The following is a 740,482-nucleotide window of genomic DNA, read 5'->3' as shown; positions in this document are numbered from 1 at the left end:
AGATGTATAAAAGAGACAGGCCCAGACCAGGGCCAGGGCTCAGACCAGGGCCAGGGCCAGGGTCAGGGCGGCGCGGGGTCCGCGGCCGAGCCCGAGGCCGCTCCCGGGCGGCGCTGGCCGGCCGGCTGCGACGTCCGGCACGCGGTGCACGGACCCGGGTGGGTCCAGGGCAGCGGAGTCGGGCGGGTGACCGTACGGTTCGAACAGCCCGGGTCCGAGCCGGGCCGGGTGCGGACGTTCCTGGTGGACGACCCCGAACTGGAGCCGTCCGATCCGCTGCCGCTGGTGGGTACGGTCTAGGTTTCGCCGCCCGCCACGTGGCCGAAGTCGCGGTGGAACTCGCTGGGGAGGGTCACGTCCAGGCCGTAGTGGTGGTAAAGCTGCAGCTCCTGTTCGGGGGAGAGGTGGCGGCCGACGCCGAAGTCGGGGGCGTCCCTGATGAGGGAGCGCTCGAAGGGCACCCGCAGGGTCTCGCCGACCATCTCGCTGGGCTCCAGGGGGACGAAGGCGTCCCGGCTGAAGAGGCCGGTCCGTACGGCGGCCCATTCGGGGACGCCCGTGGCATCGTCGAGGTAGACCTCGTCGACGGTGCCGATCTTGGTGCCATTGCGGTCGAACGCCTTGCGGCCGATCAGGCTCCGCGGATCGATGTCTGTCTGCACGGTCCGGTCCCTCCATTGGAGCGCACTCATCCGTAATGACTACAAAAGTGCATTTCCGGAGAGGGGGCCACTCGAGGGAGGGGGCCAGATCCTCGCTGGTAGGCTGGGTGACGGCTGTTGACCCTGTGCGGGAGAGTCCTCCGAGTGAGTTCGACGGAGGCGCCGAAGGAGCAAATCCTCCCCGGAATCTCTCAGGCATACGTACCGCACGTGGTGAGGCCACTCTGGAAAGCAGGACGGGTACCGGGCGCGCAGTGCCGGTTCCCTCCTCACCGACGGTGAAAGCCGGACCTCGCGAGCGATCCTCGAGCGGCCCGGTGAAGCTCTCAGGTTGTGATGACAGAGGGGGAGGCCGTCCGGGTGCCCGCGCCGTGGTGCCCCTCGCAGGTCGTACGACCAGGAGGCCTCCGTACATGACCGCCAACCGCATTCCGCTCTCCCAGCTGGAGCGAGGCATCCCCTTCGAGCAGCGCCACATCGGCCCGGATGCCGAGGCGCAGGCGAAGATGCTCGCCCACGTGGGCTACGGCTCCCTGGACGAGCTCACCGCCGCCGCGGTACCGGATGTGATCAAGACCACTGCCGCGCTGAACCTGCCCGAGGCGCGGACCGAGGCCGAGGTGCTCGCCGAGCTGCGTCAGCTCGCCGACCGCAACCAGGTCCTCTCCTCCATGATCGGCCTGGGTTACTACGGCACCTTCACGCCGCCGGTGATCCTGCGCAACGTCATGGAGAACCCCGCCTGGTATACGGCCTACACGCCGTACCAGCCGGAGATCTCCCAGGGCCGCCTCGAGGCCCTGCTCAACTTCCAGACCGTCGTCGCCGAGCTGACCGGCCTGCCGACCTCGGGCGCCTCCCTGCTCGACGAGGGCACCGCCGCCGCCGAGGCCATGACGCTGGCCCGCCGGGTGGGCAAGGCCAAGGGGAACGTCTTCCTCATCGACGCCGACGCGCTGCCGCAGACCATCGCGGTGATCGAGACCCGCGCCGAGCCGATCGGCATCGAGGTCGTCGTCGCCGACCTGTCCGAGGGCATCCCGGCCGAGATCGCCGAGCGCGGCGTCTACGGCGTGCTCCTGCAGTACCCGGGCGCCTCCGGCGCGGTCCGCGCGATCAAGCCGGTCATCGACCAGGCCCACGGGCTCGGCGCGATCGTCGCCGTCTCCGCCGACCTGCTCGCCCTGACCCTACTGACCTCGCCGGGCGAGCTGGGCGCGGACATCGCGGTGGGCACCACCCAGCGCTTCGGCGTCCCGATGGGCTTCGGCGGACCGCACGCCGGCTACATGGCCGTCCAGGCCAAGCACGCCCGCTCGCTCCCCGGCCGCCTCGTCGGCGTCTCCGTCGACGCGGACGGGAACAAGGCCTACCGGCTGGCGCTGCAGACCCGTGAGCAGCACATCCGCCGTGAGAAGGCCACCAGCAACATCTGCACGGCGCAGGTGCTGCTCGCCGTGATGGCCGGCATGTACGCCGTCTACCACGGCCCGGACGGCCTGCGGACGATCGCCCGCCGCACGCACCGCTACGCCGCCCTGCTCGCCGCCGGTCTGACGGCCGGCGGGGTCGAGATCGTGCACGGCTCCTACTTCGACACCGTCACCGCCCGGGTCCCGGGCCGCGCCGCCGAGGTCGTGGCCGCGGCCCGCGAGGGCGGGGTCAACCTCTTCCAGGTGGACGCCGACCTGGTCTCCGTCGCCTGCGACGAGACCACCCTGCGCGCCGACGTCGAGGCCGTCTGGACCGCCTTCGGGGTCACCGCCGACCTGGAGGCCCTCGACGCCACCGCGGCCGACGCGCTTCCCGAGGCGCTGCTGCGCGAGGACGCGTACCTGACCCACCCGGTCTTCCACCAGCACCGCAGCGAGACCGCGATGCTGCGCTACCTGCGCAAGCTCTCGGACAAGGACTACGCGCTGGACCGCGGCATGATCCCGCTGGGCTCCTGCACCATGAAGCTCAACGCGACCACCGAGATGGAGCCGGTCACCTGGCCCGAATTCGGCCAGCTGCACCCGTTCGCCCCGGTCGACCAGGCCGAGGGGTACCTCACGCTCATCACCGAGCTGGAGGAACGTCTCTGCGAGGTGACCGGCTACGACAAGGTCTCCATTCAGCCCAACGCCGGCTCCCAGGGTGAGCTCGCCGGCCTGCTGGCCGTCCGCGCCTACCACCGGGCGAACGGCGACGAGCAGCGGACCGTCTGCCTCATCCCGTCCTCCGCGCACGGCACCAACGCCGCCAGCGCCGTGATGGCCGGCATGAAGGTCGTCGTCGTCAAGACCGCCGACGACGGCGAGGTGGACGCGGACGACCTGCGCGCCAAGATCGAGCAGTACCGCGACGAGCTCGCCGTGCTGATGATCACCTACCCCTCCACGCACGGTGTGTTCGAGGAGCACGTCGCCGACATCTGCGCCCAGGTGCACGACGTCGGCGGCCAGGTCTACGTGGACGGCGCCAACCTCAACGCCCTGGTGGGCCTGGCCAAGCCGGGCCACTTCGGCGGCGACGTCTCGCACCTGAACCTGCACAAGACCTTCTGCATCCCGCACGGCGGCGGCGGCCCGGGCGTCGGCCCGGTCGGTGTCCGGGCGCACCTGGCCCCGTACCTGCCCAACCACCCGCTGCAGCCGACCGCCGGTCCCGAGACGGGCGTCGGCCCGATCTCGGCCGCTCCGTGGGGCTCGGCCGGCATCCTGCCGATCTCCTGGTCGTACGTGCGCCTGATGGGCGGCGAGGGCCTCAAGCGCGCCACCCAGGTGGCGGTGCTCGGCGCGAACTACATCGCCAAGCGGCTGGAGCCGCACTACCCGGTGCTCTACACCGGCCCGGGCAACCTGGTCGCGCACGAGTGCATCATCGACATGCGGCCCCTGTCGAAGGCGACGGGCGTCAGCATCGACGACATCGCCAAGCGCCTGATCGACTACGGGTTCCACGCGCCGACCATGTCCTTCCCGGTCGCCGGCACGCTCATGATCGAGCCGACGGAGTCCGAGGACCTCGCCGAGATCGACCGCTTCTGCGACGCGATGATCGCCATCCGCGCCGAGATCGAGCGGGTCGCGGGCGGCGAGTGGCCGGTGGACGACAACCCGCTGGCCAACTCCCCGCACACGGCGGCGGCGCTGGGCGGCGAGTGGAACCACCCGTACAGCCGCGACGAGGCCGTCTTCCCGGGTGGGGTTTCGGCCGCGGAGAAGTACTGGCCGCCGGTGCGCCGCATCGACGGTGCCTTCGGCGACCGGAACCTCGTGTGTTCCTGCCCGCCGCTGGACGAGTACGACAACTGATCCGCCGTCCGTCCGCGTGACGTGACGAAGGGGCCGGCCCGGGAGGTGTTCCTCCCGGGCCGGCCCCTTCGTTTGCGGTCTGGCCGGCAGCCTAGGCCGCCTTCATCACCTGCGTCGCCGCGAGCGGGCGGTGCGGAGCGATGATCTGGCCGTCAGGCAGCAGCTCACCGGTGTCCTCGAAGAGCAGGACGCCGTTGCACAGCAGGCTCCAGCCCTGTTCCGGGTGCACGGCCACGGGGTGCGCGGCCTCCCGGTCGGCGGAGTCGGCGGACGGGCATGCTGGCTTGTGCTGGCACATGGATGCGTTCTTTCGCTGCGGTGTGGTCTGCTGTGTGCTGCGGCTCGATGCGGTGTTCATGGCCGCCCCCCGTATAGACGACTTGGCTCGGTCAGGGTCCCAGTGTTCCCCCACGGCACGGTGTCCGGAGGGATTTCCCGGTAGCTGTCCTCATAGATTGATGACGCATCACCCGTGCGGGCGGTTCAAGTCAACTCCCCTGTCATTTCGGATGGTTCGCAGGGGGCCCGAGTGGGCTAGGCCGAATGGGCAGTTCCGGCCACGGGGCCCGATCAGGCGGCCGGGGCCGCCATCGAGGGCGGGACCGGGGGCGCCGCCGAGGGCTTGAGCCGGTGGGTCATCACGGGCAGCAGTTCGGACACCGGGTGCGGCCGGTAGGCGGCGATGCCCGGCGGGGCGGGCGCCAGCGGGACGAGCAGGTCGGCGGCGGCCGGCAGTCCGGCGGAGGCGTCGGCGCCCACCGATCCGTGCAGCCACAGCGTCAGCATGTACAGCTCCGGTACGGACAGCAGCCGCGGCTGGTAGTTCTTGCCGAGCGACTCGGCCTGGCGCAGTGCGCGTTCGGTGGCGGCGACGTAGGGGCCCTCGAAGAAGTGGGAGAAGGCCCACCCGTCGGGTGTCAACCGGGTGTCGGCCGCCGCGACGTAGCGGTCCCCGCTGCGGATCAGGAACCGCCAGCCGGTCAGCCGGGTGCGCGGCGGCCTGCCGCCCGCGGTCAGGCCGGAGATGTTCAGCCGGTCCAGGACGTGGACGGGCAGCGGCAGTTCGGCTGTCATCGGACCCTGCAGGGCGCGCAGGGCCGGGGTGTGCGCCTCATTGACGGCGCTGGGAGAACCGAGGGCCGCGAGGACGCTGCGCAGGGCGGGCGCGGGAGCCGGAGGGACATGCAGCGGCATGGTGGGTCGCCTCTCACTTGGGATTCCTCCCCCGCTCCAGGACCTGATCCCGGCTCCGGTCCCGGCCCGAGGCCACCCTCGAGACCAGCCTCGGGACCCGCCTCAGGACCCGCTCCCGCTTCACTGCCCGCTCCCCGCGGTGCGGCCGGACTCGCGGCGGACCGTCCGGCTCCGGCGGCCGGGCGGCCTGGTGGCACCCCGGCGGGAGCCGCCCTGCGCACGTCCCCGGCGCGGCTCCCGCCTGCGCCGCTCCTCCCGCAGGCACTCCCGCAGCCCCTCCGGGTCGATCCCCTCGTTGCAGGCGTGGTGGAGCAGCTGCGCGAAGCGGTACCCGTCGTCCGCGCGCAGCGCCAGCCCCAGCGCGACCCGGGCGGTCGGCTCGTCGCCGGTGGACCAGGAGACCCAGCCGGCCAGGGTGAGCGGGGCCGCCGCGTGCTCCCCGTAGGCACCGACACAGCGCCGGGCCAGTGCCCGCCACAGCCGCAGGGCCGGAGCCGCCTCCTCGTCCTCCATCCACTCGGCGGCGATGTCGCGGATCTCGCGGTCCTGGAGGCCGAGGATGAGCGAGGCGGCCTCCTCGTGGCCGAGCAGCGCGTCGTCCCAGTCGTCCGCGCGGGAGCCGGCTTCGGCCGGCGGGGCCAGCGTCATGCGCTGCATCAGCGCCCGGGCGAGCAGGACGGTCTCGGCGCCCACCTCCTCCCGGGTGGCCCCGTCGAGGATCTTCGGGACCAGGGCCGCGGCGGCCCGGTCCAGGGCACCTTCCATCTCCTCTGCGTCCTTTCCGCGCAACGGGGTGAGCCTGCGCTCGATCTCCCGGAGGGAACCCCGCACCTGCAGCCCGGCGAAGGTGGCCGCCGCGGCCATCACCGAGCTGCCGGGCACGGCCAGCACGGTGCCCTCCGCGGGACAACACCGCGCGTCCGGGCAGCAGTAGGACCAGTACCGCCCGGCGGAGAGGCACAGGGCCTCGAGCACGGGAACGTCCAGCGCCCCGCAGGAGAGCCGGATCCGCTGGGCGAGCGGTCGCAGCCGGGTCATCACCCGCTGCCCGCTCTCGTCCCCGCCGGGGTCCTGGCAGAGGAAGACGATGACGCCGTCGGGCTTGGTGCCACGGCGCTCGCTGCCGTGGATCAGGCAGTCGGCGACCTGCCGGGCGGTGTCCTCCCACTCCTCCGGGGTGTGGGGGATGCCGACCCGGAGCCGGCCGCCGAAGCGGCCGCCCTCGCCGTGGACGGCGACCATGACGAGGGAGTCGGTCGGGTGGAAGCCGAGCATGTAGGGCAGCGCGTCGGCCAGTTCGGCCGGGCTGCGCAGGGTGATCCGGGAGGCGTCGGCGGCTCCGGACGGGCCGGCGGAAGGCCGGTCGGACGGGGTGCGTGCTTCGTGGTTGTTCGTCATGTCCCGAAGGTCTCGTGCCCGACCGGATCCGGAAACCCCTGTGGATAACTCCCGGGCCGGCCCCGGACTGACGCCCAACAAGTCCACCCTTCAACATCCACAGGCACAGAGCGGCATTCGCGGTATGTCAGAGCCATCGGGTTGCATGGGGGCATGAACGCAGACCTGAGGTCCTCGGCCGACTCCGTACTAGCCCGCCTCGTGGGCGACCCCACGGGGACCGCGAAGCTGCGCGAGGACCAGTGGCGGGCGATCGAGGCCCTCGTCGCGGACAAGCGCCGCGCCCTGGTGGTGCAGCGCACCGGCTGGGGCAAGTCCGCCGTGTACTTCGTGGCCACCTCGCTGCTGCGGGCGGCCGGTGCCGGACCCACGGTGATCGTCTCCCCGCTGCTCGCGCTGATGCGCAACCAGGTGGAGGCCGCCGCGCGGGCCGGGATCCACGCCCGGACCATCAATTCGGCCAACCCCGAGGATTGGGAGTCGATCCAGGCCGAGATCGCCGCGGGCGAGGTCGACGTCCTCCTGGTGAGCCCGGAGCGGCTCAACAACCCCGACTTCCGCGACCAGGTGCTTCCCAAGCTCTCCGCCGCGACCGGTCTGCTCGTGGTGGACGAGGCCCACTGCATCTCGGACTGGGGGCACGACTTCCGCCCCGACTACCGCCGTCTGCGCACCATGCTGGCCGATCTGCCGCCGGGCGTCCCGGTCCTGGCCACGACCGCCACCGCCAACGCCCGCGTGACCGCCGACGTGGCCGAGCAGCTCGGCACCGGGGCCGGGACGGACGCCCTCGTCCTGCGGGGCCCCCTGGACCGCGAGAGCCTCAGCCTGGCGGTGCTCACGCTGCCCGACGCTGCCCACCGGCTGGCCTGGCTCGCCGACCACCTCGGCGACCTCCCCGGCTCCGGGATCATCTACACCCTGACGGTGGCCGCCGCCGAGGAGGTCACCGCGTACCTGCGCCACCGCGGGCACACGGTCTCCTCGTACACCGGCAAGACGGAGAACGCCGACCGCGAGCAGGCGGAGAACGACCTCCAGGCCAACCGGGTCAAGGCCCTGGTGGCCACCTCGGCCCTCGGCATGGGCTTCGACAAGCCCGATCTCGGTTTCGTCGTGCACCTCGGCTCGCCCTCCTCCCCCATCGCCTACTACCAGCAGGTCGGCCGCGCCGGCCGCGGCGTGGAGCACGCCGAGGTCCTGCTGCTGCCGGGGCGCGAGGACGAGGCGATCTGGCAGTACTTCGCCTCCGTCGCCTTCCCGCCGGAGCAGCAGGTGCGCCGCACGCTCGAGGTGCTGGCCGAGGCCCGCCGGCCGCTGTCCCTGCCCGCCCTGGAGCCGCTGGTCGACCTGCGTCGCACCCGGCTGGAGACCATGCTCAAGGTCCTCGACGTCGACGGCGCCGTGCACCGCGTCAAGGGCGGCTGGACCTCGACCGGCGAGCCGTGGGTGTACGACACCGAGCGCTATGCCTGGGTGGCCCGGCAGCGAGCCGCCGAGCAGCAGGCCATGCGGGACTACGCGGCGGCCACCGGCTGCCGCATGGAGTTCCTGCGCCTCCAGCTCGACGACGAGGAGGCCGCGCCCTGCGGCCGGTGCGACAACTGCGCGGGGGCCCGGTTCACGGCGGAGGTCTCCGGGGCCGCGCTGGACACCGCCCGCGGGGAGCTGGACCGCCCGGGCGTGGAGCTGGAGCCCCGCAAGATGTGGCCGACGGGTCTCGCCGCGGTGGGCGTGGACCTCAAGGGCCGGATCCCGGCGGGCGAGCAGGCTTCGACGGGCCGTGCGCTGGGGCGGCTCTCCGACATCGGCTGGGGCAACCGGCTGCGCCCGATGCTCGCGCCCGGGGCGCCCGACCAGCCGGTTCCGGACGATGTGGCTCAGGCCGTCGTGACGGTGCTGGCCGACTGGGCCCGCGGCCCCGGCGGCTGGGCCTCGGGGGCTCCGGACGCGCCCGGGCGCCCGGTCGGAGTCGTCGCGCTGCCCTCGCGCGGCCGCTCCCGGCTCGTCGGCTCGCTGGCCGCGCGGATCGCGGAGATCGGGCGGATGCCCCTGCTCGGCACGATCGCCTACACGGACCAGGCACCGGAGTTCGGCCTGCCCTCCTCGAACAGCGCCCAGCGGGTGCGCGGCCTCCACCAGGCCTTGACCGTTCCGCCGGAACTCGCCGCGATCCTGAAGGAGACCGCGGGTCCCATCCTCCTCGTCGACGACCGCGCCGAGAGCGGATGGACCCTCGCGGTCTCCGCGCGGCTGCTGCGGCGAGCGGGCGCCAAGGCGGTGTTTCCGCTGGTACTGGCGCTTCAGCCGTAGCCGAATGAGTCATCTTCGGCGTGACGGGGCAAGGATATGAACGGCATACCGGCGAATTCCGGTCGGCGGCGTCAATTGCTCGTTGCCGCATGCTCACGGGCCACGCGAGAATTGCAGTGCTCCCGCTCGGCCCGACGGCGCCCTCCTGGGCCGCGCCGCGGTGTGCCCGCACTCCAGCTGTGCCCGTTCGCGGGCGTGTACCCGAAGGGAGGACCGTGACCTTCGGATTCGCCCCGCCCTCGACCACGTCCCTGACCACGGCCACCGGCGGCGCCAGCCGGCACGGCCGGCTGCTGGAACCCTCCGAGTGGACGGCGTCGGGCGTCCCCCTGCTGCGCAACCCCCGCGAGGTAGTCAGCGGTCTGCACTCGCGGCACAGCCCGGTGCCGTCCACCGCGGTGATCGCCGTGCTCGGACCCGAGGAGCGGCTCGTCGCGAGCGCCTCCTTCGTTCAGCGCTCGGCCTCGGCCGACGGCTGGGAGTACCGCAACGCCCTGCTCTCGCGCCTGCGCCGGGTCATCCCGCACGACCTGCGGCGGCGGACCCCCGTGCGGACCGCGGTGTTGCTGTACTGCCGCGACGGCGACGAGCGGTGGACCGAGGAGGACGGCGCCTGGATGTGGGGGCTGCGGGATGCCTGCACCCTGCACGGGCTGCGCTGCGGCGCGTACATCACGCTGACCCGCGGCGGCTGGCAGGTCCTGGGCGAGGGCCGCGGCGGCCGTCGGCCCAGCTCGGACTCGCGGCCCGAGCGCCTCGGCGAAACGGCCGCCGAGTTCGCCCCGCTCGCCCTGCGCACCGGCGGCGGAGCCGCGGAGGCCCTGCGCCGCACGGCCGCCCGCTGAAATCCGTACGGCCGCCCGCTGAAACCGTACGGGCACCGGTCCTGCGCGCGGGCACGCCCAACGGCCGTACACCCGGAATCGGGCGTACGGCTGGTCAGGCCTCGGACTTCGGCAGGGCCGGCTGTGCGCCCACCCCGCCCCTCGACCGTGCGGGAGTACGGGGCGTCAGACGCCCGCACCCAGCACGGAGTTGATCTGCTCCGTTTCGCCGCACACGATCAGCAGCGCACCGGCCCGCGCGAGCGCGACCGGCACGGCCGCGGTGACCGCGTCGACCGGTCCGCCGTTGGCCGCGAAGACCACGACGGGGCGGCCGGCGGCACGCTGGACCTGCGCCGCGTCCGCGTAGAAGACGTCGTCCCCGGCATCGTGCAGGGCCCAGTACGCGGCCTCGCCGAAGGACAGCTCGTGCGCGGCCCACGGGTGCGGGTCGCCGGTGGTGAGCACCAGGATGTCGCCGGGCGCGCGCCCGGTGTCGAGCAGCAGGTCCACGGCCTCTTCGGCCGCGTCCAGCGCGCCCTCGGCGGACGCGGGGATCAGCTGGACCTGCGGTACCGCCGCCGAGACGGACGGCGTGGCGGCAGCTGCGGGAACGGGCCCGGGTGCGGCCTGCGGCGCACGCTGCACGGGCGGTACGGGACCTGTCCCTTATACAGATCTTACGCTGCCGACCAGCTGTTCTCCGTAGATGTTGTCCACCAGTTGCTCGAAACCGTCCAGGACCAGCAGCAGCCGCCGTTCGGCCAGGTGCTCGGCGAGCACCTGGCGGGGCGGCCGGACGGTGTGGTCGGTCAGCCCGAGGGCCTCCGCGTTGGCCAGTTCCAGCAGCGTCCCATCCCCTACGGAAGCCAGCTCGGCCAGCCACACGCCGCCGCAGTGCGCTCCCTCCCCGGGCTCCGCGGACCTGTCGTCCCCCGCGCCCTGGCCCGCCCCCCCGTCCACCCGCGTCTTCCCGACCCCCCCCCCCCCGCCCCCGTGAGCCGACCCCCCGCCCCCACGCCCGCCAGGCCCTTCCGCTCCTTCCCGAGTCCGACCGCCCGCTGCTCGTCCCCGCCCGCGCCACCACCCCCGCCACCCCGGTCACCCCTGCCACTCCCGCCGCGCCCGCCCCTGTGCGCCCGCCGCTGCCGCCGTTCACCGATGAGTCGGCCCGCGCCAAGGTCCGGGCCGCCGAGGACGCCTGGAACAGCCGCGACCCCGAACGCGTCGCCCTCGCCTACACCGAGGACTCCTCCTGGCGGAACCGCGACCGCTTCCTCACCGGCCGAGCCGAGATCCGGGCCTTCCTCGCCGACAAGTGGGAACGCGAGCTGGAGTACCGGCTCCGCAAGGAGCTGTGGGCCTACACCGACAACCGCATCTCCGTGCGCTTCGAGTACGAGTGGCACGACGCGCAGGGGCAGTGGTGGCGCAGCCACGGCAACGAGCAGTGGGAGTTCGACGCCGCCGGCCTGATGCGCCGCCGCGAGGCCAGCATCAACGACATCCCGATCGGGGAGGCCGACCGGCGGCTCTAGTGCTGTTACTGGCGGTAACTGCTTTCTCGGGCCACGGAGATATGCTGGTGGGGACCCCTGAGGAGGCAACGTGACCGAGCGCAAACCGCCTGGTGTCAGCTTCGAATCCTTCGTGGACCGGCAGATCAGACAGGCCGAGGCGCGCGGGGAGTTCGAGGAGCTGCCCGGCTTCGGCAAGCCGCTGGCCTCGCTCGACGCCCCGTACGACGAGCTGTGGTGGATCAAGGGCAAGCTGCACCGCGAGGGCTTCGCGGTCCTCCCGGCGGCGCTCGCGCTCCGCAAGGAGGCGGAGGACGCGCGGGAGGCGGTCCGCGCGGCCCGCACCGAGCGGCAGGTCCGCGACATCCTGACGGAGGTCAACACCAAGATCCGCGCGGCCCTGCGCATGCCGCCGCCCGGCCCGCCGCTGAACCTCAAGGAGTTCGACGTCGAAGCGGTGCTCACCGAGTGGCGCGAGGAGCGGGAGACCCGTCGGGACACCCGGGGGAGCGGCACGAGCTGAAGGCTCGTGCCCTGCCGGCGGCGGCGCGGCGCGGTGCGGCGCCGTCCGCACGATGACTTCACGAGGCCGATCGTCCCCGTGCGGCCTGGCGCCAGGAGATCTTCGGGCGCCCGGCCGCCTTGGGCCGCCAGACGTCGAGGTCCAGGGCCACCGTGAGGAACTCGCCCTCCACGCGGACGAGGAGGTCGGGATCCTCGATCCCCGCGGCGAACTGCTCGGCGCGGACCTCTGATCGGATCCGCCCGCTCCACGCGGTCGCGCCGGTGCCGGCTGCCGGGGCGGCCTCGTGTCGTCACCTCCTGGTCGCCCCCAAGGAGGTCAGGGCCTCGGTGACGCGGTCTGCCTGGTGCGTGGTGCCCCGGAGGTTCGGGTGCAGGACGGTGCAGGCCTCGCCCCCGGCGGGGATGGAGCGGCAGAGCTCGGAGGGCGGATCGGACTGGTCGCCGGAGCCGGTCAGGGTGTCCTTGATGCCGTACATCCAGCGTTGCCCGGCTGCTGCGCAGACCCCGTGGCCGGTGCTGGAGGCGTACGTGTCCACGTAGATCGCGCCGCCCCGCGCGGCCTGGTCCCGCAGGAGGTCGTTGACCCGGCGCTCCAGGGTGTCGAGCCAGGGCGTGTCGCCCTTGGTGACCGTGCCGAGCTGGTTCCAGGCGCCCCAGCCGCAGCCGGCGGCCTCGTCCACGACGGCCGGATAGCCGACGACCGCGACCTTGGCGTGCGGGGCGCGCCTGCGGATCTCCTTCAACAGGTCTGTGAAGTCGGCCTCCAGGGCGGTGAACCGGGCATCGAGCCGGGAGGCGCCCTCGCCGCGCGTGTAGTGGTCGGTGCAGGGGGTGCCCGTCCCGAAGGAGGCGAGCCCCCGTTTCACGCAGGTCTCGACGATCTCGGCGAAGCCCACGGAATTGCCGCCCGCGCCGACCGTGACGAGATCGGTGCTCGCCGAAACGGCCCCGACCTGTGCCGGTTTGGCGGCCCAGCCGCCCGGCGGGGGCACCGACGGCGGCCCCTTCAGCTCGGACTGCGCTTCCAGCAGCCCGGCTCTGACCTCCGCCGCGGAGCAGGTGACGTCCGTGAGCGCCAACTTCAGCCGCCGCGCCGCCTGATGCGGATAGTCGTGCTCGGAGCGGCCGCACCCGTCGGTGTTCCACGGGCGCACGAACGAGCCCGCGCTGTAGGAGTCCCTGAGGGCGACGTATGAGAGGGGCGTGAGGTGTGAGCGGGGCCCGGCGGCCGGCGCCTGCTGTGCGAGAGCGGCGGTGAGGAGTGCGGCGGCAGCGGTCGCGGCCGCGGTGAGCGCGAGACGGATCATGGCGGTGCCTTCGGTTCGGGCGCCGCGATCGTCCGCGACGCGCTTCACCAAACGTAGCCGATCCGATTACGGAGAGTAATCATCCGGCTCGTGGTTCGCCAGAACGAGTGAACGAGTGAAGGGGTGAGGGAGTGAAGGAGTGGCTCAGTGGATGAGCGGATGGAGGGAACGGGCGGGCCCGTCGCCGCCGTTCAGGCCTGCTCGTGCGCCTGGGTGATCAGGTCCGTCGCGACCTCCAGGGCGGCCTGCCGGGTCTCCTCCGGGTCCCCCTCGATGTGCTGGAGGAACATCATTCCCGCATGCAGGGTGAAGAGGGCGCTCACGCAGCGGACCTGGTCGGCCAAGGGGGCGTCCTCCCGGCCCGTCCGGAGCAGCTCCACCAGCGCGAAGAGGCGCTGCTTCACCCTCTCGCCGATGCTCAGCTCCCGCAGCGAGGCCTGGTTCTCCTGCATGAAGCGGTACAGCGAGGCGCCGCCCGCCATCGCTTCGCTGTAGCGGCGCAGGATCTCCCGCTTCGTGTCCAGGGTCCGGGGCTGCTCCTCCGCCCATGCGATCAGCTCGTCGATCGGCCGGGTCTGGTCCTCGAACAGGCTGATGATGATGTCTTCCTTGGTCTTGAAGTGGTAGTACAGCGCCGCCTTCGTGACCTCCAGCCGCTCCGCGATCTCGCGCAGCGACGTCTTCTCGTACCCCTGCTCGGCGAAGAGCTCCAGCGCGACGTCCTGGATGCGCTGCCGCGTGTTGCCACGGCGCTGCTGCGGACCGCTCCTGGACATGGCTCTCCTCGATTACTTACTTGACGCCCGGCTAGTTACGGGTCTACCTTCCCCAGTGTAGTGAACTAGCCGGGCGGCAAGTAAGTGCCGGGTACCGGTGCACGTGCGCCAGGGGAGTGGAACATGGTGGAGACGACGAAGAGTACGGACGCCTCGGAGGAGGTGAAGCCGCGCAGCGTAAGGGTCGTCCTGATGGCCCTCATGATCGCGATGCTGCTGGCCATGCTCGACAACATGATCATCGGTACCGCGATGCCCACCATCGTCGGCGAGCTCGGCGGACTGGAGCACCTGTCCTGGGTGGTCACCGCCTACACGCTCGCCACCGCGGCCTCCACCCCCATCTGGGGCAAGATCGGCGACATGTACGGGCGGAAGGGCTCCTTCCTCACCTCGATCGTCATCTTCCTCATCGGTTCGGCGCTCAGCGGCATGGCCCAGGACATGGGCCAGCTCATCGGCTTCCGCGCCATCCAGGGCCTCGGCGCCGGCGGTCTGATGGTCGGCGTCATGGCGATCATCGGCGACCTCATCCCGCCCCGTGAGCGCGGCAAGTACCAGGGCATGATGGCCGGCGTGATGGCCCTCGCCATGATCGGCGGACCGCTGGTCGGCGGCACCATCACCGACCACATGGGCTGGCGCTGGTCCTTCTACATCAACCTCCCGCTCGGCGCCGTGGCCCTCGCCATGGTGACCGCGGTCCTGCACCTTCCCAAGAAGACGGGGGAGGGGGAACGCCGGAAGATCGACTACCTCGGCGCGGCGCTGCTGACCATCGCGATCACCTCCGCCGTCCTCGTCACCACCTGGGGCGGCACCGAGTACGCGTGGGGCTCCGCCGAGATCATCGGCCTGATCGTCACCGGCATCCTGTCCACCGCGGCGTTCCTCTTCACCGAGACCAGGGCCGCCGAGCCGATCATGCCGCTGCACATCTTCCGCAGCCGCAACTTCACGCTCATGTCCGTGATCGGCTTCCTGGTCGGCTTCGCGATGTTCGGCGGGGTGCTCTACCTCCCGCTCTTCCAGCAGTCGGTACAGGGCGCCTCGGCCACCAATTCCGGCCTGCTCCTGCTGCCGATGCTGCTCTCGATGATGGTCGTCTCGCTGATCGCCGGCCGGATCACCACGAACAGCGGCAAGTACAAGATGTTCCCGATCATCGGCGGCGCGCTCATGGTCGCCGGGCTCTTCCTGCTCGCCACCATGGACACGGGCACCACCCGGCTGGTGTCGGGCGTCTACATGGCGGTCCTCGGCGCAGGCCTCGGCTTCCTGATGCAGATCACCATGCTGGTCGCGCAGAACAGCGTCGAGATGAAGGACATGGGCGTCGCGTCCTCCTCGGCCACCCTGTTCCGCACGCTCGGCGGCTCCTTCGGCGTGGCGCTGATGGGCTCCCTGTTCACCAGCCAGGTCACCTCCACGATGAGCGACCGCCTCGGCCCGGAGGCCGCGAAGGCGGCGGGCTCCGCCCAGCTCGACGCGGCCAGCCTGGCGAAGCTCCCCGAGGCCGTCCGCGACGCCTACCAGCACGCGGTGGCCGCCGGTACGCACTCGGCGTTCCTGCTCGGCGCGGGCATCGCGGTACTGGGCTTCGCGGCCGCCTGGTTCGTCAAGGAGGTCCCGCTGCGCGGGGCGGCCACCCCCGCCGCCGGCGCGGACCAGGAGGCCCCGGCCCCGCAGGCGACCGCCGTCGCGCACTGAGCCGGCGGCGCGGGCGGGCCGCCCGCACCTGAACGACGGGCCCGGGCCCGGTGGACGAGCGCGTCCACCGGTCCCGGGCCCGCTTCGTGCCGGCACCGGCCGCCCGCCCCGTACTGGGTATAAGAGCCAGTTGCGGGGCCGGTGCGGCCGCGGCCGCGGGGACGGCCGCCCAGCGGTCGCGCATCCGGGCCATCTCGCCGTCCATGGCCTGGTCGGCCTTGACCCCGGTCCACAGCATCACGTAGGCCGTGAAGAGCACGATCAGGGAGCCGGCGGTCAGGCACACCTCGCTGAACGTCCGTACCAGCAGGCGCGGTACGTCGACGTCACGGTCACGGGGTGGCGGACTCCAGCGGCTTCGCATAGTGGAGGTCCACTGTGCCGGAGTACCCCGGCAGTGTCAGCGCCTTGTGCTCGTCCACTTTCCAGCCCAGTCCGTACGCGTTCACGTACAGCTGGTAGTTCTGCAGCGCGGGCGAGGCCGCGAGGGCCTTCTTCAGCGCGCCCGGGTCGCCGACCGCCGTCACCTTGTACGGGGGCGAGTACACCCGGCCCTGGAGGATCAGGGTGTTGCCCACGCAGCGCACGGCGCTGGTGGAGATCAGGCGCTGGTCCATGACCTGGATGCCCTCGGCGCCGCCCTGCCACAGGGCGTTCACCACGGCCTGGAGGTCCTGCTGGTGGATCACCAGGTCGTTGGGCTGGGGCTCGGGAACGTTGGGGATGCGGGCCGTGGCGTTGGGAGGCGCGTCGTTCAGGGTGACCGTGACGGCCTTGCCGGTGATCTCCTCGGTGCCCGAGGCGGCGCGCAGTGCGGCGAGCCGGGCGTCCTCCGCCTTGGTGCTGCCGTTGTCCCGGTCGGCCAGGGCGTCGACCTGGCCGCGGGCCGTCGCGGTGCTCTTCTCGAGGTCCAGGTTGTTCTGGCTGCGCTCGTGGATCAGGTCGGACAGCTTGAGGAGCGAGGCGTCCGTGCGGATGTTCGTACCCTTGGAGGTGTTGAAGCTGGTGACGAAGATCAAGCCGGCCAGGGCGAAAACGGCGGCCGTGAGCAGCCGGACCGGTCTGGCACGGCGACGGGGACCCGCGGAGGAGTCGTCGGATTTGCTCAACGTACCCTTCTCCTTCAACGCCACAGGTCCACTACGCTAACGGACGCCCGGGGCAGGCAAGGTCCCCAGCGCATCGACAGGAGAGCCCCTCGTGCCGAAGTCACGTATCCGCAAGAAGGACGACTACACCCCTCCGCCCACGCGGACGCCACAGGCGATCAAGCTGACGAACCGCAACTGGGTCGCTCCGGTCATGCTGGCGTTCTTCCTGGTCGGCCTGGCGTGGATCGTCGTGTTTTACCTGTCCGAGACCCAGCTTCCGGTGGAAGCCCTCGGAAATTGGAACATCGTGGTCGGTTTCGGCTTCATCGCCGCGGGATTCGGTGTCTCCACGCAGTGGAAGTAGCTGCGCGCAAGCTCTCCCCATGAGTTATCCACAGCGTCATCCACACCTGAGGAAAAGACAGAAGATCTGTGGATAACTCTGTGGAGAGTTGACGCCGGTGTGATCAGGTGAGTGCGGGAAGTCCGGCCGTCCGGACCGCGATCACGGCTGCCGCCAGCAGGAACACCGCCGCACAGGTGCCCCACTGGACGAGTTTGCGATGCCGCGTGCTGTGGCCCGTGGCGGGCCACAGCAGGCCCAGCCCGACCAGCGCACCGCCGGCCAGACCACCGATGTGGGCCTCCCAGGACACGTACAGCCCTGGCACGAAGGTCAGCGCCAGCATGATCACCAGCACGGTGACCAGCGGGCCCGTCTCGTCCCTCGTCCGGCGGGCCAGCACCAGGCCGGCGCCGAGCAGGCCGAAGACCGCCCCGGACGCGCCGTACGTCATGGTGTCCGGCGCGCTCAGCAGATAGGCGAGGGCGCTGCCGCCCAGGGCCGACAGCAGGTAGAGGGCGAGGTAGCGGACGCGGCCCAGCGCCTGCTCCAGCGGGCAGCCGAGGAACCACAGGCCGAGCATGTTGCCGGCGATGTGCCACCACTCGACGTGCAGGAACGCCGAGGTCAGCAGGCGGTGGTACTCACCGGCGGCGACGCCTTCGAGCGGCCCGCCCCACACCCGCCTCAGATGGGCGATCAGCCCCAGGTCGAGCGGCAGGGCGGGCAGGGCCGCGGCCGCGAGGAACACCGCCGCGTTGATCCCGATCATGATCTTGGTGACCAGGTGCGGATCGGCGGCGACCACCCCGCCCGCGATGGTCCGCGGGGCGTTGGCGGCGGGCCCGCGGCCGGTGCCCGAGCCCCCGCGGACGCACGCGGGGCACTGGAAGCCGACCGAGGCGCTGATCATGCACGCGGGGCAGATCGGCCGCTCGCAGCGCGTGCAGCTGATCCCGGTCTCGCGGTCCGGGTGGCGGTAGCAGCCCGGAAGACGCTCGGTGTCCATCGGTCCCCTCGGTGCCCTCGGTCGGCGGCGGGGCGGCGGATCCGCCGCGCCCGTCCGGTACGCATCGAGTACGGACGGGCGGATGCGAAAGGTTCCCGGGCTCCGGGTCAGCCCTTGTGCACGACGACGGACTGGATGACCACGTCGTCGAGGGGGCGCTCGGTGCGCGGGTTGGTGGCGCCGGCGGCGATCGTCTTCACGATCTTCCGGCTGGCCTCGTCGGCGACCTCGCCGAAGATGGTGTGCTTGCGCGTCAGCCAGGCGGTGGGGGCCACGGTGATGAAGAACTGCGAGCCGTTGGTGTTCGGGCCGGCATTGGCCATCGCGAGCAGGTACGGCTTGGTGAAGGCCAGGTCGGGGTGGAACTCGTCGGCGAACTGGTAGCCCGGGCCGCCGGTGCCGTTGCCGAGCGGGTCGCCGCCCTGGATCATGAACCCGCTGATCACGCGGTGGAAGACGGTGCCGTCGTAGAGCGGGTCCGTGGTCTTCTGGCCGTCCGTGGGGCGCGTCCACTCGCGGGCGCCGGTGGCCAGTTCCACGAAGTTGCGCACGGTCTTCGGAGCGAAGTTCTCCAGCAGCTCGATCTCGATGTCGCCGTGGCTGGTCTTCAGGGTGGCGTAGAGCTTCTCGGCCACGGATCTGCCTTCCCTAGTCATCACTGGTCATCACTGTCGGTTCCAGATCCTCCCACGGAGGGCCGCACGGGACTGAAATCGTCCACTCGTATGCCCTGTCGCGCATGCCGGTCAGCGGTATGGGAGGCATGATCCGACAAAGGGTGGAAAGGTGAACTGTGTCCGCCACCGAGGAGGAGGATCCCGTGACCCGCAAGGAAAGCGTGCGCCTGGCAGCCGAAAGTGCCAGGGAGAGTTTCCTGCACGCAGCGGAAGTGGTGGCACCGTACGCAGAATCCGCCAAGGATGCAGCGGTGCACTACGCCCAAGAGGCAAATGAGCGACTGGCGCCGAAGGTGTCGTCCGCGGCCGACGCGGCCGCCCGGCAGGCCCGCACCACCTACGGCTGCCATGTGCAGCCCCGGATCAGAGCGGCGCGCACGCACGTGCCGCCGAACGTCGACCGGGCCGCGGTGAACGCGGTGAAGCAGTCCCGCCGGGCGGTTCGCCAGGCGGCCGACTACACGCAGCCGCGGATCGAGAGCGCGCTCGCGGCGGCGCAGCCGGTGGCCGAGGAGCTCTCTTCGCGATCGACGGCCACGCTGGCGGCGCTGCGCGGTCAGGTGTCGGCGAAGGAGGTGCAGAAGCTGGTCCGCAAGCACGAGCGCCGGGCCCGCACGGGCCGGCTGCTCAAGGGCGCCGCGCTGGTCGGCGTACTGGCCGGCGGGGCCTACGCCGCGTGGAAGTGGTGGGACCAGCAGTCGAACCCGGACTGGCTCGTCGAGCCGCCGGCGGCCACCGAGCTGTCGGCGCGCGACGAGGCGGCCCAGGGGAGCTTCGAGGACGAGCTGGCGGTCAAGGAGCGCGAGGCGGGGGCGGAGTCCGATCCCGGCTCGCTGCCCTCGTCGGCGCTGGAAGCGGAGGCCGAGGCCGCGGAGGCCCGGATCGACGCGGAGGACGCGAAGCGCAAGCACCGCTGACCCACCCGGCGGGGCACGTGGGAGGGGCCCGGATCCTGGAAAGGATCCGGGCCCCTCTCGTGTTTCCCGCGTTCTGCGTGCTGCGTCCTGCGACGACAGGGGATCTAGCCGGGGAGGTTGAGCTTCATGCCCGGGTGGATCATGTCGGGGTTGGAGCCGATGACGCCCTTGTTCATGGCGTAGAGCTCGCGCCAGCGGCCCTCGTTGCCGAGCTCGCGGCGGGCGATCGCGGAGAGCGAGTCGCCCGGGCGGACGGTGTACGTGCGCTGCGCCTTGGGCGCGGGCTTCGGCGCCGCGGGCACCGCCTTGTGCGCGGCCGAGGCCGGGGTGGGCGTGTGCGTCATGCGCGGGGCCGCGGGCGGCGCGGCGGGCGGTGCGGGCGCGGGCTTCGGCGCCGCGGCCGCCATGCGCTCCGCGGCCGCCTTGGTGGCCGCCGCCGAGTCGGTGTACTTGGCGGCGGCGCCGCCGGGCATCGCGGCCGGGGGCGCGGGCGCCGCCGCGGCCTGCTGTTGTACCTGCTCAGCCGCCTTCTCGGCCGCCTTCTCGGCTTGTTCCTTCTTCTTGTCGGACCTCATGAAGTCGAACAGTCCCATGTGCGTACGCCTCCGGCATGGTGGTGCCCCCTGGGGCAGAGTGCCCTCTTCCCACTGTCTGCCAGAAGCCGCCCGGCGGCCCTGTGACGGGGCCATCCGGGGGACGCGGGCGAGGGCCGGGGCCCCTACTGGCGGGCCCGGCGGGCCGGGCGCGGGCTCTGCGACGGGGTTTCCAGACCGCCCCCGGCCAGCTGCTTCAGACCGTGCAGCAGGGCCGCGCGGTCCTTGTCCCCGAGGGAGGCGAGGGCGTCGGCGTGCACCTGGTCGACGATGCGGGCGCTCTCCCCCGCGATGGCCGCGCCCCGCTCGGTGACGAAGATGACGCGGGCCCGGCGGTCCTTGGTGGACGGCCGCCGCTCGGCGAGTCCGGCCCGCTCCAGGGCGTCGACGGTGACGACCATCGTCGTCTTGTCCATGTCGCCGATCTCGGCGAGCTGGATCTGGGTGCGCTCCTCCTCCAGGGCGTGCACGAGGACGCAGTGCATGCGGGCGGTGAGACCGATCTCGGCGAGGGCCGCCGCCATCCGCGTGCGCAGGACGTGGCTGGTGTGGTCCAGGAGGAAGGAGAGGTCGGGCTCGGTCCGGGTGGGCGCCATGGCAGTCATGCCTCCCAGCCTAACAAGTCGATCCGAAATAAATCGTCTGCAACAAAACTATCTGGTACGGTCACATCATTCACCGCCGCTGATCGCAGACCGGAGAGTCAGATGCCTGCCGTTTCCGCTCCCGCCGCCCCCGGGCATCGTGTCAACTTCCCCAAGTGACGCCGGATCCCCGATCCGGCGTGAAACGAATCCGGCCGCACCCCTGCGGCAGACACCCGGAGTGGACTCCCCACGGCTAAACGCCCGTTAAAGCCGCAGGCCACAGTGGCCACCGCCCCCACCGGGGCGGCCACCGGGACGGTCACCGGGGCGTCCGCCGGGGGTGCCCGCCGGGTCGCGCAGTAGGGTGTCCCGCATGACAACCGGGGTGCGGCGCAGGATGGGTGTCGAGGAGCGGCGGCAGCAGCTGATCGGGGTGGCGCTGGAGCTGTTCAGCCACCGGTCGCCCGACGATGTGTCCATCGACGAGATCGCGGCGGCGGCGGGGATATCCCGGCCGCTCGTCTACCACTACTTTCCGGGCAAACTGAGCCTGTACGAGGCCGCGTTGCGCCGGGCCGCCGACGAGCTGGCGCTGCGGTTCGTGGAGCCGCAGGAGGGGCCTCTCGGTGCGCGGCTGCTGCGGGTGATGGGTCGGTTCTTCGCCTTCGTCGACGATCACGGGCCCGGGTTCTCGGCTTTGATGCGGGGCGGCCCCGCCGTCGGCAGCAGCCGGGCCAACGCGATGATCGACGAGGTGCGGCAGGCGGCGTACGAGCAGATCCTCGCGCACCTCGGCGTGGAGAAGCCGCCCGCGCGGCTCGCGCTCGTCGTGCGCTCGTGGGTCTCGCTCGCCGAGTCGACCGCGCTGATCTGGCTGGACGGCCGGAAGATCCCGCGCGGCGAGCTGGAACTGCAGCTCGTGCACGATTTCGCGGCGCTGGCCGCGGTCAGCGCCGCGTACGACACGGAGATGGCGGGCATCCTCGTACGGATCCTCGCGGACGAGCCGGCCGACGGGCCGTTCGGGGAGCTGGTGGGACGGCTGGTGGCGCTGACGCCGGCCCTGTACGGCACCACGGTGCCCGAGCCGCGCTGAACGAGCCGCGCCGCACGGCCCACGCTGAACGGTCCGCGCCGCACGGTCCGCGCTGAACGGTCCGCGCTGAACCGTGCACGTCGAGCGGAGCCCGTTGAGCGATTCCTGGGCGCTCCTTGATCAAATGGCGCGCAATAATGCCCGCGTGATCATTGACGACGGGATCTTGTTCCGGACGGCCGGGGAGAAGGACACGGGCACGCTCGTGGCGCTGTACGACCAGGCCGCCCGCTGGATGCGCGGGCAGGGCATCGAGCAGTGGAAGCCCGGGGAGAAGGACGCCGCGCACTTCCGGGCGATCATGCGCGAGGGCGAGGTCTGGCTGGCCTCCGACGGCGACGGGCACGCCGTCGGGGCCTACGAGCTGTGGTGGTCCGACGAGGAGGCCTGGGGCGTCCAGCCCCCCGTCGCCGGCTACGTGCACCGTCTGATGGTCGAACGCGAGGCCGCGCCCGTCGGGGCCGGCCGGCGGCTGCTCGAACATGCCGAGCGGCGCATCGCCAGGACCGGCCGCGAACGGGCGCGGCTGGACTGCGTCTCCACCAACCCCCGGCTGCTCGCGTACTACCAGGGCGCGGGCTACCGGGTGGTCGGGGAGTTCCCCCACAAGGTGGGCAAGGACGGGCAGGTGTACGGGGTGATCCTGCTGGAGAAGCGGCTCGACCAGCTCACGCTCGTCTGACGCGCACCCGTGCCGGCACCCCCACCGGCACCCGCGCCCCGTCCTGGTGCGGACCACCCCGGCCCCGGCTCACCCCCGCTTGAAGACGGCCGCCGTGCGGGCCGGGACCGTGAACTCCCCCTTCGCCGGGTCGTACGCCGCCTGCCGGGCCACCGGGTCGGCGCCCGCGGCCTGGACCGGGTGCAGGGCGTATCCCGTGCCCGCGAGGGCGGGCACGCGCTGGGCCTGGCCGGCCGGGGTGGCGTTGAAGACGACCACCAGGTCGCCCAGGGCCATCGTGATCACCCCCGGGGTCTCGGCAGGCCCGGAGAGCGGGAAGGCCAGCTTCGACTGGACCGCCTCGGACGTGGCGAGGGCGAAGGCCGGCTCCGTCGTGCGGATCCTCAGCAGGTCGCGGTAGGCGGCCGAGGCTCCGGTGATCTCCGCGCAGCCGGGGGTGGCGCCACCGGCCAGCAGCGGCTGCGCGTACGGCCACTTCGAGCGGTTGTCGGCCGCCGGGGGCAGACCGCGCCCGAAGCCGTTGCCGTCGCGGCAGTCCCAGTGGACGGCGTTGAACCAGTCGCCGCTGTCGTAGGAGTTGCGGTCCAGGGACTTGGAGCGCAGCAGGTCCGTGCCCGCCTGGGAGAGGGACGGCCCCTGGGAGAGGGCGGCGACCGACATCGCCAGGACCTGCGCGCGGGCCTGATCGACGGCCGAAGTGCCCTCGGGGAGCTTGTACTTCAGGGCGTCGTAGAGCGATTCGTTGTCGTGCGCGTCGACGTAGGCGAGCGCGTCGCCGGCGGCGGCCGCGTACCCGGCCGGGGAGCCGTTGTAGTCGATCTCGGAGCCCTTGGCCGCGCGACCCGTGGAGTCCGTGAAGGCGTACGAGGCGAGGTTGCCGGTCAGCCCGACCTTGATCAGGTCCTGGTCGTGCAGGAGCCGGACCCGCTGCTGCTCCGGAGTGCCGTTCGCCGGGGAGGAGTTCGGCGAGGTGAACAGGCCGGAGGCGAAGCCCTGTACGCGCGGGTCCTCGTCGAAGGGGCCGCCGCCGCGCACCGCGTCGCGAGCCCGGTCGGAGAAGGTGGCGATGCCGGTGCCGGCCATGTTCTGCTGGGTGGCCTGGACGAAGCGGGCGTCGTTCGCGACCTCGCCGAAGTTCCAGCCCTCCCCGTAGAGGACGATCTTCCTGCCGTCCACGCCGTCCTTGGCGACGGTCAGCGCGTCGAGGGCGGAGCGCACGGCCAGGATGTTGGCCTTCGGGTGGTGGCCCATGAGGTCGAAGCGGAAGCCGTCGACCTTGTACTGCTTGGCCCAGGTCACGACCGAGTCCACGACGAGGCGGCCCATCATGGCGTTCTCGGGCGCGGTGTTGGCGCAGCAGGTGGACGTCGCCACCGTGCCGTCGGCCAGGAGTCGCTGGTAGTAGCCGGGGACGATGCGGTCCAGGACCGACTTGTCGGACTGGCCGGACGCCACCGTGTGGTTGTAGACCACGTCCATGACGGTGCGCAGGCCCGCGCCGTTCAGGGACTGCACCATCCGGCGGAACTCCACCGTGCGCGCCGTGCCGTTCGGGTCGCTCGCGTAGGAGCCCTCGGGGACCGTGTAGTGCAGGGGGTCGTAGCCCCAGTTGTACGAGTCCTTCGCGGCCGCGGCCGCCACGCAGGCCTGCTGCTCCTGCGAGTCCGGGGCGTAGACCTTCAGGTCGCAGGCGGGCTCGGTGCGGTCGGCCGCCTTCTCCGGGATGGTGCCTATGTCGAAGGCGGGCAGGAGGTGGACGTACGAGGTGCCGGCGGCGGCCAGGTCGCGCAGGTGGCGCATGCCCGCCGAGCCGGTGTCCGTGAAGGCCAGGTACTGGCCGGGGCGGGTGGTGGTGCGGTCGGCGACGGAGAAGTCGCGGATGTGCAGCTCCTGGATCTGCGCGGAGGTGAAGGGGACGGCGGCGGGCTTCTTCAGGTCGCGCCAGCCGGGCGGGGCCAGCTTCGGGTCGGCGAGGTCCACGGCCAGGCTGTGGGTGGAGTCGGTGGTCAGGGCGGTGGAGTACGGGTCGGTGACGAGGTTGCGGACGATCTGTCCGGCGGCCGGGGCCCAGACGGTGACGGCGAAGCGGTAGCGCTTGCCGGTCCAACCGCGGTCGCCGCGCACCGACCAGACGCCGGTGGTGTCGTCGCGGCGCATGGCGACGGTGCGGCCGTCCAGTTCGAGGGCGACCTCCCGGGCCGTGGGGGCCCAGACGGAGAGGGTGGGGCGGCCGTCCTTGAAGACGGGGCCGAGCGGGGTGCCGTTCGCGTACAGGTCGTCGAGGACGCCCGCGAGCTGGACGCCGGTGGCGGCCAGGACGGCGCCGGCGGCGGTACGGGCGCTGGCGACGAGCTGGCCGCGCAGGGCGTCCCGGACCCGGTCGCGGTCGCGCGGGTCGACGGTGAAGGCGGCGTACGCGGCCAGGTGCGGGAACTTCTGCTTCTGCGCGGCGGTGAGCTCGGTCTTGGCCAGACGCAGCCAGACGGCGTCCTCGGTGCCGGTCAGGGTGCCGTTCTCCGCCTTGACCCTGCCGTCGCGGGAGGCGAGGAGCTGGAGGGAGGCGGCGGCGGGCGGGGCGTTCCAGGCGAGGGTGGTGCGGTCGATCCAGACGGCCTGGGCCTTGGTGAGGTCCAGGGCGGCGGCGCTGCCGGCGGGCTGCGGCAGGAGGTACTTGTCCTTGCCGCTCAGCATCCACACCTCGTGGCCGGAGGCCTTGAGGTCGAGGGACTGGTCGGAGGGGAGGTCCTTCTCGTCGCCCTTGTGGAGGATGTAGCTGAGGCTGGTGGCCCCGGCCGCGAGCGGGACCTCGTACACCGCGCCGTAGGAGTCGGTGCGGGTGGGGAGCAGCGGCTTGGACCACTCGGTCGGGTTCGCCGCGCCGGTCCAGACGTGCAGGCCCCAGCCGTCGTAGGCGCCGTCGGGGCGCTGGTGGTGCAGGACGGCCTTGGCCGTGTCCTGCGGCGGGTACGCGGGGCGCTCGGGGCGGGGGGCTTCCTTGCCCTGGTCGAGCCAGATCTCGCCGGTCTTGGTGACGTCGATGGTGCGGTCGGCCGCGACGTCCTTGTTGCCGTCCTTGTCGATGACGAGGTAGCCGACGCTGCTCGCCCCGGGCTTGAGCTTCGCGTGGGCGAAGGCCCCGTACGCGTCGCGGCCGGTGAAGTCGTGGCCGGCGGGCCAGGGCGTCGCCTCGCCGTCCGCCAGGTCGCCCCAGGCGTACAGCCTCCAGTTCGTGTAGTCGCCGTCGGGGCGGTTGTAGTGGACGACGGCGTAGTCGCGCTGGGTGGCGGTGGGTACCTCGGCGGGCGGGGCCTGGCCGGCGGCCGAGGCGGCGAGGGCGCTCGCGGTGCGGCCGGCGGAGTCGACGACGACGGCCTTGTAGCGCAGCGGAGTGCCGGCGGGGGCGGTGACGTGCTGGGTGACCTTGTACGGGGCGTGGTCGGCGGAGCCGAGGACCTGCCACGCGGCGTTGCCGGTCTGGGCCGCGAAGACGACCCGGTTCAGGCCGCCGCCGGCGACGTCGGCGGTGAGCTCGACGGTGCCGGTGGCGCCGGGGGCCGGGGCCTTGAGGGTGAGGGTGGGCTCCTGTTCTTATACACATTTGAAGCTGTCGACCATCCGCCCCGTGTATGGCCAAGACGGCCCGCCCGGGCAAGACGGCCCGCCCGGGCAAGACGGCCCGCCCGGCCAGGACGGGCCGCAGCCCGCGCGGCCCGCCGCCCCGGCCACCGCCGTGCACGGAGCCGGGACTGACCTGCTCGCCGCCGTGGCGGAGTCCGTCGCGGAGCGGATCGCGGCCGCGCTGCCGGAGGGGTTCGTGTACGTGGCCGGCTCGCGGCGGATGGGCTGCGCGCTGCCGGACGCGGACCTGGACCTGGTGGCGGCGCTGCCGGGGACCTGCGGCATCACGGAGGTACGGGCACGGGTGTGCTCGGCGGTCCCGGAGGCGGAGCGGGTCCGGGAGGTGACCGGCGCGCGGGTGCCGGGGCTGCGGCTGCGCGTGGCGGGGCTGGACGTGGACCTGGTCGTGGTCGCCACCGGGCCGGTCCCGCCCCGGCAGGCGGTGGCCCGCCGCGCGGAGCTCGGCGAGGCGGCGGCGGTGGCCCTGAGCGCGGTGGGCGACGCGGACGCGGTACGGGCCCGCGTGGGCGCGGAGCACGCGGCGTTCGCCCGGTTGGCGCGCGAGGTGAAGGCCTGGGCCCGCTCCCGGGGACTGGACTCGGCGCCCTTCGGCGGCCTCCCGGGCCTGGCCTGGGCGGTTCTGGCGGCCCACACGGTCCGTGCGGCCGCCGACCTCTCCCCCGGCCCCCTGCTCCGGGAGTTCTTCGCGACCTGGGCCGCCTGGGACTGGCGTACCCCCGTGGCCCTGCCCCCGGCTCCGGCCGCGGGCGGCGCCACCGGGTCGGCGGACCGCCCGGACGCCCCGTACGGCGAAGCGACCGAGGGCGGGGCGGACGGCGGCGGGGCGACCGGCAGCGGGGCAGCCGGCGGTGGTGCGGCCGACGGCGGGGCGGTCACCGTCCTCACACCCTCCGCGCCGGTCCGCAGCTGCACCACCCAAGTGGGGCCCGGTATGAGGGACTTGCTCGGCCGTGAGCTGTACGCCGCGTGGGAGGCGCTGGAGGACGGCGCCGACGGGGACACGCTCGCCGGTCGCCCGCCCCTGCACCGCCGGCACGCCGCCTGGGCGGTGGTCACGGTGACGGGCGCCGCCCCCGGCGACTTCGAGGAGAACCTCGGCCGGACGCGCGGGCGGCTGCGTGCCCTGCTCGGCACGCTGTCGCAGGCGGGCTTCGAGGACGTGCACGCCTGGCCCCGCCCGTTCGAGCGGACCACGACCTCGGCCCGCTTCGCGATCGGCCTCGGCGCCGATCCGCCGGACGAGGGCTCCCTGACGGCCCTCACCGCCTCCTGGTCGGCGACCCTCCCGGGTACGGAGGCGGCCCGGGCGGACTGCGGCGCCGTCCCCGACCTGCCCTGACCCGACCCGCCCTGACCCGGACAGCCCTGACCCGGCGATCCCAAGGCGTGTACCACCTCGCCCGTGTCGACAAGAAACGAACACACGGCAGCTCCTGAGCACCCGTCGGGCCCCACGCTCCGAACGTACCGGGGAGTCCCGGGCCGAGCTCCGCCCCGCCGTAGCGGGCACGGCGAGACGGAGCGGTCAGAGCATCAGTACAGTCCTGCGAAGTTTTTTCGTCAACACTTTTCACAAGGATTGAAGAAACTCCAAGTTCACAGGCCTGATGCGTGTGTGACACGTCATTGGATCTTCAGTTCATGAACGCTCAAACCCTTGACGGCCTCGGCCCCGGGCAGTTCACTCACGCTTCGATCCCCCCGGATCCACGACGTCAGGAGTCGTCCCGCATGCCCCTCCTCTCCGATCACCCCCCGCGCCCCTCGCGGTTGACCGTCGCGACCCTCGCGGCCGCGCTGGTCGCGGCCCTCCTCGTGTTCCTCCCGAGCACCGCCGCGACCGCGGCGCCCACGCTCCTCTCGCAGGGCAAGCCCGCCACCGCCTCCTCGGTCGAGGGCGCCGGCACCCCCGCGTCCGCCGCCGTGGACGGCAACAACGGCACGCGCTGGTCGAGCCAGTTCTCCGACCCGCAATGGATACAGGTCGACCTCGGCGCCCCCGCCCAGCTGAGCCAGGTCGTCCTGCGCTGGGAAACGGCCGCCGCGAAGGCGTACCGCGTCGAGCTGTCCACCGACGGCACCAACTGGTCCACGGCCTACTCGACGGCCAACGCGACCGGCGGCGTCCAGACCCACGACATCACCGGCACCGCCCGCTACGTCCGCGTGTACGGCACCCAGCGCACCACCGGATACGGCTACTCGCTCTGGGAGTTCCAGGTCTACGGCACCACCGGCAGCGGTCCGACCCTGCCCGGCGGCGGCGACCTCGGCCCCAACGTGATCGTCTTCGATCCGTCCACGCCGAACATCCAGGCCAAGCTGGACGAGGTCTTCGCCCAGCAGGAGTCGGCCCAGTTCGGGTCCGGGCGCTACCAGTTCCTCTTCAAGCCGGGCACCTACAACGGCCTCAACGCCCAGATCGGCTTCTACACCTCGATCTCCGGACTCGGCCTGAGCCCGGACGACACCACGATCAACGGTGACGTGACCGTCGACGCGGGCTGGTTCGGCGGCAACGCCACCCAGAACTTCTGGCGTTCGGCCGAGAACCTCGCCCTCAACCCGGTCAACGGCACCGACCGCTGGGCCGTCTCGCAGGCCGCGCCGTTCCGCCGGATGCACGTCAAGGGCGGACTCAACCTGGCCCCGTCCGGCTACGGCTGGTCCTCGGGCGGCTACATCGCCGACTCCAAGATCGACGGCCAGGTCGGCAACTACTCGCAGCAGCAGTGGTACACCCGTGACAGCTCCATCGGCGGCTGGTCCAACGGCGTCTGGAACCAGGTCTTCTCCGGCACCGTGGGCGCCCCGGCGCAGAGCTTCCCGGAGCCCCGCTACACCACCCTGGACACCACCCCGGTCTCCCGGGAGAAGCCCTTCCTCTACCTGGACCGCTCCGAGTACAAGGTGTTCGTCCCGGCCAAGCGCGTGAACGCGCGCGGCACTTCCTGGGGCAACGGCGCCCCGCAGGGCACCTCGGTCCCGCTCAGCCAGTTCTACGTCGTCAAGCCCGGCACGAGCGCCGCGACGATGAACCAGGCGCTGGCCCAGGGCCTGCACCTGCTCTTCACCCCGGGCGTCTACCACGTCGACCAGACCATCCAGGTCAACCGCGCCGACACCGTCGTCCTGGGCCTCGGCCTCGCCACCGTCATCCCGGACAACGGGGTGACGGCGATGAAGGTCGCCGACGTCGACGGCGTCAAGCTCGCCGGCTTCCTGATCGACGCGGGCCAGCTCAACTCCCCGTCCCTGCTGGAGGTCGGCCCGGCCGGCACCACCACGGACCACGCGGCGAACCCGACCACCGTCCAGGACGTCTTCATCCGCGTCGGCGGTGCCGGCGCCGGCAAGGCCACGGTCGGCATGGTGATCAACAACCACGACACGATCGTCGACCACACCTGGATCTGGCGCGCCGACCACGGCGACGGGGTGGGCTGGGAGACCAACCGCTCCGACTACGGCTTCCGCGTCAACGGTGACGACGTACTGGCCACCGGCCTGTTCGTCGAGCACTTCAACAAGTACGACGTGGAGTGGAAGGGCGAGCGCGGCCGGACGATCTTCTTCCAGAACGAGAAGGCGTACGACGCCCCCAACCAGGCCGCCGTCCAGAACGGTTCGATCAAGGGCTTCGCGGCCTACAAGGTCGCCGACTCGGTGAACACCCATGAGGGCTGGGGCCTGGGCAGCTACTGCTACTACAACGTCGACCCGACGATCCGCCAGGACCACGGGTTCCAGGTGCCGGTCAAGCCCGGAGTGAAGTTCCACGACATCCTCGTCGTCTCGCTCGGCGGCAACGGCCAGTACGAGCACGTCATCAACAACACGGGCGCCCCGACGTCGGGTACGTCGACGGTCCCCTCCACGGTCGTCTCCTTCCCCTGATCACCCCCTGACCCCCGGTTCGCGGGGCGGCCACCGGCCGCCCCGCGTTTTCCGGGCCATCTGAGAGAGCGCTCTCCAGCGCCTCTCGGGCCCCCACGGGCACCACCCACACAAAGGAGCCGCAACACCATGAAACTCCGACCGCGGGCCTTGTCGGCCCTCCTGGTCTCGGCGGCCGTAGCCGTGACCGCGGCCGCCGGACTCGGCGCCACCGCGCTCACCGCGCAGGCGACGCCCGACTCCGGCAGCATCCACATGAACATGGACCACTCCGCCGTGGCGGCGCTCGCCGGGGGCGACGACCCCGACGGCGACGGCTACATCCCGGCCGTGCCGCAGGTCACCGGCGTGACCCCGTCCTGGAACAACCCGCCGGACCGCTACTTCCACGAGTTCCAGGCCAACTGCGCGGTCACCAAGACCGCACCCGACGACCCGATCGTGTACGCGGGCCGGCCCGGCGCCTCGCACGACCACACCTTCATGGGCAACACCGGCACGGACGGCAACAGCACCACCGCCTCGCTGAGCGCCGGCGGCACGGCCTGCACCGCGGTCGGCGACCTCTCCGGCTACTGGATGCCGACGCTCTTCAACGGCAGCCAGAAGGTCCTGCCCACCGGCCCCCAGGTCATCTACTACAAGACCGGGGTCACCGACTACACGAGCGTGCGCCCCTTCCCCAAGGGTCTGCGCTTCCTCGTCGGCAGCCCGACCCAGACCGCGGCGGAGTTCCGCGGGCACAAGGGCTGGGTCGAGGGCTGGGAGTGCGGCGACAGCTTCAAGAACACCGAGTTCCCGGCGAACTGCCCGGCCGGCACCCAGCTCAACATCCGTATGCAGTCGCCCAGTTGCTGGGACGGCAAGAACCTCGACACGCCCGACCACAAGGCGCACATGGCCTACCCGGTCACGAAGCCGGGCAACAACGACAACGTCTGCCCCGCCTCCCACCCGGTCGCGGTCCCGATGGTCGAGTTCAAGATGGCCTTCCCGGTCAGCGGGGACATGTCGCAGGTCAGGCTGGCCAGCGGGTCCGGCCACTCCTTCCACTACGACTTCTTCAACGCGTGGGACGAGCGCACGCTCAAGGCCATGGTCGACCAGTGCATCAAGGGCGGCCTGCAGTGCAACAACCGCGGTTTCGACCAGTACCACCCGGAGGCCGGCACGGTGCTCGGCCCCGACGGCCGCCTGCCGTAGCGCCGGCCGTGGCCGTCCCCCCGGTCGCCGACCCGGGCGCCCACGCCGGCCAAGGGTGACGGCGGGATCGACGACTTCGACATCTGCGCGTCGGGCCGGTACGTACGGCTCCCCGTGACCCGGCGGGGAACCGGTTGCGGCAACTCCCCGTTCCCGTCCGACCCGCGCCGCCGCCCGGCCCACGCCGCCGTCCGACCCTCCCAGCGGTCCGCCCCTCCCGGGGCGGGCCGCTTCGGCTGTCACGCGTCGCCGGCGCCGCCTCGCGAGGCAGACGGGGCGCACCGGGCGGCGGGACGGACCCGATTGACCCGTGATGGGCGATTCGCCGTCAACGGGCGGGTCGCCCGAATCGCGCCCGGCGAAGGGCGACTTGCCCGGATTGGGGCACCACCCGACCGCCCGTGATGTGGGTCACGCGCACCGGGCCAACATCATTTCCCGGAGAAGGCCGATTCCCTTTTCCCAGCCGGAATTTAGGGAATTCCCGGATCCCTTTTCAAGGTCATCCACCGGGCGGTTCGCGGAGAGTTGATCTCCCGGTCGAATTCGTGTCTTGTTCCGGCCCCGCGTGCTCGCCTACGGTCACCTCATTCCCGGTGGTCAGCTGCCTGATCCGGCCTCCGCCAGGGCCCTTCCGTACCCCCCACGTGAGGAATTCCGCCATGCCCGCAAAGGGAAAGCACCGCCGGCCGAAGCAGCACCACGCACTCACCCGCAAGCTGGCCCTGGCCGGCACGGGCAGCGCGGCGCTGGCCCTCCCGCTGATCAGCGCGACCACGGCCGGCGCGGCCGAGGCGAAGGCCCCCGCCGTGGTGAAGGCCGCGCCGGCCGCGGAGAAGGCGGCACCGGCCGCGGCGAAAGCCGCTCCGCTGACGTACTCCGTGGTCAGCGGTGACACGCTGAGCAAGATCGCGGCGGAGCACTCCGTGGGCGGCGGCTGGCAGAAGCTCTACGAGGCCAACCGGAACATCGTCGGCGCCGACCCCGCGGTCATCCGCCCCGGCCTGAAGCTGAACCTCACCGCCGCCGCCCCGGCCGCCGCCAAGCCTGCCGCGGCCAAGACGACCGCCGCCAAAGCCACGACCGGCTACGCGAACAACCTGGACGGCTGGATCCGCGAATCGCTCGACGTGATGGCGCAGCACGGAATTCCCGGCAGCTACGCGGGAATTCACCGCAACATCATGCGTGAATCCTCGGGGAATCCGATGGCCATCAACAACTGGGACATCAACGCCCAGAACGGCATCCCCAGCAAGGGTCTGCTCCAGGTCATCGATCCGACCTTCCGCGCCTATCACGTGCCCGGAACCTCGCAGGACTCCTACGACCCGGTCGCCAACATCACGGCCGCCTGCAACTACGCGGCCGCCCGCTACGGCACGATCGACAACGTCAACGGCGCCTACTGATCCGGACGCAGGCGTACGGACCCGGGCGTCTTCGCCCGGGCCCCAACCAGCCCCAGAGCCAGCCCTGACGGCGGGCCGCGCGGACGGCTTCCATGCGGTTGCGGGTGCCGGTCTTGCCGATGACCGAGGACAGGTGGTTCCGTACGGTCGACTCGGACAGGCGGACCCGCGCCGCGATGTCCGCGACGGTGGCTCCGTCGGTCGCCGCGCCCAGGACGTCGATCTCGCGCGGGGTCAGCGGGTTCGGGCCCGCGCTCAGGGCCGCGGCCGCGAGCGCGGGGTCGATCACGGTCTCCCCCGCGAGCACCCGCCGTACCGCCGCGGCCAGTTCCTCGACCGGTCCGTCCTTCACCAGGAACCCGGCCGCCCCCGCGTCCATCGCCCGCCGCAGATAGCCCGGCCGGCCGAAGGTGGTCAGGATCAGCACCTTGCAGCCGGGGCACCGGTCGCGCAGGTCCGCCGCCGCGTCGAGCCCGCTGCGGCCGGGGAGTTCGATGTCGAGCAGCGCCACGTCGGGCCGGGTCCCCAGGGCCGCGGGCACGATCTCGTCGCCGGCGCCGACCTGCGCCACGACCTCGATGTCCTCCTCCAGTCCGAGCAGCAGGGCCAGGGCGCCGCGCATCATGCCCTGGTCCTCGGCCAGCAGGAGCCTGATCATCGGCCGTCCCCTTCCGCGTGTTCCGTGTGTTCCGCGTGTTCCGCCTGTACGAGGTCCTCGTCCAACGGGAGTTCGGCGGTGACCCGGAAGCCCCGGCCGCCCGGAGCCGGGCCGCTGACGAGGGTGCCGCCGGCCGCGGCGAGCCGTTCGGCAAGTCCCGTCAGACCGCTGCCCGTCAGGCCGTTGCCCGGCGGACCGCCGTCCGGCGGAGCAGAGCCTACGCCGCCGCCCCCGTCGTCCGTGATCACCAGGCGGACCCGCTCCGCGGCGCCCCGCACCTCGATGTCGCAGCCGGCCGCGCCGCTGTGCCGGATCACGTTGGTGACGCACTCGCGCACCACCCAGCCCAGCAGCGCCGCCGTCCGCGGCGGCAGCGGCGGCCCGGACTGCCGTACGGCGGGCTCGATCCCGGCGGCGGTGAGGGCGCCGCGGGCCCGGTCGAGCTCGCCGGCCAGGCTCGCCTCGCGGTAGCCGGTGACGGCCTCCCGGATCTCCACGAGGGCCTGGCGGCCCACGGACTCGATGTCGGCGACCTGGGCGAGGGCCGCGTCCAGGTCTCGGGGCGCCAGACGGCGGGCCGCCTCCGATTTGACGACGATCACCGACAGGGTGTGGCCGAGCAGGTCGTGCAGGTCCCGCGAGAAGCGCAGCCGCTCCTGCTCCACGGCGGCCCGCGCCAGCTCCTGCCGGGTCGCGCGCAGCTCCCGCACCGTCTCCGACAGGGCGAGGATGGCCGCGGTGACCATGCCGGAGAGGAAGGTCCCGTAGACGACCCCCAGGGCTCCCCAGCCTTCGTGGTGCGCGGCGATCGCCCCGCCCAGTGCGCTGAGGCCGAGGACGGTCAACCCCAGGACGCGGCCCCGGAGCACGGCTCCGGTGGCCAGGCCCAGCAGGGGGAAGAAGGTCAGCCGGCTGCCGCCGTAGCCGAGGGCCAGCCCGCAGGTGACCAGGCCCATGGCGACGAGGCTCCAGCGGGTGCTCGCGGCCTCCCGCTTGCACGGGTCGAAGGCGCGGAACACCACGCTGATGTAGGTTCCCGGCGAGGGCGACGGCGAAGCGGACGCGCTGGGCCTGGCCGCCGGACAGCCGGTCGGCGCGGCGGCCGGCGAGCTCCGTGAGCCCCGCCAGGCGGAGGGCCTCGGCGACGGGCATCGGCGCCGGGTAGGTCCGGGCGACGAAGGCGACGAGCTCGCGCACGGTGAGCCGCGGCACGGCGCGGCCCTCCTGGAGCATCGCGCCGACCCGGCCGCAGCGCACGGCCCGGTCGGGGCTCTCGCCGAAGAGGCGCACGGTGCCCGTGTCGGGCTCGTTCAGGCCGAGCAGCAGGCCGATGGCGGTGGACTTCCCCGCGCCGTTGCGGCCGAGGAGGGCGACGGTCTCGCCGCGCCGGATGTCGAGGTCGAGGCCGGTGACGGCGCGGACGGGCCCGAAGGACTTGGCGGTGTGCCGGAAGCTCACCGCCGGGGGCGTCTCCCCTGCCACCGCGCCCGTGTTGGTCCGTGTCGCCCGAGTCCCCGTATGCGTCATGTACGGAACGCTACGGAGGGGACGGGGCCCCCGGCAGATCCACGTGTACGGACTCCTCCCGTACGAATGTCACTTCGGGGCGCGCGGCGTCCGCGGCCGGCGCGCCCTGGCGCGGGCCAGGGTGCGCAGCGGTGCGACGAGGCCGTAGCCGACGTCCTTGCGCAGGGCGCCGACGCCGGCCCGCTCCACCGCCGTGAGCTGGTGCTCCATGAGCTCCGTCATCGTCACGGCGACCGCCCGCAGCCCGGGAGCGGTGAGGTCGAGGATCCCGTCGGTGGCGGCGAGGGCGCTGCGGGCGCGCCCGGCCTCGGCGGCCAGGAGTTCCCGAACGCCCGGGGTGTCACGGGCCTGTTCGAGGTCGGACCGGGTCACGGAGTGCTCGGCGAGGCGGGCGCGCGGGATGCAGAGGCGGCCGGCCGCGAGGTCTCCGGCGAGGTCCGCGAGGAAGTCGACCCGCTGGGCGGCGTCAACGAACCGCCGCCATCCGGCGGCCTGTTCGGCGTCGGGTCCGCCCGGGTACTGGAGGCCGGTGAAGACGATCACGCCGGGCCAGGCGTAGGCGTCGAGGTAGGCCTGGAAGTCCGCCTCGTCCTCGAACCCGTCGAAGACCGCCTCGGCGTCGGCGGCGCCGGCGAGGAAGCGCACGACCCACTCGGCGGGCAGGCCGCGGGTGTCGACGGCGTGGGCGTAGGCGCGCAGCAGCGGATCGGGGCTGTCGCCGGTCTCCAGGGCGCGGTGCACCTCGGCGCCCAGTTCCTTCAGGCCGGCGGACCGCTGGTCCGGGGTGCCGGTCTCGGCGACGTCGTCGACCATGTTCATGAAGCCGAGCCCGGCCGCCAGCCAGGGCACGAGGGGCGGCGCGGCCAGCAGGCGCAGGGTGAGGTAGGGCGCGGGTTCGCGGCGCAGGACCCGGCGGGCCGCGTGCGTGTAGTCCTCGCGGAGCCGGGTGCCGGAGATCCCGGCCGTCGTGAGGGTGGTGCGCCAGCTGGGCATGGTGGGTGGTTCTCCGCTTCCTGCGTCGTCGTGCGTCTTCACGGGCGCGCGTGCGCGCCGGGTGCCGGGGGGTCGGGTGCCGGCGCCGGGCGGTCAGCTCTTGTAGACCTTCTTGATCTTGAAGTCCGTGCCCGCGAGGACGTATCCGCCCTGACCGTACGGGTCGTTGATGTACGGCCGGATCGCGGGGGCGCCGAGCCAGGGCGAGACGTTGAGGTAGCGCGAGCTCGGGATCTCGACGCCGAGCTCCTGCTTCGACTGGTCCATCAGGGCGGGGAGCCGGTCCCAGTCGAGTGCGGCCATGTCCATGACCGGGTCCCCGGCCCTGACGACGCCGGCGGCGCCGGTGCCCTTGACCGCGCCGCCCCGGTACTGCCAGGTATCGAGGGTCTTGGCGCCGGGCGCCGTGGGGATGTCGGCGATCACGTACTCGTCGTAGACCCGCATGTTGGCGAAGGTGGTGGTGCCCGTCTGCTGCTTGAACGCCTCGACGGCGGTCCGGATGCCGGCCGGGTCGATCAGGCCGCCCTTGGGCGGGGCGGCGGTCTTGGCCGTGCTCGCCTTCGGGCTCGGGGTGGCCGAGGCCGAGGCCTGGCCCGCCGGGCTCGGGGAGACCGGCGCGGACGCGGAGCTCGACGACTTGGCATCGCCGCCGGCCCCGGTCTCCCTGCCCTCGTCCCCGTCGGGCAGCCACTTCACGAGGCCGATCGCCGCCGCGGCCAGGACCACCGCGAGCGCTCCGGCGAGCAGCGCCGGGCGGCGGCGCGGGCGCACCGGCGCGGGGACGGCCACGGGCACGGTCGACGCGTACGGGTTGCCCGCACCCGGGGTGAACGGCGTGGGGGTGGAGGAACGAGACAGGTCCAGCCGGGCGGTGGTGACGGGTCGCTCATCTCCGGGGCTCCTCGGCGCCGTACGAAATATCCACATCTGTACCTCATGCTGTCTACCCGATGGCCACCGCTTCCGCTCCGGACGGGCGTAATTCGTTCGCGTGGATCGCCCCTCCGCACTAAGCTCGCGCGCTTTGACCGTTCTGCGAACGACACAGCAACGACGTGGGAAACGGAGGGGTGCGGTGCGTGAGACGGCAGCCCGGCGCGCCGGGCTCTACGGGGCGGTCGCGGCCGGGGGCTTCCGCCGGTACGCCACCTACGGGACGGCGACCGCGGCCGGGGTGTTCACCAACACCGTGTTCGGCTTCATCCTCGCGTACACGTACATCGCGCTCTGGGACGAGCGGCCCGGTCTCGGCGGCTACGACCAGTCGCAGGCCCTGACCTTCATGTGGGTCACTCAGGCGCTGCTCGCCGCGGGCGCGCTGATCGGCGGCGGCTTCCAGGAGGAGTTCCAGGAGCGCGTCCGTACGGGTGACATCGCCGTCGACCTGTACCGTCCGGCCGACCTCCAGATGTGGTGGCTGGCGGGCGATCTGGGCCGGGCCGGGTTCCAGCTCCTGGGCCGAGGGGTGGTCCCGCTGGTGGTGGGCGGGCTGGCCTTCCACCTGGCGCTGCCCGCCGACCCGGCGCGCTGGCTGCTGTTCCTGGTCTCCGTCGGCCTGGGGCTGGTGGTGAGCTTCGCGCTGCGCTACCTGCTGGGGCTGGCGGCGTTCTGGCTGATGGACGGGTCCGGGATCAACATGATGGCCACGGTCGCCTCCATCTTCTTCTCCGGGATGCTGCTGCCGCTGACCGTGTTCCCCGGCGGCTTCGGGGAGTTCGTCCGCGTCCTGCCGTGGGCGGCCATGCTCCAGGTGCCGATGGACGTGCTGCTCGGCGAGGGCGCGGGCGCCGGAAGCGCGGCCGGGGCGCTGGGCTTCCAGGCCGCCTGGGCGGCGGCCCTGTTGGGGCTGGGCAGGGTGGTGCAGTCGGCTGCGACGCGCAAGGTGGTGGTCCAGGGTGGCTGACCGGGTGGCCGAGGCGACGACTCCCGTACGCGACCGGCCGGAGCGGGCCCTCCACGGCCCGCTCCCGCCCCGGCGCAACCGGGCCGTGGAGGGCCTGCGCGGCTACGGGCTGATCGCCGCGATGTGGATCCGGTCGACGATGACGTACCGCACGTCCTTCTTCCTCTCCACCCTGGGGAACGCGGCGATCACGCTCCTCGACTTCGTCGCGATCTCCATCATGTTCTCGCACGTGGACGAGCTGGGCGGTTTCACGCTCCCCGAGATCGCACTGCTGTACGGGTCCTGCTCGGCCTCCCTGGGCCTGGCCGACCTGCTGCTCGGCAACACCGACCGGATCGGCACCCGGATCCGGGACGGATCGCTCGACACCATGCTGGTCCGCCCGGTCCCGGTGCTCGCCCAGGTCGCGGCCGACCGGTTCGCGCTGCGCCGGCTGGGGCGCGTCGTACAGGGCCTCGCGGTGCTGGGATGGGCGGTCTCGGAGCTGGACCAACTGCACTGGACGGCCGGGAAGGTGCTGCTGGTGCCCGTGATGATCACGGCCGGGGCGGCGATCTTCGGCGCGGTGATGGTGGCGGGGGCGGCGTTCCAGTTCCTCGCCGGAGATGCGGCGGAGGTGCAGAACTCCTTCACCTACGGCGGCTGCACGATGCTCCAGTACCCGCCGACGGTCTTCGGCAAGGACCTGCTGCGCGGGGTGACCTTCATCGTCCCGCTCGCCTTCGTCAACTGGCTGCCCGCGCTGCACGTGCTGGGCCGGCCCGATCCGCTGGGGCTGCCGGGGTGGGTGGCGTACGCGAGCCCGCTCGTGGCCTTCGCGGTGTTCCTCCCCGCGTCGCTGGCCTGGCGCGCGGGGGTCCGTTCGTACCGCAGCACGGGGAGCTGAGCCCGCATGGCCGATCCGCTGATCTCGCTGGACGAGGTCGAGAAGGTCTTTGACGTACGGCGCCGGGTCGGGTGGATGCGCCGGGAGAAGCGGCAGGTCAGAGCCGTGGACGGGCTCAGTTTCGAGGTGGCGCGGGGCGAGGTGGTCGGCTACATCGGGCCCAACGGCGCCGGCAAGTCGACCACCATCAAGATGCTGACCGGCATCCTCACCCCGAGCGGCGGGGAGCTGCGGGTCGCCGGCATCGACCCGGCGCGGGAGCGGATGCGCCTCGCGCACCGGATCGGGGTGGTGTTCGGGCAGCGCACGACCCTGTGGTGGGACCTGCCGCTGAAGGACTCGTACGGGCTGATGCGGCGGATGTACCGGATCCCGGCGGCGCGGTTCGCGGAGAACATGGAGCGCTGTGTGGACCGGCTGGACCTGGCCGAGCTGCTCGACGTGCCGGTGCGCCAGCTCTCGCTGGGCCAGCGGATGCGCGGGGACATCGCGGCGGCGCTGCTGCACGACCCGGACGTGCTGTACCTGGACGAGCCGACGATCGGGCTGGACGTGGTCAGCAAGGCGAAGGTGCGGGGCTTCCTGCGGCAGCTGAACGAGGAGCTCGGGACGACGGTGCTGCTGACCACGCACGACCTCCAGGACATCGAGCAACTGTGCGAGCGGGTGATGGTGATCGACCACGGGCGGCTGATGTACGACGGGTCGCTGGGCGGACTGCACACGGCCGGCGGGGCGGGGGAGAGCGAGCGGACGCTGGTGGTGGACCTGGAGCGGGAGTTCCCGCCGATCGAGGTGGCCGGGGCGCGGGTGGTCAAGGTGGAGGGTCCGAGGCAGTGGCTGGCCTTCCCGGCGCGGGCTTCGGCCGCGCCGCTGGTGGCGGCGGTGGCGGCGGAGTACCCGCTGCTCGACCTGTCGGTGCGGGAGCCGGACATCGAGGACGTGATCGCGCGGATGTACGCGGGACGGGGATAAATCAGGGAGAACCCTGAGTTGGAGCCGGGTCCAAAGTCATACAACTCTTGGGGGCGACTGCTTAGGCTGGTCCTCATGAGTGACGAGCGGCCTGAGAAGCCGTTGCCCCAGGAGCCGGTGTCGCGGGAGCCGCTGTCGCGGGAGCCGGTGTCGGGCGGGCCGGTGTCGAGCGGACCGGAGCCGCTGTCGCCGGAGCCGGTGTCGCAGGAGCCGGTGTCGCAGGAGCCCGTGCCGAGGGCGCCGGCCTCGTTGGAGAAGGCGCCGCTGCCGGATCTGAGGGCTTCGGACGCGGACCGGGACCGGGTGGTGGACCGGCTGCGCGACGCCGTCGCCGAGGGGCGGCTCGACATGGACGAGTTCGAGGAGCGGCTCGAAGCGGCGTACACGTCCCGTACGTACGCGGAGCTGGAGCCGCTCACCCGGGACCTGCCGGCGCTCGGTGCGACGGCCCCGGTGGCGGCCTCCCCGGTGGGCCCGGCCGCTCCGGTCGGCCTGGCGAAGGGTGTGCCGGCCGGTTCGGAGTCCGCATGGCCGGCCAGGATCGTCGGCGGCGGCCCGGCGGGCGGCCCGGCCATGGCCGTCGCGGTCATGTCGGGCTTCCAGCGCAAGGGCAACTGGACCGTGCCCGCCCTGTTCCACGCGGTGGCGTTCTGGGGCGGTGGCGATCTCGACCTGCGCGAGGCGAACTTCGCCGAGCGCGAGGTCGTGATCAACTGCGTCGCCGTCATGGGCGGCATCCAGATCACCGTGCCGCCGGGCGTCGAGGTCGACGTACGGGGCATCGGCGTCATGGGCGCCTTCGACCAGCGCGACAACCCCGGGCCGCCGGAACCGGGCGCTCCGCGCGTCGTCGTGACGGGCTTCGCGTTCTGGGGCGGGGTGGAGGTCAAGGTCAAGCAGCCGAAGTCGGCTTCGCGCAAGAACGGCCTTCCCCGGTCGGAGCGGCGCAAGGAGCTGTAGGCCGTCCCGTCCCGGGAGCCCATCCGGGCCGCGGGAGGTGCTCGGCGGAGGGGTACGGCCCGCCGCTCCCCGGAGGAGTACGGCGCGCCGGGAACTCTCCGGGCGCCCCGGGAGTCGGATGCTGTGCAGACAAAACCGGCGCCCGGGGGAAGGCAGGAGCACGTGGAGCAGGGCAGCACGACCAAGACACGGGGTGGCTTCGTGTTCAGCGAGGCGGACGAGGAGCGCCGGCGCGGCGTCCGCCGGATGAAGCGGACCGCCACCGGCCTGCTGATCCTGGTGGCGCTGGTCTACGTCGCGGCGAAGTGGGCGGAGCACGCCGGCGCGGGCGGCTGGACGGGGTACGTCGCGGCCGCCGCCGAGGCGGGCATGGTCGGCGCGCTCGCGGACTGGTTCGCGGTCACCGCCCTCTTCCGGCGGCCGCTCGGCCTGCCCATCCCGCACACCGCGATCATCCCGACCAAGAAGGACCAGCTCGGCGTCTCCCTCGGGGAGTTCGTCGGGGAGAACTTCCTCTCCGCGGACGTGGTGCGCACCCGGCTGCACGCGCTGGGCATCGGCGGCCGGCTCGGCTCCTGGCTGGCCGAGCCCGCGCACGCCGACCGGGTCACCGCGGAGCTGGCCACCGCCCTGCGCGGGGCGCTGACGGTCCTGCGGGACTCCGATGTGCAGGCCGTCGTGGGCGAGGCGATCACACGGCGGGCCGAGACGGCGGAGATCGCGCCGGGGATCGGCAAGACGCTGGAGAAGGTCGTCGCGGACGGCGGCCACCGGCGGGTCGTGGACCTGGTGTGCACGCGGGCGCACGACTGGCTGGTCACGCACGCCGAGTCGGTGGAGGCGGCGGTGCAGGGCGGGGCGCCCGGCTGGACCCCGCGGTTCGTGGACCGCAAGATCGGCGACCGCGTGTACAAGGAGCTGCTCCGCTTCGTCCAGGAGATGCGGGACATGCCGGAGCACCCGGCGCGCGGGGCGGTGGACCGCTTCCTCGCCGACTTCGCGGCGGACCTCCAGTCGGACACGGAGACCCGGGCGCGGGTGGAGCGGCTCAAGTCCGAGCTGCTCGCGCGCGACGAGGTGCAGGACGTGATCGCCTCCACCTGGACGGCGGTCCGGTCGATGATCCTCTCGGCGGCGGAGGACGAGCGGAGCGCGCTGCGCCTGCGGGTCCGGTCCTCGCTGATGTCGCTGGGGGCCCGGCTGGCCACGGACGGCCGGCTGCAGGACAAGGTGGAGGGCTGGATCGAGGGTGCCGTGGTCTATGTGGTCACCAACTACCGCGCCGAGATCACCTCGCTGATCACGGACACGGTGGCGGGCTGGGACGCCGAGCACACCTCCCGCAAGATCGAGGCCCACATCGGCCGCGACCTCCAGTTCATCCGCATCAACGGCACGGTGGTCGGCGCGCTGGCGGGCCTGGTGATCTACACGCTGTCGATGGCGCTGGGGGCGTAGGTCGGGCGGGCCGGGGGCGGGGAGGGGTGCCGGGTGGTGGTGGGGGCTCACCACTCGGCGAACGAGCCGTCTTCGTGGCGCCACACGGGGTTGCGCCACGCGTCGAAGCGGAACGGCTCGGGGTCGGTGACGTGGTCGAGGAACTCCCGGCGGGTGAAGAGGCGTTCACCGAGGGCGAGGGCGAGGGCGAGGGGGATGTTGGTGGCGTTCACCCGATCGGAGCCGGCCTGCATGCGCTCGGGGAGGACGGGCTCCTGCGCACGCACCGGCTCGGCGCGCCCCTCGATGACGGGCTCGCCCCGGCCGACGACGCCCTCGTCGGTCTCGACGCGCACGAACAGCCGGCGGGGCGGGGCCGTGAACGTCTCGATACGGGTGATCTTCACTGCGGACGGTGTCCTCTCCTGGTGGGGATGGCAGGACGTGTCTGCTGGTGCTGCGGGTAATGCCGGTGCCGCGGATACCACGGGCGCTGCGGACGCCGCTACGGGTACTGCGGGTGGTGCGGTACGGCTGTGTCCCCCTCAGGGGTGGTCGCGGCGGGCCATGTCGAGGAGGTCGAGCACGGCCGCGTGCGCGCCGTCCGCGTCCCCCGCGCGGACCTGGTCCACCACGGCCCGGTGGATCGCGTGCGGGTGCTCGAAGTCCCCCTCGTGCACCGTGCGGTCGCGTTCCACGAGGGCCGGGATGATCACCCGGTACATCTGGGTGAAGAACAGGTTGTGCGAGGCGGTCAGCAGCGCCAGGTGGAACGCGGCGTCCGCCCGTACGTGCAGGACCGGGTCGCTGCCGCTCGCGGCCATCGCCGCCAGCGCCGCGTCCAGCGCGGCCAGGTCCTGCTCGGTCGCCCGTACGGCGGCCAGCGCGGCCGCGGCCGGTTCGATCGAGCGGCGCAGCTCGAGCAGGTCCGAGAAGAAGCAGTCGGGTGCGCCGGCCGCGAGCTTCCAGCGCAGGACGTCGGCGTCGAAGAGGTTCCAGTCGGTGCGCGGGCGCACGAAGGTGCCGCGCTTCTGGCGGGCGTCGAGCAGGCCCTTGGCCATGAGCACCTTGACGGCCTCGCGGAGCACGGTCGTGCTGACGTCGAGCTCTTCCAGGAGCCGGGGGAGGTCGAGCGTTGCCCCCTCGTCGTACGTGCCGTCGAAGATCCGGCGGGCCAGCTCTTCCACTGCGGCCTTGTGGACCCCGCGGCCGGCGTACGCGGCTTCGGTGCTCAACGACGTTTCCCCTCTCCGGGTAGGGTTTTCGGGCCTTTGGTCCCTACTTGACCCCCCGGCAAGGCAAAGACTTGCACAAGTAATCGTTAATTAGCAATTATTGCGCCGGGCTCCGGAATCCCTGATTCCGGCCGCTCCCGTCTACCGCGCGGCGGCCCGGTACCGGCGGCCGACCTGGCACCGGTGGCCGGTCCGGCCTGCCGAAGCGCGGGATCGGGCAAGTACCGCTTCGCGCCGAGACCTCGCTCAGGCGGGCCGGCCGACGGGCCTCCTGGTGGTGGTGCGTGCCCGCTGCTCCCGCGCCGCCTGCTCGGGGTGGCGGGCGCGCCAGTACGGATTGTCGTGCGGCAGGGCGCTGCCGACCCGCCCGTACATGCCGAACCACATCAGCATCACGCCCACCACGAAGCTGAACAGCACGTTCGGGATGTGGAAGGCCAGGAAGTTCAGCCCGGTGTCGAGCAGCGCCAGGTTCAGGAACCCGCTCGCGATGAACAGCAGGCCCAGCACGATGTTGAGGGTCGACGCGAAGCTCCCTCCGATCACCATCCCGGTGAACAGCAGCGCTCCGATGCAGATCGACAGGACGCTCAGCGCGCCGTTGGTGTTCAGGGCGAGCACCGTGTCCCCGCCGGTGTCGAAGAAGCCGACCCGGTCGATGAGCCCCAGGATCCCGAAGACCACCAGCAGCAGCCCGGTCAGGCCCGCGCCGACCCGGTAGACCTTGCTGAGCTTGTGATCGGCGGGCAGGTGGTCATCGAGCCGGGCGTTGACGGGGCGCAGCAGCCGGCGCGCCATCCCCTCGGACGGCTCCGCCGGGTGGGACGGCGGACGGGGCTCGTGGGCGACGTACGGCGCGTAGTTCTCGTGCGACTCGTGGCACCCGTAGAGCGCATGTGGCGCGTAGGACTCAGGCGGTGCGGGAGGCGCCTGGGCCGCGCGGGGCGCGCGGGATGTACGAGGCTTGCGAGACGGCTGGGAAGCGTGGGCGGCCATGGCGCCCTCCTCTGCTCCGTTCCAGCATCCGCCGACGCCCACCCGGGGACAACCCCGGCGCGCTCAGCCGCCTCAGCCGTGGCCCCGCTCGGTCCGGATGTCCGACACCACCCGGTGCGCGGCCGACCGTACGGCCTCCATCTCCTGCAGGAAGGCCCAGTAATCGGGGTGGCGGTCCTCCAGAGCGGCCAGGGCCCGGTCCACCCGGGCCACCGCCTCGTCCAGCGGGCGCGCGTGCCGCGCCTCCGGGACCGTACGGCCCTCCATGGCCAGCCGCTGCGCGTCCCGGATCGCGAACCGCGTCCGCTGCACCTCGCCCTGCGGATCCCGCGCCACCGCCTCCAGCCGCGTCAGCCGCTCCTGGGCCGCCGAGACCGCCTCGTCGGTCGCGTCCAGTGCGACCCGCACCGCCTCCACCAGCGCCGCGACGTCGGCCCAGCGCTGCTGGTCGCGCGCCCGGCCGGCCTCCGCGAGCCGGTCCTCGGCCTGCGCGACATCCCGTACCGCCTGCTCCGGCACCTGCTGGAGGTCCTGCCAGCAGGCCGCGCTGAAACGCCGGCGCAGCTCGCTGAGGACCGGATCCACCCGGTCCGCCCGGTTGCGCAGCGCCTGCGCCCGGGTCCGCAGGCTCACCAGCCGCCGGTCGATCTCCGCGGCCCGCTCCGGGAGGCGCGCCGCCTCGGCCCGTATGGCCTCGGCGTCGCGCAGGATCCGGTCGGCGCGCTGCACGGTCTCCTGCACACCGTGCTGCCCGGCACCCTGGTTCAGCTTGGTCAGCTCCGGCCCCAGCGCCGCGAGCCGGGCGGCCAGGTCGTCGGCCCGCATCCCCTTCCCGCGCACGTCGTCCAGCGCCGTGCTCGCCGCGAGGAGCGCGGCCCTGGCCCGCTCCCGGGCCGGCGCCACCCGGGCCAGCTGCGTCTCGGCCTTGTCCAGCAGAGGCTGCAGCCCCTGCGCGAACCGGTCCAGCTCGCCCTTGACCCGTACGAGCTCGTCCTTGGCCCGGGTCAGTTCCTCCCGGGCCCGCGTCGCGGTGGCCGCCTCCAGCTCCGCGCGGTCGAGGTCGTGCGCGTCGACGGCATCGATGTACACGTGGCTGACCTGGTCGATCCGCTGCCCGAGCGCGACGAATCCCTCGCCCGCCCGGCGCGCCTCCGGTGAACCGTCCGCGGCCGCGATCGTCTCGATCGAGATCCGCAGATCCCGCTGCGCGGTGTCCAGCTCGTAGAACGCCGCGGCGGCGGCGTCCTTGGCCGCCTGCGCGTCCGCCCGCCGACTCTCGTCCCGCCCGCCGCCGAACCATCGCCGGGGTGCCGTCGTCACAGTTGCTCTCTCCCGTACGCGCCCGAATCGCCCCTGCCCCTACCCCGGTCCATTCTCCCTCACGGGAACGGGTTTGCGTGGGGGGTACGCCCTCGATGTAGGCTGTCCACTCATCCACGGGTGCGTAGCTCAGGGGTAGAGCGCTGCTCTTACAAAGCAGATGTCGGCGGTTCGAAACCGTCCGCGCCCACCAGCGAGAAGACCCCCCGCCGTTCACGGCGGGGGGTCTTCTGCATCCAGGAGCGTCTCCGTGCGCCCTTCGTGCTCCTTGCTGCTTCCGGCACCGTGCAAGGGGCGCTCACCTCCGGAGCGCGAGGAGGGGGCGAGGTGGCACAACCCAAGTGTGGCGCGGTGACCTCGGACGGGCAGGGCTGACATCAATGGGGTCGGACGCCGACTGTTTCGGGTGGGGGAGCGGGATAGTGGGGGTATGTGCCGATCCATTAAGACGTTGCGTCCGCCCGCGATTCCGGAGAAGGCGACCGAGGAGGAGATCCGGGCCGCCGCCTTGCAGTACGTGCGGAAGGTGTCCGGGTTCAGGGCGCCCGCCGCGCACAACCAGGAGGCGTTCACCGCCGCCGTCGACGCGATCGCCGAGGCGACGCGGGACCTGCTCGACGGGATCCACGTCAGGGGGGCGGCCGCGGCGGGTTAGGCGAGATCCGTGAGCGGTGGCCAGGCGGCGGCCGGGACCGCGTTTTCTTCCAGGGGGAACACCGCGACCGGGCAGTCGGTGTGGAGGAGTACCGCGTTGGTCACCGAGCCCAGGCGGGGGGAGAGCGGGCGCTTGCGGTGGCGGCCCATGACGATCAGGTCCGCGGCTTGGGAGGCGGCGACCAGGTGACCGGCCGCGTCGCCGGGCGCCGACAACTGCTCGACCGCCACCTCCGGGAACCACCACGGGGCAGGCGGCGCGGCTCGCGCAGGCCAGGCCGTTCGAGCCGAGGAGGGGGCTGGCGGAGCCGCCGCGGCCGCGGGAGCCGAGAAACCATCAGCTGGGCGCCCTCGCCGAGGCCCGGCAGCACGTTGTCGGGGGTTCCCGTGCGGCCGTCGAGGGCCTCGCGGACCCGGATGAGCACGGGGTCGTCGTCCCGGCGCGGCTCGTCGAAGGCGCCGGACAGCGCCGAGCCGATCGTGTCCGTGGAGAGGCGGGCGTGCACGATGCGCAGCGGTGCGCCGGCCATCAGGGCTTGGGAGAGGGCCCATTCCAGGGCCGTTGGAGTTCGCGGAACCGCCCACGGCGGCGATCACGGGGCGCTGGCTCTGGTCCATGGCGGGCTCCTTGTGGGCAGCGGTGCGTGGACCCAGCCTCGCGGGGGCGGACGCCTGGCGGGAGTGCCCGATGGTCCCGAGCGGGTCGGGACCATCAGGCGCTCCCGCCAGGCGTACGGCGTGCGGGACTAGGCGTGGCCCGTGCGGCGGCGGAGGAACCAGGCTCCGGCGCCGAGTGCGGTCGCGACGAGGGCGCCGCCCGCGGCGATCTCGCCCGGGCTCATGGAATCGATGCTGCCGCCGAGCCCGCCGCGGGCCGCGCCCGGGGTGATGTTCAGGGCGACGGTGACGCGCTCGCCGCCGGGGCCGCCGCACTCGAAGGTGACGGGGTGTGAACCGGCGCTGATGTTGCGGGAGGTGGTGGCCGCGCCGAAGAGGTTGGTGGCCTCCGCGTTGCCCGGGGTCAGCCATACGTCGCCGAAGGCGCGCGAGGAGGCCTTGCCGGTACGGGTCCCGCAGCCGGTGACGTTGAGGCTGACCCGGCCGCCGGGGGCGACGTTGGTGGGGGAGACGCTGCCGGAGGGCTGGGCCTGGGCGAGGGTCGGCGGAGCGGCGGCGGCGATGGCCACGGCCGGAAGCGCACCCGAGTGGATGGTCGGCCGGGTCAGATGGGTATAAGGAACAGGTTCCTTGGGAGGGTCTTCGGGAGGGTCTTCGGAAAATGATCGAAACGACGCCCGCGAACTCGGTTTCAGAACAGAGCAGAAGGCGTAATGTTCAGTCATGGACCGCCGCATTTTCGGGCTGGAGAACGAGTACGGCGTCACGTGCACGTTCAGGGGACAGCGCCGACTGTCTCCTGACGAAGTGGCGCGCTACCTCTTCCGCCGTGTTGTGTCATGGGGCCGCAGTAGCAATGTCTTCCTGCGGAACGGCGCCCGCCTCTACCTCGACGTCGGTTCGCATCCGGAGTACGCAACTCCCGAATGCGACAACCTGATCGAACTGGTCACCCACGACAAGGCCGGCGAGCGCATTCTCGAAGGCCTGCTCGTCGATGCCGAACGCCGTCTGCACGAGGAGGGAATCGCGGGAGACGTCTATCTGTTCAAGAACAACACCGACTCGGCGGGCAACTCGTACGGCTGCCACGAGAACTATCTGGTGGCGCGGCACGGGGAATTCTCGCGGCTCGCGGACATTCTCATCCCGTTCCTCGTCACGCGGCAGCTGATCTGCGGTGCGGGCAAGGTGCTGCAGACGCCGAGGGGCGCGGTCTACTGCGTCAGCCAGCGGGCGGAGCACATCTGGGAGGGCGTCAGCTCGGCCACGACGCGTTCGCGGCCGATCATCAACACGCGCGACGAGCCGCACGCGGACGCGGAGCGCTACCGGCGCCTGCACGTCATCGTGGGCGACTCGAACATGTCCGAGACGACCATGCTGCTGAAGGTCGGGGCGACCGATCTGGTGCTGCGCATGATCGAGGCGGGCACGGTGATGCGGGACCTGACGCTGGAGAACCCGATCCGGGCGATCCGCGAGGTCAGCCACGACATCACGGGTCAGCGCAAGGTGCGTCTGGCGAGCGGCCGGGAGGCCTCGGCGCTGGAGATCCAGCGGGAGTACTACGACAAGGCGGTGGACTTCGCCGAGCGGCGGGGGATCCGCACGGGTGTCGTGGACCAGGTGCTGGAGCTGTGGGGCCGCACGCTCGACGCGATCGACGCGGAGGACCTGGACCGGATCGGGACCGAGATCGACTGGGTCATGAAGTACCAGCTGATCGAGCGGTACCGGGCCAAGCACAACATGACGATGTCGAATCCGCGGGTGGCTCAGATAGACCTCGCCTACCACGACATCCACCGCAGGCGCGGGCTGTACTACCTGCTGGAGCGCAAGGGGCAGGCGGCGCGGATCTGCAACGACCTCAAGATCTTCGAGGGGAAGTCGGTTCCTCCGCAGACGACGAGGGCGCGGCTGCGGGGCGACTTCATCCGCCGGGCGCAGGAGCAGCGGCGGGACTTCACGGTCGACTGGGTGCATCTGAAGCTCAATGACCAGGCGCAGCGCACCGTGCTGTGCAAGGACCCGTTCCGTTCGGTGGACGACCGGGTGGAGAAGCTGATCGCGGGGATGTAGGGCGCCGTGGGGCGTGGTGTGACATAGCGCTGATCTTGGACAGGGCCTCGTACGGATCTCGTACGGGGCCCTGTGCACGGCTTAGAGTGGCGACGACCGTCCAGCCGTCTGAGATCTGAGGAACACGTGCGCCGACTTGCCGGCCTGCTTGTCGTACCCCTTCTGCTGCTGTCGACAGCAGCGTGTGGCGACAGCGGCTCCGACTCCGCCGAGACGAAGAACGGGGCGCCCGCGATCACGAAGGGTGCCAAGTTCGGGGAAGAGCCCACCCTGGCCAAGGGGAAGGGCACCCCGCCGAAGGAACTGAAGGTGGTGACCATCAGCGAGGGCGACGGCCCGGCGCTGAAGAAGGGCGATGTCGCCCAGGTCAACTACCTCGGCCAGGTGTGGGACGGCAAGGAGCCGTTCGACCAGAGCTTCGGCAAGGGCAAGCCGTTCGACGTGACCATCGGCGCCGGCCAGGTCATCAAGGGCTGGGACCAGGGCCTCGAGGGCAAGAAGGTCGGCAGCCGTCTGGAGCTCGTGATCCCGCCGGACCTCGGTTACGGCGCGCAGGGCTCGGGCGAGAAGATCAAGGCGAACGCCACGCTCGTCTTCGTCGTGGACATCGTCAAGGGCACCTCCATCCCGGCCTCGGCCAAGGGCAAGGAGATCCCGCAGGACAACAAGGACCTGCCCAAGGTCGGCGTGAACACGGACGGCAAGGAAGTCTCCGTGACCGTCCCGAAGGACGCGACGCCGCCGGCCAAGCTGGTCTCGGACTACGTCCTGGAGGGTGACGGCGCCGTAGTCAAGGACACCGACAACGTCGTGGTCAAGTTCAACGGCAAGACGTGGAAGGACGACAAGACCTTCGAAAGCACGTACGCCACGGACCAGTCCGTGACGTGGCCGCTGGAGCAGCTTTCGGTCAAGGGTCTGAAGGAAGGCCTGCTCGGCAAGAAGGTCGGCAGCCGCATCCTGCTGGTCATCCCGCCGGACGCGGGCTTCGGTGACAAGGAGCAGGGCACCATTCCGGCGAACTCGACGCTGGTCTTCAGCCTCGACATCCTCGCCGTGATGTAAGACTGTCCCGGTTGTCCCCCTGTTCGTGAGTTTTGAGGAGCAGTTCCGTGAGCGACAAGCTCGAGAAGCCCGAGATCGACTTCCCCGAGGGTCCGGTCCCCACCGACCTCGTCATCGAGGACATCTGGGAGGGCGAGGGCGCCGAGGCCAAGGCGGGTTCCCGCGTCTCCGTCCACTACGTGGGCGTGGCCTTCTCCACCGGTGAGGAGTTCGACGCTTCCTGGGGCCGCGGCGCGCCGCTGCAGTTCCAGCTCGGTGTCGGCCAGGTCATCTCCGGATGGGACCAGGGCGTCCAGGGCATGAAGGTCGGCGGCCGTCGCAAGCTGACGATCCCGGCCCACCTCGCGTACGGCGACCGCGGCGCCGGCGGCGCCATCAAGCCGGGCGAGACGCTGATCTTCGTGTGCGACCTGATGGGCGCCTGATCAGTCGTTGGTGAAGCCGTGGGGCCCCTGCCGTGAGGCGGGGGCCCTCGCTTTTGCCCTGGACCACCGGGGCGGTACGGTCAGCGGTCACGAGGGTGTGCGCGGGGACGCCTCTCGAAGGACCGGAAGGGCGGATGGGCTCGATGGCGATTGCCAAGGCCGAGCGGCTGATGAATCTGGCGCTGTGTCTGCTGGGGACCCGTCGGCCGCTGAGCAAGCGCGAGCTGCGCGGTTCCATCGAGGCCTACATGGAGGCCGGGAACGACGAGTCCTTCAACAGGATGTTCGAGCGGGACAAGGACGATCTGCGCGAGCTCGGCCTGGTCATCGAGACGGTCGAGAACCTGGACGGGGATACGGGCTACCTGGCCCGCCGGGACTCCAACCGGCTGCCGCCCGTCGCGCTGGACGCCGAGGAGGCCGCGGCCCTCGGGCTCGCCGCCAAGGTCTGGCAGCAGGCGCGGCTCGCCGGGGCCGCCAGCGGTGCGCTGCAGAAGCTGCGCGCCGGCGGCATGCCGGAGGCCTCCGATCCGTACGAGGGCCAGCACAGTGCCATCGAGCCCCGGATCCCGGTCCACGAGGCGGCCTTCGAGCCGCTGATGCTGGCCTGCCGCGACCGCCGGCCGGTGGTCTTCGACTACCGCAAGTCCACCGCCGCGCGTCCCGAGGCCCGTCAGGTCGAGCCCTGGGCCCTGGAGTGCTGGCGCGGCCACTGGTACCTGGCGGGCTTCGACCGCGACCGCGGGGCGGAGCGCGTGTTCCGGCTCTCGCGGATCACGGGGAAGGTCCGCTCGCGGGCGGCGAAGTACACCGCCGATGTCCCGGACGTGGTGACCGTGCGGGAGACCGTGGCGAGCTGGGCCGGGGAGAGCGCGGACCGCTCGGCGCTGATCCGGCTGCGTGCCGGGGCGGGCTATCCGCTGCGGGCCAAGGCCACGGCCGTGCGCGAGAGCGCGGGCGGGGCGGGCTGGGACGAGCTGGAGATCCCGTACGGGCACGGGCTGGACGCGTGGCTGGTGGAGTTCGGCCCCGATGTCGTGGTGCTGGAGCCCGCGGACCTGCGGGCCGACGTGGTGGACCGGCTGCGTGCCGTGGCCAAGGGCTGACCGGGCCGTGCCGGGCCGCGCGCGAGCGCGGACGGGCGCGTAGCCGTACGCAATCCGCGCGGGGCCGTGGCCGGCCGCGCGAATCCAGTGAGCAACGCCCTGAGGGGGAGACGTACCAGCATGGCTGCCAACGCCATCGACCAGACGCGCCGGATGCTGTCCCTGGTGACCTATCTGCGTGAGCGCCCCGGCGCGTACGTCGCCGACGTGGCCCGCGCCTTCGGGATCACCGAGGACGAGCTGATCTCGGACCTCGACGTGCTCCCCATGTGCGGGACCAGCTTCCGGGGCGGGGACCTGCTCGACATCGACACCGACGGGGAGCGCATCTGGTGGCGCAATCCCGACGCCTCGGGGGAGTCCACGGCCGAGCCGCTGCGGCTGGCCGCCGACGAGGCGACCGCGCTGCTGGTCGCCGCCCGCGCGGTGGCCACCCTGCCGGGGTTGCGCGAGAGCGACCGCGACGCCCTGCTGCGGGCCACGGCGAAGCTGGAGGCGGCGGCCGGCGAGGCGGCCGGGGCCAGCTCCCGGCTCTCGGTGACCTTCGAGTCCGAGGGCGGGGTCTTCGCCGATGTGGACCGGGCGATCTCCGAGCGGAAGCGGGTGTGGCTGCGCTACTACTCGCCGGCGCGCGACGAGCTGACCGAGCGCACCGTCGACCCGATCCGGCTGTTCGCGGTCGGGCACACCTACATGGAGGGGTGGTGCCACCTCTCCGAGGCGCGGCGCACCTTCCGTCTCGACCGGGTCGCGGAGATCCGGCTGCTCGACGAGCGCTCCGACCCGCCGGCCATCGAGCCGCGCGACCTGTCGGTGGGGCTGGTCCAGCCGGCCGCCGAGGACCCGGAGGTCGTGGTCGAGGTCGGTCCGGGCGGGCGCTGGGTCGCCGAGTACTACCCGCACGACAGTGCCGAGGAGTTGCCCGAGGGCGGACTGCGGATCACCCTGCGCAGCCCGGACCCGGCCTCGCTGCGCCGGCTGGCGCTGCGGCTGGGCCGCGAGGGGCGCATCGTGGCCCCCGTGGAGCTGGCGGACAGCGCGCGGCAGGCGGCCCGGGAGGCGCTCGCCGCCTCGGCGGAGGCCGGCACGCACCCGTCCCGGCTGGGCCCCTCGGTCCTGCCCACCTCCAGGGCCGGCACGGCCGCCGCCGCGGTCCTGCGCGCCAGGACGGGCCGCTGGTCCTGACGGGCCGCTGGTCCCGACGGGCCGGCCCGCGGAGCGACGGCCGCCCCCGGCGGACGGCCTGACGGGCCCGGTCCGCGGCGGTCGATACGATGCCGGAACCGAGTCTTCGGCTGGGCCGTGGCCCGGTCCGCGACGAGGCGGACCGCCGCGATCGTGAGGTCCGGGTCGTGGAGCTGGACGTAGTGGTCGCTACCGGTCGCCAGCAGGTGCGGGGTCTGCGGGCGCAGGCCCACCAGGGCCTGCTGGGCCTTGGGCCACGCCTTCTCCAGCTTCGCCAGCAGGTCCTTGGACATCGTGGGCGGCGCGGCGAAGGGCGCGGTCTTGCTGAGCACCGCGACCGGGACCGGGGGGAGCGGGCCGCCCCGGTCGATGGCGGTGACCCCGCCGTCGATGTCGACCTGCTCGAAGTCCGGATCGGCGTCGAAGGGCGTACCCGGATGCCGCAGCGCTTCGACGTACGCCGCCCAGTCCGCCCCCATCGCGGGCTTCAGGGCCGGTCCCAGCGCGTCGACCAGGACCAGCCCGCGCGTGCGCTCCGGATGCTCCTGGGCGTACCGCAGCGCGAGCATCCCGCCGAAGGAGTGCCCCACCAGCAGGTACGGGCCGGGTACGTGCCCGGCCGTCAGCACCCGGTCCAGGTCCTCGACCATGTCGGGCAGGGCCCGGGTCCCCCGTACGGGTGTGCTGCGGTCGGTGAGCTCGGGTGGCTGCGTGTAGCGGATGGTGCCCGGCCGGTCGTAGGTGCAGACCCGGGTGAACGCGGCCACTCCCGGCAGCACCGCCGGGGCCTTCGGCACGGGCGGGGCGGTGTCGGTCAGCGACCACGGGTCGGAGGCCTCGTGCAGCCCGGCCAGCAGCACCACGCTCGGGCTCCCGGAGCCCGAGCACCGCAGGTACAGGCTCCGCCCGCCGCCGATGTCCACCCGCTGCTCGGTGTCGCCCCCGCCCGGCGGCGGGGTGGCGGCTGTGGTGGCCACCAGCAGGACGGCGGCCACCACAGCCGCCACCGCACCTGGCACACGCCATCGCATGCCTCAAGCCTCCCGCGCCGGCCTTTCCCCCGCCATCCGGCGCCGAGGACACCCACGAGAAGACCCCCTCGGCCGCTCCCGGTGATGTGATGGCGGGAAAGCCGATGAGTTTCGCGGCGCCCGGCTGTCTACCCCTTCGTAGGCCCGAGAGGCCGAGAAGCCGAGAAGTCGGAGAAGCCCAGCAGCCGCCCCGGAAGGGTGAGGAACATGAAGTACATGATCCAGATGAACGTGCCGGCCGATCAGTGGGACGCCATCATGACGGCGTACTCCAAGGACGACATGGAGGCCATGTTCGCCCACATGGGCGCCCTCAACGATGACCTCACCGCCGCCGGCGAGTGGGTCGAGGGGCAGGGCCTCGGCGGCCCCTCGCTGGTCAAGACGGTGCGTGCCGGAAGCGACGGGCGTCCGCAGGTGACGGACGGGCCGGCCCAGGAGGGGCACATCCTGGCCGGGTACTGGGTGGTCGACGTCAAGAGCGAGGACCGGGCCCTGGAGATCGCCGCCCGGGCGTCGGCGTGCCCCGGCGCGGGCGGGAAGCCCTCCAACGACCCCGTAGAGGTGCACCCGATCCCCGAGGACCCGACCCAGGCCTGAGCCGGGAGACCGAGGAGGCCGTCCTCCGCGCCGCGTCCGCGAGACGCTGACCGGCCGGCCGGCCAGCCGCGCCGGAGCGCGCGGCCCGGAGGACGGCCTGTGGCCCCCGGTCCGTTCCTCAGGCCGATCGCAGGGCGTCCGTGGGGGACGCCCCGGCCGCGCGCAAGGCCGGGTGGATTCCGGCGACGGCGGCCACCAGCACGGAGACGAGCGGGCAGGCGGCGACGGTGTGGAGCGTGATGGAGGGCGGCCGGCCCTGGGCGAGGGCGTAGCCGCGGCGAGTGCGAGGGCCAGCCCGCTGAGCGCGCGCTTCGCCTCGCCGCGTGCCGTGAGGAGGTCGGACGGCCGGCTGACGGCGACCCTGCTCGGATGGGCCGTTCGCGGTGGCGCCGGCCACGGACTGCACGTCGGGGACGCGTTCGGGGTGGGAGCGCAGGTAGCCGGCGGCGGCGGTGCCGTCCGCGCCCAGCCGGGCCGCGGCCTGGGGCCAGCCGGCCACGGCGGCGGGGCCGAGTTCGGGGGCTAGTGCTCTGACCGCATAGGTTCACCGGATTCCGGTCCGAGCGTCGTGGAGAAGTCGGATGCGGCCGCATCGTGTGTCTGCGATCATGCGTCGCTGTGGAGAGCAACAACTTTGTCGTCCGTCGAGCGGTCGAGTCCGACGCTGCCGCGGTGGCCGAGGTCTGGCTGCGTTCCTTCACGGCGGCGCTTCCGAGCGTGCGCCGAGCGCATACGGACGACCAGGTCCGGTCCTGGTTCGGGGAAGTGGTGGTGCCCGACCTCGAGACGTGGGTGGCGACAGTCGAAGGTTCGGTGGTCGGGATGATGGTGCTGGACGGCGAAGACCTGGACCAGCTCTATCTTGATCCCGCCTGGCAGGGCCGGGGGATCGGCGGCCGCCTGGTGCACCAGGCGAAGCAATGTCGTCCGGCCGGGTTGGCGCTGTGGACGTTCCAGGTCAACGAGTCGGCGCGGCGCTTCTACGAGCGGCACAGCTTCGCCGCTGCTGAGTGCACCGACGGTTACCGCAACGAGGAACGCGAGCCGGACATCCGGTACGTGTGGCGACCTGGGCAGCAAGAGCCCTGAGACGTCTCAGGCCGCCTGGCCGAGTGGTCGTCCGCCCCAGCGAATGCCCTTCTCGCTTCGGATGCGGGCGCGTTCCTTGCGTTCGGCGGCCAGGACGTCTCGGTGGCGGGCGTTGGCGTTGCGCCACCGCAGGTAGGCGTGCAGGGCCCGGGTCTGGACGGTGTGGTTCGGGTGATTGGAGTTGGTGAACTGTCGCAGTGGTCCGAAGTGGGCTTCGATCGGGTTGGCCCAGGAGGCGCAGGTCGGGGTGAAGCACAGTTCGACCTTGTTCTTCTCCGCCCAGCGGCGGGTGTCGCTGCCCTTGTGGGCGGACAGGTTGTCCATGATCACGTAGATCGGGGCTCCGTCGGGCCGGGCGGCGCGGATCGACTTCAGGGCGGCCAGCGGGTTCACGGCACCTTTCTTGCGGCGGTTGATACCCCCAAGGTGTCGCTCCCGACGGAGTAGCAGCCGTGTAAGTAGCGCACCCCGTGGGTGCGGTGATAGGTAGCGGGCACCCGGTCGGGGTGGCCCTGGCCGGCCCAGCCCGAGCCTGCGGTGGGCCGGATCCCGAGGGGGCCGAATTCGTCGAACGCGAAGACCCGGTCAGGGAAGCGGTCCAAGGCTTCCTCGATCCGGTCCAGTTTCGTTTCGCGGTCCGGGTCGGGTGACGCCTTCCACGTCTTGGTGCGTTGGAAGGCGACGCCACGGCGGGCGAGGAGGCGGCGTAATGCCTCGCGGCCGTCGCGTATGGTCCGGATGTGGACTTTGCGCAGGTAGGCGGCGAGTTTACGCAGTGACCAGCGGGTGAAAGGCTGGCCGAGCTTGACCGGGCGGGTGGTGGCCGTCTCGATGACGAAGGCCTCGTCGTCAGTGCTGAGCAGGCGGGGACGGCCTCCCGCCCACTGAGGGTCCAGGCAGGCCAGGCCGATCTCGTTGAACCGGTGGATCACGTCCCGGACGGTGTCCTCGTCGGCCTGGACCAGCTGAGCAATCACCGGGACGCGGTTCCCGCCGGCCGAAGCCAGCAGCATCATCGCGCGCCGATAGCGCACCGAACTCGTGCTGCCTCGGCGCACGATCTGCTGCAGCCGTTGCCCCTCTTGGTCGGTGAGCCTGCGCACACGGACAGGCCCGGCCACCGCACCTCCACCGGTCGGATCGGACGCCACCCCACATCCAACCGCCACGACCACCAACCCGGCGAACCTATGAGGTCACAGCACTAGGTCGTTCGGCGCCAGGATTCCCGTGACGACGTACGGCTCTCCGCCCAACCAGACCCGCTCGCCCGGCGCGGTCACACCGAGGCGCTGTGCGGCCTGGTCGCCGAGCACGGTCACGGGGAGGTTCTCACCGGCCTGGTTGAGCCACTTCCCGCTGCGCGGGGTGGCGTGGACGTCGAGCAGGTTCAGCCGGGCGGCGAGCACGGTGGCGCTGCCGGTCTGCTGCTTGGGCACCAGGTCGTTGCGGTAGACCTCGGCCTTGGTGGCCCCGGTCGCGGTGACGTGCTGGACCGGGCGATGTTGGGGAGCATCTCGGGGTCGAGGCGCGCGGCCTCGTGCACGGGGAGGAGAGCGACCCGAACGGAGGGCGCGGGCCCGCCCTCGGGAGGCGGTGGCCGGGACGCGCCCTGGACGGTGAATCCGGGGTGCGTTAGCTTCCGGCGCCATGAGACTTTGGGGAGTTGGCATGTGTGCGGCGGCTCTGCTGCTGGGGGTGGTGGCCTCACCGGCGCAGGCCGCAGGGGAGTCACCGGACCTCCGGGGCGCGGGTTGGGCACTGAAGGAGACCGGCAAGGACTCCCGTTTCCGGGGGCTGGCGGCGGTCAGCCGGTCCACGGCCTGGGTGGCCGGCTCGAAGGGGACCGTGCTGCGGACCTCGGACGGCGGGCGGAGCTGGCGGGACGTCTCGCCGCCGGGGGCCGTCGCGGAGGGGCTCGAGCTGCGGGACATCGAGGCCTTCGACGGGCGGCGCGCGGTGGCCCTGTCCATCGGGGAGGGCGAGGCCTCCCGGGTGCTGCGCACGGAGGACGGCGGAGCCACGTGGACCGAGACCTTCCGGAATTCCGACCCGCGGGCCTTCTACGACTGCCTCACCTTCTTCGACTCCCGGCACGGGCTCGCGATGAGCGACCCGGTGGACGGGAAGTTCCGCATCCTGTCCACGGACGACGGCGGTCGGAGCTGGCGGGTGCTCCCGAACACGGGGATGCCGGACGCGCTGCCGGGGGAGGCGGGCTTCGCCGCGAGCGGCCAGTGCCTGGTGGCGGCCGGGTCGCGCGACGTCTGGCTGGCCACGGGCGGCGGCGCCCTCGCCCGGGTCCTGCACTCCGCGGACCGCGGCCTGACCTGGAAGGTGGCCGACTCCACCGTCCCGGCGGGCGACCCGGCGCGCGGGGTCTTCGCCCTGGCCTTCCGGGACCGTACGAGGGGACTGGCGGTCGGCGGTGACTACCGCACCGGGCAGGCCTCCCCGCAGGCCGCGGCGGTGTCCTCGAACGGGGGCCGCACATGGCGGCAGGCGGCGGCCCCGCCGCCGGCCTACCGCTCGGGCGCGGCCTGGTTCCCGTACGGCGCCGGCACGGCCCTCGCGGTGGGCCCGACGGGCACGGACGTGACCCGGGACGGTGGCCGCACCTGGCGGGCGCTGGACCCGGGGTCGTTCGACACCGTCGCCTGCACGGCGGACGGCGGCTGCTGGGCGGCGGCGGCGACCCCAGCGTGCTCGTGACATCGGTGCTGTTCCGCCAGCGGATCTCGGCGACCGGGCTGACGTCGGCGTGCGGAGCCGGCGGATCCCAGTGCACGTTGGGGCACCACAGGAGCCCCGCGCAGCCGGCCTGGCCCGGCGACGGCGGCCCGGCCACCCCGCCCGGCGGCGTCCCCGCCGGCCACGGCATGCCCGGCTACGGCTCCGGCCCCGCCGGACCGACGGGCGGGCCCGCACTGGGCTCCGTACCCGTCGGCGACACCCGGGAGCCCAGCTGGCCCGGCCCCGAGCTGGACGCCGCCGGTCACCCGGCGGCCGCGGTGCCCGCGCCCGCCCCGCGCCCCGCCGCCGGCGAAGGCCTCCCGGCCGCCAAGCGCAAGGTCCCCGCCAAGCCCGCCAAGAAGGGCGGGCACAGCAAGCTCGTCGTGGCCGGCGGCGGCCTCATCGCGCTGTTCGGCGTGGCCTACGGCGCCGGCCTGCTCCTGAACGCCTCCGACGTCCCCAAGGGCACCACCGTCCTCGGCGTCGACATCAGCGGCACCCGCGACGAGGCCGTCGCCAAGCTCCAGACGGCCTTCGGCAACCGCGCCTCCGCCCCCCTCCAGCTCACCGTGGGCGGCAAGACGGTCGAACTGAAGCCCGAGAAGGCCGGCCTGAGCCTCGACAGCCAGACCACCGTCCGCAACGCGGCGGGCAGCGACTACAACCCCGTCACCGTCATCGGCTCGCTCTTCGGCAGCGAGCGCGCCGCCGAACCCGTCATGCCCACCGACGAGGAGAAGCTGCAGGCCGCCCTCCAGGAGCTGGCCGGCAGCGCCGGATCCGTCACCGAGGGCACCATCACCTTCGACACCGGCAAGGCCGTCGCCGTCCCCGGCAAGCCCGGCTCCACGCTCGACGCGGACGCCTCCGCCGACCTGGTGGTCAAGGCCTTCCGCGCCATGATCGCCACCGGCACGTCCACACCCCTCGAACTCCCGGTCACCACCAAGGACCCGGTCGTGGACCAGGCCGAACTGGACCGGGCCATGAAGGAGTTCGCCGAGCCCGCGATGTCGAACACCGCGACCGTCAAGGCGGGGACGAAGTTCATCCCCTTCGGCCCCAAGTCCCTGCCCAAGATCCTCAGCATGCAGGTCGTGGACGGCCACCTCGTCGAGAAGTACGACCTGGAGGCGCTCAAGGCCACGTACGGGAACACCTTCGACGGCGTCCTGATCATGCGCGGCACCGGCGAGAAGACCGCCGTCACCCCGCAGGACGTCGCCGGAGCCCTCGGCAAGGCGCTGCGCGGCAAGACGCCCGCCGAGCGGACCGCGGTCATCGACACCAACGCCAGCTGACCCGAAAAGCACAGGCCGGAGCCCCTTCCCGGACCCCGGGGAGGGGCTCCCGCGTATCCGGGGAGACGGGCTAGTTGAGCAGGGCCCTCGCCGACTGGGCCTCCGCGCGGATGCGGGCGGCTGACGGCGGGTCGATCACGTCGACCACGAGCGCGTACGCCTCCATCTCCCCGGCGCCGGAGACGAACTCCCCGCGCTCCACGAGCAGCTTCGCCCGCTCGTAGCGCAGCGCCGCCGGATGCGACGGCAGGAGCAGCGCCAGGTCCAGCGCCCACAGCGCCACCGCCGAGTGCTCGGGCCGCGTCGCGGCCCACGCCCGGATGTTGTTCAGGATCCGCAGGACGATGTCCAGCGTCCGCGCGGCGGTCCGCGGCCCGGCCGCCAGCTCCGCGGGACCCGCGCCCAGCGACGCGCCCCCCGCGAAGGGGTCCACGACCACGCCCTCCTCCGGATCCCCGAAACCGATCACGAAGTGCCCCGGCAGGGCCAGCCCGTACACCGGGGCCCCGGCCCGCCGGGCCACCTCCAGCCAGACCACGGACAGCAGGATCGGCAGCCCCCGGCGCCGCCGCAACACCTCGTGCAGGAGCGAGGAGGAGAGCTTGTCGTAGTCGGCCGGGGTGCCGTGGAAGCCCAACTGCCCGCCCAGCAGCCCCGCCACCGCCGACGCCCACGCCCGGGCGTCCCGCAGCCCGTACGGCAGCATGCCCGCCATCCGGTCCAGCTCCATCTGCGCCCAGTCCATCGCCCGTTCGTCGAGCTCGGGGTCGGCCTCGGCGGCGAGCAGCAGGCACAGCACGGCCAGGTCCGGCCGATCCGCCCGCGCCTCCGCGGCGAACTGCTCGCGCCAGGGCGAGGTCACGCCGCCGCCCGGCGGTAGTGGTGGTAGCTGTGGTGCGCCCCGAAGCCCATCCCGGCGTACAGCGCCTGCGCCCCGGTGTTCTCGGTCTCCACCTGGAGCCACGCCGCCGACGCGCCCTCTTCCAGGGCGCGCCGCGCCAGCGCCGCCATCACGGCCGTCGCCAGGCCCCGCCGCCGGTGCTCCGGATCGACCTCGACCGCCGCGAAGCCGGCCCACCGGCCGTCGACGACGACCCGCCCGATCGCCCGTCCGGGCACGAGCGCGAACCACACCGAGGGCCCTGCCGTCAGCACCCGCAGGGCGGCCCCGGGATCGACGACCCGCCCGTAGCGGCCGAGCCACTCCTCGTCCGGGGCGCGGGTCAGGACCACGTCCCCGACGGCGGGCAGCGCCGCGTCGTCCACGTCCGCCGGCGCCGCCAGCCCGCCGGTCCACACCTGCGCGGAGACCTCGCGGACCCACCCCCGGGCCTCCAGCCCGGAACAGAGCAGCTCCTGGGTGCCGGCGGCCCCCGTCGCGGCCTGGACGTAGGCCGGAAGTCCCCTTTCCCCGTACCAGGAGGTCACCCGCGCGAGTGCATCGTCCAGCGGGGTCCCCGGGTCGCCGAGCGCCAGTACGGAATTGGCGCGGCGGGTGAAGCCCGCGGCCGCGCGCAGCGTCCACTCGCCCAGCGGCTCGCTCTCCAGCGGCACCCAGGACCGCGCGGCGATCCGCGCGAGCTCCTCGAAGGAGGCCGCGGGACCCCTGCGCCGGGCCGGCGCGGCCGGTACGACCTTGCCCGCGACCAGCAGGGATTCCGCGATGCGGACGGACTCGCCGGTCTTTCGTGTGATCGTCAGCACACCCCTGTTCCAGGATGTGAGAACCCCTACCGTGTCCGTGAACGCGAAGGCCCCGCCGGGCTCACCCTCCACCCGTCGTACAGAGACACGTTTACCCACGTCAGCGGGTGTGATCCGGATCTCCAGCCGTCCACCGGCAGTGATTTCCACAGCTCTGTCCGCCCCTCCTGTTCGGATCGTGCCCGGGAACGGAGATACTAGAGGCGGGCCATCGACGACGCCGCGCTCCCGCGCGATATGGAAAGCCCTTATGAGGAGGAACGAGAGCGTGACCTACGTCATCGCGGAGCCTTGTGTCGACGTCAAGGACAAGGCATGCATCGAAGAGTGCCCCGTCGACTGCATCTACGAGGGCCAGCGGTCCTTGTACATCCACCCGGACGAGTGCGTCGACTGTGGTGCGTGTGAGCCGGTCTGCCCGGTCGAGGCCATCTTCTACGAGGACGACACTCCGGAGGAGTGGAAGGACTACTACAAGGCGAACGTCGAGTTCTTCGACGAGCTCGGTTCGCCCGGTGGTGCTTCCAAGCTCGGCCTGATCGAGCGCGACCACCCCTTCATCGCGGCGCTTCCGGCGGACATCAACCCGAGCCACTGACGGTCGGTACCGCCTGAACCGCCACCTCGGTCCCGTCCGGCTGTCAGCCGGACGGGACCGAGGTGTTTCCCGCGCGGAACGCACGCGCGGAACGCACGCAACCACACGCACGCAATCGCACGCACGGAACACCTGGAAAGCGAAAAGAGCGCATCGTGGCCGCAGTCTCAGCCCGTCTTCCCGTCTTCCCCTGGGACAAGCTGGAGCCGTACAAGGCGACGGCCGCGGCCCACCCGGACGGCATCGTCGACCTGTCCGTCGGCACCCCCGTCGACCCGGTGCCGCAGCTGATCCAGCGCGCCCTCGTCGAGGCCGCCGACTCTCCGGGATATCCCACGGTGTGGGGCACGGCCGCCCTGCGCGACGCGATCACCGGCTGGGTACGCGGCCGCCTCGGCGCGAGCGCCGCCGGGCACCGCAACGTCCTGCCGGTCGTCGGCTCCAAGGAGCTGGTGGCCTGGCTGCCGACGCAGCTGGGCCTCGGCGCCGGGGACCAGGTGGCGTACCCCCGGCTGGCCTACCCGACGTACGAGGTCGGCGCGCGGCTGTGCGGCGCCGAGCCAGTGGTCTACGACGATCCCACCACCGATCTCGACCCGGCCCGCGTGAAGCTGCTGTGGCTCAACTCCCCGTCCAACCCCACCGGTGCGGTCCTCTCCAAGGAGGAGCTCGTCCGGATCGTGGCCTGGGCGCGCGAGCACGGGATCCTGATCTTCAGCGACGAGTGCTACCTGGAGCTGGGCTGGGAGGCCGAGCCCGTCTCCGTCCTGCACGACGAGGTCTGCGGGGGCTCGTACGAGGGCATCGTCAGCGTGCACTCGCTCTCCAAGCGGTCCAACCTGGCGGGCTACCGGGCGGCCTTCATCGCCGGTGACGCCGAAGTCCTCGGCGAGCTCCTGCAGATCCGCAAGCACGGCGGCATGATGACCGCGGCCCCGGTGCAGGCGGCCACGGTGGCGGCGCTGGGCGACGACGTCCACGTCGAGGAGCAGCGGGTGCGCTACGCGGCCCGCCGCGAGGCGCTGCGCACGGCCCTGGAGGCGCACGGCTTCCGCATCGAGCACAGCGAGGCCAGCCTGTACCTGTGGGTGACCCGGGACGAGCCCTGCTGGGACACGGTCGCGCACCTCGCGGGGCTGGGCATCCTGGTCGCGCCGGGCGATTTCTACGGCGAGGCGGGCGCGCGCTTCGTCCGCGTGGCCTTCACGGCCACGGACGAGCGCGTCGAGGCCGCGGTCAAGCGGCTGGCGCTCTAGCCCGCAGCCCGCAGCCCGCAGTCCGCCGGGGCGGGCCCCTGTACGGCCCGAGGGGCCGGGAGTTCGTGCTCCCGGCCCCTCGGTGTTCCTGCGGACGGCGGTCAGCCGAGGGCGGGCAGACCGCCCGGAAGGCCGCCGGGGAGGCCGCCGGGCAGGCCCGCCGGGAGTCCGCCCAGGAGGGCGCCCGCCGAGCCGGTCAGGTCGGCGGGGGCGGCCGGGACGGCCGGGAGGGCCGGGAGGGCCTTGGTGGCGGTGCCCGCGGTCTCCGTGGCGGTCGCGGCGGTGTCGCCCGCGGCGGCGGCCGGCGCGTCCGGTGCGGTGAGCGCGCCCAGCTGCGGCACGGACTCCAGGCCCGCGGCGCTGGCCACGCCGGCCGCACCGACCACGGGAGCTGCCCCGGCTGCGAGGAGCAGCGCGGTACGGGCGATCCGGCGGGTCAGGGGGAGGGACATGTTGCTCCTAAGCGGTAGCGGCTGAGTACGCCGGTACAACCGCTCGTGGGGGGCGGTGAGTTGCGGAGCCGGTGGGTAAAGGATCAGTAACGGATCGTTTAATCGGCTTCCGTGACAACCGCATTGGATGCGCGCCGACCTGCGCTTGTGTGCCCGCACGGGCTCCCGGGCGCGGCATGCGGGTCACCCCCGCACGGGGGATGCTTCGCACGCCCGAGCGGGTGGCCGGGCGGGGAGCACGGCCCCGCTGTCCCCCGCGCCTCCCGCCTGCGAGGAGCCGGTGCCGGCCGGGGACCTCGACGAGGTCACCGAGGCCGTGCTCGGGCACGTGGCCCGGATCAGCGCGTTCCCGGTGGACCGGCTGCGCGCCGACCAGCCGCTGATCGACGAGCTCGGCTTCGACTCGCTGATGCTGACCGATCTCTTCACCTCCCTCAAGCGGCAGTGGCCCCGGTGGAGGTTCGACGAGAGCGCCGCCGACCGGCCGACCGCCGGGAGGATCGCCGCGCTGATCGCGACCGGCTCCGCGGACGCCGCGGACGCGGCCGTCCCCGTACAACGAGACGGCCACGACGGGGCCGCGCACGCCGAGGACGCTCACGGCGACGGAGCCCCGCCCCAGGCGCCGGCCGCTCCCGCCGCCGCCCCGCTGCCCGAGGAGCACACGCGGATCGAGTGCTTCCCGGAGGTCGCCGCCCACGGCGAGCGCATCGCCACCTTCGACCGGACCGGGCTGCGCAACCCGTACTTCCTCGTCCACGAAGGCGGCATGACGGACACGACGGTGATCGACGGCCGGGAACTGCTCTCGTTCTCCGGCTACAACTACCTCGGCATGGCGACGCACCCCCAGGTGAACGAGGCCGCCAAGCGGGCCATCGACGCCTGCGGCACCTCGGCGTCCGCCAGCCGGCTGCTGTCCGGCAGCCGTCCGCTCCATCTGGAGCTCGAAGCCGAACTCGCCGACCTGCTCGGATGCGAGGCCGCGGTCACCCTGGCCAACGGCCACGCCACCAACGTCACCGTGATCGGGCACCTCGTCGGACCCGGGGACCTCGTCATCCACGACTCCCTCGCCCACGACAGCATCCTGCAGGGGTGCAAGCTCTCCGGCGCGACCCGGCGGCCGTTCCCCCACAACGACGCGGCCGCCCTCGACGCCGTCCTCGGACAGGTCCGCCACCAGTACCGGCGGGTGCTCGTCGTCATCGAGGGCGTGTACAGCATGGACGGCGACATCGCCGACCTGCCGGCCCTCATCGAGGTCAAGCACCGGCACGGCGCCCTGCTGATGATCGACGAGGCGCACAGCATCGGAACCATCGGCGCTACGGGGCGCGGCGTCGGCGAGCACTTCGGCATCGACCGCCCGGCCGTCGACCTGTGGTCGGGCACGCTCTCCAAGGCCCTGGCGAGCTGCGGCGGGTACGTCGCCGGGCGCCGCGAGGTCGTGGAGTACCTGCGCTACACCGTCCCGGGCTTCGTCTACAGCGCCGGCATGACCCCGGCCGACACCGCGGCGTCCCTGACCGCCCTGCGCCTGCTGCGTGCCGAACCGCAGCGCGTGGCACGGCTCGCGGAGAACGCCGCCCTGTTCGTCCGCCTCGCCCGCGCTGCGGGCGTCGACATCGGGGACAGCCACGACACGCCGGTCGTCCCGTGCATCGTGGGCGACTCCCTGAAGACCCTGCGGCTCGCGGAGGCCCTGTTCCAGCGGGGCATCAGCGTCAACCCGATCCTCTACCCGGCCGTACCCGAGGAGATGGCCCGGCTGCGCTTCTTCATCACCGCCGACCACACGCCCGAGCAGATCCGCGACGCCGTGGCCGCGCTGGAGCAAGAGCTCGGGCGCCTCGCTGCGGCCGACGCGGGCGACCCGGCCGACGCGGGCGAGGCCCCGGACCCGGCCGATGCCCCGGACCCGGCCGATGCCGCCCGCGCGGCCTGAGGCCCCCCGGTGGACACCGTGTTCCCGCCGATCGCCCCGGGCCGCATCCACCGGTGGGGCGGGGCCGCCCTCATCGTGGCCCGGCGCCCCGGCCTCCCGCCGGGACCGGTCCTGTCTGCGGCCGAACGGCGCGTCATCCGCGGGCTGCCCGCCTGGCGGCAGGCCGAGTGGGCGGCCGGCCGGCTGCTCGCCAAGCGCCTGGTCGCCGAGGTCCGCGCCGCCCCGGAGGACGAGGTGGAGATCCTCCCGCGCGACGACGGCAGCCCGCGCGTCCTCGTCGGCGGCAGCCCGGTGCCCGGCGCGCACCTCTCCATCAGCCACACCGCCGGCCACGTCGCCGCGGCCCTCGCGCCGGAACCGGTCGGAGTGGACCTGTGCGAGAGCGCCTCGGCGGCGGCCGTACGCCGCGCCGCCGACCACATCCTGTCCCCCGGGGAGCTCTCCCTCATCGGTACGGACCGGCCCGACGCCCTGGCCGGTGCCTGGTCGCTGAAGGAAGCCGCGGTGAAGGCCGACCGGAGCGGCGTCTTCGGCGCCGCCCCGCACCGCATCCCGATCCTCGGCCTGCGCCCGCCCCTCCTCGGCGGACGGCGCCGCGCGATGGTGTGGCGGGCGGGGGACGCGGTCCTGGCCCTCGTGCTCACGCCGCCCGGCCGCGCCGCCGGAGCCGCCTGACGCCCCTCCCCGGTCAGGCCCGCCCGGGGAGGCCCGTCACTGCGTTGGTGCTCCCTGCCCCGCCGGATCATGCTGGACAGTGGAACCCCCGGCCGCGCGGGTCCCATGGAGGCGCGCGGGGGACGAGCGAGGGCGAGATGAGCGCGATGGAGCGAATTCCCACCTCTCCTGGTGAGCGGCCGGAGGATACGGGCGCCTCCCCCGAACCGGCGTACACGGCCACGGCGACCGTCAACGAGCAGGGCATCGTCACCGAGTGGAGCGAAGGCGCCGGCCGCCTGCTCGGCTACCCGCCCGCCGAGGCCGTGGGACGGCCCGTCGCCGAGTTCCTCGCCGATGCCGATGCCGATGCCGGCGCAGCCGCCGGCGATCCGGCACGGCGGATCCCTGCCGACCGGGAGAGGTGGAGCGGCACCGTGGCACTTCGGCACCGGGACGGCCACCGACTGGAGCCGAGGCTGCTCGCGCACCGGTGGACGTCCACCAGCGGGACCACCAGGTGGTTCGTGGTGTCCGCCGTGCCGGGCGGACCCGGCACGCCCCTGGACGAACCGCTGAGGGAGTGGGCGTTCGCCCAGTCCACGAGCTTCCTGGCGATCTTCGACGAGGACCTGCGGCTGGTGCTGGCGAACGCCGGGATGAAGCGCGCACTGTCCCTCACCGAGGCCGAGATGCGCGGGCTCCGCCTGCCCGAGATCGCGCCGGACCCCGTGAGCGACGAGACCGAGCGCAAGATGCGCCTGGCCCTGGAGACGGGTGAGCCGCAGAACGTGGACGCCTTCATCCGCCCGGCGGACGCGGGCACGGGCACGGGCGCGGGCACTGAGGGCGGCTGGGTGACCTCGCTCTCCCCCTTGCGGGACCCGGACGGCAGGGTCCGCGCCGTGTGCCTGACCGCCCACGAGCGGACCGCGCCCCAGGCCGGCCGCCGCCAGGTCACGGCCCACGGCACCACCGCCACCGGCGCGGACGCCGCGCGCATCGGCACCACCCAGGACAACGCCCGTACGGCGCAGGAGCTGGCCGATGTCGCCGTCCCCCGGCTGGCCGACTTCGCGGTCGTCGACCTGCTGGAACCCCTCCCGCGCCGCGCCGACCCGGCCGCCGGCCCGGTGACGGGGCCGGTCACCGTGCGGCGTACCGCTGTGCGGTCGGTCCTCGACGCGACCCCGGAGTCCCGGGTCGCGATCGGCGGGACGACCGTCTACCCACCGCTGTCACCCGCCGTCGAATGCCTGGCCGCGGGCCGCGGCGCGGTGTACGAGACGACGGATCCGGCCATCGCCGCATGGGCCGCCCAGGACCCCGGCGCCGCCTGGATCGGCGAGTACGGGACCCGCTCGCTGATGGTGGTGCCGCTGTGCGCGGGCGGCATGACCCTCGGGCTGGCCGTCTTCAGCCGTCATCAGCGCCGGGAGCCCTTCCAGCCGAAGGACCTGTGGCTGGCCGAGGAGCTCGTGGCCAAGGCAGCCGTCAGCATCCGCAACGCACCCCGGCACGTACGGGAGCACACCAGCACGATGACGCTGCAGCGCAGCCTGCTCCCACACACGATGCCCGTGCAGACGGCCCTCGAGATCGCCACCCGCTACCTGCCCGCCGGGGGCGATGCCGGTGTGGGCGGGGACTGGTTCGACGTGATCCCGCTGTCCGGCGCGCGGGTGGCCCTGGTCGTGGGCGATGTGGTCGGCCACGGCATGCGCGCCACCGCGACCATGGGCCGGCTGCGCACCGCGGTGCGCACCCTGGCCGATGTCGACCTGCCGCCCGACGAGCTGCTCACCCACCTCGACGACCTCGTCATCCACCTGTCCGCCGACGAGACCGACCCCGGAGGAGCGGGGGACGCCGCCGGGGGCATCGGCACCACGTGCCTGTACGTGGTCTACGACCCGGTCACCCGGCACTGCACCGTGGCCCGGGCGGGCCACCCGCCGCCCGTGGTCGTCTCTCCGGAGGGCTCCGTGTACCTCCTCGACGTCCCGGCGGGGCCGCCGCTGGGCCTGGGGGGGCTGCCCTTCGAGACCATCGAGGTCGAGCTTCCCGAGTGGAGCATCCTGGCCCTGTACACCGACGGCCTGCTGCAGGCCCGCGACCACGACATCGACGAGGCCCTGGACAACATGTTCACGGCGCTCGCCCGCCCCGCCTCCACCCTGGACGCGGTCTGCGACCGCGTGCTGACGGCTCTGCTGACGCATCCACCCGATGACGACGTCGCCCTGCTCGTCGCCCGTACCCGGGCCCTGCACGCGGACAAGGTCGTCGTCTGGGACGTGCCGTCCGACCCCTCCGTGGTCGGGCAGGCCCGTCGGGACGCCACCGAGCAGCTGGCGGCCTGGGGGCTCGACGACGCCGCTTTCGTCACCGAGCTCGTGGTCAGCGAGCTGGTCACCAACGCCATCCGGTACGGCGAGCCGCCGATCCAGCTGCGGCTGATCCACGAGAACAGCACGCTGATCTGCGAGGTCTCGGACTCGAGCAACACCGCCCCGCACATGCGGCGCGCGCGGATCTTCGACGAGGGAGGGCGCGGCCTGCTGCTGGTCGCGCAGCTCTCGCAGCGCTGGGGCACCCGGCACACCCCCGTGGGCAAGACGATCTGGGCCGAGCAGTCCCTCGTCGGGTTCTGAGGAAGAGCACGGATCCGGCGCGATGGTTCCCGCGGCGCGCGGGCGGACGTCGCCTGTGACACGCCTGTGACAGTCGACGGACACCCCGATGAAGTCCCACCGACAGGCTCTTTAACACGGACATACATCCACATTCCTGGATTTGTCCCCTGCTTCCGAGGGCGTGAGCAGCGACGACCGAGCCGATGTGTCGGAGGAAACCCCATGAGCCTCACACTCGCCACGCCGCACGCCGAAGCCCCCGCCGCCGCCGTACTCGCCCCCCGCGAGCAGGAGGCACTGGGATACATCGCCGCAGGGTGCACCTACGTGCAGACGGCCCGCTCCATGGGACTCTCCAGGCACACGGTCGACGCCTACCTCCGCCGCATCCGGGCCAAGCTGGGCATCAACACCTCGGCGGAACTGGTCCGCATGGCCGTCACCCTGGGGCTGTGACCCCGCCCCCTCTCCCCCTCCCCCAGCGCCCGTCCTGCCGGCCCCACAGCCACACCACCGCTGCGGCGAACACCGCCCCCGGCAGCCCGAAGACGACCCACTTGCGCTCCGCGGGACCCAGCACCCGCGAGGCGTACGCGAGCAGCCAGCCCCCGGCGAGCAGCAGCCACTGGCCGGAGACCGCGCCGGCGACCAGCGCGACGGCGGCGAGCAGCAGGAACGCGTGCGGCTTCGGCCGCGGCCCGGCCGGAGCCTTCCCGGCGGCCTCGTCGGCGGCCTTCGCCTCGGCCTTCGCTTCCGCCCTCGCCCGCCGCCGCTCCTTCAGGAACCGCAGGAGGGTCGGCGGCCCCGCCGGTGCCTCCGGACCGCCCGGGCCGTCCTGCTGGTCCGCGTCCGCGTCCGCGTCCCCGGCGGGCTCCTTCGTCGCCGGCCGCTTGAACAGCTCCGGGATCTCGATCCCGCCCGCGAACCCCTCGACCGAGGACTCCGGCGCGACCCGCCACCAGTCGGGCTCCATCACCTCACCCTTGCCGAGCTCGTCGAGCCCGGCCAGGTGCGGCGGCGCGGCCCCGCGCTGCACCGGCACGGCCGGCGGCGCCTGCCCGGGGTCCGGCGGGCCCGCCGCCGACATCGTGCCGACGACCTCCTCCGGCGTGCCGATCCGCTCCAGGATGCGCCGCACCGCCGCCGGCGTCTCCGGCTCGTACCGCGCCCGCCGCCGGTCGATCTCGTCCCGCAACCCCGACACCAGCCGCATCCGGTCCCCCGACGACAGCTGGCGCCGCTGCGCCAAGTCCCCTACCCGGCTCAGATATTCGTAGACCAGATGGTCGCTCTCGATGCCCACGCCCCGGCTCCTCCCGTCCCGCCTGTTGCGAAGGTAGCGCGTGCGCCCGTGGAGCTGCCGAGGGCACAGCGGATACCGTTGGCCGGATGGGGACCGGCCGACTGACCGGCCGACGCGACCAGGAGGCGACGACCGTGCCTGACCCGAGCACCGCGGGAAGCGCTCCGCGCTCCCTCGCCGAAGCGCTGCGCTCCCGTGACGACGCGGGACTCGCCGCCCTCCTGCACGCCCGCCCGGACCTTTTGAACCCGGTGCCGGGGGACGTCACGCAGCTGGCGACGCGGGCCGGGACCCGGGCCTCCGTGGTGCGCGCGCTGGACCGCCTCGACCGGTTCGCCCTGCAGAGCGCCGAAGCCCTCGCGGTGGCCCCGGAGCCCTGCCCGTACGCCGTGCTGGAGTCGCTGCTCACCGGCGACACCGGGACCACGTCCGCCGCGGACAACGGGGCCCGCGCCGAGCTGCCCCGCGCGCTCGCGACCCTGCGCGAGCAGGCCCTCGTATGGGGCGACGAGCAGCGGCTGCGCCTGGTGCGCACCGCCCGCGAGCTGCTGGCGCCCGCCGCGTCCCGGCCCTCCCCCACCGGGCTCGGCCCGACCGTCGCCGAGGCCACCGCCGGCATGTCCCCGACCCGGATCCAGGAGATCGTGGCGGCCGTCGGGCTGCCCGCGACCCACGACCCGGTCTCCGCGGTGACCGCCCTGACGGGCCTGTTCACGGACCCCGTCCGGATGTCGGCGCTGCTCGACGAGGCTCCGGCCGAGGCCCACCAGGTGCTCGGGCGGCTCGTGTGGGGGCCGCCGTACGGGGAGGTCACCCCCCATCCGGCTCCTCCGGTGCGCTGGCTGCGCGACCGGGGCCTGCTGCTGCCCGCGTCGGCGCGGACGGTACTGCTGCCGCGCGAGGTGGCGCTGCACCTGCGCGGCGGGCTCGCGCACCGGGTGACGGAGCCGCTGGCCCCGGCCGTTCCCGCGCGCCGCGAGCACCGTCCACAGCTTGTGGACGCGAACGCGGCCGGCCAGGCGCTGGCCGCGCTGTCGACGGTCGAGGAGCTGGTGAAGTCCTGGGAGCACACCGGTCCGGCCGTGCTCCGGGCGGGCGGGCTCTCCGTACGGGACCTGAAGCGGGCCGCGGCCTCGCTGGACACCAACGAGCCCTCGGCGGCGTTCTGGATCGAACTGGCCTACGCGGCGGGCCTGCTGGCCAGTGACGGCGAGGCGGACGAGCGGTACGCGCCGACCCCCGCCTTCGACGGCTGGTGCGAACTGCCGCCCGCCGAGCGCTGGCCGGTGCTGGCGGCCGCTTGGCTGGCCGCCACGCGGACGGCCGGCCTGGTCGGCGAACAGGACACGAAGGGCCGCACCCTGTCGGTGCTCGGCCCGGAGCTGGACCGCTCGGCCGCCCCCGAGGTGCGCCGCCGCATCCTGCGCCTGCTCGCCGACCTGCCCGAGGGCGGCTCCCCGGACCCGGCGGCGCTCCTCGCCCGCCTCGCGTGGGAGCGCCCGGTACGCGGTACGAGCGAGCTGCGCGCCCGCCTCGCGCACTGGACGCTGACCGAGGCCGAGATCCTCGGCGTCACCGGCCGGGGCGCGCTCTCCGCGCCCGGCCGCGCCCTGCTGGAGGGCCGCGACCCGGCGCCGCTGCTCGCGCCGCTGCTGCCCGAGCCGGTGGACCACGTACTGCTCCAGGCCGACCTGACGGCGGTGGCCCCGGGACCGCTGCGCCGGCCGCTCGCCGAGGTGCTGGCCGTGCTCGCCGACGTGGAGTCCAAGGGCGGCGCCACGGTGTACCGGTTCACGCCCGGGTCGGTGCGCCGCGCCCTGGACGCCGGCCACACCGCCGTCGACCTGCAGGCGTTCCTCACCGAGCACAGCCGCACCCCGGTACCGCAACCGCTGTCGTACCTGATCGACGACGTGGCCCGGCGCCACGGGCACCTGCGGGTCGGCGCGGCCTCCTCGTACGTGCGCTGCGACGACGACGGCATGCTGAACGAGATCCTGGCCGACAAGCGCTCTTCGGGCCTGGGCCTGCGCCGGCTGGCGCCCACGGTGCTGGCCGCGCAGGCCGAACCGACCGCGCTGCTCGACGGGTTGCGGGCCATGGGGTACGCCCCGGCGGCGGAGTCCCGTACCGGTGACGTCCTCCTCGCGCGGGCCGACGCGCACCGCACGCCCGCGCGCTCGGCACCCGTCCCGGTGCCGGACGGGCCTCCGGTGCCGGACGCGACGCTGCTGGGGGCGGCCGTACGGGCCATCCGCGCGGGCGACATGGCGGCGACGGCGGTCCGCAAGGAGCCGGCCTCCTCCGCCTCCGGCGGGACCGGTGTCCCGGGCGAACTCCCGCGCACCAGCGCGGCGGAGACCCTGGCGACGGTGCAGGCGGCCGCGATGACCGGGTCGGCGGTGTGGATCGGCTACGTCAACGCCGACGGGGCGGCCAGCCAGCGCGTCATCGCCCCGGTGCGGGTGGAGGGCGGCTTCGTCACCGGCTACGACCACACGGCGGACGAGGTGCGGACGTACGCGCTGCACCGGATCACGGGCGTCGCGGAACTGGCGGAGGACCAGGTCTAGCCGCAGGAGCGGGTCCGGCCGCAGGAGCGGGTCCAGCCGCAGGAGCGGGTCCGGCCGCAGGACCAGGTCCGGCCGGGGGCCGGGGAAAATCCCTGGCCCCGGAGGGGGCCGGGTCCGCACCCTGGAGCCATGTCAGACATCCCCCGGCACCAGATCCGGGCCTCCCACACGGCCGACACCCTCACCGTGTACCAGGCGTACGGTCCCCGGTTGGGGCTGCCCGCCGCCCGGGACGGCCGCTTCCCGCCCGAGTGGAAGCGGGAGCGGATGACGTGGGTCAAGCCGTCGTTCCTGTGGATGATGTACCGCTGCGGCTGGGCCGCCAAGGCCGACCAGGAGACCGTCCTGGCCGTCGAGATCACCCGCGCCGGCTTCGACCGGGCGCTGCGCGACGCCTGCCTCTCCCACTACGTCCCGGCCGTGCACCGCGACCAGGCGGCCTGGAAGGAGGCGCTGCGGACCTCCGCCGCCCGCATCCAGTGGGACCCGGAGCGCGACCTGCACCTGAACCCGCTGCCGTACCGATCGCTCCAACTGGGGCTGTCCGGACCGGCCTCGCGGGCGTACGCCGACGAGTGGACGGTCTCGATCCGCGATGTGACCGCGCTGGCCCGGGAGATCCACGGGCTGCTCCGCGCCGGTGATCCGGAGGCGGCACGCGCCCTCCTCCCGGTGGAGACCCCGTATCCGGCGGGGCCGCTGGAGCACTTGATCGCACGGGACTAAACAGGGCGCGATCATTCCGCTATCTCCGCAGGTCAGACGGTGCGTGACGCTCTCAGGGGCCTGTTGCACGGCGGTGACATTCCGACGACGGATTGGAGATGTGGCCTGTGTGAAGATCAGTTCATCGCAGCAGCGACCGGGGGAAAGTAACCGGGCCGCCGGCGAGAACCAAGCTCCACCGGACCGGCGTCGAACCGCCGGCCACCTCGCTCGGCCGCTCCACCTCTGCTCTGCCTCTCGGCCACTCGGCCGCCACTGCCTTTAGCTCTTGATGATTCCTGGGGGAGTCCACCATGTCCGCTCGCACCATCGCCCTCCGCGCCGCCTCCGCCGCCACCGTCGTCGCCGCCATCGCCGGCACCGCCCTGATCCCCGCCACGGCCCACGCCGCCGAAGGCAACCCCAAGGCGCTGAAGACCACGATGAGCGCCCCGGTCCCCAGCGGCCCGCTGACCCGGGGCGGCGCGACGGAGACCTTCGAGCTGACGGTCGCCAACACGACGGACAAGACCTCCTCCTACCACCCCTGGATGCTCCTCGACCCGACCGGCGCCAGCCCCCTCCAGCAGAACGACGTCGTCTACAAGGTCGAAGCGGTCAACGCCCCGGCGACGGAGTACAAGATCCGGCAGCAGGACGGCGAGTGGCAGGGCCACTTCCACCCGGCCGGCAAGAACGGCGGCGAGGGCTTCGAGATCGCGGCCGGCGCGAAGATGACCTGGAAGGTCACCATCGGCCTCGGCGCGAGCTACCCGACCACCAACGGCGACTTCAAGCTGCGCGCCTCCTCCTACGCCAACGAGATCGCCGAGGGCGGCGAGGGCTCCCTGACCTTCAAGACGGGCCCGGAGACCAAGACCGGGAAGCTGGAGTCCTCCTACAAGAACATCGGTGCCTGCAAGGACATCGCCGGGCCCCAGTGCCGGGAGATGGACCTGACCTACCGCCTCACCGGAGACGGCGAGTTCGGCACGGCGCTCAACACCTGGGTGAAGAACGGCTTCGACGGCGTCAAGACCGAACTCCAGCTGGAAGCCCTGGTCGACGGCAAGTGGGAGAACCTGGGCACGCCGGGCGACGAGCACACCTTCAACCTGCCGCAGATCCCGAAGGGCTTCAGCGCGGCCTCCGGCGAGCGCGTCGTGCACCTGCGCGCCCGGCTCGGCGAGTGGACCCAGGTCAAGAAGACCATCGACATCAACCTGCAGACCGAGATCGGCCTGGCCGAGGGCAACACCTACGGCTTCGCGGGCGCCGAGGGCAAGTTCCAGCTCCTGTCCCTTATTCCCATCTGCAGCTGCCGACGAACCAACCTGTGTAGATTCCGGTTCTTCCGGTACCGCTCAACTAACAGGCCGGGGGCGGTCAGCTCGATCCGGAACTGTTCCGCCGGCGCCGCCAGGCGCCGTACCGCGTACGCGTAGTCCCGGGCCCGGACCCCGATCCGTGCCACGTGCCGCAGCCGGTCCGTGGGGACGCGGCGGACGCCGAGCGCGTCGGCGACGTCCTGGCCGTGCGCCCAGGTCTCCATCAGGCGGGCGCTCGCCATCGAGGCGGCCTTCATCGGCGGCCCGTACCAGGGGAACTTCGCCCCGGGCGAGGCCTCGGCGATCGCCTCGTCGAGGGCCGCGCGGCCGGCCCGCCAGCGGGCCAGCAGTTCGGCGGGGGCCAGCGCGGCCCCTTCCTCCGCGCCCGCGTCGACGAAGGTGTCGGGGGCCTTGACGGCCTCCTCGACGAGGCCTGCGAAGGCGGTGGCGTCGGTGAGGGCGAGCAGTGCGGCCCGATCGGTCCAGTGCAGGTGGGCGATCTGGTGGGCGAGGCTCCAGCCGGGCGCGGGCGTGGGCCGCGCCCAGTCGGGGACGGTCAACTCCCCCACCAGGGCATCGAGTTCCCGACCCTCCTCGTGAAGATCGGCGAAGACGGCGACAGCGGACGGATCGGGCACGGGTGCGCTCCCCTTCTCGGCGTGGGGGGAAGCCTGGCAGCCGTCACCGAAACAATCAAGCGTGCTTGCATTATTTGCCGAAGCGTTGCCGAGCCGCGCGGACGCCTCCCAACTGGGCTGCCGGACCGGCAGTTTGGGGTGCCGGGCGTTCCGTCGCTCCCGGCGTACGGGGCTTGCGCGCGCCCCGCTCCCGCGGCGAGGATCGGCGCCATGATCAAGGGCGTGATGTTCGACTTCTCCGGCACCCTGTTCCGCATCGAGCCCACCGGGGACTGGCTGCGCGCGGTGGTGGCGCAGACCGGGCGCGACCTGTCCGAGGCCGAACTCACCGACTGCGCGGCCCGCCTCGAGGAGGCCGGCGCCCTGCCCGGAGGGGCGAACCCGCGCCGGCTGCCGCCCCGGCTAGAGCGGCTGTGGCGCGAGCGCGACCTGAGCTCCGCCAACCACCACGCCGCCTACACCGCCCTCATCCTGGAGGCGGCGCTGCCCGTGCCGGAGCTGGCCGGCGCCCTGTACGCCCGGCACCGCACCCCTGCGGCCTGGCGGCCCTACCCGGACACCGCGGCCACGCTCGGCGCCCTGCGCGAGCGGGGCGTCCCGGTCGTCATCGTCAGCAACATCGGCTGGGACCTGCGGCCCGTCTTCCGCGCCCACGGCCTGCACCACCTCGTCGACGGCTACCTGCTCTCCTTCGAGCACGGGGTGCAGAAGCCCGATCCCCGGCTCTTCCGGGCCGCCTGCGCAGCGCTCGGGCAGGCGCCCGCCGACGTGCTCATGGTCGGTGACGACGAGGTCGCGGACGGCGGGGCCGCCGCCCTGGGCTGCCGGGTCGAACTGGTCCGCCACCTCCCGGTCGACCAGCGGCCGGACGGGCTGTCCACGGTGCTCGGCCTGCTCTGAGCGGCCGGCTCACTCGCCGACGGCGGAGTCGGAGTCGGGTCGCGGGGTGCGGCGGGTGAAGTCCATCGTCCAGTTGAGGATCCAGCTCCCGCCCCGGTCGGCGGAGAAGTACTGCTCCCAGCGCGGACTGTCCGTCCGCGTCCCCGACCACACGAACCGCACCAGGACCGGCGTGTCCCCGTGGCTGTCCTCGCCCTCGAAGACCCCCCGGCCCGTGCCCGCGCCCTCCTCGAACCGGCCGACGACGGCCGGGAAGAGCGTCCCGGTCCGGGCGCTCGCCCAGTTCAGGGTCCACCGGCCGCGCTCGTGGTCGTAGAGCCGCAGGGTCAGTCCGGCCGCCCCCTTCGTCGGGAACTCGATCTCGTCGAAGTTCGCCGCGCCGCCGAAGTGGCGGGTGGCCCGGGAGGTCCCCGGGAACTCCTCCCATCCACTGTCCGGGTCCAGGCCGTCGGCGAGCCGGCGGTTGGCCACGTCCCAGGTGCCGACGAGGAAGCCGAAGTCGTCGTTGCCGTTGCCGATGCCGTTGCCGATGCCGTTGCCGTTGCCGTTGCCCATGCGCGTTCTCCCCTGGCCGTTCCGGTGCTGTTGGGGGCAACCGTAGGAGCGGTCTGCTGACATCATGTGTCAGTGGAGTGCACATGAAGGCCGCCCGATTGCTCTCGATCCTGCTCCTCCTCCAGACCAGAGGCCGGATGACCGCCGCCGAGCTCGCCGAGGAGCTGGAGGTGTCCGTCCGTACGGTCTACCGCGACGCGGAGGCGCTGTCCGCCTCCGGTGTTCCGCTGTACGGCGACGCCGGACACAGTGGCGGCTACCAGCTCCTCGACGGCTACCGCACCCGCCTCACCGGCCTGGCCCCGGGCGAGGCCGAGGCGCTCTTCCTCACCTCGATGCCCGGACCGGCCGCCGAACTCGGCCTCGGCCGGGCCCTGTCCGCCGCCCAGCTGAAACTGCGCGCCGCCCTGCCCGCGGAGCTGCGCGCGCAGGCCGACCGGATGCGGCTGCGGTTCCACCTGGACGCGCCCGGCTGGTACGCGGAGCACGAGGAGACCCCGTACCTGGGGCAGATCGCCGACGCGGTGTGGCGGGGGCGGGTGATCGAGGTCCGCTACCGGCGGTGGAAGGCGCCCCACGAGGTGGACCGGCGGCTCGCCCCGTACGGGCTGGTCCTCAAGGCGGGGCGCTGGTACTTGGTCGCCGGCCCGGCGGAGCCCTCGGCGGACCCCGCCGGCGGGAAGCCGGCCGGGCCGTACACCTACCGGGTGGACCAGGTCCTCGGGGTGCGGGAGACCGGCGAGGAGTGCGTGCTCCCGGACGGCTTCGAGCTGGCCGCACACTGGCGGCGCACCCAGGCGGAGTTCCACGAGCGGCTGCACCCGGAGGAAGCGGAGGTACGGGTGTCCGCGCGCGGAGCGGCCCGGCTGACCGGCGCCCAGGCCAGGGCCCTGGCGGCCGCCGGGACCCCGGATCCCGAGCTGCCCGGGTGGACGCGGGCGGTGCTGCCGATCGAGTCACAGGCGCACGCGGAGTCGCAGTTCCTGGAGCTGGGGGCGGAGGCGGAGGTGCTCGCCCCGCGGGCGCTGCGGGAGCGGATCGGAGCGGTGGCCGCCGCGATGGCGGCCCGGTACGGGACCGGGACGGCTGCCGCTCCGGGCCATGCCGGCTGAGGTCTTCCCTCCGCCCCGCACGGCTGGGATGCTCCGCGCATGACAACTCCTCGGATGTACTTCGCCGCCGCGGCGATGAGCACCCTCGCGCTCGGTGTGACCGTGGCGAGCGGCTGGAGCCAGGACCGGCCGGACGCGGATTCCGGCGGCGCCGGCGTCGGCTCCTCGCTCTCCGCCTGGTCCGCGGACTGGCCGACGGGGTTCCACGTCGAGGCGAACGTCCAGCACGCGGACGTCGTGGTGCTGCGGACCGACAGCGACGTCATCTGGAGCTGACCCGGAGCTCCCGCCGGGTCGCCGACCGGCGACGACGGCCGGTGACGACGACGGCCGGATCAGCGGCGGCCGGGTCAGCGGCGGCCGGGTCGGCGGTGGCCGGGTCAGGCCTGCGGTTTCAGCGGCCGCGGGCGCCGGCGGGTCTGGGAGCGGACCGCGCCCATGCTCGCCGCGATGACCAGCGCGATCGCCGCCGCGTCCAGCGGCGACAGCGCCTGGTTGAGCACCAGGAAGCCCGCCGTCGCGGCGATCGCGGGCTCCAGGCTCATCAGGATCGCGAAGGTGGGCGCCGGGAGCCGGCGCAGGGCGAGCAGTTCCAGCGTGTAGGGCAGGACCGAGGACAGCACCGCCACGCCGAGCCCGAGGGCCAGCGTGCTGGGGAGCAGGAGCGCCGAGCCCGCCTCGATCACGCCGAGGGGCAGCGAGAGCACGGCCGCCACGGCCATCGCCAGCGCCAGGCCGTCGGCCTGCGGGAACCGCCGGCCGGTCCGCGCGTTGAAGACGATGTACGCCGCCCACATGCCGCCGGCGCCGAGCGCGTACGCCGCGCCCAGCGGGTCGAGTCCGCCGAAGCCGCCTCCGCCGTGGGTGGAGAGCAGGACCACGCCGGCCAGCGCCAGCCCGGCCCACAGCAGGTTCATCAGGCGGCGGGAGACCGCGACGGACAGCACCAGCGGGCCCAGCACCTCCAGGGTGACGGCGGGACCCAGCGGGATGCGGTCGATGGCCTGGTAGAAGAGGCCGTTCATGCCGGCCATGGTCACGCCGAACCACACCACGGTCATCCAGTCGGCACGGGAGTGCCCGCGCAGCTTGGGCCGACAGAGGAGCAGCAGCACCAGCGCGGCGGCCGCGAGCCGCAGCGTGACCACGCCCGCCGCGCCCGTCCTCGGCATGATCATGACCGCGATGGCGGCCCCGAACTGCACCGAGACGCCCGCGCTGACCACGAGGGCGACGGGCCCGAAGCGCGCCCGGAAGGAGCCGTCGGCGGCGGGATCCACGGGGGCCGCGGGGGCCGCGGGGGCGGATGCGGGAGCCGCGGAAGCGGGAACCGGGGCGGGAACCGAGGCGCTGACGGGCGCGGTCGTGGGCGGAGAGGCGGGGGCGGAGCTGGGTACGGCCATCTCTCCAGACTAGGGCGTGCGTAAGGAGCATGCCTGCGTGTTTTGCCTTACATCCCGTGACGCCCGGGCTACGGCGCCTCCGGCACGGCCTCGGCCTCCGACTCCGACTCCGACTCCGACTCCGACTCCGGCTCCGGCTCCGCCAGCGCCTCCGCCAGGACCTCCGCGAGGTGGCGGGCCCGGCCGCCGGACAGCTGCGCGATCTGGGTCCGGCAGGAAAAGCCGTCGGCCAGCACCTCGGTACCCGGCGCGGCCGCGCGCAGCGACGGCAGGAGCTGCTCCTCGGCGCAGGCCAGGGAGACCTCGTGGTGGCCCGGTTCGAAGCCGAAGTTCCCCGCGAGGCCGCAGCAGCCGCCGCTGAGGTCGCCCGTGAGGCCCGCGCGTTCGCGGAGCCGTCGGTCGGGGGCGTCGCCGAGGACGGCGTGCTGGTGGCAGTGGGTCTGGCCGGCGACCGGCCGGTCGAGGCGGGGCGGGCTCCAGTGCGGGGCGTACTCCTCCAGGGTCTCGGCGAAGGTGCGTACGGCCGCGGCGAGGCGGTGCGCGCGGGGGTCGTCCGGGAGGAGGGCGGGCAGGTCGGTGCGGAGCGCCGCCGCGCAGCTCGGTTCGAGAACGGTGACGGGCCCCTGCCGGTCGCCCACGGCGTCCAGGGTGCGGCGCAGGACCTTGCGGGCGCGGTCGAGGCGGCCGGTGGAGACGTAGGTCAGCGCGCAGCAGACGGGGGCGGCGGGCAGCGTGACCTCCAGTCCGGCGGCGCGCAGCACGCGTACGGCGGCGTGGCCGGTCTCGGGGGCGAGGTGCTCCGTGAAGGTGTCGGGCCAGAGCGTCACGGCAACCGCCGGCGCGGGCCCCGGCGCGGGCGCGGACTCAGGCGCGGCCCCCGGCGCGGGCGCGGACTCAGGCGCGGGCACGGCCCCCGGCGCGGCCTCGGGCACGGCCTCGGGCACGGCCCCGGGCACGGCCCCCGGCCTGTCTCTTATACCCATATGATCAGATGGGTAGAAGGGACAGCCCTGTGCCCCGCCCGCGGCCGTGGCGGCCCCGGAGGGCGCCGCAGGCCCCGTACCGCCCCAGGAGCCGCTCGAGCCGCCCCGGGGGCCCTCCGGGGCGTCCGGGGAGCCCGCAGGGGCTCCGGGCGGCTCCGGGCGGGCCGCGGCGGCCGGCGCGGGCGACGGGCGGTTCACGCTGCGGCTGGCGAACTTCGAGGGCCCCTTCGACCTGCTCCTGCAGTTGATCTCCCGGCACAAGCTCGACGTCACCGAGGTCGCCCTGTCGCAGGTCACCGACGAGTTCATGGCGCACATCCGTTCCATGGGACCCGACTGGGACCTCGACCAGACGACCGAGTTCCTCGTCGTCGCCGCGACCCTGCTCGACCTGAAGACCGCCCGGCTGCTGCCCGTCGCCGAGGTGGAGGACGAGGCCGACCTCGCGCTGCTGGAAGCCAGGGACCTGCTCTTCGCGCGGCTGCTCCAGTACCGGGCGTACAAGCGGATCGCCGAGATCTTCCGGGACCGGGCCGAAACCGAGGGGAAGCGCTACCCGCGCACCGTCGGCCTGGACGCCCGCCTGGCCGAGCTGCTGCCCGAGGTGGTCATCGGCATCGGCGGCGACGGGCTGGCGAGGCTCGCGGTCAAGGCCATGCAGCCCAGGGCGAAGCCCCAGGTGTACGTGGACCACATCCACGCCCCGCTCGTCAGCGTCCGGGAGCAGGCCGGACTGGTCGTGGCCCTGCTCAAGGCACGCGGCGAGGCCACCTTCCAGGAGCTCACCGAGGACGCCGCCGACACCCTCACCGTCGTGGCGCGCTTCCTGGCCCTCCTGGAGCTCTACCGGGAGAAGGCGGTGGTCCTGGACCAGGAGGAGGCCCTGCGGACGCTCACCGTGCGCTGGAGCGGCGGGGACGGGGACGGCATGCCGAGGGTGACGGACGAGTTCGACCGGATCGTGGAGGTCAAGGAATGAGCGGGCCGCGGGCAGAGGAGCAGCAGACACCGGCGGAGGCACCGGCACCGGCAGCGTCGGAGGCCCCGGCACCGGGGCAGTCGCAGGCGCCGCGGGTGGCCGGGCTGGACCTGAAGCCGGCGCTGGAGGCCGTCCTCATGGTGGTGGACGAGCCGGCGACGGAGGCGCACCTCGCCAAGGTGCTGGAGCGGAGCCCCGGGGAGGTCGCGGTCGCGCTGCGCGAGCTCGCGGACGAGTACGGCGTACAGGGCCGCGGATTCGAATTGCGGCTCGTCGCCGGGGGCTGGCGCTTCTACAGCCGGGCGGACTTCGCGCCGGCGGTCGAGGCCTTCGTGCTGGACGGCCAGCAGGCCCGCCTCACCCAGGCGGCGCTGGAGACGATGGCCGTCGTGGCGTACCGCCAGCCGGTCAGCCGGTCGAGGGTTTCGGCGGTCCGCGGAGTCAACTGCGACGGGGTCATGCGCACCCTCCTCCAGCGGGGTCTGGTGGAGGAGGCGGGGACGGAACCCGAAACAGGTGCGATCCTGTACAGGACGACGAACTACTTTCTGGAGCGGATGGGCCTGCGCGGCCTGGACGAGCTCCCGGAGCTCGCGCCCTTCCTCCCCGAGGCGGACGCGATCGAAGCCGAGACGCAAGAGGGTGTTCCGTCGTTCGATCCGGACTCTCCGGATACCGATGAAGACGACAAGACGACGGAACTTTGATGCGAAGCAGCGGCAACGGCAACGGTGGCGGCAACAGGAACAGCAGCGGCGGTGGCGGCGGCGGGCGAGGTAATCCCCGCGGCGGCAGCTCCAGCGGCGGCGGTGGTGGCTACCGCGGTGGCGGCTCCGGCGGTGGCAGCGGCTCCGGCGGCGGCTACCGCGGTGGCGGCCAGGGCGGCTCGGGCTCCGGCTCGGGCGGCGGACGCGGCGGCAGCTCCGGCGGCTCCGGCGGCGGCGGTGGCTACCGCGGCGCCGGCTCGGGCGGCGGCAGCTCCAGCGGCGGCTACCGCAGCGGCTCCGGCGGCTCCGGCTCCGGCGGCGGCTACCGCTCCGGCGGGTCCGGCTCCGGCGGCTCCGGCGGCTCCGGCGGCGGCTACCGCTCCGGCGGCTCCGGCGGCGGCTACCAGGGTGGCGGCCAGGGTGGCGGCTATCAGGGCGGCGGCTCCGACCGTGACCGCGAGCCCGAGCCCCGCATCCGCAACCCCCGCCCCGAGGAGCGTCGCTACGACGTGGGCCCCGAGGGCGAGCGCAACGGCCGCGGCGGTGCCAAGGCCGGCGGCGGCGGTGCCCGCGGCGCGGCCGACGGCAACCGCGGTGGCGGTGCGCGCGGCGCGTCGGCCCGCGGTGGCGCCAAGGGCGGCCCGAAGACCTCCAGGACCCCCGGCATCGGCGGCGCGGGCGGCCCGCGCATCGGCCCCGGCAGCCGCAGCGGCCAGTCCAAGCCGCGCGAGCTGGAGGCGCGGATCGAGGAGCGCGTGCGCGACCGGTACGCCGACAAGCCCGTGATCAAGACCCCGAAGACCTTCCCGGGCGCCGAGGAGGAGGGGGAGCGCCTGCAGAAGGTGCTCGCCCGTGCCGGCATGGGTTCGCGCCGTGCGTGCGAGGAGCTCATCGAGCAGGCCCGCGTCGAGGTCAACGGCGAGATCGTGCTGGAGCAGGGCAAGCGCGTGAAGCCCTCGGACGAGATCAAGGTGGACGGCCTGACCGTCTCCACCCAGTCGCACCTGTTCTTCGCGCTGAACAAGCCGGCCGGCGTCGTCTCCACCATGGAGGACCCGGACGGCCGCCAGTGCCTCGGCGACTACGTCACCAACCGTGAGACGCGTCTCTTCCACGTCGGCCGGCTCGACACCGAGACCGAGGGCATCATCCTCCTCACCAACCACGGTGAGCTGGCCCACCGCCTCACGCACCCGAAGTACGGCGTGAAGAAGACCTACGTCGCCGCCATCACCGGGCCGCTGCCGCGCGACATCGGCAAGCGCCTCAAGGACGGCATCGAGCTGGAGGACGGGTACGCCCGCGCCGACCACTTCCGCGTCGTCGACCAGCTCGGCAAGAACTACCTGGTCGAGGTGACCCTCCACGAGGGCCGCAAGCACATCGTCCGCCGCATGCTGTCCGAGGCCGGCTTCCCGGTCGAGAAGCTCGTGCGGACCTCCTTCGGCCCGATCGAGCTGGGCGACCAGAAGTCCGGCTGGCTGCGCCGCCTGACCAACACCGAGGTCGGCATGCTCATGAAGGAGGTCGGTCTGTAAAGACCGGCTGCCCCTCCCGTACGACCGAAGAACCCGCGGTGCCCTTGGGCGCCGCGGGTTCTTCGCGCTTGTGCCGCCCCCGGATCTTCTTTATAGTCAACCTGACTATAAAGAAAGCGGGGGGTTGCCATGGGGTGGCACACGAGCTGGACCGAGATCCTCGGATTCGCCACAGGAGCCGTCTGCGTCTGGCTGGTCGCCCGGCAGCACGTCGCCAACTGGCCGATCGGCATCGCCAACAACGTCTTCTTCATCGTGCTCTTCGCGCAGGCGGGCCTCTACGCCGATGCCGGGCTGCAGATCGTCTTCATCGCCCTCGCCGCGTACGGCTGGTGGTCCTGGACCCACGGGGGTGGACCAGGAACCGCCGGGGCCCTGCCGGTGCGCCGTACGACGGGCGCCGAGTGGGCCGTGCTGGGCGCGGCGGGGGCGGTGGGGGTGCTCGGCCTGACGCTCCTGCTGAGCCGGGCCACCGACTCCACCGTCCCGTTCTGGGACGCCGTCACCACCGGGCTCTCGCTCATGGCCACGTACGGGCAGTGCCGCAAGCTCGTCGAGTCCTGGTGGCTGTGGATCGCCGCGGACCTGGTCTACATCCCCCTGTACGCCTACAAGGGGCTCTACCTCACCTCCCTGCTCTACACCGTCTTCCTCGCCCTGTGCGTGGGCGGACTGCTCGGCTGGCAGCGGGCGCTCACCGCGCGCGGTGCCGGCCGGGCCCTGGAGGCGACGGCGTGAGGCGCCACGGCGGGAAGGCCTACGCGCACGGCCTGGTGCTCGGCAAGTTCTATCCGCCGCACGCCGGCCACCACCACCTGGTGCGCACCGCCCAGGACCAGTGCGAGCGGCTGACCGTGCTGGTGTGCGCCTCCTCGGTGGAGTCGGTGCCGCTCGCCGACCGGGTCGCCTGGATGCGCGAGGCGCACCCCGGTGCCGATGTCGTGGGCGCGGTCGACGACATCCCGGTCGACCTGCACGACCCGGAGGTCTGGGAGGCCCACATGGCGATCTTCCGCGGCGCGGTGGGCCGCAGGGTCGACGCCGTCTTCACCTCGGAGGAGTACGGGAGCGAGCTCGCCCGGCGGTTCGGGGCCGAGGCGGTCTGCGTCGACCGGGAGCGCACCCTCTTCCCGGTGTCCGGGACGGCGGTACGGGCGGACCCGGTCGGGAACTGGGAGTTCCTGGGGCCGGCCGTACGGGCCGCGCTGACCCGGCGGATCGTCGTGCTCGGGGCCGAGTCCACCGGGACGACGACGCTGTCGCGGGCGCTGGCGGCCCACTGGCGGCGCCGGGGCGGGGTGTGGAGCACGACGGGCTGGGTCGCGGAGTACGGCCGGCGCTACAGCGAGGAGCGGCTCGCCGCGGCGCGCGCGGCGGACCCGGCGGCGACCTGGGCCGATGTGGCCTTCACCTCGGAGGAGTTCCCGGTGATCGCACGGCGGCAGGACGCGGAGGAGGAGCGGGCGGCCCGGCTGGGATCGCCGGTGCTCTTCTGCGACACCGACTCCTTCGCCACCGGCATCTGGCACGAGCGGTACACCGGCGGGCGCAGCGAGGAGGTCGAGCGGATCGCCGCGGGCACGCACCGGGACCTGTACGTGCTCACCGACCACGCGGACGTGCCCTTCGAGGACGACGGGCTGCGCGACGGACCGCAGCTGAGGCCGTGGATGACCGGCCGGTTCCGGGAGGAGCTGGAGCGGACCGGCAGGCGCTTCCTGGTGGTGCGCGGGGACCGGGAGGCGCGGCTGGCCGCGGCCGCGGCGGCCGTGGACGAACTGCTCGCGGAGGGCCGGCACTTCGCGGACCCGCTGCCGGAGCGGGTACGGGTACGGGATCCGCTGCCGGGGCAGGCGCGCGGCCGGGCACGGGAGCGGAGCCGATGAGCCGTGACACCGGCACCGGTGAGGACGCCGGCGGCGGCCGCGGTGGCGGCGCCGCGGGCGGCTACGACCCGTACGCCTTCGAGCCGTTCGCGGTGACCGTCGACCTCGCCGTCTTCACCGTCCGCGGCGGCACCCTGCACGTGCTGCTGATCCGGCGCGGGCAGGAACCGTACGCGGGCGCCTGGGCGCTCCCCGGCGGCTTCGTGCTGCCCCGGGAATCCGCCGAGAGCGCCGCCCGCCGCGAACTGGCCGAGGAGACCGGCCTGGCGGCCGGCCTGGTCGACGCCCTGCACCTGGACCAGCTGCGCACCTACAGCGAACCGGACCGGGACCCCCGGATGCGGGTCGTCTCGGTGGCCTTCACCGCGCTCGTCCCCGACCTGCCCGAACCGGCGGCCGGGGGCGGCGGGGACGCCGACCGGGCCCTGTCTCCTATACCAAACGGACGCCGCTGACGAAGCGACACGTGGACCTACTCGGGGACCGGGCGTAGGAGGATGGGGCCAGGGGGGCCGGTCGTCGGGCCCGTGGAACCGTGTCGGAGGCGCCGTATGGCCGCAGTTCGTTCCCGTTCGCTCACCCCGCCGGGGCCGCTCGTCGGCGGCGACTGGCTCGCGGAGCGCCTCGGGACGCCCGGGCTGGTCGTCTTCGACGCCTCCGTCGGAGCCCACCGCGACGCGGACCGGCGCATCCCGGGCGCGCGCCCCTTCGACCTCGACGGAGCCCTGTCCGACCACGACGCCGCAGCCCCGCACACCATGCCGGGCGCGGCGCAGTTCACCGAGGCCGTTCGGGCCCTCGGCGTCGACGACACCAGCACGGTCGTCGCGTACGACGGCGCCGGCGTCTACTCCAGCGCCCGCGCCTGGTGGATGCTGCGCGCCATGGGCTTCGACCGCGTCGCCGTCCTCGACGGCGGGCTGCCCGCGTGGCTCGCCGCCGGGCGGGCGGTGGAGGAGCGCGGACCGGCGTACGAGGGCCCCCGCGGCTCCTTCACGGCCCGGCCCCGAGCCGGGATGCTGGTGGACGCGGACGCCGTGTCGGCGGCGCTGGCCGACCCGGCCGCCGCCGTGCTCGACGCCCGCACCCGCGAACGTTTCGCCGGCACCGCCCCCGAACCCCGCCCGGGCCTGCGCGGCGGCCACATGCCGGGCGCGGTCAGCCTCCCCTTCGGCGAACTCCAGGGCCCCGACGGCCTGATGCGCCCGGCCGCCGAACTCCGTACGGCCTTCGGGGCGGCGGCGGGGGAGCGGGAGCGGCTCTACTTCAGCTGTGGGTCGGGCGTCACCGCCTGTGTCCTCGCCCTCGGCGCGGACCTCGCCGGCTACCGGCAACTGGCGGTGTACGACGGCTCCTGGAGCGAGTGGGGCGTACCGTCCCCGGACCGGCCCGTCGTTCAGGGAGCCTAGGAGCCTAGGAGCCTAGACCGGCCGGACGCGGGTGCGCAGGAGGCAGAACTCGTTGCCCTCCGGGTCGGCCAGGACGTGCCAGCTCTCGGTGCCGCTCTGGCCGATGTCGGCCGGCTCGGCCCCCAGGGCGAGCAGCCGCTCCAGCTCGGCGTCCTGGTCGCGGTCGGTGGCGCTGACGTCGATGTGCAGACGGAGCTTCGCGGGCCGCGGATCGCTGCTGGGGCTGAGGACGAGCGTGGGCTGCGGGCCGCCGAAGCCGACGCCGGGCGGGCCGATCTCGATGCTTCCGTCGTCCTCCCGGCCGAGCTCGACGTAGCCGAGGACCCCGCTCCAGAACGCGGCGAGCCCCTCGGGGTCCGCGGCGTCGATGACCAGTTCGCTGATGCGGCATACCATGCCCGCGAGTGTACGGAGCGACCCCGCTCCCGGGGGTTAACCCCACCGGGATCCGGGCACCGGCACCATGCCGCGCGGCCGTCCGGAACGGCACGATCTCAGACATGACGACGAAGACGAGTGCGCGCACCTCGACCGCCACCGCTGCCTGGACCGCCGCCGCACTCGCCGCGGGGCTGCTGCTCACCGGGTGCCAGATCGGGTCCCTCACCGAGCAGCGCAAGACGGTGACGGCCGACACCGAAGTGACCGAGGCCGTCAGGGCCGTCGACGTGTCGGACGCCCGCAGCGGCTCCATCGAGGTGACCGCCGGGAGCGGCCCGGGCGTCGTCGTCCGCCGGACCGTGCGCTACCGGGGCGACGCCGTCCCCGAGCCCGCCCAGCGGGTCGCCGACGGAGTGCTGACCCTCACCAACGGAAGCTGCTCCGGCCGGTGTTCGATCGACTACCGGCTCGAAGTGCCGGCCACCGCCACGGTCCGGCTCGACGGCAGCAGCGGCCGCGTCACGGTCTCGGGGGTGGCCGCGGCGGACGTCGAGACCTCTTCCGGCGACGTCCGGGCGGACCGGATCGCCGGGGCGCTGAAGATCCGTACGTCCTCGGGCGAGATCACCGCCGAGGGCCTGGCCGGACCGGGCGCGGACGCCCGCTCCGGTTCCGGCGACGTGCGGCTGGCCTTCGTGAAGGCCCCGTCCTCGGTCGCGGTGGAAACCGGCTCGGGCGAGGCCTGGTTGAGCCTTCCTCCGGCCCCGTACGCGCTCGACGTCTCCACCGCCTCCGGAGAGCGCGACATCACCCTCCCCGCGGACCCGTCCGCGACCGCCCGCCTCGCGGTGAAGACGTCCTCGGGCGACATCCGGATCTCGGCCGCCTGATCCCGGCCGCCTGATCCCGGCCGGCGGCCGGAGCCGCGCCGCGCCGCGGCGGGTCAGGCCGGCGGCGGGGGCAGCAGCGGGGTGCGGAGCCGGGCTATCGTCTCGCGCCACGGGCCGGCCTCGTCGGTCTCGGACCAGAGCTCCAGGAGCTCGGAGGGTTCGGTGACCACCCGGTCGAGGGCCCGGAGGGCGAGTTCGCGCAGGTCGTCGGGGAGCCGGGGGACGGGCAGGTCCGGGCCGTAGGGGGTGGTCACCGGCTCGCCTTGGGGGCATTGCGCGCAGACCAGGGCCGCCGCGGCGACCGCCTCCGCCGCGATGTCGGAGTCGAGGTCGTCCCGCGTGTCGATCGCGGACAGCAGGGCCCTGCGGATGACGGCCTCCCGCTCGCCTTCGGGAGCCTCGTCGAGCTCGCCGGAGAAGTCCGCGGCGGTGTCGTTGTCGAAGGGGCCGATGTCCCAGGTGCCCATGTGAACCTCCTGCTCGTGGTCGTGTCCGGGCATCGTGCCCGCCGCCACTGACAACGCCCGCCCGACCCCGCCCCGCGGCCCGCCGCGGCGACCGCCCCGCAGGTGTTCGCCCCGGGCGAACGGGTGTTGGGGAACATCGGGGCGCGCACATGCATTGAGTCGGCATAGCTCAACTTCACTGCCGGAGGGAAGATCATGGCTTCGACGTCCGTTCCGCTCACCCTGCCCGTGCTGCCGCTCGACGACGAGGTCGTGCTGCCGGGGATGGTCGTTCCGCTGGATCTGTCCGATGCCGAGGTACGAGGGGCCGTGGAGGCCGCGCAGGCCGCCGCAGGGACGGGGAAGCCGAAGGTGCTGCTCGTGCCGCGGGTCGACGGGAAGTACGCCGGGACCGGCGTGCTGGGCACCGTCGAGCAGGTCGGACGGCTCTCGGACGGCGATCCGGGTGCGCTGATCCGGGGGCGCGGCCGGGTCCGGATCGGCGCCGGGACCACCGGGCCCGGGGCCGCGCTCTGGGTCGAGGGCCAGAGCGTGGACGAGGCCGTCCCCGATCCGCTGCCCGGGGCCGTCACCGAGCTCGTCAAGGAGTACAAGGCGCTCGCCACCAGCTGGCTCAAGAAGCGCGGGGCCTGGCAGGTGGTGGACCGGGTGCAGCAGATCGAAGGGGTGGGCGCCCTCGCGGACAACTCCGGATACTCGCCCTTCCTGACCGTGGCCCAGAAGGTCGAACTGCTGGAGACCGCCGACCCGGTGGCGCGGCTCAGGCTCGCGGTCAAGGCGCTCAGCGACCACCTCGCCGAGCAGGACGTCGCCGAGTCCATCGCCAAGGACGTCCAGGACGGCGTCGACAAGCAGCAGCGGGAGTTCCTGCTCAAGCGCCAGCTGGAGGCCGTGCGCAAGGAACTGCGCGAGCTGGGCGGGGAGAAGGAGGGCGAGGAGTCCGACGACTACCGGGCCCGCGTCGAGGCCGCCGACCTGCCCGAGAAGGTCCGGGAGGCCGCGCTCAAGGAGGTCGACAAGCTGGAGCGCTCCAGCGACCAGTCCCCCGAGGGGTCCTGGATCCGGACCTGGCTGGACACCGTCCTCGAACTGCCCTGGAACGAGCGGACCGAGGACGCGTACGACATCCGGGGCGCCCGCGCCGTCCTGGACGCGGAGCACGCCGGGCTGAGCGACGTGAAGGACCGGATCACCGAGTACCTGGCGGTCCGCAAGCGCCGCTCCGAGCGCGGCATGGGCGTCGTCGGCGGACGCAGGGGCGGCGCGGTGCTCGCGCTCGTGGGCCCGCCCGGGGTGGGCAAGACCTCCCTCGGTGAGTCCGTCGCGCACGCCATGGGGCGCAAGTTCGTCCGCGTGGCCCTCGGCGGCGTACGGGACGAGGCCGAGGTCCGCGGACACCGGCGTACGTACGTGGGCGCGCTGCCCGGCCGGATCGTCCGGGCGATCAAGGAGGCCGGGTCCATGAACCCGGTCGTCCTGCTCGACGAGATCGACAAGGTGGGCTCCGACTTCCGCGGGGACCCGGCGGCGGCGCTGCTGGAGGTCCTCGACCCGGCCCAGAACCACACCTTCCGGGACCACTACCTGGAGGTGGAGCTGGACTTGAGCGACGTGGTGTTCCTCGCGACGGCGAACGTGCTGGAGGCCATCCCCGAGGCGCTCGCCGACCGCATGGAACTGGTGCGCCTCGACGGCTACACCGAGGACGAGAAGGTCGTCATCGCCCGCGACCACCTGCTGCCCCGTCAGCTGGAGCGGGCCGGCCTGGGCGCGGACGAAGTGGTCCTGGAGGAGGACGCGCTGCGCGGGCTGGCGGGGGAGTACACCCGCGAGGCCGGCGTGCGCACCCTGGAGCGGTCCATCGCCCGGCTGCTGCGCAAGGTGGCCTCCCAGCACGAGCTCGGGGAGCGGGAGCTGCCGTACCGGATCGGCGCCGGCGACCTGCGGGCGCTCATCGGACGGCCGCACCACGTGCCGGAGTCCGCGCAGGACCCGTCCGAGCGGCGCACCGCCGTGCCCGGCGTGGCCACCGGCCTCGCCGTGACCGGGGCCGGGGGCGACGTCCTGTTCGTCGAGGCCTCGCTGGCCGATCCCGAGACGGGCGCGGCCGGGCTCACGCTGACCGGCCAGCTCGGCGACGTGATGAAGGAGTCGGCGCAGATCGCGCTGAGCTTCCTGCGCTCGCACGGGGCCGAGCTGGAGCTGCCGGTCGCCGACCTGAAGGACCGGGGCGTGCACATCCACTTCCCGGCGGGCGCGGTGCCGAAGGACGGCCCGAGCGCGGGCATCACGATGACGACGGCGCTGGCCTCGCTGCTGTCCGGGCGCCAGGTGCGCACGGACGTGGCGATGACCGGCGAGGTCTCGCTGACCGGGCGGGTGCTGCCGATCGGCGGGGTCAAGCAGAAGCTGCTGGCCGCGCACCGGGCCGGGCTGACCACCGTCATCATCCCGAAGCGCAACGAGGCCGACCTGGACGACGTCCCGGCCGAGGTGCTGGAGGGGCTGGAGGTGCACCCGGTGACGGACGTGCGCCAGGTCCTGGAGCTGGCCCTCGTCGCGGCCGCGGTCCCGGTGGCCGCGGCCGCCTAGGCCGGCTCTTTCGGATCTTGCCGGGCCCGCGGCGTCTGGCACCGCGCCTGGCCGCGTTGTCGGGACGCCCGAGTACGTCCAGTACACGCAGCGCCCCTCCGCCTTGCCATGCACGGCACCAGACGCCGCGGGCTCGGCCGACAAGATCCGAAAGAGACGGCCTAGGGCGGGGCAGGGCCCGGGATTCCCCCCGGACTCCGTCCGGGGGGAATCCCGCGGCGGGGCCCCGGGCCCGCGGCGTACCCGCTGCGAAATACTGGTGCCCCACACACCACCGAAGGAGCCGGCCCGTGCACGGGAGCGAAGACCAGGAGTTCCTGGCCCTGGAGCGGGAGCTGCCTCCCCGGCCCACCCCGCACACGCGCTCGCCGGAACCCACCCGACCCGCGCGGAACCCGACCCCGGCGAGGAACCCCCACCACGCCGAGGCCCACCACACCCGCCGCCGCCCAGCCACCGAGCCCCGCGGGCGTTCGAGCCGAAACCGGCCCAGCGCAGCTCAGCCGAACGGCGCCACACCCGGCCCCGCCAGGGGGCGCCCCCCAGCGGTGGCTGGGTGTGGCGGGGGTCGGCTGGATCTAGGCTGGGCTGGATTCGCCTCGAACGCCGGCGGGGCTGGGTGGCCGGGCGGGGCAGGGTGTGGCGGGCTTCGGCTGGGTTGGGGTTAAGCGCCGGGGCTGGATTCGGCGGGGTTGGCGAGGGCTCGGGCTGCCGTGAGTTCGTGGCGGACCGGGGAGAGGACCGAGGCCTCGTCCACCGTGGGGGCCGACGGGGGGTTCAGTTGGGCCGGGGTGTTGGCCCTGCGGACGCCCCGGGCCAGGCCGCGCAGGTCCTCGGCGATCGCCGCGACCTCCTCGGAGCCCGGGGGCTGCGCGCCGTGGTTGACCCGGACCCGGGCGGCCGTCGTCGCGTCGACGATCCGCTCCACGGCGACGACCAGCGGCCACCACGCGGCGGCCCGCTCCCCGGTCGGCGGCGGCTCGGTCAGCGCCCGCTGGAACTCGCTGCGCACGCCCGACAGGTCCCGGTAGATGCGCCGGCGGGCCTGGAGCCGGGCCGTCCGGGCCGCCCGCAGCCCCGCCTCCGTGTCGGGGTGGCCGCCGAACGCCCGCTCCACGTACCGGGCCGCGTCGTCCACCGTGTCGGCGAGCCGGTCGCCGATCCGGGTGTGCCAGCTCTCGGGCCACAGGAGGTACCCCGCCACCAGCGTGATCGCGCAGCCGATCATGCTGTCCAGCAGCCGGGGCCGGATCAGGTCGAAGCCCTGGTGGTTGAGCAGGTCCGAGAGGAGCAGGATCACCGGGGTGATCGCGGCCGTCTGGAAGGCGTACCCCTTGACGGAGAAGGCCGGGATCAGTGCGGCGAGGAGCACCATCACCGGTACGTCCCACCAGCCGCGCGGCACCTCCGCGAGCACGGCGGCCGCGACGACCAGCCCGACGGCCGTGCCCAGCGCGCGCAGCACCGCCCGGGAGAACACCGAGCCGAAGTCGGGCTTGAGGACGAAGGTGACGGTCAGCGCGACCCAGTAGGACCGCTCGATCTCCACGACGGACACCAGCGCCTGCGCCAGCCCGATGCACAGCGCGAGCCGCAGCCCGTACCGCCAGGAGGCCTCGGAGAACATCATGTCGCGCACCGCCCGGCGGGCCCGGACCCCCAGCGCGGAGGGCCGGCCGAGCCGGTCGTCGACGTTGTACGGGTCCGGCTCGGCCAGCAGCACGATGGTCGCCGCGTGCCGCAGGGCCGCGTCGATGGCCCGCTCGGACTGGCTGTCCGGCGCGGGCAGGTCCAGAACGGGGGTTCCGGTGCGGGCCTCCTCGACGGCCGCCGCCATCTCCCGTACGGCCGCCGGGATCTCGGGGGCCAGGGGCTTGCGGCGCAGGTGGGCCGCGGGCGCGGCCTCGACCAGCGGGATCAGCACGTTGAGCTGGGCCAGCATCCGCACGAGCGAGGGGCTGCGCCCGTGCACCCGGGCCCGCCGGCCGAGCACCAGGTCGTAGGCCTGGTTCAGGGCCTGGGTGACCTGGTGGCGGCGCTCCTCGTACGCGGGTCCCGGACTGCCCGCGGCCTCCAGGGAGTCGGCCACCGCCCGGTAGGCGGCGGCGACGGCGGAACGTTCCGGCTGCCGGCCGCGCAGCGGCCACCCCAGCAGGCTCAGGGCGAGGACGAACAGCCCGCCCGCGCTCAGCAGCAGGGGCGCCGTCCACCAGGGCTCGGGCATCGGCAGGCCGGCGCCGACCACGGCGTACAGCAGGAGCATCAGCCCGGAGACGGAGGCGACGGTGCCGATGGAGGAGATCATCCCGGAGACCAGGGCGATCAGGGTGAGGACGCCGACGGCGACCCAGCCGTGCCCGAACACCAGGGTGCCCAGCGCGACGCCGACGGCGCCGAAGAACTGCGGGACGGCGATGTTCAGGACGCGCATCCGGTAGGCGTCGGCGGTGTCGCCGATGACCCCGGACAGGGCGCCCATGGAGACGAGCGCGCCGTACTCGGGCTCGTCGAGGGCGAAACCGACGGCCAGCGGGGCGGCCATGGCGATGCCCGCGCGCAGGACGGCGGCCCACGGGATCGGGGCGGTGGTGGGCCGCAGCCCCGTCAGGAACCAGCCGGGCGGAGCCGGCGGCCGGGGCCGTCCGGGAGGTATCTCTTCGGTGCGTTCGGTGCTCATGCCCGTTTCCGTACTCATTCCCGTTTCCGTGCCGCCGCTCGCGAATCGGTTCTTCTGGGTCGTTCTACGGATTTGCGCGCCATTGTCTTCCTTCCGAGCTTATGGGGTGCGGCGCAGTCGGCCCGTCAGCCAGGCGGCCAGCGCGGCGGCGAGCCCGACGGCCAGCACCACCCAGGCGGTGGTGCGCAGGAACGCGGTGAGCGCGTCGTACACCGCCTCGGCGGCCGCCCGGTCGATGTCGGCCGGCAGGTCGTCCAGGGTGAGGCGGCGGCACAGCGCCACGGCCGCCCACAGCAGCAGGGCCCCGGCCGCGAGCCCCAGCCCGGTGGCGAGCACGGCGCGGCGGCGCCGGACGGCGACGGCGATGGCCGTCGCGGCCAGCAGCACGGTGAGCACGGGGAGCCAGACTCCGGCGATCTGCAGCATGCGGAAGCCCTTCCGGAGCGCGCCGAGGTTGTCGTACTCCATGACCTTCACCGACAGGTGCGTCACCGGGATGCGGTCGGCGAGCGGCACCCCGTTGTCCACGAGATCGCCCTTGACCTGGGCGATGACGGGTGCGAGATCGATGCTGACGGCGTTGCCCTGCCCGGTGGTGAGCGCTTCGAGGAACGCCCCGTGGGCGGCGCGGTTGGCCGCGTCCCAGGCGGTGCGGTAGGCGGAGGTGCCGACGAAGGACTGCAGGGCCTCGCCGAGCAGGGCGTCGATCCCGCCCTGGAAGGGGCCCGCGTCGATCTGCCCGGAGAGGGCCCGGCCGGCCTGGGTGACGACGACGTTCTGCACGGCGGGGTTCGAGGCGAGCGGGGACATGGCGGCGGTGTACCGGTCGGCGTCGCCGAGCTCGCGGTCGGCCCAGTACGCGACGGCGCTCGCGGGCACCAGGAGGGCCACGAGCGCGATGAGTACCGCCGAGAGGAAGGTCCGCACGTCACCAGGGAAATGCGGCCGCGCGCGCGGCGCGAGCGGGAGTACTGCGGGCGGGTGGCGCGCGTCGGCCTTGCGGGCGTCATTCTGGATATCTAATATCCAGATTATGAAGATGAGCGAGGGCGTCGAATGGGCCCTGCACAGCTGCCTCAACTTGGCCTGGAGCGGCCCCGACCGGGCCGTCTCGGCGCCCCGGCTGGCGGCCTGGCACGAACTCCCCGCCGCCTACCTGAACAAGCAGCTCCAGGCACTGGCCCGGGCGGGCATCGTCACCTCCACACCCGGCCCGCGGGGCGGCTTCCGGCTCGCCCGCCCCCTCGCCGCCATCTCGCTCATGGACGTGGTCGCCGCCGTCGAGGGGCCGGACGAGGCCTTCCGGTGCGCGGAGATCCGCCGCCAGGGCCCCGGCGGCGACCAGGCCGGGGAACCGCCCGCCGCCGAGGCCGGGGAACCGCCCGCCGCCGAGTGCGCCATCGCGCACGCGATGGGCCGGGCCGAGCTGGCCTGGCGCCGCGCACTGGCCGACCAGAACCTCGACGAGATCCGGCAGCAGGCCGAACGGCAGGCCCCCGGGGCCCCCGAGCGGCTCCGCGCCTGGCTCGCCACCACCCGCTAGCGGTGGGCGGCCGTCCGGCCGTCCACCGCCTCTGGACCACTGACCCAGGAGTGTGGAATGACGCGCAGCATCACCAACCCGGCAGGACTCCACGACCCCGCCGACTACGGCTACAGCCACATCGTGTCCGCACCCGGCGAGCAGGTCTTCATAGCCGGCCAGTACGGCTCCGACGAGACCGGCCACGTCGTCTCCGGCGACTTCGACGCCCAGGTCGGGCGGGCGTTCGCCAACCTCCGCACCGCCCTGGAGGCCGTCGGCCTCGGCCTCGGCGACGTCGTCCGCATCGGCACGTACGTCGTCGGACACGACCAGCCGAAGCTGGAGGTCCTCCTGAAGCACCTGCACGCCGCCTGGGGCACCGCGCTGCCCGCGCAGACGCTGATCGGCGTGGCCGCCCTCGCGCTGCCGGACATGCTCTTCGAGATCGACGCGGTGGCGGTGCGGGCGGCCCCCGGGGAGCGCTCCGCCGAGTGATCGCCGAGTGATCCAGTTGCCGGTCGGCGGCGGCGGGTGTGCCCTGGATGATGGGAGAGAGGAGCCCGTCATGGCACATGCGGCACCCACCGCCCCCCGGCGGCACCGGCAGACGGCGGTCGGCACGAGCCACCTGGACAAGGCCGCCCTGGCCCGCCCCCTGCTCATGGGGCTCGTCTACGGCGTCTACGCCGCCTTCATGAAGCGCCAGACGGGGCCCGTGGACGCGGGCAACGTCTTCTACGGGATCCTGTGCGGCGCGATCTTCGCGGCCTGTCTGGTCGCCCTGGCCCGCATCGGCCCCCGGCTGAGGCGGGAGGTGCACGCGGCGATGTACGGAGCCTTCGCGGGCATCGCCTTCGGCTACCTCTACAGCCTCTCCGGCGAGAGCGTCCTCAAGTCCTCCGGCATCTCCCTGGTCGTCGGCGCGGGCGTCGGGATCGCGGCGTTCTACCGCTACTACACGCGTGAGCCGGCCTAGACGCGACGGAGAACACCGCCGCCCCGGTACACCGCGCGCTCGTGCGCGGGTGTCCGGGGCGGCGGTGTGCGGTCGTGGTTATCCCTTGGTGAAGTGGCCGAGGAGGTCGGTGATGACGTGGTTGGGGCCGCCGTAGCTGTTGAAGACGGTGACTTTGCCGTCGGTGACGGGGGTGGTGACGTGGTTGGGGACGGTGCGGCCGGGGATGGTGTTGAGGCTGCTGGCGTCCGTGCGGGTGGCGCCGAAGGCGTAGGCGGTGAGGAAGCCGGGGTCGGTGGTGTCGGTGGCGGTGAGGTTCAGGACCGCGCCCACCGAGTTCGCCGGGAGGCCGGAGATGTTGGTGGTGGCGCCGGGGGCGAGCTTGCCGGTGCTGCGGGTGTCCGCGAGGCGCTTGGGCACGACCGGCGTGAACAGCGCTTTGCCGTCCTTGCCGTAGTAGCCGACCGCGTCCAGGATCACGTGCGTGGAACCGGAGTTGGTGTAGAGGGTGATGGTGCCGTTCGGGCCGACCGGGACGATCGCCTGGTTCGACTTGTCCTTGCCCGGCTCCACGTTCAGGTTCGAGGTGGCCGGACGCTTCGCCGGATCCGGGTAGGCGATGACGTGCGCCTGCTCCGTGGCGCCCGTACCGGTCAAGTTCAGCGCGACCGCCGTGGCGTCGGCCGGGATGCCGTTGACGCCCGCGACCTTGACCGTGCGGGTCTGGCCGCCGCCCAGCGGGCCGCCCGCGGTGCGGGTGTCAGCGACGCGGGCCGGGGTGATCGGGGAGAACCGCTCGCCGATGTTGGGCTGGTAGAAGCCGACGAAGTCCCACCGGGAGCGCGTCAGGGTGGGTGGTCGGCGGGTTCAATGGTGTATAAGAGACAGGGCATCGGCAGCGCCGGGGTCGGGCGGTCGTGCCGGTGGTGCGCGACGGTCGTCGGCGCGTCCGGCCCCGTCCCGGGCCCCGGCTCCGCCGCCGGACCCGACACCGGACCGCCGGAGGCCCGTACGGTGCCGCCCGCGCCGACGACGCGCAGCATCCTGGCCGCCTCCGCCGCGGGCAGCCGCCGCCCGGGCTCCTTGACCAGCAGGCCCTCCAGTACGGGAAGCAGCGGCCCGGCCCGCAGCGGCGGCGGGAACTCCTCGTCCACCACGGCCCGCAGCGTGCCCACCGGGCTGTCCCGGCGGAACGGCGTGACCCCCTCGACGGCCGTGTACAGCGTCACGCCGAGCGACCAGAGGTCCGACTCGGGACCCGGTTCGCGCCCGAGCGCACGCTCCGGCGCGAGGAACTCGGGGGAGCCGACCACCTCGCCCGTCATGGTGATGGCGCTGGAGCCCTCCAGGCTCGCGATCCCGAAGTCGCCGAGCACCACCCGCCCGTCGTTGGCGATCAGCACGTTGGCGGGCTTCACGTCCCGGTGCAGCACCCCGGCCTCGTGCGCGGAGCGCAGCGCCGCCAGCACCTGCTCGCCGATGTGCGCGGCCCGCTGCGGGGTGAGCGGCCCGTCGCCCTCCAGGACCTCCGCGAGCGAGAGCCCCCGTACGATCTCCATCACGATCCAGGGCCGGCCGTCCTCGGTGGCCACGTCGTACACGGTGACGACGCCCCGGTGCGAGACGCGGGCCGCGGCCCAGGCCTCCCGCTCCAGGCGCCGGTACATCCGCTCCACCTCGGAGGCGTCCATCCCGGCCGGCGCCCGGACCTCCTTGACGGCGACCTCGCGGCCCAGGGTCTCGTCCCGGGCCCGCCACACCATGCCCATGCCGCCGCGGCCGAGCGGTCCCAGCAGGCGGTACCGTCCGGCGATGACGCGCTGGTCGCCGCCGTCCTCGTTCGACGCAGAGTCAGTCACCGCAAGCCTCACAAGCTCTGTCCCCGTGCGGCCGCACGGGTCACCGGACGATCACTCCAAGTTAGCGCAGCGGGCCCGGTACGGCTCCTGTCAGGGCGGGAGTGGGGTGCGCGGTTCCGGCCCGCCCGCATCCCGTTCCCCTCTCGCGCCCCTCTCGTGCCCATCTCGCCCCCGGGCCAGCCGCCTTGTGCGGAGAGTGACGGTCGACTCCGCTGAGTAATCGTCAACTCCCGCTCGCCACAGGGGCAATTCACACGACCGGGATACCCGGACGCGACGTGGGGACGATAGGGTTACCCTGCCCGGTGGGCCGGGTGCCCTCGTACGGGTGGGGAGAGACATGGAACAGATAGCAATGCGCAGCAGGCCGCCTCGCGTGCCTGCCATCACTTGCGGCAGCGGCGCGGCCAGCTCGCGCCTCGACCGCCACCTTGCCGTGCTCGGCGGTCCCGCCGTCCCGCACCGCGAGGCGGCGGAGGCGACGCTGCTGATGCGCGAGCTCACTTCGCGTGACCACACGCACCGCCTGCGGAGCCGGAGCGCGCGCGTCTCGCTCTTCGCGCCGCTGCGGCGGCTGCGTCGCACGCTCTTCGGTAGCCGCCGTTCGTAACCGTCCCCCGTCCCGTCCCCGCAGTGCCGCCGTTTCGTCCCCGGCTGATCAACCCTGCCCAGTCAGCGAACAACGCCGTCCCGGCGCAATGCCGTGATCTGTTCGCCCGTCATCCCCAGGGCGACCAGCAGGAGTTCGGTGTGCTGGCCGAGCGCGGGCACCGCACCCATGTGCGGTGCCGCGCCGCCGGGCAGCCCGATCGGCGGCAGCAGTGCCCGCAACGGTCCCGCAGGCGAGCCCACCTCCCGCCAGCGGTCCCGTGCCTCCAGCTGCGGATGCGCGGCCAGCTGGGCCACCGAGTTGAGCCGCGCGCAGGCGATGCCCGCCGCCTCCAGGCGCCCGATCGCCTCGTCGGCGCCGAGCCGACCCAGCGCGTCCGCCACCGCCGCGTCGGTCTTCTCCCGGTTCGCCGTGCGCGCCGCGTTCGTCGCGAACCCCGGATCATCCGCCAACTCCGGCCGCTCCAGCAGCTGTTCGGCGAGCCGCCGCCACTCCCGGTCGTTCTGCACCGACAGCAGCACCCGGTCACCGTCCGCCGTGGCATAGGCGTCGTACGGCGCGATCACGGCGTGCGCGAGACCGGTCCGCACCGGCTGCTCACCGCCGTGCATCGTGTGGTGCAGCGGATGCCCCATCCACTCGGCGAGCGCGTCCAGCATCGACACCTCCACCCTGCCTCCGCGCCCGGTGGTCCCGCGCCGCAGCAGGGCCGCGAGCACCCCCGAGAAGGCGTACATGGCGGCCGCGATGTCCGCCGCCGGGATCCCCGCCTTGACGGGGTGATCCGGGGTGCCGGTCACCGAGACCAGGCCCGCCTCGCACTGGACGAGCATGTCGTAGGCCCGCTTGTGGGCGTACGGGCCTTCGGGGCCGTAGCCGGAGACGTCCACGGCGACCAGCCGGGGGTAGCGCGCGCACAGCGCCGCCGAGTCCAGCCCGAGCCGGGCGGCGGCGCCCTGCGCGAGGTTCTGCACGAACACGTCGGCGCCCTCGAGCAGCCCATGCAGGACCTCGCGGCCGCGCGGGTCCTTCAGGTCGAGCGCGATCGACTCCTTGCCCCGGTTGGCCCACACGAAGTGCGAGGCCAGACCGTGCGCGGCGGTGTCGTAGCCGCGCGCGAAGTCCCCGCCGTCCGGCCGCTCGACCTTGATCACCCGGGCGCCCAGGTCGGCGAGCTGGCGGGTGGCGAAGGGGGCCGAGACGGCCTGCTCCACGGCGACGACGGTGATTCCGTCGAGCGGGAGCGGGAGCGCGTCGTTGGCGTGCGGGTCGGTGGTGGCGTGCGTGTCGGGTTCCATGGCGCCCTGCCTACCGGGCCGGGGAGGGTTCTGTCATCACGCGCCCCGCGCGAACGCGGATGAACCGGACTGTCCGGGCCATCCGGCGGGTCCGGACAGTCCGGCTCGGTCTGGCCGGTCCGGCCGGTCTGGCGGGGTCGGATCGGTCTGGCGGGGTCGGCCGGTCGGCCGGCCGGTCCGGACAGTCCGGCCGGTGGGGTCGCGGATCAGAGCAGCGCGAACTGCCCGCCCGGGCCCTCCTCCTGGTGGTCCAGCACCGAGGCCGGCCGCCGGGCCCAGCGCGGCGGCGGCAGCACCCCGGCCGCGCGCAGGTCGGCGGAGTTCGGGGCGGTCGCGTCCGGGGCGGCGGGGTCCGGGTCCGGGCCCGACGCGGTGGCGTCCGGGTCCGGGCCGGTCGTGGTGGGGTCCGGGTTCGGGTTCGGGCCGGTCGTGGTGGGGTCCGGGCCCGACGCGGTGGCGTCCGGGTTCGGGCCGGGCTCGAACGCTGCCCGGGCCGGGGCCAGGTCGGCCAGCAGCGCCAGGGTCGTCACCAGGGTCAGCAGCTCCGAGGTCCAGCCCTGCGGCCACTCGGCCGGGCCCAGCGCCTCGAGTCCGTCGGCCTCCGGGTCCCGGTGGGCGAGCCGGGCGCCGAACCACGCCTCCAGGACGCGGACGCCCTGGACCTCGTACTCCCACGCCCCGGCCGGGACGGGCGAGACGGTCCCGGTCCCGATGCCGAGCGTCTCGCTTTCCGGGTCGTACGAGAGCTCGCGCGGCCAGGCCGGCAGCGCGGAGCGGACGTAGGGCCTGCGCCCGCCCGGCAGCCGGGGCGGTTCGCCGCCGCGCGCCCCGCGCAGCCGGACGGAGAGCAGCCGGTGGCCCAGTTCCAGCCCGGCCCGCCAGCGCGCGGCGTCGGGGGCGAGCGGGACCTCGTACCCCCGCGGTCCGGGGCGGCCCGCGGCGAGGATCCAGCAGAGCACGTCCTCGGGGGTGACCCAGGTGCCGTAGCGCTCGCCGAGCAGCGGCAGCAGGCCCGGGGCGAGATTGGGCTCGGCCCCGCCCGGGCGGCGGTGCAGGGGGCGGATCCGGCCGAGTCGGCCGACCGGGAGGTGCGCGGTGACCAGCAGTTCCGGGTCCGGCCGGCCGCCCTGGGGGTTCCGGGGCGCCTTCGGATGCGGTGAGGCCTTCGAGTGGGGCGAGGCCTTCGGGTACTGGGTGGCCTTCGGCAGCTCCACGAGGAACAGCTGGTGCTCGTCCAGGACCCGCCACAGCTCCGGGCGGGCCTGGTCGATGAGCCGCTGGTCGGGCAGCAGCCACTGCTCGTCGAAGGGCTCGCGCAGCACCCGTACGGGTTCGGGGCAGGGGCCCGGCGTGTCCGAGAAGCGGGCCGTGGAGCCCGCGCGCTGGCCGGGCAGCGAGGCCGCCCCGGCGGCGGGGGTCCGCGCCCGGGTCGGGCGGAAGAGCCGCTCCCGCTCGGGGCCCCCGGCGGCCGCCAGGGCCGCCCAGCGGGCCCGCAGGGTCGCCGGGTCGGGGGCCGCCACCCAGGCCCGGCCCAGGCGCAGGGGACTCACGGACCAGGGCATCAGCTCGTCCAGCAGCGGTACGTCAGCGCTCACCCGGCCGATGGTAGCGATGCCGCCCGCTGGCCGGGCCTCGTCCAGGCCGGAGGGTTAGGCTCCTTGTGTACGGATCCGCACCGAGCCCAGGTCATCCGGGAGGCGGTCATGAGCCAGTACGACGAATACTCGACCCCGTCGCAAGCCGAGGGGGAGCGGCTCGACGAGGACATGGACGAGACGCAGAAGAAGCAGCGCCACGCCCAGACGACGCGGACCACTCCGTCCCAGGCGGAGGGCGAGCGGGGGGCGGAGGGCGAGGAGAAGTAGCCGCGCGGGCGCCCGGCCACCGGCCGCCCGGCGGGCCGTTCGGAAGAGCGGCCGGTGGGTCGGCGGCCTGGCGGTGGGTCGGTCCGGTGGCCCGGCGGTCAGTGGGCGTCGACCGTCACCGTGAAGGAGAAGCGGTCCCCGCGGTAGCGGATCCGCGCCACGTCGACCACCCGGCCGCCCTTGTCGTAGGTCACGCCCGTGTAGTGCAGGATCGGGCTCAGCAGCGGCACTTGGAGCAGCTCGGCGGTGGCCGGGTCCGCGAGGCGCGCCTCCACGGTGTCGGTGATCCGGCTGATGTCGACCTTCACGATGTCGCGCAGCACCTTCGTCATCGGCCAACGTTCCAGATCCGCGAGATCGATGGCCTCCGCCAGCTCCGGACGCACCGCGTTCTCGGCCCAGTTGGTCGGCTCGCCGCTCTCGCTGTCATGGCGCAGCCTGCGGTAGGTGACCACTTCGGGCGTGTCCGGGAAGTGCTCCAGCAGGTCCCCGGGCACGGGTGTGAGGCCGTGGCCGAGAATCGTCGTACGGTCGCCCGACTGCTGTGCCACGATCGCGTCGACCGACCCCAGCAGCTGCACCGGGGCCCCGCGCATCGCCGCGGGCTCGATGAAGGTCCCGCGCCGCCGGTGGCGGCTGATGAGGCCCTCGGCCTCCAGCTCCTTGAGCGCCTGCCGCATGGTCAGCACGCTCACCCCGTAGTGCTCGGCGAGCCGCTCCTCGGTGGGCAGCCGCAGCGAGGCGTCCGCCGTGCGCCCGAGTATCGAGGCGCGCAGCGACTGGGACACCTGGTACCAGAGCGGCAGCTTCCGGTTCAGTACCAGGGAGTCGGGGGCGAAGGCGGTCACGGGTGGTTCTCCGTAGGACGCCCGTCCTCCCCAAGCGCGGCGCTTGGACTGCCAACACGTTCGCCCGCCGTCCCGGTGTGGCGGTACGACCAGGCGGCGGGCGATCTTGTTGGCGTTCGACGCGCCGTGGTCGAGGCGGACGAGGTGCAGGCACAGGTCCATGGCGGCAGCCTTGCCGGCGGAGGTGAGCACGTCGCCGTTGTCGACGTAGAGGACGTCCGGATCCACCGTGATGTCCGGATGGCGGCCGGCCAGTACCCCGGTGTGCGCCCAGTGGGTGGTGGCGCGTTTGCCGTCGAGCAGGCCGGCGGCGGCCAGGACGAAGGCTCCCGTGCACAGGGAGGCGATGCGCGCGCCCGCCGCGTGGGCCGCGCGCACCGCGTCGACGAGCTCCGCCGGGGGGTCCGTGTCGGTGTCGGCCCAGCCGGGGACGATCACGGTGTCGGCGTGCGCGAGGTGGTCGAGCCCGTGGTCGGGCTCCAGGCGGAAGCGGCCGACCTGTACGGCGCCCGATCCGCAGAGCGAGAACTCGTACCAGGGATCCACGATGTGGGTCAGGTCCGAGCCGAAGACCTCGATCGCCATGGACAGCTCGAAGTGCAGCATGCCCTCGGTGACGGCCAGCGCGACAGTATGCATGTCCGAAAGTGTAGGACGCATGCCGTTCCAGACCGTCGTGCGTGGTCGTACGTGGTCGTAAGGCCGACGGGGGCCGGTCAGTCCGTGTCGACGACCTTCACCGCGACCGGGGTTCCGGCCTCCACCGTGCGGCTGACCGTGCAGAGCTTGTCGTGGGAGGTCTTCACGGCACGCGGCAGGATCGCACGGGCCCGGTCGCCGGCCTCGCCTGCGGGGAAGCGGACGGTGAAGGCGGCCTCGAGGTCCGTCATGAGGTTGCCGCCCGCGTCCTCGGTCTTGTGCCCGGTGACGGCGACGGAGAACTCGGCGGGTTCCGCGTGCCGGGTGGTGGCGACGTCCACATCGGCCGCGGAGCAGCCGCCGATCGCGGCGAGGAAGAGCTCGACGGGGGTGAAGCCCCCGCCGGATCCGGTACCGAAGGCGACCGTGTCACCACGGGAGTTGGTCGCGGTGAACATGCCCGGGCCGGTCCGCTCGACGGTGACGGAGCGCAGGGAATCAGCAGTCATGGCATCGACGGTAACCCCGCGTCCCCGCCACCACGCACGCACCGCGCCACTCGGCCGAGTCGGCGCGGCAGTTCCGCGGCGGCCATGCCGAGGCCCTCCAGGGGTGGCAGTGCGGCGCGGCGGCCGGGCCTGTGCTGCCAGGTCTGGGGACGGTAGCGGGTGGTGGCCTGGTGCCAGGCGAAATCGCCCGCGATCCAGTCCTTCAGACCCTGGAGGTAGCGGCGTGTGTCACACGGGCCGGGCGAGTCGGCGGTCGCCTCGGCGACGAGGCGTTCGAACAGGTGCAGTCGCTCCAGCATCAGCTTGTGGGTGAGGGTGGCGGCGTTGCCCACGTGAGTGGTGAGGAAGTGCGCCGTCACGACGACGTTGTTGCTGACGTCCTGCTCGTACTCGGTCTCCCTCAGGTAGGAGACGAGGTCGTTGTGGAGGTCGACTACATCGGCGAACGCCTCGTGCAGGCGGACCAGGACCGGATCGCCGCGTACGGCCGCGGGAAGCTCGAGGTGAAGGGAGCGTTCGACGAGCTGCGCGGCCCAGCCCGCGCCACCGGCCCTGCGCCGCATGGTGATGTAGTCGACCGGGTCGGGGATCCGCCCGAAGGCGAGGTTGTCGATCTCCCACAGGGCGTCGTCGAAGACGTTCGGCAGCTGCCCGGTCAGTCTGTCCCGCCAGGCCTGATCCCTGCCGGCGCAGGTGCGGCGGACGAGGTCCGCCAGTCCGAACTCGGCCGGGTTGCCGGCGTCCGCGCGGTCGGGGTCGGCCGCGACACCTGCCAGGCGGTCGAGGAAGAGGCGCGCGCCCGCGCTGTCACGGGAACGCTTGAACCGCTCCACGATCAGGTCGTCGAGGTACCAGCTCCACACATAGGAGTCCGCGAAGAGGTCGAGTTCCGTTCCCCGGGCGTCGGGGTGGGTCAGTGCCGCGAACAGGGCCAGGTCCGTACCCGAGAACTCGGTCGCGTCCCAGACCTGCCACTGAGATGCGGCGTTCCCGAGGATGCCCACCTCGACAGCCCACTCACGGCTGTGCCGACGTGCGCGGTCGACGTCGGGACTGCGGCGGGGCGGGTAGGGCGGCGCAGGGGTCTCGGCATCCACCTCCCCACCGTGCTGCATGCCCTGCCCCTTCGCCATCGCTCCAACGAGTGGTTCCCGAGCGTCCTTCGGACTTCAGGCGCCCGGTGGTGACTGGACGGAGCGGGGAGGCGCCCCGGTGCGCAGTCCGCGTCCGTCCAGGCACATGATCGGATCGGATCGCGGCGGTCGGGTGCGGCCCGGGTCGCGCAGGGCAGGGTTGACATGGAAAGGAGGCCTCGTGCTCTCGGCACTCAACCACCTCGTCGATCTCGTCGAGGAGCACCTCGCTGAGGAGCTCGACGTCAACGGATTGGCCAGGGAGCTCGGCACGACCGAGTACCACCTGCGCCGGATGTTCTCGTCGCTGGCCGGCATGCCGCTGTCGGAGTACGTGCGTCGGCGTCGCATGACCGTCGCCGCCGCCGACGTCGTCCGCGGCGAGGACGATCTGCTGGGCATCGCCGTCCGGTACGGATACGGCTCGACCGAGGCGTTCGGACGTGCGTTCCGCGCGGTTCACGGCTCCGGCCCCCGTGACGTACGCCGAGACGGAGGCCCCTTGCGCACACAGCCACGGCTCAGGATCCGCCTGACCGTCGAAGGGAGCATCCCCATGGACACCCGCCTCGTCGGCCGCCCCGCGTTCCGGTTGGTCGGACACGCGGCCCGGGTTCCGCTCATCCACCAGGGCGTGAACCCGCACATCCAGCGGCACATCACCGCACTGCCGCAGGAGGAGCATCTCCGGCTGAAGGCCCTCAGCGACACCGAACCGGGGGGCCTGCTGCAGGTTTCCGGCGATCTCGACCCCGACGGCACGGAGGGGAGCGAGCTGACCTACCTGCACGGAGTCGCCGTCTCCCGGGACACGCCGGCCCCCGACGACCTCGACGCCATCGAGGTGCCGGCCGGCAGGTGGGCGGTCTTCCGCACCACCGGACCGCATCCGCAGGCCCTGCAGACGACCTGGAGCGCGACCGCGACGGAGTGGTTCCCCTCCAACCCCTGGCGTCTGCGGCCAGGTCCCTCGATCGTCGCGGTCCTCGAGCGCGCGGACGACTTCAGCACCGCGACCTGCGAACTGTGGCTGCCCGTCGAACCGGGATGACGGACCGGTCCTCGTCCTCGTTCGCGGCCGCCGCCTGCCCCGGGAGCACGGAGCGGATCCGCCCCGTGCTCCCGGGGCAGGCGGTCACAGCACTAGGGGAGGACCGCGGTGGCTTCGACCTCGACGAGGAGGTCCGGTTCCCCCAGCGCCGCAACGCCCAGCAGGGTGATCGGCTTGACCGGATCGATGCCGAGCTTCGCTGCCGCCCGGCCCACGCCCTCGCCCAGCAGGGGCATCTTCTCGGGACTCCAGTCGACGACGTAGACGGTCAGCTTCGCCACGTCGTCGAAGGAGCCGCCGATCCCGGCCAGAGCGGTGGCGATGTTGAGGTAGCACTGCTCGACCTGGGCGGCGAAGTCGCCCTCGCCCACGGGCCGGCCGTCGGCATCGCGGGCGACCTGCCCCGCGAGGAACACCAGCTTCGATCCGGTGGCCACCGACAACTGCCGGTAGACCTCGGGCTTAGGCAACCCCTCGGGATTGACCAGTGTCACGGGCATGTACGGCCTCTTCCTCTTGACGTACGGGACCACAAGATCAGCACCCCATGAAAGCATAGCGATGCTATGTATTGTGGGCCCATGGCGAGAACGAAGGATCCAGCGGTCCGCTCCCTGCTGCTCGACCGGGCGGCGCAGATGCTGCGGACGAGGCAACCGGTCACACTCCGCACCCTGGTCGCGGGAACCGGCGTGTCGACGATGGCCGTCTACACCTACTTCGGCGGCATGGACGGGCTGTGGAAGGCGCTGAGACAGGAGGGCTTCACCCGCCTGGCCACCCGGCTCGCGGCCGTCAAGATGTCCGCGGACCCGGTACGGGACCTCGCCGCACTGGGGGCCGCGTACCAGGCCAATGCCGTGGAGAACCCCGATCTCTACCGCGTCATGTTCGATGCGGGATTCGACCTCGAAGACGCCGGCGCGGCGGACGAGACCCTGCACCGCCTGGTCCGCGCCATCGACCGCGCCAAGGCGGCCGACCGCTTCCGTGAGGAGGTCGATCCGCTGGAACTGGCGACGCAGAGCTGGACCATCGGGCACGGACTCGCCTCGCTCGTCGCCACGGGCCCTCTGCCGCACCAGGCACTCCAGTACGGCGCACCCCTGCTGACGGCACTGTTCACCAGCGCGGGAGACGAGCCCGACCGATGCCGCCGGTCGGTCGAGCGCGGCTGGGGAACGGGTCCGGGTGCGACGCAAGGCGCGGTGCCGGGCGAGTAGAAAAGATCTCGGGTCCGTCGGATGGGAGACGTACGCTGATCCCCGTCGGCACTGCCTGGGAGAGTTGTGACAAGCAGGTTCACCGAGTTGACCGTTGACTGCCCCGATCCGGAGAGGCTCGCGGCGTTCTGGTGCGAGGTCCTGGACTTCAAGGTGATCGACCGGAGCGAGGGCCTGGTCGAGATCGGTTCCTGGGTGCCGACCGTGGAGGACGTTCGGGCCCGCCAGATGCCGCCCACCCTGGTGTTCATCCGGGTGCCCGAGGGCAAGGCCGTGAAGAACCGGCTCCACCTCGATGTCAGCCCGATCGACGGCAGTACCGCGGACGAGGTGGCCAGGTTGATCGGCCTCGGCGCCACCACGACGGATGTGGGCCAGGGCGCGGACCGAAGCTGGGTGGTCATGGCGGACCCCGAGGGCAACGAGTTCGACGTCCTGCGCACCCTGGCACCGCAGAAGTAGGCCCGGTACGGCACTTCGCCGTGTTGTCCCTTCGGCGGTGAGGAGTCCGCATGTCCATCGAGCTCGACTACCCGGAGTTTCCCTACGAGGATTCCCCCGGCTGGATCACATGGGCGCAGAAGCCCTGGAACGGCGTCCTCGTCATGGTGGACGGGATACCGTTCAAGGCCGGCGACAAGGTCACCTTCGACGTCTCGGTCTACGGCGATTCCACCGGACAGACCCTGGCCGCTTGGACCCGGGGAGTCGTGGACGTCCCCGCCGACATTACCTCGGTCGGCTACACCATCCCCTGGGACGGCGTCCTGGACGCCATCACCGAAGGCTTCATCTCGGCCTTCTACACCCTCGACCCTGTCGGCGGCGGCGAGCCGACGACCTCGCAGGAGGGCATGGTCTGGTACTCCCTCCGGCGGCCCGACGGCACCGTCTGCGGTCCGGACGACTGAGCCGCGGCAGCGGCTCGGACGCTCGTCCCCGAGCGGGGCGTCCAGGGGCTGACGAGCCCCACCGGACCGCGGGGCCGCGCGGGCGGCAACCCGGAAAGCGGAACGCCTGGGCACAGTTGTTGTCCTGACGTCCCCCGGAAGCGGTCTTGCTGCCATCGGTGAAGAGGGTCGGCTTCACATGACCGCCGGGCGCCGGGAGGGGTGGGATGTGACACGAGCTTGGAAGATCGCGATCGCGATCGTGGTGGTGGTGGCGATGCTGTCGAGCGGGGTGAAGCCGAACAGCGCCGCGTCGCCCTCGCCGGGCACTGCGCGGCGCTGTTCGGCTTCACCCCGCTCGACAGCATCGACCTCGACCTGCCCGTCGCCGGCGTGCGCGGCGTCGCGTACGTCCTGCCCGAGCCGACCAGCCCCGCCCACCGGTCCGGACACCGCGTCCACCTCAAGGGCATGCTGCTGACCGACAAGGCCGACAGCCTGCTGCCCGACTGGGCGTTCTTCGTCCGCGCCGTCATCGACACCGACACGCTGCGGCCAACCGCCTCCCGCGAGAACCTGTACGACGACGAGACCCTCTCCGCCGTGCGCGAGGCCCTCGGCGCCCGCGTCCGCACCTGGCTCGCCGAGCTCGCCGCGAGCGACCCGGAGCGCCTCGCCGCCTTCCTGAGCGTCCACCACCTCGGTGTGAAGTCCATGGCCCGGCACGACTCCGAGCTGCTCGGACTGATGCTGCCCTGGCTGCCGTTCGAGACCAGCGACGGCTCGATGAGCCTCGAGGAGTTCGCGGCCGCGCACACCGACATCCACTTCACGCGCACGGTGGAGGAGTTCCGCCAGATCGCCCCGATCGCGGCGGCCCACGGCCTCGGCGTCATCAACGCCGGCTACACCTACGACGCCGACCTGCTGGCCCTGCTGCCCTCCGTACGGCCCGACCTCAAGGTCACCGAGCTCGACGCCGGAGCCGTCACGGAACGCCTCGACCCGGTCCCCACCTCCGCCGAACTGGCCCTGGCCCCCTTCCTGGCCACCGCCCGCACCCGGCTGGAACCCCAGAGCTGCGACGTCGCGCTCCGCGCCTTCCAGCCCGTCTCCATCCCCGCGCTCTACCTCGACGACCGTCAGGCCCGCCAGGAACGCGACCGAACGGCCGCCCTCGACAGCGCCGACTCGCTGTGGAGCGGCATCCTCGGCGCGCTCCGCGGCTCCGCGCCGCGCGCCCGCCTCGTCCTCAACCACAACAACCCGCTGATCCGCCGGATCGCCGCCCTCCCCGACGAGGCGCTGACCGCCACCGCCGTCGAATCGCTCTACGGCCAGGCCCTGCTGATGTCCCAGCGGCCGCTGCGCCCGGCCGACGCCACCCTGCTCAACCGGGCCTTCCTCGGACTCCTGGAATGGGCGACACATCCCGGTGGCAGCGCTGTCACCCAGGAAGGCCAGAAGTGAGCACGATGACCGCGGCGGAAATCCGCCGGGCACTGCACGAGAACCAGTGCCTGCCCAACGGAACCGCGCGCAGCGCGCAGGCTGAGGCACTGGCGAACGCCGCCGAAGCCTGCGGCGACAGCGGCCTGTTCCGCCAGGCGCTGCTCAACCAGATCGACGCCTACGAGTACAGCTCCGAGCGGACCCGCATGGTGGTCCCCTTCGCCCGGCTGCTCCAGGAGTACGACCGCGACCCGGGCGGCTTCGACGGCAGCCAGGCCCACGCCCTGTTCTGGCGGTTCAAATGGGTGTCAGGCCAACTCGTCAGCTCGCCCGAGATCCCCCTGTCCTCGGTCACCGGCTGGCTGGAGGACATGGAGCGGCGCTACCGGCTCGCCGGATACAGCGAACGCGCGGTGCGCCAGAGCGAGTTCTACCTCGCCGACGCCACCGGCGACGACGAGCGGGCGGAGCGGGCCGTCCTCCGCTGGCAGGCCGCCGACCGCGACCCGATGAGCGACTGCCACGCCTGCGAGACCAACTCCCAGGGCTGGTTCTGGGCCAGCCGCGGCGACGACGCGAAGGCCGTCGACATCTGGGAACCCGTGCTGGCGGGCAAGCAGAGCTGCCTGGAGGAGCCCCACCGGTTACTCGCCCGCTCCCTGCTGCCCCTGGTCCGGCTCGGCCGCGGCGCCGAAGCCCGCGCCCACCACCTGCGGGGCTACCGCATGGCACGGGGCAACGAGAGCCTGCTGCGCTCCATCGGCGAGCACATCGAATTCTGCGCGCTGACCGGCAACGAGGCCCGCGGGCTGGAGATCCTCGCCGAGCACGCCGCCCGGCTGGGGCCGCTCGTGGACGTCGAGGCGCAGATGCAGTTCTACGGCGGCATCCTCGTGCTCCTGCGCCGCCTGGGCGAACTCGGGCACGGCGCGGACCTGTCCGTCTCCTACGAGGGCGCCGCGCGCACGGCGGACGAGCTCCACGGGATCCTGCGCGAGGAAGCCCTGGCGATCGCCCGGCGTTTCGACGAGCGCAACGGCACCACCCGGGTCTCCGACCGGCTCGCCGAACGCATCGGCCGGGCTCCGCTCCTCGACGCCCTGCCGCTGGGCGTGCGCAGCCCGGCGCTGCCGCCCGCGGCCTCCGCACCCGTGCCCAAGGGGCCGGGGCCGGCCTCCGCATCGGCGTCGGCCTCGTCTTCGGCGTCGGCCTCGGCCGAGGGCTTCGCGGAGCTGGTGGAGCGGGCCCGCGCGGCCCGGGAGCTCGGACACCCGGGGGCGGACGCGCTGTGGGCCGGGGTGGCCGCACGCCCCGAGGCCGGGACGGACCCGCTGGTCGCCGCCGACCTGGCGGACCACCGCGCCCTGACGGCCGCCCGGGCCGGGGCCCCCGAGGCCGCGGAACTGCTGGCCGGCGTACGCGAGGGCTACCGGGAGCTCGGTCGGGCCGAGCGCGCGGCCCTGGCCGAGCTGCGGCTCGCGACCGTGGCCGCGCAGTCCGGGACCGGTGCGGGGGAGCTGCGCAAGCTGATCTCGGTGGCTCTGCGCGCCGCCGAGGCACTGGACGCGGACGAGCCGCTGCGGACCCGGCGGATCGCCTACGCGGAACTGACCTCGATCCGGGTGGAGTCGTACCTGCGCTCGCTCGAGGCTGCCGGAGACGCACACGAGCACGCGCACGGGCACGCGCACGGCGGCGGGCAGGACCACGGACACGGCGAACTGGCCGCCGAGCTCCGCTCCTTCGTCGACGCCTACGGGCCGGCCCTGCCGGACGTGGCGGCGGAGGCCGAGGAGATGCTGGGCCGCCTCGCGCTCTCGGAGGGCGACCCGGAGCGGGCCGTGGCCCTGCTCGCCGCCTGCGCCGACCGGGCGCTCGCTTCGGGCCGGCCCTGGCTGGCCGTGGACCCGCTGGTGCTGCGGGCCGGCGTCCTGCTGTCGCTGGACCGCGCCGAGGATGCGCGGGAGGCGGCGCGCGCGGCGCTGGCGCACGCCTCCGAGGTCACCGACCCCGAGACGCAGGGCGTCGTACGGCTCACCCTGGCCGATGTCCTGGTCCGCCGGGGCGAGGCGGACGCGGAGGCCGCCGGGCACGCCCTGGAGGCGGCGCACTGGTTCGACCAGGCCGGTCTCTCCGCCGACGGCGGGGCCCAGGCCCGGCTGCTGCTCGCCCGGTGCCACGCCCGGGAGGGCCGGACCGCCGAGGCGGCCGAGGTCCTGCAGTCGACCCTGCCGGACCTGCTGGAGCACGGCGAGGGCCAGGCCGTCTCCGTACGGGAGTTCCTGGGCGACCTGCTGCGCGACCTGAGGGACCCCCGGGGCGCGGCGGAGCAGTACCTGCTGGCGGCGGAGGCGACCAAGGACTGGGAGGACCCGCGCCCGCAGGCCCACTTCGCCCAGGCGGCGGCCGACCGGCTCTCCGAGGCACAGCTCGTGCCGGAGGCGGTCGCGGCGTACGAGCGGGCCCTCGACCTGCACCGCCGGTCCCAGGACGCGCCGATCGCCGAGGTCCGGATCCTGCGCTCGCTGGCCTGGCTGGGGCTGCGCGAGGAGGTCTCCAACGCGGTGGTGGCGCGGGCCCGGGCACGGATGGAGGAGGCGGTGGAGGTGCTGAGCGCCGTCCTGGCCGAAGACCCGGAAGCCACGGAGGCGCGGGCCGAGCTCGCCGAGACCTGGAACCAGCTGGCCCAGGTACTCGACCGGCGGGTCTCCGCGCACGAGGAGGACACCGGCGAGGAGGAGGACGGGGACGGTTCCGGAGACGGTGCCGGGGACACTGCCTCCGGCCGCGCCGAGCTCCTCGGCGCGGCGGAGCTCGAGGCCCTGCGCCTGGAGGAAATCCGGCTCTGGGAGCGGGCCGCCGCCCTCTACGCCGAGCTGGGTCCGGCCCACCTGGAGGCCCGCTACCACTGCGTGAACAACGCCGCCTGGACCCAGCACGAGCTGGGCCGCCCCGAGGCCGGAGCCGCCCTGCTCGACGCGCTGGCGGCCGAGGTGCGGGCCCTGCCCGAGGGCACCGCACCGAAATGGCTGACGGAGCAGGCCGAGCGCACCCGGGACAACCTGCTGCGCACCTCGTCCTGACGCCGCCGCCCGGATCCCGCCGCCCCCGCCGTCGAAGCGGTGACGGCGGGATCCGGATCAGCCCAGCTGGGCGAGACCCTCGGTGGCGATCCGCTCGAAGACCTGCTGGTCGGCGGCGAAATCGGACTCGGGGATCGGCCAGTGGATCACGAGTTCCGTGAAGCCGAGCTCTTGGTGGCGGCCGGCGAAGTCCACGAAGGCGTCCACGGATTCCAGCGGGCGGCCCCGGTCCGGGGTGAAGCCCGTGAGCAGCACCTTGTCCAGCCCGGCCACGTCCCGGCCGGACTCCGCGCACGCCTTGCCGAGCTTGGCGATCTGGCCGCGCAGGGCCTCCACCGAGTCCTCCGGGGTGCCCTCCTCGAAGATCTTCGGGTCACCCGTCGTCACCCATGCCTGCCCGTACCGCGCGGCGAGCTTCAGCCCGCGCGGGCCGGTCGCGGCGACGGCGAAGGGCAGCCGGGGCCGCTGGACGCAGCCGGGGATGTTGCGGGCCTCCACGGCCGAGTAGAAAGTGCCCTCCTGGGAGACGTCCGCCTCGGTGAGCAGCCGGTCGAGCAGCGGCAGGAACTCTCCGAAGCGGTCGGCCCGCTCCCTCGGGGTCCAGGGCTCCTGGCCCAGCGCGGTGGCGTCGAAGCCGTTGCCGCCGGCGCCGATGCCGAGGGTGATCCGGCCGCCCGAGATGTCGTCGAGGGACATCAGGTCCTTGGCCAGCGTCACCGGATGGCGGAAGTTCGGCGATGTGACGAGCGTGCCCAGCCGCAGGCGCTGCGTCGCCGTCGCGGCCGCCGTGAGCGTCGGCAGCGCACCGAACCACGGGCCGTCCCGGAAGGTCCGCCAGGACAGGTGGTCATAGGTGTAGGCGGCGTGGAACCCCAGTTCCTCGGCCCGCTGCCAGCGGTCGCGTCCCCCTTCGTGCCAGCGGTGGACGGGAAGGATCACGGTGCTCAGGCGCAGAGTCATGCCCCGAGCCTACGACCGCCGCCCCGGCCCGTGTCACGCCGCGCGCCGGGCGCACCCGCGCCGCGACACGAGCGGAACAGGGCATAGGCCTCGCCCGCCAGAACCTCGCCCACCAGAACCGGTTCGCGCTCCGGATGGGCGGCGTCCGCCCGTTCACAGGCCGCGCAGAGAGCCATCCACAGACTCGCGACCCACTTGGCGTGCGGGCCGCCACAGGCATCGCAATCCGACTTCCGAGCTGAAGGGATGAGCACGGCGCCCCCCGTGTGACGTCCTCGTCTGAATTGGCGAGGAGATCCTTCCACCCACCACTGACAACCATGTGGCGGTGTTTCACGTGAAACACCGCCCGCGTTCGTCGCCCGCTCCGCCGAGGTGATGTTTCACGTGAAACACGGGCCCCTGCGGCATGGGCGAAGATGGGGTGTGACCTCGGCTCCCCAGCGCCCGGACGGGCCCACCCCCACTTCCCGGCCCACCCCCGTAACGTCGGCAGCGTCAGATGGGTATACGAGACAGACCCCTCCGTCACCCCTTCACCGTGAATACGCCCCGGAGCCCTCCGTGGTTCCTGACCGGTCGCCCACGGGGGTCACTCTTTCGGGTCGGGGGTGTCGGCGTCCTTTCGGGCGAGGAGCATTCAACCGAAATGGGCACGCAGCTTGCCGTGGGCCTCGGGGCCCGCGCCGATCGCGTCCAGCCCCAGCAGGCCGGCGCCCAGCACCGGCGGGGCCGTCACCACCGACAGCAGGGCGTACGGGGCCCGCTCGGCGAGCAGCTCCCCGATCCGCCCGTTCAGCTGCGGGTGCCGGGCGGCCAGCACGCCGCCGCCGAGCAGTACGGGCGCCTCCTCGCCCAGCAGTCCGAGCCGGTCCAGCGCCACCGACGCCAGCGCCACCACCTCCTCGGCCTGCCGCTCGACGAGCGCCGAGGCGACCGCGTCGCCGCCCGCGGCCGCCGCGAACAGCACGGGCACGAGCTCGTGGACGCGGCCGGGCGCGATCGTGCCCAGGTGGACCGCCTCGATCAGTGCGTACATGGAACCCAGCCCGAAGTGGCCCGGCAGGGCCGCCGCGAGAGCGGTCGGCCCGCCGCGTCCGTCCTCGGCGCGCGCCGCCCACCACATGGCCTCGAAGGCCAGTCCGCCGCCGCCGCCCCAGTCGCCCGAGATCTGCCCGAGCGCCGGGAAGCGGGCCGTGCGCCCGTCGGGCAGCATGCCCACGCAGTTGATCCCGGCCCCGCACACCACCGCGACCCCGCGCGGCCCCCCGGCCCCGGTCAGCCCGGCCCGCAGGATCGCGAAGGTGTCGTTGCGCACCTCGGTGGCCGTGCCCCAGCCGCGCGCGCCGATGGCCCGCGCGAGCTGGAGCTCCTCCACCGGCAGGTCCGCGTTGGCCAGACAGGCCGAGACCTGGACGGCGTACGGACTGCCGGGCGCGAGGTGCGCCATCCCGGCGGCCTCGACCGCCTCGGCGACGGCCTGTCCGACGACGTCCACCGCCGCCTCCACCCCGACGCGCGGGGGCTGGAAGCCGCCCGCGCGCCCGGTGCCGAGGACGCGGCCGTCCGCGGCGATCAGCGCCACGTCCGTCTTGCTGTTGCCCGCGTCCACGGCGAGGACCGCCGCGGCCGCCGGCGGGACGGGCCGGCTCACGCCCATGCCAGATGCTCCTTGTTGTGCGCGAGGAGCCGGTCGGTCAGCCCCTCGGCGAGGTCGAACTGCCCCACCAGCGGGTGTGCCAGCAGGGCCTTGAAGACCCGCTCGCGGCCGCCGCGCAGCGCCGCGTCCAGCGCGAGGTCCTCGTACGCCGTCACGTGCCCGACGAGCCCCGCGTACAGCGGGTCCAGGCGGGGTACGGCCAGCGGCGCCGGTCCGGAGCGGTCCACCCGGGCCTGCACCTCGATGACGGCGTCGTCGGGGAGGAAGGGCAGGGTGCCGTTGTTGAGGGTGTTGACCACCTGTACGGCGCTGCCGCCGTCGCCCAGCAGGGCCGCGGCCAGGTCCACGGCCGCCTCCGAGTAGAAGGCCCCGCCCCGCTTGGAGAGCAGCTCCGGCTTCTCGTCGAGCGCGGGATCCCCGTACAGGCCGAGCAGCTCCTTCTCCATCGCGGCGACCTCGGCGGCCCGCGAGGGCTTGGTCCCGAGCTCCCGGACCACCTCGTCGTGCGCGTAGAAGTAGCGCAGGTAGTACGAGGGCACGGCGCCGAGCCGGTCCAGCACCGCGCGCGGCAGGCGCAGGTCCGCGGCGATGGCGTCGCCGTGCGCGGCGATCAGCCCCGGCAGCAGGTTCTCGCCCTCCGGACCGCCCTTGCGCACCCCCAGCTCCCACGTGAGGTGGTTGAGGCCCACGTGGTCGAGGTGGATGTCGGCCGGAGTCAGGTCCAGCATCGCGGCGAACCGGCGCTGGAAGCCGATGGCGACGTTGCACAGCCCGACCGCCTTGTGCCCGGCCTGGAGCAGGGCGCGGGTGACGATCCCGACCGGGTTGGTGAAGTCGATGATCCACGCGTCCGGGTTGGAGCGTCGCACCCGCTCCGCGATGTCGAGGACCACGGGCACCGTGCGCAGCGCCTTGGCGAGGCCGCCCGCGCCGGTGGTCTCCTGGCCGACGCAGCCGCACTCCAGCGGCCAGGTCTCGTCCTGGAGGCGGGCCGCCTGGCCGCCGATGCGCAGCTGCAGCAGCACCGCGTCCGCGTCGGCGACGCCCGCGTCGAGGTCGGAGGTGGTGGTGATCCGGCCCTGGTGCCCCTGCTTGGCGAAGATCCGCCGGGCCAGGCCGCCGATCAGCTCCAGCCGGTCGGCCGCCGGGTCGATCAGGACGAGCTCGCTGATGGGCAGGGTGTCGCGCAGGCGCGCGAATCCGTCGATCAGCTCGGGCGTGTAGGTGGAACCGCCGCCCACCACTGCGAGTTTCATCGTTACTAGCCTTTCACTCCGGTCAGGGTGACGCCCTCGACGAATGCCTTCTGGGCGAAGAAGAAGAGGACGATCACGGGGGCCATGACCAGCACGGTCGCGGCCATGGTGAGGTTCCAGTTGGTGTGGTGGGCGCCCTTGAAGGACTCCAGTCCGTAACTGAGGGTCCAGGCGGCCGGGTTGTCGGACGCGTAGATCTGCGGGCCGAAGTAGTCGTTCCAGGCGGCGAAGAACTGGAACAGCGCGACGGCGGCGATGCCGGGCTTCGCCATCGGCAGCACCACCCGCAGCAGGGTGCGGAGCTCGCCGCAGCCGTCGACCTTGGCGGCGTCCAGGTACTCGTCGGGGATGGTCAGCAGGAACTGGCGCAGCAGGAAGATGGAGAAGGCGTCGCCGAAGGCCATCGGGATGATCAGCGGCCACAGCGTGCCGGACAGGTCCAGCTGCTTGGCCCAGAACAGGTACATCGGGATGACGACCACCTGCGGCGGCAGCATCATCATGGCGATCACCAGCAGCAGCGAGAGCCGCCGGCCGCGGAAGCGGAACTTGGCGAGCGCGTAGGCGACGGGCACCGAGGAGACCACGGTCAGCACGGTGCCGAGGCCCGCGTACAGCAGGGTGTTGCGCCACCAGGTCAGGAAGCCGGGGGTGTCCCACACCTTCGCGTAGTTGCCCCATTCCCAGCTGCGCGGCCACAGGTCGCGGGTCAGCGCCTGCTGGTCGCTCATCACCGAGGTCAGGAAGAGGAAGACGAAGGGGAGGACGAAGAAGAGGGCCGCGGCGACGCCGAGGGAGTGCACGGCGATCCAGTGCAGGACGGCCCGGCGGCGCGCGGTGCGCACGGCGCGCGCCGACCGCGAGGGACCGGACGCGGTGGGATCCGGGGTCCGCTCCGCGCGGGTGATGGTCTGGCTCATGTTCCTCAGTCACCTGCCTCGATCAGCCCGCCGCGCCGCCGCATCAGCAGCGCGGTGAAGGCCATGGAGAGGGCGAACAGCACCAGGGCGACCACGCAGGCGGTGCCGTAGTCGAAGCGCTGGAAGCCGACGTTGTAGATGACCTGGGGGAGGGTCAGCGTGGACTTCTCGGGGTACCCGGGCTCGAACTGCTGCCCCGAGCCGCCCATCACGCCGGACGCCACCTTCCCCGCCACCAGGGGCTGTGTGTAGAACTGCATCGCCTGGATGACCCCGGTGACCACCGCGAACAGGATGATCGGGGAGATGTTCGGCAGGGTGATGTGGCGGAAGCGCGCCAGCGGCCCGGCCCCGTCCAGCTCGGCGGCCTCGTACTGCTCGCGCGGTACGTCGAGCAGCGAGGCCATGAAGATGACCATCAGGTCGCCGACCCCCCACACCGCGAGCGCGGTCAGCGCCGGCTTGGACCAGGCGGGGTCCGTGAACCAGCCGGGCGCGGGCAGCCCGACCGCCTCCAGCAGGGTGTTCACCGGGCCGGTGCCCGGGTTGAGCAGGAAGACGAAGGCCAGGGTCGCCGCCACCGGCGGGGCCAGGTAGGGCAGGTAGAACAGGGTGCGGAAGACGCCCGTACCCAGCTTGATCTTCGTGATGAGCAGGCCGATGCCGAGGCCGAAGGCGACCCGGCAGGCGACCATGACCAGGACCAGCCACAGGGTGTTGCGCATCGCCGGCCAGAACATCGGGAGGTCGGCGAAGACGTAGGACCAGTTGTCCAGCCCGTTGAAGACGGGCGGGCGGAAGCCGTCGTACTTGGTGAAGGAGAAGTAGACGGTCGAGACGAGCGGGTAGGCGAAGAAGACGCTGAACCCGATCAGCCAGGGCGACATGAAGGCCGCCGTGCGCAGCGCCGAGCTGCCGCGCTTCGCCCGCAGCTCGGGGGAGGGGGGGATCGCGGTCGTGGTCATGGGTGGCTACTTCGCCTTCGCGATGTCCGTGTCGATCTGCTGGTCGGTCTTGGCGAGCCCGGCCGGGATGTCCGTGACGTCGCCCTTCTCGACCGAGTACGCGAAGTCGGTGAAGGTCAGCTGGTAGGTGCCGCCGTCGACCTGCGCGGGCGTGGTGTTCGACTTCGGGTGCCTGGCGATGTCGATGAACGTCTTGAACTCCGGGGCCACCTGGAGCCTGGGGGATTCGAGCGCGGCCAGCGTCGAGGGGATGTTGTGGATGGCGTTGGCGAAGTCCACGACCGCGTCGGTGTCGGACGTCATGTACTGCGTGAGCTCCCAGGCGGCGTTCTGCTTCGAGCTCTTCGAGGAGATGCCCATGATCGTGCCGGCGAGGTAGCCCTTGCCGTAGTCGGCGAGCTGGTCGTCGGGGACGGGCATCGGCGCGGTGGCGATCTCGAACTTCACCCCGGCCTCCTTGGCCATGGCCGCCCGCCATTCGCCGTCGATCTGCATGGCCACCAGACCCTGGTGGAAGGGGTGCTCCGCGCTCCACTCGTCGCCGAAGGTGTTGCGGAACTTCTCCAGCTTCTCGTAGCCGCCGAGCTTGCCGACCAGGCCCTTCTGCGCCGTCAGCATCTTCGCGAAGGCGGGGTCCTTGGCCAGGTTGGACTTGCCGTCGGCGCCGAAGTACGTCGGGTTCCACTGGGCGGCCAGGCGCTGGGGGGCCGTCTCGTAGCCGTGGAAGGTGGGCATGATGCCGAGCCGCTCGTACGAATCGCCCTTGGGGACGGTCAGCGCCTGCGCCGCCGCCTCGAACTGGCTCCAGGTCTTCGGCGGTTCGGTGATCCCGGCGGCGTCGAAGGCGGTCTTGTTGTAGACGAGGCCGTACGCGTCGTGCAGCAGCGGCAGCGTGCACTGGTTGCCGTTGAACTGGGTGTACTCCAGCAGGGTCTTGGGGAAGACCTTGGCCTTGTCGACCCCGGACTTCTTCAGGAAGGGGTTCAGGTCCGCGAAGGCGCCGGTGTTGCAGAACTTGCCGACGCTGTCGGTGGTGAAGGACGCGACGACGTCGGGGGCCTTGTCGCCGCCCGCCCGCAGCGCCTGGTTGATCTTGTCGTCCGTCATGTTGCCCGTGACGTTGACCTTGATGTTCGGGTGCGCCTTCTGGAACCGGGCGATGTTGTCCTCGATGGCCTTGACCTCGCTGGGGGCGGACCAGCCGTGCCAGAAGTTGAGGGTGACCTCCTTGTTCGGGTCATCGCCCGCCGTGTTGGACGCCGAGCCCGTACACGCGGTGGCGAGTACGGATATCGAGGCGAGGGCGACGGCTGCGGCGGTCAGGCGGCGGGTTCTGGGCATGGCGAGGTCACTCTCTGCGCGGGGGGACTTCCTGGAAGGGCCGTGCGGGTGGGGCGGTACGTGCGGTGCGGTACGGGTGGATCAGGCGGGTCGGGGTGGGGGTGCGGCGGTCCAGGCGGAGGGCCGCGATGCCCAGGGCGATCGCGGTGACCGTCATCGCCGCGCCGGCCCAGGCGGTGGCGGAGAAGCCGAAGCCGGCGTCGATGACGGTGCCGCCGAGCCAGGGGCCGCCGGTGTTGCCGAGGTTGAACGCGGCCGTCGTCGTCGCGCCCGCCAGGGTCGGGGCGGCGCCCGCGACGTTGAACATGCGCGCGTTGAGCGCCGGCGCGGTGAAGAACGCCGAGAAGCCGATCAGGAACGAGAGGGCGATCGCCGCCGCGGCCGTGGAGGCCAGCAGGGCCAGCGCCGCCAGGAAGACCGTCGAGGCGCTGATGCCCCACAGCATCACGCCGAAGAGGTGCGCGTCCGCGATCCGGCCGCCCAGGGTGGTGCCCAGCAGCGCGCCCACCCCGAAGAGGCCCAGGATCCACGGCACCCAGCCGGAATCGAGCCCGGCCACGTCCGTGAGCAGCGGGGACAGGTAGCTGAAGGCGCAGAAGACGCCGCCCGCGGCGAGCGCGGTGACACCGATCGACAGCCACACCTGGCGGTCGCGGTAGATGCGCAGCTCCCGGGCGAGCGTCGGCTTCTCGGCCGGCAGCGGGATCCGCGGGATCAGGGCGAGGATGCCCACGAGCGCGACCGCGGAGGCCGCGCCCACCGCCCAGAACGCGGACCGCCAGCCCAGGCTCTCGCCGAGGAACGCGCCGGCCGGGACGCCGAGGACGTTGGCGATGGAGAGGCCGCCGATCATGACCGCCATGGCGCGGGCCCGCTGGTGCTGCTCGACCATCGCGATGGCCACGGCCGCGCCGACCGCCCAGAACCCGGCGCAGGCGAGCGCGGAGACGATGCGGGAGGCGAAGAGCAGCTCGTACGAGGGGGCCAGCGCGCCCGCGACCTGTCCGAGGCCGAAGAGGCTGATCAGGGACACGAGCGTGGTGCGGCGGGGCAGCCGCAGCGTGGCCACGGCCAGCAGTGGCGCGCCGACGACCATGCCGATCGCGAAGGCGGATATGAGCAGGCCCGCCTGCGGGATGGTGACGCCCATGTCCTCGGCGATCGGCGGGAGGAGTCCGGAGAGCATGAACTCGCTGGTTCCGAGTGCGAAGACGGACAGGCCGAGGACGTAGACGGCGACGGGCATGCGGGTGCGTTCGGCTGAGGCGGCGGGCATGAACTACATCAACCGGCGCGAACGGGATCACATTCCCGCGCATCGTTTCAGGTCTGTGAAGAGAGCTCCGCGAGCTCGGCCGCCAGGTTCGCGCGGGCCGGTGCCTCCCAGTGCGCGGCGCCGTACGGGGTGCGGAAGAGCCGGGGCAGGTCCAGCAGCTGGCGCAGGACGGCGGCGCGGCCGGCGCGGAAGGCCTCGTCGGGGACGAAGCCGTACTCGGCGCGGACGGCGGCCGCGTACGCGGCGTAGGCCTGCGGGGCGCCGGCGAGGACGGCGAGGTCGGCGTCGCAGAGGGCCTCGCCGTCGGTGTCGCCGGGGGCGGGGTCGTGGGTGACGGTGAGGCGGACGAGGCGGGCCACCTCGGCGGTGCGGGCCGCGCCGATGCCGAGCTCGGGCAGGGCGCGCTCGGCGAGGACGGCGCTGCGCTCCTCGTTCTCGGAGCGGTCGGGCCGGTAGACGGCGTCGTGGAACCAGGCCGCGAGCCGCACGGCGGCGGGGTCCGCGGCGTGGTCGGCGAGTACGTCGATCCGCGCGAGCACGTCGGCCAGGTGCGCGGTGGTGTGGTACTTCCGCTGCGGCTCCGCCCAGGCGGCGAGGAGGCGGTCCGCGTAGGGGCCGGGATCGTGTGCGGGGTCGGCGCCGGCGGCCGTGACGGTGCTCCGCCAGCGGGCGCGCAGCGCGCTCGTGTCGTGGGGTGCGGCGCCGGGTGTGCCGTGGGGTGCGGCGTCCCGCGTGTCTTCGTGCGCGCCGCCGTGTGCGTCGGATGTCATGCGCACATTGTGGTGGTGGCGTGATTGTGCTGGTGAAGGGTGGGCGGAGGCCCGTACCCTGGATATTGGACTAGACCTATTTGCCATACTGGCCCGGAAGGGTCATACGAGCAGTTTTCCGAAGGATGGATGACATGAGCAACCGTGCGCTCCTGGAGGTGATCGCCCTCGACGTGGAGGACGCGGTCGCGGCCCAGGCCGGTGGGGCGGACCGACTCGAGCTGGTCACCGACATGGCCGCCGACGGGCTCACCCCGCCGCGCGAGACCTTCGCGGGGATCAGAGCGGCGGTCGACATCCCCCTGCGCGTGATGCTCCGCAAGGCGGACGGCTTCTCGGCGGGCTCCGCCGAGGACCTGGCACGTCTGGTGGCGGAGACGCGGGCGCTGCGCGCGGAGGGGGCGGAGGAATTCGTCCTCGGCTTCCTGCACCCGGACGGCAGCCCGGACCTGGCCGCCGTCGAGGCGGTCGTCGCGGAGCTCGACGGCTGCCGGTGGACCTTCCACCGGGCGATCGACCGCACGGCGGACCGCGACCAGCTCCGCAAGGCGCTGGCGGAGCTGCCCGGCTTGGACACCTACCTGACGGCGGGCGCGGCCGGCGGCGTCGACGAGGGGCTGCCGGTGCTGCTGGCCGAGGCGGCGAGCGCGGGGGCGCCCGGGTACGAGGCGCGGATCCTGGTGGGCGGCGGGCTGACCCTGTCGCACCTGCCGGTGCTGCGGGCGGCGGGCGTCGACGCCTTCCACATCGGCAGCGCGGCCCGGCCCTCCGGGTGGGAGCACCCGGTCTCGGCGGCGGCGGTCGCGGAGTGGCGCGCGGCCCTGTCCTGACGGTCCGGGACGCGGACCCGGGGCCCGGACCCGGGACCGGTCCGGGACTCGGACCCGGGACCGGTCCGGGACTCGGACGTGGACCCGGGCCGCCGGCGGGGCCGGAAGATCCGGCCCCGGACGGGGCTACGCCAGCGCCTCCGGCAGCGGGGTCGCGTGGAGGAGGGTCAGGCCCGAGACGGCCCGGGTGAGGCAGACGTACAGGCGGCGCAGCCCCGTCCGCTCGTCCGGCTCGCCCGCGACGATCGCCGCCGGCTCGTCCAGGACGACGTAGTCGTACTCCAGGCCCTTCGCCAGCGACGCCGGCACGAGGGTGAGCCGGGACTGGGCCGTCGTCTCCTCGCCCGGGGAGAGGTACGGCAGGTCCGCCGCCAGCAGGGCCTGCGCCAGCTCGGGGATCCGCGCGTCCGCCGCGATCAGGCCGATCGAGCCCTCGTGCGCGAGCGAGGCCCGGCAGGCGTCCACGGCCGCCGCCGTCGGATCCGCGACCGGCGACACCACCAGCGAGCCCGGCGTCTCGCGCACCGAGGAGACCGGCGCCAGCCCCGGCGAGATCGACGGGAGCAGGCGGGAGGCGTAGGCGATCACCTCGCGCGGCACGCGGAAGCCCGCCGTCAGCTCCTCCAGCACCGCACCCGGCTTGCCCAGGTGCTCCAGCGCCTCGTCCCAGCCGCGCGTCGCCCACGGGGTCGTGCCCTGCGCGAGGTCGCCCAGGATCGTCGCCGAGCCCGTCGTGCAGCGGCGCCCGACCGCCCGGTACTGCATCGGGGACAGGTCCTGCGCCTCGTCGAGGACGACGTGGCCGAGCGAGTGCGTGCGCTCCACCAGGTCCGTGGCCTCGTCGATGAGGACCAGGTCCGCCGCCGACCACTTCACCGACTTCACGCTGCGGTACGGCTTCGGCCAGAGGAGCAGCCGCTGCTCGTCCTGCGACAGGATCCCCTCCGCGTGCTCCGCGAGGAACTCCGGGTCCGAGAGCAGCCGCAGGACCAGCTTCGCCGGCTCCACCAGCGGCCACACCGCTTTGACCACGGCCTTCACGGCGGGATTGCGCGCCACCGCGTCCTGGACCCGGTCGTCCGGGGCCTCGCCCGCCTGTTCCATCCGTACGAGGACCGTGTGCGCGATCCGCTGCGGCAGCGCGTCGCGCGCGGCGCCGTAGCGGATGTCGCGGTTCTGCAGCTCGGCGACGATCTCCGCGAGCTCGTACGCCGGCACCCGCCAGCGCCGCGATCCGCGCACCACCATCAGCGGCTCGACCGGCTCCGCCACGTGCGAGTGGACCGCGCGGCGCAGCACCCGCGCCATCCGGGCGTCGCCCTTGACGACGGCGGTTTCGGCGGCGTCCGCACCGCGTACCTCCAGGTCCGCGCGGGCGACCAGGTCGTCGACCGTGGCCTGCTTGACCTCCAGCTCGCCGAGGGCCGGCAGGACCTGCTCGATGTAGTGCAGGAAGGAACGGTTCGGCCCGATGACCAGGGTGCCGGTACGGGCGAGCCGGTCGCGGTGCGCGTAGAGGAGGTAGGCGACCCGGTGCAGGCCGACCGCCGTCTTGCCGGTGCCGGGACCGCCCTGGACGCAGACGGAGCCGGACAGGTCGGAGCGGACGATCTCGTCCTGCTCGGGCTGGATCGTGGCGACGATGTCGCGCATGGGGCCGACGCGCGGGCGCTCGATCTCCTGCTGGAGCAGCTTGCTGACGGTCGCGGCCGCCTCGGCCGGGTCGGAGAGGTGCTCGTCCTCGTACGCGGTCAGCTCGCCGCCGGTGTAGCCGAAGCGGCGGCGCAGCGAGACGTCCTGCGGGTCGGCCTTGGAGGCGCGGTAGAAGGGCTGGGAGACGGGCGCGCGCCAGTCGATCACCATGGGGTCGCCGCCGGCGTCGTGGACGTGGCGGCGGCCGATGTAGAACTGCTCGCCCTCCGCGCCTTCGGCGAGCTCGGCGCCGGGGGCGTGCAGGTAGTCGAGGCGGCCGAAGAAGAGGGGGGTGTGGGAGAGGTCGGCGAGGGCCTTGATGCGGTCGTCGATCTGGGCCTGCAGGACGATCGCGTTGACCCAGTTGGCGGTGACGTCGCGGATGTCGAGGGCCTCGACGTCCTCGCGCATCGCGCGGAGCGCGGAGCGGGAGGCGCTGAGGTGGGCGCGCTCGCGGCCCAGGGGGCCGGTGTCGGCGGCTGCGGCGGGGGCCGAGGCGGGGGCTGCGGTGGTGGCGTCGGCGTCTGCGGCGAGGTCGGTGACGTGGGCGTGCGCGGGCACGGAACTGCCTCCAGCTGCTGGGGTGACTGCGTGGTGCGGGACGGACCCCGCCGGTTTCCGGCCGGCGGGCGGCTCTCCCGGTGACGCGGCGGGAGGCGGCAAGAGCGGAGATTCTAGTCACCGGGCCCGTGGCGCGCGAATGGATAACGCGCGGGGCGCCGCCGCCGGTGCCCGCGGTGGCGGCACTTTCTTAAATGGGGTGAAAAGGGGTCGAAAGACCCTTGGTTCCGTTGCCCCGTACGGGTGCTGTTCGGGGCGGGTCCTCCTTTGGGCAGAGCCCGTGGGGGGAGGCATGGGCCGTGAGGAGGAGGCGGGCGTCCCGGAGGTTCAACCCCGGGGCCGATGTGCCGGGCCGGGCGAAAACGCACCATGGATACATGAGCACCGCAACCTTCAACCCGGTCCAGGCTGGCCGCCCGAGCGGCGCCACCGCCCTTTCAGACTCCCGCCCGCGCCACGGCGTCGGCAGCGTCCTGCGCGCCGCCAAGGTCTTCGCGGCCGCGGCCGTGAGCGTCGTCGTCCTCGGTGAATACGCCGAGGACGCGGGCGTCATACGCCGCTGACCGATGTAGAACTGCTCGCCCTCCGCGCCTTCGGCGAGCTCGGCGCCGGGGGCGTGCAGGTAGTCGAGGCGGCCGAAGAAGAGGGGGGTGTGGGGGAGGTCGGCGAGGGCCTTGATGCGGTCGTCGATGCGGCGGGGCGGCCGTACGGTCCCGTCAGGCGGCGGCGCATCCGGCGGCAGCACGGTCCGGCGCGGCGCCGGGCGCGAGCGCGAAGTCGAGTACGAGGCCGGCGGCGGCCGCGTGGGCGCCGGTCAAGCGGGTCCCTTCGGGCAGGTCGGGGATCTCGACGGTGCGCGGTGCCAGCTTGTCGGCGATCCCGGAGGCGCCGGGGAACCCGGACAGGGTCTCGACCGGCACCTGCCGGCCCAGCAGGCCGACCGTCGCGGGGGTGATGGTGACGCTGTTCTCGGTGGTGGACAGCTTCGTCACCACCGTCACGGGCAGGCCGCCCGCTCCCCCGGTGACGGTGAGGTGGCTGCCGTCGGTGCCCAGCTCCACGGCCTCGCCCTCATCGCCCATCTTCGCCGCCAGCTGCCCGTAGGCCACGGTCGCGGTGGCGCTCCCGCCTTCGGTGCGCCCGTCGGTGGAGACCCCGCGCAGCGTCGCGGCGAAGTCGACGTCGGTTCCCTGGTGGCGCACCCCCTGCGCGGTGACGCGGACCGTGCCGACCGTGCCGGTGAGCGCGCCGAGGCCGGCGAGGGGTCCCTCCAGCTCGACGTCCACGCCCTTGTCGGTGTCCAGGCGGCAGGCGACGGCCTCGGAGACCCGTCGCTCCACCGTGCCCTCCAGGTAGGAGTCGGCGGCGGCCGCGGCCGCCACGGCGAGGGTGAGCGCGCCGGCCGAAGCCAGCAGGAGGGTGCGACGACGTATCACTGTGCGGTGGTTCCGATCCGGGAGAGTACGGCGAAGGCCTGGGGCAGGAGTGCCCCCGGTGCCACGGCGAGGCCCGCGCTCCTGCGCTTGCGCAGGGTCTGCAGGACGGCCCGGCCCGCGGAGAGCACGCAATTGGCGATCACCGCGGCCTGGAGGTCGGCGTCGGGCGTGCCGGCCGGCAGCCGCCGCTGGACGAGGTCGGCGAACCGTCCCTCGAACTCGGCGAACTGCTGGGTCAGGCGCGCCCTGGCGCGTTCGCCGACCTCGTCGAAGGGGTGGGTGAGCGCGGTCAGGCTGCTGGCGGCGAAGTAGGCCACGGTGTCCAGGACCGCCCCTTGGGCGGCCTCCAGCGGGCCCTCGTGTTCCGGACGGGCGGCCAGGGCCCGCTCGATGCGGCCGAACAGCTCGCTGCTGTCGGGCAGCAGGACGTCTTCCTTGTTCTCGAAGTACCGGAAGAAGGTGCGCTCGGAGACGTTCACCTCGGCGGCGATCTCCGCGACCGTCGTCCCCATGAACCCCCGCTCGGCGAAGAGCCGGGCGGCGGCCGCGCGCAGCCCGCGGCGGGTCGCCTCCTTCTTGCGCTCGCGCAGCCCTGACTGCCCGGACGGCTCCGACTGCCCGGACGGTTGGTGGGGGGTGGCCATGGCGCCAGCATCCGATAAATCTGTCACCCATGTCAATTGACAGCCCTGCCAGTTTACTGCGTACGTCGTGTCAGTCCTGACACTTTCTCTGGACGCCCCATGGGTCCTCTCCCGCCTCCACCTCCGCCTCCACCTCCACCTCCGCCGCGACCGCGTTCCTCGGGCGCCAGGCCGTCGGTCCGGTGTACAGCGACGAGGTCAGCCTGCCGGGCAGCCGGTCCGGGGTCGCCGCCGAGTTGCTCGCCGAATCCGCCCCGCGGCGGCGGCGCCGGGCGGCAAGGTCGTCTTCCACGTCGGGTCGGGCACCGTCGCGGCGACGAGCAGCCGGCCGTCCGCGGTGGGCCGGAGCGTGGAGACGTCCGCGACCCCGGGGGTCCCGACGAGGGCCTCGCGGACCGCCTCGGAGACCTGGGGGGGCGGGCTCGGTGGCCTGCCGCAGGTCGATCACCACGGTGAACGGCCCGTTCGCGCCCGGCCCGAATCCGGGTCCCTGGGCCGCGGCGATCCGGCTACGGCGGAGACCTGGTGAACGTCGTGCGCGCCCCACCCGCGACAACACCCGGGCGGTGGGCAGCGGCCTGGCCCTGACGGGGCGGGTCATCTCCTGCGCCGCGCTGATCATGATCGCGGTCTTCCTGTCCTTCACGGGCTCGCCGGCCGCCGTCGTCAAAATGCTCGCGCTGGGGCTCGCGGTCAGCGTGATCCTCGACGCGACGGTCGTGCGCCTCGTGCTGGTCCCCTCGGTCATGTTCCTCACCGGGCGGGCCAACTGGCGGCTCCCCCGGGCCTTGGACCGGGTCCTGCCCCCGCCTCCACCGCTGACCCGGGTGGCCCGGCGCATGCCCCCGGGCGACCATGGAGTGCGGGGTCGGTCGGGGCCGGGCGCTGGGAGGCACCTGTGGCACACACCCGAACAACGGACGTGCTGATCGTGGGGGCGGGTCCGGTCGGACTGAGCGCGGCGGCGGAACTGCGCCGGCACGCCGTGCGGTGCCGTCTCGTCGAGCGGCTGGCGGCCCGCCTCCCGTACGCCAAGGCCGTCGGCATCCAGCCGCGCACCCTGGAGGTCTGGGACCGGATGGGCCTGGCCCGCACCGTCCTGGAGGCCGCCGTTCCGATGCGCGGCCAGCTGGTCTACGTCGACGGTCGGGAACGGGCCCGGTGGGAGGTCGCGTTGCCGCCCGAAGTCCCGTACCTGTTCGCGGCGCTGCCCCAGTACGAGACCGAGCGCATCCTCGAGGAGCACGTCGCCGGTCTGGGGACGGCCGTCGAACGCGGCACGGAACTGCTGTCGTTCACCCAGACCGAGGACGGGGTGACCGCGCTGCTGCGCACCGCCGCCGGAGCCGAGGAGGAGCTGCGCGCCCGGTACCTCATCGGCTGCGACGGGGCGCACAGCACCGTGCGCAAGGGGCTCGGCCTCTCGTACGAGGGCGGCGCCTTCCCCGAGGAGTACATGCTGGCCGACGTCGAGGCCGACTGGGACCTGCCGTACGGATACGGCGTCCGGTCCAGCCACCTCGCCGACGACGGTTCCACCGACGACGTGCTGGTCTGCATCCCGCTCCCCGGCAAGGGCCGCTACCGGATGTCGATGCTGGTCCCGCCCGAGCTCTCCGCGCGGGCGGCGGGCCGGGAATCCGCGCCGCCCACGTCGTCCGCGTCGTCCGCACCGTCCGTACCTGACGACGGTGTGCTGCACGGTCTGGAAGGCGGCACCGGGGACGGCGGCCGCGTCCCGCAGCTGTCCCACATCCAGGCCGTCGCCGACCGGCTCGCGCCCGTGCCCACCGTCCTCTCCCGGATGCGCTGGTCCTCCGTCTTCCGCATCAGCCACCGCATCGTCGACCGCTACGGCGAAGGGCGCGTCTTCGTCGCGGGGGACGCCGCCCACATCCATCCGCCCACCGGCGCCCAGGGCATGAACACCGGCATCCAGGACGCCTGCAACCTGGCCTGGAAGCTGGCCCTCGCAGTCCGGGGCGAGGCGGGGCCCGCGCTGCTCGCCGGCTACGACGCCGAGCGCCGCCCGGTCGGCGAGGAGGTCGTCGGCCGGACCGTCCGGCACGCGGCGCACGGCATCGAGGCCGACCCCGACGACCCGCTCACCGTCATGCTCCGCGAGGCCCAACTGCTCGTCGGCTACCGGGGCGGACCGCTCGCGGCCGCACCGTACGGCCCGGCCGCGGCGCCGCAGCCCGGCGACCGGGCCCCGGACTGCGCGGGACTGACCCGGCACGTCTCCGCGTACCCGTGGCGCCTGTTCGACGTCCTGCGCGGCCGCACCGCGCACGTGGCGCTCCTGTACTCGGCCGACGGCGCGGACCTGGCCGAGGCCGCAGAGGCCGCCGAGGCCGCCGACACGGTCCGGGCCGCTCGCGAAGACGGCACCGACCTCTCCGGCCGACCGCCCCGGGCGCCCTTCCTCGAAACCGTCGCCATCCTCGCGCCGCAGGCCCCGGCGGCCGCGGACGGGACCCTCTCCGTCCCCGGATACCTCGACGCGGCCGGTGAGTTCGCCCGCCTCTACCGCCCCGAGGGCCCGACCGGCTTCCTGGTGCGCCCGGACGGGTACCTGGCCGCCCGCTTCCCCCTCACCGGTACGGCGGCGGCCCTCTCCGGCTACCTGACGGCCCTGTCCGCGCCGAGCTGAACACCGTTCGGGAGAAGGAGTGTTCACCCCTCGCGGGAAAATGCCTGGCAGGCCGGGACGCGGGGCGATACCGTCACGGCGATGACCACTTACTCCCTCCTCAGATCGGGGGTCCCGTCCGCGCAAGGTGAGTGCTGATGCTCACTTCGAACGCGAACGGGGACTCCCGGCTTCCGCTCTGGCTGCGCGTGCGCGAGTACGCCGTGCCGCCGTCCATGATCGAGACTTCGACCGCACGCCGCTCCGCCGGAGACTGGGCCGGGGCGTGCGCGGCCGCACGCGTCGACGTCGATCTCGACCTCCGTACCGTGACCCGTACCCACGGCCGTGAACTCGCGGCCCTCGTCCGGGCCGATCTGCGCCGGCTGGCTCCCGACCTGCTGCGCTGGCACATGCCGAGGATCGCTCCCGACGGTCTGCTGCGCCCGGGCCTGACCGTCTCCCTGGCCCGGTACGCCGCCGGCGGGGGCGACGGCCACGGGGGCGACGGCGGACACCCGGTCCACCTCGTGGCCCGGACCCCGCCGGCCTGGGCGGACGCCGGGCAGCGGATCAGCCTCACCCTGTGGGACGGACCCCGTCCCGGGTCGGGCACCGGCGCCCATCCGCACCCCCACCCGCGTCCCGACCGGCGGTTCCGCCTCGACCTGCACCGCCACTTGTGGGACGCGCACCGGTCCGGCGAGCTGCGGACCCGCTCCGGGGCGGACCGGGACCGGGACCGGGACCTGGATCCGGACCGCGATCCGCTGGGGCTGGTGCCCCCCGGGCGCGGATGCGCCGTCGACCGGTGGTGCGCCGAGGCGGGCATCCTGCTGCGCGCCGAGGGGCGGACCACCGGGACCGTCACCGTACGGGTCGGGTCCCGCCACCGGCTGGACCTGGTGCTCTCCGCGGACGGTCGCGGCGACGGCCCGCCCGTCTGGAGGATCGCCGCGCCCTCGGGGACCCGCGGCGTCCCCGCCCTGCCGGTCCTGCCCGACGCGGCGACCTGGGTCCCGCCCGACCTGGAGCTCATCCGTGCCGGTCTGATCGGGGCCGACCGGCTGCACCCGCTGGTCGCCTCCGCGCTCGTACCGGAGCTCGTAGCGGACCTCGCGCCGGCCGGGGCGACCGCGGGCGGGGAACGGGCCGGACGGCCGCGCCTCGTGGAGTGCCGGGGAGCCCTGCACCGGATCGGGCAGGTCGACGGGGTGCTCGTCCCGCTGGACCACGGCCCGGACGAGATCCGGCGGGAGGGGCTGCTGGCCGCGCTGACCGGCGCACCGCTGCCCTGCCTGCGGGTGATCGACGAGACGCACCGCCGCCCCGACGGCCTCACCGAGGTCCGTGAACGCCTGGACCACGGCGACGCCGCCGGTGCGCTGGACGTCGTGGAAGGGCTGTTGGGCCCCGGGGCGCTGCTGCGCGACGGTCCGCTCCGGGACGAGCTGGAGACCGCCGCGCTCCGGGCGATCACCCACGGGCTGTTCCGGGCGGGCCTGGTCGGCCCCGGACCGGGCCGCATCCATGCGGGCGAGGCCCGTCCCCGCAACCACCGCTCGCGCCCGCGCACCACCCACTCACGCTGACCCGGCAGCGCCGGCTTCCCGGCGACTCCGCCCTGCCGCGCGCCCGTTCGGCGCGCCACGAAACCCACAGGTGATCACATATGACGCTGCGCGCCCCCTCCACCCCCTCCGCCGACACCACGGACACCACCGAGGCCTCACACACCTGAGAAGGAGGGGGCGGAGCCAGGGGGAGCAGGGACCACGGGGACCGGAAGCGTTCCAGTCAAAGGAGACTGCGATGACAGAAGTGTGGAACCGCCGCGCCTTCCTCGCGGCGGTGGGTGGGGGTGTGGTGCTGCTCGGCACACCTTCCTTCCCCGCGAGCGCGGGGCCGGTGACCTCGGTTCACGCGGCCATGCGCGCGGTGTGGCAGGGCCTCGTCCTGGGTACCGAGTTCTCCGCCACGGCGGAGCCGTTCCGTACCCGGCTGGCGAAGCTGGGCGCGCAGGCCGGCCAGTGGCGGTCCTCGATGGCCCCGGCCACCGGTTCGCTCTGGCCCGACCAGGTCTTCACCACCGACCCCGAGTGGATGGCCCAGAGCTACTACCGGCTGCGGGGCATGGCGGAGGCCTACGTCCGGCCCGGCACCGGGCTCACCGGGGACGCCGGGCTGCTCACAGCCCTGCTGACCGGGCTGGACCACATGCACGCGCAGGTCTACAACGCCTCCCGGGCACGGTACGGAAACTGGTGGTGCTGGCAGATCGGCGCACCCCAGGCGCTGCTCGACATCTGTGTCCTGTTGTACGGCCGACTGACGGCCGCCCGCATCGCCGACTACTGCGCCGCCGTGGACCACTTCGTGCCGGACTCCACCGTCGGCTCGTACACCGGGACCAGCACCGGGGCGAACCGGGTGGACCTGTGCCGGGTGCTCGCACTGCGCGGGGTCGTCGGCGGGGACGACGCGAAGATCGCCCTGGCCCGGGACGCGCTCTCGCCGGTCTTCCCGTACGTCACCACCGGCGACGGGCTCTACCGGGACGGTTCCTTCATCCAGCATTCCTGGGTCGCCTACACCGGCTCGTACGGGTCGGTCATGCTCGGCGGACTGGGCATGCTGTTCGGTCTGTTGAAGGGGACCGCCTGGGAGGTCACGGATCCCGGGGCGCGGACCGTCTTCGACGCGGTGGAGCACGCGTGGGCGCCGTTCCTGTTCAACGGGCTGGTCATGGACGCGGTCTCGGGGCGGGCTCCGAGCCGGGGCGTCCAAGTGGCCGACCCGCTCCAGGTGCAGATGGACGACCACACCCGCGGGCACGCCATACTCGCCGCGATCCTGCTGCTCGGCGAGGGCGCCGGCAGCGCGGAGCGGGCCCGCTGGCGGGGGCTGGTGAAGGGGTGGACCGCCCGGGACTACTACAGCGCCCCGCTCGCGGACACCACCCAGTCGCTGTCCGCCCTGGCCCGGCTCGCCGAGGTCTCGGCGGACGCCTCGGTCACGGCCGTGGCCGAGCCGGTGGGGCACCGGCTGTTCTCCTCCATGGACCGGGCCACGCACCGGCGGCCGGCCTGGGCGGCTTCGCTGTCGATGGCCTCGAAGCGGATCGCCCACTACGAGACGGGCAACGGCGAGAACCTGCGCGGCTGGCACACCGGCAGCGGCATGCTCTCCTGGTGGGGCTCCACCTACGGCAACGGCCAGTACTCGGATGCGTTCTGGCCCACGGTGAACCCCTACAGACTGCCGGGCACCACCGTGTCGCGCAAAGCGCTGGCCGACGGCGCGGGCGGCGCCTGGGGGGCTTCTCGGCCGGACGCCACGTGGGTGGGCGGCACGACCGACGGGGAGTTCGCGTCGGTGGGCCAGCACCTGAAGGGGCTGGGGAGCACGCTCACGGCGCGCAAGTCCTGGTTCTTCCTCGACGACACGGTCGTCTGCCTGGGCGCGGGGATCACCGCCACCGACGGCACGGCGGTCGACTCGGTCATCGACAACCGGAACCTGGGCGCGAGCGGCACCCATGCGCTGACCGTCGGCGGCACGGTCCAGCCGGCCACCCTGGGCTGGACCGGCTCCTTTCCCGGGCCCGGCTGGGCCCACCTGGCGGGCTTCGGCGGGTATGTGATGTCGGGTTCGGGGACCTTCAGGGCGCTGCGGGAGGCCCGCACCGGCAAGTGGAGCGACATCAACCGCAGTGCGTCCGGCACGGCGCTGACCCGGCGCTATCTGACCCTCTGGTACGACCACGGCACGGATCCGGTCGGCGGCGGCTACGTCTACCAGCTGATGCCGGGCGCCACGGCCGCCCAGACCTCGGCACGGGCCGCCGCGACGGGATGGCTGACAGTGCTCGCCAACACCGTCACCGCCCAGGGGGTGTCGGTCGGCTCGCTCGGGTTCACCGGGATCAACTTCTGGCAGGCCGCGACGGTCGGCGCGGTGCAGGCGAGCGCACCGTGTTCGGTGACGGTGCGCGAGCGCGGAGACGGCACGGCGGTGGTGTGCGTATCGGATCCGACGCGCACGCTGACGGCACTGACCCTGGTGTGGAACCGGCCCGTCGCCCAAGTCCTCTCGCAGCCGGGCAGCGTGGTCTCGGCGGCCACGGGGACGCGGCTGCAGCTCGGCTTCGGCAGTCTCACCGCCCTGGAGGGGGCCGGCCAGGAGGTGGTGGTGCGACTGGGGTGACCTCCGGCACCGCTCCGCGGCGGTGGCGTCCCGGGATGACCCGGGCTGATCCGGGCTGATCCGGCTGATCCGGGCTGATCCGGCTGATCCAGGCGGGGACGGCCCGCGGGGCGGAAAAAACTGGGGCCACGGGGTGACATAACGTGACCTCCATGGATCAGGAGCACATGGCCGTGGACGGCGAAGGCGCGGGCAGGCGGCGGTTCCTCGCCCTGGCGACGGGGGCGGCGGCCACCGCCGCCGGGCTGGGGGCCGTGGCCGGCTGCGCGGGCGGGGCCGCCGACGGAACGGACGGAGCGGACGGGGCGGGGCCCGGCGAAAGCCCCGAGCCGTCCGGCTCGCCGGACAAGGACGGGCCGCACGGCTTCGACGTCAAGGCCGAGAACGCCCGGCCGGGCAACGCCGACTGGCAGGTGGCCAAGGCCGGTCCGGCGCGGGCCATCGAGGGCTTCGCCGACAAGGTCAGCGTCCTGCCCGGCGAGTCCTTCGGCCTGCACGTCTCCACCACCGCGCCCCGGTTCACCGTCTCCGCCTACCGGATGGGCTGGTACGGCGGTGCCCGCGCCCGTCTGGTCTGGCGCTCCGAGGCCCTGCCCGGCGTACGGCAGCCCGACCACACGGTGGACACCGCGACCCGGATGGTCCGCACCCGATGGGCCCGCAGCACCACCGTCGAGACCAAGGACTGGCCCGAGGGCTGCTACCTGCTGCGGCTCGACGCGCAGGGCGGCGAGGGCCAGCGGTTCGTGCCCGTCACCGTGCGGTCCGCCGCCACGACCGGGCGGACCGTCGTCGTCAACGCGGTGGCGACCTGGCAGGCGTACAACCGGTGGGGCGGCTACGGCAGCTACGACGGCCCCAGCGGCGGATACGCCGCGCGCTCGCTCTCCGTGACCTTCGGCCGCCCCTACGAGTACGACGACGGCGCGGGCCTGTTCCTCGTGTACGAGGCGCCGCTGCTCGCGCTCGCCGAGCAGCTCGGCATACCCCTGGCGTACACCACGACCACCGACGTGGCCCGCGAGAAGCGGCTGCTGGAGGGGGCCTCGGCGGTGCTCTCCCTGGGGCACGACGAGTACTGGTCCCCGGAGCAGCGCGCGCACTTCACGACCGCCCGCGACGCCGGGACCAACATCGCGATCCTCGGCGCGAACTGCTGCTACCGCCGGATCCGGCTGGAGGCCTCCGACCTCGGACCGGACCGCACCGTGGTCTGCTACAAGTCCTCCTACGACCAGGACCCCGGATTCAAACGCGGCCACCCGGCGACCGTCGACTTCCGCTCCCCGCCGGCCGCCGACCCGGAGAGCTCCCTGCTCGGCGTGATCTACGACGGCTACCCGGTGGACGCCCCGTACGTCGTGACCAATCCGGGGCACTGGCTCTTCGAGGGGACCGGGGCGAAGGCCGGCGACAGCTTCCCGCATCTGGTGGGGGTGGAGTACGACAAGGTCAACACCGGTTTCACGACTCCGCGTCCCCTCGAGATACTGGCCCACTCCCCCGTGGTCTGCGACGGCCGTCCCAGCCACCAGGACACGGCGTACTACACGGCGGCGAGCGGCGCCGCCGTCTTCGCGACCGGGACCATGCGCTGGGTGGAGGCCCTCGACGCGACGGGTGACGGCCGCGGCGGCGGCAACCACGGCCTCGACGCGCGCTCGGGCGCCCTGACCAGGCGCGTGACGGAGAACCTGCTCCGCGCCTTCGCCGCCGGCCCGGCCGGACGGACGCATCCGGCGCAGGACAACGTGAAGGCGGTGTACGGGGGTTCCGGCTCGTGAAGCCCGCCCGGTCCACCGAAAGGGGCTGGACCAGACCCGTAAGGGATGTTTAGGATCATGTCGCGGCATCGCGTGTCGGTCACCGGCCGGGTGAGACATGGAGGTGCCGAGACATGCCTTTCGGAGGCATTCACCCATGGCTGTTCAGCTGAACCACACGATCATCCACTCCCACGACCACCGGGAGTCGGCCGAGTTCCTGGCGTACTTCCTCGACCTGGAGGTCGGAGCCCCCTGGGGCCCCTTCATTCCCGTCGAGATCGCCAACGGCGTCACCCTGGACTTCGCGACCATCCCGGCCGAGTCCATCACGGCGCAGCACTACGCGTTCCTCGTCTCCGAGGCCGAGTTCGACGAGGCCTTCGAGAAGATCAAGCGGGCGAAACTCACCTACTTCGCCGACCCGCACGGTCTGCGCCCCGGCGAGATCAACCACAACGACGGCGGCCGCGGCGTGTACTTCCAGGACCCGTCGGGCCACGGCATGGAACTGATCACCCGCCCGTACGGCGGCTTCAAGGAATAAGGACCGAGGAGCAACCGGAGCTGCCGGGCCACCGCACAACGGGCCCGGCAGCCCGGCGGCCCCGCGGCTCAGTCCAGCATGCGCCACATGACCGCCTCGGGCAGCGCCGGGTTCCGCGCCGCCGCCTCCGCCGTCTCCTCGGCTCCGAGCAGCCCGGCCAGCGCGGGCGCGGGCAGCCGCGGATGCCGGGCGGCGAGCGTGCGGACGGACCCGTCCGGGTCGTCGAGCAGCCGCAGCACCGACTCCGCGGACAGCCTGGGGTCGGTCGCCGACCGGCCCCGGACCTCCTCGTCCCCGTCCCGGCTGAAGCGTTCCACCAGCTCCGGCGTCGAGTCCGGGTCGTCCAGCGCGAGCTGGCGCAGCCGCCGGTTCGGGTCGTCGGCGTGGCGGAGCAGGTCCCGACCGGGGAAGTTCGGGTGGCCGTAGGGGCGGTTGGGCGTGGAGAGGCTCCCGGTCCACCAGTTCCAGACCTCCAGCAGCATCGCCGCCGGCGCGTCGTCGCAGTGCTCGGCGAGGAAGAGCCGCACGACCCGGTCCTCGTCCCGGGCGAGGCGCTCCGCGACATCGGGCGGCAGCCGCCGGGCCGTCGCCACGCCGGCGCGCAGCACCGGATGGACCGAAGCGGCGAGCCGCCGCATCGCTTCGGGGTCCTCGTGCAGGGCCGTCACCCACGGGACGGACCTCCGCATCCCGCTCAGCTCCAGGCCGGCGAGCAGGCCGGCCCGCCGCTCCTCCGTCAGCTCGGGCCGCACCGACACGGCGTGACGTACGTCGTGGTCCGGATCCGCGGCGAGAACGGCCACCAGTTCCGGTTCCAGGTACGGGTTCCCCGCGAGCCCGCGGCGCACGGCGGGGTCCCCGTCCGCGCAGATCCGGGCGGCGAGGTCCCGGTCCAGCCGTCGGGTCTCCACCAGGCCGTGGCGCGCGGCCATGCCGTCGAGGAGCTCGCCCGTGACCGGGACCTCCTCGTGCCGGGCCAGCGCGACCGCCGTCCGCACCGCCTCGGCGGGGTCGCCGGCCAGCCGGGCCCGCCGAGGCGGTGCGGACGGTTTCCCTGTCTCGTGGGCTCGGAGATTTGTATAACAGCCACCGCCATCGGGGCCGGGTCACCCGGGCCGGTCCCCGCGCCCGCCGAAGCCCCCGCCCGGCCGGACTTGGCCGAGGCCCGGCCGACCGGGGTCCGACCCGACGGGCTCAGCCGGCGCCGCTTCGCGCGGACCGTGGCCGGCGCGGCAGGCGCCGCGGCCGTCGGCACCGTCGGGTACGGCGCGTACGGAGTCCTGCGCGGGCCGCGCGTCAAGCGGGTCCAGGTCCCCCTCGCCAAACTGCCCCGCGCGGCGCACGGCTTCCGCATCGCCGTCGTCAGCGACGTCCACCTCGGCCCCGTCCTCGGCCACGCGCACACCCTGCGCATCGTCGACACCATCAACCGCACCCAGCCCGACCTGATCGCCGTCGTCGGCGACCTCGTGGACGGCAGCGTCCACGACCTCGGGCCCGCCGCCGAGCCGCTCCGGGGCCTGCGCGCGCGGCACGGCTCGTACTTCGTCACCGGCAACCACGAGTACTTCTCGGGCGCGCAGCAGTGGGTCGACCACGTCCGCGAGCTGGGCCTGACGCCGCTGGAGAACGCCCGCCGCGAGCTCCCGTACTTCGACCTCGCCGGCGTCAACGACATCCAGGGGGAGGCCGAGGGCCACGGCCCCGACTTCGCCGCCGCCCTCGGCGACCGCGACCGCTCCCGCACCTCCGTGCTCCTCGCCCACCAGCCGGTCGTCATCGACGAGGCCGTCCGCCACGGCGTGGACCTCCAGTTGTCCGGCCACACCCACGGCGGCCAGCTCTGGCCCGGCAACTACCTCGCCGACCTCGCCAACCCGACCGTCGCCGGGCTGGAGCGCTACGGCGACACCCAGCTCTACGTATCGCGCGGGGCCGGTGCCTGGGGGCCGCCGGTACGGGTCGGAGCACCGTCGGACATCACAGTCGTCGAACTCGCCTCATATCAGGCCTGAACCGCCCGAACCTCCGAGGGAGCGCCGTGAACCGGCCTTCCCGAGGCCGAATTTCCATGATGGGATGTGACCGATAATCGGATAACTGGTCGCGCCCAGCGGTGTGCGGCACGTGGGGTGGAGTCAAGGATGCTGCGGTCTGTCCGCTCGAAAGTCATCGCGGCCGGGCTGGTCCTCGGTGTCACCGGCGTCGCCACCTGGCAGTTGCTGCCGCAGGGCGCCGGCGGCGGCAAGGCGATCCGCGTCGGCACGAGCGACGTCGTCTCCTCCCTCGACCCCGCCGGGGCGTACGACGCGGGCTCCTGGGCCCTGTTCAGCAACGTCTACCAGTCGCTGCTGACGATCCGGACCGGCTCGGACACCCCGGTGCCCGACGCGGCCTCCTCCTGCCAGTTCATCGGCACGAAGCTCACCACCTACCAGTGCGAGCTGCGCTCGGACGTGAAGTTCTCCTCCGGCCGCGCGATCACCGCCGAGGACGTCAAGCACTCCTTCGACCGCATCAAGGCGATCAACTCCGACCAGGGCCCGGCGCCGCTGTTCAACACCCTGGAGTCGGTCAAGGCGGAGGGCCGCACCGTCACCTTCAACCTGTCGGCCGGTGACGCCACCTTCCCCTTCAAGATCGCGACGGGTGCCGCCTCGATCGTGGACAAGGACAAGTACCCGGCGAAGGCGCTGCGCGAGGGCGACAAGGTCTACGGCTCCGGCCCGTTCACCCTCGACGGGTACACGGCGGGCGCGAGCGCCGAGCTCAAGCCGAACTCCTCGTACAAGGGCCAGGGCAAGATCTCCAAGAGCGCGGTCACCGTCCGGTACTACGAGGACTCCGCGGAGCTCGACCAGGCCTGGACCGACCGCGGCATCGAGGTCGCCCACCGAGACATGCCGCCGGCCGTCCTCGCGGCCCTCAACCCGGGCCTGAAGGACACCCGGTACCAGGCCTCGGGCGGCACCGAGATCCGCAGCATGGTCTTCAACCTCCGCACCGGCTCCCCGGTGGCCCAGGCCGGCGTCCGCCAGGCCGTCGCCGCGGTCCTGGACCGGGCCAAGGTGGCCGGCGAGGTCTACAAGGGCACGGTCACCCCGCTGTACTCGCTGGTCCCGGCGGGCATCGCCGCCCACAGCACGCCGTTCTTCGACGCGTGGCCCTCCCCGAACGGGGTCGCGGCGAAGAAGCTGCTCAAGGACGCCGGGGTCAGCGCCCCGGTCTCGATCAACCTCGGGGTCAACACGCGCGGCGCGAACGTCGCCGAGGCTGAGGAGATCAAGAAGCAGCTGGAGTCCACCGGCCTCTTCCAGCTGACGATCAAGCCGGTCGAGAAGTGGGCCGACTTCCAGAAGGCCTACGCGGCGGGCGAGTTCGACGCCTACACCATCGGCTGGATCGCCGACTTCCCGGACGCGGACAACTTCCTCGCCCCGCTCGTCGGCGCCGACTCCTCGATGAACAACGCCTTCTCCGACAAGGCCGTCGACGACCTCATCACCCGCACCCAGTCCTTCTCGGACCGCGGCGCCGCGGCGAACGACTTCCGCGACCTGCAGAAGCTGGTCGCCCAGCAGGTCCCGATGCTGCCGATCTGGCAGAAGAAGGACTACGTGATGTCCCGCGAGGCCGTCACCGGCGCCCAGTACCTCTCGGACGGCACGGGCGTCTGGCGCCTGTGGGACCTCAACTGGCTCTGAGCCCCGGTACGGGGCCCAGCGGGGCTGGTCACAGCACTAGCCGACTTCCGGGCCCTCTTCGGGGCCGTTGTCCGGGTCCGAGGCGCGCTTGCGGCCGGAGCGGGACACGGCCGTCTGGGCCATGCCCGGGAGGAAGTCCGCGAACAGTTCGTGGACCTCCCGCACCAGCGGCCGCAGGACCCGGAAGCGGGCCAGGATGATGCCCCGGGTCGTCAGCTGCGCGCCGCGGTCGGCGAGCCGCCGGGTCTTCTCGCTGTTCGGGGAGCGGTCGAAGACCCAGTAGAGGACCAGGCCCATTTGCGAGAGCCACATGAGCTCCGGCAGTACGTCGGCCAGTTCGGCCGGCACCTTGGTCTTCGCGCCCGCCAGCACCTCGCGGTGCATGTCGATGGCCTGCTTGCGGGCCGGCTCCGACTCCGGGGAGAAGGGGCTGAGCGGGCTCTCGGGGTCCGCGGCGTTCTTGAAGAACTGCGAGGCGAACTCGTGGTACGGCTCGGCGATGTCCAGCCAGCTGGTGAGCACGCCCGCGAGCCGCTTCTGCAGATCGGTCTCGCTGTCCAGGATCGGCCGGACGGCCGCCAGGTGCGCGGCGCCGATCCGGTCGTAGAACCCCTGGACCAGGTGTTCCTTCGACTCGAAGTAGTAGTAGGCGTTGCCGACCGATACTCCGGCCTCCTTGGCGATACCGCGCATCGTCGTCTTGTCGAAGCCGCGCTCCTGGAAGAGGCGGAGCGCGGTCTCGAGGATGAGCGTGCGGGTCTGCTCGCTCTTGGGAGCCTTCTGATCAGTCACGGTGCATGAGCCTATCGGGGTGCGGGGCACTGGTCGTCACAGGCCGGTTGTTCCTGCCCGCCGGAGCCGTCCCGCACGACCTCGCGCCATTTTGCGGCGGTGTGCATGGCGGCCCTGGCGAAGGGCCGGCCGGCCGGGGTGGCCAGCCAGTTCGCCTTCGGCCGGTGCTCGGCCAGCGCCCAAAGGCAGACGATGAAGGCGTCCGTCCCGGTCCACACCTGACCACCGTCCCCGATGACGGTGATCTCCCGCAGCGTCGAGGCGTGATCGAGCTGCGGGTAGCGGCGCTGCGCCTCGAAGGAGGCCGCGGGCAGGAGCCGGAGCGGCACAAGCCAGCGCTGGGCGAGCAGCCAGTGCCTGATGTGGACGCAGAGCGGGCAGTTCGCGTCGTAGAGCACCGTCAGGTGCCGGGTCGCGGTGGTGGCCACGGGGATCAGGCCCCGGCGGGCGCGGTCCACCCCTGGGGGGCGACCGGCGGGGTCTGCTGGCGCTCCATGATGCCGCGGCGCCGCATCTTGTTGAGGACCCAGACGTTGCCGAGGTGCATGACGCCCAGGACCAGGAGGACGACGCCGATCTTGACCGAGAGGGCCTCGAAGAGCCCGCGGGCCGCGACGATCTCGTCGGCCGACCGCAGGTAGAGGGTCACGAAGCCGATGTTGACGAGGTAGAACCCGACGACCAGGAGCTGGTTGACGGCGTCCGCGAGCTTCTCGTTCCCCTGCAGGACGTCGGCGATGAAGATGCGGCCGTTGCGGCTGAGCGTGCGGGCCACCCAGACGGTGAGCGCGATGCTGACGACCAGGTAGATGACGTACGCGATTACGGTGAGGTCCATTGCCCTCAGCCCCCCTTGAACGTGTTCAACTGCTGACGTCCCTGACTGTAGACCTCTTTTTGAACAGGTTCAAGCGAACGTGCGGGCCGGCTTCCCAGGCACCCCCGGTGCACAGCGCGCGAGCGGGTCCTCGGCCGTCTCGGCGATCCGGGTCAGGAGCGCGGCAGGAAGTCCAGCAGCATCCGGGTGACCTCCGCCGGGCGCTCCAGGGAGGGGAGGTGGCCGGCCCACGGGAGTTCGACGTGGGTGGCGCCGGGGACGACGCCGGGGAGTTCGGCCGCGATGCGGCGGAAGACGGGGACGTCGTGCGCGCCGCCGACGGCCAGTACGGGCGCCCTGACGGCCGACAGGTCGACCGCGGGCTCGGGGAGCTCCTGGTCCCCGGCGGCGGCGGGCTCGGACCGGAAGTTCCCCAGCTGCATGTCCCGTACGAGGCCGCGGGCGTCGTCCGTGGCCTCCGGGCCGAGCCACTGGCGGGCGTTGAGCTCCGCCGCGCCCACCAGGTCCCCGGCATCGAGCAGCGCGTCCTCCGCGGCGCCGAACTCCCGCATCTCGGGGCTCGGCGGCCGCCCGGGCCGGTCGGGGCACAGCAGGGCCAGCGCGCTGACCCGCTCCGGGTGCAGCGCGGCGAGCGTCAGCGCGATCCGCCCGCCGTAGGAGGAGCCGACGAACGCGGACCGCCGTATCCCGAGGTGGTCCAGCAGCTCCCGTACGTCCCCGTGGTCGCTGTACGGGACCTCGGAGGCGGGGGACTCCCCGCAGGTACGGAAGTCCGCCCGGACCACCCGGAAACCGGCCGCGGCCAGCGGCGCCCACTGCGGCTCCCACATCCGCCGGTCACACACGGAGGAGTGCAGCAGTACGACGGCCGGCCCGCCCTGGGGCCCGGCCACATCATGGTTAAGGATCATCCGGCGATCCTCCCGGACCCCGGTCGCGAGGACCACGGGTTTTCCGGACGGGGGGAGGCCGCGGCGCGAGCGGAGGCCGCCCCCCGGGCCGCGTCACATGCTGAGCGCGCGGGCCTGGTTGATCTGGCTCATCACCCACATGTACGTGCTCTGGTCGACGGCCGGGATCATCGTGGAGTGGTGGCGGCCGGCGCTGTTGACCGTGATCTGGATGTAGCCCGTCGTGCGGCGCTCCTTCATCAGGAGGAAGAGCAGGCCCAGGAGGCAGAACAGGAAGAAGATGACCGCCAGCACGATCGCGTGCGCCGGGATCTTCTCCTCCGTCCGGGAGAAGTCCGTGGCGTTCCAGACCGCTCCCCTGAGCGGCATCGTGCCGGACGGGGTGATGATCTGGTCGCCGGCGATGGAGATGTCGCCCAGGGACAGTCCGACGGCCGGGTATCCCCCGGGCGGCCCGGCCGGCATCTCCAGCCTTATCGAGAACTACCTCGGCTTCCCCTCCGGCCTCTCCGGCGCCGACCTGACCCGCCGCGCCACCATCCAGGCCGCCCGCTTCGGCGCCGCGATCCCGCACCCGGGCGAGGTCGTGTCGCTGACCCGGGACGACCCGGCGAAGATCCTGACCCTGGCGGGTGACCGCGACCCGCGACACACAAACCAGGGTGGTTCGTCGGCGGCGTCAGATGTGTATAAGGGCCAGGTCCTGCTCAGCGCCCTGGACGAGGTGCCCGAGGACACCGCTCCGGCCGTCGCGAAGGAGACCCTGCGGCTCTCGCTGGCCGCGCTGCCCTACGTACGGGACCACTGCGTGTACCTGCAGCCCGAGGGGTGGCCCGAGGACTCCGACCGGTTCCCCGTCGTACCCATGACGACCATGCTGGAGCTGGCGGCCGAGGCCGCGCTGCGGCACGCCCCGCCCGGCCTCGCGGTCATCGGCTACGACCAGGTGCGGGCCCTGCGGTGGCTCTCCGTCGAACCGGCCCTCGACGTGCCGGTCACCGTGCGCGGCGAGGGGCCCGGCCGGACCCGCGTCGTCCTCGGGGAGTACGCCGACGTGGTCGTGCTCACCGGCGAGCGGTACGAGCCGCTGCCCGGGCCCGATCCCACCCCCCTGCACGATCCGCGGCCGGCCCCCGTCAGTGCCGAGGCGCTCTACCGGGACCGGTGGATGTTCCACGGCCCGCGCTTCGCCGGGGTGCACGAGGTGCTCGCCGTCGGCTCGGACGGGATCCGCGGGGTGCTGCGGGCCCTGCCCGACCCGGGGGCGCTGCTCGACGCCGCCGGGCAGCTGTTCGGGCACTGGATGCAGCTGCGGCTCCCGGTGGACCGGCTGGTGTTCCCGGCCACCGTGGACCGCATCCGCTTCTCCGGCCCCCCGCCCGCCCCGCGGGAGCTCGTGGCCGCCACGGCCCGGATCCGCGAGGTGCGCGACGTCACCGTGCGCGGCGACCTGGAGCTGCGCCGGGCCGACGGCGGGGTGTGGGCCCGGATCGACGGCTGGACGTACCGCCGCTTCGGCGCCGACGAACGGGTCTGGCCGATGAAGTTCACCCCGGAGGTGTGCGGCATCGGCGAACCCCAGCCCGCCGGCTGGTGCCTGGCCCGGCGCCGCTGGACCGACCCCGCCTCGCAGGAGCTGGTCATGCGCCGCTACCTCGGAGCCGCCGAGCGCGCGGTGTACGAGCGGCTGGCGCCGCGTGCCCGGGCGCCCTGGCTGCTGGGCCGGATCGCCGCCAAGGACGCGCTGCGGCAACTGCTGTGGAACGACGGAGCCGGCCCGGTCTTCCCGGCGGAGGTGGCCGTCGGCAACGACCCGGCGGGCCGCCCGCTCGCCGAGGGCGACCTGGCCGCGGGAATCCGGCTGACGATCGCGCACAAGGACCGGATCGCGGTCGCGCTGGCCCACCGCGACCAGCCGGTCGGCATCGACGTGGAGCCGGTGACCGCCGATCCGGACGCGCTGATCCGCATCGCGCTGACACCGGAGGAACTCGCCCTCGCCGAAGGGCTGGCGGCCTGCGAGGGCACCGGCCTGCCGGCCGCCCTCACGGCGCTGTGGTGCGCCAAGGAGGCCGCGGCCAAGGCGGCGGGGACCGGGCTCGGCGGCCGCCCCCGTGCCTGGCGGGCGGACGGCGACCCGGGCTCCGGCCGGCTGCGCGTGCTGTCCCCCGACGGGCAGCCGTACCCGATCCGCACCACCCTGCTCGCGGACGCGCCGCTCGACCACGTCGTCGCCTGGACCGAGCGTCCCGCGGAACAGTCCCCCCGTCCCTTCCACCTCACGGAGACCAGTCATGGCAGCTGACATCCTCGCCGAGATCACCGGCATGCTCGTGGAGATCGTCGGTGACGAGTTCCTCCTCGCGGACGAGGTCACGATGAAGACGACGTTCAACGAGGACCTCGCCCTGGAGAGCATCGAGTTCGTCGCCCTCGCCGAGCTGCTCCACCACCGCTACGGAGCCGAGGTCGACCTGATGGGCTTCCTGTCCGAGAAGGACATGGACGCCATCCTCGCCATGTCGGTCGGCGAACTCGTCACGCACATAGGCTGGATCACGCACGCCTCCCTCGCCCGCGTCTCGGCCGGCCCGGCCGCCGCGCCCGCATCGGACGGCTGATCCCGCGATGGCCCTCGTCCAGGCGGACTCCGTCCGCTTCCACGTCCAACAGCTCCCGGCCGGCACGGACGCCGGCCCCGACCGTCCCGTGGTGGTGTTCCTGCACGGACTGGTCGTCGACAACCTGTCCTCCTTCTACTGCCCCCTGGCCGTCCCGGCGGCCCGGGCCGGACACGAGGTCGTCCTCTACGACCTGCGCGGCCACGGCCGCAGCGAACGGCCGGCCACCGGCTACGACAGCGGCACCGCCGTGGGGGACCTGTTCGCACTGCTCGGCGAGCTCGGCCTCGGGCGGCGCCCCGTGCACCTGGTCGGCAACAGCCACGGCGGCACCCTCGCCCTGCACGCCGCCCTCGCCCGGCCCGACCGCGTCACCGGGCTCACCCTGCTCGAACCCCCGCTCAGCGGAACCTGGGTGGAGAACATGGTGGACACCCTGTCGGCGGCCGCCCTCAGCCTCGAGGACAGCCCGGTCCCCGCCGAACTGCTCACCCTGCGGCTGCGCAAGGCCGCGAACCTCACCGCGATCGCCGACGACCTGCTCAACCGCACCACGCTCATCGACGACATCGCGGCGAGCCGCACCTTCACCCCGGCCGACTACGCCGCACTGCGCTGCCCGGTCCTCATCGTCTGCGGCGAGCACTCCGAACTCGTCCCGGGCGCGCGGGAACTGGCCCGCCACGCCCCGCGCGTCACCGCGATCGAGATCCTGCCGGGCCTGGGCCACGACGTGCTGAAGGAGAGCAGCGGGGCGCTGAGAGCGGCCGTGCTCGCCCATCTCGACGCGGTGGCCGCGACGGCCCTGACCGCCCCGACGGCTCCGGTCACCGCGACGGCTCCGGCCGCTCCGGTCGCTCCGACCGCTCCGGCCGAGGAGCTCCGGCGGACGGGGGTGCTGGTCCCGTGAAGGTGCTCTTCACCGTGCCGCCGCTGGCCGGACACGTCAACCCGACCGTGGCGGTCGGCTCCGAACTGGCCGCCCGCGGCCACGAGGTCGCCTGGTGCGGCCCGGCCGGGGCGCTGTCCCGGCTGCTGCCCGAGCACGCCCGGATCCTGTCGGCCGGAGCGGAGGAGGGCGGCGAGTACGCGACGCTGCACGCCCGCTGGCGCGATCTGCGCGGGGTCGGGGCGCTGCGGTTCCTGTGGGAGGAGGCGCTGGTCCCGCTGGCCAGGGCGATGGTGCCGGGCGTGACCCGGGCGGTGCGCGAGTTCGCGCCCGACGTGCTGGTCGCCGACCAGCAGGCGCTCGCCGGTCCGGTGGTCGCGCGCCGGCTCGGCGTGCCGTGGGTGACGTCCGCCAGTACCTCGGCCGAACTCACCGGGCCCTTCACCGACTTCCCGAAGGTCGGGGAGTGGGTGGCCGAGCGGATCGGCGGACTGCTGGCGGAGTTCGGGGCTGACAGGACCGGTGGGATCGGCGGGGCCGGGGCGGACCCCACGTGGGACCCGCGGTTCTCGGACCGGCTGATCCTGGTGTTCTCCAGCCGCGAACTCGTCGGCGGGGGAACCGACTTCCCGCCGCACTACGCCTTCGTCGGACCCGCCTTCGGAGCCCGCCCGCCCGCGCCCGACTTCCCCTGGGCGGAGCTGGACCCGACGCGGCGCCGGGTGCTGGTGTCCCTGGGCACGCTCAACCAGCAGGCCGGCGGACGGTTCTACGGAGCGGTGCTGGGGGCCGCCGAACGGCTCGCCGCGGAAGTACAGCTGATCCTGGTGGCCCCCGGGTCGCTGGTCGGCACCGTCCCCGGAAACGTGCTGCTGCGGGAGAGCGTGCCGCAGCTGGACCTGCTTCCCCATCTGGACGCGGTGGTCTGCCACGGCGGCCACAACACCGTCTGCGAGGCCCTCGCGCACGGGCTGCCCCTGGTGGTCGCGCCGATCCGCGACGACCAGCCGATCGTCGCCCGGCAGGTCGTCGAAGCCGGGGCCGGGGTGCGGGTGCGGTTCGGCAGGACCAAGGCCGAGGAACTGCGCGACGCGCTGACGGCCGTGCTGGACGAACCCGTCCACCGCCGCGGCGCCCGGCGGATCCAGGCCTCATTCGCCGCGGCCGGCGGGGCCGGCGCCGCGGCCGACCGGTTGGAGAAACTCATATGAAGCGTCCCGGGCTCCCCGTGCTTTCCCCGCTCCCTTCTCTTCCCCCGTTTCCGCTGCTCCCTCCGCTCCGGGGGTACCTCGCCCTGCGCCTTCCCGCCCGCCTTCCCCGAGTCCGGTGGACCTCCGCGGTCCTGCTGGTCGCCCTCGGCGCGGGCACCGTGCGCGCCGCCCGCCGGCTGCGGGCGATCCCGGTGCTGCCCATGACCCCTCCCATGGCCGCGCCCGCCGCCGCCGGGGTGCCGCGCGCCGCGGGCTGGCGGCTGCTCACCGCCCGCGGGGTCGAACCCGACGCGGCCACCTTCCTCGCCGCCTGCGCGCACGCCGACCGGGAGGGGCTGCACGTCCTGGACCTGCTGCCCGCGGACCTGGCCACCGAACGGACCATGGGCCTGCTGCGGCTGGTCGATCCGGCCGGCTACCGCCAGGACCGGCTCGGCGAGGGGCGCGGAGCGGGCTTCGCGGTGCTCGTCTCCGAGGAGGTGCTCGCGCGGGCCGGCGTGGATCCGGCCGAGCCGCGGCCCGCCCCGGCGGAACTCCTGGCGCTGACCCGCCGTTTGAAGGAGTACGCCACCGACGCCACCGGACTGGCCATCGCACCGGCCCTGAGCTGCGGACCTCCGCCGGACGCGAGCGGAGCGGCCCGCGCCGGCGAGCTCCGGGCCCAAGGGCTGCCACCGGGGGCGCTCGCCGCCGCGCAGCTCGCCGGGCTGGCCCTGCTGGCGGGCGTGGCCGTGCGCCAGGGCCGGTGGGGCGCCGCCGCGGCGGGGCTGTACTGGATCCAGCCCTGCCTGGCCCTCGGCGGGCCCGGCACACCGCTGCGCCCGGGCGATCTGGCCCTGGCCACAGCCGCCCGGCCGGTGCGCTCCCTCGCCGCCGCCCTGCGCACGGCCGCCGCCACGGCCCGTACCCGGCGGGCCGGCGGCGCCACCCCCGAGAGCGAGCGCGAGACGGCGCGGGCCGCCGTCCGGGCCGCCGACTACCGGACCGACCTGGCAGCGGGGACCGACCGGTTCTTCGAACCGCGCCGCCAGGACTGCCCCTGGTGCGGCTCCCGGCAGCTGTCCGTCCGCGTCCGGGTGCCCGATCTGCTCCAGGCCAAGCCCGGCCTGTTCACCCTGGACGGCTGCGGAGACTGCGGGCACGTCTTCCAGAACCCCCGGCTGACCCTGGAGGGGCTGGAGTTCTACTACCGCGACTTCTACGACGGCCGCGGCGGCGAGGGGGCGGCCACGGTCTTCGGGCGGCTCGGCGCCGCCTACCGGGGCCGGGCCGAGATGCTCCGCCCCCACGGAGCCCCCGCGTCCTGGCTCGACGTCGGCACCGGGCACGGCCACTTCTGCAACGCGGCACGCGCCGTCTGGCCGGACACCCGCTTCGACGGGCTGGACATGGGCGACGCGGTGCGCGACGCGGAGCGGCGCGGCTGGGTGGAGACGGGCCACCAGGGCCAGTTCCCGGAGTTCGCGGTGAAACTGGCGGGCCAGTACGAGGTGGTCAGCATGTACCACTACCTGGAGCACACCCGGGACCCGCTCGCGGAACTGGACACGGCGGCCGCCGTCCTCGCCCCCGGCGGCTACCTGACCATCGAGATCCCCGACCCCGAATCGCGCATGGCCCGGCTGCTCGGCCCGGCCTGGCTGCCCTGGTTCCAGCCGCAGCACCAGCACCTCATCCCGGCCGCCAACCTGCGCGAGGCGCTGGCCGAGCGCGGGTTCACCGTGCTCGCCGAGGAGCACGGCCCGGCCCACCAGGGCAACGACTTCTTCGGCGCGGTGGCCCTGACCGCGACCAGGCTGGCCCCGGACCCCGACCGGCCCTGGGCCTCCCCGGCCACCCGGCGAGGGGCTCGGGCTGCCGCTCGGGTGCGAGGGGCTCGGGGAGTCCCCGGTCCGAGGGGCCTTCCCGTCCTTGCCCTTGTCCCCGGGGCCGAACCCGTCCTCGGGGGTCTGCCTGCCGCTGCCGGTGTTCTGGGCCGTACCGCCCCAGACGGTCTTGTCCCCGCTGCTGACGGCGTTCCCGGAGACCGCCTCGTAGGCGGCGATCCCGCCGATCGCGAGGGCGAAGGCGGCGGCCGAGGCCACGGCCGTGCGCTTCCACCCGCGGGTGCGGCTGCCGTGCACGGTGGCCTCGCCGAACTCCTCGTCGAGGCCCGCCGGGGGCGGGGGCGCGACCTGGCACAGCATCATCGTCCCGTCGGGCGCCCGCTCCTCCAGGGCCCCCTGCACCGGCACCTGACGGCTCTTCGGGCGGGCGCTCTCGCGCAGCTGGTCGCCGGTGCGCCGGAAGAAGTGCTGGATGACGGGCCCGCCGGCGGTGGCGACCACGCTCACGACGCCGGCGCCGAGGATGGTCCCGTAGACCCCCATCTGCGAGGCGAGCAGGGCGGCCGCGACGGTGGCCAGGGAGGAAGCCGCGACCTGAGTCGCGCTCAGATCGAGCTTCTTCTTCTCCCCGGGCGGCCCCAGCTCGATGTCCGGCTCAGTCTTCTGACCCATCGCCATCCCCTGCGTGTCCTGCCTCTCGCGTTTCGCCACTTCCTTCAGTTACTGACACATGAGCGAAACGGATAGTTCCATTTCCGGAGATTCTGTGAAGCAGGACACCCGAAAACGGACGTGCCCCCAGGTCCGGCCGGACGCGGACCCCTTTCAGGGCAGCCCAACTCCCGCCGTCCGAGACAAGTTCGGCGGCGCGGCGGTCCACCCAGGTGGCCCGAATGGAGTACTGTGGCGAGCCCTGGGGCCGTCCTTCCTTACGGATGTCCGGACCCGGGAGAGGGGGCCGGCTGATGGAGAAACGGCACTCGAGACCGGTGATGCCGCGGTATTGCACGGCTCCTGCTGCGCACAGTAATCGTTCGGTCACTGTGCGTACCCAACAGGTAACCGTGCCATAACAGCGATCAAGGGCGCATGCCCGACACGCCGGTTTAACTCGGCAAGGTAGTGGCAGGCTGCACCCGGGCAGGCCACACTCGACTAGCGGAAGCAGCGACGCACGTGACGTCGGCAGGCACCACCCGGGAGGTCCCCATGCCCGAACTGCGTGTCGTGGCCGTCTCCAATGACGGCACACGACTGGTGCTCAAGGCTGCGGACAGCACGGAGTACACGCTTCCGATCGACGAGCGTCTCCGGGCCGCCGTGCGCAATGACCGTGCGCGCCTGAACCAGATCGAGATCGAGGTGGAGAGCCACCTCCGCCCCCGCGACATCCAGGCCCGCATACGGGCCGGTGCCTCCGCTGAGGAGGTCGCCCAGATGGCCGGCATCCCCGTCGACCGCGTACGCCGCTTCGAGGGCCCCGTGCTCGCCGAGCGCGCGTTCATGGCCGAGCGGGCCCGCAAGACCCCCGTACGCCGGCCCGGCGAGAACACCGGACCCCAGCTCGGCGAGGCCGTGCAGGAACGGCTCACGCTGCGCGGGGCCGAGAAGGAATCCGTCCAGTGGGACTCCTGGCGCCGCGACGACGGCACTTGGGAGGTCCTCCTCGTCTACCGGGTCGCGGGCGAACCGCACTCGGCGAGCTGGACCTACGACCCGCCGCGCCGGCTGGTCGTGGCCGTGGACGACGAGGCCCGCTCCCTGATCGGCGAGTCGGACGACCTGCCGGCGACGCCGGAGCCGAGCTTCCCCTTCGTGCCGAGGATCGCGCGGCTGCCGCGCGACCGGCCGCTGGACCGCGCGCTCGACCGGCAGATGGAACGCCCGGTCGCGCCCGCCCCGCCGCCGGAGCCGGAGGCCGAGGAAGAGCGGGACACCCTGACGGCCCTGCTGGAGGCGGTGCCGAGCTTCCGCGGCGATCTGGTGGTCCCGGAGCCGGTGGAGGAGCCGGAGGCGGCGGAGCCGCCTGCCGCGTCGGCCTCGACCGGTGCGGGCTCCGCGTACGCGGACGTGCTGATGCCCCGTACGGTGGCGGGCCACCGCGACCGCCTGACGGGTACGACCGACCGCCAGGCGGAGGCCGACGGCGTCCGCCCCGGCCGCCGCGCGGCCGTCCCGAGCTGGGACGAGATCGTCTTCGGCACCCGCCGCAAGAAGCAGGAGTAGGCCCCGGGCCGGGCCCCGCGCGACGCGTCACGCCGCGCGGGGGCCGGCCGCGGGCGAGCCCGGGCCCTCTCGGGCCTATCCGGGCAGGTCGCCCACGGCAACCTCGCGCGCCGGGTCCGAGGACCACTCCGACCAGCTGCCCGCGTACAGGGCCGCCGGGATGCCCGCCGTCTCCAGGGCCAGGACCTCGTGGGCCCCGGAGACGCCCGAGCCGCAGTACACGCCGACCGGAGCCGGGCCGTCCGCGCGCACGCCGAGCGCCGCGAAGCGCTCCCGCAGGGTGTCCGGCGCCCGCAGCAGGCCGTCCGGGCCCGTGTTTTCCGTGGTCGGGGCCGACAGCGCGCCCGGGATGTGTCCGCCGACGCGGTCGATGGGTTCCACCTCGCCCCGGTAGCGCTCCCCCGCCCGCGCGTCCAGCAGGACCCCCGTCCGGGCCAGCGCCGCCGCCCCGTCCGCGTCCAGGAGCCCGACCGCACCGGGATTTGGCTTGAAATCACCCTCCTGTGCAGGGGTGGCGTCCGCCGAGAGGGGGCCGCCCCCGGCCGTCCACGCGGCCAGTCCCCCGTCCAGGACCCGTACGTCCGCGTGACCCGTCCAGCGCAACAGCCACCACGCCCGCGCCGCCGCCCAGCCCTGGCCGCCGTCGTACACGACCACGGGCGCCCCCGCCGAGACGCCGGCCCGCCGCATCACCGCGCCGAACGCCTCCGGGTCGGGGAGCGGATGGCGGCCCCCCGACCCCGCCGGGCCAGCGAGTTCCGCGTCGAGGTCGACGTAGACGGCGCCCGGCAGGTGCCCCGCCTCGTACGCGGGCCGCTGGTTCGGGCCGCCGAGCTGCCAGCGGATGTCCAGGAGGACCGGCGGCCGGGGGCCGGCCAGTTCGGTCTGCAGAGCGGCGGCCGAGAGGACCGGGGAAGGGGTGGCGTTCGCAGTCATGCGGGCCATTTTGCTCCCCGCCACGCACCCCGTGTAACAAGCCGGACATCGACGGGCCGCACTGATTCGGTCATCTCTCCAGGCGTGCCCCCGAACCCGGCCGGTCGGGGCGCGCCGAGCCCCTCGGGGTGGAAGCATCACTTTGGGAAACCCTCACGCGTGATCACGGAGGAGACGGCTGACATGACCGAGGCATCGGAAGCAACGCGGCGCACGCCCGGCACGCCGTGCTGGGCGAGCCTGATGGTGCACAGCCTCGGAAGCACCGAGGAGTTCTACGCCGACCTGTTCGGCTGGGAGTACGAGCCCGGCCCCGAGCAGCTGGGCCCGTACGTCCGGGCCATGCTCGACGGGCGGGAGGTGGCCGGCATCGGCGAGCTGCCGCCGGACCAGCACCTGCCGGTGGCGTGGACGACGTACCTCGCCACGGACGACGCCGACGCGACAGCCGAATCGATCCGCTCCTGCGGCGGCACGGTCGCGGTGGGGCCGCTGGACGCCGGAGCGGCCGGTCGGGTGGCCATCTGCTCGGACCCGCTGGGCGCGATCTTCGGACTCTGGCAGGCGGGCGCCCACCTCGGCACCTGGTCGGCCGGGACATCGGGCATCCCGGTGTGGAACGAGCTGGTCACGCAGGACGCCTCGACGGTCGGCAAGTTCTACGAGCACGTCTTCGGCCACGAGGCCAGGGCGCACGCGGACGCCTCCGACGACTTCGACCACCTCACGCTGTTCCTGGAGGGCCGGCCGGTGGCCGCCGTGCACGGGGTCGGCCGGGCCCTGCCGCACGACCGGGGGCCGCACTGGATGACGTACTTCGAGGTCGAGGACACCGATGCGGCCGCCGACCGGGTCGAACGGCTCGGCGGCCGGATCATCACCCCGCCGCGCGAGGGCCTCAGCGGCCGGCTGGCCACGGTGGCGGACCCGGAGGGCGCGGTCTTCGCGCTCGTCCACACCAGGCGGTAGCGGGCACCGGCCGCCGGGCCCCCGGCCCGGCGGCGTGGACGGCAGGCCTACCAGGGCGCCGGGGCGGCCTGCCGTACGGCGCCCCGCGGCATCGCGGAGGTGACCATCAGCCCGCCGATCAGACCCCCGAGCAGCACGGCTCCGAACGCCCACCACAGGGCGGTGGTGTAGCCGCCCCAGATCATCTCGGTGACCGACTCCGACGCCTCGGTGCGGCGGAGCGACTCCATGGCGACGCCGAGCAGCATGGCGCCGACCGCCTCGCCCAGCTGCTGGGCCGTGACGACGGCCGCGGAGGCCGCACCGGCGTGCCGCGGGACGACGGCGGCGGTCGCGGTGGCGAAGATCGGCACGAAGGCCAGACCGATGCCGACGCCGGTGAGGAGCATGCCGGGCAGCACCTTCACCTGGTAGGCGTCACCGGCTTCGAGGCCGGTCAGGAGCAGCAGCCCGCCGGCGGTGAGCACCAGTCCCGCGGCGATCAGGATCTGCGGCGCGGCGCGGTGCAGCAGCAGGGCGGAGACGGCGGAGCCGATGGCGACCGCGGCGACCACGGGCAGGAGGAGCAGCCCGGCCGTGGCGGATCCGTACCCGATGACCTGCGTCATGTGGAAGGTCGTGGCCGTGGACAGGATGATGAATCCGATCCCGGCCAGGAGCATGGCGAGGAGGCAGCCGAGGCGGTTGCGGTCCCCGAAGACGTACGGCGCGAGGAGCGGCTCGGCCGCCCTGCTCTGCCACCACAGGAAAGCGCCGAGCAGGAGGCCGCCGGCCACGAGCACGACCGGCACCAGGACGTTCGCCCAGCCGCGCGAGCCGGCTTCGAGGAAGCCGTAGAGCAGGGCCGCGAGTGCGGCTGAGCCGAGGCACGTGCCGAGCAGGTCGAGGCGGGCGCCGGTCCGGCCCGGGAGCTCGCGCGGCAGGGAGAGCGTGAGCAGCAGGGCGATCACCGCGAGGGGGACGGCCAGGTACAGGCACCAGCGCCAGTTCAGGGCGTCGATGAGGAAGCCGCCGGCGAGCAGCCCGAGGGCCGCACCGCCGCCCGCGATCGTGGCGTAGACCCCGAAGGCCCTGCCGCGTTCCTTGGGGTCGGTGAAGCCGGCGACCAGCAGGGAGAGCGCCGCCGGTGTCAGCAGCGCGGCGAAGACACCCTGCAGGACACGGGCCCAGAGCAGCATGCCGGGCCCGGCGGCCGCGCCGCCGAGTACGGAGACCGCGGCGAACCCGGCCAGGCCGATGATCAGGGCCCGCCTGCGCCCCACCAGGTCCGTGACGTGCCCGCCGAGCAGCAGCAGCGCGCCGAAGACGAGCCAGTAGAGGTTGAACAGCGGGCCCAGGTCGCCGCTGGCGAGGCCGAGGTCGTGCTGGACGGAGGACAGCCCCATGCCGGAGACCGTCGCGGAGAGCACGACCATCAGCTGCACCACGGCGGCCACCGCCAGGCCCCGCCAACGCCCGGGATACGGGGACCCGGAGTCCTGCAGGGGGGCCTCGGTCGGCGCCTGGGCCCAGCCCCTGAGCGGGCCCGGGGGCGGGCCGAAGCCCTGCGCGGGGACGAAGGGGCCGGGGGCGGTCGGCGCGTACTCGGGCGGTGGCGGCGGCGGCTGCAGCCGGGGCTGGGGCCGGTGCTGGGGCTGCGCGAGATGGCCGCACGCGACGGGAACCCGGACGACCTGGACCTCGTGGCGCGCCTGGACGGCGACCTGACGGACGACGCCCGCCGCGCCGAGGCCCTGACCCGGCTGCGCTCCCACCCCGCCCTGGAGCAGGCCCGCCGGGACACCGTCCGCTACGCGGAGGAGGCGCGGGCCACGCTGGCCCCGCTGCCGGAGTGCTTCGCGAAGTCGGCGCGCCTCCCCCGTCAGGTACCCCGCCAGTTCCGCGTCCGCCCGCTCCAACTGGGCGAAGACCGCGTCCGCGTGCCGCAGGACGAGGTGGGCCGCGTCCGTGAGGCGGACCCGGCGGCCCTGGGCCTCCAGCAGCGGGACCCCGAGGAGCCTGGCCAGGTTGGTCAGCTGCTGCGAAACGGCCGAGGGCGTCATGTGCAGCGCCTCGGCCGTCGCGGTCACGGTCCCCTGTTCCGCGAGGGTCCGCAGGATCCGCAGCTTCTTGATGTCCCACTCCGTCATGGGACCGAACCTACCGCCGGGCACCGAGGCCCACGCCGCCCAGGATCAGCGCCATGCACAGCAGCTGCGCCGGGCCGGTCTGCTCGCCGAGGAGGAGGAAGCCGAGGACCGCGACGCAGACCGGCTGGAGGTAGTAGACGACGCCGGAGCGGGAGGCGCCGATGAGCGAGACCGCCTTGTTCCAGGCGAAGAAGGCGACGGCGGAGGAGAAGACGCCGACGTAGAGGAGCATTCCGGCGGTGGAGGGGGTGACGTGGAAGCCGCCCTGGACCCGGACGGACACGGCGTAGGCGGGGGCCAGCATCAGCGCGCCGAGGACGAAGGTGGTGATCAGGAAGGCGAGGCCGCCCAGCTCCGCGGGCTTGCGCTTGAGGAGCGCGCTGTACGTGGCGAAGGACAGGGCGGCGCCGAACATCCACAGGTCGCCGGCGGCGAAGTCGAACCGGATCGAGCCCTTGCCGACCAGCAGCAGGACGCCGAGGGCCGCGAGGACCAGACCGAAGGTGCGCCGGGCGCCGAGCCGTTCGCCGCCGATGCGGGCGTACAGGGCCATGACGACCGGCGAGGCGGCCATGATCATGCCCATGTTGGAGGCGGAGGTGGTCAGTCCGGCCTGGTGTACGAGGGTGTTGTAGAGGGTGACGCCGAAGAGGGTGGCGAGGGCGATGTAGCCGAAGTGCTCGCGGATCAGGGCCCGCTGCCGCCAGGCCTGCCGGGCGGCGAAGGGGGCTACGGCGACGGTGGCGATCGTCCAGCGCCAGAAGACGGCCTGGACGGGCGGGATGCTGTCCGCCATGCCCCGGGTGGCGACGAAGCTGCCGGACCAGACGACCGTCGCGAGCAGGGCGAGGAGCACGCCGAGGCCGGTGGCTCCCTTCTTGGCCCGGGTGCCCCCGCTGCCGGGCTGCTCTGTCTGCGAAACGGTACGGACGCGGTCCATGACGGCCACTGTGTGTCTCCCCCTCGGGGTTCGGTGTGTGTCGATCGTCGTCCTACCGTCGCACCGAGTCACCCGTCAGGTCTATCGAAACATTTCGATCGATTTCTTCAGCAGAACTGAACGGTTCAGCGGCAGGGGCCTCGGTGGCCCGACGCCTGGACCGTGCCGCCCCACCCGCCGTCTGCCCCGCGAGGGTCGCGCCGAGGGCGACCGCCATGCCCAGCACCTGCACCGGGGACAGCCCCTGACCCAGCGCCGCCCAGCCGATGACGGCGGCGGTCAGCGGGGAGAGCACCCCGAGCAGGGTGACCGAGGTGGCGGTCAGCTGCCCGATGCCGCGCACCCAGAGCCAGTACGCCAGTCCGGTGTTGATCAGCATCATGTAGCCGTAGCCGAGGAAGGCCTTGCCGTCGAGCGCGGGCGGCGCCCCCTCGACCAGTACGGCCAACGGGATGATCATCAGCCCGCCCGCGGTGAGCTGCCAGCCGGCCATGGCCAGCGGCCCGGCCCCCTCGGGGCGCCCCCAACGCTTGGTCATGACGGTGCCGGCGCCCATCGAGACCGAGGAGACGACGCCGGCGGCGATGCCGACGAGATCGAGCCGGGCTTCGGCCGTCAGCACCACCATGCTCACTCCGAGGGCCCCCACCACGGCGGCCACCACGGTCCGCGGCCGGGCCCGCTCCCCCAACAGCAGGGCGGACAGGCCCACGACGAACAGGGGGCCCGCGGCGCCCAGGACTGCCGCGACCCCGCCGGGCAGGCGGTAGGCGGACAGGAAGAGCAGCGGGAAGAAGGCGCCGATGTTGAGCGCACCCAGGACGGCGGACTTCCACCACCACTGCCCCTTGGGCAGGGTCCGGGCGAGGCCGGTCAGCAGCAGTCCGGCGGGCAGGGCCCGCATCACCCCCGTGAACAGCGGCCGGTCGGGCGGCAGCAGCTCGGAGGCCACGACATAGGTGGAGCCCCAGGAGATGGGGGCCAGGGCGGTCAGGGCGATGACGGCGACGCGGTTCACGACGGTTGCTCCTCCGGCAGGGACGAGTAGCTCACTTGTAAGTAGCTTAGCACTAAGCTACTTAGAGACAAGCAACTTTCTTGCGAAGGAACAAGCGGAAGCCGGATACTGCGGCCATGACCGAGCCCAAGCCCGCAGCCGCGCCCGCAGCCGCACCCGAGGTCGCCAAGGACCCCGTCGACGCGATCGCCGATCAGTGGTTCGCGGTGCGACCCGCCCTGGACACCGCGCCGATGGCCGTCTTCGGACGGATCTTCCGGATCGCCAAGGCCATGGCCGAAGAGATGGACAGGGCCTACTCGCGCTACGGGATCGTGCGCGGGGAGTTCGACGTCATCGCCACCCTGCGGCGAAGCGGAAGCCCGTACACCCTCTCGCCCCGCCAGCTGTCGGCGACGCTGATGCTCACCACGGGCGGTATGACGGGACGGCTGGACAAACTGGAGAAGGCCGGGCTGCTCTGCCGCAAGCCCGATCCGCACGACCGGCGGGGGCTCCAGGTGACGATCACCGACCGCGGCCTCGGGATCGTCGACGAGGCGGTCGAGGCGGGTCTGAACGCACAGCGCGCGGCGCTCACCGGGCTCGACGAGGCCGAGGTCGCGACCCTCACGGCGCTGCTGCGCAAGGTGCTGGCGGGGGTCCCGTGAGCAGGCCCGGTCCCGGGCCCGCCCGTCACGGGATCAGGCCCGCGATCAGGCCCGGGACCGGGTCCGGGCATGACGGCGCGCCGGAGGTCCGTACGGACCTCCGGCGCGCCGGAAGTTTTCCTACTGCTGCTTGCGCGACTTGTCGCCGACCATCACCAGACCGGTGATGACCAGGAACAGCACGATCGGCGCGGCCACGTACAGGCCCAGCGTCTCGGCAATGCTCAGGCCCGGACCCGGGTCGTCGCCGTCGTCGCGGGTGAGCGCGAGGGCGGGAGACGTCATCAGCAGCATCATCAGCGTCGTTCCGGCCGTGACGGCGCCGGCGCGCAGAGCGTTCTTCTTGTCCACGGTGCAAACGTAGCGAACACCCAAACGACCCGCGCGCCCGGGGGTGCCGTACGGGTTCACCCCCCGTCCCGCACCGCGCTCAACAGGGAGTTCGCGCGCGGCGAGGCCGCCAGGGCCTCCAAGGTCAGCGGCCGGCCCTCCGCGTCGGCGACCGGGAGCCGCCAATTGGGGTACTGGTCCCAGGTGCCGGGCAGGTTCTGCGGCCGCCGGTCCCCCACCGCGTCGGGCAGCCAGACCCCGACCAGCCGGGCCGGGGTGCGCAGCAGGAACCCGTACAGGGCCCGTACGGCGGCCTCCTCGTCCTTGGTGTCCAGGCCGAGGTCCTCCAGCACGTCCAGCCAGCGCGCGGTGTCGGCCGCGTCCTCGGCCCGCTCCCGCTCCAGCGGGCGGGTCAGCAGGCCGAGCCGGTCGCGCAGTTCCACATGGGCTCCGGCCAGCTTCGCGGCCGTGGGCGGCAGGTCGTGGGTGGTGGCGGTGGCCAGGCAGTCGGACCGCCAGCGCTCCGCCTCCAGCGGCTCCCCGTCGCCGCCCCAGTCCCGCTCGAACCAGAGCACCGAGGTGCCCAGCACCCCGCGCCGGGCCAGCGCCTGACGGACCCCCGGCTGCACGGTGCCGAGGTCCTCGCCGATGACCAGGGCCCCGGCGCGGTGCGCCTCCAGGACGAGCAGGGCGAGCATCGCCTCCCCGTCGTACGAGACGTACGCGCCTTCGGCGGGCGGGGCCCCCTCGGGGATCCACCAGAGCCGGAACAGCCCCATGACGTGGTCGATGCGCAGGGCGCCCGCGTACCGGAACACCCCGCGCAGCAGGGCCCGGAACGGCTCGTACCCGCCGGCGGCCAGCCGGTCGGGGCGCCAGGGCGGCAGCCCCCAATCCTGGCCGCGCGCGTTGAAGGCGTCCGGCGGGGCCCCCACCGAGACGCCCTCGGCGTAGTGCTCCGAGCCGGAGGCGTCCGAGCCCTCCGGGTGCACCCCGACGGCCAGGTCGTGCACGATGCCGACCGCCATGCCGGCCTCCTTGGCGGCCCGCTGCGCGGCGACGAGCTGGGTGTCGGTCAGCCAGACCAGCCAGCGGTGGAAATCGGCCCGGGTCTGCGGGTCCTCCCCGGCGTGCGCGGCGCACCAGGCGGCGTGCCGGTCCAGCTCCGCGCCCTGCTCGGCGCGGAACCTGCCGTAGGCCGCCTCCCGTTCGGGCGTGCGCGGGACCGCGTAGAGCAGCTCCAGGGCGGCCCGCTTGAGGGCCCAGACGGCGTCCCGGTCGATCAGCGCGCCCTTCTCCAGCACCTCGCGCCGCAACTCGCCGCCGCGGTCCGCCAGTTCGGTGAGGGCGGCCCGGTTCGGGCCGGCGGCGCACTCGGGGACGTCCTCGATCCGCAGGTGCACCGGGTCGGGGAAGCGGCGCGAGGAGGGCCGGTACGGGGAGGGGTCGGTCGGGGTGCCGGGCACCGCCGCGTGCAGCGGGTTGACCTGGATGAAGCCGGCTCCGTGGACGCGGCCCGCCCAACGCGCCAGCTCCGCCAGGTCGCCGAGGTCGCCCATGCCCCAGGAGCGCTCCGAAAGCAGGGAGTACAGCTGGACGAGGAGCCCGTGCGTGCGCCCGGGCGCGGCCGGGGCCCGGTCGGGGGCCACGATCAGGGTGGCCGTCGCGGTGCGGCCGTCGGGGGCTTCGGCGCGCATCCGGTGCACGCCGAGCGGCGGCTGCCCCGAGGGCCCGCCCCGGGACCCCGGCGGGCCGCCGAAGGCCTCCTGGAGCCCCGCGGCCGCCCCCGGCGACCCGGCGGCGGCCTCGGTCACCCCGCCGTCCTCCAGATCCAGCCGGATCCGGGTCCCGGGCGGCAGCGCGCCCAGCTCCGCGGGCGCCCTCGACCCGGCCCACCACACCAGCACGCGCGGCAACAGCCGCTGGGCCGCCTCGTGTTCGGCCGCCGCGAGGTGTGCCCGTACGGACTCCGGGGTGTCCGTGTCCGCCCCCAGCCGCCGCAGTACGGCGGCGACGGTGGACTCCGGAACCCGGACGGTGACGTCCTCGGCGGGCTGGTAGGTGGTGGCGACGCCGTTCAGGGCCGCCAGCCGGGCGAGGTCGTCCATCGGATTCCTTGTCTAGTCACCCGCGGCGGCGGCCGCGGCGGAAGTGGTCGGCTCGCTGGTCAACGGGGCCTCGCAGATGAGCGGGGGCTCGCTGGTCAGCGGGGCGTGCGCGGCATCGGCGAGCGGGGGCTCGCTGGTCAGGGGCGCTTCGTAGGGCCCGGCCTGCGCGGGCAGGTGGGCCAGCGGCGGCCGCTGTGTCGGGGCTGCGGCAGTGGCCGGAGCGGGGGTGGGTATGGCGGTCCCGGGGGTCTCGGTGTTCACGGCAGGCACTCCTTTGTGCGTGAGGATCGGTCAGGAACATGGAACACCGCCGGAGAACACCGCAGCCATACCCAGTCGGACGCATCGCATTCCTGGCCGATCCCGGTCAGACCGCCCGCGGGCGTTGACACCCGGCCGTACGGATGGTGGGGTCGGGCCCATTCGTACGAGCGGGGGACGACTCGGGACGAGGAGGCTCCGTGCGGCTCAGGGGCAGCAAGCGGGCGACGGCCGCGGCCGTCGCCGTCATCGGGACGCTGCTGGGCGGCTCGGTGGCCGTGGGTCCGCCCGCCGCGTTCGCCGCTCCGGCCGCGCCCGGCACACCCGCGGGGCCCGCGGGGCCCGCGGGGCCGGGCACTCCCGCCTCACCCGGCACTCCTGCCTCGATGGTGTCGGCCATCGCCGCCGAGCTGGACCGCCTCGCCCGGACCTGATCCGCCCGGCCGGGGACCCCGGCCGGGCGGATCAGGTCCGGGCGAGGCGGTCCAGCTCGGCGGCGATGGCCGACACCATCAGCTCGCGGGCGTGCGCCAGGGGCAGGCTGCCGCTGAGCCAGCGCGAGCTGAGCCCCTCCACGAGGGCGGTCAGCCGCTCGGCGGTGCCGGCGAGGGCCGCGGCCCCGGCCATGGGCCGGACGCGGCCGAGCAGCTCGCCCACTTCCTGGACCCAGACGAGGGTGGCCCGCGCGAGGTCTTCCCGCAGGTCGGGGTCGAACACCGCGCTGGCCCGGAGCTCTCCCCAGGCCGTGCTGTTCTCCCGCACCCCGGGGTCGTCCTGGAACTCCAGGAGGAGGGTCTGCTCCAGCTCGCCCTGGGCGTCGAGCGGCGGATCGGCCGGATCGCGATCCGTGGTGTACCGGCCCGCGCGGTCGTTGATGAACTCCAGCGTCGCGCGCAGGATGCCCGCGCGGTCCTTGAAGTGGTAGTAGATCAACGCCGTGGACACTCCCGCCTCCGCGGCGAGCTCCTCCACGCGCAGGCCTCGGACGCCGCGCCGGGAGATGACCCGCGCGGCTCCTTCCATGATTGCTGTTCGACGATCGGCCACGATTCGACACCCTACCCGGAGCCCGGGTGGTGGCAGGAGGCCCTGATTGACTGAATCTGCAGTCAGTGCGAGCACGGGGGTCAGCGGGGCCGGTCCTCCTCGGTGTGGACCATCACCCGGTCGGGCAACGCGGACCTGCCGTGGACCAGGTCGGCGGGCAGGTCGATCTGGAGGAGTGTCAAGTGGGGCAGGGCCCCCAGCGGGGAGACGTCGACGCCGCCCCCGGCGGTCGGGTTCCCGGTGATCCGGCAGTTGGCCAGGTGGGGAAAGGCGTGCGGCAGTCGGTCCAGCGTCCGCTGGGTGACGCGCACGCCGTCGCGGCCGTTGACGTGGAGGTGGACGACCTCTGCCAGCACCGCGCCGTCCGGAAGGTCGGTCAAAGAGGCCTTGCCGAGGATGAGGACGTGGAGGGCCGGAAGGGCTGCCAGCTCCCGCCAGTCCCCGGCCGACACCGGGCCGGAGAAGCTCACGGCAGTGAGCCCGGTGAAGCGCCCCAGCCCCTTGAGCCCGCTCTCGGAAACGAGCTCGCCCATCACCGAGAGCTCCTCGAGGGGAGCGTGTGGATGCAGGGTCTCCGGAGACCAGTACAGCGGGCCCTCGCCCTCGATCCGCAGGTGCCTGAGCCGCGACAGGTCCTTCAGTGCGCCGAGGTCCGTCGCGGGCGACACCGTGATGTGCAGGTCGCGGATCGGAAGTGCGGCCAGGGGCGACAGGTCGAGGAGGTGCGGGCAGTCGGCGGCCGTGAACGAGGTGAGCCCCGACTGCCCGGCCACGGATCCCAGATCCTCGATCGGATGCTCCACGAGTCTGAGCCTCGTCAGCGCGTGCCGGGACAGGTAGGAGTCGACGGAGTGCGCGGATACCGCGCCCCTGACGTCCAGGGAAGCCGCTCGCACCCCCAGGCGCTCCAGCTGGTGGAGCTGTTCGTCGGAGGTGACGGTGTAGTCGAGGCCGTCGGGGTCGAGCTTCGCGATGACCTCTTCCGCGTACCGGGCGGTGTCGTAGCGGGACCAGGCCCACACGAGCTGGCTCCGTACCTCCAGGTAGGAGTGGTCGGCGTACCCGGCCAGGAAGGGCAGAGCCGCGTCGGAGGCTATCCGGGAGGCCGCGACGACCGTCAGGTACGCATCCACTTCACTGAGGCCCTCGTGGCCGGGCAGGAGGTCCAGGATCAGCGGACCCACTTCCGCCAGGGCGCGGGCCTCGATGTCACCACGCGGCGGGATCAGGCTGCCGGTACGCTCTTCCACGGCCCGGCGGACCGCCGGTTCCAGTGTGGTGGCGTGTTCCAGGCAGGCGGCGGCGAGCAGGTAGACGCGGAACCGGGTGCGCTGGTCGTCGGCCCGGTCGCCGAGGAGGAGCAGGCCCTCGAAGAGCGCCGTGCGCTCGCGCGGCCGTGCGAGGGCCACCGCCATGCGGATGACGTCCTCCCACTGGTCGTCCGCGGCGTGTGCGGCGAGCAGGCCGAAATCCCCCTCCTCCACCGCCGCCCGCGCGCCCAGGAAGTCCTGGAAGGTGCGGTGGACGAAGTCCACGGTCCCCGGGGCCGGTTCGCGCAGGAGCCCGCTGCGCTGGAGGAAGTGCTCGAAGACGGTCGCCGCGTCACCCAGGGCGGCCGCCTCCGGTACGGCGGGCAGGGCCCGGCCGATGATGTCCTCGGCCTGCGAACGGTCCATCTCCGTACGGCCGTTCTTGATCAGCCAGTACGCCAACCGCTGGAGCAGGTCGAGCTGCGGCTCCTCCCGGAGGTCGGGAACCGCCATGTCGCGCTCCCGGTCCCGGCGGCTGACCAGCATCGAGAGCGCGGCCTCGTACAAGTCCTTCCGTCCGTGCGGGAGGTGGCCCCGCCGGTCGCGGTGGAGCGCGCAGATCAGCCCGCACATCAGCGGGTTGGTGGCCAGCCGCCCGAGATCGGCCTTGGTGCGGACGGTCGTGCGCAGCTGCTTCTCGTACGCGTCGAGTTCGGCGTCGTCGCAGCTCCCGCCGCGGGCCGCGGTGTGCCAGCGCTCGATGAAAGTGGCGACATCGGCCGGTCCCATGGCGGACAGGGCCAGTTCGTCGAACCCCTCCTCGGCGAGCCAGTCCTGGCCGACGGCCGACGGGCGCGAGGTGACCAGCCAGCGGTTGGCGCCGTCGTAGGTGTCGATCAGGTCCCGCAGCCAGCGGCGGGTCCGCTCCCGCTCGGGCTCCGGGACCTCGTCGATGCCGTCCACCAGGACCAGGCCGCGCCCGGCGGCGAGGACCCGGTGCTCCCAGCCGGCCGGCTGTGAACCCGCGAGCACGCAGCCGGTGGCGGTGAGGAAGTCCTTCGGGGCGGGCAGCCGTTCGCCGTGGCGGGTGAGCGTGCGCAGGGGCAGTACGAAGGGCACGCGGTCGCGGAGGTAGTCGGGCCGGTCCGCGCGGTCCCGCTGCGCGGCGGTGACGGCCAGCCACTGGACGAGCGTGGTCTTGCCGGATCCGGCCTCGCCCCGCAGGAGGACGCGGGGGGTGCGGTCCAGTACCCGGTCCGCGGGCTGGGGTTCGTGCGGGCGGTGTGACTTGACCTGGATTTCGACCCCGCCCACGATGTAATCGGCCGTTCTCGGGCCGTCCTGCGCCTCCGCGCGCTCCAGCGGCACCGCCTCCAGGCTCAGGTACGCCACGTCCAGCGGCCACCGCGTCGGCGAACTGCTCAGGTCGATCCCGTAGATGGTGAGCTTGGCGTGCTTCTTCGCCACGTACGGCAGGTACTCCGCCTCGAAGGCGGCGTCCGCCGCGTCGGGCAGCGGCGTGCGCCGGATCAACTCGTCCGTCTTGGCCGTCAGTTCGTCGACAGCCCGGGCCTGGCCGACCAGCGCGTGGGCGGTGAAGGTCTTGCGCTGCGTGAAGAACTCCAAGATGTGCAGGCAGGCCAGGCCGACCAGGGCCTCGTAGAAGTACGTCGCGTCGGCCGAGAGGTGGCGCTCCGGCTTGCCTCCCGCGCGGCGCAGCTCCCGGGCGAAGGCCTCCGGGCCGAGGCGGACGGCGTCCAGATCGGTGATCGTGAGGTCGCCGAGGGCGTGCAGCGTCTGGGCGAGGGCGTCGGTGACGGCCTCGTGCTCGTCCGCCGGAACGCGGCGGTCGTTCGCGCGCAGGGCCTGCTGGACGAGAGTGCCGGCCAGGGCGCGCACATCGGCCTCGGTGAGGGTGCGCTTCTCACCCCTGAACGAGACGTGGCCGGAGAGCCGGACCGGCTTGTCGACCAGGCCGGCCCCCGGGCCGTCGGCGACGAAGAACTTCTTGACGATCGGACCGATCACGGCCGATGCCAGCCGGATCCCGATGGCTGTGGGTTCCATGAGTGCCCCCCGTAGAGCTGTAACCGGTCCCGGGGTGATCTTAAGCTCCGGGGCCCCCGCCCCGCCGGGGTACCGGGAGGAGCGTGGGGGCCGGGTCCGCTGCGGCATCATGGGCCCGGGACCAGGTGAGGGGGAGGTCGCAGTGCCACAGGACGGGACGAGCGGCAGTGTCGTGGTGGCCGGACGGTACCGCCTGCAGGAAAGGCTGGGCCGCGGCGGGATGGGGACCGTCTGGCGGGCCGCCGACGAACTCCTCGGACGCCCGGTCGCCGTCAAGGAGCTCCACCTCGGTGAGGGCGACCCGGACGGCGTGGCCGCCGGGGCGCTGCGCGAGGCGCGCGCCGTGGCGCACGTGCGCCACCCCCACGTCGTCGTGGTCCACGACATCGTCGAACACGACGGACGGCCCTGCATCGTCATGGAGTTGGTCGACGGCGGCTCGCTCGCCGAGCTGATCGCCGCCGGGAGGACGCTCACCCCGGTCGAGGCGGCCCGGACCGGGCTCGCGCTCCTCGGAGCCCTGACCGCGGCCCACTCCCGGGGGGTCCTCCACCGGGACGTCAAACCGGCCAACGTGCTGATGGAGGCGGGCACCGGCCGGGTGGTGCTCACCGACTTCGGCATCGCGCGGCTCGCCGGGGCCACCACCATCAGCGAGACCGGCGCGTTCGTCGGCTCGCCCGAGTACACCGCTCCCGAGCGGATACAGGGTGCCCAGGCGGGTCCGGCGTCCGACCTGTGGTCGCTGGGTGCGCTGATGTGCGCCGCCCTGACCGGCGAATCGCCCTTCCGGCGCGATTCGCTGGGCGGGATCCTGCACGCGGTCGTCTCCGGCGAGATCCGGCCGCCCGCGCAGGCGGGCCCGCTGCTGCCCGTCGTCCGCGGTCTGCTGGAGCGGGATCCGGAGCGCAGGATGACGGCGCCCGAAGCCGAACGGCTGCTGTCGGCGTACCTGGCGGGCGGCGGCCACCACCAGCCCGCCGACCGGATCCCGGCATCCGGCCCCGCCCCCGTGTCCGGCCCCTCCCTGGTGTCCGGCTCCGCCCGCGTGTCCGGCTCCGTCCTGGTGTCCGGTTCCGAACCGGCCCCGGGCTCCGAGGGTTTGACGGCGCCTGCCGTACCCCCGCGCCCGACGGCAAGGCAGCTCGTCGCCACCCGGCCGGGCCTGCGCGCCGGGCTGCTCGCGGCCGCCCTCGTCCTCGCGGTGGGCGGGGCGGTGGCCGGGGTCTCGCTGCTCGGCGACGAGGACCGGGAACAGGGGCGGCAGGTGGCGGCCGGCCCCTCCGGCACCCCCGCGACCTCCTCCCCGAGCCCGGTGGGCGCGGCTCAGGCCACCGCGCCGGCCATCGCCACGGGTGAACTGCCCGCCGGATACCGGACCTTCGCCGACCCGCAGGGCTTCACCATCGCCGTACCCGAGGGGTACCAGCGGGCCACCGACGACCAGCGGGTCTTCTACATCTCCCCGGACGGCGCCTTCCGCATCGGGATCCGGGTGAAGATGCCGGTCCCCGGCGGCCCGCTCGGCGTGATGCGCCAGTCCCACGCGAAGGGCCCGGACACCAACCCCGGCTACCGCGGTGGCACGGTCGTGTCGACGACCCGCGGCACACTCCCCGCGGCTCTCTGGGAGTTCACCTGGGACGGCTTCACCCCGGCCGAGGGCGCCCGGCACACCTACGACCTCTGCTGGGACGAGAACGGCCGGATGTACGACATCTGGGTCTCCGCGCCCGTCGGCCGACTCGCCGAGGCGAAGCGCCACTTCGACACCGCCGTGGCCACCTTCGCCCCCGGCGCCCCGGGCCCGGTGGCCCCGGACGCCCCCTGACGCGCCCGGGCCCGTCCGCTACGGACGCAGCACCACCAGGCCGTCCGCCGTCCGCAGGCTGCCCGGTACCAGCGGGGCGAAGGTGCGGGGGAGCGCGAGGCCCGGGAGCCCGTCCTCCTGCGGCGCCCGCGGTGCGTCGAAGAGGTACGCCGCCTCCGAGGCGCCCCGTGCACGGCGCGGTCATCTGCGTCGCGGCGCCGTGCCTGGTCGTCTCGCCCGAGCACGGCCAGCTCACCGGGCGCGGCATCGACGGCGTCTACCGCAACGGGCGCCGGCTGCTGTCCCGCTGCGTGCTGCGCGTCGCCGGCCGGGACCCGGTCGCCGTGCAGGGGCGCAGCCTCGGCGCGGACCGGGCCGCCTTCACCGCGACAGTCCGCACCGGAGCCGAGGCCGGGCCCGATCCGGACGTCGGCGTGGAGCGGGTCCGCCACGCGGACGGCACCGAGCGGATCACCCTGCGCAGCTTCACCGTCCGGCTGCTGCGGATCTCCGTGGAGGTTCTGCTAGGCACCGACCTGGCGGAGCTGGCCGACGTGGCCGCCGGCCGGGCCGGTCCGGAGCTGCCCGCCGGGGTGCACGCAGCCGGGCTGCGCTGGACCAGCGGCGAGGCCCAGGCCGTCACCGCGGCCGAGCCGCCCCCGGACGACGCGCTGGCCTCGGCCGGACTGCTGCGCTGGCAGCTCGAACTGCGCCCCGGGGAGTCCCGCACCATCGAACTGCGGACCACCGGGGACCGAGGCGCACGGGCTCCCGCCGGGCACGTGGCCAATCCACTGGCCGAAGACGCCCGCGCCGAGGGAGACGACCCGAGGGTCGGGGCGTGGCTGCGCACCGGCGTCCAGGACCTGGGCGCGCTCCTGCTCCGGGACCCCGAAGTACCGGCCGACGCCTACGCGGCTGCCGGGGTGCCGTGGCGGCTCGGACTGGCCCCGGCGGAGTCCCTCTGGGCCGCCCGCATGGCCCTCCCGCTCGGCACCGGGCTGGCCGCCGCGACCCTGCGGGTGCTCGGCCGCACCCAGACCGGCGGCCGCGGGGCCGACGCCGGGAAGATCCCGGGACCGTTGCGCGGGGCCGGGCCGCAGCTGCCCCCGGGCTGCACCGGGACCGAGGCGACGCTCGCCTTTCCGGTGGTGCTCGCCGAAGCCCGGCGCTGGGGGATGCCCGAGGAGGAGGTGGCCCGGCTGCTTCCGGCCGCCGAGCGGTGCCTGGAGTGGCTGCGGGGCGCCCTCGGGGAGGACGGCTTCCTCGCCGACCCCGACCCGGGGCCGCGCCGCTGCGAGACCCAGGCCCACGCCCATCGGGCCGCGCTGCTCGGAGCCGACCTGCTCGCCGGGTGCGGGCGGCCCGGAGCCGAGGAGTGGCGGGAGAGGGCGGCCGCCCTGCGGGAACGCTTCGCAGCCCGGTTCTGGGTCGACGGCCCCGACGGCGGCAGGCCCGCGGCGGCCCTGCATCCCGACGGGCGGCCGCTGCCCCGGCTGACGGGGGCCGCCGCGCACCTCCTCGACACCGGGCTGCTCGGGGGCGGCCGGCTCGCGCCGGGACTGCTCGACCGGGTCCGCACCGAACAGCTGGCGCGGCTGCTCGGAGCCCCCGGCATGGACTCCGGGTGGGGGCTGCGGAGCATGGCGGTCCGCGAGCCGGGGCACAACCCGTTCGGGTACCGCTCGGGCGCGGTGCGTCCGTACGAGAGCGCGGTCGCGGTGGCCGGACTGGCCCAGGCCGGCTTCGAGAAGGAGGCCACCGGGCTGCTCCGGGGCCTGCTGGACGCCGCGGAGGGCTTCGGGTACCGCCTCCCGGAGATGTACGCGGCCGAGCAGCGCACCGCGGGCAGTGCTCCGGTTCCGCATCCGGCCGCCTGCCGTCCGGCGGCGGTCGCGGCCGCCGCAGGGATCCACGTCCTGACCGCCCTGGCCGGAATCCGCCCGGACGCCCCGGCGGGCACGGTCGCCCTCAACCCGCTCCCCGGCGCCCCGCTCGGCGAGCTCCGCCTCTCCGGGCTGCGGGTCTCGGGCGAGCCCTTCGCCGTCCGGATCAGCCGGCTGGGACTCGGCATGGTGGAGGAGGCGGCCGATGCGCTCCAGCTGGGCGGTTAGACCGCCTCTTTCCGGTCCGGGGCCGTTCGTTCCGGTCCGGGGGACGGGCCGCGGCTTCCGGTTCAGTGGTCCGAGGATCACCAAAGCTCTGTTTATCGTCAGGCAGACGACTATGATCGCGGCATGTCGCCCTACGACCCGTCGGCCTTCCCGCCCTTCGCCGTCACCGTCGACCTGGTCGTGCTCACCGTGCGGCGCCACGCGCTCTGCGCGCTGGTGGTCCGGCGGGGTGAGCAGCCCTTCCAGGGTCGCTGGGCGCTGCCCGGCGGATTCGTGCGGGGCGATGAGGACCTGGCAGCGGCCGCGGCCCGCGAGCTGTCCGAGGAGACGGGCCTGTGCGCCCACGACCCGGCCGCTCCTGACGTGGGCAACGGGGCGCATCTCGAACAGCTGGCGACCTACGGCGATCCGAAGCGTGATCCGCGCATGCGCGTGGTCAGCGTGGCGCACCTGGTGCTGGCTCCGGACCTGCCCGCACCCCGGGCCGGCGGCGATGCCAACAGTGCGCGCTGGGCCCCCGTCGACGAGCTCCTCTCCGCCGCCGGGCAGGCCGGCGCCGGACTCGCCTTCGACCACGAGCGGATCCTCGCGGACGGGGTGGAGCGGGCCCGCTCGAAGATCGAGTACTCCTCCCTGGCCACCGCCTTCTGCCCGCCCGAGTTCACCGTCGGCGAGTTGCGGCGGGTCTACGAAGCGGTCTGGGGCGTCGCCCTGGATCCGCGCAACTTCCACCGCAAGGTCACCGGCACCCCCGGGTTCCTGGTTCCGGCCGGGGGGACGACGACCCGTCAGGGCGGTCGGCCCGCCCAGCTGTTCCGTGCGGGCGGGGCCACCCTGCTCAACCCGCCGATGCTGCGCCCCGAAGTCTGACGCGTCGGCTCCCGGGCGGGATTCCGGGGCGGGGGCGACACGGGCGAGCCCCGGCAGCAGGTGCGCCGAAAATCGGACATATTGCGTTATCTTGTTAGCGGTATTCATCCTGCCGCAGAGCGGTCTCACCCCCCGCGAGAGAAGCGATGCTCCAGGCCATCGGACTCACCAGCATCCCCCGTCGAAACCTCCCGCCCCTCGTGGACGACCTCACCTTCGAGGCCCGCCCCGGGAGCGTGACCGCACTGCTCGGCGACCCCGGCTCGGGCAAGACCGCCGCGCTGCGGCTCATGCTCGAACTCGAACCCGGCCGTGGAGTCACCTACTTCCGCGGGCGCCCCCTGCATCAAATCCCGCATCCGGGCCGCGAAGTGGGCGTACTCCTCGGCGACCTGCCCGGCAACCCGTCGCGCACCGTCCGCGGCCAGCTGCGGATGCTCTGCGCCGCCGCCGGGGTGCCGGCCACCCGGGCCGACACCATGCTGGAGGTCGTCGGCGTCGAGGGTCTGCGTCACGAGCGGCTCGGTTCGCTCTCGCTCGGCATGGAGCGCCGGGTCGCCCTGGCCGCCGCGCTGCTCGCCGACCCGTGCACGCTGCTCCTCGACGAGCCCGCCGCCGGGCTCTCGCCCCGCGAACGGAGCTGGCTGTACGGGCTGCTGCGCGGCCATGCCGCCCTCGGCGGCGCGGTGCTCTTCACCACCGACGACGCCAAGGAGGCCGCGCGCAACGCGGACCGGGTGGTCAGCATCGAGGCGGGCCGGCTCGTCGCCGATCAGGACGCCGCCGACTTCGCCCGGACCCGGTTGCGGCCGCGGGTGGCCGTTCGCACCCCGCACGCCGCCCGGCTGGCCGACGTACTGGGTCGCGAGGCGCGGGCGGCCCAGCGAGCGGTGGAGATCGTCGAAGAGAGCGGCAGCCGTCTGTCCGTGTACGGGAGCAACTGCGCCGAAGTCGGCGAGGCGGCCTTCCGGAACGGAGTGCTGGTGCACCAACTCGCCGACGAGACCGGCGACGCCGGCACGCCGCCGTCGCTGCCGCGCGCCCGCGCCGCATCCGGGGCCGGGATCGGGGCAGGGGTCGGGGCTGAGGGTGCCGGTGCCGACGGGGCGGCCGCCGGGCACGGGCGCGGGGACGAGGGCGGCCGCGACCGCCCACGCCGGGGCCGGGCCGCTCACTCCGGCAGACCCGTTTCCTCCGTGCGCCGGCTCGGTGGCCCGCTGCGGCCCCTGCGCTACGAACTGCACCGGGTCTTCGGCACGGCCACCCCCGTCCTCACCGCCGCCCTCGTCGTCGCCGTCTCGGTCGTCACGGCGCTGGTGCTGGCCCGGGCGGGTCACACCGGGCAGAACCGCCTGCTCGCCGCCTGGCCGGAGTTGCTCCCCCTGCCGCCCGCGGCCCTGGGGGCGGGACTGCTCGGCGCCCTGGCCTTCGGCGAGGAGTACCGCTACCCCGCGCTCGCCGCCGACCGAGGCACCGTCCCGCGCCGGCTCGGGCTGCTCACCGCGAAGCTCGGCGTCAGCGCCGCCCTCGCGCTGCTGTTCGGAGCCCTCGCCGTGACCGCCGACGCCGCCGCCCTGGCGCTGGTCTTCGGCGGCGGCCCGCTGCGCACCCCGGCGGAGTGGGTGGCCCCGGGCGCGAGTTGGGCGGGCCTGCTGATCGGCTGCGCCTGGTCCGGCGTCCTGGCCTCGGGCGTCTTCCGGTCCGCCGCGGCAGGCCTGGCCGCGGTGCTCGCCGTACCGGTGATGGTCGTACCCCTGGTGCGCAAGGCCCTGGACGGCCCGTCCGCGTACCCGGTGACCGGGCTCGCGGAAAGGCTGCGCGGCCTCGCCTGGGCGCAGTGGCCCCCGGAGGCCGACCGCCTGGTGCTCGGGGCGCTCCGGGTGATGGCCCAACCGGTCGGCACCGCACTGGTGTTGTCGCTGATGGTCCTGTTGTGCGCCTATGGGTTCACAGGACTGCGCGGCCGCGTTCGTTTGTGAGGGATCGTTGGTGATCGTTCCGGTGCCGGAGGACACCCCAACGGGACCGTTGCGGTCCACATCGGGAGCCCCGGATCGCAACTCCCCGTAAAAGGCCCGGTTCTTTACGATAAGTCGTCAATTGCGTAGGTGGCACCGATCACCCTTTCGTGTGCTTTTCACCAAAGACCTCAAGGGACATGGAGGCACGGCCGACAAAGGATTCGTGAGTACCCTTGCGCACACCATGATGACCGCCGCCCGCCACGCCGATTCCGGCCTCGCCGGCCCGGGCGAACTCGACCGCTACCCCTACCCGGAGGCCTCCGGGGCCGACCGTGTGGGAGTGCCCCACTGGGACGGATCCGACGTCGAGTTGAGCCGCGTCGGCCGCCGCGCGGCAGGCAGCCGCGGCCGCGGACTGCACGGCCAACTCGTCCAGCAGCTCGGCCAGATGATCGTTTCCGGTGACCTCGGTGCGGACCGCCCCCTGGTCCCCGAGGAGATCGGCCAGCGCTTCGAGGTCTCCCGCACGGTCGTCCGCGAATCGCTGCGGGTCCTGGAGGCCAAGGGCCTCGTCAGCGCCCGCCCCAACGTCGGCACCCGGGTCCGTCCGGTCGCCGACTGGAACCTGCTCGACCCCGACATCATCGAGTGGCGCGCCTTCGGCCCGCAGCGCGACGACCAGCGCCGCGAACTGGGCGAACTGCGCTGGACCATCGAGCCGCTCGCCGCACGCCTCGCCGCCGGCCACGGCCGCCCGGACATCCAGCAGCGCCTCGCCGACATGGTCGAGATCATGGGCCACGCGCTCGGCCAGGGTGACTCGATCACCTTCGCGCGCGCCGATCACGAGTTCCACGCGCTCCTCATCCAGGTCGCGGGCAACCGCATGCTGGAGCACCTCTCCAGCATCGTCTCCTCCGCCCTCCAGGTGTCCGGCAGTCCCATCATCGCCTGCGACCGGCCCAGCGAGACCTGCGTCGCGCACCACGCGCGCATGGTCGAGGCCATCGCCGCCGGTGACGCGATCGGCGCGGAGAACGCCATGCGCCAGCTCCTGACGGTCCATCCGGAGGTCGAGCGCGTGGTCCCCGCCCCGCGCGAGCACTGACGGGCGCGCACACGGGGGCGCGGAAGTTCGCCGACGTCTCGCCCGGTCCCAGGGGGTGCCCCCGGACGGAGTCCGGGGGCACCCCCTGGGACCGGGCGAGACGTCGGCGCACTTCCACGCTCCCGCACTCTCTTATACACATGCAGACGCAGACTTCGTCGGCCGGAGACACGGCCAAGACCGGCGACGAGTCGTGCACCCGCACCTGGTACGCGCGCAATGACGCCAAGGGCTTCACCGGCCTGCCTTCGCGCACCCGCACCGTCGCGCCGGAGTGCTCCGTCACCGACGACAACCTGACCCTCCCCGCCAACCCAGCCAACCCCGCACACACGGAGACGACGACCATGGTCCGCGCCGCCATCCTGCCCGCCGTCGGAGCCCCGCTGGAGATACGGGACATCGTGCTGCCCGAGCCCGGCCCCGGGCAGGTCCGGGTACGGCTCACCGCAGCCGGGGTCTGCCACTCCGACCTCTCCCTCACCAACGGCACCATGCGGGTCCCCGTGCCCGCCGTCCTCGGCCACGAGGGCGCGGGCACGGTCCTCGCCGTCGGGGAAGGGGTCATCCACGTCGCGCCCGGCGACGGGGTGGTGCTCAACTGGGCCCCGTCCTGCGGGCAGTGCCACCACTGCTCGATCGGCGAGGTCTGGCTCTGCGCCAAGGCGCTCGCCGGGGTCGGCAACGTCTACGCCCACGACGCCCGGGGAACCGAGCTGCACCCCGGGCTGAACGTGGCCGCCTTCGCCGAGGAAACGGTCGTCGCGGCCAACTGCGTGCTGCCCGCCCCCGCCGGGATCCCGCTCACCGAGGCCGCGCTGCTCGGCTGCGCGGTCCTCACCGGCTACGGAGCCGTCCACCACAGCGCCCAGGTCCGGCCGGGCGAGTCGGTGGCCGTCTTCGGAGTCGGCGGCGTGGGCCTCGCGGCCCTCCAGTCGGCGCGCATCGCCATGGCAGGCCCGATCGTGGCCGTGGACGTCTCCCCGGCCAAGGAGGAGCTGGCCCGGGCGGCGGGGGCCACGGAGTTCGTGCTCGCCTCCGAGACCACGGCCAAGGACATCCGCGCGCTGACCGGCGGCCACGGTGCGGACGTCGCCATCGAGTGCGCCGGCCGCGCCGAGTCCATCCGGGGCGCCTGGGAGTCCACCCGCCGAGGCGGCCGTACGACGGTCGTCGGCATCGGGGGCAAGGACCAGCAGGTCACCTTCAACGCGCTGGAGATCTTCCACTTCGCCCGCACCCTCACGGGCTGCGTCTACGGCAACAGCGACCCCGCCCGCGACCTCCCGGTGATCGCCGCCCACGTCCGCGCGGGCCGCCTCGACCTCGGCGCCCTGGTCACCGACCGCATCACGCTCGACGGCATCCCGGCCGCCTTCGACGCGATGCTGGCGGGCAAGGGCGGCCGCTCGCTCGTCGTCTTCTAGAGGCCTGCGTCAGGGTCAGGGGTCAGGTCCAAGGCCTGGCCCCGGGCCTGGCCCCGGGCCCGGGCTCTTCGGCCGTCACGCCGGCTCGTCGGGTTCCGGCGACTTCCCCAACGCCTCGTACTGGATGGCCAGTCCGTCGAGCAGCGCCGTCAGGCCGGTCTCGAAGGCCCCTTCGTCCACCTCGCGCTGCCGGTGCGCCAGCCGGTGGGCCTGGCCCAGGTGCGGGTAGTCCGACGGGTCGTATGCCGTTTCGTCGTCCACGAAACCCCGGGCGAACGAGGCGACCGCCGAACCGAGGATGAAGTACCGCATCAGCGCGCCGATCCGGGTCGCCTGCGCCGGCGGCCAGCCGGCGGCGGTCATCGCGCCGTAGACGGCGTCCGCCACCCGCAGTCCGGCCGGCCTGCGGCCCGGCCCGCGCGCCAGCACCGGCACGATGTTCGGATGGTCGGACAGGGCGGCCCGGTACGAGTGCGCCCAGGCGAGCAGGGCGCCCCGCCACTCGGGGCCGCCTCCGCCAGGGCCGCCGCCGGCACCGCCCTCCCGCTCCGCGCCGGATCCGCCGGCCAGGCCCACCGCCTCGAACATCGACAGGTCGACCCGCGCGCTCACCGCGTCCGCGACGGCGTCCAGGATCTCGTCCTTCGTGCGGAAGTGGTTGTACAGCGAAGGCCCGCTGACGCCCAGCGCGGCGGCCAGCCGCCGCGTCGAGACGGCCTCCAGCCCCTCCGCGTCCACCAGCGCGCCGGCCGCCTCGATGATGCGGTCTCTGCTGAGGAGGGGCTTGCGCGGTCTGGCCATGCGCCACATAGTAGGGCCTGCCCCAACTAAACTAGCAGTGCTAATTAACCCATCCGACCCATCCGACCCGTCCGCCCGGAGGTGCCCGGTGAATCTGGAGCTCAGCCAGGAGCAGTCCGCCGTACGCGAACTCGCCCGCGCGTTCACCGAGCGCGAGATCGCCCCGTACGCCGCCGGGTGGGACCGCGCCGAGAGCGTGGACCGGGCCGTCGTGAAGAAGCTCGGAGCCGTCGGCTTCCTCGGCCTGACCGTCCCCGAGCAGTACGGCGGCTCCGGCGGCGACCACCTCTCCTACGCCCTGGTCACCGAGGAGCTCGGCCGCGGCGACTCCGCCGTGCGCGGCATCGTCTCCGTCTCCCTCGGCCTGGTCGCCAAGACCATCGCCGCCTGGGGGAGCGAGGAGCAGAAGCGCGACTGGCTGCCCCGGCTGTGCTCCGGCGACGCTCTGGGCTGCTTCGGGCTCACCGAGCCCGGCACCGGCTCCGACGCCGCCGCCCTCACCACCCGCGCCACGCGCGAGGGGGACTCGTACGTGATCAGCGGCAGCAAGATGTTCATCACCAACGGCACCTGGGCCGATGTGGTGCTGCTCTTCGCCCGCACCGGTGACGAGCCCGGCCACCGCGCGATCTCCGCCTTCCTCGTCCCCGCCGACTCCCCGGGCCTGACCCGCCGCGAGATCCACGGCAAGCTCGGCCTGCGCGGCCAGGCCACCGCCGAACTCTCCCTGGACGGTGTGCGCGTGCCCGCCTCCGCGATGCTCGGCCCCGAGGGCAAGGGCTTCTCGGTCGCCATGTCGGCCCTCGCGAAGGGCCGGATGTCGGTTGCCGCGGGCTGCGTCGGCATCGCGCAGGCGGCCCTCGACGCGGCCGTCTCCTACGCCGTCCAGCGCGAGCAGTTCGGCAAGCCCATCGCCCGGCACCAGCTGGTCCAGGAGCTGATCGCCGACATCTCCGTGGACGTGGACGCGGCCCGGCTGCTGACCTGGCGGGTCGCCGATCTCATCGACCGCGGGCGGCCGTTCGCCACCGAGTCCTCCACGGCCAAGCTCTTCGCCTCCGAGGCCGCCGTCCGCGCCGCGAGCAACGCCCTGCAGGTGCACGGCGGTTACGGGTACATCGATGAGTACCCGGCCGGCAAGCTGCTGCGCGACGCCCGCGTGATGACCCTGTACGAGGGCACCAGCCAGATCCAGAAGCTGCTGATCGGCCGCGCCCGTACGGGAGTTTCCGCGTTCTGACGCGCGCGCCCGGAGCCGGGCCGCGCACCCGCCCGGCCCCGCGCGCGCCTGAGTACGTGCGTGAGTACGAGCGCGGATGTGGCGCGGCCCGTCGGGCCCGAAGCTGGACCCATGAACGAGACACCGGTCAAGCAGCAGAACACGGGGGCGTACTACGGCCAGGCCGTCGCCTCCTTCGGCACCGCCATGGCCGCCGTGGCCCTGGGGATCTACAACATGGACGCCGACGGCTGGGTGCGCGCCTTCCTCGGCATCGCGGTCCTCTACCTGACCACCTCGGCCTTCACCCTCGCCAAGGTGGTCCGCGACCGGCAGGAGGTCACGCAGATCGTCAGCCGCGTCGACCAGGCCCGCATGGAGAAGATGATGGTGGACTACGACCCCTTCGCGCCGAAGCCGCACGGTCAGGGCAGCTGAACGCAACGCATCTAAGCGCTTGCTCACCCTCCGGTAGGCTGTTCCTTCCCACCAGGGCACGACAGGGCGGCGCGAAGAGGGTGAGACGGGCGATGGAGAGCGCGCAGGAGACGACGACCGGCGGCTACCGGCCGTGGCAGGAGGTCACGCCCGACGCGGCGCGGCGGCTGCTCGTCGCGGCCGTCGAGGCCTTCGCGGAGCGCGGGTACCACGCCACCACCACGCGTGACATCGCGGGCCGGGCGGGGATGAGCCCGGCCGCGCTCTACATCCACTACAAGACCAAGGAAGAGCTGCTCCACCGGATCAGCCGGATCGGCCACGACAAGGCCCTCGAGATCCTGGACAGCGCCGCCTCGGGCCCCGGCACCGCCGCCGAGCGCCTCGACGAGGCCGTACGGTCCTTCGTGCGGTGGCACGCGGCGCACCACACCACCGCGCGCGTGGTCCAGTACGAGCTCGATGCCCTCGCTCCGGAGCACCGCTCCGACATCGTGGCGCTGCGCCGGCAGAGCGACGCCGCCATCCGCCGGATCCTCGCCGAGGGCGTCGAGGCGGGGGAGTTCCACGTCCCCGACGTGCCCGGCACCACCCTCGCGGTCCTGTCGCTCTGCATCGACGTCGCCCGCTGGTTCAGCACGGACGGCCGCCGCACGCCGGACGAGGTCGGCGCGCTCTACGCGGGCCTCGTGCTCCGGATGGTGGGGGCCGGTCCCGGACCTGCTGCCGGCCCCGGCCCCGATGCCGGCCCCGGCCCCGCCGCCGAGGCTCAGAAGTAGTAGCGGGACACCGACTCGGCGACGCACACCGGCTTCTCGCCGCCCTCGCGCTCGACCGTGACGGTCGCCGACACCTGTACGCCGCCGCCCGCCTCCACGGCCTCCGTGATCAGCGCGGTCGCGCGCAGCCGCGAGCCGACCGGCACCGGCGCCGGGAAGCGCACCTTGTTCACCCCGTAGTTGATGCCCATCCGCATGCCCTCGACCCGCATGATCTGCGGCACCAGGCTCGGCAGCAGGGACAGCGTGAGGTACCCGTGCGCGATCGTGGACCCGAAGGGCCCGCCCGCCGCCCGCTCCGGGTCCACGTGGATCCACTGGTGGTCGCCCGTGGCGTCGGCGAAGAGGTCGATCCGCTTCTGGTCCACCTCCAGCCAGTCGCTGGGGCCGAGCGGCTCGCCGATCCCGGCGGTCAACTCCTCGGCGGACGTGAAGATCCTCGGCTCGGCCATCCTCGTACCCCTGCCTCTCCCTGACGAATCTGACGAATAAGCGCTTGCTCAGCATGCTGGGGGCCGCGTGTATCTGTCAACGACACACGGATCAACGAATGTCGGTGCGGCCGACTACCCTCGGCGGTGTGCCGCAGATTCCCGAGAAAGTCCACGAGCTCACCGTCGGCCAGCTGTCCGCCCGCAGCGGTGCCGCGGTCTCCGCGCTGCACTTCTACGAGACCAAAGGCCTGATCACCAGCCGCCGCACCTCAGGCAACCAGCGCCGCTACACCCGCGACGCGCTGCGCAGGGTGGCCTTCGTGCGCGCCGCCCAGCGCGTCGGGATCCCGCTCGCCAGCATTCGCGACGCGCTCACCCAGCTCCCCGAAGGCCGCACCCCCAACCGCGCCGACTGGGCCCGGCTCTCCGAGAACTGGCGGGCCGAGCTGGACCACCGCATCGCCCGACTGGGCCGCCTGCGCGACCATTTGGCCGACTGCATCGGCTGCGGCTGCCTCTCGCTGGAGAACTGCGCGCTCTCCAACCCGGACGACGTCTTCGGCGAACGCCTCACCGGATCCCGGCTGTAGGAGCCTCATCCCGGAACCGGGCGGCCGCCGCGACCAGTTGGGCGTTCGAGCGGGCCGGCCGCCCGTCCGGCACCCGCAGTACGTCGCCCACGCCGATCCGGGCGCCCGTGCCGCAGCGCGCGGCCAGGCGCAGCACCGGCCAGGCCGCGGCCTCCCGCCCGAACAGCAGCACCGGTACGGGGGGCAGCCCGCGCAGCGCCAGCGCCACCAGGGCCCGGTCGGCCCCGGGCAGTTCGACCGCGAGCCGGACCCGCGCCGGGTCCCGTACCGGCCAGGCCAGGAACCGCTCCAGCGGCTCGGGCGGCCCGCCCACCGGGACCTCCGCGTCCACCGCGACCCCGCGCTCCAGCAGTGCCTCGGCCAGCTCCCGGGCCCCCGGCTCCGCGAACCGCACCACCGCCCGGTCCGGCAGCACCGTCCAGGCCCGTACCCGCGCGAGGCGCTCCGCCGGATCGGGCTCGGTGGCGACCCCACGACGCCGACCTCGACACCGGGCCCCCGGCCCTCCGCCGCCCCGTTCCACGCGGCGCTGGCCGCCTGATCCCGGGGCCCCGCAGCAGTCTCCGGAACCGCACCTCGCCCGTACGACCGAGTAAGGACCCAGGATCCGCACATGGCCGATGAAGCCACTGAAGACGACCTCAAGGACGGCGAGTTCATGGGCCGCAGGGCCCCCACGGACCCGGAGTACATCCCGAGGCAGCTGATCCCCGGCCATGTCCTGGCTTCCGTACCGGAAGTGCGGCAGGCGGCCGAGGAGTCGGGGCGCGCCCTGCAGATCGACTTCCTGGACGACGCGGCCGTCCTCAGGATGCTCCGGCTCCGGTACTGGGACGAGATGAAGATGGGCCGCTCGGGGTGCGGCACGGCCTTCCTCATCCTCCCGGTGCCCCTGGTGCTGTTCGGCTACTGGGGCGGCTACGCCCAGTACTGGGAGTCCGCGAGCCGGCTGAACGCCTACTACGGCGTGTGGGCGCTCTCCGTCGTCGTATCGCTGCTGGTGCTCGCCCGCCGGGCCCGCCGCCAGTGGGGCGACCGGCCCCGGCAGAAGATCCGGGCGCGCGCCAAGGAGTACCGGCGCCTCGCCCACCTGGCCCGGGACCGGGGGGCCGACGTGCCGGACTTCTACCCGTACTACGGCCCGTACCCCTTCGCCGCGAACTTCCATCCGGACGCCGAGGAAATCGAACTCCCCCACGAGAAGTAGGGACGACGCAGTGAGCAGCATCACGAACACCGGCGCCGAGACCCCGTCCGCGTCCCCGTCCGCGTCCCCGTCCGCGTCGGCGTCCGCGTCGGCGTCCGCCGAGGCCGTGCCCGCGGCCCTCCCCTCCCAGGCCGCCGGGACCTCGCTCCGGGCCGCCGGACCCGACGAGGAGATACACGTCCGCTGGGTGATGCCGGAAGGATTCTTCGAGCTGCCCTTCGAGGCGGAGGACATCGACGACCTGGCCGAGAAGCTCGTGGAGCTCGGGCAGGCGGTCCTTCCCCACGCGGACTACGAGATCCAGGTGCACTGGGCCGCCATGATGGCCGCCGGCTACGACGACTTCGCGGAGGCCGGGGTCCAGTACGCCGGCTTCGTCATGACCGAGGTCGAAGAGGCCCGCTGCACCTCCACGGTCACCGTGTCCCTCATGGAGCTGGACGCGGGCGGCGCGAGCACGGGTGACAGTACGGTGCCGGAGCTCGCCCGCGCGCTCCGCGCCCTCGACAACGGGACGGTGGAGGAGATATCCCTCCCCTGCGGCCCCGCCGTCTCCGTCGTGGGGACGCGCAAGGCGATGGTGGACGGCGCGCTCACGGAGTCCGGGGCCCCCGAGCCGGTGTTCACCTCGTTCCTCCAGGTGCAGGTGCCCCTGACGAACGGCCTGGTGGTGGTCCTGGAGATGGGCACCCCGACCCCGGAGGGCTGGGACGTCTTCTCCTCCATGTTCGCGGGCGTGGTGAAGAGCCTGCGCTTCTTCGACTCGGACTCCACCCTCCTCGTGATGCCCTGATGAGCCTGTCGCAGCAGCCGGACGCTCAGGCACGGGACACCGAGGCGCCGGACACCCCGGCACCGGACAGGCAGGCGCCAGCCCCCCAGGCGCCGCCCGACGACTACCGCCTCCTCGTCCCCCGCGACTGGTTCCGCGTCGACCTGACCCACGAGCGGTGGCGCCCGCAGCTCAAGCTGTACGTCGACCGGCACACCGCCGGGAAGAACCCCTCGGCCGAGCTCCGCCAGGCCGTCTGGGTCAGCCTGCGCAACACCGCCGAGGCCGGGCTCGCGGACGGGGCCCTGGAGTTCTACCTCCGCTCCGAGGTGGATCCCGGGTCCGCCGAAGGGCAGGCGGGCCCGCCCGCCTCGCTGCTCGTCTCGCTGCTGCACACGCCGCCCGGCGCCTGCCCGGACCCGGCGGACCTCGCGATGACGCTGGCCGCGCGGGAGCCCCGTACGGAGGACGGCGGGGGGCGGGAGGCGTACGTCGTCCCCCTGCCCGCGGGCGAGGCGGTCCGGGCCGCGTCCGCCACGGCGCTGGACTACCACGTCGTCATGCCGGGCGGGGTCGGCTACCTGATGCTCGCCTTCGCCCTGCCGCTCAGCGGCACCGAGGGCCCGCTGGGCGGCCTCTGTGACGCCATCGCCCACTCACTGCGGTGGGTGTGACGGCGATGACGTTCCCGCGGCGGGGGCCCGCCCCCGAGGAACCGCCGGTGGTGCCCGTCGCGTGGGAGCGCGTACGGGACTTCGTGGTCGGCAACACCGAGCGGCCGGTCACCGCCAAGCGGCGCGAGGCCTCCTTCGGGCCGCTGGCCGTACGGGTCCCCAAGAACGGCAAGGACCTCCGGGTCTTCGCCCCCTGCGCGTACGTGGCCCACACGGGCCCGGACGGCGCGGACTACGCCCTGTACGCGGACCCGGAGCACACCCGCCGGCTCTGCGTCATCGACCGCCCGGGCACCGAGGCCGCCTCCGGCGAGCGGCACCACGAGGTCCGCGACGAGCGGGGCCGCCTGCTCGGCACGCTGCGCCGGATCCCGCCGCGCAGCCGCCCGTTCAAGCACACCTGGCGCATCGACCAGCCGGGCCACCCCACCGTCGTGGGCCGCAACGAGTGGGCGAGCGGCGACGCGAGGGCCTTCACCCTCCGCATGGTCGACAAGGGCTTCACGGCCGCCCTGAACGCGGTCACGAGCCTGGGCGCGGAGGGCGGCGACACCCGCGGCCGCCCGCGCACGCTGGAGTGGCACACGGCCGATTCCGGGGGCAGGGTCGTCATGATCTCGGAGGCCGGCGACCGCGTCACGGTCAAGTCCGACTGGCTGGACCGCCGTCTTGCTTTCGCTTTCGCCCTCGTAGGAGACCACTGAGACTGAACCGGGGCTCGGGCTCGGGCAGGTTCTCGAGATCCGGTTCTTCGAACTCGAAGTCGTCGGCAAGCGCCTGCACTCCTTGCACGAAGGCGTCGATCTCGGGCTCGGCGACGGCGAGTCTGCCGAGTTCGTTGGACGCCACGATTACCTGCAAATCGAGCCCGTGCTCCTCGTTGCGGAGGTTGTACCAGAGGTGCATCGCCATGTTGCCTTGCTCTGATTCCGCGTAGCCCCGCAGGCGGATTCCCTCGCCGAATCCCTCAGTGGAGAACGGTGCGATTTCGGGCGAATGGTCAAACTCTTTGGCGCTGCTCCACTCCCGAAGCGTGGAGTCACGGTCCCCCTTCGAAGCCCCGTACCAGACACGGGCCACCAGCGGAAAATCTTCCGGATCTTCGAAGTACAGGTAGTTCTCCAGCGGATCGTCGTCGACACCCTGTCGGTACGTCGTCAGCAGCCGAGCCAGCCGCGCGGTCGCCTCCTGGTCCTCCGGCATCCTGCGAAAGTGACGAAGACAGATGGCTTCAGATTCCGCCCACCGCTGTTCGTCGCTCCATGGCGTCTCGTCCCACGACCCCTTGGGTAGGTGCACCCAGCAGTCGTCGTCGTAACTGACGAAAACCCAGCCCATCGATTCCGCCTTCCTGTCGTTCTACTGCATCGCGTCGGACATACCCGTACCCCAGAGAATGCCGTCCTTAAAATCTCCGTAGGGCTCCACCCTCGGCTTGCCCTCCCAGATATCGCTCGGCGCGATCGCTTTGTCCGTCCAGTCGACGACCGTCCCGGCTGCGAACGCGTTGAAACCCAGGGAGCTGTTGCGCGCCACCGACTTCGCGGCAATGTCCGTGGCCTGGTCGCCTCCCCGCTTCGTTGCCTCATGGATAGCGAAGTTCTTCGCATGGGCTGCGGCGGGGTCGCCGCCCGCCTTGAAGGTCTGTCCCATCGTGGATGTCGGTGCATCCATCGCAACGCCCGGAGCCTTGACGGACTTCTTGAGCTTGTCCTGTCTCTTCTGGATCGCCTCCCGCGCCGCCTTCGTCGGGGCAGCACGTTTCTCAGCCTCCAGCGCCCGCATCCTCCGCGTATAGTCCGCCGACTGCCTCGCCGCCTTCGTCTGGCTCCGACCCGCGTCGACCGAGGCTTTCCTCGACGCGGCGACGCCCTTCTGGATCCCCTTCGCCGCCACCCGCCCCGCCCCGAAGGTCACCAGACCCACGCAGTCGTAGGCGACGTCGCCCCAGCCGCCATTGCCCGTCGCAGCCATGGCCACGTGGGCACCGGCAGTCACGAGCATGATCACCGTGCCGGCGGTCGCGGCGATCGAAGCCAGCTGGCCAAGGGCGGCGATGGCCGCCAGCGCCCCGATGCCCGGGAGGGCGACCACCATGATGATCAGCGCGACGATGGCGAGGATCGTGGCGATCCAGCCCAAGACTTCCAGCAGGATCTTGATGGCCTTGAGGTTGCGCTCGATCCAGTTGGCGCGGTTGCTCCACCAGCCGTCCTCGACCGCGTCGTCAACGATGTCGCGGATCTTGTCCGCGATGCGCTTCGAGTCCCTGCGGTAGCCCTCCACCGCCAAGCCGTTGCGCTTCCGCGCGCCCTCCAGCTTGGTGCGCGCGCCCTCCAGCTCCGTCTTCTTCGACGGCTCCAGGTCCTTCTCCGCCGTCTTCGCGGCCGCCGAGTCCGGGTCCTCGTTCCCGACCAAGGACCGGAAGCTGTCCTGGGCCTCCTTCGCCGACGTCAGCGCCGCCGCGGTCTCGCTCTGCGCGTGCTCCAGGCAGCCCGCCCACTCGCCCAACTTGGCGGAAACCTTCTCGTACCGGCCCGCCGACTTCTCCAGCTTGCCCTTCAGCTTGCCGGAGCCCTTCTTCAGCTCCTCGACGTACTTGCCCTTGAGCTCGTCCGTCCCCGATATGGCCTTCAGTCGGGTGATCTGCGCCCGGATCTGCTCACCCGTGGTCGCCATGTTCTTCGCGCCGGCCCGTACTCCGTCGGGATTGCCCGGCGTGGGATCGGACCCGGCTAACGGTCGCCAGTCCGCAGGTCGTCCAACGCCCATCCCCTGCCCACCCCTGCCACGTCGTCCCGGTCCCGCCCGGGCACGTCAGCGGCCCGGGCCCTGACAACGAGCCAACCAGCCTCGAAACTCCACGGTGTCAACCTTCGGCTCGATGTCGCCCCCCCAACGCAGCGGGGGCGGTGAGGGCCCAGTCGGCCCCACCGCCCCCTCGGGCAACGCAACTCGGGCAGCGCGACGGCGCGCCCGGAGTTCGACTCGGACTAGCGCTTCGCGGCCTTGCCCAGTTCGTCGTCGATCTGCTCGAACTTGTCCGCGGCCATGGTCAGGTAGTCGCCCATGCCGTCGAGGCCGTCGATGGTGTCCTTGGCGCCGCTCACGAACTCCTGGAAGTTCTCGTTGAACGCCTTCGAGGAGCTCTTGGTGACGTAGCCCGTGTCGACCAGGTTCTGGATGTACTTCTTCATGCCCATCAGGGCCTCGTTGATCTTCTCCTTCTCCTTGACGACGTGCTTGGCAGCACTCCGCATGTCCTCATATGTGACATCAAGGTCCTTCGCCATCAAACTCTCCCCATGGTTGGCGATTTGAACGGTGATCCGCTCACACGACTATGACGCCGAGCCTAGAGCGGCGGATGCAGATGCACAGCACCGGATTCCAAGAAGTGATCCGGTCCACCCCAACTCCCCGTTGCCCGTCCCTCCCGACCGGCGGCTAAAGTCCAGGGACCGCCTCGGTGTCCACAGTTGGCTGCCGCACATCCGGCAGCGGCATGCCGTGGGTGTAGGCGTAGGTGTTGGCGTAGGTGTAGGGGGAGAGCGTTCGTGCGTCTGACTCTGACTGTGGTCGATCCGTTCGGCGGGGTCTCGACCGATGTGGTCCTCGACGCCGACGAAGCCTCGACGGTGGGCGACGTCGCGCACGAGCTCACCCGCCAGGTCCAGGCCCGGGCCGCGGCCGCCTACGCCTCCGGATCCGGAGGCGGATCCCCGGACGGCGGCAGCGGCAGCGGCAGCAGCGGCGGGCAGGTCATTCCCATCGGAGCGCAGCGCCGGCCCGGCCAGGGTTACGCCCTGCCTCTTATACCCATCCGCCGCTGCGAAGGGACTCGCGGTTGCGCTCGCGGTCGCGATCACGGTCGTGGTCGCGATCACGGTCGCGGTCGTGGTCGCGGAAGGGGTCCCGGCCCGGGTGGCGGTCGGTGAGGCGGGAGGCGGCGCCGTGGTCGGCGAGGCCGGCCAGGCCGACCGTGCCGCCCGTGCCGTCGATGGGGGGCTCGCCCGTACGGAATCCCGTGCGCTCCCCCGCCCCGTCCGCGGCCCGGTCGCCCATGCGGTCCGCGATGCGCTCGCCCTTCCAGCCGCCGCCGCGCTCGGTGTGCCGCTCCGCGTGCGGGCGGCTGCCCGCCGGGCGCAGGCCGAGCAGGCCGCTGCGCGGGATGCCGTTGGGCGGGGTCTCGTCGTCGAGGGTGGCCATGGCGGGCCGGCCGCCCTTGGTGCCGATGCCGCTCCCGGTGACCCCGGTGAGGCCCGCGAGGCCGGTGGGGGCCTCGTCCAGGGCCGTGGCGGGGTCGTCCAGCCCCAGCAGGCCGATCGGGGCCTCCAGCTCGACCGGGCCGCGCAGTTCGGCGCCGACCGGGAGCCGCCGGTCGGCGGACGCGCCCAGGGCCGCCGCCGCGGGGCGGGCGGAGCCGGGGCCCACGGCCTTGCCGCCGGCCAGCCGGATGCCGGTGCCGTTGGTTTCGGGAGCCTCCGTCAGCAGGGCCACCGGGAGGAAGACCACCGCGGTGGTGCCTCCGTACGGGCTGGGCTGGAGGCCGACCTTGACGTCGTGGCGCTGCGCGAGGCGGCTGACCACGAACAGGCCGAGCCGGTCGGTGTCGGAGAGCTCGAACTCGGGGGTCTCGGCCAGCCGGAGGTTGGCGTCGAGCTGGGCTTCCGGGGTCATGCCGAGGCCCCGGTCGTGGATCTCCAGGGTGAAACCGTTGGCCACGCGCTCTCCGAGGACCTGGACCGCCGTGTGCGGCGGGGAGAACACGGTGGCGTTCTCCAGGAGTTCGGCGATGAGGTGGGTGACGTCGGCGACGGCCGGGCCGGCGATGCCCAGGCGCGGGAGCCGGCGCACCTCGATGCGCTCGTAGTCCTCGACCTCGGCGACGGCCGCGCGGACGACGTCCATCAGCTGGACGGGCTTGCGCCACTGGCGGGAGGGGGCCGCGCCGGAGAGGATCACCAGGCCCTCGGCGTGCCGGCGCATGCGGGTGGTCATGTGGTCGAGGCGGAAGAGGTCGGCGAGCTCCTCGGTGTCCTCGGTGCGCCGCTCCATGGTGTCGAGCAGGGTGAGCTGGCGGTGCAGCAGCACCTGGTTGCGGCGGGCCAGGTTGACGAAGACCTCGGACACGCCGCGCCGGAGCTCGGCCTGCTTGACGGCGGCCTCGATGGCCGCGCGCTGCAGGGAGTTGAGGGCCTGGCCGACCTGGCCGACCTCGTCCTTCTCGTAGTCCAGGCGCGGCGCCTCGGTCTCCACGTCCACGTGCTCGCCGGCGGCCAAGCGGCGCATCACGCCGGGGAGGCGGACGCCGGAGACCTCGTGGGCCTCCTTGCGGAGCCGGGACAGGTCGCGGATCAGCTCGCGGCCGATGCGGACGGACAGGATCAGGGAGACGAGCAGGGCGATGAAGCCGAGGATCCCGGCGACGGCGGCCTGGACGAGGACGCCCATGGCCACCGGCTCGACGCGCTTTTGGTAGCGGTCGCCGGCCGCGGTGCCCATCACGGCGAGGTCGTCGAGGACCTTCTGCGCGGCGGCGTCCCACTGGGCGGGGGCGACGTTGCGCGCGGCCTTTCCGGTGCCTCCGGCGATGAACCGTTCCTCCGCCTCGCGCAGGGCCCGGCTCTCGGGGTTGTTCCAGTACTGCTCGAACTGGTCCCGGTCGGCCGGGGGGAGGATCGCGAGGTTGAACTCGTAGAGCAGCTTGCGGTTGGCGACGAAGTCGGTGACGCGCCGGATGTCGGCCGGGCTGACGTTGCGGGCGGCGAGGGCCGCCGCGATGACCGCGTCCTCGCGCGAGAGCGTCTCGCGGGCCCGGGTGATGCCGACCAGGGCGCGGCCCTGCTTGTCCATCTCCACGTTCTCGAGCGCGTGGAGGTTCATCAGGAACTCGTAGCAGGGGTCGACGAGCCGATTGTAGAGCTCGAGGGCCTGGCCGGTGTCGAGGGAGCCCGAGGAGTCGACGGCGCTGCGCAGCGCGCCGATGCCGTGGAAGGCGTCGAGGATGGAGCGCAGGCGCTGGGCCGTGGCCGGGCTCAGCTCGTCGACGACCTCGGGGTCCTCGGCGTCGGCGGTGATCTTCGCGATCGCCTCGTCGGTCTCGGCCCGTCGCTTGGCGAGCTCCGCGGTGGCGGCGGAGGCGCGGGGGTCGCCGATGACCACGAGGGTCTGGCGGCGCTCCTTCTGGACGACGCGGACGACGTCCTCGATGGGGTAGCCGACCTTGTCGATGACGTAGGCGACATCGAGCAGTTGGACGGCCTGACGGCCCGTGAGGACCGTGGCGAAGCCCCAGAGGGCGGTCAGGGAGACGAGCGGCACAAGGAGCAACGCCACGATCTTCCGGCGGATGGATTTCCCGCGAAAGCGCATGGCCTCCCCAGCCTCCCCAGCTCAACCCCGCTGTCGGGGGTCGGTGTTCCGTCATTTAAACGGCGTGAGCCTACTACTGCCACGGCGAAGGTTCGAAGGCGTGTCCGGACGTTTTCGGCCTGACGCCCGGGCGAAGATCACGAGTTGTCCGATAGCTCCCGCCGGGAGCAGCCCGATATGTGGCACATGACACCTGGTGCACCGTCAGTTCCCGCATGAGAATGGATGGCTGGAATTATTCGTTCCGCGACATCTCGGGGCGCTGCGCACGTCCGGGATGCGGGAATCTCCGGACCGTCCCGTACGTCTACCTGTTCGAGGCGGGCATGACCGGCGGCACCGGGGGCAGGCAGGGGACCATGCGGATGAGGTACGAGGACGGCGGCGCGGGACCGGGAGCGGGAGCGCGGGGGCCGTCACTCTGGGTCGATGGACCGGGGCGGCGGCGGCTGCCGGACCCGGTGCGGAAGTCTGCCGTGCGCGCGGTGCTGATCGTCGCCGTGACGCTGACGGACGCGACGATCGCGTTCTTCCTGACGATCACCGGCTCCTGGCTGGCCTTCCCGCTGGTGCTCACCGGGATAGGGGGCACCGTCGTGGCCACCTGGGCCGTGCTCGACGTGTTGATCACCCGGCAGATGTGGAACCAGCGGTACGGGGTCGTCTCGGAGCCGAGCAGCACCGCCAGGCCCCGCCGGACCGCCACGGCCCGAATACCCCGCGACGGCGGCTCCCTGCCCGCCACGGGCCGGCGGTAGACCGCGGGCCCGTGGGGGTGCGTGGGGAAGCGGCGGCGGCCCCTCAGGACATCTGGGTGCTGCGGCGGAACATGCGGGTCGCGGTGATCTCCCCGTGGATCGTCTCCTCGTCCGGGGACTGCTGGGGCAGGCCCGGGCGCAGGTGCTCCTCGACGCTGATGTACTTCAGCCCCGCCCGCAGGTCGGCGTCGTTGCGCAGCCGGATGACCAGGGGGAACTCGGCGAGGGCCGTGGTGTCGAACAGGCCCGTCGTGTAGAGCAGCTGGACGCCGAGCGCGTCCGAGACGGCCCGCTGGAGCTCCAGCAGGTACGTGGCGTTCGCGCGGCCGATCGGATTGTCGAGGAACAGCGTGCCCGCGTGCCGGTGCTTGTCCCGGCCCCGGTCGTTGCTGCGCAGCGCCGCCATCGTGCAGTACAGCGCGATCGCCGCGGTGAGCAGCTGGCCGCCGGAGAACACGTCGCCCATCTGGCCGACGGGGACGCGCTCGGCGCGCAGCACCGCGTCCGGCTTGAGGATCTCCACCGCGATGCCCTTGGGCTCCAGGGCCGCCTGGACCCCGTGCAGCAGTAGCGACATGCCGTCGCGGCGGCCCTCGCCGAAGGAGGCGGTGCTGTTCTTCTTCACGGCGGCCCGGGTCGCCTCGTCGATGACCTCGCCGAGGCGGTCGGTGAGGGTGGCCTGGTCGGGCTCGTCGAAGCGGATGCGCAGGAACTCCTGGCCCGACCACTCCCCCAGGCCCTCGGGCAGCTGGGAGAGCCGCTGGGCGGAGCGCAGGGTGGCCAGGGCCGATTCCACGAGTCCGCGCAGCCGGTCGACGATGCTGTCGCGGTTGCGCTCGAGCTGCGCCAGCTCGTCGGTGAGGACGCGCAGCCGGGGCGCGAAGGCGACGGCCCAGGCCGCCGCGTGCTCGGGCAGGGCGGCGGCGGGCAGTTCGCGGATCTGCTGGCGCGCGGGGGTGCGTACCTGCTCGTAGCGGTTGGCGTTGGCGTGCCGGACCAGGATGTCGCTCGCCTCGCGTACGGCGGCCTCGGCGGCGGACAGGTCGGCGGCGCAGGCCCGCAGCGCGCGGCGGGCCTCGGTGGCCGACCGGCGGCCCTCTTCCAGGGTGCCGGCGTGGGGCACCGGCTCCTGCTCGTCCTCCTGGTGGGTGTGGTCGCGCAGGAGGTCCCGGAGCAGGGCCGCGGTCTCGTCGAAGCCGCCGGCGCCCTCCTCGGCCGTGCGGTGGGCGCGCAGCAGGTCGGCGTGGGCCGCGCGGGCGGACTCCACGGCGGCGGTGTGGGCGCCGAGCCGGGCGGTGGCGGTGCGGAGCATGGCCTGGGCGGCTTCGACGTCCCCGGGGACCAGCTCCTCGGGGAGTTCGGTGTGCGCCCCGCCCTCGGCGGGGGCGTGCCGTTCGGCCTCGCCCCGCAGCCGGCCGAGCTGCTCGCTGGCGGTGGAGGCGCGGGTCTCCAGCATCTGCACGAGGGCCTCGGCGCGGGCGGCCGCGGCCTGCCGGGAGGGTCCGTCGGCGCCGTCGGTGCCTTCGAGGAGCTGGGCGGCGCGGGTGCGGACCTTGTTGGTGAGACGGTCCAGCTCGCCGAGGGCGGCGCTCTCGTCGCTCTCGGCGCGGGCCTGTTCGGCGCGCAGGTCGGCGCCGACGCCGACCTTCTCGTAGAGCTGCGAGGCGGCCCGGTAGGCCTCGCGGAGGTCGGGGAGCGGGGCCTTGCGGGCGCCCGCCTCCCCGGCGGGGACCTCGGGCAGCGGCTCGGGGGCGCCGGCGATCTCGGCGCGCTCGGCCCGCAGGGCACGGGCGGTGCGGCGGGCGTCGTCGGCGGCGCGCTGGGCGGCGCGGCGGTCCTCGTCGGCGGCGCGGGCCCGGTCGAGGCACACCTCGGCGCGGGCCTCGGACTCGGCGGCCTCCTCGGCGAGTTCGCGCAGCCTGGACTGCCAGCCGGCGCGCTCGCGCAGCCGGTGGGCGAGGCCGGCGAGGACGTCGGCGACGCGGCGGGCGCGCTGGGCGGTGTCCTGCCGCTCCTCGCGGACGCGGGCGGCGTCGGCGGCGGACTCGTCGGCGTCGGCGCGTACGGAACGGGCCTGCGCGAGCTCGGCCTCGGCCTCCTCGGCGAAGGCGCGGGCGGCATCGGCCTGCCGGGCGAGCTCGGCGAGGCGGCCGGGCGGGCAGCCGGTGCGCCAGGAGGCGAGCCGGGCGGCGAGCTCGCGGTCGCCGGAGAGCCGGGCGGCGAGCTCGCGGATCTCGGTGTCCCGGGCGGTGGCGCGGCCGCGCAGGGCCTGTCGCTCCGCGTCGGCGGCGTGCTCGTCGTGCATGGCCGGGTTCGGCGGGACGATGAAGATGCCGGACGCCGCGGAACCGGTGTCCCCGGCCGGGGGCACGGGCGCGAGCAGGGCGGCGGCGGTGCCGACGGCGACGGTGGAGCGGGGCAGCAGGGCGGCGCCGGAGAGCACCTCTCGGGCCCGGGCGTGGGTGTCCGGGTCGGTGATGACGACGCCGTCGACGAGCTCGGGGCGGGCGGCGAGGACGGCGGCGTGGTCGGCCGGGTCCACGGACTGCGCGAGGTAGCGCCAGCCGGGGAGGGCGGGGATGCCGTGCTCGCCGAGGTACTCGACGGTGGCCAGGACGTCGGGGCCGGGCGGCAGCAGGCCGCCGTCGCCGAGGGCGCCGAGGATGCGGGAGTCGTCGGCGGCGGCGGTGCGCAGCTCGAAGAGCTGGCGTTCGGCCGAGCCGACGGTGTCGGCCAGCATCCGGGTCAGATTTATGCCTGGCTCGTGGGCGCGGAGGTGTGTATAAGAGACGGACGCAGCCCCGCGGCGGCTCCCGGCCCGCCACACCGCGCCGCGCGGGCGCCCACCCGGTCGGCCCACCGGCCAAACGGCCAGCACCGACCACCAACTGCGCACAAGCAGAAAACAGTTGGCATGAAAGCAACGCCCCGGTCGGACCGTTCACTCCTTCGGGGGTCCGGTTCGATTCCGTTCCCTCAAACGGCGTGACCCCGGCCGCCGCTCCCCCGTTGAGCCCGGCGAGCCGGAACCCCCCGGCCCCGCACGCCTAGTCCGAGGAGCCACCCCGTGCCGCGCATGCTCGAAGTCAGTGATGAGGTACGTGCCGAGATCGGCGACGAGGAGGCCGAGCGGCTGCTCGCCGGAGACGGGTCCCCGGGCAGTTACGACTGCACTTCCTGCCGCACCCCCGGCGACTCCGAGCGCGAGCAGACCAGCACCGTGCTGTTCGTCGGCGACGAGACCGCCGTCCTCGCCTTCGCCCACGCCGGCTGCATCCCCTCCCAGGTCGTCTCCGTCCCCGAGGCCGACCTCCAGGGCGCCGTCCGCTCCATCACCGGCGACAGCCCCGCCCCGGCCTCCCCCGGCGGCGACGAACCGCAGTCCGTGCCCGGCGGCCAGGCGGTCCTCGGCATCACCAGCGGCCTGATCCTCATCAACGGGGAGCTGCACCCCGCCCTGGTCGTGGAGCCCACCGCGCCCATCGCCCGGCCCGGCACCACCGGTCCCGGCGACGACTTCCTCCCGCTCCTCATCGAGCAGGGCTTCGTCCCGGTCAGCGACACCGAGAAGCTGCCGTCGCCGCTGAGCGGCTGGTCGATCCTGCTCGCCGCCGGCCAGCTGCACTCCGTGCTCCAGCCCGGCCAGGTCGCCTGGTGGCAGGCGCACCGTCCGCTGTCGGTCACCGACGGCTGGCGGGCCGCGGTCAACAAGACGCAGCGCGTCCTGGTCTACGCCGCCCCCGTGGACTCCATCGGCCAGCAGCCCCGCGAGGACCTGCTCCGCGACGCCCTGGACAAGGCCGCCCGCAACGGCAAGCTGGTGGCCGCCTCGATGCCGCTGGCGGGCACCCCGGGCGCCTGACACCCCGCCGGTCCCCCCGGCACGCCGGGGCCCCCGCGAGGGCCCCGGGGCACGCCGGGGGCCCGGCACCCTTCCCTCCCCGATACGGCCGTCCGCTCCCCCTCCGGGGGGCCGGGCGGCGTGCGCCGGGGGTGTGCGGTCCGTCCCGCACACCCCCGGCGATCTGCGTTTTCCGCCCCGTGACCCCGCATCCGCGCGGCGCCGGTTTCGTTGGCTGATACGTGCATTCCTACGATGTCTCCCGCGCCCCGTCCCATCAGAGCAGCGTCCCCCCGATGCGCACCGCGCGGGAGCTGGACAGCGCTCCGGCCGCCTCGCACACGCCCATCTACGACACGCTGTACTCGGAGTACCTGCGCGCCTTCCGGGCCCTCCCGGGCGACCGCACGGGCGAGGAGCACCTCGGGTTCACCGCCTTCTCCTACGGCGGCGCCTACGCCGCGGGCACGGGCTCGTACCCCGTCGGCTCCGGCACCTACGGCAGCGGCGGCTACGGCGGTGGCTACGGCAGTGGCTCCGCGGCCTCCTACGCGGCGGCCGGCTGGAACGGTTCCCCGTGGCAGCCCGCGGACGCCTGGCAGCCCTCCTACGCCCCGCAGCCGCAGTACTCGTACGCGGGCGCCGCCGCGAGCACCGGATACGCGAACGGGCGCCAGCACCAGACCGGGACGCACCACGTCCCGGCGGCCCTGCCGCCCGCTCCGCGCCGGGGCCACTAGCCCCGGCACACGGTCACTACATCTTGCGCTTGTGCTGCGCGCCGCGCTTCTCGCGGACCCGGACCGAGATGTGGATCGGGGTTCCCTCGAAGCCGAACTCCTCGCGCAGGCGGCGCTCGATGAAGCGCCGGTAGCCGTGCTCCAGGAAGCCCGAGGCGAAGAGGACGAACCGCGGCGGCTTGCTGCCCGCCTGGGTGCCGAACAGGATGCGGGGCTGCTTTCCGCCGCGGATCGGGTGCGGGTGCGCCGCGACGACCTCGCCGAGGAAGGCGTTCAGCCGACCGGTCGGGATGCGCGTCTCCCAGCCCTCCAGGGCCGCCTCGATCGCCGGGACCAGCTTCTCCATGTGGCGGCCGGTGAGCGCCGAGACGTTCACCCGGGGCGCCCAGGCGACCTGCTGCATCTCGGTCTCGATCTCGCGCTCGAGGTAGTAGCGGCGCTCCTCGTCGAGCTCGTCCCACTTGTTGTACGCGATCACGATCGCGCGGCCCGCCTCGACGGCCATGGTGATGATGCGCTGGTCCTGGACGGAGATGTTCTCGGTCGTGTCGATCAGGATGACCGCGACCTCCGCCTTCTCCACGGCGGCGGCCGTACGCAGCGAGGCGTAGTAGTCGGCGCCCTGCTGGAGGTGCACCTTCTTGCGGATGCCCGCGGTGTCGATGAACTTCCAGACGACCCCGCCGAGCTGGATCAGCTCGTCGACCGGGTCGCGGGTGGTGCCGGCCATCTCGTTGACGACGACGCGGTCCTCCCTGGCGACCTTGTTCAGGAGGGAGGACTTGCCGACGTTCGGGCGGCCGATGAGCGCGATCCGGCGCGGACCGCCGACGGCGGTGCCGAAGGTCTGCTCGGGCGCCTCCGGGAGGGCCTCCAGGACGGCGTCGAGCATGTCGCCGGTGCCGCGGCCGTGCAGCGAGGAGACCGGGTGCGGGTAGCCGAGGCCCAGGGACCACAGCGAGGCCGCGTCGGACTCGCCGCTCTGGCCGTCGACCTTGTTGGCGCACAGCACGACCGGCTTGCCGGCCCGGCGCAGCAGCCGGACGACGGCCTCGTCGGTGTCGGTGGCGCCGACCTTGGCGTCGACGACGAAGACGACGGCGTCGCAGGCCTCGATGGCGTATTCGGCCTGGGCGGCGACGGAGGCGTCGATGCCGAGGACGTCCTGCTCCCAGCCGCCGGTGTCGACGACCTTGAAGCGGCGGCCGGCCCACTCGGCCTCGTAGGTGACGCGGTCGCGGGTGACGCCGGGCTTGTCCTCGACGACCGCCTCGCGGCGGCCGATGATCCGGTTCACCAGGGTCGACTTGCCGACGTTCGGGCGGCCGACGACGGCGAGAACGGGCAGCGGGCCGTGGCCGGCTTCCAGGATCGCGCCTTCGACATCCTCTACGTCGAAGCCCTCTTCCGCGGCGAGCTCCATGAACTCCGCGTACTCGGCATCGCCAAGTGCTCCGTGGTCTTGCTGGTCGTTCATGAAGTCCGTTCCTCGTCGTTCGTGGTGATCGGTGGGGCCCGCGCAGCGCGGTTCCACTACTAGGTCAAGTCTCGCTCAGCGCCCGGTGAGGCGCTTGGCGTCGGCCAGGTGGGCGGTCAGCCGGTCCTGGATGCGTACGGTGGCCTGGTCCAGCGCGGTACGGGTACGGCGGCCACTGCCGTCCCCCGCGTCGAAGGCATCGCCGAAGACGATGTCGACCCTGCTCTTCAGCCGCGGCAGCGCCTTGACGACGCGGCCGGCGCGCTCGGTGCTGCCCAGGACGGCGACCGGCACGATCGGCGCGCCCGAGCGGACCGCGAAGTACGCGAGGCCCGCGCGCAGCGAGGCGAAGTCGCCCTCGCCCCGGGTGCCCTCGGGGAAGATCCCCAGGGCCCCGCCGTTCTCCAGCACGCCCAGCGCGCGGCCTATCGCGCCCCGGTCGGCGCCGGAGCGGTCCACCTTCACCTGCCCGATCCCTTCGAGGAAGGGGCCGAGCGGGCCGACGTACGCCTCCTTCTTGATCAGGAAGTGCAGCGGCCGGGGGGCGGTGCCCATGACCATGGGTCCGTCGATGTTGTGGGAGTGGTTCACGGCCAGGATGACGGGTCCGGCGGCGGGGACCTTCCAGGCCCCCAGCACGCGCGGCCGCCAGAGGCCGTACATGAGCCCGATGCCGATCCGCCGGCCGACCGCCGCACCCTTGAGGGAGGGCGTACCGCTCACGTGCGACCCGCCCGCTTCTCCGGGTCCCCGGTCGCGCTCCGCCTCTCTTCGACCAAGGTCACCACGCACTCGATGACCTGGTCCAAGGTGAGCTCGGTGGTGTCCACCTCGACCGCGTCGCCGGCCTTGGCCAGCGGGGAGGTCTTGCGGCCCGAGTCGGCGGCGTCGCGCTTGATCAGCGCCTCCTTGGTGGCCGCGAGGTCCACGGCCTCCTTGCCGCGCAGCTCGCCGCTGCGGCGAGCGGCGCGGGCCTCGGCGGAGGCGGTGAGGAAGACCTTGAGGTCGGCGTCGGGCAGGACGGTGGTGCCGATGTCCCGGCCCTCGACGACGATCCCCTCGGCCTCCCGGCCCGCCTCGGCGGCGATGGACCGCTGGAGCTCCGTGATCAGGGTGCGCACCTCGGGGACGGCGCTCACGGCGCTGACCTTGGAGGTGACCTCCTGGGTGCGGATCGGGCCGGAGGCGTCCAGGCCGTCGACGGTGATGGTGGGCGCGGACGGGTCGGTGCCGGACACGATGGCCGGCTTGCCCGCCGCGAGCGCGATGGCCTGCGGGTCGTCGGTGTCGACGCCGTTGGTGATCATCCACCAGGTGATGGCCCGGTACTGGGCGCCGGTGTCCAGGTAGCGCAGCCCGAGCTTGGCGGCCACGGCCTTGGAAGTGCTGGACTTGCCCGTGCCGGAGGGACCGTCGATGGCGACGATCACGGCGGACGGAGCTACGGTTTCCACGGTGCGGGCACCTTCCTGGTTGCGCGTACGTGTCCGGGCGCGCCAATAGCGCCCCTCCTCCAGGTTACCGGGCTTTTCGGCGCCGCCCGCCGGGCGGGCGGACGGCGGCGGACGGCCACGGGCGGCGAAGGGCGGACGGCGGGCGGACCCGGGCCGGCGGGGGCGCCTACTGCTGGCGCAGGGCCCAGCCGCGTTCGCGCAGCTCGGCCGAGAGGGACGCGACCGCCCGGGGTTCGACCATCAGCTGGACCAGGCCCGCCTGCTGGCCCGTCGCGTGCTCGATGCGCACGTCCTCGATGTTGACCCCGGCCCGCCCGGCGTCGGCGAAGATCCGCGCGAGCTCCCCGGGCTGGTCGGAGATGAGCACGGCCACCGTCTCGTACGCCGTCGGCGCCGCTCCGTGCTTGCCCGGCACCCGGACGCGGCCGGCGTTGCCCCGGCGCAGCACGTCCTCGATGCCGGCCGCGCCGCCCCGGCGCTTCTCCTCGTCGGCGGACTGCAGGCCGCGCAGGGCTTGTACGGTCTCGTCGAGGTCGGCGGCGATCCCGGCGAGCACGTCCGCGACCGGGCCCGGGTTCGCCGAGAGGATCTCCACCCACATCCGCGGGTCGGAGGCGGCGATCCGCGTCACGTCCCGGATGCCCTGCCCGCACAGCCGCACGGCCGTCTCGTCGGCCTCCTCCAGCCGGGCCGCGACCATGCTGGAGACGAGCTGCGGGGTGTGCGAGACCAGCGCGACCGCGCGGTCGTGCGCGTCGGCGTCCATGACCACCGGGACGGCCCGGCACAGTGCCACCAGCTCCAGCGCCAGGTTGAGCACCTCGTGGGCGGTCTCGCGGGTGGGCGTCAGCACCCAGGGCCGGCCCTCGAAGAGGTCCGCCGAGGCGGCGAGCGGCCCGGACTGCTCCTTGCCCGCCATCGGGTGCGTACCGATGTACCGGCTGGTGTCCACGCCGAGCTCGTCCAGCTCGCGCCACGGTCCGCCCTTGACGCTGGCGACGTCCACGTAGGCGCGGGCCAGGCCGCGGCCGATCGCGTCGGCCAGGGCGGCGGCCACGTGGGCCGGCGGTACGGCGATGATCGCGAGGTCGGCCCTGCCCTCGTAGGCGTCCTCCGTGCCGGCGCCCAGCGCGGCGGCCGTACGGGCCTGCCCCGGATCGCGGTCGGAGAGGTGGACGGCGATCCCGCGGGAGGCGAGGGCGAGCGCCGCGGAGGTGCCGATCAGTCCGGTTCCGATGACGACGGCGGTTCTCACGGGTGCTCCAGGGATGAGGTCGGAAGGGTGGCGGGCGAGGTGGGGTGTGCCTGTCTCGTGGGCTCGGAGATGTGTCTAAGGGACAGCCCCCTCCACGCCCGCTGCCCCTGCCGTCCCATCGGCTCTCCGGGGCCGCGCACGTCTCAGATCTTGACTGAATTTTCAGTCAGTGACAGAGTCGGGTCATCGCCGGAACCGGCACACCCACTTGATCCCACTCGATAGGGAGACACACCCATGAGCGAGTCCCCCGGAACCGGCCGCACCGTCCTCGGCCGGCTCTTCGGCTCCGCACCCTCCCGCAGGCGCGTCCTGGGGACCGTCGGCCTCGGGGCGGCGGGAGCCGTGCTGGGCTCCGCGGCCGCGGCGGTGCCCCGGCCCGTGAACCCTGCGGTCCCGCGCTGGCGGGTGGACCGGGACGACGTCCCCCACGCCCGCACCTGGATGTCCTGGCCCTCGCGCTCGTCCATCTGGGGCGGCCGCGCACTGACCGGGGTCCAGGAGGACATCGCGCTGATCGCGAAGACGATCGCCCGCCACGAGCCCGTCGTGATGTGCGCGCCGGACTCCTACACGGCCGCCACCGCCCGCTCCTGGTGCGGCCCCGCGGTCACCGTGATCACCTCGGTTCCCACCGACGACCTCTGGATGCGCGACATCGCCCCGGTCTTCCGCCGGGACGGCCGCGGCGGACTCGACGCCATCGGCCTGAACTTCAACGGCTGGGGCAACAAGCAGGCCCACTCCTACGACGCCGATGTCGCCGAGACCATCGCGTACGACAACCATCTCCCCTTCAGCCGGACCGAGTTCGTCGGCGAGGGCGGGGCGATCGAGACCGACGGCGACGGCACGGTGATGGCCACGGAGAGCAGCCTGGTCAACAAGAACCGCAACCGCGGGATGAGCCGGGCCGAGGTCGAGGACGCCGTCCTGCGGGCGTACGGCGCGGACAAGATGATCTGGGTGCCCGGCATCAAGGGCAAGGACATCACCGACGACCACATCGACGTGACCTCGCGCTTCATCCGGCCGGGTGTCGTGATGGTGCAGGTGCCGCCGGCGGACCGCGACGACGTCTGGGCGCGCGACGCCCGCGAGCAGTTCTCGATCCTCTCCGGTGCCACGGACGCCCGGGGGCGGCGCCTGACGGTCGTCAAGGTCGAGGGCCCCGACACCGTGCGCTCGAAGAAGTCCGATTTCGTCGACTCGTACATGAACTTCCACGTGGTCAACGGGGCTGTCATCACCGCCCAGTTCGGGGACGCCGTGAAGGACGCGGCGGCCAAGCGGACCCTGGCGGAGGCCTTCCCCGGCCGGACCGTGGTGCAGCTGGACGTCGACCGGCTGATGGCCGGGGGCGGCGGCATCCACTGCTCCACGATGCAGGAACCGCTCGCCTAGTGCTGTGACCGGCAGGCGGCCGCAGGCCGCCCCGGCCGGAGCCGCTCCGCCCCGCCCCCCTTCACAGATGAGGCCGTATGCGACTGACACCGACCGAGCGGGACCGGCTGCTGATCTTCACGGCGGCGGAACTGGCCCGTGCCCGCCGGGCCCGCGGCGTGAAGCTCAACGTCCCCGAGGCGACCGCGCTGATCACCGACACCGTTTGCGAGGCGGCCCGGGACGGCCGCCGGCTGGCCGAGGCGATCGAAGCGGGGCGACACGTGCTGAGCGCGGACGAGGTCCTGCCCGGGGTGCCCGACGTGGTCACCTCGATCCAGGTCGAGGCAGTCTTCGACGACGGTACGCGGCTCTGCGTCATCGACGACCCCTTCCGGGAGGCGGGTTCGCTCGGGCCCGACGCCCCCGGCGCCGGCCTGCCCGGGGACGGCGCGGGCTATCAGCGGGTCGAGCCGACGGTGCGGCTGCTCGTGCGCAACACCGCGAGCGTGCCCATCAGCGTCACCTCGCACTTCCACTTCTTCGAGGCGAACCCGCGCCTCGCCTTCGACCGCGCCGCGGCCTACGGCACCCGGCTCGCCGCGCCGGCGGGCGCCTCGGTCCGGTTCGACGCCGGGTCCTCCGTCGCCGTGGAGCTGCTGCCCATCGGCGGGGCGCGCGTCACCATCGGTTTCGCCGGCCTCGTCGACGGCCCCCTGGACGCGCCCGGCGCCCGGGAGGCCGCCCTGGCCAAGGCCCGCGCCACGGGGTACCTCACCGCATACCAGGAGCAGGAGCAGGAACAGGCATGAGCGGCAGCATCTTCGACTCCGCGGGCTGTCACGGCCGCCCGGGCGGCGCTCCGGCGGACAGCACGGACCCGTACGACTACATGGCGGTGCACGGCCCCCGCGCCGGGGACCGCATCCGGCTCGGCGACTCCGGGCTCATCGTCCGCGTCGAGTCCGATTCCCAGAAGCCCGGCGACGAGTTCCTCGCCGGCTTCGGCAAGACCGCCCGCGACGGACTGCACCTGAAGGCCGCCGCCGTCCGCGACACCTGCGACATCGTGATCAGCAACGCACTGGTCATCGACGCGGTGCTCGGCATCCGCAAGACCAGCATCGGCATCCGCGAGGGCCGCATCCACGCGATCGGCCGCGCCGGGAACCCCGACACCCTCGACGGGGTGGAGGTGGTCGTCGGCACGGGTACGACCATCGTCTCGGGCGAGGGCATGATCGTCACCGCCGGCGCCGTCGACACCCACGTGCACCTGCTGTCCCCCCGCATCATGGAGGCCTCGCTCGCGTCCGGGGTCACCACGATCATCGGCCAGGAGTTCGGCCCGGTATGGGGCGTCGGAGTCAACTCCCCGTGGGCGCTCAAGCACGCCTTCAACGCCTTCGACGCCTGGCCCGTCAACATCGGCTTCCTCGCCCGCGGTTCGTCCTCCGACCCGGCTCCGCTCGTCGAGGCCCTCGCCGAGGGCGGTGCGAGCGGCTTCAAGGTCCACGAGGACATGGGCGCCCACACCCGCGCCCTGGACACCGCCCTGCGCGTGGCCGAGGAACACGACGTGCAAGTCGCCCTGCACACGGACGGGTTGAACGAGTGCCTGTCCGTCGAGGACACCCTGCGGGTGCTGGACGGCCGCACCATCCACGCCTTCCACATCGAGGGCTGCGGCGGCGGACACGTCCCCAACGTCCTGAAGATGGCCGGCGTGCCGAACGTGATCGGCTCCTCCACCAACCCCACCCTGCCCTTCGGCCGGGACGCGCTCGGCGAGCACTTCGGCATGATCGTCTCGGCGCACGACCTGAAGGTCGACCTGCCCGGTGACGCCGCCATGGCCCGCGACCGGATCCGCGCGGGCACCATGGGCGCCGAGGACCTCCTGCACGACCTCGGGGTCATCGGGATCACCTCCTCCGACGCGCAGGGCATGGGCCGCGCGGGCGAGACCGTACGCCGCACCTTCGCGATGGCCGGGAAGATGAAGACCGAGCTCGGCCCGCTGGACGGCGAAGGGTCCTACGGCACCGCCGAGAGCGGCGACGACAACGAGCGCGTCCTGCGCTACATGGCCAAGCTCACCATCAACCCGGCGATCGCCCACGGCCTCGCGCACGAGGTCGGCTCGATCGAGGTCGGCAAGCTCGCCGACCTCGTGCTGTGGTGGCCCCAGTACTTCGGCGCCAAGCCGCAGTTGGTCCTCAAGGGCGGCTTCCCGGCGTACGGGGTCACCGGCGATCCGAACGCCTCCACCGACCGCTGCGAACCGCTGGTCCTCGGGCCGCAGTTCGGCTCGTACGGGGCGACCGCGGCCGACATATCGGTGGCGTTCGTCGCGGAGGCCGCCGTGCAGAACGGCGACCTGATGCCCACCCGGCGCCGCCGCGTCGCGGTCCGCGGGACCCGGGGCATCGGGCCGAAGGACATGCTCCGCAACTCCCGTACCGGCAGCGTCGACGTGCACCCCGGCACCGGCCTGGTGTCCCTGGACGGCGAGCCCCTGGTCTCGGAACCGGCCGACTCCATCTCGCTCGGCCGCCTCTACTTCCTCTAGGCCGTCTCTTTCGGATCTTGCCGGGCCCGCGGCGCCTGGCACCGCGCCTGGCCGCGTTGTCGGAACGCCCGAGTACGTCCAGTACACGCAGCGCCCCTCCGCCTTGCCAGGCACGGCACCAGACGCCGCGGGCTCGGCCGACAAGATCCGAAAGAGACGGCCTAGGCGTCCAGTTCTGCCGTGATCGCGTCGGAGAGGAGACGGCGTGCGTGCTCCAGGGGCAGCGAGCCGCTGAGCCAGCGGACGCTGAGGCCCTCGAGGAGGGCCGTCAGGCGCTCGGCGGCGGCCGCGTGCTCGGGGGCCGTGCCGACGGGCCTGGCCTGGGCCAGGAGGTAGGAGATCTCGTGCACCCAGCTGTGGGTGGCTTTCGCCACCTCCTCGCGCAGGTCCGGATCGAAGACGGCGCTGGCCCGGAGCTCGCCCCAGGCCGTGCTGTTCTCGCGGACCTCCGGGGTGTCCTGGAGCTCGAGGAGCAGGACCTGCGTCAGTTCGTCGCGGGGGCTCTCGCCGCCGTCCGCGCCGGCCTCGCGCTCGGCGGTGTAGCGCTCGGCGCGGTCGCTGATGAACTCCAGCGTCCGGCGGAGGATCCCGGCGCGGTCGGTGAAGTGGTAGTAGATCAGCGAGGTGGACACGCCGGCCTCGGCTGCCAGCTCTCCCACGCGGAGCCCGCGCACGCCGCGGCGCGCGATGACGCGCGTGGCGGCCCTGAGTATTTCTGTTCGACGGTCTGACACGAGGAGTCACTCTACCCGTCGGGTCCGTCACCTGGGGCTTTTCCTGACCGTAACATCAGGGCCGCTGCTTCCGGTAGCAATGCCGTGATCAGGGCCATATCGATGCACCCCCTTGCCCCGCCTGCCCCCGGAGCAGGGGTGTGGTTCCTCCCGCCTGACACCCGGTGTGTCCGATTCCGCATCAGCTTGGCCAGAACCATTGACTGAATTTTCAGTTCGGTGGAGGATTCGGGCAACCACCACACCCCATCGCCCGTGACGAGCCCACACCCTCGACACGAATACTGACTGAATTTTCAAACAGGAGAGATCATGACGACGTTCCGGATGCCCGCCGAGTGGACCGACCACGAAGGCTGTCTGATGGCGTGGCCCACCCGCCAGGAGCTGTGGGGCGAAGTCTTCGACGAGGTCAAGGCCGAGTACGCCCAGGTCGCGGCCGCGATCGCCGCGTTCGAGCCGGTCACCATGGTGGCCCTGCCCGGCAGCGGGGACGAGGCCCGCGCGCTGTGCGGGGACGGCGTCGAGGTGATCGAGCTTCCGCTGGACGACTCCTGGTTCCGGGACTCCGGGCCGATCTTCGTCCTCGGTCCCGACGGGCAGCGGGCCGGCGTGGACTTCCGCTTCAACGCCTGGGGCGGCAAGCACTTCCCCTACGACACCGACGACAAGATCGCCGCGGCCCTGCTGCAGCACTTCGGCGTGGACCGGATCGACTCCCGGATGATCCTCGAGGGCGGCGCGATCACCGTCGACGGCGAGGGCACGCTGATCACCACCGAGCAGTGCCTCCTGCACCCGAACCGCAACCCGGACATGACCAAGGCGGAGATCGAGGCCGAGCTGATCGCCCGCCTCGGTGTCACCAAGGTGATCTGGCTGCCGTACGGCGGCCTGCTGGACACCGAGACCGACGGGCACGTGGACGGCGTCTGCGCCTTCGTCGCCCCCGGCAAGGTGATCGTGACCCTGCCGGGCGACCCCGAACATCCGGACCACGAGCGCATGCGCGCGAACCGCGCCGTCCTGGAGGCGGCCACCGACGCCGCCGGGCGACCGTTCGAGATCATCGACCTGCCGCAGAGCGCGTTCGTCGAGGTCGACGGCCGGGAGACCGAGGTCGGCTACCTGAACTTCTACATCGCCAACGGCGGGGTCGTCGTCCCGGTCGCCGGCACCTCCGAGGACGAGGGCGCGCTCGCCGTCATCGCGGCCGCGCTGCCCGGCCGCAAGGTCGTCGGGGTCCGCTCGCGCGTGATCGCGTACGGCGGTGGCGGCGTCCACTGCATCACCCAGCAGGTCCCCTCCGCCGCCCGCCCCGCCTGACCCCGCTCGCCCCTTTCGCCGCGCCCGGGCCGGCGGACCGCAGGCAAGTCCCCTCGCAGGCCGTCCCTTACGGATCTTGCCGGGCCCGCGGTGCTGGGCGTCGGTCGTCGGCGGCCTCAGATGGGTATCAGGGACAGCCCGTGGCCCGACCCGCGACCCGGTCCTGCCAGGTGACCCTCGCCGAAGCGCAGTTCCGCGATTTCACCCCGTACCGGGGCAGCTACGCACCACCCGCCGCCTGCGGAACGGCCGCCGGCTGGGCGAAGGTGGTGCTGCGCCTCGACGGCAAGGTCAAGGGCCGCCAGTACGACCGCCTCGGCCACCTCTCCGTCGGCGGCGTGGAGGTCTTCCGCACCTCCACGCCCGAGCCCTCGCCGGACGGCATCGCCTGGTCCGTCGAGAAGGACGTCACCCACTACCGCGACACCCTCAGCGGCCCGCAGCCCGTCGAGATGCTCATCGGCAACGTCGTCAACGACACCTACACCGGCGTCATCGACGTCAAGGTCACGCTGACCTTCTACGCGGCCGAGGGCCGACCCGGCACCGCCACCGCCACGGGCTCGGACTCCGGCCGCACACCCGACCGCGTCCTCCCGCTCACCACCCCGGCCGTCACCCTCCCCCGCAACACCGAGCGGCTCCTCGCCGAGGTCTACGCCACGGGCTCCGGCGGCGGCTGCGAGGAGTACTGGTACATGACCGTCCCGGACGCGGCCCCGTACTCCTGCAAGGCGGCCGACGGCCCCTACCGCGAGGTCCGGATCTCCGTCGACGGCCGCCTCGCCGGCATCGCCGCGCCCTTCCCCACCGTCTGGACCGGCGGCTGGTCCAACCCCTTCCTCTGGTACGTCACCCCCGGGCCCCGCGCCTTCGACGTCCAGCCGATCCGCTACGACCTCACCCCCTACGCCGCCCTCCTCAACGACGGCCGCCCGCACCGCGTCGAGGTCTCCGTCGCCGGAGTCCCGGCCGGGCAGAGCGGCTGGAGCACCCCGACCAATCTGCTGCTCTGGCAGGACACGGCCCGCGAGGTCGTGACCGGCGCGCTCACCCGCGAGGAGCAGAGCGATCCGGCCAACTCCTCGCGCTGGACACGCGCCGCACCCGGCGCCGAGCACCGCCTGGACACCGAGGGCGGCCACCGGCTGACCGTCGCCGGGTACCTGAACACCTCGCACGGCCGGGTCACCACCACCGTCACCCGCACCGTGCGCAACACCTCGGTCCACCGCTGGACCGAGGGCGAGGACCGCGACGCACTGACCGCCACCTGGACCGACGAGGAGCGCGTGACGCGCGGGGCGACCACCGTCCGCACCGACCGTACGTACACCATGGACGGCGAGACCACCCTCGGCGCGGACGACCGGCTGCGCACCGTCATCAGCCTCGGCGACCGCGCCGACACCGTCACCCTGCGCGGCGGCCGTGAGGTGGACCGGTCCCGCCTCGAAGACCGGTACACGGGTGACGCGAGCTACACCGTGAACGTCCCGCGCGAGCAGCGGCACGCGGTCGCCACCACCTCGGCCCGCTACCGGCTGTACGGGACGGGGGCGCCGGGCGGATGCCACGACCGCACGGTGGCCACCGTGCAGGGCACGATCACGCAGGACCGCCGCCGCTGTTGACGCCGGGCCGGCCGCATCCGGGCGGGCCCGATGCGGGGGCTCGCACCGTCAGGGGCTCCGGCGGGCGTTGAGCCGGGCGGCCTGGCGCGTCAGATGGTCGCGCTCGGCGAGGTTGGGCGCCTTGCGGGCCGCCTCGGCGTACAGCCGGGCCGCCTTCACGGGGTCGCCGTCGCGCTCGTGGAGGTACGCCGCCACCGCCGTGTGGCGGGGCAGCGAGCCGTCCAGCGCCGCGAGCGCCACGAGGCCGGCGCGCGGTCCGTCGGCCTCGCCCACGGCCACCGCGCGGTTGAGCAGGACGACGGGGCTGTCGGTCAGCCGCGCGAGCTCGTCGTACCACTCGACGATCTGCACCCAGTCGGTCTCCTCGGCGGCGGGCGCGTCGGCGTGCAGCGCCGCGATGGCGGCCTGGGCCTGGAACTCGCCGAGCCGGTCGCGGGCGAGGGCCGCCTGCAGGATCCGTACGCCCTCGGCGATCGACCCGGTGTCCCACCGGCCGCGGTCCTGCTCCGCGAGCGGCACCAGGCTGCCGTCGGGCGCGGTCCGGGCGGCGCGCCGGGCGTGGTGGAGCAGCATGAGGGCGAGCAGTCCCGCCACCTCGGGGTGGTCGATCGCGGCCGCGAGCTGCCGGGTGAGGCGGATGGCCTCGGCGGCGAGGTCGACGTCCCCGGAGTAGCCCTCGTTGAAGACCAGGTAGAGGACGCGGAGCACGGTGGCGACGTCTCCGGGCTGGTCGAGCCGTACGCCGGACACGGTGCGTTTGGCCCGGCTGATGCGCTGGGCCATGGTCGCCTCGGGCACCAGGTAGGCCTGGGCGATCTGCCGGGTGGTGAGCCCGCCGACGGCGCGCAGCGTGAGCGCGACCGCGGACGACGGGGTCAGCGACGGGTGGGAGCACAGGAAGTAGAGCCGGAGCGTGTCGTCCGCCGCGGGCGCGGGCCCGGGCGCCGGCTCCTCGTCGACGCGGTCCTCACGCCGGCGGCGGGCGGTGTCCGCGCGGGTCGCGTCGAGGAACCGGCGCCAGGCCACGGTGACCAGCCAGCCCTTGGGGTCCCTCGGCGGGTCGGCCGGCCAGACGCGGACCGCCTCGGCCAGGGCGTCCTGTACGGCGTCCTCGGCCGCCGCGAAGTCTGCTCCGCGGCGGACGAGGATGCCGAGCACGCTCGGCGTGAGGCTCCGGACCAGGGCCTCGTTCACGGGGGAGGTCACTCCGTGATGGTGGGCGGCGCGGCCAGGAACGGGCGCACCTCGAGCCACTCGTGGATGGGCTTGCCGCCGGCCCCGGGGGCGGCCGAGAGTTCCCCGGCGAGTTCGAGGGCGCGGTCGTAGCCGTCGACGTCGATCACCATCCAGCCGGCGATGAGGTCCTTGGTCTCGGCGAACGGGCCGTCGGTGACCGGCGGGCGGCCTTCGCCGTCGTACCTGACCCAGGCTCCCTCGGGGGCGAGCGCCTGACCGTCGACGAACTCGCCGGTCCCTTCGAGGCGGTCCGCGAAGTCCTGCATGTACTGGACGTGGTCCGTGATCTCCTGCGGCGTCCACTGGTCCATGGGCACGTCGTTGACCGCTGCCGGGGCCCCGCGGTAGTGCTTGAGAAGCAGGTACTTGGCCATGATGTCTCTCCTCGGTCTGGTGCGACCCATCTTCGTCGCGTTCACAGCGGGGACGGAGCGGGCCACGGGTTCTCGACATCGCCGCCGAAAGTTTTTTTCGGAACCCGGAACCCGGAACCCGGAACCGGAACCCGGGACCCGGCCCGCTGCGGCCGGCGGAGCGCCCGGGCGGGAACGTGCCTACGCTGGGAGGAGCTCCCGGGGAAGGCCGTGGACCGCGGCTCGCACCCCTCGGACGAGGTGAAGCCATGACAGTGCGCGCACGAACGGTTCGTCCGCGGGGTCGCTTCCCCGCGATCGCCACCGTTTCCGCCGTTTCCGCCGCGTGTCTGCTGTGCGGGTACACGGATTCCGGCAAGGGGCCCGCCTCCGCGGCGGCCGTTCCGGTCTCCGCACAAGCGCGCGAGGGTTCCTGTGAGACCTCCCTGCCCGACAGCTTCTGGCGGGCGCCCGTGGACACCCTTCCCGTGCACCCGCGCTCCGCCCAGTACGTCTCCTCGATCGGTTCGGCGGAGCCCCTGCACCCGGACTTCGGTTCGGGGCTCATCGACGGCCGGCCCTTCGGCATTCCCATCACCGTTTCGGATACGACGGTGCCGGAATCGAAGGTCTCGCTGGACTACGCCGAGGAAAGCGATGCGTCCGGGTACCGGATCCCGCGGAACGCCAAGATCGAGAACGGTCCGGCGAGCGACCAGGACCGGCACGTCGTCGTCTGGGACCGCGTCCTGTGCAAATCGTACGAGCTCTGGAACGCGCAGCCGCAGGGCGACGACGCCTGGCACGCCGGCGGGGGCGCGATCTTCGACCTGCGGTCCCACCGGCTGCGGCCCGACGGCTGGACCTCGGCGGATGCCGCCGGCCTCGCCATCCTGCCCGGCCTGGTGCGCTACGACGAGGCGGCGGGCGGGCTGGTCGACCACGCGATCCGCATCACCGTGCCGCGCTCGGACCAGAGCTACATCTGGCCCGCACGGCACCAGGCGGGCTCCGCCGCGGACCCGTCGCTGCCGCCCATGGGGCTGCGGCTGCGCCTCAAGAGCTCGGTGGACACCTCGAACCTGGCCCCGCAGGCCAAGGCCGTGGCCGAGGCGCTCAAGAAGTACGGCGCCATCGTCGCGGACAACGGCTCGGCCTGGTACATCTCCGGTGAGGAGAACGCCGGCTGGGACAACTCCCAGCTCGACGGGCTCAAGGGATTCAAGGGCTCGGACTTCGAGGCGGTCGACGCGTCCGGCCTCCGGCAGTCGCCGGACTCGGGAGCCGTCACGCCGAGGTGAGGCCCGGCCCCCGCGCCCGCGCGGGATCGAGGAGGCCTCGGCCCCGGAACTCCCGTCAGGCCGGGAGGAAGACACCGCGCAGCGTGTGCGCGCGGTCCATGGTGACGTTGATCTGGGTGCGGGGGTCGTACTGGACGCCGTCGTAGAGCCAGGCGACGAGCCGGTAGCCGGTCTGCGGGCGGGCGGTGACGCCGACGACGGTGCCCGGCTTGTAGGGCCCGAAGACGGCGGGGCGGACCGTGCCGCCCTCGGTGGAGGACAGGGTGAGTGCGTGGCGGGTCTTGGCGGTGGCCAGGGTCCGGTAGCCGGCCACGATCGGGGTGGACAGGCGCGCGAGGCCCGCGTTGTTGTTGTTCGCGTCGCCCAGGGGCTGGCCGTTGACGGTGTTCTCGGTGTTGGAGTACTGGTTCACCGCGCTGCACTGCTTGAAGCAGGAGCTCGCGTACGCCATGAGGGTGTGGTGCTCCTCGTTCGGAGTGATCCACCCGGTCCCGTACGGGGTGTTGAGGCTGTTCATCCAACTGCCGTCGGGGACCTGGTGGTTCAGGGTTCGGCGGTCGTGCCACAGGCCGAGGTTGTGGCCGAGCTCGTGACCGAGGTTGTACCAGCCGGTCAGCGAGTCGAAGTCGACGACGGAGTAGGCGTCCTTGGAGTTGAAGATGCCGCGCTCGGGCAGGTTGCCCTGGCCGGAGGACTGGCCCGGATCGACCTTGTTCACGATGGTGAGCAGGTCCACCCCGTAGCGGCGGCGCAGATCGGCCGCGGTCGCTCCCAGGGCCGCATCCTGCGGGTTGTTCATCTTCGCGTGCATCACGGACGAGGTGTTGTCGCCCCGGTATTCCGTGTTGTACGTGCCGAGGATGTCGATGCTGGCGGGGATGTTGCTGTCGGCGAGCGCCTCGTTCATCTTCCGCTCGGCCCAGTGGATCGTGTTGATGACCTGCTGCTCGCCGCCGGCCTCGGTGACGGCCTTCGGGGTGTAGCCCGCGATGACGTCGATGATCACCGGGTTCTCGACCGTGGCCTCGACCCGGCCCTGGAGGTTGCGGCGCATGGCCGACGCGGAGGCCGGGTCGGTGGCCGGCTGGTCGGGCGCCCTGCGCGGACGGTGGTCGGGGTCCTCCTCGGTGGCGCGCAGCCGGGGCGGCTGGCCGGCGAGGGTCTCCAGGTGGTAGACGCGCTCGCCGAGGTCGGCGAGGACCTCCACGACGACGGGGCCGGGAGGCGTGCGGTCGGCGGCGCACACTCCGCGCATCGAGAGGACGACGCTGGTCTCGGGCCTGTCCTTGACGTGGCCGCTCCAGGTGAGCGTTCCCTGGTCGTCGTCGGTCCCCTCCTCGACCGCGGTGACGCGCAGGTCGTCGAAGAACTCGAAGGTGTGCTCGCGGGGCGCTCCGAACGGGGCCGGGGTGCACAGCGTGCGGAACTGGTCCGCCACGAGGGGGAAGGTGCGCTCGCGCAGCAGTTCCTTGCCGTCGCCCGCCGGGGAGGGGGCGCGGACGCTGGCGGACCCGATGGCTGTGGCGGGGCCGGCGGTTGTGCCCGTGACCGCGTCCGTGCCCGCGTCCGTGACCGAGTCCGTGACCGCGTCCGTGACCGAGTCCGTGGCTGGGCCGGTGCCGGTATCCGTGCCCGTGTCCGTGCCGGTGTCCGGGAGCCCAGCCGCACCCCGCCGCCGAGGCGGACCCCCGAGGCGAGGGTCGCGAAGTCCCCGACCGTGTCGTCGTAGGTGAGGACGACGTGCGGCATCACCGCCACGTGGGACCCCAGCCGTACGGCGGCGGTCAGCACGCAGTGCGCGAGCAGCACCGAGCCCGCGCCGAGCACCGAGGACGCGGAGACCGCCGCGGTGGGGTGGACCACCGTCGCGTAGCGGCTCTCGGGCAGGGCCAGGCGGCGCACCAGGCGGGCCCGCACCCCGTAGTCGCGCGGGCTGCCGACGCAGACCACCACCCGGGCGGCCGGCCTTGCGCGCGCCAGGTCGCAGCCGCCCAGCACCGGCGTGCCGTCGACGTCCCGGCCGTGCAGGGCCGGGTCGTCGTCCAGGTGGCCGGCGAGCCGCAGGCGCGGGGCGCGGCCCAGCCGCAGGTCCGCCGCGGCCGCGTCCCGTACGGCCTGGGCGGTCTCCCGGGCGAAGCCGCCCGCGCCGACGATCAGCAGGTCCTCGGTGTCCGGACCCGCCGCCCCGTCCCGTCCGCCCGGCCCGCTCATCCGCCGGCCCGTCCGCGCAGCGCCGCCACCACCCGGTCCTGCTGCTCGCGGGTCATCGTGTGGAACAGCGGCAGGATCAGCGAGTCGCGGCTGATCCGCTCGGTCACCGGCAGCGGTGCCGCCCCGTGCCCGGCGTAGGCCGGCTCCAGGTGCGAGGCCATGATCCCGCGCCGGGCCGAGATCCCGGCCTCGGCGAGCACGTCGAGCAGCTCGTCCCGGCCGACCGGGAAGTCCTCGGTCAGCAGCACCCAGTACGACTGGAAGTTGCCCTCGCCGTGACCGGGGTCCCGGACCGGGCGCAGGCCGGGGATCCCGGCGAGCAGTTCCCCGTAGCGGGCCGCCAGCTCGCGCCGGCGGGACACGATCGCGTCCAGCTTGCCCAGTTGCACCAGGCCGACCGCGGCCTGGATGTCGGTCATCCGGTAGTTGTAGCCGACTTCCAGGTAGCTCTCGGCGATCGGCTTGCTGCTCGCGTGGCGCTGCGCGGCGGACACGTTCATGCCGTGTTCGCGCAGGCGGCGCAGCCGCTCGGCCCACTCGGCGTCGTCGGTGGTCACCATGCCGCCCTCGCCGGTGGTGATCACCTTGCGGGGGTGGAAGGACCAGGCTGCCAGCAGGGCGCCCTGGCCGACCGACTTGCCGCCCACGGTCGCGCCGATGCCGCAGGCGGCGTCCTCCACCAGCGGGACGCCCCAGTCGGCGCAGGCCGCGCGCAGGGCGTGCACGTCCGCGGGCACCCCGCCCTGGTGGACGGCGAGCACGGCCTTGGTGCGCGGGGTGCGCACGGCGTCCACGGTGGCGGGGGTCAGGTTCCCGGTGGCTTCCTCGACGTCCGCGAACACCGGGTGCGCCCCGACGTAGCGCACCGCGTTGGCCGTGGCGATGAAGGACAGCGAGGGCACGACGACCTCGTCGCCCGGACCGAGGTCCAGTGCGATCAGCGCCAGGTGCAGCGCGGTGGTGCACGAGCTCACGGCGATGCCGTGCTCGGCGCCCACCCGCTCGGCGAAGGCCCGCTCGAACTCCGCGACCCTGGGGCCCTGGGCGACCCAGCCGGACAGGACCGCGTCGGCGGCCGCCCGGGCCTCCTCCTCGCCGAGCCACGGGATCATGACGGGGATCCGGGCGGGTCCGGCGGCGGGCTCGGTCGCGGCGCTCATCGGCCGGCCTCCGCGGCGGGGGCCTCGCCGGCGGCGGCAGCGGCGGCGTCCGCGGCGCGCTCGGCCCGCCACCAGTCCACCAGGTCGCGCAGCCCCGCGCGCAGGTCGATCCCGGCGGTGAAGCCGAGGCGCTCCGAGGCCGCCGAGGTGTCCGCGAGGCGGCGGGTCACCCCGTTCACGGCGCGGGCCGGTCCGTGCTCCGGCACCATGCCCTGCGCGTCCATGGCCTCCAGCAGGCCGTTCGCCAGGTCGAGGAGGCTGGTCTCGGACCCGCTCGCGACGTTGAACACCTCGTCGGTCAGGTCCGATTCGGCGGCCAGCAGGTTGGCCCGCGCGATGTCCCTGACGTGGACGAAGTCCATGGTCTGGGTGCCGTCGCCGAGGATCAGCGGCGGCTCGCCCGCGGCGATCCGCTCCATCCAGCGGATCAGCACCTCGGTGTACAGCCCGTGGATGTCCATCCGGGGGCCGTAGACGTTGAAGTAGCGCAGCGCGACGTAGTCCAGCCCGTACATCGCGTGGAAGCTGCGCAGCACACCCTCGTTGAAGGCCTTCGCGGCCCCGTAGAAGGTGTCGTTGTTGTACGCGTGGTGGCGCTCGGTGGTCGGGAAGGACTCCGCCATCCCGTAGACGGAGGCCGAGGACGAGGCGATGACCTTGCCCACCCCGGCGGCCGCGGCGGCCTCGAGCACGTTGAACGTGCCGTCGACCATCACCTCGTTCGCCAGCCGCGGCTCCTCCGCGCACTGGGTGATCCGGATCGCGGCGAGGTGGAAGACCAGATCGGCCCCCTCGGTCGCCTTGCGCACCGCGGCGACGTCGCGGATGTCGCCCTCGACCAGGTCCACCACTCCGCTGGGCAGGGCGCGGGCCAGGTTCGCGGTCCGCCCCCGCACGAAGTTGTCGAGCACGACGATCTCGCGCGCCCCGTTGTCCACCAGCAGGTCCACCAGGTGCGAGCCGATCGTGCCCGCTCCGCCGGTGACCAGAATCCTCTTGCCTCGTACGCTCAACGCCCTGCCCCTACTGAGTCGGTCATGGTGTTACCCGCCGTGCCCGCCGCCGCGCTGTGCGCGATTGCGGGCACGAGGACTTCGTGAACGGTGGACAGCGGTCAGCGCCCGGTGCGCAGTCCGACGACCGCGCCGCGGAACTCCAGGCTCCGGGAGGCTGCTTCGAGGATGTCGAGCACCTGCAGGCCCGCCCGGCCGTCGGTCAGCGGGCGCCGCCCGGTCCTGATCGAGGAGGCGAACTCCTCGACCATGGTGCGCAGGGCCTCCTTCTCGCCCAGCGCGGGAGCCACCATGTCGCCGGTCCGGTAGGAGACGAGCATGTCGCGGCGCTCGTCCGCGCCGATCTCCTGCGGTGCCGTCAGGTCCACGCCCCGGTCGAAGACCGCGACGCGCTGGGTGGGATTGAGGTCGTCCCACACCAGGGTCCGCTTGGAGCCGCCGACCATGGTGGTGCGGACCTTCACCGGAGACAGCCAGTTGACGTGCACGTGGGCGATGGCGCCGGTGTTGAGCTGCAGCGTCAGATAGGCCACGCAGGACTGGCCGGCGCCGATCGGGTCGGCGCCGTGCGCGGCGACGGCGACCGGGTGGACGTTCTCCGGGAGGATGAAGTCGAGGACCGAGAGGTCGTGGGGGGCCAGGTCCCACAGGACGTCGATGTCCTTCTGGACCAGCCCGAGGTTGATCCTGACGGAGTCCACGAACTGGATGTCGCCGAGCTCGCCGGAGCGGACCATGTCCCGGATGCGGGCCACCGCCGGGGTGTAGCAGTAGGTGTGGTCGCACATGAGGGTGAGGCCGCGCTCCTCGGCCTCGTTCACCAGGCGCAGCCCGTCCTCGTAGGTGGCGGCGAGGGGCTTCTCGACGAGGACGTGCTTGCCCGCGCGCAGGGCCGCCAGTGCCACGTCGAGGTGGGTGCCGGCCGGGGTGGCCACGGCGACGGCGTCGACGGCCGGGTCGGCGAGGACCGCAGCGTAGTCGGAAGTGGCCTGGACGGTGGAGTAGCCGCCCAGCACCTGGCGGGCCCGGTCTACGTTCAGGTCGCAGAGCCAGCGCAGCCGGAACTCCGGGCTGGACTGGAAGTTGCGGACCAGGTTGGGGCCCCAGTAGCCCGCGCCGACGACGGCTACGCCTAACGGCTCCGCCTGCCCCCCGCCTGCGGCTCCGGCGCCCCGCCCCACGTCCTTCGCGGTGTCCTTCACAGCGTTCCCTTTCCTTCCGCGCACGCCCGTAGGCGTGTCGACGACCCATGGCCGGGACGCGTGCGAAGGAAGGAGGTGCCGTCGACGGCAGGCCGGGCCGCCTGCGCGACCCGTGTCCGACCCGCCCGACGACGATGGCCCCCACGACCGATGCCGTACGTGTTGCACGTACTTCCGCCCCCCGGCCGTCCGGCACCCCTCGCGCCGGTCCGGCCCCGGGCAGGCGGCCTGTTCCCCCAAGCCGCCGTACCCGTCCCTGACTCAACTTCCCTGCACCGATCGGACCATGGCGTCGCCGAAGCACGCCGAATCCGGTCGGCTGCGTTCAATCTAGACCACCGGGCGTACCCCCGGGGAGACTTGGAGGAAACGGTCGGTACGGGCGTTCGGCCGTGCATACTTCCGGGGTGACCAGCATCGTGATCCCGGCCCACAACGAGGGCCGGGTCATCGGCCGGCTCCTCGACGCGCTCCTGGCCGAAGCCCCGGCTTCCGGGCCCGACATCGTCGTGGTGTGCAACGGCTGTACGGACGACACCGCCGCGGTGGCGGGCGCGCGCGGTCCCCGCGTACGCGTGGTGGAGATCCCGACTCCCTCCAAACACCGGGCACTTCGGGTCGGCGACGAACACGCGCGGGGCTTCCCCCGGCTGTACGTGGACGCCGACGTCGAGGTCGGGGCCGCCGACGTACGGGTGCTGGCGGGCGCCCTCGCCGACCGTCCGGAGCTGCTCGCCGCGGCCCCCGGGCGCGACATCCCCCTGACCGGCTGCGCCTGGCCGGTCCGGGCCTACTACCGGGTCTGGCAGCGGCTGCCGGCCGTCCGCGAGGGCCTGTTCGGGCGCGGGGTCATCGCGGTGTCCGAACCGGGCCACGCGCGGATCGCCGCCCTGCCCCCGCTGATGGCGGACGACCTCGCCGCCTCCCTCGCCTTCGCGCCGGGAGAGCGCAGCGTGGTCGAGGCGGCCCGGGTCGTGGTGCACCCGCCGCGCACCTGGTCGGACCTGGTCAAACGGCGGGTCCGGGCGGCGACTTCGTCCGCCGAGCTGGAGCGCTTCCAGGCCGCGGAGCCCGCCGGGGCGGCCTCGTCCGTACCGTCCGCGCGGACCGGTACGGGAGACCTGCGCGCCCTGCTCCGGGCCCAGCCGCGGCTGCTCCCCGGGGTCGTGGTGTTCGTCGTGGCGGCCCTCGCGGCCCGCCGGGGCGCCCGCAAGGCCATCCGGACCGGGGACTTCTCCACCTGGCTGCGCGACGAGAGCAGCCGGCAGGGCTGAAGCCGGCCACCGGCCGAATCGGGCCGTACACCGTCCAGTTGGCCCGTACAACCATTAGGGTGCCACTCGTACGCACGAGTGACTCAGACCGTCTGCACCGGGAGCTCGAGAGCATGTACCTCGCGGACCGCTCCGCGCCGGCGGGCGCGAAGACCGCACCGGACGGCAGCCCCGTCCGGGCCCCCGCCGTCGCCTCGGCCGTCCTCGCACTGGGTGCGGTCAGCCTGATCACCGACATCTCCTCGGAGATGGTCACCGCCGTCCTGCCGCTCTACCTGGTCGCCGGACTGGGCCTGAGCCCGCTGGGCTTCGGTGCGCTCGACGGCCTGTACAACGGGGTCAGCGCGCTGGTGCAGCTGACCGGCGGCCACCTCGCCGACCGGATCCGCAACCACAAGCTGATCGCCGGGATCGGCTACGGCCTGTCCGCGCTGTGCAAACCGCTGCTGCTGCTCGCCCACAGCCTCGGCCCGATCAGCGTGGTCCTCGCCCTGGAACGCACCGGCAAGGGCCTGCGCACTGCCCCGCGCGACGCGCTCATCTCCCTTTCCACGCCTGCCGAGTTGCAAGGCCGCGCCTTCGGCGTGCACCGCGCCATGGACACCACCGGGGCGCTGCTCGGCCCCCTCGCCGCCTTCTTCATCCTGAGCGTCACGGTCGACGGGTACGACGCCGTGTTCGGGGTCAGCGCCTGCATCGCCGCACTCGGCGTCGTGGTGCTCGTGCTCTTCGTCCCCTCCGGCGCGGACCCGGGCGCAGCCGGCACACCCGCGGGCCCGGCCCCCGCGGCGGCGGCGCCGAGGCGCCCGCCCAGGCTGTAGGCCGCGTGGAACCCCAGCATGATGCTTCGCCCGTACGCGGCCTGCAGGCTCACGCCGAGCATGTTCATCGACGCGTCGAGCGCGCCCACGAACAGCCCGAACGCCCCGAGCGGCCGTCCGCCCCGCCCCGTTCGCTTCACTTCGGCTCACTTCGGCTCACTTCAGCGCCGACCCCTGCTGCCAGTCCGCCCAGGACAGGTTCCACTCGCCGAAGCCGTTCCCGGCGGCCACCGTCTCCTTGCCGTCCGTCACCTCGAAGACGTCGCCGACCTGCACCAGGTCGTAGAACCACGCCGCGTCCGCCGCCTCTTCAGGCCGATGCAGCCGTGGCTCTTGTTCGCCGAGCCGATGTGGCCCTCCGCCCACTCGGCCTGGTGCGCGTACGTGCCCGAGACCGTCAGAATGGTCCCCTCCTTGCCCATGAGGGGCATCTTCCCGCTCCAGGTCGGGGTGCTCGCCGGATCGCCCGCCGTGATCGGGACCGACTTCACCACCGCGCCGTCACGCTCCAGCGTCAGCGGGTGCCGGGCGATGTCCACCTTGGCCAACCGGCTTCCCGTCAGGTCCGGTCACGGTCACCGCCGTCAGGGTGCCGTGCTCCACCCGCGCCCCGACCGCCCCGTCCGGCTTGACGTCCCGCGCTCCGTCGGCCGGCAGGAGGCTCACCGCGACCGACAGCGCGAGCAGGGCGAGCAGCGGGACCGCAGGGGTGTGTGCCTTGCGCATGGGTGAGTGAACCTCCAGGGAGAGCCGGGGTCTTCAGCCCGGGATGCCCGGGAGGAGGCCGCCCCGATCGCCCGTGGTTTCAGCCGGGACGGAATTCGGGACGATCAAGGAGCAAAGTCATCCAACATGAAATTTATGGGCCATTCGGCTGGAACCCCTCATCGGCGCCTGACGTCCTGACCAGTGCGAGCTCACAAGGCGGACGTCGAATGGGGAGTTGAGACACATGGGGTTCATGGCGCGCACGCACATGCAGGGCATGCGGACACGGCTGGCCGTCGCCGGGGCGGCCGCGGCGGTGGCCGCGACGGTGTGGGGAGTGACGACGATCGTCGATCCGTCCCCCGACACGGGCCACGAGAACGCCTCCCGGCAGAGCGACGACCCCGCGCAGGGCGGCGGCGCCGACCCCCAGGCGCCCGGGAACCCGGGCCAGGTCCCGGACGGCATAGCCCACGCCTCGGAGGCCGGCGGGAACGCGGTCAACATCACCATCGACGACGGGCCCGACCCCAAGTGGACGCCGAAGGTGCTGGAGGTCCTCGCGAAGTACGACGTGAAGGCGACCTTCTGCATGATCGGCCCGCAGGCCAAGGCCCACCCGGACCTGGTCAAGAAGGTCGTCGCGGCCGGCCACCGGCTCTGCGACCACACCATGGACCACGACACGACGATGGACAAGAAGCCCCTCGACTACCAGCGCCGGCAGATCCTCGACGCGAAGAAGCTGATCGAGGACGCGGCGGGAGGCGGGGCCAAGGTGGAGTACTACCGGGCCCCCGGCGGTGCGTTCACGCCCGAGAGCAGGGCCCTGGCCGCTGCCGACGGCATGCGTCCGCTGGGCTGGAACATCGACAGCAAGGACTTCGAGAAGGCCGGGGCCGCGAAGATCGCCAACACGGTCAAGAGCGAGATCAAGAACGGTCCGACCGTCCTGTTCCACGACGGCGGCGGCAACCGCACCCAGACCGTCGAGGCCCTCGACCAAGTCCTGGCCTGGCTGAAGGAGCAGGGCCGGCCCACCGGCTTCCCGGTGGTCACCGGCCCCAGCGCCTGAGCGTCGCCCTCGGCCCGGACTGCCTTCGGCCCGGACCGCTCTCAGCCCGGACCGCCCTACCCTCGGGCCGCCCTGCCCCCGGACCGCCCTACCCCCGGGCCGCCTTGAGGACCGCCGCCGTCAGCGGGCCGTTCTCCGCGGCGGCCCCGCCCGGGAAGGCGAAGCGGCGCCGCGTGTAGCCGTACGCGGTCCCCGTCACCGGGTCGGCGAAGCCCTGGGCGCCCGCCGCGCCCGAGTGCCCGAAGGCCTCCGGGCCCCGGCGGATCGCGGTGCAGGTCGAAGGCCACCGCCAGCAGCTCCGGAGCCGTTGCCGCGAGCTCCGCGCCCTCGGCCTCCTGCTCCGGCGTCGGAACCATGTCCAGGACCGGCCGCCAGCGCCCTTCCAGCTGACACGGCGGCAGTCCCAGGTACAGGTCCAGCCCGAACGGCGCGCGGATCCGCTCCTCGGAGACCTCCTGGATCGAGCGCCCCGTCGCCCGGCGCGCGACCTCGCCGGTCAGCGCGCCGATCACGTAGGCGTGGTAGCCGTACGCCGTCCCGGGCTCCCAGTGCGGCCGCTGCCCGGCCGGCCGCGCCGCGAGCAGCGCGTCGTCCGCGAGCTCCTCGTAGTCGAAGCCCTCGGCGGTGTTGACCAGTCCGGACTGGTGCGCGACCAACTGCCGCACCGTCAGCCGCTCCTTGCCGCCCCCGGTGAACTCCGGCCGGTACGCCGACGCCTCCGGAGGGATCCGCTCGCCGGCCACGAAGGCCACGAAGGCCACGAAGGCCACGAAGGCCTCGAAGGCCACGAAGGCCTCGAGCTCCTCGCGCACCGGCTCCCAGCCCGCCGCCACCGTGCCGTCCACGTCCACCGCCATCGTCGTCCCCCCGGTCCGGCCGGTGCTGCCGAACGGCTTCCGCGCACGCCAACACGCGGCCCGCGGGCAGGGGTTCCGGACGCGCGCGGGGTCGCGCCCGCGCACCGGTTCTCGTACGGGTGAAAGCGCGCCCGGCGTCGTTCCGGCCCGCCGCGGGACCCCGTTGGTCCGGGCATGAAGCGCACCCGCACCGCCGCTCTCGCCCTCGCCGCCGCCGCGGCGGCCCTCGCCCCCGTCCTCTGCCAGGGAGCCGCCACCGCCGCGGACGGCACGGCGTTCCTCCAGGACCCGAGCGGAGGGGAGAAGGCGATGAAGTCGATGTGGACCAAGGACGACATGCACAAGGTGGAGGCGCAGTTCCGCTTCCAGCCCGGCATCCGGTACAAGACGGTGGACCGGCCCGGACCCAAGGGCGCGGAGGACTACCACCGCCAGGTCCCCGACCCGAAGACCCTGGCCTGGGAGCCGGGGTACGAGTTCGCGTGGTCGGTCGCGGACTCGCAGGGGGTGAAGAAGGTGCTGACCACCAAGGACGGCAAGCACCCGATCGTCGTGCACGCGGTGCTGCGGAGCGCGAACCGCGCCAAGGCCGCCGAGGTGCACCAGGAGCTGGTCAACCGGCCGGCGACGGGCCGTACGAAGGTTCCGGGCGGCAAGCGCATCGCGTGTGACACCGGGAAGTACACGGTGGAGTGGTCGGTCACGCGCACCGGCTACGGCACCCTCACGGGGTCCCTGGCCTGGGACTCCAGCTGCCAGGAGTACCGCACGGCGTTCAGCCCGCAGAACCAGGGCGCCAGCTGATGCGGTGAGGGGAAGGGGTGGGCCTGCCGCCCCGCGCACCTTGTGGGTGCGCGGCGGGGCGACGGGGCCGCGGCCTCGGATCGAAGCCGTACCAGCCATGATGCCGCGTGGGGTGGGGTGCGGCAGGGGGCGGAAGTCCCGTGTCGGCAGGGCCGTTCGGCGGAAGTTCCGGGCGCACGCGCCTTGAGTTCCGGGCCGCACGCACCTGGAGTTCCGGGCGCTGCGGGAGTTCCGGGCGCTGTGGGGTCAGCGCTTCTTGGCTTCGGTCGCCTTCGCGGCGATCTCCTCCAGCACGGCCTTCGGGTCGCCGCCGGGGTCCACGGCCCGCCCGATGTTGCGCTTGATGGTGTCGCTGACCGTCACCCAGGACGGGTCGTTGACCGGGTAGAGCTGGGCGCTGCGCAGGGCCGTCAGGAACTCGGCGTCGCTCTTGTCCATGCCGCCGCTGCCGGCCAGCGTGCGGGAGGCGGAGACGGTGGACGGCAGCAGGTGGTAGCGGCCGGCGAAGTCCGCGAGGTTCTTGTCCTGGTAGACGAAGTCCAGGAACTTGCCGATCTCGGCGCGGTGGTCGTGCTGCTTGAACGCCACCATCCAGTCGGCCACGCCGACGGCCGGCGGGCTCTCGCCGGTGCCGATCGTGTCGTTGACGGGCATCGCGACGGTCCGGACCTCGATGCCCTTGGCGCGCGCCTCGTGGGTGAGCGAGGGGTAGCCGTTGAGCATGCCGACCTCGCCCCGCGTGAAGGCGGCGAAGGCGTCGGCACGGTTGAGCTGGGACGGCGGGGTGGGGCCGAGCAGGCCGGGGCCGACCAGGTTCTCCTTGATCCACTTGAAGGTCTGGATGTTCTGGTCGGAGGCCAGGCTGTAGTTGCCGCTGCTGTCGGCGTAGCCGCCGCCGTTGCTGAGCTCCCAGATCATCGCCTCGGCGTGCGCCTCCTCGGGGCCCAGGGGCATGGCGTACGGGTACTTCACGCCCTTGTCCTTGAGTGCCTTGGCGGCGGCCTTGAGGTCCGCCCAGGTCTTGGGGGTCTCCTTGACGCCGGCCTGCTTGAACAGGGTCTCGTTGATGAAGAGCAGGCGGCTGCTCGCGACGAAGGGCAGGCCGTAGAGGGTGTTGCGGACGGAGCCGGCCTCGGCGAGGGGCTGCAGGAAGTTCGCCTCGGCGGTGACCGAGAGGAGTTCGTCCGCGGAATAGAGCTTGCCCTGCGCCGCGAAGTCCGAGTAAGAACCCATGAGGGCCATGTCCGGCGCGTTCCCGGCCTTCACCATGCGGGAGACTTCACGGTCGATGTCGGCCCACGGAAGCAGCTGGACCTGAACCTTGATGCCCGGGTTCGCGACGGTGAAATCCGCCGTCACCTTGTCCCAGAACTCCTTGGAACTGTTGGCCGAACCGTCGCCGTATTCGGCGGCGACGAGGCGGAGCGTGCCGCCGTCACCTGCGTCGCTTCCGTCCGAGCCGCCGCATCCGGCCAGCGTTGTCAGCAGACCGAGCACGACCGTGGTGGCGGCCGTGCCGAAGATTCTTCGTCGCACGGGTGTATTCCCCTGATTTTCTTTTGCGTCGCGTTATTACTTATGGGTTGCTCCGGGCTGTGCTGTCCCTCCATGGCCCGTTGGCCGGAATTCTCTCCTGTGGGAGGCCGTCTTGTTCCATTGGGTCGGCACTTGTGGTCAATGCTCCAAGTGCGGCATTTCAGAATGGTGTTTTCCGATATGTGATCAACAATTCGGACGCGCGTAGACATGGCGAAACGCCCGTTTCCGGCCACGGAACGGGTTGGGGGAGGGGGACCGGCCGCGCGGCGGCGTCAGTCGGAGAAGTCGCCCGCGTAGGGGTCGGGCTCGCCCGTTTCGGGGTTGCGGCCCTCCTGCCAGCGCCGCTGGGCCTTGCGCCAGTGCACGAAGCTGAGGTGGCCGCCGTCCCAGAAGGTGATGCTGACCGGGCTCATGTCGAACTCGTCGGAGCACAGGCGGTACAGGAACTCGCCCATGCCGTACGGGTACACCGCGAAGGAGTCGGCGGTGTGGCGCCCGACCACCAGGACGGGCCAGCGGTCCGGGTCGGCATCGGTCGTCAGCCAGCACAGGATGTCGGAGCCGCCCGTGACGCCCCAGGCGACGATCGACTCGGGGTCCACGTCGAAGGCGGCCCGGCCGCCCTCGGACTCCCAGACCTGGCGGGCGTTGGCGGTCTCCTCCGCCATCTGCGCCGGGTCCCACTGGAGCCCCGGCTTGGGCAGCGGCAGCAGCACGCTCGCCTCGCCGTTGATCGAGCCCGCGCCGAAGCGGCCCATGAAGGCGATGAAGTCGGCGGGGAAACGGCTGCCCCAGACGGCCTCGGCCGCCTGCCAGTCGATGTCCTCGTCCGTGCCGTGAGTCGCCGGCATGATCTGCTCCAGCGCCTTGATGTGCGCGTTCTCCGTCATGCCGCTCCCCTGCCACCCCAGCTCAACCGCCCCAACCTACCGCCGGTCAGGGGCAGCGCCTAGCGTCGGTCGAGACGGAGCCGCAGCACGGACCCCACGCGCAGCCCCCAGGCGGCCATGGCGCCGGCCTCGGCCTCCAGGACGTGGCGGGCGCGCAGCCGGGGGAGTCCGAGGCGTCCGGGGGGCATGGTGGTCAGCGCGACGACCCTGAGCCGGCGGTCCAGGTAGGCCACGTCGATGGCGAAGCGCATCCGGAAGGTGTGCACGCTCGCGGCCGGGGTGAGGAGCATCGCCCCCTCGATCCCGTCCCGCCCGAGCAGCCCCCGGGTCCGGGCCGCGTCTGGGCGTCTTCTTGTATACTTTTCCCAGCCCACGAGAACGGACAAGACAGGGCGGGGAGAGGGCGCGCGGGGCGGCTTCGGGGGGCCGGAACGGCCGGAACGGAATCCTTCGGGTGTGCCACGCGTTGGGAAGGTGGTAACCCATGAGTACGCACTGCCCGCACCCCCCACACTGGAGGCGCCTTGACCGGCTCCCGTCCCTTGCGTCCACGGCTGCGCGCCCTGCGGCCCGAAGCCTTCGGCGCGGACCCGTCCGGTGCCCGGCTGGAGCGGATCCGGCGTTCGCCGAACTTCGCCGAGGGCGTGTTCCAGAACCCGGTGGGGGCCCGGACCAGACCCTCCGGGTCGATGGCCGAGTTCGCCAAGATCTACTTCCACAAGGAGCAGCGGCTCCGACGCAACCCCGGCGCGCCCATCCCGGTCTACCCGACGACGCTCGCCGAGCTGGCGAAGCCGCCGGCGAGCGGACTGCGGGTGACCTGGATGGGGCACTCCAGCGTGCTCGTCGAGATCGACGGGCGCCGGGTCCTCTTCGATCCGGTCTGGGGCGAGCGGTGCTCCCCCTTCCCCTTCGCCGGGCCCAAGCGGCTGCATCCGGTGCCGGTGCCGCTGGCCTCGCTGGGCGACGTCGACGTCGTGGTGATCTCGCACGACCACTACGACCACCTCGACCTGCCGACGATCAAGCAGCTGGCCGGCACGGACACCGTCTTCGCCGTGCCGCTCGGCGTCGGAGCGCACTTGGAGCGCTGGGGCGTCCCGGCGGACCGGCTGCGCGAGCTCGACTGGAACGAGACCACCAAGGTGGCCGGGCTCTCGCTCACGGCCACCCCGGCCCGCCACTTCTGCGGCCGCGGCCTGCGCAACCAGCAGTTCACGCTCTGGGCTTCGTGGGTCGTCGCGGGGGACGAGCACCGGGTGTTCCACAGCGGTGACACCGGGTACTTCCCCGGGTTCGGGGAGATCGGCGCGGAGCACGGGCCGTTCGACGCGACGATGATCCAGATCGGGGCGTACAGCGAGTACTGGCCCGACATCCACATGACGCCGGAGGAGGGCATGCGCGCCCACCTCGACCTCCAGGGCGGCACACCGCACGGCACGATGCTGCCGATCCACTGGGGCACCTTCAACCTGGCCCCGCACCCGTGGGACGAGCCCGGCGAGGGCACGGTGGCCGCGGCCGAGGGGGCCGGGGCCGCGATCGCGCTGCCGGTGCCGGGCCAGCCGTTCGAGCCGGGCGCGGCGGACGCGCCGGCTTCGCCGTGGTGGCGGCCCTTCGTGGCCGGGGGCGGGATCCGGCCGGCGGCGGACGTACGGATCGAACTGCCCGGGCGGGTCCGCGGCGAAACGCGTGAGGAGCCGGAGGCGGTCGGCTCCTAGTGCCGGTGCCGGTGCCGCGTGCCGTCGGGGGCGCCCGGCGGTGAGCCGCAGGGAGTGGGCGGGGAGCGTGGGGCGCCCGGGGCCGGTGGTGCGCACCCGGGCGACCCGGGGTGCGCCGGAGTGTGCGCACCCGGCGCATTCGGGCTTGCGTGCGAGCGCTCCATCGGGAGCGGGAAGCACCCGGGCGAAGTTCCCCAACTGCCCGTCGTGGGCGGCAGCGAGCGGTCTAGCGTGGGTATCCGGTGATCAACACCGGATCCCGGTACGCCCGGGGGCCGGGCCCCACTGACCGAGGACGCCGATGTCCGGACTCCGCGCCGCCCGCCACTCCCCGTCGAGACACGCCGTCACCGGTCCCAGCCGGCAGATACGCCCCCAGCTCGTCCGCGCCGCCGTGCTGCCGACCCTGGCCGCCGGGCTCAGCGGCGCCGCCGCGGTGATCTTCACGCTCCAGCTCGGCGGCGGCGAGGGGTCCCGGGACACCCGGCTGTGGCCGGTGCTCGCCGGCTGCGCCCTGCTCGTCGTCGGAGCGCTCGCGGCCGCCCTGCTCGGTGCCCAGCGCGGAGCCAAGACCGTCCGCGACCGCTGCGAGGCACTGCGCCGCTCCAGCGTGCGCGGCCGCCAGGAGCTGCGCACCGCCGCCGACCGGCTGGAGCGGGGCGAGCTGCCCGCCCTGCCCGTGCGCGGCACGGGGTCCCTGCCGTCCTTCGGGTCGCACGCGGGCGTGGACGAGTTCTGGCTGCTCTCCCAGGAGTTGCGCGGGGCCAGGGAACAGGCCCACGCGACGCTGGTCCGGCTCGGCGCTCCCGTCGCCCCCACCGACAGCGACCGCAAGGTCGAGGTCTTCGTCAACCTCGCGCGCCGCCTGCAGTCCCTCGTGCACCGGGAGATCTCGCTGCTCGACGACCTGGAGGACACGGTCGAGGACCCGGACCTGCTCAAGGAGCTCTTCCACGTCGACCACCTCGCCACCCGGATCCGCCGGCACGCCGAGAACCTCGCGGTCCTCGGCGGTGCAGCCTCGCGCCGGCAGTGGACCCGGCCCATCGACCTGAGCGAGGTGCTGCGCTCGTCCGTCGCGGAGGTCGAGCAGTACACCCGGGTCAAGGTGGTGCCCCCGGCGGGCGGCACCGTACGCGGCCACGCCGTCGCCGACGTCGTGCACCTGCTGGCCGAACTCGTCGAGAACGCAACGGTGTTCTCCGCCCCCGACACCGATGTCGTGGTGCGCGCGGAGCGGGTCACGGCCGGGATCGCGGTCGAGGTGGAGGACCGGGGCCTCGGCATGCCGCCCGAGGAGGCGCACCGGATGAACGCCCTGCTCGGCGACCCCGACCAGATCAGCGTCCGGCACCTGCTGGCGGACGGGCGGATCGGCCTGTTCGTCGTCTCCGCGCTGGCCCGCCGGCACGGGATCGCCGTCGAGCTCAAGTCCAACATCTACGGCGGCGTGCTCGCCGTACTGGTCCTGCCGCAGGAGCTGTTGGGGGCGGAGGCACCGAGTGCGGCCGATGCCCTGGGCGGATCCCGGGCGACCTCGTGGGGGACCGGCGAGGGGGCGGGCGCGCCGCCTCTGGAGCCGGTGCGCGTGAGCCTGCCCGGGGCGGAGTCTTCCTGCGCTCCACCGGCCGTGCCGGGATGGGCCGTTGGTACGCCGGGCACCGTGCCCCGTACGACATCGCCCGCCGGGGAGGCGGCGCGGACGCTGGCGGCCCCGATGGCTGTGGCGGTGCCGGCGGTTGTGCCCGTGACCGCGTCCGTGCCCGCGTCCGTGACCGAGTCCGTGACCGCGTCCGTGACCGAGTCCGTGGCTGGGCCGGTGCCGGTATCCGTGCCCGTGTCCGTGCCGGTGTCCGGGTCCGTGCCGGCCGCCCGGGTCGGTGAGGAGCGGCCGCCGCTGCCCCGGCGGCGGGCGCAGGAGCACCTCGCGCACCAACTGCGCGAGGCCCCCGCACCCCGGCCGGCCGACGACGCGCGCGCGGAGCGGCCCGTGCACGACCCCGGCCTGATGGCCGCCTTCCAACGGGGCTTCGGCCTCGCCCAGTCGGAGCACCAGACGTGACCCCGGCCTCTCACCCGAATCACCCGAAAGCTAAGGAGCGCACCCCCATGGGCGGCGAAGTGGCGACCACGACCAGTCGGCTCTCGGATCTCGACTGGCTGCTCAGCGGCCTGGTCCAGCGGGTGCCGTACACGCGCAGCGCGGTGCTGCTGACCGCCGACGGGCTCGTCACGTGCGTCCACGGGCTCGACGCCGACAGCGCCGACCACCTGGCCGCGCTGGCCTCCGGGCTGTACTCGCTCGGGCGCAGCGCCGGTTCCCGGTTCGCGGACGGAGCCGAGGTCCGCCAGGTGGTGGTCGAGCTCGACACCGCCCTCGTCTTCGTGTCGGCGGCCGGATCCGGCACCTGCCTCGCGGTGTTGGCGGACCGGGAGGCCGACGCGGGCGTACTCGGCTACGAGATGGCGATGCTGGTCAAGAGCGTGCGCCCGTACCTGGCGGCCCCGCCGAGGCGGCCCGCCGCCGCCGACGCGGAGCGATGAGGGCGCGCACGAGGGGGGCACCGGAGGCGGGGGCGCCGCGTGACACACCGTGGCTGGACGATTCGGCGGGCCGTGTGATGCGCCCGTACACGGCGAGCGGCGGGCGGACCCGACCGGCCGTCGCGCTCGACCTGCTGTCGCTGGTGACGGCAACCGGCGTGCGCCCGCGCGGGCCGCTGGGCGCGGAGCACGCGCTCGCGCTCCGGATGTGCGCGGGCGCGGCGGCGGTGACCGTCGCCGAGGTGGCGGGGCACCTGCGGCTGCCCGCGGTCGTGGTCAAGGTGCTGCTGTCCGACCTGATGGAGCACGGGGCCGTGACCGTGCGGGCGCCGCGCTTCCCGAGCCCGGGCGCCGGCTCGTTCGCCGACGACGACCAGTCCCTGCTCCGGGCGGTGCTCGATGGCCTGCGCAAACGGCTCTGAGGCACCCGCCCACGAGGCCCCCGCGACCTTGAAGATCCTGGTCGCGGGCGGTTTCGGGGCGGGCAAGACCACCTTCGTGGGGGCGGTGAGCGAGATCGAGCCGCTGAGCACCGAGGAACTGCTCAGCGGGTTGAGCGAGGCCGCCGACCCGCTGGACGGCATCGAGGCGAAGACGTCCACGACCGTGGCGCTGGACTTCGGCAGGATCACGCTGGACGGGCGGCACGTGCTCTACCTCTTCGGCACGCCCGGCCAGCAGCGCTTCTGGTTCCTGTGGGAGGAGCTGTGCGCGGGCGCGCTGGGGGCGGTGGTGCTCGCCGACACGCGCCGCCTCGCCGACTGCTTCCCCGCCGTGGACTTCTTCGAGCGGCGCGGGATCGGCTTCGTCCTCGCCGTCAACGAGTTCGACGGCGGCCACCGCTACGGCGCCGACGAGGTGCGCGAGGCGGTGGGGCTCGGGCCGGACGTGCCCGTCGTACGGTGCGACGCGCGACTGCCGAGCTCCGGCACGGGGGCGCTGGCCGCCCTCGTCCACCACCTGCTGTCGGCGGCGGAGCCTGCGGCGCACGCCAGGTCCGCGAAGTATCCGGAGTGACGGGATCCGAACGGAATTCGGGGGAGACGACATGGCCTACTACGAGTCGACCGGGCACCTGCTGCTCACGCCTGTGGATCGGGAGGCGCCGGCGCGTGTGGTGCGGCTGCGCGAACTGGGCCTGGGCGAGCGGGCGGACGGCGAACTGGACGCGTTCGCGCGGCGGGTCGCGGGCGCGCTGGACGCGCCGTACGCGGGGATCAACTTCATCAGCGAGGAACGGCAGTTCTTCGCCGGCCTGCACCACGCGCCCGAGGCCCCGGCGAGCGGCTACCCGGCGCGGGTGCTCGCCCGGGACCACGGCTACTGCCCGTACGTGGTGGTGCGCCGACGCGCGCTGGTGCTGGAGGACGTACGGGACTTCGCGCGCTTCGCGGGCAACGCGGTCGTGGACGAGAGCGGGGTGCGCTCCTACGCGGGCGCGCCGGTGATCGACCGGCGCGGGATCGTGCTGGGGACGGTGTGCGCGGTGGACGTGGTGCCGAGGCGGTGGGGGCTGGCGGGACTGGCGGCGGTGAAGGAGCTGGCGGCCGAGCTGGTGGAGCTGGTGCACGAGCGGGAGGACCGCTGCGGGTGAAGGGCCCCACCGCCCGCTGCCCGCTGCCTGCGGCTCGGGGGGTGATCGTCATCGGGGGCGATTGTCAGTGGCCGGGTCTACGGTCGGAGACGAGGGAGCACCGGTGGCTGGAGAGGAGTCGCGGGGATGGCCACGACAGCAGGGGACGTCAGGGAGATCGCATTGTCGCTGCCGGACAGCAGCGAGAAGCTCGCCTGGGGCATGCCGACGTTCCGGGTCGGCGGGAAGAACGGCAAGATCTTCGCCGCCCTGGCCGAGGACGACACCTCGATCGGGGTGAAGTGCCCCGTGGAGGAGCGGGCCGAGCTGATCGCGGCGGAGCCGGAGAAGTTCTTCATACGTCCGGGTCACGACGACAACTACGCCTGGCTGCGGGTCCGGCTGGCGGCGGTGGAGGACGCGGCGGAGCTGCGCTCGATCCTGACCGACTCCTGGCTCCAGGCGGCCCCCAAGCGCCTCGCCGCGGCCCACCCGGAACTGGGCGGCTGAGGGGCGGGGCCGCGGCGCCGGGGGGTGCGGTCGAGCCGGTGGCCGACGGGCTGGAGGGGGTCGGGGGCGGCGGGGACACCGCGCCGGCCCGCCCCGGGTCGACGGGCTCGGCGTTGAGCACCGGCCTGGGGGGGGCGTCCAGGTCCGGGGCCAGCGCGAGCAGCCGGCCCGGCGGGTCCAGCCAGACCCGGCCCGAGCAGCGCCCCGGGATCCGGGCCACGCGCTCCGGCCCGAACGGGGTCCCGGCCACCTGCCACACCGGGGTCGCGGCGGCCCGCACGGCCAGGGGGAAGGCCCACAGAGACATACACAGGGTAGACCGTCGGCCGCGTCAGATAGGTATAGGGGACAGGTGGGACAACCGTCGTACTGTCTGACCACGCAAGCGGTGATACCCCGGGGGATTGCCTGCCGTTAACCCCCGGGGGTTACGATCCATGTCAGAGCGGTATACGGATCCAGGTCCGAGCCGCCTGGCCACCACAACCAGCCGTTTCGGTGAGAAGGAAGACACACATGATCGGCAACCTGAAGCCCCTCGAGATCCTCCTGATCGTCGCCGTGATCTTCCTGCTGTTCGGTGCCAAGAAGCTTCCCGACATGGCCCGCTCGCTCGGCAAGTCCGCCCGCATCCTCAAGAGCGAGGCGAAGGCGATGAAGAAGGAGGGCGAGGCGGAGGACGCCGCGACCGCCTCTTCCGTCGCCGACCAGGCTCCGCAGCAGCAGGCGGCCCCGCGCACGATCCAGGCCTCGCCCGGTGACGTCACCAGCGCCCGGCCGGTCAGCGAGCCCAACCACACCACCAAGAGCTGACTCCAGCCGACCGAGGTCGCGCCAGTCATCTGCATCGAGACAAGGGACGTGGGTTGCTCAAGTCTGCCCGCAAGCAGGAGAAGACGGACCAGAAGGCAAAGGACGCCGAAGGGCGCATGCCGCTGGTCGAGCACCTGCGTGAGCTGAGAAACCGGCTGCTGAAGTCGGTCCTTGCGATCCTCGTGATCACAGTGGTGGCCGCGTTCTTCTACAAGGACCTCATCGACTTCATGATGAAGCCGATGCTGGACTCCGTCGGATGCACCAACGGCGTGATCGAGCAGCGCAACGGGCGGCCCTGCGCCTCCATGACGGTCAACGGCCTCATCGCGCCGTTCTCGATCGCATTGAAGGTCTCGCTCACCGCCGGTCTCGTGCTCTCCGCGCCGGTGTGGCTGTACCAGCTGTGGGCCTTCGTGGCCCCGGGCCTGCACAGCCACGAGAAGAAGTACGCCGTCGCCTTCGTGGCGGTCGGCGCTCCGCTGTTCGGCGCGGGCGCGGTCCTCGCGTACAACGTGCTGCCGCAGACCGCGGTGATCCTGCTGGAGTTCACCCCGGACAACGCGAGCAACCTGCTGCCGGTCGACGACTACCTCGACCTGGTCACGCGCATGGTCATCGTCTTCGGCCTGGCCTTCGAGCTGCCGCTGCTGCTGATCCTGCTCAACTTCACCGGCGTGCTGACCGCGAAGCGGCTCGCGAGCTGGTGGCGGGCCATGGTGCTGGGCATCACGGTCTTCTCGGCGTTCGCGACCCCCACCGGTGACCCGCTGACCATGCTGGCGCTGGCCGCGCCGATCGTCACCCTGTACTTCGTCGCGCTCGGGGTCTGCCTCTTCAACGACCGCAGGCGGGCACGGCGCAACCCCGATGCCGGCCTCGACGACGACGAGGCCTCCGAGGTGGACCTGACCCCGGCGGCGCTCGGCGAGATCGAGCCCGTGGCCGCCCCCGGCGCCCTGCCCGGTCAGGACGACGGCGGCCGCCGGCGGATCAACGGTTACGACGACGCCACCTGATCCCTGCGGGTAGATTCCCGTGGGTGAGTGCTGAGATCACCCTCTTCGTCAATCCCACCGCCGGACGCGGCCGGGGCGCGCACGCCGCGCAGCCGGCCGCTTCCGCGCTCCGGGAGGCGGGTTTTTCCGTACGGACCGTGGTGGGCGCCGATGCCCCCGACGCACTGGAGCGGCTGCGCGCAGCCGTCCGGGGCGGCACCGGCGCGGTCGTCGCGGTCGGCGGCGACGGCATGGTCTCCCTCGCCCTCCAGGCGTTGGCCGGGACCCTGGTCCCGCTCGGCGTGGTCGCGGTGGGCACCGGCAACGACTTCGCGCGGGCGATGGGGCTGCCCGTAAGGGACCCCGCGCGGGCGGGGGCCCTGGCCGCCGAGGTGCTCAAGGGGGGCCGGGTCCGCGAGATCGACCTCGGCCGGGTCGACGGGGGCACCTGGTACGGGACCGTGCTGTGCTCCGGCTTCGACTCGCGGGTCAACGACCGCGGCAACCGGATGCGGCTGCCGGCCGGCCGGTTCAAGTACGACCTGGCGATGGCCCTGGAGCTGGCCGCCTTCAGGCCCTTCCCGTACCGGATCACCCTCGACGACGGGCCGGCCGTCGAGACCGAGGCCACGCTGGTGGCCGTCGGCAACGGCTCCTCCTACGGCGGCGGGATGCGCATCTGCGCCGACGCGCGGCCCGATGACGGACTGTTCGACATCACCGTCGTCGGCGACTGCAGCCGGGCGACCCTGCTGAAGGTCTTCCCGCGGGTCTACAGGGGGACCCATCTCGGCCACCCCAAGGTCACCGTGTTCCGGGCCGCGAAGGTGACCCTGGAGGCGGCCGGCAGTACGGCCTACGCGGACGGCGAGCCGCTGGGAGCGCTGCCGGTGACCGCCGAGTGCGTCCCCGGGGCCCTGCGGCTCCTGGCGTAGGACGGCTGCGGGGAGGGGGGAGCGCGGGACGGCGTAGGCCGTCCGGACCTCGTCATAAAGATCGCGACTGTTGTCAGGGGCGGCGGGTAGGCTCGACGACAAGATGACCGAAGAACTCTCTCCCGCCGAGCGGTACGCCGCTGCCCGGATCCGCGCCGCCGAAGAGGCCACCGCCCTGGCGCCGTTCCGCGAGATGTACGAATTCGACCTGGATCCGTACCAGATCGAGGCCTGCAAGGCACTGGAGGGCGGCAAGGGCGTCCTGGTGGCCGCCCCGACCGGCTCGGGCAAGACGATCGTCGGCGAGTTCGCCGTGCACCTGGCGCTCCGACAGGGCCGAAAGTGCTTCTACACGACGCCCATCAAGGCCCTTTCGAACCAGAAGTACGCCGACCTCGCCAAGCGCTACGGCGCCGACAAGGTCGGCTTGCTCACCGGTGACAACAGCGTCAACTCCGATGCTCCCGTGGTCGTGATGACCACCGAGGTGCTCCGCAACATGCTGTACGCGGGCTCGCAGGCGCTGACGGGCCTGGGCTACGTCGTGATGGACGAGGTCCACTACCTCTCCGACCGGTTCCGCGGAGCCGTCTGGGAGGAGGTGATCATCCACCTGCCCGAGTCGGTGACCCTGGTCTCGCTCTCCGCCACCGTCTCCAACGCCGAGGAGTTCGGCGACTGGCTCGACACCGTGCGCGGCGACACCGAGGTGATCGTCTCCGAGGAGCGGCCGGTCCCGCTGTGGCAACACGTCATGGCCGGCCGGCGGATCTACGACCTCTTCGAGGAGGGGTCCGACCACGGCGGCCGCGGCTCCGCGCGCCGCGAGGTCAACCCCGATCTGCTGCGGATGGCCCGCGAGGAGAACACCAGCCGCTACAACCCGAAGGACCGGCGGCGCGGGAAGATGGTCCGCGAGGCCGACCGCGAGCGCGAGCGGCGCTCGCGCGGCCGGATCTGGACCCCTTCGCGGCCCGAGGTCATCGCCCGACTCGACGGCGACGGGCTGCTGCCCGCCATCAACTTCATCTTCAGCCGGGCCGGCTGCGAGGCCGCCGTTCAGCAGTGCCTGTACGCGGGCCTGCGGCTCAACGAGGACTCGGCGCGCCTGAAGGTGCGCGAGATCGTCGAGGAGCGGACCGCGTCGATCCCCGCCGAGGACCTGCACGTCCTGGGCTACTACGAATGGCTGGAGGGCCTGGAGCGGGGCATCGCCGCGCACCACGCGGGCATGCTGCCCACCTTCAAGGAGGTCGTCGAGGAGCTGTTCGTCCGGGGCCTGGTGAAGGCCGTCTTCGCCACCGAGACCCTGGCGCTGGGCATCAACATGCCCGCGCGCACGGTGATCCTGGAGAAGCTCGTCAAGTGGAACGGCGAGCAGCACGCCGACATCACCCCCGGCGAGTACACGCAGCTCACCGGGCGGGCCGGGCGGCGCGGCATCGACGTCGAGGGCCACGCGGTGGTGCTGTGGCAGCGGGGCATGGACCCGGCGGCCCTGGCCGGGCTCGCGGGTACCCGTACGTATCCGCTGCGCTCCAGCTTCAAGCCCTCCTACAACATGGCCGTGAACCTGGTCCAGCAGTTCGGGCGGCACCGCTCGCGCGAGCTGCTGGAGACCTCCTTCGCGCAGTTCCAGGCCGACCGCTCGGTCGTCGGGATCTCCCGGCAGGTGCAGCGCAACGAGGAGGGCCTGGAGGGCTACCGGGAGGGCATGACCTGCCACCTGGGGAACTTCGAGGAGTACGCGCGGCTGCGCCGCGACCTCAAGGACCGTGAGAACGACCTGGCCAAGCAGGGTGCCGCCCAGCGCCGGGTGCAGGCGGCCTCCTCGCTGGAGAAGCTGAAGCCGGGCGACATCATCCACGTGCCGACCGGCAAGTTCGCCGGGCTCGCGCTGGTCCTGGACCCGGGCGTGCCGGCCGGACGGTCCAACGGGTACCGCGGGCACGAGTACACCGAGGGTCCGCGCCCGCTGGTGCTCACCGTGGAGCGGCAGGTCAAGCGGCTCGCCGCGATCGACTTCCCGGTGCCGGTCGAGGCCATCGAGCGGATGCGCATCCCCAAGACGTTCAACGCGAAGTCCCCGCAGTCCCGTCGGGACCTGGCCTCCCAGCTGCGGACCAAGGCCGGGCACCTGACGGTCGAGCGCCACTCGCGCGGCCGGGCGGCCGCGGCCGACGACCGCGAGATCGCGCGGCTGCGCACCGAGCTGCGGGCGCACCCGTGCCACGGCTGTGACGAGCGCGAGGACCACGCCCGCTGGGCGGAGCGCCACCACCGGCTGCAGCGGGACACCGAGCAGCTGGAGCGGCGCATCGAGGGCCGGACGAACACCATCGCCCGCACTTTCGACCGGATCCACGCGCTGCTGACGGAGTTGGACTACCTGCGCGAGGGTGAGGTGACCCCGCACGGGCGGCGGCTCGCCCGGCTCTACGGAGAGCTCGACCTGCTGGCGTCGGAGTGTCTGCGGGCCGGTGTCTGGGAGGGCCTGAGCCCGGCCGAACTGGCCGCTTGCGTCTCGGCGCTGGTCTTCGAGGCGCGGCAGTCCGACGACGCGGTGGCGCCGAAGGTGCCGGGCGGCGCGGCGAAGGTCGCGCTCGGCGAAATGGTCCGGATCTGGGGCCGGCTCGACGCTCTGGAAGAGGAGCACGGCATCAACCAGGCGGAGGGCGTGGGCCAGCGCGAGCCGGACCTCGGCTTCGCGTGGGCGGCCTACCAGTGGGCCTCCGACCGCGGTCTGGACGAGGTGCTGCGCGAGGCGGAGATGCCGGCCGGCGACTTCGTGCGCTGGTGCAAGCAGGTCATCGACGTGCTGGGACAGGTGGCCGCCGCGGCGCCTTCGTCCGCCGCGCCGCCGTCCTCCGAGGGCGGCAGCTCGGTGGCCCGCAACGCGCGCAAGGCGGTCGACGCGCTCCTGCGGGGTGTGGTGGCCTACAGCTCCGTCGGCTGATCGGATGTGGGGCTTCCTCCAAAAGTGGCCATGGCCGGATCTCATCTCTTGCCATGATCGATTCGACGTGTCCTGTGCGACGATCGGGCCATGACTGGGGCAGCGGACGAAGGGCCGAGACGGGTCGGTCGGCCACGCGCCGCCCCGTTGCGGCCGGACAGCGGCCGGCCGCCGCGCGAGGAACTCCTCTACGCGGCGGCCGAGCTTTTCACGGTGAAGGGGTACGCGGCCACCACCACGCGGGCGGTGGCCGAACGGGCCGGGATGCGCCAGGCCACGATGTACCACTACTTCGGCGGCAAGGAGGAACTCCTCGCCGAACTCCTGGAGTCCACGGTCGCGCCCTCCCTCGCACTGGCCCGCCGGCTGCTCCTGGAAGCGGACCGGCCCGCCACCCGCCGGCTGTGGGAACTGTGCCGCTCCGACGTGCTGTTGCTGTGCGCAGGCCCGTACAACCTGGGCGCGCTCTACCTGTTGCCCGAGGTCGGCGGGGACCGCTTCGCCCACTTCCGCCTGATGCGCCTCGAACTCAAGGACGCCTACGCCGAGTTGCTCGACGGGACCTGCGTCGCGGCCGAACTCGCCGGAGACCGGGCCGCCCTGGCGCTCCGCAACGACCTGGTCTTCGGGCTCATCGAAGGCGTCATGCTCATCCACCGCTGCGATCCGGCCCGCCCCGTGGCCGCCTTCGCGGAAGCCACCGCCGACGCGGCGCTGCGCGTCGCGGGGATCGCGGAGATCGCGGGCCCCTAGTGCTGTGACCGGAAAGGTTCACCGGGTCTGATGCTGTGCTGGCAGGATCGCTCCGTGGATCTTTCTGAGGGGCTGGCTGAGTGGACGGATTGGGACGGTGCCGCCTTCGTGGTGGGCCGCTCGTGTCTAGGCAGGGTGGTTCGTCGGCAGCGTCACATGTGTATGAGAGCCAGGTACGTGCGGTGCGGTGCGGGTGGGGCGTCGGGGGCCGCGGGTCAGCGGCGCGAGGTGTCGAAGACCTCGTCACGGGTGGCGGCGAGGGCGCGCTCCAACGCCCCGCGCAGCACGGGCCGCTCCCGGACCTCGCCCGTGACCAGCAGCGGCCGGGAGGGGGCGAGGTCCGCGAGCTCGGCTTCGAGGAGTTCGCGCAGCGGTTCGCCGCCCGCGATGGTCAGCGCCCCGGAGAGCACGACGACCTCGGGGTCCAGTACGGCGACCAGGGAGGCGAGGCCGGTGGCGAGCGCGGTGGCGTACTCCCGGAGCAGTTCCAGATGGGCCCCCTCGGGCGAGGCGGCCGCCTGGGCCAGCAGCGCGGCCGCGGCTTCGACCACCGCCCCGGACTCGGCCCCGTGCACGGCTCCGTGGACCGATCCGGAGCCGGCGTCGGCGGCGGGCGGCGCCTCGATGCCGAGCCGGGCCGCCATCGCCGGCAGCACCTGTACGCCGGCCAGCTCCTGGTAGCCGCCCGAGTTGACCCGGGTGACCTGGCGGACCAGCGGGTGGCCGGCGACCGGCAGGAAGCCGACCTCCCCGGCGCCGCCGGTCCAGCCGCGGTGCAGCCGGCCGCCGAGCACGAGGGCGGCGCCGAGGCCCTCCTCGTTCCACAGCAGGACGAAGTCCTCGTGGCCGCGGGCGGCGCCGAGGCTCTGCTCGGCCACGGCGGCGAGGTTCACGTCGTTCTCGTATTCGAGCGGCATCGGCAGGGCCGCCGCCAGCTCGTCGAGGAGGGTGGGGGACTGCCAGCCCTCGAGGTGGTCGGCGTAGCGCAGCACCCCGGTGCGGGGGTCGAAGGAGCCGGGGGTCGCGATGACCACCCGGTGGATGTCGCCGAGGTGCAGCCCGGCGTCCTTGACGGCCTCGCCGAGGGCGCGGGTGACCTGGGCGACCGGCCCGGTGCCCTCGGAGTACGGGAGCTCGTGGCTGCCGATCACCTCGCCTGCCAGGTCGGCGACGGAGGCGAGGATCCGGCCCGGGGTGACGTCGAGTCCGGCGACGTGCGCGGCCCGCGCGTTGACCGCGTAGAGCTGGGCGTTGGGGCCGGGGCGGCCGGTGGCGGTGCCGGTGGCGACGACGAGCCCGGCGGCCTCCAGGCGGGCCAGCAGTTGGGAGGCGGTGGGCTTGGAGAGTCCGGTGAGGTGCCCGATCCGGGTCCGGGACAGCGGACCGTGCGTCAGCAGGAGCTCGAGCGCGGCCCGGTCGTTGAGGGCGCGCAACAGGCTGGGCGTACCGGGGGTGGCGGCGGGCATGGGGTGTTTTCTCCCTCACCGAGGTGAACTGTTAGGTAAGTTTCCTATCAGCGTGTGAGTCGTGTCAATGGCGGCGCCCGTGCTCTCGTCCGGCCACAACCACCGCTGCCCCCGCAGGTCGAGCCTGCGGGGGCAGCGGGGCACGCGTGGGGCGGGTGCTACTTGGAGATCCGGGGGCCGGAGCCCGGCCCGCCGACGGCCGGCGGCGGGATCGGCACGGTCGCCAGGGACTGCGGGGAAGCCGGGTTCGCCAGGGCCGAGGGCGGGGCGACGGCGGCCGAGGGATCGGCCGGCGCCTCGTCCTCGTCGGCCGCGGCGAGGCCCCCGACGATCCCGATGCCCGTGTGGTCGAAGGCCTCCTTGATGCGCCAGCGCAGTTCGCGCTCCACGGCGAACTGCTGGCCCGGCATCGTCTTGGCCGAGACCGACACCGTCATCGAGGCCAGCAGCACCTCGTCCAGGCCCAGCACCTCCACCGGACCCCACAGGCGCTCGTCCCACGGGGACTCCTTGGCCAGGGTGTCGGCGATGTCCTGGACCACCTCGCGGATGCGGGCGAGGCTCTCGGTCGGCTTGACCTGCACGGCCACGGCCGCCGTCGCCCAGCCCTGGCTGAGGTTGCCGATCCGCTTGATCTCGCCGTTGCGGACGTACCAGATCTCACCGTTGTCGCCGCGCAGCTTGGTGACGCGCAGCCCCACCTCGACGACCTCGCCCGAAGCCACCCCGGCATCGATCTTGTCGCCGACGCCGTACTGGTCCTCGAGGATCATGAACACGCCGGACAGGAAGTCGGTGACCAGGTTCCGGGCGCCGAATCCGATCGCCACACCGGCCACACCGGCGCTCGCCAGCAGCGGGCCCAGGTTGATGTCGAGCGCGCCGAGCACCATCAGGCCGGCCGTGCCGAGGATCAGGAACGAGGCCACCGACCGCAGGACCGAGCCGATCGCCTCGGAGCGCTGGCGGCGCCGCTCGGCGTTCACCAGCAGACCGCCCAGGGCCGTGCCCTCGACGGCTTCCGCGCCGCGGTTCATTCGCGTGATCAGCTTGGTCAGGGACTTGCGGACCACCGAGCGCAGGGCGAAGGCGATGACCAGGATGAGCAGGATCCGAAGACCCAGGTACAGCCATCCGGCCCAGTTCTCCTCGATGAAACTGGCCGCGTTCGTGACGTTCTCGTGGGTGTCTCTGATCGTTTGGGACGCGTCCGGGGTGTCGGCTGCGAGGGGTGGCAGGGCGGCAGGCCTGGGCACGGCGGGGTACCTCCAGATGTAGCGTCCTGCCCGCGGAAGGGTGGTGCGGGCAGACCATCCACCCTAACGGGGCACTCGACCCGCCTTGTTGCCCTGTTCGAGGGAGAGACCAGACTCACGTGGGGATGAAACCCGGTGTGGTCGAAAACACCTCGGACCCGTTACGGGCGCGTGGTGGCGCTTCGACCAGCCGTAAGGGGAGACTGGAAAGCAGATCGTCCCGGCGCGAGCCACGCGCCGCCGGCGTACAAGGAGGCAGTCCGTGCCGCACGTCCTGGTCCTCAACGCGTCGTACGAGCCCCTCGGCGTCGTACCGCTCCGTCGCGCGCTCGTCCTCGTCCTGGAGAACAAAGCGATCTCCCTGGAAGAATCCGGCGCCTTTCTGCACAGCGCGACAAGGGCCGTCCCCGCGCCCAGCGTGGTACGGCTCAAGCGTTTCGTGCGGGTCCCCTACCGGGGGCCCGTTCCACTCACCCGCCGCGCGCTGTTCGCCCGGGACGGCGGCCGCTGCATGTACTGCGGGGCCGTCGCCACCAGCGTCGACCACGTGATCCCGCGCAGCCGGGGCGGGCAGCACGCCTGGGACAACGTCGTCGCCGCGTGCCGCCGCTGCAACCACGTCAAGGCCGACCGGCACCTGGTCGACCTCGGCTGGCGCCTGCGGCACCAGCCGGCTCCGCCGTCCGGGCTGGCCTGGCGGATCATCGGGACGGGGCACCGGGATCCGTGCTGGATGCCGTACCTCCAGCCGTACGGGGCGGAAGACGCGCTGGACCGGATCGGGGTCCCGGCGGCCGCGGCCTCCTGACCGGCCCGACCCCAACCCTGACCCCGACCCGGGCCTGCGGAGCCCGGGCCTGCGGAGCCCGGGACCCTGGGGCTCCGGTCACGGGGTCGACGCGAAGGCTTGCGCGTGCAGCAGGCTGCAGCCGAACCGCGTCGCGCGGGCCTCGCACGTGACGCGCACGAAACGGGCCGGCGGCGCCGCCGGGTCCAGGTGGACCGTGTCCAGCCCGCCCCGGGAGGCGACCGTCGCCGACGGGTGCCAGGACACGCCGTCCGCGGAGGTCTCCACCCGGAATCGGGACGGGTAGGCCTCCTGCCAGTGCAGGCGCAGCAGGCCGACCCGGGTCGGGGCCGGCAGTTCCGCCTGCCACCAGGCGCCGTCCACCGCCGGGGACGACCAGCGGGTCGTCGGGGAGTCGTCCAGCGCGCCCGAGGCCGGGAACTGCGGGGTCTCGTCCGCCGAGGACGAGGCCCGGGCGCGGCGCAGCAGGTCCGGGCCCCCCGTGCGCGGGAAGGCGCGCACCTTCAGGGTCCGGGTCTCGGAGCCGAAGGCGACCGGGACCTCGTAGGTGCCCGGCGCGGTGCCGGCCGCGACCGCGACCTCCACCGGGAGGGCGACCGTCGTGCCGCGCGGAGCCGCGGCCGTGGCCGGCAGGCGGACCTCGATCCCCTGCGGCGGCGCCGCGGACAGGGGACCGCGGACCTCCCCGGGGCGGAGCGGGGACAGCGAGGCCCGCACGGGCCGAGCCGGCCCGCCGATCTCCGCGTCCACGGTGTCGGCCAGCTCGAAGCGGGCCTCGGGGCCGTCCGCCGTCCACGGGACCACGCCGTGCACGGCCGGAGCCGGACCCGACCAGACGAGCCGGACCGCGTCGGCCCGCAGTCCCCCGATGTCCGCCTGGGTCCAGCCCGAGGCCGCCGCCTCGGCGACCTTGCGCCAGCCCTCGCCCGGCACGTGCGCCTCGACCGCCGCGCCCCGGCTCCCGGGCGGCAGCGGGTCGGTCATGACGGTCACGACCGAGACCGGGCGGGCCGCCGGCAGCCGGAGCGTCCAGGAGTCCGCGGCCTCGGCGACCGTGCCCGCCGCCTCCCGGGCCGCTCCCGTCCACGCGTCGGCCTCGGCCGCCGCCCGGGCGAGGAAGGGGTCCAGCACCGCCTTGTCCACCCGTACGTCGCCGGCCGCGCTCTCCGAGAGCGCCTTGACGGCGGCAGACAGGGCGCGCGAGGACTGCCAGGCCGCCGCCCCGTCCCCCCGCGCCTGGGCCTGCAGGACGTCCAGGGCCAGCTCACCGGCGCTCCCGTAGCGCGCGAGCCGCGACAGCCAGGGCCCCGCCTCGCCGGCGAGGTCCGGCAGCCGTGCGGGTGCCTCGCGCAGGACGCGGAAGGCGGCCCGCAGCCGGTCCGCGGCCGCCGGGTCGCCGGCGCCCCGCGCCCGCCAGAACTCCTCGGCCAGCGGTGCCAGGTACGCCGACTCCGGCTGGGCCAGGACGGAGGAGGCGTTGTTCCCGGCCAGCGCGGCCAGCGCCTCCCGGGCCCCCGGGTCCGGGCCGGCGAGCTCGGCGACGGCCGCCGCCCACGATTCGGCGGCCCGGTAGCCGCGCGGGTTCCAGGCGAAGTCCGCCGCCGTGAACAGCGGGATGCGCGACAGCGTGCCCTGGGGCATCGCGTTGGCCAGCACGGCCGCCGAACCGCCCGCCACCGCCGGGTCCCGGCCCGTGTGGGGGCCGAGGAAGATCCGGCCCGGATCCCAGTCGTTGACCGGGTAGTTGTCCATCGTGACCAGCGGGTGCCCGAGCGCGGAGCGCGCCCCGGCCAGCTCGTGCCCGGTGATCGTGCGCGGCAGGACGCCCACCCCCGTCCACGCCACCTCGACCCGCTCGTCCAGCGCCCCGGCCAGCGCCGTCCGGTAGGCCGTCGCGCCCTCCTGGTAGTACTCCGTCGGCAGCAGCGACAGGGCGGGCGCCCCCGGGTAGCGCCCGGCCAGGTGCGCGGCCAGCTCGCCCGCGACCTCCGCGTGCGCCCGCGCGGCCGCCTCCGGGCCCTTGCCGTACCGCTCGCGGTCGGCCCGGCAGCCCCACTCCGTATAGCTGACGTCCTGGAACTGCACCTGGAACGCCCGGAATCCGAGGTCCCACATGGCGTCCACCTTGCGCGCGAGCGCCGCCCGGTCGGCCGCCGAGGACAGGCACATCGACTGCCCCGGAGCCACGGCCCACGCGAGGACCACCTTGTTGGCGCGCGCCCGCTCCGCCAGGGTGCGCAGCTCGGCGGCCTGCGCCGGCGGGTGGTCCCGGCGCCAGTCCGTGGTCCGGTACGGGTCGTCGCCGGGCGCGAGCAGCAGCCGGTTCTGCTTGGTGCGGCCCATGAACTCGACCTGGGCGAGCCGCTGTCCGGCCGTCCAGGGAGTCCCGTAGAAGCCCTCGGTGATCCCGCGCACGGGCGCGGACGGCCAGTCCCGCACCAGCACCCCGGGGACCTTCCCGCCGCCCCGGGCCAGCAACTGGCGCAGTGTCTGCGCCGCGTGGAACGCCCCGTCCTCGCCCGTGCCGGACAGTGCCACCGTCTCCCGGCCCTCGGCCCTGCCCACCGCCAGCCGGTAGCCGCCGGCCGGCAGATCGCCGGCCGCGGCCGCGCCCAGCTGCTCGAGTGCCCGTTCCGCGCCCGGGCCCTGGAGCCGTACGACGGGGATCCGCGCGGGCAGCGGGTCCGTGTCGGCCCGCTCGTGCAGGGTCCGTACGCCCGCCCCGCGCAGGGCGTCCCGGACCACCTGGGCGGCGTACGGGTCCGCTCCGGCGGGCAGCACCAGCACGGCCTCCGCGCCCAAGGCGACCTCGCGCGCCGGGTCGGCGGCCATGGACCGCGGCCGCGGCCACACCGCGGGCCCCCGGTCGGCGGCGCGCCCCGGATCGGAGCCGGGATCGAGCAGGGGCACGGGCACGGGGCCGGGCGGGGGGTCGAGGAGGCGGCGTGGCGGTCGGCGGCCTTCTCGCCATGAGCCCCGGCGCCCGGGCCGCCGTCCTCGGCGGCCGGATCCTGCCGGAGCTGATCCGAGTGGCCGACGTGGACCCCGAACTGCTCGTGAGCGACTTCGGGTTCGCCTTCGTCGAGGAGTCCGTGCGCCGACGGCTGGCCGCGGCCGAAGTGCTGGTGACCGGCTGGGGGTGCCCTCCGCTGGACGAAGAGGCGTTGGCCCTGATGCCGCGGCTGCGGGCCGTGGTGCACGCGGCGGGCAGCGTCAAGAACCATGTCACCCAGGCCTGCTGGGACCGCGGGGTGCTGGTCTCCAGTGCCGCCGCCGCGAACGCGCTGCCGGTCGCGGAGTACACGCTCGCCGCCATCCTCTTCTCCAACAAGCGCGTCCTGGAGTCGGCACACGCCTACCGCGGGACCCGCGCCCCCATCGACCTGCTGCGCCGCTACCCGGCCATCGGCAACTACCGCCGCACGGTCGGCCTGGTCGGCGCCTCTCTCATCGGGCGCCGGGTCCTGGAACTGCTGCGCCCCTTCGACTTCCGGGTGCTCGTGCACGATCCGTACGCCGACCCGGCCGAGCTCACCGCCCTGGGCTCGGAACCCGTCCCGCTCGACGAACTCCTGCGCCGCAGCGACGTCGTGAGCCTCCACGCTCCCGAGCTGCCGCAGACCCGCCACCTGCTGAACGCCTCCCGGCTGGCCCTGATGCCGGACGGGGCCACCCTCGTGAACACGGCGCGCGGCTCGCTCGTCGACACCAGGGCGCTGACCGAGGAGCTGCTCTCGGGGCGGCTGCACGCCGTCCTGGACCACACCGAGCCGGAGGTGCTGCCCGCCGTCTCCCCGCTGTACAACCTGCCGAACGTGCTGCTCACCCCGCACGTGGCGGGCTCCCTGGGCGGGGAGCTGGAGCGGCTGGCGGCCACGGCCGTGGACGAGGTGGAGCGCTACGCCCTCGGCCTCGGCTTCCGCCACCCCGTCGACCGCGACCGGCTCGGCTACTCGGCCTGACGCTCCCCACGGGACGCTGCGACCAGCGCCTCCAGGTGCTCCCGGCCCCGCGCGAGCTGCCCCGGCAGTTCGGCGGCGCCGGGATACCAGCGTTTCTCGTACTCCCAGCACAGCCAGCCGCCCGGCGGCAGCAGGGCCACCGCCTCGCCGAGCGGCAGCACTCCGCCGCCGAGTCCGAGCGGGGTCAGCTCGTCCACCGACCGCACGTCCTTGACCTGGGTGTAGCCCAGGTGCGCGGCCAGGGCCCGGCTCGACTCGGCCGGCGGCTCACTCCCCAGCCAGGTGTGCAGTACGTCCCACAGCGCGCCCGCGCCCGGGTGCGCGACCCGGTCGAGCACCCGGGCCGTGGCGGTCCCGGTGCGGTGCGAGTCGTGGGTCTCCAGCAGGATCCGCACCCCGTGCCGCTCGGCGAAGGGCGCGGCGGCCAGGAGCCGACGGACCGCGTGGGCGTCGGCGTCCCGCCAGGACTGTTCGCCGCCGCCGGGGAAGACCCGTACGTAGGGGGCTTCGAGGTCGGCGGCGAGCCTGACCAGGGCACGGATCTCGGCGAGCACCGGCTCGTCGGGGCCGGGGGCGGCCACCTTGGCATACCCCGCGACGGTGAGGGCGGTAACACCGGCGGCGGTCAGGGTTCGCAGGCCGGCCGCGCGGTCGGCCCGCGGACTGCCGGGGTGCAGGGGCTCTTCGGGGTGGGCGCGCAGTTCGAGGCCGTCGTAGCCGTGGGCGGCGGCGCGGTGGATCCGCGCACCATCAGCTCGGCGGGCAGCATGGTGATGCCGCCCGGGGGCAGTGCTCTGCGGCCGGTGACGAGCTGGGCGGCGAGCACGCCCGCCTCGCGCAGCGGCACCCGGACGGTGGTGAGCGGCGGCGCGGTGTCGACGCAGACGGGCAGGTCGTCGAATCCGGCGACGGACACGTCCTCGGGTATCCGCAGGCCGGCTTCGCGCAGGGCGGCGGCGACCCCGGTGGCGACGGTGTCGTTGGCCGCGGCGACGGCGGTGAAGGGGGCGCCGCGGCGCAGCAGTTCGCGGGTGGCGTCATACCCCGCGGAGCGCTCGAACCCGGCGTGCACGGTGAGGGCGGCGCACCGCTCGGGCAGTGCGGGGTCGTGGTCGTGCAGGGCGTCCCGGTGACCGGCGAGGCGCTCGCGTGTGGTGCTCAGCCCGGGTGGGCCCGCGACGTAGGCGATCCGGCGGTGGCCGAGCGCCAGCAGGTGCTCGGTGAGCCGGAAGGCTCCGGCGCGGTCGTCGAACATGACGGTGGCGACGGGGAGTCCGGCGGGCATGGGCAGCGGGGGGCGGCCGCACAGCACCACGGGGGCGCCGGTGGCCGCGATCCGGGCGAGGCGGGCGGCGAGTGCCCGGGTGTGCTCCGGCTCCTCGACGGCTCCGCCGGTCAGGACGACACCGCCGGCCCGCTGGCCCTCCAGGAGGGCGAGGTAGGCGAGCTCGGCGGCCGGATCCCCCTCGGTGTTGCAGACGACGGCGAGCCTGCGGGCATCGCCCTGGCCGCTGGGCGCCAGGGCGCCCTGCAGGGCGCCGGCGAGGATCCCGAAGAAGCTGTCGGCGACGTCGTGGACAAGGACGCCGATGAGGTCGGAGGTGGCCGCGGCCAGGGCCCGCGCGGGGCCGTTGGCGATGTAGCCGAGGTCCTCGACGGCCTGCTCCACCCGGGTCCGGGTGGCGCCGGCCACCGGATATCCGCCGTTGAGCACGCGCGAGACCGTCGCGGGCGACACCCCTGCCCGCACCGCCACTTCGGCGAGCGTGACTGCCATCAGACCCCTCCTTCCGATCGTCCCCGGTCATCGTCTCATCCGGTGTGTGGATCTCCATAGTCGCCGATTGAGAAAGCGCTTTCTATCACCCGTAAGAGTCTTGCACCGCCGCGTTGCGCGGCCCTAGCCTGTTGGAAGTGAAAGCGCTTTCTATGCTGCTTTCCCTGCAACACCGCACAAGCCACACCGCACAAGACGAAGGAGGGGGACACCGTGGAGCGCAGGACGATCAAGATCGCCATGAACGGCGTCACCGGGCGGATGGGATACCGCCAGCACCTGGTCCGCTCCCTGCTCGCACTGCGCGAGCAGGGCGGACTCGACCTCGGCGACGGCACGGTGCTGTGGCCGGAGCCGGTGCTGGTCGGGCGCCGCGAGGCGGCCCTGCGGGCCATCGCCGACCGGCATGGGCTGGAGCACGTCAGCACGGACCTTGACGCGGTCCTGGCCGATCCCGGGGTCGAGGTCTACTTCGACGCGCAGGTCACCAGCGCCCGCGAGGCGGCCGTGCGCAAGGCCATAGCGGCCGGCAAGCACGTGTACTGCGAGAAGCCCACCGCCCTGACCTTCGCGTCGTCCCTCGAGCTCGCCCGGCTGGCCGACGCGGCCGGGGTCAAGCACGGAGTGGTGCAGGACAAGCTGTTCCTGCCGGGCCTGCTGAAGCTCAAGCGGCTCATCGACGGCGGGTTCTTCGGCGAGATCCTCTCCGTGCGCGGGGAGTTCGGCTACTGGGTCTTCGAGGGCGACTGGCAGCCCGCCCAGCGGCCGTCGTGGAACTACCGGACGCAGGACGGCGGCGGGATCGTCGCCGACATGTTCCCGCACTGGGAGTACCTGCTGCACGAGCTGTTCGGCCGGGTCCGCACGGTGCAGGCACTGACGCGCACCCACATCGGCCGCCGCTGGGACGAGGAGGGCAAGCCGTACGAGGCCACCGCGGACGACGCGGCGTACGGAACCTTCGAGCTGGAGGGCGGTGCGGTCGCGCAGATCAACTCCTCCTGGGCGGTCCGGGTCAACCGCGACGAGCTGGTGGAGTTCCAGGTCGACGGGACGCACGGCTCGGCGGTCGCCGGGCTGCGCGGCTGCCGGATCCAGCACCGCGCGGCGACGCCGAAGCCGGTGTGGAATCCGGACCTGCCGCTGACCGAGCGGTTCCGCGACCAGTGGCAGGAGGTCCCGGACAACAACCCCGCGGACAACGGCTTCAAGGCCCAGTGGGAGCTGTTCCTGCGCCACGTCGTCCTGGACGAGCCCTGGCAGTGGGACCTGCTGGCCGGGGCCCGCGGGGTGCAGCTGGCCGATCTCGGACTGCGCTCCTCCGCCGAGGGCCGGCGGCTCGCGGTGCCGGAGGTGACGCTGTGAGCATCCGGCTCCCGTCGATGGACGGCGGTTTCCGCCCGCACACGCCGACCAGCGTTCCGCTGGCCCCGCTGAACTGCGCCCCGGCCGGCAGCCGCACCTTCTATTCGGCCGCGCACGTGGTCGCCGATCCCCTCTTCGCCTCGGCCGACTCCGCGCCGGTGATCGACTGGGAGACCACACTGGCCTTCCGGCACCGGCTGTGGGCGCAGGGGCTCGGCGTGGCCGAGGCCATGGACACAGCGCAGCGCGGGATGGGCCTGGACTGGCAGGTCGCCGCGGAGCTGATCCGCCGGTCGGCCGCCGAGGCCCGGTCGGTGGGCGGGCGGATCGTCTGCGGGGCGGGCACCGACCAACTGTCCGCGGACACGCTGCATTCGACGGCCGCCGTCACCGCGGCGTACGAGGAGCAGCTGGCGCATGTCGAGGCGTGCGGTGCGGGCTCCGTGCTGATGGCCTCGCGCGCCCTCGCCGCCGCGGCGCGCGGCCCCGAGGACTATCTGGAGGTGTACGGGGGGCTGCTGCGCCAGAGCGCCCGGCCGGTCGTCCTGCACTGGCTGGGGCCGATGTTCGACCCGGCTCTGGAGGGCTACTGGGGGCACGAGGACCTGAACGAGGCGACGGAGGTCTTCCTGAAGATCATTTCTGAGTGTCCGGAGAAGGTCGACGGGATCAAGGTCTCGCTGCTCGACGCGGGACGCGAGGTGGACATCCGGCGGCGGCTGCCGGCGGGGGTGCGCTGCTACACGGGGGACGACTACCACTATCCGGAACTGATCGCCGGGGACGGGGAGCTGGCCAGCGACGCCCTGCTGGGCATCTTCGATCCGATCGCCCCGATCGCGGCCCGTGCGGCGCTCGCGCTCGACGAGGGGGATCCGGCGGGGTTCCGGGAGCTGCTGGATCCGACGGTGGCGCTCTCGCGGCACCTGTTCGCACCGCCCACCCGCTACTACAAGACGGGGGTGGTCCTGCTGGCCTGGCTCGCGGGATACCAGGAGCACTTCGCGATGGTGGGCGGGCTGCACTCGGCCCGCTCGCTCCCCCATCTGGCGACCGCGTACGAAATGGCCGACGACCTGGGCCTGTTCCCGGACCCGGAGCTCGCCGAGGCCCGGATGCGTCAGTTGCTCTCCCTGCACGGGGTTTCGTCGTGAACGGGGCACCGGCACCGGCGCCGGCCCGGCTCAGCCTGAACCAGGAGACGATCCGCCAGTGGTCGCTGCCCGAGCTGGTCGCCGGGTGCACGGCGGCCGGGGTGGGCGCGGTCGGGCTGTGGCGCGATCCGGTGCGGAGGTTCGGGGTGCGGGAGGCGGCGAAGCTGGTCGCCGGTGCGGGGCTGCGGGTCAGCTCGCTGTGCCGGGGCGGCTTCTTCACCGCCGCCGACCCCGCGGGGCGCGCCGCCGCCCTGGAGGACAACCGCCGGGCCGTGGAGGAGGCCGCCGAGCTGGGGGCCGATGTGCTGGTCCTCGTCTCGGGCGGACTGCCCGAAGGCGACCGGGATCTGGCGGGGGCCCGGGAGCGGATCGTCGACATCCTGGGCGAGTTGTCGCCGTATGCCGCCGGGTTCGGGGTGCGGCTGGGGATCGAGCCGCTGCATCCGATGTACGCGTCGGACCGCTGCGTGGTCTCCACGCTCGGGCAGGCCCTGGACATCACCGAGCGGTTCCCCGCGGAACGGGTCGGGGTGGTGGTCGATTCCTACCACCTGTGGTGGGACGAGCGGCTCCCCGCCGAGCTGCGTCGGGCCGGCGAGGGCGGGCGGATCGTGTCCGTCCAGGTCGCCGACTGGGTGACCCCGCTCCCCGAGGGCGTACTGCTCGGCCGGGGGCAGTTGGGCGATGGCTCGATCGACCTCAGGGCCTTCCGGGAGCTGACCGACGCCGCCGGGTACCGGGGGCCGGTGGAGGTGGAGATCTTCCATCCGGGGCTGTGGGCCCGGGACGGTGGAGAGGTGCTGCGGGAGGTGGTCGAGCGCTACCGCGAACACGTCGGGTGACGCGGGCGCCCGGGGGCACGGGGCGGCGCGCACGCGCGCGGATGAGCTGGGGATACCCCTCTTCGTCATGGCCCTCACGGGCATGCTGCAGCCGGTCAACGACCCGGCGGACGGACTCGTCGCGGCAGGGGCCTAGGCTCGGGGGGTATTGCCTGTCTTTCTTCCGATGCGAGTTTTATGATCCTTTACTATATACCCCTTATCCCCCTGTTCTCCTCTTATACACTTTTTACGCTCCCTACACACGCCGCCCAGAGCAAACACTACACAGAGGAGATCGTCGGCAGCGTCAAAGTGCCAACAGAGCCAGACCCCGGACCCCGTGGGGCTGCGCCCCAGACCCCTCGGGCTGCGCCCCGGACCCCGGGGCTCAATCGCCGGCGGGGCTGGATTTTCCAGCCCAGGGGAACGGTGGAAACAAGCCGTTCCGTCCGGCTGGTTCCGGACCCGATCGGCGCCGTCCACTACAGTGCCCGCCAGAGCACGCGCGGGCAGTCCGGGGGGATCGAAATGGACACGGCGACGGAAAAGTCCGGGGAGCACCACGGTCCGGGCGGTGCGGCGGCCGAGCCGCTCACCGCGATGCCCGCACCACCCCCCGAGCCCCGCACGGGAACCGGCCTCGGCCCCGCCTCCGGCCCGGGCGCCGGGGACACCATCGGCGGCCGCGCCTCCGTCACCACCGGCCTCTGGGGCCGCACCGAGCAGCAGGACTTCCGCAGCCGCGTCCGGGGCGCCCTGCTGGCCTCCGCCATCGGCGACGCCCTCGGCGCCCCCGTGGCCGCCCTCTCCCTCGAAGCGCTGCACGCCGCCCACGGCCCCGCCGGCCTGACCGACCCGGCGCCCGGCCCCGCCGCCGCCCCCGGGCGCAGCCCCGTAACGGCTGCCACCCAGCTCAGCCTGTTCACCGTGGACGGCCTGATACGCGCCCACGTGCGCCGGGACACCGGCGCCTGGCACCCGCCGACCGACGTGCACCGCGCGTACCTGCGCTGGGCCGCCACCCAGCACGACTGGGGCCCCGACGAGCGCCGCACGGACAACGGCTGGCTCGCGCAGGAGGAGTGGCTCTACGCCCGCCGCGGTCCCGCCCGCGCCTGCATGACCGGTTTCGCCGACGGCACCCTCGGCACCCTCGACCAGCCCAAGAACCCCACCGCCCGCGACGCGGCCGCCACCACCCGCTCGGCGCCCTTCGGGCTGCTCGTCGGCTGGGAGCCCGCGCTCGTCCTCCAACTCTCCGTCGAATGTGCCGCGCAGAGCCACGGCCACCCCGCCGCGTACCTGTCGGCGGGCGCCCTCGCCGTCATCGTCCACGGGCTGACCCGCGGCGAATCCCTCGACGCCGCCGTCCAGCGCGCGCTCGGCCTGCTCGGCGTCCGCCCCGGACACCAGCCCGTCACGGACGCCCTGCAGCGGGCGCTGGCGGCCGTCACGGCCGGCGCCCCGTCGGCGAAGGCCATCGAGGCGCTGTCCCCCGGCGACGGCCGCGACGCCGAGGACGTCCTCGCCATCGCCGTGTACTGCGCCCTCGTCGCCGAGAACGTGGCGCACGGCCTGCGCCTCGCCGTGAACCACGGCGGCGACTCCGCCGCCACGGGCGCGCTGTGCGGGGCGCTGCTCGGCGCGCAGCACGGCGAGACCGCCCTCCCGGCGGGCTGGCTGGCCGGCCTCGAGGGCCGCGCCACGGTCCTGGAGCTCGCGGACGACTTCGCCCTGGAGATGACCCAGGGCCCCGCCCTGCACAGCCCGACGGCCGCCTCCCCCGGCTGGCTGGCCCGCTACCCGCGCGGCTGACCGGCGCCCGGCCCACGGCCGGAACCGCGGCCGAACCGCGCCCCGGACCACCGTCCCGCGGCCGCGGTCACACCGGGCGCGGTGGCCGACGCGCGCCCCTCCCGTCCGCGCACGCGAAGCCGTACCTTGGCCGTCCCACTCACGGAGGTGCCAGCGCACATGCGGATCGCCACGACCATCTTCCTCACCGACCGCACCATCTCTCCCGTACGCCTCGCCCGCGCTCTCGAGGAGCGCGGCTTCTCCGGCCTCTACCTCCCGGAGCACACCCACATCCCGGTCAGCCGCGTCACCGCCGCGCCCATGGGCGGCGAGCTCCCGGAGATGTACGGGCGCACCCTGGACCCCTTCGTCGCCCTCGGCCAGGCGTCCGCCGTGACCGAGCGGCTCCACCTCGGCACGGGCATCACCCTCGTCGCCCAGCACGACCCCATCGGCCTCGCGAAGCAGGTCGCCACGCTGGACCACCTGTCCGGCGGCCGCGTCACCCTCGGCATCGGCTACGGCTGGAACGTCGAGGAGGCCGCCGACCACGGCGTCGAGTGGCGCGGCCGCCGCGAGCTGGTCCGCGACCGCATGGCCCTGATGCGCGCCCTGTGGGCCCCCGAACCCACCGCGTACGTCGGCGAGTTCTCCTCGGTCCAGGCCAGCTCCGCGCACCCCAAGCCCGCGCAGGCCCCGCGCGAACTCGCCCCGGGCGTGCCCCTGTACGGCCCCCGCACCATGATCGGCGGCCAGGCCGGCCCCAAGCTCTTCGCAGCGATCGCCGACCACTCCGACGGCTGGCTCCCGATCGGCGGCGGCGGCCTGACGGAATCCCTCCCGGTGCTGCGCCAGGTCTGGGAGGCCGCGGGCCGCGACCCCAAGTCCCTCCAGGTGGTCCCGTACGCCGTCCAGCCCACCCCGGGAAAGATGGCCCACTATGCCGACCTGGCCATCGAGGAGGTCGTCCTCCAGCTCCCCTCACAGGGCGAAGCTGAGGTCCTGGCCGTCCTGGACGACTTCGCGCGGTACCTCTGACCCGGCTTCCGCGAAAACCCCTTGGGCAAGGCCCCGCACACACCCCGAGAATGACCGCATGCCAGGCCAGCGCAAGCGCAAACGCAGCAAGGAGCGGGCTCACCAGCGGACGCGGGACACCCCCGGCCGCTGGGAGCTGCTGTTCTCCACACAGGACCAGGCGGAGATGGCGGAGTACGTCCGCCGCCTCCGATCCGAAGGCACGGTCACCGACCTGACGCAGCTGCGCATCGACAACTTCTGCGGCCGCCTCACCCACCCGTCGACCTACCAGGTGAGCCTCTTCGTCCCGGAAGACTCCGCCTGACCGACGGCCTGCGAGACCCTGCGGGGGGGCAGACGCCCCCTGAAGGCCGCCGCGTCAGCCGACGATGCGCCGGACGGGCTGGCCCGTGATGCGGGCAATGGTTTCGAAGTCTGCGTCTTGGTGGAGGACCGTCAACTTGTGATGCTGTGCGGCCACAGCGACGAACAGATCGACGGGGCTGGCGCACTGGTGGCACCCCTCGTCGGCCAGCCTCTGCTGAAGGGCTGCGGTCTCCTCCCAGACGGTGTCCCGTGCCACGAAGTACGGGAAGGTCTCACGGAGCAGACCGTCAGCCTCGTAGTACGCCGGGCGTCCACCCACGGCACGCAGGAACTCTTGGCGCACCGGTTCACACAAACCCACGACCCCGGAAGTGACCACCTCGTCCCAGGCGGGAGCGGTCTGCCCACGGTAGAAGCGGATGAGTGCGCTCGTATCGATCAGGAAGTTCTCGCTCACGCGGCCGATCGCCCTCCGGCCCCTTGTGCACCGTCGGCATCGCCGCCCTCGATCACGGAGAAGTCGATCTCGCCGTCGGCCACCATCTGCCGCATCCGCTCCACAGCAGCGGCTCTGCGACGGCGGTCCGCGATCTCCCGCAGGGCCGCGTTCACGGTGTCCCGCTTGGTCGTGGTGCCGAGGTGGCGGGCAGCCTCTGCGAGGGCTTCGTCGTCCAGGTCGATCACCGTTCGGGACATGATGACCTCCAGGCCGGGCGCGTATATACGATTCCAAAAAAGGATATCACCGGACGGTCAGCTCCGCCCAGACGGTCTTGCCGACCACCCGGTCCCTGACCCCCCAGTCGGCGGCGACGGCGTCGACGATCCGCATGCCGTAGCCCGACTCGGCCCGGGATTCGTGCGGCCGCACCACGGGCCGGCGGTCCCGCCGGGCGTCGGACACCTCGATGCGCAGCGCTCCGGGAAGCAGGCTCACCCGCAGCTCGAAGTCCCGCCCGGGAACCCGCCCGTGGGCCACCGCATTGGCGGCGAGCTCGGCGACGAGCAGCCCGGCGTCCTCGGAGAGCCCGGTGCGGTCGGGGATGCCCCAGTCGTGCAGCTCGACGAGGGCCAGCTGCCGGGCCAGGCGGGCCCCGCGCCGGGTGGAGCTGAAACGCTGAGTGAACACGCGTACGAAGGCGTGGGGGGAATCCGAAGGTGCGGTCATGGGAGCAACGTCCCGCGCGAGCAGGGCAGTTCCCAGCAAGCGGACCGCTACTTTTCAACTGTACGAGTTCACGTTCTGGACAGTGGTGGTCACCGACCGTGAAGGTTGTCGCGGGGAGGTGACCGCCGTGGCAAGCGTGGACGAGAGCGGTGACGGCGAGGTCGAGCAGGACAGCGACCTCGAAAGCTTCGGAGACATGGTCAAGGCTTTCCGCAAACGGGCCGGCCTGACGCAGGAACAGCTGGGCCCCCTGATCCGCTACTCGGTCCAGTACATCGGCTCGGTGGAACAGGGCCGCCGCCACCCGTCGACCAAGTTCGTCGACCGGGTGGAGGAGAAACTGGACGCCTTCGGCGTCATCCGCATCGCGGCGAACCAGCTGACGCGGCGGCGGGGACTGGCGAAGTGGTTCCGGAGGTGGGCGGAGCTGGAGAAGGGTGCGATCGCCCTCAACACTTACGAGTGCAGGTCGGTACCGGGGCTGCTGCAGACCGAGGCGTACGCGCGGACCCAGATCAGGGACGTACCGCCGCTGCCGACACCGGAGGACGCGAAGGCGCGCGTCCTCCTGCGGCTTCGCCGCCAAGCGTTACTGCGCAGGACGCCGTTCATCGCGTTCAGCTTCATCATCGAGCAGGCGGTGATCGAGCGGCAGACGGGAGGCGCAGAGGTCACACGGGAGTTGATCGACCATCTACTGGAGAGCGCGCGTCTGCCCAACGTGGATCTCCAGATCATGCCTACGGTCAGCCCCGTCCACGCTGGGGTCGACGGCTCTTTCCAGCTCCTCGAAACCGAGGACCACGATTGGATGGGCTACACGGAGGGGCAACAGTCCGGCCAGGTCATCACCGAACCGAAAGACGTCAGCCTGCTCCACCAGCGGTATGCCAAACTTCGCATCCAGGCCCTCAATCCGGCGGACAGTGCGGGCCTGTTGATGCGATTGCGAGGATCCCTGTGAACAGCTCCCAGCTCCGGTGGTTCAAGAGCAGCTACAGCGGCAGCCAGGGCGACAGCTGCGTCGAAGTCGCCCTGTCCTGGCACAAGTCCACGTACAGCGGCAGCCAAGGCGACGACTGCGTCGAGGTCGCCGCCTGCGCCGACTCCGTCCACATCCGGGACTCGAAGGTGGACGCCAGCCCCGAGCTGGCCGTGACGCCCGGCTCCTGGGCTGCGTTCCTCGGCGGGGTCACGGAGGCCTGAGCTGCGGGCCGGTCCGGGACTTCGACAGTTACCGGTGGGCGTCCCGGGCGTCCAGTGTCCTTCCGCGCCGGGACGGTCCCTCAAGGGCGCTCCTTCGTCGCGTCGCTACGCGATGGCCTTCGGCCACCCTTGACCGACCGTCCCGACACGGAAACACACAAGACTCCCGGGATCCCCCCGGGGAATGGCCGGGGGGTGAGAGGGGGAGGGACGGCCGTGTCAGAGGCCCATCGAGCCGCGTCCCGCCGGTCAGCCACACCAGCACGCGGCAGAAGCGAACAGACAGCCCCAGGCGCCACCGCAGCCGAACCGGCCACCCACACGGGCATGCCGCACCCCTTCCCGAAGCTCCGCCCGCCCAACACGCGCCAAAGGACGACCACAAGCCCCTCCGAGGCCTTGAGGCGCACCAGATCGCTACACAGTCGCTCTCGGCTTAGCGACCGACGACCGTCTGTGGCTGGACATAGGCCGCCAGGGGCGGGAGGGTGCCTGACGTCGTCTGGCGACGAACCCTTCGTCCATAGAGTCCGAGAACTGATCATTCACTCCCCCAGACGGCCCGCAGCCGCTATGCCCAGCGACGCACCCAGCGGTCTCGTGCGGCTTGTGCCCAACCACGGACCGCCCGCCGGTCGCTGAGCCGACCAGAGAGCGTGTGGCGGGTGTGCGGCCTATGTCCAGCCACAGACGGGCCGCAGTCGCTGAGCCGAGAGCGGCTGTGTAGCGATCCGATGCGGTTTATGTCCAGCCACAGACGGGCCGGCGGCCGCTATGCCGAGCGGGACTGTGTAGCGATCCGGTGCGCCCTCAACGCCACAGGCGGGCTGCCGCGACCGGGCCGTCCCTCCCCCTCTCTCCCCCCGGCCATCCTTCGGGGGGATCCCGGGAGTCTTGTGTTGTTCCGGGACGGGACGGTCGGTCAAGGGTGGCCGAAGGCCATCGCGAAGCGACGCGACCGAAGGGAGCGCCCTTGAGGGGCCGGCCCGGCACGGAAGGACACTGGACACCCGGGACGCCACCCGACAACCGTCAAAGCCACCCCGCACACAGGCACCGCCAACCCGGCGCCACCGACCCACCGTCAAAGCCACCCCGCACGTGGGTCCCGCCAACCCACCGCCTCCGACCCGCCGTCAAAGCCACCCCGCCAGGCTGAGCTCAAGCATGGTGGCAGGCCACCCCTTCGGCGAACGGGGGCCGGCCGGCCCCCGTTCGCCGAAGGGGTGGCCTGCCACCATGCTTGAGCTCAGCGGCATCACCGCCGGCTACGACCGCCGCGCACCCGTCGTGCGCGGCGCGCACCTGAGCCTGCGCCCCGGCGAGTCCCTCGGACTGCTCGGCCCCAGCGGCTGCGGCAAGTCCACGCTGGCCAGGGTCGCCGCCCTGCTGCACCGGCCCGACCGGGGCACCGTGGCCTTCGACGGCCGCGTCGTCACCGGCTTCCGGCACCAGGCGCCGCGGTCCCTGCGCACCGCCGTCGGCGTGGTGTTCCAACAGCCCAGGCTGGCGGCGGACCCCCGGCTGCGGCTGCGCGAGCTCATCGCCGAACCCCTCCGGGCGACCGGCCGGCGCGGCGAAGTCGACACGACCGTGCCCGAGTTGGCCGACCGGGTGGGGCTCGGGGCGGACCTGCTCGCCCGGCGGCCCCACGAGGTCAGCGACGGCCAGCTGCAACGGGCCTGCCTGGCAAGGGCGCTGGTGCTGCGGCCGCGCTGGCTGGTGTGCGACGAGATGACCGCCATGCTCGACGCGTCCACCGCCGCCGCGCTGGTCGGCGTGGTGGAGGAGTACCGCGCGGAGTCCGGCGCCGGCCTCCTGGCAGTGGGCCACGACCCGGTGCTGCTCGGACGCTGGTGCGGGCGGACGACCCGCTGGGAAGAGATCGTCAAGGACTGAGCGCCGGTCACGGACGGTCAACACCCGTTTGGCGGACAGGGGTTTCGCTCGAAGAGCCCTCCTCCTGCGCCACCATGGCGCCGCGTAGGGAGGTGTTCCGATGGTGATCTCCCTCTCCGTCGTCGTCCTGCTCCTCGTCCTCGCGTGGATCTTCCTGCGCGGCGGCGGCCTCAAGCTGTCCCACGCCCTCGTCTGCGTGCTGCTCGGCTTCTACCTCGCGAGCAGCAGCCTGGCGGCGACCATCCACAACGGCGTCTCGGCCACGGCGAACGTGGTCGGCGGTTTGAAGCCGTAGCCGGCCCCGGTCCTCCCGCGCACGGTGATCGACTGTTGCGCCTTCGTGAATCATCCGGCTCGTGCATGGACTCCTCGGGCCGCGCGATCTAGCGTCTGGCGGCGGCGCGATGTCATACGCGATGTCAATAAAACTGAAGACAAAGGAGGAAGACCGGATGTTCCGAAGAGCGCTGAACTGCGCTGTGGTGCCGGCCCTCGTCGCCTTCACGGCGATGTACGGGATCGCCCCGGCCGCCGCCGAGGAGATACCCCTGGCCCCGGGCCACCGCCTGGTCAGCCACTACGACGGCGGGCCCGCCACCGCCGCCGCGCTGCCGGGCGAAGCCCCGCCGCAGCACCCCTTCCTCGCGCCCAACGGCCGCAGCGGCATGCACTCCGACGCGGCCGGCAGCGCCACCTCGCCCTGGTCCGGACCGCTCGGCAAGAACCCGCGGGTGACCAGCGAGAAGATCGCCGCCCTCGGCGGCGAATGCGCCACCGCCACCTTCGACTCGGGCGGCCGCCTGGTCACCGTGTGCGGCACCTTCGGCGGTTTCAAGGTCAAGCTCCTTGAGCCCCGTACGCTCGCCACGCTCGCGGAGCACCAGCTCCCGCAGCGCTCCTCGACGGTCCAGGCGATCACCTCGCTGGACTTCTCGAAGATCTTCAAGGACACCTCGGGCGGCGCCTACTTCTACCTGGACGACCAGGACCGGGCGGTGCTGGCCGACTCCCGCCAGCACATCCTGCGGCTCTCGCACGTCCAGAAGCCGGACGGGGGCTGGGAGTTCAAGGTCGACGACGACTGGGACCTCACCGGCCAGGTCCCGCACGACTGCGTCGACTGGACCAACCTGTGGCCCACCGGAACCTGTGACCCGGTCACCTCGGTGATGCCCGACTGGAACGGCCGCATCTGGTGGGTCACCCGCCAGGGCCGCGTGGGCACCGTGGACCCGACGACCTCCGCGATCCGCTCGATCCGGCTGGCGGGGGAGGAGATCCAGAACTCCTTCTCGGTCGCCGAGGACGGCGTCTCCATCGTCACCGACCACGCGCTCTACAGCTTCCGCGCCGACGCCGACGGCACCCCCGTCGCGCAGTGGCGCCAGACGTACGACCGGGGAACGGGAACCAAGCCCGGCTCGGTCAACCAGGGTTCGGGCACCACCCCGGACCTCTTCGGCAACGGCTACGTCGCGATCACCGACAACGCCGACGACCGGATGAACGTCCTGGTCTACCGGCGGGGCGTGGACGTGCCCGCCGACCAGCGTCTGGTGTGCAAGGTGCCGGTCTTCGGATCGGGCGCCTCGACCACCGACAACTCCCTGATCACCTGGGGCAACAGCATCGTGGTCGAGAACAACTACGGCTACGAGAACGTCACTTCGCTGGTCCTCGGCAAGTCGGTCGTCGGCGGCGTCAGCCGCATCGACGTCCGCGCCGACGGCAGCGGCTGCGACACGGTCTGGCAGAGCGCGATCCGCTCGCCGTCCGTGGTCCCGAAGCTCTCCACCGCGAACGGGCTGCTCTACTTCTACGAGAAGGAGCCCAACTTCTGGGGGATCGACGCCTGGTACCTCACGGCGGTCGACTTCCGCACCGGTGAGCGCCGCTGGCGGCAGCTGACCGGCACGGGCCCGCTGTACGACAACAACTGGGCCCCGATCACCCTCGGCCCCGACGGGACGGCCTACATCGGCGTCTTCAACGGCATCGTCGCGGTCCGCGACGGCGGCTGAACCGCCGGGCGGCACCCGCTCCGGCCGTGGGGCCGGGGCGGGTGCCGCCCGGGTGGTGCTCAGGTGGTGCTCAGGTCGTGCTCAGCGGTGCCGGGGGCGTCAGCTCACCTGGAGGGTGACGTCGTCCACGACGAAGGAGGTCTGGAGGGACGGGTCCTCCACGCCCTGGAACTTCAGGACGACCGTCTGGCCGGCGAACCGGGAGACGTCGTACGTCTTGAGCACGTAGCCGGGGGCCGCGTTCACGTTGGACAGCGTCTCCAGCGTCTGGCCGCCCACCGAGACCGTGAACTTGTCGTAGACGGTGTTCTCGGTCTCGGCGGTGTCGATGTGCAGGTAGAAGCCGAGCCGGTACGAGGCGCAGCCGGTGGGGACGGTCACGGACTGCGAGGCGCTGTCCGTGTGGGTCTGGCCGTAGCCGTTGAGCCAGGCCTTGTACGAGCCGCCGTGCGGGGTCTGGCCGGCCTGGTTCGTGATGACGCCCGAGGTGGCCGTCCACGGGGTGGAGCCGCTCTCGAACCCGCCGTTGGAGATGAGCTGGCGCGGGGTGCAGGAGGGGCCGGTGCCGGTGACGGTCAGGGTGTAGGTGGTGGTGTGGCTGACGGAGCCCGCACCGGTGACCGTCAGGGTGTAGGTGCCCGGCGCCGTGCTCGCGCCGATCTGCACGGAGAGCGTCGAGGAGCTGCCGGACTGGACCGAGGTGGGGCTGAGGCTCGCGGTCACGCCGGCGGGGGCGCCGGTCACCGACAGGGCGACGGTCTGGGCGGCGCCGCTGACGGTGGCGGTGTTGATGGTCGAGGTGGCGGTGCCGCCCTGGTTCGCGCTGCCGGTGGCCGGGGAGGCGCTGATCGAGAAGTCGGGGCCGGGCGTGGTCCCGCCGACGGCCTGGTTCCAGACCGTGTAGGCGACACCGTCGGCGCTGCGGTCCAGGACCGTCGCGCTGATGTTGTTCGTGGTGTCGCAGGAGCTGTGGTAGCAGGGGTCGTACGCCGCGTTCGCGGTGCCGCCCCACTTCGCCGCCTGGGCCGAGGTCTTGCGGGCGCTGGCGCCGGCCGCGTAGCCGGAGGTGGGGATGCCGCCCTGCTGGAAGGAGTAGTCGTCACTGCGGCCCTGGCCCTCGGTGTTCTCCTCGGGAGCGAGGTTCAGCGAGGTCCAGTAGGCCTTGAGCGGCGCGGCGGCGGTGGAGTTGACGTTGTTGATGAAGTAGCCGCCGTTGGTCGAGCCGACCATGTCGAAGTTGTAGTAGGCCTTGATGGCCGACTTCTGCGTGCTGCTGAGCTGGTTGACGTAGAACCTCGAGCCGTTGAGGCCCTGCTCCTCGTCCGTCCACCAGGCGAAGCGCACGTGCTTGGTCATCGTCGGGTTCTTCTGGGCGAGGACGAGCGCGTTCTCCAGCAGGGTCGCGGATCCCGAGCCGTTGTCGTTGATGCCCGGGCCCGCCGAGACGCTGTCGAGGTGCGCGCCGAACATGACCGTCTGGTCGGCGGGGCCGCCCGGCCAGTCGGCGATCAGGTTGTTCGACGGGTAGGTGCACGAGGAGCAGTTCTGCTCGGTGACCGTGTAGCCGGCCGCCTGCAGCTTGCCCTTGATGTACGCCACCGACTGGGTGTAGCCGGCGCTGCCCGCACGGCGGTTGCCGCCGTTCTGGGAGGCGATGGTGTTCAGCTGGGTCAGGTGCGCCTGGACGGCGGCCACGTCGATGTTCGGCGCGCCCGGGTTGGGCGTGGTGCCGCCCACGGTCAGCGCGTAGTCGACGGTGTGCGAAAGGGTGGTGCCCTGGCCCTTGACGACGACGTTCGAGGTCCCGGGCGCCGCGTTGGCGGAGGCGCTCAGCGTCAGCGTCGAGGACTGGCCCGCCTGCACGGTGGCCGGGCTGAAGGTGGCGCTCACCCCGGACGGCAGGCCGGACGCCGTGAGGGTCACCTGCTGGGCCGAGCCGGTGGAGACCGCGGTGGCCACGCTGGTGGTCACCGAGGCGCCCTGCTGGACGGTGCCGGTGGACGGGTTCAGCGCGAGCGAGAAGTCGTCGTTCTGGCCGCTCGGCGTGCAGGTCGGGTCAGCCGGCTGCGCGGGGACGCTGATGGCGTCCCAGGCGCCCTTGGTCTTGGTGAACAGGTTGCAGGTGGCGTCCAGCGACTTGGCGGAGCTCAGCGTCGCCGTCCGGTATTTCTTGTAGGACATGCTGGAGGTCTTCAGCAGCATGCCGCCGTAGAAGACCTTGCCCGCGTTCTGCACGCCGACGCCGGTCAGCGTGGACTGGTTGCAGGTGCTGCTGTTCGGCTTGCCGCCGCCCGGGCTGGTGCCCTCGGCGAGCAGGTAGAACCAGTGGTTCAGCGGACCGGCCGCGGCGTGCACCTCGGTGCCGGGTATCGCGGAGCTGTAGCAGGCCGGGTCGTTGTTGACGGCCGGCGGGTTGTACATGTTGCGGATGGGACCGTTGCCCACGAGGTTGATGACCTCGCCGACGGTGTAGTCCGGAGTGTCGTACGGGGCGGGCTGGTTGATGAAGGCCTCGGTCAGGGCGCCGAAGATGTCACCGGTGGCCTCGCCGAGCCCGGACTCCTGGCCGCTGGTGCCGCCCGGGGTGTTGGAGTCGATCGCGTGCCCGTACTCGTGGGCCACCACGTCGACGCCGGCGATCCACTCGTTGGCGTTGTTGTGGCCGATGCTGACGGAGCTGCCGTCCCAGTACGCGTTCACGTCGTTCAGGCCGACCTTGGCCGGGAAGCTGCGACCGTTGCCGTTCACGCCGTTGCGGCCGAGCCACTGGCTCAGCATGTCCCACTGCTTCTGCGCGGCGAACATGAGGTCCGTACAGCCGGTCTCCTTGGAGGTGGGGTTGCCGGTGCCCCAGGAGTCCGACGACTTGGAGAAGACGCTGCCGGAGCTGTAGTCGGCACAGCTCAGGCCGGTGCGGTTCGGGTCGCGCAGGGAGTACGTGCCGCCCGACGCGGTGGTGTCGATGGTCAGCGGGTTCGGGCCGTTCCACTTGCTGTTGCCGCTGCCCGCGACCACCTCGTCGAAGGTGTCGACGACCTTGCCCGTGCGGGCGTCCACGAACACGTGGAGCTTGCTGGGCGCCTTGGCGGTCCGGCCGGTCAGGACGGTCTCCCAGGCCAGCACCGGCTTGTCGTCCTTGAGCTTGACGACGAGCCGGGTGCTCTGCACCTGGTCGGTCTTGACCTGCTCGGCGCGCGACGCGGCCTCGGCGGCCTTCGCGCTGACCGACGGGGTGGTCGCCACGTCGATCACGGTCGAGGAGGCCGACTGGAGGGCGCGTACCCGGCCCTCTCCGTCGGCGAGGACGACCGCGTCGCCGCCGACGACCGGCAGGCCGCGGTAGCTGCGCTCGTAGGCGACCGAGTACAGGTCCTTGACCCAGGGGGTGACCAGGCGCCGGTCGTACTGCTGCTGCGGGGAGTTGACCAGGGTGTCGAGGCCGCTGCGCACGGCGGCGTCCGCGGCGGCGACCGCGCGCTCGGCCTTGCTCTGGCCGGGTGCCGGGTCCGCCGTCTGCGCGGCGGTGGCCGTGCCGGCCAGCGTGCCGGCGAGGCCCGTGGTCAGCACCATGGCCGCTATGGCGGCCATCCATCTGGTGGGCTGCAAGAGTCCACTCCGATCGTGTGGGGGGTGGGGAGGGGGGAGCGGCCGCCCGCCCGGCCCCCGGCGCGCCGCTCGCCGAGGCCGCGGACGTCCACGTACGGCTCGGGCAGCGCGAGGTGCTCGCCGGGATCGGGCTGACCGTGCGCGCCGGCGAGGTGCTGGCCCTGGTCGGACCGAACGGCGCGGGCAAGTCGACCCTGCTCGCGGCGCTCTCCGCGGACCTGCCGGCCTCCTCCGGGGTGGTCCGGATCGACGGGCGTCCGGTGGGCGACTGGTCGGCCCCCGATCTCGCCCTGCGCCGGGCGGTGCTCCCCCAGTCGGCCGCACTGTCCTTCCCCTTTCCGGTGGAAGACGTCGTACGGATGGGCCGCGCCCCCTGGGCGGGCACCGCGCTGGCCGACGCCGACGAGGAGGCGGTGGCCGCCGCCATGGCCGCCACCGAGGTGACGGACTTCGCGGCCCGGCCCTTCTCGGCGCTCTCCGGCGGCGAGCGGGCCCGGGTCGCGCTGGCCCGCGTACTGGCCCAGCGGGCCCCGCTGCTGCTGCTCGACGAGCCGACCGCGGCGCTGGACCTGCGCCACCAGGAGCTGGTGCTGCGGATCTGCCGCGAGCGGTCGGCGGCCGGCGACGGGGTCGTCGTCGTCCTGCACGACCTCGGGCTGGCGGCGGCGTACGCGGACCGGGTCGCCGTGCTGCACGACGGCCGGATCGCCGCGGACGGAGCGCCCTCGGAGGTGTTCGAGGACGGGCTGCTGAGCCGGGTCTACCGCCAGCCGGTCGAGGTGCTCCCGCATCCCCGCACCGGAGCGCCGCTGGTGGTCCCCGTACGGGACGGCGCCCCTGGTGACAGCGGCCCGAGCCGTTCCGCCGTACGGAATGCCCACTGCGGTTTGACCTCGGCTTGACCTCTGCATGGGGCGGGCATGGGGCCTCCGTGACGGCGCCGTGTCCGGCGCCGGAAGGTGTGGGCCGAATCACTGGACAGGCGGGTACGGGTCAGGTAAGCCTCGGTTAAGTTAGGTCCGCCTCACCGGCCGTACCCACCGATCGGGGCGGCCGTCTGCCGAACGCCAGACTGCCAGGAGCCCCCTATGCGTCCCGCCCGCCTCACCGTCGTCACCGCGGTCGCCGTCGTGGCCGCGCTCTCCGCGGTCACCGGCTGCTCCGAGAAGAGCGACGCGTCCGGCGACGGAGCGGTCCGCGTCAAGGCCTCCGACACCGCCTGCGAGGTCTCCACGAAGGAGTTCCCCGCGGGCAAGGTGGTCTTCGAGGTCGAGAACAAGGGCTCCAAGGTCACCGAGCTCTACGTGCTCTTCCCCGACGACCGCATCGTCGCCGAGCGCGAGAACATCGGCCCCGGCACCAAGGCCTCCATCACCGCCGAGCTCAAGGCGGGCGACTACGAGATCGCCTGCAAGCCCGGCATGAAGGGCGACGGCATCCGCCAGACGGTCAAGGCCACCGGCACCGGCACCGTCGAGAAGCGCAGCCCCGAGGCCGACGCCGCCGTCGCCTCGTACCGCAAGTACGTGCAGGAGCAGGCCGACGAGACCCTCCCCAAGGCCCAGGCCTTCGCGGACGCGGTCAAGGCCGGCGACATCGAGGCCGCGAAGAAGGCGTACTCCCTGTCCCGCATCGGCTGGGAGCGCACCGAGCCGGTCGCCGAGTCCTTCGGCGACATCGACCCGAAGGTCGACGTCCGCGAGGACGGCCTGGAGCCGGGCCAGGAGTGGACCGGCTGGCACAAGCTGGAGAAGTCCCTCTTCGCCGACAACAAGATCGACGACGCGGACAAGAAGCTCGCCGAGACCCTGATCGCCGACCTCACCGAGTGGCAGAAGAAGGTCGGCCAGGCGGAGATCACCCCCACCTCGATCGCGAACGGCGCCAAGGAGCTCCTCGACGAGGTCGCCACCGGCAAGGTGACGGGCGAGGAGGAGCGCTACTCCCACACCGACCTGGTCGACTTCAAGGCCAACGTCGAGGGCGCGGAGAAGGCGTACGAGCTGCTCAAGCCGATCACCTCGAAGACCGACCCCGCGCTCTCCGCCGAACTGGACAAGCAGTTCGCGGCGCTGAACAACCTGCTGGAGAAGTACCGCCCGAACAAGGCCGCGTACGAGTACACCGCGTACGACAAGGTCGGCGAGGCCGAGCGCAAGGAGCTCTCCGACGCGGTCAACGCGCTGGCCGAGCCGCTCTCCAAGCTGGCCGCCGCGGCCGCCAAGTAGTTCCGGTGACGGCAGAGCAGGCGGGAGGCCCTGAGATGAGCGAATCAACGTCCGAGCAGGAACAGGAACAGGAGCAGGACAAGGGCGCGCCCTCGCGCCGTGCCGTCCTCGGCTGGGGCGGCGCGGGCCTCGCGCTCGGCGCCGCCGCGGCCGGCGGTACGGCCGCGGTGCTGGCCTCGGGCTCCGACATGGTCTCGGCGGCCTCCGCAGGCGCGGCCGTGCCCTTCCACGGCGAGCACCAGGCCGGCATCGCCAGCGCCGTCCAGGACCGCCTGCACTTCGCCGCCTTCGACGTGAAGACGAAGGACCGCGGCGAACTGGTCCGGCTCCTCAAGGACTGGACCGAGGCGGCCCGGCTGATGACGGCCGGCCACCCCGTCGGCGAGGGCGGCTACGGCGGCCACCCGCAGGCCCCGCCGGACGACACGGGCGAGGCGCTGGGCCTGAAGGCCTCCCGCCTGACCCTGACCGTCGGGTTCGGTCCCGGACTGTTCGCCAAGGGCCGCTTCGGGCTGGAGGGCAAGCGCCCCGATGCCCTGGTGGACCTGGAGCTCTTCCCCGGCGACAACCTCGACCCGGCCCGCTCGGGCGGCGACCTGTGCGTCCAGGCCTGCGCCGACGACCCGCAGGTCGCGGTGCACGCCATCCGCCAGCTCGCCCGGATCGGCTTCGGCAAGACGGCGGTGCGCTGGTCGCAGTTGGGCTTCGGCAAGACCTCCTCGACCACGCCCGACGAGCAGACCCCGCGCAACATGATGGGCTTCAAGGACGGCACCCGGAACATCGCGGGCACCGACAAGGCCGCCCTGGAGAAGCACGTGTGGGTCGGCGCGGGCGACGGCGGCGACTGGCTTACCGGCGGCTCGTACCTGGTGGCCCGCCGGATCCGGATGAACATCGAGACCTGGGACCGCACCTCGCTGGGCGAGCAGGAGGACATCTTCGGCCGCGACAAGGGCGAGGGTGCTCCCGTCGGCAAGTCCAAGGAGCGCGACGAGCCGTTCCTGAAGGCGATGAAGCCCGAGGCGCACGTCCGCCTCGCGCACCCGGACAGCAACGACGGCGCGACCATCCTGCGCCGCGGCTATTCCTTCACCGACGGCACGGACGGACTGGGCCGGCTCGACGCGGGCCTGTTCTTCCTCGCCTACCAGCGCGACGTCCGCACGGGCTTCGTCCCGATCCAGCGCAAGCTGGCGAAGTCCGACGTCCTCAACGAATACATCCAGCACGTGGGTTCGGCCGTCTTCGCCGTCCCGCCGGGCGTCCGCGACAAGGACGACTGGTGGGGCCGGACGCTGTTCGCGTAGGGACGGGGAGAACCGAAGTGTTCAGCAACTACCTGATCGGGCTGCGCGAGGGGCTGGAAGCCAGCCTCATCGTCTGCATCCTCATCGCGTACCTGGTCAAGACCGGGAACAAGGAGAAGCTGGTGCCCTTGTGGCTGGGCGTCGGCCTGGCCGCCGCCCTGTCGCTCGCCTTCGGCGCCGGCCTCGAATTCGGCACGCAGGAACTGACCTTCAAGGCGCAGGAGGCCATCGGCGGCGCCCTGTCGATCATCGCGGTCGGCCTGGTCACCTGGATGGTCTTCTGGATGAAGCGCACCGCGCGGCACCTGAAGTCCGAGCTCCAGGGCAAGCTCGACGCGGCGCTCGCGATGGGCACCGGCGCGCTGGTGACCACGGCGTTCCTGGCCGTCGGCCGGGAGGGCCTGGAGACCTCGCTGTTCGTGTGGCGCTCGGTGCACGCCGCCGGCGACGGCGCGGGACCGCTGATCGGCGTCCTGCTCGGCATCGGGTCCTCGATCGTGCTGGGCTGGCTGTTCTACCGGGGCGCGCTGAGGATCAACCTGTCGAAGTTCTTCACGTGGACCGGCGGCATGCTGGTCGTGGTCGCCGCGGGGGTGCTCGCGTACGGCGTGCACGACCTGCAGGAGGCCGACTTCGTGCCGGGGCTGGGCAACAAGGCCTTCGACATCAGCGAGACGATCCCGCCGGACAGCTGGTACGGGACCCTGCTGAAGGGCACCGTCAACTTCCAGCCGGACCCGACCGTCCTGCAGGTCGTGGTCTGGGCGCTCTACGTGATCCCGGTGCTCGCGCTGTTCCTGGCGCCGTCGCCCCTGTTCAAGCGGGCCGGGGCCGAGCCGCAGCGGGAGCCGGGCACGTCCTGACCCGGTGATGCCCGTGAAGGCCGCGCGGACCCGTGTCCGCGCGGCCTTCGCCGTACCCGCTGGCGGGCTGAGGGCTACGGGCCGGGGGCTACGGGATCCGCGTGCCGGTGCCGCCCACGCGGACCCGGGAGTCGCCGGAGCGCAGTTCCACCGTCAGGAGGCCGGGCCGGCCCATGTCCTCGCCCTGGTGCAGGGTGAGGACCGCGTCGGCCGGGACCAGGCCGAGCTCGCGCGCGTACGCCCCGAAGGCGGCCGCGGCCGCGCCGGTCGCCGGGTCCTCGACGACGCCGCCGACGGGGAAGGGGTTGCGTACGTGGAACTCCGCCGGGCCCGCCCGGTGGACGAGCTGCACGGTGACGAGGTCGAGGCGCCGCATCAGCGCCGCCAGCCGGTCGAAGTCGTACGCCAGGTCCGCGAGCCGGGCCCGGGTGGCGGCGCCGAGCACGAGGTGGCGGGCTCCGGCGTAGGCGATCCGCGGCGGGAACAGCGGGTCCAGGTCCTCCGCCCGCCAGTCGAGGGCGGCCAGCGCCTCGGCGAGGTCGGCCGGGTCCGCCAGCGCCTCGGTGTGCGGCTCGACGCTGGTCAGGACGGCCCGCAGGCCGCCCTGGCCGCCGGCTTCAGCGGCTTCCCCGTCGCGGGGCTCTCGGGTCACCGACACCGGCACCGTGCCCGCCCGGGTCGCGAAGAGCAGCTCGCCGGGGCCGATCCGCTCGCCCAGCGCCACCGCGGTGGCCACGGTGGCGTGCCCGCAGAAGGGGACCTCCGCCTTCGGGCTGAAGTAGCGGACGGTGAAGGACCGGCCGTCCTCCCCGCCCAGGCCCTCGGGCGGCGCGGTGAGGAAGGCGGTCTCGCTGTAGCCGAGTCCGGCGGCGATCTCCAGCATGGCGGCCTCGTCGAGGCCGGCCGCGTCGAGTACGACACCGGCGGGGTTGCCGCCGGCCGGGTCGGCGGAGAAGGCGGTGTAGCGCAGTACGTCAGTCATGATCGCCTCAACCCCCGCCCCCGGGACCGCATTCCCGGATCCGGGCCGTTTTCGCAGGTCGGGACGGGGTGGATGCGCGGACGGGCCCGCGGGGGCGGGGCGAAACGGGTCAGCCGCGCCCGATGTAGGGCATCGCGCTCGCCATCACGGTGGCGAACTGGACGTTCGCCCCCAGCGGCAGCTCCGCCATGTGCAGCACGGTGCGCGCCACGTCGGCGGCGTCCATCACGGGCTCCACCGCGAGTTGGCCGTTGGCCTGCAGGATCCCGGTCTGCATCCGCTCGGTCATCTCGGTGGCCGCGTTGCCGATGTCGATCTGGCCGCACGCGATCCGGTACGGACGCCCGTCCAGCGACAGCGACTTCGTCAGGCCGGTCATGGCGTGCTTGGTCGCGGTGTAGGCGATCGAGTTCGGCCGCGGCACGTGCGCCGAGATCGATCCGTTGTTGATGATGCGGCCGCCCTGCGGGTCCTGGGCCTTCATCACCCGGAAGGCGGCCTGCGCGCACAGGAACGCCCCGGTGAGGTTGACGTCGACCACCGAGCGCCAGGCCTCGTAGGAGATGTCCTCCAGCGCGACCCCGGCCGGGCCGAAGGTGCCCGCGTTGTTGAAGAGCAGGTCGAGCCGCCCGTGGCGCTCGCGCACGGCCGCGAACAGCGCGGCCACGTCGTCCGGATCGCTCACGTCGGCGCGCACGCACTGCACGTCGGCTTCCGCGCCGGCGGCCCCGGCGGCCTCGGCGGTCTCCTGGAGCGGTTCGATGCGGCGGCCGGCCACGGCCACCGACCATCCGGCGGCGGCCAGGGCGAGGGCCACGGAGCGGCCGATCCCCGATCCGGCGCCGGTCACCACGGCGGTCTTCTTCACACGTGCGTTCATGGGGCCGCAGGGTACGTCACACGGGGCATCCGCCCCGGGACGTTCCGATTGCTGAGAACATGGGGCGGCAGGGGTGCGAAGAAATGACGACATGACTGGAGTTCCGTATGCCGGAGAGAGGCCCCGCGACCGCGCCCTCAAAGGACTCGTCGCCCACGATCCCCTCCCCCAGCTGTCCCTTACACCCATCTGACGCTGCCCGCAGGTGCATGCGGTTGCCGCCCACGGCCGCGGGGGCCGCTTGGGCGGTGTGGGCGGTGTGGGCCGTGACCCAGTCGACGATGCCCCGCAGGGTCTTGATGCGGGACAGTTCCTCGACCGCGGACTCGGCGGAGCCGCCCGGGTCCTGGGGCAGGCCGATCCGGTCGGCCAGCGCTCCGATGATCCCGACCCGCTTGATGGAGTCGATGGACAGGTCCGCCTCCAGGTCCAGTTCGGGTTCGAGCATGTCCCGCGGGTATCCGGTCCGGGTGTGGACGATCTCCACGATCACGTCCATCACCTCTTCCGGTGTGCGGTGGGAGCCCCCGGGCGGTGGTGTCACCGCGTCGGCGGTTCCGGCGCCGGGGCCGGACCCGGGGGAGACGGTGCCGCCGGGCGGCGCCACGGCCGGAGCCGCGCCGCCGTACGCCGGCGGCGGGCCGTACGGGGCCCCCGCCGGGGCCGCGCCGCCGGGAGCCGGTGGCCGGGTGGCGCCGTCCTCGGGGCCGTGACCGGCGCCCGCCGGAGTCTCGTAGGCCGTGGCCGCCCACGAGCCGCCGGAGCCTCCCGGCAGGCCCGGGCCGTCCGGTGCCTGTCCGGTGGCCGCGCCGCCCGGGACCGGCGGCCAGGTCCCGGACCCCCCGGGCCCGTCGGCCGCCCCGGCCTGAGCCGCGCCGAAGGCCGCGGTCCACGAGCCGCCGCCGGCTCCCGGCAGAGCCCGCGCGTCGGGCGGACCCGCCTGGCCCTGGCCGGTGGCCGCGTCCGCTCCCGGGGCGGCGGCCGCGCCGTACGGACCCGCCGGGACCTGGCCGTTGAGCACGGCCGCACCCTGCGGCGTCGCGGAGCCCGGGCCGGTGGCGGCTGCCACGTACCGCGGGTCCGCGGAGCCCTGGCCGGTGGTCCCGGCGGCTTCGAGCACCGGCCACTGGTCCGGCGCGGCGCCGAGGGCGGGGAGCGGGGCCGCGAGCGCGCCGGTCCAGGGTCGCCCGGCGCCCGGCGCCGTCGTGCCCAGATAGCCCAGCATCACGTCCCGCTGTGCCTGGACCAGCTCGCGCGAGGCGCGCAGGTACTCCAGGACCGCCTCGTCCCGGCAGTCCACCGGGACGGACCGGAAGACCGCGGCGGCCTGCGTGCCGTCCGCGGACCGCCCCCGGTGGCCGTCGGCCGGGGCCACGGCCGGGCCGTCGCCCGTCGCGCGGACCGGGTGGCCGTCCGCCCGTCCCCCGAACCGGTCGTCGTCCGCGGCGCGGACGGCGCGACCGTCCGCCGGGCCCGGGCCCGCGGCCGGGCCGTCCGGGTGGCCGGGGAGCGGGCCCGGCGCGGACCCGGCCGCTGCCCGGCCGGGGGTTTCCGCGGCCGCCGGAGGCCAATGGCCTCCGGCCGGGGCGCCGTTCGTCGTCTGGGCCATCTGGTGTCCTCCCATGTCGTGTGCTGACGCGGACCGGAGACCTCCGGCGGCCCGGGAACCGTTCACTGCGTGGACCTCGGCGCCGTGCGCCCACCCGGCGGCCGGAACCGGGCCCGCGGGCCCGTACGCGGCCGGATCCGGACCCGCGGCCGCGGTCACCACGACCGGCACCGGCACCGCCACACCCACCCGGCCGGCCGGCCGGAGGCCTCCCGGGACCGGGGCGCCGTCCGACGTGCGGACCAGGTGGCCGTCCACCAGCCAGCCCGGGCGGCGCGGCGCCCGCTCGGGGAGCCGCGAGGTCCGGCCGCGGAACAGGGCTTCCGGGGCCACGGACACGCCCGCCGCCGCCAGTTCCGCCAGCGCCGTGACAAGCCTGACGAGGCCGTGCTCCCCCGGCACGTCCAGCGGGACCACCGTGTGCGGCCGGTCGTGCAGGATGCGGCCGATCAGGCCGGACAGCACACGGCCCGGCCCCGCCTCCACGAAGGTCCGGACTCCGGCCGCGTACATGTTCTCCACCTGCTCCACGAACCGGACCGGCTCGGCGACCTGACGGGCCACCAGGTCCCGTACCTCCCCGGCGGACCCGGGGTACGGACGGGCCGTCGTGTTCGACCAGACCGGGACGGCGGCATCGGCCATCGCCGTCCCGGCCAGCTCCTCGGCGAGGGCCGCCGAGGCCCCCGCCACCACCTCGCTGTGGAACGCGCAGGCCACCGGGATCGGCTCCGCCGACAGGCCCGCCTCCCGCAGGGCGGCCACCGCCTCGAGGACGGCGGCGGTGGGCCCCGAGACCACGCACTGCCGTGGCGCGTTGTGGTTCGCCACCACGCATCCGGAGCGCTCGGCGATCGGGCGCACTTGCTCCGGTGCGGCCTTGACCGCCGCCATCGACCCGGGATCGTCCCCCGCGGCGGCCAGGATGGCCTCGGCCCGGCGGGCACTCAGCCTCAGCAGGCTCTCCGTGTCCCACACGCCCGCCGCCCACAGGGCGGTGAGCTCGCCGTAGGAGTGCCCGGCCACGCAGTCGGGCCGTACGCCCAGGGTCCCGAGCAGCAAGTGCGCCGCCGAGCCCGCGAGTCCCAGGGCCGGCTGGGCCACCCGGGTGTCGGTGACCGCGGCGCGCTGTGCGGCCCGCTCCGGCGCGGTGAAGGCCGCCGGCGGGAACACCGCGGAGACCACCCCCGCCGGGGCCGCGTCCAGGAGCTCCCGCAGCGCCGGGAAGGCGGTGAACAGCTCGCCCAGCATTCCCGGGCGCTGACTGCCCTGTCCGGGGAACAGGAAGGCCACCAGGCCGGGGTCCGCCGCCTCCTCCCGTACGTGGACCCCCTCGCCCGGGACGAAGGCCCGGGCGCGCTCCAGCCGGGCGGCGAGCTGGTCCAGGTCGGCGGCCACGACGGCGACCCGCACCGCGCCGGGGTCCGCCGCGGCCTCCGCGGCGAGGTCCCGCAGCGCCCACGGCCGCCCGGCCGCGTCGTTCTCCTCCAGCCGGGCCGCGAGCCGTGCCATCGCCCGGCCCGCGGCGCGGCGGTCCGCGCCGCGGAAGCAGAACAGTTCGGCCGGCCACTCCTCCAGCCCGTGCCGGGGCTCTTCGGATCCGGCGTAACCGGTGAGCACGGCGTGGTAGTTGGTGCCGCCGAAGCCGAAGGCGCTCACCCCGGCGATCCGCCGCTCCGGGGGCGCCGCCCACGGCCGGGCCTGCGCGTCGAAGAAGAACGGGCTGGTCCCCGCCTGCCAGGCCGGGACCGGGCCGTCGATGTGCAGGGTCGGCGGCCGTACGCCCGAGTGGACCGCCCGGGCCGCCTTGATGAGCCCGGCCAGCCCGGCCGCGCACTTGGTGTGCCCGATCTGCGATTTCACCGAACCCAGCGCACAGGCGCCCGGCGCCGCGCCGGCCCCGGTGAACAGCTCGCTCAGTACGGCCAGTTCGGTGCTGTCGCCGACGACGGTGCCGGTCCCGTGCGCTTCGACCAGGCCGACCTCCGCGGGGCTGATCCCGGCCCGCGCGTAGGCCCGCTCCAGGGCCCGGCGCTGCCCTTCCGGCCGGGGGGCGGTCAGGCCGAGGGACCGTCCGTCACTGGACGCGCCGACCGCCTTGATCACGGCGTACACCCGGTCGCCGTCCCGTTCCGCGTCCGCGAGCCGCTTCAGCACGAGCGCTCCCACGCCCTCGCCGAGGGCGATGCCGTCCGCGGTGGCGTCGAAGGGCCGGCAGCGGCCGCGCGGCGAGAGGGCGCGGACGGAGGAGAACAGCAGGTAGTCGTTGATGCCGTTGTGGACATCGGCTCCGCCGCACAGCACCATGTCGCTGTCCTGGTCGCGCAGTTGGCGGCAGGCGAGGTCCAGTGCGGCCAGCGAGGAGGCGCACGCGGCGTCGACCGTGCAGTTGGCGCCGCCGAGGTCCAGCCGGTTGGCGACCCGGCCCGCGATGACGTTGGCGAGCACTCCGGGGAAGGAGTCCTCGGTGAGCCGCGGCAGTTGCGCGTCGAGCCCCGCGGGGAGCTCGCCCAGGTATCCGGGGTACAGCGCGCGCAGCCCGTACGCTCCCGCCAGTTCGGTGCCGGCCTCCGCGCCGAAGACCACGGAGGTACGGGACCGGTCGAATGCGCGGTCCTTGCCGTACCCGGCGTCCGCCAGGGCGCGCGCGGAGATCTCCAGGGCCAGCAGCTGGACCGGTTCGATCCCGGCCAGCGACGCGGGCGGGATGCCGTGGGCCAGGGCGTCGAAGGGCATCGGGCCGAGGAAGCCGCCCCACCGGGAGGGGGTGCGTTCCCCGGCCCGGGCCGGGTCGGGGTCGAAGTAGAGCGCCGGGTCCCAGCGTTCGGCCGGCACCTCGGTCACCGCGTCGGCCCCGGCCAGGATCCTGGCCCAGTAGGCGGCGAGGTCGGGTGCGCCGGGATAGGCGCAGGCCATGCCGACGACGGCGATGTCCAGCGGCTCGGGCGGCGCCTCGTCGGCCGCGGGTGCGGCCAGCTCCCGGGCGCGCCGGCGCAGTTGCTCGGTCGCTCCCTCGGTGACCTCGGCGTGCAGCGCGGCGATCGTGGTGGTCCCGGAGCGCAGGGTGGCGGCCTGGCCGAGCATGAACAGCCCTTCTGCTTCCTGCTGTTCCTCGTCCACGGGCTCCAGTGCGGTGCCGCCGGCCGTGCGCCGCAGGCCCTTGCTGGCGATCCGCAGCCGGCCCAGGTTGAGCCGCTCCAGCTCCTCCCACACCTCGCGCGGCTGCGCGCCGCCGTCTTCGAGCCGGCGCCGGGTCTCCTCGAAGGCGGCGGCGTACGGGGTGGCGGCACACCGTGTGGCGTGCCCGGGCGCGGTGTGCAGCAGTACGGTGTCGGCGCACTCCACGGCGGCGCGCTGGAAGCGCGGCAGCACGGCGCCGGCCGCGACCGCCTCCTCGGTGAAGAGGTAGGCGGTGCCCATGAGCACGCCGATCCGGGCGCCCCGATCGGCGAGCGGCGCCGCGGCGGCCGCGGCCATCGCGGCGGAGCGCCCGTCGTGGATGCCGCCGGCGAACAGCACGTCCAGCGCGGCCGGTTCGCGACACGACAGGAGCAGCTCGATCTGCTCCTCCCACAGCGGGAACGAGGCGCGCGGTCCGACGTGGCCGCCGCACTCCAGCCCCTCGAACACGAACCTGCGCGCCCCCTCGGCGAGGTAGCGCTCCAGCAGCCCGGGCGAGGGCACGTGGAGATGGGTGCGGATCCCGGCCGCCTCCAGCGGGGCGGCCTGCCCCGGGGTGCCGCCCGCGATGATCGCGTGCGGGGGACGCACCTCGGCGACGGCCGCCAGTTGCGCGGCCCGCAGTTCGGCCGGGGCGAAGCCGAGCAGTCCCACGCCCCAGGGCCGGTCCCCGAGGCGGTCGGCGGCCTCGGCGAGCAGCCGGCGCACCTCGGGGCCTTCCATCACGGCGAGCGCCAGGTAGGGGACCCCGCCCTCGGCGGCGACCGCTTCGGCGAAGGCGGCCTGGTCGCTCACCCGGGTCATCGGGCCCTGGGCCACGTGGAGCGGCTGCCCCGGGCCCTGTGCGCCGCCGGGCGGCCGGGCCCGTACGGCGGCCGCCAGGTGGCCCGTGACGGCCGCCCGGATGGCCTGGAGGACGCCGCCGGTCGTGCGGTGGCGTGCGGCCAGCCGGGCCGCCGCGGCCCCGTCCTGTCCGACGGGGAGCAGTTGCGTCCGCAGGTCCCGGGCGCCGAGCAGGCCGGCGGCGGGGCCCACGGGCGGGGTCAGGTCGGGGCGCGCGTAGACCCGGTGGCCGTCCAGGAGCCTGGTCTCGGAGCCGTCCATGGCCCGCAGCGCCGCGGCCACTTCGGCGGGCAGATCGGCCTCCCCCTCGGGGGTGAGGGCGAGTTGTGCGTCGACCAGCACCCCGCGGGCTCCGCCCGCGACGGCCGCGGCCGCCGTGTGCGGCCCGATCCCGCCGTACGCCCGTACGGGCAACCCGATCGCGGGGTCGGCGAGGAGCTGCTGGAGCAGGACGAAGGTGGTGGCCCCGCCCACCCGGCCGCCGGCCTCGTGCCCCTTGGCGACGAGCGCGTCCGCCCCGGCGGCCGCGGCCGCGAGGGCCTGCGGCAGATCGGTGACCTCGGCCCAGACGCGGGGGCTCCCGGCGGACGCCGCCCAGTCGGCGATCCGCTCGGCGGTGTGCGACGCGGGGTCGGCCAGGAGGACCGTGTCCACCTCGGCCGGCAGGTCGCGCGGCCCGGTCGGGCAGCCCGCGGGCACCCGTACCCCGTAAGGGCGCCCGGTGAGGCGGTGGGCGAGCTCGGCGACGGCACGCCGCGAGGCCCCTTCGTCACGGCCGAGGTCCAGCAGGCCGAGGGCCCCGGCGCGCTCGGCGGCCAGGGCGGTCCCGCCCCGGACGCCCCCCCCCTTCACCCCGGACCCGTTCCTCCCGCTCCCGCCCCGGGCCGGGCCCCGGCTCCGCCTCCGCCCCCGCCTCCACCTCCGGAGCGGGCCGGCGGCCGCCCGCGCCCACCGCCCCGCGCCGCGCGCCCGCCCAGGCCACGCCCGCCGTCGCCAGGCAGCCCGCGGCCCCGGCCCTACACGCCACATCCTGGTCCTCGGGGAGGTCCTCGTCGAGATCCATGCCGGCACGGCCCTGCGGGACGCCGCCGACGGCACCCCCGCCCGCATCTCCTACTCGGGCGACGCGCTCAACGCCGCGGCGGCCGCCGTCGCCGCCGGAGCCCGCACCGCCCTGCTCGCGGTCGTCGGCGGGGACGAGCTGAGCGCCCCGCTGCTGGCCCGCGCCACCGAGCTCGGCGTGGACGTCTCGCACGTACGCCGCTCCCCGCGCCCGAACGGCGCGTACCTGATCTCCGCCGACACCGAGGGCGACCGCGACTTCGTGTACTGGCGCACCGGCAGCGCCGGTTCGACGCTCTCGGCGGAGCACGTGGAGTCCTGGCGGGACCTGCTGACCGGCTGCAAGGCCCTCATCACGAGCGGCATCACCGGTGCGCTGTCGCCGAGCAGCCGGGACGCCGTACTGGCCGCGGCGCAGACGGTGCACGAGTCCGGCGGACACCTCTCCTACGACCCCAACTTCCGCTCCCGCCTCACCGGTCGGGGCGAGGCGCGGGAGCTGCTGGCCCGTGTCGCCCCGCTGGCCGGGCTGCTGAAGACCTCGTGCCCGGCCGACGCGCTGGCCCTGGTGGGCACCGACGACCCGGCCGAAGCGGCCGCCCGCTACCGGGCGCTGGGCGCCCGCAGCGTCGTGGTCACGGCGGGCGCCGACCGGCTGCTCCTGGCCGACGGAACGGCCGGGGACGCGGGGGCGGTGTACCTGCCCGTTCCCGTCAACCCCGACCCCGTCGACGCGACCGGCGCCGGAGACTGCTTCACCGGCACCGCCACGGCCCGGCTCGCCCTGGGCGACAGCCTCGCGGAGGCCGTCGCGTACGGAATGGCGGCCGCCTCCCTCTCGGTCTCCGGCCGCGGCGGCACGGGCCACGTCCCCGCCTTCGCCGCGACGGCAACCCTGGCCGCGGCCCACCGTGCCCGGCCGCAGAACCGGCCGAGCGCGGCGCCCGGCCCGGACCGGCAGGCTATGCCGCTTCGAGGAGTTTGATCTCCTCGGCCGACAGGCGCAGGGACCCGGCCGCGATGTTCTCCAGCAGGTGGTCCGGGTTTCCGGTGCCCGGGATGGCCAGGACGTGCGGGCCCCGGCTCAGTGTCCACGCCAGGCGCAGCTGGGCCGGGGAGATTCCGCGGGCCCGCGCGAGGTCGCGCACCGCCGTACCGTCCTCGGCGACCACCCCGGCCTCCTTGCCGGCGCCCGCGATCGCGAAGAAGGGGACGAAGGCGATGCCCTGTTCGCCGCACGCGTCGAGGAAGGCGTGCTCCTCGGCCGGGGAGCCGATCCCGTAGGCGTTCTGCACGCACACCACGGGCGCGATGGCGCGCGCCTCGACGAGGTGGTCGGGCCGTACGTTGGACACGCCGAGGTGCCTGATCAGCCCGGCCGTGCGCAGTTCCGCGAGCGCCCCGAAGTGCTCGGCGATCGAACCGGTCTCCGCCTGGCGCGGGACGCGCAGGTTGACCACGTCCAGGTGGTCGCGGCCCAGCTGGCGCAGGTTCTCCTCGACCTGCCCGCGCAGCTGTTCGGGGGTGGCCCACCACCAGTCGCCGGCGGCGTCGCGGCCCGGCCCGACCTTGGTGGTGATCACCAGGTCGTCGGCGTAGGGGGCGAGGGCCCGGTTGATCAGCTCGTTGGCGGAGCGGGTCGGGGAGAAGTAGAACGCCGCCGTGTCGATGTGGTTGACCCCCAGCTCGACCGCCCGCCGCAGGACGCCCGTCACCCGGTCCCGGTCGCTGGGGGAGCCGTCGGCGAGGTGGGTGAGCCGCATCGCGCCGAAGCCGACGCGGCGGACGGTGAGGTCGCCGAGCCGCCAGGTGCCGGAGCGGTCCGCGGTGGTCCCGTCCGGGGTGATCTTGTGGGATGTCATCAGGTGAGGGTAGCCGGGTCGGTGACCCAGCCCGCGAAGAGCACCAGGCCGGAGCCCCGGTCGACGGCGAGGAACCCGAAGGGCCGCGAGACGCCGAACTCGGCCCGGCGGACCCGGTACGGCGAGCGCCTCGGCCCGCCGCGGTACATGGTCACGGCGGTGACGGCCGCGGCCTCGAAGCCTTCCGCGTGGAACCGGGCCATGGCCGACTGGCGGGCCGAACCGACACCGAGGGGAGCCGCGGAGATGCCGGGGAAGTGCCCGGGGCCTTCGGCGGCCGTCCGCAACCCGAACAGGCCGGGGTGGCGCAGCAGGTCGTGCTCGGCGCGGATCTCGAAGGCCACCGTGTCGATCCGGACCACGGGTTCGGGGCGGGCGGAGTCCACCGTGCGGAGCGAGAGCCCCGGTCCCGCGTCACCGTCGGGGAGCTCGCTCGCGGTCGACGAGGCCAGAGCGCCGGTGACCTCGGCGATCCCGGTCGTCAGCACGTCCGCCGGCGGGGCGCCCGGTTCACCGAGCAGCAGGTGCACGTCCGCGCCGGAGCTGCCCGGTGCGCCGGGCACGGCGAGCAGGGTCACCGGTCCGCAGGGGCCCCGGGCCACCCGGATGCGGTCGGGGAAGGCGTGGGTGACGGTCAGTCCGCGCAGCCGGAGCCCGTTCCAGGGTCCGTGCGGAGCCGGGACGGGCCGTTCCGCGAAGGGCTCCTCCCAGGTCAGGCGCAGCGCGAGCGCGGAGGCGAGGACCAGGTCGGTCCGCCGGTCCACCGCCGCCGGCATCGTGTCGATCAGGCCGTCGGTGCGGTCGGCGGCCCAGGCGTCCAGGGCCTCGCGGTCGGTGCCCGGGTCGCCGGTCAGGGCGCGGTGGGCCCCCTCCGGGAGCCCGGCCGACCACCGCTCTTCCAGCGGGAGGTCCCGGCGGGTCCACAGTCCGGTGGCCGCGCGCAGGCCCCGTACGCCGTCCAGTGCGGCCAGCAGTTCGCGCGCGGCGTCGGCGGCCGTGTCGGCGGGTATCCCGAGGGCCTGCTCCAACTCGGTGCGGGCCGGGCCTTCGGCGCCGTCGGCGAGGAGGGCCAGCAGCGGCCACACCCCGGCGGCCGTGAACACGGTGCCCCCGGCCGGGTCCGCGGGCTCCGACGCTCCCTCCGGCCGGTTCGCCGCCCACCGCGCCGTCAGGCGGTTGACCGCCTCCACCGTCGATTTCCGCACGGCGGGGAGCGTACGGCGCGGGGCGGCCCGGAACCGCCTCAACTCCAGTCCTCCGATTCGAGGTTCGCCCACGCCTCGGCTTCCTCCGCCGCGTGGTCCCGCTCCTCGTGCGCGAGGGGTTCCGCCACCCAGCCCGCGGCGAGGACCAAGCGGGAGGTCCGGTGGACGGCGAGGAAGCCGAAGGGCCGGTGGAAGGCCACTTCGGCCCGCCGGACCCGGTACTTCAGCCGCGGCGCGGCGCCACCGACCGCGCCGAGCGCGGTCACGGCCGCCGCTTCGAAGCCCTCCGCGTGGAACCGGGCCACGGCCGTCTGCCGGGCCGAGCCGAGGGCAAGCGGATCGGCGCTGATTCCCGGGAAGTGGCCCCGGCGGGAGTCCGCGGCGCTCTCCAGCCCGAACAGCCGAGGGTGATCGAGGAGGTCGTGCTCCGCCTGCACCTCGAAGGCCACCGTCTCGATGTTCAGCCGGTGTCGGCGGTCGGCCGAGAGCACTTGCTCGATGTGCAGGCCCGGGCCCGGGTTCCCCTCGGGGAGCAGGCTCGCGCCCGTCGAGGGGATGGTCCGGGTGACGGCCGCCAGGCCGGCCCGGAGGGTCTCGCCCGGCGGGGCCTGCGGCTCGCCGAGGACGAGGTGGACGTCCACGCCGCCGTCGCCCACCACTTCCAGCACGGTCACGGGCCCGGTCGGCGCCTGCGCCACGCGGGCCCGGTCGAGGAGGGACGTGCTGCGGAACAGGCCTTGCAACGGCCTTTCGGCCCACGGGCCTTCCTCGACGCGCGTCCTCCAGGGAGCGAAGGGCCGGATCCACCGCAGGCGCAGCGCCAGCGCGGAGGCGAGCACGAAGCGCGTGTCCTCGTCGCGGTCGACCGGCATCTTCTCGATGAGGCCGTCGGTGCGGTCGGCGGCCCAGGCGTCCAGGGCCTCGCGGTCGTGGTCCTCGTCACCGGTCAGGGCGCTCCGCGTGCCGGCGGGGAGCCCGGCCGACCACCGGTCCTCCAGGCTGAGGTCCCGGCGGGTCCACAGTCCGGTGGCCGCGCGCAGGCCCCGTACGTCGTCCAGTGCGGCCAGCAGTTCGCGTGCGGCGTCGGCGGCCGTGTCGGCGGGTATCCCGAGGGCCTGCTCCAACTCGGTGCGGGCCGGGCCTTCGGCGCCGTCGGCGAGGAGGGCCAGCAGCGGCCACACTCCGACGGCTGTGAACACCGTCCCAGTGCCGTCCGGGGTCGCGTGCCCGGCCCAGCGCGTGGTGAGTGAGTTGACCGCCCGAACCGTCGCGAACTTCATGGGCGGCAGCGTACGGGTTGGGGCGCCGCCGGGACGGGTCGTTTTCCTCGTCCCGGCGGCGCTGTTCGGGGGTACGGCGCGCGGCGCGCGGCGTGTGGCGCGCGCCGCGCGCCGCACCGGTCAGCGGCTGGTCAGAGGCCAGTCGGCGGCCGGTCGGCGGCCGGTCAGCGGCCGCGCAGGCCCTGGTCGATCGCGGTCATGAGCTCGCCGTCGGCGGTGTCCGCGTCCAGGGACCAGAACATCGCTCCGCCCAGGCCCTGTTCGCGGATGTAGCGGGTCTTGGTCCGCAGCACCTGCGGGTCGTCGTACGTCCACAGGGTGGTGCCGTCGAACAGCCAGGCGCTGCCGGCGCGCCGGTCACGGTACAGCTTGTACGTGCCCGAGTCCGCGAGCTTCTTCAGCGCCTTGTAGTCCTCGTACCCGGCGGCCCAGGTGGCCGGAGCCGGAGCCGTCGCGGGCTGGCCCATGCCGTCCCCGCCGCCGCTGACGCCGGTCCAGCCCTGCCCGTAGAAGGGCATGCCCATCACCAGCTTGTCGGCAGGAGCGCCGCGCCGTTTCCAGGCGTCCACCGTGCCGTCGACGCTGAAGTCGTTCCGGGCGTACAGCGCGGACTGCTGCGCGGTGGTCTTCTCGCCGGACACGTGGAAGTCGTAGCCCTGGAGGGTCACGAAGTCGAGGTCGCGCATGATCCGGCGGACGTCGAAGCCGGCGTCGATCTTGGCGGGGGCGGTCGGGACGAAGGCCGTCAGCTCGTACTTGGCCTTCCGCTTCTGGCTCTTCGCGTAGGCGTCGAGCTGCGTGCGGAACTCGCCCACCAGGGCGGTGAAGTTCTTCTTGTCCTCGGGGCGGTAGGTGGTGTCGGAGTCGCCGGCCGAGCCGGGCCACTCCCAGTCGAGGTCGATGCCGTCGAAGATGCCGGCCGCCGAGCCCGCGCCGCCGCGGGTGCCGTCCTGAGGCAGGTTGCCCTTGATGTAGAGGTCGATGCAGGAGGACACGAGGGCCTTGCGGGAGGCGGGGGTCAGTGCGGCGTCCGAGAAGTGCGTGGACCAGCTCCATCCACCCAGCGAGAGGAGGACCTTGAGGCCCGGGTGCTTGGCCTTGAGCTCGCGCAGCTGGTTGAAGTTGCCGGCGACGGGCTGCTCCCAGTCGTCGGCGACACCGTCCACGGAGTTCTCCGCGTCCAGCGGGCGGACGTAGTCGGCCCAGGCGTCGGCCTCGCCGGGGATGCTGCCGGTGAAGCACTTTCCGTCCGCGCTGATGTTGCCGAAGGCGTAGTTGATGTGCGTGAGCTTGCTCGCGCTGCCGTTCTTCTCCAGGTCCTGGACCTGGAAGTCACGCCCGTAGACGCCCCATTGGGTGAAGTAGCCGACCTTCTTGTACGAGCGGTCGTGGCCGGAGCCGCCGTGCCCGGAGTCGTCGTGGGCGGGGGCGAAGGCGGTCAGCAGGGAGAGGGAGCAGGCGGCGACGGCCAGCCTGCCGAGCATGCTGCGGCGCATGGGCTTCCTTTGCGGATGCGGTGAGTGGTGCCGGGGCGCGTGCGCTGTGCATGCGGAAACTATTGGTCTGGACCAGATCGGGTCAAGGGGGCGGGGGAGGATTCAGGGAAGGCTCCATTGCCCGACGTCGTCGGCGAGGCCGCCGTCCAGGGCGAACTGCACCGCGGCGGGTTCCGCGTCCTTCGGCAGTCGGAAGGTGACGGAGCCGGTCGCCGCACCGCCCGGGCTCAGCGTGAGGGTGTCCGGGAAGGCGTCGCCGGCCCCGGCCCCGGTCGACGCGTTGAAGCCGGTGAAGCGGCGGCCCTCGGAGTCGAGCAGGTGCGCGGCGGGCGCCGGGGAGTCCTCGTAGACGGCGGTCCCGGTGTTCTCCAGGCGCAGCCGTACGGAGACCAGCCGGTCAGCCTCGTTGGGGTCGGGGTCGGGCGTGGGGCCGACGCCCGACGGGTCGTCGACCTGCGTGAGGGTCACGTCCAGGCGCTCGCCCGGCTGGTCGCCGGTGAGGGGGATCGTCTCTCCGGAGCCGTCCGGGCCGGCGCCGAGGACCAGGGCCGCGGTGAGGGCGGCGAGCAGCGCGAGCGCGGCCCGGCGGCGTGCGGGCCGCGCGGGGCCTTCACCCGGGCGGTCTCCGCTCACACCGCCCACGATCCTCCGCGCGGTCCGCTCCCGGACTGGAAGACCAACCCCGCCACCCAGATCAAGTGGGGCCTGGACTACATGAACTCCCGCTACGGCAGCCCCACCGGCGCCTGGAGCTTCTGGCAGACCCACCACTGGTACTAAGCCACCAGCGGACAGCTCACGCACGAAACGCTCGGCAGGGAATTCCCGGCCGGGCGTCTTTGCGTACGCCGGGGCCGTTCCCCGCCGGCCGATGGGGCAATCGCCTGACCGGCCTTGTCCGGAGAGATCATGAAGAACACTTCGGCATCAGACACGGCGACCGGCTCGTGGCACACGCCGGCCGGCCTGCTGAGACTGCCTGTTGAGATCGGCGGCGCCGAGACGGATGTGGTGGGCGTCGGCGGAGTGGCCGTCGCGCCTGCCGACACCCTGGTGTTTAGCGGTCGGAATTTCGGTTACACCAAGTAACTACATTCAGTCAGTACCCGACGGAAGGCAGGAACATGACCCTCGTTACCGTGCTCATCCTCGTCGCGGTCGCCGTCCTCGTGCTTCTCCTGGCGCTGGCCCCCAGCGCTCCCGCGCGGAGGAACCCGCTCCCTGGCCGTCGCCACCGGGCGACCGGCCGCCGGTCCGCCGCGGTCCGGCGGACCAAGGTTCCCGGGCAGCGCGGAATCCAGCACCACGCCCGCTGACACGGGTGCCGGGGAGGGTCCCGCGCCCGCCCCGAGGCGTCGGCCCCTGGGCGGCGCTCGCCTTCGCCGTCGGGTGGGTGTGCCGGTCGTGGAAGCGTGCGCTCTGGCTGGCGCCGGCATCGCTGGTGGTGGCGGTGGCCGCGTACCACCTGGTGAAGATGGGGCAGGGCGGCTTCCGGTCCTTCGACCTGACACTGGTGGGGAGCGCGCCGGTGGGGGGAGTCTCCCATCGACTGGGGCGGCTTCCTCGTGCACGCGCTGGTGTGGTGGGTGGCGGCCTGCCTCTTCGGCCCATTGCTGGGATGGGCCGTCCACACCACCGTCCGCGCCCGGACCACCCGCGCCTGACACCGGTGTGTGACACCGGACGACGGACAACGGCCTCGAACGGATAACGTGTTGGCCGTCCGCCGCCGAGCTGCGACGATGCCTCCGTTTCCGCAAGGGAGGATGCTTGTTCGTCTTTGTCTGCGCGGGGTGCGGAGCTGGCCTGACCACCGCGCTGTCCCAGGTCGCCCTGCCCGTCCACGCCCATCAGAAGTACGGCAACGGGACCCAACTCCCCGTGCTCATGGAGTCCGGCACGTTCGCCGTGGACCCGGAGCCCGGCGGGCCGCCGTGGCGGAGCGGGGAGGAGATCGATCCGGACGAGGCCGCGGCCCGCGGCATCTCCGCACCGGTTCATGCCCTCTCCGACGCCGTACGGGGCGCGGTCGTCATCGCACCCGGGGATGCCCGTGGCACTGCGCTGATCCCGGAGAAGGCCGGCGGCTCCTGCTGCGGCCTCGACTGGGGCGACGGCCCCAACATGGCCTGCGAGGCGTGCGGGTTGCCCGTGGCGAGCCGGATCGACGACTGTTCTCTCTGGCAGGCGGTCTGGCTCGCCCCCGACGCCGTGCGCCGCTGCCCCGTCGACGACGAGCCTGCCGCACCGCTTTCCTGGGCGGAGGCGACGGCGGCGGGGAAGGGAACACCCCCGTTCGAGCCGCTCGCCTCGTGGGGGTCGCGGCTGGGAGCGGGGCACTGGTCGAACCACCGGTGGTACTGGAGCCCGCGCTGGGAGGCGGCGGCCGGCCGCGCGCTCGCCCACCTGCTGGCGGCCTCGGAAGGCCGGCCGGTGACCGTCCCGGACGGCCTGGTCGCGGAGATGTTCCACCGCGCTCTTGACGCTTTGCTGCCCGCGGCCACGGCCGTGGCCGCGCCCGCGCGGCGCGCGGTCCTGGCGGGACCGGGGCTGCCCGGCCCCGGCCCCGACGCGGACGCGGACGCGGACGCGGAGATCCTCATCGTGCCGACCCACCCCCAGACGGGGGAGACCTGGACCCCGTCCGGCCCGGTCGGCCCCGCCGCCTCGGCATACCTGGTGCCGCTGCCGTTCGGGGTGTGGCTGTGGCTGGCCTTCCCCGAGCCGTACCCGCCCGTCCCCGCGTCGGGCGGCCTGCCCGAGGGCGTCCTCCGCGACGACTTCGACCCGCCCGCGCCGCACTCCCCCCACCTGTTCCGGGCCGACCCGGAGGTGTTCCGGAACACCCTGGTCCGGCTACCGGCCGCCCGCAGCCCGTGGCTGCGCGAGATCCTCGAGAACCTCCCGCAGCACAGGCGCTCCGGCCTCTTCTGAGGCCCTCCCCGCAACCGGGCGGCGCGATCCAGGGTGTGCCCACCAAGGGACAAAGCCCTGGACGGCACTCGCTGGAGTGGGCCAGCCTGGATGCCGTGAACGGAATCAGTGGGGGAGCGGTACTCGCCCTGGTCGGTGTCCTTCTGGGAACCATGGGCACTCTCGTGGGACAGCACCTGGCGACTCGCCTCGAGCTGCGACGCGACCTGCAACGCCGGGGCGAGAGCGAGCGTGCGGAGCGCAAGGAGGTCATCCTGATGTTTCTGGCCGCCGCACAGAAGGTCGAACTGGTGCTGGACCGCAGGAGCCTGGGCCTGCCGGCTGCCGCGGATGAACCCGAAGACCAGATCCTGCACGCGTTGTGGCTCGCGGAGAAGGCCGTCGAACTGGTCTGCCTGCACGAGGTCGCCCAAGCCGCGCGTGACTACACCGAGGCACTGCACCGGATCATCCGCGATGTGGTGGCGGACGACCGGGCGCCCACCAAGCGCGAGCGCCGCCTCGCCTTCGTGGAGCTGGCCAGGAGCGAGCTCGGCAGCGACCGCTCGCTCCCGCGGGGGAGCTGATGGCGCTGTCGGCCAAGAGGGGGATTCCGTCGTCTACGGCTCGATCAGGCCCGGAGGTCGCCGATCTCCTTCGAGGAGTGGCCTTCGGCGACGAGCTTGAGGATCTCCTCCTCGCGTGCGGTGTTCGCCCGGGCGGGCAGCGGATCCCCCTGGCGGGACCGGTCGAGGTAGTTGCGGATCAGGGTGGTCTGCGCGCCGGGACAGATGAAGGGGTCGTCCCGGATCGCCGCACGGCACGCCTCGACGAGATCCCGGTCGGCGACCGACCTGGGCACGTAGCCGGCCGCCCCGGCCTTGAGGGCCTCGAAGAAGTACTGCTCGTTGTCGTACATCGTCAGGATGAGGATCCGCAGCTCCGGCCGCAGCCGCGAGAGTTCCCGGGCGGCCTGCGGCCCGGTCATGCGGGGCATCGAGACGTCGAGTACGGCCAGGTCGATCTCCTGCGTGCGGGCCAGGGCGACGGCCTCCGCCCCGTCCCCGGCCTCGGCGACCACCGCCAGGTCCGGTTCGGAGTCCAGGATGAGCCGTACTCCCCGCCGTACGAGGGCGTGGTCGTCGGCGAGCAGGACGCGCGGCGGCCCCCGATGAAGTGCCGCACGGCGAGCGACCCGGTGGTGAACTCGGCCGTCAGCGCCCGCAGGGCGCTGTGCAGTCCCAGGTCCTCCAACACGCCCGGGCGTAGCCGGCGGGCGATGCGGCGGATCTCGTCGAGGCTGGTGCGGGTGGTCTCCCGCACCTGGTGGAGCTCCTCGCGCAACGGAGCAGGGGCACGGTCGGCGGCGTGCTTGAGCTGGAGCAGCACCGCGGTCAGGGTCTGGCCGACCTCGTCGTGGAGTTCCCGGGCGATGCGGCGGCGTTCGGCCTCCTGCGCGGAGAGGGCCTGTGCGCTGCTGGTGGCCCGCTCGGCCTCCAGCCGGCCGAGCATCGCGTTGAACGAGGTGGTCAGTTCGGCCACCTCGCCGGGCCCCTCCACGCGGGCCCGGCTGCCGGGCCGCAGCAGGTCGACCGCCGTCATCGCACGGGTCAGCCGGTCCAGGGGGGGCCAGGCCGACACGGAGTAGAACGGCGTTCGCGATCAGCATGGCGGCCAGCCCCGCGAGCAGGACGACGGCTTCGCCGAACAGGACCGGGGTGGAGACGGTGACCGGGCCGAACAGCAGCAGGACGGCCGAGACGAGCACGGCGGCGTTGAGCAGGAAGATCCGCCAGTACAGCGACATGACCGCCCCTCCCCCCCCGTTGACCCGTCCGCCTGGTAGGCGCACGCCCTTCCACCATCGCCGCAATCGCTCCCCACACCTACGGTGACCTGCGGCGGGCCTGGTGTCCCCGGTCAGCCTTCCGTGTCGCAGGGGGCCTTGTCCATCCGTGCCGACACCCATATCGCGAGGCCGCGGAGAGATGGCACGATGGCTCCGCGCCGGGGCCGGGATCCTGCCTCGCATCCACCCGGCGCCGTACCGCAGTCGAGCACAGAGCAAGGGGGGACAGAGTTGTGCCCGCTCCACGCATGAGCACCACACCGCTGCCCGGCATCGGGGTCCAGTACGACCTCACCACCCGCGAACACCGCCACCTGTCGGTCATCGCACACCGGGACGGCACCCGGACCCTGAACGTCTACCGCGCCGACGACCCCGACGCCTGCGCGCAGTCCCTGCACGTGACCGGGGCGGAGGCCGCCTCGCTGATCGACGCGCTCATGCCCGCCCACCACAGCCCCAACGTGCTGCACACCACCGACCTCGGCCTGGTGGCCGAGCGGATCGAGCTGTCGGCGCACTCGTACTGGAACGGCCGCCTGCTGGGGGAGACCCGGATGCGCACGGAGACCGGCGCCTCGATCGTCGCCGTACTCCGCCGGGCCGAAGCCCGTCCGTCCCCCGCACCGGATTTCCGGCTCGCCGGCGGGGACACCCTCATCGTGATCGGCACCCGCGAAGGCGTCGACACGGCCGCCGTGATACTCGGACGGGGGTGACGCCTGTGCACTCCGCTGTCTTCCTGATCGAGTTCGGCGCCATCATCCTCGGCCTGGGTCTGCTGGGCAGACTCGCCGGCCGCTTCCACTTCTCCCCGATACCCCTCTACCTGCTGGCGGGCCTGGCCTTCGGCAAGGGCGGGCTCCTGCCCATGGGGACGAGCGAGGAGTTCGTCGCGATCGGCGCCGAGATCGGCGTCATCCTGCTCCTGCTCATGCTGGGCCTGGAGTACACCGCCAGCGATCTGGTCTCCAACCTCAAGACCCAGTACCCCGCCGGACTGGTCGACTTCGCCCTCAACGCGCTCCCGGGCGCGATCGCCGCGCTGCTCATGGGCTGGGGGCCGGTCGCCGCCGTGGTCCTGGCCGGCGTCACCTGGATCTCCTCCTCCGGCGTCATCGCCAAGGTCATGGGAGACCTCGGGCGGATCGGCAACAGGGAGACCCCGGTCATCCTCAGCATCCTGGTCCTCGAGGACCTGGCCATGGCCGTCTACCTGCCCATCGTCACCGCGCTGCTGGCCGGCGTCAGCCTCGCGGCCGGGAGTCTGACGCTGGCCATCGCGCTCGGCGTCGCGGGCGCGGTGCTGTTCGTCGCCGTCCGGTACGGGCGGCTCATCTCCCGGTTCGTCTCCAGCGACGACCCCGAGAAACTCCTCCTGGTCGTCCTCGGGCTGACGCTGCTGGTGGCCGGGATCGCCCAGCAGCTCCAAGTTTCCGCGGCCGTCGGTGCGTTCCTGGTCGGCATCGCACTGTCCGGCGAGGTCGCCGAAGGCGCGCACACCCTCCTCAGTCCGCTGCGCGACCTGTTCGCCGCCGTCTTCTTCGTCTTCTTCGGCCTCCACACCGACCCCGCCAGCATTCCGCCCGTGCTCCTGCCCGCCCTCGCCCTCGCCGTGGTCACCGCGCTCACGAAGATCGCGACCGGCTACTGGGCCGCCCGGCGGGCCGGGATCGGGAGGAACGGGCGGTGGCGGGCCGGCGGTGCCCTCGTCGCCCGCGGCGAGTTCTCCATCGTCATCGCCGGCCTCGCCGTCACCTCCGGCATCGAACCCGCGCTCGGCCCGCTGGCCACCGCCTACGTCCTGATCCTCGTCGTCGCGGGCCCCCTCACCGCCCGCTACACCGAACCCCTCGCCGTCTGGTTCACCAGCCGGCGGACCGCCAAAGCCCCCTCCCTGGGCGGGATACCGGCGCCCGCGAAGTCACCGGAGTCGGTCGAGGACCAGGACGCGGTGGGCCGCACCTGAAGGGAGACGGCCTGGGCACGGCCTGGGCACGGCCTGGGCACGGCCTGGGCACGGCCTCGGCACGGCCCGGGCCGCCGGAGGTCAGGGACCGGCGAGGTCTTCCGGCGTCAGGCTCCGGTAAGCGGCACGGGCGGCGGCGATGCGACCGATGACGGTTCCCGTGCTCGCCGCCGCCAGAAGGCATCCGAGGCGGCCCAGGTCGTAGCCCGTCGCCCACGTCAACTCGCCCATGGGCGGGGTGGCGAAGCCGTTGAGGATGAGCCAGCAGACCAGGGCGGTACCCGGCGCCGCGATGAGCCGGGCTCCGGTGCGCAACGCGGCGGCGAGGCCCGACAGCACGAGCAGATCGATCGCCGGGTCGCCCTGGCCGTTGAGGTAGTTCAGCGCGGTGACCAGGACGAGCGCCGCGACACCGGCGACCGCCCACACGGAAGGGGCGGCGACGGCGTACGGCACGGGCTTGACACCGGAACTGAGTAACCGCCACTGCACCATGCGCATGCCTTCCGCCCTTGCCCCCGCTGTTGGGAACCCAGACATGATGCCCGACCCCGAAGACTGGCCGACGTACTGCTGCGCGAGGAGCCCGATCCCGAGGTGCTCGACGCCTTCCTGCGCGCGCTCGCGGCGGGGGCCGCCGCGCGCCCGGAGGAACGTACGCGGCAGTTGCTGCGCCGCACCGGCAGGCAACTGCCGCGGGTGCCGGGCGGACCGGTGGTGTTCGGGGGGACCACGGGCGGGGTGGCGGGGGAGCTGGTCGGGGACCGGATACGGCTCGAACCGCTGGAGCTCCGCCACCACGACGGGCTCTGCGAGGCGGTCCGCGACGGCAGTCTGTGGGAGCTCGCGGTGACGACCGTCCCGCACCCGGACGACGTACGGGGCTTCATCGAGGACGCGGTCGCGGCGCGCGGGGAGGGCACGCAGATCCCGTACGCGACGGTGGAGGCGGCGACGGGGCGGGTCCTCGGCTCGACCCGGCTGATGGTGATCAACACCGCGAACCGGCGCCTCGAGATCGGCTGGACCTTCCTCGCGGAGTCCTGGCAGCGCAGCGGCGCGAACACGGAGGCGAAGCTGCTGATGCTGACGCACGCCTTCGAGTCGATGGGGATGAACCGCGTCGAGCTGCTGACGGACGTGCGCAACGCGAAGTCGCGGGCCGCGATCACCCGGCTCGGTGCCACCCACGAGGGCGTACTGCGCCACCACATGGTCATGCGGGACGGCTGGATCCGGGACACGGCGGTGTACAGCATCACCCGCCCGGAGTGGCCCGAGGCGAAGCGGGGCCTGGAGGCCCGCCTGGAAGCGGGCCGCACCACCGGCGCCGGCACGACCGGGATCGGCACCACCGGCACGGGCACCGGCGCCGGGCGCACCGTCACCGCCTGACCCGGGCCTTCGGGAGGCGGGCCGCTCCGGGCGGGACCGCGGACTACCGCCGCGCCCGGGCCAGGAAGTGCGTGGCGGCGTCCTCGTACGCGGCCAGGTGCCAGCCCGCCGCTTCGAGGGCCGGGCGGAGGTTCGGCTCGGCCAGGGGGTCTTCGGGGCTCACCGCGCGGCCGTGCCGGGCCGCGCGTTCGGCGCGGCCGGACGGGTGGAAGAGCAGGAGCTCCCCGCCGGGCGCGGTGACCCGGGCCCATTCGCGCAGGGCTCCGTCCGGACGCGGCAGGTGGTCCAGGAGACCGGCGGCGAAGATCCCGTGGACGGCCCCGGCGGCGAGCGGGAGCCGTCCGCAGTCGGCGAGCAGCAGCCGGGCCGGGCCGCCCCGGCCCGCGCGGGCGGCGGCCGTGAGCATGGCGTGCGTGAGGTCGACGCCGATGACGGTGCCGGACGGCCCGACCAGTTCGCGCAGCGCGGGCAGGGCGCGGCCGCTGCCGCAGCCCAGGTCGAGCGCGCGCTGCCCGGGGCGCAGCCGCATCCGGGCGACCGCGGCCTCGTACGCGGGGGTCTGGTAGGCGAACCGCTCCTCCCAGGCGGCCGCCCTGGGCGTGAAGAAGGCACGGGTGGCGGTGGTTTCGGCGCGCCCGGCGACCAGCTCGGCGAAGCGGCGCAGCACCTCGCAGCCGGCCTCGTCCGGGTCGGGCAGCCCCCACGCGCTGGCGCCCACGCGGAATCCGTGCGGCGCGCCGGCGCCGCCGAGCAGCGGGTCGGCGCCGCCGAGCAGCGGGTCGGCGGCCCCGGACCCGCCGCGGTCGGGGCCCGCGGCCCGCGCGAGGAGCCGGGCTCCGTCGCCGAGCGCGAGGACGGGGACTTCGGCGGCGAGCGCCGGGCCGATGAGGGGGAGGGCCGCGGGAGTCGCGGTCGGGGCGAGGATCAGTGCGTCGATGCCGGCGAGGGTGGCCGGGAGCGGGTCGTCGGCGTCGGTCCGCCAGGGGCCCGCGCGCCGAACACCGCTGGTCGCCGCGCGGGAGCTCCCCCCCCCCACTCCACGGACGGTCCGGCGAGAGAGCCGCACGCACCGGGCCGGACTCCGCGGGGTGCGCCCGGTCAACCAAGGCGCCGTCGCCCCCGGGACTGGTCCCCGGTACGGAATCGAGCCCTCCGACGGGTGTCCGTGCTGGTCAAAGCTCCAAGGCCCGCTGTCCCGCGGCCCTCGCGCAAGCAGTCGGTTCCGAGGTCTTGAGGTGGCGAGAGATCTGGTAGTAAAGTTTCCTAACGAAGTCGCCCGAGCATCAACTGCCTTATGGAGGCCTTGTGTTCACCCCCCACCGCAAGCGACTGGCCATCAGTGCCCTGCTCGGCACTGCCCTTCTCGCGGCGCCCGTCACCGCCCACGCGACCACGGCTCCCGACGCGGCCCCCACCGCGCGGGTGTCGGCGGCCGCCGCCGTCGGACTCGACGATCCGGTGAAGAAGGACATCGCCATGCAGATCGTCTCCAGCGCCGAGAACTCCTCGCTGAACTGGAAGGCGCAGTACAAGTACATCGAGGACATAGACGACGGCCGCGGCTACACGGCCGGCATCATCGGCTTCTGTTCCGGCACCCACGACATGCTCGAACTCGTCGAGTACTACACGAAGGTCAAGCCCGGCAACGTGCTCGCCAAGTACCTCCCGGCCCTCAGGAGGGTCGACGGCAGCGACTCGCATTCCGGCCTCGACCCCAACTTCACCAAGGACTGGGTCAAGGCGGCCTCCGACGCCGACTTCAAGAAGGCCCAGGACCACGAGCGCGACCGCGTCTACTTCAACCCGTCCGTGAACCAGGGCAAGTCCGACGGGGTCGGCGTGCTCGGCCAGTTCATCTACTACGACGCCATCGTCATGCACGGCGACGGCACCGACTCCACCAGCTTCCGCAACATCCGCAAGCGCGCCCTCTCCAAGGCCAAGCCCCCGGCCCAGGGCGGCAACGAGACCACGTGGCTCAACGCCTTCCTCGACGCCCGCGTCTGGGCGATGAAGCAGGAGGAGGCGCACAGCGACACCAGCCGCGTGGACACCGCGCAGCGCGTGTGGGTCAAGAAGGGCAACCTGAACCTCAACACCCCGCTCGACTGGAAGGTCTACGGGGACCCGTTCCACATCGGCTGACCGGTCCCGCGTGACGAGCGACGGCGGCCCGGGGGCGCGCTCCTCCCCGACCCGGGCCGTCGTTGCGAGAAATTCACCGGCCGAATTGTCACATTCGGTGACCGAAGCGGACCGGTGGGTCTCAAGTTGCGCCCGGTACTGATGTGTTTAGGACGCGGAGAGATGAAAAGTAACCATTCTGGTCCCTCGCCAACTGGCTTGACCAGGCCGTAAGCGGGGCATAAGTTCTGCCCCGGCCGGGTCCATCTGGACGGGCCGACGAACCGTCCTCTGGGGGGACTCATGCACTACTACACCGACGTTCTGAAGAAGTACGTCGACTTCTCCGGCCGCGCGCGCCGCCAGGAGTTCTGGATGTTCTTCCTCTTCAACCTGGCCGCGCTGATCGTCGTCGCCATCCTCGACGCGGTCATCGGCACGTCGCCGCTGCTCTACTCGCTCTACGCGCTGGCGACCTTCCTGCCGAACCTCGGACTCGCCGTCCGCCGCCTGCACGACCAGGGCAAGTCCGGCTGGTGGGTCCTCGTCGGCCTCATTCCGCTCGTCGGCTTCATCTGGGCGATCGTCCTGATGGCCACCGAGGGCCAGCCGAACCCGAACCAGTACGGCCCGAGCCCCAAGGCCGTCCACGCCTGAGCAGGTTCGTAACCCGTAGTGCCTGAGCGTCGCCACTGGCTGGAAACAGTCGGTGGCGACGTTTTCGGCGTTTGGGCGGTCCCCCCGCCCCGACGCCGGGCACCGTGCGTGACGTGCGTCTCGCACGCGCTTGCGCCGGGGGCTGTCCAGACCGGCCCGTTCACGAGATATCTTGATGTCGAGCAATGTTGCAGACGAGAGACGCAGACTGTGGAGCGGAGCATCCGGTGACTGACTCGACCATCATCTACACGCACACTGACGAGGCCCCGGCCCTCGCGACGTATTCCTTCCTGCCTGTGATCCAGGCGTACGCGTCGACGGCCGGTGTGAATGTCGAGACCCGTGACATCTCCCTGGCAGGCCGGATCATCGCCAGCTTCCCCGAGTACCTGGAAGAGGGCCAGCGGATCGCGGACGCCCTCGCCGAGCTCGGTGAACTGGCGAAGACCCCCGAGGCCAACATCATCAAGCTGCCGAACGTCTCGGCCTCGATCCCGCAGCTGAAGGCCGCGGTCGCCGAGCTCCAGGGCCAGGGCTACGCGCTCCCGGACTACCCGGACGACCCGAAGAGCGACGAGGAGCGCGAGAACCGCGCCCGCTACGACAAGATCAAGGGCAGCGCCGTCAACCCGGTCCTGCGCGAGGGCAACTCCGACCGCCGCGCCCCCGCCTCGGTCAAGAACTACGCCAAGGCGCACCCGCACCGCATGGGCGCCTGGGTCCCCGAGTCGAAGACGAACGTCGCCACCATGGGCGCCGACGACTTCCGCTCCACCGAGAAGTCCGTCGTGATCGCCGAGGCCGGCACGCTGCGCATCGAGCACGTCGACGCCGACGGCGCCGTCACGGTGCTGCGCGACTCCGTACCGGTCCTCGCCGGCGAGGTGGTGGACGCGTCCGTCCTGCACGTCGACGCGCTGCGCACCTTCCTGAACGACCAGATCGAGCGTGCCAAGGCCGAGGGCGTCCTGTTCTCCGTGCACCTCAAGGCCACGATGATGAAGGTCTCCGACCCGATCGTCTTCGGCCACGTGGTCCGAGCCTTCTTCCCGAAGACCTTCGCCCGCTACGGCGAGACCCTGGCCGCCGCCGGCCTGTCCCCGAACGACGGCCTCGGCACCATCCTGAACGGCCTGGGCGCGCTGCCCGACGCCGACGCGATCAAGGCCTCCTTCGACGCCGAGATCGCCGAGGGCCCGGCCCTCGCGATGGTCGACTCGGACAAGGGCATCACCAACCTGCACGTCCCGTCCGACGTCATCGTCGACGCCTCGATGCCGGCCATGATCCGCACCTCCGGCCACATGTGGGGCCCGGACGGCGCCGAGGCCGACACCCTCGCCGTCCTCCCGGACAGCAGCTACGCCGGCGTCTACCAGGCCGTCATCGACGACTGCCGCAAGCACGGCGCGTACGACCCGTCCACGATGGGCTCGGTGCCGAACGTCGGCCTCATGGCCCAGAAGGCCGAGGAGTACGGCAGCCACGACAAGACCTTCGAGCTGGCCGCCGCCGGCACCGTCCGCGTCGTCGACGCCTCGGGCGCCACGGTCCTGGAGCAGGAGGTCGCCGCCGGCGACATCTTCCGCGCCTGCCAGACCAAGGACGCGCCGATCCAGGACTGGGTCAAGCTCGCCGTCACCCGCGCCCGCGCCACCGGCGTCCCGGCCGTCTTCTGGCTCGACGCGGGCCGCGCGCACGACGCGCAGCTGATCACCAAGGTCAAGACGTACCTCGCCGAGCACGACACCGAGGGTCTGACCATCAAGATCCTGTCCCCGGTCGAGGCCACCGCGTACTCCCTGGAGCGCATCCGCCGCGGCGAGGACACCATCTCGGTGACCGGCAACGTGCTGCGCGACTACCTGACCGACCTCTTCCCGATCCTGGAGCTGGGCACCAGTGCCAAGATGCTCTCGGTCGTCCCGCTGATGAACGGCGGCGGCCTCTTCGAGACCGGCGCCGGCGGCTCCGCCCCGAAGCACGTGCAGCAGCTCGTCAAGGAGAACTACCTGCGCTGGGACTCGCTCGGCGAGTTCCTCGCGCTGGCCGTCTCCTTCGAGCACCTCGCCACCACCACCGGCAACGCCCGCGCCCAGGTCCTCGCGGACACGCTGGACCGTGCGACCGGCAGCTTCCTCGGCGAGGACAAGTCGCCGAGCCGCAAGCTCGGCGGCATCGACAACCGCGGCAGCCACTTCTACCTCGCCCTGTACTGGGCGCAGGAGCTGTCGCGCCAGACGGACGACCCGAAGCTGGCCGCCGCGTTCGACCCGCTGGCCAAGACGCTGGCCGAGTCCGAGGAGAAGATCGTCGGCGAGCTCATCGCCGTCCAGGGCTCCCCGGCCGACATCGGCGGCTACTACCAGCCCGACGCCGCCAAGGCCGCGGCGATCATGCGGCCGTCCGCGACGCTGAACCAGGCGCTCGCGATCCTCGGCTGACACCGCCGGAAGGCTCCACCGCTCGAACGGGTCCGCCGGAGGCTAGTAAGTCCCCATGATCCAGGGAGAACTGGCCGGGCTGCGCGCCCGGCACGCGGATGACGTGGCCGTGCTCCACGCCGAGCTGTACGAGGACGTCCTGACGCGTTCGCGCGGCGACACCCGGCCGTGGCGGCCGGTGGGCGCGGCGAGCGGGCACTCGCCGTACGAGCCGCGCGAGCCCTCCGACGACGTCGCCGTCTTCTCCGTCGTGGAGCGGGCCACCGGCGAACTGGCGGGCGAGGCCCTGCTCTGGGCCGTCGACCCGCACAACCGCTCCGCGCACCTGGGCATCTCCCTGCGCCCCGGCAGCCGCGGGCGCGGGCTGGGCGCGGAGGTCGTGCGGCTGCTGTGCCGCTACGGGTTCTCCGTGCGCGGGCTGCACCGGCTCCAGGTGGACACCCTCGCCGACAACGCCGCCATGATCCGTGCGGCGAGCGCGGCCGGGTTCACCCTGGAGGGGACCCTGCGCGGGGCGGCCTGGGTGTGCGGGGAGTTCCTGGACGAGGTCGTGATGGGCCTGCGCGCCGAGGAGTGGCGCCCCGAATAGCCCGACCCCGGCGCGCTACTGCCTGTGACCTGGCTGCACCCCCTGCCCCTGAACGCCGGAGACCAGAAAACCTTCCGGGAAGTGCTGGCAGGCTTCGAAGCCGACCTGAGCCTGTACCGGCTCGAAGAGCATGCGCTGAGCAAACACGCCGTCGAACTCCACCGGCGCACCGGCGGGTACCTCAAAGCCCTTACCCACCTCGTCTCCACCGCCGCCGTCATCGCGATCCGCACCGGCAGCGAAAACATCACCCTCAAAGAAATCAACGCCGCAACCACCCAGCTCGGCCCCTGATGCGAACCGCGGGCTCTCACCGGACGACCAGCTGGGACGGCGCTCGCGCTTCCTGACTGTCGTAGAGTCAAAGCCCGCCCCACCGCGCGCTGTCCGCCCCTGCAAGATGCGCTGTCTTGCTCGGCCGGTGGCTGGCGTCATCGGCCCGCTCGTAGTGCCAGGACAGGAGTCCGGTGTAATCCCCACGCCTGGGCGCGCCTGTCACGAGCGGGGCAGGACGGCGCGGTCCTGGACCGTGATGTGGAGGGCGTGAAGTGGCTGGGTGCGGGTCGGGCGGACGACCTCGAACCAGTCGGTGCCCTCTTCCAGGTGATGGGCGATGCTCCGGTAGTGACGCCAGTCGAATCCGACACCGATCTGCCACGCCGTGTCGCTGTAGCGGCTACCGATGACCGGATCGCCGTGGAGGTAGACGGAGTCGAGAGGCTGAGCGTTGGCTTCGAGGTGCGCGAGGACGGCTGCCGCGGCTCGACGCAACGGGCTGGTGTCGCTCCAGCGGGTGAGGGCTTCAAGGGCTGCGGGATGGCTCGGACGGACGTCGGCGAGTTGGAGTTGCCGGATGGTGGCTGCCTTGCGGTCGACCAGGTCAGTGAGATCGATGCGGACCGGGCGTGGGACCCAGCGGTCGATGCCGTCGAAGGCCTCGATCATGTGGTCACGTGATGCGCGGCCTGCTGTGGGGTCCGGGGCGATGGCAGCGAGTCGAGTACGGGCGGCGGTCATGGGTTCGCCTCGGGTCCACAGCATGGTCAGTTCGAAGCCTTCCGCTTCGAAGGTCTTGCGTTCGCCAAAGTGGATCTGCAGACCTCGGCTGTTGCCCTTGAGGGCTCGCTTCATTGACGCTGAGGGGTCTCGCCCGTAGGAGAGGGCGTGAAGGAATTCGGAGGTAAGACGGCTGTCTCTGCGGTGCTCTACGACGATGTCGACGTCTGAGGGGTTCAGTGCGCCGCGTGCGTAGGAGCCGAAGACGAGGATTTCGTCGACGAGGTCCAGTGGCCAGCCTCCCTCCTCCAGGCGATCGAGCATGTCGTTCAGGAGCGTGGTAGCGCGCTCGCGTTTCACGGAATCCCTCTGCTGGTCGGTTCGGATGCCGGTGCCTTGCGCCGGTGGTTTCAGCCGGTCTGCTGTGAGGAGCCGGGGGCTCGCGAGATGATCGTGCTGAGAGTCCCGGAATAGGTGGTGCCCAGGGCAGTCACGGTTCCGGGAAAGGGGCCCGGGCCGTGACGCAGGGCACTGACGTAATTTTCGGGAAGGAGCACACGGTCTCCGACTGCGAGCGTGCCGGGGCCCCTCCATCGGTATCCGTACCCGTCAACGGTGACAGCCTGGTGGCCGTCGACCTCGAAACGGCGGTTCTTGGCATCGAGTTCTTCCCGCAGGGTCCGTATCTGCCGCTCAAGGTGCTCGACCTGTGTGGTTTCGACGCGTTGCCTCCATTCTCTTTCTTGCGCCCGGCCGGTCTGAAGCCCCTGCTGGTAGGCCTCCACGAGGGCCTTTTCGTTGTCGGTGGTGTGGACTTTGCAGGCGAAGCCCGGACCGGAGAACTGAGCGCGGCAGGGGTTACCGGACTTGGTGGGGCGTCCGCAGGGCCGGTGATGTACCTCTTCGAACACGGGGATTCCTCACACGGGTGGCTACGTAACGGCAGAAATGTGGGCACGGTGGCGTACTACGGGGTGGTCGGCAGTGAGCTGACCGGCTGGGAGATGGCCTGCGGGATACAGGCGGGAGCGGTGCGGCCCGCCTGGGTACAGGTAAGGGCGATGAGTTGGAGGTAGCCGAGGGAGACCGGTCGTCCCGGGAGCTTGCCCGTTGCTTGTTCGAAGCGCTGGAGTGTGGCGGGCTTGATGCCCAGGTGGCCGGCGGCGTCGTGGAGATCGAGTCCTGTGGCCTCGCGGGCTTCCCGGAGGCGCTGTGCGTTGTCGTGCCAGATTTGCGGTGCGGTTTCCGCGGTGTCCCGGGCGACGGCTGCGCGGGCCGTGGAGAGGGCGGTCTGGACTCGGTCGGTATGGGGTCCGAGCAGAAACCGGGCGAGACGGGCAGCGGAGGCCTCACGGTCGACGCCCTCAGTCCAGGGCTGGGAGGCCTCTTCGTACACACGGCCTCGGGCCGTGGCGCAGTCCTCACGCTCGCTGGTTTCGGCGCCGTAGGTGCGATGCCGGTCGCTGGTACAGGGTGGCGTGCCGTCTTTCGCCAGGTCCATATCCCGGTCCCAGGCGCCGTCAGCCTCGATGCGTGCGATGGCGTCGCGGACGTACTGGCGCTCATCCGGGGAGAGGACGCAGGTGAGGGCTTCGGCAGCGGCCTGGGCTTCGGGCCGCCCAGCAGGCTCGAAGCTGCCGCCCCAGGCGTGTGATGCGCGTTCTCCTTCCGCTTTCCGGAAGGCCACGTCGATGGCCTCGAACGTGTGGGGGCTCCAGGCCTGCATCATCAGGAGGATCTCCCGCAAGGCTTCTATGTGGGAGGTGGGCGGTGTCCCGTCGCCGACCCGCCGGCCGGGTCGTGATCCGGGGTGGGCCAGCCAATCGGTGAACGTCTGCGGGCGCCGGGGATCGTGAAGATCCGTATTCTCGAACCACTGTGCTGCCCGCACCACGCAGGCGTGCGCATGCTGGATGGCGGCATACCAACCGAACAGTGCCTCCCGGTAGTCATCGACGTGACGGTCCTCCGAGAAGGTGCCGGTTCGCGTGCGACAGTGCTGCGGGCATTCCGCCGCATGCACCCGGTAGAGAGCGGCCCGAGTCTCGGGGAAAGTCAGCAAGGCCGTGTGCAGATGTTCGTACTTGGGGCCACGGTCGCGGCGCTTTTCGAGTCCGCTGTCGAGAAAGGCGGGGAAGCGGGGTTTTCCCCGCCAGCGGGCAGAATCCCGACGTACATGGATGTCGTCCTGCCAGGCGCCGGTCGCGATGACCTCCCGCAGAGACGAAGCCACGTCACAGCGCAGGCCCGCACCCCATGTGATGAGAACCGGCAGGCACTGAGGATCCTCCTCCAGCGTGGACATCACCAGATCGATGTCATCGTGACGATGAAGATGACGCTGGAACACGAACGCTCCCCCAAGAGTGCAGCAGTACCCAACGGCCTCCACACCGTGGTGTGCAGGCAGCTCTCCATCTTGCACGAGGGTCACGACATCCGACCCGCGATCCGGCTGATGAGCCCACCGAAGTGGCGGGCGGGCGCGAAACCCGTGACCATCCCGTGGACTGCTTGTCCGCAGATGACCACAGCAGGCATACCTCAAGGCCGGATGTGCCCGAATGCGGCCGCGTTGGCGAGTCGTCGTGGCTCGCGCGCCGAAGAGGCGGTCCGGCCTGACGGCGCACAGCTGTACTGGAGGGAAACGGCCCGCGGGAGCCGCCTATCCTTCCTCCATGATGCAAGGAATCGACTGGCCGAGTCTTGCCTTCGGCATCCGCATGCCAGGCGTAGGCATCGAGGAGTTCGAGGCCGACGGCAAATGGGGCATGCAAGAACTCTCCGAGCTGGGCCTGCTGGTACCCCTTCCCCTCAACGCGGACGGGTACTACAACGCATCCCTCACAGCACCCTCGCTAGAGAACGTGCTCTTCGTCGCGGACTGCATCGCCTTCGACCACGACTCCCCCACGGTCGTCACCCCTCTTCAAGAGCCGGCCGCTGCACCTTACGAACCCATCGGGCACGACCGTCCGTGGCTTCCCTCCAACCGCACCTACCGCGACACCCTGGACTCCGTCGCCCAACAGGCACACGAAATCAGGTATACCGACATGCTGCGGCTCCGGTACGGCACGTACAACGACCCGCTGGCCCAGTTCAGCCGTCGGTTCACGGATCGCACCGAGCCGCTTGCCCTTTACGCCATGGCCATCAGGCATGTTGACCTGCTTGCCGAGTACATGGGGCTGTACCGCGTGCTGGAAGCGCCGCGGAGCAGCAACGGCATGGACTTCATCACCGACCACCTCGACTCCGTTGAGGAGTACGACTTCGGGAAGCTGATGACCATTCCAGCCTTTCTTCCAGAACAGGCCAAGAAACCCGTCGAGGTGTTCTCCGTCCTCAAAGAACGGGCACTTGGCCGTGTGGAGGCTCTCACGACAGCCGGCATCGACACCGCCAGGCACCTCTACGCCATCCGCAACGGGCTGGCACACGGCAAGAAAGATCTCATTCTCAACGACTTCGGCAACGCAGTCGATGCCGTGGCAGCCGACCTGCCCCTGCTGAAACTCCTGGCACGCATCGCTGTCGAACGCGGCTGACCAGCCTTCTGCAGCCGCGGTCTCTGCCAGGCCGCTTTCAGTCTGAACCCGGCTACTGGAAGGCCCCACCAAGGGCGCGCAGTTGAGCGCGGCGGGCCTGCATGAGCTCCTCGGGAAGGCGCAGAGCTGTGTCCAGGAGCCATACCCCTTGGCGGAAAGGCTGGAAGCCGATGCTCTCCCACAGCGCGGCGATCTTCTTCTTCACCTCGAGCCGATAGGCCTCCGTGACCTGCGCCCGGTCTTCGGGATACTCGCCCATGGCGGGATAGACCGCCACAGCGCAACACCCCCCGGACAGGCGACGGATCGCCTCGACGGCCAGCGCCGGGCCCAGCCCGAAACCCCTCCACGCCTTGTCGAGGCTGACGCGGTCCAGGATCAGCAGATCACCGACAGGATGCTGGACCGCCTTCTCAAACGCAGCGCTGTAGCCGGCACGTCCGGAACGGCCAAGAACGGCAGAGACAATGACCTCGAGATCTCCGGATTCGGCGTCCGCCGCCTCCCACCGGTTGTCGCCGGTGTAGTCACGCAGCCTCCACAAAATGAGGTGGCCGATCTCGCTGCCTGCGGCCGGAACCTCGCCGTCCCCTTCCTCTTCATCCCACTCCTCGTCACCCGCCATCCCGTAGGTGACCGCAACATGCCAGGGCTCCAAGGTGTCCTCGTAGTCGTATGGCACAGCGGGATGTCCGTGGCTGTAATGGAGGCGAAGACGGGCAGGATCGCCCGGCAGCTCACAGCCCGGACGTTTGGACATCGCTGAAGTCATGACGCAAAGACTAGAAGCGGACCCTGACATCCGGCCGGGAAACAGTGCGAACGAGACTACGGAAACGGATTGGCCCTGGCTGCACACCTTCGTAGCCTGCCTCTCACCCGAGAACGACCCGAGCCATCGACGCACGTCGAAGATCAACTTCCTCGCATCAAGCCGACACACGGCTCTGGCCAGCCACCCGGAAGGCCACGCACTCACCCTGTCACAGGCACTCCGCTACAACCGCCAGCCCCTGACCAACCCAGACCTATCCACCTGGACCACACAGCCATAAGAAAATCCCGCATTGACCACTACATTCCGGATCAATCACTGAACTTGCACCCCAGAGCCTCCCCCACCTCCGAAACCCAAGGAAACCCCAGCTCAGACGCACACCACACCACAGCAAAGAATCCTGAAACGATCACTAAATCCCCAGGCCCGACGCAGCACCCACGCAGTGATCACTGACGGATTTGTCACACACCCATTGCGGGAGCCCCAGGCCAACCACGGCGACGAGCACCGCGCCGAGCAGGACGCCGCGTACGAGGCCCGACTCGAACGGCCGGCGGACGAACGGCAGCAGGAGCACCCCACCGGGCCGGTCCAGCACTTCAAGGGCCTCGGCGAGCATGGCACGGCGCGCGTCGTCCGGCCGCTGCGCGGCATCCGCCCGCGCCTGCCCGGCCGCGGGGCGCACACCACGGCCGGCCGCCAGTGCCTGGCGCAGGTCGTACAGCTGCGTCCGGGCGATGCGCGGCGGCCTCGCGGCCTTGTCACGGGCCGCCGTCGAGCGCGGCCGTTTCCGACGCCAGCCATGGGTCGGCTGGGGAGGCCAACGGAACCAGAACCTCGCGATTCTGATCGAGCACGCGGACGACCTGCTGGAGTCGGACTTTCTCGGGCTGTTCGTATCGGTCCTCGCCCAGGCAGTCTGGAACTCCAATCTGCGCCTGGACGGCGACGGCGAGCTCGATGAGTGGCGGCAGCGTATAGCCCAGCACTTCGTCTTCCTCCTGGACCGCACTGCACCCGTTGTCTTCACCGAGAAGGCAGCCCGCGGCACGGACGTGGCGGTGGCGCTCTCGGACGGCCGCCTGCTCGCCACGCTGACCGACGTCGACTGGCCTGGCGGGGATCCCGCGTCCGCCCCCTGGACGGCCGGCCCGCTCTCCTTCGCGGACGAGGAGATCCTCAGCGGCAGGAACATCGAGGGCATCAAGATGTTCCGAGACCACCTCGGCTGCTCGATCCACGAGGCCCTAGTGCTGTGACCGGAAAGGTTCACCGGGTCTGATGCTGTGCTGGCAGGATCGCTCCGTGGATCTTTCTGAGGGGCTGGCTGAGTGGACGGATTGGGACGGTGCCGCCTTCGTGGTGGGCCGCTCGGTTCACAGTTCCCCCCAGGTCAGGGGGCCGCGGGGGCGGCTCCCCCGGTGCGCCGTGGCAGACTCCCTCCCTCGATCACGGGGGCGAACGGCCCCCTGACCTGGGGGGAACTGTGAACAGGACGAGACGGGCCGTCATGGCGACGGCCGTCATCGCGCTCGGAGCCGTGAGTTGTGGGGCCGGGGACACGTCCGTGGCGGTGCCGTCCCGCCCCGAGGGCACCGGGCCGCTCGCGCGGGACGTCGTGCGCACGGACCTCGACACCTCGGCGGCGGCCGCGGGCGCGCCGGAGAACGACCCGGACTACCTCAGCATGAGCGAGAAGGCTTCGCCCGACTCGGTGAAGTCGTGCGCCGTCGTCTTCAAGGGGTTCGGGACCGATGCCGCGCCGGTCGACCTGGACCGGTTCGAGGCGACGGTGCACGAGTTGCGCAAGCGCGACTGGAAGCAGGCCGGGAAACCGGACCAGCGCAAGAACAAGCGCGGCGAGGTGTTCAACTCCAAGGTGATTCTGGAGCAGCGCGGCTGGAGGATCGTCGCCGAGTACATGGATCCCCCGAAGGGCGGCACGGTCGGGTTGGTGGCCTTCGACAACGCCTGTATGAAGGCGCACGGCTCAGAAGCGGGTCCGGTCGGCTGATCGGGTGTGCGGGGCCGCCCCTCCGGTTCTGGAACGGGCTGGACGGGGGCGGCCGGCTCTACGTCTACTGGACCCGGTCCGTCCGCGGTCCGGCGGGAAGCCGGGTGCGCGGCAAGGCAAGCGGCATGACGAGGGGTTCTCCGTGCGGGGCACCAACAAGCCGGCATCCACGCCCGGTTGCGCCGACGCGGCGGCGGTGACGCGATGAGGCCCCTCAAGGCGTCCGATCCGGCCGCGTCCGGCGCCTACCGTCTGCTCGCCGAGCTGGGCAGCGGCGGCATGGGCCGGGTGCTGCTGGGGGCCGCGCCGGACGGGCGCCTCGTCGCCGTGAAGCACGTCCACGCGGGCCTGGCCGCGGACGACGGGTTCGGTGCGCCGCTCGCTGGCCGACTGCGCGGAGCTGGCTCCGAAGCTGCCCCTCCAGCCGCGCGACCGGGGCAGCGACCGCCACTCCTCGACGCGTGGCGAAACCCAGACCTCCTGCACCTGGTACGGCGGCAGCGGCAAGAACGGCGCACGCACGGTCCGGGTCCGGTGGAACCTGCTGGCCGACGACGGGGTCCGCGACGCGGCGCAGGCACAGGCCACGGCCTTCCGTGCCCTGACGGCCGGGGGCAAGCAGACGAGCGTCGGATTCGGGGACGAGGCCTTCTGGGGTGCGGCGGACACCGCCACGAGCTGTTCCCTCTCCGTCCGCGGCGGCAACCTCACCGTCCAGGTCGACCTCGGCAGTGAGGAGGTCCCCGCGACCGGGTGCACCTCGTTCGCCCCGGACATAGCCTGGGAGGCGCTGGACGGCGTCCCCCACTGAGTCCGCCGAGTCGCTCAGTCGCCGAGCCCGCAGCCCCGCCCGGAGGGGAAGATTCCGCCGACCTGGCTGTCAAGCGGAATCCGGCATGGATCATGACTACATTGAAATGGTCCAACCCCTACGTGGCCGGTCACACCCGCCCTACACTTCGAGCCGTCAACGCCAAAAAGAGCCAGGGGGGCGCGAAATGGCGGACGGAACCACGACAGTCCAAGTCCGGGTGCAAGAGGGTGTGCTGTGGGTCGATGGTGAGGCCTATCCACTGCACAACATCTCCCACGTAGGACAGCGCGTATTGGAGGTCAACAAGGGCGCGGCATGGAAACAGTTCATTCGCCGGGCCCTGCTCTGCCTGGTCGTCGGCGGGATAGCGGCGGCCATCTTCGGGAACATCGCCGGAATCCTGGCGGTCGTCGTTTTCGGCCTGCTGGTCTGGCAGCTCGTCCAGGTGATCAGCAGGCCCCCGGTGTACGGCCTGATCCTCAACACCTCCGGCACGCAGCGCGATGCCGTGTGGTCCCTGGACCGCGCCGAGATCGAGAACCTCGTCCAGGAGATCACCAAGGCCATCGGCCGACCGGACGCCGCACCGGTGACCATCAACATCAAGAAAGCGGTGATGGGCGACCAGTTCAAGGTGTACGGGGCGGGGGCCATCGGCCAGGCCCAGCACAGCGGTTCGGGCGACATCCGGGGAGGCGGTCGATGATGGCCGGCGACCACATTTCGGTGCACGGGCCCGGAAGCATCGGAAAGGCCTCACACACGGGCTCCGGAGACATCGTCGCCGGAGGCAAATATGCGGGAGGAGCGGCGCCGGACGTATCGGCGGTCGAGAAACTCCTCGCAGAAGTCCAGGCGATGAGGCAGCACCTGGACGAAAGAGACCGGGCGGAAGTCGACGCGGCGGTCGCGGAGATCCAGGCGAATCCCTCCCAGGAGAGATTCGCGAGAATCCTCCGGACGTTCTCCGGAATTGCGACGGTCATCGGAGAAGCCGGAGTCCCGGTCATCGCCGCCGTCAAGGCACTGCTCGGCTGAAGCGGAAGCGGAAGGAAGGGGGCCACGCCGAGTGGCCCCCTGGTCCTACGGTCCGGTGACCCCGCCGACGAACGCGGCCCAGGCGCTCGGAGCCACTGCGAACCGGGGCCCGGCCGGGACCTTGGAGTCCCGGACGTGGACGGCCGTGGCGCAGCCGGCCACCTCTACGCACTGGCCGCCCTCGCCGCCGCTGTAGCTCGACTTGCGCCAGTCGAAGGCGACTTCGAGGCACTCGCCGCCCTCGCCGCCGCTGTAGCTGCTCTTGAACCAGGCCAGGTGTGCGGTGTTCATAGTTCTCCCAGCAACTTCTCGATCAGGGCGAGTGACTCGTGTGGCGTGAGTGCTTGTGCCCGGATGATTCCATAGCGCTCACTGTAGATACGGACCTGCTCGGGATCGGTGATGAGGTGAGCGTGGCCGTATGTCTCGGTGTAGGCAACCTCATTGCGACCTTTAGGGCGAAGCAGGGTGAACGCACCTTCCAAGCCGGGATGTTCATCGCGCTCGGTTGGCATCACCTGAAGGTGCACCGTCCGCAGTCGCCCGATTTCCAGCAGGCGGCGCAGCTGGTCGCGGTGGACCTCTGGACCGCCAGTCGGGCGGAGCAGGATGGCGTGCTCCAGTACGAAACTGAAGGTGGGCGCCGGCCACTTGTCCAGGATCACCTGACGGTCGAGACGGTCCGCGACCCGCTTCTCGATGGCCTCCTCCGCGAACACCGGGCGCCGGTGACGGAAGACTGCCCGCGCGTACGCCTCGGTCTGCAATAGACCCGGGATGGCCTGGACGGCGTAATAGTGCAGCGCCACCGACTTCCCCTCCGCGTCCGCGAACTTCCGGAACCAATCCGGGTGCCGTGTCCGGGCCCGTTTCAGGGCCTCGATCACGTCCGGGATCGCCGCGATCAGGACGCCTCCGGCGTTCACCGCCCGGTCCACGTTCTCCAGGAAGTCCGGCTGCGGCGTCCGCACGCCCCGCTCGATGGAGGACACCAGGTCCTCGCCCACGTGCACCAGGGCCGCGAGTTCCTTCTGCTGGAGGCCCGCCCGCTCCCGCAGCACTTTGATCATTTTCCCGAGCGCCTTGAAGAGGTACGCCGTGCCGTCGACCTCCACCGGCCGTTCCGGCTCTTCCTCACGCTCCGACAGGTCCTTCATCCGCTGAACCGCCCTCACCCGTACAGGCCGTACACGCAACCGCCGCCGGTCCTACGGGGGTTCCCCGTAGCGCCGCCGTACCTGGAAAGCGTACGGCGCAGCGGACACGCTCGGTGAGGTGACGACCGAATTGAGTGACATGGCGCCCGTCGAGTTCCGGCAGCTCCTCTCCGCCACCCCGCGCGGCGCCCGCCTCGCCCGCCGGCTCGCCGTGGTGCAGCTGGCCGCCTGGGGGATCCCGTACGGCTGCGCGCTGGCCGAGGACGTGGAGCTGGTGGTCGGGGAGCTGGCCGCGAACGCCGTGCTGCACGGGCGGGTCCCCGGCCGGGACTTCGAGATCCGGCTCGGCTACGACGGCCTGCGGGTCCGGGTCGAGGTGAGCGACGCCCGGGGTGACAGGGAGCCGCCGGAGGCGGCGGACGCCGTCGACCCCTGGTCGGCGGAGCACGGGCGCGGGCTGGCCCTCGTACGGGCCGTGGCGCGGGAGTGGGGCGTCGGCCCGCGCGGGCCCGGCGCCCCGGGGAAGACGGTGTGGGCGTGTCTGTGACGCGGGGAGCCCGGTCCGGCCGCCGTTGACGTGTGCACGTGACCAACGGTCATCATGGGGCCCATGACGAACGCGGCGGAGAACGACGGGACGGACACCGGCGGGAGCCGTCAGGCGAGGCGCGAACGGCTGGGGCTCGGGAAGCCGGCGGCCCCGGAGGTCTGCCCCCATTGCGGGGCGACGGCCACGGTGCCGATCGGCCAGGCGCTGGAGACCGGCGGGTGCACGAACGTCATCGAGGGGACCGTGATCGCCCTCATGGCCGGGGCCGCGGGGGTGTACTACGCCGGCGAGAAGAACCTGCCGTGGCTCGCACCGGTCGGGATCGTCGCCGCGCTGCTGATCTTCGCGGTGACGATCAAGGTCATCCGGGACGAGAGCCGGACCGCGGACCGGGCGCGGGCCGCCGTGGACCGCGCCCGCGCCAAGGGGGTGCGGGCGCGCCGCTACTGCACCGCCTGCCGGGAGGCGTCCGGCCCTGCGGAGCCGGACACCGCCTGAGGCCCGGCCCGGGCCCGGGCGTGGCGACGGCTCCCGCAGCGCCCCGCCACGGCGACGACCCCTGCCCCGCTACTTCTTCAGGTTGTCCGCGATCAGCTTCTTGAAGGCGTCCGGGGTGATCGAGTCGATGCCCTGGCCGGAGTTGACCGTGAGCTTCTTGCCGTTGATCGAGACGTCCGGGGTGCCCTGCATGTTCTGGTCGTAGAAGGCCTGGCCTACCTTCTCCACCCACGGCATGTAGGTGAGCTCCTTGACCGCCTTGTTGAAGGCGGGCGTGCGCAGGCCGGGCACCTGGTCGGCGAGGTCCAGCAGGGTGGCCGTGGAGCCGAACTTGTCGTCGGACTCCTTCTCCGGATGGTTCTTGTAGAGCACCTGGAGGTACTCCATGAACTTCTCGGGGCTCTCGTTCACCGCCGCGCCGAGCGCGTTGACCGCGCGCTTGGATCCCTTGCCGCCGCCCAGCGCCTTGTCCAGGAACGTGGCGAAGTGGTAGTCGACGCGGTAGGTGCCCGCGTCCGCCTGCTCCTTGAGGGTCTGGCCGAGGCCGATCTCGACGCCCGCGCAGTAGGGGCAGCGCGGGTCGAGCCAGACGGAGAGGACGTTCTTCGCGTCCGCCTTGCCGTACGGGATCACGATCCCGTCCTTGCCGGCGGTGTTGGCCGGCTGGACGAAGGGCTTGCCGGCCGCCTCCTCGTCGACGGAGGGCTTCGACACGTAGACGCCGATGCCGACGGCGACCGCCAGTACGGCGACCAGCGCGCCGCCGATGAGCAGGCGCCCGCGCAGTTTCGCGCGGCGGGCCAGGGCCTCGCGCTCCACCCGCATCCGTTCGCGGGCCTCGCGCTGCTGGGTCTTCTTGTTGCTGGTCGCCATCCAACAAGGATAAAGACCGTAGAGCGGTCAAGTACGTGCCATTGGGGCGTATGGGGCAGGGACTTAAGGCCTTCGTTCCTTTCCGGACATGGTCCCGGTGAAGACGAGACGAATGGTGGGGCACAACTCCCGGGGGGACGGTGAGTCGGGTCCTAAGACCTGATAGACAGTTAACATCCACGGCCCGACCGGTCATACGCACAGCCTGATGTGAAGTTTGTACGTGTTACGGGGGCCCGGATCGGCCGCCGCCTTGGGGGGATTGCCGCACTGTGAAGCCACTTCACCGTCACCTCGTCAACACCTCGCGCAAAGTCATGTGCACGGCCGCCCTCGCGGCCAGCCTGACCACCGCGGCGGTCGTGACCAACACGCCGATAGCGGGCGCGGGGGAGGCCGAACCGACCCCCGACAGCCCGCAGGCCACCGACCGCGGTGACGCCCGGCTGGACCTGCCCGACCTGGCCGCCGATCCGCCGACGATCCCCGGCGCCACCAGCCCGGAAGGGGCGGCCGCGGGCATACCCATGACCGCCCTCGACGCGTACAAGCGCGGCGAGGTGTCGGTGGCGGCGGCCCTGCCCGGCTGCAAGCTGCCGTGGCAGCTCCTCGCGGGCATCGGCAGGACCGAGTCCGTGCACGCCTCCGGCTACGGGCTCAAGGCGGACGGGTACACCGAGAAGCCGATCCGCGGACCGCGCCTGGACGGCAACGGCTTCGCGGAGATCAGGGACACCGACAAGGGCGAGTGGGACGCGGACGCCGTGTACGACCGCGCGGTGGGCCCGATGCAGTTCATCCCCTCCACCTGGGCGACGTGGGGCGCCGACGGCAACGGCGACGGCAAGCGCGACCCGAACAACATGTACGACGCGGCGCTGGGCGCGGGCCTCTACCTGTGCGCGGGCGGGCGGAACCTCTCCGACGCGGCCCAGCTGGACAAGGCGATCCTCAGCTACAACAACTCGCGCGAGTACGTGAACACGGTGCTCGGGTACATGCGGCAGTACCAGGCCGGAGACGGCTCGGCCGCGGTGGAGAACCCGCCGGCCGGGAACTACCCGACGACGAACCCGGCGCCCACGCCGACTCCCACCCCGACGCCGACGCCGACGCCCACTCCCACCCGTACCGGCTGGGCCCCTCGGTCCTGCGCCCCTCCACGGCCGGCACGGCCCCGCCACCCCTCCCCCGCGCCCGGGTCGCAGCTTCGCCGCGGACTACCACCGGTCTCATCATATTGGGCATATCGGGCTAAATCACGGTGCGTCAGCCGGGCTGCGGGCCTTCGCGTCGCCATAGTCATCGGTGGCAACCGCCTGGTTGCCGCCCCGCGCCGCGTTCCGCGGCCGGGCCGATGTCTTCTCAGAGGAGCCGGCTCATGCTGAAGCCCACCAGGACCATCCTCGCTCTCGCCGCCGGAAGCCTGGTGCTCGGCCTGGTAGGGGCGGGTGCCGCCGTCGCGGACGCCGACCCGCTGGCCGACAACCCGGGCCAGGAGAACATCGTTGACGACCAGGAGCAGGCGGACGACCTCGCCGACGACTACCCCGACCGCAAGCACGCCCGCGGCATCGTCATCTCGCGCGGCCCGCTGACCGTGCGCAGCAAGCCGACCACCCACTCGCACAAGGTCGGCCGGGTGCACCCGCACCAGAAGCTCACCATCGAGTGCAAGAAGCGCGGCGAGCGCGTCGACGGCAACAACCTCTGGTACCTGCTGGACGGCAAGCGGGAGGCCCAGGAGGACATGAACGGCGAGGGCCCGGGCGCCGCGGCCACCATGGACCGCAAGGACCACTGGGTCGCGGCCCGCTACGTGAAGAACCTCGGCGAGGTGAGGTACTGCCGCTCCTAGTGCGACGGCACCCGCATCCCGGAACAACGAACTGGCGTCCGGGCCGCGGAGCGGGTAGACAGACGCTGTTCCCGCAGGCAGACGGCCTGCGGGCAGAGCGAAGGACAGACTCGGTGCCGCGTACCGCACGTTCCAACCGACCGGCCCCCCTGGCGTTGCTCGCGGCCGTGACGGCCGTCGCAGCCTCCCTCGGCGGGTGCTCCTCGTCGGACGGGAAGGCGGACGCCGCGGCGTCGCCGAGCGGTTCGGGAAGCGCCTCTCCCTCCACGTCGGCCGCGGCATCGGCCCCGGCATCGCCCTCCGCCGCGAACTCCCAGGCCCCGTCGAGCGGCCAGAGCCCGCAGTCGACCCGGACCTGGCCGGACGTCTCGACCGTCATCATGAAGTGGCGGGACCAGCCCCGCGGCGTCGCGGCTCCCGACGCGGAGGCGGTCCACGCGAAGTCGGTCGGCCTGCTGAACGACGCCGAGACCCGCTACGGCTCCGAAAAGGGCTCCAAGTGCTGGCCCGAGCGGCCGACCTCGCTCACCGAACTGTGCACCGGCAACGCCGCCAAGGCCGCCGAGGCCGCGAAGACCTCGTTGTCCCTGATCGCCCACGAGAACCAGGGCTCCTTCGCCACCCTGCGCGCGAACGCCGACAAGGTCGCGAAGGCCGCCGGTTTCTACGAGTCCCGCTCCTGCGGGACCGCGCCCGCCGGGCAGGCCGAGCGCGACGCGTGCTGGGACGCCGGCTGGACCGTCGCCCAGGCCTATCCGCTCCTGCGCGACGGGTTCAACGCCGGCCTCCAGGCCCGCTGACCCGGCGGCGCCGCCGCCTCACGCCTCCGGGCGCACCGCCCTCGGTCCCACGCACCGCGCTCCGAGGGCGCGTACCCGCTCGCGCAGTTCGCGGTCCGCCGTGACCACGACGCACCCGCGGTGCTCCGCGCGCACGGCCCCCGCCAGCTGCACGATCCGGTCGTCGCCGCTCCCGGGCGCCGGGTCCACCCGTACGCCGGGCACGGACTCGACGCCCCGGGCGGCGCCTTCGACCACGAGGACGATCTCCTGGTCCCCGTCCCGCCGGGCCAGCAGGTCGCGCAGCCGCTCGGCGGCCGCGCGCCGGTCGCGCCACCAGCCGTCCGGCACGGACCCGACGACGTTGGCTCCGTCGACGATCAGGACGTCTGCCGCGCTCCCGGTGCCCTCGGCATTCCCCGCGCTCCCTGCGTTCCCTGCGTTCCCTGCGTTCACCGCCCCAGTATGGGCCGACCGCTCAGAAGTCGCCGTAGTTGACCTGCCAGGTCGCCAGGCCCATCCGGCGCCAGATCGCCACCACCCGGTCGCGGTCGTCCAGGGAGACCCGCACCGCGTACCGGCCGCGCACGTGCGCGTTGAACAGCTCCGCCTTGACGATGTCGTCGCGGCGCGTGTCGCCCGCCGCGCGCATCCACAGCTCGTCGTACGGGACTTCGTGCTCCCGCAGCCAGGCCTCGGTCGGCTCCCGGTGCTCCTCGCCCCGCCCGGACAGCAGCACGATGGTGTCGCCGTCGGCGCGCCGGAAGGAGTCGAGGGCGTCGCGCACCGGCCTGTTGAGGAGGTCGATCCCGCAGCGCGAGAAGTCGTACGGGTTGCGGTCGCCGGTCAGCGCGAGGGTGCCGTCGATATCGCACATGACGGCCCCGGGCAGCGCCGGGTCGGCGACGTACGGGGAGACGTCCGGCTGGTCGTTGAGCCAGTCCGCGGTGAGCCGCCAGCCGCCCTTGCGCGCCTTGGCGTGCTTGTCCGCGAGTATCCGGATGATCTCCTCGCCGACCTGTCGCTCGCGCGCGGCGTCGCGGCGCAGGCACTCCTCCACGGGCACGTCGGTGAAGTCGTGCACGACGAAGGTGGCCCGCCCCGCGACGGCCGCCTTGAGCCGCTTGGGGATGTGGGAGGTCAGGTGCGTGTTGTCGACGACCACGTGGAAGCCGCCGTCGACGGCCGCGCTGACGGCCGCGTCCTGGATGTCCAGCACGGTCTGCTCGTGCTTGTACGAGCGCCCGCGCTCGGGGTCCGGCACGTCGAGCATGGACCGCAGGTCGTCGAGGTTGACGCGGCGCATCCGGCCGCCGGACGCCGCCTGGAGGGCGCGCGCGGCGGTCGTCTTCCCGGAGGCCGGCAGACCCGTCATGACGTGGACCACCGGCAGTGCGGGGGTCTCGGCAGCCGGCTCGGGGGCCTGGGTTTCGGGGACTTCGGACACGCTCAGTTCTCCTCGTCGTTCGTGAAGGGGTCGGACGCCTCGGGCCGCACCTGCCGCCAGCTGACGAGCTCGGTCGACTTGCCGTCCAGGCGCTGGAACAGCGCGCCGCGGATGCCGCTGTCGCGCAGCGACCGGGCGGCGCGCGCGAACGCGCCGCGGTCCGCGGCCAGGTGGGCGAGCGAGGCGTGGGCCTCGTCGATGGCGCGCTCGCGGAGCGCGGCCCGCTCCTCCAGGCCCTCGATCACCGAGCGCACCCACTGGTCGAACTCGTCGGGCACCTGCTCCAGCAGCGCGTCGAGCGGCTTGCCGCCGTAGGCCTCGATGTCGGCGACCGTGCAGTTCAGGCCCTGGGCCAGCTGCTTGGCCGGCAGGCCGGCGAACCGCTGGATGCCGTGGCCGCGCCAGATGTCCCGCTCGGTCACGCCGGTGAGCAGCTTGTGGAGCCGTACGTACTCGGCGATCTTGGCCTTGGCGCGGACGCCCGAGGCGAAGCGCAGCACGAAGCCCTCCGCGTCGGTGCCGGTCGCACCGGCGCCGCCGGGCAGCGTGCTGGAGGCGGTCAGCGCGAGCAGTTCGTCGAGCGGCATCGCGGGCCACGTGGTGACGACGGAGCCGATGTCCCGCCAGTGGACCGCGGCTTCGGCGAGCGGCACCTCGGTGCCGTCCGCCCCGTAGGCGGCGAGCAGGACGAGGTCGCGGCGCTCGCCGTAGTCGACGACGATGCGGTTCTGCGGGTACAGGATCTCCGCGAGGTAGGTGGTGCCGGGGACCAGCAAGGAGGTGTCCCGGCCGTCGAGGCGGCGCTGGGCCCAGGTGGCCTGGGTGCTGGTGAAGGAACCCTTGGACGCGACGCGCCACTTCCCCGCGTAGTGGAAGAGCACCCCGAGACTGCCGTCGACCTTGTCGTACACCTCGAACGGCTCGTCCGGCAGGGCGGGCGCGTACGGCTGGCCGGACTCGTGCTCGCCGACGTTGAAGAACTTGGGCAGCGGCAGCGCGATGACGGCGCCGGTGTCGTCGTCGGCGACGAGGCCGCGGCAGCGCGTGGTGACCTGGTTCCAGACCCGCTCGTACTGGGCGGTCCGGGTGTAGGTGTAAATGGACAGCGGCAGCTCGGGGTGTGCCTTGCGGGTCACGTATCCGGCGTCGATGGCCTCGGTCAGCGCCTGCGCGGGCATCAGGTCGTGCAGAGTCAGGCGGTCCTGGCTCATGGGGTTCCTCCCGGTTCGAGATGCCTCATTCTCGGGGGCGGAAGGGCCCGGCCGAAACCGAATATTCGCTGGTTAGCGGGGGTCCGCGGCACGGCTTCGGCCTTCGCCGCCCAGCCGGTTGATGTCGGCCGCCCGCAGGATCCGCCGGGTGTCCGCGCCGCCGGGGCCGGCGGCGGCGACCGCGATCATGGCGCGGCCCAGTGCCCGGGTGGTGGTGACGAGGTCGGGCGCGACGCGCCCAAGGATCGGGAAGAGGGGCGCGGTGACGGCGTAGGCGGCGCGGTAGAGCGGGGTCTTGGAGGGCGTGCCGCGGTCCGGCCGGACGATCCCCGGGCGGAACATGTAGGCGTCGAAGGGGAGTTTGAGCAGATCGTTCTCGGTCTCCCCCTTGACCCGGGCCCACATGGAGCGGCCCTGCTCGGTGCTGTCCGTGCCCTCGCCCGAGACGTAGGCGAAGGTCAGCCCGGGGTTGGCCCCGGCCAGGGTGCGGGCCGCCCGGAGCGTCAGGTCGTAGGTGATCCGGCGGTACTCCTCCTCCTTCATCCGGAAGGAGGAGATCCCGAGGCAGAAGAAGCACGCGTCGTACGCGGCGAGGTCCAGGCCGGGCGCCGACAGGTCGGTCGGGTCGGCCTGGACGAGCTCGCGCAGCTTGGGGTGGGTGACGGCCAGGGGGGTGCGGCCGACGGCCAGGACGCTTTCCACCGAGTCGTCGCGCAGGCATTCGCGCAGCACGCCCCGGCCGATCATTCCGGTCGCGCCGAAGAGGATGACGTTCACGTCGCCCACCCTATGCGGGCGTGCCCGCGCTCAGTGGGAGACGCAGAGCTCGTTGCCCTCGGGGTCGGTGAGGGTGGTCCAGGCGAAGGGGCCCTGGCGGCCGTCGTGCCGGTGCTCGGCCCCCTTGGCGAGGAGCCGCTCGACGAGGGCCGCGGGGTCGTCCTCGCCGGTGCGGATGTCGAGGTGGACGCGGTTCTTGACGGTCTTGGGCTCCTCGATCAGCTGGAAGAGGACCCGGGGCGCCCGCTCGAGGCCTTCGGGATGGCGGATGGCCCCGCCCGCCTTCCAGACGAGGACGCCCCGGTGCGTGGTGGTGTCCTCCTCGCTCGCGTGCCCGGCGGCGATCAGGCCGCGAATGAACTTCTCGTCACTGGGCTCGACTTCCCATCCGAGGGCCTCGGCCCACCAGTCTGCGAGGGCGTGCGGGTGTGCGGAGTCGACGGTCACTTGGAATGTGTAGGCCATGGCGGGACCCTATCGCCGGGGTCTGACAGCGGCCCGGTGGCGCCGCGATCGGGCCGGGCCGGGCCCCCGGCCGGCTAGTGCTGTGACCGGAAAGGTTCGCCGGGTCGCGGTGTTCGGTGCGGTGCATCTCCCCCAGCTACCGCTGGGAGGGGCCCCCGGGCGGAGGAGCACGCCTCGTACTGGACGTACCGGTGTGGTCCGACAACGCGGCGAGGTGCCGCGCCGGGCGCCGCGACCCGGTGGACCTTTCCGGTCACAGCACTAGTGCGTGCCGGGCGTCGCGACGCCGCGGAGATCCACCAGACACCCCCTGAAGGGCGCGGGTCGCTCCTTCGCCCGTGCGCCCGGGGCCGCTACCGTTCCCCGGGGGCGAAGACACTGTGCAAGGGACCCCCATGACCTCCACCGGGCGGCGGCGCGGGATCCTGCGGCCGCTGGCGGCGCTCCTGTTCCCGCCGGGCCCGGACGGCTCCGAGTCCGTCCACGGGGTGCTGCCGCCGCTGCTGATCGTCCTCACCTTCGTCAGCGGTGTGGTCGACGCGGTGAGCTACTTGGGGCTCGGCCACGTCTTCGTCGCCAACATGACGGGCAACGTCGTCTTCCTCGGCTTCGCGCTCGCCGGCGACCGGTCGCTGTCCGCCCCGGACTCCTTGCTGGCCGTCGGCGCCTTCCTGACCGGCGCGCTGGCCGCGGGCCGGCTGCGGCCGGCCAGCGGGGCCGGCCGGATGTTCGCGCCGCTGGTCGCCGCGCAGACCGTACTGGTGGGCGGGGCGCTCGCCCTGACGGCGGCCGGCGCGGGGCCACCGCCCGTCATCGCCCTGCTCGCGCTGGGCATGGGCCTGCAGAACGCCGTGGTGCACCGGATCGCGGTGCCCGACCTGACCACCACCGTGGTCACCCGGGCGCTGACCGGGCTGGCGGCCGACCGGTGGGGGCCCGCCTCCCTGCGCCGCCTCGTGACGGTCGCGGCCCTGCTGCTGGGGGCGCTGGCCGGGGGTCTGCTGACCCTGCGTCACGGATCGGTGTGGGCGCTCGCCTCGGCCGTGGGCCTGCTGGTCTGCGTGGTCCTGGCCAGGGCGGGGAGCCGCGAGGGGCGGCGCGGCGCCGGCGCAGCGGCGACGGGCACAGGGGGCGCGCGGCGGGCCGGGATCGAGGGGGCGTGGGGGGAGAACCACGGCATGGTGGCCGAGGGCGGCTGGAAGAAGGTCGGGCCGGGCCGGTTCGAGCTGGGTGATCTGCGCGTCCACATGATCCGCGTCGAAGAGCACCCGGAGGACCTGCGGGCAGGCCGCTGGCTTCCGGCGGACTAGGGCGGGGTGGGGGAAAGCCCCGCAGGGCCCACCCCGGCCCGCTCGCCGGCCCGGGCCCCGGGAACGGCCCCGGGGGTGGCCCCGGGAACGGCCCGGGCCGCGGTAACGGCTCCGGGGACGGCCCCGGCTTCGACCGGGGAACCGGCGCGCCGCCGCGCCAACCGCACCGGCACCGCCGCGCAATACCCGTCCGGATCGTTGGCCAAGGCCAACCCCGCCAGCCCGAACAGGATCACCGGCAGGTGCGCCGACTCCGTCACGTAGTCCGCCATCACCCGCGGGGCGACGGCGAAGACCAGCCCCGCCACCACCGCGTACTGGGGCCGCCGGACCCCCGCCGCCACGACCACCGCAAGCCACACCAGCCCGGTCATCGCGGTGAAGTCGGTCGCCGTGATCCGGGTGTTGTACGAGGCGTACATCACGCCCCCGAACCCGGCCAGCCCCGCCGACAGGGTGAACAGCAGCAGCTTCGTCCGCAGCACGGACACCCCGGAGGCCATCGCGGCCGCGGGAGCCGACCGTACGGCGAGCATCGCCCGCCCCGACGGCGAGTTCCGCAGCGCGCTCAGCCCGGCGGCGACCGCGGCCGCCAGGACCAACAGCGCCACCCCCAGCGCCCGGTCGTCGGAGAGGTCCACCGGCCCGACGACGGGACGCGGGATCGACCACCCCGCGTCCCCGTTGCGCAGCCACCGCATCTGGAACAGCACCTGGTCCGCCAGGAAGGCCAGCGCCAGGGTGGCCAGCGCGAGGGAGCGCCCGCCGAGGCGCAGCGCGGGCAGCGCGACCAGGGCCCCCAGTACGGCGGCCACGCAGGTGCCGACCGCCAGCGCGGCGACGAACGGCCACCCGTGGCTCATCAGCAGCCCGGCCACGAGCGCGGCGCCCGTCACGAAGGTGCCCTGGGCCAGCGAGACCATCGCGCCCAGCCCCGTCACGACGGTGAAGGACATGAACACCAGTGCCAGGGCCAGCCCTTGGGCGAGGAGCCCGCTCCAGAACGGCGTGGTGACGGTGTAGAACGCGACGCCCAGGGCCGTGCCCAGGACGGCCCAGACCCCCCACCGCCGCCCCCAGGAGGCTCCGGCCAGGTGGTCCACCGAGGCCGTGTCCACCGCGGCGGTCCCGGTGGTGCGGGCCCGCCGGGTGAGGACGAGCAGCCCGCCGAAGAGGATCAGGAAGGGCACGGCCGTCCTGAACCCGGTGACGGAGTCGGCGAAGGAGGCGTAGCCGACCACCAGGTTCTGCAGTACTCCGAGCCCCAGTCCGCCCGCGAAGGCGAGCGGTACGGAGGCGAACCGTCCGATCACGGCCGCGGTGGCCGACACGAACAGGAACAGCGTGAAGTCGTGCGCGGACAGCCCCAGCAGCGGCGTCGCCAGCACCCCCGCCAGTCCGGCCAGCCCCGAGGCGATCATCCACGCCACCGAGGACAGCCGGCCGGCGTCGATCCCGCGCAGCTCGGTGAGCGAGCGGTTGTCGACGGCGGCCCGCAGCCGCAGCCCCAGCCGCGTGTGCCGCATCAGCACCCACAGGGCCACCGCCACCAGGGCCGTGGCCACCCAGGTGATCAGCTGGTCGGAGTCGATCCCGACGTCGGAGGTGAGCTGCCAGGACTTCGCGGGGCTCGGCCCCACCCCCGGCAGCCCGAACTGGTTCTCCGCGGGCTTGAGCGGAGCCCCCGCGTCCGTCAGGAGCTCCACCGTCCACAGCCCGGCCGCCGGCAGGGCCACCAGCAGGCCGATGGTGGCGACGATCTGCGCCGTCTCGCCGACCTGCGCGAGCCGCCGGAACATCAGCCGGTCCAGTGCCCAGCCGAGCCCGGGTGCCAGTACGAGGACCACCAGCAGCGCCGCCGGGACGGCCGGCCAGCCCAGCCCGGAGTGCAGTTCGTAGAAGGTGAGCGCGGACAGGTAGGCGGTGGCCCCGTGCGCGAAGTTGAACAGCCCGGACGCCGAGTACGACAGCACCAGCCCGGTGGCGAGCAGTGCGTACAGGGCGCCGGACACCAGACCGCTCAGTACGAAGGCGAGCAGATCTCCCATGCCGTTTCCCGGCCCGCTACTTGAAGGGGATGGGCTCGTGGCACTTGAACGGCACAGAGACCTCGTAGGCGCCGTTCTTCAGCTGGACGAGCGCACCGCAGCCGAAGCTGTCCTTCTGCCCCTTGGGCTCCGCGCGGTCGCCGACGAGGGTGGCGGTGTCGGAGAAGCCCTGCGCGGCGGCCTGGAACGACTCGGTGGTCAGGTCCTTGCCGGCCTTCTTCGCGATGGACACGAACAGGTCGGCGGACATGTACCCGGTCATCATGTGCATGTTGAGGGGCACGTCCTTGCCGCCCGCCGCGGCCTTGATGTCGGCCTTGAACTGGGCCATCTTCGGGTCGGTGGACTCGAAGGGCTCGAACTGCAGCAGGACGTGCACGCCGTCGAGGGCCTGCTTCGTGGCGTCCTGGGCGAGCAGGCCCGGGTCGTAGTCGGTCGGGTCGGAGAGCAGCCCCTTGTACCCGCTGCGCTTGAGCGAGGTGAACAGCCCGATGTTGTTGGGGGTCTGCATGACGGAGACGACCGCGTCGGGGGCCTTGCCGTCATTGCTCTCGAGGATCTCCTTGACGTACGCCGACCAGTCGCTCGGCACGGCGGTGCCGGGCACCGAGGCCTTGGCGTAGGCGACCTTGAACCCGGCGCTGGCGAAGCCCTGCTGGAAGGTGCGCACGCCGAACTTCCCGGCGTCGCTGTCGTTGGCGATGATCGCGACGGACTTGCCCCGGGCGCCGCCGAGGACCTGGCCGATGCCCTCGGGCCAGGTCTGGTTGATGGTGCCGCCGGGGGTGGGGACGAGGCAGCCGTTGAACCCGTAGATGTACTTGGGGCCGCAGAAGGAGGGGAGCGTGCCCCAGCCGAAGGTGGGGACCTTCTCCTGTTCGAGGAAGTCGGCGCCGGAGAAGGTCACCGAGCTCATGGGGGAGACCGCGAAGACCTTGTCCTGCTGGACGAGCTTGCGGGCCGCCGCGAGGTTCTTGGCGGGGTCCTGGCCGTCGTCCTCGGCGCCGATGTAGTCGATCTTGCGGCCGTTGATCCCGCCCTCGGCGTTGGCTCTCGCATAGCGGGCCTTCGCGCCGAGGTCGGTGTCCTTCTTGCTGTAGCCGCTGGCGCTGGTCATCGACACGATGCCGCCGACCTTGATCGAGTCGGCGCTCACCCCGCGGGAGTTCCCGGCGGCCCCCGGCTTGTCCGGGGAGGAGCCGTTGGAGGCGGAGTTGCAGGCGGAGACGAGCGCGAGTGTCGCCGCCGCGGCGGCCAAGGTGCGGATCGGTCGCAACATGTGTGGATCCCCTCCGGTCGGAATCCCCGCATTCTGTGCGCGACCTGACGCATCGTCAATATCAATGACCAAGTAAAGTGACGATGCGTCAGATATGGTGGGAGGCAGTCCACCCGGGTGCGGTCACGACTGGTAGAGGGCCGCCACCTCCGTCGCGTAGGCCTTCTCGATCGCCCGCCGCTTCAGCTTCAGCGAGGGCGTCAGCAGACCCCGCTCCTCCGTGAACTGCCCGGCCAGCACGCGGAACGTGCGGATCGACTCGGCCTGCGAGACCAGGGTGTTCGCGGCCACCACCGCGCGCCGGACCTCCGCCGTCAGATCGGGGTCGAGCACCAGCTCCGAGGCCGGCAGCTGCGGGCGGCCGCGCATCGCCATCCAGTGCGCGACCCCCTCCACGTCCAGAGTGAGCAGGGCCGCGATGTACGGCCGGTCGTTGCCCACCAGCACGCACTGCGAGACGAGCGGGTGCGAACGGACCCGCTCTTCCAGGGCGGTCGGCGCGACGCTCTTGCCGTTGGAGGTCACCAGGATCTCCTTCTTGCGCCCGGTGATCGTCAGGTACCCGTCGTCGTCGAGGCGCCCCAGGTCCCCGGTCGCCAGCCAGCCCTCCCGCAGCACCGCCTCGGTGCCCTGCGGGTCGTTCAGGTACCCGGCGAAGACGTGGGCGCCGTGCAGCCAGACCTCCCCGTCGTCGGCGATGTGGACGGTGGCGCCGGGGATCGGCTTGCCCACGGTCCCGTACTTCGTCGCCCCGGGCGGGTTCGCGGTGGCCGCCGCGCACGACTCCGTCAGCCCGTACCCCTCGAACACCGTGACCCCGGCGCCGTCGAAGAACAGCCCGAGCCGGCGTGCCATCGCGGAGCCCCCCGACATGGCGTGCCGCACCCGGCCGCCCAGGGCCTCGCGGACCTTCCCGTACACCAGCTTCTCGAAGAGCTGGTGCTCCATCCGCAGCTTGGCCGTGGGTCCGGGCCCGGTGCCGAACGCCTTCCGCTCGCGCGCCTCCGCGTACCGTACGGCCACCTCCACCGCCCGGTCGAAGGGCCCGGTCCGGCCCTCGGACTCGGCCTTGCGGCGGGCGGCGGCGAACACCTTCTCGAAGACGTAGGGGACCCCGAGCACGAACGTCGGGCGGAACGCGGCGAGATCCGGCAGCAGTTCGGCGGCCGCCAGCACCGGCTGGTGCCCGAGCTTCACCCGGGCGCGGACGGCCGCCACTTCCACCATCCGCCCGAAGACGTGGGCGAGCGGCAGGAAAAGCAGGGTGGAGGGCTGCTCGCCGGGCCCGGCCTGGAAGACGGACTCCCAGCGGGTGACCATGGTGTCGGCCTCGAACATGAAATTGGCGTGGGTCAGCACGCAGCCCTTGGGCCGGCCGGTGGTCCCCGAGGTGTAGATGACGGTGGCCGTCGCATCGGGCGTCACGGCGCCCCGGTGGCGGTGCACGACGTCCTCGGAGACCTGCCGGCCGTCCTCGGTCAGCCCCTCGACCGCCCCCGTGTCCAACTGCCAGAGCCGGCGCAGGCGGGGCAGCCGTTCGATGACCGAGCCGACGGTCATGGCCTGGTCCTCGTCCTCGACCACGCAGGCCGTGCACTCGGAGTCGTACAGGATCCAGTGGACCTGCTCGGCGGAGGAGGTGGGATAGACGGGGACGGGCTGCGCGCCGATCGCCCACAGGGCGAAGTCGAAGAGGGTCCACTCGTACCGGGTACGGGACATGATCGCGACGCGGTCACCGAAGCCGATGCCGTGCGCGAGCAGCCCCTGGGCCAGCCGCGTCACCTCGGCGGCCAGCTCGCCCGCGGTCACGTCCTGCCAGACCCCGCCCGTCTTGCGGCCCAGCACGACCCGGCCGGGGTCCTCGCGGGCGTTCCGGAAGACGGCATCGGCCAGACCGCCGACGGGGGCGCCCGTGACGACGGGTGGGACGGTGATCTCGCGCAAGGACCCGCTCCTCTCCGCACAGCGCGGTGACGCTATCCCACCCCTCCCCGCCGTTGATCAACGGGCGAATACCTCCACAAGACCTCCTCAGCCCTCGCTCAGGCCGTGACCACGGAGATGTTGAAGTCCACCGGACCCAGCACCCCGTACGGCCGCAGCCACAGTCCCATCAGGGCTTCCGTGGCGCGGGCGCTCGACGGATCGCCCAGATCGGTGATCTCTCCGGGAGCCCAGCCGAACTCCTCGAGGAGCGCGGCGGTCTCGCCCTTCGCGCCGTCGTCGTCGCCGCCCAGGAAGACGGTGCGGTGGCCGGGGACCCGGGAGGGCTCGACCATGACGGCGTTTTGTTCACGGTGTTGAGGGTCTTGACGACCCGCGCCTCGGGGAAGGAGCCGTGGGCCGGAGCCGGAGCCGGAGCCGGAGCCGGAGCCGGAGCCGGAGCCGGAGCCGGAGCCGGAGCCGGGGACCCGGCTACGCCGCGCGCGTCAGGCGGTCCGCGCCCGAGAGGATCGCCGCCGCCAGGGCCTCCGCGGCGGCCGACACCCGCGGTCCGCGCAGCAGCGCGAACTCCACCGAGCCGAGGTCCGGCAGCCCGCCCACCCGGACCAGCCCCGGCGGGATCAGCCCCCGGGTGTGGGCCATCACGCCCAGCCCCGCCCGGGCCGCCGCGATCAGACCGCTGAGGCTGCCGCTCGTACAGGCGATCCGCCAGGGCCGCCCGTCCGCCTGCAGCACGTCCAGCGCCCGCGCCCGCGTGATGCCCGGCGGCGGGAAGACGATCAGCGGAACCGGCCGGTCGGGGTCCACCCGCAGGCCCTCCGCCCCGATCCACACCATCCGGTCCCGCCACACCAGCCGTCCCCGCTCGTCGGCGTCCCCGCGCCGCTTGGCGAGTACGAGGTCGAGGCGCCCCGCGTCCAGCCGCTCGTGCAGGGTCCCCGACAGCTCCACGGAGAGTTCCAGCTCCACCTCGGGGTGCTCGTGCCGGAACGCCTCCAGGATCTCCGGCAGCCGGGTCAGCACGAAGTCCTCCGAGGCGCCGAAGCGCAGCCGGCCGCGGATCCGGGTCCCCGCGAAGAAGGCCGCGGCGCGCTCGTGCGCCTCCAGGATCGAGCGGGCGAAGCCGAGCAGCGCCTCGCCGTCCTCGGTGAGCTCCACGCTGTGCGTGTCGCGCAGGAAGAGCGGTCGGCCGGTGGCCTCCTCCAGCCGCCGCACGTGCTGGCTGACCGTGGACTGCCGGACGCCGAGGCGGGCGGCGGCCTGCGTGAAGCTCAGGGTCTGGGCGACGGTGAGGAAGGTGCGCAGCTGGGCGGGGTCGTACATGCCGTCCAGCCTACTCCCGCTCATCGCGTTCCGTGATGACAGTCAGAGCGGTGTGCGGGTTTCCCGATCACCACCCCACCCCCCAGGATGGGAAGGAACGTTCCTTCTGCCTCGTCCCCGTCCCCTGTCTCTTATACACACCATACGCTGCCATAGAAAGGGACGAGACCGTTGGTTGGGTGTTCAAGAACCGGTGCGCCCTTGCCCTAGGGCGCGGCCCCGCCGCCCGCCCGCCGAGCCCGAAGACCCGCGCGTCCGCCGCGACCTCGCTGCGCAGCAGCCACCGCGCCGACCGCGCCGACCCCGCCGACCCCGACCCCGCGGCCCCCGCGCCGGCCGGCGGCTCCTGCGCGGCCCCGGCCGGGCGCACCGGCTCCCACCAGCGGGGCGGCAGCTCGCGGCGCAGCACCGTACCGCCCGGCGTGCGCACCTCGACGGCCCCGTGCCGGGACACCGCCACGGTCACCCGCTCGGAGACCACCCGCCAGCCGCCCCCGGTGTCCGGCTCCAGCACGGCGCGCGGATCGGGCTCCGGCCCGTCGCCGACCACCGCGTACGAGGGCGTGGGCGCGGCCCCGTCCCAGCCCCAGAACACCGCGCCGCCCACGGTGACCCGGACGAGCAGCTCCGAACGGGTGAACCGCAGCACGCCGCCGCCCGGCAGGGGCTCCGTACCCGTCAGGAGTCCCGGCACCCGCGCCCGCTCCGCGCCCCGGGGCGCGAGCCCCGCCGCGTCCACGCGCCGGTTGCGCCAGGCCGAGCGCCAGGCGCGGCGCCCCCGCCCGCTGCCGAGGTCCCGCACCGCACGCACCAGCTCACGACCGTCCATGGCGCCCACCCTGCCACCGGCACCCGGCCCAGAAGGCTGCGTTCAACTGCCGTTCACTCTCCAAAGGATCACAACCGACCGCCGATGACGGCTCTGGTGCGGATGTCGATCACATGGCATCGTCCCAGTGAGCCCTCGCGCGGACACCCCCCGCGCGGTGGCACCGTACGAACACCACACGACACGCCCACGAAGCGCGAGCCGCAGACGTGACCGGGAGCCGACCCATGACCGCAGCCACCCCACCCGAGCCCCTCTGGGCGCCTGGCCCCGACCGGATCGCCGCGGCCCGGATCACCGCCTTCCAGGCCTGGGCCGCCGAACACCACGGAGCGCCCGCGGACGGCGGCTACCCGGCCCTGCACAGCTGGTCCGTCGACGAGCTCGACACCTTCTGGCAGGCCGTCGCCGAGTGGTTCGACGTCCGCTTCACCACCCCCTACGAGGCCGTCCTCGCCGACCGGTCCATGCCCGGCGCCCACTGGTTCCCCGGCGCCACCCTCAACTACGCCGAGCACGCGCTGCGCGCCGCCGAGGACCCGGCACGCGCCGCCGACGCGGCCCTGCTCCACGTGGACGAGACCCACGAGCCCACCGTCGTCACCTGGGCCGAGCTCCGCCGCCAGGTCGGCGCGCTCGCCGCCGAACTGCGCACCCTGGGCGTACGCCCCGGCGACCGGATCAGCGGCTACCTCCCCAACATCCCCGAGGCCGTCACCGCCCTCCTCGCCACCGCCGCCGTCGGCGCCGTCTGGACCTCCTGCGCCCCCGACTTCGGCGCCCGCAGCGTCCTCGACCGCTTCCAACAGGTCGAGCCGGTCGTCCTGTTCACCGTCGACGGCTACCGCTACGGCGGCAAGGAGCACGACCGCCGCGACACCGTCGCCGAGCTGCGCGCCGAGCTCCCCTCACTGCGCGCCGTCGTCCACATCCCGCTCCTCGGCACGCCGACCCCCGCGGGCGCCCTCACCTGGGCGGACCTGACCTCCGCCGACACCGAGCCCGTCTTCGAGGCGGTCCCCTTCGACCATCCCCTCTGGGTCCTCTACTCCTCCGGCACGACCGGCCTGCCCAAGGCGATCGTCCAGTCGCAGGGCGGCATCCTCCTCGAACACCTCAAGCAGATCGGCCTGCACTGCGACCTCGGCCCCGAGGACCGGTTCTTCTGGTACACCTCCACCGGCTGGATGATGTGGAACTTCCTCGTCTCCGGCCTGCTCACCGGAACCACCGTCGTGCTCTACGACGGCAGTCCGGGGTTCCCCGACACCGGCGCCCAATGGCGCATCGCGGAGCGGACCAGGGCCACGCTCTACGGGACGTCCGCCGCCTACGTGATGGCCTGCCGCAAGGCGGAAGTCCATCCCTCCCGCGACTTCGACCTCTCCTCCGTGAAGTGCGTGGCCACCACCGGCTCCCCGCTGCCCCCCGACGGCTTCCGCTGGCTGCACGACGAGGTGGCCGAGGACCTCTGGATCGCCTCGGTCAGCGGCGGCACCGACGTCTGCAGCTGCTTCGCCGGCGCCGTCCCCACCCTCCCCGTGCACATCGGTGAGCTCCAGGCCGCCTGCCTGGGCACGGACCTCCAGGCCTGGGACCCCGCGGGCAAGCCCGTCATCGGAGAAGTCGGCGAGCTCGTCGTCACCAACCCCATGCCGTCCATGCCGATCCGCTTCTGGAACGACCCCGACGGCAGCCGCTACCGAGACAGCTACTTCGAGATGTTCCCGGGCGCCTGGCGCCACGGGGACTGGATCACGATCACCGACCACGGCTCCGTCGTCATCCACGGCCGCTCGGACTCCACCCTGAACCGCCAGGGCGTCCGGATGGGCTCCGCCGACATCTACGAGGCCGTGGAACGACTCCCGGAGATCAAGGAATCCCTGGTCATCGGCCTGGAGGAGGCGAACGGCGGCTACTGGATGCCGCTCTTCGTGCACCTCGCGCCCGGCGCCGTCCTCGACGATGACCTCCGCGCCCGGATCAAGGCCACGATCCGCGAGGAGCTCTCCCCGCGCCACGTCCCCGACGAGATCATCGAGGTCCCGGGCATCCCGCACACCCTCACCGGCAAGCGCATCGAAGTACCGGTCAAGCGCCTCCTCCAGGGAGCGCCCATGGCCAAGGCGGTCAACCCCGGCTCGGTCGACAACCTGGACCTCCTGAGCTTCTACGAGGAGCTCGCCCGCACCCGGGGCTGAACCCGGGGCCACTGTCAGTGGCCGTGGTTACGCTGAGTGAGCAAGCGATCGCGCACTCAGGGGGATCCGATGCCACGCTCGAACGACAGCAGGACCGAGGCCACGGCGGGACGACCCGCCCGTACCCGAAGGCGCCGCACGCTGCGCCGCGAAGTCCCCAGCACCGTCGGCCTCCTGGCCGACGCGGGGGACTTCGCGGCCATGCGCGGCTACCGCAGCTTCGCCTTCGACGACCACCGCGACTACCTGGACCAGGTGGATCGCCTGCTCCGCTCCCTCGCGGCCCAGGGCATCCACACCACGGTCGCCCTCTTCGACCCCGAGGACTACGGCGAGTACTGCGCCCGGCAGGGACTCGATCCGGACACCCCGGGGGCGCGCACCCGCTTCACCGCCGAACTGGCCGGCGGCAGCGGCGCCCTCCCGTATGCCGGACAGCCCATCGACGAGCTGGTCCCGCTCCTCGTGGACGAGGCGGTCCGCCAGGCCACCTGGGAGTACGCCACCACCCTCCTGGCCGGCGTGGGCAACTGCGCCGACTGCGGGCAGGACATCGGGACCGCCTCCTTCGAGCGCGCGGCCGACGCGCTCAGGCACCTCGTCGACCGGGCCGGCCCGGGCCACCACCACCTCGTGTGCAGCGTCCCGGCCGAGGCCGAACAGCTCCTGGCCGTACTCCACGCCGACACGCTCGCGGACGGGCCGCCGCGGATCGAGGGACGGGAGGGCCTCGACTTCGTGACCGTCCTCGCCGCGGGCCTGGCGCTGGGCGGACCCGGGGGAGTGGTCCTGCGCAGCACCGCCGAGGGACACCGGGACCGGGTCCACGGCTGGCGCCTGGACCGCGGCCGGCTGGTACCCCTCTCGGCGGCGGCCGTCTTCAACGCCTACTGCACCGACGCCGACACGGGCGAGCCCGTCGGCCCCGAGCCGGGCGTCGAGTACTGCCCCGGATACGAGGTCGATGAGCCGGGCCCCCATCACTGACCCGAACGGGTGAGGCCCGCGGCCGGAAACGGCCGAGGGGCCCTCGCCACCGGCGAGGGCCCCTCGATCGACTGCACACCGTCCGGCACGGTGCCTCGACTACTCGCCGGACAGCACCGCCTGGGCGGCCACGCGGGCCTCCTCGGCGCTGTCCGCGGCACGCGCGGCGGCAGCCGCACGCTCGCACTGCGCGAGGGTGTACTTGGCGAGCGTCGCCCGCACGTAGGGGATCGAAGCGGCACCCATCGACAGAGAGGTGACACCCAGACCCGTCAGCACACAGGCCAGCAGCGGGTCGGAAGCGGCCTCGCCACAGACACCACAGCTCTTGCCCTCGGCCTTGGCCGCGTCGGCCGACATGGCGATCAGGTCGAGCAGCGCGGGCTGCCACGGGTCCTGGAGCCGCGACACGGCGCCGACCTGACGGTCGGCGGCGAAGGCGTACTGCGCGAGGTCGTTGGTGCCCAGCGACAGGAACTCGACCTCCTGCAGGATCGAGCGCGCCCGGAGCGCGGCGGAGGGGATCTCCACCATCGCGCCGAACTTCGCCCGCAGGCCGGCCTCGCGGCAGGCGTCCGCGAAGGCCTTGGCGTCGATCCGGTCGGCCACCATCGGGGCCATGACCTCGAGGTAGACCGGCAGCCCCTCGGCGGCCTTGGCCAGCGCGGTGAGCTGCGTGCGCAGCACGTCCGGGTGGTCGAGGAGCGAGCGCAGACCACGGACACCCAGAGCGGGGTTCGGCTCGTCGGCCGGGGTCAGGAAGTCCAGCGGCTTGTCGGCGCCGGCGTCCAGGACACGTACGACGACACGGCCCTCGGGGAAGGCCTCGAGCACCTTGCGGTAGGACTCGATCTGCTTCTCTTCGGTCGGCGCCTTCTTGCTGTCGTCCAGGAAGAGGAACTCGGTGCGGAACAGGCCCACACCCTCGGCCCCGGCCTCGACCGCGGCCGGCACGTCCGCCGGACCACCGATGTTGGCGAGCAGCGGCACCTTGTGCCCGTCGGACGTGGCGCCCGGACCGGAGGACGCGGAGAGGGCGGCCTTGCGCTCGGCGGCCGCGGCCTCCAGCTCGGCCTGCTTCTCCGGGGACGGGTCCACGAACAGGTCGCCCGTGCTGCCGTCGACGGCGATCAGGGTTCCCTCGGCGATCTCGCCCGCGCCCGGCAGCGCCACGATGGCCGGCACGCCCAGCGCCCGCGCGAGGATCGCGCTGTGGCTGGTCGGTCCGCCTTCCTCGGTCACGAAACCGAGGACGAGCGCCGGGTCGAGCAGAGCGGTGTCGGCGGGCGCGAGGTCGCGCGCGATCAGCACGTACGGCTCGTCGCTGTCCGGCACGCCCGGCATCGGCACGCCGAGCAGGCGCGCGACGATGCGGTTGCGCACGTCGTCCAGGTCGGCGACGCGGCCGGCCATGTACTCGCCGGCCCCCGCGAGGAGCTCGCGGTAGTGGGAGAAGGCGTCGTACACACCGCGCTCGGCGGTGCTGCCGACGGCGATCCGCCGGTCAACGTCCGTCATCAGCTCGGGGTCCGTGGCGATCATCGCCTGGGCCTCGAGCACGTGCTGAGCCTCGCCACCGGCCAGCTGGCCGCGCGCGATCAGGTCGGCCGACACAGCTTCCACGGCCTGACGGGCGCGCCCCTGTTCGCGCTCCGCCTCGTCCGCGTTGATCTGCTTCGCCGGCGGCTCGAGAACCGCCGTACCCATGTGCCGAACCTCGCCGATCGCCACACCGTGGCTCACGCCGACGCCTCGCAGCGTTGTCTCCATTTCACCCGTCTCCGATTGAGCGGCGGGTCCACCCGCCGCGTTGGATGTCCAGTTCGCCCGAGCAGGCGGATACGTCACTGCCAGCTGAAGAGAAGGTCTCCGGCCTTGATGTCTCCGGCCTCGACGAGGTCGCCGAGAGCTTCGGCGGTCGCTTCCAGTGCCACGACGGGGCAGATGGGGGACTTGCCGGCAGCCTCGACTGCAGCGGGGTTCCAACGGATGACCGCCTGGCCGCGGGTCACGGTGTCGCCCTTGTTGACGAGGAGCTCGAAGCCCTCGCCGTTGAGCTGAACGGTGTCGATGCCCAGGTGCGTGAGGACACCGTGGCCTTCGCTGTCTACGACGACGTACGCGTGCGGGTGCAGGGAGACGACTACACCGTCCACGGGGGACACGGCCTCCGAAGGCTCGCGCACGGGATCAATGGCGGTGCCCGGACCCACCATCGCGCCGGAGAACACCGGATCGGGCACTGCCGCGAGTCCGATGGCGTTCCCGGCAAGTGGGGACATCACGCTGGTCATGGGGGCCTCCCAGGGGTGGGGCTTCTTCGTGTCGCCGTCACTACCTGTCGCGAACGGCGTACTCTTCAGAAGGATAAGTCACGAGATGTTCGGGTTCGCCCGGTGTTGGTCCCGATCCGGACTGGTCCTTCGGCACGGAGACTAGTGGACTAGACCGGTGGACTAGACCATACGCCTGAATCGATTTGCTTGGGCTCCTGCGGACCTGTACTGTCGTGACTCCCGCCAGGAAGCCTCGTGTGAACATCTCGCGAACGGCTGATGGACGGGCAACCTCCTCTCTTCTTAACTGATCTTGATCCCGATTGCTTTTCCGCATGCCTATTCGGCAAAACGGAGAGTGGTCAGGGAGACGGAGAAGGACTGATAGAGTCGGAATCGCCGGAAAGGGAAACGCGAAAGCGTTGACCTGGAAGGCGGAAAACAAGCGAGACTGGCTCTGGTAGAGTCGGAAACGCAAGAACGAAGGAAGCGCCCGGAGGAAAGCCCCAGTAAACATTACTGAGGGTGAGTACAAAGGAAGCGTCCGTTCCTTGAGAACTCAACAGCGTGCCAAAAATCAACGCCAAAAAGTTGATACCCCGTCCATTTCGGTGGATGAGGTTCCTTTGAAAAAGACCTGTGAGGTCGCGGTTCTGCCTTGCGGGGGCCCGGGAAGGCGGGCGAGCGGGCGGCCTGGGATTCCTCGCGCATCGGCTGCGGGGGGACCGAGCGGGCCGCGGGGACCGTGGGCAGCGGCCCCAGGGTCCGGGTGGTGCTGCCCTCGGCCAGCGGCTCGCGCTCGACGGACTCGGCGCTCTGCGCCCGCCGGGCACCGTAGCGCCGGTGGACGGCCTGCTTCGTGACGCCGAGCGCCGAGCCGACCGCGTCCCAGGAGAAGCCGAGCGAGCGGTCGAAGTCCACCGCGGCGGTGACCAGCGTCTCGACGCTGTCCCGCAGTTCCTGCGCGAGGCGGACGGTGGGCGCGGGCGCCCGGCCGTAGACGACGAAGCCCGTGGAGGGACCCGAGCGGCGCGGGCGGTAGACGTTGCCGAGCTGGGCGGTGAGCGTACGCAGAGCATCCACCTGCCGGCGAACCCGCTCGATGTCCCGCACCAGGAGGTGCAGGCTGGCCCGTGCTTGGGCGTCGTGGGTGGCGTGGTCGGCCATGAAGAAGCCTCTCGAACCGGTGCTGAAGAGCGGATAGGGCCGCAGACACCGTTCTGTTTCGCGGCCCGTTTCGGTCAATCTCTTTTGACCAACGCGTCACCGGGCGGGCAGGTCACGCTATGGGGGCGTGTCGGCATATGCGAGGAGCGCGCGGGTGTGCGTACGCCCCCTCGGGCGAACGCCGCCTCGCAGGTGGGGCGGTGGGCGGACAGACCCTAGTGCTGTGACCGGAAAGGTCCACCGGGTCGCGGCGCCCGGCACGGCACCTCGCCGCGTTGTCGGACCACCGAAGTACGTCCAGCACAAGCGGCGGCCCTCCGCCTTGCGATGCACCGCACCGGACACCGCGACCCGGCAAACCTTTCCGGTCACAGCACTAGACTGGTGCGCTGATGACAGCCGAGATAGCGAGGTAGACCCCAGTGAAGCTCGTCTTCGCAGGCACCCCCGAGGTCGCCGTGCCCGCCCTGGACGCCTTGATCGCGTCCGGGCGCCACGAAGTGGCCGCCGTCGTCACCCGGCCCGACGCCCCGGCCGGCCGCGGCCGCCGCCTCGTCGCCAGCCCCGTCGCCGAGCGCGCCGAGGAAGCCGGCATCGAGGTCCTCAAGCCCGTCAAGCCGCGCGACCCGGAGTTCCAGGCCCGGCTGCGCGAGATCGGCCCGGACTGCTGCCCGGTCGTCGCGTACGGCGCGCTGCTCCCCAAGAGCGCCCTGGAGATCCCCGCGCACGGCTGGGTCAACCTGCACTTCTCGCTGCTGCCCGCCTGGCGCGGCGCCGCACCTGTCCAGCAGTCGATCATGGCCGGTGACCAGGTCACCGGCGCCTCCACCTTCCGGATCGAGGAGGGTCTGGACACCGGCCCGGTCTTCGGGATCCTCACCGAGGAGATCCGGCCCACCGACACCAGCGGGGACCTGCTGACCCGGCTCGCCTTCGCGGGCTCCGGCCTGCTGGTCGCCACCATGGACGGCATCGAGGACGGCACCCTGCGCGCCGTCGAGCAGCCCGCCGACGGGATCTCGCTCGCGCCGAAGATCACCGTCGAGGACGCCCGGATCGACTGGTCGGCCCCCGCGATGCGCGCCGACCGGCTGGTGCGCGGCTGCACCCCGGCGCCGGGCGCGTGGACGGTCTTCCGGGGGGAGCGGCTCAAGCTGATCTCCGTCGGGCTGGTCGCGGACCGCACCGACCTGAAGCCGGGCGACCTGAGCGCGGGCAAGAACAACGTCCACGTCGGCACCGGCTCGCACGCGGTGGAGCTGCTCTGGGTCCAGCCGCAGGGCAAGAAGCCGATGAAGGCCGCCGACTGGGCGCGCGGGGTGCGGATCGCTCCCGGCGAGCGCCTCGGCGGGACCGACGTAGGCTGATCCGGTCACCTTTCGATTCCCGGACCATGTCCGGGCCGAGTCCGGGCCGATGTCCGGCCCGGCCGCGGCAGGTGTCCGCGGCGGCCTCCCCGGCGCCGCGCTTCGTTCCATCCCCAGCGTTACGTAACCCCGGAGCACCTTTCACGTGAGCGAACAGCCCCGTAGCCGACCGGCAGCCACCTCGGGCAAGGGCGGCGGCAAGCCGGCCAAGTCGGGCAAGCCGTACCGCCGGCCGCAGAAGGACCCCGTCCGGATGCTGGCCTTCGAGGTGCTGCGGGCGGTGGACGAGCGCGACGCGTACGCGAACCTCGTGCTGCCGCCGCTGCTGAAGAAGGCCCGCAAGGACGAGACCTTCCAGGCGCGGGACGCGGCACTGGCCACCGAGCTGGTGTACGGGACGCTGCGCCGCCAGGGCACGTACGACGCGGTCATCAAGGCGTGCATCGACCGGCCGCTGCGCGAGGTGGACCCGCCGGTGCTGGACGTGCTGTCGCTGGGCGCGCACCAGCTCCTCGGCACCCGGATCCCCACGCACGCGGCGGTGTCGGCGAGCGTGGAGCTGGCCCGGGTGGTGCTCGGGGACGGGCGCGCGAAATTCGTGAACGCGGTGCTGCGGAAGATCTCCGCGCACGATCTCGAGGGCTGGCTGGAGAAGGTCGCGCCGCCGTACGAGGACGACGCCGAGGAACACCTCGCCGTCTTCCACTCGCACCCGAGGTGGGTCGTCAGCGCCCTGTGGGACGCGCTGGGCGGCGGCCGGGCCGGCATCGAGGACCTGCTGGAGGCCGACAACGAGCGGCCCGAGGTGACGCTGGTGGCCCGTCCCGGCCGCTCGACCACCGAGGAGCTGCTGGAGGCGGTCGGCGAGGACTCGGCGCTGCCGGGGCGCTGGTCCCCCTACGCGGTGCGGATGGCCGAGGGCGGCGAACCGGGCGCGCTGGAAGCGGTCCGCGAGGGCCGCGCGGGCGTCCAGGACGAAGGCAGCCAGCTGGTGGCGATGGCCCTGGCGGCCGCGCCGGTCGAGGGCCGCGACACCCGCTGGCTGGACGGCTGCGCGGGCCCCGGCGGCAAGGCCGCCCTGCTGGCCGCGCTGGCCGCGGAGCGCGGGGCGTTCCTGCTGGCCTCCGAGAAGCAGCCGCACCGTGCCCGGCTGGTGGAGAAGGCGCTCGCCGGCAATCCGGGCCCCTACCAGGTCATCACGGCGGACGGGACGCGTCCGCCGTGGCTGCCGGGCTCCTTCGACCGGGTCCTCGTGGACGTGCCCTGCTCGGGCCTCGGCGCGCTGCGCCGCCGCCCGGAGGCGCGCTGGCGGCGCCGCCCGGAGGACCTGGAGAGCTTCGCGCCGCTCCAGCGCGGGCTGCTGCGCGAGGCGCTGGCGGCCGTCAGGGTGGGCGGCGTCGTGGGCTACGCGACCTGCTCGCCGCACCTGGCCGAGACCCGGGTGGTCGTGGAGGACGTACTGAAGGGCCGGGGCGCGGGCGCGGCCCCGATCGCGGCGGAACTGATCGACGCGCGGCCGTACATGCAGGGGGTCCCGGCGCTGGGCGACGGCCCGGACGTGCAGCTGTGGCCGCACCTGCACGGGACGGACGCGATGTACCTCGCGCTGCTGCGCCGGACCGCGTAGTCCCTGTCCGGGAACCGCTGTCGGCGGGGGCCCCGGGGGTCCTCTCGCGGACCCCCGCCGGGGCGGGGTCTGCGCCCCGGGCGGGAGTTTCGGGGTAGTGGCCGGAACGGTTCGGCGGCATGGCACGCTTGGGGCATGGCCGTTCAGATCAATCCCAGCATCTTGTCCGCCGACTTCGCCCGGCTCGCCGAGGAGGCGAAGGCCGTCCAGGGCGCGGACTGGCTGCATGTCGACGTCATGGACAACCACTTCGTCCCGAACCTCACGCTCGGCGTGCCGATCGTGGAGTCGCTCAGCCGGGCGACGGACATCCCGCTCGACCTGCACCTCATGATCGAGGACCCCGACCGCTGGGCCCCGCAGTACGTCGAGGCGGGTGCGGGATCGGTCACCTTCCACGCGGAGGCCGCCGCGGCGCCCGTGCGGCTCGCGCGGGAGATCCGGGCCAAGGGGGCCCGCGCGTCCATGGCGCTCAAGCCGGCGACGCCCATCGAGCAGTACGAGGACATCCTCCCCGAGCTCGACATGCTGCTGATCATGACGGTCGAGCCCGGCTTCGGCGGGCAGCCCTTCCTCGACATCATGCTGCCCAAGATCCGGCGTACCCGGGAACTGATCTCCAAGCACGGCCTGGAGCTGTGGCTGCAGGTCGACGGCGGGGTATCCGCCTCGACGATCGAGCGGTGCGCCGAGGCCGGCGCGGACGTGTTCGTCGCGGGCAGCGCGGTCTACGGGGCGGTCGACCCGGCGGCCGCCGTGCGCACGCTGCGTGAGCAGGCGGGTGCGGCCATCGCGGCGGCGCCCTGGGCTTGCGACCACTGAGACAAGGCTTGGTGAACAGCTCGGTGAACGGGAGCTGTCCAGGCTGATCAACGGCCGTCGTATCTGACAGGATGAACGGCGAGTCGAGAGTGTGAACAGCAGTGAGGAGAACGCGGTGTCTGCAATGTCGGCGGGACGGTCAGCCCTGCGGATGGGACCCGCGGAGCTGGTGCAGGCGGCGGCCATGGCGCGCCGCTTCTACCTGGAGGGGAAGTCCAAGATCCAGATCGCCGAGGAGTTCGGCGTGAGCCGCTTCAAGGTGGCCCGGGTCCTGGAGACCGCTCTGGAGCGCGACCTCGTGCGCATCGAGATCCGGGTGCCGGCGGAACTGGACGCGGAGCGCTCCGACGCGCTGCGCGCCCGGTACGGGCTGCGGCACGCCGTGGTCGTGGAGTCCCCGGCCGATGCCACCGAGGACGCGCCCGACCCGGAGAACCTGGGCGCCGTGGCGGCCGACCTGCTGGGCGAGCTCGTCAACGAGGGCGACGTACTGGGCCTCGCGTGGGGCCGCTCGACCATCCACATGGCCGCCTCCCTGCACCGGCTGCCTCCCTGCACCGTCGTCCAGCTGACGGGCGTGTACGACGCCGGGACGGCCGAGCGCGGGTCCGTGGAGGCCGTCCGCAGGGCCGCGCAGGTGTCGGGCGGGGACGCGCACCCCATCTACGCCCCGATGCTGCTGCCCGACCCGGCCACGGCGGCCGCGCTGCGCAACCAGACGGGCATCGCGCGGGCCTTCGAGTACTTCGACAAGGTGACGGTCGCCGCCGTCTCCATCGGGTCCTGGGAGCCGGGGATCTCGACCGTCCACGACATGCTGAGCGACGAGGAGCGGGCGCACTACGCCTCGCTCGGTGTCGCCGCCGAGATGTCGGCCCACCTCTTCGACGCGGAGGGCCGCCGGGTCGGCCGGGACCTCGGCGAGCGCTGCATCACCGTGGAGGCCGACCGGCTGCGCCGGATCCCCGAGGTCGTCGCCATCGCCGGCGGGCTGCGCAAGGCCTCCGCGATCGGCGCGGTGCTGCGCTCGGGGCTCGTGACCAGCCTGGTCACCGACACCGCCGTCGCGGACTATCTGCTGACGGAATCGCAGCCCGGGCTGCGGCCCGCCCTGGAGCGGGCCGACCCCGACGAGTGATTGTTCGGATTGGTCCGATTCTTCGGACGAATGGCGCTCAAACGCGGCTGCGGGATGTTCGCTGATGCGGATGGTGCCGTAATTGAGATCCGAACGGCGGACCGTTGGACGGCTCGCGGGGCGCATACTGGGTGCAATGACAAAGTCAGCAGTACCTCGCCGCCATTTGCCGTCCAGCCCGTTCAAGGCCCCCGTGGAAGCGCCGCTCCGGCACTTCAGCGTCGGCGACCGGGTTACTCACGATGAGCACGGCCTCGGCCGTGTCGTCGCAGTTGAGGAGGGGATCGCTGTCCTCGTTGAATTCGGGCCGGAGGTCCGGAAGCGAATCTTGAGTCCGTACACCAAGATGGCCGCCCTCTGAAGAGAGCGCGCGATTCGCGGGAGAATCGGATATTTGGCACGATCGGTGCATGATCTTTCGGAACGTGCCCCGATCGTTGCTGCGTGTACTGGGGGCCGTGTTCCTCTGTGCGGCGCTGGTCGGTGCGGTGGGCTGCAGCGGGAAGAATCCCGCGCCCGCCGCCGCCACCACCGACGCTAGTCCCGGCCCCCTGGTAGACGCCGCCCCGAGCGGGGCGGCGAGTTCCACCGTGCCCGTGCCGACGCCCGGGTGGGCGAAGGGGATGGCCACGGTCCGGGCCGGCGCATTGCCGCAGCAGGCCCGGGACGTGCTCGCGCTGATCGACAAGGGCGGGCCGTACCAGTACCGGCAGGACGGGACCGTCTTCGGTAATTTCGAGAAGGTCCTGCCGAAGCAGAAGCGTGGTCACTACCACGAGTTCACCGTGAGGACGCCCGGTGAACGGGACCGCGGGGCCCGCCGGATCGTGACCGGCGAGGGCGGGGAGTTCTTCTACACGGACGACCACTACAAGACCTTCAAGGCGGTTCTCCGATGACCTTGGACCAGCAGCCCCTGGCCCCCGCCGTCGCCGCCGCGGAGGAGGCGGGGTGGACGGTGCTGAGGCTGGACCTGGACGGGGTGCGCGGCAAGGCCGGGCTCATGCGGCGGTGTGCGGGCGTGCTGCGGGTTCCCGAGTACTTCGGGGCGAACTGGGACGCGCTGGCGGACGCGCTGGCCGATCTGTCGTGGCTGCCGGACGCGCCGGGGCGGCTGCTGGCGGTGACCTCCTGGCGGGGGTACGCGGGTGAGCGGCCGGAGGACTGGGAGACCCTGCAGGAGGTTCTGGAGGGGGCGGCGGAATTCTGGCGCGAGGGTGAGGGCGGGGTCGGGCTGACCGTGCTGCTGGCCGAGGCGCCGGGTGGTGGGGCGCGGGCTGTGCGGGGGCGCTGAGTGCCGCTGCGCGGGGCTTCTCCCCGCCCCGCCCTTTCACCGTTTCCCGGGCTCTGCCCGGACCTCGCCGCCCTCGACGAGACCTTCGCCCACGCCACGGCCGCCTGGAGCGCGGGATCGCCCTCGGCGTCGGCCGTGGCGCGGGCCAAGGTCCCGTCGAGGGCGGCGAGGCCCCGGCCCGCCGCCCGTCCCCGTGCGCTCGCCGAGGCCGTCAGGATCAGCACGAGGGTCGCCAGCCGGTCGCGCAACGCTTGGCGGCAGACCTCGGCGCCGGGCGGGGCGGGCACGTCGCGCGCCAGGTCGGGGACGTCGTAGGCGCTCGGGGGCAGGCGCCGCAGGGCCTCCGTGCCGTCGGCCGCCACCGCGTGCCAGGTGCCGCCGACGCCCTCGCCCTTCGCCTCGCCCGCCCGGGTGTCCTTCGCGTACCGGTACACGGGCCACCCGCCGAGCGTGAGCTGGCGGACGCCGTCGGCCCGGTCGACCGCGCCCAGCAGCCCCGCGTCGATGCCGGCCGCGGCCTGGGCGTCGTTCGCCGGCACCGGGGGCCAGAGGGTGGCGCAGTCCGCGGCGCAGTTCGACCGGGGCGGCTGGGCCGTGTCCTTGTCGAAGCGGTAGAGGGTGGCGCCGGCGCTGTCGGTGACCGCGCTGCCGACCCCGACGATCTCCCGGACCGCCAGCCGGCCCGCCGGCGCGGAGGCCTCCCCGGCGGGGTCCGCCGCGGGGTCCGCCGAGCCCGCGGAGCCGTATCCCGAGTCGTAGCCGTCACCGAGGGCCTGCTCGGCCCCGGCGGGCCGGACGGCGGTCACCCCGCCGGATCCGCCCGATCCGGCGCCGCATCCCGCCGCCAGCAGGAGCACCGTCATCACCGATCCGGCCGCAGCGGTCACCCGACGCTTCTTGCCCATGATCTCTCCTTCGGTTTCTGCCCGGCGCGCATGTGGTGCGGCGCGCTTTCCGTTCGGTTATTCATAAGCCCTTCGGGGCCTTCCGAATTCGAAGCGCCGGGAATTTGTCAGATCACGCCAAAGGATGAACTCGGCCCCGCGGCAGCCGTTCACCGCCGGATCCCCGCCCCCTCATTCCTGAATGCGCAGGGCGAGCGCGGGACAACGGCGCACCGCTCTCAGCGCCTTGGGCCGCAGCGGCCCCGGCACCGGCATGACGCCCTGCGCCGGGTAACCGTCCTCGTCCAACCGGACGACGTCGGGCAGCAGGTCCACGCACAGCCCGTGGCCCTTGCACAACGTCCAGTCCACGACGAGCCGTTCGGGGCTCTCGTCGCTGGGCAGCGGCAGGGCTCCGAGCACACCGCGCCCGCAGCCGCTGCCCAGCGCGTGGTCGCGGAACTCCTCCGGGAAGACGGCGAGCGCGGAGGCCACGAACGAGGACGTGCCGTCCGGGTGGGAGCACGCGCCCCGGCCGCGCACCCCGCGCATCCTGGCCTGGACGGCGTCGAGTGCGGCCCCGCCCCCGCCGGCCACCAGCCGCTCCACGGCGTCGGCGAGCGAGGGGAGCCCCCGTACGCAGGGGCCGCACTGGCCCGCCGACTCCCGGGCCATCCACCGGGTGACCCGGGCCACCTCTCCCGCCGGGCAGGTGTCCTCGGGCAGCGGCAGCACGGCGCCCGCGCCGAGCACCGCGTCGTACGCGGCCAGGGACCCTCGGGACAGCAGGGCCTCGCGCGCCGCCGCGGGGTCCAGCCACCGGCCGTGGTAGCCGCCGACCAGCACGCCCTGTCCGGGCACCGTGCCGCACAGGTCCAGTACGTACGCCAGCGAAGTGCCGATCGGCACCTCGACGACGGTCGCGCCCGCGACCGTCAGGAGGGTCGTGCCGGGCTCGGTGGGCAGGCCCGCGGTGCGGTACTCCGGCGCGCCCAGTCGGGCGGCGACCGCGAGCTGCGCGTAGGTCTCGGCGTTGGACAGCAGGGTCGGCAGGCCGCCGAGTCCCCGCTCGCTGGTGCGGACCTTCTGGCCGGAGGGCAGGGCGGGCCCGCCTTCGAGCCCGTTGACCAGGGCGGTCCCCTCTCCGGTGACGAAGCGCTCGGGGAGCCGGACGACGCGCACGCGGCGGCCCGCCGGGCCCCGTTCGGCGACGGCCTCGACGACGGAGCGCTCCACGTCCGACCGCGTGACGCCGACCACCACGTCCTCGGCGCCGAGCGCGGCGGCGGCCAGCAGGGCCCCGTCGAGCACGAGGTGCGGTACGTACAGCAGCAGCGCGGCGTCCTTGAGACAACTCGGCTCCCCCTCCGAGCCGTTGACGACGACGGCGGTACGCCCGTCCTGCCCGCGGGCGTTGCGGGTGACGGCCCGGAGCTTGCGGGCGAAGGGGAAGCCCGCTCCCCCGCGCCCGCCGAGGGCTATGTCCTCGGCGAGTTCCACCAGTGCCTCGGCCGGATGGCGGGGTAGCGCGCCGTGCACGCCGAGGTGGCCTTCGCGGTCGAGCCGGGCGGCGGTGTCGAGTCCGGCCAGCAGCCGGGGCCGCCCCACACAGCCGAGCGCGGGATGCGCGACGCCGCTCACCGCCGGCCCCGCACACCGTCGAGCGGTTCGGCGGACCAGTCGGGCGGCAGCTGCGCGGACGGGTCCGGCGGCCAGTCGGCGGACCGGCCGGCGGGTGCCTGCGCGGCCGGTTCCGGACCCCGGGGTCCGGGCACCCCGGGGCCGGGCTGCCGGGCCAGGCGCGCGGTCAGCAGCTCCGCCGCCCATTCCGCGGGCCTGCGTACGAAGGGCAGCGGGTTCCTCGGCGGCGCCGCTCCCGGCGCCCTGGGCGCGAGGGGCGGCACGGAGGGCATCGGCGGCACCGAGGGCGGTCCGGCGGGCCCGGTGCGCGACTGCGTGCGCGGGTTCGCACGCGGATTCGCACGCGGTTTCGCGGCCGACTCCGTGCGGAGCCGGGCGCGCAGCCGCACCGCCAGCACCCCCGCGACGGCGACCAGGCACAGTGCGTAGGCGGCCGTCACCCAACCGCTGGCGGAGCGGCCGGATTTGAGCCCGTGCACGAGTGACGCCCCCCAGGCGGGGTACGCGCCCATGTGCAGGGCCCGCCACCACAGGGAGCGGCCCCGGGTGGCGAAGGCGCTGCGGACGGCGCCGGAGACGGCCACGGCGACGAAGAGGTAGCCCGCCAGGCTGCCGAGGCCGATGAGGAGCGGCTGCCGCCCGTCCGCGAAGGGCACGACCACGCCCACGGCGTCCACCCGGGAGCGGGCGACTTTGATCCAGACGTGGAGGACGAGGAAGCCGAGCCCGGCGACGGCGAGGCCGCGGTGCACCCCTTGGGCGACGAGGCGGTGCCCGGAGGCGAGCAGGGTGCGGTCCGTGGCCGCCAGGCCCCACAGGACGGCGCCGGTGAGGGAGACGAGCGAGAGGACGCCCGCCCCGTAGTCCAGGAAGTCCCACAGGCGGGTCAGGGCGCCGGCCCGGGCCGCCACGGACAGGGAGGCCAGGGCCGCGAGGGCCGCGGCGCCCAGGGCCAGGGGATGCGGTCCCCCGGCGGCGGACAGCAGAGGCGGGCGCCGCACGGCCCGCCGGCCGGCGGCGGCAGCGGGCGCCGCGCCGGCGTGCCGGCGGGTGCGGTCTCTCGCAGGCCGCGCCCGGTGCGAGCGGCGGGGCATGCGGGGTTGGGGCAAGGGCATGTGGTCTCCCATACGGCCGAGCCCGAGCACTTCCACCTCGCGCTCGGCGCCCGGGGGTAGACGTCGCAACCGCTCCTCGACGGGCGGGAGATGGGCGCCTGGCCCACCGGGCCGGCCGGGAGCGGGGCCGGAGGGCAGAAGCATCGTGGAGCTTCGCAAGCCCTCCACGGGATTTATCGAAACGTGATAATTTCTGGCCCTCGCACAGCCATCGCATCGAACATCCCCGGAAGATTCCCTTCCAGTGGTGCGGTTGCGACGGGGTTGACACCTGATCCGCCGCCGCACCTCCCCGACGGCGATCGAGCCGATGCCGCGGGACTGCAGGCTTGCCACCCTCCCACGGGGCAGGCCATACCCCGGCTTGAACGAGGTAACAATGTGCGAACTTCTGAACCGCATCTGGTCCCGCCCACGCGGCGAGTGGACCCGCGTCCTGCGCAAGGAACTGCCCACGCTGGCCGCGAAGATGGTGGAGGAGCTGTTGGAGACCGTCCCGGGATTCGCCGCGCTCGTCGAGGACGTCGACGACGAGGTGGTCAGACAGCAGATGGAGGCGGCGCTGCTCACCGCCCTTGGTTACCGCGAGGGCGCCGGGGAGGACCGGCCCGACGCCTGCGCGGACCCGGAACCCGTACCCGGCGCCGGGGTGGAAACCCGCAGCGGTGCCCGCATCCGCCCCAAGTCCGAGGCCGAGGCCGAGGCGGAAACCGAACACGCCCGACCGCATACCCATGCAGACACCCACGTACACGCCCACACCCGGCCCCACTCCCACGACCGCAACCCCGGGGCCTTCGGCGGCGGTGAGTTGCCCCCGCTGCAGGCCGTTCCCCTCCAGCGGTTCGGCTCGGTCCGCGAACGCGCCCGGCGCGAACTCTTCGCCGTGCTCACGGGCGAGACACCGCTGCGCGGACCGGCACTCGCCGAGCTGGCGAACGCGGCCGGCTGGCCCCTGCCCGTCGCCGTGCGGGCGGTGGTCCTGGCCTCACCCGGTGAGACCCAGCAGCTCGCGGCCCTCCTGGACGACTGCCTCGGCGGGATGGTCGCAGGCCAGCCCTGCCTCCTCGTGCCCGCCCCGGATCCGGAGGCCCGTACCGCCCTGGACTGCGCGCTGCGCGGCCGGCTCGCCGTCGTCGGCCACCCGGTGGCGCCCGGCGACACCGCCTCCTCACTGCGCTGGGCCCTGCGCCTGCTGTCGCTGACCCCGGCCCCGACCGCGACCCGGTCCGGCTCCGAGGTGCGGGCCCTCTTCGTCGACGACCACCTCTCGACCCTGCTGCTGCTCCAGGACGAGCCGCTGGCGCACGCGCTCGCCGCCCGCTGGCTGCGTCCGCTGGCGGATCTGACCCCGCGCCAGAGCGAACGCCTCGAAGTGACCCTGCTGGCCTGGCTGGAGGGCGGCGGGGCGCCCGAGGCGGCGAAGGCGCTGAGCGTGCACCCCCAGACGGTCCGCTACCGCATGCGCCAGCTGGAGAAGCTCTTCGGCCCCGGCCTGCGGGATCCGCGCACCCGCTTCGAGCTCGAACTGGCCCTGCGCAGCCGACGGTTGATGGCCCAGGTACGGCTCAGGCCGGTCCGCGGGATCCGCCGGGCACGCGGTGGCGCCGACCTCCGTCCGGCCCTGGGCGACGGTCGCGTCGCCCGCGTGAACGGCCTGTAGCCCCCGGGCGCGGCTTCCCGGCACGAACGAACGGCACGTACGAACAACACGGCGCACGGCACGTACGAACGACACGGCGCACGGCGGTGCCGGTCCGAAGGGGACTTCGGACCGGCACCGCCTTCACGCGCGTCAGCGGCAGGCGCGCCCGCCGTTGACGCAGCGCACCGCGTCGGCCATCAGCCGGTCCGACATGACGTTGATGAAGTCACCGTGGTCCGTCACCGGCTTGTGCAGCTGTTCGGGGAAGCTGTCCACCGCGAAGCGCGCGCCGGGCGCCACGGTGTAGACGATCCGCTGCACGAGCTGCGGGACCGCCTTGAAGCCCGCCGGGCAGGAGCCGTCGCGGCCCGCGAAGGCCACGTGGGTGCGGTGGTTGGCGCTGTCGGTGTTCTTCCCGTCCCAGCAGCTCTGGAAGTTGAACGTCCGGACCACGTCGCTCCCCTTGGGGCAGATCGGGTACTTGTCCTTCAGCTGACGGTTCTCGAAGCCGGTGCAGCTCCAGGAGGCGTTGGCGTTGGCCGGGCCGTTGGTGAGGGCCTTGGCGTCGCCGGTGATGATCCGCAGGAAGCGGGGCATGGCGGTGACCCGGGAGACGGGGCTGCCCTTGAACTCGATCGTGACCTTCTTCGGCCGCAGGATGGTCCCCACGTTGGCGTCCTGCCCGCCGCCGGGCGCGGCCGCGTCCTGCTCGGCCTTGCCGTCGCGCAGCCGCAGTACGGGCCAGTAGTAGGTGGACTGGTCGCCGTTGGTGCAGGTGGTCTTGGCGGCGGCCAGGCTGTTGTTGGTGGAGAAGGCGTCCGTGGTCTTGTTGCCGACGTAGTCGTGCATGTGGTGGGCTCCGTTGCTCACCCCGGGGGCGACGATGACGTTGTCGGGGTTGAGGTGGCGCTCGTCGTTGCGGCCGCACTCCACGGCGAAGGAGCCCTTGGACGCGCCCTGCTTGACCGCGGGCTTGCGCACGTTCGGCTTCACCGAGCCGATGGGGACGAAGTCCGAGCGCGCCGGTCCGCCCTTCGCCGCGGCTTCCGAGCTGCCGCCTCCGCCGCTGCGGGCGAGGTCTCCGTCGGCGGCCGACGCCTCCTGCATCGTGCAGGCGCTCAGCTCCTCCAGGCCGTCGGGGCGGGCGGCGTCCCGCCCGATCGCGTCGGAGACCTTGGTGATCGTCTTGCCCCGCTGGTCCTTCAGCTCCCCGAGCAGTGCGTCCGCCGGCGCCCGGCCGGTGGCCAGTCGTCCGTAGGCGTCGGCGATCTGGGTGTCGAGTCCGGCGAGTTCCCGGTCGACCTCGGGCCGCGCCTGGTCGGGCACTTCGCGCAGCCGCTCCCCCACGTCGGGGCAGTCGATGGTGGCCGTGACGGGTGCCCGGCGCGCGTCCTGGCCGGCGGACGCGCCCTGGGCGGCGATCACGACCGCGCCGCCGCCGAGGACCAGGGCGGACACGAGGGCCAGTGCTTTGTGCGCGGGCTTGAGCCGGCGTTTGTGACCTGCCCCTCCCTGGGGCCCCTTGCTGTCCTTGACACTCATGCGATCACTTCACTTCCTCGGTCGGGAATGGCTGGACGAGCTGGAATGGGTGGAGGCAGCACGACCCTGCGTACGCCGCCCGCCGCGGCCAGCTCCAGGACCGCCCGCGGGTCCTCGCCGGCGACGAGCAGGAACAGGGCCTCGGCCCCGTCGAGGGCGGGCCGCAGGCTCTGCGGCTCGGCGTGGTGGGCGCTGTGGTGGCGGACGCCCCCGGGCAGCGCGTGCTGCGGCGCCCGGCGGGAGACGGGCTCCGTGTCCTGGTGGTGCTGCGCTCCGACTTCATGGACGCCGTGCTGAAGCACCCGCGCCTGGGCCCGGCGCTGCACGACGGCGTGGCGCTGCCGCTCACCCCCATGACCCGGGAGCAGTTGGAGGCGGCGATCACCAAGCCGCTGGAGCGGGTCCCCTCCGTGACCTACGACCCGGGGCTCGACCGGCGGATCCTGGAGGACACGGGGGGCGATCCGGGGATCCTGCCCCTGCTCGGGTTCGTGCTGCAGCAGTTGTGGGAGGGGCAGTCCGGGGGCCGCCTGCTGGCCACGCGGTACGAGGCGATGGGCGGAGTGTCCGGCGCCCTCGAATCCCATTCCGACAAGGCCTGGAAGGCATGCGTCGGAGATCGGGCGGAGGTGGAGCGCGAAGCGCTGGGCCTGCTCACCAGCCTCGTACGGATGCTCCCCGGAGGCACGCTGCCGCTGCGGCGCAGGCTCTCCCGGCAGGAGGCGGGCGAGGAGCGCTGGCGCATCGCACAGGCACTGGCCGATCGCCGCCTCCTCGTCCTGCACGGAGGTCGGGGCGAACCGGAGACCGCCGAACTCGCCCACGAATCGCTGATCGCCACCTGGCCGGTCCTGCGCCGGCAGGTTGCCGAGGACGCCAAGCTCCTCGCCGGCCGGGCGGAGCTGAGCCACGACCGGGACCGCTGGGAAAGGGACGGAAGGCCCGCCGGGCTCCTGCCGGGAGCATTCCAACTGCGCGTCATCAGGACCTGGCTCGGCGACCGCGAAAACGAGCTCGGCGAAGGGGAGAAGGAGTTCCTGGCGCAGGCGCGGCGCCGCAGCGCCCGTCTGCGCCGCCGTGCACGCGCGGGGTGGACCGCTGTCGCCGTGGTGCTGTCGGCGATCGTGGGCCTCGGGACCTTCATCCTCCACCAGCGCGATGTCACCGAGGAACGGGCCGCGGAGGGACGTTCCCGCGCCCTGGCCACCCTCTCGGACGGGATGGCCACCACCGATCAGGGACTCGCCTCGCTCGCGTCCGTGGCCGCCTACGAGGTCTCGCCGACACAGGAGGCCCGCAACGCGATGCTGCGCAGGTACAACGCGGTGCAGGACGTCTCCTGGTCGCTGACCGGAGCCCAGGGTGAGATCGCGGCGACCGCGATGAGCTCCGACGGCGGGGTGACGCTCGTGACGTCGAGCCTGGGGCGCGCGACGCTGTTCGTAAGGACCCCCGACGGACGGACCACGCGCCGCTACCTCAACCTCACGGGCAACGGCCATTCTCCGATGGTCAGCGGGGACGGCCGGAAGATCGCCTACATGCTGGAGCAGACCGGAGCCCCGATCTGGCACGAGGTGGACCCCACGGCGAAGGACGTCCTCGGCCCCGCGCGGCCGCTCCGCGGCGGCGGGTTCGAGCAGGTCAGCGTCGGAGCGCCCACGGGCGACCACAAGGCGGGTTTCTCCCCGAGCGGCCAACAGGTCGTCGTGACGGGGGTCGATCGGCGTCCGAGGGTCGGGGACCTGAGGACAGGACAGCTCCGGCAACTTCCGGAGGGGATGCCCGAGCTGTCGCAAGTGTGGTTCGCCGACGAGGACACGCTCGTCGGCGAGACGACTCAGTTGCTGAAGGACCTCACCCTGAGCACCGTTGCGGTCGACCTGCGTACGGGCAAGACGCGCGAGCTCACCGCACCCGCGCCCTCCCGCCAGGCGGTCGGGGTCTCGGGGAACGGCCAGGTCCTCGCCGTCTGCCGAAACGAAGGCGAAGACACGACGGAGAAGGCCGTCTACCAGATCATCGGCGTCACCGATGGCCGTGAACTGATCCGCTACACGCCCCCGGGCAGCAACGAGAGCTGTCTGGACGTCGCCTTCGACATGGCGGGAGACCGCTTCGCCGTGGGGCGGGGCGGATACTGGGCCACCATCGACACCCGGACGGGAACGGTGGCGAAGCGGTTCGTAGGGCGGACGGAGAGGTCCGCCCCCCATCTGCCCCTCCTGGGTGGTCCCGACGCCCCCGTGGTGGTCACCACGGCCGAGACCGCCGTGACCGGCAGTCTCCTGTGGGAATCGGACGGGGCAACTGTGCTCAGCCCTCCGGAACTCCTGGACCACGGCAAGTCGATGGTGGTCCGCGTGGGCGAGGACGGCGACCGGCTACGGGTCGCGGAGACGGCGGCGGCCGGAAAGACCCTGGCCGAGGTCACCACTGACGCGAAGATCCCGCCGAACGCGAAGCAACCCCTGGCCGCCAACCGCGGCGAAACGCTGGTGGCCGACGTGGCCGACGAGAACCGCATCGTGATCCGGGCCCTCCCGGGCCTGCGCAAGGTGACGGAGTTCAGGACGGCCAAGCCGCCCAAGCCGCCCAAGCCGGGTGCCGACAAGGGCGGGAACCCCGAGCTGGTGGAGTTCCACTTCACCGGCGACAAGGAGGTCATGACGGTGTCGGGGCCCCTCGTCGAACACTGGAACGCCGAGACCGGCGAACGCCTGTCGGCGCCGCTCGACGTACGGGACCTGCGGCGCGAAGCGGCACAGATGCCGGCCTTCACCGTAGGACCGCTCCGGCGGCCGGGGTTCGTACAGGTCCACCTGGTGGGCGAGACGACCTTCCGCACGATCGACCTGCGCACGGGCAAGGAGGACGAGTCGCTGCGGGTTGACCTGGGCCGCCAGGACGTCATCTCCTTCGTGGTGCACCCGGACCAGAAGTTCGCCCTGCTCCTGACCTCCGGCAGCATGGTGGAGATGTGGAGCCTCAAGCACGGACGGCCGACACAGCGGGTGCTGGGCCCGATCGGACCGCTGGTCGCCAACCGATGGACCGCGGGCGCGCTGGAGGGCTCCGGCTCCGGCTTCTACCTGGCCAACGGGAAGTCCGTCCTCTTCCAGCGGGGAGCCGACCCCGTGCGCAACGACTCCTACGACCTCGGCGAGAGGCGGAGCTTCCTCGCGGGGGCCGATCAGGGCAGGTCACTCCTGATGACCTCTCCGGACGGTGGGAGGATGCGGCTCCTGCGCCTCGACCCCGCGCTCTGGAAACGCCACCTGTGCGCCGTCTTCGGACGCGAGCTCGACGCGGACGAACGCGCGGTACTCCCCAAGGGCCTGCCGAAGACGCTCTGCCCCACCTGACCCCCACCTGACCCACACCGAGCGCACGCCTCCACGCCCTGACCTCCGCGGCCGCAGTAACCCACCCGATCGCCGTCACCCTCGACGGCCTGAACCCGGAGCCCTGAACCCGGAGCCCGAGTGCGTGGCCCTCTCACTGCCCTCCCGGATCCGCACAAGCTCCAGCAGGCCGCCCGCGTCCTGCGCAACGAAGCGATCGCCGTCCTCCTCGCCCTCCTGGTCGGTGGAACCCATCCGACCCCGCCCAGCCAGGCCGCGATTCCCTGCGTGGTGATCCACCGGTAGCCGCCATCCGCAGGCCAAAGCCACCCACCGGGCGTGGCGCACCTGCGCCACGGCGTGGACGAACGTGGGGTGATTACTGACAGGTCGGAGCCATCGCCGGAGACGTCACTCTGACCCTGCGGCGGCGTGTTGAGCAGCTGTGCCACCGGCGTCGAGTGCTTCAAGGCAGGGTGCCGCGATGTCCGCCGCGTTCCCGGGTATGGCAGAAGGGCCCGGATCCTTGTGGATCCGGGCCCTTCTGTTCAGTAGCGGGGACAGGATTTGAACCTGCGACCTCTGGATTATGAGCCCAGCGAGCTACCGAACTGCTCCACCCCGCGTCGGTGAAACCCACTCTACGGCACTGCAGGACCGTCCTCCACCGTCTTTGCCCTGCTCAGGGGGCTGGCGATCCGGCGATGGTGACGGGTTGGACGTCCATCGGGCCGGCTTGTGCGGTGAGGATGCATGCGATGGCGCGCATGGTGGCGGGTCCAAGGCGATGGGTTCCTCCCCCGAGCCGGTCCAGATGAGGTTGCCGGTCCGCTCTTCGCTGTTCGGGGCGGAAGTGGTCGTGGGGTACGCCAGTACCCCTTGCCTATAGACGTTCGAAAGAACGGCAGAAGCGGCTGTTACGGGGCATTGAACCCGTACGGCGCAGGGCCGACGGTGGCAGAGAAGCCGGGCGCCGGGGAGCGGGGCGCCGCGGTCCACGAGCCTTCTGGGCATACCTCAGAACTGCTGCGTGTGAGGGTCAATGCGGCCTTGACGCATGCCGTCTACAAGGGAGAGTTGCCAGTATGTCTGGATTACGTAACACGCGCTATTTGCATGGCTTTCGGGCGTGGTGTGGGGTCAGAGTGTGGCTTCTCGGCAGGACGCCGGGAACTGTTCGGAGTCCACCCCGCGCGCATGAAGCCGGGCTGGGCTGTCTGTTGAAGGGGCCTTCTGCATGTCTGCTTCTCTCGCCACCCGCCGTACTCTCGCCGGCCTCCTGGCCGTCGGCGCCCTAGTCGGCGCCGCGGCGGTGCCTGCCGCCGCCGACGACGACCGGCGCGACCGCCGCGGCCCGCACTCCTCCATCGTCATCGGTGACGTCGAGAACGCCGGCCGCGGGCGCGACAACCGCGCCCTGAACAACGAGTGGGTCGAGGTGAAGAACACCGGCCGCCACACCGTGGACCTGCGCGGCTTCACCCTCACCGACAAGCAGGGCAACCGCTACCGCTTCAACGGCTTCCGCTTGGACGGTCGCTCCAGCGTCAAGGTGCACACCGGCCAGGGCCGCGACACCCACCGTGACGTCTACCAGGACCGCCGCCACCAGATCTGGGACGAGCGCGACACCGCCACCCTCCGCGACAACCGCGGCAACGTCATCGACACCGAGTCCTGGGGACGCCGCGGACGCCACCACCACGGCTCCTAGCCCACTCCGGCAGCCACTTCCACAGGGCCTGCGAGCTGCCGCCAACTGAACCGAAGGGCGTGCCACGGCAAACCAGCCGCGGCACGCCACACCCATGTAGCGCCCCCCCACGTGGCCGCGATCCGGCAGCCCCCGGACGAGGAGTGAGCGGGGCCGGGCCGGCTTCCGAACGATCGGCAGCGTTGTGGCTACGAGGGGATGGGGGTGTGGACGGTTTTGCCGAGTTCTCGGCCTGCGGCCCCCTCGGGCCCTGGGTCACGTTCCTCGAACTCGCCTGCTGCCTGATCACCCACCGCCAAACGCTGTTTCGCGCGGCGTGCCGTCCCCCTCCCTGGTCCTGCGCCGTATGCCCGTTCCTCTCGGACCGGGGGAGGCCACTCAACGAGAGGTGGCGTCAATGAGGATTGCCCGAAGTCGTGCTTGGCACTCGGCAACGAACGCGGGGAAGGTGTGCCGGTAGTAGGAGATGCCGCTGACGCCCACTGCGATCGCCCAGGCGCGGGCGCGGGCCCAGGTCACATCGTCCAGGTTCAAGGTGTCCCAGTAGGCCTGTCGTGCTTGTGGTGGGAGGTCCCAGAGTGTGGAGTGCTCGGCGTCGGGAAAGCCGACCGAGAGTCCTCCGAAGTCGATGACTGCGTGGAGTTTGCCTTCGCGGACCAAGAGGTTGGTCGGCTTGAGGTCGCCGTGGAGCCAGACGTGGGGTCCGGAGGGCTCGGGCAGTGCGAGCGCGGCTTGCCACAACTGTTCTAGGGAGTCAACGTCGAGCTCAGAACCCACTGTGGTTCGGCAATCGTTGAGACACCTGGCGATCCACTGGTCGCATGCACCCAGGCTGCCGCCGCGGTACCAGCTGAGGTCATCTGCACGAGTCGCACCCATGAGGTCAACGTCGTGGAGTTCCCTCACGACCGCCGCCAGGTCGGCTCCGAAGGCTGCCCAGTACCGGACGGTGGAAGGGCTGGCCTCGTCACCGTCAATCCAGCGGTAGACCGACCAGACCAGAGGGAAGACGCTGGTGGGCTTCCCGGCGTGGACGGGCTGGGGAATCGGAGATGTGAGTAAGGGCGCCAGACGAGGAAGCCATTCCTGCTCCTTTCGCACGGCCCGTCCCTTGTCGGCGGTTCGTGGGAGTCGCACGAGCAGGTCATCGCCCAGCCGATACATGGTGTTGTCCGTGCCCGCGCCTGCGGTCGACAACGGCAGGTCAGCCCACTCTGGGCGCTGTGCCTTCAGCAGCGACCGGACCAGCGTCTCGTCGACTGGGATCTCATCCCCGTGAAGCGTCACGTCGGCAGTCTCACCGCAAGAGGGAGCGGGAAGCCAGTGACTTTCTGAGGCTCTGGCACAGATCGCCGTCTCGGAGCGCTACTGAAGCAGGATCATCTTGCGGAGTGGTTCGAATCCGGCTCGCCCGTAGAGCTGCCTTTTGATCTTCTTGATGCGGTTCACGGCTCCCTCGATGCTGCCGGAGCTCCAGTGCAGGGTGATCCCCGCCGCCACGGCGGTGAGGTCCCGGAGCAGGTGGAGTGCGAAGCCGGTGAGGCCGTGTAGCCGGCTGGCGTCGACTGCGTCGATCCAGGCCGGGAGCCTGCACCCAGACGGTCGGTGAGTATCTCGGCGCACCGCGGCGGGCACCCTCGGCGTAGGCGCCCGCCCGGTCCCGGCAGATGAACTCCACGCCAGCCGCTACAGCTGTCCCCCGCTCGGCCGCACGCTCCGGCGGCTCGAAGGACCCGTGACGGGGGAAGTCGGCGGCCGGGCTGCTGCCTGGTCGTGGGACGGCGGCCTCTGATGAGAATGCTGACGCCGGGGCCGGCCGGGGCTAGAGAGGCCGGGGTGGGCGGCGGCCGGGGCGGCCGCGAGGGCGGTTGGGGTGCGGGTGGGGGCGCTGGCGGTGGCGGGGGGGTGGGGGAGGGGGCGGTGGGCGTCGCTGGCTGAGGTTGTGGCCTTGCCGGGGCGTGGCGGGGGCTGATCAAGGACGGGGGCGGGGGCGGGGGCCACGGTTTCTCCCTCCACATGGTGGGCCTCTATGACACCTGCCCGTTCTATGGCTAATTACCCCACTCCGTCACGCCGTGGAGATCCTGCCGCCCCAGGGTGTGGGGGCCGTGCCAGTCCAGGCACAGGACGGTGGCGTCGTCTTTCGGCGGCTCGCCGCTGTAGGCATCGGTGACCGCGGCGACCAGGGTGCGTACGACTTCACGCGGGTGCTCGGCGGCGGTCTTGCGGAGAAGCGCGGGTAGGTCGACGGTTGCCGCTTGGCGTTCTTGCATGCCGTCGGTGTGGAGCAGGAGGCGGTCGCCCGGACGCAGGTCGAGGTTTTGGACGCGGTACGGGCCCTGATGGGGGACACCGAAGGGCATGTCCACGGCCAGGCCCAGCTCGTCGACCGCACCGTCGCGTAGCCGTAGCGGCCAGGGGTGGCCCGCGTTGACGAGCCGGGCGCCCGTTCCGTCGAGGGCGATGCGCAGTAGTTGGCCGGTGGCGAAGGTCCGGTTGCCGTGGTCGAGGAGGGCCTGGCGGGCTTGCTCGACGAGGTCGCATCCGGCGCGGCGGGCGCCGCGGGAGGCGTTGACCAGCAGGGTGGCCATGAGGGAGGCGTTGACGTCGTGGCCCATGGCGTCGGTGATGGACAGGTGCAGGGTGTCGTTGTCGAGGCTGTAGTCGTAGGTGTCTCCGGCGATGTCGGAGGCGGGGTCCGCCGTGGTCATCTGCCCGAAGGAACGGCTCGTCGGGGACGTGTCCCGTGGCGAGCTGGGAAGCGAAGCGGGTGAGGCCGTTCACTCCGTCGGCCAGGTGGACGGTTCCCGCCCCGGCCACACCTCACGCGGGCGGGCAGGACCAGCAGTCGATCTTCCGTTCCCTTCGTTCGGCGCCCCGGCAGCCGCACTGGACCCGCGAAGGAGGACCCTCGGGGAAATGATCAAGGGCTCGGGGCGTTTGGAAATCTCCGCACGGCGCAGACGCTCGCTCACACCGGTTTTATCCAACGAGGTAGGAGACGCATCATGGGCATTCTGGCCTGGATTCTCATAGGGCTGCTCGCGGGCCTCATCGCCAAGGCACTGATGCCGGGCAGGGATCCGGGTGGCATCATCATCACCGTCCTCATCGGCATCGCGGGCGGTCTGCTCGGCGGCTGGCTCGGCAAGGTCATCTTCGGCGTCGACTCCATCGACGGCTTCTTCGACCTCTCCACCTGGATCGCCGCCATCGCCGGCTCCCTCATCCTCCTCGCGGTCTACCGGCTGGTCACCGGCAACAGGCGCCACGCCTGACCGACGCGTCCCCTTCGCACGGAAACGGCTCCCCCCTCTCCCGAGGGCGGAGCCGTTCCGCATCTCCCCGAACACGCCGCGCCCCGGCGTGCCGACTTGAGTTCGAGTCCCACTCTGGAATCCGCGGTCTCGGGTCACTGGCGGGGATCGTGGCGCCCGCCGAGCCATGTGGGGCGCCGGTGGCCTGTGGTCCGGGCCGCGGTGGTGGGATGGTCGCCGAGGGCGGTTTGCGCGCGGGCGGCGTCGCGTTGCTCGATGAGGTCCTCGCGTTCGCGGTCCACGACCGCGCTCTCCCTCTTCGAGGTGAGGGAATCGCCGTGGCGTGCGAGGCGGTTGCGGCGAGAGGCCCGGCGGGCCGCCGCCAGGACGAGGGCCAGGCCCAGGACGGCGGCCGCGCCGACGGCGATGCCGTAGAGGAAGAGGGCGCCGGTGGAGCTGGTGACGTGGTAGCCGAAGACGGAGAAGTCGTTGGTGAGCTCGTGAGCACCGCCGAGATTCGCCATGACTCCAGCCACGGCGAGGATCAGCGCGGCGATCAGGATGATGAGGCCGAGGATGAGGATCATGGAGCGCTCCCTGCTCCGCACTGCCGCGTGCGAATGACGCGTGCGAATGAGCTTCGGCCGGCGGAAGTCCGCCGATCCAGACGGCGCCTACCCGAAGGTGGCGCGACCAAGCGATACCGGCCCCGGAGGCTCCTGGGTGGGCGGCGGAGGGTGGCCCGGTTCTCGCGAGGAGGGTGACGAGGCCCGGCTCACCGGCTCCTCGAGGTCCAGTCCAGGCGGTAGTGCCGTTGTTGCCCGACCCCAGCGGAAGCCGAGCGGGTCCTCGACGACATGCCCCTCTCTTCGCTCAGGCACAACTGCGCCGGCCCGGCCCGCAACGGACTGATCGGTCCCGCTGCTCTGCCTAGTGCTGTGACGGAAAGGTCCACCGGGTCGCGGCGCCCGGCACGGCACCTCGCCGCGTTGTCGGACCACGGCGGTACGTCCAGTACGAGCCGCGGCCCTCCGCCCGGGGGCCCCTCCCAGCGGTAGCTGGGGGAGAGGCACCGCACCGATCACCGCGGCCCGGCAAACCTTCCCGGTCACAGCACTGGGTAATGAGGCCTGTCGCATTATTGACCCGTGACCTGTGTTCACGCCTCGTAGACGGTCGGATTCGGGTGTGAAGTCGTGGCGAATGGCCAGAGATGGCCGGAGCATGTTCCCGCCTGCATCGATAAGAAGCAGGTAAGTTTTGCGTGCATGGCCTGGGCGTGATCGGGCAGACGGTGCCTCGGAGGTTGATAACAATGGTTCCCCTGCTTCTTGTTCTTCTGCTGGTTCTGGTTCTCGCTGGTGCGGGTTTCGCGATCAAGATTCTCTGGTGGGTCGCGATCGCGGTCCTCGTGCTGTGGCTGATCGGATTTGTTGCCCGCCCGAAGGGCGGCAGCGGCCGGTGGTATCGCTGGTAGCTGATCTGTGGGACCGCAGATCAGGTGTGGTGTGACGGTGGCCTGCCACCCTCCGGCCAGCCGGAGGGTGGCAGGCCACCGCCATGTCCCGTGTGCGGATTCCCCGGCGGTTTTGCGTTACCGGGTGAAAATGGATATCGAGGGTAGTCGAGGTGGTGCCGGGGTGGTCGCCGTGAAGCGGCAGGGAACCTGCTCACCTCCAACGATCGACGGCCGCCCCGGTCTCGGATCTGGCCCGAGAGGTGTGCGGGAGAAAAAGCGGGGCAGGCGGAGGTCGGGGCGGGATGCGAGTTCCGTCGAGTACACAGTGTCGAGTACGCGGTACGGAAAAGGTGGACAGGCGGGGAAAAACATTTCCCTTCCGTCTCCCATTGACCGGAGGAGTTGTTTTTCGCATGACTGAGAATTTCTGGGGTTACCGCGAGACCGCCGGCCGTCTGGCTGGTGCGGATCTGGCGGGATACAAGGTCGAGGCGACGGACGGTTCCATCGGCAAGGTCGACAAGCACTCGGATGAGGTGGGCTCGTCCTACATCGTGGTCGACACCGGTCCGTGGATCTTCGGCAAGGAAGTCCTGCTGCCCGCGGGCACGATCAGCCGGATCGACGCGAACGACGAGAAGATCTACGTGGACCGGACGAAGGGGCAGATCAAGAACGCTCCCGAGTTCGACAAGGACAAGCACCTCGGTGACGCGGACTACCACCGCGAGGTCGGCGGCTACTACGACGGCCCGCACCGTCTGTGACCCGTGCGGAGCCGGATGAGCGAGGCGGGGGCGGCAACCACTCGGTTGCCGCCCCCGCCGTCGTCTCCCGCGCAGCCGTCCCGATGGGCTTCTTCCCATGGGGGCCGCCGGACCCGTCCTCGCCCTGCGGCTGTTCCGGCTGTTCGTATCCGCCTCTCACCTGTCGGTGATTGCATGAAAACCAGCACATGCAATCGCGCACCGCGGCAGAGGGGTGCAAAATGGGGTGCATGGGAGCAGCGAATGGTCGCCGGCCGGAGTGGACTTTCCTGACCAGCCACGCGCGCGTGCTGCTGGCGATTTCCCGGGATCCGGGCGTCCGGCTTCGAGATGTCGCGCTGACCTGCGGTATCACCGAGCGCACCGCGCAGGCGATCGTCGCGGATCTTGAAGCGGCCGAGTACCTGACTCGCGAAGTGCGTGCCGACGATGCCCGCCGAAATCACTATGCCGTGGCCTCCGGGTCCTTGTTCCGGCACCCGGCTGAAGCCGGCCATGAGATCGCCGGGCTTCTCGCGCTCCTCGCTGATTCGCCCGCCCAGGTGAAGGCCGACGACTGAGCTGCGTGCTCCGCTTGGGCCGCGCCTGCCCGGCTCTGCTTTCAGGACTCGGGTGTGAGGACGCTTTGGGGGGTCATGCGTCGGCGCACGAGGTCTTCGGCGATGTCGATGGTGCGTTGGCGATGGCCGGCCGCGTAGGAGTGCAGGTGGCGTGCGGCCTCGGCGGGGCTGATCTCGGCGGTGGCGGCCAGCATGCCGAGGGCGATGTCCAGGACGGCTTTGGTCGAGAGCGCTGCCTGGGTGCGGGTGACGATGTCGTAGGGCCGCAGGGGTTCTCGGCTCCAGGTCAGGACGGAGGTCGTCGCCGTGTGGGCGAGGAGGTTGAGGGCGCCGATGTTTTGACCGCGCAGTTGCAGGGGGAAGCTGTGGGCCGCCTCGAATCCGGCGGCGCGTGCCAGCGGGGTGAAGGCGGGCCAGCGACCGCCGGCATCGGCCAGATCGTCGGCTTGGATGGGGTGGCCGGTGCGGTAAGCGTCGATGCAGGGGCCTTCGGAGACTTGGATCTGGAACACTTCGGTGAGCTCGACGCGGTCCTCGGTGACGGCCACCGATTGCAGGCGGCCGCGGGCGTTGGCGAGCATGACGCCTGCGGCGTCCATGGCGGTGAGGCTGACGCAGTGGTCGACCAGGCGTCGCAGGAGCGTGAGGGGGTCCACGTCGTCGGCGACGGTATCGGTGAGGCTGACGAACGCCTCGGTGATCTCCAGTTCGCGGTTCATGTCCGTCCTCACCGTCTTCTCTGCTCAGTCCGGCCGTGCGGGTTCAATTTAGTCATCGAACCTGACCCTTCCGGCAAGGACGTCACGGGCTGCTTCGGTGATGCTCTGTCCTTGGGTGAAGGCGTGGGCTCGCAGGCGTGCCAGGGCTTGGGGAATGTCCCGGTCGATATGGACCATGATCATGCCGGTGGCCTGGTGGACCTCGTCATGGTCGAGTTCGGCAGCGTCCAGCCATGTCGCCCCGTCGCCGGGGGGTTCTTGGGCCTGGAGGGCGAGCAGTGCGGTGGTGATCGCGTCTGCCGCGGGGAAGGCGAAGGAGCGGTCCCGCTCGGAGAGGGGGCCGGGGCGGTCGCGGTAGAGATCGAGGGTCCCCACCGCGAGGCCGGGCAGTCCGAGGGGGAGTGAGAACACCGCCCGCACACCGAGGGCGACGGCTTGCTGGGCGAAGATGGGCCAGCGGCGCGCGTCCGTGCCTCCGGTCAGATCCGCGGCCAGTACCGGCGCGGCCAGTGCCCGGGCGATGCGGCCCGGGCCGTCGCCGAGCGTGTACTGGGCTTCGGCGAGTTGGCCGGCGACCGGGTCGCTGGACCACCACAGGGTGTGGTCGTCGCTGTCCCCGCCCAGGGACACCGAGGCACCGGTGACGTCCAGCAGGTCCACGCACGCCCGGCACAGCGCGGCCGGCGTATCGATGCCGGGGGTTCCGGCGAGGGAATCCGCCAAGGCCTGCGAGAGCCACTTGAGGTCATCCTGGCCGAATGGCGGACCGCCGCCGTCGGGGAAGGCGGAGGGGTCCCCCACGACAGTTCACCTCCGCACCTGTATCCGGATCGCATTGTCCCCCAGCGGCTACCCCCTTGGAGCCTTCCGACACTGACCCGGCGCGTCAAGAACAGGGATGGGCCTCGTGGCGGGCCTCCCCGACACCCGCGGCTCGGTGGACCAGGGCCCGAATGCCCAGGATCCGGAGCAGTTCTCGCGCCAGGGAGGGTTCGTCGTCCGGGGCTCCGCGGGGGCGGCCGTTCGCGAGGTGGGCAGCCGGCCGCGGACCGGGGGAGCTGGTACGGGGCATCCCCGTGGGTCGCCGGGGAGGGCTGAGGACGACCAGGGTGATCTCCCGCTCGACCGCCCATGCGTCGACCGCGGCCAGGGCGTCCGCGGGGAACGGGTACGGAGCGTGGTCCAAGTCCAGGACCAGGGAACCCGCGCTGCCTTCCACGGCCTCGAGCGCGCGCAAGAGGTTGTTCAGAGAGGCCCCGTTGTCGGCGGAGCCCCTCCCCGCGCACAGCGTCAGCACAGCCACGGACCCGTAGAGGTGCACCTGTACCGCGTAGGGATTCACAGCGGGTTCCCTCCTCGTACGGGGTACCAGCTCTGAGAACGGGAGGGAGGCGGCTCGGCCGCTGCTCGCGGAACACGGTTCGTAGGCGGCGCGTGTTCATGCCCGCCGGTCACAGCCCATCCATCTCCTCCACCATCCCACAACGGCGACCCGGCGTGAACAGGGCCTCCTCGCTTACCGCAGGTCGCTCAGGTGTTGTTCCGCGGCGCTGATGGCCAGCCGGAGGCGGGGCTGCCCGAGCAGGACGCACGGGGTGTAGGCGGCGTCGTCCATGGCGCGCAGTGCGCCGGGATCGCCTGGGGCCTGTGCCAGGCGGGCTCGGCATCCGTGGAGGCGCGAGAGCACTTCTTCGGTGCGCGTCAGGCTCGGCAGCAGGCCGGTTCCCCGGGCCGCCCCGGGCGATGCGGATCGCGCCACCAGCACCGTGCGGCGCAGCGCCCGTTCAACGTGGGCCGGGGCTGCTTCACCTCGGGCGCCGGAGACCACCGCGGCGGCGATCTCGGCCGCTGAGAGGTGAGCCATGTCGGCAGCGGCCTGCAGGATCTGTGTGGCCTCGCGGGCCGAGCCGCCGACTCCCACCCCGACGCCCACGCCCACGCCGACCCCGACTCCGACCCCGCACCTGGACAAGCTGCAGGCGGTCGGCGACACCGGGCTCACGGCCGAGGCGGGGACCGTCTTCGCGCAGGCGCCGAAGGTCAAGGCGGTGCGCAGCGACGGCAAGCCCGCCACCGACCAGATCATCGTGCTGTCGGTCGACGAGGACACCACCGGCGGGACCCTCTTCGTGGCCGACGGCAAGAACTTCGCGGTCCTGCACACCGACGCCGAAGGCCTGGTGACGGTCCCCGCGCTGAAGGCGGGCGGCAAGGCGGGCGGGTTCGTCCTGCGGGCGACCGGCTACGACGCCCAGCGCGAGGTCACCGTGAAGTTCGCGGGCACGGTCACCCCGGCCGTGGTGGACCTGCTGGTCCGCAGCGACGCGGACGCGGGCAAGGCGGTCGTCACGGTGACCGGGACCCCGGTCAAGGGCATCGAGTTCCTGGCGACGGCGAAGGCCAAGCCGGCGGCCGGGGCGAAGGCCACGGCCGGTGTCGGGACGAAGGACGCGGACGGGAAGTGGGTCCCCGCGGACCCGGCGGCGGCGGGTGCGACGCCGTACTTCCTGGACAAGGAAGGCAGGAAGCTGACCGAGCTGGAGCTGCCGGCGACGGCGGCGGACGGCAAGATCGCCCTGCCGGACCTCGCGACGACGGGCGTGGCCGCGGGCAAGTACACCCTGCGCGTCCGCATCTCGGAGAAGGTCGAACTCTTCCTGGAGATCACCGTCACGGAGGCCCCGAAGGCCTGACCGCCCCGGGCCCGAAGGGCCTCGGGCTCGCGTCCGGGCCCCCGGCTCCGGCCCCGCCTACGGCAAAGCGCCCCCCGGCACCACCGTGCGAACGGTGGTGCCGGGGGGCGCTGCCGTAGCCCCGTCAGACGACCCGGCCAGGGCAAAGGCAGGAGCCCCGTCGACTCCGCTCGCACGGAGAAGACAGGGCTCCTTGGGTACTGCATATCCAACCGCGATTGGTTGGCCCAGGCGACTAGGCCGGGGTGACGTTCTCCGCCTGCGGGCCCTTCGGACCCTGGGTGACGTCGAAGTTCACCAGCTGGTTCTCCTCAAGGGAGCGGAAGCCAGCGGCGTTGATCGCGGAGTAGTGGACGAAGACATCCGGGCCGCCGCCGTCCTGGGCGATGAAGCCGAAGCCCTTTTCAGCGTTGAACCACTTGACGGTTCCGGTAGCCATGAGCCCTCCTATGGGCCAAAGGGTCGCCCTGCTCCAGAACCTGCTAAGAAGTCTGAAAACTACAAAAGCCTGCGGGTCACATTCTCCGCAGGCCTCGTACTGCAAGGGAAACCAAACTGCAACTTGCGTCGAGCCTAGCACGCACCCTGCGGCCGAGACCAGAGGGAAAGATCACGTCACTCGGACGTTTGAGACCCGCCAGACGGCTGACGCCGACGTGGGGGCTAGTCTCGCGATGTGGACGTCTATCGCAGCCGGCCCCGTGTCGGCCACATTCAGTTCCTGAACTGCTTGCCTCTCTACTGGGGGCTGGCCAGAACCGGCACTCTGCTGGACCTGGAGCTGACCAAGGACACCCCCGAGAACCTCAGCGCCAGCCTCGTCCGGGGCAGCCTGGACATCGGGCCGATCACCCTCGTCGAGTTCCTCCGCAACGCCGACGAGCTCGTCGCCTTCCCCGACCTCGCGGTCGGCTGCGACGGCCCCGTCATGTCCTGCGTGATCGTCTCGCAGGTGCCCCTGGACCAGCTGGACGGCGCCCGCGTCGCCCTCGGCTCGACCTCCCGCACGTCCGTACGCCTCGCCCAACTGCTGCTCGCGGAGCAGTACGGAGTACGGCCCGACTACTACACCTGCCCGCCCGACCTGGGGCTGATGATGCAGGAGGCCGACGCGGCGGTGCTGATCGGCGACGCCGCGCTGCGCGCCTCCCTGCACGACGCGCCCCGGCTCGGGCTCGCCGTCCACGACCTCGGGCTGATGTGGAAGGAGTGGACCGGACTGCCGTTCGTCTTCGCCGTCTGGGCCGCCCGCAAGGACTACCTGGAGCGCGAGCCGGTCGTCGTCCGCAAGGTCCACGAGGCCTTCCTCGCCTCCCGTGACGTGTCCTTGGAGGAAGTCACCAAGGTCGCCGAGCAGGCGGCCCGCTGGGAGGCCTTCGACGCGGAACTGCTGGAGCGCTACTTCACGACGCTCGACTTCCGCTTCGGACCCGACCAGCTGGCCGGCGTACGCGAATTCGCGCGGCGGACGGGACCGACGACGGGCTATGCGCCGGATGTGACCGTAGAGCTTCTGGCGGCGACCGTCCCGGGGTATTAGCGCGTCTTATGGCTCTCGCCTTTCCGCGGTGCGGAAAGGCGAATGCGTCCGTTTACCGGGAATGCGTTCTCCTTTCACGTTCCCGTCCGCCGCGGTGCGCCCGGGGCGCCCCCGGCGGGGAATGCGGGCGTGCGCGCGGGGCGCGGTCCGAGGCGTACCGCTCCCGCTACTGCGGGACGACCACCGAGCGGACCTCGCCGTCCCCGAGGTGCAGCATGCCCTTGCCCGGGGTCACCGGGCCGCCGACCATGCTGCGGCTGATGCGCAGGCCGATCAGCTCGCCGCTGGAGGACTCCTGCGGCGACAGCAGCACTCCGCGCCGGGCCTTCTTCGCCTCGACCTGCCAGCCGCTGAAGCCGCTGCACACGTCCTCCTCGTCGCCCGCGAGGACCAGCGCCTGGCCGTTGTCCACACCGCGCTGGACGATGCGCTTGAAGGCCGGTCCCGCGTCGACGTCGCGCAGCATCTCGGCGTCGTCGACGAGGACGGCCACGGGCTGTTCGGGCGTCGCCGTGTCCGTGAACTCCTCCAGGTCCTCGCTCTCGAACTCGGTGCCGGTGAACACCTTCAGCACCCCCTCCGTCCCCTCCAGGGCACGCAGCGGCGAGGTGCGCGGGGCGGCGATCACCAGCCGGATGCCCCGCGCGAGATAGGTGCGGGCCAGGTTCATCAGGACCGTGCTGCGGCCCGACTTCGCCGGGCCGGCGATCACGAACGCGGGCACCCCGTCCGCCAGGTCGGGGCCCATGCCCGTCAGGTCGTCGCCGCCGATGCCCACCAGGGCCCAGAACGGGGACGCGGCGGCCTCGGTGTCGCGCATCTCCCAGGCGTCCGCGAAGGAGATCCGGCTCGGGAGCACGTCGACCCGGAACGGCCGGCGGGTCCGCGCCAGCTCGGCATCCCGTACGCGGGCGCCCTCGCCGATCGCGCCGAGCGCGGCGGCCTGGCCCTGGCCGGTGGAGTCCTCGGCGAGCAGGGCGAACTGGACGGAGGTGGCGGTGTCGGCGCGGAACGCCCGGCCCGGCACCATCGAGTCGGGCACCTTCTTCGTGGGGATGCCCAGCAGCGAGAAGTCCGAGCGGTCCGCGAGGCGCAGGCCGAACTTGTCCTCGGTGAGCGAGCTCAGCCGGCCGTTGACGAGCTGGCGGTCACCGGTGATGACGAGGTGGATGCCGACGCTGGCGCCCTCGCGCATGACGATGGTGAGCTGGTCGGTCAGATCGCCGTGGTCCACCTCGCCGAGCGAGGTCAGCCAGCCCTCCCAGCGGTCGAGCAGGACGACGATGTGCGGCAGCCGGTCCTCCTCGGCGGCGGAGGCGCGCTGCTCGCCGATGTCGGCGATGCCCTTCTCCGCGAGCAGCTCCTGGCGGCGGGTGAGCTCGCCCTGGAGGCGGCTGATCAGGCGCACGGCCCGCTCGGTCTGGGCCCGGCCGATGACGGCCCCGCAGTGGGGGAGGGCGGTCAGGGCGTTCAGGGCGCCGTTGCCGCAGTCGATCCCGTACAGGTGGACGTCGGCGACGGAGTGCGTACGGGCCAGTGAGCCCGCGATGGTGCGCAGCACCTGGGAGCGGCCGCTGCGCGGGGATCCGGCGATCAGCAGGTGGCCGAAGCCGGCGAAGTCCACGGCCACCGGGCGGCGTTCCTGGGCGGCGGGCAGGTCCTCGATGCCGTACGGGGCGGGCGGCAGGGCGCCGGCGGCGCGGGGCACGGGGATGGCGTCCAGCAGCAGGGCCTCGTCCAGGGGCGGCAGCCAGGGGCTGTGCTGGGCGGGGATGGCGAGCTGGGTGTTGGCTTCGAGGACGGCGTCGACGAGGACCTTGAGGTCGGTGATCTCCTCGTCCTCGCGGGCGGCGCTCTTCGGTTTGACGAGGGCCTCGCGGCCGAGCTCCTGCCAGCCCAGGACGGCCGCCCACGGCTCGGCGAGCTGCGGGTCGGCGACGCCGGGGCGCCGTCCGCCGACGCGACCGGACTGGAAGGGGACGAGGGAAGAGGCGCCCAGGCGCACGTAGGCGCGGCCGGGGGTGTTCTTGGAGATGTTCCCGGCCTCCGGCGAGTCGATGACGTCGGAGGACTCGCTGCCGTCGGTGACGCGCAGCGCGATCCGGAGGTTGGTGTTGGCCCGGATCTCGGGGGAGACGACGCCGCTGGGGCGCTGGGTGGCGAGCAGCAGGTGGATGCCCAGCGAGCGGCCGCGCTGGGCGATGTTGACGAGGCCGGTGACGAAGTCGGGGAGGTCGCGGACCATGGAGGCGAACTCGTCGATGACGATGAGGAGCCGGGGGACGGGCTTGTGCGCGGGGTTGCGGCGCACGAGGTCCTGGTAGTCCTCGATGTCCTTGGCGTCGGCGTCGGCGAGGATGTGCTCGCGCCGCTTGAGCTCGGCGCCGAGGGATTCCAGGGCCCGTTCGACGAGGTGGGCGTCGAGGTCGGTCACCATGCCGACGGTGTGCGGGAGCTTGACGCAGTCCTTGAAGGCGGAGCCGCCCTTGTAGTCGACGAGGACGAAGGTCATCGACTCCGGGGTGTTGGCCACGGCCAGGGCGGCCACGATGGTCTGGAGCAGCTCGGACTTTCCGGAGCCGGTGGTTCCGGCGATCAGGCCGTGCGGGCCGTCGCGGCGGATGTCGATGCCGAAGGGGCCGTCGTAGGACTCGCCGATGACGGCCATCGTCGACTGGCCGCTGTTGCGCCAGCGGGCGGCGATGGCGGGGCCGGTCGGCGGCTCCAGCTGGAGGACGTCCAGCAGCCGGCTGGAGCCGGGCAGGGCGGAGTCCTCGGTCTCGCCGCTGACGTCGCGCAGCGGCGAGAGGCTGCGGGCCAGGCGCAGGGCCCAGGACGGTGAGACGAAGTCGGGGCGCACGCTGAGGGCGCGGGCGGCGCCCGCCTGCTCGACGCGCAGCCGCAGGCGGGGCTCGTCGGCCTCCTTCGTGCCGGGCTGGGTGTGGTGCCAGGCGCTGAAGGAGGGGAAGCCGCCGGAGGCGGGGAAGGCGCCCTGCGGTTTGGCGCCGGGGGTGCCCGGGGAGCCGGGGGTGCCCGCGCCGGCTGCGCCGGCTTCGCGGGCGGAGCCCTGCGGGTCCTCGTCGGCGCCGAGGGGCTCGGCGATGGCCACGGCCTGGCACTCGCCGGGCAGGAACCTTTCCTCGGAGTCCAGGCAGATCGAGTACATCCGTACGCCGGGCCCCTCGGCCAGCAGCCGGACCACGCCCGGCATGGAACGGAGCCGGCGCGACCCGTCCCAGACGACGACCACGTCGGGATCGCCGAAGGACGCGGCGCGGCCGCTGTTCGCCTTGGCCGCCGCGACGCGCGCCTCCAGGATCCGGGTGAGCTCGCCGATCCGGGCGCCGACGGTCTCCGCGTCGGTCCCGACCAGCACGTTGGCGTCCTGCCCGCCGGACGGGCGGGTGTGCGGGAGCCAGCGCAGCCAGTCCCAGCCCTTCTCGGCGGTGGCGTCGGTCAGTACGTAGACCTGTACGTCCATGGGCCCGTGCAGGGTCGCGGCCTGGGCCACCGCCCAACGGCCGAGCGCCTGCGGGGAGTCGCCCGGCCCGGCCATGCCGATCACGCCGAGCGTGGCCAGCGGCAGCGCGACCGGGGCGTCCTCGATGTCCCAGGTGACCTTGCGGCGGTGCTCGTCGCGCTGCGGGTCGTCGAGGACCACGACGGAGGGCAGCCGGCCGGTGCCGACCCGGATGAGCAGGTGGTCGGGGTCGGTGCGGCGGCGCTCCCACAGCCGGGTGCGGGGGCCGGTCGCCAGGTTCAGCACGGTGGCCGGGTCGGGGATCGCGCGGCGCCGGTCGGTGCGCTCGGCGACCAGGGCCTCCTGCGCGTCCTTCTCGATGCGGGCCTTGTGCTCCTCCCACTCCTCCAGGAGCTTGGCGTGCGATTTGCGGCCGTGCTTCTTGTCCATGAAGTGGTTGGCCACGATGATGATCGGGCTCAGCACGGCCATGATCATGTAGTACCAGCGGCCCATGACGAGCACCATCACGACGGCCGTCACCAGCGGGAAGACCGCCATCAGCCAGGGCAGCGGGCGGGCCTCGTTCTCGCGCGGCCGCGAGGCGAGCGCGAAGTTGGTCGTACGCTCCGGCGGGCGCAGGCGCGGCGGTCGGTTGTAGTCGAAGGCGGCCCCGTCCTCGGACCACTTCAGCGCGGCGTCCGGCGGCGTGTAGCGGGTCAGCTCCAGCAGGCTGTTGCCGATGGCGAGCTGCACGCCCAGCGGCCAGGCCTCGTCCTCCGGCTCCGCCCCGTCCAGGGTGACGGCGGCCTTGCCGTGCACGGTCACCTTGCAGGACCCGTCCATGGCCACCGACAGCGTCAGCGCCCGCTCCGCCAGCTCCGGGTCCCGCTCCACGCGCAGCGCGGCGGCCGCGCCGCGGCCGATGTCGTACCGCCCGACACCGAGCCGGTGCACGGTGCCGGCGCCGGGGCCGCCGACGACGCGCAGCTCGACGAGCCCGCCGGGCTCGCCGGGCCAGCATCCGGCGGGGTCGCCGAGGCTGACGACGACACCCTCGCGCAGCGGGGAGGCGGAGAGCGCCAGGGCGGGGTCGACGGCGCTGCCGTCGACCCCCCACCCCCGGCCCCGGACGAGGGCAGCGGCAGCGGTGCCACCGTCCCCGGCGACAACACCGCCGCCGCCCTCGTCGCGGTGAACTGCGCCGACGACCCGGACCGCGGCGACGCCAAGGCCTCCCCGGCGACCGTCGAGCGGGAGCTGGCGGAGCTCGCGCCGCTCTTCCTCGCCGCCTCGCCCGTCTTCGGGCCGCGCCAGCTGATGACGGTCCTGTCCTGCTACGGGCGCCCCGCGGGCACCGATTTCATCCGGAAGATCGACCGCCCGGCCGGCATCCCGCGCATGCTGCTCGTCGGGACCCGCGGCGATCCGGCCACCCCGTACGAGTGGACGGAGGAGACGGCGAAGCGGCTCGGCAACACCGTCGTCGTGGACTACAAGGGCGACGGCCACACCGGGTACGTGGCCTCCTCCTGCGTGCGCGGCTACGTGGACCACTTCCTGCTCGACGGACGGCTCCCGTCCGGGACACGGTCCTGCCCCGCCGGGGAGTGAGGACCCCCGGCGGGGCAACCAACCTTGTACCGCTAGCAGTTGGGGCGGGCCGAGCGGCCGGCGAACCGGTCCGCGAGCCAGTTTCCGGCCGCCAGGGACTGGGTGATCACCCCGCTGACGTGCTCACCGAGCCAGATCGTGTCGAACTCGAGGTTCGCGCCCTTCGCGCACCAGTCGGAGCGCAGCCGGCTGCCGACGGCGTACGGGATGAGCTCGTCGCCGAGCGCGTGGTACTGGTACACCGGCGCGGCCGGGGCGGTGCGCCCGAGCTTGCTCTGGTTCAGCCGGGCCTGCCAGTCCGGCTGGGCGAGCGGGTTGCGGGTGGTCAGGTCGGAGATCCGCTTGAAGGAGCCGGCGACGGCGTCGATGGCGACGCAGTTCTCCTTCATGCCGGCCACCAGGGCCTTGCCCGCCGGGTTGAGGTAGGAGTCGAGCTTCAGCTCCGGGAAGGCCGCGTCCTGGCCGGCGGCGGCCATGAAGATGAGGCCGGAGCCGTAGGAGCCGTTGTTGAAGTCGGCCACCTTGAGGAGATCGGCCGGGACGCCGCCCGTCGCGGTGCCCTTGACCTGCAACTCCGGTGCGTACGAGCCCTGCAGCTCGGCGGCCCAGCTGCTGGCCTGGCCGCCCTGGGAGTAACCCATGATGCCGACCGGGGTGTTCGCGGACAGCCCCGTCCCGGGCAGGCGGGTGGCGGCGCGGGCGGCATCGAGCACGGCGTGCCCGGCGGAGGGGCCGACGGTGTAGGTGTGGACGCCGGGGGTGCCGAGGCCCTCGTAGTCGGTGACGACGACGGCCCAGCCGCGCAGGGTGAGCTGCTGGATGAGGTTGGCCTCCATGGAGGTGCCGTACGGGAGGTTGTTGCTCGGCGCGCAGGAATCGCCCATGCCGACGGTCCCGACGGCGTAGGTGATCAGCGGGCGCGGGCCGGTGCGGCCGTCCTGCGGGACGATGACCGTGCCGGAGACGACGTTGGGGGCGCCGTCGGCGGTGGTCGAGTTGTAGTGGATCTTCCAGGCCTTGGTGTGGGTGGGCTGGCCGGGCAGCGGGTGGAAGGCGGACGGCACGCTGCTCACGATGTCGCCGGGGCGGGCGGATTGGCCGGTCCGGCCGGACTGGCCGGCCTCGTCGTCCGCGCGTGCGGTGGTCGCGGGGATCGCGGCCGCGAGGGCCAGGGCGGCCACGGCGGCGAGGGCTGAGCTTCGGATGCGCATGGGGCGGCTCTCCCGATGGGTCCGGTGGGGGTAGGTGAGGAGACCGTAGTGACCGACCGGTAGGAAGGTCGCTGACCGCACAGCTCACCTTTCCTGACCCGGGACCTCATTCACCTTGTCGGCGTAGCCGCGGGTGCGGTACAAACGCGCGACACGCGGGGATGGAAACCGGCCAGGTGGATGCTTGCTTCTCCTTGCTCTTCCTCGGCCTTCCTCGCCGCATTTATTGGCATGAACACACCATTTGGGGGAGTTGTGGCCGTTGTGACACGCGGGCAGAAGTTCAAGAACCGGGCGAGCGCGAGCCTGGTCCTCGCGGGAATCGGGCTCGCCGTCTTCTTCTTCGTCGGGATGGCCTCCCAGCAGCCCACCGGCTGGGGCGCGGCCTACGCCTTCGCCGAGCCCGTCACCGTCCAACTCCCGAGCAGCTGCGGAGTGGAGACCGTCGTGGGCCGTAGCGGATCGGCCAAGAGCACCAGCAAGTGCGGGGGCACTTCGTGGACGGCCGACGGGAAGGCCCGGACCGGCACGCTGTACTCGTACGCGGACGACATCGGCCGCGACGGCTCGGGCAAGCTGGCGTACAAGGGCGAGGCGCGGGCGCTGGGCGACCGCGCGTACGGCGAGCCGGCGCTGTGGATCACCGTCGTCCACGTCACGGCCCTCGCGGTCGCCGCCCTGGGCGCGCTCGCCCTCCTCGTGTCGCTGCTCGCGGCGGCGCTCCCGCAGCGGGGCGGACGGCCCCAGCGCCACTGAGCGCGCGGGCGGTCATTCGGCCACGGGCCAGGCGCTAGGGGCCGAAGTCCGTGGCCGTCAGGGTCAGGAGGCTCTCGCCCGGCTTGAGGGTGACCGCGTCGGCCTCCGTCACGTTGCGGCCCAGCAGGAACCAGTCCGACTTCTCGTAGCTGAGGGGATGTGAGCCGTCGGGGTCCGGGTGCCAGCCCAGGCGCTCCAGCTCCGCCGCGATCTTCGGCAGGGCCCGCTCCGCTTCGGGGGTGGCGAGGACCGCGACCCAGCCGGCGGAGCTCGGATTCGGGACCCCGTTCGGCACGCCGGTGGTCTTCCCCTTGGCCGGGTCGAGGCCGGCCTTGCGGATCGCTGCCTGCAGCTCGCGGTCCACGGTGTTCCGGTCGACGTCCTGCGCCCGGGAGTCGGAGTCGGAGTCGTCGGCCGTGCAGCCGGACAGCGGAGCGGCTGCCAACAGGATCGCGCAGGCCAGGGCCCTTGTGGCGATCCCGGACGTCCTGGACGTCCTCGACGGCTTGATGCGTTCGCGCACGGTAAAGCTCCCACCCTGGTTGGTCAGGAGGGGAGTCTCACACACCCGCCCCCGGACCCGCGGGCCCGGGCGGCGGCCGTGGCGCAGCATCTACTCCTGGTCGGTCTGGTCGGCCGGATCGGCCGGCGGAACCGCCGAACCATTGCTCCCGTCCCTTCCCCATGCGGGGCGGCCGGGAGCGGGCTTGAGCAGACTCCGGAGGAGGGCGAAAATCTTGTTCACGAGCTGACTTTCTGTCGCATCTGGCGGATGGAGCCGCCAGAGCGCCACGTCAGGCAGCGAGCTCCAGCAGCATGTGCCGAGCGCCGAACATCCGGTTGCTGGTCCGGCTGTCGCACACGGCTGGGGGCACCGCATCCGCATCCGGTGCCCGCGGCACGCGCGTAGCCGCCCGCCGCAATACCCCGCAGGGCAGCGTCGGCAGCACGGGTGGGGTCCACGTCAGGTGAGCGGAGCTCCATCCTCGGAGCCCGAGCAGGTGGCCCAGCTGTTCCAGGGCGGCGGCGATGTACTCGCGCTCGTGCGCTTGGAGCCGGTCATGACGGCTGAGCAGGGCCTGGGCCCCCGACAGGGCGGACAGCTGCGGCAGGGCAGGCCCGGCCGGCAGGGCAAGCTCGTCCGGCAGGCCGTACAGCCACTCTTGCAGTGCGCCTACGCGGGTGTTGCCCTGGTGCAGCAGGATGCAGAAATCACCGCTGTCGCCGACGGGAACGACGTGGTCGAGTCCCTTGTGTACCTCTAGCGCATCGTGGTCAGCGGCAAGGAGGGCGAGCCGGAAGAAGGCCAGCTTCTTCGCCGTCAGGCCCTGCCAGGAGGCTCCGTAGATCTGGCTCACAGAGACACGGAGGGATGTACTCGGCGTTCCGTGTACGCGAGACGACGTCACGATGGTGGCGCCGTCCAACCCGGCACCGCCCGCGGAAATTTCAACAGCACCCTCGGCCACGCGCCAACCCTACGCCTCCGTACCGACGTTGCTGGTGTCTGCCCTAACCGCCCGACGCGATGCGGTACGCGCCCGGGGTCGTGCCCGTCCAGCGGCGGAACGCGCGGTGGAAGGCGGTGTCCTCCGAGAAGCCGAGGCGGGCGGCCAGCTCCGCGATGGGCTCGCGGCTCTCCGCCAGCCCCGCGATCGCCGCGTCCCGCCGCACGTGGTCCTTCAACTCCTGGAAGGACGTGCCCTCCTCGCGCAGCCGCCGCCGCAGCGTCGCCGGCGAGACCGCGAGGCGGCCCGCCACCTCCCCGAGCTCCGGCAGCCGCGGCGAGCCGCGCAGCGCCTGCGTCAGGGTCCGGCGGACCTGCTCCGCGACCGTGGTCCCGTACTCCGGCCGCGACAGCAGGTCGAAGGGGGCCCGGCGCAGCATCGCGTCGAGCGCGGCCTCGTCCCGGACCAGCGGCGCGGTCAGCCAGTGCGCGTCGAAGGCCGCGGCCGCGCCCGTGCGCTGCTCGCCGAAGCGGACCGGACAGTCGAAGAGGGTCTCGTACTCCGCCTCGTGGGGCGGCGGCGGATACGCGAAGGACGCGTACGCCAGCGGGATGCGCCGCCCGATCAGCCAGCTGCTCAGCCGGTGCCAGATGGCGATCACGCACTCCGTGAGGAACCGTTCCTCGTCCCGCGCGAAGTCGTTGCGGACGGTGAACCGCGCCTGCCCGCCCTCGACTTCGAGCGCCAGCTCCGGCCCGCCCGGGAACAGCCCGTAGAAGGCGGCGGAGCGCTCCACCGCCGCCCCGAGGTCCCGGCAGCCCAGCGCCGCGTGGCACATCATCGCGAAGGTCCCCGGCCTGCTGGGCACGGAGGAAAGGCCCAGGAACTCGTCCTGCGTGCTCCGGTACAGCGCCCGGAACAGCCGCGCGAACTGCGCGGGGGTGACGCGCGCCCGGTCGTCGCCCAGCAGCAGCGGCGGGATCTGCGCCTCCTGGAGCAGTGGCACGGTGTCGATGCCGCTGCCGCGCGCCCCCGCGAGCACGGCGCGCACGTGGTGCACGGTGATCGTCCGCCTCCCCATGGCTCTGACGGTAGCCGCATTGAGCGCTGGGGTCAGCGGGGGTGACGCTTCCGGTCATGCCGCCGGCGCCCTCGCGGTGCCTAGCGTCATCGGTACGACCCGAGGGGGAGGCGAGCCCGATGACCGACGCGGTGACCGACGCGGTGAGCGATGCGGTGAGCGACACCATGGACGGAACGACGAGCGACGTGCGGCCGCGCACGCTGGCGGTGTTCACGGAGTGGACGGGCGAGCGGTACGCGGCGGAGACCGCGCTGCGGCACAAGGCGGCGGGCGGCGGCTGGTCGACGGTCTCGTACGGGCAGCTGCGGATCCGCGTACGGGAGTCCGGGCGGGCCCTGCTCGGCCTCGGGGTCGCCGCCGGAGACCGGGTCGCGGTGCTCGCGGAGACCCGCCCGGAGTGGACGTACACGCACTTCGGGGTGCTGGCGGCGGGCGCCGTCCTGGTGCCCGTGTACCCGACGGCGGGGGAGGAGGAGCTCGCCTGGGTGCTCTCGGACTCGCGGGCGGTGGCCGTCGTCTGCGACGACGCGGCGCAGGCGGCGCGGGTGGAGGCGCTGCGGGCCAAGGGGGAGCTGCCGGCGCTGCGCGCGGTGGTGGCGATGGACGGGCTGCGGTCCCTGCCCGGGGCCGCCTCCGAGGCCGAACTCCTGGCGCGGGCGGCCGCGGTGGCCCCGGAGGCCGACGCCTCGATCGTCTACACCTCGGGGACGACCGGGCTGCCCAAGGGCTGTCGCCTCACCCACGGAAACCTGGGCGCGATCCAGGACGCGACGCTCCCGCTCATCAAGGGCGGCCCGGGCGACTCCACGTACCTCTACCTGCCGCTCGCCCACCTGCTGGCCCAGCTGATCCAGTTCACCACCCTCCTGGAGGGCGGCGAGCTCTGCTACTTCGGCGGCCGGATCGAGGACGTCATCGGCGAGCTGGCCGAGGCCCGGCCCACGCACCTGCCCTCCGTACCCCGGCTGTTCGAGAAGCTGCACTCGGTGGTCCTGTCCCTGGCGGAGTCCCAGGAGGGCGGCGCCGACCGCTTCGGCGAGGCGGTCCGCCTCGGGCTGCTGGCCGCGGAGGGCCGGCTGCCGGCCGAGTCCCGCGCGGCGTACGAGGCTGCCGACAAGTCCCTGTACTCCCTGGTCAGGGGCGCGTTCGGGGGCCGGCTGCAGTGGGCGCTGACGGGCGGGGCGCCGATCGCCCCGGCCACGCTCGACTTCCTGCGCGCCTGCGGGATCGCGGTGTTCGAGGGGTACGGGATGACGGAGTCGGGCGGGGTCATCAGCCTCAACCACCCGGCCGGGGTCCGCTACGGCTCGGTGGGCCGCCCGATCGCCGGCTGTGAGGTCCGCATCGCGCGGGACGGCGAGGTGCTGGCCCGGGGCCCGATGGTCTTCCCGGGGTACCACGCCAACGACGCCGCGACGGCGCAGGCGCTGGACGGGGACGGCTGGCTCCACACGGGGGACCTCGGCGAACTGGACGCCGACGGCTACCTCTCCATCACCGGCCGCAAGAAGGAGCTGATCATCACCTCGGCGGGCAAGAACATCACCCCCACCGAGCTGGAGTTCGCCGTCCAGCGCTCCCGCTACGTCTCCCGCGCGGTCATGATCGGCGACCGCCGCCCCCACCCGGTTGCCCTGATCACCCTGGACGCGGAGGAGATCGCCGCCTGGGCGGCGCGCGAGTCGGTGGCCCTGGACCCCGCCGCACCGGGCGACCACCCGGCGGTACGGGCCCTCGTCGAGGAGGCGGTCGAGGCGGCCAACGCCACGGTCTCCCGCCCGGCCCGCGTCCGCGCCTTCCGCATCCTGGCCGAGGACTTCACGGTGGACGCGGGCACCCTCACCCCGACCCTGAAGCTCCGCCGCCGGGCGGTCGCGGAACGCTACGCCGGGGAGATCGAGGAGCTGTACGCCTGAGCCGCGCCCCCGCCGGAGGGGACCGGGGGCGCCCGGGGGACCGGGGCGCCCCAGGCGGCCGGGTAGCGGAGTGCCGTGCTCCGGTTGAGTCGCCGGCCGGGACAGGGGTCGTCTGCGCCACAGTCTCGTTTCAGCCTCCGGCCTCACGACGGCCGGATCCATCCGGTCATTGGCCGATTCCTCACTTGCCCAGAGAAGTCTGACCGCTTCCATCGACCTCCCGCACGCGAAATCTCGACCTTGGGTCACGAAACGGCAAAGGGACATTACTCCCCAACTCGCTTCATTCACACGCCAATCGGTGCACCGGAAGTCTGTGGATCATCGAATTTCCTTGGGGTAGTGTCCAGATCGCAAACGCCTGGTGGCCATTTTTTTGCAGTGGAAAAGGAGTGCGGAGATTATTCCCGATAACCCGCGCCAATTCCCTCGCAAGAATCTCGAAGTCGCCGTCGACTTTCTGCACCTGGAGAGGGTCGCATGAATTTTTCCCATCAAAATTATCGGGACCAATTCGTCGCGGCATGCCTGACCGGCCTGCCCGGCACCGCCGAGAACTGGTTCCGTCGCCTGGACGAAGTCGTGGACGGCGTGGTCGTCGCCGAAGCCGTCTCGGCCGATGCCACCGGTGAGCCGCCGCTGCGGTCGCTCTCCGCCCTCGGGGACCTCGGGGCGCTCGGCGTCCAAGTGCCCGCGGAGTACGGGGGCCTGGGCTTCGGGGACGGCGCGGCCTGTCTGGTGGTCGAGCGGGTGGCACAGGCCTGTGCCTCCACCGCCGCCATCCTGATGTTCCACTACCAGGTCGTGCGCAGGACCCTCGCCTTCGGCGCGGACTCCTGGCGCGACGACGACCTGCGCGGCTTCGCCACCGGATCGCTGATCGGTGCGAGCGCCTGGACCGAGCGGGCCACGACCAAGAACAAGGAGAACCTGCAGACCCGACTGCGGTCCCAGGGCTCCCGGTTGACGCTCGACGGGGAGAAGACGTTCTGCACCGGGCTGTCCGCGGCCGGCGTCGTGCACGTCCTCGCCGAGACCGAGCTGGACGGCGGACGGCAGGGCGCCACCTTCGTCCGGGTCGACGCCAAGGACCCCGGCGTCAGGATCTCCGCCCCCTACCCGCTGCTCGGCCTGCGGGCGTCGGGCACCGCCTCGGTGGAACTGCGCGGCGTCGACCTCGCGCCGACCGACCTGGTCGGCGAACCGGGCAGCGGCCGCGCGCTGATGGGCCACAACCACGAGGTCTGCCTCAACCCGGGGCTGCTCGCTCTGGGCGCGGCGGCCGGGGCGTTCGAGGACGCCTGCCTCATGGTCACCGGACGCTTGGCGGACACCCAGCCCCGTACCGGCGCCGAACAGGTCCGCGCCTCGCTCGCCGACACCCTGGTGAGCGTGGAGACGAGCTACGCCTACGCCGCGCTAGCCGTGGCGGCCTGCGCCGACGGCGCCTCGCCGGTGGTCTCGAGCAAGTTCAAACTGCAGGCCTCCGCGGCCGCGGAGGAGATCACCGGGGCCCTGCTCCACACCGTTGGCTCGCGGGGCTTCCTGAGCACCTTCCCGCTGGAGCGCCGGCTCAGGGACGCACGGGCCACCGCACTCATGGGCCCGTCCAACTCCCTGATCCGCGACCGCATCACCGACCACCTGCTCACCACCGACACTCTGCCGGAGGCGGACCATGACCAGCGCTGAACAGCCACGACGGCACCGGAAACCGGCCGCCATCGGTGCGGGCTACCTGCACCACTGCATTCCCTCCCACCAGGCCTACTTCGATCGGCTGATGGAGATCGGCGCGCGCGTCGACATGGTCGAGTACCTGGCGGCGCACTTCGCCTACGACCCCGGCTACCTCGCCGAGATCAACGCGGGCACGGCCGGCCTTCCGTCGACGCTGCACAGCTACGAGTACATGCTCGGATCGGTGGAATCGGCGCCGCCCGGGACGGTCGAGCGGCTTCAGCGGATGGCGGACGTGTCCAACTGCCTGTGGATCGGCGAGCACGTCGGCATGGTCGGCACCCAGGACACGTACGCGGGCACGTTCATGCAGCCGATGGGCACCGACGAGCAGACGCAGGTGTTCATCGACAACCTGCGGACGGCGAACGAGGAGTCCCCCTACCCGCTCATCATCGAGAACCAGCCGATGCTGTTCAACCAGATCGGCCCGCGCACGGTGTGCCAGCAGGTGGCCGACATCGCGGAGGGCGCGGACGCGGGCATCCTGCTCAGCCTCTCCAATCTCGTGCTCTCCGACGACCACTACCCGGTCGACTGGGACAGCGAAGTGGCGCACATCCCGCTGGACCGCGTCTGGCAGGTGCACATACCGGTCCCCAACGAGAAGGAACTCAAGGACCCGGAATACGCCCGATTCCGGGAGAACGAGAAATGGCACATCTCGACCCTGGAGAACCTTTTCAAGGAGAAGGACTTCCAGCCCGCGGTCGTCATTCTCGAAGTCGAAGCCCCCGGTACCCCCTCGCGTCCTGAACCCGAGCGCACGAAGGAGCGTCTCGACTGGGTCCGCGACCTGATGGGATCCCGCCTGCAAACAGAGGAGGCGGCCCGATGAGTCTGGCCGGACTGCAGCAGCTCTTGACCCGCGCGGTGCGCGACACCGAGTACCGCCGCGCCGTCATGCGGCCGGAGGGGCTGGACCGGGCGGCCGCCGAGCTCGGCCTGACCGACGAGGAGAAGGCCCAGTTCACGGCCATCGAGCCCAACTACTTCGAAGACGTCGCCACTCTCGTCATCAAGCAGCGGATCGTCCGCCGCGAAGCGGAGTTCGCGCTGTTCCTCAACGCGCTGTTCCGTCACACGCCGCGGGGACGCTTCTTCGAGGCGTATCACCAGGCCGTGTCCGTCGGCCAGTTCGGCCGGATGGAAGAGGTCCGACGGTTCTGCGACTTCGCCTTCGACTACATCGTCGACAGGTCGCTCCCGGAACACCTCCTCGACCTCCTGCGGTTCTGCAGTTACGTCTGCGAGCTCGCGGAGACGCCGAAGGAGTTCCCGGAGGGTGCGCAGGGCCCGCTGCGCAGCAGCAGCACGCTGGTGCTGCGCAAGCCGTACGCCGTCGTCGAGTTCCGCTACGACATGCTGCGGCTCGCGAAGGAGGACGAGGAGTACACCGCCGACCTTCGGCCGCGGCCCACCACGCTGCTGCTCCAGCGGGACTGGCGCCAGCCCAAGCGCTCCCGGGCCTTCGACCTGAGCGACCACCCGCTCCTCGCGGAACTGACCAAGGGCCCCCGCACGGTGCTGGACGCCGGCGGGCTGCTGCCCCAGTTCTCGCACGGGTTCGTCAAGGAACTCGTGGAGAGCCTGCACGATCGCCAGATCGTGCATCTGATGCTTCCCGCCGAGCTCGTGGGGTACCACCCCGCGAGTCCGGCGGGGGAACCGAAAGAATCATGACTATGAGGAGTTTTTCGATGAGCACCATCAATTCTGAGTCCAGCTTCGGCCCGAGCACCGTCGTCGCCAAGGACAAGGGCGGCTTCACCGACGCCGACTTCGGCCCCAGCACCGTCGTCGCCAAGGACAAGGGCGGCTTCACCGACGCCGACTTCGGCCCCAGCACCGTCGTCGCCAAGGACAAGGGCGGCTTCACCGACGCCGACTTCGGCCCCAGCACCGTCGTCGCCAAGGACAAGGGCGGCTTCACCGACGCCGACTTCGGCCCCAGCACCGTCGTCGCCAAGGACAAGGGCGGCTTCACCGACGCCGACTTCGGCCCCAGCACCGTCGTCGCCAAGGACAAGGGCGGCTTCACCGACGCCGACTTCGATCTCCTCCTGACCGGGGAACTCGTCGCCGCGTAGTCCCGCTCAGCCGTCGGCACCCACACCCGTGGGGCCGCGGCAGGCACATTCGGCCGGCCCGGGGGGCGCCCCCCGGGCCGGCCGACCCCCACCTTTCCCACAACCGCGACACCCCGCCGCACGCCAGCGCAGCGGCGCCGCACCTGGAGCCAGCGTGACCTCGCCTTCCGTCCCCCGAAGCAGCATCACCAGGCTCTGGACAGCGAGCGCGCTGTCCTCCGGATCGACCTGGGTCATGCAGATCAGCCTGTTCATCCAGGTGCTGCGCGACTCCTCCCCCGCCACGCTCGCGGCGGTCGAGCTCATCGGCACCGTGCCCGCGCTGGCCTTCATGATGGTGGCCGGCACCCTCGCCGACCGGTTCGACGTGCGCCGCCTCGCCATCGGCTCCATGGTCGCGCAGGCGGTCTGCGTCCTCGGCATGGTGCTCTTCCTGGACAACGGGATCTGGATCACCGCCGCGTTCTACGGCCTCCAGGGCCTGAGCAACACCCTCTGGCCGCCGGCCCGGCAGCAGTGGCTGTACGGGGTGGTGCCGCCGGCGGGCAGGCCCACCGCCAACGCCCGGCTCGGCTCCGTCTCGGGAACGATGACCGTCGTCGGCGCCTCGCTCGGCGGCGTGCTGTCCAGCTGGAGCCCGACCGGCGCCATGGCCGTCGCCGGGGCGCTGCAGGTACTGGCCGTCGTACCACTGCTGCTGCAGGCCAAGGTGCCGCTCGCCTACGCGGAGCCCGTACCGGAGGGCGCCCACGCGGAGCCCCTGCGCAAGGAGCTGACCGCCGGAGTACGGGTGCTGCGCGACCTGCCGCTGGCGCGCTCCGTCGTCTGGATCGGCATCGCCTGGGGCTGCATAGGCGGGGCGTACGACGTCCTGCTCGCCGCCTACGCCACCGGCTACCTCGCCGGCAGCGGCACCGTCCTGGGCGCGCTGTACGTCATGGACGGGGTGGCCGTCATCCTCGGCACCGTCCTGGCCGCCCGGATCGCGCTGCGCCACCACCTGTCCGCCTACGCGGCGGCCTACATCTTCCAGGGTCTCGCCTGGGGGTCCTTCTTCCTGGTGGGGCACCCGGTCGTCGCCATCGCGCTGCTCGGCCTGATGCGGGCGGCCAGCGGCATCATCATCGCGCTGGACACCACCGTCCTGCTGGCCACCGTGCCCGCCTCCGTGCGCGGCCGGGTCACCAGCGTCCACATGACCACCTACAGCGCGATGGCCCGCATCTCGCTGGCGCTCTTCGCCGGCCTGCTCATCGTGTCCGACGTGCGCACCGTCGGCCTCTGCACCGGCGTCGCCTCGGTGGTGCTCGGCGCCATCTGGTGGTGGCGCCGGGACCGTGAGGCCGAGCGCCTCTACCCGGCGGCCGTGGCCGAGGAGCGGGAACCCGCCTCCGCCTGATCCCAGCCGCCCGGCCCGCACCCTCGCCTCCACCCTCATCTCCGGCACCCGCGCGTCCGACCGCACCCGCGCCGCGCCGAGCTCAACCATGTCCACATCCAGCCCTGGGAGGGGTAGTGACCACCCGCACCGACACCGTCCTGCAGCTCCTGGCCGAGCGAGCCAGCTGCCGTGATTTCACCGACGAGCAGCTCGAGGACTCCCTCGTCGAGGAGGTGCTGAGCGCCGCCGTCCGCGCGCCCACCGCCTTCAACTTCCAGCCGTACTCCTTCGTCGTCGTCCGCGACCCCGAGGTGCGCGCCGCCCTGCGGCGGATCGCGGGCGGCCAGCCCCACGTCGTCGGCGCCCCGGTGTTCGTCGTCTTCTGCGCGGACATCCGGCGCATCGAGGAGCTGTGCGAGCTGCCGGGGGAGCTCGTCTCCGGCGAACACCCCGACGCGATGCTCACCTCCGTCATCGACGCCTCCCTGGCGGGGATGTGCGCGACGCTGGCGGCGGAGTCCCTGGGTCTGGGGACGGTGATGGTCGGCGGCATCCGCAACAAGCCCTCCGCCACCGCCGAGCTGCTCGGGCTGCCGCCCGGCGTGTTCCCGGTCTTCGGCCTGTGCCTGGGCCGGCCCGCTTCCACGGCGCCGGCGCCGCGCCCCCGGTTGCACACCGGGCTGCTCGTGCACCGGGACCGCTATGACGCCGGGTCCGGCTCCCTGCCGCCCCGGCCCGGGGCGACGGGGCTGAGCAGCCCCGCCGGTGAGGTCACCGCCGACGACCGGGTGGAATGGCAGGCCCAGATCGACAAGGGCAGGCGCAGCCTGGGCCGTCTGCGGGCACCCGCCTGGCGGTCGCCCGGTGCGCAGCCCGTGCCGGCGGCGCGATGACGGGCCGCCTCGCCGCCGCGCACGGCAGTCCGAGCAGGACGCTGGTGCTGCCGGCCAAGGACTTCGCCGACGGCGCCCGCGACCCCGAGCGGCTGCTCGCCGAGCTGGGCCGGGTACGGGAGGACCTGGTGCGGGCCGGGCTCCGGGAGATCACCAAGATCGCGCTGATCGGTCCTTCGTCGCGCCCGGGCCACCAGCTGGACTACCGCTTCGTGCAGGTCCTTCCGGGGACCGACCCGGGCTTCGAACTCCGCGGCAGCTGCGGCCACTCCATCCTCGCGGCCTGCTCGGTGGCGGGCCGCTCCGGGGAGCTCCCGCCGCTGCGCACCGGGCAGCGGATCCGGGTGAACGTCCTCAACAACGGTGACAGCGTCGAGTGTGCGGTCGAGGAGACCGGCGGCGACCGGGAGCGCCTCAGCGCGTCCTTCCTGCTCAGCCCGGCCATCCCACTGCGCGACCTGCTGCTGTTCGGCTCCCCGGTGACCGAGCTGCCCTACCGCGGGGGGACCGTCGAGGTGACGGGCGCCTCCATGGGGAACCCGTACGTCTTCGTCCGCGCGGCCGACTTCGGGGTGCGCGGGCCCGACGAGCTGTTCGCCGCCGGAGAGGCCCTGTTCGCGGCACTGTCCGAGGTCAGGCGCACCGCGCAGGCCGCGCTCGGCTGGCCTCCGGGGGTGTTCCCGAAGATCGCCGCCCTGCTGCCGCTGGGACCCGGGCGGCTGGCCGCGCGAGCCATCTCGGTCCCGTCCTGGCATCCCACCCTGGCCCTGACCGGCGCGGTCTGCCTGGCGGCCGCTGCCCGCGTCCCGGGCTCCCTGCCCCGGCAACTGGCCGGCGCGGACGGGGCCGACTGGGTGGACGGCGCCGACGGAACCGACGGCGGAGAGCAGCCACTGCGGGTCCGGACGCCGGGACGCTGGGCCTCGGTGACCGCCCGCACGGCCCCCCTGGCCCCCCTGGCCCCTCGGGGTGGTTGTGCCCCAGGGCGAGGGGGGGGTCAGCCCCGCGCCGCCGCCGGCGGGTTGTAGGGCGAGGGACCGCCGAACGCCCAGCGCAGCCGGGTCGCCCCGTCGATCTGCACCACACGCTCGATGTCGAACTCGCACATCCGCAGGGCGCCGGGCACGGCGGCCCGGTCCCCCTCGGCCCAGTTGATCCGGGCCTTCCCCGTCAGCTGGAGGGTGTTGCCGGACTCCCAGTCGAGGAACAGCAGCCCGCAGCTCTCATTGAGCTGAAGGTTCCCCAGGGTCATGTAGAAGGAGTTGCCGAAGTAGTCCGGCCAGACGAGCTTGCGCGGTCCCGCCACCGAGACGAAACCGGGGTCGCCGCCCCGGTGCGAGGAGTCCGCGCCGTAGCCGTCCGCCTGGCTGGCGATGAAGAAGGTGTCCGCGCCGCGGATCCACTTCTCCTGCTCCGGGGTGAGTCCCTCGCCGCTGCGGATCTCCCGGGACCCGGCGGGCCCGTCCGCGACCGGAACCCGCACCTGCAGGTACTTGGGGCAGTTGCCCAGCACCTGCTCGGTGCGGATGTGCAGCAGATCCCCTTCGCGCCGCGCCACGCCGTTGATCCTGATCCGGCTCGTCGTGTGCGGTTCGAGGGCGAGCAGGCCGATGTCGGCCGTCTCCTCGAAGGCACTGGCGAGCGGGTCGCCCGGCACGGGCACGGACGACAGCGTGATCGTGTGCCGGCCCGTGGGCAGGGCGAACCCGGGATCGCCCGTGACCAGCGAGGACCACATGGCCCCCGTCGCGTCGGCGCCGCCCAGGAAGAGCATCCGCTGGCGCATCAGGTACTGGTCGAATCCGGGCTGGATCACATCGTCGAACATGGGCGAGCCCCAGCCGGGCCCGCCTTCGCCGGCCTGCTTCTGAACGGCCTGCTCACCCTCGTGATGGGTGGTCTTGATCACCACGGAAACCTCCGGTCGGGCACGGGCGCCGCATCGGGAACGGACACCCGCTCGGGAACGGCGACGCGTACGGCGACGCGTTCGGGAACGGCGACGCGTTCGGGAACGGCGACGCGTTCGGGAACGGCGACGCGTTCGGGAACGGCGACGCGTTCAGGAACGGGCGCCGATCAGCAGGGCGGTGTCCACGACACGGTTGGAGAAGCCCCACTCGTTGTCGTACCAGCCGACGATCTTGACCTGGCGGCCGTCGCCGATGACCTTGGTCAGGCCCGAGTCGAAGATGCAGGACGCGGGGTCGGTGACGATGTCGCTGGAGACGATCGGCTCGTCGGTGTAGGTGAGGATGCCCGCGAGAGCGCCCTCGGCGGCCTTCGCGAAGATCTCGTTGACCTCCTCGACGGTCGTCGCGCGCGCGACGCGGACGGTGAGGTCGGTGGCGGAGCCCGTCGGGATCGGCACGCGCAGCGCGTACCCGTCGAGCTTGCCCTTCAGCTGGGGGAGGACCAGGCCGATCGCCTTGGCGGCGCCGGTGGTGGTCGGCACGGTGTTGGTCGCCGCCGAGCGGGCGCGGCGCAGGTCGGTGTGCGGACCGTCCTGGAGGTTCTGGTCCGCGGTGTAGGCGTGGACCGTGGTCATCAGGCCGTGCTCGATGCCGAGCGCGTCGTCGAGGACCTTGGCCAGCGGGGCCAGGCAGTTGGTCGTGCACGAGGCGTTGGAGACGATGTCGTGCACGGCCGGGTCGTAGAGGTTGTCGTTGATGCCGAAGGCGATCGTCAGGTCCTCGTTCTTCGAGGGCGCGCTGATGATGACCTTGCGGGCGCCGGCCTCCAGGTGGGCGCGGGCCTTGTGCGCGTCGGTGAAGACGCCGGTGGACTCGATGACGACGTCCACCTCCAGCTCGCCCCACGGCAGCTTGGCGGGGTCGCGCTCGGCGGTCACGCGTATGGTGCGCCCGTCTATGACGAGGTTGCCCTCCACGGCGCGGACGTCGTGGCCCAGTCGCCCGAGGGTGCTGTCGTACTTGAGCAGATGGGCCAGCGTCGCGGCGTCGGTGAGGTCGTTGACGGCGACCACCTCCAGGCCGGTGCCCCGCTGAAGGGCGGCGCGGAAGAAGCTCCGGCCGATGCGGCCGAATCCGTTGATGCCGACCTTGATCGTCACGTGATACCCCTCTTCGGAAACTACATCCATGACCGCACGTAAAGCCGCGTTGTCCGGCCAGTCCTAATCGTCAACTGTACCGCGTGACCTGTTGACGTGGTTGCCTAAATGCGCCTGCTCATCGCCTGTTTGCGCATGAAAGCCGAGGTGGGGCCGCAGGCATTGGAACTTCTGATGGCATACGAGTACCTGCATGCCGGTATGTTTTTATGGGCCTGCCTGTCACGATGGCATGACGCTTCCCGGAGCGAGGAGAACGATGGACATGCTGCCCCTCCGCGGGCCGAGCGCATTCGTGCCGGACCGCAGTCCACCGGTTGCCGCGTACGCCCCCGGTGCGGCGCGGGTCGTCCGCGGACTCGACGAGTCCGTCCACGGCACCGTCGTGCGACGCGACTTCGGAGACGTCACCATCACCCTCGTCACCGGCGAGCCCCACGAGGTCCTGCGCCCCGGCCGCCACATCCGCCCCGGCGCCGCCGAGTACCTGAGGGTGTTCCGGGCACTGGCGGGCGAGATCCACGTGCACCAGGACGGGCGCCGGGGCCAGGCGAGCGGCCCCCAGATCATCTGCTGCGACAGCAGCCGCCCCTACCGTCTCGTGCTGCCCCGCCCCTTCCACCTGGTGGAGGTCCTGCTGCCGCACCGCCACCTCGGGATGTCGGCCGACGACACCGCGAAGCTCACCGCGACCGGCTGGTGCGGGCGCATGGGCGCCGGCGCGCTGCTCTCCCAGCTCCTCGCCGGACTCCACGACCACGGCACCGAGATCCACTCCGCCGTCGACCGGGTCGGATCCACCGTGGCCGGCCTGACCGCCGCCGTCCTCGCGGACCGGCTGCGCCACGTCGCCGCCGAGGACGAGGTCGCCCGCCACGGCCTCATGCTGCACATCCAGTCCTACATCCGCGAACGGCTCTCCGACCCCGGCCTCACCCCGCAGGCGGTCGCCGAGCACCACAACATCTCGCTGCGCTACCTCCAGCGGATCTTCCAGGACCACGGGACCAGCCCCGCCCGCTGGATCCGCGACGAGCGCCTCGCCCGCTGCCGGTACGAGCTGCGCGATCCACGGCTCTCCCACCTGCCCGTCGGCGTGATCGGTGAACGGTCCGGCCTCTACCAGGCCTCCCACTTCAGCCGGCTCTTCCGCGACCGCTACGGACTCACCCCGCGCGGCTACCGCACCACGCGCGAGCCCGTCGCCACCTGACGGGCACCGACGGGCCCGCCACCCCGACGGACCCCTGACGAGCACTGACGAGCACTGACGAGCACTGACATCCGAGGAGGATGACGGATTTGACCGGCACGAGCTTCGAATTCCCCGGTGAGTACTACGAGATCATGCGGAAGGACTTCCGCAACCTCGCCGCCGAGACGGAGTTCCTCGCGTCCCTGCTCCCCGAGGCGGGCACCGTGCTCGACCTCGGCTGCGGCACGGGCTCCAACCTGCGCGCCCTGCGCGAGCGCGGCCACCGCGGCACCGGCGTCGACCAGAGCGCCGCGTTCCTGGAGTACGCCCGCGCCGCCGGCGACGAAGGCATCTCCTACGTGGAGGCACGCGCCGAGACGTACCGCACCGAAGGGCGCTACGACCTCGTCTACAGCCTCTTCATGACGCTCAACTACCTGGAGCGCGCCGAGCTCCCGGCGGTCCTGCGCTCCCTGCGCGAACTGCTGGCCCCCGGCGGGCAGGTCGTCCTGGAGTTCGGCCACATGCTGAACTTCGTCGACTCCTTCCAGCCCCACACCGTCGCCCACCACCGCGGTCCCGACGGAGTCCTCATCACCCGCCTCGCCCGCCAGGCCATCAACGCCCACGCGGCGAACTGGCGCAACGAGGAGACCCTGCTGGTCCGCACCCCCGACGGCACGGTCGCCATGTACGACAACTTCTTCGACCAGGCGGTGCTGACCGGGCCCGAGGTGCGCGAGCTGCTCGCCGCGGCGGGACTGACCATCACCGCCGAGTACGGCGGTTTCCGCAAGGAGCCCGCGCCCTTCCACGGCCGCGGCCCGCTCGTCATCGTGGCCACCGCGACCACGGCCGCGACCGCGACGACGAACGCCACCGACACCGACACCGCTCAGCAAGAGGAGAACCAGGCATGACCGGCACCGGCATATCGCTGCTCGACGGCGGGCCCGCCCCCGAAACCGGCGTGGCGCACCTCGGCGAGGCCCTCGTCCGCGCCGCCGGCGCCGAGGACGGCCGCGGAGTGACCTACATCCGCCCGGACGGCACCGAGGACCACCAGAGCTACGTCGAACTGCTCGACGACGCCTCGCGGATCCTGGCCGGCCTGCGCGCCTCCGGCGCCGGCGCCGGCGAGAAGATCATCCTCCAGTCGGACGACGACACCGACCTCCTCGGCGGCTTCTGGGCCTGCGTCCTGGGCGGCTTCCTGCCGCTGCCCGTCAGCGCCGACGCGGTCAACGGACCCGGCCTGCTGGAGCGCGTGTGGAGCGGCTACGGCCGCCCCCGCGTGCTGACCGGCACCGGCCAGGAGATCGCGCCCGCGGTCACCGCCGACGCCGGCTGGGCCGCCGCCCACCTCGGCGACGTGGCGAGCCTGCGCGCCGCGCACGAACCGGACCTCGACTGGCACGAGCCCGCCGCCGTCGACCCGGTCGTCCTGCTGCTCACCTCCGGCAGCACCGGCGTGCCCAAGGCCGTCACCCTGACCCACCGCAACGTCCTCACGCGCAGCGCCGCCACGGCCCGCGTGAACAAGCTCGACGCGGACACCCGCACCTTCAACTGGATGCCGTTGGACCACATCGGCGGGCTCGTCATGTTCCACGCCCGCGACGTCTTCCTCGGTGCCGCCCAGGTCCACGCCAAGATCCAGTGGGTGCTCGAGGACCCGCTGCGCTGGCTCGACACCGTCTCCGCGCACCGGGCCGACACCACCTGGGCGCCCAACTTCGCCTTCGTGCTCGTCAACGACCAGGCCGACCGCTTCGAGGGCCGCGGCTGGGACCTCAGCCCGCTGCGCTACATCATGAACGGCGGCGAGGCCGTCCGCTCCGGCGTCGTACGCCGCTTCCTGGACCTGCTGGCCCCCCACGGGCTGCCCGCCACCGCCATGTTCCCCGGCTGGGGCATGTCCGAGACCACCGCCGGCGTGGCCGACTGCCAGTTCACCGAGGCCGCCGCCGGCGACGACCGCTACGTGCCCGTCGGCCGCCCCCAGCCCGGCACCCGCATCCGGGTCGTCGACGAGCACGGCGAGCTCGTGCCCTGGGGCGTCACCGGCCGGCTCCAGGTCACCGGTTCGACGATCACCTCCGGGTACTACGACAACCCCGTGCAGAACCGGCAGTCCTTCACCGAGGACGGCTGGTTCAAGACCGGCGACCTGGCGTACGTCGAGAACGGCATCCTCACCGTCACCGGCCGCACCGACGACGTCATCCAGCTCGGCGACATCGCCTACCACGGCCACGAGATCGAGGCCGCCGTCGAGGAACTCGGCTTCATCGAGCCCTCGTACACCGTCGCCTCCCTCGTCACCTCCGAGCCCGGCGGCGCCGAGGAGCTCGCGGTCTTCTTCAGCCCGCGCACCGGGACCATCACCGCCGAGGAGGGCGAGCAGATCCGCGAGCGGGTCCGCGAGCGCCTCGGCGTCGACGTCCGCCACCTGCTGCCCGTCGACCGGTCCGAGATCCCCAAGACCGGCATCGGCAAGCTCCGCCGGGCCCAGCTCCGCAAGAGCTTCGAGGACAGCCTGGCCCCCGTGCCCGCCGGCAGCGCGGCCTGACCGTACGGATGGCGCTCCGGCGGCGGGCCCGTCGCCGGCGGCGCCATCCGTGCGCCGTCTCTCCCGGGCCGGGCCGGCCCGCGGCTTCCTCCCGGCTGTCCCCGGGAGGGTTCCCGACCGGGCGCCGCACCTCTCCCCCCACGCTCCACCGGGAGGTGCACGGCGCCCGGTGCCGCGGGCCGGGCCGGTCCCGAAGAGACGGCCCGTGTCTCCACCCCCTACGCACGAGGAGCGCCCATGGCGCAGCAGGAGAGAGCCGAGCGGACGCGCCGGGCTCTGATCAACGGCGCCGCCAAGGCCATCGACCTGTACGGATATGAAGGGGCCTCACTTGTCGTCATCTGCACCGCCGCCGGGGTGACCAAGGGCGCCCTGATGTACCACTTCCCGGCCAAGGACGACCTGGTCCGGGCGGTGCGCAGCGAGGCCCGGCAGACGACCGCCGCGGCACTGGACTCCGTACCGCGCACCGGAGTCCGGCCGCTGCAGGCCGCCGTCGACATGACGCACGTGGTCGCCGGGCGGCTCGGGCACGACCCGGTCGCGCGCGCGGGAGCCCGGCTGACCCGGGAGTTCCCGCACTACCCGGACGCCGGCGGCTCCTGGACCGATCCGGTCCGCGCCGAGCTGGCCGCCGCCCTGCACGGGGTGTCCGACCCCCGGGAGATCGCCTCCCAGGTCGTGTTCTCCCTGATCGGGATGGACGTGTCCCTGCGGGCGGAGGAGCCGCGGCCGGGCCGCTCCTGTCGTTCGCTGCGCCGGCACGTGACCGGGCTGTGGCAACTGCTGCTGCCGGGGATCGTCGCCGGGCCGCACACCGCGGAGCCGTACCGGGCCGAGGGCTCGTCCCCGTTCTGCGCGTTCGAACCCGTATCCGAAGCCGCGATACCCGGACGACGGAGATGACCATGCGGGATCCACGCCCGCTGACCGGCGAGCCGCTCAGCCTGGACCTGCTCAACACCCTCTGGCACGACCGCTACGGGCACCACGACCTGCTCGACTCCCTGGGCGGTCTCACGCTCTGGCTGAGCGGCTCCCGGGCCGCCGCGCTCCACGGCCGGGGCGAGCTGCGGACCGACCCGGTCACCCTCGCCACGGCCAGGGAGGCCCGCACGGTGCTGGCCGGCGTGGTCGGGGCGGTCGGCGGGCTGGGCGGGGTCGGCGGGGTAATGTGTATACGAGACAGAGCGAGCCCGGTTCGACGAGCCGGTTCGACGGGCGCGGTTCTACGAGCCCGGTCGGCGCGGTCGGTCGGCCGGCGGAGGCGGAGCGGCCGGGAAGGTCGCGGGGAAGGTCAAGGGGGAGGACCGCGGGCGCCTCGGGGTCAGGGCGCGGGTTCGATGCCGGGCACCGTGCGGTCGAGCCGCGGCCAGAGCACGGCCGCGGACCCCCAGGTGAGTCCGGCGCCGAAAGTGGTGAGCAACACCCTTTCCCCGGCGTGCAGTTCACCGCGCGAGGCGGCGTCGGCGAGGGCGAGCGGGATGGACGCCGCCCCCGTGTTCCCGACCCGCTCGATGTTGGTCACCCGGCGCGGTCCCGGGACCGGAACGCGCTCCGCGACGGCGGTCACGATGCGGGCGTTGGCCTGGTGGGCGCAGAAGCGGTCCACGTCCTCGGGCGACCAGCCCGCGTGCTTCATCACGGTCTGCGAGGACTGCGTCATCCGGATCACGGCGTGCTGGAACACCTCGCGGCCCCGCATCCGGAAGTGCCGGTCGCCGGGGCCGTAGGCCTCCGGGGCCGAACGCTCCCGCGCTCCGCCGCCGCGCACCTCGATCAGCTCGTCGCCCGAACCGTCGCTGCCGAGGTCGAAGGCGAGGATGCTGCCGGGCTCCCCGTACCGGCCCCGGCGCAGCACCACCGCCCCGGCGCCGTCGCCGAAGACGATCCCGGCGGAGCGGTCCTCGGGGTCGAGGAGGGTGGAGTACACGTCGGCCGCGACGAGCAGGACCCGGTCGGCGCAGCCGGACAGCAGCGCGCCGGCCGCCGTGGCCAGCCCGTACAGGAACCCGCTGCAGGCGGCGCTCACGTCCCAGGCCGCCGCGCCGCCGAGACCGAGGCGGGTCGCGAGCTGCGGGGCCATGGCGGGCATCGGCCGGTCCGGAGTGGAGGTCGCCACGAGCACGGTGTCCACGGGAGCGCCCCCCGCCACGGCCAGTGCCCGGCGCCCGGCTTCGAGGGCGAGCTCGCCGGTGGAGACGCCGGGTGCGGCCCGGCGCCGCTCGCGGATCCCGGTGCGGCGGTGCACCCAGGCGTCGTCGATGCCCCAGGCCGCGGGGAGTCCGGCGTTGGCGACCACGCCCGACGGGACGTATCCGGCGATGCCTTGGAGCACCGCCGCGGGCGGCGCGGCCCGGCCGGCCGAGGGCGTCAACTGGTCTTCTGTGCAAGGCAAGGGGGAAGTCACGCACGTCTCTCAGGAGGATCTCGGGGGAGCGGCATGACTGTAGGGCGCGTCAAGATCACGGCGGGCGCGGAGGCGGCGCAGAACAGATGTGCTGGCCGACGGGTTCGCCGCGATTCCCGCAGCTCAGCGGCGTGAAGGAAGAAACGTTACGGCCGCTAGCCCATCAGGGATTCGCCCCAAAGGCTGAACTCGGTACGGCCATCCAGGCGCCTTGCTGACGGACGCGTGACGGACGGCAGACGCACGGCCGGCCCGCTGCTGCCGCACTGCTGACGGCCGAGGCTCCGCAAACGTCCCCGGGCGTACTAACCGGGCGGGAGGGTGGAGGGCAACGGCCGCGGCAGGGGTCCGCTGTTGAACGTGTTGCACGCGCCCCGTCCGGGCCGTGCGAACCGGGGCGCGGAAACCGCGTGGCCGCTGAAGTCCGGGCGCCGGTATCGTCCGGTCGCAGACCAGCCGTACCAGCGGCTTCCCGCACTCAGAGAGCGACGCACATGACCGTCCTGCGACCGACGACGACCCTATGGCGGCCCACCGGCCCCCAGGAGCTGGACCTGGTCCGCGAGCTGAACTGGCGTGCTTGGCCGCCGCGCCTTCCCGAGCAGCCGATCTTCTACCCGGTCCTCAACGAGGAGTATGCGATCAAGATCGCGAGGGACTGGAACGTGAAGCACAGCGGCGTCGGCTTCGTCACCCGGTTCGAGGTGGAGTCGGAGTTCTTGAGCCGCTACCCCGTTCAGCAGGCCGGGGGGCGCACGATCCTCGAGCTGTGGGTTCCGGCCGAGGAACTGGACGACTTCAACGCCCACTTGGTCGGCGAGATCCAGGTGGTACACGAGTTCCGCTGACCCGGATCCGGGATTGTTCACCGCCAGTGGAACTCTTCGATCCACGGCCGGCAAGGACGGTCGCGCCGCTCGGGCATGAACCCGCGTGCGCGATAGGAGTCGATCCCGTCGAGCTTCGCTCCCGACAGGTTCGCCCCGGCCAGGTCCGCGTGGTCGAGGAAGGCGCCGGTGAGGTCCGCGTTGCTCAGGTCCGCTCCGCACGGGTCCGCATAGCGGAGCTCCGCCTTCTTGAGGTTCGCCGCGGCCAGGTGCGCCCCGCGCAGGTTCGCCGCCCCCGATGCGTCGGCGTAGCCCGTGCTGTCGCAGGCGACGGGGCCGGCTTCCGGCAGAGGGCTCGGCTCCTCGCGTGTTGCGCTCCCGTCGTCGTCCTCGGCGGCGGGACCCAGGATGCGCTGCAGTGCGGCGATCCCCCCGAACGCGATGCCGGGTTCCTTCGACCCCAGGTTCGTGGTGGCGTCGTTGAACCGGCTGATGAGCTGCCCCTGCTCCGCCGTGGGGAGTCGCGGCGACGCTTCGCCACGGTTCTGCGGGCATCTCGCCGACTCATGCAGCGCACCTTCTCATGATCCGCGGACGGCGACAGGGTGCCACGCGTGACGGTTCGGTCCCTGCTGGCACGCGCTGACCAGCGGCATCCTGCGCTGCGCAGGTGGGAGCGGCGGCGCGCCGGGCACGTCAGGCCGGGGCCGGGGCGCGTCGCGGGTTTACCGTCGGCGGCATGGACGGTGATCTCCGAGGGTGGCGCGCGTGTTTCCTCAGCGGGGCGGTGTTCGCCGTGTGCATGGCCGGCACCACGCTGCCGACCCCCCTCTACGGGCTCTACCAGGAGAAGTTCGGCTTCTCCGAGCTGACGGTGACCGTGGTGTACGCCGTGTACGCCTTCGGGGTCATCGGCGTGCTGCTGCTGGCGGGCAATGTCTCGGACGCCGTGGGCCGGCGGCCGGTGCTGCTGGCGGGGCTGGGGTTGGCGGCGGCGAGCGCCGTCTGCTTCCTGTGCGCCGACGGGATGCCTTGGCTGTACGCGGGGCGGCTGCTGTCGGGGCTGTCCGCCGGCTTGTTCACCGGGGCCGCCACGGCGTACGTGATGGAGCTGGCACCGGCCGGCGGCGCCTCGCGGGCCACGTTCGTCGCGACGGCCGCCAACATGGGTGGGCTGGGCTGCGGTCCGCTGCTCGCCGGAGTGCTCGCGCAGTACGCCCCCTGGCCGCTGTACCTGCCGTTCGCCGTGCACATCGCGCTGGTGGCCGGCTCGGCCGCGGTCCTGCTGCGGCTGCCGGAGACGGTACGTGAGCTGCGGCCGCTGAGCACCGTACGGCCGCAGCGGCCCGGCCTGCCCCCGCAGGTGCGGGCGGTGTTCGGGCCGGCGGCGATCGCCTCGTTCGTGGGGTTCGCGCTGTTCGGGGTGTTCACGTCCGTCAGCCCGGCGTTCCTCGCACAGTCCCTGGACGTGCACAACCACGCCGTCAGCGGGCTGGTGGTCGCGATGGCCTTCTTCGCCTCGACCGCCGGGCAGCTGGCGGTCGGCCGGGTCGGGGTGGGGCGCTCGCTGCCGCTGGGGTGCGCCGGGCTCTTCGCCGGCCTGGCGCTGCTCGCGGGCGCGCTGTGGCGGGACCTGCTGCCGCTGGTGGTGCTCAGTGCCGTGGTCGGCGGACTCGGGCAGGGACTGGCGTTCCGCGGGGCGCTGTCCGCGGTGGCCGCGGCGTCTCCCGCGGACCGGCGGGCGTCCGTGATCTCCACGCTCTTCGTGGTGGCGTACACCGGCATCTCGGTGCCGGTGATCGGCGTGGGGTTGCTCGTGGGGCCGCTCGGACTGGAGGGCGCGGGGCTGGTGTTCATCGCGTGCATGGCGGTGCTCGTCGCGTCCGCTGCCCTCTACCTGCTCCGACGTCCGGTCCGGGCCGCCGGGATCTGAGCGCCGCGCAGGCCGGTCGACGGATCGGCCCGTTCCGCTGCGGGCGGGCCGGACCTCACCTCCCGCCCTCGTCCGCAGCCGGCCCGCGAAGTACGCGGGCGGCCGCGCGGAGGAACGGCGTCGCGGTCCGGACGCTCCGTCAGCGGGCCGTGGGGGACGCCTCCGTGTGCGCAGGGCCGGCCGGGCACCGCCTTCCTCACGGGTCGTGACGGAGGGAATTCGACAGGTAGTAATTAGGTGAATCCTTGACTGAATTCCCGTCAACAGGACTCCACTTGTTATCTCGATTCGATAACGACTCCCCTCGATAAGGCCTGGACCAATATGCGCGACGCGCGTAACTCCCTTTGTTTCCTTGCGTATTGATTGTTCATCAGATCTGACGCGCAGGTAACGGAACGATTTCTCGAAGCGCGCCCCTCTTTGTCCGAATTCTCCGCCGCATTCGTCTGGCAGGCTTCCGCGCACCCACTCATCCGATATTGCTTTGAGGTGCCCATGACAGGACGACGCAGACGGCATGAACACCGCCGCAAACCGCGACGGTTGGTACTCCTCACCGCCGCCATGGCCACGGCGGCGGTGATCGCCGCCGGCATCGCCTACTCCGGACTGGGCGACGGGGCCCAGGCCGTGTCCGTACAAGCCGGGGCGGAGGCCGCCGCACCGGCCGCCGCGCCCGCCCGGGACCAGGAGCCCGAACCCCTCGCCGCCGCGCCCGCCAACGAGGGCGCGCGCGGCATGGTCTACGACGGCCTCGCCCCCGCGCCGAAGGGCGACCGGTGCGCCGGCGTCTACCGGACCGGTGCCGGTCTGTGTACCCACGGCCCGGACGCCCCGCCCAAGGGCGTCGACATCACGAAGGACATCCCGCCCGCCGTCAAGGCCTCCGCCCCGGCGGCCGATCCGGCCCGCCCCGCCGCCGACGACCCGGCGCCCGGCGAAGGCGGCGGGCGTCCTCAGGACGCGCCCGCCGCCGACGCCGACCGTGCCGCCGACAAGTCCGCCGCGCCCGCGCCCTCGGCCGCCGGCCAGGCCGTCGCCGCCGGGCCCGCGGGCCAGACCGTCCAGTGCGACGGCGACGGCAGCACCGGCAATCGCGTCCAGGTCGTCTACGTCCACGGCCCCGGCCGCGACCGCTACTCCGAGTACGCGGCCTCGTTCCGCAAGTGGGCGGCCGACGCCGACGTCATCTACGCGGCGAGCGCCCAAGAGACCGGCGGGGTCCGCCACATCCGCTACGTGACGGCCGCCGACTGCACCCCCACCGTGCTCAACATCGAGCTCCCGGACTCCGCGCTGGCCGAGTTCAGCGCCACCAACGCCGCGCTCGCCGGCAAGGGGCTCGACCGCCGGGACCGCAAGTACATGATCTTCGCGGACACCCAGGTCTACTGCGGGATAGGCACCTTCAACGGCGACGAGCGGCCCGGCCAGGCCAACCTCAGCAACTTCGGCCCCTCGTACGGGCGTACGGACTCCGGCTGCTGGGGCGGCCACACCGCCGCACACGAACTCGGCCACAACCTGGGCGCGGTCAACAACAGCGCCCCGAACACCAGCCGCGGCGCGCACTGCACCGACGAGTTCGACGTCATGTGCTACTCGGACACCCCGTACTACCCGCAGATGCGCAACATCTGCACCAACCAGGCCGCCGAGAACATCCTGGACTGCAACCACGACGACTACTTCCACACCAGCCCCAAGGCCGGCAGCTACCTGGCCACGCACTGGAACATCGCCGACAACCAGTTCCTGATGAAGAACAAGGGGGGCGGAGGCGGCACCGACCCGGGTCCGAACCCGAACCCGAGCCCGAGTCCGAGCCCGACGCCGACCAAGAAGCCGACGCCCACACCGACCAAGAAGCCCACGGGCGGACCGGCCGTGACGGTGGGCCAGATCCAGTCGGACTCCGTCGTCGTGAGCTGGCCCAAGGCCGAGGGCGCCGCCTGGTACCAGGTCCTGCTGGGCGGCAAGCACCTGGCCTGGGTCCAGTCCCCGGTGCTGCGCGTCTACAACCTCCGGCCCGACACCTCCTACACGCTCGCCGTCTCCGTCCGTGACGGCGCTGGCCGTGACAGCGGACCCGGAAAGGCCGCGACCTTCCGTACGAAGGGCACGGGCGGCGGTGCGACCACCCCCGGCACCCGGTACCTGCTCGGGAACGGCAGCAGCGGCATGGCCGCCGAGGTCTGGGGCGGGCGCGGCGCCGACGGCACCGTGCTCGTCGGGGCGCGCTCCAACGGCTACGCCCAGCAGCAGTGGTACTTCGACGACGCGGGCAGCGGGCTGGTCCGCATCCGCTCCGCGGTCTCCGGCAAGTGCCTGGAGCCGGGCGGCACTCCGGCCGCCGGCATGTGGGTCGCGCAGCAGCCCTGCGGCCGCTCCGGTGCGCAAGCCTGGAAGCTGACCTCCCGCGGCGGCGCGGTGAGCGTCACCGACCCGGGCGGCGGCTTCGCGCTGACCGTGAGCAGCCGCCCCTACTACGGGAACTGGCTGCTCGACCTGCAGCGCGCGGACGGCCGCGCGGCGCAGGCCTGGACCGTGCAGAAGGCCGGCTGACCCAGTCGGCCCGTGAAGTCCCCTCCGGCGGACGGCCGCGCCACGCGGCCGTCCGCCGGGCCCCTCACCCCACCCGGAGCACCGCCACGATGCGCATACGAATCGCTTTCCAGACGGTCCTGACCGCCCTCGGCCTGATCCTGCTGGCCCCGGTCGTGGCGCACGCCCACGGCGACACCGTGAAGGTGGTGGTGAACGGGCAGCGGGAGGGCCGCGTCACCGCCGACATCACCTGGGAGAACGACGGGGACGCCGTCGAGGAGGCGGTCGCCGCCACCGTGAACGCGGTCAGCGCCGACGGCGCCCGCACGATGGGCCCCTGGCGGCTGGTGCGCGACCCCGCGGCGGCGCCGGCCGGCTGGACCACGGCCGAGTCCCTGCCGCCCGGTGCCTGGAAGGTCAGTGTGGACGTGGGCTTCCCCGCCCTCGGGCACGGCGAACTCGAAGTCGGCGTACCGGTGGTGGACACGGCCCCGGCCCCGACCTGTCTCCTCCACACATCTCCGAGCCCACGGCGCCGAGGCGGACCTCGACACCGAGAACGCGCAGCCCGTGCCCCCCGAGGACACGGCGGCGGGCGCCGCCGTCACGGCCGGCGACTGGGAGGCGGGCGCCGACTACGTCGGCGCGGCGGGCCGGGACCGGGGAATTCGCCTGTACCCCGTCCGCGGCCTGTCCGAGGTGGGGGGCGAGGGACGAGCCTCTCTTTTTGCCTCGGCGTGCGCCCCGCCCGCCGCCGCCAGCCGCCGCAGGCCCTCGGCGATCTCCGTCTCCGTGTGCGTCGTGAACGACAGGCGGAGGGTTCTGGGGTCCGGGGAGCCGGCGAAGAACGGGGCTCCGGGGACGAAGGCCACGCCCGCGGCGGTCGCCGCGCGCAGCAGGGTCGTCGCGTCGTGGCCCTGCGGGAGGCGGGCCCAGACGAACATGCCGCCCTCCGGGCGGTTCCACGTCGAGCCCGCCGGGAGCGCCGACGCCAGGCCCGACAGGAGTGTGTCGCGTCGGCCGCGGTACGCCTCCCGGACCCGGGCGATGTGCGCGGACAGGTCCGCCGTCCGCAGGTACTCCGCCGCCGCGAGCTGGTCCACCGTCGAGGTGTGCAGGTCCGCCGCCTGCTTCGCGAGCACCGCCCCGCGCAGCAGCGCCGCCGGTGCGCGCAGCCAGCCCAGTCTGACCCCCGGCGCCATCACCTTCGAGAAGCTGCCGAGCAGGGCCGTACGGTCCTCCGCGCCCGGGTGCGCGGCGAGCCACGGGATGTCGCAGCCCTCGTAGCGCAGGTCCCCGTACGGGTCGTCCTCCAGCAGCCACAGTCCGAGCCGGGCCGCGACGGCCGCGACCGCCGCCCTGCGGTCGGACGGGAGGGTGCGGCCGGTCGGGTTCTGGAAGGTGGGGACGGTGTAGAGCAGCTTGGGGCGCTCGCGCGCGACGAGCTCCTCCAGGGCGTCCGGGAGGATGCCCTCGCCGTCGCACGGCACGGGGACCACGCGGGCGCCCGCGAGCGCGAACCCCTGGAGCGCGGCCAGGTAGGTGGGGTTCTCGACGAGGACCGTGTCGCCCGGCTCGATCAGTGCCGTCGCGATCAGGCCGAGCCCCTGCTGGGAGCCGGTGGTGATCAGTACGTCGTCCCCGGTGGTCGCCAGTCCGCGCCCGTCGAACCGCCGGGCCACGGCCGCGCGCAGTTCCGGGGCGCCCTCGGTGGTCGAGTACTGGAGCGCGCGGCGGGCCGAGCGGGTGAGGACGGTGGTGTACGCGGCCCGCAGCCCCTCGGCGTCGAAGAGCTCGGGCGCGGGCAGGCCGCCGGCGAAGGAGATCATGCCGGGCCGGGCGGTGACGGCGAGGATCTCGCGTACGGCCGAGGGCGCGGTCGTGCGGACGCGGGCGGCCAAAGGCGGCGGCGGGGCGGGGGCGAGGCCGACGGTGGAGGCGGGCACGGGAGCTCCTTCGGGAGGCGGGTGCGCGCATCGTAGCCCCGTGAAGGTGTAGACGCCATCTATGTATCGGATGCTGAACTGCCCGCCGGGGACTCCCCATCTGACGTCGCATCAGCTAGACCGTCTCCCATGACAGCAGACGAGCGGAACACCCGGGCCGACGACTACGCCGAGCTCGCCTCGGTCGGCCCCTACGGAGTCCACCCCGGCCACGCGCTGATCACGATGGTCGAACCGCACCCGGGCCACGAGTTCGCGTACAACCGCTGGTACGAGGACGACCACTACTACGCGGGCGCCATGGCCATGCCCTGGATGTTCGCCGGCCGCCGCTGGGTCGCCACCCGGGACCTCCAGGAGCTGCGCTACCCGGAGAAGTCGGCGGTCGCCCAGCCCGTCACGGCCGGGTGCTACATATCCACGTACTGGGTCACCGAGGGCCGCTACGACGAGCACATGAAGTGGACCGTCGGCATCAACAAGCGGCTCAACCGCGACGGGCGCGTCTACCAGGACCGCACCCACGTCTTCACCGCGTTCCAGGACCACGAGGCCACCGTCTACCGCGACGGCGCCGCCGGTCCCCGCGACTTCCACGCCCTCGACCACCCCTACGGCGGGCTCGTCGTCCAGGTCGTCGACGCCGAGGGGCCGGAGCAGCGGGCCGAGCTGCTGGAGTGGCTGCGCTCGCGCGCCCTGCCGAAGCGGCTGGCCGGCTCCCCGGCCGCGATGGTCACGGTCTTCCGGCCGACGCCGCTGCCCGGCGACCGGATGACGTACGTGAAGCAGGTGGAGGGGGTCGACACCCGGCTGACCCTGCTGTGGTTCCTCGAGACCGACCCGCGCACCTGCTGGGACCGCTTCCAGGGGCTGGACGCGGAGGTCGCGGAGACGGGGCTGGGGCGGGTGGAGCTGGTGGCGCCGTTCATCCCGACGGTGCCGGGGACCGACCGGTACGTGGACCGGTTGCGCTAGCCGCTAGCCGCTAGCCGCTAGCCGCTAGCCGCTAGCCGCTAGCCGGGGCGGCCGCCGGGGGCGCCGTGCGGGCCCCCGTGTGCGGCTCCCGCGTACGGGCCCGGGTACGGCCTCCGCGCGCCCCGCGTGCGGACATGGCCGAGCCCCCTCGGCCAGGACGGCGGGCCGGTCGAGAGGGCTCCAGTCAGTGGTGCGGTGGTGCTGGTGGTACTGGTCGTGCTGGTGGTGCGGATCCTGCTGGTCCTGCGTGTCGTGCTGGTGGCGCTGTTCGTCTGTCGGCGGGCTGGGACGTTCGCCTCGACGTTCAGGCGAGGCGTCCCAGCCGGCCCTCGGTCACCTCGGCGACGAACGAGGTCCAGGAGCCGGGCGCGAAGGTGAGGGACGGACCGTCCTGCACCTTCGAGTCGCGGACCGCGATGGCCTCCATGACGGGGGACTTGACCTCGACGCAGGCGCCGTTGGCGGAGTACGAGGACTTGATCCAGTTTTCCGTGGAACCCTGACGAATGGCCATGTTTCTCTCCGGTTCAGCGAGTAGTACCGGTGGATCCCGGTGTCCTGTCGGCCATTTCTCCGACCGACGTGATCGACGCTACCCGCAGGTTCCGGCAGGTGTCGGGGGCGTTCACCCGACCGAGTGGCATATTCCATTTAGGCCTTCTGTGGCCGGGGAGTGACGGTGTACCGTACCGGCCTTTTGTTGAGCCTCAGTTCTCCTTGCTCGCGAAATCGTCGATGATGCGCGAGATGAACTGCCGCGTCTGGTCCACATTGTGGGCCTGTGCGCGCAAATGTTCGTACATCACGCTGTATTTCTGCACGTCGTTGGCCTTCTCCAGGTACAGGTCGCTCGTCACGCCCTCGATGTAGACGACGGTCGAGTCGGACGCGTCCGGGAATTCCAGAATGGCGTACTGGCCGTTGACGCCCGGGTGCGCTCCCATCGAGAAGGGCATCACCTGGACCGTGACGTGCGGCTTCTCCGACTGCTCTATCAAGTACTCCAGCTGCCGGATCATGAGCTGGGCATCACCCACGTGACGCCGCAGGGCCGCCTCGTCGATGACCGCCCAAAGCCGCAGCGGCCCGATCTCCGGATTGCTGTTGTCGGTCTCCCAGAGCCGCTTCTGGCGGTGCATTCGGACCTGTACGCGCTTCTCCACGTCGGTCGGAGCGGTCTCCGGCCATGCGCCCCGGACGAGCGACTGGGCGTACTCCGGGGTCTGGAGCAGCCCCGGCACCACCAAGGGCTCGTAGGTGCGCAGGCTGGCGGCGTCCGTTTCCAGGCCGATGTAGACGCTGTACGGGATGTCGCCGAAGGCGTGCCACCAACCTTGCTGGCGGGAGTCCTTGGCCATCTGCATGAGGGAGTCGACGAGCCGCCGGTCCTCGACCTCGTAGACGTCGCACAGATCGCGGACGTCGCGCTGGCTGATGGAGCGTCGGCCGTTCTCCAGTCGGCTGATCTTGGACTGGGAGACGAGCAGGCGCTCTGCGACCTGTTCGGCCGTCATGCCCTTGTCCTCGCGGAGCTTGCGCAACTCCATGCCCAGTCGGCGGCGTCGGACGGTGGGATTGACATTGGACGCCACGTGAACGGCACCTCCGCCTTCTTCTCTCGCTGTCTCTCTGCGTGCCTGCTGGTGAGCAGACTGCCACCGAAGCGTGCGGCCTCGCTGGGGAACGGCCCGGATGGGGTCCGGAACGGGCTGTCCGGATCGGGTTGCCGGCACCGGGCCGCCGGAATCGGGTTCCCGGGATCGGGCCTCCGGGACCGGGTTGCCGGGACCGGGTTGCCGGGACCGGGTTGCCGGGACCGGGCCGCAACGCAAACGCGCGGGGCGGCGGGGCCGGCGTACCGGCCTCGCCACCCCGCGCGCTGGCGGCTCCCGGACCGGGTCTGAGGGACGCCGGCCACGGCAGTGGCGTTACGTGTGCTGCGCGTGCTGCCTGTCGTGCTGGTACTGGTACCGCAGCTCGCGCTTGTCCTCGTGCTCGTACTGCGTGTCCGACCCGTACTGCGTGCCCGGCCGGCGGTTCAGTGCGCGGCCGCGCGGGCCATCGCTCCGGTCCGTCGCGGTTGCAGCGGAACGGCCGTGGCCGTCGCCCGGGTGGGCTGGGCCGGTGCCCGGTCGCGGCGCGGCTGTGCGGCCACGCCGTTCTGGACGTCCATGACGGCGTGCGCCACCAGTCCGCCCATCGGGTCGTGCCGGATCAGGTCCCGCAGTCGGGACCTGGACGACCGCCCCTCGTTGCCGGGGTACAGGTGCTTGCCGAGTCCGACCGCGTGGGCCAGGGCGGCAAGCGCCGCGGTCCGCGGGTCCGGGGGTACACCGGTGCGGATCGCACTGTCCAGCCGGGCACGGATCTCCCGGCTGATCGCCGTGTCGGTCGCTTGGTAGCGAGTCGTCGGCAGCACCCCGCACATCTGGCCCGCGACGGCACTGACCATGCCGCAACGCTCCAAGTGAGCGAGGTACACCTGGCGGAGCCCCAGTCGGGGTCCGCCGATCCAGTGGACGGCCCGAACCGGGCTGCCGCGCCTGCGCAGCAGTTCCAGTGCGGAGTCCAGAGTCGGATCTCCTGTCGGCCGTGGCATCACCACGGCGATACGATCCCCATCAGGGGCTATCCGTCCTGCCAGAGCCAGCTCCACTAGCTGTGCCCCGGCCAGGCCGAGGTCGAGCGACTGCGGCTGCGCCGTGGTACCCGTGGCCGGGTCCAATGCGAGCAGCAGGAGCTCCTCCGGAATCGTTCTGCGGCTCTTGCCCATCCATGCCTCCCCGCGTGGATGAGTGACAGGGTGACGCCTCTCACATTCATCTGTCGAGAGTGCCTGCCTGCTTTGTGGGGGAACCGTCAGCTATGTCGTTCTCGTCTATCACGGGGGCGATGCACCCGAGACGGGACACTGTTAGACATTCGGACAGCCGGGCGTATGGCGATCGAGGAGGAACTGGTGGCGGGCGAGTCCCCCGACAAGTCGGTTGATGAAGGAGCGTCGGGGGCAGCGGAGTCCTCCGAGGGGCGTGACCCGAGGGTCTCGGTGTTCCGTCCGCGGGACCCCGAGGAGGGGTCCGCGGCACCCGATCCGCTGAGGGAAGCGGTGGCGGCGTGGGTCGCCACGGCGGAGTCCTCGCCCACCGGTGACGAGCCGGAGGAGGCGGCACCGGGCGCGCGGACCGAGGTCTTCGAGGCCCTGCCCGAAGCGGCGGCGGATTCCGGCCGGGATTCCGGTGCGGATTCCGTCCCGGCCTCCGGCGCGGATTCCGGAGCGCCTTCCGGTCCGCCTTCCGGTTCCGGTGCGGACCCGGGCTCGGGCTCCGGCTCGGACTCCGGCTCCGGCTCCGGCTCCAGCTCGGGCTCTGGTGCTGCCTCCGGCTCCGGCTCAAGTCCCGCTTCCGCTTCCGCTTCCGCGTCCGTGGGCGAGGGGTCCGCGGCTCGTGAGGCGGCTTCGGGCCGGCCCGTCGCGGCCGAGCCCGCCGCGCCGGTCGACAGCGAGCGCACCGCCGTGTTCCGTGCGGTGACGCCGCCGGTCGCCGATGCCCGGCCCGCGGCCGGTGACTCCCCGGTGGATTCCGCTTCCGGTCGTTCGAGCGCAGGCTCCGCCCCCGAGGGCGGCTCCGCCGCGCGTACGGGCGAGGGCCCTGCGGGTGCGTCCGGGAGCTCGGGCAAGCCTGTTCCGGTCGTTCCTACTGGTCAGGCGACTCCGCCCGCTCCGGCCGCGCCGGTCGACAGTGAGCGCACCGCCGTGTTCCGTGCCGTGGTGCCGCCGGTCGCGGATTCCCGGCCCGTGGCCGGTGGCCCCGGTGTGGGTTCCGCTTCCGGGCGTCCGGCCGCCGGTTCCGCCCCTGGGGGCGGCTCTGGCGCGCGTACGGGTGACGGCCCGGCGGGTGCTTCCGCGGGCTCCGGCAAGCCCGCGGCGGCCGCGCCCGCCGAGCCGGTCGACAGCGAGCGCACGGCCGTGTTCCGTGCCGTGAAGCCTCCGGTCGCCGACCGCGAACCCGGTTCCGCTTCCGGGCGCGTCGGGGGTCCGTCCGCCGCGCCGTCCGGTGCCGCCGACGGCCCTGGGCCGCGTACCGGTGCCGGGACCCCCGGGCGCCCGGCCGCCGACGAGCCCGCCGACAGCGAGCGCACCGCCGTCTTCCGCGCGGTGAAGCCCGCCGGCCAAGGTGCCGGCCAGGGCCCCGGCCAAGGCGCTGCTCCGGCCGCCGCTCAGGCCGCCGACGAGCCGGCCGACAGCGAGCGGACCGCCGTGTTCCGGGCCATCAAGCCCGGGGCCTCCCGGCCGGTCCCGCCCCACGCCGTCGGCGGGGAGCGGGCGAGCACCTTCGTACCGCTGCGGACCGATGACGGGTCGACGTCGAGGACGGCTTCGCCCGCCGCCCCCGGGCCGCCGACCCCCCCCGACCCGCCCCTCCCCCCCCTCGCCGGCCGCTGCGCCCCCCCCCCGCCCCTCGTCCCCGTCCCGGGCCGTGTTCCCGTCCGCCCCCGCCCCCCCCCGGCGGACCCCCCGCCCCCCCCGGCCCCCCCCAGGCCCTTCCCTTTCGCCCGGCCCTCCACGCCCGCCCCCAAGCCGCCCTGAGCCCGCCCACCCCGGGGCCCGCCCCCGTGCCCTTCTCGTCGCCGATGGTCTCCCCTCCGTTCACCTCCCCCGACCCCATGCCGTTGGCCCGCGCCTCCCGCCTCCGCCCGTCCCCGCGCTGGCCGTCCCCGGTATGGGTATGGGTTCGGGGAGGGGAGCTGGAGGGGGGACGACGACGCTGGGGCCGGCGCAGCGCGCCGAGGCGCTCGCCGCGATGGCCGAGCGGGAACTGGACGTGCTGGTGGTCGGCGCGGGCGTGGTGGGCGCGGGCACCGCCCTCGACGCCGTGACCAGGGGGCTCGCGACCGGACTGGTCGAGGCGAGGGACTGGGCGTCCGGCACCTCCAGCCGCTCCAGCAAGCTCATCCACGGAGGGCTCAGATATCTGGAGATGCTCGACTTCGCCCTCGTGCGGGAGGCGCTGAAGGAGCGCGGCCTGCTGCTGGGACGGCTCGCCCCGCACCTGGTGAAGCCGGTGCCGTTCCTCTACCCGCTGCAGCACAAGGGCTGGGAGCGCTTCTACGCCGGCTCCGGCGTCGCGCTGTACGACGCCATGTCGCTGTCCAGCGGCCACGGGCGCGGACTGCCGACCCATCGCCACCTCTCGCGCAAGAGGGCCCTGCGCATCGCACCGGCGCTGCGCAAGGACGCGCTGGTGGGCGCCCTGCAGTACTACGACGCCCAGATGGACGACGCGCGCTACGTGGCGACCCTGGTGCGCACGGCCGCGGCGTACGGGGCGCAGTGCGCCAACCGGGCGAGGGTGGTCGGCTTCCTGCGGGAGGGCGAGCGGGTCGTCGGCGCGCGGGTGCAGGACGTGGAGGGCGGCGGGGAGTACGAGATCCGCGCGAAGCAGATCGTGAACGCCACGGGGGTGTGGACGGACGACACCCAGGCGCTGATCGGGGAGCGGGGGCAGTTCCACGTGCGGGCGTCGAAGGGCATCCACCTCGTCGTCCCGAAGGACCGGATCCACTCCTCGACCGGGCTGATCCTGCGGACCGAGAAGTCGGTGCTGTTCGTGATCCCGTGGGGCCGGCACTGGATCGTGGGCACCACGGACACCGAGTGGGACCTGGACAAGGCGCATCCGGCGGCGTCGAGCGCCGACATCGACTACCTGCTGGAGCACGTGAACTCGGTGCTGGCGGTCCCGCTCACCAGGGACGACGTCCAAGGGGTCTATGCCGGCCTGCGGCCGCTGCTGGCCGGGGAGTCGGACGCGACGAGCAAGCTCTCGCGCGAACACACGGTGGCCCACCCGGTGCCGGGGCTGGTGGTGGTCGCCGGCGGCAAGTACACGACGTACCGGGTGATGGCCAAGGACGCGGTGGACGAGGCGGTCCACGGCCTCGACCAGCGTGTCGCGGCGTGCGTGACGGAAGACGTGCCGCTGGTGGGCGCGGAGGGGTACCGGGCCCTGTGGAACGGGCGGGCGCGGATCGCTGCGCGGACGGGGCTCCATGTGGTGCGGGTGGAACACCTCTTGAACCGGTACGGGTCGCTGACGGAGGAACTGCTGTCGCTGATCGCGGCGGACTCCTCGCTCGGGGAGCCGCTGACGGGCGCCGACGACTACCTCCGGGCCGAAGTGGTCTACGCGGCCTCGCACGAGGGGGCGCGGCACCTGGACGACGTGCTGACGCGGCGGACGCGGATCTCGATCGAGACCTTCGACCGGGGGACGCGATCGGCACGGGAATGCGCGGAGTTGATGGCTCCGGTTCTCGGCTGGGACAAGCAGCAGATCGAGAAGGAAGTGGAACACTACGAGAAGCGGGTCCAGGCCGAGCGGGAATCCCAGCGTCAGCCGGACGATCAGACGGCGGACGCCGCGCGGCTGGGGGCGCCGGACATCGTCCCGTTGTAACTCCGTCACATCGTGGGGGGAACCGCGGACCCGGGGCTCCCGTCCGTTGCGGAGTAAGGGACAATGAGGGTTCTGCCGGGGCGGGTTACCGGGCACCCCGGCCGCTGCCGGGGCAACCGGAACAGGCGGCACGATCGCAGAGGGGACGCATGTCGAAGCCGGAGCACACCGAGTCGTCGGAACCGTCTGTCGGGACGGGATCGCCGGTGCCTCCGGCGGCCACCCCCGCGGACCCGAAGCCCCCGAAGCCCGGCGCAGGTCAGGCCGCGGCCGAGGAGATACGACCGGGCGAGCCTGCGGCGGCGGAGCCCGGAAAGGCGAAGCCCGCGGCGGCGAAGCCCGAACCGCGCAAGCCCGCGCCCGCGAAGCCCGAGCCCGCGAAGCCCGAGCCCGCGAAGCCCGAGCCGCGCAAGCCTGCGGCCGCGGAGCCGACGGATGCGAAGCCCGAGCCGCGCAAGCCCGCGCCCGCGAAGCCTGCGGCTGAGGAGCCCGCGGCCGCGAAGCCCGTCGCTGCCAAGCCTGAGCTGCGCAAGCCCGCGGCGGCGAAGGCGGCTGGTGCGGCGGAGCCGCAGGATGCGAAGCCTGCGGCCGCCGAGCCCGCGCCCGCGAAGCCCGAGCCGCGCAAGCCTGCGGCCGCGGAGCCGACGGATGCGAAGCCCGAGCCGCGCAAGCCCGCGCCCGCGAAGCCTGCGGCTGAGGAGCCCGCGCCCGCGAAGCCCGTCGCTGCCAAGCCTGAGCTGCGCGAGCCCGCGGCGGCGAAGGCGGCTGGTGCGGCGGAGCCGCAGGATGCGAAGCCTGCGGCCACGGAGCCGGTGGCTGCCAAGCCTGAGCTGCGCAAGCCGGCCGTCGGGGCGGCGTCCGAGGACGCGGAGCCCCCGGCCGCGAAGGCGGAGCCGCGGGATGCCAAGCCTGCCGCCGTGAGCAAGGCCGACGAGGTGGCGGCCGCCGTCAAGGCGGCCGCGGCCAAGGCGGGCGAGGGCCCGCACGACGAGGGCCGGCTGCTCGCGGGCCGCTACCGCCTCGGCGACGTCCTCGGCAAGGGCGGCATGGGCACCGTCTGGCGCGCCGAGGACGAGACCCTCGGCCGGACCGTCGCCGTCAAGGAACTCCGCTTCGGCAGCGGCGTCGACGACGACGAGAAACGCCGCCTCATCACCCGCACCCTGCGCGAGGCCAAGGCCATCGCGCGGATCCGCAGCGGCGGAGCGGTGACCGTCTACGACGTCGTCGACGAAGACGGCCGCCCGTGGATCGTCATGGAGCTCATCGAGGGCCCCTCGCTCGCCGAGTTCGTCCGGGAGAACGGGACGCTCACCCCCCGCCGAGCCGCCGAAGTCGGCCTCGCCGTGCTCGACGTACTGCGCGCCGCACACCGGCAGGGCATCCTGCACCGCGACGTGAAGCCCTCCAACGTGCTCCTCGCCGACCACGGCAACGGCCGCGTCGTCCTCACCGACTTCGGCATCGCCCAGGTCGAGGGCGACCCCTCCGTCACCTCCACCGGCATGCTCGTCGGCGCCCCCTCCTACATCTCCCCGGAGCGCGCCCGCGGCCAGCGCCCCGGTCCGCCGGCGGACATGTGGTCGCTCGGCGGCCTGCTGTACGCCGCGGTCGAGGGAGTGCCCCCGTACGACAAGGGGTCCGCCCTCGCGACCCTCACCGCCGTGATGACCGAGCCGGTCGACCCGCCCAAGAACGCCGGTCCGCTGACCGAGGTCATCTACGGCCTCCTCGTCAAGGACCCGGCCCACCGCCTCGACGACGACCGCGCGCGGGCGATGCTCACCGCCGTGATCGACGCACCCGAGCCGCCGGCCCCCCTCGCGGTCGCGGCCGCCGAGGAGACCCGGCAGATATCGCTCGCCGAGGCGCAGGAGGCCGCGGAGAAGGCGGCCGCCGAGAAGGCCGCCAAGGCCGCCGAGAAGGCGGAGAAGAAGGAGCGCGAGCGGCGCGACCGCGAACAGCGCGAGCGGACCCGCGCGGCACTGAAGTCTGCCCGCAAGGCCGCCGCGGTCGCGGCCGCGACCCCCGCCGAGCCCCCGTCCTCGCGCCCCGCGCCCGTCGCGGCGCCGCTCACCGACGTCGTGCCCCGCCGCACCATCGCCCTCGCGATAGCCGGACTGGTCGTCGCCCTCGCGGTCATCGGCTCGCTCATCGCCTACATCGTCAGCGGCGACGACAAGAGCGGCGCGAAGGAGGAGGGCAAGGGCGGCGGCAAGGAGTCGTCCGCCGCCTCCGGCCCGTCGCCCGGGAGTTCGCCGTCCCCCTCGCCCTCGCCCAAGACCGGCGAGCAGGCCGGCACCGGCGGAGCCGGCTCGCCGAGCCCGGGCCAGAGCCCGTCCACCGGCGGCGGCACCGGCAGTACCACCGGCCAGGGGCAGGGCGCTACGCCCGGCGGCCCCGGGGGCGCGCTCCCGCCGGGGTTCTCCACGGTGACGGACCCCGGCTTCCACTTCTCGATGGCGATGCCCGACGGGTTCAAGGCGACCGGCACGGTCGGCCAGAACTCCGGTGTCATATACAGCCGGGACGGCGGCTTCCCGCGGATCCAGGTCGACTTCAACGACTCGCCGCGCGACGACGCGCGCGCCGCCTGGGCCGAGCTGGCCCCGGCGGTGGCGGGCAGCAGCACCAACTACAAGCTGCTGCGGCTCGAAGTGGTGGACTACCGGGGCTACCCGACCGTCGCGGACTGGGAGTTCGAGCGGGACCAGAAGGGCATGAGGGTCCGTGTGCTCGACCGCGGGTTCAAGATGGACGCGAAGCACGGCTACGCCATCATGATCAGCTGCGCCGCCGACCAGTGGGACGCCGACGAGTGCACGAAGATGCGCAACACGGCATTCCAGACCTTCCAGTCCCTGGGCTGAGCCGGGCCGCGCCCTTCGGATCGCGCCGGGCCGGGGCGAGCCTTGCCAGGGCCGGGACGCGGGCGCCCCGGGCGTCGTATCGTGTCAGCGGGACCAAGGGGACGGGCCCACAGCTCTCGGGGGAGGCGATGTGGAGGACTACGCGGGCCGGATCCTGGCCGACCGCTACCGCCTGCCGCTGCCCCCGTCGGACGAGTACGAGCTGATCGAGACCCGGGCCTTCGACACCCGGAGCGGGCAGGAAGTCCTCGTACGGCAGGTGCCGTTGCCGGAAGTCGTGGACGCGGAGCTGCTGGACGGCCCGCGGGGCGGCCCGGCCGCCGCCGTGGGACGGCGCGCCTCCGGTGAACTGCCCGCGGTGCGCAGGGCGATCGCGGCGGCGCAGGCGGCCGCGTCCGTGCCGGACCATCCGCGGCTGGACCAGGTCTTCGACGTGTTCGCCGAGGGCGGGTCGCTGTGGATAGTGAGCGAACTCGTGCCGGCCAGACCGCTGGCGGCGCTCATAGCCGACGAACCGCTGAGCCCGTACCGCGCGGCGGAGGTCGCGGCGGACGTGCTGACCGCGCTGCGGGTGCTGCACGCGCACGGCTGGACGCACCGGAACATCACCACGCGCACGGTACTGATCTGCGAGGACGGCCGGGTCGTGCTGACCGGGCTGGCCGCGGGGGCGGCGGAGGACGCCCTGTGCGGATACGACCCGGTCCCGCCGCGGGAGGGCGTGTGGCCCTTCGAGGGCGACGGGTACGCGGCCGCCATCACCCCGGGGGCCGCCGGAACGGGTCCTGAGGGCGGAGCGGTCGCCGGACGTGCGGCGGGGCCCGGCGGGTCCGCCGCCGCGGGCGGAGCGCTGGCCGGGTACGGAGCCGGCGCCGACTCGGGAGCCGTGACCAGGTACGCAGCCGGGCCGGACCCGACCTTCGACAGCGACAGCTACAGCCGCAGCGACAGCGGCACCGGCGCGGGACCGGCCGTTCGCGGGCCGGGATCCGGGGCCGGTGACGGGGCCGGAGCCGAGGCGGCGGCGTACGCGCCCCTCGTGGCTCCCGGATACGACACGGGGCCGCGCTACACCGACCACATCACCCCCGGGGGCTCCGGGGAACGGCCCGACCTGAAGGCCGCCGCGCGGGCCGGGGCCATCGCCGCGTACCGGGCCGGGGCGCAGGCCGCCGCGCGGATCACCGAGCAGCGCAAGGCCGGAGCGGAGCCCGGGCAGGAGGCCGCGGCGGAGCCGAGGCCCGCGGGCTCGAACCTGCCGCGGGGGTACTCGTACCCGTACGGCGGCCCGGAGGGCGGCGGGGCCTGGCACGGGGCCACCCCGCGCCGCCAGGCCCTGCCCCCGGCGGAGACCGAGGCCCTGCCCCCGGCGGAGACCGCAGCCCTGCCCCCGGCGGAGACCGAGGCACGGGCCCCGCAGAGCGAGCAGCCGCCGCAGGGCGCACCGGCCCCGCCGGCCCCGCAGCGCGCACCGCAGCGCGCGGCGGCCCTGCCTCCCGTGCCGGCCCGCCCCGTGCTGCCCGCGCAGCTCGCCCTTCCCCAGGGCTACCGCCAGGCCGACGCCCCGGACACCCCGGACGGGCCCGCCACGGGCCGGTTCGGCCACGGCGACCCGCAGCGCCCCGGTACGCCCGGCCCCGCCACCCGCCCGGCGGCGGGCCCCGGCTCCGGCTACGGGCAGCCCCGGCCCGGGCAGGGCGGAACCCCGCCCCGGACCCAGCCGCAGCACGAGTCCCCGGCCCCGGCAACGGCTCCGGCAACGGCTCCGGCCGGTGGCGGATGGGGGAGCGGGCCCCGCAGCGGGCTCGATGCCGAGCGGGCGCGGCAGACGCGGATGGCCGTCGTCGGGGCCGTCACCGAGCGATGGTCGCCCGAGCAGGCGCAGGCCGTGCACGGGCCCTGGCAGCTGGCCGCTCCCGTCGGGCCCGCCACCGACCTCTGGGGGCTCGGCGCGCTGCTGTACCGGGCCGTACAGGGCCACGCCCCGTATCCCGAGGACAGCGTCGCCGAGCTCGTGGAGCTGGTCTGCGCCGAGTCCCCGGCCTTCGCCGAGGAGTGCGGCCCGCTGCGCCCGGTCGTGGAGTCGCTGCTGCGCCAGGACCCGACCGAGCGGCCCGACTTCGAGGAGCTGCGCGGCTGGCTGCGCTCCCTCGTGCGCTCCGCCCCCGAGCCCGACGGCGGCTTCGCGATGTTCCCGCTGCCGGAGCCGGATCCCGCCCGGCTGCCCGTCGTACGGCGCCGCGGCGATCTGCACGGCCGCCACCGCAGCGCCGAACACCCCCGCAAGCCGCGCTCGCTGGGGCGCTCCCTGCTGCTCGGGATACTCGCCCTGCTCGCGGGAGCCGTGGCCTACGCCATGTTCTTCATGCCGCAGTCGGCCGGTCAGGGCGGGCAGAAGGCGGCCGGGATGGGTCAGCCCAGCCACGCGCAGAGCCAGGGCCAGAGCCCCGGCCCGAGCCCGAGCCCGAAGCCGAGCGGCTCCGGCCAGGCCCCCAGCCCCTCCGTCAGCCCGCCAGGAGGGGGGGGGGAGGGGGAGAGAGAGGGAAAAGAAGAAGGAGGAGGGGAGGGGGAAGAGGGGGAGGGGCGGGGGGAGAGGGGGAGGGAAGGAGGAGGAGGGGGGAGGGAGGGGGGGGAGGGGGGGAGGGGGGGGGAGGGGAAAAGGGGGGAGGGGGAGGGGGGGGGAGGGGAGGAGGGAAAGGGAGGGGGGGGGAGGGGGAGGGGGGGGGAGAAGGAGGGGGGGGCGGAGAAGGAGGGGGAGACAGGGGGAGGGAAGGGAGAGGGGGGAGGAGAGGGGGGAGGAGCGCGTGGAAGAGCGCATGGCGGAACACCTCGTGGTGTCGGTGTGCGAGCGGGCGGGCACCGTCTGCCGCCGCCCCGCGGGCATGCGGGGGCGACGACGGAGCCCGGCCTATACGCGCAGGACCGCCAGCAGGGTGAGGAGTTCGCGGGGCGGAGGCGGGTCCGGACCGCCGGACCGGCCCGGCGCGCGGGCCGATCAGGCCGGCTCCGAGGATCAGCAGGGTGAGCGTGCCGAGCACGGCGACGCACACCGACATGGGGTCCATGCCGGTGTGGGGGCCCGGCGCCTCGGCGGCGGCCACCGAGGCGGCGACGGAGCCGGAGAAGGCGGCGGCGGAGACGACGGCGGAGGCCGTGTCCACTTCGGACATCTCCGCCGAGCCGTGTCCGGCAGCCGGGGCAACGGAGCGGCCGACGGACGCGTCCTCCATGGCATGGGAGGGATCCGGATGGCCCAGCGTGTGCATGGCCGCGATGCCCAGCAGCAGAGCGGCGAGCAGCAGCAGCCGGGGCCACCGGACAGCTCGTCGCTCGGTACGCGGGGCGGGGCGGGTCATGGGGGAACCCTACCCGGGGTGGGTATCCGACCGGAGGACCGGTCCCACCGTGTTTAGGATTAGTCACACTATGTCCACAAAAGGGGAGTCGGGTCAGCCCGTGAACAGTCAGCCGAGGCCGAACGGCCCGTCCCCGGCAGGCGTCCGCTCCGTCGCCGCCCTCATCGGGCTCGGCGCCGCCGCCTACACCGCGTGGGTCCTCGAAGTCGTCCTCTCCACCGGGCTCAACCCCATCGAGACCTACGTCAGCGAGCTCGCCGCCCAGGACCAGCCGCTCGGCGGCCTCTTCCGGGCCACCGACTTCACCGCCGGACTCCTCGTCTTCCTCGGCGGCGCCCTCGCCCTGGCACGCCTCTCCCGGATCCCCGACTCCCGGCGCCCGTGGTCCGTCGCCGGCTGGGCCGGAGTCACCCTCTTCGGCGCGTCCACCGCCGCCGACGCCTGGCTGCCGCTGAGCTGCGCGCCGACCGCGGACCCCGAATGCGCGGCCCGGGAGACCGCCGGACTGGTCCCCGCCACCCATCAGGCCCATGCCATCAGCAGCAGTCTCGCCATGACCGGCGCGCTGGTGGGGATCGTGGCCCTCACGGTCGCCGCCCGCCGCTACGGCCGCCTCGCCCCGCTCGCCCGCTTCGGCCCCGCGCTCGTCGTCCTCGAACTGCTCGCCACCGCCTGGACCCTGGCCTCCATCGCGATGTTCACCGCCGGGCACGGCACCTGGGCCCTGGGCGCCGGGCAGCGGCTCCAGGTGCTCTTCGTGGCCCTCTGGCTGGGCCTGCTCGCCCACTCCGTCCACCGGGAGCGCCGCACATGAGCCGGCCCCCGACCGCTCCCGGCCGGTTCCTGCGCGTCCCGGCCGCCCGCGGGGTCCCGCTGCACGTGGTCGTCGAAGGCTCCGGGCCCCCCGTCGTCCTCAGCACCGGGCTCGCCATGGCCTGGTTCGACTGGGACCCCGTCGCCGCACTGCTCGTCGCCGCCGGCCGCACCGTCATCCGCTTCGACCGGCCGGGGCACGGGCTGAGCGCCCCCGCCGACCGGCCGCCGAGCGCCGCCGGCGAGGCCCACCGGATCGCCGGGCTGCTGGACGCGCTGGGCCTGGGCGACGCGCGCGCCACCGTCGCCGGGCACTCCATCGCCGGGTTCCACGCCGAGGCCTTCGGCCGGCTGTACCCCGGGCGGACCGCCGCCCTCGTCCTGGTCGACAGCAGCGTGGAGGAACACCCCCGCGCCCTGCTGCCCGCCGGCGTGCGCACCGCCGCGGCCCGCGCGCTCGGCCGGGCCGTGACCGCCGCCGGACTGCCCGCAGCGCTGGGGCCGTGGGCCCGGCGGGCCGCCGTACGGGCCTCCCGGGCCGGCGGAGCGGACCCGGCCGCGCGGGACCTCGTACGCCGCTGCTACCGGACCGGCCGGGTCTGGCGCGGAGCCCTCCTGGAGAACTCCCGCTATCCGGACGCGGCCGCCGAGGTGCTCGCGCTGCGCGCGGAGCACCCGCTGACCGCGCCCGTCACCGTCCTGGCCGGACACGACCCCGGCGCGCGCCGCCCCGGCCTGGACTGGCTCGCCCGGCAGGCGGAGCTGGCCGACCGGCTCGGCGCCCGCTTCACGGTCGCGGAGCCGGCCGGACACCTGGTCATGCTGGACCGCCCGCACCAGGTGGCGCGGGCGGTCCTGTACGCGGCCGGGCCGGGGGCCCGGCGGGACCTCCAGGGCAAGCCCTGAGCGGCCTCGGGGACATGGGGAAAGGCCGCTCAGCCCTTCGCGTAGACCTTCTCCGTCCAGCCCGCTATCTGCTGGTCGGAGAGGTGCTTGGCCAGATCGGCCTCGCTGATCATGCCGACCAGCCGCTTGTTCTCGATCACCGGGAGCCTGCGGATCTGGTGGGTCTGCATCTCCTCCAGCACCTCGTCGACGCCCGCGCCCACGTCGATCCAGCGCGGGGTGCCCTTGGCCATGTCGCCGGCCGTGATCTTCGACGGGTCGTGCCCCTTGGCCACACAGCCGATCACGATGTCGCGGTCGGTCAGGATGCCGCAGAGCCGTTCGTCGGCGTCGCTGATGGGCAGCGCGCCCACATTGAGGCGGCTCATCAGCTGAGCCGCCCGGTCCAGGGTCTCGGTGGCGGGGATCCACTGGGCCCCGGGGTGCATGATCTCTCCGGCGGTGGTCATCGCGTCAACCTCCTGAGCACGCCGTAGCGGCCGGGCGCGGATGCGCCCGCCTCGGCGTCCCCATCGTCGTTCGCCCGTTCGGAGTACGCGACTCGACAGCCACCGGACGCGGCCGTACGGGTGATGCCCGTACGGCCGTGTCCCGGGCTCAGCCCGCGGGCTCGGCCCCGCGCTGCTTCAGCATGTCGGCCATCAGGGCGAGCTCCGACTCCTGCGCCGCAACCATGCCCTCGGCCAGCGCCCGCTCGGCCGGGGCCGTGCACTGGTCGGCGCACCCCCGGGCCATCGCGACGCCGCCCTTGTGGTGCTCGGTCATCAGCCGGAGGTAGAGGACCTCGGCGTCCCGGCCCTCGGCGGAGCCCAGCCGTGCCAGCTCCTCCTTGGTGGCCATGCCGGGCATCAGGGCGCCGGGCTTGGTGACGACGTCCCCCATCCCGTGCCCGTCCGCCCCGTTCCCGTCCGTCGCGTGGTCGCCGGCGTGCCCGCCGGTCCCCATCCACGACATCGGCGGCTCGTCCGCCACCACCTTCGGCAGTCCCCACAGGTCCAGCCAGCCCATCAGCATGCCGCGCTGATTGGCCTGGGTGTTGGCTATGTCGTAGGCGAGGCTGCGCACCGCCTCGTCCTTCGTGCGGTCGCGCACGATGAAGGACATCTCCACCGCCTGCTGGTGGTGGACGGCCATGTCCCGGGCGAAGCCGGCGTCGGCGGAGTAGAGCCCGGGGGCAGGGGGAAGCGTCGCGGAATCGGCCCCGCCCGCGGTGGCGACCGTGGCCCCCACCGCGAACAGCAGCGCCAGGCCGACGGCCGTGCCCGCGACCCAGTACGTCCGGGACCCGCGGGTCACTTGTCGGCCAGCCCGTTCGTGCACGCCGCGCCCGGCTCGGGGGTCTGCGCGCCCTGCACGTACTTGGTGAAGAACTGCGCCACCCGGGGGTCGTCCGCCTTGTCCACGGTCAGCTGCTTGCCCCACGCGCTGAGCATGATCGTGCCGGCCTGCTCCTTGGCCGGGCTCATCAGCGTGTACGGGGTCTTGGCCACCGTCCCGGCGAGCTTCTCGACATCGGCCTTGTCGGCCTTCTCGTTGTACGTCACCCACACGGCGCCGTGCTCCAGCGAGTGGACCGCGTTGACCTCGGGCAGCGGGTTCTTGTAGACGTCGCCGTTGCAGTTCATCCAGCGGGGGCTGTGGTCGCCGCCGACGGGCGGGTTCATCTCGTACTTCACCGGGGTGTCGACGTGCTTGCGGCCCAGCTTCGCCGCGTCCCAGGTCTGCTCGCCGTCGACCGGGGCCTTCGCGGCCGCCACCTCGGCGTCCTTCTTTTCCTTCTGGCCGATCATCACCCAGGCGCCGAAGCCGACCAGCGCGGCGACGATGGCCGCCGAGGCGGTGATCGCGATGGCCTTGTTGCGCCGGTCGCGCATCTGGTCGGCGCGGCGCATTTCGGCTATGCGGGACTGGCGGGAGTTGTTCTCGGACTTCCTGCTGGCCATGTGCCCTGAATCCTTCTGCTGAGGGGGGTGGAGGAGATGCACGTGCGTCCGGAGCCGGATCCGTCAGGTCCGCAGCACCTGGAGGGCGTACAGGTCGGGGCCGCGCGCGAGCGCCCGCGGCAGCCCGGCCATGCCCGTGGAGTCGGGGAGCCGGGCGGGTCCGGCGGGACCGGAGTCCACCACCGGGGCGACGGACGGCGGCACGGGCAGGATCGCGGGGGTCACGTGTGAGAGCGGGGAACAGCCGGGCACGTCGTGCGGTGCCGCGCACAGGACCTGCCCCGCACCGGGGACGCGGACGACCTGGTGGCCGGCCGCGTGCTCCGCGGCGGGCCGCGCGCACAGGAAGGCCGCGCCGGCCAGCACCCCGAAGGCCATCAGGAGGACGGCACGCCGGAGCAGCGGACGTCCTCGACGTCCCTGCTCGGCATGCACATGGCCCCCCATGGGCGCCGATGGTAATGCTCATGACGGGCCCAAGGTCAGTGCGGGGGTGCCACGGGCTTCGCGGGGTGCGTAATCTGGCGGAAACCACCGCTGGCGATACTGGGCCGGCCCGACTGTGCCCCGGTCCCCCGGAGTGTGGTGCACAGGCCGCCTGAACTGCGAGGATGAAGCCATGGACAAGCAGCAGGAATTCGTCCTCCGGACGCTCGAGGAGCGGGACATCCGCTTCGTGCGCCTGTGGTTCACCGATGTACTGGGCTTCCTCAAGTCCGTCGCGGTCGCGCCGGCGGAGCTGGAGCAGGCCTTTGACGAGGGCATCGGGTTCGACGGCTCGGCGATCGAGGGGTTCGCGCGGGTCTACGAGTCCGACATGATCGCCAAGCCGGACCCGAGCACCTTCCAGATACTGCCGTGGCGCGCGGAGGCCCCCGGCACCGCCAGGATGTTCTGCGACATCCTGATGCCCGACGGATCCCCCTCGTACGCGGACCCCCGGTACGTCCTCAAGCGCATCCTGAACAAGACCTCGGACCTGGGCTTCACCTTCTACACCCACCCCGAGATCGAGTTCTTCCTGCTGAAGGACAAGCCGCTGGACGGCACCCGGCCCACCCCCGCGGACAATTCGGGCTACTTTGACCACACCCCGCAGAACGTCGGCATGGACTTCCGCCGCCAGGCCATCACGATGCTCGAATCCATGGGCATCTCGGTCGAGTTCAGCCACCACGAGGGCGCGCCGGGCCAGCAGGAGATCGACCTGCGCTACGCCGACGCCCTCTCGACGGCCGACAACATCATGACCTTCCGCCTGGTCATGAAGCAGGTCGCGCTGGAGCAGGGCGTCCAGGCCACCTTCATGCCGAAGCCCTTCTCGGAGTACCCGGGGTCGGGCATGCACACCCACCTCTCCCTCTTCGAGGGCGACCGCAACGCCTTCTACGAGTCGGGCGCCGAGTACCAGCTCTCCAAGGTCGGCCGCTCCTTCATCGCGGGCCTGCTCCGCCACGCGGCCGAGACGGCGGCGGTCACCAACCAGTGGGTCAACTCCTACAAGCGCATCTGGGGCGGCTCCTCGCGCACCGCCGGTTCCGGCGGCGAGGCCCCCTCGTACATCTGCTGGGGCCACAACAACCGCTCGGCCCTGATCCGCGTCCCGATGTACAAGCCGGGCAAGACGGGCTCCTCGCGCGTCGAGGTCCGCTCGATCGACTCCGGCGCCAACCCGTACCTGACGTACGCCGTCCTGCTGGCCGCCGGCCTGAAGGGCATCGAGGAGGGCTACGAACTCCCGGCGGGCGCGGACGACGACGTCTGGGCCCTCTCGGACGCCGAGCGCCGCGCGATGGGCATCGAGCCCCTCCCGCAGAACCTCGGCGAGGCCATCTCCCTGATGGAGCGCAGCGAACTGGTCGCCGAAACCCTCGGCGAGCACGTCTTCGACTTCTTCCTCCGCAACAAGAAGCAGGAGTGGGAGGAGTACCGCTCGGAGGTCACGGCCTTCGAACTCCGCAAGATGATGCCGGTGCTGTAACCGCAGGTCAGAGGCCCTTTGGGGCTTGGTTTGGGCTCAGGGCCGACGGCGTGCAGCCGTCGGCCCTGAGTCGTTACTCCGATTTACTGAAAATCGGTGCGCTGGGGCCGGGTGTGGTGCTCGATCGACGCCGCACGGGTCAGGCTCGCCCTCGGGATCGCGTGCGGAACCCTCTGCCGATCCGGACGAGGAGCGAGTGGATGAAGCCTGAGAGCAGTGCACGGGGCCGGCTCGGGCCGTTGCCCCGCCGCGGGACCCGGCCGGCCGGCGGTGTCCTCGCCCTGGTCGCCCTGGTGCTGACGGCGGGTCTGGCCACGCCCGCCGGAGCCGCGGCCGCGGGTGAGGGTCAGGGCGCGGGGGAGCGCGTGAGCGCGTCGGGCCGCGGGGGCGGCGACAGGTACACCCTGGACGGACGGTCCCCGTCGGTCTCCTCCGCGCCGTCCTGCGCTTCGGCGGCGCCGCCGTCGACGACCTGCTCGGCCGCGCCGCCGTCCTTGACGGAGTCGTTCTTCGTGCGACCTCCGAACACGTCACTGTCCTGCCCGGTCGGATACGACCGAAGCGTAGCCATTCCCCCCCTGCTGACCAGCGCCGGATCCGGCCACGGCCGCATGACCTCCGGTGGAGCCGAAACCCCCCTCGGCCCGCGCCGAGTCGGGAAGCTGTGCCACCTCGTGGAGGGTGAGGCGGCCGAGGGGGCCGGCGAGCGGCGGGGAGGATTCGAGCAGGCCCGCGGTGTAGGGGTGCCGCGGGGTGGCGAAGAGGTCCGCGACGGGCGCGGTCTCGACGATCCGGCCCGCGTACATGACGTAGATCCGGTCGCTGACGGAGGCCGCGAGCTCGATGTCGTGGGTGATGAGGAGGAGTCCGAGTCCGCGTTCCCGCTGCAGGCGTCCCAGGATGGCCAGGATCTCGGCCTGGGTGCTGACGTCGAGGGCGGTGGTCGGTTCGTCGCAGAGCAACAGCCGGGGTTCGGCCGTGAGGGCGGCCGCGATCACGACGCGCTGGAGCATTCCGCCGGAGAGCTCGTGCGGGAACTGCTCCAGGTGCCGGACGGGATCGGGCAGGCCGACCGCGTCGAGCAGTTCGGCCGCCCTGACGTTCGCCCGCGCCTTGGACCAGCCGTGGACCAGGCGCAGCGGCTCGGTGAGGAAGTCCCCGACCCGGCGCACCGGGTTGATGGCGGCCCGGGGGTCCTGGTAGATCATCGCGGCCTTGTTCGTGCGCACCTCGCGCAGGCTCGCGGGGGTGGCGCCGACCAGGTCGGTCCCGTCGACCCGGACCCGGCCGCCGGTCTCGGCGCCCTGCGGGAACAGGCCGAGGGCGGCGCGGGCGGTGACCGACTTGCCCGAGCCGGATTCGCCGACCAGGGCGACGACCTCTCCGGCGGCGACGGTGAGGCTCACCCCGCCGAGGACGGGCCGGGCCATCGCCGGGAGGGTCACGCTCAGGGCTTCGTACGAGAGCAGTGTCATCAGGAGTCCCTCCCCGCGAGCCGGTCGCCGAGGTCTTCCCCGACGACGTTGAAGGCGACGACGACCAGGACGACCGCCACGGCCGGCGCGATCGCGGACAGCGGCTGCCCCTGCAGGACGGCCGCCTGCCCCTGGTTGATCATGGCGCCCCAGTCGGGGGTGGGCGGCTGCACGCCGAGGCCGAGGAAGGACAGGGCGGCGAGGTCGAGCAGCGCGTAGCCGAAGTTCACCGTCGACTGGGCGAGCAGCGTCGGGGCGATGTTGGGCAGCAGTCTGCGGACCATGACGTACAGGGCCGAGTGGCCCTGCACCCGGTAGGCGGCGATGTAGGGGCGGGACTTCTCCTGGACGGCCAGGCCCCGGACGAGGCGCGCCGTGTAGGGCATGTACGCGATCGCCATGGCGAGTACGGGTGCCGTCATCCCCTTGCCGAACAGGGCCACCGCGAGGATCGCGAGGAGCAGGGCGGGGAAGGCGAACAGGACGTCGAGGACGCGGCCGACGGCGGTGTCGATCCAGCCGCCGCGCCAGGCGGTGAACAGGCCGACGGCGACACCGAGGGCGGTGGAGAACAGGACGACCGCGAGCGGGCCGGCCAGGCTGGTCCGGGTGCCGACGAGGAGCGCCGAGAAGGTGTCGTGGCCGCCCTGGTCGGTCCCCAGCCAGTGTGCGGCGCTCGGCCCCAGGAGGGTGTCGCCGAGGTGGCCGAAGGTCGGGTCCTGCGGGGCGATCCAGGGTCCCAGCAGGGCGATCAGCGCGAACAGGACGAGGAGGAGCAGGCAGGTCCGCTGGAGCCGGCCGCCGCCGAGGCGGCGCAGCCGGGCGAGGCGGTCGGGCCGGGTGCGCGGGGAGCGCGGAGCGGCCGTGGCCGTGTCCGTGGCTTCGGGAAGTCTGCTCATCGGGCGCTCCCCGCCGCCGTGCGCGGATCGATCAGCGGGTGGACGAGGTCCACGAGCGCGTTGACGACGACGAACGCGGCGACCACCAGCAGCACGATGGCCTGGACGACCTGGAAGTCCAGCTGGTCCACGGACTGCACGAGCAGGGAGCCCACTCCGGACATCCCGAAGGCGGTCTCCACGATCGCGGTGCTGACCAGCATGCCCGAGACCAGCAGCGCGGAGACGGTCACGATCGGTCCGAGCGCGTTGCGCAGGACGTGGCGCCGGATGACGGTGCGCCGCGGTGTGCCGCGGCTCAGCGCCACCTCCACGTGGTCGCGGCGCAGCTCGTCGAGCATGGCGGAGCGGGTCACGCGGGTCACCAGGGCGGTGAAGGTCACGGACAGGGCAGCGGCCGGGAGGACCACGTGGTGCAGCCGGTCCAGGACGCCTTCGCCGTTCCCGATGGTGGGGAACCAGCCCAGCTGGACCCCGAGCACCGACCTGAGCAGCAGGGCGGCGACGAAGGCGGGCGCGGCCGCCCCCACCGTCACGAACAGCATCAGGGAGCGGTCGGTCCGCGAGCCGCGGCGCAGGGCGCCGAGGATGCCGGAGCCGATGCCGAACACGGCGATCATCAGGCCGGAGACGCCGATCAGCAGCATGGACGAGGGCAGGCGCGACCAGATGACCGAGCCGACGTCCTGGTGGAAGAGGTAGGAGCGGCCGAAGTCGCCTTGCAGCACCCCTTCGAGCCAGTTCCAGTACCGGACGAGGAACGGCTCGTCGAAGCCGTACTGGGAGCGCAGCGCGGCGAGGTCCTCGGGGCTGGGGCTGCGTCCCTTGATCAGGAAGCTGGCCGGGTCCCCGGGCGCCAGGAACAGGGAGGAGAAGACGAGGAAGGAGGTGGCGAGCAGGGTGGCCGCCATGCCGGCCAGGCGGCGCAGCACCCGCCCGGCACGGGCGAGGGCGGCCGTCATCCCTTGGCCCCGATCTCGGCCGCCCACGGGTGGTAGAGGTAGGCGATGGAGGGCTGGACGCCGGTGATCTTCTTGCCGAGGAAGACGCTGACGGGCTGGGTGTACAGGGGCAGCCAGGGCAGTTCGCGCGTGGCGATCTTCTGGGCCTCGGCGTTGGCGGCCGCGTGCTCGGCGGGGTCCTGGGCTCCGACGGCCCGGGCGACGGCCGCGTCGAAGGCCGGGTCGGACCAGTTGCCGTAGTTGCTGAACGCGCCGGTCTCCAGCGAGGCGAACATGTCCAGCGGGTCGGTGATGGACGTGTACCAGAAGGTGAGGAAGAGGTCGATGCCCTCGCGGGCCGCCGGGTCGGTGAACAGGGTCGTGTACTTCTCCGCCGACAGGGAGTCGATCTGGGGCTTCAGGCCGATGGCCGTGGCCGCCTGTGCGACGGCCTGGGTGATGATGGTCGTCTGGGAGTCCAGTGGGCTCGTCGCGATCACTATCTTCTGGCCGTTGACTCCGGCCTCGGCGGCGAGCGCCTTGGCCTTGGCCGGGTCGTACGGGTACTTCGGCAGGTCCTTGGCGAGCGCTTCGCGGGTCCCGGCGGGCGCGTCGGCCCAGAGGTTGTCGGTGACGAGCGAGTCGGAGACCTCGCCGACCCCGCCGGCGCCGGCCTTGACGATGCCCTCGCGGTCGATGGCCATCAGCAGGGCCTGGCGGACCCGGGGGTCACCGAGGGGGCCGTCGAGGTTGCTGACCACCTCGTCGGCGACGGTGGTGTTGCGGCCGAAGTAGAGCTTTCCGGCCTGGGTGGAGGCCAGTTGGGCGTAGGCGTTCGGCGGGACCATCCAGCCGCCGTCGACCTCGCCGCTCTGGAAGGCGTTGACGCGGGTGGTGGCGTCGGCGAGGAAGACGAACTTCACCTCGCCGGACTTGGCCTTCCGCTCCTGGTTCCAGTAGCCGTCGAACCGCTTGAGCGTGAGGGACTGGCCGGAGGTCCAGGAGCCGAAGGAGAAGGGGCCGGTGCAGTTCACGCCGGTCTGCGGATTGCCGTAGTCCTTGCCGGACTTGGCCAGGGTGGCGGCGGACTCCACGGTGCCGGGGCCGGCGGCCAGGTACTTGTTGAAGGTGGAGTCGGGCTTGGCCAGGGTGACGGTGACTTCCATCGGGCCGGTCTTGTCGATGGCCCGCACGTTCTTGTACTGGTTGGCCCAGACGCTGGCCGTCTCGGGGTCGAGGTTGCGGCTCAGGGAGGCGACGACGTCGTCCGCGGTGAGCGCGGTCCCGTCGTGGAACCGCACGCCGGGGCGGATCTGGTAGACCCAGCTGGTGGGCGTGGGGTTGGTGTACGAGGCCGCGAGGCCCGGCGAGGTCGTCAGGTCGGGGTTCCAGCGCAGCAGGCTCTCGCAGACGTTGGAGAGGATCTGGTTGGGCGGGAAGTCGAACGAGTAGGCGTAGTCGATGGTGGTCGGCTCCGCGTAGACGGACCAGGTGAAGGAGGCCAGGTCTCCGGCGGCGGCGGGCGTCTTGTCCGTGAGCCGGTAGGCGGCGGCCTGGTCCTTGTCGGGGCGGGCGGCGGTGCTGCACGCGCCGGTGAGGAGCACGGCGGCCGCGGCGAGGCCCGCGGTCACGGTGTGGCGGATGCGGCCGCGGACGCCGCGGTGCAGCGGGGATCCCGATCGGGCTGATGACATCGTCTGGCTCCCTGAGGGATGAGCTCGGTGGGGTGGGTGGCGCCCGGCCGGTGGCGGGCCGGCCGGTTGGTGCTCAGGCGGTTGATGCTCAGGCGGTTGGCGCTCAGGCGGTTGGCGCTCAGGCGGCTGCTGCTCAGTCGGTGGCGGCGAAGACGAGCTCGCCGTCGATGTACGTGCGCAGCACGCGGGTGTCCGCGATCTCCAGCGGGGGATGCGCGAAGGGGTCCCGGTCGAGGACCACGAGGTCCGCGCACTTGCCGACCTCGACGGTGCCGGTGACCTCGTCGAGGTGGTTCACCCACGCGCTGCCGGCCGTGTAGGCGGTGAGCGCCTGGGAGAGGGTCAGTGCCTGCTCGGGGAAGAAGGGCGGCATCGGTTCGAACGTCCCGGCCGAGTTGGGGGCCTCGTCGGGTACGGAGCGGTTGACGGCGACGTGGATGCCCCACAGGGGGTTGGGGCTGCTGACCGACCAGTCGCTGCCCGCGACGAGGCGGGCCCCGGCGCGCAGGAGGTCGCCGAACGGGTACTGGAGCCGGGCCCGTTCCGGTCCGAGGAAGGGGATCGTGAGCTCGTCCATCTGCGGTTCGTGGGCGGCCCACAGCGCCTGGATGTTGGCGGCCGCGTCCAGGCTCGCGAAGCGCTTGACGTCGTCGGGGTGGACGATCTGCAGGTGCGCGAGGTGGTGGCGGTTGTCGTTGGCGCCGTTGGCCTCGCGGGCCTCGGCGAGGGCGTCGAGCACCTCGCGTACGGCCCGGTCGCCGAGCGCGTGGAAGTGGATCTGGAAGCCGGAGCGGTCGAGCAGGGACACCGCCGCGGTGAGCACCTGCGGGTCGATGAAGCTGAGCCCGGAGTTGCCGGTGGCGCAGCCGCAGCCGTCGAGGTAGGGCTCCAGCAGGCCCGCCGTGAAGTTCTCGGCGATACCGTCCTGCATGATCTTCACGCTGGTGGCGTTGAAGCGGCCGACCCGGCCGCCGAGGCGGCGCTCCTCCAGTTCGGGTATCTGCTCCAGGCCGCGTTCGCGGTCCCACCACAGGGCGCCGACGACGCGTGCGCGCAAGGAGCCCTCGCGTGCGGCGCGCAGGTAGACCCCGTAGTTGTCGGGATTGCCGGGGAAGGCGCCGATCATGGCGTCCTGCCAGCTGGTCACGCCGAGGGAGAACAGGTGCTCCTGCGCGGCCAGCAGGCCGGCGAGCGCCTCGTCCGGCGTCGCGATGGGGACGTGGCGCGCCACCAGCTCGACGGCGCCCTCCTGGAGGGTGCCGGCCGGGCTGCCGTCGGCCTCGCGCTCGATCCGGCCGTCGGCCGGGTCGGGGGTGGCGGCGTCGACGCCGGCGACTTCGAGCGCCCGGGTGTTGACCCAGGCCCCGTGGCCGTCCCGGTTGGTGAGCAGGACGGGCCGGTCCGGGACCACCGCGTCGAGCATGGCGCGGGTCGGCGTACCCCCGGGGAAGACGTCCATCGACCAGCCGCCGCCGCGGATCCAGGCCGCGTCGGGGTGGGCCGCGGCGAACGCGGCGACCACCGCGAGGTAGCCGTCGATGGTGCGCTCGTCGCTCAGGTCGCAGCCGAGCATCTGTACGCCGGCCACCGCGGGGTGGACGTGGGCGTCCTGGAATCCGGGGACGAGCAGGCCGCCCGCGAGGTCGACGACCTCGGTGCCGGCGTCCGCGAGGGAGCGGACGGTGGCCGCGTCGGCGACGGCGGTGATCCGGCCGTCCGTGACGGCGACGGCGGCGTCGATCGGGGTGGGTGAGGTCCCGGTGAAGACCCGCCCTCCCACGAAAACGGTGTCGGCCCGCTGGCTGGTCTTGCCCATCGACGCATCCTCCGGCTCGGCGGGAGATACCCGCACGGCTTGTTCGTTGAGGAGGAGTGAACGGGAGCGCAACAATGTTGTCAACGGTGTTGCGCTGGCTCTGTTCCAAATCGATACACTGGCCGCACCATGCCGAAGCCATCCGACACACCCGCCCGGTCCAAGCGCGCGGGCAGCCAGCTCACACCCGACGCGATCATCGAAGCGAGCCTGCGCATCGCGGCCCGCGGAAGCGCCGACGCCTTCACCGTCAGGCGTCTCGGCGAGGAGCTCGGCGCCGACCCGACCGCGATCTACCGGCACTTCCGCGACAAGGACGAGCTGCTCCTGTCCGTCGCCGACCGCACGCTCGGAGAGGTGCTCGACAGCATCCCCGAGGGCCTCGACTGGAAGGACCGGCTGCGGGCGCTCGCCGACGGCTCCCTCGAAGTCGCGCTCAGGTATCCGGTGGTCGGCTCGACCATGGCCAGCCGGACCACCCGCAGGCCCAACGAGTTCCGCGTCGTCGAGCTGATCCTCGGCGCGGTGACCGAGGCCGGGCTCGAAGGGGCCGAAGCCGCCGTCCACTACCGGATGGTCGGCGACTCCCTCCTCGCCTACGTCGGCCAGCGCGCCGCCTACCTGCTGTTCGACCCGGACGTACGGGCGGCCGACGAGTCCTCCTGGAGCCGCGAGTACCGGCTCGTCGACCCCGCGGGGTTCCCCCACATCACCCGGCTGAGCGGCCAGTTGGCCGAGGTGACGGACGAGGAGATCTTCCGGGCCAGGGTCGAGGCGCTGATCAACGCGATCGAGACCCGGGCCGAAACGCTGCGGGGCGGCGCGTAGACCGCCCCGCCCGGCCCGCACCGCCCCGCCGCCCTGCTCGCCGAAGCAGCCCAGCAGAGGGAGCTGGGCAGCGCCACCTCTATCAGCGAAGTCCTCGTCTGGCGGCTTCGGCACCTTGCGCAGCTACCCGCCGACCCCGTCACCGCGCCCTCCGGCATCGCGCGCACCGGCAGCGTCCAGGCCCCGCCGTCTTACCCGCCGCCGGTCCCGCCGCCGAGCCCGCCGCCGAGCCCGCCGCCGAGCCCGCCGCCGAGCCTTCGGCCAACCCCTCCGCCACCCGCGACCCCGAGCAGGCGCGCCTCGCCGATCCGCGGACCGCCGCCTTCGCGGAGCGCGCCGCGTTCGGCGAGTTCGTACGCCGCTTCCCGACCGCGCTCTGCTCCGCGCGCGACGCCGCCGAGGCGGGCCGGCTCCTCGACGCCTGGGGCGAGGCCCTGTGGCAGGCCGCCGTGAACAGGGCGCAAGGGCGCCGCCCCGGCGGAGACCTGGCGGCCGGAGACGACCGCCCGCTGTACTGGACCCGACTGCGGATGACCGTACAACTGGCGGACTGGAAGCCGGGGTTCCCCGTCGACCGGTCGGCCCTGCGGTCCCGTTTCGAGGACGCCTCGCGGGGTCTGACAGCCAACGACTTCCGCGGCACCCCGGGCGTGCGGCGCCTGTTCGTCAGCGGATTCGACCCCTTCGGCCTCGACACCGAACTGCGCCGGGCCAACCCCTCCGGCTCCGCCGTCCTCCAGCTCAACGGACGCCGCCTCACGCTCGCCGACGGCACCCCCGTGGAGATCCGGGCCGTGGTCCTGCCCGTGCGCTACGCCGACTTCGACGCCGGGATCGTGGAGCGCGCGTACGGTCCCCGTCTCGCGGCGGGTCCGCGTGCCGCCGACATGATCACCAGCATCAGCCAGGGCTACCCCGGGATCTTCACGCTGGAGGCGTGGGCGGGGCGCGCCCGGTCGGCCGACCCGTACCCGGACAACGCCGACGCACTCTCGGGGGGCACGTACGCGCACCCCGTCACGGCGCCGGGTCTCGGCCCGGGAGCGGAATTCCTGCGGACCACCCTCCCCACCGACGCCATGACCGCCGTCCAGAGCCCGTACCCGGTGCTGCTGAACACCGAAGTCAGCGAGATCCCCGCAGGTCAGGACAGCCCCGTGGACCGCACGGACGGGCCCACCCCCGGCTCCCGCGCCGTTGCGGGCGGAGGCGGCGGCTACCTCTCCAACGAGGTCGCCTACCGCTCCAACCGGCTCCGGACCGAACTGAGCCCCCGGCTGCCCGGCGGCCACCTGCACACGCCCGTGCTCACGGGTCTGCCCACCGACCCGAACCAGCTGACCGGCGCGGCGTTCGAGCAGAACGAGAGCGCGATCGCCGCGGAGGTACGGGAGGTGCTACTGCATTCCGCCCCAGCCGCTCCGTGAGCCGCCGTGCGGCAACCCGTACCCGAGCCGTGCGCGCTGCATCCTGAGCGGGCAGGGTCGTGTCACGGGTGTGGCGTGCGCCCCGCAGGGAATCTTCTGGTGGAGGTCAGCGCCACGAAGGAAGGCCATGGGAACCCAGACGTTCACCATTCCCCCGGTGCGCACCGGCTTTCGCTGGCGCATCAACCCGCACCACTCCGCCGAGATGGACGCCGGCGCGAACGCGTGGGCCTTCGGGCTGTTCAGCGACGACCCGCGCGTGCCGGCGCCGGTGCCGACCGACAACTACACGACGTGGGCGGCGCTGTGCTTCCCCGACGTGGATCCCGACCTGCTGACCCGTTGGTGCCGCTTCAACGCGCTGTACACGGTCATGGAGAACAAGCAAGAGGCCCTGTACGGGACGAGCGGCGCCGGCAGCGCCGAACGGCTGTGGGAACGCACGGTCACACTGCTCTTCCGGCAGTCGCACGCCGACGACGTGTTCACCGCAGGTGACTGGGGCGACGGACTGCCCCGGTACAACCTGACGGCGGCCATGACGATCGCCGAGAAGCTCCCGGAATCGCTGGCCCGGTACTTCCTGCGGCGCATCGCGTACATGGCGCAGGCGCAGTACCGGGAGGACCACGCGATCCGGTCGCCCCGCATGGGGTGGGGAGAGTACCTGGAGTACCGGCACGTCAACTTCGGTGTCCCGCTGTTCACCGCGACCATCCCCGCGCTGCTGGAGCGAAACCTTTCCGCGGACGAATGGGAATCGACCGAGCGGGGCCAACTCGACCGGCTGACGGCGCATCACTGCTGCCTCGTCAACGACCTGTACTCGTTCCGGAAGGAGTGGAACGACAGGAACGGGAAGAAGGCGCACGTCCAGGCCGTCTCGGTGCTGCAACACGCCTACGGCCTGGGCATTCAGGAAGCCCTGGACAGACTCGTCGGGACGATCGAGGAGACGGAACGGCAGTACGTCGCGCTCCGCTCGCGCTGGGCCCTGACACCGGAAGCCGACGAGTACTGCGACCGCCTGGAGGACATCAGCGCGGGGAACCTGCGCTACCACCAGACCTCGCCCCGATTCCATGGGGGCGGTTTCGAGGGCGTGTTCACAGGTGGGGAACTGCGGGTGACCGGAGGGCGATCGGGACGACCGTAGCCGTCGACTCTCGCCGTGGCCGCGCCGCGCGCCTCGCCGTCCCGTCCCGTCCCGTCACGAGGCCGTCCCCCGGCGGGCCGCGTGCCAGGCTTCGGCGAACAGTTCGTGCGGCGGGACCGGGGACAGCAGGCGCAGGAACGGCAGCTCCGGCTCCGAACGTCCGACGGTGACCCCGTGGGGGCCGAGCTTGACGGTTTCCAGGGGCAGATGCGGGGCTTTGAGGTCGGTCCACGGGCCGGGAACGAAAGCCGTCCGGCCGGCGCGGGCCCGGCGCCCGGTCTCCACCGCGCCCGCGTCCACCAGTTCCGCCTGCGCCGCCTTGTGCCGGGCCGCCGTCCAGCCGTTCCAGCGGCGCACGTTCTGGTCGGTGGGCCGGGCCAGCGCCAGCAGTTGGAGGTACAGGGCGGCCGCGTCGGCGCCCGCCCCGAGGACGGCGCCCACCTCGGCCACCAGCTCCGGAACGCTGAGGGCCGGGTTGAGCTCGTGGCCGCCGGGCAGGACCGGGGTGTCGGCGGCGCGGGCGAACATCCGGTCCGGAGCCCCGCCGCGGACCGCCTGGATCCGGCGGATCCCTGCCAGCAGCTCGGGCAGGTCCAGGGTCGCGCACAGTCGCTCGGCCCGCTCGGCCCTGGCGGGTTCGGCGAGGGCGGCCGGCCGCAGGAACACGTCGCGGCCGGGCACCGACACCACGAACAGCCCGTCGTCGTGGGCCGTGGAGACCACGGTGTCCTCGCGGTACAGGGGCCGGGGGCAGGGCAGCACGGTGCCCTCGTACGGGGTGAAGGCGGGGTCTCCTGGTACGGCCCGGCCCAGGGCGTGGTGCCGGCCGAGCGGGATGAGGGTCCGCGGGTCGTCCATCCGGGCCCGCAGGGCCGTGTGCACCGAGGCGGCCGCGGCGGCCGCCGGATGGCCGGCCGGGCGTTCGGTCAGTGCCCAGGCGACGACGGACGCCGGGGCCGCGCGCACGGGGTGCTGCACGAAGACCGGACGCCCGGCGCTGCCGTCGGCCTCGGCGTGGTGGAGGCAGAGCCCGCCGTTCACGGCGCCGACCAGGATGCCGCCGGCCGCGGGCACGCTCCGGCCGGCGGCTTCCGGGCCGCCCGTCAGGGCGCGGGCCCAGCCGGAGCCCAGCCCGAGATCGGCTTCCAGGGCGGCGGCGAGGTCCTCGTCGACGTACTCCGTGGCGCCGAGGAGCCCTGCCCACGCGTCGGCCATCCGCTCGGCGGCCGCGGTCATCCCGTCCGGCTCCCACAGTTCGGAGGGCTCCTGCGGGACGCCCGCGGCGAGCACCGCCCGGCAGCCGCCGTCGCCGAGACGGTGGCGCAGCCCGTCGTACTCCCGGGCCATCGCCTTGTTCGCCTTGTACGGGGCCGCCCTCAGCGTCTTGAGGTGCTCGTCGTGGTCGGCGCGGTGCGGCAGACCGCCGAGCACCAGGGTGGCGATCGCCCGCCGGACGCCCGTACGCCGTGCGAAGGCCTCCACCGCCTCGGACGGCAGGGCGAGGGGCCCGCGCCGGGCCAACAGGTCCAGCAGCAGGGGCAGTCGCCCCGCGTCGTCCCGGTCGACGGTGCGGACCGCGTCGTCCGCAGGGGCGTCGGCCGCGGGGTTGTCGTTCGTAGCGGCGTCGTTCCCAGGGGCGTCGTTCGTAGCGGCGTCGGCCGCGTCGTCGGCGGGCCGCACGGCGGGAGTGCCTGCGTGACCGCCGGCCCCGGTGCGCCAGCGCCCGCCGCGTGCGGCGAACGGCTGGTCGGCCCAGGTCTCCAGCAGGGCGGTGAGGGCCGTGCGGTCCTCGTCGGAGGTGGTGCGGACGGCGGTGCGCCACGCCACCGCGTCGATGGAGCCGATCAGCGCGGTCCATGGCGCCGGGGTCGCCGGCAGGGCCAGCTGCCTGGTCTCTTCGTCGATCTCGCCGCGAAGGTGGCGCCCCTCGGCCGCGACGGCGGTCAGGGTCGCGGGGTGCGCTCCCGGTAGGTAGGAGCCGTACGGCCGGATCTGCGGCAGCAGTCCGCCCAGCGCGGGGGCGAGCGCGGTGTCCGGGATCGCGCGGCGCAGTACGACCGCCGGGCCCGCGCGCATGATGCCGACGCGGCGGGAGAGCTCCTCGCGGCGCCGCAGGACGTCGGCGGCGAGCCGCGCGGCCCGTACGACGCCGTCCACCACCCTGGGTTCGGACACCCCGGGCAACAGCCGGGCGACGCGGTCCCGGAGGGTGTCGTCGTCCCGGAGGGTGTCGTCGTCCCGGCGGGCTTCGTGGTCGCCGGTCCGGACGGCGGCGTCGAGGATGGCCCGTACGGTATCGCCCCCGAGCACGCGCAGGGCCGCGGAGGAGGCCGCGTGGCGCGGGGTGAGGAAGTGCCAGAAGGCGGGCGGCGGGAACGGGCCCACGCCGTGGCCCGAGGGGCGGCCCCGCCGCGCGGCGTCCGGGCCGGGGAAGCCGCCGGCCTCCCAGAGCAGCGAGTTGTCCTCCGCGGCGTGGCAGCGGATGGCCGTCTCACCCGCCAGGACGGCGTCCTCGCCTCCCTGCGGCAGGCGGATGATGCCCCAGGGCCGGCGGCCCGGGCGTCCGCTGCGGTAGCGGGCGCGACGGCCGTCAACGCCTTCGAGCAGGAACTCGGTCGGTGAGGGGCCCGCGTACGGGGTCCGGTGCAGCACCCGGCAGCCGGTGAGCTCGCCGTCCTGGCCCAGGAGGGATGCGGGGGCGTCCGGCGGGAGGGCGGCGAGCGTCAGCTGGTCCCCGAAGAAGGCCGTGCCCGGGGGCAGATCGGCGGAGCCGTGGAACTCGGGCAGGGTGTGGTCGGCGGCTCGGTCCCCCGTCACGGGGTCCACCCGCGCCCAGCCCTTGCATCCGGAGAAGACCTCGGAGCTCCAGAAGCGCGTGCCGTCGCTCATCTGGAAGTCGTGGTGGTGGATGCCCTCCCGGCCGCCGGGGCGCAGGACGCGCTCCCCGTCGTGGCGGCCGCTGCCGTCCCGGGTCTCGAACTGGTAGCCCAGGCCGCCCTGGATGCTGCCGCCGTACGGTCGCAGACCGTAGGTCCGGGCGGGTACGAAGACCTCCTCGGGGCGGTCGGACCAGAAGGCCAGGGATCCGAAGGCGTGGGCGGGGTCGGTGGACCAGCTGACCAGGAACTGCCCTCCCGCGTAGTGGACGACGTGGTGCGCGGCGTCCTCGGGCAGGGTGAACCCGGCGGTGGCACGGACGGAGCCGGGGGCGACCGCCACGGCCTTCGAGCGGCCGTAGACGGTCAGGACGGGCCAGGTGCAGGTGACCCCGGCGACCTCCTCTGGCGCCAGCGCGGCGCGTGCCTCCTCCAGGGCGGGCCAGCACAGTTCCTCGGGGAGGCCGCCGCGCAGCGCACGGGCGAGCGGGCCGGCCGGGGCGAGGGCGGCGAGGGCCTCCTCGATGCCGTCCAGGGCGGTGGCCGTGGGCCGGTCCAGCAGGCCGGCCAACTCCTCCACGGCCTCGTCGGCAGCGGCGAGGCCGCCGCCCGCCAGGGCTCCGAGCAGGCTCTCGACGCGGGCGTGCACCTCGGTGGCGATGCCCGGGTTCTCCGGGAGCCGGGTGATGGCGGTGCCGCCGCCGCGCAGGCCGGCGTGCACGGTGCCCTCCAGCCGGGGCCCGAACACCGGGTCCGCGGCGAGGGCCTTGAGGTCGCGGCGCGAGCCGTCGCCCCAGAAGCTCAGCCGGACGCTCTCGCCGGGGTCGACGACGGCGATGCCCTCGGCGAGGCATACGTCGAGGAGGTCCGCGTCGAGCCCGGGCCAGCGCCAGCGGTCCTCGTGCAGGGTGACCGGGGTGTCGGCGGCGCGCAGCCGGGGCGCGAACCGGGTGACCAGGTCGAACAGTTCCTCCGGCATCGGCTGTCGGGCCACGCCGCCGTAGGGCACCCGGTGGTGGGAGTACGCGCGGGTGTAGCGGGCCAGCCAGGCGGCGGGGCCGCCCTCCGGCGTGATGCGGCCGGCGGCGGCCGCGTCGGCGGCGCCGGAGCGCAGCAGGACGCGCAGCCAGGCGGCCGCGTCGTTCCTCGACTCGGGGAAGACGTCGAGGAGGGCGGCGAGGACGTCGTCGTCCTGCGGGTGGTCGGCGAGGAGGGCGGCGACCGCGTCGAGCAGCGTGTCCGGTACCGCCTTCCCGCGTGCGGCGCCGACCGTGCGCGCCAGCACACGGGCTTCTTCGGAGCCGTCCAGGCCCGCGGCGCGCGCCGAGGCTCGGATCCGGCGGGCCAGGTCGGCGGGGAGCTCGCCGGGCGAGGCCGCCCACGCGGCGAGGACCCGTACGAACTCCTCGTGCGCGGCGATCGGCTCCGACTCGGCGGCCAACCAGGTCTGGTGTCCGCTCAACTCCTTGACGGGGAGGGCTCCGGAGCGGGCGAGGAGCAGGACGTTCCGCCGCCGCCAAGCCGGGTCCACGGGCAGGTCGTGCTCCCGTTCCGCCGTGCGGGCCAGGGTGTAGGCCCGTCCCGCGGTCCGCGTGTCCCAGGCGGCGAGCCGGTGGGCCACCGTGTCCCAGTACCAGGGCAGATGGGCCGGGGGGAGCGGGCGGGCGAGGCCGGACAGCTCGTCCAGTGCGCGGCCTGCCTTCGGGTACGCGCGGGAGATCCGGTCGCGTACGTCGGCGAGCAGGCCGCGCGCGGCGTCCTCCGCGCCCTGGTCGTGGGCGCGGGCCCAATCCGCGTAGGCCTCGGAGTGGCTGGGGTCCGACGGGAGCGGGACGGCATGGTTCATGATCCGATCCTGACACGCCCCGCTGACACCGCCGCCACCCCCTCCGCGCGGTCCCGGCCGCCGCACACTCGCCGCAGCCCCCGCCCCCGTCCGGGCGGGGGCTGTTGCGTTGCCCGTGTCAGCGGCCGGCTGCGTGCTCCACGAACCCGGCCCATGCGCTCGGCGCGAAGGCGAGGTGGGGCTGGCGGATGTCCTTGGAGTCGCGGACGTGGACGGTGGCGGGGGTGGTGGCCACCTCGACGCAGTCGTCGCCCTCGCTGCTGCTGCTGTAGCTGCTCTTGAACCAGTCCAGCTCAGGGTGGTGGATCATGTTTCTCCCAGCAGTTGCTCGATGAAAGTCCGTGACTCTTGGGGCGTAAGCGCCTGAGCTCGGATGATGCCATAGCGCAGCTCAAGGATTCGGAGCTTCCTCGGGTCGGAAACCGGGCGTCCGTGGAAGGCACCTTCGGAGCGCCCGACGCCCGAGCCGTCATCGAACTTGAGGAGCTCGATGAGGCCGCCCATCCCGGCGTGGTCCTCACGGTCGGTCGGCATCACCTGCAACTCGACCTGCTGCAATTGGCATACCTCCAGCAGACGTTGGAGCTGTCGCCGCAGGACCATTGTGCCCCCGATCCTGCGGCGGAGAGTCACCTCTTCCTGGATGAAGCTGAGTGTGGGAGCCGGGGAGCGATCGAAGACCGACCGGCGTGCCATTCGTGCGGCCAGGTTCCGGTCCAGCTCGTCCGGCGGGTAGGCGGGGCGTCGCATCCCGAAGAGCGCCGACGCGTACTCCTCGGTTTGGAGGAGCCCGTTGATGTTGTGGTTGTTGTAGGTGTTGATCTCGACGGCCCGCGCCTCCAACTTCTTCAGGTCCCGCACCTTCTTCGGGTAGCGGACCGTCTCCATGTCCGCCTTCATCGCGGCGATCTTCCCGCCCGCCCGCAGCGCCTCGTCCGCCTTGTCCAGGTACTCCGGGCGCGGGATCCGTTTGCCCGCCTCGACCTTGCGGACCTGGTCCTCTCCGTAGCCGATCGCCGTGCCGAGGTCGGCGGCACGGATGCCCGCCTGCTCGCGCCAGGTCTTGAGCTGGCGGCCGAGCGCGGCCAGTACCGCCACGCCCTGTTCGTCCTCGGGATCGACGTCCCAGCCCGCGTCTTCCGTACCGTCACTGTCCACGCTCATGCGTGCCCACTTCCGACGAGCCGATGTTCTCAGCGCCCCGTACCCGTCGGGTGGTGCCGGACAGCCCGGACAGGGCTGGACAAGCGCCGGACAAACCCGGGACGTACGAGCGGTGCGGCTTCTCACGCTACGCACGGACGGACACGCTGAGTGACGTGATGACTCAACTCGTCGACTTCCACGTCCAGCTGTCCGCCACCCCGCGCGGCGCCCGGCTGGGCCGCATGCTCGCCGTCGAACAACTCCGCTCCTGGGGGCTTCCTCTGGACGGCCCCGCGCAGATCGTCGCCGAGCTCGGTGCGAATGCCGTGACCCACGGGCGGGTCCCGGGGCGGGACTTCCGGCTGGCTCTCACCGTCACCCCCGGCAGGCTGCTCATCGAGGTGGCGGACGCGCGGAGCGACCGGATCCCGGAGATCCGCGACGCGGGGCGCGGGCTCGTGGTGGTCGAGGCGCTCGCGGAGCGGTGGGGGGTGAGGGAAGGGCCGGTTCCGCTCAAGGTGGTGTGGGCGGAGGTCCGCCTCGACACCCGGGCCGCGGGTCTCCGCGATCCGGTGGCGCCGGACGCATAAAGACCCAAAGAACCGGGGGAAAAAACCAACCGACCCAACCCAACCGGCCCGCGTCCAGCCCGCTCGCGGGCCTCGTCGCTCGGTCGGGTGAACTATGCCAACTCGGCTGGATTCCAGACCGGTTGCCGGGCATATGCTCGCCCCGACGACAACAGCAGACATGAGACGGCCCCCGGCGGGAGTGCAATCCCGGTCGAGGGCCTGACCAAGCAGGAAGCGTAGACCTTCCCCATGGCTCTTGAGCAGCCTAGCGCGCCCTCGCGCGCATCGTCCCGAGTTCGGCCCGGGACCCCCCGATCCGGTGTCATCCACGTCAACACGTGGCACGCGACTCACTACACCGTGATCGGCAATCACCTCCTCCAGCACCGCGAGCTGTCGGCGACGGCGATCGGGGTCGCGGCGCACATCCAGTCGCTGCCCGACGGTGCGCCCGTCGGCGTGAAGGCGCTCGCCGAGCGGTTCCCGGAGGGGGAGATCCGGCTCGGGTCCGCCCTGCGGGAGCTGGAACGGCACGGCTACCTGGAACGGCGCCGCGAGCGGCTGGAGGGTGGCCGCGTGGTGACGCGGACGTACTCGTACAACAAGCCCGGTGCGGCCCTGGGCGGCCCGCCCCCGTCCCGGCCGTCCCGGCCTCCGCTGCCGGACGGGGAGCCCGTAGCGCCGGACGGGGAGCCCGTACCGGATCCCGTGGGGGAGCCGGAGCCCGAGCCCGAGCCGGTCGTGGAGCCCGTACCCGAGTCGGAGGCGGCCGCACCCGAGCCGGTCGTCGGGCCCGCACCCGAGCCGGTCGTCGGGCCCGCACCCGAGTCGTGGTCGGCCCCTACGCCAGGGCCGGAGCCGGCCCCGGCGTCCGAGCCGGAGTCGGCCCCCGCCCCGGAGCCGGAGGCCGGCACGCCGGAGGCCATCGCGTTGCTGGCCGGACTGCGGCGCCGTGACCCCCGGCTGCTGCTGTCCGAGCGGGATGTCACGCGGCTCGCGCCCGGGGTGTCGGACTGGCTGGTACGGGGGGTGGAACCCGAGTTCATCGAGCGGGCGCTGTCAGCCGGTCTGCCCGAGCCCCTGCGCAACGCGGCATCCGTGCTCGCGTACCGGCTCGCGGCCCTGCTCCCGCCGCCCCTGCCCCCGGTCCCGGTCCGGGTGGCGGCCGCCGGGGCGGTCGGCCGGCGCCCGGACCCGCTCCAGAACTGCGACGGCTGCGACCGGGCCTTCCGCGCCCCGGCCCCCGGCCGCTGCCGCGCCTGCCCGTCCCCGCCGGCCGAGGTGCGAGCCGTCGCCTGAGTTCCGGGGAGGCCGCGTGGAGCATCCGTGAAAAGGGGCTCCGGGGGGTGGCCAGGAGCAGTTACCCGTAAGTAGATTACCGGCGGTAACGCTCCGTCCGACCGAGGAGGCACGCCGTGACAGCCGAATCGAGCCCGGTGAGGGTCGCCAAGCCCGTCGAGCCCGGCAAGACCGTGATCGACGGACGGGTCCGCGAGGTGTGGGTGCCCGCCCTGGTGGCGCCCCCACAGCGGGGCTCCCTCGGGGACATCCCCTTCGACAACGCCCGCGAGGCCCCGCACGAGCCCGTCCTCGCCCGCAAGGACCGCGAAGGCACCTGGCGGGACGTCACGGCGGCCGAGTTCGCCGCCGAGGTGCTCGCTGTCGCGAAGGGGCTGATCGCCGAGGGGCTGCGGCCGGGCGACCGGCTCGCCATCATGGCGAGGACGACGTACGAGTGGACGCTGCTGGACTTCGCGGGCTGGGCGGCCGGGCTGGTCACCGTCCCGGTCTACCCGACCTCCTCCGCGATCCAGACGCGCTGGATCATCCAGGACTCGGGTGCGGTGGCCTGCGCGGTGGAGGACACCGCGCAGGCCAGGATCATCAGTGCGGAACGCGGCAACCTGCCCTGGCTGAGGCACCTGTGGGAGTTCGACACCGGCGCGGTCGCCCGGCTGGTCACGGCCGGCCGGCACGTGCCGGACGAGGTCGTGCGCGACCGGCTGGCCGGGTGCGCCCCGGAGTCGGTCGCGACCCTGATCTACACCTCCGGGACCACCGGGCAGCCCAAGGGGTGCGTGCTGACGCACGCCAACTTCTTCGCCGAGGTGGACAATGCGGTGGAGCTGCTGCACCCCGTCTTCAAGTCGGTCAGCAAGGAGCCGGCCTCGACCCTGCTCTTCCTGCCGCTGTCGCACGTCTTCGGGCGGATGGTGGCCGTCGGGTGCCTGCGGGCGCGGGTGAAGCTGGGGCACGCGCCGAGCATCCGGAGCGAGGACCTGCTCGCGGACCTGGCCGGCTTCAGGCCGACCTTCCTGCTGGCGATCCCGTACGTCCTGGAGAAGGTCTACAACACCGCGCGTGCGACGGCCGAGACGATGGGGCGCGCCTCCTCCTTCGACCGGGCCGCCAAGATCGCGCGGGCCTTCGGCGAGGTCGTCGAGGGCAAGAAGCCGGGCCTGGGACTGCGGGTGGCGCGGGCGGTGTACGACCCGCTCGTCTACCGGCGCATCCGGGCGGCCCTGGGCGGACGGGTCCGCTACATCCTGAGCGGCGGCTCCCCGCTCGGGCGGCGGCTCGCCGCCTTCTACACGGGCGCGGGCATCGAGGTCTTCGAGGGCTACGGGCTCACGGAGACGACGGCGGCCGCGACCCTCACCCCGCCGCTGCGGCCGAGGCTGGGGACGGTGGGGTGGCCGCTGCCGGGGACGGCGGTGCGGATCGCGGACGACGGCGAGGTGCTGTTGCGCGGGCCGCACGTGTTCGCGGGGTACTGGAACGGCCCGCCGGCGGGCGGCGGCCAGTGGCTGGCCACGGGGGACATCGGCGAACTCGACGCCGACGGATACCTGACGATCACGGGGCGCAAGAAGGACCTGATCATCACCTCGGGAGGCAAGAACGTGGCCCCGGCCCCGCTGGAGGACTGGCTGCGGGCGCACCCGCTGGTCGGCCAGTGCATGGTCGTCGGGGACAACCGGCCGTACGTGACCGCGCTGATCACCCTGGAGCCGGAGGGGCTGCAGCATTGGCGGCAGATGCGCAAGAAGCAGCGGGTGCCGATCGGGGAGCTGGTCGAGGACGAGGAACTGCGCGCGGACCTCCAGCGGGCGGTGGACGACGCGAACCGGCTGGTGTCGAGGGCGGAGTCGATCCGGCGGTTCGCGGTGCTGACGGGCGACTTCACGGAGGAGCGGGGGCACCTGACGCCGTCGCTGAAGCTCCGGCGGGGCGTGATCGCCCGGGACCACGAGCGGGAGATCGAGGCGCTGTACCGGCAGAAACGATGACCCGGGGTGCGGTGGTGTAACGACCACCGGCCGGCGGTAGGCATGGGCCACGACGGCTTCTAGCCCCGGGGGGCTGCGCACCATGCGAAACCTTTGGGTCAGGTGTGGTCTGTGGGTGAAGTTCGCCGTCTTCGGGGTGCTGGCGGGCACGGCCGGGCTCGTCGCGGGGGTGTGGCTGCCGGCGGGGCAGGCGGGGGTGGTGGGTGCCGCCGTCCTCGCCCTGTGCGGCGGAGCCGCGGCCAGGAACGAATCCGCGCTCAGTGACAGGCGCCAGGAGCGGGAGCGCGCGGCGGCGGGCCTCCTGACGAAGGACGCGCACGGCGGCCTTCCCCGCGTCCGGGAGGTCCAGGATCCGGTGCTGGTCGGGATCCATCCGTACCAGCACGAAGACGGAGACCTTCCGGAAAGCCGCTGGAACACCCCTCCGTACATCCCCAGGGACATCGAGGCGGACCTGCACGCGGCGGTGGAGAGCGGAGGCTTCGTCCTCCTCGTGGGGGAATCGACCGCCGGGAAGACGAGATCGGCTTTCGAGGCAGTACGGCTGCTCGCACCGGACCACTTCCTGCTGAGCCCCCGGAACCGGGACGGGATCTCCAGCGTGCTCGTCGCTCTGAGGATCCGCAGGCGGTATCTGGTCTGGCTCGACGATCTGGAGCGGTTCCTCGGCCCCGGAGGGCTCACTGCTTCCGCTCTGGGCCGGATCCTGGAGAGCGGATCGACGGTCGTGGCCACGGTGCGGACCCCGGAGTACGACCGCTTCGGCGATCACGCCGAAGCGGTCGTCGACCGGAGCGACCACGAAGTCTGGCGCGACGGCCGCGACGTGGTCCGCCGGGCGAAGAAGATCCGCATCCCGCGCCGGTGGTCGCCGGCCGAGCGCGAAAGGGCCCAGTCCTACAGGAACGACCGCCGCATCAACCGTGCGCTGAGCGCTTCGGAGGCGTTCGGAGTGGCCGAGGTCCTGGCCGCCGGTCCGGAGCTCCTCGAGGCGTGGCAGAACGCCTGGTCCCCAGGTGCCCATCCGCGCGGGGCGGCCCTCGTCCTGGCCGCGGTGGACGTGCGTCGCGCCGGCATGCACGAAGCGGTGCCCGTGTCCCTCCTGGAGCGGCTGCACGAGATCCACCTGCGGAACAGAGGGGGATCCCCCCTGCGGCCGGAGGCGCTGGAGGACGCGCTCGCATGGGCTCTGCGGCCCCTGGGCCACACGGGCGCCAGCATGCTGGTCGGCGAACCGGCGACGGGACTCCGGGCCTTCGACTACTTCCTGGACACCCTCGACCTGGAAGTGGTTCCCGACGAGTCGTGGGACCTGATCCTGGCGGCCGCCCGGCCCCGTGACGCGCTCGACATGGGCATGGTCTCGCTGCTCGAGTCCCGTCACGACCGGGCGGAAAGGGCCTTCGGGGTGGCGGCGGGGGCCGGACTGGCGGCGGCGGACGTGGCCAAAGCGGTGATCATGGGGAAGACCGGCCGCATCGATCAAGCGGTGGTCGAGCTGCGGTCCATCTGGGAATCCCGTAGGTCGTCCCTCGGCAGGGAGCACGCGGACACCCTGGACGCCCATGCCGAGCTGGCGTACCTGACGCTGAAACAAGGGCGCGCGGCAGAAGCCCTGGAACTGATGCGCGAGCTGCTGCCCCTGCGCGAGGCCCGCCTGGGCACGGATCATCCCGACACGCTCGACACGCACCTGCAGATCGCCAACGCCATCGGCAGGCTGGGGCGCCCGGCGGACGCCGCGGAGCGGTGCCGCTCCCTCCTGGGGAGGTTCCAGAGGGAGCTGGGGCCCGACCACATAGACACCCTGGACGTCGAAGCCAGAACGGCCACGTGGACCGGAAAATCAGGCCGGTACTCCGAGGCGTTCGATCTCGCGGAGGAAGTGGTGCGGCGCCGCACCGCGGTGCTGGGCGCGGACCATGCCGACACCCTCTACGCGCGGGGGCGGGCCGTCGCCTGGCTGTCGGCCATGGAGCTCCACGAAGCGGCTCTGGAACGCGCGCGGGGGCTCCTGGAGGACCGGGAGAGGGTGCTGGGCTCCGACCACCTGCACACGCTCCACACGCGTCGGCAAGTCGCCCGCCTGGTGGCCCGCGTGGAAGGCTTCGACCGGGCCCTGACCGTGTGGCGCGAAACGCTGGACGAGCACGTCCGGATCCTCGGACCGGAGCACCCGCTGACCCGGAAGGTCATCGGCCTCTCGGGGTTCCGGGCGGAGGGGCCCTGGGGACCGCTGGGAGGGGCCCCCGGGCGGAGGGCCGCCGCTTGTACTGGACGTACTTCGGTGGTCCGACAACGCGGCGAGGTGCCGTGCCGGGCGCCGCGACCCGGTGAACCTTTCCGGTCACAGCACTAGCGCCAGACCCCGCCCGCGGACCCGCCGTTCGTGGGCGGGTATCCGGGCATCGCCGGCGCCGGCGGGCGGCCGGGCGACGCGGGCAGCGGGGGGAGGGCGCTCTCGTACAGCCACGCCGAGAACAGGTCGTCCAGCGGCTCGGCCGCGTAGCGGGCCGCGTGGGCGGTGAAGCCGGCGGTGGTCACCACTCCGTGGCGGTGCACGGCGGCCCAGTCGCGCAGCATCCGGAAGAACGCTCCGTCACCCAGGGCGCAGCGGATCGCGTGCACGGCGAGGCCGCCGCGCTGGTACAGCCGGTCGTCGAACATCAGCTTGCGGCCCGGGTCCGCCAGCCGCAGGTCCTGCGGCTGCGAGGCGAGCAGCCGGTGCGCCGCGGCGGCCAGCTCGTGCGCGCCGCGGCCGCCGGAGCGCTCCGACCAGAGCCATTCGGCGTACTTGGCGAAGCCCTCGTTGAGCCAGATGTGCCGCCAGTCCGCGATGGTCACGCTGTTGCCGAACCACTGGTGCGCCAGCTCGTGGGCGACCAGGCGCTCCGAGCCGCGCGCTCCGTCCACGTGGTTGGCGCCGAACAGGGAGAGGCCCTGGGCCTCCACCGGGACGTCCAGCTCCTCGTCGGCGACGACGACGGCGTACTCCCCGAAGGGATAGGGCCCGAACAGCTCCTCGAACAGCCGCATCATGGCGGGCTGCCGGGCGAAGTCGCGGGAGAACCGCGACAGCAGGTGCGCCGGGACGTGGGCGCTCTGCGGCACGCCGCCGAGCCCGGGGTCCCCGAGGAGCACCGTCTGGTACATGCCGATGGACAGCCCGACCAGGTAGCTGGAGGTCGGCGCGGACTGCTCGTAGACCCAGGTGGTCGTGCTGGCCCCGGTCGTCCTGGTGAGCAGGCGGCCGCCGGCCACGACCGTGTAGGCGGACGGCGTGTTGATCGAGAGGTGGTACGAGGCCTTGTCGGCGGGCCGGTCGTTGCAGGGGTACCAGGAGGGTGCGCCGACCGGCTGGCTGGCCACGAGCGCCCCGTCGGTCAGCTCCTCCCAGCCGAGGCCGCCCCAGGGGCTGCGCACCGGCTTGGGGTTGCCCGCCCAGTGCACCTCCACGGTGAAGGCGGCGCCGGCGGGCAGCGGCTTGGCCGGCCGGATGCGGAGCTTGCCGCTCCGGTGGGTGTAGTGCGGGGCCCGGCCGTTCACCAGGATCCGGCCCACTTTGAACTCGGCGAGGTTCAGGTCGAACTCGGCGAGCGCGGCCCGCCCGGCGATGGCGCTGAGCCGGGCCGTCCCGGCCAGCCGGTTGGGGCCCGGGCGGTATTCCAGAGCGAGTTCGTACCGGTGCACGCGGTAACGGTGGTCGCCGTTGGCCGGAAAGTACGGGTCCGATGCCGCTGTCTTCTGGCCGCTCACTGCCGCTTCCGCTCCCTGCGCTGTGCGTGTTGGTACGACGTGCCGACGCCGCCCTCGCGGGCGCCGCGGCGCGGACGGCCCCCAGTGGCGCGGACGCCCTTCAGGACCGCCACGCCTCGATCGGATTGCCCAGCCAGCGGCTGTCGGCGGGGACGGATTCCCCGGCCATCACGAGTGAGGCGGGACCCAGTGTGCTGCGTGCCCCGACCGTGCTCCCGGGCAGGACGATCCCGCCGGGGCCCAGGGTGGCACCCTCGCCGAGGACCACAGTATCCGTCCTCAAGATCCGGTCGTGGAAGAGGTGTGTCTGCAGTACACAGCCCCGGTTCACGCTGACCGCGTCGCCGAGCACCACCAGGTCCGTCTCCGGCAGCCAGTAGCTCTCGCACCACACGCCCCGCCCGATCCGGGCCCCGAGGGCGCGCAGCCAGAGCGACAGCAGCGGCGTGCCGGGTACGGATCCGGCCAGCCACGGAACGGCCAGGACCTCGACGAAGGTGTCGGCCAGTTCGTTGCGCCAGACGAACCCGCTCCACAGCGGGTGCTCCCCCGTCCGGTGGCGGCCGACCAGCAGCCACTTCGCGGCCACGGAGACCGTGCACGCGGCCAGGCCCGCGGCGAGCAGGACCGCTCCGGAGAGCAGCGCGGTCCCCCAGGGGCCCAGCGCTTCGGGGGCGGCGAGCGCGCAGAACGCCGCCACGGTCAGGACGGCCAGCGCGGCCGAGCAGAAGACGGGGACGAGGCGGCACAGCTCGACCAGGCCGCGCGCCCACAGCAGGTGCGCGGGAGGGTCGTACGTCCGGCTCTGGTCGGCGTCCGCGGCGGAGCGGGGCAGCCGCACCGGCGGCAGGCCCAGGTACGAGCTGCCCTTCTTGGCCTTCTTCGGCGTGGCCGACAGGACGCCGACCAGCCCGTCGTCCGGGACGTTGCGGCCCGGCGCGGTCATTCCCGAATTGCCGAGGAAGGCCCGGCGGCCGATCTCGGAGTGTCCGATGCGCATCCAGCCGCCGCCCAGTTCGTAGGGGGCGGTCAGGGTGTCGTCGGCCAGGAACGCGCCTTCGCCCACGGTGGTGAGGCTCGGCAGCGCGAGCACGGTGGACACCTCCGCACCCCGGCCGATCTTCATGCCGAGCAGCCGGAGCCACACCGGTGTGATCAGCCCGGCGTACAGGGGGAAGAGCGTCTCCCGGGACAGGTCCATGAGCTGGGTGGCCGTCCAGGCCTGCCAGCCGATCCGGCTGTGCGTCGGATGGACTCCGGTGCGCAGCCCGAGGCTGAGCAGGCGCACCGAGACCAGCAGGAGCAGGGCGTACGCGAACCCGAAGGCGAGCGCCCCGGGCACCACCGCGAGCAGGGCTCCGCGCAGGGCCTGGGCGAGCCCGGCACCGGCGGGCACGAACCGGTCCGCCACGAGCAGGGCGGGCACGACCGCGAGCACGGGCAGGCCGGTGAGGCAGGCGCCGGCCGCTCCGTACGCGGCGCGCCAGCGCAGCGGCCGCGGCGGGCGCTCCCCCGGCCAGTTCCGCTTGGCCTTGCCGAGCTTGCCGGCGGGGGCTCCGGCCCAGCGCTGGCCGGTGGGGATCTGCCCGACCACGGCGGAGCCGGGGGCCACCTCGGCCCGCTTGCCGACCCGTGCGCCGGGGAAGAGGATGCTGCGGGTGCCGACCACGGCGCCCGCGCCGACCTTGACCGGGCCGATCTCGAGGTGGTCGCCGTCCAGCCAGTGCCCGGAGAGGTCCACCTCGGACTCCACGGCGCAGCCGCGTCCCAGTTTGAGCATGCCGGTGACCGGGGGCAGCGAGTGCAGGTCCACCTCGGGGCCGATCTTGGCGCCCAGGGCCCTCGCGTAGCGCTCCAGCCAGGAGCCGGTGAGCGAGGTCGCGCCGGAGTACTCGGCGAGCCGCTCGGCGGTCCACAGCCTCAGGTGCACGCTTCCGCCGCGCGGGTGGCGCCCGGCCTTGACCCCGCGCAGCAGCAGGCGTGCGCCGCCGGCGGCGATCGCGAGGCGGCCCGGCGGGCTGAAGAGCAGCGCCGCCCCGGCGGCGACGAGCCACCAGGAGGCGGCCGGCGCCCACGGGTAGGCCCCGGACCAGTGCAGTACGTTGCCCAGCGCGAGCAGGGCCACCGTCCAGCGCAGGCCGATCAGCGTGAACAGCGGGAGCAGCAGCAGCGACTGCACCACCTTGGCGCGCGTCGGCACGGGCACCACGGTCCGGGTCGCGCCGTCGTCCTGCGCGGACTTCTCCAGGTGCCGGGCCAGCTTGCGCAGGGTGGGCTGCTGGTAGATGTCGAGTACGGCGGCGCTGGGGTAGCGGGTGCGCAGCCGGGTGGTGAGCTGGGCGGCGGCGAGGCTGCTGCCGCCGATGGCGAAGAAGTCGTCGGCGGCGGCGGTGACGGCCACGCCGAGGGTCTCGCTCCACTGCTCGGCGAGCCAGGCCTCGGTGCCGTACAGCTGTTCGGCGGGGCCGGTGGTCTCCAGTTCGGGCAGCGGCCAGGGCAGTGCGTTGCGGTCCACCTTCCCGGAGGTGCGGGTCGGCAGCTCGTCCACGGGTGCGAGCAGCGGGACGAGGGCCGCGGGCAGCTCGGCGCGCAGCCGGGTCACGGCCGCCGCGTGGTCCCAGCCCTCCTGGGTGACGAGGTAGCCGACGAGCAGCTGGTTGCCGCTGCGCGCGGTGCGGACGGCGGCGGCCGCGCCGGCGACGCCGGGCAGGGCCTGGAGCGCGGCGTCGACCTCGCCCAGTTCGATCCGCCGGCCGCCGAGCTTGATCTGCTCGTCGCCCCGGCCGAGGAAGACCAGGCCCTCCGGTTCGGCCCGGACGAGGTCGCCGCTGCGGTAGGCGCGCTGCCAGCCGAGGGATTCCAGGGGGGCGTACTTCTCGGCGTCCTTGTCGGGGTCCAGGTAGCGGGCCAGGCCGACGCCGCCGATCACGAGCTGGCCGCTGCCGCCCATGGGCACCGGCTCGCCGGACTCGTCGACGACGGCCAGCTCCCAGCCGTTCAGCGGGAGCCCGATGCGGATCGGCTCCTCACCGGTCAGCAGGGCGGCGCAGGCGACGACGGTGGCCTCGGTGGGTCCGTAGGTGTTCCAGACCTCGCGGCCCTCCGTGACCAGGCGCTGGGTCAGCTCGGGCGGGCAGGCCTCGCCGCCGAAGATCAGCAGGCGGACCTCGTTGAGGGTCTCGGGCTCCCAGAGCGCGGCCAGGGTCGGCACGGTGGAGACGACGGTGATCTCCTGTTCCGCCAGCCAGGGGCCGAGGTCGGCGCCGCTGCGCACCTGGGAGCGCGGGACGGGCACGAGGCAGGCGCCGTAGCGCCAGGCCAGCCACATCTCCTCGCAGGAGGCGTCGAAGGCGACGGACAGTCCGGCCATGACCCGGTCCCCGGGTCCGATCGGCTCCTCGCTGAGGAACAGCGCGGCTTCGGCGTCCACGAAGGCGGCGGCGCTGCGGTGGCTGACGGCGACGCCCTTGGGCTTGCCGGTGGAGCCGGAGGTGAAGATGATCCACGCGTCGTGCCCGGGACCGGGCCGCGCGGCGGATCTCGGGGCGTCCGCGAGGCCGGTGGCCGCGATGCGCTGTCCCGCGCCCAGCACCGCCCGCACCCCGGCCTCGGCGAAGACGAGCTCGGCCCGCTCGTCCGGGTCCTCGGCGTCCACGGGCACGTAGGCGGCGCCCGCGGCGAGGACGGCGAGGATCCCCGCGTACAGCTCGTTGGTCCCGGACGGCACGCGGACGCCGACGCGGTCGCCGAGCCCCACTCCGGCGGCCGCGAGGGCGCGCTTGCGGCGCTCGACCTCGGCGGCCAGCGCGCGGTAGGTCAGCTGTTCGGTGCCGTCGTCCAGGGCGAGGTCGTCGGGGTACGCCCGTACGGAGGCCTCGAAGATGTCGACGAGGGTGCGCGTCGGGGCGGCGGGCCCGGCGGAGAACCGGGCGGACTTGCCGGCCTCCTCGAACCCCTCCGCCGCTTCGAGCACGGTCCCGTCGTCGGGCACGGTCCCGTCGTCGAGCAGAGTGAGTTCACCGTGCTCTGGTGTGGCTGCCATCGGCCCTCGCGTCTCGGTCCCGGAAACGTCCCGGGTCGCCGGGCGGAGCCCGGGTCTGCCCAGGTTGTTCCGGTCCAGCACCAAACAACCCGCCAGTCTAGTGGGCGGTCCGGAAGTTTCTTGCAGAAGGCTTGCGCGTGGCCGGGAAGGAACGGTAAGGAGGCCGCGCGGTGTCGCGGCGGCGGCAGCCGGCCACCGGCGTGCGCGGCGGGCTGCGCGGCAGCCTGTGTGACAGGGCCCACCCGGTGACCGTGCAGGCACCAAGTACCCTCGTCCCGACCGACTTTGGCTGACCACCAACAAGCAGGGACGGCAAGGGGCGCACATGTGGGGACGGGGGACGGTACTAGGGGACCGTTACACGCTGGCCGAGCGGATCGGCGGGGGCGGCATGGGCGAGGTCTGGCGGGCCGACGACGGCGTGCTCAGACGGCAGGTCGCGGTGAAGGTGCTGCTTCCGGCGCTGCTCGACGACATCGGGTTCGCGGCGAGGTTCCGCCGGGAGGCCATGGTCCTCGCCTCGCTCAGCCACCCCGGGATCGTCGACGTCCACGACTACGGCGAGAGCCGGATCGAGTCCGGCGAGATGGTCGCGTACATCGTGATGGAGCTCGTCGAGGGCCGGCCGCTCAACGAGGTCCGCGCGCAGAGCGGGCCGCTCCCCGCCGAGCAGGTGCTGGACATCGCCGGGCAGGCCCTGGACGCGCTGCACGCCGCCCACCTGCAGGGCGTGACGCACCGGGACATCAAGCCGTCGAACCTGATGCTCGGTGACGACGGCCGGGTCACGGTCACGGACTTCGGCATCGCCCGTTCCAGTGCGGCCAGCATCGGGATCACCGACTCGCACGCGGTGCTCGGCACAGCGCTCTACATGGCGCCCGAGCAGGCGGAGGGGCTCGGCGCCGTCGCGGCGTCCGATCTCTACTCCACGGGCGTGGTCTGCTACGAACTGCTGACCGGCGAGCCGCCGTTCACCGGTGAGTCGGTCATCGAGATCGCGCTCAAGCACATCCGCGAGCCGGTGCCGGCCCTTCCCGAGGAGTTCCCGGCGCCGGTGCGCGCCTTCGTCGCCAGGGCGCTGGCCAAGCAGCCGCAGGAGCGGTACGCCGACGCCTCGGTGATGGCCGCGGCGGCGCGGCGTGCGGCGGCCGGCCGGCCGCTCGGCGAGCTCGACGCGCCGGCCGGGCCGACCGTGCCCCGGCCGGACGGTGCGGCCCTGCCCGCGGTGGCGGTGACGCCGACGGCGGCCGACGGGTCGAGGCGGAACCGGCTGAAGTGGCTGAAGTGGCTGAGCGTCCCGGCGGGCATCGCCGTACCGCTCGCGGTCACCGTGACGCTCACGGTGACGGTGGCCGTCACCGTCCTCTACATCGATCCCCGCGGCCGGCAGTCCGACGCGCCGACGGCGGGACGGGAGCCGTCCGCCTCCGTGTCCGCCCCGGTGTCCGGCAGCGGGAGCCAGAGCCCCGGCGCGTCCCCCTCCGGCACCCCGGGCGAGGTGACGCCGGGCGCGTCGGCCCCGCCGCCGGGCGGGGACCCCGGCGGCCAGGGCGGCGCCGGCGGGGCGGTTCCGCCGGCCGCGCCGAACCCCGCGCAGGGGGCCGGCGGCGCCGGCCCCCTGCGCGGGGTCCGACAATTCGCACAAGTGCATCCACGGCCAGGTGTGATGAGTAAAAGTGACCGGCCCCCCAGGCCGGGGAAGGCGGAGCGGTGGCAGGGGGTGAGGGGCCGCAGCCGGTCGGGGAACGCGTCGACGAGCGAGTCCACGTGGGTGCCGCCCTCGATGCGGTAGTAGCGCAGCAACCCGCCCCGGCCGGCGCGCCGCACCATGTCGGCGTAGACGTCGGAGTCCCGGCTGATCGGGAGCAGGACGTCCAGGGTGCCGTGCAGGGTGATCAGGGGTTTGCCGATGCGGCCGGTGAGCGCGGTCCCCGCGACCGCGCGGCGGACCTCGGCGGGCCGCTCGGCGTAGGCGTAGTCGGCGTCGCAGGCGGGGGTGCCGGGGGCGCAGAAGGGGGTCCCGGCCTCGGCCGGGCCGTCGAAGCCCGGATCGAACTCCTCGCGGTAGATCCGCTGGGTGAGATCCCAGTAGTACGCGTGGTGGAAGGGCCACAGGAACTCCGAGCCGGCCGGGTAGCCGGCGGCCAGCATCCGCGCGTGGGCCTCCCCGGCGTCGGGCCCGCCGGCCGCGTAGCGGGGGTAGGCGGCCAGCGCCGGGGGCAGGAAGGTCAGCAGGTTCGGCCCCTCCGCCCGCCACAGGGTGCCCTCCCAGTCGACCCCGCCGTCGTACAGCTCCGGATGGTTCTCCAGCTGCCAGCGCACCAGGTAGCCGCCGTTGGACATGCCGGTGGCGAGCGTGCGGGACGGGGCCCGGTGGTAGCGCTGCGCGACCACCGCCCGCGCGGCCCGGGTGAGCTGGGTGACCCGGGTGTTCCACTCGGCGACCGCGTCGCCGGGCGCCCGCCCGTCCCGGTGGAACGCGGTCCCGGTGTTGCCCTTGTCGGTGGCGGCGAAGGCGTAGCCGCGCGAGAGCACCCAGTCGCCGATGGCACGGTCGTTGGCGTACTGCTCGCGCACGCCGGGGGAGCCGGCGACGACGAGCCCGCCGTTCCAGTGGTCGGGCAGCCGGATCACGAACTGCGCGTCGTGGTTCCAGCCGTTGTTGGTGTTCGGGGCCGCGGTGGCGGCCGGGGTGTCGGGGAAGTAGCCGTCGATCTGGATGCCCGGCACCCCCGTGGGGACGGCGAGGTCCTTGGGGGTGAGGCCGGCCCAGTCGGCGGGGTCGGTGTGCCCGGAGGCCACCGTCCCGGCGGTCGTCAGCTCCGCCAGGCAGTCGGCCCGCTGGAGCGCGGCCCCCGGTACGCGAAGTTGGGCGCGGCGGGCGCAGTGCGCGTCGGCCCCGGCGGCCCCCGGGGGCGCGGCGGCCGTCAGCAGGGCCGAGGCGAGGACGGCGGCGGCGACGGCGCCGGTGGCGGCTCTGGCGCGGGTCGCGCATCGGGTCGTCGCGGAACGGGTCGTCGCGGAACGGGTGGCGGGTGGCATCGAGGAACCTCCGGAAGGCGGCGGGATGGGGGACTGGCCGGAGGCTAAGGGCGGCCGCCCCGGCGCCGACACGGCTGCGCCCGCCATGTTCGCGGCCGCCCCGGTGGGGCCGGCCGCCATGGCGGGCCCGGCAAGATCCGAAAGAGACGGCCTAGGGGCAGCCGGCGTCGGCGATGACGAAGTGGCCCGCGGGCGCCTCCTTCAGGGTGTGCGTGACGAAGACGTTGTAGAGGCCCAGGTCCTGGCGCGAACCCTTGGCGTGGGCGTGGCTCCCGTCGGTCGTCGCCCGGCCCGCCCGCACGTGCTGGTAGTTGTGCGCCGTCCAGCACACCGCCGGCGCGCCGGTCGTGCTCACCGTGACCGGCGCCGAGCCGGCACCCGCCGCGCCCGAGCCGTCGACGGCCGCCACGGCGTACGTGTGGCGCGTACCGGGGGCGAGCCCGCCGTCCGTGTAGGGCGGCCCGGCCGGGGCGGCGACCTGGGCACCGTCCCGCAGCAGCGCGTAGCCGGCGGCGCCGGGCACCGGGTTCCAGGCGAGGGTGACGCCGGTGTCGCCGACGGCGGTGGCGGCCAGGCCGGTGGGCGCGGGCGGGGTGCCGGGGCCCGGGCCCGGGCCGGAGCCGCCCAGGCCGAAGAACTTCGCGATCCAGTGGCCGGAGCAGATCGAGGCGAGGAAGTGCGCGGCCCCCGTACGGCCGCACCGCTCGGGACCGGAACCCGGGTCGACGGGGGTGCCGTGCCCGATCCCGGGCACCCGGTCGACCTCGACGGCCACCGTGCCGTCCCCGGCGAGGTACTCCTCGTGGCGGGTGGCGTCGGGCCCGATGGCCGAGGTCCGGGCCGGGGTCTGGGAGAGCCCGTGCAGCGCGGTCCACTGGTCGCGCAGTTCGTCGGCGTTGCGGGGAACGACGGTGGTGTCCGCGTCGCCGTGCCAGATCGCGACCCGGGGCCAGGGGCCGCTCCACGCGGGGTACGCGTCACGGACCGACTGCGCCCAGCCGGCCGGGGACTTGTCCACCCCGGGGTTCATGCACGTGTACGGGCTGTGTCCTTGGCGCAGCCGTGGGGGAGCCCGGCGATGACCGCCCCCGCCGTGAACACGTCCGGGTAGGCCGCGAGCAGTGCCGAGGTCATGGCGCCGCCGGCCGACAGGCCGGTGACGAAGGTGCGGGCGGGGTCGGCGGCGTAGGCGGAGGCGGCGCGGGCGGCCATCTGCCGCAGGGAGGCGGCCTCGCCCTGGCCGCGCCGGTTGTCGGCCGCCTGGAACCAGTTGAAGCACTTGTTGGGGTTGTTCGCGGAGGTGGTCTCCGCGAAGACCACCAGGAAGCCTTCGCGGTCGGCGAGTTCGGTGAGTCCGGAGTTGTCCGCGTAGGTCTGGGCGTTCTGGGTGCAGCCGTGCAGCGCCAGCACCACGGCCGGGGCGGACGTGGCGGGCATGGCGGCTCCCTGGGGCGGCGGGCACTGCGCGGGCCCGTCGTCGGGGGCCCGCGGTGCCGCCACGGTAGGAGCGGCACCGCGCACGACGGCATGTCCCGGAACCCCACAATCCGGCCGGGGGTTGCCCGGTCCACAAGGGTTGCGCGCGCCGTCCGCCGCCTGCTGGTGCTGTGGCCGGAAAGGTGTGCCGGGCGCCGCGACCCGGTGGACCTCCCCGGTCACAGCACTAGTTGCAGGCGGCTGCGACCAGTTCGGGGCGCACCGCGAGCTCCGCACCCGTCGCCGCGCGGACCTCGGCCACCGAGACCCCGGGCGCGAGCTCGCTCAGCACGAACCCCGCCGGGGTGACGTCGACGACCGCCAGGTCGGTGACCACCCGCTGGACGACCCCCCGGCCGGTCAGCGGCAGCGAACAGCGCTCCACGAGCTTGGGCGTGCCGTCCTTCGCCGTGTGCTCCATGAGCACGATCACCCTGCGCGCGCCGTGCACCCGGTCCATCGCGCCGCCCATTCCCTTGACCGTCTTCCCGGGGACCGTCCAGTTGGCGAGGTCGCCCGAGGCGGACACCTGCATCGCGCCCAGCACGGCGGCGTCGACGTGCCCGCCGCGGATCATGGTGAAGGACAGCGCCGAATCGAAGAAGGACGCCCCCGCCCGGACCGTGACCGTCTCCTTGCCCGCGTTGACCAGGTCCGGATCCACCTCGTCGGCCGTCGGGTACGGGCCCACGCCGAGGATCCCGTTCTCCGACTGGAGCACCACCTCGACCCCCGGCGGCAGGTGGCCGGGGATCAGGGTCGGCAGCCCGATCCCCAGGTTCACGTACGTGCCGTCCGCCAGTTCGAGGGCGGCCCGGGCCGCCATCTGCCCACGTGTCAGAGCCATGTGTCAAACACCGCCTTGCTGTTCGGGGAGAAGGGTGCGGACCGTGCGGACCGTGCGGCACTCGATGTGCCGTTCGCCCGCCGGATCGCCGGGGTCCACCCGGACCACCCGCTGGACGAAGATCCCCGGCAGGTGCACGGAGTCCGGATCGAGCTCTCCGGGCTCGACCAGCTCCTCCACCTCGGCGATGGTGATCCGGCCCGCCATCGCGGCCAGCGGGTTGAAGTTGCGCGCCGAGGCATGGAAGACGAGGTTGCCGTGCCGGTCCCCGGCCGCCGCCCGCACCAGGGCGAAATCCGTGGTGATGCCCTCCTCCAGCAGGTACTCCCGGCCGGCCCAACTGCGCAGCTCCTTGGGCGGCGAGGCCACGGCGACGCTCCCGTCGGCCCGGTAGCGCCACGGCAGCCCGCCCTCCGCGACCTGGGTGCCGGCCCCGGCCGGCGTGTAGAACGCCGGGATCCCCGCGCCGCCGGCCCGCAGCCGCTCGGCGAGCGTGCCCTGCGGGAGCAGTTCGACCTCCAGCTCGCCGCTCAGGTACTGCCGGGCGAACTCCTTGTTCTCGCCCACGTACGAGCTCGTCATCCGGGCGATCCTGCCCTCGCGCAACAGCAGCCCGAGCCCCCGGTCGTCGACCCCGCAGTTGTTGGACACCACCTCCAGGGCGACCGCGTCCGTCCGTTCCAGCAGCGCGCCGATCAGCACGCCGGGAATCCCGCACAGCCCGAAGCCGCCCACCGCCAGCGACGCCCCGGCGGGGATGTCCGCCACCGCCGCGGCCGCGGTCGCGACCTCCTTGTCCAGACCCATCGCACGCTCCTTCGCCCGGCGCCGGGCCGCCGGCCCCGACCGGACCGGTGCGGCCGGGCCGACACGGACGACCCTAGGAACCGGCGGCGGGCCCTGGCCATGGCGCCCGCGCACACACCCGGGGGGGTGCCCGTGTGGGGAACCGGTGGACCGGCCGGTACGTCCCAGCGGAGCCGATCCGGCACAGGAGCGCGAGGGGGAGACCGTGTTGAACCGCACCACGAGGAGAGTCCCGGGCGTCGCATCGGGAGGCGGGCCGTTCGCCGTGGGCGGCGCCGCCAGGTCCGTGTCCCCGTACGTGCTCGCGTGCTTGGGCGCCGCCGTGCTGCTCACCGGCTGCGGCGAGGTGACCGGGAACGAGCCGGTCGGGCCCGGCGTGTCCGTCCGCACCGAGAGCGCCGCGCCGTGTCCCGAGTCCGATTCCGCCGTCCGGCAGGCGCCGCCGACGCTGATCCACGGCACCCCGGCCAACACCCCCGAGGCCACACGCCTCTCCCAGGCCATCGGCGCCCAGGCCCGCGGCGCCTTCGCGGACGTCTACTCCGTGCAGATCACCGACCATCCGGCGGGGCGCGTGGCCCTGTGCGTCACCGATCCGGCCCGCGGCCGGCTCCTCCTCGAAGCGGCGCACGCGGCGGATCCGGGCGCGGACCCGGCCCGGGCGGACGTGTACGTGAGCCCGTACTCCCACCGGACCCTCAACGCCGCCGCGGCCAGGATCATCGCGCTGAAGGCGGACTTCCCGGTCTACAGCACCTCCGGCGGGCACGGCTCGTCGGTGGAGGTGACCACCAATCAGGAGGGCTCGTGGTCCGCGGAGTTCAAGGCGCGCCTGCAGGAACTCACCGGGGGGATCCCGGTCACGCTCAAGAACGGCGAGCCCGTCGAGCCCCTGCTCGGGGACCAGCCGTTGCGCCCCGCCCCCTGACGCCCGACAGGGCCTGCTCCGCTCCTACTCCACTTCGCCGCCGCGGTCCGCGCGCGATCAGCTCCTCCATCGCCGGCCGGGGGAGGGAGGGGTTGGCCGCCGCGGCCTCGGCGACGGCCGGGGACGCGTGGGTGAGGAGTCCCACGAGGGCCGGTCCGGACAGTGCCGGGTGGCGTGCCGCGTTGGGGCCGGCCTTGTGGTCGGCCAGGCACGGCAGCAGCGCCGCCTCCGTCGCGTTCGGGTGCACGGCGATCGCGCGCCAGGCCCGCAGCGCCGGCGGGTCGTGCCGGGCCAGCTCCTCCAACAGGCCGGACGGGGCTTCCGGGTTGGCCGCCACCTGCGCGTGGACCTGTACGCCGTGCCGCGCGACCATCGCGCGCAGCCGGTCCTCGGACAGGCCCGGGTGCGGGGCGACCGCGTTGGCCACCACCGCGTCGGGGTCGTCGGCCAGGGCGTCGAGCAGCGCGGGCGGCAGGGCGCGGCTGCGGGCCGCGAGCTTGCGTACGGCCGGGTGCGGGGAGGCGGCCAGTTCCGCGAGCTCCGTGGCGGTGGCGGACTCGATGCGGGGCAGTGGATCCGGACGGAGCCGGGCCCTGCGCGCCAGGTCCGCCAGGACGTCGAGGGGCACCAGCGGCTGGAGGGCCAGCGCCCTCAGCAGCTCCACCTCGCGGCCCGCGGCGAGCTCGCGGATCAGCGGCGCCCCGAGAGCGGAGTTCGCCGCGACGTCCCGACGGACGCCCGGCATCGGGTCGGCGGCGAGCAGCGCGTACGTCTCCTGCGGCAGGTCGGACCGTTCGGCCAGGGCGCGGCGGATCAGCATCGACGGGTGGCCGGCGAGGGTGGCCGCGGTGGCGGGCGGTGTGGAGGGGTTGCGCGCGGCCCGTTCCAGGGTGTTGTGCACGGCCGTCTCGTGAACGCCCGTGCAGGTGGCGTTCGCGAAGAGGCCGCAGTCCGGGCGCCGGCAGTAGGGGTCGTGGGTGAAGGGGATCTCCTCCTGGTCGCAGACCAGGCAGGCGAGAGCAGGTGCGAGCTCCTCTCCCGTGATCAGCGCCGCCAGTACGGAGCCGGGCACCGCCTCGTTGAGGGCGGTCGTCATCCGCACCTCGGCGTGCGGGTGCGTCGCGAGCCGGGCGGCGAGCTGCGGTTCGGTGGTCCAGATGCCGAGCTCCGCGACGACTTCCACGTCCGGGTCGGCGGCGAGGGTCTCCTGCACGTCGAGCGGCAGGCCGGGCCGGGAAGCGAGGTCCCGGCGGACCTGGCGCTCGGGGTGGGTGGCGAGCGCCCGCGCCCACTCGGGCGGCCCGAAGCCCTCGTCGAGCATGGCCAGGGCCACCGACGGCCGGGCGAGCGGGTCCACGTCGGCGGGGTCGAGGAGTCCCGCGCGCCCCATCCGGCCCGCGGCGAACTCGTCGGCGGCAGCGATCGCGCGGACCTGGGCGGGGGAGAGGTCCGTCCGCTCGCTCAGGTCGTAGAGGAGCTCGTCGTGCGGATCGTCCACCGAGCCGTTCAGGGCGATCAGCCGGTCCACGAGCCCGGACGGCAGGGCCGGATTGGCGGCGAGGCCGCACAGCAGACGAAGACCCACCGGCCCCGCGGTCCCCTCCGGGGCGGCGGTCCCTTCCGGCCCCGCGGTCCCCTCCGGCCCCGGGGTCCCCTCCGGGGCAGTGGGCTCGGGCACGGCCCGCGGTGTGAGCGCTGTCCCTTATACACTTCTGACCCTGCCGACGATGGTTCGGGGTGGGCAAGACCACCTTCGTCGGTTCCGTCTCCGAGATCGAACCGCTGCGCACCGAGGCGGTGATGACCGAGGCCAGCGTGCGGACCGACGACCTGACCGCGACCCCGGACAAGCACACCACCACCGTCGCCATGGACTTCGGCCGCGTCACGCTCGACGACGACCTCGTCCTGTACGTGTACGGGACCCCCGGCCAGGAGCGCTTCTGGTTCATGTGGGACGACCTGGCGCGCGGCGCCATCGGCGGGATCGTCCTCGCCGACACCCGCCGGCTGCGCGACTGCTTCCCCGCCCTGGACTACTTCGAGAGCTGCGGGCTGCCGTACGCCGTCGCCGTCAACCACTTCGAGGGCACCCGCTCGTACGAACCGGACGACGTGCGCGAGGCGCTGACCATACCCGCCCGCGTCCCCGTCGTGATCATGGACGCACGGCGCCGGGCCACGGTGGTGGAATCCCTGCTGACCCTCGTGGGCCATGCCCTCGACTCGACTCCCGAATAGAGAACGTGCAGATGCGCAAGATACTCGTCGTCGGCGCCGGCCAGTCCGGCCTCCAGCTCGCCCTCGGACTCCAGTCGAAGGGGTACGAGGTCACCCTCATGTCCAACCGGACGGCGGACGAGATCCGCACCGGGCGGGTCATGTCCACCCAGTGCATGTTCGACACGGCGCTCCAGCACGAGCGGGACCTCGAGCTGAACCTCTGGGAGCAGCAGGCCCCGAAGATCAAGGGCCTGGGCGTCTCCGTCGCCACACCCGACGCCGGCCGGGCCATCGACTGGCTCGGCAAGCTGAAGGGCCACGCCCAGTCCGTCGACCAGCGCGTGAAGATGTCCGGCTGGCTGGACACCTTCGCGCAGCGCGGCGGCCAGCTCGTCATCCACGGCGCGTCCGTCTCCGACCTCGACTTCTTCTCGCGCACCCACGACCTGGTGCTGGTCGCGGCCGGCAAGGGCGAGCTGGTCTCGCTGTTCGGCCGGGACGCCGCCCGCTCCCCGTACGACGCCCCGCAGCGCGCGCTCGCCGTCAGCTACGTGCACGGGCTCGGCCCGCGGCCCGAGCACCCCGAGACGGAGGCCGTGCGCTGCAACCTCGTCCCGGGCGTCGGAGAGCTGTTCGTCATGCCGACGCTGACCACCTCCGGCCGGGCCGACATCCTCTTCTGGGAGGGCGTCCCCGGCGGTCCGCTGGACGTGTTCAACGGCGTGCGGGACCCCGCCGAGCACCTGGCGCTGACGCTGGAGCTGATGGAGAGGTTCACGCCCTGGGAGTACGCGCGGGCGACGAAGGTGGAGCTGACGGACGCGGGTGCCACGCTCTCCGGCCGCTACGCGCCCGTCGTCCGCAACCCGATCGGCCGACTGCCCGGCGGCGGCCTGGTGCTGGGCGTCGCGGACGTGGTCGTCGCCAACGACCCGATCACCGGGCAGGGCTCGAACTCCGCCGCCAAGTGCGCGGCCTCGTACCTCTCGTCGATCCTCATGCACGGGGACAACCCGTTCGACGAGGCGTGGATGAAGGCCACCTTCGACAAGTACTGGTTCACCAGCGGCAAGCCCACCACCCAGTGGACCAACGCCATGCTCGGCGTCCCGCCGGAGCACGTGCTCAACCTGATCGGCGCGGCCGGGCAGCTCCAGCCGGTGGCGGACCGCTTCGCCAACGGCTTCGACAACCCGGCCGACTTCGACGCGTACTTCTACGACCCCGAGGACGCGGCCGACTACCTGGCGGAGGTCGCGGGAGCCTCGGCCTCCGAGTAGCCCGTGTCGTCACCGGCCGCCGCGGCCTCGGGCAGCGGCGGCGGGCTGAAGTCGGTCAGCGGCGCCCCGTCGGGGTCCGGCCGCACCGCGCCGAGCAGCGGGTTCGCGGCGATCGGCGAGACCTTGACCTTCGCGCCGGGCCGCGGCGCCTGGATCACCTTGCCGTCGCCGACGTACAGCGCCACGTGCGTGGCGGTCGGGAAGTACACCACCAGGTCGCCGGGGCGGAGCTCGTCGAGGGGCACCTTGGGCAGCTGGGCCCACTGCTCCTGACTGGTCCGGGGGATCGTGCGGCCCGCGTGGGCCCAGGCCTGCGAGGTCAGCCCGGAGCAGTCGAAGGAGGCCGGCCCCTCGGCGCCCCAGACGTACGGCTTCCCGATCTGGGCGGTCGCGTACGTCAGGGCCGTGCCGCCGGCCGCGGTGGGGGTGCGCGGCTGCGTGCCGAGCTTCCCCGAGTCGACCAGCTCCCGCTGCGCGGCGGCGGTGTCCGCGGCCTCCCGCGTGCCGATTTCGGTGAGCTGGGCGGGGGTCAGGGAGGCGAGCATCCGCTCGACCTCGGCCAGCCGGGCCGCGGCCTCGTCCTTGTGCTTCTTGGTGTCGGCGGCCAGCTTCTGCTCGGAGTCCAGGGCCTTGCGGGCGGCCGTGGCGAGGGTGTCCGCCTGCTGCTCGCCGCGGGTCAGCCGGTCCAGCGCGGCGGCCCGCCGACTGCCCTCGCGCTCCGCGATCCGGCGCTGGTCCAGGGCGCCCTGCGGGTCCGTGGCGAACAGCATCCGGGCGTACGGGGAGAAGCCCCGGGCCCCTCTGTACTGCTCGCGCGCGAGCCGGCCGGCGGTGGCCTGGGCGTCGGAGACGGCCGTACGGGCCTTGCCGAGCTCGGTGCTGAGCCGGCGCTCCTCGCCCTGGCGGGCGCTGAGGGCGGTCTCGGCGGCGTTGTAGGCCTCGGTGGCCTGCTCGGCCTGCTGGTAGAGGCCCTGCAGCCGGGTGACCAGGCCGCCGACCGACTCGACCGATGTGACCGACGCGACCGGCTCGCCGGGTGCGGCGGGTGCGGCGGGACTGCCGGGGGCCTCGGGCAGGGCGGGTGCTCCGGGTGTGCTGGGTGCTCCGGGTGTGCCGGGATCGGCGTGGGCGCCGGGGAACGGCCCCGCCGCGACGAGGGCCGCTGCGACGCAGGCGGCTCGAAGCAGCAGGCGCCGAGGTCGACGTGACATGGGGTCACCTCCAGGCGCCCGATGCTGCCACGGCCGGTATGACAAATCCCCCAAGTGTGTCGGCCCGTCGCGTCGGGGTCACCCGGTTGGCGGGGTGGGGGAAGTGCGCGGGCCGGGCGAAAACCCCTCGGCGAAGAAGGGCATGGAGGACCAGGGCGGGATCCCCGCGTACCGCCTCACCGGGCACCTCGACCTCGATCAGATCGCCTCGGTCGATCCGCGCACGCACCGGTCGATGAAGGCGAAGGGAGTCACCGGCTTCGACTGCGACCAGTGGATCGACGCCCAGGGCCGCACGCTGCGCTTCGAGCAGCGGATGCAAGTGCACGGCATGCAGGGCGGGAACAAGGTCGCCTTCGGCGAGTTCGGCCCGGTCGAGACCTTCGACGCCCCCAGCGGGGGCTGACCGGGCCGCCGAGGTCGCCCGCACCGTCAGTCCGACAGCAGCCGGGCCTTGGCCGCCGTGAACTCCTCCGGGGTCAGCAGGCCCTCGCGGGCCAGGGCCGCCAGGCGCGTCAGCCGGTCCGTGAGGTCGCCTCCGGTCGCCTCCGGCCGGTCCGCCCTTCCGTCCGCCCGCCCGTCTGCCCTTCCGTCCGCGGGCTCCCGCGAGGCCGCGGAGGCCGCGCCGGTCCCGGGCTCACGCCCGGCCGCCCCGGACGAGGCGCCCGCCCCCGACGAGGCGCCCGCCCCGGACGAGGCGCCCGAGTCGGCCGCTCCGCCGTCGGCTTCGTGCCCGGAGCGGGCGGCCTGCTGCCGGCCCGCGTCCCAGACGTAGGCGCCGCGCGCCAGGATCCCGCGCAGCAGCGGGCGGCCCGAGGGGCGCTGGGAGGGGTTCACGACGGAGCCGATGGGGCGGATGAACATCAGGAGGCCTCCAGCCGCTCCACCGGGAGCCGGACCGCTCCCGCGATCCGGCCGCCCGCCGCGCGCACCGCGACGGCGGCGTCCTCGGCCCACACGTGCTCGACCACCAGGAGGAGCGCGCAGCTGCCGCGCTCCAGCAGCTCGGCCGATTCCCTGACGTCCTCCGGACCGATGAGCGGGGCCGCCTCCCGGTGGGCGAGCAGGCCCCGCAGTTCGACGAACTCGTCGAACTCCGCCGCCAGCACCTCTCCCGCCGCGGTCTTGGTGGCCACCAGCCCGTCGATCAGCCGCACGACCCCCGCCTTGCGCAACCCCATCACCGCCTCGACCGCCGCCACCCGCAGCTGTTCCTCGGGAAAGGCCAGGACGATGAACTCCGCTGGTCCCATGGGGGGAGGCTCCTGATCCGCTACTTCATTTCCGACCGGTTCTGACGACTCTTCGGCACACTATGACATAAGCGGACATACGGGCTGTCTCCTTGCTACGTTTCCCCGTATGACCGCTCTGACGGCGAAGGTGGCGGAGCCCGTTCCGCCCCCGCCACCCGATGCCCGCGCCCCCAAGCGCCGGGGAGTCGAGCTGTCGCTCCTCGCCGGCGCCGTCCTGATCGCCGTCCTCGGCCACCTCCACGTCGGTCTCACCACCACCGGCCACATCCCCCGCCCCGCCGCGCACTACGCCGCCGGCCTCGCCGGAGCCGCGCTCGCCGCGCACCTCGCCGTCCGGCTGTGCGCCCCGTACGCCGATCCGCTGCTGCTCCCGATCGCCGTCCTGCTCAACGGCCTGGGCCTCGTCCTCATCCAGCGCCTCGACGCCACCACGCCCGGCCATCTCACCGCCGGGGAGCAACTGCGCTGGTCGGCCCTCGGGGTGGCGCTCTTCGTCCTGGTCGTCGGGGTGCTGCGCGACCACCGGGTCCTGCAGAAGTACGCGTACCTCTCCGTGGCCACCGCGCTCGTGCTGATGCTGGTGCCGGTCTTCTTCCCGGCGGTCAACGGGGCGCACATCTGGATCAGGTTCGCCGGACTCTCCTTCCAGCCCGGGGAGTTCGCCAAGATCCTGCTCGCGGTGTTCTTCGCCGCCTACCTCGCCGCGAACCGCACCGCCCTCGCCCTCACCGGCCGCACCCTCTTCTGGAAGCTGAAGCTGCTCCCCGGCCGGGTCCTCGGCCCGATCCTGGCGATCTGGCTGCTCTCCGTCGGGGTGCTCGTCCTGGAGCGCGACCTCGGGACCTCGCTGCTCTTCTTCGGCCTCTTCGTCATCATGCTGTTCACCGCCACCGGCCGGATCGGCTGGATCGCGATCGGGCTGCTGCTCGCCGCCGTGGGCGCGTACGCGGTGGGGACGTTCGAACCGCACGTGAACAGCCGCGTGGACGACTGGCTGAATCCTTTCGCCTCCATCGAACGCGGCGAGGGCCCCGGCCAGCTGGCCCAGTCCCTCTTCGCCTTCGGGGCCGGCGGGCTCCTCGGCGCCGGCCTCGGCCACGGCCAGTCCTTCCTCATCGGCTTCGCCGCCAAGTCGGACTTCATCCTCGCCACGGCCGGAGAGGAGCTCGGCCTCGCCGGCCTCACCGCGATCCTGCTCCTCTACGGGCTCCTGGTCGCCCGCGGCTTCCGCGCCGGACTCGCGCTGCGCGACCCCTTCGGGCGGCTCCTCGCCACCGGGCTCGCCTCCATCGTCGCGCTCCAGGTGTTCGTCATCGCGGGCGGCGTCACCGGCCTGATCCCGCTCACCGGCATGGCCATGCCCTTCCTCGCGCAGGGCGGCTCCTCCGTGGTCACCAACTGGATCATCGTGGCGCTCCTGGTCCGGCTCAGCGACAGCGCCCGCCGGCCCAGACCGGCCGAGGAGGCCGCGGCGTGATCCGCTACATCCGCTGGTGCGCGTACTTCTGCGCCCTGCTGCTCGTCGCCCTGCTGGTCAACGTGGCCCGCGTGCAGGTCTGGGAGGCCGCCGGCTACGGCGCGAACCCGGCCAACAAGCGCCCCGCCATCGAGCGCTACGCCGAACCGCGCGGCGACATCACCGTCGACGGCCGCCCCGTCACCGGCTCCCGGGACAGCCGCCAACTGCTGCGCTACGAGCGCACGTACAAGAACGGCCCGCTCTACGCCCCCGTCACCGGCTTCGCCTCCCAGACGTACGGGACCAGCTTCCTGGAGCGCTCCGAGGACGCGGTCCTCGCCGGCACCGACCCCGCGCTGTCGGCCTTCCCGCTCTGGTACGAGCTCTCGCGCGGCCGCCCCGGCGGCGGCAACGCCGCCACCACCGTCCGGGCGGACATGCAGCTGGCCGCCTACACCGGGCTCGCGGGCAAGCGGGGCGCGGTCGCGGCCGTCGAACCCGCCACGGGCCGGATCCTCGCGCTGGTCAGCAGCCCCTCCTACGACCCGGCGGTGCTCTCCGGTACCGGGCCGAAGGTCAAGGGGGCCTGGGAGAAGCTCAACGCGGACCCCGCCCGGCCGATGCTCAACCGCGCGCTGCGCGAGACGTACCCGCCCGGCTCCACCTTCAAGATCGTGACGGCGGCGGCGGCGCTCGACGCGGGCGTGGTCACCGATGTGGACGCGCCGACCCGGACCCCGGACCCGTACCCGCTGCCGGGCACCAGCACCCTGCTCCCCAACGCGGGCACCGGCTGCGCCGACGCCTCGATGGCGGACGCGGTGCAGTGGTCCTGCAACACGGTGATGGCGAAGATCGGCGTACAGATCGGGCTGCGCGGGATGACGGACGCGGCGCGCCGGTTCGGGTTCAACGACGGGGGGCTGCGCGTGCCGGCCTGGGTGTCGCGGTCGAACTTCGACACCGACATGAGCCCGGACCAGCTCGCCCTGTCCTCGATCGGGCAGTTCAACACCACCGCCACGCCCCTGCAGATGGCGATGGTCGCGGCGGCCGTCGCCAACGGCGGCGAGCTCAAGGCCCCCTACCTGGTGGAACGCACGACGCAGGACGACGGCGACCCCGTCCGGCGCGGCGACCAGCGCAGCCTGGGCCGGGCCATGAGCCCGCAGACGGCGGCGCGGATGCAGGAGCTGATGGTGAAGGTGGTGGAGAACGGCACCGGCAGGAACGCGGCGATCCCGGGCGCCGTCGTCGGCGGCAAGACCGGCACCGCCCAGCACGGCGTCGGCAACGCGGGCACCCCGTACGCCTGGTTCATCTCCTGGGCCAAGCCGGAGGGCGGCCGGCCGCCGGCGGTCGCGGTGGCCGTGGTCGTCGAGGACGCGTCGGCCGTGCGCGGGGACATCAGCGGCAACGGCGCGGCCGCGCCGATCGCCCGCGCGGTGATGGAGGCGGGGCTGTCCGCCCCGTGAAACGGCCGGCGGGGGAGCGGGGCGGGGAGACCGCGCCGTCGACCCCGCCTCCGGCACCCTCTCGGTGGGCGTGCCCGGCGCCGACACCCTCGTCCGGATCCTCGACGAGGGCGGGGCCGAGGTGCCCTTCGGGGAGACCGGCGAGATCGCCGTGCGCGGCCCCCAGGTGGTCCCCGGCTACTGGGGCCTGCCGGCCGACACCGCCAGGGCCTTCCCGGACGGCGAACTGCGCACCGGGGACGTCGGGTTCATGGACGCGGACGGCTGGCTCTACGTCGTCGACCGCAAGAAGGACATGATCTGCGCGTCCGGGTTCAAGGTCTGGCCGCGCGAGGTCGAGGACGTGCTCTACACCCACCCCGCCGTGCGCGAGGCGGCCGTCGTCGGCGTCCCGGACCCCTACCGGGGGGAGAGCGTGAAGGCCTACGTCAGCCTGCGCCCCGGGACCGCGGCCGACCCGGCGGAACTGTCCGCGTACTGCGCCGCGCGCATCGCCGCGTACAAATACCCGCGCCAGGTGGAGATCCTGCCTGTCCTTCCGAAGACGACCAGTGGCAAGATCCTGCGACGGGAACTGCGCGACCGGGGCTGAAAACGGCCGGACGGCCGCGCGGAGCCGAACAGGCGACCGCCGGACGAGGGATCTAGGAAAGGAAGGCGAGCGCCATGGCCGCCAAGACCACGACGGAGCCCGTCGCCGCGCACGAGGCTCCGGTGCCACAGCGCCTGCTGGCCGTCGCGACCAGGCTGTTCGCCGAGCGCGGCTACGACAGGACCTCGGTCCAGGAGATCGTCGAGGCCGCCGGGGTGACCAAGGGCGCGCTCTACCACTACTTCGGCTCCAAGGACGACCTGCTGCACGAGGTGTACGCGCGCATGCTGCGCCTGCAGCAGCAGCGGCTCGACGCGGTGGCCGGATCCGACGCGCCCGTCGAGGAGCGGCTGCGCGCCGCGGCCGCCGACGTGGTGGTCACCACCATCGAGAACCTCGACGACGCGGCGATCTTCTTCCGGTCGATGCATCAGCTGAGCCCCGAGAAGTTCAAGCAGGTCCGGGCGGAGCGCCGGCGCTACCACGAGCGGTTCCGGGCGCTCGTCGAGGAGGGCCAGCGCACCGGGGTCTTCTCCACCGCGACCCCGGCGGACCTGGTGGTGGACTACCACTTCGGCTCCGTCCACCACCTGTCCACCTGGTACCGCGAGGACGGCCCGCTCACCCCCCAGCAGGTCGCCGACCACCTCGCGGACCTGCTGCTGCGCGCACTGCGCCCGTAGCGGCCGCCGCTCACACCGACGCGGTCGCGAGCGCCGGGTAGGCGTTGTACCCCTCCGCCCCCCGTACGTGCATCAGGAACTCGGGGCGGAGCTCGTTGAGGGGGGCGTCCGCGCGCAGCCGTGCCACGAAGTCGGGGTTGGTGAGGAAGCCCCGGCCCAACGAGACCAGGGCTGCCAGGAGCACCGGGTCGAGAGGTCCTGAGCCGCGCCCGATCCGCGCCCGATCCGCGCCTCAGCCCAGCGGGGCCACCTCGCGGCCCCAGGTCTCCTTGGCCACCACGGCGAAGGAGATGTACCAGGCGACGCCCGCCGTGAAGAGGCCGAGGAAGCCGCCGGTGTGGCCGAGCGCCGTGCTCTGCGCGAGGTCGCCGAGCGCCAGGAAGAGGAAGGTCAGCGCCAGCGAGACGAAGAGCACCCGGTGCGCGACGTCCAGCTTCATCGCGGCGATCGACATGTACGCGGTGAAGATGAACCAGGCCACGAGGAACCAGCCGGTCGCCACGTGGGCCTGGTCGGCGGGCAGCGTCGGGACGACGAACTTCACGTAGGCCGCGAAGGACATCCAGAACGCGCCGTACGAGACGAACGCCGTGGTCCCGAAGGTGTTGCCGCGGCGGAACTCCAGTACACCCGCGACGAACTGCGCGAGGCCGCCGTAGAACAGCGCCAGCGGCAGCACGACGGCGCTCAGCGCGGCGTTCGAGATCAGGCCCGAGTTGAACAGGCTGAGCACGAAGGTGGTGAGCGCGAACGCCGCGAGCCCGAGCGGGCCGGGATTGGCGACCTTGACCGCCGGAGCCGCGGACGCGGTTGCGGGGGCGACGACGGCCGGGGCCGGCGGCGCCGGGGTCAGGGTGGAGCTGGGCATGACGGTGTCCGCTTTCAGTTTGGGTGGATATCGAATATATCGGACCTTTCTTATGGTCTGGACCACTCAGGCATCCGTGCAGGTCAGCGGTACTGCTTGAGCTCCCGGTGCGCGAGCGAGCGCTGGTGCACCTCGTCCGGACCGTCCGCCAGCCGCAGCGTCCGCGCCGCCGCCCACAGCTCGGCGAGGGGGAAGTCCTGGCTCACCCCGCCCGCGCCGTGCAGCTGGACCGCGTCGTCCAGGATGCGCAGGACCGCCCGCGGGGTCGCGATCTTGATGGCCTGGATCTCGGTGTGGGCCCCCCGGTTCCCGACCGTGTCCATCAGCCAGGCCGTCTTCAGCACCAGCAGCCGCAGCTGCTCCACCGTGACCCGGGCGTCCGCGATCCAGTTCTGCACGACGCCCTGCGCGGCCAGCTCCTTGCCGAAGGCGCTGCGCCCGATCGCACGCCGGCACATCAGCTCGATGGCCCGCTCCGCCATGCCGATGAGCCGCATGCAGTGGTGGATCCGGCCCGGCCCGAGGCGGGCCTGGGCGATGGCGAAGCCGCCGCCCTCCTCGCCGATCAGGTTCGCCGCCGGGACCCGGGCCCCGTCGAAGACGACCTCGGCGTGCCCGCCGTGGTCGTGGTCCTCGTACCCGTACACCGTCATCGCACGCCGGACCTCGACGCCCGGGGTGTCGCGCGGGACCAGCACCATGGACTGCTGGCGGCGCGGGTCGGCCCCGTCCGGGTCCGTCTTGCCCATGACGATGAAGATCTTGCAGTCCGGGTTCATGGCGCCGGAGATGAACCACTTGCGGCCGGTCAGGACGTACTCCCCGCCGTCCGCCGAGCGCTCGATCCGCGTCTCGATGTTCGTCGCGTCCGAGGAGGCCACCTCGGGCTCGGTCATCGCGAAGGCCGACCGGATCTCCCCGGCCAGCAGCGGCTCCAGCCACTGCTTCTGCTGCTCCTCGGTCCCGAACTGCGCGAGCAGCTCCATGTTCCCCGTGTCCGGGGCGGCGCAGTTCGTGGCCATCGGCGCCAGGTGCGGGCTGCGGCCGGTGATCTCGGCGAGCGGGGCGTACTGGAGGTTGGTCAGCCCGGCGCCGTGACCGCCGCCGGGACCGCCGTGCGCGCCGACCGCGCCGACCGCGTCGGCCGGGCCGTGCCGGTCGACGAAGAAGAGGTTCCACAGGCCCTGACGGCGCGCCTCGGCCTTCAGTTCACCGAACACGGCCGGGGTGTCCCAGGGCGAGGCCAGCCGCGCGCGCTGCCCGGCGGCGACGGGTTCCGCCGGGTAGACGTACTCCTCCATGAACGCGAGCAGCCGCGTGCGCAGTTCCTCGGTCCGGGCGTCGAATGCGAAATCCATGGTGGCTCCTCAGCCTTCCTGGAGGGTGGTCAGACCGTGCTCGATGAAGACCGGGACCAGCTCGCCGATCCGGTCGAAGCCCGCGCCGACGGTCTGCCCGAGCGTGAAGCGGTAGTGGATGCCTTCGAGGATCACCGCGAGCTTGAACCAGGCGAAGGCCGTGTACCAGGCGACCTGTGCGGCGTCCCGGCCCGAGCGGGCCGCGTACCGCTCGATCAGCTCGGCGGGCGCCGGATGGCCGGGAGCGCCGCTGGTCGTGCTCACCGGGGAGTCCGTCAGGCCCAGGTCGGAGCTGTACATCACGAGCAGCCCGAGGTCGGTCAGCGGATCGCCGAGCGTGGACATCTCCCAGTCCAGCACCGCCAGGATCGCGTCCGTGCCGGACGGGCCGGTGCCGGATGGGGCAGTGCCGATCAGCACGTTGTCGAGCCGGAAGTCCCCGTGCACCACGGTCGGCGCGGGGGAGTCGGGCAGGGACCGGCCCAGGGCACCGTGCAGTTCGTCGATCCCGGCGAGCTCGCGGCCCCGCGAGGCCGCGAGTTGCTTGCCCCACCGGCGCAGCTGCCGGTCCAGGAAGCCCTCCGGCCGGCCGAAGTCGCCCAGGCCGACCGAGTCCGGGTCCACCGCGTGCAGGTCGACCAGGGTGTCCACGAGGCCCAGTACGGCCCGCCGGGTCCGCTCGGGGCCGAGCGCGGCCAACTGGCCGGCCGTGCGGAAGGGCACCCCGTCCACGTACTCCATCACGTAGAACGGCGCGCCCAGCACCGCCTCGTCCTCGCACAGGAGCAGCGGCTCGGGCACCGGCACCGCCGTGCCGTGCAGGGCGGCGATGACCCGGTGCTCGCGCCGCATGTCGTGCGCCGTGGCCAGTACGTGCCCCAGCGGCGGCCGGCGCACCACCCAGCGGGAGCTCCCGTCACCGACCTCGTACGTGAGGTTCGAGCGGCCGCCTTCGATCAGCCGGCCGGTGAGCGGCCCGGCCGCGAGTCCCGGCCGCACCCGGTCGAGATGACCGCGCAGCCGCTCCAGATCGAGGCCTCGCGGGCCGGCCGGGACCGGGTCTGGGGCTGAGGTCATGGTGCGCGCCTCCGTGCGGGGTTGACGACGACGGAACGGACGCGACCCATCATGCCGACCAGTCGGTATGCCGTCCAGTGGTCGGAGGAAAGGAGTGCGGGCCGGGAGCCCCTGCCCGCCGCCCTCAGGCGTGGCAGAGGATCGGCGTCCCGCCGTTCATCACCGTCATGTCCCGCAGCACCGCCAGGATGTCCAGCGGGACCCCCTCGGGCTCCCCGGCCAGCTCCGCGTACGCCCGGTGCAGGTTCGCCACCAGCCGCTCGCTCTCCCGCCACGCCGCGAACTCGCCGAGATCGACCTGCCGGGCCGCCTCCAGCGGGGTAAGCCCTTTCGCCCTGCCCTCCCGGGCCAGCTCGGCGACGTGGCGCAGATAGCGCTCGGTGGCCTCGTAGGCGGAGGCGTCCGTCAGTGGCCCGTGTCCCGGTACGACGGTCTCGGCGCCCAGCGAGCGCAGCAGCTCCAGCGCCCGCAGCGATCCGGCCAGGGAGCCCATCGCCAGGAACGGCGTGCCCTCCGCGAAGACCAGGTCCCCGGTGAAGACGATCCGCTGCCGGGGCAGCCACACGATCGAGTCGCCCGTGGTGTGCGCGACCCCGGGGTGGATGACCTGCACCTCGGTCTCCCCGACGTACAGCGTCATCCGGTCGCTGTACGTCAGATCGGGCGCGGTGATGCCCATCGCGCCGAAGTCGGTCGCCGGCCAGATCAGCTCCAGCTGGTGCCCTGCGGCGAGCTGCTCGGAGCGCGCGTTGTCGTGCGCCAGGATCAGCGCCTCGGGGGCGAACGCGCCGTTCCCGTAGGTGTGGTCCCCGTGGTGGTGCGTGTTGACCACCGTGCGGGGGAGCGGCGCCCCGGCGGCCAGCACGGCCGCGCGCAGGGCCAGCGCCCGCCGCTCGGTGGCGGCCGTGTCCACGAGCAGGGTCCGGCCGCCGCCGGTGACGAAGCCGGCGTTGTTCAGGCACCATCCGCCGTCGGGCTGTACGTAGGCGTACACCCCGTCCGCGGGCTGGACCACGTACGGCTCTTGTGCGGGCATCCGCGCTCTCCCCGGGTCGCTGTGACGGGCTTTCGGCATCCTGCCAGTCACGGCGGCGCGGGGGGAGGGCGGTTCGGCCGCGGATCGGCCCGTTCGGCTGCCGTCAGTCGCCGTCAGCCGCCGTCAAGGGCTGTCAACGGCCCTCGACGGACTCAGTGGTCGTCGTAGTGGCCGTCGTGCGCCGCGTGCCGGTGTCCGTCGTGCAGGTAGTCGACGTGGTCGCCGTGCGGGACCGAATCGTGCCCGCAGTCCGTGCCGTGCGCGTGCGCGTGGGCCTCGTGGGTGGTGTGCGCCGCCGGCTCGCATTCGTCCCAGTGCCCGGAGTGCTCGCGGTGCAGATGGCCGTCATGGGCGTAGTCGACGTGGTCGCCGTGTTCGACCGCGGCGTGGCCGCAGGCGGGACCGTGGGCGTGCGCGTGCTCGGCCGCCGGGTGCTCTTGGTGCAGGGTCGTCATGGCGCCGAGGCTAGTGCGGATCGACCTGGATGACCCGTTGTGTCCCCATGTATGCCGGGGTGGCGCGGAAAGGCTGACCATCAGCTGGTCGGCTCAGACGATGACCGCCATCGCGAAGACGGCCAGGGCCACCGTGCAGGCCGTCGCCGCCAGGGCCGCACGCGGTGTCAGCCCGGCCGGCCGGGCCGCCGCCAGCTCCCGCATCCGCCGGTGCGCCACCCACTGGAACGCCAGCCAGACCAGCGCGATCACCGCGATCCCGGCGACCTCCACCGGGGAGCCGGTGCCGTGCAGCGCCTGGCGCAGCGCCAGTACGGCCGTCACCGCGCACGAAAGCGTCGTACGCCGCCACGCGAGCCGGGTCCGCTCCGGCTGCAGCCCCGCGTCACGGAGCTCTTCACGGCCGACGCCACCACCACGGGCGCCGCTGCCGTCGCTGTCGCCGCCCTTGCCGCCGCCGTCGCTGTCGGCGCCGACACCGCCGCCCGCTCCCTGCGAACTCACCGCCCCGTCGTCCAGCCCAGCAGCACGACCACCACCATCGCCACCGCGACCAGCCCCACGCCCAGGCTCAGCACCACCGGGAACCGGGACAGCGGCAGGTCCTCGCCTCGCCGCATCGCCCGCTCGCAGCGCACCCAGTGGTTCACCGCGCGCAGCGCGCAGGCCGCGCCCACCGCGAGCAGCGCGAAGGCCATCCCGACCCGCACCGCCCACCGCAGGTCGGGCAGGAACTGGTCCACGGCGAAACCGCCGCCGACCAGGGCCAGCGCGGTCCGGATCCAGGCCAGGAAGGTCCGTTCGTTGGCCAGCGAGAAGCGGTAGTCGGGGGTTTCGCCCTCGTCCCGCAGCCGCGCCGGTGCGAACCACAGCCGTACGTCCTTGACGAAGTCGATCACCCGCCCAATCTACTGGCGGCCGGCCCGGAACTCCCGCAGCCGCCGGTAGGCCTCCAGGCCGTCGGGCACCCAGGGCCAGGAGCCGTCCGCGACCCGCCGCTCCAGCTCCTCCTGCGGGAGCCACGCGTGCCAGGCCACCTCCGAGGCCTGCGGCCGGACCGGGAGTTCGCAGCGGACCTCGTGCACGAAGGACCACCAGGCCCCGCCCGGACCCTCGTACAGGAATTTGAACAGCGGCTCGGGCGCCGCCAGCCCCGCCACCCCCAGGCGGGGGAACGGGGGGTCCCGGCGGTTAGTTTGGCTGGGCCAGGGAGGGCCGGAGGCGGCGTCGCGAACCCGTGAGGGAGCGGCGCCGCACTGCCTCGGCCCGCTGGCGCAGCCCCTGCCGTGCCCCAGAGGAGATCCGCCATGCCCGCACGCCGTACCGCCGCCCGTATCGCCGGCCGTTTCGCCATCGGGCTGGCCCCGCTCGCCGTGGCCGCGTACGCCGCCGCCCCCGCGGCCGCCCACGGGTCGATGACGGACCCGGTCAGCCGGGTGGCGGCGTGCTACGCGGAGGGGCCGGAGGCCCCGAAGTCGGCGGCGTGCAAGGCCGCGGTCGCGGCGAGCGGGGCGCAGGCGTTCTACGACTGGAACGCGGTGAACATCGCGAACGCGGCCGGGCAGAGCAAGGCGCTGATCCCGGACGGGCAGCTGTGCTCGGCGGGCAACGACAAGTACAAGGGGCTGGACCTGGCGCGCGCCGACTGGCCGGCGAGCCCGATGGCCTCGGGCGCGCACACCTTCCGCTACAAGGGCACCGCGCCGCACAAGGGCTCCTTCGAGCTGTACGTGACGAAGGACGGCTACGACCCGACGAAGCCGCTGAAGTGGTCCGACCTGGAGCCGGCGCCCTTCGTGAAGGTCTCCGACCCCGGCATGCAGAGCGGTGACTACGTCTTCTCCGGCACCGTCCCCAACAAGACCGGCCGGCACCTGATCTACAGCGTCTGGCAGCGCTCGGACAGCCCCGAGGCCTTCTACAGCTGCTCGGACGTGGTCTTCGGCAAGGACAACGGCGGGAGCGGCTCGGGCACCGGCACCGGCACCGGCGGCACGGACGGCAAGCCCAGCGCCCAGCCGAGCACGAAGCCCGGAACGAAGCCCGGGACCACTCCCTCGAAGCAGCCCTCCGCCCCCGCGGACAAGCCGGGCACCGGAGTCCCCGGCACCGACGAGGACTGCCCGCTGGCCAAGGCCCCGACCGACCAGCAGATCGCCGACGGCGTCACCAAGTCCACCGTGGAACACAACGGGCACGGGGACAACGACCCAAAGACGAACGGGCAGTCCGCCCCGTCCCCGATCCCCTCGCAAAGCGGGACCGGCGGCACCGACCTCGCGGAGACCGGCGCCAGCGGCGCCACCCCCGCGATCGCGATCGGCGGGGCCGGGGTCCTGGCCATCGGCGCGGCCGTGCTCTTCGGGCTGGCCCGCCGCCGGGCGACCCCGGGCCGCCACGGCCGCTGACCGGCGCTGACCGGCTGCCGGACGTACCGGAAGCCGACGGCCGGCCCGACGGGAAACCGTCGGGCCGGCCGTCAGGCATCAGGCGTCAGTCGTCAGACCTCAGTCGAAGACCGACGCGCAGGTCGTGCGTTCGGCGTGCGCCGGGTCCAGGGCGTTGACCGCCTCGTGCCACGCGATCCGGTCGGTGAGCCCGATGGCCACGTGCTCCGACAGGTCCACCGCGCACAGGTCCTGGAGCAGCACGTTGCGGACGCCCGGTCCGTCGAGGAACTGGCTCCGGTACGGGGTGACCACCTCGTCGTACCTGGTGGCGATCACCGTGTACTTGACGCCGGGGACGGTGTCCCCGCCCGCGTTCAGCTTGTTCTGGAAGGCGGAGCCGGCGATCTGGTCGGCGAGCCCGGGGGTGGCGGAGCTGATCAGGTCCCCCGCGCCGGGGAAGTACGGCAGGAGCCGGGTCAGGCCGAGGAGGGTCGTCCCGTGGTTGTCGGGGGCGAGCCCGACCAGCGCGTTGACCTTGGCGGCGCCGCCGAGGAACTTCAGGTAGTAGCGCGGCATCATGCCGCCCTGGGAGTGGCCGACGATGTCGGTCTTGGGGGCTCCGGTGGCGGCGAGGACCCGGTCCACGAAGACGTCGAGCTGTCCGGCGGACTTGTCGATGGGGCCGAGTCCGTTGAAGAACGGCACGCCGGGCAGCTGCCCGTAGTCGAGGGAGTAGACGCAGTAGCCCCGGTGGACGAGGTACGGCGCGAAGCCGAGCCAGTTGTCCACGGAGTTCCCGAAGGTCCCGTGGACCAGGACGACGGGCCGGGGGTGGGCGGCGGACGGTTTGCAGGACCAGTTGTTCCAGCCGCTGCTCGGCGCCGAGGCGGCTTGGGCCGCGCCGGTGGGGGCGACGAGAGCGGCGGCGGTCAGGGTGAGGACGGCCAGCGGGCGGAGCAGGCGTCTCCAGGGCAGCATCGTGTGATCTCCTTGCGGCTCAAGGGGAGTAACGAGGGGATGGCGCGGGAATTACGTGGGGGTTCATCCCGTGATCCGGATCACAAGGGGTGCTGCAGCCGCCAAATTACGGGCGAGTAGCAAGACAGGGAAGTTACGCGTCGGTAAAAGATGGGCCGGGTTCGGCGCCGGCCGGCCCCGGGGAAGGCCGCGGCGGCGTCATCCATTCGGCCCACCCCTGCTGCGCGCCACCGCCGGTACGCCGAGCGTGTGAGACATGACCCAGCCCACGAACGCAGACTCAGGGCAGTCCGGCGGGTTCCTCGCCGAGATCAAGGACGCCGTGACCACCCGGGCAGCCCTGCTGGTCCTGGGCGTGCTCGCGCTCCAGCTCGCCTTCATCACCTCGTACGTCGGGGCCTTCCACCACCCGAAACCCAGCGAGATCCCGATCGCCGTGGCCGCGCCCGTCCAGCCGGTCGCCGAGCAGTCCGCGAAGCAGCTCGCCGCGCTGCCCGGCAAGCCCCTCGATCCCCGCGCGGTCAAGGACGAGGCGACGGCCCTGCGGCAGATCCAGAACCGGGACGTGGACGGCGCGCTGGTCATCGACCCGGCCGGCAAGACGGACAAGCTGCTGGTCGCGAGCGGCGGCGGGGCCTCCCTGTCGCAGGCCCTCGAGGAGATCGTCGGGCTCGTCGAGACGGGCCAGGGGCGCACGGTCCGGGTGGTCGACGTGGCCCCGACGGCCAAGGGCGACGCCCGGGGCCTGAGCTCCTTCTACCTGGTGGTCGGCTGGTGCGTGGGCGGCTACCTGTGCGCGGCGATCCTCGCGATCAGCGCCGGCGCCAGGCCCGCGAACATCCACCGCGCGGTCATCCGGCTCGGTGCGCTGCTGGTGTACTCCATCGCGGCCGGACTGCTCGGGGCGGTCATCGCGGACCCGGTGCTGGGCGCGCTGCCGGGCAGCATCCTGGGCCTGTGGGGGCTCGGCACCCTCGTCGTCTTCGCGGTCGGCGCGATCACCCTGGCCTTCCAGGGCCTCGCGGGCGTGGTCGGCATCGGCCTGGCGATCCTGCTGGTGGTGGTGCTCGGCAATCCGAGCGCGGGCGGCGCCTACCCGTACCCGCTGCTGCCGCCGTTCTGGAAGGCCATCGGCCCGTGGCTGCCGCCGGGGGCGGGCACTTACGCCGCGCGCTCGATCGCGTACTTCAAGGGCAATGACGTCACCGGGCCGCTGCTGGTCCTGAGCGGCTGGGCGGTGCTCGGCTCGGCCGTCACCCTGGCCTGCGCGGTCTCCCGCAGGGGCAAGGCGGGGGCGGCGGTGGGCAGCGGGCTCCCCGACGGCCCCGGGGAGCCGGACGGCCCCGGGGAGTCGGACGGCCCCGGGGACCCGGACGTCTCCGGCTCCGCCGCGCGGGCGGCCCGCTGATGAACAACCCCCTCCACCTCAACCGGCAGGGCCCGGCCGAACAGGCCGTCTCCGTCAAGCGGATGGAGCCCAGCGCGCAGGCGCAGCTGGGCGCGCTGGGCCTCACCGGCTTCATCGTGGTCACCACCATCGCCACCGGCATCGACGCGGGCATCTTCCCGGAGAAGCTCAGCCACTCGGTGCTGCCACTGGTCGGCTTCTTCATCGGCGGGCTCGCCCAGCTGCTGGCCGGGCTCTTCCAGGCGCAGCGCGGCGACACCTGGCACGCCACCGTCTTCGGCGGCTTCGGGCTCTTCTGGATGGCGAAGGCCCTGCTGCTCCAGTGGGTGCTGCCGGCCACCGATCCGGCGTTGCGCGGGGACGTCAGCGCGCTGTTCACGCTGCCCTGGGTGTTCGTGGTGTTCGTCCTGTGGATCGGCAGCTGGCGGATCCACCTGGTGCTGCTGTCCACCTTCACGTGCGTGCTGGTGGTGTTCGTCGGCATGACGATCAGCGGGTTCACCGGCTCGGTGGTCTGGAACCGGATCACCGGCTGGAGCGGCCTGCTGGCCGCGCTCGGGGCCACGTACCTGCTCGCCGGGCAGATCATGGCCAGCACCTGGGGGCGCCAGGTGCTCCCGATGGGCCGGTTCCTCGCCCCCGAGGAGCACCCGGAGGCGTGAGCACGTGATCACGACACTGGCCGTCGAGAACTACCGCTCGCTGCGCAGGCTGATCGTCGACCTCGGCCGCCTCACCGTCGTGACGGGTGCCAACGGCACGGGCAAGTCCAGCCTGTACCGCTCCCTGCGGCTGCTCGCCGACTCCGCGCGGGGCGGCGCGATCGCCGCGCTGGCCCGGGAGGGCGGCCTGCCGTCCACGCTGTGGGCCGGGCCGGAGAAGACCGGGCGGGCCGTGCGGGAAGGGCGGTACGCCGTCCAGCCGACGGTCCGCACCGAACCGGTGAGCCTGCGGCTGGGCTTCGCCGGGGACGAGTTCGGGTACGCCGTGGACTTCGGCCATCCCGCACCCGTCCCCGGCTCGCTCTTCGGCCTGGACCCCGAGATCAAACGGGAGTCCACCTGGGCCGGTCCGGTCCTGCGCCCGGCCGCCCTGCTCTCGGACCGCGCGGGTCCGGCCGTGCGGACCCGGACGGCCGACGGCGGCTGGCACCGCACGCAGGGCGTCCTGCGCCCGTACGACTCCATGCTCAGCGAGCTCGCGGACCCGCAGCTGGCCCCCGACCTGCTCGCCCTGCGCGAGCTGATCCGCTCCTGGCGGTTCTACGACCACGTCCGCACGGACGCCGGGGCGCCGGCCCGGGGCTCCCGCATCGGCACCCGGACGCCGGTGCTCGCCGCCGACGGCGGCGACCTGCCGGCCGCGCTCCAGACGATCCGGGAGATCGGCGACCACGCGGCGCTCGACGAGGCCGTCGAGGCGGCCTTCCCCGGCAGCCGGGTCGCGATCGCGGAGCGGGACGGCCGCTTCGAGCTGGAGCTCCACCAGCACGGACTGCTGCGCCCGCTGGGCGCGGCGGAACTCTCCGACGGGACCCTGCGCTACCTGCTGTGGACGGCGGCCCTGCTGACCCCGCGCCCGCCCGCCCTGATGGTTCTGAACGAACCGGAGACCAGCCTCCACCCGGATCTGCTGGGGCCCCTGTCCGACCTGATCCTGACGGTGGGCCGGGAGACCCAGACCGTGGTGGTCACCCACGCCGCCCCGCTGGCCGACGCGCTGGCCGAGGGGGCCCGCCGCCACCGGGTGGACCTGCGGACGGTCACCCTGGTCAAGGACTTCGGCCAGACGGAGGTCGCGGGCCGCGAGGGCCCCCTGGACGAGCCCCTCTGGTACTGGCCCCAGCGCTGACCCGGAGCGTGTCGGGGCGCGCGCCCCGGCAGGCTCCGCGGCACCCGTCAGGCCGCCGCCCGGAACGCGCCGTGGAGGTGGGCCTGCGTGCCGGCCACCACCTCGCCCGCGACGACGACCACCTCGGCGACCGTGCCCGGGATCCGCTCCGGGGCCACGGCGAGGATGTCCCGGGACAGGACCACGAAGTCCGCCGCCTTGCCCACCGTGAGCGAACCCCGTTCGGCGTCGAGGAAGTTCGCGTGGGCCGAGCCCATCGTGTAGCCGTACACCGCCGTCGCCGCGTCCACGGTCTCCTCCGGCTGCCACGGATCGCCGCCGTCCAGCGAGCGCCGGGTCAGCGCCGTGTAGATGCCGATCATCGGGTCCATCTCGGCCACGTTCCAGTCGCTGGAGAAGGCCAGCACCGCCCCGGCCTCGGAGAGGCTCCGCATCGGCCACGCCTTGTGCCAGCGCTCCTCGCCCACGTTCTCCGCCCAGTCCTGGCCCGGCCCGGCGATCTCCGGCGCGCAGTGCCGGGGCTGCATGCAGGCCACCACTCCGAGCTGCGCGAAGCGCGGCACGTCCTCGGGGTCCAGGCACTCCACGTGCACCACCTGGTGGCGGGCGTCGCGCGGGCCGTTGACCGCCCGCGCGTGCTCGACCGCGTCCAGGACGGTGCGGATGCCCCGGTCGCCGGTGGCGTGGACGAAGCACTGGAAGCCGCGCGCGTCCAGGGCCGCGAGGAGCTCCGCGAACTCCTCCGCCGGATAGAAGGTCTCGCCGCGGTGCGAGCCGCAGCCGGTGTACGGCTCCAGCAGCGCGGCCGTGCGCGGCTCCACCACGTCGTCGATGTACAGCTTGAGGGGGCCCACGCGCAGCCGGTCCCCCGCGTACGCGCGGGCCGCCGCCTCGAAGTCGTCGAGGTCCTCGTCGGTGGTGCCGCGCGGGTGGAACAGGGCGGCCACGATCCGCGAGCGCAGCCGGCCCTCGGCGCGCGCCCGGTCGTACAGCTCCAGGTCGTCCAGGGAGTTCTGCGGCTCCACGACGGTGGTGATGCCGAAGCCGATCGCGTCGTCGAGGCTCTTGGCGAGGCGGCCGTACTGGCGGTCCGGCGAGGCCCACGGCACGCCCAGGTCGCGCAGGGCGCGGTGGCCCTGCTGAGAGAGGCCCTTGATGGCGAAGTCCTTGACGAATCCGGTGGGCTCGCCGGTGCCGGGGTCGACGGCCGCCGTGCCGAAGGGCAGGTCGGTACGGTCCTTCGCGACGCCGAGGCGGCGCATCGCCGCGGTGTTCAGCCAGGCCGTGTGCACGTCGTACGAGAGCACGATCGCGGGGACGTCGCCGGTGACCGGGTCCAGGTCGGCGGCGGTGGGCATGCGCCCGCCGGGGATCGCGGAGTAGTCGAAGGCCTCGGCCTCGATCCACTCGGCGTCCGGGTTGGCTTCGCGCCACTCGCCGATCCGGTCGAGGATCGCCTCCAGGGTCCGCACCCCGGCGAGCTGTACGCACGCGTCGTCGGAGCCGAGCCGGACGTGGTTGTGGGCGTCGATGAAGCCCGGCAGCACCAGTCGGCCGCCCGCGTCGATCCGCTCGGTGTCCGGGCCCGCCCAGGCCTCGGCCTCCGCGTCCGGGCCCACCCAGACGATCCGCCCGTCGGCCACGGCGAGGGCCTCGGCCTCGGGGAGGTCCGGGTCCACGGTGTGGATGCGGGCTCCGGTGAGCAGCAGGTCGGCGGGGGTGGGGTGCGACATGGGTGGTGCTCCTGTGCAGAGGGGGTGCGGAGACCGTAGCGGCGGACGCGCCGCGGACCTCCAGGGCCGTCTGCCAGCCCGGGGCCTCGGTCGGGGCTTCCGGCGGGGTGCGGCGGCCGCCCCTGGCGAAGAAGGCCGCCAGGGGGAGCGTGGCCGCGCCGACGGTGACCGCGTCCGGGCCGAGCGAGCCCATCTCGATGGTGACCCGGGCGGCCGGGTGGCGCAGCGAGTAGCGGGTCGCGTGCTCCCGTACCGCCGGAAGGATGTGCGGGCCCAGCATCAGGCCCGCCCAGCCGCCGATCAGGATCCGCTCCGGCTGGAACAGGTTGATCACGTCCGACAGGCCCGCGCCCAGGTACTCGGCCGTCTCGTCGAGGACCTCCAGGGCGACTTTGTCGCCGCCGCCCGCCGCCGCCAGCAGTGCGGCCAGGGCGTCCTCCTCGTCCCCCGCGACCGCCTCGGCGTCGCCCCCGCGCTCCGCCCACCGGGCCAGCAGCGATTCGGCGCCCGTGTAGGCCTCCAGGCAGCCCAGTGCCCCGCAGCGGCAGCGCCGGCCCCGGACCTGGACCGTGAGGTGTCCCCACTCCAGCGGGGCGCCCTCGGTGGCGCCGCCGTCCGGGGAGCCGTCGGTGATCAGGCTCGCGCCGACGCCGGAGCCGAAGAGCACGACGACGGCGTCGCGCGCGCCCCGCCCGGCGCCGAACCACATCTCGGCCTGGCCGAGCGTGCGCGCGCCGTTGTCGATGATGTACGGGATCTCGGGCGGTACGGCCCCCGTCGCGCGCAGCAGTTCCTCGAGCGGGACCGCGTCCCAGCCGATGGTCTGCCCGTGGACCACGGTTCCGCCCGGCGCGTCGCGGTCCACGATGCCGGGTACGCCGATCCCGACCCCGAGGAGCCGGTCCGTGCCGACCCCCGCCTCCGCGAGCACGGTGGCGATCCCGGTCCGTACGTGGTCGACGATCGGGCCGACGTCGTAGCAGCCGCGCGGCTGCAACGGGAGCTCCGTACGCGCCAGTTCGGTGAGGGTGAGGTCGAACAGCTCCACCCTGACCCGGGTTTCGCCGACGTCGATTCCGATCATGTGCGCGCTGCCCGGCGCGATCCGCAGCAGCGTGCGGGGCCTGCCGCCGTCGGAGTCGACGATCCCGGCTTCCTCCAGGAGTCCGTCCGCGACGAGTTCACCGACCACGTTGCTGACGGATCCGGAGCTCAGGCCGGTGGCGGGGCCGAGCTCCTGCCGGCTCATGGGCCCTCCGAAGTACAACCTCTGCAGCACGGCGCTGCGGTTGCCCCTTCGCAGGTCCCGCACCGTACGTCCACTGCGCCCCGCGGTCATGTGGCTCCTTCCGCCTTCATATCGATCGCAACATACCCCTGCGCGACCTCTTGACGCGACCCTTTCACGAGGCTTAACTCACGTCCTAAATTAAGGCCTGGATCAAACGGGGCCGCCCGTACCGGGTTGGGGCCCGGTACTCGCACCGCTTCGCAGGCCTTTCTTACCGACCTTGCCGAAAGGGACCGAGCCGCCATGCGCAGAACCCGAGCCGTCGCCGTCACCGCCGTCACCGTCTCCATGCTCGCAGCCGCCACCGCCTGCGGGGGCGGATCCGCGGAGAACGAGGGCGGATCGAACACCGCCCCCAAGGAGCTCACCTACTGGGCCTCCAACCAGGGCCCCGACATCGCGGCGGACCAGGCGACCCTCGGCCCGGAGCTGAAGAAGTTCGAGGAGCAGACCGGCATCAAGGTCAAGCTCGAAGTGGTCCCGTGGTCGGACCTGCTCAACCGCATCCTCGCCGCCACCGCGTCCGGGCAGGGCCCGGACGTCCTCAACATCGGCAACACCTGGTCCTCGTCCCTCCAGGCCACCGGGGCCCTGCTGCCCTGGGACGCCAAGAACTTCGACGCCATCGGCGGCAAGGACCGCTTCGTCGACTCCGCCATCGGCTCGGCGGGCGCCGCGGGCAAGGACCCGGCCGCCGTCCCGCTGTACTCGATGTCGTACGCGCTCTACTACAACAAGAAGATGTTCCAGGAGGCGGGCATCGAGAAGCCCCCGGCCACCTGGGACGAGATGGTCACCATCGGCCAGAAGCTGTCCAAGGACGGCAAGTGGGCGCTCGGCGCGGAGGGCTCGAACCTCTCCAACAACATCCACCAGGCCTTCGTCTTCTCTCAGCAGCACGGCGCGAGCTTCTTCGACGCCTCGGGCAAGCCCACCTTCGACACCCCCGCCAACGTCGAGGCCGTCAAGCAGTACGTCGACCTGATGGCCAAGGACAAGATCATCGCTCCGGGCAACGCGGAGTACGACAAGAACCAGTCCCTCCAGGACTTCGCCAACGGCAAGACGGCCATGGTCCTGTGGCAGAGCGCGGCCAGCAGCTTCAAGACCCAGGGGATGAAGGAGGGCGACTGGGGCGTCGCCCCCGTCCCGGTCCCGGCCGGCGGCACCCCCGGCACCGGCAAGAACGTCAACTCCATGGTCGCCGGCATCAACATGGCCGTCTTCAAGAACACCGACAACCTCGACGGCTCCCTGAAGTTCGTGAAGTTCATGACCAGCGACGAGGAGCAGAAGCTCCTCAACAAGACCTACGGGTCCATCCCGCCGGTCAAGGCCGCCCAGGCCGACCCGGCCTTCGCCAACGCCGACCTCACCGTGCTGCGCAACACGCTCTCGACGAGCGCCGCCCCGCTGCCGCAGGTCCCCGAGGAGTCGCAGTTCGAGACCGCCGTCGGCACGGCCGTCAAGGAGCTCTTCGCCGAGGCCGCGGCCGGCCGCCCGGTGACCGCGGAGTCGGTCAAGGCGCGGCTCACCAAGGCCCAGCAGCAGATGCAGAAGTGAGACCCGTTCCATGCCTGCGACACCCGTAGCGGAAAGACCGGTCGCCACGGAGGGGAAGGTCCGGCGCACGACCGCACGCGTGCGCCGGCCCGGCCGCGCCAAGCGCGCCGCCCTGCCGTACCTCCTGCTCCTGCCCGCCCTGATCCTCGAACTGCTCATCCACCTGATCCCCATGGTCATGGGCATCACGATGAGCTTCCGGCAGCTGACCCAGTTCTTCATCCGGAACTGGTCCAGCGCCCCCTGGTCGGGCTTCGACAACTACGAACTCGCCGTCGACATCAACAAGCCCGTCGGCGAGGCCCTCCTCAACTCCTTCTACACGACGGTGCTGTTCACCCTCCTGTCCGTCGGACTGTGCTGGTTCCTCGGCACCGCCGCGGCCGTGTTCATGCAGGAGACCTTCCGGGGCCGCGGCATCCTGCGCGCGCTGTTCCTGATCCCCTACGCGCTCCCGGTCTACGCGGCCGTGATCACCTGGGCGTTCATGTTCCAGCGGGACAACGGCCTGGTGAACCACGTCATCCACGACCAGCTGGGCCTCGGCGGCGCCGACCACACCTTCTGGCTGCTGGGTGACAACAGCTTCTGGGCACTGCTGATCATCTCCGTCTGGAAGGGCTGGCCGTTCGCGTTCCTCATCGTGATGGCCGCCCTCCAGAACATCCCGAAGGACCTCTACGAGGCGGCCGCCCTGGACGGGGCCGGGATCTGGCAGCAGATCCGCCGGATCACCCTGCCCTCGGTCAGCGCCGTCAACCAGGTCCTGGTCCTGGTGCTGTTCCTGTGGACCTTCAACGACTTCGGCACGCCCTTCGTGCTGTTCGGCAAGGCCGCACCCGAGGCGGCCGACCTCGTCTCCATCCACATCTACCAATCCAGCTTCGTGACATGGAACTTCGGCACCGGATCGGCCATGTCCGTCCTCCTGCTGCTGTTCCTGCTGCTCGTCACCGCCGTCTACCTGTTCGTCACGACACGGGGACGGAGGGAGTCCGATGTCTGACCACGGCCGCCGCGCGCGGACCCGTACGAGGTCGCCCCTGGATCCGCCGGTCTCTTTCAAGGTGATCCGGGCGCTCTTCCTCGCCGTCCTCTCCGTCTTCGTCCTGGTGCCCGTCTACGTGATGGTCACCAGCTCCCTCAAACCCCTCAAGGACGTGGCCGGCCAGTTCCGCTGGATCCCCAGCGGGCTCACCGTCCGCCCCTACATCGACATCTGGCACACCATCCCGCTCGCCAAGTACTTCGTGAACTCGCTCATCGTGGCCGGCGCGGCCACCGCCTGCTCCGTCGTGATCGCCGTCTTCGCGGCGTACGCGGTCAGCCGCTACCGCTTCCGCGGCAAGCGCCTGTTCACCGTCACGGTGCTCTCCACCCAGATGTTCCCCGGGATCCTCTTCCTCCTCCCGCTGTTCCTGATCTTCGTGAACATCGGGAACACCACCGGGATCGCCCTGTACGGATCCCGGGGCGGGCTGATCCTCACCTATCTCACCTTCTCCCTCCCCTTCTCCATCTGGATGCTCATCGGGTACTTCGACTCGGTGCCCCGCGACCTCGACGAGGCCGCCACGGTGGACGGTTGCGGCCCCCTCGGCGCACTCTTCCGCGTCGTCATCCCGGCCGCCGTGCCCGGCATCATCGCCGTCGCCGTCTACGCGTTCATGACCGCCTGGGGCGAGGTCCTCTTCGCCTCCGTCATGACGAACGAAGCCACCCGGACCCTGGCCATCGGGCTGCAGGGCTACTCCACGCAGAACGACGTCTACTGGAACCAGATCATGGCCGCCTCGCTCGTCGTCAGCATCCCCGTCGTCGCCGGATTCCTGCTGCTCCAGAGGTACTTGGTGGCCGGACTCACGGCAGGAGCCGTCAAATGACCCTTTCGGAAACCCGTTTCGACGCGGGCCGGACCACCGCCGCCCGCACCTCCTACGACCCCGCCCCCATCGACCTCGCCGCCCTGCCGCGCGACTTCGCCTGGGGCACCGCGACCTCCGCCTACCAGATCGAGGGCGCCGTCGCCGAAGACGGCCGCGCCCCCTCCATCTGGGACAGCTTCACCCGCACCCCCGGCGCCATCGACGGCGGCCACAACGGCGACACCGCCTGCGACCACTACCACCGGTGGCAGGGCGACATCGACCTGATGCGGCAGCTCGGCACCAACGCCTACCGGCTCTCCGTCGCCTGGCCGCGCGTGCTGCCCGGCGGCGACGGCCCCGCCAACGACAAGGGCCTCGACTTCTACGACCGGCTGATCGACGGACTCCTCGACGCCGGCATCGAACCCTCCGTCACCCTCTACCACTGGGACCTGCCCCAGGCCCTCCAGGACCGGGGCGGTTGGCCGGAGCGGGACACCGCCGAGCACTTCGCCGCGTACACCAGCCTCGTCGCGGGCCGCCTCGGCGACCGCGTCACCCAGTGGGCCACGCTCAACGAACCGCTGTGCTCCGCCTGGATCGGCCACCTCGAAGGCAGGATGGCCCCCGGCGTCAGCGACCTCACCGCCGCCGTCCGGGCCTCGTACCACCTGCTCCTCGGCCACGGACTCGCGGCCCAGGCCGTGCGTGCCGCAGCACCCGGCGCGCAGATCGGCATCGTCAACAACCTCTCCACCGTCGCGCCCGCCAGTGACAGCGACGCCGACCGCGCCGCCGCCCGGCGGATGGACGGCCACGTCAACCGCTGGTGGCTCGACCCGGTCCACGGCCGCGGCTTCCCCGCCGACATGCTCGAGGTCTACGGCGTGGAGCTGCCCGAACGCCCCGGCGACCTCGAGACCATCGCCGCCCCGCTCGACTGGATCGGCCTGAACTACTACTTCCCGCAAGTGGTCACCGCCGACCCGCACGGCCCCGCCCCCTACGCCCGGATGATCGACCGGCCCGACGTCCAGCGCACCGGAATGGACTGGGAGGTCGACGCCGACGGCCTGGAGACCCTGATCATGCGCCTCACCGAGGAGTACGGGGCCCGGCGCATCCACATCACCGAGAACGGCTCCTCCTACCCCGACACCATCGCCCCCGACGGCAGCGTCCACGACCCCGAGCGCAGCGCGTACCTCACCGCCCACCTGGCCGCCTGCGCCCGCGCGGCCCGCCGCGGCGCACCGCTGGCCGGCTACTACGCCTGGTCCCTCCTCGACAACTTCGAATGGGCCTACGGCTACGACAAGCGCTTCGGCCTGGTCCACGTGGACTACGACACGCAAGAGCGCACGGTCAAGACCAGCGGCCGCCACTACGCGGACGTGATCGCCGCCCACCGGGCCCTGTAGCCCACCCCGCTCCGCCCGCTCCGCCCGCTCCGCCGCGCCGCGCCCGCCCGTCCTCCCCGGGCGGGCGCGGCATTTCGTGGTGGGATGGAGAAGGGGCCAGGCACCACCGGTTCAGGGAGAGGCGAGGCGCATGTCCGAAGAGGCAGAGGGCACCATGCGGGCGATGGCGTACGAGACGTACGGCGGGAACGAGGTGCTCTCCGAGATCCGGCTCCCGGTCCCCAAGGTGGGTCCCGGCGAGGTCCTCGTCCGCGTCCGCTGCGCCTCCGTCAACCCCGTCGACTGGAAGATCATGGCGGGCGGCCTCGACGGCCTCATGGACGTCGTCCACCCGGTCGTCCCCGGCTGGGACGTGGCTGGGACCGTGGAGTTCGTCGGCATCGACACCCCCGAGTTCACGGCCGGCGACGAGGTCATCGCCTACGCCCGCAAGGACTACGTGCACGGCGGGACCTTCGCCGAGTTCGTGACCGTGCCCGTACGGGCCCTCGCGCACAAGCCCGCCTCCCTGGACTGGCGGCAGGCCGCGGGACTGCCCCTGGCGGGCCTGACCGCCTACCAGCTGCTCACCCGCCTCGACACCGGCAAGGGGGACACCGTCCTCGTCCACGGTGCGGCCGGCGGCGTCGGCACCCTCGGCGTGCAGATCGCCCGCGCGCTCGGCGCCCGGGTCATCGGCACCGCCTCCGCGCGCAACCACGACCGGCTGCGCGCGCTCGGCTGCGAGCCCGTCGAGTACGGGGACGGCCTCGCGGGCCGGGTCCGCGAGCTGGCGCCCGACGGGGTCACCGTCGTCGCCGACTTCGTGGGCGGCGTCCTCGACAGCACCCTCGCGGTGCTGGCCGAAGGGGGACGGCACGCCTCCATCGCCGACCACACCGTCCTCGGCGCCGACGGCCAGTGGATGTGGGTACGGCCCAGCGGCGCCGAGCTCGCCGAGCTGGGCCGCCTCGCCGACTCCGGGCAGCTCACCGTCACCGTCGCCGAGACCTTCCCGCTCGCGGAACTGGCGGCGGCCTTCGAGCTGAGCCGGGCCGGACACACCGCAGGCAAGATCGTCCTGGAGGTCTGAGCGGGGCGGGCGGGCGGCCGCGAACGCGCGACCGCGCGCCGCCCGGTCGGACCGGGCGGCGCGCGGTTGCCCGCCCTGCCCGCGGCGGGGAGCACCGGTCCGGCGAGGGCCATCAGCACCCCGTCGGTGCAGGCGTAGAAGACGCCGAGCAGGGCGAGCACGGGCACGAGGACGAGCGGGGCCGGGCCGCCGGCCGGCGCGAGCAGGACGAGGTAGGCCCCGAGCAGCGCGAGGTGCCCGCAGAGGAAGGGCAGCCGCCGCCCGATCCGGTCCGCGAGCCGGCCGACCGGGACCGCGAGCAGCAGGTAGCCCGCCGCCGCGCCGAGCGGCAGCAGGGGGAACCAGGCGGGGGAGAGCCCGAGCCGACGCTGGAGCAGGAGGTAGAGGAAGGCGTCGCCGATGGTGGCGGCGCCGAGCAGGGCGGCGGCCGCGAGGATCCGCCGGAAGGCGGGATCGCGCAGCGCCGCGAACGCCCCGGACGGTCTGCCGGCGGGCTCGGGAGCGGCCGGGCCCGAGAGCGGTGCCGGGTGGCGCCCGGGAACGTAGAGGACGAGGAGCAGGACGCCGAGCAGTCCGACGCAGAAGCTCACGAAGAACACCGCGTCGTACGCGCCGGCGGTGGCCCAGAGCAGGGCGAAGGCGGCGAGCGGACCGAGCAGGGCGCCGGCGGTGTCCATGGCCCGGTGCACGCCGAAGGACCGGCCGAGCGCGTCGGGGTGGCTGCTCAGGGTGATCAGCGCGTCGCGCGGCGCCGTACGGATGCCCTTGCCGACCCGGTCGGCGGCCAGGGCCGCCGTGATCCCGGCGGTGGCGCCGCCGGCGAGCAGCAGGCCGAGCCGGGAGCACGCGGAGAGGGCGTAGCCGATCCCGGCGACGCGCTTGTACCGGTGGCCGCGGTCGGCGAAGTGCCCGCCGAGCAGCCGGACGACCGCGGCGCCACCGCCCAGCAGGCCGTCCAGGAAGCCGAATTGGAGGGGTGAGAGACCGAGTCCGAGGACGAGGTAGAGCGGCAGCACCGCCGTGACCATCTCGGAGGAGACGTCGGTGACGAGGCTGACCGTGCCGAGTGCCAGGACGGTGCCGGGAACGCGCCGGCCCTCCCCGTGGGAACGGGGTGGGGCCGGCGTGTCCCGGCGGCCTGTGGTCGCCAGGTACATCAGTGGCAGGTGTACTTCGGGCTGGTGTCCTTGACGCTGCCGTCGGCGCCGACGTAGCTCCAGCTGTAGCCCGAGTCCGTGAAGTCCATCTTCAGGACCCCGTACTGGCCGCTGATCCGCTTCTGGCTGTTGGGCTGGACGGTCTCGATGTCGTAGGGATCGGCGCCGCCCATGCCGCCGACGATCTCGGTGATCCCGTCGGAGACGGCCTTGCCGCTCGGGTCCTGCGGGGCGAACCGCTCGTAGTGGTGGTCGTGCCCGTTCAGCACGAGGTCGGCCTTGGCGCCGTACAGGATGTTCCAGACGGGCTTGCTGACCGGGTCGTTGCCGTGGCCGCCCGAAGAGAACAGCGGGTGGTGCCAGTACGCGGCGATGCAGGACTTGCCGTTCGCGGCGAGGTCGGCCTTCAGCCAGTCGATCTGGGCCTTCTGGTCGAAGGAGTTGGAGTCGAGGGCGATGAAGTGCCAGTTGCCCTCGTCGAAGCTGTAGTAGCTCTTGCCCTGCGGGTAGGCGACCGCCCCGAAGTACGCCTTGTAGCCGGCGAGCGGTCCGGCGGGGTCGTACGTCTCGTGGTTGCCCGGGACCGGGCGGGTCTTGTCCTTGAAGGCGCCCCAGGACTTGTCGTAGTAGTTGCGGAAGTCGGCGATCCGGGCGTCGTCGTACTGGTTGTCACCCATCGTCAGGTAGAACTTCGGGTTGATCTGCTGGGCCCGCGCGGCGGTCTTGGGGTGTGCGCAGGCGCTGTCGGAAGCGGTGCACTGCGCGGCGATGTCGCCGGCGGCCACCACGGTGAACGCGCCGGTCTGCGGGGGCTCGCCGCCGCCGAGGGTGCCGTACGCCTCGACCTCGTGCAGCGAGTAGCCGTAGGCGGTGCCGCGGGCGGTCCCGTACACGCGCAGGTACCGGCCCTTGCCGGACAGGCCGGTCCAGTCGTCGGTGCCGCCGTTGCCGGCCGTCTCGTTGGCGAGGCGGGTCCAGGTGGAGCCGTCGGCCGAGATCTCGACCCGGTAGACCTTGGCGTACGCGGCCTCCCAGCTGAGCCGGACGCGGGTCACGTCGGCGGTGGCGCCGAGGTCGACCCGTATCCACTGCGGGTCCTTGCCCTCCGCGCTCGCCCAGCGGCTGGCCGCGTCACCGTCGAAGGCCTTCTGCGGTCCGAGGGCGGAGCTCTCGCTGGAGGACGCGGTGGCGGGCTTGCCGCGCGAGATGAGGGGGTCGGCGGCGGCGCCTGCCCGTTCGGGGTAGGCGAGCAACAGCCCGCCGACGAGGAGGAGTACGGCGGTGACGACCACGCCCACCGTGCGGCGTGGTGCGGTGATTCGGGGGGTGCGTGGGGTGCTCAGGCTCATTCCTGACTCCCTGGCCTTTGTGGGTGGCGAGAGCTGGCACGGGTGCGCGACCCCGCGACCCGGCCCGTGTGCGGGCAGGAGGCGGTGCCGCAGCGGCCGGGTCAGAGCTCTCGCTGAGCGCGTCATGCCCACGACACGGGGCACCGCGCCAAGCCGCCGAACCGGGATGCTAGCAAACAGGAAACTTTCCTACCAGTGGTCTGGGGGGCGTCTGTTGCGAGCTCACCGACCCGGAATCCGTCGGCCGGATCGGGAACGAACGGGGCTTCACGGGCATCTAGTGCTGTGTCGCAAACACCCCCTGGGGGCACGGGCGCCACGCCATGACCCGCCGGGCCCTGAAAGAGGTCGATTCCCATCAGCGTCATCCGCCGCGCGAAGGACGTGCTCCGGCGCGTCAACCGCGCCCTCAGCCGCCCCGACGCCGCCGTGCTCCTCGACGCGGACTCCGTCCTGGTCGTCACCCCCGGGGCGGACACCGTCTGGGCTCCCGGCGACCGGGTGCGGATCGGCTGGCGCCTCGTCGGCCTCACCGGGCACCCCATGGACATCGCCCTCGTCCGGGTCGACGGCTCGCGCGTCTCCGAGGACCTCGCCGTCCTGGCCACCGACGTCGAGCCCGCCGACCTCGGCCTCACCGTCACCGTGCCCGAAAACCTGACTCCCGCGGGCAATTACGCCATCGCGGTCACCTCGCACGACCCCATGGCCGTCTACAGCCCCGCCTTCCGCATCACGGCCGGCTGATGGGCAGCGGCCCCGTGCGGGGCAGCGGCCCCGTGTGGGGTCGCGCGGTCCGCGCGGGGCCGGGAAGGCGGTCGGACCCGGCCCCGGCCGGGTGCGGCCGCTCCGCGCGCAGTTCGCCGAGCAGCCGGCGCGGGGCGGAGAAGAGCCCCTGCCCGTCGGAGGTTCGGGGCGGCGGCCCCGGTATGTCGTCGGCGCTGATCAGCCATATCCCCGCGGCCGCCGCGACCACGGTCAAGGCCCCCATGGCCCGTTGCCCCCGACGGCTTCCACCCGGCATGTCTGCCCCCTTGTCCGTGCGCACTGCCCCGCCCGGACCGTCGGCGAGTTCGGTCGCCGACGGTCCGCTTCCGGCCCAGCACACGACAGGCCCCCGCGACTCGCACCCCGAACCGGTGGAGCCCACCCGGCGTGTCGCGGACACGCCACAACCCGGCGGCCAACGACCCCGCAGGTCACGGGGGATGACGGCCCGTGCGCGGCCGATCGTCCCGCGATGTCGGCCGAACGGGTGACACGGGGAGCGGGGGCCGGGGGCCGGGGTCAGGCCGGGTGCCCGCCGCCGAGGTTCCACGCCTCGATGTCGCGGTAGTGGATCGCTCCCGGACCGCGGCCGATGTTGCTGCCGACCAGGTGCAGGCGCTCCGTCGGCCACGGCCGGCCGGTGAACCCGGCCAGTCCGGCGGCGGCCTCCACGGCGGAAGAGGCATCGTTCCGGCGGGCGCGGGCCAACGTCAGATGGGGGCGCAGCGGCCGGTCCTCGAAGGGGATGCCGCACTCCTTGACCACGGCGCGCACGTCCGTGGCGAGCAGGTGCAGCCCGTCCACGTCACCGTCGATCCCGCTCCACAGCACCCGCTCGCCGAAGTGCCCGCCGCCGCGCAGGCCCAGTCGTACGGGCCCGCGCGCCGCCGCGAGCTCCGCCAGCGGAGGCTGCAGCAGCGAGGCGGCCCCGACCGGGAGTTCGCCGAGGAACGCGAGCGTGATGTGCCAGTCCTCGATGCGGTTCCACCGCATGTGCGGGTACGCCTCGTAGGCGGGGCGGAGCGCTCGCGCCAGTTCGTCCTTCGCTTCGTCGGGCGGGGCGAGGGCGACGAAGAGGCGAACGGTCGCGGGCTGGATCTGTTCGTTCACAAGAGCCTTCGTACAGTGCGCCGGACGGTCCGGTCGCCTTCGGCCGGTACGCGCGGTGCTCGCGCCCGGCTCAGACGTAGTGCGCGGTGTCGTGCACGTCGCCGAACCGCGGAAAGATCTTCTCCACGGTGAAGTCGTGCTCGTCGGCGGCGAACCCGGACATGGCGTCGGCGACGAACTCCAGCTCGTAGCCGTGATCGCTCGCGGCCCGCGCGGTGGACTCGACCCCCATCGTGGTGACCAGTCCGGCGAGCACCAGCGTGTCCACGCCGAGACCGCGCAGTCGGTCGTCCAGGCCGGTGCCGTGGAACGCGCCGACGGTGCGCTTGACGATCACGACGTCCCCGGGCTGGACCAGACCGTCGGCGAAGCCGCTGCCCGGAGGCTGCTCGCTCACGCCGGGCCGCTCCACCCGAACCGCCACCACCGGCCGGCCGGCCGCCCTGAACGCCTCGGCGAGCAGGCGACAGCGGTCCAGGACCCGCTCACCTGAGTGCGGTGCCACGGGCAGGGCGATGATGCGGGGCATCAGGTCGACGAGGATCAGTGCGGACGTCACGGAGGCGATCATAGGACAGGGCCCGGGGCCGCCCCTCCTCAGCCCGCGTGGTCGCGGATGACCTCCCGGGCCAGTACGGCCCGGGCCGGGGCCAGTTCGCCGGCCACCGCGGCCGCGCGCGCGGCGGCGTACGGGACCTGCGGTGCGAAGGGGCCGTGCACCGCGGCGCACCGGCGGCGCAGGTGGGTCGGCGGGTGCGTGGCATCGACGCTGTGCCCGCGCAGGGCCGCGACCCGCCGCAGGCGCTCGTACTCGTGCTCCGGCATGTCGGCGAAGTTCGCGGCGAGCCGCTCCCACAACCCGTCCTCGGGCCGCCCGCCGTCCGCGCGCCCGTCCCGTCCGCCCAGCCTGACCTTGGTCCGGGCACCCACTGACTCCCGCCGCAGGAAGTCCCCGACGGACCCGCACACCAAGAGCCGGTCCATCAGCGCCGCGGCCGCCTCCGTGGAGCCGGCCCGGGCCGCACTCCGGTCGGCCAGGTACTCCGCGCGCTGCGACTGGCGCAGGGTCAGGTGGTCCAGGAGCGTCAGCAGCCCGAAGACGGTCCACCGGGGCAGCCACATCAGCACGGCCATGATCCGGTCCACGAGCCCGCTGTGCGGGAGGGGCGTCAGGACGTAGTTCCACATGGCCAGGGCGCGCAGCGCGTCGTCCATGAAGGCGCCCCGGCGGGTGTCCCCGTTGGCGAAGTGGCCCAGCTCGTGACCGAGCAGGGCCACCCGCTCGTGGGGCGAGAGGATCTCCCACAGCCCGAGGCCGATGGTGAGGAGCCGCCGCGCCCTCAGGCCGTAGTTCGTGACCGAGGCGTTGGCGTCGGTGTCGACCACCACCACGTGCACGCCGGTCGTCCCGACGACATCCGCGACGTCGTCGATCAGCGCGAAGAGCTCCGGCGCGTCCGCCCGGTACAGCACGGGCCCGTCCTTCGGGAGGCGCGGGCGCCGCGGCCGCATCAGCCAAGCCAGGCCCAGCATCAGCGCGCCGATCGCCGGCAGGATCCCGGCGCCCCAGCCCAGGAGCAGCAGCAGGACCCCCGCCACCGCGAGGAACACGGTCACGCCGTTCACGAGCAGGGCGATCCCGAACGCCACGACCGTATTCGCGTCGTGCTTCACGGGTCCGAAGGCCTCGCCGGACCGGCGGGAGGCGCTGGACTGGCCTGACTCGCCGGACCGCTCCATCTCGGCCGCGAGCTGCTCCCCGTGCTTCCGGGCCATCCGCCGCCGGGCGGCGGCGATCCGGCCGCCCTCCGGATCGGGCGCACCCGGATCCACGTTCCAGTCGCAGGCCGCGCACCAGACGACGTACCGCTCGTCGACGGGCACGCCCGCCCCGCACTCCGGACATGACCGGACGGCACGTCGCACCAGGTCACCGATTGTTTCCACGATCCCGTTCCCCCCGCGCGGACCACCGTGCTCCGCGGTCCCGGAAGGATAGAGGGGGCCCGGCCGAGGACCGTGGGCGGGTGGCTCCCTGATCGGCATCCGGACAGCCGACCGCAAACCTTTCCGGTCACAGCCCTAGCGGCGCGGGAGGACGTCGGACCGGCCGGGTAGCGCTCCTTGCCTCGGGCGGAGCGGCACCCGGGCCCGCTGGCGCCGGACGTGCCGGGTGCGCACGGCGGCGTAGAGCGCGGCGGTGGCCAGGCCGGCGGCGCACCAGACGACGAGGATCACCGCGAGGGTGGTGAGGAGGGCCATCAGAACTCCTCCGGGGGTGAGACGGCGGGGCCGGCGGCGGGCAGTCCGCCGACGGGAGAACGGCAGGCAGGGCGTTCCGGTTTCGCCCGGAGCGCCATCGAAATGGAGCGGAACTCACCGCCCTGCCTGTCGCGTTCCCGTTGCGGGGGCTCCTCACACGCGCCGGGGGGCACCGCTCCGTCGGAACGCGAGCCCCCGTACACCATCGTCCGACGTCAGCATCTCCCTTACCCGGTGGCCGTGTTGACGATGTGACGGATGATGGCCGCGGCCTCGCCCGGATGCCGCTCCAGCCAGTCGTCGAGGTGTTCGCGGACGGCATCCCGGACGCAGTCGCCCGCTTCGGCGTTGCGGAGCCTGCTCCTGGTGGATCCCTCGAAGACGGGATCGGCGAGTGTGACGGAGACGACCGCGACCAGTCCTCCGCGGACCTCCTCGGCGGTGAGCTCCCGGGCGGGCTCACCGTCGTCCGCGGGCAGCAGCCGCTGCCGGCGCGCGTGGTCGTTGAGGACGGCCGTGAGCGAGGTGAGGAAGCCCTCCTCGTGGGCGCCGCCCTCGAGGGTGCGGGTGCTGTTCGCGAACGTGCGGATCTCCTGCCGCGGCCCGGTGTTCCACTGCAGGGCGACCTGTGCGCGGACCGTCCCGTCCCCGCTCTCCGACGCGAAGCCGATGGCGGGGGAGTGGACGCCCCGAGCTGTCCCCCCGCCGTCGGCGCGGGCACCTGCCGTCTTTCGACGTCCACCCATGAAACGAACAGAAAACGTGGCTGAGACACCGGGCCGCCCCCCTTCCCACAAGCCGTGCTTGGCCGGAAAACGGCCACCCACCCATGGCCGCGGGCATGACAATCCACGGGGCGGAGGTGTCTGGGGCACACGGATCGGTGAAGCAGAAACGGAGAACATGTGAACGCGTGGCGGGGGCGCGCGCGGGCGCGTTCGACCGGCGCCGGAGGCGAGCAGGCCCGGCAGCCACCGGCTCCGGCAGCGCACGGGGTGCCCGTCGAACCCTTCCCTTCCTGGTGGCGGCGTACACGGCATCCTCACAATCGGCCCCGCGCGGGCCCGGCCGGCGGGTGCGCGGCCGCCTCGGGTCCGCGGGAAACGGCCCGCCCCGCCGGACCCGGATGGCCGAAAAAACATCCTCCGCGTCCAGGCGTGCACCCGGGCCCCCTCGAACGCCTCACATGCGGCCGCCACGACCACCGGGGCCGCCGCGGCCGCCACGACCGCCCGGCCGGCCCGATCGCGGCCCGTGTACGTTCCGTGCGGATCCCGTCCACCGCGTCGCAAAGGAACACGGGGGCACGTAAGGTGACGAGCCATCAGGTCATGTGACCCGGACCCTTGACTCTGTACCCGGCAGTAGCGATTCTCGAAGCAATGCTTGCGCGGGACATGACAAACAACTGTCGGGGCGCTCACGCCCCCGGTGGACTGTGTCCTCGACCGCGCCCTGCGCCGAACCGAGGACGTGAGTGGTGGCCATGACCCGACAACCGCAACCCCAGCCGCACCGCAGACGCAAGCCGATCGCGATCCTGTCACTGCTCCTGGGCCTGCTGGCCACGGTGCTCGGACCCGTCCCGGGGGCCGCCGCCGACCCCGGATGGTGGAACCCCTCCGCGCGGCCCGCACCCGATTCCCAGATCAACGTGACCGGCGAGCCCTTCAAGGGCACCGACGCGCAGGGCAACGTCCGGGGCTTCGTGGACGCCCACGACCACATCATGTCCAACGAGGGCTTCGGCGGCCGTCTGATCTGCGGAAAGCCGTTCTCCGACGCCGGGATCGCCGACGCGCTCAAGGACTGTCCCGAGCACTACCCCGACGGCACCCTGGCGATCTTCGACTTCATCACCAAGGGCGGTGACGGCAAGCACGACCCCGACGGCTGGCCCACCTTCAAGGACTGGCCCGCCCACGACTCGCTGACCCACCAGCAGAACTACTACGCCTGGATCGAGCGGGCCTGGCGCGGCGGCCAGCGCGTCCTCGTCAACGACCTCGTCACCAACGGGGTGATCTGCTCGGTCTACTTCTTCAAGGACCGCGGCTGCGACGAGATGACCGCCATCCGGCTGGAGGCGCAGAAGAGCTACGACATGCAGGCCTTCGTCGACAAGATGTACGGCGGCCCCGGCAAGGGGTGGTTCCGCATCGTCACCGACTCCGCCCAGGCCCGCGAGGTGATCAAGCAGGGCAAGCTGGCCGTGGTCCTCGGCGTGGAGACCTCCGAGCCCTTCGGCTGCAAGCAGATCCTCGACATCGCGCAGTGCAGCAAGCAGGACATCGACCGCGGCCTCGACGAGCTGTACGGGCTCGGCGTGCGCAGCATGTTCCTGTGCCACAAGTTCGACAACGCCCTGTGCGGGGTCCGCTTCGACGAGGGCGCGCTGGGAACGGCCATCAACGTCGGGCAGTTCCTGTCGACCGGCACCTTCTGGAAGACGGAGACGTGCGCGGGCCCGCAGCACGACAACCCCATCGGCCTGGCCCCGGCGGCCTCGGCGGAGAAGGAGCTGCCGGCGGGCGTGGCGGTGCCCTCGTACGCTTCGGGCGCCCAGTGCAACACCCGCGGCCTCACCGAGCTCGGCGACTACGCGGTGCGCGGCATGATGAAGCGCAAGATGATGCTCGAGATCGACCACATGAGCGTGAAGGCGGCCGGCCAGGCCTTCGACATCCTCGAGAGCCAGTCCTACCCCGGCGTGATCTCCTCGCACAGCTGGATGGACCTCGGCTGGACCGAGCGGCTGTACAAGCTCGGCGGTTTCGCCGCCCAGTACATGAGCGGCTCCGAGGCCTTCAGCAACGAGGCCAAGCGGACGGACGCGCTGCGCGACAAGTACAACGTCGGCTACGGCTACGGCACCGACATGAACGGCGTCGGCGGCTGGCCCGGCCCGCGCGGCGCGAACGCGCCGACCCCGGTCACGTACCCGTTCCGCAGCACCGACGGCGGGTCGGTCATCGACAAGCAGACCACCGGCCAGCGCACCTGGGACCTCAACACCGACGGCGCCTCGCACTACGGCCTCGTGCCCGACTGGATCGAGGACGTACGGCTCGTCGGCGGTCAGGGCGTGGTGGACGACCTGTTCAAGGGCGCCGAGTCCTACCTGCGCACCTGGGGCAACTCCGAGCAGCACAAGGCCGGGGTGAACCTCGCGGCGCACACGGCCGCCTCCGCGAGCTCCTCCGAGTGGAACCCGTTCGTCAGCTACGCGCCCGGCCGGGCCGTGGACGGCGACCGGGGCAGCCGCTGGGCGAGCGACTGGAGCGACGACCAGTGGGTCCAGTTCGACCTCGGTTCCGTGAACCTGGTCAAGCGGGTCACGCTCGAATGGGAGCGGGCGTACGGGAAGTCGTACCGCGTGGAGGTGTCCGCGGACGGGGCGGCCTGGCAGCCGGCCTGGTCCACGACGACCGGTGACGGCGGCCTGGACACGGCTCAGTTCGCGGGGGTCCCCGCCCGGTACGTGCGCGTCCACGGAACGGGACGCGGCACGCAATGGGGTTACTCCCTGTACGAAGTCGGCGTATACAGCAGCTGACGGCGCCGAAGGGGGTGCCCGGGGCCGGCCGGCCATCGGGCACCCCCTTCGGGGCGGCACCGAGCGAAGGGGGACCCGTACATGGCACGGATGCCGTTGACCGACCGGCGTACGCAGCTGACGGAGGCGGCGATCCGCGCGATGACCCGCGACGGGGTGGCCCGGACGACGACCCGGTCCATCGCGGCCGAGGCGGGCGTCTCCCTGAGCGTCTTCCACTACTGCTTCGACTCCAAGCAGGCGCTGCTGGAGTCGGTCATCGAGACGATCACCGCCCACTACGTCACGATCGTGAAGGCGGCGATCCAGCCCCGGGCGACGCTGCGGGAGACCATCCGGGCCGGCTTCCAGGCCTACTGGGACCATGTGGCGGCCAGTCCCGGCGCGCACATGCTCACCTATGAGCTCACCCAGTACGCGCTGCGCCAGCCCGAGTTCGGGCACCTGGCCCGCCGGCAGTACGAGTCGTACTGCGAGACCTACGCCGAGCTGATCGAGGAGCTGCGCCGGATCACGCCGTTCGAGCTGAGCGTTCCGGTGACCGTGCTGGCCCGCTACCTGGCGGCCATGACGGACGGGGTGACGCTGAACTTCCTCGTCCTCGGCGACGACAAGGCCGCGGCCGAGATCCTCGACATGGTCACCGACCACGTGGCCGGGCTGGTCCGGCCGAGCTGACCCTCCCTCAGGCTGCCACTCTGAAGCCGGTGTTGGAGGTCGAGCTGTCGGGCGTGTTGGAGCTGCGCGCGGCGACCCGGTAGCGGTTGCAGTACGAGTCGTGGCAGAGGAAGGAGCCGCCGCGCATCGTGCGGGAGCCGTGGCCCGGGCCGAACGGGTCCTCGCACCACTCCCACACGTTGCCGACGGCGTTGTACAGCCCGTGGCCGTTGGGGCGGTACGACTTCACCGGGACGGTGCCGAGGTGCGCGCCGGTGTGGGCGGTCGGGAAGTCGCCCTGCCAGATGTTGAGCAGCGTGCGCCCGCCCGGGGCGAGTTCGTCGCCCCAGGGGTAGCGGCGCTGCTCCAGACCGCCGCGGGCCGCGTACTCCCATTCGGCCTCGCCCGGCAGTCGGGTCCCGGACCAGGAGCAGTACGCCCGGGCGTCGTTCCACGAGACGTGGACGACGGGGTGGTTCTGCCGGGTCGTGACGGACGAGCCGGGCCCCTCGGGATGCTTCCAGCTCGCGCCGGACACCGCCCGCCACCACGGCACTGCGGCCACGGGCGGTGCGGTGGCCGCGAGTTCCTGCCCGAGCAGGCCGGCGAAGACGAAGGAGAACCCGAACTCCTCGGCCTCGGTGACGTGTCCGGTGGCCTTGACGAAGGTGGCGTACTGGGTGTTCGTCACGGTCGTCGGGGCGATCCGGAAGGGACCCACCTCCACCTCCCTGACCGGCCCCTCGCCGTCCGCCGGGAACCCGTCCGCGTCCTCGGTGCCCATGAGGAAGCGGCCGCCGGGCAGGTCGAGCAGGCCGCGCACCGCCCGGGGCGCGGGGAGCGCGGGCGCGGCGAGCAGGGTGACGGCGCCGGCCGCCGGGGACTCGTGTCCCGGGGTGCAGCAGGAGGACATGGTGGCTCCGATGAAGGTTCAGTGCGATGCGATGCGGTGCGGTCCGGCCGGGCGCGGGTGGGCGCGCCCGGCCGGAGGTCCTGGCTAGTGCTGTGGCCGGAAAGGTTTGCCGGGTCGCGGTGTCCGGTGCGGTGCATCGCAAGACGGAGGACCACGCCTCGTACTGGACGTACCGGTGTGGTCCGACAACGCGGCGAGGTGCCGTGCCGGGCGCCGCGACCCGGTGGACCTTTCCGGTCACAGCACTAGCCGACCCGGTCGGCGGCGAGCTGGGCGGCGAGGGCGGGGATGCCCAGGTTCCGCTCCTGTGCGGGGGTGGCCTGGTAGAGCTTGTTGACCAGCTGGTACGGGTCGGCGACGAGGTCGTAGTACTCGCGGAACGTAACCTCACCGGTGCCGGAGACGGTGCCGTTGGCATCGGTGTGCAGCTTGTAGTACTCCACGTACTGCTTGTCCTTGGACACGTAGGAGGACCAGGTTCGGTGGTCGGCTCCGGTGCCCTTCTTCCACCATTCGACGAGCAGGTGGTCGCGGCTGTACGAGGTCAGCAGCGACCTGCCGTCCTGCGGCGTGGTCGGGGTGATCCCGGCGGCGTCGAGGATGGTGGGCGCGATGTCGATGTTGGCGACGATGCGGTCGTCCACCGTGCCGGCCCCGAGGCCCCCGGCGGGCCAGGAGAGGTAGAACGGCACCTCGTGGGCGGGGCTGTAGGGCACGGACTTGGCGGTCCAGCCGTGGTCGCCCCAGCCGAAGCCGTTGTCCCCGATGTAGAGGACGAGGGTGTTGTCCAGCTGGCCGAGGGCCGCGAGCTTGTCCTTGAACGCCTGGACGGTGTCGTCGACCGACAGGAGCGTGCGCAGCTGCTCGGCGCGGATGCGCTTGCCGTCGGCGAGGGTGCCGGTGGCTTCCTGGATGTAGGGCGGCTTGTCGCTCCGGTCGGCCTCCGTGACGGAGGGGCGTCCGTTCCATTCGGGGACGGGGGTGCCGGCGTACTTGGGCTCGGGGGTGCGGGGTCCGTGCGAGGCGTAGGGGGTGACGTAGGCGAACCAGGGGCGGGTGTCGGTGGACGCCTTGTCCAAGAAGCCCAGCGTCCGGTTCTTGATGACGTTCGTGGTGTAGCCGTTGATCGTCTGGACCGACCCGTTCACATTCCACTTGGCGTCGACGTATCCGGGCTGGAGCAGCGCGAAATCCTCGAAATGCGGGGGCGCGTCGGCGATGTTCCAGGAATTCAGGTATTTGCCGAAAAGACCTGTGCGATATCCGGCCTGCTTCAGATGGCGCTGGACGGTGGTGCTCTGGTCCAGGGCGGCCGAAGCGGCGTTGTTGCGGACCCCGTGGTTGTGGGCGTGGCGGCCGGAGAAGATCGAGGAGCGCGAGGGTGCGCACAGGGGTGTGGTGACGTGGCCGTGGTGGAACTTCACACCTTGGCCGGCGAGCCAGGCAACGGTCTTCTGAAGTGCCCATTCGGTCTGTTTGGGCTGGTCGTCGGTGACGATCAGCAGAATGTTCGGGCGGTTCGCGGCCGCTGCGGGGCTCGCCGCCGCCTGGCCGATCGCGGGCACGGTGACGGCGGCTGCCGCCGCTGCCGTGCCCGCGAGGAATCCTCTCCGGCTCACCTGCGCCCGGGCTTTCTTGCTCATCGGTATTTCCTCCTGCCGTCCGAAGGGGAAATGGTGTGGCGGCCACTTGCCATGCGGAAAGCGTAGAGGGAGCCGAATCCCCTTTCCATGTACGGAGTGTGAAATGACATCAGGGGCGGCAGAACCGGCGGCGGGGGCTCAGTCCAGGGCCGGGTGGACTTCCGGATGCTCGTCCCACCAGGCCCGGTGGAAGGGGTTGTTGTCCACGTTGGCCAGGTACGCGCGGGCCGCCGAGCTGTAGAAGAGCTCCGCCTGCCGGGCCGAGACCGTCGAGCGGTTCCAGGCGAGGCGGATCCGCCCCATGATGGGGGCGCCGATCAGGGGGCGGATCACCGTGCCCGCGACCGCCGGCGCGGTGGGCTGGCACAGGGAGACGGCGCGGCCGGCGGAGATCAGGTCGTACTGCATCATGCGGTCGGTGATGCGGTAGCGCAGCGAGGGGACGAAGCCGGCTTTGGCGCAGGCCTCGACCAGCGCCTCGGGGCCGCCGTCGTCGTCCTCGATCAGCGTCATCCACGTGTCGTCGGCGAGGTCCGCGAGGTCCAGGGCCTCCAGCCGGGCCAGCGGGTGCCGGGCGGACATCCGGATGCAGAACGGCTCCTTGGGGACCAGGGTCCGGGCGAGCACTCCCCCGGGCAGCGGCACCTCGTGGTCGTTGACCTCTCCGTAGACGATGACGTCGTAGCGGCCCGCGCCGAGCATCCGCACCAGGGCGGTCACCGAGTCCTCCAGGTCCACGGTGATCTCCCGGCCCGACAGGACCAGGTCCTGCTGGGCGATCAGACCGTCGACCAGCACGAGCAGGATGCAGCCCAGCCGCAGCGGGGCGCCCGCCGTCCGGGCCCGCGTCTCGGCGCCGAGGGCGTCCATCTCGCTGAGCACCCTGCGCGCCTTGGCGAGGACGAACTGGCCCAGGGGGGTGGGTTCGACCCCGCGCCGGCCCCGGACGAAGAGTTCGCCGCCGGTGACGCGCTCGATCCTGCGCAGCTGGGCGGAGAGCGCCGGCTGCGAGACCCCGAGCTTGCGCGCGGCACCACCCAGGCTGCCCGTTTCCGCTATCTGGCAGACGGCTTGCAGATGTCTCAACTCCAGCTGCATCCCGGCAGCTTACGCAGCGTCACCCGCCCGCACCATAACGCCGGTCTTATGCACGCAGGGATGTCCCGATCTGGTCATGGACACGCCCATACTCGGCCGCGAACAGCCAGAACGGGCAGCGGCGGGGGTCCGCGGGGGTCTGTATATCAATACAGAGCATCGTATAGACTTCCAGCGTTGCCCCGTCACCGTGACTTTGGAGTCCCCATGGCCACCGACCTCGTCGGCCGCAGTTTCCTCAAGGAGCTCGACTTCTCGGCCGCCGAGTTCCGCGGCCTGGTCGAGCTCGCCGCCGAACTCAAGGCGGCCAAGAGGGCCGGGGCCGAGCGGCGGCGCCTCCAGGGCAAGAACATCGCCCTGATCTTCGAGAAGACCTCCACGCGCACCCGCTGCGCCTTCGAGGTCGCCGCCGCCGACCAGGGCGCCCACACCACCTACCTCGACCCCGCCGGCTCCCAGATGGGCCACAAGGAATCGGTCAAGGACACCGCGCGGGTGCTGGGCCGGATGTTCGACGGCATCGAGTACCGGGGCGACGCGCAGGACACCGTCGAGCAGCTCGCCGCGCACTCCGGCGTACCCGTCTTCAACGGCCTCACCGACGACTGGCACCCCACCCAGATGCTGGCAGACGTGCTCACGATGACCGAGCACTGCGCCAAGCCGCTGGAGCGGATGGCCTTCGCCTACCTCGGCGACGCCCGGTTCAACATGGGCAACTCCTACCTGGTGACCGGCGCGCTGCTGGGCATGGACGTACGGATCGTCGCGCCGCGGCGGTACTGGCCGGCCGAGCCCGTGGTGGCCGCGGCCCGCGAGCTGGCGGCCGGGAGCGGCGCCCGGATCACCCTCACCGAGGACCTGGAGGAGGGCGTCGCGCAGGCCGACTTCGTGCTGACGGACATCTGGGTGTCCATGGGCGAGCCCAAGGAGGTCTGGGACGAGCGGATCGAGGCGCTGTCCCCGTACGCCGTCACCATGGACGTGCTGCGCGCCACCGGGAACCCGGACGTGAAGTTCATGCACTGCCTGCCGGCCTTCCACGACCTCGGCGCCGAGGTGGCGCGGGAGATCCACGAGCGGCACGGGCTGGACTCGCTGGAGGTGACGGACGAGGTGTTCGAATCCGCGCACTCGGTCGTCTTCGACGAGGCGGAGAACCGGCTGCACACCATCAAGGCGGTCCTCGTCGCGACGCTCGCGGGGCCGGACGCATAGTCATGCGCCCCGCTCGGCGCTCTTCTAGTGGGGGCGCCGGGCCGGCAGGGTGAACCAGACGGCCTTGCCGTGCGGGGTGCGGCGGTGGCCGCAGGCGGAGCTGAGGGTCCGGATCAGCAGCAGGCCGCGGCCGTGCTCCTGCCAGGGATCGGGGTGCGCGGAGTCCGCGCCGGGGGCGGTGAGGTCGCCGGGGGCCTGCGGGTCCCCGTCGTGGACCTCGACCTGGCACCCGTTGGCCAGCAGCTCCACGACCAGCTCGATCGGGGCGGCGGAGGGGGTGTGCTCGACGGCGTTGGCGACCAGCTCGGCGGTGAGCAGCTCGGCGGTGTCGCTGTCGGCGGGGGCGTCGGTGTCGGCGAGCGCCGTACGGACCAGGGCGCGGGCGATCGGTACGGCGGCGGTGGTGTGCGGCAGGGTGATCCGCCAGGCTGTGGCGGAGACGTCGGACAAGGCGGGACCGTCCGTTCCGTGGTGGGCTTCGGGGTCGTTCCGAGGTCGTTCCGGGGTCGTTCGGGGTCGTACTGCGGAGGAAATCCTGCTTTCAACGATACGAAGTGGAAATGTCGGACCGTAGGGCACCCCGACGTGAGCGCAAGGGACGAGGGCCACACCGGTTCGGGACCTTCGGTGCGTGTGGCGGGCGGGCTCGCACCGGGAGGCCGGATGTATCGCGTTTCTGTGACGGTGGTCACGAGCCGGTGATACCTTCGGGAAGGTGAGCCCCTTCCTTGGTTCCACTCCAGCGACCGAACGCTGGCGCCACCTGCGGGTGGACCGGCGCGACGGCGTCGCCACCGTCACCCTCGACCGCCCCGAGAAGCTGAACGCGCTCACCTTCGGCGCCTACGCCGACCTGCGCGACCTGCTCGCCGAACTGTCCAGGGAGCGTTCCGTGCGCGCCCTCGTGCTCGGCGGCGAGGGCCGCGGCTTCTGCTCCGGAGGCGACGTCGACGAGATCATCGGCGCCACCCTCGCGATGGACACGGCCCAGCTCCTCGACTTCAACCGGATGACCGGCCAGGTCGTGCGCGCCCTGCGCGAATGCCCCTTCCCGGTGATCGCCGCCGTCCACGGCATCGCCGCCGGCGCGGGCGCCGTCATCGCCCTCGCCGCGGACTTCCGGATCGCCGACCCCACCGCCCGCTTCGCGTTCCTCTTCACCCGCGTCGGCCTCTCCGGCGGCGACATGGGCGCCGCTTACCTGCTGCCCCGGATCGTCGGGCTCGGCCACGCCACCCGGCTCCTGATGCTGGGGGAGCAGGTCAGGGCCCCCGAAGCCGAGCGGATCGGGCTGCTGAGCGAGGTGACCGAGGAGGGCGGGGCCTTCGCGCGGGCCGCCGAACTCGCCGCGCACCTCGCCGCCGGCCCCGCCCTCGCCTACGCGCAGACCAAGGCGCTGCTGACCGCCGAGCTCGACATGCCGCTCGCCGCCTCCGTGGAGCTGGACGCGAACACCCAGGCGCTGCTGATGAACGGCGAGGACTACCGGGAGTTCCACGCGGCCTTCACCGGGAAGCGGGCGCCCCAGTGGAAGGGCAGGTAGCGCGATGCCGGAACCCGCCGTGCTGAGGGTCGCCGTCGTGGGCGGGGGACCGGGCGGGCTGTACGCCGCCGCCCTGCTCGCCCGGCAGGGGCACGCGGTGGAGGTCTGGGAGCGCAACGCCCCCGATGACACCTTCGGCTTCGGCGTGGTGCTCTCCGACGAGACCCTCGGCGGCATCGAAGCGGCCGACGCCGTCGTCTACGCCGCCCTGTGCGCGGAGTTCACGCGCTGGGACGACGTCGACATCGTGCACCGGGGCCGGCTGCTGACCTCCGGCGGCCACGGCTTCGCCGCGCTGGGCCGCCGCCGCCTCCTGGAGATCCTGCACGAGCGGTGCGCGGGCCTCGGGGTCCGGCTGCGCTTCCGCGCCGAAGCCCCCGACCCGCGGGCGCTCGCGGCCTCGTACGACCTGGTCGTCGCGGCGGACGGGGTGCACAGCCGGATCCGCGAGAGCGGCGCGGCGCACTACCGGCCGACGGTCACGGGAGGCCGGTGCCGGTACATCTGGCTGGCCGCCGACTTCGCGCTCACGGCCTTCCGCTTCGAGATCGCCGAGACCGAGCACGGGGTGATGCAGCTGCACGCCTACCCGTACGCGGCGGACTCCTCCACCGTGATCGTCGAGATGCGCGAGGAGGTCTGGCGGCAGGCCGGCTTCGACCTGTGCGACGAGGCGGAATCGGCCGCCCGCTGCGCCAAGATCTTCAGCGAGGCCCTGCGGGGACGGCCGCTGCGCGGGAACCGCTCCGCGTGGACCCGGTTCCACACCGTCGCCAACGAGCACTGGTCCCACGGGAACGTGGTGCTGATCGGCGATGCGGCGCACACCGCGCACTTCTCGATCGGCTCCGGCACCAAACTGGCCGTGGAGGACGCGCTCGCGCTCGCCCGGGCGCTGGAGGCGGACCGGGACGTCCCCGCCGCGCTGGCCGCCTACGAGGCCGCACGGCGGCCTGCGGTGGCCTCCACCCAGCGGGCGGCCGCCGCCAGCATGCGGTGGTTCGAGGAGGCCGCCGCGTACGTGGACCAGCCCGCCCGGCAGTTCGCCTTCAACCTCCTCACGCGCAGCAGGCGGGTCACCCACGGCAACCTGCGGCTGCGCGACCCGCGCTTCACCCGCGCGGTGGAGCAGGAGTTCGGCTGCCCCGACGGGGCCGGCGAGGGCCCGGACCGGGCGGGAACGCCGCCGATGTTCACCCCGCTCACCCTGCGCGGACTGACGCTGCGCAACCGGGTCGTGGTGTCCCCGATGGACATGTATTCGGCGACAGGAGGTGCCTCGGCGACAGGACGTGCTGCGGCGACCGGGGACGAGGGGGTCCCGGGCGATTTCCACCTGGTCCACCTCGGCGCGCGGGCTCTCGGTGGGGCGGCCCTGGTGATGACCGAGATGGTCTGCGTCAGCGCCGAGGGCCGCATCACCCCGGGCTGCACGGGCCTCTACACCGCGCGGCAGGCCGCAGCCTGGGCGCGGATCGCCGACTTCGTGCACGCCTCCGCGCCCGGAGTCGCCCTCGGCGTCCAGCTCGGCCACTCGGGCCGCAAGGGCTCGACCCGGGTGATGTGGGAGGGCATGGACGCCCCCCTGCCCGAGGGCAACTGGCCGCTGGTGGCCGCCTCCGCGCTGCCGTACCGGCCCGGGGTCTCGGCCGTCCCGCGCGAGCTGGCCGCCGCCGACCTCGCCGCCGTCCGCTCCGACTTCGCGGCGGCCGCCGTCCGCGCCGCCGACGCCGGCTTCGACCTGCTGGAACTGCACTGCGCGCACGGCTACCTGCTCTCCGGGTTCCTCTCCCCGCTGACCAACCTGCGCACCGACGCCTACGGCGGCCCGCTGGAGAACCGGCTCCGCTTCCCGCTCGAGGTCTTCGACGCGGTCCGCGCCGTCTGGCCCGCGGACCGGCCGATGACGGTCCGCCTCTCGGCCACCGACTGGGCGCCCGGCGGCACCTCGCCCGAGGACGCGGTCGCCATCGCCGGGGCCTTCGCGGCCCACGGCGCGGATGCCATCGACGTCTCGACGGGCCAGGTGGTGGCGGACGAGGCCCCCGAGTACGGGCGCTCGTACCAGACCCCCTACGCCGACCGGATCCGGGCCGCGCTCGGCGTCCCGGTCATCGCGGTCGGCGCGATCTCCTCCTGGGACGACGTCAACTCCCTGCTCCTGGCCGGCCGCGCCGACCTCTGCGCACTCGGCCGCCCCCACCTCTACGACCCGCACTGGACCCTGCACGCGGCCGCCGAGCAGTCCTACACGGGTCCGGCCGCCCCCTGGCCGGCCCCCTACCTGGCAGGCAGCCGCAGACCCCCGACCGGGCGGGACTAGGTCGACATGGGCGCGAGTCCGAGGTCGGACAGGGCGGACGCGCCGGTCGCGGCGTGCGCGCCCCCGGCGAGCAGCAGCGTGCGCGCCCACTGGTAGCGGCAGCCGGCCGCCTCGAACGCCGCCGCGGTGGCGAGCAACTGCGGCAGATCGCCGCCGAGCAGTGCCTCCGCCCGGTCGACCAGGGCGGTGGCGACCGGGTTCCCGGCGACCACGGCCCGGGCGGCGGCGATCCGCGCCCGGGCGTCCGGGTGCCCGGCGAGGACCGCTGCCTCCGCCCGGAGCGCCGCGTACCAGTGCAGCCAGACCCAGCAGACCCACTTCCACACCTGCTCCGGCTCGGGCGCGACGCGCTCCAGGGCCGCGTGCGCGTCCCCGTGGTGGAGCAGGACCATGGCGTCGAAGACGGCGCCGTGGCCGTGGTGGTGGTCCTCCTTGCTGCCGGTCCGGTCGGTGATCGTGAGCCAGGCCGCTCGGGCCTCGTGGTCGCCCCGCAAGCCGTGGATCATCGCGACGGACGCGGCGGCCGGACCGAGTGAGAACGACCGCTGCCGGCCGGCCTGCTCCCACGCGTCGAGGAAGCGCACGCTGCTGGTGAGCACCGCGTCGGCACGGCCCGCGAACGCGTCCGCGACCAGCAGCCAGGACGTGGCGTGGTCGCCCACCTCGGCCAGCTGCGGCTGGTCCGCGAGCCGGCTGCCCCACTGGCGGGCCGCCGACAGCTCGCCCGTGCCGACGGCGGTCGCGGCGGCCATGGCCAGGGCGTCGATCAGCTCGTGCGTCCGGGCGGGGGCGCTCGGCGCCGAGGTCAGGATGTCGATCCGGGCCCGGGCGGCGGCCGCGGCGGCGAAGCTCTCACCGGCCCAGCTCTGGGCGCCGGAGAGCGCGTCGAGGGCGGCGGACCGTGCCACCGGGTCGCCCGCGCGCCCGGCGAGTTCGACGGCCCGTTCGGCGCACGCGACGGTGTCCGGTGCGGTGTTGTCCGCAGCCCCCTGGACCGCGCCGAACGCGTCCGCGACCACCGCGGCCTCGGCCAGCGCGAAAGCCGCCTCGGCGGCCGGGTCGTCGTCACCGGTCAGCTCGCGCGCCGCCGCGAGCAGGCCGGTCACCTCGTCCGCGGGCGGAACCCGGCTGCTGAACGTGCTGGAGAAGCGGTAGGCGGCGGTGGCGGCAGCCGCCAGGTCGCGGGCGGCCCCGGAGGCGTCCCCGGCCCGTCGGGCGGCTTCGGCGGCGGCCCGGTGCAGGCGGTACATGTCGTCCCCGAGCCTGCGGCACCCGGCCACCCCGGCGGCCTGCCGCAATGCGGCGGCGGCGTCGGCGCCGACGGCGAGCGAGGCCGCCTGCTCGTACCGCTGTTGGGCCTCGCCCAGCAGGTTCCGGGTGAAGGCCAGCTCGGCCATGGACAGGGCGAGACGGCACGCGTCCGCGCGCTGCTCCGGCCGGCCCGCGGCCCAGGCCAGGGCGGCCCGCAGGTCCTCCGCGACCGCGTCGAACCGGGCTCGCCAGTCCGAGCCGCCGCCTTCCTGGAGGCCGGCCGCACCGGCCAGGCACCAAGCCAGGTGGCGCGACCGGACGTCGCCGAGCTCACCGGCGTCGGCGAGCCGCTCCGTGCCGTACTGGCGGAGGGTCTCCAGCGCCTGGTAGCGGGTGCCGGTGTCGGACGGTGTCACGGCGAGCAGGCTCTGCTCGGCGAGCCTGCCGAGCCCGTCGGCGACCGCGGCCGCCTCCAGCGGGGCGAACCCGGCCACCTCGGAGGCCACTTCGGCGGCCACCTCGGAGGCCACTTCGGCGGCCGCCTCGGCGGTGAACGGAGCGACGAACGCCGACACCCGACGCAGCAGTGCCCGGTCCCGCGGCTCGAGCAGGTCGTGGCTCCAGTCGAGGACGGCCCGCACCGACCGGTGCCTGCCGTCGGCGCGGGGGCCGCCGGCGAGGATCCGGAGCTGGTCGCCGAGGCCGGCCGCCAGGCCGTCCAATCCGAGCGTGGACCACCGGGCCGCCGCCAGTTCGATGGCCAGCGCCATGCCGTCGAGCCGTTCGCACAGCGCCGCGATCCGGTCGCGTTCCGCCGGCGCGGGGGCCCTGCCGACCGCCGCCGCCCGCTCCAGGAACAGGGCCACCGCCTCCGACTCGCCGCCGCCGACGCGCGACAGCGGCGGAACCGGGAAGACCCACTCGAACGGCACCATCAGCCGGGCCCGGCTGGTCGCGAGCACCCGTATCCCCGGGCAGGCGACGAGCAGCCGTTCCAGGAACGGCGCCACCCCGTCGCGCACCTGCTCGCAGTTGTCCAGTACCAGCAGTGCCTGACGGTCCGCCAGCGCGGCCATCAGCGCGTCGTCGATGCCGCGCCCGGGCTGCTCGCCCACCTCAGGGGGACGGGGCCGCCGTCATGTCCGGGTGCGGCGCTACGAGCCGTCCTTGGGCGGGTCGGGCCGCGGGTCCGGCCGCCAGGGGTGCGTCTCCGGGGTGACCGGGTACGGGTACGTGCCCTCCTGGCCGCCGTACGGGCCCTCCTGGCCGGCGCCCGGGCCCGGGCCCGGGGCGTACGGGTCCGGGGCGCGGTCGGGGTTCGTGCGGTCGGGGTTCTGGCGGTCCAGGCTCTGCCGGTCGCGGCGGTCGAGGCTGCGGCGGGCGCGGCGGCCGGGCCGGCCGCTCATCACGGCCGCCGCCAGCAGGAGCAGGGCGCCCGCGCCGAAGGCGTTGGCGAGGCCGTCGCCCAGGCCCAGGCCGTCGCCGCCGACCGAGAGGCTGCCCGCCGCCTGGCCCTGACGGACCATCCAGAGCACGGCGAAGCCGAGGACGACGATCCCGGCGCAGGCCATCAGCAGCCGCGAGCGCAGCACGATCGCGACCAGCGCGAGCAGGGCGGCGAAGAGGAAGGGCAGCAGGAGCGAGCCCAGCAGGGCCGCCTTGGTGTCGGTGATCCCGGCGGCGGTGAACAGCTCCTGGATCCGGTAGTCGCGCCCGTGACGGCCGTCGTACCAGGCACGGAAGGGGCTCCAGACGGCTGCCGTCGCTCCGATCAGACCCAACAGCGAGCCGAGTACGTTGCGGATCATGCCCGGCCCTCCGGGGGATGTGGGTCTGGATCTCGGTCCCGACGCTACGCCCGCCCTCCGGCTCCCGCACGCGGAGCCCGGCCCGCGGCCCGTACCACCTGGTAGCGTGCCGCCGAGTTTCCAGGGGGAGGAGTGGCCGTGGCGGTCACAGTGCGGCGGGTCCGGTTCACGGTGGTGCTGGTGGGCGTGGTGCTCGCGCTGACGGGGTTCTCCTCGACGGGCGGCGGTGGCAGCGGTGGCAGCGGCAGTGGGAGCAGCAGCGGCAAGAGCGGCGGCGGGGGCGGCTGCTCCAGTTCCAAGAGCAAGCCGAAGAAGAAGAGCCCCGGCAGCGGCGGGAACGGCGGTGGCTCGACGGCCTCGCCCACGCCCAGCCCGTCCGCGCTGCCCGCGCACCTCGAGCTCGTCACCTGCGCCGGCCCGGGCCGGCCGAAGGCCACGGTCAAGATCACCTCGGACTCGGCCGTGACGCACACCATCCGGACGACGGTGAGCTTCGAATGGGAGGACTACGGCGTCGAGCACGTCATGGTCAGCGTCCACCACCTCAAGCCGGGCGAGAGCCGGACCTTGGACGTCCCCCTGAAGAGGGCCGAGAAGGCCGACGGGGTCCAACGGTGCGCCCTGGGCGCAGTCGAGATCGTCGAGGACGCGAGTCCGACGCCCACCGCGACCACCGGCTCCACGGGATCGTCCGCGGACCTGCCGGACGGCAAGAAGACGAGCACGCCGAAGCCCAAGTCCACCAAGAAGACCCGCTAAGACTTGATCCGCAGGTCACCAAAGGGTGAGTTGCGGATTGCGGCCGGGGCGGGGACCGGGCTTTCCGGCGTGGCCACGCGAGCGTGCCTCATCCGGGGTTGCTCGGTGCCGCTGTCCGGCGGTTCGGGGAGCAGGGGTCTCACGGCGTTGCTGCCGTGGGACTGCCACGCGACCCGGCCGCCGGAGCGGTTTCGGGCTCGGTGTGGTTGACTCCCGCAGCGCTTCTTCCAGCGCTTGTGCGTAGGTGATCTGTGCGTGCCGGGACATGGCGGTGTCCAAGTATGCGGTCGTGGGGTCGTCTACGTCGGTGAAGCGGACGAACGCGGCCAGCGCGGCGGATACGAGGTCCCGTTTGCCGGTGAGGCCGCACGCGGTGCACGTGTGCTCACGCTCCCGCAGCATCTTGGAGACGCGCTCACCGCACAGGCAGTGCTGCGACAAGGCCGTTGACCAGGTAGAGGCCCGGACCAGCCGCCCCCCGGCCGCTTCGCACTCGACCGTGAGGGCAGAGATCAGCATGCCCGGCGTGGTCTGCGACAGACGCTTGCCCCACAACCGGTACCAGGCGCGGATGTCACAGTCCTCCACGACCAGCACGGGGCCGTGGGCGGCGATGATCTCCCGGGCCACCAGACGGGCACGGTGACGGCGGTGTTCAGCGATACCGGCAGCCTGTTCGGCCTGGCGGGCGCGCGTCACCCGGTAGTTGGTGGAGAGTCGGTCGTGGCGGAACGCCTGCTTCGGCACTCCATCGGACCGGGCGGCACGGGCACCACCAGGAACGCTGACCGTCTTCGGCTTGAGGCCCTGCGCTTCCCTCCGGCCGGCGCGCTTGGCCTGCTTCCTCGATAAGCCGTACTGCGCGGCGTTCGTCGCACGACGGGAGCGCTCCAGCGCCCGAGCACGGTCCCGCCGCTTCTTTGCCTGCTTCTCCAGCAGGGTCCGCTCGGCTTCGGTGAGCGTGATCTCGGTGGAGACGGGCTTGCCGCCGGTGAGGGCGGCGGGGAGGGAGACGACGGAGAGGTTGGAGACGTTGCCGTCCACCCCGCCGATACGGTCGAGCTGGGCGGCGCGGTCGCGCATGGCCCGCACGCTGGGTGAGGTGTATCCGGGGCCGAGGACCATCAAGTGCGCCTCATACACCCAGCCGCCCGGCGCGGATGCCTTCCTGCGGCGTACGAGGTCTACCTTGTGCCAGCGGCCGGGGCTGGAGAGGAAGTGCTGCACCCGCGCCCACTGGCCGGGCTGCTGCGGGATGCGTACCGGAAGTACGAGATCACCACGGGCACTTTCGGGTCCTCCGGCGAAGACGACGGCGAGGGGGCCGGTGTGGTCCCACCACGTCGCCTTCCGGGTGGCGGGCTTGCCTGAGGCGGTGACCTTGCCGGTGGGCACCCTGCCCTCGGGCACGGTCGGCTTCGGCATCCGGCGGGGCTGCATCAGCAGGTGCAGGCCGCCGTCGGTGTGGGCCGTGGAGTGGCTGTGGAGGGTGCCGACCAGGCGGAAGGTCTCCCACTTGTTGTCGGTCGTGTGGGAACGGGCGCGGCCCGGAATCCGGGTGAAGCCGTGCCAATTGCCGCCCTTCGGACGGCCGAAACGTTGGCCGGTGGCATCGGGGAAGAGATGCCGCTGCACCCCGTTCCACACCTCATCGGCCATATGCATGGCCAAGGCCTTGGAGGCGTGGTGCTTCAGGTGCCCCGATTCCTCCAAGTGCGTGTACGCGCAACGCTCCAGGCTCTCGCGGGACAGGCCCAGGCGCTGCCGTACGGCCTTCGCCCCCTGCTCCTCCCGCTCGCGGTACGCGGCCCAGTAGGCGTCCACCTTGGCGCGGGCGTCACGCTGGACGGCGCGCTTGATCGACCACATCGCCCCGTACAGGCCGTCCAGCCGGGCAAGCTCGGCGGGATCGGTGACGGCCAGCGGCAGCACCATCACCGACACGATCCCGTCGTCGGGCTTGGTCCACTTCGGGGCTTTGTTCTTCCCCCGGAACTTTCGCATCTGGGCATCCTGCATCACCGTCACCTCCCATCACTGATCCTAGATATGCAGATGCCCGGTAGGCGGCGGAACGGCTCAAGGTGACCGTCCAGCACGTCTACAACCTCAACAGCAACCGCGCCGGCTTCCCGGCGGCCGAGCCGGCTGCCGCCGGCCCGTCCCGTCCCGTCAGCGGATCCGCGGCTCCGGTCCCGCCCCGCGCCGCCCCGCGAACAGCTCCGCCTGCCGCTCCGGCGCCAGGTTGCCCAGGGCCACCAGCCCCGGGGCCTGCGCCAGCGCCTGCTGGAGCGCGGCCTGCTTCGCCGCCCACAGCGACCGCACGGTGCCCTGCACGGCCTCCGTCGGGAAGCCGGCCAGGGTCTCGGCCGCCCGCAGCGCCGCCGGGAGCAGCTCGTCCGGTTCGGCCAGCTCGGAGACCAGGCCGATCTCGTACGCCCGCCGCGCGGAGAGGCGTTCCGCCGTGCCCATCAGGGACATCCGGGCGGCCTCGCCGAAGGGCATCCGCTGCGCCATGTAGATCGCCTCGTAGGCGCTGACCATGCCGTAGCTGGTGTGCGGGTCGAAGTAGGTCGCGGACGCGGAGGAGACGATGAACTCCGACTCGCCCAGCAGGTAGAACGCCCCGCCGCAGGCCATGCCGTTGACGGCGGCGACGACCGGCTTCCACAGGTCGTTCGCCTTCGGGCCGATGGCGACGAGGGGGTCGTCCATCGAGAAGGGCGAGGAGGGCTGCGGCACGGAGACGCCCCGGTCGATGCCCGTGCAGAAGGCCGCCCGCCCGGCGCCCGTCAGCACGATCGCCCGCACTTCGTCCTCGAAGCGCAACTCCCGCCACACCCGCGCGAGTTCGGTGGCGGTCTCCAGGTCGATCGCGTTGTGCTTGCGCTCCCGGTCCAGTGTGACGACCGCGACCCCGGTGGTCTTGTCCCGCTCCACCCGCAGGCCCGGAGCCGTCATGACTTCTCCAGGATCCAGCGCGGTACGGCCATCCCGCCCGTCTCGGTGAAGACCACCTGGACCCGGGCGCCGATGCGCAGCCGCGCCGGGTCCACGGAGTTCATCGGGGCGTCGGCGGAGGCGACGAGGTTCCCGGCGAGACGGATGTGCGGGGCGTCGGCCAGCTCCACGAGGATCACGTTGTACGGGGCCTGCGCGGCGTAGGCGGGCAGCAGCGGCGGGTGCGGCTGCACGTACGACCAGATCCGGCCCCGGCCGCTCATCAGCCGCCATTCGGAGTCGAAGGAACGGCAGTGCGGGCAGCAGGGGCGGGGCGGGAAGCGGAGTTTGCCGCAGGCGGGCTCGGCGCAGGCCTGGACGCGGAGTTCGCCTTGGGCCGTGTACTCCCAGAAGGGGGCGCCGTCCTCGTCGGGGACGGGGAGGAGGAGCCCGTCCGCGGATGCCGAGGGCGTCGGGGGCGTCGGGGGTGTCGCGGGCTTGGTGGTGGGCTGCATCGTCATGGATTCGTCAGCTCCTCAGGCTCGCAGCAGGATCGCGGACGTCGGGACACCCTCGCCCGCGGTCACCAGGCAGGTGGCGGCGTCGGGGACCTGGGCGGTGGAGATCCCGCGCAGCTGCTTGACGCCCTCGTTGATCAGGTTGAACCCGTGGACGTAGGCCTCGGAGAGGCCGCCGCCGCCGGTGTTGATGGGCAGCCGGCCGCCCATCTCCAGCGCGCCGCCCTCGGTGAACGCGGCGCCCTCGCCGCGCCCGCAGAAGCCGTAGCCCTCCAGGGAGAGCGGGATCAGCGGGGTGAAGGCGTCGTAGATCTGGGCGACGTCCACGTCCTGCGGCCCGAAGTCGGCCTGCTTCCACAGGTGTCGGGCGGCGGTCCAGGCGGGTCCGGACAGCGGGTCGTCGTTCCAGTAGTTGACCATGCCGTGGTGCTGGGAGGGCAGGCCCTGGGCCACGGAGTGGACGTAGACGGGCTTTTGGCGGCAGTCGCGGGCGCGCTCGGCGCTGACGATGACGCAGGCCAGGGCGCCGTCCGTCTCCAGGCAGTTGTCGAAGAGGCAGAGCGGGTCGCTGATCATGCGGGAGGTCATGTACATCTCGCGGGTCAGCGGGCGCTCGTACATCATCGCGGCCGGGTTCTCGTTGGCCCGGTTGCGGCAGGCCATCGCGACGTTGAAGAGGTGGTCGCGGGTGGCTCCGTACTCGTGCATGTAGCGGCGGGCCAGCATCCCGATCTCGTCCGCGGGGCGCAGCAGCCCGAAGGGGCGGGTCCACTGGCCGGGGGTGGGGAGCTGGACGGCGGTGTTCTTCCACGGGCGGGGACCGGAGCCGCGCTTGCGCGAGCGCCAGGCGACGCCGACGCTCGCCTGACCGGTGGCGACGGCGGCGGCCAGGTGGCCGACGGTGGCGCAGGAGCCGCCGCCGCCGTAGCCGATCTTGGAGAAGAAGGTGACGTCGCCGGCGCCGATGGCCTTGGCGACCTCGACCTCGTCGGTCTCCTCCATCGTGTAGGAGGAGAAGGCGTCGACCTCGGAGGGGTCTATGCCGGCGTCGTCGAGTGCCGCCAGGATGGCCCGGCAGGCCAGTTCCTTCTCGGACTGCGGCAGTTGTTTGGCAAAGGCGGTCTGCCCGATGCCGACTATCGCCGTAGCGTCCTTGAGCGTTGCCGCCATCGCCACCTCCGGGGTGCGCACCAGTACTGACAGCCGCGAAGGCTACAGCTAATCTGACGGATAGTCAGCTACTGGTATCGCAGGAGGGGCGGACGATGGACGAGGACGAGGCCGCACGCAGTGTCGCTCGCGCGACCCGGAACGCGGACGGGGCAGGCCCGGCCACCGGCCCGGCGACCGGCCCGGCCACTGGCCCGGCCACCGGCCCGGACCGGGCCCGCCCGGCCACCGGCCCTGATCGCGCGCCCGGAGCGGAGTCCGGAGCCGAGTCCGGAGCCGAGTCCGGAGCCGAGTCCGGAGCGGGGTCCGGAGCCGAGTCCGGAGTGGAGTCCGGAGCGGGGTCCGGAGTGGAGTCCCGGACCGCATCCGCGCCGGGGGCCGGGGCGGTGGACGGTTCGGCGGGGCCGGAGGGCTCGGCGGAGGACCGGCGGGCCGACCTGGCGTGGACCAGCATCGGCGGGCTCGTGCGGCACGCCGCCGTCCGCTACGCCGGGAACGAGGCCGTCGTCGACGGGCGCGTCCGCATCGACTACGCCCAGCTCGGCGAACGCGTCGAACGCGCCGCGGCCGCCTGCATCGCCGCCGGCGTCGAACGGGGAGACCGGGTCGCCGTCTGGGCGCCCAACACCCTCGAATGGATCGTCTCCGCGCTCGGCGCCGTCTCCGCCGGAGCCGTACTCGTCCCCCTCAACACCCGTTTCAAGGGCACCGAGGCCGCGTACGTCCTCCAGCGCAGCCGCGCCAGGCTCCTCTTCGTCACCGGCACCTTCCTCGGCACCTCCTACGTCGCCTCGCTGCGCCGCGCCGCCGCCGAGGGCGAGGGCTCCGGACCGCTGCCCGGCCTGCCCCACCTGGAGCAGGTCGTCGTCCTGTCCGAGGACGCCCCCGACTCCTTCCGCACCTGGAAGGACTTCCTGACCGGCGGTGACTCCGTATCCGCCGAGGCGGTCGCGGCCCGCACGGCGTCGATCCGCGCGGACGCCCCCTCCGACATCATCTTCACCTCGGGCACCACCGGCAGCCCCAAGGGCGCCGTCATCACCCACGCCCAGTCCCTGCGCTGCTACGAGGTGTGGAGCGAGCTCGCCGGACTGCGCGAGGGCGACCGCTACCTGATCGTGAACCCCTTCTTCCACACCTTCGGCTACAAGGCCGGCATCATCGCCTGCCTGATGCGCGGGGCCACGATGGTCCCCCAGCCCGTCTTCAACGTGGACACCGCCCTCGCCAACATCGCCGCCGAGCGGATCTCCGTACTCCCCGGCCCGCCCCCCCGGTCGTGTTCCCGGTCCCCGTCACGGCCGGGCCCCCGTACCGGCGCAGGCGCCGCAGCAGGGCCGGGCCAGGTCGGCGAAGACGGCTGCCAGCTCGGCCGGGTCGGCGGGCAGGCCGTTGCCCACGCCGACGGCCGCGGCGCCGGCGGCGAGCCACTCCCGGACCTCGCCCGGAGCGATGCCGCCGGTCGGGATGATCAGGGCGTCGGGCAGGACCGCCTTGAGGGAGCGGATGAACCCGGGCCCTCCCACGTGCGCGGGGAAGACCTTCGCGGCGCCGGCGGACCGGGCGGCGCGGGCGATCTCGCCGGGGGTGAAGCCGCCTTCGATGAAGACCGCCCCGCGCGCCTCGGCGACCTCGCGGACCTCGGGAGCCGGGTAGGGGGAGACGAGGAAGGCGGCGCCCGCGCCGAGGGCGGTCTCCGCGGCCTCCGCGGTGGTGACGGTGCCGACTCCGATGAGCGCGGGGCGGCCGTGCGCGTCGGTGAGCGGGGCCGTGCGCGCGACGGCCTCGGCCCAGCCGGGTATGGAAGTGGTCAGCTCGACCGCGCGGCAGCCGGCGGCGAGCAGGGCGGTGGTGTGGCGGAGGGCCTCGTCGGCGTCGGCGTCGCGCAGGACCGGCAGCAGGCCCTGCGCGGTGATGACGGCGTACGGATGGCAGGACACAGAACCCTCCATTTGTTCCACGTAGTGGAACTTGGTATCGTGTACCGGAACTTCTGGTGCAGACCTTACCCATCGATGGAGATCACGTGCCCATGACGGAGAACCCCGGGACCGAAGAGGCCGGTGGTGCCGCGCGCGGCGGCCGCACCTCCACGGCGGGCACGGCGCTGGAGAAGTCGATGCGGATCCTGGAGGCGGTCGCCGCGCCGGGCGGCCCGCACCGGCTCACCGGCGTGGCGGCGGCGGCCGCGGTGCCCAAGTCGAGCACCTACCGCATCCTGGCCTCACTGATCGAGCAGGGCTTCGTACGCTCCGAAGCCGAGAGCCGCTACGGCGTGGGCCCTCGGCTGCGCGGGCTGTCCGCCCTGGTCAGCGGTGGGGAGCCGGCCGGTGTCGAGCAGATCCTGCGCGAGCTCCAGCAGTCCACCGGGCAGGCGGTCCACCTGGCCCTGCACAGCGGCGAGACCATCACCTACATCCGGAAGCTGGAGAGCGACCAACCGTTCCGGACCGCCTCGCGGATCGGCATGCGGATGCCCCTGCACACGACCGCGATCGGCAAGTGCATCCTGGCGCACCTGCCGCGGGCCGAGGTCCGCGAGCTCCTCTCCGCCGCCGGCCTGCCGCGCCGGACGCCGAACACGATCACCGGCGCGGAGGCGCTGGAGGCCGAGCTGGCGTCGGTGCGGGAGCGGGGGTTCGCACTGGACGACGAGGAGAACGAGCCCACCATCCGCTGCATCGGCGCCGTGATCCTCGGACCGACGGGCCTCCCGGTCGGCGGGGTCAGCGTCACCACCGTCACCTTCCTGGTCTCCCGCGAGGAGATCGAGGCCTACGCCCCCGCGCTGCGCTCGGCCGCGCTGGCGCTGACCCCGCTGCTCTGACCCCGCCGCTCCGACTCCACCCGCCTCGCGGCTCGCGCGGCTCGCGGCTTACGGGTCCTCCTGCCTTACGGGTCCCGCGCCTTACGGGTCCTCCTGCCTTACGGGTCCTCCCGCCCGGCCTCGTCCGCCAGCCGGGCCAGCAGCTCGCGGCCGGTCCGCAGGTGCCGGTGTCCCGGCTCCAGGACGGACCGCGCCCGGACCAGCGCGCCGGTCAGCAGTACGCGGGCCTCGGCGGTGCGGCCCTGGGCGGTCAGGGCCCGGGCCCACTCCAGCCGGGAGTAGAACACGTGCGGGTGGTCCGCGCCGAGCACCCGGGTCCGGTCGGCGGTGAGCCCCGCCCAGGCCTCCGCCGCTTCGGCTGCGCGCCCGGCGCGGGCGGCCAGCGCAGCCCGGCTCCCCCGGATGGCGAGGGTGTGCGGATCGTCCGGTCCGATTCCCTCGGCGGCTTCGGCCTCGGCGAGCAGCTCCGCCAACCTCCGCTCCGCGTCGGCCGGATCGCCCGGCCGGAACCAGATCAGGCTGCGCCGGGTCGCCAGCACCTGCGGATGGCCGGGACCTTGTACGCGCAGCCGGTCCGCGAGCAGGTCCTCCAACTGGCGTGCCGCCGCGCGGGGATCTCCGGCCTCCCCGGTGAAGTAGGCCAGCTGGTGGCGGGCCGCCAGGGTGTCCGGATGGTCGGGCCCCAGCACCTCCCCCACGTCGGCGAGCAGCTCCGTGAACCGGGCCGCGGCTGCCCTCAGGTTGCCGGACTCGCCGACGAAGAAGGCGAGTTGGTGGCGGGCGGCCAGCGTGTCGGGGTGCCTGGGGCCGAGCCGGTCCGTACGCCGGCGGGTGATCCCGGCGAGGTCCGCGGCGGCCCGGTTCGGCTTCCCGGAGTCCCCGATCGCGATGGCCAGTGGCAGTTCGGCTCCGGGGACTCCGCCGCGCGCGGCGAGGTCGAGGGCCTCGACGGCCCGCGCGAGGCGGCCGTCCTGGTGGGCGGCGAGGCCCATGTCGTAGGCGTCGACGGGCTCCACCCGGGCGAGTAGCCCGCGCCACAGGTGATCGGGAACGGGTCCGCGGCCCGGCGCGTTCAACAGGTAGTCGAACGCGGTGAATCCGGCTCCGTAGTTGCCGATCAGCAGCCCGCTCGTGGCGTATGCGGCCGCGCAGGCCCAGTCCATGGCCTGCGCGAAGGGCTCGGGCTGGAGGTCGCCGCCGCCCCTGGCCGCCAGGTAGGGGGCGTGCAGCTCGCGCAGCCACTCGCGGCTGACCGGGCGGCGCAGTCCGGCCCGGCGGCAGTCCACCGCCGCCGCGACCACGGCGGCGCCGCGCGGATTGGCGCCCGGAGCCCAGCCGTTCTCCCAGGAGGCCAGCAGCTCGGGACCGGCCGCCAGCACTTCGGCGACCCCGAACCGCTCCCCCGCGCGCAGGGCGGCGCCGATCCGCGGATCGCCCTCGTACGCCCGCGCCCGGCGGCGCTCGCGCGCGGACCAGTGCCGGGGCAGCCGGATGACGGCGGCCTGCTGGAGCAGATCGCGCTGGGCCCGCCAGGCGTCCCGGTCGGAGCCGGTGAGCCGACTCTCCTCGCGGGCGTCGTAGCGGCGGTATTCCTGGACCCGGATCGTCGCGATCGTCACCGCCTTCCCCAGGGTGGCCAGTTGGGCGGCGGTGAGGCCGCCCGCGCCGAGGTGGTCCTCGAGGTCGTCCAGCCAGAGCACGGCGCGGCGCCGCCGCGCGGCGATCCGTACCGCCTCGGGCAGCGCGGAGCGGGAGAGGGGGCGGACGAAGGCGTGCCGGGGGTAGCGGGTGCGGGCCACCTCGTAGGCGAGCCGGGTCTTTCCGGCGGTGGACTCGCCGACCACGAGGACGAAGCGGGCCCGGTCCAGGGCGGAACGCAGCATCGGTTCGGCGTCGCGCTCGATGTACGCGGGCGGCGTGCCCGGGGCGGCCTCGGCCGGGTGGACTCCGGCCAGTTCGGGCCGGTCCACGTCCCGCAGCAGCGGGATCCGGCCGGCCGCCGTGCGCAGCACCTCCCCCGCGGCCCGGGCGTCGGCGCCTTCATCCGGCTGCAACCGCTCGGCCACCAGCCCGGACAGCGCGGTGACGGCCGCGCCGATGCCGACGGCCCAGGGCCCCGATGTCCAGACCGCCGCCAGTGCCACCGCAGCAGCGCCGAGCCCGACCGCGCCGAGGTATCCGGCCCAGCCCCGGGCCCGGCCGGATCCCCGTAAGAGCAACGCCGACATGCCGCCCCCAACACGTCCCGTGGGAGGACCATTGTCACCCCGGACCCGGATCCGGCTACCCCAACGGACGGACGGGAACGCGGTGTTCGTCAGGTGGCGCGAGTCGGTCGCGCCGGTCGGCGGCCCCTGCGGACGGTGTCCGCAGATGGGGTCAGCGGGTGGAGTCGGCGGGTGGAGTCGGGCAGGTGGAGTCAGTACGTGACGAAGATCCGGCGGGCCGGGCCGTCCACCCGGACGCGGCCCCCGACGGGGATCACCACCTGGGGGTCGGTGTGGCCGAGGTCCACGTCGAAGACGGCCATGGTGTCGGGGGCGTACTCGCCCAGGGCCCGCAGGACGGCCTCGCGCTGCTCGCGGCGGTGCCGGATCCGCTCTTCGGGCCCGAGCCGGTTCTCGAAGGACCAGCTCTTCGCCCGGCCCATGAGCAGGGCCGGGAACTCGCGCAGCAGTCCGCGCTCCCCCATGCAGCGCAGGATGCGGTAGACCTCCTCGGCCCGCGGCATCTCCTCCGAGGTCTCCAGGAAGAGCACGCTGCCGGCGTGGGCCCGCGGGGTCCGCGCCACGCGGTCGGCCATCAGCAGCCAGGACAGGATCTCCAGGTTGCCGCCCCAGGCGGCGCCCTCGGCCACCCGGTCGCCCTGGTGCCAGGTCCAGCCCTCCGAGGGCTCCAGTTCCGGTTCTGCGTCGAAGGTGCGCGGGTCGTCCCAGGGGCCGTTGACGTCCCCGCTGGCCGTGGCGGGGGTGAGCTCGTACTCGCCCGGGGTGAACAGGGCCGCGCGCAGGGAGTCCGCGGTCAGCGGGTGCATCGCGCCGGGCCGGCCGAGCTCGACCATCACCGAGCCGCCGTGGTAGGCGACCATCCCCAGGTCCCGGAGGAAGAGCAGCAGGTTGATGTTGTCGCTGTAGCCGAAGAAGGGCTTCGGGTTGGCGCGCAGCAGGTCGGCGTCGAGGTGCGGGATCACGGCGATCTGGTCGTCGCCGCCGATGCTGGCGATCACGGCCTTGATCTCGGGGTCCGCGAAGGCCGCGTGGATGTCCGCGGCCCGCTCCTCGGGCGTGGCGCCCATCTTCCGGGTCGTCGGGTACTCCACCGGCTTCAGGCCGAACTCCTCGCCGAGCCTGCGCAGCCCCAGCTCGTAGGGCTGGGGGAAGAGCGCGGGCAGGCCGGCCGAAGGGGAGAGCACGGCGATGCGGTCGCCGGGGCGGGGCTTGGCCGGGTGGAGCGGATCTGTCATCGGGCCAGCGTAGGAGTGCCGCGTCCCTTCGCCGAAACGATTTCTCCGGAGCGCACCGATGCCCCCGGCCGCATCCGCCAACCCCCACCGCTCCCCGCCACTCCTCATCACTCCTTATTTGCAGCTATCACTCCTCATCTTCCACTCGATGGGGTAGTATTAGGCACTATGCAGAATGAGGGGCAGGAGCTGTACTCGGTCGGCGAAGTCGCCGAGCGGCTGGGGCTGCACGTGCGGACCGTCCGGAACTACGTCCGCGACGGCCGGCTCAAGGCCGTCCGGATCGGCAAGCAGTACCGGATCAGCCGCGAGGACTTCGAAGCCCTGACCAGCGGCCCCACGGACACGGGAACCGGCACGGACAGCGGCGCCGACACCGGCGCTGACGCGCGCCCGGCGCGCCGGCACCTGGAGGTGTCGAGCATCGTGCAGATCGACTCGATCGGTCCCGACGCCGCGCACCGGCTCGCCACCCTCGTCACGGCGAGCGCGCAGTCCCCCCGCGACACCCCCGATCCGCTGCGCCTGCAGACGGTCTACGACAAGGAGCGGGCCCGTATGAAGATCGTGATCCTCGGCGACGCCGCCACCACGGCCGATCTGCTGCACCTGGTCGACGGCGCGCTCGGACCGGGCAACGGCATGGGGGAGGCCCGCCGTGGCTGACCTCATCGTGGAGCACCACGGCGTACCCGTGCTCGTCTGCGCCGCCGACGGGCCTCCCGTCGCCGGCGAGCAGGACGCGCTCGACCACCTGATCGGCGGGGCCTTCCACCGGACCGACATCGTGGCCGTTCCGGCGGAGCGGCTCGACGCCCGCTTCTTCGACCTCAGCACCGGCCTCGCCGGGGCGATCATGCAGAAGTTCGTGAACTACCGGGTCCGGCTGGTGGTCATCGGGGACATCTCGCACCACCTGCGGGCGAGCTCCGCCCTGCCCGACCTCGTGCGGGAATCGAACCGGGGCACGCACATCTGGTTCCTGCCCGACCTCGACGCCCTGGCCGCCCGTCTCGCCCCGGACGCGGGTCCCGATCACACCGCTTCTGATTCATACTCCGGATAAGTGTTATCGGAGTCCCTCTCGACGGTCTCCCAGGTATTGGGCATCATCGACCGCCGGTACGGACAGGGACTTCACATGAGCACTCAGCACACGGCAGCGCTGGTCGCGGCGGCGCGCGCCGGCGACCCCCGGGCGCAAGACGACCTGGTCAGCGCCTATCTGCCGCTCGTCTACAACATCGTCGGGCGGGCCCTGAACGGGTCCGTGGACGTGGATGACGTGGTGCAGGACACGATGCTGCGGGCACTCGACGGGCTGGGCGGCCTGCGCGACGACACCAGCTTCCGCTCCTGGCTGGTGGCGATCGCCATGAACCGCGTCCGCGCCCACTGGCAGGCCCGCCGCAGCGCTCCCGGCGAGAGCGGCCTGGAGGCCGCCTGGGAGCTGGCCGATCCCGGCGCCGATTTCGTGGACCTGACCGTCGTACGGCTCAACCTGGAGGGCCAGCGGCGCGAGACGGCCCGCGCCACCCGCTGGCTGGAGCCCGAGGACCGGGCGCTGCTGTCGCTGTGGTGGCTGGAGTGCGCCGGGGAGCTCACGCGCACGGAGATGGCCGCGGCGCTGGAGCTGTCCCCGCAGCACGCGGCGGTACGGGTGCAGCGGATGAAGGCGCAGCTGGAGTCGGCCCGGGTGGTGGAGCGGGCGCTGGAGGCCCAGCCGCCCTGCGAGGGCCTGCGGTCGGTGGCGGGGGGCTGGGACGGCGTCCCCTCGGTGCTGTGGCGCAAGCGAATAGCCAGGCACGCCCGTGAGTGCCTGCGCTGCTCCGGGCTGTGGACCGGCCTGCTCCCGGCCGAGGGACTGCTCGCCGGGCTGGCGCTCGTGCCGGTCTCGGTGGCGCTGTTCGCGGCGGTACGGTCGGCCGCCGGCCCCGGCTTCGTCCCCGCCGGCCAGGCTGTCGACGCGTGGGGGTACTCCCCCGACCAGGCGGGCGGCCAGGGCCTGCCGGACGGCCCGGGCCTGCCCGGCGAGGCCGCCGGCTTCGGCTCCGGGGCCCACGGCACCGTCACCCACCTCTCCCCGGCGGGCGGCTCCGGCACGGGCTCCGGTGCCGATACCGGCACCGGCACCGGCTCAAGCACTGGCACTGGCACTGGCACTGGCACTGGCACCGGATCCGGTCGCGCCTCGCTGCGCAAGGACCGCCGGGCCCGCGGCCGCCGCCGGGTGGTCGGCGGCGCCGTGATCGCCGCCTGTGTCGCCGGCGGCGGGCTGGGCTACCTGGCCACCCGCCCCGGCACCGCCGTGCCCGAGGCCCCGCCGGCCGCGCTCGTGGCCCCCGAGTCGGGCATCGCCCTGCCCTCGGAGTCGGCCTCGCCGTCGGCCTCCGCCGACGCGAGCCGTGGGGTTGAGGCCGTCCAGGAGCAGGGTCACGTAGCGCCGCCAGCCGTCCTCGGCCGGGTCCATGGTCCACAGCACGCTGACGAGCATGCTCATGATTCTTTTGAGATCGTCGGGCACGAGGTCCCCGCGGATCACCCCGGCCTGCTGGCCGCGCGTCACCAGCGGGTCGAGCGCGTCGAAGAAGCGGGCGCTGGTCTCCGCGGAGAAGACGCCGGCGTTGCGGGCCGCCGTCAGGACGTGGTGCTCGGCGGCCGCCGATGTCAGGGCGGCCTCGATCACGACGGTCAGGCTGCGGCGGGGATCCTCGTCGGCGAGGCCCCGGTCGATGGCGGGGCGGACGTCCTGGGTGAACTGCTGGTCGAGTACGGCTCGAAGGAGGGCGGCCTTGTCGGGGAAGCGGCGGAAGAGCGTCGCGATGCCGACGCCGGCCCGCCGGGCGATCTCGTCGAGCGGCGCATCGGGTCCCACCTGGGCGTATACGTCGCGCGCCGCCCGGACGATCTTCTCGACGTTGCGGACGGCGTCGGCGCGCAGGGGTTTGGGGGCGTCGTTCGGCACGCTGCCGACCATAGCAACTGATAGTCGACGATCGGATCTGGTTGACATGCCCCGCGCCGCGAACTGATAGTTGGCTACTGGTAGTTGACTACCGGTAGACGACTGATCGTTGTGCGCCGAGCCTCTAGGACCTCCATGCCCCAGCCGCCCAGGGCCGCTCCCCGCACCGGCAAGGTGATCGCGACGCTCGCGCTCGCGGGGGTCGCCGCGGCCGTCATGCAGACGCTGGTCACTCCGCTGCTGGTCGACCTGCCGAAGATCCTCCACACCTCCCCGTCCAACGCCGCCTGGGTCATCACCGCCACCCTGCTGGTCGCGGGTGTGTGCGTGCCGATCAGCGGGCGGCTGGGCGACATGGTCGGCAAGCGCCGCATGATGCTCGCGTGTTGCGTACCGCTGATCGCGGGATCGGTGGTGTGCGCGCTGTCGAGCAGCGTCGTACCGATGATCGCCGGGCGCGGCCTGCAGGGGATCGGCATGGGCATGATCCCGCTGGGCATCGCCCTGCTCCGGGACATCCTCCCCGCCGAGAAGCTCAGTTCCTCCATCGGCCTGGTGAGCGCTTCGATGGGCATCGGCGGCGGGATCGGCCTGCCGCTCTCGGCGGCCGTCGCGCAGTACGCGAACTGGCGCTTCCTGTTCTGGGGGGCCGCGGTGCTGGCGTCGGCCGTCGCCGTCATGATCGTGGTCTTCGTTCCGGACGTCCCCGCCGGCGCCAAGGGCCAGCGCTTCGACGCGGTCGGCGCGCTGGGCCTCGCGGTGGGCCTGGTGTGCCTGCTGCTCTTCGTGTCCAAGGGCTCCGACTGGGGGTGGGGTTCGGCGACCGCCCTCGGTCTGGTCGGCGCCGCGGTCGTGGTCCTGGGCGCCTGGGGATGGTTCGAGTGGCGGACCACCGATCCGCTGGTGGACCTGCGCACCACGGTCCGCCCGCGCGTGCTGCTGACCAACCTCGCTTCGGTGTTCATCGGGTTCGGCATGTACGCGAGCATGCTGGTCGTGCCGCAGTTGCTGCAGTTCCCGGCGGCGACCGGGTACGGGCTGGGCCAGTCGATGCTGGCGGCCGGGCTGTGGATGCTCCCCGGCGGGCTGATGATGATGGCGGTTTCCCCCCTCGGGGGCCGCCTCACCAACGCGCGCGGCCCGAAGGTCACCCTGGTCTGCGGGGCGCTCGTGCTGGCCGCGGGCTACGGCACGGCGCTGCTGCTGGCGGGGACGGCCGCGGGCCTGATGGTCGCCGCCATGGTCATCAACTGTGGTGTCGCGCTGGCCTACGGTGCGATGCCCGCCCTGGTGATGAGCGCGGTGCCGCCCGCGGAGAGCGGCGCCGCCAACGGTTTCAACGCCCTCATGCGCTCGCTGGGGACCTCCGTCGGCGCCGCGGTCGTCGGTGTCGTCCTGGCTCGGATGACGACCACGGTCGGCGGCGTCACCTTCACCTCCGAGGCGGGCTTCCGGACCGGCCTGCTGATGGGCGGCGGCTTCGCCCTGGTGTCGGGGGCCGTCGCCGCGTTCATTCCCGCTCCCCGGCCGCAGCGGGCGGGGCCGCGGGATGCCTCCGGGCCGGCGGCGGAGGCCGCGCAGACCTCGGTGAGCACGTAGCGCCGGTGCTCCGCCCCGGGCGGCGGCTCCGTCTCCGTCTCCGGGTGGGCTACGGCCTGTACGTGTGGGACTGGGTGAGGGAGCCGTGGACGGCGGTCGAGCTGTAGGAGACCCGGGCCGCGCTCGCCAGTTCCCTGCCGGCCTGCTCGATGCGCAGGCCGTCCGCCGTTTCGGTGCTGCGGTTGCCGCGCCGGAGCAGGGTCCTGATCATCCACAACGCCGCCAGGCCCATCGCGCCGAAGAACACTCCGAGCTCGATCACTGTGCCCCACCCCCTCGTACGTACGTCTGACCATGATCCTAAGAGACGGGGGCCGGGCGGGGAAGGTGGCAGGTCAGGCGAAGAAGGTGCGGACGTCCGACACGAAGGCTTCCGGCTGTTCCAGGGAGAGGAAGTTGCCGCCGCGTTCCAGCTCGGTCCAGTGGGTGACGTGGTGGTCGCGTTCGGCGAAGCGGCGGATGGCGATGTCGGTGGGCAGGGCCACGGCCACGCCGGTCGGTACGGTGCCGCGCGGTTTCGGGGCCCAGGCGCCCGGGTCGTGGGCCGCTTCGTAGTAGAGGTCCGCCGAGGAGCCGGCCGTGCCGGTGAACCAGTAGACGCTGATGTTGGCCAGCAACCGGTCTCGGCCCACGGCGTCCTCGGGGAGCTCGGCGGCGGGGTCGGTCCACTCCTTGAACTTCTCCGCGATCCAGGCGAGTTGGCCCACGGGCGAGTCGTGCAGGCCGTGGGCGAGGGTCTGCGGGCGGGTGGACTGGATGGCGGCGAAGCCCATCTTGTCCTGCTGGAATTCCTCCAGGCGGGCCAGGCGCTCCTGCTCGCCGGAGGTCAGGCCGTCGAGTTCGGCGGGGTCTCCGGAGGGGAAGGTGATCAGGCCGTTCACGTGGACGCCGGTGACCCGGTCGGGGGCCCGGCGGCCCATCTCGGCGGCGATCCAGGCGCCGCCGCCGGTCCCCTGGACTCCGTACGCGCCGTACCCGAGCCGCTCCATCAGCTCGACGAACGCGCCCGCGATGCGGCCGGTGTTCCAGCCCTCGCCGGAGAGCGGGCCGGAGAAGCCGGTGCCGGGGGTGGAGGTCACGATGACGTGGAAGTCCTCGGCGAGCGGCTTGATGACATCGACGAACTGGACGAACGAGCAGGGCCAGTCGTGCATCAGGAGCAGGGGCAGGGCATCCGGGTTGTCCGAGCGGACGTGCAGGAAGTGGATGTTCTGGCCGTCGATCTCGGTGGTGAACTGGGGGAACTCGTTGAACTCGGCCTCGGCCGCGCGCCAGTCGAAGCCGTCGGCCCAGTACGCGGCCAGGGCCTTGAGGTAGTCGGTGGGCACGCCCCGGCTCCAGCCGGCGGCGGGGCTCCCGGTGGCCCAGCGGGTGCGCGCGAGGCGGTCGCGCAGGTCGTCGAGCTCGGCCTGCGGGACGTCGATGCGGAAGGGGCGGATACGGGCGTCGGTGGGGGTGCCGCTGCTGTTCTTCATGGGTACGACGATATTCTCGATATAGGCATGAATCGTTCCTAATGAGTGGGCAGGCTGGGGCTTGTGATCGATACTTCGGCGCGGCTGCTGCGCCTGCTCTCTCTGTTGCAGAGCCCGCGGGCCTGGCCGGGATCCGAGCTGGCCGAACGGCTGGGGGTGAGCGGCCGTACGGTCCGCAACGACATCGAGCGGCTGCGCGAGCTCGGCTATCCCGTGGACGCCACGCGCGGTACGACCGGCGGCTACCGGCTGGGCGCGGGCGCGGCGATGCCGCCGCTGCTCCTCGACGACGAGGAGGCCGTCGCGGTGACGATCGCGCTGCGCACCGCGGCGCAGGGCGCGGTCCCCGGTACGGAGGAGACCTCGCTGCGGGCGCTGGGCAAGCTGGAGCAGGTGCTGCCCTCGCGGTTGCGCCGCCGGGTGCGGGCGCTGGCCGCGTACACGGTGGCCGTGCCGGCGGACCGGCCGGTGCCGGCCGTCGCGGCGGACGTGCTGACCACCCTGGTCTCGGCGTGCCGGGACCGGGAGCGGCTGCGCTTCGACTACCTGGACCACGCGGGTTCGCCCACCCGCCGCCTCGTGGAGCCGTACCGGGCGGTGAACTGGGGGCGGCGCTGGTACCTGGTGGCGTGGGACGTGGAGCGCGAGGACTGGCGGACCTTCCGGATCGACCGGATCCGGCCCCGCCTCCCGGCCGGGCCGCGCTTCGCCCCGCGCGAGCCGCCGGGCGGCGACCTCGCGGCGTACGTCTCCCAGCGGGTGTCGGGGGCGGCCTGGCGCCATCACGCGCGGGTGACCGTGCACGCCCCGGCGGCGGCGGTGATCGAGCGGATCAACCCGGCGGTCGGCACGGTCGAGGCGCTCGACGCCGGGAGCTGCGTGCTGGTCACCGGCGCCGACTCGGTGGAGGCCCTCGCCGTGCACCTGGGGCTGCTCGACTTCGACTTCGAGGTCACCGGGCCCGCGGAGCTGGTCGGGCACCTGCGCCGGCTGGCGGACCGCTACGCGCGCTCGACGCCGCCCGCCGGGTGAGCGGGGCGGCCGCCGCCTGCATCGCGGGCGATCTGGCCGAGCTGGTCACCGGGCGGGTGGCCCTCGACCCGTCGCACCCGCGCCTGTTCAAGAGCGTGGGCACGGCCTGGGAGGACCTGGCCGTGGCCGCGGCGGCGTACGGACTCGCCACCGGAGGCCAGGGCTGTGACCGCGGGCCGGGGAACGACCTGCGGCGCCCGGACAGGGGGATGCCGGGCGCCGCGGTGAGGAAGGCGGGAACCAGGGCGGCCCGGCGACGACGGGGCGGGGGATGCCCGCCGTCGCAGTGGGGCCGCCCTGGTGGTTCGCCCGCACACCGTCAGGAAAGCGCCCGCTGCTCGCGATGGACTACAGGAGTACCGGACCGTCCCGTCCCGGGCGCGCGAGCGGCCCGGGACGGCGTGCGTCCCGGGCCGCTCGCGCGTGGTGCGGGCACCTCAGCCGTGCTTCTCGATGTTGAGCGTGGGCAGCAGCCGGTCCAGGCCCGCCGGGATCCACCAGGCCTTGCGGCCCATCAGCTGCATGGCGGCCGGGACGATCAGGAGGCGGATGACGATGGCGTCGACGAAAACCGCGACGGCCATGCCGAAGCCGAACTGCTGGAGCATCCGGTCGCCGCCCAGCATGAAGGCGCCGAAAACCGCGATCATGATGAGGCCGGCGGCGACGATGAGCGAGCCGGTGTGGGCGAGGCCCTCGCGGATGGCCGTGTCGGGCTCCTTCGTACGGTCCCACTCCTCGCGGACCCGGGAGACCAGGAAGATCTCGTAGTCCATGGAGAGGCCGAAGACGATCGCGAAGATCATGATCGGGAGGTAGGCCTGGATCGGCCCCGGCTCGACGCCGAACATGCCCTCCTGGAAGACCAGCGTCATGGCGCCCAGCGCGGAGCCGATGCTCAGCAGGTTCAGCAGGGCGGCCTTGAGCGGGATCAGGATCGATCGGAAGACGATCACCAGGAGGATCAGGGACAGGCCGACGACGATCGCGATGAACACCGGAATGCGCTTGGCGACGGCGTCGGAGTAGTCCACGACGGCCGCGGTGGCGCCGCCGACGAGGTACGTCGCCGGGTGTTCCCGGGCGAGTTCGGGCAGGACGTTGTCCCGCAGCTCGTGGACGAGGTCGGAGGTCTTGGCGTCCTGCGGGGCGGAGGTGGGGAAGACGATGACGGTGAACGCCTGCTGGTCCTTCGCCGGGAAGGCGGGCGAGGCCGCGGCGATGCCGGCGGTGGACCTGAGCTTGGCGGACAGAGCCGCGCCGGCCTTGCTGTCGCCCTCGGCGACCACGACGAGCGAGCCGTTGAAGCCGGGGCCGAAGCCGTCGGCGAGGAGGTCGTACGCCTTGCGGCTGGTGGACGCGGCGGGGTCGTTGCCGGAGTCGGCGAACCCGAGGCGCATGCCGAGGGCCGGTGCCGCCAGCGCGCCGAGTGCGACCACGGAGAGCAGCAGGGCGGCCAGCGGACGGCGCTGCACACCGCTCGCCCAGCGGCGCCAAGCGGCCCCGCCCTCGGCGGACTTGCCCTTGGCCACGCGCTTTTGCGCCTTGGCGGTGAACTGGCGGGCGAACCGCTTGCCGAAGATGGCCAGCAGGGCGGGCAGCAGGGTGAGCGAGGCCAGCATGGTGACGAGCACGGTCAGCGAGAGGGCGACGGCGGTGCCCTGGAGCGAGCCGAGGCCCATCACCACCAGGCCCATCAGCGCGACGATGACCGTGCAGCCGGCGAAGAAGACCGTGCGCCCGGCGATGTCGAGGGCCTTGGCGGAGGCTGCCTCCGGACTCGCCCCCCTGACCAGTTCGGCGCGGTAGCGGGCGAAGATCAGCAGCGCGTAGTCGATGCCGACGCCGAGACCGACGAGGATCAGGACGTACTGGGTGTAGCTGGCGATGTTGACGAAGTGCGAGACGAGCACGACCCCGCCGAGGGTGGTGCCCACGGCGAACACGGCGGTGATGATGGGCAGTCCGGCGGCGATGACCGTGCCGAACATGAACGCGAGGATCACCAGGGCGGCGAGGAGGCCGATGCCCTCGGAGGCACCACCCTCCTGCTCGGCGAGCTTGCGGGCGGCTTCACCGCCGAGCTCGACCTGGAGGGTGCCGCTCTGGGCCGTGCGCGCGGTGTCGAGGATCTTGAGGGTGTCGACCCGCTCCATGAGCCCGCTCTTGCCCTTGAGGACGACCGTGGCGTAGCCGATCGTGCCGTCCTTGGAGACGGCCGAGGTCTCCGTGTAGGGGCTCTGGACCCGGGCGACCGTGGGGAGCTTGGCGACCTCGTCCAGCATCGCGGTGACCCGCTGCCTGGTGTCGGCGCCGGAGATTCCGGCCTCGTCGCGCAGCACGATCTTCACGCTGTCGCCGGCCTGGACGGAGCCGTGCTTCGCGAGGACGTCCAGCGTCTGCTGGGTTTCCGTTCCGGGCAGGGAGAAGTCGTCGCGGTAGCCGTCTCCGACGGCCGAGGCGCCGCCCCAGACGCCCACCAGGATGACGGTCCACAGTAAGAGGGCGGTCCAGCGGTGTCGCTGGCTGAAGGCCGAGGTGCGTTCCAGAAGGGTCTTGCGAGGGGGTGGCGGCGGTGTGTCGGGGCTGCCGACGCCCCTGACCGGTGCGGTGGTCACCATGCACTCCTTGTCTAGGCAACCTGCCCAGGTCCCCACAGCGGCGTGGAGCACGGCTGGAGCCCCGCTTGAACGCCGGGCGCATGTGGCTGGAAGGCGCACCGGATCCCGTCGCGGTGGCCGGATCCGGCGGTGGGGGCGGATCCGGCGGAGCGGGCCGGCGGGCTACCAGCATATAGACAGTGTTGATCGTCGGCAGCGTCAGAAGTGTATAAAAGACAGCCCCCGGACCGTCTTGAACCCAGGAGTACGGATGCAACGGCTCTCGACCCGGATCGCCCGGTTTTCCACGGCAAGGCCCCTGCTCGGTACCGCACTCGCGCTGACCGCCCTGATCGCCGCGGCGCTCCCGGCGGCCGCCTCCGCCGGATCCCAGATCGCCGGCCCGTCGGACGGCTCGACCCGCCCGGTGGTCTCCGTGGCGCAGGGCGCGCTGCGCGGCCGGGCCCACGACGGGGCGCAGGAGTTCCTCGGCGTTCCCTACGCCGCCGCGCCGGTCGGAGAGCTCCGGCTGCGCGCCCCCCGGCCGCCCGCGCGCTGGAACGGGGTGCGCGAAGCCACCGAACAGGCCCCCGCCTGCCTGCAGTTCTCGCCCTTCGGGCTGCGGGACCCGCGGGCGGTCAGCGAGGACTGCCTGTTCCTGGACGTGTACCGGCCCCGGGGGGCCCGCCCGGGGGCCCGGCTGCCGGTGGTCCTCTGGATGCACGGGGGTGCGTACAGCCAGGGCACCGGAACCCAGTTCGGCGGACGCACGATGGCGGAGCTGACCGGCAGCATCGTGATCAGCATCAACTACCGCCTCGGACAGCTCGGTTATCTGGGCCTTCCCGAACTGGCCCGCCAGGACGCCCCGCGCTCCGGCTCCTTCGGCCTGATGGACCAGATCCAGGCGCTGCGCTGGACTCGGGAGAACATCCGGGCCTTCGGCGGCGATCCGGGCAACGTCACGGTCTCCGGCCAGTCGGCGGGCAGCGGTTCGGTGTGCGGGCTGCTGGCCGCCCCGTCGGCGGCGGGACTGTTCCACCGGGCCGTGCTGCAGAGCGGGCCGTGCACGCTGCTGCGCACCCCGGACGCCGCGAAGGCCGAGTCCGAGGCCCGGGCGTTCGCGGCGGGCGCCGGCTGCGCCGATCCGGCCGCGGTCGTCGCGTGCCTGCGCGCCGCCTCCGGGCAGTCATTGGTGGACGCGGCCCGTACGCGGGCGACTTCGGGTCCCGCGTCGGGCGACGGGCTCCTCCCGAAGGATCCCGCCGCCGCGATCGCCGCCGGGAACTGGAACAAGGTGCCGGTCCTGATCGGCAGCAACCGCTCCGAGGCGCGGTTCTTCGTCGCGCTGACCCAGCCCGGGCTGACGGCCGAGCAGTACGCGGGGCAGGTCCTGGCGGGCTACGGAGCGGCCGGTCCGGAGGTCCTCGCCCGCTATCCGGTGGCCGCCCACGGATCCCCGTACCTGGCGCTGTCGGCCGTCATGACCGACTCGACGTTCGCCTGCGAGACCTCCTGGACGACGCAGCTGTTCGCTCGGCAAGTGCCCACCTTCGCCTACGAGTTCGACGACCCGGACTCGCCCACCCTGGCGGGTGCGCAGGTCCCGGGCCTGGACGAGTCGAACGCGCACAGCGCCGAGCTGGCCTATCTGCACGACTTCACCATGGGCGAGCGTCCCCTCACCCCCGTCCAGGTCGCGCTCGCGACGCGGATGAAGCGCTACTGGGGAGCCTTCGCCCGCCACGGGGTTCCCGCGGTTGCCGGCCAGACCCCCTGGCCCGCCGCCGGCCCGGGCGGCTCGGTCCTGAAGCTGGCTCCCGCGGGCGACCGGCTCGACCGGTCCTTCGCGGCGGAGCACCAGTGCACGTTCTGGCGCACCCAGCCTTCCCGGCCGTTCTGACGGGAGACGAGACGCGGTGACCGGCAGGGGTGATCCGCGCTCCCGTCAACACGGGGGTGCGGTTCCCATCCTTTGGTGATCACCGAAATGGCGGCGGCCCGGGGGGTGCCGCCACGCCGCCGGGTGCCCCGCGGACCACGGTTCCGAGGGGCGCCCGGCGGCTCACCGCCGTCCGCCGCGCGTGCGCCGGCGCGCAACGGCGGCGGATCGTGTCCCGCGCGGACTGCGGAGAATGCCAGCATGCCCGCTCAGGCAGCGGAACCAGGCGAAGCCGTTGCGCAGGCACGGAGGTGGGAACGTGACCGCTCAGACGGTGGACGAAGCGGACGGCGGGGCGTCCGCGGGGCCGTGGTTCGCGGACGCCGCCGACCCGCCGCGAGACGCCCGGCCGAGACCGCGCCGCACGGATCCGGAGCTGCTGCTGGCCGCGTCGGTCCTGCTGGCGGACGCCGCCCTCACGGCGAGACAGGCGGGCGCCGAGCTGACGAGCGCGCTGTCGAGCCCCCGGTCGGCGTGGCAGGCGCTGCGCCGACCGGCCTGGGCCCTGGGCGCGGCGGCGTCCTGCGTCAAGGCGTTGACCAGCCCCTCGGGTCTGGGCTTCGGGGCGAACGGCGGCCTGGCCGGTGAACTGGCCCGGATGGCGGGGAACCTGACGTACCGCCGCCCGGCCGCCGTGGCGATGGCCGTCGATGCCTTCGCCCTGCGGATCAGGGCGATCGCGGCCGAACACCCCAACCTGGACTCGCCCTTGGCCAGACGGCTGACGGACGCCATGGCCGCCGGGAACCGGCTGGAGGCGCTGCGCGCCATGTACGCGCTGATCGAGCACTCGGGGCTCACCCGCGCCCTGACCACCGTCAGCCCCGTGATCATGGAGCTCCTGGCCCTGCTCGGCCTGCTCGACGAGAACCCGGTCAACGACGACTTCTCCTGGGTGACGCTCGCCGGCGGGGTGCCGGCCACGGATCCGCTCTTCGGACTGCCCAGCACCCTGCTGAAGTACCTCAACCCCGGCCCGGGGCGGGCGGAGCGGACGGACGCGGACTCCATCCTGGCGAAGGTGCTGGCCGCCTCCCGCAACGACATCGTCAGCTACGTCAACGACATCGGGGCCCTGGGCAACCACGGACTGGTGCTGCTGCGCCGCGTCGCATGCGCTGACGGGGAGGTCCGCCACGTCCTGCTGCTGCCCGGAACGAGCTTCGCGCTGCTGAGCAACAGCACCCCGCAGGACCTGGTGGGCGCGTTCGACGGCCTGCTGCGCACCGATACGACCTACACCCGCGCCGCGCGGAAGCTGCTGCTCCGGGCCGGCGTGCCCACCGGCTCGCAGCTGATGATCGTCGGTCACAGCCTGGGCGGACTGACCGCGATGAACCTGGCGGCGGACGTGGAGGTCTGTGCCCGCTACCGGATCACGCACGTGGTCACGCTGGGTTCCCCGATCGACGGCAAGCGGCCCGCCGACCACACCACCCGGGTGATCAGCCTGGTCAACAACCACGACGTGATCCCGATGCTCGACGGACGCGGACCGGCGTCGCCCAACGAACTGCCCGACAACTGGGTCGAACTGGACTGGCTCGACGAGTCGTACGACTATCCGCTCTCCCACGCCCCGCAGGCCTACTCGGACACGCTGCGCGGCGCCATGGCGCACCACCGGGAGCGGGTCAACGAACTGATCGGCACCTATGACGGCGAGATCGTCGGCAACCAGCCCTACATGCTGCGCGACAAGTGACCCCGAGGGAGACCTTCCGATGCCCCCTGCCGACAGCACGGCGACGGCGATGCCGGTTCCGGTGACGGCGCCGCGACGGCCGGCGACGGCCTGGCCCTTGGAGAGCGCCGTGTTCAGCGCCGCCATGCTCGCCCAGCGCCTGCCGTGGACGGACGCCCCGGCCCGAGCACTGGGCCTGGACGCGCTGACCCGCGAGGGGGTGACCCGCTCGCTCCTCGCACACTTGCGGCGCACCCGCTCGGGGCGGCCGGTGCGGGTGACCACGCCGTTCGGGTCCTTCCTCGTGCCGCTGACCCCCGCCGACTCCGAGGCGCTCCTCGCCCGGGCCGACGAGGTGGGGGCGCTGGAGCCCGCCGTCGGGCTCACCCCGGGCGGGCACCGGTACGGGTTGTCCCCGCACGCGGTGCCCGAGGGCGGCATGGGCGCCCCCGGCGAGCGGTCGCCCGCCCTCGTGGCCCGGGTCGTGGACGAGGTGATCGGCGCCCGGCGCGGCGACGGCACTCTGCCGTGGCAGGTCTGGCACGAGGGCATGGCCCGGCTGGCCCGGCTCGTGGTGCTGGGCGAGGGGGCCGCCGAGGACACGCTGCTCGGCGAGATCACCTCCCGGGCGGCGGCCGCCACGGACCGCCTGGAACGCGAGACCTGGGGCCACGCCCTGCGGCGACGGCTGGTGCCCCACCTGGAGCGTCCGGACCCCGCTTCCCCGGCCGGCCGGCTGCTCGCGGCGCCCGCCGGAGCGGACCGGAGCACGGACCGGAGCACGGACCGGGGGCCGCACCGGAGCTCCGGTGCGGACGGCGTGGCCGGGGCCGTCGCGCACTTGCTGGCCCTGGTCTCCGAGGCCGCCTCCTCCACCGCCCTGCAGGCCCTGGCCCTGCGGACCGTGGACCCGGCGGCCTCTCCGGAAGAGGCCGTGGCCCGTGCGCTGCGGCTCTATCCGCCGGTCGCCGCCGCCGTGTACCGGGTACGGGCGCCGTTCGCCTGGGAGGACCTCGAGATCGGCGCCGGAACGGAGATCCTGTGTGCGCCGGGCTGGTCGGTGCTGCCGGGGGACCCCGCCCGCCCGGGAGCCTGGCCGTCCCCGCTGTGCGGAGCGCCCGGCGACTGCCCGGCGACGCGCTTCGCGGCGCTGGCCGCCGAGGAGGTCGTACGCGCGGTCACGGCGGCCGCCCGGCCCATGCTGATCTCACCGGTGCTGACGGCACGCCGGCTGCCCGCGACCCTGGACCCCCGGACCCTGCTCCTGGCCCTCGGGGAGCGCGCGGGCCGGCCGGGCGACGGGCGGGTGACGGTCGGCATGCCGGCGGCGGCCCCCGTCCCGGCCCGCGGCTGCACGCCCGCGTCGTACGGGGCCCTCGCGCGGGCGAGCGCCGAGCGGCTGGAGTCGCACGCGGACAGCCTCGCGGCCTGCGCCGAGACGGGAGGCTGGAGCGAGGACGAGGCGGGGGAGCGGTTCCGCACGGTCCTGCTCGACCACGCGCGGCGCTGCGTGACCGCGGCGGACGGCGTCCGGCGCGCCGCGAACCGGCTGTCGGACTGAACCGGCTGTCGAACTGAGGGCTGGGCCGGGGGCCGCGGGCGGGCGCGGCGCGGCTACCAGAAGGGCGTCGCGCGCCGGGGCCGCTCCCTGTCCACCAGGCCCTGCACCGCCTCCTGGGCCTGGGCGCACAGCAGCCGCGCCGCGGCCGACCGGGCGCCGAAGGACGCGGACCGGGCCGGCGCGGGGATCGGCTCGCCCACGGTGATCAGCCACTTCGCGGGCAGCGGGAAGAGGGCCGTGAGCGGGAAGCAGGGCAGGTCCAGCAGACGGGCGAGGGCGGGGAGCGCGCCGATCCGGGGGAGCGCCTCCTCGGCGCCGATGACGCTGACCGGGACGACGGGGGCGCCGGCCTTGACGGCGGTCACCGCGAAGCCCGGACTGAACGGCCGCAGCCGGTAGCGGCTGCGGAAGGGCTTTTCCAGACCGGCGATTCCCTCGGGAAAGACCCCCACGATTCCACCGGCGGTCAGCCGGTCCAGTCCGAGGGTCGGATCGAGTGGAATGGCTCCGTACTTCCGTGCGTACGAACCGATGACCGGAAATCGAAAGGTCAGCGGTGCGGCAGGCATGCACAGAGGCCGGTCCAAGTGGCGGGTGAGCGCTTTGTGGAGGATGAACGCGTCCAGTCCCCAGGCGCCCGAATGGTTCGCCACGACAACGGCGGGACCTTCCGCGGGAAGGTTCTCCAAGCCCGCGGTCTCCAGCCGGAAGTAGTCGTCCATCAGCCAGTCCAGCAGCCGGCCCCAAGCGTCCGCTCCCGCTTCGCCGAGCGCCTCCTTGGCGTACCGGAGCTCGGCTCCGCCGATTTCGATCGCGGCGGTCAGGCTTTCCGACACAAGTGGTCCCCGCTTTCGCATTTTGAATCATCGGGAAGGCATCAAAAGGCGGCCCTTTTTGAGTATGAACCCAGCCGTGATAGTTCTCTGGACCCGGGAACATACCGCATCGCAAATGAGGGCAGTCGTGACCACTTCAGCACCGGAATCCGTGATCGATCTGATCAGCGAAATCCTCGTCGAAACGTTCGAAATCCCCGCCGAGGAGGTGCGGGCCGACGCCCGGATGCGTGATCTGCTGACCGACTCGCTCATGGTGGTCGAGATGGCCATCGCCGTCCACGAGGCGCTGGGCTTCAAGGTCGACGAGGAGGAGCTGCGGGACACCACCCTCGCGGAGTTCGCCGCGGTCCTCGACGCGCGGCGGACCGAGCGTTGACGCGCGGCCCCGGGGCCGTCGTGACCGGCCTCGGCCTCGTCACGCCGGCCGGGTGCGGAGCGGAGGCCGTCTGGGCGGCCGTGTGCGAGGGCCGCACCACCTCGGCCGTCGATCCCGCGCTGGAGGGGCTGGCCCTCTCCCTCAGCTGCCGGGTGCCGGAGTTCGACCACCCGGTCCTGCGCGGGCGCGGCTCCGCCCACCTGGACCGGGTCGACCGACTGGGCCTCGTGGCCGTCGCGCAGGCGCTCGAGCACGCCGGCCTCGACCCCCTGGCGTGGGACGGCGACAGGGTCGCCGTGGTCACCGCCGGCGGCGCGGGCGGCGTGCTGACCCAGGACAGGGCCCTCGCGAGGATGGCCGAGCTCGGCCCCGAGTTCGTCTCGCCCTATTTCCTCACCGGCTATCTGTCGAACATGACGTGCGCCAACATCGCCCTGCGGTTCGGAGCGACCGGTCCGTCGCTGGCCACCTCCACCGCCTGCGCCTCCGGCACCACGGCCATCGGCCTCGCCCGCGACCTGCTGGCGACCGGGCAGTGTGACATCGCTCTGGTCTGCGGCGCCGAGGCGCCCATCACCCGGCTGCTGGCCACCGGCTTCACCCAACTCGGAGCCATGTCGGGCACCGGCGCACGCCCCTTCGACGCCACCCGCGACGGCTTCGTCATCGCCGAAGGCGCCGGCGCGCTGGTCCTGGAACGCCCCGAGCACGCCGCGGCCCGGCGAGCCCGGCCCCTCGCCCGGCTCATCGGCTACGCCGCCGCCACCGACGCCCACCACCTGGTGTCCCCGGACCCCGGCGGCCGCGGAGCCGAACGGGCCACCCGCCTCGCCCTCGCCGACGCCGGCATCGCCCCGCACGAGGTCGGCCACGTCAACGCGCACGGCACCTCCACGCGGCAGAACGACGCCGTGGAAGCCGCGCTCCTGCGCCGGGTGTTCCCCCAGCGGCCGCCCGTCACCTCCGCCAAGGGGACGCTCGGCCACACCCTCGGCGCGTGCGGGGTCATCGAGGCGGCACTCACCGTCCTCGCCCTGGACACGGACACCGTGCCGCCCACGGCCGGGCTGACCACCACCGACGCGGACATGGACATCGACGTGGTCGCGGGCACCGCCAGGAACCACGCGTCGTCGATCGCGGTCAGCAACTCCTTCGGGTTCGGCGGCCACAACGCCGTGGCCGTCCTCGCGCGCGCCTGAGCCCCGACACCCCGACTCTGTCTCTTATCAACATCTGAGCGGGGCCGCCGTGCTGGCCACCGGATTCTGCGCCGGGCTGCTGCCCGGCATGAGCCCCGGCGACCTGATCGTCGCCGAGGAGACCCGGGACCCGCGCGGCACGGTCGCCTGCGCCGGTACCGCCCTGCTCGCCGAGGCGCTGGCCCGGGCCCTGCCCGACCGGACCGTGCACCTCGGCGCACTGACCGGATCCGACCACGTCGTCCGGGGCCAGGAGCGCGCGCAGCTGCGCGCCACCGGTGCCATCGGGGTCGACATGGAGTCCGCGGCCACCTTGTGGACCGCGACCCGGGGCGGGACCGTTGCCGACGGTGCGGAGCGCCCGGTTGCGGCCGTCCGGGTGATCGTGGACGCTCCGGAGCATGAGCTCGTCCGCATCGGCACCGTTCGGGGGGGAATATCAGCCTTTCGCGTACTGCGTGCCGTACTGCCCGCGTTTTATGACTGGCACCGTTCTTTGCTGCTCCCCAGGAGGTGAGCCAGATGGCAATGCCACTGCGACAGACCATCAGGGTCGGGACGTATCTTCTCGAACAGAAGCTGCGCAAGCGTGAGAAGTTCCCGCTGATCGTCGAACTGGAACCCCTCTACGCCTGCAACCTCGCCTGTGAGGGGTGCGGCAAGATCCAGCACCCGGCCGGCGTGCTCAAGCAGCGCATGCCCGTGGCGCAGGCCGTCGGGGCCGTGCTCGAATCCGGCGCGCCGATGGTGTCCATCGCGGGCGGCGAGCCCTTGATGCACCCGCAGATCGACGAGATCGTGCGCCAGTTGGTGGCGAAGCGGAAGTACGTCTTCCTCTGCACCAACGCGATGCTGCTCCGGAAGAAGATCGAGAAGTTCACGCCGTCCCCCTACTTCGCCTTCGCCGTGCACATCGACGGACTGCGCGAGCGCCACGACGAGTCGGTGGCGAAGGAGGGCGTCTTCGACGAGGCGGTCGCCGCCATCAAGGAGGCGAAGAGCCGCGGGTTCCGCGTGACGACGAACTCCACCTTCTTCAACACGGACACCCCGCAGACGATCATCGAGGTGCTCAACTACCTCAATGACGACCTGCAGGTGGACGAGATGATGATCTCGCCCGCCTACGCCTACGAAAAGGCACCCGACCAGGAGCACTTCCTGGGCGTGGAACAGACCCGGGAACTCTTCAAGAAGGCCTTCTCGGGCGGCAACCGCAGGCGCTGGCGCCTCAACCACTCCCCGCTCTTCCTGGACTTCCTGGAAGGCAAGGTGGATTTCCCGTGCACCGCCTGGGCCATTCCGAACTACTCGCTCTTCGGCTGGCAGCGCCCCTGCTATCTGATGAGCGACGGATACGTGCCCTCGTACCGGGAGCTGATCAACGACACCGACTGGAGCAAGTACGGCCGCGGCAAGGACCCGCGCTGCGCGAACTGCATGGCGCACTGCGGGTACGAGCCCACCGCGGTCCTCGCCACCATGGGGTCGCTGAAGGAGTCGCTGCGCGCGGTCCGCGAGACCATGGGCGGGAACCGGGACAAGTCGGCATGAGCGCGGGCCACGCGCGCCGGGCGGGGGAGGCGGCCGCGGCAGGCGGGGCGGCGGCCGCGGCGGGCGGATCGGGCGGGCGCGGCCGGGGCAAGGGCTTCGACCTCGGCGCCCTGCTGGCCGAACGCGGCGCGGAGCGGTACGAGCTGCACGCCCGCCACCTCAACCACCAGCTGCCCCGGATGCTGCACACCATCGGCTTCGACAAGGTCTACGAGCGGGCCCAGGGGGCCCACTTCTGGGACGCCGAGGGCAACGACTACCTCGACATGCTGGCCGGGTTCGGGGTGATGGGCCTCGGCCGCCACCACCCGGTGGTCAAACAGGCCCTGCACGACGTCCTGGACGCCCAGCTCGCCGACCTCACCCGCTTCGACTGCCAGCCGCTGCCCGGGCTGCTGGCGGAGAAGCTGCTCGCCCACAGCCCGCACCTGGACCGGGTCTTCTTCGGCAACAGCGGCACCGAGGCGGTGGAGACGGCCCTGAAGTTCGCCCGGTACGCCACCGGGCGGCCCAGGGTCCTCTACTGCGACCACGCCTTCCACGGGCTCACCACCGGCTCGCTGTCGGTCAACGGCGAAGCCGGCTTCCGGGACGGCTTCGCCCCGCTGCTCCCCGACACCGGGATCGCGCTCGGCGACCTGGCCGCCCTGGAGCGGGAGCTGAAGAAGGGCGACGTGGCGGCCTTCGTCGTCGAGCCGATCCAGGGCAAGGGGGTGCTCGCCGCCCCGCCCGGCTTCCTGGCTGCCGCGCAGGAGCTGCTGCACCGGCACAAGGCGCTGCTGATCGCGGACGAGGTGCAGACCGGCCTCGGACGGACCGGGGACTTCTACGCCTACCAGCACGAGGCCGGGGTGGAACCCGACCTGGTGTGCGTGGCCAAGGCCCTCTCGGGCGGCTACGTCCCGGTCGGCGCGACCCTGGGCAAGGACTGGATCTTCAAGAAGGTCTACTCGTCCATGGACCGGGTGCTCGTCCACTCCGCGAGCTTCGGTTCCAACGCGCAGGCGATGGCGGCCGGACTCGCGGTGCTCTGCGTCATGGAGGACGAGGGGGTGGTGGCCAACGCCCGCGCGATGGGCGACCTGCTGCGCGGCCGCCTCGCCGGGCTGGTCGACGAGTACGAGCTGCTGCACGAGGTACGGGGACGCGGGCTGATGATCGGCATCGAGTTCGGCCGGCCGTCCTCGCTGGGGCTGCGGAGCCGGTGGACCATGCTGCAGGCGGCCCGCAAGGGGCTGTTCGCGCAGATGGTCGTGGTGCCGCTGCTGCAGAAGCACCGGATCCTCACGCAGGTCTCGGGCGACCACCTCGAAGTCATCAAGCTGATCCCGCCGCTGATCGTGGACGAGGCGGACGTCGACCGGTTCGTCGGCGCCTTCCGCGAGGTCATGGACGAGGCGCACGGTGGCGGCGCGCTGATGTGGGACTTCGGCAGGACGCTGGTCAAGCAGGCGGTCGCCAACCGCTGAGCGGACGGGCGGGGCGGGCCGCGGGGTCTGCGGACCCGGCGGCCCGCCCCGCGCCGTGTGTGCCGTGTTGTGCCGCGCGAGGTCAGTCCAGCAGCCGGTCGCGCAGCCGGCCGAGGGTCTCGGGTGCGAGCCCGAGCCCCTCGCCGAGGTAGCGCTCCGCCCCGCCCCACTCCTCGTCGATCGTCTCGAAGGCCGCGGTCAGGTACGGGGCGCGGGCGTCGAAGAGCGGGGCGAGCAGCTCCGCCACCTCGGCGGTGCGGGGCTGGGCCGCCTCGCTGCCCCGGCGGACCCGGTAGCGGTTGTGCGGGGCGTTGGACTCCAGGTAGTCCGCGACGATCGCCTCGCGCCCGACGCCCAGCGCGAGCAGGGTGACCGCGATCGACAGGCCGGCCCGGTCCTTGCCGGCCGCGCAGTGCATGAGGGCGGGGACGCTGTCCTCGGCGAGGGCGTGGACGACCCGGCTGTGCTCGGCGGTGCGGGTCTTGATGATCGTGCGGTACGAACGGGACATCCGCGCGACGGCCTTGCCCTCACCCAGGATCTCGCGGAGCTGGGCGAGGTCCCCGTCGCGGACCATCGTCCAGAACTCCCGGCCGTCCGCCGGGTCAGACAGCGGGATGTTGATGTTCCGCACGCCGGGAAGCTCCACGTCCGGGCCCTCCAGCGCGTGGTCGGCGTCGTTGCGGAAGTCGAAGACGGTGTGCAGCCCGAGCGAAGCGAGGAACTGTGCATCGGTTTCGGTGGCATGCGCCAGATGTCCGCTTCGGAACAGTCGTCCCGTCTTGACCCTCCGTCCGTCCGTGGTCGGCAGCCCGCCCACGTCGCGGAAGTTGCGTACGCCGGCCAGGGTCGGCCCCGCGTGGGGGGTCTGGGATATCCGCTGGGTCACAGGGGTCCTCCGTGTCGTCGTCGCTGGTGTCCGAATTACGCTACTTGTGGCCAACTTGCCATGGCGAGCGCCGAGATCGGACACGTCCCGTGAGCCAGATCATACGGTGACGGTGAGTGCCTGATCGCGAATGCCGAATTGCCTAGCCGGAGCGGTCGTTGAAGGTGCGGAATGGACGGAGGGTGACCAGAATTCCGGCGCACCGTCATCTTCAAGATTCTGTTGGGGAATTCAAGACTTGTTCCGTGCGGCCGGACTCGATTACGTTCGCGATCGATCCGGACGGACCGCCTAATCCTGCCGCCGACCGGAAACCGCATCCGACTATTCACGCGCGCGGCAGGAGCGGGGGAACCAGGTAAGCCGCTGTTCCGGATCTCCGTCGAGATCTTTACAACGGGACAGCTCGGGGTGAAGCCGTACATGTGCTGTTCGCCGGCACGTGGGCGGCCGGACATCTCCAGTCCGAACCCGACAGCTCACCTCGCAGGCGTCGGAGAGGAAATTCGCCATGCCTGGAACGGGTAAGCACCGCCGTCCGAAGTCCCGCTCGATATCCCGTGGTTTCGCCGCCGCCGGCACCGGTGGCGCGGCCCTCGCGCTTCCGCTGCTCGGGGCGGCCGGCGCCCACGCGGCCGGCGCCCCGGCCGCCGCACCCGCCACCGCACCTGCCACCGCGCCGGCCTCGGCGCCGCAGGTCCCGGCCTCGCTCCAGGCCGCGCCCGCCACTGCGCAGGCCGCCCCCACCGTCTACACCGTGGTGCCCGGGGACCACCTCTCCAAGATCGCCGAGAGCCGGCACCTCAGCGGTGGCTGGGAGCAGCTCTACGCCGACAACCGGGCTGCCGTCGGGTCCGACCCGTCGCTGATCCACCCGGGCCTCAAGCTGACGCTCGGCGCGAAGGGCACGGCCGAGGCCGCTCCGAGCCGGGCGGCCGCTCCGGCCGCGCCGGCCGCGCCGGCCGAGCAGTCCGCCGACTCCTCCGAGTCCGCCGAAGACGCGTCCGGTTCCGGCGGCGCCGAGGCCCCGGCGGCGCCCGCACGCAAGGCGCCCGCACCCAAGGCCCCCGCCAAGCAGCAGCAGGCCGCCCCCGCTTCGGCCGGGTTCGTCTCCCCGGTCAGCGGCGGCGCCTCCACCGCGTACAAGGTCGCCGGGTCCATGTGGTCCAGCGGCTACCACACCGGCGTCGACTTCTCCGCGAGCACCGGCAGCACCGTGAAGGCGGTCGGGGCGGGCACCGTCGTCTCCGCCGGCTGGGGCGGCGCGTACGGCAACGAGGTCGTCATCCGGCACGCCGACGGCAAGTACAGCCAGTACGCGCACCTCTCCCAGCTCAACGTCTCGTCCGGCCAGAGCGTCAGCGCCGGGCAGACCGTCGGCCTCTCCGGCGCCACGGGCAACGTGACCGGCCCGCACCTCCACTTCGAGATCCGCACCGGTCCCTCGTACGGCTCGGACATCGACCCGCTGGCCTACCTGCGGTCGAAGGGCGTCAGCATCTGACTCCGTCCGGCGCCGCGACCCGGTGGGCCTTCCCGGTCGCAGCACTAGACTGCCCGTCCGCTCACGGGACGGGGTGCACGGCATGGCGGTCACGGCAAGGGAGCTCAACCGCTCCACCCTCGCACGGCAGTTGCTGCTCGGGCGCGAGGCGCTCGGTGTCACCGACGGGGTCCGGCGGGTGGTCGCGCTGCAGGCGCAGCAGGCCGCCTCGCCGTACCTCGCGCTGTGGAACCGGCTCGCGGACTTCGATCCGGCCGCTCTCGACGCCGCGTTCACCGGCCGCGAGATCGTCAAGTCGACCCTGATGCGGATCACCCTGCACGCCGTGCACGCCGACGACTTCCCCGCCTTCCGCGAGGCGGTGCAGCCGGGGGTGCGGGCGGCGCGGCTGGGCAGCCGGTTCACGGCGTCGGGGCTGAGTGCCGAGGACGCCGACGAGCTGGTGCCGCGGCTGCTGGCCTTCGCCGACCGGCCCCGTACGGCCGCGGAGTGCGAGCGGTGGCTGGAACAGCGGCTGGGCGAGCCGCCGCAGCCCGGAGCCTGGTGGGGACTTCGGCAGTACGCGCCGCTGCTGCACGCGCCCACCGCGCACCCGTGGTCCTTCGGCGAGCGGCCGTCGTACGTCGCGTCCCGGTACGGGACGACGCGGGCGGTCCCCGCCGATCCCGAGGCCTCCGCGCAGTCCCTGCGGGCGCTCGTCGTGCGCTACCTGGAGGGCTTCGGGCCCGCCTCGGTGGCGGACGTGGCGCAGTTCGCGCTGGTCCAGCGGGGCAGGGTCAGGCAGGCGCTGCGGGAAGCCGAGCTCTCCCACGGCCTGCGGCGGCTGGAGGGGCCGGGCGGCGAGGAGCTCTTCGACGTCCCCGGCGCGCCGCTGCCGGACGGGGACACGCCGGCGCCGCCCCGGCTGATGGCCATGTGGGACAGCATCCTGCTCGCGTACTCCGACCGGGGCCGGGTCATCCCGCCGCAGTACCGGAGCCTCGTCACCCGGGTGAACGGGGACACGCTGGCGACCCTGCTGGTCGACGGGTACGTGGCCGGGGTGTGGCGCCCGGCGCCCGGGGGAGTGGAGGTCACCGCCTTCCACCCGCTGCCGGAGGAGGTCTGGGAGGCGCTCGCGGCCGAGGCCCGGTCGCTGACGGCCTTCCTCGCCGACCGGGATCCGGAGGTCTACCGGCGGTACGGCCACTGGTGGAGCAAGCTGCCGAGCGCCGGAACCCGGCTGCTCGTCTGACGCCGGCGGGGCCGGGACCGGAGGGGGGTCCCGGTCCCGCCGGCACCGTTCTCCTATTCCCCACCTGACGGGTGGTGAAGATCACGGTCCGTAAGACCGTGGCTACGGTCGCGTAGGTGGCGGGTCGGGGTGAAGGATGTGGTCCCGTGGCAGCGACGACGACGACACTCAAGACCATCGGCTCGTACGCGGCGATCGGGGACAGCTTCACCGAGGGCATCGGGGACCCGGGACCCGGGGAAACGTTTCTCGGCTGGGCGGACCGGCTGGCCGTACTCCTGGCCGATCAGCGCGACGAGCACGACTTCCGGTACGCGAACCTGGCCGTGCGCGGCCGCCTCCTGGACCAGATCGTGGCCGAGCAGGTCCCCCGGGCCAAGGAGCTCGAACCGGACCTGGTCACCTTCTGCGCGGGCGGCAACGACATCATCCGGCCCGGCAGCGACCCGGACGACGTGGCCGAGCGGTACGAGGCCGCCGTGCGCGACCTCACCCGCTCGGTGGGCCGGGTCATGATCACCACGGGCTTCGACACGCGGGACGTGCCGGTCCTCAAGCACATCCGGGGCAAGATCGCGACCTTCAGCGCGCACGTCCACTCCATCGCCGACCGGTACGACTGCCCGGTGCTCGACCTCTGGTCGCTGAAGTCCGTACAGGACCGGCGGGCCTGGGACGCCGACCGGCTGCACCTGTCGCCCGAGGGGCACACGCGCGTCGCGCTGCGGGCCGCGCAGGTGCTCGGCATGGAGGTGCCCGCCGACCCCGACCAGCCGTGGCCGCCGCTGCGGCCGCGCGGATCGGTGGACGTGACCCGGGACAACATCCAGTGGGCGCGCGAGTACCTGGTGCCGTGGATCGGACGGCGGCTGCGCGGGGAGTCCTCCGGCGACCACGTCGAGGCGAAGCGGCCGGACCTGCTGCCGCTGTAGGACCCGGCCGGACCCGGCCGTACGGGGGGCGGGGAGCTTCTACACCGCCTGGGACGGTCCGGCGCCCTCCGGGTGACCCGGCGGGTTCAGCGCCGCCCTCGTGTGCAATCCGGACGTCAGGATGTGGCGGGGCTGCGCCGGACTCCTCGTCGCCGCGCTCGGCGCCCCCCTCGACGGGGGCGGCCGGGTCGGGATCAGCGTCCCCCTGCTCCACGAGGAGGACGGGACGCTGCACCACTCGCTGCGCCGGGAGTCGCGCGTGACGCGCGCCCTGGGCGAGGCGGTGATCGGCAACCGCCGGGCCGGCCGCTTCCCGCTGTGGAGCGAGCTGGTCACCGATCCCGCCGCCTACCGGCGGGCCACGGTCGCGGACTGGGCGACCGGGGCGCTGATGGCACTCTCCCGGGAGTGCCTGGACGCCTGTGGCGCCTGGGACGAATCGTTCTTCTTGTACTCGGAGGAGACGGAGTACTGCCTGCGGGCCGGCGACCGCGGCTTCGCCACCCGCCTGGAGCCCGCCGCCGAGGCCGTCCACCTCGGCGGGGACTCGCAGGTGTCGCCCCGGCTCTGGACCCTGCTGACCCTCAACCGGGTGCGGCTCTACGGGCGCCGCCACGGGCCGGCGGCCACCACCGCCTTCCGGGCGGCCGTACTGCTGCGCGAGACCTCGCGGGCCGCCCTCGGCCGGCCCGCGAGCCGGGCGGCGGCGCGGGCCCTGGCCAGCCCGACCGCGCTGCGCGCCACCCCCGGGCCCTGAACCCGCCGGGTCACCCGGAGGGCGCCGGACCGTCCCAGGCGGTGTAGAAGCTCTCCGGGTTGACCAGGTAGCGGACCGTGGGCCGCGGCACGTGGCGCACCTCGTGGCGGCGGCTGTAGCGGCGTACGAGCTCCCAGTCCTCGCGGGGCAGCACCTCGGGGGTGCGCCGCAGCCGGCTGAAGTACAGCGACCGGTTGCGGCGCGCCACGAAGGCGTTGGTGTCCAGGAACGCCTCGTGGGCGGAGCGCCGGCGGTCGAACGGCACCGACAGCACGTCCCGTTCGGTACCGTCGGGGAGCACCCGGCGCAGCGCGGTGTACACGGCGTCGGGACCGCCGGCCGGCTCCAGGACCGCGAGGGCCTGCTCCAAGTGGTCCGGCTCCCACAGGTTGTCGTCGTCGAGGAAGGCGACGTAGCGCGAACGGGTCAGCCGTATCCCGACGTTGCGCACGACACCGGCCGTTGCCGTGTTGCGGTCCAGCGACACCGCGAACAACCGGGGATCCGCAGGCAGTTCGGGCAGTCCCGCGCCGTCGTCCACCACGATGACCACCTGGTCGGCCACGGTCTGGGCCAGGGCCGAGAGGACCGCGGCGCGCAGCGCCTCGGGGCGCCGGTGGGTGGCGATCACGGTGGCGACCAGGGCGGTCGGCGGCCGGCCGGTCAGGGCGGCGAGCCGGACGGTCTCGGCGTCCTCGAAACGGCGCAGCCGCACGGCGGAGGGGGCGAGCAGGAGCTTGTTCCTGGCCTCGAAGAGCACCAGCCAGCCGAAGGCCCGCTTGAGCAGCTCCCAGGGGGCCCGGGCGATGCGGCGCATGATGTCCTTCCGGTCTTCAGGGAGTCGGTTCGGGGACGACGGGCCGGCCGTCGCTCGTGCGGTTGCCGCTCCAGACGTTCCCCGCGCCGCCGGCGTTCCAGGCGGCGACGGCCCCGTAGGTTCCGCTGTTGGGGTGGTACTGGGTGGAGAACACGTTGTCCGTGACCTGGATGCCCGTCGCACCCGGGCCGCCCCCGTAGAGCGCGTACGCCCCGCCGGCCAGCCAGTTGCGGTCGACGATGACGTTGGAGACCACGCCGGTGTCGGCGAAGAGCCCGAGGGCCGCGCTGGCGCCCCGGTCCACGGGGACCGCGTTGAGCAGGGTGTTGTGGCGGATGGTCAGCCGGCCCTTGTTGCCGCCGCCGCTGATGACGGCGTCCGTGTGCTGCCACTCGCCGCCCAGGTTGCGGAAGGCCGCGATGTCGTGGACGAAGTTGTCGTGCAGGTTGCCCTGGCCCATGGACAGGGCGTTGCCGAACACCGAGATGTTGCACCAGCCGACCTCGATGGAGCTCTCGCCCATGTTGGAGACCGCGTAGTTGACGCCCCCGTTGTCGGGGCCCTTGCCCGGGATCGCGGTGATCGTGGTGTGCAGGACCCGCAGGCCCTTGAAGCCCGGACGGAGGTTCACGCCCCACCAGTTGGCCGAGGTGATCTTGCTGTCGATGATGGTGACGTCGTTCGCGTAGACGTCCAGGGAGCCCTTGATGTCCCAGCCCTTGATGACCATCCCGTCCGTCTTCACGGACATGTTCCCCGTGTCGTGCCGCTCCAGCCCGATCCGCGGACCGGTGGTGCGCGCATCGGGGAAACCGCAGGCGCCCGGCGAGGCCGAGGTGCAGGCGGGCGCGGCCGGGGACGGCGGCGCGCTGCCGGCCGGCGGGGGAGTGGCGGAAGGGGACGGCGGCGCGGTCTCCGAGGGGCTCGGACCGACCGAAGCGGAGGGGTCCGCGGAGGGCTCGGGGGTGACGAGGGCGCCGTCCTCACCGGGACACTGAAGGGCGCTGTCCGGGCACGAAGCGGCGGAGGACTCGGTGTTCCCCGTCCGCTCGGCCTGGTAGAGGGCCAGCCCGGTGACCAGGAGGACCCCGGCCAGCAGCCAGGCCCATAAGCGTCTGCGATGACGTGCCATATGACGTGCCATGGAGCTATACCCCTACGGTCGCGGGCGCGGCAGCCGGTGGGGAACCGCGTAGGAAGCCGAGGCTGGGCAGGACGCACAGGGCGTAGCACAGCGTGCCCGCCGCCCCGGTGGCGAGCAGTGCGAGGACGCCGTCGCCGAGCAGCTCCTCGAGCAGGAGGACCACACCCGTCATCACGACACCGCCCAGGAACGGCCAGGCGCAGGCCCGCGCGACGGTGCCCAGGGAGATGCCGCCCCGGTGCAGCGCGACGAGGAACACCGGCACCACGACCACGCCGGCGACCAGGACGTGCCCCTGGGCCACGCCCACGATCCCCCCGGCCCCGGCGCCGATCACCAGGGTCGGGATCAGGACCACGAGCCACAGTCCCTGCACCCCGATGAGGGAGCGGCGGCGGCCGATGGCCACCAGGCAGTCGTAGGCCAGTTCGCAGCCGATCCGGACGAGGCCGAGCCCCATCAGCCAGGGCAGCGCCGCGGCGGCCGGCAGCCACCGCTCGCCGTAGACCAGACCGACGATCGGCGCGGAGAGGGCGGCGAGCAGGACGCAGAGCGGCACGGTGCCCGTCATCACCACGCCCAGGGCGCGGCCGAACCCGCCGGCCAGCGCTCCGGGCGTGTCCGCCAGCCGGGAGAACCCGGCGAAGGAGACGCGGCGGGCCGCCTCGGAGATGATCCGTACGGGCCAGCCGGAGATGTTGAAGGCCAGCACGTAGAAGCCGAGGGCGAGTTGGTCGAGTGCGGAGCCCACCACCATGGTGTCCACGTTGACCACGCCGAGGGCGAGCATGCTGGCCCCGGCCAGCGGGAGTCCGAAGCGCAGCAGCGCCCGGGCCTGCTCCCGGTCCCACCCGAACTTCAGGGTGCCGGGCGCGGCGAGGCAGCAGCCGGCGAGGGCGGCCACGTTGCCGGCGACCGAGCCCCAGGCGAAGCTCATCGCGCCCCAGCCCTGGACGGCCAGCAGCAGGGTCACGGCGGTGCTGAGGACGAAGTTGAGGGCGTCGATGGCCATCCGCCGGCCCTGCGCGAACTCCCGGGTCAGGAAGCCCGCGGGCACCTGTGAGAGCCCGTCCAGGACCACGCACACGCACATCACCCGCAGCACGCCGGACGCCTCGGGCGAGCCGAGCACCCGGGCCACCGCGGGGGCCGCGGCGAACAGGACGGCGTACAGCAGGCAGCTGGAGGCGGCGCTGAGGGTGAGGACGGTCGGGGCGAAGCGGCGGGGGTCGCCCTCCCAGCGCACGATGGCCAGCGAGACGCCGAGCTCGTTCGCGGAGAGCAGGACCAGCAGGACCGTCTGGGCGATCCCGTAGACGCCCCAGGCCTCGGGCCCGAGGAAGAAGCGCGCGAGGATGATGCCGGTGACGAAGTTGCCGAGACGCATGACCACGGTGTTGACCAGGCCCCACCGGGCGGCGGATCCGACCTTGCGGCCCAGGGCCGGCGCCTCGGGCGGGGCCTGGACGCCGGTTCCGGCGTCCGCCGAGGGGCCGGTCACGACGATCCGTTGGAACGGTACTTCGTCGACGGCAGGACCTTGAGGGCCATCGTCTCCGAGGGGTCCGTCGTGCGGGAGGAGGGGTCGGGCGCGGCGCCGCCGCCGGACCGGGGGGCGGCCGCCCCGCACGGCGGTGCGGCGCTTCGCGCCGGGGCGGGGGGCGGCTTGGAGTCGGTGGCGTCCCATCTCGGCTTGCCTTCCTCGCAGTTCAAGATCAACCTCTACTCACCCGAACGGGTGAGCTCATTGGTGCGCGACTGTACGCCATGGCGCCAGGGGGCGGCGTGTGCCGAAAACGTTTGCCCAGTTAGCGTTCAGGCATGAACGAAGACGTGCGGATGACCGCCTGGGTGCGCGGTCGTGTACAGGGAGTGGGCTTCCGCTGGTTCACCAGGGCGAATGCTCTGGAGATCGGCGGACTGGCGGGATTCGCCCTCAACCTCGACGACGGCCGAGTGCAGGTGGTGGCCGAAGGTCAACGTGAGAATTGCCACCGGCTCCTGCAGTGGCTGCACGGAACCGACACGCCCGGGCGGGTGGACGGGGTGACAGAGATCTGGGGCACACCGCGCGGTGGCTACGACGGGTTCGCGATCCGGTGACCGATCGACTGATCATGTACTGAACAGATCGCCGGATGGTCCGCACGCGGTCGGATCTGCGCATTCATCGCCGAGACGTTGCCGACCCGGAGGATCCGTGGAAGGCTCGGGAGCGAGGATGATCTCCACGCCCCTTGCGAGGGCCGGGATGCCCGCCGATACGGGGTGTGATCGTGTTGACCGTCAAACTTTTTGGTGAGACGCTGGAAGCCCCGCGCACCTGAGCTGTTTGGCAGTGGTGGCAGTAGCCATAGAACGCGCGCAGTGACTGACAGTCGCTGCCGGACATCCGCGGGTGCGATTCCCTCACGACCCACACCGCTTTCGGTCGGTCACTCAGTGTGGAGGACCATCCATCATGGCAAAGGCGCTTCTCGGTTACGTCGGCGGTTCCGACCCGCGACTCCTCGCCGAGATGCGACGGCTTCAGCAGCGCGTCCAGGACCTCGAGTCCGAGCTCGGACGAATTCAGTCCGAGAACGACGCACTGAACGCGGCCGCCGCACAGCACGGAGACTCGCTGCTTGACAGCATCGACCTCGACGTACCCCAGGCGGAGCCTGCGCTCACCTGATCCGCGCTCCCTAGTCGCTCGACAACCCAGAATGATCTGCAAGGGACGCTTCGGCGTCCCTTCTTTCTTTCCGGATCTCTCTTCGGTCGGGTCTCTCCTCCCGGTGCGCGCTCGTGGCGCCCGGGGGCCCTTCCCTCTTCGTCCCCGCGCGCCCGCGGGCGGCCGCGCGGCGGCGTTGCGCCAGGTGGGGGGCCGATTCCTTTAACGTCTGATGTGCCCTGCACCTTCATGGGCGAAACCGAACGTGAAAGGTAGAGTCCGGCGGCGTGCATCTCAAGTCCCTGACCCTGCGTGGCTTCAAATCCTTCGCCTCCGCCACCACCCTGCGTTTCGAGCCGGGCATCACCTGTGTCGTGGGCCCCAACGGCTCCGGCAAGTCCAATGTGGTGGACGCGCTCTCCTGGGTCATGGGCGAACAAGGGGCCAAGTCCCTGCGCGGCGGGAAGATGGAAGACGTCATCTTCGCCGGCACCACCGGCCGCCCGCCGCTCGGGCGCGCCGAGGTCTCGCTGACCATCGACAACTCCGATGGCGCGCTGCCCATCGACTACGCCGAAGTCACCATCACGCGGATCATGTTCCGCGGCGGCAGCAGCGAGTACCAGATCAACGGGGACACCTGCCGGCTCCTCGACATCCAGGAGCTGCTCTCCGACTCGGGCATCGGCCGCGAGATGCACGTCATCGTCGGCCAGGGCCAGCTGGATTCCGTACTGCACGCCGATCCGATGGGCCGCCGCGCCTTCATCGAGGAAGCGGCCGGAGTGCTCAAGCACCGCAAACGCAAAGAGAAGGCGCTGCGCAAACTCGACGCGATGCAGGCCAATCTCGCCCGCGTGCAGGACCTGGGCGACGAGCTGCGCCGTCAGCTCAAGCCGCTCGGGCGGCAGGCGGCGGTGGCCCGCCGGGCGGCCGTGATCCAGGCCGATCTGCGCGACGCGCGGCTGCGGCTGCTGGCCGACGACCTCGTGGCGCTCAAGGGCGCGCTCGACGCGGAGGTCGCGGACGAGGCGGCCCTGAAGGAGCGCAAGGAGGCGGCCGAGGCGCAGCTCGCGGCGGCGGCGGGGCGGGAAGCGGAACTGGAGGAAGCCGTACGGGAACTCGCGCCGCGGCTCCAGCGCGCTCAGCAGACCTGGTACGAGCTCTCGCAGCTGGCCGAGCGGGTGCGGGGGACCGCTTCCCTGGCGGACGCACGGGTCACGTCGGCCTCGGCGGCGCCCGAGGAGGAGCGGCGCGGCCGCGACCCGGAGGACATGGAGAAGGAGGCCGCGCGGATCCGCGAGCAGGAAGCGGAACTGACGGCCGCGCTGGAGGCCTCCTCGCGGGCGCTGGAGGACACCGTCGAGCACCGGGCCGAGCTGGAGAAGTCGCTGGCGGACGAGGAACGGCGGCTGCGGGACGCGGCCCGGGCCATCGCCGACCGGCGCGAGGGCCTGGCGCGGCTGACGGGGCGGCTGGGCGCGGCCCGCTCCCGGGCGGGCGCGGCGCAGGCGGAGATCGACCGGCTGGTGGCGGCGCGGGACGGGGCGGAGTCCCGGGCGGCGCTGGCGCGGGAGGAGTACGAGGCGTTGGCGCGGGAGGTGGGGGAGCCGGGGTCTTCGGCCGCGGACCCCGGCTCGGAACCGGTGCCGGCGTCCGGGCCCGCGTCCGTGTCCGTGTCCGTGGAAGACGAGTACGAGGCCGCGCGGGCGGCCCTGGCCGGGGCGGAGGCCGCACTGGGCGCGGCCCGGGACGCGCTGGCGGCGGCGGAACGCTCACGTGCGGCGGTGTCGGCGCGCCGGGACGCCCTGGCGATGGGGCTGCGCCGCAAGGACGGCACGGCCGCCCTGCTCGCGGCGCGGCTGGAAGGGCTGTTGGGCCCCGCCGCGCAGCGGCTGTCGGTGGCCCCGGGGTACGAGGCGGCGGTCGCGGCGGCGCTCGGCGCGGCGGCGGACGCGGTGGCCGTCGCATCGGCCTCGGCGGCGGCGCGCGCCATCCGCCACCTGCGCTCCGAAGACGCGGGGCGGGCCACGTTCCTGATCACCCCTCCGGTGGGCGGCGCCGCCGTGCCCGGACAGGGCGGGGCTCCGGCCGGCGCCGGGCCGGTGCCCGCCGTGCCGCACCCGGCCCCCTCCCCGGACGCCGAACAGGCGGCCGTGCCGTGTGCGGGCTCCGCCCCGGACCCCGCCCCCCGGGCGTCGGCCGTCGCCCCGGCTCCGGGGGAGGGGGCCCTCGGCGCCCGCGGGCCAGGCTGCGCGTGATCCCCGGTGAGCCGACGTGACGTGCCGGGGTCGGCGGGCCCGGCGTTGCTCCGCGCGCGGCCGGGCCCGAGGCGTGAGCAGGGCGTCCTCGCGGCGGCGTTCGGTCTCTTGGGGGTTCTTCCCGCGGGAGGGCGGGGCGGTCTCGGGGTGGACCGGGTCCTGGCCGGGGCGCCGCATGCGCTCCTGCTCTTCGCGGCCCTTGCCCGGCTCCTGGCGCTTGTCCTTCATGCCGCCCATGACGGTGACTCCTTGATGCGTGGGGTGGGGGTTCCTCCCGTCCCACGCTGACACAGAGTGTCACAAAGCGCACTATTTCGATTACCGTGAGTGGGCGGTGGTCTGTGGCCGGGCGTGGATGCGTCGAAATGCGGGGCGGGGTCACAGTGCCGAGGATGGGCGCGATCCCACCCGCCACCGTCAGGAGCCGATTCCCATGCTGGAGCGCACACTGCGCAAGGACCGCACCGAGGTCACCTTCATCCTTCCCGCCGACACCCCGCCCGGTCCGGTCAGCGTGGTCGGCGACTTCAACGACTGGCAGCCCGGCGTCCACACCCTGCGCCCGCGCAAGGACGGCAAGCGGGCCGTCACGGTCGAGCTGCCGGCGATGAACACGCACTCCTTCCGGTACCTGGCCGCCGGTGACTACTGGTTCAACGACGAGGGCGCCGGAGACCACGACGGCCCCAACAGCCGCCTGCACACCTGACCGGCCCAACCTGCGTGACACGGGAAGGGGCGAGGCGGGGGTCGTCGTCCCCTCCCGTCCGGCCCTTTCGGCCGACATGCGCCAGAGAGCTCGCTCTCTGCCCCCTGCCGTATTCGGGGCCACCGTGCCCCGGATTCACGGCTGCCGAACGGGGTGCCAGACGCCCGACAACACGACGGTCCAGTTATATGCGCTTTATGCGGGTATAGGCGGGTTAACGGCTCCTTCTCTGGAGGTCATCATGGCGTCAACCCACCGCGCACCCATCGAAGAGCACCCCGACCTGATGGAACTGCGCGCCCGGCACGACCGCGCGGCCGCCACACCCCGCGCCCAGATGGTCGAGGCCCTGGCGCTGCTCACCGGCATCTTCCTTGCCGCGTCCCCGTGGATCGTCGGCTTCAGCGGCTTGACCACGCTGGCCGTCACCAACCTCATCGCAGGCATCGCCTACACACTGTTCCTCGGCGGTCTCGGCAACTCCTACGAGCGCACCCACTCCATGGCCTGGGCCGCGGTAGCCATCGGCATCTGGACCTGCATCGCGCCCTGGGTCGTCGCCGGCGACGTCGCCCACACCCGCTCGATCACCAGCAACCTGATCACCGGCGCCATCGCCACCCTGCTCGCCCTCGCTGCCGCCTCGGGCGCCCGCGACCACGACACCCGCCGCCACGACACCGACCGGCGCGACCCCGCCCCGCGGCGCTCCATGCCCGGAGCTCCCTGATAACCGGGCCCTACACGACCGCGACCGCGCCGTGTGAACGCCGCCCGCCACCCCGGCCGGGGTGGCGGGCGGCTGGGGTGACGTGCCGAAGTCAGGCCGTCTGTCCGGGTGGGATTTCGGCGGACGTCGGCGCATGTGAATCGGGCGGCCTAGGGCCTGTGTGATGTCGTGATCATTCGGCGGTTTTCAGGAGGTCGTCGATCCAGATCATTGCGGCGCGGAGGTGGAGGCCGGCGAGGTAGCTCGCGGGTGTCTTGTCGTATCGGGTGGCGATGCCTCGCCAGGCTTTCAGCTTGTTGATCAGGCGCTCGACCGTGTTCCGTTCCTTGTAGAGGTCGGCGTCGTGGCTGAAGGGTCGGTCGCCTCGTGCGCCCTTCTTCTTGCGGTTGGCGGCCTGGTCCCGTTTTTCCGGGATGACTGCCTTGATGCCGCGTCTGCGCAGGTAGGAGCGGTTGCCGCGGGACGAGTAGGCCTTATCCGCGGCGACCGCGCCGGGCGTCGTGCGGGGACGGCCGGCAGGCAGACGGACTCTTACCCTCGCGAGTACGGGGATGAACTGCGGGCTGTCCCCGGCCTGCCCGGCGGTCAGGACCAACGCGAGCGGACGGCATCTGCGGTCCGCGGCGAGATGAATCTTGCTGGTCAGGCCGCCCCGGGACCTGCCGAGCAGGGCTTCCTTCAGGCGGAGCTTGCGTCTGCGTCGGATGCGCCGACGCTCGGCCTGTCCGTTCTGTTCCTCCGGTCCGCCCCTTTTTGCCGCGCCGCTTCCTGCTCCTGCGCGGCTTCTTCCAGGGCGTCCATGAGGTGCTTGCTGACGCGCATCCCTGCGGCGTCGTGGTGGGCGCGGACCGTTGTGGAGTCCACGCTGACCAGCGACAAGTCTGTTTTGCCCTCCCGGGCCGCCTCGGCGATCAGGCCTTCCAGCAGGGCGGTGAAGACACCGGCGTCCCGCCAGACGCGGAAGCGTCCGTAGACGGTGGCCCAGGGGCCGAACTCGGCAGGCATCTCCCGCCACTGTCCGCTGGAACGGAACCGCCAGATCACACCCTCGAACTGCTCCCGCAACCGCTCCGGGTACGGGCCGTACCTACCGATCGGCAGGTACGGCTCGATGAACTTCCACTGGGCATTGGTGAGTTGCCTGCGTGTCACGACCACAGTTCTACCGGGTTCCGCCCCGAGAAGAGAGCAGAAGCCAGGAGCTGATCACGACATCACACAGGCCCTAGAGCGAAGCCCAAGGCGGTGATCCGGCGAGGGTCGTGGGTGTCTGGCGTCCCGCGGCCAGGAGGGCTGGAAACAACGGTCCGCATGCGGACGTGCTGGGTGTATCAGTTTCGGGATGGCCCGGAGCGTCAGGTCGTCGAGGTCCTGGTCGAGGGGGACGGAAAGCCTCGCCAGATCCAGGTACGGGAGTCCCGTTCGCATGAGCTGGTGGACGGTTACGTTCTGCGGCGTGCCGACGCCTCGGCCCGGGTTGCCGTCTACACCTGGGTGCGGCGGGGCGAGCCCGGGCTGGTGACTGCCCATCTGCTGGAGCTCTTGGCCGAGGTCTGCCCCCAGGAAATGCCCGAGAGATCTGCAGACCGGTAGCTACGATGGCGCGGCCTCGCAGGCTGGGCTTGTCACGCAGGTGACAGGGCGAACACCTCGTTCCGTGGGCCCGGATTGCGCTCGCGGCGGACGTGGCTGGAGCGGCAGGGCCTGGCGGCCGAAGCGCAGAAAATGGGAAGAGCTCGTGGTACTCGCTCCATGCCGACCCGCAGCCACGCCGGGACGCGGCTAGTGCTGTGACCGGAAAGGTTCACCGGGTCGCGGCGCCCGGCACGGCACCTCGCCGCGTTGTCGGACCACCGAAGTACGTCCAGTACAAGCGGCGGCCCTCCGCCTTGCGAGGCACCGCACCGGACACCGCGACCCGGCAAACCTTCCCGGCCACAGCACTAGATGTGGGGCAGCCAGCCATCGGCGAAGTCGGAGCGCTCCCGTGCGCGCTGCGCCTTCTCCGCGAGGAGCCGGCGGAAGCCTGCCAGGGCGTAACGCTCCCCGGTGCCCGCTCGGGGCCCGGGGATGCCGGCCACGGTGGCCATGCACTGCTGGGGCTGGGGCTGCCAGCCGGTGACCAGGACCCGTAGCCGCATGCGCTCCGCGCGCCGGTGCAGGTCCAGGAGGTGGAGCAGGCCGTCGACGTCCATGGCCGCGACGGCGTGCAGGTCCACCAGGAGATCGTGCTCGTCCATGGTCACGTAGTCCAGCGCGCGCCGGAGTACTGCTCCCGCACCCTCGTCGAGCTCCCCAGTGGCGCTGATCAGAAGCGAACTGCGGCAGTGCTGTACGTCCACGTTGATCAAGGTGCTGCTCCCGTCACCCGAAGGCTCCGGACCCACGGGGCCCCATCCTGGCGCTTTACGGCGTAGGGCTGGCATGCGGCGCGCTGAAGCGCGCGCAGAGGGCCCGAGTACGGGACCCGGGGTTGCACCGGGAAGGGGCTGGACCGTTGCCTGGACGGTTGCTTTCAGCGGGGGACCGCAGGTGGGGCCTTGACCCAAGGCCGGGTAGTTAACGTTTTCGCAGGTCACGCAAGTGAGTTGAAGGACTTTTGACGCAGAACAACGGAGCTCGTTGGTACAGGCAGTCGACCAAGACAGCTTGTCCCGAAGGAGCTCCGTTGCCCCGCCATTGTGTCCTGCCGTCTGCACTGACGGCCATCACCTGAACGGTCACCGTGGCCGCGGGCCGGTTCGCTCCCGGACATCTGGGGGAGCTGACCGCCGTCGTGCCGTTCGAGCTCGTGGACGCGGTCCTTGCGGAGACGCGGACGGTGCAGCGGCGGCTGCGTGATCTTCCGTCGCGGGTCGGGGTCTACTTCCTGCTCGCGATGTGCCTGTTCCCCGAGGTCGGCTACCGGCTCGTCTGGGACAAGCTGACCGCGGGTTTGTCCGGGATGCCGGTGGTCTGTCCGTCGGCGAAGGCGTTGCGTGACCTACGCCGGCGGATCGGCGGCGCGCCGGTGCGGGCCTTGTTCGAGGTGCTGGCCGGGCTGCTGGCCCGGCCGACGACCCCAGGGGTGCGTTTCGGTCCGTACCGGACGGTGTCGTTCGACGGCTGCAGTTCGCTGAGGGTTCCCGATTCCGAGCGGAACCGGGCCTGGCTGGGCAGGACTTCCCATCACGGCTATCCGACGCTGGAGTTGATGACGCTGATCGAGACCGGCACCCGGGCCGTGGTCGGCGCGGTGTTCGGCCCCACCGCTGAGGGCGAGACAAGCTACGCCGCTCGGCTGCTGCACCTGCTGCGGCCGGACATGCTGGTGCTCTGGGACAAGGGATTCGACAGCAACGCCTTCCTCGCGAAGGTGACCGCAACCGGCGCCCAGGCCCTGGGCCGGCTCCGCAGCAACCGGCGCACCCCCGTGCTCACTCGCCTCACCGATGGCTCCTACCTGTCGGTGATCGGCACCGTGAAAGTACGGATCATCGACGCACAGATCGCCGTGACCTGCGCGGATGGCACGTCCTTCACCGGGTCCTACCGACTGGTCACGACCCTGACCGACGCCCACCTTTACCCCGCCACCGCGCTGGTGGTTCTCTATCACCAGCGGTGGGAACACGAATCGGCGTACTACGCGCTCCGCCACACGATCATGAACGGGCGCAACCTGCGCTCGGGTGACCCGGCAGGCATCGAGCAGGAGATGTGGTCCCTGCTCACCCTCTACCAGGCCCTACGCACCGTGATGGTCGATGCCGCCGAGTCCCTCCCCGGCACCGACCCGGACCGCTGCTGTTTCAGCATCGCGCTCCACACCGCCCGCGACCAGGTCATCCAGGCCGCCGGGATCGTCACCGCGGACGCCGATCGGGACACTCTTCTTGGGGCGATCGGCCGCCGGATCCTGACCGGCTTGCTCCCTGCCCGGCGGCAACGGGTCAGCACCCGCAAGGTCAAATCACCGATGTCCCGCTACAGCGAGCGCCACGCCGACGGCCGGCCCGACACCAGCCGCACCGTCACCCGCCTCGACATCACCGTCCTCGAACCCGTCGATCAGCCACCCGCGCCGCCCACAGCCTCCCGGGACGACCGACACGCCGCCCCCGCCGCGCGACGCCGACACCGCATCCTCGCCCTGCTCCAAGAAGACCCCACGCGCCTGTGGCAGCCCCGTGAAATCACCGCACACTTCGGCGACATCACCCTGGAGACCATGTACAGACAACTGAACCGGTGGGCCGCCAGCGGCCTCATCCACAAGCTCGGCCCCGGCCTCTATGCCGCAACACCATGGTCCCCAACCCGCCTTGCGTGACCTGCGAAAACGTTAACTACCCGGCCTTGGGTCAAGGCCCGGTCAGTTCAGGGCAGTGGGCAAGGACGGCGGTGAACTGGTCGCGCTCCTCGTCGCGCAGGTGCTCGGGGCGCCGCATCATCCAGCCGGTGACCCGGCGGATTCCAGGTGGAGCGGGTGGGACAACCCGGATGCGGCGGCGCCGCCTCGGTCGCAAGTAGTCGCTGATGATCTGATAGCTCCCGCGGTAGCCGAGTTCTTGGAGCTCGGCATGCAGCTGGATGGCGTTGGTGTGTCTTTCGGCCCAGAGTTTGTCGAGGTGAGGCTTGTAGGGGTCGAGCTGGCTGGGACGGGGCTGGCGCCGTCCGCTCAACAACTGTTCGGGGACCGTTGCGCGGGCATTGCGACGGACGGTGTTGCCGCCCATGTGCAGTTCTCTGGCAATCTCGCGAATGCCATGCCCTTGAGCCAGCAGAGCGTGGACGGTCGCGTGACGTTCGCAGATTCGGGCTTCGACTGGCGACATCGCCTTCGTGGTGTCCACGCTGTCGACGTCGGCACCCTTCGTTTGGCCGTCAGGGCTGATGACAGCCGTCTTGAGGCAGGTGCTGTGGAGGCGCACGCTGGCTTCGACGGCGGTGCCGAGGTTCTGCCAGAGGTGGAACCGGTCGGCCACCTGGACCGCATTCGGAGCACCGGTCCGGGCGCCGTCGGCGTAGGACCCGGCCCGGTCGCGGCAGATGATCTCGGAGCCAGGATGCTCACGCAGCCAGCCGGCGAGGGTCGCGGCGTCGCGGCCGGGCAGCAGGTCGAGAGGCTGTCCGGTCTCGCAGTCGATCAGGACGGTGCCGTAGTGCTGTCCACGACGGGTGGCGAAGTCGTCGACTCCTAGCACCTTAGGGACGGTCCAGACGGGGTCGGGCAGGGCCATGACCGCCCGTAGGAGCGTCGTCCGGCTCACCCCTGCGTGCAGGACGGCGCCGAGACGGCTTCCGGCCCGGCCGGCCAGTGCGATGCCGACGGCCTCCAGGACCCGCCGGGCAGCTGGTGTTCGGCGGCCGTAGCGCACGGTCAGTTCCTTGACCTGCTCGGCGAACGTACGCCGTGAGCAATGGAAGTTCTCGCAGTACAGGCGTCGCACGGTCAGCTCGATCCGCACTGGCCGATCGCCGACCGGTGTGCCGGCAAGGCGTCTTCCGTACGTGCTGTGGACTCGACTGGACACTGCCGCGCAACCGGGGCAGGCCACCCCGATCTCCCGGGTTCTCGCGACCAGGCGAATCATCCCGCACTCGAAGAGCACACGCTCCACGAGTAACGCGCTGAGGTGCGGAAACAGGTCACCGACGAGGTCATCACACCGCACCACGGTCCCAGATGACGCTACGTCACCGAGACCAAACCCGTTGATCGTCCTCACGGAATTTGTGCCTGAGCCCGTAACTCGCCGACAAAGCCAACCTCCACCACAGCCCCAGGTAAGGACGGGACATCACGGGGCGCGGGTGACGTCGTGGTGCCCGATGTACGGACTCTGGTGTGCCGGCACTGCACGGCGGGACCGGGCGGGGGCCAAGCCCGGACCATCGCCGCGGCCGGGGATCACCTCACGGTGACGTGGCATCTGTTGTCCTGCCCCCACTACGCGGCCGACCGTGTCCTGGCGGGCGAAGAGGACTGAGCGCGGCCCAGCTCGGAGACTTGATCATTCTCGCCGGTAGCGGCTGTGTCTGACCTGTCCCAAGGGGGCGCGGATCAAGGCGTACTCGGAGGCCGTCGAGACGGCGCACGCCGACTTCGCCGCCCTCCAGCACCCGTCTCTTATTCACATCTCTCGTACCCAACGCCCTACCCTCTGTCGGTCGTGGCGGTCGCCGCCGCGAGCACGGTCTGGATCTGCGGTACGACAAGACCTCAGTCACCCGGTGGCTGCGTGGACAACAGCCACGCGGGGCCACCTCCGCCCTGATTGTTGAGGTGTTCACCAGGCGCCTGGGTCGGCGCCTGTCGGCCCAGGCTCTGGGCTTCGACGCGTGTGCCCCCGTGTATTCGGGTCTGGAGTTCGCGGCGACTCCGGAGCAGGCCGTCGAGATTGCGAGCGGTTTGTGGCGCAAGGACTCGGACAGCAACGCCGCGGTGGGGAAGATCGCCTTCATCCCTGCCGGGCTTGTGGTGCCCAGCCGGGACTGGTTGATCGGCCTGGCCGACGAGCGCGTGAGCCGCGGAGATCCGGCCACGCCCGCAGGACTCCGTTACCCCGCGCGAGGGAAGTCCGCCGTCCCCATGCAGCGGCAGATCGACCGGGGACTCGGCCGACGGGTCACCACCGCGGACATCGCGGCTCTGCGCTCGGTCGGCGAGCTCTTCCGCACCCTCGACCACGCCTATGGGGGCGGGCACGCACGGCAGGCGTTGGTGAGCTATCTGGTCCACGAGGCCGAGCCGATGCTGCGCGGCACCTACGGCGAGGCGCCAGGACGACGGCTGTTCGCCGCCGCGGCCGATCTGACCCGCCTGGCGGGCTGGACCGCGTACGATATCGCCGCCCACGGGCTCGCCCAGCGGTACTTCGTCCAGGCGCTGCGCCTCGCGCAGGCGACCGGGCTTACGGCGCCTACGTGCTGGTCACCATGAGCCGCCAGGCCGTCTACCTCGGCCACGGCCGCGAGGCGGTACAGCGCGCCCGGGTCGCCCAGCAGGGCGTCGGCTCCGGCAGGCCGCCCGCTGTTCAGGCCATGCCGCATTCCGCCGAAGCCCGCGGGCACGCGGCGCTCGGCGAGGCCCGGGCCTGCACGGCGTCGTTCGTACGGGCAGAGCGCGCGCTGAGCGCGGCCCGACCAGGGAACGACGTACCGCACTGGGCACGCTTCGCGACGAAGGCCAGCTCGCCGGCGAATTCGCGCACTGCCACCGGGATCTCCACCAGTACCGCGCCTGCGCCCAGCACGCGCAACGCTCCCTGCATCTGCGGGCACCCAGTTACGCCCGCGGCCGCCTTATCTGCCGGATCGTGCTCGCCTCTGCCCGCCGCGGCCTGGGAGAACTGGATCAGGCGTGTGCCCTGGGGCGGAGGCCGCGCAGCTGGCGATAGAGATGCGGTCAGTGCGGGCGGTGGAGTACGTCCGGGATTTCGAACGCCGCCTTGAGCCATACCGCGACACGGCAGCGGCCCGCGCCTACCACGACCGAGTGGACTGTCCGTCGGCCACCTCACAAGCGGTCCTGGCCGTCCGTTGAGGATGTTGGTGATGCTGCCGGTCCCGGCGGTTTCGGTGACCGTGTTGAGGTCCCTCTGGTCCCACCGCGAGGTCTTTGAGGTAGCCGGTGCGGGCTGATGTCACCGAACCGTAAGCATCCGGCGGTCACACCCGCCGGGTCGGACGATCTACATTCAGAGTCAATACCCGAACCTTACGGAGCTGACATGCGCGCCCGCTCGTTCCTCCCGGTCGTCATGGCTGCTGCCCTGCTCACCGTGGGGTGTGGCTCCGGCGCCACCTCCACCGCTGACGCGGGCACGGACGGCTCCACCACAAGCACCGCGCCCGCCTCGACGGACAGCGGGTCCACCGCTTCGCCGACGGTGCCCGAGTCGCTGCGCTTCACCGGGACAACCATCGATGGGAAGCCGTTCGACGGCGCGACGCTGGCCGGTAAGCCCGTCGTGCTGTGGTTCTGGGCCCCGTGGTGCCCTAAGTGCAAGGCCCAGGGGCCGGAGACGGCGAAGGTCGCCGCGGAATTCGAGGGGAAGGCCAGCGTTGTCGGGGTGGCCGGGCTGGACAAGCAGGCCGCCATGAAGGACTTCGTCGCCTCAGCGAAGGTCGGCACCTTCCCAAACCTGTCGGACGAGGCCGGAGACATCTGGAAGAAGTTCAAGATCACCGAGCAGAGCACGTACGTCGTGCTCGACAAGGACGGCAAGAGCGTCTTCACCGGTGTCCTGCCCAGGGGTGAAGGGCTGGCCGACAAGGTCGGCAAGCTTGTCGGCTGACTGCTATGTCTGACCTTCCTCTCGCCCTCGCCCTGACGGCGGGCATGCTCGCTGCGGTGAACCCGTGCGGGTTCGCCCTGCTGCCCGCCTACCTTTCGCTGCTCGTGCTGGGCGACGACTCGCCCACCCGAATGGCGGCGGTAGGCCGCGCGCTGGCCGCGACGGCTGCCATGACCGCCGGGTTCGCCGGCGTCTTCGCTCTGTTCGGGCTCGCCGTCGCTCCAGTAGCTGGGCAGGTGCAGCAGCATCTGCCCTGGTTCACGATCGTCTTCGGCCTGCTGCTGGTCCTCGTCGGCGGCTGGCTGCTGGCCGGCCGCGACTTGCCCGCGCTGCTTCCCAAACTCCGCCGTGCGCCCACCGTGACCCGGTCCGTGCCGTCGATGGCTCTGTTCGGCGCTGCCTATGCGATCGCTTCGCTTGGCTGCACCATCGCCCCGTTCCTGGCCATCGTCGTCTCCGCCTTCCGCAGCGGATCGGCATTCGAGGGTGTCGTGCTGTTCGCGGCCTACGCCGCCGGCATGGGCGTGATCGTCGGCGCCGCCGCACTCTCGGTGGCACTGACCCGCACCGCCCGCGTGGGCCGGCTCCGCCGCCTCGGCTCGGTCGCCTCACGCCTCGGCGGCGGCCTGCTGCTCCTGGTCGGCGCCTACGTGGCGTACTACGGCTGGTACGAGATCCGGATCCTGCGCGGCGGGAATGCCAGCGATCCCGTGATCGACACAGCGGGCACGGCCCAGCGTTGGATCGCGGACAACCTGGACCGTATCGGCGTTCCGGCGGTGGCCGCCGCCTTCGGAGTGCTGCTCATCGTTGCCCTGGCCCTTCACCGCCTCAAGTCGCGCCATGGGACCACCGGCGCCGGCAAGGACTCTGGCCCCTGAGCGCCGCCCTTGAGCCCCCTCGAGGCCGTCTCCGTCCGGGCAGACACAGGAACCGGTGCCGCGGGCAGTGTTCATCTGTCGGGTGGGCGTGTGGAGGCCGGCGTGGGCTTCGCGCCGACGGCGGTGGTCCGCCGGGTGCGCCGCAACGCCCATCCGGTGAGTACGGCGGCCGCCGCGATGGCGTACGCGGTGGTCCCCACGGTGTACGGATCGTCGAAGGCCCGGCGGGTGACGTACGTGGCGGCTCCCGCCACCGCGATGCCGAGCCACTCCCAGCGGCCGTCCAGCGCGACCAGGGCGATGAGCAGCATTGCGTACCAGGAGTAGCCCGGTGTCAACAGAAGGAACGCCGTGCCGGTGACCAGCAGGGCTCCGCTCCAGGGGCGTTCGGGATCGCCGCGCCGCAGGACGTGCCACACGACGGCCAGCATCCCGACGGCCAGGGCGGGCAGGGCCCAGGAGTCGGGCAGGAGCAGGCGCAGCAGTGCGTATCGGTTGCTGCCGGAGGAGGTGTCGTCGTAGCCCTCCTCCTCGATGTAGCCGCCGAGGTAGCCGAGGACCGAGCCCTCGGACAGGAGGGCGTATGGCAGGTAGACGAGGGCGAGCACCGCGGCGGCGGGGAGGAGTACGGCCGCCGCGTCCCGGACCCGCCGTACTCCCGAGAGGGCACCGGGTAGCACCACGGCGGGGAGCAGTTTGGTCGCGACGGCCGCACCGAGCAGGGTGCCGCCCGCGATCCGGTGCCGGACGACGACACTGAGCCCGAGGACGGTCAGCAGTACCCCGAGAACATCGGCGTGCGCGTTGTTGACCGCCTCGACGGGGACGGCTGGGCACCAGGCCCAGTACGCGGCCCACCGGATATTTCCGCGTCGGCGCAGCACGAGCAGCAGGGCGGCCGTGGCGCCGAGGGAAAGCAGCATCCCGCCGGTCTGGAGTGGTTTGTGCCGGGCGCCGTCCGGCGAGATCGTGTGGACGAGCAGGAAGTAGCCCTCGGCGACGGGCGGGTAGATGGTGTGGACCTGCGGCCGGTTGATGCGGGTGCAGTGGGTCTCACCGGCGGGTGCGGGGATGCGCGCCCGGTCCGGTTTCTCGCACGCGGAGCCAGTGGGGAAGAGCCAGCTGTCGCGCAGCCCGGCCAGTTCCGGGTCGGCTGGAGTGTGGTCGTACGGAGAGATCCCGGCCGCCTGCACCCGGCCGTCCCAGGCGTAGCGGTAGGCGTCGGTGCTGGTCCGCGGGGGTGCGGCCAGGCCGGTGGCGGCCACCGCGATGCCGCCCGCGAGAACCAGGGCCACGGCGTGCCGGAGGGGCGCCTTGCGCAGCGACCACACTGCGGCGGCGAAGAGGAGCCAGCACGCCGCGTACCACCAGGACAGCCCGGCGGGATCGGAGTGGTAGCCGTCCTTGCGGATGGTCAGCACGAGGACAGCGGTCAGGGAAGCCAGCAGGGTTGCGGTGCGGACGGTAGGCGGGTTGATCACAGGTTCGCAGCCGCCGTCCTTCTCGAACAGATTGCGAGAAGTCCGCACAAGCCCATCGACCGGCCGGCAGCTGCGAAGGGCCGTGGCGGATCATGAGGAGCAGATCCGCGGACCGGCTCACGTACCGCACAGGGGCACGGCAGGACGCCGGCGGTCATCCCGCCCCGGCCTGTGCCAACCGGGCCAGGGCCGCGGCGAAGCGGGTGTGCGGGGCAGCGGCCGCCACCGCCCGTGCGTCGGCGGCGGTGTCGACGTCCTGCAGCACCGGCAGGTCGCGCACCGTGAGCCCCGCCCTGGTGAGCCGGCGCCGCTCCAGGGCGCCGGTATCGGGCAGGGTCATCGGCACCCCGCGCAGCATTGCGGGATCGGGCTCGGCCAGCCCCAGGGCCCAGAAGCCTCCGTCCAGTGCCGGGCCGAACCAGGCGTCGCAGCCCTGCCAGGCGTCCTCGGCCAGCGCGGGCGCCAGGACGGCCGGGGTGACCTGCGGGGTGTCCATGCCGATGAGCACGGCCGGACCAGTGCACACCCCGAAGGCCGCGGCCAGCCGTTCGTCCAGCCGGCCCCGCCCCTGTGGCACGACCTCGATACCAGGCGGCAGCCACGCCCCAGGCGTGCCGTCGAGGACCAGCACACGCCGCTCGGCAGGGGCCGCGAGCATGGCTTCCAGGGAATCGGCAAGCATCGCCTCAGCCAGGAGCGCCGCCTCCTGGGGCGTGTACGTCGGAGTGAGCCGGGTCTTCACCCGCCCGGGCACCGGTTCCTTGGCAAGGATGAGTAGCGTGGTCACCGCGTAGCCACCCCACGGTCCGGGAGCGGCAGCGCAGGCTCCGAGAGCACCGCGCGCATGTCGTGCACCGCGTGCCAGGTGCCACGCCAGGTCCCGGTGACCTTGGACTTACCGGCCCGCGGCAGATAGGGGATGTCGATTTCGCTGACATGCCAGCCCGCGTCGGCCGCGCAGACGACCATCTGGAGCGGGTAGCCGCTGCGCCGGTCGGTGAGGCCGAGGCCCAGCAGCGGCTCACGCCGGGTGGCGCGCATGGGCCCCAGGTCGTGCAGCCGCAGTCCGGTGCGTCGGCGCACCAGCCGGGACAGGGCCAGATTCGCGGCCCGCGCATGAACGGGCCAGACCCCACGTGCCTGCGGGCGGCGCCGCCCCAGCACCAGGTCTGCCTTTCCGTCCGCGACTTCTTGCACGAAGGCGGGAAGCAGCCCGGGGTCCAGAGAGGCGTCACAGTCGCAGAAGCAGACGAACTCAGCCTCCGCCGCCAGCAGCCCCGCATGGCAGGCGGCGCCGAACCCCAGCTCCGGCTGATACACCACTGTTGCGCCCAGCGCGCGGGCGACAGCGCCAGAGCCGTCGCTGGAGCCGTTGTCGACGACGATCGCCCGCCAACCGGCCGGGATCCGTTCCAGCACCCAGGGCAGGGCACGCTCTTCGTCCAGACAAGGCAGGACGACATCCACCGTCGTCGCATCCAGATCGGTCACATCCTCACCGTACCCACCAAAACCGAATATTCGGGACATCGGATGGAGATGTGGCCACCGAGGAGCAGTCCAGGGCCCACTTCTGCCGCAGCCGTCCTTGTCTCGACCACTCCTGCCGCGCTCATGGAGGAGACCAGGCCCTCGCGCTGTGGGGATCACGCCCCGCGCAGCCCGCTGCGTGCGAACTCCGTCATTCCCTCGGCGAAGCCGGTCTCCGCCCGCCAGCCCAGCTCACGGTTCAGGCGCTGCGAGGACGCGGTGATGTGCCGTACATCCCCCAGCCGGTACTCGCCCGTGACCACCGGCTCCGGGCCGCCGTAAGCCAGGGCAAGCGCCTGCGCCATTTCCCCGACGGTGTGCGGTTCCCCGCTCCCGGTGTTGAACGCGCTCAGCACGCCCGGCTGCCGGCCGGCGAGGGCCTCCAGCGCCAGCACGTTGGCCGAGGTCACATCCCGGACGTGTACGAAGTCCCGCCGTTGCCCGCCGTCCTCGAAGACCCTCGGCGCCTCGCCCCGGGCGAGCGCCGACCGGAAGAAAGACGCCACGCCCGCGTACGGGGTGTCGCGCGGCATCCCCGGTCCGTACACATTGTGGTAGCGCAGCGACACGGCCCGTCCGCCGGTCGCCCGCGCCCAGGCGGCGGCCAGATGCTCCTGGGCGAGTTTGGTCGTGGCGTACACATTGCGCGGATCCGGTGGCGCGTCCTCGTCCACCAGTCCGGGTACCAGCTCGGCGCCGCAGTCCCGGCAGGTGGGTTCGAAGCGCCCGGCATCGAGATCCGCTGCCGCGCGTGGCCCGGGGTGTACTTGCCCGTGCCGGGGGCAGTCGTAGCGGCCTTCCCCGTAGACGACCCCCGATCCCGCGAGGACCAGCGAGCGGACCCCGGCTTCCGCCATGGAGGCCAGCAGCACGGCAGTCCCGAAGTCGTTGCAGCTCACATAGGCGGGCGCGTCGGCGAAGTCCTTGCCCAGGCCCACCATGGCCGCCTGATGGCAGACCGCGTCCACGCCGTGCAGCGCCCGGGCAAGCACCATCCGGTCCCGTACATCCGCGTGAATCCAGTCCGCGGCCGCAGCGGGTGGCGGCGTGGCGGTCGGATGGGCCGAGGGCAGCAGGGCGTCGAGTACGACGGGGTCGTGGCCGCGGGCGGCGAGCGTGGTGACGACGTGCGAGCCGATGAAGCCCGCGCCTCCGGTGACAAGTACACGCATGACCGTGAACGCTAGGCGCAGCAGCGCCCTGCTGTCCGGGTGCGCGCCGGGACGTCACCGGTTCCCCGAAGTGTTGCGTACTGACGCCCCTGCCGTTCGCGCTTCGTAAGGCCCTGCGGCTTGCCGTGCCCGGGGCGGCGTGAGTGGATTGAAGTACGGCAGATGATTCCTCACGCTCGTGGAGCATGATCAGAGGTCGTTCAGCATGGCCCCCACCATCCGGTCTTCGCCCCCCGCCATGGAGCCACTGGGCTCGTCCCGGCTCTCGCGTGTGCTCCTGGCCGTGTGCCGGGTCGCGGTCGGCCTGCTGTGGATCCAGAACCTTTCCTGGAAACACCCGCCGGACTTCGGGAACAAGTCCGACCCCCCGCAGGACCTGTACGGCTGGACCCTCAAAGGGGTCGACAACGAGGTCTTCGCCCCGTGGGCGTGGCTGGTCGAGCATGTGATCATCCCCAACTTCGCGGTGTTCGCCTGGGGCGCTTTCGCCGTCGAGGCATGTCTGGGCGCGTTCCTGGGCGGGGAGCGGCGGGGGAGCGCCCCACGGTCGCGGACGCCGAGGAGCACCCGATCCACCGGCACTCCGTCCGCCGCCTGCCTCAGCCGCCCGCCTCACCCGCCTGCCTCAGCCGCTCGCTTCACCCGCCCGCCCCTTCCGCGACGGCCTCGGCCACTTCGGCCACCCGCTGCTCCTCCTCGGCCGCGAACCGCTCGCGATCGAGGGCTTCGGCGATCTCCTCGTCCTGGCTCATCAGCAGGTCCAGGTTCGAGTTGCCCATCTCGAAGACGCCCATGTCCAGGTACGCCTTCTGCAGCCGCTCGCCCCAGAGCCCGATGTCCTTCACGCAGGGCACGATCCGGCTGAACAGCAGCTTGCGGAAGAGCGCCAGGAACTCCGACTGCTCGCTGAACTCCTCCGACTCCCTGCGCGAGATGCCGAAGTTCTCCAGCACCTCCACCCCGCGCAGCCGGTCCCGCATCAGGTAGCAGCCCTCGATCACGAACTCCTCGCGCTCGCGCAGCTCGGCGTCCGACAGCTGCTTGTAGTAGTCGCGCAGCGCCATCCGCCCGAACGCCACGTGCCGTGCCTCGTCCTGCATCACGTAGGCCAGGATCTGCTTGGGCAGCGGCTTGTTGGTGGTGTCGCGGATCATGCCGAAGGCGGCCAGCGCGAGGCCCTCGATGAGCACCTGCATGCCCAGGTACGGCATGTCCCAGCGGGAGTCGCGCAGGGTGTCGCCGAGCAGCCCCTGCAGGCTGTCGTTGATCGGGTAAAGCATCCCGATCTTCTCGTGCAGGAACCGGCCGAAGATCTCGGCGTGCCGCGCCTCGTCCATGGTCTGCGTGGCGGAGTAGAACTTGGCGTCCAGGTCCGGCACCGACTCCACGATGCGCGCCGCGCACACCATCGCGCCCTGCTCGCCGTGCAGGAACTGGCTGAAGTTCCAGGCGCTGTAGTGACGGCGCAGCTCGCCCCGGTCCCGGTCCGTCAGCTTGGCCCAGTGCCGGGTGCCGTACAGCGGCAGCGCCTCGTCCGGGGTTCCCAGCGGATCGTGCGGGTCCACCTCGATGCCCCAGTCGATGCGCTTGGCGCCGTCCCACTGCTTGTCCTTGCCCTTCTGGTACAGGGCCAGCAGCCGCTCGCGGCCGCCGTCGTACTCCCAGCTGAACCGGGCGTTTCCGGAAGCGGGGACCGGCCAGACGGTCCCGCCCGGATCACTGGTGTAGAGCTCGTGCGTCGACACTGACGCCCCCTCGTCTCACGTACTTCCGTACAGGACAGGCCAGTTGGCAGCCGGGCAGCGGTCCGTCGGCTCCCGTTGGCAGCGTCACACGTTGGTAGACGCGCGGTCAACAAGTCGTGCGCGGGGGATTGACGACCTTGCTGACAAGCAGTCTCATAAGCGGTGAACGCCGGTGGCCACCACCGGCACCACCGACGGCAACCCACTCGTGAGGTGTCCGAAGCCATGACGACCGTGACCGGCAGGGCGGAGCTGCGCGATGCGCTCGGCCCGCTCAAGGACCGCGAACAGATAGCCGAGCGACTCCTCGAATCCTCGGTCAAGCACTCCTTCGACCCCGACAAGGAACTCGACTGGGACGCCCCGCCCATCGACGGCAAGTACTACTGGCCGCCCGAGCTGCTCTCCCTCTTCGACACCCCGCTCTGGAAGCGGATGGGCGAGGAGCAGCGCATCGAGCTCTCCCGGCACGAGGCGGCGGCCCTCGGTTCGCTCGGCATCTGGTTCGAGATCATCCTCATGCAGCTGCTCACCCGGCACATCTACGACAAGCCCCTGACCAGCAATCACGTCCGGTACGCGCTCACCGAGATCGCCGACGAGTGCCGCCACTCGATGATGTTCGCCCGCATGATCAAGACGGGCGGCGCCCCCGAGTACCCGGTCTCCCGCACCAACCACAACCTCGCCCGCGTCCTGAAGACCGTCTCCACCACCCCCGGCTCCTTCGCCTGCACCCTCCTCGGCGAGGAGATCCTCGACTGGATGCAGCGGCTGACCTTCCCGGACGAGCGCGTCCAGCCCCTCGTGCGCGGAGTCACCCGCATCCACGTCATCGAGGAGGCGCGACACGTCCGTTACGCCCGCGAGGAGCTGCGCCGCCAGATGCTCACCGCCCCGCGCTGGGAGCAGGAACTCACCCGCGTCAGCTGCGGCCAGGCCGCCCGCGTCTTCTCGCAGGCCTTCGTCAACCCCCAGGTCTACGACAACATCGGCGTCGACCGGCGCGAGGCCCTCGCCCAGGTCAAGGCCAGCGGCCACCGCAGGGAGGTCATGCAGACCGGGGCGAAGCGGCTGACCGACTTCCTCGACGACATCGGGGTGATGCGCGGGGTGGGCCGCAGGCTCTGGAAGAGCTCGGGACTCCTGGCCTGAGGATTGCCGGCTTGAGGATTACCGGCTTGAGGTTTCCCGGCCCGGGGTTTCCCGGCCCGGGTGATTCCCGGCCCGGAGGATTCCCGCCCGGGCACTCCCCGCCTGAAGAGCGGCGTGTGCGGCTACCCTGCGGACATGACAGCCGTACGGGCGTACCGCAGGATGAGCGTCGAGGAGCGGCGGGCCCAGCTCCTCGACGCGGCCCTGACGCTGTTCGCGCACCGGGCGCCCGAGGACGTCTCGCTCGACGACGTGGCCGAGGCCGCCGGCGTCTCGCGCCCCCTGGTCTACCGCTACTTCCCCGGCGGCAAGCAGCAGCTCTACGAGGCCGCCCTGCGCTCGGCGGCCGATGTCCTGCGGCTCTGCTTCGCCGAACCCCAGGCCGGACCGCTGACCCAGCGGCTCTCCCGGGCCCTGGACCGGTACCTGGGATTCGTCGACGAGCACGACGCCGGCTTCTCCGCCCTCCTGCAGGGCGGCAGCGTCGTCGAGACCTCCCGGACGACCGCCACCGTCGACGGCATCCGCCGGGCGGCGGCCGAGGCGATCCTCTTCCACCTCGGCGTACCGGAGCCCGGCCCGCGCCTGCGGATGATGGTGCGCACCTGGATCACGGCGGTCGAGGCCGCCTCGCTGATCTGGATCGACGAGGGCAAGCAGCCGGAGATCGACTCGCTCCGGGACTGGCTGGTCGACCAGTTCATCGCCCTCCTCACCGCGACGGCCGCCACCGACCCCGAGACGGCCGCGGCGGCCCGCGCCGCCCTCGCGCTCGAATCGGCGGACGGTCCGGTGGGCGTGCTGGCCCGCCGGGTGATCCCGGTGGTCTCCGAAGCGGCCCACCTGCTGTGATTTCCGGAAAGCTGTGAGACTGGAGGGGTGAGAAGCCAACCCACCTCCTTCGAGGGCGGCCCGATGGACGGCCGGACCCTCCCGATCCTCCTCGGCCCGACCGGCCACCCGCCGAAGTGGTACGAGATCCCCGTCCCGGACCCGGACGGCGGCGCCCCCGCGGTGCTGCTGTACGAGCGCGTCCCCGCGGGGTACTCGAAGCGGCTGGGCCTGCTGAAGGGGTGGAAGTACGCCTACGCCCCGGACGCCCGGAAGCCGAAGCTCCGCTGGCCCTGGACGAAGCCGACCCCGCCGCAGGCCTGACGCAGGGGCCGGTCGGGGTCGGGCGGTCACGCTCCGCCCGGCCACGTTCCGCCCGGTCATGCTCCGGCCAGTCAGGGTCCGCCCGGTCACGCTCCGCCCGGTCACGGTCCGCCCGGTCATGGTCCGCCCGGTCACGCTCCGCCCGGTCATGGTCTGCCCGTCACGGTCCGCCCGTCAGGGTCCGCACGCCACGCAGGGGGTGCGCCCGTCAGGTCACGGAGGCCTCGAGCAGGGTCAGTACCGCCTCCGCCCCGCCGTCCCCGTCCGCCGCCTGCCGGAACACCAGCTCCGCCCCGATGACCTCCGCCTGGCCCACCGCGATGGTCAGCCCCAGCCCGTGGCCCTTCCCCGCGCCCCCGGTCCGGAACCGCTGCGGTCCGTGGGCCACCAGGTAGTCGGGGTAGCCGTCGCCGTGGTCCCGTACCGTCACCACCGGTCCGTCCACCGTCACCACCACCAGCCCCCGGCCGTGCTTGTGGGCGTTGGCGACCAGATTGCCCAGCACCCGCTCGAGGCGCCGCCGGTCCGTCTCCACGTGCGCGTCCCGCACCACGACCACCTCCGCGGCCGTCCCCGAAGCCCGCACCACCCGCAGCGCGAGCCGCCCCAGCTGGTGCAGGTCCGTCTCCACCGCCTCGCTGCGGGAGTCGAGCCGGGAGATCTCCAGCAGGTCCTCCGTGAGCTGGCGCATCGTGCGGACCCGCTCCTGCACCAGCTCCGTCGCCCGGCTCTCCGGCAGCAGTTCGGATGCCGCCTGCAGACCGGTGAGCGGCGTGCGCAGCTCGTGCGCGACGTCCGCCGTGAACCGCTGCTCGCTCTGCAGCTTCGCCTGCAGGCTGGCCGCCATGGTGTCCAGCGCCTCCGCCACCGTCGCCACCTCGTCCTGGTGCCGCGAGGGGTCCTTGGTCCGGGGGTCTCCGACCCGCGCGTCCAGATCGCCCTGCGTGATCCGCCGGGCCACCGTCGCGGTCTGGTGCAGCCGCCGCGTCACGCGCGTCACGGCGAAGGCGCCCATGAGCAGGGTCCCGCCGATCGCCAGCACCGAGGACCCGATGATCGCGTTGTCCAGCCCGCTGATCGTCCGCGCGCTCTGCCCGTAGTCGACGGCCGTGGCCAGCGCCTTCCCGTCGGCCGGGGCCGCCGCCCACATCATCGGCCGGCCCTCGCGGTCCGCCACGAGCGTGCCGCGCTGCCCGGACAGGGCCAGCGCCCGCAGCTCCGCAGGCAGCCCGGCCGGATCGAGCCCCGACTCGGGCGGCAGCAACTCGCCGGCCTCGTAGGCGCGCGAGGCGTCGTTCAGCTTGCCGAGCGCCTTCTCCCGGGCCGTCGCCACGGTCTGCCGGGTCACCTCCACGTGCACCAGCGCGCCCAGCACCGCCGCGAGCGAGCAGCACATCACCACGATGAAGCAGGCCGACTTCCAGGTCAGCGTGGCCGTCCACGCGGGCAGCCGGAGGCTCACGGCGACGCCCCCGCCGCACCGGGGCGCGCGGCAACGGTGCCCGGACTCGCGCCGGCGCCCGAAGCCGGGGGAACCGGGGGAACCGGGGGAACCGTGGGAACCGTGGGAACTGGGGAAACCGGGGGAATCGAGGAAGCCGAAGGATCGGGGCTCGGGCCGGCCGGGCGCACGCGGACGATCTGCTCGCGCGAGGGCAGCATCGAGCGCTGCGTCTCGTCCCAGGACCAGGTGGTGTTCACCTCGTAGCCCGCGTTCCCGCTCGGGACGCGCAGGATCACGTCCTGCCCGGCGAGCTCGACGGAGATGACGGTGTCGGTGGTCGCCATGATCCGGTTGAGCCGGCCCTCGGCGTCAGCCGTGTACACGCGCACGGACATCTGCTGCTCGGGATAGGCGATGCCGACGATCAGCTCGTCCTTGCCGTTCCCGGTCAGATCCCGGTAGTACGGCGTCAGGACCGGGCAGTCCTCGGGACCGGCGCCGTCCGTTCCGCACGCCGCGATGGCCGCGGCGGTCTCCGGCGGCATCCCGTCGGGCCCGGTCCGGACACCCCGGTGGGCGCGCAGCTCCGCCTGTACGAGGGTCACCGGGTCGATGGAGTGCACGTTCTGGTCCAGGACGGGCGCGATGCCGGGTACGTACTCGGGCGGCGCGCCCCCCGGATCGGCGGGCGGCACGGTGGCGCCCTTGCGCCCGGGCCACAGGTGTACGGGTCCGCTCGCGGTCGGGGTCGGGCCCGCGCCGGCCAGCCCGCCGGCGTTGCCGCAGGCGGCCGCGAGCGGCAGCAGGAGGGGGGCCAGCAGCCCCACGGCGAAGCGCCGCCGGCTCCGGCGGCGTCGCGGGCTCCGGCCGGGGGAGGGAAGCGAGCTCACCACTCGTACGCCCTCCTCTCCCGTGACCATGTGCCCGTCCACAGTAAGCAGAGGCGCATCGTTTCTGCCCGTGCGACCGGGGCCGACGGGGGCCGACCGGAGGTCGGCCGGTCTCGGCCCGTCTCGGCCCGTCTCGGCCGGTCTCGGCCGGTCTCGGCCCGTCTGGGCCTGCCTAGGCCCGCCTAGGCGTCCGTACGCCCCCGGCGCAGCATCGCGAAGCCCAGCCCGGCGGCGCCGACCGCCGCGATGCCGCCGCCGGCGGCGAGCAGCAGCATGCCGTCACCGGGGCCGTCGGCCAGGGTCTGCAGGCGCAGCGCCTCGGCGGTGCCGGCGCCCGGGCGCGCGGGCTCCCGTACGGAGGCGGAGACGGCCACGCCGTCCCTGGAGGCGGTCTTGTGGCCGGCGCTGCCGACGGAGTGGCCGGCGGCGCCGTCCCCGCCGTCCCCGCCGTCCGCCGTCTCCCCGACCCAGGAGCTGAGCCGGCCGTCGGCCCGCAGCGCGAGGTGTAGCCGCCCGGATTCGCCGAAGCCGGTGGCGCCGTCGCGGCTGGTCAGGGTGGCGGCCTTGGCGCCGTCGGGGCCGAGCACCTCGGCCTGGTACGCGTCCTTGGCGACGCGGTAGACCTTTGCCGTGGACACTCCGTCCGCGAGGGCGAGGCTCTTGACCAGGGTCCGCGGCGGCGTCGCCGCCTGCGCGGAGGAGGCGGCCGGGATCCCCTCGGCCAGCGCCGCGGCGGCCGGGAACGCCAGCAGGGTGCCGGCACACACGGCCACGGCGGCGGCGCGTACGAGAGTGCGGCGGCTGCGGCGGCTGCGGCGGCGGCTCACGGAGTTCACGGGGGAGTCCTTCGGTGCTGGTCAGGCCCTGGAGCGTCCAGGTGGGATAAACGTATGCACCGGCCGTTGCGGTAACGCGTTGCTTTTGTAACAGCCACACGGCAGCGAGCCGACGGAGTCGTTACACGCGCGGGGCGGGCCCTGGGTCCAGGGAGACACAACCGGGGGATTGCCGCCGGGCGTCCGGCCTGCTCCCATGGACGGCGGGGGTGAGGCCGATGGCTTCGCGGGGACTGAAGGTACTGCCGAGCGGCCGACCGGGCCGCGGCCGACTGTATGTGAACCTGCCGGACGGCCGGGCGGTGGCCTGGTACGACCGGCGGGCCAACCGGATCAGCGTGCTGGCGGACGAGCGCCGGGAGGAGATCCTGACGGTCCTGCGCCCGTACTTGACCGGGACCGTCTCGATCGGCCCGCCACCCGTCCCCACGGCCGCTGACATGCTGCGCCTCGCGCTCCCGCCGGACGAGGACCTGGCCCCGAACCGGCCGGGCGAGGCACTGCTCGGCGAGATCACCCACGGCTCCGCCGGCGCCCGCACCCGCCACCGGCTGCGCCAGGAGCTCGCCGCCCGGCAGCGGATGGGCGACGTACTGGACGCGCTGGCGGAGTCGGAGGAGTGGCGGGTCCTGCACTCCGTCGAGGGGATCGCGGACCACCTGGTGATCGGCCCGACGGGGGTCTTCTGCGTCCACACGGTCCAGGGCCGCCGACAGCGCGCGGTGGCCGGCGACCTCCTCCTCACGGTGGGCCGCACCGAGTCCCGCCCGGACCCGCGCACGTCGCGTCGCGCGGCGGCGTACGCGACACGGGCCCTGTCGGCCGCGGTGACCCCGGTCCTGGCGGTGGTGGACGCGACCCGCCTGGACGTGACCCCGTCCCTGCGCGACGTCCGCGTCCTCACCCCCGCGACGGCGGCGGCCTCCCTGACCCGGTCCTCCACCACCCTCAAACCCCCGGCCGTGGAAGCCCTGTTCACCGCGGCCCGCGACCGCCGAACCTGGCACTGACCAAGCCCCCGCCCGTGGTGTTGTTCGGCGAGGTGGTCCAGGCGGATGTGGTCGAGGGTGGCTTTGGCGATGCGTTCGGTGCCGTCTGTCAGAGCCGTGAGAGCAGCCTGGCGGATGAGGCGGGCGAGGGAGCCGATCCGCCCGGCGGTCCGCTCGTGGAGATACGGCGCGAGCCGTACGAGGCTTCCGGGCTGGTGCCGACGTAGGTCGAGGGCTGTGGACGTTCGCGTAATTCCCCAGGGGGAAGTTCACGTAATTCCCCAGGTGCCCGTCCGGGGCTGGGACTGGCGACTCGTCTCGTCAGAGGTCGATGCGATGTTCGGCAGCCGATGGGTCATCAACGGAGCCGTAGCGCAAGACGGCGTGTGCTGGCCGGAACGGCAGGCCATGCAGGATGGGTGCCATGACGGTGAAGAGTGCATCGGCGTCCGGTCCGTAGGCATAGAGGACAACCTCGCCGCCTCCGTATTCGTTTCCGTCGAACTCGCCGACATCGGCTTGCTCGATCGCCTCGTTCAGGAGGGACTGGGCTTGAAGGACGACCTCCCGTTGGCTGGGTCTGCCAAGGCCGTCATCGGCCAGTCGATAGCGGACGATGACGGCGTGCTCAACGTCGGTTTCTGCTTCCTCTGTGTCGGCCATGCGGGAAACGATCTCACCCCGGACCGACATCATCGTCGGCCAGCCGTCCGGGAGGTGGTCCTAGCTGGGCGGTTTCGTTTGGATCACGGTGGGGGCCAGTGGTGACGACGGTTCCTGGGTGGCACCCTGGAACGATGCGACCTGGAACCGACGTCACCGAGAACGCCCTGCGGCATCTACTCAATGAGTGGGATCCGATAGGCGTCGCCGACGATGTGCAGGACGAGTACGACTGCATGCTCGCGCCTCTGCTCCAGCGGCTCCACGGTGGCGCCAACCAGACCGAGATCGGTGTATTCCTGCGGCACGAACTGGAGGATCACTTCGGTCTCGACCCTCTGGGCCTGCGGCCGGAAGCGATGGCCGCCCGATTGGTTGCCTGGTGGCCAGCTGCTGCCAAGTCGCGGGCATCGTCCTCTGGTCTGCCAGATGATCCAAACGAAACCGCCTAGGTGATCGTGGGTTTGGCCGGCTTGTCGGTGGGGTTCTTGGGTCGCTTGTTCGGGCGGTAGCTGGGGCCGTTCATGATGACCTGGTGGCTGGTGTTGATCAGCCGGTCCAGCAGCGACTCGGCGACGACGCTCCGAGCTGGCGCATGGCGAAGTCGTCGAGGATGAGCACGTCGGGCCGTACCAGTTCACGGATCCGCTTGTCCCAGGTGCGGTCCGCGTGGCCGCCGGCGAGGTCCGCGAGGATCCGGCTGGTCTTGGCGAACCGGACGTGGGCGCTCTGGCGGACGGCGAGGTGGCCGAGGGCCTGGGCGACGTGTGTCTTGCCGACTCCGACCGGGCCGAAGAGGATGACCGACTCGCCGGAGTGGAGCCAGCGAAGGGCCCCGAGGTCGCGGATCTGGGCGGCCGGCAGCTTTGAGGAAGCGGTGAAGTCGAACTCCTCCAGGGTGACCTGCTGCTCGAACTTCGCCCGGGTCAGGCGCCGTTGGAAGGTGACGGTCTCGCGGCGGGTGATCTCGTCCTGGCAGAGGACCTGGAGGAAATCGAGGTGCCCGAGTTCGCCGCCGTGAGCCTGGGCCAGGCGGGCATCGAGGGTTTCCAGCATTCCTGAGAGCCGCAGCGACTTCAGCGACTCACGCAGGGCAGAGTCCATCACGCTCATCAGATGCTTCCCTCAGCTTCGCCGTGGACCTGGTCGTCGTGGAGCTCGTCCGCCGTCTCGGACGGGGCGACGGAGGCGAAGAGCCGCTTGGGCCCGTGGAGGAAGGCCGCGGCTCCCGCGTCCCCGCTGGATTCGGGCTCCGGATCGGTCTCGGTGCCGGCGATCAGGATGCCCTTGATGGTGCGGTAGGACGGATCTCCGACCGTGATGGCCCTCGCGCAGGCGGCCTCCAGCCTCGCGTCGCCGTACTTCTTCTTCAGGCCGAGGATTCCCTGGGCGGCGCGGAGCCGGTAGAGAGCGTTGACCTCCAGCAGCTGGTCGACGACGGTCCGGCAGGCGTCCCCGACCTCGGATGCCTGGGTCCGGCACCAGATCGGCGTGCGCATCTGGAAGGCGATCTTCTCCGGCGGGTAGTCGGTCCTGTCGGTGCGTTTGCCCTGCTCAAGTGCCACGTGGGTCTTGACCAGGTCGCCGTCGAGGAAGACCTGCACCATCGTGGCGGTCGAGCGGACGTCGACCCTGCGGCCGATCAGTTTCCAGGGCACCGAGTAGAGGGTGCGGCCGACCTTGACGTGGATGTCCGGCCCGACCACCGCCGTCGACCAGCGGGCCAGCACGAACGGCGTGGGCGGCAGCGGCAGCAGGGTCTCGGCTTCGACGGCCTCGAACACCGCCATCGGTGCGGCTCCCTGCAACGGCCGGCACTGCCGTCGGCCAGCCACCTTCTGGCTCCAGGTCACAGCCTCGGCCTGCATGTGCTCGATCGAGGTGAACTCCCGCCCCCGCCAGAACGAGTCCCGGATGTAGGGCATCGGCCGCTCGACCCGCGGCTTGTCCTTGGGCCGGGCAGCACGGGCAGGATCGACCAAGGCCCCGTAGTGGGTGGCGAGCTCAGCATATGCCTTGTTGATCTTCGGATCGTAGAGATCAGGCTTGTCGACCCCCGTCCGCAGGTTGTCCGGCACCAGTCGGCGCGGGACGCCCCCGAAGTAGCGGAATGCGGCGACGTGGGCCTCGGTCCAAGCGTGCTGGTGCAGGTAGAGGACCGGGCGGACGAACATGTGCCGCGAGCACGGCAGCACCATCACGAAGGCCCAGATCCGGTGGCGCTTACCGGTCTTCGGATTGGTCCACTGGCCCAGGTGACCGTAGTCGATCTGAGCCTCCGATCCCGGCTCGACGTCATCCCGCAAGACCGTGACCTGGGACCTTGCCGTCTCATCGGGCAGCGTGGCGTGCACCCACCGGCGGAACGAGGAGATCGACACGTCCAGCTTGTGCTCGTCCCGGAGCCGCTGGTGGATCGTGGAGACGGTCACCGTCCCCAGCAGGTTCTTGATGTAGTCGCGGTGCTGGTCGATGTCGGGCCAGGTGATCTGCCGCAGCCGCCGGTCGCCGAGTTCGGGGAACCAGCTCTTGATCAGCTTGGCCCAGTCGGCTTCCCTCATCGGCGGTCCGCCCGGCGTGATCCCGGACGCCTCCGCCGGCTCCAGGTACTTCCTGATCGTCTTGCGGTCCACCCCCAGCGACGCGGCCAGCTCGCTCTTCGAGCGGCCCGCGTACCAGTGGACATAGATCTCGGTGATGTCGACCACGACGAACGTTCTCCTTGCCATCCGGGCTGACCATCGGCCTTCCGAACCACAGGCCCAGGGCCGCCCATGCGCCTCCGCGATGACCAGGTCCCTCGATCCCGAACTCCGTCGTACCCATGGCCAATTAGGAGAAGTCGGGATGAGGAATTACATGAAGCTCAAACCACCCGATGGGGAAAAACGTGAACGCTCACACGTGCGCCTGTCCGCGTAGCCGCCGGTCAGGACCAGGGGGTAGGGGGATCCAAGCGCGAGCACGTCGGCGAGCAGCCGCGCATGCAAGTCGGGCATCTTCACGCCGCGGTCTTCTCCCGGAGCTGGGGGAAGGCTTCCTCCCACACGCCCCGCACGCTCGGTCCGGCCAGGGTCCGCAGGACCGGCCACAGGCTGGCGAGTAGCTCTGCGTTCAGGAAGCGGCACAGGTCCTCGCGGGTGCCTTCGGCCAGGACGGTGCGGTAGAGGCCCATGCGCTGGCGGGGCTGGTCGAGGTCGAAGGCGCGCAGCCCGGACCAGGCCACGTGTAGGGGAAGCTCGATGACTCCGTGGACGGGCCCGGTCAGCGCAGACAGGCTCGGGGGAAGCCGGCGGGCGAATTTCAGCCTGTACAGCACGGCGTCGTCGAGACCGGGGTTGGAGACAGTCATGCCCCGAGTATCCACCGGCCCGGCGCCGTACGGGTCGGTCCTCGCGGGCCGCGGGCCGCGGTCTCGTCGATGTCGAGCAGACCCTAGTCGCTGGTGGTCCTTGCAAGCTGTTTCTGAACCCCGAAGCCGCAGGTCAACTGTTTGGAATCAGCTTCGGAGTGGGGCCAGTGCCGTAGGGTGGTGTTCACCGACGCGGGGTGGAGCAGCTCGGTAGCTCGCTGGGCTCATAACCCAGAGGTCGCAGGTTCAAATCCTGTCCCCGCTACCAACGCAACAGCCCCCTCGACCACCAGGTCGAGGGGGCTGTTCGCATTCAACGCCCGCGTGTGCCGTGGAAACGGCCGGGTGCACGCGAATCGGGCGGCCCTACTCGCCGGCCCGCACCTTCACGATCTTGATGTCCGTGGCGCCCTCGGCCTCGAGATCTGCCTTGCGGTGCTCGGCGCTGGGCTGGTCGTAGCTCACCGCGGACACCATGGCCTTGCCGTCGCGCGCGCGTACCCACCTCACCCGGTAGTTGACCATCGCTACGCTCCCTCGTCCGCTCCGCACTCGTCGGCCCAGATCAGCAGGCCGTGTCTTTGCATCCGGTACGGATATCCGCCCGCCCCAGATCGACCGGATCTCACCCAGCAACTTCAGGTAGTGCTCTCCGTACGTGTTCAGCGCATCCCAGACCGCATTGAGAGCTGCTTTGAGCGGGTCGGGTTCGGCAGCAGCACGTACGGCGGGGAGAGCGTAATGCGGCTGTGAGATGGGCCCACGGACCTGCGGTGTGATGGCAGGGAACACGAGTTCGGTGTACTCCATCGGTGCCTGGCTGCCCGGTACCCGGCCAAGCTCGTAGCTCGTCTCCCCGTCGCTCTCTTCTGCGGTCTTGACCCACATCAACCCTGCCGGCGCCGGGGGAAAGTACCGGCCTGTGCGGTCCTGCCCCATCGAGCGGGAAAGCCCTCCGCGGTTTGAGGACGGTTCCGGCCTAGATGTATTGCCCTGTGAGGTTGGGGATGCGGCTGGCGGGTGGTTTGCCTGCGAGCGCGGTGTGTCCGCGGTGGTGATTGTAGGTGTGCAGCCACTGCGGGAACGCTGCCCGGCGTTCAGTCTCTGACCGGTAGGGGCGGGCGTAGGCCCACTCGTCCAGCAGGGTGCGGTTGAGGCGTTCGACCTTGCCGTTGGTCTGGGGCCGGTAGGGCCGGGTTCGTTTGTGGGCGATCCCGGCCGCCGCCAGCAGGTCGCGCCAGGCGTACGACTTGTAGCAGGAACCGTTGTCGGTCAGGACGCGCTCGACGGTGATGCCGCACGAGGTGAAGTAGGTCTGGGCACGGGCCCAGAAAGCGGTGGCGGTTTCCTTCTTCTCGTCGGCCAGGATCTCGCTGTAGGCCAGGCGGGAGTGGTCATCGACGGCGGTGTGGATGTAGCTGTAGCCGGCACCACGTTTCTTGCGGCCGTCCTGTCGTCCGCGGGTCTTGTGGCCGCCGCCGTCGGGGATGTTGCCCAGCTTCTTGATGTCGACGTGCACGAGTTCGCCCGGGCGCTCGCGTTCGTAGCGGCGGATGACACGTCCGGTGGCCCGGTCCAGGTGAGTGAGACGGGCCATGCGGTAGCGGACCAGGACCCGGTGCACGGTCGAGGGCACCAGTCGCAGCAGGTGGGCGATGCGGGCGGGGCCCCAGCGCCGCAGGAGGCGGACCTTGATGATCCGCCGTTCGGTGCGGGTGGGGGTCCGCTTCGGGCTGTGATGCGGGCGGGAGGAGTGGTCGGGCATTCCGGCCTCGCCGAGCTTGCGGTAGCGGGCGGCCCACCGCTGAGCGGTGGTCGGTGAGACCTGGAAACGCTCGGCGGCCCGGCGAAGCGGCCAGCCGTCCTCGACCACGCAGCGGGCCAGACGCAGCCGTCCGGTCTCGGTCAGGGGTGCATTACGGTGGACCACGAGGGCCTTTCTGGTCGGTGTAGACGTCGCAATCCACACCGAACCCGGAAGGCCCTCACCCGTTCAAGACCCCTCAACCGAGACCTCCATCACCCGTCCACAACCTCCCGAGGCAGTACACCTAGACCGTGACACCGGCCGTAGCCAGGCAGGCTGTAGTTCCGTGATCTTGAGGCACACTCCGATCACCGGGTCAGGCGGGACCCGAGTACGGGCAGCAGCCGGTCCGTCAGTACGCGGCGGGCTGGTTCGGAGGACAGCCACAGCAGTTTGTGGCGGGTGCCGTCCGTCATCGTCACGGCAAGGCTGGACGTGGTGAGACCGCGGTGCAGGCTGGCGTGCGCGATGCCGTCGAAGGGAATGACCTTGTTGGTGCGGTGCCCCCTAGGACGGCCGCCGGGTCGTAGCCGATCACACTGGTGGCGGTGTGTTCCCGTACGCCGGGACTGATGGAGTTCACGACGGTGTCGGCGAATCCGCTGCGAATGCGAACCAGGGAGTCCGGCAGTAGCCACAACTCGCCGTGGAACCAGTCGAGCCAGCCCGTGGTGCAGCTGGCGGCAAGCAAGTGGGCGTGCTGCACCTTCAGGCCGCAAGCGCGCCGGACGGCGTTGTCCAGCAGTGCGTCCCATGCTTCGAGAGAGCGGACACGCATGCGCTCCTCCACCCACCCGAGGGGTGCGTGGTACGTCAGACCTGCCGTCCCGTCGGGCTGCAGCTCGACGGACAGGACCACGCCCCAGTCCGGTCCTGTGATCCGTACAGCCAGGCCGTCGGGGGCCGTGAGCGGCCCGCGCTCGGCGGGTGCGTGTGAACCCGCTTGATGTCGCCACAGGGTGGGCGATACGGACAAGCCCTCTGCGAGCCACCGCTCCCTGTGGAGGTTCAGTCGTGCGCCGGCCAGGTGCAGTTCTATTCGCTGGTTCATCCCTACGGCGTCGTCTCGTCGGGAGGAACCACGAGGCCGACGCCTTCGGCCGCGACGGCGATCGCGAAGCCGAAGTACTGGATGACCGCCGCCCGCCCGGTGTTCTCGTTGTCAGTAGTGTTCGCCCCCGAAGGATCCATGGCCAAACGGTACCTGTCCGTCATCACAACCCCGGCCGCATCCCTCAACGTTGTGCGACGTGCCGGTTTCGTGTCAGTGGGGTGCTGGGCCCGGACGGCTCGACGATCACGCTTCATGACCACGGGCTGCGCCAGGGCTACATGACCCACCCTGTTCCCGGCTGGGCCCGTCCCTCCAAGCAGGGTTCCATCTGATTAACGTCTGGATCATGATTGAGGAGTGCCGGGGAATGCCCAGGGCACCTGCTTGAGATGAGGATGTCAGTGACTGATCTGCCGCGGCGATTTGTCTGGTTGTCGGTTGCTGCCGGAGGCTGTGTCATCGCGGCGCTGACCAGTTTCCCTGTCGACCTGACCGAGGACCGCAGCGGTCCGCCGCTCGCCGTCAATGACGTGGAAGGGGTCTGGTCAGCCTCAAGTGGCGGACGCCTGACGGTCCGGGCGGACGGTTCTGCGGAACTGGAGAACGTGCCGGAGCCTGGGCATGGCTGCGGGCAGGCCCCTTCCGCGTTTCACACCGGTCCGGCGACGTGGGTGTTCGATACGTACCCGGACGAGTCACCGGGAATCAGGCTCGACTACCCCGGCGCCACCCCCGGCCAGATGTGCAGCGTGCACCTCTCCATCTCGATCTCCGACGAGTACGGCACGAAGGGGGGGTCTGCCGCACGATCGGGTGACATCTGAACTGGCTTGCCTTGCATGGCAGGTGGGAAGGATGTCGCTGTGCCCAAGCCTTATCCCCAGGAGTTCCGCGAGGACGTCGTGCGGGTCGCGAGGAACCACTTGCGCCAAGGCAGTGGTTAGGCTGGTCGTTGATATGGACGTGACGGTGTGAAGTGTGAGACGAGGGCCGAGCTGTTGTACGCAAGACATGGCAGCCGGCTCGACGTAGGCAGAGGAGGTCGTGAGCAGCGTCAGGTGTGTATGAGAGACAGGCTCACGGGGACGACGACGGGCTGGCTGGTGATCACCTGCCTGGCCGTCGTCGTCCCCGTGAGCACCCTGCTCGTGTGGACGGACCCCGGGTCCCCGCGCTCACTGTCGGGCCGGCTGACGGCCGCCTGGCGGACCAGCGCCGAGACGCTGCGCTTGGGCGCCGTGACCGGAACACCGCTGCGCATGACGCTCGCGGCACTGCTCGGGCTGGTGGCCCTGCTGTGCGTGTCGACGCTGGTCGGGGTGATCACCACGGGACTGGCCGACCGGATGGCCGAGCTGAGCCGGGGGCGGTCGACCGTCCTGGAACAAGGGCACATCGTGGTGCTCGGCTGGTCGGACCAGGCGGGCACGGTGGTGAGCGAGCTGGCCGCCGCTCAGGCCCCGGACCGGCCGAGGGCCATCGTGCTGCTCGCTGACCGGGACAAGACCGAGATGGAGCGCGCGCTCGCCGCGCGTACGGGCCCGGGCAGCGGACGTACCCCTGTCATCTGCCGGAGCGGGCCCGCGAGTGATCCCGGTGTGCTCACCCTGGTCAGCCCGCAGACGGCGAGCACGGTCCTGGTGCTGTCCTCGGGCGAACCGGGCGCCGACGCGGAGGTTCTGCGGATCCTGCTGGCGCTGCGAGCGGTTCTCGGTACGGGCGCGGACGGGCCGCCGGTGCTGGCCGCGGTGCGCGAAGACAGGTACCACGCACCGGCGCGGCTCGCCGCCGGCCCGCGCGGTACGGTCCTGCGGACCGACACCGTCACGGCCCGGCTGATCGCCCAGTGCGTGGGCCGCCCCGGCCTCTCCCTCGTCCTTCGGGACCTGCTCGACTTCGCCGGATCCGAGTTCCATGTCGTCGACGCGACCCCCTTCCAAGGCGGTCCCTTCGGCGCGGCGCTGCTGGGCTACGCGGACTCCTGCGTCATCGGGCTGCTCACCGCGGACGCCCGTACGGTGCTGAACCCGCCGGCCGACACCCTCGTCGAACCGGGCAGCCACTTGATCGTCCTGTCCCGCGACGAGGACTCGGCGCGGCCGGAGGACTGCGAGCACCTCGTCGATCCATCGGCGGTCAGTACGGCCGCGCCCCCGCCCGAGAAGGCCTCGCGGCTGCTCCTGCTCGGGTGGAACCGCCGGGCACCCCTCGTGGTCGGACAGCTCCGCCGGACGGCCCGGCCAGGTTCCGTGCTCGACGTGGTCACGGACCTCGCCGTGCCCGGACCCCGGGCGGCGGAGCCGCTCCCGGCGACGGATCCCGGGCCACAACACGAGCCGGGGCAGGAGCCCACGTGGGAGCCGGGGCGCGAGCCGATGTCGGGGCCGAGCCACGGCCCGGAGGCGGATGCGCCGGCTCCGCCTCCACTCGCCGTGTGCTTCCGATCCGCGCCCCTGTCGCACCCCGAGACCCTGCTGGGTCTCGACCTCTCCCGGTACGACGGACTGGTCGTCCTCGGCCCCGAACCGGGCGCGGGCCCCGACCGTCCCGACGACTGGACGCTCGTCACCCTGCTGGGGCTGCGCCTTCTGGAAGAGAGCACCGCCCGGGAGCTGCGCGTGGTCGCCGAACTCACAGACGACCGCAACCGTCCCCTGGCGCCGGTCGAACCCGGCTCCGACGTCATCGTCAGCGGCAACCTGACCGGACTGCTCATGGCGCAGATCACCCAGAACCGACACCTCGCACCCGTGTTCAACGAGCTGTTCTCCGCCGACGGCAGCACGGTGCGACTGTGCCCGGCGGGGACTTACGTACGCCCGGGCAGCGAGGCGAGCTTCGCCACCGTCGTCGCCGCGGCCCGCGCACGCGGGGAATGCGCCATCGGGTACCGGCTGCACGAGCGCCGTGCCCTGTCGCCGGATCACGGCCTCCGGCTCAACCCGCACAAGGCCGCACGCCACCGTTGGAACTCCAAGGACGAGGTGATCGTGGTGTCGGCCGACCCCGCCGGGCGCAGCGACCCCGCGCCCAACCGTTCACGACCGGTCTCGGCCGGGTAGGACCCGGGCGGCCGAGCACTGGCCATACCGTGCGTTTCACACGGCGGGCCCCGGGCGGCCCTACGGCGCGGGAGCCGCGGGTGCCTGCGGAGCGGGGGGCGGGGATGCGTGCGGGACCGGCAGGTGGCATGCGGCGCGGGCGTCGCCTTCCTCCGTGCGCGGCCAGTACCGTCCTTCGAGGGCCTCCGCGCTGCGGTTGAGGCGGACCAGGACGTCCTCCAGCTCCCGTACGTCCTCAGGTGACCAGTCGGCGACCACCCGGGCCAGGCAGGACCGGTTGACCTCACGGTCGTCGGCGAGCCGGCGCCCGCCTTCCACGGTGATGTGCAGCTTGCGGGCCATGCCGCCGTCCGGGTCCGCGACGCGCTCGGCCAGTCCGCAGCGCAGCAGCGCGGCCGTCTGGCGGTTCACGGTCGAGGTGTCGAGCCCGAAGGCCTCCGCCAACTGTCCGATGGACATGGGGCCTTGTGTGTCGATCCGGCTGAGCAGCAGGTACGCCGAGCGCTCCAGGCGTTCGGGGTCGCGCTCGCGCCGGGCCAGCACCTGGTGCCGCGAGAGCAGCATCATCTCCCGCTCCAGTTTCTCCAGCACTTCGCCTCCCGCTCCTTTCGACGCTCCATTATCGCGGACCCCTGCACGGCTCGGCCTGCGGGCGGCGCCCCACGACGGCCGGACGCTGCAATATGCATGATACATAACATGTGTACTATGCACTTCTCGTCGTCACCCGACGAGCCACAGCCTCAACCCGGAGGATCCGCATGACCGTCACCACGTCCACTTCCTCCCGCGCGGCCGAGATCCTGTCCCGGCCCGTCAAACTGAACGGCCTGACCGTCCCCAATCGCATCGCGATGGCGCCGATGACCCGGATGTTCTCCCCCGACGGCGTGCCCGGCGAGGACGTGCAGGCGTACTACGCCAGCCGGGCCGCCGCGGGCGTGGGCTTGATCGTCACCGAGGGCACCTACATCGGTCACGACTCCGCCGGGCAGAGCGACCGGGTGCCGCGGTTCCACGGCGAGGAGCAGCTGGCGGGGTGGGCGAAGGTCGCCGCGGCCGTGCACGAGGCCGGCGGCACGATCGTGCCCCAGCTGTGGCACATAGGCATGGTGCGCAAGCAGGGCGAGGCACCGTATGCCGACGCCCCCGCCGTCGGTCCCTCCGGCATCCGCGTCGACGGCACCGAGGGGACCGGCAGGGCGATGACCCGCACCGACCTCGACGACGTCATCGGCGCGTTCGCCGACGCCGCCGCGGAGGCCGAGCGGATCGGTTTCGACGGCGTCGAGCTGCACGGCGCCCACGGCTACCTGCTCGACCAGTTCCTGTGGGAGCGGACCAACCGCCGCACCGACGCCTACGGCGGCGACGCGGTGGCCCGTACGAAGTTCGCCGCGGAGATCGTGGCCGCGGTCCGCGAGCGCGTCCCGGCCGATTTCCCGGTGATCTTCCGCTACTCGCAGTGGAAGCAGGAGGCCTACGACGCACGGCTCGCGCAGACCCCGGAGGAGCTGGAGGCGATCCTCGCCCCGCTGGCGGCAGCGGGCGTCGACGCGTTCCACGCCTCCACCAGGCGCTACTGGCTCCCGGAGTTCGAGGGCTCGGACCTGAACCTGGCGGGCTGGACCAAGAAGCTCACCGGCCGGCCGACCATCACCGTCGGTTCGGTCGGCCTCGACGGCGACTTCATCCGCGCCTTCGCCGGTGAGGGCGCGGCGCTCGGCGACATCGACAACCTCCTGGACCGCATGGAACGCGATGAGTTCGACATGGTCGCCGTCGGCCGGGCGCTGCTCCAGGACCCGCAGTGGGCCGCGAAGGTCCTCGGGAACCGCTTCGACGAGCTGAAGCCGTACGACGCGGTGTCGCTCAGGTCGCTCAGCCGGTAACCGGTGACCGGCAGCCGGAAGCCGTTCGGCGGCCGGCTGCCGGCTGCCGGTCCGAGGACGCCCGGAGGACCGGGCGGCCGCGCCGGGAACAGCCGGTGCGGCCTGCACGGTTGCATCGACTGAGGGACCGGCGCCGTACGGGCGGGGAACACGGAGACCACGAGGTCGTCCGCCCCGCCAGGATCCGGGCCCGGGGTCGCGGTACACCCGCCGCGCACTCGGACCAAGATGTATTTCCGCAGGAGGACTGCATGACTGACCGGCCCTTGACGCTCATGGCTGTACACGCCCATCCCGACGACGAGGCCACCGGAACGGGCGGGGTCCTCGCGCGGTACGCGGCGGAAGGCATCCGCACGGTTCTCGTGACGTGTACCGACGGCGGTTGCGGTGACGGAGCGGAGGGCGCCAAGCCGGGCGATCCCGGGCACGATCCGGCGGCCGTCGCCCTGGTGCGCCGTCGAGAACTCGAGGCGAGCTGTGACGTCCTGAAGATCAGCGATCTGGAGACGTTGGACTATGCCGACTCCGGGATGGTGGGCTGGCCGAGCAACGACGCCCCCGGATCCTTCTGGCAGACCCCCGTACAGGAAGGCGCGGCCCGACTCGCGGAACTCATGCTGCACTACCGGCCCGATGTGGTCGTCACTTACGACGAGAACGGCTTCTACGGCCACCCCGACCACATCCAGGCCCACCGCATCACGATGGCGGCGCTGGAGATGACCGCGCTGACGCCGAAGGTGTACTGGACGACGATGCCGCGCTCGACGATGCAGCGGTTCGGCGAGATCATGCACGAGTTTCACGAGGACATGCCGGAGCCGGACCCTGCCGAGACCGCCGCGCTCGCGGAGATCGGCCTCCCCGACGACGAGATCACCACGTGGGTGGACGCCACCGCGTTCAGCGATCAGAAGTTCGAGGCGTTGGCCGCGCACTCCAGTCAGGGCGAGAACATCTTCTTCCTCAAGATGGGCAAGGAGAGGTTCGGCCAGTTGATGGGCATGGAGACCTTCGTACGGGTCAAGGACGCCACCGGCGCGGCCGTACCCGAGAACGACCTCTTCGCCGGACTGCGCTGATCGGTTCGTCCGGCGGGGGCAGGTCCGCCGTCGCACGCGGTTGCGACGACGGCGGACCTGCCCGGGCGCTCGAGCCCAGACCGCAGCCCTCCTCCACATCGCGCGCACCGAACACCCGATACCGCGACTGTCCACCCCTAAGACGCCTCAGGGGTACCCGGAATCGGCGACCCGAGCGCGGACAAACTCACTCCCATGAAGAACACCAGCCGACGCACCCTCCTCGCCTCCGTCGCCGCCGTTGCCGCGGGACTGCCCACGCTCAACGCCGTTGTGGGCACCGGCGCCACCCCTGCCGCCGCCGCGACCGACCCCGAGACCAACACCGGGCTGTACACCCGTACCGCCGACAAGGAGGGCAGCGACTGGATGCGCCGCTTCCGCTGCGGCGCCCCGGTTCAGCTCACCGACAACACCCGCAACACGAGCATCCCGGTGAGCAGCACGGCGATCATCGCGCCGCACGGCGGTGGCATCGAGGCGGGCACGAGCGAGCTGTGCCTGGCCGTCGCCGGCTACAAGCCCTTCGACGCCAACACCGATCCGGCGGCCGCGGCGGTGGCGGGAGTACCGCAGCGCGACTACTGGATGTTCGAGGCGCTGGCCAACTCGTCGGCGCAGCACGTCACTTCCACCCTCTGCGACGACCCGGCCGCCCTCGCCGTCTGCGGCAGCAATCTGTACGCCGTCTCCCTGCACGGCTTCACACCGGACGACGCCCCGACCGCCAAGCAGATCCTCATCGGCGGCCGCGACCAGCGGCTGAAGCGCAACCTGGCCGCTGCCTTCGCCCAGCACGGTTTCACCACCGGCCACAGCGACCCCGCGCTGAACGTGACCGTGATCCTCACCGGCGCCAACACGTCCCTGAACGGCGACGACGTGGCGAACATCGTCAACCGCACCCGCACCGGAGCCGGCGCCCAGCTGGAGATCTCCACCAAGCTGCGCGAAGCGATGTTCGGCACCTTCACGGGCGGCTCCGATCGGCGTGCCAGTTATGGCGTGGCCTCCACCACCGCCCCGCACGCGGCCCACTTCTGGAACGGCTTCGTCGACGCCGTACGCAAGGCGGTCGACGAGAACGAGCGCGGCCTCGCCCGCTGACCGATCACGCCAGAATGATCTACGGATGCACCTGGCGTGTCAGTTGGCGTGTCAGTCGGTGCCGGGTGTCATGCCGGCGATCATCTCTGCCAGTACGGTCCGCCTGTCCTCTCCCTGCCGTGCCCGCAGAGGACGGGCCAGTCGTGTGCTGTCGTAGTGCCAGCGGTGATCCAGGTCCCGGGGCGTCGTGCCGGTCTCGCTGAAGTCCGAACGGGTGCCGTGCAGTTCCGTGAGGTCGTGGGCCAGGTCGTGCCACGAGACGTGCCCGCCGGCCGCGTTGGCGACTCCGTGCACGGGGCGGTCCAGGCACTCGGCCACCGCACGGGCCAGGGCGGCCGCGTGCACCCAGGCCACTCCGTACCAGGGGTGTCCCCCGGTGCCGGGCCGCGGCAGTTCGATCGGCCGGCCCTCGCGGGCGGCCTGGTAGAGCGTGCCGATGGCGCCCCAGCGCAGCTGTTCGCGCAGTCGGTCGTGCGCGCCCCAGACGATCGGTGACCGTACGGCGCTCGCTCCCCCGCGTCCCTCGGTGCCCGCGGCCCGCAGCAGCAGGGCCTCGCAGTCGAGCTTGGCCCTCCCGTACGGGCTGACGGGGGCGTGGGGCGGCGATTCCTCGGCAACCCGGTCCGTATCGGGGTGCCCGTAGGCGTCGACGCTGCTGACGAAGACGAACGGTCCGCGCCGCCAGGCGTCGACCATCGTCTCCATCGCCGCCAGGTCCACGTCGTGCCGGGTGAAGGTGCAGGCGGCGTGGACGACCGCGTCGGCTTGCGCGACGGCGTTGCGGAGCCCGGCCAGGTCCGAGAGGTCGCCCTCGATGACGTCGACGCCCTCGGTGGCGATCAGATGGGCGGACTCGGGCCGGGCCAGCGCCAGCACGGGGCGGCCCTGCGCGGCCAGTTCGCGGACGACGAAAGCGCCCACGCCGCCCGTCGCGCCGGTGACCAGGACCGTGCCCGGGCGGATGTCCCGGGAGCGGGGGGCCGATTTGCTCGCGGCCTTCGCGGCGCTCTGCCGCGCCGCCCGTTCGTCGAGGAGGGCGGTCAGCGCGCGGGGCGTGCGGGCCTGGAGCACGTCGAGGCCCGTGAGCGGCAGCCCGAGCTCCGCACGCAGTCGCTCGGCCAGCTGCACGGCTTTCAGGGAGTGGCCGCCGAGGGCGAAGAAGTCGTCGTCGGGCGACGAGGGGAGACCCAGCAGCGCGGTGAAGGACTCCATCACCGCTTCGGCCCGGGGGCCGGTCGGGGTGCTCGGCGTGGACGGTCCGGGCAGCCGGGCGTGGTCGGGCGGTCCGGCGGCGGTGCGCGGCAGCGCGTCGAGCAGCGTGACGGTGGCGGGTACGGCCTCGGGTGCGAGCGAGCGGCGCAGCAGGCCCATCAGCTCTTGGCCGGACGGGCCGAGGCTGTCGTGCAGGACGGCGTAGGCGACGGGCGGACCCTGGGCGGGCCGGCGCACCGTGGCGTCGGCGACCTGCGGGTGGGCGCGCAAGGCTTGCGCGGCCGGGTGGTTGTCATGGCCCGGGTCCGCGGCGGCCCGCCCAGGTTTTCGCCGGCCGGGTCAAATCGCCATAAGAAGCAGCCCCCGCCCCGAAAGGACGACCCGCCATGCCGACGGGCAGATCCAACACGCTCACCGAGCCGGCCGGACCGGCCGAGATCCGCACCTACAAGGGCCAGGACCGCGCCCTGCGCGCCGACCGCCTCGGCACCGCCGGCCTGCTGCTCTCCGTACTCGCCGCGAGCGCCCCCCTGATGGTCGTCGCCGGCGTCATGCCCACCACCTTCGGGGTCATGGGCATCGTCGGCCAGCCCCTGCTGTTCGTCATCCTCGGCGCCGTCCTCGCGCTCTTCAGCATCGGCTACGCCGAGATGAGCCGGCACGTCCACAACGCCGGAGCCTTCTACGCGTACATCGCGCGCGGGCTCGGCCCCACCGCGGGCGCCGGTGCCTCGCTCGTCGCCCTCGTCGCCTACAGCGCCATGCAGGTCGGCGTCTACGGCATCCTCGGCTTCGAGATCTCCGGCCTCTTCGCCACCTACCTCGACACCGAACTCGCCTGGTGGATACCGGCGCTGGCCGCCGTCGCCCTGACCGGCGGCCTCGGCTGGCTGAAGATCGACCTCAATGCCAAGGTGCTCGGCGTCCTGCTGATCATCGAGGTCCTCCTCGTCGTCGTCTTCGACCTCGCGGCCCTCGGCAAGCCCGGCCCCGAAGGCCTCTCGCTGCACGCCTTCAACCCCGAGACCCTCACCGGCGCGGGCCTCGGCACCGCCCTGTGCTTCTGCATCGCCGCCTTCGTCGGCTTCGAGCAGTCCCCGGTGTACGCGGAGGAGACCAGCAAGCCGCACATCGTCGTCTCCCGGGTGATGTTCCTCGCCGTCGGCTTCGTCGCCCTCTTCTTCGCCCTCAGCGCCTGGGCCCTCACCGTCGCCACCGGCCCCGGCGAGGTGGTCAAGGCCTCCGCGGAGGCCGGACCCGGACTGCTCTTCCAGCTCACCGAGAGCCGCCTGGGCACCACCTTCACCGACGTCCTGCACGTCCTCTTCGTGTCCGGCATGTTCGCGGCGATGCTCAGCTTCCACAACGTCGTCTCCCGCTACGCCTTCGCCATGGGCCGCGAGGGCCTGCTCCCGGCCGCCTTCGGCCGCACCAACGCGGGCACCGGAGCCCCCGCCACCGGCTCGCTCCTGCAGACCGTCGTCTCCGTCGTGGTCGTCCTGGCCTTCGCCTTCACCGACGACATGCCGGTCGGCGACCCCACCGCGCCCGTCCTGCACCTGTTCACCTGGATGGGCAGCGTCGGCGCCCTCGGCGTGACCCTCCTCATGGCCACCGCCTCCTTCGCGGTCATCGCCTTCTTCGTCCGCCGCGGCACCGCCGGCGCCCAGGTCTGGCGGCTGGTCGCGGCCGGTCTCGCCGGCGTCGCGCTGCTCGCCATCGCCGTCTACACCGTCAGGGACTTCGGTGTCCTGGTCGGCGCAGAGGAGGGCTCCGCGCTCAGCTGGGCGCTGCCCGGCATCATCGCCGCGGCCGTCGTCGTGGGCCTGGTGTACGGGCTGGTCCTGCGCTCCACCCGACCCGAGGTACATGCCCGCATCGGGCTCGGCAACGAGGCCTTCCGCCTCGACCAGGCGGCGGAGTCCACCCCCGGGGACTGACCGGGACCGGGATCGTGAACGCCGAGAGGGACCCCGCCGCGGCGGGGTCCCTCTCGGCGTTCACGATCCCGGTCAGGCCTTCTTGACCACGCTCGACTTCAGCTGCATGGCCCCGAAGCCGTCGATCTTGCAGTCGATGTCGTGCCCGTCGACCCCGTCGACGATCCGGATGTTGCGCACCTTGGTGCCGGCCTTGATCCCCGAGGGGTTGCCCTTGACCTTGAGCGCCTTGGTGACGGTCACCGTGTCGCCGTCGGCCAGCACGTTGCCCACGGCGTCCTTCACGACCCGCTCCCCGGTGTCCTCGGCGCCGCCCGTGCCCGCCTCGGCGGGCACCCACTCGTGGCCGCACTCGGGACACACCACGAGCGCGTTCATCTCGTAGGTGTACTCGCAGGAACATTTCGGACAAGGGGGAAGATTCTCATTCACCGGCCCAGAATATCCCGGCCCGGCCGCGCGCGATCCGCCGCGCGGTTGCCCCAAACGCAGAAAACCCCACGTGAAGTGGGGTTCTCGCTGGTGTCCGAGGGGGGACTTGAACCCCCACGCCCGATAAAGGGCACTAGCACCTCAAGCTAGCGCGTCTGCCATTCCGCCACCCGGACAAGGTGTCTGTCTCGCGTCCCTCGCGGGCCGTTCCGACGTGGAAAACATTACCAAACATTCCGGGGTCCTCGATCACACCCCCCGACGGCCGGGGATCGCCCTTGGGCGAAGCGGCCCGGGGCGGGAGGATGGAGTCAGTTCGGAACTGATCAGTGGGAGGAAGCAGCGTGAGCGAATCGGGCGCGGGCAGGACCGTCTCCGGCGAGGACGAGGTCGTGGACCTCTGCCGGGACCTCATCCGGATCGACACCAGCAACTACGGGGACCACTCCGGTCCGGGCGAGCGCAAGGCGGCCGAGTGGGTCGCCGAGCAGCTCGCCGAGGTCGGGCTGGAGCCGCAGATCTTCGAATCGCACAAGGGGCGCGCCTCGACGGTCGCGCGGATCGAGGGCGAGGACCCCTCGCGGCCCGCCCTGCTGATCCACGGGCACACCGACGTGGTTCCGGCCAATGCCGCCGACTGGACCTACGACCCGTTCGCCGGCGAGATCGCCGACGGCTGCGTCTGGGGCCGCGGCGCGGTCGACATGAAGGACATGGACGCGATGACGCTGGCCGTCGTGCGCGACCGCATGCGCAGCGGCCGCAAGCCCCCGCGCGACATCGTGCTGGCCTTCCTCGCCGACGAGGAGGCGGGCGGCATCTACGGCGCCCGGCACCTCGTCGACAAGCACCCCGGGCTCTTCGAGGGCGTCACCGAGGCGATCGGCGAGGTCGGCGGCTTCTCCTTCACCGTCAACGAGAACCTGCGGCTGTACCTGGTGGAGACCGCCCAGAAGGGCATGCACTGGATGCGGCTCACGGTCGAGGGCACCGCCGGCCACGGCTCCATGACCAACAACGACAACGCCATCACGGAGCTCTGCGAGGCCGTGGGGCGCCTGGGCCGCCACAAGTGGCCCGTACGCGTCACCAAGACCGTGCGGAGCTTCCTGGACGAGCTCTCGGACGCGCTGGGCACCCCGCTCGACCCGGACGACATGGACGCCACGCTCGCCAAGCTCGGCGGCATCGCCAAGATGGTCGGCGCGACCCTGCGCAACTCGGCCGCCCCGACGATGCTCGGCGCCGGCTACAAGGTCAACGTCATCCCCGGGCAGGCCACCGCCCACGTGGACGGCCGCTTCCTGCCGGGCTACGAGGACGAGTTCTTCGCCGACCTCGACCGGATCCTCGGCCCGCGCGTGCAGCGGGAGGACGTCCACGCGGACAAGGCGCTCGAGACGGACTTCGACGGGAAGCTCGTGGACGCCATGCAGACAGCCCTGAAGGCGCACGACCCGATCGCGCGCGCGGTCCCGTACATGCTCTCCGGCGGTACGGACGCCAAGTCCTTCGACGACCTCGGCATCCGCTGCTTCGGCTTCGCGCCGCTGCAGCTGCCGCCGGAGCTGGACTTCGCCGGGATGTTCCACGGCGTGGACGAGCGGGTGCCCGTGGAGGGTCTGAAGTTCGGCGTGCGGGTGCTCGACCGGTTCATCGACGAGTCCTGAGCAGCTCCCCGGAAGAACGGGGGAAGCTCTAACGCCTCGGAATCGGGAAGGTGTGCGGATTCCACTGAGAAGAGTGAATGCGCTCATAGGCTCGTAGCCCCGGTGATCCCTCCTCGTTACAGGTGGTGCGGTCCGCGGCTGGGACCGCGCTTGCCTACTAGGAGGAACAATGCTCAAGAAGGTTGCCGCCGCTGCGGCTGTCACCGGTGGTCTGGTTCTCGCGGGTGCGGGTCTGGCTGTCGCCGACGCGGGTGCCCAGGGTGCGGCCATCGGTTCGCCCGGTGTCGCGTCCGGCAACGTCATCCAGGTTCCCGTTCACGTTCCCGTGAACGTCTGTGGCAACTCGATCTCCGTGATCGGCCTGCTGAACCCGGCTTTCGGCAACACCTGCGTCAACGCCTGAAGTTTCTGAAGTCCTGGGCCCCGGAGCGCATTCCAGCGCTCCGGGGCCCCCGGGCTTTCCGGGCCCGATGACGATCTTTCGGCGTACCAGGCGGGGGAGCCTGTGCGGCCAGTGCGCCGACCAAGCGTGCACGTGCACGACGGACACACCAGGGGACGAAGTACAGATGCGACGACAGGTACAGGTCACCGGCGGGAAGACCCTGATCACCATGGCGGCCGCGGGGGGCCTGCTCGCCTTGGGAGGGGGATACGCACACGCGGATTCCGCCGCCTCCGGCCGCGCCGCGCACTCACCGGGACTGCTGTCCGGGAACAGCCTCCAGGCTCCCGTGGACGCGCCGGCGAACGCCTGCGGGAACACGGTGACGGTGGTGGGGGCCCTCAACCCGGCCTTCGGCAACCGCTGCGCGAACCTCTCGGCCCGAAAGGGCCACCCGCGGCACCCCGAGCACCCGGTCCACCCGGACGAGCCGTGCGACGACCACGAAGGACCGAACCACCCCGGCGGCCCCGGCAACCCGGGCGACCACGGCAATCCGGGCGGTCCCGGTGACCACGGGAACCCGGGCGGTCCGGGCGACCACGGGAACCCGGGCGGCCCCGGCGACCACGGGAACCCGGGCGGTCCGGGCGACCACGGCAATCCGGGCGGCCCCGGCGACCACGGGAACCCGGGCGGTCCCGGTGACCAGGGCAACCCTGGCGGGCCGGGTGGCCACGGCAATCCCGGTACGCCCGGCACCGGGCAGCCAGGTACGCCCACCGGCCCCGGCGCGGGCCCCGGCACCGGGTCGGTGACCCCGGTGACGCACCCCGCCCCGGGCACCGGTTCGACCCCCGGCCAGGGGACGGGCCAGGGGACGGGCCAGGGGGCATCGTCCCTCGCGGCGACCGGCGCCGGCGACACCCTCACCGCCGGGGTGCCCCTGGCCGCGGGCATGCTGCTGGCCGGCGCCATGCTCTACCGCCGGGCGCGCAACGCCGCCTGACGGCCGTTCACGCGCATGCCCGGCAGGACGCGGCCCCCGCCCTCGGGAGCCGCGTCACCAGGTCGCGCGGACCTGACGGATGATCCGGCGGCGCAGTCGCACGCGGCGACTGCCGTCCCGAAGCAGGGTCAGCCGGTCGAGCTCCCAATGCCCGTACTCGGCATGATCGGTCAACAAGCGGGTCGTTTCCTGGCGCGGAACCCCGCGAGGCACGTACAAGTCGACAAATTCGTATTCCGGCATCGCATCTATTGTGCGGGCAGAGCCCTGCTACGGATAGCGTCTGCACTATGTCTGATGCCGCTCTGCCCACTGTTGCCGAGGTACGCGCCGCCGCCGAGGCGGTCAAGGCCGCGCTCGACCGTCACCTCGCCGCGGTCGAGAGCAGGATCGGGGACGATGATCCGGACGTCTACGCGGCGTTCAACGAACTCGCCGCCGCCGCCGAGGTCTACGACGAGCTCCTCTACGACCGCCACGACGAGGTCACCCCCTTCGAGATCCCCACTCCCGAGGACGGGCTCCCGTACACCGGGCCCGCCGAGCCCGCCGCCTTCAGCGTGCTCATCCGCCGCGACTACGCGGTCGTCGAACCGGCGCGCCTGATCGCCCAGGCCGAACGCGTCGTCGCGCACGACCGCGAAGCCGAACTCGGCCACGACGGAGGTACCGCGGAGGCGCTCGGCGTGCTCTTCGGCGAGTACGAGCCGGACGAGATCGCCTCCCGTGCCAAGGACTTCGGGCTGGAGGAGGGCGATTCCACGCTCTGGATCGCGGCCTCGGAGGACGTCGCGGAACCGGGGGAGTGGCTGGGTTCGCCCTTCACCCACATCGATCCGCAGGACGTGATGCACCGGTTCGACGTCAGCTCCGTCTTCGACGAGGACCAGTATTCCGAGGACACGGAGGACGCCGAGGACGAGGCGGCGGAGCCGGGCCTGGCCCCGGCCTGACCCCGGCCCCCGCGCGCGAAGCACCGCGGCCCCCGTCCCACCCGGGACGGGGGCCGCGGCGCGTCACATCAGGCCTGCTCCGGCTCCCGCGCCGAGGCCACGAGCGCCCGCAGCAGGGCCGTCAGCCGGGTCGTACGGGGCTTCGCGGGCGCCTCCGCGACCGCGCGCGGCAGGGCCTGGTCCACCCCGTGCACCACCGAGAGGTGCCGCTCGGCCCGCCCGAAGGCCGTGTACACCCAGTCCCGGGACAGGGCGCTGACCGCGTCACCGGGCAGGACGACGACCACCGCGGGCCAGTGCGCCCCGACGGCCTGGTGCGCCGTCACGGCCCAGCCGTGCCGCACCTGCGACTCCACCAGCTCCTTGGGTACGACGATCCGCGCGTCCGCGCCCGCGGCCGTGTCCAGGTGCAGCCCCTGCGCGTCGGCCGACACCACCCGGGCCGCCAACGCCCGCCCGGGGGAGGGCACGTGGACCACCCGGTCGCCGGGGTCGAAGCCGCCGAAGCGGCCAGGGCCCGGGTTCAGCCGCTCCTTGAGGGCCGCGTTGAGCGCGCGGGTGCCCGCCGAGCCGCCGTGGCCCGGGGTGATCACCTGGACCGCGTCCGCCGGGATCCCGAAAGCGCGGGGGACCGACTCGGCCACCAGCTGCACGGTGCGGTGCACGGCCTCCCCGGCGTCGCGTACCGGGACGATGACGACCTCCTTGCCGGGGGCCTCGACCTGGTGCAGCTCCCCGACACCCACCCCGGAGACCAGCTCGCCGATCGGGCCGGGGTCCGGGACGCGGGAGACGAGCCCGGGGAAGGCCCCGGCCGCGAGCACGTCGGCGAAGACCCGGCCGGGGCCGGCGGAGCCGAGCACGGCGGGGTCGCCGGACAGCACCAGGCGGGCTCCGTCGGGGACGGACTCCACCAGCGCGGCGGCCGTCTCCACGTCCAGTTGCGGGGCGTCCAGGACGATGAGCAGGTCCAGGGCGAACTGCCCGTCCGCGTCCCGGCCCGGGCCCTCGGCGCCGGCGAGCAGGCCCGCCACGGTGACGGCGCCCTCGGCCGGGGCGTGCGCGGCGAGGCAGGCCCGCAGGCCGAACTCGCGGGCGGCCGCGAGGAGTGCGCGGGGTTCCGCGCGGGCGGCCTCGCCGCCCGTGTGGGTGACCAGGCCGTGCCCGGCGGCGGCGCGGATCAGCTCGGCGCCGGTGCCGGTGGCGGCCTTCTCCCAGTCGGCGGGGTCCGTGAAGGTGTCGGCGAGGCGGGCCAGGCCCTCGGCGAGGCTCTCCTCGGCCATGGCGGAGCCCTCCAGACCCACCAGGATCCGCACCGGCTGCTCCTCGTCCTCGGCGTACTCCCGGCCAGGAGGCCCGACCGGCTCCTCGAAGGCGAGCACGGCTCCGTCGCCGACGGCCGCCTCCAGCGCCTCGGCGGGGTCGGGCACGCCGTACTGGGCGAGCGCCGATTCCAGCGTGGTGGCGTCGAGCACGGTGTGCCCCTTGGCGGTGGCCTGGGCGAGCAGCCAGCCCACCAGGGCGGCGGCCCGCCGCTCGTCCCCGGGGCCGGTCTCCTCGGCGCCGAGGAGGGCGCGGGCGAAACCGTCGGCCTGGGTCGGGCGGACCCCCGCGACGGCCAGCAGCCGCCAGGGGGACTCGGCGAGCTGCGCGGCGGCGTCCTCGCCGAGCGCGGCGGCTGCCTGCGGGGCGAGGGCCTCGGGGGCGCCGCCCCGGGCGAGGACCTCGCGGACGGCCCGGACGGGGCTTACTCGTCGCCGTCGCGCTCGCCCTCCTCAGCTTCACCACCCTCCCCGCCTCTCCCGCCCGCGCCGCCGAAACCCTGCTGTCGCAGGGCAAGTCCGTCACCGTGTCGGGCAGCGAGCCCGGCCACAGCCCCGGCAGCGCCGTCGACGGGAACGCCGGCACCCGCTGGTCCAGCGCCTTCGCGGACCCCCAGTGGATCCAGGTCGACCTGGGTGCCACCGCGGTGATCAGCCGGGTCTCCCTCAACTGGGAGGCCGCGTACGGGAAGGCGTTCCAGATCCAGGTCTCGGACGACGCGGCCCACTGGACCACCGTCTACGGGACGACCGCCGGCCCCGGCGGCATCCAGCACCTGACCGTCTCCGGGACCGGCCGCCACGTGCGGATGTACGGAACCCAGCGGGCCACCGGATACGGCTACTCCCTCTGGGAGTTCCAGGTGTTCGGCACCCCCGGCGGCGGGGACGGTGGCGGGGACGTGCTCCTGTCGTACGGCAAGGCGGGCGCGGCCTCCTCCTCGCAGGCCGACGGGAACTGCTGGGAGTGCACCCCGGCCAGGGCCTTCGACCGTGATCCGGCGTCCCGTTGGGCGACGAGCCCCGCCACGGGCTGGACGGATCCGGGCTGGATATCCGTCGACCTCGGGGCGCCCGCGCAGATCCGCAAGGTCGTCCTCCAGTGGGATCCGGCCTACGCCAAGTCCTTCCAGATCCAGGTCTCCCCGGACGGGAACGCCTGGACGCCGGTGTACTCCACGACGGCGGGCACCGGCTTCAAGCAGACCCTGGCCGTCTCCGGCACGGGCCGGTACGTGCGGATGTACGGCACCGAGCGGGCCACCCCGTACGGCTACTCCCTGTGGGAGTTCCAGGTCCACGGCACCGGAGGCGCGCCCGTGACTCCCCCGCCGCTCCCGCCGGACCCCGCGAACCCGCCGCGGCTGGTGTGGAGCGACGAGTTCGACGGTCCCGTGGCGGGCAAGCCCGACGCCGCCAAGTGGAGGGCCGACCCGGGCACCGGGCAGAACGGCGAGCTGGAGTACTACACCGACCACCAGAACGCCGCGACGGACGGGGCCGGCCACCTCGTCATGGAGGCGCGGAAGGAGGCCACGCCCGGCAAGGGCTGCCCGCCCGATCCGCTGACCGGCAGCACCACCTGCCAGTACACCTCGGCCCGGATGAACACCGGGGCGACGTTCCAGTTCACCTACGGGCGCGTCGAGGCCCGGATCAAGGTGCCCAAGGGCAACGGGCTGTGGCCCGCGTTCTGGATGATGGGGGGCGACTTCCTGACCGGCCGGCCGTGGCCGTACAACGGCGAGATCGACATCATGGAGGTCCTCGGCAAGGACGTGAAGACCTCGTACTCCACCGTCCACGCGCCCGCCTACAACGGCGGAGGCGGGATCGGCGGCCCGTACAGGCTGCCCCAGGACGCCGACTTCTCCGACGACTTCCACGTCTGGGCCGCCGACTGGAACAGCAAGGGGATCGTCTACAGCCTCGACGGGCGGACCGTCTTCACCCTCGACAAGGAGCAGGTGGAGCGCACCCGCGGCCCCTGGGTCTTCGACCACCCGTCGTACATGATCCTCAACCTCGCGGTCGGCGGTGACTGGCCCGGCCCGACCGACGCCACCACGCCGTTCCCCGCGCGGATGCTCGTCGACTACGTGCGCGTCTACCAGTGAGCCACCGGGGCTGTCCGGCCCCGGGCAGCCCCTTCCCCCTCCACCGGCAGGCAAGGACCTTCGATGCGAAAACCCCGCTTCCCCCTCCATGCCCTCCTCGCGGGCGCGCTGGCCACCGTGCTGGCCGCGAGCCTCGGCGCCACGGTGACCAGCGCACCCGCGCGGGCCGCCGACACCGTCCTCGTCCAGGCAGAGGCGTACGCGGCGCAGTCCGGCGTACAGCTCGAGGCGACGGGCGACACGGGCGGCGGCCAGAACGCCGCCTACCTCGCCAACGGCGACTGGATGCGCTTCGACAACGTCGACCTGGGTGCCTCCGGCCCCCTGACGGTCTCGGCCCGGGTGGCCTCCGCGGTCGGCGGTCCCGGCGCCGTCGAGCTGCGCACCGGGTCCCCGGCGGGCCCGCTGCTCGCACAGTTCGAGATGGCCGCCACCGGCGGCTGGCAGAGCTGGGTCACGCGGACCGCCGATGCCGCCGCCCATCCCGCCGGTTCCCAGACGGTGTTCGCGGTGCTGCGCAGCAGCGGGGCCGGGGACTTCGTGAACGTCAACTGGTTCTCGTTCGCGGCCGGTTCCTCGCCCGGCTGGGTGAAGATCGACCAGGCGAAGTGGGACACCCAGCTGGCCGGGTTCCGGGCGATGGTTCCGGCGCCGGTACCGGCGAACTCCGTCCGGGTCCCCGAGTTCAACGCCACCTGCGTCTACAGCCATTCCAAGCCCGACGACCCGATCGTGGCCCCCGGCCTGCCGGGCGCGTCCCACATGCACAGCTTCTTCGGCAACCGCAGCACGGACGCGTTCACCACGGCCGAGTCCCTGGCTTCGCACACCGCGACGAGCTGCACCCCCGCCAAGGACCTCTCCAGCTACTGGATCCCGACCCTGTACGAGCACGGCAGTGCCGTCGAACCCGAGGGCATGATCGTGTACTACGGGTCCCGGCTGCCCGACCCCACGGCGACGGTGCCCTTCCCCCAGGGGTTCCGGATGATCGCCGGCAGCGCCAAGTCGCAGGTTCCCACTCCGGCCGGCTCGGTCAACCAGTTCTACTGCGCGGGCGAGGGCGGCGAGAGCGGCCGCAGCTCGGACGGCAACTGGCCGGTGTGCGCGCCGAACGCCAAGCTCGTGTACCAGCTGGTCTTCCCCGACTGCTGGGACGGCAAGCACCTCGACAGCCCCGACCACACGTCGCACGTGTCCTTCACGACCGTCGGCGGCAAGTGCTCCGGCGCCTATCCCGTGGCCATCCCCTCCGTCTCCTTCGTGATCGGCTATCCGACGGGCGGCGGCCCTGACGGCCTCTCGCTGTCCTCGGGCATGGCCTCGTCCATCCACGGCGACTTCTTCAACGCCTGGGACGACGCGGCCCTGGGGCAGCGCGTGAAGGACTGCGTCGTACAGAGCGCCAAGTGCAACTCCGCCGGTACGTTCTGACCCGGCGGCCCGTGTGGGCCCTGCTCGCGGCGCTCCTGGCCACCGGCTGCACCGCGCAGCCGGTGGCGGGGCCGCCGCGGGCGGCGGCCTTCAACGCCACCGACATCGCCTGGATCCAGTTGATGATCCCGATGGACGAGCGGGCCCGGCTGCTGACCGGCCTGGCGCCCTCGCGGGCCGGGGATCCGGCCGTGGTCCGGTTCGCCGCGGCGGCGGCGGACCGGCAGGCGGGCGAACTGGCCGGCCTGCGCGGGCTCCTGGCCCTGTCCGCGGCGCCGGACACCCGCCCGCACGAGGGGCACGACATGCCGGGCATGGTCAGCTCGGACACCGTGCGCAGGGCGGGGGCGCTGTCCGGGCCGGAGTTCGACAGCCTCTTCACCGCCTCCCTGCGCGCACACCTGCGGCAGTCCGTGCTGCTCTGCGCGGCCGAACGCGCCTCCGGCGGCGACGGCCGCGCGCGGGAGCTCGCCGCCGCGATGGAGCGGGCCGGCTCCGAGCAGCTGGCCCTGCTCGACGCCGCGGGCTGACCCGGGCGGCGGCCGGACTTCGCGGCCGGGCGGCGGCCGCACTTCGCGATCGGACGCGCCCCGCAAAAGTTGAGGATTGTTCACTTTCCATTGACAGGGCGGGTCCGGGAACCCGAAAGTGCCGTGAGCAGCACGCCCGACAGCGCTTCCCCGTACCCGTGTTGGGGATCCGCACCGCCCCGACCGAAGCGAGTCCGCATGACAGCGCCCGTACCCCCGTTCCCGGCCGGTTTCCTCTGGGGGGTCTCCGCCTCCGCCTTCCAGATCGAGGGCTCGCCCACGGCCGACGGCCGAGGCCCCTCCTCCTGGGACGCCTTCACCAGGGAGCCGGGGCACGTCAAGGACGGCTCCCACGCGGAGGTCGCCACCGACCACTACCGCCGCTACCGGGAGGACGTGGCCCTGATGGGCGGGCTCGGCGTGGACGCGTACCGGTTCTCGGTGTCCTGGTCCCGGGTCCTGCCCGACGGCCGCGGGCCCGTCAACCGGGCGGGGCTGGACTTCTACGACCGGCTCGTCGACGAGCTGTGCGCCGCGGGGATCGCCCCGGTGCCCACCCTGTTCCACTGGGACACCCCGCTCGCGCTGGAGGAGCGCGGGGGCTGGCTGGAGCGCGACACCGCCGAGCGGTTCGCGGCGTACGCCTCGGTGGTCGCGGAGCGCCTCGCCGACCGCGTGCCCATGTGGATCACCATCAACGAGCCCGCGGAGGTCACCCTCCTCGGCTACGGCCTCGGCGAGCACGCCCCCGGCAAGCAGCTCGTCTTCGACGCCCTGCCCGCCGCCCACCACCAGTTGCTGGCCCACGGGCTGGGCGTGCAGGCCCTGCGCGCGGCGGGCGCCCGGCGGATCGGGATCGCCGCCTCGCACAGCCCCGTCTGGGCGGCCTCCGGGAGCGAAGAGGACCGCGCCGCCGCCGAGTTGTACGACACGCTCACCAACCGGCTCTTCGCCGACCCGATCCTGACCGGCGCCTACCCGGAGGGACTGGACTCGCTCCTGCCCGGCCCGGTGGCGGAGGACCTCAAGACGATCTCGGCCCCTCTGGACTGGTACGGGGTCAACTACTACAACCCGATGCTCGTCGGCGCCCCGACCCCGGCCGGCGCCTCCGTCTTCGGCGGGATCGAGATCCCCTCCGGACTCCCCTTCGGCATCCGGCAGATCGAGGGGTACGAGCGCACCGACTTCGACTGGCCGGTGGTCCCGGACGGGCTGCGCGAGCTGCTCGCCACCCTGCGCGAGCGCTACGGCGACCGGCTCCCGCCGCTGTACATCACGGAGAACGGCTGCTCGTACGGCGACGGGCCGGACCCGGGCACGGGCCGGATCGAGGACGCGCGGCGGATCGCCTACCACGAGGGCCACGTGCGCGCCCTGCACCGGGCGATGGCCGAAGGGGCCGACGTCCGCGGCTACTTCATCTGGTCGATCCTCGACAACTTCGAGTGGGCGGAGGGCTACCGGCAGCGGTTCGGCCTCGTCCACGTCGACTACGAGACGCTGGCGCGCACGCCCAAGGAGTCGTACGCCTGGTACCGCGACCTGATCAGGAGCGGCAGATGACCGCCGGGGCGAAGGCCGCGCCGGACGCGCAGGCCCCGGCCTCCCCCGGCGGCCGGTGGGTCGGCGCGCTGTCCCTCGCCAACCTCGGCGTCTGGGTGGGCTGGTTCGGCCCGCTGCAACTGCTCCTGGCACGCCAGGCCGAGCACCTCGCCCCCGACCACAAGGCCTCCACGCTCGCCCTGGTGACGGGGCTGGGAGCGGCGGTCTCGATGGTCGCCAACCCCGTCTTCGGCGCGCTGTCCGACCGGACGACGGCGCGCGCGGGCCGGCGCATCCCCTGGGTGGTGACCGGGGTGGCGGGCGGGGCCGCCGGCCTGGTGGTCCTCGCCGCGGCGCAGAGCGTCGCGGTGGTGATCGCGGGCTGGTGCCTGGTCCAGCTCGCCCTGAACGCGGCCTTCGCGGCGCTCACCGCGGCCGTCCCCGACCAGGTGCCGGTCCGGCGGCGCGGCCTGGTCGGGGGCTGGCTCGGCGTCTCCCAGGTGGTCGGCATCCTCATCGGCACGGCGCTGGCCACGGTCGCGGGCGGGATCGCGGGCGGCTACCTGGCCTGCGCGGTCTTCTCGGTGGTGGCGGCCGTGCCGTACGTCCTGATGCGGCGGGACTCGGTGCTCGCCCCCGCCGACCGGCCGCCCTTCCGGTGGCGGGGCTTCCTCGCCGGCTTCTGGATCGACCCGCGCCGCCATCCCGACTTCGGCTGGGCCTGGCTCACCCGGTTCCTGATGAACCTGTCGTACTCCATCAGCACGATGTACCTGCTCTACTACCTGACCGACGCGGTGCGCTACCAGGGCGACGCGGACACCGGCGTGCTGGTCCTCACCGCGCTCAACGCGCTCACCCTGCTCGCCACGGTGGTGATCAGCGGCATCCGGTCGGACCGCAGCGGCCGCCGCAAGTCCTACGTCATCCGGTCGGGCCTGGTCATCGCCGCGGCCACCCTGCTGCTCGCCGTCTGGCAGACCTGGACCGGCGCGGTCGTCGCCTCGCTCGTCCTCGGCCTCGGTTTCGGCGTGTACACGGCGGTGGACTTCGCCCTGCTCACGGACGTGCTGCCGACCGAGGAGGACCGGGGGCGGGACCTGGGCGTCATCAACATCGCCAACGCGCTGCCGCAGGTGCTGGCCCCGGTGATCGCGGCCCCGGTGGTCACCCACCTCGGCGGGTACACGGCGCTGTACGCGCTGGCGGGCGCCCTGGCGGTCGCGGGATCGGTGCTGGTCCGCCGGATCCGCTCGGTTCCGTAGACCGTCCCGGCCGGCGGCTCCCCCACACGCTCGTGAGAACCGGCACATTCCTCACCCTTTTAGTCCGATTTGGACCAAACTTGTGTGGTTCGGATTCCTCAGCGACAGGGAGAGACATGCGACGCGCCCACGGCCGTACGGCCACCACGCGGATCGCCCTGATATCGGCGGGCACCGCCGCCGTGCTCGGCCTCGGCGGCCTGTCCGCCGGTACCGCGGCCGCCGCGGGCGGGCCCACCGGGGACCGGGCGACCGGGCGGCACGCGGCCACCGCCGGGGCCACCGCCGGGGCCACCCCCGAGACAGCCGCCGAGGCAGCCGCCGAGGCAGCCGTCGGGCAGCAGGTCCTCTCCTCCTTCACCGTCGCCTATCCCGCCGCGCCCTACCGCACCCACAACATCGCGCGCGCCGTGGAACTGATCAACGGCGCCGTCGTCCAGCAGGGCGACATCTGGAGCTTCAACCAGACGGTGGGCGAGCGGACCGAGGAGAACGGCTTCGTCGACGGCATCATGATCAACGACGGCCGGTACGTGAAATCGCCCGGCGGCGGCGTCTCCGCGGTCGCGACGACCATGTACAACGCCATGTTCTTCGCGGGCCTGAAGCCGATCGAGCACGGGGCCCACTCCTTCTACATCGAGCGGTACCCCGAAGGCCGCGAGGCCACCGTCGCCTGGGGCACCCTGGACCTGCGCTGGCAGAACGACTCCGGGCACCCGGTCATCGTCCGCGCCTCCTCCACCGCCACCTCGGTGACGGTCACCCTGCTCGGAACGAGGCAGTACGACGAGGTACGCGCGACCAAGGGTCCGCGCACCCTCGTCACGCCGCCGGGCAAGCGCACGGTCGCCGGCCCCACCTGCGAGGCGCAGACCCCGCTGGAGGGCTTCGACGTCTCCGTCGACCGCGTCTTCGTCCGCGGCGGCCACGAGGTCGGCCGGGAGACCTTCCGTACGCACTACACCCCGCGCGACGAGGTCATCTGCGTCCCGGAGTCCCCCACGGCCACGCCCGGCGCGACCGCACCTGCCTCCCCCGGCACGCCGCCGGGCCCCGCCACACCGGCCGCACCCGCCACACCCGGCGCGACGCCCACACCGGCCGCACCCGCCACACCCGGCGCGACGCCCACTCCGGCCGCCCCCGGCGCCGAGGGCGGCCGGAGTGGGCGTCGCGCCGGGTGTGGCGGGCGGGGCCCGCGTGGGCGTCGCGCCGGGGGGGGCGGGTGCGGGGGGTGGGGGGGGGGCCGGGGGGGGGGCGGGGGGGGGGGGGGGGGGGGTGCCCGGGGTGGCGGCTGGGGGGGGTCGGGGGGGGGCGCCTGCGTCCCGCGGGGGGGGTTGGTGGCCGGAGGGCCCCCGGCCGCGCCCCCGGCCGGGGCAGGGACCGGCGGCCGGGCGGGTGGCGGCGGCCGCGGTACGCGGCCCGGCGCGGCGGGCGAGGAACAGCGCGAGGAGCGCGGTGGCGGCCAGGACCGCGGCCGAGACGGCGAAGGCGGTGCGGTAGCCCGCGGTGAGCGCCTCCAGGCGCGGCTGGTGGACGGCGGCGTGCGCGGTGACGGACCCGGCCAGGGTCGCCAGGGCGGCGAGGCCGATCGCGCCTCCGACCTGGCGGGTGGTGTTCACCAGGCCGCCCGCCAGCCCCGCGTCCCGCGACGGGACGCCTTCCACGCAGAGCGCGGTGAGCTGGACGAAGGCGATGCTCAGCCCCAGGCCGACCACGATGCTCGGACCGAGGACGTCCGTGGCGTAGCTGCCGTGGGCACTGATCCGGGACAGCCACAGCAGGCCCGCGGCGTCGGTGAACAGGGCCGCGGCCAGCGTCGTGGTGGCGCCGATCCGCCGGGCGATCCGGGGCGCCACGGTCGCGCCGAGCATGTTGGCCGCCGCGAGCGGGAGTTGGCCGGCTCCGGTGACCAGGGGATCGGCCCCGAGGACCTGTTGCTGGTAGAGCGGCAGGAAGAAGAACAGCGCGATCCACACGGACCCCAGCAGTGCCATCAGCAGGTTGCCCGCGGCGACCCGGCCGGTGGCGAACAGGCGCGGCGGCACCAGGGCGTCCGGCCGCCGGAGCTCGATCAGGGCGAAGGCCGCGAGCAGCGCGGCGGCGCCGACGAGCGAGCCCAGCACCCGGGCGTCCGTCCAGCCCGCGCCGCGCGCGGTGGTCAGCCCCCAGACCAGGCAGGTCAGGGCGACGGTGATGACGGCGGTGCCCAGCAGGTCGAACCGCCCGGCCGTCCGGGCGGCCCCGCCCGGTACGAGGACCACCACGGCGGCCAGGACCGCCGCCGTCCCGAGCGCCACGCAATGGAAGATCCAGGGCCAGCCCCAGGCCTGGGTCAGGACGCCGCCGAGCAGTACGCCGCCCGCCCCTCCCGCACCGGAGACCGCGCCCCACACGCCCAGTGCCCTGCCCCGCCCGGGTCCGGGCGGGAACAGGTCCATCGCCAGGGCGAGCGCGGCCGGGGCGACGGCCGCGGCACCGAGGCCCTGAACGGCGCGCGCCGCGATCAGCGCGCCCGCGGAGGAGGCCAGCCCCGCCGCCAGCGAGGCTACGGCGAAGAGCGCGAGGCCCAGGACCAGCACGCGGCGGCGGCCGAGCAGATCGGCCGCCCGGCCGCCCGCCAGGAGCAGCGCCCCGAACGCCAGGCCGTAGGCGTTGACCACCCAGGTGGTTCCGCCGTCCGACAGGCCCACCCCGGCGCTGATCTGCGGCAGCGCCACGTTCACGATCGACGTGGCGAGCATGACCGTGAACTGGGCCGCGGCGAGCGCCGCGAGCGCGGCTCCCGGTCGGTGCGCGGGCGGAGCCGGGGCCTTCCGTGTGCGGGGGAGGTTCATGACGCACAGACTCGTGCGGGACGGTGTCCACTCTCCAGGTCGAAAACGGGCCGGGACTGTTCATCCCTGTCCGCACCTGTCCACCGGCTACGGCGTCTCGACGGGGCCGTGCAGTTCCCGCTGCCACAGGGCCTCGCACAGCAGGTCGAGGCCCTGGCGCAGGTGGCGCCGGTAGGTGCCGTACGGAAGGCCGAGGCGGCGGGCCGCGGCCTCCTGCGTGGGCGCACCGGAGAAGTAGCCCGTCGTCAGGGCCTCGCGGGCCCGCACGCCGCGCGGATCCTGGGCGAGGTCGTCGACGGCCCGGCGCAGCAGGGCGCGCAACTCCTCGACGGGATCGGCGAAGTCGGCCGCGAGACGGGCGCGCATCAGGGCTCCGGCGGCGAAGGCGGCCGCGTCGCGCCAGTGCGTCAGCGCCTCGCGCACGGACTGGTCGAACGTGGCGCGCGAGACGGGCGACGGCCCCGCCCGGACGGGCCCGTCGGGGGCCGATGTGAAGCGGCGGAGCCACGTCTCCACGGGTACCCGGCGCCAGTCGACGCTGAACAGCCCGTAGGTGTGCTCACCGACCCGCGGCCGGGCCCCGGTGTCGTCGAGGGTGCCCTTGACGCGCCCGGCCCACGTCTCGGCGTCCTGGTAGACGGCGAAGCCGTAGGCGCGGCCGCGGGCCCGGGCGGATTCCGCCTGGGCGCGGGAGCTGCTCAGGTCGATGACGCGCGAGGGGACCTGGTAGCGCTCCGGGTAGACCGAGAAGCGGCTGATGCCGATGTGCTCGCCGGGGCCCACCGGGTCGGTGGTCCTGGTGTGCTCCCACGCCGCGGCGACGACCGGATCGGTGGCCAGGTCCTCGGGGTCGGGCGGCGCCGGCAGGGCGAGCCGGGCGGTGAACGCCACGATGCGGCCCGTGCTCACGAGCCGGTAGACGCTGAAGGCCTGCGGCTGGCGCCGCGCCCAGTAGCGGACCAGTTCCGCCGAGGCCGCCCCCTCGGTCTCCGCCGCCATGCGCAGGACGACGGGCAGGTCGTCGGGGTGCAGGGGGCGGTCGTGGACCTCGTCCTCGCGGGACCAGGTGCGCAGCCGCGCCAGGGTCTCGCCCTCCCGGAAGAGGTAGAAGAGCTCGTCGGTGACGGTCCACACCCGCTCCTCGGGCGCCTCGCGCAGGACGCGCAGGTACTCCTCCATCAGGCGCCCGCGCATCGAGGTGAAGGCGGTGGGCGCCCGCCAGCGCAGGTCGGCGGCCAGGGTCTCGCGTGCGGCGTCGTGGGGGTGGATCCCGCGGTGGGTGGACTCCATGAAGGGCAGGTCCCTGAGCCAGGAGAAGAGGAGGTGGGCGTCCTCCCCGTGCAGCACGGCGGAGAGGAGCTCCTCGGAGGTCGCGTACGCCTGCGCCGCCACCTCCAGGGCGCGGCGGTGCGCGGCCGTGGGCACCTCGCCGATCAGCCCGGCCAGCAGGGTGCGCAGGACGTCCGCGGAAGGGGACCAGTTCTCCGCCTCGCCGCAGCCCGTCGAACCCGCGGCCGCCGCGAGCGACAGGGCCAGGGGGTTGCCCCCGGCGAACCGGAGTACGCGGCCGCGCAGTTCGGGCCGCAGCCGCGCCGCGGCCAGCAGGCTCCGCGCCTGGTCCTCGGAGAACGGCTCGAGTTCGCTCACGTGCAGGAGCCCCGCCCAGGCGGGGTCGGCGGCCCACTGCGGCTGCGGTCCGAGGCGACCGGCCAGGACGACCAGGGCGCCGTCCGCGGCCCGCGGCAGGAAGCGGTGCCACAGCCAGCTCTCCAGCCACTGGCAGTGCTCGAAGGAGTCGACGACGAGGACCGTGCCGGGAGCGTCCAGGAAGGGGCCGGCCGCGCGCTCGAACTCGGCCGGGTCCCGGCTGACGAAGCGGCCGTCGAGTTCGACGAGGGGCCGGCCCGCCGCACGGGCGTCGTCCGCCATCCTGCGCAGCAGCGTCGACTTCCCGATGCCGCCCGGCCCGTACACGTAGAACGCGAACGGCGCCCGCGGATCGCCGGCCAAGGCCTCCCCGAACCGCGCGAGTTGCTCGTTCCGGCCGATGAAGGCCCGAACCCGTGCGGTGCTCAGTCTTTCTCCCACGGACACCATGACGCTCGCCGTTCCCCCTTGTTGTGCGTGCCGTACCGGTGTGGCCCCCATTGTCACCGGACGGGTCCGAGGTCCCGGCCGTCGGGGCGGACGGGGGTGAAGTCCACGGACAGGGCGGCGGGACCGCGGGTGTACAGGCCGGTCTCCCGGTAGGGGGAGCCGGGGCTGTGGCGGACCTGCTCCAGCAGGGGCAGGAGCAGTGCGGCGACGGTCTCGATCTCGGCGCGCGCGAAGGCGGCGCCGACGCACTGGTGGAGCCCGGTGCCGAAGGCGAGGTGCTGGGCGGCGGCGGTGAAGGAGCGGGCGGTGCCCAGATCGGGGCGGTCGATGTCGAAGGTGTCCGGGTCGGTGAAGGCCTCGGGGTCGCGGTTGGCCGCGCCGGTCATGCAGAAGACGGTGGCGCCCGCCGGGACGGTGGTGCCGTCGAACACGGCTTCCCGCTCGGCCAGTCGGGGGATGAGCTGCACGGGCGGGGTGTAGCGCAGGGTCTCGGCGATCGCGGCGGGCAGCAGGCCCGGGTCCCGGCGGACCCGGGCCATCTGCCCGGGGTGGTCGATCAGGTGCTTGAAGAGGTAGGCGAGCGTCTTGTCCGCGGGCTCGGTCGCGGCGACGAGGACGTTGGTGATCAGCGCGGTGACGTCGCGGTCGCTCATGGCGATGCCGTCGAACTCGGCCGTGACCAGCTTCGATATCAGGTCCTCGCCCGGATGGCGGCGCCGCTGCCCGATGACGGGGGCCAGGTACGCCTCCAGCCGATCGGCGCAGTCCAGACAGTGCCGCCGGCGCTCGGGAGTGAGGACGACGCTGGTGACGAACTCGGTGATCCCGCTGTTCCAGGCGGCCACGTCACGCCAGTCCGCCGTGTCCAGGCCGAGGACGTCGAGCGTCACGAGCACGGCGAAGGGCTTGCCGAAATCGTTGACGAGGTCCATCCGCCCCCGTGCCAGGAAGGGCGCGACGAGCTCGGCGGCACGGGTGTGGACGGCGCGCACCTGGTCCCGCAGGGCCTGCCCCGTGAAGCCGCGGACGAAGATCTTCCGCTTGGCCGTGTGTTCGGCCCCGGTCATCTGGGAGAGGACCCGGCCGCGCATCACCGGCTCGGCGCGCACCTGGAGCATCTCCGTGGTGAACGCCTCGTGGTCGGTGAGCACCCGTCTCACGTCCTGGTGGCGGGAGAGGAAGTAGGCGTCGATCGACGGCTCGTGGTGCACCGGTGCATGCTCCCTCAGCCAAGCGAAGAAGAGTTGGGGGGCCGAGGCGAACTCCTCGGAAAGGACGCTGAAACCGGAACCGACCAGGGGCATGGCGGAGAACCTCTCGAAGCGGGGGGACGGTCACGGACGGTGCGAACGGATGCGGACCGCCAGAAGTTCAAGACGCGGATCGGCGCCATTGGTTGCCCCGCCGGGAAGTCCAAGCCGCGGGCAGGTGTTCGACCGGCTCGCACCGCCCCCGCCAGGGCCGGACGGGCCACGGACGGGCCACGGACGGGCGGCGCGCGGCCGTGTCGCGGCCGGATCCGGAGGGCTCCTGTCATCGTGGGCCACCGCCGCTCCGTCTCTCCCCCCGGAGGTACCCCCGTGTCCCGACGCCCGTACGGCCGCACCGGCCGGATCCGCCCTTCGCTGCGCCTGGCCGCCGCCACCGCAGTGTGCGGCGCCGTGCTCGCCGTCTCCGTGCAGCCCGCGCAGGCCGGCGCGGACCGCAACCCGCCGCCCGGGCCCTCCCTCCGCCAGGAGCTGAGGGAACTGGTGGAGCGGCCCGACGGGCCGCCCGGGGTCATCGCCGTCCTGCGCGACGGCGACCGTACGGAGGTCTACCGGGCGGGCGTGGCCGACGTGGAGAGCGGCCGGCCGCCGAAGGCCACCGACCACATGCGGATCGCCAGCGTCGCCAAGGCCTTCAGCGGGGCGGTGGCCCTGACGCTCGTCGACCGCGGCAAGCTGCACCTGGACGACACGATCGGCCGGGTGCTGCCCGGCCAGCCGGACGCGTGGCACCGGGTGACATTGCGTCAACTGCTCAACCACACCAGCGGACTGCCCGACTACTCGGCGTCCCAGGGCTTCATCGACGTCATCTCCGAGGACCCCCGCCACCGCTTCGACTCCCGGCGCCTGCTGGAGTTCGTCGCCGACGAGGACCTCGATTTCCGGCCGGGCAGCCGCTACCAGTACTCCAACTCCGACAACATCGCCGTCGCCCTCATGGCCGAGGCCGCCACCGGGCGCCGGTACGAGGACCTGCTGCGCGAGCTCGTCTACGAGCCGTTGGGCCTGCACGCCACGAGCCTGCCCCAGGGCTACCGGCTGCCCGCGCCCTTCCTCCACGGCTACCAGATCGACCCGCAGGCCGGGCCCGTCGACGTCAGCGAGGCGGTGGGCGCCTCGGGAGCCTGGGCGTCCGGGGGCATCGTCTCGACGCCGAAGGACCTGACCGCGTTCATCCGGGGCTACGCGGGCGGCGCGCTCGTCTCGGAGCGCACCCGGCGCCAGCAGTTCCGGTTCATCCCCGGCGCACTGTCCCAGCCCCCCGGCCCCGGCCGCACCGAGGCGGGCCTGGCGATCTTCCGCTACACCACGCGCTGCGGAGTCGTGTACGGCCACACCGGCAACACGGCGGGCTACACGCAGCTGGCGGCGGCCACGGCGGACGGCCGGCGCTCGCTGACCTTCTCGATCACCGCGCAGACCTCCCTCACCACCAACCCCGACCTGCTCGCACAGGTCCGGGAGGTCCAGGAGGACTTCGTCTGCGCCCTGCTGCGCAAGTGATCCCGGCGGTCAGGGAGACCGCGGAGCGCGTCCCCGCGCGGCCCCGGCCGGGTGGGGCCAGCGCTGGTGGTGGCGGTCGATGACGTAGTGGTGGCCGTGCCGGCGCCCGTCCGGGGCCGGACGGGCGCCGGCGAGGTGGGGGTGGCCCGGGGGCAGGTCGGGGTGGACGTGGTCGAGCCGGGACGGGTCGTGGGCCGGCCAGATCGCCGCCGCGGCGAGCGCCGAGGCGAGGGAGATCGCGCCGAGGACGACGGCGGCCGCCGGCAGGCCGGCCCCGGCGGCGAGCCACCCGGCCAGGGGATAGGTGAGCAGCCAGCAGCTGTGGGACAGGGAGAACCGCGCGGCGTACGAGGCCGGCAGGTCGCTGTCGGCCGTCGAGCGGCGGACCACCCGGCCGCCGGGGGTGAGCACGGCCGAGCAGGCGGCGCCGATGGCGGCCCAGGCGGCCGGCACCGCGTACCAGGACCACCGGCCCGGAGCGGCGCCGGTGAGCGCCGCGACGGCGGCCAGGACCGCCGGGAGGAAGAAGGCGGCCGGGAGCATCACCGCGCGGTCGGTGCGGCGGCGCAGCGCGCGCGGCAGGAGCAGCGCCGTCAGCATGGAGCCGGCGCCGTACGCGCCGAGGGCGAGGGACACGGCGGCGGCGGGGCGGTCGAAGTGGTCGCGGACCACGACGACCGTGTTGACGAAGACCATGGACCCGGCGGCGGCGACCGCGAGGTCGAGGGCGAGCAGGGCCCGGAGCCTGGGCGTGGCCCAGAAGAGGCGGGCCCCGAACGCGGCCTTCGAGCGGCCGCGGGCGGCGTGCCCGGCGCTGCGCCCGGCGGGGACCGGCCGGGGCAGCACGGTGGACACGACGAGGGCCGCGGAGGCGGCGAATCCCGCGGTCGTCCCGATGAACAGCCGGTCGTAGGAGACCAGGGTCAGCAGGGCCGCGGCGAGCGCCGGGCTGAACAGGCTCTCCAGGTCGTAGGCGAGCCGGGACATCGACAGGGCCCGGGTGTAGTCGCGCTCTTCGGGGAGGATCTCGGGGATCGTGGCCTGGAAGACCGGCGTGAAGACCGCGGACGCCGCCGGCAGCAGGAAGATCAGGACGTGGACCTGCCAGATCTCGGTGACGAACGGCAGGGCGAGCGCGACACCGGCGCGGGTGAGGTCCATCGCCGCCATCAGGGTCCGGCGCGGAACCCGGCAGGCGAGGGCGCCGGCCATCGGGGAGATGGCCACGTAGGCGATCATCTTGATCGCCAGCGCGGTGCCGAGCACCGCCGGGGCGCCGGCCCCGGCGAGGTCGTAGGCGAGCAGGCTCAGCGCGACGGTCGCGAGCCCCGTGCCGGTCAGGGCGATGACCTGGGCCGTGAACAGACGGCGGTAGACGCGGTTGCGCAGTACCGAGAACATCGGGCCCGTCCCGGTGGTCGACGGTGGGAAACCGCACCATCATAGCCAACATGTGCATACGTGTGCACCTATTGATCGCGACGGTTCCGGGGATGGACGGCCGGGGCGACCGGTGGGGGGACTGCAACACCCGCCGGCGCCATAGCGCCCTCGGCTACCTCTCACCCGCCGAATTCGAACGGCAACACCAGCGAGGACGTAAACTCACACTCGCAGCATGACCCCCGTGTCCACACTCCGGGGGACACCTCAGGGGGGTGGTGTCACCGGGCCCGGAGGCATCGACGGACCGCTGATGAGGGGCTTGAGCACCGGCTTCACCCGAGCCGGAAGAGCTCTCCGTAACGTGGATGTGGCAGCTCGGTGCCGAGGCAAGGCCGGACGAAAGCGTGAGCGGAGGGGCCTGCACGTGATCGACACCGGCGACATCGACGTCTTCCTCGGCCTGGACGTCGGCAAGGGCGAACACCACGCCACCGCCGTCACACCGACCGGCAAGAAGGCCTTCGACAAACGCCTGCCCAACACCGAACCGAAGCTCCGCGAACTCTTCTCCAAGCTGAAGGCCAAGCACGGAACAGTGCTGGTCGTGGTCGACCAGCCAGCCTCGATCGGGGCCCTGCCGCTGGCCGTTGCGAGGGACATGGACTGCCCCGTGGCCTACCTTCCGGGCCTGACGATGCGGCGGATCGCCGACCTCTACCCCGGTGAGGCCAAGACGGATGCGAAGGACGCGTTCATCATCGCGGACGCTGCCCGCGCGATGCCTCACACCCTGCGGGCGATCGACGGCGAGGACGAGACGATCGCCGAGCTGGAGATGATCGTCGGGTTCGACGACGACCTGGCCGGCGAAGCAACCCGGGTCGCGAACCGGCTGCACGGCCTGCTGACCCAGATCCATCCGTCGCTCGAGCGGGTGCTGGGGCCTCGGCTGCAACATCCGGCCGTCCTGGCCCTGCTGGAGCGGTTCGGGTCGCCGGCCCAGATCCGCAAGGCCGGACGGCGGCGGCTGGTGACGTTGTTACGGCCGAAGGCGCCGAGGATGGCCGAGCGACTGGTCGAGGAGATCTTCACCGCTCTGGACGAGCAGACCGTGACCGTTCCGGGGACCGAGGCGGCCGCGCTGATCGTCCCGAGCCTGGCCGGGTCCCTGACCGCTGTCCTTGACCAGCGGAACCTGTTGGCCGGGCGGATCGAGGAGCTCCTGGAGGCTCACCCTCTTTCGAGGGTCCTGAGGTCGATGCCGGGAGTCGGCGTCAGGACCGGAGCCAGAATCCTGATCGAGGTCGGCGACGGCAGCACCTTCCCGACCGCCGGCCACCTCGCCGCCTACGCCGGACTCGCACCCGCGACCCGCAATTCAGGATCCTCGATCCGCGGCGAACAACCCTCCCGCAGAGGAAACAAGCAGCTCAAACGGGCCTTCTTCCTCTCCGCCTTCGCCGCCCTGGGCGACCCGGCATCGCGGACTTACTACGACAAGAAGATCAACCAGGGCAAGCACCACACCCAGGCCCTGCTCTGCCTCGCCCGACGACGAGCCGACGTCCTCTTCGCCATGCTCCGCGACGGAACCTTCTATGAACCGCAGCCGTCTGCCTCAGTCACCTGACCTGCGGGTCTGCGAGGAGAACGACTCGATCGGCCTCGACATCGAAGCCGAGCACCGGATGGCCATAGCCGCCTTCCGGGTCCATCAGTACAGGCTTACCCAGCCGCCGCCCGATCTCCCGAAGGAAGCCGCAGAACACATCAAGTCGATCCTGGCCCTGCAACTCCCGCAGATCGACGTCGAAGTCGACTTCATCGTCGGCATGAAAACGGAAGATCGCCAACACATCGGCAGCCGGCCAGACCCGCAGGTCCGGGCACTCGGCATCCGCCGGACGGGACAGCACGGCCTCCGCCCGGGGCACCGGAAGCACCGTCTCTCCCTCGGAGTACTGGTACTTCCAGCCCTTCTCCACGACAAGATCGAGGACCGCCTGCCAGTCCTCCACCGAGGCATCGGGGACACGCACGTCCGGCAACGACCCCATCAAGTCCGGGTCGAAGAAGGAACTCACGTCATCCCACAGCAGATCAGCCACCCCGCCATGCTGCCCGGCTCACCGACCCAACGCACCCCCGTTTTCCTTGACCAAAGACATAGGGGCACCCCCCGGGGCGATGCGGCGGCTCGCCGGGGAGCAAGGCCTGCGCCTGAGCGGAGCCGGTCGGGCTGCGGCTGCTGTCGCGGTGGGGGGACCGAGCACAGAGGCACGTGAGGTCAGCGGCTGGGCCAAGGGAAGCGGAGGGCGAGGATCGGCCACTCCTCATCCCGCCCAGCCAAGCACCAAGCACCAGGCAGCCGGCGGTCTCCCGCTGCTCAACTCGCTGAAGATCGGCTCCAGCTCGGGACAGAGCGAGGGATGAGCGTTGCCTGCGGGCGGGCTCGGTGTTCTGTCGGCACCCGCATGGTGCGGCGGGGACAGCGTGCCACCCGCCGGATACCGCGTCTTCCGAATAGCGCTCCGCGCCAGCTGGCGGCTACGCCTGGGACGCCGTCCGTCGGGAGGCGTACCGAATGACCAGGCGTCCCAGCTGACCCTGATCGCGGTCCCCGCGAAGTCGAACCGGAGCAAGGCGGGGGAACCCGGCGCAGTGGCTTCCGCCCGCCGGGGCTACCACCGCCAGTACGCCGCGGAGTGGGTGGCAACGAAGCTGCGCTGGGGACTGGCCGCGGACGAGGCGGAGCACGAAGCGCTGCTGGGGCTGGCGGGTGCAGGGAATAGGCATGCGCGGTTTACAGGGCGGATACGCTGATGCGGGGCGAAGCGAACAGCTGTGACCGCCCAGTTCGCCCACAGGGCTCGGCATGCGTCATTCCGGCCGACTGTCATCTGCTATGAGTTCTGAGGGGCCAAGTCGGTGCCCTCGTCGGTGAAGTAGTCAGCTGTCGGCACTGCAGGTCCTGCATTGACAGCGGCTTGGTAGCATCCCTCGACTATGGCGGCGAACGCCGCAGCTTTTCGCTGTTGCCCTCCTATGGCGCCGCGAAGCCAGTCGTGGCTGCCATATTCCCAATGTGCTCTTCCTATTTCGCCGCGAAAATGCCGCTCAAGGGTGTACTTGAGTGTGGAATCATCCACGTCCCCCAGTTGATGCGCAGCGTACCATCTACCCATGATCAGATTGGCAAACATGATTTGCCGGTACCGCTCGAATGGCATGGGAGTGTTTGGCGGTTCCAGGCACTCTGCCAGGGCGCGATCTCCCATCGTTAGATAGATCATCTGTCTATGGGTGGACCTGTCCCGTTCATCTCTGGCAGCCTTTGTCTGCAGCGCTTGAAACGTGAGCGAGACTACAACGCCAGTCAGTGCAATTCCGGAAATCAGCACCGACGCTGCACTGAAGGCCTGTGCGCGGTTGTCGATGAGTTTGAACACCAGGACCAGAAGTGCTGAAAGAAAGGCTACCGCAAAGATCGCAAAGACCTGAGTCCTACGAGGAATCATTGCCATAGAGTCTCATAGCACTGCATAGATTTCAGCCCAGTTGCCTGGGTTGCCAGGAGAAGGAGCCTCGAACAACAGGGGCTGGCCTGGAAACCATCCCCCTCTGTTCCCTTGAGCGCCATCCGACTCAGGACTATCGCGATCGCTCAGCTGATTAAACCGTGAGCTGTTGCCGCCCCACATCATCCGTCCGAACAACGCGGAGGTTGTGAAATCGGACCTCGACGATGGTTCTGCTCATCGGCCCGTCACGTGCTGGCGTTGCCGTGGTTGTCGATAGGTGGGACCAGAGCGAGGGCGCGTTCGCGGAAGTCTTCGACGCCGGCGCCTGGAGCGTTGATGTGGTTGAGGCGCGCGAGGCACACGCGGGATGTGCGTGGCCGCCGCCCAGGTCCTTGACCGACGAAGCTCGTGAGGTACTCCTGGCACGGATGGCTGACGCTGACACGGACGTACGGATCGCGGCCTGCCGCAAGACCGGCGAGATCATGAACGGCGATCCCGCCGTCACCAATGCCATGGCGGCTCTCCTCCATCACCCGGAGCGCCGGGTTCAGCATGTTGCCGTGCACGGTCTTGCACTCCACGAGGACGAGCGGTGCGTGGAAGGCGCAGATCGTCTGGGTCCGCCGCGGCCCGGCTTCCAGGACGAGGAGATGGGTTACCTTGATGTGGCGTGTCGGTACATGTGGCGCCGCGACGGCACCAGGCGTCAGCCCGAGCCTGATGACAGGTGCCCCGGAGCCGGGAATACCGCACGGTTCGGATAGCGCTTCCCGCCAGCTGGCGCCAGTTCGTGGACGCCGCAGAGGCGCGAGGCGTACGCGAACGACCAGGGGCAGCTTGCTTCGCTGGTCGCGGTGACGGCCCGCTCGAACCGGAGCAAGGCGGATCAGGACCCGGCCGAGTGGCTCCCGCCGTCGCCGTCGCCGTCGGGGGAGGTGCTGTGCCGCTACGGCGCGGAGTGGACCGCGACGAAGCTGCGCTGGGGGCTGGCGGTGGACGAGCTGGAGCGTGACCGTCTGCTGGACATCGCGGCCGGCTGCGGTGGCACCGACGTGGAGTTCGCCCCCGCCCCGTAGCGGCTGGACTGGAGTCCGCGGACCCGTCCCCGCGCTGTCGGGGTCCTCGGTCATTCGCTGATGCAGTGCGGGGCTGCCACTGCTGGCAGCCCCGCACTGTGGTGCCGGATCGCCGGAGTGGGCCGCGCGGCCGTTGCGAGGTGGCGCAGGCGCGGCCACTGCGGCTGGCTGCGGTGGCATGGAGGTGGAGTTCACCCCTGGCGTATGGCCGGGGCTCAGCGCACCTACTCAGGCTGGGTCATCGTCCAGTCTCGTGAGGGCGGCGCGCAGCGCCCGGGCGCGGTCGCTGTTTTCTGGCACCCGTGAAATACACGAGCGGAGTTGGCGGGCTGTCGCCAGCTCGATTCGGCCTGCACCGATGGTGTCGATCATCGCGCCGACCGTGTGGAAGGCCCAGTACTGGTTGAAGGGCAGGTTCTCCTCGACGGCCGCCTCCACCAGTGCCCTGAGGTACTGCGGCCCCGGCCTCGCGTACAGGCGCGCGTATCCGGTCAGGCGCGTCCCGCCGTCGTCCGAGCCGAGCGCTGCACTCACGTCCAAATCGGCCAGCTGCGGGGTGAGCCTCACCAGCTCGGCGAAGATCTGCTCCTGACGGTAGGTCCGTCCAGGACTGGATGGTTCAGTCCGCCGCAACTTGGTGAACTCGCGTGCGAGCTCCACCACCTTCTCCATCGCTGAGCCGCCTGCCATGTTCTCGCTTCCCGAGGTCACCAAGGCGACCCGAGCCTGCCTGGCTGCGTCGTCGGCTGCTTGCCGGATTTCTTCCGTGCGCTGCTCCGTTGCGTCAATACGCTCTTGCAGCGTGTGGTACTGGAGCTTGGTGCCGCCGGGAAGTTCAATGCTCTCGAAGAGGTCACCCAGCCACGGCACCACCGCGATGGCGGCGAGCGCCAGGGTGGTGCCGTCAATTTCCACATCGGGCCTGACGACGTGGACGGTGCCGATTCCCACTGCCGCAAGCGAGATCAGGGACGCGATCAGCCTCTTGCGCCGTGCTGCGGGTGCAGTCGCACCACCTGCGTTTTCCGGTTCGGGCATGACGCAAGCATGACAGAAACGCGCGTGCCTGGGCCCGCCAAGAGCACGCTCGGGAGATGCCGCGCAGAAACCCACACACCACCCCGCCAGATCGGCTTCAACAAGCCGATTCAACAGGGAAGGTGGAGTACAGCGGCACCGTGGTGACGCCGCCCTGCCGCTTGTAGTCGATCTCCACCGAGGACACCGGAGAAAGGAACCCGAGCTTCACGGCGGCGTCAAAGTCGCTCCTGCGAACGCCGAGGCGTACCGCGGCCTGGTCCGGGCCCAGGGGCACGTGCTGGTCGAGGAGGGCGGGCAGGCCCCGGCGGCGCGCGAGGGCGGCCACCTGGTCCGGGTGGACGTCGGGGAAGTCGACGTCCCCGCCGAGGTAGACCAGGAGACCGGCGCGGACCAGGTGGCCGACCGCCGCAGCGGTCACCCGCGCGGCTGGTCCTGTCCGAGGACGCCGAGGAGGAGGAACCAGTTGTCCGGCTGGTTGACGGACGCCGACGCTGACGAGCTGGCCGAGCTGGCGGCCGGGGAGTTCGGGGTATCGGTGAGCCGGCTGACCGCTCCGGGCACGGGCCCGTTGGCGGTACTGGGGGAGGTGCGGGTGATCGAACGGTTCCGGTCGGGGTCGGGCGGCCTGCGGGTGACGCTGGCTTGGCCCGCCGGCCTGCGGGGCACCGCCTCGTCCGTAAAGCCGGCGGGCGGTGTGACCCGACACGGGGTGCCGTACGCAGTTCCGGGGAAGGGGTGCCGGTGCGAGCGTCACGACTGCGGGGGCCTGGTCCTGATGTCCTGGTGCGAGGAGCACGGGGACACAGCCGGCCCGGTCATGGAGTGGCACCCCGGCGGCGGGATTCGCTGCGCGGAACTGGCCCGGTGGGCCTCGGAGCCGGCGCGGGGATGAGAGGGGAGTGCGTGGCGCGAGGCGCAGCGCGCGTGACGGCGTCTAGTGCTGTGACCGGAGAGGTCCACCGGGTCGCGGCGCCCGGCACGGCACCTCGCCGCGTTGTCGGACCAGACCGGTACGTCCAGTACGAGGCGTGGTCCTCCGCCTTGCGATGCACCGCACCGGACACCGCGCCCCGGCAAACCTTTCCGGCCACAGCACTAGATATGGATGAGAATCTGTCGCAGGGGATGTCCGAGAGCACCCGCGAGAGAGGCCAGCTCCCCGTCAGTCAGCCAAGCCCGGTTCGGATACAAAACCTCGATCCTGAACCGCGCGAACCCCATCGGCCAGTCGTACACCAGCTCGTTAAGCGACGTCTCAACGTCGCAGCAGGGAACCGTCACCATCAGGGTCGAAAAGCCCTCGTCATAGCACTGCGAGACGGCATCACCCCACCAGTCAGGTGCGAGTTCCGTGCCGCACCGCGGGCAGGAGATCCTCTCCAGGTTGGCGAAGCAATGGACCACCTCGACGCTGTCGTGCCACTTGGCTTCCAGACCACGTCGGGCGTCGTCGTCCGAGCCGCGACTGCCCGCCGCCGCCAGGAACAGGACCGCTCAGACGCGAAAAGCCTCGGCGCGCGCGGCACGGCAGGGGACACACAGGGGGCTTGCCCCCGGAGAGCCGTAGCGCGCACGGCTGGCTTGTTGACTGCACTGACGGTGCTCACGCCCCGGCGCCGTGATTCGGGGGTAGGGCGGCGGTCGGACCCTGACCGCCCGTTCTCGATGACGAGGGCCAACCCGCTCGCGCCAGGCGTTCGGGGCCCGGGAAGCGGATATCGCCGCGTCGGAACCCCGGGGAACGATGGGGGGGCTAACTACGCCTGGCTATGGGACAGTTCATGATGTCGTGTCACCGGCTGCTGGGGGAAGGGCGGAATATGGCGGACGAGGGGGACGGCTGGCTGACGGAGCGCCAGGTGAGCACCTTGTGGCCGGGCGTCGGTACTGGCTCGGTGTATGTGAATGCGCTGGCCCATGGAGTGCGGACCCATACGGAGAGCTGGATGACCACTACGGGCTATGCCGGCAAGATGTGGTATCACGCCGACGACGTGCGCCGAGTGGCCCCGCAGGTAGCAGCCGAGCCACTCAAGGGGCCGTCCCAGGTACCGTGCTGTCTGGTGCTGATCGTTCTGGCAGCGGCACCGCTCGTGTGGCTGGCGATACAGATAGAAAGCGCAGGCGGGTGGTGAAGGTCAAGTGTGTGGCTGCGCGGCCGGCCAGCCGCGAGATGAGGTTGATCCCGGGGAGTGGACACCGGGTTTCATGCGACGAGCGACAGCGTACGTGTGGGTCTGATGCAGCGTTGGGTGACAGGTTCAGTCACGCGGCCTGAAGAGCCGACGTGGTCATGACGGTCTCGTATTCGACGGGGGTCAGCCGGCCGAGGGCGGCTTGTCTGCGGCGTCGGTGGTAGGGGCACCGGGGGCCGGCAGTGCGGCCGCCGGTACGGCTGCCAGGCACCCCGCGACGGCCAGGGCCAGGGCCGTCGGCCGCCGTCTGAGGCGTGATCGCGTGCGTGATCTCAAGGTCTGCTCCTCGAAGCGGGGCCAACGTCCCTGCGGCTTCGGCGGGTTGAAAACTTTCCGCAAGGTTTTGCGGGGAGGTTACTGGCGGTGTCACCAGCGCGTGAAGCCCTCGTGAACGAGGAATTTCACCACCTCCCGCACTCCGAGAGCCCGTGGGACCGCCCTTCTCGGAAGAACGGGAGCAATCCCTTGCAGAAAATTTCTCAGCGCCGCCGGACACCCGCCCCCCTTCGGAAACGCCGAAGCCCGGCCCGGCACACTGCCGGACCGGGCTTCCCCGAGGTCACTGCACTAGCGGTTGCCGCGCAGGGTTTCGATCTCGCGGCGCTCCCGCTTCGTCGGGCGGCCCGCGCCGCGGTCGCGGATGCCGACCACGGCCGCCTCCACCGGGGTCGGCGGCGGCGGGCTGTTGTCGATCAGACATTCGGCGGCGACCGGCGGGCCGACCCGCTTGGCCACCGGGCGGCGGACCACCACGATGCGCTCCCGGCCGGCGTGGAACAGCCGCACCTCGTCCCCGGCGCGCACCGACTGCGCGGGCTTCGCGCGCTCCCCGTTGACCCGGACGTGCCCGGCACGGCAGGCCGCGGCCGCGATCGCCCGCGTCTTGGTGAGCCGGACCGACCAGATCCACACGTCGACCCGCGCCGACCCCGCAGTTCCCTCTTCAGTCATGCCACGACTCTAGCCACCCGGACCCGCGTCACCGGAATCGATTTTGGCGGTTACGACAAGAGGCGTGGCATCTGCCATGTACATCATCCCAAGAGAATTGCAAATGCAGGCCATGTGCCCCTACCTTGTCGCACATGCAGTCCTACACCATCGGTCAGGCGGCCCGCCTTCTGGGCGTCAGCCCGGACACCGCACGCCGCTGGGCCGACGCCGGCCGAGTCTCGACCCACCGCGACGACAGCGGCCGCCGCCTGATCGACGGCCGGGCGCTGGCCGCCTTCTCCATCGAGGTCGGCCAGGGAGCCCACACCGAGGACGGGGAGACCCACACCTCGGCGCGCAACGCCTTCCCCGGCATCGTCACCGCCGTCAAGCTCGGCGACGTCGCCGCGCAGGTCGAGATCCAGGCGGGTCCCCACCGGCTGGTCTCCCTGCTCACCCGCGAAGCCGTCGACGAGCTCGGGCTGGAGGTCGGCATGCAGGCCACCGCCCGCGTGAAGTCCACCAGCGTGCACATCGACCGCACCTGAGCCCCGTACCCCGGGTACCCGCTTCCGCTCAGCACCACGCGCCCGCACCACGCGCCCGCACCACGTACCCGCTCCGCCCGTCCCCGGCGCGGGCCACCACCGCGCGGACCCGGCACCGGCCCGGCCGCCGACCCGACCGAGGAGCACCAGCATGTCCCCGATCCTGCCCCTGAACCGCCGCACCGCGACCCTCGCCCTGACCGCCGCCCTGCTCGTACCGGCGCTCGCCGCCTGCGGCAGCGGTGACGACAAGAAGGACGACGCCGCCGCCACCCCGAGCACCTCCGCATCCGCCGAGCCCAAGGCCGCCCAGCTGACGGTGCTCGCCGCCTCCTCCCTCACCGACGTCTTCAAGACCGCCGGCGCGGCCTACGAGAAGGCCCACCCGGGTACGAAGGTCACGTTCTCCTTCGCCGGTTCGCAGGAGCTCGCCGCCCAGGTCAAGCAGGGCGCACCGGCCGACGCGCTGGTCACCGCGGACACCAAGACCATGGACGGTCTCAAGACCGAGGTGAACGACCCGGCCGTCATCGCCAAGAACCGCCTGGTCATCGCGACCGGCAAGGGCAACCCGTTCAAGGTCGCCGGCCTCAAGGACCTCGCCGACACCAAGATCAAGGTCGTGCTGGCCGCGCCCGAGGTCCCCGTCGGCCGCTACAGCAAGCAGATCCTCGAAGCGCAGAAGATCGAGGTCAAGCCGGTCTCGCAGGAGCCCAACGTCCGCGCCGTGCTGAGCAAGGTCGAGCTGGGCGAGGCCGATGCCGGCCTGGTCTACAAGACCGACACCCTCAAGTCCGGTGACAAGGTCGCCGTCGTGGACATCCCGGACGCCGAGAACGCCGTGGCCTCCTACCCGGCCGCCTCGCTCAAGGGCTCCAAGAACGCCGAGGCCGCGGCCGCGTTCGTCGCGTGGCTGAGCACCCCGGAGGCCCAGAAGATCCTCCAGGACGCGGGCTTCCAGAAGGCGTAGCCGGCCACCGGACGCGGTGACGTGGCGGGGCTGCCCGGTCCGGGGGGACGGACAGCCCCGCGCCGCGTGTCCGGACCCGCCGCCCACCGCACTACGCTTCACCCGCCGTCACCGTTCCACCAGCCGGGAACCCACATGAGCCGAGTCCGTACCCGCCGCGCCCGGCCCCCCGTGGCCCTCGCGATCCCCGCGGTGCTCGCGGTGGCGTTCCTCCTGATGCCCCTGCTCGGCATCCTCGCCCGCACCCAGTGGAGCGAACTCGGCGCGCACCTCACCAGTCCCGGTGTGGTCGAGGCGCTCAAGCTGTCGCTGCTGGTGTCCCTGTGGGCGCTCGGCATCTCGCTCGTCCTCGGGGTTCCGCTCGCCTGGCTCCTGGCCCGCGTCGAGTTCCGGGGCAAGGCGCTGGTCCGCTCGCTCGTGCTGCTGCCGATGGTCCTGCCGCCCACCGTCGGCGGTGTGGCGCTGCTGCTCGCCTTCGGCCGGCGCGGACTGCTCGGCCCCTGGCTGGAGGGCACCTTCGGCATCACGCTGCCCTTCCACACTTCCGGTGCGGTCCTCGCGGCCACCTTCGTCGCGATGCCGTTCCTCGTCATCAGCCTGGAGGGCGCGCTCGGCGGCCTCAAGCCGAGCTACGAGGAGACGGCGGCCTCGCTGGGCTCCACGCCGGTCCGCGTGTTCTTCACGGTGACGCTGCCGATGGTCGGCCCGGGGCTGGTCGCGGGCGCCGCGCTGACCTGGGCCCGGGCGCTCGGCGAGTTCGGCGCCACCATCACCTTCGCCGGGAACCTGCCCGGCACCACCCAGACCCTGCCGCTCCAGGTGTACCTGCTGCTCCAGGACCGGCCCGAGGCCGCGACCTCCGTGTCCCTGCTGCTGCTCGCGATCGCCATGGCCGTGCTCGTCGCCCTGCGCGGCAGGTGGACGGGGACCCCCGTCGCCCACCGCGACGCCGATGCCGCGCCGGTGGTCGCCGACGACGCTCCCGGCCCGGACCCGGCTTGGCCGACGGGTCCGGGGCGGCCGGCGGGTCCGGCGGGTCCGGGGCGGCCGGCGGGTCCGGCGGGTCCGGGGCGGCCGGCGGGTCCGATCGGCGGGGACTCCGGGGCCGCGGCTCCCACTGCCCCCGCCGCCCCCGCCGACGGCGGACGCTGGCCCCTGCACGCCACCGTCACCGGTTTCAACGAGCTCACCCTCGACGCCGAACCCGGCACCACCATCGCCGTCGTCGGCGAGAACGGCGCGGGCAAGACCACCCTCCTGCGCGCCCTCCTCGGCCTCACCCCGCGCGCGTACGCCGAGCTCAGGCTCGGCGACGCCGACGTCACCGCGCTGCCCCCGCACAAGCGGCAGGTGGCGTGGGTCCCGCAGGACGGCGCGCTCTTCCCGCACCTGACCGCCCTCGCCAACACCGCCTACGGGCTGCGTGCCCGCGGGGTGCCGCGCGCCGAGGCCCGCGCCGAGGCCCAGGCCTGGCTCGACCGGCTCGGCGTCGGCCACCTCGCCCGCCGCAAGCCCGCGCAGCTCTCCGGCGGCCAGGCCCAGCGGGTGGCCCTCGCCCGCGCGCTCGCGGCCCGGCCGCGGCTGCTGCTCCTCGACGAGCCGCTCGCCGCCCTCGACCAGACGACGCGCGCCCGCGTCCGGCACACCCTGCGCACCCACCTGGCCGGCTTCGGCGGGGTCTGCCTCATCGTCACCCACGATCCCGTCGAGGCGGTCTCGCTGGCCGACCGGGTGCTCGTGCTCGCCGACGGCCGGACCCTCCAGGACGCACCGCCCTCCGAGGTCACCCGGCATCCGCGTTCCCCGTGGGTGGCCCGGATGCTGGGGCGCAACGCGTGGTCCGGCACGGCGTCGGCCGACGGCCTGGCACTCGCGGGCGGGGGCCGTCTGGTGGTGGCGGAGGTGCTGCCCGAGGGGGCGCGGGCCCTCGCGATCATCGCCCCCGAGGCCGTGTCCGTCCACCGGGAGCGCCCGGGCGGCAGCCCCCGCAACGTCTGGCCCGGGACCGTACGGGAGATCACCTCGGTCGGCAGCCGGCTGCGCGTGCTGATCGGCTCGGCGCAGACGCCCGACCTGGTCGCGGAGATCACCCCGGACGCGGCCGCCGAGCTGGGGATCACCGACGGCGCCGAGGTGTGGACCAGCGTCAAGGCCACCGAGGTCACCCTCGTCCGCCTCTGAGGACCCGGGGCCGCGGGCCGCGGCGGCGGCCCCGGCGGCCGCCAAAAGCAGGTGACCAGGGCTCCCACCAGCACGTACCGTTCGTTTCATGGACCCGCTCACCGACCAACAGATCCGCGCCTCCTTCGTGAACTGCACCAAGGGCGAGGCGGCACGCCTCAAGCTGCCGACCGACTTCGCCGAACTCCCCTGGGAGGACCTCGACTTCCTCGGCTGGGTGGATCCCGCGGCCCCGCTGCGGGCGCACATCGTGCGGCCCCTGGCCGACGGCGGCGCCCTCGGCATCTCACTGCGGGTCCCGGCCGCGAACCGGGTGGGCGGCTTCAAGTCCAGCATCTGCCAGATCTGCCTGACGGGTCACACCTCCTCGGGCGTCACCCTCCTCGTGGCCCCGCTCGCCGGAGCCCGCGGCCGCGACGGCAACACGGTCGGGACCTACGTCTGCTCCGACCTGGCCTGCTCCCTGTACATCAGGGGCAAGCGCCAGCCGAAGCTGAAGACCCGGGGCTTCGAGGAGACGCTGACGGTCGAGGAGAAGATCGACCGCGCACTCGGCAACCTCGACTCCTTCACCGCCAAGGTCACCGGCTAGCACCGAGCACGGTTCCGGGCACGACGTCGGGTCGTACGGAGAGCCAGTCGCCGGTGGCGTGGGCGTCGGCGCCGATCAGGGTCCGGCCGCCGCGCGGGGCCTCGACGGCGAGGACGCCCTCGCTTCGGCCGGCCGCGAAGCGCGGGGCGCCCACCGTGATGACGGCGGCCCGTTTGCCGGTGGCCCGCCGGAACTCCGCGAGGAGGTGCAGCCGCAGGGCGGCTTCCTTGCGGTCGACGGCCTGCGGCGCGTACGGCTGTACCACGGCCACCGCGCCCGTGCCCGCTTCCCGGGCGGCGGCCGCGAGGGCGGCGCGCAGGGCCCCGATCCGGGCCAGCCCGCCGCCGTCGAGGGTGCGGCGGGCGGCCGCGAGCGGCAGGAACCGTACGCCCCGGTGCACGAAGGGCGGCCGGTCGGCGCCGTTCAGTGCGAAGTCGGCGCCCGCGCCGTCCTTCGCGCCGGGCCGGTCGGTACCGCCGCGACCTTCGGCGGCGGGCTCGACGGTGAACCGCCAGGGCCTGGCGCGCACTTGGTCCGCCGTGGCAACGATCGGATCGGGCGCGGCGGGGGTACGGGCAGACCCGGTCGGCGGCGTGCGCGCCGCCAGGGTGTCCACCAGCAGCCGCGCCGCCGGACCCCGGGCCGCGACCGCGGCAGCGGCCGCCGCGGCCGAGATCCGCGTCACGGTGAAGGGCCGCTCCGCCATCGCCGGGAGCGGGAGGCGGATCTCCCGCCAGCCGGTCCAGTCCACGGCGGGCCCGCGCAGGGTGGCGACTCCCCCGTCCGCGTCGGTGACTTCCACGGCGGGCCTGGCTCCGGAGCCGTCGCCGTTCACCTGGAGGGAGAGCGACCGGGCCAGCTCCGGTACGGGGAGCGGCCGGGGCGGAGCCGCGGCCGCGGTGCCCCCGTCGGCGGTGGGCGTGAGGGCGAGCCCCCGGCCCGGGTGCCCCTCCCCGGCCCCGCTCCCCGGGCCGGTCCACCGGTCCGCGTCCTCCAGGTCCGCGAGCGGACGGTCCGACAGGCCGACGCCCAGCGCCAGTTCGGCCGGGCCCGCCGAGACTCCCCGCACGGAGGCCAGCAACCGCCCGGCGGCCCAGGGGACTCGGGCGGTCACGGTGAACCCGCCGCGCCCGTCCTCGGCGACGGCCCACTGCGAGCGGTCGAACTCCAGGGTCACGTCCCGGGGTTCGATGACGGCGGCGGCCCCCTGCGCGTCATGTCCGGTCACCTCGAAGCGCGCGCCCTCCCCCTGCTCCGCGAGTCCGATCCGCTCCGGGACGGCCCGGATCCGGGCCGGCGGGCCGAGGACGTCGACGCCGAGCGTGCCGCGTGCCGCCCCGCCCCGGACGTGCACCGCGAGCCGGCCGGGGCGCGCCGCGCGCAGCACCCCGCCGGAGTCGACCCGCGCCCCGCCGCCTTCCGCGGTCCACACCGGCGCGGGCCCGGCGGAGGCCACCGGGCCGAGTGCGGTGTCGTACGCGGTGGCCCTGAGGGTCCGGCCAAGCCCGGCGAAGGCGCGCGCGACGCCGCCCACGGGCTCGATCCGGTACCCGGCTGTCTTGCCGGAGCCGGCCGGGGCGGTCAGGACGAGCCCGTTGGGGACCGGGCGCGGCCGGCCGTCGGACGGGAAGTTCTCCAAGGTCAGGCCCGGCTCCCCGGTCAGGGCGGCGAGCAGGGTGGAGGAGCCGCCGCCGTCCAGGTTCAGGGCCTCGTACGCGCCGAGCCGGTGCATCAGCCGGCCGAGCGCCGTGAGCGTCAGGCCGCCGCTGTCGCGCTGGCGGCCGTCGACGGTGACCACGCGCAGCCGCCGGCCGTCGCGCGAGAAGCCGACGGCGGTGCGCGGGGCGGCGGCGTTGTTCGGCTCGCCCTCGTGGTCCTGCGCGACCCCGGCCACGACCAGCGCCTCCCGGCCGCCCAGCGCTCCCACCGGGAGCGGCCCGCCCCCGGCCGCGACGGGCCGGGCCCGGACGGCGACCGCGTCCGCGGGCCGCAGGGCGGCGAGTTCGGCCGCCGCGGCGCCGCCCGCGACCAGCAAGGTCGTACCGGCCGCGGGGCGCCGTACGGCCGCACGTGCGGCAGCGCGGACGGCCGTGACCCGCCCGTCCCGGAGGTCCACCACCGGGCCGAGCGCGGGCAGTTCGGCCGCCGGCCAGTCGGCGGTGTAGGCGGCGAAGCCGTCGGCGGGCGGCCGCGCGGTGTTGTAGCCGGCGAGCGGGCGGACCGCTCCGCCGGGCAGGGTCACGGTCCCGGCGAGCGCGATGTCCAGCACCCGGCCGGCGCCGTCGGCGCCGAAGCCCACGGCCTGGCCGGCGCCGGGGGACGGCGCGTGCAGGAGCCGTCCGGCGCCGATGCCCGGGCCGAGCGGGGCGCCCGTACCCCTGATGTCGAAGAAGTCCCCGTTCACGGCGGCGACCACGCGTCGGCCCGGGCCGGCGGGGTGCCGGGCGGCCGCGTCCGCGACGGTGGCGACGCCCCGGCCGCCGAGGTACTCGGCCCGCGCGCCCCCGGCTCTGCCCGCAGCCGCGAGGTCGACGTCGAGCTCGTCGATGCGCAGCCAGCGGTCGGCTTCGAGCCGGTCGTAGGACTCCAGCCGGACCCCGGGGGCGACCTGCCGGCCGGTCCGGGCGGTCTCGATCCCGGCGCCGGCACCCCCGCCCGAGGCCCGGGCCCCCGGGGCGGCGAGGGGCAGGGCGAGCAAGGCGAGCAGGACGGACAGCAGGACGGACAGGGGCACTGACAGGGGCCGGCACGGGTTCGACACCCAGGCAGGATCATCCAGGCTGCGCATATGACCGCATAAGCACAGCGGAAGTCCGGCATGTATCAGCCGGCAGCGTCAGAAGTGGTAAAGGAGACCGCCCGGCCCCCTGCGACCCCCCGGCCGGCCCAGCCCGATCCGCCGGCCGCCCGATACCCCCTGTGGGACCGGCGTTTCACCCTCTACTTCGCCGCCCGCTCGGTCTCCCTGGTCGGCGACGCGATGATGCCGGTGGCCGCCGCGCTCGCGATCGGCCCGCTGTACGGGATCTCCGGAGTCGGCCTCGTCCTCGGCATCTGGACGGGGACGTTCGTCCTCCTGGTCCTGTTCGGCGGGGTGTTGGCCGACCGGCTCGGCGCACGCCGGATGATGGTCGGCGCGGACCTCGTCCGGGTCCTCACCCAAGGCGTGCTGGCGGCCGCGTTCTTCGCCGGGACACCGCCGTTCTGGCTGCTGGTGACCATGGCGGCACTGGCCGGCGCGGCCGTCGCGATGTTCCTGCCGGGGGTGAACGGGATGGTCCCGCTGGTCGCCCGCGATCCGCAGCGGGCCAACGCCACGCTCAAGGTGGCCGACGCGCTCGCCCACCTGATCGGCCCGGCCCTTGCGGGACTGCTGATCGTGCTGACCGGCGCCGGGACCGTGTACGCGATCGACGCCGGCACCTTCCTGCTCAGCGCCCTGTGCCTGGCACTCATCCGCCTCGCCCCGGCCGACGTGCCTGCGGGCGCCCCCGCCCACGTCGACTCCGACTCCGACTCTGCTGCCCCGCCCGGGAGTTCACTCCGCCGCGACCTGCGCCAGGGCTGGCAGGAGTTCCGTGCACGCACCTGGATGTGGGCGGTCATCCTGATCTGGGTGGGCTACGGCCTACTCCTCTTCGGCCCCCTGGTACCGCTCGGCTCGGCGTTGATCGGCGCCCGGCTCGGCCCGAACGCCTACGGCCTGGCCGTCTCCTTCCTCGGCGTCGGAACGGTGCTCGGCGGCCTGCTCGCCCTGCGGCTGCGCCCGGACCGGCCGCTGGCCGCCGGCGCGGTGGCGATGGCGCTGTACGCCGTACTGCCGCTCTGCGTGGCGCTGGACGCGGGCCTGCCGGTGCTGCTCGCGGGCCATGCGCTCGGCGGCGGGGCCTGGGCGTTCTGGTCGGTGATGTGGGCGACCAGCGTGCAGACCCACACCCCGCCCGCGGTACTCAACCGGGTCAGCGCCTACGAGCTGGCCGGCTCGGTGTCCGGGATCGCGCTCGGCCAGATCCTGGCGGGGCCCGCCACCGCGCTGGCCTCCCCGGGCCGGCTGCTGCTGGTGTCGGCCGGCGCCGGCCTGGCGGGCAGCGCGGCACTGCTCGCGATCCCGGCGATCCGCAACCTGCGCCGCAAGCCCGGGGCGCCGGGCAACCCGAACGAAGGATGAGCACCGCCGCGCACCGGCTAGTGCTGTGACCGGAAAGGTCCACCGGGTCGCGGCGCCCGGCACGGCACCTCGCCGCGTTGTCGGACCACACCGGTACGTCCAGTACGAGGCGTGGTCCTCCGCCTTGCGATGCACCGCACCGAACACCGCGACCCGGCAAACCTTTCCGGCCACAGCACTAGCGGTGAGCTCTACTTTCTCCTCGTACCGCATGCGCTCAGCGTGCCGTCCCACCTCAACTCCTCGAAGGGGTCGGCATGGATCAGATGGTCTTCGAGTCCATCAGGTACTCAGCCGCCCTGACCTGCCCGTTCAGGTGACTTCGAGGGAAACAGGGCTCCGTGCCCGGTGCCGCTCTTCGGCACGAGCCCGACCAGTTCGAGGCCGTCGCCCGCCCCTTCGGCGCCCTCATGCCCACGCCGGACCGGGCCTCGCCCCTTGACCACGTCCAGCGGCCGGCTCTAAATTTAGAGGGCTCTCTAAATTTTGCGCGAAGGGATGTGCGCGATGCAGACGGCCGACGGAGGCCCGCGTGAGCACAACAAGGCGCAGCGGCGGTCGCGGATCCTCGACGCGACGCGCGAACTCCTGCGCGACAGCCAGGAATCGGTGCTCAGTACCGAGCGGATCGCGGAGCGGGCCGAGGTCGCCCCGGCCACCGTGTACAACCTGATCGGACCGCGCGACAAGATCTGGGAAGCCCTTGCCGCCGGGTTCATGGACGAACTCGAGGGCCGTCTGGAGTCGCTGGACGGCGGTTCCCCGCGGGAGGTCGTCAGGTCGACCGTCCAACTGTTCGTCGACGACCCGGTCGTATCGCGTCGCATGGTGCGCGAGTGGGAGAAGAGCGGTCTCGTCCTCGGCCGCAGTCCGCTCATCCAGCTCCGCCGGGCGATGGCGGACGCACGGACACGAGGTGTCCTGCGCGCCGACGTCGACACGGACGCTCTGGCCGCCGTGGTCGCCGCCTCGTGCGTGGGTGCGCTGCACCAATGGGTCGCCGAGCTGGTCGATGACGACCGCTTCCTCGCGCGCGCCCTGTTCGGGCTGGACGTCGCGCTCGCCGCGGCGGCCGCGGATCCCTACCGCGACCAGCTGCTGGCACCGCTGCGGACCCGGGGCAAGGCATGACGCCCGGCATGACGCCCAGCGCACCGCCACGCACCCGGAGCTTCACGGGCGCCGGTGGTATCCGGCTCGCGGCGGACGTCTGGGGCGGGGCGTCCTCGCCCCCTCTCGTCCTGCTGCACGGCGGAGGCCAGACGCGGCACGCCTGGGACCGGGCCGGCCCTCGACTCGCGGCCCTGGGGTGGCAGGTCATCGCCCCGGACCTGCGGGGGCACGGGACCAGCGAATGGCCCGCCGACGGCGACTACGACCTGGGCCTGTTCGCCGAGGACGTCCGCGCGCTCGTCACCGAACTCGGCCGTCAGCCGTTGCTCATCGGCGCCTCGCTCGGCGGCCTCGCCGCACTGCTCGCCGCCGGGGAGGCCCCAAGGGCGGCGATTCGCGCTCTGGTCCTCGTCGATGTCGCCCATCGGCCCGATCCCCGCGGGTTCCGCCGGATCGTCGAGTTCATGCACGGCCACCCGGACGGGTTCGCCAGTATCGGAGAAGCGGCCGCGGCGGTCTCCGCCCACCTGCCGCACCGACCGCCTCCGCGCGACCCCGAAGGGATACGGAACAACCTGCGACGCCGGGGCGACCGCTGGTTCTGGCACTGGGACCCCCGGATGCTCGACAGCTTCGAGGGCCGGATGGACCCGCCGGGCATGGCCGAGCGCCTCCTCGACGCCGCGCGCCACGCCGACGTGCCGATCCTGCTCGTCCGCGGCGGGAACAGCGACGTGGTGCGCGAAGACATCGCCGAGCAGTTCTGCGAGGGGGTCCCCCACGCGCGGCGCGTCGATGTCTCCGGCGCCGGGCACATGGTGGCCGGCGACCGGAACGAGCACTTCATCGACGCGGTCCTCCCGTTCCTGGAAGGACACCTCGGGTGCGGTTGACCGGTGCCCGGCTGCCGGGGAGCCCGCCGGCACCCGCTTCCGTCAGGAGGCGGGCGGGGTCCAGTCGGCGGGCAGGCCCGACTGGGTGAGGACGGTGGCCAGGCTGTAGTGGTCCTTGTCTGACGTGATCCGGCAGTGGTTCCCGTCGAGGTCGAGGACGGTGGTCATCGGCACGGCGAAGGGCTTCGGCGCGCCCTTGAGGTGGCCGGAGTAGACGGCTTGCACGGTGACGCGGTCGCCGACGAGACGGGCGCCCCGGACGGTGACGTGGACGTCGTCGATGAGGGTGTCGGCGCGGGCCTTCCAACCGGCGATCTCCTTGCGGCCGCGGAAGGTCACGGCGATGGCCTCGTCGGTGTAGGTGCCGTTCGCCGTGAACAGGGCGCCGAGGGACCGGGGATCGGTGCCGTTCCAGGCGTCGGCCCAGGCGGTGACGATCCGCGGAGTGCGCCGGCCGGTGTCCTGCGCGGCATGGGCGGTGGAGGCGGCCGTGGCGCAGAGGGCAGCGGCAGCGGTCAGCACGGTCAGGGTGCGGATCGGTCGGGACGTCATGGTGGAGGCTCCTTGAATGCGGGTGGGCGGCCGGCGCACGAGAGAGAGGCGGAGCCCCTCGCGGCCGGGGAATCGACGCGCGACGCGCTGCCCCGGCCGCTCGTGCACGTGCGGTGTTGACACGCCACAGACTCGTGCCGGGCGCTGTCCACTTTCCAGACCCCGCGGAGGCCGTGCCTGCCCAGCACTGTCCACGCCTGTCCACGTGACCAGCCGAAGGCGTACGCGCACGCACCCTTCGGCGGGGGCGGCGGCCGGCTCGGCCGCGCTGTCACCCGGTCGGACGAATCGAAGGCGGGCGGCTGCCGCGAATGGCTCAGCTTGGGGTCACCGGACAGGCCGCGCATCCGATGAGATGCCTAACGTCACTGACCAGATACATCGGTGCGCGAAGCTCGTGGAGGCATCATGTCCCGTTGGGGCCGCTGGCTGGCAGCCGCCTGTACGAGTACGGTCGCCGTCGGCCTGCTCATCACCGGGGGCCTCCCCGCCGCGCCACCGCACAAGGGCGGCCCCGCCGGCCACTCCGGCAGCGCCGGCTCCGGGGTCGCGGTGGGCGCCTACCTGCACTACGGCTCGCCCGGCGTCGAGCGGATGCAGGGGCTCTCGCACTGGCTCGGCGGTACCGAGCTGCGCGCCGGGCACACCTACCTGCCCGGCGACACCTGGTCGAACATCGAGGGGGCACCCGACTCCCTGCGCAGCTGGGCACGGTGGCGCAAGGCGAGGGCTGATCGGCTGTTCGTCCTGAACGTGCCCATGATGGAGCGCAACGAGGCCGGCGTACCCGACCGTCGGGTCGCCGAGCTGATCCGCTCCGGCGCGCAGGGCGCGTACGACCACCACTTCCAGCGGCTGGCCAAGCGTCTGGTCAGCCTCGGGGTGCCGGACACGGTGATCGTGCTCGGCTGGGAGATGAACGGCTTCAACTACACCCACCGGTGCCGGCCCGACCCCGCGAACTGGCAGAGGTACTGGCGGCGCATCGTGGCCTCCATGCGCTCCGTGAAGGGGCAGCGGTTCCGATTCGACTTCGCCCCCAACCGCGGCGGTGACGCGATCGCCTGGACCAGGTGCTACCCCGGCGACGACGTGGTCGACATCATCGGCATGGACACCTACGACCAGCCGCCCGGCCACACCTTCGACGAGCAGGTCACCCAGCCCTACGGACTCCAGCACCAGGTCGACTTCGCGAGGGCCCACGGGAAGCGGATCTCGTACCCCGAATGGGGGCTGTTCCGCAACGGCGACAACCCGGAGTACATGCGGGGCATGCTGGCTTGGATCGCCGAGCACGAGCCGCTCTACCACAGCATCACCGACTACTGCCCGCACGGCGTGTGGCAGTGCGGCGAGAACCCGCGCGCCGCACGCGTGTTCCGGGAGTTCCTGTCCGCCCGACCATGACGGCACCGCACCGCACCGCAGAGCCCGGCCCGGCCCGGCTACGCACGACGACCCGCCGATCCCTTCCCGAACGGAGAGCGAAATCGATGGCCACGCCCCGGATCCCCGCGGACCCCACGGTGCTCCACCCCGTTCCCGACCAGCCCCGCGTGGTCCTGCTGAAGCCGCTGGTGACCTCACCGCTGATCGAGGTCGGGGAGTACTCCTACTACGACGACCCGGAGCACCCCACCGCGTTCGAGACCCGCAACGTCCTCTACCACTACGGGCCGGAGAAGCTGGTCATCGGGAAGTTCTGCGCGCTGGGCACCGGGGTGCGGTTCATCATGAACGGCGCCAACCACCGCATGGACGGCCCGTCCACGTTCCCCTTCCCCATCATGGGCGGCTCCTGGGCCGGGCACTTCGACCTGCTCACCGGCCTGCCGGGCCGCGGCGACACCGTCGTCGGCAACGACGTCTGGTTCGGCTACGACACGATGGTCATGCCCGGAGTGCGCATCGGGCACGGCGCGGTCATCGCCTCCGGCGCCGTCGTCGTCGAGGACGTCCCCGACTACGCGATCGTCGGCGGCAACCCGGCCCGGATCATCCGCACCCGCTACGACGGCACCGAGATCGCCCGCCTGCTCGATCTGGCCTGGTGGGACTGGCCCGTGGAACACCTGACCGAACACATCCGGACCGTCATGACCGGCACCGTCGACGACCTCGAGAAGATCGCACCGCGTCCGGCGGGCGCCTGACGGGTGTCGAAACGATACTGCAGTGGCGTTGGAGTGAACGGCCGTTCCCGGACGTTCCGTCCGGCCGTTGAACCGGCCGACGCACCCATTCACCGGCGCGTCACTCCGTAGATCCTTAGGGGAATCATGCGTATTCGTTCTGCCGTGACCGCCTCCGCGCTCGCCGCCGGCATCCTGCTGGGCGGCGCCGGCGCCGCCCTGGCCAACGACGGTGTCGACCTCGACTACTTCTCGGGCGGTCACAAGGCCTTCTCGTCCAACTGCTCCACCGTGGCGGCCGTCCCGGCGCCGTTCGGCCCCGTCTACACCTCGTCCTGCGCGAAGGACGGCGAGGCCGAGTGGCTCAAGGGCGCCCACCTCGGCGCACGCTGAGCGAAGGCCGGCCCCGGGCCGGCGCCGCAGGGGCGGACGGACGGCGACGTCCGCCGCCCCTGCGGCGTTCCTACGGGCGGGTCAGCAGCTGACGGTGCCCTTGCGCAGCGCGTGTCCGCCGGTGTTGCTGTCGTCGGACCAGTAGACGGGCTTGGAGCCCGCCGCGCATTCGGCGGCCGGGGCGATCGCGAAGCCCTCGTTGTTCAGGTTGGACATGCCGGCGGGCCGGTTGAAGACGGCGTTGGTGGCGAAGGAGCCGGAGGCGTCGACCCGCAGGGTGAGGTGCCGGCCCGAGCAGGTGTCGTCGCAGACGGCCCACAGGCGGCCTGCCTGCGGCTCCCACTGCAGTTCCATGACCCCCGCCATGCCGCTGCTGAAAGCGGCCACGCGGGTGAAGGCTCCCGAGTCCGCGAGCACGTATCCGTAGATCATGCCGGTGCCCTCGACACCGACGAAGAACACCCCGTCGGTGTGGGCGCCGTAGCGGGACGGATCGTAGGCCGCCCCGGTGGCAGCGTCCTTGAAGCCGGCGCCGGTCAGGTGGCTGTCGGGCACCCAGGTGAGCGCCTCGAGGCCGAGGTTGGAGCCGACGGCGGGGAGGTCCGGGGTCAGGTTCCACTCCTTGCCCGCGGTGAGGGTGGTGGCCGTACCGCTCACGTCGTAGCGCAGGACGGACAGCCGGCTGGTGCCGGAGGAGTCGGCGTTGCGCTCGCTGGCGACGAACACCCCGCCCGCGGCGCCCGCTCCGGTGACGGCGACGCCCTCGCTGTCGGGGGTGCCGGAACCGCCGGGGAAGCGGAGTGCCTTTCCGGTGGACCAGCCGCCGGCGGTGTCAGGGGTCCAGCCTCCGGAACCGTTCTTGACGAGGCGCCAGAGCTTGCCGGAGTTCTGGGCGCCCCACATCACGGAGCCCTCCTGCTGGAGACCGCTGAGGTCCTCGCCGAAGACGTTCGAGGCGTCGGCGGTGGACACCGAGGAGCTGCCGGGCCAGGCGACCGGAGTGGTGCCGCCGCCGGTGCCGCAGTTGTTGGGCGCGCCGAGGGTGCGGGCGGCGGATGTGAAGGCGCCCGTGCCGTCGGGGCAGCGTGACCAGGACGGCTCGGAGTGCTTGCTCCAGGTGAAGCTGTCGACGAGCGTGCTGCCGTCCGGGAGGTACAGGCGGGCCTTGTCGGAGGAGCCGAGGCCGAAGGAGGAGTGGACGTCGAAGGCGCGGAAGGCCCCGGGGGCCAGGGTGGTGCCGGAGGCGATCTTGTACTTCGAGCTGCTGTTGTCGTCCTTGAGTATCCAGCCCGAGAGGTCGACGGGGCCGGCGCCCTTGTTGTGGAGCTCGATCGAATCGTCGACGTCCCCGGTGGTCACCACCTCGTTGATGCGGACGTCGTCGGCCGGGGCGGCCTGGGCGGGGGCTGCCGTCAGGGCGGCGAGGACCGCCAGCGCCGGGACGGCCGCGATCCGGAGGGCGAGGGCGCGGGCCCCCCCGACCCCACCTCCGCACGAGGCGGTTAATGCTCTGACCGGCTGGGCCGTCCAGTTCTCGGTCATCACGCTCCGCTGCGAGATGGCCGTGGACCACCTCCGTACCCGCCACGGAGACATCACCGACGCCCCGGCCGCCCAGGCCGCCGAAGCCGAGCGCAACCGGGAGCTCGCCGAGCTCTTCGTCGAACTCCGCCCCCACCTCAGCACCCTGATCGTCCACGCCAGCGCTGGCGTGCGGGCCATGCCCCCTGCCCGGCACCATGCCCGCTGGCACCTGCTGATCTCCGACCTCGCCCATGCCGCGGACCAGGCCGTACGCATCCTGGACGAGCACCCCGACGGCCAGGACACCACCAGCCGCGACGCTCTGCTGTGGCCCTACATGCAGACCTGGGGCGAGCACGACGTCCTGCTGCGCGACCTCGCCCTCCAGCCCGCCCACCCACCGGAGCCGAACCCCGGGCTCGGTACGGAGGAACAGGAGGCATGGACCGCCTGGGCCCGCTCGGCCCGCAGCCGCGGCCTGCTCCAGCCCCAGGAATCTCGCTACGACGCCGCTGGCCGCCAGCTCACCCTCGCCTTCGTCCCGCACCCGGTCGACGACGAGGAGGAGATGGTCGTGATCCTCGCCGGGGACATCGACGGCCCCGAAATGAGCGTGCTCGGGCGCTACGACACCGACGACGAAGCGATCCGCCACCTCCCACCAGCAGTCCCACCCGGCGTGCTCTATCCCAACGGCCCCCCGCCGGACAGCGCGTCACCACCCGGGGTGCCACTGGAACAGCTGATCCGCGACGTCATCGACGCGCAGCACAGCGCCTCCGTCGCCGAGGCGATCTCCTACGTCACCGACCTGCCGCCCCATGCTCCCGCCGGACACATCGCGCAGCTCACGGTCTTCCTCGACACCTGCGCCGCCTGGGCGACCGCCATGGACACCCGGGCAGGCCAGGAGATCTCCGTGCGACTGCGGATGCTCTCCGCGCAGACCACCCACCTGATCCAGGACCTCGCGCAGATCGGCGAACAGCTGGAGGACGCGGTGGCGGTCCTGCCGCCGCACCGCACCCCCGCACCCCACCACCTGCCCGTACCGCGCCCGCCCGCTGTAGGCACCACACCGGTCGTGCCGACCCCGCCGGTCTCCGCCGCTTCCGCACCCCGCCGGTAGCGCCCCGCGCCCGGTCCCACTCCGCCTCGCCCTCTCTGACGGAAAGCCCTGCCCTGTTGACCCTGGCCGATCACCCGAACACCACCCCACCACCAGCCACGTACGGCGCCGTCCTGGGCAGCCGCCATGTTGTCCGCCTGCTCGGCGGCACCCTGACCGGTCGTCTGCCCAACGGCATGGTGCCCGTCGGGCTCGTGTTGTGGATCACCGGCGGGGGCGGTTCCCTGGCCTTCGCCGGCCTCCTCGCCGCGCTGTACGGGCTGGCGTCCGGGCTGTCCCAGCCGATCAAGGGCAGGCTGATGGACCGGTACGGGCAGACCCGTATCTCCGCACCGGCCGTCGTGTTCAACTCCGGTTACCTGGCCTCGCTCCCGTGGATCGGGGCGAGCGGGCATCCGGCGGCCGTGACCGCCGCCGTGGGGCTCGCGGGTCTGTTCACCCCGCCTTTGGAATCCGGGCTGCGCGCGTTGTGGCCGACGGTTCTTCCCGACCTGGGCCGGCGGCGGGTCGTCCAGGCCCTCGACACCGGGTCTCAGGGCCTCCTCTACATCGTGGGTCCCTTGCTCGCCTCGTGGCTGGCCACCGCATACGGGCCCGACATGGCCCTGAACGCCGCCGCCGCACTCACCCTTGTGGGAACGGTCGTGGTCCTGACCGCTGCCCCGTCACGGACCTGGCGGCCGGCCACCACTGGTGGGGCGGTGGGAGGCGGCCGTCTGGCGGGGGCCGGTCTGGTCCTGCTGTTCACCGCGCTTGCGGGGACGGGGTTCGCGCTCGGTGCGATGAACGTGTGGGCAGCGGGCATGGCCACCACTCACGGGATGGCCATGCTCTCCGGGATGCTCCCCGCCGCGTTCTCCACCGGCAGCGTCCTCGGCGGCCTGGTCTACGCCCGACGGACATGGCCCGGCACGACCACCACTCAGCTCCTCGCGACCGCCGGCCTGTTCCTCCTCGGCTGGATACCCCTGCTCATCCAGCCCGGACCGCGCTCAGCCATCGCCCTGGCCGTCGTCCCGGGGCTGTTCCTCACCCTGATCATCACCAACGGCTTCCACACCGTGGACACCCTGGCACCCGCCTCACGCACCACCGAGGCGTACGCCTGGCTGATCCTGTCCGTCGGTACCGGCCAGGCCGCCGGAACCGCGCTCGCCGGAGCCCTCGCCGAGCGCCCGTACGTACTCGCTGCTCTTCCCGCCGCCGGCGCCGCCCTCTCGCTGGCCATCCTCGCCCTCGCCCGCCGCAAGCTCGGCCCCGGCCGTCGCCCCGGCCGCCACCGGCGCTCCCGCCACAACCAGCCCGACCACATCAACTTCCCTGCATCAGAAGGAGATTCATCTATGGCTATCCGAACCGAATGGAAGATCATCCACAGCTGTGGACACGAGAGCACGGCCAACCTGTCCGACCGTCCCGCCGACAAGCGGGCCGGATTCGCCCGCTGGCTCGGCGGCCGTGACTGCACCGACTGCTGGAAGGCCTCCCGGGACTCCGACAGCGCCACGAAGGAAGTGTGGCTGGCGGCGAAGCGGGCCGAGGAGCAGCAGGCCGCATTGGACTGGGCGACGCAGTTCGACATGCCGGCGCTGGAGGGTCCCGAGCGGGCTCTTGCCTGGGGTGAGCGTTCCCGGTTCCAGCTGGTGACGGCCGCGTACACCGCGCTGGTCACCGAGAGCGGGACCTGGGACGAGGCCGACTGGGCCGCGCTGGAGGAGAAGATCCGCACGGTCACGCGGGCCGGGTGGTGGATCGACCAGCGCGACGCCGAGGGCACTGACCTTCCCGAGCTGCTGGACGCGGCCACCGCTGATGACCGGGGGACGGAGAACCCGTTCCGGTAACCGTGGGCGGACATATATAGCCGACGATCCCCGGTCAGCCAAACCGGGGATTCTCCAGACCATTGAAGTACTTCACCCGCCGCGAAACTGCGGCACCTTCGTGGAAGGACTTCTGCCGTGCCCGACGCCATCCGTGCCGCGTTCATACCCGCTGACGCCATCACCCCCGACCGGGACATCACCCACGGACACTTCGCTCCCGGCGACCGGATCGTGGTCATCAAGGGAGTGGACGACGGCATCCTGTGGGGCGACGCCATGACGGTGGTCACCCCGTCCTGGCACACCCCGACCAACGAGGACGGATGGCGCCTGCGCAACCCTGACGGCGGCGCCCGCAGCTTCGTCACCGGACACCCCCGCTACCTCGTCCACCTCTCCACGCGCTGCCCCGACTGCCTGATCTACCAGCGGGCCCTGCAGGACTACCTCGTGCCCCGGTTCACCGACAGCAAGCCCGTCGATGTCGGCTGGTACTCGATCACCGAACTGAACCAGCTCGTCCACGTCGCCGACGGCCGGGCCGGCAGCCGATGATCCCCACACTCCACGAGTTGGACACCACGTCCGCCCACGCACTCGCCGCGGCTCTGGGCCGGCCCGTCAGCGACCAGGAGGGCCTGACCACCGACGGCACGATCGTCGCGTACTGGTCGCAGCTCGACTACTTCACCGACGAGGACCGGATATGGACCTCGGTGGAGTGGGCCCAGCACCTCGACGAATCGCACCGGGAGCACCCCTTCGCCGCCACCTACCGTGGTGATCCCCGCGTCATCCTCCACGTCAGCGTCCGCCTGCACCCCGAGGACCGGGAGCTCACGCCGGCCGAATGGTCCGAGGTCGGCCACCGGCTCGCCCGCGTCTCAAGAATCGCCCCGCCCGGCGACCCGAATCCGTGCAGGTGGATCGCCCTCCGCGACCTGCCCCACCGCCTCGACCTGGTCGCCAATCTGGTCCGGGAGGACGGCGTCCGGGCGCCCGTGCCCAGGCAACTCCCCCACGCCCTGGCCGCGGAATGCCGGCGCATCGAAGCCGACCTCCGCCTTCTCTCCCCGCCAGACCACCACGCCGCCCCCTTCAAGGCGAACATGCTGGCGGCGGCACGGCCCACCGTCGAAATTCCCGGCACCAACTTCGTGGCGGACTTGTCCAACGGCGCGCACCAGCATTTCGCCGCCGCCCGCCGTCTCGTGGAGAAGGCCGCGCACCAGCTGGGTAGTGCGCCGTCGGGCTGGCCGGAGCTCGCGCACCAGCTGGAGTGGATCGCCCGCCGATCCCACGCCCTTGAATCCGACCTCGCCGAGATCGTCCCCGGGCACCCTGGCACCCCGGCCGGAGTCGCCACCACAGGTGCCTCCGCCGGGCTCCCGTCCCGGGCCACCCGGAGGCGCTGACCGGCCGCCTCTACCGCAGAAAGCATTCTCTTCTTGGCCCTCGCCCACCGTGTACTGACCGTCCGACGCGATCCGGGCTCCGGGGAAGTCCTCGCCCGTGGGGGCGACCCGGAAGCCCACAGCCTCCTGGAACGCACCGGATTCGTCCCAGTCGTCCGCCGCCACGAGACGTACCACCGTCTTCCTACCGGCCTTGACCAGGAAGAGGAGATCCGCCTGGCCACCCGCGCCGTAGCCCGCCTCCAAGCCGTCGGCTACGACCTGACCGCGGACCCCGCCTTTGCCACCGAGCAACACGAACCGCACTACCTCTCTCTCGGCGCCCAGGTCGCACACCTCGCGACCCGGATCCGGGAAGCGGAGACCACCGAGGAAGTCAGCGACGCCCTGACGGAGCTGACCGCCACCCACGACGGTGTCCTCCCGGCCCTCGCCGAAGTCCTCGCCGCCACGGCCGACTTCCTGCAGGACCTCGGGGAGCCCATCGACCCGCACACCGCCGCGCGGCTGCACTACCTGGTCGACGAACGGCTCCGCGTCATCACCTCTGACCTGCGGCACGTCCGCAACGGGCTCGCCGACCGGCAGGCCGTACACCCCCACCGCGCGCCGTGCCCCCAGGAAGTCGCCAGCGACGAACGGGAGAAGTCGGCCTCGTGCCCCTGCCCCGTGCCCGCCCGCATCCCCACCACGCCCGTCACACCGGCTGCTGCTCTGCCCGCCCCGGCCGGCCGCCGCCGCTGACCGCCCCGAGACCCGCCCGAGGAACCATGCCCTACGACCGCGACCCCGACGAGCTCGGCTCCTTCGCCGCCATCCTCACCCAGAACCTGCCCGGCACCTGGACCCATGAGCTGCGCCAGCACACCGCCCACGACGAGCGCCACAGCGCCACCGCCGACGTCTGGGACCTGAACCACGTCGCCGAAGCTCTCGCCCAGCACCCGGTGAAGCACGACGTCATCCTGACCCGCGACGATGGCCGGCGGCTCTTCCTCCTTGACCATCCCCGCTACGAGGACGAGTTCCTCATAGCCGCCATGGCACCCGTCGACACCCCCGCGGAAGCATTCCGCGGGGTGCGGGAGCCGGACGGCATCGCGATACCCGCCGACCCCGAGCAGGCCACCGACGCCATCGTCACCAACCTCCTGCCCCGATACGAGGCCGCGCTGGCCCAGGTCCAGGACAACGCCCTGCGCCTGAACCGCGCCCACTCCCAGCCCGACACCCTGGTGATGAGCTGGACGGAATCCGGCGACCTCACCGCCACCACCGACCGGGCGGACGTGGCCGGCGTCCTGACAGCCCACGGGTTCGTCCACGACCCCGGCCAGCAGGCGTACGTCGCCTCCGGCGACGACACGGCTCACCAGGCACAGTGCGTACGGGCGGCCGGCGCCGCGCTCGGCGCCCTGAACATCGGTGTGACCCTGCGCAGCGCGCCCCACCGGGGCACTCCGGCAACGACGCCGCTGCCCGCACCGCGCCCGGCCACGGCGAACACCGTGCGATCCCGGTGAAGGACGGCGCAGAGCCCGACTTCCTCATCCTCGATTACGTCACGATCACCCGCGACCCACGCACCCAGCTGGTGGTGACCAGCAGATGCACACCAGAAGCCGCGGGCATCCTGGAGACCGTCGGACGCTTCCGCGACGGCGGCGTCCACTACCTGCGCCAGCCGCACGACCTGCCCGTCGAACAGCAGCGCCACTACGCGACCGCCGCGGCCCAGGCTCTCCTGCTCTCAGGGTTCAGCGTCTTCCTGGATCCCTCCCTGAACACGCTCGCCACCCCTGACGGCGACCGGGCAGCGGCCCACCGCTACCTGGACCAGCTCGCCGAGCGGGCCAGCAGGGCCACCGACGACAAGCAGGTCGCCGAGATCCTCGCCGAAGTGGCCGCACCCACCGAGGGCCTGCTGTCCCACCTGGTGCAGACCCTGATCACGACCTGGGCCACCTGGAGCCAGCGCACTGAGGGCGCACTGTCCAAGGAGGACCTCGCGATGCGGCTGATGGACACCACCAGCGGGCTCTCGCGACACGGCGGCGAGATCCGGCACATCCGCAATCAGGCCGCCGCCGCCAAGCCGGTCTCCCCGCAACCGCCTGCACCTCCAGGTCCAGCGGCGTCGCCGCCCACCCGGGGACGCTGAACCCGCCGCACTCCGCCTCCGAAACGGTCCATGCCTCCACGACACCATCGAACCGATCTCGCGGCCTTCGCAGAAGGCCTCGCCGCCCGCCTGCCCGAGACCTGGACCAGCACTTACACCCGCCACGCCGCCTACCACGACCAGATCGCCACCACCTCGACGGTGTGGGACATGGGAGCCGTCGGCTACGCCACCTCCAACTTCGTCCTCGGCCACCAGGCCGTGCTCGCCCGAGCCGACGGAGCACGCCTGCTGCTCTTCGATCGCCCCCGGTACCGGCACCAGTTCATGATCGGCGCACTGGAACCGGACGCCCATCACGACGCCTTCCACCAGGTCGCCGAACCCAACGGCATCACCGTCCCCTCCGACCCCGCCCGCGCCGCCGCCCAGGTCACCCGCAGGCTGCTGCCCCGCTACGAGGATGCGCTGCGCCAGGTCCGGCACAACACCGCCCATCCCGCACCCCGCCGGCCCGAACCTGCCCTGATCACCGGGGCGGTGAGCATGGTCTGGCACCCGGACGGGGCCGTCGGCGCCGTCACCGGAGTGCGTGAGGCAACCGTGGTCCTGTACGGCGCCGGATTCCAGTACCACCCCTACCACCGGCAGTTCCTCCTTCCGGCGTCGTACGGCGACCGCGAGCAGATCGCCCGCGTCCAGGCCGTCTCCCAGCGACTGGCCCGTATCGGCGTCGGCGTCACCATGCGCCCGGCCCGGCTGGCTTCCGCGCCCACCGCGCTGCCCGCTCGCCCGCCCTGCCCGGCGGTCGCATCTGCGACCCGCTGATCCACCCACCACCGCGAGGAGATCCCCCGTGGGAAATCTGGCCGACGAAACCGGCAAAGACGTCGAGATCTACCGACAGGCCCGCACTCCCGGCAGCATCCACATCGTCAGCCGCAGCAACGCACCGGAAGAACTCCTTGCCATCCTCGACAGTGCCGGCCTGGAGCGCCGCACCGATGAGACCACAGGCCCCGTCTACGTCTGGCACGAAACCCCCGACGGCCTGAGCGAGAAGGCCCAGAAGCAGCTCGTCACCCGTGCGGCGCTCCCGCTGCTCATCGCCAACTACGACGTCAACATCGACCCGGGCCTGTACGACGTGACCGCCTGGGCACAGACAATGGCCGCGCACCGCGCCCAGCAGGCCAAGGCCACGGGCGGCCAGGCTCCCGCTGCGACTCCGCCGGCATCGCCCGGATCCCCTTCGCGGTCTCGCTGACCACTTCCCTCACGCCGCCCCGGCCCGCCTCATCCGGGCCGGGGTGCCTGCCGCACCACACGGAGCACCTGCCCCCTATACCCATCTGACTCTTCCCGTCTCCACGGCGGCGAAGGCGAGGGCCGCGCCGAGGACGAGCCGGTGCGAGGGCCTGCCGCTGCGGCCGGCGGTCACGAAGGCCGCGGCCAGCGAGCCGGCGGCCCGCGCGGTGGTCAGCATCCCGAGGAAAGGACCACGTCATGAGCGAGAAGGCCCGCAGGCTCTTCGACGCACTCGACCTGAACAGCGACGGCGTCCTGACCCGTGTCGAGGTGATCTCGGCGCTGCGGACCAAGGGCCCCACCCTCGCCGCCGAAGGCGTCCTGCCGTTCTGGGGCGTGGGCGACGTCGACGCCTCCTCGGCCCTCTTCGACCAGGCCAACCGGGACGGCGACGACGTGCTCACCTTCGAGGAGTTCGAGCGCGAGGCCGACCGCCGGTTCGGCTGGTAGCCGGCCTCGCCCCGGGCGGGTCCGGTCCCGGCAGGTCCGGTCCGGTCAGGCGGGGCGGATCCCGTCGCAGGCGATCCGCAGGTGCCGGGGCCCGCGCAGGACCGCGTTCTGCCGGTAGGGCGGCGGATCCTCCAGGAGGCGCGGGTTCTCCAGCCGCCGGGCCAGCTCGCTCAGCGCGAGCTGTGCCTCCAGCCTGGCCAGCGGAGCGCCGAAGCAGCTGTGGATGCCGCTGCCCAGGCCCAGGTGCTGGATGTCCTTGCGGTGCGGGTCGAAGCGGTCCGGGTCCTTGAAGCGGCCGGGGTCCCGATTGCCCGAGGCCAGGATCAGCCACATCGAGGACCCCTTGGGGATGGTGGTCCCGCGGACCTCGATGTCCACGAGCGGGGTGCGCTGCGGCAGCAGCTGCACCGGCGGCTCGAACCGCAGCAGCTCCTCCACCAGGGGCACGGCCAGCCGGGAGTCCTGCCGCAACTGCGCCAGCACGTCCGGGTTGCGCAGCAGCGTCAGCATCCCGTTGGTGATCAGGTTGACCGTGGTCTCGTGGCCGGCGATCAGCAGCAGGGCCGCCGTGCTGAGCAGCTCCATCGTGGACATGGAGTCGTCCGGCCCGTGCCCCACGGCCAGCTGGGAGAGCATGTCGTCGCCCGGCTTCTTGCGCCGCTCCTCGATCAGCCCGGCCAGGTACATGCCCAGCTCCATCCGGGAGTCGTGGGTGCTGCGCTGCCGTTCGGCGGGATCGGAGTCCGGATCGGGGTCCAGGCTGGCCGCCAGCGTGTCGGCCCAGACGTGGAAGCGGGCCTCGTCCTCGCGCGGAACGCCCAGCAGCTGGCAGATCATCGTCACCGGGAACGGGTAGGCGAACTGGTCGACCAGGTCGATCCCCTCGGTGTCGCCGAGGTTGTCGATGAGCCCGGTGACGATGTCCCGCAGCCCGTCCCGCATCCCGTCGACGCGGCGCGGGGAGTGCGGCGGGCCGAAGGGCCGGTTGGTCATCCGGCGCAGCCGGTCGTGCTCCGGGGGGTCCAGCTTCAGGAAGCTCGGCGGCAGCGCCGTCGCCTCCTCCCCGCCGTCCTCGGCCAGCGGGTCCCCGGCCGTCGCGGCCAGGTTGCGGGAGTCGGAGCTCAGCCGCGGGTCGTGCAGCAGGCTCTGGATGTCGTAGTAGGTGCTGATGACGTACGGCCCGGTCCCGTCGTGGAAGACGGGCGTCTTGCGCAGTTCCTCGTACAGCGGGTACGGGTTCGCGCGGTTGGCGTAGTCCAGGATCTGGCTCAGGATGCCGTGGCTCATTGCGGGTCCTCCGGGGGCGTGCGGGTCAGTGCCCGGCGGGGGTGAAGGTGATCCGGCGGTCGGCCGGCGAGTACCCGCTGAGGGTGATGGTCGGCCCGTGCGTGGGGACGGACGGGTCGGGGAAGTCCGCGGGGATCGGCCGCTGCCCGTCGGAGCGCCGGTCGACCGTGGTGAACGGGGGAGGGAAGGGCGCGGTGGCCTCGATCTGCTGCTCGTAGAACTGCAGCCACCGCGAGTTGTCGAAGGTGACCGCGCCGATGACCCGGCCCTGGTAGCCGTAGACCCCGGTGAAGCGGCGCTCGGCCCGCGAACCCTGGGTGATCATGATCTCCGTGCCCATGGAGGGCACGCCGACGGACTTGATGTTCACCCCGAACTGGGAGGACCAGAACGCCGGCACCCACAGGTGCGGCCGGCGGTCGGTGCTCTCGCTGAGCATGTTGTGCGCGGCGGTGTCGGCCTGCGCCACGGCGTTGCCCCAGTGCTCCAGCGACAGGAACTGGTAGCCGAACAGTGCGTGCGGGGAACGGGCCACGTCGCCCGCCACGTAGACGTCGTCGGTGACGATGCCGCGGATGTCGAAGGCCCGGCAGCCGGCGTCGCAGGCGATGCCGCGCGGGCCCGCCCCGAGGCCGGAGCCCGTCAGCCACTCGGTGTTGCGCTGGGCTCCGAGCGAGGCGACGACCACGTCGCACTCCAGCGTGGTGCCGTCGGACAGGTGCGCGGCGCGGACCCGTCCCGTGGCGTCGCCCTCCAGGCCGGTGACCATGATCCCGGTCCGCAGGTCGACGCCGTTCTCCCGGTGGAGTTCGGCGGCGACGGCGCCGATGACCCCGCCCAGGGCGCCCACCAGCGGGGCGTCACCGCGCTCGGCGACGGTCACCTCCAGCCCGCGTTCGCGGCAGGCGGAGGCGATCTCGGAGCCGGTGAATCCGGCGCCGATGACCAGGACCCGGCGCGGTCCGGCGTTCAGGCTCCGGGCCAGCGCGGCGCCGTCCTCGCGGGTGCGCAGCGTGAAGACCCCGTCGAGCTCGCGCTCGGCCTCGTTGGGCCAGGCCCGGGCCCGCACACCGGTGGCGATCAGCAGGCGGTCGTAGGGCACCTCCTCGCCATCGGCGAGGAGGACCTTGCGGGCCGCCATGTCGAGCCCGCTCGCCGCCACGCCCAGACGCCATTCGGCGTCGATGGCGCGGCGTCGGGGCAGCGCGGTGTGCTCCGCGTCGCCCTTGCCGAGCAGGACCTGCTTGGACAGCGGCGGGCGGTCGTACGGTTCGTACGGTTCGTCGCCGATCAGGGTCAGGGAACCGGCGAAGCCCTTCTCCCGCATGGTCTCCGCGGCGCGCAGTCCGGCCAGCGAGGCACCGACGACCACGATCTTGCCGGAGCGCTTGAGCTGCTCCAGGGCGGTGTCAGCCATCGGAGGCCCCCTTGGCGTCCCCGGCCCCGGCCGTGGCGGCTGCCCCGGCCGGGGTGGCGGCCAGGTCCAGCTCGTCCACGAGGATCGCCTGTACGGGGCAGGCGGCGACGGCCTGGGCCACCCGCTCGCGCTGGGCCTCCTCGGCCTGCGGATCGTAGAGCAGTCCCTCGTCCCCGTGCATCGCGAAGACGTCGGGGGCGAGGAACGCGCACTGCGCGTATCCCTGGCACCGGTTGAGATCGACGACGAGCCTCAGCAAGGTGTGTCCTTTCGGTGCCCCCCTCGGCTACCCGGACCAGCGTGTGCCGCCGGGCCGGGCGGGGCCCCTCCGGCGCCGCCGTTGGAGTGACGCCGACGCCCGGGTGCGGACCGGCGCGCGCCCGCGTCTGCCGCGGGCGGCGGCGGGCGGCGGCGGCGGGCGTCAGGAGGTACGGGGGCCGGCCCGGCCCGACCGCAGGATGTACAGGCTCACCAGCGCGGACCAGGCCGGGAAGACCAGCTCGGACCACGGCAGCGAGGAGCCGGCCAGGAGCAGCACGAGGCCCGCCAGGTACCCGGCCAGGGCCAGGGGGCGCGGGAAGACCCCGAGCCGCCGGCCGATCGTCGAGGTCGCGAAGATGAAGACGGCGGCCATCCGCATCGCGTACGTGGTGAGCAGCGTGTACGCGAAGTGGCGGCCGAACTCCTGCGGCTGGTCGGAGGCCAGGACCGTTCCGGCGGCCCCGGCGGCGCCGAACAGGCAGGCGACGAAGACCAGGCCGCTGCCCAGGAAGACGGTCGAGACGAACCGGTCCTCGGCGTCGCCGGCGTGTTCGCGCAGCGCGCCCATGAACCAGAGGAAGGCGATCCCGGCGAACGGGACGAGTTCGAGGGCCGTGGTCACCGCGTCCCGCTGGCCCGAGGTGACCTCGACCCGGTCGGCGCCGCCGCCCTCCGGCAGGGCGATCCGGGAGAGCACGATCGCCGCCGCCAGCAGGACGGCGAAGACGATGCCCGCGAGCCCGGCCGCCCGGGGGGTGGAGAGGCTCTTCTCCGAGGGGGTCCCCGGTGTGCTTCGTGTCATGCGACCAGCAAGCCGGGGCGGGGGCCGGTGTGCCAGCGGGGCCGCGCGCTCGGGTGACGCGGGTCCCCGGCCCGGTGCGGTCCGGCACGGTCCGGCGGTCCGGCGGTCCGGCACGGCCGGTGAGGGCTCAGGCCGTGCCGTCGGTCCCGTCCGTGCCGTCCGTGCCGTCCAGCTGGTCGATGTGCCACAGGGGCAGGCTCCGGAAGAGGCCCACCGCCTCCGCCCGCCAGTACGGGGCCCAGGACGCGGCCTCGGCGGAGGCGGCCTCCGCGTACCGCCGGATCTCGGCGCGCAGCAGCCGGTCCGCTCCGCCGTCGCGGGCGATCCGCTGGATCCGGGCGATGGTGGCGTCCGGGCAGGCGGGGTCGCCGAGGGCCGCTTCCACCAGGGCCGCGTCGGTCCCGCCCGCGCAGGCCAGGACCGCGCCCACGGCGTACGTGCGCCGTCCGGCGCGGATGTCGGCCCCGGTCGACTTGCCGACCCGGTCGGCCTTGTGGAACAGGTCCAGGTAGTCGTCGCGCATCTGCTCGCCGATCCCCACCAGGCGGGCGTACCGGTGCAGCCGGTCGCGGTGCGGCGCGGGGTCCTCGCCCGCGGCCAGCAGCCCCATGGTCAACGGGGCCAGGACGGAGTACCGCGCGCTCTTGAAGTCGGTTACGGCGTGCAGGAACTCCTCACCGGGATCCGCGAGGGTGTCCCGCTCCAGGTCCGCGATCTGCCCGAGCACGGTCTCGGCCGCCGTCCGGGTCTGGACGGCCAGCAAGGCGTGGCGCAGCTCCGCCGGAACGTCGGCCTCCAGCAGTACCTGCATCGACAGGAACGCGGCGAGGTCGCCCGCGAGCACGGCGAGGCCGAGGGCGGCGGGGAGGTCGCCGGGCAGCTCCCGGCGGTAGGCGTAGTACGTCGAGGCCCCGCCGCGCCGCAGCGGGGCGTCGTCGATGATGTCGTCGTGGACGAGCCCGTGCGTCTGCAGCAGCTCGAGGCTCAGGGCCGCCTCCGCCAGGCCCGGCGGTTCGTCGGTGGTCACCAGCCGGGCCGCCTCGTGCAGCACGACCACCCGCAGGCGCTTCCCGCCGCGCGTCGACAGCTCGCGCAGCAGCTCCAGGCAGCGCGGGGCGAAGCGGCTGGGCAGCGGGAGGTCGATGCGCTCCCCGAGGGTGTCGAAGTACTGCTCGAAGCGGGCGTCGAACCGGCTGACGTGTCCGGATATCCGTTCCAGGGCGTGGGCGAGGGCGGTGGCCGTGGCCGTGTCGTTCATGAAGATCAGTATCGGCCCCCGCCCGCCCGCGGATCCCGGCCCGTACCGCGTGACGGGACCGGCCGACGCGGCACGATGTAAGAAATCATTGACACGGGGTATGGATCCTTTTACATTCGTCATGTCAAAGTTGTTTTACATGGGAGTGGCTGTGGCTTTCGAAGAGAAGCGCGCGTGGGTCATGGGGGTGGTCGCGGTCGCCGGGTACGCGGTCTACCTGGCCCTCGTGCTGGGCCGGGCCGGTGACGGCGTCCCCCTCACGGAGGTCCCGTACATCGCGCCGCTGCTCTGGACGGTCGGCGGAGCCATCGCGGCCTCGATCCTCCTGCACGTGGCGGTCGCCGCCGCCTCGCCCGGCGAAGCCGACGTCAAGGACCAGCGGGACAAGGAGATCGGCCGCCTCGGCGAGCACGCCGGGCAGTCCTTCCTCGTCATCGGCGCCGTGGCCGCGCTGATCCTGTCGATGGCGGGGGCGGACCGCTTCTGGATCTCCAACGTGATCTACCTGGGCTTCGTCCTCTCGGCGGTGCTCGGCTCCGTCGTGAAGCTCGCCGCCTACCGCTGGGGGTTCCAGTCGTGGTGAAGCCGACCGGCATCACGAACCGGATCAGGATCTTGCGCTTCGAGCGCGCGGAGATGACCCAGGCGGAGCTGGCGGAGCGCATCGGCGTGACCCGCCAGACCGTCATCGCCATCGAGAAGGGCCGCTACTCGCCCTCGCTCGAGACGGCGTTCAGGATCGCCCGCGTCTTCGCCGTGCCGCTCGAGCAGGTATTCCAGTACACCGACGAGGAAGGGACGGCGCCGTGAAGGCGATCGTGCAGGACACATACGGATCCAGCGACGTACTGGAGCTGAGGGACGTCGAGACGCCGAAGCCGGGCCCCGGGGAGGTGCTCATAGCCGTCCGGGCCGCCGGAGTGGACGCCGGGGTCTGGCACCTGATGAGCGGCCGGCCCTACCTGCTCAGGCTCATGGGGTACGGACTGCGCGCGCCCAAGGTCGCCGTACGCGGCCGGGAGGTCTCCGGCCGGGTCGAAGCGGTCGGCGGGGGAGTGAGCGCATTCAAGCCGGGGGACGAGGTGTTCGGCATCTGCGAGGGCTCCTTCGCGGAGTACGTGTGCGCCCGGCAGGACAAGCTCGCGCACAAGCCCGCCGGGCTCCCCCTGGAGGAGGCGGCCGCGCTCCCCCTCTCCGGCCTGACCGCCCTCCAGGCCCTGCGCGACGTGGGCCGCGTGCGGCCCGGGCAGCGGGTCCTGGTCATCGGCGCCGCGGGCGGGGTCGGCACCTTCGCGGTGCAACTCGCCAAGGCGTACGGCGCGCACGTCACGGGGGTGTGCAGCACCGCGAAGACGGAGCTGGTGCGCTCGCTCGGCGCGGACGAGGCCATCGACTACACGCGCGAGGATTTCGCCGACGGAGTGCGCCAATACGACCTCATCCTCGACACCGCCGGCAACCGCGGCCTGTCCCACCTCAGGCGCGCCCTGATGCCGCGCGGAAGGCTCGTCATCGTCGGCGGCGAGGGCGGCGGCCGCTGGCTCGGCGGCATCGACCGGGTGCTGCGGGCCGCGCTGCTCAACCCCTTCGTGCGCCACACGCTGGGCGGCATCTTCGCCGCCGAACGCCAGAGCGACCTCGAGGTCCTGCGGCGGCACGTCGAGGACGGCACGCTGTCCCCGGCCGTCCAGCGCACCTTCCCGCTCGCGCAGGCCCCCGAGGCCGTCGAACGGCTCCACCGGGGCGAGGCGCGCGGAAAGATGCTGATCATCCCCTAGTGCTAGCCGTGGTCCTCCGCCCGGGGGCCCCTCCCAGCGGTAGCCGGGGGAGATGCACCGCACCGGACACCGCGACCCGGCAAACCTTCCCGGTCACAGCACTAGGCGTTGACGGCAGGGACCCAGGTCGGCTGCCGCGCCGCGCCCACCCCTCGAAACGGACCGGCGAATCCGTGGTCCCGTGCCTACGATGCGCATCGGATGACCTCCCGTGGGGGGCTGGTGGCGGGGCACGAGAGGGATCGTCACCGTGGAGGACGCGAGGGGTGGGTGCGGCCCGGCCGGTCGACGCACCGAAGTCGCGCACCCTGCCGGCCGTGCTCCTGTTACGGGCCAACGCCTTGGTGTCCTGGGACACGGTGAAGGCGGCGATGTGGGGCGAGTCGGTTCCGGCCACGGCGCACGCCTCGCTCCACAACCACGTCGCCCGCCCGGTTGGAGGCGCTCGTCGACGCCCACCTGCTGGAGTCCCCGGAGCCGGGCCGCTACCAGTTCCACTGCCTGGTCCGGGCGCTCGCCCGGAGCTCGCGGAGGAGGCGGACACGCCGGACGAGCGTGCGCGGGCGGTCGCCCGCCTCGTCGAGTGGTGCCTGCGCGGGACCGACGCGGCCACCGTGCGGCTCGCGCCGGCCGCGCGCCGGGTCCCGCTCGACCCCGCGCCGCCACCCGTCGCCCTGGGAGAGCGCGCTCCCGACGTTCGAGCGGGCCGGGGACTCGGGCCGGGCGCGGGAGGTGCGGGAGGTGCGGGAACGCCTGGGGCGGCTGGCGGAGGCGTGCTGAGGCGTCCTTCGGCCACGAGGAACGCCTCGGAGGAGCTCGCGGGCAGCGTCAGCTGTGTATAGGCGGCAGGTTTCGGACAGTGGGGTGACGCGGACCATTGTGGCCCGAGGCACCGACAACGCCGACTCCGACCCAGGAGTGGGCCGGGAACTTCTCCAGCTCCCGACACGCTTGCATACAGTGGCAGGTCTGACAGGAATCTCTGCATCGCGATCGAAGGGACCACATGCCCATGGGTCACACGGCCACAGCCCAGGCCGGCTCCGGCGGCCTCACAGCGACCGAGCACCGGCTGGCCAACGGCCTGCGCGTGGTGCTGTCCGAGGACCACCTGACCCCGGTCGCCGCGGTCTGCCTCTGGTACGACGTCGGCTCGCGCCACGAAGTCAAGGGACGCACCGGCCTGGCTCACCTCTTCGAGCACCTGATGTTCCAGGGCTCGCAGAACGTCTCCGGCAACGGGCACTTCGAGCTGGTCCAGGGGGCCGGCGGCTCCCTCAACGGCACCACCAGCTTCGAGCGCACCAACTACTTCGAGACGATGCCGACCCACCAGCTGGAGCTCGCGCTGTGGCTGGAGGCGGACCGGATGGGCTCGCTGTTGGCCGCCCTGGACGACGAGTCCATGGAGAACCAGCGCGACGTCGTCAAGAACGAGCGCCGCCAGCGCTACGACAACGTCCCGTACGGTACGGCCTTCGAGAAGCTGACCGCCCTCGCGTACCCGGACGGCCACCCGTACCACCACACCCCGATCGGCTCCATGGCCGACCTGGACGCCGCGTCCCTGGAGGACGCGCGCGCCTTCTTCCGTACGTACTACGCGCCCAACAACGCGGTGCTGTCGGTCGTCGGCGACATCGACCCCGAGAAGACGCTCGCCTGGGTCGAGAAGTACTTCGGCACCATCCCCGGCCACGACGGCAAGCAGCCGCCGCGCGACGGCTCGCTCCCCGAGACCATGGGCGAGCAGCTGCGCGAGGAGATCGTCGAGGAGGTTCCGGCCCGCGCGCTGATGGCGGCCTACCGGCTCCCGCACGACGGCACCCGCGAATGCGACGCCGCCGACGTGGCGCTGACCGTGCTGGGCAGCGGGGAGTCCTCCCGCCTGCACAACCGCCTGGTACGCCGCGACCAGACCGCCGTCGCGGCCGGCTTCGGCATGCTGCGGCTGGCCGGCGCGCCGTCGCTGGGCTGGCTGGACGTCAAGACCTCCAGCGGGGTCGAGGTGCCCGCCATCGAGGCCGCCGTCGACGAGGAGCTCGCGCGGTTCGCCGCCGAGGGCCCGACGGCCGAGGAGATGGAGCGCGCCCAGGCCCAGCTGGAGCGCGAATGGCTGGACCGGCTGAGCACGGTGTCCGGCCGCGCCGACGAACTGTGCCGCTTCGCGGTGCTGTTCGGCGACCCGCAGCTGGCGCTGACCGCCGTCCAGCGCGTCCTCGACGTCACCGCCGAGGAGGTGCAGGCCGTGGCCGCGGCCCGACTGCGCCCGGACAACCGCGCGGTGCTCGTGTACGAGCCGCTCGAAGCCAACGCAGCCGACGACACGGAAGAAACCCACGCGAGCGACGAGAACGAGGGGGCGGAGCAGTGAGCGACACCGCAGCCGTCACGATGACCTTCCACCCGCGCCCCGAGGCCGGCGAGCCGCAGCCGTGGGCCTTCCCGGCCCCCGAGCGCGGGGTACTGGCCAACGGCCTGACCCTGCTGCGCTGCCACCGCCCCGGCCAGCAGGTGGTGGCGGTCGAGATCAACCTCGCCGCCCCGCTGGACGCGGAGCCCGAGGGCCTCGACGGCGTGGCCACCATCATGACCCGCGCCCTGTCCGAAGGCACCGACAAGCACTCCGCCGAGGAGTTCGCGGCCGAGCTGGAGCGCTGCGGAGCCACCCTCGACGCGCACGCCGACCACCCGGGCCTGCGGGTCTCCCTGGAGGTCCCGGCCTCCCGGCTGCACAAGGCGCTGGGCCTGCTCGCCGAAGCGCTGCGCGCGCCCGCCTTCGCGGACGACGAGGTCGACCGCCTGGTGCGCAACCGGCTCGACGAGATCCCGCACGAGAGCGCCAACCCGCAGCGCCGTGCCGCCAAGCAGCTCTCGAAGGAGCTGTTCCCGGCCTCGCTGCGGATGTCCCGCCCGCGCCAGGGCACCGAGGAGACGGTCGCCCGCATCGACTCCGCGGCCGTACGCGCCTTCTTCGAGGCCCACGTGCGCCCCGCGACCGCCACCGCGGTGGTCGTCGGCGACCTGACCGGCATCGACCTGGACGCCGTCCTGGCCGACACCCTGGGCAACTGGACCGGCGACACCGCCGAGCCGCGCCCGGTCCCGCCGATCACCGCCGACGACACCGGCCGCGTGGTCATCGTGGACCGGCCCGGCGCCGTCCAGACGCAGCTGCTGATCGGGCGCATCGGTCCGGACCGCCACGACCGGGTCTGGGCGCCCCAGGTGCTCGGCACGTACTGCCTGGGCGGCACCCTGACCTCCCGCCTGGACAAGGTGCTGCGCGAGGAGAAGGGGTACACCTACGGCGTGCGCGCCTTCGGACAGGTGCTGCGCTCCACCGCCGACGGCAAGGGCGCCTCGATGCTCGCCATCAGCGGCTCGGTGGACACCCCGAACACCGGCCCGGCGCTGGACGACCTGTGGAAGGTGCTGCGGACCCTCGCGGAGGGCGGTCTGACCGACGCCGAACGGGATGTGGCGGTGCAGAACTTGGTGGGCGTGGCCCCGCTGAAGTTCGAGACGGCCGCCTCTGTCGCGGGCACGCTCGCCGACCAGGTCGAGCAGGAGCTCCCGGACGACTACCAGGCGCAGTTGTACGCGCGGCTCGCCGAGACCGGGACGGTGGAGGCCACTTCGGCGGTCGTCAGCGCCTTCCCGGTGAACCGGCTGGTCACGGTCCTGGTGGGCGACGCCTCGCAGATCGAGGAGCCCGTACGGGCCCTGGGGATCGGTGAGGTGACGGTCGTTTCCAACTGACGGGCGATCCAGGGGACTCCGGCGGCTTGTCCGCCGGAGTCCCTTTTGCCTGTTTAGTCGCGTGGTTGCTTGTATGTGGTGTGGCGTACGCAACAAAAAGGCGCGTCTGTTTGGCGATTGACTGATGATCCGCCTAGCGTCGTCCGTGCTGTCCGTCAGTTGTACCCGCCGCGTCCGCGGCACCGGACAGCGATCGCCGAGTCCCCGTCAGGCGCGAGCCTGGGGAGCCGGGGACCCACATGTGTCCCTGGGGTGAATCGGACCCCCTCGCAAGAGGAGGCCCGTAGGAGACCTTCCTGCTCCGAACCCGTCAGCTAACCCGGTAGGCGAGAGGGAAGGAAAGGATCAGCCCCTTCATGGCGTATGGCAGTCGTGCCGCCGGCAAGCACCGTGGTTCCAGTCGTATGAGCCGCAAGACCGCCGGCTACGCCGGCATAGCCGCCCTCGCCGCCACCGGCGTCGTCGGCTCCCTGGCCGGTCCCGCGTTCGCCGCGGACAAGGCCCCCTCGCTCGAGGACACCGGCCTGAACACCATCGTCGTGGCCGACGAGCTCGCGGGCGAGATCCAGGCCCAGGCCGACTCCCAGCAGCGCGCCGCGGAAGCCGCCGCCGCCAAGGCGAAGGCGGAAGCCGACGCGAAGCAGCGGGCCGCCGAGGCCAAGGCGAAGGCCGAAGCCCAGGCCAAGGCCGAGCGCGAGGCCGCGGAGCGCGCCGCCCGCGAGGAGGAGCGCAAGCGCCTCAACACCTTCGTCTCCCCGATCGACGGCTCCTACGTCAGCACCCAGTGGCACGCGAGCGGCGGCATGTGGTCCTCCGGCAGCCACACCGGCATCGACTTCCACGCCGACTCCGGCACCGCGGTCCACGCCGTGGGCCTGGGCACCGTGGTCGAGGCGGGCTGGGGCGGCGCGTACGGCAACAACGTCGTCATCAAGCACGCGGACGGCACCTACACCCAGTACGGCCACATGCTGAAGCTCAGCGTCTCCGTGGGCCAGCAGGTCGCCCCGGGCCAGCAGATCGGCCTGTCGGGCAACAGCGGCAACTCCAGCGGCGCGCACCTGCACTTCGAGGCCCGCACCGGTGCCGACTACGGCTCGGACATCGACCCGATCACCTACCTGCGCTCCCACGGCGTCACCGTCTGACGGACACCGCCCCGCACCGCACTTCTTCCGCGAAGGCCCCGGCTCTCCCGAGCCGGGGCCTTCGCGTTGTGTGAATGTTTCGCATTACCGGCCGCCCTCGGAAATTATCGTGTGTTGCAATAGAGTCGCAGCGCGCACAGTCATACGAAATAGGCGGAGGTCCGGTCTTGCGAATTCCCGCGCACACGGTATGCACAGCAATCCGCGACGACATCGTCTCCGGGGTGTTCGGCCCCGGGGGCCGGCTGACCGAGGAGGTGCTGGCCCGCCGGTACGGAGTCTCGCGCGTCCCGGTGCGCGAGGCGCTGCGCACGCTGGAGTCCGAGGGGTTCGTGACCACCCGCAGGCACGCCGGCGCCTGCGTGGCCGAGCCGACCGAGCAGGAGGCCGCCGACCTCCTGGAGCTGCGGATGCTGCTGGAACCCCTCGCCGCCGCCCGGGCGGCCCGGCGGCGCAGCGAGGCCCACCTCAAGGTGCTGCGCGGCCTGGTCAGACTGGGCCAGGAGCGGGCCAGGAGGGGCCAGGGGGAGGATCTGCGCTCGCTGGGGGGTTGGTTCCACGAGACGCTCGCCCAGGCGTCCGGCAGCCCCGGGCTGATCTCGCTGCTCACCCAGATGCGCCACAAGGTGGCCTGGATGTACGTGGTGGAGGCCCCGGCGCGGCCCGTGGAGTCCTGGGCGGAGCACGGCGCGATCGTGGACGCGGTGGCCCGGGGCGACGCCGAGCGGGCCCGGGCGCTGACCGCGCTCCACGCGGACCGGGCGGCCGGGGCGCACCGCATACGCGTGAGGACTTTGCAACCTGCCGTAAACACGGCGAGCGGCTCGCTTTAACATTCGCCGTATACAAAGGTTGGATATCCTGGCGGCATCGCCCGATTCGGCGCCGGGAATTCCGTGCGCAATGGCGCGGTGTTCCAGGGAATTCATTTCCGCGGGCCGACCGCCGGAATCGAAGTCCGCCGGGCGAAAAACGCCGAAGCCGCTGCTCCCGACCGGGGTCGGGGGCAACGGCTTCGCGGTGCGAGGTCCTGCGGGTCGAACCCGAAGGGGTCAGACGGTCTCGGGGAGCTGCTCGAGACCCTCGGCGACCAGCTTCGCGAGGCGGTCCAGCGCGGCCTCGGAGCCCTCGGCGTCGGACGAGAGGACGATCTCCTCGCCGCCCTGGGCGCCGAGGCCCAGGACCGCCAGCATGGAGGCGGCGTTGACGGGTTCGCCGCCGGCCTTCGCGATGGTCACCGGGACGCCGGAAGCGGTCGTCGCACGGACGAAGATCGAGGCGGGACGAGCGTGCAGGCCCTCGGCCCAGCCGACGTTGACGCGGCGCTCTGCCATGGTGATGCCCTTCAGGTTCTTACGGTTGTCTAGACCAGTCTCTCACGACGTCCGGAATGGTCGGACCGACCTTCGGCCCGAATCCGCCCGCCGTTCGACCTATCCCAGCTTGCACTGATTCGCGCCAGCTTGCCCGATGCGCCGCGCCCGGGCCACTTGAACCGTTCGCGCCTTAAGGTGGCCCCATGACCACGGAGTCGGACCCCTCGTACCCGGACCACTGGGAGGCGGACGTCGTCCTGCGCGACGGCGGAACCGCCCGGATCCGGCCCATCACCACCGACGACGCGGGCCGGCTGGTCAGCTTCTACGAGCAGGTCTCGGACGAGTCGAAGTACTACCGCTTCTTCGCCCCCTACCCCCGGCTCTCCGACCGCGACGTGCACCGCTTCACGCACCACGACTACGTGGACCGGGTCGGCCTCGCCGCGACGATCGGCGGGGAGTTCATCGCCACCGTCCGCTTCGACCGGATCGGCTCCGACGGCCGCCCGGCCACCGGTCCCTCCGACGAGGCCGAGGTCGCCTTCCTCGTCCAGGACGCCCACCAGGGGCGCGGGGTCGCCTCCGCCCTGCTCGAACACATCGGCGCTGTGGCCCGCGAGCGCGGGATCCGCCGCTTCATCGCCGAAGTGCTGCCCGCCAACACCAAGATGATCAAGGTGTTCACGGACGTCGGCTACCAGCAGAAGCGCAGCTTCGAGGACGGCTCGGTCCACCTCACCCTCGACCTCGAGCCCACCGCCGAGTCCCTCGCCGTCCAGCGCGCCCGCGAACAGCGCGCCGAGGCCCGCTCCGTGCAGCGGCTGCTCGCCCCGGGATCGGTGGCGGTGATCGGAGTCAGCCGCTCCGGCGGGGGAGTGGGCGCGGCCGCCCTGCGCAACCTGCGGGACAGCGGCTTCCACGGACACCTCTACGCCGTCAACGAGGCCCGCGCCCCCGGCATCGAGGGGGACCTGCTGGACGGCGTACGGGCCTACCGCTCGGTCGGCGACATCGGCGCCCCGGTCGACCTCGCGGTGGTCGCGGTCCCGGCGGACCGCGTCCCGGAGGCGGTGGCCGCCTGCGGCGAACACGGGGTGCAGGGCCTGGTGGTGCTGTCCGCCGGATACGGGGAGAGCGGGGCCGAGGGCCTGGCCCGCCAGCGCGAACTGGTGCGGCAGGTGCGCTCGTACGGGATGCGCCTGATCGGGCCGAACGCCTTCGGGGTGATCAACACCGCGCCGGAGGTGGAGCTGAACGCCTCGCTCGCACCGGCTCCCGCGCCCGCGCGCGGACGGGTCGGCCTGTTCACCCAGTCCGGGGCGATCGGCATCGCGCTGCTCTCCGGACTGCTGCGGCGCGGGGAGGGGCTGTCCTCCTTCGTCTCGGCCGGCAACCGGGCGGACGTCTCGGGCAACGACATCCTCCAGTACTGGTACGACGACGACGCGACCGATGTCGCCCTGATGTACCTGGAGACCCTGGGCAACCCGAGGAAGTTCACCCGGATCGCCCGGCGCACGGCCGCCGTCAAGCCGGTGGTCGTCGCCAGGGGCGGCCGCCACAGCCCCGCCGGCCATCTGGTCCCCGGTACCCGGCTGCCCGACGCGACGGTCTCCGCGCTGCTGCGGCAGGCGGGCGTGATCAGGGTCGACACCGTGACGGAGCTGGTGGACGTCGGCCTGCTGCTGGCCTCGCAGCCGGTGCCGGCCGGCCCCCGGGTGGCGATCCTCGGCAACTCCGAGTCGCTCGGGGTGCTCACCTACGACGCCTGCCTGACGGAGGGGCTGCGGCCGCTCGCGCCGCTGGACCTGACGACGGCGGCCTCGCCCGAGGACTTCCGCGCGGCCGTCAGCGCGGCGCTGGCCTCGCCGGACTGCGACGCGGTGATCGTCACGGCGATCCCGTGGGTGAGCGAGCAGGCGCTGGCGGACGATCTCGCGGACGCGCTGCGGGAGGCGGTGGCGCGGCACCCCGGCAAGCCGGTGGCCGTGGTCCACGTCGAGCTGGGCGCCCTGGCCGAGGCGCTCTCGGCCGCGACGGCCCCGGCGGCCGCGACGCAGGGGGCGGCCGGCACGCATCGGGCGGCCGGGACCACTGGGACCGCCGGGACCGCTGGGACTGCCGGGACGCCCCCGGAGGCCGCGGAGCCCGCGACGGTGCCCACGGCCGCGACGGCCCTGGCGGCCCTGGCGTCCGCGAGCGGCCGGGCGCCGCTCCGGCCGGAGCCCGGCTCGGGCGGTCCGGACGGCGGAGCCGCGCCCGGCGGAGCCGCGCCCGGCGGAGCCGCGCCCGACGCCCCGGGTGCCGCCTCCGGGATCCCCGCCTACCCGGCCGCCGAGCGGGCCGTCAAGGCCGTCGCCGAAGCCGTGCGGTACGGGCAGTGGCGGCGGGCCAACGCCGTGGTCGGCCAGGTGCCCGAGTACGAGGACATCGACGAGAGCGGGGCTGCCGCACAGCTGTCCCGCCTGCTCGCCGGCGTAGCCGACCACGAGGTGCTGACCCTCACCGAGCCCGACGCCCGCGAGCTCCTCGCCCGGTACGCGATCCGCGTCCTGCCCGACCCCAACCGCGTGCGCCTCGCCAACCCCCGACCCCTGCAAGCGGTAACCTCGCCCGAATGACGGCACTTTCACACCACAGCAACGGTCACGTCGAGCAGCCCGGGCGGGACGGGGGCACCGCGACCGCCGAGGCTGACCCCAATGCCATCGGACCGGTGCAGACCTCGTACGCCCCCGATCGCGACGGGGATCCCGATCCCGGTGAGATCGTCTGGACCTGGGTCCCCTACGAGGAGAACGACGGCCGGGGCAAGGACCGCCCCGTGCTGGTCGTGGCGCGCGAGTCGGGCGGCACGCTCCTGGCCGTGCAGCTGTCCAGCAAGCAGCACGACCACGACCGGGAGTGGGTCCCCATCGGCACCGGGCCCTGGGACAGTGCCGGCCGGGAGTCCTGGGTGGATGTGGACCGGGTGCTGCGCGTGCACGAGGCCGGCATGCGGCGCGAGGCGTGCGCGCTGGACCGGGGGCGGTTCCAGCTGGTCGTGGACCGGCTGCGCGAGCGCTACGGCTGGCGGTAGCCGCCCGGGCCGAGGCGCGGCCCCCGGGCCGAGGCGCGGCCCCAAGGCCGCGCCCGGGCCGTCGGCCTTCAGTCGAAGCGCACGCTGCGCGGGACGGCCGTCCCGAAGCGTGCCGACCGGCCGGGCCGCGTGACCAGCATGGACGGCCCCTCGCAGTCGCGTTCCGCGAAGAGGGAGGCCCGCGCGTTGGTGGCGTTCTCCGCCGACCTCGCGCCGCTCCGCAGCAGGAAGCACTCACCCTTCACGGGGTTCTCCAGGGCGAAATCGTCCTCGTTCACGTTGGTGTACCTGAACTCGCCCCCGGCCGCTTCCCCTCGGCTTCTCCTTGATGCCACCGGCTGACGCCACCGGTGGTCAGGTCCGGTCAAGGCCAGTGTCGAGTTGGTCCGGGGCGCACCCCAGGGCTCGGCGCGGGCGTTACACGGATGCGGGGGGCGGGAGCGGGGGCGCTGCGAGGCAGGTCGCGAGCGACCTGCGCCCTCCTATGCGCCCCCTGCGCGCCCCGCGCTCCCATCTCACATGAGGTCCGCCAGGACCCGTTCGAACGTTTCCCGCGTGTCCGGCCTGCGGTCGAGGACTCCGAACACCACGCGTTCGAACACGCCCGCGAACCGGCTGGCCAGCAGCCCCCGGAAGGCCTCGGCCACCTGCGCCGGGTCGTTCTGGAAGACCCCACACCCCCACGCGCCCAGTACCAGCCCCTGGTATCCGTGCAGCGCGGCCACCCGCAGCACCAGCTCCGCCCGCCGCGCGAGGGCGGCGGGGATCTCGGGCACCCGGTGCGGCTCCTGGCGGCGGATCGTGCCCGCGTTCGGGGCCGGGGAGGTGAGGAAGCCCGCGCGGAAGGGGGTGTCCGTCAGGTCGCCGCGGTCGTCGCGGAAGACGGGGACCCCGGGCGAGTGAATCACCCGGTCGGTGTAGAAGGTGCTGACCTCGGCGCGGTGGACCTCGTAGTACTCCGGGGCCTCCAGGAGGGTCTCGTAGAGGGCCGAGGCCCGGCAGAGCGCCTCCTCCTGCGCCTTGGCCCCGCGGACGTACCCGCCCCCGGGATTGCGGGCCGAGGCGAAGTTCAGGACGGCGACCGGGGAGGCCCCAGGGAGGTCCGCCGCGAGCCTGCGGGCCGCCTCCGTGCTGCTCTCGCCCGTGACCTCCACGACGGTCCTGCCGGTCCCCGATGGAACCTTTTCATCTGTAATGACCATGTTTGGTCCATATATCGTGGTTCCTGCCTTGGCCTCCGCCACGGCGGCGGCGAGCACCACCTGCCGCCCCGACCGCGCCCGGTACCCGCCGGACGCCACGATTTCCGCGTTCTCCCGCGCGATCTCGCGCAGCCTGCTGCTCATGCCGTGATCCTCGGCGTTCCGGGTGGGCGGCGGCAAGGGAGTTTGTGCCCCGAGGGACGGGTAGGCACGGTGATGTCACAGTCGACGACGCGAGACGAGGGCCCCGTCATGCCCCAGGTACCACCCCGCCTGACCGAGTCCGGCGCCGAGGACCTGATCCACGGCATCTGTTTCAAGACCGGCCCGCCCCGCCTGCTAGGGGCGGAGCTCGAATGGCTGGTGTTCGACGCCGAGCACCCCGCCCTGCCCGTGTCCCACGAGCGGCTGGCCGACGCGCACGGGGCGGCCCGCGCGCTGCCCCTGGGATCCCGCGTCACCGTCGAGCCCGGGGGCCAGCTGGAGCTGAGCTCGGCGCCCGCCACCTCGCTCACCGGGTGCGTGGACGGCCTCCAGGCCGACCTGGCCGCCGTACGCCGCGCCCTGCGCGACCGGGGCCTCGTGCTGCGCGGCCTGGGCCAGGACCCGCGCCGGCCGCAGCGCCGGATGCTGGCCAGCCCGCGCTACGACGCGATGGAGACCTACTTCGACCGCACCGGTCCCGCCGGCCGCGCCATGATGCGCTCCTCCGCTTCCGTGCAGGTGTGCGTGGACTCCGGGCACGAGGAGCCGGGCCCGCTCGGCCACGGCCGCCGGTGGCGCCTGGCCCACCTGCTCGGCGCCGTACTGGTCGCCGCCTTCGCCAACTCGCCCGCGCACGAAGGGCCGTACGCCGGCTGGCGGTGTGCCCGCCAGGGCATCTGGAGCGACATCGACACCCGCCGCTCCCTCGCCCCGGCGCTGGACGCGGAGCCGCGCGGCGCGTGGACCCGGCAGGCGCTGGACACCGAGGTGATGTGCGTACGGACGCCCGGGGAGGGCGTGCCCTGGGCGGTGCCGCGCGGGTTGACCTTCCGCGACTGGGTGCGCTCCGGGGGCGGCCCGCGGCCGCCCACCGCGGAGGATCTGGACTACCACCTGACCACGCTCTTCCCGCCGGTCCGGCCTCGCGGGCATCTGGAGCTGCGGATGATCGACGCCCAGCCCGGCGACGACGGCTGGGTCATCCCGGTGGCCGTGGTCCACGCGCTGTTCGACGACCCGGAGGCCGCGGAGACCGCGTACCGGGTGGCGAAGGGACTGGCCGACACCTACGGGGCGCAGCCCGCGCCCCGCAATCCGCTGTGGCGAACCGCCGCGCGGGACGGCCTGTCCGATCCCGAGCTTCGGGCCGCCGCCCGGGCCTGCTTCCGGGCCGCGACCGAGGCGCTGCCCCGGCTGGGCGCCGGAACCGTCGTCCGGGACGCGGTGGCGGAGTTCACCGACCGCCACGTGGCGCGCGGGCGATGTCCCGCCGACGAACGGAGCGGTCAGCACGCGCACGATCCGTGGTCGCTGCCGGCCGGTGAGGAGGCGCGCTCATGACCGCCGGACCGGAGCAGATGCGCGAGCGGGCCGCCGTCGCGCTGACCGCGGCGCGGGTCCGCACGGCGGGGCTCACCGACCCCGTGTCCGACGGGGACCTCACCGCCCAGCACTCCCCCCTGATGTCGCCGCTGGTCTGGGACCTCGCACACATCGGGAACATGGAAGAGCTCTGGCTGCTGCGCAACGTGGCCGGCCGCGAGTCCATGCACCCCGAGATGGACCCGCTGTACGACGCTTTCGAGCATCCCCGTGCGGAGCGCCCGAAGTTGCCGCTGCTGGGCCCGGACGAGGCCCGCCGGTACGCGGCCGAGGTGCGCGGCAGGGTCTTCGACCTGCTGGATCGCACCCCGCTGGAGGGCACGGCCCTGCTGGACGGCGGTTACGTCTTCGGGATGATCGCGCAGCACGAACAGCAGCACGACGAGACGATGTTGATCACCCATCAGTTGCGGCAGGGCGCTGCGGTGCTGGCCGCCCCGGATCCGGATCCCCCGCGGGGTGCGCCGCCGGCCGCGGCCGAAGTCCTCGTACCCGGCGGTCCGTTCACGATGGGCACCTCCGCCGAGCCGTGGTCGCTGGACAACGAGCGGCCCGCGCACGTCCGGGAGGCGGAGGCCTTCTGGATCGACACGGCGCCGGTGGCCAACGCCGCGTACCAGGAGTTCATGGCGGACGGCGGCTACCGCGAGGAGCGCTGGTGGGCGGCGGCGGGCTGGGCGGAGATCCGGCGGCACGGGATCGAGGCCCCGCTGTTCTGGCACCGCGAGGGCGCCACGTGGCTGCGCCGCCGCTTCGGGGTCACCGAGCCGGTGCCCGGGGACGAGCCGGTGCTGCACGTCAGCTGGTACGAGGCCGACGCGTACGCCCGGTGGGCGGGCCGGCGGCTGCCCACCGAGGCGGAGTGGGAGAAGGCCGCCCGGCACGATCCGGCGACGGGTCGCTCCACCCGCTACCCGTGGGGTGACGCGGACCCGACCCCGGCGCACGCCAATCTGGGCCAACGCCATCTGCGGCCGGCCCGCGCGGGCAGCTATCCGGACGGGGCCTCCCCGCTCGGGGTGCGCCAGTTGATCGGTGACGTGTGGGAGTGGACGTCCTCGGACTTCCTCCCCTATCCCGGTTTCCGGCCGTTCCCGTACCGCGAGTACTCCGAGGTGTTCTTCGGCCCGGAGCACAAGGTGCTGCGCGGCGGCTCCTTCGCCGTGGACCCGGTGGCCTGCCGGGGCACCTTCCGCAACTGGGACCTCCCGGTGCGCCGGCAGATCTTCTCCGGCTTCCGCACGGCGCGTGACGCCGGGGCAGCGGGTGCTGCCTGATGTGCCGTCATCTTGCTTATCTGGGGCCGCCGGTGAGCCTCGGACGACTGCTCAGCGACCCCGAGCACTCCCTCGTGCACCAGTCCTTCGCGCCCCGCCGGCAGCGGCACGGCACGGTCAACGCCGACGGTTTCGGCATCGGCTGGTACGCGGAGGGCGATCCGGTGCCCGCCCGCTACCGCCGGGCCGGGCCGATCTGGGGCGACCTGGCCTTCACCGATCTCGCCCGGGTGGTGCGCAGCGGGGCCGTGCTGGCCGCCGTACGGGACGCCACGCGGGCCGGGGCGGACGGGGAGGCGGCGGCCGCGCCGTTCGCGGAGGGGCCGTGGCTGTTCAGCCACAACGGGATGCTCCGGGACTGGCCGGACGCGGTGGCCTCGGTCGCCGCGGCCTCGCTGCCGCCCCGGGAGCTGCTCTCGCTGGCCGCCCGCACGGACTCGGCCCTGATCTGGGCGCTGGTCCTGCGCCGGCTGCGCGAGGGGGACGGTCTCGGCGAGGCGCTGGCCGGGCCGGTGCGGGAGCTGGTGGAGGCCGCGCCCGGATCCCGGCTGAACCTGCTGCTGACGGACGGCCGGGCGATCGCGGCGACGGCCTGGGGGGACTCCCTGTGGTATCTGGCTGATACCGCCGTGCCGCGCACGGTGGTGGCGTCGGAGCCCTATGACGACGATCCGCGCTGGTGCGAGGTGCCCGAGGGGACCCTGCTGACCGCCACGCGGACTCGGATCGACCTCGTCTCCCTGAAGGAGACTCCCACCGGCGCCCCGTACCGAGGGGCCCCGCAGCAAGGAGACGAAGGCCCGTGAACGACTTCCGGCTGACCCGCACGCTCGACGAGCACGCCGCCGACGCGGCGCTGCGCGAGGATGTGCTGAAGGGGCTGACCCGGTCCCCGAAGACGCTGCCGCCCAAGTGGTTCTACGACGCCCGCGGCAGTGAACTCTTCGAGGAGATCACCCGGTTGCCCGAGTACTACCCGACGCGCGCCGAGCGGGAGATCCTGCTGGAGCGGGCCCAGGAGATCGCCTCGGTGAGCGGTGCCCGCACCTTGGTGGAGCTGGGGTCCGGTTCCTCGGAGAAGACCCGGCACCTGATCGAGGCGCTGCCCGCGCTGGACACGTACGTACCGGTGGACGTGAGCGAGAGCGCGTTGACCGGGGCGGCCGAGGCGCTGCTCGCCGAGCATCCGGGGCTGCGGGTGCACGCGCTGCTGGCCGATTTCACGAAGCCGATGCGGCTGCCGGAGTCCCCCGGGCCCCGGCTGGTGGTGTTCCTGGGCGGCACGATCGGGAATCTGCTGCCCGCGGAGCGGGCGGTGTTCCTGGCGGACGTACGGGCGATGCTGTCGCCCGGGGACGCGCTGCTGATGGGGACGGACCTGGTGAAGGACGAGGCCGTGCTGGTGGCGGCCTACGACGACGTACAGGGGGTGACGGCAGAGTTCAACAAGAACGTACTGGCCGTGATCGACCGGGAGTTGGGCGGGGATTTCCACACCGCCGACTTCGCTCACGTGGCGGTGTGGAACCGGGAGCACGAGTGGATCGAGATGCGGTTGCGGGCCCGGACGCAGGTGCTGGTGAAGGTCCGGGCGCTGGATCTGGAGGTGCCCTTCGAGGCGGGTGAGGAGATCTTGACGGAGATCTCGGCGAAGTTCCGTCAGGAGGGGCTCCGCAGCGAGTTGGCGTCCGCGGGGCTCGAGCTGACCCACTGGTGGACGGATCGGGCACGTCGTTTCGCCCTGTCCCTGTCGGTGGCGGACGGCATCGGCACGGACGGCCGGCCGGCCGCGGACGGCGGGGACGGCACGGACGGCGCGGACGGCGCGGAGGGCACGGACGGCTGGGCGGGTACGCCGGGCAGTGACGGCCCCGCCGGCCGTGACACCGGACCGGACACCGGACCGGACACCGGCTCCGCGAGCACGGCGGCCTGAGCGGCTGCCGCGAGGTCCCGCCGGTCGGCGTACCGGCCCGGCGGGATCCGCGGCAGCAGCCGTACCTCGGCCCGCACCCCGCGGGCCCGCGCGATCCGCCACAGCGAGGCGGTCAGCGGATCGTCCCCGACGAAGGCGGGCGCCCCGGACGTGCTCCCGTCTTCCCGGAGGTAGGCGATCCGTACGGGCTGTACGGGCGCCCGCGCGTCCAGCGCGGCTTGGAACGCGGCCCGCCGGAAGGGGCCTTGGGCCCGCCCGCACCAGGTGGAGCCTTCCGGGTAGACGGTGACGCGGTCGCCCTCGAGCAGGGCGCGGGTGACGCTCCCGATGGTGGCGGGCAGGGCGCGGATCCGGTCCCGTTCGATGAACAGGGTTCCGGCCTGCCGGGAGAGCGGGCCCAGTACGGGCCAGTGGCGGATGTCGCTCTTGGCCAGCATCCGGGAGGGCAGGGCGGCCGCGACGAGCGGGATGTCGAGCCAGGAGATGTGGTTGGCGACGATCAGGCGGCCACCGCCCGGTCCGGCGCTGCCGTACACGGTGATGCGCAGGCCGAAGGCGCGCAGCAGTGCGGCCGCCCAGGCCCGTACCGCCGCGTGCCGGGGCCTTTCGGGCAGCAGGCGCAGCGGCGGGGCGCCCAGGATCCCGAGCAGGATCAGGGCGGTCGCGGCGGTGAGCCGCAGGACGGCGTGCGGCACGCTCGCGGTGCGCCCCTCGTGTTCGGCGCAGTCCGCGGGGGTGCAGGGCGAGGTCGGGAGCCAGGCGCTCATGCGCCCGGGGCCAGCGAGAGGAAGTGCTTGAGGTAGCGCGGGTTGGTGCGGCGCAGGGAGAGCAGGACGTAGAGGTCGGCGCAGCCGAACCCGGCGTCGAGGGCGGGTTCGCCGCAGACCCAGGCGCCCAGGCGCAGGTAGCCGCGCAGCAGCGGGGGCAGTTCCATGCGGCCGGGGAAGGTGATGCCCTCGGGGCTCCAGGGGAGGTGCGGGGTGACCCGGTACTCGGCGGGGGCGAGGCTGCGGGCGAGGACGTTCTCCCGGGTGGCGGCGGCGAGGACCCCGCCGTCGGCGAGCGGTATCGAGCAGCAGCCGGCGAGCCAGTTGTGGCCGGAGCGGTCCATGTACCGGGCGAGTCCGGCCCAGATGAGGGAGATGACGGCGCCGTTGCGGTGGTCGGGGTGGACGCAGGAGCGGCCGACCTCGACCAGGTCCGGGCGGATGGGGGCGAGGGCGGAGAGGTCGAACTCGCCCTCGGAGTAGAGGCGTCCGGCGACGGCGGCGCGCTCGGGGGGCAGCACCCGGTAGGTGCCGACGACCTGCTCGGTCTCCTCGTCCACGACGAGGAGGTGGTCGCAGTAGGCGTCGAAGGGATCGGAGTCGAGGCCCGGCTCGGGTCCGTCGAGGCGGGCGCCGAGCTCGCCGGCGAAGACCTGGTGGCGCAGCCGCTGGGCGGCGCGCACCTCGTCCTCGTCGCGGGCGAGGCGTACGGCGTGATCTCTGCCTGTTGCGTGGGCTAGGAGATGAATATAAAAACCAGACCCGTCCCAGAACGCAAAGCGCCCCCCACGCACCCGCCAGAGCCCACTTACCCTTGCTGCCTTCCGGCCCTGGGGGAGTTGGGTGAGATAGCGCCACGTGAGGGGCTGGCCCCACCCTAGCGGATGAAGCGCCCGGGAATCGAGCCGGACCCCACCGGGATCACCGCCGGTCGATCACGTTCGCGAGCACCCCTCAACGTCTTGTATTGTTTGCCGCGGAGGATTCGCCTAGTGGCCTAGGGCGCACGCTTGGAAAGCGTGTTGGGGGCAACCCCTCACGAGTTCGAATCTCGTATCCTCCGCCATTGCTCTCACCGGGCAATACGTTGAAGAGCCCCACCGCTTGCGGTGGGGCTCTTTGCGTTCCCGGTCGGCTCCCCATCCGTGATCGCGTCGACCACGACGCCAGGGACCACCCGCCCGGCCGCCCGGACTGGGCGTGCGTGGGGGCATACCCGGACATACCGTTCTCTGGAGGTGCCCAGAGGTGCCCGGAGCGGCGCGGTGCGGGCGGGAAGCGGGTGGGTGCGGGTGGCGTGGACGGACTGGCTCAGGACGGAGATCTTCCGGCCCTACCCCGAGCTGCTGATCTTCCTGACCATCGCCGTCGGCTTCCTGCTCGGCCGCATCCGCTACAAGTCGATCGCCCTGGGCGCCGTCACCGGCTGCCTCGTCGCCGGCCTGGTCATCGGCTCCCAGGCCAAGGTGGAGATCGACGGGCCGATCAAGTCCGTCTTCTTCCTCATGTTCCTCTTCGCCCTCGGCTACGACGTCGGCCCGCAGTTCTTCCGCGCCCTGCGCAAGGACGGCCTCCCCCAGGTCGTCCTCGCCCTCATCGTCTGCGTCACCGGCCTCGCCACCGCCTGGGCCTTCGCCGCCCTCGCCGGCTACGGGCCCGGCCTCTCCGCCGGGCTGCTCGGCGGCGGCCTCACCCAGTCCGCCGTCATCGGCGTCGGCGCCGACGCCATCGCCCACCTGCCCGGCATCGACGCCGGTGAGGCCCGGGACCAGGCGCACCTGATCGCCGTCGCCTACGCGGTCACGTACCCCCTCGGTACGGTCCTGCCCGCGCTGCTCCTCGCCGGCGTGCTGCCCCGCCTCCTACACAGGGACCTCGCGGCCGAGAGCGCCGTACTGGCCGCCGACCTGGAGGCCGCCGAGAACGACCCCGACGCCGGGGAGGGCTACTACAAGCACGTGCTGCGCGCCTACGCCGTCGACGTGGCGGCCTTCGCCGGACGCACCATCGGCGACTTCGAGGCCGAGCAGAAGGCGGCGGGCCGGCGCGTCTACATCACCCGGCTGCGCCGCGCCGGGGAGATCCTGGAGCACACCCCCGGCACCCGGATCGAGCTCGGCGACGTGCTGGCCGTCAGCGCGGTCCGCGGGGACCTCGTCTCCTACGACGCGCGCACGCACATCGGGATGGAGACGGACGACTTCGAACTCCTCGCCTACCGCACGGAATCCCTGCACGTCGTCGTCACCGAGCGGGCCGGGCGTGCGCACCATCCGCACCCTGCGCCACGAGGAGTTCATGCCGGGCGTCTTCGTCGAGGAGCACTGGCGGGCCGGCGCCGACCTGCGGGTCCGGCTCGACAGCACCGTGGAGCGCGGGGACACCCTCGTGCTCACCGGGCCCCGCAGCCGGGTGCAGGCGGCCGCGGAGCGGCTGGGCAAGCCGGTGCCGACCAGTTTCGCGACGGACATGGTGTGGATCGCGCTCGGCCTGTTCCTCGGCGGCTGCCTGGGCATCCCCGCCCTGCACGCGGCGGGCGCCCCGCTGTCGCTGTCGACCTCCACCGGGGCGCTGCTGATGGGCCTGGTCTTCGGCTGGATCCGGAGCAAGTACCCGACGTACGGGAACCTGCCGTCGGCAGCGCAGTGGCTGATGGGCACGCTCGGGCTGTGCGTGTTCGTGACGGTGGTCGGCCTCAACGCCGGCCCGAGCTTCGTCCCCGGCCTGCGCGAGGCCGGCTGGCCGCTGCTGTTCTGGGGCGCGGCCGTGACGACCGTGCCGCTGCTGGCCGGATTCGCGTACGGGCACTTCGTGCAGCGGCTGCCCCTGCCGATCCTGCTCGGCGCCCTCGCCGGCGCCCAGACCACGACCGCCGCCCTCGGCGCCCTCACGGAGCGCGCCCGCAGCCAGATCCCGGCGCTGGGCACGACGGTCCCGTACGCGCTGGGCAACATCCTGCTGACGATGTGGGGTTCTGTGATCGTCCTGCTGCGGCAGTGACGCGCTCCCGCACGGCGGCTCAGGCGGGTCAGACAGGTCAGGCGGGGCCGCCGGCCCGCTCGGCCTGGCGGCGGGCCGTGTAGGCGCCGAGGTCCCGCTTGATCTCCATCACGGACTCCACCGGGATCCTGACGGGCTCGCAGTACAGCGCGTCGCACGAGCGCGGGTGCGTGCCGTCGATCAGCGACACCCCGCTGAGCACGAGCCCGGCGTTCTCCTCGATGTCGGTGCAGAGGACGGGGTGGAAGAAGCAGTCCTCGTAGACGTCCCCCACCCTGATGCCCGCCGGGTTGCGGGGGTCGGTCGGCGCGGTCGGCGCGGTCGGCGCGGTCGGCGCGGTCGGCTCGTTCATGCGGGCCAGCCTGCCACGGGGGCTCCGGGGGATCGGCCGTGGGACTCAGCCGTGGGGGATCAGGGCCACCGGGCCGCCGGCGTGGTGGGCCACCGCGTGGTCCGTGGGGCCCATGCCGTGGAGGGGTCGGTGGCGGCGGCGGCCGACGACCAGGAGGCCGGCGGACGCGGACTCGTCGACCAGGACGCGCTCGGCGTCTCCCGGGAGGCTGACGCACTCGGTCGCCACCCGCGGATGGCGCGCGGAGACCGCGGCCACTGCGGCTTCGAGCCCCTCCGCAGCCGCCGAGCCCTTGCCCACCGCGTACACCGCGCGCAGCGGCAGCCCGTGCGCGGCCGCCCACGCGTACCCGAACTCGAGGACGGGGACGTGGTCGCCCGCCGGGTCCACCCCGACGACGACCCCGCGCCCGCGCCGCTCCCGCTCGGCGGGCTCCCGGATCAGGACGACGGGGACTTCGGCGCGTCCGGCCACGTGCAGGGCGGTGGAGCCGAGCCGCGGGACCAGGTGGTGGTGGTCGCCGCTCGCTCCGAGCACGATCAGCCCGGCGTTCGCCCGGGCGGCCGCGCGCGGGATCTCGTTGCCCGGCCCGCCCTCGGCGGTGGCCGTCTCGACGGTCAGCCCGGGGTGCGCGGCGCGCAGTTCCGCGGCGAGCGACGCCAGTACGGACACCATCGCGAGCTCGCTCTCGCCGAGCACCGGCTGGAACTCGGGGGAGATCGGCTGGACGGTCGGCCAGGCCTGGCCCACGTGGAGCAGCCGGAGCGGCGCCCCCGCCGACGCGGCCTCACGGGCCGCCCAGCGGGCGGCTGCGAGGCTGCGGAAGGACCCGTCGAAGCCGACGAGGAAGGGGAGGGGAGGCGCGGGAGGGACGGCCGGGACGGCCGGAACAGGCGGAACAGGCGGAACAGGCGGAACAGGCGGGACAGGCGGGACAGGCGGAACGGGCGGTACGGACATCAGCGGCACCCTTCTTTCCATGCCGCGGCCATTTCCTGGTCGCTACTACACGACGCTACGCCCCTCGCCCCTTTTCTCCCTTTTAGCCAGCTTCGCTGCATCCCCCCAGGCCCTCCGGCGCCCCCGCCGCGGCGCTAGTGCCGTGACCGGAAAGGTTTGCCGGGTCGCGGTGTCCGGTGCGGTGCATCGCAAGGCGGAGGATCACGTCGCGTACTGGACGTACTCGCGTGGTCCGACAACGCGGCGAGGTGCCGTGCCGGGCGCCGCGACCCGGTGGACCTTTCCGGTCACGGCACTAGGCTGCGCACGTGCCGTCGTACTCCATCGGGCAGGCCGCCGGCCTGCTGCGCGTCAGTCCCGAGACCGTCCGCCGCTGGGCCGACGGGGGGCGGTTGTCCGCGCGCCGCGGCGCCGACGGGGTGCGGACCGTGGACGGAGCGGACCTGGCCGCCTTCGCCAAGGAGCGGGCCGCCGGGCTGCATCCGGTGCCCGAGGCGCCCCCCGCCACCTCCGTGCGCAATTCCTTCGCCGGGATCGTCACCGCCGTCCTCCTCGACGAGGTCGCGGCGCAGGTCGAGATCCAGTCGGGGCCGCACCGCGTGGTCTCCGTCGTGACCCGCGAGTCCGTCGAGGAGCTCGGCATCGCGGTCGGGGTCACCGTGACGGCCCGGGTGAAGTCCACCGACGTCCACATCGACCTGGCCTTCTGAGCGGGCCGCCGCCCGGCACCCCCCGCCCGGCACCCCCCACCCCTACCCGGGGATCCGCTTCACGGAGCTGCCGGTGACGCGGGACGTGGTCTGGCAGAAGATCCACGACGCTGCCGCGACGGCGACGCCGCCGACCGCCGACCGACGCTAGACGTGCCTGTGGGGCAGCTCCCTTCGGAACTGCCCCACAGGCGGGTGCGGTTATCCCTTGGTGAAGTGGCCGAGGAGGTCGGTGATGACGTGGTTGGGGCCGCCGTAGCTGTTGAAGACGGCGACCTTGCCGTCGGTGACGGGGGTGGTGACGTGGTTGGGGACGGTGCGGCCGGGGATGGTGTTGAGGCTGCTGGCGTCCGTGCGGGTGGCGCCGAAGGCGTAGGCGGTGAGGAAGCCGGGGTCGGTGGTGTCGGTGGCGGTGAGGTTCAGGACCGCGCCCACCGAGTTCGCCGGGAGGCCGGAGATGTTGGTGGTGGCGCCGGGGGCGAGCTTGCCGGTGCTGCGGGTGTCGGCGAGGCGCTTGGGCACGACCGGCGTGAACAGGGCCTTGCCGTCCTTGCCGTAGTAGCCGACCGCGTCCAGGATCACGTGCGTGGAACCGGAGTTGGTGTAGAGGGTGATGGTGCCGTTCGGGCCGACCGGGACGATCGCCTGGTTCGACTTGTCCTTGCCGGGCTCCACGTTCAGGTTCGAGGTGGCCGGACGCTTCGCCGGATCCGGGTAGGCGATGACGTGCGCCTGCTCGGTGGCGCCCGTACCGGTCAGGTTCAGCGCGACCGCCGTGGCGTCGGCCGGGATGCCGTTGACGCCCGCGACCTTGACCGTACGGGTCTGGCCGCCGCCCAGGGCGCCGCCGGTGCTCCGGGTGTCGAGGGCCCGGGTCGGCGCGATCGGGGAGAACCGCTGGCCCGCGTTGGGTTGGTAGTAGCCGACGAAGTCCACGATCAGGTGGCCCTGGCCGGAGTTGAGCTGCGCGAGGATGCTGCCGACGTAGCCGACCGGCACGGTGACGGTGTTGGACGAGGTGCCGCCCGCGCGGACGTTGACGTTCGAGGTCGCCGGGCGGGGCTGGCCCGAGGGCCAGACGCTCAGGTGGGTGTCCTCGGTGGCACCCGTGACCGTCACGTTGAGGACCACCGAAGCCATGCTCGCCGAGTGCTCGTGGCCCTGGAACCTGGTGCCGTTCGGCAGGTCCACGACCCTGGCGTAACCGCCCAGGAGCGCCGCGTTCGCGGTCCGGGTGTCCACCAGGCGGAACGGCTCGGTGGCCACGTAGCCCGAGGCGGCGTAGTCCACCTTCACGGTCCGGGTCGCCGTGGACTTGCCACCCTTGGAGTCCTCGACCGTCAGCGTCACCTTGTACTCGCCCGGCTGCCGGTAGGCGTGGTCGAACCCGCCCATGTCGCCTCGGCGATCGCTCGAGCCGTCCCCGAAGTCCGCCTCCACACGGGTCACGGGCCACGGCGTCGCACTGCCACCGACACCGACGGCCACGGACAGCGGGGCGACGCGACCCAGCGGGCTCTGCGAGGTCGGCAGGACCGGATCGGCGGTGACGACCGCGGTCAGCGGTCCGGCCGGGCCCACCTTGGTCGGTACGTCGTAGGAGGAGACCTCCGCCCCGACACCGTTGACCGCCTTCACCCTCACCACGCGGTCGCCCGGCACGCTGTAGACGTGCTCGACGGAGGTCTCCTTGGTGACCACGGGAGCCGTGCCGTCACCGAAGTCGAAGTGGTACGTCACGCCCGTGGGCCAGAGGGCGTCGACGGCGGCCGTCGCCTTCACGCGCGTACCGGCCGGCGCCCAGGACTCGCTCACCGACAGGCTCACGCTCCGCAGCCGGTCCTGGGTCTCGTCGGAGCCGCGGTCGATGTACCCGCCGTTCTTGCCCGTGTTGGGGACGCGCGGGTCGTCCGCGACCGGGTAACCGCGAATGTCCCCCGGGAGCACCCCCGGCGCCGTCGGATCACCCGAGTCGATGGTCGGCGACCCGTCCTTCGGGCCGACGGCGTCCTCGTCCCGGCTCAGGATGTCGTGCGCGCCCTGGCCGGTGCCGGCCAGGAACGCCGCCGCGGTGTCGTATCCGGTGTCGGCCCAGCCGTAGGGGACCCGCCCGGTACCGGGCTGCCCCACGATCAGAGAAGGTTGTTGAACAGTGCCGACCCGGTCGAGCTGCCGCCGACCGAGATCCCCGCACCACAGCTGCTCTTGAGGGTGTTGTTGGTGATGACCGTGCCGGGCGCGTTCACCACCGAGACCGGCGGGATCCTGAAGCCGTGGATCGAGTTGCGGCTGAGCACCGTGCGCTGGGCACCGCCTTCGACGCGAACGGCGGCGAAGTAACTCCGGCCGGCCCGCACGTCCGTGCTCTCCTTGCGGACCACGAGGGAGGCCGTGTCATCGGCCGTGTGGTACCCGTAGACCCGGTCCAGCGTGACGTCGTGCGAGTTGTCGACGTAGAGGCCTTCGTCGGCGGACAGCCCGCGGACGACCACGTGCGAGGCCCCGCTGATGGTCAGGCTCCTTTTCAGGTACGCGGGGGAGGGGGCGTTGTGCTCGCCCACCCCCTCCCTGGCGACGGCGAAGGTGATCGGCTCGCCCGAGCGGTCGATGGTGAGCGGCTCGGTGTAGGTCGTCTGCGCGTCGATCAGCACCGTCTGGCCCGGCTTGACCACCTTGGCCGCGGCCGAGACCGTGCAGTACGGAATCGCCTGCGAGCCGGTTCCGTTGTCGGAACAGTGTGATTCGGAACGGTTGTTGACGTGAGTGCGGCGCCGCACGACTGGCAAACGTCCTGTCCCCCCAGAGACAGTCGGGCGCACGCGATCCGCAGAAGCGTTTGGTCATCATCCATTGGCTCAAACACGTGGGTCAACGGCCTTTGGAGGGGACCTCACCTGCCGGAACGCGGAATCCCGGGTTCCCCTGAAACCGCCCCTGGACCGTGCTCGCGGACCATGTCCGACATGCTCCCCGGTGCTCGGTGAAACCCGCCCCGAATGAATCCGAATTGCGTGCGAGGAAAGGCGCCGACCGGGTCGTGGGTTACCGGGACCCGGTAACCCACGATCTTTCTTTTGCTTCGCAGTACCGGAGAGAAAACACCTGCCAAACCCCTCCTACCTCCCGCGGCGGCCGGGTCACCCACACGAGTGATGGGCCCGAACGGGGGTGGATTTGCAGGGGGTTGGCTGGCATATGCTCTGGCCGACCACTTGAAAATGAGACGGCCCCCGCCGGGACGGCAATCCCGGACGAGGGCCTGACCAACAAGGAAGCACAACCTTCCCCATGGCTCCTGAGCACCTTAACGCGCGACCGGTCTTCCCGTCCGGGGTACGCCACGCCAACGTCCCCCACACGTCACATTTCACCGTGGTCGGCAACCACCTCGCCCAGCACGCCGAGATGTCACTGACAGCGATCGGTCTGGCCGTGTACATCCAGTCGCTGCCCGGTGGTTCCCCGGTCGGCATCTCCACGCTCGTCAAGCGCTTCACCGAGGGTGAGATCCGCATCGGCGGGGCACTGCGGGAACTGGAGCACCACGGGTACCTGAGCCGGACCCGGGAGCAGTTGCCCGGCGGGAAAATCATCACCCGAACGGTGTCCTACAACCGGCCGGGAGCCACCCCGGAGACAGGGCCGGCGCCGTCTCGGCCGCCGCGTCCCGCACCATCCCCCCGGCCCCAGCTCCGGCCCCGCCCGCGCCCTCGTGTCCCTGTCGAGGCCCACTCGGTGAACCGCCGGTGAGCTGTCGCCCCCGACGGCCCGAACGATGCCGCAGGCACCTGCTGCCAGGTACAACCCGACGTCGCCACGAACACGATCGCGGCAAGCACCTCCCGGTCGCCGTGCCGGCGCCGACCACCGCCCTGCGGCCGCGACGGCGCCTCCGGCACCACCCGCTGGAACAGCTCCCACAACTCGTCCGACACCAGCCGTTCAACGATCCCCACCATGGACAACAGCCTACCGCGAAGCCCAGATGAGATGACTTCTAAAGACCTCACCAAGACCACCCGATGATCACGACGCGATATGCCCTGGGTGACGCGCTGAGGTGCCGGACGCCAAGGGCGGGCAGGAGTTGAGTCAACGGTCAACCAGCCGTGGATGAGGGGTCTCACCCAGTGGATTCCGCGTCCGCGTCGGTGCCGTAGGTGCCGACCGGGCCGCGGGGAAGCATCCGGTCCAGCCACCTCGGCAGCCACCAGTTGGTCCGGCCGAGGAGTGTCATGGTCGCCGGTACCAGCACCATGCGTACAACAGTGGCGTCGATGAAGATCGCGGTGGCCAGGCCGAGCCCGAACATCTTGGTGGAGGGGTCCTCGGCGACGGCGAAGGACAGGAAGACCGCCACCATGATGAGGGCCGCCGAGGTGATGATCCGGGCGGTGCGCGAGACGCCCTCAACGATCGCCGTGCCGTTGTCGCCGGTGCGCAGGTACTCCTCGCGTACGCGGGAGAGGAGAAACACCTCGTAGTCCATCGACAGGCCGAACAGGATGGCGAAGAGGAACATCGGGATGAACGACACGATCGGAACCGTCGCTTCCAGCCCGATGAGTGCGCCTCCCCAGCCCCACTGGAAGACGGTCACCATGATGCCGTAGGCCGCGCCGATGCTCAGCAGGTTCAGCAGTACCGCCTTGAGCGGTACGAGTATCGAGCGGAAGACCAGCATCAGCAGCAGGAACGACATCGCCAGCACCGCGACGACGACCACCGGCAGGCGTTGACTGGTGCGTTGGCCCACATCGGACAGGCTCGCGGCGGCGCCGCCTACGTGGGCCCTGGCCGGGCCGTGCCCGACCGCCGTGGGCAGCACGTCGGTGCGCAGCCGGGCGATGGTGTCGGCCGTGGCCTTGTCCTGAGGGCTGGTGGTCGGGAACACCACGAGGGTCGCGATGCCGGTGGCCCGATCGATGTGCGCCGGCGCGACGGATGCGATGCCCTGATCCGCCGCGACCGCCCCGACGAGTCGGTCCAGTACTCCCGGATCACCGGCGGAGTCCGCGGCGATGACGAGGGGACCGTTGGTGCCCGGGCCGAACCCCTCGGCGACGAGGTCGTAGGCCCGGCGCTCGGTACGGCTGTGGGGCAGTGAGCCGTCGTCGGGCAGGCCGACGCGCAGGCCGAGCACGGGCAGCGTCGCGGTCAGCAGCAGCCCCGCCGCGCCGACCGCGTACGGCACCGGGTGCCGGCTGACGTGCCCGATCCAGCGACGCCACCCGGCGGCGTGGGCGGCGCCTGCCGCCGGGTGGCGCCGCCGTGCGAGTCGGCCCAGCTTCCTGGTCTGCAGAGCCCGGCCGATCCGGCCGGTCCGGGCCAGGCGTGGGCCGGCGGCGCCGAGGAAGGCCGGCAGAAGCGTCACCGACGCGAGCACCATGGTCAGGACGACGATCGAGACGGCAAGCCCGCCCACCGTCATGAACGGCACGTTCGCGACCGCCAGGCCGAGGATCGACACGACGACGGTGCCGCCGGCGAAGACCACCGGCCGCCCCGCCGTTGCCACCGCTCGTCCGGCCGCCGCCTGCGGATCGAGCCCGCACGCGAGGTACTCCCGGTGCCTGGCGAGAACGAACAGCGCGTAGTCGATGCCCACTCCGAGCCCGACCATGCTGCCCAGGACCGGTGCGAAGGTGGGGACCTCTGTCACCCCTGCCAGTACCGTCATCGTGGCGACCCCCACGGTCAGTCCGAAGACCGCCATGCCGATCGGCAGCGCGGCGGCGACGAGCGAGCCGAACACCAGGAACAGGATCGCGGCCGCGGCGAGGAGACCGATCAGCTCGCTCGCGCCGCCGTCGGGGTCGGAGAAGGCGTAGAAGAGGTTGCCGCCCATCTCGATGCGTAGGGGCAGTTCGACGCGCAGCCGGTCGCCGAGATCGACGAGGGCGTCGAGGTCTTCGGCCGACAGCCGGCTCTGGTCGGGGTACTGCACCCGGACGACCGCGATCCGCCCGTCGGCCGAGACAAGGCCGCCGCGCACGGCGGTGTCCCCGCCCGTGTCGAGTGCCCCCGCCGGGTCGCTCGTGCCGAGCACGTGCGGCAGCCGCTTCACCTCGGTCTGCAGCCGCGTGAGAGCGGTGCGCGCGCTGCCGTGGTCGAAGAACGTCGCACCGTCGTCGAGGGGGGTGACGACCACTTGGGCGGTCATCCCCTCCTGGCCGGTGCCGGCCCGCTCGATCAGTTCCGCGGCCCGTTGGGAGTCCAGTCCCGGAGCGGTCATCGAGTCCGCGGTCCGCCCGCCGAAGGCCACGGCGGAAAGGACGGCGAGCGTGGCGGCGATCAGCCATGCCGCGATCACCCGCCAGGGATGGCGGGCGGCGCTTGTGCCCAGGCGCAACAGGGCTTTCGAGAGCATCGGGTCCTCCAACCACCTTGTCGGCCGTCCTTGTACGGCCGCCGATGCCGAGACTCGTCGCCACGGCGCTCCGCGGCATCGGCCCGCGGGCCGCGGATCCGTCAGCCCCGGGGCGGAGTGACGACCCGTCCTTTCGGCCGATGCGCGGCACGCCGCGGCCCCTAGGCTGAGAACCGTGCTGCGAGACGACCTGCGAACCTTGTGGACCGAACCCCGGCCGCCCGACGCGCCCGCCCGGGTGCGGCGGGACTGGGCGCTGCTCGCCGCGGTGCTTGCCGGTGTGGCGCTGGAAGCCACCCTGCGCGAGCAGGTCGTGTGGCGGCCGGTGGCGGTGGTGTTCGCCGTATGGCTGTGCCTGCTGCCCCTGTGGCGCCGGACCCGCCCGCAGGCGATGGTGACGCTGGCGTTCGGCTCGGTGATCCTGCTTCAGGTGGCCTCCCTCGTCGCCGCACCGCGCGAGCCCGTAGGCCTGTACGCCGGCGCGGTCGTACTCGTGCTGGTGTACGCGCTGCCCCGGTGGGGATCGGGACGCGAGATCGTGCTGGGCGGCGCGGTGATCCTCGCGACCGGCGCGCTGTGTTCCGTCACGGACGAGACCCCGGTCCTCGAAAATGTCGTGGGCTTCGTCTTCCTGCTGCTGCCCGGCGTGGTCGGGGCTGCCGTGCGGTTCCGGGTGACCGCTCGCGAGCGGCAGTTGGAGCAGGTGCGCTCCGCGAGCGCGAGCAGCTCGCCCGGGAACTGCACGACACGGTGGCCCACCACGTGTCGGCCATGGTGATCATCGCCCAGGCGGGCCGGGTGCTCGCGGGCACCGACCCGTCCGCCGCCGTCGAGGCGCTGGAGGGGGTCGAGGAGGAAGGGGCGCGCACGCTGGAGGAAATGCGCGCCATGGTCGCCGCGATGCGCGACCGCGGGGTCGGCGCCGAGCTGGCGCCCCTTGCCGGAGTCGCGGATCTGGAGCGCCTGGTGCGCACCCCGGGTGGTCGCCTCAGGGTCGACCTGGGGCTCGACGGCGAACTGGACGCGCTGCCCCCGGCCGTGGACGCGGCCGTCTACCGGATCGTGCAGGAGTCGGTGACCAACGCGCTGCGCCATGCGGTCGACGCGACCGAGCTCGTCGTCCGGGTCGCCGCGGAACGGCACACGGTACGGGTAAGCGTGCGCGACAACGGTCGGCGCACCGGCCGGGGTCGCGACGGATACGGACTTACCGGACTGCGCGAGCGCGCGACCCTGCTTGGCGGCACACTACGAGCCGGCCCGGGTACCGACCGGGGCTGGCATGTCGAAGCCGAACTGCCGAGAGCGAGGAGCGAGAGCGGTGTCCATTCGCGTCCTCGTCGCTGACGACCAGACGATCATCCGCACCGGGTTGCGGATCATACTGAACGCCCAGCCCGGCATCGAGGTGGTCGGCGAGGCCGCCGACGGGCGGGAAGCGGTACGTCTGGCCCGCGAACTACGCCCCGACGTCTGCCTGTTCGACATCCGCATGCCCGTACTCGACGGGCTCGAGGCCACCCGGCTGGTCGCCGGCCCGGGCGTCGCCGACCCGCTGGCCGTGGTCGTCATCACCACCTTCGACCTCGACGAGTACGTCTACGGCTCACTGCGTGCCGGCGCCCGCGGATTCCTCCTCAAGGACACGGGACCGGACCTTCTGGCGCAGGCCGTACGGTCGGCGTCCGACGGTGAGGCGCTCATAGCGCCCAGCGTCACCGTCCGTCTGCTCCAGGCATTCGCGGACCTGCCCGCCGGCCGGCCCGTGGCCCAGCCGGTCTCCCCCGTCACCGCCCGCGAGGAGCAGGTGCTCCTCGCCGTCGCTCGCGGGCTGACCAACGCCGAGATCGCCGATGCACTGCACATCAGCCTCAGCACGGTGAAGACGCATCTGGCCAGCCTGATGGCCAAACTCGGCGCCCGCAACCGGGTCGAGATCGCGATGTGGGCCTACGAAACGCGCCGTATCCTCCCCGGAAACTGAGCTGGGTGCCGGGCTATGTCCCATGAGAGCCTGACGACTTACGAGGCGGGCCCTGAAGTGGATGCTGTTCTGTGTGCGAAGTACGGTCTCGACAGCGATCAGTTGGAGGACAAGCGCGGCGCGTCCCGCGTGTTCGACGGGGACGGTGATGGCTCCAGTAGACCCCGTGGTGCAGCGGCTCCCACAGGGCGCCTGGGAGGGCGATGCAGAGCCGGCCGGTGAGCCCGCGTCCGGCGCCGGGTCCGGTGCCGCCGTAGGGCTGTCCGGAGCGGGGTGCGTCTTCGGGGACGGGGCTCCCACTTCCGCAGCCACCCCCGCTCGTCGAGTCCGGCTCGCAGCGCAGGCGCCAGCGCGAGGACCCGGCTCGTACGGTGCTGGCGGCTCGCCCGCAGCCGCTCCCGGACCGCCCGCAACCCGGCCCGCGCAGCGCGCAGTCCAGCGCCCCGAAGCCCCGCAAGGCGCTCCGGTACCTCCTCGTCCAGCCAGGCCGTCTTGCTGTCCCGGTGTACGCGGACGAGGGCGTCGAGACAGCGGAGTTGATGCGCGACGTGTGATTTGCGGTGGTTGGTGACAGGGCTTTCAGTAGGGTGTTTTGGCTGGTGGGCGGGTTGTGGGGTGTCGTTCTGCTGCTGAAGGCCGGTGCCGTTTCCCGCTGAGAGGGCGTTTCATCCCGTTGTTTCATCCCAGATTGCCGGGTTGAGGGTAGTTCATGCGCCGCGCCAGCTGGGGGTGGATTCGGCGGTGAGTCTGCGGGTCATGAGGTTGATCATTGCGAGGTGGATCATGGCTTCGGAGCGGTGGGGGCAAGCTTCGTAGTCGCGGGCCAGGCGGCGGTGGTTCATGAGCCATCCGAGCGTTCTCTCGACAGTCCAACGGCGGGGCAGGACGGTAAATCCCCTGGTGGTGGGGTCGCGTCGGACGATGTGCATGTCGATACCGAGGGTTGCGGCGTATTCGACGAGGTGCTGGCGGTAGCCGCCGTCCACCCAGGTCTTGCGGACGGTGGGATGCTCGACGGCGACCCGCTCGATGAGGGTCTGGCCGGCGATCGAGTCCTGCACGTTGGCGGCGGTGACCAGAACCGTGAGGAGGAGCCCGACGGTGTCGATGACGATGCTCCGCTTGCGGCCGACGATTTTCTTCCCGGCGTCGATCCCCTGCTCCGAGACGGGCACATTGGTGGACGTCTTGATGCTCTGGGAGTCGATGACAAAGGCGGTCGGTTCCTCCTCCCGGCCTTCCTGCCTGCGCACTTGCCGGCGTAGGAGACTGTTGAGCTGATCGAAGACACCTTCTTCCCGCCAGCGGGCGAAGTAGGCGTAGACGGTGTTCCAGTGCGGGTAGTCGTGCGGAAGGTAGCGCCACGGGATGCCCGTCCGGTTCACGTAGAGGACTGCGTCCAGCAGGCTCCGCAGATCGTGGTCCGGAGGCCGGCCGATGTCCAGGCCGCGGCCACGGCGCTCGGACCGCCAGGCGGTCAGGACCGGCTCGACCAACTCCCACCGGGCATCGGACAGATCGCTTGGGTATCGGCGGCGTTCAGGCATGATTCCGGGCTACCCAGGCGGCCCAGGCGCGCGGACCGGCGCCCGAAGCACACAGCGCGAAGCCCGGCGCCTTGGGATGAAACAGGAGGAGGCAGCCCAAGACGTCCGCCTGGCAGCCACTTTCGCATCATGAACCACACGAACCCCAGCAGCCCCGACCAGCCACAATCCCATACCAGCTCAAAAGACCTCAATAAAGAGCTAAACGCCCTCTGACCGAGTACGGCCACCGCTTGGGCCCGCCGCCCGGAGCACTCAGACGGTGACCGAAATGACATGGCATCGCAGGCGAATGCCCGCAAACACCGTGTGGAGATGCGTGAGCTTTTCTGGTTGAGGGCGCGGGTCAGGTCGCGGTTGGCTGCTCGGGCGGCTTCAAGTTCGGCTTGACGCTCCTCAAGCGCGCGTCAGCTCAACATTGCTCTGTTCGAGCCTGGTGATCCGACTGTTCAGCTCGGCAACGTCGCCGGGTGGCCCGAGACCGGAGGCCCGCCAGATCTCTTCGCCGAGCGCCTTCGACAGGCGCTCTTCGAGCTGCTGGACGCGCGCGGCCAAGCGGGCACTGCGGGCACCCGCATTGGCGAGATCGGCCTGAAGCGATACCGAAGTGACTGTTGGCCCAGTCCCGGGCGGCCTGGCCGGTTCGTGCGCCGCGGTGTGAAGTGCGTCGAGGAGGTCGCGATGGCGGTAGAGGAAGGTGCGGTCGACACGGGCGGCGCGGGCGATGGCTGAGGCGGTCAGTGGGCTTCCCTCGCGCCGTGCGGTGGTGATCGCGCTCGTCACGCGGGCACGGCGGCGTTCGGTATCGGCCTGGCGGCCGTCGTTCATGGCGGTGGTCACGACGGGGGGATCCTTGAGGGTCGGACGTCGGGCAGGGGCTGGCCGACGCGAGGCATGCCGAGGTGGACGGTGCGCGAGCGGCGCACAAGGGTGGCGGCCTGTTCGATCTGCGCGCGGTCCTCGGCGGTGAGCTGGTCGAGGTCGGAGCTGACGCGGTCTGTGAGCCGGCGGACCCGGCTGATCTCCTCCTGCGAGGGCATGGCCTGGGTACGGGCCCATTCGTCGGCTTCGAACGCGGACATCAGCCGTTCCCGGCTGCGCAGCAGGTCGGCGAGGTGGGCCTGGAGGTCGGGGAGGTAGGAGACGTCGGTGGAGAAGTGCTCACAGCCCAGGCACCGGAACCGCAGCGGGCACGCGTGGCCGCCCGCGGCGACGTTGGAGGGTTCGCGGCAGACCCCGTACGGGGTGGCGACCTCCCCGATCGCACGCCGGACATGCTCGAAGTCCAGAAGGCTCTGGACCTCGCGCCAGACCCGGTTGCCGTGCCGGTCGAACTGCAGGGCCGTGACCCGGTCGACGGCTTCCCTGCGCCGCTCCGCACCGACCCGGTAGTAGCCCTGGGTGGTGGAGATGAGCCGGTGGTCCATCAGCTCCTCGAGGACGTCGGGGTGCACTCCGGCGTCGGCGTGCCGCTGTGCGTAGCAGTGCCGGTAGGCGTAGGGGAAGACGCGGGTCTTGTCGAAGGGCACCAGGTGGGTGACCGGGGTGCCGGCCTCGGTGGTGATGACCGGGACGACGAGGTCAGGCAGCGAAGCCACCCAGGTGCCGTGGGCCAGAGTGATGTCCTTGTACGTCTTGGTGCCCTCGGGGTTCGTTCGAGGCCGGGGCAGGAGCTTGAGCCGGGCGGCTCGGTGGCCGGGAAGCGGTCGCGGACGCGTTGCTGCTGGCGGCGGATCACCTCGGCGGTCTCGCCGCCGAAGGGGAGACGGCGACCGAGCCGGTAGGCCTTGTGGTTGTCGTAGACGAGCACGGGTGATCCGTCGGGGTCGCTTTCCAGACAGCCCCAGGCCAGGGTGTAGATCCTGTCCCTTATACACCTCCAGCTTCAGATGTGTACAAGAGACACGATGCATACGCGCCTCCATGGCCTCCCACGACCTCGAAGCCGTCGGCGGCGACGGACTCCCCCACGTCATGCTCGACAGCGACCCCACCGCCGGCAACGCCGCCGCCCACATCAACCTCGCCATGGCCGACGGCATGCGCCAAGTCACCGAACACCTCCTCGCCCACCGCCACCGCCGCATCCTCCACCTCGCCTCCGCCGTCGACTCCTGGACCTTCACCGTCCGCGCCGACGCCCTCGCCGCCCTCCTCGGCCCCCACGCCGAGCTGCGCACCGTACGGGCCCCCCTCACCGTCGACGGCGCCCGTACGGCCACCGAAGCCGCCCTGGCGGCCCCCGGAGCCCGCCCCACCGCCATCGTCTGCGACGACGACATCCTCGCCGCCGGAGCCTGCAAGGCCGCCCGCCGCCTCGGCCTGCGCGTCCCCGACGACCTCTCCGTCACCGGCTTCGACGACCTCGCCCTCGCCACCGCCGTCGAACCCGAACTCACCACCGTCCGGCTCCCCGCCGAACGCGTCGGAGAGCAGGGCATGACCGCCCTCCTCGCCGCCCTCGAAGGCACCCCCTGGGCCGCCGACGACATCCCCGTCGAACTCGTCGTCCGCGACTCCACCGGCCCCGCCCCGACCCCCTGACCCCGGGAACGCGAAAGCGCCCCCGGCCGGAAGGCCGGGGGCGCTCACACCGCACTGCGGACCGTCTCTACTCGGCTTCCTCTTCGGGAGCCTCGTCGTTCGACACGGCATCCGCCTGGGCGGCCGCCGGAACGTCCGCCTCCAGCAGCCGCGACAGCTGCCGGCCCCGGATCCGCTTGAACTTGCGCTGCTGGGCCCGCGTACGGTCCAGCACCGCCACCTCCAGCCGCTCGTGCGGAATCGCCTTGTCCGTGCCGTTCGCCTGGCTGGACAGCGCCTGCACCGCCAGCTTCAGCGCCTCGGACAGGGTCATCCCGTCCTGGTGCCGCTGGTCGAGGAAGGTGCTGATCTGCTCGGCGTTGCCGCCGACCGCCACCGAACCGTGCTCGTCCACGATCGAACCGTCGTGCGGCAGCCGGTAGATCTGGTCCCCGGCCGCCGTCGCGCCAACCTCGGCCACGACCAGCTCCACCTCGTACGGCTTCTCACCGGCGCTGGAGAAGATCGTTCCCAGCGTCTGCGCGTAGACGTTCGCCAGCCCACGGGCCGTCACGTCATCGCGGTCGTAGGTGTATCCGCGCAGATCGGCGTAGCGCACGCCGCCGATCCGCAGGTTCTCGTACTCGTTGTACTTGCCGGCGGCCGCGAAGCCGATCCGGTCGTAGATCTCGCTGAACTTGTGCAGCGCGCGGGACGGGTTCTCGCCGACGAACACGATGCCGTCGGCGTACTGGATCACAACAAGGCTGCGACCGCGGGCGATGCCCTTGCGGGCGTATTCCGCCCGGTCGGCCATGGCCTGCTGGGGTGAGACGTAGAACGGAGTCGACACCGGCTGTCCGTCCCTTTCTTCTGGGCTCCTACGGGGCGACGGATGGTCAGAGCAGGGCGGCGCGCGGGCCGTCGGGCTGCTCCAGCCGACGGTTCGTGATCTTGCGGGCCAGCTCCGAGGACTCCTCGTCGGTCAGCCGGCGGAATCCCTCTTCGGTCATGACGGTGACGATGGGGTAGATGTGGCGGTAGAGGTCCGGGCCGCCGGTGGCCGAGTCGTCGTCGGCGGCGTCGTACAGCGCCTGGACGACGAGCGTCGTGGCCTCCTCCTCCGTCAGCTTCGAGTGGTACAGCTTCTTCATGGAGCCGCGCGCGAAGATCGAGCCGGAACCGGTCGCGGCGTAGCCGTGCTCCTCGGAGCGGCCGCCGGTCACGTCGTAGGAGAAGATCCGGCCCTTCTCCTTGCCCTCGTCCCACCCGGCGAAGAGCGGTACGACGGCCAGCCCCTGCATCGCCATGCCCAGATTGCTCCGGATCATGGTCGACAGCCGGTTCGCCTTGCCTTCGAGGCTGAGGGTCGCCCCCTCCACCTTCTCGAAGTGCTCCAGCTCCAGCTGGAACAGCTTCACCATCTCCACGGCCAGGCCGGCGGTGCCGGCGATGCCCACGGCGGAGTACTCGTCGGCCGGGAACACCTTCTCGATGTCCCGCTGCGCGATCATGTTCCCCATGGTCGCCCGCCGGTCACCGGCGAGCACGACCCCGCCGGGGAAGGTGGCGGCCACGATGGTCGTCCCGTGCGGCGCCTCGATGACCCCGTCGGGCAGCTTCCGGTTGCCCGGGAGCATCTCGGGCCGGTGCGCGCCCAAGAAGTCCATGAAGGACGACGACCCCGGCGTCAGGAAGGCTGCCGGTAGACGCCCTGTGCTACGAGTGTTGGGTTCCACAGGTTTCCTTCCAGATATGAGACGACCCTACGAGCTGCGTCGGGATCGTCTCCCAACTTGCCGATGGCCGTGTTGCAGTTGAAGCAAAGTACGCCTCGGACCCTACCCGTGGTGTGGCAATGATCCACATGAACGGCTGGGCTCTTTTTGCAGATCAAGCAGATGCCGCCCTGCGCCGCGATCATCTCGTCTCGCTGGGCCTCCGTCATGCCGTACGAGCGCTTGAGATGCCCCGCCCGACCCTGTACGGCCCGGCAAGCCTTGCAGCGAGTGGACTCGCCATCAGACGCTGTTGCGTTCTTATGCCACTCGCCGTGCGGCTTCACCTCGCCACACTGCCTGCAGAGCTTCCACCCCGCCGGCACGTCCACGTGCTCTCTGACTGCCTTGCCTTTGGCTGCCTGACGGCGGCGATAGTGCTCGGCACTGTAGGCCGCCACGCATTCCCGGCATCTGGGCTGAAGCCCATCGCTCCGATTGCGATCCGAGGCGAATCCGCTCAGTGGTATGTCACGGGCACACCCGCGACACCACTTCGTTCCATTGAACATGGAGCACACACTGGCGGATTCGCCTTAGATTCGAAGGCTATTCGCCGCCTTTTTGTACGAAACTCCGAACGAAGTCCTCGGCATTCTCCTCGAGTACATCGTCAATCTCGTCAAGTACGGAGTCGACGTCGTCGGAGAGCTTTTCCTGGCGCTCCTTGAGGTCGGTCGATTCTTCGACCGCCGCCTCCTCGACCTCCTCGGTCGAGCGCTGCGCCTTCTCCTGTCCGCCGCCGGTGTCCTTGGTCGCCATGTCTACCTCACCCCGCTCGGTTCGCACGCTCACGTCGAGAGACCCCGGGAATTCGGGATCCCTCAAGATCAGACCCTACGTCGGACCCTACAAGGAGGGCCCGACATTCGCCCCGCACTTTGACAACGTGCAGGTGTCCTCATGATTCCCTCGGCGGGGGCCTTTCAGCCCCCGCCGAGGGATCGGAAAGGGGGCTCAGCGGCCCGACAGCACCCGTACCAGGTCCTCCGCCGTCCGACAGCGGTCCAGGAGCTCCTTCACATGGGCCCGCGTGCCCCGCAGGGGCTCCAGGGTCGGGACCCGCTGGAGGGAGTCGTGGCCCGGCAGGTCGAAGATCACCGAGTCCCAGGAGGCCGCGGCCACGTCGTCCGCGTACTGCTCCAGGCACCGGCCCCGGAAGTACGCCCGGGTGTCCTCCGGCGGCTTGCTCTGCGCGCGCTCCACGGCCGGCTCCTCCAGCAGCCGCTTCATCTTGCCGCGGGCCACCAGGCGGTTGTACAGCCCCTTCTCGGGCCGTACGTCGGAGTACTGCAGGTCCACGAGGTGGAGCCGGGCGGCGTCCCACTCGAGGCCGTCGCGCCGCCGGTAGCCCTCCAGGATCTCCCGCTTCGCGATCCAGTCGAGCTCTCCCGACAGGCTCATCGGGTCGGTCTCGAGCCGGCCCAGTACGTCCTCCCAGCGGGCCAGCACGTCCTTGGTCTGCTCGTCCGCGTCGGAGCCGAAACGCTCCTCCACGTACTTCCTGGCCAGCTCGTAGTACTCCATCTGGAGCTGTACGGCGGTCAGCGTCCGCCCGCTGCGCAGCGTGATCAGGTACTGCAGGTCGGGGTCGTGGGAGACGTGGTGCAGGGTGCGCACGGGCTGGTCCACGGCGAGGTCGACGTTGATGTAGCCGTCTTCGATCATGGACAGGACGAGTGCGGTCGTGCCGAGCTTGAGGTAGGTGGAGATCTCGGAGAGGTTGGCGTCGCCGATGATCACGTGGAGCCGGCGGTACTTCTCGGCGTCCGAGTGCGGTTCGTCGCGGGTGTTGATGATGGGGCGCTTGAGGGTGGTCTCGAGGCCGACCTCGACCTCGAAGTAGTCGGCGCGCTGGCTGATCTGGAAGCCGTGTTCGCGGCCGTCCTGGCCGATGCCGACGCGGCCGGCGCCGGTGACGACCTGGCGGGAGACGAAGAAGGGGGTGAGGTGGCGCACGATGTCCGAGAAGGGGGTTTCCCGCTTCATCAGGTAGTTCTCGTGCGTGCCGTAGGAGGCGCCCTTGTTGTCGGTGTTGTTCTTGTAGAGGTGGATGGGCTGGGCTCCGGGGAGCTGGGCGGCCCTGACTGCCGCCTCGGCCATGATCCGCTCGCCGGCCTTGTCCCAGAGGACGGCGTCGAGCGGGTTGGTGATCTCCGGGGAGCTGTACTCGGGGTGCGCGTGGTCGACGTAGAGCCGTGCGCCGTTGGTGAGGATGACGTTGGCGAGGCCGATGTCCTCGTCGGTGAGCTGGCTGTTGTCGGCGGCCTCGCGGGCGAGGTCGAAGCCGCGGGCGTCCCGCAGCGGGTTCTCCTCCTCGAAGTCCCAGCGGGCGCGTCGCGCCCGGTGCATCGCCGCCGCGTAGGCGTTGACGATCTGGGATGAGGTGAGCATGGCATTGGCGTTCGGGTGCCCCGGGACGGAGATCCCGTACTCCGTCTCGATCCCCATTACTCGCCGTACGGTCATGCGGCCCTCCTTGCCCGGCGGCGCTCCCGTTCGGGAGCGGCGCTCAAGTACCGCTGGTGCTCCGGTGCGTCGTGTGCGGTGCCCGTCCCCGCACTGCGCGACCTGCGGTACGGATGAGCCTAGAACCACTCCGCGCCGGTGGGGAGATCATTTCGGTCATTGAATTCGACCGGTCACCGGCTGAAAAGAGCAGTCGGTAAAGCAGTCGGCTGCGGGTGCCCTTGCGGGCTCCCGCAGCCGGCCCGCTTCGTCAGAGGTACTGACCGGTGTTGGCCACCGTGTCGATGGAGCGTCCGGTGTCCGCGCCTTGCTTTCCGGTGACGAGCGTGCGGATGAATACGATCCGCTCGCCCTTCTTTCCGGAGATTCGGGCCCAGTCGTCGGGGTTGGTGGTGTTGGGGAGGTCTTCGTTCTCCTTGAACTCGTCCACGCAAGCCTGGAGGAGGTGGGCGACGCGAAGGCCCTTCTGGTTGTGCTCGAGGAAGGCCTTGATGGCCATCTTCTTCGCACGGTCCACGATGTTCTGGATCATCGCGCCCGAGTTGAAGTCCTTGAAGTAGAGGACTTCCTTGTCACCGTTGGCGTACGTGACCTCGAGGAAGCGGTTCTCCTCGGTTTCGGCGTACATCTGCTCGACGACGGTCTGGATCATGCTGTGGACGGTTTCCGCCGTGGAGCCCTGGTGCTCGCCCAGGTCGTCCGTGTGCAGCGGGAGCGTGGCCTTGAGGTACTTCGCGAAGATGTCCTTCGCCGCCTCGGCTCCGGGGCGCTCGATCTTGATCTTCACGTCGAGCCGGCCGGGGCGCAGGATGGCCGGGTCGATCATGTCCTCGCGGTTGGAGGCGCCGATGACGATGACGTTCTCCAGGCCTTCCACGCCGTCGATCTCGGCGAGCAGCTGGGGGACGATGGTGTTCTCCACGTCCGAGCTGACTCCGGATCCGCGGGTGCGGAAGAGGGATTCCATCTCGTCGAAGAAGACGATGACGGGGGTGCCCTCGCTCGCCTTCTCCCTGGCACGTTGGAAGACGAGGCGGATGTGCCGCTCGGTCTCGCCGACGTACTTGTTGAGGAGTTCGGGGCCCTTGATGTTCAGGAAGTAGGACTTCCCGGTGGGCTGGCCGGTGACCTCGGCGACCTTCTTGGCAAGGGAGTTGGCGACGGCCTTGGCGATGAGCGTCTTGCCGCAGCCGGGGGGGCCGTAGAGCAGGATGCCCTTGGGGGGCCGCAGTTCGTGTTCCTTGAAGAGGTCGGGGTAGAGGTAGGGGAGCTCGACGGCGTCGCGGATCAGTTCGATCTGGTCGCCCAGGCCGCCGATCTTGTCGTAGTCGATGTCGGGGACCTCTTCGAGGACGAGGTCCTCGACCTCGCTCTTGGGAACGATCTCGTAGACGTAGCCGGAGCGGGGTTCGAGCAGCAGGGAGTCGCCGGGGCGGATGGTGACGTCCAGGAGCGGCTCGGCGAGCCTCACCACCCTTTCCTCGTCGGTGTGCCCGACCACCAGGGCGCGCTCGCCGTCCTCGAGGATCTCCTTGAGGGTGACGATGTCCCCGGCGCGCTCGAATTCCATGGCTTCGACCACGTTGAGGGCTTCGTTGAGCATGACCTCCTGGCCGCGCCGGAGGTCTTCCGGTTCGACGCTGGGGCTCACGTTCACTCGGAGCTTTCGGCCGCCGGTGAAGATGTCGACGGTTCCGTCTTCGTTCGCCTGCAGGAAGACTCCGAAGCCGGCCGGCGGCTGTGCGAGCCGGTCGACTTCTTCCTTGAGGGCCACGATCTGGTCGCGGGCCTCGCGCAGGGTATTGGCCAGACGCTCGTTCTGGGCGGAGACGCCTGCCAGGTTTGTCTGGAGCTCGACGATCCGCTCTTCGAGAATCCTCGTGTGTCGCGGAGAGTCGGCGAGCTTACGTCGCAGGACGGCGATTTCCTGCTCGAGATAGGCAACCTGGCCGGCGGGGTCCTCAGACCCTCGCCCGGGCCGGATGCCGTGGTTGATGTCGTCGTCGTGGGCTGCCACGGTCCTCACCTCCTCCAAGGGGAGCTGGACGCTTTCTGACCCTACCTGGGCTGGTGGTGATTGAAACCCCTAGATCACAAAGACGGTAGGGGTGTGTCCGATCTTCACCCTTGCGTACTCCCTCACGCCAAGGAAATACCCACCCATCAAACTCGGGAAGCGGCCGGTTGTAAGGTCGAAGTGTTCAACACCCGTCAGAGCTCGTGCGACTTGCCGCGGGTTGTGTCCGGGATGGATCACTCATCGCAGGGAACGGCAGGAGATATGACCGTGCAGCAGGAGGCAACCTCCGACCAGACCGGTGGCGTCGGCGAGGCCGGAGAGCCGCTCGAGGTCTGGATCGACCAGGACCTCTGCACCGGCGACGGCATCTGTGTGCAGTACGCGCCGGAGGTGTTCGAGCTGGACATCGACGGTCTGGCGTATGTGAAGGGCTCCGCCGACGAGCTGCTCGTGGAGGCGGGGGCGACCACTCCGGTTCCGCTGGTGCTGCTCCAGGACGTGGTCGATTCGGCCAAGGAATGTCCCGGCGACTGCATCCATGTAAGGCGCGTTTCGGACAGGGTCGAGGTCTTCGGTCCCGACGCGGAGTGACGGTTCAAACACCTGTGGCGGTCGAGTCCGTAAGCTCCTGGCGGAATTTTCCGCCGGTCCAGCGCCACTTGGCGAACTGTTTCGTGTCGGGGCTGTAGCGGGGGATCTCGGGCGAGGAGTAGCCGAGGAGCGTCGCGGTGACGACTCCGTCGCGCACGGTGAGGTCGGTGGCGGTCTGTCGGCGGCCGGCTTCGAGCAGGGTGGCGACGACGCGGGGGCCCGTGTTCTTGCCGGTGTCCCGGGTGAGTACGTAGATCGCGTGCGGCGGGGTGCCGGATCCGGCGTCGCAGCGGACGGCCGCCACGGTTTCGGGGCGGCCGTCGCCGTCGAGGTCGCCTTCGGCGGTGGCCGTGACGGCTTGTGGGGCGCCGTTGCAGTCGAGTGGGTAGGTGAGCGCTCCGGCGTCGGGGGCGGCCGCCTCGGGGCCCTTCGGGGAGTCCTCGGCCTGCGGGTGGTGGTGGGGAGCCGTCGGTCCGGGCGCCCGCCACCACAGGCGACGCGGGCAGCCGGAATGCGTCCGTCCCTTCCATCCTGCGCCGCCGGACCGGTGGTGTCGATCGCAAGTGGGCCGGCCCCCGGCCAGCCGAATCGATCAGGACATCCATTCCGATGTCCCTGCGCGCGGGCTGACCCGCGCCGGACGGCCCCCCGCGGGTCAGCCCGCGCGCAGGGACATCGTCATCGCCTCGACCGCGAGCAGCGGGGACACATTGCGGTCCAGCGCCCGCCGGCACGCGATGATCGCCTCGATGCGCCGCAAGGTGCGCTCGGGGCCCGAGTCCCGGGCGATCCGGTCCAGGTCGTGTCGTATCTCTTCGTTCGCGATGGCCAGCGAGGAGCCGAGCTGCAGGGCCAGCACGTCCCGGTAGAAGCCGGTGAGATCGGTCAGCGCCAGGTCGAGGCTGTCGCGCTGCGTGCGCGTGCGCCGGCGCTTCTGCCGGTCCTCGAGCTCCTTCATCACGCCCGCCGTACCGCGCGGCATCCGCCCGCCCGTACCGGCTCCGGCGCCGAGCGCGGCCCTCAGCTCCTCGGTCTCCTTGACGTCCACCTCTTCGGCGACCTGCTTGGCGTCCTCCGCGGCGGCGTCCACCAGTTCCTGCGCGGCCTTGAGGCAGCCGCCCACATCGTCCACGCGCAGCGGCAGCTTCAGCACCGTGGCCCGGCGGGAGCGCGCGGCCTCGTCGGTCGCGAGCCGGCGGGCCCGGCCGATGTGCCCCTGGGTCGCGCGGGCCGCGGCCTGGGCGACGGCCGGCTCGATGCCGTCGCGTCGGACCAGCACCTCGGCGACGGCGGACACCGGCGGGGTGCGCAGCGTCAGGTGGCGGCAGCGCGAGCGGATGGTCGGCAGCACGTCCTCCAGCGAGGGCGCGCACAGCAGCCACACGGTCCGCGGAGCGGGCTCCTCCACGGCCTTGAGCAGTACGTTGCCCGCGCCTTCCGTCAGCCGGTCGGCGTCCTCCATGACGATGACCTGCCAGCGCCCGACGGCCGGGGAGAGCTGCGCCCGGCGCACCAGGGCCCGGGTGTCCTTCACGCCGATGGACAGCTGGTCGGTACGGACGATCTCCACATCGGCGTGCGTACCGATCACGGTGGTGTGGCAGCCGTCGCAGAACCCGCAGCCGGGCTCGCCGCCGAGGGCGCGGTCCGGGCTGGTGCACTGGAGCGCGGCCGCGAAGGCACGGGCGGCGGTGGCCCGCCCGGAGCCGGGCGGGCCGGTGAACAGCCAGGCGTGCGTCATCTTGGAGGCGGTCGGCGGGGCGATCCCCGACTCGATGGCGGTGACCAGGGCGTCGGCATCGCGGGCGGCGGCGGCCAGCTGCGTCTGGACGCGCTCCTGTCCCACCAGGTCGTCCCATACGGGCATCCCGCCCACCGCCTTTCCCTCGCGTACCGTCCGTGCCTGCTCACCCAGTGTGGCGGCTCCCACTGACAATCCCGGTCAGCCCGCCGCCCGCACCGTCAACGTCACCGCCCGCCTCAGCGGCGGCGCGGCCCCCGGCCTTCGTCGTCCTCGTCGTCCCGGCGCCGGCCGAGCAGCTCGTCCGCCAGCGTCGGCAGATCGTCCAGCGGGGTCTCCTCCGCCCAGTCCGAGCGGGCCCGGCGCGGCCGGCCGTCCTCACCGAGGACGGGCAGCTCGCGGGTCGCGTCGTCGCCCGAGTCGCGGAAGATGCCCGGCGGGACCCGGTCGGCCGGGTTCTCCGTGGGGCGCTGGGCCGTCGGCCGCGAAGCGGAGTAGGCGGACCGGGACGAAGGTGCCGGAGCCGGCGACCGCGTCGCCGCCCCGCCCTCACGGGTGCCCGTGGCCGCGCCCTCGGGGCGTACGGGAGGCAGGACCGCCGTCTCGTCCGCCGGACGCGCGGGGCGTACGGGAGGCAGGACCGCGGTCTCGTCCGCCGGGCCCGTCGCGCGGACCTGCGGCAGCACCGAGGTCTCCGCCACCGGGTCGGCCTTCGGGACCGGCACCGTCTGGGTAACGTCGTCCGGCTGCACGACCCGCTTCACGGCCGGGGTCTCGACCGTCACGGCGTCGTCGGGGTGCGGCTCCTTGCGCAGGCTGGGCGCGGGCGCGGCGGGTACGACAGGTGCGGCGGGTGCCGGTGCTGCGGGTGCGGCGGGTGCCGGTGCGGCGGGTGCGGCCGGCGCCGGTGCGGCAGGCGCAGCGGGCGCGGCGGCAGCCGTGGCCGCAGCAGCAGCGGCCGCCGCAGCCTTCGTCGCCGCCGCGGCCTTCGCGGCCGTCTCGGCCGCCGCGGCCTCGGCCAGTCGGCGCGCCTGCTCGGCCTTCAGCAGGGCCTCCTCGGCCCGCCGCTGCTTCTCCAGCCGGCGCTCCTCCGCCTCGGCGCGCAGCCGCGACTCCTCCTCGGCCTGCCTGCGCAGCCGCTCCCGCTCCACCGCGCGGGCCTTCTCCTCGGCCTCCAGCCGCAGCCGCTCGGCCTCGGCCCGCTCCCGGGCCTCCTCCTCGGCGCGCAGCCGCTCCTCGCGTTCCTTGCGGGCGGCCTCGGCCTCGGCCAGCAGCCGGGCCTCCTCCGCCTCGCGGGCCTTGCGGGCTTCTTCCTCGGCCAGCAGCCGGGCTTCCTCGGCCTTGCGCGCGGCCTCTTCCTTCGCCTTGCGCGCAGCCTCCTCCTCGGCGAGCCGCCGGGCCTCCACCCGGGCTGCCACCTCGGCCTCCGAGAGCGGCAGCATCCGGTCCAGGCGGTGGCGCACGACGGTGCTGACCGACTCCGGGTCCTGGCCCGCGTCGACCACCAGGTAGCGCCCGGGGTCGGCCGCGGCCAGCGTCAGGAATCCGGCGCGCACCCGCTGGTGGAACTCGGCCGGCTCGGACTCCAGCCGGTCGGGCGCCTCCGTGAACCGCTCCCGGGCCGTCTCCGGCGACACGTCGAGCAGCACGGTCAGATTCGGTACGAGGCCGTCCGTGGCCCAGCGCGAGATGCGGGCGATCTCGGTCGGCGACAGATCGCGGCCGGCTCCCTGGTAGGCCACCGAGGAGTCGACGTAGCGGTCGGTGATGACCACCGCGCCACGCTCCAGGGCCGGCCGTACGACCGTGTCCACGTGCTCGGCGCGGTCGGCCGCGTACAGCAGGGCCTCGGCGCGGTTCGACAGCCCCGCGGAGGAGACGTCGAGCAGGATCGAGCGGAGCCGCTTGCCGACCGGGGTGGCCCCCGGCTCGCGCGTGACGACGACCTCGTGGCCCTTGGCCCGTATCCAGTCGGCCATCGCCTCCACCTGGGTGGACTTGCCGGCCCCGTCACCGCCCTCCAGAGCGATGAAGAACCCGGCGTCGGACGCGGCCTGCACCGGTTCCCCGCCGCGCAGCGCCTCGCGCAGGTCGCGGCGCAACGGTACGCCGCTGCGGTCGTCGGCCTTGGCCAGGACGACGACGGCGACCGGCAGCAGCAGGGCGCCGACCAGCATCAGCGTGAAGGCCGCGCCGCCGTGCGCGAAGACGATCCCACCGCCGGCCAGCTCGTGCGGCCCGATCCCCGCGGCGAGCAGCGGGGCGACGACGGCCCCGACGGCCACGGCCACCCGGACGACGGCCTGCAGGTGCTCGGTGACCCGGGCCCTGCGGAACTCCTCGGTCTCCTGGTCCAGCAGGGTGTGCCCGGTGTTGGCGGCGACTCCCGCGGCGGCGCCGGCGAGCAGCGACAGGAACAGCACGGTCGCGGTGTCCGGGACCAGCCCGGTCAGCAGCAGTGCGAGGCCGGCGACCGCGATGGACAGGGCCAGCAGGCGGCGCCGGGACAGGGCGGGCAGGACCTTGCCGGCCTGGGTGGCGCGGATGCCGAGGGCGGTGCCGCCGATCAGGGCCAGTACGAACAGCGCGAACGCGGCCGCGCCGCCCCCGAGGTCGACGGCGTGCAGGACCGCCACGGCAGCGGCGGAGGCGATCGCTCCGGCGACGGCGGCGCAGGCGAGCACGAACAGCGGAACGGCCCCCGTGCGCCCCTTCTCGGGACGGTCGCCGACCCTGGGGGCGCGCAGGCCCTCCAGCGGCGAGCGCGGGCGCGGGGTCTTCGCGTCGGGCAGGACCAGCGGCAGCAGCAGGGACACGGACGCGGCGAAGAGGCCGGCGGCCACGTACGAACCGAGGGCGGCCCGGTTGTCGGCGAACCAGCCGACTCCGAGTCCGAGGGCCTTGCCGACCAGGGTCGCGGCGAGCAGCGCGGCCGCGGCGATCGGCATGGCGGCGAAGGAGGTGCGCAGGTTCAGCCGGCGCAGCGCGTCGAGGTGGTCGGGGAGCGGCCGTACGGTCGCGCCCTCCGGCGGGGGCGACGGCACCAGGCCGGGCGCGGAGCTGTCCTTGGCCAGCGCCCAGATCCGCTCGGCGCCGCCCGCGACGAACACGGTGGCGAGCAGGGCGGTCAGCGCGTGGGCCGGGATCCAGTCGAGCCACAGCGGGGCGACGACGAAGAGGCCGAGCCGGATCCCGTCGGCGCCGATCATCGTCCAGCGGCGGTCCAGCTTGCCGCCGGCGGCGGTGAGCTGGGCCAGGGGGCCGAGGAGGACGGCCCCGAAGAGGACCGTGGACAGCACCCGGACGCCGAACACGGCGGCGATGGCGAGGGCCCAGCCGGCGTAACCGCCGCCGAAGGGCTCCTGGTCCACGGCCGCCTGGAGTGCCAGCAGCACCAGGACCAGCAGGGCGAGGGCGTCACCGATGCCGCTCACCAACTGGGCGCTCCACAGACGGCGGAGCCCAGGGGTGCGCAGCAGCGCGCGCACCGCCCGCTCGCGGGAGTCCGCGGCGAGGGCTTCGTCGTAGGTGGGGGTGGTGTCGGGGGCGGTCACGACCGTTGGCTGCTCGGCTCGCGTCATCCGCCCAGCCTATCCGCTGCGCTTGGCGGGTGCGGAGCCCTGTGGACAAGGTCCGATGTGACCCCCGACCCACCTGCCGGACGCGCCTGCCCGACCCACTGCCGGACCCACCTTCCGGACGCGCCCTCCGGACCGGACCACAGCTGCCGGACCACAGCTGCCGGACCACGGCTGAAAAGAAAGAGGCGGGGCCCGTGCTCAGTGCACGGGCCCCGCCTCGCCTCGCTACTCGGCCGCCGGGGCGGCCGCCGTCTTCTTCGCGACCGTCTTCTTGGCCGTGGTCTTCTTCACCGCGGCCGTGGTCTTCTTCGCCGCCGTCGTCTTCTTGGCGGCAGCCGTCTTCGTCGCCGCCGTCTTCGTCGCCGTCGCCTTCTTCGCCGGGGCCTTCTTCACGGGCGCCTTCTTGGCCGTCTTCTTGACCGGGCCCTTCGCGCGCTTCTCCGCGAGCAGCTCGTAGCCCCGCTCCGGCGTGATCGTCTCGACGTCGTCGTCCCGCCGCAGCGTCGCGTTCGTCTCGCCGTCCGTCACGTACGGCCCGAACCGGCCGTCCTTCACGACCACCGGCTTCTCGCTCACCGGGTCGGTCCCCAGCTCCTTCAGCGGCGGCTTCGCGGCCGCGCGCCCCCGCTGCTTGGGCTGCGCGTAGATCGCGAGCGCCTGCTCCAGGGTGATCGAGAACAGCTGGTCCTCGGTCTCAAGCGACCGCGAGTCCGTGCCCTTCTTCAGGTACGGGCCGTAGCGGCCGTTCTGCGCGGTGATCTCCGCGCCCTCCGCGTCCGCGCCGACGACCCGCGGCAGGGACATCAGCTTGAGCGCGTCGGCCAGGGTCACCGTGTCCAGGCTCATCGACTGGAACAGCGAGGCCGTCCGCGGCTTGACCGCGTTCTTGCCGGTCTTCGGCGTGCCCTCGGGCAGGATCTCCGTCACGTACGGCCCGTAGCGACCGTCCTTCGCGACGATTTCGTTCCCGCTCACCGGGTCCGTGCCCAGCTCGAACTCGCCGCTCGGCTTCGCGAAGAGCTCCTCCGCGTACTCGACCGTCAGCTCGTCCGGGGCCAGCTCCTCGGGAACGTCCGCCCGCTGGTGGCCCTCGGAGTCCTTCTCACCGCGCTCCACGTACGGCCCGTAGCGGCCGACCCGCAGCACGATGCCCTCGCCGACGGGGAAGGAGGAGATCTCCCGGGCGTCGATCGCGCCCAGGTCGGTCACCAGCTCCTTCAGACCGCCCAGCGCGTCGCCGTCGGCCGGCACGACCTCGGTCGCGTCCTCCGCGCCGAAGTAGAACCGCTTCAGCCACGGCACGGACTGGGCCTCGCCCCGCGCGATGCGGTCGAGGTCGTCCTCCATCCGGGCGGTGAAGTCGTAGTCGACGAGCCGGCCGAAGTGCGTCTCCAGCAGGTTGACCACGGCGAACGACAGGAAGGACGGCACGAGCGCCGTGCCCTTCTTGAAGACGTAGCCGCGGTCCAGGATCGTGCCGATGATCGACGCGTACGTCGACGGGCGGCCGATCTCGCGCTCTTCCAGCTCCTTGACCAGCGAGGCCTCGGTGTAGCGGGCCGGCGGCTTGGTCGCGTGGCCGTCGACGGTGATTCCCTCGGACGACAGCGCGTCGCCCTCCGCGACCTGCGGGAGGCGCTTCTCGCGGTCGTCGAGCTCGGCGTTCGGGTCGTCCGCGCCCTCGACGTAGGCCTTCATGAAGCCGTGGAAGGTGATCGTCTTGCCGGACGCGGAGAATTCCGCCTCCCGGCCGTCGCTCGCCCGTCCGGCGATCTTCACGGTCACCGAGTTGCCGACCGCGTCCTTCATCTGGGAGGCGACGGTGCGCTTCCAGATGAGCTCGTACAGGCGGAACTGGTCGCCGGTCAGACCCGTCTCGGCGGGAGTGCGGAAACGATCACCCGAAGGACGGATCGCCTCGTGCGCCTCCTGCGCGTTCTTGACCTTGCCCGCGTAGACGCGGGGCTTCTCCGGCAGGTAGTCGGCCCCGTAGAGCTGCGTGACCTGCGCGCGGGCGGCCGTGACGGCCGTCTCCGACAGCGTCGTGGAGTCCGTACGCATGTAGGTGATGAAGCCGTTCTCGTACAGCTTCTGCGCCACCTGCATGGTCGCCTTCGCACCGAAGCCGAGCTTGCGCGAGGCCTCCTGCTGGAGCGTCGTCGTGCGGAACGGGGCGTACGGGGAGCGGCGGTACGGCTTGGAGTCGACCGACTTGACGGCGAACGAGGTCTGCTCCAGCGCGGCGGCCAGGGCCCGCGCGTTCGCCTCGTCGAGGTGCAGCACCTCGCCCTTGAGCTGCCCGGTCGAGCCGAAGTCGCGGCCCTGCGCGATGCGCTTGCCGTCGACCGAGTTCAGCCGGGCGACCAGCGTGGAGGGGTCGGAGGCGTCACCGGCGCGGCCGGTGGCGAAGGTGCCGGTCAGGTCCCAGTACTCGGCGGAGCGGAAGGCGATGCGCTCGCGTTCCTTCTCGACGACCATGCGGGTGGCCACCGACTGGACGCGGCCCGCCGACAGCTTCGGCATGACCTTCTTCCACAGGACCGGCGAGACCTCGTAGCCGTAGAGCCGGTCGAGGATGCGGCGGGTCTCCTGGGCGTCGACCATGCGCTGGTTGAGCTCGCGCGGGTTGGCGACGGCGTCGCGGATCGCGTCCTTGGTGATCTCGTGGAAGACCATCCGGTGGACGGGGACCTTGGGCTTGAGGACTTCCTGCAGGTGCCACGCGATGGCTTCGCCCTCGCGGTCCTCATCGGTGGCGAGGAAGAGTTCGTCGGACTCGGCCAGCAGCTCCTTGAGCTTCCTGACCTGGGCCTTCTTGTCGGCGTTGACGACGTAGATCGGCGCGAAGTCGTGCTCGACGTCCACGCCGAGCCGGCGCACCTCGCCGGTGTACTTGTCGGGAACCTCGGCCGCGCCGCTGGGGAGGTCGCGGATGTGCCCGACGCTCGCCTCGACGACGTATCCAGGGCCGAGGTAGCCCTTGATCGTCTTCGCCTTGGCAGGGGACTCGACGATGACGAGTCGGCGGCCGCCCTTTGCGGTCTCGCTAGTCGGGGACAACTTGGCTCTTCTCTCCGGTCGGCACTCGGTCGCAGTACGGCGACGCTGCGGAGTGTGACGGTACAACCCGCCCCCGTGTCAAACGGCAGAAGCCCGCAACGGCCACTCGAACGGTAACCCGACAAGTGCCATTTCTGCCGCCCGGATGCCGCGCCGGGCGCTCGGCGATCACTGGGCAGGGTGGTCCGGGGGCCGTCTGGCCCCGCTCCCGCACCCCTCTTCACGTCGGCGTTTACCGCCCGGGGCACATTCCGGAGACCCGGTGAAACCCGGCGCGCCGTGGCGGCCGGGGCGGGATCCGGAACCCTCCCGCGTGTGAGCGGCCGTACGCCGCCACCCGCCGGTCCCTGATACCCCTCCCCCTCTGCCGTTCCGCTGCGCATTGTAGATCGCGGAGGGCGCCGCGTGCGCGTGCCCGGGGGTCAGCCTAGGCCTCGCATGGAGCAGGGCGTGAGGTGGTAAGGTCCGCGAGGGGCTAGTCCTGTCGAGTCGCCGTACGTCGGACTCTCTTCATGGTGAAGAGGACCGGGACTCCGAGGAGGGCGAGGGCGGCTTCGGGCCCGTGGTCCCGGCGCGCGGCCGCGATCTCCTCGAGGTTCCACACCATGTGCCCGACGACGGTGCGGCGCGGGCCGCGGGCCTCGACGGTGCCCCGGACCAGGAGCAGCCCGGAGTGGAAGACCGTGTGGGCGCAGGCTTCGTGGCTGTCCTCGAAGAACGCGATGTCGACGAGCCCGCGGCCGTCCTCCAGGGTCACGAAGATGATCCTCTTGCCCGAGGGGATCGGGGGCGTCTGGGTGGAGGCACGGACGCCCGCGACGAGGACCGGCCGGCCCGGGCCCATCTCCGCGAGGTGGGCGGAGTCGGTGGCGCCGATCTCGCGGAGCAGGCGGTGGTGGTGCTCCATCAGGTGCTGGGAGACGTCGATGGACAGGATGTCGATCTCGGCGGTGAGGGCCTCGCGGCTGGTCATCTCCGGCAGGCCGGAGGGTTCGGCGGTGACGAGTTCGCCGCCGAGGGCCAGCTGTCCGTCTGCCGCCCGGCTCCCGGTGTGGCGGTGGAGCTCGGACAGCTGGAGGAGCAGGTCACGGCGGGTGAGCGGCCCGCGCAGGGCGTCGAGGGCTCCGATCCGGACCAGCCGCTCGGCGACCGGCAGCGCGGGGCGGGCCCGCTCCCAGAAGTCCTGCAGGCCGGCGTAGGGCCGGCCGGCGGCGATCCGCGCGGTCTGCTCCTCGCTGATCCCCTTCACCGACGACAGCGCGAGCCGCACCCCCCACGTACCGTCCGGCGTCCGCTCGACGCGGTGTCCCGGATCGGAGCGGTCGACGTCCACGGGCAGGACCGGCACGCCGTGGCGGCGGGCGTCGGAGACGATCACCCGGGGCGGCCACATCCCGGGATCGTGCTCCAGCAGTCCGGCGTAGAGGGCGGCGGGGTGGTGGGCCTTGAGCCAGGCGGACTGGAGGGCGGGCACCGCGAAGGCGACGGCGTGCGCGCGGCAGAACCCGTACGCGCCGAAGGCCGCGACGATCTCCCAGACCTCGTCGAGGACCTCCTCGCCGTAACCGCGGGCACCAGCCTGCCGCCGGAACCACGCCTCCACCCGGGGCAGCCGGCCGGGTCCGGCGAGGGCGCGGCGCGCGATCTCGCCCAGCGCGCGGTCGCAGCCGGTCATCACCGCGAAGATGTCGATGATCTGCTCGTGCCAGATGGTCACGCCGTAGGTGTCGGCGAGCACGGGTTCCAGGTCGGGGTGCGGGTAGCGGGGGGCGGCGCCGTGGCGGGCGGCGATGTAGAGGGCGGGCATGCCGCCCTTGACCGGGCCCGGCCGGAACAGGCTGATGTCGGCGATGACGTCCTGGACTCCGCGCGGCTGGAGCCGGCTGACGAGGTCCTGCTGGCCGGGGCTCTCCAACTGGAACATCCCCACGGTGCGGGCCTGCCTGATGAGCTCGAACGCGCCGGGATCGTCCAGCCGGACGTGGTCGGGGTTGTCGAGGTCGAGCTGGCGCCCGGTGGTGCGGCGGATCTCGGCGACGGCGTGCGCCATCGCCGACTGCATCCGCACCCCGAGGACGTCCAGCTTGACGAGGCCGAGGTCCTCGACGTCGTGCTTGTCCGCCTGGACCATCGGGTACTTCCCGCCCGGGGTCGGCTGCACCGGCAGCCGGTCCAGGAGCGAGGCGTTGGAGATGATGACGCCGCACGGGTGCATGGCGTAGCCGCGCGGCAGGGCGTCGAGGCCCTCGGCGAGCTCCCACAGCGGCCCGAACGAGCCGGCCTCCGCGGCGAGCTGCTTCAGCTCCGGCAGGGTGGTGAGCGCGTCGCGGATGTCGCAGGCCCGGATGTGCGGGAAGGCCTTCGCGATCCGGTCCACGACCTGCGGGGCCAGGCCGAGGGCGAGGCCGGTGTCGCGCAGGGCGTGGCGGGCCCGGTACGTCTCGGGCATCCCGGCGACGGCCACCCGCTCGGTGCCGAACCGTTCGATGATCCGGTCGTAGACCTCCAGCCGGCGGGCCGATTCCACGTCGAGGTCGATGTCGGGGAGCGAGGCCCTGCGGACGCTGAGGAACCGCTCGAACAGCAGATGGTGTTCGAGGGGGTTCGCCGTGGCGATGAAGAGCGCGTGGTTGACCATGCTCCCGGCGCCGGACCCGCGGGCGGCGACCCGGATGCCCATGGACCGGATGTCCGATACGACCTGTGCGACCGCCAGGAAGTAGGACTCGAAGCCCAGCTTCCCGATCACGCCGAGCTCGTACTCCAGCCGTTCGACCGCCCGGGGGTCGCGGTCCAGTCCGCGCGCGAACATCCCCTCCGCGCAGCGTCGGCGGAGCAGGTCCGCGGCGCCGGACGGGCCGGGGGCGGCGCCCACCGCCTCCTGCTCGGGGAAGGCGGGCCGCCCGGCGGCGATGCCGAGGTCCGCCTTCGGGTCGACGGCGCACAGCTCTGCCGTACGCGCGGTCTCCGCGAGCAGCTCCGCCGCCCGGCCGGGGCCGGAGCCCGGGTGCGCTCCCGCGGCGGCGGCGATCCGCTCGGCGGCCTCGGCCATCTCGGCCGGCCCCTTCAGCCAGCGCTCTCCGCAGTCCAGCCGGCGGCGGTCGATCGGGCGCAGCAGGCGGGCCGCGTCCAGGACGTCGGCGATGCGGTGCTGGGCGGGATCGGCGTAGCGGACGGCGTTGGTGAGCACCGCCGGGATGCCGAGCCGGTCGGCCAGGTCCAGGGTGCGGGCGGCCAGCCGCAGCGAGCCCGGCCCGGTGCCGGGGAGGCCGTACCAGAGGACTTCCAGCCGGAGGTCCGGGCCCGCGAGCTCCCGCCACGGGGCGAGGAGCCGCTCGGCGAGGTCGGGCCGGCCGGACGCGAGGGCCCGCACGGGCTCGGACACCGGTCCGAGCATGACCACCAGTCCCTGGCCGGCGTACCGCTCCAGCACCTGCCGGGACACGACGGGCGGGCCGCCGGCGGCGTCCGCGTGGGCGGCGGAGACCAGCCGGCACAGCCGGGCCCAGCCGTCGGCGTCGCGCGCGAGGAGGGTGACCCGCAGGGCGGGCTCGGCGACGTGCGCACCGCCCCGCACCGGGGTCCGCGCCCCGCCCGCGGACGGACGGGCGGAACCCCCGGGAGCGGCGGGGGGCCCTGCCGCGGGGCCCGTCGCTCCGTTCGGGCGTGCTGCTCCGTTCGGGACCGGCGCTCCGTTCGGACGTGCCGCTCCGTTCGGGCCTGCCGCTCCGTTCGGGCCTGCTGCTCCGTTCGGGCCTGCTGCTGCGGGGCCGAACGGAGCGACGGCGACATCGACCCCGAAGACCGGCCGGATCCCCGCCCCGGCGGCCGCCTTCGCGAAGCGGACCGCTCCGGCGACGGTGTCCCGATCGGTGAGCGCGAGCGTGCCGACCCCCCGCTCGGCGGCGCGTTTGACCAGGTCGGATGGGTGAGAGGCCCCGTAGCGGGCCGAGTAGCCGCTCGCGGCATGGAGGTGCGCACAGCCACCCACGGGCCACCTCCGATCGACCGACCACCCCTTTCCAGCCACTCTGACCAGATACAACCATCATATCGAACATAATTCGAACAGCGCGACTCCCGACCACCCGCCCGGCACCACGGGCGCCGCTGCGACCGAGCCCTTCAGCTGCGTGCGACGGGATGCCGAAACGTGTTGCAGCTGGGCGATCAGGGGCCTGGTGGAATACAGCTCGACCTACCGCCGGCTCCGAGTCCCTTCCGCCACAGAGCCCGCGCCGCTCAGGCGGTGGCGCGGCGGCCCGGCACCTTCGCCGTCATTGGCTCCGCGTACGGTCTGCGCATGGTTGATCAGAGACCCCCCTTGTCATCGGTGTCCGACTTCACGACCTGGGAGCCGGTGCTGCGGCTCATGCTGGCCGACGACACGGATCGGCGTGCCGCCCGGTCGGCGCGCGTCGCAGGACGCATCAGCCAATACGGCACGAGCCTTGCGCATCGGGGACCCATGTCGTCGGCGGCGCGGACCGCGGTGGAGGGCATACAGCGCGCGCTCGCGCACGGAAGGGTCCGGGAGATCGCATTCAGGGCAGAGGCCCACCCAGACGGAAGGACCACGCTCGGCCTGGTCTGGCCGACCCCCGTTGTGGAACCGGCTCTTGGCTACGCGGACCTGGGGGTGCTCGTCCTGGCCGACGGCTCCCTGGCCGAGCCCTGGGGCCGCCGCCCGGATCCGGTGCCCGGGGCAGTGCCGGCACCATCGGCGGATCCGGAGTTGCTGGAGCGGACGCTGCGCGAGCGGTTGCCTGACGCCGTCGGAGCGACGGAGGAGGAGATCGCTGCCGCCGAAGCGCGTCTTGGTGTCACGCTGTCCGATGAACTCAAGGTGCTGTACCGGGTGACACGGGTGTACTCGGGCGACGGCTTCCCTCTCGAAGAGGCGGACCGCGCCGGCGAGGCGGTCGGCTGCGAGCTCTCCGGACTGGAGCACCTGTACAGCGTCGACGCGGCAGTGCGTCACCCCGGCTGGGATCACGGCGCGACGCATGCGGTCAGCACCGCGTCCGACGCAGCGGTGCAGGCCCTGGCCGGCTCCCCTGGCTGGATCGGCTTCGGGAGCAACGGCGGCGACGAGTTCGCCGTCGACCTGACTCCCGGCCCCGCCGGACACTTCGGGCAGGTCATCCTGGTCGATCACGAGCAGAGCCTCGGTGCCGAGCTCGTGGCCGATTCCCTCACCGACTTCGTCCTGGGCCGGATGCGGGAGGAACGCCGTGACCGTCGCGAAGACGGGCTCCCGGCCGTGGCCAGAGTCGGCACCGGATGCCTTGAGACCATCCAGGCCGCCGCCCATCCCGCCCTGGAAGTCCTGACCATCGGAGCCTGGGACGGCGCACCGTTCAGGCTCGCGCCCGTCAGGGACCTGCCCCGTCTGCGGACTCTTACCGCCTTGCCCGGCACGCTGGCCGACCCCCTGGAGGTCGCTGGGCTCGCTGGACTGGAGTTCCTGGAACTCGGCGCGCTGGAATGGCGCGTCCTGCTGGACGCCGGAGCTGTCCCGCGCACCCTGAAAGCCGCGGCCATTGCGGTGCGGGATCAAGACCACCTGCCCGTCGTGGCCCTCGCCAACGAGATCCTGGCCCTCTGGGACCGTCCCAAGATCGTACAAACGCTCCTCGCGGGAGACCTCGGCCCCGCGGTCTGACCGGCGGGGCCGCACCAACCGACGCAGCGCACGCCCCACGGGAGCCGAGCGGCGTCACGCTGGTGCGCGGCCCGACAGCCATTCAACTCCAGGCGTTCCGTGCCGCTGAAGGAAGGTCTTGGGGATCCGTCCGGCAAGAACTGGCGGCTCGGATCCGCCGAGACGGGGGAACGGCCGAGGAGTTCAGGGGGCGGGGAGGCCACGAGATCCAAGCGCGCATCCCCGTTGTTTCCCCTCGGGGCGGGGAGAAGCCGCTGAATGCGCGGATCATCGGCCGCGACGGCCCGGGCCGGCTGCTGCGGGGCATGATCACCGGGGTAGGTGCCGACCCGGGGAGCGTGGACGAATGGTCCTATGAAACGTTCGACCGTACCGCTGTCAGCATCACGGAGGCTGTGGGGCCGGGCAGTTCCGCCGTGGAGTTGTGGTGTCCTCCGCGCGAAGCAGGGTGATGCCCGGGGCCCGTCCGGCGGAACAAGGTGGTTGTCGTTCGTCTCGGCCGTCGGTGGCACGGGGCGACAGAACAGCAGGGGAGACCGGTGTGATCATTGCGCAAGAGGTCGTATTCGACCCGCGGGAGATGCTCCAGCTCTACGAGTCGGTCGAATGGGAGGGCTACACCCGCGACGTCGACAAGCTCTGCCGCGGGTTGGCGAACTCGCACCTGGTCATCACCGCCCGAGACGAATCGGGCTCGCTCCTCGGACTGGCCAGGACGATTTCCGACGACGAGAGCGTCTGCTACGTGCAGGATCTGCTGGTCAACCCCGCGTTCCACCGGCAGGGCATCGGCCGGGAACTGCTCGAGCACCTGAAGGCCCGTTACGCGCACTGCCGCTTCTTCCTGTTGTCGACCGACCACGAATCGACGCCCGAGGGGAAGCGCAACCACGCCTTCTACCGGTCGCTGGGGTTCCTCTCCTACGAGGAGAAGCGGATGTCGGCGTTCGGCCTGCCCAGGGTTCGCTGAACCGGGCAGCGAGCCCGGGGCAGGAGCCGGACCGATCTTCGTGACGTCCGCCTCGAAGGCGTGCCGTCGGGCAGACTGCGCCCATGCAGCTCCCCGCCGAAGCCGTCGCCGCCACCGTGCTGATCGAGGTCGTGAAGATCTCCGCGCACCCGAGGAAGCCGAGCGACCCGTATCCCGGCAGCGTGGTCGCCCACTGGGCCGAGGGCGAAGTCGCCGACGCCCTGGCCCTGATCGAGGACCTGCCCGGCAGCGGACAGCACCGCTGCGGATTCTCGCCGGGCTGGAGCATGACGGCGTACGACGACTCCCTCGACCTGGCGCTGTTCGAGGCGGCCTTCTGCTTCAGCTGCCACGAGGTCCGCATGCGCGGAACCGCCGTGCCGCCCGAGCTGGGCAGGCAGTTCTTCCACGCGGACACCCCGCCGGCCCGGGCCCTCCTGGCACTCTTCCGCGCCGCGACCCCGTAGCCGCATCGACCCCGTGGCCGCCTCGGCCCCCTAGCAGACCGGCCGCGGGGGTCCTGACCGGAGGCTTCCCGGGGACACCGCGCGCGGTGCGGCGTACGCTCGTCGGCAGGGACTCGTGGCCGACACCGCGGGAGGAACCGTGGCCGTGACCGAGCTCGGCGATCTGATCGAGATCGACGACCGGACCGTGCTGGTCCTCGGGCAGGAACTGGACGTCGAGCACGGGCAGCCCGACGTCGCCAACGCACTCGTCCACCGGGTGGGCGACACTCTGGTCCTCGTCGACACCGGCGTCACGGAGGCCTTCCGCGCGGCACTGCGCGAGGCGGCCGACCGGGTCGGGCCGTGGTCCCGGGCGCTGCTGCTGACCACGCACGGCCATCTCGACCACGTCGGCAACAACGACCTCGCCGACGAGCTGGGCGTGCCGGCCGAGCACTACGTGCCCGCCCCCGACCTCGACCAGATGCGGGACCCGGTGTCGTACTGGCTGCGGTCCTTCGACCGCATCGCCGGGTTCGCGCCGATGCCCGCGCCGCCCGCCCTGGCCGGCAAGCTGGTGCCGCTCTTCCGGCCGATGCGGCCCTTCGGCGCGACCACCCGGACCTACGAGGAGCGGCCGCCGGAGCAGATCCGGATCGGCTCGCTCCGGTTCATCGGCTGGACCTTCGCCGACGGCGCGGTCCGCGTGCTGCGCAGCCAGGGCCACTGCGCCGGTCACGTGATCGTGCACCTGGCCGACTGCGGCGTCCTCCACCTGTCCGACGAGGGCAACGGACCCTGCGGCGCGATGGCCGATGCCGACCAGCTCAAACTCCAGACCGTACTCGGCGCCGCCGCCCTCCTCTTCGAGGAGGGCGGAGCGACGCTCCTCACCGACGGGCACACCTTCGCCGTGCGCCGCGGCGCCGAGGCCGTGCCCTACCTGGACGGGCTGCTGGAGCAGGCCACCGCCCTGCAGGGGGCGGCGCTCGCACTGACCGGGGAGAGCGGATCGGTCCGGCCGAGCACGTTCACCGACCGCTACCTGGAAGCCTTCGCCGCGCTGGGGGGCGGCGGAGCCAACCCGAACGCGATGTTCACGGCCATGATGGCGGCCAACCAACTCCGCGAGCTCGGGCTGCGTCCGGAGTCCGACGGCCCCGACGCACCCTGGTCCCGGCCCGCGCTCCACCACCCCACCCCCACGCCCCCGACCGCCAGCGCCCGAGGCTCCAGAAGGGCCTGCGCCCTCTTGGACCCCGAAACCCAGACCCCCCACGTCCCCTCGTGGGGCCGGGCCCTAGCCGGCATCGCCCAACACGGGCAGGAGGACACCGTGCAGGTCCGGGCCAGCGGCACCCCCGACCCCGGGGGCCCCCCCCCCCGCCACTGGACCGCCCACGGCCAGCCCCAGACGCCGGTCGCCGGTCAGGTGTACTCCGAACTCGTCGCCTCCGCAGGGCCCGCCGCCGCCCCGCACGGGAGCTATCTGGCGACCATGCCCCGCTCCGCCCCAGCACACGCCCGAGGACACCTCCGCGATGACGACGACCCTCCCCGCCGAAGCGACCCTCCCCGCCGCGGCGCTGCTTCCCGCCGAAGCGGTGCTTCCCGGTGAAACGATGCTCCTCGACGACACGGCCCGCCTGCGCGCGGCAGCCGCGTTCGTGCAGGAACACGACAGCGCCACCCTGCTGCCCCTCCTGCTGCCCGGCCTGCGCGGACCGGAACTGGAGTCGGTGGCCGCGCACTGCCGGTTCGCCCACGCCGGGCTGCTGATCTTCCCCTCCGATCCGCAGGATCTGCGTACCCGGTTCGCCGACTGCGGGCTCGCCACCGACACCCCGGCACAGCCCAGCGTCGTCGTACGGGCGCGGCTCGCCCGGCGCCACCACCGCGACGCGGCCGAGCTCGACGTCCGGATCCTGCGCCCGCGCGTCCACGGCCCGGCCGGGGAGCGCCGCGTGGTGGAGGTGTTCACGCTTGCGGTGCCCGCCCGCTCGGACCTGGAACCGATCGCCGCGCACGAACGCGCCCGCGGCCACGAGGCCCACCTGGCCTTCGAACTGAAGCATCAGGACCCGCTGTTGCTGCGCGGCCTGTGCGCGGTGCTCACCCGTCACGGCGCCCGCCCCGACGGCGGCGGGTACAACCCGCACGAGGACGGCACCGTCCTGTACTTCACCACCCCCGCGGACGCGGCGTGCGGTTACCGGCGACTCGAGCTCTACGTGCCCGGCGCCCACCATGACGCCCTCGCCGCCCATCTCGACGGTCACCCGGGCACGGACACCAGCCGCTCCGCCGAAGCGCTCCTCCGGCTCCTCACCGGAGCGTGGACCACCCAGGCCCTCGCCGCGTTCGCACGCCTGCGCCTGCCCGAGGCCATGGAAACCGGCGCCGCCACCGGCATCCGGGAACTCGCCCGGCGCACCGGGACCCACCCCGACAGCCTCGCCACGCTCCTGCGCTACCTCACGATGCTCGACGTCGTGGCCGAGCACCCCGAGGGGCAGGAAGGCTTCCGCCTCACCCCCCTCGGCGGCCTGCTGCGCGCGGACTCCCCGGACACGATGCGCCCACTGGCCCTGATGTACGGGGGCGCCTTCTACCGCTCGTTCGCCGCCCTCGACCACACCGTGCGGACCGGTCAGCCGGCCTTCGACGAGCTCTTCGGCGAGAACCACTTCGACCACTTCGCCCGCGACCCCGAACTCGCAGACCTCTTCGACCGTTCCATGGCGGCGAGTTCACGCATGTTCCAGCCGCTGCCCGCCCACCCGGTGATCACGGCCGCGGCCCAGGCGCCCGCCACCCGGACCGTCGTCGACGTGGCCGGCGGAACCGGGGAACTCCTCGGCCGCATCCTGACCGCGCACCCCACGCTGCGCGGCCGGCTCCTGGAGCGCCCCCACGCCGTCGAAGCCGCCCGCCGCTCGCTCGACGCCACGGGCTGCGGCGCCCGCTGCGACTACCACAGCGGAGACTTCGCCGACGTGCCCCACGGCGGCGACGTCTACGTCCTCTCCCGCGTCCTGCACGACTGGGACGACGACCGGTGCCGGGAGATCCTGCGCCACTGCGCCCGCGCGATGCCGGCCCACGCCGACCTGCTGATCGTCGAACGGCTCCTGCCCACCGACGGTTCCCCCTCACTGGCCACGGCCTGGGACCTCCACATGATGTGCAACGTGGGCGGCCGCGAACGCAGTGCCGAGCACTACGCCCGGCTGCTCGCCGACGCCGGACTGGAACTGCTCGACCGCAGCCCGCTGCCCCTGGAGACGTACGTCCTGCATGCGCGAAAGGCGCCCGCGGGACCCATGGCCGCACCGTGAACGCCGTCGCCGCTGTCGCTGTCGCTGTCGCCGCCGGCCCCGGGGGGACGGCGGCGACGGGTGATCCCTCACCCGCGGCACGCGGGAAGGGTGGGAGGAGCCGTCAGCGGACGGCCGCGGCGAGGGCGGCGGCGTCCGAGTCGTAGGGGGCGAAGGCGATGTTGTTCTTGCAGCCGAGTTCCTCGAAGGTGCTGACCTTGGTCTCCGGATCGGTGTAGGTCAGCCGGAACTTGCAGGCGCCCTTGATGTAGCGGCCCTTGACCCCGCCGGGGAAGTCGATCTCCTTGTTCCAGAGGTAGGGCGAGTTGTAGTCGTTGAGGCGGGCCGTCGCGTTGACGTCGATGCCGCCGGGCGCGTAGATCTCGTAGACCCAGCCGGTCTTGGCACTGCCGTAGGTGGCGAACTTCTGGGCGACCCACTTCTCACAACTGGTGCTGAGGTGCGCGCTGTTCTGCCCGCCGCCCTTGACGATGTACTCGGCGAGCGGGGTCACCTCATCGCCCCGGGGCGTGAAGCCGGTCTCGAAGATCTCCTCGACCGTTTCGCGGGTGTCGCCGCGCCACAGGGTGTTCACATCCGTACGCCACTGCCACCGCTCCGCCGCCGAGGCGGAGGCCACGGGTCGGGCGAGCGACGGGTTGGTCGTCGTGCGCCACCAGTCCCAGGCCCGGTATTCGACCGTCGGGCCACACGGTGTCGTCAGCTCGTCCGCGGCGGCGGCAGCCGTGACGGCAGCCGGCGCGGAGGCCGTGGCGGCTGCCGTGGCGGAGGCCGGCGCGGAGGCCGGGGAGACGGCCGCGGCGGCCGGGGCGATGGCGGCGGCGGAGAGGACGGAGAGCGCGGCGAATACCCGCAGGGCGGACTGCATCGTGGTGACGACCCATCAGTAGACCAATGTGACCGGCCCCTTTATAAGGGCGGGTGCCGCCTTCTGCCGGGCGTGGTGCGAAGGGTCCACCCAAGTGGGTGGATCAGTCGTACTGGGGAAAGGAATCGGCTGGTCCGAGGCCGCGCGCCGGAACACCCCCGGGACCCGCGCGTGTTGACCGGACATGATGATCAGCGAAGCCGCCAGAGTCAGCGGCGTCAGCGCCAGAGCGCTGCGGTACTACGAGGAAGAGGGGCTGATCGCCCCCGACCGCGGCCACAACGGCTACCGGCGCTACTGCCGGGCCACCATCGACCGCATCCGCGTCGTCCGCTTCCTGGTCGAGTCCGGACTGCCCATGCGGCTGATCAAGGAGGTCATGCCCCACCTGCCGGTCGATGCCGTCCCGGAGGTGGTGTGCCCCGAGTTCCTGGCGGACGTACGGGGGTACCGCGACCGGCTGGCGGAACGGATAGCGGGGCTGACCGCCCAGCAGTCGGCGCTGGACGCCTTCCTGGGAGCCGCCGCGGCCGACGGGTGAGACGGGCTTGACCTTGACACCTGCGTGAGGCTTCTACGGTCGGGTTCATGAACACCGACACGCAGCAGGTACTGGTCCAGAACTCGGACCGGGGACCGGAAGACCTTGCCCTCGCGACCGCACCCGTCCCGGTCCCGGGGCCGGGCGAGTACCTGATCCGGGTGGGCGCGGCGGGAGTCAACTTCGCGGACGTCATGCAAAGTCGCGGGACGTACGAGGGAGGGCCGAAGGCGCCGTACGCGGCGGGGTTCGAGGCCGCCGGCGAGATCGTCGCCGCGGGCCCCGGCATCGACGGCCCGCTCGCCGTCGGCACCCACGTCGTCGGTGCGGGCCCCGGCGCCTTCGCCCGGTACATGACGATGCCCGCCGCCGCGGTGATCCCCGTTCCCACCGGCTGGAGCGACGCCGAATCCCTCGGCCTCGTCCTGAACTGGGCCACCGCCCTCGCCGCGCTGAGGCCGCTCGGCGAGATCAAGGCCGGCCAGACCGTACTGGTTCACGCCGCCGGCGGAGGCGTCGGCCAGGCCGCGGTCCGCCTCGCGGACCACTACGGCGCCCACGTCATCGCCACCGCCTCCCAGGCCAAGCACCACACCGTAAAAGAGCTCGGCGCCCACGAAGTCCTCGACTCCGCCCGCCCCGACCTGGCCGAAGAAGTCCTGCGCCTGACCGGAGGCGTCGACATCGTCCTGGAATCGGTCGGCCGGACCACCTTCCCCGCCAGCCTGGCGGTCACCCGACCCGTCACCGGGCGCATCATCGTCTTCGGCGCCGCCTCCGGCCACGCCACCGTGTCCACCCACGACCTGCTCTTCACCCACCGGGTCCAGATCAAGGGCCTGCACATCTTCGCCCTCGCCGCCGCGGCCCCCGCCGTCTTCGCCGACCTGCTCACCGAGCTGGAAGCCCTGATCGCCGACGGCGTGTACCCGCCCGGCACCCCCCAGATCCACCCCCTCGCCCAGGGGGCGACCGTGCTGCGCCGGCTCGAAGCCCGCGAGACCCAGGGCAAGCACGCTCTCGACCCATGGCGTTGAATGCCGGTGCCCGGCCGGGGGAGCCCCGCATCGACCGTCGCGGTCTTCACCGGCCCGGACGGGCGATGTCGGTGCCGGGGCTTACCGTGCCGGTCATGAGCATGAACGGTCAGTACCTGCGCCTCACCCCCGCCGAACTCGAGCGCGCGCTCCACGATCCGGACTGGGCCTCCCGGTACGCGCACGCCTCGTACGAGAGCGATGACCAGGTCGCCTCCGCCCGCGTGCACGAGACCGACAAGGCGTGGAACGCCCTCGACTTCCTGCTGCAGCGGCGCGGCTTCCCCGTGGACGTGGTCTTCGGAGAGGCCGACATGCCCTGGCCGGAGGGTCACGACTGGGGTTACGGCCCGCCCCGGCTGCTGACCGCCGACCGGGTGCGCGTCGCCGCCGACGCCCTCGATGCCCACGGTCCCGACGTGTTGACGTCCGGTGTCACCCCGGCGGACCTGGCCGGGGCCAACGTCTACCCGCAGACCGTCTGGGACCGGGGCGAGGAGCCGGACTGGATCGCCGCGCACTGGGCCGCTCTCGGCCCCTACCTCCGCGCCGCCGCCGACGAGGGAGACGCCCTCCTGCTCTGGATCTCCTGAACCACGGCGGATGCCCGGCGGCGGTCCCGGACGCTCACGCCGCGGGTTCCGGCTCCGGCGGCCCCCACGGGCTGCGCCACTGCTCGGCGATGACCCGCGCCCGGCGGAAGTGCTCCGCGGCCTCGGTCTCGCGGCCCAGGAGCGCGGCCAGTTCGCCGAGGGTGCGGGCGACCGGGCGGACCGCCACGGTGAACCCGGAGGAGGGCGGCGGGGCATCGCGGTAGGGCAGCAGGGCCGCGTACAGCTCCTCGGCGCCCCGCCGCTCACCGAGCAGCACCAGGGTCATCGCCCGGAAGGTCCCGAAGACCTTGAACAGGTAGTCCGTACGCAGCGGTCCGGCCTGGGCGAGGACCTCCCGGGCCTCCTCCGCCTCCCCGGCCGCGGCCAGCGCGACCGCGAGCAGGTCCGCCGCGGGGGAGCCGAACGCCGCGTACACCTCCCGGGCCCAGGGCAGCTCCTGCGCCAACCGCCCCTGGCTCGCCCGCAGGGTGGCGATCGCGACCACGAGGATCCCCTCGGCATGCGGCGAACCCTGCCGGGCCATCCGCGCGGCCGACTGCCGGTAGCGGCGCTCCGCCTCCTCGACCCGGCCTTCTACGTGGGCCAAGGTCGCCGCCGCGGTCTCCCCGACGGCCAGGGGACCCGGCATGCGCCGGGCCCGCGCGAACTCCGTGCACTGCCCGAGGAGCCGGTGCGCCCCGGCCACATCGCCCTGCGCGCCCAGCGCGGTGGAGCGGATGAACATCCCGTACCACGCGTGGGCCGGCAGGTCGTGCGCGGCGCCGAGCCGCTCGAGCTCCCGCCCCAGCTCGGCCCGCTCCGGCCACTCCCGGTCCGCGTCCAGCTCCTTGACCAGCGTCGTGAGCGCCCCGGCCCGCAGCACCGGATCGCCGAGGCCCTCGGCGAGCGCGAGCGCCTCGCGCGCAGCGGCCCGTACGGCGGGCAGCTTCGCGTCGGACAGCTCGGCGGCGTACGCGCCCAGCAGCCGGCACCGTACGGCGGGTTCGAGGCGGCCGGGCCGCTCCAGCAGGCGTTCGAGGATCTCCACCACCGGCTTGTCGACCGTGCCGTAGGGGCGGGTCTGCCACGGAGTCGGCTCGCTCCACGCCGTGAACGCGCCGATCAGCAGGTCCTCCCGCCCGGCGCCGACCGCGCGGTCGATCGCCGTGCGCCGTGTCTCGCGGGCCGCCATGACCGCCCCCGCCCGCACCTGCGCCCGTACCAGTCGGCCCAGCAACCCGGCGCGTTCGGCCTCCCGGTCGCCGCCGGCGGCCGCCGGGATCCGATCGGCGCAGGCCACCGCCTCGGCGAGCACCGAGGCGGCCACGTCGTGGGCGTACCGGCTCTCGGCGAGGGCGGCCGCCCGCAGGCAGTGGTCCACGGCTTTCGCCGCGGTGGCGGCGGAGGCCGCGCGTGCGTAGTGGTGGGCCAGCGCGGAGACGTCGCACGAGCCGAGGTGCTCCAGGCTCGCCCCGATCCGCCCGTGCATCCGCGAGGAGCGCAGGTGGCTGAGATCGGTCAGCAGGGTGTCACGCACCAGGGCGTGCGCGAACCGGATCCGCCCGGGATCCGGTTCCACGAGCAGGCCGGCGAGCAGCCCGGCCTCCAAAGCGCCCAGTACGGCGTCCTCATCGGCGTCCGCCGACTCGACCAGGACCTCGACGGCGGACTCCCGCCCCGCGACGGCGGCCAGGCGCAGTACGGAGACCACCGGGTCGGGGAGGCGTCCGAGCCGGCGCCGCAGCACGTCCCGCACGCCCTCGGGCACCTCGGACAGCGCCACCAGCGATCCCTCGCTGCCCAGCAGCCTCGCGCTCTCGCGGACGTAGAAGGGGTTTCCCCCGGTCCGTTCGGTCAGCGCGGCCACCGTCTCCGCGTCCACCTCGCGGGGCCCGCCCACCGCCCGCACCACCTCGGCCACCGACTCCTCGGCCAGCCCGCGCAGGGCCACCCGGGCCGGTGAACGCCGCGCCAGCGCGGCCAGGGTGTCGCCGAGCCGGCCCTCCACCTCGTCCGGGCGGTACGCGCCGACGACCAGCAGCGGTGTCCCCGGGGCCAGGTCGACCGTGCCCGACAGCAGGGCGAGCGTCTCGGCGTCGGCCCAGTGCAGGTCGTCCAGCAGGAGGGCGACGGGCCGGCCGCGCGCCGCCTCCGTGAGCCACTGCCAGACCGCGCGGTGCAGCCGGAACCGCCCCACGGCGACGTCCTCACCGGCGGGCCGCGAAGCGGCGGGCGCGCCCTCGGCGAGGAGCGGCGCGAGCACGGCGGCGGCCCCCGGCGCGGGCGGAGCGGCGGCCGCGACGGTACGCAGCGCCTCGACCCACGCCCAGGCGGGCGGCGCTCCCTCGGCGTCGGTGGTGCGGCCGACGGCGACGAGCCAGCCGTCCGCGCGCAGCCGGTCGCCGAGCCGGTGCAGCAGGGCCGACTTGCCGAGTCCCGCTTCGCCGGTGACCAGGGCGACGGCGGGGCCGGCGGTCAGGGCGCGGTGCGCTGCCGCGGCCAGCCGCCCGATCTCCTCGTCCCGACCGACGAAGAGGTCCATGCCGTCGTCCGGGCCGCCGACCGCCGGTTCGCCGACCGCCGTTCCGTGCGGTGCCGGGCCACCCCGCGGTGGTACGCCGTCCGCCGGGCCACCCCGCGGTGGTACGCCGTCCGCCGGCGCGGCAGGCGCCGACCGCTCGGCCGCCGGCTCCGCGGGTCCTGGCCCTGGCCCGGAGCCGGGACCCGGCCCCTGTCCCGGCAGCCGCGCCGCCACCCCGCCCGGGAGCGCCGCATCCGTGGCCTCCCGCAAGAGGCCGTTGTCCTGGGCCAGGACCGCCTTCTCCAGCTCGACCAGCGCCGGGCCCGGGTCCAGGCCCGCCTCCTCGGCCAGCACCGCCCTCGCCCGGCGCAGCGTCGCGAGCGCGTCGGCCTGCCGCCCGGCGGCCCACAGCGCGAGGGCGTGCAGCCGCCAGGCCTCCTCCCGCAGCGGCTCCTCGCCCGTGAGCAGCGCCGCCTCGGCGACGGCCTCCGCGCCGGCGGGGCCCCCGAGCCCGGTCCGGACGGCGAGTTCGCGGGCGGCCAGCCGGAGTTCGCCGAGCCGCATGATCTCGGAGCGGGTCCACGGCTCGTCGGCGAAGTCCGCGTAGGCCGGGCCCCGCCACAGCGCCAGCGCCTCGCGGAGCAGGCTCCGGGCGGCACCCGGCTCGGTGGTCGCCCGGCGGCGGGCCTCGCCGAGCAGCCGTTCGAACCGCCATGCGTCGACCGCGTCCTCGGGCATCCGCAGCGCGTACCCGGGGGGCGCGCTCACCAGCAGCCGGGCGGAGGTGTAACACAGTGTGGGTCGGCGGCAGGGTCAGATGTGATTAGGGAACAGGAACTGCAGGGACTTGGTCTGGAGGTACTCGGCGAGGCCGTGCGGGCCCAGCTCGCGGCCCACACCCGACTTCTTGTACCCGCCGAAGGGTGCGAGCGGGTTGAAGCGGCCGCCGTTGATGTCCACCTGGCCGGTGTCCATCAGGCGGGCGAAGGCCACGGCCGTCTCCTCGTCCGCCGCCCAGACGGCCCCGCCCAGCCCGTAGTCGGTGCCGTTCGCGATGGTCAGGGCCTCGTCCTGGTCCGCGTACGGAAGGATCGAGAGCACCGGGCCGAAGATCTCCTCCTGGGCGATGGTCATCTCGGGCGTGACGTCGGCGAAGACGGTCGGGGCGATGAAGTACCCCTGCGCGTGCGGCGCCTCGGGCCCGCCCGCGACGAGGCGCGCGCCCTCCTCCACGCCCTTGGTGATGAAGCCGCGCACGCGGTCGCGCTGCTTGGCGCTGACGACCGGGCCGAGGCGGGTGCCCGGGTCGAGCGGGTCGCCGGAGGCGTACTTGGCGGCGGCCGCGGCGGCGAGGGAGACCGCCTCCTCGTACTGGTCCCGGTGGACGAGCATGCGGGTGAGCGCGTTGCAGCTCTGGCCGGCGTTGTTCATGACGTGACCCACGCCTGCCGCGACGGCCTTGGCCAGGTCGGCTCCGGGCAGGATGACATTGGCCGATTTGCCGCCCAGTTCGAGGGCGACCCGCTTGACGGCGGCGCCGGCCGTGGCGCCGATCTGCTTGCCGACGGCGGTGGACCCGGTGAAGGAGACGAGGTCGACCCCTTCGTGGGCGGCCAGCGCCTGGCCGGCGACCAGGCCGGTGCCGGTCACCAGGTTGAAGACTCCGGCCGGGATCCCCGCCTCGTGCACGGCTTCGGCGAAGAGCTGTGCGGTCAGCGGGGTGTCCTCGGCCGGCTTGAGGACGATGGTGCAACCTGCGGCGAGGGCGGGCGCCACCTTGGCAACGATCTGGTGCAGCGGGTAGTTCCAGGGCGTGATCGCCCCGACCACGCCGACCGGCTCGAGCAGCACGGTCGAGTTCCCGATCCGCTCTTCGAAGGCGTACGAGGCCCCGAGCTCGGCGAACGAGGAGGCCACCGCGACCGGCGCCCCGACGTGGACCATCTCCGAGAAGCCCAGCGGCGATCCCAACTCGGCGGTGATCGTCTCGGCCAGCTCGCCCTTGCGGGCGATCAGCACGTCGCGCAGCGCCCCGATGAGGGCGGCGCGCTCGGCCGGGGGCGTGGCCGCCCAGGCCGGGAAGGCCGCGCGGGCCGCGCGTACGGCCGCGTCCACGTCTTCCGCCGTACCGGACGGGACCGAGGCGAGGAGCCGCTCGTCGGCCGGGTTGAGCACCTCTATCCGGTCGCTGCCGAGGGCGGCCCGCCACTCGCCGCCGATGTACATCCCGTCGTGGGCCTTCATGGCATTCCTCCCGAGCACGCACGAGCGCGTAGACCTGACGTCGCCAACACCCTACAAACTAGCGTCGGTAGTTTTGCGGGCGCCAGAGGCGGAGGGGGTCAGATGATGCCGAAAAGCATCCCTGCCGCCAGGACCACCAGCGAGGTCAGAGCCGCCCATTTCACGGTGAATCGGGTGTGGTCGCCGAACTCGACCTTCGCCATGCCGACGAGGACGTAGACGGCCGGAACCAGCGGGCTCGACATGTGCAGGGCCTGGCCGACCAGGGAGGCGCGGGCGATCTCGAGCGGGGACACCCCGTGGGCGGCGCCCGCTTCGGCGAGGACGGGCAGGACGCCGAAGTAGAAGCCGTCGTTGGACATGAAGTAGGTGAGGGGCAGGCTCAGCAGGCCGGTGACGAGGGCCATGTGCGGGCCCATGCCCTCGGGGATGGCCCCGACGAGCCAGTCGGCCATGTGCTTGACCATGCCGGTGCCGGTGAGGACGCCGGTGAAGACGGCGGCGGCGAAGACCATGCCGGCGACGTTCAGGACGTTGTCGGCGTGGGCGGCGATCCGGGCCTTCTGGTCCGGCATGTGGGGGAAGTTGACGGTGAGGGCGAGGGCGGCGCCGAGGAGGAACAGCACCGGGATGGGGAGCAGCTCCATGATCATGGCGGTCAGCAGGGTGACGGTGAGGCCCGCGTTGAACCAGTAGAGGCGGGGGCGCAGGGTCGCGCGGTGCGGGTCGAGGCCCTGGAGGCCGTCCTCCTCGGGGGCGCCGCCCGCGGCGGTGCCGGAGGACTCGGAGGCCCCGGAGGACGGGGCAGACGGGACGGACGGGGTACGTGCGCTCCCGCCGGCCGGGGTGCCGCCGGTGGCGGAGACCAGGACCTCCTCGGCCGGGTCCGCGTCGCCGGGGAGCGTCAGCAGCCCGATGCGGCGGCGCTCCTTGAGGCCGAGGACGTAGGCGAGGACGAAGACGAAGAGGAGGCCCGCCGCGAGCGCGGGGATCATCGGGACGAAGATGTCGGAGGCGTCCAGCTTGAGGGCGGTGGCGGCACGGGCCGTGGGGCCGCCCCAGGGCAGGGTGTTCATGACGCCGTTGGCGGTGGCCGCGACCCCCGTCATCACCACCAGGCTCATGCCGAGCCGCTTGTACAGCGGGTACATGGCCGAGACGGTGATCATGAAGGTGGTCGAGCCGTCACCGTCGAGCGAGACGATGGCGGCGAGGACCGCGGTGCCGACCACGACGCGCATCGGGTCGGCCTTGCAGAAGCGCAGGATCCCGCGCACGACCGGGTCGAAGAGGCCGACGTCGATCATCACGCCGAAGTAGACGATGGCGAACATCAGCATGGCGGCGGTCGGCGCGAGCTTGCCGACCCCGTCGATGACGTAGCCGCCGAGCTGCGCGCCCTGTCCGGCGAACACGCAGAAGAGCGCGGGGATGAGGACGAGCGCCGCGATGGGCGACATTTTCTTCAGCATGATCAGGACCAGGAAGGTCGCGATCATGGCGAAGCCGAGGAAGGTCAGCATGTGGGGGAACCTAGGTGCCGCCTCCCGGGGCCAACAAGACGTCCGCGCGTGAGCAATACGAGCAAAACCCCAGCTCAGAGGATGGGTGTCAGTTCCACGGGGAAACCGTTGAGCACGGCCGTGCCGGAGAGCGGGTCGAGGCGGGTGCCGTCGAGGAGCTGGTTGACGTTGACTCCGGGCGCGGCCGCGGCCACCGAGAGGCGGGTGCCGGCGCGGTCGTGACCCCAGCCGTGCGGGAGGCTGACGACCCCAGTCCGGACGGCGTCGGTGACTTCGACGGGGACCTCCAGACTGCCGCCGTCCGAGCTGACCTTGGCCGGCGCCCCGTCGGTGAGCCCGAGCCGGGCGGCGTCGTCGGGGTGGACCTGGAGGGTGCAGCGGTTGGAACCTCCCACCAGGGCCGGGACGTTGTGCAACCAGCTGTTGTTGGACCTCAGGTGGCGGCGGCCCACGAGCACCAGGGCGGCGGGGCGGTCGGCGAGCGCCGCGCGCAGCCGGGGAAGCTCGGCCGCGATCGGGTCCGGCAGCAGCTCGATCCTGCCGCTGCGCGTCTTCAGCAGACCCGGGAGCCGGGGCCGCAGCGGGCCCAGGTCGATGCCGTGCGGGCGCGCGAGCAGCTCCTCCAGGCTGAGGCCGGGTCCCGGCGCGCCGTCGGGCAGGGCCGCGCCGGCCTCCGTACCGCCGCCGGCCTCCGTACCGCCGCCGGAAGCGGTGCCGGCGGCGGAAGCGGTACCGGCGGCGATGCGGGCAACGGTGTCGGCGTGGCCAGTGGCGGCGGCGGTGTCGGCCGCGGGGGCGGCGGCAGCTGCGCTCCGGCGGGTGTCCTCGGTGCTGTCCGGCCGGGTGGCCGCGGGCAGGGCGGATTCCGCGCCGAACCGGTCCCCGTACGGGCCGAGGCGCAGCATCAGGTCGAGGCGGCGCTCGGGGCCGCGGGCCCCGCAGAGCAGCCCGGCGAGGCGTGCCGGGTCCTGCCCGTGCAGCGGGGAGCACGGGTCGGCGCTCTCCCGGGCGAGGGTGGCCTGGATCGCCAGGTCGTCCACGGCCGCCGGGTCGGCTCCGTGCATGCCGGAGACGGCCAGGACGAGGCGCGCGTGGATCTCGCACTCGTCCATGCGGCCCTCTTCGAGCGGGACGGCCCGCGGCGAGTAGCGGACCTGGTTGTGGATGGCGAAGGTGTTGAAGGAGAAGTCGAAGTGGGCGCTCTGCGAGGACGGCGGCGGGGGCAGGACGACGTGCGCGTGGCGTGAGGTCTCGTTCAGGTACGGGTCGACGCTGACCATGAAGTCGAGCCCGGCCAGGGCCTCGTCGAGCCGCCGGCCGTCGGGGGCGGACAGCACGGGGTTCGCCGCGATGGAGACGACGGCACGGATCCGCCCCTCCCCCGGGGTCTCGATCTCCTCCGCCAGAGCGGCCATGGGGAGCTCGGCCTTGGCCTCGGGGTGGCCGCTGACCCGGCTGTGCCAGCGGCCGAGGCGGAAGCCCTTGCCGGGGCCGGCCGGCCGGGGTGCGCGGTCGGTCGCGGACAGCGGGAACAGGGCTCCGCCCGGACGGTCGAGATTGCCGGTCAGGACGTTCAGCACGTCGACCAGCCAGCTGGCGAGCGTGCCGTACGCCGTCGTGCTGCTGCCGATCCGCCCGTAGACGGCGGCGGTCGGCGCGGCCGCGAGGTCGCGGGCGAGGGCGCGGATCTCTTCGGCCGTGAGGTCGCAGGCGGGGGCAACGGCCTCAGGAGTGAAACTACCGAGCGCTTCGGCGAGTTCCCCGATCCCCTCGGTGAGTTCCGCGAGCGCCCCGAGGCCCGTCTTCTCCTCGGCGAGCAGGGTGTGGGCCAGGGCGGCGAGCAGCAGCGCGTCGCTCCCGGGGCGCGGCGCGAGGTGCCGGTCGGCGAGTTTGGCGGTGCGGGTTCGGCGCGGGTCGACGACGACGAGGGTCCCGCCCCGGGCTCGCAGCGCCTTGAGCCGGCCGGGGAAGTCGGGGGCGGTGCACAGGGAGCCGTTGGACTCGACCGGATTGGCCCCGAGGAGCAGCAGGAAGTCGGTGCGGTCGAGGTCGGGGACGGCAATGGCGAAGGGATCGCCGAAGAGCAGCCCGCTGGAGACGTGTTTGGGCATCTGGTCGAGGGTGCTGGCGGTGAAGAGGTTGCGGGTGCCCAGCGCCTTGAGGAGCAGCGGCGGATAGAGGTGGCCGGCCATGGTGTGGGCGTTGGGGTTGCCGAGGACGACGCCGACCGACTGGGCCCCGTACTCCCCCACGAGGGCGGGGACGGCGGCGGCGATGGCCTCGAACGCCTCCTCCCAGGTGGCTTCCTGAAGCCGTCCGTCGCGCCGCACGAGGGGGCCGCGGAGGCGGTCGGGATCGGCGTCGAGTGCTCCGAAGGCGGCGCCCTTGGGGCAGATGAAGCCGCGGCTGAACACGTCGTCGCGGTCGCCTCGGGCGCCGGTGACCGTGGTGCCTTCGATGGTGAGGGTGAGGCCGCAAGTGGCTTCACAGAGGGGACAGACGCGCAGGGCGGTGCGGGGCATGGGCCCTCCAGGGGCGGCAGGCTGCGGCACGGGGGCGCGGCTGGTGCGGCCGCGCGGGCGGCACCGAGCATACCGACCGGTAGGGACGCTGGGGAGGGGTCGACGGTACCCGGTCGGCGGCACCGCGCCGGCGGCACCCGGCCGCCGGAGGGGTGCGTCAGTCCAGGACGCGGGCGAGGTAGGCGTGCATCATCGCGCGGGTCTCGGCGACGATGCCGGGGTCGCCGGCCGGGTCGTTGCGGAAGGCGAGCTTGGTCAGCGCGTCGGTGGCCTCGACCGCGACCAGGACGGCCCGTTCCAGGACGGGGTCCGGGGTGAGGGCGAGGTGGCCGGCGAGGAGCGCGGTGAGGCGGACGGCGACGAGGTGGTTGGGGTCGGAGGCCGGCCCCTCGGAAGGCGGCGCGGGCACCCCGAAGTCGACGAGGGCGAAGCCGGGAACGCTGCGCTTCATGACGAGGTACTCGTCCAGCACCACGTCCACGACCGGCCGCCACTCGGTGGCCCGGAGGTCGGCGAGCCGCTCTTCGATGGCGTCGGCGTAGGTGTCGAGGTTGCGGTGGGCGAGGGCGATGGCCATGGCCCGCTTGTTGCCGAAGAACCGGTAGACCGAGCCGATGGGCACGCCGGCCCGCAGGGCGACGGCCCGGGTGCTGAGGTTCTCGTACCCGGTCTCGTCCAGGAGTTCGGCACAGGCGTCGAGGATCCGGGCGAGCCGGTCGGCGCTGCGCTGCTGGATCGGCGTGCGGCGCAGGGGGTGGGCTGGGGACACGGGGTCCATCATGCCGCTCCTTGGTTCACAGGTCTGCGGCGGCACCGGTCCGCCGCGTCAGTTCAGCAGCAGGCTGAGGCCCCCGACGGTGTAGGTGATCATCAGCGCGAGCAGCGGCAGTTGCCCGGCGACGGCTTTCGCAGGCGGGAAGAGGCGTACGGAGCGGTCGTGCGCGGCGATGACTCCGAGCACGTGGCCGGTGACGACGGCGAGGACCTGGAGGGCGGCAAGGCCTCCGGGGCCCAGTGGTGGCAAGGGTTCCGGGGCGTTGTCAGTGCCGAGTGCCATGCTCACTGTGCGTGGTCCTTCGACTACCAGGAGGGAGAAGTAGTGGGCGATGAGATAGCCGAGCGCGATCGGTACGAGTGAGTGCGCGAAGGCGGTCAGCGGGCCGGGGTGCGGGCCGCAGACGAGGCGGGTGGCCGCCGCGCAGAGGCAGTAGAGGGCGGCGACGAGGGCGATGGAGCCGAGGAGTCCGAGGGTGGCCGCGGTCGTGCGGCCGAGGGGGGAGGTCTGGATCGCGTTGATCCACGAGGGGTTGTCGGAGAAGCCGTCGTAGGCGGTGGAGCCGAGCAGGACGCAGACGGTGGCGACGAGTCCGGGCCGCTCGGGCGTCGCGTCGAGTCCGTGAAAGGGGTTGCGCAGGACGAGGCGGCCGTCGTCGCGGCGGCCGAGGGGGGAGAGCCGGGCCAGGAGGGCGGAGTAGGCCTCGAAGGCGTCTCCGTCGGCGAACCAGCGCTCGCCGTAGCGGGCGGCGAACAGGAGTTGGACGGTCGCGTAGCCGGCCAGCGCGAGCAGGAGGGTGGTGGTGGAAGCGGGATCGGGAGAGACGAGCTCGAGCCAGGTGAAGGCGAACAGTCCGGCGGCGGCCGGCCATTGTCCGAGCCGCGCGGGGAGCGGGCGGGCCTGGCGGGGCCACCGCCGGGCGAGCGGGCGGTACAGCGCGCGGAGCGGGTTGAGGAGGCGCCAGACGGGGCCGAGAAGGAGGGAGGCGGGCACGAGGCCGACCCAGAGGAGTACGTAGACGGCGCCGGGAGCGGGGTTGCGGGCGGGGTCGTCGGGACCGAAGAGGAGGTGCAGGAGTACGGCGAGCGCGGCGGCCAGGCCGAGCCCGCGCAGGGCGGTGCGGGTGGCCGGCGCGTCGGCCACCCGCTGGAGCCCGGCGGGCAGGGCGATGCCGGAGCGGTCGCCGCGGAAGCGGGAGGCGGACCAGAGGAGTCCGAGGGCGAGGAAGGAGACGAAGAGGGCGGTGAAGGCGCCGGCGAACGCGTAGAAGGGAGAGATGGGCAGGTCGTGCTGGGATCCGATGCCGTGCGCGAGCTGGGCGAGTGGATCGGCCGGGTGGAGGACCACGCCCTGGCCGGGTCCGCCGCCGAGCGGCTCGTACGGGGCCGCGCCCGGCGCGAGCGGCGGCGGTACGGCCGGCCAGGCCGGCGGCGGCGCTGCCACGGCCGGGTTCACCGCCGTGCGCTCGGGGCGGGGGCCCCGGGCGGGCGCGGGGCCGGCAGCGGACCGGGGACGGCGGGCTGCGGCTGCGGCTGCCGCGTCGGGTGCGTCACCGGACGAGGAGCTGGGTCAGGACGAGCTCGGACTCGTGGGTCTCGACCTCGAAGAGGCCCGTCCGGTCGACCGTCAGGATCAGGGTGGCCTCCTGGCCTGCCGGAAGGGCGAGTTCCTTGTCGAAGCCGTGGACGTGCAGGGTGTCCGCGCGGTCGCTGGTGACGCGCAGGGCGACGCGTTCGCCGCGCGCCACCTCGACCCGGCCCGGGGCGGGGGTGACCTTGCCGTCCCGGACGGCGATGGTGACCGTGCGGTCGGCCCGCGCCTCCTCCGGGGCCGGAGTCGGGGACGCGGTCTCTTATAAACATCTGCCCACGCCCAGTGTCTACTGCGGGTACCGCTCTGTGTGCGCCCTCTCTCTGCCTAAGAACCCCCCGCCCCTTCCCGGAACCGGGAGCGGACCGCAGGTCTTCGAACTGCGCGGGCGGACCGGGGTGTTCGACGGAGTCACCGACTTCGCCTACCTCCCCCGGGACGGCCGCGCCGAGATCCGGTCGGCCGCCGGCGGCCGCTTCGCGCTCGCGGGCGCACGGTGCGACGAGGTCCTCCCCGCCCGGTACGGGCCCGCCCACCGGATCCCGGTGGAACTGCGCGGCGCCGGCCAGTGCTCCCGCCAGGTCAACAACTTCGCCGCCGCCGACGCCTTCCCCTGCGACCGGCTCATCGCCGTCGAGGTGCTCACCCCCGGCGGGAACTGGTCCTCCTACCCGCCGCACAAGCACGACGAGCACCGCCCCGGCGAGGAGTCCCGGCTGGAGGAGATCTACTTCTACGAGATCCGCGCCCACGGGAACACGCCCGGACTCGGCTACCAGCGTGTCAGCCCGTCCCCGGCCGGGAAGACCGACATCCTCACCGAGGTGAGGACCGGGGACACCGTGCTCATCCCGGACGGCTGGCACGGCCCGTCCATCGCCGCGCCCGGACACGACATGTACTACCTCAACGTCATGGCAGGGCCCGGCCGGACGCGGGAGTGGCTCATCAGCGACCACCCCGACCACGGCTGGATCCGCTCCACCTGGGCCGGCCGGGACACCGACCCCCGGCTGCCCTTCTACCGCGCGGAGGACCCCGTATGACGCCGCCCGTCCGGCTCACCGTCGCGCAGGCCCTCGTCCGCTTCCTCGCCCGCCAGTACACCGAGCGCGACGGACACCGGCAGCGGCTCATCGCCGCCACCTGGGGGATCTTCGGGCACGGGAACGTCGCCGGGATCGGGCAGGCCCTGCTGGAGACCGGCCGCGAGGAGATGCCGTTCCTGCAAGGGCGCAACGAGCAGGCCATGGTGCACGCCGCCGTCGGGTACGCGCGGCAGAGCGGGCGGCTGTCCGCCCACGCCGTGACCACCTCCATCGGGCCCGGGGCCACCAACCTCGTCACCGGGGCCGCCCTCGCCACCGTCAACCGGATCCCGGTGCTCCTGCTGCCCGGGGACGCCTTCGCCACCCGGCCCGCCGACCCCGTGCTCCAGCAGCTCGAGGTCCCCCACGCGGGGGACGTCTCCGTCAACGACACCCTGCGCCCCGTCTCCCGGTACTTCGACCGGATCACCCGCCCCGAAGCCCTGGTCCCCGCCGCCCTGCAGGCCGTGCGGGTCCTGACCGACCCCGTCCAGACCGGCGCCGTCACCCTCGCGCTGCCGCAGGACGTGCAGGCCGAGGCGTACGACTGGCCGGCGGAGTTCTTCGCCGAGCGCGTGTGGGGCGTGCGCCGGCCCCGGCCCGACCGTACGGAGCTCGCGCGCGCGGCCGAGGCCGTACGGGGCTCCGCGCGGCCCCTGGTCATCGCCGGCGGCGGGGTCCGGCACAGCGCGGCGCAGGCCGCGCTGGCGGAGTTCGCGGAGGCCACCGGGATCCCGGTCGCCGTCACCCAGGCGGGCAAGGGCGTCCTGGCCTGGGACCACCCCGCCGACGTGGGCGGGATCGGGCACACGGGCACGGCCACCGCCGACGCGCTGGCCCGCGAGGCCGACCTGGTGATCGCCGTCGGGACCCGCCTCACCGACTTCACCACCGCCTCCGCGACCCTCTTCCGCCACCCGGACGTGCGGTTCGTCGGCCTCAACCTGGACCCGTACGACGCCCACAAGCTCGCGGCCCGCCCCCTGGTCTGCGATGCGCGGGAGGGTCTGGAAGATCTCCGGGCCGAGGTCGCCGGGTACCGGGTGGACCCCGCGTACGAGGCGGCGTACAAAGAAGGGAAGAGGACGTGGGAGCGGCTGGTCGACCGGGCCTGCGCGGCTCCCGACGAGGACGCCGTCCCGACCCAGGCACAGGTGCTCGGGCTGCTCGACGCCCTGGTCGACGGCGACGACATCCTGGTCAACGCCGCCGGCTCGCTCCCCGGAGACCTGCACAAGCTGTGGCGGACCCGCTCCGCCGACCAGTACCACGTCGAATACGGCTACTCCTGCATGGGCTATGAGATCCCCGCCGCGATCGGCACCGCGCTGGCCGCGCCCGGCCGCCCGGTGTGGGCCCTGGTCGGCGACGGGACGTACCTGATGAACCCGACCGAGATCGTCACCGCCGTGCAGGAGGGGATCCCGGTCAAGGTGGTGATCCTCGACAACCACGGATACGCCTCCATCGGCGGCCTCTCGGACGCGGTGGGCGGCGAGGGGTTCGGGACCGCGTACCGCTTCCGGGCGGTCGACGGTTCGTACAGCGGCGCGCCGCTGCCGGTGGACCTCGCGGCCAACGCGGCCTCCCTCGGGATGGCCGTGATCCGCGCCCACACCATTGGTGACCTGCGGAAAGCCCTCGCCGAGGCGCGAGCCGCGGACCGTCCCACATGTGTCTACGCACAGACCCGAACACCCGACACTGTGTCGGGCCTACCCCCGGCGCAGGCGTGGTGGGATGTTCCTGTGGCCGAGACCGCGACCCGTGCGTCGGCGGTGGAAGCCCGCGAAGAGTACGACCGGCAAGCCGCGCATCGACGTCGCCATCTGTGAAGGAGCAAGGCATGAAGACCGTCAACCACTGGATCGGTGGCAAGACCGTCGAGGGCGCTTCGGGCAACTACGGCCCGGTCACCGACCCCGCCACCGGCGAGGTCACCACGCAGGTGGCCCTCGCGTCCGCCGACGAGGTGGACGCCGCCGTACGGGTCGCCAAGGAGGCGTTCCTGTCCTGGGGCCAGTCCTCGCTGGCCGCCCGCACCAAGGTGCTGTTCGCCTACCGCGCCCTGCTGGACGCCAACCGCGACGCGATCGCCGACCTGATCGTCGCCGAGCACGGCAAGGTGCACTCGGACGCGCTGGGCGAGGTCGCCCGCGGCCTGGAGATCGTCGAGCTGGCCTGCGGGATCACCGTGCAGCTCAAGGGCGAGCTGTCGACGTCCGTCTCCAGCCGCGTCGACGTCTCCTCGATCCGCCAGCCGATCGGCGTGGTCGCGGGCATCACCCCGTTCAACTTCCCGGCGATGGTGCCGATGTGGATGTTCCCGCTGGCCGTGGCCTGCGGCAACACCTTCATCCTCAAGCCGAGCGAGAAGGACCCCTCGGCCTCCACGCTGCTGGCGCAGCTCGCGAGCCAGGCCGGTCTGCCGGCGGGCGTGCTGAACGTGGTCCACGGTGACAAGGTCGCCGTCGACGCGCTCCTCGCGCACCCCGACATCGCGGCCGTCTCCTTCGTGGGCTCGACCCCGATCGCCCGCCACATCCACACCACCGCCTCCGCCAACGGCAAGCGCGTGCAGGCCCTGGGCGGCGCAAAGAACCACATGCTGGTGCTGCCGGACGCCGACCTGGACGCGGCCGCCGACGCGGCGGTCTCGGCCGCCTACGGCTCGGCCGGCGAGCGCTGCATGGCGATCTCGGCCGTCGTGGCCGTCGGCTCCATCGGCGACACCCTCGTCGAGAAGATCCGCGAGCGCGCCGAGAAGATCAAGATCGGCCCCGGCAACGACCCGGCCTCCGAGATGGGCCCGCTGATCACCGCCGTCCACCGCGACAAGGTCGCCTCGTACGTGGAGGGCGCGGCCGCGCAGGGCGCCGACGTGGTCCTCGACGGCACCGGCTACACGGTGGAGGGCAACGAGAACGGCCACTGGATCGGCCTGTCGCTGCTCGACAACGTCAAGACCGACTCGGACGCCTACCGCGACGAGATCTTCGGCCCGGTCCTGTGCGTGCTGCGCGCCGAGACCTACGAGGAGGGCCTGGCGCTCATCAATGCCTCGCCGTTCGGCAACGGCACCGCGATCTTCACCCGCGACGGCGGCGCCGCCCGCCGCTTCCAGCTGGAGGTCGAGGCCGGCATGGTCGGCGTCAACGTGCCGATCCCGGTGCCGGTGGGCTACCACTCCTTCGGTGGCTGGAAGGACTCGCTCTTCGGTGACCACCACATCTACGGGAACGACGGCATCCACTTCTACACGCGCGGCAAGGTCGTCACCACCCGCTGGCCCGACCCGTCCGACGCCCCGGCGGGTGTGGACCTCGGGTTCCCGCGCAACCACTGACCGACCGCAGGACCGCGTGACCGCGTGACCGCGTGACCGCAGGCCCGGCCGTGCCCCGGGTCCGTCGCGACCGCTCGCCCCCCGCAACCCTCACCGCGGGGGGCGAGTCCGTTCCCGGCCCCGGGAACCGCCCCGGGAATCGCCCCGGCCCCGGGAACCTTCCGGGGCACCGCGCTAGAACAGCGACCAGACGTCGGCCGCCGCCGTCGTGGACCACACCGCGTCGCCGTGCCCGTAGCCCGGGACCACGGTGAAGCGGACCCGCCGGTTGCCGCCGTCCCGGATCAGCCGGGCGCCGCGCGGGTGGTCGCCGCGCCCCAGCTCGGTGTTGACCCACACCACCTCGGCTTCGATCCGCTCCCAGGGGAGCGCGTACGTCTTCTCGTCACCCGCCCAGATCGCGGCCAGGTCCCGCATCAGTGCGGTCGGGACCAGCCCGCTGCCCAGGGCGGAGGCGGCGGCGTGCCAGGTGGCCAGCGGGGTGTGGGTCAGGCCGAAACGGTCCTCGGCCGGCGTCGCCCCGAAGACGTAGGAGCCCGCGCTGTGGCCCTGGGCGTGGATCCAGTTCGCGGGGCCGGGCAGCGCGGCCGTGCGGACCAGCGCGAAGTGGGCGAGCCCGGCGTTGGTGAAGCGGAGCGCCGGGTCCGGCGGCCAGGGGACCGGGGAGGGTGCCTGCGGGTCGGTGACGGCCCGGGCGATCATCGCCGCCAGACCCGGGTCCGCCGCGTACGCGCCCCGCGCGAGCTGGGCTTCGTACGCGTCCCGGGTCGCGGCCGCCCGTACGGCCAGGTCGCCCTCGTACGGCCCGGTCGTGTCCAGGACCACCACCCGGGACAGGCGCGGCGAGCGGTCGTGGGCGGCGGCGTCCAGCGCGAGGGCGGCTCCGGCGGAGTGCCCGACGTACTGGTAGGGCAGCCCGAGTGCGCCGTCCAGCGCCGACACGACCCGGGCGAGGTCCCGGCGGTGCGCCGCGAGCCCCCGATCGGCGCCGATGTCGGCCGCCGTCGCCGCGTCCTCGCGCGGGGTGACCCCGACGACGAGGAGACCCTCGCGGCGCAGCTCTTGGGCGAGGCCGAGGTCGCCCGGCGTGAAGAACTCGGCGCAGAAGTTCAGCCCGCCGCCCGGCAGCAGGTACGCGATCCCGCGCGGCGCCCGCCGGGTGTCCGCGACCACGTCCACCGTGACCGGGGCCGGGCCGCCGTCGTCGAGCGGGAGGGTCAGCCGGATCCAGCCGTCGCCGGGCAGGTAGGCGGCCGTTCCCGTGCCGAGCGTCCGCTCGAGGAGGGCCAGCAGCCCCACCCCGTGGCCGGCGGCGTCCCGCGGCCGGCCTGCGGCGTCCTGCCCGGGGGCCGGCCGGTCGGGACCTTCTTCGCCGCGCTGTCGTTCCATGACTGCTGCCTCCCCCGTAGCGGTGATGGCCGGATGCCGTCACCTGGGGACACCCTCTCCGGTCAGCGCGCTTCAGCCAAGTCCGGGGTCTCGTGGGGCTGTTCGGTGCCGCTGCGGCGGCGTCGGCGGACCACCAGGGCGGTGATGCCGGCGCCCGCCAGCACCAGGAGCGCGCCCAGCGCGGACCACGGCACGGCGAGGAAGTCGGTGGAGGACTCGGAGACGAGGTCGGGGTAGGCGGAGGCGGAGGCGCTGATGTCGACGGTGACCCAGTCCGACTGCGGTGCGTCCGCCCAGTCCTCGGTCAGCTCGATCCGCTGGCCCGGCAGCAGCACGAGCTTCAGCTCGCGCGCCGGCCGGTCCAGCACGCTGCGGCCGAACAGGCCCTCGGCGGAGACCGTCACGCTCGGCTCGACGACCACGTTGCCCCGGTTGACCAGGGAGTAGGAGATCTTGGCGTGGGCGTCCTTCACCCAGGGCAGCAGCGGCGCCGACCGGCTGACCTTCACGTCCTCGACGCTCAGCCCGGGCGTCACCGGCCCCGGCACCCGGAAGTAGAGGCGGGCGCCCACCTGGCGCTTCACCCCGACCTTGACCTTGCCCTCCTGCTGCGTGCCCTCCACTTCGGTGTTGAGGGCGACGATCCCGCCCACGTGGTCACCGGGCGTCGCGTCCGCCGGGACCTTCACGGAGAACGGGAAGTCCTTGCGGCCCTTGGGCGGCACGGTCACGGTCGTCTTCGCCTCGGGCGGCAGCGCGACCCAGGTGCCGACGTCCTTGGGCTTCGTCTCGACCGGCAGCAGCGCGAAGGCGCCGCCCACCGGGGTGTTCACGGCGTCGGTGGCGAAGACCTGGAACGTCAGCTCCTTGTCGGAGGAGTTCACGATCGTCGCGCTGTCGTTGACGGTGGTGCCGGCCGAGCCCTGGTGGAAGAAGTACGCGCGGTCGGTCATCGCCGCACCGGCGGGCGGGGTCGGGAAGACACCCCACGTGCCGTTGTCCGCGGCCGTCGCGGGCGAGGCCGGGAGCAGCAGGGCGGCGAGGCCGAGGAGCAGGCCGAGGAGGAGGGTGCGGGTGCGCATGGGCGGTTCTCCAGTCGGGCCGGACGGGGTGTGGTGGGGATGCGCCGGGTGTGGCGGGGATGCGCGGGGTGTGGTGGGGATGCGCGGAAGGGTGGTGCGGCGCCGGAGCGCCGCACCACCCGGGATGGAGCGGGGCCGTACGGGTCAGGCGATCGAGAAGGTGACGACCGACTGGTAGGTGTCCGCGAACATGAACGGCGGGAGCTGGATCATTCCGGCGCCGCCGATCTCGAACTCGCCACCGGTCAGGTCCTCACCGCCCGCGGCCTGGGAGGCGATCTTCATCGGGACGTCGGAGATCGCACCCGGCGCACCCGCGGAGCAGGTGCTCGGGCTGTCCACGTTGGTCACCTTGCAGGACGGCTGGATGCCGAGCTGCGCCTTGGCCATCGAGTGGCCGGTGACCGCGTTCAGGAACGGCGTACGGGTCGCCGAGACGTCCCAGCCGAGGGTCCCGCCGCGGAAGTCCTGGACGGCCATCGCGGTGAACTGCCCCACGACCGACTGGGCCTTGCCGTTGATGGTGACCTTGCCGAAGTCGACGGCCGGGTTGCCGGACTGCGGGCCGATGGCCAGCGGACCGGGCAGGACCTCGACGTCGACCGGGTTCTGCACGCCGGGCTGTTCGACGACGAAGACGAAGGCCTTGAACGGGGGGAGCGAGCCGTCGATCTTGATCTCGTCGGCAGCCTTGGTGACGGTGAGGTTGCAGGTCGCGGCGCCGGACGCGGCGGCCGTACCGGTGCCGGTGTCACCGGTGGCGACGCCGGCCTTGAGCGCGGAACAGGTGACCGGACCGGCCGGGAAGTTGGCGCCCGTGACGACGACCGCGGTGCCGGCCTTGCCGCTGTTGGGCGTCAGCTTCGTGGTGACCGGGTCCTTGGGCAGCGCCTCGACGGCCACCGATCCGAGCGACGCGCTCGGGCGCGGGCTCGGGGTGCAGGTGGTGGTGAAGACCGAGCCCATGAGGCTCGCGTCGGTCACCGACAGGTCCAGGGCCACGTTGACCGTGGTCCCCTCGCTGCCGTCCGGGATCTTGATGGTGCCGGAGAACGCGGCCGGGTCGAGCGGCTGCCCGGCGACCACGTTGACCGTCTCGGGCGGGCTGACGACCGTCTGCGTGGTCGACCCGACCTTGAGGGTGATCTTGGAGACGTTGGTGGTCGTCACCGAGAAGCCGGGGATGACCGGGCTCGCACCCGGGTCGATGCTGATCGGGACCACGTCGCCGGCCTTGGCGCCGTCGGGCAGCGTGACCGTGAAGGGCTGACTGCCCGAGGCGCCCGCCTGGGGCGGGGGCGCGACGCAGTCCATCTGGACGGGCGTCGTCTTGGTCGCGGCCTGCGCGGTGCCCGACAGGCCCACCACGGCGCCCGTCAGGGCGAGGGACAAGGCGCCCGTCCCGGCCAGAACTCTTCGTCGAAACGTTGTACTCACTGGGTCGCGACTCCTTCGTCATACGAACCCTCCCCCCACCCGCTGTGTGGGGGAGGCCGAGCCGGTGCGGTGGCCGACATTGACGCGTCGCTGTGATGAGAAGTCAATGACTTGCTTTCGCCCGAAGCACACAGAAATTGATGTGCCATCAGGCCGGGTGGGCCGGCGGGCCGGATACCGACCGGCCGGTGGGTTGTACGGGTGGCAGCTCCCGCTCCAGGGCCAGGAACTCCTGGTCTTCGCTCCCGTGCACGGGCCGGCTCCTTCGGTGGTGTGTGGGGCACCAGTATTTCGCAGCGGGTACGCCGCGGGCCCGGGGCCCCGCCGCGGGACTCCCCCCGGACGGAGTCCGGGGGGAATCCCGGGCCCTGCCCCGCCCTAGGCCGTCTCTTTCGGATCTTGTCGGCCGAGCTCGCGGCGTCTGGTGCCGTGCATGGCAAGGCGGAGGGGCGCTGCGTGTACTGGACGTACTCGGGCGTCCCGCCAACGCGGCCAGGCGCGGTGCCAGGCGTCGCGGGCCCGGCAAGATCCGAAAGAGACGGCCTACGGCACCGCCTGCTGGTGCAGGCGGCGCCAGTGGCCCGCGAGGTCGTCCACGCAGGTGGTGACCGAGTCGAGGGCCATCGTCGCGCGTGAGTCCCGGTCGTAGCGGTTCCACCGTGGCACGGGGCGGTCGTTGGGGTCGCCGGTGCGGATGAAGGAGATCCAGGCCGCGTGCATGGTCGAGGCCAGGCCGTCCCGGACCCTGGGGGCCAGCCCCGCGAGGAAGGGCGCCTGCGACCACTTGTCGAAGTTGTCGAAGGCGAAGGGCAGTTCCAGGCAGTGCGCGGCCCCGAGCCGGCCGCCGTGCGCGGGCGTCGGCAGGTTGAACTGGTACGCCCAGACCGGCCGCCCGCGGTCCGCCCGCCGTTCGGCGAACGCCAGGGCGGGCATGCGGAACAGGTCGTCGCTGATCAGGTCCATGAGCACGTCCACCGGCCGCGCGCCCGGCCGGGCCTCCTCGTACGCGGTGTAGGCCTGGCCGGCCCGGTTCCCGAAGGTGTCCCGGACCCGGGCGAGGACCTGGTCCTTGGTCGAGGCGGCGTACGGCTCGCTGAGCCCGAAGGCGAAGTTCGCCTCTTCCCTGGTCCAGCCGATCAGTACGTCGATGTCCGCCCCGGCCCCGCCGAGCAGTAGCTCGGCGGGGTCGCGGTCCAGGGTGACGCCGTCGAGCACGGGCAGGAACGGGGTGGACCAGTACCCCCACCGCCCGGTACGGCCGAACATCTCGAAGGTGGCGGCGACCAGGCGGGGCCAGGGCGCGGCCCGCAGCTCCGCCACGTCCTTGGCCCCGAGGATGTCCATGAACTGTGCGGTGCGCTGGAGCGACTCGGCGCGGGTGGGGACCTTCAGCCCGAGCGGCGGGCTCTGCAGGATGGCCCGCCGGAACAGCGGGCGGCCCTTGGGCCGGGCACCGGCCAGCGCCGCGACCGAGAACGCGCCGCCGGACTGGCCGGCGAGGGTGATGTCGTCCGGGTCCCCGCCGAAGGCGGCGATGTTGTCCCGGACCCAGCGCAGGGCGGCGAGCTGGTCGGTGAGCCAGAAGTTGCCGCCCGCCCCCTCCTCGCCGAAGTAGAGGTAACCCAGCGGTCCCAGGCGGTAGTTGACGGTGACGACGACGAGGTCGCCGTCGCGCGCGAACGTATCGCCGTGGTAGCCCGGCATCGAGCCGGATCCCGAGATGAACCCGCCGCCGTGGATCCACACCAGCACCGGGCGTTTGGCGCCGTCGGCCGCGGGGGTCCAGACGTTGAGCGTCAGGCAGTCCTCGTCGAAGGGGGGCGATCCGTGCGTTCCGAGCACCTGGTCGCCCCCTTCCCGGTAGGGCTGCGGTGCGCTCGGGCCGAAGGCGGTGGCGTCACGCGTGCCCTGCCATCCGGGGTGCGCCGCCGCCGGCCGCCAGCGCAGCGCGCCGACCGGCGGGGCGGCGTAGGGCACGCCCTTGAACACGGAGAGGCCCCCCTCCCTGCTGCCGAGGAGCCGGCCCGCGGGCAGTGCCACGACGGGCGGGGGCTGCTCCCCGCGCGGGGCGGCCTGCGCGGCGTTTCCGGCCGGCAGGCCGGTGATCAGTGCGGCGCCCGCCAACACCCCGGTGTTCCTGAGGACTTTGCGGCGCGATGGATCGTCGGTCACGGTGCTTCACTCCCTGACTGGCCATGGGCCCGCTGCCGTCACGGCATAGCGTTAATTTGACGAGGGTCAGTGTTAGGGCATAGTGCGCGGCGAGGTCAAGGGTGCGGACCTGTTGCGTGGTGAGATATCGAGAAGTCTTGACGGTCGTCGCATTTACGCGATAGACACGTGTCACCTCCTCCACCCCCCCCAGCAAACTCCGGCCCTCCGGGACCGGTTGACAACGTTCGGAGTCCCCATGGCACGTCGTTTTCATCCCGTCGGTCTGGTCGCCTCAGCGACGGCCCTCCTGCTGGCCACGGCATGTGGTGGTGCCAGCCTCGGAACGGACGGAGGGGACAAGAGCACCGGGCCCGTGAAGATCGGGCTCCTCGTCCCGCAGTCGGGGACCTACAAGGCGCTCGGCGACGACATGAAGCAGGGCTTCGAGCTCTACGTCGCCCAGCACGGCGGCAGACTCGGCGGCCGCGAGGTGGAGATCGTGGTCGCGGACGAGGGGGAGACCGCCGACTCCGGCAAGGCGGCGGCGGAGAAACTGGTCAAGCAGGACAGGGTGCTGGCCGTGAGCGGGGTGGTGAGCTCGGCCACCATCAACGGCGTCAAGGACCTCTTCGAGACCGGAAAGGTCCCGCTCGTCGGCTCGAACGCCTCGCCCACGACGCTGACCGGGACCAAGTACATCTGGCGCACCTCGTACGTCAACGACGAGCCCGGCAAGGCCCTCGGCAAGCACGTGGCCGAGCAGGCCGGCGGCCCGGTCTTCCTGATCGCCGCGGGATACCAGGCGGGCAAGGACGAGGTGGAGGGCTTCAAATCCACCTTCCTGCCGGCCGGCGGGAAGATCGCGGGGGAGGAGGTCTACACACCGTTCCCCGCCACCAAGAACTTCCAGCCGTACCTCGCGCAGATCGAGAAGTCCGGGGCGAAGGCCGTCTTCTGCTTCTACGCGGGCGGCGCGGCCGTCGACTTCGTCAAGCAGTACCGGGACTTCGGACTGGCCGGCAAGATCCCGCTCTACGCGCCCGGCTTCCTCACCGAGGGCGGGGTGCTCAAGGGCCAGGGGGACGCGGCCGAAGGCGTCCTCACCGCGCTCAACTACGGCGCCGACCTGGACAACGCCGCCAACAAGCGCTTCGCGCCGGTCTACACGAGCGCCTACGGATCGGTCCCGACCACCTACGCGATGGCCTCGTGGGACGCGGCGCAGGTCCTCGACCGGGCGATCGGGGCCGCCGGCCCCGAGGTGACCCCGGAATCGGTCAACGCCGCGATCGCCCGGGTGGGGGACATCGACAGCCCGCGCGGCACCTGGCGGTTCAACGCCACGGGCACGCCCGTCCAGCCCTGGTACCTGCGCGAGGTCAAGCAGGGTGCCAACACCGTGACCTCCGAGCTCGGCCGGCTGGGCGGCTGACATGACCGGATGGTTGGACGGCAACTTCGTCAGCGTCATCGACGGAGTCGCCTTCGGTCTGCTGCTCTTCACGATCGCCGTCGGCCTCTCACTGGTCTTCGGCATGATGGACGTGCTCAACCTGGCCCACGGCACGCTCTACCTCGCCGGGGCCTACGTCGCCTACGCGCTGTCCGACGGGACCCTCCCGGGTCTGCTCCTCGCCCTGGCCGCCGGCGCCCTGGTGGGCGCCGCGGGCGGCGTGGCGCTGACGTTCCTCACCCAGCCGCTGGCCCGGCGCGGGCACCTGGACCAGGCCGTGCTGACGCTCGGGATCACCTTCATCGTCGCCGACCTCCTCGCCGCGGCCTTCGGCGGCGAGGTGCTGCCCACGGACCCGCCGACCTCGCTGCGCGGGACCGTGGACCTCCTCGGCCACGCCTATCCGGTCTACCGGCTCGTCTTCATCGGCGTCGCCGCGGGCCTGGCCGCCCTCGTCTACCTCCTGTTCGAACGCAGCTCGCTCGGCGCGCTGGTCCGGGCCACCGTCGCGGACCGGGACATGGTCCGCGCGCTGGGCGTCGACGTCCGCAAGGTCCTGTACGGGGTCTTCGCGCTCGGCGCGGCCCTGGCCGCCGTCGGCGGCGTCCTGGGCGCCCCGATCCTGGGGCCGGGGCCGGGCGTCGACGAGACCGTGCTCGTCCTCTCCCTCGTCGTCGTGGTGGTGGGCGGCCTCGGCTCCGTGCGCGGCGCGCTCGCCGGCGCGCTCCTCATCGGCCAGGTGCAGACGCTCGGGGTGGCGCTGCTCCCCGACTACGCCCCCTTCCTGCTCTTCGGCACCATGCTGGTCGTGCTCGTGGTCCGCCCGAACGGCCTGGTCTCCTCGGCGGTGCGCACATGAGCCCCGCCGGATCCACCGCACCTGCCGCATCCACCGCACCCAACGCATCCGCCGCACCCGCCGGATCCACCGCACGGCGGCTCACGGCGGGCGCCGTCGCCGCCGCGCTCGCATCGGCCCCCTTCGTCCTCGGGCCGTACGCCGTCGGCACCCTGTCGCGGATCCTGGTGTTCGCCCTCCTCGCCCTGAGCGTGAACCTGCTCACCGGCCTGACCGGACTGCCGACCCTCGGCCAGTCGGCCTACTTCGGCGTCGGCGCCTACACCGCGGCCATCGTGGCGACGCGCCTCACCGACATCGGGATACTCCAACTCCTCCTCTCCGCCGCGGCCTCCGCGCTGGTGGCCGCGGTCACGGGCTGGCTGGCCGTCAGGGCGCGCGGCGTGGTGTTCCTCATGCTGACGCTGGCCATCGGCGAGATCGCCTACAGCGCCGCCGTGGACTGGAAGCCGGTGACGAACGGCAGCGACGGCATCTCGGGCATCCCGCCCGTCGTACCGCTGCCCGGCATGCCCGCGCTGGAGCTCGACGGGCTGGTCTACTTCTACGTCCTGGCCGTCTTCCTGCTGCTCTTCGCCGCCGTCCGGCGCCTGGGCGCCACACCGTTCGCCCTCGCCCTGCGCGGAATCCGCGACAACGAGCGCCGCATGAGCGCCATCGGCTACCCCACCCGGCGGTACGCCCTGGCCGTCTACTGCGTCGCCGGGGCGCTCGCCGGCGTCGCCGGCGCCCTGTGGGTGTCGGTGCAGCGGTTCGTCTCGCCCGCCGACGCCGGATTCGAGATCGCCGCCCTCGCCCTGCTGGCCGTCGTCATCGGCGGCTCCGGCTCGATGTGGGGGGCCTGCGCGGGCGCCGCGCTCGTCTGGCTGACCCGCGACTACCTCGGCAACCTCGAAGCCGTCGCCGGCCGCGGACCCCTGCTGCTCGGCCTGTTCTTCGTCGCCGCCGTCTACACACTGCCCCGGGGGCTGGCCGGCGTACGGCTCCCGCCCGGGCTGACCCGAAGGAGGACGGCATGACGGATCCCGATCCACTGGAACTACGGGGAGTGTCACGGCACTTCGGCTCCTTCAAGGCCGTGGACGACGTCGCCCTCACCGTGCGGGCGGGGGCGCGGCACGCGGTCATCGGCCCGAACGGCGCGGGCAAGTCCACCCTGTTCGGCCTGATCTCCGGAACACTGGCGGCCACCGCGGGTCACGTCCTGGTCGCCGGCCAGGACGTGACCCGGCTGCCCGTGGACCGCCGGGTGGCCCTCGGCGTCGCCGCGACCTTCCAGCACTCCAGCCTCTTCCTGCGCGAGAGCGTCCTGGAGAACGTCCTGCTCGCCGTCCTGCGCCGGGCCGGCGGCGGCCTCGGCGGCTGGCGCAAGGTGAGCGCCCGGGCCGAATCCGCCCTGCGGGCGCACGAACTGCTCGAGCGGGTCGGCCTGCCCGGCCGGCACGGGATCGCCGCGGGAGAGCTTTCGCACGGAGAGCGCCGGCAGCTGGAGGTCGCCGTCGCCCTGGCCACCGAACCCCGGCTGCTGCTCATGGACGAGCCGGCCGCCGGAATGTCCCCGGCGGAGACGGCCCGGCTCACCGAGCTCATCGCCGCCCTGCCCGCCGAAGTGACCGTACTGCTCGTCGAACACGACCTCGACATGGTCTTCGAGCTCGCCGACACGGTGACGGTCATGTACCTCGGCAGACACCTCATGACGGGCTCCCCGGACGAGGTACGGGCCTCCGCCGAGGTCCGCCGCGCCTATCTCGGCACCACGGAGGCCGCCTCGTGAACCCCTTCTTCAGCGTGCGCGGGCTGCGCTCCGGCTACGCCGGGGGGACCGTCCTGGACGGCATCGACCTCGACCTCGAAGCCGGCGGGACCCTCGCCGTCCTCGGGCGCAACGGCGTGGGCAAGACCACCCTCGTCTCCACCGTCATGGGCCTCGTCCGGCCGTACGAGGGCAGCGTGCGCCTCGACGGCCGGGACCTCGCCGGCTCCCGCGTCGACGTGATCGCCCGCGCGGGGGTCGGCGTCGTCCCGCAGGGGCGCCGGGTCTTCGCGCCGCTCACCGTGGCCGAGCACCTCGCGATCGCCTCCCCGCGCCGCGCCGCACGGGGGCCGTGGACCCGTACCCGCGTCCTGGACCTGCTGCCGAGGCTGGGGGAGCGGCTCGGGCACCGCGGCGACGAGCTCTCCGGCGGGGAGCAGCAGATGCTCGCCATCGCCCGGGCCCTGCTGGGCAACCCGCGCCTGCTGCTCCTCGACGAGCCGTCCGACGGCCTCGCCCCCCTCGTCGTCGCCCAAGTGGGGGAGGTGATCCGCGAGGTGAGCGCGCAGGGCGTCTCGGTGGTCCTCGTCGAGCAGAACCTCGGCCTCGCCCTGTCGGTGGCCCGCGACGTCGCGGTCATGCGCAAGGGCCGCATCGTCCACCGGGCGTCCTGCGCGGAGTTCGCGGCCCGCCCCGAGGACAGGAGACGTCTGCTGGGGGTCGACTGACGGGCCGCGCGCCCCCTTTCCCCGTGCCGGGCGTCAGCCGGCCTGGACCGTGACCGTGCGGCCCGGGGCCACGACCGTGCTCGCGTACGTGTAGGTCACCCCGTCGACCACCTTGGTGCGGGCCGGCCGGGCCACCCCGTCGACCGTGACCGTGGCGTACGCACCGGGGAAGCGGGCCTCCCAGGTGTACGGGGAGCTGCCCGAGCCGTGCGTGAGCGAGGACTTGGCCGCGCCGTCGTGGCGCAGGGAGAAGGCCGAGTCGCCGATCCGGAGGTCCTCGATCCGCAGCCAGTCCATGCCCGAGGGCAGCCGCGACCGGGTGCTCAGGGTGCGCGCCGGCGCGTCGGGGACGACGCCCATCAGGCCCTCGACGGTCTGGCCGAGCAGGGTGAAGGAGACCTCGGGGTAGTCCCCGTTGGTGCCCTGCTTGGCGTTGACGTGCTGGACGTCCTTGTGGTCGTAGACGTCCTTCATCCACTTCCAGGCGGTGTCGTTGCGGTTGTTCCGGAAGAAGGTGTCCGGCAGGTAGGTGAGGGCTTCGATGTTGGACGGCCGGCCCGCGCCGGAGGCCTGCTGGTCGATGTAGTCCAGGTAGGCCTCGCGGCGGGGGCCGGGCTCGATGATCTGCTTCATCGGCATGAACCAGCTGTTCTCCTTGCCCCAGCCGGTCAGGGCCCGCCCGTCCGTGGTGTAGCCGCGGACCATGGCCGCGCCGGAACCCGTGCCGCTCCAGGTCGAGTTGAAGTACGCCTTCAGGTCCCGCGCCTTGGCCTCGTACCGGTCGGCGAGCGCGCAGTCCCCCTTGGATCGGGCGAGCGAGGCCATCGCCAGGTACGCCTGGTACTGGGAGCCGATCGCGTCGCCGGCCTCCGCCAGGGGCTCGCTGCTCTGCTCGTTGTAGCTGGCCGTGCCCTGGAAGATGCCCTTGCCCGTGCCCTCGGCGACCTTCACCGCGCCGTTGTCCTTGAGGCCGTCGTGCAGGGTGACGAACTCGTCGGTGGCGCGGCGGTAGAAGTCCCACAGGGCCGGGTCGTCGAGGTAGGAGCGGTCACCGCTCCAGCGGTAGGCCTCCTCGGACTTCTGCACCAGCTCGAAGGTGGCGGGCACCTCGCGGACGAAGTTCGTGGGGCTCCTGTAGTCGATCGAGAGGTAGGTCTTCGCGTCGAAGTTGAGCGCCCACGCCGGGTAGTACTTGTGCGCGGGGGTGGCGGAGGCGGCGAAGGAGCGGAGCATCGCCTTGTTCTCCGCGTGCAGGCCGAGGACCCCGGCGCCGGCCAGTTGGTGGGCCATGTCGCGCGAGTAGTACCCGCTGCGGTTGGCGTAGCCGGCCCAGTAGGAGGCGGCGTAGGTGCCGGTGCCGCTGCCGGCGGTGTTGTTCTCGTCCACGTTGAGCGGGCCCTGGGTGCCGGGAAGCTGGACCCAGCTGTTGGCCTTGCGCTTGGACCAGTCGAACATCTCGACGATCTTCGGGTCGGAGGAGGTGACCCGGGGGTCCGCGGGCGGGAGGGGCGTGGGGGTGACCGGCTCGCCGTCCCGCCCCGTCACCTCGACGCGGTGGAGGCCCGCCCGCTCCTGACGACGGCCGCACGGGCCCTTCGGGTTCAGCGCGCCGCCGGCCGCAGGGCGTACCCCGCTCGCGCAGGGTCAGACGTAGGAGAAGGCGGACAGCAGGGTCGCGGTCAATACACCTAGGCCTGGGTTCCGTCGCCGGTGATCGCTTCTTCCACCGAGCCGCCGGCCGCGATGGACCGCTCGCCCGTGGCCCGGGCCGAGGGGGGCGGCCCGGCGGGGTCCTCGGCTGCCGGGCGGGGTGCGGGCGGGGACGGGGGTGTGGTCAGGGAGGTCCGGTCGCCGGTGACGATGCGGCCGGCGTGTCCGCCGACGGCCACGGACCGGGCGCCCTCCGCCGTGACGATCCCGCCGGCCGGGGCCTCGGCCGGAGCCGGAGCCGGAGCCGGGGTCGGGGTCGGAGTCGGGGTCTGCGTCGGAGACTGGGCGCGTTGGAGGGAGGCGACGGAGAGGACCAGGCCGACCAGGCCGATGACGGCCCCGACGATGCTCGCGACCTTGTCGGCCTTCTCCAAGTCGCCCGCGATCACCAGGGCTCCGAGCCCCGCGGCCGCCAGGCCGCCCAGTACCGCGACGCCCCACACGATGGTCCTCGCACGCCTCGTCATACGGTCATCCTTCCACCGGGCCGCCCCGCCCGGCGTACTTCCGCCGAAGTGGGGCCCGAACCCCGGATCCCCGGCTAGCGTTCGCAGAACGCTGTGCTCCGTACCGTCTGGAGGCCCCTTGACCGGGACCGGGCCGACCGAACCCGCCGGGCCGACCCCACCCGCCGGGCCGACCGCTCCCGGGGTGCGGGCCGAGGCCGAACGGGCCGCGGCCGTCGGCGGGAACGCGCAGGACGTGATCACCGGTGACGGCAACACGGTCATCAGGAACAGGAACACGACGGTCGTCGTCCACCGGGAGCCACCCCGGCCCGAACCGCCCCCCGAACAGGCCGTGACGCGGGCCGTGGCGGACTACGCGCGCCGCTTCGCCCAGGAGTACGGGGGCCTGGACCTGGATGTCCTCGCGCCTCCGAAGGAAAGGCACCTCGCGGTCCCGCTGTCCGAGGTGTTCGTCGCGCCCTCCGTGCGGGCGGACCCGCCCCCGCTCGAGCTGCCCCGGGAGCTGCGGAGACGACTGGCGTCGTCCGGGGAGCTCCCCGAGGAGGACCTGCTGCCGCCGGGGGTGGAGCGGGCCGACATCGAGCGGCTGCGGAACTCCTACCTGGAACGTCCCGAAGAGCACGTGCTGGAGGTGCTCGCCGGGCCTTCGGGCGGTCGGACGGTCCTGCTGGGAGACCCCGGGGCGGGCAAGTCCACCCTGGTCCGCCATCTCGTCCTCGCGCTGACCGCCGGTGGACCCGAGGTCCCCGACGGCCCCTTGGGCGCGTTGGCGGGGCGGGTCCCGCTCGTGGTGGAGCTCCGCCGGTACGCCGACGACCCCTGGCGCCACGGCGGCTTCGAGGAGTTCCTCGACCGGCAGCACCAGGACTTCGGGCTCTCGGTCCCCGGCCCCGTCCGGGAGCGGCTGCTGTCCGAGGGGCGGGCCCTGGTGGTCTTCGACGGCCTCGACGAGGTGTGCGACCCCAAGGCGCGGGAGGAGACCGCCCGGCGCATCGCCGCCTTCGCCGCACACCGGCCGTCGGCACGGATCGTGGTGACCTCGCGGATCATCGGTTACCGCCGCGGCACCCTGGAGCGCGCGCACTTCTCGCACTTCACCCTGCAGGACCTGGACCAGGAGCGGATCGACGCGTTCGTCCGCCGCTGGTACCGCCACGCCTGCCCGGGCGACCCGGCACGGGCCGCCGAACTGGCGGAGCGGCTCACCTCGGGGGTGGAGGACTCGCGGCCGCTGCGGGAGATGGCGGGCAATCCGCTCCTGCTGACCATCCTCGTGATCATCGGAGCCCGCGGCCCCCTTCCGGGCAACCGGCGGGGCGTCTACGAGCACGCCGTCGCCGTCCTCGTCGAACAGTGGGACCAGGCGGCCAAGTTCCTCAAGACGCCGCTGGTCCCGCCCGTCGCCGAGGCGCTGGACGCACTGGGGGCCGAAGAGCGCCTGGCCCTGTTGCGCCGGCTGGCCCGCACCCTGCAGGAAGGCCGCGGCGGCATCGCGGGCAACCACATCCGCGCGCGCGACCTCGAACGGTTCTTCCGCGACCACCTGGAGGACCAGTACGGGGTGGCGCCCCCGCACGCCGCCTCCGCCGCCCGGGCCATGGTCACGCAGCTGCACGAACGCAACTTCATCCTGTCCCGCTACGGCGGCGACGTCTACGGCTTCGTCCACCGGGCGTTCCTCGAACACCTGGCGGCGGCCGACATCGCCCACCGCTACCGGGAGGAAGCGGAATGGACGCCCGAGGAGCTGATCGAGCAGGTCGTCGCCGCCCGGGTCGCCCATCCGGCGTGGCACGAGGTACTGCTCCTGCTCATCGGGCAGTTGGGTGCGCAGGACGCGACGGCCGCCATCGACCGGCTCCTCGGCCTCCACGCCCGGCGCACCGACCCGGACGACGCGAGCCATGTCGTACTGGCCCTGCGGGCACTGGCGGAGACCGGCGGGCGCGGGGTGCCCGCGGACCGCAGCGTCGCCGTCGTCGACGCCGTGACCACGGTCCTGGACGTACGCGGCTCCAAGGGCCCGTGGCTGCTCGACGAAGGGGCGTCCGCGCTGGGCTCGTTCGGCCGGTACTCGGCGGCCCGCGCGCGCTACCTGCGCTGGTACCGGCTGAGCGGCCAGTTCTCGGTGAGCGGCGAGCCGGCCGGTCTGCTGGCCTTCCATCTCCGGCTCGACGAGGACGAGTTGATCCCCCTCGCCCGCGGCAGCTTTCACAGCATCGACCGGACGCTCCTCCTCTACGCGCTCGGCCGCCGCCGGCCCGACGACGAGGTCCGCGCGCTGGTCGTCCGCGAGGCCTCGGAGAATCCGGACGGCGGGCTCGGCTTCATGGCCCTGGAGGTGCTCGGCGAGCTGTGGGCGGACCGCGAGGACGTCCGCGCCTTCCTCGCCGGCCGCGCGGCCGAGGATCCCGACCACCACGGCCGGTCCACCGCTCTCGAAGCCCTCGCCGCGGGACGGCCGGACGACGAAGCCGTCAGGGACCTCGTCATGGGCGCCGCCACCGGAGACGACCACCAGTTCGCCCGCAGCGACGCGCTGCGGCTCCTCGGCCGGCGCTGGTCCGGTGACGCGTCCGTTCGCGCCCTCCTCATCCGACGGGCCCGTGAGGACCCGGAGGGGAACACCCGGAGCGAGGCGCTCCAGACGCTCGCGCGGTACGCCTGCGGACACCCGGACGTCCTCGGCTTCCTCACGCGGAGCGCGGCCGACGACGGCGCACCGGACCTGTCCCGGGCCGCCGTGTGGAACCTCGGCCGCCAGGTGCCGGGCAACGCCGCCGTCCGCGAGCTCCTGATCGGGCGGGCCGCGGACTCCCCGCACTCCGACGTCCGCACCGCGGCCCTGGGGGCGTTGGGCAGACACGGGCCGGGCCACACCACCGTCCGCGAGGCACTGCTGCGTGCCGCCGCCGCGGACCCCTGGCCCGAGGCGCGCTCGACCGCGCTGCGCGAGCTGGGCGAGCACTGGCCGGGCCACGAGGGCGTACGGGAGGCCGTCCTGCGGCGGGCCGGCGAGGACCCCGACCCCGGGGTGCGCCTCACCGCCGTGCAGGTCATGGGCGACTGCTACCCGGGGGACGACGAGGTCCGCGAGGTCCTGACCGGCTGCTGCACGGCATCCGCCGCCGGACATGAGGACGTCGGACATGAGGACGTCGGACAAGAAGACGTCAGACAAGGGGCCCTGCGTGCCCTGGCCCGGCACTGGGCCGCCCGGCCGGAGGTCCGCGACCTGCTGGTCCGGGTCTGCGCCGACGAGCCCGACGCGTACACCTACGCGACCGTCCTGTGCGGTCTGGCGGAGCACTGGCCCGGCCGGCGGGACGTACACGAGCTGCTCCTCACCGCCGCCGACCACCCCGACCGCACCACCTGCTCGACGGTGCTCGACGTGCTGGAGGACCACTGGCCCGACCACGAGGACGTACGGGCCGTCCTGATGCGGGTGGCGGCCGGCGCCGCCGACGACCTGCTCGTCGCCGGCGCGGCCCTGAAGGTGCTGACGAAGCGGTGGACCGACCGTCCGGACGTCGGGGAGTTCGTGCGGGGCGTCGCCTCCGACACCTCGCACCCCTGCCAGGGCACCGTACTGACCGCCCTGGGCGGTCACTGGGCGCACCGGGACGACGTACGCGAGGTGCTGGCGCGCGCGGTCGCGGGCCATCCCGAGGAGCGCACCCGCGCCGAGGCCGTCAGGACGCTCGGCCGGCGCTGGGCCGGGCATCCGGACGTGCACGCGCTGCTGCGCCGGTGCGCGGAGGCCGACCCGGCGCCCGAGGTCAGGTTCGCGGCGCTGCGCTGGTGGGTGGTCCGCGCCGGAGACGAGGAGGGGGACGCCCTGGTCGGCGCCCGCGCCGTCGCGGAGCCGGATCCGCAGGTGCGGCGCAAGGTCCGGCACATGCTGGCCCTGAGCCGGCCGGGAGTGCCGCGGCCGGGGGAGGCGGAGGAGGTCAGGTGACCGGGACGGGGCGGCCCGCGTGGAGTTCCAGGGGCCCCGTGTCCGAGGCGCGGGCCCTGAGGCTCGCCTTGATCTGGCGGCGCAGGGCGCCTTTGACGAACCGGCGCAGATCGGCCGGGGAGACCGCCCGCCACCGCAGGAGTTCCGCCTCGGGCAGCCTGATCCGGTCGAGCGCGGCGGCGTCGAGGGTGCCGCCGTCGTAGAGGAAGCGGACGCGGGCCGGATACCCGGGCCGGTGGGACCAGTTGACGGCGAGCAGGCGGCCCGGGGCGAGGTCCAGGCCGAGTTCCTCGAGCACCTCCCGCCGGGCCGCGGCGCGCGGGATCTCGCCGAGGTCGCTGTCGACGCCGCCGCCCGGCAGGTGCCAGTGGTCCGGATTCCCGTACGCGGGCTGCACCAGCAGCACCCCGCCCGCGGTGTCGGTGAACAGCACGCTCGCCGCCGTGAGGGCCTTGGGGCGGGCGGCCCGGTGGCCGGCCGGGTCGAAGCCGCCGGTGTGTTCCAGTTCGGCCCGGCGCGCCGGGTCCAGGCCGGCCGGGGAGCCGGGTTGGGGGACGCCTTCGATCAGGTGCGCGAGGGAGCCGGCGTACAGGGCCGCCAGGGCGGCGCGCAGGCGGGACGCCTTGCGGGGGTGCAGGGTCTCGTAGGCCTCTTCCGGGGTGAGCCAGCGGGCCTCGGTGATCTCGCCGTCCGGGAAGGAGAGCGCGGTGGCCTCGGCGGACGTGAGCGGTCCGACGAGGTGGACGTGGATCACGAGGGAGCGGCCGAGCGGTCCCGGCGGGCGGGAGTCCACGGCGAGCAGCCGCCCGACCGGCACGCTCAGGTCCAACTCCTCCTTCAGCTCGCGGGCGAGCCCCTCCTCCGGGGTCTCGGTGTCCTCCACGTTCCCGCCCGGCAGCTCCAGCTCCTTCTTGTACGAGGTGGTCAGTACGAGGACCCGCCCGTGCGGGTCCAGTACGACCCCGGTGGCGGCCATGAGGGGGGCGGACTGGGCGGCGTAGTAGGCGCGGACCGAGTCGGTGTAGGGGGAAGGATCCGGCACGGGATGGCTCCTGGAGGTGCGGGGTACGGGGTGCGGAGTGCAAAGCGCGGTGATCCGTACCCACTTGGGGAGTGTTCATGGGGCGGACCGGTGGCGGGTGGCGGGTGGCGGACGGCCTCAGGCCCGGGCGAGGAGCAGGCCGCCCATCGTGACCATGGTCGCGGCGACGAGCCCGTCCAGCACCCGCCACGCCGAGGGCCGGGCGAGCAGGCCGCTGAGCAGCCGGGCGCCGTAGCCGAGCGCCCCGAACCAGGTGAGGCTCGCCAGGCAGGCTCCGATGCCGAACGCCCAGCGCAGGTCGCCCCGGTCGGCGGCGAGGGAGCCGAGGAGGAGCACGGTGTCGAGGTACACGTGCGGGTTGAGCCAGGTCATGGCCAGGCAGGTCAGCACGGCGCGGCGGGCGGCGGCGGAACCCGTGCCGGTGCCGGTGCCGGGGGCCGCGCCCGGTTCCGTTCCCGTTCCCGTACCGGAGTCCTCGGCGCCGAGCGCCGCGCCGGGAGCGGGGCGCAGTACGCGGCGGGCGGCGAGGGCCCCGTAGCCGATCAGGAAGGCGCCGCCGACGAGTCCGACCAGGGTGAGGGCGGGTGGCCAGGCGGTGACGAACGCGCCGACCCCCGCCACGCCGAGGGCGATGAGGGCCGCGTCGGAGAGCGCGCAGATGGCGACCACGGCGAGGACCGAGTGGCGGCGCACGCCCTGGCGCAGGACGAAGGCGTTCTGGGCGCCGATGGCGACGATGAGGGAGAGTCCGGTGCCGAAGCCCGCGAGGGCCGCCGGGATGATGCCGTGGGTCATGTCCTCGACCGTAAGCAGCGGCGGGTCGAGCAGTACAGCTAAAGATTCTTACGTAGCATTAGCGATCGTGATGGATGAGCTGCCCGTGGACCAGGTAAGGACCCTGCTCGCGGTGATCGACGAGGGCACCTTCGACGCGGCGGCGGCCGCCCTGCACGTGACCCCGTCCGCCGTGAGCCAGCGCGTCAAGGCGCTGGAGCAGCGGACCGGCCGGGTGTTGCTGATGCGGACCAAACCGGTACGGGCGACCGAGTCCGGCGAGGTCGTCGTCCGCTTCGCGCGCCAGCTGGCCCGCCTCGAGCGCGACGCGCGCGCCGAGCTCGGCATGGCGGAGGGCTTGGGGCCGGTGCGCCTGCCGATCGCCGTCAACGCGGACTCGCTCGCCACGTGGTTCCTGCCCGCGCTGACGGGGGTGCCGCAGGACCCGCCGGTCTGCTTCGACCTGCACCGCGAGGACGAGGGGCACGCGACCGCGTTGCTGCGGGACGGGCGCGTGATGGCGGCGGTGACCTCGCAGCCGGAACCGGTGGCGGGGTGCACGGTCCGCCGGCTGGGGCTCGCGCGGTACCTGCCGGTGGCGAGTCCGGAGTTCGCCGCCCGGCACCTGCGGGGCGAGGTGGAGCGGGACCTGCGGCAGGCACCGGTCGTCGTCTTCGACCGGCGGGACCTGATCCAGGACGGCTTCGTCCGGATGGTGACGGGGGACCCGGCGGCCGGGGCCTCGCGGGTCCGCCACCACGTGCCGACGTCGGAGGGTTTCTGTGACGCGGCCGTTGCCGGGCTGGGCTGGGCGATGGTGCCGGAGGCCCAGGCCGGGCCGCTGCTGGAGGCCGGGAAGCTGGTGCTGATCGCGCCGGGGCGGAGCCTGGACGTGCCGCTGTACTGGCAGCAGTGGAAGCTGGACTCGCCCGCGCTGTCGACGCTGGCGGAGGCCGTCGCCCGAGCTGCGGCGGCCGCACTGCGCTAGTGCTGTGACCGGAAAGGTTCACCGGGTCGCGGCGCCCGGCACGGCACCTCGCCGCGTTGTCGGACCGCGCCGGTACGTCCAGTACGAGGCGTGGTCCTCCGCCCGGGGGCCCCTCCCGGCGGTAGCTGGGGGAGATGCACCGCACCGGACACCGCGACCCGGCAAACCCTTCCGGCCACAGCACTAGTGCTGTGACCGGGCGGCCTGCGCGGGCCGGCGGCGTCCCTCTGCGGCGCGGGCCGGCTGCCGGCTGCGGCGGCGCGGGGGCCAGGACATAGGCTTCCGGCATGGAGTCCTACACGATCGGCCAGGCGGCGCGGCTGCTGGGCGTCAGCGTCGACACGGCACGGCGGTGGGCCGACGCGGAGCGGTTCCCCACGCGCCGGGAGGGCACGCGGCGGATGGTGGACGGGCCGGACCTGGCCGCGTTCTGCGTGGAAGCCGCGCAGGAGGGCGCCGAGAACGAGGAGGCCCCGCACACCTCGGCGCGCAATGCCTTCCCCGGCATCGTTACCGGCGTGAAGCTGGGCACGGTCGACGCGCAGGTGGAGATCCAGGCCGGTCCGCACCGCATCGTGTCGCTGCTGACCCGTGAAGCGGTGGAGGAACTCGGCCTGGAGGTCGGGGCGCGGGCGACCGCGCGGGTGAAGTCGACGAGCGTCTTCATCGACCGCACCTGAGCCCTGGGCCCACGGGCCGGCCCCCGCCGGCCCCCGGCGCCCCCGGCGCCCGCGCGCTCGCCCTCCCGGTGGGTCGCGCCGAGCCGCTCGGGGGCGGAGACGACCGCGTCGATGCGGGTCCCCCGCCAGAATTCT

At 72.8% G+C, this 740,482-nt stretch carries 624 protein-coding genes, 5 tRNA genes, 1 other RNA gene, 59 pseudogenes and 3 riboswitches; of the genes and pseudogenes, 359 read left to right on the top strand and 330 right to left on the bottom strand.

Annotation, left to right across the window (positions count from 1 at the left end; translation table 11 throughout):
* Positions 1-300, top strand: a pseudogene (locus tag DRB89_RS38685) (DNA polymerase IV); the annotation flags it as partial.
* Here DRB89_RS38685 and DRB89_RS38680 read toward each other — a convergent pair.
* Positions 297-662 (bottom strand): PRC-barrel domain-containing protein, encoded by a 366-nt coding sequence (locus DRB89_RS38680; protein ID WP_112451478.1) that lies wholly within the window; start codon positions 660-662, stop codon positions 297-299. The pseudogene DRB89_RS38685 and the gene DRB89_RS38680 overlap by 4 nt on opposite strands.
* Positions 663-780: 118 nt before the next feature.
* A riboswitch (glycine riboswitch) is annotated at positions 781-879 on the top strand.
* A gap of 196 nt (positions 880-1,075) precedes the next feature.
* On the opposite strand from DRB89_RS38680, the gene gcvP reads away from it, so the two are divergent.
* A complete protein-coding gene (gene gcvP, locus DRB89_RS38675) occupies positions 1,076-3,961 on the top strand; it encodes an aminomethyl-transferring glycine dehydrogenase (protein WP_112453916.1) in 2,886 nt (961 codons plus the stop codon).
* 91 nt (positions 3,962-4,052) lie between these two features.
* Here gcvP and DRB89_RS38670 read toward each other — a convergent pair whose 3' ends face one another.
* The 3 genes from DRB89_RS38670 to DRB89_RS38660 all read right to left on the bottom strand — a co-directional run bounded on the left by DRB89_RS38670 (position 4,053) and on the right by DRB89_RS38660 (position 6,553).
* On the bottom strand, positions 4,053-4,259 hold the full coding sequence (locus DRB89_RS38670) for a DUF5999 family protein (RefSeq protein WP_112451479.1): 207 nt from the start codon (positions 4,257-4,259) through the stop codon (positions 4,053-4,055).
* Between the two features lie 272 nt (positions 4,260-4,531).
* Complete coding sequence (locus DRB89_RS38665) at positions 4,532-5,155, bottom strand: hypothetical protein (protein ID WP_162688906.1); 624 nt, start codon at positions 5,153-5,155, stop codon at positions 4,532-4,534.
* 120 nt (positions 5,156-5,275) lie between these two features.
* On the bottom strand, positions 5,276-6,553 hold the full coding sequence (locus DRB89_RS38660) for a DUF4192 domain-containing protein (RefSeq protein WP_112463655.1): 1,278 nt from the start codon (positions 6,551-6,553) through the stop codon (positions 5,276-5,278).
* Between the two features lie 153 nt (positions 6,554-6,706).
* Between DRB89_RS38660 and DRB89_RS38655 the strand changes: the two genes are divergently transcribed.
* Together DRB89_RS38655 and DRB89_RS38650 are read left to right on the top strand one after the other, a co-directional pair.
* Positions 6,707-8,866 (top strand): RecQ family ATP-dependent DNA helicase, encoded by a 2,160-nt coding sequence (locus tag DRB89_RS38655; RefSeq protein ID WP_112452622.1) that lies wholly within the window; start codon positions 6,707-6,709, stop codon positions 8,864-8,866.
* A gap of 215 nt (positions 8,867-9,081) precedes the next feature.
* The gene (locus DRB89_RS38650; protein WP_112452621.1) at positions 9,082-9,711 is read left to right on the top strand and encodes a hypothetical protein; all 630 of its coding nucleotides are present in this window, start codon (positions 9,082-9,084) and stop codon (positions 9,709-9,711) included.
* A gap of 165 nt (positions 9,712-9,876) precedes the next feature.
* On the opposite strand, the gene DRB89_RS38645 is transcribed toward DRB89_RS38650, so the two are convergent.
* Together DRB89_RS38645 and DRB89_RS45455 are read right to left on the bottom strand one after the other, a co-directional pair.
* On the bottom strand, positions 9,877-10,338 hold the full coding sequence (locus tag DRB89_RS38645) for a hypothetical protein (protein WP_112452620.1): 462 nt from the start codon (positions 10,336-10,338) through the stop codon (positions 9,877-9,879).
* 66 nt (positions 10,339-10,404) lie between these two features.
* Positions 10,405-10,590: pseudogene (locus DRB89_RS45455) on the bottom strand (hypothetical protein); the annotation flags it as partial.
* A gap of 233 nt (positions 10,591-10,823) precedes the next feature.
* Between DRB89_RS45455 and DRB89_RS38635 the strand changes: the two are divergent.
* Positions 10,824-11,228 (top strand): nuclear transport factor 2 family protein, encoded by a 405-nt coding sequence (locus DRB89_RS38635; RefSeq protein ID WP_112453559.1) that lies wholly within the window; start codon positions 10,824-10,826, stop codon positions 11,226-11,228.
* Positions 11,229-11,298: 70 nt separating this feature from the next.
* Positions 11,299-11,730 (top strand): DUF1992 domain-containing protein, encoded by a 432-nt coding sequence (locus DRB89_RS38630; RefSeq protein ID WP_112449577.1) that lies wholly within the window; start codon positions 11,299-11,301, stop codon positions 11,728-11,730.
* Between the two features lie 292 nt (positions 11,731-12,022).
* Here DRB89_RS38630 and DRB89_RS38625 read toward each other — a convergent pair whose 3' ends face one another.
* Complete coding sequence (locus tag DRB89_RS38625) at positions 12,023-13,039, bottom strand: SGNH/GDSL hydrolase family protein (RefSeq protein WP_112453560.1); 1,017 nt, start codon at positions 13,037-13,039, stop codon at positions 12,023-12,025.
* Between the two features lie 191 nt (positions 13,040-13,230).
* Positions 13,231-13,815, bottom strand: a complete 585-nt coding sequence (locus DRB89_RS38620; RefSeq protein WP_112449578.1) for a TetR/AcrR family transcriptional regulator — start codon at positions 13,813-13,815, stop codon at positions 13,231-13,233.
* Between the two features lie 123 nt (positions 13,816-13,938).
* Here DRB89_RS38620 and DRB89_RS38615 point away from each other — a divergent pair, with 123 nt between their 5' ends.
* Positions 13,939-15,525 (top strand): MDR family MFS transporter, encoded by a 1,587-nt coding sequence (locus DRB89_RS38615; RefSeq protein ID WP_112449579.1) that lies wholly within the window; start codon positions 13,939-13,941, stop codon positions 15,523-15,525.
* A gap of 332 nt (positions 15,526-15,857) precedes the next feature.
* Here the strand turns inward: DRB89_RS38615 and DRB89_RS38610 are convergent, their stop codons facing one another.
* Positions 15,858-16,634 carry a DUF881 domain-containing protein gene (locus DRB89_RS38610; RefSeq protein WP_112452651.1) on the bottom strand — a complete coding sequence of 259 codons (777 nt, stop codon included), beginning with the start codon at positions 16,632-16,634 and terminating at the stop codon, positions 15,858-15,860.
* 91 nt (positions 16,635-16,725) lie between these two features.
* Here DRB89_RS38610 and crgA point away from each other — a divergent pair, with 91 nt between their 5' ends.
* Positions 16,726-16,980, top strand: a complete 255-nt coding sequence (crgA, locus tag DRB89_RS38605) for a cell division protein CrgA (protein WP_112452650.1) — start codon at positions 16,726-16,728, stop codon at positions 16,978-16,980.
* Positions 16,981-17,083: 103 nt separating this feature from the next.
* Here crgA and DRB89_RS38600 read toward each other — a convergent pair whose 3' ends face one another.
* Positions 17,084-17,968: a rhomboid family intramembrane serine protease gene (locus DRB89_RS38600; RefSeq protein WP_112452649.1), complete on the bottom strand. Its 885-nt coding sequence runs from the start codon at positions 17,966-17,968 to the stop codon at positions 17,084-17,086.
* Between the two features lie 107 nt (positions 17,969-18,075).
* Positions 18,076-18,603, bottom strand: a complete 528-nt coding sequence (locus tag DRB89_RS38595; protein WP_112452648.1) for a peptidylprolyl isomerase — start codon at positions 18,601-18,603, stop codon at positions 18,076-18,078.
* Positions 18,604-18,788: 185 nt separating this feature from the next.
* Here DRB89_RS38595 and DRB89_RS38590 point away from each other — a divergent pair, with 185 nt between their 5' ends.
* Positions 18,789-19,562, top strand: a complete 774-nt coding sequence (locus DRB89_RS38590) for a DUF5324 family protein (RefSeq protein WP_112454308.1) — start codon at positions 18,789-18,791, stop codon at positions 19,560-19,562.
* A gap of 104 nt (positions 19,563-19,666) precedes the next feature.
* Here DRB89_RS38590 and DRB89_RS38585 read toward each other — a convergent pair whose 3' ends face one another.
* Both DRB89_RS38585 and DRB89_RS38575 read right to left on the bottom strand, forming a co-directional pair.
* Positions 19,667-20,155, bottom strand: a complete 489-nt coding sequence (locus DRB89_RS38585) for a LysM domain-containing protein (RefSeq protein WP_239516591.1) — start codon at positions 20,153-20,155, stop codon at positions 19,667-19,669.
* Positions 20,156-20,280: 125 nt separating this feature from the next.
* Positions 20,281-20,760: a MarR family winged helix-turn-helix transcriptional regulator gene (locus tag DRB89_RS38575; protein WP_112452646.1), complete on the bottom strand. Its 480-nt coding sequence runs from the start codon at positions 20,758-20,760 to the stop codon at positions 20,281-20,283.
* A gap of 355 nt (positions 20,761-21,115) precedes the next feature.
* Here DRB89_RS38575 and DRB89_RS38570 point away from each other — a divergent pair, with 355 nt between their 5' ends.
* The gene (locus DRB89_RS38570; protein ID WP_112452658.1) at positions 21,116-21,838 is read left to right on the top strand and encodes a TetR/AcrR family transcriptional regulator; all 723 of its coding nucleotides are present in this window, start codon (positions 21,116-21,118) and stop codon (positions 21,836-21,838) included.
* Positions 21,839-21,983: 145 nt separating this feature from the next.
* Positions 21,984-22,520, top strand: a complete 537-nt coding sequence (locus DRB89_RS38565) for a GNAT family N-acetyltransferase (protein ID WP_112452657.1) — start codon at positions 21,984-21,986, stop codon at positions 22,518-22,520.
* A gap of 69 nt (positions 22,521-22,589) precedes the next feature.
* Here the strand turns inward: DRB89_RS38565 and pulA are convergent.
* Positions 22,590-26,102 (bottom strand): annotated as a pseudogene (gene pulA / locus DRB89_RS38560) (pullulanase-type alpha-1,6-glucosidase); the annotation flags it as partial.
* 193 nt (positions 26,103-26,295) lie between these two features.
* Between pulA and DRB89_RS38555 the strand changes: the two are divergent.
* From DRB89_RS38555 to DRB89_RS38540, 4 genes and pseudogenes are all read left to right on the top strand, one after another.
* Positions 26,296-27,498 (top strand): annotated as a pseudogene (locus tag DRB89_RS38555) (poly(A) polymerase); the annotation flags it as partial.
* 392 nt (positions 27,499-27,890) lie between these two features.
* Complete coding sequence (locus DRB89_RS38550; RefSeq protein WP_112451014.1) at positions 27,891-30,056, top strand: discoidin domain-containing protein; 2,166 nt, start codon at positions 27,891-27,893, stop codon at positions 30,054-30,056.
* A gap of 129 nt (positions 30,057-30,185) precedes the next feature.
* Positions 30,186-31,259, top strand: a complete 1,074-nt coding sequence (locus tag DRB89_RS38545) for a DUF1996 domain-containing protein (protein WP_112451015.1) — start codon at positions 30,186-30,188, stop codon at positions 31,257-31,259.
* 662 nt (positions 31,260-31,921) lie between these two features.
* Positions 31,922-32,671, top strand: a complete 750-nt coding sequence (locus tag DRB89_RS38540) for a LysM peptidoglycan-binding domain-containing protein (RefSeq protein WP_112450792.1) — start codon at positions 31,922-31,924, stop codon at positions 32,669-32,671.
* Between the two features lie 55 nt (positions 32,672-32,726).
* Here the strand turns inward: DRB89_RS38540 and DRB89_RS38535 are convergent.
* The 4 genes and pseudogenes from DRB89_RS38535 to DRB89_RS43440 all read right to left on the bottom strand — a co-directional run.
* Positions 32,727-33,329 (bottom strand): annotated as a pseudogene (locus DRB89_RS38535) (response regulator transcription factor); the annotation flags it as partial.
* Positions 33,326-34,360: pseudogene (locus DRB89_RS38530) on the bottom strand (histidine kinase); the annotation flags it as partial. The pseudogenes DRB89_RS38530 and DRB89_RS38535, both read right to left, overlap by 4 nt.
* A gap of 565 nt (positions 34,361-34,925) precedes the next feature.
* Positions 34,926-35,849, bottom strand: coding sequence for a squalene/phytoene synthase family protein (locus tag DRB89_RS38520; RefSeq protein ID WP_112450793.1), 924 nt, complete (start codon positions 35,847-35,849; stop codon positions 34,926-34,928).
* A gap of 93 nt (positions 35,850-35,942) precedes the next feature.
* Positions 35,943-36,779 carry a hypothetical protein gene (locus tag DRB89_RS43440; protein ID WP_162688905.1) on the bottom strand — a complete coding sequence of 279 codons (837 nt, stop codon included), beginning with the start codon at positions 36,777-36,779 and terminating at the stop codon, positions 35,943-35,945.
* Positions 36,780-36,927: 148 nt separating this feature from the next.
* Here DRB89_RS43440 and DRB89_RS38505 point away from each other — a divergent pair, with 148 nt between their 5' ends.
* The 5 genes from DRB89_RS38505 to DRB89_RS38485 all read left to right on the top strand — a co-directional run bounded on the left by DRB89_RS38505 (position 36,928) and on the right by DRB89_RS38485 (position 42,037).
* The gene (locus DRB89_RS38505; RefSeq protein WP_112452634.1) at positions 36,928-37,755 is read left to right on the top strand and encodes an ABC-2 family transporter protein; all 828 of its coding nucleotides are present in this window, start codon (positions 36,928-36,930) and stop codon (positions 37,753-37,755) included.
* Between the two features lie 121 nt (positions 37,756-37,876).
* Entirely contained in the window at positions 37,877-38,644 is a 768-nt protein-coding gene (locus DRB89_RS38500) for an ABC transporter permease (protein WP_112454302.1), read from the top strand.
* Between the two features lie 6 nt (positions 38,645-38,650).
* Positions 38,651-39,619 (top strand): ATP-binding cassette domain-containing protein, encoded by a 969-nt coding sequence (locus DRB89_RS38495; protein ID WP_112452635.1) that lies wholly within the window; start codon positions 38,651-38,653, stop codon positions 39,617-39,619.
* A 75-nt stretch (positions 39,620-39,694) separates the two neighbouring features.
* Positions 39,695-40,579 (top strand): DUF1707 domain-containing protein, encoded by an 885-nt coding sequence (locus DRB89_RS38490; protein WP_343234673.1) that lies wholly within the window; start codon positions 39,695-39,697, stop codon positions 40,577-40,579.
* A gap of 162 nt (positions 40,580-40,741) precedes the next feature.
* Positions 40,742-42,037 (top strand): DUF445 domain-containing protein, encoded by a 1,296-nt coding sequence (locus tag DRB89_RS38485; RefSeq protein ID WP_239516589.1) that lies wholly within the window; start codon positions 40,742-40,744, stop codon positions 42,035-42,037.
* Between the two features lie 47 nt (positions 42,038-42,084).
* Here DRB89_RS38485 and DRB89_RS46455 read toward each other — a convergent pair whose 3' ends face one another.
* The 4 genes from DRB89_RS46455 to DRB89_RS38465 all read right to left on the bottom strand — a co-directional run bounded on the left by DRB89_RS46455 (position 42,085) and on the right by DRB89_RS38465 (position 45,567).
* Positions 42,085-42,423: a hypothetical protein gene (locus DRB89_RS46455; protein ID WP_112452629.1), complete on the bottom strand. Its 339-nt coding sequence runs from the start codon at positions 42,421-42,423 to the stop codon at positions 42,085-42,087.
* A 138-nt stretch (positions 42,424-42,561) separates the two neighbouring features.
* Positions 42,562-43,251, bottom strand: a complete 690-nt coding sequence (locus DRB89_RS38475) for an FCD domain-containing protein (protein ID WP_112452630.1) — start codon at positions 43,249-43,251, stop codon at positions 42,562-42,564.
* A 246-nt stretch (positions 43,252-43,497) separates the two neighbouring features.
* The gene (locus tag DRB89_RS38470) at positions 43,498-44,049 is read right to left on the bottom strand and encodes a DUF4383 domain-containing protein (protein WP_112452631.1); all 552 of its coding nucleotides are present in this window, start codon (positions 44,047-44,049) and stop codon (positions 43,498-43,500) included.
* Between the two features lie 270 nt (positions 44,050-44,319).
* On the bottom strand, positions 44,320-45,567 hold the full coding sequence (locus DRB89_RS38465) for a hypothetical protein (RefSeq protein WP_112452632.1): 1,248 nt from the start codon (positions 45,565-45,567) through the stop codon (positions 44,320-44,322).
* Between the two features lie 118 nt (positions 45,568-45,685).
* Between DRB89_RS38465 and DRB89_RS38460 the strand changes: the two genes are divergently transcribed.
* Positions 45,686-45,760 (top strand) — tRNA-Val (locus DRB89_RS38460).
* A 237-nt stretch (positions 45,761-45,997) separates the two neighbouring features.
* Positions 45,998-46,222, top strand: a complete 225-nt coding sequence (locus DRB89_RS38455) for a DUF2277 domain-containing protein (protein WP_112452633.1) — start codon at positions 45,998-46,000, stop codon at positions 46,220-46,222.
* Here DRB89_RS38455 and DRB89_RS46450 read toward each other — a convergent pair.
* Together DRB89_RS46450 and DRB89_RS38445 are read right to left on the bottom strand one after the other, a co-directional pair.
* Positions 46,219-46,452, bottom strand: a complete 234-nt coding sequence (locus DRB89_RS46450; protein WP_343234672.1) for a universal stress protein — start codon at positions 46,450-46,452, stop codon at positions 46,219-46,221. The genes DRB89_RS38455 and DRB89_RS46450 overlap by 4 nt on opposite strands.
* Positions 46,453-46,967: 515 nt before the next feature.
* A complete protein-coding gene (locus DRB89_RS38445) occupies positions 46,968-47,408 on the bottom strand; it encodes a hypothetical protein (RefSeq protein WP_239516588.1) in 441 nt (146 codons plus the stop codon).
* Positions 47,409-47,562: 154 nt separating this feature from the next.
* On the opposite strand from DRB89_RS38445, the gene pafA reads away from it, so the two are divergent.
* The 5 genes from pafA to DRB89_RS38420 all read left to right on the top strand — a co-directional run bounded on the left by pafA (position 47,563) and on the right by DRB89_RS38420 (position 52,705).
* Positions 47,563-48,924, top strand: coding sequence for a Pup--protein ligase (gene pafA / locus DRB89_RS38440; protein ID WP_053678744.1), 1,362 nt, complete (start codon positions 47,563-47,565; stop codon positions 48,922-48,924).
* A 126-nt stretch (positions 48,925-49,050) separates the two neighbouring features.
* Complete coding sequence (locus DRB89_RS38435) at positions 49,051-49,989, top strand: FKBP-type peptidyl-prolyl cis-trans isomerase (RefSeq protein WP_112452660.1); 939 nt, start codon at positions 49,051-49,053, stop codon at positions 49,987-49,989.
* Positions 49,990-50,036: 47 nt separating this feature from the next.
* Positions 50,037-50,414, top strand: a complete 378-nt coding sequence (locus tag DRB89_RS38430; protein WP_112452659.1) for an FKBP-type peptidyl-prolyl cis-trans isomerase — start codon at positions 50,037-50,039, stop codon at positions 50,412-50,414.
* A gap of 143 nt (positions 50,415-50,557) precedes the next feature.
* Positions 50,558-51,520: a WYL domain-containing protein gene (locus tag DRB89_RS38425; RefSeq protein ID WP_112454310.1), complete on the top strand. Its 963-nt coding sequence runs from the start codon at positions 50,558-50,560 to the stop codon at positions 51,518-51,520.
* 120 nt (positions 51,521-51,640) lie between these two features.
* Positions 51,641-52,705, top strand: a complete 1,065-nt coding sequence (locus DRB89_RS38420; protein ID WP_239516586.1) for a WYL domain-containing protein — start codon at positions 51,641-51,643, stop codon at positions 52,703-52,705.
* 158 nt (positions 52,706-52,863) lie between these two features.
* Here the strand turns inward: DRB89_RS38420 and DRB89_RS45445 are convergent.
* Positions 52,864-53,736, bottom strand: a pseudogene (locus DRB89_RS45445) (alpha/beta hydrolase); the annotation flags it as partial.
* Between the two features lie 207 nt (positions 53,737-53,943).
* On the opposite strand from DRB89_RS45445, the gene DRB89_RS38410 reads away from it, so the two are divergent.
* Positions 53,944-54,336: a YciI family protein gene (locus DRB89_RS38410; protein ID WP_239516585.1), complete on the top strand. Its 393-nt coding sequence runs from the start codon at positions 53,944-53,946 to the stop codon at positions 54,334-54,336.
* Positions 54,337-54,454: 118 nt separating this feature from the next.
* Here DRB89_RS38410 and DRB89_RS38405 read toward each other — a convergent pair whose 3' ends face one another.
* The gene (locus DRB89_RS38405) at positions 54,455-54,835 is read right to left on the bottom strand and encodes a hypothetical protein (protein ID WP_112452644.1); all 381 of its coding nucleotides are present in this window, start codon (positions 54,833-54,835) and stop codon (positions 54,455-54,457) included.
* A 119-nt stretch (positions 54,836-54,954) separates the two neighbouring features.
* Here DRB89_RS38405 and DRB89_RS38400 point away from each other — a divergent pair, with 119 nt between their 5' ends.
* On the top strand, positions 54,955-55,425 hold the full coding sequence (locus DRB89_RS38400; RefSeq protein ID WP_112452643.1) for a GNAT family N-acetyltransferase: 471 nt from the start codon (positions 54,955-54,957) through the stop codon (positions 55,423-55,425).
* Positions 55,426-55,431: 6 nt separating this feature from the next.
* On the opposite strand, the pseudogene DRB89_RS38395 reads toward DRB89_RS38400, so the two are convergent.
* Both DRB89_RS38395 and DRB89_RS38390 read right to left on the bottom strand, forming a co-directional pair.
* Positions 55,432-56,546, bottom strand: a pseudogene (locus tag DRB89_RS38395) (IS630 family transposase).
* Positions 56,547-56,621: 75 nt separating this feature from the next.
* Complete coding sequence (locus DRB89_RS38390; protein ID WP_112452642.1) at positions 56,622-56,864, bottom strand: ABC transporter permease; 243 nt, start codon at positions 56,862-56,864, stop codon at positions 56,622-56,624.
* A 232-nt stretch (positions 56,865-57,096) separates the two neighbouring features.
* Between DRB89_RS38390 and DRB89_RS38385 the strand changes: the two genes are divergently transcribed.
* Complete coding sequence (locus DRB89_RS38385) at positions 57,097-58,137, top strand: oxidoreductase (RefSeq protein ID WP_112463650.1); 1,041 nt, start codon at positions 57,097-57,099, stop codon at positions 58,135-58,137.
* Positions 58,128-59,459 (top strand): hypothetical protein, encoded by a 1,332-nt coding sequence (locus DRB89_RS38380; protein ID WP_204358179.1) that lies wholly within the window; start codon positions 58,128-58,130, stop codon positions 59,457-59,459. The genes DRB89_RS38385 and DRB89_RS38380 overlap by 10 nt, the downstream gene beginning before the upstream one ends.
* 70 nt (positions 59,460-59,529) lie before the next feature.
* On the opposite strand, the gene DRB89_RS38375 is transcribed toward DRB89_RS38380, so the two are convergent.
* Together DRB89_RS38375 and DRB89_RS38370 are read right to left on the bottom strand one after the other, a co-directional pair.
* On the bottom strand, positions 59,530-60,321 hold the full coding sequence (locus DRB89_RS38375; protein ID WP_112452724.1) for a transglutaminase-like domain-containing protein: 792 nt from the start codon (positions 60,319-60,321) through the stop codon (positions 59,530-59,532).
* Positions 60,318-61,313: a GNAT family N-acetyltransferase gene (locus DRB89_RS38370; protein WP_112452725.1), complete on the bottom strand. Its 996-nt coding sequence runs from the start codon at positions 61,311-61,313 to the stop codon at positions 60,318-60,320. Before DRB89_RS38370 ends, DRB89_RS38375 begins: the two co-directional genes overlap by 4 nt.
* Positions 61,314-61,431: 118 nt before the next feature.
* Between DRB89_RS38370 and fdxA the strand changes: the two genes are divergently transcribed.
* Both fdxA and dapC read left to right on the top strand, forming a co-directional pair.
* On the top strand, positions 61,432-61,761 hold the full coding sequence (gene fdxA / locus DRB89_RS38365) for a ferredoxin (protein WP_030868357.1): 330 nt from the start codon (positions 61,432-61,434) through the stop codon (positions 61,759-61,761).
* 155 nt (positions 61,762-61,916) lie between these two features.
* A complete protein-coding gene (dapC, locus tag DRB89_RS38360) occupies positions 61,917-63,017 on the top strand; it encodes a succinyldiaminopimelate transaminase (RefSeq protein WP_112452726.1) in 1,101 nt (366 codons plus the stop codon).
* A 101-nt stretch (positions 63,018-63,118) separates the two neighbouring features.
* On the opposite strand, the gene DRB89_RS38355 is transcribed toward dapC, so the two are convergent.
* Positions 63,119-63,469 carry an ATP-binding protein gene (locus DRB89_RS38355; RefSeq protein WP_112463649.1) on the bottom strand — a complete coding sequence of 117 codons (351 nt, stop codon included), beginning with the start codon at positions 63,467-63,469 and terminating at the stop codon, positions 63,119-63,121.
* A gap of 280 nt (positions 63,470-63,749) precedes the next feature.
* Here DRB89_RS38355 and DRB89_RS38350 point away from each other — a divergent pair, with 280 nt between their 5' ends.
* The 4 genes from DRB89_RS38350 (at position 63,750) to DRB89_RS38335 (ending at position 69,163) form a co-directional block, all read left to right on the top strand.
* Positions 63,750-65,417 carry an aminotransferase class I/II-fold pyridoxal phosphate-dependent enzyme gene (locus tag DRB89_RS38350; RefSeq protein WP_204358178.1) on the top strand — a complete coding sequence of 556 codons (1,668 nt, stop codon included), beginning with the start codon at positions 63,750-63,752 and terminating at the stop codon, positions 65,415-65,417.
* A 9-nt stretch (positions 65,418-65,426) separates the two neighbouring features.
* Positions 65,427-66,092: a 4'-phosphopantetheinyl transferase family protein gene (locus DRB89_RS38345; RefSeq protein ID WP_112452586.1), complete on the top strand. Its 666-nt coding sequence runs from the start codon at positions 65,427-65,429 to the stop codon at positions 66,090-66,092.
* A 146-nt stretch (positions 66,093-66,238) separates the two neighbouring features.
* Positions 66,239-68,725 (top strand): SpoIIE family protein phosphatase, encoded by a 2,487-nt coding sequence (locus DRB89_RS38340; RefSeq protein WP_112454286.1) that lies wholly within the window; start codon positions 66,239-66,241, stop codon positions 68,723-68,725.
* A 204-nt stretch (positions 68,726-68,929) separates the two neighbouring features.
* Positions 68,930-69,163, top strand: coding sequence for a helix-turn-helix transcriptional regulator (locus DRB89_RS38335; RefSeq protein WP_112463647.1), 234 nt, complete (start codon positions 68,930-68,932; stop codon positions 69,161-69,163).
* Here the strand turns inward: DRB89_RS38335 and DRB89_RS38330 are convergent.
* A complete protein-coding gene (locus tag DRB89_RS38330) occupies positions 69,147-70,010 on the bottom strand; it encodes a hypothetical protein (protein WP_112463646.1) in 864 nt (287 codons plus the stop codon). The genes DRB89_RS38335 and DRB89_RS38330 overlap by 17 nt on opposite strands.
* Positions 70,011-70,096: 86 nt before the next feature.
* Between DRB89_RS38330 and DRB89_RS38325 the strand changes: the two genes are divergently transcribed.
* On the top strand, positions 70,097-72,583 hold the full coding sequence (locus DRB89_RS38325) for a helicase C-terminal domain-containing protein (RefSeq protein WP_112452627.1): 2,487 nt from the start codon (positions 70,097-70,099) through the stop codon (positions 72,581-72,583).
* A gap of 129 nt (positions 72,584-72,712) precedes the next feature.
* A complete protein-coding gene (locus DRB89_RS38320; protein ID WP_112452626.1) occupies positions 72,713-73,309 on the top strand; it encodes a DUF4291 domain-containing protein in 597 nt (198 codons plus the stop codon).
* Between the two features lie 1,237 nt (positions 73,310-74,546).
* On the opposite strand, the gene DRB89_RS38315 is transcribed toward DRB89_RS38320, so the two are convergent.
* Positions 74,547-75,254, bottom strand: a complete 708-nt coding sequence (locus DRB89_RS38315) for a TIGR03084 family metal-binding protein (RefSeq protein ID WP_112463645.1) — start codon at positions 75,252-75,254, stop codon at positions 74,547-74,549.
* Between the two features lie 210 nt (positions 75,255-75,464).
* Between DRB89_RS38315 and DRB89_RS38310 the strand changes: the two genes are divergently transcribed.
* Complete coding sequence (locus tag DRB89_RS38310; protein ID WP_112452440.1) at positions 75,465-76,154, top strand: HAD-IA family hydrolase; 690 nt, start codon at positions 75,465-75,467, stop codon at positions 76,152-76,154.
* Between the two features lie 9 nt (positions 76,155-76,163).
* Here DRB89_RS38310 and DRB89_RS38305 read toward each other — a convergent pair whose 3' ends face one another.
* The gene (locus DRB89_RS38305; protein WP_112452439.1) at positions 76,164-76,709 is read right to left on the bottom strand and encodes a hypothetical protein; all 546 of its coding nucleotides are present in this window, start codon (positions 76,707-76,709) and stop codon (positions 76,164-76,166) included.
* An 83-nt stretch (positions 76,710-76,792) separates the two neighbouring features.
* Here DRB89_RS38305 and DRB89_RS38300 point away from each other — a divergent pair, with 83 nt between their 5' ends.
* Together DRB89_RS38300 and DRB89_RS38295 are read left to right on the top strand one after the other, a co-directional pair.
* The gene (locus DRB89_RS38300; protein WP_112452438.1) at positions 76,793-77,821 is read left to right on the top strand and encodes a WYL domain-containing protein; all 1,029 of its coding nucleotides are present in this window, start codon (positions 76,793-76,795) and stop codon (positions 77,819-77,821) included.
* A 39-nt stretch (positions 77,822-77,860) separates the two neighbouring features.
* Complete coding sequence (locus DRB89_RS38295; protein ID WP_162688904.1) at positions 77,861-78,097, top strand: hypothetical protein; 237 nt, start codon at positions 77,861-77,863, stop codon at positions 78,095-78,097.
* A gap of 104 nt (positions 78,098-78,201) precedes the next feature.
* Here the strand turns inward: DRB89_RS38295 and DRB89_RS38290 are convergent, their stop codons facing one another.
* Positions 78,202-79,224 carry an EamA family transporter gene (locus tag DRB89_RS38290; RefSeq protein ID WP_112452436.1) on the bottom strand — a complete coding sequence of 341 codons (1,023 nt, stop codon included), beginning with the start codon at positions 79,222-79,224 and terminating at the stop codon, positions 78,202-78,204.
* 68 nt (positions 79,225-79,292) lie between these two features.
* Positions 79,293-80,051 (bottom strand): annotated as a pseudogene (locus tag DRB89_RS38285) ((Fe-S)-binding protein); the annotation flags it as partial.
* A 202-nt stretch (positions 80,052-80,253) separates the two neighbouring features.
* On the opposite strand from DRB89_RS38285, the gene DRB89_RS38280 reads away from it, so the two are divergent.
* The 7 genes and pseudogenes from DRB89_RS38280 to DRB89_RS38250 all read left to right on the top strand — a co-directional run bounded on the left by DRB89_RS38280 (position 80,254) and on the right by DRB89_RS38250 (position 86,726).
* The gene (locus tag DRB89_RS38280) at positions 80,254-81,186 is read left to right on the top strand and encodes a segregation/condensation protein A (protein ID WP_112463644.1); all 933 of its coding nucleotides are present in this window, start codon (positions 80,254-80,256) and stop codon (positions 81,184-81,186) included.
* Complete coding sequence (scpB, locus tag DRB89_RS38275) at positions 81,183-81,893, top strand: SMC-Scp complex subunit ScpB (RefSeq protein WP_239516582.1); 711 nt, start codon at positions 81,183-81,185, stop codon at positions 81,891-81,893. Before DRB89_RS38280 ends, scpB begins: the two co-directional genes overlap by 4 nt.
* Positions 81,893-83,431 carry a pseudouridine synthase gene (locus DRB89_RS38270; protein WP_112452088.1) on the top strand — a complete coding sequence of 513 codons (1,539 nt, stop codon included), beginning with the start codon at positions 81,893-81,895 and terminating at the stop codon, positions 83,429-83,431. Before scpB ends, DRB89_RS38270 begins: the two co-directional genes overlap by 1 nt.
* Before the next feature lie 129 nt (positions 83,432-83,560).
* Entirely contained in the window at positions 83,561-84,169 is a 609-nt protein-coding gene (gene pnuC / locus DRB89_RS38265) for a nicotinamide riboside transporter PnuC (protein ID WP_112452089.1), read from the top strand.
* Positions 84,166-85,317 carry an AAA family ATPase gene (locus DRB89_RS38260; RefSeq protein ID WP_112452090.1) on the top strand — a complete coding sequence of 384 codons (1,152 nt, stop codon included), beginning with the start codon at positions 84,166-84,168 and terminating at the stop codon, positions 85,315-85,317. The genes pnuC and DRB89_RS38260 overlap by 4 nt, the downstream gene beginning before the upstream one ends.
* Positions 85,314-85,742: pseudogene (locus DRB89_RS38255) on the top strand (NUDIX hydrolase); the annotation flags it as partial. The gene DRB89_RS38260 and the pseudogene DRB89_RS38255, both read left to right, overlap by 4 nt.
* 126 nt (positions 85,743-85,868) lie before the next feature.
* Positions 85,869-86,726, top strand: a complete 858-nt coding sequence (locus DRB89_RS38250) for a sulfurtransferase (protein ID WP_112450253.1) — start codon at positions 85,869-85,871, stop codon at positions 86,724-86,726.
* 12 nt (positions 86,727-86,738) lie between these two features.
* On the opposite strand, the gene DRB89_RS38245 is transcribed toward DRB89_RS38250, so the two are convergent.
* Positions 86,739-87,122, bottom strand: a complete 384-nt coding sequence (locus DRB89_RS38245) for a VOC family protein (RefSeq protein WP_112450254.1) — start codon at positions 87,120-87,122, stop codon at positions 86,739-86,741.
* Positions 87,123-87,226: 104 nt separating this feature from the next.
* On the opposite strand from DRB89_RS38245, the gene DRB89_RS38240 reads away from it, so the two are divergent.
* On the top strand, positions 87,227-87,997 hold the full coding sequence (locus DRB89_RS38240; protein ID WP_112450255.1) for a DUF4097 family beta strand repeat-containing protein: 771 nt from the start codon (positions 87,227-87,229) through the stop codon (positions 87,995-87,997).
* A 53-nt stretch (positions 87,998-88,050) separates the two neighbouring features.
* On the opposite strand, the gene DRB89_RS38235 is transcribed toward DRB89_RS38240, so the two are convergent.
* On the bottom strand, positions 88,051-88,464 hold the full coding sequence (locus tag DRB89_RS38235) for a DUF4259 domain-containing protein (protein ID WP_112463643.1): 414 nt from the start codon (positions 88,462-88,464) through the stop codon (positions 88,051-88,053).
* Between the two features lie 195 nt (positions 88,465-88,659).
* Between DRB89_RS38235 and lon the strand changes: the two genes are divergently transcribed.
* A complete protein-coding gene (gene lon / locus DRB89_RS38225) occupies positions 88,660-91,056 on the top strand; it encodes an endopeptidase La (protein ID WP_112450257.1) in 2,397 nt (798 codons plus the stop codon).
* Positions 91,057-91,720: 664 nt separating this feature from the next.
* Here the strand turns inward: lon and DRB89_RS38220 are convergent.
* Both DRB89_RS38220 and DRB89_RS38215 read right to left on the bottom strand, forming a co-directional pair.
* On the bottom strand, positions 91,721-93,733 hold the full coding sequence (locus DRB89_RS38220; RefSeq protein ID WP_204358177.1) for an FUSC family protein: 2,013 nt from the start codon (positions 93,731-93,733) through the stop codon (positions 91,721-91,723).
* Between the two features lie 99 nt (positions 93,734-93,832).
* The gene (locus tag DRB89_RS38215) at positions 93,833-94,660 is read right to left on the bottom strand and encodes a hypothetical protein (RefSeq protein WP_112452218.1); all 828 of its coding nucleotides are present in this window, start codon (positions 94,658-94,660) and stop codon (positions 93,833-93,835) included.
* A gap of 112 nt (positions 94,661-94,772) precedes the next feature.
* Between DRB89_RS38215 and DRB89_RS38210 the strand changes: the two genes are divergently transcribed.
* The 3 genes from DRB89_RS38210 (at position 94,773) to DRB89_RS38200 (ending at position 96,234) form a co-directional block, all read left to right on the top strand.
* A complete protein-coding gene (locus DRB89_RS38210) occupies positions 94,773-95,276 on the top strand; it encodes an Rrf2 family transcriptional regulator (RefSeq protein WP_112454161.1) in 504 nt (167 codons plus the stop codon).
* A gap of 57 nt (positions 95,277-95,333) precedes the next feature.
* On the top strand, positions 95,334-95,753 hold the full coding sequence (locus DRB89_RS38205) for a RidA family protein (RefSeq protein WP_112452217.1): 420 nt from the start codon (positions 95,334-95,336) through the stop codon (positions 95,751-95,753).
* Between the two features lie 70 nt (positions 95,754-95,823).
* Positions 95,824-96,234, top strand: coding sequence for a hypothetical protein (locus DRB89_RS38200; RefSeq protein ID WP_112452216.1), 411 nt, complete (start codon positions 95,824-95,826; stop codon positions 96,232-96,234).
* 78 nt (positions 96,235-96,312) lie between these two features.
* Here DRB89_RS38200 and DRB89_RS38195 read toward each other — a convergent pair whose 3' ends face one another.
* Both DRB89_RS38195 and DRB89_RS38185 read right to left on the bottom strand, forming a co-directional pair.
* Positions 96,313-96,870, bottom strand: a complete 558-nt coding sequence (locus tag DRB89_RS38195) for a hypothetical protein (RefSeq protein ID WP_112463642.1) — start codon at positions 96,868-96,870, stop codon at positions 96,313-96,315.
* A 347-nt stretch (positions 96,871-97,217) separates the two neighbouring features.
* Positions 97,218-97,982 (bottom strand): annotated as a pseudogene (locus tag DRB89_RS38185) (serine/threonine-protein kinase); the annotation flags it as partial.
* Positions 97,983-98,412: 430 nt separating this feature from the next.
* On the opposite strand from DRB89_RS38185, the gene DRB89_RS38180 reads away from it, so the two are divergent.
* Positions 98,413-98,682, top strand: a complete 270-nt coding sequence (locus DRB89_RS38180) for a hypothetical protein (RefSeq protein ID WP_112451750.1) — start codon at positions 98,413-98,415, stop codon at positions 98,680-98,682.
* A 62-nt stretch (positions 98,683-98,744) separates the two neighbouring features.
* On the opposite strand, the gene DRB89_RS38175 is transcribed toward DRB89_RS38180, so the two are convergent.
* Positions 98,745-99,980: a CaiB/BaiF CoA-transferase family protein gene (locus DRB89_RS38175; RefSeq protein WP_112451749.1), complete on the bottom strand. Its 1,236-nt coding sequence runs from the start codon at positions 99,978-99,980 to the stop codon at positions 98,745-98,747.
* 206 nt (positions 99,981-100,186) lie between these two features.
* Positions 100,187-101,542, bottom strand: a complete 1,356-nt coding sequence (locus DRB89_RS38170) for a type ISP restriction/modification enzyme (protein ID WP_162689022.1) — start codon at positions 101,540-101,542, stop codon at positions 100,187-100,189.
* 141 nt (positions 101,543-101,683) lie between these two features.
* On the opposite strand from DRB89_RS38170, the gene DRB89_RS43970 reads away from it, so the two are divergent.
* Complete coding sequence (locus tag DRB89_RS43970) at positions 101,684-101,845, top strand: hypothetical protein (protein WP_204357870.1); 162 nt, start codon at positions 101,684-101,686, stop codon at positions 101,843-101,845.
* A 98-nt stretch (positions 101,846-101,943) separates the two neighbouring features.
* On the opposite strand, the gene DRB89_RS43435 is transcribed toward DRB89_RS43970, so the two are convergent.
* The 4 genes and pseudogenes from DRB89_RS43435 to DRB89_RS38150 form a co-directional block, all read right to left on the bottom strand.
* Positions 101,944-102,693: a GntR family transcriptional regulator gene (locus DRB89_RS43435; RefSeq protein WP_239516926.1), complete on the bottom strand. Its 750-nt coding sequence runs from the start codon at positions 102,691-102,693 to the stop codon at positions 101,944-101,946.
* Between the two features lie 147 nt (positions 102,694-102,840).
* Positions 102,841-103,332 (bottom strand): annotated as a pseudogene (locus tag DRB89_RS45440) (DJ-1/PfpI family protein); the annotation flags it as partial.
* A 77-nt stretch (positions 103,333-103,409) separates the two neighbouring features.
* Complete coding sequence (locus DRB89_RS38155) at positions 103,410-103,841, bottom strand: OsmC family protein (RefSeq protein WP_112451256.1); 432 nt, start codon at positions 103,839-103,841, stop codon at positions 103,410-103,412.
* Positions 103,838-104,956, bottom strand: coding sequence for a hypothetical protein (locus DRB89_RS38150; RefSeq protein ID WP_162688903.1), 1,119 nt, complete (start codon positions 104,954-104,956; stop codon positions 103,838-103,840). Before DRB89_RS38150 ends, DRB89_RS38155 begins: the two co-directional genes overlap by 4 nt.
* A 199-nt stretch (positions 104,957-105,155) precedes the next feature.
* Here DRB89_RS38150 and DRB89_RS38145 point away from each other — a divergent pair, with 199 nt between their 5' ends.
* Positions 105,156-106,025, top strand: coding sequence for an AraC family transcriptional regulator (locus DRB89_RS38145; RefSeq protein ID WP_112451258.1), 870 nt, complete (start codon positions 105,156-105,158; stop codon positions 106,023-106,025).
* A 92-nt stretch (positions 106,026-106,117) separates the two neighbouring features.
* Here DRB89_RS38145 and DRB89_RS38140 read toward each other — a convergent pair whose 3' ends face one another.
* Complete coding sequence (locus tag DRB89_RS38140; RefSeq protein WP_112451259.1) at positions 106,118-106,525, bottom strand: RidA family protein; 408 nt, start codon at positions 106,523-106,525, stop codon at positions 106,118-106,120.
* An 81-nt stretch (positions 106,526-106,606) separates the two neighbouring features.
* Here DRB89_RS38140 and DRB89_RS38135 point away from each other — a divergent pair, with 81 nt between their 5' ends.
* From DRB89_RS38135 to DRB89_RS38115, 5 genes and pseudogenes are all read left to right on the top strand, one after another.
* On the top strand, positions 106,607-107,248 hold the full coding sequence (locus DRB89_RS38135) for a TetR/AcrR family transcriptional regulator (RefSeq protein ID WP_112451260.1): 642 nt from the start codon (positions 106,607-106,609) through the stop codon (positions 107,246-107,248).
* Positions 107,249-107,314: 66 nt separating this feature from the next.
* A complete protein-coding gene (locus DRB89_RS38130; protein ID WP_112451261.1) occupies positions 107,315-107,710 on the top strand; it encodes a VOC family protein in 396 nt (131 codons plus the stop codon).
* A 50-nt stretch (positions 107,711-107,760) separates the two neighbouring features.
* On the top strand, positions 107,761-108,159 hold the full coding sequence (locus DRB89_RS38125; protein WP_112451262.1) for a hypothetical protein: 399 nt from the start codon (positions 107,761-107,763) through the stop codon (positions 108,157-108,159).
* 285 nt (positions 108,160-108,444) lie between these two features.
* Positions 108,445-109,608 (top strand): annotated as a pseudogene (locus DRB89_RS38120) (HSP90 family protein); the annotation flags it as partial.
* A complete protein-coding gene (locus tag DRB89_RS38115; RefSeq protein WP_112448080.1) occupies positions 109,605-112,673 on the top strand; it encodes a tetratricopeptide repeat protein in 3,069 nt (1,022 codons plus the stop codon). The pseudogene DRB89_RS38120 and the gene DRB89_RS38115, both read left to right, overlap by 4 nt.
* 57 nt (positions 112,674-112,730) lie before the next feature.
* On the opposite strand, the gene DRB89_RS38110 is transcribed toward DRB89_RS38115, so the two are convergent.
* From DRB89_RS38110 to DRB89_RS38075, 8 genes are all read right to left on the bottom strand, one after another.
* On the bottom strand, positions 112,731-113,633 hold the full coding sequence (locus DRB89_RS38110) for an LLM class flavin-dependent oxidoreductase (protein ID WP_112448081.1): 903 nt from the start codon (positions 113,631-113,633) through the stop codon (positions 112,731-112,733).
* A 640-nt stretch (positions 113,634-114,273) separates the two neighbouring features.
* Complete coding sequence (locus DRB89_RS38105; protein WP_112448848.1) at positions 114,274-115,293, bottom strand: BadF/BadG/BcrA/BcrD ATPase family protein; 1,020 nt, start codon at positions 115,291-115,293, stop codon at positions 114,274-114,276.
* Positions 115,284-116,549, bottom strand: coding sequence for a 6-phospho-beta-glucosidase (locus tag DRB89_RS38100; RefSeq protein ID WP_112448847.1), 1,266 nt, complete (start codon positions 116,547-116,549; stop codon positions 115,284-115,286). Before DRB89_RS38100 ends, DRB89_RS38105 begins: the two co-directional genes overlap by 10 nt.
* Before the next feature lie 5 nt (positions 116,550-116,554).
* On the bottom strand, positions 116,555-117,469 hold the full coding sequence (locus DRB89_RS38095; protein WP_239516580.1) for a carbohydrate ABC transporter permease: 915 nt from the start codon (positions 117,467-117,469) through the stop codon (positions 116,555-116,557).
* A 5-nt stretch (positions 117,470-117,474) separates the two neighbouring features.
* Complete coding sequence (locus DRB89_RS38090) at positions 117,475-118,434, bottom strand: sugar ABC transporter permease (RefSeq protein WP_112448846.1); 960 nt, start codon at positions 118,432-118,434, stop codon at positions 117,475-117,477.
* A 6-nt stretch (positions 118,435-118,440) separates the two neighbouring features.
* Positions 118,441-119,775, bottom strand: coding sequence for an ABC transporter substrate-binding protein (locus DRB89_RS38085; protein WP_112448845.1), 1,335 nt, complete (start codon positions 119,773-119,775; stop codon positions 118,441-118,443).
* Positions 119,776-119,782: 7 nt separating this feature from the next.
* The gene (locus DRB89_RS38080; protein ID WP_239516925.1) at positions 119,783-121,021 is read right to left on the bottom strand and encodes a Cmx/CmrA family chloramphenicol efflux MFS transporter; all 1,239 of its coding nucleotides are present in this window, start codon (positions 121,019-121,021) and stop codon (positions 119,783-119,785) included.
* Between the two features lie 77 nt (positions 121,022-121,098).
* Positions 121,099-121,821: a hypothetical protein gene (locus DRB89_RS38075; RefSeq protein WP_239516579.1), complete on the bottom strand. Its 723-nt coding sequence runs from the start codon at positions 121,819-121,821 to the stop codon at positions 121,099-121,101.
* Positions 121,822-121,955: 134 nt separating this feature from the next.
* Between DRB89_RS38075 and DRB89_RS38070 the strand changes: the two genes are divergently transcribed.
* Positions 121,956-122,651 carry a copper homeostasis protein CutC gene (locus DRB89_RS38070; protein ID WP_112451813.1) on the top strand — a complete coding sequence of 232 codons (696 nt, stop codon included), beginning with the start codon at positions 121,956-121,958 and terminating at the stop codon, positions 122,649-122,651.
* A gap of 126 nt (positions 122,652-122,777) precedes the next feature.
* Here the strand turns inward: DRB89_RS38070 and DRB89_RS38065 are convergent, their stop codons facing one another.
* Positions 122,778-124,754, bottom strand: coding sequence for an AAA family ATPase (locus tag DRB89_RS38065; RefSeq protein ID WP_239516924.1), 1,977 nt, complete (start codon positions 124,752-124,754; stop codon positions 122,778-122,780).
* A 527-nt stretch (positions 124,755-125,281) separates the two neighbouring features.
* Here DRB89_RS38065 and DRB89_RS38060 point away from each other — a divergent pair.
* Positions 125,282-125,467: a hypothetical protein gene (locus DRB89_RS38060; RefSeq protein ID WP_112451815.1), complete on the top strand. Its 186-nt coding sequence runs from the start codon at positions 125,282-125,284 to the stop codon at positions 125,465-125,467.
* Positions 125,468-125,620: 153 nt separating this feature from the next.
* Here the strand turns inward: DRB89_RS38060 and DRB89_RS38055 are convergent, their stop codons facing one another.
* The 3 genes from DRB89_RS38055 to DRB89_RS43430 form a co-directional block, all read right to left on the bottom strand.
* Positions 125,621-126,340 carry an LmeA family phospholipid-binding protein gene (locus DRB89_RS38055; RefSeq protein WP_162688902.1) on the bottom strand — a complete coding sequence of 240 codons (720 nt, stop codon included), beginning with the start codon at positions 126,338-126,340 and terminating at the stop codon, positions 125,621-125,623.
* On the bottom strand, positions 126,337-126,984 hold the full coding sequence (locus tag DRB89_RS38050; RefSeq protein WP_112463639.1) for a TetR family transcriptional regulator: 648 nt from the start codon (positions 126,982-126,984) through the stop codon (positions 126,337-126,339). Before DRB89_RS38050 ends, DRB89_RS38055 begins: the two co-directional genes overlap by 4 nt.
* A gap of 70 nt (positions 126,985-127,054) precedes the next feature.
* Positions 127,055-127,276 carry a hypothetical protein gene (locus DRB89_RS43430; protein ID WP_162688413.1) on the bottom strand — a complete coding sequence of 74 codons (222 nt, stop codon included), beginning with the start codon at positions 127,274-127,276 and terminating at the stop codon, positions 127,055-127,057.
* Between the two features lie 259 nt (positions 127,277-127,535).
* Between DRB89_RS43430 and DRB89_RS45435 the strand changes: the two are divergent.
* From DRB89_RS45435 to DRB89_RS38020, 6 genes and pseudogenes are all read left to right on the top strand, one after another.
* Positions 127,536-127,913: pseudogene (locus DRB89_RS45435) on the top strand (MMPL family transporter); the annotation flags it as partial.
* Positions 127,883-129,637, top strand: a complete 1,755-nt coding sequence (locus tag DRB89_RS38040; protein WP_112452568.1) for an FAD-dependent monooxygenase — start codon at positions 127,883-127,885, stop codon at positions 129,635-129,637. The pseudogene DRB89_RS45435 and the gene DRB89_RS38040, both read left to right, overlap by 31 nt.
* A 137-nt stretch (positions 129,638-129,774) precedes the next feature.
* Entirely contained in the window at positions 129,775-131,208 is a 1,434-nt protein-coding gene (locus tag DRB89_RS38035; protein ID WP_112452569.1) for a hypothetical protein, read from the top strand.
* Between the two features lie 220 nt (positions 131,209-131,428).
* Positions 131,429-133,822, top strand: coding sequence for a polysaccharide lyase 8 family protein (locus tag DRB89_RS38030; RefSeq protein WP_112452570.1), 2,394 nt, complete (start codon positions 131,429-131,431; stop codon positions 133,820-133,822).
* A gap of 152 nt (positions 133,823-133,974) precedes the next feature.
* Positions 133,975-135,606: a N,N-dimethylformamidase beta subunit family domain-containing protein gene (locus DRB89_RS38025; RefSeq protein WP_239516578.1), complete on the top strand. Its 1,632-nt coding sequence runs from the start codon at positions 133,975-133,977 to the stop codon at positions 135,604-135,606.
* A 136-nt stretch (positions 135,607-135,742) separates the two neighbouring features.
* Positions 135,743-136,132, top strand: a complete 390-nt coding sequence (locus tag DRB89_RS38020; protein ID WP_112452571.1) for a VOC family protein — start codon at positions 135,743-135,745, stop codon at positions 136,130-136,132.
* 68 nt (positions 136,133-136,200) lie between these two features.
* Here the strand turns inward: DRB89_RS38020 and DRB89_RS38015 are convergent, their stop codons facing one another.
* Positions 136,201-137,130 (bottom strand): hypothetical protein, encoded by a 930-nt coding sequence (locus DRB89_RS38015; protein ID WP_112463638.1) that lies wholly within the window; start codon positions 137,128-137,130, stop codon positions 136,201-136,203.
* 195 nt (positions 137,131-137,325) lie between these two features.
* Between DRB89_RS38015 and DRB89_RS38010 the strand changes: the two are divergent.
* Both DRB89_RS38010 and DRB89_RS38005 read left to right on the top strand, forming a co-directional pair.
* A pseudogene (locus DRB89_RS38010) lies at positions 137,326-138,147 on the top strand (metallophosphoesterase); the annotation flags it as partial.
* Positions 138,148-138,279: 132 nt separating this feature from the next.
* Entirely contained in the window at positions 138,280-139,836 is a 1,557-nt protein-coding gene (locus DRB89_RS38005) for an ABC transporter substrate-binding protein (protein WP_112453158.1), read from the top strand.
* A 36-nt stretch (positions 139,837-139,872) separates the two neighbouring features.
* On the opposite strand, the gene DRB89_RS38000 is transcribed toward DRB89_RS38005, so the two are convergent.
* The 5 genes and pseudogenes from DRB89_RS38000 to DRB89_RS37980 form a co-directional block, all read right to left on the bottom strand.
* Positions 139,873-140,628: a TetR family transcriptional regulator gene (locus DRB89_RS38000; RefSeq protein WP_112453156.1), complete on the bottom strand. Its 756-nt coding sequence runs from the start codon at positions 140,626-140,628 to the stop codon at positions 139,873-139,875.
* 11 nt (positions 140,629-140,639) lie between these two features.
* Complete coding sequence (locus DRB89_RS37995) at positions 140,640-141,065, bottom strand: DCC1-like thiol-disulfide oxidoreductase family protein (RefSeq protein ID WP_112453157.1); 426 nt, start codon at positions 141,063-141,065, stop codon at positions 140,640-140,642.
* The gene (locus DRB89_RS37990; RefSeq protein ID WP_112446519.1) at positions 141,062-141,466 is read right to left on the bottom strand and encodes a hypothetical protein; all 405 of its coding nucleotides are present in this window, start codon (positions 141,464-141,466) and stop codon (positions 141,062-141,064) included. The genes DRB89_RS37995 and DRB89_RS37990 overlap by 4 nt, the downstream gene beginning before the upstream one ends.
* Positions 141,467-141,618: 152 nt before the next feature.
* On the bottom strand, positions 141,619-142,377 hold the full coding sequence (locus DRB89_RS37985; RefSeq protein WP_112453155.1) for an alpha/beta fold hydrolase: 759 nt from the start codon (positions 142,375-142,377) through the stop codon (positions 141,619-141,621).
* A 93-nt stretch (positions 142,378-142,470) separates the two neighbouring features.
* Positions 142,471-142,803: pseudogene (locus tag DRB89_RS37980) on the bottom strand (hypothetical protein); the annotation flags it as partial.
* A 439-nt stretch (positions 142,804-143,242) separates the two neighbouring features.
* Here DRB89_RS37980 and DRB89_RS37975 point away from each other — a divergent pair.
* From DRB89_RS37975 to sepH, 6 genes are all read left to right on the top strand, one after another.
* Entirely contained in the window at positions 143,243-144,682 is a 1,440-nt protein-coding gene (locus DRB89_RS37975; RefSeq protein WP_343234857.1) for a 4'-phosphopantetheinyl transferase superfamily protein, read from the top strand.
* Positions 144,672-144,998: an acyl carrier protein gene (locus DRB89_RS37970; protein WP_112452517.1), complete on the top strand. Its 327-nt coding sequence runs from the start codon at positions 144,672-144,674 to the stop codon at positions 144,996-144,998. The genes DRB89_RS37975 and DRB89_RS37970 overlap by 11 nt, the downstream gene beginning before the upstream one ends.
* A 7-nt stretch (positions 144,999-145,005) precedes the next feature.
* Positions 145,006-145,908: an alpha/beta hydrolase gene (locus DRB89_RS37965; RefSeq protein WP_112452518.1), complete on the top strand. Its 903-nt coding sequence runs from the start codon at positions 145,006-145,008 to the stop codon at positions 145,906-145,908.
* A 2-nt stretch (positions 145,909-145,910) separates the two neighbouring features.
* The gene (locus tag DRB89_RS37960; RefSeq protein WP_112454264.1) at positions 145,911-147,098 is read left to right on the top strand and encodes a nucleotide disphospho-sugar-binding domain-containing protein; all 1,188 of its coding nucleotides are present in this window, start codon (positions 145,911-145,913) and stop codon (positions 147,096-147,098) included.
* On the top strand, positions 147,095-149,671 hold the full coding sequence (locus DRB89_RS37955) for a class I SAM-dependent methyltransferase (RefSeq protein ID WP_239516577.1): 2,577 nt from the start codon (positions 147,095-147,097) through the stop codon (positions 149,669-149,671). The genes DRB89_RS37960 and DRB89_RS37955 overlap by 4 nt, the downstream gene beginning before the upstream one ends.
* Before the next feature lie 462 nt (positions 149,672-150,133).
* Positions 150,134-151,150 (top strand): septation protein SepH, encoded by a 1,017-nt coding sequence (gene sepH, locus DRB89_RS37950; protein ID WP_112453347.1) that lies wholly within the window; start codon positions 150,134-150,136, stop codon positions 151,148-151,150.
* Between the two features lie 75 nt (positions 151,151-151,225).
* On the opposite strand, the gene DRB89_RS37945 is transcribed toward sepH, so the two are convergent.
* Positions 151,226-152,086 (bottom strand): sulfurtransferase, encoded by an 861-nt coding sequence (locus tag DRB89_RS37945; protein WP_112453348.1) that lies wholly within the window; start codon positions 152,084-152,086, stop codon positions 151,226-151,228.
* Positions 152,087-152,269: 183 nt separating this feature from the next.
* On the opposite strand from DRB89_RS37945, the gene DRB89_RS37940 reads away from it, so the two are divergent.
* Complete coding sequence (locus DRB89_RS37940; RefSeq protein WP_112453349.1) at positions 152,270-153,055, top strand: VOC family protein; 786 nt, start codon at positions 152,270-152,272, stop codon at positions 153,053-153,055.
* A 47-nt stretch (positions 153,056-153,102) separates the two neighbouring features.
* Here DRB89_RS37940 and DRB89_RS37935 read toward each other — a convergent pair whose 3' ends face one another.
* On the bottom strand, positions 153,103-154,665 hold the full coding sequence (locus DRB89_RS37935; RefSeq protein WP_343234856.1) for an MFS transporter: 1,563 nt from the start codon (positions 154,663-154,665) through the stop codon (positions 153,103-153,105).
* On the opposite strand from DRB89_RS37935, the pseudogene DRB89_RS37930 reads away from it, so the two are divergent.
* Positions 154,666-154,905: pseudogene (locus DRB89_RS37930) on the top strand (polyprenyl synthetase family protein); the annotation flags it as partial.
* A 99-nt stretch (positions 154,906-155,004) separates the two neighbouring features.
* On the opposite strand, the pseudogene DRB89_RS37925 reads toward DRB89_RS37930, so the two are convergent.
* From DRB89_RS37925 to DRB89_RS37915, 3 genes and pseudogenes are all read right to left on the bottom strand, one after another.
* A pseudogene (locus tag DRB89_RS37925) lies at positions 155,005-155,184 on the bottom strand (LysR family transcriptional regulator); the annotation flags it as partial.
* Between the two features lie 10 nt (positions 155,185-155,194).
* A complete protein-coding gene (locus DRB89_RS37920; RefSeq protein WP_112454275.1) occupies positions 155,195-156,124 on the bottom strand; it encodes a DMT family transporter in 930 nt (309 codons plus the stop codon).
* Positions 156,125-156,176: 52 nt separating this feature from the next.
* Positions 156,177-157,142, bottom strand: coding sequence for an EamA family transporter (locus DRB89_RS37915; protein ID WP_112452534.1), 966 nt, complete (start codon positions 157,140-157,142; stop codon positions 156,177-156,179).
* A 116-nt stretch (positions 157,143-157,258) separates the two neighbouring features.
* Between DRB89_RS37915 and DRB89_RS37910 the strand changes: the two genes are divergently transcribed.
* Complete coding sequence (locus DRB89_RS37910; RefSeq protein ID WP_112452533.1) at positions 157,259-157,792, top strand: MarR family transcriptional regulator; 534 nt, start codon at positions 157,259-157,261, stop codon at positions 157,790-157,792.
* Positions 157,793-157,912: 120 nt separating this feature from the next.
* Here the strand turns inward: DRB89_RS37910 and DRB89_RS37905 are convergent, their stop codons facing one another.
* Genes DRB89_RS37905 through DRB89_RS37895 form a run of 3 tightly spaced genes read right to left on the bottom strand, consistent with a single transcriptional unit; the run spans position 157,913 to position 160,464 of the window.
* The gene (locus tag DRB89_RS37905; protein ID WP_112452532.1) at positions 157,913-158,143 is read right to left on the bottom strand and encodes a hypothetical protein; all 231 of its coding nucleotides are present in this window, start codon (positions 158,141-158,143) and stop codon (positions 157,913-157,915) included.
* Between the two features lie 56 nt (positions 158,144-158,199).
* Entirely contained in the window at positions 158,200-160,230 is a 2,031-nt protein-coding gene (locus DRB89_RS37900) for a 4-alpha-glucanotransferase (protein ID WP_112452531.1), read from the bottom strand.
* A 12-nt stretch (positions 160,231-160,242) separates the two neighbouring features.
* On the bottom strand, positions 160,243-160,464 hold the full coding sequence (locus DRB89_RS37895) for a hypothetical protein (RefSeq protein WP_112454273.1): 222 nt from the start codon (positions 160,462-160,464) through the stop codon (positions 160,243-160,245).
* Positions 160,465-160,691: 227 nt separating this feature from the next.
* Between DRB89_RS37895 and DRB89_RS37890 the strand changes: the two genes are divergently transcribed.
* Positions 160,692-160,925, top strand: a complete 234-nt coding sequence (locus DRB89_RS37890) for a hypothetical protein (protein ID WP_112463636.1) — start codon at positions 160,692-160,694, stop codon at positions 160,923-160,925.
* 31 nt (positions 160,926-160,956) lie between these two features.
* Here DRB89_RS37890 and DRB89_RS37885 read toward each other — a convergent pair whose 3' ends face one another.
* The gene (locus tag DRB89_RS37885) at positions 160,957-161,514 is read right to left on the bottom strand and encodes a TetR/AcrR family transcriptional regulator (RefSeq protein ID WP_112452542.1); all 558 of its coding nucleotides are present in this window, start codon (positions 161,512-161,514) and stop codon (positions 160,957-160,959) included.
* 104 nt (positions 161,515-161,618) lie between these two features.
* Positions 161,619-164,855 carry an NACHT domain-containing protein gene (locus tag DRB89_RS37880; RefSeq protein ID WP_112452543.1) on the bottom strand — a complete coding sequence of 1,079 codons (3,237 nt, stop codon included), beginning with the start codon at positions 164,853-164,855 and terminating at the stop codon, positions 161,619-161,621.
* A 142-nt stretch (positions 164,856-164,997) separates the two neighbouring features.
* Between DRB89_RS37880 and DRB89_RS37875 the strand changes: the two genes are divergently transcribed.
* The 6 genes from DRB89_RS37875 to DRB89_RS37850 all read left to right on the top strand — a co-directional run bounded on the left by DRB89_RS37875 (position 164,998) and on the right by DRB89_RS37850 (position 174,148).
* The gene (locus DRB89_RS37875) at positions 164,998-166,686 is read left to right on the top strand and encodes a serine/threonine-protein kinase (RefSeq protein ID WP_275432051.1); all 1,689 of its coding nucleotides are present in this window, start codon (positions 164,998-165,000) and stop codon (positions 166,684-166,686) included.
* A 131-nt stretch (positions 166,687-166,817) separates the two neighbouring features.
* Entirely contained in the window at positions 166,818-168,779 is a 1,962-nt protein-coding gene (locus tag DRB89_RS37870; protein WP_239516576.1) for a glycogen debranching N-terminal domain-containing protein, read from the top strand.
* A gap of 123 nt (positions 168,780-168,902) precedes the next feature.
* The gene (locus DRB89_RS37865; RefSeq protein WP_112449098.1) at positions 168,903-169,649 is read left to right on the top strand and encodes an NUDIX domain-containing protein; all 747 of its coding nucleotides are present in this window, start codon (positions 168,903-168,905) and stop codon (positions 169,647-169,649) included.
* 146 nt (positions 169,650-169,795) lie between these two features.
* Positions 169,796-171,628 (top strand): ATP-binding cassette domain-containing protein, encoded by a 1,833-nt coding sequence (locus tag DRB89_RS37860; RefSeq protein ID WP_112449099.1) that lies wholly within the window; start codon positions 169,796-169,798, stop codon positions 171,626-171,628.
* Positions 171,629-171,779: 151 nt separating this feature from the next.
* Positions 171,780-172,721, top strand: coding sequence for an FCD domain-containing protein (locus tag DRB89_RS37855; protein ID WP_275431894.1), 942 nt, complete (start codon positions 171,780-171,782; stop codon positions 172,719-172,721).
* 347 nt (positions 172,722-173,068) lie between these two features.
* On the top strand, positions 173,069-174,148 hold the full coding sequence (locus DRB89_RS37850; protein WP_112452526.1) for a Zn-dependent alcohol dehydrogenase: 1,080 nt from the start codon (positions 173,069-173,071) through the stop codon (positions 174,146-174,148).
* A gap of 75 nt (positions 174,149-174,223) precedes the next feature.
* On the opposite strand, the gene DRB89_RS37845 is transcribed toward DRB89_RS37850, so the two are convergent.
* The gene (locus DRB89_RS37845) at positions 174,224-174,949 is read right to left on the bottom strand and encodes a TetR/AcrR family transcriptional regulator (protein ID WP_112452525.1); all 726 of its coding nucleotides are present in this window, start codon (positions 174,947-174,949) and stop codon (positions 174,224-174,226) included.
* 88 nt (positions 174,950-175,037) lie between these two features.
* Between DRB89_RS37845 and DRB89_RS37840 the strand changes: the two genes are divergently transcribed.
* The 3 genes from DRB89_RS37840 to DRB89_RS37830 all read left to right on the top strand — a co-directional run bounded on the left by DRB89_RS37840 (position 175,038) and on the right by DRB89_RS37830 (position 177,385).
* Entirely contained in the window at positions 175,038-176,189 is a 1,152-nt protein-coding gene (locus DRB89_RS37840; protein WP_112452524.1) for an acyl-CoA dehydrogenase family protein, read from the top strand.
* Between the two features lie 111 nt (positions 176,190-176,300).
* Positions 176,301-176,606, top strand: a complete 306-nt coding sequence (locus DRB89_RS37835) for a YiaA/YiaB family inner membrane protein (RefSeq protein ID WP_112452523.1) — start codon at positions 176,301-176,303, stop codon at positions 176,604-176,606.
* 92 nt (positions 176,607-176,698) lie between these two features.
* The gene (locus DRB89_RS37830; RefSeq protein WP_112452522.1) at positions 176,699-177,385 is read left to right on the top strand and encodes a TetR/AcrR family transcriptional regulator; all 687 of its coding nucleotides are present in this window, start codon (positions 176,699-176,701) and stop codon (positions 177,383-177,385) included.
* On the opposite strand, the gene DRB89_RS37825 is transcribed toward DRB89_RS37830, so the two are convergent.
* On the bottom strand, positions 177,376-177,837 hold the full coding sequence (locus DRB89_RS37825) for a MaoC family dehydratase (protein ID WP_112452521.1): 462 nt from the start codon (positions 177,835-177,837) through the stop codon (positions 177,376-177,378). The genes DRB89_RS37830 and DRB89_RS37825 overlap by 10 nt on opposite strands.
* A gap of 128 nt (positions 177,838-177,965) precedes the next feature.
* On the opposite strand from DRB89_RS37825, the gene soxR reads away from it, so the two are divergent.
* Positions 177,966-178,409, top strand: a complete 444-nt coding sequence (gene soxR / locus DRB89_RS37820; protein WP_275432050.1) for a redox-sensitive transcriptional activator SoxR — start codon at positions 177,966-177,968, stop codon at positions 178,407-178,409.
* On the opposite strand, the gene DRB89_RS37815 is transcribed toward soxR, so the two are convergent.
* Positions 178,390-178,932: a 3-keto-5-aminohexanoate cleavage protein gene (locus DRB89_RS37815; protein ID WP_162688901.1), complete on the bottom strand. Its 543-nt coding sequence runs from the start codon at positions 178,930-178,932 to the stop codon at positions 178,390-178,392. The two genes, soxR and DRB89_RS37815, sit on opposite strands and share 20 nt — an antisense overlap.
* Positions 178,933-179,022: 90 nt before the next feature.
* Between DRB89_RS37815 and DRB89_RS37810 the strand changes: the two genes are divergently transcribed.
* Genes DRB89_RS37810 through DRB89_RS37795 form a run of 4 tightly spaced genes read left to right on the top strand, consistent with a single transcriptional unit; the run spans position 179,023 to position 181,766 of the window.
* The gene (locus DRB89_RS37810; RefSeq protein WP_112451437.1) at positions 179,023-179,616 is read left to right on the top strand and encodes a hypothetical protein; all 594 of its coding nucleotides are present in this window, start codon (positions 179,023-179,025) and stop codon (positions 179,614-179,616) included.
* Positions 179,617-179,626: 10 nt separating this feature from the next.
* A complete protein-coding gene (locus DRB89_RS37805; protein WP_239516575.1) occupies positions 179,627-180,409 on the top strand; it encodes a hypothetical protein in 783 nt (260 codons plus the stop codon).
* On the top strand, positions 180,409-181,062 hold the full coding sequence (locus DRB89_RS37800) for a hypothetical protein (RefSeq protein WP_239516573.1): 654 nt from the start codon (positions 180,409-180,411) through the stop codon (positions 181,060-181,062). Before DRB89_RS37805 ends, DRB89_RS37800 begins: the two co-directional genes overlap by 1 nt.
* Positions 181,063-181,067: 5 nt before the next feature.
* Positions 181,068-181,766: a hypothetical protein gene (locus DRB89_RS37795; RefSeq protein WP_204358176.1), complete on the top strand. Its 699-nt coding sequence runs from the start codon at positions 181,068-181,070 to the stop codon at positions 181,764-181,766.
* Here the strand turns inward: DRB89_RS37795 and DRB89_RS37790 are convergent.
* The 4 genes from DRB89_RS37790 to DRB89_RS37775 all read right to left on the bottom strand — a co-directional run bounded on the left by DRB89_RS37790 (position 181,705) and on the right by DRB89_RS37775 (position 187,437).
* On the bottom strand, positions 181,705-182,400 hold the full coding sequence (locus DRB89_RS37790; protein ID WP_112451439.1) for a hypothetical protein: 696 nt from the start codon (positions 182,398-182,400) through the stop codon (positions 181,705-181,707). The two genes, DRB89_RS37795 and DRB89_RS37790, sit on opposite strands and share 62 nt — an antisense overlap.
* Positions 182,401-182,421: 21 nt before the next feature.
* Positions 182,422-183,741, bottom strand: coding sequence for a hypothetical protein (locus tag DRB89_RS37785; RefSeq protein ID WP_112451440.1), 1,320 nt, complete (start codon positions 183,739-183,741; stop codon positions 182,422-182,424).
* 314 nt (positions 183,742-184,055) lie between these two features.
* A complete protein-coding gene (locus tag DRB89_RS37780; protein ID WP_112451441.1) occupies positions 184,056-184,355 on the bottom strand; it encodes a WXG100 family type VII secretion target in 300 nt (99 codons plus the stop codon).
* Between the two features lie 520 nt (positions 184,356-184,875).
* Positions 184,876-187,437, bottom strand: a complete 2,562-nt coding sequence (locus DRB89_RS37775) for a nitrate- and nitrite sensing domain-containing protein (RefSeq protein ID WP_112463632.1) — start codon at positions 187,435-187,437, stop codon at positions 184,876-184,878.
* Between the two features lie 476 nt (positions 187,438-187,913).
* Between DRB89_RS37775 and DRB89_RS46445 the strand changes: the two genes are divergently transcribed.
* Positions 187,914-188,195 (top strand): hypothetical protein, encoded by a 282-nt coding sequence (locus DRB89_RS46445; protein WP_343234634.1) that lies wholly within the window; start codon positions 187,914-187,916, stop codon positions 188,193-188,195.
* A gap of 43 nt (positions 188,196-188,238) precedes the next feature.
* On the opposite strand, the pseudogene DRB89_RS37765 reads toward DRB89_RS46445, so the two are convergent.
* Positions 188,239-190,920 (bottom strand): annotated as a pseudogene (locus tag DRB89_RS37765) (hypothetical protein); the annotation flags it as partial.
* A 342-nt stretch (positions 190,921-191,262) separates the two neighbouring features.
* Between DRB89_RS37765 and DRB89_RS37760 the strand changes: the two are divergent.
* Both DRB89_RS37760 and DRB89_RS37755 read left to right on the top strand, forming a co-directional pair.
* Positions 191,263-192,057: a hypothetical protein gene (locus DRB89_RS37760; protein ID WP_112452510.1), complete on the top strand. Its 795-nt coding sequence runs from the start codon at positions 191,263-191,265 to the stop codon at positions 192,055-192,057.
* A 275-nt stretch (positions 192,058-192,332) separates the two neighbouring features.
* Positions 192,333-192,776: a hypothetical protein gene (locus DRB89_RS37755; protein WP_239516572.1), complete on the top strand. Its 444-nt coding sequence runs from the start codon at positions 192,333-192,335 to the stop codon at positions 192,774-192,776.
* A gap of 16 nt (positions 192,777-192,792) precedes the next feature.
* On the opposite strand, the gene der is transcribed toward DRB89_RS37755, so the two are convergent.
* From der to DRB89_RS37735, 4 genes are all read right to left on the bottom strand, one after another.
* Positions 192,793-194,253: a ribosome biogenesis GTPase Der gene (gene der / locus DRB89_RS37750; RefSeq protein ID WP_112452508.1), complete on the bottom strand. Its 1,461-nt coding sequence runs from the start codon at positions 194,251-194,253 to the stop codon at positions 192,793-192,795.
* A 75-nt stretch (positions 194,254-194,328) separates the two neighbouring features.
* Complete coding sequence (locus DRB89_RS37745; protein WP_112454261.1) at positions 194,329-194,916, bottom strand: lysophospholipid acyltransferase family protein; 588 nt, start codon at positions 194,914-194,916, stop codon at positions 194,329-194,331.
* Between the two features lie 56 nt (positions 194,917-194,972).
* Positions 194,973-195,707, bottom strand: coding sequence for a (d)CMP kinase (gene cmk, locus DRB89_RS37740; RefSeq protein WP_112452507.1), 735 nt, complete (start codon positions 195,705-195,707; stop codon positions 194,973-194,975).
* A gap of 166 nt (positions 195,708-195,873) precedes the next feature.
* Complete coding sequence (locus DRB89_RS37735; RefSeq protein ID WP_112452506.1) at positions 195,874-196,962, bottom strand: prephenate dehydrogenase; 1,089 nt, start codon at positions 196,960-196,962, stop codon at positions 195,874-195,876.
* Between the two features lie 237 nt (positions 196,963-197,199).
* On the opposite strand from DRB89_RS37735, the gene DRB89_RS37730 reads away from it, so the two are divergent.
* From DRB89_RS37730 to DRB89_RS37720, 3 genes are all read left to right on the top strand, one after another.
* On the top strand, positions 197,200-198,366 hold the full coding sequence (locus DRB89_RS37730) for an agmatine deiminase family protein (RefSeq protein WP_112450023.1): 1,167 nt from the start codon (positions 197,200-197,202) through the stop codon (positions 198,364-198,366).
* Positions 198,367-198,443: 77 nt separating this feature from the next.
* Complete coding sequence (locus tag DRB89_RS37725) at positions 198,444-199,157, top strand: urease subunit gamma (RefSeq protein ID WP_112450022.1); 714 nt, start codon at positions 198,444-198,446, stop codon at positions 199,155-199,157.
* Between the two features lie 80 nt (positions 199,158-199,237).
* Positions 199,238-200,917, top strand: a complete 1,680-nt coding sequence (locus DRB89_RS37720) for an urease subunit alpha (RefSeq protein WP_239516920.1) — start codon at positions 199,238-199,240, stop codon at positions 200,915-200,917.
* A 161-nt stretch (positions 200,918-201,078) separates the two neighbouring features.
* On the opposite strand, the gene DRB89_RS37715 is transcribed toward DRB89_RS37720, so the two are convergent.
* The gene (locus DRB89_RS37715; protein ID WP_112450020.1) at positions 201,079-201,651 is read right to left on the bottom strand and encodes a TetR family transcriptional regulator C-terminal domain-containing protein; all 573 of its coding nucleotides are present in this window, start codon (positions 201,649-201,651) and stop codon (positions 201,079-201,081) included.
* 312 nt (positions 201,652-201,963) lie between these two features.
* Here DRB89_RS37715 and DRB89_RS37710 point away from each other — a divergent pair, with 312 nt between their 5' ends.
* The gene (locus DRB89_RS37710) at positions 201,964-202,977 is read left to right on the top strand and encodes an agmatine deiminase family protein (RefSeq protein WP_112463631.1); all 1,014 of its coding nucleotides are present in this window, start codon (positions 201,964-201,966) and stop codon (positions 202,975-202,977) included.
* A 158-nt stretch (positions 202,978-203,135) separates the two neighbouring features.
* Positions 203,136-204,611, top strand: a pseudogene (locus DRB89_RS37705) (peptide-N4-asparagine amidase); the annotation flags it as partial.
* A gap of 48 nt (positions 204,612-204,659) precedes the next feature.
* Here the strand turns inward: DRB89_RS37705 and DRB89_RS37700 are convergent.
* Positions 204,660-205,805, bottom strand: a complete 1,146-nt coding sequence (locus DRB89_RS37700) for a DUF6596 domain-containing protein (protein ID WP_112448758.1) — start codon at positions 205,803-205,805, stop codon at positions 204,660-204,662.
* Positions 205,806-205,813: 8 nt separating this feature from the next.
* Positions 205,814-206,221, bottom strand: a complete 408-nt coding sequence (locus DRB89_RS37695) for a YciI family protein (protein WP_112448759.1) — start codon at positions 206,219-206,221, stop codon at positions 205,814-205,816.
* Positions 206,222-206,673: 452 nt separating this feature from the next.
* Here DRB89_RS37695 and DRB89_RS37690 point away from each other — a divergent pair, with 452 nt between their 5' ends.
* Positions 206,674-207,501 carry a hypothetical protein gene (locus tag DRB89_RS37690; RefSeq protein WP_162688899.1) on the top strand — a complete coding sequence of 276 codons (828 nt, stop codon included), beginning with the start codon at positions 206,674-206,676 and terminating at the stop codon, positions 207,499-207,501.
* A 55-nt stretch (positions 207,502-207,556) separates the two neighbouring features.
* On the opposite strand, the gene DRB89_RS37685 is transcribed toward DRB89_RS37690, so the two are convergent.
* A complete protein-coding gene (locus tag DRB89_RS37685; protein ID WP_112448761.1) occupies positions 207,557-208,939 on the bottom strand; it encodes a M12 family metallo-peptidase in 1,383 nt (460 codons plus the stop codon).
* Between the two features lie 291 nt (positions 208,940-209,230).
* Between DRB89_RS37685 and DRB89_RS43425 the strand changes: the two genes are divergently transcribed.
* On the top strand, positions 209,231-209,374 hold the full coding sequence (locus DRB89_RS43425; protein ID WP_162688898.1) for a hypothetical protein: 144 nt from the start codon (positions 209,231-209,233) through the stop codon (positions 209,372-209,374).
* 334 nt (positions 209,375-209,708) lie between these two features.
* Here DRB89_RS43425 and DRB89_RS37670 read toward each other — a convergent pair whose 3' ends face one another.
* From DRB89_RS37670 to DRB89_RS37660, 3 genes are all read right to left on the bottom strand, one after another.
* Complete coding sequence (locus tag DRB89_RS37670) at positions 209,709-210,872, bottom strand: DegT/DnrJ/EryC1/StrS family aminotransferase (protein WP_204357764.1); 1,164 nt, start codon at positions 210,870-210,872, stop codon at positions 209,709-209,711.
* Positions 210,869-211,885, bottom strand: a complete 1,017-nt coding sequence (locus tag DRB89_RS37665) for an NAD-dependent epimerase/dehydratase family protein (RefSeq protein WP_112449488.1) — start codon at positions 211,883-211,885, stop codon at positions 210,869-210,871. The genes DRB89_RS37670 and DRB89_RS37665 overlap by 4 nt, the downstream gene beginning before the upstream one ends.
* A gap of 101 nt (positions 211,886-211,986) precedes the next feature.
* Positions 211,987-213,087: a Gfo/Idh/MocA family oxidoreductase gene (locus tag DRB89_RS37660; RefSeq protein ID WP_239516571.1), complete on the bottom strand. Its 1,101-nt coding sequence runs from the start codon at positions 213,085-213,087 to the stop codon at positions 211,987-211,989.
* A gap of 407 nt (positions 213,088-213,494) precedes the next feature.
* Here DRB89_RS37660 and DRB89_RS37655 point away from each other — a divergent pair, with 407 nt between their 5' ends.
* Positions 213,495-214,361, top strand: coding sequence for a glycosyltransferase family 2 protein (locus DRB89_RS37655; protein ID WP_112453540.1), 867 nt, complete (start codon positions 213,495-213,497; stop codon positions 214,359-214,361).
* A gap of 113 nt (positions 214,362-214,474) precedes the next feature.
* Positions 214,475-215,098 (top strand): annotated as a pseudogene (locus tag DRB89_RS37650) (MFS transporter); the annotation flags it as partial.
* A 38-nt stretch (positions 215,099-215,136) separates the two neighbouring features.
* Here the strand turns inward: DRB89_RS37650 and DRB89_RS45430 are convergent.
* Positions 215,137-215,292, bottom strand: a pseudogene (locus tag DRB89_RS45430) (MFS transporter); the annotation flags it as partial.
* Positions 215,293-215,683: 391 nt separating this feature from the next.
* Positions 215,684-215,908 (bottom strand): hypothetical protein, encoded by a 225-nt coding sequence (locus DRB89_RS43420; protein ID WP_162688412.1) that lies wholly within the window; start codon positions 215,906-215,908, stop codon positions 215,684-215,686.
* 235 nt (positions 215,909-216,143) lie between these two features.
* On the opposite strand from DRB89_RS43420, the gene DRB89_RS37645 reads away from it, so the two are divergent.
* On the top strand, positions 216,144-216,965 hold the full coding sequence (locus DRB89_RS37645; protein ID WP_112454267.1) for a polysaccharide deacetylase family protein: 822 nt from the start codon (positions 216,144-216,146) through the stop codon (positions 216,963-216,965).
* A 56-nt stretch (positions 216,966-217,021) separates the two neighbouring features.
* Here DRB89_RS37645 and DRB89_RS37640 read toward each other — a convergent pair whose 3' ends face one another.
* On the bottom strand, positions 217,022-217,822 hold the full coding sequence (locus tag DRB89_RS37640) for a serine hydrolase domain-containing protein (RefSeq protein WP_343234669.1): 801 nt from the start codon (positions 217,820-217,822) through the stop codon (positions 217,022-217,024).
* Positions 217,823-217,996: 174 nt separating this feature from the next.
* Between DRB89_RS37640 and DRB89_RS37635 the strand changes: the two genes are divergently transcribed.
* Complete coding sequence (locus DRB89_RS37635; protein WP_112452529.1) at positions 217,997-218,626, top strand: hypothetical protein; 630 nt, start codon at positions 217,997-217,999, stop codon at positions 218,624-218,626.
* Positions 218,627-218,872: 246 nt separating this feature from the next.
* Here DRB89_RS37635 and DRB89_RS37630 read toward each other — a convergent pair whose 3' ends face one another.
* From DRB89_RS37630 to DRB89_RS37620, 3 genes are all read right to left on the bottom strand, one after another.
* A complete protein-coding gene (locus DRB89_RS37630; protein WP_239516569.1) occupies positions 218,873-220,162 on the bottom strand; it encodes an extracellular solute-binding protein in 1,290 nt (429 codons plus the stop codon).
* Between the two features lie 275 nt (positions 220,163-220,437).
* Complete coding sequence (locus tag DRB89_RS37625) at positions 220,438-221,055, bottom strand: SMI1/KNR4 family protein (RefSeq protein WP_112452530.1); 618 nt, start codon at positions 221,053-221,055, stop codon at positions 220,438-220,440.
* A 59-nt stretch (positions 221,056-221,114) separates the two neighbouring features.
* Positions 221,115-221,441, bottom strand: coding sequence for a DUF192 domain-containing protein (locus DRB89_RS37620; protein WP_239516568.1), 327 nt, complete (start codon positions 221,439-221,441; stop codon positions 221,115-221,117).
* A 138-nt stretch (positions 221,442-221,579) separates the two neighbouring features.
* On the opposite strand from DRB89_RS37620, the gene DRB89_RS37615 reads away from it, so the two are divergent.
* The 12 genes from DRB89_RS37615 (at position 221,580) to DRB89_RS37560 (ending at position 233,861) form a co-directional block, all read left to right on the top strand.
* Positions 221,580-222,779, top strand: a complete 1,200-nt coding sequence (locus DRB89_RS37615; protein ID WP_112452535.1) for an MBL fold metallo-hydrolase — start codon at positions 221,580-221,582, stop codon at positions 222,777-222,779.
* 301 nt (positions 222,780-223,080) lie between these two features.
* Entirely contained in the window at positions 223,081-224,841 is a 1,761-nt protein-coding gene (locus DRB89_RS37610) for an ATP-binding protein (protein WP_112452536.1), read from the top strand.
* A gap of 47 nt (positions 224,842-224,888) precedes the next feature.
* Positions 224,889-225,323, top strand: a complete 435-nt coding sequence (locus DRB89_RS37605) for a roadblock/LC7 domain-containing protein (protein WP_112452537.1) — start codon at positions 224,889-224,891, stop codon at positions 225,321-225,323.
* A 77-nt stretch (positions 225,324-225,400) separates the two neighbouring features.
* Positions 225,401-225,745 (top strand): DUF742 domain-containing protein, encoded by a 345-nt coding sequence (locus tag DRB89_RS37600; RefSeq protein ID WP_239516567.1) that lies wholly within the window; start codon positions 225,401-225,403, stop codon positions 225,743-225,745.
* Positions 225,723-226,340, top strand: a complete 618-nt coding sequence (locus DRB89_RS37595; RefSeq protein ID WP_112452539.1) for an ATP/GTP-binding protein — start codon at positions 225,723-225,725, stop codon at positions 226,338-226,340. The genes DRB89_RS37600 and DRB89_RS37595 overlap by 23 nt, the downstream gene beginning before the upstream one ends.
* 31 nt (positions 226,341-226,371) lie before the next feature.
* Positions 226,372-226,917 (top strand): GAF domain-containing protein, encoded by a 546-nt coding sequence (locus DRB89_RS37590; RefSeq protein ID WP_112452540.1) that lies wholly within the window; start codon positions 226,372-226,374, stop codon positions 226,915-226,917.
* 126 nt (positions 226,918-227,043) lie between these two features.
* Positions 227,044-227,406 carry an MmcQ/YjbR family DNA-binding protein gene (locus DRB89_RS37585; protein ID WP_112452541.1) on the top strand — a complete coding sequence of 121 codons (363 nt, stop codon included), beginning with the start codon at positions 227,044-227,046 and terminating at the stop codon, positions 227,404-227,406.
* A 516-nt stretch (positions 227,407-227,922) separates the two neighbouring features.
* On the top strand, positions 227,923-228,219 hold the full coding sequence (tatA, locus tag DRB89_RS37580) for a Sec-independent protein translocase subunit TatA (protein ID WP_112452515.1): 297 nt from the start codon (positions 227,923-227,925) through the stop codon (positions 228,217-228,219).
* Positions 228,220-228,272: 53 nt separating this feature from the next.
* Complete coding sequence (tatC, locus tag DRB89_RS37575) at positions 228,273-229,238, top strand: twin-arginine translocase subunit TatC (protein ID WP_112452514.1); 966 nt, start codon at positions 228,273-228,275, stop codon at positions 229,236-229,238.
* A gap of 23 nt (positions 229,239-229,261) precedes the next feature.
* The gene (locus tag DRB89_RS37570) at positions 229,262-230,152 is read left to right on the top strand and encodes a diacylglycerol kinase (RefSeq protein WP_112452513.1); all 891 of its coding nucleotides are present in this window, start codon (positions 229,262-229,264) and stop codon (positions 230,150-230,152) included.
* A gap of 103 nt (positions 230,153-230,255) precedes the next feature.
* On the top strand, positions 230,256-233,108 hold the full coding sequence (locus tag DRB89_RS37565) for a DEAD/DEAH box helicase (RefSeq protein ID WP_112452512.1): 2,853 nt from the start codon (positions 230,256-230,258) through the stop codon (positions 233,106-233,108).
* A 90-nt stretch (positions 233,109-233,198) separates the two neighbouring features.
* The gene (locus DRB89_RS37560; protein WP_112452511.1) at positions 233,199-233,861 is read left to right on the top strand and encodes a TetR/AcrR family transcriptional regulator; all 663 of its coding nucleotides are present in this window, start codon (positions 233,199-233,201) and stop codon (positions 233,859-233,861) included.
* Between the two features lie 215 nt (positions 233,862-234,076).
* Here the strand turns inward: DRB89_RS37560 and DRB89_RS37555 are convergent, their stop codons facing one another.
* Together DRB89_RS37555 and DRB89_RS37550 are read right to left on the bottom strand one after the other, a co-directional pair.
* A complete protein-coding gene (locus DRB89_RS37555; RefSeq protein WP_112448844.1) occupies positions 234,077-235,327 on the bottom strand; it encodes an ROK family transcriptional regulator in 1,251 nt (416 codons plus the stop codon).
* A gap of 158 nt (positions 235,328-235,485) precedes the next feature.
* Entirely contained in the window at positions 235,486-236,523 is a 1,038-nt protein-coding gene (locus DRB89_RS37550) for a mechanosensitive ion channel family protein (RefSeq protein ID WP_112453418.1), read from the bottom strand.
* A gap of 322 nt (positions 236,524-236,845) precedes the next feature.
* On the opposite strand from DRB89_RS37550, the gene DRB89_RS37545 reads away from it, so the two are divergent.
* The gene (locus DRB89_RS37545) at positions 236,846-237,391 is read left to right on the top strand and encodes an HNH endonuclease (protein ID WP_112448843.1); all 546 of its coding nucleotides are present in this window, start codon (positions 236,846-236,848) and stop codon (positions 237,389-237,391) included.
* Positions 237,392-237,469: 78 nt separating this feature from the next.
* On the opposite strand, the gene DRB89_RS37540 is transcribed toward DRB89_RS37545, so the two are convergent.
* Positions 237,470-240,307, bottom strand: a complete 2,838-nt coding sequence (locus tag DRB89_RS37540; protein WP_239516566.1) for a beta-N-acetylglucosaminidase domain-containing protein — start codon at positions 240,305-240,307, stop codon at positions 237,470-237,472.
* A gap of 53 nt (positions 240,308-240,360) precedes the next feature.
* Here DRB89_RS37540 and DRB89_RS37535 point away from each other — a divergent pair, with 53 nt between their 5' ends.
* On the top strand, positions 240,361-241,353 hold the full coding sequence (locus tag DRB89_RS37535) for a hydroxyacid dehydrogenase (protein ID WP_112454459.1): 993 nt from the start codon (positions 240,361-240,363) through the stop codon (positions 241,351-241,353).
* Here DRB89_RS37535 and DRB89_RS37530 read toward each other — a convergent pair.
* Positions 241,341-242,093: a sugar phosphate isomerase/epimerase family protein gene (locus DRB89_RS37530; RefSeq protein ID WP_162689018.1), complete on the bottom strand. Its 753-nt coding sequence runs from the start codon at positions 242,091-242,093 to the stop codon at positions 241,341-241,343. The genes DRB89_RS37535 and DRB89_RS37530 overlap by 13 nt on opposite strands.
* Positions 241,979-243,130 (bottom strand): LacI family DNA-binding transcriptional regulator, encoded by a 1,152-nt coding sequence (locus DRB89_RS37525; RefSeq protein ID WP_112463628.1) that lies wholly within the window; start codon positions 243,128-243,130, stop codon positions 241,979-241,981. The genes DRB89_RS37530 and DRB89_RS37525 overlap by 115 nt, the downstream gene beginning before the upstream one ends.
* Positions 243,131-243,343: 213 nt before the next feature.
* On the opposite strand from DRB89_RS37525, the gene DRB89_RS37520 reads away from it, so the two are divergent.
* The 6 genes from DRB89_RS37520 to DRB89_RS37490 all read left to right on the top strand — a co-directional run bounded on the left by DRB89_RS37520 (position 243,344) and on the right by DRB89_RS37490 (position 249,615).
* Positions 243,344-244,495: a Gfo/Idh/MocA family oxidoreductase gene (locus tag DRB89_RS37520; protein ID WP_162688897.1), complete on the top strand. Its 1,152-nt coding sequence runs from the start codon at positions 243,344-243,346 to the stop codon at positions 244,493-244,495.
* On the top strand, positions 244,492-245,649 hold the full coding sequence (locus tag DRB89_RS37515) for a dihydrodipicolinate synthase family protein (protein ID WP_112452756.1): 1,158 nt from the start codon (positions 244,492-244,494) through the stop codon (positions 245,647-245,649). The genes DRB89_RS37520 and DRB89_RS37515 overlap by 4 nt, the downstream gene beginning before the upstream one ends.
* On the top strand, positions 245,646-246,491 hold the full coding sequence (locus tag DRB89_RS37510) for a sugar phosphate isomerase/epimerase family protein (RefSeq protein ID WP_112452755.1): 846 nt from the start codon (positions 245,646-245,648) through the stop codon (positions 246,489-246,491). Before DRB89_RS37515 ends, DRB89_RS37510 begins: the two co-directional genes overlap by 4 nt.
* A 510-nt stretch (positions 246,492-247,001) precedes the next feature.
* A complete protein-coding gene (locus DRB89_RS37500) occupies positions 247,002-248,288 on the top strand; it encodes an ADP-ribosylglycohydrolase family protein (protein ID WP_239516565.1) in 1,287 nt (428 codons plus the stop codon).
* 159 nt (positions 248,289-248,447) lie between these two features.
* A complete protein-coding gene (locus DRB89_RS37495) occupies positions 248,448-249,308 on the top strand; it encodes a TIGR03619 family F420-dependent LLM class oxidoreductase (RefSeq protein WP_112452558.1) in 861 nt (286 codons plus the stop codon).
* Positions 249,309-249,366: 58 nt separating this feature from the next.
* Positions 249,367-249,615, top strand: coding sequence for a hypothetical protein (locus DRB89_RS37490; protein WP_112452559.1), 249 nt, complete (start codon positions 249,367-249,369; stop codon positions 249,613-249,615).
* A gap of 54 nt (positions 249,616-249,669) precedes the next feature.
* Here the strand turns inward: DRB89_RS37490 and DRB89_RS37485 are convergent, their stop codons facing one another.
* Genes DRB89_RS37485 through DRB89_RS37475 form a run of 3 tightly spaced genes read right to left on the bottom strand, consistent with a single transcriptional unit; the run spans position 249,670 to position 250,785 of the window.
* The gene (locus tag DRB89_RS37485) at positions 249,670-250,074 is read right to left on the bottom strand and encodes a PIN domain nuclease (RefSeq protein WP_112452560.1); all 405 of its coding nucleotides are present in this window, start codon (positions 250,072-250,074) and stop codon (positions 249,670-249,672) included.
* The gene (locus DRB89_RS37480) at positions 250,071-250,313 is read right to left on the bottom strand and encodes a type II toxin-antitoxin system VapB family antitoxin (protein WP_112452561.1); all 243 of its coding nucleotides are present in this window, start codon (positions 250,311-250,313) and stop codon (positions 250,071-250,073) included. Before DRB89_RS37480 ends, DRB89_RS37485 begins: the two co-directional genes overlap by 4 nt.
* A 46-nt stretch (positions 250,314-250,359) precedes the next feature.
* Positions 250,360-250,785, bottom strand: coding sequence for an ATP-binding protein (locus DRB89_RS37475; protein WP_112452562.1), 426 nt, complete (start codon positions 250,783-250,785; stop codon positions 250,360-250,362).
* Between the two features lie 136 nt (positions 250,786-250,921).
* Between DRB89_RS37475 and DRB89_RS37470 the strand changes: the two genes are divergently transcribed.
* The 5 genes from DRB89_RS37470 (at position 250,922) to DRB89_RS37445 (ending at position 255,911) form a co-directional block, all read left to right on the top strand.
* Entirely contained in the window at positions 250,922-251,749 is an 828-nt protein-coding gene (locus tag DRB89_RS37470) for a helix-turn-helix transcriptional regulator (RefSeq protein ID WP_239516919.1), read from the top strand.
* Entirely contained in the window at positions 251,746-251,991 is a 246-nt protein-coding gene (locus DRB89_RS37465) for a DUF397 domain-containing protein (protein ID WP_112452563.1), read from the top strand. The genes DRB89_RS37470 and DRB89_RS37465 overlap by 4 nt, the downstream gene beginning before the upstream one ends.
* Before the next feature lie 1,239 nt (positions 251,992-253,230).
* Positions 253,231-253,890, top strand: coding sequence for an ATP-binding cassette domain-containing protein (locus DRB89_RS37455; protein WP_112449372.1), 660 nt, complete (start codon positions 253,231-253,233; stop codon positions 253,888-253,890).
* 100 nt (positions 253,891-253,990) lie between these two features.
* Positions 253,991-254,185 carry a hypothetical protein gene (locus DRB89_RS37450; RefSeq protein ID WP_112449373.1) on the top strand — a complete coding sequence of 65 codons (195 nt, stop codon included), beginning with the start codon at positions 253,991-253,993 and terminating at the stop codon, positions 254,183-254,185.
* Positions 254,186-254,399: 214 nt separating this feature from the next.
* Positions 254,400-255,911, top strand: coding sequence for a hypothetical protein (locus tag DRB89_RS37445; RefSeq protein ID WP_239516918.1), 1,512 nt, complete (start codon positions 254,400-254,402; stop codon positions 255,909-255,911).
* Between the two features lie 99 nt (positions 255,912-256,010).
* Here DRB89_RS37445 and DRB89_RS37440 read toward each other — a convergent pair whose 3' ends face one another.
* Positions 256,011-259,481 (bottom strand): M28 family peptidase, encoded by a 3,471-nt coding sequence (locus DRB89_RS37440; protein WP_162689017.1) that lies wholly within the window; start codon positions 259,479-259,481, stop codon positions 256,011-256,013.
* Positions 259,482-259,534: 53 nt separating this feature from the next.
* On the opposite strand from DRB89_RS37440, the gene DRB89_RS37435 reads away from it, so the two are divergent.
* The 4 genes from DRB89_RS37435 to efeU all read left to right on the top strand — a co-directional run bounded on the left by DRB89_RS37435 (position 259,535) and on the right by efeU (position 263,918).
* The gene (locus DRB89_RS37435; RefSeq protein ID WP_112463626.1) at positions 259,535-260,419 is read left to right on the top strand and encodes a heme ABC transporter ATP-binding protein; all 885 of its coding nucleotides are present in this window, start codon (positions 259,535-259,537) and stop codon (positions 260,417-260,419) included.
* 186 nt (positions 260,420-260,605) lie between these two features.
* Complete coding sequence (gene efeO / locus DRB89_RS37430; protein ID WP_112452467.1) at positions 260,606-261,745, top strand: iron uptake system protein EfeO; 1,140 nt, start codon at positions 260,606-260,608, stop codon at positions 261,743-261,745.
* Positions 261,746-261,780: 35 nt separating this feature from the next.
* Positions 261,781-263,055, top strand: coding sequence for an iron uptake transporter deferrochelatase/peroxidase subunit (gene efeB / locus DRB89_RS37425; protein WP_112452466.1), 1,275 nt, complete (start codon positions 261,781-261,783; stop codon positions 263,053-263,055).
* Positions 263,056-263,072: 17 nt separating this feature from the next.
* Complete coding sequence (gene efeU / locus DRB89_RS37420; RefSeq protein WP_112452465.1) at positions 263,073-263,918, top strand: iron uptake transporter permease EfeU; 846 nt, start codon at positions 263,073-263,075, stop codon at positions 263,916-263,918.
* An 88-nt stretch (positions 263,919-264,006) separates the two neighbouring features.
* On the opposite strand, the gene DRB89_RS37415 is transcribed toward efeU, so the two are convergent.
* The 3 genes from DRB89_RS37415 to DRB89_RS37405 all read right to left on the bottom strand — a co-directional run bounded on the left by DRB89_RS37415 (position 264,007) and on the right by DRB89_RS37405 (position 272,111).
* The gene (locus DRB89_RS37415) at positions 264,007-264,900 is read right to left on the bottom strand and encodes a PhzF family phenazine biosynthesis isomerase (RefSeq protein WP_112452464.1); all 894 of its coding nucleotides are present in this window, start codon (positions 264,898-264,900) and stop codon (positions 264,007-264,009) included.
* 109 nt (positions 264,901-265,009) lie between these two features.
* Positions 265,010-265,780, bottom strand: coding sequence for an SDR family oxidoreductase (locus tag DRB89_RS37410; protein ID WP_112452463.1), 771 nt, complete (start codon positions 265,778-265,780; stop codon positions 265,010-265,012).
* A 16-nt stretch (positions 265,781-265,796) separates the two neighbouring features.
* Positions 265,797-272,111 carry a type I polyketide synthase gene (locus tag DRB89_RS37405; protein WP_239516564.1) on the bottom strand — a complete coding sequence of 2,105 codons (6,315 nt, stop codon included), beginning with the start codon at positions 272,109-272,111 and terminating at the stop codon, positions 265,797-265,799.
* Between the two features lie 22 nt (positions 272,112-272,133).
* On the opposite strand from DRB89_RS37405, the gene DRB89_RS45425 reads away from it, so the two are divergent.
* Entirely contained in the window at positions 272,134-273,459 is a 1,326-nt protein-coding gene (locus DRB89_RS45425) for a sugar kinase (protein WP_239516562.1), read from the top strand.
* On the opposite strand, the gene DRB89_RS37395 is transcribed toward DRB89_RS45425, so the two are convergent.
* The 5 genes from DRB89_RS37395 to DRB89_RS37375 form a co-directional block, all read right to left on the bottom strand.
* A complete protein-coding gene (locus DRB89_RS37395) occupies positions 273,437-274,336 on the bottom strand; it encodes an aldo/keto reductase (protein WP_112451312.1) in 900 nt (299 codons plus the stop codon). The two genes, DRB89_RS45425 and DRB89_RS37395, sit on opposite strands and share 23 nt — an antisense overlap.
* Complete coding sequence (locus DRB89_RS37390; RefSeq protein ID WP_112463927.1) at positions 274,336-275,541, bottom strand: serpin family protein; 1,206 nt, start codon at positions 275,539-275,541, stop codon at positions 274,336-274,338. The genes DRB89_RS37395 and DRB89_RS37390 overlap by 1 nt, the downstream gene beginning before the upstream one ends.
* Before the next feature lie 38 nt (positions 275,542-275,579).
* Positions 275,580-276,821, bottom strand: a complete 1,242-nt coding sequence (locus tag DRB89_RS37385) for a serpin family protein (protein ID WP_112451311.1) — start codon at positions 276,819-276,821, stop codon at positions 275,580-275,582.
* 164 nt (positions 276,822-276,985) lie between these two features.
* Positions 276,986-278,317, bottom strand: coding sequence for a glycoside hydrolase family 18 protein (locus DRB89_RS37380; RefSeq protein ID WP_112451310.1), 1,332 nt, complete (start codon positions 278,315-278,317; stop codon positions 276,986-276,988).
* A gap of 102 nt (positions 278,318-278,419) precedes the next feature.
* A complete protein-coding gene (locus tag DRB89_RS37375; protein ID WP_162688896.1) occupies positions 278,420-278,950 on the bottom strand; it encodes a DUF4352 domain-containing protein in 531 nt (176 codons plus the stop codon).
* Positions 278,951-278,983: 33 nt separating this feature from the next.
* Between DRB89_RS37375 and DRB89_RS45420 the strand changes: the two are divergent.
* From DRB89_RS45420 to DRB89_RS45415, 5 genes and pseudogenes are all read left to right on the top strand, one after another.
* Positions 278,984-279,097, top strand: a pseudogene (locus tag DRB89_RS45420) (lytic transglycosylase domain-containing protein); the annotation flags it as partial.
* A gap of 131 nt (positions 279,098-279,228) precedes the next feature.
* Positions 279,229-279,358: pseudogene (locus DRB89_RS37365) on the top strand (GNAT family N-acetyltransferase); the annotation flags it as partial.
* Between the two features lie 83 nt (positions 279,359-279,441).
* A complete protein-coding gene (locus tag DRB89_RS37360; protein ID WP_112448991.1) occupies positions 279,442-279,633 on the top strand; it encodes a hypothetical protein in 192 nt (63 codons plus the stop codon).
* 454 nt (positions 279,634-280,087) lie between these two features.
* Positions 280,088-281,251: a hypothetical protein gene (locus tag DRB89_RS37355; RefSeq protein ID WP_112448990.1), complete on the top strand. Its 1,164-nt coding sequence runs from the start codon at positions 280,088-280,090 to the stop codon at positions 281,249-281,251.
* Between the two features lie 95 nt (positions 281,252-281,346).
* Positions 281,347-281,817 carry a hypothetical protein gene (locus tag DRB89_RS45415; RefSeq protein ID WP_239516561.1) on the top strand — a complete coding sequence of 157 codons (471 nt, stop codon included), beginning with the start codon at positions 281,347-281,349 and terminating at the stop codon, positions 281,815-281,817.
* Here the strand turns inward: DRB89_RS45415 and DRB89_RS45410 are convergent.
* A pseudogene (locus DRB89_RS45410) lies at positions 281,793-282,383 on the bottom strand (response regulator transcription factor); the annotation flags it as partial. The gene DRB89_RS45415 and the pseudogene DRB89_RS45410 overlap by 25 nt on opposite strands.
* 23 nt (positions 282,384-282,406) lie before the next feature.
* Positions 282,407-283,037: pseudogene (locus DRB89_RS45405) on the bottom strand (histidine kinase); the annotation flags it as partial.
* 290 nt (positions 283,038-283,327) lie between these two features.
* Between DRB89_RS45405 and DRB89_RS37345 the strand changes: the two are divergent.
* Positions 283,328-283,798: a TrkA C-terminal domain-containing protein gene (locus DRB89_RS37345; protein ID WP_112448989.1), complete on the top strand. Its 471-nt coding sequence runs from the start codon at positions 283,328-283,330 to the stop codon at positions 283,796-283,798.
* Between the two features lie 5 nt (positions 283,799-283,803).
* Positions 283,804-285,048: a cation:proton antiporter gene (locus tag DRB89_RS37340; RefSeq protein ID WP_112448988.1), complete on the top strand. Its 1,245-nt coding sequence runs from the start codon at positions 283,804-283,806 to the stop codon at positions 285,046-285,048.
* Between the two features lie 81 nt (positions 285,049-285,129).
* On the opposite strand, the gene DRB89_RS37335 is transcribed toward DRB89_RS37340, so the two are convergent.
* Positions 285,130-285,549 (bottom strand): hypothetical protein, encoded by a 420-nt coding sequence (locus DRB89_RS37335; protein ID WP_343234521.1) that lies wholly within the window; start codon positions 285,547-285,549, stop codon positions 285,130-285,132.
* A 96-nt stretch (positions 285,550-285,645) separates the two neighbouring features.
* Between DRB89_RS37335 and DRB89_RS37330 the strand changes: the two genes are divergently transcribed.
* Positions 285,646-286,443 carry a GNAT family protein gene (locus DRB89_RS37330; RefSeq protein WP_204358175.1) on the top strand — a complete coding sequence of 266 codons (798 nt, stop codon included), beginning with the start codon at positions 285,646-285,648 and terminating at the stop codon, positions 286,441-286,443.
* A gap of 43 nt (positions 286,444-286,486) precedes the next feature.
* Here the strand turns inward: DRB89_RS37330 and DRB89_RS46440 are convergent, their stop codons facing one another.
* Complete coding sequence (locus tag DRB89_RS46440; protein ID WP_343234833.1) at positions 286,487-287,479, bottom strand: class I SAM-dependent methyltransferase; 993 nt, start codon at positions 287,477-287,479, stop codon at positions 286,487-286,489.
* A 269-nt stretch (positions 287,480-287,748) separates the two neighbouring features.
* Here DRB89_RS46440 and DRB89_RS37320 point away from each other — a divergent pair, with 269 nt between their 5' ends.
* The 5 genes from DRB89_RS37320 (at position 287,749) to DRB89_RS43960 (ending at position 292,557) form a co-directional block, all read left to right on the top strand.
* Positions 287,749-288,591, top strand: coding sequence for a chitosanase (locus tag DRB89_RS37320; protein WP_239516560.1), 843 nt, complete (start codon positions 287,749-287,751; stop codon positions 288,589-288,591).
* 282 nt (positions 288,592-288,873) lie between these two features.
* The gene (locus DRB89_RS37315) at positions 288,874-289,227 is read left to right on the top strand and encodes a DUF805 domain-containing protein (protein ID WP_112452049.1); all 354 of its coding nucleotides are present in this window, start codon (positions 288,874-288,876) and stop codon (positions 289,225-289,227) included.
* A 227-nt stretch (positions 289,228-289,454) separates the two neighbouring features.
* Positions 289,455-291,674: an NADP-dependent isocitrate dehydrogenase gene (locus DRB89_RS37310; RefSeq protein ID WP_112452048.1), complete on the top strand. Its 2,220-nt coding sequence runs from the start codon at positions 289,455-289,457 to the stop codon at positions 291,672-291,674.
* A gap of 55 nt (positions 291,675-291,729) precedes the next feature.
* On the top strand, positions 291,730-292,263 hold the full coding sequence (locus DRB89_RS43965; RefSeq protein WP_204358174.1) for a GNAT family protein: 534 nt from the start codon (positions 291,730-291,732) through the stop codon (positions 292,261-292,263).
* Positions 292,264-292,287: 24 nt separating this feature from the next.
* On the top strand, positions 292,288-292,557 hold the full coding sequence (locus DRB89_RS43960) for a hypothetical protein (RefSeq protein WP_239516558.1): 270 nt from the start codon (positions 292,288-292,290) through the stop codon (positions 292,555-292,557).
* A gap of 201 nt (positions 292,558-292,758) precedes the next feature.
* On the opposite strand, the gene DRB89_RS37300 is transcribed toward DRB89_RS43960, so the two are convergent.
* From DRB89_RS37300 to DRB89_RS37290, 3 genes are read right to left on the bottom strand one after another with little or no spacing between them, the layout of a single operon-like run.
* Positions 292,759-293,619: a nucleotidyltransferase domain-containing protein gene (locus DRB89_RS37300; protein WP_112452435.1), complete on the bottom strand. Its 861-nt coding sequence runs from the start codon at positions 293,617-293,619 to the stop codon at positions 292,759-292,761.
* Positions 293,620-293,669: 50 nt separating this feature from the next.
* On the bottom strand, positions 293,670-294,170 hold the full coding sequence (locus DRB89_RS37295; RefSeq protein ID WP_162688895.1) for a hypothetical protein: 501 nt from the start codon (positions 294,168-294,170) through the stop codon (positions 293,670-293,672).
* A 56-nt stretch (positions 294,171-294,226) separates the two neighbouring features.
* Entirely contained in the window at positions 294,227-295,609 is a 1,383-nt protein-coding gene (locus DRB89_RS37290) for a helix-turn-helix transcriptional regulator (RefSeq protein ID WP_112454241.1), read from the bottom strand.
* Between the two features lie 328 nt (positions 295,610-295,937).
* On the opposite strand from DRB89_RS37290, the gene mauJ reads away from it, so the two are divergent.
* On the top strand, positions 295,938-296,810 hold the full coding sequence (gene mauJ, locus DRB89_RS37285) for a methylamine utilization protein MauJ (protein WP_112452433.1): 873 nt from the start codon (positions 295,938-295,940) through the stop codon (positions 296,808-296,810).
* 52 nt (positions 296,811-296,862) lie between these two features.
* Here mauJ and DRB89_RS37280 read toward each other — a convergent pair whose 3' ends face one another.
* A complete protein-coding gene (locus tag DRB89_RS37280; RefSeq protein WP_239516557.1) occupies positions 296,863-297,582 on the bottom strand; it encodes a hypothetical protein in 720 nt (239 codons plus the stop codon).
* Between the two features lie 418 nt (positions 297,583-298,000).
* Positions 298,001-298,210, bottom strand: coding sequence for a hypothetical protein (locus DRB89_RS37275; protein WP_162688894.1), 210 nt, complete (start codon positions 298,208-298,210; stop codon positions 298,001-298,003).
* Here DRB89_RS37275 and DRB89_RS37270 point away from each other — a divergent pair.
* The 5 genes from DRB89_RS37270 (at position 298,209) to DRB89_RS37250 (ending at position 301,457) form a co-directional block, all read left to right on the top strand.
* A complete protein-coding gene (locus DRB89_RS37270) occupies positions 298,209-298,850 on the top strand; it encodes a hypothetical protein (protein WP_162688893.1) in 642 nt (213 codons plus the stop codon). The two genes, DRB89_RS37275 and DRB89_RS37270, sit on opposite strands and share 2 nt — an antisense overlap.
* Before the next feature lie 227 nt (positions 298,851-299,077).
* A complete protein-coding gene (locus DRB89_RS37265) occupies positions 299,078-299,605 on the top strand; it encodes a hypothetical protein (RefSeq protein ID WP_162688892.1) in 528 nt (175 codons plus the stop codon).
* Between the two features lie 370 nt (positions 299,606-299,975).
* Positions 299,976-300,416: a hypothetical protein gene (locus DRB89_RS37260; protein WP_162688891.1), complete on the top strand. Its 441-nt coding sequence runs from the start codon at positions 299,976-299,978 to the stop codon at positions 300,414-300,416.
* 220 nt (positions 300,417-300,636) lie between these two features.
* On the top strand, positions 300,637-301,125 hold the full coding sequence (locus DRB89_RS37255; protein ID WP_239516556.1) for a DUF6232 family protein: 489 nt from the start codon (positions 300,637-300,639) through the stop codon (positions 301,123-301,125).
* Positions 301,122-301,457, top strand: a complete 336-nt coding sequence (locus tag DRB89_RS37250; RefSeq protein ID WP_239516555.1) for a hypothetical protein — start codon at positions 301,122-301,124, stop codon at positions 301,455-301,457. The genes DRB89_RS37255 and DRB89_RS37250 overlap by 4 nt, the downstream gene beginning before the upstream one ends.
* 45 nt (positions 301,458-301,502) lie before the next feature.
* Here the strand turns inward: DRB89_RS37250 and DRB89_RS37245 are convergent, their stop codons facing one another.
* The gene (locus DRB89_RS37245) at positions 301,503-301,748 is read right to left on the bottom strand and encodes a DUF397 domain-containing protein (protein WP_112452425.1); all 246 of its coding nucleotides are present in this window, start codon (positions 301,746-301,748) and stop codon (positions 301,503-301,505) included.
* The gene (locus DRB89_RS37240; RefSeq protein ID WP_112454239.1) at positions 301,745-302,614 is read right to left on the bottom strand and encodes a helix-turn-helix transcriptional regulator; all 870 of its coding nucleotides are present in this window, start codon (positions 302,612-302,614) and stop codon (positions 301,745-301,747) included. The genes DRB89_RS37245 and DRB89_RS37240 overlap by 4 nt, the downstream gene beginning before the upstream one ends.
* Before the next feature lie 118 nt (positions 302,615-302,732).
* Here DRB89_RS37240 and DRB89_RS37235 point away from each other — a divergent pair, with 118 nt between their 5' ends.
* Together DRB89_RS37235 and DRB89_RS37230 are read left to right on the top strand one after the other, a co-directional pair.
* On the top strand, positions 302,733-303,161 hold the full coding sequence (locus DRB89_RS37235) for an ATP-binding protein (RefSeq protein WP_112452424.1): 429 nt from the start codon (positions 302,733-302,735) through the stop codon (positions 303,159-303,161).
* A 63-nt stretch (positions 303,162-303,224) separates the two neighbouring features.
* A complete protein-coding gene (locus tag DRB89_RS37230) occupies positions 303,225-303,662 on the top strand; it encodes a hypothetical protein (RefSeq protein ID WP_112452423.1) in 438 nt (145 codons plus the stop codon).
* Between the two features lie 69 nt (positions 303,663-303,731).
* On the opposite strand, the gene DRB89_RS37225 is transcribed toward DRB89_RS37230, so the two are convergent.
* Positions 303,732-304,535: a thioredoxin domain-containing protein gene (locus DRB89_RS37225; RefSeq protein ID WP_112452422.1), complete on the bottom strand. Its 804-nt coding sequence runs from the start codon at positions 304,533-304,535 to the stop codon at positions 303,732-303,734.
* Positions 304,536-304,807: 272 nt separating this feature from the next.
* On the opposite strand from DRB89_RS37225, the gene DRB89_RS37220 reads away from it, so the two are divergent.
* The 3 genes from DRB89_RS37220 (at position 304,808) to DRB89_RS37210 (ending at position 307,193) form a co-directional block, all read left to right on the top strand.
* On the top strand, positions 304,808-305,923 hold the full coding sequence (locus DRB89_RS37220; RefSeq protein WP_239516554.1) for a lytic transglycosylase domain-containing protein: 1,116 nt from the start codon (positions 304,808-304,810) through the stop codon (positions 305,921-305,923).
* Positions 305,917-306,393, top strand: a complete 477-nt coding sequence (locus DRB89_RS37215) for a hypothetical protein (RefSeq protein ID WP_112451054.1) — start codon at positions 305,917-305,919, stop codon at positions 306,391-306,393. Before DRB89_RS37220 ends, DRB89_RS37215 begins: the two co-directional genes overlap by 7 nt.
* A gap of 167 nt (positions 306,394-306,560) precedes the next feature.
* Complete coding sequence (locus DRB89_RS37210) at positions 306,561-307,193, top strand: hypothetical protein (RefSeq protein WP_162688890.1); 633 nt, start codon at positions 306,561-306,563, stop codon at positions 307,191-307,193.
* An 18-nt stretch (positions 307,194-307,211) separates the two neighbouring features.
* On the opposite strand, the gene DRB89_RS37205 is transcribed toward DRB89_RS37210, so the two are convergent.
* From DRB89_RS37205 to DRB89_RS37185, 5 genes are all read right to left on the bottom strand, one after another.
* Entirely contained in the window at positions 307,212-307,556 is a 345-nt protein-coding gene (locus tag DRB89_RS37205) for an NTP pyrophosphohydrolase (protein WP_112453782.1), read from the bottom strand.
* Positions 307,557-307,650: 94 nt separating this feature from the next.
* On the bottom strand, positions 307,651-308,619 hold the full coding sequence (locus DRB89_RS37200) for an AAA family ATPase (RefSeq protein ID WP_239516553.1): 969 nt from the start codon (positions 308,617-308,619) through the stop codon (positions 307,651-307,653).
* 2 nt (positions 308,620-308,621) lie between these two features.
* Positions 308,622-309,830 carry an RNA ligase gene (locus DRB89_RS37195; RefSeq protein WP_112451052.1) on the bottom strand — a complete coding sequence of 403 codons (1,209 nt, stop codon included), beginning with the start codon at positions 309,828-309,830 and terminating at the stop codon, positions 308,622-308,624.
* Positions 309,831-309,902: 72 nt separating this feature from the next.
* Positions 309,903-310,607: an epimerase gene (locus tag DRB89_RS37190; RefSeq protein WP_112453777.1), complete on the bottom strand. Its 705-nt coding sequence runs from the start codon at positions 310,605-310,607 to the stop codon at positions 309,903-309,905.
* A 30-nt stretch (positions 310,608-310,637) separates the two neighbouring features.
* Positions 310,638-311,072: a VOC family protein gene (locus DRB89_RS37185; RefSeq protein ID WP_112451051.1), complete on the bottom strand. Its 435-nt coding sequence runs from the start codon at positions 311,070-311,072 to the stop codon at positions 310,638-310,640.
* Between the two features lie 395 nt (positions 311,073-311,467).
* Between DRB89_RS37185 and DRB89_RS45400 the strand changes: the two genes are divergently transcribed.
* The gene (locus DRB89_RS45400; protein ID WP_239516552.1) at positions 311,468-312,382 is read left to right on the top strand and encodes a YoaK family protein; all 915 of its coding nucleotides are present in this window, start codon (positions 311,468-311,470) and stop codon (positions 312,380-312,382) included.
* Here the strand turns inward: DRB89_RS45400 and DRB89_RS37175 are convergent.
* The 6 genes and pseudogenes from DRB89_RS37175 to DRB89_RS37150 all read right to left on the bottom strand — a co-directional run.
* Positions 312,379-314,430, bottom strand: coding sequence for an ABC transporter permease (locus DRB89_RS37175; protein WP_239516551.1), 2,052 nt, complete (start codon positions 314,428-314,430; stop codon positions 312,379-312,381). The genes DRB89_RS45400 and DRB89_RS37175 overlap by 4 nt on opposite strands.
* Positions 314,431-314,446: 16 nt before the next feature.
* Entirely contained in the window at positions 314,447-315,709 is a 1,263-nt protein-coding gene (locus tag DRB89_RS37170; protein ID WP_112452442.1) for an ABC transporter substrate-binding protein, read from the bottom strand.
* Positions 315,710-315,832: 123 nt separating this feature from the next.
* Positions 315,833-317,656, bottom strand: a complete 1,824-nt coding sequence (locus DRB89_RS37165) for an AMP-dependent synthetase/ligase (protein ID WP_112452443.1) — start codon at positions 317,654-317,656, stop codon at positions 315,833-315,835.
* A gap of 98 nt (positions 317,657-317,754) precedes the next feature.
* Complete coding sequence (locus DRB89_RS37160; RefSeq protein WP_204357917.1) at positions 317,755-317,991, bottom strand: hypothetical protein; 237 nt, start codon at positions 317,989-317,991, stop codon at positions 317,755-317,757.
* Positions 317,992-318,127: 136 nt separating this feature from the next.
* Positions 318,128-318,979: a LysR substrate-binding domain-containing protein gene (locus DRB89_RS37155; RefSeq protein WP_112452444.1), complete on the bottom strand. Its 852-nt coding sequence runs from the start codon at positions 318,977-318,979 to the stop codon at positions 318,128-318,130.
* A gap of 205 nt (positions 318,980-319,184) precedes the next feature.
* Positions 319,185-319,808, bottom strand: a pseudogene (locus tag DRB89_RS37150) (glycosyl hydrolase); the annotation flags it as partial.
* A 227-nt stretch (positions 319,809-320,035) separates the two neighbouring features.
* On the opposite strand from DRB89_RS37150, the gene DRB89_RS37145 reads away from it, so the two are divergent.
* On the top strand, positions 320,036-322,012 hold the full coding sequence (locus DRB89_RS37145) for an acetoacetate--CoA ligase (protein WP_112452417.1): 1,977 nt from the start codon (positions 320,036-320,038) through the stop codon (positions 322,010-322,012).
* Between the two features lie 69 nt (positions 322,013-322,081).
* On the top strand, positions 322,082-322,999 hold the full coding sequence (locus DRB89_RS37140) for a hypothetical protein (RefSeq protein ID WP_112452416.1): 918 nt from the start codon (positions 322,082-322,084) through the stop codon (positions 322,997-322,999).
* Between the two features lie 99 nt (positions 323,000-323,098).
* On the opposite strand, the gene ptsP is transcribed toward DRB89_RS37140, so the two are convergent.
* The 3 genes and pseudogenes from ptsP to DRB89_RS37120 form a co-directional block, all read right to left on the bottom strand.
* The gene (gene ptsP / locus DRB89_RS37135; RefSeq protein WP_112452415.1) at positions 323,099-324,769 is read right to left on the bottom strand and encodes a phosphoenolpyruvate--protein phosphotransferase; all 1,671 of its coding nucleotides are present in this window, start codon (positions 324,767-324,769) and stop codon (positions 323,099-323,101) included.
* 74 nt (positions 324,770-324,843) lie between these two features.
* The gene (locus DRB89_RS37130) at positions 324,844-325,293 is read right to left on the bottom strand and encodes a PTS glucose transporter subunit IIA (RefSeq protein WP_112452414.1); all 450 of its coding nucleotides are present in this window, start codon (positions 325,291-325,293) and stop codon (positions 324,844-324,846) included.
* Positions 325,294-325,986: 693 nt separating this feature from the next.
* A pseudogene (locus DRB89_RS37120) lies at positions 325,987-326,442 on the bottom strand (hypothetical protein); the annotation flags it as partial.
* 422 nt (positions 326,443-326,864) lie between these two features.
* Between DRB89_RS37120 and fmt the strand changes: the two are divergent.
* The 7 genes from fmt (at position 326,865) to DRB89_RS37085 (ending at position 332,690) form a co-directional block, all read left to right on the top strand.
* The gene (gene fmt / locus DRB89_RS37115) at positions 326,865-327,809 is read left to right on the top strand and encodes a methionyl-tRNA formyltransferase (RefSeq protein ID WP_112452451.1); all 945 of its coding nucleotides are present in this window, start codon (positions 326,865-326,867) and stop codon (positions 327,807-327,809) included.
* A 145-nt stretch (positions 327,810-327,954) separates the two neighbouring features.
* Complete coding sequence (locus DRB89_RS37110; protein ID WP_112452450.1) at positions 327,955-329,436, top strand: transcription antitermination factor NusB; 1,482 nt, start codon at positions 327,955-327,957, stop codon at positions 329,434-329,436.
* A 135-nt stretch (positions 329,437-329,571) separates the two neighbouring features.
* The gene (gene rpe, locus DRB89_RS37105) at positions 329,572-330,258 is read left to right on the top strand and encodes a ribulose-phosphate 3-epimerase (RefSeq protein WP_112452449.1); all 687 of its coding nucleotides are present in this window, start codon (positions 329,572-329,574) and stop codon (positions 330,256-330,258) included.
* A gap of 124 nt (positions 330,259-330,382) precedes the next feature.
* Complete coding sequence (locus DRB89_RS37100) at positions 330,383-331,396, top strand: sugar-binding domain-containing protein (protein WP_112452448.1); 1,014 nt, start codon at positions 330,383-330,385, stop codon at positions 331,394-331,396.
* 136 nt (positions 331,397-331,532) lie between these two features.
* Positions 331,533-331,757: a hypothetical protein gene (locus tag DRB89_RS45395; protein ID WP_112452447.1), complete on the top strand. Its 225-nt coding sequence runs from the start codon at positions 331,533-331,535 to the stop codon at positions 331,755-331,757.
* Between the two features lie 49 nt (positions 331,758-331,806).
* On the top strand, positions 331,807-332,295 hold the full coding sequence (locus DRB89_RS37090) for a ribonuclease domain-containing protein (RefSeq protein WP_112452446.1): 489 nt from the start codon (positions 331,807-331,809) through the stop codon (positions 332,293-332,295).
* A complete protein-coding gene (locus tag DRB89_RS37085) occupies positions 332,292-332,690 on the top strand; it encodes a barstar family protein (protein ID WP_112463925.1) in 399 nt (132 codons plus the stop codon). The genes DRB89_RS37090 and DRB89_RS37085 overlap by 4 nt, the downstream gene beginning before the upstream one ends.
* Before the next feature lie 371 nt (positions 332,691-333,061).
* On the opposite strand, the pseudogene DRB89_RS45390 reads toward DRB89_RS37085, so the two are convergent.
* From DRB89_RS45390 to DRB89_RS45385, 3 genes and pseudogenes are all read right to left on the bottom strand, one after another.
* A pseudogene (locus DRB89_RS45390) lies at positions 333,062-333,553 on the bottom strand (hypothetical protein); the annotation flags it as partial.
* Between the two features lie 213 nt (positions 333,554-333,766).
* Positions 333,767-335,215, bottom strand: a complete 1,449-nt coding sequence (locus tag DRB89_RS37075; RefSeq protein ID WP_239516550.1) for an NADH-quinone oxidoreductase subunit NuoF family protein — start codon at positions 335,213-335,215, stop codon at positions 333,767-333,769.
* Positions 335,212-336,330: a hypothetical protein gene (locus tag DRB89_RS45385; protein WP_239516549.1), complete on the bottom strand. Its 1,119-nt coding sequence runs from the start codon at positions 336,328-336,330 to the stop codon at positions 335,212-335,214. Before DRB89_RS45385 ends, DRB89_RS37075 begins: the two co-directional genes overlap by 4 nt.
* A gap of 379 nt (positions 336,331-336,709) precedes the next feature.
* Between DRB89_RS45385 and DRB89_RS37065 the strand changes: the two genes are divergently transcribed.
* Positions 336,710-337,993, top strand: coding sequence for a helix-turn-helix domain-containing protein (locus DRB89_RS37065; protein WP_112452324.1), 1,284 nt, complete (start codon positions 336,710-336,712; stop codon positions 337,991-337,993).
* A gap of 132 nt (positions 337,994-338,125) precedes the next feature.
* Here the strand turns inward: DRB89_RS37065 and DRB89_RS37060 are convergent, their stop codons facing one another.
* The gene (locus DRB89_RS37060) at positions 338,126-339,517 is read right to left on the bottom strand and encodes a DUF1996 domain-containing protein (RefSeq protein WP_112452323.1); all 1,392 of its coding nucleotides are present in this window, start codon (positions 339,515-339,517) and stop codon (positions 338,126-338,128) included.
* Positions 339,514-339,819: a hypothetical protein gene (locus DRB89_RS43955; RefSeq protein WP_204358173.1), complete on the bottom strand. Its 306-nt coding sequence runs from the start codon at positions 339,817-339,819 to the stop codon at positions 339,514-339,516. Before DRB89_RS43955 ends, DRB89_RS37060 begins: the two co-directional genes overlap by 4 nt.
* Here DRB89_RS43955 and DRB89_RS37050 point away from each other — a divergent pair.
* Together DRB89_RS37050 and DRB89_RS43415 are read left to right on the top strand one after the other, a co-directional pair.
* Positions 339,799-342,882, top strand: a complete 3,084-nt coding sequence (locus DRB89_RS37050; RefSeq protein ID WP_162688889.1) for a serine protease — start codon at positions 339,799-339,801, stop codon at positions 342,880-342,882. The two genes, DRB89_RS43955 and DRB89_RS37050, sit on opposite strands and share 21 nt — an antisense overlap.
* A 120-nt stretch (positions 342,883-343,002) precedes the next feature.
* Positions 343,003-343,167: a hypothetical protein gene (locus DRB89_RS43415; RefSeq protein ID WP_162688888.1), complete on the top strand. Its 165-nt coding sequence runs from the start codon at positions 343,003-343,005 to the stop codon at positions 343,165-343,167.
* A gap of 246 nt (positions 343,168-343,413) precedes the next feature.
* Here the strand turns inward: DRB89_RS43415 and DRB89_RS37045 are convergent.
* Positions 343,414-343,487: transfer RNA gene (locus DRB89_RS37045), tRNA-Met, on the bottom strand.
* A 611-nt stretch (positions 343,488-344,098) separates the two neighbouring features.
* Between DRB89_RS37045 and DRB89_RS37040 the strand changes: the two genes are divergently transcribed.
* A complete protein-coding gene (locus DRB89_RS37040; protein WP_112449392.1) occupies positions 344,099-344,575 on the top strand; it encodes a lamin tail domain-containing protein in 477 nt (158 codons plus the stop codon).
* A 378-nt stretch (positions 344,576-344,953) separates the two neighbouring features.
* Here the strand turns inward: DRB89_RS37040 and DRB89_RS37035 are convergent, their stop codons facing one another.
* The 3 genes and pseudogenes from DRB89_RS37035 to DRB89_RS37025 form a co-directional block, all read right to left on the bottom strand.
* Positions 344,954-345,862 carry an aminoglycoside phosphotransferase family protein gene (locus tag DRB89_RS37035; protein ID WP_112449391.1) on the bottom strand — a complete coding sequence of 303 codons (909 nt, stop codon included), beginning with the start codon at positions 345,860-345,862 and terminating at the stop codon, positions 344,954-344,956.
* 78 nt (positions 345,863-345,940) lie between these two features.
* Positions 345,941-346,198 carry a transposase gene (locus tag DRB89_RS37030; RefSeq protein WP_239516548.1) on the bottom strand — a complete coding sequence of 86 codons (258 nt, stop codon included), beginning with the start codon at positions 346,196-346,198 and terminating at the stop codon, positions 345,941-345,943.
* A 428-nt stretch (positions 346,199-346,626) separates the two neighbouring features.
* Positions 346,627-347,271 (bottom strand): annotated as a pseudogene (locus DRB89_RS37025) (PP2C family protein-serine/threonine phosphatase); the annotation flags it as partial.
* Between the two features lie 312 nt (positions 347,272-347,583).
* On the opposite strand from DRB89_RS37025, the gene DRB89_RS37020 reads away from it, so the two are divergent.
* Positions 347,584-347,853, top strand: coding sequence for a GlsB/YeaQ/YmgE family stress response membrane protein (locus DRB89_RS37020; RefSeq protein ID WP_112452044.1), 270 nt, complete (start codon positions 347,584-347,586; stop codon positions 347,851-347,853).
* Between the two features lie 134 nt (positions 347,854-347,987).
* Here DRB89_RS37020 and DRB89_RS37015 read toward each other — a convergent pair whose 3' ends face one another.
* The gene (locus DRB89_RS37015; protein ID WP_204357895.1) at positions 347,988-348,419 is read right to left on the bottom strand and encodes a hypothetical protein; all 432 of its coding nucleotides are present in this window, start codon (positions 348,417-348,419) and stop codon (positions 347,988-347,990) included.
* A 728-nt stretch (positions 348,420-349,147) separates the two neighbouring features.
* Here DRB89_RS37015 and DRB89_RS37010 point away from each other — a divergent pair.
* The 3 genes from DRB89_RS37010 to DRB89_RS37000 all read left to right on the top strand — a co-directional run bounded on the left by DRB89_RS37010 (position 349,148) and on the right by DRB89_RS37000 (position 350,618).
* Positions 349,148-349,309, top strand: a complete 162-nt coding sequence (locus tag DRB89_RS37010; RefSeq protein WP_112454108.1) for a hydrophobic protein — start codon at positions 349,148-349,150, stop codon at positions 349,307-349,309.
* 395 nt (positions 349,310-349,704) lie between these two features.
* Positions 349,705-350,058 carry a PRC-barrel domain-containing protein gene (locus DRB89_RS37005; protein WP_112452043.1) on the top strand — a complete coding sequence of 118 codons (354 nt, stop codon included), beginning with the start codon at positions 349,705-349,707 and terminating at the stop codon, positions 350,056-350,058.
* Between the two features lie 230 nt (positions 350,059-350,288).
* Positions 350,289-350,618, top strand: a complete 330-nt coding sequence (locus DRB89_RS37000; RefSeq protein WP_204357894.1) for a helix-turn-helix domain-containing protein — start codon at positions 350,289-350,291, stop codon at positions 350,616-350,618.
* A 41-nt stretch (positions 350,619-350,659) separates the two neighbouring features.
* On the opposite strand, the gene DRB89_RS36995 is transcribed toward DRB89_RS37000, so the two are convergent.
* The 4 genes from DRB89_RS36995 to DRB89_RS43410 form a co-directional block, all read right to left on the bottom strand.
* Entirely contained in the window at positions 350,660-351,337 is a 678-nt protein-coding gene (locus tag DRB89_RS36995; RefSeq protein ID WP_112463623.1) for a GAF and ANTAR domain-containing protein, read from the bottom strand.
* 48 nt (positions 351,338-351,385) lie between these two features.
* Positions 351,386-352,138 (bottom strand): GAF and ANTAR domain-containing protein, encoded by a 753-nt coding sequence (locus tag DRB89_RS36990; RefSeq protein ID WP_112452041.1) that lies wholly within the window; start codon positions 352,136-352,138, stop codon positions 351,386-351,388.
* Positions 352,139-352,223: 85 nt separating this feature from the next.
* Positions 352,224-352,679: a hypothetical protein gene (locus DRB89_RS36985; protein ID WP_112452040.1), complete on the bottom strand. Its 456-nt coding sequence runs from the start codon at positions 352,677-352,679 to the stop codon at positions 352,224-352,226.
* A 174-nt stretch (positions 352,680-352,853) separates the two neighbouring features.
* The gene (locus tag DRB89_RS43410) at positions 352,854-353,201 is read right to left on the bottom strand and encodes a DUF5133 domain-containing protein (RefSeq protein WP_162688887.1); all 348 of its coding nucleotides are present in this window, start codon (positions 353,199-353,201) and stop codon (positions 352,854-352,856) included.
* Here DRB89_RS43410 and DRB89_RS36975 point away from each other — a divergent pair.
* Complete coding sequence (locus DRB89_RS36975; protein ID WP_162688886.1) at positions 353,200-354,030, top strand: hypothetical protein; 831 nt, start codon at positions 353,200-353,202, stop codon at positions 354,028-354,030. The genes DRB89_RS43410 and DRB89_RS36975 overlap by 2 nt on opposite strands.
* A 235-nt stretch (positions 354,031-354,265) precedes the next feature.
* Here DRB89_RS36975 and DRB89_RS36970 read toward each other — a convergent pair whose 3' ends face one another.
* On the bottom strand, positions 354,266-354,469 hold the full coding sequence (locus DRB89_RS36970; RefSeq protein WP_112451444.1) for a cold-shock protein: 204 nt from the start codon (positions 354,467-354,469) through the stop codon (positions 354,266-354,268).
* A 237-nt stretch (positions 354,470-354,706) separates the two neighbouring features.
* On the opposite strand from DRB89_RS36970, the gene DRB89_RS36965 reads away from it, so the two are divergent.
* Complete coding sequence (locus DRB89_RS36965) at positions 354,707-355,570, top strand: menaquinone biosynthesis protein (protein WP_112451443.1); 864 nt, start codon at positions 354,707-354,709, stop codon at positions 355,568-355,570.
* A 166-nt stretch (positions 355,571-355,736) separates the two neighbouring features.
* On the opposite strand, the gene DRB89_RS36960 is transcribed toward DRB89_RS36965, so the two are convergent.
* Positions 355,737-360,095: an FtsK/SpoIIIE domain-containing protein gene (locus tag DRB89_RS36960; RefSeq protein ID WP_343234855.1), complete on the bottom strand. Its 4,359-nt coding sequence runs from the start codon at positions 360,093-360,095 to the stop codon at positions 355,737-355,739.
* Here DRB89_RS36960 and DRB89_RS45380 point away from each other — a divergent pair.
* Positions 359,982-360,644, top strand: coding sequence for an alpha/beta hydrolase (locus DRB89_RS45380; RefSeq protein ID WP_343234854.1), 663 nt, complete (start codon positions 359,982-359,984; stop codon positions 360,642-360,644). The genes DRB89_RS36960 and DRB89_RS45380 overlap by 114 nt on opposite strands.
* Positions 360,645-360,676: 32 nt before the next feature.
* Here the strand turns inward: DRB89_RS45380 and DRB89_RS36950 are convergent, their stop codons facing one another.
* The gene (locus DRB89_RS36950) at positions 360,677-361,855 is read right to left on the bottom strand and encodes a lipase family protein (protein WP_112452365.1); all 1,179 of its coding nucleotides are present in this window, start codon (positions 361,853-361,855) and stop codon (positions 360,677-360,679) included.
* A 255-nt stretch (positions 361,856-362,110) separates the two neighbouring features.
* Between DRB89_RS36950 and DRB89_RS36945 the strand changes: the two genes are divergently transcribed.
* Positions 362,111-362,611: a hypothetical protein gene (locus DRB89_RS36945; RefSeq protein ID WP_162688885.1), complete on the top strand. Its 501-nt coding sequence runs from the start codon at positions 362,111-362,113 to the stop codon at positions 362,609-362,611.
* A 34-nt stretch (positions 362,612-362,645) separates the two neighbouring features.
* Here DRB89_RS36945 and DRB89_RS36940 read toward each other — a convergent pair whose 3' ends face one another.
* The 3 genes from DRB89_RS36940 to DRB89_RS36930 form a co-directional block, all read right to left on the bottom strand.
* Positions 362,646-363,134, bottom strand: coding sequence for a hypothetical protein (locus DRB89_RS36940; protein ID WP_162688884.1), 489 nt, complete (start codon positions 363,132-363,134; stop codon positions 362,646-362,648).
* Positions 363,135-363,405: 271 nt separating this feature from the next.
* Entirely contained in the window at positions 363,406-363,969 is a 564-nt protein-coding gene (locus DRB89_RS36935) for a hypothetical protein (protein ID WP_112452368.1), read from the bottom strand.
* A gap of 154 nt (positions 363,970-364,123) precedes the next feature.
* Positions 364,124-365,140: an AraC family transcriptional regulator gene (locus tag DRB89_RS36930; RefSeq protein ID WP_112452369.1), complete on the bottom strand. Its 1,017-nt coding sequence runs from the start codon at positions 365,138-365,140 to the stop codon at positions 364,124-364,126.
* A 119-nt stretch (positions 365,141-365,259) separates the two neighbouring features.
* On the opposite strand from DRB89_RS36930, the gene DRB89_RS36925 reads away from it, so the two are divergent.
* The 8 genes from DRB89_RS36925 (at position 365,260) to DRB89_RS36890 (ending at position 374,191) form a co-directional block, all read left to right on the top strand.
* Positions 365,260-367,059 carry an AMP-dependent synthetase/ligase gene (locus tag DRB89_RS36925; RefSeq protein ID WP_239516547.1) on the top strand — a complete coding sequence of 600 codons (1,800 nt, stop codon included), beginning with the start codon at positions 365,260-365,262 and terminating at the stop codon, positions 367,057-367,059.
* 480 nt (positions 367,060-367,539) lie between these two features.
* On the top strand, positions 367,540-368,751 hold the full coding sequence (locus tag DRB89_RS36920; protein WP_112448675.1) for an acyl-CoA dehydrogenase family protein: 1,212 nt from the start codon (positions 367,540-367,542) through the stop codon (positions 368,749-368,751).
* A complete protein-coding gene (locus DRB89_RS36915) occupies positions 368,738-369,637 on the top strand; it encodes a DUF692 family multinuclear iron-containing protein (RefSeq protein ID WP_112448676.1) in 900 nt (299 codons plus the stop codon). Before DRB89_RS36920 ends, DRB89_RS36915 begins: the two co-directional genes overlap by 14 nt.
* Positions 369,634-370,482, top strand: coding sequence for a hypothetical protein (locus DRB89_RS36910; protein WP_112448677.1), 849 nt, complete (start codon positions 369,634-369,636; stop codon positions 370,480-370,482). Before DRB89_RS36915 ends, DRB89_RS36910 begins: the two co-directional genes overlap by 4 nt.
* A gap of 17 nt (positions 370,483-370,499) precedes the next feature.
* Positions 370,500-370,889 (top strand): hypothetical protein, encoded by a 390-nt coding sequence (locus tag DRB89_RS36905; protein ID WP_112463621.1) that lies wholly within the window; start codon positions 370,500-370,502, stop codon positions 370,887-370,889.
* A 154-nt stretch (positions 370,890-371,043) separates the two neighbouring features.
* Positions 371,044-372,288 (top strand): MFS transporter, encoded by a 1,245-nt coding sequence (locus DRB89_RS36900; RefSeq protein WP_162688883.1) that lies wholly within the window; start codon positions 371,044-371,046, stop codon positions 372,286-372,288.
* A gap of 116 nt (positions 372,289-372,404) precedes the next feature.
* On the top strand, positions 372,405-373,163 hold the full coding sequence (locus DRB89_RS36895) for a nitroreductase family protein (RefSeq protein WP_162688882.1): 759 nt from the start codon (positions 372,405-372,407) through the stop codon (positions 373,161-373,163).
* Positions 373,160-374,191 (top strand): PrpF domain-containing protein, encoded by a 1,032-nt coding sequence (locus DRB89_RS36890; protein WP_162688881.1) that lies wholly within the window; start codon positions 373,160-373,162, stop codon positions 374,189-374,191. The genes DRB89_RS36895 and DRB89_RS36890 overlap by 4 nt, the downstream gene beginning before the upstream one ends.
* Here the strand turns inward: DRB89_RS36890 and DRB89_RS36885 are convergent.
* Positions 374,161-375,075 (bottom strand): pyridoxamine 5'-phosphate oxidase family protein, encoded by a 915-nt coding sequence (locus DRB89_RS36885; RefSeq protein ID WP_204357913.1) that lies wholly within the window; start codon positions 375,073-375,075, stop codon positions 374,161-374,163. The genes DRB89_RS36890 and DRB89_RS36885 overlap by 31 nt on opposite strands.
* A 150-nt stretch (positions 375,076-375,225) precedes the next feature.
* On the bottom strand, positions 375,226-376,236 hold the full coding sequence (gap, locus tag DRB89_RS36880) for a type I glyceraldehyde-3-phosphate dehydrogenase (protein WP_112452374.1): 1,011 nt from the start codon (positions 376,234-376,236) through the stop codon (positions 375,226-375,228).
* A 259-nt stretch (positions 376,237-376,495) separates the two neighbouring features.
* Between gap and DRB89_RS36875 the strand changes: the two genes are divergently transcribed.
* The 4 genes from DRB89_RS36875 (at position 376,496) to DRB89_RS36860 (ending at position 380,909) form a co-directional block, all read left to right on the top strand.
* Positions 376,496-377,449, top strand: a complete 954-nt coding sequence (locus DRB89_RS36875) for a helix-turn-helix domain-containing protein (RefSeq protein ID WP_162688880.1) — start codon at positions 376,496-376,498, stop codon at positions 377,447-377,449.
* Positions 377,450-377,538: 89 nt separating this feature from the next.
* Positions 377,539-378,351, top strand: coding sequence for a class I SAM-dependent methyltransferase (locus DRB89_RS36870; RefSeq protein WP_162688879.1), 813 nt, complete (start codon positions 377,539-377,541; stop codon positions 378,349-378,351).
* Positions 378,348-380,003, top strand: a complete 1,656-nt coding sequence (locus DRB89_RS36865) for an AMP-binding protein (RefSeq protein ID WP_112452377.1) — start codon at positions 378,348-378,350, stop codon at positions 380,001-380,003. Before DRB89_RS36870 ends, DRB89_RS36865 begins: the two co-directional genes overlap by 4 nt.
* A 237-nt stretch (positions 380,004-380,240) precedes the next feature.
* Entirely contained in the window at positions 380,241-380,909 is a 669-nt protein-coding gene (locus DRB89_RS36860) for a TetR/AcrR family transcriptional regulator (protein WP_112452378.1), read from the top strand.
* 421 nt (positions 380,910-381,330) lie between these two features.
* On the opposite strand, the gene DRB89_RS36855 is transcribed toward DRB89_RS36860, so the two are convergent.
* A complete protein-coding gene (locus DRB89_RS36855) occupies positions 381,331-382,380 on the bottom strand; it encodes a beta-ketoacyl-ACP synthase 3 (protein WP_239516546.1) in 1,050 nt (349 codons plus the stop codon).
* Between the two features lie 527 nt (positions 382,381-382,907).
* Here DRB89_RS36855 and DRB89_RS36850 point away from each other — a divergent pair.
* Positions 382,908-383,261, top strand: coding sequence for a hypothetical protein (locus DRB89_RS36850; protein WP_112449430.1), 354 nt, complete (start codon positions 382,908-382,910; stop codon positions 383,259-383,261).
* Between the two features lie 17 nt (positions 383,262-383,278).
* Here DRB89_RS36850 and DRB89_RS46150 read toward each other — a convergent pair whose 3' ends face one another.
* Positions 383,279-383,524, bottom strand: a complete 246-nt coding sequence (locus DRB89_RS46150) for a pentapeptide repeat-containing protein (RefSeq protein WP_275432077.1) — start codon at positions 383,522-383,524, stop codon at positions 383,279-383,281.
* Between the two features lie 455 nt (positions 383,525-383,979).
* On the opposite strand from DRB89_RS46150, the gene DRB89_RS36840 reads away from it, so the two are divergent.
* Together DRB89_RS36840 and DRB89_RS46145 are read left to right on the top strand one after the other, a co-directional pair.
* Positions 383,980-385,173 (top strand): MFS transporter, encoded by a 1,194-nt coding sequence (locus tag DRB89_RS36840; protein WP_112449429.1) that lies wholly within the window; start codon positions 383,980-383,982, stop codon positions 385,171-385,173.
* Positions 385,174-385,719: 546 nt separating this feature from the next.
* Positions 385,720-387,741: an RICIN domain-containing protein gene (locus DRB89_RS46145; RefSeq protein WP_239517741.1), complete on the top strand. Its 2,022-nt coding sequence runs from the start codon at positions 385,720-385,722 to the stop codon at positions 387,739-387,741.
* Positions 387,742-387,805: 64 nt separating this feature from the next.
* On the opposite strand, the gene DRB89_RS36830 is transcribed toward DRB89_RS46145, so the two are convergent.
* Complete coding sequence (locus tag DRB89_RS36830; RefSeq protein WP_112463619.1) at positions 387,806-388,108, bottom strand: hypothetical protein; 303 nt, start codon at positions 388,106-388,108, stop codon at positions 387,806-387,808.
* Between the two features lie 250 nt (positions 388,109-388,358).
* Entirely contained in the window at positions 388,359-389,669 is a 1,311-nt protein-coding gene (locus DRB89_RS36825; RefSeq protein WP_112463618.1) for a PLP-dependent aminotransferase family protein, read from the bottom strand.
* Between the two features lie 129 nt (positions 389,670-389,798).
* On the opposite strand from DRB89_RS36825, the gene DRB89_RS36820 reads away from it, so the two are divergent.
* Positions 389,799-390,644 carry a hypothetical protein gene (locus DRB89_RS36820; protein ID WP_112451690.1) on the top strand — a complete coding sequence of 282 codons (846 nt, stop codon included), beginning with the start codon at positions 389,799-389,801 and terminating at the stop codon, positions 390,642-390,644.
* 304 nt (positions 390,645-390,948) lie between these two features.
* Here the strand turns inward: DRB89_RS36820 and DRB89_RS36815 are convergent, their stop codons facing one another.
* From DRB89_RS36815 to DRB89_RS36805, 3 genes are all read right to left on the bottom strand, one after another.
* Positions 390,949-391,158 carry a DUF397 domain-containing protein gene (locus tag DRB89_RS36815; RefSeq protein WP_112451689.1) on the bottom strand — a complete coding sequence of 70 codons (210 nt, stop codon included), beginning with the start codon at positions 391,156-391,158 and terminating at the stop codon, positions 390,949-390,951.
* A 193-nt stretch (positions 391,159-391,351) separates the two neighbouring features.
* On the bottom strand, positions 391,352-392,236 hold the full coding sequence (locus DRB89_RS36810; RefSeq protein WP_112451688.1) for a helix-turn-helix transcriptional regulator: 885 nt from the start codon (positions 392,234-392,236) through the stop codon (positions 391,352-391,354).
* A 446-nt stretch (positions 392,237-392,682) separates the two neighbouring features.
* The gene (locus DRB89_RS36805; protein WP_112451687.1) at positions 392,683-393,417 is read right to left on the bottom strand and encodes a GPP34 family phosphoprotein; all 735 of its coding nucleotides are present in this window, start codon (positions 393,415-393,417) and stop codon (positions 392,683-392,685) included.
* A gap of 1,951 nt (positions 393,418-395,368) precedes the next feature.
* Here DRB89_RS36805 and DRB89_RS36790 point away from each other — a divergent pair.
* Positions 395,369-397,099 (top strand): glycerol-3-phosphate dehydrogenase/oxidase, encoded by a 1,731-nt coding sequence (locus DRB89_RS36790; protein ID WP_112447869.1) that lies wholly within the window; start codon positions 395,369-395,371, stop codon positions 397,097-397,099.
* Between the two features lie 259 nt (positions 397,100-397,358).
* Here DRB89_RS36790 and DRB89_RS46140 read toward each other — a convergent pair whose 3' ends face one another.
* Positions 397,359-397,904 (bottom strand): hypothetical protein, encoded by a 546-nt coding sequence (locus tag DRB89_RS46140; RefSeq protein ID WP_275431887.1) that lies wholly within the window; start codon positions 397,902-397,904, stop codon positions 397,359-397,361.
* 7 nt (positions 397,905-397,911) lie between these two features.
* On the opposite strand from DRB89_RS46140, the gene DRB89_RS36785 reads away from it, so the two are divergent.
* The 4 genes from DRB89_RS36785 to DRB89_RS36765 all read left to right on the top strand — a co-directional run bounded on the left by DRB89_RS36785 (position 397,912) and on the right by DRB89_RS36765 (position 405,044).
* A complete protein-coding gene (locus tag DRB89_RS36785) occupies positions 397,912-399,969 on the top strand; it encodes a serine/threonine-protein kinase (protein ID WP_343234511.1) in 2,058 nt (685 codons plus the stop codon).
* 130 nt (positions 399,970-400,099) lie between these two features.
* Positions 400,100-402,994 carry a protein kinase gene (locus DRB89_RS45355; RefSeq protein ID WP_239516545.1) on the top strand — a complete coding sequence of 965 codons (2,895 nt, stop codon included), beginning with the start codon at positions 400,100-400,102 and terminating at the stop codon, positions 402,992-402,994.
* Positions 402,995-403,425: 431 nt separating this feature from the next.
* Positions 403,426-404,139: a DUF998 domain-containing protein gene (locus DRB89_RS36770; RefSeq protein ID WP_239516544.1), complete on the top strand. Its 714-nt coding sequence runs from the start codon at positions 403,426-403,428 to the stop codon at positions 404,137-404,139.
* Entirely contained in the window at positions 404,136-405,044 is a 909-nt protein-coding gene (locus DRB89_RS36765; RefSeq protein WP_112452458.1) for an alpha/beta hydrolase, read from the top strand. The genes DRB89_RS36770 and DRB89_RS36765 overlap by 4 nt, the downstream gene beginning before the upstream one ends.
* A gap of 29 nt (positions 405,045-405,073) precedes the next feature.
* On the opposite strand, the gene DRB89_RS36760 is transcribed toward DRB89_RS36765, so the two are convergent.
* From DRB89_RS36760 to DRB89_RS45340, 4 genes are all read right to left on the bottom strand, one after another.
* Positions 405,074-405,493 carry a CBS domain-containing protein gene (locus DRB89_RS36760; protein ID WP_112452459.1) on the bottom strand — a complete coding sequence of 140 codons (420 nt, stop codon included), beginning with the start codon at positions 405,491-405,493 and terminating at the stop codon, positions 405,074-405,076.
* A 148-nt stretch (positions 405,494-405,641) separates the two neighbouring features.
* A complete protein-coding gene (locus tag DRB89_RS45350) occupies positions 405,642-406,340 on the bottom strand; it encodes a DUF305 domain-containing protein (protein ID WP_239516542.1) in 699 nt (232 codons plus the stop codon).
* The gene (locus DRB89_RS45345) at positions 406,337-406,987 is read right to left on the bottom strand and encodes a DUF3105 domain-containing protein (protein WP_112452460.1); all 651 of its coding nucleotides are present in this window, start codon (positions 406,985-406,987) and stop codon (positions 406,337-406,339) included. The genes DRB89_RS45350 and DRB89_RS45345 overlap by 4 nt, the downstream gene beginning before the upstream one ends.
* Positions 406,988-407,050: 63 nt before the next feature.
* Positions 407,051-407,434 (bottom strand): hypothetical protein, encoded by a 384-nt coding sequence (locus DRB89_RS45340; protein WP_162688878.1) that lies wholly within the window; start codon positions 407,432-407,434, stop codon positions 407,051-407,053.
* A gap of 172 nt (positions 407,435-407,606) precedes the next feature.
* Here DRB89_RS45340 and glnA point away from each other — a divergent pair, with 172 nt between their 5' ends.
* Entirely contained in the window at positions 407,607-408,968 is a 1,362-nt protein-coding gene (gene glnA / locus DRB89_RS36740) for a type I glutamate--ammonia ligase (protein ID WP_112452462.1), read from the top strand.
* A 346-nt stretch (positions 408,969-409,314) separates the two neighbouring features.
* Here the strand turns inward: glnA and DRB89_RS43945 are convergent, their stop codons facing one another.
* From DRB89_RS43945 to DRB89_RS36710, 6 genes are all read right to left on the bottom strand, one after another.
* Positions 409,315-409,497: a hypothetical protein gene (locus DRB89_RS43945; protein WP_204358172.1), complete on the bottom strand. Its 183-nt coding sequence runs from the start codon at positions 409,495-409,497 to the stop codon at positions 409,315-409,317.
* Position 409,498: 1 nt separating this feature from the next.
* Positions 409,499-410,443 carry an ABC transporter ATP-binding protein gene (locus tag DRB89_RS36730; protein ID WP_112463615.1) on the bottom strand — a complete coding sequence of 315 codons (945 nt, stop codon included), beginning with the start codon at positions 410,441-410,443 and terminating at the stop codon, positions 409,499-409,501.
* Entirely contained in the window at positions 410,443-411,342 is a 900-nt protein-coding gene (locus tag DRB89_RS36725; RefSeq protein ID WP_112451849.1) for an ABC transporter permease, read from the bottom strand. Before DRB89_RS36725 ends, DRB89_RS36730 begins: the two co-directional genes overlap by 1 nt.
* On the bottom strand, positions 411,339-412,304 hold the full coding sequence (locus DRB89_RS36720; RefSeq protein WP_112451850.1) for an ABC transporter permease: 966 nt from the start codon (positions 412,302-412,304) through the stop codon (positions 411,339-411,341). Before DRB89_RS36720 ends, DRB89_RS36725 begins: the two co-directional genes overlap by 4 nt.
* Positions 412,301-413,977: an ABC transporter substrate-binding protein gene (locus tag DRB89_RS36715; RefSeq protein ID WP_239516540.1), complete on the bottom strand. Its 1,677-nt coding sequence runs from the start codon at positions 413,975-413,977 to the stop codon at positions 412,301-412,303. Before DRB89_RS36715 ends, DRB89_RS36720 begins: the two co-directional genes overlap by 4 nt.
* Positions 413,978-414,110: 133 nt before the next feature.
* A complete protein-coding gene (locus tag DRB89_RS36710; RefSeq protein ID WP_112451851.1) occupies positions 414,111-415,793 on the bottom strand; it encodes an amidohydrolase in 1,683 nt (560 codons plus the stop codon).
* A gap of 129 nt (positions 415,794-415,922) precedes the next feature.
* Between DRB89_RS36710 and DRB89_RS46135 the strand changes: the two are divergent.
* Positions 415,923-416,114, top strand: a pseudogene (locus DRB89_RS46135) (helix-turn-helix domain-containing protein); the annotation flags it as partial.
* A gap of 36 nt (positions 416,115-416,150) precedes the next feature.
* Positions 416,151-416,765, top strand: a pseudogene (locus tag DRB89_RS46130) (TetR/AcrR family transcriptional regulator C-terminal domain-containing protein); the annotation flags it as partial.
* A gap of 47 nt (positions 416,766-416,812) precedes the next feature.
* On the opposite strand, the gene DRB89_RS43405 reads toward DRB89_RS46130, so the two are convergent.
* Positions 416,813-417,085, bottom strand: a complete 273-nt coding sequence (locus tag DRB89_RS43405; RefSeq protein WP_162688877.1) for a hypothetical protein — start codon at positions 417,083-417,085, stop codon at positions 416,813-416,815.
* On the opposite strand from DRB89_RS43405, the gene DRB89_RS36700 reads away from it, so the two are divergent.
* Entirely contained in the window at positions 417,071-418,048 is a 978-nt protein-coding gene (locus DRB89_RS36700) for a pyroglutamyl peptidase (RefSeq protein ID WP_162688876.1), read from the top strand. The genes DRB89_RS43405 and DRB89_RS36700 overlap by 15 nt on opposite strands.
* 127 nt (positions 418,049-418,175) lie before the next feature.
* A complete protein-coding gene (locus tag DRB89_RS36695; protein WP_112452362.1) occupies positions 418,176-419,204 on the top strand; it encodes a terpene synthase family protein in 1,029 nt (342 codons plus the stop codon).
* Between the two features lie 54 nt (positions 419,205-419,258).
* On the opposite strand, the gene DRB89_RS36690 is transcribed toward DRB89_RS36695, so the two are convergent.
* From DRB89_RS36690 to DRB89_RS36680, 3 genes are all read right to left on the bottom strand, one after another.
* On the bottom strand, positions 419,259-423,926 hold the full coding sequence (locus tag DRB89_RS36690; RefSeq protein WP_112463613.1) for a hypothetical protein: 4,668 nt from the start codon (positions 423,924-423,926) through the stop codon (positions 419,259-419,261).
* A gap of 118 nt (positions 423,927-424,044) precedes the next feature.
* Positions 424,045-424,236 (bottom strand): DUF397 domain-containing protein, encoded by a 192-nt coding sequence (locus DRB89_RS36685; protein WP_112447503.1) that lies wholly within the window; start codon positions 424,234-424,236, stop codon positions 424,045-424,047.
* Complete coding sequence (locus DRB89_RS36680; RefSeq protein WP_112447501.1) at positions 424,233-425,090, bottom strand: helix-turn-helix transcriptional regulator; 858 nt, start codon at positions 425,088-425,090, stop codon at positions 424,233-424,235. The genes DRB89_RS36685 and DRB89_RS36680 overlap by 4 nt, the downstream gene beginning before the upstream one ends.
* Positions 425,091-425,248: 158 nt before the next feature.
* Here DRB89_RS36680 and DRB89_RS36675 point away from each other — a divergent pair, with 158 nt between their 5' ends.
* The 4 genes from DRB89_RS36675 (at position 425,249) to DRB89_RS36660 (ending at position 431,293) form a co-directional block, all read left to right on the top strand.
* Positions 425,249-425,662 (top strand): ATP-binding protein, encoded by a 414-nt coding sequence (locus DRB89_RS36675; protein ID WP_112447498.1) that lies wholly within the window; start codon positions 425,249-425,251, stop codon positions 425,660-425,662.
* 342 nt (positions 425,663-426,004) lie between these two features.
* A complete protein-coding gene (locus DRB89_RS36670) occupies positions 426,005-426,943 on the top strand; it encodes a helix-turn-helix domain-containing protein (protein WP_239516538.1) in 939 nt (312 codons plus the stop codon).
* 137 nt (positions 426,944-427,080) lie between these two features.
* A complete protein-coding gene (locus tag DRB89_RS36665; protein WP_239516913.1) occupies positions 427,081-428,934 on the top strand; it encodes an AMP-dependent synthetase/ligase in 1,854 nt (617 codons plus the stop codon).
* 115 nt (positions 428,935-429,049) lie between these two features.
* Positions 429,050-431,293, top strand: a complete 2,244-nt coding sequence (locus tag DRB89_RS36660) for a tetratricopeptide repeat protein (protein ID WP_112463612.1) — start codon at positions 429,050-429,052, stop codon at positions 431,291-431,293.
* Here the strand turns inward: DRB89_RS36660 and DRB89_RS36655 are convergent.
* From DRB89_RS36655 to DRB89_RS36625, 8 genes and pseudogenes are all read right to left on the bottom strand, one after another.
* Positions 431,290-432,690, bottom strand: coding sequence for a M1 family metallopeptidase (locus DRB89_RS36655; RefSeq protein ID WP_112452341.1), 1,401 nt, complete (start codon positions 432,688-432,690; stop codon positions 431,290-431,292). The genes DRB89_RS36660 and DRB89_RS36655 overlap by 4 nt on opposite strands.
* Positions 432,691-432,790: 100 nt before the next feature.
* The gene (locus tag DRB89_RS36650; protein WP_112452340.1) at positions 432,791-436,732 is read right to left on the bottom strand and encodes a Pls/PosA family non-ribosomal peptide synthetase; all 3,942 of its coding nucleotides are present in this window, start codon (positions 436,730-436,732) and stop codon (positions 432,791-432,793) included.
* Positions 436,733-437,078: 346 nt separating this feature from the next.
* Positions 437,079-437,744 (bottom strand): hypothetical protein, encoded by a 666-nt coding sequence (locus DRB89_RS45335; protein WP_239516537.1) that lies wholly within the window; start codon positions 437,742-437,744, stop codon positions 437,079-437,081.
* Positions 437,678-438,094: a hypothetical protein gene (locus DRB89_RS45330; protein ID WP_239516536.1), complete on the bottom strand. Its 417-nt coding sequence runs from the start codon at positions 438,092-438,094 to the stop codon at positions 437,678-437,680. The genes DRB89_RS45335 and DRB89_RS45330 overlap by 67 nt, the downstream gene beginning before the upstream one ends.
* 6 nt (positions 438,095-438,100) lie before the next feature.
* On the bottom strand, positions 438,101-439,777 hold the full coding sequence (locus DRB89_RS36640) for a tannase/feruloyl esterase family alpha/beta hydrolase (RefSeq protein ID WP_239516534.1): 1,677 nt from the start codon (positions 439,775-439,777) through the stop codon (positions 438,101-438,103).
* 151 nt (positions 439,778-439,928) lie between these two features.
* Positions 439,929-441,214, bottom strand: a pseudogene (locus DRB89_RS36635) (PHB depolymerase family esterase).
* Between the two features lie 226 nt (positions 441,215-441,440).
* On the bottom strand, positions 441,441-442,100 hold the full coding sequence (locus DRB89_RS36630) for a 3-oxoacid CoA-transferase subunit B (protein ID WP_112452332.1): 660 nt from the start codon (positions 442,098-442,100) through the stop codon (positions 441,441-441,443).
* Positions 442,101-442,103: 3 nt separating this feature from the next.
* The gene (locus DRB89_RS36625) at positions 442,104-442,907 is read right to left on the bottom strand and encodes a CoA transferase subunit A (RefSeq protein WP_112452331.1); all 804 of its coding nucleotides are present in this window, start codon (positions 442,905-442,907) and stop codon (positions 442,104-442,106) included.
* Between the two features lie 208 nt (positions 442,908-443,115).
* Between DRB89_RS36625 and DRB89_RS36620 the strand changes: the two genes are divergently transcribed.
* On the top strand, positions 443,116-443,835 hold the full coding sequence (locus tag DRB89_RS36620; protein WP_162688875.1) for a hypothetical protein: 720 nt from the start codon (positions 443,116-443,118) through the stop codon (positions 443,833-443,835).
* Here the strand turns inward: DRB89_RS36620 and DRB89_RS36615 are convergent.
* Positions 443,774-445,420, bottom strand: a complete 1,647-nt coding sequence (locus DRB89_RS36615) for a DUF2336 domain-containing protein (protein ID WP_239516532.1) — start codon at positions 445,418-445,420, stop codon at positions 443,774-443,776. The genes DRB89_RS36620 and DRB89_RS36615 overlap by 62 nt on opposite strands.
* 146 nt (positions 445,421-445,566) lie before the next feature.
* Here DRB89_RS36615 and DRB89_RS36610 point away from each other — a divergent pair.
* Both DRB89_RS36610 and DRB89_RS36605 read left to right on the top strand, forming a co-directional pair.
* Positions 445,567-446,076 (top strand): annotated as a pseudogene (locus DRB89_RS36610) (ATP/GTP-binding protein); the annotation flags it as partial.
* 11 nt (positions 446,077-446,087) lie between these two features.
* Positions 446,088-447,338: a styrene monooxygenase/indole monooxygenase family protein gene (locus DRB89_RS36605; RefSeq protein ID WP_112450264.1), complete on the top strand. Its 1,251-nt coding sequence runs from the start codon at positions 446,088-446,090 to the stop codon at positions 447,336-447,338.
* Here the strand turns inward: DRB89_RS36605 and DRB89_RS36600 are convergent.
* A complete protein-coding gene (locus DRB89_RS36600; protein ID WP_112450265.1) occupies positions 447,299-448,549 on the bottom strand; it encodes a C40 family peptidase in 1,251 nt (416 codons plus the stop codon). The two genes, DRB89_RS36605 and DRB89_RS36600, sit on opposite strands and share 40 nt — an antisense overlap.
* 103 nt (positions 448,550-448,652) lie before the next feature.
* Between DRB89_RS36600 and DRB89_RS36595 the strand changes: the two genes are divergently transcribed.
* Positions 448,653-448,955, top strand: coding sequence for a hypothetical protein (locus DRB89_RS36595; RefSeq protein ID WP_112450266.1), 303 nt, complete (start codon positions 448,653-448,655; stop codon positions 448,953-448,955).
* A 26-nt stretch (positions 448,956-448,981) separates the two neighbouring features.
* Here the strand turns inward: DRB89_RS36595 and DRB89_RS43400 are convergent, their stop codons facing one another.
* Positions 448,982-449,413: an SHOCT domain-containing protein gene (locus DRB89_RS43400; protein WP_162688874.1), complete on the bottom strand. Its 432-nt coding sequence runs from the start codon at positions 449,411-449,413 to the stop codon at positions 448,982-448,984.
* Positions 449,413-449,802: a DUF6325 family protein gene (locus DRB89_RS36585; protein ID WP_112450267.1), complete on the bottom strand. Its 390-nt coding sequence runs from the start codon at positions 449,800-449,802 to the stop codon at positions 449,413-449,415. The genes DRB89_RS43400 and DRB89_RS36585 overlap by 1 nt, the downstream gene beginning before the upstream one ends.
* A gap of 109 nt (positions 449,803-449,911) precedes the next feature.
* Here DRB89_RS36585 and DRB89_RS36580 point away from each other — a divergent pair, with 109 nt between their 5' ends.
* From DRB89_RS36580 to DRB89_RS36565, 4 genes and pseudogenes are all read left to right on the top strand, one after another.
* Positions 449,912-451,282: an FtsW/RodA/SpoVE family cell cycle protein gene (locus DRB89_RS36580; RefSeq protein WP_112450268.1), complete on the top strand. Its 1,371-nt coding sequence runs from the start codon at positions 449,912-449,914 to the stop codon at positions 451,280-451,282.
* Complete coding sequence (locus DRB89_RS36575; RefSeq protein ID WP_112450269.1) at positions 451,279-452,739, top strand: penicillin-binding transpeptidase domain-containing protein; 1,461 nt, start codon at positions 451,279-451,281, stop codon at positions 452,737-452,739. Before DRB89_RS36580 ends, DRB89_RS36575 begins: the two co-directional genes overlap by 4 nt.
* Before the next feature lie 37 nt (positions 452,740-452,776).
* Positions 452,777-453,331: pseudogene (locus DRB89_RS36570) on the top strand (AMP-binding protein); the annotation flags it as partial.
* A gap of 74 nt (positions 453,332-453,405) precedes the next feature.
* A complete protein-coding gene (locus DRB89_RS36565; RefSeq protein ID WP_112451785.1) occupies positions 453,406-454,014 on the top strand; it encodes a TetR/AcrR family transcriptional regulator in 609 nt (202 codons plus the stop codon).
* A 10-nt stretch (positions 454,015-454,024) separates the two neighbouring features.
* Here the strand turns inward: DRB89_RS36565 and DRB89_RS36560 are convergent, their stop codons facing one another.
* The 9 genes and pseudogenes from DRB89_RS36560 to DRB89_RS36520 form a co-directional block, all read right to left on the bottom strand.
* Positions 454,025-454,198 (bottom strand): hypothetical protein, encoded by a 174-nt coding sequence (locus DRB89_RS36560; protein ID WP_343234643.1) that lies wholly within the window; start codon positions 454,196-454,198, stop codon positions 454,025-454,027.
* Positions 454,199-454,246: 48 nt separating this feature from the next.
* On the bottom strand, positions 454,247-454,882 hold the full coding sequence (locus tag DRB89_RS36555; protein ID WP_112451786.1) for a GPR1/FUN34/YaaH family transporter: 636 nt from the start codon (positions 454,880-454,882) through the stop codon (positions 454,247-454,249).
* An 83-nt stretch (positions 454,883-454,965) separates the two neighbouring features.
* Complete coding sequence (locus DRB89_RS36550; protein WP_112451787.1) at positions 454,966-456,240, bottom strand: acyl-CoA dehydrogenase family protein; 1,275 nt, start codon at positions 456,238-456,240, stop codon at positions 454,966-454,968.
* A gap of 9 nt (positions 456,241-456,249) precedes the next feature.
* Positions 456,250-457,317 (bottom strand): phosphotransferase family protein, encoded by a 1,068-nt coding sequence (locus tag DRB89_RS36545; RefSeq protein ID WP_112451788.1) that lies wholly within the window; start codon positions 457,315-457,317, stop codon positions 456,250-456,252.
* A 124-nt stretch (positions 457,318-457,441) separates the two neighbouring features.
* A complete protein-coding gene (locus DRB89_RS36540; RefSeq protein ID WP_112451789.1) occupies positions 457,442-458,353 on the bottom strand; it encodes an MBL fold metallo-hydrolase in 912 nt (303 codons plus the stop codon).
* Positions 458,354-458,505: 152 nt separating this feature from the next.
* Positions 458,506-458,808, bottom strand: a complete 303-nt coding sequence (locus DRB89_RS36535) for a hypothetical protein (RefSeq protein ID WP_112451790.1) — start codon at positions 458,806-458,808, stop codon at positions 458,506-458,508.
* A 93-nt stretch (positions 458,809-458,901) separates the two neighbouring features.
* Positions 458,902-459,186 (bottom strand): DUF202 domain-containing protein, encoded by a 285-nt coding sequence (locus DRB89_RS36530; protein ID WP_112454004.1) that lies wholly within the window; start codon positions 459,184-459,186, stop codon positions 458,902-458,904.
* Positions 459,187-459,308: 122 nt separating this feature from the next.
* The gene (locus DRB89_RS36525; RefSeq protein WP_112451791.1) at positions 459,309-459,707 is read right to left on the bottom strand and encodes a DUF202 domain-containing protein; all 399 of its coding nucleotides are present in this window, start codon (positions 459,705-459,707) and stop codon (positions 459,309-459,311) included.
* Between the two features lie 9 nt (positions 459,708-459,716).
* A pseudogene (locus tag DRB89_RS36520) lies at positions 459,717-459,974 on the bottom strand (NUDIX hydrolase); the annotation flags it as partial.
* A 141-nt stretch (positions 459,975-460,115) separates the two neighbouring features.
* Here DRB89_RS36520 and DRB89_RS36515 point away from each other — a divergent pair.
* A complete protein-coding gene (locus tag DRB89_RS36515; protein WP_112452360.1) occupies positions 460,116-461,216 on the top strand; it encodes a lytic polysaccharide monooxygenase in 1,101 nt (366 codons plus the stop codon).
* Between the two features lie 99 nt (positions 461,217-461,315).
* Here the strand turns inward: DRB89_RS36515 and DRB89_RS36510 are convergent, their stop codons facing one another.
* Positions 461,316-462,176 carry an alpha/beta fold hydrolase gene (locus tag DRB89_RS36510; protein WP_112452359.1) on the bottom strand — a complete coding sequence of 287 codons (861 nt, stop codon included), beginning with the start codon at positions 462,174-462,176 and terminating at the stop codon, positions 461,316-461,318.
* 256 nt (positions 462,177-462,432) lie between these two features.
* Here DRB89_RS36510 and DRB89_RS36505 point away from each other — a divergent pair, with 256 nt between their 5' ends.
* Genes DRB89_RS36505 through DRB89_RS36495 form a run of 3 tightly spaced genes read left to right on the top strand, consistent with a single transcriptional unit; the run spans position 462,433 to position 465,435 of the window.
* Positions 462,433-463,584: a DUF3533 domain-containing protein gene (locus tag DRB89_RS36505; protein WP_239516531.1), complete on the top strand. Its 1,152-nt coding sequence runs from the start codon at positions 462,433-462,435 to the stop codon at positions 463,582-463,584.
* Positions 463,584-464,246, top strand: coding sequence for a GPR1/FUN34/YaaH family transporter (locus DRB89_RS36500; RefSeq protein WP_112452358.1), 663 nt, complete (start codon positions 463,584-463,586; stop codon positions 464,244-464,246). Before DRB89_RS36505 ends, DRB89_RS36500 begins: the two co-directional genes overlap by 1 nt.
* A gap of 4 nt (positions 464,247-464,250) precedes the next feature.
* Positions 464,251-465,435, top strand: a complete 1,185-nt coding sequence (locus tag DRB89_RS36495; protein ID WP_112452357.1) for an AAA family ATPase — start codon at positions 464,251-464,253, stop codon at positions 465,433-465,435.
* Between the two features lie 47 nt (positions 465,436-465,482).
* Here DRB89_RS36495 and DRB89_RS36490 read toward each other — a convergent pair whose 3' ends face one another.
* Both DRB89_RS36490 and DRB89_RS36485 read right to left on the bottom strand, forming a co-directional pair.
* The gene (locus DRB89_RS36490) at positions 465,483-467,168 is read right to left on the bottom strand and encodes an amidohydrolase (RefSeq protein ID WP_112463608.1); all 1,686 of its coding nucleotides are present in this window, start codon (positions 467,166-467,168) and stop codon (positions 465,483-465,485) included.
* A 109-nt stretch (positions 467,169-467,277) separates the two neighbouring features.
* Positions 467,278-468,507 (bottom strand): annotated as a pseudogene (locus DRB89_RS36485) (ROK family transcriptional regulator); the annotation flags it as partial.
* 195 nt (positions 468,508-468,702) lie between these two features.
* On the opposite strand from DRB89_RS36485, the gene DRB89_RS36480 reads away from it, so the two are divergent.
* The 5 genes from DRB89_RS36480 (at position 468,703) to DRB89_RS36460 (ending at position 474,383) form a co-directional block, all read left to right on the top strand.
* Positions 468,703-470,022 carry a sugar ABC transporter substrate-binding protein gene (locus tag DRB89_RS36480; protein WP_112451019.1) on the top strand — a complete coding sequence of 440 codons (1,320 nt, stop codon included), beginning with the start codon at positions 468,703-468,705 and terminating at the stop codon, positions 470,020-470,022.
* 10 nt (positions 470,023-470,032) lie between these two features.
* Positions 470,033-471,028 (top strand): sugar ABC transporter permease, encoded by a 996-nt coding sequence (locus DRB89_RS36475; protein ID WP_112451018.1) that lies wholly within the window; start codon positions 470,033-470,035, stop codon positions 471,026-471,028.
* Positions 471,021-471,905 (top strand): carbohydrate ABC transporter permease, encoded by an 885-nt coding sequence (locus DRB89_RS36470; RefSeq protein WP_112451017.1) that lies wholly within the window; start codon positions 471,021-471,023, stop codon positions 471,903-471,905. The genes DRB89_RS36475 and DRB89_RS36470 overlap by 8 nt, the downstream gene beginning before the upstream one ends.
* Complete coding sequence (locus DRB89_RS36465; RefSeq protein ID WP_112451016.1) at positions 471,902-473,311, top strand: GH1 family beta-glucosidase; 1,410 nt, start codon at positions 471,902-471,904, stop codon at positions 473,309-473,311. The genes DRB89_RS36470 and DRB89_RS36465 overlap by 4 nt, the downstream gene beginning before the upstream one ends.
* Before the next feature lie 154 nt (positions 473,312-473,465).
* On the top strand, positions 473,466-474,383 hold the full coding sequence (locus tag DRB89_RS36460) for an NADP-dependent oxidoreductase (protein WP_112453769.1): 918 nt from the start codon (positions 473,466-473,468) through the stop codon (positions 474,381-474,383).
* 71 nt (positions 474,384-474,454) lie between these two features.
* Here the strand turns inward: DRB89_RS36460 and DRB89_RS43395 are convergent.
* Both DRB89_RS43395 and DRB89_RS36450 read right to left on the bottom strand, forming a co-directional pair.
* A pseudogene (locus tag DRB89_RS43395) lies at positions 474,455-475,540 on the bottom strand (MFS transporter); the annotation flags it as partial.
* Positions 475,540-476,889 carry a discoidin domain-containing protein gene (locus DRB89_RS36450; RefSeq protein ID WP_112452844.1) on the bottom strand — a complete coding sequence of 450 codons (1,350 nt, stop codon included), beginning with the start codon at positions 476,887-476,889 and terminating at the stop codon, positions 475,540-475,542. The gene DRB89_RS36450 and the pseudogene DRB89_RS43395, both read right to left, overlap by 1 nt.
* A 384-nt stretch (positions 476,890-477,273) precedes the next feature.
* On the opposite strand from DRB89_RS36450, the gene DRB89_RS36445 reads away from it, so the two are divergent.
* A complete protein-coding gene (locus DRB89_RS36445; protein ID WP_162688873.1) occupies positions 477,274-477,636 on the top strand; it encodes a GPI anchored serine-threonine rich family protein in 363 nt (120 codons plus the stop codon).
* On the opposite strand, the gene DRB89_RS36440 is transcribed toward DRB89_RS36445, so the two are convergent.
* From DRB89_RS36440 to DRB89_RS43390, 6 genes are all read right to left on the bottom strand, one after another.
* Positions 477,623-477,880: a hypothetical protein gene (locus DRB89_RS36440; protein ID WP_112452842.1), complete on the bottom strand. Its 258-nt coding sequence runs from the start codon at positions 477,878-477,880 to the stop codon at positions 477,623-477,625. The two genes, DRB89_RS36445 and DRB89_RS36440, sit on opposite strands and share 14 nt — an antisense overlap.
* A 296-nt stretch (positions 477,881-478,176) precedes the next feature.
* Positions 478,177-478,767: an RNA 2',3'-cyclic phosphodiesterase gene (gene thpR, locus DRB89_RS36435; RefSeq protein WP_112451537.1), complete on the bottom strand. Its 591-nt coding sequence runs from the start codon at positions 478,765-478,767 to the stop codon at positions 478,177-478,179.
* 70 nt (positions 478,768-478,837) lie between these two features.
* Positions 478,838-479,338, bottom strand: coding sequence for an isochorismatase family protein (locus DRB89_RS36430; protein ID WP_112451538.1), 501 nt, complete (start codon positions 479,336-479,338; stop codon positions 478,838-478,840).
* Positions 479,339-479,364: 26 nt separating this feature from the next.
* A complete protein-coding gene (locus DRB89_RS36425) occupies positions 479,365-480,714 on the bottom strand; it encodes a M48 family metallopeptidase (RefSeq protein WP_239516529.1) in 1,350 nt (449 codons plus the stop codon).
* A gap of 135 nt (positions 480,715-480,849) precedes the next feature.
* A complete protein-coding gene (locus DRB89_RS36420; RefSeq protein ID WP_112451540.1) occupies positions 480,850-481,029 on the bottom strand; it encodes a hypothetical protein in 180 nt (59 codons plus the stop codon).
* A gap of 227 nt (positions 481,030-481,256) precedes the next feature.
* A complete protein-coding gene (locus DRB89_RS43390; RefSeq protein ID WP_162688872.1) occupies positions 481,257-481,775 on the bottom strand; it encodes a hypothetical protein in 519 nt (172 codons plus the stop codon).
* 740 nt (positions 481,776-482,515) lie between these two features.
* On the opposite strand from DRB89_RS43390, the gene DRB89_RS36410 reads away from it, so the two are divergent.
* A complete protein-coding gene (locus DRB89_RS36410) occupies positions 482,516-484,585 on the top strand; it encodes a discoidin domain-containing protein (RefSeq protein WP_204357903.1) in 2,070 nt (689 codons plus the stop codon).
* Positions 484,586-484,666: 81 nt separating this feature from the next.
* The gene (locus DRB89_RS36405) at positions 484,667-485,263 is read left to right on the top strand and encodes a TetR family transcriptional regulator C-terminal domain-containing protein (protein ID WP_112452211.1); all 597 of its coding nucleotides are present in this window, start codon (positions 484,667-484,669) and stop codon (positions 485,261-485,263) included.
* 7 nt (positions 485,264-485,270) lie between these two features.
* Here the strand turns inward: DRB89_RS36405 and DRB89_RS36400 are convergent, their stop codons facing one another.
* From DRB89_RS36400 to DRB89_RS36390, 3 genes are all read right to left on the bottom strand, one after another.
* Positions 485,271-486,155: a formylglycine-generating enzyme family protein gene (locus DRB89_RS36400; protein WP_112452210.1), complete on the bottom strand. Its 885-nt coding sequence runs from the start codon at positions 486,153-486,155 to the stop codon at positions 485,271-485,273.
* Between the two features lie 245 nt (positions 486,156-486,400).
* The gene (locus DRB89_RS36395; RefSeq protein WP_112463604.1) at positions 486,401-487,798 is read right to left on the bottom strand and encodes a sulfatase; all 1,398 of its coding nucleotides are present in this window, start codon (positions 487,796-487,798) and stop codon (positions 486,401-486,403) included.
* Positions 487,799-487,936: 138 nt separating this feature from the next.
* Positions 487,937-488,896, bottom strand: a complete 960-nt coding sequence (locus DRB89_RS36390) for a LysR family transcriptional regulator (RefSeq protein WP_112453017.1) — start codon at positions 488,894-488,896, stop codon at positions 487,937-487,939.
* A 207-nt stretch (positions 488,897-489,103) separates the two neighbouring features.
* On the opposite strand from DRB89_RS36390, the gene argF reads away from it, so the two are divergent.
* A complete protein-coding gene (gene argF, locus DRB89_RS36385) occupies positions 489,104-490,114 on the top strand; it encodes an ornithine carbamoyltransferase (RefSeq protein WP_112448649.1) in 1,011 nt (336 codons plus the stop codon).
* A 24-nt stretch (positions 490,115-490,138) separates the two neighbouring features.
* Here the strand turns inward: argF and DRB89_RS36380 are convergent, their stop codons facing one another.
* Positions 490,139-490,564, bottom strand: coding sequence for an ATP-binding protein (locus tag DRB89_RS36380; RefSeq protein ID WP_112448648.1), 426 nt, complete (start codon positions 490,562-490,564; stop codon positions 490,139-490,141).
* Positions 490,565-490,829: 265 nt separating this feature from the next.
* On the opposite strand from DRB89_RS36380, the gene DRB89_RS36375 reads away from it, so the two are divergent.
* Both DRB89_RS36375 and DRB89_RS36370 read left to right on the top strand, forming a co-directional pair.
* A complete protein-coding gene (locus tag DRB89_RS36375) occupies positions 490,830-491,657 on the top strand; it encodes an enoyl-CoA hydratase family protein (protein WP_112448647.1) in 828 nt (275 codons plus the stop codon).
* Positions 491,658-491,661: 4 nt separating this feature from the next.
* Positions 491,662-493,980 carry a bifunctional salicylyl-CoA 5-hydroxylase/oxidoreductase gene (locus DRB89_RS36370; protein WP_112448646.1) on the top strand — a complete coding sequence of 773 codons (2,319 nt, stop codon included), beginning with the start codon at positions 491,662-491,664 and terminating at the stop codon, positions 493,978-493,980.
* Here the strand turns inward: DRB89_RS36370 and DRB89_RS36365 are convergent.
* Positions 493,977-496,346, bottom strand: a complete 2,370-nt coding sequence (locus tag DRB89_RS36365; RefSeq protein WP_239516528.1) for an ATPase — start codon at positions 496,344-496,346, stop codon at positions 493,977-493,979. The genes DRB89_RS36370 and DRB89_RS36365 overlap by 4 nt on opposite strands.
* 39 nt (positions 496,347-496,385) lie before the next feature.
* Positions 496,386-497,039 carry a hypothetical protein gene (locus DRB89_RS36360; protein WP_239516526.1) on the bottom strand — a complete coding sequence of 218 codons (654 nt, stop codon included), beginning with the start codon at positions 497,037-497,039 and terminating at the stop codon, positions 496,386-496,388.
* A gap of 138 nt (positions 497,040-497,177) precedes the next feature.
* Between DRB89_RS36360 and DRB89_RS36355 the strand changes: the two genes are divergently transcribed.
* Positions 497,178-497,798, top strand: coding sequence for a hypothetical protein (locus DRB89_RS36355; RefSeq protein WP_112451119.1), 621 nt, complete (start codon positions 497,178-497,180; stop codon positions 497,796-497,798).
* A 15-nt stretch (positions 497,799-497,813) separates the two neighbouring features.
* Here the strand turns inward: DRB89_RS36355 and DRB89_RS36350 are convergent, their stop codons facing one another.
* The 4 genes from DRB89_RS36350 to DRB89_RS36335 form a co-directional block, all read right to left on the bottom strand.
* Complete coding sequence (locus DRB89_RS36350) at positions 497,814-499,802, bottom strand: transposase (RefSeq protein ID WP_239516525.1); 1,989 nt, start codon at positions 499,800-499,802, stop codon at positions 497,814-497,816.
* 168 nt (positions 499,803-499,970) lie between these two features.
* A complete protein-coding gene (locus tag DRB89_RS36345; RefSeq protein ID WP_112451120.1) occupies positions 499,971-500,759 on the bottom strand; it encodes an enoyl-CoA hydratase/isomerase family protein in 789 nt (262 codons plus the stop codon).
* Positions 500,756-501,253: an OB-fold domain-containing protein gene (locus DRB89_RS36340; RefSeq protein ID WP_112463922.1), complete on the bottom strand. Its 498-nt coding sequence runs from the start codon at positions 501,251-501,253 to the stop codon at positions 500,756-500,758. The genes DRB89_RS36345 and DRB89_RS36340 overlap by 4 nt, the downstream gene beginning before the upstream one ends.
* 21 nt (positions 501,254-501,274) lie before the next feature.
* The gene (locus tag DRB89_RS36335; RefSeq protein WP_112451121.1) at positions 501,275-502,426 is read right to left on the bottom strand and encodes a lipid-transfer protein; all 1,152 of its coding nucleotides are present in this window, start codon (positions 502,424-502,426) and stop codon (positions 501,275-501,277) included.
* 437 nt (positions 502,427-502,863) lie between these two features.
* Here DRB89_RS36335 and DRB89_RS36325 point away from each other — a divergent pair.
* A pseudogene (locus DRB89_RS36325) lies at positions 502,864-503,697 on the top strand (AMP-binding protein); the annotation flags it as partial.
* 24 nt (positions 503,698-503,721) lie between these two features.
* Here DRB89_RS36325 and DRB89_RS36320 read toward each other — a convergent pair.
* Positions 503,722-504,378: a bifunctional 4-hydroxy-2-oxoglutarate aldolase/2-dehydro-3-deoxy-phosphogluconate aldolase gene (locus tag DRB89_RS36320; protein WP_112451314.1), complete on the bottom strand. Its 657-nt coding sequence runs from the start codon at positions 504,376-504,378 to the stop codon at positions 503,722-503,724.
* 80 nt (positions 504,379-504,458) lie between these two features.
* Here DRB89_RS36320 and DRB89_RS36315 point away from each other — a divergent pair, with 80 nt between their 5' ends.
* Positions 504,459-505,253 (top strand): IclR family transcriptional regulator, encoded by a 795-nt coding sequence (locus tag DRB89_RS36315; protein ID WP_112451315.1) that lies wholly within the window; start codon positions 504,459-504,461, stop codon positions 505,251-505,253.
* A gap of 98 nt (positions 505,254-505,351) precedes the next feature.
* Here the strand turns inward: DRB89_RS36315 and DRB89_RS36310 are convergent, their stop codons facing one another.
* The gene (locus tag DRB89_RS36310; protein WP_162688871.1) at positions 505,352-507,481 is read right to left on the bottom strand and encodes a tetratricopeptide repeat protein; all 2,130 of its coding nucleotides are present in this window, start codon (positions 507,479-507,481) and stop codon (positions 505,352-505,354) included.
* Positions 507,482-507,672: 191 nt separating this feature from the next.
* On the bottom strand, positions 507,673-508,716 hold the full coding sequence (locus tag DRB89_RS36305) for a S66 peptidase family protein (RefSeq protein ID WP_112451317.1): 1,044 nt from the start codon (positions 508,714-508,716) through the stop codon (positions 507,673-507,675).
* Positions 508,717-508,884: 168 nt separating this feature from the next.
* On the opposite strand from DRB89_RS36305, the gene DRB89_RS36300 reads away from it, so the two are divergent.
* The 4 genes from DRB89_RS36300 to DRB89_RS36285 all read left to right on the top strand — a co-directional run bounded on the left by DRB89_RS36300 (position 508,885) and on the right by DRB89_RS36285 (position 513,280).
* Positions 508,885-509,382, top strand: a complete 498-nt coding sequence (locus DRB89_RS36300; protein WP_112451318.1) for a helix-turn-helix domain-containing protein — start codon at positions 508,885-508,887, stop codon at positions 509,380-509,382.
* Positions 509,375-509,782, top strand: coding sequence for a DUF4180 domain-containing protein (locus DRB89_RS36295; protein ID WP_112451319.1), 408 nt, complete (start codon positions 509,375-509,377; stop codon positions 509,780-509,782). The genes DRB89_RS36300 and DRB89_RS36295 overlap by 8 nt, the downstream gene beginning before the upstream one ends.
* 75 nt (positions 509,783-509,857) lie before the next feature.
* Positions 509,858-511,702 (top strand): sigma-70 family RNA polymerase sigma factor, encoded by a 1,845-nt coding sequence (locus DRB89_RS36290; RefSeq protein ID WP_112463603.1) that lies wholly within the window; start codon positions 509,858-509,860, stop codon positions 511,700-511,702.
* Positions 511,703-511,816: 114 nt separating this feature from the next.
* Positions 511,817-513,280 (top strand): MFS transporter, encoded by a 1,464-nt coding sequence (locus DRB89_RS36285; RefSeq protein WP_112451424.1) that lies wholly within the window; start codon positions 511,817-511,819, stop codon positions 513,278-513,280.
* A gap of 49 nt (positions 513,281-513,329) precedes the next feature.
* Here the strand turns inward: DRB89_RS36285 and DRB89_RS36280 are convergent, their stop codons facing one another.
* Both DRB89_RS36280 and DRB89_RS36275 read right to left on the bottom strand, forming a co-directional pair.
* Entirely contained in the window at positions 513,330-513,542 is a 213-nt protein-coding gene (locus tag DRB89_RS36280) for a hypothetical protein (RefSeq protein WP_112451425.1), read from the bottom strand.
* Between the two features lie 73 nt (positions 513,543-513,615).
* Positions 513,616-514,755 (bottom strand): epoxide hydrolase family protein, encoded by a 1,140-nt coding sequence (locus tag DRB89_RS36275; protein ID WP_112451426.1) that lies wholly within the window; start codon positions 514,753-514,755, stop codon positions 513,616-513,618.
* Positions 514,756-514,818: 63 nt separating this feature from the next.
* Between DRB89_RS36275 and DRB89_RS36270 the strand changes: the two genes are divergently transcribed.
* On the top strand, positions 514,819-515,787 hold the full coding sequence (locus DRB89_RS36270) for a YafY family protein (protein ID WP_112451427.1): 969 nt from the start codon (positions 514,819-514,821) through the stop codon (positions 515,785-515,787).
* Positions 515,788-516,224: 437 nt separating this feature from the next.
* Here DRB89_RS36270 and DRB89_RS36265 read toward each other — a convergent pair whose 3' ends face one another.
* Entirely contained in the window at positions 516,225-518,408 is a 2,184-nt protein-coding gene (locus DRB89_RS36265) for an MMPL family transporter (RefSeq protein WP_112451428.1), read from the bottom strand.
* 250 nt (positions 518,409-518,658) lie between these two features.
* On the opposite strand from DRB89_RS36265, the gene DRB89_RS36260 reads away from it, so the two are divergent.
* From DRB89_RS36260 to DRB89_RS36250, 3 genes are all read left to right on the top strand, one after another.
* Positions 518,659-520,290, top strand: a complete 1,632-nt coding sequence (locus tag DRB89_RS36260) for a carboxylesterase family protein (RefSeq protein ID WP_112452325.1) — start codon at positions 518,659-518,661, stop codon at positions 520,288-520,290.
* 298 nt (positions 520,291-520,588) lie between these two features.
* Positions 520,589-522,034 (top strand): hypothetical protein, encoded by a 1,446-nt coding sequence (locus tag DRB89_RS36255; protein ID WP_162688870.1) that lies wholly within the window; start codon positions 520,589-520,591, stop codon positions 522,032-522,034.
* A 19-nt stretch (positions 522,035-522,053) separates the two neighbouring features.
* Entirely contained in the window at positions 522,054-523,574 is a 1,521-nt protein-coding gene (locus DRB89_RS36250; protein ID WP_112452327.1) for a hypothetical protein, read from the top strand.
* Positions 523,575-523,627: 53 nt separating this feature from the next.
* On the opposite strand, the gene DRB89_RS36245 is transcribed toward DRB89_RS36250, so the two are convergent.
* A complete protein-coding gene (locus DRB89_RS36245; RefSeq protein WP_162688869.1) occupies positions 523,628-524,410 on the bottom strand; it encodes a lysophospholipid acyltransferase family protein in 783 nt (260 codons plus the stop codon).
* A gap of 127 nt (positions 524,411-524,537) precedes the next feature.
* On the opposite strand from DRB89_RS36245, the gene DRB89_RS36240 reads away from it, so the two are divergent.
* The 5 genes and pseudogenes from DRB89_RS36240 (at position 524,538) to DRB89_RS36220 (ending at position 529,014) form a co-directional block, all read left to right on the top strand.
* Entirely contained in the window at positions 524,538-524,789 is a 252-nt protein-coding gene (locus DRB89_RS36240) for an acyl carrier protein (protein WP_162688868.1), read from the top strand.
* Complete coding sequence (locus DRB89_RS36235) at positions 524,786-525,991, top strand: beta-ketoacyl-[acyl-carrier-protein] synthase family protein (RefSeq protein WP_204358171.1); 1,206 nt, start codon at positions 524,786-524,788, stop codon at positions 525,989-525,991. The genes DRB89_RS36240 and DRB89_RS36235 overlap by 4 nt, the downstream gene beginning before the upstream one ends.
* Before the next feature lie 34 nt (positions 525,992-526,025).
* Positions 526,026-526,508: pseudogene (locus DRB89_RS36230) on the top strand (1-hydroxy-2-methyl-2-butenyl 4-diphosphate reductase); the annotation flags it as partial.
* Between the two features lie 5 nt (positions 526,509-526,513).
* The gene (hpnH, locus tag DRB89_RS36225) at positions 526,514-527,545 is read left to right on the top strand and encodes an adenosyl-hopene transferase HpnH (protein ID WP_112452297.1); all 1,032 of its coding nucleotides are present in this window, start codon (positions 526,514-526,516) and stop codon (positions 527,543-527,545) included.
* Positions 527,542-529,014, top strand: coding sequence for an aspartate aminotransferase family protein (locus DRB89_RS36220; protein ID WP_239516524.1), 1,473 nt, complete (start codon positions 527,542-527,544; stop codon positions 529,012-529,014). Before hpnH ends, DRB89_RS36220 begins: the two co-directional genes overlap by 4 nt.
* A gap of 82 nt (positions 529,015-529,096) precedes the next feature.
* Here the strand turns inward: DRB89_RS36220 and DRB89_RS36215 are convergent, their stop codons facing one another.
* On the bottom strand, positions 529,097-529,903 hold the full coding sequence (locus tag DRB89_RS36215; protein WP_112452298.1) for a tyrosine-protein phosphatase: 807 nt from the start codon (positions 529,901-529,903) through the stop codon (positions 529,097-529,099).
* Positions 529,904-530,214: 311 nt separating this feature from the next.
* Positions 530,215-530,411: riboswitch (cyclic di-AMP (ydaO/yuaA leader) on the top strand.
* A 3-nt stretch (positions 530,412-530,414) separates the two neighbouring features.
* Here DRB89_RS36215 and DRB89_RS36210 point away from each other — a divergent pair.
* From DRB89_RS36210 to DRB89_RS36195, 4 genes are all read left to right on the top strand, one after another.
* The gene (locus DRB89_RS36210; RefSeq protein WP_112452299.1) at positions 530,415-531,407 is read left to right on the top strand and encodes a LysM peptidoglycan-binding domain-containing M23 family metallopeptidase; all 993 of its coding nucleotides are present in this window, start codon (positions 530,415-530,417) and stop codon (positions 531,405-531,407) included.
* A gap of 82 nt (positions 531,408-531,489) precedes the next feature.
* The gene (locus DRB89_RS36205) at positions 531,490-532,641 is read left to right on the top strand and encodes a winged helix DNA-binding domain-containing protein (protein WP_112452300.1); all 1,152 of its coding nucleotides are present in this window, start codon (positions 531,490-531,492) and stop codon (positions 532,639-532,641) included.
* A gap of 146 nt (positions 532,642-532,787) precedes the next feature.
* On the top strand, positions 532,788-533,573 hold the full coding sequence (locus DRB89_RS36200; protein ID WP_112454186.1) for an SGNH/GDSL hydrolase family protein: 786 nt from the start codon (positions 532,788-532,790) through the stop codon (positions 533,571-533,573).
* A gap of 100 nt (positions 533,574-533,673) precedes the next feature.
* Positions 533,674-534,330 (top strand): glycosyltransferase family 2 protein, encoded by a 657-nt coding sequence (locus DRB89_RS36195; protein WP_239516523.1) that lies wholly within the window; start codon positions 533,674-533,676, stop codon positions 534,328-534,330.
* Positions 534,331-534,340: 10 nt separating this feature from the next.
* Here the strand turns inward: DRB89_RS36195 and DRB89_RS36190 are convergent, their stop codons facing one another.
* Genes DRB89_RS36190 through DRB89_RS36175 form a run of 4 tightly spaced genes read right to left on the bottom strand, consistent with a single transcriptional unit; the run spans position 534,341 to position 538,004 of the window.
* Positions 534,341-535,147 (bottom strand): glycosyltransferase family A protein, encoded by an 807-nt coding sequence (locus DRB89_RS36190; RefSeq protein WP_112452751.1) that lies wholly within the window; start codon positions 535,145-535,147, stop codon positions 534,341-534,343.
* A gap of 16 nt (positions 535,148-535,163) precedes the next feature.
* A complete protein-coding gene (locus DRB89_RS36185) occupies positions 535,164-536,279 on the bottom strand; it encodes a hypothetical protein (protein ID WP_112452752.1) in 1,116 nt (371 codons plus the stop codon).
* Between the two features lie 16 nt (positions 536,280-536,295).
* Complete coding sequence (locus tag DRB89_RS36180; protein WP_239516522.1) at positions 536,296-537,792, bottom strand: oligosaccharide flippase family protein; 1,497 nt, start codon at positions 537,790-537,792, stop codon at positions 536,296-536,298.
* Positions 537,789-538,004, bottom strand: coding sequence for a hypothetical protein (locus DRB89_RS36175; protein WP_112463600.1), 216 nt, complete (start codon positions 538,002-538,004; stop codon positions 537,789-537,791). Before DRB89_RS36175 ends, DRB89_RS36180 begins: the two co-directional genes overlap by 4 nt.
* 108 nt (positions 538,005-538,112) lie before the next feature.
* Here DRB89_RS36175 and DRB89_RS36170 point away from each other — a divergent pair, with 108 nt between their 5' ends.
* The 5 genes from DRB89_RS36170 to DRB89_RS36145 all read left to right on the top strand — a co-directional run bounded on the left by DRB89_RS36170 (position 538,113) and on the right by DRB89_RS36145 (position 542,647).
* The gene (locus DRB89_RS36170; RefSeq protein WP_112452854.1) at positions 538,113-538,394 is read left to right on the top strand and encodes an acylphosphatase; all 282 of its coding nucleotides are present in this window, start codon (positions 538,113-538,115) and stop codon (positions 538,392-538,394) included.
* A 358-nt stretch (positions 538,395-538,752) separates the two neighbouring features.
* Entirely contained in the window at positions 538,753-538,968 is a 216-nt protein-coding gene (locus DRB89_RS36165; RefSeq protein ID WP_030227372.1) for a hypothetical protein, read from the top strand.
* A gap of 266 nt (positions 538,969-539,234) precedes the next feature.
* Positions 539,235-541,208, top strand: coding sequence for an AAA family ATPase (locus DRB89_RS36160; RefSeq protein ID WP_239516521.1), 1,974 nt, complete (start codon positions 539,235-539,237; stop codon positions 541,206-541,208).
* A gap of 433 nt (positions 541,209-541,641) precedes the next feature.
* Positions 541,642-541,917 carry an isoamylase early set domain-containing protein gene (locus DRB89_RS36150; protein ID WP_112449379.1) on the top strand — a complete coding sequence of 92 codons (276 nt, stop codon included), beginning with the start codon at positions 541,642-541,644 and terminating at the stop codon, positions 541,915-541,917.
* 241 nt (positions 541,918-542,158) lie between these two features.
* Positions 542,159-542,647, top strand: coding sequence for an SPW repeat protein (locus DRB89_RS36145; RefSeq protein ID WP_204357758.1), 489 nt, complete (start codon positions 542,159-542,161; stop codon positions 542,645-542,647).
* A 172-nt stretch (positions 542,648-542,819) separates the two neighbouring features.
* Here DRB89_RS36145 and DRB89_RS36140 read toward each other — a convergent pair.
* A pseudogene (locus tag DRB89_RS36140) lies at positions 542,820-543,799 on the bottom strand (IS5 family transposase).
* Between the two features lie 174 nt (positions 543,800-543,973).
* On the opposite strand from DRB89_RS36140, the gene DRB89_RS36135 reads away from it, so the two are divergent.
* Positions 543,974-544,240, top strand: coding sequence for a hypothetical protein (locus DRB89_RS36135; RefSeq protein WP_162688867.1), 267 nt, complete (start codon positions 543,974-543,976; stop codon positions 544,238-544,240).
* 350 nt (positions 544,241-544,590) lie between these two features.
* Here the strand turns inward: DRB89_RS36135 and DRB89_RS36130 are convergent, their stop codons facing one another.
* On the bottom strand, positions 544,591-545,034 hold the full coding sequence (locus tag DRB89_RS36130; RefSeq protein WP_239516519.1) for an STAS domain-containing protein: 444 nt from the start codon (positions 545,032-545,034) through the stop codon (positions 544,591-544,593).
* Positions 545,035-545,372: 338 nt separating this feature from the next.
* Between DRB89_RS36130 and DRB89_RS36125 the strand changes: the two genes are divergently transcribed.
* On the top strand, positions 545,373-546,959 hold the full coding sequence (locus tag DRB89_RS36125; protein ID WP_112463598.1) for an IS4 family transposase: 1,587 nt from the start codon (positions 545,373-545,375) through the stop codon (positions 546,957-546,959).
* A gap of 31 nt (positions 546,960-546,990) precedes the next feature.
* On the opposite strand, the gene DRB89_RS36120 is transcribed toward DRB89_RS36125, so the two are convergent.
* The gene (locus DRB89_RS36120) at positions 546,991-548,223 is read right to left on the bottom strand and encodes an ISL3 family transposase (protein WP_239516912.1); all 1,233 of its coding nucleotides are present in this window, start codon (positions 548,221-548,223) and stop codon (positions 546,991-546,993) included.
* A 596-nt stretch (positions 548,224-548,819) separates the two neighbouring features.
* On the opposite strand from DRB89_RS36120, the pseudogene DRB89_RS45325 reads away from it, so the two are divergent.
* From DRB89_RS45325 to DRB89_RS36100, 3 genes and pseudogenes are all read left to right on the top strand, one after another.
* Positions 548,820-550,175: pseudogene (locus DRB89_RS45325) on the top strand (regulator); the annotation flags it as partial.
* Between the two features lie 187 nt (positions 550,176-550,362).
* Complete coding sequence (locus tag DRB89_RS36105; RefSeq protein ID WP_112452269.1) at positions 550,363-550,929, top strand: redoxin domain-containing protein; 567 nt, start codon at positions 550,363-550,365, stop codon at positions 550,927-550,929.
* Positions 550,930-550,934: 5 nt separating this feature from the next.
* Positions 550,935-551,810 (top strand): cytochrome c biogenesis protein CcdA, encoded by an 876-nt coding sequence (locus tag DRB89_RS36100; RefSeq protein ID WP_112452268.1) that lies wholly within the window; start codon positions 550,935-550,937, stop codon positions 551,808-551,810.
* Between the two features lie 71 nt (positions 551,811-551,881).
* On the opposite strand, the gene DRB89_RS36095 is transcribed toward DRB89_RS36100, so the two are convergent.
* The 5 genes from DRB89_RS36095 to DRB89_RS36070 form a co-directional block, all read right to left on the bottom strand.
* The gene (locus DRB89_RS36095; protein ID WP_112452267.1) at positions 551,882-553,291 is read right to left on the bottom strand and encodes a glycosyltransferase 87 family protein; all 1,410 of its coding nucleotides are present in this window, start codon (positions 553,289-553,291) and stop codon (positions 551,882-551,884) included.
* Positions 553,292-553,445: 154 nt separating this feature from the next.
* Positions 553,446-554,078 carry a DUF2064 domain-containing protein gene (locus DRB89_RS36090; RefSeq protein WP_112452266.1) on the bottom strand — a complete coding sequence of 211 codons (633 nt, stop codon included), beginning with the start codon at positions 554,076-554,078 and terminating at the stop codon, positions 553,446-553,448.
* The gene (locus DRB89_RS36085) at positions 554,075-554,782 is read right to left on the bottom strand and encodes a glycosyltransferase family 2 protein (RefSeq protein ID WP_239516518.1); all 708 of its coding nucleotides are present in this window, start codon (positions 554,780-554,782) and stop codon (positions 554,075-554,077) included. Before DRB89_RS36085 ends, DRB89_RS36090 begins: the two co-directional genes overlap by 4 nt.
* A gap of 155 nt (positions 554,783-554,937) precedes the next feature.
* A complete protein-coding gene (locus DRB89_RS36080; RefSeq protein WP_112452264.1) occupies positions 554,938-555,993 on the bottom strand; it encodes an NAD-dependent epimerase/dehydratase family protein in 1,056 nt (351 codons plus the stop codon).
* A gap of 638 nt (positions 555,994-556,631) precedes the next feature.
* Entirely contained in the window at positions 556,632-557,738 is a 1,107-nt protein-coding gene (locus DRB89_RS36070; protein WP_112452413.1) for a ferritin-like domain-containing protein, read from the bottom strand.
* 225 nt (positions 557,739-557,963) lie between these two features.
* Between DRB89_RS36070 and DRB89_RS36065 the strand changes: the two genes are divergently transcribed.
* From DRB89_RS36065 to DRB89_RS36055, 3 genes are all read left to right on the top strand, one after another.
* On the top strand, positions 557,964-558,893 hold the full coding sequence (locus tag DRB89_RS36065) for a diiron oxygenase (RefSeq protein ID WP_112452412.1): 930 nt from the start codon (positions 557,964-557,966) through the stop codon (positions 558,891-558,893).
* A 135-nt stretch (positions 558,894-559,028) separates the two neighbouring features.
* Positions 559,029-559,745, top strand: a complete 717-nt coding sequence (locus DRB89_RS36060; RefSeq protein ID WP_112452411.1) for a TetR/AcrR family transcriptional regulator — start codon at positions 559,029-559,031, stop codon at positions 559,743-559,745.
* Positions 559,746-559,772: 27 nt separating this feature from the next.
* A complete protein-coding gene (locus tag DRB89_RS36055; protein ID WP_112452410.1) occupies positions 559,773-560,048 on the top strand; it encodes a hypothetical protein in 276 nt (91 codons plus the stop codon).
* 208 nt (positions 560,049-560,256) lie between these two features.
* Here DRB89_RS36055 and DRB89_RS36050 read toward each other — a convergent pair whose 3' ends face one another.
* From DRB89_RS36050 to DRB89_RS36040, 3 genes are all read right to left on the bottom strand, one after another.
* Entirely contained in the window at positions 560,257-561,510 is a 1,254-nt protein-coding gene (locus tag DRB89_RS36050; protein WP_239516517.1) for a HAMP domain-containing sensor histidine kinase, read from the bottom strand.
* A complete protein-coding gene (locus DRB89_RS36045) occupies positions 561,507-562,382 on the bottom strand; it encodes a hypothetical protein (RefSeq protein ID WP_204357915.1) in 876 nt (291 codons plus the stop codon). Before DRB89_RS36045 ends, DRB89_RS36050 begins: the two co-directional genes overlap by 4 nt.
* 182 nt (positions 562,383-562,564) lie before the next feature.
* A complete protein-coding gene (locus tag DRB89_RS36040; protein WP_112452409.1) occupies positions 562,565-563,218 on the bottom strand; it encodes a hypothetical protein in 654 nt (217 codons plus the stop codon).
* Between the two features lie 278 nt (positions 563,219-563,496).
* Here DRB89_RS36040 and DRB89_RS36035 point away from each other — a divergent pair, with 278 nt between their 5' ends.
* The gene (locus DRB89_RS36035) at positions 563,497-564,228 is read left to right on the top strand and encodes a nuclease-related domain-containing protein (RefSeq protein WP_239516516.1); all 732 of its coding nucleotides are present in this window, start codon (positions 563,497-563,499) and stop codon (positions 564,226-564,228) included.
* Positions 564,229-564,242: 14 nt separating this feature from the next.
* Here the strand turns inward: DRB89_RS36035 and DRB89_RS45320 are convergent.
* Both DRB89_RS45320 and DRB89_RS36025 read right to left on the bottom strand, forming a co-directional pair.
* Positions 564,243-564,443: pseudogene (locus DRB89_RS45320) on the bottom strand (ATP/GTP-binding protein); the annotation flags it as partial.
* Between the two features lie 85 nt (positions 564,444-564,528).
* Positions 564,529-564,870: a hypothetical protein gene (locus DRB89_RS36025; RefSeq protein WP_239516514.1), complete on the bottom strand. Its 342-nt coding sequence runs from the start codon at positions 564,868-564,870 to the stop codon at positions 564,529-564,531.
* A 134-nt stretch (positions 564,871-565,004) separates the two neighbouring features.
* On the opposite strand from DRB89_RS36025, the gene DRB89_RS36020 reads away from it, so the two are divergent.
* The gene (locus DRB89_RS36020) at positions 565,005-565,322 is read left to right on the top strand and encodes a hypothetical protein (RefSeq protein WP_112452295.1); all 318 of its coding nucleotides are present in this window, start codon (positions 565,005-565,007) and stop codon (positions 565,320-565,322) included.
* 97 nt (positions 565,323-565,419) lie between these two features.
* On the opposite strand, the gene DRB89_RS36015 is transcribed toward DRB89_RS36020, so the two are convergent.
* The 3 genes from DRB89_RS36015 to DRB89_RS36005 all read right to left on the bottom strand — a co-directional run bounded on the left by DRB89_RS36015 (position 565,420) and on the right by DRB89_RS36005 (position 568,222).
* Complete coding sequence (locus DRB89_RS36015) at positions 565,420-565,983, bottom strand: ATP-binding protein (RefSeq protein WP_275432048.1); 564 nt, start codon at positions 565,981-565,983, stop codon at positions 565,420-565,422.
* Entirely contained in the window at positions 565,983-567,578 is a 1,596-nt protein-coding gene (gene istA, locus DRB89_RS36010) for an IS21 family transposase (RefSeq protein WP_112452294.1), read from the bottom strand. Before istA ends, DRB89_RS36015 begins: the two co-directional genes overlap by 1 nt.
* 293 nt (positions 567,579-567,871) lie before the next feature.
* On the bottom strand, positions 567,872-568,222 hold the full coding sequence (locus DRB89_RS36005) for a hypothetical protein (protein WP_112452293.1): 351 nt from the start codon (positions 568,220-568,222) through the stop codon (positions 567,872-567,874).
* Positions 568,223-568,413: 191 nt separating this feature from the next.
* On the opposite strand from DRB89_RS36005, the gene DRB89_RS36000 reads away from it, so the two are divergent.
* A tRNA-Met gene (locus DRB89_RS36000) sits at positions 568,414-568,490 on the top strand.
* A gap of 98 nt (positions 568,491-568,588) precedes the next feature.
* Here DRB89_RS36000 and DRB89_RS45315 read toward each other — a convergent pair.
* From DRB89_RS45315 to DRB89_RS43380, 4 genes are all read right to left on the bottom strand, one after another.
* On the bottom strand, positions 568,589-569,110 hold the full coding sequence (locus DRB89_RS45315; RefSeq protein ID WP_239516513.1) for a hypothetical protein: 522 nt from the start codon (positions 569,108-569,110) through the stop codon (positions 568,589-568,591).
* Positions 569,111-569,201: 91 nt separating this feature from the next.
* Positions 569,202-570,152, bottom strand: coding sequence for an IS481 family transposase (locus DRB89_RS35990; protein ID WP_112452292.1), 951 nt, complete (start codon positions 570,150-570,152; stop codon positions 569,202-569,204).
* Between the two features lie 295 nt (positions 570,153-570,447).
* The gene (locus DRB89_RS35985; RefSeq protein ID WP_112463596.1) at positions 570,448-570,888 is read right to left on the bottom strand and encodes a hypothetical protein; all 441 of its coding nucleotides are present in this window, start codon (positions 570,886-570,888) and stop codon (positions 570,448-570,450) included.
* Between the two features lie 194 nt (positions 570,889-571,082).
* Positions 571,083-571,220: a hypothetical protein gene (locus DRB89_RS43380; protein ID WP_162688863.1), complete on the bottom strand. Its 138-nt coding sequence runs from the start codon at positions 571,218-571,220 to the stop codon at positions 571,083-571,085.
* A gap of 264 nt (positions 571,221-571,484) precedes the next feature.
* Here DRB89_RS43380 and DRB89_RS35980 point away from each other — a divergent pair, with 264 nt between their 5' ends.
* Both DRB89_RS35980 and DRB89_RS35975 read left to right on the top strand, forming a co-directional pair.
* Entirely contained in the window at positions 571,485-571,907 is a 423-nt protein-coding gene (locus DRB89_RS35980) for a hypothetical protein (RefSeq protein WP_162688862.1), read from the top strand.
* A gap of 240 nt (positions 571,908-572,147) precedes the next feature.
* Entirely contained in the window at positions 572,148-574,145 is a 1,998-nt protein-coding gene (locus tag DRB89_RS35975; protein WP_112463595.1) for an NAD-binding lipoprotein, read from the top strand.
* A 60-nt stretch (positions 574,146-574,205) separates the two neighbouring features.
* On the opposite strand, the gene DRB89_RS35970 is transcribed toward DRB89_RS35975, so the two are convergent.
* Complete coding sequence (locus tag DRB89_RS35970) at positions 574,206-574,712, bottom strand: MarR family transcriptional regulator (RefSeq protein WP_239516911.1); 507 nt, start codon at positions 574,710-574,712, stop codon at positions 574,206-574,208.
* A 194-nt stretch (positions 574,713-574,906) separates the two neighbouring features.
* Between DRB89_RS35970 and DRB89_RS35965 the strand changes: the two genes are divergently transcribed.
* The 3 genes from DRB89_RS35965 (at position 574,907) to DRB89_RS35955 (ending at position 578,229) form a co-directional block, all read left to right on the top strand.
* The gene (locus DRB89_RS35965; protein ID WP_112448324.1) at positions 574,907-576,037 is read left to right on the top strand and encodes an NADH:flavin oxidoreductase; all 1,131 of its coding nucleotides are present in this window, start codon (positions 574,907-574,909) and stop codon (positions 576,035-576,037) included.
* Positions 576,038-576,288: 251 nt separating this feature from the next.
* On the top strand, positions 576,289-577,122 hold the full coding sequence (locus DRB89_RS35960) for a PIG-L family deacetylase (protein ID WP_112448325.1): 834 nt from the start codon (positions 576,289-576,291) through the stop codon (positions 577,120-577,122).
* 195 nt (positions 577,123-577,317) lie between these two features.
* Complete coding sequence (locus DRB89_RS35955) at positions 577,318-578,229, top strand: poly-gamma-glutamate hydrolase family protein (RefSeq protein ID WP_112448326.1); 912 nt, start codon at positions 577,318-577,320, stop codon at positions 578,227-578,229.
* Between the two features lie 51 nt (positions 578,230-578,280).
* Here DRB89_RS35955 and DRB89_RS35950 read toward each other — a convergent pair whose 3' ends face one another.
* Positions 578,281-579,711 (bottom strand): NAD(P)-dependent oxidoreductase, encoded by a 1,431-nt coding sequence (locus DRB89_RS35950; RefSeq protein WP_112463594.1) that lies wholly within the window; start codon positions 579,709-579,711, stop codon positions 578,281-578,283.
* Between the two features lie 116 nt (positions 579,712-579,827).
* Between DRB89_RS35950 and DRB89_RS35945 the strand changes: the two genes are divergently transcribed.
* Positions 579,828-581,381 (top strand): APC family permease, encoded by a 1,554-nt coding sequence (locus DRB89_RS35945; RefSeq protein ID WP_112463593.1) that lies wholly within the window; start codon positions 579,828-579,830, stop codon positions 581,379-581,381.
* A gap of 72 nt (positions 581,382-581,453) precedes the next feature.
* On the opposite strand, the gene DRB89_RS35940 is transcribed toward DRB89_RS35945, so the two are convergent.
* Both DRB89_RS35940 and DRB89_RS35935 read right to left on the bottom strand, forming a co-directional pair.
* Positions 581,454-581,813: a zinc ribbon domain-containing protein YjdM gene (locus tag DRB89_RS35940; RefSeq protein ID WP_112452276.1), complete on the bottom strand. Its 360-nt coding sequence runs from the start codon at positions 581,811-581,813 to the stop codon at positions 581,454-581,456.
* Positions 581,814-581,901: 88 nt separating this feature from the next.
* Positions 581,902-581,989, bottom strand: a tRNA-Leu gene (locus DRB89_RS35935).
* Positions 581,990-582,157: 168 nt separating this feature from the next.
* Between DRB89_RS35935 and DRB89_RS35930 the strand changes: the two genes are divergently transcribed.
* From DRB89_RS35930 to DRB89_RS35920, 3 genes are all read left to right on the top strand, one after another.
* The gene (locus DRB89_RS35930) at positions 582,158-583,483 is read left to right on the top strand and encodes a M20/M25/M40 family metallo-hydrolase (RefSeq protein ID WP_112452275.1); all 1,326 of its coding nucleotides are present in this window, start codon (positions 582,158-582,160) and stop codon (positions 583,481-583,483) included.
* Positions 583,484-583,652: 169 nt separating this feature from the next.
* The gene (chpH, locus tag DRB89_RS35925; RefSeq protein WP_112452274.1) at positions 583,653-583,886 is read left to right on the top strand and encodes a chaplin ChpH; all 234 of its coding nucleotides are present in this window, start codon (positions 583,653-583,655) and stop codon (positions 583,884-583,886) included.
* Between the two features lie 166 nt (positions 583,887-584,052).
* Positions 584,053-584,877, top strand: a complete 825-nt coding sequence (locus tag DRB89_RS35920) for a chaplin family protein (RefSeq protein WP_239516511.1) — start codon at positions 584,053-584,055, stop codon at positions 584,875-584,877.
* Positions 584,878-584,931: 54 nt separating this feature from the next.
* Here DRB89_RS35920 and DRB89_RS35915 read toward each other — a convergent pair whose 3' ends face one another.
* Positions 584,932-585,120 carry a DUF5703 family protein gene (locus tag DRB89_RS35915; protein WP_112452273.1) on the bottom strand — a complete coding sequence of 63 codons (189 nt, stop codon included), beginning with the start codon at positions 585,118-585,120 and terminating at the stop codon, positions 584,932-584,934.
* A 47-nt stretch (positions 585,121-585,167) separates the two neighbouring features.
* Here DRB89_RS35915 and DRB89_RS35910 point away from each other — a divergent pair, with 47 nt between their 5' ends.
* Complete coding sequence (locus DRB89_RS35910) at positions 585,168-585,830, top strand: hypothetical protein (RefSeq protein ID WP_112452272.1); 663 nt, start codon at positions 585,168-585,170, stop codon at positions 585,828-585,830.
* Between the two features lie 68 nt (positions 585,831-585,898).
* Here the strand turns inward: DRB89_RS35910 and DRB89_RS35905 are convergent.
* Positions 585,899-587,572: pseudogene (locus DRB89_RS35905) on the bottom strand (ATP-dependent RecD-like DNA helicase); the annotation flags it as partial.
* Between the two features lie 107 nt (positions 587,573-587,679).
* On the opposite strand from DRB89_RS35905, the gene DRB89_RS35900 reads away from it, so the two are divergent.
* From DRB89_RS35900 to DRB89_RS35875, 6 genes and pseudogenes are all read left to right on the top strand, one after another.
* A complete protein-coding gene (locus tag DRB89_RS35900; RefSeq protein WP_239516510.1) occupies positions 587,680-589,269 on the top strand; it encodes a discoidin domain-containing protein in 1,590 nt (529 codons plus the stop codon).
* Positions 589,270-589,332: 63 nt separating this feature from the next.
* Complete coding sequence (locus DRB89_RS35895) at positions 589,333-590,703, top strand: DUF1996 domain-containing protein (RefSeq protein WP_112452314.1); 1,371 nt, start codon at positions 589,333-589,335, stop codon at positions 590,701-590,703.
* Positions 590,679-591,233, top strand: a complete 555-nt coding sequence (locus tag DRB89_RS35890; protein ID WP_112452313.1) for a DUF305 domain-containing protein — start codon at positions 590,679-590,681, stop codon at positions 591,231-591,233. The genes DRB89_RS35895 and DRB89_RS35890 overlap by 25 nt, the downstream gene beginning before the upstream one ends.
* Positions 591,234-591,431: 198 nt before the next feature.
* A complete protein-coding gene (locus tag DRB89_RS35885) occupies positions 591,432-592,799 on the top strand; it encodes a GH1 family beta-glucosidase (protein WP_204357909.1) in 1,368 nt (455 codons plus the stop codon).
* The gene (locus DRB89_RS35880) at positions 592,796-594,043 is read left to right on the top strand and encodes an MFS transporter (RefSeq protein ID WP_112452311.1); all 1,248 of its coding nucleotides are present in this window, start codon (positions 592,796-592,798) and stop codon (positions 594,041-594,043) included. The genes DRB89_RS35885 and DRB89_RS35880 overlap by 4 nt, the downstream gene beginning before the upstream one ends.
* Before the next feature lie 332 nt (positions 594,044-594,375).
* Positions 594,376-595,032, top strand: a pseudogene (locus tag DRB89_RS35875) (VanW family protein); the annotation flags it as partial.
* Between the two features lie 660 nt (positions 595,033-595,692).
* On the opposite strand, the pseudogene DRB89_RS35865 reads toward DRB89_RS35875, so the two are convergent.
* The 3 genes and pseudogenes from DRB89_RS35865 to DRB89_RS35855 all read right to left on the bottom strand — a co-directional run.
* Positions 595,693-596,790: pseudogene (locus DRB89_RS35865) on the bottom strand (MFS transporter); the annotation flags it as partial.
* 180 nt (positions 596,791-596,970) lie between these two features.
* Positions 596,971-598,971 (bottom strand): ATP-binding protein, encoded by a 2,001-nt coding sequence (locus DRB89_RS35860; RefSeq protein WP_204357920.1) that lies wholly within the window; start codon positions 598,969-598,971, stop codon positions 596,971-596,973.
* Between the two features lie 62 nt (positions 598,972-599,033).
* Positions 599,034-600,284, bottom strand: a complete 1,251-nt coding sequence (locus DRB89_RS35855; protein ID WP_112452489.1) for a cytochrome P450 — start codon at positions 600,282-600,284, stop codon at positions 599,034-599,036.
* A gap of 276 nt (positions 600,285-600,560) precedes the next feature.
* Between DRB89_RS35855 and DRB89_RS35850 the strand changes: the two genes are divergently transcribed.
* Positions 600,561-601,754 carry a serine hydrolase domain-containing protein gene (locus tag DRB89_RS35850; RefSeq protein ID WP_239516509.1) on the top strand — a complete coding sequence of 398 codons (1,194 nt, stop codon included), beginning with the start codon at positions 600,561-600,563 and terminating at the stop codon, positions 601,752-601,754.
* A gap of 9 nt (positions 601,755-601,763) precedes the next feature.
* On the opposite strand, the gene DRB89_RS35845 is transcribed toward DRB89_RS35850, so the two are convergent.
* The gene (locus tag DRB89_RS35845; protein WP_112463591.1) at positions 601,764-603,155 is read right to left on the bottom strand and encodes an MFS transporter; all 1,392 of its coding nucleotides are present in this window, start codon (positions 603,153-603,155) and stop codon (positions 601,764-601,766) included.
* A gap of 412 nt (positions 603,156-603,567) precedes the next feature.
* Here DRB89_RS35845 and DRB89_RS35840 point away from each other — a divergent pair, with 412 nt between their 5' ends.
* Positions 603,568-604,770, top strand: a complete 1,203-nt coding sequence (locus DRB89_RS35840) for an IS110 family transposase (RefSeq protein WP_204358110.1) — start codon at positions 603,568-603,570, stop codon at positions 604,768-604,770.
* Here the strand turns inward: DRB89_RS35840 and DRB89_RS35835 are convergent.
* From DRB89_RS35835 to DRB89_RS45310, 3 genes are all read right to left on the bottom strand, one after another.
* Positions 604,763-605,248, bottom strand: coding sequence for a hypothetical protein (locus DRB89_RS35835; RefSeq protein ID WP_112452284.1), 486 nt, complete (start codon positions 605,246-605,248; stop codon positions 604,763-604,765). The two genes, DRB89_RS35840 and DRB89_RS35835, sit on opposite strands and share 8 nt — an antisense overlap.
* A gap of 795 nt (positions 605,249-606,043) precedes the next feature.
* A complete protein-coding gene (locus tag DRB89_RS43375; RefSeq protein ID WP_162688860.1) occupies positions 606,044-606,664 on the bottom strand; it encodes a DUF6082 family protein in 621 nt (206 codons plus the stop codon).
* 242 nt (positions 606,665-606,906) lie between these two features.
* Positions 606,907-607,230 (bottom strand): hypothetical protein, encoded by a 324-nt coding sequence (locus DRB89_RS45310; RefSeq protein WP_239516508.1) that lies wholly within the window; start codon positions 607,228-607,230, stop codon positions 606,907-606,909.
* Between the two features lie 210 nt (positions 607,231-607,440).
* On the opposite strand from DRB89_RS45310, the pseudogene DRB89_RS35820 reads away from it, so the two are divergent.
* A pseudogene (locus DRB89_RS35820) lies at positions 607,441-607,740 on the top strand (HNH endonuclease); the annotation flags it as partial.
* 228 nt (positions 607,741-607,968) lie between these two features.
* Here the strand turns inward: DRB89_RS35820 and DRB89_RS35815 are convergent.
* A complete protein-coding gene (locus DRB89_RS35815) occupies positions 607,969-608,778 on the bottom strand; it encodes a hypothetical protein (protein ID WP_162688859.1) in 810 nt (269 codons plus the stop codon).
* 97 nt (positions 608,779-608,875) lie between these two features.
* Positions 608,876-609,199, bottom strand: coding sequence for a hypothetical protein (locus DRB89_RS35810; protein ID WP_112452281.1), 324 nt, complete (start codon positions 609,197-609,199; stop codon positions 608,876-608,878).
* Positions 609,200-609,244: 45 nt separating this feature from the next.
* Between DRB89_RS35810 and DRB89_RS35805 the strand changes: the two genes are divergently transcribed.
* Both DRB89_RS35805 and DRB89_RS35795 read left to right on the top strand, forming a co-directional pair.
* The gene (locus DRB89_RS35805) at positions 609,245-609,673 is read left to right on the top strand and encodes a hypothetical protein (RefSeq protein ID WP_162688858.1); all 429 of its coding nucleotides are present in this window, start codon (positions 609,245-609,247) and stop codon (positions 609,671-609,673) included.
* A gap of 877 nt (positions 609,674-610,550) precedes the next feature.
* The gene (locus DRB89_RS35795; protein ID WP_112452278.1) at positions 610,551-610,916 is read left to right on the top strand and encodes a hypothetical protein; all 366 of its coding nucleotides are present in this window, start codon (positions 610,551-610,553) and stop codon (positions 610,914-610,916) included.
* Positions 610,917-611,543: 627 nt separating this feature from the next.
* On the opposite strand, the gene DRB89_RS35790 is transcribed toward DRB89_RS35795, so the two are convergent.
* The gene (locus DRB89_RS35790; RefSeq protein WP_112452900.1) at positions 611,544-611,927 is read right to left on the bottom strand and encodes a S4 domain-containing protein; all 384 of its coding nucleotides are present in this window, start codon (positions 611,925-611,927) and stop codon (positions 611,544-611,546) included.
* A gap of 134 nt (positions 611,928-612,061) precedes the next feature.
* Here DRB89_RS35790 and DRB89_RS35785 point away from each other — a divergent pair, with 134 nt between their 5' ends.
* From DRB89_RS35785 to DRB89_RS35770, 4 genes are all read left to right on the top strand, one after another.
* Complete coding sequence (locus tag DRB89_RS35785) at positions 612,062-612,457, top strand: helix-turn-helix transcriptional regulator (protein WP_112452899.1); 396 nt, start codon at positions 612,062-612,064, stop codon at positions 612,455-612,457.
* A gap of 151 nt (positions 612,458-612,608) precedes the next feature.
* Positions 612,609-613,427 (top strand): molybdate ABC transporter substrate-binding protein, encoded by an 819-nt coding sequence (modA, locus tag DRB89_RS35780; RefSeq protein WP_112452898.1) that lies wholly within the window; start codon positions 612,609-612,611, stop codon positions 613,425-613,427.
* A gap of 135 nt (positions 613,428-613,562) precedes the next feature.
* The gene (locus tag DRB89_RS35775) at positions 613,563-615,608 is read left to right on the top strand and encodes an ABC transporter permease (protein ID WP_112463590.1); all 2,046 of its coding nucleotides are present in this window, start codon (positions 613,563-613,565) and stop codon (positions 615,606-615,608) included.
* 88 nt (positions 615,609-615,696) lie between these two features.
* Complete coding sequence (locus DRB89_RS35770; RefSeq protein WP_112452822.1) at positions 615,697-616,200, top strand: FBP domain-containing protein; 504 nt, start codon at positions 615,697-615,699, stop codon at positions 616,198-616,200.
* On the opposite strand, the gene DRB89_RS35765 is transcribed toward DRB89_RS35770, so the two are convergent.
* Entirely contained in the window at positions 616,190-618,961 is a 2,772-nt protein-coding gene (locus tag DRB89_RS35765) for a phosphodiester glycosidase family protein (RefSeq protein WP_162688857.1), read from the bottom strand. The genes DRB89_RS35770 and DRB89_RS35765 overlap by 11 nt on opposite strands.
* 81 nt (positions 618,962-619,042) lie before the next feature.
* Here DRB89_RS35765 and DRB89_RS35760 point away from each other — a divergent pair, with 81 nt between their 5' ends.
* From DRB89_RS35760 to DRB89_RS35750, 3 genes are all read left to right on the top strand, one after another.
* Positions 619,043-620,368 (top strand): MFS transporter, encoded by a 1,326-nt coding sequence (locus DRB89_RS35760; RefSeq protein WP_239516507.1) that lies wholly within the window; start codon positions 619,043-619,045, stop codon positions 620,366-620,368.
* Positions 620,369-620,875: 507 nt separating this feature from the next.
* The gene (locus DRB89_RS35755; RefSeq protein WP_112451974.1) at positions 620,876-621,499 is read left to right on the top strand and encodes a TetR/AcrR family transcriptional regulator; all 624 of its coding nucleotides are present in this window, start codon (positions 620,876-620,878) and stop codon (positions 621,497-621,499) included.
* An 8-nt stretch (positions 621,500-621,507) separates the two neighbouring features.
* Positions 621,508-622,374, top strand: coding sequence for an alpha/beta hydrolase (locus tag DRB89_RS35750; RefSeq protein WP_112451973.1), 867 nt, complete (start codon positions 621,508-621,510; stop codon positions 622,372-622,374).
* 42 nt (positions 622,375-622,416) lie between these two features.
* Here the strand turns inward: DRB89_RS35750 and DRB89_RS35745 are convergent, their stop codons facing one another.
* Positions 622,417-622,926, bottom strand: coding sequence for a nuclear transport factor 2 family protein (locus DRB89_RS35745; protein WP_112451972.1), 510 nt, complete (start codon positions 622,924-622,926; stop codon positions 622,417-622,419).
* Between the two features lie 408 nt (positions 622,927-623,334).
* Here DRB89_RS35745 and DRB89_RS35740 point away from each other — a divergent pair.
* The 3 genes and pseudogenes from DRB89_RS35740 to DRB89_RS35730 all read left to right on the top strand — a co-directional run.
* A pseudogene (locus DRB89_RS35740) lies at positions 623,335-624,324 on the top strand (glycosyl hydrolase); the annotation flags it as partial.
* A gap of 98 nt (positions 624,325-624,422) precedes the next feature.
* Positions 624,423-625,082, top strand: coding sequence for a CatB-related O-acetyltransferase (locus DRB89_RS35735; RefSeq protein ID WP_112451970.1), 660 nt, complete (start codon positions 624,423-624,425; stop codon positions 625,080-625,082).
* 126 nt (positions 625,083-625,208) lie between these two features.
* Positions 625,209-625,454: a hypothetical protein gene (locus DRB89_RS35730; RefSeq protein ID WP_239516506.1), complete on the top strand. Its 246-nt coding sequence runs from the start codon at positions 625,209-625,211 to the stop codon at positions 625,452-625,454.
* Between the two features lie 81 nt (positions 625,455-625,535).
* Here the strand turns inward: DRB89_RS35730 and DRB89_RS35725 are convergent, their stop codons facing one another.
* Positions 625,536-626,996: a lamin tail domain-containing protein gene (locus DRB89_RS35725; protein WP_112463587.1), complete on the bottom strand. Its 1,461-nt coding sequence runs from the start codon at positions 626,994-626,996 to the stop codon at positions 625,536-625,538.
* A 16-nt stretch (positions 626,997-627,012) separates the two neighbouring features.
* Here DRB89_RS35725 and DRB89_RS35720 point away from each other — a divergent pair, with 16 nt between their 5' ends.
* From DRB89_RS35720 to DRB89_RS35680, 10 genes and pseudogenes are all read left to right on the top strand, one after another.
* On the top strand, positions 627,013-628,107 hold the full coding sequence (locus tag DRB89_RS35720) for a hypothetical protein (protein WP_112449964.1): 1,095 nt from the start codon (positions 627,013-627,015) through the stop codon (positions 628,105-628,107).
* 176 nt (positions 628,108-628,283) lie between these two features.
* Positions 628,284-629,060 (top strand): annotated as a pseudogene (locus DRB89_RS45305) (MFS transporter); the annotation flags it as partial.
* Positions 629,061-629,450: 390 nt separating this feature from the next.
* Entirely contained in the window at positions 629,451-629,951 is a 501-nt protein-coding gene (locus DRB89_RS45300) for a hypothetical protein (protein WP_239516910.1), read from the top strand.
* A gap of 117 nt (positions 629,952-630,068) precedes the next feature.
* Positions 630,069-630,488, top strand: coding sequence for a hypothetical protein (locus tag DRB89_RS35710; RefSeq protein ID WP_112449963.1), 420 nt, complete (start codon positions 630,069-630,071; stop codon positions 630,486-630,488).
* A 17-nt stretch (positions 630,489-630,505) separates the two neighbouring features.
* Positions 630,506-631,348, top strand: a complete 843-nt coding sequence (locus DRB89_RS35705; protein ID WP_112449962.1) for a relaxase/mobilization nuclease — start codon at positions 630,506-630,508, stop codon at positions 631,346-631,348.
* A gap of 33 nt (positions 631,349-631,381) precedes the next feature.
* Complete coding sequence (locus DRB89_RS35700; RefSeq protein ID WP_112449961.1) at positions 631,382-632,092, top strand: hypothetical protein; 711 nt, start codon at positions 631,382-631,384, stop codon at positions 632,090-632,092.
* Between the two features lie 26 nt (positions 632,093-632,118).
* Positions 632,119-632,871: a hypothetical protein gene (locus DRB89_RS35695; protein WP_112449960.1), complete on the top strand. Its 753-nt coding sequence runs from the start codon at positions 632,119-632,121 to the stop codon at positions 632,869-632,871.
* Positions 632,868-633,509, top strand: a complete 642-nt coding sequence (locus DRB89_RS35690) for a hypothetical protein (protein WP_112449959.1) — start codon at positions 632,868-632,870, stop codon at positions 633,507-633,509. The genes DRB89_RS35695 and DRB89_RS35690 overlap by 4 nt, the downstream gene beginning before the upstream one ends.
* Positions 633,510-633,539: 30 nt before the next feature.
* On the top strand, positions 633,540-634,298 hold the full coding sequence (locus tag DRB89_RS35685) for a hypothetical protein (RefSeq protein WP_112449958.1): 759 nt from the start codon (positions 633,540-633,542) through the stop codon (positions 634,296-634,298).
* A gap of 28 nt (positions 634,299-634,326) precedes the next feature.
* A complete protein-coding gene (locus tag DRB89_RS35680) occupies positions 634,327-634,737 on the top strand; it encodes a hypothetical protein (RefSeq protein ID WP_112463586.1) in 411 nt (136 codons plus the stop codon).
* 75 nt (positions 634,738-634,812) lie between these two features.
* Here DRB89_RS35680 and DRB89_RS43370 read toward each other — a convergent pair whose 3' ends face one another.
* Positions 634,813-634,956, bottom strand: coding sequence for a hypothetical protein (locus DRB89_RS43370; RefSeq protein ID WP_162688856.1), 144 nt, complete (start codon positions 634,954-634,956; stop codon positions 634,813-634,815).
* A gap of 20 nt (positions 634,957-634,976) precedes the next feature.
* Between DRB89_RS43370 and DRB89_RS35675 the strand changes: the two genes are divergently transcribed.
* Complete coding sequence (locus DRB89_RS35675; RefSeq protein WP_112452232.1) at positions 634,977-635,228, top strand: EF-hand domain-containing protein; 252 nt, start codon at positions 634,977-634,979, stop codon at positions 635,226-635,228.
* A 45-nt stretch (positions 635,229-635,273) separates the two neighbouring features.
* Here the strand turns inward: DRB89_RS35675 and DRB89_RS35670 are convergent, their stop codons facing one another.
* The 5 genes from DRB89_RS35670 to DRB89_RS35650 form a co-directional block, all read right to left on the bottom strand.
* Positions 635,274-636,515 carry a cytochrome P450 gene (locus DRB89_RS35670; RefSeq protein ID WP_112452231.1) on the bottom strand — a complete coding sequence of 414 codons (1,242 nt, stop codon included), beginning with the start codon at positions 636,513-636,515 and terminating at the stop codon, positions 635,274-635,276.
* A gap of 25 nt (positions 636,516-636,540) precedes the next feature.
* Positions 636,541-637,932: an FAD-dependent oxidoreductase gene (locus tag DRB89_RS35665; RefSeq protein ID WP_112452230.1), complete on the bottom strand. Its 1,392-nt coding sequence runs from the start codon at positions 637,930-637,932 to the stop codon at positions 636,541-636,543.
* Positions 637,925-638,188 (bottom strand): ferredoxin, encoded by a 264-nt coding sequence (locus tag DRB89_RS35660; protein WP_112454167.1) that lies wholly within the window; start codon positions 638,186-638,188, stop codon positions 637,925-637,927. Before DRB89_RS35660 ends, DRB89_RS35665 begins: the two co-directional genes overlap by 8 nt.
* A 165-nt stretch (positions 638,189-638,353) precedes the next feature.
* Entirely contained in the window at positions 638,354-638,995 is a 642-nt protein-coding gene (locus DRB89_RS35655; protein WP_112452229.1) for a hypothetical protein, read from the bottom strand.
* Between the two features lie 127 nt (positions 638,996-639,122).
* Positions 639,123-640,253: a polyprenyl synthetase family protein gene (locus DRB89_RS35650; protein WP_112452228.1), complete on the bottom strand. Its 1,131-nt coding sequence runs from the start codon at positions 640,251-640,253 to the stop codon at positions 639,123-639,125.
* 151 nt (positions 640,254-640,404) lie between these two features.
* On the opposite strand from DRB89_RS35650, the gene DRB89_RS35645 reads away from it, so the two are divergent.
* The 7 genes from DRB89_RS35645 to DRB89_RS35610 all read left to right on the top strand — a co-directional run bounded on the left by DRB89_RS35645 (position 640,405) and on the right by DRB89_RS35610 (position 647,774).
* Complete coding sequence (locus DRB89_RS35645; RefSeq protein ID WP_112454165.1) at positions 640,405-640,836, top strand: hypothetical protein; 432 nt, start codon at positions 640,405-640,407, stop codon at positions 640,834-640,836.
* A complete protein-coding gene (locus DRB89_RS35640) occupies positions 640,830-641,063 on the top strand; it encodes a helix-turn-helix transcriptional regulator (RefSeq protein WP_112452227.1) in 234 nt (77 codons plus the stop codon). The genes DRB89_RS35645 and DRB89_RS35640 overlap by 7 nt, the downstream gene beginning before the upstream one ends.
* Positions 641,060-642,031, top strand: a complete 972-nt coding sequence (locus DRB89_RS35635; RefSeq protein WP_112452226.1) for an NAD(P)-dependent alcohol dehydrogenase — start codon at positions 641,060-641,062, stop codon at positions 642,029-642,031. Before DRB89_RS35640 ends, DRB89_RS35635 begins: the two co-directional genes overlap by 4 nt.
* 1,006 nt (positions 642,032-643,037) lie before the next feature.
* Positions 643,038-644,405, top strand: a complete 1,368-nt coding sequence (locus DRB89_RS35625; RefSeq protein WP_112452262.1) for a pitrilysin family protein — start codon at positions 643,038-643,040, stop codon at positions 644,403-644,405.
* Between the two features lie 20 nt (positions 644,406-644,425).
* Positions 644,426-645,793, top strand: a complete 1,368-nt coding sequence (locus tag DRB89_RS35620; protein WP_112454176.1) for a pitrilysin family protein — start codon at positions 644,426-644,428, stop codon at positions 645,791-645,793.
* A 184-nt stretch (positions 645,794-645,977) separates the two neighbouring features.
* A riboswitch (cyclic di-AMP (ydaO/yuaA leader) is annotated at positions 645,978-646,137 on the top strand.
* A 12-nt stretch (positions 646,138-646,149) separates the two neighbouring features.
* Complete coding sequence (locus DRB89_RS35615) at positions 646,150-646,941, top strand: M23 family metallopeptidase (protein WP_112452261.1); 792 nt, start codon at positions 646,150-646,152, stop codon at positions 646,939-646,941.
* Between the two features lie 167 nt (positions 646,942-647,108).
* A complete protein-coding gene (locus DRB89_RS35610; RefSeq protein WP_112452260.1) occupies positions 647,109-647,774 on the top strand; it encodes a GntR family transcriptional regulator in 666 nt (221 codons plus the stop codon).
* 219 nt (positions 647,775-647,993) lie between these two features.
* Here DRB89_RS35610 and DRB89_RS35605 read toward each other — a convergent pair whose 3' ends face one another.
* Positions 647,994-648,275, bottom strand: a complete 282-nt coding sequence (locus DRB89_RS35605) for an HPr family phosphocarrier protein (RefSeq protein ID WP_112452259.1) — start codon at positions 648,273-648,275, stop codon at positions 647,994-647,996.
* A gap of 185 nt (positions 648,276-648,460) precedes the next feature.
* On the opposite strand from DRB89_RS35605, the pseudogene DRB89_RS35600 reads away from it, so the two are divergent.
* Positions 648,461-650,812 (top strand): annotated as a pseudogene (locus DRB89_RS35600) (GNAT family N-acetyltransferase); the annotation flags it as partial.
* A 65-nt stretch (positions 650,813-650,877) separates the two neighbouring features.
* Entirely contained in the window at positions 650,878-651,339 is a 462-nt protein-coding gene (locus tag DRB89_RS35595; protein ID WP_112452233.1) for a type II toxin-antitoxin system PemK/MazF family toxin, read from the top strand.
* A gap of 68 nt (positions 651,340-651,407) precedes the next feature.
* Here DRB89_RS35595 and DRB89_RS35590 read toward each other — a convergent pair whose 3' ends face one another.
* Entirely contained in the window at positions 651,408-651,617 is a 210-nt protein-coding gene (locus DRB89_RS35590; RefSeq protein WP_112452234.1) for a hypothetical protein, read from the bottom strand.
* Between the two features lie 237 nt (positions 651,618-651,854).
* Positions 651,855-652,685, bottom strand: coding sequence for a TIGR02452 family protein (locus DRB89_RS35585; protein ID WP_112452235.1), 831 nt, complete (start codon positions 652,683-652,685; stop codon positions 651,855-651,857).
* A gap of 108 nt (positions 652,686-652,793) precedes the next feature.
* Between DRB89_RS35585 and egtA the strand changes: the two genes are divergently transcribed.
* The 4 genes from egtA to egtD are packed head-to-tail and all read left to right on the top strand — an operon-like array spanning position 652,794 to position 657,341.
* Positions 652,794-654,086, top strand: a complete 1,293-nt coding sequence (gene egtA / locus DRB89_RS35580; protein WP_112452236.1) for an ergothioneine biosynthesis glutamate--cysteine ligase EgtA — start codon at positions 652,794-652,796, stop codon at positions 654,084-654,086.
* Complete coding sequence (gene egtB, locus DRB89_RS35575; RefSeq protein WP_112452237.1) at positions 654,083-655,405, top strand: ergothioneine biosynthesis protein EgtB; 1,323 nt, start codon at positions 654,083-654,085, stop codon at positions 655,403-655,405. The genes egtA and egtB overlap by 4 nt, the downstream gene beginning before the upstream one ends.
* Positions 655,405-656,211 (top strand): ergothioneine biosynthesis protein EgtC, encoded by an 807-nt coding sequence (gene egtC, locus DRB89_RS35570; protein WP_112452238.1) that lies wholly within the window; start codon positions 655,405-655,407, stop codon positions 656,209-656,211. Before egtB ends, egtC begins: the two co-directional genes overlap by 1 nt.
* Positions 656,208-657,341: an L-histidine N(alpha)-methyltransferase gene (egtD, locus tag DRB89_RS35565; protein ID WP_112452239.1), complete on the top strand. Its 1,134-nt coding sequence runs from the start codon at positions 656,208-656,210 to the stop codon at positions 657,339-657,341. The genes egtC and egtD overlap by 4 nt, the downstream gene beginning before the upstream one ends.
* A 188-nt stretch (positions 657,342-657,529) precedes the next feature.
* Here egtD and DRB89_RS35560 read toward each other — a convergent pair.
* From DRB89_RS35560 to ffs, 3 genes and pseudogenes are all read right to left on the bottom strand, one after another.
* A pseudogene (locus DRB89_RS35560) lies at positions 657,530-658,108 on the bottom strand (lysophospholipid acyltransferase family protein); the annotation flags it as partial.
* Positions 658,105-658,857, bottom strand: a complete 753-nt coding sequence (locus DRB89_RS35555) for a GNAT family N-acyltransferase (RefSeq protein WP_204358206.1) — start codon at positions 658,855-658,857, stop codon at positions 658,105-658,107. The gene DRB89_RS35555 and the pseudogene DRB89_RS35560, both read right to left, overlap by 4 nt.
* 23 nt (positions 658,858-658,880) lie before the next feature.
* An RNA gene (gene ffs, locus DRB89_RS35550) (signal recognition particle sRNA small type) lies at positions 658,881-658,979 on the bottom strand.
* A 107-nt stretch (positions 658,980-659,086) separates the two neighbouring features.
* Between ffs and DRB89_RS35545 the strand changes: the two genes are divergently transcribed.
* Both DRB89_RS35545 and DRB89_RS35540 read left to right on the top strand, forming a co-directional pair.
* A tRNA-Ser gene (locus tag DRB89_RS35545) sits at positions 659,087-659,174 on the top strand.
* Positions 659,175-659,400: 226 nt separating this feature from the next.
* Positions 659,401-661,108 (top strand): annotated as a pseudogene (locus DRB89_RS35540) (aspartate-alanine antiporter).
* A gap of 37 nt (positions 661,109-661,145) precedes the next feature.
* Here DRB89_RS35540 and DRB89_RS35535 read toward each other — a convergent pair.
* Together DRB89_RS35535 and DRB89_RS35530 are read right to left on the bottom strand one after the other, a co-directional pair.
* Complete coding sequence (locus DRB89_RS35535) at positions 661,146-661,460, bottom strand: hypothetical protein (protein ID WP_204357933.1); 315 nt, start codon at positions 661,458-661,460, stop codon at positions 661,146-661,148.
* A 45-nt stretch (positions 661,461-661,505) separates the two neighbouring features.
* The gene (locus tag DRB89_RS35530; RefSeq protein WP_239516909.1) at positions 661,506-662,420 is read right to left on the bottom strand and encodes a universal stress protein; all 915 of its coding nucleotides are present in this window, start codon (positions 662,418-662,420) and stop codon (positions 661,506-661,508) included.
* Between the two features lie 308 nt (positions 662,421-662,728).
* On the opposite strand from DRB89_RS35530, the gene DRB89_RS35525 reads away from it, so the two are divergent.
* A complete protein-coding gene (locus DRB89_RS35525; RefSeq protein ID WP_112452753.1) occupies positions 662,729-663,130 on the top strand; it encodes a TOBE domain-containing protein in 402 nt (133 codons plus the stop codon).
* Between the two features lie 201 nt (positions 663,131-663,331).
* Here the strand turns inward: DRB89_RS35525 and DRB89_RS35520 are convergent, their stop codons facing one another.
* Both DRB89_RS35520 and DRB89_RS35515 read right to left on the bottom strand, forming a co-directional pair.
* On the bottom strand, positions 663,332-665,260 hold the full coding sequence (locus tag DRB89_RS35520) for a PKD domain-containing protein (protein WP_112452215.1): 1,929 nt from the start codon (positions 665,258-665,260) through the stop codon (positions 663,332-663,334).
* A 2-nt stretch (positions 665,261-665,262) separates the two neighbouring features.
* Positions 665,263-665,907 (bottom strand): hypothetical protein, encoded by a 645-nt coding sequence (locus DRB89_RS35515; RefSeq protein ID WP_112452214.1) that lies wholly within the window; start codon positions 665,905-665,907, stop codon positions 665,263-665,265.
* A gap of 511 nt (positions 665,908-666,418) precedes the next feature.
* Between DRB89_RS35515 and DRB89_RS43365 the strand changes: the two genes are divergently transcribed.
* A complete protein-coding gene (locus DRB89_RS43365) occupies positions 666,419-666,880 on the top strand; it encodes a hypothetical protein (protein ID WP_162688411.1) in 462 nt (153 codons plus the stop codon).
* On the opposite strand, the pseudogene DRB89_RS35510 reads toward DRB89_RS43365, so the two are convergent.
* Positions 666,856-667,089, bottom strand: a pseudogene (locus DRB89_RS35510) (transposase); the annotation flags it as partial. The gene DRB89_RS43365 and the pseudogene DRB89_RS35510 sit on opposite strands and share 25 nt — an antisense overlap.
* 164 nt (positions 667,090-667,253) lie before the next feature.
* Positions 667,254-669,500, bottom strand: coding sequence for an MMPL family transporter (locus DRB89_RS35505; protein ID WP_112450106.1), 2,247 nt, complete (start codon positions 669,498-669,500; stop codon positions 667,254-667,256).
* Between the two features lie 175 nt (positions 669,501-669,675).
* On the opposite strand from DRB89_RS35505, the gene DRB89_RS45295 reads away from it, so the two are divergent.
* The 3 genes from DRB89_RS45295 to DRB89_RS35495 are packed head-to-tail and all read left to right on the top strand — an operon-like array spanning position 669,676 to position 671,484.
* Complete coding sequence (locus DRB89_RS45295; RefSeq protein ID WP_239516505.1) at positions 669,676-670,278, top strand: hypothetical protein; 603 nt, start codon at positions 669,676-669,678, stop codon at positions 670,276-670,278.
* Entirely contained in the window at positions 670,272-670,847 is a 576-nt protein-coding gene (locus tag DRB89_RS45290; protein WP_239516908.1) for an ATP-binding protein, read from the top strand. Before DRB89_RS45295 ends, DRB89_RS45290 begins: the two co-directional genes overlap by 7 nt.
* Complete coding sequence (locus tag DRB89_RS35495) at positions 670,822-671,484, top strand: response regulator transcription factor (RefSeq protein ID WP_112450104.1); 663 nt, start codon at positions 670,822-670,824, stop codon at positions 671,482-671,484. Before DRB89_RS45290 ends, DRB89_RS35495 begins: the two co-directional genes overlap by 26 nt.
* A 707-nt stretch (positions 671,485-672,191) precedes the next feature.
* Here the strand turns inward: DRB89_RS35495 and DRB89_RS35485 are convergent.
* The 3 genes from DRB89_RS35485 to DRB89_RS45285 form a co-directional block, all read right to left on the bottom strand.
* Positions 672,192-673,031, bottom strand: coding sequence for an IS5 family transposase (locus DRB89_RS35485; RefSeq protein ID WP_112450102.1), 840 nt, complete (start codon positions 673,029-673,031; stop codon positions 672,192-672,194).
* A gap of 396 nt (positions 673,032-673,427) precedes the next feature.
* The gene (locus DRB89_RS35480; RefSeq protein ID WP_239516504.1) at positions 673,428-673,871 is read right to left on the bottom strand and encodes a hypothetical protein; all 444 of its coding nucleotides are present in this window, start codon (positions 673,869-673,871) and stop codon (positions 673,428-673,430) included.
* Positions 673,868-674,629: a hypothetical protein gene (locus DRB89_RS45285; RefSeq protein ID WP_239516503.1), complete on the bottom strand. Its 762-nt coding sequence runs from the start codon at positions 674,627-674,629 to the stop codon at positions 673,868-673,870. Before DRB89_RS45285 ends, DRB89_RS35480 begins: the two co-directional genes overlap by 4 nt.
* Positions 674,630-674,942: 313 nt before the next feature.
* Here DRB89_RS45285 and DRB89_RS35470 point away from each other — a divergent pair.
* Positions 674,943-675,575 (top strand): annotated as a pseudogene (locus DRB89_RS35470) (LacI family DNA-binding transcriptional regulator); the annotation flags it as partial.
* A 67-nt stretch (positions 675,576-675,642) separates the two neighbouring features.
* Here the strand turns inward: DRB89_RS35470 and prcA are convergent.
* From prcA to arc, 6 genes are all read right to left on the bottom strand, one after another.
* Positions 675,643-676,407, bottom strand: a complete 765-nt coding sequence (gene prcA, locus DRB89_RS35465) for a proteasome subunit alpha (RefSeq protein WP_112452305.1) — start codon at positions 676,405-676,407, stop codon at positions 675,643-675,645.
* A gap of 46 nt (positions 676,408-676,453) precedes the next feature.
* Entirely contained in the window at positions 676,454-677,293 is an 840-nt protein-coding gene (gene prcB, locus DRB89_RS35460; protein ID WP_112452306.1) for a proteasome subunit beta, read from the bottom strand.
* A complete protein-coding gene (locus DRB89_RS35455; RefSeq protein ID WP_112454190.1) occupies positions 677,245-677,844 on the bottom strand; it encodes an endonuclease VII domain-containing protein in 600 nt (199 codons plus the stop codon). Before DRB89_RS35455 ends, prcB begins: the two co-directional genes overlap by 49 nt.
* Before the next feature lie 37 nt (positions 677,845-677,881).
* Positions 677,882-678,094 carry a ubiquitin-like protein Pup gene (locus DRB89_RS35450; protein WP_112452307.1) on the bottom strand — a complete coding sequence of 71 codons (213 nt, stop codon included), beginning with the start codon at positions 678,092-678,094 and terminating at the stop codon, positions 677,882-677,884.
* Positions 678,095-678,289: 195 nt separating this feature from the next.
* Positions 678,290-679,801: a depupylase/deamidase Dop gene (dop, locus tag DRB89_RS35445; RefSeq protein ID WP_112452308.1), complete on the bottom strand. Its 1,512-nt coding sequence runs from the start codon at positions 679,799-679,801 to the stop codon at positions 678,290-678,292.
* Between the two features lie 250 nt (positions 679,802-680,051).
* Entirely contained in the window at positions 680,052-681,818 is a 1,767-nt protein-coding gene (arc, locus tag DRB89_RS35440; RefSeq protein ID WP_112452309.1) for a proteasome ATPase, read from the bottom strand.
* A gap of 264 nt (positions 681,819-682,082) precedes the next feature.
* Between arc and DRB89_RS35435 the strand changes: the two genes are divergently transcribed.
* Entirely contained in the window at positions 682,083-682,412 is a 330-nt protein-coding gene (locus DRB89_RS35435; RefSeq protein WP_112452310.1) for a ferredoxin, read from the top strand.
* Between the two features lie 4 nt (positions 682,413-682,416).
* Here the strand turns inward: DRB89_RS35435 and DRB89_RS35430 are convergent.
* The 5 genes and pseudogenes from DRB89_RS35430 to dnaE all read right to left on the bottom strand — a co-directional run.
* Positions 682,417-682,800: pseudogene (locus tag DRB89_RS35430) on the bottom strand (hypothetical protein); the annotation flags it as partial.
* Positions 682,801-683,067: 267 nt separating this feature from the next.
* A complete protein-coding gene (locus DRB89_RS35425) occupies positions 683,068-684,279 on the bottom strand; it encodes a DNA polymerase III subunit delta' (RefSeq protein WP_112453884.1) in 1,212 nt (403 codons plus the stop codon).
* A 113-nt stretch (positions 684,280-684,392) separates the two neighbouring features.
* On the bottom strand, positions 684,393-687,734 hold the full coding sequence (gene tmk, locus DRB89_RS35420; protein ID WP_112451403.1) for a dTMP kinase: 3,342 nt from the start codon (positions 687,732-687,734) through the stop codon (positions 684,393-684,395).
* Positions 687,735-687,959: 225 nt separating this feature from the next.
* Entirely contained in the window at positions 687,960-690,794 is a 2,835-nt protein-coding gene (topA, locus tag DRB89_RS35415) for a type I DNA topoisomerase (protein WP_112451404.1), read from the bottom strand.
* A 532-nt stretch (positions 690,795-691,326) separates the two neighbouring features.
* Positions 691,327-694,785 (bottom strand): annotated as a pseudogene (gene dnaE / locus DRB89_RS35410) (DNA polymerase III subunit alpha); the annotation flags it as partial.
* Between the two features lie 333 nt (positions 694,786-695,118).
* Here dnaE and DRB89_RS35405 point away from each other — a divergent pair.
* The 6 genes and pseudogenes from DRB89_RS35405 to DRB89_RS35380 all read left to right on the top strand — a co-directional run bounded on the left by DRB89_RS35405 (position 695,119) and on the right by DRB89_RS35380 (position 701,216).
* On the top strand, positions 695,119-696,459 hold the full coding sequence (locus tag DRB89_RS35405; RefSeq protein ID WP_162689014.1) for an SMI1/KNR4 family protein: 1,341 nt from the start codon (positions 695,119-695,121) through the stop codon (positions 696,457-696,459).
* Between the two features lie 541 nt (positions 696,460-697,000).
* A complete protein-coding gene (locus DRB89_RS35395) occupies positions 697,001-697,429 on the top strand; it encodes a GNAT family N-acetyltransferase (RefSeq protein WP_204357733.1) in 429 nt (142 codons plus the stop codon).
* An 83-nt stretch (positions 697,430-697,512) separates the two neighbouring features.
* Positions 697,513-697,896 carry a hypothetical protein gene (locus tag DRB89_RS35390; protein ID WP_112448994.1) on the top strand — a complete coding sequence of 128 codons (384 nt, stop codon included), beginning with the start codon at positions 697,513-697,515 and terminating at the stop codon, positions 697,894-697,896.
* A gap of 115 nt (positions 697,897-698,011) precedes the next feature.
* Positions 698,012-698,659: pseudogene (locus DRB89_RS45280) on the top strand (MBL fold metallo-hydrolase); the annotation flags it as partial.
* A gap of 432 nt (positions 698,660-699,091) precedes the next feature.
* A pseudogene (locus DRB89_RS45275) lies at positions 699,092-699,373 on the top strand (hypothetical protein); the annotation flags it as partial.
* Positions 699,374-699,419: 46 nt separating this feature from the next.
* A complete protein-coding gene (locus DRB89_RS35380) occupies positions 699,420-701,216 on the top strand; it encodes a methyltransferase (protein ID WP_343234645.1) in 1,797 nt (598 codons plus the stop codon).
* A gap of 103 nt (positions 701,217-701,319) precedes the next feature.
* Here the strand turns inward: DRB89_RS35380 and DRB89_RS35375 are convergent, their stop codons facing one another.
* Positions 701,320-702,084 (bottom strand): hypothetical protein, encoded by a 765-nt coding sequence (locus DRB89_RS35375; RefSeq protein WP_204357876.1) that lies wholly within the window; start codon positions 702,082-702,084, stop codon positions 701,320-701,322.
* A gap of 184 nt (positions 702,085-702,268) precedes the next feature.
* Here DRB89_RS35375 and DRB89_RS35370 point away from each other — a divergent pair, with 184 nt between their 5' ends.
* From DRB89_RS35370 to DRB89_RS35360, 3 genes are all read left to right on the top strand, one after another.
* Positions 702,269-702,625, top strand: coding sequence for a MerR family transcriptional regulator (locus tag DRB89_RS35370; protein ID WP_112451843.1), 357 nt, complete (start codon positions 702,269-702,271; stop codon positions 702,623-702,625).
* Between the two features lie 47 nt (positions 702,626-702,672).
* The gene (locus tag DRB89_RS35365; protein ID WP_112451844.1) at positions 702,673-703,662 is read left to right on the top strand and encodes a zinc-binding dehydrogenase; all 990 of its coding nucleotides are present in this window, start codon (positions 702,673-702,675) and stop codon (positions 703,660-703,662) included.
* A 95-nt stretch (positions 703,663-703,757) separates the two neighbouring features.
* On the top strand, positions 703,758-704,255 hold the full coding sequence (locus DRB89_RS35360; RefSeq protein ID WP_112454028.1) for a YfbM family protein: 498 nt from the start codon (positions 703,758-703,760) through the stop codon (positions 704,253-704,255).
* Positions 704,256-704,289: 34 nt separating this feature from the next.
* On the opposite strand, the gene DRB89_RS35355 is transcribed toward DRB89_RS35360, so the two are convergent.
* From DRB89_RS35355 to DRB89_RS35320, 7 genes are all read right to left on the bottom strand, one after another.
* Complete coding sequence (locus DRB89_RS35355) at positions 704,290-707,544, bottom strand: BTAD domain-containing putative transcriptional regulator (RefSeq protein WP_162688853.1); 3,255 nt, start codon at positions 707,542-707,544, stop codon at positions 704,290-704,292.
* Between the two features lie 45 nt (positions 707,545-707,589).
* Positions 707,590-709,020 carry an aldehyde dehydrogenase family protein gene (locus DRB89_RS35350; protein ID WP_112463582.1) on the bottom strand — a complete coding sequence of 477 codons (1,431 nt, stop codon included), beginning with the start codon at positions 709,018-709,020 and terminating at the stop codon, positions 707,590-707,592.
* A 98-nt stretch (positions 709,021-709,118) separates the two neighbouring features.
* Positions 709,119-710,543 (bottom strand): citrate:proton symporter, encoded by a 1,425-nt coding sequence (locus tag DRB89_RS35345; protein ID WP_112452288.1) that lies wholly within the window; start codon positions 710,541-710,543, stop codon positions 709,119-709,121.
* A gap of 74 nt (positions 710,544-710,617) precedes the next feature.
* The gene (locus tag DRB89_RS35335; protein ID WP_239516502.1) at positions 710,618-713,065 is read right to left on the bottom strand and encodes a molybdopterin oxidoreductase family protein; all 2,448 of its coding nucleotides are present in this window, start codon (positions 713,063-713,065) and stop codon (positions 710,618-710,620) included.
* A gap of 157 nt (positions 713,066-713,222) precedes the next feature.
* The gene (locus tag DRB89_RS35330; RefSeq protein ID WP_112452289.1) at positions 713,223-713,843 is read right to left on the bottom strand and encodes a TetR/AcrR family transcriptional regulator; all 621 of its coding nucleotides are present in this window, start codon (positions 713,841-713,843) and stop codon (positions 713,223-713,225) included.
* 48 nt (positions 713,844-713,891) lie between these two features.
* Entirely contained in the window at positions 713,892-715,187 is a 1,296-nt protein-coding gene (locus tag DRB89_RS35325; protein ID WP_112454180.1) for a hypothetical protein, read from the bottom strand.
* Between the two features lie 202 nt (positions 715,188-715,389).
* Positions 715,390-715,635, bottom strand: a complete 246-nt coding sequence (locus DRB89_RS35320) for a hypothetical protein (protein WP_343234853.1) — start codon at positions 715,633-715,635, stop codon at positions 715,390-715,392.
* A 169-nt stretch (positions 715,636-715,804) separates the two neighbouring features.
* On the opposite strand from DRB89_RS35320, the pseudogene iolB reads away from it, so the two are divergent.
* The 3 genes and pseudogenes from iolB to DRB89_RS35305 form a co-directional block, all read left to right on the top strand.
* Positions 715,805-716,476, top strand: a pseudogene (gene iolB, locus DRB89_RS35315) (5-deoxy-glucuronate isomerase); the annotation flags it as partial.
* On the top strand, positions 716,473-718,353 hold the full coding sequence (iolD, locus tag DRB89_RS35310) for a 3D-(3,5/4)-trihydroxycyclohexane-1,2-dione acylhydrolase (decyclizing) (RefSeq protein WP_112448045.1): 1,881 nt from the start codon (positions 716,473-716,475) through the stop codon (positions 718,351-718,353). The pseudogene iolB and the gene iolD, both read left to right, overlap by 4 nt.
* A gap of 11 nt (positions 718,354-718,364) precedes the next feature.
* Positions 718,365-719,864 (top strand): CoA-acylating methylmalonate-semialdehyde dehydrogenase, encoded by a 1,500-nt coding sequence (locus DRB89_RS35305; RefSeq protein WP_112448046.1) that lies wholly within the window; start codon positions 718,365-718,367, stop codon positions 719,862-719,864.
* Positions 719,865-720,038: 174 nt separating this feature from the next.
* Here the strand turns inward: DRB89_RS35305 and DRB89_RS35300 are convergent, their stop codons facing one another.
* From DRB89_RS35300 to DRB89_RS35285, 4 genes are all read right to left on the bottom strand, one after another.
* Positions 720,039-721,253 carry a hypothetical protein gene (locus tag DRB89_RS35300; RefSeq protein WP_112448047.1) on the bottom strand — a complete coding sequence of 405 codons (1,215 nt, stop codon included), beginning with the start codon at positions 721,251-721,253 and terminating at the stop codon, positions 720,039-720,041.
* Between the two features lie 62 nt (positions 721,254-721,315).
* Positions 721,316-722,335 (bottom strand): DUF916 domain-containing protein, encoded by a 1,020-nt coding sequence (locus DRB89_RS35295; protein ID WP_112448048.1) that lies wholly within the window; start codon positions 722,333-722,335, stop codon positions 721,316-721,318.
* A gap of 144 nt (positions 722,336-722,479) precedes the next feature.
* The gene (locus tag DRB89_RS35290; protein WP_112448049.1) at positions 722,480-723,772 is read right to left on the bottom strand and encodes a hypothetical protein; all 1,293 of its coding nucleotides are present in this window, start codon (positions 723,770-723,772) and stop codon (positions 722,480-722,482) included.
* Between the two features lie 543 nt (positions 723,773-724,315).
* On the bottom strand, positions 724,316-725,944 hold the full coding sequence (locus DRB89_RS35285) for a carboxylesterase family protein (protein WP_112452224.1): 1,629 nt from the start codon (positions 725,942-725,944) through the stop codon (positions 724,316-724,318).
* Between the two features lie 238 nt (positions 725,945-726,182).
* Between DRB89_RS35285 and DRB89_RS35280 the strand changes: the two genes are divergently transcribed.
* The 5 genes from DRB89_RS35280 to DRB89_RS35260 are packed head-to-tail and all read left to right on the top strand — an operon-like array spanning position 726,183 to position 730,722.
* Complete coding sequence (locus DRB89_RS35280) at positions 726,183-727,358, top strand: ABC transporter substrate-binding protein (RefSeq protein ID WP_112452223.1); 1,176 nt, start codon at positions 726,183-726,185, stop codon at positions 727,356-727,358.
* A gap of 1 nt (position 727,359) precedes the next feature.
* The gene (locus DRB89_RS35275; protein WP_112452222.1) at positions 727,360-728,238 is read left to right on the top strand and encodes a branched-chain amino acid ABC transporter permease; all 879 of its coding nucleotides are present in this window, start codon (positions 727,360-727,362) and stop codon (positions 728,236-728,238) included.
* On the top strand, positions 728,235-729,257 hold the full coding sequence (locus DRB89_RS35270; RefSeq protein ID WP_112452221.1) for a branched-chain amino acid ABC transporter permease: 1,023 nt from the start codon (positions 728,235-728,237) through the stop codon (positions 729,255-729,257). Before DRB89_RS35275 ends, DRB89_RS35270 begins: the two co-directional genes overlap by 4 nt.
* A complete protein-coding gene (locus DRB89_RS35265) occupies positions 729,254-730,015 on the top strand; it encodes an ABC transporter ATP-binding protein (protein WP_112452220.1) in 762 nt (253 codons plus the stop codon). Before DRB89_RS35270 ends, DRB89_RS35265 begins: the two co-directional genes overlap by 4 nt.
* Positions 730,012-730,722, top strand: a complete 711-nt coding sequence (locus DRB89_RS35260) for an ABC transporter ATP-binding protein (RefSeq protein ID WP_239516501.1) — start codon at positions 730,012-730,014, stop codon at positions 730,720-730,722. The genes DRB89_RS35265 and DRB89_RS35260 overlap by 4 nt, the downstream gene beginning before the upstream one ends.
* 33 nt (positions 730,723-730,755) lie before the next feature.
* Here DRB89_RS35260 and DRB89_RS35255 read toward each other — a convergent pair whose 3' ends face one another.
* Together DRB89_RS35255 and DRB89_RS46125 are read right to left on the bottom strand one after the other, a co-directional pair.
* Positions 730,756-732,267, bottom strand: coding sequence for a hypothetical protein (locus DRB89_RS35255; RefSeq protein ID WP_204358168.1), 1,512 nt, complete (start codon positions 732,265-732,267; stop codon positions 730,756-730,758).
* A gap of 143 nt (positions 732,268-732,410) precedes the next feature.
* Positions 732,411-732,899 carry a hypothetical protein gene (locus DRB89_RS46125; protein WP_112463580.1) on the bottom strand — a complete coding sequence of 163 codons (489 nt, stop codon included), beginning with the start codon at positions 732,897-732,899 and terminating at the stop codon, positions 732,411-732,413.
* Between the two features lie 118 nt (positions 732,900-733,017).
* Between DRB89_RS46125 and DRB89_RS35245 the strand changes: the two genes are divergently transcribed.
* Entirely contained in the window at positions 733,018-736,863 is a 3,846-nt protein-coding gene (locus tag DRB89_RS35245) for a HEAT repeat domain-containing protein (protein ID WP_112463579.1), read from the top strand.
* Here the strand turns inward: DRB89_RS35245 and DRB89_RS35240 are convergent.
* A complete protein-coding gene (locus tag DRB89_RS35240; protein ID WP_204357907.1) occupies positions 736,856-737,905 on the bottom strand; it encodes an NUDIX hydrolase in 1,050 nt (349 codons plus the stop codon). The genes DRB89_RS35245 and DRB89_RS35240 overlap by 8 nt on opposite strands.
* A gap of 117 nt (positions 737,906-738,022) precedes the next feature.
* The gene (locus DRB89_RS35235) at positions 738,023-738,700 is read right to left on the bottom strand and encodes a LysE/ArgO family amino acid transporter (RefSeq protein ID WP_112452257.1); all 678 of its coding nucleotides are present in this window, start codon (positions 738,698-738,700) and stop codon (positions 738,023-738,025) included.
* 70 nt (positions 738,701-738,770) lie between these two features.
* Here DRB89_RS35235 and DRB89_RS35230 point away from each other — a divergent pair, with 70 nt between their 5' ends.
* On the top strand, positions 738,771-739,667 hold the full coding sequence (locus tag DRB89_RS35230; RefSeq protein ID WP_112452256.1) for a LysR family transcriptional regulator ArgP: 897 nt from the start codon (positions 738,771-738,773) through the stop codon (positions 739,665-739,667).
* A 287-nt stretch (positions 739,668-739,954) separates the two neighbouring features.
* The gene (locus DRB89_RS35225; protein ID WP_112452255.1) at positions 739,955-740,347 is read left to right on the top strand and encodes a TOBE domain-containing protein; all 393 of its coding nucleotides are present in this window, start codon (positions 739,955-739,957) and stop codon (positions 740,345-740,347) included.
* Positions 740,348-740,482: the final 135 nt, after the last annotated feature.

Origin of the sequence: Streptomyces sp. ICC4 (genome assembly GCF_003287915.1) — a bacterium.
Classification (GTDB): domain Bacteria; phylum Actinomycetota; class Actinomycetes; order Streptomycetales; family Streptomycetaceae; genus Streptomyces; species Streptomyces tritrimontium.
This window is presented reverse-complemented; position numbering and strand designations above follow the sequence as displayed.

Excerpts from the sequence above, each read along its gene's own strand:
- gcvP (WP_112453916.1), top strand. The coding sequence starts at position 1,076 with ATGACCGCCAACCGCATTCCGCTCTCCCAGCTGGAGCGAGGCATCCCC.
- DRB89_RS38670 (WP_112451479.1), bottom strand. The coding sequence starts at position 4,259 with ATGTGCCAGCACAAGCCAGCATGCCCGTCCGCCGACTCCGCCGACCGG.
- DRB89_RS38665 (WP_162688906.1), bottom strand. The coding sequence starts at position 5,155 with ATGCCGCTGCATGTCCCTCCGGCTCCCGCGCCCGCCCTGCGCAGCGTC.
- DRB89_RS38660 (WP_112463655.1), bottom strand. The coding sequence starts at position 6,553 with ATGACGAACAACCACGAAGCACGCACCCCGTCCGACCGGCCTTCCGCC.
- DRB89_RS38655 (WP_112452622.1), top strand. The coding sequence starts at position 6,707 with ATGAACGCAGACCTGAGGTCCTCGGCCGACTCCGTACTAGCCCGCCTC.
- DRB89_RS38625 (WP_112453560.1), bottom strand. The coding sequence starts at position 13,039 with ATGATCCGTCTCGCGCTCACCGCGGCCGCGACCGCTGCCGCCGCACTC.
- DRB89_RS38620 (WP_112449578.1), bottom strand. The coding sequence starts at position 13,815 with ATGTCCAGGAGCGGTCCGCAGCAGCGCCGTGGCAACACGCGGCAGCGC.
- DRB89_RS38615 (WP_112449579.1), top strand. The coding sequence starts at position 13,939 with ATGGTGGAGACGACGAAGAGTACGGACGCCTCGGAGGAGGTGAAGCCG.
- DRB89_RS38600 (WP_112452649.1), bottom strand. The coding sequence starts at position 17,968 with ATGGACACCGAGCGTCTTCCGGGCTGCTACCGCCACCCGGACCGCGAG.
- DRB89_RS38585 (WP_239516591.1), bottom strand. The coding sequence starts at position 20,155 with ATGGGACTGTTCGACTTCATGAGGTCCGACAAGAAGAAGGAACAAGCC.
- DRB89_RS38575 (WP_112452646.1), bottom strand. The coding sequence starts at position 20,760 with ATGACTGCCATGGCGCCCACCCGGACCGAGCCCGACCTCTCCTTCCTC.
- DRB89_RS38570 (WP_112452658.1), top strand. The coding sequence starts at position 21,116 with ATGACAACCGGGGTGCGGCGCAGGATGGGTGTCGAGGAGCGGCGGCAG.
- DRB89_RS38550 (WP_112451014.1), top strand. The coding sequence starts at position 27,891 with ATGCCCCTCCTCTCCGATCACCCCCCGCGCCCCTCGCGGTTGACCGTC.
- DRB89_RS38545 (WP_112451015.1), top strand. The coding sequence starts at position 30,186 with ATGAAACTCCGACCGCGGGCCTTGTCGGCCCTCCTGGTCTCGGCGGCC.
- DRB89_RS38540 (WP_112450792.1), top strand. The coding sequence starts at position 31,922 with ATGCCCGCAAAGGGAAAGCACCGCCGGCCGAAGCAGCACCACGCACTC.
- DRB89_RS38520 (WP_112450793.1), bottom strand. The coding sequence starts at position 35,849 with ATGCCCAGCTGGCGCACCACCCTCACGACGGCCGGGATCTCCGGCACC.
- DRB89_RS43440 (WP_162688905.1), bottom strand. The coding sequence starts at position 36,779 with ATGTGGATATTTCGTACGGCGCCGAGGAGCCCCGGAGATGAGCGACCC.
- DRB89_RS38500 (WP_112454302.1), top strand. The coding sequence starts at position 37,877 with ATGTGGATCCGGTCGACGATGACGTACCGCACGTCCTTCTTCCTCTCC.
- DRB89_RS38495 (WP_112452635.1), top strand. The coding sequence starts at position 38,651 with ATGGCCGATCCGCTGATCTCGCTGGACGAGGTCGAGAAGGTCTTTGAC.
- DRB89_RS38490 (WP_343234673.1), top strand. The coding sequence starts at position 39,695 with ATGAGTGACGAGCGGCCTGAGAAGCCGTTGCCCCAGGAGCCGGTGTCG.
- DRB89_RS38470 (WP_112452631.1), bottom strand. The coding sequence starts at position 44,049 with ATGGCGCGCCGGCTGCTGCGCCCCGTCAACGCCCGGCTCGATGACCAC.
- DRB89_RS38455 (WP_112452633.1), top strand. The coding sequence starts at position 45,998 with ATGTGCCGATCCATTAAGACGTTGCGTCCGCCCGCGATTCCGGAGAAG.
- pafA (WP_053678744.1), top strand. The coding sequence starts at position 47,563 with ATGGACCGCCGCATTTTCGGGCTGGAGAACGAGTACGGCGTCACGTGC.
- DRB89_RS38425 (WP_112454310.1), top strand. The coding sequence starts at position 50,558 with ATGGCGATTGCCAAGGCCGAGCGGCTGATGAATCTGGCGCTGTGTCTG.
- DRB89_RS38420 (WP_239516586.1), top strand. The coding sequence starts at position 51,641 with ATGGCTGCCAACGCCATCGACCAGACGCGCCGGATGCTGTCCCTGGTG.
- DRB89_RS38410 (WP_239516585.1), top strand. The coding sequence starts at position 53,944 with ATGAAGTACATGATCCAGATGAACGTGCCGGCCGATCAGTGGGACGCC.
- DRB89_RS38385 (WP_112463650.1), top strand. The coding sequence starts at position 57,097 with ATGTGTGCGGCGGCTCTGCTGCTGGGGGTGGTGGCCTCACCGGCGCAG.
- DRB89_RS38355 (WP_112463649.1), bottom strand. The coding sequence starts at position 63,469 with ATGTCCCTCCCCCTGACCCGCCGGATCGCCCGTACCGCGCTGCTCCTC.
- DRB89_RS38340 (WP_112454286.1), top strand. The coding sequence starts at position 66,239 with ATGGAGCGAATTCCCACCTCTCCTGGTGAGCGGCCGGAGGATACGGGC.
- DRB89_RS38335 (WP_112463647.1), top strand. The coding sequence starts at position 68,930 with ATGAGCCTCACACTCGCCACGCCGCACGCCGAAGCCCCCGCCGCCGCC.
- DRB89_RS38325 (WP_112452627.1), top strand. The coding sequence starts at position 70,097 with ATGGGGACCGGCCGACTGACCGGCCGACGCGACCAGGAGGCGACGACC.
- DRB89_RS38320 (WP_112452626.1), top strand. The coding sequence starts at position 72,713 with ATGTCAGACATCCCCCGGCACCAGATCCGGGCCTCCCACACGGCCGAC.
- DRB89_RS38310 (WP_112452440.1), top strand. The coding sequence starts at position 75,465 with ATGATCAAGGGCGTGATGTTCGACTTCTCCGGCACCCTGTTCCGCATC.
- DRB89_RS38305 (WP_112452439.1), bottom strand. The coding sequence starts at position 76,709 with ATGGGCAACGGCAACGGCAACGGCATCGGCAACGGCATCGGCAACGGC.
- DRB89_RS38300 (WP_112452438.1), top strand. The coding sequence starts at position 76,793 with ATGAAGGCCGCCCGATTGCTCTCGATCCTGCTCCTCCTCCAGACCAGA.
- DRB89_RS38295 (WP_162688904.1), top strand. The coding sequence starts at position 77,861 with ATGACAACTCCTCGGATGTACTTCGCCGCCGCGGCGATGAGCACCCTC.
- DRB89_RS38290 (WP_112452436.1), bottom strand. The coding sequence starts at position 79,224 with ATGGCCGTACCCAGCTCCGCCCCCGCCTCTCCGCCCACGACCGCGCCC.
- scpB (WP_239516582.1), top strand. The coding sequence starts at position 81,183 with ATGAGCGGGCCGCGGGCAGAGGAGCAGCAGACACCGGCGGAGGCACCG.
- DRB89_RS38270 (WP_112452088.1), top strand. The coding sequence starts at position 81,893 with ATGCGAAGCAGCGGCAACGGCAACGGTGGCGGCAACAGGAACAGCAGC.
- pnuC (WP_112452089.1), top strand. The coding sequence starts at position 83,561 with ATGGGGTGGCACACGAGCTGGACCGAGATCCTCGGATTCGCCACAGGA.
- DRB89_RS38250 (WP_112450253.1), top strand. The coding sequence starts at position 85,869 with ATGGCCGCAGTTCGTTCCCGTTCGCTCACCCCGCCGGGGCCGCTCGTC.
- DRB89_RS38245 (WP_112450254.1), bottom strand. The coding sequence starts at position 87,122 with ATGGTATGCCGCATCAGCGAACTGGTCATCGACGCCGCGGACCCCGAG.
- DRB89_RS38240 (WP_112450255.1), top strand. The coding sequence starts at position 87,227 with ATGACGACGAAGACGAGTGCGCGCACCTCGACCGCCACCGCTGCCTGG.
- DRB89_RS38235 (WP_112463643.1), bottom strand. The coding sequence starts at position 88,464 with ATGGGCACCTGGGACATCGGCCCCTTCGACAACGACACCGCCGCGGAC.
- lon (WP_112450257.1), top strand. The coding sequence starts at position 88,660 with ATGGCTTCGACGTCCGTTCCGCTCACCCTGCCCGTGCTGCCGCTCGAC.
- DRB89_RS38220 (WP_204358177.1), bottom strand. The coding sequence starts at position 93,733 with ATGAGCACCGAACGCACCGAAGAGATACCTCCCGGACGGCCCCGGCCG.
- DRB89_RS38210 (WP_112454161.1), top strand. The coding sequence starts at position 94,773 with ATGAGCGAGGGCGTCGAATGGGCCCTGCACAGCTGCCTCAACTTGGCC.
- DRB89_RS38205 (WP_112452217.1), top strand. The coding sequence starts at position 95,334 with ATGACGCGCAGCATCACCAACCCGGCAGGACTCCACGACCCCGCCGAC.
- DRB89_RS38200 (WP_112452216.1), top strand. The coding sequence starts at position 95,824 with ATGGCACATGCGGCACCCACCGCCCCCCGGCGGCACCGGCAGACGGCG.
- DRB89_RS38180 (WP_112451750.1), top strand. The coding sequence starts at position 98,413 with ATGGAACAGATAGCAATGCGCAGCAGGCCGCCTCGCGTGCCTGCCATC.
- DRB89_RS38175 (WP_112451749.1), bottom strand. The coding sequence starts at position 99,980 with ATGGAACCCGACACGCACGCCACCACCGACCCGCACGCCAACGACGCG.
- DRB89_RS38170 (WP_162689022.1), bottom strand. The coding sequence starts at position 101,542 with ATGCCCTGGTCCGTGAGTCCCCTGCGCCTGGGCCGGGCCTGGGTGGCG.
- DRB89_RS43970 (WP_204357870.1), top strand. The coding sequence starts at position 101,684 with ATGAGCCAGTACGACGAATACTCGACCCCGTCGCAAGCCGAGGGGGAG.
- DRB89_RS38155 (WP_112451256.1), bottom strand. The coding sequence starts at position 103,841 with ATGACTGCTGATTCCCTGCGCTCCGTCACCGTCGAGCGGACCGGCCCG.
- DRB89_RS38150 (WP_162688903.1), bottom strand. The coding sequence starts at position 104,956 with ATGCAGCACGGTGGGGAGGTGGATGCCGAGACCCCTGCGCCGCCCTAC.
- DRB89_RS38140 (WP_112451259.1), bottom strand. The coding sequence starts at position 106,525 with ATGCCCGTGACACTGGTCAATCCCGAGGGGTTGCCTAAGCCCGAGGTC.
- DRB89_RS38135 (WP_112451260.1), top strand. The coding sequence starts at position 106,607 with ATGGCGAGAACGAAGGATCCAGCGGTCCGCTCCCTGCTGCTCGACCGG.
- DRB89_RS38125 (WP_112451262.1), top strand. The coding sequence starts at position 107,761 with ATGTCCATCGAGCTCGACTACCCGGAGTTTCCCTACGAGGATTCCCCC.
- DRB89_RS38110 (WP_112448081.1), bottom strand. The coding sequence starts at position 113,633 with ATGACTCTGCGCCTGAGCACCGTGATCCTTCCCGTCCACCGCTGGCAC.
- DRB89_RS38105 (WP_112448848.1), bottom strand. The coding sequence starts at position 115,293 with ATGGGCGTGAGCCGGCCCGTCCCGCCGGCGGCCGCGGCGGTCCTCGCC.
- DRB89_RS38100 (WP_112448847.1), bottom strand. The coding sequence starts at position 116,549 with ATGAAACTCGCAGTGGTGGGCGGCGGTTCCACCTACACGCCCGAGCTG.
- DRB89_RS38095 (WP_239516580.1), bottom strand. The coding sequence starts at position 117,469 with ATGAGCCAGACCATCACCCGCGCGGAGCGGACCCCGGATCCCACCGCG.
- DRB89_RS38090 (WP_112448846.1), bottom strand. The coding sequence starts at position 118,434 with ATGACCACGACCGCGATCCCCCCCTCCCCCGAGCTGCGGGCGAAGCGC.
- DRB89_RS38085 (WP_112448845.1), bottom strand. The coding sequence starts at position 119,775 with ATGCCCAGAACCCGCCGCCTGACCGCCGCAGCCGTCGCCCTCGCCTCG.
- DRB89_RS38080 (WP_239516925.1), bottom strand. The coding sequence starts at position 121,021 with ATGCCCGTCGCCGTCTACGTCCTCGGCCTGTCCGTCTTCGCACTCGGA.
- DRB89_RS38075 (WP_239516579.1), bottom strand. The coding sequence starts at position 121,821 with ATGACATCCGACGCACACGGCGGCGCGCACGAAGACACGCGGGACGCC.
- DRB89_RS38070 (WP_112451813.1), top strand. The coding sequence starts at position 121,956 with ATGAGCAACCGTGCGCTCCTGGAGGTGATCGCCCTCGACGTGGAGGAC.
- DRB89_RS38065 (WP_239516924.1), bottom strand. The coding sequence starts at position 124,754 with ATGCGCGAGGACGTCGAGGCCCTCGACATCCGCGACGTCACCGCCAAC.
- DRB89_RS38060 (WP_112451815.1), top strand. The coding sequence starts at position 125,282 with ATGAGCACCGCAACCTTCAACCCGGTCCAGGCTGGCCGCCCGAGCGGC.
- DRB89_RS38050 (WP_112463639.1), bottom strand. The coding sequence starts at position 126,984 with ATGGCCACCCCCCACCAACCGTCCGGGCAGTCGGAGCCGTCCGGGCAG.
- DRB89_RS38035 (WP_112452569.1), top strand. The coding sequence starts at position 129,775 with ATGCTCACTTCGAACGCGAACGGGGACTCCCGGCTTCCGCTCTGGCTG.
- DRB89_RS38030 (WP_112452570.1), top strand. The coding sequence starts at position 131,429 with ATGACAGAAGTGTGGAACCGCCGCGCCTTCCTCGCGGCGGTGGGTGGG.
- DRB89_RS38025 (WP_239516578.1), top strand. The coding sequence starts at position 133,975 with ATGGATCAGGAGCACATGGCCGTGGACGGCGAAGGCGCGGGCAGGCGG.
- DRB89_RS38020 (WP_112452571.1), top strand. The coding sequence starts at position 135,743 with ATGGCTGTTCAGCTGAACCACACGATCATCCACTCCCACGACCACCGG.
- DRB89_RS37990 (WP_112446519.1), bottom strand. The coding sequence starts at position 141,466 with ATGGACCTCACCGTAATCGCGTACGTCATCTACCTGGTCGTCAGCATC.
- DRB89_RS37985 (WP_112453155.1), bottom strand. The coding sequence starts at position 142,377 with ATGATCCTTAACCATGATGTGGCCGGGCCCCAGGGCGGGCCGGCCGTC.
- DRB89_RS37975 (WP_343234857.1), top strand. The coding sequence starts at position 143,243 with ATGACGACCATGCTGGAGCTGGCGGCCGAGGCCGCGCTGCGGCACGCC.
- DRB89_RS37970 (WP_112452517.1), top strand. The coding sequence starts at position 144,672 with ATGGCAGCTGACATCCTCGCCGAGATCACCGGCATGCTCGTGGAGATC.
- DRB89_RS37965 (WP_112452518.1), top strand. The coding sequence starts at position 145,006 with ATGGCCCTCGTCCAGGCGGACTCCGTCCGCTTCCACGTCCAACAGCTC.
- DRB89_RS37955 (WP_239516577.1), top strand. The coding sequence starts at position 147,095 with ATGAAGCGTCCCGGGCTCCCCGTGCTTTCCCCGCTCCCTTCTCTTCCC.
- sepH (WP_112453347.1), top strand. The coding sequence starts at position 150,134 with ATGCCCGAACTGCGTGTCGTGGCCGTCTCCAATGACGGCACACGACTG.
- DRB89_RS37945 (WP_112453348.1), bottom strand. The coding sequence starts at position 152,086 with ATGACTGCGAACGCCACCCCTTCCCCGGTCCTCTCGGCCGCCGCTCTG.
- DRB89_RS37940 (WP_112453349.1), top strand. The coding sequence starts at position 152,270 with ATGACCGAGGCATCGGAAGCAACGCGGCGCACGCCCGGCACGCCGTGC.
- DRB89_RS37920 (WP_112454275.1), bottom strand. The coding sequence starts at position 156,124 with ATGGACCGCGTCCGTACCGTTTCGCAGACAGAGCAGCCCGGCAGCGGG.
- DRB89_RS37910 (WP_112452533.1), top strand. The coding sequence starts at position 157,259 with ATGACCGAGCCCAAGCCCGCAGCCGCGCCCGCAGCCGCACCCGAGGTC.
- DRB89_RS37900 (WP_112452531.1), bottom strand. The coding sequence starts at position 160,230 with ATGGACGACCTCGCCCGGCTGGCGGCCCTGAACGGCGTCGCCACCACC.
- DRB89_RS37885 (WP_112452542.1), bottom strand. The coding sequence starts at position 161,514 with ATGGAAGGAGCCGCGCGGGTCATCTCCCGGCGCGGCGTCCGAGGCCTG.
- DRB89_RS37880 (WP_112452543.1), bottom strand. The coding sequence starts at position 164,855 with ATGGAACCCACAGCCATCGGGATCCGGCTGGCATCGGCCGTGATCGGT.
- DRB89_RS37865 (WP_112449098.1), top strand. The coding sequence starts at position 168,903 with ATGTCGCCCTACGACCCGTCGGCCTTCCCGCCCTTCGCCGTCACCGTC.
- DRB89_RS37860 (WP_112449099.1), top strand. The coding sequence starts at position 169,796 with ATGCTCCAGGCCATCGGACTCACCAGCATCCCCCGTCGAAACCTCCCG.
- DRB89_RS37850 (WP_112452526.1), top strand. The coding sequence starts at position 173,069 with ATGGTCCGCGCCGCCATCCTGCCCGCCGTCGGAGCCCCGCTGGAGATA.
- DRB89_RS37845 (WP_112452525.1), bottom strand. The coding sequence starts at position 174,949 with ATGGCCAGACCGCGCAAGCCCCTCCTCAGCAGAGACCGCATCATCGAG.
- DRB89_RS37835 (WP_112452523.1), top strand. The coding sequence starts at position 176,301 with ATGAACGAGACACCGGTCAAGCAGCAGAACACGGGGGCGTACTACGGC.
- DRB89_RS37830 (WP_112452522.1), top strand. The coding sequence starts at position 176,699 with ATGGAGAGCGCGCAGGAGACGACGACCGGCGGCTACCGGCCGTGGCAG.
- DRB89_RS37825 (WP_112452521.1), bottom strand. The coding sequence starts at position 177,837 with ATGGCCGAGCCGAGGATCTTCACGTCCGCCGAGGAGTTGACCGCCGGG.
- DRB89_RS37810 (WP_112451437.1), top strand. The coding sequence starts at position 179,023 with ATGGCCGATGAAGCCACTGAAGACGACCTCAAGGACGGCGAGTTCATG.
- DRB89_RS37800 (WP_239516573.1), top strand. The coding sequence starts at position 180,409 with ATGAGCCTGTCGCAGCAGCCGGACGCTCAGGCACGGGACACCGAGGCG.
- DRB89_RS37795 (WP_204358176.1), top strand. The coding sequence starts at position 181,068 with ATGACGTTCCCGCGGCGGGGGCCCGCCCCCGAGGAACCGCCGGTGGTG.
- DRB89_RS37790 (WP_112451439.1), bottom strand. The coding sequence starts at position 182,400 with ATGGGCTGGGTTTTCGTCAGTTACGACGACGACTGCTGGGTGCACCTA.
- DRB89_RS37785 (WP_112451440.1), bottom strand. The coding sequence starts at position 183,741 with ATGGCGACCACGGGTGAGCAGATCCGGGCGCAGATCACCCGACTGAAG.
- DRB89_RS37780 (WP_112451441.1), bottom strand. The coding sequence starts at position 184,355 with ATGGCGAAGGACCTTGATGTCACATATGAGGACATGCGGAGTGCTGCC.
- DRB89_RS37775 (WP_112463632.1), bottom strand. The coding sequence starts at position 187,437 with ATGCGCTTTCGCGGGAAATCCATCCGCCGGAAGATCGTGGCGTTGCTC.
- DRB89_RS37755 (WP_239516572.1), top strand. The coding sequence starts at position 192,333 with ATGCGCACCGCGCGGGAGCTGGACAGCGCTCCGGCCGCCTCGCACACG.
- der (WP_112452508.1), bottom strand. The coding sequence starts at position 194,253 with ATGAACGACCAGCAAGACCACGGAGCACTTGGCGATGCCGAGTACGCG.
- DRB89_RS37745 (WP_112454261.1), bottom strand. The coding sequence starts at position 194,916 with ATGTACGGCCTCTGGCGGCCGCGCGTGCTGGGGGCCTGGAAGGTCCCC.
- DRB89_RS37730 (WP_112450023.1), top strand. The coding sequence starts at position 197,200 with ATGAGCGAGTCCCCCGGAACCGGCCGCACCGTCCTCGGCCGGCTCTTC.
- DRB89_RS37725 (WP_112450022.1), top strand. The coding sequence starts at position 198,444 with ATGCGACTGACACCGACCGAGCGGGACCGGCTGCTGATCTTCACGGCG.
- DRB89_RS37720 (WP_239516920.1), top strand. The coding sequence starts at position 199,238 with ATGGCGGTGCACGGCCCCCGCGCCGGGGACCGCATCCGGCTCGGCGAC.
- DRB89_RS37710 (WP_112463631.1), top strand. The coding sequence starts at position 201,964 with ATGACGACGTTCCGGATGCCCGCCGAGTGGACCGACCACGAAGGCTGT.
- DRB89_RS37695 (WP_112448759.1), bottom strand. The coding sequence starts at position 206,221 with ATGGCCAAGTACCTGCTTCTCAAGCACTACCGCGGGGCCCCGGCAGCG.
- DRB89_RS37670 (WP_204357764.1), bottom strand. The coding sequence starts at position 210,872 with ATGAGCGCCGCGACCGAGCCCGCCGCCGGACCCGCCCGGATCCCCGTC.
- DRB89_RS43420 (WP_162688412.1), bottom strand. The coding sequence starts at position 215,908 with ATGCGCAAGGCACACACCCCTGCGGTCCCGCTGCTCGCCCTGCTCGCG.
- DRB89_RS37645 (WP_112454267.1), top strand. The coding sequence starts at position 216,144 with ATGGCGCGCACGCACATGCAGGGCATGCGGACACGGCTGGCCGTCGCC.
- DRB89_RS37640 (WP_343234669.1), bottom strand. The coding sequence starts at position 217,822 with ATGGCGGTGGACGTGGACGGCACGGTGGCGGCGGGCTGGGAGCCGGTG.
- DRB89_RS37635 (WP_112452529.1), top strand. The coding sequence starts at position 217,997 with ATGAAGCGCACCCGCACCGCCGCTCTCGCCCTCGCCGCCGCCGCGGCG.
- DRB89_RS37625 (WP_112452530.1), bottom strand. The coding sequence starts at position 221,055 with ATGACGGAGAACGCGCACATCAAGGCGCTGGAGCAGATCATGCCGGCG.
- DRB89_RS37610 (WP_112452536.1), top strand. The coding sequence starts at position 223,081 with ATGTCCGGACTCCGCGCCGCCCGCCACTCCCCGTCGAGACACGCCGTC.
- DRB89_RS37605 (WP_112452537.1), top strand. The coding sequence starts at position 224,889 with ATGGGCGGCGAAGTGGCGACCACGACCAGTCGGCTCTCGGATCTCGAC.
- DRB89_RS37600 (WP_239516567.1), top strand. The coding sequence starts at position 225,401 with ATGCGCCCGTACACGGCGAGCGGCGGGCGGACCCGACCGGCCGTCGCG.
- DRB89_RS37595 (WP_112452539.1), top strand. The coding sequence starts at position 225,723 with ATGGCCTGCGCAAACGGCTCTGAGGCACCCGCCCACGAGGCCCCCGCG.
- DRB89_RS37590 (WP_112452540.1), top strand. The coding sequence starts at position 226,372 with ATGGCCTACTACGAGTCGACCGGGCACCTGCTGCTCACGCCTGTGGAT.
- DRB89_RS37585 (WP_112452541.1), top strand. The coding sequence starts at position 227,044 with ATGGCCACGACAGCAGGGGACGTCAGGGAGATCGCATTGTCGCTGCCG.
- tatA (WP_112452515.1), top strand. The coding sequence starts at position 227,923 with ATGATCGGCAACCTGAAGCCCCTCGAGATCCTCCTGATCGTCGCCGTG.
- DRB89_RS37565 (WP_112452512.1), top strand. The coding sequence starts at position 230,256 with ATGACCGAAGAACTCTCTCCCGCCGAGCGGTACGCCGCTGCCCGGATC.
- DRB89_RS37560 (WP_112452511.1), top strand. The coding sequence starts at position 233,199 with ATGACTGGGGCAGCGGACGAAGGGCCGAGACGGGTCGGTCGGCCACGC.
- DRB89_RS37555 (WP_112448844.1), bottom strand. The coding sequence starts at position 235,327 with ATGCCCGCCGCCACCCCCGGTACGCCCAGCCTGTTGCGCGCCCTCAAC.
- DRB89_RS37535 (WP_112454459.1), top strand. The coding sequence starts at position 240,361 with ATGAGCCCCGGCGCCCGGGCCGCCGTCCTCGGCGGCCGGATCCTGCCG.
- DRB89_RS37525 (WP_112463628.1), bottom strand. The coding sequence starts at position 243,130 with ATGGCAGTCACGCTCGCCGAAGTGGCGGTGCGGGCAGGGGTGTCGCCC.
- DRB89_RS37500 (WP_239516565.1), top strand. The coding sequence starts at position 247,002 with ATGGACACGGCGACGGAAAAGTCCGGGGAGCACCACGGTCCGGGCGGT.
- DRB89_RS37495 (WP_112452558.1), top strand. The coding sequence starts at position 248,448 with ATGCGGATCGCCACGACCATCTTCCTCACCGACCGCACCATCTCTCCC.
- DRB89_RS37490 (WP_112452559.1), top strand. The coding sequence starts at position 249,367 with ATGCCAGGCCAGCGCAAGCGCAAACGCAGCAAGGAGCGGGCTCACCAG.
- DRB89_RS37480 (WP_112452561.1), bottom strand. The coding sequence starts at position 250,313 with ATGTCCCGAACGGTGATCGACCTGGACGACGAAGCCCTCGCAGAGGCT.
- DRB89_RS37475 (WP_112452562.1), bottom strand. The coding sequence starts at position 250,785 with ATGACCGCACCTTCGGATTCCCCCCACGCCTTCGTACGCGTGTTCACT.
- DRB89_RS37455 (WP_112449372.1), top strand. The coding sequence starts at position 253,231 with ATGCTTGAGCTCAGCGGCATCACCGCCGGCTACGACCGCCGCGCACCC.
- DRB89_RS37450 (WP_112449373.1), top strand. The coding sequence starts at position 253,991 with ATGGTGATCTCCCTCTCCGTCGTCGTCCTGCTCCTCGTCCTCGCGTGG.
- DRB89_RS37445 (WP_239516918.1), top strand. The coding sequence starts at position 254,400 with ATGTACGGGATCGCCCCGGCCGCCGCCGAGGAGATACCCCTGGCCCCG.
- DRB89_RS37440 (WP_162689017.1), bottom strand. The coding sequence starts at position 259,481 with ATGGTGCTGACCACGGGCCTCGCCGGCACGCTGGCCGGCACGGCCACC.
- efeO (WP_112452467.1), top strand. The coding sequence starts at position 260,606 with ATGCGTCCCGCCCGCCTCACCGTCGTCACCGCGGTCGCCGTCGTGGCC.
- efeB (WP_112452466.1), top strand. The coding sequence starts at position 261,781 with ATGAGCGAATCAACGTCCGAGCAGGAACAGGAACAGGAGCAGGACAAG.
- DRB89_RS37415 (WP_112452464.1), bottom strand. The coding sequence starts at position 264,900 with ATGACTGACGTACTGCGCTACACCGCCTTCTCCGCCGACCCGGCCGGC.
- DRB89_RS37410 (WP_112452463.1), bottom strand. The coding sequence starts at position 265,780 with ATGAACGCACGTGTGAAGAAGACCGCCGTGGTGACCGGCGCCGGATCG.
- DRB89_RS37395 (WP_112451312.1), bottom strand. The coding sequence starts at position 274,336 with ATGACATCCCACAAGATCACCCCGGACGGGACCACCGCGGACCGCTCC.
- DRB89_RS37385 (WP_112451311.1), bottom strand. The coding sequence starts at position 276,821 with ATGAAGTTCGCGACGGTTCGGGCGGTCAACTCACTCACCACGCGCTGG.
- DRB89_RS37380 (WP_112451310.1), bottom strand. The coding sequence starts at position 278,317 with ATGCGCCGCAGCATGCTCGGCAGGCTGGCCGTCGCCGCCTGCTCCCTC.
- DRB89_RS37360 (WP_112448991.1), top strand. The coding sequence starts at position 279,442 with ATGACCCTCGTTACCGTGCTCATCCTCGTCGCGGTCGCCGTCCTCGTG.
- DRB89_RS37345 (WP_112448989.1), top strand. The coding sequence starts at position 283,328 with ATGAGCACCACACCGCTGCCCGGCATCGGGGTCCAGTACGACCTCACC.
- DRB89_RS37335 (WP_343234521.1), bottom strand. The coding sequence starts at position 285,549 with ATGCGCATGGTGCAGTGGCGGTTACTCAGTTCCGGTGTCAAGCCCGTG.
- DRB89_RS37315 (WP_112452049.1), top strand. The coding sequence starts at position 288,874 with ATGCACTACTACACCGACGTTCTGAAGAAGTACGTCGACTTCTCCGGC.
- DRB89_RS43965 (WP_204358174.1), top strand. The coding sequence starts at position 291,730 with ATGATCCAGGGAGAACTGGCCGGGCTGCGCGCCCGGCACGCGGATGAC.
- mauJ (WP_112452433.1), top strand. The coding sequence starts at position 295,938 with ATGATGCAAGGAATCGACTGGCCGAGTCTTGCCTTCGGCATCCGCATG.
- DRB89_RS37280 (WP_239516557.1), bottom strand. The coding sequence starts at position 297,582 with ATGACTTCAGCGATGTCCAAACGTCCGGGCTGTGAGCTGCCGGGCGAT.
- DRB89_RS37270 (WP_162688893.1), top strand. The coding sequence starts at position 298,209 with ATGGCACGGCGCGCGTCGTCCGGCCGCTGCGCGGCATCCGCCCGCGCC.
- DRB89_RS37275 (WP_162688894.1), bottom strand. The coding sequence starts at position 298,210 with ATGCTCGCCGAGGCCCTTGAAGTGCTGGACCGGCCCGGTGGGGTGCTC.
- DRB89_RS37250 (WP_239516555.1), top strand. The coding sequence starts at position 301,122 with ATGATGGCCGGCGACCACATTTCGGTGCACGGGCCCGGAAGCATCGGA.
- DRB89_RS37245 (WP_112452425.1), bottom strand. The coding sequence starts at position 301,748 with ATGAACACCGCACACCTGGCCTGGTTCAAGAGCAGCTACAGCGGCGGC.
- DRB89_RS37240 (WP_112454239.1), bottom strand. The coding sequence starts at position 302,614 with ATGAAGGACCTGTCGGAGCGTGAGGAAGAGCCGGAACGGCCGGTGGAG.
- DRB89_RS37230 (WP_112452423.1), top strand. The coding sequence starts at position 303,225 with ATGACGAACGCGGCGGAGAACGACGGGACGGACACCGGCGGGAGCCGT.
- DRB89_RS37225 (WP_112452422.1), bottom strand. The coding sequence starts at position 304,535 with ATGGCGACCAGCAACAAGAAGACCCAGCAGCGCGAGGCCCGCGAACGG.
- DRB89_RS37215 (WP_112451054.1), top strand. The coding sequence starts at position 305,917 with ATGCTGAAGCCCACCAGGACCATCCTCGCTCTCGCCGCCGGAAGCCTG.
- DRB89_RS37195 (WP_112451052.1), bottom strand. The coding sequence starts at position 309,830 with ATGAGCCAGGACCGCCTGACTCTGCACGACCTGATGCCCGCGCAGGCG.
- DRB89_RS37185 (WP_112451051.1), bottom strand. The coding sequence starts at position 311,072 with ATGGCCTACACATTCCAAGTGACCGTCGACTCCGCACACCCGCACGCC.
- DRB89_RS45400 (WP_239516552.1), top strand. The coding sequence starts at position 311,468 with ATGACCTCCACCGGGCGGCGGCGCGGGATCCTGCGGCCGCTGGCGGCG.
- DRB89_RS37175 (WP_239516551.1), bottom strand. The coding sequence starts at position 314,430 with ATGGGAGATCTGCTCGCCTTCGTACTGAGCGGTCTGGTGTCCGGCGCC.
- DRB89_RS37170 (WP_112452442.1), bottom strand. The coding sequence starts at position 315,709 with ATGTTGCGACCGATCCGCACCTTGGCCGCCGCGGCGGCGACACTCGCG.
- DRB89_RS37160 (WP_204357917.1), bottom strand. The coding sequence starts at position 317,991 with ATGGTCGAGCCCTCCCGGGTCCCCGGCCACCGCACCGTCTTCCTGGGC.
- DRB89_RS37155 (WP_112452444.1), bottom strand. The coding sequence starts at position 318,979 with ATGTACGACCCCGCCCAGCTGCGCACCTTCCTCACCGTCGCCCAGACC.
- DRB89_RS37145 (WP_112452417.1), top strand. The coding sequence starts at position 320,036 with ATGACCGCAGCCACCCCACCCGAGCCCCTCTGGGCGCCTGGCCCCGAC.
- DRB89_RS37140 (WP_112452416.1), top strand. The coding sequence starts at position 322,082 with ATGCCACGCTCGAACGACAGCAGGACCGAGGCCACGGCGGGACGACCC.
- ptsP (WP_112452415.1), bottom strand. The coding sequence starts at position 324,769 with ATGGAGACAACGCTGCGAGGCGTCGGCGTGAGCCACGGTGTGGCGATC.
- DRB89_RS37130 (WP_112452414.1), bottom strand. The coding sequence starts at position 325,293 with ATGACCAGCGTGATGTCCCCACTTGCCGGGAACGCCATCGGACTCGCG.
- rpe (WP_112452449.1), top strand. The coding sequence starts at position 329,572 with ATGGCCGTTCAGATCAATCCCAGCATCTTGTCCGCCGACTTCGCCCGG.
- DRB89_RS37100 (WP_112452448.1), top strand. The coding sequence starts at position 330,383 with ATGTCGGCGGGACGGTCAGCCCTGCGGATGGGACCCGCGGAGCTGGTG.
- DRB89_RS45395 (WP_112452447.1), top strand. The coding sequence starts at position 331,533 with ATGACAAAGTCAGCAGTACCTCGCCGCCATTTGCCGTCCAGCCCGTTC.
- DRB89_RS37090 (WP_112452446.1), top strand. The coding sequence starts at position 331,807 with ATGATCTTTCGGAACGTGCCCCGATCGTTGCTGCGTGTACTGGGGGCC.
- DRB89_RS37085 (WP_112463925.1), top strand. The coding sequence starts at position 332,292 with ATGACCTTGGACCAGCAGCCCCTGGCCCCCGCCGTCGCCGCCGCGGAG.
- DRB89_RS45385 (WP_239516549.1), bottom strand. The coding sequence starts at position 336,330 with ATGCCCTTGCCCCAACCCCGCATGCCCCGCCGCTCGCACCGGGCGCGG.
- DRB89_RS37065 (WP_112452324.1), top strand. The coding sequence starts at position 336,710 with ATGTGCGAACTTCTGAACCGCATCTGGTCCCGCCCACGCGGCGAGTGG.
- DRB89_RS37060 (WP_112452323.1), bottom strand. The coding sequence starts at position 339,517 with ATGAGTGTCAAGGACAGCAAGGGGCCCCAGGGAGGGGCAGGTCACAAA.
- DRB89_RS37050 (WP_162688889.1), top strand. The coding sequence starts at position 339,799 with ATGGACGCCGTGCTGAAGCACCCGCGCCTGGGCCCGGCGCTGCACGAC.
- DRB89_RS37040 (WP_112449392.1), top strand. The coding sequence starts at position 344,099 with ATGTCTGCTTCTCTCGCCACCCGCCGTACTCTCGCCGGCCTCCTGGCC.
- DRB89_RS37020 (WP_112452044.1), top strand. The coding sequence starts at position 347,584 with ATGGGCATTCTGGCCTGGATTCTCATAGGGCTGCTCGCGGGCCTCATC.
- DRB89_RS37015 (WP_204357895.1), bottom strand. The coding sequence starts at position 348,419 with ATGATCCTCATCCTCGGCCTCATCATCCTGATCGCCGCGCTGATCCTC.
- DRB89_RS37010 (WP_112454108.1), top strand. The coding sequence starts at position 349,148 with ATGGTTCCCCTGCTTCTTGTTCTTCTGCTGGTTCTGGTTCTCGCTGGT.
- DRB89_RS37005 (WP_112452043.1), top strand. The coding sequence starts at position 349,705 with ATGACTGAGAATTTCTGGGGTTACCGCGAGACCGCCGGCCGTCTGGCT.
- DRB89_RS37000 (WP_204357894.1), top strand. The coding sequence starts at position 350,289 with ATGGGAGCAGCGAATGGTCGCCGGCCGGAGTGGACTTTCCTGACCAGC.
- DRB89_RS36995 (WP_112463623.1), bottom strand. The coding sequence starts at position 351,337 with ATGAACCGCGAACTGGAGATCACCGAGGCGTTCGTCAGCCTCACCGAT.
- DRB89_RS36975 (WP_162688886.1), top strand. The coding sequence starts at position 353,200 with ATGTCGGCAGCGGCCTGCAGGATCTGTGTGGCCTCGCGGGCCGAGCCG.
- DRB89_RS43410 (WP_162688887.1), bottom strand. The coding sequence starts at position 353,201 with ATGGCTCACCTCTCAGCGGCCGAGATCGCCGCCGCGGTGGTCTCCGGC.
- DRB89_RS36970 (WP_112451444.1), bottom strand. The coding sequence starts at position 354,469 with ATGGCTACCGGAACCGTCAAGTGGTTCAACGCTGAAAAGGGCTTCGGC.
- DRB89_RS36950 (WP_112452365.1), bottom strand. The coding sequence starts at position 361,855 with ATGCGCATCCGAAGCTCAGCCCTCGCCGCCGTGGCCGCCCTGGCCCTC.
- DRB89_RS36930 (WP_112452369.1), bottom strand. The coding sequence starts at position 365,140 with ATGGGGAGGCGGACGATCACCGTGCACCACGTGCGCGCCGTGCTCGCG.
- DRB89_RS36925 (WP_239516547.1), top strand. The coding sequence starts at position 365,260 with ATGACCGACGCGGTGACCGACGCGGTGAGCGATGCGGTGAGCGACACC.
- DRB89_RS36920 (WP_112448675.1), top strand. The coding sequence starts at position 367,540 with ATGAATTTTTCCCATCAAAATTATCGGGACCAATTCGTCGCGGCATGC.
- DRB89_RS36915 (WP_112448676.1), top strand. The coding sequence starts at position 368,738 with ATGACCAGCGCTGAACAGCCACGACGGCACCGGAAACCGGCCGCCATC.
- DRB89_RS36910 (WP_112448677.1), top strand. The coding sequence starts at position 369,634 with ATGAGTCTGGCCGGACTGCAGCAGCTCTTGACCCGCGCGGTGCGCGAC.
- DRB89_RS36905 (WP_112463621.1), top strand. The coding sequence starts at position 370,500 with ATGAGCACCATCAATTCTGAGTCCAGCTTCGGCCCGAGCACCGTCGTC.
- DRB89_RS36890 (WP_162688881.1), top strand. The coding sequence starts at position 373,160 with ATGACGGGCCGCCTCGCCGCCGCGCACGGCAGTCCGAGCAGGACGCTG.
- DRB89_RS36875 (WP_162688880.1), top strand. The coding sequence starts at position 376,496 with ATGGACATGCTGCCCCTCCGCGGGCCGAGCGCATTCGTGCCGGACCGC.
- DRB89_RS36865 (WP_112452377.1), top strand. The coding sequence starts at position 378,348 with ATGACCGGCACCGGCATATCGCTGCTCGACGGCGGGCCCGCCCCCGAA.
- DRB89_RS36860 (WP_112452378.1), top strand. The coding sequence starts at position 380,241 with ATGGCGCAGCAGGAGAGAGCCGAGCGGACGCGCCGGGCTCTGATCAAC.
- DRB89_RS36850 (WP_112449430.1), top strand. The coding sequence starts at position 382,908 with ATGACCGTCCTGCGACCGACGACGACCCTATGGCGGCCCACCGGCCCC.
- DRB89_RS36840 (WP_112449429.1), top strand. The coding sequence starts at position 383,980 with ATGGACGGTGATCTCCGAGGGTGGCGCGCGTGTTTCCTCAGCGGGGCG.
- DRB89_RS36820 (WP_112451690.1), top strand. The coding sequence starts at position 389,799 with ATGACAGCAGACGAGCGGAACACCCGGGCCGACGACTACGCCGAGCTC.
- DRB89_RS36815 (WP_112451689.1), bottom strand. The coding sequence starts at position 391,158 with ATGGCCATTCGTCAGGGTTCCACGGAAAACTGGATCAAGTCCTCGTAC.
- DRB89_RS36805 (WP_112451687.1), bottom strand. The coding sequence starts at position 393,417 with ATGGGCAAGAGCCGCAGAACGATTCCGGAGGAGCTCCTGCTGCTCGCA.
- DRB89_RS36790 (WP_112447869.1), top strand. The coding sequence starts at position 395,369 with ATGGGTTCGGGGAGGGGAGCTGGAGGGGGGACGACGACGCTGGGGCCG.
- DRB89_RS36765 (WP_112452458.1), top strand. The coding sequence starts at position 404,136 with ATGAGCCGGCCCCCGACCGCTCCCGGCCGGTTCCTGCGCGTCCCGGCC.
- DRB89_RS36760 (WP_112452459.1), bottom strand. The coding sequence starts at position 405,493 with ATGACCACCGCCGGAGAGATCATGCACCCCGGGGCCCAGTGGATCCCC.
- DRB89_RS45345 (WP_112452460.1), bottom strand. The coding sequence starts at position 406,987 with ATGGCCAGCAGGAAGTCCGAGAACAACTCCCGCCAGTCCCGCATAGCC.
- DRB89_RS45340 (WP_162688878.1), bottom strand. The coding sequence starts at position 407,434 with ATGGGGGGCCATGTGCATGCCGAGCAGGGACGTCGAGGACGTCCGCTG.
- glnA (WP_112452462.1), top strand. The coding sequence starts at position 407,607 with ATGGACAAGCAGCAGGAATTCGTCCTCCGGACGCTCGAGGAGCGGGAC.
- DRB89_RS36730 (WP_112463615.1), bottom strand. The coding sequence starts at position 410,443 with ATGACACTGCTCTCGTACGAAGCCCTGAGCGTGACCCTCCCGGCGATG.
- DRB89_RS36725 (WP_112451849.1), bottom strand. The coding sequence starts at position 411,342 with ATGAGCAGACTTCCCGAAGCCACGGACACGGCCACGGCCGCTCCGCGC.
- DRB89_RS36720 (WP_112451850.1), bottom strand. The coding sequence starts at position 412,304 with ATGACGGCCGCCCTCGCCCGTGCCGGGCGGGTGCTGCGCCGCCTGGCC.
- DRB89_RS36715 (WP_239516540.1), bottom strand. The coding sequence starts at position 413,977 with ATGTCATCAGCCCGATCGGGATCCCCGCTGCACCGCGGCGTCCGCGGC.
- DRB89_RS36710 (WP_112451851.1), bottom strand. The coding sequence starts at position 415,793 with ATGGGCAAGACCAGCCAGCGGGCCGACACCGTTTTCGTGGGAGGGCGG.
- DRB89_RS36695 (WP_112452362.1), top strand. The coding sequence starts at position 418,176 with ATGGGAACCCAGACGTTCACCATTCCCCCGGTGCGCACCGGCTTTCGC.
- DRB89_RS36690 (WP_112463613.1), bottom strand. The coding sequence starts at position 423,926 with ATGAACCATGCCGTCCCGCTCCCGTCGGACCCCAGCCACTCCGAGGCC.
- DRB89_RS36685 (WP_112447503.1), bottom strand. The coding sequence starts at position 424,236 with ATGATCCACCACCCTGAGCTGGACTGGTTCAAGAGCAGCTACAGCAGC.
- DRB89_RS36680 (WP_112447501.1), bottom strand. The coding sequence starts at position 425,090 with ATGAGCGTGGACAGTGACGGTACGGAAGACGCGGGCTGGGACGTCGAT.
- DRB89_RS36675 (WP_112447498.1), top strand. The coding sequence starts at position 425,249 with ATGACTCAACTCGTCGACTTCCACGTCCAGCTGTCCGCCACCCCGCGC.
- DRB89_RS36650 (WP_112452340.1), bottom strand. The coding sequence starts at position 436,732 with ATGGCAGCCACACCAGAGCACGGTGAACTCACTCTGCTCGACGACGGG.
- DRB89_RS36640 (WP_239516534.1), bottom strand. The coding sequence starts at position 439,777 with ATGCCACCCGCCACCCGTTCCGCGACGACCCGTTCCGCGACGACCCGA.
- DRB89_RS36630 (WP_112452332.1), bottom strand. The coding sequence starts at position 442,100 with ATGGCTCTGACACGTGGGCAGATGGCGGCCCGGGCCGCCCTCGAACTG.
- DRB89_RS36625 (WP_112452331.1), bottom strand. The coding sequence starts at position 442,907 with ATGGGTCTGGACAAGGAGGTCGCGACCGCGGCCGCGGCGGTGGCGGAC.
- DRB89_RS36605 (WP_112450264.1), top strand. The coding sequence starts at position 446,088 with ATGCGCAAGATACTCGTCGTCGGCGCCGGCCAGTCCGGCCTCCAGCTC.
- DRB89_RS36600 (WP_112450265.1), bottom strand. The coding sequence starts at position 448,549 with ATGTCACGTCGACCTCGGCGCCTGCTGCTTCGAGCCGCCTGCGTCGCA.
- DRB89_RS43400 (WP_162688874.1), bottom strand. The coding sequence starts at position 449,413 with ATGTTCATCCGCCCCATCGGCTCCGTCGTGAACCCCTCCCAGCGCCCC.
- DRB89_RS36585 (WP_112450267.1), bottom strand. The coding sequence starts at position 449,802 with ATGGGACCAGCGGAGTTCATCGTCCTGGCCTTTCCCGAGGAACAGCTG.
- DRB89_RS36580 (WP_112450268.1), top strand. The coding sequence starts at position 449,912 with ATGACCGCTCTGACGGCGAAGGTGGCGGAGCCCGTTCCGCCCCCGCCA.
- DRB89_RS36565 (WP_112451785.1), top strand. The coding sequence starts at position 453,406 with ATGGCCGCCAAGACCACGACGGAGCCCGTCGCCGCGCACGAGGCTCCG.
- DRB89_RS36555 (WP_112451786.1), bottom strand. The coding sequence starts at position 454,882 with ATGCCCAGCTCCACCCTGACCCCGGCGCCGCCGGCCCCGGCCGTCGTC.
- DRB89_RS36550 (WP_112451787.1), bottom strand. The coding sequence starts at position 456,240 with ATGGATTTCGCATTCGACGCCCGGACCGAGGAACTGCGCACGCGGCTG.
- DRB89_RS36545 (WP_112451788.1), bottom strand. The coding sequence starts at position 457,317 with ATGACCTCAGCCCCAGACCCGGTCCCGGCCGGCCCGCGAGGCCTCGAT.
- DRB89_RS36540 (WP_112451789.1), bottom strand. The coding sequence starts at position 458,353 with ATGCCCGCACAAGAGCCGTACGTGGTCCAGCCCGCGGACGGGGTGTAC.
- DRB89_RS36535 (WP_112451790.1), bottom strand. The coding sequence starts at position 458,808 with ATGACGACCCTGCACCAAGAGCACCCGGCGGCCGAGCACGCGCACGCC.
- DRB89_RS36515 (WP_112452360.1), top strand. The coding sequence starts at position 460,116 with ATGCCCGCACGCCGTACCGCCGCCCGTATCGCCGGCCGTTTCGCCATC.
- DRB89_RS36510 (WP_112452359.1), bottom strand. The coding sequence starts at position 462,176 with ATGCTGCCCTGGAGACGCCTGCTCCGCCCGCTGGCCGTCCTCACCCTG.
- DRB89_RS36505 (WP_239516531.1), top strand. The coding sequence starts at position 462,433 with ATGACCCAGCCCACGAACGCAGACTCAGGGCAGTCCGGCGGGTTCCTC.
- DRB89_RS36500 (WP_112452358.1), top strand. The coding sequence starts at position 463,584 with ATGAACAACCCCCTCCACCTCAACCGGCAGGGCCCGGCCGAACAGGCC.
- DRB89_RS36490 (WP_112463608.1), bottom strand. The coding sequence starts at position 467,168 with ATGTCGCACCCCACCCCCGCCGACCTGCTGCTCACCGGAGCCCGCATC.
- DRB89_RS36480 (WP_112451019.1), top strand. The coding sequence starts at position 468,703 with ATGCGCAGAACCCGAGCCGTCGCCGTCACCGCCGTCACCGTCTCCATG.
- DRB89_RS36475 (WP_112451018.1), top strand. The coding sequence starts at position 470,033 with ATGCCTGCGACACCCGTAGCGGAAAGACCGGTCGCCACGGAGGGGAAG.
- DRB89_RS36470 (WP_112451017.1), top strand. The coding sequence starts at position 471,021 with ATGTCTGACCACGGCCGCCGCGCGCGGACCCGTACGAGGTCGCCCCTG.
- DRB89_RS36465 (WP_112451016.1), top strand. The coding sequence starts at position 471,902 with ATGACCCTTTCGGAAACCCGTTTCGACGCGGGCCGGACCACCGCCGCC.
- DRB89_RS36460 (WP_112453769.1), top strand. The coding sequence starts at position 473,466 with ATGCGGGCGATGGCGTACGAGACGTACGGCGGGAACGAGGTGCTCTCC.
- DRB89_RS36450 (WP_112452844.1), bottom strand. The coding sequence starts at position 476,889 with ATGAGCCTGAGCACCCCACGCACCCCCCGAATCACCGCACCACGCCGC.
- DRB89_RS36440 (WP_112452842.1), bottom strand. The coding sequence starts at position 477,880 with ATGGGGGCCTTGACCGTGGTCGCGGCGGCCGCGGGGATATGGCTGATC.
- DRB89_RS36430 (WP_112451538.1), bottom strand. The coding sequence starts at position 479,338 with ATGATCGCCTCCGTGACGTCCGCACTGATCCTCGTCGACCTGATGCCC.
- DRB89_RS36420 (WP_112451540.1), bottom strand. The coding sequence starts at position 481,029 with ATGGCCCTCCTCACCACCCTCGCGGTGATCCTCGTCGTCTGGTGCGCC.
- DRB89_RS43390 (WP_162688872.1), bottom strand. The coding sequence starts at position 481,775 with ATGGGTGGACGTCGAAAGACGGCAGGTGCCCGCGCCGACGGCGGGGGG.
- DRB89_RS36410 (WP_204357903.1), top strand. The coding sequence starts at position 482,516 with ATGACCCGACAACCGCAACCCCAGCCGCACCGCAGACGCAAGCCGATC.
- DRB89_RS36405 (WP_112452211.1), top strand. The coding sequence starts at position 484,667 with ATGGCACGGATGCCGTTGACCGACCGGCGTACGCAGCTGACGGAGGCG.
- DRB89_RS36400 (WP_112452210.1), bottom strand. The coding sequence starts at position 486,155 with ATGTCCTCCTGCTGCACCCCGGGACACGAGTCCCCGGCGGCCGGCGCC.
- DRB89_RS36395 (WP_112463604.1), bottom strand. The coding sequence starts at position 487,798 with ATGAGCAAGAAAGCCCGGGCGCAGGTGAGCCGGAGAGGATTCCTCGCG.
- DRB89_RS36390 (WP_112453017.1), bottom strand. The coding sequence starts at position 488,896 with ATGCAGCTGGAGTTGAGACATCTGCAAGCCGTCTGCCAGATAGCGGAA.
- argF (WP_112448649.1), top strand. The coding sequence starts at position 489,104 with ATGGCCACCGACCTCGTCGGCCGCAGTTTCCTCAAGGAGCTCGACTTC.
- DRB89_RS36370 (WP_112448646.1), top strand. The coding sequence starts at position 491,662 with ATGCCGGAACCCGCCGTGCTGAGGGTCGCCGTCGTGGGCGGGGGACCG.
- DRB89_RS36360 (WP_239516526.1), bottom strand. The coding sequence starts at position 497,039 with ATGATCCGCAACGTACTCGGCTCGCTGTTGGGTCTGATCGGAGCGACG.
- DRB89_RS36350 (WP_239516525.1), bottom strand. The coding sequence starts at position 499,802 with ATGCGAAAGTTCCGGGGGAAGAACAAAGCCCCGAAGTGGACCAAGCCC.
- DRB89_RS36345 (WP_112451120.1), bottom strand. The coding sequence starts at position 500,759 with ATGACGGCTCCGGGCCTGCGGGTGGAGCGGGACAAGACCACCGGGGTC.
- DRB89_RS36340 (WP_112463922.1), bottom strand. The coding sequence starts at position 501,253 with ATGCAGCCCACCACCAAGCCCGCGACACCCCCGACGCCCCCGACGCCC.
- DRB89_RS36335 (WP_112451121.1), bottom strand. The coding sequence starts at position 502,426 with ATGGCGGCAACGCTCAAGGACGCTACGGCGATAGTCGGCATCGGGCAG.
- DRB89_RS36320 (WP_112451314.1), bottom strand. The coding sequence starts at position 504,378 with ATGGAGGGTTCTGTGTCCTGCCATCCGTACGCCGTCATCACCGCGCAG.
- DRB89_RS36315 (WP_112451315.1), top strand. The coding sequence starts at position 504,459 with ATGACGGAGAACCCCGGGACCGAAGAGGCCGGTGGTGCCGCGCGCGGC.
- DRB89_RS36310 (WP_162688871.1), bottom strand. The coding sequence starts at position 507,481 with ATGTCGGCGTTGCTCTTACGGGGATCCGGCCGGGCCCGGGGCTGGGCC.
- DRB89_RS36305 (WP_112451317.1), bottom strand. The coding sequence starts at position 508,716 with ATGACAGATCCGCTCCACCCGGCCAAGCCCCGCCCCGGCGACCGCATC.
- DRB89_RS36300 (WP_112451318.1), top strand. The coding sequence starts at position 508,885 with ATGCAGAATGAGGGGCAGGAGCTGTACTCGGTCGGCGAAGTCGCCGAG.
- DRB89_RS36290 (WP_112463603.1), top strand. The coding sequence starts at position 509,858 with ATGAGCACTCAGCACACGGCAGCGCTGGTCGCGGCGGCGCGCGCCGGC.
- DRB89_RS36285 (WP_112451424.1), top strand. The coding sequence starts at position 511,817 with ATGCCCCAGCCGCCCAGGGCCGCTCCCCGCACCGGCAAGGTGATCGCG.
- DRB89_RS36275 (WP_112451426.1), bottom strand. The coding sequence starts at position 514,755 with ATGAAGAACAGCAGCGGCACCCCCACCGACGCCCGTATCCGCCCCTTC.
- DRB89_RS36265 (WP_112451428.1), bottom strand. The coding sequence starts at position 518,408 with ATGGTGACCACCGCACCGGTCAGGGGCGTCGGCAGCCCCGACACACCG.
- DRB89_RS36260 (WP_112452325.1), top strand. The coding sequence starts at position 518,659 with ATGCAACGGCTCTCGACCCGGATCGCCCGGTTTTCCACGGCAAGGCCC.
- DRB89_RS36250 (WP_112452327.1), top strand. The coding sequence starts at position 522,054 with ATGCCCCCTGCCGACAGCACGGCGACGGCGATGCCGGTTCCGGTGACG.
- hpnH (WP_112452297.1), top strand. The coding sequence starts at position 526,514 with ATGGCAATGCCACTGCGACAGACCATCAGGGTCGGGACGTATCTTCTC.
- DRB89_RS36220 (WP_239516524.1), top strand. The coding sequence starts at position 527,542 with ATGAGCGCGGGCCACGCGCGCCGGGCGGGGGAGGCGGCCGCGGCAGGC.
- DRB89_RS36210 (WP_112452299.1), top strand. The coding sequence starts at position 530,415 with ATGCCTGGAACGGGTAAGCACCGCCGTCCGAAGTCCCGCTCGATATCC.
- DRB89_RS36205 (WP_112452300.1), top strand. The coding sequence starts at position 531,490 with ATGGCGGTCACGGCAAGGGAGCTCAACCGCTCCACCCTCGCACGGCAG.
- DRB89_RS36190 (WP_112452751.1), bottom strand. The coding sequence starts at position 535,147 with ATGCGCCGCATCGCCCGGGCCCCCTGGGAGCTGCTCAAGCGGGCCTTC.
- DRB89_RS36185 (WP_112452752.1), bottom strand. The coding sequence starts at position 536,279 with ATGGCACGTCATCGCAGACGCTTATGGGCCTGGCTGCTGGCCGGGGTC.
- DRB89_RS36170 (WP_112452854.1), top strand. The coding sequence starts at position 538,113 with ATGAACGAAGACGTGCGGATGACCGCCTGGGTGCGCGGTCGTGTACAG.
- DRB89_RS36165 (WP_030227372.1), top strand. The coding sequence starts at position 538,753 with ATGGCAAAGGCGCTTCTCGGTTACGTCGGCGGTTCCGACCCGCGACTC.
- DRB89_RS36150 (WP_112449379.1), top strand. The coding sequence starts at position 541,642 with ATGCTGGAGCGCACACTGCGCAAGGACCGCACCGAGGTCACCTTCATC.
- DRB89_RS36145 (WP_204357758.1), top strand. The coding sequence starts at position 542,159 with ATGGCGTCAACCCACCGCGCACCCATCGAAGAGCACCCCGACCTGATG.
- DRB89_RS36120 (WP_239516912.1), bottom strand. The coding sequence starts at position 548,223 with ATGATTCGCCTGGTCGCGAGAACCCGGGAGATCGGGGTGGCCTGCCCC.
- DRB89_RS36105 (WP_112452269.1), top strand. The coding sequence starts at position 550,363 with ATGCGCGCCCGCTCGTTCCTCCCGGTCGTCATGGCTGCTGCCCTGCTC.
- DRB89_RS36100 (WP_112452268.1), top strand. The coding sequence starts at position 550,935 with ATGTCTGACCTTCCTCTCGCCCTCGCCCTGACGGCGGGCATGCTCGCT.
- DRB89_RS36080 (WP_112452264.1), bottom strand. The coding sequence starts at position 555,993 with ATGCGTGTACTTGTCACCGGAGGCGCGGGCTTCATCGGCTCGCACGTC.
- DRB89_RS36065 (WP_112452412.1), top strand. The coding sequence starts at position 557,964 with ATGACGACCGTGACCGGCAGGGCGGAGCTGCGCGATGCGCTCGGCCCG.
- DRB89_RS36060 (WP_112452411.1), top strand. The coding sequence starts at position 559,029 with ATGACAGCCGTACGGGCGTACCGCAGGATGAGCGTCGAGGAGCGGCGG.
- DRB89_RS36025 (WP_239516514.1), bottom strand. The coding sequence starts at position 564,870 with ATGGCCGACACAGAGGAAGCAGAAACCGACGTTGAGCACGCCGTCATC.
- DRB89_RS36020 (WP_112452295.1), top strand. The coding sequence starts at position 565,005 with ATGCGACCTGGAACCGACGTCACCGAGAACGCCCTGCGGCATCTACTC.
- DRB89_RS36015 (WP_275432048.1), bottom strand. The coding sequence starts at position 565,983 with ATGAGCGTGATGGACTCTGCCCTGCGTGAGTCGCTGAAGTCGCTGCGG.
- DRB89_RS36005 (WP_112452293.1), bottom strand. The coding sequence starts at position 568,222 with ATGACTGTCTCCAACCCCGGTCTCGACGACGCCGTGCTGTACAGGCTG.
- DRB89_RS45315 (WP_239516513.1), bottom strand. The coding sequence starts at position 569,110 with ATGTGGGTCAAGACCGCAGAAGAGAGCGACGGGGAGACGAGCTACGAG.
- DRB89_RS43380 (WP_162688863.1), bottom strand. The coding sequence starts at position 571,220 with ATGGATCCTTCGGGGGCGAACACTACTGACAACGAGAACACCGGGCGG.
- DRB89_RS35975 (WP_112463595.1), top strand. The coding sequence starts at position 572,148 with ATGAGAGACAGGCTCACGGGGACGACGACGGGCTGGCTGGTGATCACC.
- DRB89_RS35970 (WP_239516911.1), bottom strand. The coding sequence starts at position 574,712 with ATGATGCTGCTCTCGCGGCACCAGGTGCTGGCCCGGCGCGAGCGCGAC.
- DRB89_RS35965 (WP_112448324.1), top strand. The coding sequence starts at position 574,907 with ATGACCGTCACCACGTCCACTTCCTCCCGCGCGGCCGAGATCCTGTCC.
- DRB89_RS35960 (WP_112448325.1), top strand. The coding sequence starts at position 576,289 with ATGACTGACCGGCCCTTGACGCTCATGGCTGTACACGCCCATCCCGAC.
- DRB89_RS35955 (WP_112448326.1), top strand. The coding sequence starts at position 577,318 with ATGAAGAACACCAGCCGACGCACCCTCCTCGCCTCCGTCGCCGCCGTT.
- DRB89_RS35945 (WP_112463593.1), top strand. The coding sequence starts at position 579,828 with ATGCCGACGGGCAGATCCAACACGCTCACCGAGCCGGCCGGACCGGCC.
- chpH (WP_112452274.1), top strand. The coding sequence starts at position 583,653 with ATGCTCAAGAAGGTTGCCGCCGCTGCGGCTGTCACCGGTGGTCTGGTT.
- DRB89_RS35920 (WP_239516511.1), top strand. The coding sequence starts at position 584,053 with ATGCGACGACAGGTACAGGTCACCGGCGGGAAGACCCTGATCACCATG.
- DRB89_RS35915 (WP_112452273.1), bottom strand. The coding sequence starts at position 585,120 with ATGCCGGAATACGAATTTGTCGACTTGTACGTGCCTCGCGGGGTTCCG.
- DRB89_RS35910 (WP_112452272.1), top strand. The coding sequence starts at position 585,168 with ATGTCTGATGCCGCTCTGCCCACTGTTGCCGAGGTACGCGCCGCCGCC.
- DRB89_RS35895 (WP_112452314.1), top strand. The coding sequence starts at position 589,333 with ATGCGAAAACCCCGCTTCCCCCTCCATGCCCTCCTCGCGGGCGCGCTG.
- DRB89_RS35885 (WP_204357909.1), top strand. The coding sequence starts at position 591,432 with ATGACAGCGCCCGTACCCCCGTTCCCGGCCGGTTTCCTCTGGGGGGTC.
- DRB89_RS35880 (WP_112452311.1), top strand. The coding sequence starts at position 592,796 with ATGACCGCCGGGGCGAAGGCCGCGCCGGACGCGCAGGCCCCGGCCTCC.
- DRB89_RS35855 (WP_112452489.1), bottom strand. The coding sequence starts at position 600,284 with ATGCCCCTGGTCGGTTCCGGTTTCAGCGTCCTTTCCGAGGAGTTCGCC.
- DRB89_RS35845 (WP_112463591.1), bottom strand. The coding sequence starts at position 603,155 with ATGTTCTCGGTACTGCGCAACCGCGTCTACCGCCGTCTGTTCACGGCC.
- DRB89_RS43375 (WP_162688860.1), bottom strand. The coding sequence starts at position 606,664 with ATGGCAATGATTCCTCGTAGGACTCAGGTCTTTGCGATCTTTGCGGTA.
- DRB89_RS35815 (WP_162688859.1), bottom strand. The coding sequence starts at position 608,778 with ATGCCCGAACCGGAAAACGCAGGTGGTGCGACTGCACCCGCAGCACGG.
- DRB89_RS35795 (WP_112452278.1), top strand. The coding sequence starts at position 610,551 with ATGGGACAGTTCATGATGTCGTGTCACCGGCTGCTGGGGGAAGGGCGG.
- DRB89_RS35790 (WP_112452900.1), bottom strand. The coding sequence starts at position 611,927 with ATGACTGAAGAGGGAACTGCGGGGTCGGCGCGGGTCGACGTGTGGATC.
- DRB89_RS35785 (WP_112452899.1), top strand. The coding sequence starts at position 612,062 with ATGCAGTCCTACACCATCGGTCAGGCGGCCCGCCTTCTGGGCGTCAGC.
- modA (WP_112452898.1), top strand. The coding sequence starts at position 612,609 with ATGTCCCCGATCCTGCCCCTGAACCGCCGCACCGCGACCCTCGCCCTG.
- DRB89_RS35775 (WP_112463590.1), top strand. The coding sequence starts at position 613,563 with ATGAGCCGAGTCCGTACCCGCCGCGCCCGGCCCCCCGTGGCCCTCGCG.
- DRB89_RS35770 (WP_112452822.1), top strand. The coding sequence starts at position 615,697 with ATGGACCCGCTCACCGACCAACAGATCCGCGCCTCCTTCGTGAACTGC.
- DRB89_RS35755 (WP_112451974.1), top strand. The coding sequence starts at position 620,876 with ATGCAGACGGCCGACGGAGGCCCGCGTGAGCACAACAAGGCGCAGCGG.
- DRB89_RS35750 (WP_112451973.1), top strand. The coding sequence starts at position 621,508 with ATGACGCCCAGCGCACCGCCACGCACCCGGAGCTTCACGGGCGCCGGT.
- DRB89_RS35745 (WP_112451972.1), bottom strand. The coding sequence starts at position 622,926 with ATGACGTCCCGACCGATCCGCACCCTGACCGTGCTGACCGCTGCCGCT.
- DRB89_RS35735 (WP_112451970.1), top strand. The coding sequence starts at position 624,423 with ATGGCCACGCCCCGGATCCCCGCGGACCCCACGGTGCTCCACCCCGTT.
- DRB89_RS35730 (WP_239516506.1), top strand. The coding sequence starts at position 625,209 with ATGCGTATTCGTTCTGCCGTGACCGCCTCCGCGCTCGCCGCCGGCATC.
- DRB89_RS35725 (WP_112463587.1), bottom strand. The coding sequence starts at position 626,996 with ATGACCGAGAACTGGACGGCCCAGCCGGTCAGAGCATTAACCGCCTCG.
- DRB89_RS35720 (WP_112449964.1), top strand. The coding sequence starts at position 627,013 with ATGGCCGTGGACCACCTCCGTACCCGCCACGGAGACATCACCGACGCC.
- DRB89_RS45300 (WP_239516910.1), top strand. The coding sequence starts at position 629,451 with ATGGCTATCCGAACCGAATGGAAGATCATCCACAGCTGTGGACACGAG.
- DRB89_RS35695 (WP_112449960.1), top strand. The coding sequence starts at position 632,119 with ATGCCCTACGACCGCGACCCCGACGAGCTCGGCTCCTTCGCCGCCATC.
- DRB89_RS35685 (WP_112449958.1), top strand. The coding sequence starts at position 633,540 with ATGCCTCCACGACACCATCGAACCGATCTCGCGGCCTTCGCAGAAGGC.
- DRB89_RS43370 (WP_162688856.1), bottom strand. The coding sequence starts at position 634,956 with ATGCTGACCACCGCGCGGGCCGCCGGCTCGCTGGCCGCGGCCTTCGTG.
- DRB89_RS35675 (WP_112452232.1), top strand. The coding sequence starts at position 634,977 with ATGAGCGAGAAGGCCCGCAGGCTCTTCGACGCACTCGACCTGAACAGC.
- DRB89_RS35670 (WP_112452231.1), bottom strand. The coding sequence starts at position 636,515 with ATGAGCCACGGCATCCTGAGCCAGATCCTGGACTACGCCAACCGCGCG.
- DRB89_RS35665 (WP_112452230.1), bottom strand. The coding sequence starts at position 637,932 with ATGGCTGACACCGCCCTGGAGCAGCTCAAGCGCTCCGGCAAGATCGTG.
- DRB89_RS35655 (WP_112452229.1), bottom strand. The coding sequence starts at position 638,995 with ATGACACGAAGCACACCGGGGACCCCCTCGGAGAAGAGCCTCTCCACC.
- DRB89_RS35650 (WP_112452228.1), bottom strand. The coding sequence starts at position 640,253 with ATGAACGACACGGCCACGGCCACCGCCCTCGCCCACGCCCTGGAACGG.
- DRB89_RS35625 (WP_112452262.1), top strand. The coding sequence starts at position 643,038 with ATGCCCATGGGTCACACGGCCACAGCCCAGGCCGGCTCCGGCGGCCTC.
- DRB89_RS35620 (WP_112454176.1), top strand. The coding sequence starts at position 644,426 with ATGACCTTCCACCCGCGCCCCGAGGCCGGCGAGCCGCAGCCGTGGGCC.
- DRB89_RS35615 (WP_112452261.1), top strand. The coding sequence starts at position 646,150 with ATGGCGTATGGCAGTCGTGCCGCCGGCAAGCACCGTGGTTCCAGTCGT.
- DRB89_RS35605 (WP_112452259.1), bottom strand. The coding sequence starts at position 648,275 with ATGGCAGAGCGCCGCGTCAACGTCGGCTGGGCCGAGGGCCTGCACGCT.
- DRB89_RS35595 (WP_112452233.1), top strand. The coding sequence starts at position 650,878 with ATGACGGCACTTTCACACCACAGCAACGGTCACGTCGAGCAGCCCGGG.
- DRB89_RS35585 (WP_112452235.1), bottom strand. The coding sequence starts at position 652,685 with ATGAGCAGCAGGCTGCGCGAGATCGCGCGGGAGAACGCGGAAATCGTG.
- egtA (WP_112452236.1), top strand. The coding sequence starts at position 652,794 with ATGCCCCAGGTACCACCCCGCCTGACCGAGTCCGGCGCCGAGGACCTG.
- egtB (WP_112452237.1), top strand. The coding sequence starts at position 654,083 with ATGACCGCCGGACCGGAGCAGATGCGCGAGCGGGCCGCCGTCGCGCTG.
- egtC (WP_112452238.1), top strand. The coding sequence starts at position 655,405 with ATGTGCCGTCATCTTGCTTATCTGGGGCCGCCGGTGAGCCTCGGACGA.
- DRB89_RS35535 (WP_204357933.1), bottom strand. The coding sequence starts at position 661,460 with ATGAACGAGCCGACCGCGCCGACCGCGCCGACCGCGCCGACCGCGCCG.
- DRB89_RS35530 (WP_239516909.1), bottom strand. The coding sequence starts at position 662,420 with ATGTCCGTACCGCCCGTTCCGCCTGTCCCGCCTGTCCCGCCTGTTCCG.
- DRB89_RS43365 (WP_162688411.1), top strand. The coding sequence starts at position 666,419 with ATGGCTCCTGAGCACCTTAACGCGCGACCGGTCTTCCCGTCCGGGGTA.
- DRB89_RS35505 (WP_112450106.1), bottom strand. The coding sequence starts at position 669,500 with ATGCTCTCGAAAGCCCTGTTGCGCCTGGGCACAAGCGCCGCCCGCCAT.
- DRB89_RS45290 (WP_239516908.1), top strand. The coding sequence starts at position 670,272 with ATGGTGATCATCGCCCAGGCGGGCCGGGTGCTCGCGGGCACCGACCCG.
- DRB89_RS35485 (WP_112450102.1), bottom strand. The coding sequence starts at position 673,031 with ATGCCTGAACGCCGCCGATACCCAAGCGATCTGTCCGATGCCCGGTGG.
- DRB89_RS35455 (WP_112454190.1), bottom strand. The coding sequence starts at position 677,844 with ATGTTCAATGGAACGAAGTGGTGTCGCGGGTGTGCCCGTGACATACCA.
- DRB89_RS35450 (WP_112452307.1), bottom strand. The coding sequence starts at position 678,094 with ATGGCGACCAAGGACACCGGCGGCGGACAGGAGAAGGCGCAGCGCTCG.
- dop (WP_112452308.1), bottom strand. The coding sequence starts at position 679,801 with ATGACCGTACGGCGAGTAATGGGGATCGAGACGGAGTACGGGATCTCC.
- DRB89_RS35435 (WP_112452310.1), top strand. The coding sequence starts at position 682,083 with ATGACCGTGCAGCAGGAGGCAACCTCCGACCAGACCGGTGGCGTCGGC.
- DRB89_RS35425 (WP_112453884.1), bottom strand. The coding sequence starts at position 684,279 with ATGCCCGTATGGGACGACCTGGTGGGACAGGAGCGCGTCCAGACGCAG.
- tmk (WP_112451403.1), bottom strand. The coding sequence starts at position 687,734 with ATGACGCGAGCCGAGCAGCCAACGGTCGTGACCGCCCCCGACACCACC.
- DRB89_RS35390 (WP_112448994.1), top strand. The coding sequence starts at position 697,513 with ATGCAGCTCCCCGCCGAAGCCGTCGCCGCCACCGTGCTGATCGAGGTC.
- DRB89_RS35380 (WP_343234645.1), top strand. The coding sequence starts at position 699,420 with ATGACGACGACCCTCCCCGCCGAAGCGACCCTCCCCGCCGCGGCGCTG.
- DRB89_RS35375 (WP_204357876.1), bottom strand. The coding sequence starts at position 702,084 with ATGCAGTCCGCCCTGCGGGTATTCGCCGCGCTCTCCGTCCTCTCCGCC.
- DRB89_RS35370 (WP_112451843.1), top strand. The coding sequence starts at position 702,269 with ATGATGATCAGCGAAGCCGCCAGAGTCAGCGGCGTCAGCGCCAGAGCG.
- DRB89_RS35365 (WP_112451844.1), top strand. The coding sequence starts at position 702,673 with ATGAACACCGACACGCAGCAGGTACTGGTCCAGAACTCGGACCGGGGA.
- DRB89_RS35360 (WP_112454028.1), top strand. The coding sequence starts at position 703,758 with ATGAGCATGAACGGTCAGTACCTGCGCCTCACCCCCGCCGAACTCGAG.
- DRB89_RS35350 (WP_112463582.1), bottom strand. The coding sequence starts at position 709,020 with ATGAAGGCCCACGACGGGATGTACATCGGCGGCGAGTGGCGGGCCGCC.
- DRB89_RS35345 (WP_112452288.1), bottom strand. The coding sequence starts at position 710,543 with ATGCTGACCTTCCTCGGCTTCGCCATGATCGCGACCTTCCTGGTCCTG.
- DRB89_RS35335 (WP_239516502.1), bottom strand. The coding sequence starts at position 713,065 with ATGCCCCGCACCGCCCTGCGCGTCTGTCCCCTCTGTGAAGCCACTTGC.
- DRB89_RS35330 (WP_112452289.1), bottom strand. The coding sequence starts at position 713,843 with ATGGACCCCGTGTCCCCAGCCCACCCCCTGCGCCGCACGCCGATCCAG.
- iolD (WP_112448045.1), top strand. The coding sequence starts at position 716,473 with ATGACGCCGCCCGTCCGGCTCACCGTCGCGCAGGCCCTCGTCCGCTTC.
- DRB89_RS35305 (WP_112448046.1), top strand. The coding sequence starts at position 718,365 with ATGAAGACCGTCAACCACTGGATCGGTGGCAAGACCGTCGAGGGCGCT.
- DRB89_RS35300 (WP_112448047.1), bottom strand. The coding sequence starts at position 721,253 with ATGGAACGACAGCGCGGCGAAGAAGGTCCCGACCGGCCGGCCCCCGGG.
- DRB89_RS35295 (WP_112448048.1), bottom strand. The coding sequence starts at position 722,335 with ATGCGCACCCGCACCCTCCTCCTCGGCCTGCTCCTCGGCCTCGCCGCC.
- DRB89_RS35280 (WP_112452223.1), top strand. The coding sequence starts at position 726,183 with ATGGCACGTCGTTTTCATCCCGTCGGTCTGGTCGCCTCAGCGACGGCC.
- DRB89_RS35275 (WP_112452222.1), top strand. The coding sequence starts at position 727,360 with ATGACCGGATGGTTGGACGGCAACTTCGTCAGCGTCATCGACGGAGTC.
- DRB89_RS35270 (WP_112452221.1), top strand. The coding sequence starts at position 728,235 with ATGAGCCCCGCCGGATCCACCGCACCTGCCGCATCCACCGCACCCAAC.
- DRB89_RS35265 (WP_112452220.1), top strand. The coding sequence starts at position 729,254 with ATGACGGATCCCGATCCACTGGAACTACGGGGAGTGTCACGGCACTTC.
- DRB89_RS46125 (WP_112463580.1), bottom strand. The coding sequence starts at position 732,899 with ATGACGAGGCGTGCGAGGACCATCGTGTGGGGCGTCGCGGTACTGGGC.
- DRB89_RS35235 (WP_112452257.1), bottom strand. The coding sequence starts at position 738,700 with ATGACCCACGGCATCATCCCGGCGGCCCTCGCGGGCTTCGGCACCGGA.
- DRB89_RS35230 (WP_112452256.1), top strand. The coding sequence starts at position 738,771 with ATGGATGAGCTGCCCGTGGACCAGGTAAGGACCCTGCTCGCGGTGATC.
- DRB89_RS35225 (WP_112452255.1), top strand. The coding sequence starts at position 739,955 with ATGGAGTCCTACACGATCGGCCAGGCGGCGCGGCTGCTGGGCGTCAGC.